We start from the raw sequence: 775,994 nt of genomic DNA on the forward strand, positions 1-775,994 counted from the left end.
TATTAGTACCGCGTATGAAGGTCTTCACATTGATGCTTGGCTAGGTAACGAGGTCATGCTTCGCAGCAGTAATGATTGCCAGTTCAGTTTTGTTAACGGCAGAGGCATGCGAGATAAGCTTATTATGCACGCTATTCGTCAAGCGTACGAAAGCGTTTGGGGTGTGGTGGAGCAACCCAGCTTTGTGGTGTACTTAACGGTTAATCCTAAAGATGTGGATGTGAATGTTCACCCCGCTAAGCATGAAGTTAGGTTTCAACAAGGCAGGTTGGTACACGACTTTATCTGTAAAACCGTGAGTGATGCGCTGCATGCCATGACCGAAGAGCAGCCTCTGGCAGGAATGGACGCAAACCGTCCTATAGGCTCAGATTTCATGTCATCTCAGGTAGAACACGACTACATTAGGCCCTTACAAGAGCAAACGCCTGATAACGAGCGCGCGTTAAATGAAAGCTCTCATTACCCGTCGGGGGCATATTCGCAAAATTCGACGCATAGTCGGGGTCAATACCTTGGTAACGCGAAACCGCCATCAGCGGGGAGTTTTAGTGGTAGCGGTGGCGCGACGTCTTTGCAAGGAAGAGGACAAAGTCGAGGGCCAGGCGCTGCTTATCAATCTAGTTATAACGCATTGATGACGCCAAATAGTGACATTACCGATAGTGATAACGGCGAACAGCGGACTAATGCTCACGTTAATCTTTCTCCCTTGTGTAGAATTTACCCAAGATCAGAAGAAGTTTACCTTCTTTTTGCAACTAAAGTTGCAAGTATCTGGTTAAGCGAACTATTTTTAAAAGCGAAGCACGGACAACCGCTATTGATGCCTGTCGCCGTTTCACTTGAAAATGTGGATGAAAAGCTTATCGAGTTATTAAACGCATCGCATTTCGAAATAAATAAAGTAGCCGGAAAGTACCGCTTGCAGCAGGTGCCTGCCGGAACAAGGCATTTACCTTGGCTAAAATGGTTTGAATCCTTTTTATCCATCAAGGGTAGCGGTGAATTAGATTCTCTTGAAGGTGCGATGACATCGCTCGTTTTAAAAGAGCAAGTGTTCGACGACGATGTATCAAATATGCTCTGGTACTGGTTGGATCAGCAAAGCGAAGCGAAACAATGGGAAATTATTGAGCAATTTGCTAAAGTGCGCCCCTTAAGTTCGTTGCTAGATGTGTGGGGAGAATAACGTGTCCAATGGCATAAATTCTGCATTACCTGTAATAGCAATTATGGGCCCCACAGCGTCAGGCAAGACGGGGTTGGCGTTAGATATAGCAACTCAGGTTGATAGTGAAGTAATTAGTGTAGATTCAGCTCTTGTATACAAAGGCATGGATATTGGCACAGCGAAGCCGACGCAGGAAGAGCGAGCGGGGGTAGTGCACCACTTAATTGATATTATCGACCCGGCAGATAGCTATTCGGTGTCGCAATTTGTAAACGATACGAATGGGCTTATCGGCGATATTTTAGCTCGAGGCAAGGTGCCAATTTTGGCTGGAGGTACAATGATGTACTTTAATGCCTTGATAAATGGAATTTCGCCACTACCTAAGTCAAATGAAAAAGTACGAGACGATATAACACAGCAGGCACAACGCTTGGGTTGGTCTAAATTGCACGATGAATTACGTGGTGTAGACCCAATCAGTGGTGAGAGGATCCACCCAAATGACCCACAGCGTATTACTCGTGCACTGGAAGTGTATAGAAGTACCGGCAAGACGTTGACATATTGGCAACAACAAGAGGGTGAAAAGTGCCCTTATAACATTGCACAATTTGCCATAGCGCCCGAAGACAGGGCAGTGTTGCACGAACGAATCGCGACCCGGTTTGATATGATGCTAGAGCAAGGGTTCGAAAAAGAAGTATCGAAACTCTATGAACGCAGTGATCTACATGAAGAATTACCTTCTATACGTTCAGTAGGGTATCGACAAATGTGGCAGTACCTAGACGGCCAATTGAGTTACGCAGAAATGCGTGAAAGAGGCATTATCGCTACAAGGCAGCTTGCCAAGCGCCAGCTTACGTGGTTACGGGGCTGGGAGCAGGTTACATGGCTTGACACATTTGCTAACGATAATTTGATTAAAATTACAGCGAAAGTCACACTTTAAATGTTTGAGTGTGGTATACATTAGACGTGCAGTGATAGTGAAATTTCTATCATGAATAATAAAAACTAAGGATATCAAATGGCTAAAGGGCAATCTTTACAAGACCCATTCTTGAACGCTTTGCGTAAGGAACGTATTCCAGTATCAATTTATCTGGTAAACGGTATTAAACTTCAGGGGCAGGTTGAATCATTCGACCAGTTCGTTATTTTACTGAAGAACACAGTAAGCCAAATGGTGTATAAGCATGCGATTTCTACTGTTGTTCCAGCACGCGCTATCACTATGCCTAGCGCAGGAGATTCTGAAAATACTAAAGGTGAATAATTTAAAAGGTAACGCGCTTGTTTGACCGTTATGAAGCCGGTGAACAGGCTGTACTTGTTCATGTTAATTTTTCCGACGAGAACAGTAAAGAAGACTTAAGTGAGCTTGAATTACTTGTGTCTTCAGCAGGGGTAAATGCGGTCGAGGTCATCACGACGTCACGCAGTGCGCCTCATGCTAAGTTTTTTGTTGGTTCAGGTAAGGCAGAGGAAATAGCAGCAGCAGTAAAAGCACACGATGCTAACGTTGTTATTTTCAACCACGCGCTCTCTCCTTCTCAGGAGCGTAATTTAGAAGCGGTGTGTAAATGCCGGGTGTTAGATAGAACTGGGCTTATTCTCGATATTTTCGCGCAGCGCGCGCGAACTCACGAAGGTAAGTTACAGGTTGAACTAGCCCAGTTGAGACATATCTCAACGCGTCTTATCAGAGGATGGACTCACCTTGAGCGTCAAAAAGGTGGTATTGGTCTTCGCGGTCCAGGTGAGACGCAGCTAGAAACTGACCGTCGATTACTTCGTGGTCGTATTAAAGCCATTCTTCGTCGTTTGGAAAAAGTGCAAAAGCAGCGTGAGCAGGGTCGTCGCTCTCGCAAACGCGCTGAAATTCCAACGGTATCCTTAGTTGGCTATACGAATGCGGGAAAATCGACGCTATTTAACACCATTACCGACTCTCACGTTTACGCTGCCGACCAGTTGTTCGCAACGCTAGATCCTACGTTACGTAAAATCGAGTTAAAAGATGTTGGCCCCGCAATATTGGCCGATACGGTTGGTTTTATTCGTCATCTTCCCCACGACCTAGTTGCCGCATTTAAAGCAACGCTTCAAGAGACACAAGAGGCAGATTTACTGCTTCATGTTGTCGACATTGCCGATGCAAAATATCGTGAAACCATGGACGAGGTGAACGACGTACTTGAAGAAATTGAAGCGGGTGACATTCAACAATTACTAATCTGTAATAAGATTGATAAACTAGACGACGTTCAGCCGCGTATAGAAAGAAATGACGAGGGCGTTCCCGTTAGAGTGTGGTTGTCTGCACAAACGGGCGAAGGGACGGAATTGTTGAGCCAAGCTTTAACTGAATGTTTAGCAAAAAGCATGGTGAACTATACGTTGAAGATTCCACCTGCACAAAGTCAATTGCGCGGCGTGTTGTACGAGCTAAACTGTATTGCAAGTGAAGAATACGACAGTCAGGGAGACTGGGTAGTTGATGTAAGAATGCCCTCTGCCGACTGGAACAGGCTTGAAAAACGTCTGGAAAACGGAATATCAGAGTATGTTGTGCGACATTAAGCAGTGTTAAATACTGCATTGAGCATGCAAAATTCAAAAATATAACAGTAATCTATGGAGTATCAGCATGGCTTGGAATGAGCCGGGTGGCAATAATAACGACCCGTGGAAGAATCGCGGTGGGAAAGAGCAAGGTCCCCCAGATTTGGACGATGTTTTTAAAAACTTATTTGGTAAGTTTGGAAAGTCAGGTGGCAACGGTGGTGGTTCGGGCAAAAGCCTAGGCGGCATCGGTGCTGGTATTCTAGTAGGTTTACTTGTCGTGATCTGGTTCATTAGTGGTTTTTATACCATTCGTGAAGCTGAGCGCGGCGTAGTCCTTCGCTTTGGTGAGTATCACCAACAAGTTGAGCCGGGTCTTCGCTGGGCGCCTACGTTCATCGACTCTGTTATTCCTGTTGATGTTCAATCAATACGCGATCAGTCGTCATCAGGCTCTATGCTTACTGAAGATGAGAACGTAGTGAGCGTTCAAATGGAAATGCAGTTCCGCGTTGTTGACCCATACCGTTGGACGTTTGCCGTTGAAAGCCCTGAGCAAAGCTTAAGTCAATCTCTTGATAGCGCTATCCGTTATGTAGTTGGACATTCTACAATGGATGACGTATTAACCGACGGACGTGAAGTAACCCGTCAACGGGTGTGGGAAGAACTTCAATCGATTATCGAACCATACAACATGGGTGTATCTATCATTGATATGAACTTCCGTGATGCTCGTCCACCTGAGCAAGTTAAAGATGCATTCGATGATGCCATCGCTGCCCAGGAAGACGAACAGCGTTTCATTCGTGAAGCAGAAGCTTATGCTAGAGAAATTGAGCCTCGTGCACGCGGTCAAGTCAATCGCATGAACGAAGAAGCACAAGCCTATAAAGAGCGCGTTACGTTAGAAGCACAGGGTGAAGTGGCACGCTTTGAAGAGCTGCTTCCTCAATACGAACGTGCACCTAAGGTTACTCGCGAGCGTATTTACCTTGAAACTATGGAAGAGGTACTTAGCAGTACCAGCAAAATCATGGTTGACAGCAAAGGTGGTAACAACATGATGTATCTCCCGCTAGATAAAATCATGGAACGCCAGCAATCTACAAGTAACAAAAATACGCGCAATACGCTGGAAGGCTTACAAGCACCAGTAACCGATGCTAATGGCCGCAGCCGAAATAGTTCGCCAAGTTCAGGTTTGCGCGGCGATAGCTACAGAGAGGGGAGATAAGCACAATGAAGAATTTGTTAATTGCAGTATTTGTTCTTCTTGTATTGCTTGCATCAGGCTCACTGTTTGCAGTTAAAGAAGGCGAACGCGCCATTGTTATTCAGTTTGGTAAAGTGCAAAGAGACGACGCGACTGGCGACACAAAAGTGTTCGAACCGGGTCTTCACTTTAAACTTCCGTTTATCGATTCAGTACGTGTGCTTGATGCGCGTATTCAAACGCTAGACGGGTCACCAGACCGCTTTGTAACAAGCGAGAAGAAAGACCTTATCGTTGATTCTTACGTTAAGTGGCGTATTGACGATTTTGCGCGTTACTACCTGTCTACAGGCGGTAACAAGCTTCAAGCCGAAGCACTACTTAAGCAAAAAGTAAACAACGGCCTACGTTCTGAGTTTGGTACTCGTACCATTGCGCAAATCGTTTCTGGCGAGCGTTCAGCACTAATGAACCAAGCAATGGAACAGGCGTCTACATCATCAGACGAGCTAGGCATTGAAATTGTTGACGTACGCGTTAAGCAAATTAACCTACCTACTGAAGTGAGTAACTCTATCTTCCAACGTATGCGCGCAGAGCGTGCTGCTGTTGCTCGTGAGCACCGCTCAGAAGGTCAGGAACAAGCTGAGGTAATTAAAGCTAACATCGACGCGAAAGTGACAGTAATGCTGGCAGATGCCGAGCGTAATGCCCGCCAGTTGCGTGGTGAGGGTGATGCGATTGCGGCACAAATTTACGCTGACGCTTACTCAAAAAATGCAGATTTCTACAGCTTCTTGCGTAGTATGGATGCATATAAAGAAAGCTTTAACAGCAAACAAGACGTTATGGTAATAGCGCCGGACAGTGACTTCTTTAAGTATATGAATCAGTCTAGCGGCAACTAAAAACCAAATGTTTTTATGAATATAAAGGCCAGTCTTTTAGACTGGCTTTTTTACACCCTCTCAAAAAGTAACTTACTGATACAAAGTGGTTATTTGTGATTGCACAAGGCCAAGTTAGTAAAGTGTACAGTAAGTTAACCCCTCATTTTCCCTATCCACTGCCAAATTTTCACTATATCGGGTAAAATACCGCCCGAATATTATTAAAACACGTCACCATTAAGTACAAAGTTATCGCCTTCCCAGCGTTAACTTTGATGTAGTAGGCGTAAATAAACGACAGAGGGAAGATTTTGACAACGGAAAACAAAAATACAGCGTCTGCCGATAATAACGACGGACAGAGTGGGTTATTCTCGCGATTTCTCGCTACGGTTGAATGGTTAGGAAACCTACTTCCGCACCCGGTAACGTTATTTGCGCTGCTTTCACTTTTCATCGTGGTATTAAGCGGCATATTAGGTTATTTCGACCTTGCTGTTGCCGATCCTCGCCCTGTTGGTGCGAAGGGCCGTGAAGAAGACGGCATGATTGAAGTAATATCCTTGATGAGCGCAGAAGGTTTGCAGCGGATAGTTACGGGGTTGGTCACTAACTTTACCGGGTTCGCACCACTAGGCACCGTGCTCGTTGCCCTTCTTGGTGTATCGGTAGCAGAACATTCGGGCCTTTTGTCGGCAGCAATGCGCGCGTTAGTTATGAACGCCTCAAAACGCGCTGTAACCTTTGCTATTGTCTTTGCGGGCATTATATCAAATACGGCCTCTGAACTTGGTTACGTGGTACTTATTCCGCTCGCAGCAATGATTTTCCACTCTCTAGGACGTCACCCGCTAGCCGGCCTTGCTGCGGCTTTTGCTGGTGTCTCTGCAGGTTATAGTGCAAATCTATTGTTAGGTACGGTTGACCCACTGTTGTCGGGTATCACAGAAGCCGCTGCTCACATGATAGACCCTGACTACGCGGTTGGCCCAGAAGTTAACTGGTACTTTATGTTTATCAGTACTTTTGTAGTTGCCACTATGGGGGCACTAGTTACTGAAAAAGTGGTAGAGCCAAGACTGGGCAAGTTTGATCCATCTGAGGCATCAATAGAGCTAGGCAAGCAATCTATGGATGCGCCCACAGATTTGGAAAAGAAGGGCTTGCGTTGGGCGGGAATATCTTTTGCCCTAGTTTGTGCAATCCTTGCGTTAACGGTAGTACCTGAAAATGGTATTTTACGTCACCCAGAGACAGGTGAAGTGGCGGGCTCTCCGTTTTTAAAAGGCATTGTTGCCTTCATCTTTATCACCTTTGCGATTCCTGGCTTTGTTTACGGTAAAGTGACCAAGTCGATGAAAAACGACAAAGATGTCATTGATGCTATGGCGAAGAGTATGGGAGCCATGGGGCTTTACATAACGTTAGTATTCTTTGCTGCACAATTTGTTGCTTTCTTTAAATGGACAAATTTAGGTACCGTGCTAGCCGTTAAAGGCGCAGCTCTTTTGCAAGCTGCCGGATTAGATGGCCCCGCCGTGTTTATCCTATTCATATTGATGTGTGGCGTGGTTAACTTATCGTTAGGTAGTGCATCTGCGCAGTGGGCGGTAACAGCGCCTATTTTCGTGCCTATGCTTATGCTTATTGGTTACGCGCCAGAAGTTATTCAAGCGGCTTATCGTATCGGTGATTCAGTAACTAACGTTATAGCACCTATGATGAGCTACTTTGGGCTTATCCTAGCCATGGCAGCTAGATACAAAAAAGACTTGGGAATGGGCACGCTTATCGCCATGATGCTACCTTATTCTATGGTCTTCATAGTAGGTTGGACTATTTTATTCTACATCTGGGTATTTTTACTTGGCATGCCGGTGGGCCCAGGCGCAGCCACTTACTATCAGCCCTAAGTAAATAATTAGCTTTGATGCCACAGTATTTGCTCGGTGGCAGTTCAATAGCGGTATGTGTTTTTAAATATTATTTTTAAACATATGCCGCTTTTTTAATGCCTAAAATCTATTAGTTCAATCGCACTTTTTTGGCGTTATCGCAGATCATAATCTAAGGTAATTCAGTATAATACGGATATAGCGCAGTACTTCTCGGACTATGAATACATGAAATACAAATCAAACAAAGGCTTTACCCACGGGCAACCAGATAAAATTGGTGTACTGGTTACGAATCTGGGAACACCAGAAGCGCCAACTAAACAGGCACTACGTCCCTATTTAAAAGAGTTTTTGTCAGACCCTCGCGTGGTGGAAGTGCCTAAAGCGATCTGGTGGTTTGTATTAAATGGCATCATTTTGAATATTCGCCCTAAGCGTTCGGCAGAGGCTTACTCTACTGTATGGACGGATGAAGGTTCTCCGCTGATGGCAATCACAAAAGCGCAGGCGAGTGCCATAGCAGAACGTTGTAAAGCACAATATGGCGATGACGTGATTGTCGATTTTGCCATGCGCTACGGCAACCCCGCCATTGGTGACACCATTGAGTCTATGTTGGCAAAAGGTGTACGTAAGCTTGTGGTGCTTCCGCTATATCCCCAATACAGCGCATCAACAACTGGCTCTACCTTTGATGCTATTGCAAAAGACTTTATGTCTCGCCGATGGCTTCCCGAGTTTCGTTTTGTTAATCACTACCACGACCGCGACAATTTTATTACCGCACTAGCCAATAAAGTAAAAGCACATTGGGAAGTACATGGCCGCGCGGACAGACTTATTTTGTCTTATCACGGTATTCCAAAGCGCTACTTAATGAACGGCGACCCTTATCACTGTGAATGCCATAAAACATCACGCTTGCTTGCCGAAAAGCTGGGGCTTTCACACGACGAGTATATGACAACCTTCCAGTCTCGTTTTGGTCGTGAAGAGTGGTTAACACCGTATACAGATGAAACGTTAAAGTCTTTACCTGAAAAAGGGGTGAAGTCCATTCAGGTTATGTGCCCTGGTTTTTCAGCCGATTGCTTAGAAACTATTGAAGAAATTGGTGAAGAAAATCGCGAGTACTTTATGGAAGCCGGCGGTGAGCGCTATGAATATATCGCGGCACTTAACAGTGATAAAGAGCACATAGATGTGCTTTTTGACATAGTGAAAGAAAATCTACATGGCTGGGCGGTAGAATCAGACAACGGTTTACGTGCGGGCTTAGCGAGAGCGCTGGGCGCTGAAAAGTAGCGTTTGAAAAGCTGACAGCAAACGTTTTGAGAAAAACCAATAGGGAAATCACTCTTGGTGGCGCATTGATTAAATGAAAAGGGAGATAAGGTCGTGGAAGGCAAAGCACCAAAGGAATTACTTAAAGCGCAAAAACTGGCGAACTTGCTGGACACTGCCGTAAAGCTCCCTTTTATTCCGATAAAAATAGGCTTGGATTCAATCGTGGGCCTTATCCCTGGAGCCGGTGACGCGCTGATGCTCTTCGTTTCACTTCGAATAGTTTGGCTGGGAAAATCATTGGGTATGCCCAAAGCGTTAATAGCTCAAATGGTAAAAAACTCAGCAATCGACTTTGGCTTAGGTTTTATTCCATTTGTTGGCGACATCGTGGATATATTCTATAAAGCCAATCAGAAAAATGTTCGTATTATGGAGCGCTGGTGGATAAGCGAAAATAAACATGAGGTAGATAAAGTAACACAGAAGGTGCTATCCGAATGGAGTGCTGAATAACCTAGGTTTAGTTACCCAAATACCTGCGCTTTTTTCACTTTGCTTATTTACTGTGTAAAGCTACGTAAAGCTACGTAAAGCTTGAGTAAATAAGAGAACCTTGTCCTTTAGCTAAATGTCTTTTTTGCAAAGACAACCAAGGGCAACGTACGATGACATCAAACAAATTAACGGAAGAGCCGCTCAAACGACGCCGCTTTATGAAAACAGCGGTGGGACTTACATTGGCTCCTATTGCTATCGGGTTGTGGGGTTGTGGAGGTTCTAATTCCACCTCTGCAAGTTTCACAGCATCTACCTCCTCATCTTCCAATAACGACACCGATTCAAATGCCGAACCTGAAGAAGATTTTGACGGTTGGGCAAGCGGTGGCACGTCAGCTATGACGTCAGACTTTCCAGACGATAGTTTATTTGACACTGCTTCTGTATGCAGTGTGGCTCTCACAGGCTCTCAAACGGAAGGCCCGTGCTATTTTCAAAGTGACTATCTTGACGACATATCATATGAGCAAACAGGTTTGCCGATGATGTTGTGTCTTCAGTTAATTGATGAAGCGTGTAATCCCCTATCGGGTTATGAAATTGAAGTATGGCATTGCGATGTAGACGGCGTTTATTCAGGAGATACCAGCGATAGTGCTGATGCCAGCGGATTTAATTCGGCATTTTGCACGGGAAATGAAGTGGATGCATTAAGTGCGAAGTGGTTCAGAGGTATTGCGGTGACAGATGCTAGCGGAAGAATAAACCTAAAAAGCTGTTTTCCCGGCTGGTATAGCAGCCGAGCTATCCACATTCATTTTCGTATACGTCGCAACAACACTGATCAATTGGTTTCTCAATTTGGCTTTTCCGATAGCTTTTGCCAAGACATTTGTACCAATCATCCCGACTATAGTCACCGGGGTGAGCCAGACACGTTGCTGGGGCAAGATACAGTGTTTGGCAGTGACTACAATGAATATACATTTAGTGTATCACAAAACGAAGATGGTTCTTTGCTCGCATACAAGCGCATAATAATCAGTGATTAGACTTCCTTTTTCTCTCTTATACACTATTTTTTAACATGCCCGTTAGCAACGGGCATTTTATTACGCACAGTAAACCCATTCGCAGCATTGTTTCGTAGCACAACTAATAAGAACTTTATTTTCTGCTCAAATTACAAGGAGCGTGCAGCACATGAAAGCGTCCGATTTATTTGTTAAAGCGTTAGAAGCAGAAGGCGTGGAATACGTCTTTGGTATCCCAGGTGAAGAAAACCTCGACTTACTTGAGTCGTTGCGCGAGTCCTCTATTAAACTGGTGCTGACTCGTCACGAGCAAGGCGCTGGTTTTATGGCTGCTACATATGGCAGGCTTACCGGAAAAGTGGGCGTGTGCCTTTCGACCTTAGGGCCTGGGGCCACTAATTTAGTCACGCCCGCTGCTTATGCTCAGTTAGGCGCCATGCCAATGTTAATGATTACTGGGCAAAAGCCAATCAAAACCAGCAAACAAGGTCGCTTTCAAGTTATCGACATAGTGGACATGATGCGGCCGATCACTAAATTCACCAATCAGATAGTAAGTGGAGACCGAATACCCTCTACCGTTCGAGAGGGCTTTCGTCTGGCGTCAGAAGAGCGTCCGGGCGCTGTACACATTGAACTGCCAGAAGACATCGCCGCAGAGCAAACCAGTGCCCAAATACTAACACCTAGCATGGCCCGTCGACCTATCGCCGAATACAAAGCAATTGCTGCTGCGATTACCATGATTGAAGAAGCTCAGTCACCTTTGTTATTGATTGGCGCCGGAGCAAACAGAAAGCTAACAGCTAAAATGCTCAGGGAGTTTGTTGATAAAACCTGCATTCCATTTGTTACCACCCAAATGGGTAAAGGGGTACTAAACGAAAGCGATCCGCGTTTCGCAGGGAATACTGCTCTGTCTGACGGTGACTTTGTACACAGGGCAATAGAGCGTGCCGATCTTATTATCAACGTAGGCCACGATGTTGTAGAAAAGCCACCGTTCTTCATGCACCACAACGATAAAAAAGTGATTCATGTCAACTTTGATTCGGCTGCCGTAGACCCTGTTTACTTCCCGCAACTCGAAGTAGTTGGAGATATTGCTAACAGCATCTGGCAAATAAAGGAAGGCATTACTCCCCAAGACAGTTGGAAACTCGACTTCTACAAGGATGTGCATCAAGCCTATGTAGACCACCGTGCTGAAGCAGAAGACGATAATCGATTCCCTATCTTACCAGAACGTCTTGTACGCGATATTCGTAAAGTTATGCCTGATAACGGCATTGTTACGTTAGACAACGGCGTATATAAAATATGGTTTGCCCGAAATTACCCCGCATATCATCCGAATACCCTGCTTTTAGATAACGCACTGGCTTCAATGGGGGCCGGTTTGCCCTCAGCGATCGCTGCAAAACTCGTTAACCCAGATGCGCCCGTATTAAGTGTATGTGGTGACGGCGGCTTTATGATGAATAGCCAAGAAATTGAGACCGCCGTCAGGCTTAAGCTAGACCTTGTGGTGATCATCTTGCGTGATGACGCGTACGGAATGATTAAGTGGAAACAAGCAAACATGCAGTTCGATGAGTTTGGTTTAGATTATGGCAACCCCAACTTTGTTAAATACGCACAAAGTTACGGCGCACAGGGCTGGAGAGTTGACGACGCGGATGTACTTATTCACTTAGTTGATAAGTGTTTGAACACAAAAGGCGTACATATTATCGATTGTCCAGTTGATTACAGTATGAATGACAAAACACTAAATCATACGATTAAAGAGCTTAGCGCCAAGCTTTAAGCCAAACGTAACAAAAAAGGTAAGGAGTAAAAAATGTTGAAGGAAAGCTATCCCTATTATTTAGCGAGTGAGCCACATTATGCCAATACCGACTTGGACGTAACAAATAAATACACCGGAGAGGTAGCAACCAAGGTGGCGATGGCCGATGCGGATACCATCGATAAGGCCATTGCTGCAGCAGAAGAAGCGCAGCCTGCGATGGCCGCCATGGCTCCCTTCGAAAGACAAGCGGTGCTAGAGCACTGTGTGAAGCGCTTTACCGAAAGAGCCGATGAGTTGGCGCAAGCGCTTTGTATAGAGGCTGGTAAGCCAATTAAAGACGCTAAGGGCGAAGTCAGCCGCCTTATTGATACCTTCAAAATAGCGGCAGAAGAATCAGTGCGTATTAATGGCGAGGTGGTGAATTTAGAAATCTCGGCGCGCGCCAAAGGTTATCAGGGCATGACCAAGAAGGTCCCTATAGGTCCATGTTCATTTATATCGCCGTTTAATTTTCCTCTGAATTTGGCTGCGCACAAGGTGGCGCCTGCCATTGCCGCAGGCTGCACCTTTGTGCTTAAACCGGCCTCGCGCACCCCTATTGGTGCGCTTATTATTGGCGAAGTATTGGCAGAAACCGATCTGCCCAAAGGGGCGTTTTCAATTCTGCCGTGTAGCCGTGATGGTGCTGATTTGTTTACCACAGACGAAAGACTAAAACTGCTAAGTTTCACGGGCTCTCCGGATGTGGGTTGGGCGCTTAAAGCAAAGGCTGGTAAAAAGCCAGTTGTGCTGGAACTAGGCGGTAATGCAGCCTGCGTAATTGATGAAGATGCAGACATTGAAGACGCTATCGACCGCGTGATTGTTGGGGCTTACTATCAGTCTGGTCAAAGCTGTATCAGTGTTCAGCGCCTCTTAGTGCATAGTAAAATATATGATGAATTTAAATCACGCTATGTAGAAAAAGTAAAAGCATTGGTGTCTGGTGACCCTTCAAACGAAGATACTTTCATAGGCCCCATGATTTCTGAAGGCGAAGCTGAACGCTTACACGGTTGGATTACAGAGGCCAAAGAAAAGGGCGCAACTATCCTGTGTGGCGGTACTCGCGAAGGGGCAATGCTTGAAGCTACGGTTATGGAAAACGTGCCCAAAGACTGTGATGCCAGTGCCGAAGAGGCGTTTGGCCCGCTATCTATCCTAGAGCCTTTCGACAACTACGACGACGCGCTTAAAGAAGTAAATAACAGCCGCTACGGACTTCAAGCTGGTGTATTTACTCGCGATATTTATAAAGCACATAAAGCTTGGGATAAGCTGGAAGTGGGCGGCGTTGTTATTGGCGATGTGCCTAGCTGGCGTGTGGATAACATGCCTTATGGGGGCGTTAAAGATTCAGGACTAGGTCGTGAGGGTATTCGCTACGCGATAGAGGATATGTCTGAGACCCGACTTATGGTTATTCGAACGCCCCAGTAAGCTAAGAAGACCTTATATACCGGGCTGTACGGGGCGGGCTTAAAACCGTAAACAAGCACCAAAGGCGCTAAGTTGACTGCAAGGCCTGGTTCTAACAAATAAAAAGAGCATGTTTAGGCAAACATGCTCTTCTTTATGGTTAATATCAACCAATATTTGGTTTGAAAAGCTCATGTTGAAGCTCGTCAATGGAAAATATCTTGTCCAACCCCCTAGTTTTTGTCAGCCGCATATTCTTCTAACAAAGATAGAGGAATAATATCTAGGGCTTTTTCATGGGTAGCTTCCAGTCGCACCTTGGGCGCAACACCGGCTTCGTACGCTTCTAACCAACGAGCAGCGCACAGGCACCATCTGTCGCCGTCGAGTAGACCGGGGAAAGACATGCTAGGCCAGGGGGTTATCAAATCGTTACCTTGTCGCAGGGAAAATTGTAGAAACTCATCGCTCACCACAGCACATACACTGTGATTGCCTACGTCAGCATCGGGTACATAGCAAAAACCTTCACGGGTGAACCCCGTGTTTCCACAACATAATTGCAGCGGTCGACCATAAACATTTTTTGCGTTTGCCAAAATCAGAACCCTCTTTCACAACGTATAATCTTTAAATGTCTTTATCTATGTGCCTTCTAAAGAAACATAAAGGTGAACATTTTAAGTGCTCATCTCAATGTACTCACCTTAGAACCCTGAATGATAGGGGTCAATAAAAAAGCACTAGAGTCATTACGCTTAAAGGTAAAATATCGTGCTCGATAAAAGTAAAAAAACCGAGAAAGTTAACTTTTCTGAAGAGGAAATTTCGCGCTTTGATTCGCTGGCAGAGTCGTGGTGGGACCCTAACGGCAAATATAAAACTGCCCTTGAGTTTAATCGGGCGCGCTTAGATGTCATTAAAGCGCAAATAGAAAACCATTTCGGTAAGGGTAACCTCCTACCTGATTATTCGTCTTTGTCTATTGTTGATATAGGTAGTGGCGGCGGGCTTATTAGCGAGCCTTTGGCGAAGCTTGGCGCGAACGTAACTGGCATTGATGCAAGTGCGATCAGTGTGGAAGTAGCAAAACGCCATGCTGAAAAAAGTGGTGTGTCGGTAACCTATAAAAACATGTTGTCCAGTGAACTAGTTAAAGAAGCACAGCAATATGACATTGTTATAAATGCTGAAGTGGTAGAGCATGTGCCTGATCAGCAGCAGTTAATTGATGAATGCGCTAGCTTAGTCAAACCGGGCGGGTTGCTCATTCTTGCCACTTTAAACCGTACTATCAAAAGCTACGTGATTGCTATTGTGGGGGCTGAATACGTCATGCGGTATTTGCCTGTAGGAACCCATGATTGGCAAAAGTTTGTAAAACCTAGTGAATTAGAAAAATGGGTCGGGGAAGACTTTACACTGAAGCATCAGATAGGTATGAAACTCAACCCATTCAAGGGAAAGTGGCTAACCACTTCAAGCCTTGCCGTAAACTTTATTCAAACCTACTCCAGAAAACGATAAGAGCTTATTAGTTTTGTTTATGGTTTGTATGTCGATTAGAAATGGTATGAACGAGTATACTTTTTCGTGAGTGCTATCTAGCTGAATTCGATGGTTATTGGCGATTAACTGACGACGAAAATCATATATTTACACTGAGGTTCTTTATTAAAGTTTTAACATAGCTGTTGATCTTTACAATATGCTTACATAATTATAACAAAGGTCTGACCACGGACCACAACGTTACAATTATGAGGCATACACGATGAGAAAATCCAAAAATAGTAGAGCAAGGAGTGCTCTCATTGTCACTCTACTTACCATAGCAGCAGGGGTCAGTTCGTTAGTTGGAGGAGCAGGACAAGCCTTCGCGGGAACATACGCAAAAACTGAAAACCCCATAGTATTGGTCCACGGCCTGTTTGGCTTTGAAGACATACTCTTTGTAGATTACTTTTATAAGGTTCCGCATAAACTCAGCCGCAACGGCGCTGTCGTATACATTGCTGAAGTTTCACCAGCAAATTCCACAGAAGTGCGCGGCGAGCAGTTGCTTGAGTATATCGACGAAGTACTCGCCCTATCAGGCGCAGACAAAGTGAATCTTATTGGACATAGTCACGGCGGCCCAACGGCACGTTACGCCGCAAGTGTGGCACCAGAAAAAGTCGCTTCGGTAAGCTCTGTCGCCGGTGTTAATTGGGGCAGTAAAGTCGCAGATGAGCTACGGGACGCATTCGCCGAGGGCTCTGTGGGAGAAGGCGCCGCTGGCGTCGTTGTTAATGCATTTGCCAATATTATTGAAATTGCGTCTGGATCAGATCCGCGTGACAAGCCCACGGACTCAATTGCTGCACTTGATTCTTTGTCAACTGCAGGCTCAGTAGCATTCAATAAAAAATACCCTGAAGGCATGCCTACCGCCTATTGCCGAAACGACGGTAAGATGTTGGCTGAAAATGGCGTGTACTATTTCTCATGGAGTGGCGGTAGAACCTATACCAATGCTCTAGACGTTGTCGACCCTTTCCTTGCTATTACCGGCACAGTGTTTAAAGAGCCAAACGACGGCTTGGTATCGACCTGTAGTTCCCATTTAGGTAAGGTCCTTAAAGACAACTATAAAATGAACCACTTAGATGAGGTGAACCAGAGTTTTGGTATAACCCACTGGTTTGAAACCGACCCGGTAGATGTGTTTGTCCGTCAGGCTAATCGACTTAAGAGATTGGGCTTGTAGTGACAAAAGGTAAAGTACGCCATGCGTTCCCAATACTTACAGGGCTAGTTGCTCTGTTAGTATTGGGTACTATTGTTTATATCCAATTTGCACCCGACACCAAAAACAATGGTGCTGGGTCTTCCGCCGAACGCTTGGAAGTTAGCAGGCAAAAAGAAACCAGTGAAAAACTGGGCGAGAATGAAACAACGCATAATGAGACAGGTGCGCGCCACCCTCTAAAAAACGAAGCAGCAAACGCAAATAAAAACCTTATTCCCTTTGAGCTTAACTATTCAACCAAAGACGCTTTCGACCGCTTTATATTTACGCGTACAACAGACGACCCGCAAATCGTTAAGTTTGCTTATACCAACTACGTTAGGACTGTATTTACACCAACTACCCAAGTGGCGGCGTCTGACTTATTTACCCGTTATGTGGATTATAAAGTGGCGCTTTCTTCCATCGAAACAGAAGTCGACTTGGCTACTCATAGCTTGCAGGATGTGTCTTATAAGCTTGATGAGCGCGAAAAGATAAGACGCACTTACTTCAACGACACCGAATACGACTATTTATTTAGCCAAGAAGCGCAAGCTGACGAAGCAGCACTGGAGCGCTTGCGTATCGCCCAAGAAAACGCGCTACCCAGAAAGGAAAGAAAAGCGTTAATCGTTGCTTCTATCAAAGCAGGGAATGAAGCCGAACGGGAAGCCTTTCAGCCAACGCTTAATATGCATCGCATCAACGAGATAAAACGCAGCTATAGCGATATTAGCGACCGCTATAACGCTGTGGCGGCCGAGTTTGGTAGTGCAGTGGCAGACCGCTTCGCGAAAACCTGGGAAAAGCAGGCACAATGGGAAAGCAAAATTGCAGACTATCAGGCGTTTCGCGAAAGCCTATCGCAGCAGGCACTTTCGCCGAGCGAGGCAGAGGATGCCCAGCGCGAATACCTGTCTGCACGCTTTACTGATAATGAAATAAAACGTCTTAAGGTGATTACGGGCTCATAATTAATGATCGGACCCCAATACTGGCTTTTCATTGTTTTTCAGTATTTAAAATTACCCAAGAGGTATAACCATAAAAGAACTGAATAGTTCTGTGCATAGACAGAGTGATTTGAAAGCGGTATGTGCAATTACTAATCTAAGAATAACCCTATATTTAACATTCTGTCATAAGGTCTGTGGCAATCATTATGAAAATTTATGAAACGAAAACGGCACCTAACCCGCGTCGAGTACGCATGTTTTTAGCCGAAAAAGGCATTGATGTTGATTACGTGCAAGTCGATATTCAAAAAGGTGAAAACCTAAGTGCAGAAATGCGCGCTAAAAACCCATTAGGAAAAATACCCATCCTAGAGTTAGATGACGGTACCTGTATTGCAGAAACCGATGCGATCTGTACTTACTTTGAAGCATTGCAACCAGAGCCTCCATTAATGGGAACAACGCCCGTTGAAAAAGCAACGATATCTATGTGGCAGCGCCAAGTAGAGTTAGCCTTTATGATGCAAATTGGCATGTGCTTTCAACATACCACAGGTTACTTTAAAGATCGTATGACACCTGTACCTGAATATGGCAAAGAAGCGGGTATCAACGCGTCTAAATATCTCAATATTCTAGAACGCCGACTTGGTGTAAAAGAATATATCGCTGGCGATACCTTTTCTATCGCCGACATAACCGCGTTATGTGCTATGGATTTTGCCCGAGTGGTAAAAATTCGTATGACTGAAGACCACGTTAATTTAGCGCGCTGGTATGAGGCCGTAAGCAACCGAGCGAGTGCAAAAGCCTAATGATAGATTTATATACCGCAGCCACCCCTAATGGTTGGAAAGCGTCAGTAGCGCTTGAAGAAATGGGACTTGAATATACAGCTCATTCTGTAAACTTAATGAAGGGCGAGCAGAAAACACCAGAGTTTTTGGCGATGAACCCGAACGGACGCATACCGGTTATTATTGACAGAGAAGCCGATGGCCACGTTGTTTTCGAATCCGGCGCAATTATGATTTATCTCGCTGAAAAGACCGGAATGTTCTTACCCCGCGATGCTAAGGGAAAGAGCCAAGTTATCCAGTGGTTAATGTTTCAGATGGGTGGAATAGGCCCTATGATGGGGCAAGCCAACGTGTTCCATCGTTATCTAGAAGAAAAAATTCCCGTAGCAATAGCGCGTTACCAAAACGAAGTGCGACGTTTATTCACCGTACTGGATAATAGGCTAGAAAATCGTGAATATCTGGTAGACGACTATAGTATTGCTGACATGGCTAACTGGTGCTGGGTGCGCACTTACGAATGGTCTGGTGTTAGCATTGAAGGCTTGGACAACCTAATACGCTGGAAGAACAGTATTGAAGCGAGGCCTGCAGCGCGACGTGGCGTGGAAGTGCCTAATAAGATAGATAAAGAGGCGCTGCTTAAAGGCGCCAAAAATGTGGTTACTAAATAACGTTTTTAACTGAATCGACAAACCGATTGAGCCAGCCTGATGCCATACTCGGTTTGTAAATCAACTCAAAATGTTCTTCATGGCAAAAGTCATAATCTGATACGGACACGCAAGTAAGATCATGACTTTTCGCTATGAAGTCAGGTACGTAGGCCAAAGCCAGTCCTTGCCTGACAATAGACAGCAGTGTGCCAAAATCATTACATCGATAGTGTATAGAGCGGGGGACTTTGTCGTCTCTCCACCCATCAGAGCCTATGCCCCGTTTTATTCCACAAAAAGGTGAAACGTCAGGGCAAGCAAAAGCGAAAGCGAACAAACTTTGACTTGTTAATATACCGTTCTTTGCTTCAGCTACCGCAGGATGATTTTTTGCGGCCGCAACCACATAGGTAGACGACCCTAATAATATGCGATGCAGTGACGAGTCTTTCTCTCGTTCTTCCATTGCAAAAGAGGTGGCGATAGCCACGTCGCTACCCCCTTTAGAAACGCTATCCAGCGCTTTCCCTTCCCAGCAAGCGTGGATATTGACGTGAAAGCGATCTTGTAAAGAGAAAGGTTTAGCAAGCAAAGTTGGCAAGTAATATTGAAGCAAGAGTGATGGACCAGAAACGGTAATGTTGTATAAAGCAGTATTACCCCTAAACTCACTGAGTACCTGATCGGCTTCGTGCACAAGATGAGTGGCATAAATAAGGAATTTGTTTCCCCGTTGGTTGAGTCGAATATGTTTACCTACGCGGTCAAACAGTTGGCTTTCTAACTGTTGTTCTATGCGTTTCACCACTTTAGACAATGCGCCTGTGGTAACCGATAAGTGCACAGACGCTTTATTCAAGTTCTCATGTTGGGCAACAACAATAAATTTTCTTAAGTCTTCAATATCCACGGGTTCGCCGCCTCATTGTTTCCGGTTGGGAATTAAACATGTATTTATTGTAGCTTAATTGTAGGTGGTTACTGTGCCAGTATCGCCATAATAAAATTGTTATTAAGCGTAAAAGGTTTATGAAGCGTCTTCATTTGACTGTCTTGTGTTTATATATGGTGTGCACGGGAGCAACGGCGACAACCACAAAAGAACTAAGTGCAGATGGCATTAGTAAAGCATCCAATGCTAGTTCTTCTATACACGCCGGTCATACAAACCACAAAAGATTTGGTTCTCACGGTATGGTGCTATTTACAGATGGCGCTGAACTCTATGCGAGTCACTTACCACTTTATTACTCGCCACACGATTACCAACTTATTTATACAGTAGGAAGTCCGCATAAAGCTACGCTAATTGCGTATCTACAAGCAGGCTCAACCTCTCACAGCAACATGGTGACCCTGTTACCAGAAAATTTTGATTTAAATAAACTTGTTGATGGTGAAAGATTTTCTATTCCAGCACAGTTTTATAAAGGTCATTTTGAGCGAGGCGGCACTAAGTGGTTGGGTAAATCGGAACTGACATTTGAAAAGCTGATGTTTAAACGTCGCTTGGTAAAACAATACAAACCGCCACATTCTGACGAAGATAGCGTTACATATGAGCCTGATGAAAAGTGGACGCGCATCAGCCTCGGTGACAAGTATTTATACATTCACCTCATTGGCGAACGACCATCCTTTGATGCATTGTTTATCGTCGGCGATTGTCAGAAAACCTTAGGAATCATGCTGGGTGAAAGTGTGCCGAGCAAAGCCCAAATTAAAGAGGTTTTTTCCCACTGCGGCACGCCTGGGCTAGTGTACTTCGAAACACAGGATTTTGCGCACTGACGCCGCTGATCTGCGCTAGCGTGATTTCAGTTTTAAGATTTTACGCTATCACTTATGGCTTTGATATGTTCAGGGCCTATGCCGCAACAGCCTCCAATGATACTGGCACCTGCCGCTAGCCACGATTGAGCGTAATCTGCATAGCGCTGTGGCGTTATGTCGTCGCGAAGTTCTGACAAAAGCGCGTTAGCTTCATGCTGACGCTTCCTTTCAGAGAAGCTATTGGCGTATGCACCAGTAGCAATGTTTTCATTCAACTGTCGCGTAATTGTTAGTGCATTTTCCATTTCTTCAGGCTGTGAACAATTAAAAAGTACGCTTTCAACACGATCCAGCAAAGGTGCGATTTTTTCTAGCGGCTCGCCTGAACGAAGAGTTACAGGCTCGTCTGACGACGCTCTATTATGCAAAGAAAACGACAGCCAAATGGGACGAGAAGACAGTGTTTTTATTAGTGAAACTACGGCATCAGCCTCTTCAATAGAGCAAGCAGTTTCAATAAGCCAAACATCCACAAAAGGCGCTTGCGCTTTGATAAGAGGCGTTAAAATCTCTGCCACTCGTTTTGCATCGAATAAGTCTGGGCGGTACGAACCAAAAGCAGGTGGCACACAGCCCGCGACAAACAACTTTTCGCTTTTATCCTGCTGAAAAGTAACCGCTTCCCGCGCTAGCTTGGCCGCTGACTCGGCCAGCGAAAATGCTTGTTCGTTAAATGCGGTTTCACCAATATGAAATGGAACGAGGGCATAGGCATTTGTAGTAATGACAGTGGCACCAGCATTTAGAAAGTGGGTATGAACCTCACGCACTAGTTCAGGGGTCTGCATTAATGCCAGTGCGGACCATTCCGGCTGCCTAAAAGGTGCACCAATCTTTTCAAGTTCACGACCCATACCACCATCTAGAATATGAATCACTTTGCTAGTTACTGTCATGAAAACCTTAACTGCACATCTGAATAGTTAAAAATAGTTAGCCTGAAGCGCTAAGTTTGCGCTTCCAATCGATTGAGCCTTTACGCCCACGTGACCGGGGCTAATTTGCGCGGGAGCAATTCCTCGCATATCCAAGTCTTTCAGCGCACTTTGGGTTGCTTCGACTAATAATTCTTTTATGTTGCTGGGTATGGCGCCGTCAATGATTACGCCATCTAAATCCAAAAGGCTCATCGCGCACTGTGAAGCGAATGCCAGCCCTTTGGCCGTTTCATCCACCCAGTTTTCTACAAGTGATGCATTGCACTGCCAGTAAGAAGGAGACTCATAAATATGCTTGGCGTCTTCCCCCGCTTTTTCTAACTCGCTTTCCAATAGATAAAGTGAAGATTGCGTTATTAACTGACGCTGCTGATTCTGGTTAAAAAAAGGGAGTGAGCCAATAGCGCCGGCATTACCTGTTTTGCCATTGATAAGCTGATTGTTAAGTACCAGTCCGCCGCCTAAAAACGTACCAACAAATATGTATAAAAAGCTATCGTAACGCTTTGGATTGCCGAACGACATCTCCGCGCTACACGCTGCTCCTGCATCATTTTTAATGAAAACAGGTAGGTTTAATAAGCTTTCAAGTTCGGTTTGTGGGTCAAACTCTTTCCATTCTTCTAACTCTTTTTTCGGCGCGCCTGCTTCCTCTGCCCAACTCCAAATTTCAAAAGGCATAGCTACGCCTAAGCCTCTAACCATCTTTTGCTGTGCTGCATCTAGGTTTTTGATTAAAACATTGAATGCACGCTCTGCAAAGTTCAGTAGGTTGCTTACCGTTGGATAGGCGAACTTTTCGTGAAGGGTGGCTTTAACATTGCCTTTTAAGTCGAGCAAGGTTATGTCGAAACTACGGCGACCAACTTTGAGGCCGATACTGAACGCACCGTTAGCATTCAATCCGAAAGGTACCTTAGGCTGCCCTACACCGCCTTTTATAGGCTTTAGGCGTTTGACCAATCCATCGGTTTCTAACTTCTTGATAATTACCGTTGCAGACTGCGCCGACAGGCCAGTCAATTGTGCAATTTCAGCTTTAGGTAAGGCAATGCGTTGCCGTATTAAGGTTAAGATCGCGCGCTCATTCGCAGAGCGATCATCAAGTAACTCTGGCGCGTTTTGTTGTGGCAGGTGAAAAGCCGATTCAATATTCAAAGTAATTACTATCTACCATTAAAAAAAGAAAAGAGTTTAATAATACCAATGCGCATAGATAATTGCCCATTCAGAAGGCGCTGGCAAGTTTCCTAGCGAAGCGTGGGAATGCAGGAATGTGTCCCCTTTCAAACTCCCAGAATGAAGCTATGAATCTTACCAGACCTTTCAAATAAAAATTTTAATCTTTTTAATACAATAGGTACACACCCTACAATCCTTTTGAAAAAAGTAAATCAATTGGGTTGATTTAATGGGTTTGTTCGTCAATACTATGCCGCAATTAATTAACGATTCGTTAACCTTAAGTATTGTGCGCACTAGGTGAACGTCCTTTATTGACATTTTTTGAGTGAGGCTGGTATGAAGATTTTGTGTTTAGGTGAAGTGCTTATTGATATGTTAAGCCAAGGTGCAGCGCCCAAAGATGGCAACATACCAGCCATGAAGCCTTTTCAGCCTTATGCTGGTGGCGCGCCTGCTAACGTGGCGGTTGCAGTTGCCCAACTAGGTGGGGAGAGCGCAATGGTATCTAAAGTGGGTGACGATACTTTTGGCGCCTTTCTTAAAGAAATGCTTGAACATTATAAAGTGAACACTGACTTTGTGTGGACGACTCAAGAAGGTAATACGGCGCTGGCGTTTGTAAATTTAGATGAAGACGGCGAACGTTCGTTCGACTTCTACGTAGATAATGCCGCGCATAAGCACATTTCAGAACAAGACTTGTCTACGATTGATTGCGACAAGAATACAGTACTGCACTTCTGTTCGGGTTCAATTTCTGGCCCTGAACTTATTCCTGGCACCGAGTTTATTTTAAACAAGGCGAAGGAAAACGGCATGATGGTGTGTTTAGATATCAACTATCGCCCAGCGTTTTGGGATGACACAGCCAATGCACCAGCACGTATTGATGAGGCTGCTAAAAAAGTTTCTGTGTTAAAGGCAAGCCGCGAAGAACTTGCAGAGCTTTACGGCGAAGAAAATGCCGATGCAAAAGTACAGCAGTGGCTAGATAGCGGTGTGAAGGTTGTATTGGTAACAGACGGTGGCGAACCTATTCACTATATTACTAAGTCGTTCAGCGGCACATTGGCTTCGCCAAAAATGGACGTAAAAGATACCACTGCAGCCGGTGATTCGTTTATCGGTGGATTCCTGTATTTCCTTTCGACCAAAGTTAAGAACGCGGATGAGTTCGATGCGTGGGCTGAAAACTTTGAAAATGTTAGCGAAGCGACTGAATTTGCTATTCGCTGTGGTGCTTACACAGTAACCCAGTACGGCGCATTCAGCGCACTGCCTACACAGGCTAATATTGCTAAGTAATAAACGGTGAATAACCTTTTCAAAAACTAAGATAAAGGCAATTTAAAAGGGTTCGATTGAACCCTTTTTTGTTTTTTAAAGCTGAGAAAATGTCACAAGCGTCGATGGCAGCCTAATTTAATACGTTAATTTGACTTAGTGCTTATCGGCTCTGCTTTGGAACTTGCGTTCCTCGGTGTTGATCTTTATCCACTCGCCTGTACTGATGTACTCTGGTACCTGAACCACAAGCCCGGTTGAAAGTGTGGCAGGTTTAGTACGAGACGTTGCTGATGCCCCTTTAATTGACGGATCGGTCTCAACTACTTCAAGCTCTACGCTCATAGGCAAGTCCAGGGCAACAGGCACTTCACTAACGATAACAACTTGAATGCCGTCAGTTTCCTCGTTAATAAACAGAGCTTCGTTCTCAATGCTCTCTTTGTTCAAGTGATAAGGGGTGTAGTCTTCCTTATCCATGAATACATATTCTTCGCCGTCAATATACGAAAACATAGCAGGGCGACGAATTAAGTCAGCCATATCTAGGGTATCTGAGTCTTTAAAGGTTTCATCATATTTGGCACCTGTTACCACATCGTACATGCGCATACGATAGATGCTACCGCCTGCACGACCTTGAGGGACAGAGCGTTCAATGTCTCGCACTATGCAAGTTTTTCCGTCAAATACCACAGTGTTATTCTTTTTAATTTCACTAGCCTTAGGCATGGCGATTTCCTATTGTTTTATTTTCTTAAGTGCAAGCCTTGTTTCTATCTCGCCTTATTCTCTGCGATTTTACAATACTAAGAAAGTATTTTTGATGGGGTTACCCTTCTATTAACGCTTTTACATTCGCTAAGGTATCAGCTTCACTCGCGGGCTTGTCCCAACGAATTCTATGAATACGGGGAAAGCGTAGCGCGACCCCTGATTTGTGCCTAGATGAAGGGTGTACAGCGTCGAAAGCCACTTCTAGTACCAGCTCTTTTTTCACTTCTCTTACCGGACCAAACCGTCCCACGGCGTTGCGTCTTACCCAGTTATCCAATTTTTTGAGTTCTTCATCAGTGAATCCAGAATAGGCTTTCCCAATAGGTAGGAGTTGCCCGTCTTCCCATGTGCCAAAGGTGTAGTCTGAATAAAAGCTGGAGCGTTTGCCGTGCCCGCGCTGTGCATACATCATTACCGCATCCACAACTAGCGGGTCGCGCTTCCATTTAAACCACTGGCCTTTAGGCCTGCCAGGGACGTATTTACTATCTAAGCGTTTTATCATCAGCCCTTCTACCGCACGATTTTGGCATACTTGGGTGTGAAGCTGGCGCAAGGTTTCAGGTGAAGTGGCATTGAGTGTTTCAGAAAGAAACAAACGGCTGTTATCCGTTTTACTAAACCATTCTTCAAGGGCGTCGCGCCTTGTTTTTAGTGTTTTATCAGTTAGATTTTCACCATTAAGCATTAAAGCATCGTAAACGATTAGTCCCACCGGAGAGGAAGACTGTAACGCTTTACTCGGTTTCTTTTTATTAAGGCGCTGCTGAAGGGCATTAAAGGTATCCACGTCTGGCTGTGTGGCGGATGAAGCGAAAGCGCCTTTGTCATCGCTCTGCGCTTTCACATTGCTCATCGCCTTTTTAACTGAATCCTTTGCTAAGCCATTGCTATGTCCCACATTATGGATAACCAGTAGTTCTCCATCTAGCACCATATTACCGCTTACAGACTCAAGCAGATCAGGGAATGAGTGACTGATATCGTCGCCTGTACGAGAAAAGAGTGCTTTTTCAGGCTCACCTTCATCGGGGTTTAGAGTATTATTAGACCTATCATCAACAGGCTTATTTGACTTAACCACGAGCTGCACACGAATACCGTCGTACTTGTTCTCAATTTGCCAAGTTCTCTTGGTGAAAGCGTCAATATCGCTATCCTCAATGGGGTGAGAAAGCATGACCGGATGAAAGGTGACAGCGTTTTCAACGTCTGGCTTGTCAGCTTTTCCTTCTAGCCAGCTAAGCATGTCAACGTGAGGAGGAGTAACCGCATGCCACAGCGTCTCAATTTCTTTGATGTCTTTATTGCCATAGTCGGCCAATATTTGTTTTATAGAGCGAGCCGACACACCTATACGTAATCCCCGCGTGCCCAATTTTAGTAATGCCCAGCGTTGGGCAGGTGTCATTATTGTTAGGTAGTAGGCTAGCGTCTCAGAAACTTTCTGCTTACTGACTGAAGCGAAAGTTTCTACCACTTCGGTTAGCGTGGGTAGCGAATCTGTTGGCTCGCTATAGGGCCATAAATGGGCTACGGTTTCACTAACCTCACCCACATAGTCATAGCTCATGGCAAAAAGCGCAGGGTCGGTATGTTCGGTAATGAGCTTTTTTACCGTGTTTCGCTTAAAGAAGTCGAACCGCAATGTACCTGCCATAGCAGCAATAGCCCATCCGCGGTCGGGGTCTGGCGCATTGGCAATGTAGTCGGCAATCAGCTGCGCCTTGGCTTTGTTTCCAGACGTGAAATACAGCTGTTCAAGTAAGTGACTGAATGCTTCCACTAGTCGCCTCCTTGCTCATCTTCATCATAACCGACTAGCGATAGCGCTCTGGCTTTATACCCCATTTTCTCTGCCTGATACATCAAGGCCTCTTCTCTGCCATGGGTTACCCACACTTCATTCGGGTTGACTTCTTCAATGGTTTGCAGCAATTCGGGCCAGTCGCAATGATCAGAGATGATAAGCGGTAGCTCGGCATTTTTTTGTTTAGCGCGAGCTCGGATCTGCATCCAGCCAGACGCCACAACTGGTCGCACGTTAGGCAAGCTTCGTGACCATCTATCGGCAAGTGCAGAAGGCGGCGCAATGACTAACTCACCAGCTAAGGTCTTTTTATCTTCAACCTCAGACACAGGAATTAACTCGCCTAAATCTACTCCTAATTGCTTGTAAAGATCGCACAATTTCAGCTGCGCACCGTGTAAGTAAATTGGCTTGGTGTAACCCGCCTCGCGCAGTGCCAATATCACCCTTTGGCATTTACCCAGTGCATAAGCGCCCACTAAATGGCATCGTTCGGGAAACACCCGTAACGAATGAAGGAGCTTTTCAATTTCATGTTCTATGGGCGGGTGCTTAAAGACAGGAAGCCCAAAGGTGGCTTCGGTAATCAATACATCGCATGGAACAACCTCAAACGGTGGGCACGTAGGATCGTGGCGACGTTTGTAGTCGCCTGAAACCACAACCCGGTAGCCTGCATATTCAATAAGAATTTGTGTAGACCCAAGGATATGGCCAGCAGGATAAAATGTGGCTCTTACATCGTTGAAATTAACAGCTTCACCCATTGCTACAGCGTGCTGGTGGATAGCCATATCTTCACCGTAGCGGGTTTTCATAATTGCCAGTGTTTCTGAACTTGCGAATACACTGTGATGACCTGCTCGTGCATGGTCCGCATGCCCGTGGGTGACAAGCGCTGTTGTTACTTCATTCATGGGGTCAATGTAAAACTCACCGGGTTCACAATACAAGCCAGTATCATCAGTTTTTAGCCATGTTGATGGGTGCACTACTTACCATTCCTGCCAAATTAAAGAATGCTTGTTACTACGTATTCACTCCCTTAAAACGACCACTTCAAGTATGCAAGACCAATAACTCAATATGCGCGCTGGACTCATTGGCTTTATGAATTGTCACAAAATATGTCGGTATGCTGTCAATTATTGCACTACACCACCTTTTAATTTAACTTTAACGCCTACTAAAAAAAGAGCTTTTTTTGGATGCTCACTATAAATAAGGATATTGCCTAATGCTGCGTTTAAGCGCTTGCTTACTAGTTATTTCAACCCTTCCTGTGTTTGCTCAATCAACCGATATTCAGCATGAAATTGCGTTAGGATTTTCTGATGTACGTGATGCCGACGACAACTTTATTGGTGCAAGGTACCGCTACTATTTTGAATCAGTGAATATAGACCAGCAGCCTTGGTCTATTAGCCCCTACCTTCAAAGAACGAACAATGTTTCTGTTGATTATTTTGGTATCGATAACATCGACAGTATGAATGTACGAGGAGAATGGTTTTACTCGAATGCACTGGTAATTCGAGGGCGCTATGGGCGTATAACCAACGACAGTAGATATTTTGAAGAAACGTTAAATCGCTATGCGGTAGAGGTGTCTACTTTTGCGAACCAAAATTGGGAATATGGTATTGGCATAGAGTACTTTCATCTAAATGAAGAGCTTTTCAGTTTCGATGACTCTGGCAGCAGTGAAGAGCGTTCAGATTCTGAATTTAGCTACGGTGCATTTGCAAGATATACGAGCTTTGGACAACGCGCTGGCAAGTTTCTTCCAGGCTGGGATACCAAGTTAAAAACTACGCAGTTTGATGGTGAGTTCTCTGTCGAGCTAGATTCAGATTATTACTTCCGTCCTGATTGGAGCATAGGAGTGACCTACATTCACGAGAGTAATGAAGTAATAGGCTCTGACAACGTGATTGAATTAGGTACGCACTACTGGTTCAACCCGCACTCATCTATCGAATTTGGTTTAGGCTATGATACCGACGAGAATCAGTTAGGTTCGGCTACGTTGTTAGGAACGTTTAGATTCTAGCTAGTTACGCCAATATCATATAGGACCAGGCTTTACCTGGTCCTTTTGCTTGAATCGGAAATATATAACTTCTTTTAGTAAAGATATTAGCTACGAGGTTTTGTTCGTCTTTGTCACCAATTCTTGCTCTGCAACTAAGCTGTCATCTTGTTTGCTCTGTTGCTTCTTATAAAAGCTGGGCAGATACAGTCTTCGCCATATCGCTTCAAATGGTCCCTGATCAAAATGCTTAGTAATAAAATTCGCCAGCAAAATTTGAATTGCTGTGAGCGCAAGGGTAATTAACATCAAATCTAGCAGCGTGACTGTATAGGCAAAGTCGGGATAGTAAGCGGGCATAATCACACGAAACAACACAGCCAAAACAATAGACTGTGTTAGGTAGAGGGTAAACGCTACCTTACCGCAGTTAATAAGCGACTGATACCACCATGTTGTTGTATTTTTCACTTTGACTAACAGATGAGCGTAGACAAAAGCACAGAAAATAGCGGGGACACTGGTAAACATGGGAATAACATCTGAGGTTACTTGCTTAAACATTAACTGAGGGATAACAGTAACAGCAGATGTTGCTATGGCAATTATAGCCACTTTTATAAATACAGTAGATGAAAACCCAACGCTAAAGAAACCACTTCTATAAAGGTAGGCGCCAAACATCATAAGCCCCATCGACTGCCATAGCATGGTAAAAGGTGCTGCAATAACGGTAGCAAGGACAAAAGAAGCTTGAACTCCAATTTGGAACAAATAACTGCTTTGCCATTTTGTAACCTCTTCGGCGTAAGCTTCGCTAGACCTAAGTGGAGGTGCGCCACCGTAGTCGTATCCAAGCGTAAGTACTATGCCAAAAACAAGCATAATGATACTGCCTACAATTAGGTACTTAACGCTCTTTGCGCGAAGCGCTTCTTGGTCAAGCGTTAGGTGTTTTAGTGCAAAGTAGGCGCAAAGGCTGTAATAAAGCAGTATGTCGCCGCCAAATATAAATACGCCATGTATTAACCCAAATAAAAATAGCCATTTAAGCCGAGATTTAGAAAAGTCTAAAAAGTTGTGCCCACGCTTTTGGCAAGCGTCGAATTGAATAGCTAAACCTGCTCCAAACAACAGGCAAAATAAGGTGCGAAATCTTCCATCTAAGAAAAGCGCGCTAACTGTCGACATAATTTCATCAGATAAAAGTGGCTGTTCAAAAAACGCGTAGCCGGTGTGAAAGTTTTGATGGTATGTAATGTTTAAAAACAAAATGCCAAGGATTGCTAAACCTCTAATGGCATCTATCGATTGAATTCGCATTAACGTTCCCTGTAACTATAACTCATAGTTTAACGAGTGTAGTGTACTCGTTTTCGAAGTGTCGATAATTAAAGTGTATCCGAACATTAACTATTGCTAATGACTTTAATCCACTAATAAAAAAGTAAAGGGGATACTTATTTTTTCAAGAAAGCCTTATTGCGCTGAGTTTGGGCGCTGAGCCTTGATGGTTATTGCTAAGGCAAAAGTAAGGTGTTGGCGTATATAAACTTAACTAAAGAATGGGCGTATAAAGCGGAAAAGGCATAAAAGATACTGTAAATGACATTACTTCCCTCCGCTTTCGCTAAGTGGTTTAAGCAAAAAGGCTGGCAACTACGTGATTATCAACAGACCATGTTGCTGGAAAAAGATAAACATGACTGTACTTTATTGATAGCACCAACAGGGGCGGGTAAAACTTTGTCAGGCTTTCTGCCGAGTTTGGTAGAGCTTAGTGAACTCAATGAAAGTAATGTGTCAGATGAAAACAAGGGTAAGCAGAGTGGGTTTAATGGTTTACATACCCTGTACATTTCACCGCTTAAAGCGTTGACTCAGGATATCCATCGCAATCTGTTACAGCCTATTGAAGAAATGTCGCTGCCTATCACTGCTGAAACGCGTACTGGCGATACACCTTCTCATAAGCGTCAGCGGCAGCGTAAAAAGCCGCCTAATATTCTACTTACTACCCCCGAATCCCTCATGCTGATGTTAAGTTACGCCGATGCCGATAAGCTTTTCGGCAAGCTAAAACGCGTGATCATCGATGAAACTCACAGTTTAATGGCAAATAAACGCGGCGACTTTTTATCACTCGCCCTAGCGCGGTTGACCGTGTTTTCACCAAGCTGTAAACGCATAGGCCTGTCAGCGACCGTAGCATTTCCCGAAACTTTGGGCGCCTGGCTCGCAGGCAGCGACAGTGTTGCTAATATCATTAAAGTAAAAGCGGGGGAGAAGCCAAAAGTTGAGATGTTGCACTCTAAAGCGCGCATGCCTTTTGGCGGTTTTATGGCCCGTTACGCCATTGATGATATCTATGAGGCCATAGAAAATGCAAAGACTACACTGGTGTTTGTTAATACCCGCGCTCAGTCCGAGCTTCTCTTTCAAATGTTGTGGGAAGCAAATAAATCTGCGCTTCCCATAGCGCTTTATCACGGTAGTTTAAGCAAAGAGCAAAGGCGAAAAACCGAAGCCATGATGGCAAGCGGCATGCTAAGAGCAATTGTGTGTACTTCTGCGTTAGAGTTAGGTATTGACTGGGGTGATGTAGATAAAGTCATTCAAGTGGGCGCACCAAAAGGCGTGAGCCGTCTACTACAGCGTATAGGTCGGGCAAATCACAGGCTTGACGAGCCGAGCGAAGCGTTACTCGTACCAGCAAACCGTTTTGAAGCACTGGAATGCCAAGCGGCTATTACGGCTATTGAAAAAGGTGAACTTGATGGCGAAAGCCCTCAGCCAGGTGCTTTAGATATCGTCCCGCAATTCATATTGAATTGCTTGTGTAGTAGGGCTGATAGCCCAGATACCTTGTATAAAGAGATACTTACCGCCACGCCATACCAAGGGCTCGATAGAGATGATTTCGACAAACTATGGCAATTTACCCAAGAGGGCGGCAGTGCGCTTAATGCGTATGAAAGATATCAGCGGCTGACGAAAAACGACGATGGCACTTACTCGCCAGCGAATCGGCGGGTTATTCAAAGACATAGGCAAAACATAGGCACCATCGTTGAAGCAGGTCGGCTTAAAGTAAAACGCATTCGTAGGGGAAATCAGGGCAAAATTATCGGTGAAGTAGAAGAATATTTCGCCCAGCAGCTAACGCCTGGAGATACCTTCTACTTTGCCGGAGAAGTGCTGCGTTTCGAGGCTATTCGCGACATGCAGCTGCATGCCAAGCCTGCAAAAGCCAAAGAGCCGAAAATACCAAGCTACGCAGGTGGCCAAATGCCGCTATCTACCTATTTGGCGGAAGGCGTACGGGCAATTCTGGCTACTCAGAAATCATGGAAAGCACTGCCCGCACAAGTACAAGAGTGGCTTAAGCTTCAGCAGGCGTTCTCTCAGCTACCTAGTCCGGACAAAGTGCTGGTGGAGCAGTTTCCGTTTAGACAAGCGCACTATACCTTGTACTACACTTTCGATGGTCGCAAAGCGAATCAAACCTTGGGTATGTTGTTAACGCGGCGAATGGAAAAAATGGGCATTAAGCCGTTAAGCTTCAGCGTGACTGATTATGGTTTGTCGGTAGCATCAGTGAACGCCATCACCCAAGGGCAGTTACAGCAGCTGTTTCAGCCGGATATTCTAGGCGACGAGTTAGAAGATTGGATGTTACAGGCGCCTATGCTTAAACGTTCGTTCAGGCAAGTAGCGGTAGTGAGCGGGCTGACCGAACAGCGTTATCACGCCAGCCAAAAAACCATGAAGCAAGTGACGTTTTCTACCGACCTTATTTACGATACATTGCGTGAACACGACCGCGACCATATATTACTTAAAGTAGCGCGAGCTGATGCGGAACGTGAGCTACTCGACTTGCGCCGCTTGGCAAATTTACTTATCCGCTATGTAGATTCAGCGACGTTAGTGAACTTGGAAAAGCCGTCGCCCATGGCTATACCTATCGTACTTGATGTGCGCAGTGAACAAGTAAAAGGCACTGGTGCGCAGGCTATCATCGAACAGGCTAATTTGTATGCGGAAGCTGAAACCATGTTAGATGAAGTACGCGCACTACTCTCAGGAACTAGCGTTGAATAGGGTGGGACTAAACAGACTATTCATACTTTGCTTTCCCATATTAACGGTGTACCTCACGCCTGACGCTTTACTTAATAAACATTTGCGGTAAGTCCGTTAAACAGGAAAGCTAAATAGTATTTCGCTAAATAAACGTGCAGCGTTACCGAGGTACTAAAAACTCACAAACGAAAAATAAAGAGGATAATTTGGCAATAACCGACGCGTGGCTGACTGAAAAAGTTAGTCAGCGCCACATTACTATTACGAAATATGCAGACTATCTGTGGTTATTAGACGCACGTGGCGTGGCGTATTTACCCGCATGCGACTGGCTGATTGTTTCTGATCTTCACTTAGAAAAAGGCAGTTATTTACGCAGTTATGCGAACCCCTTACCCAGCTTAGATTCCACCGCCACACTCAAACGCCTGGAAAGTATTATTGATGATTACCAACCTTTGCGAGTAATAAGCTTGGGGGACAGTTTTCATGATAAACACAGCATGTCTCGTATGACTATTGAAGACCGTCAGCACCTATGTAGGCTTGTTGATAGCGTCAATGAGTGGATGTGGGTTGAAGGCAACCATGACCCTGATTTACCTGAAGGCATTCCAGGCACGCCATGTTTTGAAGTCGTGCTAGATAATATGGTATTTAGGCATGAGCCGGAGTTAAACGAAAAGCGAGCGCAAGTTATCGGTCACTATCACCCTAAAAAGCGCACCACCATTTCTCGACGGCGTTACTCGGGCAAATGCTTTACCAACAACAACAGTCTATTTGTAATGCCCGCCTTCGGGCAGTTCACCGGTGGGCTGGATATAGATGAAGAGGTAATGCTAACGCTTCTGCCCAAGTCGACTCGTCAGGTTTTCATGCTCTGTGACGGCATTATCTTCAAAATATAACACACCAAAAATGGGGTCAGAGTACATTTCTCCTTCAGAAGAATAGAAATGGGGTCAGAGTACATTTATTTAGAGCAATTTCTCTTTTTAAATGTACTCTGACCCCATAATTTTAAGCCTAGTTTAGCGAGCTGAGTTCCCATATACTTTTTCAACTGAACAAAAAAGGAACAGGAAAATGTATCGTTTTGGAATTGTCGGCGCAGGCATGATTGCGGATTTTCATGCTAAGGCCATCCACGCTATTCCCAATGCAGAATTAACAGGGATTTATTCACGTTCAATTGAAAAAGCAAATGCGTTCTCTCAAAAGCATAACTGTACTCCTTACGACGATTATACGTCGTTTATAACGTCTCCTGATATTGACATCATTACTATATGTACGCCTTCAGGCTTTCATTTAGAACCCATATCCGCCGCCGCAAAAGCGGGCAAGCATATAATTTGTGAAAAGCCGCTGGAAGTTACAGCTGACAGAGTCGATGAAATGATTGCGGTGTGTGCTGAAAACGAAGTGATGCTTGCGGGCATTTTCCCTCGTCGGTTTAATTCATCATCACAGTTACTTAAGCAAGCTTTAGAAACAGGGCGCTTCGGCAACATTGCCATGGCAGATGCGTATATTAAATGGTGGCGAACCCAAGAGTACTACGAAAGCGGTGCATGGCGCGGTACGTGGAAGCTTGATGGCGGTGGCGCGTTGATGAACCAGTCAATTCATACTATCGATTTACTCCTTTATGTAATGGGGGATGTAAAGTCTGTGCGAGCAGAAACTAGGCTGGTGGCCCATGATGGCATAGAGGTGGAAGATGTTGGAATTGCAATGCTAGAGTTTAAAAGTGGTGCGTTAGGAGTTATTCAAGGCTCAACAGCTTGCTGGTCTAAAAGTGGACATCCGGCAGAAATACAAATCACTGGTTCTAAGGGCTCAGTTTTTATGAGCGATGATAAATTTCGAGTCTGGGAGTTTGCTGAAGAAAGCGAAGAAGACGAAGTGATCAGATGCAAGTATGGGCTTTCTGAAAATGAAGCGGGAGCAGGAGCAGCTGATCCATCGGCCATCGATTTCGTTTGGCATCAAAGAAACTTCGAAGATGTATTAAATGCCCTTGATAACGGCACTAAACCACTTGTAGATGGATTTGAAGGGCGTAGATCGATTGCGCTACTAAACGCTATTTATCGCTCAGCGAAAAACGGCGGTGAAAAGGAACTTGTGTAAAAATGGGGTCAGAGTACATTTCACAGTTATTGCTGCTTAGAAAAAATGTACTCTGACCCCATTATTCGAGTTAGTCGCGCCAGCGTTTGGTTAACTCGTCGTAGGCGTCTATGCGGCGGTCACGGAAATAAGGCCAAATGCGCTTAACCTGCTCGGTACGTTCCATATCAAGCTCTACTGATAGCGTTGTTTCACCCTCAGCTTCAGCTTTGGCCAAAATCTCACCTTGCGGGCCTGCTACAAAGCTTTGCCCCCAAAACTGAATACCTGGGTCGCCTTCAACAGGTGACGCTTCAAAACCAGTGCGGTTTGCCACGATAACTGGTACCGAGTTTGCCACAGCGTGAGAGCGCTGAATGGTTTCCCATGCACCGTGTTGGCGGCTACGCTCTTCTGCTGTGTCAGTTAAATCCCAGCCGATAGCAGTAGGGTAGAATAACAAGTCTGCACCTGCCATTGCCATTAGGCGAGCTGCTTCTGGGTACCACTGATCCCAGCATACTAAAACGCCAAGTTTGCCTACGCTGGTTTCAATAGGCGTGAAGCCCATATCGCCTGGTGTGAAGTAAAACTTCTCGTAAAAGCCTGGGTCATCAGGAATGTGCATTTTACGGTATTTGCCCGCAATTTCTTTACTGCGGTCAAACACTACGGCAGTGTTGTGATACAAACCTGAGCCGCGTTTTTCAAAAAGCGACGTCACTAAAACGATATTGTGTTTTTCGGCGAGTTCACCAAAAAAGTCTGTCGCTGGCCCCGGTATTGGTTCAGCCAAATCAAAGGCGTCAGTATCCTCTTGCTGGCAAAAATACAGGGTGCTGTGCAGCTCTTGAAGCAAAATACACTCGCAACCTTCAGCTGCTAATTTGGCAACTTGCTCGGCACTTTTATTCCAGTTCGTTGCTTTATCGTTATCGGCAACGGCCTGTTGTACCAGACCCACTTTTAGCTTAGCTGGGCGCATGTAATGACACTCCTTTCTTTAAGGTGGTGATAATCGAATCTTTTAATGTATCTGTGGGTACTTGCATAGAAATACAATGCAAGCTGCCGTATTGTCTTACGAGTACACTACAATCAATTGGTTCAACAATATGATTGGGGTGTGCTTTTTGTACCGTCTCAATGGCTTCAGCATCTTCTTCTTCACCATAGACGGGAAGCAATATAGCCTTATTACAAATTAAGTAATTGGCATAGGAGGCAGGTAGGCGATCTCCTTCATCGTTTACGATATAAGGCAGCGGTAAATGAAACTGCTTATGCTCAGGTAGTTCAAGGGCACACTCGTCGCACAACGCTTTCAACCCTTCAAAGTGACTATCATTAGGACGGTTATTACACGCCTGAATAACTAAGCCTTTGCTTGGCGTAAAGCGCACCAAAGTGTCGATGTGGCCATCTGTATCATCACCCTCTAAATGACCGTGCTGCAAAATAGTAACTTTGCTACAGCCCAGCATATCTTTAAATGCGTCTTCATAAGCACTTAGCGACATATCACCGTTGCGCTCAGGATTAAGTAAACACTGCGCGGTGCTTAATAGATGACCGTTTTCGTCGATTTCTAACGCACCGCCTTCAGCCACTACTGGGCTGCTGCGCAGCACTGATTTGCACATGGCGGCAAGATAACGTTGATTGGCAAGATTATCCTCAGTAGCATTAAATTTATTGCCCCAACCGTTAAAGCAAAACTCTACAGGCGAGCCGTTACCTTCATTGTCTTTACACGTAATAAAGCCGTAATCGCGCATCCATGTATCATTAAAAGAGGCGGCAACGATAAGCACTTGTGCATTTTCGGATAAACGGGGCTTAAGCGCGTCAACATCACTTGGCGCGCATAATAAAATGACACCCGCGTTATTGCGATTCACTGCTGCAATCACATTAAGGTAGGTCGCTCTTGCTTCTTCCAACCATGGAGCCCAATCGGTTTGTGCATGTGGCCATGCCAACATAACAGCATCAATGTTATGCCATTCAGGCGCCATAATACGGTTGCCGTGCATAGTAGAATTCCAAGTCGCTTTTAAAATAGGGTTCGGATTATAGCTATGCCCAAGCAGGAGACCAAGGCAAATGGCGATGAAATTAATTGGCGGTGACGATTAGTGATAGCGCTTGTGAAGTAAAGCGCTATCACTATTAACCGGGAAAGGCTTAGCTTTGTGTCGCTGTCATGCTGTCTTTTTTGAGGTGTTTATTCAGAAACTTTATTAGCGCGTTATAGTATCTTGCTTCGTCCTCTACATAATCGAATCCATGCCCTACGTCGTCTAATACCATCCACTCATGTTTAATATTATTATCTTTTAACGCAAAGTGAAGGCGATAAGCATGCTCTATATCTACCACGGTATCGTCAGTACCATGTGCAATAAACACAGGCTTGGTAATACCTTTAAATTGATACAGCGGTGAGTATTTGAACAGTTCTTCTTTTTGCGTACTAGGGTTTCCAATGATCTCAGTTAGTAGAGTCATGATATCGTCGTTTTGGACGTCACTTCGCTGAAATTGTAATGCGAGATCGGTAACGCCAGCAAACGAGGCGGCGCACTGATAAAGTTCAGGAGAACGAATAATGCTATACAACGCAGAGTAGCCTCCATAGCTCCCCCCAATTATGCATACATTTTTAGCATCTATATTGTGATGTGCTTTCGCATATGACAATGCTTGTTCAATATCATCTTCAATAAGACGTCCCCACTGCTGCATACCTTGCTGCTTGAATGATTTTCCGTACCCTGACGAACCTCTGTAGTTAACCTGCAGTGTGGCGAAACCGGCATCAACAAGTACTTGAATGTTGCCTGAGTAGTGTCGAGAGTCGTTTACGCCAATGGGGCCGCCATGTGGGATAACAACTAACGGAGGTTTTTTTGCTTCAGGCAATGTCAGAAACGCTTCTAAATCTACCCCATCGTCAGACTTGAGTTTGAGTAGGGCGGTCTTGCTAAGTTTTTTGTCTGAAAGCCAAGGGTATAAATCCACAAGGTGACTAAAGGTGTCGCGTTGGCGATTGTAATAAAAGACTTGCTCTGGATTTGCACTATCATCTGCGACAAACAAAATATTGCTACCAGAGGCGTCCATGTCAATCGCGTAAACGCCATCAATTTTGGACTGGGTCTTTAAGCGAGAGACTAATTCGTTGTAGTTATTGGAGAAATAGAGTTGTTTGCTCATTCCTTTTTCAAGAAAGGAGACACCTATGATGTCTTTTGTCTCAGGGTGTTTGAGAACGCCTGTTAAATCGTAATTTGGGTGCTCAAATATTATGTCTTCAAACTGTTTGCTTTGTGTATTAAAGCTACGCAAATTTATTTTATCGCTACGGTGGTTAGTTAGAACAAAGAGTTTATCGCCTGATTCGCTGCCACCTACCACTTTAACAGCGTCGTTTTTATCGCTCTTCCACATTTCTTTGTAGCGATATTTACGAGGCTTTGACCCCGTTCTTGCAAAAACTTCGGTTATGCCATCAACAGTTCTGCTTCCACCTAAACGCCAGCCTCTTGCATCAAAAATCCAGTCTTGTAAATCAGGGCCAGACTTATTTAGTTTTAATTTGCGGCGGAAGTCACTTTCTGTGATTTTCTGAGATAAATCTAAGTTGAATAAGTCAACATAGTAATTGTATTCGTCATCATCTTCGTAACGAGCAAAAATAGCATGGGTTGGTTTATTGGGAAGTGTGTCTAACCAATGACCCGGTTGTGAAATGTATGATAATCGAAACGGAGGATTGGGTGACTTAGTGCGATCGGCAAATTCCACAATGACATAGCGATGGAATCGACCATTAGAGTATTGCTTCAATGAGATGAAGTTATCAGAGAGCCATACTAATTCAGCAATATAATTAAAGTGCCGTTCCCATGACATTATTCTGTTTGAATGTTGAACGTGCATTTGCTGACGCTCAAATGTAATTGGGTCGTCTTTAGTACCGCGAACTAAATCGTGAATAATTAAATTGTATGAGTCACTCTTAGGTTCAATGTAGGCAATTGCTGTACCCGAAGGATTTACCGAAAATAGTTTGTACTTTGCATCTTTAAAAAAAGACTCGGTTTGAAAATCGGTAGATTGAGCAGTGTCGGCTTGCGTTTGTAATGAAACAAGAGTTAAGACGGCTATTGAAAGAGTAACCAGCAGTTTATTGATAGACATCAGGCTATTCCCCCGTCTTTTCAGAATGTTTTAAATAAAAGTCGATATAGTGATCGTCAGGGTATAAGCCGTTAGCGATATCGTATTTATCCGCAAATTGGGAAAAGTCTTGTTCAAGAATTTTGAGAATGATAGACGTGCGATTAAGTACTTTGATATTTGCTCGGCTTCCCAGCCTCTCTATCATGAATAGTCCGGTATAATTGAGCTTACCTGGCTGAACAGTAAAAGTAAGATCTAAGCTTTCTAGATCCATGTAACTTTCAAGTAAGTTTCCTTTCGATAGGGAGCCGGTACGTTCGAACACTCTGTCCCACGTGTAGGTTCCCGCAGGTAATCTAATCACATCAAAATGTTGTGAGTGATTAAGAGGGCCAAATGTATATTTGTTCGTTAATCCATTACCTTTAAGTACTACGCTTTCCGTGTAGCCCTTAGAATATAGTGCGATGATAGCGTAGCCTTCATCAGGCCCTAGTGGTTCAACTGTGGTTGTATTAGCGATAAGTGGTGTGGAAAATACAAAAAGCAATAATGCGAGTACAGCTTTCATTACTTCATTCCCTTGATAGTTTATTGTTTATCACAAATTTTTTATGTGAGCATTTTAAACAACCCTACAAATTACGGTGGGTAAAATCAACAAGGATATAACGGTTTCGTTTCTTTATTTTAATTGCCGCCCGCCATTTAGATGAAGTGTTTGCCCAGTCACGTATTCGCTATCGAATAAGTAATTCATGGCTTTCACGGCTTCTTGTGCGCCAGGTACGATTTCAAGTAACGACTTCTTTACTGCCTTTTGTCGATAAGCGTCGTCGTCACCTTCGTTAAACATAAGGAGAGCAGGTGCAATGCTATTCACTTTGACACGTGGCGCCAGCTTTTTTGCAAAGGACAAGGTGAGGTTGTGTAAGGCCGCTTTGCTCGCGGCGTAAGCCATATGTTTCGCGCTTCCCGTTTCTTGAACGTAATCCGTCATGTGAATAATGTCAGCTGGCACTTCACAGCCACATAATGCCTCTTCTAGTGCCAAGTTTATGCGGTAGGGGGCGACGGCATGAATCATCATCATGCGCTGCATTAGTTCGTGTTTATTATCGTTATCTTTCTCCTGTGCCCAATCTGAAGCGTTGTGAATTACTCCTCGATAGGTTTTACTGATTGCCTTAATCTCATCAATTGCTCGATCAATAGCCGCCTCAGTGCTAAAATCGGCTTGTATGACTGTAGCGCCTTTATCCTTAAGTAGTGCAATACTCGAGCGATGGGTTCGGTAAGTCACAACAATGTGATGGCCTTGTTCAAGTAAGCTTTCAGCCATTGCTAAGCCCAATCGTTGGCTTGCGCCTGTTATCAATACAGGTGATTTCAAAGTAATGTCCTTTTAACAGAAAGGTAACGGTCTCTATATTTTGTGCTAAGTGCACAGTAGGTAGCAATGACATTAAATAAAAGTCATGTTGCCAAGTAATCGATCTCTAACGAGCTGAAAGTCGTAGAAGATCAAAAAAGAAGTAACAACGGATAAAGTGATGTTAGCAAAAGAAGCGGTAATTGTGCGTGATGCACTAGACCCCTCTATATCAGAGCCAGCGCAACGCGTACGAGATGCATTAGAAGCCAAAGGTTTAGAAACGCCTATGGTGGTTAATGGTCTTTCTGACGAACAAAAGCGCAAACTAATTGAAAGCGCCATGCGTGACGTAATGGACACACTTGGCCTTGATCTCAATGACGACAGCTTGTGTGATACGCCTAGTCGTATTGCTAAAATGTACGTTAATGAAATTTTTGGTGGCTTGGATTACCGAAAATTTCCGAAGATTACTGCTATTGAAAACAAGATGCAGATCGACCAGCCTGTTCAGGTGTCTGACATTAGCTTAACAAGTACCTGCGAACATCATTTTGTGACTATTGATGGTACCGCGACCGTATCATATATACCTAAAGATACGGTAATTGGTCTTTCAAAAATAAACCGTCTTGTAGGCTTTTTTGCTCAGCGCCCTCAGGTACAAGAGCGCCTAACACAACAGGTGTTAGTAGCGTTACAAACTCTCACTAATACTGAAGATGTAGCCGTAAGTATTAATGCTACGCACTACTGTGTTAAAGCAAGGGGTATTCGTGATACCAACTCGTATACGAAAACATCTGCACTTGGTGGTCGTTTTCTTACTGATAGTGAATTAAAACGAGAGTTTTTTCGTTAACGTCTTTGCATATTCCAACGAAGAACTCAAAAAGCCGCTCTTGAAGCGGCTTTTTCAACTGAGGGTATTGATAAGAGTGGAGCGTTAGGCTTTTAATGTCGAGCTATTTAATAATAAGCTCTGAATCTAGCGCATCGATAATAAGATTAACACGACCACCTATACCATCAGCTGCTGTTAGGCTGAGCACCTTATTACAACACCCGCACGATTCATGTTGCTCGTTATACATGTCGCGAGCAGAGTTTAAATAAAAATCATTAGTTGCGCCGCAATAGGGGCACATGTATTCCAACGCACTATCACTTTGCATCGTTTTATCCATTACCATGTTTAACATATCCATATGACGTAAGTCGAAATCCGCTGTGTGAAAAAAGATATTTGTACTACTTCTATGCATTAAATTTGACGGTCCCTATAGGTAAGAATCAAACTACCGGCAACACTCTATCAAGAGTCGCTCTACATAGAAGGTGCAAAAAACAAACCACACACATTGGTAAAGTGCTACTTACACGTTAGGTTACCGTCAGACAAGCTGAACAGCTGTAAGACCTTTTCTAACGTGGTAGGAGGTAAATGAACTATCCAACCCTCGACTAAAGTATAGTCGGCAATTCCTTTATTACCTGTGTAAATAGGGGCTATTTAGTAAGTCTTTGGCGACAAAGACAATTCATGTTATTGACAACACTCTGCTTGTCGCAAACTTCGCAACAAGCAGGGTGTCATATACGAAAGTAATTAGTTGGCTAACAGCCATAGCTGCTGATAGGGGGCGAGAGATAAAGGTGCAGCATCCATGAGCACAGTTTCGCCTGACAGCAAGTCTGTGGTCGATGTGCAGTTGACTGTCGCCAATAGGGAACGCTGAAGCTGTTGCTTATGTTCACTAAAATTACAGACAACAAGGAGTTTTTCACCTCCATCATTCTCGCGCATAAAAACAAAACAATGTTGATTGTCAGAATCTAATATATGTGTTTGAGCTTGGCCAAAAACCGAATACTGTTTTCTCGTTTCGATCATTTTTTGTAAGCCTTTAAATACGCGAAGGCTAGCGTCTTCCGCTTTACTAGACGGTGTTGTCTCGCCTAGAGCCAATGCGGTATCTTCTTCATAAACTGCGATGCGATTAACCCATCTGTCGTCATGTTTTTTACTTTCGTCTTGACGGTAGCTGTAGTCGTTTAGCTTTCCAATTTCATCGCTTGAATACAGCAATGGGATGCCACCGATGCTGAACGTTATCCCATATAACAGCAGCATCCGCTTCACTGCTTCTTCAATGCCTTTCGTGTCATTAGCCTGTAATGCGCCCTCTAGCCCACACAAAGATGCTAATGAACCACATACACGACAATCCCCGTTACTCGGGTTTTCTGCAAACGGCACGCCGTTTGCGAAACTTCCTTCAAAACGACCGGTGTAGAACTGATTCAAGAAATAGCGATGATCAAACGGGTTTATACCTAATTCATTAGCGACGGCATCGTCAAAAGTCCAACCTATGTCATCGTGACAGCGCACGTAGTTCACCCATGTACATTCGTCTGAAATAGCAAAGCTCTTTTTCATCGATTGTGTGAGCAGACGGGTTTTGCGTGTTGCCAATGAGTTCCAGAGTAGCGCCATTAACAAGGGGTTATAGGACAGCTGACATTCGTCTTTATCGATATACTTAAGTACTTCATCCGGATGAACGATAGCCTCTGATTTAAACACCACCGCTGGCGCAACAATTTGCAAACAACAATTAAATGCTTGAATAAGTACGTGTGCCTTCTCTTGATTCTCACAATTTGTACCAAGTTCTTTCCATATGAATGCCAATGCATCTAAACGCAGAGCGGCGCTACCAACATTAGCCAAAAATAGCATTTCAGAGGTAATCGCGTTGAATACTTCAGGGTTGCTGTAGTTTAGATCCCATTGAAAGCTGTTGAAGGTCGTCCACACCCACTTTTTAATCTGCTCATTGTAGGTAAAGCTGCCCCTTCTTACTTGAGGAAAAATTTCTCTTAGCGTTTCCTCATATTGGTCGGGGATTGTCTTGTCATCAAACAAGTAATAATAGTTTTGAAATTGCTTGTCGCCTTTAAGTGCAGCTTTCGCCCACGCATGTTCGTCAGATGTGTGATTAAAAACAAAGTCGAGCACAAGGTTAATCCCTTCCTTTTGGAGGGCCGACGCAAGCTTTTCCAAATCTTTCATAGTACCTAAAGAGGGATTTACCTTGCGATAGTCCGATACGGCATAACCACCATCACTGTCCCCTTTAGGTGCGTCGTATAAAGGCATGAGGTGTACATAAGTTACACCGAGTGCTTTGAAGTAAGGGATCTTATCGTGTAAGTCATTTAGCGTAGGCCCCATTAAGTCCACATAGCAAGCCATACCTACCTGTTGCTCGTCGCGATACCATAGAGGCGTTTTCAGTCTTTCATTATCGAGTTTTTTGAGCGCCGGCTTTCGACTTTTCAACCCATCTCTTAATATTTCGACGAGTTTTTGTAAATGAAAATAGCAGTCATACTGATGTCCATAAACATAAGTATAATTTTCAAAAAGGCGAGGAAAATGCTCTTTCAGTCGACGAGTGAATGTCGTCGCATCCCTCTTTGTAAGGCCAGATAAATCGGTAGATGCCAAGATTCTGTCTAAACATACACCACTGTCAGCAGCATAGCTCATAGAAAACTCCAAATTGTTACACGCTTGTATGCTAAGTTAGCCTATCCAAATTATCGGGTTTACAGGCTTTTTAAATTCTGTTAACTTTTATCTTAAACGATTAAGCTCATTTTTCAAGGTTATAAAATCGTTATTTTTTACAAAATGAGTACGTGTAACAATAAACGTATTTTTATGAATTTAAGAAAGGTTAAGCTAATCCTTTCGCCAGTGTATTTGCGAGACAAAATATGCCTAATCATGACTCTAGTAGCAGAATTATCAGGTGGTTGACGTACCTAATGTTTATGATGTTTGCAATGACATCAGATTCTGTAGGCGAGATAATCAAAGAAGTAAAAGTGGCGTTTTCGGTCACTAATGCACAAGCTAGCTTAATGCACTCACTCCCTATGCTGGGTATCGCCCTATCTGGTTTGTTTTTGGGGTTTCTAGCCGATAAGTTAGGTCGTAAGCCAACCATTATTATAGGGTTAGCATTGTTTGGGTTAGCTTGTTACAGCTTCCTTATTGCAAATGACTTTATGCTGATTGTTAGTTTGATGAGCTTGTCAGGGGTGGCCGTTGGTATTTTCAAGACAGGTGCACTGGCCCTTATTGGTGACATTTCAACTTCAACAAAACAACATACCGCAACGATGAACGGTGCAGAAGCCTTCTTTGGTGTTGGCGCAATTATAGGCCCTTTGATTGTAGCCTACCTTATCCATCAAGGGGTAGCATGGCAGTGGCTTTATGTTATTGCTGGTGGGGTTTGCACCGTTCTTATTGTCGGGGCTCTACTGGTTAAGTACCCGGCCTATTCTCGTGACACGTCTTCTGGCGAAAACAAAGTGTCCATTGCGCAAAGCTTAAAATTGGTCAAAAACCCTTACGCGTTAGGCTTTTCAATTGGCGCATTTTTATATGTTGCGGCAGAGAGTGCTATCTACGTGTGGATGCCGAGTTACTTAGTATGCGACGCAACTACGCTTAAAGCGACCTACGACTGTTACAGTCAGGGTTTCTCTCAAACACTGGCTATTTATTCGGTAACCGCATTTTTTATTTTGCGTGCCGCAGGCCGTTTCGTGGGAATTTGGATGATGTCTCGCTTTAACTGGGCGTTGGTGTTGATGTTGTTTACAGGCGCTATAGTACTGTGCTTCGGCTTGGGGTTATGGGGCGGAAAGCAGCTCGCGCTTTATTTGTTCCCACTCACAGGTATTTTCATGTCGGTCATTTACCCTACGTTCAATTCAAAGGGAATAAGCTGCTTCCCTAAACATCAACACGGTAGTGTGGCAGGAGTTATATTGTTCTTTACTGCTGCTGGCGCAGCGGCTGGCCCGTTTATTATGGGCCTTGTGAGCGATGCTAACGGCGGTGATGCAAAATACGGTTTCATGGTCGCCACTGGCTTTGCCGCTTTGCTGTTTATCGGCTTAGTATATAACTACGTGAAGAACCCCACCAAAGAGCGTTTAGCAGAAATTGAAGCGAGTGAGTACGCTAACTAAGTGAAAATAACCGCGAGGCTAGTCGCTCGCGGTGTTAGTTAACCTAAACGTGCCGGACTTATGTTCGGCACTGGTTTTTCATAGCGTTGTTGTTTAAGCTTCCCTACATTCCCTCATTTATCAATCTGCAATAACGTCCCATGGATGAATTAAAACAAGCCCAAGCCCTATACGACACGCTGGTTGAATTTGCTGTGACCTACAGTTTCCAAATTGTAGGTGCCATTATCATTTTCTTACTTGGCTGGTGGGTGGCAAATAAAATAGGCCATGTGGTTGAAAACCTCATGGTAAACAAAAAAATTGACGTTACGTTAAGCCGGTTTACCGGTGGTATATGTAAATTGGTGTTGCTTGGAATAGTTATCATCATTGCGCTTGGTAACGTGGGGATAAGCGTTACCCCGTTAATAGCGGCTCTTGGTGCAGTGGGCTTAGGAGCTGGTCTTGCTATTCAAGGCATGCTGGCAAATTACGCCGCAGGTTTTACGATAATCATTACCCGTCCGTTTGTAGTAGGAGATACTATTCGGGTTCGTGGCGTTGCCGGCGTTGTTGATCAGGTTATGCTGCCTTATACCATTCTTATCGATGAAGATAACGTGCACATACAGATCCCCAATAAGCTAATTGTTGGGGAGATCTTGCATAACTCTGCTGAAAACATGCTTATAGAACTCGAGATAGGCGTTGCTTACTCCAGTAATGTAGATAACGTCATTGAAGTAATTCGGCATGCGGTTGCATCTGTTGACGGTGTTAGTGCAGAAAAAACACCTGCTATTGGTGTCGATAATTTTGGTGACAGCAGTATTAATTTTGGGGTTCGGGTTTGGGCTCCTGCGACAAGGCATTTCGAAGTGCGCTATGCGCTTAATCAAGCAGTTTTTAACGCGCTTCAACAGCACAACATTGATATTCCATTCCCGCAACGAGAAGTCAGAATGCTGGACTAGGATAAGGTTATTTTAGCAGACCTATTGTTAGATAAATGCCGAACAGCTACTCAGCTATTCGGCATTTTTTTTATAGCTCGTAAAGTTCAAGCGGTAACCCGTCAGGGTCTTGAAAAAACGTAAAGCGCTTGCCGGTGTATTCGTCAGTTCTTACTGGCTCGCATTCCACCATTTTATTGGTCAGGTGATTAATCACTTCATCTAAATTGTCGACTTTGAACGCTAAGTGTCTAAGTCCTTGGGCCTCTGGACGTGAAGGCCTTTGAGGCGCTCCTGGAAACGAAAATAACTCAATTTGACTTCCGTCAGGCAGGCCAAGATCGCATTTATATGAGTTCCTGGCTTCTCGATAGTTTTCGTCAATGATGGAAAACCCAAGTACGTCCGTGTAAAACGCTTTTGAACGTGGGTAGTCGCTACAAATAATAGCAACATGGTGAAAGCCTTTTAGCATGCTATTTCCTTATTACTACTTATGGCATCTCTTGGCCGCGAGCGACTTCAAACAACTTGTACCAGTGTTCGCGAGAAAGATGAACGTCCATCGCTTTTTGGCTAGATTTGATACGCTCTACATTAGTGCTGCCTAGAACAGGCGCGATATTAGCTGGATGTCGCATCAGCCATGCTAAAACAATCGCTTCAGGTGTTGTTTGATACTCGCTTGCAAGCTTTTCCACCAATTCTGCCGTAGCAAGGTCAACACTGTTCTCGGTCTTAGCGCCCGTATACTTCCCTTGAGCTAAGCTTCCCCACGCCTGAAGTTGAACATTATTCATCATACAGTACTCAAGAGTCCCTGGTGCATAACCCATATTGCGATTAGCCGCACTATTGCTGGTGATGCCGTCTTCCAACCAGTCCCTAAAGCCGAGGCTCATTTCAAGTTGGTTGGCAACAATAGGTGTTGAGAGTGCTGATTGAAGGTAGTTTATTTGGTGTCCGTGCATATTAGACACACCCACGTGTTTAATCTTCCCCTGTTGCTGTAACAGTAATAAGGTACCAGCCACTTCTTCCAGTTCCATAAGCGGGTCGGGGCGGTGTAGTAGCAGTATATCGAGTTGCTCAATACCTAAACGAGAGAGAATGCCTTCGACAGACGTGTGGATATGATTTGCCGAGAAATCATAGCGCTTTGGTCCTAAATCATCTTCAAAACGTATTGCACATTTAGATTGAATAATCATTTTGTCTTTAAGTTCTGGCGCTTGCTTCAGGGCTTCACCAAAGGCGGTTTCTGCTTTACCGAATGTGTAAATATCAGCATGGTCAAAAACGTTAATATCTAAGTCTAGTACAGCGTCAATGATTGTTCTTGCTTGGGTCACATCGGCTTTAGATACGGGGTCGTTATTCCAACCTCCACCTAGGCCCATGCATCCATAAATTAGGCGGCTTGCGTTTGGAAAGTGTGCATTCATGTAGTTATCTCCCTTTAAAGGTGTGAGTGAACAAAATTACCTTTGCACTCATAGAAGCTCTGGCGGTTATTCTTATTATCAACTGGACAGTACTCTAGTATGACGTGTTGGATAATAAAAGCTTGATTAGTCGAGTGTCTTTTAACTAGCGACAGTTAACGCTTGGGATATTTATGGTGTGAATTAGCAATAAAGATCACAACTGCTGGTGTAGGCGTTTAATATCGTAGTGAATATTCATCACTACAAACTCATCACAAGAGAAGAGGGTTTATGTTGAAAAAATGGTTTTTATTGGCAATTGCACTACTTGTTGGGTTAGCTGGCTGCACCGGAGTACCGGAAAACGTAAAGCCAGTTAAAGGTTTCGAGCTTCCTAGGTATTTAGGGGAGTGGTACGAGATCGCGCGCTTTGACCACAGTTTTGAAGAAGGGTTAAGCGAAGTCACAGCAACATATAGTATGCGCGAAGATGGTGGCGTGAAAGTTATCAATCGCGGTTATTCAAAGGAAGAAGGTAAGTGGGATGAAGCCGAAGGCAAAGCGTATTTTGTAGAGAACGAAACCACAGGACATTTAAAGGTATCCTTTTTCGGTCCATTCTACGCGAGCTATGTCATTATGGAACTAGACAAAGAAGGTTATCAATATGCACTGATAACAGGCCCGGATAAAGATTACCTTTGGATATTAGCGCGGACACCCTCAATTTCAGATGAAGTTCGCACGCGTTTATTAGGAAAAGCGACCGCGGCTGGGTACGACGTTAGCAAGCTTATTTGGGTAGAGCACGGCCAAGTAAAATCATAGCTGCTATCAAGCGAGTTGTTCTGCGCGCAAATTGGGAATTGTGCTATTATTGGGCGCAATTCCCCTCTGTTTGAATAAGTATTAAGAGAGACAAGGCATGCAAACGCTCAATATTACTACGCCAGACGATTGGCATCTTCATTTTCGCGACAACGAAATGCTGGCTGAAACCGTGCCTGCAACTGCGCGTTGTTTCCAACGCGCTATTGTCATGCCAAACCTAGTACCACCAGTAGTTAATGCTGAAATGGCGATGGCGTACAAAGGGCGAATTGAAGCTGCGCGACCTGAAGGCAGTAACTTTGAGCCGTTAATGACTTTATTCCTTACCAACCAAACTACGCCGCAGGATATTATCGATGCAAAGCAAGCAGGCGTAACCGCATGTAAGCTTTACCCAGCAGGTGCGACGACTAACTCAGACGCGGCGGTAAAAGGTATTCAGGCTTTATACCCAGTATTCCAAGCCATGCAAGAGCAGGGTTTGCTTTTGCTAATTCATGGTGAAGTTACCGAGCATCACATTGATATTTTTGACCGTGAAAAAGTATTTATTGATACCCACTTAGGCCCTATTGTTGACGCATTTCCTAGGTTGAAAGTGGTGTTCGAGCACATTACTACAGCAGATGCAGCTAGCTTCGTAGCGGGCGCTAGCGAGTTTGTAGGCGCCACTATTACGCCCCAGCATTTATTGCTTAACCGAAATGATTTACTGGTTGGTGGGGTACGCCCTCACAACTATTGTTTGCCAGTGCTAAAACGCAACACACACCAAAAAGCGTTGCGCGACATGGTGGCAAGTGGCAACAAGAAATTCTTTTTAGGTACTGATTCTGCACCTCATGCTAAGCATAAAAAAGAGAATGCGTGCGGCTGTGCAGGTTGTTACAGCGCATGGTCTGCAATAGAGCTTTATGCAGAAGTGTTTGAGCAGCTAGGCGCAATAGATAAGCTTGAAGGCTTTGCTAGCCATTACGGTGCGGATTTTTATGACTTACCGCGAAATACGACTACAATGACACTAGTGAAAGAGTCGTGGACGGTGCCAGAACAAGTAACCCTAGCTGATGGCACCGATATGGTTCCATTTTTTGCGGGGCAAACGTTGCAGTGGAAATTAGAAAAGGCATTTCAAGCTTAGTATTATATATTAGTGTCTGTTTATGTGCCCTATGGAGCCTTTCTATAAGGGCACAAGTGCTCTCTTACTCCCACGCCCAAGATTTACCCAGCGCCATCACTCCCTCAGACCAACAGAGTATCCAATCTTATTCATTCACAGTGTTTGAAAATGCTTTGTCAAAGAGTGGTATTGATTTAAGGCCTGCTGATAAAGCAACATCTAGCGAATCCCAAATTGTTTTTAACGTGATAAGAAATGAAGATAACGAACATTATTACTACTGGATAACACCGTTATTTGCCTTTAAATGTGGCGGTGATGTTCGTTGTACGCCGAATGCAGGTAGTCAGGAAACAACAATAGCAGTGAGCTACATTGCACTTGCAAAAACTAAAAGCACTGCTGAAACTGCAGAGCGCCTGAGTGAACTAGTGAGCCAATACAAGCACTCAGAAGCGTTTGCTCTGCTTGCTAAAACGATGCTAGGTGAATTGAAGCTAATTTTTCCAGATACGATACTTGCCTTTGGAGCTTTAAGCCTAGTGGGCGAACTGCATACAGATACCGACAACCTTTGGGTAATCGCTGACGTAGTGCCTTTGTTTTCTGAAGTCGGAGAGCGAGGAAGAATTGAAGGTATCGCTGCTGATTTGGTTAGCGATATTTTGGATGAGATGGCACTTGACCAGACGATTCTCTCTGCGCCTTGGAAAAGAATAGCAAAGGAAGCCATGACCAAGTCTAACGTGTTGGTATTTTCTGTAATTCGAACTGATGAAAGAGAAAACGTGTTCCACTGGGTAACGCCGGTTTCAAGAAATCTTCACGGTCTGTACGGTATTGATAAACCCTATTTTCCCTTCTTTGCCGATGTTCCGAAAACCTACAGGGTAGGCACCTTGCTAGAGGACTATCGCTATCAAATCGCAATAGACCACGGCTTTAAAGTGAAAGCTTATGATTCATGGCCAGCGTTAGTGGACGCACTGATTAACAACGAAATTGATACTATTTTCGGTTCTCGGGGAGCAATTGACTTTGGATGTAACCCAAAGCAATTTAAATGTGAGACAATAACACTCTCGAGTAAGTACGACATTTCAACGGCCTACCTAGCACTGTCAAAAAAAGACACCTGTGTTTTGGCTTTAGAGAAGCTCAAGTTAGCGGCGGCCGGTGTGAAAATGAGTGACAAGTTTAATGAGCAGCTTTCTTCATGGAGTGACATGGTGTCTGAAGAATACGGCATAGCTCATCATACCAAAAATGGTGTAGTTCACCTTTGGAAACCCAATTAATGACAGTTGAAACCGTTAAGCATTTAGATATAAACCCTGCCATCACTAAGGCGCTAGACTCACAAGGCATTTTCCAACTTTCTCCAATACAGGCGCAGTCGCTACCCGAAGCCCTGCAAGGTAAAGATATTATTGGTCAGGCCCAGACCGGCAGTGGTAAAACGCTGTGCTTCGTGATCCCCGCCCTACAGCACATTGAAGTAAACGAGTTTACTACACAAGCCATTATGCTTTGCCCAACCCGTGAGCTTGCCGACCAAGTCGCGCAGCAGTGTCGTACCGCGGCTAAGAATATCGGTAATATCAAAGTAACCACCTTATGCGGTGGGCAGCCTATGGGGCCGCAAATACAGTCGTTAAAGCACAGCCCTCACATTATCGTGGGCACGCCAGGTCGCGTAATGGATCACGTGGAAAAGCGTCGTATTGATTTAAGCAGTGTAAAACTACGCGTGCTTGATGAAGCCGACCGCATGTTAGATATGGGCTTTGAAGACGATTTACGCATTATTTTCGGTCAAACGCCGAAACAAGTACAAACCCTGTTATTTTCTGCAACCTTTACAGAACAAATTGAGCGCGTAGCTAAGCAGTACCTGCACAATCCGGTAACCTGTAAAGTTGAGTCTCAAGACAGTAAACCCGCTATCACACAATTGGGCTACAACGTGCTCCCGCACACACGCACTCAGGCGCTTAAAGCGGTACTTACCCACTACCAACCTAAAAACGCTATTGTATTTTGTAACCGCAAGGTTCAGGTAAATGAAGTGGTTGACGAGCTTATCGAGGATGGTTTTAGCGCAGCTGGGCTTCAGGGGGACTTGGAACAGCATCAGCGTACGTCGGTGCTTATGCAGTTTGCCAGCGATGCGCTACAAGTACTTGTTGCTACCGATGTAGCTGCGCGAGGGCTGGATATTGATGATGTTGCCTGCGTAATTAATTACACGGTAAGTGAAGAGCCGGAAACCCATATTCACCGCATTGGTCGCACGGCACGCGCGGGGGCAAAGGGCATGGCAGTAACGCTAGTGAGCGATGACGAAGAACACTTTTTGCGAAAAATAGAAGTGTTACAAGAAAGTGATATTCCGCTTAAGGGCGCGCAAAGCTTACGTTTTCATAAAAACAAAATTACTCAGCCAGAATTCACCTGTATTTCGTTAAGTGCGGGTAAAAAGGAAAAGCTTCGCCCTGGTGACCTGGTGGGTGCCCTTACCAAAGATGCAGGCATTCCTGGCGATGACTTGGGCAAAATAAAGGTGCAAAACAGTATGAGTTTTGTTGCAGTGAAAACCCGAAGCGTAAAAAAAGCCATGGCGCAATTTAGAGAAGGTAAGATTAAAGGCAAACGTATTAGAGCCAGAAAACTTTAATAGGCGCGCTTCAAGCTTGCTTTAACAAATAAGTTTGATGTTATACGAAGGACGATGAGTGTGGTTGCTGAAACTGACTTAAATGTTTTACTGAAAAATCTGAATCCTGTGGCAAATAGCGAAAATTACGTTTTTACTACTTTGGCTGCTGAGAGATTAACCAGTACGTTGATTAAAGCGGCTAAGGGCATGTTTCAGGAACGCGAGGGCACCACGCTCATTCTTCCGGTTGCCGCCGCCGAGAAAGCTAACTTGCAATTTGAAGGGTATTACCGCTGTATAACCTGTGAAGTGCATTCCAGTTTGGAAGCGGTAGGCATGACAGCCGCTATGTCTACTGCGTTAGGTAAAGCAGGAATTAGCGCCAACGTGGTCGCCGCTTATTACCATGACCATATTTTTGTGCCAGCCGAAAAAGTCGATGTGGCGCTAGACGTTTTAACGTCGTTGTCTAACTAATCCTACCTTGTCTGTTTTCTTAAGAACGCGTTAACAAGGCCAACCGTTAAACAATATTGCGCGGCATAATACGTCGTCATAACCCAAAAGGCTGATAGTGGAAGCGGCGTTTTAAAAACCGACTGGGCGAGAATGGCATCTGAGCCCACAAAAAGCATAGCACCAGTTATAATTAGCTTGGTTCGTCCTAGGCATACCGCGGCTAATCCCATTAGCGTGATAACGCTAATATAGGCGACGACAGGGTAAAATAAGCTTTTCGATGCTGGCAGGATATAAGCGGCCATCAGCGTGGCGAAACTAACGATAATAATACTCACTAGCCACTTAGTTTTGTGCGAAATAACATTGTCGTTGTGTATCCATTGTTGACGGCAATGCAGTGAAGCAAAGCATACGGCGTAGGATAAATGCGCGAGGAAAAAGCACGATAATCCAGTTATAAAACTTTCCTCAAACGGTATAGCCAGACTAATATCTCCAGCCATGCTAAAAAGTAGTGCAGCCAACACGACATATCGCGGCGTACTATTAAGCTTTATAAACGCAAATACCATCAGTACACAGATAGGAAGCGCTTTAGGTAGGAATTGTGCGACATAAGGTGAAAACGGCAGCGTCGCCAAGTAAAGCAACGCTAAGCTGATAAAGACAATAGTTGTTCTTACATTCATAGTTAGCCTTTTTAAACCTGCTCAGTCATACACTTCAACACGAAAAAAAAGCCCCAGTTTGACGAACAAAACATGGGGCTTTAACTGTCGTATTGTCTACGCTTGCATGTGTATGCGAATTACCAAATTTTCACCCGTTCTTCTGGTGGTAAATACAACGCATCTTCTTCGGTAACGTTAAACGCTTCGTAGAATTCAGGCACGTTGCGAACAGCACCGTTAGTGCGGAACTTGGTAGGTGAATGAGTATCGGTTTGTACTTGGCTGCGCAACGCTTCTTCGCGATATTTGCTCGCCCAAACCTGGCCGTAACCAATGAATACACGCTGAACGCCAGTGAAACCATCTAGTTCAGGCGCTTCCTTACCATCAAGAGACAGATGATAAGCTTTAAGTGCGATACTGATGCCGCCAAGGTCGCCGATGTTTTCACCTAGGGTATATTCACCGTTCACGTGCAAGTCAGGCAACACCTCAAACTGATTATACTGTTCAATCAAGTTTGCGGTACGTGCTTCAAATTCGCTGCGATCTTCATCTGTCCACCAGTTTCTAAGTACACCATCGCCATCAAACGTTGAACCTGCATCATCGAACCCGTGTCCAATTTCGTGTCCGATTACTGCACCAATACCACCATAGTTAACCGCGTCTTCGGCGTTCATATCAAAGAACGGAGGCTGAAGGATAGCCGCAGGGAATACAATTTCGTTTAGCGGTGGGTTGTAATAGGCATTAACGGTTTGTGGTGTCATGCCCCATTCATGGGTCCACACTGGGCCGCCTTGTTTCTTCAACATTTCCTCGTATAGCACATCTGAAGAACGCTTTAAATTTCCAAATAGGTCACTGGCATTAACCGTCAGAGCTGAGTAATCTCTCCACTGGTCAGGGTAACCAATTTTCACGGTAAACTTAGACAATTTGTCCAGCGCTTGCGCACGAGTTTCATCTGTCATCCAATCAAGATTTTCAATACTTTCTTTGTAAGCCAACAGCAGGTTGTTAACCATTTCCATCATGCGCTCTTTCGCTTCAGGCGGGAAGTGCTGTTTTACATAGACCTTACCGATAAGTTCACCAACGTGGGCATTTGAAAGACTCACTGCACGACGCCATTGTGGCTGCTGCTCTTCTACGCCGCGAAGCACTTTGCTGTAGAAGTTAAAGTTTGCTTCATCAAGTTCGGCGTTCAGGCGGCCGGCAGACGCATTTAATAAGCCCCATTTAAGAAACGTCTTCCAGTCCTCAAGTGAGGTTTCATCAATAACGCCATCAATGTTTTGCATGTAGTCTTTTTGTAAAATGCCGAGTGAAGGAATGTCGCTAATGTTAGCTTCAGAAAGGTAAGCGTCCCAGTCGAACTTAGGCATTAAGGCTTTGAGCTCTTCAATGGTCAGCTTGTTGTAGTTGGCAGCAAAGTTACGGGCCTGCTCTTTTTTCATGTGCAGTTGAGCAATCTTCGTCTCTAGCGCGAAGAGCATATCTGCGCTTTCTTTAGGCGCCTCGAAGCCCGCTAGCTCAAACATGGTTTGGATATGTTTAACGTAGGCATCACGAATGGTTTGTGACGTCTCATCGTTCTTGAAATAGTACTCGCGCTCAGGAAGCCCCAGTCCCGACTGCCACGTATACATCAAATATTCTTTCGGCGATTTAAGATCTGGATATTGGGTTAGGCTAAATGGTGTGCCATAGCCATAGCGAGCGGCGTATGCGAAGTACTCGGCAAGGTCGGTATAGTCTTCAATTGCATCAATCTTGGTTAGCTCAGGTTTTAGCGGCGTCGTGCCAAGCTCGTTGCGGGTCTCCATGTCCATATAGGCACGGTAGAAATCTCCCACTTTTTGTTCGTCGCTTCCCGCTTTAAAGTCACCTTCGGCAGATGATTTTATAATGTCCATAACGTGATCTTGTGCTTCATCGCTAAGGATCACAAAAGAACCGTAGCTCGATTTATCTGCTGGTATTTCAAAATTATCAAACCATTTGCCGTTTACATAGCGGAAAAAGTCATCACCTGGGTCAACAGACAGGTCCATATTTTCTTTTATTACACCTGAGGAAAGCTGCTGTTGAGTCTCTTCAGTGGCCGAGCTTTGTGTCTGTTGTTCTGTGGACGAATTTTGTGGGCTACAAGCCGTTAAGGCCAGCGCCACGCTTAAGCTTAAAACGCTACGTAACATGTCGAGTTTTTCCTTTTTATTTTATCGGTAGTGGTGACATCTACCGTTAATTTGTTTTTGGCTCGAGGCAATAGCTCTTTCATTTATTTGAAAGGTTAAGAACCTGAATCACCTACTTGTCTTTATTAATCACACATGTTTTTAGCATGGCAGTGCTAACAGAAAAAGTGTTTATAGTGAAAATACACAGCTTGTAACAACTTGGGGCCTCAATTTCGTTATAGTGATTTCTCTCACCAGAAAAAAGACAGGAAAGGCAATGGAATTAGACAATATCCCTTTTGACAGCGTCTCGCCTTGCGAATACGCAGATGCGCTTCCAAGAGACCAGTTTATGGACTACGCCATAAAACCTTTATGGGATGGTATCCCGCGTATAGCTGGCCCAGCTTTCACCGTAAAATGTGCACCAGGAGACCATCTTATGCTCCATGCGGCAATTTATCGCGCAAGCCCTGGTGACATTATTGTCGTAGAGGCCGATGACAAGTTCGCTGTCGCTGGTGGTAATGTGTGTGCAATTGCGCAGGCTCGCGGGATCAAAGGTTTTGTTATTGACGGTGTGATTCGCGATATTGCAGAAACCCGTGACAACAAATTTCCGGTATTTGCCAAGGGCGTTATACCCAAGCCGGGTGCCAAAAAATGCATATCGCCGCTGAATGAACCAGTGAGCTGCGGTGGTGTTGTAGTTAACGCAGGTGACATTATCGTGGCGGATGAGGAGGGCATTGCTGTTATTCCAAAAGCGGATGCATTAACGGCTTTTGATACTGCTAAAAAGCGGGCCGAGAAAGACGGGGCTATGACGTTAGCGCAATGGCAGGCCGAGCACGCCAAAAAAGTGGAGAGTATTCTGACAGAACTCGGATATACAAAAGAGTAGTCTTACCCATTAAACGAACCGTGTTTGTCTATGTCACTGCCAGCGGTTCACGGCATTATCTAATTGGGGCTGGTTGTTCAGTCAAACCACCTAAGAGTTTCTCAATGTTTAGCAGCCATGACCAAGTGTTCTATCGACGGGCGTGGTCATGAGCTTTCTAACACAGTAAAAAAGAAGGAAATCAGCCCTTATTTCTACAAAATATTAACCAACTTTAAGTGAACTTTGCGGTAAAACATGACGCAAAGTTCAACACGCATTTTTATATCGTGTAGAATTGTGACCTAGCATTTTGGGGCATGCGTAAATGTGCTCTGTCACTGAATAATTAACGAGTTTTACATGTTTTCATTTTTTGAAAAGCTTACCCAGCCTTTCCCTGATACGCCACCTACCCAACCACCGCAAGGTATTGTTGCTTTTTGTAAGTATTATACCAAAGGTATGTGGGGCGTAATTCTCACCGTTTCCGTGCTAAGTGCAATTGTTGCCATGCTAGAAGTGGCATTGTTTGGTTTCTTAGGACAGCTAGTCGATTGGTTTTCCGAGCAAAATCGCGAAACATTCTTAGCCGACCAAAAGCTTACACTTATAGGAATGGGAGTTACCGTACTTGTACTAATTCCCCTGTTTATTTTGCTTCGCTCCTTATTTTCCCGTCAGTCGTTGATGGGGAACTACCCAATGCGCATTAGATGGCAGGCGCACCGCTATTTACTGGGTCAAAGCTTAACGTTCTTCCACGATGAATTTGCCGGCCGTGTGGCTACCAAGGTAATGCAGACTGCACTATCGGTAAGAGAAACCGTGACTAAGGTTCTCGATTTGCTGGTGTACATCAGCGTTTATTTTGTCTCTATGGTTGTGCTTATCTTCAGCACAGACTGGCGCTTAGCCATGCCACTTATCGTGTGGTTCTTTGTGTACATTGGTATCTTAAAAGTGCTGGTGCCTAAACTAAAAGAAGTATCGCAAAAACAAGCGGACGCGCGTTCATTAATGACGGGGCGCATTGTTGATAGCTATACCAATATCACAACGGTAAAGCTGTTTTCACATAGCCGCCGTGAAGCGGATTACGCAAAAGAGAGCATGGATGGTTTTCTTAAAACGGTTTACCCGCAAATGCGTTTGGTTACCGTATTGGAGTTTTGTGTGGAAATGGCTAATGCCATTCTCATTTTCACCGTAGGCGCGCTTTCTGTGTATTTGTGGATGGAAAACATCGCGAGCCCCGGTGACATAGCCATTGCGATCAGCTTATGCCTGCGCCTAAACGGTATGTCCCATTGGGTAATGTGGGAAGTATCAGGCTTATTTGAAAACTTGGGCACAGTGCAGGATGGTATGAATACCTTAGCACAGCCGATTGCGGTTAAAGACAAGCCTAAGGCTAACGCCCTTAAAGTAAATGGCGGCGGAATTAACTTCGACAACGTTCACTTTTCTTATGCCGGTGCCGATGATAAACCGATAGATGTTTTTAAAAACCTCGATTTGAACATCAAGCCCGGAGAAAAAGTGGGCTTAGTGGGGCGTTCTGGCGCAGGTAAATCAACATTAGTTAACTTATTAATGCGCTTTTACGATACCCAAAGTGGTCGAATTATCATTGATGGGCAGGATATTACCCAAGTGGGGCAGGAAACCCTACGAGCCAAAATCAGTATGGTAACGCAGGATACTTCACTGATGCACCGCTCGGTACGCGACAACATTTTATACGGGCGTACGGATGCGACAGAAGAGGATATGGTTAGGGCGGCCAAGCAGGCCGAAGCACATGACTTTATTCTGACTCTCACCGATAGTCACGGAAGAACAGGATACGACGCCCATGTAGGCGAGCGGGGTGTGAAACTTTCTGGTGGGCAGCGACAGCGAATTGCGATTGCTCGGGTATTGCTGAAAGATGCGCCTGTACTTGTACTAGACGAAGCGACATCTGCATTGGATTCAGAAGTTGAAGCGGCTATTCAGGCTTGCCTAGACAAAGTAATGGAGGGCAAAACCGTGCTAGCTATTGCACATCGCTTGTCGACGATAGCGCAAATGGACCGGTTGTTGGTGCTCGATAAAGGCAATATTGTAGAGCAGGGCACACATGCCGAACTCATTGCTCATAATGGTATATATGCGAAGCTGTGGGCGCATCAAACCGGTGGTTTCATTGGGGTAGAATAATCTTAGAAAGAAATAATAGGAAGAGCATTTGGGAGCGATAAACCGCTTGTATCTTGAAAGTGGTTAAGTATAATACGCGTCCCTCCCTTGCGATACCGCACTTTCCTAAGAAAAGACGCACAACTCCCAAGGGCAGTGTAAGTAAATTTTGCGACATAGACACCACAGGGGTGTAGTTCGAATTGGTAGAACAGCGGTCTCCAAAACCGATGGTTGGGGGTTCGAGTCCCTCCACCCCTGCCAAATTTACTTAAACGAAGAATTTTAAATTGCGCATCGAATAAGTGCGTAAAACAACGACGCTGTAGTGCTAGGATCGTAACATGAGCGAAAAGACGGAAAATCAGTCCAATGCATTGGACATGTTTAAATGGGTAGTGGTTTTTGCACTGCTTGCCGGTTTAGTAACCGCTAACACAATGTACGGTGAGATCTCGGTACTATACCGTGCCATCGCGATTGTAGTAGTAGTTGGTATAGCTGGTTTCATCGCGGCAACTACCGAAAAAGGTAGTACCTTCTTGAGCTTTGCTAAAGAGTCTCGCACAGAAGTTCGCAAAGTAGTATGGCCAACCCGTCAAGAGGCGAACCAAACTACGCTTATCGTACTTGCAGCGACGTTAGTTATGGCACTAATTTTATGGGGACTAGACGGCATCATCGTTCGTGTAGTTGGCTTTATTACTGGAATAGGAGCATAAACGTATGTCTGAAGAAGAAGCAGTAAAGAAAAGATGGTACGTAGTTCAAGCCTATTCGCAATACGAAGCTCGCGTTAAGAAGACGCTGCTTGAATATATAAAAATGCACAACATGGAAGACTACTTCGGTCAGGTACTAGTACCAACAGAAGAAGTCGTTGAAATGCGTGCAGGTCAAAAGCGCAAATCAGAGCGTAAGTTCTACCCGGGTTATGTATTGGTAGAAATGGCGATGACCGAAGAGTCATGGCACTTAGTGAAAAGCGTTCCTCGCGTATTGGGTTTCATCGGCGGTACATCAGACCGTCCTATGCCAATTACGCAAAAAGAAGCAGACGCTATCCTAAATCGCCTTGAAGAAAATGTTGATAAGCCAAGACCAAAAACATTGTTCGAGCCAGGCGAAGTGGTTCGCGTTACCGACGGTCCATTTGCAGACTTCAACGGTGTGGTAGAAGAAGTCGACTACGAAAAGAGCCGCGTAAAAGTATCGGTACTTATCTTCGGTCGTTCTACACCAGTAGACCTAGAATTTGGTCAGGTAGAGAAAGGCTAAAGCTAACAACGACTTGCAATTTTGAAAAAGCCCCTATTACATAGGGGCTTTTTTATTTGTCGAATAAGTTAATTGAATTTCCTCTTCTACTATATTGCTAGCAAAACAACAAAAATAGGCAGACCGTGTATTGCAGGCGATTGAGAGGTAAGGCGCTGAGTGTTTAGCGAGATGAAAGTGATTAGTCATTCACTAACACAGTTAAAGTTTATTGTTGGCGTGCGGTCTCTTCAGTTAAAACCTATCACTACAGAGCCTGTAGACAGTATGAAACGGCTTCCACTACATCTATAAACATTGGTGATTTATCTTTAGTTTCATGTGTACTTGATAAATTGATCACGCCCGTTGCTCTTTGCTTTGTAAAGTGCCTTATCAGCTTTGGCTATGGCATCTTCAGGCGATAAAGCCTTTGATAGTGAACAGTACCCAGCGCTGGCGGTCATTCTAAGAGTTTCTCTACTGGTTTTAACTACACTTTCTCGTAATTTTTTCATTGCTCTAGAGAGAAACAGTGCTGCTTCATCTTCTGTACAGTTGCTGAGAATGACCATAAACTCTTCTCCCCCCCAGCGGCCTACAATATCGGCAGCACGAGCCTCACCTTCTAGACAAGATGCAAATACCCTCAAAGCTATATCACCAGAGTCATGACCATAAACATCGTTAATTTTTTTGAAATGGTCTATGTCAAAAAGGGCTATTACTGCATCTTCACTACTTCTTTTGGTCGAATGCCATTGATATTCTAGAGATGTGTTTAAAAAACGGCGGTTCTTTAGCCCTGTTAGTTCATCTGTTGTTGCTTTAAGGGAGGCAATACGTGCCTTTCTAGCGTGATTAATTTCAGCCTCTTGCATCTCCCTAAAGCGGGATGTAATTTTAAGTAAATGTTCATCAAGCTGCACAAGCATTGCCGCTGGTAATCCAGACTCTTTATAACGCAGCGCGGATATATAGCCTGGTACGCTTTTTTGAACACCGCAGCTGTCAAGTTCCAACTTCAACTTAACTGGGAATAAACCAGTTCTCTTTGTAGCTATTGTCGCTACTTCTAGAATATTTTCAGTATCGTAGACATTAGATGTGAGGCAAAAAATTTGTTGAATATTGTCTTTGGTAATGATTTTTGGCACTTTATAATAAAGTTGGCGATTGTAATTAAGTATCTCTCCATCCATGGCTGCAATAACAGCAGGCTCAGTAATATTGTCCAGTAAAGAACGAAGACTCACATCATCAACAATCTTGGCGTGGTCAACCGAAATACTCATTAAGTCCTCCGATATCATCGCTGTTTGGCTCTAAATGAATAACTATGTGGCAATGACCATCTCCGTTTGCAATTGTCTTCTTCAATTCAACAGCGGCATACGAGAATTCCGTTGACACAATTTTTCCAAAGACATTCGCCGTCATTGAGCAAAGCGGACGTTTGCCTACTACATTTACACCAAATGGACATTTTGTATTGAGCAAAACAATTTCATTTTTAGAAACCTCAGACACCCGAAACCGTCCCCCTATTCTTCGCTTTAAATCAACTAAAACATGGGCAATAGTATCTAACGTCATGGCGTCATCATTTATCTCAACCTTGTATTTGTTGTACAGCAACTCTCCCAATTTATCTGCAACAATACTGATGAAGCTTTTCGACTCTTCATATCCAATAACGTCCTCTAAAAGCTTTTCAAGCTCTAGCAAGATAGTTTGATGGAATGAACTAGCGTCAATATCGATATTCTTGCATGCTATTCGATTTGCAATATTTTGCTCTGTCATGTCAGCTCCTTAACTTATACTTTAGTTGTAGATCATGGTGGTTAAATAATCAACAATCAGCTGTCGCAGTCCACAGTGTTTAAGTAGTTAAATGAGCTCTTCCTAATACAAAAAATGTGAGAAGAACTTTATTCGTGCTTGGAAAATGCTTTTGCGAAAATATCGTGGGGCAAAGGGGGTATCTCATCATTGTTTAACTCAGTTAGTTTTTCCATTGTTAATTAATCCTTATTTAAATGAATATAGACGCGTTCGCACGACCCGTGTGAAGCTATATAAACTTTGAATCACTTTAGCGATAAAAATACTGACCTTTCGATGGTTTTTTATTCTAAATAGCCCTTGCATAGTAATTAATCACCTTATATAATGCGCGCCCTTTTAAACGGAAACGGGAAGCCGATTGAGCAAATAATCTCTGTATTTGCGAGGCGTTAGACCCAAACAAGAGAGCATGTAAAATGGCTAAAAAAGTAAGCGGTATTATCAAGCTTCAGGTTGCAGCTGGCGCTGCTAACCCAAGTCCACCGGTTGGTCCTGCACTAGGTCAGCACGGTGTAAACATCATGGAATTCTGTAAGGCTTTCAACGCAAAAACTGAAAGTCTTGAGAAAGGCGCTCCAGTACCAGTAGAAATTACTGTATACGAAGATCGCTCTTTCACATTCGAAACTAAGACTCCTCCTGCGTCTTACCTGCTTAAGAAAGCAGCGGGCATCAAGAGTGGTTCTGGCCGTCCTAACACTGAAAAAGTGGGTAAAGTTACTCGCGCTCAGTTGGAAGAGATTGCTAAAACTAAAGAGCCAGACCTTACTGCAGCTGATCTAGATGCAGCGGTACGCACTATCGCGGGTTCTGCTCGCTCAATGGGCTTGAACGTAGAGGATTAATCGAATGGCTAAATTAACTAAACGCGCTCGCCTAATACGCGACAAAGTTGACTCTACTAAAGAGTACGAAATCAACGAAGCAGTAGCGCTTCTTAAAGAACTAGCAACTGCTAAGTTCGCGGAAAGCGTTGACGTATCTGTAAACCTTGGTATCGATGCGAAGAAATCTGACCAAAACGTTCGTGGTGCAACTGTGCTACCTAACGGTACTGGCAAAGACGTTCGCGTTGCAGTATTTACTCAAGGCGCAAATGCTGAAGCAGCGAAAGAAGCTGGTGCAGACATCGTTGGTATGGACGACTTAGCTGAGCAAGTTAAGAAAGGCGAAATGAACTTTGACGTAGTAGTTGCTAGCCCAGACGCGATGCGTGTTGTTGGTCAGCTAGGTCAAATCTTAGGTCCACGTGGCCTTATGCCTAACCCTAAAACTGGCACTGTAACGCCTGACGTTGCAACGGCAGTTAAGAACGCTAAAGCTGGTCAGGTACGCTACCGTAACGATAAGAACGGTATCATCCACGCTAGCATCGGTAAGATTGCGTTCGAAGCGAACCAAATTCAAGAAAACCTTGAGGCGCTACTTGAAGCACTGAAGAAAGCTAAGCCTTCTTCTGCTAAAGGTACATACATCAAGAAGATCAGCCTAAGCACTACAATGGGTGCTGGTGTTGCTCTTGATAAGGCTTCTGTAGGTCTTTAATTTCGCTGAGCTTAGGCTCATCGAAATCTCTTAAAGGTTATGGGTTGGAGCTGTGACAATTAGCAGTGCTAATAAGCAGCTCCCGTCCTAGACCGCAGGTGCGGTGTGGTGAAAGAGGTAAGAGAACTTTCACAGTCAACATACTGCTTAATACAACAACCTGCGCAGACGGTGGTTTGACTCAGACTCTCTGGGGTAACAAACACCGTAGAGCGGTATCAACCATGAGGGTTGGTATCAATCTGTGAACCCTGACGGCGTGAGTAGGTAACTACACACAAAGTCAGATACAAAGAGGTGAACTCAGTGGCACTAGGTTTAGCAGCAAAAAAAGAGATCGTAGCAGAAGTTTCTGAAGTTGCGTCTCGCGCTCTATCCGTAGCCGTTGCTGAATACCGTGGGATGGAAGTTGCAGAACTGACTGACCTACGTGTTAAAGCTCGTGAGCAAGGCGTATACCTAAAGGTTGTACGTAACACTCTTGCAAAGCGTGCTCTAGCAGACAGTCAATTTGCAGACTTAGACAGCGCCTTAACTGGCCCGCTTATCTATGGTTTCTCTATCGACGCACCAGGCGGTGCGGCACGTCTTTTCAAAGACTTCGGTAAGACTAACGATAAGCTTAAAGTTACAGCACTATCTATTGGTAGCGGTCTTCTTGGTCCAGAGAAATTGGACGCAGTTGCAGCACTACCTACCCGCGACGAAGCGCTTGCGAAACTACTTGCAACCTTCAAAGCACCAGTTGGGAAATTCGTTCAAACAATCAACGAAGTTCCTGGCAAGTTTGTGCGCGTATTGGCGGCGGTCAAAGACACCAAGTAATTGGCGTTTTTGGCATATTGATTTTTTTAACATTTTATACCCAGGAGTTTAGAGAACATGGCTCTAACTAAAGAAGATATCTTAAACGCAATCGCTGAAATGCCGGTAATGGAACTGGTAGAACTAATTGAAGCGGCTGAAGAGAAATTCAACGTATCTGCTGCAGCTGCTGTTGCTGTTGCTGGTCCAGCTGCTGGCGGCGACGCTGCTGCTGCAGAAGAAAAGACTGAATTCGACGTTGTAATGACATCATTCGGTGGCAACAAAGTTGCAGTTATCAAAGCAGTTCGCGGCGCGACTGGCCTAGGTCTTAAAGAAGCTAAAGAAGTAGTTGAGTCTGCTCCTAAAGCTATCAAAGAAGGCGTAAGCAAAGATGAAGCTGAAGCACTTAAGAAAGAGCTTGAAGAAGCTGGTGCAGAAGTAGAAATCAAGTAATCTGACCTAGTCAGATTATTGCCTGAGACGGCAAGGCTGGTGGTTTTTTGAACCACCAGCCTTTTTGCGCTGTATAGTGTGTAGAAACTAACCCTTGGTTACACTACTTTAAGCGCTATTCGGAAATACCCATAAAAAGCATAAAAATCCAACAAGTTAACTAATAATTGGTTAAATTTTGTTGTATGCTGGTGTATCTGCCCGAAAAAGGGTTGTGGAAGTTTGTTGCTTAGTGCGCCATTTGAAACGCAGCTTTTAGCCCATAGCACGCGTTTTAAAGCATTTTGCAGCAGGTTGGGTCATAAATCAGCAGGCTGAGGAACCCATGGTTTACTCTTATAGCGAAAAGAAACGTATCCGTAAGGATTTTGGCAAACGCCCACAGGTACTGGAAATTCCATACCTTCTTTCAATTCAGCTTGATTCTTTCAAAAAGTTTATTGAGACCGATCCGGAAGCTCAATACGGTTTGGAAGCAGCATTTCGTTCCGTTTTTCCAATTAAAAGCTACTCAGGTAGTTCAGAGCTTCAATATGTAAGCTACCGCCTGGGAGAGCCAGTTTTCGACGTTAAAGAATGTCAAATTCGTGGCGTAACTTTCTCTGCTCCGTTAAGAGTAAAACTACGGTTAGTGTTGTTCGATAAAGACGCTGCCCCAGGTACCGTAAAAGATATTAAAGAACAAGAAGTGTACATGGGCGAGATCCCGTTGATGACTGAGAACGGTACGTTCGTTATCAATGGTACTGAGCGTGTTATCGTGTCACAGCTACACCGTTCACCTGGTGTATTCTTTGATCACGACAAAGGTAAAACCCACTCGTCAGGTAAAGTGCTTTATAACGCACGTGTAATTCCTTACCGTGGTTCGTGGTTAGACTTCGAGTTTGACCCGAAAGATAACCTATTTGTACGTATTGACCGTCGTCGTAAATTGCCTGCAACTATTATTTTGCGCGCACTTGAAATGACGTCTGAAGAAATCCTTGATACTTTCTTCGACAAAGTTGGCATACGTATCAATAAAGACAAGTTGATGATGGAAGTGGTTCCAGATCGCCTTCGTGGTGAAACTGCTGCATTTGACATCATTGACGGTGAAGGCAACGTTGTTGTTGAAACGGGTCGTCGTATCTCAGCACGTCATACTCGTGCACTAGAGAAAGCCGGTCTTACTGAGCTAGAAGTTCCAGCTGATTACCTAATTGGCCGCGTATACGCTGCTACCTACGTAAACGAAGATACTGGCGAAGTTATTGTAAGTGCGAACGAAGAACTTACTCTTGAAAACCTAGCGGCGCTAAGCCAAGCGGGTATCAAAGAGTTCGAAACGCTTTACATCAACGAACTTGACCACGGTTCATATATTTCAGATACACTTCGTATCGACTCTTCAACTAACCGCCTAGAAGCGCTAGTTGAAATTTATCGTATGATGCGCCCTGGTGAGCCACCAACAAAAGACGCAGCTGAAACCTTGTTCGATAACTTGTTCTTCTCTGACGAACGTTACGACCTATCTTCTGTTGGCCGCATGAAGTTCAACCGCCGTCTCGGTCGTGAAGAACTTATTGGTTCAGGCACGCTAGATAAAGAAGACATTATTTCTGTAATGAAGCAGCTAATAATGATTCGTGACGGTAAAGACGAAGTAGATGATATCGATCACCTAGGTAACCGTCGTATCCGTTCTGTTGGTGAAATGGCAGAGAACCAATTCCGCGTTGGTCTTGTACGTGTAGAACGTGCAGTTAAAGAGCGCCTAAGCTTAGGCGATCTAGACAACGTAATGCCACAGGACCTAATTAACGCTAAGCCTATCTCGGCTGCGGTTAAAGAGTTCTTCGGTTCATCTCAGCTTTCTCAGTTCATGGACCAAAACAACCCGCTATCAGAAGTAACGCACAAGCGTCGTATTTCTGCATTAGGCCCGGGTGGTCTTACACGTGAACGTGCAGGCTTCGAAGTTCGAGACGTACACCCGACTCACTATGGTCGTCTATGTCCAATCGAAACGCCGGAAGGCCCGAACATCGGTCTTATTAACTCATTGGCAAGCTTCGCGCGTACCAATGACTTCGGTTTCCTTGAAACACCTTTCCGTCGCATTGTTGACGGTGTGGTAACAGACGAAATCGATTACTTATCTGCAATTGAAGAAGGTCAATTCGCAATCGCTCAGGCTAACATTGCGCTGACAGAGAATGGCGAGTTGGTAGACGACCTAATTCCATGTCGTCACCGCGGTGAAACTACTTTGATGCCAACTGAAGACATCAAATACATGGACGTTTCACCACAGCAAATCGTTTCAATTGCTGCGAGCATTATTCCATTCCTAGAGCACGATGACGCAAACCGTGCACTTATGGGTGCGAACATGCAACGTCAGGCAGTACCTACACTACGCGCTGATAAGCCGCTAGTTGGTACCGGTATGGAAAGAACTATCGCGGTTGACTCAGGTGTTACTGTAGTTGCTAAGCGCGGTGGTGTGGTTGACTATGTTGATGCCAGCCGTATCGTAATTAAAGTAGACGAAGATGAAATGCTTCCTGGTGAAGCGGGTATCGATATCTACAACCTGACTAAATACACGCGTTCTAACCAGAACACTTGTATCAATCAGAAGCCTACCTGTAGTGTTGGCGACCCGATTGTTACTGGCGACGTGCTAGCTGACGGTCCTTCAACAGACCTAGGTGACCTTGCACTTGGTCAGAACATGCGTATCGCGTTCATGCCGTGGAATGGTTACAACTTCGAGGATTCAATCCTTATTTCTGAGCGTGTAGCACAGGAAGACCGATTCACTACAATCCACATTCAAGAGCTTAGCTGTATCGCTCGTGATACTAAGCTTGGGCCAGAAGAAATTTCTTCTGATATCCCGAACGTGGGTGAATCTGCACTAAGCAAGCTTGATGAATCAGGTGTTGTTTACATTGGTGCGGAAGTGAAAGGCGGTGACATCCTAGTAGGTAAAGTAACGCCTAAAGGTGAAACTCAGCTTACGCCAGAAGAGAAACTACTACGTGCAATCTTCGGTGAAAAAGCGTCTGACGTTAAAGATACGTCGCTACGTGTACCTAACTCTGTTCATGGTACGGTAATTGACGTTCAAGTATTTACCCGTGATGGTGTAGAGAAAGACAAGCGCGCGCTAGAAATCGAAGACATGCAGTTACGTCAGGTTAAGAAAGACCTTACTGATGAGTTCGAAATTCTTGCTGACGGCATCTTTGCCCGTGCACAAACTGCACTTCTGCGTGCTGGTGTTGACCAAGCTAAGCTTGACAGCCTACCGCGTGAAAAGTGGTTTGAAATTGCACTTAACAGCGAAGATGCACAGCTAGAACTAGACCAAATCGCTGATCAACACGCTGAAATTAAAGCGGACTTCGATAAGAAGTTTGAAACTAAGCGTCGTAAGATCACACAAGGTGATGACCTAGCGCCTGGCGTACTTAAGATTGTTAAGGTTTACCTTGCGGTTAAGCGTCACATCCAACCGGGTGACAAGATGGCCGGACGTCACGGTAACAAAGGTGTTATCTCGACTATCCAGCCTGTAGAAGACATGCCATACGATGCTAACGGTACGCCGGTAGATATCGTTCTTAACCCACTAGGTGTACCGTCTCGTATGAACATCGGTCAGATCCTAGAAACTCACTTGGGTATGGCTGCGCACGGTCTTGGTGTGAAGATTGATCGCATGATTAAAGAGCAGCGTGAGCTAGCTGAACTGCGTGAGTTCTTGAAGAAGGTGTACGAGCTTGGTGAGAATCACCAAGAAGTTGACATCGATAGCTTTACAGACCACGAAGTACGTCGTCTAGCTGAAAACCTTCGTAAGGGTGTTCCAGTAGCAACGCCTGTATTCGACGGTGCTCGTGAATCTGAAATCAAAGAAATGCTGAAGCTTGCTGATATTCCAGAAAGCGGTCAGATTTCATTGTTCGACGGTCGTACCGGTCGCGAGTTTGAGCGTCCAGTTACGGTTGGTTACATGTACATGCTGAAACTGAACCACTTAGTAGACGACAAGATGCACGCGCGTTCTACTGGTTCTTACAGCCTTGTTACACAGCAGCCTCTTGGTGGTAAAGCACAGTTCGGTGGTCAGCGCTTCGGTGAGATGGAAGTGTGGGCACTTGAAGCATACGGTGCAGCATATACCCTTCAGGAAATGCTTACTGTTAAGTCAGATGACGTTAACGGCCGTACCAAGATGTACAAGAACATCGTCGATGGCGACCACAGAATGGAGCCTGGCATGCCAGAGTCATTCAACGTACTACTTAAAGAAATTCGCTCGTTGGGTATCAACATCGAGCTTGAAGAAAAGTAATACGGCAATCGCCGCGTAATGTTATGAGATGGCCCGGTGCTTGCGCCGGGCTCTAGAGACTGACTCCGCTGGGAGAGTAATGTGAAAGACTTATTAAAGTTTCTAAAGCAACAAAACAAGACTGAAGAATTCGATAATATTCGAATCGGTCTGTCTTCACCTGACATGATTCGTTCATGGTCATTTGGTGAAGTTAAAAAGCCTGAAACAATCAACTACCGTACGTTCAAGCCTGAGCGTGACGGTTTGTTCTGTGCGCGTATCTTTGGTCCGGTTAAAGACTATGAGTGTCTTTGCGGTAAGTACAAGCGCCTTAAGCACCGTGGTGTTATCTGTGAGAAGTGTGGCGTTGAAGTTACACTGACTAAAGTACGTCGTGAGCGTATGGGTCACATCGAGCTAGCTAGCCCGGTTGCACACATCTGGTTCCTTAAATCACTACCGTCTCGTATCGGCCTTATGCTTGATATGACACTTCGTGATATTGAACGTGTACTTTACTTTGAATCATACGTGGTAACAGAGCCAGGTATGACGACGCTTGAGCGCAGCCAACTTCTTAACGAAGAAGAGTACTTGGATGCACTTGAAGAGCACGGTGACGAGTTTGAAGCGAAGATGGGTGCTGAAGCAGTATTCGACCTTCTAACGGTTCTAGACGTAGACGCAGATGTTGCGGCTATGCGTGAAGAACTGCCTTCAATCAACTCTGAAACTAAGCGTAAGAAGATTACTAAGCGTCTTAAGTTACTTGAGTCATTCCAACAGTCTGGTAATAAGCCTGAGTGGATGATCATGACGGTTCTTCCGGTACTTCCACCAGATCTACGTCCTCTAGTACCACTAGATGGCGGCCGTTTTGCAACGTCTGACCTTAACGACCTATACCGTCGTGTAATCAACCGTAACAACCGTCTTAAGCGTCTTCTAGACCTAGCTGCTCCAGACATTATCGTACGCAACGAAAAGCGTATGCTTCAAGAGTCTGTAGATGCGCTTCTAGATAACGGACGTCGTGGTCGTGCGATTACCGGTTCTAACAAGCGTCCACTTAAGTCGCTTGCAGACATGATCAAAGGTAAGCAAGGTCGTTTCCGTCAAAACCTTCTTGGTAAGCGTGTTGACTACTCAGGCCGTTCTGTAATTACCGTTGGTCCAACGCTACGTCTTCACCAGTGTGGTCTTCCTAAGAAGATGGCACTTGAGCTATTCAAGCCGTTTATCTACGGTAAGCTTGAAGGTCGTGGTCTTGCAACAACAATCAAAGCAGCTAAAAAGCTAGTAGAGCGCGAAGCACCAGAGGTTTGGGACGTACTAGACGACGTTATCCGCGAACACCCGGTACTACTTAACCGTGCACCTACACTTCACCGTTTGGGTATCCAAGCATTCGAACCTACACTAATCGAAGGTAAAGCGATTCAGCTTCACCCGCTAGTGTGTGCGGCGTACAACGCCGACTTCGATGGTGACCAAATGGCGGTACACGTACCGTTGACAATCGAAGCACAGCTAGAAGCACGTGCACTTATGATGTCAACGAACAACATCCTGTCACCAGCGAACGGTGAGCCAATCATCGTACCTTCACAGGACGTTGTATTAGGTCTTTATTACCTAACGCGTGACAAAGTAAACGGCTTAGGCGAAGGCATGGTATTTACCAGCCCGAATGAAGCAGAAAAAGCATACCGTACAGGTAATGCTGAGCTTCACTCTCGCGTTAAAGTACGTATTACTGAATATGACATCGATGAAGATGGCAACAAAACTGAGAAAGTAACCCTAACTGACACTACTGTTGGTCGTGCGATTTTCTCATTGATCCTTCCAAAGGGTCTGCCATTTGAAATCATCAACCAAGCGATGGGCAAGAAGCAAATTTCAAAACTATTGAATGCTTGTTACCGTACGCTAGGTCTGAAAGACACAGTAATTGCTGCTGACCAAATCATGTATACCGGTTTCCACTACGCGATGATCGCGGGTGCGTCTGTTGGTATCGACGATATGGTTATCCCTGCTGCTAAGAAAGACATCATCGACGCAGCAGAAGCAGAAGTTATTGAAATTCAGGAACAGTTCCAAAACGGTCTTGTTACCGCGGGTGAGCGTTACAACAAAGTTATCGATATCTGGTCAAATGCCAACGAAAAAGTTGCTAAGGCCATGATGGATAACCTTAAGACTGACATCGTAATTAACCGCGATGGCGAAGAAGAAGAGCAATCATCATTTAACTCTGTTTACATGATGGCCGACTCGGGTGCTCGTGGTAGTGCCGCTCAGATTCGTCAGCTAGCAGGTATGCGTGGTCTGATGGCTAAGCCAGATGGCTCAATCATCGAAACACCAATTACGGCGAACTTCCGTGAAGGTCTGAACGTACTACAGTACTTCATCTCAACTCACGGTGCTCGTAAAGGTCTAGCGGATACCGCACTTAAGACAGCTAACTCGGGTTACCTAACACGTCGTCTAGTAGACGTTGCACAAGACTTGGTAATTACAAACGACGACTGTGGCACATTCGAAGGTGTTCAAATGACACCACTAATCGAAGGTGGTGACGTTGTTGAGCCGCTACGCGAGCGTGTACTAGGTCGTGTGGTAGCAGAAGACGTACTTAAGCCAGGTACTGACGAAGTACTAGTTGAGCGTAATGTTCTTCTAGACGAAGCGTTAGTAGACATGCTTGAAGCTAACTCTGTTGACCAAATCATGGTTCGCTCGGTAATCACTTGTGACAACGACTTCGGTGTTTGTGCTAAGTGTTACGGACGTGACCTTGCACGTGGTCACATGGTGGGTAGCGGTGAATCGGTTGGTGTTATTGCAGCACAGTCAATCGGTGAGCCAGGTACACAGCTTACCATGCGTACGTTCCACATCGGTGGTGCGGCATCACGAGCATCTGCTGAGAACAGCGTACAAGTTAAGACGGCGGGTAGCCTTAAGCTACACAACGCGAAATTCGTACGTAACTCTGACGGCAAAGTGGTTATTGTTTCTCGTTCAACAGAACTTACTGTTATCGACGAGCAAGGCCGTGAGAAAGAGCGTTATAAAGTACCTTACGGTGCTGTACTTAGCGTGGATGACGGCGCAACGATTGCAGCTGGCGACATTGTTGCTAACTGGGACCCGCATAGTCACCCAATCATCACTGAACGTGCAGCTAAGATTAGCTTTGCAGACATTGATGACTCTAACACCGAAATGCAGCAAGACGAGCTTACTGGTCTAACACGTATCGTTGTTAAAGACCTTGCGAAAGTTAACGCGAAAGAGCCTAAGCTAATTCTTGAAAGCGACGAGTTCGGTCTTCAAGAAATTCGTCTTCCAAGCTTCACCACAATCGAAGCGAAAGAAGGCAAAGTGGCTAACGAAGGTGACGTGTTAGCACGTATTCCGCAGGAAAGCTCGAAGACTCGTGATATCACCGGTGGTCTACCGCGCGTAGCGGACCTATTTGAAGCACGTAAGCCTAAAGAGCCTGCAATTCTTGCAGAAATCTCAGGTACTATCGGCTTTGGTAAAGAGACCAAAGGTAAGAAGCGTCTTGTAATCACACCGGCTGAAGGTGACGCGTACGAAGAGATGATTCCTAAGTGGCGTCAGCTTAACGTGTTCGAAGGTGAGAAAGTGGAAAAAGGCGAAGTTATCGCCGATGGTCCAGAGTCTCCACACGATATCCTACGTTTACGTGGCATTTCAGCAGTAGCAAACTACATCGTGAACGAAGTTCAGGAAGTTTACCGTCTACAGGGTGTTAAGATTAACGATAAGCACATCGAAGTAGTTATCCGCCAGATGCTACGTAAGTGTATTATCACTAATCCAGGCGATACGCAGTTCCTTGAAGGTGAACAGGTTGAAGTATCGAACGTTAAAGTGGCTAACCGTGAAATTGAAAAACACGGTAAGATCCCAGCGCAGTACGAAACACAGCTGCTTGGTATCACTAAAGCGTCACTGTCTACTGAGTCATTTATCTCAGCGGCATCGTTCCAAGAAACAACACGTGTTCTAACTGAAGCTGCGGTTCAAGGTAAAGAAGATGACCTACGCGGTCTGAAAGAAAACGTAATCGTTGGTCGTCTAATTCCAGCGGGTACCGGTTTCGCTTACCATGAACGCCGTGCACAAAAACGCAAAGAGCAAATCGAAGAAATGTCAGTATCTGCTGCTGAAGCAGAACAGGCACTAACCGAAGCGCTTAATGCAGGTGCAGACGAAGATACTGCCGAATAAGGCATGATCATAGGAGTACGTTAACGTACTCCTAACAATTTGGCAGTGAAGTTGTACAGATTGCAGATAAATTAACTGCTTAAGCTTTGTACACCTTGACAGTCAGAGCGATGATCTTTAATATTCCGCGACCCGATTTTGGATAGCCATCAAATGGCTCGATAAACGGTCGCGGTTTTTCGTATCAGCGCTCAGTGAATATTGACGAGCACAATGTTCACAAACAAGCGCGATTAAACAATTAATCGCATTAATATGGACCCAATCACAGTGATTGGGTTTTCGTAGTTTTTAATCAGGAGCTAGTTAATGGCAACAGTTAACCAGTTAGTGCGCAAGCCGCGTAGAAAGCCCGTTGAAAAAAGCAACGTAGCTGCTCTACAAGCTTGTCCACAAAGACGTGGTGTATGTACTCGTGTATATACTACTACGCCTAAGAAACCAAACTCTGCACTACGTAAAGTATGTCGTGTACGTCTAACTAACGGTTTTGAAGTTTCTTCATACATCGGTGGTGAAGGTCACAACCTACAAGAGCACAGTGTAGTACTTATCCGTGGTGGTCGTGTTAAAGATCTACCAGGTGTTCGTTATCACACAGTTCGCGGTACTCTTGACTGCGCAGGTGTAAACGATCGTAGACAAGCCCGTTCTAAGTACGGCGCGAAGAAGCCTAAATCTTAACGGTTCTCCGTTAGTAAGGCCAAACTGAAGTTTAAGAGTTTTGGGTTTTCCCTGAATTCATACGGAGAATAGAAAATGCCAAGAAGAAGAGTCGTAGGTCAACGTAAAATCCTACCAGAGCCAAAATTTGGTTCACAACTGCTTGCGAAATTCATGAATGTCGTAATGCTCGACGGCAAAAAGTCAGTCGCTGAAAGAATCGTTTACGGTGCGCTTGATATTGTTGCTGAAAAAACCGGCAAAGCACACCTAGATATCTTCGAGGAAGCGCTTGATAACATCCGCCCAACAGTAGAGGTTAAGTCTCGTCGTGTTGGTGGTTCAACTTATCAGGTTCCAGTTGAAGTACGTCCAGTTCGTCGTAACGCGCTAGGTATGCGTTGGATGGTAGAAGCTGCACGTAAACGTGGCGAAAAGTCTATGGCACAACGCCTAGCGGCTGAAATGCTAGACGCAGCAGATAATAAAGGTTCAGCGGTTAAGAAACGTGAAGACGTTCACCGTATGGCCGAAGCAAACAAAGCGTTTGCTCACTACCGTTGGTAATCAACGTTATTTAACTGAGAGAGATTTATGCCTCGTAAGACCTCGATTGAGCGTTATCGCAATATTGGTATTGTGGCTCACGTGGACGCGGGTAAAACCACGACCACAGAGCGTGTCCTGTTTTATACAGGGCTGTCTCACAAAATCGGTGAAGTGCACGATGGTGCTGCTACCATGGACTGGATGGAGCAAGAGCAGGAGCGTGGTATTACTATCACGTCTGCTGCAACGACTTGTTTCTGGTCTGGTATGGAGCAACAGTTCGATCAGCACAGAATTAACATCATCGACACCCCTGGACACGTAGACTTCACTATTGAAGTAGAGCGTTCATTACGTGTACTAGACGGTGCAGTAGTTGTTTTCTGTGGGTCTTCTGGGGTAGAACCTCAATCAGAGACAGTCTGGCGACAGGCTGACAAATATGAAGTGCCACGCCTAGTGTTCGTTAATAAAATGGACCGGGCTGGCGCTGATTTTGAGCGCGTTGTGGGGCAAATCCGCAAGCGTTTAGGCGCAAACTGTGTTCCGATTCAAATCAACATGGGCGCTGAAGAGAATTTCCATGGCGTCATCGACCTTGTGAAGATGAAAGCCATTAACTGGAATGAAGAAGACATGGGTATGACATTTACCTATGAAGACATTCCAGCTGAATATCTTGATACCGCTGAGCAGTACCGCACCGAAATGATCGAAGCGGCTGCAGAAGCGTCTGATGAGCTGATGGATAAGTATTTAGAAGGCGAAGAGCTGACTGAAGAAGAAATCCGTTTAGGCCTTCGTACGCGTACACTGAACAACGAAATTGTTCTTGCCACTTGTGGCAGTGCCTTCAAAAACAAAGGTGTTCAGGCAGTACTAGACTCTGTAATTCACTATCTACCGTCTCCAACAGAAGTTAAAGCCATTACAGGTGTGCTTGACGATAAAGACGAGACTGAAGCAGAGCGTCATTCAAGCGACGATGAGCCTTTCTCAGCACTAGCATTTAAAATAGCAACTGACCCATTTGTGGGTACGTTGACCTTTTTCCGCTGTTACTCAGGTGTAGTTAACACGGGCGATACTGTATATAACCCAGTAAAAGGTAAACGTGAGCGCTTTGGTCGTATCGTGCAGATGCATGCAAAAGACCGCGAAGAGCTTAAAGAAGTACGCGCAGGTGACATTGCCGCCGCTATCGGCCTTAAAGATGTTACCACCGGTGATACACTTTGTGATCCTAATCATGTTATTACGCTAGAGCGTATGGAGTTCCCAGAGCCGGTAATTTCAATTGCGGTTGAGCCTAAGTCTCAAGCTGACCAAGAAAAAATGGGCATTGCCCTGAGTAAACTTGCGGCAGAAGATCCATCGTTTAAAGTTAAAACTGATGACGAGACGGGTCAGACAATTATCTCAGGTATGGGTGAACTTCACCTTGATATCATTGTCGACCGCATGAAGCGCGAATTTAAAGTTGAATGTAACGTAGGTAACCCACAGGTTGCTTATCGCGAAACCCTTCGTAAATCTGTTGAAGTGGAAGGGAAGTTCGTTCGTCAGTCAGGCGGCCGAGGCCAATTTGGTCATGTATGGCTACGCATTGAGCCTCAGGAAGAAGGTTCAGGCTACGAATTTGTGAACGAAATCGTCGGTGGTGTTGTACCAAAAGAGTTCATTCCAGCGGTCGATAAAGGAATTCAGGAGCAGATGCGAAGTGGTGTTCTTGCAGGGTTCCCAGTACTAGATGTAAAGGTTACTTTGTTTGATGGTTCTTACCACGATGTTGACTCTTCTGAAATGGCGTTTAAGATCGCCGGCTCTATGGGTTTCAAAAAAGGCGCCGCAGAAGCAAATCCGGTGTTGCTTGAACCCACAATGAAAGTTGAAGTGACTACTCCAGAAGACTGGATGGGTGATGTAGTTGGTGACATTAATCGTCGCCGCGGCATGATCGAAGGTATGGAAGATGGCGTAGCAGGTGTTAAAATAATACGTGCAAAAGTGCCGCTTTCAGAAATGTTTGGCTACGCAACTGATTTGCGTTCACAAACACAAGGTCGTGCTTCATACTCAATGGAGTTCTTCAATTATTCTGAGGCGCCTAACAATGTGGCGCAGGCTATTATTGAATCTAGAATTTAATCTAAATGAAGGTTCGGTCCGGTCTATTGGTGGGTCGGACTTTTAACTTAGGAAACGAGAAAAATGGCAAAAGAAAAGTTTGAACGTACGAAACCCCACGTAAACGTGGGTACAATCGGCCACGTTGACCACGGTAAAACTACCCTTACTGCAGCTATCACTACAGTTCTTTCAAAGACCTACGGTGGTTCTGCTCAGGCTTTCGATCAAATCGATAACGCGCCTGAAGAGAAAGCTCGTGGTATCACCATCTCTACTTCACACGTAGAGTATGACACTCCTACTCGTCACTACGCACACGTAGACTGCCCAGGACACGCTGATTACGTTAAAAACATGATCACTGGTGCTGCTCAGATGGACGGTGGTATCCTAGTAGTAGCTGCGACTGATGGCCCTATGCCTCAGACTCGTGAGCACATCCTACTTGGTCGTCAGGTTGGTATTCCTTACATCATCGTATTCATGAACAAGTGTGACATGGTTGATGATGAAGAGCTTCTAGAGCTAGTAGAAATGGAAGTTCGTGAACTTCTTAACGAATACGAATTCCCAGGTGATGACCTACCAGTTATCCAAGGTTCAGCTCTTAAAGCGCTTGAAGGCGACGCAGAGTGGGAAAAGAAAATCATCGAGCTTGGTGAAGCGCTTGATTCATACATCCCAGAGCCAGAGCGTGCAATCGACAAGCCGTTCATCCTTCCAATCGAAGACGTATTCTCAATCTCAGGCCGTGGTACTGTTGTAACAGGTCGTGTTGAGCAAGGTATCATCAAGGTTGGTGAAGAAGTAGAAATCGTAGGTATCAAAGACACTACTAAGACTACTTGTACTGGTGTTGAGATGTTCCGTAAGCTTCTTGACGAAGGCCGTGCAGGTGAGAACGTTGGTGTTCTTCTACGTGGTACTAAGCGTGATGAAGTTGAACGTGGTCAAGTACTAGCTAAGCCTGGTTCAATCACTCCACACGTTAACTTCGAAGCAGAAGTATACGTACTATCTAAAGATGAAGGTGGCCGTCATACTCCATTCTTCAAAGGCTACCGTCCACAGTTCTACTTCCGTACAACTGACGTAACTGGTGCTGTAGAGCTTCCAGAAGGCGTAGAAATGGTAATGCCTGGTGACAACCTTAAATTCAAAGTTGAGCTAATTGCTCCGATCGCGATGGAAGAAGGTCTTCGTTTCGCAATCCGTGAAGGTGGTCGTACAGTAGGTGCTGGTGTTGTATCTAAGATCCTAGACTAATCTAGACTTAGCAACACAAGCCAAAAAAAGCGCACTTAGGTGCGCTTTTTTTATGCCTGCGATTTGAATCTTCGGGAGTGAGGCCACATCAAAAACACGCCGTAAACCCATCTCAGCTTTAATGTGAGAGCTTCAACACCACATCCCTGCGGTATGGGGGGGCAGAAGGCACAACACTCACGCCCGTTACTCTGCGTGAAATGAAGGCTTCTAGAAGAGAGTGTGAAAGCGCGAAAAGTTTCTGCTAATACTGCGCGAAGGTTGTGTTACGCATTACAGTTATTAACGGTTATAGTGGGTTTGTCACCTCGATTAGGATGGCGATAGGTAAGCTTACATACTTCGTCTTCTTCAATCTCATCATTGCTAAAGCCGCTAGTTTGTCTTTCTAGAGTAAAGGTAACTTCAGGGGCCGAGCCTGTTAATTTCCAATCTACTTCGGTGAAGTCTGCTACGAGTTTCAAATTTGTTTGTGTTGCGTAAGGGTAGCCATAACGTACGCGAATACCTGAAGTTAAGGTGGTATCAGCGCTGCTTTGAACGCCCTCAAGGAGTGATTTTGCATAGACAATATCTGAAGAAGCGACTAAGGCAGACTTTAAGCCCTGTAGCGCGCCCACTTGCGCGTCTTTTTGAATGTTTAAAAGTTTAGGCGCAGCAGTAACAGCAAGTATGCCAAGCACAACAATTACTATAATTAGCTCTATTAAAGTGAAGCCTTTATTTTTAACGTGCATACCTTACCGTACTTGGAAGCTTAAAACCGTTCGCAACCTAGTCAAAGTGTATACCATTGAATAAACGTTTCAATTTAGACATAAGCCTAAGTCTAAGTCTAAGTCTAAGTCTAAGTCTAATTTTAACCAAATGTTGATATAAAAAAGCTAGGCATTTGCCTAGCTTTAGTCTAGAACTTCCTGTGCCAAAGGCGAATTACATTTGTTCTATTTTGTAACCTTTAGCTTCTAATAGGGCAATAACGCTGTCATCACCCACTAAATGCCCCGCACCCACTAAAACAAACTCTTGGTCTTCATCGCCGAACATAGCTTCGATTTGAGGTAGCCAGTTTTGATTACGCTTGGTAAACACATCATCATAAGAGGTAGGAGATTCACGTTTGAATGTGTCTACCACCAACTTGTCAATTTGATCAGTGTCACCGTTTCGCCATGCTTTAATAGTGCTTTGTAGCATGTCTTTTAGCTCTGGTAAGGTTTCTAACGTTTCAGAAATAAGGCGATCTTCTTCACCCGCGCCCATATTCGCAAGCATGTTGATTTGAAAATCTAGTGATTCTAAGTATTCGCTTGCTTTACCATCGCGTGCTGCTAACTGCATGAAGTAGGCATCTACCCCTTGCCCAGCCATTTGAGAGCGCTGTGCTTCCATAGCAACTAGCATTGATGCAACCATACCCGGCTTAAATCGAGCTAACTGATCGGCAGTAGCGCCGAAGTTAGCTAAATAAGCATTAAGGGCTTGATAGGTTTCTTCTGATACATCATCTTTGAGCGACTTACCTTCCGCGTAGGCGAGCCCTGCCATCATTTTCTGTTGGCCTTCAATGTCTGTGGGAGCTGGCATTTTGACTTCGAACACTAGTGTGTCTGCTTGTTCATAAACGTCGGTAAATTCACTCGGAAGAGGGAATTCAGAAATAGGTAAAATATGGATAGTGCCACCTACATATACCGCGTCTTCCCCATTAGATACTTTCCAAACTGACGTTTGGCTATCATCGTTGGCAATAGCGGTTGTTACTGTAGATACAGCGAGTCCTAGTGAGAACAGTAGTTTGTGTATAGAAAAGCTTTTCATCTTCATCCCTAAGGTTGTGTACTTATTAGCTAAAGCGTGCGATTTAGTATCCCTTCGCTTTTAAAAAAAGTCGTAATCATTTTAACGGTAGTGAGTAAAGTATAAGCTAGCATAGCAAAATGCAATTTAGATATAACCTGTACTTAGTGCAGTTTTTTCAGACTACCTAGAAAAGGCGCATCTAGGTCTAGGTGAATGCTAGCAATTGAAGCCGCAAATCAGACTAAGCTTTACATTTATGCGGATTGGTATTACAGCTTTGTTCACGTACCTTAACTCTTATACAAAGCTACACATTTACGTAAGGCGTTTATTCATTATGAAATTAATATACCTACTGATGTACGTACTTGCATTGTTATTTACTCCTACTACTACAAGCCCTATGCACAGCAATAAGCCACCATTACCCCAAGCAGCCAGTGAGGCGCTCATAGAAAGCATCTCAGCATTTCCCCACTTCGCCAAAGAAGAAATAGTAGCGAGTACGCCTCGTACTAATGACGCATGGAGAAACTATGTTCACGCTAGAAATAGCGAACAAAAGAAAAAGATTAAAAAAATGAAGAAAGAGCTTAACGTGGATGTTGAGCTTATTGATTTAAATGATGTGGTAGTGCGCAAGCTGACACCTAGAACGATTACTCCTGAATTTAAAGACAAGGTTTATCTTGATATTCATGGTGGGGCGTTTGTGCTTTTTGGCGGTTTGCCGAGTATCGAAGAAGGGCTTCTCGTCGCTGAACGGTTAGGTATCGTGGTATATAGCGTTGACTATAGGATGCCACCAACGTTTCCTTTTCCCGCTGCACTGAATGACGTAGTTGCAGTTTACAATGCTTTACTCGACCGAGCTGGTAAGGGAAATGTATTTGTGGGAGGAACATCGGCTGGAGGTGGTCTAGTGCTTTCACTAGTCCAGTATCTCATCAGCAGCAAAAGCCCTCTACCCAAAGCTGTGTATGCAGGCACGCCTTGGGCCGACCTTACCAAAACCAGCGATAGCCTTTCTACAAATGAGGGTATAGATGGTGTGTTGGTGACCTACGATGGGGTACTTGAAGCTGCCGCAAAACTATATGCTGGCAAAAAAGCACTAACAGACCCTGCTATATCGCCACTTTACAGTTCTTTTGAAGCATTCCCGCCAACTTTGCTGGTGACAGGGACGCGAGACATGTTTTTAAGCGATACGGTAAGAGTGAGTCGTGCAATACGTGATAGTGGAGGTGTTGCGCAAATAGAAATCTTTGAAGGGCTATCCCACGCCGAATATTTGATTTTCTATAAAACGCCAGAGTCGGAGACCACTTACAGGTCGATGAAATCCTTTTTTCTCTCTGCCATCTGATTCTAATTAGCCAGTACGCATACCGTTCAGTATGCGTACTAAGCGCGCCATGACACAGACTTAACTAAACGAATATTTAGAAGCCATCACAACGAAGCAAACACTACAAAGCAAAATTTACGAACCAAAGATTAATGTTAATACAGTAACGATAGCGCCGATACCGGCAATTTTAAGCCCATTCTTGTACATGGGTAGTTTGGGAACAAACATCAAAAACGCGGAAATCACAAAAAACAGCAAACCTAAACCAAAGCTTATATTCAGCCAGAATAGTGGGCTGTTGTTGGTCGCCTTATGTAGCTTCACCATTTTGGCGAGTACAAGTGGATAATCTTTTTTGGTGATAGTGGCTTCACCCGTAGCTTTATTGTACTGGCCTACATTAAGTACGATTTCGTCTACGTTTTCACTTGTGACTTTACTGCCTCTCATTTTAAGCAAAGGCAGCAGTTCTTCACCTGATAGGTTTGCTTCAAATTGCCTGGTCTGGACTTGTTCATACTTCAATATATCGGTAGGGCGAAATATCAAAAGAATGCCGCTGATAGCGTATACACCCATTATGCCCGCGAGAAAAAAACCAAGCCAACGGTGATATTTGCGAAAAGCCATGTGAAATTTAGGTGATGCCATATTTTTATCCGCCCCAAAAAAAGAGCGTAGTTATAAACGAGAATGCATCTTATTTAAAGTGCTGATTTCTTATTTGACCAAAATTTACGTTAAGTAACCGTTTTGGCTCAAGCTTGTGCGAATCAGAGTCGTAAAAAATCAACCAAGTGGTATGAAGAGTTGGAAAAAACTAAGTTCGAGTTAGACTTTAGTCTTACAATGGCGTTAAACCATGGCGACAAATGGTTTAATGTTAAAAGACAGGCTAGAGCCTTTTGAACTCTGATACACGCTAGAATTTCAAAGGCTTTAGAAAAACAATATTAGGATAATAATATGCAGTCTATTGCCATAGTGATACTGGGCATCATTGGAATGTTGTTCGGCTGGTTCGTCTATTCAAAATTTATTGCGAGCCGCATATTCAAACTGGATGATAGTTTTGTAACCCCAGCCCATACCATGCAAGATGGTGTCGACTTTGTTCCTACCAATAAAGTAGTGTTATGGGGCCATCATTTTACCTCAGTAGCAGGCGCAGCACCCATAGTAGGGCCAGCAATCGCAGTTTATTGGGGCTGGGTTCCTGCCGTACTTTGGGTTGTCTTCGGCACTATCTTGTTTGCCGGTGTCCACGATATGGGCGCGCTATGGGCAAGCGCTCGTCATAAAGGAAAATCCATGGGAGCACTCTCTGAGAGCGTTATCGGTAAACGCTCCCGTGCGCTTTTCATGATAGTAATATTCCTAGTCCTTCTTATGGTTAACGCTGTGTTCGGTGTTGTTATCGCTAATTCTTTTGTGTCTCAGCCCAATGCGGTTTTCCCTGCGTGGATGGCGATTGCCGTTGCATTGATTATCGGTCAGTTGTTAAAGCGTAACTTCAGCCTTATCCCTTTGTGCCTTGTCGGCATTATCGTGCTTTACGCCTCGGTCTATGCAGGCAGTTATATTCCACTGAGTCTACCGGAAACCATGTTTGGTTTGGCCGATAAAGCGAATTGGATAATCATTCTTTTTGTTTATGCTGCTATTGCCTCCCTACTACCAGTTTGGATGTTGCTACAGCCTCGTGATTTCATTAACGGTATGCAGCTGCTTGTTGGCTTATTCTTACTTTACGGTGCGGTATTCTTTGCAATGCCGGATATCACAGCGCCGGCATTTAATACGCAAACTGCGGTTGATTCACCAAGTCTCATTCCATTACTGTTCGTTACCATTGCGTGTGGTGCGGTTTCTGGTTTCCACGGCATAGTGTCATCGGGTACCAGCTCTAAGCAACTCGACAAAGAAACAGACGCGCGCTTTGTTGGTTATTTGGGTGCAATTGGTGAAGGTTCATTGGCACTTATTACCATAGTGGCAGTAAGTGGTGTCGCGTTCGCTGCATCACCTGAAGAGTGGCACGAGGTATACAGCCACTTAGGCGCTGGCAGCGTAGGCGCGTTTATCACCGGTGGTGCGAACTTAATTCAGCAGGGCTGGGGATTGCCAGTAGATTTCTCTTCAACGATCCTTGCGGTAATGGTTGTACTGTTTGCAGGTACAACGATGGACTCTGGTGTGCGCTTACAGCGCTACATCATACAAGAGTGGGGCGATATCTATTCTATCGGTGCACTGAAAAACGGCGTAGTTGCGACGCTTGTAGCCGTTGGATGTTGCCTATTGCTGGCCTTCGGTGCAGGTGGTGCGTCAGGCAGTGGCGGTATGATTATTTGGCCTTTATTTGGCTCTACCAACCAGATACTAGCCAGTTTAACGCTGTTAGTAATCTCGGTTATGCTGATTAAACTAGGCCGACCAGCGAAATATACGCTCATTCCAATGGTTTTTGTGCTTATCATGGCTTTCTTTGCTGGCCTGATAAAGCTTAAAGAGTACTACGTAGAAGGAAACTATTTGTTGGTCTTCTTAGACGCAGTAGTGCTGGTGGTTTCAGTACTCGTCATGCTCGAAGCTTTCTCTGTAGTGTCTAAGCTTAAAAAGGAGTCACAACAAAAGGCCACACAAGAATAAGCAGTTCAATAGCTAATTGGGCACTGATACGATTTTTCATGGTTGACCTCTGAGTTTAAAAAGCACACTCTCGAGATAGTCAACATTCGGCCAGTACATTTGTACTGGCCATTTTTATGCTTCTACAATTGACCTAATCAGTTTTGTTGATTTTCTGTCGCACTTTATATCTGTTACTATTTACAGCGTTTAAGACTAGGTGACTTTGTACACGAGTAGTGTATGTCTGCAAGTAAGGCAGCTTATGTCAGGGTTACAAGAGAGGCTATGTGTCAGATATCATTTTACTAGGGCAAAATTTTCTTGCGTTGTTCATGGAATCAGCGCCATGGCTGCTGTTGGGGTTACTGGTCGCAGGAGTGATGCATGAGTTAGTGCCTGTCTCTTTTCTTGAAAAGCACATGGGTAGCGCATCATTTGGCTCGATTAGCAAAGCAGCTATTATCGGCGCGCCTTTGCCACTTTGTTCATGTGGCGTTATTCCGGCAGCACTTGGTTTGCGCCGAAGTGGTGCTTCTAAGTCTTCAACGATATCTTTTTTAGTATCTACGCCCGAGACTGGCGTAGACAGTGTCTCTGTGTCATACGCATTGCTTGGGCCTCTATATGCCATTGTTAGACCCATCGCGGCCATTACAAGCGCCATTTATGCTGGTTCGATGGTACGTTTTTTCGCAGAAGCAGAAGAAACTCAACAACGACAGTCTGAGGTGACGGAGTCCTCGTGCTGTGGGTCAAAGCAAGCACCCAAACCAGAATCACAAATACAGGCCAGCACCTCCTGCTGTGCAAGCGAAAAAACACATTCTCATAGCCACGAAAGAACAGACACGCCTCTACCCGAGTCTTCGCCTTCGAAAATCACAAGCGTGCTTTCATATGCTAGCGGCAAGTTGCTCGAAGATATTGTGGTGTGGCTACTTATTGGTTTAGCGCTCGCCGCCGCTATAAAAACCTGGGTGCCTACCGACTTTCTTACCCAGTGGGGAGATGGTTTGGTCGCCATGCTTGTTATGGCACTTATAGGTATTCCTATGTACATATGCGCCACCGCGTCTACACCGCTAGCGGTTGGCTTTCTGGCTGCCGGGCTATCACCAGGTGCTGTGCTAGTATTTTTAATGGCAGGGCCTGCCACTAACGTGTCAACCATGGGCATGATCAAACAAGAAATGGGCACGCGAACGTTAGTGCTTTACCTTTTCAGTGTTATCTCTGCAAGTATAGGTTTTGGTTATGCACTTAACTACTTGGTGTCCTCGCTTTCTTTATCTTCAATGATAAAAACAACCAGCCACGTTCATGAGCACGGGGCAAGTGTTCAGATAATCTACGGATTATGTGCAATCCTGTTGACTGGGCTTATGGTGAGGCTGGGCGTGAAAAAGCTGCAGCAACACCGTCATAACCAAGAGCAACATTCGGCGTGCTGCGGCTAACCGTAGCCCAGCGGATGCCTTTCATATTAAAGTGCTTAAATGATATTCATAGAGCGCTTGTATATCCCGCTCTATTATCCATAATAGTCGTTCATCTAATTAAAATTAAAACGCGTTTAAACCTACAAGGACGCTTGGAATAACTACATGCTTTTACTTATTGTGTACGTCTTCATTGCACTGGGCTTTTCTTTTTTGTGCTCCATTGCAGAGGCTGTAATTCTGAGTGTTTCGTCTGCGTACATTTCTGTTCTAGAAAAAGAGGGTAAAGCCAGTGGTGCGCTATTACGTAAGCAAACCGATAATATAAATACGCCTTTATCAGCGATATTAACGCTGAACACTATCGCTCATACTATGGGGGCGGCAGGCGCAGGTGCGCAAGCGGCCGCAGTGTTCGGCGATGCCTATTTAGGTGTTATTTCAGCAGTGCTTACGCTGCTTATTCTTATCTTTTCAGAAATTATTCCAAAGACACTTGGCGCTACCTATTGGCGGGCATTAGCACCGGTAACCGCATATTTTCTTAAATACCTTTCAATTGTACTTATGCCGTTCGTTAAAATGTCTGAGCTAATGACGAAAGGCTTTAAAGAAGACAGCCCACTTCGCGGGTTAAGCCGCAGTGAACTTCATGCTATGGCTGAATTGTCAGGGCAGGAAGGGCAGTTAGCCAATCACGAAGCGGCGTTTCTACAAAGCTTGTTAAGCTTGCACGAGCTGAAAGTGAAAGACGCAATTACCCACCGCACGGCGCTGTTTAAAGTCTCAGAGTCGATGACGGTGGAAGCGTTTTTCCATAAGCACGCAAATATTGAGTTTTCACGTATACCTGTGTTTGAAGATAGTGACTCTGAGAACATTACTGGCTACGTTATGCGCTCTGACTTGTTGGTCGCGCAGGCGAGAGGAAACACCGACAAGCCACTTTCAGAATATGCCAAAGACATGGTTACCGTGTTAAACACTATGCCGCTGTCAGTCACCTTCGAGCACTTCATCAATAAACATGTACATATGCTGCTGGTAGTCGACGAATACGGTGGTTTAGAAGGGGTGCTTACGCTAGAAGACTTGCTAGAACGCTTGTTAGGTGTTGATATCGTAGATGAAAAAGACACCACGGTAAGCATGCGTAGGCTTGCTAAAATGATGACCAAGCGTAAAGAGCAGATGATGATCAAAAATGTGCCTGATGCATCGCTTGAAAAGTCGGCAAACAAGAAATAGCTTATAAACTTAGAATGCGTTAATCGTTAAAACAACTATTAAGGATGATAAACATGATTTGGGCCGTAACGACTAAACGTTCGCTTTTTAAAAAAAGCGCCAGCACAAATGTTTCATGGCGTGCCCACATAGCTGAGCGAAAACCGTTTACACTCGCTGTGTTATTTTTTTCGGCTTGTACCTCAAGTATAGCTGCACAAGAACTTAGCATTCCCTGTGATGAAGCAGAAGAAAAAGCCCTTGCAGAAGCGAAAGCCAATGAAGTTGAGCGAATAACCGCATTCACACCTGCTACTCCTCTTGAGCGAGTGAATCCCAGATACCCGACTACAGCCGTGAGAAAAGGCCGTGAAGGATGGGTTAGATTAAGCTACGTTATCGATGAAGAAGGTCGAGTGAAAGACCCTGTTGTCGAAGATTTCTTCGGAAGTCCGTCTTTCAAACGCAGTGCACTATCAGCAGTTAAGAAGTGGCAGTATAACCCTGCATTAAAAGATGGCGAACCTACTCAACAATGCCATCAAGCGGTTCAAATGGATTTTGCTATTAACGGAAAAACTGGCGCCACTCGCAAATTTATTAAAGCGTATAAAAACGTAGATAAAATATTCAAAGCAGGTAATGTTGAAGCGGCAGACGAAGCGCTTAAAGAGCTATTGAACTGGGATACGTTAAATCGGTACGAGAATGCTTGGTTGCTCAACTTGGAGTCACAGATTGCAAGAGAACAAGGCGACATTGAAAGAGAAGCGAAAAGCCTAACGCGTTTACTTGCCAGTAATGGACAAAAGCGTTTTAACAATGCCGTTTTTGATGACGATTATGTGGCTTACGTATTACAAAGGAAAATACTTCTTGATGCGCAGCGCGGGTATTACGCAGAAGCCCTAAAGTCGTACAGCAGGCTTCAAGAAATGGATGAGCAACAACCACGTATTGACGAAATTGCCGCAATAGTAAATCAGATTGAAACATCTATTGCGTCTGAAAAAAATCTTAAGGTACCCGTAAGCATGGGAGACAACGGACGTTGGTTCCACACGCTGGTAAGAAATAAGTTTGCTTTTGATAATATACAGGGCGACCTTGATACGGTTGAAGTGCGCTGTGATTCTCATCGAGAAAAGTTCACCGTAGCCGAGGCTCATGTTTGGCATATTCCACAAAGCTGGGGTCAATGTCAGGTTATGGTCAAAGGTGACGACGCCACCACCTTCGACCTTATTGAAGTCGCTGAGAGTTCATAAGTTCGCTAAGACGAGCTAAAACTAGATAAAGGGAATTAACCAGATGGACCGTAAGTTACTTATAGCTGCGATTGGTATTGTCGCGGTTTTATTTTACTACTTGCTTGATGTTTCATCTGGAGCTGAACCCAATACAAATTACGCAAACAAGAGGGCTAGCGAAGAAAGAGTACACCAACTTAGTCTTCAAGAGGAATCTCACTCAACGCAAACGATTCTGCAAAGCGAACCTCACGTTTCTTTGTCGCCAGAAAGTCACAGCGCAAGTCGATGGTGTTCCATAGAAGCGGAGCCCGAGCATTCAGAGAGTGTAATAGTCGAAAAAGAATCTTTAGAGTGGGATATCGAGAGAGGTGATATTTTACTAGCCGCCGAAGATTCAGTGTTTGAATCACCAAATGCTACTTTGCTAGCGCCTTATGCAGAACTGGACTTACAAGATCTCATTGCACACGCAAAAAACGATGATTTATTCGCATTATTGACTCTTATGCAGCGCAGAGATGTTCCTATGAAACATCGAAATAATGCCGCTCGTCATTTAACGGTAATGGGAAATACTTCGACTGCCTTGTCACATTTGATTGTTACAGAACTGACACGAGCCAATCATATTTTCGAAATAGAAGGGCAAGTCAATGAACAAGTAAAAGCACATGTAGTGAACAGTTTAACGTATGTTAGCTATGGGCTTGAGCAACTTGATGTAACGGCGCTTCGCAGTTATTTGTATTTTGTTCGGCGACACGAAAATGGAAGTTATGCCTTGGATGTAGAAGCGGCACTTTCTCAAAAGGAAGTGGAAACCGTGAAATTTGCAAAAGCGCAATTTAAAAAATACTTAAACAAAAAAAGAGAAGAAAAGTACCTTTCAACTATCGAGGAAAAAGCGTTTCCGAAAGTGGCCAAACGTCAATTTGAAAAAAGCTTAGCTCTTGAATATCGTACCTTTGGAAGTCTGATACTGGGCAGTAAAAATCTGAAAAACATGGGTTTTGATTTTGAAAATCTACCAGATTGCGCTAAGCGTTTATTTTAGAAAAGAATAGCAATATAAGTCGATTAAATACGCAAAAAGATAACTCTGATGGAAAGCAGGTTAATTAGAAAGTGGCTGTAAGTGCCAACTGGAACAAGTGCTCGGTAAAGTGCTCGCTGTCTTGAAAAAAGCGAAGGTTTTGCTGAGTGCCTGAGTTTATTTGCCACTCGGCGGTTATTGAGAAGTGTTTGCTAATATTGCGCCCAGCGCTGATGGTAAGCGCACGCCCTAAACTGCCATTAGGGTCGAGCGCGTAATTGTCATTATCATTCACTTGATACCAGTCAGCACGTGCAGCAAGCATATATGGAGTCATGCTATATACAGCAGCAACAAAGCCACTTTTAAAATCGTTATCTACAATACTTTCACCCATCAGAGTGTCGCCCACCAGCAACTGAGAAAATACCGTAAGGTTAGGGTTAAACATATAGCGAAGCGTTAACGAATGAAAGCGTGTATGCCATGCGTAGATGCGATCAGACTCGACTGTATTGGCGTCTGCGTTGTTATCGTAATAGTAATAGCGCATTTCAGCACTGCGCTTGTACGCCACGTGCGCCCCGAAATAATAGCCAAAGCGATTGTCTATTTCCCTAAAGGGTTCGGTCCATGCAGGAGCACCCAATCTATCTTCATCGATGACACCTGGTATAGGTAAAAAATTCACCCGTTCGTTGTAAAGTGACTGTCTATCGTGAAGTGCAAAGCCACGCCAAGAAAGTAACGTACCTGTGGTGTCGTTACCTTTAAATACACTGCCCAATACTTTCCATGACCAGTTGCTTCGCACTTGCCTGCCATTTTGTCTAAAGCTCAGTTCAACGCCAGCGGTTCTGAGTTCTTCTCCGATCCAGCTGTTTATGGCTGAGTTAGTGAGGAAGTGAGGTGATAGCCAAGCAATGTCTGTATTTTCAGCTGAAATAGCAGGATAAAATGCACCTACTTTTACTTCTGGCTTTATAGATGAGGCGCTAAGTGGCCGATATTTTAAATATAGCTGAGAAAAGTTGAGTCGTTCCTCACCGTCACTGTAAGCGTTTAAAACACCAGATAATGTCCAATCATCAAACAAACGCAGGTTGGTTGAGATAACGGCTTGAGAAAGGTGTAAGCCATCACCTTCGAATCGCTGGTGGTTTTGGCCAAAGTCTTGAAAACTTTGTGTGTTTTCTTTCAGCGCCCAGGTTCCGCGCAACAAAAAGTCTGTTTCTGCGTAGCTTGCGATAGAGAAAACTAACGACAATAGGGCTAATGATTGAGTGACAAACCGCATCAATAGTCGCCGAAACCAGAATCGAATCCGTCATCCCTAATTATGTTTGTATTAAGTGCCCATGTTACTTGAGTATCGGCAGACACAGAAATGGACTGTGCAGGGAGCGCTTTTTCACCTTCCACTTGCGGGTGCCAAAAACGGACGGTGTACTCACCATGAGGAAGTGAAATTAAAGATTGCCCTTGAGTATCAGTTTTACCAAAATAAGGAGAATCTGAAACAACAATATACCCCAGCATCCAATCATGAATATTACAGCCAATATCCACAATACCTGCATTTTCAAAGCGTAAAGGCTCTGCCGTAAACTCTTTATAAAGCTTCAGTTCGAATTGCTTTGTGGGAGAAAAAGAATAGACGTGGTGAAACAAGTTATCCGCATTAGGGAAAGTCACTTCAGTACCGGCTTTTACCACAAGCACGTGAGGTTCAAACTGTTTATCTATTTGATTCATTACGGCTGGTTCTTGCTGCGGCATCTGATGTGCATCCGGCTCAAACTGGGGCTCAAAAAGAAACACGCCGTTATCGACAGGCTCACCATCGCTATCATTCAGTGTGATAGAAAAGCTAGCGGTTTCGCCGTTTTGTCCTAAGGCCATACTTGAACAAACCATAAAAAGAAGGGCGCTAAAAAGTGTTTTATATTTCATTCAAGTACCCCAGCACAAAGTTTAAAAAGAAAGTGTTAATAGAATAAACCCAGTAATATACAACTGCGTTACACCTTTAGTATAGGACCCTATCGACTGCGACTTTATTTCGTTTTTAAGAAAGCTTTCGCGCTAATGCTTGTGACAAATTGTACTTGTGTTGAATTGAGGTTAAAGCTGAGAAAACTTTCTTACCAAGTTATGGTAAACATGATGAAGTCCATCAAGCTGCTCTCGCTCTGCGGTGCCCGCGTTAACTAGCGACTGAATACTTTGGTCAAGCTGGAAAAGGGTTTCACGCATTTGTTGGTCGCTCACCATACTTTGCAGCCAGGTGATAGCGGCAATACGCTCGCCTTTAGTGACAGGCGTCACCTTGTGTAGACTTGAAGATGGGTAGATTATTGCGCTACCTGCATCGCATTTGATTCTTTGCTCGCCAAATCCTGTCTGAATAACAAGTTCACCGCCTTCGTACTCGTCTTTGTCAGTAAGAAAAATCGTCATCGACATATCGCTGCGTAAGACATCGGGCGTATTCGGAATACGCATAATGGCGGCGTCTACGTGATAGCCATAGGTTTGCGATTCGCTGTAGCGGTTAAAGCACGGCGGGAAAATACGTTGAGGAAGGGCGGCGGATATAACTTTGGGGTGGTTACCTAATTTGCTTAGCAATTGGTTAGCCAGCTGCTGAACACGTTTGTCCTGTGCATCTGCCTGACCGTTATTTTTGACGCCTGCAGCCATACCCATCGCTGTGTTCTTGCCATCAACAAAGGGCACATCAGTAAGCTGCTGACGAAACTGAGCAACTTCGTTTTTCGTCAATAAGTCATCAATAATAATCATGTTTTCAACGCTTGTAAGAGTGTTTTTAATATAAAAAGACCTAGGCAGTTGCCTGCCTAGGTCATGCTAGCATTAAAATTCGTAGCTAACGGTACCTGTAATGTTGCGACCATCACCGATATACATGAAGGCGCCAGAACGGTAGGCTGCCGTCCAGTATTCTTCGTCAAACAAGTTTCCAATGTTAACACGGAAAGTTAGTGACTCTGAGTGATAGTAGTTGGCGAATAGATTAACCACTTGATAATCAGGAACTACAATAGAGTACTCTCCGGTTTCAGCGCTATAGCCAGCTGCAGTATCTGGTTGGCCGCCGTACATTTCTGACTGGTAGCTGTAGTCTCCACCAAAGGCAAACTTCTCATTGGGCTGATAGCGCATTTGTATGTAGAAGCTTTCGTCTGCGAAGTTACTTAGCGCAAGACCGATGTTATCTTCGCTGTAAGACTCAAGAATCTCAGAATCCATAAATGCAGCAGATGCTTGGATACTTAGCTTATCGGTAATATCACCGCTTAAACCGAACTCAATACCTTCTACGCGGTTTTCACCGGTGTTTAATGTACCAAGCGTTGAGTAGGCATCACCTACACTCTCGTGTACGTCGCTCTTAGTGATGCGGAATAGCGCTGCATTTGCGACAAGTTTTTCATTAAACAGTGACCATTTGGTGCCAAGTTCGATGTTTTCTACTTGCTCAGGGTCAGCTTGAGATGCTTGCTCGGGCGTACCACAAATACCGCCATAACCACAGTTAGCACCAAGATCTGATTCACCGCCGTTTATGTTGGTTGCCGTGCTATACGAAGCGTAGATGTTACCGTTTTCGGTCACATCGTACACTAGCCCTAAGTGACCGTTGTAGAGCTCATCTTCGAAGGCGTACACTTGATCACCACCACGACCCGACGTCGCATTAGTATAGTCGTAGCTATCTACACGCAAGCCTGCGAAAACATTAAAGTTATCGGTCAGCTCAAAGGTGTCCATAACGTATAGTGAGTAAGTTTCAATGTCGAATAGCGCATCCACGTCACCACGTGTGAAGGCTTTGCCCATCAACGAACTAATGTTATCAACTTCATTGCCACTGCCATCTAATAGGCAGTAACTTTCAGATACACCGCGGCGGCCGCTAGTTAAACAGTTCGATGGATTAGTGTAATCCATATTGAATACGCCATTGTCTACCGATTCGTCGGTGTATTCAAAACCGAATACAAAGCGGTGATCAATACCTGCAAAAGCCGTATCCCAGAATAGGTTAAACTGGGTAGTTACGTAGTCAACTTCCTGCCAACCTTGGTGGTTGCTTAGCGATAGGGTGTAAGCACCTGGGGCAGTAGGGTCTGTCGCATCACGGTTTGTACCACGCATACCCGTTGTAATGTATTCGTTTTCCGTTTTACCTACACGGGTGGCGTTATAAAAACGCACGTTATCGCTAATATCATATTCAGTACGCAAGGTGAATGTGGTCACTTCCGAGTTTTGGAAGTCCTCGTCTTGTGCATATACAGGAATATCTTCTAGCGGATAACCGGCTTCGCTGTCGTAATAGCTACCTAAGTCAGGAATGTCTTCAGCGTTCAGGTAATAAATATCGCCAGTAAAAGACAAGCGGTCAGTAGGCTGATTCACATATGAAAGCTGCACACCTTCACGATCACGTTCAATGCCTTCACGGCCAGGTTTATCTTCAGAAGAATAAAGGCCATTTAAGCGCACAGCGCTGGTTTCAGTCAGCGTTTTGTTTAAATCAACGGTTACTCGCTTGTGCTCGTCGGTACCTACTGCGGCATCAATACGGCCGAAGTTATAAGCGGTAGACGCCTTTTTGGTGATAGAGTTAACCGCACCACCTGAAGAACCGCGACCGGCAAAAGTAGAACTAGGGCCTTTGGTTATTTCAACGCGTTCGGTAGCGAAGCTTTCACGGGTTGTCATACCTGGGTCGCGAAGACCATCAACGAATACATCACTGCGTGCTTCGTGGCCACGAATAATATAGCGGTCACCAAAAGCATTACCATTCTCACCTGTACCTAAAGTTACACCAGCTTGTGCCTGTAGAATGTCTTTAAGATCTGTTCTACCACTTTCTTGAATTTGGTCTTGGGTAAGAACGCTAATGGTTTGTGGTGTGTCAACAAGATCTGCTAGGCGACGAGGATCGCCAGATTTATTGTAGCGGTAGATAGATTGTTGTACGCCGTGAATTTTAATCAGTTCTATTGCTTCGTCAGTTACGGCCTCACATTCTGCTGAAGTAGTGTCATTACACGTTTCTACTTCTTCCTGGGCCATAACTGCGCTGCTGCCAAATGCCAGTGCAGCGGCAATGGTTTGTGCGCCCATAGTTAATTTAGTGTTTTTCATCCTGTTTCCCTTGAGTGTGTGTAAGGAGGACGAAGTCTATGAGATATGCAAAGCAATGTAAATATAAATAATAAACATTCTCATTTGATATGTTTGAAAGAGTCTTAAGTAATGCTTAATTCAAATTCTCTTTATATTTCGGCCAGTTGCTTTTGTAAGATAGCCTGCCATTTAACAAAAAGGACGTCTCATGAGGAGAGACTTTTGCTTTGCTATTAGATTCTCCGACTATTTATAACAAGTAACTTTGCCAAAAATAGCTTATATCAGAATTAAAGCGGCAGAGTAACGGTAACGATGACACCCGTGCCATCTCCTCTGTCATTTAATAAGAGCTGACCTTTATGAAAAGTGGCTATCATGTTCGCAATATAAAGTCCTAATCCTAAATGAGGAGAGTTAGTCGCGTTTTGCACGTCATTTTCTTTTCTTACCGATACCATGGATTGGGTAAGCTGACTCTTCATTCCTTTGGGTAGTAAAGGCCCAGGGTTACTCACCGACAATTGAACAGTTTTTTCGTGCTTTTCGAGTTTGACGATAATTTCATCATTGTCTTTGCTGAAGTCCACAGCGTTTGACACGATTTTATCGAAAAGCTGGGCAATAAGTTCAGGTGACCCCTTAATAAGCAAACTATTATCAGTAGATATAAAGGTCCATTTTCTTTGCGCATAAGCGTGCTGATAGCCCTGAACACATCCGTCAATCACCTTAATAATATTGAAGGTTTCTAGGTCTTCCTGCTCAATCGCCTGCTCTAATCGCGTTGCCTCACTCATACTGTTTAATATGGTACTTAGGCGATTTACGCCCGACTGAGCCCTTTCAACAAATACTGCTTGTTGATCAGCGTCATTAACGTGAGAAAGCATGTCTAACGATGACTTCACCACAGCGATAGGTGTTCTAAGCTCATGAGACAAACGAGAGGCCATGTTCTCTAGATAAGAGTTGTATTGCTGTAAGCGTGAAAGAACGTCCGCAAATGAACGGGATAAATCGCCAATTTCATCACGTTGATTCGATACCGGCAATGTGCCAATAATTTTACCATTGTCATCAATGACAGCCTCGGTGTTATCGCGAAGGGAACGGATACGATTTGAAATTCGCGTAGCGAATAGCAGTAACCCCAATGTACCTATGGTCATTACTGCTAAAATAACGTGGAAAAGTTGTTCTAGGGCTCGGTTTCGCAATGTGCGAATGCCATTGGTTGTCTGTTCTACAATTACCGCCCCCATTACATTGCCTTCAATAAAAATGGGGTAAGCAGCAGAAAGTACAATAGCTTTGTTATCGGGAGACAAACGCCACAGTGAGTCTGGTTGACCATTTAACGCCGTACCTAAATCCTGCCCCACGAGTGCGTAGGCATCGTCTAACTCATCGATAAAGTCGGCAGGTGGGCGCGTAAGAATTTGGTAGTAAAGTGGAAGTAACCACTCACTTTCTATCCAATGCCATACCGCATTAGATGGGGCTTCTTTTTCATCGACTTTAATGCCTGTAGCCGATTGAATATCACCAGCGCGAGCGAGCACGCGTTTGTGCTTGTCCACAACCCACACCCTAGAATCGGCATATTTCAAGCCTGCCAAAATACGCTCAATTTCAGGGGAGGGTGTTATGACAGTTCCCAGTTCAGCGAGTTCTTTTGTATTTGCCGTGCCGAGCGCGTATTGCTTCAACCTGCTGTCTTCATTATCAACATCGACAAGTGAAAATGCTAAGCCGCCTGTGGTCATAGACAGCGGAAAGCGCAATTCAACATTGTAGCCAGTGGCGGTTTCCTGCCAGCGACCTTGAATTGAAAGGGCGTTCTCTATTGCCCGCGTTGTAGACGTGTTGCTAGCAAGTTTGTACGCATTTACCCAGCCACTTTCATAGGGCGCAACAACGTATCTTGCTAGTTCGCCCTCTGGGGTTTCCATGCCGATAAGTAAATGGTCGCCCGTTTCTACACTTAAGCTATTAGGTTGCCGCCATAACAGCACGTCATCGCTCACTTCAAACATGGCATACAAAAATTGTCCGTAGCGTCCCACCATATGCTTAAAAGACAGGCTAGTGGGTTCGCCAGCAAAGCCGTTGTAATACTCAATGATTTCATCACTGCCATACTCGCTCATCAACTCACTAACTTGCTGCCAGTCGTTAAGTTCGCCATCTAGCTGAATAGGATAAGGAATAGGCGGCGCGTAAAGGTCTGTACCGGGGCGTACGTCTTGAAGATAAGCTGATTGACTATCAAATAAAGCTGGTCGCTCGTGAAGCGCAGTGGCGACGGCTCGCGCCGTACCTATCATGGTCTGCTCTTGACCATTTCTAAGGTATTGTTCAAGCTCCCACACATAGTTATAGCCCAAGTAGGGAATGGTGAATAGGAACAACGACAGCACCATAAGCTGAAGGCGGATAGAAAAGCGAAATCCCATGTGTGTAGCCGGTTGCCTCTATTTTTTACTGATGATACACAGCGTTAAACCCACGTACTTTAAAGCTGCCAGCGATACCCCATACCGTACACGGTATCGATATGATCAAAGTTTGCGTCAAGCTGCACAAATTTCTTGCGCATACGTTTTATGTGAGACGTAATGGTGGTGTCGTCGACTACCATTCTCGACTCATCCATAAGCTGTTGACGGCTTTTTACGTGACCTGGTCGCTTGATGAGTGCGTGCAGCATCCAGAACTCTGTTACCGTCAGTAAAACAGGTTGGTTTTGCCAGTTTACCGTCATTCTCGATACATCTACTTTTAAGTCACCTACTTTTAGCTCATCTTTTTGCTCTGTGGGAGCAGCAAGCAAATCTGTACGTCTAAACAGTGCGGCAATTCGGGCTAGCAGGTGGGCCATGCTGATATCTTTAGTTAGATAATCATCAGCGCCCATTCTAAGGCCACTAATAGTATCGACGTCGTTATCCCGCGCAGTAAAAAAGATAATAGGAAGGGTTTGAGAAAGACCTCGCAGTTGCTGGCACAGCATAAAGCCACCTTCTATTTCATCTTTCAAACCAATATCAATAATGGCTAAGTCGGGTAGGGTGTGGTTAAACGCTTCGGCCGCAGAGGGTCTGTCTTCATAGGCATTTACGCTATATCCCTGCGCTTTAAGCGCCATAATGTAGTTTTCGCGAATGGCCGCGTCATCTTCCACTAATGCAATTGTCTTTGGCATACATTAACCCGCAATTATAATTCTAATAAAGCGCACACTATACCTATGAACAAAAGCTATTGCCTAAGTTCGACATAAAATCCTCAAACTTGCCTCATTTACGCCATATTTGAGAAGCGTTGAGCGAAATTTTTATTAATAGAGCATTCTACAACGCGAGTTTCTATCTGGCTTAGCGTTCTATTGTACTGTCTGTGTGGATTAGTATTAAACCATCATTACATTTCCACAATTGGGTGCCTTTTCTGCCATTTATACCGTGTTAAATAAACATCATCTGTCGAACACAGTGCGCACCGCTTCTAAACAGGCTTCTTTACTCAGTCTGTTTTAACAGGTGCAACGTGATTAAAACAGACTGTGCTGTTGACGTCTTTTTTATTCTCAAGAGAGTGACAAACAGCACCGTGGAAGCGGTAAGGCTGAACTTCTACGTAAATATTTCTATTGGCTTATAGCTACCCTTTGCGCTGCGTGCTCCCCCAACGGTACGCAGCGCTTTTTTATTAGGGTTGAAAAAGTGCTTTTCGCTCTCATTTTCTAACTGTTTAAAGCAACCACTAAACGCGAGTGTATTCATTTAATAGCATGAACTAGGTTACACTTTGTAGGCTATATATTGTTAGCGACAGATAACGACATCTCACTAAAGTTGGTTAGGGCGTACTGATTTTCGGCTCATAGCAAAGGTCAGTATGTCTTAGTAGTCACACTCTCACTACGGGCAAATCATGAAAGCGTTGGACATTAAAGGGTTAACCAAAACCTACAAAGGTGGCGTACAGGCACTAAAAGGCGTCGACCTTACAGTACAAGAAGGAGACTTCTTTGCATTACTCGGCCCTAATGGGGCGGGAAAATCTACCACCATTGGTATTATAAGCTCACTTGTTAATCAAACTAACGGCAGTGTTTCGGTGTTTGGTTATGATCTCACAACGCAAAAAGAACAAGCTAAAGCCTGCATTGGTCTGGTACCACAAGAGTTCAACTTCAATCAGTTTGAGACCGTGCTGCAAATTGTGCTTAACCAAGCTGGGTACTATGGCGTACCGCGCAGTGTTGCGAAAGAACGCGCTAAAAAATACCTTGCTCAACTCGATCTATGGGAAAAGCGCGATGCCCGCGCCCGTGAGTTATCGGGCGGTATGAAACGCCGCTTAATGATTGCTCGTGCGTTAATGCATGAACCAAAGCTACTTATTCTAGATGAACCAACTGCAGGCGTAGATATTGAAATTCGCCGCTCTATGTGGGGCTTTTTAGAAGAAATAAACCGTCAGGGGATAACCATTATCCTCACCACCCACTACCTTGAAGAAGCAGAGATGCTGTGTCGCAATATCGCCATTATTAATAAGGGCACCATTGTAGAGAACACCAGCATGAAGGCGCTGCTGTCTAAGCTTAATGTAGAAACCTTTGTGTTAGATATTAAAGCCCCAAATGGCGTGTCGACCACAGACAACCTGCTAACCGGTTTCGAGCACCGCTTGATTGATGACCACACCCTTGAAGTTGATGTAGAGAAAACCGAAGGACTAAACCCAGTTTTCACGCAACTCAGTGAAAAGGGCGTTCAAGTAATGAGTATGCGCAACAAATCTAATCGCCTTGAAGAATTGTTTGTGCGTTTAGTTGAATCAGCTAAACAAGCTAGCTAAGCCCACAGCAGGAAAAGGTGAAGAACATGAAAACTGAAAGTACACAAATGAACACAGAAGAAAACGTGGGTTGGTTTAAACAAAACTATGTAGCGCTAACCACGATTTGGATAAAAGAATGCACGCGCTTTTTGCGCATATGGGTACAAACCCTAGTGCCGCCAGCTATTACAATGAGCCTTTATTTCGTTATATTCGGTAGCCTTATCGGTAACCGTATTGGCGAAATGGGGGGCTTTACCTACATGGAGTTTATTGTACCGGGTCTCATTATGATGTCGGTGATCACAAACTCTTACGCCAATGTGTCGTCTTCATTTTTTAGCGCAAAGTTCCAGCGCAATATTGAAGAGCTATTGGTATCGCCTGTACCCACCTCGGTCATCATTCTTGGCTATGTGGGTGGCGGTGTAGCCCGCGCTATTCTTATTGGCATTATTGTTACCTTGGTATCGCTATTTTTCGTTGATGTACAAATACATCATTTAGGCATTATAGCGCTGACGTTATTACTTACTTCTACCTTGTTTGCCACTGCGGGCCTGATTAATGCGGTGTTTGCCAAAACTTTTGATGATATCAGCGTGGTGCCAACGTTTGTTTTAACGCCGTTAACTTATTTAGGCGGCGTATTCTATTCTCTTACGCTATTGCCTGAATTCTGGCAATGGGTGAGCAAAGCGAACCCTGTTGTATATATGGTTAACGGATTTCGATACGGCTTTTTAGGTGTATCTGACGTGAACGTGACACTATCGCTTACTTTGTTAGTGGGCTTCAACGCGTTGCTATTTAGCGTAGCGTACTATTTACTTAAAACCGGTAAAGGTATTCGGAGCTAATGGCAAGCGGTAACTCTAGAGAAATCACCACATCGCAGGTGGGTATTCACGATAAGTTAGATGACTTAGTAAAAAAGTACCAAGCGAGTGAAAACAAGCGACCCATTAGCGAGCATACACAAGCCGCCTTTGACGAGGTAAGTGCGTGGTTTGATGCTGGCGACGGCTTCAACGGCGAGGTTATTCTAGACTCTTGCTGTGGTGTTGGCGAAAGTACGGCAAACATAGCAAGAGCTAACCCCGATGCCCGTGTTATCGGCATTGATAAGTCAGCTTTACGAGTAGATAAACATGAGCATTACAGCGCGCAGCAGGATAACTATCGGGTGATCCGTGCTGATGTGAATGACTTTTGGCGCCTGGTAAAACAGTCTAACTGGAACGTGACGCAGCACTTTTTACTGTACCCAAACCCGTACCCCAAAAAGACCCAGGTTCAAAAGCGTTGGCACGGCAGTGCGGCCATGGTGGATTTGATGGCGATCACCCCTAACATAGAGGTGCGAAGCAATTGGCTTATCTATCTAATGGAATTTGCGCAAGCGGCTAAACACTACGGCATGGTGTCAGACTTATCTGAAGTCACCGGCGACAATCACATGACGCCGTTTGAACGAAAGTACCGAGGTAGCGGGCAGTCCTGTTGGAAGCTAAATTGTCGTAGTGAAGAAAGCGCATAAAGCTCTCAATATTTGGGCGGCAGCTTAACTTAAATAAAAGGGCGGGGAGCTTACTTCAATACCTCGCCCTTTTTTCGTCTATATCGCTAAACGACGAGCCTATTAATGCCGTGCTGTGGCAGAGCGTACGTTCGCTAAAGGCGGACTAAACACATAGCCCTGAGCATAGCGAATGGGCAAGCGTTTTACGCGTTCTAAATGCGCTTCATCTTCAACGTGTTCGGCTATGGTGCTTACGCTATGTCGTTCACACAGCGACAGTAAATAGTCCACATATTCTCTTACCGCCTCTTGTTCATCGTAATGTTTAATGAGCCCGCCCGCTAGCTTTATGCCTCGAACTGGCAGGTTCATCAACGCCCGTATATTTCCTGGGCAAGAGCCTACATTATCGATAAACACGCCAAGCCCGGCATGCATACTTTTTTCTATAAAGGCGGTTAAGTTTTTAGGGTTAGACAGTGCTGTAGATGCGCTGACTTCAATGCTTACTCGCTCTGGCGCTGGGTAACTCGCTAAATGGGTTATAAGTGTGTTGGTAAGTTCCTGGTTATACAAATCTTTGGCACTTATATTAATATTCCAAGGAATATTCACATCGTGAAAGTAACTGGCACACTGAACGAACATACTTGCTGCAAGTGAATTTACATGTTGCTCTCGTTCAATAAGATAAAGAAATTCGCTGGGCAGAAAGGTTTTATCCCCTCGTGTAATAAGGCGTGCCAAGCATTCGTATCGCCACACTCCTTGGCTATTTAAATCAACGATGGGTTGAAAGTAGGGGACAATATCTTCTATGGAGAAATCCTCGGATATTTCGCGAATGGGCATAAACCGACCTCCTTGCAATAATGTATCTAATAGTGACTGATACGTCGCTGACACCTGTACTTAACAGCTATAGCAGACTGCGCATTCGCACTATTCATAAATTAAATATAGTTGAGAGTGCAAAATTTTGCGGTACTAATTTGAAAGAAGTATGGTTTATCCTTGCAGGTCACATCACTAGGCAGCTATAGGTATAGTGTGTGCACCGTGTCCATGAAAATTGACTAACTAGTCTGAATGTTTCACATAAGACGGTGAATTGGCGGTTTCTGCCTCTTGGCGAGCATTGCAATCTGATGTAAAGTGCCACACCCTGAAAGTATTGTGATAAGTTTCAGGTTTGGCAACGAATGGACCGCGTCAACGCGCATTAGCCTAGCCGATATCTAGTTTTTTATAGCAACGAGGTATAGGGGTTAAATAGCTGCTGTTTAAGAAGCATGCTAAATGGCTAAAAGGAAAAGTAAGTGTCAGGCCGGTATCCTACAAAACCGCCTGTTTATTTCGCCCAATAAATGTAAGCGAAATGTGTGATTGTTTAAAGTATGAGGTGTGTTGAGTGGGTGAAGCGCAAGTTAGTTTAGAGCACCTGTTTAGGGTCTTTACCAAACCTGAACACAAAGACTCAAAGCTGGCTCAAATAGAGCAGCATTTATCTGACAATATCTTAGATTTTTTGTCGCAGCATGTCGTGACAAAAAAAACGTCGTTAGAAGAAATTGAAAAAGACTTTTCAGACTCCAAGGTGCCTGAGTCACCCGAGTTTGTGTCTACTCATGCTGAAAGCTTGCTCGATAAGCTCGTTGCGCACTCTGTAAATACTTACTCGCCTACATTTATTGGTCACATGACCTCTGCGCTGCCTTATTTTCACCTACCGCTTTCTAAGCTAATGGTAGGGCTTAACCAGAACCTGGTTAAAATAGAGACCTCTAAAGCGTTTACGCCCCTAGAACGCCAAGTGCTGGGTATGATGCACAACCTTGTGTATGACCAGCCCCAGGACTTTTACGATGAGCACTTGCACAGTGCGGCACACTCATTAGGCGCATTCTGTTCAGGTGGTACTATCGCCAATATCACTGCCTTGTGGGTAGCTCGCAATAAATTGCTCGGCCCACAAAAGGGCTTTTCAGGCGTGGCTAAAGCGGGCCTTGCCGCTGCTTATCGTCACTACGATATTAATAACTTAGGGGTAATGTGCAGTAAACGTGGCCATTACTCGTTATCAAAGGCAGTAGACTTACTAGGCTTAGGGCGTGAGCAGTTACTAACGGTCGCTGCGCCGAAACAAACCCTAGATCCAGCGAAAGCCCTTCGCATTGGTAAACGCTATCAAGAAGAAGGCAATAAACTCCTTGCTATTGTTGGCGTGGGCGGTACCACTGAGACCGGTCACGTCGACCCGCTGGATGAACTTGCTGACGTCGCCAAAGAGCTGGGCTGTTGGTTCCACGTAGATGCAGCTTGGGGCGGCGCTACGTTGTTCTCAGCGCGTTATCGCGACAGACTAAAAGGCATAGAGCGAGCAGACTCAGTCACTATTGATGCTCACAAGCAAATGTACGTGCCTATGGGTGCAGGCATGGCCCTTTTTAAAGACCCACAACATGCCAACGCGGTAAGACATCATGCTCAGTATATACTGCGTGCAGGCTCGAAAGATTTAGGTGCTACCACGTTAGAGGGCTCCCGTAACGGTATGGCTATGATGGTGTACTCGGCACTGCATATATTTGGTCGCAAAGGTTACGAGCTCCTTATTGATCGCAGCATCGATAAAGCCAAAGACTTTTCACAAATGATAGATAAGGCGAGTGACTTTGAATTAACTACTACGCCGACGTTATCGCTATTAACCTATCGAGTGTGCCCTGAAGAAGTGCAGGAAAAGCTGAAGCATGTGAATGCTAAAACCCGCAACGCTATTAATGAGAAGGTTGATGCCCTTGTTGTTGCCGTCCAAAAGCAGCAGCGTGAAGCGGGTAAGTCATTTGTATCTCGTACTCGCTTAGAAGCGCCAGATTACCCATCTCAGTGTATTACCGTATTTCGCGTGGTGTTAGCCAACCCGCTAACGAGTCATAATGATTTGGCCGCTATTTTGGCTGAGCAGCACTTAATCGCGAAAGAAACGCAGGCGTGGAAAGAGCTAATGGATTTTGTTCGCGAAGCAGATACCGTTGCTTTATAGATGTTAGCTTATCAAGTGTTAGTCTTTTAGACGCTAACGAAAAAGCTAACTTCTCAGAACGAACAAATAAAAAACGCCCAATGCGGGCTCTGTTTAAGAGTAATGCATTGGGCGTTTTTTCGTTTATATGTGGCTTTCGCTTAACGTCGCGTAATTTGCATGTTATCGATTAAACGGGTCTTACCCATAAACATAGCAACTAGCAATACTAGCTCTTTGTCGCTATCGTTAGCCGCTTCAAACGTAGCTGCGTTAACTACCTGGCAGTAGTCTTTCTTAAAGCCTTTCGCTTCAAGGTTAGCAACCATGATATTTTCAAGCTCAGCAAAGTGAGTATTACCACTTTCAATGCTCGCTTTAATACGCTGCATCTCTTCAAAAATAGCGCTTGCTGTGTTTTTTTCCGCCTCTGTCAGGTAGCCATTTCTAGAGCTCATTGCCAGACCTGACGCCTCGCGCTCGGTAGGTACGCCATGAACTGTTACCGCCATCGACAAGTCGCGCGCTAGAGCGCGAATAACTTGTAGTTGTTGGAAATCTTTCTCGCCAAAGAAGGCATCGTCTGGCTGTACCATGTTAAACAGTTTAGTAACCACGGTTGCCACGCCGCGAAAATGTCCTGGACGACTTGCCCCACAGTGAGAGTCTGATATACCAGGCACTTCAACAAAGGTTTGCGCGTCTAGACCTGCCGGGTACATCTCAGCAACACTTGGTAAAAATACGGCATCTGCGCCCACCGAAATAAGCTTAGCTTTATCTTCTTCAATAGTGCGTGGATAGGCGTCTAAATCTTCGTTCGCACCAAACTGCATGGGGTTAACAAAAATGCTTACCACCACTTTGTCGTTGTGTGCTTTTGCTTTTTTAACTAGTTTAAGATGACCGTCGTGCAGGTTACCCATCGTGGGTACAAAACCTACGGTTTCACCATTTCGACGCCACGTATTTACGGTGTCGCGCAATGTTGAAATACTATCAAGCACCTTCATATTTTACCCCGTTATTCGAAGCTGTGTTCAGCAGAAGGAAACGCACCGCTTTGCACATCTTCAATGTATTTTGATACTGCTTTGCGCATATCTCCAGTTTCTACAAGATAGTTCTTAGAAAACTTAGGCATGTAGTTGGCGCTGATACCAAACATATCGTGCATCACTAGAATTTGGCCGTCAGTATCTTTACCTGCGCCTATGCCTATTACAGGTATGGTTAAGGCTTCGCTTACTGCTTTCCCTAGTGATGAGGGTACGCATTCAAGTACCAGTAGCTGAATACCGGCTTCTTCTAATGCTTTTGCTTCACTAAGCAGCTTTTCCGCTTGGCTTGCTTCACGACCTTGTACTTTAAACCCACCGAATACGTGAACTGACTGCGGTGTTAAGCCTAAATGCCCGCATACGGGCACGCCGCGAAGGTTTAAGCCTTTAATGGTGTCGCATAACCAGCTTCCGCCTTCCATCTTTACCATGCTAGCACCGGCAGCCATTAGCTTTGCTGCATTAGTGTAGGTTTGCTCTGGTGTAGCGTAAGACATGAATGGCATATCAGCTAAAACGAAAGCGCGCTCGGTACCACGTCGTACACTTTTTGTGTGATAAGCAATATCGTCGATAGTTACCGGAAGGGTGTCGTCTTCACCTTGAAGAACCATGCCTAAAGAGTCGCCGATAAGAAGGGCGTCTACGCCTTGTTCATCAAACATTTTGGCGAAGCTGGCGTCGTAAGCGGTTAAAGAGGTGATCTTTTCCCCAGCCTGCTTTTTCTTAAGCAAGCCAGATACTGTTACTTTCTTCATGACATGTCTCAGATTGATATTTGTTGATATCGTGTGGCGAACTATACGGATTTTGTTGCTAATTGGAAGTCTCGCAGGCGACTAAGTCCGTCTAGCGAGCAGTTAGCAACCCACGCTGAAATAGGCTTACCGTCGTGCATTACCATATTAGGGGAAATTTCAAACAAGGGGACCATAACGAACTCACGCTCAGCCATACCGTAGTGAGGAATAATCAAGTCTGCAGTATCGATAGTTTCACTGCCGTATAGCAATATGTCTAAGTCCAGCGTGCGTGGGCCCCAGCGTTCACCCTTACGCTCGCGGCCTTCTTCTAGCTCGATGCGCTGAAGTTGTTTTAATAGTCCGTGAGGTTTGAGTGACGTTTCTATTAAGCATACTGCATTAATATAATCAGGCTGGTCTTGCGGCCCCATCGGCTTACTGGAATAAAGTGAAGAGGTTTTAAGTACGCGAGTATCTTCTAATTGGTTAATGGCATCAAACGCACGCTGCGCTTTTTCTTGGCTATTGCCAAGGTTGCTACCTACGCCAATGTAAACGTGCTCTTTATGCATCTGGACCTCGTTTCGCTGCTGGTTTACGCTTGCGTTTACGCGGTGCACCTTTTCCGCCACCCTCGCTTTTGCGAAGTGCGTTAAGCATGCCTTTTTGTTTACCATTGTCAGCGTGCTGGAAGTGCGTCCACCACTGGGCGAGTTCAAGCAGGTCGCCGCCTTCTATTTGACCTCGAGCCAATAAGAAGTCATAGCCAGCTCTGAACTTAGGGTGAGTAAGCAATTGAAACGCGCGACGACCAAAGCGTTTGGGAAGGCGTTGCTGTAAAATCCAGATGTCCCGTACCACGGTAGAGAAGCGCTTAGGGATCATAATGCGTTGCGTCTGACGGGCAATAACCTCGCCTGATGCAATGTTAAACGCATCGTGTGCGTTTAAGCCAGATTCGCTTTGCAAGCGTTGAGACTGCTCTTCAACCGGATACCACAATAGTGCCGCATAAAGGAAAGCGGGGGTAACACGCTGGTCGTTGTTAATGCGTTCATCGGTATTGGCAAGCACGCGGCGTACAAACTGCATTTCTCGGCTGTTTTCATCTTTTAAAAACGGCGTAAGCTGAGGGAATAAAGGCTCAATTAAACCGTATTCGTGCAGCATTAAGAAGGTTTCTTCTCCTTTACCCGATAAAAACAATTTAAGGGTTTCTTCAAACAAACGTGCTGGTGGTATGTTCTGAAGAAGGTTCGCCAGAGATTTTATCGGTGCCGCGGTTTTTTCTTCGATGCTCATGCCCAGTTTAACGGCAAAACGTACCGCACGTAGCATTCGCACTGGGTCTTCACGATAGCGTGTTTCTGGGTCGCCAATTAGCTCAACTTCACGCTTTTCTATGGCGGCTAGACCATTTGCAAAGTCTTTCACCGTAAAGTCAGCCACGCTGTAATACATGGCATTAAAGGTAAAGTCACGACGCTCGGCATCTTCTTCGATAGAGCCAAATACGTTATCGCGAACTAACTGACCATGTGCATCACGCTTTGCAATAGCTTTGCCCTTTGGCAGATTTTCGTCTTCGTCGGACTCTTGGTGGTGACCACGGAATGTGGCAACTTCAATAATTTCTCGACCAAAAACAATATGAGCTAAGCGAAAGCGCCTGCCTATCAAGCGGCAGTTTCTAAATAATCCCTTAATCTGTTCAGGTGTAGCATTAGTCACCACATCGAAGTCTTTTGGTTCGTGACCCATCAAAATATCGCGTACACAGCCTCCGACCAAATAGGATTCGAAGCCAGCTCCATTAAGGCGATACATTACTTTCAATGCATTTGCGCTTACATCTTCACGAGAAATGCCGTGTTCTCCACGGGTCATTGTCCTTGGCTTCAAAGCGTCAGAGGACGAGCTCTCTTTTGAAAAAGCGCGCTTAACAGATTTAAAAACACGATGAATGATGATGGTATCTCCGCAGACTATAAAGGTTCGCTATAATAAGTGGATTCATGCTGTGGAACAATAATTTCGGGTGTTTTCACTACTTTTTTCCTATCCCACATCGAAATAGCCGCTTTAAGCGCTGAATCAATATCATCAAATTCTGATGCAATTGGAAAGGGAAAGCCTAAAAAGTCCATTACACGCACAATATTATTTAGCGCTGTATTGTTATTAACGGGGGCTGCTCGGTTTTGTTTACTGAGTTTTCTGCCTGGTGCGACAGCCGCTACCGGCACATGCCCGTATTGAGGGGCGGTGTAACCAAGTGTTTTATACACCGCGCGTTGCAATGGCGTCACATCAATAAGGTCGCACCCTCTGATTACACAGTTAACTTGCTGAAATACATCGTCCAAAATGACCACAAGATTGTAAGAAAACAAACCGTCACGTCGCTTTAGTAGTACATCTTCGGCGTTTAAGCTGGCGCTTGAACTAGAAGGCGTAACCTCACCCATGAGCACATCTTCAAATGCCTCAAGTGGCGTATCTACTTTTAGGCGCAGTGCACAGTCCTGTGTGGCTGAGCACACTGACTTGTCTCGACAATTGCCGTTATAGATACCGCCCATAGCTTTAATTTGCTTACGTGTACATGTGCAAAAGTAGGCATGCTTTTGAGCAAGTAAATCGTTAAGGAACGCTTGATAACGAGGATGTTGCTGACTTTGGTAAATGACATCGCCATCCCAATACAAACCATGGGCTTCAAGTGTGGTGAGGATGTCCTTGTCGACGCCTGCTATACAGCGTGGTTCGTCGATGTCTTCCATGCGAAGCAACCAAGTGCCGTTGTGGCTTTTCGCGTCTAGGTAGCTGGCGACAGCAGTAACGAGTGAACCGAAATGTAATTGGCCGGAGGGTGAGGGAGCAAAGCGCCCTACATAGTGGTTATGCATAATTAAGGTTTAACAAAAAGCCCCATCTTTTTGGGATGAGGCTTTCTATATCAACATACTCGCGGTTATTAGCTTAACCTTGAAGTTGTTTTTCTTTGATTTCAGCCATGGTCTTACAGTCGATACACAAATCAGCTGTAGGACGCGCTTCTAAGCGACGGATACCAATTTCGATACCACAAGAATCGCAGAAGCCGAAATCGTCTTCTTCAATGCGCTTAAGCGTTTTTTCAATTTTCTTTATTAGCTTACGCTCACGGTCACGTGTACGTAACTCAAGGCTGAACTCTTCTTCTTGAGCTGCACGGTCTACAGGATCAGGGAAGTTTGCTGCTTCATCCTTCATGTGCGTTACCGTACGGTCAACCTCTTCACGAAGTTGATTGCGCCACGCTTTAAGCAATAGACGAAAGTGCTCAAGTTGGGCCTCGCCCATGTACTCTTCGTCAGCTTTTGGCTCGTACGGCTGCAAACCTGCCAGCGCTAATAGTCCCAGGGATTTTGTTTCTTTTCCTGTTGGCATCTGCCACATCTCCTACACTACGACATCCATCTTGTCCTGATTGGACCGATATCTATATCAGACTCGACAGCTTCAGGCAATCGATCGTGTCTATGTAATTATTATGCTGGTGTGTTGTTTCTAACATTTGCCAGATGTTTAATCACTTATACGACTGGCTACCAGCAAACGCATTAGTGCGTTCTACCACTAAAACAAGGCGCAAATATGAAGGCGAAATGAAAAAAATCAACCTATTTTTTATAAAATCACAGGGAGTATTTGATTTAATTGAATTTTTTGTTCATCAATTATACAGCCTGCGGCAAACAGAGTTACACCTGCATTAGCGGCAATCTGTACGCTTTCTGCATAGGTTGGATCAATATGCTTTGCAACTTGAACACTTTCAATAGCGGTATGTTGCACACAGAACAACAAGCTAGTTTTTACACCGCTTTGCGCTAGGCGAGCTAGCTCTAAGCAGTGTTTTGCACCTCGCTGGGTTACCGCATCGGGAAAGTAGCCTTTATTATTTTCCGCTAAGGTAACGGACTTTACTTCCATATATTCTGTAAGCTCTTGACCCTGCGTGTTTTCTCGCGTTAACGCGAAGTCGAATCGGCTATTGGCAGTTGGTGGTGTTACTTCTGCTTTCCAACCGCTGATATCGGAAAATTCATCTAGCACCTTGTTATCTAGTGCTTCTGCCACCAACTTATTAGCATTGTGTGTATTGATACCGATGAAGTGGCCATCAAACGTTTGTGCAAGTTCCCATGTATACTTTAGCTTTCGTTTAGGGTTTGTCGACTCACTTAAAAAAACCGTGTATCCCGGCTCAGCGCAGCCGGACATTGCACCTGTATTTGGACAATGAGCAGTAACGATTGAACCGTTGTCTAGCTCAACGTCGGCAAGAAATCGCTTGTACCTTTTAATTAAGGTGCCGCGTAATAAGGAAGGTGAAAACTTCATGTATCGCCTTTTTTTAAAAATTAGGTTCACCGCGTAGGCGTTTCCTGCTGGTACTCGTGTGCTATAGCATCGGATTTATGGGAAACGCGCTACATGTTCGCGGTATGCAGGCAAAAGAGAGTAACAAAGATTTGAGCAAGCGCAAAAAGCGCTTATCGAAAACATAACGATGTATAAGGAATAAAACGCGATGGCAGAATTTACCGTTAGCCTTTCAACCAATAGTGCTGAAGCTGTATGGGGCGAAAGCGCTAAGCTTTCTTTCACTGAATCAGGCGCAGTTATTCACCTACCTGATGACAAGCTTAACGAGCGAGTAATTCAGCAAGCAGCGAGAAAGCTAGATGGTCTAGGGCTGCCTGCCGTTACGCTGAAGGGTAATTGGCATAAAGAACAACAGTGGGCCTTTGCACTTAGCTTTACACGTGCACTTAAGCCTGCCTCTATCCAATGGGCGGATACTGCTGACAGAGCAACGCTAGAGCAGGAGTATGCGGCATTATTATTTACTCGACAGCTGGTAAACGAAACGCCGGAAGACCTTAGCCCTGAAACCCTAGCGACACGCGCTGCGCAATGGCTGAAATCACTGGGTGGGGACAAAGTCACTTACTCAATGACTGTAGGTGAAGATCTTAAAGAGCAAGGCTGGATAGGTATTTATAACGTAGGTCGTGGTAGTGAACGCCCGCCTGCAATGCTAGTCCTTGATTACAATCCTACAGGCAACGCAGATGCTCCCGTCGATGCCGTGCTAGTAGGGAAAGGTATCACGTTCGACAGCGGTGGTTACAGCATTAAATCTAGCGAAGGTATGTTAGATATGAAGTGCGACATGGGTGGCGCGGCAACGGTAACAGGTGCGCTAGGCTTATCTATTTCTCAAGGCAGTGAAAAGCGTATTCAGCTTATTTTGTGCTGTGCAGAAAACCTTATTAGCGGTCACGCTTATAAGTTGGGTGATGTACTTACCTACAAAAATGGAGTAACCGTTGAAGTTGTTAACACTGATGCAGAAGGGCGTTTAGTACTGGCTGATGGTTTGATGGCGGCAACGGAAACTGGCGCACCGCTTATTATCGATGCAGCAACGTTAACCGGTGCAGCAGTGGTTGCACTGGGCTCTGATTATCATGGCGTATTCTCTCTGGATGACAATGCACGCGAACAAATGCTTAAAGCAGCGAAAGCAGAAAATGAACGCTTTTGGCCATTACCCCTTGAAGACTTTCACGCAGACCGTTGCCCTTCAGCGTTTGCTGACACGGCGAACAGTCGCCCGATGAAAGGTGGCGGTGGTGGCGGTGCGTCAAACGCTGCGGGCTTCTTATCGCGCTTTGTTAAGCCTGAAGGCTGGGTGCATTTAGATTTGGCTGCGGCCTATCACGGTGGTGCAACCGCTGAAATGCCGGTAGGTGCTACAGCAAAAGGCATTCGTTCAATTGCCAGAATGCTAAAAGATTTCACTGCATAAATAAAAAAACAGGGGGGCTTCACAGTGTGTCGCCCCTTTTCGTTAACTAGATCCCGCCCAAGCGTTCAGCAAGTTTCTTATAACGTTCAACGTCACCGCTATCAAAAAGTGGGTTACCGTCGGTATCTTTGTCTTTTGATACTAAAAGGCTTTCGCGCTCTAGACGCTCTACGCGTACTTCTTGCACACCCAGAAATGCCGCCACTTCTTTTACCGTCATCAAACTCATTACAATTTTTCCTATTGTGGTTGTTTTTGTTAGGTTTTAACCAGGCCTCTACTTCGGTCAAGGCTGTGTGATTTTGTCATTACATCAGAAGCGCTTTGTACAAGACATTACCTAAAAGGCGAATAAAATACTTAACATCCAGCTATGGTGAGAGTACTTATTTACGCATTGCATAAACCAAACGCTAGATAAGGTTATCGTTGCTACGCCTGTTGCATACTGCTTCCTATTGTTTTAGTTAAGCCCATTTCTGCCATTTTTCGAGTCTTTTTTAGCGATTCTTTTAATGTTCACTAATGTTGAGTATGTGCTTTTTGCTTAGAAATCGGATTTAGATCGATATAAAGAGCAGTAGTCGAGTGTTAAAAGGTGTTTTTTACTCACTCTGCTTGGTTTACCATTGCGCGCCATAACCACCTATCTGCATGAATATTGGGTTATACTTTACAATTCACGCTTAAATTGGGCTTACGCTCTCAATCGGAGACAATAAAAAAATGGATACCTGGTCCGCTGCCGTCATGCTTTTTTTGATCATGGATCCGCTTGGTAATCTGCCGGTTTTTATGTCGGTGCTTAAATCCATTGAGCCTAAAAGGCGGCAATTTATTCTTATACGAGAACTATTGTTTGCGCTTGGTATTTTATTCTTATTTCTGTTCAGCGGTCAGTCGGTTCTTAACTTTTTGAATGTAGAGCAAGAAACTGTAAGTATTGCCGGTGGCATTATTTTATTTCTTATCGCGCTTAAGATGATATTTCCTTCGTCAGGCAACCCAAGTGGTCTTGCTGTGGGTGAAGAGCCTTTTTTGGTGCCTCTTGCTATTCCTATGATCGCAGGCCCTTCAACCTTAGCGGCGCTAATACTCCTTGCTAATCAAGCGCCGGATAGAATGGTTGATTGGTCACTAGCGCTTGCTGCTTCCTGGTCGATTAGCGCTGTCATCTTATTATTTTCAAACGTGTTTCATAAAATTTTAGGGGAGCGTGGCCTAGTTGCGATGGAGCGATTAATGGGTATGATCCTCGTTATGATTGCTATCCAAATGTTGTTAGATGGCGTTACCAAATATTTCATGCATGCCACTGGAGCCCTTTAAATGGCAAAGCAAAAACTTAATACCTTTGGGCGTGTTCGCGCCTTGGAAGGCTGGAAATCCGTTGCATTCGGCGCTGCTTTACTTGAACGTATGCTGCCTAACTACACGCTTTTTTGTGAGCTTACAGAAAGTGGTGATGCGAATGCCTTACGCAACTGCTTAAACTTGGTCTGGGAAACACTTAAGTCTCCTAAAAGTAAATTTAATATTGCGGTACAGCTTGAAAAAGTAGAAGTTGCCACCCCGGATACCAGCGAACACGATAACTATGGCGTGTACCCTGCTATTGATGCAGCCATCGGTTTAGCGGGCTTGCTTAATCTAATAGCAGGTGACGACCCCCAAGGTGCTGTGGTGATCAGCAAACTATCTCAAGGTAGCGTTGAAGCTTATTTATTAGAAAGCGAAGAAGCTGATGATGAGACCGTGAAAGGTCATCCACTTATGGAATTTGAAGTAGAGGTACAAAACGAACTGCTCGATTACGTTGAGCAGGCTAAGTATCCCGCAAAGGCAGCAGACGAAATGAAAGCCCTCGCGCTGGAAGCGGGTATCTCAAACATAGGCCTTGAACTTTAAAGTAGCTAGGCCGTGCACTCTAGGTAAGTTCACGGCTTTGCGCTACGCTAAGCGTACGTTCTATTAGCTCACTTCTATTAACATGTAGCGCAGTGCGCTGGTGTGTTTTTCCTTAATAACTTGCCAGTGGGTAGGTAACGTTGGTGTTGTGAGCGTACCCTCATGCTCTAAGTAAACTACGCTGCCGCTTTGCACTAGGTTATTTTCTGCAAGCGATATAAGCGAAGGTGCTACTAAATCTTTGCCGAACGGCGGATCAACGAATACTACATCGTAGGGTGATCCGTTGAGCCCCTTCAAGATGTTTAGCGCATTACCTTTATGGACATTGGCTGACGCTACTTCATTTGCTTTAAGCAAAGAAAGATTACTTTCTAGCTGCGAAGCAGCCTGATTATCTAATTCAATAAAATCGCAATGTGCCGCATAGCGTGATATTGCTTCTAAACCCAGTCCACCTGAGCCCGCAAATACATCTAGACAGCGTGCGTCGTTAATATAGGGCATTAGCCAGTTAAATAAGGTCTCTTTATTTCTGTCGGTAGTAGGCCTTAACCCTTCTGCGTTTAGTACAGGCAGCTTCCTACCGCGCCATTGACCACCAATAATGCGTATTTGCCCCGTGCTATTTTCACGGTGGGCTCTACCATTTTTTGGTGAATGAGGTTTTTTTGCAGAAGATGGTGCCCGAGTGGGGCGAGAAACTCGCTTCATAGTGGCCGACAATGGTATCATGCGTTCATACATTAGGCGGCAAGTGTAGCCGAAATTGCTAAGAATTTATAAGGATTTGTCCTAACGATGTCGAAACTTTTTGGCTGGTTCAGTAAGAACAAGAAAGCAGAGAAACAAAAAGCCCAAGCGGAAGAAGCTCGCTTAAAGTCGGAAGCCGAAGCAAAGGCGAAGGCTCAAGCGGAAGAAGAGGCTCGCGCAAAGGCAGAAGCTGAAGAACAGGCAAAAGCCCAAGCGGAAGAAGAGGCTCGCGCGAAGGCCGAAGCTGAAGCACAGGCTAAAGCCCAAGCGGAAGAAGAGGCTCGCGCGAAGGCCGAAGCTGAAGCACAGGCGAAAGCCCAAGCGGAAGAAGAGGCCCGCGCAAAGGCGCAAGCCGAAGCACAGGCTAAAGCCCAAGCTGAAGAAGAGGCTCGCGCAAAGGCGGAAGCTGAAGCACGGGCGAAAGCGCAAGCGGAAGAAGAGGCTCGTGCAAAGGCGGAAGCTGAAGCACAGGCGAAAGCCCAAGCGGAAGAAGAGGCTCGTGCAAAGGCGGAAGCCGAAGCACAGGCTAAAGCCCAAGCGGAAGAAGAGGCTCGTGCAAAGGCAGAAGCTGAAGCACAGGCGAAAGCCCAAGCGGAAGAAGAAGCTCGCGCAAAGGCGCAAGCCGAAGCCCAAGCTGAAGAAGAGGCTCGCGCAAAGGCAGAAGCTGAAGCACAGGCTAAAGCCCAAGCCGAAGAAAAGCCGAAAGAGAAAAAGTCGCTATTCGCACGCTTGAAAGCCAGCCTATCTCGCACAAAAGAGAATTTGGGCAGTGGTATCGTTAGCCTATTTAAAGGCAAAACTATTGATGATGAGCTGTACGAGGATCTTGAAACACAGCTTTTAGTGGCCGACGTGGGCATGGATACCACTCAGAAAATTATTGACCACTTGACTGATAGTGCTTCTCGTAAAGATCTTAAAGACGCGGAAGCTTTACTGGAGATCATGAAGCAGCAAATGTCGGGTATGCTGTCTGAAGTAAACCAGCCGCTTTCTGAAGTTATGAAAGCGCACGATTCTAGTGAAGGCCCGTTTGTTATCTTAATGGTTGGCGTAAATGGTGTAGGTAAAACCACCACTATTGGCAAGCTGGCTAAGCAGTTCCAGCAAGAAGGCAAGAAAGTGATGCTTGCCGCCGGTGATACCTTCAGAGCTGCTGCCGTTGAACAACTTCAAGTATGGGGCGAGCGCAACGATATTCCTGTTATTGCACAGCATACTGGGGCTGACAGTGCATCGGTACTTTATGATGCGCTAGAAGCGGCCAAATCGCGTGGCACAGATATTCTTATTGCTGACACCGCAGGGCGTTTGCAGAACAAGAACAACTTGATGGAAGAGCTAAAGAAAGTGGTTCGCGTAATGAAAAAGATCAACCCGAACGCGCCTCACGAAGTTATGCTTACACTAGACGCTGGTACCGGGCAAAACGCCATTAGCCAAGCTAAGTTATTTAACGAAGCCGTGGGCTTAACGGGTATCACCCTTACCAAATTAGACGGTACAGCAAAAGGCGGTGTTATATTCTCTATTGCCGATAAGTTTAAAATTCCTATAAGGTATATAGGTGTTGGCGAAAGTATCGATGACTTACGCCAGTTCGACGGCCAAGAGTTTATTGACGCCTTGTTTAGCGAAATGGACACACCTGAAAGCTAAAACCAGCAAAGCGGTAGGGAAAAATAATGATAAAGTTTGAGCAGGTAAGCAAAACCTATCCAGGCGGGCAACGCGCGCTTAGTAAGGTTAATTTTCATATCGCCCCGGGTGAAATGGCCTTTCTAACAGGCCATTCAGGTGCAGGAAAAAGTACACTTCTCAAACTTATCAGTATTATGGAGCGCCCAACAGTAGGGCGCGTTCTCATTAATGGTCACGACCTTAACGCCATTACCCGTCGAGATATTGCCTACATTCGTCGCGATATCGGGATGATCTTCCAAAGTCACCAGCTGTTAATGGATAAATCGGTTTTTGACAACGTGGCGTTACCTCTTGTCATTGAAGGGTACACCCATAAAGAAATTCGCAAGCGTGTAGAAGCCGCACTTGAAATGGTGGGGCTTAGAGACAAAGCCCGTTGCTTACCCATTACGTTATCTGGTGGTGAGCAACAACGGGTGGGTATTGCGCGAGCAGTGGTAAATAAACCTCCCTTATTGCTAGCCGATGAGCCAACCGGTAACCTCGACCCTAAACTTTCAATGGAAATTATCCGTTTGTTCGAAGATTTCAATCAAGCGGGAGTATCTGTGCTGATTGCGACTCACGACTTAGGACTAATTGCGCGTATGCGCTACCGCACGCTTACCCTTAAAAACGGGCAAATGATTACTGATGGGCTAACCGACGATATGGGTGGCGCGGGTTCAGGTAATGGCGAAGGAGAGTGGTCGTGAGTATTTTATTTAAGGGGCGGGCACAAGGCGCATCTTCAGCAAAAGTGGGCATGGTACAAATTATTATCATGTTTTTTGTCAGCCATGTGCGACAAGCCCTGTCTAGCCTTGGTGAGCTTTGGCGACAGCCCTTAGCCTCGTTAATGACAATAGGTGTTCTGGGTTTGAGCATAACCTTGCCAAGCACACTTTATATCATGGTAAAAAACACCGAGAAAATTACCGCTGGCTGGGATCAGGCATCAGAAATTTCTCTTTTTCTCAAGCCTAATATCAATGCTGCAAGCTCACAACAGCTGGTCGCAAGACTGAATACTTGGTCTGAAATAGACAGTGTGGTTTACATTCCTGCCGATGATGCGCTCAAGGAATTTCAGCACTTATCTGGATTAGGCGATGCCATCGCGTATCTTGAGAAAAACCCACTTCCGGATGTTGTATTAGTTACCCCTAATGAAAAGCATGCTTCACCCACTGCAGCTAAAGCGCTGTTAGACAAGCTTCGCCAGCAGCGCGAGGTAGACATCGGAAAGCTTGATATTGAGTGGTTAGAGCGCTTGTACGCAGTTATTGATATTGCAAGAGACTTAGTTACTTTAATTGGCCTGCTTTTGTTTATTGCTGTAGTGCTTATTATTGGTAACACTATCCGACTGAATATACTCAACAAATACGATGAAATTGTAGTAATGAAGCTGGTGGGAGCTACCGATGCGTTTATTCACCGTCCTTTTTTATACACAGGTTTTTGGTATGGCTTACTAGGCGGATTAATGGCGTGGTTTGCCGTAATTATTATTTTGTGGTGGATGGATAGCAGCATAACCACATTTGCTGCTATGTATCAGAAAGATTTTAATATTACCGGGCTGACCGGTTCAGCATTGCTAACCATGCTAGGGCTTTCAGTACTATTAGGCTTGCTCGGATCTCTAATCTCAGTGCAACGTCACGTAAAAGAGATCGAGCCTAAATAATTAAGCAGTAGCGCGCGGGTAATGTGATGAAATAGCGCTGCGTACGCCGTTACCCCAGGTAATAGCCTGGTTATACAGCATATGTAGTTGCTTTTGGTCAATGTTCAGCAACTTTGCTTGCTTGATTACGTTCATCCAAAGAGCACTTTCAAAGGCGCGAACTAACGTCATGTAGTTGTTCATTTCTAGGTTTTTGCCCAACAAAGCGTCATTCACCTCTTCAGACAGCGGAAGCTGTTTAACAATGTCAGTCATAGACTGGTCGAGTAAACCTTCAAGTAACGAAAATAGCCCAACTAAGAAAGATATGGGCGGGTTATTCTTAATGCCCCTGCGCTCGGCCAGTAAATCAAAAAACTTAGCGCGTACAAGCGACATATGAATGATTTCTAGGGGCTTTTCATCGCCTAAATTAGTCAGACTTAATAACGCGATAAATTTCTTAATTTCAACTTCACCCATGTAATTAAGGGCGTGCTTTAACGATGTAATCTTATAGCGCTTATTGATGGTCGGGTTATTTATGAACTTAAGCAATAAGAAACTAAGCGTGGCATCGCGTTCAATAATTTGGCTAATGCGCTCTATGTCAAAGTTAGTACTTGAGCTTTCCCCCATTAAATCAACGATGTTCATTTTAGAGGCCGGAAGCTGTTTAAGAATGCGCGCTTCGGGCTGAGAAAAGAAATAACCTTGGAAAAAGTCGAAGCCTAAATCTACACAAGTAGAAAAATTATCTTGGGTATCAACCTGCTCAGCTACAATTTTCACATTTGCATCATGATAGCGGGGGATATGCTTTTCGATGGTTTCAAAGCGAGTCTTAGTGACATCTACTTTTACTATGTCAATCAGCGGGAAGATATCATGTGTCGCGCCTACCATCATAGGGTCGTCGATGGCGAGCTTAAAACCAAGCTGCTTGATGTGCTGGCATGCTTCGAACAGGCCGTTGGCGTTATCGGTAGGGTCGGCCAGCTCAACAACAACCGACTCAGGGTTAAGCGAAGTTGGAAAGCGTGAAATAATGGTATCAGGTGAGAAAGTGATAAATGATGTTTTCTCACCGCTTATATCGTCAAGCCCTAGTGGATGAAAGTGCTCTGAAATATATTTAGCTTTCTGGTCACTGTGCTCTGGATATGCACCAGATTTACCATCCCGAAATAATAGCTCGTAAGCAAATACATTTTTGCTTTTGTCTAAAATAGGCTGGCGAGCTATGAACGCGAACATAAACTATTCCTGAGGCAACATGGTTTAACGACGTTTCAATTGGTATCAAATGGGCTTAGAAAATATATAGCCACATCCTAGTCTATGATATGTAGGTATAATCTAACAATAAATCAATGATTATTTTGAAACCGCATTCTTTCATTAAGCTTCTTAGTCATCTTTCAATGCTGAGTTATGAATGTGTTTTGCCCACTTAATAGCTTCATTGTAGTAGCTGTGTAGTAGGCTTTGTTTCATCTCATATTTTGCCGCAAATTGTTTAACGCCCATCCAGTTAGCTCGCTCGAAATACTGAACAAGTATCAAACAATTACGTAGCATACCGGGTGTGCCGCAAAGCGCGCCCTTAACATCATCACTGATTGGTACCTTGCTTACCAGATCATCAATACGTTGCTCCATCATGGCGTCAAGTAAAGACAGTAGCCCAGTGAGAAAGCCTTTAAGCTGGTTGTCAGGAGTCTCAAGCTGGATAACTACTAATTCACAAAACTTTGCACGCACCAGTGCCATTTGCATCAATTCGCTGGGCTGACCATCGCTTAAGTTGGCAAGAGCAAGTAAAGATATAAATTTCTTCACTTCTACTTCACCCATAAAGGTTAGTGCATGCTTAAGTGACGTTATCTTATGGCGCTTATTTACCATCGGATTATTGATAAAGCGCAGCAGCAGATAGGTAAGCGATGGATCTCTTTCAATAATCTTATTCACATTATCGAAATTAAGCTTTGGTTGGCTGCTTAAGGTGAACAGTTCCATCATAGTTAGGCTGCTTGGCCCCAACTTCCTGTGCCTAACGATTTCTGGCTTAGCAAGAAAATAGCCTTGAAAATAATCAAAGCCCATGTCTTTGAATTTATGAAATTCTTCATAGGTTTCAATTTTTTCAGCTACAAGCTTAATGTTGTTTGATTTAAAACGCGCTACCAAAGCGGGTATTTCAGTGTGAGGAATTTCGGTGATATCAATTTTCACCACACTGGTGAAGGGAATAAAAGCTTCCCATTTTCCCTTCATGTCATAATCATCTAGGGCAATTGGATACCCCAATCCACGGATATGTTTACAAGCCGCAACCAAGGCATCATCTACTTCTACGGTTTCAACAATCTCGATTACAACTTTGTCCGCATCCAGCGACGTGGGAAAGCGAAACATTAGCGTATCTCGATGAAAATTGATGAACGCTTTTTTGTCTCCGGTAATTTCTTCAATGCCCAAGCTTAAGTGAGTAGAGGTGAGAATTTTCGAGGTGGCCTCATCGGGGGGGATATCCGGAAAGCAATTTTCCTCGCCCACGCGAAAAAGCAGTTCGTAAGCGTAAACCTCACGGTTTACATCAAATATGGGCTGTCTAGCGACGTAAGCAAACATTAAATTCCCCTTTGCTTTACTTGCCTTACTCCTTCCTTAAGTATTTCCCTTCCAGTTTTTTATTATTTTTGTCTGGAAAATGCTGTGCAGCGGTCGTAGTGCAAAAGCGATTGATACAATCTAATATTTTCAATTTCCAAAGAGAAAAGCAAGGTTTAAACTATCGGTAATATCACAGTAGCGCTACAGTATGAGTTTAAAAATCATTCAGAGTGGGTTTGGTTAATAAATGTGTTTGCGCTGATGCAGGTAACTTATAAACGGTAGAATTCATACCAGTGAGATTAGCTTTTAATTCTTGCTATGTAATTAAAGTATAATAACGTAGTGGTTAAATGACCTACCCAGCTACCACTTAATGCAGGCCAATCATTGAACGGATGTGGCGTTAGTGGAGTATGAAGTCAGAAGTGCTTGCGCTCGGAGGAGTGGCTAGGAGCTTCAACTTAGATAGCGTTAAACTGATGGTTCTTTTGTAAAGTTGAACTTTTTTTCTTATTCTAGGTCTTGATATTGTAGAAATAGTCACTATACCTACATATCGATTAGACTTCATATCTTAATTAGGTCTCGCGCAGCTTCGGTTACTTTGCTAATATGAAGCGGCAATAAATGAGGTGAACAATGAGCAACAATTTGCAATCTATGGCCCTGTCAGTGCCTCACAGCGGTAGCATCGAAGGCTACATTCAAGCTGTAAGCAGCATTGATATGCTTAGCGCTGAGGAAGAGCGCGAGTTGGCAGTGCGCCTTCGCGAAGACGAAGACTTACAAGCCGCTCGTAAGCTAGTAATGTCACACCTTCGTTTTGTAGTGCACATTGCAAAATCTTACTCAGGTTATGGCTTACCCCAAGCCGACTTAATTCAAGAAGGTAACATCGGCCTAATGAAAGCCGTTAAGCGTTTCGACCCTACAGTGGGCGTGCGTTTGGTTTCTTTTGCGGTACATTGGATCAAAGCAGAAATTCACGAGTTTGTACTTAAAAACTGGAGAATAGTTAAAGTTGCGACAACCAAAGCGCAGCGTAAACTGTTTTTTAACCTTCGCAAGGCGAAAAAGCGTCTTGGTTGGTTTACCCATGCTGAAGTGCAAACCGTTGCGGACGAATTGGGCGTGAGTACAAAAGAGGTGCTTCAAATGGAAGCACGTATGAGTTCTCAAGACCAAGCATTTGACTTAACTGCGGATGAAGATGAAACAGGCAATTTCGCACCAGTTCAATATCTAGAAGACAAATCTTCAGATGTTGAAACGGATGTGATTAACAATGACTGGGATACAGCGGCGAGCAAGCGTTTGTATTCAGCAATTAAAACGCTAGACGAGCGTAGCCAAGACATCATCGAAACTCGTTGGTTAGCAGACAATAAGATTACGCTGCAAGATCTAGCTGATAAGTATCAGGTATCTGCAGAACGTGTTCGTCAAATAGAAAAGAACGCGATGAAAAAACTTCAAGCTGCTATGGTTGCGTAGTACACGCAGTAAATGGCTTACACAAAAGCTTAACTTTGAAAAAAGCGCCTATAAGGCGCTTTTTTTATGTGTAGATTTTTATCGCAAGTGGCAAAGCGGAGAGCCTGCAACGCTACTCTTCTTCGTTTTTAGAAGGGGGAAGAACGTAGAAGACACCGTCAAATTCCGCTACCGGCGTATCTCCATCCAAAATAGCCACACTTAACTCGAAACGTGCTTTTTTTTCGTTTTCTAGGGGCTTGAACTTACCCGATAAGGTTTCAATATTACAGATCGCCCTTGGCTTCATAGTGATGGGCTTGTGGTAATGGATATCCCCATCGCCCAATACAATATCACCGTCTAAACCACGCTCTTTAAGCTGCAAGTAAATCATGCCCCAGCCTGTTAACGTGGCTAAAGAGAATATACTGCCGGCAAACATAGTGCCGTGAATATTAATGTTTTTATTTAGCGACGCGCGGGTTTCTAGGGTACGCCCGGTGTATTGGTATAGTTTAATACCCATGTGCTCGGTAATAGGTATGGTCTCTGACCACGTCTCCTGCAGCGATTTACACCACTTAGGATGTAATACTAAGGTATTGCTTTCAGTGAATTTCTTGACCATTTGCTGGCGCTTTAGCATGCCTAATTCGTTAGGGGCTTCACGCTCAATTTCAAAACCGCACGCACTAAAAAAGTCGATGGATATTTCGCGGCTATTTGTTACTGCTCGCTCAGCACCTAAGTCTTTAGCAACGTTTTCCAGCGCTGCCATTATCATCTGACCTAAGCCTTTGCGTTGATGGTCTTGGTGTACCGCGATATGTCGAATTTGTGCTTCCTCAGCAGTGTTCAAATGAACACGGCCACAGGCTACAATTTCGTTCTTACGGTTGGTAATAATACGATGCTCGGCGACCTGTTCATATTCGTCTTTTTCAGAGCCAGGAGGGAAATTCCATGGTTGGCGCAAGTGCTCCCATCGAAAATGAAAATAGGCTTCAAATTCGGCGTCGCTTTTAGGCGTAACTACCTTGTACACAATAAACCGACCTTCTTAAATGAGTGAAGGAGTATTTAAACGTAAGAACCCATGAGGTACAAGTTTAATTATGTAAGCAAACTTGGAATGCCGAAGAAGTACACAGTCACCAGTAAACCGAAGGGCCCAATAGTTACGGACTAAACAGCAAGGAATACCCGAATTGCTTTCGCATAGCTGGAAAAAGAAAGGTTTAGCCGCCTAGTGCAGCGAGACGCGCCCCTTTGAGCTCTTAGACACTAAACTGAAAAGTAACAGGCCCGTCATTAATAAGGCCAACCTGCATGTCTGCACCGAACTCGCCTGTGGCTACTTTCATGCCTTTATTTTTAAGGGCCTGCACAAATTGCTCATAGATAGTTCGACCATGTTCAGGAGATGCACCGCGAGAGAAGCCTGGACGATTCCCTTTTTGAGTGTCTGCAACAAGCGTGAACTGAGACACCACCAGTATTTCCCCATCGACTTGTTCAATATTTAAATTCATTTTGCCATCTTCATCGCTAAAGATACGATACCGACAGAGTTTATTCGCAAGCTTCTCTATTTGCGCTTCGCTGTCTTCCTTTTCAACACCTAACAGCACCAACATGCCTTTGCCAATCTCACCAATAACGTTACCGTCTACAGTTACATTAGCTTCTGATACCCGTTGGATAAGTCCTATCACTTTGATGACTCCTGAATAAAGCGTGACATGTCGCGAGTAGCACGGCAAAGGGCATAACCTATACTGGGTTCGGATGTGCTGTGCCCCGCATCTGGGATGATTTGTAACTGGCTCTGAGGCCATGCTTTGTGAAGTGCTTCAGCAGCTTCGGTTTTACAGATCATATCGTAGCGACCGTGAATAATAGTGCTCGGAATATGACTTATTTTATCAATGTTTTCAAGGATGTAGTTTTCATCTAAAAAGCATTTGTTAGAAAGGAAGTGGCATTCTAAAGTTGCTAGGCAAGTGACCAATTGCATGGGGTAATTGTCAGTGGACTCACCTACGCCGGGGGGTAAAGTAATGCGCGACAATCGCTCTTCCCACTGATACCAGCGCTTTAAGGCAGCGTGACGCAGTACATCATTGCTAGAGCGTACCATTGCGCTATAAAAACTGCAGACTGTGCTCGACGTCACCGGTGTAGGAACATCCTTGGTGAATTTGCGGTAGTACTCGGGAAATAACTGGGCAGCGCATCCATTTGGCGATAAAAACCAATCTCTGTCTTCTTGCCTGGCTAAAAATACGCCGCGAAGAATGAGACCTGTTACTCGCGGGGTATACTTGAGCGCATAAAGTAAGGCAAGTGTTGAGCCCCATGAACCGCCGAACAGCAAAACTTTTGGTATAGAAAGGTGAGTTCGTAATGCTTCTATATCTTCAACATTAGACCAAGTATCGTTGTTTATCGTATCAGCGAGGGGGGTAGAGCGGCCACAACCACGTTGCTCATAACCTATAATGCGATACTTGTTGCTATCAAAAAAGCATTTGTAGTTAGGGGGTAAGCCTGCGCCAGGCCCGCCGTGAATAAAAAACACGGGGATGCCGTTTGGATTGCCACTTTGCTCGAAGTAAAGCGAATGCCCACTTCCCACTTCGATAAATCCGTTTTCATAGTAGGTAACATCGGGGTAAAGTCGTTTCATTTTGTTTCTGCGCGTTGTGTGAGTGCCTGTTTTAGTTTAGTTTATTATTATTCAAACGTTTGCGTGCTGACTGCTTCAACGCTGTTTTTGCTTGTTAAATAAGCGATTAACGCTAAGTCTATACTATAGAACAAGTGTCATTACGTGCTAGCTAATCATATTATAGTCATAAATGCGAGGATGTTTATATGGCAGGTCAAGGATCAGGCGGTAACGTAATCGCCGCAATTTGTAACTTCTTTATTCCTGGGTTAGGTCATCTAGTACAAGGAAGAATTTTAGGTGCATTGTTCTTTTTCATCACAGTGGGCGTATGTTATGCCTTAGCTGCAACTGTGGTACTTGCCATTGTCTTTTGGCCTTTAGGCGCCCTTTTGCATTTGATTTGTATTATAAGCGCAGCACGTTTTAGAGGTGGAGTAACCGCATGAAGTTAATCGCATCAGCATTTGTTGCTATGCTTGCCCTTAGTGGGTGTCAGTCTGCATACTACGCAGCATGGGAAAAGGTGGGCGTTGAAAAGCGCGATATCTTAGTTGACCGCGTTGAAAACGCTAAAGAATCTCAGGAAGATGCACAAGAGCAGTTTAACTCTGCATTAGAAGCATTCAGCGCTGCAGTTGCGTTCGATGGTGGAGAGCTTGAAGACGTTTACAACCGCTTGAACGGTCAGTATGAAGACAGCGTTGCCGCTTCAGAGGAAGTGAGTTCACGCATCGATAAAGTGGAAAGCGTTGCTGAAGCTTTATTTGATGAGTGGGCAGAAGAGCTTGAAAAGTATCAGAACGCATCGTTGAAACGGGATAGCGCAGCAAAGCTCCGCGAGACCAAGCGTCGCTATTCTTCATTAATGACAGCTATGCGTAAAGCTGAAAGCAAAATGCCGCCAGTATTAAGCGCACTTCAAGATAATGTGCTGTACCTTAAGCACAACTTAAATGCCAGCGCCATTGGTGCACTGCAGGGCGAACTTTCTACAATTGAAAACAATGTTGCTCAGCTTATCAGACAAATGAATTCAGCTATCGCTGAGTCTGACGCCTTTATATCTTCAATGAAAAACTAGCCGTTAGTTAGGCATCAATTATAAAGAAGGGAGCTTGCAGCTCCCTTCTTTCGTTTTATACATTTTTTGAGAGCATCTGTGCACACTGGTTTAAAGCCGCCCCGAAAGGTAAATCATTACTACGCCTATAGCCTTGGTCGACTATTCCTTTGGAACCTTGCGCGGCTCGTTCTCTGCTTTACGGTTTTCGAAAGCTTCTCCTAAACTGCACGTGAATTCTGCACCGAACAGCACAATTATCCACGACAAATATACCCATAAAAACAGGATAGGTACCACCGCAAGAGCGCCATAAATTAACTCATATGAAGGAAAGTTCGTTACATACAACGCAAAGCCCGATTTAGTAATTTCAAAAGCTATGGTAGCCACAATTGCGCCTATGAACGCATGGCGGGCAAACACTCTTCTATTTGGCACAACCATGTACAAAATAGTGAATGCGAGCATGGCAGCACCGCTTGGCACAAGGCTGAGTAAGAAGGTTCCCAATCCAGGCGTGTACTCTTCGGTAAAAGCAGCAAGGCCAGTTAAATAGGAACTTACTACTACGCTAGAACCAATAAGCATAGGCCCTAGAGTGATCACCATCCAATAGATAGCAAAAGTGTACACTATGGGTCTGTCACTTTGCGTGCGCCAAATTCTATTAAGGGTTTTATCTACGTTTGATATGAGCATTAGCGCGACGACCAGCAGCGACAAAATACCAATGGCACTCATTTGTGAGGCATTGCCCACAAAATCGGTCATGTATTTATGTACCACATCACTGGCGGTAGGAACAAAGTTGCTAAAAACAAAATGTTCGAGCTTGCTTCTCACAGATGCGAAGGCAGGAAAAGCCGACATAATGGTAAAGGTCACCATGATAAATGGTACTAAAGATAACAAGGTTACATAGGCTAAGTGCCCAGCAGAGATAGTAATATTGTCTTCTCTACAGCGCTTTATGAAGATGCTAAAGAGCTCTCTAACCTGAGGAGTAACATTGTTATATAAGGTTTTAACCTTGTCTAAATCCACTCAATTTCTCCTGACGATACCGTTTAAATGATAAATAGCGCGGTCTTATCTATGCGGACTGGTATAAGGCATCGATAGTTCATTACTTGTTTTATCAAATGGTAACTGCGGGCGGCCTTGGTGGCAAAGTTTAATGCAGGTTTAAAACAACAAAGGCGCATTGATTGCGCCTTTTGTGGAGTGAATCATGCAAACATGACATCACTCTTGTGATAATTGTTATTTATTAAACGCCTGGACGCACACCTAGCATGTGACAGATAGCATAGCTCAACTCACTGCGGTTTAAAGTATAGAAGTGGAAGTGTTTTACCCCTTCTTTAGCCAGCACTTTAACTTGGTCCATAGCAATGTTAGCGCCTATTAAATTACGGGTTGCTTGGTCATCGGCATCAAGGCCGTCGAACATTTTGTGCAACCATCCAGGAACATGAACATTTGTGAAACCAGCAAATTTAACCAGTGTTTGGTAGTTGGTTACCGGCAATATACCCGGAACGATATCTAAGTCGACACCTGCTGCGGCAGCGCGGTCTCTAAATCGAAGGTAAACACTCGTATCAAAGAAGAATTGAGTTATTGCTTCTGTGGCACCTGCTTCTGCTTTGCGTTTTAGGTTTAGTAGATCAAACTGCGCATTTGGTGCTTCAGGGTGCTTTTCTGGGTAGGCAGCGACAGAAATATCAAAATCGGCAACGTCTTTTAGTAAGGCAACAAGGTCAGAGGCATACATTTCTGTTTTTTCTACTCCTGACGGTAAGTCGCCGCGAAGTGCAACAATACGGCGAATGCCTGAATCCCAGTAGTCTTTTGCAATTTGCTTTAATTCATCACGGCTTGCGTCGACACAGGTTAAGTGAGGAACGGCAGCAACGCCTGTTTGCTGTTGAATACGTTTTACCACATCGTGGGTTCTGTCACGCTCACCGCTATTGGCGCCGTAAGTAACCGACATGTAGCTTGGCTTTAACGGTGCTAGGCGTTCAACCGACTTCCACAGGGTTTGCTCCATGGCTTCCGTTTTAGGCGGAAAGAATTCAAAAGATACATCAATATCACGCAGCTCCGACAGGGACTGGTTTAATGCATCGATACCTTGTGCGTAAGAAACCATGGTTTATACTCTCAAAAATGTAATCTTATAGACGTTTAGACGTCTAAATTAAAGAATATATGTCTAGACGTCAAGAGGTTTACACTGCTCAATTGACCTTTTCGTGAACTTGTTTAGAATTTCTCTTCATAATATAAAAAGAGTAGACCGAGTTAGTACAATGGCAGAATGGAACGGTAAATATATTCACCCCTACGCAGAGCATGGGAAAAAGAGCGAGCAGGTAAAGAAAGTCACTGTTTCTATACCTATTAATGTGCTTAAAGCACTTACTGATGAGCGTACCCGCCGCCAAATCAATAATTTGCGTCACGCCACTAATTCGGAACTGTTGTGCGAAGCATTTTTACACGCGTTTACTGGCCAGCCATTGCCTAACGATGATGACTTGCGTAAAGACAATCCTAATCGCGTGCCGGCTGAAGCTAGGCGTATTATGGAAGAAATGGGCATTGACCCAAGCTTCGAAAATGATGTGTCTGAAGACGACTGATATTTAGTATTAAAGAGAAACGGCGCTGTGTTGTAAGGCTTTACTAGTTTATAGCCTACAACACAGCGCCGTTTTTTTATGTACTTGTATTCTTTAAGCGCACTTTTTAGCAAATATTGGTTGAGCGTTAACCCAACCTTTTTTAGCCTTGTGCGCCAGAACTTTATTTTTCTGGGCTTTCAGGTACTCGTGCAACACCCGACTCAATAGCCGCCTTAGATACCGCGGTAGCTATACGCTCGCACAGACGTGGGTCCATAGGTTTAGGAATAATATACTCCTTACCAAATGTCAGACTATCGCTTTTACTCGCGGCCAATACTTCCTGTGGTACAGGTTCTTTCGTAATAGCACGAAGAGCTTCAACCGCCGCCACTTTCATCTCATCATTAATGGCTGTAGCGCGAACATCTAAAGCACCGCGGAAAATAAACGGAAAGCACAGCACGTTGTTTACCTGATTAGGATAGTCTGAGCGGCCAGTAGCCATAATTAGGTCTTTACGCACTTCGTGAGCAAGTTCAGGCTTTATCTCAGGATCTGGATTAGAACATGCAAATACAATTGGGTTTTCAGCCATCAAAGAAAGCGCTTCTGGCGGTAAAACATCAGGGCCTGATACACCGACAAAGATATCTGCGCCTTCCATTACATCTTCAAGGGTGCGCTTATCAGTATTGTTAGCAAACAGCTTCTTGTGCTCAGTTAAATCTTCGCGACGAGTGTGGATAACGCCTTTTCTATCTAACATGTAGATACGCTCACGCTGGGCACCACACTTAATCAGTAGCTCCATACAGGCAACCGCTGCTGCTCCGGCGCCCATGCAAACAATTTTAGCGTTCTCTATATTTTTGCCCTGAATCTCTAGAGCGTTAAGCATACCTGCTGCGGTTACAATAGCGGTACCATGCTGATCATCATGAAATACTGGAATTTTACAGCGCTTAATGAGCTCTTGCTCAATTTCGAAGCATTCAGGTGCTTTGATGTCTTCTAGGTTAATACCGCCAAACGTATCAGCAATATTCGCCACGGTATTAATGAACTCTTCGGTCGTACGATGCTTTACTTCAATATCAATGGCATCTAGACCAGCAAAGCGTTTAAACAGAAGTGCTTTACCTTCCATTACTGGCTTTGAAGCTAATGGGCCTAAATTACCTAAGCCTAGTATCGCAGTTCCGTTACTGATAACCGCAACCAAGTTACCTTTGCCCGTATACTTGTAAGCGTTATCTGCATCCTCGGCGATTTCTCTCACCGGCTCGGCAACGCCCGGACTGTAGGCAAGAGCAAGGTCGTCGACGCTATCGGCTGGCTTAGATAGCTCTACGCGAATTTTTCCAGGTGTGGGTTTGGCGTGATAGTCGAGTGCGCGTTGTCTAAAATCTGACATGTAAAAAGGTATCCTTAGATGTAGGGTTCATCGGTATTTTTGTTCACGCTCTGTAGCTATTTTATTATCGTTGTAGTTATAGATAGATAAACATAAGCGCGTTACAACTAACTAATGACAAAAGTGATTATAAATAGTTGTTAGCACTAGTGTGGTACGTTGGAAACTGCAGACCTAGCGTTAACTCTTCCTGATTTCCCTAACATATCGCTGTTGATATAGGTCTAACATTTAGACCTGAATTTATATCCAAAAGCGCCACAAGCCTTAGCAGTTAAGCATTATTCATAAAATTAATGCTCACTATCAAGGTGCCGTTCGCAACTCTAACACAGCCAATCACTGTGTACATATCTGATCAGAATTTTCAATTACCAATGTAGGGTAGGCATACTAATTAGACCAGTAAAATAAGTCTATAATTGTCATTCATAAAATTTATTTTTAAGTCTCACTTCATTTTGAAGGTGTATTATAGGCGCGGGTGCTAAGATGCTTATCGATTTATATTCGAAAAAACAGTATTGGATAATATTTCACAAAGATAGACCTCTTTATTTTCACTATTGTTTTTCTGATAAAATACGATAAATGGCCTCTCAAACTCGTTTTGAAGACAAAGAATATGACAGAGAAAAAACTAATCGCAGTGCTAACAGATGTGTGTGAAAACGTAAAATCTGACGATAATGGATTCGTATGGCTTACGCATTTAGGACCTTGGAAAGCGCCGAAAGTTATTGCCGTATTTAATACGGAGCAAGAGAAGCAGCAAGCATTGATTAACGGTTGGGATATGGACTTCATAAACCAGGTGAATATAGCCCTTGAATTTATTAAGTCTAGTCCAGCTGGAATTTATTTCGACAGTGAGGAAGCGTGTAAAAAACAAAGTAGAGGGGACTGGGAAAAGCACTTGGTAAGAGTCGAAAACCTTCATTAAGCATAATGAGCGCTTTGGTCTCAAATGTACGCGATATTGATATGATCAATTAGCTTTGATTAGAGGCGCTTGCATAAGTGGAAGCTATTCAATGTTAGTCTACTAACGTGAATAGTTATCTCTGGACAATAAAAAAGCGCCATGAAGGCGCTTTTTTCGAACTCGATATCAGGCTTACTTTTTGCCCAATGCACCGAAACGCTTCTTGAAGCGATCAACACGACCACCAGTATCAACGTTACGTTGCTTACCAGTGTAGAATGGGTGACATGAAGAACATACGTCTAGGTTAATGTCTTTACCAAGCGTAGAACGAATCTTCATTACGTTACCACATGAGCAAGTAGCTGTGATTTCTTCGTATTTAGGGTGGATATCTTGTTTCATTGGGTTACCTCAAATAATAAGGCCGTATCGCTATACAACCCGAAGTCGCACACCATACGTTACTTAGTTCAAATGATAAGTCGTTCAAAGAACAACCCATCGCAAAAAGAGCGGCGCATAATATAGGATGGATGTGGCATGATCAAGTGGTTTTTGCCCAATTGTTAAACAAAGCAGCTTGGCAAGAAGGCTACCCAAGAGAGCTAAACGAAAAACATTCCTTTTATGCTTTAACGTAAAGTATGTTTAAATATTTGTCTTTCAAGGCTAGGCCCATTAGCGTCAATAGTAAAATTGTGCGCTATAGCAAAATGTGTAGCTAACTGTTAGCAGCGCAAACTGCTGTAATATATGGGTCTGCAAGTAGCTTCAGTATTATTAGTTTCAATATAAGAAGCTTAGTAAGCGCATTACGCGCTGTAACAGCCATCAAATAAGGTAGAACGTTCGCAATGGCCTTTATCCAAGTTGCCGTGCCAGTGCCACTGCGCCAACTTTTCACATATACCCACGATAACGTACTCAGTGCGGGTGTCAGAGTGATTGTGCCTTTTGGCCCACGCAAATTGGTGGGTGTGGTCGTTGAAACCCTCCAAAAGCCTGAAAGTGAAATTGACAACGTCGACAAGTTAAAAGCTATCGAGTCGGTACTTGACGATAGCCCCATTATAGATGATGTGTTGCTGAAAATGGCACAGTGGCTGTGGCAGTATTATCACCATGCGCCGGGTGAAGTACTGCACGCCATGTTGCCTGTTTTATTACGCAAAGGCGAGTCGGCGGCTCCCACACCACAAGACATGTTAATGCTTACCGAAGAAGGTGTGCAAACGGCTGCAGAAACGCTATCGCGAGCACCTAAGCAACAAGCTTGCTTTGCTGCACTGGCTGGTGGAGCCTTATTAGCGTCGCAAGCGCGAAAGCAGTATGGTGCTCCTGCAGTTAAAGCGCTTGTTGAAAAGTCTTTGGTACGTATTGAAGAAATAACACCTGAATTTAAGCCAGGCAGCTGGCTTGCCTCGTTATCGCTTTCTGAAAAGCCAATTCCAGACACTGAGCAGTCAGTTGCCATTGCTGCGCTTAATCGTCAGCAAGGTAACTTCGCGGTAAGTTTACTTGAAGGGGTTACCGGTAGCGGTAAAACGGAAGTGTACCTTCAAGCCATTGAACCCTTACTGCGCGAAGGAAAACAGGTGCTTATTCTTGTACCAGAAATTGGGCTTACACCGCAAACCGTGTCACGCTTTGAGAAGCGCTTTGGCATTGCGGTGGGCGTTTTACACTCTCAGCTCTCTGATAAAGAAAGGTTAAACGTTTGGCAGCGGTCTAAAGCTGGCGAACTTGGTATTATTATTGGTACCCGCTCGGCTATTTTCACGCCATTACATAATCCAGGTATGTTGATTGTGGATGAAGAGCACGACGAGTCGTTTAAGCAGCAGGATGGGCTGCGCTACCACGCTCGTGATTTAGCTGCCATGCGTGCCAAGCAGCATAAGATTCCTCTTTTGCTAGGCAGCGCCACGCCCGCGCTTGAAACACTTAATAATGCGTTAAGCGGCCGCTATGCTCATTTACAGCTAACCAAGCGAGCGGGAGGTGCGAAAAGCACCCATCAGCATGTGTTGGACGCGCGCGACCAACCTATTCATTACGGCATTTCACAAGGCCTGTTAACGATAATGCGTCAGCACATTAACGCAGGAAATCAGGTGTTGGTGTTTGTAAACCGAAGAGGTTATGCGCCAGCGCTACTCTGTCATCACTGCGGTGAGACCGCAATGTGTAAGCGTTGTGATCGCCCTTATACCGTGCACAAAGCCCAAAACCGGTTACAGTGCCACCACTGCGGTGGCATGCGTTCAATGCCATCAAACTGCGAAGCGTGCCATCACAATGAATTAGTTACCGCAGGTACGGGGACAGAGCAAGTTGAGCAAGGGCTAGCAAGCTTATTTCCCGGCGTTAAACAGGTAAGAATAGACAGCGATACTGTGCGGGGTAAAGACAAGCTTCACCAAACCCTTGATGCTATTAATCGCCAAGAGTACCAGTTGCTGGTAGGAACCCAGATACTATCAAAGGGTCATCACTTTCCTCATGTCACTCTAGTAGCAGTGCTAGATTGTGATGGTGCCCTTTTTAGTGCCGATTTTAGAGCGCCAGAAAAGCTCGCTCAGCTTGTTACTCAGCTTGCTGGAAGAGCGGGGCGCGCCAGTAAACCTGGTGAAATGTGGCTTCAAACCCATAATCCTCATCACCCTTTACTACAAGATTTAGTGCACAATGGCTATGGGCATTTCGCGCGACACGCTTTAATGGAGCGTAAGGCAGCAGGGTTACCCCCTTTTATTAGCCAGTTTGTTATTCGCGCAGAGGCTACCGATAGCAGTTTGGCTTATCGCTTTCTACAGGAAAGTAAGCAGGTGTTTAATCAACAGCACGCCATTGATATAAACGGTCCGTTTCCTTGTTTAATTGAAAAGCGGCAAGGCAGGTTTCGGTTTATGCTGGTATGCAGCCATGAAAAGCGTGCGCCGCTTCACAATGCACTGCGTTTGGCACTGCCATTTTTACAGGCGTTACCACAGGCTATGAAGGTAAGGTGGTCGATTGATATCGATCCTACCGATTTCAGTTAGCTTGTTAGGTAGCAATACGTTAAAATTTTAGCAAGGTTGAAGAGGCTGAAACACCAGCCCTTCTAATAGACTTGGTATATGACGTTTTCTTACGCATACAAACAACGATAACAAGTAGGAATATTGCCGACTATGGCTCAACGCGATTATGTCTCTCGTGGACGCTCTCCTCAAAAAAAGAAGCCCGCTGGTAAAGGTAGAAAGCCGGCGACAAATACGCGAACAAACGCACAAGCTAACGCCCCAGTTTCTGGGAAGCTTCCTATCGTGCGTCTTATAGGCATTTTCGCTTTAGTGATTGGCTTCGGTGTATTTTTATGGTCGATAAAAGACAATGTAGAGGATGACGTAGATACTCAAGCTTCACGACCTGTTGCCCCGACAGAAGAGTCTTTACCTGAGTTGCCTGAAGAAGAATGGGAGTACATTAAGACCCTGCCAGGGTATGAAGTAGAAGTTGAAGTAAGAGAGCAGGAAAAGTCTGACAAACGCTATCTTATGCAGTGCGCCTCATTTAGAACCCGGGCCCAGGCTGAAGAGATGAAAGCTAAAATTGCATTTCAGGGTTTAGAAGCTCTTATCAGACACAGCACCGGCAGCAATGGCGATTGGTTCCGCGTTATTCTTGGCCCATATGAATCTAAGCGCGATGCGGAAAAAGCCAAGCATAGTCTGCGTAAGGTAAACATTGCCACATGCCAAATTTGGTACTGGAATTTGTAGCAGTTCATTGTAGGTGACACTTAATGCGCTGCATAGCGCGTAGCGGAAGTATGTATTTACAAGGAAGTATCAATGGGTTTTGCCATCACCGAACAACCAGATTACGCCGCTTATAGCATAGAAGAGCTTGAAGACGTTCTGGAAAATATCGATAAGCAGGCCTTTCCAGAGCGCTATCAGGCAGCGAAGAACGAGCTCGATTCTAGGCGAGCTACGCTGCCATTTGATGATGCGGATAGCGCCCTTCAAGACGATCACATTTCTCGACCCAAATGGTCTGAACTACACCTGATCACACGCATATCGAACATTACCTTTTTGGTACTTATCGGCGCTTTGTTTGTAACGGTTTTCACCAATTTTATCGTGATCAATGCTTGGCTAGACAATTCGAATTGGGCCATTGCTCTTCTCACTGTTGTTTATAGCGCCTTTTATTACCTCACTATTTTCGTTGATAAGCGACACGCACAGTTTGTGACTAAAGATTTGCGTGGAAAAATGACGTTACTTGGTATGCCGCTATTAGCCTTTTTCTTATGTTTTAGTTTCGTTGATACGGCATTGCCCTATACGCTTCACTTAATGTCCGACAAACAAGAGATAGAACGAAAATTTGCTTATGAAAAAGGAAGCGGCTCTAAACACTGTCGACACTCACTATTGCTAAAAGAGAGCGGAGCTTTGTCCGATGGGCGCTTATGCTTAGGGGAAAGCGAGCACAAACGCCTACCGAACAGAGGTTGGGTGTATGTAAAAGGTTATGAAAGTAGTTTTGGTTTTGACATCGAAAGTTATCGATTTCGCTAAGCCCAAATAGTAGGTACCTCTGAGCGCACATTCTTTTGTCTCACCCTTGAAATTAAAAAGCCTTCCCCCACTTATTTGTTATTGAATTATTACGCTGCTGCCTTAGTTCCGCGAAAAAGGTACATATAAAACGCAGCAGCGCCCAGCTAAACGGGGAAATAACGTGACAACGATTGTATCTGTACGACGTGGGAATCAAGTGGTAATGGCTGGTGACGGACAGGTATCACTAGGCAACACCGTAATGAAAGGGAATGCGCGCAAGGTGCGCCGTTTGTACCACGACAAAATTCTAGCGGGCTTTGCGGGCGGCACGGCCGACGCGTTTACGCTATTTGAGCGCTTTGAAGCCAAGCTTGAAGCGCACCAAGGCCATTTAACCAAGGCCGCGGTTGAACTTGCCAAAGACTGGCGGACCGATAGGGCGTTACGCAAACTTGAAGCCCTGCTTGCTGTAGCCGATGAAACAGCGTCATTCATCATTACCGGTAACGGTGACGTAGTGCAGCCAGAGCAAGATCTTATCGCGATTGGCTCTGGTGGTAACTATGCACAAGCGGCAGCTACTGCACTTTTAGACAATACCGAGCTAAGCGCTAAGGAAATTGCTGAAAAATCGCTGACCATTGCCGGTGATATTTGCGTATTTACTAACCATAGCCAAACGGTTGATGTACTAGATTACTAAGTAATAGCGAACGCTGTTATTGGCTTGTTGTCGCTCGTTTGCGTAGCAAGTACAACAAGTATTGTTAGAAAAGGGTTTATTCATGTCTGAGATGACACCAAGAGAAATTGTTCACGAGTTAGACCGACACATTATCGGTCAACAAGATGCCAAGCGCGCTGTATCTATTGCACTTAGAAACCGCTGGCGTCGTATGCAGCTTGAGCCTGAGCTGCGCCAAGAAGTTACCCCAAAAAATATTTTGATGATTGGTCCAACGGGGGTGGGTAAAACCGAAATCGCTCGCCGTTTAGCTAAACTTGCTAACGCGCCCTTCATTAAAGTTGAAGCGACAAAGTTCACCGAAGTGGGCTATGTGGGTAAAGAAGTTGAAACCATCATTCGTGATCTTGCCGACATCGCGGTAAAAATGACGAAAGAAAACGAAATGAAGAAAGTGAAATTCCGTGCTGAAGAAGCGGCGGAAGAGCGCATTTTAGACGTTTTGCTTCCTCCACCAGAAGACGCGTGGGGCAACAAAGAAGACGTTGAAGATCGCGGCACACGCCAAGCATTTCGCAAGAAGCTACGTCAGGGCGATTTAGACGACAAAGAAATTGAAATTGATGTGGCACTTCCACAGATGGGCGTAGAAATTATGGCGCCTCCTGGTATGGAAGAAATGACTAATCAGCTTCAAGGCATGTTCCAAAACTTGTCGGGTTCGCAAAAGAAAAAGAAGAAGCTGAAAATTAAAGAAGCGTTCAAACTGCTTATTGAAGAAGAGGCGGCACGCCTTGTAAATCAAGAAGACTTGAAAGAAAAAGCCATTGAGTCAGTAGAACAGCACGGTATTGTGTTTGTCGATGAAATTGACAAAATTTGTAAGCGTGAAGGCAATACGTCAGGCGATGTCTCTCGTGAAGGCGTACAGCGTGACCTGCTTCCACTTGTAGAAGGCTCTACGGTGTCGACAAAACACGGCATGGTTAAAACCGACCATATCTTATTTATTGCTTCAGGTGCATTCCAAATGAGCAAGCCGTCTGATCTTATCCCAGAGCTTCAGGGGCGACTGCCTATTCGTGTTGAGCTTGCTGCGCTGAAAGTGGGCGACTTTAAACGTATTCTTACCGAGCCAAACGCATCATTAACTCAGCAGTATGTTGCGTTAATGAAAACGGAAGGGGTTGATATCAGTTTTGACGATTCTGGCATTCAGCGTATAGCCGAAGCGGCTTGGCAGGTGAATGAGCGCACTGAAAACATCGGCGCTCGCCGTCTGCATACGGTGCTTGAACGCCTAATGGAAGATATCTCGTTTGATGCTTCAGAGAAAAGTGGTGAGTCGTTCGTGATTGATGCAGACTACGTTAATAGCCACCTAGAAACCTTGGTAGATAACGAAGACCTGTCGCGTTTCATCCTTTAAATAAATGCTAAGTAGAGGCCTCTTCCTGTAGTTGGTTTGTCCAATTAAAGGGGAGGCTTCATAATTTTTTGGCTAACCAAGTCGACAATTTGTAAATCAGAAATTTTATATTGAAGAGTGCCATTGGTGGGAAATGCCCGCGTGCCTGTATGTTTCTAACCTATAAATAACTATGAGCTTCTTAGCTAAAAGAGAACAAGCAGGCGGTTTAAAGTGGGAGTAATTCATTTTTGGCTGCTTTTAAAAGATCCGCCCATTCTTTTGGTGGGTGACCAGATTTCACCATCTTTTCAAAAACTTTATAAGCATCTGTTTTACTTCCATAAGCTCGTTTGTTTTTCTCGTCATTTACCCATGCATATACAATAACCTTTGACTCAAGGTGGAATCGAAAAAACAGTCGATACTGTTGAAAAAACTTTGCTCTAAACCAGTGCTTATTGTCATCGCCCAATGTATTTCCTTGGCGGAAACTTGCGTGAGTAGGATCATGGGGGATGAGTTCAAAGGCCAGTCTTTGGATAGCCGCTAAACGCTTAGTAACATTTTTCTTTTTGTAATTTTGCGGATCTTTTTCCCGTAGAGCTTCAACCTCCCCTTTAAGACTGAGATACTGCTCTTTAAATAATGGATGAGCATAAAGTGTCCAACCGTTTACGACCATTGGTATCGCTTTTTGCAAACTTACTCATCCTCATCCAATAAAGGAGCGTCTAGGTCAACTTCGACACCTTGAATCAATTCACTAACGCTCTCACGCATGCTCGTAGATAACGGTTCTAGCTTCTCTGGGTGAGCCTGGATATCACGAGCTATAAACGTCAAAAACTCGCCAATTACAGGGTCGTTTTGTTGTGTTTCTGCACGCGATATAACTACGCTACCGTCAGCTTGAATGGCATACTTAATTTTGTCTTTTTTACTTAAACGTAATGCCTGACGAACAGAACTAGGTACTGTAGTTTGGAATCGTTCAGTAAGCGTTGATTCAGTTTCTAAAGCAGCGCGTGTCATAACAACCTCTAAAATATATAAACTAGGTTACTCCAAATTTTAGTACGGCATTAAAGGTAATGCAAATGCATTACCTTGCTGCGTTAGGTCATAAAGTATTTCGGCTACTAATGTATAGACGAAGTGCATAGTGTACTCCCACCTAAGATCTTTGACTTTTATTGCCTGACCTAATCGGAAAGCGTTAGGCACTTAAAAATAATCTAACGCTAATATTTAAAAAGCAGTGCCACCAATTTATCTGTTATATCTAGACCGGTATCATTTTCTACTTTTAAAAAGTAGGGACTCGGGTTCGCCTCTAGAAAAAAGTACTTTCCCTTCGCACTTCTGCGCCAGTCGATTGCGCACCAATGCATATCTAATGCTTGGCAAATTTCAATAGCCAGACGCTGTACCTCGTTTGGGATAATAGTCACAGACACACTGGCATTGTCGTCGTTTCTATAATCTAGTTCGCTTGAGTCGATTTGTACGCTTAGCACATCATCGCCTAGTACATAGCTACGTACATTTTCGCCCACAATGTATTTTTGGAAGGTCACAGGGCGCTCATTTAAAAGTGAATTTAGGAGCGGGCGCATATTAGACTGTTTATTTACAAACTGCGCCGTGCGACCGCCGCGTACTGGCTTATAAATAACTTCTCGCATGTTGTTGCAAAACTGAGAGGCGACTTCGGGGGCATTGCCAACGAAGGTGTAGGGTATATGTGCACCCAACTTGCCTGCAACCCGTGACTGGTAAGGCTTACATTGATGGCTTCTTACAGCATCGATAGAGTTCACCCATTTGATGTCGCTATAGCTAAACCAACACAGTAAGGTGCTCGCCCGTTCTTGCTCGACCCAAGTAGCATCAGCTAACAGGTTAGGTGGCTTATTGTTAAGCTCATCTGTCTTAATCTGATTATTCACAGCGTGATTGGGTCGAGTATTCTCACCTGATGCTGTCAACGAAGCTCCCGGCAAATATTCATGCCAGTAGGCCGCTTTGGTGTTCGAAAAAGTCACTCTGGGTTGGTCACATAGTGTCGGTGAATTGAAATGGACTAATCCGTCGTCAAAATCAGGGTCATAGCTAATACTCCAAGCTGTACCGAATTGTTGCGTATTAGCGATATAAAAAGGGGTAGCTGTTTGACTAAGCGCCTTCGCTACGTGTTGAATTTGTGGATCTTGCTCACTTCCTAAAAGTGCAACGTGCATTCGCGCTCCTTGCTAACGGGTTATGGGTAAAGAGTATTGTTTTTAAAAAGCGCAACACATGGACAGTTCGTAAACACTGGCTATCCATATGCTGACGCTAAGGGGGTTAATGCTATGACAAAATATCTGGTAGTTTGCCGCCGCCTTCACCAATAGCCATGGTGATATAAACCGGTTCTTTGGGGGAAGGGCCAACTACCGGCACGGTATCGCTTAAACGAACGCGTAGACCGCCGGATACTTCAAACAGTTGCGCTTCCGCTAAAGCAACGGGCTCGGTGCTTGCTGGTGGGGTTAGATTTGGTTGGTTGTGATTTAGTTGATGGTGTTTCATAAAGTACGCTCCTTGTAGTGGCGTGTTGAGTGAAGAAGTGGATGCGCTTAAAGCGAAACCACTTCTCGGTAAAGGGTTCGAAAGCAGCAGGCGATAAGTGCTGAACGGCTACTGATATTGAGTTTTTTATAAATGTTGGCGCAGTGAAACTTAACGGTTCGCTCGCTGATGAATAGCTCAGAGGCGATCACTTTGTTAGAGCGGCCTTCCATTATTTTGTGTACTACCTGTAGCTCACGTTTCGACAAACAGTCCATGGGAATAACGGTGTCACGAGCGGTAATGCCACTCGCATCTATTTGCATGCGCTCAGCAGCTGTCATCAATACTGCGGGTTCTCTTACTTCATGGTTTTTCATAGGGTTTCTCCGTGTTTACCAGATGTTGCGCTTCCTGTTACTTCAGAGGGAGAGCATGGTTGTAATGTGCCCTGTTCTAGGCGATAAATTTTGTCTGCCAAGGCGATAGATTGGGGGCGATGTGCCACAATAATTCGAGTCATACTCAAGGATTTGAGGTGATGATTTATCTGAGCTTCATTGGCCATATCTAGGTGGCTGCTCGCTTCGTCTAAGAACAAAATGTCAGGCTCTTGATATAGTGCTCTTGCTAAAAGCAGGCGCTGCTTTTGCCCACCGCTCAAACTGCTACCCATATCGCCTACTAGCGAATGATATTGCATAGGCATGTGCATAATGTCGTGATGGATACAGGCAAGTTGTGCTACATAAACCATTTTCTTGAGGTTCGGGGCTTCTTCAAAGCAACAGATGTTTTGTCCAATAGTACCGCTTAAGCAGGCGTCTTCTTGAAGCACAGAAGCGATGACAGGATTTACAGTACTTGGATGCTCTATACTGCCTTGCGAGGCTGGATAAAGGCCCATTAAGCACTTAAGTAAGGTGCTTTTGCCACAGCCGCTGTCACCGATAATGGCTACGATTTCGCCGGTTTTTACTGAAAGTGTTAGGTTTTTAAATACCCACTCACTATTTTCTCCATAGCGGTAGCTAAGCGACTTTATCCTAAGCGCGGTAGTGCCTGACAAAGCGTCATCGTCGAAAGTGCTACTTCCCGGCGAGTCAGCATCGAGTAAGTTAAATAGGGGAGAGTTAGGTGAATCTGAGGTAGAAGCCGAGCTATTGGGCGTATGTGTATGCTGTACGCCGAGCGAACGCTCTGTATTATGTAGCGGGTGAGTTTTGGTTTTTTGCTCTACTGGTGTAAGTAAAATATCGCTTAAACGGTTGAAATGAACGCCTAGCATATTGAGCTCAATAAGCTTATTAACTATACCGTCAATAGCACCTACAAACCTTGTCTTATATGCCATAAAAGCCAGCAACATGCCTATTGAAAGGGAGCCTTGCATGACAAGGTTCGCGCCAATGTAAACAACGACTAGGTTTTCAACGCCAAACAGAAATTGGTTTGCCAGTGTGCTACCTATGTTAAATTTCCCTAAGGTGATGTCTTTGTTAAGTGTTGCAACTAGCTTGTTCTGCCATAGGCCATGGCGCTGTATCTCTTGCCCATACACGCGAATAGGTAAAATTGCCCGCACACTTTCCATGAAGTGGCTCTGTTCAGTAGCGGCCAGAGCAATGCGCTCAGTGGTATGCCTTTTAATGAATGGTAGAAGTCCCAGACGAATGGCTAGATAGATGACCATGATCACGACGACTACCAAAGTAAGCTTGAAGGAATATAAACTCATCACGGCCAAGGTGACGATTGCCATTATTCCATCTAGCATGGCGGTAACGACCCCAGTGGTTAAAAATTCCCGAATGCTAGCCAGGGAACCAAAGCGCGATACCACATCACCAATATGGCGTTTATCAAAATAGTCTAAGGGAAGAGCTAAAAGATGCTTGAATACAGATGCAGACATCTGTAGCTGTAGGCGAGATGAAACGGACAAGATAACGAACTTTCTTATACCGCTTGTAAAGGTTTCTATAACCAGTAATAGGGCAAAGCCAATAGCAAGAGCTTTGAGCAAGGCCTCGTTATTGTAAATTAATACATCATCAACCACTGTTTGCATGTAGTAAGGTGCAGCAAGGGCAAAAAGTTGCAGCACTATTGATAATGCGAAAAGCGTTAGTAAGTTGCGTTTGAAGCCGATGGCACGGGAGAAAAACTGAGTAAGCCCAAGTTGAGGCGCAGACTTTTTGGGGCTAAATGTGTCACTTGGTGAGACCTCAAGCGCAATCCCCGTAACGTACTTTGAGGCTTCTTCAAAATTGAGCTTTCTTTTACCTAGGGCGGGGTCATGAACGAAAATATGCTTCCCTCTCACTTTTGTCAAAACAACAAAGTGGTTCATATCCCAATGCAAAATGGCTGGGCAAGATAACTGCGCAAGATGCTCCATTTCTATCTTTACCGCTCGGGTTTGAAAGCCCAGGTCACTGGCAATTCGCATTACGTCTTTTAAGGTCGTTCCTCGTAGTGACACGGATATGCTTTGACGCAAAGTATTAAGGTCGCGCTTATCGGAGTAGTACTGTGCAATCATTGCCATACAAGCAAGTCCGCATTCAGCCGCTTCGCTTTGCAGAATAACCGGTACCCTGCTTGTTGTATGAAACAGTTGTGCCGAAAGAGGGTGTGTTAAACTCATCATGATTACAGCTTCCCTTTAATGCTATAGAGCGGTTCCATTAACCATTCCATAAGCGTGCGTTGACTTAATTGAACATCTGCCGAAAATGTCATGCCTGCTTTCAATGAAATACTGCTGCCGTAAGCCAATACTTCGTTTGTATCTAAGGTGGCAGTAACCAAGTAGGCTGGCTCGCTAATTGAAATAGGAACATCGGCAAGTTCTCCCGGTAAAACAAGCGACGAAGAAATATTGACTATCTCGCCAAACTGCACACCAAACTTTTGATAAGGGAACGCGTCATATCGTATGTGTAGGGCTTGGCCTTCTTGTAAAAATCCTGCTGAGCGCACGGGTACTGCGATTCGCGCTTGAATGTCAGCATTTTGAGGGAGTAGAGTGAGTAGAGGGCGAGCGCTGTCAACGGTATATCCCGTCTTTACATGAAGGCCTGATATCACGCCGCTGCGAGGGGCATAAATTATCTCTTCAGCATTACTTTTGTGACTCACAATTTGTTGGGTGAGATCGCTATAAGTATTCTCTATATTTGCCAGCTCGTTGGCTTGTTGCTCAGGCAAGGTAGCGAGTTCATGATTTATTGCTGCTATGTTGGCTTGCTCGCTATTCCAATCCTTTTTTGCTAAAGCTAGTTTCTGCTCTGCATTTAAGCGATTAAGCGAATGGGTTTCAAAGTCGGCACGGCTAATATGTCCCTGCTTAAGTAAGGTTTGTGCTTTTTCCCATTGTTTAGATGCTAGAAGCCACTGTGATTGGGTTAGAGCAATAATGTCTTTCAACGTTGCTGAAGTATGTTCTGCTTGGGAAAGCTGCTCTTCCAAGCGCTGCTGCTGGGCTAGGTGCAAAGTGCGCAGGCGCTTAATACTCTGGTGAGTGCGATTTTGTTTCGATTCTAGTTCGGCAAGTAACTGGGTACTGACTCTATGGCCTAATGCATCCTCGCTGCTGTAGCTAATTTTTATTAGAGGTGCGCCCTTTTCGACTAATTGACCTTCACTGACTATGACGTCGAGCACTTTTCCTCGCCTTGCGTCTGAATAAAGCTTGAAAACACCATGGCTGGGTTCTAGCCATCCAGTTACCGAAGCTTTTCGCGCATAACTTTCCATGTTCAGGTAAGCAGCAACCGCCACAATCCACACGACAAGCAGCCCTGCTATTGCTGAATAGGCTGGTTTAGGGGTCATTAAAAAGCTCCCCTCAACGGCATTTGATTGCTCATCAATAACTTCTTTTCTAAACAACCCTGTTCTCATCTTCATCCCTATATAATTCGCTACTTGCGCTTGGGGTCCTGATAAAGTAACCCTTTTTCTAAGTGCTAGTTTGCACATAAAGAGTATCTGGCTGCCGCTTCCATATCGGCGATTAATCCTTGGCATCGTATTCCGTGACGCCTCCATTTTGTTACTACCAGATACCTTGTGGTCAACGTTACTGCAGTGACGGTATTTACTTTAGGCGGCTTGAGAAGCGAATGAAGAGTGCTTAAGGTCTATTTTTCGGTAGCATGCAGCCGCATTGGGCTTGGCGCATTTTTGAAAGCGCTTGGCCTAAATTTGAAAGTTGATATTGCGCAAGAAAACGGCGAAGAGATGCAAAGAAGTCATAGAAGTGTCTAAAGAATGTGCTATAAAAAACAAGGAAATATGAAAATAACACGGTAAGAATACGTAGAAGGAAGCAAGATGTTTGTACCCAGCATACTTTTAAAACAACTTTACACACGTGCAAGCCTTACAAAAACAAATAAAGGCTTATCTTTTTCTCTTAAAAACAGATTAAAAGACGCGACAATCAAGGAAGTAAAATGGATATCCCTTGATGGCGAAAAAATTCCCGAAGAAAAAATTTCACTCCAACTTACTCCTGACACCTGTATTTCTGTAGAAGCTTTAAATAAGTCGGACGGGGAGCCGTTTGGCTTGCGTCAAACCATTACCGTGCATTTAGACATTGATGAAGCCCCATGCCCTGAAAAGCGCAAATTGGGTATTTGCTTTTCTGCATCACCCTTTGGAAAGCTTAAATTCGAAGTAGAAGATAATATTACTGCGCCAGGACAACGCAGTGCCTTTATTCCTCGTGACGATATGGATGATTATGGCGAAAGCATTATAAAAACACGCCAAGGATATTTTGAAAGCGCTACAGGCAAGAAAATAGACCACGTAGGGAAGTACTCAATTGACCCGCAAGCGCTTAAAGGCAATATCGAGCATTTCATTGGCGTGGCACAGGTTCCTATCGGTATTGCTGGGCCGTTGACCATTAATGGTGAACACGCACAAGGTGAGTTTGTTGTGCCACTAGCAACTACTGAAGGCACGTTAGTAGCATCATACAATCGCGGTATGAAGTTACTTAACATGAGTGGTGGCGTAACGGCAACAGTAGTTGATGATGCCATGCAGCGCGCGCCGGTATTTATCTTTGAGAATGCGCGAGGTGCCAGAGACTTCGTTAAGTGGATAAAATCAAACTTTGAGAAGATAAAAGAAGAAGCTGAGGCTACTTCAAGCGTTGCTAAGCTAACCTATATCGACCATTTCCTTTCGAATAAATTTGCGTTCTTACGGTTTAATTTTAAAACCGGTGATGCTGCAGGTCAGAACATGGTCGGGCGCGCTACGTTTGCAGCATGCGGGTGGATACTCGACCATTACGAGGGGATAGAGAATTTCTATCTTGAATCTAACTTTGCTACCGACAAAAAAGCCTCTCAAATAAACATTATGCGTACCCGTGGTAAACGGGTGACAGCTGAAGCCACTATTAAACGAGAGCATTTGTTAGAAGTAATGCGTGTTGACCCGAAGCAAATTGATTACCACGGCCGTGTGGCTGGTGTAGGGTCTTTCTTATCTGGTGTGAATAACACCGGTCTTCATTCGCCAAACGGTATAACTGCTATGTTTATAGCAACAGGGCAAGACGTTGCAAACGTATCTGAATCGTCGGCGGCCATGATGTATTCAGAGCTTACTGATGACGGTGACCTGTATGTGTCTATCACCATACCATCGCTTATTGTCGCTACTTATGGCGGCGGTACCGGTATTGGTACACAGCGAGAGTGCTTAGAGTTGCTAGATTGTTATGGGCGGGATCGCGTGTATAAATTTGCAGAAATTGTGGCGTCTGTGGTGTTGGCCGGTGAGATATCGCTAGCGTCAGCCATTAGTTCGTCAGACTGGGTGTCGTCACACGAACAGTATGGGCGTAACCGGTAGCAAGTAAATTTAACTAACGGAAAGTAAAAAGGGGCTTCACATAATGTGAAGCCCCTTTTGTTTAGCGGTTCATTTACTAATGCTCCCAATGATAGTGGTGCGCTTTCGCTTCCACTTCATCAGCCGTTTGTTGCGGCATAAAGGTCGCATTGTCTTGTTCAAAGAAGAAGGGTTTACGTTTTTTCTTACTGCCTACTTCGTTCATGGTGGCCGACTCGTATACGCGTCCATTTAGTACAGTGTATTCTACGAATTCACTCTTTCTAATGTCGCTAAGCACATCGCCATCAATCACAACTAGGTCAGCAAGCTTACCTTTTTCGATACTGCCAAGATCTTTGCCCATACCCAGGTGTTTCGCGCCATCAATAGTACCACCGCGTAGCGCTTCCCAAGGCGTGAAGCCGCCTTGCTCCATGATCCACAGCTCCCAGTGCGCAGCTAAGCCTTCGCGCTGGCCGTGTGCGCCAATATGTACACTGACCCCATTATCTCGAAGCTCTTTGGCGTAGCTTGCTACGTTTTGGTGGTTGTACTGATTTTCTGGCGCAGTAGGTCGGCGAATCGCGCGACTATCTAGAATAGTCGACGGGGTATAACGAAGAAGACGCGGGTTCTTCCAGACTTCAGTTTTGTCGTACCAGTACTCTTCACCCATCATGCCGCCGTACGACACAACAAAGGTCGGCGTATAGCCGAACTCTGTGGCTTTCCACAGTTGAGTGACGTCGCTGTAGCCTTTTTCCACAGGAATGCTGTGCTCAAGGCCCGTATGGCCATCTACCAGCATGGTCAGATTCTGCTGAAGCTTACCGCCCCCTTCAGGCACCACCATCATCTCTTGATTTTTTGCCGCCCACAGCACTTGCTGGCGCTGGTCACGACGGGGCTGGTTGTAGCTTTTTACTGAAATAGCACCGGCTTCTTTTAAGCGCTCTACGTGGAAATAGGCATCTTCATAATTGTTGATAATCGCTTTGTAACCTAGGCCTTCTGCACCGTATAAAATCGTGCCGGTGGAGTAGATACGCGGCGCAACGATATCGCCTTTACGCTGAAGTTCTGCCGCAGCGAAGATTTCTGTCGTGTCGTTTGAAGGGTCATGAATGGTCGTAACACCGAATGACACATTCGAGTACTGACTCCAGTTTTGCTGAGGAATAATCTCATTGCGGCCCTGCGAGCCGTGAGCATGTGCATCAACAAGCCCCGGGATAATAGTTTTACCCGTTGTGTCTATCTGCATTGCATCATCGGGAATGGTCACATCGCCACGTTTACCCACTGCTTCAATGCGGTTGTCTTTAATCAGCACAACGCCATCTTCAATCACCTCTTGGGTGTTGTCGGCATCGCGCATGGTTACCACTTTACCGCCAACCAAGGCTTTGTAGCCAGATGGTTTGTCAGCTTTTGTGGTAAACGACAAATCCATACCTTCAGCGACCGGCTCAGGCAAGGTTTCCGCTGCGCCATCAACAAAGGCAAAGGCTTCATCAAGTGAACGGCTAAATAGCGTAGGGCCGTTAAACCAGCTAAGGGTTTTGTTGTCAGGCGACCACGTCAGGTATTCACCTGCACGGCTTGAAAGCTGCGTTACCGGCAGCGAGGTCATGTTCGGACCTATGGTAATGCGCTTGCCATTTTCGACAAATGGCGCCACGTACGTTTTGAACTGGTAAACAAACGCAACCCATTTCTTATCGTGTGAAAGTTTGTACTCACTAACCTTATCTGCACCGTAAAGGTGAGTTCGCTTGTCGTTACCCTTAAGGTTTACGCTTGAAAGTTGGGTTTCGTAATACGCTTCGCCGCCCGCTGATTCGGTAAAATACACTCGGTCGTCGTTACCTGCGAAATGCGCGTTGTAGCCGCCTTCAGAGACTTTTTCTACTGTGTCTTTTTCAAGGTCTGCTACGTAAATTCCTGGCTCAACCGAGTATTTGGGGTCTAGTAAGTAGCCGCCGGTAAACTTGCGGAAGACGACTTTCTCGCCATCGGCAGAAAACGACGGCTCAATGTAGTGACCTGGCATCTGGGTAATAACCTTTCCTTTCCCCCCACGAGCAGAAACCACGCTAACGGTGCCTAGGTCTTGGTCATTCCAAGTCGTATAAACAATCGATTTTCCGTCGTTAGAAAAGCGCGGATAGTATTCGTCATGGTCGTTTTGTTTCGTTAAACGCTTAATTTTGCCTGATTTAACGTCGCGCACATAAAGTTTACCTAACGCTTGGAAGAGTACGGTCTTACCATTAGGCGACATTTGAGACCAACGGATCATACGAACGTCAAATTCATCAGGGGCTACATCAACGTCAAAGCGAAGCGCATCAGCAAATTTCACCGTGCCTTCAACGGTTACGTTCATTGTGCTGGTAGTTTTGTCTTTCACGTTTATAGTGTGGAATTTACCGCCTGTCCAATATACGATTTTGCTGCTGTCTGGCATCCAGTCGAAGTAGGCAAAGTAACCTTCCGAGCCAAAGCCTTCTTGCATATCTCGCTCTAGTTCCAACGTCAGTGGTGTTTCTACGCCTGTCTTAATGTCTTTAATGAAAAGTGCGGTTCTATCTTTAACGCGACGAACAAAAGCGATGTATTTACCGTCAGGTGAAGGTGTAGGGACTACAGCGCCGCCCGTACCGCTAATATAGCGGCTCTCTTCGCCGGTTTCGCGGTCGTAGCGAGTGATAGCAAAAATGCCTTCTAACGGGTCGCGGTTATATTCAAAGCGGGCACCCGGAACGGTATTTTCGGTAAAGTAAATGTACTTGCCGTCATGAGAGAATACAGGGTCGGCAATGTTTTGTTGGTCGCGCTTTCCGCTGTTGCGGGCTTTAATTTGTAGGCCGTCGCCACCTGATTTGTGGTACATCCAAATCTCGCCCGCCGGAATACTGCGGCTAGACATAATGCCTTTAGTAACAACTAAGTATTCGCCGTCGGGGCTCCATTTAGGAGAGTGGATAAGGTTACTTTTCTCTTTAGTTACTTGACGAAGATTACCGCCGTCAATGTCCATAACCCATACGTTGCTTAACCCATCTTTATCCGAGATAAATGCGATTTGCTTGCCGTCAGGAGAAATGGAAGGGTGAATATTCCAAGCGAAGTCTTGGGTAAGCGGCGTTGCATCGCCGCCTTTTGTGCTCACTTTGTAAAGATCGCCGAGCATGTCGAAAACCATAAACTCGCCATTTGGCGCCACGTCTAAGCTAGACCACGTGGTTTCATTGGTTTTGATGGTAACTTCGTTTAGTGCATAAGGTGGGTTATTGACGTCCCACTTTTCAATGTCCGATTCTGTTTTTTCTTCACTGTCGCTCTGGGCGTATGTGGTAGGTACTACACTTAAGCCCAAAGCACTTACTAGCGTGATGGCCAGTAAACTTCTCTTTGTCGTTATCATAATTGTATTTCCAAGTGCTTGTTATTTATTTTCTGTCTACATCAGAGTACATGACTTAAAAGGACACTACGTACTCTTGAATTGTGAATCTAAGGTTAATCTTACTTCAAAGTAGGCAAGATTCATTTAGCTAATGCGATTGTGGGTATAAATTTAACGTTCAATGAATACATCATCACTTTCAATGATGCTTGTCTATTACAGCGATAATCGCTAATTTCGTAACAAGTCATTAACAATGAATTGTGTAGGAATTACCGTGAGCAACGCTGAACAACAATTGCATTATTCTACTTGTACGCTCTGTGAAGCAATGTGTGGTATTGAGGTAGCGACGAAAGGCCGTCAAATATTGTCAATAAAAGGGGATAAAAATAATCCCTTTAGCCAAGGTCATATTTGCCCGAAAGCCAGTGCGCTCAAAGACTTGTACGACGACCCTGATCGATTGAAGCGCCCAGTAAAAAGGGTAAGACTTGAAGGAGGAAACAGCGCATGGGAAGACTGCACCTGGGAAGAGATTTCGTGGGATGAAGCCTTCGACCTAGTTGCTAATAATTTGCACCGCATTCAACAGACCCACGGTAAAAATGCGGTAGGTATGTATTTAGGTAACCCTAATGCGCATAATATGGGTTCAATATTATTTGGGCCTTATTTTTACCGTGCGCTGAAATCGCACAACCGCTATTCCGCTACTTCCGTTGACCAGTTGCCACATCACATTGTTAGTCGACGACTTTTTGGTCATATCTCTCAAATTCCTATTCCTGACATCGACCACACGCAGCATTTCATGATCATTGGCGGGAACCCGCTGGCATCCAACGGCAGCATTATGACGGTACCAAACGTGAAAAAACGTTTGAAGGGGATTCAAAAGCGCGGAGGGAAAGTGGTCGTTATTGACCCTAAACGCAGTGAAACCGCTGATATCAGCTGTGAACATCACTTTATACGTCCTGGCAGTGATGCGCTGTTACTACTAGCTATGCTGCATGTGTTGTTTGAAAAGCAACTGCACAAAATGGATGAAATTTTACCTTATGCTGAAGATATAAAAGCGGTTGAAAAATACGTTCACGATTACTCACCGCAAAAAGTGAGCGATATAACCGGTATTTCTGCTTCACACATCACTCAGCTTGTTGTGGATTTCTGCAATGCCGAGTCTGCAGTTTGCTATGGCAGGATGGGGGCTAGCGTACAAGCGTTTGGCACATTAACCCAATATCTTATCATGCTGTTTAATATGCTCACCGGAAACCTGGACAAGCGGGGTGGCATGATGTTTACTCAGCCAGCCGCTGACGTATTACCTGTATCAGGCAAGGGCAGCATGGGTGGATTTACCTCTCGCGTAAGAGGGCTTCCGGCGTTCGCGGGTGAGTATCCTGTAGCCTGTTTGGCTGAGGAAATCCTTACCCCAGGAGACGGGCAAATTAAAGCCATGGTGGTAGGTGCAGGGAATCCTGTTGTTACTACGCCCAATGCAGAACAGCTTGATAAAGCATTCTCGCAACTTGATTTTATGGTTGCGGTTGATTTTTATGTTACCGAAACCTCGCGTCATGCTGATGTCATTCTTCCACCAGTAACTGCGCTAGAGCGCGATCACTACGACATTGTATTTCACAATTTTGCGGTGCGTAATTTTGCTAAATATTCCGAAGCTGTGGTGGATAGTGATGAAGACCAGCTTACCGATTGGCAAATTTATTTATCTTTGGCTGAAAGACTTGACGCATTAAACGGCAAAAGTACCGCTCATTACCCTTCACTTTGGGCTAAGCAGCCTAAAGGTGTCGTTGACGATTTATTGCAAACTGGGCTGTATGGTCGAGGAGCAAACAAAAACGAAGATATTCAGACTTACTTAAATAAAGTTTCATCCGACAATATCGCAGAAGGGTTGTCGATTGAGACCCTTAAAGCACACCCGCACGGAATTGATTTGGGGCCGCTACAACCGTCTTTGCCTCATGCCTTGTTCCACGAAGACAAGAAAATCCACTTAGATTTTGATTACTTCATGGCTGATTTAGACAGGGTAAACACGCATTTCTTTGAGAAGGAAAAACATTCGCTATCCCGTTCGCTGGTGTTGATAGGGCGCCGGCATATTAAAACCAATAATTCTTGGCTGCATAACAGCGCTCGTATGGTGAAAGGCAACAATCGCTGCACTCTGCAGTTGCACCCTGATGACGGCGTCAAATACGGCATTGAAGATGGTGATGAGGTCAGTGTGAAATCTCGAGTAGGCCAGCTCGTCATCGAGGCTGAAATCACAGATGCAATTATGCCCGGCGTGGTGTCTATTCCGCATGGTTGGGGCCACAACAAAAAAGGTATTAAGTTGTCTGTGGCAAGTCAGCATCCCGGGGTTAATACCAACATTCTCACTGACGATTTGCAGGTGGACGAACTGTCGGGCAATGCTGTGTTAAATGGCGTGCCTGTTGAACTCAAAAAGGTAAGCTGAGTGCAAAAAAAAACCGGCATTTACTCATGACTAAATGCCGGTTTTATAACGGGATATTAAACAAGCAGACCTTTAGGTCATCGTTACAAACTCTTCACCACTGGTAGGGTGAATGGCCACACACGCGTCAAAATCAGCTTTGGTCGCGCCCATTTTTATGGCAACAGCGAAACCCTGCAGAATCTCATCCATGCCGTGGCCAATACCGTGTAGACCTACCACTTTTTCGTCTTTACCTGCACACACTAGCTTCATTTTGGTCATTTGACGATGGCGGGTTACCGCCGTGTACATAGATGCAAAACTAGAGGTGTACACTTTAATATTGTCCTCGCCGTATTCTTCTATAGCTTCTGGCTCAGTTAGGCCGATTGTGCCAATAGGTGGGTGACTAAATACCACGGTTGGAATCATTGAATAATCCATGTGAGCGTCTTTTTGGCCATTAAATAAACGCTCGCTAAGCAAACGACCTGCTTTAACTGCCACCGGAGTAAGCTCTGCTTCACCGGTAATATCACCTACCGCGTACACGTTTTTAGCTGTGGTGTTTTGGTACTTATCTACTTTAACTGTACCGTCATCACTTAACTCAACATCGGTATTTTCGATATCAATTTTGTCGGTAGACGGCTTACGGCCAATTGCCCAAATTAAGCAGTCAGCTTTTAGCACTTCACCGTTGGTTAAATGTACTGATAGTTCGCCATCGTCAGCCTTTTCCACCTTCTCTACGCTGGCATGGTCGTGCAGTTTGCAGCCTTCAGCATGGATCATATCCACTAAGGTTTCGTGAATAATGGGGTCGAAGTTTCTGAGTGGCGCGTGTTTGCGAACCACTAGGTGCGATTCTGTTCCAAGAGCGTGTAGTACACCTGCCAGTTCAACACCAATGTACCCGGCTCCAACCACAACAGCACGCTTAGGCTGCTCTTTTAATGCAAAGAAACCATCAGAATCAATGCCGTACTCGGCGCCTTCAATATCTGGAACTACTGGGTGACCGCCAACGGCAATCGTAATATGGTCAGCCGTATACTTTTCGCCGTTTACTTCTACTGTATTGTTATCGATGAATTTTGCGAAACCGCGAATAAGTGTTACATCGTTTGCAGTAAGTACGCGGTCGTAAGAGGCATGGATACGCTCAATATAGGCCTGGCGGCTAGCAATCAGGCTATCCCAACTAAAGTGGTTTACCGACAAATCGAAACCATATTCAGGGGCGTAGCGGTGAATGGCTTCAGCAATCTGAGCGCCGTACCACATGGCTTTTTTAGGCACGCAGCCAACGTTTACGCAAGTACCGCCAATATCTTTCGCTTCAATAATGGCGGCCTTCTTTCCGTGCTTCGCTGCACGGTTTGCAGATGCGATACCACCGCTGCCACCACCAATACAAATATAATCAAAATGTGTCATTCAAAAAGCCTTCTTTGTCGGTTAGGCGAACGTGAACGATAAGCATAAATGCCTTCGGTAGGTTCGCACAGCAAATCACTCTCTATCGGTCCTATCATAAAGGGTAATCAAAAGACCGAGATTTGCTTTAGGGAATTTCATTTAGTTTATCAATGGGGACAGTGCAGCCTAATTAAAAGGCTAAGACAAAGCGAGGCATGTTCAAGCATCGCCCGTCCTGCTTTTAGCACATAACCTTTAGAACTGATTAACTTATAGTAGCAGAAAGCTCTTCTGGTTCTATTTGAATACTGAACGCTTTTCCACGCTCTTCTTCAAATTGCACGAGTTTTTGAATGGTGGCATCACTAAAAATATGACCTTCAGGAAGGATAAGGATGTGACTATCGTTATACAAATTTTGGGCGAGGACCATGCCTGCTTTAAGCTGTGAAGCCTTCAATGATGTCGAAAGTAGCTTTGACGTAGTCACATCTTCTGCTTCGAGTAAAAGGTCCAAAAACTCGCCATCATAGCGGGTATTTCGGTGCTTTTTCATTTCTAATTTGGCATCGCGGGGGCTCATTTCCACACCACTCATTCTGCCGGTTACTAAGCGCCAATAATCTCTGGCAATCGCTAAAATGCGCGCCCCTGCAGGAATTTCTTTGGCAACTTTGTTATACAAACCAGAGCCATTGTAGTGCTCGAATTGAAACTCGATAATATCTGAAACTTGATGCAGTTCGTGAGCCGGCGCAAGGATCAGTGCAGCCTGTTTGGTTTGCGATAAATAATTTTGTTGCTGCTGATATTTAAGCTTTGAAAACGGCGCTTTAAAATCCTCTGTTTCAAGTCCTAAGAGACCAAGTTCACAAATTAGACCCGCGTAGCGAACTTGTTTTATTTCGTCTTTCTCCAAACGTGCAATACGCGCAAGCTTTGAAGACAGCTCACTTACCTCAATGGCAAATTTCCCGTTAATATTTGGGTTAATACTAATTACGTTGAATAGCACTTGCTCCATGGCAATATTGTGCTTTTCAATTTTGTTCAGCGCAGCTTTAATTTGACGAGTACGCTTCTGTACCACTTGTTCTAGTGATGCATTTACATCTCTTAGTTTTCTGTTTTGTAGGCGTGTAAGTTTTTGAAGACGCGCATTTTCAGCCTTCAACTTAACCCGTTCTAACCCTTCCTCAACTACTGCTTTTAATTCTTCGTTATCCCACGGCTTTTGAAGATAGCGATGAATTTTACCTTGGTTAACGGCTTTAATGGTGGACTCAATATCTGCATATCCAGTAAGTACGACTCTAAACGTGTCGGGATAATTAATAGCAACCTGTTCAAGAAGCTCAGCGCCCGACATTTGAGGCATTTTCATGTCTGAGATCACAACGTGGACTTCGTTTTTGCTCATCAAGTCCAGTGCCTTAGCACCGCTATCAGCAAGCAACAGCGTAATATCCATAGTGAAAAGCGCACGTTTAATTGCACGGAGAATATTAGGTTCGTCATCGACAAACAGCACAGTATAGGTTGTAGCTTGCTCAGTAGGATCTGTCATAAAAAATTATCCTTATACGCGACATAACAACTATCACACGCAATGATACTATTTGACACTATTTCTTTATGCATTACTTGTGTCACCGTTATTTTTTGAGTCTTCGGAAACGGAATTGATTGGAAGAGCTAAAGTAAAAATACTGCCGTCTCCTTCCGTGCTGGTGGCAGATAGCATTCCGCCGTGTTCTTGTGCAATCCCAAATGAAATTGAAAGCCCTAGCCCAGTCCCTTGTCCCTCAGGCTTAGTAGTAAAGAAAGGGTTGAAAAGTTTATCGAGGTGACTAGGCGGTATTCCGCAGCCTGAATCTTCTACCCTTAGTTCTACAAACTCGCCAACAGTGCACGTTGTGACAATTATTTTTCCGTTTTTGCCGGTGGCTTCGATGGCTTGTCCAGCATTGATGAGCAGATTGGTAATAACCTGAGATATTTTACCAACGTTCATTTCCACATCTGGGATCCTTCCTAAATGGGTTTCTACCGTACAGATATACTTCAGTTGATTGTTAACCATAGCCAATGTAGTGCGCACACAATCATTAATGTTGTGTTTCTGCATTTGGTCGCTATCAACCCGCGAAAATAATTTAAGACCTTTAACTATTTCTGCAACGCGCTGCAAACCTTCGCGAGAGTCTTTTAGTAAGTCCGAAATATCTTCATTAATGAAGGCCATATCTTGATTGCCTAGCATATTCTTTAATTCAATCAGTGATACCGCACGTTTTTTTTCATCGTTCTCGTCTATAACAACTTGGATTTGTGAGAATATCATTTGGTAAGTAGCAACGTATTCACTAAGTGTTGAAATGTTGCTACTTACAAAACCGACTGGGTTGTTAATTTCGTGCGCAACGCCAGCGGCAAGCTGGCCCACAGAGGCCATTTTTTCAGCCTGCAGAAGTTGGACTTGCGCTTCTTTTAAGTCTCTGTTCGTTTCTTCTAGCTGATAATTTTTTTGATTGAGGAGAGACGTTCTATCTTGCACTTTTTCTTCGAGAAGTGCGTTCAACTCTTTGAGCTCATCTTGTGCACGCTGGCGCTGTTCGTACTCTTCCTTCAAACGCTCTACTAACTGATTGAATGCTTCTGCAAGTTCGCTTAATTCATCTTTGCCCCTAACTGGAACAAAGACTTCTTTATAATCTTTGCTCTTAACCGCTTCTCCCAGATGCTTTGCACCTTGCAGAAGTTGACGAAGCTGAGACATTAAAAATGAACCGAGTAAATACGAACACAAACCTACTAGAACAAACTCCATCAGAGCAAGGGTTACCGTCCAGTTTCTCACCCTAGAGACCGACTCAGTGACTGAGGCGATATTTAAGCCAATTTCCACATAGCCGTACAGCGTGTTGCCCACCATAATAGGAGCGCGGGTGTCGTATACACCATCATCAGCTTCTGACACCGACAAATCTGCCTCAAAAGGACGGCTGAGCGCGACTTCGTCGCCTTTTTCTACGAACACATTGCCAAGTTTATCTTTCACTTTTACGTATGAGATATTAGGATTCGTCAAAATCTCAGAAACATCTGCATCAAGCGAAGCCAAGTCATAACTTAAAAAAGCGTTTTTTGTTGTAGAAACGAAAAGCGCTACCGTGGTGTCCGCAGACTTTTTAATGTTGCTGTCGACAAGATCATTCAATAATTGAAACACGGTCACTATTAGCACCAGCAGCAAAAGTGCCGCGATGCTAGCAATGCCTGTTATTGTTTTAAATCGTAACGAAAGCTTCATGTCTGCATTTCTCACAGGTGTGGTCGTGAAAGAGACGCAATACCTAGCGCTCTAACGTCGTCCCAATCACTGTCGCTAGATGCTATAAATCCACTGAACCCGATCTTACTCAAAATAGATCCCTTCCTGCTGTCATTAGATAATGCAATCAATGCATTAAGAATAGCTCGTCTATCTGTTGACGCCATTTTGGGATGGGTGGCTATAGCGTGTGGCGTGTAACCTTTGCTTTCCCAAAGCACTCGTAAATCACTTTTCACTGTCTCAGGTGAAATGTTTAGCGTACGAAGAATGCCTCCACCCGCTTGAAAGAAACCGCGCTGAACCGACAAGTATACTGAATCGTGCGAATTTACATAACGCGGAATAAAAGCAACATCGTTTTTGCGCAGGTGGGCGCTGGTGATAATAGTAGCCGCAAATGCCGCGGGCGCCGGGAAGGCTAATTCGGCACCATTTAGATCTTCAATCGATTGAATAGTACTGTCCTGATGAACCACGATTAATCCGCGAATTTTTTTGTCACGTTGTCGAGCAAGAGAACGATAGCCTGCAGATTCGTTAAAAACTACAAAGTGATAGGGGTTCATGTAGGCAATGTCGTAAAGCCCAGCAGTTAAGTTTGCTTCGAAAGTTGGGATGTCTTTCGCTGTCTTAAACTCGATGATAAGCCCAGTGTAGTTACTTACATAATCGATAAGCGGTTGCCACTTCTCAGCCATTTTCTTTGCAGACTGCTGAGGGACAACAGCGAAAGTCAGCGTTTTTGCTATGGATGGGGATGCAATCAAAATAAGGCATAGCATTATTAAAATACGCTTTGTTAACTCAGGCATAGTAAAACCTCTCCCATTCAAATTACATCGACATGAATTGTTCTAGGACGTTCGTAAGGTCATGGTTTGAGAAAGGCTTCTGAAGTGTTGCATCAGCGCCGATTTCAAGCGCACGCTCAAGACTTATATCGTCTAGGGCTGAGATAACAATAATTTTTAAATTTTTGAGCTTACTTTGTTCACGGGTGAACTCAATAACACTGTAGCCATCCATGCCGGGCATACTCAGGTCAAGGGTCATCACTTTAGGCTCGTATTGACTTAACATGATCCCGGCTTGAAAACCGCCAGTCGCAATATATGAATCAAATCCTGCACGTCTAGCCACACGCTGTATTGATTTCGCTACCGGCATCTCGTCGTCAACAATTAAAATAGATGGCGAAGCAATGCCTTTAAGTGCATCAGGAATAGGCATGTCGTGGCGTTCAAGGAACTCAATAAAGTCTTCAACAAGAATACGGTTGTTACCACGGCCAGGAAGCTTAAAGCCTTTAAGCTTCCCGCTTTCAATCCATCGAATTACAGTGCGAAGGTTCACATCACAGTACGATGCTATTTCACCAGAAGTTAAGGTTTTCATATCTATGCCTTGTAGATTTATTAACCAGAAGTATAGCTGTTGTACTACATGGAGACAAAGTAGACAAAAGGATGAAATGTGACATTTGTGACAAGGCTTCATGAGGTCACAAGTTGCTAACTCCCTTTACTTATATCTACCCAAGGTACGTTTCGAGCACACTAACCTCATCAAATCTTCGTGATCCTTACTTTCACACTAGAAGTAACTTCAAGATAGGTCAACTGTGGCTTAAACAATAGCTTGCTTTTAGTCAGCGAAACCCCATCATTATTCTATCAACGTGTTAAGAGTGAAAAAGATTATGACAACACCTGCAATCGAGATGGTAGATGGCCTACCAATTTTTTCTGCTATTAAGCCTGCCTCTATTAAGCCAGCTATCGAAAAAGCAATTGAAGCTTGTAAAAGTGAAATAGAAGAAGTGGTAGCGTCGAAGGATTACTCTTACAAAAATTTAGTATTGCGCCTTGAAGAGGTTGACGACCGCTTAAGTAAAATGTTCTCACCTGTGTCTCATATGAACAGCGTAGTAAGCAGTGATGAATTGCGAGAGGCGCATGATGCGTGTTTGCCGCTTTTATCTGAATACGGTACTTGGGTAGGCCAGCACGAAGGCCTTTATAATGCTTATGCTTCACTAAAAGCGTCTGACGAGTTTGACACCCTAAGCGAAGAACAACAAAAAGTCATTGAGAACGCGGTACGCGACTTTACACTTTCAGGTGTCGCCTTGCCTGCACAACAAAAGAAACGTTTTGCAGAAATCCAGGCAAAGCTTAGTGAGTTATCGTCAACCTTCTCAAACAATGTGATGGACGCCACCATGGGCTGGACCAAACACATTACCAATCAGTCTGAGCTTGCGGGTATGCCAGAGTCAGCTTTGGAAGCAGCAGCGCAAGCTGCGCACCAAAAAGACTTGCAGGGATGGCTATTCACCCTAGATATTCCGTCTTATTTGCCGGTTATGCTTTACGCGGATAATCGTGAACTTCGCGAAGAAATGTATCGTGCTTATTCAACCAAAGCGTCTGACCAAGGGCCAAATGCCGGTAAGTGGGATAACACAGATATTATCAAAGAGACCTTAACACTGCGCACTGAGCTAGCTGAACTATTGGGCTTTTCAAGCTATGCAGAGCGTTCACTGGCTACCAAAATGGCAGACTCTACCGATCAGGTTATCGGCTTCTTACGCGATTTGGCGGCTAAGTCTAAACCTCAAGCGGAAAAAGAGCTTGAAGAAGTACGAGGGTACGCCAAAGATAAACATGGTGTTACTGAGCTAGCAGCATGGGATTTGCCGTATTACAGCGAAAAATTGAAGCAAGAGAAGTACACCATTTCTGATGAAATGCTGCGCCCTTATTTCCCTGAAGACAAGGTGCTATCAGGGCTTTTTGAAGTAGTGCATCGCTTATATGGCTTGAAGATTATTGAGCAGCCTGGCATCGATACCTGGCATAAAGATGTGCGTTATTTCACTATAACCGACGATGCAGACGCATTGCGCGGTAGCTTTTACCTAGACCTGTACGCACGCGCTAAAAAACGTGGCGGGGCATGGATGGATGAATGCCGAGTACGACGTGAAATGACAGACGGCGAGCTACAGCTACCAGTGGCGTACCTGACCTGTAACTTCAATGCCCCTGTTGGCGATAAGCCTGCGCTGTTTACTCACGATGAAGTCGTCACCCTTTTCCATGAGTTTGGTCATGGAATCCATCACATGCTTACAAAAATGAGTGTGGCTGGCGTATCTGGCATTAACGGTGTGCCTTGGGATGCTGTTGAACTACCAAGTCAGTTCTTAGAGAACTGGTGTTGGGAAGAAGACGCTCTAAACTTTATTTCTGGTCATTATGAGACTGGAGAGCCGCTTCCAGCTGATTTGCTCGACCGCATGCTTGCCGCTCGTGATTATCAATCTGCTATGCAGATGGTTCGTCAACTTGAATTTAGTCTATTTGATTTCTTACTGCACAGTGAAAAGGGCAGTGAAGTAGATGTGCAGGGTACCTTGGACAAAGTGCGCGAAGAAGTTGCCGTAGTTATTCCGCCATCGTTTAATCGCTTCCAAAATGGTTTTGGACACATTTTTGCAGGTGGATATGCAGCGGGCTATTACAGCTATAAGTGGGCTGAAGTCCTTTCTGCAGATGCCTACAGTAAATTTGAAGAAGATGGCATCTTCAATCGCGATACGGGCAAAGCGTTCTTAGAAAACATTTTAGAAATGGGCGGCAGCAAGCCTCCTATGGATTTATTTGTTGCCTTCAGAGGGCGCGAGCCGAAGGTTGACGCTTTGCTTCGTCATAGCGGTATAAAAGGCTAGGTATACGTGAAAGAGTCGAAGTTAGAATCTTTCCAATCTATCTACCGCCGTGCGTGCGAGCGCAAGGGCGGTGAAAGGGGGCTTGAGGCAATGCTTCAAGCACCGTTTTCTAAAGCGCAAATTGAAGCCATTAGTGATGATCGCTTTTTAGCGGCTATGACTAAGCAAGTTTTCAAATCTGGCTTTGTATGGCGAGTCATCGAGCAAAAATGGCCAGATTTTGAAACCGTATTTTTCGGTTTCGACGTGGATAAAGTGTTGCTGATGCCAGATGAGATGCTAGAACAAAAAGCGTCGGATAAGCGCATTGTTCGCAACTATAAAAAAGTGATGACAGTGCGCGACAACGCTATGATGATTAAAGACGTGGCTATGGAGCACGGTAGCTTCGGCAAGTTTGTCGCCAGCTTCGATAAAGACAATATCACCGAACTATGGACGTTTTTGAAAAAACGCGGCGCGCGATTAGGTGGCAATACAGGCCCGTACATGCTTCGAGCATTGGGTATTGATACTTTCCTGTTCTCTCGTGACGTTGAAGATTACCTGCGCAAAAACGAGATTATCGACGGCGGGTTAACATCGAAAAAGTCGCTGTCTGCAGCAAATGCAGCGTTTGCCCAATGGCATAAAGAAAGTGGCCGTTCGCTGCAAGAAATCAGTGCTATTGTGGCATTTAGCTGGGGCACGAATAATCTTACCGCTTAATACAGGTTAGCGCTGTATAGGGCCTCCTAATGTTTTTAGTAAACAGGTATGTGCCTCGCAGGTTCACGCAAAGAGCAGGCCAACGGTTTGCTTTTCAAGCTAAGGCAGTCTGGCATAAAGCTTTTGCTTCAGCACACAATCCTATACACTTCGGCATTAATAAAAATATTCAAATTACAGGACTGTCATGAGCGACAATCAAACTCCCGCTACGCAAGCAGACTCTGCAATCGACAATGCAACAGAGCATACAACGCACTTTGGTTTCAAACAGGTGGACAAAGGGCAAAAAGCCTCTTTAGTTGCTAATGTTTTTGACTCTGTAGCAGCAAAGTACGACGTAATGAACGACCTTATGTCGATGGGAGTGCATCGTTTATGGAAGCGTTTTACTATTGATTGCAGCGGTGTTCGCGCTGGCAATAAAGTATTGGATATTGCCGGTGGTACTGGTGATTTAACCGCTAAGTTTTCTCGCTTGGTAGGCCCAACAGGGCGCGTAACCCTTGCCGATATCAACTTGTCTATGCTGAAAGTGGGCCGTGACAAGCTTCGCGACCGTGGTTTGGTAAGCAACATCGATTATGTGCAAGCTGACGCGGAAGCTCTGCCTTTCCCTGACAACCACTTTGATGTGGTGACCATGGCATTCGGTCTAAGAAACGTTACGGAAAAGCAAAACGCGCTTAATTCTATTTTTCGCGTGTTAAAACCAGGCGGCCGTTTACTGGTATTAGAATTTTCCAAGCCCACGTCAGAGCAGCTCAGCAAACTTTACGATATGTACTCGTTTCACATTTTGCCAAAAATGGGGCAACTGGTGGCGAACGATGCAGAAAGCTACCAATACCTTGCGGAAAGTATTCGCATGCACCCTGATCAAGAAACCCTAAAAGGCATGTTTGAACAGGCTGGCTTTGAACAATGTGACTACCAGAATCTAACCGGCGGTATTGTGGCTCTGCACAGAGGCTACAAGTTTTAATGCCTACTTCAGCGCTTGTTACCGCTACGGTTGAATCGGCTTTAAACAAACTGCTGTCTTTAGATGAAGACAGCGAAAAAAGGTTAAACGCCCTCAACGGCGCCAGACTTACCGCGTTTATTTCGCCGCTGCCTTACGGTATCACCTTGTCTTTTTCTGACCGAGTCGACGTACTCAGCGAGCAAGGCTCGTTTGAAGACGCTGTTGCGTCCCTCGGGCCGAAGGACTGCTGTATTAAAACGTCGCTACAGACATTGCCTGAGTTAAAAGAAACCAGCCAGCTGACCCGCCTTATTCAACAAAAAGCACTCTTTTTAGAAGGGGAGCTGAACGTTGCCCAGCAAGTCAGCGCTTTGTTTCAGCAGCTCGATATCGACGTTGAAGAGTTGATTGCTCAAAAGACCAATGACGTTATTGCACATCAAACTGTGAAAACGGTAAAAACAGTGCATGAAAAATCGATGACGGCGTTAGCGTCTATGGCTAAGGTCTTCGGCAATGCCGTGGTAGAAGAAAAACAGTTGGCTGCACATAAGCTTGCGGTAATGCACTTTAGTGATGAAGTGAATGCGCTTCGCGACAGGGCTGAAAGTGCCGATGCGCGACTGCGCCGGTTAGAAGAAAAATTTAAGTAAGATTGAGAGAAACAGGCTCATAAATGCGTATTGTTAGGTTATACCGAATTAACAAGGTATTGTTGGAACACGGCTTAGATGAACTTATTCCAGCAAAGTGGTTACCCTGGTACGCGCGAATTATGCGCCATGCCATTTTTTGGGTGCGCAATAAGCACAAAGGGAAATCTCCTGGCGAGCGCATTACTCTTGCATTGCAAAACCTTGGCCCAGTCTTTATCAAGTTTGGCCAAATGCTTTCTACACGCCGCGACCTGCTTCCCCCAGCTATTGCTAATGAGCTGGCCCGCTTACAAGACAAAGTACCACCTTTCTCGTCAAACGTAGCGCAAGACATTATCAGGCAGGCACTAGGGCTCTCTGATCTGAACGAGTTGTTTAGCGAATTTGAAACCGCGCCACTGGCGTCTGCCTCTATTGCGCAAGTTCACGCAGCAAAGTTAAAGCACAACAACGAAGACGTTGTAGTAAAGGTATTAAGGCCAGATATTCGCGATACCATAGTGGCGGATATGGAGCTTCTATTTAGCCTAGCAAATGTGCTGCAGCGTTGGTTGCCAGATGGCAAGCGCTTACGCCCTGTAGAAGTGGTAGTGGAATATCGCAAAACCATTGTAGATGAGCTTGATCTGCTCCGTGAGTCAGCTAACGGTATCCAGCTAGGACGTAATTTTGAGGGCTCAGACGCCTTATACGTACCTAAGATCTACAGCGATTATTGTCGCAGTAATGTATTGGTTATGGAGCGTATTTACGGCTTACCTATTTCCAATATTGATGCTTTGTTAACCCAAAACACCAACATGAAAAAGTTAGCAGAACGCGGGGTTGAAGTTTTCTTTACCCAAGTATTCCGGGATAGCTTTTTCCATGCTGATATGCATCCGGGCAACATTTTTGTATCTACGGAACATCCTGAAAACCCAAAATACATCGCCATCGATTTTGGCATTGTTGGTACGCTTAATCGCGAAGATAAGCGCTATTTGGCCGAAAACTTTATCGCCTTTTTCAACCGCGACTATCGCAAAGTGGCGCAACTTCACGCCGACTCAGGTTGGGTGCCGCAAGATACCAACATTGATGAGTTCGAAATGGCCATTCGCACAGTATGCGAACCGATATTTCAAAAGCCTTTGGCAGAGATATCCTTTGGTAATGTGCTGCTACAGCTATTTAACACGGCGCGACGTTTCAATATGGTGGTACAGCCGCAATTGGTGTTACTGCAAAAGACCTTGCTGTATATCGAAGGTTTAGGTCGTCAGCTTTACCCCCAGCTCGACTTATGGAAAACCGCCAAGCCGTTCCTCGAAAACTGGATGAAAGAGCAGATTGGGTTTACTGCCATGATGGGAAAGGTGAAAGACAATTTGCCTTTCTGGTCTGAAAAACTCCCGGAAATGCCAGACCTGCTGTACGACAGTTTACAGCAGATGAAGCGCTTGCCATTGCAACAGCAAAGGGCACATTTGGCACTGATTCAAGAACAAAAGAAAACAACTCAGACCACTCACTTGAGCCTAGTAGGTGCTACCTTTGTACTAATGTCAGCAATATTGCCAATTTATGACTTATCTTGGTATTTCCCTGCAAGTACGGGTGTAATTGGCGCAATTTGTTGGTATTTAGCGTGGCGAAAAGGGCTGTGATTTTTGTTACGCTGCGGTGAAATATTTATGAAATCCATAGTTAATTAATTAATTTGTATAGTAATCGTCCCGAAGAGTGTTATAGTGGATACGGCTCTAAGCCAAAGTCTTTAAATAGACGCGATTTTGTATTATTTGCTATATGTAAAACCACTCGAGTTACCCGGTAATTTGTTGTAAGTTGTTTGTCCATTCGTAAGTAAGACCCAATACTCCGCCAATTTAAAGACTCTAAAGAACTTTGTTACACGCGCTTATGCGCAATTTAATACGATATTTGAGGTCTATACGACATGTCTAAAGTTACAGGCACAGTTAAGTGGTTCAACGCTGATAAAGGTTACGGTTTCCTAACTCAAGATAACGGCGGCAAGGACGTTTTCGTTCATTTCCGTGCGATCATCTCTGACGGTTACAAAACGCTTCCTGAAGGTCAGCGAGTAGAATTTGAAGTTGAAGAAGGTCAAAAAGGTCTTCAAGCTGCTAACGTGCAAGCTATCTAAGAATTCAAAAACGGCGGTCATTTGACCGCCGTTTTTCTTTCTATTGTCTGCATTTCCCACGCTCACGCTAAATGCTTGACTAGGCTTTTAGTGCATAACACTTTTAGTCTATAACGCTTTTGGTATAACTCACTTTTAACGAATAGCGCTTTTCTTTAATTGCCAGTTTTCAGCGTAGCTATCGTTACCGTTTCTTGTGTACACCGTACCAGATCACAAAAGCACTCGTTCACCACAATAAATTTGATGCTCGCAGCATATTCCTAATATCAGTACGCCACAGTATTGCGTAGTCATGGTGTTTAATGCTTTACTCGATATAACGATGAATACGCCTTCAGGGAGTGCTTTATGCGCATCACATCAATAATTCGAACCACACTGGCTGCTTTACTACTTCTTCTTTGTTCAAACTCTACTTATGCCGCCCAAGCAGATGGGCTAGTCGTTGGCGAGAATGTTTTGGCAACAGTGCTCAACACCGAAATTCGAGTAGTAGATGTAATGCCCAGTGAAGAAAAGCGTCAAAACATGAAAGAGCAGGCGAAAGATAACTACGCCGAAATGCTCGAATATGTCGCTTATGTAAACGCGTCTAACAAAATTTTCGAACTAGTGTTAGAGGATTACGTTAAGGAAAAAGGTATTACGCTTGACCAAGCGCTAGTAAATAAGTTTATCGATAAGTTTAAAAGCCAGGTATCTAGCGAAACTTCATCAAAACCTATCGAAGAAATAGCGGTTAAGCAGGTAATGCAATTCCAAGCTGAAAAAGCCATGTTCGAAGAGTTTAGCGGTCGTGTCGTTTTTCGACAGTCTAACCCGCAAATGCCTATTGATGCTTACAATAAACTACTCTCTCGCTATCGTGATGCGGGTAAACTTAACATAATAGATGAAGACCTAAGCGAAGCGTTTTGGGATTTATTCTTACCTCCTTATCAGTATGAAATTTCTCCCGAAAGCGTCGATTTTTCAAAGCCTTGGTGGCTTTAGATAAAGTATGAGTAACAAAACAAATATAAAACTGAAAGTGTTGGGGATGCAGGGCCAGGTTCCACTATGGCTAATGATAAAATGAGCGGTATAGACGCAATAGATAAAACCATTTTGGCCATACTTCAGAATAATGCTGATACGCCTGTTGCAGAAATCGCCGAGCAAGTCGGGCTCACGGTCACGCCCTGCTGGCGACGCATTCAAAAGCTAGAAGAGAAGGGCATAATTTCTAGGCGAGTGGCGCTGTTGCAAGCAAAGCAGCTAGGCCTTGCAATGACGGTTTTCGTTCAAGTGAAAGCAGGAAGGCACGATGGAAAATGGCTAGCAAGTTTCGCCAAGCACGCCGCGTCATTTGATGAAGTTGTTGAATGTTATCGTATGTCAGGGGAGTACGATTACTTGCTAAAAGTCCTCGTCACCGATATGGATTGCTTCGACCACTTTTATAAGCGATTGGTTAACGGTATAGAGTTTTCAGACGTTACGTCTAGCTTTGCCATGGAACAGATTAAGTACACAACCTCAGTCCCCTTAAACCACATTTAATACGCCAAAAAAATGGGGCCGGTTTGACGGGCCCCATATAAATTAATGATTTTGGTCTTCAACGTGCTGGTCGGCAAATATCTTGGATTTCTTTTTAATTTTACATCCTAAGATACGCTGCGCATTTTTACGGCCGATGTAATGAGCGACTGTATAGGGGTGCGCGCGTTTGAAGAACCGTGAGAACGAATGGAATACATTTTCCATAGTATTGGCTCCTTCTAGTAAAAATTGCCCCAAATAAAATATAGTAATATTACAGTTTGATGTCAACAAAATATTCGTCATTAAACAATGTAGATATCTCGTCCACATGATAAGGATAGGCTAAGTACAACTGAGCATCCTCTATTCATTGGTATACATTGTTCGAGAGAAAGGATCATATTTTGATCGCAGGTTTTCAGATCGAGTTTCCGCGCAGGTTATAGTAGTCGCCGAAAACGCTACAGGGCATGAGGGCGTTGGAGACAGCAAAAACTAACAACGTATAAGCGTACAGTATAGCGCTGGATAGAAAGTGAACACCATTGACTTTCAATGATGTTCACTATTGTTTCAACTAATTGAGATCTGATGCGATCTCATCAACAAATGCTAGTAGTAAGAAAGCTTCTCTGATTTACCGGAGAATATCTTATATACCATGGCCGTATAAGCCAAAATAATAGGCACAACAATAACTACACCGACTAGCAAGAAGCGCAGGGAATTAGCGTCACTGAGCGCATCCATCACCGTCATCTGCCCAGGTATAATAAACGGGTAGTAACTAATGCCAAATGCGCTAAAGCAAAGTAAAAATACAAGCAAGGCTATAAAGAACGGAAGCCATTCACCTTTACCTTGAGCGTCAGGCAGTTTCTTAAGCAATACCCCACACAATGCTAAAAGCGCAAAACACGCTACGGGAATAGCGAAAAGCACATAGCCCCAAGGCGCTGATAGCCATAAGTCTCGCACGTCATCGTGTAAAGTTAAGTTAGCGATACTTACCGCAGTAATTCCCACAGCCAGTACAATTAAACCTCGGCGTGCCCAATAATATGCTTTTTCTTGAAGCTCACCTTCGGTTTTAAGTATTAACCAGCACGAGCCAATGAACGCATAGGCTGCGGTAACACCGAATGCAGCGAGTAGTGCAAAGCCTTGTGCCCAAATATCCGTACGAAGCCCTGTAACATAGATACCCAACATGTAACCTTGAGCTAATGTGGTTAAAAGCGAACCGTATTTAAATACCAAATCCCACTTACGCTTTTTCACTTGAACAACTTTAGCGCGAAAATCGAACGCCACACCACGTAAAATAAGCCCTAATAACATGAAGGTTGCAGGCAAGTACAAGGTTTGTAAAAACTCACTATGGGCTTCAGGAAAAGCAATGAGCAATAAACCTATGGCAAGCACAAGCCATGTTTCATTGGCATCCCAATAAGGCCCAATTGAGGCTATCATATCGTCGCGAAACGACTCTTTTCTAGGCGGAATCAATACACCTACACCTAAATCATAGCCGTCTAAAATAGCGTACAGCAATACAGATAAACCAAGTAAGCCCACATAAATATTTCCGAGCATCTCTGCTGATATGTTTTCAAACATGTTTGCTCTCCTTAGACCGTGCTTGGGTCGGGTTCAGAAGGTTGCATCTTCGCTTTGGCGACTTCCCGCTCTTCTGTCGTGATCTCTTCGATCTCTACCGCTTTTCTGCACATCAACATAAGGGTTCCCATGTAGGCGATTAAAAGCACGGTGTAGATAACGAGGTAGAGCGTGAATGACAATGCTATATTGGCCGGCGGCAGTTGAGTAACTGCGTCTGCAGTTTTCAACACACCACTCACTAAATAGGGCTGACGACCTATTTCTGTTACGTACCAGCCAGCAAGGGTGGCTACCCAGCCGCTAAAGGCCATACCTGCGAACGTGCGTTTTAGCCAATCAGGAAAGTCTTTGTTTCGTATAAGGTAAAGACTGCCAAGCCATGAAACGGCCAGCATCAACATGCCCATACCCACCATAACTCTGAAGCCGAAGAACACAGGGGCAACAGGCGGATGCTCGCCCTCAAACTCATTAAGCCCTTTTATCTCGCCCTTAAGTTCATGGGTAAGAATTAAACTTGCACCATAGGGAATGGGTATTTCAAAGTGGTTCTCTTTGCTTTCTTCATCTGGAATAGCGAAAAGCAATAAAGGAGCGCCTTCAGTGGTTTCCCAAAGTCCTTCCATCGCTGCTACTTTCTGCGGCTGATGTTCAAGGGTATTTAAACCGTGCATGTCGCCCGCAAAAATTTGCAAAGGAATTAGCACGGCCGCCGTATAGGTTGCGGTTTTAAGCGCGAGCTTAGGCGCAAGCTTGTCGTCGCCTTTAAGCATGCGGTATGCCGAAAGCCCCGCTATTAAGAAACTAGCTGTCAATCCGGACGCTAACATCATGTGTACAAAGCGGTAGGGGAAAGAAGGATTGAATATAATTTCTTTCCAGTTGGTGGCATACACCACACCATCGACTACTTCAAAGCCTTGTGGGGTTTGCATCCAGCTATTAAGCGCTAGTATCCAGAATGCAGAGGTTGTGGTGCCAAGGGCAACAATCAGAGTAGACGCTGTATGCAGCCAGTTAGGAACACGGCGTATACCAAATAGCATGATGCCTAAAAACGTGGCTTCTAAGAAAAAAGCGGTCAGTACCTCGTAACCTAAGAGCGGACCGGCCACGTTACCCACTTTCTCCATGAATCCAGGCCAATTAGTGCCAAACTGAAATGACATTGTGACGCCGCTAACCACGCCTAATGCAAAGCTTAGGGCAAATACACGGACCCAAAAACGATACATGCGCATCCAAACAGGGTGACCTGAGATGTTAGAGCGCAGCTTAAAATAAAAAAGAAACCAACCCATCGCCATGGTGATGGTTGGAAATAAAATATGGAAACTAATATTTAACGCAAATTGTAAACGAGACAGCAAGAATGCATCCACAGAGAGCCCCCTTAGTTAACGCTGTTTTTCCCCGGAAGCAGCTTGTCCTTAAGCTCAAGCATACGGCCCACGCCAGAACCTAACTTCATCAACGTGTTTAGCTTTTCAGGTCCAAGATTTTGAAGCTCTTCAGACCATGCCGTAATTGATTCGAGTAAATCATGAATTTCGTTCAGTTTATGTTGAGCGTTCGCCTCCTTTTCATTTGCAGGTGCATCGAGCAGCAGATCCCGAAGCAGGCTCATTGTTGGGTCTATTTCGCGCTTCCTGCGCTCTTCAAAAACCCGGTTTGCCAATGTCCATATATCGCCAGCGGGAATAAAGAACTCTTTTCTTTCGCCAGGAACATGATGTTGTTTAACTAGGCGCCATGATTGAAGCTCTTTCAAACCCATGCTGGTGTTGCCTCTCGAGATATTGAGCGCATCGGCAACCTCTTGTGCCGAAATGGGCTCTTCGTTTAATACAATAAGTGCAAGAATTTGCCCTACGGTTCTATTAAAACCCCAGCGGCTTCCCATTTCGCCAAAGTGCATAACTGCAGATGTAATTAAAGGCGTCATCTTCATACTAATCTTCCAGAAGTTTCAGAAATTACTGAAAGTTTATTGTGTAAGATCAAAAAAGGCAACAATAAAAAGCTTTGTAAGCTAAATTTTGTTGATAATTTAATAAAAGTTAATTAGGAAAGTTTCAACGATATTGCATGCTTTGGTTGCAATAAGTTGTTATCGTGGTTGTGTAATTAAAACCCTCATGAAAGTTCGCTTTCAAAATTTCTCGGCCAAGGCAATGCAGCACGTTACAGATAAAAAGATAAAGACGCTTCAGAACTGCGAAGATGAAGCTATTCACCTAATCGAAAGTGTTCAAAGCTTTGGTTACGTTATAGCGGTAGACCCTGAAACTAAAAAAATTCAGGTGTTCAGTGAAAACATTAATGAGCTATTTAAAGTCAGTATCATTGCGGGTGAAACTCTCATCACTGAGCTCATAGATACCCCTTCCGAAGATGCTCCCACTTTTCAAAGTATTTATCAAAGCGTAAAAGGCGGAGACACGCGCCGAGCGTATCAATGGAAATTTGCCGACAACGCGCTTCATTTAGACAACTGGGAAAAAGAGGGGAGCGGTGTCGCGTTCGATTCAAACGGTTTACTTGTTATTGAATTAGAGCCTACCCCGCAGCTTAGCTATGAAGCTGCCCAACAATGGGTACCGATGGACGTAGATATTCGCACATTGCTTCCTGATGTGGATGGGTGCGAGTCTATCGGTGATGTCGCAGACGCCATTGCGGGCGTATTCAAGCGCTACATAGGGTTTGATTCGGTGATGGTTTATCAGTTCGATAAAACCTATAGCGGAGAAGTAATTGGCGAAGCAAAATTACCAGCTTCACGCTCTTTCAAAGGTTTGAAATTTCCGGCATCTGATATTCCTAGCCAAGCCCGAGCTCTGTACTTAAAAAATCGCGTACGTTGCGTATTTGACGTAGAACAAAACCCTATTGCTTTAAAGCCAACAGTGCAAGAAGCAGAGCGACCGCCACTGGATTTATCCATGTCTATGGTTCGTTCAGTGTCGCCGGTTCATATTACTTATCTTAAAAACATGGGTATACGTTCATCGTTTTCAGTGTCCCTTGTGTTTGAAGGTAAACTTTGGGGGTTACTTGCTTGTCACAATAACGAGCCTAAATATATCGACCAAAAAAAGCGTTTGGTATGCGAATCCCTCGGTCATCTCTATGCGTGGCAGCTACATACTAAAGCCTTGCATGAAAAGAAAGAGCAGTTTCAAATTCGCCAACGTAAGCTAAACACTATTATTCACCAGCTTACTGGCTTTGCTAACCCGCTTGAGGCGATAACCCAAAAAGAAAAAGGCCTTTTGGATGTTGCCAATTCATGTGGTATGGCGGTTATTACCCCTGTAGATAAATATTTAGTAGGTAAAACTCCCTCTGAACAAACATTAACTCGCCTTCTCGACAAATTCGTCATTCCAAACTCTGAAGAGTCAATTGCTATTAGCAAGCTGGCGGAAGAAGTGTCGGAGCAATGTGACCTTAATGGCATTCGCGGCATGTATATATCCTGTGTATCTGCCAAGCTTGGTTACTACACGGTTTGGTTTAGAGAGCAAAAAGACAAAACTATACGATGGGCGGGCCGCGAAGCCGCGAACAAAGATGTTGGTAAGGTACTAACGCCTCGTAATTCCTTTGATATGTACTTACAAAGTGTTGCTGATGAGTCGGTAGAGTGGAGCGAGGATGATCAGCTTATAATAGAAGGTTTTGATCACCTATTTATACCTTACGCGCTAAGCTTAAAAGCGTCGCTCGATAAGCAAATTAGTAAATTAGAAGAGTTAGATAAAGCTAAAGATCAGTTTTTGGCGAGTATTTCCCATGAACTTCGTTCACCACTTAATTCAATAGTTGGGTGGACAGATTTAGCCCTTATGGATGTGGGGGATGTAGAAAGAATGAAAGATGCGCTGGGGGTCATCAAACGCGCCGCATCTACTCAAGCCGCCTTAATAAACGACATCTTAGATCTATCACGCATTATATCGGGCACCATGAAGTTGAGTACCCATTCGCTAAATATTGCCTCGTCTATTTCCGAAGTAGCCAAGTCATTTGAAGCTGGCTTTGCCAGCAAGAATATTCAACTTTCAATAAATTGCGATGACGCACATACCCAGATATTAGGCGATAGCTTACGCATAAAGCAGGTTATTAATAACTTATTAAGCAATGCGCTCAAATTTACGTCAAAAGGCGGTACTGTGCATGTACGTGGCAAAAGAGAGCATTCAAACTACCTATTTCGAGTGAGAGACAACGGAAAAGGTATGACACGTGAACAAATATCCCATGTATTTGAGCGCTTCTATCAGGGCAACGATTCCCACAATAGAATTGGACTTGGGTTAGGTTTGTCCATTGTAAAAAGCTTAGTTGAAATGCACGGTGGTGAAATTTACGCAGAAAGCGATGGGCCTAATACGGGTACTACGTTTTACGTTACATTGCCTATCGCTCCATTGAGCTTGCATGATGAAATAATCGAAACTAAAAATAGTGAAATTAGTGACCTAACAGAGTCTTTGCGTCTAAGTGGTTTGCGAGTCTTGGTAGCGGAAGACGAACAGGACGCACGCGATTTTATAAAGCTATTTTTGGAGTCTAACGGAGCTCGCGTCAATGTGGTTAAAAATGGCTTGCTAGCGTGGAAAGAGCTCAACGACATGCCAGAAGCTTTCGATCTGCTGCTCTCAGATATAGGTATGCCGGAATTAGATGGATTAGGTTTGATGCTTAAAATGAGAGCTAGTCAAAACCCTGAAATCGCCAAGCTTAGTGCCGTTGCGCTTACTGCTTATGCTTACACTTCTGACAGAGTAAAAGCACTTAAAGCGGGTTTTAATAACTATGTATCCAAGCCAGTTGATGGCGAAGAGTTGCTAACAATTCTGGAAATGTATTTACCAGAAACATCGCACTAACAGCGTTTACTAAAATTATCTATGCGAACTGTTATTATCTACCAGCGGCGAAGCAGCTGCTGGTAGACAGTTTTGTCTAGAAGCGACTCGCGAGCTGACACACTTTCTTTAACAGGGAGTACTGTACGAGCCTCCTCCAACGATGCATACTGCTCACCGTCTACATAAAATACGCTGCTGTCAGAGGTAGGCTTACCGTCAAGAGAGTAGGCGGTGTTTAGTAAGTCAGTGCTCGTAGTTATGCTGCTGTGCCCAATAAAATCAGCTATGCCATCGCCATCCACATCCTTTGTTACCCACCCTAGAGCAAGAGGCTGATTGAATTCTCCGTTATTCTGCAGCGTCGATACGGCCTGGTTAAATTTTTCAATAACGCTTTCAGCTCTCGCAACATTTTTACTAAGAGCTATTTGAAACCCTGTTTTTGCCAAAGGCTTTGCTGAAAAGTGCAGTGTTTCTTCACTATCGTTAGCAAGCATAATGTTTAGCTCCTGTGCGAGAAGCTGGGTTGTAATCAAGTAAGGTGCTCTATCATCGGCAAGTTGGCGAAAGGCATCAAAAGTAGTGGGGTTGCGCGACCACTTTATATCTTTAAGCAATCGGAATGAGGGCGTGTTAGCAAAGCGGTTTTCAATGGCAACCCGATTGCCTTTTAAGTGTGGAAAAAGTCTAACTTCCTCTACGTTTGCCTCTTTACTTACCGCATAAAGATAAACAGGCAAGTAGATTTCAGACATTAAGTAATTACTGTTGTCCTCGCCCAAATTCATGTAGGCAAACTCACCGTCTAGTTTACCTGTCAGCACGGAGCTGCCTAAAAAAGCTTGCCGCATAACCTGAAGTTGGATATCTAACTCAGCCTTTTCAAACACCTTTTCGAGCAAAGCATTAATTCGAGCAGACTCACCATCATCACTAATATAAGTTTCAAAGCTAGCGGCACCCAAAGTCGTGGGAGCGGCATGTAATGGCAAAGTGTTAACTAGACAAAGGGTTAGGCTTATACCTAACAGGGAAAGGCGTCGAGTGAAAAAAGAAAGCGAAAACGCGCTGAATTTTACCAAAAGTGAACTCCGAACTGCCGACGTGCATTCTCTACACTGTAATGTAGTTAGTCACTTAATTCCAATAAACCCGCACTGGTTTAAATTAACAAAATGTAAGCGGCATCAATAGATTGTGCGCAATGCTGGCGTCTGGGTAGGCTTTTGTTGAGTAAAGTCATTCGTGACGATAAGCCAGTTTCATTACCAGCTTAACGTCACGAACTTGATTGGGTGCGTGCTTGGATGCGTATTGGTTCGCTGAGAATAAAAGCTCAACCTAAACGCTTATTCTCCAAAGCTTCCCGCAGGACCTGGATAAACGACAACGCTTTCAACACCGTCCTTGTTAACGCTGGCAACGCCAAAAAAGTAGTTGTCGATAACGACGTTTTCAAGCATAGCTTCAGTTACATTACCCACATACTTACTATATTCCCATTGCGGAGCATCAGTATGCCGCCAATATACTTTGTATCCCTTTAGTTGAGGGTTCTCTTCAGCATCTAGTGCATCCCACTTCAAAAAGGTTGAGGGCTGAACGGCGCCGGCAATTTCTACGTTTGCAGGTGGGTTAGGCGCCCACGCCATTGCTGCAAGAGAAACAGCGTTTAAACCGGTAAGCTTAGCGGCGTAGTCAAAGTTAACGCCATCTAAGGTATCACCATAGGCAATACCGTCTTCTACGCGAAGGTCTTGGTGCTGGCGGGTGTAGTTTTCATTAGTTTCCATAATACGAATACCCGGGTAGCCCAAATCATTGAACGGGCGATGGTGACCACCACGACCAAAGCGGTCTAGGCGATAAATCACCATAGTGTCTAAATTTTCAATGTATTTATCGGCGATTTTATCGGATATAGCGGGCAAGGTTTCGGCTTGGCGAGTCAACTTCTCCCCCAGTGAAACGGCGCATGCGCGCCTCTTTTTCCGTTTCGGTTACGCGTGTACCTTCGGCAAACAAGCGAGCGGTGGTGTTATTAATCACACCGTTAACCCCTTCGATATTGCCTATCATGTCATTATTGAGCACGGCTTTAATTCTCCAGCCGTCTTTTTTGGCTTGGTTTGCCATAATACGCCCGCCGAAAAGCCCTTGCTCTTCGCCAGATAGTGCAGCATACACGATACTGCCGTTAAACTTGTACTTTGATAATACTCGTGCCGCTTCAAGAGTTCCGGCAACACCCGAGGCGTTGTCGTTTGCACCCGGTGAGTCAGACGTGAAATCCATGACATCAGATACTCGTGAGTCAATGTCGCCAGACATAATCACATAGCGGCCCGGATCAGTACTACCACGCTGAATCGCGATTACGCTAACCACTTCCACTGGGTCTGGAATACGTTTCTCACCACTAATCACTTCTGATTGGTAGTACACTTCTAAGCAACCACCGCACTCAGCTGAAATTTTATCAAATTCAGATTTAATCCAGCGACGCGCAGCGCCTATACCACGGGTATCAGACTCGGTTTCAGAAAGGGTATGGCGAGTACCAAAGTTCACCAGCGTAGTAATATCTTTTTCAATGTTTTCGGCAGAGACACTTTTAGCAATATCGTAAAGTGCTTGCTGCTGTTCGCTTTGTGCGTGAGCAGCGAAAGAAACGGTGCCGCTCAATAATACAGCAGATGCCAGCAGACTGTTTTTACTTATTTTTGCGCTTAAGTTAGCAAGTACGGATAGGTTTTTTATCATTGTTTTCTCCAGTGTTTATCTTTTCACCATAACCAATACGTGGCTTGTCTACAATTGGAGTAAACCTGTTTAATGGTTGGTCATCGCAAGTCATTGCGATTGAAAAGCGGAGTAAGGCGCTGAGTATAAAAAACGATCTGTAACAAAGAACGAAAAAACCGGCATTCGCCGGCTTTCACAATATGAGGTTTACGCTAGCGCCTAAATAAACGCAAACGCGTCGCCAAACAGGTTCTCAACTTTTAAGCCGCGCTGAGTAAAATCGTCGCGCACTACTTTTGCCATTTCGAAGCGGCCGGCAACATATACTTGAACGTTCGCAAAGTCAGCGTGGTCTGCCATTACCGCATGGTGTACCCAGCCCGTTCTGCCTTTCCATTCGTCACATGCAAACTCTACAACCGGCACAAATGTGAAGTGATCGTTAGCTTCAGCGAGTTCAGTTAGCTTGTCAGCTAAATACAAATCAGCCGCGTGTTTTCCACCCCAATAAAGGGTAAGTGGTGTTTTGTCACCGCTGTTAAGATGCTCTTGCAGAATTGAGTAGGTATACGAGAAGCCAGTACCACCAGCAATTAGCACCATAGGCAAGCCATTGCTTTGCAAAAAGGCATTGCCATTACCCACATTTACGGTAATTTCGCCATCTGCACGCATGCGCTCTAGCACTTCACCAGCGTAGCTGTTGCCAGGCTCTGCACCAATGTGTAATTCAATGCGGCTATTATCGAAGGCGGCATTAGCAATAGAAAATGGGCGCATATCTTTTTCGCCCATTACCACCATAGCGTACTGACCCGCCTTAAACTCAACAGGGCTTTCCGGGGTTAATTCAACTTTTTGTACCACTTCGGTTAAAGGCGTGATGCTTGCAACCTTGCACTTAATCTCTGACATGTATTCTCTTTAAACCTTTTTGCTAGCGTGTCGCCTTTTTATGCGCTTTAAGACAAGCGCATGCTTTAATAATCGTTAATAGCGCTACATCGAGTCGCTACATAATACCAAGACTGTCCCAAATATCATCAACGCGTTTTTTAACGTCTTCGTCCATCACAATGGGCACGCCCCATTCACGGTCGGTTTCGCCCGGCATTTTATTTGTTGCGTCCATGCCCATTTTAGAGCCTAGCCCTGAAACCGGTGACGCAAAGTCCAAGTAATCGATAGGCGTATTTTCTATCATCACCGTGTCGCGGGCTGGGTCCATACGGGTAGTAATGGCCCAAATAACATCGTTCCAGTCGCGCGCGTTAACGTCGTCATCGCACACTATCACAAATTTTGTGTACATGAACTGTCGTAAGAAAGACCACACGCCCATCATCACTCGTTTGGCGTGACCCGGGTACTGTTTCTTCATGGTAACTACCGCCATACGATAAGAACAACCTTCTGGCGGCAAATAGAAGTCGACAATTTCAGGGAATTGCTTTTGCAAAATTGGCACAAATACTTCGTTTAGCGCAACACCTAAAATGGCTGGCTCATCGGGCGGGCGGCCTGTATAGGTAGAATGATAAATAGGATCTTTACGGTGCGTAATATGGGTAACGGTAAACACAGGGAAATCGTCGACTTCGTTGTAATACCCAGTGTGATCGCCATAAGGGCCTTCAGGTGCAGTTTCATCCTGTGCAATATAGCCTTCAAGCACAATCTCGGCACTGGCAGGTACTTGTAAGTCGTTACTAATAGACTTAACTACTTCGGTTTTATCACCGCGCAGTAGGCCTGCAAAAGCATATTCTGAAAGGGTATCTGGAACAGGAGTTACCGCCCCTAAAATGGTAGCTGGATCTGCACCTAGCGCCACAGACACAGGGTAGGGTTCGCCCGGATGGGTTTGACACCATTCACGAAAATCTAGCGCACCACCACGATGTGATAGCCAGCGCATAATGAGTTTATTTTTGCCAATAACCTGCTGACGGTAAATACCCAAATTCTGGCGTTTTTTGTGTGGTCCTTTAGTAACACTCAAACCCCAGGTTACCAAAGGTGCAGCGTCACCCGGCCAACAGCGCTGAACCGGAATTTTTGATAAGTCTATATCGTCACCAGTAAGCACAACTTCCTGACAAGGTGCTTTTTTTAGCACTTTAGCGGGCATATTCAGCACCTGTTTGAACACAGGTAACTTCTCCCAAAGATCTTTAAGCCCTTTGGGCGGCTCTGGTTCTTTTAGGTACGCCAGCAGTTTGCCCACTTCGCGTAGCGCTTCAACAGAATCTTGTCCCATGCCCATAGCTACGCGTTCGGGGGTACCAAATAAATTGGCCAGTACCGGCATATCGTGGTTTTTAGGGTTTTCAAACAACAGCGCAGGGCCGCCAGCACGCAAAGTCCTATCGGCAATTTCTGTCATCTCAAGGTCGGTATCAATGGGCTGGCTAATGCGCACTAACTCGCCTTTTGCTTCAAGCTGGCGAATAAAGTCGCGTAAATCTTTGTACTTCATCTGTTTGGCGTATCCACACACGTTATTTATGGCAAGAATATACCATTTTAGGGCAAAGTCCGATCAGTAAGCGGTGTGAAACCAACATTAAACGTTCTACAGACAAATTAACCTTTACAGTGACGCCATTTAGGTGTGATATAGCAATATGTTATGAAATTTAACAATTAGGGGCCAACAGCGCATAGCGTGCGTATTCTCACTTTAGCCCTTTTATTTTAGTGCTTTGCGATAACACGCTGTAGCAATGTGCGTATTAAAACCTAAATAACCCTTTTATGCCTAAGGTGGTTACATGAGTTCATTCGATCAGGACATGCTAGACGAGTTAAATTTGCTACTGAAGTTTCCTTCAGACAGTCTGCTTCAGGGGCTGAAAATCCATCACGATGCCAGTCAAACCATGGTGAACGCAGCGTCTAGGCTGTACTCGAAAGGCTTAATTACCCAGCCTGACGGTGGTTACCTAACTGATTTAGGTATTGATTTAGCCGACCATGCCCGTCATATCCAATCCGCTATGTGCCCGCGAAAAAGTAGTCATTAACCTAAACAATTTTTGCTATATCTTTTAACCGAGAGGCCAAAGTGAAAAATGCTTTGGCCGCTCGTGATTATTTACTTAAAGAAAAGCGTCTCTTGGTTAAGTTAATCTATAATAGGTCGATAACTAAACTAAGTTTGTGTTATCAACATTTTTTGCTTAGCTATGAAACAAATTATATCTACCGCGTTATTAATCTGTGCCTCCGTAGCGGGGTTTTCTGCTCATGCGCTTGAAGGTGAGACGATAGAAGAGCTGCGTGCCGTTCAGCTTTACAGCCAAGACGCGCTCATCGACATGATTAACGCGAATACCCACCTAGATAAAGTGGTAGAAGACAGGTGTCAGCTTGTTCAAGACATCGAAGCTCGCGCCGATGTGCTAAAAATTCCAGCCTACCAATTTTTATGGGGCGATATGCTGGCGTGGGGGGTATGCGTAGATGCTGAACCCGCTCGTGGAATTGGTTATATGGAAGACGCAGCGAATCAAGGTTTGCCAGCGGCACTTGAGCAGCTTGGACGTTACTATGCAAAGGGCACGCTTGTACAGCAAGATAAATCTCGTGCAGTGGTGTACTTACGAGAAGCGGCTGCGCTTAAAAACCTGAAAGCGCAGATTCGTTTGGTCGAGTTGTTTTTAGACGGTCACGGCAGCCCTTACGATTATGAAGATGCCTACCACTGGCTCTATAACTCTGTGACCAACGATAAAAAACAGCATCAGCAAATATCGTCTTACCTCGCTCGCTTAGAAAAATTAATGCATCCGAAAGCGGTGCGTGAAGCAAAGCGACCTTTAGATAGCTAAATGACATTAGTACCTAATTGGTATCAAACGCCTAATTGATTACGAGAGTAGATTTAAACACAAGGGGCAGCAGGCAATCAGAGCAACAGGAAAAAGCTAGCAGTTAGCATGAGCTGGCTTCTGCAATAGCGATAGCCTTTGTGCATTTATGGCTTCAGTGCATTTTCACTCGAAAAGGGGCTTAACGCCTTCGCCAGCCTGTAAACATAGGGCGAACTAACTGAATATTTCCCCTATGTTGCACAGCAAACACTGCAGCGATGTGTACTAGCACACATGTATAAAGCACATCGGCCATAATGCTGTGAATCCATTCCAGCGTACTATTACCGAACATGGCATCTATTTCTTCCATCATAAAACCGGTAATACCTAAGCCCAGCAGTAGCGTGATAACGGCCATTATCATTAGCCAGCCGAAAGGGTTGTGGCCATGGTGAGTGGGAATTTTCTTTTGTTTTACGTGTTGTATATGTTCAGCGAAGGCCTGTTGATGTAATGCTACGTTAGAAAAGCTTGCGTATTCAGTGGCAACCTTTTTACTAGCTTCGAATTTGGTTGATAAAAAGCCCCAGCTAACCCGTATGGATATAAGTGCTACCGCTATATAGCCGGCTATTTCATGATAAAGGCGACCTGGCTCCACAATAAAATAGTTGGTCACAAAGGTAACGACAAGGCCACAGTGGCATAGTCGCACCACCCAATCCCAAATATAAATGTCCGAAGGCGTATCTTTAGGTCTGTACATTACATAACTTTCTTAAGGTAAAACAAAAACGCTGCAATAGTTTGCAGCGTTTTTATCAAGTATTAAAGCAAGCGAGCTATCAGCCGTTTGCTAAAACACACTTAGTGCATTTCTTTCTTAACAATGCTGCCATCAACTGGGTTGAAATAAATTTCTACTTTGTTTTCTTCTTTGTCGAAGCCGTAGATTTCGTAGCAGTTGCCGCCTGTTACTTTAAACTCGTTAATTTTGTAACCTTGCGCTAGCAGTTGAGCCTGGAACGCATCTTGGTTTTGCCATTCAGCTTCAGGTGCAGTAGTACACTGCGTAGTACCGTGCTCCGCACTACAAGCACTTAATAGGGTCGCAGCGCCAATAGCCGTAGCCATCATTAATTTTTTCATTGCAGTCTCCATTTCGCTTTTTAGTTAAACGTTGTTTCTGTCCTACGTTAAATGAGTCTACTTAGTTTGCTCTATGATTCAAAGGGGCATATTGCAATAGCCATTTATCGCGGCTTAGATTTTTCGAATGGTATATATCTGTCACAAAAGTGCCTTTGACTTGTCACCTATGCTTCATCGAACCTTCGCAAAAGCGTTCTACATTCTTGTGCTTCGATAATTCTAAAAAGTAGGCAATGTCGCCAATCTACCGGTGAACTGCTTATAAAAATACATAAAACACCCACTAAGCACACGAAAGGAATGATTTGATGCGTCCTCTGTACCCTAGATCCGTTTATTCACGCTCTTTGCTTGCTACAACGATTGCGTTTGCTCTATCAAGCGCTTCAATTGCACAAGAAGTAGCGCCCGACACAGAAAACGAAACTGACTATATAGAAGAGATTACAGTAACTGCGCAAATGCGAGAGCAGTCCGTAATGGATGTGCCTGTTACTATGGATGTTATAGGCGGCGAGTTTTTAGAGCGCACCAATATTATGGAGCTTGACGAGCTTTCTCGTATATTGCCAAACGTTCAAATTCAGGAACAGGCGGTAAGCCTACCGTCTTTTAATATTCGCGGTGTCACCGATGATGTTTCTTCGGTATCGGCAACGCCTCGTATATCGGTATACCAAGATGGCTTTGACATCAGTAAGAAAACCGTAGCCAGTGTCGCACTTTACGATATCGCCCGCGTTGAAGTGTTAAAAGGCCCGCAGCCAACACTTTTTGGCGTAGCCGCGGCTAACGGAGCGGTAAGTATTCATTCTAATCTTCCTACCTTTGAACAGGAAGGCAAAGTGCAGGTTGGCTATAACTCAGAAGAAGGCCAAGAAGTAGAGTTTATGTATAACCAGCCTATTAACGACAATCACAGTTTTCGTATTGCTGGGCTTTACCGAGAGATGGACGGCATTGTAGAAAACAATGCCTGTAGTGCTGACTCTTACTACGGTAATGCCAACATGTATAACCATTTAGGTGAGGAAGTATCGTGCAACAGCGAAGATCTGCAGGGTGTGTCGGTTCAAGCGCTACGGGCAACATGGCTTGCGAATTACGAGCAGCTTGAAATAATTGCGCGTGCGGCCATGGAGTATAACGACCAGCCGGGTATCGCCTTTAAATCTGGCTCTATCGCCCCCAATGGCGGAGATACTAGTCCTTTTACCGATGCTGAGTTCAGCTTGGGCAGTGAGCTAGGTATTGAGCGTACGCTTCAAGCCTACGACTTAACTGTAAACTATGATTTCAACCAAATGCTTAGCCTACACGCCGACGCATACTATAAGGATGTAGAAGTAAGCGAGGGATTTGATGCTGATGGTTCAGCGTTGCGTATTCAAGATGCTTATTTCGACAACGATGCCACACTTCAAGGTGCGTCAATGCGTTTGGTATATGATTCTGGCGACAAGCTTGCAGCGTTTGTTGGCGCATCTATTACTCAAGATGAATCGATTTTGCCTTACTATGTGATGGTAGACCCATTTATACGAGGTACTTTCGATGCAGTAAAAGCACAGTTAGAGGCTAGTTCTAATATTCCGCTTAATCAGAATATAGCGACCAATGCATCGCTAGAGGAAATAGAAGCGCTGCGCGCAATATTGGTATCTCAGCTATTTAATGCAGATGGTTCGCCTATTTCTAACCCTGCGCTGCCGCCTATATTGACACAAGGGCCGTTTATTTTTGAAGCTGAGTTAGACATTGCATCCTATGTTGCTGAAGTGTCTTATTACGTGACCGACAACATTAATGTAACGGCGGGTATACGCTATATCGATGAAACCCGTTATACGCGAAATACCTTTACCACCGCAGACGGTGCTTTTACTTTCGATGCCGAGCGCGACTTTGACGATACTTTGCCACGCTTCGCGGTAAGTTACGATGTGAACAATAACTGGAATTTATACGCGAACTACGCCAAGGGCCGTCGTTCACCGGTTGTAGATGCAAACGCGGGTGGCGTTAATGTGACTAAACCTGAAATAGTAGACAGCTACGATTTGGGTGTTAAGTATCAAAGCGCCAACTTCCTGTTCTCCGGAGCTATTTTTACCTACGAATACAGCGATTATCAGCAAAGCTTTACCGATGCAGAAACCTTGCAGTCTATTACTGTAACAGTAGGCGACTCGGCCATGTCGGGTATTGAAGGCATGGCGACCTATAATTACAGCGAAACGCTAACGCTAACAGCAAGCCTTGGTTTCCTTGATGCTGAATTTGCAGACAATACAGCTGATGGTTCTGAGTTCCAGTACGGCGGCAATAAGTTCCGCTTAGCGCCAGAGGTTAGCGGCGCGATAAACATCAACAAAGTATTCAATATGAATAACTTCGACATTGACGTTAACTGGCTTACCAGCTTCCAGTCTGAAGTGTTCTTTGAAAGCAGTAATTATCCTGGCCTTTCTCAGGATACTTACTCGCTTACCGATGTTTCGGTGAAACTGCTTCAAGACAACAGCAAGTTTGCCTACGAGTTTTACGTAAACAACCTGTTTGATAAAGAGTTCTTGATTGATGCAGGTAACACGGGCGGTGGTTTAGGCATTCCTACCTTCGTACGTGGTATGCCTCGCATTGCCGGTGTGCGTGTTTACTACGAGTTCTAGAAATACCTAAAAATTAAGGCGCTTAACTGGGTTAAGCGCCTTAATCTAAAAAATTCCATTTACTACGCGTTTATTTCATAGCTATGCGTATTAACTACTTTTCCTGCTTTAGTCAAAATCGCATCCACATAGTGCCAGGTCGCTTTTGCGCTATCTTGGCTGACGGTCAGTGTCATAAAGCCGCGCTGGTGGAGGTTACAGTACTGTAAGTCTTCAATAAGTAGGGGAAGATCATCAGCAAGGGTTTCTGCCATTTCATCATCCATACTTAAATAATGTTCCATACCGGGTGATGTCACGCCTGGTGTAGCAAGCTCAACGCCTACTTCTGTGCCATCTTTCAAGGTTAACTTATTGTGCCATGCATTATGAGTATCACCTGCAAGGGCAATAACGGGTTTGCCGATGGATTTTAGCTGCATCAGAACCTGTTCACGTTCAACAGGGTATCCATCCCATGCGTCTAAGTTGTAGGGCATTACCGTATTGATAAGCGCAAGTTCTTGTTCGCTAAGTGCGCCACCTTGCTTTTGTTTGCGTTTGATATTCGCGAGCCTATGTACATGAGCAGGAATATCTTTTCGTTCAACCCCGTTAAAAATAGATACAGGGAAGAGCATGCGGCCAATTAATAGCTGCTGGCCTAATACCTGCCATTTGGCTTGGCTTTGCTGCATAGACGAATGTAGCCAGTTGCGTTGGGTTTCACCAAGCAGTCCGCGCTTAGGGTTACCGATATCTTTCATAAAGCCAGCTTGGTCAAACGCTTTTGTTTTGGCATCGCGATAGTCGCCGTACTCAAGCTGTTTGTCGCGCGCAAGCACGCGGGTGTCGAGCATATATAAATCAAGAAGTTTACCAAAGGTAAATTGACGATAAATTTCTAAGCGCTCGGTGCCAAAAGGTGGGCGTATAGGTAGCCATTCATAATAGGCTTGAACGGCCGCTGCACGACGCTCGTAAAAATCGCCTTCATCCGCTTGGTGATTTTCCGCGCCATCCTTGTAGGTGTCGTTAGTGATTTCATGGTCATCCCACACAACAATAAATGGCTTATTTTGATGCAACGACAGCAAGCCTTCATCTGTGCGATATAGCGCATAGCGATTGCGATAGTCGGTTAGCGTATAAAGCTCGGTATCGTTATCAGGCGCATAGGTTCGGCCAATCTCTTTTGCATGCTCTGTCGCATAACCTTTACCATCGTACTCATAAATGTAGTCGCCAAGGTGCAATACATAGTCGATGTTGTCGTTTTTCGCTGCTTCCATATAAGGCGTGAAAAAGCCAGCAGGGTAGTTGGAGCAAGAAAATATGCCGAACGTAACGTTTGATACATCGGCTTCAGGAAGCGTGCGGGTTTCACCCACTGGGCTTGTATTGTTAGCGCTTTTAAACCGGTAAAAATAACGGTTAGCAGGACTAAGACCTGTTACGTCTACCTTTACGGTAAAGTCATGCGTTGCTTTAGCTTCAACTATCCCGCTACTTACCACGTTAGCAAAATCAGCATCGCTTGCCATCTCCCATAAAATATCGGCTTTTGCTAAACCTAAGCCTGAATCTGATGTCGGGACGGCGCGCGTCCAGATAATCACGGCGTCTTTTAACGGGTCGCCGCTAGCCACACCATGGGTAAAGGTAGCGTTAGTTTGCGGTTGGCTATTTGCTGAATTGCTTACTGTGCAGCCCGCTAGCCCTGTAGACACTGCCACGCTCGCACCTGCGAATGACGACAGCTTTATAAACGTTCTTCTATCCATATGCCTGCTCTTTATAAGTTTGTAAGGTAACTGGTGATGTCATTGTTTTGTTGAACGCTCATGCAACAAAAACCCATTTTTATACTGAGTGTTTGTGACATAGAGATGTCAGGTTTAGCTGAATCAATAACAGTACCTTAGATCGAAGTTTACCTTTTAGATTCTGGCTAATATGTGAACATCTTTTTGAAGCAAAATTACCTCTGTGGTAATCTTATGGGTAGTTGGATGGCAATTGTAAGCTTTCTACATCAAAAGCTACTTTCAATGTGGCTCTCTGATTACGATGAATGGTTGCCGTTAGCATATCGTCATGAAGTCTGGAATGCGCTGTTTGACTTAGATGCTGCCTCACATGTATCAGATTTGCTAGATATCGGAGCAGTAAACCCTGAAGGAAGCGCCCTTTGGTATGTGACTATCACGGTGAATAATGTCGAACCTTGTGGCGCGGTAACTTGCTATTTTAACGATGGTGACTGTTTCAGCCTTGATTACAGAGAGTACAACCCATGAAACAAAGCATGCACATAGGTATTGAATTTCAAGATGACCGGGGCAAAGCATTAATCGATACCGGAGAGCGAGGTTCAAGACCCGAACATCTTAAAAGACCTCATCCAGGTGAAGTATTCAAACGCAGGTGCATGTCGAAGTCACCCTTGAAGCAATCAGAGATTGCGCAACGTTTAGAAGTCTCATGCAAACATTTATCGCGATTCGTCAACGGCCATTCAAGTTTGACTATTGAATTCGCACGTAAGCTAGAAGCCGTAAGTGGGATAAGTGCTCAAGCATGGATGCATTATCAAGTCGCTTACGACTTATATAGGACAGCAAATAATAAACCCAGCTTACAATCAATTTATTAACTGTTATTTCAGCTATCGGGCTCATCGCCGTGATACTTGGATAAGCCGGACTTACCAAACTTTATTATCTGCACCCACACTAAAAAAGGTTACTTTGGACGGCGGTGCTATCTGCGATCCTCGCGAAGTAATTTTCCAAATCCTGTATACCCGAATAACGCACAATCTTTTGCCGTAAATACTGTTATACTGTGCAGCAAATAACCACATGAACCAAAATTGGTTTGTGTGTCTAAAAAATCATATTCAATGTTTTCCATAGCGCTTTTAAGAGAAAGGCCACCAACGAAGACGTTTTGAACAAAGCAAGTAAAGGTAAATTTAAAATACATGAGTGATGATCCGCATTATCAGCGCGAGAAAGAGAAGTACGAAAATCCGGTAGCCAGCCGCGAATATTTAATGAGTTTATTAAAAGAGCACGACAAGCCGTTGTCGTTTCTTGATATCTGTAACTTGGTGAATGCCTTCGACGAAGAAGCGCGAATTGGTATTCAGCGCCGACTACGTGCCATGGAGCGCGAAGGTCAGGTGCAATTTACCAAGCAGAAAAAATACATTCTCCAAAACCGTGATGAGCTCATAAAAGGCAGAATTATTGGTCACCGAGATGGTTACGGCTTCTTGCGTCCTGAAGACAAAAGCGGTGACTTATTTATCAGTGCAGGGCAAATGAACTTGTTCCTTCACGATGATGTGGTGGAAGCGCGAATTAGCGGTACCGACCGTCGCGGCAGAAAAGAAGCCTTTGTAACGCAAGTTATTGAGCCGCGTAGCGAGCCAATTGTCGGGCGTTATTTTGTTGAGCAGGGCTTTGGCATGGTAGTGCCAGACGACAGCCGTTTGCAGCATGAAATTGTCATTCCACCAGAAAGCACTAACGGCGCTCGAATGGGCCAGGTGGTAGTAGTAGAGCTTACTCAGCGTCCACGCCGTAAAATGAGCCCAGTGGGTAAGATTGTTGAAGTACTTGGCGAGCATATGGCGCCGGGGATGGAAATTGAAATGGCCCTTCGCACGTTCGATATACCGCACCAGTGGCCAAACGGCGTAACCAAGCAGGTGGAAAAGCTTACCGACCAGGTGCCAGATGAAGCCAAAGAAGGTCGCATCGACTTGCGCCAGCTTCCCCTTGTTACCATAGACGGCGAAGACGCCCGCGACTTTGACGACGCGGTATACTGCGAACCGCTAGACGATGGTGGCTGGCAACTATGGGTAGCCATAGCAGACGTAAGTCACTATGTAAGAACAGGCTCAGCCCTAGATGATGAAGCACAGCAGCGCGGTAACTCGGTGTATTTCCCCGACCAAGTTATTCCTATGTTGCCAGAAGTCCTTTCAAACGGCTTGTGTTCATTAAATCCTGAAGTCGACCGCCTTTGCATGGTGTGTGAAATGACCATTAGCGCGAATGGTAAGCTGGAAGAATTCCAGTTTTACGAAGCGGTAATGAATTCACATGCCCGTTTAACCTACACCAAAGTGTGGAATATTCTTCAAGGCGACAAAGAGCTTCATCAGCGTTACGAGCCACATGTACCTCATTTACGTAATCTTCACGACTTGTACCGAGCGCTTAAAAAAGCCCGTGCCAAACGCGGGGCCATTGAGTTTGAAACCCAAGAAGTGAAGTTCGTTTTCAACGCCCAGCGCAAAATTGAAAATATTGTGCCGCTAGTGCGTAATGATGCGCATAAGCTTATTGAAGAATGCATGATCATGGCGAACGTAAGTGCGGCGTTGATGTTAGAAAAGCACGAAGCGCCAGCGTTATATCGTGTACACGATAAGCCAGATGCCGACAGACTTACCGCTTTTACCAGCTACTTAAGTGAAATTGGTATCCCTCATGCCATTGTAGAAGATGCCGAGCCAGCTGCGTTTACCGATGTAGTGCTTAAAACCCGCGGTCGAGTAGACGAAGAGCTTATTCAAACCATGCTGCTACGCTCAATGAAGCAAGCGGTTTACGATGGCGAAAACGTAGGGCATTTTGGTTTGGCACTAGAAGCTTACGCCCACTTTACATCACCTATCCGTCGTTACCCTGACTTAGTGGTACACCGTGCACTGAAAGGCATTATTGCTAAACAGCAGGGTAAAAAAGCGGTAAGCGGCGCTAAAAACTACACCGTTGAAGAAATTGAACAATTAGGCGAACAATGCTCAATGACAGAGCGCCGTGCTGATGACGCGACGCGCGATGTGGCTGACTGGCTTAAATGCGAGTTCATGCTTGACCACGTTGGCGACACCTTCGAAGGGGTAGTAAGCTCAGTCACAAACTTTGGCTTATTCGTTCGCCTTACCGAATATCACATCGATGGCTTAGTTCATATTACGTCGCTTGATGATGACTATTATCACTATGATGATGTTAAACAAGCGCTAGTCGGTGAGTCGGGCCATCGCCAGTTTAGACTGGGTGATACGGTTGAAGTAACCGTTGCGGCGGTAAATCTTGATGAAAGAAAGATTGATTTATTACTCGATAAGTCTATGCTGCGCTCCACAAAAGGTAAGAAGGTAAAAGTGAAGACAGCTAAAAAGGCTTCAGACAAACCTGCTCGTTTTGATAACAAGCCCCGCTCTGGTAAAGACGCTCGTTCTGACAAGAAGGGGAGCAAAGGCAAAGGCGGCTCAAACTCGTCTAGTCGTAGCGGTGGAAAATCGTCAAGTCGCGGCAGCGCAAAAGGCGGCAGCAGCGGCAAAACACTGTCATTGAATAAAAGAGGTAAGCGTTAAATGGCGCAGCAAGAATGGTTATACGGTTTACATGCCATGCAGTCGGTACTTGAAAAAGAGCCCGAGCGTGTAATGGAAGTGTGGGTTTTAAAAGGGCGTAACGATGAGCGCTTAACCAACATTGTTAACCAGGCTCGTCGTTTTGGAATTTCGGTTCAGTTCAGTCAACGTAAAGCGTTAGACGATAAAGTGAACGGCGAACAGCATCAAGGGATAGTTGCGAGAGCGAAACCTGCTCGCGTGTTGGATGAAGCTGACCTTGATAAAATACTTGAGCGAGAGTCGCAGCCGCTAATCTTGGTATTAGACGGTATTACTGACCCGCATAACTTAGGCGCGTGCTTACGTACGGCTGATGGTGCGGGTGTGCATGCTGTCGTTGTTCCTAAAGATAAGTCAGCAAGTTTAAACGGCACGGTAAGGAAAGTGGCTTGTGGCGCAGCTGAAGTTATGCCGCTAATTCAAATTACCAACCTTGCTAGAACCTTGAAGCATCTTCAAGACAAAGGGCTATGGATTGTAGGCACAGCCGGTGAAACCGATAAAACTCTTTACGATGTTGACTTAAAAGGTCCAACTGCACTGGTAATGGGGGCTGAAGGCAAAGGCATGCGCAGGCTTACCAAAGAAACCTGTGACGAGTTGGTAAAGCTTCCTATGGCAGGTAGTGTAACAAGCTTGAACGTTTCGGTTGCTACAGGTGTATGTTTGTACGAGATTGTAAGGCAGCGCAGTTTGTAAAGAGCTGTAGCCTGTATTAGTAAGTTTTTGGCAACCAATACAATAACATATTTGAAAAAAAGCGTGTGCTCCGAGAGGAACACGCGCTTTTTTGTATGCAAGCAAAATTTATAACTATTTTAATATTTTGTTACATTTGAGTTCGTAAGATAAATGTTAATTATGAAATTTTATTCCTAATATGAATTGGCTCGTAGAACGCATTTGGCGTGCTTCTCATAATGTTTGGTGTTTTTAAAAGTATTTTTAATGGTATAAAAAATACTTACCAGGGTTAATGCAATATACTTAACTAATTGATTAGCCGCCTAATATGAGCTCTGTAACTAACCTGCATGTTGCTGGTTATTTACATACCTGACAAACGGGTAGGTCGTTGCAACGCAGTTGCGTCGGTTGTCATGGATGAGCTTTTCGTATGAGGTAATGGTTATACCTGTATGTCATTTAATAACAAACAGCTTCAAAAGCACGGACAAAAACAGTGCTGAAGTTAATAAGACAGATAAAACAGGAAATAAATTTTGAACTCAAAATTAAATAAGAAACACACATGTCTAACAGCAGCTGCTTTAGCTGTATCACTTGGCTTAATGGGTAATTCTGCAATGGCAGCAGGCGAAGGTCTGGTAAAAGTTAAGGAAAAGCCTCAAACCCTAAAACAAGCGCTAGGCAAAAAGCTCACTGTTGACCGCCTTGTAACGGTAGATCAAGAGCGCTATATCATTAAGTTTAAAGACGAAATGATAAGTGAAACTCTAGAGGTGGCCAGTTCAAGTGATACGCTTAGCAGTAGCAAAGCCAAGTCAAAGGCCAAGACTAAACTGAAAAACAAAAAGCCTTTCAGCATTGCTTCAGCTAAATCTGAAGTAAGAAAAGCAGGTGGCTTGATTAAGAAAGAGCTTAAGAAGCATAAAATGGTAGCGGCTACCATGAGCAAGTCTGCACTCAATAAGCTTCGTAAAAACCCTAATATAGAAAGCATCGAAGTGGACGTTCGTCGTAAGCCAATGGCGCAAACTACGCCATACGGCTACACCATGGTCCAAGCGAATCAGTTTGGTCAGTCAGATACTACAGCTCGTAAGGTATGTATCATTGATACGGGTTATAACCTAGGCCACCCAGATTTGCCTGGTACAAACGATGGTGTTACGGGGCAAGCAAACAACAGTGCCGTTGGTAACTGGTATAACGACGGCAACGGTCACGGCACTCACGTAGCGGGTACCATTGCGGCATACGATAATAATGAAGGTGTGGTAGGTGTATATCCAGGTGTAGATATGCATATCGTTAAGATCTTTAACGACAATGGCCAATGGACTTATGCGTCTGACTTAATCGGTGCGATCACTCAGTGTCAGGATGCAGGTTCAAATGTAGTAAACATGAGCTTAGGTGGCGGCAGTTCATCTAATACCGAACGTAATGCTATGCAAAGCTTCACTGATGCTGGAATGTTATTGGTAGCTGCTGCGGGTAACGATGGTAACAGTGCAAAGTCTTATCCTGCTTCTTACGATGCAGTAATGTCGGTTGCAGCGGTAGACTCAAATGAAAACCGTGCAAGCTACAGCCAATATAACGATCAGGTTGAGATAGCTGCACCAGGTAGTGCAGTACAGTCTACTTATCCGACGAATACTTACGCAGCGCTAAGTGGTACGTCTATGGCTACGCCACACGTAGCTGGTGGTGCAGCACTAGTATGGAGTTACTTCCCGCAGTGTTCAAACAACCAAATTCGTAGTGCACTTAACGCAACGGCTGAAGATAAAGGCAGCGCGGGTCGCGATAACTTCTACGGTTATGGCTTAATGCAGCTAGCTGATGCCTACAACTACCTTAACACCAACGGTTGTAACGGTGGCGGTACTGGTGGCGGTGGCGGTTCTGAGCCGGGCGTAGAACCAGTATCAGGTCAGCTTACAGGCCTTTCAGGTACGCGCAGAAACTGGGACCGCTACACCTGGACTATTCCAGAAGGCGTAACGCAAATGACGATTCGTACCTCCGGTGGCTCAGGCGACGCTGACCTTTATGTGAAGTTCGGTTCACAGCCAGAAACCAATAGCTACGATTGCCGCCCTTATCAAAACGGTAACAGTGAAGTATGTACTTTTGATGCGCCAGCATCAGGTACATGGCACATCGGTATTCGCGCGTATTCTTCATACAGCGGTGTAACGCTATCTTACTCGTATGAATAAATAACACCGTCTCCCAACGACACGTTTAAGGCCTGCTTCTCAGCAGGCTTTTTTTATGCCTATTACCGCATCAATCGTTCAACTATACAGGTTGTTCTGCGTTTTTAGAGTCAGGATTTACCACAGCGAAATGTCAACTTCTATAAAGAAAAGTCAGCTTTGCAAAGATAGCGTAAAGCCCTGAACTAACGTCTTCTCAGATAGCCATATCGCTGTATTGTGCGAGCGAATATAAGCGCTGTTACGTGTGCTTGCTTGCGTTAACACAGTCTTAAACCAATAAAGAACAACTTCAAAGGACATACAATTTATGCAATTGACTTCTCACTCTTTGCGCCATGGAACTTGGCTCCGTGCAGCGGCAATGGGGCTTGTGGCGCTACTAGGGCTTACCGCATGTGGAGGCTCAGACAGCAGCAGCTCAGATTACTCTTATGCGTACATACAGTTTTATAACGCTTCTCCTAACGGCGCGAATGTAGAAATGCGAGAGGTTGATGGAGATAGCTTTGGTTCAGCTCAGTTTGGTGACGCAACATCCATGTATTCTATGGATGAAGACGAATACGAACTGGAGTTCATTCGTACCGATTCTGATGACCAAGAAGTTTATATCGACGAAATTACAGTAAATTTAAAAAACGGCTATAAAACCATCATTGTTATGAGTGGAGATTTTAGCAACCCAACTTTTACTACGTACTCGTATGAACGTGAAACACTGGAGGACCATTTTCGCCTATTTTCGCTCTCTGTGGCCGCAGATGATTCATCGTATGATTTTTATATGAGCGAATCAGGTGACCCTTTCGAAGCCGCTAACTTCCTTGGAACGGTAACAACTGGCGATATGATTGAGCTAGACTACTGGGATGCTGATGACGACAGCGATTACTTCGACGAAGGAGAGTATACGCTTTATCTTACAGAGCCTGGTAGCGATGACGTGGTATTCGAATCACAAACGCTGGATTTCGTTTATGAAACTGAGTATCTAATGACCCTTCGTGATGTAAGTGGTGCTATTCAAGAAGGGCTTGTGGTTGACACACTGCTAAACTCTTCAACAGTAACAGCGTTAACCGACGTTGAAGCTGATTCACAATATCGTATTTATAATTCAACCAACTTAGATGCTGAACTGCAGGTTACGTTTGGTGGCAATACTGATGAAGAAGACGTGAGCTTTTCGCTTGCTGCAGGTGAACTATCGGAATTTAGCACCATCCGTTATGGCGACTACCGCGTTACGGTTACTGACCCTTCAGGCACAGTTACAACGCTTAGCAATAAGTTGATTACTCTTAACCAGGGTGAGAGTAAAGCTATTCTTATTTACAACACTAACAACCAATTAGGTGCCGCAACCTTTGTAGAAAGTGGCTTGCCTCAGGCTTACGATAAAACCGTTAATTTTATAAACCTAGTCAGCGATTTTGATGACGTAGATTTCTACTTAGTAAGAAACGACGAAACCATTGATACTGCAGAATACGATGTGCAGAACCTGGAGTTTGCAGAAAACACCAGCAAAGTGCTGCCTTCAGATTATTACGAAGTGATAGCGGTGTATGAGGACGATAACGAGGAGCAGGTACTTCTTGATAGAACTGCCTTGTTTGGTTTCACTGAAGAAGAAAACTATATCGTGACGGTAGAGCCAGCAGAAACACCAACAGGTTATGAAATTAACGTGCTTTATTAATAGGTTAGTATGTTTATTATACTAATTGATGAGGGCTAAAACTTTCATCTCTTGAAATATCTCATAAATTTAGAAGGTCAAAGTCAACAATATTGGCCTTTTTATTTTGCAGTCCGGGAGGGCGACAATCCTCATGAGTATTATTCAAGACCTACAAACAATATCTAACGACAGGGCTATGTTGTTAGATGAAAAATTAGAGAACTTACTGCGTATCGGCACAGAGATTCTTCGCTTAGAAACAGGGATTGTAAGTAATATTCGAGGTGACCAGTACAGCGTTCAAAGTGTGGTTACGCCGGGCAATAACATATCTGAAGACGCTAAGTTTTCCCTCTGCGATACCTATTGTGCCGATGTGGCAAGTGCTGGCTCAGTGGTTTCGTACCATAACATCGATATCCAACCTGGCGCTTCCCACCCGTGTTTTGAAAAATATACGCTGAAAAGCTATCTCGCTGCTCCTATATACGTGTTTGGCGAGTTTTATGGCACGGTTAACTTTTCTTCGCTCTCTCCAAGAGAAGAGGTATTTAGCTCACTAGAAACCGATTACCTCCTACTTCTAGCCTCATGGATTGGTAACGAACTGGAGCGTCAGCAAGCACTCAATAATTTGAATGCGCAAAAAGTTGTTCTAGAAGAGCGAAACTCTTTACTTAATCAAATTACAAATTTAGCTGGTGTGGGTACTTGGGAACTGAATGTAGATAGCGGTTCGGTAGTGTGGTCAGGTGCGTTAAAACGAATGCTGCATGTACACAGCGAACGCGTATTGAAGCCAGAGGAAATCGTAAATTTTATTGTAAGTGAAGAACAGAGAAAAAATTACGTTAATCAGTTTCAGAAAATGATAAAAACAGGTCAAGACTTTGCTTACGAGGTTGAAGTGAAAACCGACGCCGGAGAGCCGAGATGGCTCGAAAGTAGAGCCCACCCAATAATGGAAAATGGACGTTGTGTAAAAGTGATCGGCGCTACTGTTGATATCACGCAAATGCAAATAGACAAAGCAGTACTCCGCCATAAAAGTGAACTAGCAGAAAGCGCTCTTAAAGCGCGAGGTGAGTTTCTAGCTAACATGAGCCATGAAATTCGAACGCCCATTCACGGCTTACAGGGAATGCTAGAAGCGCTCACAGCTACTCCTCTTAATACAAAGCAGTTTGAGTTGGCGTCTATCGCATCGCAAAGCGCAGACGCCTTACTTAACATTGTGGACGGGATTTTAGATTATTCTAAATTCGGTTCAGGAGACGTTTCGTTTGATGAAGCGCCCACTAGCCTTACCGAGACGATTGAAGAGCAACTCCCAATGTTTTCTAGGCTTGCTAACGAAAAGGGGTTGGAGTTTAGCGTAAATATAGCTGCAGTGGAGGGTTTTTCCTTTCTTGTTGACAAACTAAGAGTTAGTCAGATCCTCATCAATCTTCTCAACAATGCATTTAAATTTACCGAAGAGGGGAGCGTTACACTTGAGGCAAAATGTACGCGATATGGAAAAGGCCGTTACCGCGTAAAGCTTATCGTGACCGATTCGGGAATCGGTATCAGTGCTCAGCAGCAGAAAATAATTTTCACGCCCTTCATACAGGCTGAAAGCTCAACAATGCGGCGTTTTGGTGGAACTGGTTTAGGGTTATCAATCGTGAAACAAATTGTTGAGCATTACAACGGTAAAATTGAAGTCAGCAGTGAACTAGGCATTGGTGCGCGCTTTGCTGCAACATTAACGTTAGACGATGCAAACGTAGTGGCAAATAAAACGTTTGGCCGAGATTTCGTTTATACCCCAAGTAGGGAAGAGCTGAGTAGGGTCAAAGCGCTAATAGTTGAAGATAACGAAATTAACCAGCTGGTGATAAAGGAACAGCTACGCGAAATAGGTCTCGAGAGTGACTTGGCTGTTAATGGCAAAGAAGCGTTAAAAAAAGTGGAGCGTTCTATTGCGGAAAAGAAACCATACGACATTATACTCATGGATTGCCACATGCCGATTATGGATGGATTAGAAGCAACTCAGCATATACGGAATTTACATCACGAGGCCGCTAAAGTACCGATAATAGCGTTGACCGCTAATGTCTTAACTGGCGATAAAGAAAAATGCTTGAAATCTGGCATGGACGACTTCATATCTAAACCTGTTGGTGTAAGCCGTTTAAAAGAATGTGTTTTTCGGCACTTAAGTAAGCAGTTTGAAAACAAGGTTTCTGCGCTAAAAGATCCTGCTTGATAACCTATGACGTGGTTATCAGCCCCGGCTTTTAGTCGGGGCTTTTTTATTGCTCACATAGTTTAAAAATAATTCAATTTACCGCTATCACTTCCCAAAGTTTTCTGTTATTATTTCGCGCCCTTTTTATGGGGGTATGTACATAAAAGCAACGACATCCAGTTGTTTTTAGCAGCACTAACGACTCGGGAGAGTCTTAATTTAAGAGCGGAGCACTAACATGATCCAAATGCAAACTAACCTGGACGTTGCAGACAACAGCGGCGCTCGCAGGGTTCAGTGTATTAAGGTTCTTGGTGGCTCGCATCGCCGTTATGCAGGTATCGGTGACATCATCAAAGTTACTGTTAAGGAAGCAATTCCTCGCGGTAAAGTTAAAAAAGGTGACGTACTGAATGCAGTGGTGGTGCGTACTAGAAAAGGCGTTCGTCGTGCAGATGGTTCTACCATTCGTTTTGACGGTAACGCGGCTGTTATGCTTAATGCTAACAAGCAACCAATTGGTACGCGTATCTTTGGCCCGGTTACCCGTGAGTTGAGAAGTGAAAACTTCATGAAAATCATCTCATTGGCCCCAGAGGTACTATAAGGAGTCACGATAATGGCTAATAAAATTCGTCGTGATGATGAAGTAGTCGTATTAGCGGGTAAAGACAAAGGCAAACAAGGCAAAGTCCTTAAAGTGCTTATTGCTGATAACCGTGTAATTGTAGAAGGCGTTAATCTTGTCAAGAAGCACACTAAGCCAAACCCACAACTGGGCGTAGCTGGTGGCATCGTTGAGAAAGAAGCTTCTATTCACGTTTCTAATGTTGCGATTGTTAACCCGGCAACGGGCAAAGCAGATCGCGTTGGTTTCCGTTTCGAAGATGAGAAGAAAGTACGTTTCTTCAAGTCTAACGGCGAACTTGTTTAATTATATTGGAGAGTACGATGGCGAAACTGCATGATTTCTATAAAGAAACAGTAGTAGCTGAACTTGCTAAGCAGTTCGGATACAAAAGCGTCATGCAAGTCCCTCGGATTGAAAAAATCACTCTAAACATGGGTTTAGGTGAAGCAGTTGCTGACAAAAAGGTACTTGAGAATGCTCAAGCTGACATGACGGCTATCGCCGGTCAGAAGCCTGTTGTTACAGTTGCTAGAAAATCAGTAGCGGGTTTTAAAATCCGTGAAGGTTATCCGATTGGCTGTAAAGTAACCCTACGCGGCGAGCGTATGTGGGAATTCCTAGAGCGTTTGATTTCAATCGCTATTCCACGTGTTCGCGATTTCCGTGGTTTGAATCCTAAATCATTCGACGGACGTGGTAACTACAGCATGGGCGTGCGTGAGCAAATCATTTTCCCTGAAATCGATTTCGATAAAGTGGATAAGGTTCGCGGTATGGATATTACTATCACTACCAGTGCGAATACTAATGACGAAGCACGTGCTCTGCTGGACGCGTTTAACTTCCCATTCAAAAAGTAGGGGTGTAGGGTTATGGCAAAAGAATCAATGAAGGCACGCGAAGCGAAGCGTACTAAGCTAGTAGCTAAGTATGCTGAGAAGCGCGCCGCACTTAAAGCGATTATCAGCGATGTTAACGTTTCTGAAGAAGAGCGTTGGGACGCTGTTCTGAAGCTACAACAACTGCCACGTGACTCTAGTTCTTCACGTCAACGTAACCGTTGCCGTGTAACTGGTCGTCCACATGGTTACCTACGCAAATTCGGTCTTAGCCGTATTAAGCTTCGCGAAGCAGCGATGCGCGGTGAAGTCCCTGGCCTTAAGAAAGCCAGCTGGTAAGGAGTAGCTGATAATGAGCATGCAAGATCCTATCGCGGATATGTTTACCCGCATCCGTAACGGCCAGATGGCACAGAAAGTTTCTGTGACTATGCCTTCTTCAAAACTTCGCGTTGCAATCTGTGAAGTATTGAAAGCAGAAGGTTATATCACTGACTTCGCTGCTTCTGGTGACGTTAAGCCTGTTTTAGAAGTTACACTTAAGTACTTCGAAGGCAAGCAAGTAATTGACACTATCGAACGTGTAAGCCGTCCTGGTCTGCGCATCTATAAGAAAAAAGATGAGCTTCCAAAAGTTATGGGTGGTTTAGGCGTAGCTATCGTGTCGACTTCTAAAGGTGTGATGACTGACCGTGCAGCGCGTAACGCTGGCATGGGCGGTGAGATCATCGGTTATGTAGCATAACGGAGGAGTTGAAATGTCACGTATAGCAAAAGCCCCAGTAGACGTTGTATCAGGTGTAGAAGTTTCTATCTCTGGTCAAGAAGTTACTGTTAAAGGTAGTAAAGGCACTTTGACCCGCGTTTTCAACGACGCTGTAGAAGTTGCACAGGAAGAGAACCAACTTAAAGCACTTCCACGTGAAGGTTTCGCTGACAGCTGGGCACAAGCAGGTACTGCTCGCTCTATCCTAAACGCAATGGTTCAAGGTGTTTCAGAAGGTTTCGAGAAAAAACTTACATTGTTAGGTGTTGGTTACCGTGCACAAGCACAAGGTGCCAAGCTAAACCTTACACTAGGTTTCTCTCACCCTGTAGTATACGAAATGCCTGAAGGCATTACGGTTGAAACTCCTAGCCAAACTGAAATCGTCGTTAAAGGCGCCGATAAGCAGGTGGTTGGTCAGGTTGCGGCGAACATTCGTGGTTACCGTCCACCAGAGCCTTACAAAGGTAAAGGTGTACGTTACGCTGACGAACACGTACGTCGTAAAGAAGCTAAGAAAAAGTAGGTGGGTGATACGATGGATAAGAAAACAGCTCGCATTCGTCGCGCTACTCGCGCACGAGCAAAAATTCGTGAACTGGCCGCGCATCGCTTGGTAGTTAACCGTACACCTCGCCACATCTACGCTCAGTTAATCGCTCCTTGCGGTTCTGAAGTGTTGGCAGCGGCTTCAACTGTTGAGAAAGATCTTGCAAAAGATCTTAAGTCTACAGGTAACGCTGAAGCAGCGACGGTAGTCGGTAAAGCAATCGCAGAGCGCGCGCTTGAGAAAGGCATTAAAACAGTGGCTTTCGATCGTAGTGGTTTCCAATACCACGGTCGCGTTAAAGCATTAGCTGATGCAGCTCGCGAAGCTGGTCTTCAGTTCTAGGAGTTTATAATGGCTAAACAAGACGTTCAAAATGGTGAATTTCTAGAGAAATTGATCGCTGTAAACCGCGTTTCTAAAGTGGTTAAAGGTGGTCGTATCTTTAGTTTCACTGCATTGACAGTAGTGGGTGACGGTAACGGTCGCGTTGGTTTTGGTTACGGTAAGGCACGTGAAGTTCCTGCTGCAATCCAAAAAGCAATGGAAAAGGCACGTCGCAACATGGTTGACGTAGACCTTAACGGTCACACGTTACAGCACCCGATTAAAGGTCGTCACTCTGGCTCTAAAGTTTACATGCAGCCAGCATCTGAAGGTACCGGTATTATTGCCGGTGGTGCGATGCGTGCAGTACTTGAAGTAGCTGGTGTACAAAACGTACTTTCAAAATGTTACGGCTCTACAAACCCAATCAACGTTGTACGTGCAACAATCAACGCGCTAACAGAAATGAATAGCCCGGCGAAAGTTGCTGCGAAGCGTGGATTGTCTGTAGAAGAAATTTTGGGGTAATCAGACATGGCAACGATTAAAGTAAAGCAAACTAAAAGTGCAATTGGCCGCTTGCCAAAGCACAAAGCTACGCTTAAAGGTTTAGGCCTTCGTAAAATCAACCATGTTCGTGAACTGGAAGATACCCCAGCCGTTCGTGGCATGATCAACCGTGTATATTACATGGTTGAGATAGTGGAGGAGTAAGACATGCGTTTAAATACAATTTCTCCAGCCGAAGGTTCAAAGCCTACTGGTAAGCGTTCTGGTCGTGGTATCGGCTCAGGTCTTGGTAAAACAGGTGGCGTAGGTCACAAAGGTCAAAAAAGCCGTTCAGGTGGCCGTGTAAAGCCAGGATTCGAAGGTGGTCAGATGCCTATCCAGCGTCGTCTTCCGAAGTTCGGTTTCACTTCACGCAAGAGCTTTGTTACTGATCAAGTAACTCTTGCTGAAATCGCGAAGGTTGATGGTGATACTGCGTCTCTTGAGACTTTAAAAGCAGCTGGACTTGTTAAGAAAGAAATCCAGTTCGTTAAAGTTGTAAAGAGCGGTGAAGTTTCACGCGCTGTTACAGTAAGCGGGTTAAAGGTTACTAAAGGCGCTAAAGAAGCGATTGAAGCTGCTGGCGGTAAAGTAGAGGAATAAGCTAGATGGCTAAACCAGGATTGGATTCAGGCGCTAAAAGCGGCTTGAGTGAGCTTAAGGCAAGATTGTTGTTCGTACTTGGTGCGATTGTTGTATTCAGACTAGGTTCTTATGTTCCTATCCCTGGCATCGATCCAGCGGTACTTGCTGACTTGTTCGAGCAACAAAAAGGCACCATTGTAGAAATGTTTAACATGTTCTCTGGTGGTGCGCTTGAGCGTGCATCCGTTCTGGCTTTGGGCATTATGCCATACATTACTGCATCCATTATCATGCAGTTGCTCTCGGTGGTTCACCCACCGATGGTGGAGCTTAAAAAAGAAGGCGAAGCAGGCCGTCGTAAAATTAGTCAGTACACGCGTTATCTAACGCTTGTATTGGCTATCTTCCAATCTATTGGAATTTCGACTGGTTTGCCTAACCTGATTAATGGATTGGTGATAAACCCTGGCTTCGGATTCTACTTTACGGCAGTGGTGAGTCTAGTCACAGGAACTATGTTCCTTATGTGGTTAGGTGAGCAAATTACCGAACGAGGTATTGGTAACGGTATCTCTATATTGATTTTTGCTGGTATTGTTGCCGGTCTGCCAACAGCGATAGGTCAGACTGCGGAACAAGCAAGGCAGGGCGACATTAACTTGTTGTTCCTACTGTTGATTGGCGCAATTGTTATTGCTCTTACATATCTAGTTGTATTTGTAGAGCGCGGACAGCGCAGAATTGTGGTAAACTACGCAAAACGTCAGCAAGGCCGTCAGGTTTTTGCTGCGCAAAGCACCCATTTACCGCTAAAAGTCAACATTGCTGGTGTAATTCCACCAATCTTTGCTTCTAGCATTATTCTGTTCCCGGGTACCATCGCAGGATGGTTCGGACAGAATGAATCAACAGCGTGGTTGCAAGATGTAGCGCTTATGCTATCTCCTGGTCAACCGCTGTACGTGATGTTATACGCAGCTGCGATTATCTTCTTCTGCTTCTTCTACACGGCGTTGGTATTCAACCCGCGTGATACAGCAGATAACTTGAAGAAGTCTGGCGCGTTCATCCCAGGCATCCGCCCGGGTGAGCAAACGTCACGATACATTGACAAGGTAATGACTCGCCTTACACTGGCTGGCGCACTGTACATAACCTTTATTTGTTTAGTGCCTGAATTCATGCTAATCGCTTGGAATGTTCCGTTCTACTTCGGTGGTACGTCGCTTCTAATTATTGTGGTGGTTATCATGGACTTTATGGCACAAGTACAGACACATTTGATGTCTAGTCAATATGAGTCTGTGCTGAAGAAAGCTAACCTTAAAGGCTACGGCCGATAAGTTAGCCCCTTAATATTGATAGAAAGGGGAAAGATGTAATGAAAGTTCGTGCATCAGTAAAAAAGATTTGCCGTAACTGTAAAGTTATCAAGCGCAACGGTGTTGTGCGTGTAATTTGCAGTTCTGACCCAAAGCATAAGCAGCGTCAGGGCTAATCAAAGCGGAACAGAATATTTGCAAGACTAAGTGAGCAGAACCTGAATTATACTTGTCAGGTTCTGCTAGTTTTGTTTAAAAGTATTTTGAACCTTAATTTGCAATTTAGTCGACGGGTAAGTATCCTATCGGGCTTTTTAGGTCGTCGACAAATAAACAAGAGGAGTGCTGTTAATGGCCCGTATCGCTGGCATTAACATTCCTGAGCACAAGCATGCTGTAATCGCTATCCAAGCGATCTATGGCGTTGGTCCCACACGTGCGAAAAGCATTTGTGCGGGTGCTGGTGTTGCAGAAAATACAAAAATCAAAGAGCTAGACGAAGCTACTATTGATAAGCTTCGTGACGAAGTGGCTAAATTCACCGTTGAAGGTGATCTACGCCGTGAAGTCTCTATGAGCATCAAACGTTTGATGGACCTGGGTTGCTTCCGTGGTATTCGCCACCGTCGTAGCTTGCCTCTACGTGGTCAGCGCACTAAAACTAATGCGCGTACCCGTAAAGGTCCTCGTAAGCCAATTAAGAAGTAAACGGGGAGTAAGTTATGGCTAAAGCACCAGCTCGTAGCACGCGTAAGCGCGCTAAACGTCAGGTTGCAGACGGTATGGCTCATATCCATGCGTCTTTCAACAACACAATTGTGACTATTACAGACCGTTCAGGCAATGCACTAGCATGGGCGACATCTGGTGGTTCTGGTTTCCGTGGTTCACGTAAATCTACCCCATTTGCTGCACAGGTAGCTGCTGAGCGTGCAGGTGTTGCTGCACAAGAATACGGTCTTAAGAACCTTGAAGTATTCGTTAAAGGTCCAGGTCCAGGCCGTGAGTCTGCGATCCGTGCTCTTAACGCTACAGGTTATAAGATCACAAACATTACCGATGTGACCCCTATTCCTCACAACGGTTGTCGTCCACCGAAAAAACGTCGCGTTTAATCGACGGACAGTTGGAGAAAGATCATGGCAAGATATTTGGGTCCTAAACTCAAACTTAGCCGTCGCGAAGGAACTGACCTGTTCCTAAAAAGCGGCGTTCGCGCAATCGATTCTAAATGTAAAATCGATACAGCGCCTGGTCAGCACGGTGCCCGTCGTGGCCGTCTGTCTGACTACGGTGTTCAGCTGCGTGAAAAACAAAAAGTTCGTCGTATGTACGGCGTTCTGGAAAAACAATTCCGCAACTACTATAAAGAAGCTGCACGTCTAAAAGGCAACACAGGTGAAAACTTGCTACAGCTTTTAGAACAGCGTCTTGATAACGTAGTTTACCGTATGGGTTTCGCTAGCACTCGTGCTGAAGCACGTCAGCTAGTTAGCCACAAGGCGATCATGGTAAATGGTCAAGTTGTGAACATCCCATCGTTTAACGTTTCTGCCGAAGACGTGGTTTCTGTTCGTGAAAAGGCTAAAAAGCAAGCGCGTATCGTTGCTGCTTTGGAACTGGCTGACCAACGTGAGAAGCCAACCTGGATTGAAGTAGACAGCAGCAAAATGGAAGGCACTTTCAAGCGCGTTCCTGAAAGAACTGACCTGTCTGCGGAAATTAACGAACAGTTGATCGTCGAACTTTACTCTAAGTAAAGCTAACTAAAGAGGAAGCATTGTGGGTTCTGTGACTGAATTCCTAAAACCGAGATTAGTTGAGATCGAAAACGTTTCTCCTACTCGTGCCAAAGTAACTTTGGAACCACTAGAGCGCGGCTTTGGCCACACTCTAGGTAACGCCCTACGTCGTATTTTACTGTCATCTATGCCAGGATGTGCAGTTACCGAGGTAGAAATTGACGGCGTTCTTCACGAGTACAGCACCAAAGAAGGTGTTCAGGAAGACGTAATCGAGATTTTGCTAAACCTTAAAGGTTTAGCGGTTCGCCTTGAAGGTAAAACTGAGGCAACCCTAACTCTAGTGAAATCTGGCGCTGGCCCTGTTGTTGCTGGTGATATTCAGCATGATGGCGACGTAGAAATTGCAAACCCTGAGCATGTAATTTGTACTTTAACTGGCGAAGCTGAAATCAGCATGCGCATTAAAGTAGAAATGGGCCGTGGTTATGTACCAGCTTCTACCCGTCGCTCCTCTGAAGAAGATGATCGTCCAATTGGTCGTTTGTTAGTAGACGCTTCATACAGCCCAGTTGAACGTATTGCTTACAGTGTAGAGTCTGCTCGTGTTGAACAACGCACAGACCTAGACAAACTAATCATCGACATGGAGACGAACGGTACTTTGGATCCTGAAGAAGCGATCCGCCGTTCTGCTACTATCCTAGCTGAACAGCTAGATGCATTCGTAGACCTACGTGATGTATCTGAGCCAGAAGCGAAAGAAGAGAAGCCAGAATTCGATCCGATTCTGCTTCGTCCAGTAGATGACCTAGAGCTAACAGTACGTTCTGCAAACTGTTTGAAAGCAGAAGCTATCCAGTACATTGGTGACCTGGTACAGCGCACTGAGGTTGAGCTACTTAAAACGCCAAACCTTGGTAAGAAATCGCTAACTGAAATCAAAGATGTTCTAGCATCTCGTGGTCTTTCTCTAGGTATGCGCCTAGAAAACTGGCCGCCAGAGAGCATCGCTGAAAAAGATTAATCAGGTTTTTATCAAACTGATTTGTAGAGAAGGATAAAACTATGCGCCATCGTAAGAGTGGTCGTCAGTTGAATCGCAACAGCAGCCATCGTCAAGCTATGTTCAAAAACATGGCCGGTTCTTTGGTCAAGCACGAAGTGATCAAAACTACGTTACCAAAAGCGAAAGAATTACGTCGCGTAATCGAGCCTCTAATCACTATGGCTAAAGAAGACAGCGTTGCAAACCGCCGTCTAGCTTTTGCCCGCACTGGTGACAAAGAGGTTGTAGGTAAACTATTCAACGAGCTTGGTCCTCGTTACGAAGCTCGCCCAGGCGGTTACACTCGCATTCTTAAATGCGGTTTCCGTGCTGGCGACAATGCCCCAATGGCATATGTTGAGCTAGTTGACCGTCCAGTTGTAGAAGCTGAAGAAGAAGCAGTAGAAGCAACTGAAGAGTAATTAATACTCGATTAGAAAAAGGGGCCTGAGTGAAAACTCAGGCCCCTTTTTTTGTGCCCAAAGAATAATGGGGTCAGAGTCACAACTCTGACTCCATTGTTTTTGTACCAAGCAATTAAATCTACTTTTTAAACATCTATTCATCACTTTGGCTTGTTGTTTGCAAAAAGCTTCAAGTAAGTATTCAAACCGCGCATTGCAAATACCGTTCACTGCGAAGCTGTCGTAATTCATGAGTCTAAGTTTTTCATAGCAAGGAAGTTTATGTTAACCGTTTCATCATTTACGCAGTCGCTATCTTCAAACCCTGTGTTCAGTAAAACACTGTCTACAGCGTATGAACGGCTAAGTTCAGGGCTTAGAATAAATAGTGCTGCAGATGACAGTGCAGGTTTACAGATATCAAACCGGTTAACGTCGGAATCTTTGGCGAAAAACCAGTTGCGAAGAAACTTAAACGACGGCATTAGTTATGCACAAATAGCGGAAGGCGGGCTGCAAGAATCTGCCGATATATTACAGCGTATGCGGCAATTAGCCATGCAGTCACAAAACGGCATTAATACTGATTCAGATAGGCGTGCACTAGATAGAGAATTTCAGCAATTAAAAAACGCACTCAATGGAATAGCCTACAATACCGAAGCGTTTAACCGATTGCCTTTGCTAGGTGATAACGACTTATTGTCTGATAACGTACCTTCAATAGGCGATACCTTCGTAAAGGGCAATACAACGAGATTGAGCAGTGGCTTACGCTCGATAGCGTATATTCCCGCTGGTTCAACAAATATATCCATAGGTATTGATAGCTTTTCAGCAGACGATGATCTGCAGGTATTCACAACAAGTGGTAGGCACCTAGTTGGCACCCCACTATCTGATAATGTGTGGAGCAATAATAACGTAAATTCAACGAGTGACGTCAAACGTTTTCTATTCTTACCTGAAGAAGGGTATGCACCCACAGCAAGCTACGATGGTAGTTCATTGATTACAAATGGTTCTGGTACGATTAACGGAACAACATTCACCTTCTCAGGTGACCAACACCCAGGCGTAACAACAGAAAGTTTAACCATTGATAACACTAGCGCGCCGCTCATTATCGCAGTAGTGGGGCGAGGTGTATTTGATGCCACAGTAGATTGGGATATGTTAGGTGCTGCCGGAAGCGGTGGAAACAGTTTTGAAGCGGGTCCTGTGGATATTACTGCTACTAACTCGTTAAGCGATGGAACAGACTTTATAAACTTAACTAAAACGCCAGTGGGTTTATCTGATCTAAATATGGTGGAAAGCGATGTGCTTACTTTTGAAAATGCAGAAGCGGCGTTACAGCAAATTGATGATGCATTAGAGTATGTAAGCGAAAGCCGAGCGTTTTATGGCGCAAAAATGAATCAAATGGAGTCAGCGCTCAAACTAAATGACCGTATGCACGAAGGCTTAATGGCGGCCCGTTCTCAAATCCTCGATACTGATTTTGCTGAAGAAACTGCTCAATCCACACAGGCGCAAATAGTTGAACAAGCGAGCATTTCTGTTCGGGCCCAGGCTCAGTCCAGTGATGAGCAGGTTTTGGGCTTGTTGAATGGGACTGTAAGTCAAAGCGCGTGAATAGTGCTGTTAAAGTCATAGCTCTGTCCCCCCAAACCTCAATGGCTAGTGATTACTCTTAATAGCACAAACCGAGCGCTTGAAAGTACTAGTTATTAATGCTTCAGTTGTAATACAACATAACTTTGCCATTTAATCGTAATACAAACCTTTGTATACTAAACAGAGAATATATAAATAACAGGACGTGGGCACAGAACCCACACATCAAGGATATTACAAATGAAACCAGTAGTATTAGCTGGCGGCTCAGGTAGTCGTTTATGGCCAAAGTCTCGTGCAGCGCTTCCAAAGCAGTTTTTGTCTCTTACGTCCGACAGCACTATGCTTCAAGACACAATAACTCGCTTAAAAGGCACGCCAGCACAGAATCCAATTTTTATTTGTAATGATGCACATCGCTTTTTGGTTGCAGAACAGCTTCGTCAAAAGGATATACAGCATGGCGGAATTCTTTTAGAGCCTGTTGGTCGCAATACAGCTCCGGCAATAGCACTCGCTGCACTACACGCCACCATTAATGGCGAAGACCCTGTTCTCCTTGTCCTAGCTGCAGATCACCTTATCAAAGACAACCAAGCATTCCACACTGCTATTGCTAAAGCCGAAAAGCTTGCAGAGCAGGGTAAACTCGTCACCTTCGGTATTGTTCCAGATCAGCCGCACACAGGATATGGTTACATCAAAGCTGGAGAGCAAATGGGCGAAGGTTTTGAAGTAGCACAGTTTGTAGAAAAGCCTGCTTTGGAAACCGCAAAAGAGTATGTAGATTCTGGCAGTTACTACTGGAATAGCGGCATGTTTATGTTTAAAGCAAGCCGTTATTTGGAAGAGCTAAAGAAATATAACCCTGAAATGCTAGACGTGTGTAAGAGTGCTATCGATACAGAAACACCAGATTTAGATTTCATCCGTGTTGACCACGACATATTTGCGACTTGTCCAGACGATTCAATCGATTACGCGGTAATGGAAAAAACGGATAGCGCTGCCATGGTTCCATTAGACGCAGGTTGGAGCGATGTAGGTAGCTGGTCTTCACTGTGGGAAACTGCAGAGAAAGATGAAAACGGCAACGCTACTGTAGGCGATACAATCCTAGAAAATACCAAGAACAGTTATGTAAATGCTGAGCAGCGCCTGGTATCTGTAATTGGGCTAGAAGACGTTATTGTAGTAGAAACCAAAGATGCTGTAATGGTGGCTAACAAAGACGATGCACAAAGCATTAAAACTGTAGTGAACAAACTTAAAGCAGAGCATCGTCCAGAGTTTGAGTTCCATCGTGAAGTATTCCGTCCATGGGGAAGCTATGACTCTATCGACAGCGGTGCGCGTTTCCAAGTTAAACGCATTACGGTTAAGCCTGGTGAGAAACTATCTGTTCAAATGCATCACCACCGCGCTGAACACTGGATTGTAGTATCGGGCAGTGCAAACGTAACCATCAATGAAGAAACTCAGCTAGTTACAGAAAACGAGTCGGTCTACATTCCTATTGGTGCGGTTCATGCGTTAGAAAACCCTGGAAAGATCCCTCTAGAGCTTATTGAAGTGCAGTCAGGTGCATATCTTGGTGAAGACGATATTGTGCGTTTTTCTGATAGATATGGGCGCGTTGCCAAATAAATCAGAATAATATTTCAAAAAAGCACCGTAAGGTGCTTTTTTCTTATCTAAGGCACTCTCTAGAAGTTAAAATGACGAATATCCTGTGTTGCCACTGTTTGAAATAGGATATTATTAGGGGCAATAGCTGGTTTGCATGCTCAGTTGCTGAACCATGCAATATTAAGGAAAGCAGTTTAGCATTGCATAGGAATAGGGTGTTTACGCATTTTGTTATCAAAAGTACTAAAGCCATCTAATCTGAAACGATTAGCATATCGGCTAGCCAAAAAGTTAATCATTGTCCCTCACCACCAGTTGAACGAAACCACGACCGAAAGTAACGGCTCTAGCTGGTTGTCAATCGGCGATGATCCACAGTTTATTATTCATCCTGCTCGCCGCATACCTTCACGAACCTTTGCGAAAGGATGGTATCTTCTTCGCGTAAAAATGACTGAAGCGAACCATCAGTCACACGTGGGAAAGTTGTATTCCAACTTACAGAAAGGCGAGCTAACCACTGTTGAGGTACCATGGCACAGCACCAAATTTGTAAACCGCCTTTTCTATCTTGAAAGTAACAATAGCATGCTTCGCTTTGATCCTTGTGAAGCAGAAACTGAGTTTACTCTGAACACGTTCATGATTTCGAAAGTACCATCTTTCATTGCAATGCGGCACATGAAACAAAGGCTATATAAACTGCTCAGCCATGTCGATGATGTAGAAGAATACCTCGATACAAACCGAAAGCTTAACGGTGGAACGTTAATAGAGACAGTATACGAAGAATACAATAAAACCTTTACCACAGGTGTTATGGAAAAAAGCTATCCGTTTTGGGTAGAGTTCGACGAGCCGCGTGCATTAGAGAAAATGAAGCAAACTTTCACTCAAGCGCAATCTGAGGTGAAATTTTCTATTATCCTTCCTACTTACAACACTGACCCTATTTATTTAAGAGAGTGTATCGATTCTGTTTTGCAGCAAACTCACAAAAATTGGGAACTATGTATTGCCGATGATGCGTCGACCAACGCTGAGACTATCAGCACATTGAAGTCGTACGCACAAAAGCACTCCAATATTAAATTGAACCTGCTAAGCGAAAATGGGCATATATCCAAATCAAGTAACGCCGCTTTAAGCATGGTTACTAGCGATTATACTTTGCTGCTCGACCATGACGACACGCTACCTGCTCACACGTTATCCTTCTTTGCGAAAGCTATAACAGATAACGCAAACGCGAAAGTGCTTTATGGCGACGAAGATAAAATAGACGAGCAGGGCAATCGCCATCAGCCGCACTTTAAACCTGATTGGAACCCAGATTTACTTCTAAGCCAAAACTACATATGTCACCCCGTAGTGTACAAAACAAGCGTGCTTAAAAAGATAGGTGGATTTAGAGTAGGTGTAGAAGGCTCGCAAGACCACGATTTACTTTTACGAGCGACCGCTGGCCTTAAGCATGATGAAGTTGTTCATCTACCTTTCATTCTTTACCACTGGCGTGTTATTGAGAACTCGACAGCCTCGAATGCTTCCGCTAAGTCGTACACGACAGATGCTGGCATTGAAGCCATAAGACATTTCCTCGAACATTCGGGCCAAAATGCTACAGTTGATAAAGGCAATTATCCAAATACGTATAAAGTTAATTGGGCGTTGCCAGATGAGCAACCGCTGGTTAGCTTAGTCATTCCGACAAGAGACGGTTATGACATTTTAAAGCAGTGTTTAGAGTCTATTTATGACAAGACCTCATACAAGAACTTCGAAATTATTGTTGTAGATAACCAAACTACCTGTGCCAAAACTTTGGGCCTCTTCAGTGAGTACACTAGTACCAAAACTAATTTCAGAGTCTTGAAGTGGGACAAACCGTTCAACTATTCCGCAATTAACAATTTTGCTGTCTCGCAGGCCGAAGGCGAAGTAGTTGGGTTAGTTAACAACGATATCGAGGTTATAAACGAAGACTGGTTGTCAGAAATGGTATCGCATGCCCTTAGACCCGAAATTGGCTGTGTAGGTGCGAAGCTTTATTACCCTAACGATACTATCCAGCATGCGGGAGTAGTACTCGGAATAGGCGGCGTTGCTGGTCACTCTCACAAATATTTCCACAAGAGCGAACCCGGGTATTTTACCCGTTTGCACCTTGTTCAAAATATGTCTGCGGTTACAGCAGCATGCTTACTAGTTCGCAAGTCTGTGTTTGAAGAAGTAGATGGACTAAATGAGCAAGATTTAACAGTAGCTTTTAATGACGTGGATTTTTGCCTAAAGGTTCATACTGCAGGCTATAGAAACCTATTTACCCCGTGGGCTGAACTTTACCATCATGAGTCAATAAGCCGCGGCGAAGAAGATACGCCAGAGAAAGTGGCGCGATTTAATAAAGAAAGTGAGTATATGAAGGATAAGTGGAAAAAGCTGCTGTGCAATGACACCGCTTATAACCCTAATTTGTCCAATACACATGAAAACTTTTCGCTTCGTTAGGCGCTGAACAACTAGAAGTATTATGAAAAACTTTCCTCTATTTTTTATCCATATCCCTAAAACCGCTGGCTCGAGCTTTCGTGTGGCGGCGGAGCAATATTTTGGTTCGGAAGCTACCTATTTTGACTACGGAAAAGGCTCAAACGAAACGCATCCTGATATTTTGAAGTTCGAATACGAGTCTAAAGACAGGTATCTGGCGGGCAAGAGCATAAAGAAAAATGCAAAGTTTTTGTCAGGGCATGTCATTTACCCTAAATACGCTCCATTCTTTCCGGCAAAGAGCGTAATAACGTTTGTTCGTGACCCTGCCCAACAAGTGCGTTCACACTATGAACACTTTTCAAGACTTCACGGTTATAAAGGCAGTTTCGAAGAATTTATAAAGGAAAACCGCTTTGCCAATATGCAGTCTAAAGCATTAAATGGAGTTTGGACTGATGCTATCGGCTTTATTGGTATTACTGAGCGTTATAATGAATCAATAGCCTTGTTTAATAAATACTATGGAACTGATATTAAAGTACTAGATATAAACAAAAATACAGCCAAAGTATCCGGTACTTATACGTTCACGGAAAGTGAGACTTCACTTATCAAAAAAATGAACGCGAAGGACTATGAGCTTTACAATTTCGCACTAGATCGCTTTTCGTTACATAAAGAGTTGTTAGATAAAGAACTTCCTTTAGTTCGATTTGGACAGATGAATATATTGCCGAAAGATAAAGGGAAGCAACTTAATATATGGGCGTGTTGTTACGAGCAAGAAGAAGCATTAGAAGCCGATATATTACTAGATGGAAAAGTAGTCGAGCACATTAAATTATCTGACTACAGGGCGTTAGCCTCAGAGAGAAATATTCATCGCGAAGGGTATATTGGGAAGTCTTATAAATATCCAGATACTTTTAAAAACGGTCAAACAATTAAAGTTGTAGAAAAGCAAACGCAGATAGTGATTTTTGAAGATGTTGTTAGCTAAAACGCAAATTTCCGATACTGTTAGGCCTATTGAAATAGTCTCAAAATGAAAAAAGAATTACAGCAGAAACGCATTCGAAGTCGGGCCGTTGCAACTAAGCAATACGCCAAACGTTACGCTAAAGCTATACGTAATAAGGTCACTGGCAAGAAGCCGACCCAAGGTCATGTTAAGGTAAAAAGGTTTTGCTTAACTGATACTGAGTTGGCCTTTATCCAACAGGAAATAGAAAACGGGAACAATAACTTCGAGAAGCTTATCGGTTTCAAAACTGATGAATTGAATAATCATAGTGAAGTAAGAGTTTCGTTAGATACTGCCAAGGCATTAATTGCGAATAGTTTGCCTTCTACAGATATAACCACACTAGTTACTTTTATACTGAATCATGCAGACTTCTCTGTTAGTCAATTCATAATGAATGTAAACCTGTCCCCAGAGGTTTTCAGGGATCTAGCAATTCTTTTTAGAAAGGTTAGTAAAGGTACAAGCTTTTGGTTAATTGCTAGAGCAAAGATACTTCGGCCTAATGGCCCTATAATCTCCAACCTTTTTGATTCGATAGCAGACGAATACATAGGTACTTTAAATGTAGGTATTGGAGTTATCACATACAACAGAAAAGACCATTTAGCAAAAACTGTCGAAGCCATCAAAGCCTTCACAACAGGAGATTATCAACTTGTTGTTGCTGACGACGGCAGTAAAGACGATACCGTAGAATGGTGTGAAAAAAATAATGTACCTCATACTAATTGCCAGAATAAAGGGGTTGTTCGAAACAAAAACAGGGCTTTGTATTATCTCAACGAAGTCAAAAAAGTTGATGTTTTAATTTTGCTAGAGGACGACTGTCGACCAAACAAAGAAAGTTGGCAAAAAGAGTGGGTCATAGCGGCACTTTTGTGGGGGCACATTAACTATGCGCATAAGCGAATAATTAAAAAAGAAGATGCAGTTGTTTCTGGTACAGGGTCGAGTACTTTACCGTATCTTTGCAGATTGGTAACAGGGCAATGTACAGCTTGTAGCAAGGATGCAATGGATAATATAGGGTACCTAGACCCTAGGTTTAGTGGTTACGGTGCAGGGCATGTAGAGTGGACTGAAAGATTTATTCGACAGGGATACAACGGTAGCACGGAAAAACACTGGGTGTACCCTGCAATCAACACTGGCTTAAATTCTGATGACGCACCAACTTTCAAAAATCCTGAGCAGTTAGAAAAAAACAGAGCGCTGAAGAAAAAAATAAGTAAAGATGCTCACAAGCGTGAACCTTGGGTAAATACTGATGAAGAAAATGAGTTTCTTGAAGAAATAGAATCTATTAAAGATCAATAAAACAGCGAATTATTTGTAACTACTATTTTTATTATTGACGCTAGATTATTCGCCAATCAATAATACAAGAATATTGGTGAGGTGTAATCCGCCGAATTTGGAATAAAAGTATGGATGCTGTAACGTTGCGTGGCTTGTTTTTTTTAGTTTTATTATGTATAGCTTCATGTGGCGGCGACTCTCAACCGTCTCCACCAACGGTGTCTGAACAGGAGCAATTAAGTCGCTCTTATTCAATTACTCTGCCACAAGAAATTACTTCTGATGACACAGTTTCCATAACTGTAAACGACTCTAACGACAGCAATTCGCAAAAGGTTACTGTAGAGTCGTGGAGTACATCATTGGAAGCTTCGTTAAATATAATGAATACCAGCGAAGGCAAGTTCAGTTTTATTGCGCCCCAAGTACGTAAACGCACATCATTTAGTATTACAGCAAACCTAGTAAATGAAGCCGGAACGAAATTTAAAGTCAGCGCGCAGTCTTTAATACTTCCTTCCAAGCCAAATCTAATTGTTATTTTCACCGATGACCAAGGATATGCTGATATCGGTGCCCATAATATTGTTAACGACATCAACACGCCTAATATAGACAAGCTAGCGGCCAATGGGGTGCTATTTACTAATGGCTACATAACTGCACCCCAATGCACACCCTCGCGAGCGGGAATGGTTACTGGTGTCTATCAACAACGATTTGGAGTAGATGACAACCGATATACACCAATACCTGAAAATGTGGTCACCATGGGAGACCGTTTTTCTGACCTTGGTTATGCAACAGGAATGGTTGGAAAGTGGCACCTTGAAGTAGATCAAAATTCAAAGCCATGGTTTAAGGATAACTTTCCTAATACACCCATAAGTGAGTTTAACCCAGGAAGATTACCTTCATCGGTAAAGGAGCGATATTACCCGTCATCAAAAGGCTATAAATACAATTATTTCGGTTACGCAAACCGTTATTGGGCTAACTATGACCTTGAGGGCAATCAAACCCAGTTGGGCTGGATAAGTAATTCTGACTACAGGTTAGATGTCGTTTCAGATGCAGCGACCCAATTTATAGATATAAATCACGATGAACCGTTTTATCTTCATGTGGCTCATTACGCCCCTCATGTACCTTTAGAGGCTACGGAAGATTACTTATCATTGTTTCCTGAACTGTCGTCTAATCGGCGTAGATACGCGTTGGCAATGATGTACGCAGTAGATGCAGGCGTAGGCAGCATAGTGTCTAAGCTTGAAGAACATGGAATACTGGAAAACACTATTATCGCTTTTATCAGTGACAATGGTGCTCCAATAGGGCTCGACTTTACTGATGCTCCCATAACAGAAAAAGAGGCTTGGAATGGCTCACTGAATACCCCCTTGCTCGGTGAAAAAGGTATGTTGACTGATGGGGGGATAAAAGTGCCTTTTATCGTTCATTGGCCTGACAAACTGCAAAGCAATACCGTTGTTGAAGAGCCGGTCATCAGTCTAGATGTACTGTACTCTGCGATTAAACGTGCAGGTGCGCCTGAAACTGTTTTATCAGAACTCGACGGTGTTGATATTTTTCCAACTCAAGACTTTGACGAAAGCACTCTTATGAATCGACCACTTTTTTGGCGCTTTTGGAATCAATCTGCAGTTCGTCTTGGTAATTATAAGTATCTTAGAATGGGCGCGGAGCATGAGTTCTTATTTGATATGTCTTCAGAAGAGTCAAACTCCAATAACCTAATGTCAGACATGCCAGAAAAAGCAGAAGAACTTAAAAGCATGTACGAGGCTTGGAATGTGGAGATGTTTAGGCAGCCTCAGCAACACAGTCTTAATTCTCAGGAGCGAGAGTGGTTGTCTTTTTATTTAACGCCATAACGCTTTAATTTGGTGAAAAAATAGAATCGCGTTCTTCACAAACAGCCTTTTTTAAGGCCTCAGTTTATTTAAAAGGCGTTAAGCATTAACTAAGCAGTGCAACTCATGTTTACATCAGGGTTATGCACTCTTTGCGGTTGTCAGTAAGGCTGCAAATGTTAATATTAACCAATATAAAGCTTAAAATGCCCACCGAATATTTTCTATTAGATAGGACAAAATGGAAGCAGCAAATTACCCATTATTTTTTATTCATATATCTAAAACTGCAGGTTCTAGTTTCCGCGTAGCGGCCGAGCGCTACTTCGGTAAAGAGCATGTCTTCTATGATTATGGGCCCAAAGCAAATGAGACAAACCCCGACATAAAAACGTTAGATTATGAAAAACGTGATCGTTACGCAGCTGGAATGAAGATAGTAGAAAAAGCTAAATTCCTTACAGGGCATATTAATCACCCTAAATATGCGCCATTTATTCCGGCTAAGAATGCAATTACCTTCGTTCGTGATCCTATCCAACAAGTTCGTTCTCATTACGAACATTTTACGCGACACCACCGTTACAAGCGTTCATTCAGTGAATTCGTAAATGAGCCGCGATTTAAAAACGTACAATACAAAGCGTTTCAAGGCACGTGGCCTGACGCTATTGGTTTTATAGGTTTGACAGAGCGTTACAATGAATCATTAGCACTCATTAACAAGATGTATTCTATTGATATTCAAGGATTGGATATCAATAAAAATACAGAGAAAAAATCTTCAAGCTATGAATTATCTGACGAAGAGATTGCGCTGATAAAAAAGCATAACAAAGAAGATTTTAAGCTCTATGAATATGCGCTCACACGGTTTGAACGACAAAAGTTGGCTATAGAGTCTGATAGTCCTTTTATTCGCTATGGTAAGACAAGCATGGCTACAAGTCATGAAGGCAAAATGATGAAAGGTTGGGCTGCCGATTACGACAGCCAGGCCCCTGTAGCTATAGAAGTGCGTGTTGGTAAGAAAAAAATAGTTGAACTATCAGCCAGTGAATACAGAAGCACCGCAAACGAAAGAAACGTTCATCGAAAGGGTTTTGTTGGGTTTAGTTTTACTTATCCAAAAAAACTAAAAGATGGTACTCAAGTTGATTTTATTATTAAACAAACTGGTGAAGTTTTGTTAAGTGACATTGTTAAGTCCTAGTACTTCAATGTCCTCATTGTACGGCTCAACTTTTGTCACTTCACGTTTCACTTGAACAGTCTTGCTATTTATTAGACGAGGCCAGATATTATAATGCCTAGTGTAGTAAGCATGAAATTGCTGACCCCCCTAATTTTGGATGTACCTGATTAGGAGGGGCTTACTTTCTGAATAAGGTTTGCCGCGGCACTTTTCAAATCATCACTACCTACAGAAACTAATTCCTCAACATAATTTGAGAATTGTTTATTGGTAATAAAAAGTTCTCCATGTGATTTCAGCATAAGAATGATGTCTTTATCTTTTCTATGCTTCAAGAAACCTATTAAACGATTACAATGCTTAGCCTCTTTAGGCATAGCAAATTGGTTGTAGGGCATCCCTTCTAAAATTCCGAAAGCCTGTTGGTATTTCCAAGATGTGCCTGTGTTAGAGTCAATCGATTTGAATACACACCCTGTACCAGAAAAGTATTCGTTGAAATCTAGCGTGTTATCTTTAGTGATCCCATATAGGTTAGTATAAGCTGTTATTGCTCCAGGCCCGGTACAACTCCAAACATCGTACATAAGAGTTTCAGTTTGAAAGCATCGATCAATAAATTTCAATACATCAAGTGCTAGTTCATGCTTTTTGGTGAGGTAAAACGCCATATTAGTATGCCAATAGCCACCAAACTTGTCCTTCCTATGAAACATCACGAAATCTTGATTGTTACTTAGGTAAGCTAGGTGCCGCTTTATCTGTAAGTCACAATCGAGATACCAACCTCCATAAAGATAAAGTGCCATCAATCTGACTATGTCAGATTTTGCGGCAGGAATATTTATAATATCTAAATCAATAAATATACCTGTATCAGTATGAAATTCTTTACATATCCTTTTTGCTTTTTCAGCATCAATTAACTCAATGTTAGCGTCATAATGTATAGCTTCTGCAGTTTTTATATTATTGGAATATGCATTTGGGAAGTTAGCAGGATTATCCCAGTAAAAAAATATATTCAATTGTTACCTCTTTCTCACTAATGAGCTTACTAATTTTTGTATGTGGATCTCACGGATGTACAAAGAATCAACTAAGTGATGGTCATCAATGGAGGGTATATGAAACTTATTAACTGCTAACGTACTCAGATCACTCGTTTCCTTTACCACATCAAAATAGCCAAAATCATTATTTTCACATTCTGCTTTTAGCATTTGGTTGAAGTAAAGATGCGCGCCGTTTCTTTCAATATTCGAAGCAAGCAAGTCTTTGAGTTTTTGACTTGCATATTTCCTCTGTTCAGGATCTGAAATATTTTCTGATATGATACGACTAGTGTAGTTTATGGCTTTGTTTCGTGATTCAGTTAACGTTGATAGATTAATTCCTTTAAATGTAATACTCAACTTTGGATGGGATTCAACAAAATTAAGCGTTCGATTCATGTAGCTTTTAATTAAATCTTGAATAAAGTCAGTATAACTAACGTCATCATCTTTAAAGACTTTACGATAATAATAACCCAACTCTATATCAACTTGGCCGAACGCGAAACAAATATGGTCAGGGGAAAACTCCTCAATTTCAGATACTAAAGTACCGTAAGAGTCTAAGCTAGAGCGCCGGCGTCCAAATCCTGTTATCGTAGCCCCTGAAAGTGGGATGACCTTTATAGACAGGCCTCTCGTGTTCGGTACGCAGTCTCTTAACTCTGGCGTTATGTTGAAATACTTAGAATGGCTGTCACCTATAACGAGAATTTTCATAAGTATGCTTCTACTACCTTTTTATATTTATCAATTACTATACTTTTGTTTTGCTTTGCTTCGTTTAGTATTTCTAATGTGATTTCTGCAATCGCACGTGCTGGCTCCATATATGTGTGAGCGCTAGGGCTGTTTAAACAAGCTAATAGATCCTTATCTAAATCTAGCTTTGTATTGTCTTCATAGAATTTTGAAAGGATATTTGGTAGCCTCAATTCCTTATTTACGAGAGTATAGTTACTGTCGTTAATGCTTAGTTCATCGACATAGCTGACAATTTCTTGCGGTGCCTTAGTTTCTAACAGGAAATGTTTAACTTTTGTTTTTACCACGCCTAGCCCCTCGTTTATGTTAAGTGACTTAAGCGGCTTTTTTAGTCCTAAGATGGATGAAAAGTCTTTGCATACACAGCCATCAACAAGAACTTTCTTGTCATATATTCTTAGGATAACATTCTGGTTACCGAATATTGCCTGCCATTTCTCTATTTTACTTTTAAAGTCAAGATAGTTTAACAATGTAAATGTAAATTTAGGCATTACTGAATCAGAGTCGTGACCACAAATTGCGCTACTGGGTGATGCCCCATAGAAGGGTTGTTTCGCTGCTTGTTGTTTGAGGGAAATCGCCAGCTTATCTTGACGTCGTAAATAACAAATAACTCTAACTTCATCGAAATATTGTTTGGAGAAGTTAAAGAGTTCTTTAATCTCTTTTTCATCCTCTATGAAAGATAAGTGCTCTGCTGATATTACTGCATTTCCTTTCTTTGAATTGGCGATTAACTCATAAAAAGATCTTTGTGGTTTAGCAACAATATGGCTTCTGTGAGCGGTCACGGAAATCAATTCAGAAGAGTTACCGCTTCCATTTGAAGTCAAAAAATTAACACCTGCATCAGCAAGCTGGTGTTCTGATTGTTTCAAAGACCATTGAAGTGATGTCGTCCCCGTTTTGTGATGTCCCATATGAATGTAGAGAGTTCGTGATCCTTTCAACAAATGTGCTTTATTTGCCGTTGCATCGGGCCTACCTTTCCCTGCCCAACCATCAAATATAGAGCCTATGTCGATACCAATACCACCTTTCTTTTTGATAATGTTGCAATAGTGTTTTCCCAAATATCCTGCCGCAACTAAAAACACATCCCCTCTTCTCTTTACATTTATCTTAGATTCTATTTCTGGATATAGTGTAGGGTAGTGAAACTCTCCACTTTGCATAAATGATTGGTGCCCAGGAATCCTTATATGATCACACTTGGGTAAGTTGAAGTGTGATGCTATTTGGTCGGTTATGTCAGTATGGGATATGACTGTTAGTTGATCTAGGTCTTTTAAAAGCCGGTTGAACAGGCCTTCTTTGTGAAAGGGTTTAAATATAAAATGATCAAATATGGGTACGCTTTTTTCGACTGACGCCTCGATTGTCGTAAGACAAACTGATTGCGCCGCTTGTGGGATTATATTGGTGTCATTGGTGCTATCTCTGAAATGAAGCCAACTAGGAGCACCAACAATGTCTGCATTTTTTATTGCGTCTAAAACTAAAGATTGAAGACGAGTCATACTAGGTTGGAGATAGTCGACACCAAAGACTCGTTTTAGCTCTTCTACTACACTACTACCAAACTGGTAGGTTAGAACTTGATTCAGAAAAATGTCTTTATTGAACAGATTGGGGTAGGCTAACACTCTTCCTTCACCATCTCCCAGTCTAACCATCGAAAATGGCTCTTTTTTGGTTATCGCATTTTTAAGTAGTTCATATAGCTCGTAAGTACAGTCAAAAGGGTTTTTTTCGTTACTGTAGAATAGTGAACGTTGAAGTTTTTCGGTCTTTCGTATCTGCTCTAAAAGTATGTCTTTCATTCAAATCCAATAGTCTTTTATAAACTTGTCAGCCGTGACAATGATGCATTGTGTTAATTACTATAATACCCAAAACGTATTGTATGTTCTATTTCATTATTGCAGTTTAAGATAGCTACTTCGGGGCGGACCTCACTGGTCACTATTAAGCTTACTGTGGTAGCATACTTCGATAAAATAGAATATATACTCAATTTAAATTGAGTATAGAGGTTGTTATGGATATAAAAAAATTAAAGCTCAGCCGAAAGCCATCGACGCTTTCTCCAAAGGGATCTATTGATGACCTGCAAGGTGGTAATCTTGAAGGGTGGGCGGCACAGATCGGAATCAATGAGCCGTTAGTTGTGGCAGCATATACGAGTGAGGGTGAACTACTCGGTTATGGTAAAGCTGACCAATTGAGGGAGGATTTATTGGAGCATGGGGTTAATGAAGGCTACCATGGATTCAGTATCGCTATAAACGAGGACAATCTATCGCCAGGAAGTGAAATAGTATTAAAGGACTATATTACCCATAAAACTATACAAACAAACAGTTACGTCACCCCAACCTACGATAAGCAGTTATCAGTAAGTGTGGATAGTGTAATTAAAAATCGTCTGAACTTCACGGTAACAAGTAGTGTTGCTATTGGCACAGCTGTACTAAGGTTTTCTCACAAGGGGATCGCTTTCTGTGACCACGCGATAGAGAGTGATAGTACACATTTAAGCGACCATATATGGTTACCTGCTGTTTTACTGAACGGGCATGAAAATCAAGTTGATATACATGTTGTCGGTGCACACGATCGTGCAGGATGGGGAATAGTCAACAGCGACCCAATACTAACGCCGTCAGAATATCTAACCCATAGCAATACTTCCCAGTCATTTATCTCCCGACAAGCAGGCGCGGATTGGAGATATGAATCACTGGTCTTACAATTGGATAATTGTGGAGGAGACGCATCGGCGATTGATCGTATAACAACTGCTCACCGCGTGTTAGTAGAGTCGCATGAAGGGCGGAAATATTATCCGAAGCTCTCTTTGCCCTTTTATAAACAGCCTCAATTTAGCATTATTATTCCTGGCTACAATAAGTTTGAGCTGACGTATCATGCCATCGCGTCAATAATATTGTCTTACAATGAATGTTCCTATGAAGTGATTATCGCAGATGACTGTTCTACAGATGAAACGTCAGAAGCGGAGAATCTAATAGAGAATATCGTGATCTCTCGTAATAAAGATAATTTACGTTTTCTGCGGAGTTGCAACAAAGCATCACGCTTGGCAAAAGGGAACTTTATTGTTTTTCTCAACAACGACACAGAAGTTAAGTCTCATTGGCTTGATGCTCTTTACGAGCAACATGCAATAGATGAAAGTATTGGCTTAACCGGAAGCAAGTTGCTAAACCTAGATGGAACTTTGCAGGAAGCCGGCGGCATTGTTTGGGGTAATGGCGAGCCATGGAATGCTGGGCGAAATGAAAACCCTTTTGCTCCTGAATGGAACTACGCTCGCGAAGTAGATTATCTCACCGGCGCTGCTATGTGTATCAAAGCAGATGTTTGGAAAGAGGTGGGGGGCTTTAGTGATGAATTTGCGCCTTGCTATTATGAAGATGCCGACTTGGCTTTTAAAGTCCGGGAGGCTGGCTACAGGACAGTTTATGTTCCTCACTCCGAAGTGATCCATTTCGAAGGGCAGAGCCATGGTACCGACCTTAAAAAGGGCTTGAAGGCTTACCAAAAGGTAAATGAAAAGACTTTTCGAGCGAAGTGGTTCAAGCAATTTCGTAACCGCGTAAAACCCTCTTTAACTGAACTTCAACTGGAAAAAGACCGAAATATTGAGCAGCGAGTTCTGGTTCTTGATTATGCAATCCCTCAGCCTAACCAAGATGCGGGCAGTTATGCGGCAGTAGAAGAAATGAAGCTCATGCGTGCTTTGGGCTTTAAAGTAACATTCGTGCCGGATAACCTGGCGCATATGGGGAAGTTTAATCGCCAACTAGAAGCATTAGGTATAGAGGTACTGACGGTGCCATTTTATGTATCAGTCAGGGACGTCTTGGAACGTAGACTGGATGAAATGGATGCCGTGTATATAACCAGATACAGTGTCGCTGAAAAGTATATAGACGTAATTAAGGCCAAAGGGAAACCTGTAATATTCAATAACGCTGACTTGCATTTTCTTAGAGAAATTCGAGCAGCGATTACCGCAGAAGATGAAGACCTGCTAACTAGTGCACTACAAACTAAAAAAGCTGAACTTGCTGTTTGTAAAAAGGCGGACGCAATTCTCTGCTATAACGACAAAGAACATGCGGTTATAACGAGTCATATCTACGAAAGCGATAAGCTGTTTATAACGCCTTGGGTATTAGGAGAGCGCCAGTTTAAAACTCCAATAGATGAACGAGAAGGAATAACTTTCTTGGGAGGGTTTAACCACATGCCTAATATTGAAGCAGTGCTATTTCTGGTAGAGGAGGTTATGCCTAAAGTATTGGCATCGAACCCGGACATTAAGTTGTACGTTTACGGTAGCAAGATGCCAGAATCTATTAGTAAGCTAGAGACTGAAAACATCAAGATGGTAGGCTTTGCTGAAAGTTTAGATGATGTCTTTAACAATCACAAACTGTTTGTTGCTCCATTACTTTCTGGAGCAGGTATTAAAGGTAAAGTTCTTGAAGCGATGGCTTATGGTACGCCCTCAGTGGTAACAGATGTTGCGGCAGAAGGGACTGGCTTAGTAAACAACGTCAATGCTGTGATAACCAATAACGCAAGTGACTTTGCTGCGGCTATTGTTGATTTATATTCAGATAATAAAAAATGCCAAAACTTTTCTGAAGCAACAAGAATCTTATCAGCTGATAAGTTTTCAAGAAGCTCGGGACTAGCAAAATTTAAAGAAATATTTGAAAGTGTCGGGCTGTATACTACGCGTTAACGTTCAAAACTATTACAAGGTCTAAAGCGAAAATGTATGTCAAAAATATATAACAACGCATTTTATGATTTTGGATGTCGGGTTGGGAGCTGACTCGCTGTTGCAAAACAAGTTAACTTCGCTTCATGCTGTGGCAGAACCTCCAATATAATGAAATGCGTTACATGAACTATCTTTCGCTAAAGCAATTAGAGAAGAATTTAGAAAGTTCTGACTACAGACTTAAAATCAGGCCAGACTTTGTTATCAACCCTCGCCACAATTGATGTGAAATCATTCAAAATCTAAATTTAGATGATGTGGTAATTACAGACTTGTGGCACGGAGAAATCGAGCAATTTGCCTTATCTTCTAAGAAAAGGGTTTGACCTAGCTCTCAAGTTGAGTATTGACAAGCGACAAGGTGTTATTCGTGAAAGTGAGCGGTATAAGTAGCAAAAGCTCCTGAATCTATGAAATGATTTGTAGAGAGTTAGCTGAGTCTTTGATTAGATAAACCTGGAATGATAATGAAAAAGTTAGTTTTAGATATAGACGGAACTATAACAATTGATAGTGACAAGCCATATTCTGAAAAGCCCGTTAACAAGCAGTTCGTAAAGCAAATGAATGAGTATAAAAGAATGGGATTTGAAATAATCTTATTTACCTCAAGAAATATGCGTACCTACGACGGGAATATAGGGAAAATAAACAAAAATACACTCCCCACACTAATGACTTGGCTTGAAAAAAATGAAGTTCCTTACGATGAAATTTACGTAGGCAAGCCTTGGTGTGGTTTTGACGGTTTTTATGTTGATGATAAAGCTATAAGACCGTCAGAGTTTACGTCTCTATCGTATGAAGAAATACAAAGCTTGCTTAATAAGGAAAATCCGTTCAAGGATGGTGGTAATAAATGATCTTAATAACATCAGCGGCTTATGTGGAAGGGGAACTAGTATCTGAGGTTGGTCTAATCCCACCAAGCTTCCTCCCTATAGGTAACAAACGGCTTTATGAACTGCAAGTTGCTCTCGTAAAATCACAATTCCCTGGTGAAGATATATTCTTGTCAATACCAGCGTCTTTTGAAATAAGCAATTACGATCGAGATATCCTTGAAAAAGATCAGGTTACACTTTTACAAGTTCCGGAGGGATTGAGTTTAGGTAATTCAATACTTTTCTGCTGGAATGCTTCTGCTGCCTTTTTCCAGCAACTAAGAGTGCTACATGGGGATACATTGTTTTTAAATTGTACTCTAGGAAAAAATGACTCTGTGTCTTTGCATGCTAACAAAGGTGTCTATCGGCGAGCCACAGTCAATGCAAGTGATAACAAGACATTATCAATTGTCGAAGACAACTGGTCTGGAGACTCTGACATAGTGCTGTCGGGTTATTTTAGTTTCGAAGAGCCTTTAAGGTTGATGAAATATTTAGTTGAGAGCGGCGGGAATTTTACAAAGTCAATTAGTGCATATTCAGAAAGCTGTAAGCTGTCAAAGGTTACCGATGGTATATGGTTGGACTTTGGTCACGTAAATAGTTTTTATAGTTCTCGCACAAAAATAACCACTCAGCGTGCATTCAACGAATTAAACATATCAGAACGTTTTGTAGAAAAGCACTCAAAGACCAACAATAGAAAAATTTTGGCAGAAGGGAAGTGGTTTGAATCTCTCCCAACACAGTTACGCATCCACACGCCCCATCTGCTTGAGTTAAATGAAGATTCAAATGGCGCGAGGTATAAGCTTGAATATTTATACCTGTTACCTTTAAGTGACCTTTATGTTTTTAGCAAACTCCCGGTTAAGCAATGGAAGTCGGTATTTGAAGCCATAAATAGCGCTTTGGAAGATTTCAGTAATCATAGTTCGTCCAATTCCGATATTGATTTGGAGCAGTTTGACAGTCTTTATTCACCAAAGACAATGGAGCGCTTGGAACAGTTCTATAAGCAAAGAGGGAATGAGTTCAAGTCTAAGACCTTTTTCATTTCTGAGTTGGAAAAATCTTTTACTCTTGAACAGTTGGCTACAGATACGGCAAACTATATTTCAAAAACACAAAAATCTGATATTACGATATCTCACGGAGACTTTTGCTTTAGCAATATTTTATATGACAGTCGCGTAGGTTGCATTAAATGTATAGACCCACGTGGAATGCTACCAAATGGCGAAATGAGTGTTTATGGAGATAAAAGGTACGATTTGGCAAAGTTATACCATTCAGTAATAGGGTTATATGACTTTATCATCGCTGGTCAATTTACTATTGAATCTTCGTCAGAGATAGACTTCCCAGTATTAGGTGAAATTGATCCTAACTTATCTGATTACTTTAGAGCCTCAATTCTTGATAAAACAGCCTATAAAGAGAGTGAGATACTTGCGATAACAATTCAATTGTTTATATCAATGTTACCCCTGCACTCAGATAGACCTGAAAGGCAAGATGCCTTTATAGCAAATTCAATTCGTCTTTATAAGTTACTCATGGAGCTAGTTAAATGATTGTAATACCAATGGCGGGGCTTTCTAGTCGTTTCAAGAAAGCAGGCTATTCACTTCCTAAATATATGCTGGAAGCTCATGGGAAGACACTATTTCACCATTCAATAGAAAGTTTTAAAAATTATTTTAATTCTGAGAAATTTTTATTTATTGCTCTCGACGCTTTCGATACGGAAGTCTTTATTCATGCTGAATGCCAGAAGATGGGAATACGACACTTCGAAGTGGTTATTCTCTCAAAGCCAACAAAAGGACAAGCGGAAACTGTTTTTTTAGGATTGGAAAAATCGAATGTAATTAAAGATGAGCACATATTGATTTTTAATATTGACACTTTTAGGCCAAACTTTGAGTGGCCGAGCTACTTAGATATACAAAGTATAGATGGATATTTAGAGACATTCATCGGGAGTGGGAAAAACTGGAGTAATGTAGAGCCGAAGAATAAAAATGATTACTCCGTAAAAAGAACCGCTGAAAAACAGGAGATATCTGAGTACTGTTGCACTGGGCTATATTTTTTTCGAAGCTTTGAAACGTACAAATCACTCTTTTCATCTTACTCCAAAAAAGATTTGGGGGAAGTCGACGCCGGGGAATACTATATCGCACCTATGTACAACATGATGATAGAAGCTGGCGCGGATGTAAGGTTTAGCGTAATTAGCAAAGATGACGTAATTTTTTGTGGAATCCCTGAAGAGTATGAAGAGTTTAAGAAGCTGCCAGCTTATGAGAGTTAAATATGAGTACTAACTTATATAATTCCAAGTTTTACGACAAACAGTCTAACGACAGTTACGTAAGTGCAAAAGTTGTTCTCTCTTGTATACAAAATATATTTAGCAAAAAAATACGCTTTAATTCTATGCTCGACGTAGGTTGCGGCGTAGGTTCGTGGCTCGCCGCAGCCAGTGAGCTAGGCATTAAAGTTCAAAAAGGATTAGACGGAAGCTATGTCAAGGAAGAGCAGTTTCTTGCTGACTACAAAGCCTTTGTACCTACTGACCTGTCTAAGCCAGAGGAAGTTAAGCTATCGGAGTCTAAATTTGATTTAGCTATTAGCCTGGAAGTCGCTGAGCATATACCTCAGGATAAATCTGATAGCTTTATAGACTTATTAACAAAGTCTTCTGATATTGTATTGTTTTCTGCAGCTATTCCCTATCAAGGGGGGCATGGCCATGTTAACGAAAACTGGCTCGAATATTGGTGTGAAAAATTTCTACATAGAGGCTATCTAGCGCTTGACTTAATTCGCCCTCAAATCTGGTCAGAGAAAGATGTCTGTTGGTGGTATAAGCAAAATTGTATGCTATTCGTGAACATAAGCGCTCAACAGCTGTTACCCGATAATATAGCGTTCACAAAGCCAAGGAGCCTTGTACATCCTGAGCAGTTCATTACAGCGGTGCACAGAGAGCAAACTCAAAGAATATATTCACACAACGAGGACATAAAATACTGGAATAGCTGTTCAAACGATGAAAAAGTTAAGAGTGTTCAAAGCTATGGAACTGAGTATAGCTATACTGAAAATGAGACAGAAGAAGTTATTTCTTTAAGTGAGCTTAAAGAGCGCTTAAAAAGCGAACCAAATGACATACTCATTGATGCTGTTTCACCGATAAAGTCTAAGAACATATATTTTGACGATATTTCTTTGCATAGTGTTAAACATCGAGTTCCCGATTTCCTATGCGTTGGAGCACAAAAATCTGGCACCACTTGGTTAGATTCCTTGTTTAGGCGACAAAAAGGCTTGTGGCTACCTCCCTTAAAAGAGTTAAGCTTTTTTAATAGCTTATCGTTTGAGCCAACATCAGCTTTTTCTGGAAACTGGAGAAGGGGGGCAGCGTTTGATAGATTGAGGATGGCACTGAATAACAATCATGTAATTGATCAAAAGTGGTTCGAAATTCTTAGTCATCTATGTAAGGATAATGTGGACTTAGACTGGTATCTGAGCATTTTTAGTAAAGCTCCTGCCAATAGTCTTGTTGGCGAATTTACACCGGAATATATGCTTTTGCCAGAAGAAGCAATCTCTTGTATTCAACGTATAAATCCAAAATTGAAATTGATCTTTATACTTAGAAAGCCTTCCGAACGAACTGAATCACACCTTCGAATGCTGGCATCCCAAGGTATACCACTAAGTAAAAATTGTATGGAGGACTTAGCAGTTACCGAAAGCGTTAGGTATAGGTCAGAATACAAGATGCACTTAGCGAACTGGAGAAAGTATTTCCCCAGAGAGCAAATGCTAATTCTTGACTACTCTTCAATTAACAGTTCTAGCGAGCGACTTAAGTGCAAGTTAAGTGAGTTTATGAATATAGAGTTTGATTTACCGGCGAGGATTTTTAATAAAAGAGTTCACGCAAGTAAAACAGATATCAAGCTACCATCACTATTTATTCAGGACAGCTATAGAGAACTGGACAGACAGTGGGAGAACATGGAGTTTGACTGATTGTAATTACAAATTGTGTTAATTAGAGGAACCAGTGTGACTAAATTAAGAACGCCTGAACCTTACATTCTAAGTGTCTTGGACTAGTCACACAATTACGGAACTAATATATACTAGCAAACTCTACTTAATCGCGATGCAATGGCATCGAAGTTTTCTCTCATTTTACCATGTGATGGGATAGTTTTTTCTATAACTGATAGTAGATTCTTAGCTCTTTCAATCTGACCAGAAACTTCTAATAAAACAATCGTTTTGAGCATATAAAATTCGGAGCTTTCGAAACCAGTATCTTCAATAACGTCAGTACATTTCTGTGCGTAGTACAAGGCTTCGTCAATTCTCCCAAGTTTTTTCTGAATTTCGGACATATAATCTAAAAATAAGTAGTTGGATTCATTTAGTTCTATAGCTTTTTTTAGTAGTTCAGTTTTACTGATGTAATCGGCTTGAACTAAGCTTAAAGCGAAAAAAGCATAACTTTTAAAGTGGAGGTTTGAAGTTGGTAAGTTAGCATATTTCTCTAGCTTTATGATTTCTTCTTTACTTAAGGATTTGTTTATTATTGCATTGTTGATTTCATTATAAGCTTCACAGCTCCCTATTATATCGGTTGATATATTTTTTAACAGATTATCTTCTGCATCATTAAGCATGCTTTCTATCAAATTTCGTAAGCCAATTTTTCTATCAATAAATGGTGGGACCCTATGTCCACCATTAGTGATCGTCCTAATTCTAACGAAATCGAATTTTCTTAAGCTTTGAACGAAAATATGGTCAGAAAAACAAGCTTCCCCAATTAGAATGTCCGTCTTGATCGCTGATGAAGCGAGAATACTAGTGAGACTCGGTCGCAAATTTTTCTCTAATTTGTCTCTACATAAAGAGTTATAGTATCCACCTTTAGCGCCCAATTCAGCCTCTACGCCAGTAACGATAGCTTTGTCACCGTGGCATAAGGCTCCGTATAAAATCGCACCATAAGCCCCCATCGAGCCACCATAAAAGATAGAACGTTTAGTCCCAAGACTTTTAATCGCCTCCATAATGCTTTTTGATACTTCAGATACATTGTTCCCCAAACCCGGTATAGGTTTGATATACCAATTATTGTCCGGACAATTTATAAACACTAAGTTTGCATTAAAATTTCCTAATGCATGTATAGCGGAGAATTTGTTGGGAGGAACATTGGCGCTGGAAAAAACAATAACGGTAGTATCTTTTGCATTATCAATAATTTTCAAAAATTCAACCGACACTTTTCATATCCTTCTCAAATGCAGCTTCAAGAAGTATTACGTTATATCTATCCCTTGTTAGCCAGCAATTAAATGGTAATATGGAGTATTTTAATCCCTGCTCGTTACAAATGCTCCACATTAAATTATGTGGGGATTTAATCTCAGCGAGCGGGTCATTGAAAGGTTTTTCCCCACTTTCTCGTAAATATTGATATGTACTTGCCACGTAATCAATGTTTTTAGAACTTCCTATGTAAATTTGATCATCTAAAAAGCGTGACACGCAAAAGCCTGTAGCGATTGAATTAGAGGAGATGATACTTTCAATGTCTATCTTCTCACTGACGACTAAATCGGGTCTAATACGAACTACTGCGTCGAATATCATATCATTCGATTCTTCATAATTGCGCTTCATCCGATTGCACTTATCCATCTTGTAAAGCATTTTTTTTGTATTTTCGGATATTTCTATTCCAAAGACTTCTTCTTTGTAATCGCTTTCATCCTCCAAATCTACTATCGCAGAAGGGTAACTCCGGTCTAAATCCTCTGCATTGATGAAATCTTCATCTTGGATTTGTTTTTCAATTTCACCGAAAAAATTTGGAAACTTCGAGCGCATGTCTTCCTCGCTTGAAGAGTTTTGCACTATTAAACCTGCGATTTTGGGAGAAGCGATTCTCGATAGCTGCGGAAAATTAAGTGCACCAGCAGTTTTTCGTCCAATATTTTTCCAAGTACTTATGAAAAATTTTACATCATACTCAGCTAAGGCATCTTTCAGTTTATTGGAAGCGAATTGGTAGTTTCTCATTTGGCCTGATACACAGACGGCGACTTTTTTCTTAGTACTTGATTTAATTTTTGTCTTAGAAAGTAAACTATTTAGTTCACAAGTTTTGATAAAACCTTTAGAGAAAGACTTCCTATAGATTGCAGATAAATATTTCCCTCTGTTTAAGCTTATCGTAACGAGAAAAGGAACACGCAGCTTACTCTCAAGCTTTGGAATTAACTTTCTTAGTCGTTTAATTCTAGTAAAAATTACCAAAAGTCTATTAGCCGTAGCGGCTGAAGCATTATGCAAGTAGGGATCTGCTTGCTTTTCATCAAATTTTTCTATGTCCAATAATTCTATTATCTGTTCGTCCTTTAATTCAGTAAAAAAATTACTCGAACTGACGAGAGATAGAATACAACTTTCTTTTGCAATAGAAGCGGCTTTTTCCCATAGCCCGTTCGCGATAAGAGCGTTAATAGTCAACTCACGATCTGAAAAGTCATTAGCACTTTCCATTGAGAAGGCATAGTAAGGGGCATTTAATAGGTTATAGTTTCGTAACTTATTGTTCATTTTTTGTATAACACTCAAACCATTCTAAATTTTTTTCTTGGTATTTGATAACTTCATCAATTGCGTTCTGGGAAATATGATATTTTTTTCCAACATGAACTTTTTCATTAGCATCAGCAATAAATCCTTCACTTTCTATACCTAAAAATTTACTAAGTTTCTTCAACTGTTCTCTACCATCGATTTTTAAGTTGTCTGATAACAATGGCAGAAAATTTTCTTCGCCGAAGTGACAAGTCCATTTATCTATGATCTTTTGATAATTTCCACGTTCAATAACATCCCAATCGGATGCACAAGACTTAACAAAATCGTCTATATCGGACTGTTTAGAATTTTCATCAAATCCATTTTGCAAAAGGCGCATCCGAATACCAGACAATGCTCTTTGAATAGGGTCTCTCATCACGAATATAATTTTTAGATTTGGATATTTTTGTTTTAAGCTATTTACATGATCGTGATTCAGGAGCGAATATTCGGGGGTCATTTCACCTTTAATACTGTCTTTGGGAGCAAAATTGAATACTTGCTCATACCATTGGTAGTCAATATTCGCCGACTCGCCAATATGTACTGCTTGTTTAATTTTGGCCCAGTCAATGGTAGGTGAATTATTTAATGCAAAAGAAATTGCCTTTGATGCATGAGAGCTTCTATGTTTTGATGTCCATTTAAAAGCGTCTGCCATGTAAAACGAATTGAAAAACTGCAGCTCTTTTACAACTGGCGTCCAAATATCAGGGTGGCTTTTAAACATTTTATCAAGCCAGGTTGTTCCCGCTTTTTGTGCACCTATAACTAAGAAATCGGGTTGTGACATTTTGTAATCTCCTAATTTTTAAAAGTTCTGTCTGCTATTAAAAAAATTATTTTGCAGGAACTTTTCCCATGTAGGAAAAAACTGCATGTCGTAGTTGCCTTTCTCATTGCTTCTTTTGAGGTAATGCAATTGATTATGAGTGATATTTCTTATTTCGATATCATATTTTTCTGCAATTTCTAGCATTATTTGCTCACTATAGGAGAGGTCGCAATCACTCTTAGTATTTATAATGATTTTCGGAAAGCCAGATGATACTGTAAATAGATTGTCAATATCACTTAGCGACGCTATATCTACATAACGTGATGGCGTTTCACCAGCTAAAAGAGATATGAATTGGTCAGCAAGTGAGGTATTCGGACTTCCTATTACCCAACATTCTTCAATTTTTTGTTTCGTTACCTCTAGATCTAAATGGATGTGCCCTAGAGAAGGGAAATAGTGTTTATCTACAATACTATTGTAAGATTTGTATGTTAGCTTATTCTTAATTTTATCTGACTCGATTGGAATAAGTGAGATAACTAATGTATTAGCTTCTATTTTGATATCAGGAAAGGTTTCACTCAGATTTAGTAGTGTAGTCGGTTTCTGTTCTGTGATGATCTTTTCTAAGTCTTGGGCTTCAACAAAATTTATAAATTTTGAATGAGGGCGGCCCTCTGTTGGCTTTCCAACCACAAAGTAAGAAGCATTTTTAAAGTTCCAATTACATAGATCAATCTTAGCTTGTGCTATGTAGTGAGCCAGTTTGTTTTTCATACCATATTCACTTGGCAATAAAACGAAAACTTGCTTGCGCTTAAGAATGTCTTCTTTGAGCTCTGAAAGTTCATCCCAGATTTTTTGCTCAGTGACTTTATGAGATTTTGCTGATGCATCTGAAAGATAAATTAGCTCATCCGATGCGTAAGAACAGTCAGTCATTGCTAATGCCATTTCTTCAAATGATGTAAGCTCATGAAAGTCATGGCACGCGGTAAATCCTTCCATAGCGTGCTTATGCGAAAACATTGGCTTCGTATGCGATAGGGCTTCCGCAACTTTAATTTTTAACCCTGTTGAAAATTCCATTGGGATGATAGCAGCGTGAATATCATCATAAAATTGGTCAATACTGTCTACATAGCCAACGGTCTTAAAAAATGGGTTATCTTGAACTTCAATTTCATTACAAATAGAACCGGCTATTTCAACCGTTAGCGGCGCACAATATTTCTTAAAGATTGGCGTAGCGCGCTCTATAAATCTTAAAATATTAACTCTGTTAATATTATTGTTCGCACCAATGAAACCGAACTTTACCCCTTCTTCAGTACTTGGAGAAAACGCTTCTCTCCTGTCGTCAATATGTAGAAGTGTAGAAACCTTAGCTTTTGTCCCCATCATTTTGAAATCAGCTTCTTCTTCTTCTTTAATTGCCCAAACTAAATCAGCTCGGTCCAGTGCAATTACTTCCTGATCTTCAGTAGTATGAAAGAACTCTTTGCCTATCCCTTGACTTGCAAGTAACTCACGTCGGCCACTAAATTTGTCATGTGTGTCGAGGACTTTGTAGGTCTTTTCTGGTGCTAGCTCAAGTGCTTTGCTCAGCCACGTATAGTTGACAATACAAACATCATACTCACGAGAAGCGAATGTTTTAGATAGGTGGTTATCAAGTGCCCAGTCCCACCATTCATCTATACGATGGTCGTCACCTTCTTTTGGCCAGTCATGTAAAGGCTTCGAAGGCCACACGTGGTCAACTATATCCCATTGTTCGTCCATTCTTTTACGCGTTTCGATAGGAATATAATCTCGCCAATCCCCCTCGCTTGCATAATGTACGTAATGAATTTCAAATCCCAAAGATTGAAGTTTAGAACAAACGCTGTAAATCCTTTTTCTATTTCCATAGTTCAAAGGCCAAGTGGGGGTGGGTGCGACTACTAACGCTCTTAGAGCTTTATTCTTTTCCATCTTCAATTCCTTCAAGTCCATCGAAGCCTGCAAGGGTTAGAATAGTGTTCGCATATATAGCTGAAAGTTGCCATTGAAATTCACCCGCATCGTCTGTTGCGAAATATAGTCCCTGAAGGTTGCGGTACCTTGGCGGAAGACTACATAGGTAATCTTTTATATTAGTAAGCTGGTCAGCAAGATTTTTTTCAGCCTTTGACGGGTTCATCATGAAATCAGAAGCAGCTTGCCATGCTGAGCGGCGTCTAAACCAGTCTCGTGTCAAACGTTTTCTCTCTACAAGATGGTCGACACTTGCTTTAGGGTTATAGACCTCTATGTATTCGCTTTGCTTGACAAAGTTTATTAATTCACTTTCTTCGTTAGATAGTAAGACTTGTCCGCCACCTTTTCGGCCTAAATTGGTACTGAAACCGCCTGCTGCTTCTAACACCTTTTTGGAAAATGAGATATTTGCACCGGCAAACCATTCGTTACTTCCAGCTACTCTTAGTTCGCCCCCCCAATCAACAACCGAAACGTTGCCTACGAGTGCGTCGCCAAGCCAGGAAGGTCTTGGGATTTCCCAGATAGGTGCGATACGACCACCAACAACTCCAACATTGTCGAAACTTTCAAAGGCATTTAATACTTCTTCTATCCAAGCCTGAGACGCGATTGCATCATCGTCTAAGTAAGATATGTAAGGAGACTTCGCTAGTTTGAAACCGACATTGCGGGCATTAGATAAACCTGGAGTCTTTTCGAACACGTAAGTTAAGTTTTCAATTGATTCGAAGTCTTTCTTTACTGATGCACCTTCACCTGTTTCAGCATCTGGTGTGTTATCAATAATGAGAACTTCAAACTTATCATCATCTAGCGTTTGTTGGGTAAGGCTCTTAACAGCCTTTTTCAAAACTTCGTACCGATTATATGTACAGATAACGACCGAAATAAGAGGCATTTTATAGAACCTCCAATTTGTGAAAGGCAATACCTAACTTCCTGTTATCAGAGGATTCTGGCTTCACCTCAGAAGGTGAAAATAGATGGGGAATAAATAGACTTATTAAAGTATCCTGAACTCTTGAGCTCGCGGGTAAAGCAGCAATAAGTTCAATACCTTCATTTCTTTTTTCGAAGTCATAGCTGACTAAGTTACCATCTACGTATAATTTAATTGAGTTCAGTATTTCTGGCTTAATTGCATTTACAATTGAAATACGCAGTGTTTTTTCTTGTGTTCTATCAACGGGTACGTGGAAATTGTTCAGCCTTTCAGGACCTGTCCAGCGGTAATGACCTTCGTCACCATAAGCTTCCGCCTCATAAAAATTGTCGCCAACTGGGACCACATCGTTGGCATCAATGAGCACTCTCGGCAACTTACTTCTCGTCATCAGCGTAACTTCTGGTAAGTTAAAGAAAAGTTCACTGTCGTACACAGCTTCTTCTAGTTTTTTGATGTGAGCTTTTTGGCTTTTTATGGTTGCGTATAACTCAGCTACTTTTTCTAGTATGTATTCAGCTCTTTCTTCCGAACGATGTGACGAAAACTCGCCTTTCATTTCATTGAAAATTTGATCTTTATCGGTCATCTCGTTTTAACTTCCAAATTATTGCTGGTTTTAATTATAAAATGCATAGGTATTCTGTAATAAAATTACTGGTGAGTCTATGCCTGAATAGGAAGTTCCGCTTTAAACTGGGTGGGGGAAATCATATACTGCAATCGAGAAGTTTATTTTTAAATTTAATTTGCTAAGGCTCCATCAATGAGAAAAGGAATAATACTAGCTGGCGGATCTGGCACACGTTTGCACCCGTTAACTAAGGTGGTAAGTAAGCAACTTATGCCTGTTTACGACAAGCCAATGATTTTTTATCCGTTAACAACGTTAATGATGTCGGGCATCCGTGATGTACTCATTATCACTACGCCTGAAGAGCAGCAGCGATTTATCGACCTTATCGGTGATGGCTCAGCGTTAGGAATGAACATTCAGTACGCGGTTCAGCCTTCGCCAGATGGTTTGGCACAAGCTTTTCTTATAGGTGAAGAGTTCATTGGCAATGATAGCTGTTCACTGGTTCTTGGTGACAACATTTATTACGGCCACGATTTAAAATTGTCTTTGCAGAATGCGTATAAGCAAGAGCATGGTGCAACGGTGTTTGGTTATCACGTTAACGACCCTGAACGCTACGGCGTGGTCGATTTTGATGATGACTGGAATGCACTTTCAATAGAAGAGAAGCCAGCTGTTCCCAAATCAAACTATGCCGTAACCGGTCTTTACTACTACGACAACCGCGTAGTCGATTTTGCTAAAGAAGTTAAGCCATCACCCCGTGGTGAACTGGAAATTACTGACTTGAATAACTTATATCTTCAAGATGGAAGTTTGAAAGTAGAGCTAATGGGCCGAGGCTCTGCTTGGCTTGATACGGGCACACTAGACTCACTTCTTGATGCAGCAAACTTCGTTGCGGCTATCGAAAAACGCCAAGGGTTGAAAGTATGTTGCCCAGAAGAAGTAGCCTACAGAATGGGCTATATCAACGCTGAGCAGCTTGAAAAGCTTGCGGCACCACTAAAGAAGAGTGGTTATGGCGATTACCTGCTTAAAGTGATTAACGATAGAGTTAAGATCTAGCTTCATATCAAATTTTAAAAGGTGGCAATGCCACCTTTCTTCTTATTTTAAATTGCCAGTTTGTACGGAAAGTAAATGCAAGTAATTAAAACAGACATCCCTGATGTAAAAATCATCGAGCCTAAAGTATTTGGTGACGAGCGAGGTTTTTTTCTAGAAACCTTTCGCACCGATTGGTTTAAGAAAGAATGTGCAGGTGTAGATTTTGTTCAGGATAACCATTCTAAATCTAGCCAAGGTATCCTTCGTGGCCTTCATTATCAAATGGAGCAAACCCAAGGGAAATTAGTACGTGTAGTTAGCGGTGAAGTATATGATGTAGCCGTAGACATGCGTAAAGACTCACCTACATACGGTAAGTGGGTTGGGGTAACGTTATCAGCAGAGAACAAACGTCAGTTATGGGTACCTGCGGGCTTTGCTCATGGCTTTTATGTAACTAGCGAATCTGCCGAGTTTGTGTATAAGTGCACAGACTATTACCACCCAGAATCTGAAATATCAGTTAAGTACGACGACCCAACCTTAAATATCGACTGGCCTTTAGTCAATGGCGAGAAGCCTTCTCTATCAGGTAAAGATGAGACGGGCTTGGCATTTGTAGACGCACCTACGTTTTAATTGTCATTGATTTTTTTCACTGGCTTTTTATTGGTGTTTTACTAGGTATTAGCGATTAATGAATATTGTAATTATAGGTAAGTCTGGGCAGTTAGCATTTGAACTTTCTCGTGAACTAGAAAATAGCGAGCATCAAGTTTCGTTTTTGGGGCGTGATGATATTGATATTACGAGTGCCTCTAATATTGAAGAAACGCTATCGTCTTTATCGGCTGAAGTTGTAATAAACGCATCGGCCTATACAGCTGTTGATAAAGCCGAAGAAGATACCGAGGCGTGTAATGCTATTAATATGCTTGCCGTTAAAAACTTAGCAAACTTCTGCAAAGCTAACGGCGCTTTCATGGTGCATGTGTCTACTGACTATGTGTTTAACGGTCATAAAGGTTCACCTTATTTAACTGACGACACCATTGAACCACAAGGTGCTTATGGCAAATCAAAAGCAGAAGGCGAAAAAGCGCTGCTTGAAATACTGCCAGGTGCTAGCTGTCTAATTCGCACAGCTTGGGTTTACTCTTCGCATGGTAATAACTTTGTGAAAACCATGCTGCGTTTGATGGCTGATAAACCTCAGTTGGGCGTAATAGATGATCAAATTGGAACGCCTACGTGGGCTAAAGGTTTAGCTGAAGTTTGTGTTACTGCTGCTTTGAATAAAAACAGTGGCGTGTATCACTGGACTGATGAAGGTGTAGCTAGCTGGTATGACTTTGCTTTAGCTATTCAAGAGCTAGGTGTCGAGAAAGGTTTGCTAGATAAATCAATTCCAGTGTTACCTATACCGTCAAGCCAGTATCCAACGCCTGCCAAGCGCCCGCATTACAGCGTATTAGATAAGCAAACCGCGCGCGAAGCGTTTGCGGCGTGTAAGCCCACGCACTGGCGTAAGCAGTTAGCCAGCATGCTAGACGAATTGAAAGCGTAAGCGACAAGAACAAGATTATACTTTTGGTAAAAAGAAAATGAATAAAACAATTTTAGTAACAGGTGGCGCGGGCTTTATTGGCTCTGCAGTAGTTCGTCATCTTATAAACGACACTGACCACACAGTGATTAATTTAGATAAGCTAACCTACGCGGGTAACTTAGAGTCATTAACACCTGTTTCAGGCAGCGACCGCTATAGCTTTGAACAAGTTGATATTTGTGATGCTGAAGAAGTAAAGCGTGTATTCAATACACACCAGCCAGATATTATTATGCACTTGGCTGCAGAGTCACACGTAGACCGTTCAATTGACGGGCCAGGCGAGTTTATTCAAACCAATGTTGTAGGTACATACACATTGCTTGAACAAGCAAGAGCGTATTGGTCTGAACTTGAGGGCGATAAAAAAGCTGGGTTTAAGTTTCATCATATTTCTACTGACGAAGTATACGGTGACCTTCCTCACCCAGATGAAGTAGAGCCAGGAACAGAGCTTCCACTCTTTACGGAGACTACCCCGTATGCACCAAGTTCACCTTACTCAGCAAGTAAAGCAAGTTCAGATCAGCTAGTGCGTTCGTGGCTTCGCACATACAAGCTACCAACCCTTGTAACTAACTGTTCAAATAATTACGGCCCGTACCACTTCCCGGAAAAGCTTATTCCGTTGGTTATTCTAAATGCCCTAGCAGGAAAGCCGCTGCCTGTATATGGCAAAGGTAACCAAATTCGTGACTGGTTGTATGTTGAAGACCATGCACGTGCATTAGTTGTGGTTGCACTAAACGGTGAAATTGGTGAAACCTATAATATTGGTGGTCACAACGAAAAACAGAACATTGAAGTGGTGCAAACTATTTGCGCTATTTTGGATGAAGTAAAGCCAAAAGATAGCAATTACGCTGAGCAAATTACCTACGTACAAGACCGCCCAGGGCACGATATGCGCTATGCCATTGATGCTAGCAAGATTGAGCGCGAGCTAGGATGGAAGCCTCAAGAAACCTTCGAAAGCGGTATTCGTAAAACCGTTGAATGGTATTTGAATAACGAAAGCTGGTGGAAAGCTGTTTTAGACGGTAGTTACCAAGGTGAGCGTTTAGGTACCGGAAGCTAGTTAGCTCTTATGAGCTTTGAAGCCTCAGCTTACTTAATTTGCTGAGGCTTTTTTGTTTTCAAATGCAATATTCACGTAGTGGTGTGATTGTTGCTTTATTAGCAATATTGCACTTACGCTTTATGTTGAAATGATGGTTTTAGATTGAAACGCACCGACTCATCAGGGTTTCTCTGAATCAAGCACCTTTATGATGCATTGTTCATGAGATTTTCAAAAAACTCTGGCAATATATAGCAAGAACATTTTAATAATTATTTCTATCGCTGATAGTGAATAGGATTGGAGAAACAGTAAATGGGAAGTACGTTAGCTAAGTACAAAATAGCTGTAGCAGGCACAGGCTATGTAGGGCTTTCAAATGCAGTGCTACTTGCACAACACAATGAAGTGAAAGCGGTCGACTTAGTTCCGGAAAAAGTTGAGATGCTTAACAACAAAACGTCTCCAATTGAAGACAAAGAAATTTCAGAATATCTAACAACTAAAGAGCTAAACCTTGAAGCTACGTTAGATGCACAAGTTGCGTATAAAGACGCCGATTATGTTGTTATTGCAACACCAACAGATTACGACCCTCAAACTAACTACTTCAATACAGGTAGTGTAGAGGCGGTTATCAAAACAGTGATGGAAATTAATCCTGATGCTGTGATGATTGTAAAATCGACCGTACCGGTAGGGTTTACGAAAGACGCAAAAGCACGCTTCGGTACTGAAAATCTTATATTCTCGCCAGAGTTTTTACGTGAAGGTAAAGCACTTTACGATAACCTTCACCCTAGCCGTATCATAGTTGGGGAGCGTAGTGAGCGTGCAGAAGTGTTCGCTAAGCTACTGCAGCAAGGCGCTATTAAAGAAGATATTGATGTGTTGTTTACCGATAGCACTGAAGCAGAGGCTATTAAGCTTTTCGCTAACACTTACCTAGCAATGCGTGTTGCGTACTTTAACGAACTAGACAGCTATGCAGAGCGTAATGGCCTAGACACCAAGCAGATCATTGAGGGTGTTGGCTTAGACCCTCGTATTGGTAACCACTACAACAACCCAAGTTTTGGTTACGGTGGTTATTGCTTACCAAAAGATACTAAACAATTGCTCGCTAACTACAGTGAAGTGCCGAATAACATGATTCAGGCCATTGTAGATGCTAACCGCACCCGTAAAGACTTTATTGCCGATTCAATTGTAAGCCGTGGCCCCAAGGTTGTTGGGATCTACCGCCTTATTATGAAGACCGGCTCAGACAACTTCCGAGCCAGTGCTATTCAGGGAATCATGAAGCGCATTAAAGCGAAAGGTATTGAAGTTGTGGTTTACGAACCAGTACTTAAAGAAGATGACTTCTTTAACTCGCGCGTAGTAAACGATTTAGAAGAGTTTAAGAAAATTTCTGACGTAATCGTAGCCAACCGTGTAACGGGCGATATTGAAGACGTAATAGATAAAGTATACAGCCGCGACCTGTTCAACGCTGACTAATAAAATAATTGAGATTGCGAAAAGCATCAGTCTTTTCGCAATCCACCTCACAAAAAACTTCCCAAATCCCAAAATTCAAAATAGAATCCGCACCAATTCAACTCCTGCCATCAAGCCTTAAGATTACTCACACCCGGCGGGGAAGAAGCATGCTTTAAATATGGGGTCAGAGTACATTTCTGCCTCCAATACTATCTGTTCACTGGTTACTGAAACCAGTAAACAAAGTCTTGAGTTCATGCTACCTACCATATTACCCAGCGTGAACTTCGTTTCGTTTAGTTTGCTTTTATTAGCGGAGTCGTTATGAATAGGCTGCGTGAGCTTTCCAGCCAAGTGATGGATGTTTACCAATCTCTTTCCCAAGAATTCAGCGCATATCAATCAAGTCAGTCATTAAACTGTGTTGAGAAATGCGGCGCATGTTGCAATAAACCCGACATTGAAGTGTCGCCTTTAGAAATGCTGCCATATGCACTGCATCTGTTTGATAGTGGTCAAGCCGAACAAGTATTCGATGAGCTTCAAAGCTATAGCGGTTTTGCATGCAAGCAATATCAACGCTTGAGTTTAGACGGTACAGAAGGCTACTGCGGAATTTACGAACACCGACCTGGCATTTGCCGCATGTTCGGTGCAGCAGGTTATAAAACCAAATCTGGTGAAGCCACGCTTTCGGTATGCAAACCAATAAAGCAAGCCGTACCTGAAAAATATGCGGCCGCGCTAATTTCTATACAGCCACAGCGTTTAGATACCTTTGAACAGCCATTAATACATGATATTGCTGCAAACAGTGAGGTTCGATTTACATCGGCAAAGCCGCCAATGATCGCAGAAGGTAGGCAAAAACTGGCTCAACTAGATTATGAATTGGGTGAAAAGCTTATGCCTATCAATGACGCACTACGCTTTGTGTTAGAAAAAATTCTGACATTAAGTTTTTATGCGCAAGATACAGATGATGGTGTTGCTGCTCAAACAAATAGAAAGCATAAAATGTACACTGACCCCATAACCCAAAGCTTTACGCTAAAATTCCACGTGCCGATTCCACGATTGCCTCACTAATTGTGTAGTCAGCTCGGCTTTTACCGGTAATAGCGTAGTATCTTTCATTAAGAGTATTAGCGTTACCTATGCAGTGCACGCCATATTGTTCTTCTACGTGTTTTGAAATGGCTGATGGGGCACAGAACACGCCGAAGTCCTCGCTGCCAAATAACTTTAATAACGCGGTATCATCAAACTCGGCCACAATTTTTGGGTAAAGCTGTTCGGTTTCAAGCCAGCTTGTAAGTGCTTGGCGTATGCCCGACGTGTTTCCTTGAATAAGTAACGGCATTTGGTTTAAACAATCTGGAAACTGTAGCCCTTCATTTAGGGGCGACTTAGCAAAAAAGCTTAATGAGCTTTCCCCTAAGAAGTAGCTGTTAGCGCTAATTTGCGTACCGGGCGCTATGCCTCTGTCAGCAACAATAAAGTCGATAGCATTTATAGCCAACTCCTTTAGTAAACCATCAAAGCTATCTTCCTTAATTACGTACTTTACTTGCGAGAACATGCGCATGGTGTCGTGCACGAAATCATAAAAAAGCACTTTTGGAATACCATTTGTAATACCTATTACGAATTCCTTCGTATTTACTTCATCGCTATTGTTAAGTATTTCAGCCAGTTGGTTACCCTTATGAAATATTTCGCTGGCATACTGATAACTTACTTTACCCCGAGCGTTTAGGTACAGCCGCTTGTTTATTCTGTCGAATAATGAATAACCAAGCTGACTTTCAAACGTGCTCAGTTGCCCGCTTACCGTTTGAGGAGTAACGTGGAGTAACTTAGCTGCTTTGGCAATGCTACCTTCGCGGGCGACTAGATAAAAATAATAGAGATGGTGGTAGTTAAGATGATGCATGCTTTAGCAACCTGTTAAACGAGTAGAGAAAAGTACTCTGACCCCCCTATTCGTAAACGCAATTATTTTCGATGAACTATTAAGAATATAACAGATTTATTCTAACTAAACATTGCAATACACTATAAGCGTTGTTCCGTAAGTTAACTGAACAACGCGCAACTGATTTTTCCAAGCTAGCGGTATATTGAAGACATAACTATGGCCAAAACAATAAACTTACGTAAAACGCGAAAAACACTGTTTTCGTTATTGAAACCGGAGGCTGGCTTTTTTTGGGTTGCTATCGCTTATGGTGTTGCAATTAGTTTGATGACACTGGCAGTGCCTATAGCGGTTCAAACGTTAATAAACAGTATTGCCAATATCGGCTCAACCCGTGCTGTTATCATCCTCGCCGTTATCTTGTTTCTTACCTTGTTTATATCAGGCGTATTCAGCGCACTTCGTATGCGCGTAATGGAGTTTTACGAACGCAAGGTGTATGCACGCCTTACCGCAGATTTAGGGCTTAAAACTATTCTTGCCCCGCATAGCTTTTTCGAAGGTCGTCAAAACGTAAGTATTACGCAGCGCTACTTCGATATTATGACGTTTCAAAAGAACATGCCTTCGCTGATGATCGACGGCTTTGCTCTGGTACTGCAGATGCTGGTGGGTTTCACGCTTGTCTCGTTTTATCATCCTGCGCTTTTTGCGTTTAACGTAGTACTTCTACTTACTATGTATGCCGTATGGAAAGTTTGGGGGCGGGGCGCTAAACGCACGGCCATCGAACTTTCTCACGCTAAGTATGATTCAGCTAAGTGGCTGCACGACATTGCCATCGCACACGAATTTTTCAAATCGGCGGACCACGTGGAATATGCCGGTCGCAGTACCGAGGGCTATATCAGTAACTATGTGAAAAAGCACAAAAGCCACTTTAATTACACTTTCGCGCAAGTGGTAATGTTCCTATTAATGTATGCGGTGGCAAGTGCGTCACTACTTGGTATTGGTGGTGTGCTTGTTGTACAAGGTGAGCTGTCTATTGGTCAGCTCGTTGCTGCTGAATTGGTGATGTCTGCGGTATTCTTTGGCTTATCCCGCTTCACTCAGTACCTAAAGCTTTATTATGAACTCTACGGTGCAGCCGAAAAGTTGGGTGGTGCTTTAGCTATGCCCCAGGAAGAGCTAAATGCCTCAGAGCACATCCCTACATCGTCTAAGTTGGTTTTTAACAATGTAGAGCTTAAACATGGCAACGATACCTGTCATTTAAACGTTGTGTTCGAGCCAGGTACTAAGTATTTCGTGACTACTGACAAAAGCTGGGTTCAAAAGCAACTGTTGGGGCTAGTAAAGCAATATGACCGCGTGAAGTCAGGCGACATATTATTAGGTGAGTTTAGCCTAAACGATTATGACACCCATGAGTTAAGGCAGGCGGTAACTATTTTAGATCGTTCTTTAATAATTGAAGTGTCTATCGAGCGATACTTGAAACTGGCTCACCCCGAGGCGAGCATTGCCGATATTCGCGCAGCCCTTGAAGAAGTTGAGATGACGAAGGTTATTGATAGCTTACCGGAAGGTCTGCAGACCAAAGTGTCGGTATTAGGTGCGCCTTTACAGCCGCTAGAATTCTTACTGCTTAAGCTGGCTGCTGCTATCGTAGGCAAACCTAAGCTGCTTGTGTTGAACCAGCACTTTGATGCCATACCTGTCGACTTAAGAGCAAGATTACTAAGACGCTTAAGCAAGTACGATTTCACCGTAATGTACTTTACCAATATGCCAATACCGGATTGCTTTGAGGGTGTTTTGCATTTACACGATAATGCGACGGCCATGTTAAATAAGTATACCAATGGCGAATCGCCAATTGTCGGTGTACAAGAAAGCGCTAACGTTACAGATACACTAGGTACTAATCCACAAAGGGCGAATACACAAACAAATGATAAGGAGGGTGAGTAAATGAATAACGCAGAACGTCGCTTTTTAGACAACATTACATCGTTACCCTCTTTGAAAGTGCCCAAACTCCACCGCGTCATCACAGGCGTGATCATTTTCTTGGTACTCGCTGCAGGATTGATACTGTACTTTACTCCTTGGATCCAAACCGCTTATGGTACAGGGATGGTTGACTCGCTCGACCCTAAAGACAGAACTCAACCAATTAACGCGCTTGTCGATGGGCAGGTTAAAAAATGGCATGTGAGAGAAGGTCAGCAAGTTAAAGCGGGCGAGCCTATTGTTACGCTTATTGATATTGATGCTCAGCGTCTTGAAAAGCTTCAATCTCAACTTTCTGCTGCAAACCTTAAAAACCAAGCTAACGAAACGGCGGTGAGAAATGCCGAAAACAACTTGGCGCGCCAAAAGTCACTACAGGAACAAGGCTTGGTGTCTCGTAAAGAAGTTGAGCAAGCTGAAATCAAAGTACAGGAGCTAAGAGCAAAAGCCGCAGCGTCTGTATCTGAAATCAACGAGGTAAGTATGACACTATCTCGTCAATCTACCCAAACCAAGTTTGCGCCTGTAGATGGTACCGTGGTGCGTTTACTGTCGGGTGGTGTGTCTACTTTTGTGAAATCTGGCGATATCTTAGGTCAGTTCATTCCTGCCGATGCCAAGCGTAGTGTGCGGGTAACGGTAAGAGGTTTAGACGCACCATTGGTAAAGCCTGGTGCAAAAGCGCGATTGCAGTTCGAAGGTTGGCCGGTTTTCCAGTTTAGCGGGTGGCCTGGAAGTGCAATAGGAACCTTCGGTGGTGAAGTGGTATATGTAGAGCCGGTGGCAAACGCCACGGGCGACTTTAATGTGTGGATCAGACCCGACGAGTCCGACGTTCCATGGCCAGCAGAAAGTTCAGCGCGATTAGGCAGCCGAGTGAAAGCCTGGGTATTGCTAGAAGAAGTTCGTTTAGGTTATGAAATGTGGCGCCAGTTAAATAACTTCCCTCCATTACCTACGCAGCAAGCACCGTCTGGTGGTGCTAAAGGTTCGGGAGCATCAATATGGTAATGCGCAGATTGTTTTTTACGGCAATTGCATTGGCTACTTATATAGGTGGAAACATACCTGGTCCATTCGCACAGACACAAAATACGAATCAAATGCAAACTCAACAGAGTAGACAAGCGCCAACCATTGAGGCTTTTATTGATAGTATGGTGAACTATCACCCTTATGTGCAGGCAATTAACGAAGGAAATTACCAAGCTGCCGCTGAACTGGAGATTGCAAGAAGCAGCTTCGACCCCTTTATTGAACAGAAAACAAAGAGCCGAGTGTCAGGTTATTATGATGGGACTAACCTAACTCAGCGTTTCACAAACCCAGTCGAAGATTTCAACGCGTCTGTGTTTGGTGAGTATCGCATTGCAGCGGGTGACTTTCCTAGCTATGAAGGGTACTACGATACACTGTCGGCTGGTGAGGCTAGTGTGGGTGTCGCCATGTCGCTTTTGCAAAATCGTGAGATAGATAAACGCAGAACTGAATTGCGTAATGCAGGGCTGGCTGCATCGCAATGGCAGGCACTAGCGACGAGCCTTATAAACGACTTTGTCTATAAAGGTGTGAGTGAATACATTGCGTGGTACGAGAGTGCGTTACAAATTCAAGCTGTTACCGAATTACTTAATACGGCGTCTGAACGCGAAAAAGCTTTGGTTACTCGGGTGGAGAAGGGCGATTTAGCCAGTATTGTACTTACCGAGTTTAAAGCCAACTTGCTTCAACAGCGTTTAACTCTGGCCGAACTTAAACAAAAGCGAGACATGCACGCGCAAATGCTGTCTTTTTACTGGCGCTCGCCAAATGGCGATATGTTGGCAATTAATAGTGAACAGCCACCTAACGAGTTAAGCTGGCCCTTCTGGATTGGCAACAGTCAATTGGTTACGCTTCGCAATGCGCTACGCAGCCACCCTGAATTGGGCATAATGAAGTTAGAACAGCAGGTGGTAGAAAATAAGGTTGCACTTGCTGACAACGCGCTACTCCCCAAGCTTGACCTTACAGCCTCTATCGCCAGAGATGTAGGTGCAGGATCTGAAACATTAGAAGGTACAGAAACCAAAGTGGGGTTATCGTTCTCTTACCCGCTGGGCAACAGAAAGGCAAAAGCAGAGCGCGCACAATTGCAGTCAAAGCAAAGAGAGCTTGCACATAAGCTTACGTCTACACAGCAAGCTATTGTACAACGATTCGAGCAAGCTTTGATTTATTGGTCGCAAGCAAAGGATATTGTGTCACTTCAAAGCGAAAATGCGGTGCTTGCGAAAACCCTATCTAGAGTGGAAAAAACACGCTTTGATGCAGGTGATAGCGATATGTTTGTTTTAAATGCGCGAGCTCAGAACGAAATTAAAGCGAAGATCAAAGAGATCAAAGCTAAGGTCGACTTGTTAAAAGCAGAGCTTATGCTTTATAGAGAAGCCGCTATGCTGTATTCATTCGACAGTTAAAGGTTGTTGTTACTAACATAGATTTCTAATGAGAAGTGGATTAGAAAACTTCGCTTGCCGTTAGCGACTACAAAACTAACAGTCACAAAAGAGGTGGTAGTCGCTAGAGAGAGCATGGCCACGATAGTTACCAGTAAAGAAGTGACTAATAGAGCGATATAAAAAAACGGCGTACTGAGCTGCTCAATACGCCGTTATTCATAAACTAAATCTTTAGGACTTATAAATCTTTAGTGCCTAATTGCTCAATGCACTATTAACGTCTTCCTCGCTTAGTCCGGCAGACATAGCGTACTCTTTTAACTTATCTTGAGAGACCCCTGCATGTTGTGCAGTATTTAATATACGCAATACTTGTTCACGCTGCTGGGCAGATTCTCTTACAGCTGTTTCAACTACCGTTTCCGCTTCGTTAGGGAATACAGCTAAAAGTGCATCTACTACATATTCGCCAACAAAAGGTACTGCATTTAGCGCACTAGTCATAATATCAACGATTTTGTTTGGATGTTCTTGCGATAATGTCTGAACAATACTATCAGCAGCATCAGGCTGAGTTAATACAGCAACGCGTACAATCTCATCTAATTCTTCAGGCGTTGATACCGCCGCAGCGTGAACAACAAAATCTACATAGGTAGGTTCTGCTTTAATAGCTAACTGTACAATGTTAGGGCAACTACTTACTTCCTTCTCTATAGCCAGCTGAACAATTTCTTCAGTTGAGGAAGGCTGCGCTGAAATGGCAGCAAAGATTATTTCTCGGTATTTGTCAGGATAAGTATCTAGTGCAATATCTACGATAGGCACTATTTCCTGAGGGTAGTGACCAGCAATAGAGCTAATAGCACGTCCTACAGACATGGTCTGTTCAACTTGACGTTTTAGAAAGGCTGTTTGAAAGCGATTCGACTCTTCAACGGATTTTTCTACGCTCGCTGAACTGGATGGCTGGATAACTCCATTAGCAGGAGCGTCTTGTGCCATTGCCACATAACTAACTTGAGAAGCTAGTATTGCCGCTGATAGCAATGAAAGAGTTCGTAACATAAACCCACCTTTATAATTATCGCGTAGTCAATTTATGACACTACCAGTATTAATACATTTATAAAAAACGCAAAGCACTGAACATCGACGCTTATATACATTCTTATACGTATTCCTTTACGCTGGCTTTAATATCAGCAACTAATACCAAGCACTTTATTAATAACGGCAGGATCAAATACTACTTTAAGAACTACTACTTTATAGGATCTGAATCCCCATCCTATTAGTAATTAGTCCATATTGTCTACTAATTATCACATTTGAATGAAAAATAGACGGTTAGTTCAGTTTTTTCATCTTTTTTAAAATAAGTGTTGACGTGAGCGCTCATTTCCCTAAAATGCGCATCCGCTTCGGGGGAAAAGCAAAACAGCAACCCTCCTGAAGTAAGTCTCTACTACCTTTATAGGCCAGTAAAGACGGGAGTTTAGAAGAAACGCTTCAGAAAATAAATTTTCAAAAAGTGTTGACAATAAAAACTTCCAGCGTATAATGCGCACCTCACTCGAACAGGGTGAGTCACTAAGAAGCAACGGCTTCTAGTGAATGTTCTTTAAAAATTTAGACAAGACAATCTGTGTGGGCACTCGTTAAGAGTGTCACAACGACGATTCATATTTCGATATATTTAATTGAAGAGTTTGATCATGGCTCAGATTGAACGCTGGCGGCAGGCCTAACACATGCAAGTCGAACGGTAACATTTCTAGCTTGCTAGAAGATGACGAGTGGCGGACGGGTGAGTAATGCTTGGGAACTTGCCTTTGCGAGGGGGATAACAGTTGGAAACGACTGCTAATACCGCATAATGTCTACGGACCAAACGGGGCTTCGGCTCCGGCGCAAAGAGAGGCCCAAGTGAGATTAGCTAGTTGGTAAGGTAAAGGCTTACCAAGGCGACGATCTCTAGCTGTTCTGAGAGGAAGATCAGCCACACTGGGACTGAGACACGGCCCAGACTCCTACGGGAGGCAGCAGTGGGGAATATTGCACAATGGGGGAAACCCTGATGCAGCCATGCCGCGTGTGTGAAGAAGGCCTTCGGGTTGTAAAGCACTTTCAGTTGTGAGGAAAAGTTAGTAGTTAATACCTGCTAGCCGTGACGTTAACAACAGAAGAAGCACCGGCTAACTCCGTGCCAGCAGCCGCGGTAATACGGAGGGTGCGAGCGTTAATCGGAATTACTGGGCGTAAAGCGCACGCAGGCGGTTTGTTAAGCTAGATGTGAAAGCCCCGGGCTCAACCTGGGATGGTCATTTAGAACTGGCAGACTAGAGTCTTGGAGAGGGGAGTGGAATTCCAGGTGTAGCGGTGAAATGCGTAGATATCTGGAGGAACATCAGTGGCGAAGGCGACTCCCTGGCCAAAGACTGACGCTCATGTGCGAAAGTGTGGGTAGCGAACAGGATTAGATACCCTGGTAGTCCACACCGTAAACGCTGTCTACTAGCTGTTTGTGACTTTAAGTCGTGAGTAGCGAAGCTAACGCGCTAAGTAGACCGCCTGGGGAGTACGGCCGCAAGGTTAAAACTCAAATGAATTGACGGGGGCCCGCACAAGCGGTGGAGCATGTGGTTTAATTCGATGCAACGCGAAGAACCTTACCTACACTTGACATGCAGAGAACTTTCTAGAGATAGATTGGTGCCTTCGGGAACTCTGACACAGGTGCTGCATGGCTGTCGTCAGCTCGTGTCGTGAGATGTTGGGTTAAGTCCCGCAACGAGCGCAACCCTTGTCCTTAGTTGCCAGCCTTAAGTTGGGCACTCTAAGGAGACTGCCGGTGACAAACCGGAGGAAGGTGGGGACGACGTCAAGTCATCATGGCCCTTACGTGTAGGGCTACACACGTGCTACAATGGCATTTACAGAGGGAAGCGAGACAGTGATGTGGAGCGGACCCCTTAAAGAATGTCGTAGTCCGGATTGGAGTCTGCAACTCGACTCCATGAAGTCGGAATCGCTAGTAATCGCAGGTCAGAATACTGCGGTGAATACGTTCCCGGGCCTTGTACACACCGCCCGTCACACCATGGGAGTGGGATGCAAAAGAAGTAGTTAGTCTAACCTTCGGGAGGACGATTACCACTTTGTGTTTCATGACTGGGGTGAAGTCGTAACAAGGTAACCCTAGGGGAACCTGGGGTTGGATCACCTCCTTACCATTACGTCGATAGACGCACTTGATGCAGTGCCTACACAGATTGTTTTGTTTATATTTAAAGATGACTTAAATAAAAGCCCTTAGCTTTGATTTAAGATCAAACCTAAGTGTTTTGAATTAAGCACTATGCTCTTTAACAATTTGGAAAGCTGATATTAATAGTAATCAATCAAAATTGAGTAACTGAGAAATCGAAAGATGACTTTTTACTCTACTTGACTGAATTGCTTGTTATCAATCGATGATTTGATAGCAAGGCAATTCTTCCGATTAGCTTGTCATGCATACGACATAACTTAGACAGAAGTCAAAAGGCTGTTTGGGGTTGTATGGTTAAGTGACGAAGCGTATACGGTGGATGCCTTGGCAGTTAGAGGCGATGAAGGACGTGTAAGTCTGCGAAAAGCTGTGGTGAGCCGACAAAATGCATTTGAACCACAGATGTCCGAATGGGGAAACCCACCTATTTATAGGTATCGTTACATGAATACATAGTGTAACGAGGCGAACGAGGGGAACTGAAACATCTAAGTACCCTTAGGAAAAGAAATCAATTGAGATTCCCCTAGTAGCGGCGAGCGAACGGGGAACAGCCCTTAAGCTGTATTGAATGTAGTGGAATCCTTTGGGAAGAGGAGCGATACAAGGTGATAGCCCTGTACACGACGCAATCTTTACAGTGAAATCGAGTAGGTCGGGACACGTGTTATCTTGACTGAATATGGGGGGACCATCCTCCAAGGCTAAATACTCCTAACTGACCGATAGTGAACCAGTACCGTGAGGGAAAGGCGAAAAGAACCCCTGTGAGGGGAGTGAAATAGAACCTGAAACCGTATACGTACAAGCAGTGGGAGCCCTTCGGGGTGACTGCGTACCTTTTGTATAATGGGTCAGCGACTTATATTTAGTAGCAAGGTTAAGCGAATAGCGGAGCCGTAGCGAAAGCGAGTGTTAACTGCGCGTTTAGTTGCTAGGTATAGACCCGAAACCCGGTGATCTAGCCATGAGCAGGTTGAAGGTTGAGTAACATCAACTGGAGGACCGAACCCACTAACGTTGAAAAGTTAGGGGATGACTTGTGGCTGGGGGTGAAAGGCCAATCAAACCGGGAGATAGCTGGTTCTCCCCGAAATCTATTTAGGTAGAGCCTCGGACGAATTCCATTGGGGGTAGAGCACTGTTAAGGCTAGGGGGTCATCCCGACTTACCAACCCTTTGCAAACTCCGAATACCAATGAGAACTATCCGGGAGACACACGGCGGGTGCTAACGTCCGTCGTGGAGAGGGAAACAACCCAGACCGCCAGCTAAGGTCCCAAAATATTGCTAAGTGGGAAACGATGTGGGAAGGCATAGACAGCTAGGAGGTTGGCTTAGAAGCAGCCACCCTTTAAAGAAAGCGTAATAGCTCACTAGTCGAGTCGGCCTGCGCGGAAGATGTAACGGGGCTAAGCAATATACCGAAGCTGCGGCAGCATGTTTACATGCTGGGTAGGGGAGCGTTGTGTAAGTGGATGAAGGTGAGTTGTAAAGCTTGCTGGACATATCACAAGTGCGAATGCTGACATGAGTAACGATAATGGGAGTGAAAAACTCCCACGCCGGAAGACCAAGGTTTCCTGTCCCATGCTAATCAGGGCAGGGTAAGTCGGCCCCTAAGGCGAGGCAGAAATGCGTAGTCGATGGGAAACGGGTTAATATTCCCGTACTTATATAATCAGTGATGGAGGGACGGAGAAGGCTAGGCAAGCTTGGCGTTGGTTGTCCAAGTGAAAGTGCGTAGGCTGAAGACTTAGGTAAATCCGGGTTTTCAAGGCCGAGACACGAGACGAGCTCCCAAGGGAGTGAAGTTGTTGATGCCCTGCTTCCAGGAAAAGCTTCTAAACTTATGATTATATGAACCGTACCCCAAACCGACACAGGTGGTCAGGTAGAGAATACTAAGGCGCTTGAGAGAACTCGGGTGAAGGAACTCGGCAAAATTGTACCGTAACTTCGGGAGAAGGTACGCCTCTGTTTGTGAACACCTCGCGTGGTAAGCAAATGGAGGCCGCAGTGACCAGGTGGCTGGGACTGTTTATTAAAAACACAGCACTCTGCAAACTCGTAAGAGGACGTATAGGGTGTGACACCTGCCCGGTGCCGGAAGGTTAATTGATGGGGTTAGTTTTCGGACGAAGCTCTTGATCGAAGCCCCGGTAAACGGCGGCCGTAACTATAACGGTCCTAAGGTAGCGAAATTCCTTGTCGGGTAAGTTCCGACCTGCACGAATGGTGTAACCATGGCCACGCTGTCTCCACCCGAGACTCAGTGAAATTGAAATCGCAGTGAAGATGCTGTGTACCCGCACCTAGACGGAAAGACCCCGTGAACCTTTACTACAGCTTGGCACTGAACATTGAACCTACATGTGTAGGATAGGTGGGAGGCTTTGAAGCACAGTCGCTAGATTGTGTGGAGCCGTCCTTGAAATACCACCCTTGTATGTTTGATGTTCTAACATTGGTCCCTTATCGGGATTGTGGACAGTGTCTGGTGGGTAGTTTGACTGGGGCGGTCTCCTCCCAAATAGTAACGGAGGAGCACGAAGGTTAGCTAATCACGGTCGGACATCGTGAGGTTAGTGCAATGGCATAAGCTAGCTTAACTGCGAGACAGACACGTCGAGCAGGTACGAAAGTAGGTCATAGTGATCCGGTGGTTCTGTATGGAAGGGCCATCGCTCAACGGATAAAAGGTACTCCGGGGATAACAGGCTGATACCGCCCAAGAGTTCATATCGACGGCGGTGTTTGGCACCTCGATGTCGGCTCATCACATCCTGGGGCTGAAGTCGGTCCCAAGGGTATGGCTGTTCGCCATTTAAAGTGGTACGCGAGCTGGGTTTAGAACGTCGTGAGACAGTTCGGTCCCTATCTGGTGTGGGCGTTGGATGATTGATGGGAGCTGCTCCTAGTACGAGAGGACCGGAGTGGACGAACCGCTGGTGTTCGGGTTGTGATGCCAATCGCATTGCCCGGTAGCTATGTTCGGAACGGATAACCGCTGAAAGCATCTAAGCGGGAAGCCGGCCCAAAGATGAGTCATCCCTGAACTTTAAGTTCTGGAAGGGTTGTTATAGACGATGACGTTGATAGGCAGGGTGTGGAAGCGTTGTAAGGCGTTAAGCTAACCTGTACTAATTGCCCGAGAGGCTTAACCATACAACGCCCAAGAAGCTTTAGGCTTTTGGAAGTGTTGTAGACAAGCTAAGCTCTGATAAAGAGCAGCAAGTAGAGTGAAAAGTAGTTACTCACTGATTGAATTGATATCAAACTTTCCGATTTGTTAGTTATTAAGCAACGATGATTAAACATACTCCTGAGAGTACTGTTAGTCCTCCTTGCGCAGAAGTCATGACAAAAAAAACGTCATGATTCTGCACTAAAAGTTTTTCCTGGCAGCCATAGCGATACGGTACCACCTGACTCCATTCCGAACTCAGAAGTGAAACGTATTAGCGCCGATGGTAGTGTGGGGTTTCCCCATGTGAGAGTAGGACACTGCCAGGTCCCATTAAGAGAAACCCGCCTAACGGCGGGTTTTTTGCTTTCCGCACCAGAGAAAAAATAATGGGGTCAGAGTCGTGACTCTGACCCCATTATTTTTAGTTTTGAGAAGCTTACACCACAGCCGCTGACTTATTTGCATGTTTGCGCTTTTATTTAACGCGTCGTTACCCTACCATTAGCGGATTGTTCGCAGTTCGTAAAATTCTATGCCTTCACTACAAGCTTACAGCACATTTGGCCTTTCAGCGTCGTGTGATTCTATCCAGTCGTTTACCGACGTTGCTTCATTTCTATCTATCTTTAATGCCTATAAAAATGAAACCAACAAAGCCATTTATATATTAGGTGGTGGAAGCAACTCGATTTTTACCGATGATTTTGACGGTACGATCCTGGTAAACGAAATAAGAGGCATAAGCCACTTTGATACTGAAAGTCATCACTACTTGCGAGTAGGTGCAGGTGAAAACTGGCACGACTTTGTAACTCTCTGTATGAAAGAGAAGTGGTATGGGTTTGAGAACTTAGCATTAATACCTGGCTCGGTTGGGGCTTGCCCCATTCAGAATATTGGAGCCTACGGTGTAGAGGTTAATTCTTTAATCGATAAGGTGGAATGTGTATTTCTTGAAACCGGCGAACAGGTATTACTAAGCAATGAAGACTGTCAGTTCGGTTATAGAGATAGTGTGTTTAAACATGCCTTAGCCAACAAAGTACTTATTACCCATGTAAACTTTGAGCTACCTAAGCAATACGAGCTTAAAACAAGCTATGGAGAATTAGCCGCACTTACCGAGCCGACACCAGAAAAGGTGTATAGTAAGGTAATTGAAATTAGAAAAAGTAAACTGCCAGATCCTAGCGAACTAGGTAATGCAGGTAGCTTTTTTAAAAATCCCGTTGTTTCAAAAACAGTGTTCCAAGCAATAGCGAAAGAATATGACTCGGTACCGCATTTCGTTGTAAGCGAAAATGCTGGTTCATCAAATGCTGGAAATGAACAAGAACAAATAAAAATTCCTGCTGCTTGGCTTATTGACCAAGCGGGTTTTAAAGGCAAAACGTTGAACAAAGTACGTTGCCACCCTACACAGCCATTGGTACTTACTAACTTAGGTGGCGCCACCGGAAGCGATGTAATAGCAATGGCAAAAGATATCATAGCAAGCGTACAGGATAAGTTTGGCATACAGCTTGAGCCAGAAGTACGCTTATTAGGAAACAAAGGACTTATTTCGCTATGAGACAAGCATCAAAAGCTATAAGAAAACATATACTCGCTTTGTTGTCTGACGGTCAGTTCCATTCAGGTGAAACCATTGCTCAGCAAGTTGGCCTTTCACGTACCGCAGTAGCGGGTCATATTTCCCAACTTGCCGATTGGGGTTTAGATGTATTTAAGGTAAAAGGTAAAGGCTACCGATTAGAACGAGGTTTTCCATTGTTAAGCGCTGACAGCATTAAACGCCATTTAGGCAATACAAAACGAGCGGTTATTGATGTGGAGTCGGTTTTACCTTCCACCAATACAGAAATGAAGAAGCGTATTGCGAGCAAACGAGAAGATCTTGAAAATGGCGATGTTGTTTTTGCCGAAATTCAAACCGATGGGCGAGGGCGACACGGTCGTTCGTGGTTAGCGCCAGTTGGCGGTAGCTTAACTTTTTCCATGTATTGGTCTTTTCCTGATGGCTATCAGAGTATGGCTGGGCTTTCTTTATTAGTAGGTCTAGCTGTTTGCGATGCGCTTAAGGAATTTGGTGTCGAAGACGCTGAACTTAAATGGCCAAACGATATTTATCTGCAGGGTAAAAAACTTGCGGGTGTACTTATTGAGGTAGAAGGGCAGATAGGTGCAACGGCGCATAGTGTTATCGGCATAGGTTTAAATGTTTGTGTACCCGATAATCAATATGATGTTGGTCAGCCTCATAGCGACCTTGCTTCTTATTTAGGCACTATTCCTGATAGAAATGCGCTAGCAGCAGAAATAATTAAATCTCTGTGGTTTTATTTGCCCAAATTTACACAACAAGGGTTCGGACCATTTACGGCTTACTGGGAAGCACTCGACTTATACGCAGATAAACGCATTGTTTTGCAGATGGGAGAGAAGCGTTTTTCCGGAATTGATAGGGGAGTAGACGCCAGCGGCGCACTACTCGTTGAAACCCAAGACGGTATTACGCGATTCCACGGTGGCGAAGTTAGCCTTAGAGGTAATTAACTTTTTATTTTTGTTTTATTTTATAGCTGAGCTACGAAGATTTTGGCCATTTTTATAATAAAAGTACTTCGTAGTTCATTTTTGTTATTTTCAAATAGAATTCTTTCCGTTCGTTATACGCATTACATTGCGACTGAAAACTAAAATATGCACAACATTGAAGAAAACCACGTCATATTAGTGGATATCGGTAACACCCGAATAAAATATTCACTGCTTTGTCATGCAGAAGAAGAGCCTAATGCATGTGAAGATGTCAATTCTCTCTTCTCTTTTATCGATTCTCAGAAAAAAATTTCCCATTTATATATAGCTTCGGTAAGAAATCAGGAGCTGGTTGATGAAATATCCGCCATGTGTAACGAGCGAAATATTGTTTTTGTAGAAAAGCACACAGAGAAAGAAGCCTTCGGCATAAAAAATAGTTACGCGAATGTTCAAAAAATGGGCGTTGATAGATGGCTTGCCATGGTCTGCGCTGCAGAAAAATCAAAAAAAGCATTTTTTGTTATGGATGTGGGTACGGCAATAACGGTCGATTTTGTTGTGGATGGTCAACATTTAGGCGGTTGGATCGTGCCTGGTTTTCAAGTTATGCGTAATGCATTGGTAGCTTCTACTAAAAAAGTGTTCGCGAATGATGAAATTCCGACCACCTTTGGAGTGGGAACCGATACTGAAGATTGTGTGGCATCAGGGTGTCATGCTGCCCTATATGGTGTTTATTTGAGCGCGGTTGATTACATATCAAGCAAACAAACCGATTTTGATATAATTTTAGGGGGTGGAGACAAAAAAGTGTTTGCATTCTTAAAATCTGCTGATAACATGCGCCTCGCTCATTTGGTGATGCAGGGTCTTGCCCGCTACGCTCGAAGTGAACTTCTAAAGGGAACATCGACGTAAGTTTTTGATTAGTTGAAAAATTGGTCAAAAAAGAAAATTGAAAAATTTTCAAAAAGACACTTGCACAGAGTTAAACAATACTCTAGAATGCGCACCCACTTGATGTAGTGCCGACTTAGCTCAGTTGGTAGAGCAACTGACTTGTAATCAGTAGGTCGCCAGTTCGATTCCGGCAGTCGGCACCATCAATCTGGAGGGGTACCCAAGCGGTCAACGGGAGCAGACTGTAAATCTGCCGGCTCAGCCTTCGCAGGTTCGAATCCTGCCCCCTCCACCACTTTCTCTATGAGGTGGCCAGAGAATTAGGATTGCGGGCATCGTATAATGGCTATTACCTCAGCCTTCCAAGCTGATGATGCGGGTTCGATTCCCGCTGCCCGCTCCAAATCAGTGCTGATATAGCTCAGTTGGTAGAGCGCACCCTTGGTAAGGGTGAGGTCGGCAGTTCAAATCTGCCTATCAGCACCAGTTTATTTCTCCCCAGCTCATGTAAAATTTCTAAATTTTTTAATGTAACTTTGCTGGGATAATAGAAATGGCAAAAGAAAAGTTTGAACGTACGAAACCCCACGTAAACGTGGGTACAATCGGCCACGTTGACCACGGTAAAACTACCCTAACTGCAGCTATCACTACAGTTCTTTCTAAAACTTACGGCGGTTCTGCTCAGGCTTTCGATCAAATCGATAACGCGCCTGAAGAGAAAGCTCGTGGTATCACCATTTCTACTTCACACGTAGAATATGACACTCCTACTCGTCACTACGCACACGTAGACTGCCCAGGACACGCTGATTACGTTAAAAACATGATCACTGGTGCTGCTCAGATGGACGGTGGTATCCTAGTAGTAGCTGCGACTGATGGCCCTATGCCTCAGACTCGTGAGCACATCCTACTTGGTCGTCAGGTTGGTATTCCTTACATCATCGTATTCATGAACAAGTGTGACATGGTTGATGATGAAGAGCTTCTAGAGCTAGTAGAAATGGAAGTTCGTGAACTTCTTAACGAATACGAATTCCCAGGTGATGACCTACCAGTTATCCAAGGTTCAGCTCTTAAAGCGCTTGAAGGCGACGCAGAGTGGGAAAAGAAAATCATCGAGCTTGGTGAAGCGCTTGATTCATACATCCCAGAGCCAGAGCGTGCAATCGACAAGCCGTTCATCCTTCCAATCGAAGACGTATTCTCAATCTCAGGCCGTGGTACTGTTGTAACAGGTCGTGTTGAGCAAGGTATCATCAAGGTTGGTGAAGAAGTAGAAATCGTAGGTATCAAAGACACTACTAAGACTACTTGTACTGGTGTTGAGATGTTCCGTAAGCTTCTTGACGAAGGCCGTGCAGGTGAGAACGTTGGTGTTCTTCTACGTGGTACTAAGCGTGATGAAGTTGAACGTGGTCAAGTACTAGCTAAGCCTGGTTCAATCACTCCACACGTTAACTTCGAAGCAGAAGTATACGTACTATCTAAAGATGAAGGTGGCCGTCATACTCCATTCTTCAAAGGCTACCGTCCACAGTTCTACTTCCGTACAACTGACGTAACTGGTGCTGTAGAGCTTCCAGAAGGCGTAGAAATGGTAATGCCTGGTGACAACCTTAAATTCAAAGTTGAGCTAATTGCTCCGATCGCGATGGAAGAAGGTCTTCGTTTCGCAATCCGTGAAGGTGGTCGTACAGTAGGTGCTGGTGTTGTATCTAAGATCCTAGACTAATCTAGACTTAGCAACACAAGCCAAAAAAAGCGCACTTAGGTGCGCTTTTTTTATGCCTGCGATTTTTTAGGTCGGGAGTGAAGCCCCATCAAAAACACGCCGAAGAGCCATCCATGGCGGCTTCGCAGCAGCGTCCCTGCTGCTGAGAGTTTTTGATGGGACTTCACTCCCTCCTTGATCGGCATAGTCAATAGCTTGAGAGGAGGAGGGGAGCAATACGCCGTCAACCCATCCATGGGGGCTCCGACACCGCATTCCTGTGGTGTAGGGTTTCAGCGGGCACAACAATCACTCCCTTCTTGCGGCACAGCAAGAAGTTTGGGGGGATAAAAAGAAACACGCCGTAAAACCATCCATGGCGGCTTCACAGCAGCGTCCCTGCTGTTGAGAGTTTTTGATGGGGCTTCACTCCCTCCTTAATCGGCATAGCAAAAAGTTTGAAGAGGAGGGGAGCTATACGCTGTAAACCCTTCCCAGCTTTATGTAAGAGCTTCGAGATCAACCCGCATTCTCCCCATTAACCGCTTTCCCCAAGCTGTCTGCCTATAAAATACGAATGTCACTTGCCAATGATTTCTTATAGTGTTGTTATACAGTAACAATTAATGGCTATCATGCCCGGCTTTATTGTTTAACGAGATTTTCATGATTACACGACGCCAGTTTTTAGTGGGTTCTTTGGCATTTGGTGGCCTAGCTAGCAGTGCTTTTGGTAAGAAAATGAACTTGGCGTCAATGCCAATTAGTGAAGGCTATGGAGCATTAGTCGCCGACCCACAAAAGCTGCTCGATTTACCTAAAGGCTTTAGCTATAAAGTTATATCTTCTCTTGGTAATAACATGTCTGATGGTATGCATGTACCTGATAGAGCAGATGGCATGGGGTGTCTTCCTGTAGAAGGTACTAGCGACAAAGTGGCGCTTATACGTAACCACGAACTGCACCCAAAACATTTAAGTGCTCAGCCTGAGTCTATTCAAGCGCATACCAGCGACTTAGCTTATGATAGTTACGCTAATGGCATTGCGTTACCTGGCGGTACCACAACCATGGTGTACAACCTTAGCACTCAAAAAGTTGAAAGTGAGTTTATTAGCCTGGCTGGCACCGTAAGAAATTGTTCAGGCGGCATTACGCCCTGGGGCACGTGGCTAACGTGTGAAGAGTCGGTAGACCGTCCTCACGGCCCTAACGGCGATGTAGTAAACAAGGATCACGGCTATATATTTGAAGTACCTGCAAACGCTGACTCACTTATTAAAGCTAAGCCACTTAAAGCAATGGGGCGCTTTAACCACGAAGCTGCTTGTGTTGACCCTAAAACGGGTATCGTTTATCTGACCGAAGACAGAGGCGATAGTTTGCTTTATCGCTTTGTACCAAGTGAATACGGTAACTTAGCGGCGGGCGGTCAGTTAGAGGCTTTGGTGGTAAAAGGGAAGTCTCAGTTCGATACACGTAACTGGTCTTCAGATACTATGCCAGTGGCAACGTGGTTTGACGTTGAGTGGGTAGCTTTAGATAACCCAGAAAGCCCTAATGATGATTTACGTGTGCAAGGGTATGATAAAGGTGCTGCGCTTTTCGCTCGCGGTGAAGGCATACACTGGGGCGAAGATGAGCTTTATTTCTGCTGTACCAATGGCGGGCAAAAGCAGCTAGGCCAGGTAATGAAGCTTGTTCCCTCTGCAGATGGTAAACAAGACAAGCTGCAGCTGTTTTTAGAAAGTGAAGACAAGAATCTGTACAACTTTGGCGATAATCTAACTGTATGCCCGAATGGGCATTTATTAGTGTGCGAAGATCAATACACCGACATAGTAGATAACCATTTGCGTGGTGTTACGCCAAGCGGAGAAGTATACAACTTTGCTAAATTACATGCGCAAACAGAACTGGCAGGTGCGTGTTTCTCGCCTGATGGAAATACGCTTTTCGTCAATATTTACTCACCAACCAAAACGTTGGCAATCACCGGCCCCTGGGTTAATGCCTAAGTCATTTTAAATGATTTTATGCGCAGCGTTTTGGCAAAAACGCTGCCACATTCTTTTCTCATACACTTAGCCTTACTATACTCTCTAGCCTCTAAAACACAGATAATCTTCACTTTCCTACAGCAATAGCTATCACTCTCTTTCATAAAACAATGCGATTAGTCAGCATGTTTACAATCGCTTTATTTAATTAGTCGAATCATATTATCTCGTTTTAATAGTTTTACTCAATTGATGATAATGCTCTCAACTTAACAAGGAGAGCGAAATGAGCGCACTATTTAAAAAGCTAACAACGGCAAATAGCCATCGTGTTTCCTCCACCACGAATCAACTCATTCGAACGCAATGCAATTACGCTGATAACTATTACGGCGACCAAGTTTGTGTAGAAGTAAAAGCTCCTAAACCTCGTACCAACCTTCATGTAGGAGTACAGCTGTGAGAGCCTCAATGAAATCAACCTTAACTAAATTCGTACTAGGCGGCGTTGCTGCCAGTATGCTTACATTAGGCGTAAGTGCAGATACACTAACTCGCCAAAATGGCGCACCGGTAGGTGATAACCAAAACTCGCAAACCGCAGGTCCATGGGGACCAGTATTACTACAAGACTCTCACCTTATTGAAAAGTTAGCGGCATTCGACCGGGAGCGTATTCCAGAGCGCGTTGTTCACGCCCGTGGTGTCGGTATCCATGGCTACTACGAAAACTATGTCGACTTATCTGAAGAGACAGTTGCCGCTCCCTTCCAAGGTGAAGGTAAAAAGACTGAAGTATTTGTTCGTTTTTCATCAGTAGTCCATGGACATTTATCGCCAGAAACGCTGCGCGACCCACGTGGTTTTGCGGTGAAGTTTTACACCGAACAAGGTAATTGGGATCTAGTAGGTAATAACTTCCCGGTTTTCTTTATTCGTGATGCAATCAAGTTCCCTGATATGGTTCACGCATTTAAACCGTCGCCGGTAACGAACAAGCAAGATGCGAAGCGCATTTTTGACTTTTTCTCTCACGTGCCAGAGTCAACGCATACGTTAACCATGCTTTTCTCTGATTATGGTACACCAGCAAGCTATCTAAATATGGACGGCTCAGGTGTTCACGCATTTAAATTTGTTGATGACGAAGGAAACTACAAGTATGTGAAGTTTACTTGGAAAGCGAACCAACCTATTAAGAACTTCTCAGCTGAAGAAGCAATGAAAGTTCAAGGTATGGACTTCCAGCCGCATACTACTGATGTGTATACCCGTATCGGTGAAAAAGGTGAAACAGCATCTTGGGATTTGTATCTTCAAGAGCTAGAGCCAGAACAGTTAGATGATTTCGAGTTTAACCCACTTGATACTACTAAAATTTGGCCTGAGTCTTTGGTGCCTGCTAAGAAAATTGGTCGCCTTGTGCTAAACCGTGTGCCGGATAACTTCTTTGAAGAAACTGAGCAAGCGGCATTTGCACCAAGCAACTTAATTCCAGGTATTGAGCCATCAGAAGACAGAATGCTTCAAGGTCGTTTGTTCTCGTATGCTGATACACAGCGCTATCGCCTAGGTGTAAACGCGTACCGCATTCCGGTTAATACGCCTAAAAATACAGTTATCAATAACCACGAGCAACACGGTCAGCTTCGCACAACTAGCTCTAATCGCGATGTGAACTATCAGCCAAGCCGTCGTCTTGATCTTAACGAAGATCCAGCATTTCGTTATTCAAGCAAGCCGCTTGCAGGTATGACACAACAAATTCCGTTCTACAAAGAACAGAACTTTAAGCAAGCGGGTGAGTTTTTCAGAAATCTGACTAATGAAGGTCAAGCGCATCTAATTAGTAACTTAGGTGGAGCGTTAGCATCGGTACCTGAAGAAGAAATTCGCGTCATTATTAGTGCTTATATGTACAACGCTGATAAGGACTACGGTGCAGGTGTAGCAAAATTAGCGAAAGCACCAATGTCGAAAGTTCGCCAAACTGCAAAAGACTTAATGGAACAGCAAGCTGCACGTGCCGCTAAAGCAAAACAAGTTGCTGAAAGCCTAACCGCACTAATGCAATAAGCTAAGTAGCAATAGGGTTGGGAGTTACATCACAGTGTTGAGTAACTCCCATTTTTCTCAAACCACTTTTCTATAACAAACTTCCTGTAACAGCTTTGCTGAAAACAGTTTAGTAGTAACCTAATTTACATTTACCAGTAAGGGGGCTCAATGTCTTTTTTGAAGCAAACACTTATGGCAGCACTGTTCGTCGTTGCCACCTTCACCAGTTTTTATACTAGTGCGGCAACTGACTCAACCACTCAAGCTAATCCTCAACAAAGTGCAACTACGCCTAATATGGAAGCCTTGAAAGCGCGCTATTTTGATGCGGCGCGAGCAGGCGATAGCGCCATGCTAGCTGCATTTTATCAAGCTGGCCTAGATGTTAACGTAGCGGATCAAAAGGGCTATACCGCGCTTATTCTTGCTGCCTATCATGGCCACACTGAAACGGTAGACTTCCTTATCAGCAATGCACACGCTAACCCATGTCAAGAAGACAATCGCGGCAACACTGCGCTAATGGGCGCCATCTTTAAAGGGCATGTAAGCGTGGCCAAACAGCTCGTATTTGCCGATTGCGATATTGACGAAGAAAACGCACAAGGCCAAACCGCGTTAATGTTTGCAAGCCTTTTCGACAGACAAGAAATTATCAATACGCTTATCGATAAAGGGGCTAACCCAGCTCATATGGATAAAGCGGGTAACTCGGTAGCTGATATCGCACTTTCACAAGGTAACTACGAGTTAGCGAAAGTATTGCGCGAACAAAACGCTAATTAAACCGCGTCATCTTAGATAGCATTGGATACAACTAGGGGGAACTCCCTATTTGTATTCAATGCATTAAGTTCAATACTAAGCCCATAAGAATTTAGAAGTGGGTTTACTATGAAAACGTTACTTGCTGCATTTTTTATCTTTTTTGCATCATCCTCTTTCGCCGGCGTAATTACCTATGATTTCACTCGATTAGTGTTAGGTGACGAAGCTGACCAAACCAGTTTAATTGGGCAAATCACTTTTGATGAAAACGAAACCCAATTCGATATGAGCACGTGGTTATCATTTTTCTTTCAGCTAGAGTTCAATGGTACGACTTATAATATTTTAGAAGACGATATTGATGAGTTTGCGATAGTTGATTTAGAAAATGGTGTGTTTGGTGATGAAAGCGGTGAAGGTTTTCAGCTATTTATTGAAGACTCAAGCGTTCCATACGAATTCACTATTAGTTCAGGTTTAGCCGGGCTAGGAGCATCAGACTCGTGTGTGTTTTTTGAAAATGGTGACCGCTGCGCAGGTGGCTTGTTTCAACTGGTTAAAACTGTCGAGTCTACAGATGGCTCAACACAAGTGAGCGAACCTGCTTCTTTTGCCACTGCGATGCTAATTTTGTTCGCGTTTACTTCTTTCAGAAAGCGCAAACTATAAGGCTTCTTCAATTCGAGAGAGTGGTTTATTTCCTGTACCACGTTCGTTCCCTCCAACTTGTCTATGTTTCTCGATAGTTGGTGTTTTTAGCCCTCCATTTGTGAGGGCTTTTTTCTTTTTAAGTTTCTGATTTTTCGGCGCTTTTATAAATCACGCCGAATAGGGGGAACTCCCCATAGTTTTGCTTCTTGGGTTGATGAATACTCAAGGAGTACTCAAAGAGAGGTGTATTATGAAGTTCCTTAATAACAAAACAGTATTATCAGTAGCCATTGCTTGTGCCCTACCAGCGAGCATGGTGTATGCAAAAACTTTCGATAAAACATTGGCTGATGCACTTGCTGCTTCGCCACTAGAACTACAACAAGTTATTGTTACATTTGAAGGTAAGGGACCTGCCACAACAGAACAAATTACCGCACTTGAATCGTTGGGCATCACTGGTGGTGTTAGCCTGCGTAACGTGCCTATTGTTGGTGTGTTAGCCAACAAGCAGCAAGTTGAAGCGCTTTATCAACGTGATGACGTTGTGTCAGTGTGGAACAACGACCCGCTAGAATTAGAAAACCATGAGTCTACCCAAATTACCGGCGTGCAGGCACTACAGGCTGACCGCGATATTCGCATTAACGGTATGCCAGTATCAGGTAAAGGCATTGGCGTAGTGGTAAACGACTCGGGTGTTGACGGTACCCACGGCGATTTAGCTTTCCCTGATCACGTTGTACAAAACGTTTTAGCGCAGGTAAACCTAAATAGCTATAGCGGCATTTTGCCGATTACATACCAAGAAAACGTATCTAAGACTGATATTCTAGGCGGTCACGGAACACACGTAGCTGGCACAGTAGGCGGTAACGGCGCCAAGAGTGGTGGCTTACATGCAGGTGTAGCACCGGGTGCAGACATCATTGGTTATGGCTCGGGCGCCGCTTTATTTATTTTAGATACTATCGGCGGCTTCGACTACGCACTAACCCACCAGTTCGACTACAACATTCGCGTAATTTCTAACTCATTTGGTAACACAGGTGATGTAGGTACAGACTTCAACCCAGACGACCCAACGAACGTTGTAACTAAAGCACTGGCAGACAACGGTATTATTACCGTATTCTCGGCAGGTAACTCAGGCCCTGGCGAATCGACAATTACCGGTAACTTCAAAAAAGCACCTTGGGTAATTACAGTGGCTGCGGGCAACAAGCAAGGCGAGCTAGCTGACTTTAGTTCTCGCGGTGTCGACGGAAAAGGCGGACAAGCGATTGTTGATGGTGAAGTGTTCACGTGGGAGGACCGTCCTACTGTAACTGCGCCAGGAGTAGACGTTATTTCTGCTCGCGCATCACTGTCTAGCTTAGGCGGTTTGAGCGCAGCTGACGACGCGGAAATGATTGAGGCACAGCACTTACCGTTTTATACCGTATCTAGCGGTACTTCAATGGCTGCGCCGCACGTGTCAGGTATTGTTGCATTAATGCTAGAAGCAAATCCAAACCTTCAGTGGGAAGATGTTAAGCGTATTCTTCAGGAAACCGCAACACCAATGGCTGGTATGGACGAATGGGAAGTGGGCGCAGGCTACGTGAACGCTTATGCTGCGGTAACTGCAGTGCTTGAAGGTGAAGAAGTATTTGGCGATACAGTGAAGAAGAATCGCGAGTTTAACGCATTTGCTAACGTTGCTGAAGGCGATAGCTTTACGCTACCTACAACTTATCTTCCTGTTGGTGAGTCACCAGTAGAAGAGTTTGAGGTAACGTCTGACGTATCTATGGTGGTGGCGAGCGCGTCAATTGAAACGGCAACAGCGTTCGTATTAGAAGACCCGGCAGGAAATACCTACGGTTCTGGCATTGGCCTACCTGTTTTAGGTTCTTCTGTTGGTACAGCTGCTCCGGGTATGCCGGGTACATGGAAACTATACAGCCGAGGTATTGGTAGCATTAGTGGTGTGTCAGTTGACCCACTCGGTGTTACAAACGGTGTAGGTATTCCTGGGACTAACGATGTGAATATTCGCTTGTTAGTTACATCAGGCTATACCGGTATTGATGATGCAGTAGGCCATCCAGCGAAACCATTCATTGAATATGTAGTAGCAAATGAGCTAATGGACGCAAAGGAAAGCGGTTTTGCACCAGATGCACCGTTAACGCGTGTAGAACTTGCTGATACGCTAGCGCTTAGTGCTAATCTTCGTCAAACCAACGATGGTAATACAGTGAACTTCACTGATGTGAGTGCAGAAAACGCTGCCGCGGTAAATTCAGCAACAGCAACTGGCGCTGTGCTTGGGGATCTAGAGATGAATACGCAACCGGTGATGCAAGTTGACGGCGACTTTTTTGGTAGCAATATGCAGGTAAGTAAGGAAGAAATGGCGTACTCAATGGTTCAAGCATTAGGTCTTGAAGATGCCGCGAGCAGCTTTGACTCTGAAAAGGTTATCGCTATCGTGCTTGGTGAAGCGGTGGAAGTTGAAGATACAGATGCAATTGCACCTGAGTATCGCGGCTATGTTCAACAAGCTTTAGCTGCAGGGATAATGCAGGTGGAAGTGAAGGTAGAGCAAGGTCCGTTTGACCTACAGCCTACGCTTAAAGCCTTCTTTAACCCACAAGATGGCGTATCACGAGGCGAAGCTGCGTTTATCCTAACGCAATACGCAGAACTTTAGTCCTTTAAGGCGAGGGCCGGTTGTAACATTCAAAACACGCGGTAAACCCATCCATGGGCGCTCCACAGCAGCATCCCTGCTGCTGAGGGTTTTGAATGCCACAACCGGCCCTCGCGCAATTTTTAGAGAGGGGTAGCTGAAGCAAGGCCCCTCTCTTTTTTAACGTATAAAAGTTCTATAGAGTAGTGTTCTACTTAACGGATTTCGCTTTTGGAGAGTTCACTAAAGCAAGTTTAGTGCTGAGGGTTTTAGCTACTGCAATCAGTATTCGATTAATATGTAAAAAGGGGAAAGAATAGAGTTGTACGCTCCGAACAAATGTCAGCTACTCTAGCAAGCCTGCCTTTCCTGCCATTCTGATAAGTTCTGCGGAACTGCTTAAATTAAGCTTCTTATAAATGTTACTTCGGTGATTTTCTGCGGTTTTAAGGCTCATATCTAGTAGTTCGGCAATCTTCTTACTGGTGTTGCCTGCGGCAACTAAGAAAAAGACTTCTCGCTCTCTTCGCGTCAAAACGCTCAGCGGTGATACGTGCTTTTGACACTGGTCAGTGGATGACTGGGTTAATTCGTCGGGGAAAGATGTTTTGTTGGCCGCCACTTTTTTTATCGCATCGACTAAGCTGTCCCCAGATGACTCTTTTAAAATATAGCCCTTTGCGCCCGCGTCGCGCATGGCCTCTATATATTCCACTTCGTTGTGCATAGACAGCACCAGTATCTTTGCATCACTGCGCTGAGACAGTATTTTATCAATGGCAACGAGTCCGCTCATGCGCGGCATAGAAATATCCATCAGAATAACGTCGGGGGAGAGTTTTAGCACCGCTGCAATAAGCTCAACACCGTCATCACATTCTCCGACCACTTCAATATCTTGGTTTGCATTTAGCATTTGAGATACGCCTTGACGCATTAGTACATGATCGTCGGCTAGCACTACTCGAATTGTCATACAGGTACCGTTACTGTTGTTCTTGTGCCTTGCCCTACAGCTGAATCTATTTCTAGCGTAGCGTTGAACGCTGCGGCTCTATCGCGAATACTTGAAAGACCAATGCCAGGCTCTATTGTTCTACTATCAAACCCTACACCATTATCAAGAATATCTAAACGAATAACGTTATGGTGGTAAGAAACCGTCAGAGTAAGGTGTGTTGCTTCACTGTGCTTTATAGCATTTACCAATGTTTCTTGCGCAATTCTGAATAATAAGGTGCTTATATCTTTCGAGAGATCTGTGGGTAGATTTATGTCAGTGTTATACGCCATATCTTCACCACTAAGCAGGTTTCGACACAGCCAGTTTAGTGCGGGTTTAAGGCCCAGGTCGTCTAAAATGGTGGGGCTCATAAGGCGTGATAGCTGCCTCACGTCATTTAGCGCCATTTCAGCGATACCGTGTAGTGCTTCTATTTCAGGCGAGGAAGATGAGAGCGCCTGCAGTCGTCTTGTCAGCCCAGTAAGTAACTGCCCTATACCATCATGCAACTCTCTAGAAAGTTTAGCTTTTTCGGATTCTTGTTGAGCCCACAGGCGTTTCGCAAGCTGCTGAAGTACTTCCTGATCAGCGTCTAGTCGCGCTTGAAGTGTTGCCTGTAGTGCCTTAATGCTCTCTATTTCTCTGGCTAAATCACTCAAAATAGGCGTTCCTGTAGTCACCCGCTTGTTTTTCAGGTAGTTGAGAAAGCCACTGCGTTGTTAACTTATTTACGGTATCTTCTTTGCCGGGAATAGCGCTATAGTATAGGTGATTGCGCCAATATGAAGGGTATAGCGCGAGCTTTTGCTTCAGCTTTTCAACTGATGCTTCATCACCTAACGACGCTTGTATATACAGCCACTGCAAGTATTGTTGATAATAAGTAGGTTTAATAAGAGTGCCAAGCTTTTCCATGATACTGCTCGAAGCGCCTAAAGATAGACGCTGCTGCATATCGAGCAGAATCTTTGTTTCGGTGATCGCGGGTACATTGTCGTTGTTTAGAAGCGTTTTGTAGATGTCGTCACTTTCATCGTTAAGGTTACCTTGATGATGCTTTAACCCTAACGTTAACCATTGATAAACGGCGAATTGCTCGTGACGTTCTTCGCTTATGGTGGGCAATACGGACTCAAGACGCTTCTCTAAGCATGACCAGTTTGCAGTCAGCAAGCATATTTCACCCTCCCAGAGCAAAACTTCTGTTTTTGCTCGGCTATCTTCAGACTCCTGAGCTAAGCGTTTTGCCTGTGCAGCATGTTGTGTGGCTTCTTCTAAATTTCCGTTTGCAAAATTTAAATAGCTGAACAGAAGGTGATTTATCATTTTTTCTTGGTTATGCTGAGTGCCTAGGTTTTTATCTACAGTTGTTAAGTGCCTTGAAGCGGTGTTTTTATCACCTTTTACTAGACTCAATTGCGCAAGGTTTTGCTGGGTTCGAAGTAGGTGAGATTCATCACCATTTCTTTCAAATAGTATCTTAGCCTGCTGCCAGTATATTTCTGCAAGAGAGATATCACCAATCAAAAAGTGCATATAGGCCACGTTGCTCATGCTTTGGGGCTGAAGTACCTTGTCATCGTTTTGAACACGAATATCAAGGCCTCGTTTGTAGTAATCTAACGCTCTTGAAAACTGTCCTCGTTCTTCAAACATAAAGCCTAGGGTGTCGTTTACGTGCGCTTCTTGTGCTAAGTCACCTAAATCGTGAAGCAGCTTTACTGCTTCTTCTAGCGACGCTTCAGCAGTGGTGTAGTCGCCTGTGAGTGAAGTAGCGATAGCATAGTTTGCTAAGGTTTTGGCCCGCTGAGAAGGCTGTGTTTTCGCATCTCGCAGCGCCAGCGCGTCTTTAAAATAACGCGCCGCTGCTACATTGTCGGCCGTTCGCAGGTAGGCAATGCCAAAGGCATTCAGCACTAAACTTTCACCTTGGGTATCCTTGGCCTGTCGAAATGCCACAAGTGCGCGTGTTAACGAATCGCTGGTGGCCGTTTCTATATCTCCGTTAATAATCTGCAAACGAGCCAGCTCAAACCACAGTTGTCCGTTATTCGGTCGAAGGGCTAAAGCGGCTTTGTAGTCGGCCATCGCTTTGGAATCTTCGCCCGCCCACTGGTATATGTCGGCCCGCATTGATAGCAATTCTGGTCGGTTGGGGAATTGAGAAACCAGTGCATCTATCGATTGTCTTGCAAGGGCTAAATCTTCATTAAGTTCAGCCCGTAGAAGTTCACTTTGTAGTCGCCAATATAGCGCTAATTCGGGAAGGCTGGTTAAGGTTTGCAGGGCCTGTCTGGCACCATCATAGTCGCCAACATTTATCCTATTGCGGGCTGTGGCTACCCACCCACCGGGGTAATCAGGGGTTGTCGCTATAATGGCATCTATAGCGTCTGCACTATTTAATGTCTCACCCTTTTGCCATGCTGAATCTAACGCATCTAGATAACGTAAATCAGGGAGTGGTTGAGGGGCTTGAGTTTCAACAGCATCAAATAGTAGCTGAATTAATTTGTTGGAAAACTCCACTAAATCCTCAGAAAGGGTGTTTGCATCCACATTGTGCGACACGGTAAAAATAGGTGTATTGGCAGGCATGCTGAGTAAGCTTGCGTGAAGCAAGTAAGCAGTATTACTGGTAGGCGTAGCATCGAGAAGCAGTACGGTATTAGCTGCGAGTGTAGCGGCTAAATCAGTGCGATCATTATTCTTAGTAAAGGGGGATAACCCTAAATTGCTTACCCAAGCTTGAGTCTGTTCTTTGTTGTCTAACACTATGTTGGGGTGGGTAGACAATGGGTAACGAAGTAATGTGTTAATGGTTTCTAAAAGCGGGTATTGAGGGTCATTCAATACCAGAAGCTGAATAGGACTATCTGTCGCTAATTTGGGGTGACTTTTTTGATACCAAGTGAAGGAAAAAATACTGGCACTCCCAATTAATACCAGTAAAGCAATTATAGAAAACCTAACAAGGGTTTTGTTAGGTACGGTCGCACTGCCATTATCGTCAAGGGCATGAGCGTTAACGCTAAGGGCTCTGCCATTAACGCTAAAGGCTCTGGTATTAACGCTAAAGGCTTCTTCCAGCGAAAGTCTCTTAGCCGGTAAGTGATGGGTTAATTGAGCAATGCAGGTTTTTCGCTTTTTCAACCACAAGTAATGGGAGATGCCAACGCCTTCTTTTTCAACACAGCCCAACATGTCTTCTAACACTTTACCTAGGCTATAGGTGTCAGAATGCTCACTTGCTTTTCCGGTTTGAATAACCTCAGGAGCGGTGTAGCGTTGATGCCCGCTGGTTTGGACACCCGAAACCGCGCTTTGACCAATGCCAAAGTCGATAAGCTTAATATCTTCATTATGGTCAATTAGGATGTTGTCTGGCTTTATATCGCCGTGCTTAATACCTATGGATTTACATGCAAGTAAGGACTCAATGAGCTGTTGTTGCCACTTATCGAAGTCGGCCTTGCTGATAGGTTTTTGAAGGCGCGTATAAAGAGGCTCCCCTTCTATGAAAGCCATGGTAAAGAATGCAGTATCTCCGTCAGAGAAAACATCATGTACACGAATGATATTGGGGTGTTGAAGCTGTCTGGCAATATTAACTTCATTGCGGATAGTTTGCATTTTAACCGGATCGCTAGCACCACCTTCTATCACTTTTAGCGCCACTTTTACATCAAGTAGCTCGTCGAGCGCACTATAAACATTAGCCTGAGCGCCACAGCCTAATTGCTCTACAATAAGAAAACGGTTAGCTAGACGTGAATTTGGCGCAATAGATGGCCCTAAAGCTAAGGCTTCAGTTTTAAGGGAATTATTTTGCGACGAGAATACATCTGGCCTGTTCAAAGCCTTCTCCACACTTCACTAATTAACGTGACGAAGCAACTCAAATAGGGTTTACGCCACGCAGGCCTGTCGACAATAGGTATAACAAATGGTCGACTGGCTTAAACGTTATTGCTTTTATTCTAGCTTATAAGTGAAAGTTTATGCTCTATTGTGTGGAATAACAAACGCATGGAAATCATATTTGCTAAGGAGGTGGCAAATTCTATGTCCGTTTGTGTGAAGTAACGACGCCCTAAAATAGAGTCAGCATATAAAACACCAATAGGCTTTTCATCCAAACATACAGGTACACAAACGGCTGCCTGAATACCGTGGTTTATTATACTGTGCTGCTTATTAAGCGTGTTGTCGCAAACAATATTACCGATAGCGCGAACGGCATTTGTCTGCATACATTGATTGATAATAGTGCGGCTGCCTGTAAAGTCATCGCCCTGCATCCAATCTTCATAACCTACACCAAGCTGATAGTTATTTATTTTATCAAACAGAATGAGCGAAGCGCGTTCGCACCCAAGCGACTGAGTTAGACACTCTCTGGCAAGGTTAATAAGTGTAGTACTGTTATTACAGTGCTGTAGTTGGTTTTGATATCGTTTTAGTTGTTGCTTACGCCATTCACGTTGGCTATCAAGTTTAACTACATTATTAAATGCGACAGGCGTGAATTCACAAGGAATTGGGCCAAGTTGCAAAACGTGAGGTTTGTCTAGCGTAAGATGTTTTACGGGGATACCTGCGTTGCTGAAGCACCCTGTAGAACTGGTGTCGTCCAATTGCCAAATATGGTCGTTGTCAGCATATTTTGCGGTGCGTAAAACAATGTGAGAACGTGAAATTTGAGGGTGAGGAATAACGATGTCGGCACTATCGGCGCGCCCTACTTGATATTCACGGCCCTCGAAAAGCAAGTGTTCACTTACGCTACCGTTGCTTTCTGTAAAGGCAAACTGTAATGGCATAGCATCACCCTCATCATGTCACTGTCGCTGAATTTTTATTGTTTTTGCAACTTACGACCATGCCCGAATAGGCACGAAGCCAAGTTGACCTTAGTCCCGTGTAGCTGTTCAAAAAACAGTGTAGATTTAAGGTCAACAGGACTATTTACAGCGTTCTTAAACTAAAACGTAATGTTTGCAGCTGAGTAAGAAGCAAACCTTTCACATTAACTACGTCGCCACTTGACCGCCAGACGTCGGCAATCTGGCTTCCAGAAGCACTATCAACAAGTGTGATAAGGCTATCAACCGCAGTTAATGCTGCATCGTCATCGTTTATCGCCAGCGCTGACTGAACGTCATTTATTCCGCTATCAATAGCTGCTTCTAGCAGTGGGGCTATTTTGTCGCGATTACCATTAACAGTCGTACTTAAAGAGGCGACTTTGTCGTTAATGACAGTAGTTGAAGGACGATTGTCGAGCAAGATAATGAAATCGGAAAATTGACCCGTGCTACCGCGCGCGCGAATACTTCCAGACGACATAAGTACAGTTATATCTTCAAACTGCCCGCCGTCATGCGACGTAAACAAACGCCATGGAATGGTTGGGGTGTAATGAATGGCTTTGGTGTAAAGCTCAACCGTCGCTAAACCTTCAAAGCCAAATCCTGCATCTGTTTTCGGCGAAATAGAAACAAGAACAGGGAAGCCTGAAACGGCGCTTGTTAGCACAGAAGGCAGGCGGTCGGTAATGGCTAAATCCGCAGGGTCAAGCAGTTCGGCAGTAATATCAATAGTGTTGGCATTAAGACCAATACTGTTTTCAAACTCAACGGTCAAATCAACTTCGATTAGGCTGGTAAGCGCAAGCTTCGCCTGGATCTTATTGTCATCGACAGTTAGGGTTGCAGGAGTAACTACCTGTGCTTGCGCGGTTGAAAGCAGAAGTAATGCAGTGGTGGCAACAACAGTAGTAAGTTGTCTGAATTTCATCGCAGTAAACATCATAGGATGACCTCTTTCAGTGTTGGTTAAAATTTAACCTAAAGTGGTGCCATTATCAATTAGTATAATGGCACCGTTTTCAGTGGTTTGCGATTTTATTCAAAATATTGGGTGAAAAAGCGTGAAGCGAGTACAGCATAATGCGCTCTGGTTATTACTGTATCTGGCGCGAAGCTCGCAGTAATAGTTGGCGTTATGCTAAATGGGCTTTGCTCTACACCGAACTCAGCGTTAATAAGAGACAAGGTAAGCGCTAACTGCACATATCCCTTCATATCAGCCGGAATGTTGTCTTGGTCTTCTAAAATGATTTGTTCGCCATTATAGTCAACAACGATGTCGGCATTGGGGTCGAAGCTAAGTGCTGCTTCTTCAAGGCCTAACATTTGCACCAGCGAATAAGCAATATCTAACTTGGTTACGCTAGCAAAGGGGTCGGCGCTACCGCCTACGCTTCTTAGAACAGGCGCTTGTGTACGAAGCTTATCTTTAAGTGCACCACCTTTGACCATGACCGATTCTACAAACGCTTTATCAAACCCAGGTACTGAGCCGATGTTAGGGCGCTCTTCGTTTAGCAGGTCACGGTATTGTCTTACTGCTCCACCCATTACCGCATAGCGAGCAAAGTCTTTACGTTTAAGACGGGCGTCTGGCGAGAAACCACGGCTGTTAATGGCATCCATTAGACGCTCGCTAACAGCAAATTCAATGGCGTTTTGCTGAGGGTGACCTTCAACATCATCCATACCTTCAAAGCCACCGCTATTTTCAAACGAAACAGTAACGTTGAAGGTTTCAGGCAGACCTGGGCCGTTGGTTAAACCTAATGGGTCGGCCTCAATACCAGACAGTGACGTCAATCCATAGACATATACGCCCCAAGTGCCCGGCATTGCAGGAGCAGCGACACGCATGGTAGTTGTAAGCACAGGTGTTGTGAGGTTGCCGCGATATTCAGTGCCGTCTGGGGCAACAAGAACAAGCTTGGTTAAGTTTGCGAAACTATCGGCAGACGCTTTAACAAGTACTTCTTCTGTTCCTACTTCAAACTCTATGACTTCAGGCGCACCTACTGGAGAGTAAAAAACATCGAAGTTTTCTACACGGTCGCTGGTGGTCACTAGCGCGTTTGCTTTAAAGCTTTTGCCATCTAGGTTATTAACCGTAACTTTATGATCCATGTCTTCAAGAAGGGCCGCAGCTACCGCAGAGCGGGCGTTAACATAACCCGCACCCACTTCCCAGCGCTCGTAGCCAGGCATATTAGTAGCAGTTTCTTGAAGCAAACGCTTTATGGTTAAGTTATCAAGATTTGGGTTTGCTTCTAGCATTAACGCAATAATGCCCGATACATGTGGCGTTGCCATTGAAGTACCAGAGATCATGGTATAGAAAGGAATATTTTGCGGCTCTATCGCACCGAGATCCCCATCACCGCCATTAGCTGCAGCGTTCAATACAGCGCGAGTAGAGATAATATCTACACCAGGAGCGACGATGGTTACGTCGTTTGTATACGTCCAATCTGTGCCGTCTGGCATAGTAAAATCACCAGACTCGCCTTTAAGACCACGAGATGAAAAATCGGCAAGTTTGCCAAACTTATCGCCCGCACCTACAGAAATTCCCCAAGGAATTTGCGCGTATGGGTTATGTGAGTCTTCACCTGGGCCATCGTTACCTGCTGCGAAGACACTAATCATTCCCATTGTGTGCGCTTTATAGCTGGCCAAAGATACAGGACCAAGTGGCTCATACTTGCCGCTTGAGCCCCATGAATTACTGATAACTTTGATAGGGTTGTCAAAGGTGTACTGCTTACTTATCGCATAATCAAAACCACCGATGGTATCAAGTAGCAGTACCGCTGCACCCGAACCATAACCAATAATATCTGCATCGGGTGCTGCGCCGCGGTGCTTGCCGCCAGACATAGCGCCAGTACCTGCGATAGTGCCTGTTACGTGAGTACCGTGGCCTGAGTTTAAGTCTGTATTTACCTGGTTAGATAGCGTTGGGCCAGTTATACCAACAATAGACAATGCGCCTGGGTTCAAAATCGCTTGCACATTATCAACCACGGTATCACCAAAGAAGTGGTCTTGATGAGAAGCATCAACACCAGAGTCAATGACTAAAACCGTTGAACCTTTACCAGTAAATTCGACATTGTTGCGCGATGCAAATGCTTCGCCCTGCATATCAGCAACACCCGTTATCTCACGCGCGTCAGCGTTGTATAAGCTCATCTCACGGTTTGCGAATACTGAGCGTACCCCGTCAAATTGTGCAATAGCTTCAATTTGAGCTTTGGTGGCTACTACACCAATAATTGGCAGGTTTTTAAATTGAATACCTTCTGTAATACCCAAGTTTAATAGTTGAGTAATTTGAGATTCAGCAAGAGGCGACATTTGATCGTACGTAACAACCGCCATCAATGATTCTGTAGGGGATAGAGACACTAGTCTATCGGCCATTTGAGAACCAATGTAAGCGTCGGCTAGCGTGTGAGCCGAAGGACTTGCCAGCATTGCAGCAGCTAAGGTAGATAGGGCGAACTTCTTCATATTCTTCTCCAAATTCTAAAGGCTGCGGTTTGCTTTGGTATCGGGTTACGTCATCGCAGCAAGGTACGCCTTAATAGTGACTTTTTGAGAAGGACCAGAACATAGGGGTTTCACCCTAATTATAAGATTTTTTTAAATAGCAAAACGTTCAAAAATGCTACAAAGGTTTAATAATAAAACGTGCGTTAAACATCTATATTGATGACGTATGTTGATGTGTTTTCAGCGTTTATTAGCTTTTTGTTATGTAGCTGATGCGCGCAATTTCTCCCAAGAGGAGCTTGTCATGAAGTTTGATTCTATTAAATCTCGCCTAGTTTTAATGACCCTTGTTTGCGTTATTGGTATGGGGGTATTAGTTGTTAGCCAGCATTACTTCACCCAGCGACTTATAGGGTTACACCAGCAGCGTGATGTATTGCTAAGAATGGGGCAAGATCTGCTGCAAATGCGACGACATGAAAAAGACTTTCTTCTGCGCCACGAGACCGTTTATTACGACAAGTTCCTTGAGCGGAGCTATGAGTTTAAAGGTCGCTTAACAACTCTGGTTCCCCTGTTCAATGAGTACAGATTGCCTGTGGCTGACGTGGAAAGCCTGTCATCTTCTATAGAAGCCTATAGCGGCACATTTCGACAGGTAGTATCGCTTCAAGAACGGATTGGATTAAACCAAAACGATGGTTTGAGAGCGCGCATAACCGAGTTAGAAAATACCCTTAGCGAAGGGCTGCGTGCTCAAGACTCGCAAGCGAGTGAACTGTTGACTGGTATTCAACTGGCAACGCGCAATTATCAGATAAACCAAGAAGGGGTTTACGCAAGGCAAATGATGACGTTGAGTGAGCGTTTAGCTTCTGAATATAGCGGTACTGCTTTACTGAGCGGCACTTTGGTTCAATATAGAGAAGCGCTTTTACAGCTAGTTGATGCATTTACTACCTACGGCGTAACTCATAATGAAGGGCTTCGTGGCGAATTTAGACAAAGCGCTCACAACGTTGAAACTCAGCTAAAAGGCGTCGATGCCGCCCTGCAACCCATGATCGAGCAACAAGAAGCACAGGTGCGTATTTATAGCTTAAGTATTGCCGCGCTTACGTCTGTCGTATTAATTCTGGTGCTGATCAAGAGTTTTGCGACATTTCATCGCGCATTTGTTAACTTTCTTACTTTCTTTTATCGCTGCAAGCGTCAGTATCAAACGATTGATACCAGAAAGTTAGGGTTTGCAGAGTTAAAGTCACTTGCAGAGCTGGCGAATGAAATGGTCGAGTCGAAAAGAGATATTGAGGCGCGGCTCGCCAGCGTAGAAGCTGAGTTGGCCAATAAGAAAGTCTCATAGCTTTCATTTAAAAAGCTAAAAGTAGGTAGATTTTCTAAAGCGGCCGACTCACTATTGCATAAACAAGGTATAAGCCAAGGTAGAAGCAAAGATGAAGTTTAACCGCTTAGGAAATAGCGACCTACAGGTGTCAGACATCTGTTTAGGAACAATGACATGGGGTATTCAAAACACCCAGCAAGATGCAGATGAACAAATAGCTTACGCCCTTGATAAAGGTGTTAACTTTTTAGATACCGCGGAAATGTACCCCGTTCCCCCTAATGCCGAAACCTATGGCGATACAGAGCGAATTATAGGTAATTGGCTCTCGCGAAATGACGCGAAGCGCTCAGATATTATATTGATGACCAAAGTTGCCGGCAGCGGCTTGAAGTATATTCGCAATGCCGGGCCAATTACTTCTGATGCAGTTAGCAATGCGCTTACTGATTCGCTAGAGCGTTTAAATACTGACTATATTGATGTTTACCAGCTACATTGGCCGAACAGGGTAACGCCACATTTTGGAAAGCATTGGCCTGATGGCGCAAATCCCACGAAAACCAATCGCGAAAAAGAAATAGAGGGTATGCGCGATATTCTCATGGGAATTAAGCGGGCATTAGACGAGGGTAAAATAAGACACTGGGGGCTGTCGGATGATACGCCTTGGGGCATTCACATTTTTCTTACCCTTTGCAAAGAGCTCGATATGCCCTTTCCTGTATCTATCCAAAATGAGTTCAGCTTACTGCACGCAAAAGACTGGCCGTATTTAATTGAAATGTGTGAGCTAGAGAATATTGCCTATTTACCGTGGTCACCACTAGCGACAGGCATGCTAAGCGGCAAATACCAAAACGGCGCAAGACCAGAAGGTAGCAGGTGGACGCTAGCTCAGCGCATGGGACTTTTCAGAGATAAAGCGCCTGCGCAGGCTGCCACTGCAGAATATGTAAAGGTTGCAGAAAAAGTGGGTATTACACCATCACAATTAGCGTTAGCATGGTGTCAGCAAGTGCCTGGTGTTACGTCTACTATTATTGGGGCAACAACAATGCCTCAGTTAAAAGAAAACATTGATGCGTTTGATATAGAGCTCTCAAGCGAGACGTTGAATGATATTCACGATGTATTTAGAAGGTATCCTCTCGGTTTCTAATAGCTAGTGCTTATTTGATGAAGAATGGCGGGTATATCCCGTCATTTTTGTGTCACACGGTCGTAATAGTATGGTTTTTTCTGTATTAACTCGTACTCGTTATCTGAATGATTGACCCACATATATTATCAGCCAGCACTGTAGAAAAGAACAATAACTGGCACCGATGGCTGCTTCTTGCACTACTTGTTTATGTCATGTTACTTGCGGTGAGCATGATTGGAAGTGGCTTCAAATATGCCGCTGGTGATCATGCTAGAGAGCTTTTTAATTTTGCATCAAACCCAATAATGGGCCTTATAATTGGCATGGTTTCGACTGCGTTAATTCAGTCTTCAAGTACGGTAACTTCAATTATTGTTGGTATGGTTGCAGGTGGTTTACCTATTACCATCGCGGTACCCATGATGATGGGAGCGAATATTGGTACTAGTATTACCAATACCTTGGTAAGCCTGGGGCATGTTGCTAAAAAAGAAGAATTTCAGCGCGCTTTTAACGCAGCCACTATTCATGATTTTTTCAATGTTCTTTCCGTACTTATATTCCTTCCACTAGAAATGGCCTTTGGTATTTTAGAGTATTTGAGTGGTCAGATTGTAACACTTATTCATACTCCAGAAGCGCTGGGCGTAAGCGGATTCAACCCAATAAAGGCGGCCACACAGCCAGTAACCAATTTGGTTTCTCAGTCCCTTGAGTTTTTACCTTCTGTTTATCCAGGTATCGCTAAAATTCTGATTGGTATTGCGCTTATCATGGTTTCTATTACCTATATGGGAAAGATTATGAAGTCCCTTATGGTAGGAAAAGCGAAGGATTTACTACATAAAAGCATAGGGCAGGGCCCCATATCCGGCATCACATCTGGCGCCTTAATGACAGTGTTGGTGCAGTCATCATCCACGACCACATCACTCATGGTGCCCTTAGTGGGGGCCGGGGTGCTAAAAGCCCGTGAAATCTACCCGTTTACTCTTGGTGCAAATATTGGAACTTGTATTACCGCCCTTATTGCTGCGTTAGGCGTGGCGGGCGTGAACAGCGGTTTTGCGTTACAGATAGCGCTGGTACACCTTATCTACAATGTGTTGGGTGTCACACTCATTTATGGTGTTCCTGTTTTGCGTAATATTCCTATCAACCTCTCGTATCAATTATCTGTCTTAGCTGCAGAACGAAAAATGTACGGCGCAGCTTACGTGGGTGGGTTGTTCTTTGCAGTACCACTGGGAATTATTTTTACGACAATTTAAAAGCGTACCAGCATTTTTAAACTGCACGAGAGAGGTAAATGCGGACTAATTGTTTCTAATGGTGTAATACAGTTAGCGTGTTCACTACCTGTGCGGGCCGGTATAAACTAGGCATTAAACGCATTTAGCAACCATTCGGTCAATAAAAAACGGCGTTTCCTAGCTCAGAAACGCCGTTCTAATCTGTAAAGCTACGTACTTATTAAAACGCGTATTTAGCTGAAACTTGGAAACGGTTCATGTCGCCTTCAAGGCCTGCTTCAATTTCACGTTTTGCGAACGCATATTCAGCACCTACGGTCAGTGCCTTCGTCGGTGAATACAAATAGTTCACACGAGTACTGTAGGTACTTTCAGTCGTATTCAAGCCAGTAAGCGTTACGTCGTTGTCTGCTTCAAACGCTGAGAACATAATGCTGCTGCGTGCTTTTTCGCTCCACTTGTGACGATACGCAATGCCATACCCAGTTGAGTCAATGGCTTCCAAGTCGCCACTTTCTGTAAGCACAGCGCCATTTACGGCGTTAAGTGCAGAGTATCTGCCTAACCCTGTCCCCGTATTGAACGTGAAGCGAATGTCATCGCCATTTGATAAATTATATTTACCTGTTAACGACACGCCAAAGCTGGTCTCGTCAGCGTCAATGCCCGCGGCATTATCATAAGAAAGTTGTCTAACTAGGCCCGCGACTTTTACATAACCCCAGTCTTGCTTTGTGGTGTAGGCGGCAACTAAATCTGGAACACTACTGTCATCACTTGTTATCCTGCTACCACCACCAAACGGCGTAATGGTTGATTCAGGGTTTTCTAGTGCAATCTGAAACCCGCCGTTGGTATATCTCACCATGACTTGACGGCCAAAGGTGATGCCGTCAGTGGTACCAATAAAATCAAGTGATTCTGGTAATGAACCTACGTCCATAAAGGTCGTCCATGTTTGGCCCACCAACCAATTCTTGTAAGTTAAGTATGCGTGACGTACTCGAGGAGTATAGGAGTTACTGATGCGCTCATCGCCGCCGCTAGTCACAACAAAATCCAGCTCGAATACACCGTTAATAGTGTCACCTTCCGCGGTAGGTGTTGACGTGGCAAAGCGGAAACGGGAAGTTCTGATGTGTGCATCAAACTGTGGGTCTTCGTCAACGCCACCAACTGGAGTTAGTGAAGGTATGTAAAAGTCTCGGCCTACGCTACCCGAGGCAATGGTGCCATCTGAATAGTCGCTTACCATAGCGTCAACTTTAATATAACCCGTGAATTTCACACTAGTGTCGCCAATTGTTGCTGCTTGTGCTGCGCCGCCGCTCGCCGCTAGGCACAGCGCTACTGCTGTAGCGGTACTTTTTATTTTAGCTTTCATCGTGTCTGTTCCAAAAGTGGTTAAATAAATGTAAATTCAACGTTAACGTTGTTGATTGTGTACTTATTATCTCAAATTTAAATAAGCCGATGGTCGCATAAGACTATAGTCGTAATACGTTTAGTCTAACTTTTTTTATTAGCACCTTAGTTTGATGCTGCTAAGACCAAAGTCTCATTTTGCTTTGCGGGTGAATAGCTAGAGTGTTTCACCATACAACAAGAATTTTACATTATTGATATTGGAGGCAATCTTTATGACCGCCAGCAAAACTTACCCTGTGCCTGAGAACATTCTTCAATCTACTCATTTGACTGCGTCGCAGTATGACGAGATGTATAAGCAGTCAGTAGAGCAACCCGAAGTGTTCTGGGCTGAGCACGCGCCTATGCTTGAGTGGTACCAAAAGCCCACCAAAATTAAAAACACCATGTTTGGTGAAAATGATGTGTCTATCAAATGGTTCGAAGATGGAGAGTTAAACGCCAGCTATAACTGTATTGACCGCCATCTAGCTGATAATGCCACAAAAGTTGCCTTTCACTGGGAAGGCGACTCACCAGAAGATAGTCAAGATGTGACATATCAACAAGTTCATTATGAAGTATGTAAATTAGCGAATGCACTTAAAGAGATGGGAGTAGCCAAAGGCGATCGTGTCGCCATATATATGCCAATGGTACCCGAGGCTGCCTACGCGATGCTTGCGTGTGCACGTATAGGGGCTGTGCATTCAGTCATTTTTGGTGGTTTCTCACCTAATGCTATTGCCGACCGTATTAACGACAGTAGTGCAAAGGTTGTTATCACCGCCGATGAAGGTCGCCGTGCAGGAAGAAGCATTCCGCTTAAAGCCAATGTCGATAAAGCGTTAGCCGACGACGCTTGTCCGTCGATCACTCACGTTTTAGTGCACAAGCTAACGGGCGGCGATGTAGATTGGGACGAGAAACACGATGTATGGTGGCATGAAGCTGTGGACGGTATGTCAGCGCAGTGCGAGCCCGAAGTTATGAACGCAGAAGACCCGCTGTTTATCCTTTATACTTCGGGTTCTACGGGTACACCAAAAGGCGTGGTGCATACCACAGGCGGTTATCTACTTTATTCCGCTATGACCTTTAAATACGCTTTCGATTACAAAGACGATGACGTTTATTGGTGTACTGCTGATGTGGGCTGGATCACAGGTCACAGCTATATGGTTTACGGTCCTATGGTAAACGCTGCGTCACAAGTGTTCTTCGAGGGTGTACCCACCTATCCAGACGTAAAACGTATTGCGCAGGTCGTAGAAAAATACAAAGTAAATAGTCTTTATACTGCGCCAACCGCGATTCGTGCATTAATGGCTCACGGTGACGTACCTGCTGAAGGTTGCGATTTATCGTCACTTCGTTTGCTTGGCACAGTAGGTGAGCCAATTAATCCAGAGGCATGGGAATGGTATCACCGTGTTATTGGTGAAGGTCATTGCCCTATTATTGACACATGGTGGCAGACTGAAACAGGTGGACACATGATCCTGCCTCTACCTGGCGCTACGGAGTTGAAGCCTGGCTCAGCGACTCGTCCATTCTTCGGCATTCAGCCTGCGCTATTTGATGCTGACGGTAATGAGCTTGAAGGGGCAGCAGAAGGTAATCTTGTTATTAAAGACAGCTGGCCGAGCCAAGCTCGAACGGTTTATGGCGATCATCAGCGCTTTATTAACACCTACTTTAGCGCGTACAAAGGTGTGTACTTCACCGGTGATGGTGCTCGTTGCGACGAAGATGGCTTTTACTGGATCACTGGTCGTGTAGATGACGTGCTAAACGTTTCTGGACACCGTTTGGGCACCGCTGAAATCGAAAGCGCACTTGTTGCCCATCCTAAAGTGGCTGAGGCTGCCGTTGTTGGCTTCCCACATGATATCAAAGGGCAGGGTATCTATGTTTACGTAACGCCAAATGAAGGGGTTGAAGCAGATGAAGCCCTTACTAAAGAGCTTAAGGCGTGGGTGCGTCAAGAGTTAAGCCCTATTGCCACTCCTGATATGATTCAGTGGTCAAGTGGCCTACCTAAAACACGCTCTGGTAAGATCATGCGCCGTATACTGCGTAAAATTGCGGCCAATGAGCACGAGCAATTAGGTGACACATCTACGTTGGCGGATCCATCGGTTGTTGATACACTGATAGAGGAACGTCTAAATAAGTAGAACTAAGGATATAGACAATGATAACCCTTCTAATCGCTGATGATCACCCGCTGTATCGCGATGCACTACGAGGCGCGTTGTCGTTGTCACTTCCAGCCTTAACTCTTAGAGAGGCGGGAGATCTAAACACCACGGTCGATATTCTCAATAATGAGGATATCGACTTGTTGCTTCTTGATTTACATATGCCAGGTAGCAATGATCTATTTGGCCTGCTGCATATTCGAAAACTCTTTCCCGAACTTCCTGTTGCCGTGGTTTCTGGTACAGAAGACTCCACACTTATTTCAAAAATTATTAGCGTTGGCGCGTTAGGTTTCATCCCAAAAACTGCCAGTGCACAGGATATAGCTAGTGCAGTAGAGGCTATTTTAGATGGCGACGTATGGCTGCCTGAAAATTTAAGCGAAGATGTTGATGAGGTGGATGAAGCGTTTTCTGAACTTGCTGACAAAGTTGCGTCGCTTACACCGTCACAGTATAAAGTACTTTGCTATATGCGAGATGGGCTGTTGAATAAGCAAATTGGCTTTAATTTAGATATTGCTGAAGCCACCGTTAAAGCGCATGTTACCGCTATCTTTAAAAAGCTGGGCATTAATAACCGCACCCAAGCGGTACTTATTGCTTCGCAGCTTGAGCTGGAGCCACCGGTTCAGTAGCACCGTATTTAAGCACGGCTTCAGACATAGCGAATTCAGGTAAAAACTTTTCTAGCGCCAAGCGGCTTTGCCTACTTAATAATGGGTTTTCGATTTCAAGAACCGTGCGCCCATCAACTAAGGTCATCCCTTCTTTGAAGTTCTTATTTGCGAGCAGTAATTCTTGAAACTTTCCGGTTTCAAACAGCATCAGTAAACCCTCTGCTATTCGCCCCGCCATTGCTTGATTGTCGCTGGCAACAAAGAAAAAGATAGGACTAGGGTATGAAATGACGAGGTTGTCATCAATAGTTAAACCTTTTGACAAGCTTTTGTTGGCAAACTCTTCGTTAATTTCCATCACACTTCTTGGAAACATGTCGGCGAACCCTTCCGAAACAATGCGAAATGAAGCGCGGTAGGTTGTTTCCAGTACAGGAATATCATTAGCCCGAAAAATCTTTGTATCAGGCCAGTCATACCCTAAAACCGCGCGAAACTCCTGTAGGTCAACGAGGTTTTTTACCTTTTTTAGTCGCACATCCCCTTCTTTAACAAACAAAGCGCGCTTACCAAATAGCCCAGCCATTATAGGAATGCGAACAGGAAGGAATTGACGCTCGCGCTCGGTTGACGTCACGCTCCACGTTACATCTAGCATATTGTGTTCGAGGCTTCGCAACTGGCGTTCTTGGGCCGTTTCTTGGTCACTAACAATAAGTTCAAAGGTACCGTACTGCGGCTGTGTAACACGCAAAGCTTCTGTTAGCAGTGACTTTGCGTAAGAGTAAACGCTATCCCTTCCAGGATGGACGTTGGGTAATCGTAAAACGGTATGAGGCAAATCTGCACTTACCTCATCAGAAGGTTGCTGTTGCCCGTAAACAACGAAATGCGCAAGTAAACTCATTAACAAAATGACACGGCTTAGTGATTTAGCTTTGATATCCATATTTTTAACTCATTTAAGTGGTGTCAGCCCAGCTGCATGCCTTGCTAAAGGTTGCTTAAAGTATAGCCCCTTTTTTAGCTGCTAATCTTTTCCTGTGAGTAAAAAGTCGTGTTCGGGGTCTACAATAAACTGTCCACTCATCGCCTCTCTGCCAAGAAGCATTAAGTAAGTCATTTCAGAACGGTCTGTTAGCGTTAACTGGATATCCCACTGGAATCCGTCCATAACGATAGGCGTAATGATAACATAGCGTTTCTCACGTGTAGCTGTTGAGCTTTTTACGCGTTTTTTGCCTTCAACTCTCGCTTCTCTGCGAACCACTCGCTCAACGTTATGGATATCTGGATGGATGTCAAACTTTATCCACAGCTCACCGTTGTGATCAAATTCTTCGATGTTGTCCACATGCAGTGACGACGTAGCCGCCCCAGTGTCAACGCGCACGGTTAAGTCAGAAATGGCGAGTTTGGGCAAGTCGCACAGTTCTACCGCTCCTACAAGTTTTTTGTTGTTCATCAGATTTCCACCAATTTATAAAACAGTATTCTGTTCTTGAGGCAATAAATTGTCTTGCAGTAATTCTACGTGTTCAGCAACAGTATCAGGCTCTGAGAAGTACGCAATGTGATAAACAGCCTCTCCCTCTTGTGTAAGTGGAATATTTTGTTTACCAATGACAACACCTTCAGCAGGGCTTTCAAGGCTGTCTAAATAATTTCCAAATGGGTCTGCGATAGTGGCCAGTTTGTCGCCCTTTTCAACATGATCGCCCAGTTGGGCGAGGTGATTGACAAATCCACTTTCAGGCGCGCGCACCCAACCACTCTGTCTGGCAATGAAACGATCAATACTATGACCTTTGCTGCGACTCTTGTTCAGCATGCCTAAATGACGCATGGTATTGATAATGCCTTTTACGCCTGCGCGAATAGAAAATTCGTCATAGCGCAGTGCTTGACCTGCTTCATAAAGCAATATTTTAACGCCATTTTCACTGGCCGCTTCGCGTAATGAACCGTCTCGTAATTCAGCATTAAGCAGCACAGGCACGCCAAACGCTTTAGCCATTTCAAGCACTTCAGGATCGTCCAAATCCGCACGAATTTGTGGCAGATTACTTCGATGAATTGCGCCTGTATGAAGGTCGATGCCAACATCGCATTTGCTCACGACTTCTTTGAAAAATAAATTCGCCAACCGCCCGGCAAGCGAACCTTTTTTACTGCCAGGAAAGCTGCGGTTCAAATCACGCCTATCGGGTAAATAACGAGATTGATTCAGCACGCCATATACATTAACCATTGGCACCGCTATCAAGGTGCCTCTTAAACGTTCAATAGCCTTCGAGCGAATCAGCCGACCCACTATTTCAATACCGTTTAACTCGTCACCGTGAATGGCTGCGCTTACGAACATAATTGGGCCTGGTCGCTTTCCTCGTTTAACATAAACGGGAATGCTCATATTAGTAGCCGTGTATAGCGGCGGCATTTCTAGCTCAATCTTTTTTGTTTCGCCAGGAGCAATATTTTCGCCCCCAATTTTTAAAACATCATTTACCACTAACGTTTTCCTATAATTACGTTATTGCGTAGGTTTAAGGGGTTAGCCTTTTCCTCGGGTTTTTGTTTTGTGCGGCTCTGCGCTTTTTTCAATGAACTCAATAATCATGCTGGCAACATCTTTGTTGGTCGCTTTCTCGATACCTTCTAAGCCTGGTGAAGAGTTCACCTCCATTACGACCGGGCCGTTGTTCGAGCGAAGAATGTCTACACCGCAACAATTAAGGCCCATGGTTTTCGCAGCATCAACTGCTGTTTTGCGCTCGGCAGGGCTTAGGCGAACTAAACTTGCTTGACCACCGCGGTGAAGGTTAGAGCGAAACTCTCCAGGCGCCGCCTGACGCTTCATGGCAGCAACGACTTTTCCTCCAACCACAAAGCAGCGTATATCGGAACCCCCCGCCTCTTTGATAAATTCCTGTACTAAGATGCTGGCATTAAGCCCCATAAATGCTTCAATGATGGATTCTGCGGCTTTTTGGGTGTCTGCCAATACAACGCCTATGCCTTGGGTACCTTCTAGCAGCTTAATAACCACTGGTGCGCCACCCACGGTTTTGATTACATCGTCAATTTTGTCCGGGTGATGAGCAAAGCCGGTTCTAGGCATGCCAATGCCTTTGCGCGAAAGCAGCTGGAGCGAGCGAAGTTTATCTCGCGAACGGCTAATCGCCACTGACTCGTTAAGGCTGTATGTACCCATCATCTCAAACTGTCGAACTACAGAAGTACCGTAAAAGCTAACAGATGCGCCGATACGCGGGATCACTGCATCATAGTAAGGAAGCTTTTTACCGTTATAGCGAACAGACGGTCGCGCGCTAGTGATATCCATGTAGCAATGCATGGTGTCGATTACGTCAACCTCATGCCCGCGAGCTTGCCCAGCTTCCACCAAGCGTGAAGTAGAGTAAAGACGTGGATTTCTTGAAAGAATAGCGATGCGCATTATAAAAAAGCCTGTAGTTTGTGGTTTATTTTGTCGTTTATACGACATGTCAGTTATCACGTTAGAACGTGAGTATACCAATCTGTATAGAAAATCGCCCACTCAATAGGAAATTTGTATGCGGACTGGTATTAATTTTAGCCAAGTCATTTTTGCGCGCATACTAATTGAAGTGGTAGGGGGTGTCTTACGAATAATTCTTGTGGTGTCGATTGTTTTTAATGCATGAACTTGTTTGTTATTCACGTTAGCATTAAAGCGCCTTGGCCTTTCTAAATAAAAATCAGAGAGAAAGGCCTATATGGCTCACAAAAACAGAAAGGAAAGAGTGAATGAATGAGTGGTGGCATGGTTTTTTGGCGTGGTTAGTTCAGTACCAGTCAAACGTCGTGTTCAGTGGCTTGGTGTTGCTTATTTATTTAGCGATGTCGCGGAAGTTACTGCCAAAATTAGAAACTAATATTGTAAAATCAAAGCTCAAATCTAACAGTGCATTAAAAGGGCTTTTTGCCGCTCGTGTAATTGTAGCTACAGTATCCTTTTCCCTGCTGCTACTGGCATGGGGTATTGATTTCTCGGGTTTACTCGTACTTTCCACTTCGATCATTACGATAACCGGTGTTGCACTTTTTGCAAGCTGGTCGCTCATCAGTAATATCACGGCTTACTTTATATTGCTTACAAACGTAGCGTATAGCAGAGGCAATTACGTACGCATTCTCGATGGCGATAACTATATAGAGGGCGTTATTGCGGATGTTGGGCCATTCAGTACTCGTTTAATCACCGCCGACCGCGAAACGCTAATGTACCCTAACAATTTAATTCTAACTCGCCCAGTGCTACTCAACCCTAAAGAAAAGTGGGGTGCCATGGGTAAAGTTGTGGCGAAGTCGAGTGTAGAGACGCCGGTGGTTAAGACGGAAGAAACTAAACCACATGACGAGTTACTGTAAGTAATTCTTTATTCGTCATGTACAGTGCAATAGTAGAGAACGAAAAGCATTCAATTAACGTGGTGCAGATATGTCATCGCTCCTCAATAATTAAACATTTTTCGCTTCTCTAATATAACGCGTCATACTTTGTAGTAACGCGCGGAGTTTTGCCGGTTTAAGCGGCTTAGCCAAAAAGTTTACGCCTTGGTCTTTACACTCAGTCACTAAATTCTCATCTGGTGTTGCGGTTATAAGCGCCGCCGGCACAACGATGTTTAACCGGTGTCTTATCTCCTCAATCAGCGCAAGCCCATTTTTCTCGTTATCGTGACTAAGTTGATAATCCATCAGTAAGATCTGAGGCTGAATGATTTCACAAACCTTCAGTGCATCATCCCAGTTATTCGCTAAGAACACATTCACGCCCCATTTTTGTAATAGGGTTTGCATGGCATCTAAGTTTTCTCTTTGGTCGTCTACGCAAAGTACATCCATTCCAGTGAATGTGGTACTACGAGGCTTTGCTGCAATATTAGTAACCCGTCTAGGTTCAGCTTTGTCTAGAGAAAATGCAAAGCAGCTTCCTTTTCCCACCTTTGAGTTAACCTTAATATCGCTGTTAAGCTGAAGACCTAAGCGGCGCACTACACCTAAACCAAGGCCCAACCCATGCTCTTTGCTCTCATTGGCGCGAAAGAAATCGCCAAATATACTGCCTTTTTTATCATCGGAAATACCAATGCCAGTATCGAAGACCTTAAAATAAACGGTTTCTTTTACGGGTTTTACGACAAATAAAACTCGACCCATTTCCGTATACTTCACAGCATTTGATAGCAAGTTTTGGGTAATTCGATATAAATAAGTTTTATCGCCTCGTACCCAACAAGGGCGGATAATGGCTTTGAAACCAAGCCCCTTTTCACGGGCGCGCATGGCCATTTCATCAACAAGCGGAGAGAGTAGAGCGCTAACATCAATAGACTCGATATCGGGTTTCATTTCTCCTTGGTCCAGTCTAGCAATATCCAACAGTGTGCCTATAAGTGTTTCACTTGAGGTAACGCTATGTCCAAGTTTTTGAATAATAGCTTGGGCTTGCTCAGACAGTTCCTGCTCTTCCAAAGCACTCACGTAAAGTTTAGCGGCGTTAAGCGGCTGCAGTACATCATGACTGGCAAGGGCTAAAAACCGAGTTTTACTGGCGTTGGCATCTTCAGCAGCTTTTCGGGCTCTTATTAATTCTTTTTCCGCTTCGGAACGACGTTCTATTTCAAGGCGAAGCTCTGCGTTAATGGAGTGCACTTCTTCCGTACGTTTCTTGATACGGGCTTCAAGATCAATATTCGATTCTTCTAACGCTTGCTGAATTTCCACGTGCCCGGTGATGTCGTTGAAGCTTGTTACAAAACCGCCTCCGGGAAGTGGATTTCCTACCATTTCAATAACCCGACCATCTTTGCGCTGACGAGTAAAGCGATGGGGCATACCGGATCGCAAGTGCGCCAAACGTTTTTCTACTTCAGCATCGACATCGTGAGTTCCAAACTCGCCTTGCGACGCGTTGTAACGAATGAGTTTTTCAATGGGCGTGCCAACCGCAAGTAAGTTGTCAGGGTAAGGGTAAAGGTTTGCGTAGCGTTTATTCCAAGCGACCAAATTCAAATGTTTGTCTACCACACTAATGCCCTGATCCATGTTTTCAAGCGAGGTTAATAGCGCTGTCATATTAAACTGCATCGCCTGCGTGGTATCGTCGAAAAAGTTAATGACCTCAGTAAAATCCATTTTCTTGCCACGTAGTGCACTGTCTAAGAGTACCTTTGCACTAGAGGCGCCAATAACCCCGCCAAGGGCCCGCTCACAGAATGATAAAAACGATTCATTAGGCGTGTCAGTGTGGCTTAATTGACAATTGTTTAACTGTTGATATTGGGTAAGAAGCTGATCGCAACGACCTGTTCCCATAAAGGTTGAAAGCAAAGTGATAAGGTCAGACACGGTAACGTTTGTGGCTTGAGCTTTGACCGTGTTGTTACTAGAAATGGCAGGAGAAACGAACGCTTCTGCCTGCATTCTGTCGATAAGGCGCTGGGGAGCAAAGTGAGAAAAGAGTATGTATACTAGGCTGTTTGCAGCCAAGCTAATCATGGCCCCTTGGCTTATAAGTTCGTTTTGCTCCATTTGCGAAACTTGTTCACTCACAATGGGCAGCACTAACCACAGCACCCAGATAACAAGCCCTACCATTAAGCCAGCGTAGACACCATGGGCATGAGCGCGTTTCCAATAAAGGCCGCCAACAATTGCAGGCATTAGCTGTATTACAAGAGAAAACGCAATAAGGCCAATAGAGTGAAGAGACCGACTACTGGTCATTTGCTGGTGGTATAAAAAGGCCATTAATAAAATGAAGGCAATAACGATACGGCGGATAAGGCGGATTCTTTTCGACACGTCTTTTTTATCATCAGTGTTGCCGGAAAATGCGAGAATACGCGGCAATATCACGTCATTAGTAAGCATGGTACTTAGCGTTAACGTGGCGACAATAATCATAGCGGTGGCCGCAGACAGCCCACCCACAAATACAATAACCTGAAGCAATGCTGACTCAGAAAACATAGCGAGTGATAAAACGTACGAGTCGGGCTCAATGCCTTGACCTGCAAAAATGGCTTTACCTGCAATAGCGATAACAGGAATAACAGCAGAAATAATGGTGAGGTACAGCGGAAACAGCCAGCGCGCTGTGCGTAAATGGCCCAAGCTTAAGTTATCAATAATGGCGACATGAAACTGTCGAGGTAAGCACACAATAGCTGCCGCAGCCATAATCGTTTGTGCGATGAAGCTAAATGAGCCAAATTGAGCAAGTGCCACCTCATTTGTGAAGCTCTCGAAGAATGCCCCAGATTGCGTACGTTCCCAAGCGCTATAGCCAACAATGGCGACTAACACTAAGGCAAGTAGCTTAATGGTTGACTCAAAGGCTATGGCTAGCATCAAACCACGTCTGTATTCTGTAACGTCGGTTTGGCGTGTACCAAAATAGATAGCAAAAACGGCGATAAAGCCCGTGGCAGCAATGACAATGCCATTGCTGTTGGGTTGCTGAGTTAACAGTTGAAAGGTTGCGCCAACCGCTTTTAACTGGAGCGCGATGTAGGGAATAGTTGCAAGTAAAGCAATAAGGGTAACGACTAGGGCTACGGTTTGACGCTTGCCATAGCGTGACGCAATGAAGTCTGAAATGGTTGTAATATGCTGCTTTTTACTTACCAATGTCAGTTTATAAATAAACTTGTATCCCAACACGTAGACTAAGATGGGCCCAAGCATAATTGGCAGGTAAATCCATGTATCTCTACTTGCTTGCCCTACCATGCCAAAGAAAGTCCAAGCGGTACAATAGATTGCCAGGGCTAATGAATAGATGGCGGGATGAGAAGTTAGTGCTCTTGCTGTAGGCGAGTTCTTCTCTCCCCAACTTGCTAATGAAAACAGCAAAAAGAGGTACAAGACTGCAAGCGTTACCCAACCAAAAACCATAATCTTCCTTTAACTTAGTTTTAACAACTGTGCTGATATTATAATCATTTCGACCATGGTCTACCTACGACCATGGTCTCATTTTGAATTTCACACCTCAGGTCTAGAGTAGTAGCTGACCTCCTAAATGCTTGACTTTTGCTGTTTTGTTTCTGCTTTATGCAAAAGTTTCAAACGCAGCAATAACGTTAACAAAGCCGAGCGTTAGGGAATTGTAAAATCATAACAACTAGTTAACCTGACATGAGGGTGAAACAATGGCATTTAGAAACGAAGAGGACAAAAAAGCCTACTGGAGTGAAAACCTAGCGCTCCTAGCTAAGCTTTTAGTCGTTTGGTTCATCGTATCATTTGGTGCCGGCATACTGTTTGTCGATATCTTAAATGAAATTCAGTTTTTTGGCTTTAAATTAGGCTTCTGGTTTGCACAACAGGGCTCGATTTACGTATTTGTCGCATTGATCTTTGTCTATATGGCGAAGATGAACGCCATGGACAAACGCTACGGCGTAGATGAGGAGTAAATCATGGACGTTCAAACTTTAACATTTATTATCGTTGGCGCGTCGTTCGCGCTGTATATTGCAATTGCAATTTGGGCACGCGCTGGGTCGACGAATGACTTCTATGTAGCGGGTGGTGGCGTACCGCCTGTTATGAACGGTATGGCTACGGCGGCAGACTGGATGTCGGCAGCATCGTTTATATCAATGGCGGGTCTTATCTCATTTATGGGTTACGATGGTGCGGTATACCTCATGGGCTGGACTGGCGGCTATGTTCTACTTGCGCTTTGTTTAGCACCTTACCTACGTAAATTCGGTAAGTTTACGGTGCCTGACTTTATTGGCGATCGCTACTACTCACAGACCGCACGTACGGTTGCGGTATTTTGTGCCATCTTCGTTTGCTTCACCTATGTAGCAGGCCAAATGCGTGGCGTAGGCGTGGTTTTCAGCCGCTTCTTAGAAGTGGATATTGTGTCTGGCGTGGTTATCGGCATGGTTATTGTGTTCTTCTATACTGTGCTCGGCGGTATGAAAGGCATTACTTACACTCAGGTCGCGCAATATTGCGTGATGATCTTTGCCTATATCGTACCTGCGGTATTTATTTCGATGATGGTAACAGGTCATATTCTTCCGCAAACTGGTTTTGGGGCCACTTTAGCTGACGGTTCGGGGGTGCATATGCTGCAGAAACTCGATAATTTATCCGTCGAACTCGGCTTCAATGAATATACGTCGGGAACGAAAAGTACTATCGATGTATTTTTTATCACCTTTGCACTAATGGTGGGGACTGCGGGTCTTCCACACGTTATTGTTCGCTTCTTCACTGTGCCTAAAGTTCACGATGCACGTAAATCAGCAGGCTATGCCTTAGCATTTATCGCTATTCTTTACACTACAGCACCGTCGTTAGCAGCGTTTGCTCGTGTGAATATGATTGAAACTATTAACGGCCCTGAAATGACGGGAACCAGCTATGAAGAAGCGCCGTCGTGGATTAAAAATTGGGAGCAGACTGGTCTTATCGCGTTTGAAGATAAAAATGGCGATGGCAAAATGTTCTATTCGGGTGATGAGCGCAATGAAATGAAAGTTGACCGCGACATCATGGTATTGGCTAACCCTGAAATCGCGAACTTACCAGCATGGGTAATTGCGCTTGTTGCGGCAGGTGGTGTGGCAGCAGCCCTTTCTACTTCAGCGGGCTTACTGTTGGTAATTTCCACCTCTGTATCACACGATTTACTGAAGCGGAACTTTATGCCGAATATTACGGATAAAGCCGAGCTTATGTACGCTAGATTGGCAGCAGCGGTGGCAATTGTCATTGCAGGTTACTTCGGTATTAATCCGCCCGGATTTGTCGCGCAGGTGGTGGCCTTTGCTTTCGGCTTAGCGGCATCGAGTTTCTTCCCAGCCATTATTATGGGTATCTTTAGCAAACGTATGAACGACAAAGGTGCTATTGCGGGAATGATTTCAGGCATTGCGTTTACTGCGGCTTACATTATTTACTTTAAGTTTGTAAATCCAGCAGCTAATACGCCTGATAACTGGTGGTTTGGTATCTCTCCTGAAGGCATTGGTACTTTAGGTATGATGGTGAACTTCATTGTGGCTTTCCTTGTGTTCAAAGCAACAGATGAAGCGCCAGAAGAAATCCAAGAACTGGTTGAAAGCATTCGTTATCCTAAGGGAGCGGGTGAAGCATCAGCGCACTAAGCTAATGTTGCCTAAAGATAGGCTTTAGCAAAATAAAACCAATCTACTGGCGAAAGTGAGTAGGTTGGTTTTTTCTTTTTGTGTACCGGACAATTTCTATGACTGCAATGGCTAAACAAGTTGAAGACTTTCTTAATACGTCCGCGCCTTTTGACTTGCTGGACAAAGAGCAGAAGCTGCAGCTTACAAAACACACAGAGCTACTCTATTTGACCGCCGATAATGTGGATCAGGCTATGAAAGATAAAGTCGCGCTGTTCCTTATTCAGAGCGGCCAGTTCTCAGTGAAAGACTCTGATGCACCCATTCAACATTTAAGTGAAGGTGACTATTTCGGTTACGCAAATATAAAACAAAAACGAAATTTTCCACTACGCATAACGGTGGACAGCCCAGGGCTGGTTTATTGTTTTGATGCGCTAGCTGTAGAACCTTTACTAGAAATACCTACAATACGGCATTTTTTTGATGGCCTTAGCAATAACGCTCTGCAAAATCATGCCATTGCAGATAGTAATTCAATGTGGCTCTACAAAGGCCTTACTGATGCTATCGAAAAAGCGCCGGTTTCCGTCGAGGCTCAAACCTCAATTACGGTTGCAGCTCAGTTAATGACATCGCAAAAAGTCTCTTCTTTGTTAGTAACTGAACAAGAGAAGCTAATTGGTATCATTACTGACCGCGATTTAAGGTCGAGAGTGGTGGCAGCTTCTTTAGACCCTCATCTTCCAGTTAGCCAAATAATGACAGCCAACCCGGCTCAGATTATGGGTAACAGGACCTTGTTTGACGCTTTAGTACTAATGACGGAAAAAAACATTCATCACCTGCCTATTATTGATCATCAAACGCTAGTGCCCCTTGGCATGGTAACCGCCAGCGATATCATTCGTCAGCAGCGAGGAAACGTACTCTTCATTATTGGTGAGTTGAGCAAGGCTGAGAACCTTTATGAGCTTACGCGCTTGTCGTGGCAACTGCCTCATTACTTTTCAGCTCATGCTAAAAAGGCAGGTGATTACGACATTGCTGGGAAAATATTGTCACAAGCAACCGATATTATGACCAGAAAGCTAATTGGCTTTTTCCAACAAGCTAACGGTAAAGCTCCCATGATGTTTGCGTGGTTAGTGTATGGTTCACAAGCCCGAGAAGACCAAACCATGGGCTCAGATCAAGACAACGGGCTACTTCTTGCCAAGCAACCTACCGAAGTGCAAGCTGAGTACTTTTCGAATATGGCAGAGTACGTATGCAAGGGGTTGGCAAAGTGCGGCATCAAGCTTTGCGATGGCAATATTATGGCCAGTAATCCTAAGCTGAGACTATCTCTCGGTGAGGCGCTCGAAGAAGCTAAACAGTGGGTAAAAGCGCCTACCAAAGATGCCATTATGCATTTTAATATTTTTCTTGATGTGCGATGTGCAGCGGGAGATGTAAGCTTATTCAAGCAGCTTCAAAAACGGCGTGCGCCTTTGATGCAGCAAAACATGTTTTTAGCAGCACTTGCCAGACATAGTAACGATATATCGGTGCCGCTTTCCATGTTTCAGAAGTTTGTTTATGAAAAGGGAAGAAAACAAAAAGACGTTATTGATCTAAAGACTCGTGCTGTTGCTTTAATCAATAACATAGCAAGAATCTATGCCTTGGCTGATGGGGTGACTTTACCTAACACGCTTGCGCGCTTAGACGCATTATCAGCTCGTTCGCAACTTTCAAAACGCGATGCAACGAATCTTAGCGATATTTGGCTGTTCCTGAATCGTCTGCGCTGGCGTCATCAACTTGAAAACAAAGTTACCGATAATCGCGTTTCCATATCAAGCCTGTCATCAATTGAAAAACATCAGCTTAAAGCTGCTTTTAAAGCCATAGAAAGAACGAATCAAGCTATGGTGATGAAGTTTTCAGGTGGCGTGAGTTAATCGATATGGTTCAACGGTGGATAAAGGCATGCGCACAGGCACTCACGAGTAAAACCAAGCTGAAAAAGCGTCTTCGCGAACTCAGCGTTTACAATACATCATTTACCGCAGTTGATTTAGAACTTACTTCGCTAGACCCTTCAGCAACGCAAATTACTTCTGTGGGTTATGTGAGCGGCACGGGGGGGCGTATCGATTTATCGACGAGCGGTTATCATGTTATCAACACTACCGCAGACTTAGGGCAAAGCCCTGTGATTCACGGGTTAACCCCTGACATCTTGCAAAAAGGCGAAAATTTAGAAGTGGCGCTCCATGCACTCACACCGTTACTTCAACAACATATACTTATTTTTCACAACGCTAGACTGGACTTAATGGCGTTAAACAAAGCTTTTAAACAGTGCGCTTTACCAAAGTTAGAGGTGGTTTATATTGATACCCTTCAGCTTGCGCTGTATCAGCTAAACAAGCAGCATCAGGTTTTGCCAAGTAATAGTGCTACGCTAGGGGTGTGCCGCCAACGCTTAGACCTCCCTGCATTTAATGAACATAATGCGCTAGATGATGCGTTAGCTACACTTCAGCTTTTCCTAGCCCAGTTGACGGAATTAGGTGTAGCGAAAGAGGCTACGCTGAACTGCCTGCTTCACACCGGGGCTGTTGGGTGTATTCAGCTAGGTAGCAGCTAAAAACTTTTTATCGGTTGTGAAGAACTGGGGCTCTTTGCTTGTTTAGTAGGCGCAAGTGAAGGAGATACTAAGCGGTTACGCCCGGAAGTTTTAGCTGCATACAAGTTTTTATCCGCCTCCAGCATTACATAATCAATCGTTTTATCATCGCTGGCGGTTTTTATCGCTAATCCAGCACTCAATGTTATACGCCCGTACTCAGACGAACTATGAAGGATGTTGAGGTCGTAAACGTTTTCTAATAGGCGCTCGGCGACAGCTACTGCACCCTCCACATCAGTGTTTGGTAAAATTACTAAAAACTCTTCACCACCAATTCTAACCAATTTGTCCATAGGCCGAAGGAGTGCATCATTTATCGTTTTACTGACCTTCCATAAACAGCTATCACCATCCAAATGCCCATACATATCGTTAAATAGCTTAAAGTGGTCGACATCAAATATAACTAAAGACAATGGGGTGGCATTGCGTTCGCTATCTTTAACTAATCGGGGGAGATAGTCATCCAAATAGTGTCTGTTGTAGGCACCGGTTAGTTTGTCGATATAAATTAGTTTTTCTAAGAAATCACTTCTGAGCTTGTGTTGAAGGTGCGACTTTACGCGATTGCGCAGCGTACAGGCATTGACAGGTTTAACAACAAAGTCTACACACCCTGAATCCCAGCAGCGTGATTCTTCCTCTTCTGTTGATGAAGAGGTAACGAAAACAATAGGTATATTCTCACACGATTGCTTTTGTCGAAGCAGCCTAGTGGTTTGATGCCCATCCATTTCTGGCATGGAAATATCCATAAGGATCAAATCAGGCTTGTTGCGCTTGCAGTACTCGACCGCCTCTTTTCCCGAGTTCACAGAACAACACTCAACAATTTCTTCAAGTAGAGTTTTCAAAACGAGTCTGCTGCTAGCTTGGTCGTCGACAATTAAAACGTTGCAATCAGCTAAAGTCCGATCGCCGACTTGGTCGATGTACACTGGATCTCCTAACAACATATGTGTGTTATTACTTGATAAGAATACGCCTGTATATCAAAAAGAACATTAACCATAAGTGTAATATTTAGGCGTAGAGACTGGTTCTCTTATTATCCGCATCTATAAGAAAATCTTTAACGCTAAAGGCGTTTTTTCACAATAAAGAACGATTCGTAATACAGATGGGAAGGTTTAAGTATCAACCCTTAGAAAAACAAACTTAAAAAAGCCAATCCAAAAACGCCAAGGGTACACAGGGTGCCCACCATATAAAAATAGCTTCTAGGGCTAGGGTTCTTCTCTGTGGCAATAGCATAATACAGTGCCATATGAATGATACGACTTAGTGCGAAGGCCCAAACCAACATGGCTAGGATCTCTGTTGGCGCGCCAAGAAACATACAAAGCAATGCGGGAAGCGTAAATTGGTGAATATTTTCAAGCGAGTTGTGAAATGTTCTGTGACTTCTAAAAACAAAGCTATCGTGGCTCAATTCTTCGCTGACTTTACCGGGAATGTAACGAGACTGCTTTCTATGTGCTACAGCGGCTACGATGTTTTGAACAAACACAGTTAAACTAATAACTAGCAGCCCCGCAATACTGTATGTGTAAACCGCAAACATTTGAACTCCTTCTCTGGTTTAGTGAGAGACTTTATATATTTATAAGTGCAGTAATACCGAGCTGATTGACTCTATCCACTTAACGTTCTCGTATGCAAACGAGACAGTATCAAAGCCTTTATCGAATTGAATTTGTTTACGCGACAACTGTGGGAAGAGATCGATAAATAGAAATAAAAAAGCATAGACCAACCCTCGTCGGTGTATGCTCTTTTTTTATATTCTTGTATATCGATTTATAGCGACGCTTTTATGTCGTTTGGAAGTAATACGCTATCTATAACATGAATTACACCATTGCTGGTCATAACGTCAGCTTTGATAACTTGAGCATCGTTTATCATGACTTTATTCATTGTAGTAGAGATCATTAGCTTACTACCTTCCACCGTAGTTGCATCAGAGAGCTCTGTTACATCTTTTGCTGTTACTTTACCGGCTACCACATGATACGTAAGAATTTTTGTTAGCGTTTGCTTGTTTTCGGGTTTAAGCAGCATTTCAATTGTACCGTCAGGCAATGCAGCAAATGCGTCATCGGTCGGAGCAAAAACGGTAAATGGACCATCCCCTTTCAATGTACTGACTAAATCAGCAGACTTAACGGCGGCTACGAGTGTTGAAAACATATCATTACTAGCAGCAGTGTCGACAATATCGTTTTGCTTGCCTTCTGCATGGTGACCCGCGAAAACGCTCGTGCTCAGAACAATTAAAAACAACACACTCATTATTTTCTTCATAATCTTTCCTTCAATGTGTAAATGGGTTTTAAATGAAATTCATCATCCTTCATATCGTCTATTACTTAATGACAGCTACTGAAAGCTACTGAATTGAGGTTTGTTACGGCAATGTCTTACAATTTGATGATTAACTTTGTGTAATGCTGGTTAGCAACGAAAGAAGAGGAGCGATGCATCAGTAACTTAGTTCAGTTCTTGCTTATCTATTGCGATAATATGCAGTCTGCAGGTTGTAAATAAAATGTAAAAATAAGCGCAAATGCTATAATTTTAAACTATCGAGTAACTAGAAAAGGTGCCTAATATGAATACTCGACTAGTTTTCTTTATACTTTTTTGTTGTGGTTTGCTCAGCGCTTGCCAGTCAACGCGAGAGAATAGTGTGGAGGCAGCGCCCACACTATTAAACGATAGCCTGTTTTCTTCTCATCATTTATTTTCCGTTGAGTCTATTGAAGATATCTTTTTTCTTGGAGAAGATGCTCAGATCTTTGCTGAAAAGGCAGTGTATGCAAAAAGCATTACCGGGAAAGATGTAAAAGGGCTAGTAAAAGCTATTTTTGATCATTCGGACTATGGCATGCTGTATCGTAATAGTGCGAACACGACGGCAGACACTACGTTTAACAATCGAGCTGCAAACTGTTTATCCCTCTCAATTATGACCTATGCACTTGCTGAACATGTGGGGTTAGACGCGACCTTCTATGAAGTAGATATTCCAGAGTATTGGACACGAAGAGAGGGGTATAGCCTGCTAAATGGGCATATTAATATACGCGTCTCAGTGCCTGAGGCTAATCATGTAACATCGATTGGAGGCTCATGGGCAGACGTAGACTTTGACCCGCAAATGCTACGCAACTACTTTCCCAGAAAGCCAGTATCGAAAAACAAAATAGTGTCCATGTACTACAACAACAAAGGGGCAGATGCGTTGGTGGCAAATAGCTACACAAGGGCTTACAGCTACTTTCGTGCCGCTGCTACATTAACGCCTGAATTACAGCAAAGTTGGGTGAACCTAGGAGTTCTTTACAGAATGGTGGAGGCTTATGAGCAGGCTGAGATGACTTACAAGCATGCACTATCACTAAATGATGAAAACCTCACCGCATGGGAAAATTTATCTATTCTTTATACGCATCAAGATAGAAATGGAGAAGCCATGCAGATTACGCAAATGGTTGAAGCAAAGCGTAAGAACAACCCTTTTTATCATTACATATTAGGGGAACAAGCTTTTGATGCTGGCAAGCTTAACGCTGCAATAGCGCATTATAGAAAAGGGCTTAAGCTTGATAACGCGCGTCACGAGATTTTATTCGGCATGGCCAAAGCGTATCACGAGTTAGGCGATGTTAGCGAAGCGCAACGCTTCTTAGAAAGGGCTGTGAAGCATTCACCAAACCTACAGGAAAAACAGCGCTATTCTTCTAAACTAGCTACCTTGGCAAGTAACTAAAAAAAAAGCCGCAGACTAGCTGCGGCAAAAGAATAACACTACAAAAGGAACTTAATTTATATAACGCCCAGCTCACGAAGGCGCTCTTGCAGGTATGACCCTGCAGTATGACGTTCTGAAAGAACAACATCTGGTCTTGGGTGTAAAAACAATGGCAACGAGATACGAGACTTCGTCATGTCAGTGCCATCTGGGTTTACAACCCTATGGGTAGTTGATGGGAAATATCCGCCTGATGCTTCTTGAAGCATGTCGCCAATATTCACTATCAAGTTCCCGAAATCACAAGGAACGTCAATCCAACTACCGTCTTTAGCTTGTACTTGCAATCCTGGCTCGTTGGCTGCTGGCAAGATAGTAATCAAATTAATATCTTCGTGAGCAGCAGCGCGAATCGCATCTACTTCTTCATCACCTTTTAGTGGTGGGTAGTGCAGTATACGTAGCAAGGTTTGATCAGAGTCTTTGATCATGTCACCTAGCGGTTGGCTGTACTTATCGCTCACCTCTGAAGGAGAATGTTTTTCTATCCAACCCAGTAGCTCTTTCGCTAATGTGTTTGCTTCCTCATAGTACTGAGAAATTTGTGGATGTAGCGCTTCTGGGCACTGACCCCACGGATAGAAGTGGTAATACTCTTTAATATCTTTTTTCGTAAAGCCTTTAGCTACCTCAGATACGCTCTGAGGGAAAAATCCGTCTTGTTTACCTTTGTTGTACAGGTAGTCGTTCTTCTCTTCACTATCGAAGAAGCCCTGCCAATTGTCGTAAATACCTTGAACTAATGACTGTTGGATAGGGTGATTTTTCAAAACACCGAACCCTGTCTCGCGAAGTGACTTCACGAATTCTTCTTGTGCGTTTTCCGCTTGGTAATCAACAGCAACTAATTGCATAACTTTATCCCGTATATTTTGACTGCGGCATTATAAAGGTAGACGGGCTACAGAAAAAAGTCGCAGAAATTGACATAAATCAACCCCGCGAGGAATTTGCGCGTAATTTACAGAAACCTGACCAGTTAGTCTAGTAAAATCTTGACCAACTGGTCCAAATTAATGAAATTTAACCAAGAGAGAGGTAAAAGCCCGCTAGCGCGGCACTCATTAAGTTAGATAACGTTGCAGCAATAACAGCTTTTAACCCCAGTCTCGCAATTTCTTTTCTGCGTGTTGGTGCCATAGCACCAATTCCACCCATCAAAATAGCGATAGAAGAGAAGTTTGCAAAACCACAAAGTGCAAAGGTGATAATGGCCTGAGATGCTTCAGATAGCTGCGATTGGTTCTCTAAGAAGTTAAGGTAAGCAACGAATTCGTTGACCACCATTTTCTGACCAATGAAGCTACCTGCAAGTTGTGCTTCCTCCCATGGTACGCCGATTGCCCATGCAAGAGGTTGAAGTACATAACCCAGGATCCCTTCAAACGTAACGTTTTCATAGCCAAATAGCCCTGCTGTCCAGCCAATAAGGCCGTTAAACATGGCAATTAACGCTATGAAAGCGAGTAGCATAGCGCCTACGTTTAACGCAAGCTGCATGCCTGACGCTGCGCCACTGGCAGCAGCATCAAATACATTAGCGTAGCCGGTATCTTCCGCGTCTACGTCGTGTAAGTCTTCATTGGGTTTACTGGTTTCAGGCAAGATAATTTTTGCCATTAGCAAACCACCTGGCGCAGCCATAAAGCTTGCGGCCAATAAGTATTTAAGGTCAACGCCCATTCCAGCATAACCTGCCATCACAGAGCCCGCAATTGACGCTAGCCCGCCTACCATAATGGCAAACAGTTCAGAGCTCGTCATGTGTGGGATGAAAGGGCGAACTACCAAAGGCGCTTCGGTTTGACCGACAAAAATGTTGGCTGCAGAGGACATGGATTCAGGACGACTAGTCCCCAGCGCTTTTTGTAAGAATCCACCGATTACTTTGATGATGACACCCATCACTTTGAGGTGATAGAGAACAGCGATAAGTGCAGAGAAAAAGACAATAACGGGAAGCACGTTAAAGGCAAAAATAAAAGCAATTGATTTGTCGCCAATAGGGCCGAACAAGAAGTTAATGCCTTCTTGGCTATAAGCAATAATGTTGGCGACAAATTTGGTTGCGCTTAATAGAACTTCTTTACCTGGTTCAGAGTACAGGACAAATGCGCCAACTGATGCTTGAATAGCAAATGCGCCGCCAACGGTGCGCCAATTTATACTGCGTTTCGCCGATGATAACGCGAAAGCAATACCCAGAAGGACTGCAATGCCCAGTAAACCTACCATAGTAATGTTCCCTTAAAGAAGCGCTTGCTGAATGTGTGATTTGATCACATCTAATGCGATTTGGTTTTTGCCACCTTGCGTCACTACTACGTCGGCAGTGAAGCGGCTAGGTTCGATAAATTGATGATACATAGGCTTTACAGTTTCTTCGTACTGCTTGGCCACTGATTCTATGCTACGACCTCGTTCTTTCAGGTCTCGCATCATTCGGCGCATCAAACAAATATCAAGAGGAGTATCGATAAAGATTTTTACGTCGTACAGAGGTAATAAATCTGTACGTGCAAGCAACATAATACCTTCAAGTATGATCACCGGTGCGGGGTTTAAGCGCTCCGTTTCAGGTAAACGTGTGTGCGTTTTATAGCAGTAATGCGGATAGTCGATAGGTTGGCCATCACGCAATGCTTGCAGGTGCGCTTTCAATAACTCGTGTTCAAATGCATTTGGATGATCGTAGTTATTCTTCTCACGCTGTTCCATGGGAAGATGATCTTGGGCGCGATAGTAGTGATCTTCGCGCAGCACTTGAACAGGGCGGCCTTGAGCACTGAAGCCGTTAAACAAATTTTTTGTAAAAAGAGACTTCCCAGAGCCAGAAGCTCCAGAAATGGCAATAATTAGTGGCGATTGCATAGTACTATAAAGCTGGTTTTGTTGGTGCAAAGATACGCGTTTAGGCCTCGCGAATCAATGTTATATTCACAAGTTATTACTTTCGGGCGCGGTCTTTGCTAGAACTTTATCGTATTTTCAAGGTATTGCGGGCTGTTTTTAAAACTCGCATAAAATACAAAAAAGTTCTCCAATTGGTCAGTTTTTAATTAATTACCAATAATTTCGATATCCTCTTCTTTTATCGGTGGCAATGCGTAAGAGTGTTGCTTTGAACGCGAACCTTCTCCCTGAGCACGAGGCGGGTAATAATTCTCTTTTTCTTCGTTGTAAGACGAAAACACTTCATCAAGGGCGGCTCTTATTTCACTGAGGGTTTTGTCCAGGTTCGCATTGAAATCAGGGCGTTTGCGCTTAGTATGCCCAAGCTCAATAAGCCGTCCGAAACTTCTGTTCGCTAGCGTAAGCAATTCAGAAGGTACATCCTTGTGCGGAGGAAGTGGGGTGTGTGGATACTCTATACAATATCTGACTAACGCAGTGTAAAAGCATAACGGCTTGTTTTGGAGCGTAACCACTTTATCGTCTATGCCGTTAGAAATAGTTTTGTCTTTTAAATTAATTACAAGCTTAGGCGTAGGAGGAATGACTTCTTCAAGCGCTTTGCGAGCCTTTCTTGTTCTATTTGAAATAAAGAATAGCGGCGCGATAAAGAGTGACGCAAATAAAGCAATCCAACTGAACGTTAAGGCGCTTGAAGGAAGTTTATGACGAAGTTCGACGATAATGTCTTGTTCAGCATTAACGAAACGCGAAGACATTTTACTGGGGTATGAACTGAAGTCTTCTGAATCCGTTTCTATACCTTGAATACCCTTCACCAGAACTGGATAGCCTTGTTTTTTGAGGCTGCTGTTCAATCTACTCAGGTATCGGTAAATCGCGAATTGATTAACTGGCGTATTAAGTGTTTTATTGCCCACATCTAAAAAGGCGCTATCTAAACTTATTCTTCGCTGAACATTATCAAGCGCTTGATGAACAGAAGATTGGTATGAGAAATATTGTGCGGTTATCGCCACACATTGAAGTGTCAATATTAACGCTAAAACGTTAATAGCAATCAGGGGCTTGGACTTGAAATAAATCTTTTTATGACTCATTAGTTACACCCCTCTTCCAATGTAATAGTTTTGTAATAGGGCCTGGGGTGAGACATCGCTATGTCATGAACGACTGACTGCATTGCACAAAACAAGTCGGTATTCTGCGTTTGCATTTTCAAAAACCATTGCATTCCGCTTACGCTTTCTAAAAGCGGCGTGGCATAGTTTGGTGAAAACCTTTCTTTATCTTCTTCAGCCCAGTAAGAAGAAATAATGTCCACATCACCAGCAAGCAGCGCGCGTCTTAGTTCTTGGTGAGAACTGAAATATACAATGTCGACATTATTGTCGCTCAGCCCTAAGTCTTGCATTACAGTCTTCGGCACGATATGGCCCGAGCGACTGCTAGGATAGTCCAACAAGCCAATGCGCTTTCCTAAAAGGTACTCTTTTGAAAGTTCAGGCCTTTCTCGTAAGGCAATGAAAAATGCCGAATAGTTAGGATGCGACGCAATCTTAGTTAAGCCGTAAATCTGATCTGCCCCGAAAGCATCAACTACGTTGCTCTTGACCAACGCTAAATCGACAACGCCGTGATTGATGTAACGAAACGTGTCGTAATCGCTTTGTCCGATAATTATATTTACTTCGCCGAATTGACGTTTAATGGTTTGATCGCTGCAAAGCTTCTCTTTTGCCATCTCAGCTATTCTGCCGTCGGTTACATAAACAGAAAAAACATCAAAATTTCCCACAAGTTCAGTCTTGCAGTTCATATTTTGGCCAGTTTGAGGGGCGATATCAGTGTATGTGACTGAATGTTGGAAATAGTTCACCGCACCGCAGGTGATAGCAGCGATAATAAAAATTATCCATTTCCCGGAGGCAACAATTCTGAAATTCGTCAAAAAAACGACCAAATGAATTAACGATTTATAGTGTGATTTCATCAGTTAAGGTTATTTATTGCAATAGGTAAGTTTATTTTAAAGTGTTATATTTATGATATTTATGGGTTTTTTATGGGTAAACCTGATTTTTATTAAACGCTGTTTATTAGTCGTATATCTGTCAAGAATAGGTCCAGCTAATCGTTATGGATTGACAATAATAATAACAAGTAAATTAACTTGACCATGTGGTCAAGAAATAATTTTCAAACTCAATAGCCTCGGGCGATTGCTGTTAAATAAAAATGTAAAACTGTAATAAAACTGACACGAAGGTTTACGACAATTTAATACATTCAAGTACAAGCACAGGCTAGGTGTGTTATTTTTGCACTACACTAGACCGTGTTAAAAAAGAATTTTAAACAAAAAGGGAAACACACACATGAGCTCATCAGCTAAATTCAGTCGCATTGCGGCTGCGGTTGCGCTGTCAATCGGTTTGTCTACCACTGCAATGGCGCAAGAAACGTCATCTGCAATGGAAGGCCGCATCCTTACCCCTACAGGTGCACCTGCTGCGGGAACATCTGTTACTGTCATTCACGAACCTACTGGCACAGCCCGTGAAGTGGTTGTGGGAGCTAACGGTACGTTTAACCTTCGCGGCCTTCGCGTTGGTGGTCCTTACAGAATCGTTGTAGATTCTGACGAGTACCAAGACACTACTATTGACAGCGTATTCCTTGAATTAGGTAACCCATTTGGTGTTAACCTTACGCTAGAAGACGCTAGCGACATCGAAGTTATTTCTGTTAGCGGTAGCGCATTAACAGCTACAGCGTTTGGTGCAACTGGCCCGCAAACAGTATTTAATCTAGAAGCGCTTGAAAATACGCCTGCTATTAACCGTAGCATCGGTGATATTGTGCGTGTTGACCCTCGTGTTTTCGTTGATGAAAGCTTCAACGACTCAATTAGCTGTGGTGGTGCAAGCCCGCGTAACAATAGTTTGACCCTAGATGGTATTCGCATGAATGACAACTTCGGTCTAAACAGCAACGGCTTCCCAACTGAGCGTATGCCTTTCTCTTACGACGCTATTCAACAAGTAGCGGTTGAGCTTGCTCCTTTCGACGTAGAGTACGGTGGCTTCACTGCGTGTAACATCAACGCAGTAACCAAATCAGGTACAAATGAAGTTCACGGCGGTGTTTTCTATGACTTTACGTCTGACTCTTACCGCGGCGACGAAGTTGACAGCGTAGAGCGTGACAACGGCAACTACACTGAAAAACGTTACGGCTTCAACGTTGGCCTTCCACTAATTAAAGATAGTCTTTTCCTTTTTGCTGCTTACGAGAAGCTTGAAGGCGTTCAGCTATATGATTACAACGCGCTTGGCGGCCGTGTAACTCAAGATGATATCGACCAAGTAACTGAAATTGCGCAACGCGTTTACGGTTACGATGTTGGCGGTACACCAGGTTCTGCGCCAGTTGAAGATGAAAAAATTCTTATTAAACTAGACTGGAATATTAATGCAGATCACCGTGCTTCATTAGTTTACAACTGGAACGATGGTTTCAGCGTAAGCCAATCTGATGGTGGTTCAAGTAACCTTTCTCTTAGCAATCACTTCTACGAGCGCGGCGCTGAGCTAACTACGATTGTTGGTTCACTCTACTCAAACTGGTCTGACGATTTCTCGACAGAACTTCGTATTGGTCACACTGACCTAGATAATCGCCAGCAATCACTTGATGCTGCTTCTGGCTTTGCAGAAGCGCAGATTTCTACTGAAGGTGGCGGCCGTATTTACATCGGTCCTGATGATTCTCGTCAGTCTAACGACCTTAACTACGAAGTGTTTAACTTCAAGCTTGCGGGTACTTATTTCTGGGGCGACCACGAAATTACAGCCGGTGTTGAATACGAAGAAACTGATGTATTTAACCTGTTTATGCAGCACACCGTAGGTGAATACCGTTTCGACAGCATTGCTGATTTTGAAGCAGGCCTAGTTGACCGTATTTACTACAATAACTCAGCGGGTACAAATAACCCAGCTGATGCAGGTGCTTCTTTTGCATTCGACGTGACCACGTTCTACGTACAAGACGAGTTCTATCTGACTGATGACTTGAAAATTATGGCTGGTCTTCGTTACGATACATACGGTTCTGACGACACACCTCGTTTGAATGAAAACTTTACTGAGCGTTACGGTTTTGCAAACACGGCAAATGTAGACGGTATCGACCTTCTTCAACCGCGTTTCGGTTTTACTTACACAGTTAACGAAAGCCTAGAGCTACGCGGTGGTTTAGGTCTTTACTCTGGTGGTAACCCTAACGTTTGGATCTCAAATGCTTACTCTAACGACGGTGTGACGAACATTGGTACTCGTGAAGGTCAAATCGATGGCTTCGTAAGTGGCACTACTTCATTGTTTGACCTAGCGCTAACTGGTCAAGGTCGTCCGATTTACGACGTACCACAAGAGCTATTTGACGTAGTAGCGAACACTAGCCTAACAGATGGTGACGGTAACACTAACGCAACTGACCCAGACTTTGAAATTCCGTCTGAGTGGAAATACGCGCTAGGCTTCACCTACGTAACTGAAAACGACTACCTAATTAACGCTGATATGATCTATACCGATCGCCAAGACTCAGCGATTGTTAGAGACGCTAACATCGTTTACTCAGGTCAAAATCGTTTTGACGGTCGTCCAATTTACGAGCGCATTGACGCGGACCGTAACGAAACGTCTGACTTTATCCTTGGTAACGTAGATTCAAGTGACGACGGTAGTTCGCTTGTACTTTCAATCGGCGTAAGCAAAGAGTGGGATAATGGTTTCGATATGGGCGCTTCATACGCTTATGTTGATGCTGAAGATGCTAACCCAATGACAAGCGCAGTTGCATTCTCGAACTACGCGAACTTTGCAACTAGCGATCCTAACAATCCATCTGCAGCAACGTCTGACTACGCTGTTGGCAACCGTTTTAACTTCTCTCTAGGCTACACTGCTGAGTTCTTTGACGGTTATGCAACGCGTTTCAACTTGTTTGCAACGGCTAACGAAGGTAAGCCTTTCTCTTACGTTCATAGCAACAACTCAGCATTCCCATGGGATGGTGTATTTGCTCGTCAGCTTATTTACATTCCTGAAGTAAATGACCCGAATGTAGTGTTTGTAGACCAAACTAACCGTGATGGTGACGTGCTACAAACTGCAGAAGAAGCAGAAAGACTGTTTAACCGTTGGGTTGAGAACAACGGCTTCGAACGTGGCGAGATCCTTGAGCGTAACAGTGAAACTGCTGACTGGTGGTTTAAAGCTGACTTACGTGTTTCTCAAGAGCTTCCTGGCTTCTATGAAGGTCATACAGCAAGCGCGTTCTTCGTAATTGAAAACTTGACTAACTTGATCAACGACCAGTGGGGCGATTTCCGTCAGGGTAGCTTCGGTGGTGATGAAGTTCTTGATGCTAGCTTCAACGACGCAGGTCAATACGAGTACAGCGCTGTTTCTATTCCAGAGCAAAGCGTATCTCGCGGTCCTTCTCTATGGGAAATCCGCGTAGGTGTTAACTACCGCTTCTAAGAAGTAGTAAACGCTAACTACAAGTTGTAGTGTTAGGTGCCACTCTCCTTAACAGGAAGTGGCACTTTTTTATGCCCGCGATTTATCTCACTCATTTGCTACTAATCGATCCTTCTCTGCTTTTATGATCTAAGACCCTCCATCACACGAAGTAATTGGCGTTACATATTTAAATGCTCGCAAGGAGGGCTTATGTCAAAACGTATGTTAATGGTAATGACGTCTCACGAAATTATGGGTGACACGGGTGAGAAAACAGGTATGTGGCTTGAGGAGTTTGCCGCACCTTATTACGCATTTAAAGACCAGGGCTACACAATTACATTGGCTTCGCCGATGGGCGGGCAAGTCCCTATTGACCCCAATAGTCTATCCGACGATGCGATGACTGATGATGCAATTCGATACACGAAAGATGAATTAGCGCGTAGTGCAATCGCTTCGACTATACCGCTTGAAGATGTGCGTGCAGATGAGTTTGACGCAGTATTCTACCCAGGTGGTCATGGTCCTTTGTGGGATCTGTCAGATAATGCCCACTCAATTAAACTTATAGAAGACACAATTGCGGCAAACAAACCTGTTGGTGCCGTGTGTCATGCGCCAATCGTGCTTAAAGATGTGCAAACTCCAGATGGTAAGTACTTGGTGGACGGAAAAGCTGTGACAGGTTTCTCCAATAGCGAAGAAGCAGCAATGGAGCTTACCGATGTTGTCCCATACCTAGTTGAAGACGAACTAGTGAAAAAGGGCGGTAAATATGAAAGTGCAGACGATTTCGCCGTAAAAGTGTGTACTGATGGTTTACTGGTGACAGGACAGAACCCACCGTCATCACGCCCAGCTGCAGATGCGCTAATTAAGCTTTTATCTTAGGAAAGTCTTAGTTTATAAACTATTTCGAAACCGCATCTTGTATGCGGTTTCTTGTTTTCGGTTACCGAGTCTTTGACGAACTAGTTAGACATTTTCGAATAAATCTTCAACGCGTTGTCTTAGCTCTTCAATTCTTGTCACATCAGCTGGCGCTATAAAAATGGTGTCGTCGCCTGCAATAGTCCCTAATACGCCATCTTTCTTGCTTAACGAATCTAATAAACGGGCGATAAGTTGAGCTGCACCTGGACTGGTTCTGATAATAACCATCACATTATTGTGGACAATGTCTAACACAAGTTGTTTCAGGGGGCTCTTGGCGGTTGGCATGCCTAGTTCTGGGGGCAAACAGTACACCATGTCGCCCCTAGCATTACGAGTCCTTACTGCACCGAACTTGCTTAGCATTCTAGAGATTTTAGATTGACTGATATTGTCAAAACCTTGAGCTTTTAAAGCATCTACAATCTCGCCTTGTGAACCATAACTTTCCGCTTTAAGAATCTCTTTAAAAGCCTTGATGAGTTGCTCTTGTTTTGCGTTTGCCATTAGCGCTCTTTTCTTTTCTGAGGGTTATCGTTAGGAATTATATTTAGTATGCGTATATTGTGCCGCACAGGTAGACTTTGCGCAATTTCTTTGCATAATCATTCATGATAATGAATATCGAACAAAAATCGCCATAAATAACGTTAATAAGACGATCCGGTGATTGAGTTTTCCCCCGCGTTGCATTAGTGTGACGTTCCGTTTAAATACGTGAAGTAATCCCATAGGAGAAATGGTATGAAAGTAGCCGTGTTAGGTGCTGCCGGTGGTATTGGTCAGGCGCTGTCTTTGTTGTTGAAAACACAATTGCCAGCAGGTTCAGATTTAGCGCTTTACGACGTGGCGCCAGTTGTTCCTGGTGTTGCCGTTGATTTGAGCCACATCCCCACTGCGGTAAAAGTAACCGGTCACGGTAAAGATGACCTAGCTGATGCACTAACTGGAGCAGACGTAGTTCTTATTCCAGCAGGTATGCCTCGTAAGCCAGGTATGGATCGTTCAGATCTGTTCAACATCAACGCCGGCATTGTTAAAAACCTAATCGAAGGTGTAGCTGATAACTGCCCGAACGCGTGTGTTGGTATCATCACTAACCCAGTTAACACTACTGTAGCTATTGCAGCTGAAACGCTTAAAGCTAAAGGCGTTTACGACAAGAATAAGCTTTTCGGTGTAACAACGCTTGACGTTATCCGTGCTGAAACTTTCGTTGCTGAACTTAAAGGCGTAGACGTATCTTCTGTGCACGTACCGGTAATCGGTGGTCACTCTGGTACAACTATCCTTCCTCTTCTTTCACAAGTTGAAGGTGTAGATTTCACAGACGAAGAAGTTGCTAGCCTTACAACTCGTATCCAGAATGCGGGTACTGAAGTTGTTGAAGCTAAAGCGGGCGGCGGTTCTGCAACCCTATCAATGGGTCAAGCAGCAGCACGTTTCTGTTTATCTCTAGTTGCAGCAATGCAGGGTGAGAACGTTGTTGAGTACACTTATGTACAAACTGACGACAGCGACGACGCAGCATTCTTCGCACACCCAGTTCGCCTTGGCGCAAACGGTGTTGAAGAAATCTTGCCATACGGCGAGCTAAGCGCATTTGAAGAAAAAGCGAAAAACGACATGCTTGAAGGCCTACGTGGCGACATCAAGCTAGGCGTAGACTTCGTAAACGGCTAATCGGTGAGTATCACTGGCGGGCCTTTGAACGTAGGCACGCCGTGAATACTTCCCTGTAGGCTTCGCCACCGCTTCCCTGCGGTGGAGAGCCTACTTATCAAAGCCCCACCAATTCAAAACTCCCCAATAGCCTCATCACTTTAGATTTGTAGAAAGTGCAGTCTGTTACGCCCTTACGTATCCAGCCTTTTTGTTGCGTGTTTGTAGGCTTCGCCACGGCATCCTTGGCACAGGAAAGCCTACTTATCAAAGCCCCGCCAACTCCAAACATCCCTGTAGCCTAATTACTGAAGATTTTTATAAAAGGACAGTCTGTTACGTCCTTACGTATCCAGCCTTTTTTGTTGCGTCTTCGTAGGCTTCGCCACGGCATCCTTGGCACAGGAGCTTATAAGCTCTTCGAGTTATTTAATGACAGTCGGTGGTAAGTAAATAGTAAACTCATTGATGGGTTCTATTAGAACGCTGTAAGGCGAGTGTTGCTCTGACTCTTTCACAATGTCGAGATCAGATAAAAGTTTGAAACTTGCAGATACAAGTCTAGCGGGCTTGACTACTAATTCTTTATGCCAGACTCGGTAAGTCCCCAGTTTTTTATCTCTTCGATAATAAAAGCCAGCGAGAGGGTGGGTTAAATAAACTAAAGCAGATTCTGTGTCGGGAAAGCCGGGAAAACTAAGTTTGTCAGTCTTATCTTGCACTAATTCTACCGACGCAGGGGCCCAATCAGACTCGGTGTTCATTCGATACTTGTTATAGAGACCGCTCTCTTTGTCTCGCTCACAATCAAAACGAACCCTTCCCGAATGCCACGGTAAGTTCCAAACGTATCGAGGAACGGCTAGCGTCCACGAATCGAGTGTTGTTCCAAGAAACCAGACACAACGTTCTCCTGTTTCTTTATCGATGATGTAGATACGATAATTGGTTTGCCCCATTGTAAATTTAGGGAAGGGGAACACGGCGGAAGTGAAATCAACGTCAATAAAAGGTACCACGGATATAAGCCCAAGTTCTTGACCATTTATTTCAATAGTGTCGAGTTGAAACCTCTCGGGGAAAATTCCTTCAAAACGTTTGGCTGGTACTGCATAAGTAATAATTGCAAAATGCTCTAAACTGCATAGCACGTCAATTCCACTCGGTTTAGGTCTATCGATCAAATAGTCTTTTAGCTTCCTTGATTCTTGCACAATACTTCCTTGGTTTAATAGATAGATACAAGTTGAAAAAGAAGAGTAACGCTTACTTTCATTTACAAGCAGAAACCTGATTCGCTGCTTGCAATTTAATACAATGCACAACGACAAATTTTGTTACTAATCAGGTTCGTATTTTGTTGAGTCGTATACGTTTTCGTTATTTACTATCTACATTCTGACTGTTTTTTATTTGAATTCAACAAGGACGTGTTATGAGTTTTTTAAAATGCACTATTTTACTTTCCATCGCACTTTTAACCTTATGCATTAACGCCAATACTATTGCGGCTACAAGCAATACTGTGCCATTGGCAGGTACTGCATTTGCTAAACTGCCAAAAGCACTAACTCTTAAAGGCGACGCTTTGCCTTTCGAAAACTATCAACAATGGCTTGCGCATGCGCAAAGTAACAATCAAAAAATAGCTTTTGTCGACCGCTGGCAGAAGCGTGTTAATCCCAAAGCGTTTAATACTCTCATCAAACAAACAAGCGCTCAGTGGATTGAATACGAATCTGATGGTTTGAAGATTTCAGGTGTAATGGTGGCGCCTAAAAACGCTGGCAACAAAAAGCTTCCGGTTATTATTTATAATCGCGGCGGTAATAATAAACATAATGTCAGCCGAATTACGGTAGTAGACCGACTTCTTCCGCTTGCCGCAAAAGGTTACATCGTACTTGCCAGTAATTATCGAGGCTCGCGCTTTAGTGAGGGTGAAGATGAGTTTGGTGGAAAAGATGTAAACGATGTGCTTGCTCTTATCGACATTGCTAAGCAGTTGCCAGCTGCCGATGCCTCAAAAATTGCGCTGTATGGTGTTAGCAGAGGCGGCATGATGACATGGCAAGCCTTGCGTCAGTTGAAGGCGTCGGATGATATAAAAACGGCCATAGTGGTAGCAGGTCCTACCGATTTACATTTTATGATTAATCGCAGAGCTGGTATGAAAGCACTCCTGCATCGCATGATCCCTGACATTGAAAATAATCAAGAGAGAGCTCTGAATGCACGTTCTGCTGTGAAGTGGGTAGATGAACTTAACACTAAAGTTCCGATTTTACTTATACACGGCGATGCTGATGTTCGTGTTGATGTTTCGCATACAAATATGGCAGCTGAAGCGCTCAGTGAAAATCAACATCCGCATAAAGTGGTTATTTATGAAAATGGGGATCATGGACTTTCGTTCTACCAAAAAGAAATGAAAACTGAAATTAACAGTTGGCTTTCTAGCCATATGTAAGCTTTAAAGCTTTGCTCTGAGGATGTAAACACAAGCGTCAGCAACGTGTATTAAATACAAAAAAGCCCGCTACGTACTACGAGGCGGGCTTTTGTTTTTCACAAATTTAGCGAGTTAACCCGTGTTACGCATACCAATAGCAATACCGGCGATGGTTACCATCATGGCGCGCTCTAGGCTGGTGTTTTGTGACTCGTCACCTGCTTTACGAATACGATCTAAAAGCTCAATTTGAAGATAGTGTAGAGGCTGAAGATAGCCTGCACGGATCTCCATCGACTCTTTACCCTGCGGATCGTTTTTCATAATGTCGTCATCACCAGTAATGGCGAGTAGCGATGAAATGCTCTCTTTAAGCTCTTTACGCAGCGCTTCACCAAAGTGCTTAAGCTCGCTTGGCACTAGGCGCTCATCATACGCTTCGCTAATGCGTGGGTCGGCTTTGTGGAACACCATGTCTAGCATAGACAAACGTGAACGATAGAATGGCCATTCGCTAAACATCTCGTTAACCACTTTTTCGTTCTCAGGTGTTTTCACACTATCAATAGCGCGCATAACACCTAACCAGCTTGGTAGCACCAAACGGGTTTGTGCCCAAGCGAATATCCATGGGATAGCGCGTAAGCTTTCTATACCACCTTGTGGCTTACGCTTAGCAGGACGGCTACCGAGCGGCAGTTTACCTAGCTCTTGCTCCGGCGTAGCAACTCGGAAATATGGAACGAACTCTTCGTCGTGACGCACAGTGGCGCGATAGTTATCACGGCCTTGTGCTGCCATTGCAGTAATGAGTTCGCGCCATTCTTCTTTTGGTGCCGGAGGTGGGAACAACATGGCTTCTATAATAGCGCTCGCATAAATACCTAAGCTACGCTTGGCCAGAGTTGGCATACCGAACTTATAGCGAATAGTTTCGCCCTGTTCTGTTACGCGGAACCCGCCTTCTAGTGAGCCAGGAGGTTGTGAGTAAATAGCAGCGTGTGCTGGCAATCCACCACGACCAATTGTACCGCCACGGCCGTGGAATAGGGTTAGGCTTACGTCGAATTCTTCTGCAATGGCTACCAGTGCTTCTTGCGACTGATACTGTGCCCAGCCAGCTGCTAATGCGCCTGCATCTTTTGCTGAGTCAGAATAACCAATCATCACAAACTGACGACCTTTCACGTAACCGCGATACCAGTCGATAGACAGAAGTTTGCGCATTACGTCAGGCGAGTTGTTCAAATCGTCTAGCGTTTCAAATAGTGGTGCTACCGGCATTGGCCAATCTACACCGCTTTCTTGAAGAAGCAGCTGAACCGCCATAACATCTGATGGCTCACTCGCCATAGAGATAATGTAGATACCAAATCCATGCTTGCTGTGCTTTGCAATGACCTTACAGGTATCCAGAACTTCTTTTACATCGTCAGATGCGTCCCATTGTGCTGGGAATAGCGGACGTTTTGAGCCAAGCTCGCGCAATAAGAATGCTTGCTTGTCGGCTTCGCTCCACTGTGCGTAATCGCCTAAACCTAAATAGCGAGTAAGTTCGCTAAATACGTCTGCGTGACGCTCTGAATCTTGGCGTACATCAAGGCGTAGAAGGTGAATACCAAATACGCGAGCACGACGAATGGTGTCTAGTAGTAGGCCATTAGCAACAACTTGCATACCGCAGTCTAATAGTGACTGATAGCAAAGCATCAACGGCTCGATAAGCTCATCATCGCTTTCTATCCAGTTAGACGTGTCTGGGTTTTTACCTGCAAGATAGTCGGCAATGCCGTCACGAGTAGCAATAAACTTATTAACCAACGGGCGAAGTAGGGCGCGGTACGGTTCGTTTGCATCGCCTACTTGTGCACGTAGTTCTTCGTTGCAATCGTACATCGAAAGTTCTACCTGCAAACGATCAAGGTCGATAGCGAAAAGCTTAGCCGCGCGTTTTCTTGCCAGCAGCAATACTTGCTCAGTTACTTTCGAAGTAACAAACGGGTTACCGTCTCTGTCTCCACCCATCCAAGAGCTAAATTGTACTGGTGACGAGTCTAGCGGTAGCGATACGTCGTAGTCTTCATTTAAGCGACCATCAAGCTCGCGCATGAAGTCAGGTACCGCTTCCCACAATGAGTTCTCAATAACGGAGAAGCCCCAACGCGCTTCATCAACAGGCGTAGGGCGCACTGAACGAATTTCTTCAGTGTGCCAAGCTTGCGCAATAAGATCAGCAATGCGGGTTTCGATTTTTTTACGCTCAACATCACTTAGTGAAGCTTGATGCACTGCTTGAAGGCAATCCGCTAGCTCTTTATGTTTATGAATAAGTGTACGGCGCGTAACCTCAGTAGGGTGCGCAGTTAATACAAGGTCAATGTTCAGCTTTGCTACAGCATCTTGTACTTTGTCAGCAGTTAGTTCTGCTTTATCTAGGTGTTTAAACAGAGCATCAATCGATGCATCGACATTCATTGCTGCGTTGTATTCTTGCTCGGCAATATTGCCTAGGTTCAAGAATTGTGCGAAGGCACGACCAACAGTAAGCAAATCGCTGTCAGACATTGTTTTGAAAGTTTCTTTCAGTTCTTCGCTACAGGTAGCGTCTCCCTGATAAGAGGCTCGGCCGCCTTTACGAATCTTTTCAATACGGTCTAGCCATTCCTGACCTAATTGATTTTTGATTGTTTCACCAAGGGTTTTACCAAGGTATCGAACGGTATCTTTCAGTTCAGCATCGTAGTGTGTTTGCATGCTATCCTCCTAAATATATGGGCTAACCATACTGTGTCCTTCGCGACTTGTCTAACCACTTTCGGTTATAATTTACAACATTTTGATACTTTTGCACCCTAGTTAACATTGCTCAAAGCAAGATATTTTGTGGTGTGATACACTCTAGCACCGGAAAATGCAGAAACATTCTCGCAATATGCGTTTTGTTTGAAATTTGTACTGCATTTGTAATTTAATTTCAGGAGTTCTTGTGACTGATACATTCAATACAGTAGAAACCCAAGCAAGTTACGGCATTGGTTTTCAAATGGGTCAACAACTACAATCAAATCCGTTTGACGGACTAGCGATTGACGCTGTTGTAGCTGGCCTTAAAGACGCCTTTGCAGGTCAAGCACCTCAGGTTGATAACGACACTCTACGTGATGCGTTTGGCGAAATTCACAAGCGTATGCAAGCTGCTAAAGAAGAAGCAAGCAAAGCGGTTATTGAAGAAGGCACAAAGTACCTTGAAGAAAACGCGAAGCGTGACGAAGTAACCGTAACTGAATCTGGTCTTCAATACGAAGTTGTTACTGAAGGTGACGGCGAGACACCAGATGCTTCTAGCACAGTACGTGTTCACTACCATGGTACGCTTATAAACGGTACTACGTTTGATAGCTCTTACGAGCGTGGTCAGCCAGCTGAATTCCCAGTAGGCGGCGTAATCAAAGGTTGGACTGAAGCACTTCAACTTATGAAAGCAGGTTCAAAGTATCGTCTATACGTACCACACGACCTAGCTTACGGTGAGCAAGGTGCTGGCGCAGCTATTGCACCTTACAGCACCCTAATCTTTGACGTAGAACTTCTTGACGTTCTAGGTTAATGATTTCTTCACAGGAGTGCCCAGTGGTGCTCCTGTGAATACCAGTACTTTTCTTTGTTTAATCTTGTATCCCTTTCTATCTTCTAGCCTATTCCTTTTACTTTTCTAACGCTTAGTTAGTAAACGAACAGCACACTAATAATCTGAATGCGCTTAAGTGTCGCTTGTTTAAATCTAAATATGTGATGCTACTATGTTTTGTTGGTGAGAATGCATGTATGCGATATGCTGGCAAAAGCGTTTTATGGTTAGCAGGCTTCCATCTGCTCCGAGTTGTTATCAGTGGCTTCGGCATTACAATAGCCCCACGCTCAAATAAGGAAAATTATTATGGTTATCAAGCCTAAAGTGAGAGGCTTCATTTGTACAAACGCGCACCCTGTTGGCTGTGCAACGGCGGTTGACGAACAAATTGCTTATGTAGAAGCAAAAGGCGACTTAGGCGAAGGCCCTAAAAATGTACTGGTTATTGGTAGTTCTACAGGCTACGGCTTGGCTTCACGCATCACATCTGCCTTTGGTTATGGCGCGAAAACACTAGGTGTTTGCTTTGAAAAAGCGCCAACGGAACGCAAAACGGGTACAGCAGGTTGGTACAACACTGCAGCATTCCACGAAAAAGCCAAAGCAAAAGGCTTGTATGCAGACACCATCAATGGCGATGCGTTTTCCGATGAAATCAAAAATGAAACCATCGAAAAAATCAAAGCTGAAATGGGTAAGGTTGACTTGGTTATTTATAGCCTTGCGTCTCCGCGCAGAACCGACCCAGAAACCGGTGTGACCTACAAGTCGACACTTAAGCCAGTAGGCGAGGCATACACCACAAAAACTTACGACACAGATAAAGATAAAGTGCATGAAGTGGCGCTAGAGCCTGCCAACGACGACGAGATCCTTAACACCATCAAAGTGATGGGCGGCGAAGATTGGGAGCGTTGGATGGACTTTTTGCGTGAAGCCGATGTGCTTGCAGAAGGCTGTAAAACCACCGCATATACCTATATCGGGAAAGAGCTTACGTGGCCTATCTACGGTCAAGCAACTATCGGTAAGGCAAAAGAAGACCTAGATCGCGCTGCTGCTGCTATTGTTGGTAAAAACAGTGACTTGCTTGTACAAGCAAACGTAAGTTCACTAAAAGCACTGGTAACGCAGGCAAGTTCTGCCATTCCTGTAATGCCTCTGTATATCTCACTTATTTACAAAGTGATGAAAGAAGAGGGGACACACGAAGGGTGTATTGAACAAATTCATGGTTTATTCACACAATGCCTGTTTGGAAATACTCCTACGTTAGATGAAGCAAATCGCTTTCGTATGGACGGCAAGGAAACTAACGATGCAACCCAAGCGAAAATTAAGGCGCTATGGGATCAAGTGACACAAGAGAACTTTCATGACTTAAGTGACTACAAAGGTTACCACCATGAATTCCTAAAGCTGTTTGGTTTTGACATTTCAAGCGTTGATTACGACAGTGAAGTTGACCCATTGGTTAAGTGGTAAAACCTAAACTTACCATTAATTAACTTAATGCAATTTGTGCAAAAGCCGTCTGATTTGACGGCTTTTTTGTACCTAATTACAAGCCGGTGTAGGGTGTCATCAAAAAAAATGTAAATAAATAAGACCAAAGGTTTACATTAAATTGTAGAAAAATTTGCCTTTATCTTGAAATTGCGTGGCACAAACGTATGGGTTAATGCTAAAATCCCGAAATTAAGTAGGGGCCTTTTCTGCCTCTACCAAAACAGCAGTGGCGATTGCAGCAACACAACAACAATTATAAGTGTAAATTTCGGCTGGTGGTCTATAAAGAAAGGGCGAACAAAGCGTCCGCAAAAGGAATTATGCGTTACGGCTTCATAACAGGCTGACCGTAGCAAATGCAGCAAGTTCCATCAATCAACAACGAAAAGGTGTTTTACACCTGTTAATAGTGCGCTTTTGCATGCTGACAGGCAGGTTTTCTGCGGTCATGCAAAAGGGTATTTCTATTAGAGTAGTGCGATTACATATGATAAAAATCAAGAAAGGTCTCGACCTCCCAATTGAGGGAGCGCCAAAGCAGGAGATTGCTGATGCATCTGCTGCAACGCGCGTTGCCATTCTGGGAGAAGAATATGTGGGTATGCGCCCTACCATGCACGTCCAAGTTGGCGATGTAGTGAAGAAAGGTCAGGTTCTTTTTGAAGATAAAAAGAATCCTGGCGTTAAATTCACTGCGCCAGCAGCGGGTGAAGTGGTAGAGGTTAACCGTGGTGCAAAACGTGTTCTTCAGTCTGTAGTTATCAAAGTGAACGGCAGCGATGCTGTGACATTTGATAAAATTGCAGCTGACCAGATCGCGAGCGCAACACGCGAGCAACTTCAGTCAATCCTTGTAGAGTCAGGCATGTGGACAGCGTTCCGTACACGTCCATTTAGCAAATCTCCAAAGCTAGACTCTGTTCCAAGTTCAATTTTCGTTACAGCAATGGATACTAATCCACTGGCAGCAGATCCTGCAGTGATTATCGCTGAGCGCCAAGACGATTTCGTAAATGGTCTTAAAGCATTAACGCAATTGAGCGGTGGCAAGACTTACGTTTGTAAAGCGGCAGGTGCATCTGTTGCTACTGGCGATGCGGCAGTTGATGTTGAAGAATTTGGCGGTCCTCACCCTGCGGGCCTACCAGGTACTCACATCCACTTCCTTGATTCTGCTGGCATGAACAAAACGGTTTGGCACATCAACTACCAAGACGTTATGGCAATTGGTGCATTGCTGACCTCTGGCGAGCTAGATAACCGTCGTGTTATTTCACTTGCAGGTCCTGCAGCAACTAACCCACGCCTAGTGCGCACCGTAATGGGCGCAGACTTGACTGAGCTTACTGCTAGCGAGCAAGTAGACGGTGAAGTACGTGTTATCTCTGGTTCTGTACTTAGCGGTACGACAGCGATGGGCGTTCACGGCTTCCTTGGTCGTTTCCACACCCAAGTTTCACTACTAAAAGAAGGTCGCGAGAAGAAATTGTTCGGTTGGATCCTACCTGGTTCAAACCAACACTCAGTGACTCGTGCTTACTTAGGTCACCTAAGTGGCAGCAAGAAATTTGATATGACAACAACTACCAATGGTTCTGAACGTTCTATGGTTCCAATTGGTAATTACGAACGCGTTATGCCCCTAGATATCATTCCTACGCTTCTGCTTAGGGACCTGATTTCTGGTGATACTGACGGTGCTCAGACGTTGGGTTGCTTAGAGTTGGACGAAGAAGATTTGGCATTGTGTACTTATGTATGCCCTGGCAAATACAACTACGCTCCTATCTTACGCGACTGTTTGACCACGATAGAGAAAGAGGGTTAAGTCATGGGTTTAAAAGCGTATTTAGAAAAAATCGAACCAAACTTCGAACCAGGTGGTAAGCATGAAAAGTGGTATGCGCTTTACGAAGCTGCGGCGACCATTTTCTACACCCCAGGTAAAGTAAACAAAGCTAACACGCACGTGCGTGACAGCATTGACCTTAAGCGCATCATGATCATGGTATGGATGGCAACATTCCCAGCTATGTTCTTCGGTATGTATAACATTGGTTTCCAAGCTCAAGAAGCTATTGCTGCTGGCGCAGGAACACTACCTGATACGTGGCAAGCAGGCCTATTCGCTGCCCTTGGCGGTGACTTGGCAAATGCGGGTACACTAGGTCTATTCTTCTATGGCGCATGTTTCTGGCTGCCAATCTACGCGGTAACGTTCGCGGTAGGTGGTTTCTGGGAAGTATTGTTCGCGTCTGTGCGTAAGCACGAAGTTAACGAAGGTTTCTTCGTTACATCGGTACTGTTCGCACTAACACTTCCAGCCACTATTCCTCTATGGCAAGTTGCACTAGGTATTACTTTCGGTGTTGTAATTGCTAAAGAAGTATTCGGTGGTACAGGTCGTAACTTCCTTAACCCAGCATTGTCTGGTCGTGCATTCCTTTACTTTGCGTACCCTGCACAAATTTCAGGAGACCAAGTATGGGTAGCGGCAGATGGTTATTCTGGTGCAACATCTCTAAGTCAAGCGGCTTCTGGCAACCTTGATTACGCGAACATGGATCAGTGGATGAACAGCTTCATCGGTACTATCTCAGGTTCTGCGGGTGAGGTGTCTACCCTTGCTATTATTCTTGGTGGCTTGTTCATCATGTACATGCGTATAGCAAGCTGGCGCATTGTTGCTGGTGTAGCAATTGGTGTTGCTTTCTTCGCAACTTTGCTAAACCTAATTGGCAGCGATACTAACCCTATGTTTGCAATGCCTGCACATTGGCACTTTGTTGTTGGTGGTCTTGCTTTTGGTATGTTCTTTATGGCGACAGACCCAGTTTCTGCGTCGTTCACAAACCAAGGTAAGTGGGCTTACGGTATCTTCATTGGTTTCATGACGGTACTAATCCGCGTCCTAAACCCAGCCTTCCCTGAAGGTGTAATGCTAGCAATTCTATTTGCTAACTTGTGGGCGCCACTGTTCGACTATTTCGTCGCACAAAGCAATATCAAGCGGAGGGTAGCACGTGTCGGCTAAGAAAGAATCTTTAGGCAAAACGGTAGGTATTGTTGTTGCCGTATGTTTAGTTTGTTCAATTGTTGTTTCTGGCGCGGCTGTTGGCCTTCGTTCTTTACAACAAACAAACGCAGCTCTAGATAAAAAGAGCAACATTCTTAATGCTGCAGGCCTTTATGAAATGGGCATGAGCAATAGCGCAATTGAAAGCACGTACAGCGAGCGAGTAGAACAGCGTTTTGTTAATCTTGACGAAGGTACTTTCGTAGAAGCGCCTAAGCCAGATTACGATATGTATAAAGCAGCCAAAGAAACTGAGTACAGCACAAAGGTAACTAACAGCAATGTTGGTTTCCAACGCCGCCCTAACGTGGCAAGTGTTTACTTAGTTCGCGACGACGCAGGTGATGTATCTCGTATCATCCTTCCTGTTCACGGCAGCGGCCTTTGGGATCTTATGTACGGTTTCTTAGCGGTAGACGCAGACGGCCAAACGGTTCGCGAGCTTATTTACTATCAGCAAAAAGAAACGCCAGGACTAGGTGGTGAAGTGCAAAACCCTGCTTGGCAGGACAAATGGGACGGCAAAGAGCTTTACGAGAATGGCGAAGTTGCTATTCGCGTAGTGAAAAATGCTAACCCTAGCAATCCTCACACTATCGATGCGCTTTCAGGTGCAACCCTAACCAGCAACGGTGTTGAAAACACAATTCGTTACTGGGTAGGCGAGCAAGGCTTCGGCCAGTTCCTGAAGAACCAAGCATGGCGTTCATAAGGGAAGTCTCATGGCAGATACTAAAGAAATGAAAAAGGCCCTCTTTGGGCCAATCTTGGACAACAACCCGATCGCCCTACAGGTATTGGGTATCTGTTCAGCACTGGCAATTACCACTAAGCTGGAAACAGCATTGGTAATGTCGCTTGCGCTTACAAGCGTTGTAGCGTTCTCAAACTTGTTTATTTCACTAATTCGTAACCAGATCCCATCTAGCGTTCGAATTATTATCCAGATGACCATCATTGCGTCGTTGGTAATCGTTGTTGACCAAATCCTGAAAGCGTATTCGTATGAAATATCGAAGCAGCTGTCGGTATTCGTTGGTCTTATCATTACTAACTGTATCGTAATGGGTCGTGCTGAAGCCTACGCCATGAAGAGCCCACCTCTAATGAGCTTCCTTGATGGTATCGGTAACGGCTTGGGTTACTCTTTCATTCTAGTTGTAATTGGTACAATTAAAGAGCTATTTGGTTTCGGTACTATTTTAGGTTTCGAAATCCTTCCACTGGTTCAAAACGGTGGCTGGTATCAGGGTAACGGTTTGTTAATCCTACCATTCAGCTCATTCTTCTTAATCGGCGGTATGATTTGGGTTATCCGTACTATCCGTCCTGAGCAAGTAGAGCCTAAGGAGTAAGTCATGGAACATTATTTGTCGTTATTTGTTCGCTCAATTTTCGTTGAGAACATGGCGTTATCACTTTTCTTGGGTATGTGTACCTTCCTTGCGGTATCTAAGAAAGTTAAAACTGCTATGGGTCTTGGTGTTGCCGTTATCGTGGTACTAGGTATCTCTGTACCCGTTAACCAAGTTATTTATGTAAACATTCTTGCTCCAGGCGCACTAGCATGGGCAGGTTTCCCAGAAGCTGACCTAAGCTTCCTTAACTTCCTAACGTTTATCGGTGTTATCGCAGCGTTGGTACAGATTCTAGAGATGAGCTTAGATAAGTTCTTCCCTGCGCTTTACAACGCACTAGGTATCTTCCTACCGCTAATTACCGTTAACTGTGCAATCTTCGGTGGTGTGGCGTTTGCGGTACAGCGTGAATACAACTTCACTGAAAGCATCGTTTACGGCGTAGGAAGTGGTATGGGCTGGGCAATTGCAATTGTGTTGCTAGCAGCAGTACGTGAAAAGCTGAAGTATGCTGATATGCCTGATGGTGTTCGTGGTCTGGGTTCTGTATTTATGATCGCGGGTCTAATGGCACTAGGCTTCCAGTCATTCACTGGTATTCAGCTGTAAGAAAGCTCGGGAGCATATAAATGAATAATGTAGAAATATATCTAGGCGTAGGCATGTTCATTGCCATCGTTCTAGCGCTGGTATTTATTATCATGTTTGCCAAATCTAAATTGGTACCAAGCGGTGATGTTACTATCACTATCAACGGTGACCCAGACAAGGCAATCAAAACTGCACCGGGTGGCAAGCTTCTTGGTGCACTAGCTGACGCAGGTTACTTCGTATCTTCTGCTTGTGGTGGCGGTGGCTCATGTGGCCAGTGTCGTGTAGATGTACACTCAGGTGGTGGTGAAATCCTACCAACTGAACTAGACCACATTACTAAAGGTGAAGCGCGTGAAGGCTGCCGTCTTTCATGTCAGGTTGCTATTAAACAAGACATGGAAATCGAACTGGAAGAGTCGGTATTTGGTGTTAAGAAGTGGGATTGTGAAGTTATCTCTAACGATAACAAAGCAACCTTCATCAAAGAACTGAAGCTTAAAATTCCTAACGGTGAAAGTGTACCTTTCCGTGCAGGTGGTTATATTCAGATTGAAGCGCCAGCTCACCACGTTAAGTACAAAGAGTTCGATATTCCTGAAGAGTACCGCGGTGACTGGGAGCGTTTTGGCTTCTTCGACATCGAGTCTAAAGTAGACGAAGAGACTATTCGTGCTTACTCAATGGCGAACTACCCAGAAGAAGAAGGCATTATTATGTTGAACGTGCGTATCGCTACGCCGCCACCTAATAACTTAAGCCTACCCGCGGGTAAAATGTCATCGTACATTTGGAGCCTGAAAGAAGGTGACAAAGCGACTATCTCTGGTCCATTCGGTGAATTCTTCGCGAAAGAAACTGAAAACGAAATGGTATTCGTAGGTGGTGGTGCAGGTATGGCCCCAATGCGTTCTCACATCTTCGATCAGCTTCGTCGCCTTAAGTCTAAGCGTAAGATGAGCTTCTGGTACGGTGCACGTTCACTTCGTGAAATGTTCTATACAGAAGACTTCGACGAGCTAGCAGCTGAAAATGATAACTTTGAGTGGCACGTGGCACTTTCTGATCCTCAGCCAGAGGATAACTGGGAAGGTTACACTGGGTTTATCCACCAAGTACTTCTTGAGAACTACTTGAAAGATCACCCTGCACCAGAAGACTGTGAATTCTACATGTGTGGACCACCTATGATGAACGCGGCCGTAATCAACATGCTTAAAGACTTAGGTGTTGAGGACGAAAACATCATGCTAGATGACTTCGGTGGCTAAGGGGTTGATTTAAAAGCTACTCGCTTAAAAACTCAAGCATATTAAAAGGGGCGTAAGCCCCTTTTTCATTGAAGCAAAACGCATAATGCACATAATAGCGATTGAGTAATGTGCATATTAGCTAAGGACAACATCGTGATTCGATTTGCTATTCGAATTTTCCTCGCCTTTGTTGCGGTAGGTATTCTACTTCTCGCAAGCTGTAGCGACGAAAAAACGCCTGTAGTACACCTGCAAGGGCAGACAATGGGCACAACCTACAATGTTAAGTACCTCGTAGCGGAGACACCGGTAGAAGGCTTACAAGCTGAAATAGATGCCCGTCTTGTTGACGTTAACAAGATGATGTCTACTTACGACCCAACGTCAGAACTATCAAGGTTCAATCAATATCGCTACACCGATAATTTTGCTGTGTCGCCCGATACTCTAACGGTGGTAAACGAGGCTTTACGCTTGGCAAATCTTAGTGGCGGCGTACTTGATGTGACCGTTGGTCCGCTGGTTAACCTATGGGGTTTTGGCCCTACTAAGCGTCCTGAAAAAGTGCCAAGCCAAGCCGACATCGACGACATTCGCGAATATGTGGGTTATAAAAAGCTATCAACTACGCCAACAGGCTTAAAGAAAAGTCATCCCATGCTGTATGTCGACCTATCAACTATTGCTAAAGGCTTTGGCGTTGATGAAGTGGCGGAGATCCTTGAAAACCACAACATTGAAAACTACCTTGTAGAAATAGGTGGTGAAATGCGTGTGAAAGGTGAACGAGGCGACGGCAGTGAGTGGCTGATTGCCATTGAAAAGCCAGTTACCACTGAACGTGCTGTTCAAAAAGTGGTGTCTATTGGTACTAACGCAGTGGCAACATCCGGTGATTATCGCAACTATTATGAAGAAGACGGTGTTCGTTATTCGCACCTAATCGACCCCACAACGGGAAAACCAATTTCCCACAACTTGGTGTCGGTTACTGTTGTTCACCCATCATCTATGACGTCAGATGGCTTGGCTACGGCGTTCAATGTGATGGGGTGGGAGCAAGCAATAGCGGTTTCAGAGCAAGAGCAACTCGCAGTATTCCTCATTCGTCGCACAGAAGACGGATTTGAAGAGTATGCGTCGCCAGAATTTGATAAACTGGTCACAGTTCATAATTAGGGGGTAGCAATGTCTACATTCATTCTTGCTTTTGGTTTCTTTCTAACAATGGTACTGGCTATGGCCGTAGGTTACCTTTTTCAGAAAAAATCAATCTCTGGAAGCTGTGGTGGCTTAGGCGCACTAGGTATTGAGAAAGCCTGTGACTGTCCAGAACCTTGCGACCGTAAAAAGTCGCGCATGGAAAAAGAAGAAGCCCGCCAGAAAAAGTTAAACGAGTGGAAACAAAATCAAATTTTGTAATGCTTAGCCTCTCGTTGGCTTAATATTTAAAAGCGCTGTTAGAGTAAATCGACAGCGCTTTTTTGTTTTTTATCACAGCCTTCAAATATAAGTGCGAGCCATTACTTCGATTTAGAAGCCATGATTAGATAGTGTAATTCAGCACTATCAATAATATACTGTCTTTTTGTACAGTTTTGCGTTTGACGCTATGTAGCAAGGGTAGGTAATGCGAAAAATTATCCACGTTGACATGGATTGTTTTTACGCCGCAGTTGAAATGCGCGACAACCCAGCCTTGCGCGATATTCCTATTGCGATAGGTGGCAGTGCCGACCGTCGTGGCGTTATCTCTACCTGTAACTATCCCGCTCGCAAATTTGGTGTACGCTCAGCCATGGCTACAGCGTATGCCCTGAAACTATGCCCAAATCTCACTTTAGTAAAAGGGCGCATGGAGGTGTACGCTGCCGAGTCGCAAAAAATACGTAAGATTTTTGCTGACTATACCGACTTAATTGAGCCTCTATCATTAGACGAAGCTTACCTAGATGTTACCAACAGTGAGTTTTGTGGTGGCAGTGCTACATTAATAGCTGAAGAGATACGTGCTCGTATACAAAACGAACTAGGTCTTACCGCTTCAGCAGGAGTGGCGCCCTGTAAGTTTGTGGCAAAAGTAGCCAGTGATGAAAACAAGCCGGACGGCATTTGCGTTATCACTCCCGACAAACTCGATGAGTTTGTGCGCGACATGCCGCTAAAGAAAATCCCAGGCGTTGGCAAAGTGACTATGCAAAAGCTGCAGCGCATGGGCTTAAATACGTGCAACGATGTTCGTGAGTATCCTTTTGAGCGCATTCAAAAAGAGCTTGGAAAATTCGGCAGTGTATTGTGGGAGCGTGCTCATGGGATTGATGAGCGTGAGCTATCCGTATCTCGTGAACGCAAGTCTATCGGCGTAGAACGCACGTTAAACGAAGATATACACACGTTCGATCAGTGCCTCGACTTTTTGCCGCACCTGTTTGAGAAGCTTCAGGAACGAATTGAAAATCATAAGAAGCGAACGGGCAAGCCTGTACGTATTCGCACCCAGGGAGTAAAGCTTAAGTTTAATGATTTCCAGCTAACCACGGTTGAACATCGCTGCGCAACTCTCAACGAAGCGTATTTTCGCACATTGATGCAGGAAGCTTTTGAACGGGCAACAGGGCGAGGTATCCGTCTTGTGGGTGTGCACATAGGGCTTGCGGCCGACCAATCGACTCAGCAATTGGTTTTGCCTTTTGAACAGATTTAGCTAAAGGTATCATGCATTTTTTAATGCTCGTGCGCTGCGGCCGCAATATAGTCGCTTGTTATACTTAGTGCGGTGAAGTTGTGGGGCATACCGCTGATGCTATCTTGCGTTGCGAAAGCACAGATTAGTGGTTTGGCAGCCAAGGCATTTTATATGCGGCACTCAAACAAAGCAGCCAACTGCTGCTATTTTATTACTCTTTTAATGAAGAACATTATGAACTCAAATCAACTCAAAACCCCCGGTCGTTATAAACACTACAAAGGCAATTTATACGATGTATACGAGGTGGCCACCCATTCGGAAGATGAAAGCAAGTTAGTGGTATATCGGCCGTGTTATGGTGAAAGGGCGTTGTGGGTTCGTCCCCTTGAGATGTTTGTAGAGTCAGTGGATAAAGACGGAGAGACACTCCCTCGTTTTGCTTATGTGGGTGATATTCCTGATGATGAAAAAATGATCTAATTGTGAAATTAGGTCATAGTGTAAGAGGTCTTATCTAAACAGACTTCTTACAAGGAAATAATAATGAAAACTGCCCCTCGTTTTAGTGCACCTATAATGGCTGCACTCATTGCTGCTAGCCCTCTATTCTATTCAACAATTAACCCTGCAAATGCACAAGATAGATTTGCCGATGTCGAAGTGAAAGCGACGGAAATTAAGGGCTCTGTGCACATGCTTACAGGAGCTGGCGGAAATATCGGCGTATCAGCTGGGGAAGACGGCGTTTTGATCATTGACGATCAATTTGCGCCACTTGCTGAAAAAATAGCGGCGCAGCTTGGCGAACTAGGCAGCGATAAACCCAAATATGTAATAAACACCCATTATCACGGTGACCACACTGGCTCTAATGCATTTTTCCACAGCCACAAAGGCGCTACCATTCTGGCCCATGAAAATGTACGTGTTCGGCTAGCTAACGATGAAAAAGTAAAACCCGAAGCCCTGCCAACTATCACTTATGAAGACGGGATTAAAATTTACTTTAATGGTGAAACCCTTCACGTAATGCATTTAGCCGTCGGCCACACCGATGGCGATAGCGTAGTGTGGTTTGAGCAACCCAACGTCATGCACACGGGTGATTTGTTCTTCAATGGTCGCTTTCCCTATATTGACCAAGGTGCAGGTGGCAATGTGGAAGGCTACATGGATTCGGTAGAGCAGTTGCTAGCGAAAATAGATGACGAGACAGTTATTATTCCGGGCCACGGCGAAATCAGCAACAAGCAAGAATACACCGCATTTTTAGCTATGATCAGCGAAACCTTTAACTATGTTAAGAAACTCAAGCAAGACGGCAAAACCCTTGATGAGGTGAAAGCGATGGGCTTAGATGAAAAGTGGGCCGACTGGAGCTGGAATTTTATCAATGAAGAGAAGTGGTTAACGACGCTCTACAACGATGCCTAAGCGCGGAATTTTTTAGCTAAAAAGCTATGCGGCTCGAAATATCCTATGGATCGAAGAGCCGCAGTCTAACTGTTTCCATCTCGAATGCTGCTTTGTCTACCTCTCCTGAGCCCATGAAGTCTACGAGAATGTCACTGAGCGGTTGATGAAAGTCCCTACTGGTAGAGCGGTCGAAAAATTGCACTACACCGTCAGCCTTTTCTATATTTGAGCTACCGCGCTGAACTAAGCTAACATCACTTATTTGGGCATCTGGGTGTGCGGGTAGGAAATTAAGCCTTTTATTTAGTAGGGCTTGTACATCATGTTTAACTAGGTACCGTAAAAAAACGTTAGCGAGAGTTTTGTTTTTGCTACTAGAGCGAAGGATAATAAAATCCATTGGGGCAATTTCAAACTGGCCGATCTTCTCATCCACAAAAGGAAAAGGAATAAATTCTAGCTTTTCAGAGACCGCATCAGGGATCTGGCTTATCGTATAATTCCCTGAAAGCACCATTCCCACTCTATCGCGATACAGTAACGGGAGAACTTGCTTTTGTGTGTACTCATCAGCATTTTTGAGAAAACATTGGTTATTAATCATTTTTTTCCACAATTGAAGTGCTGCTAACACCTTCTTATCAGTGAATTTTACATTTCCTTCCATTAACTGATTGTGAAAGGAAAGCCCGTTTACTTTGAGATTTAAATAGTCAAACAGTGCCAGAACAGGCCACTTTTCTTGTAATCCTAAACCGATAGGAACAATTTGATTTCGAGACAGTGTTCGGCATGCACTAAGCAGATCGCTAATATTTTCAAGACGATTGATTTTAAATTCTTGTAGGACGTTTCGGTTGGCAAAAAATCCCCAAAAACCCACTGACAAAGGAACGCCGTACTGCTCCCCTTCATGAGTCATCAATTCTTTCATTTTGTTTGGATATTTTTGAAGTTCTGGTTCTGCCCAAAGAGATGTTAAAGGCTCTATCAACCCTCTCTCAATGTCCTTTTTTAGCTCGACAGGCCATAACCATACCATGAGATCTAGATTAAGATTGTCACTTAACCACAGTTCGGTCATTTGCTTGTAGCCAGTATCATCTGACGATGAGTAAACAATGTTTATACCGGGGCACTGTGCTGAAAAGTTCGCTGCAATTTCTTCGAAGGCATTTCGTTGTTCAACACTGAAAACAAGCAGTGACACATTCAGTGTGCCCTTCGCTTCTTCACAATCCACAGCAGAAACAGGGAAGGTAAAGTAGAAATAAAAAAAGAGCGGTAGAAAGAAAAACTTAAGCCACGTCAGCTTACTCTTACCCCACATATCAACATCCCCTGTAGACCAGAAAGTTCTAAACTTACCCTTTATTATAAAAAAAGTGTAGTACATGGGAGGGGAGTTGCTAGTTAAAAAGTCGCAATGCTGTTGTCATAGTTAGGTACGACACTTGAACTGTTAGGGCTATTCAGACTGTTTAAACGTTTGTATGTAAAGCTGCTCTACTTTATCTCTAGCCCACTGTGTTTTCCTTAAAAATTTAAGGGATGATTTAATGGAAGGTTCGTTATTGAAGCAGTTTACTCTGATACGGTAATACAACCCATCCCAACCGTAGCGCTCATGGAGCTGCGTCACGATTTTTTCTAGCGTTAAGCCGTGTAAGGGGTTATTGGGTTGTTGGTTCATAAAATGCCACTGCTCTGTATTAATTTAAGCGGTAAGTTTATCACGAACTTAAAAGGTTAAGCGCTATTCTTCGCTGCCTTTTCCGTTGTTAATTGCTCTGAATTGAGCACAGATAAGCCCGCACTGGAAGACTCAGCCTTTAACTGCTTTGGCTTTCTCGGCGTTTTGTACAGTGGCCAAATTAGCTGTTCTTTCCAGTTGGCGTAAAACATACCCTCAATGCCGTATTGTGCAGGATACTGTCTAGTGATCTTAGCGGTTCCAAATAGTACATCCCAAAAGAACAACAAGTTCCCATAATTACCTTTGTAGTTGGTCACGCCGTCATCTGCTTTTAATCCATGATGCGCACTATGTGTAGAAGGCGTTGATATGGTGCGTTCAATTACCCAGGCCACAGGATGTAACCACCGAATACTGTAAAGTCTCTTGTCCCATTTCCACTCCGCGTGCGCGCCAGTGATAACGGTAAGTTTAACCACCAAGTAAAAGGCATAGGTCCAACCTAATCCTAGATAGATTAGCGCGCCAGAAAACCAAAGCGAAGGCATAAACAGATAATAGAAAAAGTTATTTCTGTAAATAATACGCACGCTCATGTACTTAGCGTTGTGGTGTGCTCTATGTAGGTTATAAAGGAATCGGGTGGAATGTGACAGCCTATGCCACCAATATTGCATCATGTCATCAAATATTAAAAGCAGTGCTAGGTGCAAAAGAATAGGGGATTCTGTAAGTGCTCCCTGAAATTGGGGGAATGCTAACGCCATTATTGCGGCAGAGCAAAAGAGAACCAGAGGTTGTGTTACGGTAAATAATAGTAATGTACCGATAAGCTCTACTTTTCCATCATCGCTGACTTCCGTAGCTTTTTTAAATAGCTTACCGCTCTTGGCTTCCAGCAAAGCAAACGTAACAAAAACGGCCAAAATTGCCCATTGATAGCTCATAATATTTACTCCCACACACGATTGTTGAGTGTGAATTTACATTGCGTTAATATCGCAGAATATATACTTATATAGATTTGATGAGCATGTCTTACATTCACGGTATACAGCAGACGGTTATGCCTGATGATTATCTCGATATTTGTATACCCTTTGGAAAGGTAAAAACCTATGCTGCGACCTCGACTATTCACGATAGAGGAAGCAAAAACAAAGGGTTGTCTATTGTTATGTCTGGAGAAGTTAAAATAGGTAATTATGGATTAGACGGCAGTTATCAAATTACCACCATACTGCAACGCGGAGATACGTTTGGAGAATTTACGCTATATGCTTCACTTGCCAGAACCCACCACGCACAAGCGCTAACGCAATGTAAGATACTACAGGTCCCTGAACCTGCTTTTCGTTCTCTTATAAACCAGCATCCTGTAATCTCTGACTTTATTTCTCGAACACTCGCAATAAAGCTTCACGCGGCGCTAGAAAGGCTAGATGATATTCGACGTTTACCCACTTATGTTCAGTTGGCTAAGTTGATTTACCAGTCATATTTGACGACACAAAGTGACGTTATACCCCTGCGGCAAAGCGATTATGCAGAGAGGTTGGGGGTAACAGTACTTACCGCACATAAGTCGCTAACTAAGTTGTATGACTTGCAACTTATAGAGAAACGATATGGAGGAATAGCTATCACCAATGTTGAGCGCCTTAAAAATTTTCTAAAAGACAGTTCGTCTATATTACCTTTGTAGGGGGCTTTTAGTACTCACTCAAAAATTATAACGACCTACTGCAGGTGTTACCTGAACAAAACACATTGAGTGCTCCTCCGGTTGATTAGATTTTTATCAAGGCTTTAGCCCGTCTAAAATGATGTGCTGAATGTTACTAAGCGTGCTATCAAAGAAGTTGGGCTCGCTTAAATCTTTGCCGGTGACCGCTTTAATTTGCACGCTGAAATCTGCGTAGTGCTGCGTAATAGCCCAAATGCTAAATATTAGATGTATGGGGTCGACAGGTTTTAACTTACCTGCTTTTATCCATTCGTTAATGACGGCGCTTTTCGCATCTAGCAAGGCCTTCAGAGGCGTTTCTAATTCCTTTATTAAAAGCGGTGCACCTTGCACTACTTCCATACAAAAAAGCTTAGATTCGGCAGGATTGTCCCGTGACATTTCAAGTTTTACTTTAATGTATTCATTTAAGGTGGCTATGGGTTCCTGTTCTGCAGAAAAGCTTTGTAGCGGCGTTAGCCATACATCTAATAGGTGAGTGATTACCGATAAGTAAAGGCCATCTTTGCTTTTAAAGTAATACAGTAAATTACTCTTTGATACATTCGCTAATTCCGATACTTGTTCTACGGTTGTGCCGCTTACACCGTTTTTTGAAAACAGAGAAAGGGCAGCATCCATAATGCGGGTACGCTTTTCTTGGAGCGCCTTTTCTCTTCGTTTCTGGGTAGTAGGGCTAAATGCTCTTGCTGTTTTTATATTTTCGTGACCTTCAGGTTTACTCACTTCTCATCTCTTCTTAACCGGATTCTCCGCGATTTGATAGCTAGTTTACGTGGAGTTTTCGTTGCTATAAACCCATTCGCACAAATATGCACCAATTAAGTTCAATTGCACTGGACTTGGTGTTCCAATTTGAACCAATAGGTCCAATTTAAACTGTATGATTTTTTAAGTTGCTGAATTTTATGAGTTTAATAGTTTGGCCTGCTTTATGCTGTTCACTATGTATACCGCCACTTCAATGTTTTGAATTCGGCAACCTTAAAAAAAGCGGGGTTAACCGCTTAAAACGCATACAAGCAGAGGGAACAACATGGATATAGGTGTATTTATTCCGATTGGTAACAACGGCTGGCTAATTTCTAAAAATTCGCCTCAGTTCAAACCATCATTCGATCTCAATAAAGAGATAGTAATGAAAGCAGAAAAGTACGATATGGACTTCGCGCTCTCTATGATTAAGTTGCGTGGTTTTGGCGGTGAAACCGAATTTTGGGACTACAACTTAGAGTCGTTTACGTTGATGGCAGGCCTTGCCGCTGTTACCTCAAAAATTCAGCTGTATGCCACAGCCGCAACATTAGTCTTGCCTCCAGCGATTATGGCACGCATGGCGACTACCATCGATTCTATTTCCAACGGCCGTTTTGGGGTCAACTTGGTTACTGGCTGGCAACGCCCAGAATATTCGCAAATGGGCATGTGGCCGGGCGATGAATTTTTCGGCAACCGCTACGAATATTTAGATGAATACATCAAAGTCGTAAAAGAGCTGTGGGAAACAGGGAAAAGCGATTTTAAAGGCGAGCACTTCCAAATGGATGACTGCCGCATGCTACCAAAACCACAGCGCAAAATACCGCTTATTTGCGCAGGGCAAAGTGCCGCGGGTATGGATTTCTCGGCTCGTCACGCCGACTACAATTTCTGTTTTGGTAAAGGTGTGAATACACCTACCGCATTTGCTCCAACCGCTGCCCGCTTAACCGAAGCGGCTGAAAAGCACGGTCGCAGCGTGGGCTCTGCGGTACTTATCATGGTTATTGCCGACGAAACCGACGAAGCCGCCATGGCTAAATGGGAAAGCTATAAAGACGGTAAAGATCAGTCAGCGTTAGATTGGATGGCAACGCAGGGCGCGGCCGACAAAAAGTCAGGCAAAGACACCAACATTCGCGACATGACCAACCCAACCTCAGCGGTAAATCTGAACATGGGCACGTTGGTTGGCTCTTATGAATCAGTAGCTTCTATGCTAGATGAAATTGCAACGGTTCCAGGCTGTGAAGGTGTATTGCTAACCTTTGATGACTTCCTTAAAGGTATGGATGATTTCGGCACTAAAATTCAGCCGTTAATGAAATCCCGTCAGCACTTGCTTAGCACATCGGGAGCTGCCTAATGTCTGCCGGTGACGTATTTGAAGTGTCAGGGTGCTTTCAAGCACGCCAAACAGGGCAGCCCGTACTGCCTGCTAAACCTGAACCCTTAACCTTAAACCCTGCTGAAACCGCCGTGATAGTTGTGGATTTGCAGAACGCTTATGCCAGTAAAAACGGTTACTTAGACAAAGCGGGTTTTGACGTCTCTACTACTGCGCCTGTTATTGAAAATACCGTCAAGGTGCTTGATACCGCTCGTGCTGCAGGCATGCCGGTGGTGTTCTTACAAAATGGTTGGGATGCGGATTATAAAGAGGCTGGCGGCCCAGGTTCGCCGAATTGGTATAAATCTAATGCCCTTAAAACTATGCGCAAACAGCCAGAGTTAAAGGGCAGTTTGCTAGCCAAAGGAACCTGGGACTACGCACTTGTCGACGCACTAAAGCCTCAAACAGGCGATATCGTTATCCCTAAAACCCGTTATAGCGGTTTTTACAACACCAATTTAGACAGCATGCTGCGCGCCCGCGGTATTCGCAACTTAGTGTTCACCGGTATTGCCACTAACGTGTGTGTGGAGTCTACGCTGCGCGATGGCTTTCACTTGGAATATTTTGGCGTGGTATTGGCTGATGCTGCATATCAAGCTGGTCCGCCCGATATTCACGAAGCGTCACTTTTCAATATACAAACGTTTTTCGGTTGGGTGTCTACCACCGCGCAATTTTGTGAGGTGTTTAAGTCTTCTTAGTTTCCAAAGCCCAGACGTTAGCGCGCTGCACTTGGAGCAAAAAAACATTTAGCTTCAACCCAAAGCCGCTATTCAAAAGTGGGAAAGAAAGCTTAAAAAGCGAAAAACCAATAACCGTAAAAAAAAGGGCAAGCAGTAACGCCTTAATAAAACGAATTAGCTAAAGCACTACAAAGAACACTGTGTAAAAAGTGCAAAGAAGAATAGGAATTTAATTATGCCAAAGAAAGCCATTATTCCAGCAGGTACGTCAACGCCAATCGCCCCTTTTGTTCCAGGCTCTATGGCGGACAATATTTTATATGTGTCAGGCACTTTGCCGTTTGATGAAAACAATGACGTAGTGCATGTAGGTGATGCTGAAGCACAGACTCGTCATGTTTTGGAAACCATAAAAAGCGTTATTGAAGAGGCGGGTGGCACTATGGATGACGTCACCTTTAACTCAATTTTCATTACCGATTGGGACGATTACGCCGCGGTAAACAAAGTTTACGCCGAATACTTCCCAGGTGAAAAGCCCGCACGTTATTGCATTAAGGTTGGGCTGGTTAAGCCTGAAGCCTTAATTGAAATTGCCTCCACAGCGCACATTGGGTAAGCGGTTATGTTTGGACTTCCTATTAACTGTGCCCATTGGTTTTATATAGGTGAGCTTTATGCCTTCTGATGTGCAGGCAAGCGAAGTTGATACGCACAAGGGAATGCATTACGACATGCACTACGAACTTCACGGATTGACATCGCCCGACGCGCCAACGGTTGTTTTCAGTTCAGGGCTAGGCGGGGCAGCTAAGTTTTGGCAGCCCCAACTGGCTGACTTTACTCAAGACTACAGAGTGATCACTTACGACCAGCTAGGAACCAACAAAAGTGTGGGTGACTTGCCAGCGAACTACCGTATTTCTGATATGGCAAATGAACTCGCTGCACTACTGAAAAAACTGGAAGTGCAGCAATGTCATTTTGTTGGGCATGCACTTGGTGGGCTGGTGGGCTTAGAACTAGGGTTAACTCAGCCCAACCTACTGCAAAGCCTAGTGCTAGTAAATGCATGGAGTAGCCCCAATCCGCACACTCTGCGCTGCTTTGATATACGCAAAGCCTTACTCGCTGCGGATAGAAAAGACATGTACCTACAACTGCAAGCACTGTTGCTATTTCCACCTGATTGGATAGCCGCTAATGCACAGCATTTAGACGATGAAGAGGCACATTTACTTAATCATTTTCCCGATGTAGATAACTTGCTAGCTCGTATCGGCGCGCTAAGTGCGTTCGATATCGATAACAAACTAGCGACTATCACCACACCAACATTAGCGCTGGCAAACAAAGACGACACCTTGGTGCCGTGGCAGCGCTCAAAAATATTAGCTGATGCCATGCCTAAAGCAGAGCTATCGGTAATGGAATATGGCGGTCATGCATCAAGCATTACGGTGCCTGATGCATTTAATAAATTGGTATTGGAATACTTAGCGCGCATAGCTTAATTGTTCACAAGTCCGCTCCTTAGATAAGCACCTTTGAACAAAGCGCTCAAGACAATACCTAGTCGGCTAAGACGCTGTCTAGCAATTTGAAAACTGGAAAGATATAGAAATGACGGTATCAGAAAAAACTGAATATGAAACAAAAGGCCCTATAAGCGAAAGTGGTCTAGCCCAGTTATTTAGCGGTGCACACACGCACACTACATGGCTGGATAAAAAGATAGATGAGGCAGTCTTAAAGCAGCTTTATGACTTAGTGAAAGTAGGCTCGACATCAGCAAATTGCAGCCCGGCGAGATTTGTTTTTATTGCCTCAGATGAAGGGCGAGAAAAACTCAAGCCTTGTCTTTCAAGCGGTAACGTAGAGCAAACCATGACCGCACCTTGCACGGTTATCGTAGCTTTCGACGAAGAATTCTATGAAGAATTACCTACGCTATTTCCTTATGCGGATGCGAAAAGCTGGTTTACTTCAAGCCCTGAAGCCGCCTATGAAACCGCGATGCGCAATAGCTCTATGCAGGGGGCTTATTTAATTAGCGCTGCGCGCGCACTCGGTCTTGATGCCGGTGCCATGTCTGGCTTCAACCCCAAATTACTCGACGAGACTTTCTTTTCAGATAGCACGTGGAAGGTGAATTTCTTACTGAACATTGGCTACGGCGATGGAAAGAAAGTGCACAAACGTTTGCCTCGCTTAAGTTTCGAGCAAGCTTGTCAAATATTGTAACGCCAACACAAAGGATATTTGTATGACTATTACAGCAATAAAAAACGCAGCAACAGAAGTGCTTCCTCCGGTTACGCCTGAGCAATACCGTGAAGGCATGTCTAGCTTAGCGGCAGCGGTAAACGTCGTTACAACAACTGGCCCAGAAGGGCGCGCTGGCTTTACAGCAACTGCGGTGTGCAGCGTAAGCGACAGCCCAGCAACTTTACTGGTGTGTTTAAACCGCAGTGCTTCTGTGCACAAAGTATTTAAAAACAGCACGCATCTGGTTATTAACACGCTAACTTCACAGCATCAGTCAATTTCAAACACCTTTGGTGGTAAAGCGCCTATGAATGAACGCTTTGAAATTGGTGATTGGGTGGAATCGACTACCGGCTGCCCAAGGCTTGCCGATGCTGCAGTAAGCTTTGATTGCATTATCACAGATGTAAAAAGTGTTGCTACACACGATGTGCTTTTTTGCCAGGTAGTAGACATCAAACAAGACCAAGACGCCGACGCACTTTTATATTACCAGCGCGGATATCACAGCGCGTGCAAAGACGCATAACTGAAGGATTAGATACCCAATGAAAGTAGTAGGCCACTTTATAAACGGTGAAACCTGTACCCCAAAAGGGCGTATGCAAGATGTTTATAACCCAGCAACGGGCGAAGCAGAGAAGCTGGTTTTACTGGCATCGAAGGCTACCGTAAACGAAGCCATTGTTAACGCACAGCAAGCTTTCCCACAATGGCGAAACACTCCGGTTAGCAAGCGGGCTCGCGTTATGTTCAAGTTCAAAAACTTACTTGAAGAGCACGCAGATGAAATTATCGCGTTAATTGGCTCGGAGCACGGGAAAATAAGCCACGACGCGGCGGGCGAACTGCAACGTGGTATCGAGAACGTAGAGTTTGCCTGTGGCGCGCCGCAGTTGCTCAAAGGTGAGCACAGTAAAAATGTTGGGCCAAGCATAGACTCATGGAGCGAGTTTCAGCCCCTTGGTGTGGTAGCGGGAATTACTCCATTTAACTTTCCTGCCATGGTGCCGCTTTGGATGTTTCCGCTCGCCATTGTATGCGGTAACACCTTTGTTTTAAAACCATCAGAGCGAGATCCAAGCTGCGCTATTTTCTTAGCAAAGTTACTCAAAGAAGCAGGGTTACCCGACGGCGTTTTTAACGTCATTAACGGCGACAAAGAAGCGGTTGATCAAATACTCGATGACGAGCGCATCAAAGCAGTAAGTTTTGTAGGCTCAACGCCTATTGCTGAATACATCTATTCAAAAGCCAATGCTAGTGGCAAGCGCTGCCAAGCTCTAGGCGGGGCTAAAAATCACGCCATTGTTATGCCTGACGCCGACGTTGATAACGCGGTAAATCAACTATTAGGCGCAGCCTTTGGTTCATCGGGCGAGCGCTGCATGGCGTTGTCTGTGGTGGTGGCCGTGGGCGACAAGATAGCCGATGAGATTGTAGATAAAATGCAGTCGGCCATGAAAGGTTTGAAAGTAGGGGCATTTGACGACGCGTCTAACGATTTTGGCCCACTTATTACACAGCAGCATAAAGAGAAAGTAGAAGGGTTCATAACAAGTGCAGCCGAGCAAGGCGCTAATGTTGTCGTTGATGGGCGAAGCCCCACAGTCGAGGGGTATGAAACGGGCTTTTTCCTAGGTGCCACACTTATCGATAAAGTCACACCTGAAATGACGAGTTATAAGGCCGAAATCTTTGGCCCGGTATTACAGGTAATGCGCGTTGAAAGTATGGAGCAAGCCATGCAGCTTATTGACGAGCATGAATACGGCAACGGCACCTGCATTTTCACTCGCGACGGTGAAGCTGCGCGCTATTTCTCCGACAATATTCAGGTGGGCATGGTAGGCATCAACGTACCGCTGCCTGTACCTGTTTCTTATCACAGTTTTGGTGGTTGGAAGCGCTCACTCTTTGGCGACCTTCACGCATATGGGCCAGATGGCGTGCGTTTTTATACCAAGCGCAAAACTATTACCCAACGTTGGCCCTCAAGTGGAGTTAGAGAAGGAGTCAGCTTTTCATTTCCTAGTTAACTAACAAGTTAATAAACATCTAAATACTGCCAGTGGATTAATACCTTTAGCCAAAAGAGCAAATGTTCACTGGCGGTAAATATAAAAAAGCAATGCCATTAATTATAACAATTTAAACCTGTAAACCTTTGGCAGTTCGTCTCCAGTCCTGCCTTAGGTTTGCACCCAAGTGGCAATCGATAAGCAGTTCACGTCGACAGTTACTCTTATAAAAATATCGGGACAACACCGCCGCAAGGCTTGTTAAAAAGAACTATAAACGAGAGTAAAACATGCATACGTTAAACACACACAAGCGTCTGCTGGCGTTAACCGTTGGGATGGCGTTGAGTGCGCCAGCGGCCTTTGCTGCAGAGAATGTTTGGGAAAGTATTGAAGTTACCGCGCAAAAGCGCAACGAGAATATAAGCGATGTGGGTATCGCTATTACCGCTTTTTCAGGGGAGCAGCTAGAGGCGCTTGGTCTTGAAAGCAGTACTGAGCTTATTGCCTTTACGCCAGGCGTGTCGTTAGCCGGGGACATTGGCGGCCAGCGCGCCATTTTCAATATTCGAGGCGTGGTGCAAAACGACTACGCCGATTTGGCTGAAGCGCCGGTGGCGGTCTATGTGGACGGCGGATATCTAGCAAGCACCCAAGCGCAGACCTTTGGCTTATTCGACGTAGCTCGTATAGAAATTCTAAAAGGCCCACAGGGAACATTATTTGGCAGAAACGCCACGGGCGGTCTGGTAAATACTATTACTGCAAAACCTACCGCCGACACCGAGGGCTATGCAGAGTTTACCGCAGCCCGTTTCGAACAATATCGTTTTGAAGGGGCAATATCCGGGGAAATAGCAGACGGCGTTTATGGTCGCTTTTCTGGGTTTACCAATCAGCAAGGTGAAATACTCGAAAATATTTATGAAGACGGTGCAGCACCCGATACGCGCTTGGGTTCAGTAGGTGGTGGGGAAGACGGCTACAATGACGATACGAAAGCGTTTCGTGCTCAGCTGATGTTTGATATTGGTGAGGAGGGCACCTTACTTCTAAGCGGTAACTGGTCTGATACCACCAAAAGTGAAGGCCCGTATCAGGTGGTGAACACCACAGAAGTAAAAGATGCCGCAGGCAATGTGATAGATGTAATTTTCGCAGCCGACGACCCTCTAGGATGTGACACTATTCAGGCAGGCGTGTGCGTGGACGGTAACTTTAATGGTGACCCTTTCCGCCCAGTGCAAGGTGGTGACTTTAACGGTAACTTTGACCCTGACGGTTCGGGCAATAAGGTAAATAAAGACTTTGCCTTTGACGATCAAAACAAAATTAAGTCAAAAGGCTTAGCGGCAACACTAGACTATGCTTTCGAAACCTTCGATTTCTTTTCCATGTCAGACTATAAAGAATTCAAACGTACGGTTGGTCTTGATTCTGACCAAACGGCGTCTCCTGAACTTATCTTCCAGTCAAATAGCACCATCGAACAGTTTAGCCAAGAGTTGCGCTTTTCAGGTGAAACTGCCGACTTAAAGTGGGTAGGGGGGCTTTATTACCTTTCTATCGACACAGATTACAGTCAAGGCTTGGCGGGCTCACCCACCACCTTTTTCTTAGGCGGTGAAGAAAACAATACCTTAGTGGCCCTTGAAACCGAGTCATACTCTGCATTCGGGCAAGTTGATTACAGCTTAACGGATGATTTGGTATTAGTAGGCGGGCTTCGCTACACCCGAGAGAGCAAAGATTTCATCGGTAACGTGTATCAGAATGAAAATACCGATGACCGAGTTATTGAGATTGACACCAGTACGTCTTCTTTGGAAATACTCTCGCAAAGCAACGACCAAAATTTATGGTCGGCAAAGCTTCAGTTGGAGTACAGCGTGGGGAACAGTTTGTATTATGCAGGAGTCAACCGAGGCGTAAAAGCGGGGAGTTTTAATGCGCCCTTATTCGGAGGGTTCAGTTTTTATGAGCCTGAAGAGCTAACCTCTTACGAAGCAGGCCTAAAGCACAGCTTCATGCAGGGAAGCGGCGTGTTTAATGCCAATGTTTTTTACTATGACTACAACGATTACCAGTCTTTTTCGTGGGTGAATAATGCTGGTGTAGTGACGAATGAAGAAGCCTCGTTTAGTGGTGTGGAGCTTGAAGTATTTTTAACGCCAACAGAAAGCTTGGATTTGATGGTGAATTTCTCTTATACCGATGCAGTGGTTGAAGACTTAGAAGTGGCGTCAGGTTACTTTGCCGATACTACTCCGCCATTTACCCCTGAATATCAGGCGTCTGCTATGCTCAGGTACAATTGGGATGCGTTCGAAGGAAATATGGCTGCACAGCTATCAGCAAACTATCAATCTGAAACTTTTCACAATGCGCGTAATTTTACCGCTCATGAAATTGATAGCTATGCTACGGCAGATGCACGCTTGACCTGGGTTGATGGGCAAGACAAATGGAGCCTAGCTGCTTACGTAGATAATCTATTTGATTCTGACCACGAACTCATTGGCTTTGACGTTTCAGGCTTTTACGGCACCAGCCAAATTTCTTATGCAAAACCTAGGACATATGGAGTGACTATAAGACGAAGTTTCTAGTTTGGTAAGCAAGACGTTTTAGTCACTTGGCTTAGACGTTAAATCTTACTCGAAAACGGTCTTGCTTGAAAACGCTCTAACCCGAAAACGAAAGCTATTTAGCTAACCTAGATACCGAAATTCTATGAAACGGTATCTAGGTGTTTCGTTATCGGTAAGCGAAAAGCGGCAGCATTTTTGCTTCTGTTCTTATAGACGAGCTATCGACGACTTATCGCTAAATAGCACGTTTTCTCTAGTTAAAAAGAATGCTGCATTTTTTCAAAAAATGTCACCAAAAGAATCAGCAAAATATTTGGTATTTTGTTAACAGTAACGCTTCGTAAAACCCTGTTTTTCATTATAAATAATACAAGCGCGTGCAACACCAAAACAACAAGGAAATAGATCGTGGATAACACCAACAATCAACCCATGACAAAACCTTCCCATTACGATGGCGATTTATGGAACCAAGATTTGGCGCCGACCAGTGAGGCAACAAGAACCTGGAGGTGGAAGGACTATGCTGCATTATGGGTGGCTATGGTGGTATGTGTGCCCACTTATTTGCTATCTGCTGGGCTAGTGTCTGAGGGCATGAATTGGTATCAGGCGGTGATCACCGTGTTGTTAGGTAACGTTATTGTGCTAATACCAATGATGTTAATTGGTCACGCGGGGGCTAAATACGGTTTACCTTTTCCTGTATTGCTACGTAGTGCTTTTGGTACCAAAGGCGCGAAGATTCCTGCTCTTGCTCGCGGTCTTGTAGCCTGCGGGTGGTTTGGAATCAATACATGGGTGGGTGGCAGCGCGATATACGTTATTTTAAATAGCGTGAGCGGCGACGCTTTTGTGGGGCAGGCGCTGCCATTTTTAGGTATAGATATTACCCAAACTCTGTGCTTCTTTGCTTTTTGGACAATGCATTTAGTTTTTATTAAACACGGTACTGAATCTATTCGCTGGCTTGAAACTTTTGCTGCACCATTTTTGATCTTAATGGGCTTAGCGCTTCTTGCTTGGGCATACGTCAATGCCGGTGGATTTGGCGCTATGTTATCTACGCCATCTCAATTTGTAGAAGGGGGCGCTAAAGAAGGGCAGTTTTGGTCTGCTTTTTTCGCAGGTCTTACATCTATGGTGGGCTTTTGGGCAACCATGGCATTAAATATTCCCGATTTCACCCGCTTTGCAAAATCACAGAAAGACCAAATGTTGGGCCAAGCTATAGGCTTGCCGTTACCTATGGCGTTGTTTGCCTTTATCGGTGTAGCGGTTACCTCTGCAACTGTAACCATTTACGGCGAGGCCATTTGGGACCCAGTGGCGCTTGCTGGCAGAATGGGCGGCATGGGCGTGGTCTTTGCACTGGCTGCCTTAGCGCTTGCTACTTTAACTACAAACTTAGCCGCCAACATGGTTGCTCCGGCGTATGGCTTTTCGAATATGGCACCAGCGAAAATTAGCTTTAGAATGGGCGGATACATCACCGCGGGAATAGGTGTAGCAATTTTTCCTTGGAAGCTGCTTGAAACCGCCGGTGGTTATTTATTTACCTGGCTTACGGGATATTCAGCGCTACTCGGCCCAATTGCAGGTATTCTCATTGCTGACTATTTCATTTTGAGAAAATCGACGTTAAACATTGATGCGCTGTTTCAACACTCTGGTGAATACGGTGGGAACAACGGTTGGAACATGGCGGGAGTAGCTGCACTGGTTATTGGAATTTTGCCTAATATACCCGGTTTTATGCACGCGGCAGGGTTTGTAGACAGCGTACCCGCCATTTTCGATACGCTTTACGCCTACGCGTGGTTCGTGGGGCTAATTATCGCCAGTATCGTTTACCTAACGTTGTCCAACAGAGTACCAGTTACCATGCAGGCAAAAAGCGCCTCTTAGCTATGGGGTCAGAGTACTTTTCCATGAAATGTACTCTGACCCAACTGCTTCTATTTTCGCTTCATGTTTTCAAAAAGCGACGGCTCCCAAGGCCGCATAGCCATGAGTAAACCTACATGCTGGCGCTCTTCTATCGGTAAGTCATTATCTTCGCTGCTGAGCTTAGCCGCTTCTTGCCGCAATTGTTCAAGACGACGTTGAATAATCGAAACCGAGGTCTGAGAATAGCGACCGCGCAAATAAAAGCGGAACATCCAAGGTTCGTTCTTTTTTGGATCCATGAACTTCACCATGACCTCTTGTTCCATAAACTTTTCTAGCGGCCCGCCTGGGATCCAGCGAAAGTCTTGGGCAATAAGCAGCTTATAATGGTTGTTCGGCAACAGCTCGATAAGCTTAAGCCTATCAAGGGTTGTCATTAGCTTAATGCCTTCCACTTCATCAATATCGTAATGTTCGATAAGTTCTGAAAAGCGCCAGCCGTCACGAACACACACCGCGGCAAGCAATAGCTTGGGGTTAGCGAGCAGTTCCATTTCTTGCTGTTCAGACAGCTGTGAAATCTTCTCCTGCTGTTTTTGTGAAAGGCTAAATAAATCGCTTAATGACAAACTTAAGCATTCACAAATCTGCTCTAACTTATCAAGGCTGAATGCCTGCAACGAAAAGTTACGCTTTACACTTGCTTCGCTAACATCAAGCGCTTCTGCAAGCTGCTTATAGGTGAGTCGCTGTTCCCGTAAGCATTGTTTCAAGGTGTCGTACACAAGGCTGATTTGGCTCATGGTATTACTTTTTTATACTTGTGGTGTAATTTAATACTACATTAATCATTATGGTTTACGAAATTTATTCTTAGTTCTAGTGTAGAAAGTGTTCAGACACATCTTGTCTTAACAAACTAGGAGCAAGTGATATGAAAAATACACGTTCAACATTGATGTTAACTGCACTATTAAGTAGTGCGATTCTTACCCATTCTGCAATGGCAGATGATTCTTTTGACCATAGCGGCAAAGCAAGTAAGCACAGTGCGTTAGCTGCTTCTGAAGGCTTAGCGACAACCGCTTCGGTAGCAAGTGCGGTGGTGGCAGTACCTGTGGTATTGACCGGGAGTGTGGTTGTAGCCGGAAGCGCGGTGGTAGAAAGCGCCGTGAATGAAAGTGCTCGTAACCTTCATCAGGCTAGCCATCAATCTTCAGTGGCGCACAACCAGCCTTTGGTGATAACCGAAACTATTATCACCGCCGACCCCGCTCCAAACCAAGTGGTTACTACCAAAACTAAAGTGATCACAACCACAACTAATACTCAGCGGTAGGTTGAACATGAAAGCCTACTTAACTTCAATCGGGTTCGCCTTTGTATTGTTGATGTCTAGTATTCATGACGTATACGCGGGTAGCCAGCAACACGGTAAGCCTACTTTTACGCCAGAAGCGATCGCAACTTTTTCAAAAGATGTGGAAAAGTATGCGGCAGGTGAAGGGGCCCGGGCATTTATTATTGCAAGACGTGGCAGACCTATTGAGGATATGCCAAAAGGTATTCGCTTTACCCATACCGCCGTTGCTATTTACTCAACTATTCAGCTAAGCAACGGCGATACGGCGAAAGGCTATGCCATACACAATTTATATCAAGACGCAGAAGATCAGGGCAAAAGTCACTTAATTACCGACTATCCAGTAGACTTCTTCTGGGGCGCGTATGCGCTAGAGGCGGGAATAATAATTCCTTCAGCAGAAGTGCAACAAGCGTTGGTGAAGCTATATCGCGATGACAAAGCTAAGCTGCTTCACAATGCTCGATATTCGGTAGTGGCTAACCCGTTTAATAGTGAACGTCAAAACTGCACGGAATACACCCTTGATGTTTTAAACGCTGCAATTTATTCAACCACTGATATTGCGCAGCTAAAGGTAAATGCTAAGGCCCATTTTGTGCCACAAAAAGTAAATATGAGCCGCGCGAAACTTGGCTTAGCAAGTATGTTCAGCGATGGCGTAACTTTGTCAGATCACGGTCGCAAAGTAGAAACCACCACCTTCGGAAGCCTTGCTCGCTATATGCAAAAGTACAATTTAACAAACAAGGCCGTTACGTTTACCCATACGGGGCAAATAGAGAATATTTAGGAGTTTTACTATGCAAAACATGAATAAACCCACTAAAGCATTTCGAATCGCGTCACTAGCTGCACTTATTGTAGGCGTAGGTGCTTATTTCATAGGCTTGTACAATGCACCTATGGCCCTTAACGAAAAAGGTTATTACTTCACTATTATGCTATTTGGCTTATTTTCAGTGGTAAGCTTGCAAAAAACGGTACGGGATAAAATGGAAGGTGTACCTACAACCAAAGCATACTTTTTAGCTTCAGCGGTAGCCACCGGTTCAGCCATTGTACTGTTAGTTATTGGGTTGCTAAACGCCGAACTTTTACTAAGTGAGAAAGGCTTTTTCGGAATGGCGTTTACCTTAAGCTTATTTGCTGCCATTACGGTTCAAAAGAACGTTCGTGATAGCCAAAATCAAAATGAACTTAATAGCGTTGAACCCCAATTAGAAACTAACGTTTCACAGCCTGAAACAACCCCCAAAGTAAAAGCTGCATAAAAGTAAAGGGATCAGAGTACATTTCGCCAAAGTCAGACGACCCCGTCATCAAATTAATTTACTCTGACCCCACTTTTTCGTATTGTATATCAATTGTTTAGCTTCTTAGCTGCTTCTTATCTTCAACGCGTCAGGGATGAAATATGCGTAAACCCGTCAAATACAGAATTGCTTTTTTGATTGTTGCTGCGGGGTGTTTTTATGTAGGCACATGGTTTTTACCTAGTACCTTGCCAGACATTACGCTTACCTTCGGCAATATCATATCAGAGCCAAGCTGGCGTAATACGGCGCTTGTTTCGTTGGTTTATTTCCTTGTACTGCCGCTATTGTATTACTTCTGGGTAATTCGTATTGGCGAACAAGCTCTTTGGAAGTTACTGCTAATATTTTCTTTAAGTAGTTTAATAGCCCGCTACAACTACCCGGAACAGCTAGCGCACTATTTTGCGTTTATCAGCTACCTTAAATACCCCATCATTGCCGTACTAATGATTATTGAAGTAGTGCTTTTGGTAACTATCGTGAAAGCGCTTTGGGGCGCACGTAAACTTAGCGGCGACCCACGTATACACATGCTCGAAAAATATGAAAAAGCTGAAGCGCCGGAAAAAGGTAGCAAAGAGGCTAAGCAACTAGAGCTTGCGTTAATGTTGGCCCATGAACCGGCAAGTTGGTATTACGCTATACCTAGATTCAGTAAAAAACATGTGAAAAGTGCAGTGAACCTTAAGTTACTCTCTGGCAAGTGGTGGCATCTGCTAGGCGTACTCATTGCTTTGAGTGTCACAACCTATGCCTCATATGTATTGCTATCGCAATTTGGTGAAACGATTGCCATGGTGGTGGCCACATTAGTGTTCTACCTAGTGATCATGTTCGTCGCCAACTACCGGGTAAGCAAAAACTATAGTTGCTTTATTTGGCAGGACAAGGTTGTGGTGAATAACTCGTGGTGGGGGATGGTAGTAATTCCAAAAGCAAATATAGAAAGTATTGAAGTTGGCGAGTGGAGTAGAAGTTTAACCAAAGAGGATTTTCACTTTGGAAGGGGCGTCGCTAACGTCAAACTTACCTTCAATAAATCCCAAGCATATTATTCTGGTATGGCTTTATTAAATGAAAGTATTTCGACCCTATATTTAAGCGTAGATAACCCTTCGATGCTACACAGGGAGCTTGAAGTCATCGATTAGCTTTTCACTGCGCAGTAGGCGGTAAAGCCTAAACCACCGCGCGCAATACGTCGCGGGCGGTGGTGGCTTGCAAAAGTTTTACTTCTTAACTGCTGAATAAAAACTGTAAGTATTAAAATACCTACGTTTATCTGGTCAGCAACAAAAAATATTGGGGTCAGAGTACATTTCCTCAAAAAGTACTCTGACCCCAATCACCGTAGAGTTGTAAGGCAAATATTGAACCTCAGGCAGAAAGTGATACTCCTATCTTATGTCGAATTGATTCAATCCAAAAGCTTGCGTATTCTTCGACGTACTTCATTTAATGACTGCAATAGGTAATAAACGCTGTGTGTGAACTTTTGGGCATGAGTGCGAACACTCCTACTGACCTATGTTTTAGCTTTACCGGGTTAACACGTCGTGGTGGTGAAACCGGGCCGCATAAAGACGGCTGGGGCGTTGCCTTTTACGAAGGTAAGGGCGTGCGTATGTTTCACGATCCTGAGCCTTGCGCCACGTCACCTATCGCCGATTTTGTTTCCAAACTTCCTATAAAAAGTAAAAACGCCATTTGTCATATTCGGCAAGCTAACGTTGGTAACATCAACTTGGCGAACACGCATCCCTTTACCCGCGAGCTTTGGGGGCGCTATTGGGTGTTTGCACATAATGGGCAATTACCCAACTTCTCACGTCGAGCAGGTATTTATGAAGCGGTAGGGGATACGGACAGCGAAGAGCTTTTCTGCGACATCATGAACAATGTTAGGCAAAACCTCCCCCGAGACGCTATGCCAGAGCAGCTAGCTGAAACGCTTGTCGAATTGGCACAAGAGTATGCACAGCAAGGTGTATTCAACTGTTTACTGAGTAATGGCGACTGGCTGTTTACGTTCTGTAGTACAAAGTTAGCTAGCATTACCCGAAGAGCGCCTTTTGGCCCGGCTTGTTTAAGTGATGTTGAAGTAGAGATTGATTTTGCAGCTGAAACCACGCCAAAGGATGTGGTAAGTATTATCGCTACCGAACCGCTAACCAATGATGAACAGTGGGATATTTACGAACGGGGCGAGTGGAAGCTTTGGCAAGAGGGTGAAGTCATTGCCTCGGGCAAAGTGGATGTACCTGAACACAAAAAAGAATCCGAAATGGTAGCGCCTGACCCTTCGCTTCACGACTAAATACGGATTGTGGGGGCAGAGTAACTTCACCGGCCCCGCACTTTAATAGTCCGCTCTCTAAAGTCTTAGCGCTTAGTTGGTAACCCAAGGTAAAAATGTACTCTGACCCCAATATTCAGGTTAGCTAGCTTGATAATGTACTCTGACCCCAAAACTCGGGTTACCCCATTATTTATCTCAATACTTGGGTGATGGTTTGTTTTACTGCTTGGTAGCGAGCGGGGAGTGCGCTGTGGGGTGTTTGAACACTGTATAAGGGCTCTGTCACCTCATTTTTGGCTTCGTAGACGGTAAGTTTGTCGGCAAATGATACAAAGTCTAACGTGCTGGTTGGCAGCACGGTGTAACCTAGCCCTTCGCTTACCGGCAGTAGAATTTGCGAAAGTTGATTGATATAGCCGGCGTGTGGCAGCTTATTTGGATTAATCTTGGCTACTTCAGGCTCTCCGCAATCGTTAAAGTAGCGCTGTAAGTAGTGCATGGCGTCAGGGTGATTTATAAGCCCTAAATGGTTGATTACGGCTTTTAGCGTAATAGCGTCATCAGTTTTACTCTTTGCTCTTTCAGATACGCTTGTTATTTTTGTACCCGTACCCGTACCCGTACCCGTACCCGAATCAGGCATAAAATTCTGTGTATTTTCAGGAAAACCAGAAAGCTGTGTCACAAGCGTATCAGGCAGGCTACGCGGTAGGATAAGCCCCAACGCTTCCTCGCCTAAGTACTCGCTATGTATATCTTCACTCTCTGGCTGGTTAGTCACAATACCAAGCTCAAGGGTATTGTTTGCTATGCCTGATAAAATTGTGCGTCGAGGCGCGACTTCAACATGAATTTTTAGCGCGTTATGCTGCTTTTGTAGTGCCAACAGGGCAGGGTAAATACGCTGCGCGATAGCGCCTGAACAGGCCACTACACATTTTCCTTCAAATGGCGCGTCAAACTTCAAGCTGGCAATAAAATCTTGCTCCTTAGCCTGCTGATTTTTAGCGTAGTGATACACCCGCTGACCCTGCTCTGTAAGCTGAATACCTTTGCCTAAACGAACCACCAATTCGCACTGACATACTTCCTCTAGCTTTTTCAGATGCTGACTTACTCCTGGCTGCGTCATAAAACGTTGCTCAGCGGTGCGAGTGAAGTTACCTGTTTCTACTAACGTAATAAAGGTGTCTAGCCAAATAGGGTTAATCATCTTGCTATAAATTAAATTTATAAAATTGAAAAGATATCATAATTTCATGTTTTCTCATTGTCTAGCTACTATGTATCCATATTCACTTAAGCGCTATTTTCGATTAGCTGTATGATTGATGTTTTGGATAACTGGTACAAGAGAACGCTATCTAACTAAACACTGATTTAAGCAATGAATTAGCCGCTTAAGCCATTTTGATAACTTGCACTACCTAGGAGTAAGTAATGACTGAAGCAGTAAAAACACCGTATCCACGTACGTTTTCCCATATCGGTATTTCGGTACCCGATTTAGAAGCCGCCGTGAAGTTTTACACCGAAGTACTTGGCTGGTACCTCATCATGAAGCCAACCGAAATTATTGAAGACGATTCGGCCATTGGCGAAATGTGTACCGACGTATTCGGTGCAGGTTGGGGGAAATTCCGCATTGCGCACCTCTCAACGGGTGATCGCGTAGGCGTTGAAATCTTTGAGTTCAGCAACCAAGAAAATCCTGAGAACAACTTCGAGTACTGGAAAACCGGTATCTTCCACTTCTGTGTTCAAGACCCAGACGTAGAAGGTTTAGCTGAGAAGATTGTTGCCGCTGGCGGTAAAAAACGTATGAAGGCGCCGCGCTACTACTACCCGGGTGAAAAGCCATATCGCATGATTTATATGGAAGACCCGTTTGGCAACATCCTTGAAATTTATAGCCACAGCTATGAGTTGCACTATGCAAGCGGCGCTTACGAGTAAGCGTTAGTTGATAACGCTTTTTAGGCATTGCGCTAAGTAAATGCATAGCAAGCTTTAAATAAGCGAAAGGCGAGGGCGAAACAAGCAAAAGCTTGTTCAACGCACCTCGCCTTTTTGTGCTTAGACATTTATTGAAAAAAATAAACTTTAACCAAACTGACCCGAAACATAAGGGTTAGTTGCCTTTTCTGTGGCTACCGTTGTCGTAGGGCCATGTCCAGGGTAAATCGTCATATCATCAGGTAACACCATAATTTTTTGCTTAATAGAGTCGATAAGCTGCTGATGATTTCCTTGCGGAAAGTCAGTTCTGCCAATAGAGCCTGCAAATATGACATCCCCCACAATAACTCGATTGCTCGAACGCTCTACCAACACCACATGTCCGGGTGTATGACCGGGGCAATGCAATACTTCCAACGTTAAATTGCCTACTGAAATGGTGTCGTTGTCATTTAACCACTCATTGGGGGCAAAAGGCTGCGCGGGTGGAAAGCCAAACATCTGGCTTTGCTGCATAAGCGCATCTAACCAAAATTTATCTCCGATGTGGGGGCCAACAACGGGCACACCGTAATGTTCAGCGATGGCGACAGTACCGCCAACGTGGTCGAGGTGACCGTGAGTCAGTATGATTTTTTCTATACTCACGCCTTTATTTGTAGCAGCTTCAATTAACGTTTCAACGTCGCCACCAGGGTCGACAAACGCGCCTTTGTTAGTTGTTGGATCCCAAATTAACGAGCAGTTTTGGGCAAAGGGCGTAACCGGTATAACTTGAATTTCCACTGTTTAACCTTTTAATGTTTTATTTCTAAAAAGCGCGAAATAAAGCAGCGCGCCAATCGCTAATTCACCTAATAAAAATAGCCATGCGTTAGTAGACGATTGTGCAATAGACCATGCGCAAACCGCTAATGCAGCAAAGGGTATCAAACGTTTTAAAGGGGTTATAGCGTTAGCGGATGAGCCTGTAGAACTCCCTTGTAAATAAGCCCTCTGCGCTTTCATTAGCACCACTACACACACGGCATACACTACAAGCCGGGCAAGCACGCTTGAAATTGCTAGCCATACAAAACTGCCGGTAAGTGCCATGGTACCGGCAAAAATCCCCAATATAGTTATGGAAACGGCTGGAGTAGCAAAGGTCGAGTGAATCTCTCCTAGCTTATGCCCTAGTCTACCTGGAATAAGCGACTGCCGCGCCATAGAAAACGTAAGCCGAGAGGTAGATATCATATTCGCCAACAAATTACCGGCAACCGACACCACGGCAGTAAATGTCATAACAAGCGCCCCGGTTTCGCCAAATATCACATTAGCAAGAGCAATAAGAGGAGCGCTATCAGGCTTTGCAGGCCCTACGGTATGCCAATAAAGCCACTGCACGCAAAAGTAGAATATGGCAATGCCTGAAACCGTAAGCATCAACGCCCGAGGGATGGTCTTTTTCGGTGAATTAGTCTCGCCGCTGGTTACCACTACCGTCTCAAAACCAATAAAGGCGTAAAGTGTAAGTAAAGCACCTGCAGATATAGTGTCGAATGCAGGTACAACGGTAGCCGAAGCGCTTGTCAGCGCAGTAGAAAAATCCAGCTGCCAATAACCCACAGCAATAAGCGCCACAAAAGGCACGAGTTTTAGCACCGATATAGTATCTAGCGAACGCATAGCGGCCTTAAGACCAACAATATTTACTACAATTAATGCTGTTGTCAGCCCTATAATAGCAAATGATTTGCCAGCGCCTGTGTTGAGCTCTGGCCACATATAGCCAGCGTATAGCAACAGAACGTGCATATTTGCGGCAATTGCCGTGGCTCGAGCCAAGTAATACACAAACCCCGTTTGAAACGCGGCTGCATTGCCAAAGCCTTTTTGAGCGTAAATTACTGGCCCGCCAGTTTCTTGATAGCGTACCGCTAACTGTCCAAAACACCAGACGATGGCCAGCATAAGTGCGCCAAAGATTAAAAAGATGTAGGGGCTGAAAGCACCAAGCTCAGCGGCCATTTTTGCGGGCAGTGCAAAAATGCCTGCCCCAATAAGACCGTTTAATACTAAAAGGGCGGCGCCAATGCCGCCAATCCCTTTGGTTAAAAGGCTTTTGTTTTCGCTATTCATTTAGAGAAAACTTCTTCTCCAGCCACATAGGTGGCGTGAACTTCGGTTTTCCAAATGTCTTTGGCGTCTATGCTGAAAATATCTTGGTCTACCAAAATGAAATCAGCCCACTTTCCTGGGGTTAACGTACCTAACGTATCTTCCATATGCCCTGCGTAGGCTGCATCTAAAGTAAACCCTTTGAAGGCTTGCTCGATAGTTAATGCTTCGTGGGCATACCAGCCTTTTACCGGTTGGTTGTTTCTGTCTTGACGCGTAACCGCAGCGTGAAGACCATAAAACGGGTTAGCAAGCTCTACAGGAAAATCTGAACCTAAGGGTAGGGCAATGCCCGAATCGAGTAGCGTTTTCCATGCATAAGCGCCTTCCATACGGTCTTTACCAAGGCGGTCTTCCGCCATGTTCTTATCGCTGGTGGCATGTGTTGGCTGCATGGAAGGAAGCACTTTTAGCGACGCAAAGCGGGCTAGGTCGTCAGGCGCTATAACTTGCGCGTGTTCTATGCGGTTGCGCAACTCGCTGCCGCCAATATTTTTAAACGTGGTTTCAAACTCGTTTAGCGCAACATGATTCGCCTTATCGCCAATAGCGTGATAGTTAAGCTGGAAGCCCGCACCAATAACCGTGGTGAAAAGTTGGGTCATATCTTCTGGTTGAGTTAACAGCAATCCATGTTGATGGGGCGCATCGGAATACGGTTCGAGTAATGCTGCCCCTCGACTACCTAGCGCACCATCGCCATAGGCTTTCACTGAACGAATATACAAAAAGTCGTCTTCATCACGAATTGTACCGTTGCTTAACATTGTTGAAAGTTCAGGGTCAGTCGCGCTCACCATTGCATAAATACGTACAGGTAAGTCACCCTCTACGGCTTCTTTTAAATAGAAGTCGTAAACGTCTCTGCCCACACCAGCATCGTGCATTGACGTAATGCCATTTGCTAGTAAGTGCTCACCTGCGGCATTCAATTGCTGCTCGTATATCGCGTTACTGGCTTTCGGTAAGTGTTCTTCAATTAACAGTGATGCGTTATCGATGAATACACCAGTAGGTTGGCCGTTAGCATCCTTAATAATTTCACCACCAACAGGGGACTGAGTGTCTTTTGTGATGCCAGCTAGCTCCATGGCTTTTGTGTTAACCCACGCCGCATGACCGTCCACTCGAGTAAGCATTACAGGTTTATCAGAAACAACTTTGTCCAAATCAGCAGCTGTTGGAAACGCTCTGTCGGACCATAATTCTTGGTTCCAGCCGCGCCCGGTAATCCAAGCTTGTTGTCCGTTTGCGAAAGCGTATTCGGCAACCATTTTAGCTGCGTCTTGGGCACTTTTACTTTCTCGTAAGTCTACTTCTAGTAAGTTTGCTCCTAAGCCGAGAAGGTGGCCATGAGCGTCGATAAGACCAGGCAGCATGACTTTACCTTCGCCGTCTATGGTGCTGTCGACAGGCGTGTTGCCTTTGTCGATATTTAATGCAACCACTTTGCCTTCATCAATGACAAGGTTTTTAAACGTAATGAGTTTGCCACTTTCATTTAACGTATAGCCTTTTACGTTCTCAACAAGCGTTGCAGCATCCACTGTAAGCGTGGTGGTCATAGCGCCTAACGTTGCCGCTGTTGCAAACGTTGTGGTTAGCAATTTTGAAAGCGAGTGCTTTTTAAATGTCAGTGCCGACAATGTAGAGTTCATAGTGAGTTTCTGCCTTTTTTATTTCTGTTTTATTCTTTGTTTTTACAGTTTTTATACCGAGCTGCTCGAGTTTCAATAGCTACGCACTAACGCAACGCTATGCCTCGACACGCTCGGTGTCTTCAAATTCGTCTTCGTCATCAAGGTCAAGAATGGGAGGCTGCAGCAAAAAATCTCTCTCCCAAATCTTAGCCATACTCGACTGGCTAATGTTGCCACCACTCAATATAACAAGAGCGGTTTGCCCAGGTGGAGTGTTGGCAGCCCAAGCCGCTACTGCAGCCATGGTCATCGCGCACGTGGGCTCAATATGAAGCTTTAGTAAATGATGTAGCCATTGGGTCCAATAAGCAATTTGTAGCTCATCCACTTCGTAGAAATCATCTATTTCTTGCATTATAGGAAACGTTACATCGCCAACAGAGGGCGTGGCTGCACCGTCTGCTAGGGTATTTGGAGCATAGTCTAAAGCAATGATCTCACCAGCTTGCAACGACATAGAGGCATCATTCGCTTCGGCGGGCTCAGCGCCAATGACCAATGCATTTGGCTGTAGTGCGCGAGTTGCCAGTAATGAGCCCGACAATAACCCTCCGCCACCACACGGCGCAAAGACAGCATCCACCTCACCAATTTCGTTAAGCGCTTCTAACGTTGCCGTGCCTTGCCCCGCCACGATATCCTCATGATTGAACGGCGGTATCCATACTGTGTCTGGTGCTTTTGATGCTTGCTCGACAGCCTCATCTGCTTCTGGACGGGTAGGAAATAGTTTTAATTCAGCACCATAGCTTTGCGTAGCAGCAGCTTTAATCGGCGAAATGGTCTCGCTCGCGAAAATAGTGGCTTTGATACCAAAGTGAGACGCTGCATAGGCTACTGCCTGAGCATGATTTCCAGAACTATTGGCGACCACATGCTTCGGTAAACGACCCTCCTCTTTCAACCGGGCTAAAAAATTCATAGCGCCGCGAATTTTGAATGCCCCGATGGTCTGTAAGCACTCCGCTTTAAACAGAATGCGGTTGCCCATCCATTTGTTGAGCAACGAAGATTCAACTATCGGCGTTTTCTTTACGTCGCCTTTTATACGTTCATAGGCTTGTTTAATGTCTTCGAAATTTGGAGAAATACTCATTAAGTAACGCTCTTTTCATTTTGGTTTTTTTGTGGGGTAGCGCCGACAAGGGCCTTTACGCACTAAAAGGAAATCGGAAGCCTTACAGTGCCAGATACTATTAGATAACGCCAGAGCCTATACCACATAAGACAATTCATATTTATTTAATAATTCTACTTTAGTATACCGGCGCTAGTTACCGGAGACAGGCACATGTTAAGCAAACACAACCATCGTATTTACGCCTTACCTACGGTTTTGTTTCTTTTTCTCACCTTTTTATTTGTTTCTGCTGGTGTTTTTATTCAAAACGATGAACGCGCAGCACGTATTTCTAAAGCGCAGTCGGTTGCCGAGCAGGTAAAAATTAGTCTTGAAGTTTTCTCAAGCGAACGTATTCAAGCGCTGCACAACCTTATGCAAAACTGGCCCACCTTCGAGCCAAACCAAGTAGACTGGTTTAACGCGCAGGCCCTGTCATTGATGGGTATGCAGCGTGGTTTTTCATCGCTAGTGTTTGTTGATGCTGATGGGAAGATAGCGTGGGTGGCAACGCCATCTTCCGGCATTAAAACCCGCATAGACAACAGCTTAGTTGGTAAGCCTATGGAAGCGTTAGGCTTGAACATATCGCGTTTTTCTGAGGACTTGGAAAGCACGCTTATGTATTCAGATACTGCTAAACACCACTTTATCATTATGGGGAGATCGATAAGCCCTCAGGAGCCTGAGCATGGCTTTCTAGTGGCGAGTTTTGATATACAAACTATTCTAGGCGTGATGTTAGGCGAGTTAGTGGGGCCGCAGTTTAATTTTCAGCTCAAAGCCGACAATCAAACCTTATTTCAAAGCGGAAAATTAGTGCAAGATGGCACTATTGTGCCGCTTGCACCGTTTACATTTCTAGAGCGGGACTTCCTTCTTACCATGCAGTCCCAGCTTAGCCCTTACAACGCAGGGCTTTTGATTATGCTAACGGGCTTATTAATGTCAGCGCTGGTTAGCTATGTACTGCACAAGCAGCTTAAAGGAGCGGTTAATCTATCCGTTAGCCATCAACGTTATCTTACCGCTAGCGAAGCATCTCTTGACGCGCTACTTATCTATCAACCAATAGATGATGACTTTTCTTTAGTTGAAGCAAACTCATATAGCCGCTATCTATTTCGCGGTGCTTGTGATGTATTACGGTCTATGAGCTTAGCCGAGCAAACACGCTATTTAGGCTTAAGTGATGAATTTAAGAATGCTAAAAACGTGTCTGAACACGGTGTACCTTATGAAGCCCACCTTGCCATTCACAGCGATAAGATTGCGCCACAATGGATAAAAGTTCAGGTGGTAAAAGCAGGTGATAATATAGCAGTCACCGTAAGAGATGTGACCGAACGTTTTCGCGCCCAGCACGATTTAAAGCGTAGCGAAGAAAAGTATCGTCGCTTAGTTGATGGCATGCACCGTCACTTTGTTTACACCAAAACTGTCGAGCATAACTTTATGTATGTGAGCGCGGGTATTGAAAAAATTTTAGGGTTTAGCGCCGAAGACTTCTGTGCGAACGAGTCGAAATACGTACGCCAAGTACCTGACGAGACCTTTGAAATACGCCAAACCATTGCCCGTGGCGAAAAGCCCGAGCCTTATGTTGTGCATTATCAAGGCAAAGTAGGGGAGCCGTTAGCGATTGAATTTTCAGATACCCCCATCGTTGACGAACAAGGATTGTTGATTGCGGTTGAAGGCATAGCACGCGATGTGACGAAAGAGCTAGCGCTACAGGAAGAAGTGTATTTTCAAGCCAATCATGACCAGTTAACCGGGTTGTTTAATCGCTACGCATTTGATGAAAAATTGCGAGAGATCCTTGATGAAACGCACAAAGAAGCTGTTCAGCACAGTAGTCGAGAGGCGTTAAACCAAGATGGTTTTGAAAACGTGGCTGACATTCATTTGCCCCGCGCTTACCACAAACAAAGCGTGATGTGCTTTATCGATATGGATAGGTTCAAATTAGTAAACGACAGCTGTGGTCACCCAGCCGGCGACAAGCTGCTTAAGGAGATTTCGACCATATTTAGGCAGTACGTTAATGGACACGACCTGCTCGCCCGAATAGGTGGCGACGAGTTCTGCATTATATTTCGCAATCAAAGTTTGGATGAGGTAACAAACCGCCTAGACAAGCTATTGGTAGCGATTTCCAATTACCGTTTTGTATATGACGACAAGTTGTTTTTTGTGGGGGCAAGCATTGGCGTTATCGAAATAAACGAGAGCACACAAAGCGCGGAAGCGTTAATTAAAGCTGCTGACAATGCGTGTTACAAAGCCAAGCACCTAGGCCGAAACCGTTACTTTGTATTCCATGATAACGACTCGCAAATGGCCATTGACGACAGCGAAAATCAGGTTCTACATGCTTTGCACTACGCGTTACAAAACGATGGTTTTGAGTTGTATAGCCAAGCTATTATGCCACTTAACGTGCCTAGCCAAGAACAGGCCGCCCAATTACAGCATTACGAAATTCTGCTGCGTCTAAACGCCAAAGACAGCGGCCTTATCAGTCCGGGATTATTTATCCCGTTAGCTGAGCGCCACGGATTAATGAACAAAGTGGATATGTGGGTGGTAGATAACACCCTTAAAACTCTTGAGAGTAATCCAGCTCATATTGATAACGTTGGCAAAGTTGCGATTAATTTATCGGGTATTACATTGGGCGATGAAATGGCGCTTCATAATATTACCAAGCGCATGCAAAGTACCTCTGTACCTGCAGAGAAAATTTGTTTTGAGATTACAGAAACAACGGCGGTAACTAATTTAAGTGCCGCTAAACACTTTATATCCACGCTGCGCGATTTAGGTTGTAGCTTTGCCTTAGATGATTTTGGTGCAGGTATGTCGTCGTTTACTTACCTTAAGCACCTTGACGTAGATTACGTGAAGATTGATGGCTCCTTTGTGCGAAACATTGTTCACGATCCAATTGATCATGCTACAGTTACTGCAATTAATAATATTGCGCACAGTATGGGTAAACAAACGGTAGCTGAGTTTGTGGTCGATAACGCGACCGCAGAGGTCTTACGAGAGCTTAAAGTCGACTATGGTCAAGGCTTTGCTTTAGATAAACCCAAGCCACTGGCGCATAGAGTTCAATGGCGAGTTAAACTTGCCTCTGCCTAAAGGAAATGATTATGGGGTTATTTGATACCATTATGGGTAATGCAAGCGAGACGAGCGCTTCAGATGTTCAAGAAGAGCTTACGCCTATACTCGCTACTAATGAGACCGTTACCTCTGCGTTTAAATTAGTGCGCGACCTAAGTGTATTCACGAACAAGCGCCTAATTCTAATTGATAAGCAAGGCCTTACCGGGCGCAAAGTGAACTATCACTCAATACCTTACAAATCTATTACCCAGTTTATCGTTGAGACAGCAGGGCATTTTGATACTGATGCAGAGCTTAAAATTTGGTTGTCGGGTAAAGCCGACCCTGTTGAAATTGAGTTGAGTGCATCGTCTGCTCAGGCGGTACAGCAAAACCTAGCAACCCAGATGTTTAGCTAGTAACAATCAAAAAGACCAAATAAAAAAGCGATGCTTTCACAAGCATCGCTTTTTGTTTATTACAACTTGCCTAGGCCCTAACCCGATTAGTCTTTCAAGTTACGGTTAAAGAAGTTAGTAATCGTTTTGTATAAGTGAATGCCCGTTTGCTTACCACGAATACTGTGCTTCTTACCTGGGTAATCCATGGTTTCAAATGGAATCGCCAAATCTTGAAGGTGCTTGTATAGCATGGTCGAGTGCGTAAACAATACGTTGTCATCTGCCATGCCGTGGTAAATCAAAAGGTCGCCTTTCAAGTCTTTTGCGTAAGGGAATACTGAAGATGCTGTGTAGGCATCATCATCTGTATTAGGGTTACCCATATAGCGCTCGGTGTAATGGGTATCGTACAAACGCCAGTCGGTTACCGGCGCACCTGACACACCCGCTGCAAAATAATCGCCTGCTTTGAACATGGTCATTAGCGTCATGTAGCCGCCATAGCTGTGGCCATGAACACCAATACGCTCAGCATCAACGAAAGGAAGTGTACGTAAGAACTCTACACCTGCAACCTGATCGTCCACTTCAATAAAGCCCATTTTTTTATAAATAGGATCTTCAAAGCTTTTACCACGATAATTAGAGCCACGGTTATCTAACGTGAATACTACGTAACCTTGGTCAACCCAGTGTTGGAACAGCAAACCACGGTTACCCGCCCAGCTGTTTGTTACCACTTGTGCGTGTGGACCGCCGTAAAGGTAAACAATAACAGGGTGCTTCTGTTTAGGGTTTTGCTTAGCGCTGTCTGGCGTGTAGATGCGATACTTAAGCGTTGCGCCATCCTTAGTGGTAATGTCACCAAACTCAGGTGCCGTCCAGCTATCCATGTAAGCGTGCAGAGGATGACCTTCTTCAACTTTGTTTTCTTCAAGCCAAGTAATTCGCTCGCCGTTTGCACTGTTTAAGCTTACCTGTGCAGGGGAATTGATAGTTGAAAAACGGTCAATAAAAATTGAAGCATCTTTGCTAAACGCAGCACTATGATACGCGCCTAACTCAGTTACGCGTGAAATCTCGCCGCCATCTAAAGGTACGCTGTAAACATGGCTTTCAAGTGGCGTATCTTTGCGGCCAGAGAAGTACAAACGGTTGTTTGCGGTATCAATAGCTTCAACACTGTCAACAACCCAATCACCTTTGGTTAATTGCTTAACTAACTTGCCGTTGTTGTCGAAAAGGTAAAGGTGTTTATATCCATCGCGCTCAGACGCCCAGATAAACTTGCCTTTTTCTTTCAAGAAATAAAGGTCGTCGTGCAGATTTACCCAGGTATTACTTGTTTCTGTAAGCAGTACGTTTTCTTTTTTACTGTTAAGGTCGAACGCGCGAAGCTCTAAGGTTTGCTGATCCCGTGTTTGCCATTGGTAAGTAAAGGTAGTGCTGTTTGGCATCCACTTACCGCGAGCAAAATAAATGTCTTTATCTTCACCTAAGTCAACCCAGGTACGGTCGCCAGAACTGATGTCTTGAATAGCAAGTTCCACCAACACGTTCGGCGTGCCTGCCTTAGGATACTTTTGTTCGATAAGTTTGATATCGTCAGCATAAATTTCAGAGCGGGTGATCACGTCTACTGGGCTTTCATCCACCTTGGTAAACGCAATCTTAGTTTCATCAGGCGACCACCAATATCCAGTCATGCGGCCCATTTCTTCTTGCGCCACAAACTCCGCCATACCAAACTTTATGTTGCCGCCGCCTTCTTTGGTAATGGCGGTTTCTTTACCTGATTCAATGTGTTTCACATATAGGTTCTGGTCGCGAATAAACGAGATGTAGTTACCTTTTGGTGATAATTTAATGTCAGTTTCAAAAGCGTCAGTATCAAGTAACTGTTTTGCGCCTTTTTCACCCAGCTTGTGATAGAAAACGTCTCCTCCTAGCGGGAATAATAATGCTTTACCATCGTCTGACCATTGGTAGCTAACGATGCCGCTACCAGATAAACGCATACGCTCTCGTCGCGCTTTTTCTTCATCAGAAAGCACTTCTTCGCCGCTTTGTAGGTCGTTTGAGTCGAACAGCATGCGAGTTTGACCGCTTTCAATATGGTATTCCCATAGATCTAGGCGTTCGTAGTCAGTTTGTTTGCCTTTAAGAAATGTAACGCGTTGACCGTCTGGGGATACTTTCAATGAACGGGGTGCATTGCCATCAAGTGAAGGAGAAGAGAAAATGCGCTCAATAGTGAGCGTTTCAGCGTTTAAAGCAGTAGAGAGCATAGCGGCTCCAATTAAAAGGGCTTTTTTCATTTTTATCTGCATATTTGACTGTCGAAGGTTTGATTGTAGTTATATCAATTTATGATACAAGGTGCGACGTATGAAATCCGCAATGGTGCTAGGAGCGACAGGTTTAGTAGGACGAACGCTTGTAAATATGCTGTTACAGGACAGACGGTACAATGAAGTAACCTGCTTAGTCAGAAAACCGCTTTCCTCTAGCATGTTTAACGACCCACACAATAGGCTTAAGCCTGTGGTTATCGACTTTGACAACCTGCAAGACTACCAAGGTTACTTCAGCGTAAACCATGTTTACTGCTGCCTAGGGACCACGCTTAAAAAAGCGGGGTCTAAACAAGCCTTTCGCCGTGTGGATTTTGAGTTTGTGCACGTCGCTGCCCAGCTTACTCGTGCTCAACGAGCTGACAGCTTTGTGTGGATATCTTCGGTTGGCGCTGATGCTAAAAGCAGTAACTTTTATTTGCGGGTGAAAGGAGAATTAGAGAACGCCATTATGCGCATGCCGCAATTACCCCACGCCTCGGCAGTTCGCCCTTCATTGTTACTTGGCGATAGGGATGAATCACGGACATTAGAAGATATAGCGCAGAAAACCGCGCCCATCTGGCAAAGCATAATGAAAGGCCCGTTAAAAAAGTACCGACCTGTTCATGCCGTGGATGTGGCCAGAAATATGATGTCGCTTCAGCGCTGGAAATAGACCCGGGGGATGAGCGTGTACAATATATGTCACCAGCTTAACGTGAAGCGCAACCGAACTTGGTATAGAATGCGCGCCTTTTAATGCACCAGGTAATATGACTTCCCCATGTTCCGCTGTAAACAATTCACCGTAGCGCAAGATAAATGCGCCATGAAAGTGAACACCGACAGCCTAATTTTAGGCAGTTGGGCGCAGCTTCGCGCAAACCTTGGCCATGCTCCACGTATTTTGGATATTGGAACCGGCAGTGGCATTTTAGCACTGATGATGGCCCAAAAAGCCGAAAGCTTTTATCCGCTAAGTTGCAGTGAACGTGAGTTAGATAGCTGCGGCGCTGATAGTTTAAGTGCGGACAGCACAGAGAAAGAGAAAGCAAAGAAAGAAAGTACAAGTAGCTTTGTTTCATCAGGGAAAAGCCTGTTAAGTCATAACTATGATGCAGCTCGAATCGATGCTATCGAAATTGATAAGGATGCAGCGGCGCAGGCAGCAATTAACTTTGAAAATTCAAAGTGGGCAGGGCAGCTACGTATCCGAAACTGCGACTTGGCGGGGTTTGAACCAGCCTATTTGTATGACACCATTATTTCCAACCCGCCGTATTTCGAATCGCCAGCGAAACTTTCTAATGCCTACAGTAAGCAAAGCCACAATCGTTCAGTAGCAAGACAAACATCTACATTAAGCCCTGATGAGCTTTTTAACGCTAGCAGTGCATTATTGATGGAAAGTGGACAAATGTACTGTGTGTACCCTACGTCGATGGCAGCTGACATTATCAAAACCGCTGCTGGTTATGGCTTATTGTTGGAAGCGATGCTTTATGTAAAGCATACATCGGACAAAGACCCATACCTTTGTGGATTTCGCTTTAACAAAGTAATTGAGAATGCTAGCGGTGAACATGCAGATTGCATTGCGTATGCAGAGCGCCAGCTTTTCATTACAAAAGTCGCAAGTGAAAATGCGCTGATTATTAGAGACCGCGAGGGTAATTACACAAATGAATACAAAGCCCTCTGTCAGCCTTATTACCTTAAATTTTAATGAGCTAATATAAATGAATATAGTTGCAGAAGGCTTTGGCGCCATAGCCGTTGTTTTAAATTTTATTGGGTATCGCCAAACCAACGTAGACAGGTATTTGCTTATTTCTGCATTTGCCTTGAGTGCACTCAGCGTTCACTTTTTTATGTTGGATGCCATGGCAGCTGGCATTGGAACACTGCTAGCCAGCGTTCGTAACTTTATTGCTATTAAACATAGAAGCAATACCATTTTATTTTTCTTTGTTGCGGTGAATGTAGGCTTTCTCGCTTATGAGTGGTTTGTATTAGATCACAGCTGGATAATTTTCATCGCCTATGCGTCGTCACTTATTTTCACAGTGGGGTCGCTGGTTATTCGAGATGTGAGAACCATTCGCAAAGTATTTATCGTCGCAGAGGGGCTGGGGCTTGTTTATGCTATTCTAGTGGGAAGCCTATTTGGTACCGTATTTAACGTGAGTAATTTGTTTAGCATATTCAGTAAAATTCGCGCGGTAAAGAATAGCAGCGTAGAATAAAAAACTTTAGACACTTTGGCGAAAAACTAAAGTTGAATAGAAAAAATTATCCGTTAAAGTATTATATTCCAAAACTAAGTATAACTTTGGCAACTTTTATTGGCCATCGGTGGTAATACAATTATTGCGCAGTGATAAGGAGTGTTAGCAATGAAGTTAGTCAAAAATTCACCTCAGTCAGAGTGCTTTTCAGATCTAGAGAAAATTTTTCAAAACGCGATAGATGCAGGTGCGCCTCTGAACGTACTTCAGCAAGCAAAGCTATTTCGTCAAAAAAAATCTACAAACGTTTCGTTAAAGTTAATTGAGAACGTTGACGTTCAATAATGATGCAATATGGATTAGACGAGTAGCCTTAAATTAAGTGTCAACGCTGTTCAGGTCATGTTACACAAAAACAAAAAAGCCACCCGAAGGTGGCTTTTTTTATGCTTTATTTTTGATTAATAGAACGTTTAACTGCTCTTTTTAACCAAAACAGATACTTTGTCGATACCAGCAATTTTAACTTGGTTCATTACTTCAACAACCGTTCCATGCTCGCTGTCTTCGTGAGCTTGGATTGCAGCTGAATCCGTGTTGTTTTCTGCAAGGTATGTTTGCGTGTTTGCAACTACACGACGAATATCAACCTCACGGCCACCCATCATGATAGTGCCATCGGCATCAATACGAATTGATAGCGCTTTAGAAGGCTTGTCGTTTTTCGCTTGATTATCCTCTGGACGGTTTACGTCTAAACCTTTCTCTTTCACGAACGAGGTCGTTACGATGAAGAAAATCAACATGATGAACACGATGTCCAACATGGGGGTCATATCAATCTGAGCCTCGTCTTCAGCCGAGGTATGCTTCTTTCTTTTCATCTCGTCTTCTTTCTTCTGTTACGTTCGAGCCATTTAGTATACTGCTTGTTACAAAAATATACAGACTTTTGTATAAAAACAGTGTGCTCATTAACACTTGTTGTTGAAAAAATACTCAGTTTCACAGTAATAAAACAACAAACTAGGTTTGTTTGCGTGAAATAGCGACACCTAATTGGTAAAAATACAACATCAATGCCTGATTGAGTGATGTACGCAAGTTACCATGAGGATAAATGCCAAGTCTAGCTTCCGTTGATTTTTTTGTGCCTTGCACCAAAAACGCATTTTTGATCTCGTGATCTTGAATGCAGGCCTCAAATGCACGGGCAGCCATCTCCTGAGGCATCGCATAATAATACATTTTTAGCGCGCGATCAGCCTCTACGGATCGCACAAAGTACTCATTTGGCCTTTTTTGATCATTTAAAAACAATAACGAAAAACAATCGCTCAATTTTTGATTCAATGGGTGGTTGTTCATAGGCGCGTTGTCAAGCCAGGCCTGTGTGGCAAAGCTACCGGCGGCAATACCGTCGAACATGCGCGGCGCTATATAATGATCGAAGGCGTGAAACCACTCGTGAGCTAACGCCCCGGCTCCTGCATTTTTTGCTAGCGCAAGCTGTCTTTTCGCACTGTTGTAGTGGGCACTGCTGTGTTTTTGACCGCCACTGCCAAATGCCAGTGACAGGGAGCCGTTTAACGATAACACCTGTTCATTGATATTTAAGATCGCCACCAGATCGTAAAGTGCATCGAAAAAGAGGTTGGCAGCGATCTGTTGTTCTTCTGCTGTTACCCATCTACCCACAGTGATCGTAGCGAAATTAAACAGTTTGCGAATATCTTGAAATGAAACATCAGCGCCGTCCCTGTGGCTTGGGCCGTTGCGATAGAACTGCTGATGAATACGACCTTTATTTTCCAACGTTGATATCCAAGTGGATTAAATATTTATGCCATTGAGACCAGTAGCTGTTCACACCAAGCTTCAATTCGAGCATCGGTTTTGTCGTATTGGTTTTCATCATCAAGAGATAAACCTACGAACTTGGTTTTATCTTCGGTCAATGCTTTAGAGGCGGTAAAGTCGTAGCCTTCGTTGGGCCAGTACCCCACAATATTACAACCTGAAGGCATTATTGCATCGTGAAGCATGCCCAACGCATCTTGGAACCATTCACCGTAACCAAGTTGATCGCCAAGGCCGAATAGTGCAATGGTTTTACCTGCTAAATCTAAGCCGTGAACCTCTTCCCAGTGAGACTCCCAATCTTCTTGCAGCTCGCCGAAATCCCAAGTGGAGATACCAAATATAATAATGTCGTATTCGGCCGTGCGCGTTAGGTTAACGTCTTTAATGTTGTGAAGGTCAACAATATCTTCGTCAAAAAGGCTATTGAGCTGCGCTTGGATTTTTTCTGCTGCCATTTCGGTATAGCAGGTTGTTGAGCCGTAAAATAATCCGATGGACAGTGCGCTATCACTCATTAGATACCTCTTTTGAACTAATCGTCTTTGGAAGCTGGGAATTCTACCTCTTTACCGTTGCTCAACAAAGCTTTGCACTGAACATCGGTGTTTTTCTGTGAAATTTTTAATACACCAATGGCACAACCGTTGAATAATTCGCCATAACCCAAACTTGGCTCTCTCGCTTTTACCGACATATTTCGGCGTCTCGTGAAAAGGTTCAGCGGCGATTTGGAGCGATAAAGCACACGGTTTAATCTATCTAGCCATTTGATTAATCCATCCGGAAAGGCGTTTTTTAATCCGCTGCAGGTGAACTGGGTGATGTGAGGGCTGTTACGCCTAAAGCGCAGGCGTACATCGTATACAAAGGAATAGTGCACATCGCCAGATAGAATGATGAAATCGGGGGGCGTTTTGTAATGCCTGAATATATTTAATATAACATTCGCTGTGCCTTTGTGGGCCATCCAGTTCTCAGCGTCAACAGTAAGCGCCTTGCCAAAAAACGTAAACACCTTTTGAATGGCTTCGATAACCTTTACACCATAAATGGGAGCGGCAGAGACAACGATGACAGACTCTTTGCCGATTATAGAATGCTGAAAATCACACAGTGCTTCCCAGTCCATTAGCCCCGAGGGCTTATTCATATTAGATTCGGAGCGCCAGCGCTGTGTGCGGGTGTCTAAAACCTCAATAGGTGGTGTGGTATCTAAACGGTAATGCCACTGATCAAAATCCAACAGATCATCAATGATTTCATCGTGCGAGTTTAAACCACTTTCTCCCATCGATTCTTGTACTTTAGCAATTAATGGCGCTACTTTTTTAGGTGCATTTCCCCAGCCTTGGCAAAGCAAATAGCCAATGAGCGCATTGCCGATCATGCGTTTTGATAAAGGGTTGCCATAGACTTCTTGCTCCCAGCCCCGGGTTAAGTTCCAGTCGTCGGTAACATCGTGATCGTCAAAGATCATATAGGTAGGAATGTGTGCCAGGGCTCTACGTACCTGCGGTAGCTGTTTTACAAAGCCATTAAGCGCCTCGTATTCTTTATCGAAAATAGCGAGGTATTTTGGGGGGAGCCCCTCTTTATCTATATTGATATCAGCCCAAAGCGTGTCCGACCACACCAGCAAATACATTGCGATGATCTCTGCACTGCCAATTAAATGGTTTTGTGCATTTACCGATGTGAATACTGGTTTTTTCTTAGCGCCAAAGAATATTGAAGATAGTACTGTGTTGGTCGCTATTTGTGGAAGAAGCTGTTCACGTTCATAAAACCCAAATTCATGGGTTGCAAGTTCACTCGTGTTGCTCACCACTGCGCCCTCAAGCGCTTCGTGATAAAGACCTAAACGCTCTATCACACAGTGAATGGCTTTAAGCATAGGGCCAGCGACATCATCTGCGTAAATTTGATCCCCTGTCATCAACAAAAGATCAGGAAAGTTCTCACCCTCTTTAAACGCATTCTCATGAAGAACGTCAACCTGCGCGAGCGCATCATCGTCGTGAAAGTGGGGTTTGCGGCAAGAGCCGTGCAAAATAGTTTCAGGCGTTTCTGTGTAGTGAAAGCTTGGCGAAGTTTGACCATCGTAGAGTATTGCGCGCTGTTCTTTTTCCCATCTGGTTTGGGAAGACGAATCGTCAAATAACAGTTTATAGCTAATTCGTGCTCTGTCTTTAAAAGTATCAGCGGCGTAAAAAGAGATAAGATGGATGAAAGCATGAGAGCCTACGCGTACAGTTTCACTCTGACATTCACCCGCTATGGTCTGGTCACAGACCGACAGTTTCAGTTGTGGTGCTTCGGCGTCACTGGTGACTACCCATATATGGCTTTCAGTAGGCGTCACTTTTCTAACTATTGGCCCTGCTATGACTTGGGGCAATTGCTGCGTAGGAATGACTTTCTCCTTCAATACTTGATTTGATAGCTAAAACTTTTCTGCCTCAATACTAAGAAGCTTTACAATCTTTATCGTGTCTTTTACAAGCCACAAACGCAGTCGCTATGTAAATAACCGTTATAACCTTACTCTTTTTTGTGCGTAAACGGTATGCTCGATATACTCCCTTACAATTTTTTCAGTTTTATCTTTTGCTCTCGATATGCCGAGTCGAGAGAGGACTTCATTTTATGCTTAAATATTTATCCGCCACCGTTTTAACCGCCATGCTGGTCACCGCATGCAGCGAGCCCAAAGATGTCATTATCAGTTCAGAACCTACCGATTTGACAGAAACAACAGTAGGAAAGTGGATCCTTGATGAATCTGGAAAAGTTATGTTTGACCCCCAAACATCAGGGCTAGTGGTGCTAGACGGACAGCTAGTAACCATTGCTGATGCAAGTGCGGATGTTACGCAGCAGTTGAAGTTGCATACTATTTCGCCTGAAACAGCAACGCTCGTTGCCTCTAGTGAGCGCTTTTCATTCTCAAGGGAAGTGCGCCGAAGCTGCTTCTATAGTTACTTAAGCGAACAACCAGATTTAGAAGCGTTAGCGGTAGACCCTAGAGATGCTAATGTCATTTACACCGTCACAGAAGATGCAACCCGTACTGGTGCCTTAAGCCCTCGTTGTGAAACCAAGTACGAAGATACAGGCTCTACAGACTACCCAACCCTATTGGTCAAACTAACGCAAAAGGACAATGGTGATGTTGAAATGTCAGATGTGCGTCCACTTCAGTTTCCGAAAGGGTTCGAAGTAGGAAACTTCCCTAATGATGGTATTGAAGGCCTGACTATGGCGGAAGACGGCACTTTGTATTTGGCGCTTGAGAAAGATAAAGCTGGACAGCCAAGAATTTTTACATTGGCAGTTGATGAAGACTTTTTCTCATCGAGCGATTTTGCAACTGTGAGCGAACCAGACCTTCAGCTCCCTTCGTTTACCTCGGGTAATCACCCCTTAAATGGCTTGGCTTTATATACGCACTCAACAGGCGCATCGTATTTATTTGGCGCCGCAAGAAACGACAATGAATTGTGGGTAATTGATACCACTGGTAGCAAGCCAACAAAGCGCATTCCCATTATTTTTGATGTTGCCAGTGACCAGAATTGTAAACAGTACACAATGGATAATTCTTCAATGGAAGGGCTAGTCACTATTGATAGTACGCTATGGATCATTAACGATCCGTGGGAAAAGAATTACATGAAAAATGCGACTTGTGAGGCGCATGAAATGCGTTATGAAGATTTAGCGCCATTGTTGTTTTCGCTTAAAATCAATGACGCTTGGTTTGATTAGCGTCTATCTACTTACAATGTTCTTAAAACCGAAAAAGGGTTGCTACCAAGCAACCCTTTCGTTTTAAGCCAACCTGTAAACGTCGCTAAAAAAGCTGTCTTTACCTATGCATCGCTGCGAAGGCGAGAAGCAAAAGTCTTTTTAAATTTTGCAAGTTTAGGTGCAACTACCATAGAACAATACTGGTTCTGCGGATTATTTTTGAAATAATCCTGATGATAGTCTTCGGCGTCATAGTAGTTATTCAAGGCTACTACTTCAGTGACTACCGGGTCAGGCCAAATTTCTTCTTCTGTGATTTGTGCAATAATTTTTTCAGCTTCCGCTTTTTGTGCGTCGTCATGATAGAAGACGGCGCTGCGATACTGTGTACCCACATCATTACCCTGTCTATTTAGCTGAGTAGGGTTATGTAGCGCGAAGAAAATTTCTAATATTTCACGGTAGCTGATGTTGTCGGCATCAAAGGTTACTTGTACCACTTCTGCATGACCAGTGTTTCCCGTACATACCTCTTCATAGGTAGGATCGGCTTTTTCACCTCCAGCATAGCCAGAAATTGCTTTTTCTACACCTTCAACGCTATTAAACGCTGATTCGATACACCAAAAGCATCCGCCTGCCAACGTGGCTACTTGTAAATTTGCCATAATAAAACCTCTCATAATCTTTGCTTGTAGTGTGGGTGCGGGTAGGGCACAACACAAGTCATCCAAGCGTGTTTTTTTATCGTATAAACGAATATTAAATAAGAATAACGTGCGACGGCTTAAAACGGTTTTAAACTGGCCGCTACAAGAGTGCTGATAGTGCACGGCAAACGCGATGTATTTTTTGTTTTTCCATGTTTGCATGGGCGAGATCGTCTTTTAAGCGATAAGCGTCTTATGTAGCAGAGGTAGGTAGAAGTGATTATTTTTTACGATGGTTATTGCCCTTTGTGCATAGCCGAAATGCGTCATTTACGCAAAAGAGACAAGGATAACAAACTCACCCTGGTCGACATTCAGGCCCCTGATTTTGCAACTCGCTATCCAACCATGGATTGGCATGCGCTTAATGCCAGAATTCACGGGCTTCGCGATGATGGCACTTTAATTACTGGGCTTGATGTTACCCATGAAGCGTGGAAAGCAGTAGGTATGGGCTGGGTTTATGCTCCGCTTCGTTGGCCTGTTATCCGTTATGTGGCTGATGCTTTCTACAATGTATTCGCAAAACATAGATATACCATTTCTTACCTTTTAACAGGAAAAAAACGCCAGTGCGACCGCTGTGTACCGGGAGAGCCGAATGGAAAATAACGTACTTATAGTGGGCGCATCTGGTGGGATAGCGTCTGCGCTTATAGAGCAATATCGCAGTGCGGGCGCAAAAGTGTTTGCTGTAAGTCGTTCAGCTGCAACTGAAAGCAACAATTCAGAGAACGTCTCCTATCATCAAATTGCTGAACAGGATGATAAGCACATCAGCGAATTCGTTAAGCAACTTGCGAAGCAAGAGGTTGTGTTGGGTACAGTAGTTATAACCACCGGTTTTTTGCATAATGAAAGCGACGGTATTCACCCCGAAAAGCGCTTAGAAGATGTCAGTGAGGAAGCCCTGACTGCGTACTTCGCGACAAACAGCATTATTCCCGCTATATGGCTTAAGCATCTAGTCAACGTTATGAGTAAAGAAGGGTCCACCCTTGTTTGTCTAAGTGCGAGAGTAGGGAGCATATCAGACAACGGGCTTGGCGGATGGTATGGCTACCGTGCCTCGAAAGCCGCGCTCAATATGTTTATCAAAACAGCGTCGGTAGAGTACAAGCGCAGATTGAAAGATGTCATGCTGGTATGTTACCACCCAGGTACCGTTGATACTGGGCTGTCGAAGCCATTTCAAAAAAATGTAGCTGCTAAAAAACTCTTTACCCCGGAATTCACTGCAAAACAACTTATTCACCACCTTTCAGCGCTTAATCGGGACCAGACTTGCCATTTTATCGACTGGAATGGCGAAGTGGTAACTTGGTGATACGGCCTAACATCGTTTCAGTAAGTTCAACATCAAGACTTTTTATTTCACTGCTGTTACCATGCTATTTTGGGAATGGTGCAGCGTATTGATACGCCCATAGAGGCAGCAATACAACGCGTTGACGCCACACGTGAGTCATAACAATAAACGCCATCCTGATAATAAATAATATCAGTTCGCGCAGCTTGATATCGATGAGTATCAAGCGCAAACAAAAAGTACACATTATGAGTGCAAAAAGTATTTTCTCTATACAAGGCTTTTTGTATTTCACGATGGGTGATAAGCGAACTGTTATAACAATAACTCAACAAGAGGAAGGGATATGAGCGGGGCCAGAGAACAGTTCGGATCGCGCATAGGTTTTATATTGGCTGCTGCAGGCTCTGCAGTGGGCATTGGTAATTTGGTAGGTTTTCCAGTCGGTGCAGCTAAAAACGGCGGTGGTGCATTTCTTTTAATGTACGCTATTTTCGTTTTTGCCATTTGTTTACCGGTGATGCTGGCAGAAATGTCAGTGGGTCGCCATGCTAAAAAAGACCCGCTTGGTGCATACAGTGATATAAGCGGTAATGAAAAGAAATGGAAAGTCGCGGGGTGGCTCGCGATTGCCACGCCGTTTATGATTGCCGTTTTTTACATGGTTATTACCGTGTGGCTATTTGGTTATTTATTTGAAGCAGTAAGTGGGAATTTAGACAGACTAGCAGACCCCTCAACCTTTGGGGTGTTTATTAATTCAGAGTCTATCTTTGTCTACATGGCTGTTGTTGTTGGTGTGGTTTATCTTATCCTTCAAGGTGGTGTAAAAGAGGGGATAGAAAAAGCGGCGAAGCTGCTGATGCCCGCACTTTTTGTGATGCTCATCGGCCTTGTTGTTTTCGTATTGACCCGCGAAAATGCCATGGCAGGCGTAGAGTTTTATATTATTCCTGAATTTTCAAAAATTACAGCGGAAGTAGTGAACGGTGCGTTATCGCAAGCCTTTTTCTCATTGTCGTTAGGTATGGGTATTCTTATTACTTACGGTAGTTACATCGATAAACGTGCGGATGTACCAAGCGCTGCAAAGCTTGTTGCATTAACTGATACTGCAGTGGCGTTTACCGCAGGTTTAATGATTCTTCCTGCCATATTCTCTTTCAACCCAGATATTAACCCTGATGAGTTAAGTGAATCGTCTGTAGGTATGATTTTTACTTATCTGCCTAGTATCTTCCTAGCACTACAAGACTCTATTGGCTATATGGGCGCTTCGATTGTAGCCAGCTTGTTCTTCCTATTAGTATTCTTTGCAGCAATAACGTCTCTAGTGTCTATCTTTGAAGTACCTGTTGCGGCGCTTATGGATGAAAAAGGCGTAAGTCGTAAATGGGCTCTTGGTTCTTTGGGTAGCATTATGATTTTATTGGCTATCTTAAGTGCATTGTCGTTTGGTAAAGTTGATATGCTGACGTCATTTATGCACTATGCAGGCGCCGATAAATCGCTGTTTGACGTAATTTACGATGTATTCTACGAAACTATTTTGCCGTTAAACGGCCTGCTAATCTGCTTGTTCGTTATTTATCGCTGGAAGAGTGCTAATTTTAATGCTTCTTTGGAAGAAGGCAGCAGCGGCTATAAAGGCAGCTGGTTCGAAAAGTATGTGGATGTTTCGTTGAAGACGTTTATTCCGCTTATTCTACTTGTGATTTTTGTAAACACGGTGGCGGTAAAATACTTCGGGTTGAGCCTTTTTGGTTAATAAGGTTCACGACAAAAATTACTAAATTTATCGCACAATAGTAGTAAATTAAGATGAAAAACGGCAAGCGTGAAGCTTGCCGTTTTTGTTTTCAACGAATTTTTTTCACTCACTGTTCTTGAAAAGTTACTCGGTTAACACATTAGGTTAAACGCACTTCAACCCAAGAGAACTGTGTTAGAAAATGAGTCAATATAAGACTTAAAACATGCGGTAAGGGTCGCCATACTCTGGCGTAATGTTAAGCCTTTCCCAACTTTGTGTAGCGTCGATAACCTTGCCGCTAGGCTGAGCTTCTGTATCAGAAAAGTGTGGTGCGTCTATACCCAGAGCGTTAGCTGCATCTACATAATAAATACCGCGTTTAGGGTGAGATAAGCTACAAAGGTGTATAACGTCGTTTAGTGGCTTGTCGCAAATAATTGAGGTTAACGCAGATACAATGTCGTGCACATGGACAAGGTTTATTCGTTTATTTCCAGCATCCAACTGTCTTCCACTTAACGAACGGGCGGGATGACGGTCTGGACCTACTAAACCGGCTAGACGAATAATACTGATATCAACCTGACCTCGTTTAGACAACAAATAGTCTTCAATAGTAACGTGTGCCTTGGCCGAAGCTGTTTGCGGCTGTGTAGTGCTAACTTCGGTAACTACTTCGTTCGTGGCATCGCCATAAACTGATGTAGTACTGATAAAAACAATGTGCGCGACGCCTGCGCTTAGTGCAGCATCAATAAGTCGCACCATATTGTCAGTAAATGATTCGAGGTTGGTGTTTCTTCTACCTGGGGGAATATTTAGCAATAGGGTCGCGTTTGGTAGGTGGTTGCATAGCGCCGATGTATCATCGCCCAGTGCATATTCAATTGCGGTGATACCTTGTTCTTTTAACGCCAGGCGTTTCTGTTGGCTTCGAGTAGTGCCAATAATATTGACCTTGCCCGACAGTGCGTTGCCTACATAGCCGGCTAACCAGCCATAGCCACTAATTACTACATTCTGAGTCATCGATTAAATTCCCCTTTGTTTAGGGCTTAAGAGTACATCAATCGGAGGGCGGATGTCGTTAATACGCCTACCATTAACTGAAAAAGCAGAAATCTGAGTGAGGTGAAATATTAAAAAGTTAGATAGCGATCGATACAAAAACTAAAAACCGACTGTTTTTTCAGTCGGTTTCAAAGTAGGGGATACAGAAAGGTAAGTCGTTTGTTGTAGCGGGCTTAGTTCGCTAAATCAATCAACTACATTTTCATTTCGTCGTTGTGGCCATGGCGGTCTTGGTGATCTCTGTGATCAATATCTAGCAGGTTCAAGTCATCAAGCCCTGATATGGATGCCTGCATCTTGCCTTCGGCATAGTCGGCTTTCTTCAGTACTTTACACAAAGCATCGCCTTTTTCTTCCAGCGAAGCGGCTTGGCTTTCCAAGCGATATTCTAAATCTTCACCCCAGCGCTCCATCTTTTGTTCAAACTCAGACATATCACCACCTTCCCACAGCATTTGTGTGCCAACCGCGATAAGAATTCTGCCCATAGATTCACTGATCAAAGATTCGATTTGTGTTTCAAACTCTTGTTCCCAGCTTTCGTCAAACCAACCTGGCTCGTCAAATTTCGTAGAATCTACGCGAATATTGCCCGCGTCATCATAAAATGAGGTGTTTAGTTTGGTCTCTAGTGAGTTGAACAATTCATTGAAATCATCACCCATTTGATCGCCGCCCAACAGTTCAGTAAACACTTCAGTTACTGCTACATTGGCAATTTGTAGGCCTTCACTGGCAATAGTAAGGGTCATAGGAATAGCAATATCAATGTTGTTGTAGTATTCACTTACCCAATGCTGTTGTTCGCTATTTAGCGAAATTGACTCACCGTTGATGGTCATATTGTGTTGAGCATCAATGGTCATTACCGAACCATTGTCCATCTGAACCGTAAGGTCGCCTTGGTAATACTGAATATGGCCATCTAGCTCCATGTCGCAGCTGTTGTTCTGAAAGCTTGTGTCATGCGCGAATGCGTGTCCACTTATCAAAGCACTGGTAACGGCAACAGAAAGTAGTAGTTTGTTAGACATTGTTCATTCCTTAATTTAGGTGTGACACATCAACCTTGTTCTAAGCGCTGCGACGGGTTGTAGAGTCACTATCAAATAAACACTAGCGTTATTCGCTGGTATACCTTTAACAGAGCAATGGCCTTGCCAATATTTAAAGTTTATATTTTTCAGTAGGTTAGGTTGTAATGGTGGTTTTTTAGAGCAATTTTCAATTCACTATTTAGTGAAATTGCTAATTAATTAGTAGTTTTGACTAAGATCAATTAATACCAATAGCGATACATTTAAGCCAATCCAAGCATGGTTAAATCTTATTTATTGGTGCATAATACCGCCAATATTTTTAAGGGGTTATCACAATGGCTGATTGGATTAATGCAATTATGTTTGGTGTTGCGCTAATTGCCTTTACGCTAGGGCTAAGCAGCATCGTTATGGGCTTTATGACTGCTAAAGCAGGTGCTGAAGGTATGCAGGAAAAAATCGAGTATGGTTTTTTTGGCGTTACTGGTTTAGTACTTTGTTTACTGATGGCCTACGCACTGGCTTAAGCGATAAGTATTATGAAAAAACCGGCTATTACAGCCGGTTTTTTTTCGCCTTTAAAAAATACTGATATTACTTCTAGTGGTTGTTGTCTTTGCGGCCATGTGCGCTTTTGCCCTAAGCTTCTTTTGGCGCAATAACTTATCTTGGCGTATTAGTCATCAATACGGTGTTGCGCAGGTTCCTGTCGGGCATCTTTTCCATCAGTGCTGTTAAACACGCTATGTTCACGATGGGCTAGCAAAGATAAATGCCCGTCACGCTGATAAGCGCGTAAGTCGAACAGGTCAAGCATGGCCATAACATGGTCAAAAATATCTGCCTGCACTTTCTCGTATCTCACCCATTCTTTTTGTGCACTGAAGCAGTAAATTTCTAAAGGTAAACCAAGCTCATTAGGCGGTAGCTGCCTAACCATTAAGGTCAGTTCTTGGTTAATGTCTGGGTGTTTACGTAAGTAAGCCTCTAAATACGCCCTGAAAGTACCAATGTTAGTAAGGCGACGGTTGTTTAACAGATCCGATTCATCAATAGAATAATCTCTGTGGTAGGCACGAAGCTCGTTCTTCTTTTTCTCGACATACTCATTGATATAACGAATTTTGGAAAAGCGCTCTAGCATGTCGTTGTCGCAAAGCTTGATCGAGTGCACATCAATATAAATAGCACGCTTAATTCTACGACCACCAGACTCCTGCATGCCCCGCCAATTTTTTACCGCTTCAGTGGTAAGGCTATAGGTCGGCAACGTTGAAATAGTCTTATCCCAGTTTTGAACTTTAACGTTGGTTAGACCTATCTCGAGTATTTCACCATCTACTTCATACTTAGGCATGGCAATCCAGTCGCCTGTATTAAACATGCGGTTGGCGGCAATTTGAATACCGGCAACAAAGCCTAAAATGGTGTCTCTGAATATTAATAGCAGCACAGCTGCAATGGCGGTTAAGCCAGAAACAATAAGCAGCGGGCTTCTATCTACAATCAATGAAATACTTAACAGTATGGTGACAATAGCAAACGCTAACTTAGTAACCTGAATGAAGCCTGTTATTGGCGCGCGCCGTGAGAGCGCAGATGCATTATATACGTCCTCTACCGTGCTCAGCATGGCGTACAGGGCCAACAACCCGCTATACAGCATGTACAGTTGAGCACTTTTAATCATCATTCCGTGCATTACTGCTTCGTTATGAATAAGTACTGGGGTGGCAATATAAATAAAGAGAGCAGGGAAGAGGTGCATTAAGCGTCTGAAGAAGCCATGTTCTTGCAGCGCGTTATCCCACTTATTGTTCGACTTATATACCCAGTTGGCAATTTGGGGGCGCACTAGCAGACGCGCAACCACGTAGATTAAGATTGCTACGAATAGTATAGAGCCTAGAGCAAGCAAATTGTAAAGCGGATCTTCAGTGGTTAAATTAGGAAAAACGTCTTTAACCAAATGAATGAAATGATCGCGTACTGAAGCACTGACTTCCATTATTTACGACTCCAACAGTTTCTTAATACGGTTGTCTTTATTTTCCCACAGACCATTTAACCAGTTTTGAAAATAGAGACGAAACTCAGACTCAGTGCGTTCTGATTCCTGTTGTAACTCGGGAACGGGTGTAACATTTACGTCAATGACGATTTTTGTCATTTGACCGCTTAACATTGCCATCATTGGGTGGCGCTTGTTTTCTGGATAAAGCAACGAGATATCTAACACGTTGGTAAATAGCTCGCCCATAGCAGATAGCGTGAAGGATACGCCGCCGGCTTTTGGCGGAAGTAGATTCTCGTACGGACTTTGCTTAGACAAGTGTTTTTGTGTGGTGAAGCGAGTACCTTCAACAAAGTTAATGACAGTAGTCGGAACCGTTCTGAACTTCTCACAGTACGCTTTAGTGGTCTCTAGATCTTTGCCTTTTTTGTCTGGATGTTTTTCAAGGTACGCACGGGTGTATCTATGCATAAACGGCATATCAAGAGCCCATGCTCCAAGCCCTACAAACGGTAGCCATATCAGCTCTTTTTTAAGGAAGAACTTGGGCGCGGGAATGCGGTGTGTGGCGAACTCAATGAGCAGGATGATATCCAAATAACTAAGGTGGTTAGCGATAATCAAATACCAACTGTTCTTTGAAAGCTCACCGTGAACCGAACACTCAATATCAACCTTATTGAACAACCTAATCAATATCACGCTAATACGGCCAAAGCTAAACATAAGCGCATGCATTACTTTGTTCCATGTAGTCCGTATTTTTCCATTTGGTAACAGCAGTTTTACCAAGCCAAGTAGAATAATTAGTCCGCCCCATAGAGCGAGGTTGAGAATTTGCAGTGTGGTGTGCAAAACAAAGATAAAAGGCGCAAGTACTACACGGATCATAATGGTTTCTGAGTTGCGTTAAGTGAATTTAAAAGCTGATCTTTGGCGTGCCATTGTTCATTTAGCCATGTTTGAAAACGGGCGCGAACTTGTGGGTCGTCAAAGTAACTATCGTTGAATACGCCATTTTCCATAATGTCTTTAATAGGCATAACCTTTATATTTACGCGGATGTCGCGAACTTTACCGCTCACGAAGTCCCAAAAAGAAGGAACGCCGTTAGGGTAGTCTATGGTTACGTCAATAAGCTTATGCAAATGTTCCCCCATAGCTGATAACACAAAAGCCACTCCGCCAGCCTTGGGCTTTAGTAAGTGAGCGAACGGCGAAGCTTGTTTTTCATGCTTTGCTTGCGTAAAGCGTGTGCCCTCTACGAAGTTCATAATGCTGACGGGTTTATTGCGAAACTTCTCGCACGCTTTGCGCGTGGTTTCCATATCTTTACCCTTAAGATGTGGGTTTTTAGCCAAGAAAGATTTTGAATATCGGCGCATAAATGGAAAGTCTAGCGCCCACCAAGCAAGGCCTAGTATCGGCACATAGATCAATTCCTTTTTAAGGAAAAACTTTAGAAAAGGGATCTTTCGGTTGAATACACGTTGAAGAACTAAGATATCGACCCAAGATTGATGATTAGCAATAACGAGATACCAATCGTCTCGAGTAAGTTTTTCAAGTCCGTTTACTTGCCACTTGGTACGCCCACTAATGCGCTGATTGAGGTTATTGACACCAATCCACGCAGTGGCACATGCGTCAAGCAAATAGGAGATGAAGCGACGCCATGGGGCAAAAGGGATTAACTTAAAAATCGCGAGTATGAATATAGGCGTTGACCACAAAACTGTATTCAGGAAATAGCAGATAACCGAAATAGTGCCAACAATATGATGCAACAGGGCTTTTACCATTGTACTTACCTCAAAAATTAGGCGCTTAGTGTAAACGAACTTGATCTAAAATCCGATAGAGCCTTTACTGATTCCCCAATAAAGGTGCAAATTTATGAATTTAAGGAGCTGAAATGGAGCTTATTGGCGAAAATAAAGCATTTGGGGGACAGCATTTGCGCTATACCCACAAATCTGAAACCACACAATGCGACATGACTTTCGCAATCTTTCTTCCCCCATTTGCCTCGAAAGAGAAACCGGTTCCGGTTCTATATTGGTTGTCAGGCCTAACTTGTACCGACCAAAATTTTATGCAGAAAGCCGGTGCAATGAAACTGGCAGCGGAACTAGGCATGGCTATTGTTGCGCCTGATACATCGCCTCGTGGTGAAGGGGTGCCAGACGATGAAGAAGGGTCTTATGATTTCGGTTTAGGAGCAGGCTTTTATGTGGACGCAACACAAGCACCGTGGGATAAACACTACAATATGTATAGCTACATTGTTGATGAACTGCCGGCGCTTATCGAAAGCGAATTCCCTGTGACTAAAGAGCGGGCGATTAGCGGACATTCTATGGGCGGACACGGTGCGCTTGTTATCGGCATGCGTAACCCAAACAAATTTGTTTCAGTATCAGCATTTAGCCCTATTTCGAACCCCTCAGATTGCGCATGGGGAGAAAAAGCATTAGGCAGATACCTAGGCGAAGACAAGACAACGTGGAAGGACTACGATGCATCTTTGCTGTTAGCAAGCAAAACCCATAGCGTGCCTTTGTTGGTAGAGCAGGGCACAAAAGATGAGTTCTTGCACGAACAGCTAAAGCCTCAGTCTCTGGTACATGCTGCTCAACAATCCGATACGCAACTTACGCTGAATATGCACGAAGGTTACGACCACAGTTACTTCTTCATCGCATCGTTTATTGAAGAGCATTTAGAGTTCCATGCGGGACATATGGGCTTAATCTAAGCGTGCTCATTTAAACTCAAAAGTACATTAAAAAGCCGGAACATGTTCCGGCTTTCTGTATCATTATTGCCTAAAAGACTGTAATTACTTTAACTTTTGCGCAAGCGAGATGAATTCATCAATCGCAACGGGTCGTTGATATAAATACCCTTGACCGTAAGCGCACTGATGATTTTGTAAAAATTGCTGCTGCTGTTGAGTCTCAATGCCTTCGGCGATAATTTTGATATTTAAATTATGCGCAAGCCCGAGAATAGCCTGCACAATTGCTTGGTCATCGGTATTTTTCTCTAATTCACTTACGAAAGAGCGGTCAATCTTAAGCTCATCAATAGGCAATTTTTTCAAGTATACTAGCGAGCTAAAACCTGTACCGAAATCGTCTATCGATACAGTAATACCCATAGCCCTAAGCTCGTTAAGCAAGACAGACACAGTGTCTAAACTCTCAACAAACACGCTTTCTGTTAATTCGATAGATAAATTGGAGCCGGGAAGCTGGTGATCTTCTAATGCATTCTTAATTTGATTAAGTAACGCTAAATCTGATACTTGGCGACCGGATATATTAATAGCCAATCTAATATCTAATTTCGATGCTTTTAGCGCCTCAATAACATTACAGGCTTCATTAATAAGCCACTCACCAAAGGGGAAGATGAGTTCGCTTTTTTCTGCTAACGGAATGAATACTTCCGGTGAGATAAATTTTCCTTCAGGTGTTATCCATCTTGCTAGCGCTTCACATTTTACTATCTTCCCTGAAGAGAGGTCGACGATGGGCTGTAAGAAGAGTTTTAGCTCGCTATTTTTTATGGCACCGCGAAGCTTCGTTTCAAGCTCATTAATGGCACGATGCTGCTCGTGAAGTTCCTCGCTGTAAGCGAGGGCGATGTTCCTTCCCTGATATTTAGCGGCTTGAAGTGCAATATCTGAACATTGCAACAGCGTTTCTGATGAAAAGCTGTCCTGTGGAAAACTCGCCTCACCAATATTAACACCTAGGTTGGGCTCGTTGCCGTTAATTACGGTGTAGGGCTGAGTGAGCTTAGTTACAAGCTGTCTAGCATACTCGGTAGTGCTTACATCTTTAAAAGTATCTATTCGTTTTACGAGGGCAAACTCGTTACTGCCGATTCTTGCAGTGAATCCGCTGTTACCAACGAAGGTTTGTAGCCGTAAAGCAAATGACTTTAAAATCTCATCCCCAGATTGGTAGCTCAGCATCTCATTAATCTTTTTGAAACCGCAAATATCAATGATAAATAACTTAAAAGGGGTATCTTCCTGTACCAGCCGCCTTACCGTGCTGGTAAACGAATTGCGGTTGGCAACTTTAGTTAACGAATCCATGCCGCTGGCAGTAAGTATACTTTTTTCTTTGTTGTGTATGTGCGTGATGTCGGTAAATAGATATACCCAGTGCGTGAGCTCATCGTCTTGCAACACTGGATGAATGGTAACCTGAAGCCAGACTTTATAATCGTCAACCGGCTGCCAATATACTTCACCTTGCCATGGCGCTTTGCGCTTTACTAATGCCGGTAGAAAAGTAGATGGCGCATCGATGTCTTTTATCAGCTCGCTGATACGGATAGAACTCGGTGTGGTGCTATTACAAAGTAGAAGTCTGTGTGAAGCGTTATTATCGAGAACTAAGGCGCCTGCATTGTCTAGAATAACAACGCCCGTTTCTAGATTATGTATAGCTTGTTGTATTGGGGGGACTAGCTGTTGTAATCGGGTATTTTTGCGCAATACATTGTTCAATTTGTGCCTAATGTATTCGTGCTGCCCTACAATTTCATGGTGGCTTAACAATAGTTCACGGGCTGCTTGCAGCGTTTGTTGCTTTTCGTCAAATTGCTCTTCAACATTTTTAAGAACGAGATACCGAGAGCCTGAGCCACTATTTATAGCCAATGCTTCAAGGCGCAAAACCTGCTGATCGCATTGCTCTGTCCAAAAGCCCGAAGATAGCGTAAGCGAGGTATTACCTTTCCAAACCTCATCGGCGTCAATAAAAAAGTCATCTAAAAAGAGAGAGGAGATATACTTCTTTTGCAGTTTGTTGTTTTCGTCAAGCGAAACAACGTTAGCTAACCATGGAATTTCCGGTGTTAAACAGTCAATCTCGGTTTCAGAATTGCACTTAAACAACGCGCAGTTAGTAATGCCCAACGCATTCAGTAAATGGATATCCATGTCTTTCTCCTACCAAAATGCAATTGTATTGAATAAGTTTTCTACATTTTCACCAGTTTTCGCACTTGTTTTGGTAAGTGATGCAAACCTCTGTGCGTAATTATCCAACTCCTCCTCACTCCAATGCCAACTGGTAGGTAGATCAGTTTTATTCACCACGAAAAAGGCGGGAATGTCAGGGTAGTGCTCTCGGGCGAGCTCAAGAATTTCTATGCCCTCAAGTAAGGATTGAGAGCGAGTTTGGTCAACCACGATAATATAAGCACTGGCGCCGCGAAGGTAGCGGGGATTAAACCCACAGTATCTGTCGATACCCTCTAAGTCCCAAAGTAGAAGCTGAACACCTCGTCCTTCCTTATTGACTTGCTTTTTGTCGATTTTTACGCCAATGGTTGTCTTGTACTTTTCAGAAAAAATACCTTCAACGAATTGTTTTACTAGGCTTGTCTTGCCAACACCAGTGGGGCCTAAAATACAAACTTTTTTCTGTATCACCGCAAAGTTTCCTTACTATTGCTCACTGGATATTAAAACATTTAACATAACTGAACGCCCCATTGATGCTTTCTGCAACGGAAGCTCACCTAAACTTACAGGTATAAGGATATCACTTTCAATGCCAAGTGAAATTAATGAATTCACAACGTTCTCTGCTCTTTTTTGGCTCAAGGCGCGGTTGCGAGCGCTTGACCCTGAATTGTCACTGGCGCCCATCACAACAATACTAACAACAGTGCTTGCGTTGTCTGCAAGGGTTAATAATTGTTTTATGTCGTTTGCCAGCGCCTCTAGTTTTGCTAACTGTACTTCAGAAAGCGCTTCTTGGTTAGTAGCAAAAAGTACACTTTGTGAAGAAACCTTGTTCACTAGTCGATTTAACGCGGCTTTTTGAAGTGCTGCATCATCAACTTCATAAGCTGCTTGTACATTAAGTGTATCTGTATCAACCGCAATCGCTGAAATACCCGGGATCGCATCTATTTGCTTAGTTAGGTTGATTGCCGTGGGAGTAAACACTGTGCCCGATATCACAAAGCGATGATTATCATCTTTTTCAATTGAAATGCTTTCTGATTCGCTCAGTGGATAATCCATAACAAGACTTTCAAGTTTGCGTTCGACCACACCGGGTTTTAAAGACACAAATGGCTCTTCAATAATGGTGATCTTGTCAGCATCAATGTCACTGTCATTAAACCATTGTTCGATGTTGGTAGCTACGGGATCTCGGAGTACTTTAGCGTAAACCTTTCCATTAGAAACATATGTGTCTGTAACTATGATACCCGGCGGAGGAGTAAGCTCGTGCAAATCACTTTTTAAAATACTGAGTGACAAGCGCGTAAACGACAGTACTGCAAGTGCAGTAAAAATTACAATTAGCACTGCAGCGCCTATCATACGTTTTGACTTTTTACCTTCGCCTTCCTTTCTCTCACTGACTAAGCAATCTGCAAGAATAGTCTCACAACCCTCAAACGGGGCATTGTCGCCTTCATAATTAATTAAAGGTTGTTGGTAAAACTGATGAAATTCCTCCAAAGCCTGCTGAAGCTTACCCCGTACTTCAGGAGGAATACTTCCAGTAACTGCAGCAACCAGCAGTGCTTGCGGACCAATTTTTATCAGTAGCGTAAAATCTTCTGTTTTTATCTCACCCAGCTCGTTGTCTGATTCGGTGGCGGTGACGCCAAACGCATCTGCTACGAAGTCATTGATAGCCACTAACATCGATGAAATCAGGTCGGCATCTTTCTCTTTTTCAGGGTCTGATGAAATACTATGGAGTAGGGTGCCGGTTTCTCGATGTATGACAAGAAGTTGCTGAACTTGGTACTGATAAATTTGCGATGCAACGTATTCGGAATATTTAATTCCTGATTGCCACGCTTTAAAACGCCAGGATACACTTTTAGGGCTGAAGCTGTTTTCAATTAGCGCGTTTGTGCGCTCGACAAATTCTACAAGAAATGAAGACACTGCCTTTCTTACCAGCGTGCCGACTAATGGGTAAAGTGTGCCGACGATCTTTTCGCTATTGGCTTCTATAGAACGGTGCAGCGACTTTTCAACAAGGGGAACTAATACCTTATTTACCGAGCCATCTTTTGTTTCTCGATCAAGTAGCGCTTCGGAGACAACATTAGTCACGATGCCTTTGGCATCGCGCTGCAATTTTTCCTGAGTGAACTTGTCATCCCGTCCAATAAGCAGCTCTCTGACTTTCTCAAGAGAGTTGTCCTGCAATTCAGACGGCGGCACCTTGTCACTCATTAATTAATGGTCGGTAGCGAGGTTGGTTGCCATGGTTGAAAGTAAGTTTGCCAGTGTTTTTCTGTCAGTTTTACTTTCTGAAAGTTCGCTAGTAACCTGCTGTAGCTTTTCTAACAACTCTTGATGACGTTTGCTAAATAGGTTGTCTAGTGATTCTAGTTCTTTCACAACATGAGCTTCTAGCGCGTCGTTATCGTTTTTAGCAGCTGTTTCAGCAATCTCTAACTCGCTTTGCAGTTTGTCAGTCGTGTGCTGAAGCTGTTCTTGCACGTTACTGTTATTGTCATTAGCGCTGGCTAGCTGATTAGATAATTCCGTGATCTGGTCATCAATAAGTTTGCGTATGTCGTTAAACTGACTATCAAGGTGTGTGTTCAATTTAGCGAAGCTGTCATTTACACGCGACTCTAGAGCAGAAAGATCTGCGCGAAAAGCACGGTTCGTTTGGCCAAATAATATTTCTCTAAGTTGAGCAAGCTCATCAGCGGGTTGAGGAGCGCTTTCTGTTTTAGAAACGTCTTGCGCGTGCTGATCCTTCGGCTTCATGTCCGCCATAAAATGTCTCCGGGAGGTGCAGTACTTTTGCTTTTAATAGCGAGTATTCTGCGATCACATTTTTAATTGTGCTGATAATTACGGTTATTACCTTATACAATAGCCGCTAATTGCTCATTTTGAAATACGCTAAAAGCATAATAGTGGTAAATACCTATCTAAAAAAAGCAAATTTTTCAGAGGGTTGTTAATAATTTAATAGTGCAAGGATACTAAAAGCACTATTAAGTGAGGGTGAGGCAGCGCTTCGAATCTAAGAAAATGTTAAGGCGTTAACTAGTAGGATTTTGTAGACAGCGCTAGCTCGATATCTAAGGGGTGCGGCAACCGCAAGAATGCAATATTCGTTCATTTTTTATGTGTTCGCTTTTTGTGAACATCGGCTTTTAATGAACATGAAGGCAGCTTCAATGTAATTGAAAAAGTAATAACCCCCGACTCTTTGTTTCTTACTCTCACGCGATAGACATTGATATTTTTTCTCGTCGTCTTAGTAATGCTATATTACGCCATCTTATTTTCCGCCTAAAAATTCGGGCCCCCAAAAGGCTCTTTTTGGACCCCGATGCAGTGAAAATAAGGAATTAAAGGGATAAATACCGCATTTGGCATTTACTCTAAAAAGTTAAATATTATCTATACAAAACATGGGCTTAAATTGAATACTACTGTTCAAACTCTTGACCGAAGATTCTCTGTCGCTCCAATGCTGGATTGGGCAAGCAGCTCTTCTCTAGCCCTTTAAGTACAGGGTTTAAAGCAACGTTCCCTTAATGTAATTCCACCTATTAGTCCCCGCGTTAGTGCGAAAGTCTCGCAAACCCATGTTACTAAAACCTTCGATGAATACAACGAAATACTATTCCACTCTATAGTGTAGGCAACTAGGGGCGTAACTCTCCCGAAACAAGAAAATGATCGTAGCGGTTACGAATTTTTGATTTTAGCGAGGGGTACCTAGCAAAGTTGTTTACGATAGACTCAAAACTACACCCAGCTTTAATTAAATCCGTTTGGTAAAGTGTGAATAGGTTAGTAAGCAAAAAAGGAATAACTATTGGAAGTTGCTCTTCTGTATCAGCAAATGAATTATTTAGAATTGCTATGTCTGCTCTAAACTGATCAAGGGTAAACAATTGTCTTTTACCTATCCGCTGAAATCTTTTTTTAATAGCGTCTGTGTTTGGGTCTATTAAATCCTCTTTGCATGTAAATATTTTCGATGTATCGAGTGTTTCGTCGTGGTATTGCTTGACCAAAATATCACGATAAAATTGTGTATTAGTTATTTTATCAACTTTGTAATGCTTCTTTGCCCAATTACTCTTGACTACTTCAACCAATCTCTCGTTGCTTGAGTTAAAATATTTCCCTTTTTCCGTAAGAGACCAAGATGGAAGTAAGTGTCCCATTATAGAGTGTTCATCCGACTCATACTCCAATTCTAGAAAAAGTTCGAAACAAGCGCTCCAAAACATAATCATGTTAATTGCATATGTAACACTGAAGTTTGAATCTTTGAATACTAGGCCAGTATCATCTATATACAGCCATCGTTTAAGAAACTCTTCGGCCAATACAATATCTTTAGTAGAACGTACTAATAATACTTGCTCACGTTCCAATATGCAGTGAGCGGTAATAAAGTCCCAGAAAGTAGACAAGCGATCAGGTTTATCGCTGGCATGACTTAGCATGAAGACCGCACTCTGAACGTGGTGCCAACCTCCAATAATGTCATCGTTACTACTATTGTAGCCTGGATAGCCTGAGGGAAACTCAAAATCCAGATAAGATTGTAGTTTTTCTGGATCAAGCTTATCAGCACGAAAGTCTCTGAAAATTTGAAGGTCGTGGGTGATACTTTTATTTCGTTTCGTTTTTTGGGCAACTTTTACTAAAAAATCTGATTCTGACTTAATTGAATTAATTGCTCTTAAAGTCTTTCCCTGAAACTGGTTGAACAGTAACCCCTTATCTAGTTCTCGATTAAATAATTTCACTCAAATGTCCCTTTTTTGATGATTATATTAAAGCAGAATACACGTCGAGCAACAAATAAGGAGAAGCTCTAATGTCAAAGATCAAACCTACAGACAACTCAGCGAACATGACCAATCGCAATAAAGGTACATCTGGAACAAACAAGCAGTACGACCAAGCGATGGGCCACCGTGGAAAGCAAATTCAACAAAACAGAGGTAAAAAATAATGAGTAGAACATCGAATGACGACAGAAGCGACAGCATGAACCCAAACAACGATGCTTATTGGGATAGCTTGGACAATCATGCTGACCAATTGAATCCAAATAACGATGAATATCGGGGCGACGAGAACGAAGAGGATTAATTACAGTTCGAGGGGGGAGTACCCTCCCTCGCTGTTTAATTAGTATACATTTAAGTGTCTGTTTTATTTACATATTGTTTATTTCAAAATGGTTGAAAAATACCTTCTTCATAAGTAGCAGGAGGTATAGTCATATTATTGAGAATGGCCTTTTATTTGCATTAGTGCGCATTCGCTTTTTTGGAGCGAAAAGATAAAAATCAAGGAAGTCATAAAAATGATTAAAAAAAGCGCATTAATAGCAGCATTAAGTATAACCCCTTTCTTTAGTAACTCCGCGATTATTACGCATGGAAGTCTTTCGCTAGACACTCAAACCAACATAGTCACTGATTACTCACAAGGTCTTGAATGGCTTCAATGGGATGAGACAGTAAATATGTATCTTGCCGAAGCTCGCGATGAGTATCACTCAACTGGTTGGAGAGTTGCTCTATATGGTGAAGTAGAGTCACTTTTAAGCGGTCATTTCGGTAAATCCTTGGGAGAGGTATATCAAGATGGCGGTCACTCTTGGGCTTACGCTGAAGGAGAGGCACTATATAGTAGCTTTTCGGAATTATTTGGTGTAACAGGCACAAGTTGTTTTGAAAGTGATACTTCGTTGGACTGTGTTGGAGATTCAAATACTTGGTCTTCTGCTTGGTTTTATAAAAAAGCGCCGTCAACTAGCCTTGTGCCGTGGACGGTTACAGTCCGTTCAGCGTACCTGTTAGATAAAATTACTAATTCAAACCCACCTCGGGAATTTGGACAGTCGATTGCTTTGAACGACGAGTTCTCTCAATACTATACGCGCTCTACACAAGGAACGGCTTTAGTGCGTGCCATCTCCGAAAGAAATCAAGTTAGCGTGAGTGAGCCTTCAGCAATTTTCTTGCTACTAGGTGCTTTACCACTGATATTCCGTCGAATTAAGAAGTAGCTTAATGGATGGGTGGTGAAAAGCGGTTCACCGCCCAAATAGCAGAGGAGTTTTGTTCTCAGCTTTTGCTTTCTTTCTAAAAGCCCTGTTCCCAGTGTTCCACTCCCGTTAAGCGTCATGCTAATCTTGAGGCACATCTCCAAGAACCACTACCTCCCTTTTTTTGTAAAAGTAGTCAGCTAGATCTAACACGCTTACCAAGGGACGAGACTTGCGATTTTCTTTCTCTACTTCCATGTAGCACAGTTCTTTATAAGCTCCGCTTTTCAGCTTTGCTTCCGCCGAACCAGAGGAAATTTGAAAAAGTTGAGCAGCTTCAGCAAATGGAACAACCGCGCGATTGCCTAATTGCTGAAAGAAAAAGGTGGCTAGTTGGAGTTTCGACATTGACGCGTTAAGCGTATCCACAGACTGTTGGTGAAGACTGTTATCTTGCATGTTTTTTTGGGTACTCAGTTTGGCTGACTTGCTTGCGACTAAATCCTTAGCCACTTGCATCAACGAAATATCACAATCCAATTCCTGAGATCGTGCGAAATACTTTGCCAGATCTGTAAGAAGCTTCTTCGAAGCGGGTTTAGCTGAAAACCAGTTAGAAATATCACTTGGTTGAACATACTCTTTGTCGAATTGTTGAACCAGTAATGAAAATAAAGTGGTTACCATCGAGTACAGCCTCATTTTGTTCTGACAGTTAAAAGTGTATTTGGAAAAGCGAGAAATAAACACAACCTCATTTGCGCTTTTTTGAAAATAATCTGGGATGTGAGCGAAGACATTCTCAAAACTTACTTCTTGGTAAATGTTAGCGATTAGGCATACACAAAACGCCTTAAAATCAAAAAATTGTTTGAAAATTAAGTTTGGTGGCTATTAGTTAGGAGCTAGGATGTTGTTGTTTGAAGTTGAACTATTGAGTTTTGTCGGAATTCATCGCAGCGCTTATGAATGGAATAACGATGGGGACGAAGGCTTTGCCCTTGCCTGTTAGGTATAAATAAAGCCAGCGAAAAGCTGGCTTCAGTAGTTCAAAGTCTTTTGATGAACTTTGAAACACTACAGTTGAACAAGTAATGAAAGTGAGGCAATTGTGCACTTGTAAGTAAGTGATGTGTGACTTCTGACTCAAAACGTTTCAGAACTGAAAAGTTTGGTGTGAAATAAACGCCCGCTACTGCTCTGTACCTTTCCTCCAAAGCCATCATCAAATCCATGCTTAGCAGCAGAAACTCAGTTTGCACTGCATAATTTTTCACGTAATAGATATACGAGCCTTCGCTCTCGTATAAAGCAATGTAGTCCTCATCATCTGAGATGCAATGCTTTGGCTGTTCGACAACTGATAGATGCGTCATGTCTTATTTCCTTTCCTGATTAGTCTTATCTTTTAATTAGTCAGGAATAGGGAAATTTTTCTAATAGAGAGACTAAGTAATTATGAATAACAACAAAAAAGGAAAATTCATGACTACAAACACATACCTATGCTCCGCGATCGTATCCGAAATTTTCAACAACATGGCAAATGCATTTATGGCTTATCGAGATGAGTTCGATGGAAGTCAATACAGAAACAATCAGCACATCGAAGACGTTATTATGAATATCATTTTGCAAAATCACATTGTTTCGAATCCTGCGTACTTTCCCGTGATACGTGAACTCATCGGCGTTGTGTTGAGCGAACCTGAGCTTTATGCCGAGTGGACAGAAGACGATTTAGATTTTTTCTCAAAACAGATGAAGTTGGACTTTCATACTGAAGAAAGAGAGGAGTTTCCCATCTAGGAGCCTAGTTACTTCCAAGGACAAAACAGGAGCAACAAAGTGCAAGACAAAAAACTAACTATCATCAGGAAATATCAGCGACGCTCTAGGTCGCCATTTAAAGGAGATGACTCAACAATCCTATTATTAGCGAATGTGAATGCTGAACCACCTGGCATTGTGTTGGACTACCAGCGATACATTTATTTACATCGCGATAATGTCGGCAAATGGTTGGGGATATCAATCAGTAATTCTCTTAAGCAGGAAATAGAGGACGGAGGTGGTAAATACCGCCAAGGAAAAGAAGCGCTTTGTCTACTGCTTTCCTACCATCAAGAGATAACCGACTTTTTGAGGCATTTTTCTGATGATGTTGAAAGTATTTTCGGTATCGATTCTGAGACGTGGATGATTGCGTGTAAAGCGCGATGGCGAAAGCTTACACGCTGAATTTAATAGCCTCCTGCTAGGAGGCTTTTTTAAGTAATTGACCCATCTTAAGCATCGAAGTCTACAACCTACTAAAAATCTTCATCTAATAATCAATATCAAGAATTACCTATTCATTTTGTTGTTAAGTTTAGACATAAAGGTATTTGTAAAATACATTGAAAATCGTTAACTTAATGAGGCACTTAATTTACTCAAAGGACGAAAAATAATGCTAAGAAAAATCATGGGAACCCTCGCTGCAACAGCACTGCTTTCAGCTACTGCAACTTCAGTATCAGCTAATTCAATCGAAGAAATTAAAAAAAGAGCTGCGGAAATAAATGAACTTAAAGCACTAATTCAAAGTGCTGACCCTGCACTAAGGCTTGCTGCAATTGACACAATGCAAAACTCAGAGGACTTAGCAATGAGAGAACTTGCTTTCTCTGCCGGAGTAAATGCGTCAGACGAGTCTGTAGTAGCGTTGACTATAAGAAATAAGTTTAGTGAGATTGATAGCTTCGTAGTTTCTTTTTCCGAAACTCCAGAAAACGAAAATGCTAAAAAAGTCTACGACGATTTTGGTGGGAGGTTAATGGTTCGCATAAGTGACTATAACAAGGACAAAGGCGTTTTTAAAAACAACTCGCATAAACATTCAAGTTATAGAGTTTCTACTATATCTGGATTGAATCTTTTTTTAGAGACAATTTACTGTCAAGGCGAATTTAAATTAGGAGATAGCCTAGTGTATGAAGGAACCATAACTTGCGAAAAGCAGCAGTTCCCCGCCACGATAAGTATCTTTTAAAATATACTCGCTTCAGAAATTTTAATAAGCCCGTTTTTATTCCAGCTAGAATAGATTTTTAGTTTTAAACGGCGGGCTTTAATACTTCCCAGTTCAATAATTACTTCGCTTTGATTCGGCAGTATCGTGCTGCTGGAAGTTGAAACCCACCCCCTTTTTCCCTTCGATTTTTTAGAGGTAAGCACTTCAACATCTTTTATTCCACTATCATTAGGAAGACTGAGTTTTAGCTCTTTAACGTTATTATAATTGGGTAACGTAAAATCAATCTCGGCGATATCTCCATTTAAACTAGTTTCATAGTAAGTCGAATTATCCCCATCATTGATGAGTTTTATAGACTTTTGGCTCATTGTTGGAGGCATATTCCAATAACTCACAATGAAATTTAAATTTGATTCTTTAGTCGGTGCAACTTCGTTAACTAGAGGAACTACGACATCAGTAGAAAAAAATGGAGAAACAGTCTCAAATAGTCGATCCATTCTAAGAACTTTGCCCAAGCCTGTTTTATTATCTATAGATTGGAGCATTCCTACAGGGACACCTCCCGAGAAGACTAAGCTTCCACTCATCCCTTTAAAAAACGTTCTTTCTTTTGCTTGTGGCTTGATATTTAAGTAGATCAAGCCTGTTTCTTGAACAGTAGCACTCATATTTGAGGGTAAGCCGTCACTATTTACTGTAGAGACAATTACAGCTTTTGCTTTCTCTATATCCGACTGTTTAACCGATATTGCGTTGTAATCTACTCCACATTGGTTAGCAAGAGAGCCTGATACATGGCCAACCGATAAATCATAGCCGAACGGCTGAAGCATCTGTCCATCTCCTAACGAGCGAAGTTCGTCGCTTCCTTTCACCGTTAGAAATACACTGTTTTCAATTACATGTAGCGGTGAAATAAAGTAACAAAGGTTAAGCCTTTTAATTAAGAAACCTTGTCCTATATCATCCCCTTCAATGTAAACTTGGGTGAAGTTATTTGCGTAACTTGGAGAAATAAAAAAAAGAAATAGAAGGGCAATGTATGAGAGTTTATTCATAGTTAATCTTTATTTTTGATTGTCTGCTTTAAAAGAAGAATGAATTCTAGAAGTAAAAACATTAATGCAAATAGTGATGTAATAGCAGCAACAACAGGATCTTTGGTTACTCGACTCCAAATTGAAGGTGTTAAAAGTAGGTCTTCGTTGCCGAATCGAGTTACTCGTACTCCATCGCCCTCTGATACAACCGAAAAGTAAAAGGCGTTTTCATCAGTAAAGCGAAGAAATCCTTTTGAAATATATTCATTGTTCAAGTCTACGATTGTTGCTCTGTCACCAGTGTCTAAGGTGTAAGTTTCGCCTTGATATCTTCCCGATGACATAAAACGGCTTTCAAGTATATTTACCTCTCCATCAAGCAAAAGAGAATCTACATCGCGCCCTACATCCTCGCCCAAAAACGCTCTACCTTCAAAAGGTAGTACAAGGTCTTTAGATAGCGTCACAAGTAGTTCGAGGTAACCTGAGAGAGGGGTGCTAGCGTCGCTACTTTCAAGAGTCCCAGAGTGTTTTGAACTCTTTGCTGAAATCAGGACTCTATGTTGCCCAGCACTATTCACAGCCGTTATGCGAAGTTCTGTATTAGATGAAAAAGTGAAATATCTTTCGCTGGAAAGAGTTATTGGCTCTAGAAAAAGATCTTCTGCTACTAGAGTACCTGAATCAAAATACCACTCATTGATATCAGAACTCGTCGTTTTAATTGATAGCGTTTGAGAGTGCCCTTTTACGCTATAAATATTCGTTCTATCACCTAGTAGAATAATGACCGCAACAATTCCAATCGTTGCAATTAGAAAATAACCAACGTTGAGTCGCTTATTTCGCAAAGAAAGTATTGCTGTAACTCGTTCTATTGAAAGTTTCATTTATTCTTCAAAAGTGTGAACTGAGTTGCAGGGAGGCTTCTTCCATTTTTTCTTCTGACTATTTGCACATTGTAGTTTTCATCAACTAGAGACAGTGCAGGGACAGAACAAATAGTATCGAATGACGTTCTTTTACCGTCTTCAATTCTAGCGCAAGTAGCCTTTACCCTAGTACCTTCGTTTGATTTTAATTGCATGAAAACCTCACTTCTTCCAGAACTAATCATAAAGAGAACGTCAGAGTTCTTCTGCGGTTCCACTCTAGATGAAAGCAAAACGTGTTGGTAGCGCTGGTCTTCGCAACTGCCAGTCGTAGCTAACGGTGCTAGCTGGTTTTGATTAAAGCTAGAGAGAATTTCTTCAAACTTTGTAGGGTACTCTAAAGATACGGTTTGAGAGTTTGGTTCAATATCTGCCTGAAGCTCGTAATCATTCTCGGATACATATGCCCCGTCTATTGAAGATACTTTAAAGCAAAAGTGACTCACTTCATGGGAAGTGTTTAGAAGAAAGCCTGTGCTGGTAAGTGCACTAGAATACATTGCGCCAACAAGAATGTTGCCTGAAACGGGAACATTGGAACTGAAGTGCTCACTAAAATCATTTGATGGAGTTGCTACTCTTTCTGCATATACAGTGCAAGAGGCAAAAAGAAAGGCAAAAAAGGTGTGTTTTATTGTTATAGCCATTTCGTCAACTTTCCTTGTTCTTGATTCTTATAACTATTACACAAAAATCGCATAAAAATAAGTCCAAACAATGATATTTACTTTTTTACTAATAGCCCCCCTTGCTGAGGCTTTTTCAAATACAAGACACTCGGAATATCGCGGTCTTTCCCGCTGTCAGCCAGTCACTTTTGGATTTTACCTCTCTATCAATACCCCTAATCGCATTAATATCCTTGTAAAAAGCCAATATCTTCGAACCGATTGTATCGGGGAGTGAAGGTTAAAGCCTGGTTGCGGGTGTTACCAAACCCACCGCCCGCTGGGGTTATGACTACATTTTTGAAATTGACCAATGACTGGTTGACAGCTTTTCAAGAGATATTGTGTCTCCCGCTTTAACCCCATATTTCTGTACAAGTGCTTTTAGGGCAGTCCTATTGAGAAAACGGTGATACGTACTGCACACATCGCTACCGAAGGTTTCGCCATCACCTATATCAAGTAGCAACATATGTCCATGCTGATCCTCACCACTTGCGCCAATATACCGACTCTCAAATTTGTCTAGGTTACCTCTTAGGTTTATGTAGCCGTTTTTGATAGCGCCTTGTGTAAGTGTAATAAGTATGTTCATTTTTAGTTCCTGCTTATGTGTTGATATTAGTATTAAAATACTCTTGCGGCGGCGTTGCTAAAAAAGGTGTAATTGGCGCTTGGACTTTAAAATCAATCGGATGGAATAAGTTGTTCTACAAAAAATCCACAAATGTAAAGATGTCCGCACTTAAACAAAAGTTAGCTTTCGTCAATGAAAGTTACGCTGTGGCAAGCGATGTCCGTAAAATTACCCAAATAGAAAACAATAAATGGATTGAAGATAGTGTTTTATCTAGCGAGGACAGAAGGGCAATTATCAAAAAACAGAGAGAAATAAAAAGGAGCTTGGGACGTCGAATAGGGCGTGTCGTACATGCTGAGTTCGAAGAATTAGAGCAAAAAATTATCGATGCAGATAGCAAGATAAGCGCTTTAAATAACATTTATAAGCGAGTAATGAATCGACCAGACTTCTCTAGACACTTAATTGCTTTATAATTATGTGTACTAAGGAGAAAAGATGTCTCAGCGATTTACAGAAGAATTTAAGATACAAGCCGTTAAACAAGTCACCGATCAAGGTTATTCGGTGGCAAGTGTGTCTGAGAGGCTGGGAGTGACTAGCAGTTCACTTTATAACTGGATAAAATCCTACGGCCCAGACAGTGAAGAACATAAGCAATCTCAAGAACAATCCGACCGAATTAAGCAGCTAGAAAAAGAGCTTAAACGCGTAACAATGGAACGCGATATCCTAAAGGAAGCCACTGTATTTTTCGCGGGCGAGTCAAAGAAAAATACGCGTTCATAAAAGCCAGGCTCAAGAATTACCCAATAAAACTCATGTGTGAAGCGCTCTCAATACAACGAAGTGGCTTTTATGCATGGGTGGATAAGCCGAAATCAAAGCGACAGTTAGAAGACGAGCGCCTGATGGGGTTAATTAAGCATTCTTGGCTAGAAAGTGACTGTGTCTATGGGTACAGAAAAGTCACGAGTGACCTTAAGGATTTAGGCGAAGCTTGCAGTAAGCACCGTGTAGCTAAATTGATGAAGCTAGAAGGTATAAAGGCACAAGTCGGTTATAAAAAACATAAAGGCCACTTCAGCGGCAAGCCTACTGTTGTTGCCGATAACGTGCTTGATAGACAATTTACGGTAGCTACACCGAACAGATACTGGGTCACTGACATTACCTACATCCGCACTCATGAGGGCTGGCTCTACCTTGCCGTAGTTTTAGGCTTATACTCTCGCGCTGTGGTTGGTTGGTCGATGAGTTCTCGCATGGAATCTGAGCTTGTTACTCAAGCGCTACTAGCTGCGGTGTGGCGACGAAAGCCCAAAAAGCAGGTACTTATACATTCAGATCAGGGAAGTCAATTCACTGGCTATGAATGGAGCGACTTCCTAACTGAGCACAACCTAAAAGCCAGCATGAGCCGTCCAGGGAACTGCCACGACAATGTCGTCGCGGAGAACTTCTTCCAACTACTTAAGCGAGGACGAATAAAGAGAAAAATTTATACAACACGTGAACATGCAAGAGCCGACATATTCGATTACATCGAAATGTTTTATAACTCTAGACGCAAGCATGGTGAAGCGAATAATATGCCTCCACTGGCTTATGAAAAGCTAGAAGAATTCAAACGAAAATCTGTCTAGTAAAGTCTGGTCGATTCAGTACTTGAGGCTAACGAAACTTGGACATTTTATGGCAATCGATTTGAATACAAGAAAAAAAACTCTGACGCTTCTCAATCAATTTAAATACTCGACAGTGTTAAAGTGTGAATTGCCAGTTGATTCGCGTGTTCTCACGATTGTAACAAGGGATTTCGGCGTCACAGAAAACCATTACATCAACCTTTATGAAACCTCAGGTGATGACTACAAAAACGTCGCAAAAGTAATATTTGGTATTATAAACAAGTTGACGCTTGATGTTCCTCAGGGTAATCAGGTTCAAGCAGCTTAGATGAACACCAGATGCAATATTAATATTGCAATTGAATACGTGTAACAGTAAGCGCGTGATGTTACCCGACTCTAATATAAGATGATTTACATGAGCAATATGCAAAAAGGTCATATCATAAGCTATGTGGCCCAAAAAAAATTTGGCTTTATTAAAGGCATCGATGGTGAAGATTATTTTTTCCACCTAAGTTTCCTTGAAGACAAATGTCATGAACGTTATATCGCAAAGGGCGCGACGGTAACGTTTGACCCGACTCCATCGCCTAAAGGATTGACTGCGAAATCGCTTTACATTCAGCCCGTAATTCGAGGAAAACAATTAACACCTTTTAAGACCTACAGGTCATTACCTAATAAATTATCGGTCGAACATACTATTGATGTGATTACGGCGTTTTCGAGAAACCCTAACGATAAGCGAGATGATTTGGAGTGCATGGCGTATGAGGTCGGCGCTAACGCTATAGTCAACGTTCAACACGAAAAGCGCACTTTTTCTCAAGGTAACTACCGCTTTTCAAAACATGCATTTTCAGCTACTTTGGCCGTCGTAACTGAAGAGGTGACATTCAGCTGCGAAGCCGAAAAAGATGCTGCACAAAATAAGCTAGATAGCGCTTTAGACGCTATATCAAGGAGCGGTGAGCAAGTAATAGCAAAAGAGCTTGGTTCACGTCAGAGCCAGTTAACCTTTGAATTTGGGAAAAGTATGGGTGGGTTACTTCTGGTCTTATTCATTATCTACTACCTCTACAGCCATACCTAACATGTAATAGCTCATATCTGGTCTAACAGTATCGATGAAAAGATCTGAACTTCATATGACTGGAAGCTATGTGCCAAAAGCTGCCGTTCAAGCAAAATATTGAGGTCTTCAATCACATAGGTTCTGCAGACTCTTTCATGTATGATATTAGAATCGTAACATTTGAAAAACAAAAATGGCCTTTATAAAAAATCCATTAAAAATTGATGAAAAAGCTGCTTTGCATCATCATGCTGCTTTTTGGTATCCATTAATTCTTTTTTTAACTTTAGGTATTTCTCTATCGATACCACTTTGGTGCTTTTGTATACCAAACCCCGTAGACTACAAGATGGTGCTTGATCAATTGGCGCTTCCAATTTTTGTTTCTTCAATAGCAATACCGTTTACGATTTCAGTCGCCCGCTTTCATTCCTCGAAACAGACGGCTCGCTCTATCTCGATAGCGATAGAAAATCAAAGCTTCAGTCAATTTATGGATCATAAAAAATATATAGAAGATTTTTTTGAATCTGAGCTACTCGACAGTATTGCGTTTCATCAATACGAGCTAAAAAGCAAACACAACCTTTATCATTTTTTCTTCCCAGAAAATGATATAAATTATGTAAATAAAGCAATGGATGATTTCGAAATTTACTGCGAGAGATTTTTTAAAATTTTTGAAGATGAAATGTTGGCTCTGTCAAAAAGTATGAAGGCCAGCGCACAAAAAAATTATAAAACAGCGCCATGGCACGCGGTGAACAATAGTTCACAATTCTTAATCAAATTTGGGATGGGGGTAAAACTTGACTCGAATTCTCAAGAAAACATGTCTCCAAATTTTAATTATTTTTATTCTTTGTTAGGCTATTCAGTAGTCAATATACTATTTGATGTATGGTTCGCCTTAAGTAAGTCTGAACTAAATAATAGAGAGATTTACGCTATTAAATCGAATCAAACAGAGAGACTGGCTGGAATTGTGGAAAGGTTCGAACTTGAAAATCTATACAACAAAACCGTTGCTGGAAAAGGCGTTCACACATCATAATAGAAACAGTCATAGCTACGTTTTGTAATGAAAAGCTTATTAAGTTTAATAGTCCGCATCTGGTACAAAGCGCTAGTCTGAATTGAGAAACCTAAATGCCCGCTTCTTATCTGAAACGGACCAACGCAGTGGTTTTAGCCAAGGTCCGCTTTACGCTCATAGCGGCCTGTCAGGTTTTGCTTCACTCAATCACTAAAAGTGTAAGGTTAGATTGTAACCAATCCAATTGAAGTAAATAAGTTAGCTTCTCCCAAATAATTATCTCAACCATTCACTTCAAAATTCTTATCTTTTTCTCACTAGAAACTTTGCTTCGATGCACGGAAAGACCTCAAACACCTGCTTAATAAAGCATTGGCGAGCTTAATTTACTTGTGTTTCATGCTTAATAGCTAGTTCTGTACCTTTTTTAGTCTTTCCATGATAGCAAATAATTTTTTTTGACAATATATCAGATAATGCGAATATATCCCCCCTTAAAAAAACAACTAACGAATAAGGGATTAGACACATGAAAATCAAACTACACCTCGCAGTAGGACTGGCAGCAGCAATTGCACTGTCGGGTTGCGCAAGCACAGAAACAGACCCATTGGTAATTACGCAGAATAATGCGCTAGCTAATGCAACACCTGCTGAGATTATTGAAAAGACACCAGAGGGCAAACAGGAACTACAGTCTGTTCGCTATATTGCACGTCATCTTATGGACTACGATGACAGAAAAGAATACCGTCAGGAGCTTTTACAACAAGCCAGCGAGTGGGAATTTGAAGCACCAGCATTTGGGTTAGTGGGCGCATCACTCATTACAGACAACCCATTTAGCGCACAAGGTCAATATGCGGCAGCAGGGTTCGATGCTGCATTTCGTGTAGTCAATTTTATCTTTGATGGGGCTTATGACAATATCGGTCAAATTTGGTTGCCCAAAGAGGTAAACGGCCAGAAGATTGAGAATGAAAATCAAGCTCGCGAAGTAGCCGTTGAAATTACAGCCGACGCAATCGAACAGACCTTTGATGAAATGGGCTATACCTTTGAACATCTTGGCAATCTAACACATGAAAACTTCAAAAATCCGTTTCTTATTTTCGAAGGCAAGCTAAAAGATGAGAGCAAGTTTGTAGAAGGCAAAACGCCGATGTATATTCAAGCTATAGTCATTTCAGAGGGCTTCAAGAAGATCGACAGCGAAGATACCATCGAGAGCTTAGCATTAGGCTTTAAGCCTAGTTTCATGTCAGAACCAAATGCTCACAGAGTTACCATTGCAGCAGGCCGATTGACTTTTGAAAACGGTGAATTTATAACGGTAGAGCTTGATAATGGGGTAGTCTTTTATCAAGGCAAGGGTGAGTGGAACACGATCATGTCCAGACAGTTTTATCGAGGCGTATCAAGGCAGATCCCTTGGGTACAAGGCAGAAACGAGTATAAAACCAAATTTGTAACGTTCAAAGGCGAAACATACGGCTTTTCTTCAAACTACAGAACACTGTTCATTGATAAGCGAATCGAGGGCTAGCATTTTGTATTAAGGGCATCCCCATATGGATGCCCTTCTGTTTTAAACCCTACAAGCATCTAATACATCGTAAACATGCAGTGTTTAAGAAATTCATAACGTTGCGAACTACTAATTGTTTCAGTCGCATTTAAGGCTTGTTGTTACTCAAAGCCATCAATAGACCAACGGTGAAACAATGGTTTGTTCAATAGGCCTTCGACCAAGTTACTTTCATCTAGAAATATTCACCGCTCGGGCAGCGTTGTAAATTTTTACGATCATATCGATGTCCCTGTGACCCGTGTAAACAGCAATTTCTAACACGCTAAAACCTTTCTCAACCATTCGTGACACGCTCTCTCGCCTCAGGTCATGATATCGTAAGTCTACTATTCCAAGTCGCTTACGAGCGCGTCGAAAACCAGCCGTCACGCTTCTAGGGTTATATGGAAATATACGCTCTTCGAACTTAGGTTGTCCAAGGATGATAGAAAGGCTTTCCCCTAAAAGCGGTAATATCGAATTGTTGTTTTGTGAACCGCTAGGACTTTTCCGGTTTCTCACTAAAATATGGCGTTGCTATACATTCAAGTCTTTCCATTTAAGCTCACAAAGTTCACCAATACGACAACACGTTAGTAAAGACATCATGAACATATCTGTGTATGGGATCTCGTTACAGTGGTGATAAGACATTTTTTGAAACTCTCTGAGAAGCACTGAATATTCATCAGCGCTGACTCGTCGGTCACGTTTATTTGACTTATCAATTAGCTTTAAATCGTGAAGAGCGGGGTATGCGTTTATCACGGCACTGTCATCAGCGGCTACGTGAAACATTGACTTTGCAACTCGCAGTACCTTTCTTAAACAGCTCACATCTATAGATATTGTCTGTGAAGCAGTCTTTTTTCTGCGCTCAAGACAAAAGTCAACGATGTCATTTGAATTCAATCTACTAGCAATTACCTTTGCGATAGGATAACGGCATAGTTGGTTTAGACTGTATCGCGCCGTTCTTCCTAAAGGCTTATCTGAGCCATCTTTGGCTTTAATATAATTTTGAATTAACTCTCCTAAAGAGATATCGATGTAGGAATACGGCTCGTCTTTTGTATTATTTTCCACCTTATGAGCGGTTTCTTTCGCCCATTTGTTAGCCGCTGACTTAGTATTGAATGTTTTACTTTTAGAAAACGTAATAATGCCACTTTTCTTCTGTCTAACCCTTGCTGTATAGGAAACTCCATTTTTTCTCGTTCCCTTAGTTATGCTAATATTAGCCATCTTATTTGACCCATTGTAGAGGGTGCGCCAAAGCGGAAAATTATTCCACCATTTGGGCACCGCGTTCCCTTAATGGGGACTAAAAACCGTGAAAAGTCCAATGCTTTTGGCATTGCTGATTATTTGAGGACTGCTGTAAGTGCCTGATATTAAAGTTTTAAATGAGAATTATGTTAGACCTGCTATCGACAGGCGCTTCTCTGTTGCCCCTATGCTGGATTGGACGGACCGCCATTGTCGCTACTTTTTACGATTAATGTCTAAGCACACGCTGCTTTACACTGAAATGGTCACTACAGGCGCGATTATTTACGGTAAAGGCGATTACCTTGGTTACAACCAAGAGGAGCATCCAGTGGCTGTTCAGCTAGGCGGAAGTGAGCCGTCTGATATGGCCAAGTGTGCCGAGTTGTCTCAAGAGCGCGGCTACGATGAAGTAAACATAAACGTAGGCTGCCCAAGCGATAGAGTAAAAAACGGTAGCTTCGGTGCCTGTTTGATGGCGCAACCTGAAGTGGTAGCTAGCTGCGTTAAGGCTATGCAAGCTGTGGTAGATATTCCCGTAACTGTAAAATGCCGTATTGGTATTGACGACATGGACGAAGATGAAGACTTTGCTCGTTTTATCGATATAGTGGCAGACGCAGGCTGTGACACCTTTATTGTTCATGCAAGAAAAGCATGGCTACAAGGTTTAAGCCCAAAAGAAAATCGAGAAATTCCGCCTTTAAATTACCCTAGGGTTCACAGACTAAAACAGGCGCGCCCTGAATTATCAATTAGCATTAACGGTGGTATTAAAACACTCGCCGAAACCCAGCAACAGCTAGAGACCGTTGACGGTGTTATGGTTGGCCGCGAGGTTTACGCAAACCCCTATATCATGTCTACCGTTGATAAAGACATATTTGGTGACGCTAAAGCACAAAGTCTGTCACGTCGTGAAATAGTACTTCAAATGCAGCAGTACATTGAGCGCCAAGAGGATCCCTATTTTAAGCCATGGCATGCAGCTCGCCACATTCTGGGCCTTTATCAAGGGCAAGCGGGTGGACGAATTTGGCGAAGATACTTAAGCCAAAATGGTACAGGCAAAAATCCAGATCCTAATTTACTTCTAAATGCCTTAGATGCCGTAGAGAGCGCGCAAAAAGAAGTTGCTGAGTACAATAGTCAAAAAGGCTAACAACTTAGTATTTTTGACCAAAGTTTAATATTTGTTCAATTGTATCCGAAGCTCGCATTTTTGCGGGCTTTTCTTTAAGTTTATATAAATCAGCTGCTTAAATTCTTTTTAAGGAGTTGGCACACCTCTCGCAATCCTCTAAGTATCGCGACGACAACGTGTTGTTGCACTGACTAAATTTAGAGGGATAACATGAAAACTTCACTAATCGCAGCAACTTTACTGACAGCAAGCATGGCAAGCGGTGTAGCAAATGCAGAAGAGTCAGTGCTTCAAACATTTTTGACGCATGTAGTTTCAAATGCAGTAACTACAACTACACAAGAAATAAAGTCTGATGTGTACCAAGCAGTGGCTAACGCTACCTATCATTTTGAGTTGAGCCCTCAAGAGGTACGTGGAAACGGGAAAGTAAGTGTTACCGACTTAGCTGTAACGGAAGCTGGTAACCAAGATACAGATAAAGACGCTGATTAACCGTCAATCAGCATCGATAAAAGCGCCTACGGGCGCTTTTTTTATGCATGTTTAGTAATGAAATAAGTTTATAAGGACACAGTGTAAATGCCGTCAAACCGGAAGTGGTCAATTTAACAATAGGGTTGGTTAAATACACTAATTTATCGTATCTAAACGTTAAGTTAAAAAGCAGTTTTAAGCTCAAAATTCAATAAAACAAATATATATCAATGATTTAAATAAGTGGCATGGTCATTGTAATACTAAAAGTGTTGAGGAGAACTCAGTCAGCGGTAACCAGCAGTGTGTGAACTTAAGAATAAATGCTGGGAACCACAACACTACTTTTAACGGAGAAAGAATCATGGGTATGTTTTCACGCATTAACGATATTGTTCAAGCAAACATCAACGCGATGTTAGATAAAGCTGAAGATCCTGAAAAAATCATTCGTTTGATTATTCAAGAAATGGAAGAAACCCTGGTTGAAGTTCGCACCGACGCGGCGCGCTTTATTGCTCAGCAAAAAACGCTAGCGCGTCATATGGAAGCAGCAAACAGACAAGTTGATAGTTGGCAGCATAAAGCGCAGATCGCAATGAACAATGACAAAGAGTCTTTGGCAAAAGCGGCGCTTATAGAAAAGCAGAAGTATGTTTCGAAACTTGACTCTCTTAAAGAGCAAGAAGCGCAACTAGCAGAAAGCATCGAAAAGATTCAAGGCGATACTGCAAGACTGAACAGTAAGTTGGCAGAAGCCAAAGCTAAGCAAAAAACCTTAATTCAACGCAAAAATTCAGCGCAAACACGCTTAAAAGTGAAGCAAGCTGATCATGAAGGAAAAATTGACGATGCAATGATGCGTTTTGAAAGCTACGAACAGCGCATTGACCATCTTGAAGCGCAAGTGGATGCATATGACTTAACGAAGTCGAGCGAAGCAACATCATTACAAGCTGAGTTCGATGCAATGGAAGCAGACGAAGCGATTGAAAAGGAGCTGGCAGAGCTTAAGAAGAAAAAGGTCGCCTAAGCGACCTTAGGCGCCGCCAACTTATATTGTAGATATCGAAAGAAACATTTTTGGAGAAGATGATGAAAGTACCATCACAGAAGCGAATTTATAGAGACCTTGATTCTGGCATTATTTCAGGTGTGTGTGCAGGTGTTGCACGTTATTTTGATATCGATGCAGTATGGGTAAGAGCGGCGGCGGTAGCGGGTTTATTTATCGCAACCCCCATCACACTAGTGGCTTACGTGGCTGCCGTTATCCTATTACCGAGATTAGTGTAATGAAAAACTTTCTAATTGCACTGGTTATTGCCATTGTACTGGTTAACTGTTTGGGTAGCCTTGTAGATAGCTGGCTAGGTATGCATCTTGTCATGTCTGACGAACTGCTTAGCCCTTGGGAAAACATGGCCGTGCTCTCGCTAATTGGGGTTGCCCTTGCTGTTGTTGGCTTTGTTGTCGCAATAAGTGTTGTTGGAACGATTCTGTTAGCGCTTGGCGCCGGCTTCCTAGCGCTACTTATTATGGGCGTTAGCGCTTTCTGGCCAATTATTCTTATCGGTATTGCACTATATGCGCTGAAAAATCGCAACTCTGCTGCTTATAAGCAGCAAAATGATACAAACATGCATCATACTTTATAATTAGCATAAATAAATTTATATTGTGTTAACGTAGTAAAAGATGGTGTTATGTCGATAACCGTCATAAAGGTTTCGCATTTTTCACATAATATTAGTTGTTTCAAATAGCTGACCATCGTCGGCTATTTGTTATTTAAAAGGAAGGTTGGTGTTTATATGAGACAATCTATTAACTCAAAACGAATAGCGATTGTCGCTGTGGTGATTTTTTTACTTTTCTGGTTAATTGGTTGGTATTGGAGTTTATCTCCAGATACATTCGATGTCAGGAAGCGCTTGGAACAGAACTCACCCGTTGAGAACCCTACAAATATAGCGGGTTACACACTAACTACCACTATGATTGATGTGTCAGAAACTTTGCTAGATAAGCCTGGTGGCTATCTTTCAAATGATGTTATCCCCCCCGGTGTCTTTTTAGATAATATGCCAGCTTGGGAATTTGGAGCATTAGAGATGGTGCGAGACCTCGCGCTTTCTATGCGTAAGGATTTCAGCCGTTCTCAATCTCAATCAATTGAAAACCCATACCTGACAAAAGCTCACCCTAAATTCAATATGGACCATAAAAGCTGGGCATTACCTTCGTCTGAATCTAGCTATGCTGAGGGTATCGAACTTCTTAAGAAGTACCGAGACGAGTTGGCAAACACACGTAATTCAGACAGCCAGTTCTATACCCGAGCAGATAACCTGCGAGAATGGTTGAAGCAGGTTGAAAAACGGTTGGGTAGCTATTCACAAAGATTAAGCGCCAGCGTAGGATCTGCTAGAGTTAATACAGATTTAGCTGGAGACGCTAACGCGAAGCAATCTACACCTAGCACCAGTCAACGCGTTGTACAGACAAGCTGGTGGAAGTTAGATGATAATTTTTATGAAGCGCGTGGCGCAACATGGGCTCTTCTACACTTTCTTAAAGCTGTAGAAATTGAGTTTAACGATGTGCTTGAAGATAAGAATGCATTAGTTAGTCTTCAGCAAATCATTCGCGAACTGGAAGCAACACAACAGTCTGTTTACAGTCCGATGATTTTAAATGGCAGTGGCTTTGGTATGTTAGCTAATCACTCTTTAGTTATGGCTAACTATATTTCTCGCGCAAACGCTGCTTTAATTGAAATATCAGAACTTCTTAATCAAGGATAATTAATGAAAAAAGGTCTTATAGCTGCCGCATTGGGATGCGCATTATTTTCAGTTTCATCTCAAGCAGACACTATCGCAGGCGTTTATGTTGGAGCTCAAGTTTGGCAAACCGACACGCAAGGCGGTTTTGCAGATAGCAACAACACTGCTGATTTCAACTTTGACGATGAAACCAATACGGCGTTATATATTGCCTTTGAACACCCAGTGCCTTTTTTACCGAATGTGAAGGTAAATCACACTACGCTAGATAATTCAGGCACTACTGCGCTTGATGCCAACTTTACATTTGATGATCAGTTGTTTACAGAAAGTACTGTGGTCAATACTGATATTGAGCTTGATGCAACGGATTTCATCTTGTACTACGAGTTATTCGATAACGACTTGGTAAGCTTTGATCTTGGTGTAAATGCTAAGTACATCGATGGTGCATTGTTTGTTGTCGATACAGCAAGTGATACCAGTGGCTCGGCTGAATTTTCGGGCATAGTGCCTATGGCATATTCGAAAGTTTCGCTAGGGCTTCCGTTCACTGGGCTATCTGCATATTTTGAAGGTAGCTATTTGTCATTCGATGACCATGAGCTGAGTGATTATCAAGCGGCAGTTCAATATTCATTTATTGAAAGTTTAGCAGTCGATATGACGCTTCAAGTTGGTTACAGAAACGTAACAGTTGATATTGAAGACCTTGATGATGTTTACGCTGACATGGAATTTGACGGTGTATTCGCAGGCTTAGAACTTCATTTTTAAGCACTAACTATCTGTATTTAAAGGCGTGCCTGCTTGTGCAGTTCACGCCTTTTTTATTTTTCGAGGGTAACGTTTAGGTGCGTTATTACTTATTCACTTAGTCATTAGCACTTTCAGTAATAAAAAAGTTTCATTTATTCTTTTCTCTTCTTGTAGAAAGCCGTTAGCCTTAGCGCCATTGATAAAAGGCTAAAAGACTATGTCACAAGATTCTAATTCGAACTCAGCGCCAGGCGCGGTATTAAACGAACAGCAGTGGAATGCCATTACGCAAGCCATTGCAGGCTTAAATCGTGATCAACTTACTTGGGTAAGTGGCTATGCAGCAGGCATGGCGGCTGCGCAAGGCGGCTCGGTTGCCCCTGCTTTACAAAGCGCGCCTGCCGTAGCGGGTGATGCGCCAACGCTAACTATACTGTATGGCTCACAAACAGGTAATGCGAAAGGTGTGGCTGCGCAGTGTCAAGCCAAAGCAGAGGAAGCAGGCTTTAACAGCAAGCTTGTTAGCATGGCTGATTACAAGCCTCGCAACTTAAAAGCAGAAACCCACGTAGCGGTATTTGTAAGTACGCACGGTGAAGGCGATGCACCTGATGATGCCATCGAACTGCACGAATTCTTAGCGGGTAAAAAAGCCCCGAAGCTTGCGAACACTAAATACGCCGTTGTGGGGTTAGGTGATAGCAGTTACGAGTTTTTCTGCCAAACAGGTAAAGACTTCGATGAGCGCTTAGGTAAGTTAGGTGGTAAGCCTATTGTTGAGCGCCTTGATTGTGATGTTGACTATGAAGCGGAAGCCGAAGCATGGTTAAACAAGCTTATTGAATCATTAAAAGATGATTTTAGTGCGGCACCACAGGCAGCGGTAGCGGCGCAAACTGGCGCAGCAGTGCAGGGTGTAGCAGCACAGACTTACACCAAAAAGGCACCGTTCAAGGCAACGTTGATTGATGCCCAGAAGATTACGGGTCGCGATTCAGTTAAAGATATCCGTCACATTGAAATAAGCCTTGAAGATAGTGGAATTACCTACAAACCAGGTGACGCGCTAGGCGTTTGGTTCAAGAACGCTGCTTCTTTGGTATCAGAGCTTATTAGTATTTTGTCGTTAGATGGCAATGCTGAAGTATCTGTAGGTGATGCGACAATGTCGTTAACTGATGCATTAACGTCCAAGCTTGAATTAACCTTAAGCTACCCTAATTTCATTAAGTCTTATCAAGAAGCGACCGGCTCTGAATCGTTAGCGACCTTGATGGAAGATAAAGCGCAGCTGCGTACTTACATGGCTGAGCGTCAAATCATTGATATCGTGCGTGACCACCCAGGTAAGCTGTCTGAACAGCAGCTTGTTGATGCATTGCGCCCATTAACACCACGCTTGTACTCAATAGCATCGAGCCAAGCTGACGTTGAAGATGAAGTACACTTAACGGTAGCTCACGTCGACTATGAAGCGTTTGGCCACCGTCATCAAGGTGGTGCGTCTGGCTTCTTGTGCGAATATTTAGAAGAAAATGGTGAGGTAGAAGTTTTCGTTGAAAACAACGATAACTTCCGTTTGCCGGAAGATCCTAATACGCCAGTGATCATGGTAGGACCGGGTACAGGTATTGCGCCGTTTAGATCTTTCATGCAAGAGCGTGATGTGCAAGGCGCTGAGGGCAAAAATTGGTTGTTCTTCGGCAACCCTAATTTTACGCAAGATTTCCTATACCAGGTAGAGTGGCAAGGTTACGTTAAAGAAGGTCTGCTAGATAAAATTACGCTTGCATTCTCTCGTGACCAAGAAGAAAAAGTATATGTTCAGCACCGCTTATTAGAAAACGGTAAAGAAGTGTACGAATGGCTAGAGCAGGGCGCACACTTTTATGTGTGTGGTGATGCAATGCACATGGCGAAAGATGTAGAAAACGCCTTAATCAATATTGTGCAGGAGCACGGCGGAAAATCTGAGGCCGATGCTAAAGCCTATATTGTAGAGTTACGAAAAGCGAAACGTTATCAGAAGGATGTCTATTAATGAGTAACGAAAAATCACCATTTATCGTTGAGGGCAAACTGGCTGACAACGAGCGTCTAAAGCGCGAGAGTAATAATTTGCGCGGTACCATCACTACCGATCTTAAAGATGATCTTACCGGTGGTTTCACAGCTGATAACTTCCAGCTTATTCGCTTCCACGGTATGTACCAGCAAGACGACCGTGACATTCGAGCAGAACGTGCAAAGCAAAAACTTGAGCCGCTTCATAATGTGATGCTTCGCGCGCGTTTACCGGGTGGTGTTATCACGCCTGACCAATGGCTAGCGATTGATAAGTTTGCAGCTGACCACACCATGTATGGCAGTATTCGTTTAACCACTCGCCAAACTTTCCAGTTTCACGGTGTGTTAAAGCCTAAGATTAAGTCTATGCATCAAATGCTAAATAAAGCTGGCATCGACTCTATTGCAACGGCGGGTGATGTAAACCGAAACGTGCTATGTACGTCTAATCCAGTTGAATCGGAGCTTCACCTTCAGGCATTTGAATGGGCTAAAAAGATAAGTGAACACTTACTTCCCAAAACTCGCGCGTATGCTGAAATTTGGTTAGATGGTGAAAAAGTTGAGACCACTGAAAAGCCTGTTGAGCCTATTTTGGGTGATAACTATCTGCCGCGTAAGTTTAAAACTACCGTGGTTATTCCTCCGCAAAACGATGTTGATGTTCACGCAAACGACCTTAACTTTGTTGCGATTGCAGAAAATGGTCAGCTAATTGGCTTTAACGTGCTTGTTGGTGGTGGTCTAGCAATGACCCACGGTGATAAGAGTACGTATCCGCGTAAAGCCTCTGACTTTGGTTTTATACCGCTGGAAAACACGCTAGACGTTGCCGCTGCGGTTGTTACCACGCAGCGTGATTGGGGTAATCGTGTTAATCGTAAGAACGCGAAAACCAAATACACCTTAGAGCGTGTTGGCGTAGACAACTTCAAAGCTGAAGTTGAGAAGCGCGCAGGCGTGACTTTCCAAGATAGCCGACCTTACGAATTTACCGACCGTGGTGACCGTTTTGGCTGGGTTGAAGGCATTGACGGCAAATACCACCTGACTGTGTTTATCGAAAATGGTCGTATTTTGGATTACCCAGGTAAAACGCTAAAAACAGGTTGCGCAGAAATTGCCAAAATACACAAAGGTGATTTCCGTTTAACCGCGAACCAGAACTTGATTATTGCTGGCGTTCCACCTCAGGACAAAGACAAAGTAGAAGCCTTAGCTCGTGAGCATGGCCTCATTGCGCCAAGTGTTTCTAATCAGCGCCTTGATTCAATGGCCTGTGTTGCATTGCCAACTTGTCCGCTAGCGATGGCAGAAGCTGAGCGTTACCTGCCAGATGCTGTTACCGAGCTAGAAGGCTTGCTTGCCAAACACGGTTTAGAAGAAGACAGCGTTATCTTCCGCGTAACTGGCTGTCCTAATGGCTGTGGTCGCGCGATGTTGTCTGAAGTTGGCTTGGTAGGTAAAGGTCCAGGCAAGTACAACTTGCACTTAGGTGGCAACCGAGAAGGTACGCGTATCCCACGTATGTATCGAGAAAACATTAGCGAACAAGAAATCATGGCAGAGTTAGATACGCTACTTGGTCAATGGGCTAAAGAGCGTGAGAGTGGCGAGGCCTTTGGTGATTATGTTGTTCGCGCTGGTGTTGTAAAACCAGTAGTAGACTCCGCACGGGATTTCTATGACGAATAATACAGCAGAAAAGCAGCAACCACTTACGCTTGATATCAGCAAGGAAGACCTTGCTGATATCAACGATATGTTGGAAAAAATGACAGCGCAAGAGCGAGTAGCTTGGGCGCTGGACAACTTGCCCGATACTCATATTGTGTCTTCGAGTTTCGGAGCGCAGTCGGCAGTTATGCTGCACATGCTGACTCAAGCACAACCGGATATCCCCGTTGTGCTCACTGATACTGGGTATTTGTTTCCAGAAACGTACAAATTTATTGATGAGCTGGTTGAAAAGCTTAATTTAAACTTGCACGTTTACAGCGCAAAAATGTCATCTGCGTGGCAAGAAGCGCGCTTTGGTAGGCTTTGGGAACAAGGCATCGAAGGTATTGAAAAATACAACAAGATGAACAAAGTTGAACCAATGCAGCGTGCGTTGGGTGAACTGAATGCGGGTACCTGGTTCGCAGGTTTGCGCAGAAGTCAATCTGATACCCGTGGCAAACTGCCTGTTCTGCAAAAAGTGGGACAGCAGTTCAAGCTATACCCAATTATCGATTGGAGCAACAAAGACCTCCACTACTACCTTAAAGATAACGGCTTGTCTTATCACCCGCTTTGGGAGCAAGGTTATGTTTCAATTGGCGATTGGCATACAACGCAGTCGCTGCAAGAAGGTATGAGTGAGCAGGATACCCGCTTCTTCGGGTTAAAGCGCGAATGTGGATTACACGAATTTGGTGACGGTATTTAACTTATGTTGAATACCTCGCCCAATACTTTTTTCAATTCTTGTAAATACCTTTCGTTAGAGGATTTAGTAACCAGTTTGTAAAGCTCACTGCCTACAGAAGTAAACTTGTAATAAACCAAAGCAGCCCCAGAAGTTTTACATGTAAGCGTTATATTCTCATTAACACATCGCCATGTGACCTGTTGCCCCTCTACATATTCTCCACTCTCGATTTCACTGGCATAAATTAACTTCATTTCCTGCAGCGACAATAGGTCTGGGTAACTAAGTCCAACAGAGGCTAAATTTAATTGTTCTGGAATGGGTTTTTTGAGAAACGAGAGCAGACCTTTACGTTTATGATACCCCACCAATATGCGCGGTACGGAATCATTACTTTTTCGACTCGCTACGTTAACTGCCTTATTAAATACTTTGGCATCTCTGTGCGTGAGCGTTTTGAGCAATTGCAGAGTGCGAAGTGAAAAACTACCGGGATGAGCGACCTCAACGGCAAAAATCTTGCCCCACAATTCTTGCATTGGTTGGCTGTAAATTTCCTCGGCCATGGTACTAAAGGCAAAAAACCAATCTGCATCAAGATTATCGCTAGTTTGTTCGTTGATTGAAACATTTAGTGCTATATTTAAAACAGACTGAAGATTGCTCGCTTTTTGGGTTTCTAGAATTTGTTTCCTTCGTTCCAGCGCATGTTTTTGCTTTTTAGGATCAGGAGACATCATAGAAGGGCTAATACCCACTCTAGCAAACCATGACAACATGCGTTGGCGGCTCGCATCCGCTTTGATAGAGCTCGCCATTTTATCAGCAGCGGGGTTGTCACTAGGCGCTTTCGCGTTACTGACTTCCGTGTTCTGAGTTTTTTTAATCTCAGGGGGCAAATGCTGAGGTGTAATCTTCATATTGATTTAAATAATTGAATGTAAATTAGCATGTAACATGAGAGCACTATTGCATTGCGTAACCCATTTATCAATGCGATTGTCTCCTTAATACAGTAAGTCGTGCATTCTTGTTTTGTATGTATCGGGGAAATGAGCGGTAATGTCGGCAATGGATTACGATAACGACGAGTTAATTTTTTTAGATGACGATGATTCAGTTACAGAGCCTGTATTATTGGGCAAAGACTGGAATATTCTTATTGTCGATGATGATGAGGAAATTCATACGGTAACACGTCTTGCGCTATCTGATCTCACCGTAAACGATCGCAAATTAAACTTCATTCACGCCTATTCTGCAAAACAGGCAAAAGAAAAACTTCACGAATTCGGTAACAGTATCGCTATCATTTTGCTAGATGTTGTGATGGAAACCGACGATGCAGGCTTTGATGTCGTTAAATATATTCGTGAAGACATGAAATTGTACGAGCCTCGTATTATTTTGCGTACAGGACAGCCAGGTTATGCACCTGAAGAGCAAGTCATAAAAATTTACGATATTAACGACTACAAAACGAAAACGGAACTTACGCGCTCCAAGCTCCTTACAACCATTATTTCTTCGCTGCGCTCTTACCAGCAAATTGTAACCATTAGTCAAAGTCGCGCTGGCTTAGAAAAGATAATTACCTCGTCGGCGAATTTGTTTGAAGAACATTCGGTTAAGGAGTTTTGTGAAGGGGTTGTTACGCAAATTAGTTCTCTTATAGGCCTCGACTCTGAAGGGCTGCTATGTGCCCGAGCCGGCTCCCTTTTAGACCAAGACGACGAACAAGTGTATGTCCTTGGTGCCGCGGGTGAATATGCGAAATTTATCAATCACCCGGTCGTAGACGTTAACAACATTGAAATTGAAGAAAATATAAGTCGTTGTTTACGGCTTAAACAGCACATATTTGAGGCAACCTGCTCTGTGCTTTATATAAGTCGCGCAGGGTTCGAAGCCGCCGTATACGTCAGGCAAACTCACGAAATCAGTGAATTGGATAAAAACCTTCTAGAAGTATTCTTATCTAGCATTTCGGTAGGTTATGAAAACGTCAATTTGTTTCATGAGTTGAGAAACGCTGCCTTTAGAGATTGGTTAACGCGTTTGCCTAACCGTAACGAATTTATCAACATGCTTGATAAACCTCATCTGTTTGCGGGAGAAAATTATACTGTTGCACTTATTGATGTAAATCATTTTTCTGATATCAATGATGGTCTTGGCCAAGAGGTTGGTAATGAGCTTTTACGAGCAATTAGCGAGCGCTTTCATTCTTCGCTAGATGTTTCTGTTCAAAAGGGCCGCATAGGTGCCGACGTGTTTGGTCTTATTGGCCCGGATGAACTAGTTTGTCCTAAATCAATCAACAATATTTTTCAGTCTTCATTTCTGGTCGGTGATCACACCCTACCTGTAAACGTTACTCTTGGACTATGTAAGCTGGATAATAAACGTCACATTGGTATCGAAATTTTAAAGCGTACTAACATCGCGCTAAATCGCGCCAAGAAAAACCTGACTGATAACTTTGAATATTATGCCAAAGATATCGAAGATCAGACAACTTGGCGCCTTGATATGATTCGCCAACTTCGCAGTGATTTTGCGGCACGTAAGTTGGAACTGTGGTTTCAACCGCAGGTGGATTTACTGAATGAAAAAGTGGTGGGTATGGAAGGCCTACTTCGCTGGCCCGATGGCGAGGGCGGTTATATCTCTCCTGCTGTCTTTGTTCCGTTGGCCGAGTATTCTGGGCTTATTGTTGATATTGGTGAATGGGTTTTGGAAGAGTCATGCCGACGCCTTCAAGCGTTAAAAGACAAGGGCTACGGGCATCTTAGAGTTGCTGTTAACATCTCTATTCCACAATTTCGCGACAGGTTATTTGTGGAGAAAGTAAAACAAGCACTTTCCAAAGCCAACTGCGACCCGAACTTATTAGAACTCGAAATAACGGAGAGTGTGGTGATGGATGAACCACAAATTGTTATTGATGCTTTGCGCTCACTAAAAGAATTCGGCGTTAAAATAGCCATTGATGACTTTGGAACAGGCTTTTCCTCCATGAGTTATCTACAGCAGCTACCGCTAGACCGGCTAAAGGTTGATCGTTCATTCGTTAAAGATATTAAGCCAGGCGCAAGTGCAGTGTTAGCTGAAACCATAGTAACGCTGGGGAACAAGCTAGGCTTACTGACTATTGCTGAAGGCGTGGAAAAAAGAGAGCAGGCGAGTTACATGATAAAGCTCGGCTGTGACGAAGCTCAGGGGTATCTATATGCGAAGCCCATGCCGTTCGACGCGCTCTTAGCGTTTCTTGAAGAGCACGACTAAACTTTCAATACAGACTCGATCGTGTGTCGCAACCTAGGGAGGATATCTAAATCAAACCAAGGATTTTTTGCGAGCCACCTGTTGTTTCTACCAGATGGGTGGGGAAGGACGAAGTGTGTTTCAGTCGGACTGCGTACAGCTTCAGTTAATGTTTTGTATTGTGGTAAGTAATACTGTTGCGAGTATCTACCTAGGTAAAGCGTTATTTTAGGTTCTAAATAAGAAAGAAATTGATTGTGCCACGTAGGCGCACATTCTTTTCTGGGAGGAGCATCAGCGCCGTTTCTATAACCTGGAAAGCAAAAGCCCATTGGCATAATAGAAACTATCCGCGGGTTGTAAAAGGTCTCTTTAGAAATCGATAGCCAATCGCGTAACCGATCTCCGCTCGGATCCGCAAAAGCCTTATCATTTTCATGCGCTTTCATCCCCGGTGCTTGTCCAATAATAAGTATCTTGGTTGGTGCGGCAGTGCTAAAAATAGGGTTGGGTGTTTGCGGTAGATAAGGGGCGCATAGCGTGCAATTCTTAGCTTTGGCAACCAATGCATCGTGCCCTTTCAAAATTTTCTCCAATTATTTCTTCTTGTCATACTTCTGTCATATTAGTGTGATCTAAATTTGACTATCTAATGTATATACAGTATGTTTAATAGTGACAGTAGTAGACTGTAGCACAGGAGAAGAAACATGCGTAAAGTAGTACTAACATTAGCTCTTTCAGCAGCCTTTGGTATTGCGCATGCGGAATCTGGTGAAAACCAGCTTTTCGATTGCATGGATGCGAAAACATTCGAAATGAATAACCAATGTATGTCTGATCAAATCGGCAATAACATTCGTTTCCGTGATGCACAAGCAAAGCTGATCGACATTGCAAGCGAGAGTCAGGGTGACTACGCCATTGCAACAATGACATTCGATCAAGAAAATATGCACATCGACATCGTAGCACATAAAGACTCGCTTAACGCGCTTGCTGCGAACCGTAACTAATTTTTAGTTAACGCATATAAGCCGGCGACAATTTCGCCGGCTTTTTTGTATCTGTTAAAAAATCCTATTTAGCCCATTGATGGCAGCAACACGATAGGCTTCCGCCATGGTTGGATAGTTAAATGTAGTGTTAACGAAGTAGTCTATGGTGTTGCCTTCACCTTTTTGCTGCATAATGGCTTGGCCGATATGAACAATCTCTGAGGCACGTTCGCCAAAGCAGTGAATTCCCAAGATCTGTTTTGTTTCACGATGAAACAAGATTTTCAAACTCCCTGTCTGCGTTGACGCAATCTGCGCTCTGGCCAAGTGCTTGAACTGGGCTCTACCCACCTCATAAGGTACCTTGGCCGCAGTAAGTTCTTGTTCTGTCTTACCTACCGAACTAATTTCCGGAATGGTGTATATACCAGACGGAATATCCTCTACCAATGCAGAGTGTGTTTTAATGCCAAGCATGGCTTCTGCAGCAAAGCGTCCTTGATTATAAGCTGCTGATGCTAAGCTTGGATAACCAATCACATCGCCAACTGCAAAGATATTGTCTACGTCAGTCTGATAATTCTCGTTTACTCTAAGCTGGCCTCTACCATCAGCTTTTAAACCAATATTTTCAAGTTTCAGGGTATCTGTGTTGCCCGTACGGCCATTAGCAAACAATAAGCAATCGGCCCGCATGCGCTTACCTGACTCTAAGTTTAAAATTACTGAATCATCGGTAGCTTCGACAGAAGAATAAGTTTCGTTGTGGCGAATAAGCACGCCGTTATTCCATAAATGGTAGCTAAGCGCATCAGATATTTCGTCATCTAAGAATGACAATAGACGGTCTCGCATATTAACCAGATCGACTTTTACTCCCAAGCCTCTAAAGATACTGGCATATTCCGACCCAATTACACCTGCACCATAAATTATGATGGACTTTGGATCGTGATCTAAAGATAAGATGGTGTCAGAGTTATAAATACGGGGGTGATTAAAATCGATATCTTTCGGGCAATAGGGGCGCGAACCTGTGGCTATCGCTATTTGTGCTGCTGTAACCGTGTCCTTCGAGCCATCTTCTCGAGTTATTTCCAAGGTGTGGGCATCGACAAAGCTGGCTTCGCCATGAAACAAGGTAACGCGGTTCCTATCATAAAAAGAAGAACGCAGGCGAGTTTGGCTTTTCACTACACCACTAGCATGGCGCATGATGTCTGAAAATGTAAGGCTCTTACTTAAGTGGTTGTCGGCAAACAGGGGAGACGTATTGTATTCAATAAGACGACTGACAGAGTGACGAAGCGCTTTAGACGGAATGGTTCCCCAATGAGTACAGCCACCGCCAACAGCTTCGTAGCGTTCTACCACTGCCACTTTTTTACCGGCCTTGGCAAGCTGCATTGCAACACCCTCTCCACCGGGGCCAGTGCCTATAACTATCGCATCGTAATGATACGACGGAGCTTTAGTTTTTTGCTTCGTTGCCATGTTATCTTCCCGTATTATTGCTTCTATGATGTGGCGTCTGAAATCACAATAACCGCCATAATTCAGTTTATGATGTAGTTTGAACATCGAACTTAGTCTATAGCTAAGCTGTTTATGCCAACCTTACAAACTCTAGTATAACTACCTTACTTGAAGTGTCATTCAAACTATAGATCAAAAAAAACCACATAAGCATAGACTTATGTGGTTTTCTACGAATACAAGAGTAAAGAAAGTATTTACGCCATTTGAAGCGACAAACTCTGCAATTGGGTCCATTTTTCTTTCTGAACAGCAAAGGCGTGCTTCATCTCTTTATATTTGTAAGCTAGCTCTAACCCTTCAATGCTGCGCTTTAACGTACGCTTCTTAACGCGCATAACGCGCTTTTTCGTTGCGTAGTACTCACTCATCCGCTGCATTAGCAGGTCGTACTCTTCTTGAATAGTGTGCATCATTTCTTCCGCATTCGGTAGTAACGATACTTTTTCACTTGCCCTTTGAAGCTGCATGGCCGCCAGAGCTTTTTCGATGCGCTCTTCAGGTACTTTGCGAAGGTTCGACGTTAAACCTACATAAGACAGCCCTTTGATAAGCCATTTAGTAGGATCAAACTGATACCAACGAATGCCATTGCGGTAGTCGTACTCAAATATGTGATGATAGTTGTGATAACCCTCACCAAAAGTGAAAAATGCTAAAACGCCATTATCACGTGCCGTATTCTTATCAGTGTAAGGCTGACTACCCCAGAAGTGAGCAAGTGAGTTAATGAAGAAGGTAACATGGTGAACTAGCACCAAGCGCAATACACCAGCTACTAATATCATGCCCAATACGTCGCCGTTCAGATACCCCAACAGACCAGTGATACCAAAGTTAGCAGCGAGTACGATAGGCAAGTAGTATTTGTGCTGCCACATTACAACGCTATCTTTTTGTAGATCTTTACAATTGCTGTAATCATCGTAACGCTTAGCTTGATACTCGCGTAACATCCAGCCGATGTGCGCAAACCAAAGCCCTTTCTTTGCAGAGTAGGGGTCTTTGTCGTTGTCATCTACATGGCGATGGTGAACGCGATGATCTGACGACCAGTGCAAAATACTATTTTGCAGGGCCATGGCACCACCAATCGCTAATACAACACGAACTACAATGTTGGCATCGTAGGTTTTATGTGACCACAAGCGATGATATCCAGCAGTTATCGACATGCCGGTGAAATAGAATAGGAATATAGCGGTACCGATTTCTGCCCAATCGATACCCTGATATGCCACCCATAGCGGCACACCTATAAATGCAATTGCGCCCGATATTATAAATACCAGCACATTCGTTAGGATAAGAGGAGGTTTTTTCATTTTATACAACTTGGCTTACAACTGTTCGCTAATTTATCTTTTTACGAGGCTTCAGGCAAGCAAAACCAAGATAAGTTCTGCTTACATGTGTGAAGTTTAATTATAGCCTAGGGTGGCAAAAACGTAGCTAAAACGTAAGAATTAACGTTTAACCCTTGTTTATAAAAGAGATGATTTTGTTTTCCTTTCCCCATCAGGGCGTGTTGCGATAAACTAGGAATGTTAGTCTTTGATGTACGAGGTTCGATTGCGTTAATGGTTATTCAGATGACGTTGACAGTAGACTCTAAAGTTAAAAAATCATCAGACCATTAAATGTTAATGAACACAGGGGGCGAACGTGAGCCGACAAGAACAGAAATTAAAAACCCGTCAAAATATCATCCATGCCGCGTTTTCACTGCTAGATGAAAACCGCAGTTTATCGGCAATCAGCTTGCGTGAAGTCGCCCGAGAGGCTGGGATTGCTCCCACGTCGTTTTATCGACACTTTAAAGATATGGACGAGTTGGGTTTAACGCTGGTGGATGAAGCGGGTTTAGCGCTTCGTCAGCTTATGCGTCAAGCTAGAAGGCGCATTGCTTCAGGTGGCGGCGTCATTCATACCTCTGTGGAAACCTTCATGGAGTTCATCGCGGCCAACACAAACGTATTCCGTTTATTATTACGCGAGCATACCGGTACATCATCTGCTTACCGATTAGCAGTATTTAGAGAAATTCAACATTTCATCGATGAACTTACTGATTACATCATCGAACAGCAAGGCGTGGAGTACGCCTGTGCCCAGTTACAAGCCGATGCCATGGTAAGACTGGTGTTCAGTGCCGGAGCTGAAGCATTAGAAGCAGACGATAAACTTCGCCGCGAAATTGGTGAAAGGGTGAAAGCGCAGCTTCGCTTTGTTCAAGTAGGCGCTACGCAGAAAGCCTAGCAAGGAGGAAAATATATAGCATCAAATGTTCTTCCAAATTATATTTCAGTGTGAGCTTTTTTCTTACTTACACGCAAACTAGCTTTTGCGTGTAAGTAGAACACCTGCCTCAATGTGATGAGTGAAAGGAAATTGATCGAATAGCGCCGATTGAGCAACGTCGTGAGTTTCACTTAAAAGCTCAAGGTTTTGCGCCAAAGTTTCAGGGTTACACGAGATATACACAATATTATCGTAATCCTGAATCATTCTTAGCGAGTCTTCATCTAATCCAGCTCTTGGAGGGTCAACCAATACAGTGGTGAAATTATAAGTGCTTAAATCAATGCCTTCTAAGCGACTAAACGTACGCTCGCCCTTCATAGCCTGTGTGAATTCTTCGGCGGCTAACCTTACAATTTTTACATTGCTCAGCTCGTTTTGCTCAATATTAAACTGAGCTGCTTGCACTGAAGGTTTAGCTATTTCGGTACCTACGACATTATCAAAGTGAAGTGCTAGCGGAAGTGAAAAGTTACCGGCACCGCAATACATTTCTAGTAAGTCTCCAGAGAGTGGTTTAACACAATCTAAAGCCCATTCAATCATGCTACAGTTCACTTCGGCATTTGGCTGAGTGAAGCTATTTTCTATATGCTTGAATGCGAATTCTCTTCCGTTTACTGGTAAACGCTCAATTACAAAATCGTTGTCGATAATAATCTTTTGCTTTCTAGCGCGACCAATGATGTTTACTTTAGGAAAGTGAGTCTCAAGTGTCGCTTTTAATTCTCTTGCTGCCACTTGCCATTCTTCATCTAATTGACGATGGTATAGAAGGCTTATAACAAGTTCACCAGACAACGCAGAAAGGTAATCGATTTGAAATAACTTTTTTCTTAGAGCCTCGTTTGGTCTAACTTCTTCAAGCAAAAGTGTCATCGCATCGTTTATTGCTTTACATGCAGGGGGAAAGCTATCTACACGATATTTTTCTTTCGTTTCCTGATTAAACATGATGTGAAATAAGTCATCGCCCTCGTGCCACACTCTAAACTCTGCGCGCATGCGGTAGTGTGTTGGCTGAGATGGGAATACAGAAAGCTCAGGGGCATTGAATGGAGAAAGCAACGCGGTGAGACGATTTACTTTTTCGTCTAACTGATCTTGGTAGCGTTGTTGTTCAGTGGTGGTCATAAAATTCTCCATTCATTGTTGAGGTCGCGAATTGTAGTCCCTTAAAAAATAACTGCAACAAGCGCTCCCGACTTCTTCATTATTAATACGCGTGATTGCCTAAGTAGCCTTTAGAAAAAAATGCTGTATTAATATTAAACAATATTGATTCTTTGCCGATAATAAGAATGAGGATAGTGAGGATCAAATTATGAACGTGGGTCAAATTAAAGCTTTTATGGGAGACCAAAAGGTTGATCAGAAAGCAGATCAAAAGGCAACGGTTCACCCAAATGAAGCGCTTAAAAAGCAGTTGCAGCAAGACGGATTGCAGCAAGCCGCTGAGTTTTCGAAGCAACAAGCGGCTTCAGTATCTGTTTCAAGTAGCCAAACGAGTATCGGCTTGCGCGTGGTAAGTAGCAATATTAATCAAGCGTTGGAAATAGATGGGCAAAAACCACAAGAAACGAAAGAGAAAAATCTTGAAGAAAAGTCGAATGATTTATTCGATTTTGAAAAAGTAGCCCGAAACGTACTTAAGTTCGTGGGTAGCGTTATTCGCGGCGCAGCCGATGGAGGTGCCAGCGACGAAAAGCTGACCGGGCTATTTAGCCAAGCAAGAGAAGGAGTAAGCCGTGGCTTCGCAATGGCTGAAAAAGATCTCGCTGGGTTTATGAATGAAGAGATTGAGCAAGGTATAACGAAAAGCCGGGATCTTATTGATACGGGTATTAATGATCTAGAAACCGATATCTTTGGACGCCAGCAGCCTAATGCTGTTCAGTTGTCTTCGTTAGAAGCTGTTGCAGCATCGGACGAAAAAAGCGGTAGTTTGATGATTCGCACTAAAGATGGTGATGAAGTGAGCTTTAGTTTTGAAAGCCTGCGTTCTTTCCAGGCTTCTCAGCAACTTAATTTTCAAGCTCAGGCATCTCAAGAGCAATCTGACGGTAGTGGTGAGCAAAGTGAAAGCAATTTCTCAGCGTCTTACACTGAGCAAACTTCTTATCAATATTTTGAGCGAAGCGGCATTAGTTTTTCATTGAAAGGAGAACTCGATGAAGATGAGTTGGAATCGATAGCTGATTTAGTTGGGCAGGTGCAGGATCTAGCTGATACCTTCTATAGTGGTGATATCGACAAGGCATTTGAAGAAGCACTGAGTTTAGGCTTTGATGATAAAGAGTTGGTTGGTTACGCACTACAGTTAAATAGGACTACGCAAACCGAAGTGCTAAAGACATACGAAAATATTCAGCACTATAACGAAGATAAAAGCGACAACGCGAAGTTTGGTAATGTGGTTAGTCCAATCGCTCAATATCTAGAGAAGATGATGGATACCTTTGCTAACGCAGAAAGTAAGTTAGAAAGTAGTGAAGACTATAATGCGTTAATAGCTGGTATTATTAACGAGATGGAAGATGTACAGGTTCCTGACCTTATATCCGCTATAAATAGATTTCGTTCTTTTAACCAAACTTTATTAGATGGCCTTCCTCAATCTGCTGAAACCAGCGAGAGCTAAAGCTTATGACAATAAAAAGCCCGGAAGCGAGAGCTTACCGGGCTTTTTTACATTACTAAAAACTACGAATAAGAGTTACGCGTGTTCGACTTTGTCTTTTGCAGGTCGAACTTTCAAAGTCCGTTCCTGGAAGATTGAGTCGTTAGTTTTATCAATAACACTACTAAGGTCGTCTGTGACAACCTCGATAAAACCGTAACCTTTTCTTTTTCCAGTTTTGCGATCCTTCATTAAACGAACCGACTGCACTTCAATAAAGCTACTGAAGTACTCCTTTACTGCGTTCTCGTTTGCTCTATAGGGTAAATTACCCACATATAAAGTTTCGACTGATCCGTTATTGGTGTGTGCTCTGGCATCTGAGGAAGATGGACTTTGAATAAGAGACGCTAGCCAAGGAGTAACGATACCGCTTATCAGCAGAGCTGCAGATACGGTAAGTGGAACATGGACGTTTAAACTAGCAGAAGAAAATAACAAATACCCTGCAATTGCAAAAATAGCGCTAATTACAGCGCATTGAATAAAGCCTACTTTCATATACCTACCTTTCTATTGTTTATTATGGTGTTGGAGGCTGTATATAGTTTACTCATTTGTAACAATTTGAACAATAAAATGTGAAAAAACTAGTCGAAAGATGCATTGAGCCAATGGAAATGATGCAGAAATGAGCGGTTAACACCAAAAGCGCCTTAAAATGCAAAAAAATCCAATTTAAGTGTTGATCTTTCTCAAGAGGTATCTATAATGCGCTCCACGTTCTGAGGGGGCTTCGAGAAAAACAAAGTCAACTTAGCAACAAATGCGAAACCAAGTTTTCAAGCAAATAAAAAGTTTAAAAACATGGTTGACATCGAAAATAAACGATGTAAAATGCGCAACTCACTCGAACAGGGTGGGTCACAAAGAAGCAGCGGCTTCTAGTGAATTGCGACAAAGTCGCAACGTTCTTTAACAATTTAGACAAGACAATCTGTGTGGGCACTCGTTAAGAGTGTCACAACGACGATTCATATTTCGATATATTTAATTGAAGAGTTTGATCATGGCTCAGATTGAACGCTGGCGGCAGGCCTAACACATGCAAGTCGAACGGTAACATTTCTAGCTTGCTAGAAGATGACGAGTGGCGGACGGGTGAGTAATGCTTGGGAACTTGCCTTTGCGAGGGGGATAACAGTTGGAAACGACTGCTAATACCGCATAATGTCTACGGACCAAACGGGGCTTCGGCTCCGGCGCAAAGAGAGGCCCAAGTGAGATTAGCTAGTTGGTAAGGTAAAGGCTTACCAAGGCGACGATCTCTAGCTGTTCTGAGAGGAAGATCAGCCACACTGGGACTGAGACACGGCCCAGACTCCTACGGGAGGCAGCAGTGGGGAATATTGCACAATGGGGGAAACCCTGATGCAGCCATGCCGCGTGTGTGAAGAAGGCCTTCGGGTTGTAAAGCACTTTCAGTTGTGAGGAAAAGTTAGTAGTTAATACCTGCTAGCCGTGACGTTAACAACAGAAGAAGCACCGGCTAACTCCGTGCCAGCAGCCGCGGTAATACGGAGGGTGCGAGCGTTAATCGGAATTACTGGGCGTAAAGCGCACGCAGGCGGTTTGTTAAGCTAGATGTGAAAGCCCCGGGCTCAACCTGGGATGGTCATTTAGAACTGGCAGACTAGAGTCTTGGAGAGGGGAGTGGAATTCCAGGTGTAGCGGTGAAATGCGTAGATATCTGGAGGAACATCAGTGGCGAAGGCGACTCCCTGGCCAAAGACTGACGCTCATGTGCGAAAGTGTGGGTAGCGAACAGGATTAGATACCCTGGTAGTCCACACCGTAAACGCTGTCTACTAGCTGTTTGTGACTTTAAGTCGTGAGTAGCGAAGCTAACGCGCTAAGTAGACCGCCTGGGGAGTACGGCCGCAAGGTTAAAACTCAAATGAATTGACGGGGGCCCGCACAAGCGGTGGAGCATGTGGTTTAATTCGATGCAACGCGAAGAACCTTACCTACACTTGACATGCAGAGAACTTTCTAGAGATAGATTGGTGCCTTCGGGAACTCTGACACAGGTGCTGCATGGCTGTCGTCAGCTCGTGTCGTGAGATGTTGGGTTAAGTCCCGCAACGAGCGCAACCCTTGTCCTTAGTTGCCAGCATTAAGTTGGGCACTCTAAGGAGACTGCCGGTGACAAACCGGAGGAAGGTGGGGACGACGTCAAGTCATCATGGCCCTTACGTGTAGGGCTACACACGTGCTACAATGGCATTTACAGAGGGAAGCGAGACAGTGATGTGGAGCGGACCCCTTAAAGAATGTCGTAGTCCGGATTGGAGTCTGCAACTCGACTCCATGAAGTCGGAATCGCTAGTAATCGCAGGTCAGAATACTGCGGTGAATACGTTCCCGGGCCTTGTACACACCGCCCGTCACACCATGGGAGTGGGATGCAAAAGAAGTAGTTAGTCTAACCTTCGGGAGGACGATTACCACTTTGTGTTTCATGACTGGGGTGAAGTCGTAACAAGGTAACCCTAGGGGAACCTGGGGTTGGATCACCTCCTTACCATTACGTCGAAAGACGCCTTGATGCAGTGCCTACACAGATAGTCTTGTTTAAAATGAAGAACGACACAAGTTTATGGGGCTATAGCTCAGCTGGGAGAGCGCCTGATTTGCATTCAGGAGGTCAGCAGTTCGATCCTGCTTAGCTCCACCATCTACTTGACACTGAGCTTGCATAAGCGAAGTTTACTGAAGGCTTGTAGCTCAGCTGGTTAGAGCGCACCCCTGATAAGGGTGAGGTCGGCAGTTCAAGTCTGCCCAAGCCTACCATTTCCTTACTTTAATAAAGGAAGGTGAAAAGATAGAAACGTGTCACGTTGGACCCGAAATCCTAATGAATATTTACTGTTTCAGTAAGCATTGATTAGGGTTTTTTACTCTAAAGATGAAAGTACTGCTTTTGCAGGAAATATCGAATGTTCTTTAACAATTTGGAAAGCTGATATTAATAGTAATCAATCAAAATTGAGTAACTGAGAAATCGAAAGATGAACTTTTTACTCTACTTGACTGAATTGCTTGTTATCAATTTATTGATAGCAAGGCAATTCTTCCGATTAGCTTGTCATGCATACGACATAACTTAGACAGAAGTCAAAAGGCTGTTTGGGGTTGTATGGTTAAGTGACGAAGCGTATACGGTGGATGCCTTGGCAGTTAGAGGCGATGAAGGACGTGTAAGTCTGCGAAAAGCTGTGGTGAGCCGACAAAATGCATTTGAGCCACAGATGTCCGAATGGGGAAACCCACCTATTTATAGGTATCGTTAACTGAATACATAGGTTAACGAGGCGAACGAGGGGAACTGAAACATCTAAGTACCCTTAGGAAAAGAAATCAATTGAGATTCCCCTAGTAGCGGCGAGCGAACGGGGAACAGCCCTTAAGCTGTATTGAATGTAGTGGAATCCTTTGGGAAGAGGAGCGATACAAGGTGATAGCCCTGTACACGACGCAATCTTTACAGTGAAATCGAGTAGGTCGGGACACGTGTTATCTTGACTGAATATGGGGGGACCATCCTCCAAGGCTAAATACTCCTAACTGACCGATAGTGAACCAGTACCGTGAGGGAAAGGCGAAAAGAACCCCTGTGAGGGGAGTGAAATAGAACCTGAAACCGTATACGTACAAGCAGTGGGAGCCCTTCGGGGTGACTGCGTACCTTTTGTATAATGGGTCAGCGACTTATATTTAGTAGCAAGGTTAAGCGAATAGCGGAGCCGTAGCGAAAGCGAGTGTTAACTGCGCGTTTAGTTGCTAGGTATAGACCCGAAACCCGGTGATCTAGCCATGAGCAGGTTGAAGGTTGAGTAACATCAACTGGAGGACCGAACCCACTAACGTTGAAAAGTTAGGGGATGACTTGTGGCTGGGGGTGAAAGGCCAATCAAACCGGGAGATAGCTGGTTCTCCCCGAAATCTATTTAGGTAGAGCCTCGGACGAATTCCATTGGGGGTAGAGCACTGTTAAGGCTAGGGGGTCATCCCGACTTACCAACCCTTTGCAAACTCCGAATACCAATGAGAACTATCCGGGAGACACACGGCGGGTGCTAACGTCCGTCGTGGAGAGGGAAACAACCCAGACCGCCAGCTAAGGTCCCAAAATATTGCTAAGTGGGAAACGATGTGGGAAGGCATAGACAGCTAGGAGGTTGGCTTAGAAGCAGCCACCCTTTAAAGAAAGCGTAATAGCTCACTAGTCGAGTCGGCCTGCGCGGAAGATGTAACGGGGCTAAGCAATATACCGAAGCTGCGGCAGCATGTTTACATGCTGGGTAGGGGAGCGTTGTGTAAGTGGATGAAGGTGAGTTGTAAAGCTTGCTGGACATATCACAAGTGCGAATGCTGACATGAGTAACGATAATGGGAGTGAAAAACTCCCACGCCGGAAGACCAAGGTTTCCTGTCCCATGCTAATCAGGGCAGGGTAAGTCGGCCCCTAAGGCGAGGCAGAAATGCGTAGTCGATGGGAAACGGGTTAATATTCCCGTACTTATATAATCAGTGATGGAGGGACGGAGAAGGCTAGGCAAGCTTGGCGTTGGTTGTCCAAGTGAAAGTGCGTAGGCTGAAGACTTAGGTAAATCCGGGTTTTCAAGGCCGAGACACGAGACGAGCTCCCAAGGGAGTGAAGTTGTTGATGCCCTGCTTCCAGGAAAAGCTTCTAAACTTATGATTATATGAACCGTACCCCAAACCGACACAGGTGGTCAGGTAGAGAATACTAAGGCGCTTGAGAGAACTCGGGTGAAGGAACTCGGCAAAATTGTACCGTAACTTCGGGAGAAGGTACGCCTCTGTTTGTGAACACTTCGCGTGGTAAGCAAATGGAGGCCGCAGTGACCAGGTGGCTGGGACTGTTTATTAAAAACACAGCACTCTGCAAACTCGTAAGAGGACGTATAGGGTGTGACACCTGCCCGGTGCCGGAAGGTTAATTGATGGGGTTAGTTTTCGGACGAAGCTCTTGATCGAAGCCCCGGTAAACGGCGGCCGTAACTATAACGGTCCTAAGGTAGCGAAATTCCTTGTCGGGTAAGTTCCGACCTGCACGAATGGTGTAACCATGGCCACGCTGTCTCCACCCGAGACTCAGTGAAATTGAAATCGCAGTGAAGATGCTGTGTACCCGCACCTAGACGGAAAGACCCCGTGAACCTTTACTACAGCTTGGCACTGAACATTGAACCTACATGTGTAGGATAGGTGGGAGGCTTTGAAGCACAGTCGCTAGATTGTGTGGAGCCGTCCTTGAAATACCACCCTTGTATGTTTGATGTTCTAACATTGGTCCCTTATCGGGATTGTGGACAGTGTCTGGTGGGTAGTTTGACTGGGGCGGTCTCCTCCCAAATAGTAACGGAGGAGCACGAAGGTTAGCTAATCACGGTCGGACATCGTGAGGTTAGTGCAATGGCATAAGCTAGCTTAACTGCGAGACAGACACGTCGAGCAGGTACGAAAGTAGGTCATAGTGATCCGGTGGTTCTGTATGGAAGGGCCATCGCTCAACGGATAAAAGGTACTCCGGGGATAACAGGCTGATACCGCCCAAGAGTTCATATCGACGGCGGTGTTTGGCACCTCGATGTCGGCTCATCACATCCTGGGGCTGAAGTCGGTCCCAAGGGTATGGCTGTTCGCCATTTAAAGTGGTACGCGAGCTGGGTTTAGAACGTCGTGAGACAGTTCGGTCCCTATCTGGTGTGGGCGTTGGATGATTGATGGGAGCTGCTCCTAGTACGAGAGGACCGGAGTGGACGAACCGCTGGTGTTCGGGTTGTGATGCCAATCGCATTGCCCGGTAGCTATGTTCGGAACGGATAACCGCTGAAAGCATCTAAGCGGGAAGCCGGCCCAAAGATGAGTCATCCCTGAACTTTAAGTTCTGGAAGGGTTGTTATAGACGATGACGTTGATAGGCAGGGTGTGGAAGCGTTGTAAGGCGTTAAGCTAACCTGTACTAATTGCCCGAGAGGCTTAACCATACAACGCCCAAGAAGCTTTAGGCTTTTGAGTGTTGTAGACAAGCTAAAGTAAGTAGAGTGAAAAGTAGTTACTCACTGATTGAATTAATATCAAACTTTCCGATTTGTTAGTTATTAAGCAACGATGATTAAACATACTCCTGAGAGTACTGTTAGTCCTCCTTGCGCAGAAGTCATGACAAAAAAAACGTCATGATTCTGCACTAAAAGTTTTTCCTGGCAGCCATAGCGATACGGTACCACCTGACTCCATTCCGAACTCAGAAGTGAAACGTATTAGCGCCGATGGTAGTGTGGGGTTTCCCCATGTGAGAGTAGGACACTGCCAGGTCCCATTAAGAAAAACCCGCCTAATGGCGGGTTTTTTGCGTTTGGAAGAAAGAAAAAATGGGGTCAGAGTACATTAATCCCCACTCCCCCCAGCAAAACCTCAAATTGGGGTCAGAGTACTTTATTACTTTAAACATCAGGACATAATTATTCCCTTATCCCCCAATGCCGTTAAATCAGAGAAATGTACTCTGACCCCATTATTAAAATGTGTTTTTCTGCGACTGCTCTTTTTACCTACTTCTAGTTACTGTGAAAGTTTTATTTATCGAATAGTTTAAGGCGCACAAACTCCGATACAGACCTTCAGTCTTTTCACTCAGGAGTAAAGGGGTCAGAGTACTTTTTGGCTCTCACTCTCGTTAAAAAAAGAAATGTACTCTGACCCCACTATTTGCTGGGATTATGCTTCGGTTTGTTGGGCTTGCTTCTTCAGTGTTTCTATCATGTATTCGCGCATTTTAAACTTCTGTAGCTTGCCTGTTACTGTCATTGGGTACTCTTTTACTACACTGATGTATTTAGGCACTTTAAAATAAGCAAGTTTTGACGTTAAGTAGTCTCGTATTTGAGCTTTATCTACATGCCTATTGTCTTTTGCTTTTATCCAAAGGCACACTTGCTCACCATACTTGTTATCGGGTATGCCGAACACAGCTGCGTCGGATACGTCGTCATGTTGGTACAGCACCTCTTCGATTTCTCGTGGATAAATATTCTCGCCCCCACGTATGATCATGTCCTTTATTCTGCCTACAATAGTGACATAGCCTTGTTCGTCCATTTCGCCAAGATCGCCAGAATGAAGCCAACCTTCGTCGTCTATGGTAGCTCTAGTTTTAGCTTCATCTCCCCAGTAACCTTTCATTACGCAATAGCCTCTTGCACAAATCTCACCCGGCTCTCCGATTGGAACAGTACTGCCTTGTGCGTCGATAATTTTTACTTCGGTATGAGGCATAGCTCGGCCGACTGTTTTAACCTGTTTCTCAAATGGGGAATCATTATCGGTAATATGATTGATAGGACTACATTCTGTTTGACCGTAACCTATAACGACTTCGGTCATATGAAATTCACTATGGACTTTACGCATGAGTTCCTCAGGACATGTACTTCCCGCCATAACGCCAGTTCTCAAGCTCGATAAATCGAAGCTTCTAAAGTTAGGAAGCTCTAGCTCGGCGATGAACATGGTAGGCACGCCGTGTAAACCTGTACATTTTTCTTCTTCTACTGTGCGAAGCGTTTGTTCGGGGTCGAAAGACTCCCCAGGAAATACTGCGCATGCGCCGGACGCTAAACAGACTAAGTTCCCCAACACCATACCAAAACAATGATAGAGCGGTACGGGAATACAAAGTTTATCTTGGTGCGTAAATCTCATTGCTTCTGATACTAATAAACCATTATTTAATATATTACGATGAGTGAGTGTTGCGCCTTTCGGGTTGCCAGTCGTACCTGAGGTGAATTGAATGTTGATGTTATCATCAGCATTTAGCGTTCTTTCGATGTCTATTAACCGCGATTTTAAAGCCTTAGTAGGCTCTACTTGGAGTTTTGAAAATGCCTGTAAGCCGTCTACAGACGTTTCACCGATAGTATATACGTGTTTAAGAGAAGGGATCTTCGAGAGCGATAGCGCCGCGTCAGTTCGACTCTGATCGTCGGAATCTAGTTCCGGGGCTAATTCTTTTAAAATGGCGATGTAGTTCGACTGTTTAAAAGACTGTGCCATCACCAAGTGCTTCACCCCGACATTGTTAATAGCAAAGGCTAATTCAGCTGGGCGGTAAGCGGGGTTAAGACATACCATGATCGCGCCAATGCGGGCCGTGGCCATTTGTACAAGTGACCACTCGATGTTATTGGGGGACCATATCCCAACTCGATCACCTGGCTCTACGCCATTGGCTAGTAAACCACAGGCCACACGTTCTACTTCACGCCAGTATTGCTGATAGGTCCAGTGAATACTTTGATGTTTTACGATGATCGCTGGGTTATCGCCATAATTGTCGACAACCTTTTTGAAGTATTGACCTATTGTGAGTGATGTCAGATCAGCATCACTAGGACCGCTAAACTGACTTTTTTGAAGTGGAAATACAGTGTTTGACTGTGTGTTTGATTCCATTATTCCTTGCCTCCATGCGCGTACGCATCTGATTTAAATGTAATTTTAGATAATCACCATCATGATTTTGAAATCGAAGTACACAATTGCGATCTTTGCGCTAGTTACAGAATGCACAATTGAGTAAACAAAATATTTAACCTTTATTAACAATATGGTTGCAAATGCGTTTTGTCGACAAGATGTTGGTCGTATACGGTGCTGTTTAACGAAAAATATTAGTATTTCGTCGCAGATCATTTATTAGGAGGGCGAACTTATGAGTGTCGTGGGGTTGGATTGTCTGAGGTAAAATAAAAAAGCCCCGCACTTTAAGCGGGGCTACATAGTTGGGAATACTATGAATTGTTTAGTTTAACTATTCTGATTCAATCTCTTCAAAATAGGTCCGGTATTCCATACGAGTTATGTACGAATCACCATCTTCATCCATTGAGTCAAAGTCGCCTTCAACGTCGGCCATTTCTAGCTCCTTCTCACTGATTTTACCATCGCTATCCATATCGATTTTAGTGAACTTAGTATTGGCTGTAGCAGACATCTCAGTGCGCAACTCTTTATTCTTTTCTGAAATCATTTCGTTATCAGCTTTAGAAAAAAGTGCCGGATTACCTTCTTCAGTGAGTACAGCATCTGTTGTACCTTCAGCTTTAACCTGCGTGATAACCTCGTCACTGAACATAGATGGTTTTTCATCAACAAATGAATTAAATTCTGCGCGGCTAACCATACTGTCGCCGTCCGTATCCATTTTAGATACTAATTTGCTGTCGATTGTACCTGACGATTCTGAACCGACTATGTAGCCATTACCGTCTTGATCGAGCGCGTTAAAGCTCTTAGAAATCTTTTCTTCATGATGGCCTGCGAATGCTGACGCAGATAGTGTAGCTGCAACAACAGCACTAGTAATCGTACTTAACTTTGTGATCTTCATAATCAAATTCCTTCTGTTTCTCTTTGCGAACACGGGCTATCAATTGCCCTAATCACTAAATTGAACGCATGTTGATTGAAGTTAATTCCTCAAACAAACCTATTTAGCTACTCACAAATATCTTATTCACTTGTCGTGCCAACGAGCTAAGTTATTGAAAATGAAGATAATAGCTAAAGATAAAAACAGATTCAAAGTGTAATGCTTTTGTTAACTTGTCACGAAGCCTGAAAGATCTTCATACAGATAAACATAATTAAAATAGGGAAAGCTGAGCGTTAGCTATGCGCTCAAAACTAAGGGATATCATTGGCAATATACTATCTGCAATAGGCTTTATCTGTTTCTCTATATAGTGGTCATAGTCAAGCGGCGCAGAGATTGTTTCTACTGTTTGCGGCCCTTGAACGGTAATGACATAGGCTATGGATGTATTAGATTGGTAGCGAAGTGGTAGGCCCTGTTCTTCAAATAACTTGTCGGCCCTTCTTGCCGCTTTTACGTGTGGGGGAAGAGATTTAACATACGAAGAAAGTGGTTTTCTGAGTCGCTTTTTATACACCAACTCGTCATCCATTTTTCCCGCCTTTACTGCGTTTAGCGTTTTATTGATGTACTGTTTTACAGGTTCATTGTTAAAGACTCTTTTGTATAGCTCGTATTGAAACACTTTAGCAAGCACTGTCCAATCCGAACGCACGTTCTCTAGGCCTTTAAAGATAAGCTCACCGTCTTTCATCCCTGCGTAGCGCTTTTTACTCCCTTCAGAAGAGCCACGAATTGTTGGCATAAAGAAGGTAGAAAAGTGAGATTCGAACTCAATCTCTAAATGGCAATCAATGTCGAACTGACGCTTAAGTAACTCAGTCCACTTCTGGTTAACAATTTTGGCAAGCTCACGACCTGTTTCAGAAGGTGTACCCAGTGCAGTAATTCCTTCAACATGCACAAAGGTTGAATCGGTATCACCGTAAATAACCGTATAGCCCAGTTCTTCAATCCAACTCGCGGTGGTTTGCATAATCTCATGCCCCCGCAATGTAATTGAACTTGCAAGACGAGGATCGTAGAAAGGGCAGCCTCCGCTACCAAGTACTCCGTAAAAGGAGTTCATTAATATCTTAATCGCTTGCGAACGTGGTGCGTCTTTTTGTTTTTTGGCTTCGTCGCGCTGCAGCCATAGGTTTTCGATAATTGAAGGTAGAAAATGTGAGTTACGGCTAAATACTGCGCCTTTAAACCCCTCTATCGCCGTATTAGGAGACTTAAGTCCTTCTGCAAGCCCTAACGGGTCTATTTTGAACGTTCGAATTATAGAAGGGTATAGGCTTTTAAAGTCGAGTACTAAAACATCTTTGTACAGGCCAGGTTGGGAGCGCATGACATAACCGCCAGGACTAGCTAAACCGCCATTTTCAGGTCTTACTCCGGCGACATAAGACTTGCGATGTAGCTTAGGTAAATAAACGTTTAAAAACGCCGCTACCGAGCCTCCCGGGCGGCTCATATCTAAGCCGGTAAGAATACTGCGCAGCGCCAGAAAGTCGATAAATTGAGTTTTATCCTGAATGCGGTTGACCAGTTCCGTGTCTTTAAAGTTATAGTTAGCGAGTGCAACAGGGTCGCTATGATAAAGATGTTTTATCGCTTCAAGTTTGTCGGCAGCTTGAATAAGCTTATTTTCACCAAGCAGTTCTTCGGAAACATGGTCAAGAGAGAAGGACTCAAACTGATAGGTCATGGTTTTAAGTGCTTCAATACCATCAATCACGCATCGGCCAGGTACATCAACAAGTGTTTGGTCTTCCCACTGTCTTATTGAAGCCTCTCGGCCATGACGGCCAATAGCATACTTGAGCGAATTTGCCTTAGCACGGCGGCCCAGCACAGCCATATCAAACTGCTTAACGTTCCAACCCAAAATAATGTCTGGGTCGTGGGAGGTAAGGTGTGAAAAAAAAGCTTCTAGCAGTTCTTTTTCAGACTCGACCGTAACAAGTGTGTATGGACTGTCTTCTTGCTCCTGTAATGTCTGACCAATAAAACTCGGTGGACAAACAAGCAGCACTACACTTTTTCCTTCGCCTGCCAGTGCAATGCTGAACAGCTCTTCGTGTTCATTACACTCAATATCTATACTTAATGACGTAAAAGTAGTTCTGAAATGGCAGGGCCTGATCTGCGCATTTTCTATAACAAGTTGTGACGTATCATCGACAACTTGTGGGGTAACGAATTCCACTGCGCCATATACAAAGCGCTCCATTAGATAGCGATCGGCCACGCGAATATCGGCTTCATATAATACAATACTTTGCTCTTGCGCGCGTTGACGAAGCTGGTGCATATGCGATTCGGTGGCGGTCTTGACCGTAGCCACAGGAACTTGTTCCAGCGTGTGAAAACCATCTTCTGAAATTATAATCTTAACTGGCATACGAGCAGCAATGTCGCGCAATGCAGCACATTGTTCAAGTGACACAAAGCAAGTGGGCTTTTGAGGTGACGATATTAATCTAGCGGTGTTATTGGCGGTTTTAACCCACAGTTCAACATATACTTTACCTCGCTGAGTAAACGTACTTTTGTTGAGTATAAACCCTTGCTGTATTACTGAGGCTGGCATGAATTTGTTTTTATTAACCGCTTCTTTAAAGGTGCCAATTTATTAGGAAAGCCCTAAGTGCGTGGACGCGCCTTGAATTCTTATAACCATTATTTTACGCATTCAGTACAAAGCGCAAAAGGTACAAAAGACGTGGGCTATCAACATCAACAACCACAGTATACCGTTTGTTATCATCGACTCCTATAGATCTCTATTCGACAGATATGTTTGTTTTTATTAGCAGAGCGAGTTAGAACGAGACTTGTACTAATTATCTTGCATGAAAACGAAGGTATCAGACCAATAAGATTATGCTGCGTTTACACACTAGCATTATCGACTTACGGTTTTATCAAAAAAGGCGGTCGTACCTACGCTACTTTAGCAGCCATTGGAAACAGTGGAACGACTCAGTGAATTTTAAAAGATGCAGGCTAGAAAAGGTGAGGGCGATATGGAGTATCTATTTGACAAGCAGGTAGAGCCGGGCGAGCTAATAGAAGTGACCGATGACGTACTTTGGTTGACTATGCCCCTTCCGTTTGAACTTGACCACATAAATTTGTATTTGATCCGCGGTGAAGGCGGCTGGGTTGTGATTGATACTGGCATTGGAACATCTACTACAAAATCGCTCTGGAAGCGTATATTTGAACAATTAGATGCACCAATTGTAGGTGTCATTGTTACGCATTTACATCCTGATCACGTGGGCTTAGCAGGTTGGATAGCTGATACATATAACGTACCTTTTTATATGACCCAAACCGAGTATTTCACTGCGCGAGCCTTCGCAGCAGGCAGAAACGGGGCCACTAACGCAAGAGATGTACAGTATTACCAACGGGCAGGGCTTGATGAAACAATGATTACAAAGCTGACCTCTGGTGATGGTAACGGTTACAGCAGTGTTGTGTCGCCACTTCCCATAAGCTATACCCGTTTAACGCATGGCATGACATTATCGCTTGGCGATAATGAATGGGTGATTATGATTGGGCGCGGCCATTCTCCTGAACACGCTTGCCTTTACAATGAAAAGAAAAATATTCTTATCTCTGGCGATCACATTCTACCTATTATCACACCCAATATCGGCGCCTATTCAACAGAGCCTGACGCCAACACATTAGCTGACTACCTGAACACCTTGCCCCAGTTTAAAAGCTTGCCGAAAAATACAACCGTGTTACCCGCACACAAACTTCCCTTTATTGGTCTTCACGAGCGTGTAGACTCGCTCATTGCACATCACCACGAGCACCTTAAAGCTTTGTTAAACGCTTGTGAGAAACCTCAAACGGTAGTCGAGCTGTTACCCGTTATGTTTAAGCGCAAGCTTTCAAGCCGTAACATGGTGTTCGCTGTGGCGGAGTGCTTGTCTCACCTTAATTACTTAATAAATGAAGGGGATATTTCCCGTACACTAAATGAGGATGGTGTGTATATATTTAAGGTGTGCGAAGCGAGTAAACTTGCAGGCTAAAGAGGATTAATAACTTAATGACTCAAGGTGTTGATAGGTATTTTTATCATTGCATAACAATGAGTATCTAAACTGTCTGAGAGTCTTCCGTTTCACTTTCCTCGCTTGACGGCGGTGGCGCTGCTGGGGCTTTAGGTATCGTAATCTCTACAACAGTTCCTTTTGCTTCTTTACTGCTAATGGATATTTTACCCTGGTGTTGTTCTATGGCGGTGTAAGCCACAGAAAGGCCCAACCCTTGACCTTGACCTTCAGGTTTGGTGGTAAAAAAAGGTTCGAACACGCGTTTTAAGTGTTTTGTTGGAATGCCACAGCCTGAGTCCAGTATTTTAATTGTTACTGAATCAGCGGCATCAATGACGGTGAGTTTTATGAAGCCTTTATCATCTATCGCTTGCGCAGCGTTTATCACTATGTTCATTAGGGCTTGTTTCAAGGGCCCTGGATTTCCCATAACCTCCACCTTTTCTTGCTCACATTCAATTTTATATTGGGGGGCGCTGTATTGAGCGGAAATGAGCGTGATGAGCTGATTACATATGGCGCATATATCTACTGTTTGCATCCCTTCGGCAGTTTCTAATGAGAAGTTTTTAAGGTTCTCAACAATGTCTTTTACCCGTGTAAGCCCTTCAGTAGACTCTGCAATTAGCTCGGTGATATCGTCTTTCAGTAGGTCATAGTGATTCGATTCATACAAGGCATCGATTTGTTCTCTTAGCTCGTCGGTGAAGTGTTCAAGTTGGCCTTTAATACCGTCACATATTGCAAGAAGGTGAGAAGCGTATTGGCCTAGTGTATTGAGGTTAGCATTTACAAAGCCAATTGGATTGTTAATTTCATGAGCTATACCTGCTGCAAGTTGCCCCGTAGAGGCCATCTTTTCGGCTTGGATTAGCTGGCTTTGGGCAGTATCGAGTTTGCGAATGAGCTTTCGCTGCGCCTCGTGTTCTTTTTTTAGAGCTTCGGAAAGTTTTTGTTGGGCTCTGAAATAACTTGCTTGGGCGGTTACATCTTGCAGAAATATGCAGGCCAAACGTTGCCCGGTTTTTTTATCTTTAATGGGCAAAATTTCCATATTTTGGTACATCTGCGTTTCTTCGCCCGTTATAGGCCGAGAGCTTTTAAATGGAAATATATGAGGCCTTTGCTCCCAATAGCTAAAGCTTGGATGCTGCAATACAAATACTGATTTTAGTCTTCGCTTGAGGAACTTACCTTGCCCTTGAAACAATTCAACCACGGGCGTGTCTTTATAACACTCGCGCATTTTGTGGGGGAGTCTGTCTAAAAAAAAGTCGTTCAGATAAACGACGTTAAAGCTTTCATCGACCACACCAATTCCGACAGGTAACTTACCTACCAGTTGTTCAAACATTATGCGAGTAACTCATCCAATGTGTCTTTCATGCGAGCAAGAGACTCATCGTCTAAACAAAATACAACACGCATGCTAAAAGAGGAAATTGCAATAACAAACTGAACTTCCATTACCAAGCTATGCTGCCACTGGAGCTCATCGAAGTTTGCTTTGTCGGGTAAAAACAATGTTGGCATATTTAAGTTGGTAGTGAGTTCTAATTGATCGGAAAGACCCGCTAAACATGCGCCAGCTAAGATATTGCAAAGCTCCAAAATGATTTCTTGAATATCTTCCTTACTTAACGGTTCGTCGTAATCCATCAAAGTAGCAACTTCACTCAAACCTGCTTGTGACAGCACGGACATGACTTCACCGTGCACATCGCCTAAGAAAGACTGACGGGTATAAAAGGCATCTTCGGTTTCAAATAAGAGGCTGTAGAGCTGAGTGGGCGTAACGGCTGAAATTTTAGGTATAGAAATGTCGATTTTCGTTTCAATAAGTTGAGCGAGCGAGTTCGCGGCTTGCCCCATCGAAATATTTAGCAGTTCTTGAAGGGCATCTCTTTGCTCTTCATCCAGTGGTAGTACGATACTCATAGATACCCCAGCTCAAACAGTGCCATGGCCAATTCTTCTTTATCTAAAGGTTTGCGAAGAAAACGCTTTGCGCCTAAAGACATCACAATTTTTTGTTTTTCAGGCTGAAAATCAGCGCTTATCACAATTACGTTTGGCATATTGGATCTTGCATGTAAAAACTCCAGCACGCCGACGCCATCCACTTCTGGCATGGTAAGGTCTAAGAGAACGAGTGCAAAATCGCTCTCAGAAAGTGCATTAATCGCCTCTTGCCCGTTTGTTGCCTCGGTTATGTCGTACTCCAAGTCTTGGGGGAGGGAGCGTATAACACTGCGCCTCGACAACTTGGAGTCATCAGCAACTAGTACAGAAAGTGACATTTACAGCCTCCTTGAGCGGCATGTGAAGTGATGCCTTTTTAGTAAAGTATGTGCAACTTTTGCGTTACTGCAACAATACCTTTAAAAATTATTGTTGTAGTCATGCTCTGCCTGCTTATTAATAGTTTAGAGTATATGACAAAGGTGACTTTTGTGCGTATTAGACTTTTAGTTGAATTGATAATGTGCGGGAAACGAATAAGGTAAGAAACGAAAGGGGGCATGTACTGATACAAATACATGCCCTATGTATTTAGCCTTTTTGCATTGCTTGCATTTTTTCTAACGCGGCTGGCATGGCATCAACATAACGTTTGACGTCAGCTATTTTACCCATACTCACTCGAGACCAATTGTTATAGGTGCGATAAATGCCACGAATAAGTACGTCTTTTTCAGCCATAGCTTGTCGAAAATATTCGGCATTACCATCGCCAAGATTAACAAAAATAAAGTTAGTACTAGACGGAAGAGCTGTCAAACCGTTAGCCTTAACGGCGTCCATAACCATAGATTTACCTTCATAAATTTTTTCTTTAGAAAACGTTAAAAAGGCATCGTCATTGTAGCTGGCGATAGCAGCGGCAAGGCCTGCTTGGTTCAATGTGTAGCCGCCCATACCGTAGCGGTTAATCCACTCAGTGTTTTCCTCAGAAGCTATCAGATAACCTACGCGCATACCTGCTAAGCCATAAATCTTTGAAAAGGTTCTCGCTACAATGATATTGTGTCCTGCTTTAACGAGGGGAATCATTGAGTGTTTTGGTGGCTCATCGATGAGTTCGTTATAGGCCTCATCAACTAAAACAAGTGTCTTTTTAGAGGCTTTAATACAAAATTCGCGAAGCTTATCTGGGTCAAGCACTTTACCTGTAGGGTTGTTAGGGTTACAGATATGCACCATACCGATCGAGTCATTGATAGCGGCGTATAGAGCGTCAAGGTCGATATCGAGATCTGCTGTATTAGCAATTCTTACTATTTCAGGCGCACCTTGTTTCTCAGGAGCTTTTGACGTGGTGTCCCAAAAAAGATCTGGCCCAAGAATTTGACCATTTTTACTGGCAGCCACGGCAGCGTAGGAAAGAATTGGGCTAGACCCTGCGCTTAGTGAAATGTTCTTACGGGTAATGCCATGACGCTCGGCTATCATATCTAACAGGGTCATAGCTGCGGGATAAGCGTAATAAGCACCGCCTTGAGCGGAGGCTTGAGCAATGGCGTCCAACGCTTTGGGGCTAGGGCCAAATGGGTTTTCGTTAGCGTTTAGTTTTGCTACACCAGGTTTCGGGCCATAAATGACTGATGCAGCTTCAGTCATTGCAGCACTTGTAGATTGAGCGCTAACCAAGTTGCTAAAACCTGTTGCTCCTATGGCTGATGCTGCTACCGAGCCACCTAAAAATAAACGTCTTGAACGGTTATAACTCATAGATATTCTCCTTTTTATTTTAAATGGCTTTATAGAACATTGCGCTTGAAACAATGACGAGATAAATGCCAAACAATCGCTTTAGCTTTTTTTCACTAAAGTTATGCGCCATCTTCGCTCCGATAGGTGCAGTAAAAATTGCGCCTATGCTGATAGCGATGAGCGCTGGAATATTGATGTAGCCAATAGTGCCAACAGGAAGAGAGGCTGTTTCTGGGTGCTTCATAAAAAGAAAGCCGATGGCGCCAGGAAGGCCTATCAGGAAGCCTACGCCGGCAGCGGTAGCAACAGCTTGCTGAATAGTACGTTGGCACATCACCATTGTTATGACGGTTGGCGTGCCGCCTCCTATACCAAGTAGTGCAGAGAAGCCGCCCAATACAAATGCTAGTACCGCTTTGCCTATGCCTTTAGGCATATCGAAAACAAGGCCGGGACGTACAACAAATTCAGGGAAAAGAAAATATACAGAGTACAGCAGTACACCTGCAGCGAATACTACGGTTAAGCCATTCGCACTAGAGTTATTAGCTATTAATAGCCCTCCGCCAACACCAAGGATAAGCCAAATACTCCAAGACTTAAGGATGTCAAAATCTACGGCACCTTTGGCTCGATGCGCCATAACAGAACGCGCGCTAGATACGACAATTGATGCCAATGACGTGCCTATTGCAACTTTGACTAGTGATTCAGAAGGGGGAGTAAAGAAAGGGAAAACAGCGAGTAGGGCAGGAACAACAACAAAGCCTCCACCATTGCCGAATAGACCTGCGGTAATACCAGCAATGGCACCGGTTATACACAAGGTAACTACAAACCACAGTAGTTCTATTTCCATCAGTTTTCTACCCCACACAATACAGCTTTAAACATTGAATGACCTTTTAAGTTTTACTTATATACAGTTATTTAAAAACGCAAACACCGGCTTGCGCCGGTGTTTGTTAACCCGGGTTAGAAACGAGCAGCTAACCGTGTGTAATAGTACCCACCCTGCCAGTCGACTATCGATCCAGAGTCATACAGCTCGCCACAACAAGCGTCACCGTTAGTACTCAGATCTGGGTAGTTATCAAATAGATTTCTGACACCCACTGAAAGCGTAAGGTTTTCGCTAATTAGGTAAGAGCCTTCGATATCAAACATAAATTCGTCACCGAAGGTTTGAATATTTGTTGGGTCCACACCATCATCGCTCCCCGCGTTTTCGTATTCGCCGTAATAGCTTAGACGAGCTACCGCAGACCATACGTCGTAACTGTGAGTGACTGAGAATACACCGCGCATTTCAGGTCGACTATTTTCAAAATCGAACTGATCTTCTGCATCCAGATATTCGCTGGGGTCAGAGTCAAACTCAGTTTTATTATAGTTAACCGAGCCGGTTAAAACGGTTGAGCCATACTTGGATTCCATTTTGTAGGTAGCTACGACATCCAAGCCTTCTGTTACTGTATCGAATGCGTTTTGGAAGAAGAAAACACCACCGATTGACTCAGCGCCTGACACGTTTGCTCCAGCAAGGGCTAAGTAATTTTGGTAAGCATCATAACCATCAGCATCTGGGTCGGTGACCACCGTTGTTGAGACATCACGTGTGGAAACAGAGTAAAGGCGGTCCTCTAATTTGATATTGTAATAGTCTACGGTAAGGGTTAAGTCACCATAATTAGCCGTCATACCTAACGTGAAGTTGGTCGACTTTTCAGGTGAAAGCTCTTCTGCACCAAGTGCCTGCGCAACTTCGCCGCCAGCAGGGAATAAGCCCGTAGCTACAGGGAAACCATCAGGTAAGCGAGTCGATACGTTAGTTGTACCCTGCTGACCTGGGGTTGGCGCTCTGAAGCCTGTACCAAATGAAGATCTAAAGCCTACATCGTCGTTTAATTGATAAAATGCCGCTACTTTGTAAACTACCTCAGAGCCAAAATCTGAATAGTCTTCATAGCGCAATGCTGCTTGGGCAAATAGCTCGTCAGTAATGTCTCCTGAAATATCTGTGTACACTGCATAAGAGTCGCGTTCGTATGAACCTGAATAGTCAGGTGAGTAACCTGGGAATCCGTTAGAGCCAACGCCAACGACTGTATAAACAGCATCATCTGGGTCAGCACAATTTAATGTCGAGCCGTTTGCGATAACAGCTAGCCCTTCGGCGGTAGCGGTAGCTCCGTCACAGAAACCATACGGGTCAGAGGTAGCGTAAGGGCCTGCAAAATAAGAGCTTTCCTCTCCTTCAGATATTTCATAAGACTCATCTAGGTAGCTAGCGCCAAAAGCGAGTACGTACTCACTCAGGTCGTAGGTAAAGTCAGCTTGGATTTGAGTTTCTTCGTTAGTTAGGTCGCCTGGCTCAAATGACGTAGGCGACTCATTGCCCAGAGAAGGGTTAATGGTATTTGCTAGCGTGTAAGAAATTTCGTTGTTACCATAACGTCCACTGATATCGTAGGTAAGGTCGCCAGACATGCCTTTTATGCCACCCACCATTGAATAATCAGTAACATCACCAAAGAAACGCGGTGTAAACCCGCCAGGGAAAAACTCTGTAGGGTTCCAAATAGAACCGTCTTCAAGGCGGATATCTTCAATAGTCCCGTTGCCTGGATAGCGATAGTAAAAAGACCCGTCGCCTTCACTTTCAGAATAGTTACCAAAAGCGTAAAGCTCAGCTTCAGCGCTTAGTGCGTACCCCGCGTTGAAAAAGACGCGTTTACCGCTGGTATTAGGTTGCCCCCAAGGTTGTACTACGTCAGAACCATGCACACTGTTGGCCATAGCGGTAGCATCAGCGATATACTCGGCTGATTGCTCGTCTACGCAAAACCATGGTTCACAATATTGTTCGCCTCTATAGGTCGCTTCACTATCTGAATATTCAGCTGAAATGCTGAAAAAGCCATCGTCACCAAGGGCGAAACCTTTGTTTCCTGTAACGGTAATCTGGTCGCCATCACCTTCATAGTAGCTACCGTAATCGATGGTGAAAGAGCCGCCCTCAGTATTGTTTTTAAGTTGGAAGTTAATTACCCCCGCGATGGCATCCGAGCCATACTGGGCTGCCGCACCGTCTCGCAATACCTCAACACTTTGTATTGCTGCTGTAGGAATGGTTGCGATATCTGGGCCTTGGGTACCAGAGCCACCGATTGAAACAAGAGCAGCTCTGTGACGGCGTTTAGAGTTCACCAAAACCAAGGTTTTGTCTGTGGGCATGCCTCGAAGCGTAGCTGGACGAATAAAGGTGCCGCCGTCTGAAATAGGCTGTCTGCCAACAGAGTAGGAAGGTACAAGGGTCATTAGAACGTTGTTCATGTCGGTAAACGCAACGGCTTCAACGTCTTCTGCGGTTAACACATCAACGGGAACGGGCGAACTTGTAATTGAGCGCGGCGCACCACGAGCGCCTACAACGGCTATACGCTCTAAATCTTTAGCTTCTGTAGTTTCCTCGCTGGCTTCTTGCGCCTGTACGAGCATTGAGGTAGTGAAAAGGGTTAATCCGGTAAGTGCGTAACGTACTGCAGTGTGGAGTTTCTTTTGATTCATTAGTGTTCCCAATCGTGCTTATTGCTACTTAATTTATGAATGCGGATTAATTGGATCTGCACTCTTTCTAGGCACGCACGAGCACCACATTGATGCATATACATCTTGTAATTGTTATTGTGTAACTCGTGTACAGGGACTAGGCTAAAAACTCTTTGCCGCTGGTGGAAGAAAGAAGAATATTCAGGGGTATAAGAAAAACATTGACCCCTCTGGAAACTTACGGTTTTCTTGATATTAGACTTAAGTAGCATCTAATGTGAGATTTTTTTAACCCTTTAGTGAGCGCTTTTATTTACATTTTCGCTTCATATAACCTATTGGAATGGCATATACCTTGCTGACTTCAAATGCAGTTACGCCAGGCTATTCTCTATTGCCTTCCAAAAGGGGGTTAAGTGCACTCTAAACAGCTACATTACTTTATAACCACAGTACAGCGAGGCAGTATTGCTGCAGCGGCAAGAGCCTTAGATATTGCTCAGCCTGCTATTAGTCAGCAACTTGCAAGCTTGGAGCGAGAAGTCAAAGCAACGCTGCTAGAACGAAGTTTTTCGGGTATAAGCTTAACGCCCGCTGGAGAAGTATTTTACAAACACGCAGAGAAAATAATGGGGGAGATTGACAACGTGAAATCAGCGTTGCAAGCATTTCAGGGAGAACAGCAAAAAGTAATAAAAATAGGAATGCTTCCGTCAATTGGCAACGTACTTTCCCTGCCGTTATTAACTGAAATAACGAGTAACCATAAAGCGTTGAAAGTAGAGATCAGCACTGGGCCTTCATACACCATCAACGATTGGCTCGAATCAAAACAGGTAGATATTGCTTTAACTTACCAGCAGGCGATAGAACCTAAATTTATGAGCGTGACCCCTCTTATTCAAGAAGAGCTACATCTCGTTTTTACTGGTTCCTCAGCTTATCCCGAGTACGCCAAGCTTAAAGATAAATCAATGATAAAATTCTGGGAAATAAGTGAACTACCTCTATTATCGCCTGGAAATAAAGATGCACTTGGTCAGCTTATTGCTGATTACGAGAAAGCTACAGGAGTGAGCCTTAAACATGATCTTGTATATTCTGGGCAGTTGATGACAGGGTTAAGGCAAGTCATGCAAGGGGAAGGGGTAATGATATTGCCTACTTCGGCTATTTTTCACTTAAGAGAATCAGGGCTGGTTTCTACCCTAAAAATTACCCAGCCTGAAATGCATCGAACTGTGCTAGCTGCTACAAACAAACAGAGAAAAGCTACGCACGAATATCAGCAAATTATCGATATCATTCGAAAAGTGGTTGCAAAGGAGAATGCGCTCAAACATTGGTGCGGTACCTTAGAGTTTGCAGCATCATCCTTTGTAGCGAAATCAGCGTAATCGAGCAAATCAGAGTTTTCATTTAATGAAAATAGCATTTTCGCTTACGCTTCAGGTAGAACGATATCTACCAATACGGGTAAATGATCGGATAACACCTTAGTTTTTTCGTTCTTAATTTTCCTGCACGACCTTACTTTAATATCTTCAGTCACCCAAACGCGATCGAGGGAGAATATGGGAAAGTTGCTAGGAAACGTGGCGCCAATTTTCTGTTGCAATAGCAAATCATTTAATGCCTTAAAGGCCTTTGAAAAAAACTGCCATTCATTAAAATCACCCGCTAGAAATAGCGGGGTTTGTTTTTCTTTTAAACGCCGCGACAAATGTTCGTGGAGCAGAGAAAACTGCGAACGACGCTCAAACTTCTTGAGCCCTTTGTGAGTATTCACCACCGTCAAAGGCGTTTTCTCAGTCTTTAATTCAACAATCTGAACGTTTCTTGGCTGTCGACCTATTTGACTCACATCTATGGTGTCGTGTTCCAATACATTAAAACGGGTTAAAATTGCATTACCATACCACCCTTCAGATTCTCTAATTGCCGGGGAGGGAATCAATTTAAACGTATTACCAGCGCAGATGTCTTTTACATCCTGCGCTGTATCTCGTTCAGGCGGGCGCGTATCCATCTCTTGAAGCAAAACTACGTCAGCACCGCTGTTTGCAAGAAACTGTCCAATACGTTTGTAGTCATGCTTCTTATCCCTGCCAACTCCACTATGGATATTATAGGTTATTATGCGGCACATTTTTCAGCCTCATCCTTACTACTGTTACTGTCTTCTTCCGTATCAGTATTGGCCTCTTTTCGAGCTTGGTAATAGCGCGCAAATTTTTGCGACCCCCAAATCATTAAGCCCCATAAAATAATGCCTCCCACTAGGTAGCTAATAGTTTTAACAGATGGATTCTGCCAAATTTGAGCAATCGAGTCGCCAACAAGGCCTTTAGCAATCATAGGCGGAAACATGCCCAAAAATGTACCGACTAAAAACTGTAAAATGCCAATAGATGAAATGCCCGCAACTAAATTCACCAGACTAAAGGGCGCAATAGGCAACATGCGAATTGCCGCTACGCCAACTATGCCACTGCGTTTCAATTTTTCATCAACGGCTGCAACCTTTGGTCCACCTATTTTTCGAAGGCCGGCATTACCCGATAGCTTTCCAACACCAAACATAATCGCAGAGCTCATTAGTGCGCCCATCATGCCGTAAATAGGCCCCCATATAGGGCCGAAAATAGCGGCTACAGCCAGAGAAAGTACAGTAACCGGGAAGAATAGGACGCCGCCAACTACATAGACGAGCAAAACTGTGGGAAGAGCAAAATAAGTGCCCCTGCTTTTCTCCAAAAAGGCATTGATACTGTCTGAGCTTAACCATGGGATTGATTGGCTAGCCCAAAACATCAACCCGCCAAGTACCGCAATGATAGCAACTCCAATTAAAATCATTATGCTGCGGCGCTTAGGGTTACGCGCGGGTAGCGCGTCACCGTCAAGTGTGGGTACTGAAATAAGTGGTTCTTCCGGGTCTGATAAAGCGCGAAATACATTTTTCACCGAATGTTCTGTGAATACCTCATCACGAACTTCGGTAAGCACATAGCCGTGTGCGATCTGACCCTGCATCAATGCTTCAACAGGATATTGGCTGTTAAATATCTCCGGCATTACATCTATATCACGACCTGTATGCTCAGCAAGTAAGTCATTTCTTACTTGTTCTATACACGCTTGGTTGTCTTTGCTATTGCCGAACAAAACCGTATCAATTTCAGTGTCGAGGGTCATTGAACGGTTACTTAAGTTTGAAGACCCAATAACAAGGTACTTGTTATCAATGGTCATAACCTTAGAGTGAATGCGTTTGTACGCTTTTCGCCCCTGCATGTCTTCTATTGAAGAGTAGGTCAGTTTTACTCGTTTGGGGTCTATGCCTTTTTCCAAAATCGCTTTGAACTCAATACGGCTAGCCCAAAAAGCCTCACATTCAAACTTACCTTTGGGTTCGTAAGAACTAACAATAACAACGGAAAGATTTGGCTTTAATTTAAGTTGCTTGTTAAGCGCTTCAGCGATTTCTTGACGGGTCGTGAATTGGTTTTCGATATAAATGACCGATTCAGCCTCACCTATAAGGTCAAGCAGCATATGGCGAACTTCTTGCGCCGGCTCTACTTCATCCATAAACGGGATGGTGCGGGCAAGGGCGCACTCTACGTTTTCAAAAAGAGGGGGGAAGTCTTCAGGCCATGCGTCCGGCAGCGGTGCATCTTCGTCAATACGTGCCTCTTCACGCATGTCGATAGGAGATTCATCAGCCACGCGCTGCCACCTCCATCTAACAAGCTGCGCAAAATCGGCAACGACGGGACCGCTCGAAACCATTTGTACATCGTGTAACGGGCCATACTCACCGTCAGGACCATCTCTTTCTTCAGAAACCACGGGGTGGTCTCGGGTATCCCAACGATTGGTCGACACATCCATGCCGCCTGAAAAAACAAGTTCGTCGTCAACAACCACGATTTTTTGATGCTGGCTTCCGCCCATGGGAATAGTATCGTCGAGCTCTGTTTGAACATTATCTGGCGTTTTCTCTTCCCATACTTCTTTAGCCCACATCTCACGTTGCGCAAAAAAGGCTAACGACGAGTCCCATCGCAATAGGTAAATTTTAATATTGGGGTTTTGCTCAGCTTTCCATTTAAGCAAGTCGCTAATAACACTAGGCGCTTCGCTAGAGGCTTCATCGTCACCTCGTAACAAGCGGATTCGACTATCAATATCCCAACCCACAATAGAAATACTGTGCTTCGCTTTGACTATCGAGCTGTGTAGGGCTTTGTAATAGTTCCCGCAATCTACTAGAGGCGTGGAAAACCGCGCTTTGCTCTCTACCCAACAGTTTTGACCTGGTTGAAAAACACTCTTACCTGATTGCATGGTTCATTACCTATTTTTATCGATCTACATATCTATTTATCTATGAGTCACTGCAGAATTCATACCTTATTAACCCGTGGGTGCTGGAGTGTTAAGTATCTGATTTGATTTGTTTATTTGGCTTTTATCAATTCTTTTGAAGGCGAGTTTCAGTTAATTCTGTGTAATTTTTTCACATCAAGGCGAGATTAATGCTCAGAACTGGAAAAAGGTTTGAATATCTTCTATATAGCTTTAGGGCTATACAAAAGGATAGGATTAATGAGGTTTTTTTCCAAAGAAGATGCATCGAAGCAGGCACTAGAGCAGTCGATACTTGCTGTCGTGACAATTGATGAGAAAAATAACATCACGTTTTATAACAGCGCTGCTCAAAAGTTATGGGGTTACACGCCTAGCGAGGTATTGGGAAAAAATATAAAAATATTGGTGCCTCAAGAGCATAAAGCCAATCACGATAGCTATGTTAATTCACACAGACAAACCAATATTAATAAGATTGTTGGAAGCTCAAGAGAAGTTGAACTAGAAACAAAAAACGGTGAGCGTATCTGGGTGCAGCTGGCCTTGTCACAAGTTATTGTACAAGGCAAAAAGCATTACACGGCGTTTGTTCGTGATGTTACAGAAGAGCGTGAATCTAGAGAAATTGTTGAGCAAACCCTAGAGCAAGCACTTGATGCGGTGGTGTGTATAGATGAGAACAACAATATCACCTTGTTCAATGCATCTGCTGAAAAATTGTGGGGGTACGCGCGAGACGAAGTTATCGGACAAAATGTGAAGATGCTTGTTCCCCAAGAGATTCAGGCAAACCACGATAATTACGTGAACGCCAATAGAGAAACGGGTCAAGATAAGATTGTCGGCACGAGCCGCGAAGTAAAAGTCGAGAGAAAAGACGGAAAAAGCTTGTGGGGAAGGCTCTCGCTATCGAAAGTAAGACTCGCTGATAGAACGCTTTATACGGCCTTTATAAAAGATGTTACCGAAGAGGTCGAACAGCGAGAGATGCAGAGAATGCTTTCTCTTGTTGCTAACGAAACGGATAACGCGGTGATTATCTCCGACGCCAACGGATTAATAGAATATGTGAATAATGGATTTTACCGGCTAACGGGCTGGCAGCTTGAAGAAGTTAAAGGTAAAAAGCCGGGCTCATTCTTACAAGGCGAAGAGACGGATCAGCGGACCGTTAGTGTTATCCGACAGAAAATCAAAAACTGCGAAGCGTTTTATGACGAAATCCTCAACTACCGCAAAGATGGTTCTCCCTATTGGACTTCACTTTCAATAAACCCTGTTTTCAAAGATGGCAACTTAGTTAACTTTATCGCAGTTCAGGCTGATATTACCCGTGTTAAGCAAATGGCACTCGATTTTACTAACAAGTTGAAGGCCATCGGCAGTGCACTAGTGCTGCTTGAAATGGAGCCTAATGGAAAAATCATTGAGGCTAACAAACTACTTCGTGAAACGTTAAATGGCGTGATGAGTACGGAAACATTTGCTAGCGAAGTTATGGGAAGTCTCACTACAGAGGATAAATCAACATTAGAGAAATCTGGGTTCGTTTCAAAAATTGCTGAGTTTGATATTGGGGATAATTACTTGGCGTTTGACGCTCGAATAAGTGCACTCAAAAACTTCAATGGGCAAGTAACGCGGTATGTATTCTTTGCTGTCAACGTTACGTCGAGAAAGCAAGCGGTGAATGATACACAAGATGCCATGAAAGAACTCTTAGTGACCAGTCAAACTATTAGTAACATTGTTGGCACAATTAACTCAATTTCAGAACAGACTAATTTATTAGCGCTGAACGCTGCCATTGAAGCGGCCAGAGCGGGAGAAATGGGGCGAGGGTTCGCTGTCGTTGCTGATGAAGTAAGGACACTGGCAGGTAACTCACAATCATCGTCAAATGAAATTGATAACCTTGTTAAAACAACGGTATCAAAAATAGAAGAGTTAGCCCAACTTATTCAGCGTATAGATGGTTAACACAAAAAAGCCTTCGTTAAGCTACGAAGGCTTTCATAAATTATCCGTTTAAAATTCAAAACGGTTGCATCGTGTTCAATTAAAAGCGGTACTCTACACCGATGCTTGCTTGTTTAAGATCAGTTTCAAAGTCAGTGTCGTCGATATCATCAAATGCTTCATCTGCATCCAGCTCCGTGTCATATACCGTGTATTCAGCGTTTACTAGGAAGTTGCTGGTAACGGCATAGCTCAGACCTGCACCGACGAAAAGGCTCTCGTCGTCGTTATCACGTGAAATACCTGCAAAGTTGTATTCTGTCTCTGACCAAAGTTGGCCTGCTTTCGCGTACAGCGAGAAACGCTCGGTTAGTGGTAGAATGCCTTTAATGGCTGCAGTGTAGCCGTCGGTTTCAGCCCCTGCGATGTCGTTGCCGTAGTCACCAAAATCGATGTACCCGCCTTCAATCGCAATCCACTCGTTAAACTTATAGCCCACGAGACCTTGCCAAACGTCTTTGTCGTCGTCAAAGTCATCTTCACCTTCAACACGTAGATAACCGTAATTACCACCTACATAGAAACCACTGTCTTTTGCTTCAATTTGATTTGATTGAGCATGGGCACCGAAAGATGTCATGGCGCTTAAAGAGGCAACCGCGGCAATTCCAGTAAGTGTTTTAAGTGTGTTTTTCATAAGTTCATCCTCATTACTTCTTAACATTCCATCGACTTCTTTTATGAAGCTAATGCGTCTTGATTACACACTTTGAGTATCAATTGCTGTGCCATGGTAGAAATTTCAAATTTAGTTTCAATTGAGAGCAAACTTTACATAATGCACTACGTATCTGTTTGTTTATTAATCGCTTTTGGAAGGGGAACCTATTTTTTAAAAATTAAAAGCGAAAAATTTTCATAACCATTGAAAGAGATTCACAGGTGTTTAATAGGTTGGCAAGGATCACAAGCTTTTCTTGGTTCAACCATTTTTTTATATTGTTGTTTTAATGTAACTGTCTGAATTTATGATGCTTTTTATTTGATTGGATTTTCTAATCAGTTGAATTCATTTTATCAACTGTAAATGTAGAGTAAGTATGTCTATCTTTTAAATGCTTATGAGGTAAACAAAATGTTAATGAGTGAGTGGTTTACAGGTAACCCTCAATGATTAACGACAACAAACTCAGATGGGAAAAGACCATGACATTAAATAGGTTCAGAAAGACCACGCTGTCAGCGCTAGTTGCGCTTTCGTTGGGAGCGACAGGTGCCATAGCCAACGACCAAATCAGTAAACCCGCTGGTGCTAAAGGCACGGGCATGTCTAAAGCGTTCCAAGCGAAAACAAACCAGTTTTGGTGGCCCGATCAACTTGATCTGTCACCGCTTCGAGATCATGACAACCGTTCAAATCCACTTGGTGAAAATTTTAGTTACGCCAAAGCGTTTGCAAAACTTGATCTCGATGAAGTGAAAAAAGACGTAAACGAACTGCTTACAACATCTCAAGACTGGTGGCCTGCTGACTTTGGTAACTACGGTCCTTTCTTTATTCGTCTTTCATGGCACAGCGCCGGTACCTACCGTACATTAGATGGTCGCGGTGGCGGTGATGGCGGCCAAATGCGTTTTGACCCATTAAACAGCTGGCCGGACAATGGCAACCTAGACAAAGCCCGTCGCCTACTTTGGCCAATTAAGCAAAAGTACGGTGAAAGTTTATCTTGGGGCGACTTGATGATCCTCGCCGGTACCGTAGGCATGGAAAATATGGGCTTTGACACCTATGGTTTTGCAGGTGGTCGTACCGACGATTGGGAACCTGATATGGTGTATTGGGGTCCTGAAGTAGAAATGCTTGCTAGTGACCGTGAGGAGCGCGGTGGCAAACTTCAGCGTCCATTGGGTGCTACGCACATGGGCTTGATATACGTTAATCCTGAAGGACCGAAAGGTGTTCCCGATCCGATGGGTTCAGCTAAAAATATTCGCACGGCGTTTGGCCGCATGGCGATGAATGACGAGGAAACCGTAGCGCTAATTGCTGGTGGTCATACATTCGGAAAAATGCATGGTGCGCACAAACCTGCTGATTGTTTAGAAGCTGAGCCTGGCGGCGCAGGCTTAGAAGAGCAGGGGCTTGGTTGGAAAAACAACTGTGGTAAAGGCAATGCAGAAGACACAGTAACGAGCGGTTTGGAAGGTGCGTGGACACAACTACCGACTAAATGGACAAGTTTATACCTTCAAAACCTACTAGGCTTTGAATGGAAGCAAACTCGCAGTCCTGCTGGCGCTATCCAGTGGATACCTACCGATGAATCGCTTCATAAATCAGTACCAGATGCGCACGTAGAAGGTAAGAAAAATCCTCCTGTGATGACCACAGCTGACTTGGCGCTTAAGTACGACCCAGAGTATCGTAAAATTGCCGAGCGCTTCTTGGCAGATCCTAAAGAGTACCAAACAGCGTTTGCTAAAGCGTGGTTCAAGCTGACTCACCGTGATATGGGGCCAAAAGCACGCTACTTGGGCAATGATATTCCAGAGGAAAACTTCATCTGGCAAGATCCTGTGCCTAAAGCTGATTACAAAACGATCTCTGATAAAGATGTTAAGAAACTTAAAGCTGACATCTTAGACAGTGGCTTAACTGTTCAGCAGCTTGTGAAAACGGCCTGGGCAGCGGCAGCAAGTTTCCGAGCATCTGATTTACGCGGTGGTGCGAATGGTGCACGTATCGCGCTAGAGCCACAAATGAGCTGGGAAGCTAACGAACCTGAAACGATAAAAGCTGTTGTTTCAAAACTTAAAGAGTTGCAGGAAGACTATAACTCGCGCATGTTCTCTAAGAAGAAAGTATCTCTTGCTGACCTCATTGTGATTGGCGGCGCGGCAGCCATTGAAAAAGCAGCGGCAGATGCTGGTGTTGAAGTGACCGTACCTGTAGTACCAGGTCGTACAGATGCAACTCAAGAACAGACTGACGTGAACTCTTTCTCACTGCTAGAGCCAACAGCTGACGCATTTAGAAATTACTATAATGCAGAAGCCAGTTATCGTTCACCAACAGCTATGTTGGTAGATAAGGCTGACCAGCTTAACCTAACGGTTCCAGAGATGACGGTTCTACTTGGTGGTTTACGTTCGTTAGGAGCTAACACAGGTGGCACTAGCCACGGCGTATTTACCGACAAGGTTGGCACGCTTAACAACGATTTCTTCGTAACCCTACTTGATATGGGCGTTAAGTGGAGAAAAACCGATAACCCATCTGTATACGAAGGGGTAAACAGAAGCACGGGTGAAGTAATGTACACAGGTACTCCTGTTGATCTAGTTTTTGGTTCAAACAGTGAGCTACGTGCTGTGGCTGAAGTTTATGCCTACGACAACGCCAAAAAACGTTTCGTTGAAGACTTTGTCGACGCATGGACCAAAGTGATGACGCTAGACCGTTTTGATTTACGTCACGATCTAAGCGCCAGCTTGGGTAAATAGATGAGGTATAACTGCTATCGCGAATTAGCTTAACCACTAATTCTCAATAGACATAAAAACTAAAAGGGCGCTTCGGCGCCCTTTTTAATTGATTTTTATACGTTGTGTTATGAATTCTTAATGTGATTAAAACGACCGCGAGACCATCGCAAACCCATCTTTAATTCGATACACTGAATCTTTATTTTTCGCTTCTACAGACAATTACCACAATGGCTAGTCTTCAACGAACGTTGGTCAATTTAGAAATGCTAAGCGACGATATTAATGCACTTCACGTCGACGCACTTAATACGCACGCCCACATTAAGCTTTTACACAATGTGTTGAATGAGCTAAAGAACGCCGAGCAATTTGTTGCCTTAGAAACAGAGGCCAGTTTCCAAAAGTCATTATCCGGTTCACTGTTTGAGAGCATATTTGAGCGAAAGCGCATGGTGGGTGTTTACATAAAGCTGGTGGGCTATGTTATTACAGCGTGGGAAGCGACCAATAAAGCTAATGCAATCATCAGTGAAAACTTCGATTCAAGTGCAGATAAGCGATTGGAGTTACTGCAGGTAAAAGCAATAAAAGCCAAGTCTCAATTAAAAACCGTAGCGTCAGCGATGGGCAAAGAAGGCTATGCAAAGTTTGTCCAGACGTTAGGTCTGTCTGCCCAAGAGTGGCAATGGGATACACTTCGCGCTAGGTTTTAGCCAGCGCGAAGGTATAACTGAAAGCGCTCATGTCATGAGCGAGTAAAGCTATGGCGTAGTATTTCGAATACCAATTCCCTGTTCGTTGATAACTCTTACTTCACGTTGAGGGAAAGGTATTTCAATGTTGTGCTCGCGTAATGTTTCAAACACAGTAAGCAGCAAATCGCCACCCACGCGGTTTTTACCATCGTCCACCCCTTCCATCCAAAACTCGACGAACATGTTAACGCCAGAGTCGCCAAAGCTATCTATTTCACAGTCAGGCAGCTCTTCAAATGGAACATCATCGCCACTGATCACCTGCGGGTGTTCCGATACCGCCTCTTTAATAATCTCTACCATCGCGCGGATATCAGTTTTATAGGCGACAGAAAAGTCGATGCGGTAACGTTGTTTTTGGTTTTTGTGTGTCCAGTTTATTAGCAAGGAGCTGATGAATTTTTCGTTAGGCACCAGTACATCTTTACCGTCATAAGTTTCTAACACGGCATAGCGCATTTTAAATTCTCTGACGATACCTTTCTGCCCGTCTTCTAATTCAACGTAATCGCCTACGGTCAACGATTTATCCAATAGAATAATGATGCCCGAAATGAAGTTTGATGCGATGGACTGCAGACCTAAGCCTAAACCCACACCTACTGCACCACCAAACACGGCTAGTGCGGTAAGGTTAATTCCCATGACGTTAAGCAATAAAAGAAACACCACACAGAACAGGGCAACTTCAAACAGCTTTGCGAACACTTCTTTGGTAGAAACGTCGAGCGACTTATGGTTTCGAATAATATCTTGACCAATGGCGTTCGAGCTGCGGCCTAACCAGAACAGCAAGCCACCAAACAATAGCACTCTTGTTACGCCATACGCTGAAATTTCAACATTGCCGACTGATATTGCCATTGACTCCAATGCTGAAGTTATCAATGGAAGCACGCCAACTAAGTGTAAGAATAGGATAGGTAAACCCGCCCATCGCATAAACGCTGCAACGGTGTTGTTTTCGACAAAGCCGGTAATCAAGGAATTAACAAATAGCATAAGGGCTACAACAACGGCTATTTCCAATAACCATGCATCAAACTGAAATTGCATACCCAAAACGGTAGTGAGCTTTAGCATGCTTATGGTGATTAGCGGAAATAGTGCCTCACCGAGGTTGTAAAAAAAGCCGTGCATAGTATGTGCGCCTTGCTGTGGCTTTTCTCGGGTAAACTTAAATGGTCTTTTTACTTGTCGTGCAAGCACAAACGCTACGCAATAAATAATTGCAATTATTGTAAGCTGGATAATAAAGCTATCAGACATCACTGATGCTTTAACTAAAGCCAACTTTTCCTCAAAGTGCTGGACTAAACTATCAACATTCATGTTTTCTACTTCACTTGTTTACCACACTGTGGCAGCGTGGATGTAATTTGAGCGTGGAATAACTGCGCGCTTTTTATCTGTTATAACAAATATGGTAAAGCTTTTTTTATCCATCCAATAAAAATTGACCAATAATTGAAAGCTGGATATACCATTTTTAGTGTTAATTCCTAGCGAAATAGATGCAAAATACTGATGTTATCGAGTTTTGTATGTTATTTGAATTAAGCGTCTGTTGCTCGTATGTGTTTGTGTCTTAATTTGTTTTTTTATTTAAAGGTTAGAGGGCTTCACAATAATCTCTTTTCTTCATTCATAAAAATATTTGTCGTTTAGATAGAAAAAATGCTGCGCTTTTCAAAATGATACTGGAATAAGTAACACACTGCGATTACAAAAGGTTTGATGCATCGCGCGTCTAGCTCCTGCAGGGGCTTTGTTAGCAAAGGTGTCAATAAAGTACTTTGGGGTCTTTAAAAACGATGCTTTCTTTCCTAATTAGTGGTGCGATTAGTTGTTATTTTTCAAAAGAGGATTGGCATTTAGTGTCCAGATTTCATTTGAAATTTATGGGGAGGCGCAACTCGACACTTAACTAATTTAAAACGCTGGTGGTCGAGTCAGCGTTTTGATTCTTCGTTGTTTTGATTGGAGTTATCTTCCTACCAAGCTATCATTAATGTAGTTGCTCAGTAGAGGCGATACAAACAGTACTAAGCCTTAAACACTTTTAAATGTAAATTGACTATGACCAAATTGATGTTGCTGCCTGTTATTATCGCTATCGGCATACTTTTTTTTGCTCCCGTAGGGCGCTCGGAAGGCCTCGAGTTTTCCGGTTTTGCAAGGGCGGTTGCTGGCAAAATAGATACTGAAAAAGCTACCTATGAAGGTTATGACAACAGCATAAGCTTTTCTGAAAAGTCGCTCATAGCACTTCAAGCTGACTATAATTTTTCGTCCTCATTCTCCGTATCAAGTCAATTTCTTCTTCACACCGACGACGATAGAGAGTCAGGGATAGAGTGGCTGTATCTAACCTATGCTCCTAGTGAAAGTTTTCAAATTAACGCTGGCCGGCTTCGTACCCCTTTTTTGAAGTACTCTGATGTTATTGATGTTGGGTTTGCTTACCCGTGGATAAATGCACCGCAGCAACTCTATAGCAGCTACTTATTCTCTCAGTATGAAGGTGGTAATGCTAGGTTGAGAAGGTCTTTTGGCGATGTTGTAGTTGATATTGAGGCTTACTATGGAAAGTATGAGGATGAGCTGGTCTCAAGCGGTATCAACGTAGATGTTGAAGTGGATAACTTGTTCGGCGGCGTTATTGAAGTCAACTATGGTGGTTTGCAGTTAAGAGCAGCCACTGTTAATGCGCCTAAAGTTGAAACAACTATCGATGAAATAGCGCCTCTTGTTCAGGGGCTTAGAGCTGCTGGGTTTGACAACATAGCGGAACAGTTTGCTATCAACGATCGTGCAGGTGCTTTTTTACTGGGTGCCAGCTATGACGCGCTTAACTGGTATGTTAGCGGCGAATGGATGAAAGTTTCGTCTGATATCGATGTGCTCGCCAACCTAGAAAGTTTTTATGTCTCGTATGGCTATTATCTTGATGAAGTCCTTTTACACCTGACCTATGCTTCATCTAGGCAATCACTCAATACCATCGAAAACACTATTCCATTGGGTGCGTCACCCGAGTTAGATCAACTTTATTTCGCTGTTGAGCAACTAAATAGCTTCTTTCCTACAGATGACCTTGATACCTGGACACTAGGCGCTAGGTGGGATGTGAAAACTAACATTGCACTTAAAACTGAAATATCAATTCTTGACGGTAAAGAGGGAAAATCATCGTTTTACGACATTAAAGAGAATAGTTTCGATAGAAATGCGACCTTGTATCAAGTGGCAGTAGAGTGGGTATTTTAATGCGAAGATATACGGTCTTTTTTCTCTTTTTCCTAAGCATTCGAATAGCCGCTGCAACCGAAGGTGTGTGGATCGTTGCTAACGTTGAAAACCAAGCCTTTTCGCTCACAAAAGCTGAAATACGCAATCTCTACATGAAAAGTGGAACGACTACTTATGAGTTAGAGCCTGTTGCTATGAGCCCAGGCAACATAGTACGTTCTATTTTCAACGCAAAGATTATCGCTTTACCCGAATCTCGCATTCAATCTTATTGGGCGCAAATGCGCTTCAGTGGACGTCAAGCTCCGCCAGTTGAATACGATAGTCTAGAGGAAGTGATAAATTACATAAATAACCATGAAGGTGCAGTTGGTTATGTCCCAGCAAACACAGTATTACCCGAAAACGTAAGTGTGGTTTATCGAAGCTTCTAAGCAGTCAGTAAGCTTGGGTTTGTTAAGAATGCACCTAAACGCTATCGACTAATTCTTTTAGTGGAAGTGGCTTATAATAAAGAAATCCTTGTTGCATACTGCATCCATGATTAATTAAAAAATGCGCCTGCTCATCAGTTTCTACACCTTCGGCGCAAACAGCAAAGTTCAAGCTCTTCGCCATTTCAATAATGGTCTTGGTAATCATTTCTGATTGCTTAGAATCACCTATTTTACTTACAAAACTTTTATCTATTTTTAGGGTGTCTATATCAAACTGTGTTAAATAGCTTAGTGATGAGTAACCTGTACCAAAGTCATCAAGCGCAAGCTTGCAGCCAAGCTTTTTAAGCGACGCAAAAAACGGGTTGACCACATTGAAATTGTTCATGTAAGCCGATTCAGTAATTTCAAACTCTAAGTTTGATGCTGGCAGCCGTCCGGCATTTAACTCATTAAGTAGAAAGTCGATAACATTGTGATTATTCAAATCGTGTGTGCTTAAGTTAACTGATAGCGTTATATTGCTGCCAAAGGCTCTAAGAAGCATGGAAGATTCATGACTAAGCTGCTTTAATACCCAAAGGGTTATTATTGATATCTTATCTGTTTGTTCGGCAATAGGGATGAACTCAGCGGGTGATACTTGACCTAACACCTCATCTTGCCAGCGAAGTAGAGCCTCGAAGCCAATGATATTTTTGTCTGTATCTACCTTAGCTTGATAGCATAAATAGAAAGCATCGTTTTCAAGTGCATCAGTAATCCGGGAGGAAATGAGCACTTTGCGTTTAGTATGCGCTAACATTTCATTAGTAAACCACAAATATCTTGCTTTACCGCTGTATTTAGCCTTGTACATTGCAACATCTGCGTTAGTAATTAGGTTGGTCGCAGAGTAATTACAATCACGCGCTAGCGCTAGCCCTATACTCACACTTGAATCTAGCCGTAGTTGGTTGACAGTGTGGGACTTCGATACCGTATTCACAATTTTTCGGGCCGTATCTTCAAGGTATGTATGTGAAGCAAGGTCGGGAACGATAACGACAAACTCATCGCCACCTAAACGCCCAAGAGTGGAGCTTTTACTGAGTGCGTTTTCCATTAGTGAACTAATATATAGAAGAAACCTATCCCCTGTATCGTGACCAAAAGAATCGTTAATAGATTTAAAACCATCTAAATCAATGAACAGTAAACCAAGTTCACAATTATTTTTCTGCGCTTTGGTAAGCTCATTTGATAAAAGCTTCATTAAGCACTGACGATTAGGCAGTCCTGTTAAGGCGTCGAAATTAGCAAGTCGCTCCATCTGGGACTGTTGCTTTTGTAGCATTTTAGTTTTATGCCGATTCGCTTCAGACTGTTTTTTTATGTTCTCCATCATATTGTTGAATGCTCGAGACAAAGCAAGCATTTCCTCTTTGTCTACTTCCTCAACCTTGACATTGTAAGCGTTGTCATCCACAACACTGTCCATTGTTTTAATTAAGGTGTTTAGCGGACGCATTGCTCTGCGCTGTGCTCGTGATGATATGAACAACGAGATGATAATGAGAAACGCAACGGAAGGCGTGACCAAAATAATGTACCTGTGCCGGCTCGCTTTTAGTGCTTCTTCAAGATTGAAAATCAGCGCAAGTTTCCCTAAAGGAAAAACGTCTTCGCCCACTGTTTTTACTGCTATTACTTTACTAGAGGTGCGATGTAAGCCAATGGGGAGCGTCGCGGTATTACGCTCAATGTTTGTTCCACTGTGCTGTGGAGACATTTGTTCTTGCGTTTTAGTGAGCCTCCCTTTTAAGCCGGCAGGGCCCACATAAGAATTCAACAGAGTACCGTTATTATTGAAAATATAAGCTGCTTCAGCATATTCATATTCGTCTAAGCGAAGCAAAATTTCCGTTTGATTGAAACTGCCGGCGGGTTCTTCTATGTAGTCAATTAGGTCGACAGCCATGTTTACGCTTAATGCGTCGACCTCTTCTGAGACAAATTCAATATAAAGCTTTTCATAAACATAAATAGACAGGCCGATAATAAGGGCACTGACTATTGAGACAGACGCAAGTGTATTGAAAGAAATTTCTGACCTGAGACTTTTCAAAAAACGCTCTTTTAAGTTGTATGGACTGGCAATAACGACTTTGAACAATATGCAGGAAGGGGTCGTCACTTATTCACCTTTACAGTATAGACGGTTTGCGTCATTTCTTAATTAGTAATTAGATTGAAATTGTACGAATGGGTAGTGCCATGCTTTATTTAGATGTCTTTTGAACAAAAAATGCGCTGGTGGACTTTAGTTTTTAGTGATAGACTCCGCGCGCAATTTGTAAGAGTAAACACCTACGTTTTTTCTTGATGTCAAACACCAATAAGCCAAGTTGGCAATGGCGTATCTCTTTAGGTTTTCCCAGTAATCTATAACCCCCCACGGTTAGCAATAAAGCACTAGCGCTTATACCTTTGCGGTATGCAATTTTATTATAAATACCTATGACAGGAGTTTATTAATGTCATTTACCCAATTAGGGCTCGCTGAACCCTTGTTAAAAGCTATTGAAAAACGAGGATTTAGTACACCATCACCAATCCAGGAAAAGGCAATACCAGAAGTATTGCAAGGAAAGGATGTGTTGGCAGCTGCGCAAACGGGAACAGGGAAAACTGCAGGATTTGGACTTCCTATTTTACAGAGATTGATGGAAGGACAACCTGTATCTGGCAACAATGTTCGAGCACTTATCTTAACACCCACGCGTGAACTTGCTGCTCAGGTAGAAGAGAGTATCAGAGCGTTCAGTGAGTTTTTGCCATTAAAAACTGCCGTGGTATTTGGTGGTGTAGGTATTAATCCTCAAATGATGAAGCTGCGTAAAGGTGTGGATGTGTTAATTGCTACGCCTGGGCGACTGCTTGACCTCTACCAGCAAAACGCTGTTAAGTTTTCTCAGCTTGAAGTGTTGGTGTTAGATGAAGCCGACAGAATGCTTGATATGGGCTTTATTCACGACATTAAGAGAGTACTGAAGCTATTGCCACAAGAGCGTCAAAGCTTACTGTTTTCAGCCACGTTTTCTGATGAAATCACTGCGCTGGCGAAAACAATAACACGCAACCCTGTGAGTATTTCAACCGCACCAGCCAATACCACGGTAGAAGCGGTTCAGCAGCACTTAGTGACCATTGATAAATCCAAAAAGACGACCGCGCTTATTTGTCTGATCAAACAGCAGAAGTGGGAGCAGGTGTTAGTATTTAGCCGCACAAAACACGGTGCTAACCGTATTGCAGAAAAGCTAACTCGGTCAAAAATTCCAAGTGCCGCTATTCACGGTAATAAAAGCCAAGGCGCACGAACTAAAGCGCTTGCTGACTTTAAAAATGGCGCAATTAAAGTGCTGGTAGCCACCGATATCGCAGCACGCGGCATCGACATTAGTGAATTGCCTATCGTTGTAAACCTAGACTTACCCAATACGGCAGCTGATTATGTTCACCGAATTGGTCGTACAGGGCGCGCAGGCGCTAGTGGTCAGGCGTGGTCATTTGTATGTGCCGAAGAACTGCAAAACCTGAAAGATATTGAGACGCTGATTCAAAAGCTGCTTCCTCGTGAAACATTGGAAGGTTTCGAGCCTCAGCAAGCCGTGCCTGTTACCACGCTGTCTAAGCCTAAAAAGCCCAAGAAGCCGAAAAAGCCGAAAGCACCACAAGGTGAAAGCGGCAGCGAAGGTAAACGAAGTGGCGAGAATAAAAAGACGGGTCAACGCCAAGGCAACCGTAGCGGAAATGGTAATCCGCGCGCAGGTAAACCGGATTCGCGCAACAATAGCGGTGGAAAGCCTGCAGGTCGAAGACGCTCAGGAAGTGAAGGAAGTGCCGCTAAACGACCAGCTAAGCGTAGAAGTCATGCATCAAATGGGTCGAACAGCGCAAAAGCATAAATAGCTGAATATCCCCCTGATAAAATGCGGATAAACTAAAAAAGGGCGCTTCACTACGTGTGAAGGGCCCTTTTTTGTCGTTTTACCTTGATGTGGAACCAACATATCTGCGGTAACACGCGGCGATTACGAACATTTTAACTCTCGCTGAGTGGCTAATGATCTACGTGGACTGGTATTAATTCTGTTCCCAAGAAAACGGATTGTAGTGTCGCAATGCTGGCGTGGTGTTGACTCCGTTGCCATTCTCAGAATCTAACGTAAGTTCGGCGCGCTTTATCAGCGTTTTTTGCAGTTCAGTGCGAAACCCTTTGGTCTCTCTCCATAGCTGGTTAAGTTCTTCTGGGGTATCACCTTGTAAATCTTGAGCAAGCAGAGGACTAAGTTTGTCGTAAGCGCTTTGTAATCTCAGTGCTTGCTCTTTGTTGTAGGCTTTTTCTTCGTCAGTCGCTTGCCAATTAATAAACGGGGCTTTTTGGGCAGCTGTCATTGCAGGAAAGCGAGAGAAATATTGAATGTACTCCGACAAAGGAATGCTATCGGCGCGCCCCCAGATATCCATGGTCGTTCTGTTTAGCAAAGCACTGGTTTTAGGCTCAACAACCATCACAGTTGGCGTTGCATAGTAAATCGGGTAGTCAAATCGCTCGGTTATATTTCTTCTGTCTTCAAGTGTTCCCACATCAACAAATACGGTTTCATAATGAGCGCGTAGAATAAGGTCCATTTCCTTTGTCGCAAAACGCTCAGCTAAGCCAGTACTGTCGTGGCACCACTGAGCACCCAGTACAACCAAAAGTAATTTGCTTTGTTCCACAGCTCGCTGCTGTGCACTAACCACATCTTGATAGGGTGATGCAGACGGAGCGTAAGTGTAAGGACTTTCACTTTGAGTACTTACACAGCCATTTAACGTGGTGAAAGTGGCAATTAGGACAGCAATGTTCAGGCACTGTCTAAAAAAGCGGGCTCGGCGAGTAGTGAAGTTTTTTTGCATACGGTTATCAAAATAGTAGTTAAATCAACATCAATGTAGCACAAAAAGCAAAATGAAAAGCTGTTATTGGATATTGTTAGTGGGAATAGAAAGGCGTACTACAGTTCCCAGCGGGTAATCGCGGCTTATATTGAGGGTTCCATCTATCAACTTAGCGCGCTCTTTCATGGAAAGCAGGCCGAGTGTGGGCTTAGCGTTAACTGAACCTTCAATGGTGTCGGGTATACCCGCACCATCATCTGCTACAGTGAAGATAACACTTTGCGACTCATAGGAAATATCAATAGAAAGTGTCTTCGCTTCAGCATATTTGATGCTATTTGTTACCGCTTCCTGAACTATCCGATAGATGTGTATTTTCTGCTCGGGCTTAAAATTAATAGGCGCGCCGCTAAGATTGAAAGAAAAATCTATTTTTGCGCGCTTAAGCGTAGTTATGATGTCAGAGCGTTCGATCACGCTCTCGATGGGAAGAGTGTCGATACCAGAGGGACGTAAACCGCCTAGGCTCTTTTTCATTGCCTGGTACAAAGCATCTATTTTGCTGATTAATATCTCGTGGTCTTTGGTTGTGTCAATCAATGATAACTGAAGTTTTAAATCGACGATGCGGTGACCAAAATCGTCGTGCAGATCGCGAGATAAACGCTTTCTTTCATCCTCTTGTACTGCTACTAGCTTGGCAGCGAGGGCTTGTGCGTTTTGCACTGCAATTTCAAGGTCCTCGTTGTTTTGGGCCAGTTTGTTATTCAATTTACTCGACTGGTTGATAGAAGACCCTAGGATGAGACAACTTACGCATAGCGCTAAAATATAAAATTGATGCTCTATGGGAGGTAATGCGCTCTGACTGGCTACCACAAACGCTGTAATACCAATAAAAAAACAAGATAGCGCACTACCAAACACAGCATAGCGATACGATAAGAAGAGGGCAGGAAATACCGCCAGGTATTTAATTTGATAGCTGATATTAATATTTTTAGAGTAAAGATAACTACTGAAAACTAAAGTAAGTAACCATGTCCCCGCGGTTATAAACAGTGTTGATTCACTTTTATTAATATACTGGCGAGTGTAAAGCGCAAATAGAAGGGGGCAAAGAACAATAATTCCTACAAAGTCACCAAGAGAAAAATCGAACAAAATCGAAAGAAAAACCGCTACGTCAGTTTGTACTTCAATAGCCCTTCTGCCTAGAAACACTGCCCCTAGCGCTACGCTTATCAGCACGCCGAATGCCAAGGTGGCAAGGGTACTGCGGACATTATCGAAATAAGGTGCTGCAAAACGGCGTCTAAAGACATAAACACATCCGCAAACTACCGCGGGTGATATGAACAAGTGCACTACATACCAGCCGACACTTCCGCTTAAAAAGGCGGTGTTATCAAGAACGCCCCCTGGATGGAATAAAATGAAGTGGGTTAATTTTTCTGAAAAAAGTAACAACGGCCAGCTTGCTAACGGCAATAACAAAAAGGCGGCTAAGCGAACGCCAGCAGGTAAATACCAACTCACAGTCCCTGATATAATTTCAAACTGGGTGCTAAATAGCCATACGCTATGAAATAGACCGGTATATATCAAACCCATCATCAAATAGGTAGTGTTGATATACCGCCTGATATTCATTAATCCGCTTTGACTAAGGTGTCGTCATAGATGACGTCAGATACATCTAAGTATCCGGTTTCTAATGCTATACGAAGCAAGCCAAATTGAGACGTAACATTCAGTTTTTTGTAAATGTTAGTTCTGTGAACCATCACTGTTTTTGGCGCTGTATCTATGTGATAGGCAATTTGCTTGGGTTGGAAACCTTTAGCTAGTAGTAAAAAAACTTCCTTTTCTCTTTCTGTAAGAATGGAAGTCAGACGCTTATCGCCAAACGCTAATTTCTTACTGATATCTGAACTTAGGTAGTTTTCATCTTTTTCTAGTGACTCAAGTGCGTCCATCAACTCTTTTGTAGCGGCACTTTTTGTAACGTAGCCATCGGCGCCAAGCTCAAGCGCTTTACTAATATAACCCACGTGATCGTACATGCTTAGCATCAAGCATTTAACAAAAGGTGCCTCTTTCTTAATTTTGATAAGCGTGTCAAAACCATTTTCTTGAGCTAAGGAAATGTCCAAAACTGCTACATCTATGTCATCTAGAGATGCGAAGGCGGGGAGTGCGCTCAATGAACTTACAGCGTAAGCGACGTGCCAGCCATACTCTTGCTCGATGAGAGTCTTAATGCCGTCCCTTACAATTTCATGATCATCAATGAGGAGTATGTGCATGAAAAAATCAATCTATTTTTTAATGCATCAAGTGTACGTTGTATTTTTCTTATAGGGAATAAGCCGATGGCTTAGATTGATGATGCATTCTATTTCTCGCATAAAAATGCCGGCCTATCCATGGCCGGCAGTTACTTTAGCTTTAGTGTTTAGCAGTGTAAGTGCTAATAATCACTTTGCGTGTAATAGCAATACCATACGCGGTATTAAAGGTTTACCGTCACTGGCGCTGAACAAGCAGACGTTTCATCACACACCATATAGGTATATTCACCAGGCTGAACGCCACGACTTCTATCGCGATAACGACCAGTATTGCTTACTTCTTCAAGTAGTTCACCATTACGATAAATCATCACAGTATCAGCCATTGAGCCGCTATAAGATAAATCTACACGTAGTGAACCGAAGCGAGAAAGCATAGCGCGGTCAATCTCGGCAACAATATTGCTGTCTGAAACCGACACTGTCTCTGTCGAAACGCCAGTTTGGCCTTCAGAGTCAGTAACCGTAAGGGTTACATCATAGGCACCTGTACTTGCGTAAACATGAGTTGGGTTCTCTTCTGTTGAAGTCGCACCATCACCGAAGTCCCAGCTGTAGCTAACAATGTCATCATTAACGTCGTTGCTATTGTTAGTAAAGCTTACTGATAGACCTGAAGCGTCGTACGTAAACGCGGAGTTTGGCGGTGTTGGTCCTACTTCACCAATACCGGTAACGACTAGGCTCCATGTGTTAACGGTACCGTTATCACCGTTGAAGGTATCAAGCACGTTCAAGGTCCAATCGCCTGTTGCCACTTCGCCGTTAAAGGCATCAGTGTTATAGCTCTCAACGATATCATCTGTACCGCCACCTTGGTTTTGACGCAGAACGGTAGTTGTCCCTTGAGGGGAGGTAAGTGATAGTACTAGGTCACCACTATATGTATGCGTGATGTCTACCGACGCTTGCATACCAAATACCGTTAAGTCATCCGGTACGTTTATCACTAGGTCAACGCCTACATCATCTGGATCTTCTTCATTCGGTAACGTAGGTACAGCATCGCCTGAATATGCGTAAGGGAATTCGTTTAGCCCTTGCGGGTAAACGTAAAGGTTGGCAGATTTAGACTTCTCAATATCACCGCTTACACCATTAACAGTAAAGCTATAAGCGCCCCAAGGGGTATCTTCAGAGGTTTCTACTGTTAGCGAAACAGTGTCGCCAGGCATTGCGGTGCTAGCACTTAAATAGGCAATGTCACTTTCTTCGGCAAGAGAAAGCTGCACTTCTTCATCGTAGCCCGCGATAGAGCCTACTTCAATAGTGAAGGTATAAGCTTCACCCGCCTCAATTTCCGCTGAGCCTGGTGTGATGCCTAGTTTAAAGCCAGGTGTTGGGTCGGCTTCTTCTAATGCATTCAGCACATTAAGACGGTTGCCTGAAACTGTGCGACCGTCAGCCCAAAGGCTCGTTTCACCGGTAGTCATTAACAGCTCTTTCATTTCTGACGGCGTAAGCTCTGGGTTTAACGACCATACAAGGGCTGCTGCACCGGCAACATGTGGCGTAGCCATTGATGTACCAGAGTATGCGGCGTAGCCGTCGCCCGGTATAGTAGATAAAATAGCTGTACCTGGCGCTGCAATATCCACCGTTTCCAGACCGTATGAATAGCCGCTATCGCCGTCAGTTCTAGTGTGGCTTGCAACTGCCAATAAACTGTTTGTTGTAGTGACATAGTTAGACGGATAGTTGTCGACGTTGTCATTGTCTGAACCAGAGTTACCTGCTGCAGCAACAAACAAAATTCCAGCTTGGCCTGCCACTTCAATAGCGGTCTCTAGCGCTTCACTGTAGCCGCCACCGCCCCAGCTGTTGTTCGTAGCTTTTACGTTGACGCCACGGTTTTCTTTCAGGTCGGTGAAGTAATCAATACATTCGATAGCGCCAGCGGTTGACCCCGTTCCATCTGCACCGAGGAATTTACAGGCAGCGATAGACACATCGTGGTTTACGCCCACTACACCTACACCGTTTCCGCCCACAGCGCCAATAGTCCCAGCTACGTGCGTACCATGAGAATCATCGTCCATAGGGTCGGTATCACCGTTTGCTGTATCAATTCCGTAAACGTCATCAATGTAGCCGTTGCCATCATCATCAATACCGTTGCCGGCGATTTCACCTGGGTTTACCCATGCATTATCTGCAAGGTCTTCATGGTTGTAGTCAACGCCGGTATCGATAACACCTATCACTACATCGCTATCACCTGTTGTAATATCCCATGCTTCTGGTGCATCGATATCTACATCTGCAGTGCCTCCTGCTTGCCCGGTATTATCCAAGCCCCAAAGATCACCGTAAGACGGGTCGTCAGGAATCAATGCTTTGCGATATAAAAAGTTTGGCTCGGCAATTTTAACCGCCGGGTTTTTCTTCAACGTTTCAATGGCGTCTTTAACCGATTTTCCACGAAGTTGAAGTTTGGCAATGCGGCCATTTAGAAGGTTGGCGAAGCGATCATCAACCTCATCTCGATTAGCGTCGCTAATTCTTGCGCCCACTGATGAACGAGCGCGCATTTTTTCCGCTTTGCTCACATTTTCTTTGTATACAACAATAACGCTGTCATCGAAAATTTCGGCTTTCGCGGCATGTGCGTGGCTAGAAGCCATTAGCGGAAGTAGGGCTAATGACAGTGCTGAAAGGCCTGTTTTAAAAGGCGTTGTTTTCATAGTTAGATTCCATAATTAGCAAGAATGCTTTAATCACAGAACCTTCTCGTTCGGTCTGATATAACTAACGGTTAAAACTTATAACGCAAATTTAAAAACCTGCCACCCCTAACCTTAAATTTTGTTCAAAAATAATACTTAACCATTAGGGAATACGTCGAGGTATGACGTGAAGTGGTACTTATTTATTAGAAATTAGAGTGAATGCAAAGCGTTGGACCGCAAAGCAAATATGTGGTCTAACCAATGTATTTTTCCTGTTCATTTTTAGTCAAATCTAGCACTAAAGTATGAGTGTTTTTCGCTAGCCCGCAGGTTTCAGGGCAGCAGACGTTATTTTGCCGTTATAAATACAACTTAATAGTGATGGTTTCTTGTGCTTTTAAAGCGTTTTATAAAAGGGTCACCTTTGTTGTTAATTAAGGAAGTAGTCGTTCTCATGGACAAGAAACTAAAGGTTAAAAAATACCAATGCACTAAACACCTAGGTGCAATAAAAGCTACTGTGTTTTCAGCTTTAACGGTATGTAGTCTTTTAACCGTCAATTCCCCTGTCCATGCCCAACAGTCCGATTTGTCAACAAGTTCCGACATGGTGGAATCTTCTCTTTCAATGAGTCTGAATGCTCAAGCTATTACGATAGACGATGAAACGGTCTTCATTGCTGTCAGTCAGTTTGGGCTAAATAACATAACTAACATTATCCAAAGCGGCAACGGCGCCAACCTATCTAACGTTGTTCAAAACGGCAGTAATAACGAAGCTATCATCACTCAACTAGGTGAAGGTAACGTTGTTAACTTGCTGCAGCAAAACAACAACAATTATTTCGAAATTATTCAAGATGGGTTCGACAATGTTGCCAATGTTAATCAATTGGGTGAACAGTCTTTCACTGTTTATCAGATAGGGAACGAAATGGTGATTAACATCACACAATATCAAGAATGATGTGATTGCCATAGGGAGACAAATGTGAAAATGAAAAAAACAAAAATAGCGAGTGCATTGCTTTTAGTAGCAGCGTCAGGATGGGCGTCAGCTCAGGAAGTTCCTGCGACTAAAACTGTCGACTTTAACGCCACAGCAGATTTTGTAGCTGCGGCAGAAGGCAATGAAATTACGCTAACCCAAACGGCACCAGAGGGAAACGAAGTAGGTAATGAATCAGTTTTAAGCCAGGAGGGCGACCTAAACGCCATATTTGTTGAGGTAACGGGTGACGCAAACGAAGTTCTTGCTTCGCAAATGCAATCAGGCAACACCTTCTACGCGAGCGTTACTGGAAATGGCAACTTCTTGGAATCTGAGCAAGACAGTTTAAACAGTACCGCAGATTTTGTAGTTGAAGGCGACGACAACATGGTCTCACTGGTTCAGTTAGGTGACGGCGGTCCGTTTGGTTTTATTTTCAGCCGTTCAATAAATAGCATTTCGGGCAGTGGAAATACCTTGTCAGTTTATCAGGGCGATGGTGGCAATTGGGCTAATAACGCGATTTCTGGTAACGACAATACGGTCTTTGTTGACCAAAGTGGCGATTGGCACGAATCCTATGTTCGTGAACTTAGCGGCGATGCTAACGTAATTGACGTTATTCAAGATGGTTACTACAACATTTCAGATTTAACCGTAATCGGGTCTGACAATGAAGTTGAAATTGACCAAGATGGCGACCAGAACGTTATCGGTTGGACCATGATTGGCGACGGTAATGTGCTTGAGTTCGAACAAGACGGCGATGGCAATGAAATTGCTACGGGTGCGTTCGAAGGTTCGGATAACGAAGTGAACATCGATCAAATTGGGGATGTAAACTTAGCGACGGTTGAAACAATCGGCGGTGGAGCCAATACCTTTGAAATAAACCAAGTGGGTGAGGGAAACACCGCTTATGCAGGGGTAATCGGTCTTTTCAACGAGTTCGATTTAACTCAAGTAGGTGATGCTAATGAAATTAGCACAGTGAACTTCGACGGTTGGTTCAACACAGTTGAAATAGAACAAGATGGTGACTTTAACCTCGCGCTAGCTCAAGCGGGTATCGGTGATTCGACATATATCGCAGATGCAAACCTAATCGAAATGTCTCAAGAAGGTAATGAGAATACAGCATCGGTGGAATTGGCACGTGATATTTCATCGAACGGCAACGAAATTATGGTTGCTCAAACCGGGGAACTCAACCTGCTAGATCTGCTTGTTAACGGTAACGACAACATAGTAAGCGTTATGCAAGAAGGCGCAGGCAACTGGGTAACCGCTGATGCGGGGGGGCAGTTTGTTATTTCTGGTGATATGAATACGTTTGAAGTTACGCAAATGGGTAACGACAACTTAGTTACAGGTAGCATCACTGGCAATGGCGGCACGGTAAGTGTTACACAAGTTGGTGACTACAACGTAGCTACCGTTGTTCAGATGTAAATGTACTAACGTACAAAGTGAATAGCCGGGCGAGTGCCCGGCTCAGTTCAATAAAATGAAGTATCTGTATCGATTCTCCTTTCTCACACTAGTTTTAGGTGTGCTCTTTTCTCCGATTCACGCGGAAGAAATTCGCTTAGGCGGGTTACTGCTCGATAACAGTATAAGTCGCCAAGGGCACGAATTCGCTTCTCGAATTAGTCAATATTGGCGGGAGGTTCCCGACAGCTCAGGTAAAAACCTGGTAGTCAAAGAAATCATAGTGCCTCAAGCAGGTACCTTGCTATCAGTAATCTACGACAACAAAGTGGTTTACCAAACTTATATGGGGCGTAGGCAAGTTCCGATAGATGAGAAAGTGCAGCAAGCAATCATGTTGGTATTAGACGCAGTAGCAAATGCGAGTATAGACAGTAGAAGCCCAGATTTAGCAGGGGACGAATGGTAATGAAGAAAAAAATTGTAATTGCAGCGCTTGCAGTGGCGACGGTAGTAGCGCCTGCAATAACGCAGGCAACTGAATTAGTTTATGAGCCAATAAACCCGTCTTTTGGTGGCAACCCACTTAACGGCTCATTTTTATTAAGTAAAGCAAATTCGCAAAATGCGCACAGCGCTCCACTAAGCGAACGCTCATACGATGAGCGACTTCAAGACTCACTAGAACGTGCCTACATTAACCGTATCGTTCGAGAAATTACGGATATTGCATTTGGTGAACAAGAATATGATGAAGACGGCAACCCGATAGACAGCATATTCAATCAGGATAGTATTTTTGTTAGTGGTGACTTTCAGGTAGAGCTTATAACAAGCAATCCTGACAGCATTGTTGTGAACATTACTAACTTACTGACAGGTGAGGTTACTGTCGTTGAAATTCCACGGTTTGGGTAAGGAAACACATGAGAAGTACCGTTTTTTTAATAATGGCAATGGCGCTTACAGGATGTCAGTCTATCACCAATACACTACCGCCTGATACAACGGTCGCTGATGTAGTTAAAGACAGTGCCACATTATCTGAAGTAAAAAGCTTGCCCGCGCCTATGGGGCAAATTCCCGTTTCCGTGTATGCGTTTAGAGATCAGACCGGGCAATACAAGCCGAGCTCTGGGGCAAGTTCGTTTTCTACTGCGGTGACTCAGGGCGCAACCTCTATTCTTGTTCAGACTTTAAGTGAAACATCGTGGTTTTTGCCCGTTGAGCGCGAAGGACTGCAAAACATTCTTACCGAGCGAAAAATTATTCGAGCTGACGAAAGCAATGGTGGTGAGTTGCCGCCACTCACTACAGCTAGAATTATTATAGAAGGCGGCATAATCAGCTACGACACAAACATTCGTACTGGCGGAGCTGGCGTTGAATACTTCGGTGTAGGCGCAAGTGAGTTGTTCAGAGAAGATCAAATTTCTATCTATATGCGCGCGGTTGATGTGAGAACGGGTCAGGTATTGGTATCGGTTTCAACATCTAAGAAAGTGCTAAGCCAAGAGGTGAGAGCGGGATTGTTTCGGTATGTCTCGCTAAAGCGTTTGCTTGAAGCCGAAACGGGTTACACCACCAACGAACCCATGTTTGAATGCGTTAAGCAAAGCATAGAGAAAGCGGTAAGTGAATTAGTATTACAAGGTATGGAGAAAGGGGTATGGCGCGCTAAAGCATAAGCGCCATACATCATTCATACTTCAATTGATTGTCGGTTTAGTAACTCACCTGTTGGGGCTGACTAAACTGATGATCGAACCATTTGATGAGTTCAACCCTATTTCTGCATTCTGTTTTCCTAAATATGCTGTATACGTGTGTTTTCACTGTATTCACACTGATATGCAAGCAGTCTGCAATTTCTTGGTTCTGCGCACCATCGGCAATTTTACGTGTGATGGCAAGTTCCCGTTTAGTTAACACTGTGGTTGACGACTGAAGCGCAGCAACGGGCTTAGTTTTTGGCACTAGGTTGGCATCAATATAACGGCTCATAATTTCGCGACTAAACCATTTGTTGCCTGCCTGAACTTGCTGAACACCTCTAACTAACAACTCCAAACTATCTTCGATATGAAACACCCCATTGATACCGTGTTGAAGTGCCGCGTAATGAAAGTCTATGTTACTTTCTGGCACGTTGAAAATCACCTTGTTTAATTCAGGGTAATCGTTAACGACCGGCAAGCTGAACATAGCGGCAAGGTCACAATACTGAGCATCAATGAAGAAGGTATAAGTGTTATTAAGTACGCTTCTAGGCGGATGGATAGCGCCAGTCGTAACGTTAAATCCACACGAGGGCAAAATACTAAGGAATCGTTCGTAAGCCCCATCCTTTTTAGTATTCTCCGAGAAACTACTTTTTGTTAAAACGAACGCTTGGTGTGACATGAAAGCTCCTTTTCGTGTATATCAACCTTACGAACTATACAATAGCTTTACAATACTCTTGTGGTCTTACTTGCAGCGCCAAAGCGTAACAAAATGTAACAGTGAAAAGTCATTTTAATTTCGCTGAAAAAATAGCCGTTTTTTAGTGGTGGGTGAATTAAATATAAGTAAATTATATCTATAAAAAACGTCTTCCCCCTTTGTTAAAAATGGCGTTAGTGTATAGTTCATCACCAAGTTCATCCTTCCAACACTTCAACACAGAGAGAATCATGACCGTAAACGTTGACACTCAGTCTTTGATTGCATCTATGCGCGATGTAGTAGGGCAAGCCTATTTGTTAACAGATAAAGCGAAAAAGCAGCCATATACAAAAGGATTTCGCTTTGGCGCAGGTGAGGCGCTCGCGGTAGTAAGACCGGGAACATTGGTGGAAATTTGGCGTGTGTTGAAGCTGTGTGTTGATGCCGATGTTGCGGTCATTATGCAGGCGGCAAATACAGGGTTAACGGGGGGGTCTACGCCAGACGGGAAAGATTACGATAGAGCTCTTGTTATTATAAGCACTATGCGAATTGATGAAATTCAGCTGGTAGATAATGGTAAACAAATTGTAGGTTTAGCCGGCAGTACCCTATTTGGATTGGAAGAGAAGCTTGCGCCTTACGGCCGTGAACCTCACTCAGTGATTGGGTCTTCATGTATTGGCGCATCCATCGTGGGTGGAATCTGCAACAATTCAGGTGGCGCTTTGGTTAAACGAGGTCCTGCCTATACCGAGCTTGCTCTTTTTGCGCAAATTGATGCCAGCGGCAAGTTATCTTTGGTAAACAACCTTGGCATTAACCTGGGGAGCGAACCAGAAGAGATTTTAAATAACCTTGAAAACAAGCGTTATAAAGAGACTGATGTTCAGCACCCCGACGCTCGCGCCTCAGATAACGAATATGATGAGCGTGTACGAGATGTAGACTCTGACACACCATCGCGTTTCAATAACGACGGCAGGCGACTTCACGACGCTTCAGGCTGTGCAGGCAAACTAGCTGTGTTTGCAGTAAGGCTAGACACGTTTCCTATTCCTGAGAAAAAGCAGGTATTTTATGTGGGGTCTAACGACGCCACAGTGTTTACCAAAGTGCGCCGCGACATACTTTCTACTTTCAAGAACTTGCCAGACTCGGGTGAGTACCTTCACCGTGACTGCTACGACGTATCAAAGAAATACGGTAAAGATATGTTTATCGTTATCAGCAAGCTTGGCGCCAAATTCATTCCTAAGCTGTTTGCATTTAAGCGCAAATTTGACGCATTTACCGACAAGTTAGGTTTTTTACCCAACAAAATGTCAGACCGCGTCATGCAGTACATGAGCTATATTTTTCCTAATCACTTACCCAAGCGCATGGAAGCGTTTAGGGATAAATATCAGCATCACTGGATTTTGGAAATGAGCAACGACGGGGTAGATGAAGCTAAAGCCTATCTAAATGAGTTCTTTAAAACCAATGAAGGTGGCTACTTCGAGTGTACGGAAGAAGAAGCTGATAAAGCGATTTTACACCGCTTTGTTGCCGGTGGAGCAATAGGTCGCTACCACGTAATGCACAGTAAAGACGTGGGCGCTATGATGACCATAGACGTTGCACTTCGCCGTAACGACCCTGATTGGTTTGAAGTATTGCCTAAAGAAATAGACGACCAGATAGATACCAAACTCTATTATGGTCATTTGTTTTGTCACGTTATGCACCAAAACTATGTATTGAAGAAAGGCGCCGACGCGAAAGTGTTGAAAGGCAAAATTCTAGAAACCTTTGATGCAAGAAGTGCTGAATACCCCGCAGAGCATAATGTGGGTCATGAATATTTTGCTAAAGATGCACTTAAAAATTTCTACCGCGAACTCGACCCAACTAACAGCTTTAATCCAGGTATAGGCAAAACCACCAAGCTTAAAAACTGGGCTGAGCATGAAGGCGGATGTTGTGGTGGGCATCATTAATAGCCTGGTGAATTAAAACACCTCATAAGGTTCTGCTTGTCGTTTTCTAAACTGAAGCCATGCAGAACCCTTATTCTTTCCAACTTACCTTTTGCAGTTAGGTTTTCAAACAAGTCCTGAGATCACCACCACCTTGTCTAATCTGGCCTGACCTGAACCAAACTCGATCCCCGCTAGTAACAAAAGGAAGTGTTTAAACTTTCACAGGTTATTAGCTTACCTGTAAGTGAAAAGGGATTTGCTATGAAAGGCCAAGTAAATAACTCCACCATTCTTCTTCCTGTGTTTATTCCCGCCGTTGCTATTATTTTGCTATTGGTTATCGGAACAATTAGTAACCCCGAACTTGCCGGAAAGGCCTTCGACAGTACGTTGGCATGGATAACCCAAACGTTTGGCTGGTTCTATATGCTATCGGTAGCCATCTTCTTGGTGTTCATCGTGTCGGTGGCGTCTTCAAGTTGGGGAAATATAAGATTAGGGCCAGACCATGCTGAGCCTCAATACGCCTTTCCCGAGTGGTTTTCCATGTTATTTTCGGCAGGATACGGTGTGGCACTGCTCTATTTCGGTGTGGCTGAACCCGTTCTCCACTATTCATCGCCGCCTGCAGGAGCAGCTGAAACTGTTGATGCGGCGAAACAAGCCATGCAAATCGCATTTTTTCATTGGGGTTTTCACATCTGGGCGATCTACGGGCTAGTCGGTTTGGTTCTTGCCTATTTTGCTTTTCGACATGGCTTGCCCTTGTCTATCCGTTCGGCTTTGTATCCGCTGATAGGGGATAAAATTTATGGCCCTATAGGTCATGCGGTAGATGTATTCGCCATTCTCGGTACATTATTTGGTATCGCCACTACACTCGGACTATCCGTTACACAGATCAATGCGGGGCTTAACTATCTTTCTGGCGATATCCCCATTGATATCATGGTGCAGGTAGGCACCATTGCTATCGTAACCATTGCCGCAACAATATCGGTTATCGCGGGCATGGATAAAGGCATTAAGAGGCTGTCAATTCTCAATATGGTGCTGGCTGTATCGCTTATGAGCACAGTCTTTATCTTCGGAGAAACGGTTCATATTTTAGAAACCTTTTTACAGAACACAGGAAGTTATATCAACGGCATCATTGAGCGTACCTTTAATCTTCAGGCCTACAGTCGCAGCGATTGGATTGGCAACTGGACGCTGTTTATTTTTGGCTGGACCATCGCTTGGGCGCCTTTTGTAGGCATGTTTATCGCCAAAATAAGTCGAGGCAGAACCATTAGGCAGTTTGTTTTTGGTGTAATGCTTGTGCCTACCATGTTCACTTTCCTTTGGTTTTCCGTGTTTGGCGACACCGCGCTAAATGCCATTATGAACCAAGGTGTTACTACACTCATTAGCGATGTGCAGGAAAACGAAGCGGTGGCCTTATTTAAGCTCTATGACTTGCTACCTGGCGCGTCAATCATGTCAGGCTTGACCGTGTTATTGATCATTACGTTCTTTGTGACTTCATCAGATTCTGGGTCGCTGGTTATCGATTCTCTTGCTTCTGGTGGTAAAGAAGAAAGCCCGGTTTGGCAGCGTATCTTCTGGGCGTGTTTGGAAGGAACCGTTGCAGCAGTGTTGCTTTTGGCTGGCGGGCTGAATGCTCTGCAAACGATGACCATTGCGAGCGCATTACCATTCGCCTTCATTATGCTAGCGTCTGCAGCAGGTTTATGGCGTGCGCTTGTCATTGAAGGCTATCGAAATAACAGTTTGAAGGCGAATACGCTAAATAGAAACCACGGTCGCTCGACTAGCCTAAAAGGCCGACTCGCAGCAATGGTCGATTACCCAAGCCGAAATGAGGTGCATGAGTTTATTGATAAAACTGTGATTGCAGCAATGAAAGACGTACAAGCTGCTTTGAAAGCGCGAGAGTGGGAGGCGTTTGTTAAGCTTGATGAGGAAACGGGAAGGGCCACCTTTACCGTAGAGCGTCACGATCACATGGATTTTATCTACGATATCCGTATGACTGAATATTTAGTGCCTGGGTTTAGCTACGCAGAGCTGCGTTCAGAAGAAGACGAGTCGGAAAAATATTTTCGCGCTGAAGTGTTCCTTCGCCGCGGAGGGCAAGCTTACGATATTTACGGATATGATAAAGAAAGTATTACTAAGGACATTTTAGATCAGTTCGAAAGTTACTTGCACTTCCTCGATACCAGCCCAGGCGAACTGCCTTGGGAAATGGATGCGTATGATGACATGTTGACGCAGCCTAAAGAGTAAACAATCTGCAGGGGCTTAGGTTGAAGGGAAAGCAAGGCTGCTTTCCCTTATTTATCCCCTAATTAATTACTTACTTAGAAGTAGTTAGCAATTTGGTTAATAACCGCATTTACTGCGCGGTAGGCATTAGATTCGTTTTCAACGCCACAGGCTTGGCCATTACAGCCTGACCAGTAAGGGTCAGAGAAATAGTCTAGCTGGGTGGCACTACCGAACGCCTGAGGATAGGCCATGATAGTTGAGAAGTTATTATCAACGCCGTGACCGATACCATCATTATATACACCGCCTACTGAACCTTGGCGAACAGAGTGGCCTAAGCCCATATTGTGACCGAGTTCATGAACAAATGTAGACAGGCCGCAGTCAACGGCGCTGATGCTGTACATGCGGCTTTGCGAACTAGAGTACAATGTACCGTTGTTGCCTTGGCCTACCCAGCCAATGCCGCACACGTAACCCGCTAGCTGACCGCCTTCATAAATGTTTTCACGATTACCTAAAAGCACAACCATGTCTGCGCCGTTTGAAGATCGTGCGTTTTGCACACCACTGCTATCAGTTAACAGGTCTAGCGCACTTTCTGTAGGTTGAAGGTCGCTAGATGTAGCAGCAGAAGACTGAGCGCCCACTAAACGCAACTGTAAATCTATCGCATTATTTTGATAAACACGGTTGGCGTGTGAGATGTATTGGTTAATTTTAGTGTCGATATTAGACACATTGTTAGCAGCCGGTTGGGTGTAAAGCACCATTACATCGATGGTGGCTGCTGTTACTGATGTTACACAAAGCAGTGAAACTGCCATTGCCGTTAAACACTTAAATGTGTGTTTCATTTTTATTTCCTTCTTGTTGTTTTATTTGAGCTTGTTGAATTTCCTGTGAAGCTCAACAGGCACTAGGGGATTAGTTTTGACCGAGATCGAAGACTTCTTCGGCGTTGTCGTCGCTAAGCGGGCGTTCGCTGTCGGGTTCACGTTCGATGTGGTTTTGCATCATTGAAGACTTTGGTGCGATCCACGCGTATTTATCATTGCCTTCAAGCACAAACACGTCGCGAGGCGTGGCTAAGTTTCCGTAGGTGGCGTTTTCGCCAAGCGTTATAACGGCGGCGTAGAGAGAGCCCGCACCTGGGATGTGGGCCTCTACGGTACGATCGCCGTTTGGATGAGTGACAACGTGGTCAACTTCACCGGTGTAACTGCCACCGAATTGTGGGATGTATAAATCGAGATACTCGCCAACTTCTACCGTCATTAATTCTTCACGATCAAGCTCAATGTAAGCTTCATCGGTTACGTCAGCGGGAATATAGCCTTCTGCTTCAAGTACCTTTTTGCCATCTTCTGATGTTGTCCAGACTATGGTGTCTTTCTCTGATCTACCGTTAGTAGTAGTTGTAGCCTGAGCTTTTAGCTCGGCTTCATTTTTTGGTTTGAAGTTATCGACACCGGTCGATAACACTTTGCCGTTTCGTTGCCTTTCAACAGCGCTTTCTTTACCAACAGATTTGGTCTCAGCATTTGCCGCTGCTACCTCTTTTTTGCCCGAGGGGGTTGTATCGATAAAGGCGAAAATACAACCAATAGCTACAATTGCCGTCGAAGCGGCAACAATACGCTTTTTCATAGTGTGTTCCTTTTATTTTTACTTACTGAATTTAGGAAATTGAACGTTAGAAATTAGCGACACTCTGCTTCTCAAAGCGCGCTCTAAGTGAGCGATATAGAGAACCAATGTGTTTAGTGAAATTGCTTGGTGAGTTAAGTAAGTCATTAAAAAGTATAGTATTTTCACGGTTGTAAAAGTATCGCTTTGCATAAGGGGGTATAAAATTTAGCCCTTTAATGCAGTGTAAATTTCTTAGGCTAAATACGGGATTGCAAGATGTAGACCGAACGCAGAATTGGCTTGTTTTAACCATGTGAGTGAGAACGAATAAGTCACCTGAAAATGGCTTCTGGATGATGAAAAGAGAACACTAAAAATAACGAAGGAATAATTCCACTTGATAAGAGAGATAGCGAGGTAACAAGAGCGCAAAAAAAAAGCGGGACAGGTAGGGAAAATATAAAAAAAGAGCGAGTAAAATCCTTTACTCGCTAAGCAAGAAGGCCACCTCTTCTGAGGGAAAGTGACCGACGGAGAAAAAGTGGCTTTCTTACGCTAATCGCCTAATTATTGATGAAAAATCCATACCTGCATTGCCTTCTTCGCAATGCATTTCAAACCATTTTGCAGCAAGCTCACCCATAGGTACTTGCGCGTTGACGCCCTTCGCGCCCTGCATGGCCAGCCCCAAATCTTTGAGCATAAGCGCAGCGGCGAAACCGCCTGCAAAATCGTTATCAGCTGGGCTTTGAGGCCCTACACCTTTCACAGGACAGTAAGTGGTCATTGACCATGTCTGTCCCGAGGCATTTGACGCGATATCGAAGAACACTTGCGCATCTAAGCCTAGTTTTTGTGCAAGCTGGAAGCTTTCACACGTCGCAATCATGGTCGCGCCGAGCAACATGTTATTGCAAATCTTCGCAGCTTGCCCCGCACCATGACCGCCCGCATGAACAATTTTTTTGCCCATAGCGCCGAGTACGCCTTGGGCCTTTTCAAACGCGTCAGCGTCGCCACCCACCATAAAGGTAAGTGTGCCGCCCGCAGCAGCTGCAACACCACCAGAGACCGGTGCATCGAGCATTTTAAGGCCTTTTTTCTCAGCCAGTTCTGATACATTTTTCGCTGTTTCAACGTCAATAGTAGAGCAGTCAATAAGCAAGGTGCCTTCGTGTACAGAAGTCAGGATCTGATTTGAGTAGATATCCAGCACGTGCTTGCCCGCTGGCAGCATAGTAATAACGATGTCAGCTTCAGCGGCAGCTTGCTCGGTACTTTGCGCAATAGTGCAGCCTGCTTCTTTGGCTTTGGCCAGTGCCGCTTCGCTTAAGTCAAAAGCCAATACGTTGTAATCGTTCTTAACCAGATTATCTGCCATCCCTGAGCCCATATTGCCCAGGCCGATAAATGCCACAGTGGTCATAAAAATCTCCTTGCTTAGCCCATGGTTGGAATAACAAAGGCGTTGTCGTTGGTATCTGAACCATCAGGCCAGCGTTGCGTAATGGTTTTAACCTTGGTCCAGAACTTTACTCCTTCCATACCATGTTGATTGGTATCGCCAAATGCAGAGCGCTTCCAGCCCCCAAAAGTATGGTAGGCAACAGGTACAGGAATAGGTACGTTAATCCCAACCATGCCCACGTTTACACGTTGCGCAAATTCACGCGCCGCATGGCCGTTACGGGTGTACATAGCAACACCATTACCGTATTGATGATCACTTGCTAAGTTGACCGCTTCGTTGAAATCTTTAGCGCGAACCATTTGCAGCACTGGCCCAAAAATTTCTTCTTGGTATGAGCGCATGTCTTTGGTTACGTGGTCGAAGAACGTTGGGCCGATGAAGTAGCCTTGACTGTCGTCTGGGATCTGACTGGTTCTGCCATCGTAAACAAGTTCAGCACCTTCTTCTATGCAAAGGTCGATATAGCCTTCAACGCGCTCTTTGTGCGCAGCAGTAACCACAGGGCCATAATGAGCGTTAGGATCTTCACTATGACTTACCATAATGTCTTTAATCGCCGGAATAAGCTTGGCTTTCAGTTTCTCAGCGGTTTCATCGCCCACTGGAACGACCACCGGCAGCGCCATACAGCGTTCACCAGCACTGCCGTATGCAGCACCTACCAGATCTGTTACCACCTGATCTAAATCAGCATCAGGCATCACGATGCCATGGTTTTTAGCGCCGCCCATAGCTTGAACGCGCTTACCAGCACGCGCGCCACGCTCATATACATAGTTGGCTATATCAGAAGAGCCTACAAAGCTCACCGCCTTGATAGTTTGATGATCCAAAATACCATCAACCACTTCTTTGTTACCGTGAACAACGTTAAGCACACCTGCAGGAAGGCCCGCTTCAATCATAAGCTTTGCCAATTCAACAGGTACAGACGGATCGCGCTCCGATGGTTTCAGAATAAACGCGTTACCACAGGCAATTGCCACACCGAACATCCACATAGGGATCATGGCCGGGAAGTTAAATGGCGTAATACCTGCCACTACACCCAGTGCTTGGCGCATGGAATATACATCGATACCTGGGCCTGCGCCTTCGGTATACTCACCTTTTTGCGCATGAGGGATACCGCAGGCAAACTCGATAACTTCAAGACCACGCTGAATGTCGCCCTGTGCATCAACCAACACTTTTCCGTGCTCGCTAGATAATAGTGCCGCTAAGCGGTCGCGGTTTGCTTCAACTAGCTCTTTAAACTTGAACATAACACGAGCGCGCCGTTGAGGGTTTGTCGCTGCCCACTCAACCTGTGCAGCTTGGGCTGTTTCAATCGCATAGGCTAACGTTGAAGTGTTAGCTAAGCTTACTTCAGCCTGCACTTCGCCGGTGTTAGGCGCAAATACCGACGCGGTATTTTCACTACTATCCTCAAAATCTTTACCTGCAATAAAGTGAACAATCTTTCTCATGACATAGCTCCTGTAATTTTTAACAATATTGAAACCTTGTGTTTGCAAAGGCAATACATATACTTGCAGTATGGTGCTGTAAAAATGCAGGTGTTTAAGTGAATTGGGATGACATGCGTTTATTTCTTGGTTTAGCAAGAAATGGTCGTGTAGCTATTGCAGCTAAAGGCTTAAAGGTAGACCCTACGACATTAATTCGTCGTGTAAAAAAGCTGGAAGACTCATTAAATTGCAAGTTGTTCGAGCTAACTAAAAAGGGATATGTGCTAACCACACATGGTAGTGAGCTAGTTACGTATATTGAAAAAGCAGAGCATTACTTTCTAGAGGCCCAAAATGAATTAGGTGATGAACGTTCGCATTTGGCAGGTACGATAAGGGTGAGTGTTTCGGAAGGTTTCGGCAGTTGGTTTTTGGCGCCATTGCTTCCCAATTTTAAAAAACAGTATCCGGGGATCAGTATTGAGCTTGTGGCAACCAGCGGCTTTTTAAACCTGAACAAACGAGAAGCCGATATGGCTATCTTGCTCGAAAAGCCCAGCAAAGGTTTGCTAGTTACACAAAAATTGACTGATTATCACCTTTATCTTTATACCCATCATTCCCTTATCAGCGACAATAAGCCACAAACATTAAAAGACCTTTCCGCGTTCAATTTAGTGAGCTACGTTCCCGATTTGGTTTACGCCCCCCAATTGAAATTCATTGAAGAAACCGCACTGTCACAGTTAAGTGCCCTTCGCAGTACCAGTATAAATGCGCAGTATCAAATGCTTGTCAATGGCGCAGGGGTAGGTATTTTGCCTAAATTCATGGCTGAGAAACAACCAGGCTTGGTTCGCCTCATTGAAAATGAGATCCACATTAAGCGCACGTTTTGGTTGGCGACGCATAAAGAAACCCACTCTCAAGCTCGCTTCCAAGTGTTCACGCAATGGCTTCAAGAAAATGTCGAGCGGTACCAGTCTCGATTTATCGATTAACCCATCGTAGCGATAACATTACGTGGGGCCTTTACCTTACCTGTCTTGTTAAGAAAATTAAGTTCTCGCCCCTAGAACACGTCTAAGTTTGCGAAAGAAGCAGCCAGAGCTGGGGGAGAAAGAGGGGCGCTGTTGTAGCCGATGAATACCACCAGATAGCATCACGCACCTTTAAATCGACCACATTTACTAACACTTAGCCAGTACCTGTACAGTCGTGAAACGGCGTTGACTTTATCCTACCTTGGTAGGATGAATTCGCCCCTATTGCAGGATGTGCTTTTGAGCGCATGCTGTATAGCATAAGCCTGTAATAAAAGGCTTGCAGGGGCGCATATGTCGGGTTTTACAAAAATATCTACAGCTATAGTGGCCGTATTCATTGGCTGCTTTTTGATGTTTAGCTATCTGGTTTACTTCCACATTCAAGACAATATTGAGGAAGAGATGACGGGCGCGCTCAATCAAGTGCGAGAAATGGTAATCCGCAATATCCCTGTCGCTGATATCGAAGCAATTGTAGAGCCTAGCCCTCACTTATCCGCCCATTATTTCACGGGCCGTCTTCAGGCAGAACAGCCTTCAGTAATGTCGACGACTGAACGCAATGCACTGGCACCCGTTATCATCCCAATTCAGGAAAATCAGTATCTTATCGTTACGCCTTTCGATACTACTGAACTCACCCAGAATCTTACTTTTTTTGCCTTAGTAGCGGGGCTGTTTTTTGCGACCTTTGTTCTGCTTCTATTCACATTAAATGTAGCGGTTAAACAAAGGTTAGTGCCACTTAATCAGCTTGCAGAAGCATTGTCTGAGTTAAGAGAGGGAAAAGACTCTCAGCCCTTGCCACACTCTGATATCACCGAAATGAATAGGGTGATAGACCAATTTAAGCACCTGCAAAATGCGCTTAAATCAAAAGAAAAGCAGCTCATTAAAATAGATAAGCAGTTAGCGCTTCTTCAAGAGCAAGAGCGTAATTATCTTGCCAGAGAACTTCACGATAACGTGGGGCAGTTGCTGACCACGATAAAAGCCCACGCCTATATTTTGGTTAATGCAAAAGAGCGATCTGTTGTTGAACTGTCGGCGCAGAAGGTTCAAGTGATGTCACATCAAATAAGCGATGCAATTAGAAAGCTAACTGCTCACCTTCACCCCCTGATATTGGACAAAGTACCTTTACAGTCGTCGCTAGAACGTCTGGTTTACGAACAAGAAATAGCACAGCCTGATACGCAATGGGACGTGTCAATTAATCTAAAGCGCTATGAAGAAGACCGTGAACGAGATATTCACCTTTATCGTTTTGCACAAGAAGCCATTAACAACGTGATTAAGCATGCGAAGGCCACCAAGGTTAGCATTCAAATTTATGGCGATACTCACCGTGTTTCTGTGATGGTCAAAGACAACGGTCGGGGATTAGGGAACCACATTGTAGAAAATATTGGCATGTCTTCAATGCGCAGCCGAGCACGTTGTATAGGAGCAAATTGCAGTGTGACGTCACCCGATGATGGCGGCGTTACCGTATCCTTGCAACTGTCGCTTACGCAGTCATCGCCAGAGTTAGGAATAAATGCAGCATGAATATTCTTATCGTTGACGACCACGCTGTGGTGCGTGAAGGTTACAAAGCATTACTCAATGCTATGATGCCAGACTGCCGTATTTTTGATGCTGAAAACGGTGCGCAAACCCATCGCTTACTGGCAAACAGTGACATTAATATCCTAATCCTCGACATAAATCTCTCAAATGAAAGTGGCCTCGTTCTGGCTAAGATATTTTTAAAGCACCATCCAGATTTAAAAATTATCTTTTTTAGTATGTTCGAAGACAGCGTGATATTGCACCGTGCTATGCAAACCGGTGCTATGGGTTACATCAGTAAAAGTAGTTCGCCTGAAATATTGATCTCGGCAATTAAGGTCGTCGCAAAAGGGCAAAAGTATATTGAGCGAGGCCTGGCGGTAAATTTAGCCAATCAACTTCTCGATACCAATGTGGACATTGCTGCCAAATTAACAAAACGTGAGTTCGAAATATTTATTGCGATAGCAATGAATAAATCCCGCTTCGATATTGCTGATGAGTTGGGCCTATCGGCTAAGACTGTCTCTAACGCACTTACCGTCATTAAGCGAAAGCTCGACGCGGTGCCCTCCCAGTTTTCAGCCATTGCGGCTAAACACGGTTACATCGGCGATGCAGAACTTTCAGCGTCTCAATCGGTGTCTTTTGTCGAGAAGAGTGAGAAGTAGCCATAGGTTTCCCCTCCTAAAGTAGGAGTCAAATCGGTCTATCGCATCATGGTAGGTACAGCGTAAAAGTACCATTATCAAACTACACAACAAACCAAGTTAGTGCGCGTGGTACGCGCAACGTTATCAAAAGGTACTTCTTATGATTTATGCAAAGCCAGGTAGTGAAGGTTCGGTCGTAAGCTTCAAAGAAAGCTACGGTAATTTTATCAATGGCGAATGGGTAGCACCGGTTAAAGGTGAGTACTTCACCGCAACATCTCCAGTAGACGGCAGCGACATCGCACAAATCCCACGCTCAACATCTGAAGACATTGAGCTTGCGTTAGATGCCGCTCACGCTGCGAAAAAGGGCTGGGCAGATACGTCAGTCGCTGAGCGTTCTAACATTCTTCTGAAAATTGCCGATCGCATTGAAGAAAACCTAGAGCTACTTGCCGTTGCGGAAACATGGGACAATGGTAAAGCCGTTCGCGAAACGCTTAATGCAGACATTCCGCTGTGCGCAGACCACTTCCGTTATTACGCAGGCTGTATTCGAAGCCAAGAAGGCACCATCGGTGAAATTGATAAAAACACGGTGGCGTATCACTTCCACGAACCTTATGGTGTTGTTGGGCAAATCATTCCATGGAACTTCCCGCTACTTATGGCTGCATGGAAACTTGCGCCAGCACTTGTTACCGGTAACGTAGTGGTGCTAAAGCCAGCAGAACAAACGCCAGTATCTATCTTATTGTTCGCCGAACTAATCCAAGACCTACTACCACCGGGTGTACTAAACATCGTTAACGGGTTCGGTGCAGAGGCTGGACAGGCCCTTGCAACAAGCACAAGAATCGCAAAAATTGCATTTACTGGCTCTACGCCTGTTGGCGGGCATATCCTTCGCTGTGCTGCTGAAAACCTTATTCCATCTACCGTTGAGCTTGGTGGTAAGTCACCAAACTTATTCTTCGCAGACATTATGGATCACGAGCCAGAGTTTATTGATAAGTGTGCCGAAGGTTTAGTGCTTGGTTACTTCAATCAAGGTGAAGTATGTACTTGTCCCTCACGTGCGATCATCCAAGAAGACATTTACGATGCCTTCATGGAAAAGGTCTTGGAAAAAATTCAGAAGATCAAACGCGGTAACCCACTAGACACAGACACCATGGTAGGTGCGCAGGCATCTAGCGAGCAGTTCGAAAAGATCCTTAAATACATCGATATCGGTAAGTCAGAAGGGGCTCAGGTCGTCACTGGTGGTGAGAAAGAGCAGCTACCAGGCTTTGATGAAGGTTACTACATTCAGCCGACTATCTTGAAGGGTGAAAACCACATGCGTGTGTTCCAAGAAGAGATTTTTGGTCCGGTAATCGCTGTTCAAACCTTCAAAACTGAAGAAGAGGCGATTGAGATTGCCAATAATACAAGCTTCGGACTTGGCGCTGGTGTATGGAGCCGCGATGCGAATGTAGCATTCCGCGTAGGCCGAGCGATTGAAGCAGGTCGCGTATGGACGAACTGTTATCACTTGTATCCAGCTCACGCTGCGTTTGGCGGTTACAAGAAATCGGGCATTGGCCGCGAAACCCACAAGATGATGCTAGATCACTACCAGCAGACAAAAAATCTATTGGTAAGCTACGACATCAACCCACTTGGTTTCTTCTAAGTAAACCTGAGGGCGGCGCCTACCGCCGCCCGCTACTTTTATGCGCATCGCATTTTCCTCAATCATTTTCTTGCTGTTTCTCAGCTCCAATGTGTTGGCGCAGTCTGATGCGACAGACATTCCACAAGACATTTACAAAATATTTCCTAACGCTACACGCGTGGGGGAGATGCACACTGACATCAAGGTAACCCCGGTCTATCAGCTTCAGCAACTACTCGGATATGTTTTTGAGTCGAATGACTTTGTCGACTTCATAGGCTTTTCAGGCAAACCGGTTAATGTAGTGATTGGGCTAGACACACAAGGCAATGTGGTCGATCTTTTCGTTAAGCAGCATAGCGAGCCGATTTTTTTGCACGGGCTTGGCGAGAAATCCATGTTTGATTTCGTTGCTCAATATCAAGGGCACAGTGTCAAAGAACGTTTTATCATTGGTGGTAAAAGCAATGTAGGCAAAGACGCTACCTACTTTGATGGGGTTACGAAAGCCACCGTATCAGTGCTGGTTATCAACGATACCATCGTGACATCTGCATTAGCTGTTGCCAGAGCTAAGCTCGATGGCTTTGTTGCGCCTAGCAATAATATTATCAATCCAGACTTTTACGAACCTCTTACTTTTAGCGAATTGGTGGACAAGGGCTACATTCAAAAACACCAGATTACTCAGCAAAATACCGAAGGCCTCTCGAGAGAAGTGGTTCGGGCGGTTGAGGATATTCAAAGCGAGTTTGCTCTTGATGGTGACATCATTGCCGAACACTACTATGCGTTTTTAAGTCTTCCTATTGTGGGGAAAAACCTGCTGGATGAAGAGGAGTTTGCTCGGTTACAGGAAAATCTAAATCCGGGTGAAATGGCACTGATGGTGCTGAATACGAAAGGTTTCAGTTTTATCAGCGATGAGTTTATTCCCCAAACCACACCTGAGCATTTACGGGTGTCTCAAGGCGGCTTTCCCATAGCTATCCGCGATATCGATTTTTATAGCTTCTATGACCCCGCATTTTCACAAGCATTGCCCGACTACAACGAGATCAAAGTACTTCGCGTAAAATCGAAAGGTGGGCTGTCACTTGACCAAGAAATGGAAATAGCGATTAGTGTGCCGTTTAAGCCAAGTTTCTTCGAGCAAGATGAGCATCTGTTCCCTTTGAAAGTGACACTGCCTAGTGAACTATTTATGGAAAATCCTGAGGCTCAGTTAGCGAAGCCCATTCCTTTGTGGCAGAAAATTTGGAGGGACAGAACCTTAGCGATAAGCATCACCGTTGTTTATCTTGTGGCGCTGTCGTTGTTTTTTGCATTTCAGCAAAGGCTCACGCCTTACACCAAGTTTGTGCACACAGTACGAGCATTATCCCTTGTGTTCGTGCTGTTTTTTATTGGTTTTTACGCCCAAGGGCAACTGTCGGTTGTCAACATATACACGCTGCTATTGGATATTGTCGATGGGTTCTCGTTAGAAGTATATCTTCTCGACCCGGTTATTTTTATTTTGTGGAGCTTTGTATTTGTCTCGCTGTTTATCGTTGGGCGGGGACTATTTTGCGGCTGGCTTTGCCCCTTCGGAGCACTTCAGGAAATGATGGGAATACTGGCTGAAAAGCTCAGGATAAAACAAATCAGAATTAAGCCTCAGCACCACAAACGGGCACAAAAAATTAAATATGTGTTGCTTATAGGACTAGTCGCGTGCTCATTCTATTCACTAAACCTTGCAGAGAAGCTCGCTGAGATAGAGCCGTTTAAAACGTCCATAACCCTACACTTTGTTCGATATTGGCCCTTTGTGCTGTATTCGGTTTTATTGCTGCTACTTAGCTTAAAAGTTCATAAAGTGTACTGCCGCTATTTATGTCCTTTGGGAGCGGGGCTTGCCATTCTGGGCCGTTTCCCTGTAGTTAAGTTGCTCACACGTAAAGACGCCTGTGGTAATCCGTGTCAGCTGTGCAAACAAAAGAAATGTGGTATTGATGCTATAGAACAAGACGGCAGCATTGACTATGCTGAGTGTATTCAGTGCCTTGAGTGTGTGGTTACGTTAGATAACCCTAACTTGTGCAAAATCGATAAATATAAAAAGAAAAAGGTACCAACGCGTGTCAAAAACCTCAATCCTGTCCGCACTTAGTCAACCTGCAAATAGCAAGGTTATCAATGACAACCAAGCTTGTTTATACGGTGCAAAAGAAGCCTGCCGCGATGTGGCCAACGAGATTTTAGCCAACGTTAAGTGTGATGAAATAGAGCTATTACTCTTTCATACCAGCACGCTGTTTGACTTAGATACCGTAGCACAGGAAATCACCGCACGTTTTCCACACGTGAACATTGTTGGCTGCACCAGTGCTGGAGAATTTAATAAGAATGGGTACGGAACAGAAAAACTCTTGGCCGTCGCGTTTTTGAAAAACGAATTTTCTATTGCCACAGCATTGGTGCCTAATTTAGGCGAAGTAAACTTTGATGAAGCCCACGATATTGCCAGTGGTTTGCGCCGAGCCTTACAGGGGAGGGAGCGTCGTTACGATACAGAGCAGCACTTCGTTATTTCTGTGCTCGATGGACTTACCCGCCATGAGGAACATTTTCTAGAAACCTTTGCGACTGCATTTGGCAATATTCCACACTTAGGCGGTAGCGCTGGCGACGATCTAAAACTTGAAGCCACCTATGTGTTTTACAACGGTGAATTTCATCGAGACGCAGCAGTACTGCTGCTTGTTGGTACGGGGAAGCCCTTTACCGTGTTCTCCATTGATCACATTAACTCTCCCGTTTCAAAGCTGGTGGTCACCCACGCCGATCCAGAATCGCGAACCGTGTATGAGATTAACGGTGAACCCGCAGCGCAGTATTACGCCAGTTTATTGGGAATGAAAGCTGAAGACTTAACGCCGGATGTGTTTTCTCTTTTCCCTTTGGCAGTATTGGTGGGTGGAAAATACTTTATTCGCTCAATCCAGAAAGTAGATCTGGCGACTAACGCTATTACGTTCTATTGCGCGGTTGATATTGGCATTATTCTTACGTTCATTCAGCTAGGCGATTGTATTGAAGCACTAGAAGACAAGTTGGATAAATTGCAAACCGAGCTTGGCGAGCCCGAGTTCGTTTATGCCTGTGACTGTTTCTTACGAAGGCTTGAAATTCAGCAAGGTAAAAATGACCACGAGATAAAACGCTTACAGCAAAAATACAAAGTTGCGGGCTTCAATGCCTATGGCGAGCATATCCACTCGGTTCACTTGAACCAAACGTTTACGGGGGTGTACTTTGCAGCCCAGTAATCGCTTTACCGATGTAGAGGCGCTCCAAGAAGCCCTGCATGAACAAAAACGTGAAAACGAAAAGCTTGAAAAAATAAACGCAGCGCTGATGTATCGGATGGAAGAGGGCGGTTTTAATCATCACAGTTATCGCGCCTTCGAGCACTCGGTTCAACTCTCTGAAAAAGTGAGCCAGAAAACAGAAGAACTTCAATCTGTATTGCAAAAGCTGGAACAGTCAAACGCCGAACTGGTGCGTGCTCACGAAGAAACCCATCAGGTAAAACAGCGTTTACACGATGCCATTGAAAGTACCAATCAGGCGATGGTGTTGCTAGATAGGCTGGGCGGGATCATCTTCTTTAATCGGCACTTTGAAACTGTGTGGGATGACCTTTCCATTACCCCTAAAATTGGCGACAACTATTACGATATCACTCAAGCTGCCAAACATTCCGGGGTTATTCGCCGTGCTCTGCCCGCTGATATTGAGGGCAGGATGATTTACCAGTTGTCGAACAAACGATGGTATCAGCTTACCAACCGACCCACTCAAGAAGGCGGGAACGTTATTCTGTTTAACGATATCACTGAAGTAAAACTGCTTGAGTCGAATCGCTATGAGCAAGTCATTAAAGAGAAAAACAAGCTGCTGCAAAGCCTTATCGATAATATTGACGTTGGAATATTGCTCATTGATAAAGAGGGCGGCATCGCGTTTTGGAATAACACGTTTTTGACCCAATCAAACGTGCCTCAGCACGTACTGGTAAACAGTAAGAATATCTATGCCCTTCAAAATAACCGTCACTGGAGCGGGCTCAATTTAAACCCGGTGGGGCCAAGTACCCAGATTATACACGAGCAATTGGTGGTTGAACGCAACATCACTACACTGCCCGACGGCAACACGCTGTGCACGTTTACCAATGTTACATCGCAGCATCACTACGCGGAAACGCTAAAACAAAACGAAAGCTGGATCCGCATGATAACCGATAATGTACCGGCGCTTATTGCTTACATTGGTACCGATAAAAAGTTTCAATACACCAATAAAGGTTATCGTGATTGGTATGGCGTTAGTGAGCAAGACATTAATGATATGCCTATGGATCGAAGCCATCTGAAAGAGGTTTACCCCCATCTTATTCAGTACTTGCACCGTGTTAACCAGGGCGAAGTGGTGAGCTTTCAAAGCAAAGAAAAAAATGCCCATGGCGACGTTGGCTTTTTACAGAAAGTTTATTTGCCTCATTTCAATGAGTCTGGCGATATTGCAGGGCATTTTGTGTTGGCAACAGACGTGTCGAAGCAGGTAGAAAGCCAACTCCAGCTTAAAGCGGCTAAAGATCAATTAGAATCGAATGTAGAAAAGCGTACCCGTGAACTCAATCACGCCAATATTGCCCTTCAAGAAGCCATTGATTCAAAGAGCAAGTTTTTGGCTGCTATTAGCCACGATCTTATGCAGCCCCTTAGCGCTGCCATCTTGTTCAACGAAACATTGAAAGATCAAGTGGATAGTTCATCCAGCACCATTGTTGCCGCCCTCGATAATTCACTGTCTGATTTACATGGCCTTATTCGCACGCTTATTGAAACATCCAAACTGGACGCTGGGGTGTTACAGCCCGATAAGCAGCAAGAAAATATATTGCCTTTACTTATGCAGCTAGCCGAAGAGTTTACGCATATCAGTAAAGACTACAGTGTAGATTTTCGCTATCGATTGAAAGAAGCCTTCGTGGTGACAGACGTGAACTTACTTTCTCGAATATTGCGAAATTTATTAATAAATGCAATGAAATACGGTGCCAACGGCAAGGTGTTACTGGCAGCACGAAAAGTGAATGAGAACCTGGAAATTAGCATTTATGATCAAGGTGTGGGTATAAGCGAAGACGATCAGAAAGTTATTTTTAAAGAGTTTTCCAGATTAGAAAACGATTTTAACTACTCTTACAGTTTGGGTCTGGGATTATACATTGTAGATAAAATGAGTAAGTTGCTAGATCACGATATTCGAGTGCGCTCGAAAGAGGGCGTAGGCGCATGCTTCACGGTGACCATTCCTATTACCGAAGTGTGTGATACGAGCCAGGAACAAGACTATCTTTATACTTTGGAGCCATCGTTACCAGATTACGTTTTGGATAAGCATATATGGCATATTGATAACGATGCCAATATGCGTATAGCCATGCAAACCTTGTTCGCAAACTGGGATATGGAGGTAGACACTTTTTCTGGTTTCGATCAGTGCAGTGCCGTTAACAATGGCAGCTTTGATGAGTGCGATATGCTTATTGTCGATTACCACCTAGACGAAGAAGAAACCGGTTTAGACATTGCGAAACGCGTAAGAAAAATCGCGCCTTCAATGCCCATTATGATTTGCACTGCTAATCACTCAAAAGCGTTAGCGAATGAACTTGAAGGCACCGACATTCAGCTGCTGCACAAACCTGTTAACTCCGCGGCGCTGAAGGCGGCGCTAGTCTCAAGCTTGAATGGCTAAAAGTATAGGAACATGGGGCCTGTTAATCTTCGGTGCACAGCAAAGATCAACAGGTCTTAATTAAATACGTATTGGTTAAAGTCGATATTCGCGGCACTGGCCACAACCTTTACTCGGTTGCTGGCGCCTAATTTTTTGAGAATAGATGAGACGTGAGACTTAACCGTGGTTTCAGAAATATTAAGCTCGTAGGCAATCACTTTATTGGCTAACCCTTGAGTTAGATATTTCAGTACAGTCAGCTCTTTTCGTGTTAATGAACGAATTTGCTCCGGCGAAATACCGTTGTCATTGGTCATGCGTGTTCTGGTAGACGGCGTTCTCAATATCTCTGATGGTAAACACACGTTCCCTTCAAAAATACTCTCGATAGATGTGGCTATTTCTTCAATCTTGCTGCTTTTTGAAATAAAGCCAACGGCACCATAAGAAATGGTTTGCAGTATATTTTGCTTTTCCGTTTCAGCGGAAATAATCACTACAGGTACGTTAGGGTGTTGGTTTCGAATTTCCAAAAGTCCGTTTAGGCCACAGGTTTCCGGCATATTTAAATCAAGCATGATTAAGTCGAACTTCGCGTCTTGCTCTAGTAACGTTAACGCTTCAGAAATTGAATTGGCTTCGAGGGTTTCTGAGTCGGGAAACTTTTTCCCTAAGATAGTAATCATTGCGTGACGAAAAATAGGGTGGTCGTCAATTATCAGGATACGGTGCATGGTCTTTCCCTCAGCTAAAAAAGCGACATTTGCCGCTGGCCTTGTGACTTATTTGGGCTAGCGTTTTATTCACACATAAGCCTTTTAGTAAGACAAAATTATGGCGTAAATGAAACGCTTCAAAGTGATCAAATTCCCCGAAATATTAAAAGCTAATCAGTCACTTTATATGTTCACGATGTTAACATAAATATAACATTAAACTAGGCCTAATAAGACCAATGGCTTATAACAAAAAAGCACGTAAAGCCAGTACTGACGGAACTTTCGTTCTATAACTCGTCAAGTAACTGCCTTCTTTTTTCGGCGTATTCTGTTTCGCTAATTAGGTTTGCCCTTTTTAGTGCGTCTAACCGTTTAAAACGAGCAACGATATCGTTTTCTGCTGGTAAGGGGGCTGAGCCAGCTACGTCTTTCTTACTGGGTGTGTTTTCCCTATTTGCTGGGGAAAGTGTTTCCTTTTCTACAGGTGATTCAAATGCCAGCTGAGTCGGTGCGACCACCCAATCGAAGCGATTTTTCATTTTCAGTTCTATACCAGGTGCGGAAAAAGAGAGTGGGGAATCGAATGAGAACTTTGCTTGTTTCCGATTACCAAAATTAAAGTCGTATTTTACCAAGCCCTGAGAAGTAGGATCATAAGCCATTTCGTAGGCTTTATTGGCTACTTTATCGAACTCGCCAATAAGAATATTGAGCTGGTCGTCTGCAACGAAAATACTGCCTGCAACGTAATACGTTTGGGTTTTAAGGCCTGCCAAATAGCGCTTCTCTTTACTCAGGGCAAAAATTACGTCTTGCTGGGCAGTCGCTGTTCGCAGCGCCTCAGGCAGATAGGCGGCAAGTAACGCAACCTGTTCGTTGGAAAAAAGCGGTGTTGACGTATTTTTGTTTTTAACCACATCAATAGCGCTAAGTATGGCGGATACATCCTGCTCTTGCAGCGTAAAGGGGTGCTGGTTGGCACGCACGTCACTGTCTGTTTCGTTTTGCTTTTCAACAAGGCGAATGAAATTGTTTTTGTCCTCCTGAAATATGACCTGTGCGTCTGCGATATGTACTGTCGTTATGAAGAGTAGGGCTAACAGAATGGGTTGAGCTGAACGTAATGAAAATAGAGATATATTTTTCATGATCTTTCCTTTTTCAATAGGAAAAGCGAGAGTGAATCTCGCTTTTTTATGTCATATCTTTTAGCTTAATTTTAATTTCTGATTTAAGTTTAAAATTGATCAGTTTTTTATCATTAATTAAATGAAAGTAAATGAATCGCGTAATTTTTAAATTTCAGAGTAATTAGATATAAGTTCAATGTTAAAATATGACTGATTTTTAATTCTCAATTAAAAGAACACAGTGCCACCTAGTTGAATTAGGGTTAAGTCTTCTGCGCTGTTATAAATTCCTTGCGCAGATTCAGAACCATCAATATCTAAACTTAGATTTTCGTATTTCGCGTACACCAAGAAGCGCGAGCCAAAATACTGTTCCGCTGCAACACCCCACTGACTAAGCTCTGAGCCGGTAACGCCATCTAAATGAGCCATGCCGTATTGGTCGTTATAACTGGCATATTCAGCGTAGAAGGCAGAATCACCAAAGCGATTAAACTGTTTTCTTATGCCTGCTTTAAAGTAATAGGCATCCGTATCGTCACCCGAGCCAACAATCGCGTCGTCAGCTTCTTCCATCTGATAAGTGGCTACCCCAAATACTCCTGACTCAATATGCATGAGCCCTGCTTGCAGTTGTAGCGTAGTTGAACTGTTGCCACCCACATTGCTACCGCCATCTTTATTCACTGAGTAACCTGCATGAAGGTTAGTTTTGAAGCCTTCGTGCTCAGCCGCATACTTGACCGCAATATCGTAAATTTCGTCGTTTGCATAACCAACTGCAATACTCACATTGCCCATTTGGGGAAGATCGTAGCGTACGCCATTACGGTAAATCCCATTACAATCTAGCCCTATACCCAACCCAGGCGTTGCAAGGCACTGAGCAAATTGACCCCACGCGACATTGGTTGAACCTTCTTCTACGCCTCGAATAAAGAAACCATTAGCTCTAAATAATGGTGAAATGCCTGACCAAATAGTGCCAGACGGATCGGCAAGAACCGCTATATTATCGGTGGGAAGGCTTTGTAAACCAACGGTGATTTTACCCCAGTCGCCACCAAAGTAGAGGCTACTGCCCAACAGGCCTATGTCGCCGCCGTTGAAGGTGTCTAAGTTATCCTGATTGGCAAATAAAAGTGGCGTTTGATGGCCACCACCGGCGTAGTTGGGTGCGCCTGAAAGAGGCTCAATAATGACTTCAAAGCCCACGTCCATGCCTTGTTCCTCCAGCTTATAATTCCCTGAAAGCGTAATACGGCTGCCTAGCGTTGTACCGTTGTCTGAAAGTTGTGCCACATCACTACCCACACCGTCGTCGTAATAGGTTACGCCTTCGTTTATCCACCCAGAGATATTCCATGAATAGGGCTCGTCTTGGGCAAAACTATGGCTATTGACTGTGCTTAAAATAGCAATAGATAAACAGGTTTTTGTAAATGCGTTCTTTTTCATTTTACTGTCCCATTATTGGTAGTGTTGATTAATTACAGTGGCTTTTTATTTTTATTTTTGACTGGTTTAATGCTTTCGGTATCCAGTAAATTGATAATAGGTTTTATTGAATTTTGAACCATTGGCCGTAAGGCGTGTTAATCTCCTTCTTTAGTAGCGGGAAAATTAAATGTATAAATGATAAAAAACGCGACTACTGTGAAAAAGTAAGTCGCGTTTTTTGATTTTTTTTGCAGCTTTTGTGTGGATAAAAGCGCGTGTGGTAACAACTGCGATCTGATTAAAATCTCGCTTTTAAATTCATACTGACCATTCGCGGTTGTGCGGGGCCTACGAACTCTGCGCCTTCTACGTCGGGATAAATGTCTTCTAACACCTCATCCGCCTCGCCATAAGTGCCGAAGGTTTCATAGTCTTTGTCAAACAGGTTGTTCACACGTAGCGATGCGGTAAATGTGTCGTTGAAACGGTACGATGCAAAAATGTTTGCAATAACGTATCCGTCAATTTTTTCATTTTCGTTCGCCTCATCGCCCCTAAAGTACTGACTCGATGCTGAAATAACTTCTGCCCCTAAACGCGTTTTATCCGTCAAGGTGTAATCTGCATAGAGTTTGACTAAATGCTCTGGTTGGCCTGGAATCTTGTCACCTGGCGTTACGACCCGGTCCGGACCCTGAGGATTAAAGGGGCTAAATGAGGTGAATGATGATTCATAGGTTGCGTTAAGATAGTTGTAGTTTAACCGGTAGGTGAGTTTTTCCCATGTTGAGCCTACGCTGAATTCAACGCCCTGACGCTGGGTTTCATCAACGTTAATAAAGTATCCGCGAGAGGCAACAGAGCCTGCTTGTTGGAAGATAATATCGTCCTTACTTCTACTGTGAAAAACATTTAGCATCAGGTCGATGTTATCAATGCGTGTGGTGTAGTTCGCTTCAATAGTTTGAGTAACTACCTGATCAAGAGGAGGATCGGCCACAAATCCATTCGGTAATCGACACGGGTCGTCTTCATCTGCACAGCTTAACTCTGCTGGGCTTGGCGTTCTTGAAGACTGGCTGATTGCAAGATTCAACTGGCTTTGCTCATCAATAGTAATGTCTACCCCTACCGCTGGGTTAAATTGGGTAAAGCGGTGATTACCGTCCAATGAACCTTCACCGTCATCAATCAGGTCTTCCATAACAATATGGTCTCTGTTAAAACGTCCACCAAGATTGAGTGATACGGCTGAAGAGAGCTGTGTACTATTCATGAAAAAAAGCGACCATGCGGTGGTGTCTACATCTAATCTAACTCTTGCTTCTTGTGCCATGAGCCCGTCGATGGGTAAAACGGTGCGTGAGTCTTGCGCAGATTCGTTTTCCAAAATACCAAATGTAGTATCAGCGGCGTAGTTAACATCTCCTTCGGTGTAGCTGGCACCAACAATTAACTCTGAACTGAAGCCGCTTAAGGCATATTGTTTTGCTAGCTGAAAAGATAACCCAGTCGCTTTGGCGTCTGTGCGGCCCGTATTGTATGTTCCATCAAGTTCATCTGCGTCCACATCTGATATGTCGGCAAGCGCGGTATCGTCATCAAAGCCAATAAATTCAACCGCTTCTATATCGTCACCTTCTCCTACAACAGGCAAATCATCTTCATCGTCATCGTCATCGTCGTCGCCATCATCATCATTATCAAGCGGATCATCATCTTCATCGTCATCGTCGTCATCATCTTCAAATTCACACAGTGTTACGCGTCCATCAGCGAACTGGCAGGCACCAAAATCACTGTCATCGCCGTTGATTGATTGAGTTTGTGTATCGCGATAAAACATATTGGCGGTTAAAGATAAGGTGTCAGTTAAAACGAAATCACCGGTTATATTAACGTGCGTAAGTTCGTTGTTGGTCTGATCGGGGTGGGTGTAGACCGCTTCTCTTCCTTCAATATCCAGCAGTTCTATAGGTGACGCACCATTTCCGAGTAACTCGTTATCGGCCATAAACAGGTTCATGTCGAGATGCATTTTGTCACTTTTATAGGCAAGGGACGTAAATACTTGCTGCACTTCAGATGGTGAATAGTCGCGCCAGCCATCTTCTTCATAGTGATTCAGGTTCACATAATACGCCCATTGATCGTTATGACCACCTGATTCCACAGACGCGGCTTTCTGGCCGAATTGTCCAGCCTGTAAATCTATTTCATTGGCGTTGAAGCTAAACCCTGTTTTCGTTCTTAGCGCAAGGGCGCCGCCTAGCGTGTTTTGGCCAAACAGAGGGTTTGAACCAGAGTACAAAGAAACGGTATCTATGGCATCTAGCGGCATTAGGTCCCAATGCACAGTATCGCCAAACGCTTCATTAACCCGACCGCCGTTCAAGTACACCGAAATGCCCTGAGGTAGGCCAAGCAGCGGAGAGGCAGTAAACCCGCGGTATTGTAGATCGGGTTGGAACGGATTGTTTTGAACATCGTTTAGGTTCACGCTTGTAAGCTGAGTTTTGAGTAGCTCCGGCAATGAACGGTTAACGCTCCCTTCAATGTCATCTTGAGTGAGTGTCTGAACGTTGCCAAATACGGCAGAGTTATTGCTGTTGGCGCTAAGCGGCGTCGCTCCCTGTACCTCTATAACCTCGTAGTGGTCCATTGCGTCGTTAGCTTCTGCAGCAGAGCTAAATGCATAGGTTACAGCGCTTGCAATAATCGCAAGAGCAAATGGTGAACGGGCAATTTGATGTGTTGGAAATTGTGCAACGTTTTGGCTAGAGCTTTTTGTAGAAATTCGCGTAGGCATGGTCTTGACTGCTTCGTTATTAATTATAGCTTTAGTATTGCCTTAAGCATTCCCTAAAAATACCCTCCTTAAGAGGGAGGAAGTATCATAAATTGGTAGCAGTGTTTTTTCCCGAGTTTCCCCATATGGGCATCGACAAAATCGTATTGCACCAGTTTTCACGCTCTTTGATATTTGTATCGCTTGCACCAAACAAATACAGATTATTTTCATAAGTCGCAGCGCCCAGTGCATAGCATTCCCCCAAGGTCCTTGGTTGCCAAAAAAGCTGGTCAGCCAATACCTCGTGTAGTCTTGCTTGTTGATAAAAAGCAATGCGATACACCCAGTGCGAGGCTGAATTTAGAGGCACTGACTCTAATGTGTGGGGAGAGAGTGGGTTTAAAAATGGTGCTAAATGCGAAGCAATTTGCTCCGCGTTAAATCGCGCTAAAACAGTGGTGCTTCTAGCGAGGGGGTGTAACAACCGTGGGAGCGGAGGCAAGTTCTCTAAAGTAATAAAATGTTGGTACTTGGAGACAAGTCGCGGTATTAAAAGTGACTGCTCGCTATTGGAAGCGCTGGCTTGCGCGGAAAAGTCTTTGCGTGCCTTTCTAATCCGCTCGAGAGCTATTGACTTTTCCGGTGAAGGTAGAGCCCCTAAATAGGAGTGCGATACCTTATTGGCACTCGCTAGATAAGCTTTTTTGGTGGTACTATCTTTGGCGGCACGCTCGTTCCAAGACAACCCATTCGTTAATTGCGCAAAATAACGAATGGCTACACCTACACCTTCTGCGTGTTTACCAGTGCTTGGCATCGGGTTTGAAGGCGCGATATCTAATGAGGCGAGACACGTGGATACGATATCTTTTAGTCGTTCCAACTCTTGATTATTACTACCCTTTATCTGCTTGTGTGTCAGTTTTTTTGAAAGCCTTGGTGCAGCTTCTCTTGAAAACTCTCTTGCTTCTTCTTTAATCGCTTCTTTTGTGACGAGGCGAATTGCAAAATTGCCTTGTTGATTAATTTCAGGGTCAATAAATAAGGTGTTTTCAGGGCCTGCTACAGTGTTAAGCCTTGCTTCTTGCTGCTGTAAACCCTTTAGAAAGCACTGAGGAAACCACCAGGTTAAGACATGGCTTATTGATTCGTTTTTGCCATTTATTGTTTGTGAATCAAGGGAGGCTACTTTGTCTAAATGTGAGTGCTCGCGTTGTGATGCGTGCTGACTCAGGGGGGCGTTACTGTTCAGTGTTGATTCTTCGCTCAAAGCTGCTTTCTCGCTCAAGGCTGTTTTTTCGCTCAGGGCTGTTTCAGCGCTCAAGGTTTTTTCAGCGCTCAGGGCTGCTTCCACGCTCAGGGCTGCTTCCACGCTCAGGGCTGTAACAACCTCTTTGCATTGTTCAAATAGTAGGGTTGAATCGCTGTAAACCAGCGTAGTGATATTGCTTGGCTGATACCACTGGCGTTTGTAGTCTTGAAGCGCTTGAATACTGTTGCTGCCTATGGTTTGTGTAAACCCCCCCGCGTGTTGATAGGCATTTTTATTTGTGTCGGCCAATCGAATAGCGGCGTTTAATGCATAGTCGCTGTTTGCCTCTAGCATGGCGAGCTCGTTAAAAATAACCCCGTCACGCTCTAAGGTAACTTCATCGGTACCGTAATCCCGGTTAAGCAGGCCAGAGTACAGGTAATGTACAGCATCAAGCAGTACATTCGCTTTTTCAGATGAAGCGAAAAAGAAGGTGTACTCGGCGAGTGTGGTAGCGTTAATAGTGACGGGCAGAAGTGTATTGGCCGTAAAAAGCTCGTGGGCAGCGGGGTATTGGTGAGAGCGTCGAAAGCTCATATGCTCAGCTAAATGAGACAACCCAGTGTGGCCTGCTGCAGGGGTTTTTAGCGCGAAAACAACGCTATGCACTTTTGATCCAGAGTCGGCATTAATGAAATGAAATTCAGACATACACTTTTGTCATTATGGGTTAACAGTCTCTCTTACCACTCAGCGCTCACCATTTCGTACTCGTCACATAGTATTTATCCCAAACACTTAGCTTGATGTATTTACTTCTAGAATGGGAATCGGCTTTTCCACCTTCCGATACTGAAGTGCCCTCGACGGTGCAGTACCTGCTTTATCGGTAATGCCTTTCATCAAGTGGTGATCGGGCGACTTGCTGCAAACCGGATCTGTCTTATACATATCACCTGTTAGTAGGTAGGCCTGACATCGGCAGCCGCCAAAGTCTTTATCTTTTTCATCGCAGTCCCTACAGGGCGAAGGCATCCAACTATCGCCACGGAAATGGTTAAAGCTAAAGTCTTGGTGCCAAATATCGTGCAACGAGCGTTCTTTCACATTAGGAAAATTAAGGGGCAATATCTTTGCACTGTGACACGGAAGGGCACTGCCATCTGGCGTTACGGTTAAAAACGTTGTGCCCCAGCCATTCATGCACGCCTTAGGGCGAGATTCGTAGTAGTCGGGCGACACAAATATGAAGGTTGGGCCTTTACCGTTTTGCTGCGCGCGGTAGCGGTTCACTGCGGCCTCAGCTTCCTGTAGCTGCTGTGAAGTAGGCAGCAAATGGTCTCTATTTTCATAGGCCCAGCCGTAATATTGTACGGTAGCTAGCTCGACAAAATCAGCGTTCAGCTGCTCGCTGAGCGCCATCACGTCTTCTATTTCGTGAATGTTTTGCGCGGTAATACAGAAGTTAAGCACCATAGGGTAGTTGTATTGTTTTACCAGCTTCGCAATTTTAAGTTTTTGTTCAAATGAGTGACGCTTGTTGCCTATTAAGTCGTTTACTTCAGCATTGGCTGACTGAAAGCTCAGCTGAATGTGGTCAAGGCCGGCTTCTTTGAGCTTGGCAATACGTTTTTCTGTCATGCCAATGCCAGAGGTGATCAAGTTGGTGTAAAAACCCAAAGTCCGCGCATAAGCGACCAAGTGCTCCAAGTCTTTTCGAAGCAATGGCTCTCCGCCAGAAAAGCCTAATTGCACGGCGCCCATTTCCCGCGCTTCACGCAGCACACGCTCCCAATGCTCAGTAGAGAGCTCATTAAATGTTTCTTCCATGTTTACTGGGTTTGAGCAATATGGGCAATGCAATGGGCACTGATAGGTAATTTCGGCTAGGAGCCACAGCGGAGGCGTTATGCTATTTGGTACGTCGGTTTGTAAATCAACGTCTGTATTATTCGTCATAGCGGATCCACTTCTTTTGCTCGGCATGGACCAGAAATGCATGAACATCTTCTTCTAAATCATCGGGTGCATCTCGAAACGCTTGGCGAAGTTCAGCACAAATGGCATTTTCCGTATTGCTTCCATCTACTCGCTTAAGAATTTCTGCCGCAGAAGGGTTAAGTTTGATCATTCCTTCGGGGAACAACAAAACATAACAACCCTGAGCTTTCTCGTACTGCATACGAAAAAGCGGGTTTAAAGAAGCTATTTTGTCTCTTGTGCGGCCGCCCTCGTTTCTGTGATTGCTGCTATTTTCAATGTTGTCTTCCGGGTTATTTGAACCAATGTCATCAGCACCGACGCTATCAGCATCTAAGTGGTGTTCGGTTTGCGATTGTAAATTCGACATCATTAAAACCTCCCTTTATGGCACACCCGCTGGTCGGCAATACCATCAAACGGCTTTCTCTTATATTCATAGGCAAAGCAAATGGCATCAGCAATGCTCCACAAAATATCAATTTTGAACTGCAGTATATTGAGTGCATGTTCTTGCTGTTGTCGGGTAATAAAGTGGTCAAGGGTAATCTGCAGGCCATGCTCTACATCACGGCGCGCCTGACTTAACCGCATTTGAAAGTAGGTAAAGCCTTCACTATCAATCCATGTATAGTGCCTAGGCCAGGTATCTAATCGGCTTTGATGTATTTCAGGGGCAAACATTTCAGTTAATGATGAGCAGGCAGCCTCTTCCCACGACGCACGGCGGGCAAAATTCACATAGGCATTTACTGCAAACTTAACCGCTGGCAACAGGTGGGTTTCATCAAGTAACTCACTGCGGTTCAAGCCTACTGCTTCGCCCAACCGCAACCAGGCTTCTATGCCGCCCAGTCCGTCTTCACCTTCCCGTCCATCGTGATCAATAATTCGTTGGATCCAGGTTCTGCGTACCGATTGGTCTTCGCAATTCGCTAAAATTGCCGCGTCTTTAACCGGTATCGCCATTTGATAATACAGTCGGTTGGCCACCCAGCCCTGAATTTCATCAACACTGCAGTGTCCTTCATTCATACGTTTATGAAAGGGGTGATGAATATGATAGTAAGCGCCTTTTTCTCTTAGTTTTTGTTCGAATTCTTGTCTAGACCATGCGTGTTCTGTCATTACTACACCTCAATTTCCATACCGTCGTAAGCCAATTCAATACCTTGCTCACACAGGCTGTGATAGGCACTGGAGTCTTCGTCAAGCACGCGATTTGTGTTGTTGATATGAATAAGCACTTTACGCTTAACGTTAAATTCATTTAAAAGCGCTATCGCTCCGCCTTTTCCATTAACCGGCATGTGGCCCATATCCGTGCCCAGCTTGTTGCTGAAACCGTGATCTATCATTTCTTCATTGGCCCACAGCGTACCGTCAAATAGCACGCAATGAGATTCGCGCATCACCTGTTTTACTGTGTCGTTTGCCTGCATACATCCCGGCGCGTAAAAAAGCACATTGCCCGTGGTGTCGTCAGTTATCTTCAAGCCAATATTGTTGCCCGGAACAATGTTGTCGCGATACGTCGAATAAGGAGGGGCATTAGACTCCAATACCACCGGTTGGAAAGTCAGGCCTTCTGCCCCTTTTGGTACAAAGTGTTGATGATAATCGGTATTAATTGAATGCTGCTGTAGTCCGCCGTGCCAGTGTTTTAATACGGTAAAAAGGGGGAAGCTGGTGGTTAGGTCTTCGGCCACAACATCGGTACAATAAACGGGAAGGGGTAAGCCTTCGCGCAATGTTAGCAGGCCTGTCGTATGGTCTATTTGACTGTCGGTAAGCACAATTGCGCTTATACGTGTGCCGCGAGACACATGGTCCTCGGGCCACAGCTGCGGATGGCTATTTATCTGCTCCCTTAAATCGGGAGAGGCATTAATGAGAACCCAATTTTTACCATCGCTACTGACAGCAATACTCGACTGTGTTCTGCCTTTCGCCTTTATTTTACCTTCGCGTAAACCCTTACAATTTGGGCAGTGACAATTCCATTGCGGAAATCCACCCCCGGCGGCAGCACCAAGAATCAATACGTGCATAACAACTCCATACTACAAGTAAAAAAAGGCTGCATCGGCAGCCTTTTTGTTCATCATCCCAGAGGGCGTTGCCTAGCGGTTATTGATGTAAAGAGTTACTTCAAAACCAAGGCGCATTTCTGTGTATTGGGGTTTAGTCCACATAATTGTTCCTCTTCTTTATGATTAAACGCATGACTGAGTATATGTTGAATATGTGTTAACAGATATCCTCCTAAGGGAGGATATCTGTCATGAATTTTGATGATTTATTGATTATTTTTGATAGCGCAGCGGCTTAAGTAAGATAACAGCAAAGGGATAGGGCGGCCGGTCGCCGATAATGATTTGGTGTAGGTAAAAGCGGTTCCTGCCACATCGAGGTGAGCCCACGGCGTGCCCTCAGCAAAACGAGACAGAAAGCAGCCTGCCGAAATAGCTCCGGGAGAGTTTATGCCCGTATTCATCATATCCGCGTGCTGAGAGGTAATGGCGTCTTGATATTCTGGCCAAAGCGGAAAAGGCCAGCACCTGTCATTAGCCTGTTCCCCCGCTTCTATTAACGCATTTTCAAGCGCTGATGAGTTGCTAAAAAGCGCAGTGGCTTTTTGCCCCGTTGCGCTAATGGCCGCGCCGGTTAGGGTTGCAATATCAATAATAACCGAGGGGGAGAGCTGTTTCGCGTAGCTGATTGCATCGGCCATAAGCATACGCCCTTCTGCATCGGTGCTCATGACTTCCACGGTTTTTCCTGAGTGCATAGTAATGATGTCACCCGGGCGATAGGCTTTGCCATCAATTGCATTATCGGCACTCGCCACAATACCAATAATAGTTATATTTAACCCCAGCGTGGCAACCGCCTGAATGACGCCCAATACACAGCCAGCGCCTGCCATGTCGTAAATCATATGGCGCATGTCAGGGCTGCGTTTTAACGTTATGCCGCCGCTGTCAAACGTAACGCCTTTGCCAATTAACACTACCGGCGGTGAATTCTCTAAACCTTTGGCTGTGTAGCGAAGAATAGGCATGGTGGCAGCAAACTGTGAACCTGCATTTACCGCTAAATAACCGTTCATACCTAGCTGCTTCAGCGTGCTTTCATTGAGGATATCGCAAGAAACCGTGCTAAAGGTTTGCGCCAGATGCTGAGCTTGTTCGGCCAGATAATTTGGCGTACACAAGTTGGCTGGCATGTGGGCGAGATCTTTAGCCCAGGTCATCGCGGCATTAAGGGCTGATTCATAGCGGATAGTGTGTGAAACGAGACGCTTTTGCGCGTTAGTAAAGTGCTTGGCATCTAATGCAAGAGACAGCGAGCCCTTGTTTTTAATGACTTGATTAATTGCTTCATTATTTGCGTCGTTTTTTTCAACACTATTTGCGTTGTTGTTGTCACTGAGAGGCTGACTGTTGGAAACCGAACGATTATTCGTCTTATAGCCTTTAAAGTGATAGCCGTGCTTGAAATAGCTTCTAAGTAGCGCACTCAGAAATGGTGAGTGGCTCGCAATAACGTTAACGGGGTCACTGCTTGCTGTTTCAGTGGTAGAAAGCGCCATTAACGACAGCGTTTCCAAGGTTACCGACACGTTTTTAAGTTTTTTAAACAATGCATCAAACTGCTGTTCTACGTAGCGAAAAGCTGGCGCGTTAGTTTGGTTCAAGTCACTGCTGCTTTTTGAATTAAACGAAGAATTTGAATCGCTAGCGTAGCTTGAGCGGTTGACATTGGAAGGGTTCTTCATTCTAGATAAAGTCTTGGCATTAGATAAAATCTGGGTACGGCTAGAGGAGCTGAGGGCATTTGATGCTTCAAGAAACGGAAGGTCGACACCATAAAACAGCACCCGTTTTACTTCAGCTAATTGTTGGATAATTTTGTTTTTTCCGCTGTTTTCGGTATCAGAGATGTAACTTGTTTTAAACGCCTTAAGGCCTTGTACTAATACACATTGGCCTTTATTTCCTGCAAAACCTTCATCGTCAAAAACCTGCTCAATGTATGTCTTAGCGGGTGTTGAAAAGTGAAAGAGTTGGCTCGCTAATAACTCGGGCGTAGTTAAAATAAGTAAGCAGTCACTATCGCCTAATATTTCAACTTTGTTGCTTTCATTAGCCCATATTAGGTTTGCTTTTATCACGAGAAGCGCCCTTTTGAGGCTTTGGGGCGAAAGCTTCTCACAGCGAAAATAAACGTGATGGCTGTAAGGCAAAGTACAACGGCAAGCGCGTTGTGTTCGAGTTTTTCATAGAGCGCAAATCGCAGTAATTCTACGCCGCTACTAAAGGGGTTAAAGGCACAAATCTGATACAGCCATTCGCTGGCCTCACGCATTTTCCAAAGCGGGTATAAGGCGCTTGATAGAAAGAACAATGGGAAAATGACAAAGTTCATGACCCCGGCAAAGTTCTCTAGCTGCTTAATATAGTTTGCCAGTAATAATCCTAACGAACCTAAAAACAATGACAGTAGTGCAATAACAGGCAACGCATAAACGTATCCCAACGCAGATAGGCGTACATCTAGTAAAAGCGCAAAGGCAAAGAAGATGTACACCTGAATAGCGCTTACCAAGGTGTTGGCTATAAGCTTGCTGCCTAGCAGAAAAGGGCGGGGAACCGGGCTTAACAGCAGTACTTTCATGCTGCCCATTTCTCTGTCGTACACCATGGACAATGAACTTTGCATACTATTAAAAAGCACAATCATGGCGGCAAGCCCGGGTACAATGTACTCTTCGTACAAAATGTAACTCTCGTACGGCTCGGTCATTGAAAGACCCAGGGCTGAACGAAACCCTGCGGCAAAAACAAATAGCCAAAGCAGCGGGCGCACCAATGCACTTAACAGGCGTGTACGTTGCTGCCAGAACTTCAGCATCTCTCGGGTAAGTACGCCAACAAAACAGCGCCAATACATCAGGAGCCTTCCTGCATCAAATGCTGCCAAAGGTGCTCAATATCTTGTTGATGATACTTGGCTAACAAGGCTTCACATTTATCGTGGGCTAACACTCGTCCTTTTGATAGGACTATCAAGTTGTTGTTGTGCTTCACTTCTTCAAATAAATGCGTGGCCCACAGTACACTTACGTTTTGGGAATGAGCGAGTGCTTGTACTACCCGCAAAATAAGATGACGGGATTCTATATCTAAGCCAACGGTAGGCTCGTCTAGTAGCAGCAAGGATGGCTTGTGAATAAGGCAGCGAGCTAACTCGACCCGACGTCTGTGCCCGCCATTTAAGTTGCGAATTTTTGTGTTGAGCTTACTCGTAAGATCGAGCTCGTCGAGCAGGTCTTGAATATGAGATAGCGCGCTAGTAGTACTTATGCCGTGGAGCGAAGCAAAGTAGGACAAATTTTGTTTTACTGATAAGTCGATATCTAAGGTACTTTGCTGAAATACCACGCCCATTTTCGCCATAATACTTGTGCGAGATTGAGACAGGGTAGCACCATCAAAGGTAATGCTGCCTTGCGTGAGTTTTTGAAGGCCCGTAATAAGCGCAAATAAGGTACTTTTGCCTGCGCCATTTGGCCCAAGCAGCATGGTTAAGCCTGGTTTTAGGCAAAGGCTTATATTGTCCAGCGCGTGATGGCCGCCGTACTGATGTGAAACCGCCTGAACCGCTATTTCCATTTAACCGCCACGCCCCAAGGGTATCGCCCCACTTTTACCGTATGCTCTACGTTTAACGTGTGGGTATTGATGACAGAAACATCACCGCTTACACCGTTAGTGGTCAGCAATAAAGACTGATCTTGATTAAACGCTAATTGCCACACTCGTCGCCCAACCAAAATGTAGTCTTCCACTTCGAAGGTATCGGTATTGATGACCGCTATGCGATTCGCTGGGCCAAGCGCCACGAAGGCGTAGGGCTTATCTTTCATAAGCACAATACCCACTGGCTGAACCTTGTCGCGATAAACGCCTTTAATGGCAAAGGAAAGGGTCTTCACTTTTTGCTTAGTGGCAGTATCGAAAATACTAACGGTGCCACCTATTTCCGAGCTTACCCAAAGGTACTTGTCATCTTTGGTAAAGTGAGCATCTCTGGGTCTTGCATCAACTAAGCTATTTGCAATATTTTCATGAGTATTGGTATCTATCCAGTGCACCATGTTAGTGGTTTCTGATGTGACGACCATCATGCTGCCGTCGTGACTCACCGCCAGCCCCTCAGGCTCTACGCCTACATCTATCTGAGAAATGACCTGAGCCGTTGGAATGTCGATAACAGTAAGAAGGGCATCGTCTTCATTAGCTGTGTAAATAGTGGTGCCGTTAGGATGTAATGCTATGGTTTCAGGATCTGCACCTGAGGGAAGATCGCCCACTATGGAATGGGTAGACAAATCCATAATTTGAATGCGATCAGCATCAGAGGCACAGATATACGCGTGGGACTGGTCTGCACTTAAAATAAACCCTCGGGGTCGCTCTCCAACCTCGATAGTTTCAACCACATCAAATGTCGTCATATCAATGACAGATAGCGTGTTGTCTTTTTCGTTAGTGACATACGCTTGAGGAAATGCAAAGGCTTGAGGAAGTGCTAAGGCAAAGGCTGCCATTAAACTGCCAAGCAAGAGTGCAAAGCGATAGCTCATAACTTGTCCTTACAGGTAGTGGGTGTTGCGCCTAATGTGTCCAGTTCGTTGGTTTGGTGCAAAAAGCCTTCAAGGGGCGCATGAGTCACCAGTGCGTCTTCGTGGGCCAGCGCAATAGGCTGACGAAATTGGTGGGTGTAGGGGCGAATAGAAAGAGGGCGACCTTTATAGGCACCCAGCGTGAAGAGGTCGCTAAGCAAGGTGTTAAGTATTCCCTGCTGCTTTAAATCGCTTCCTTGCTGCGCAGCATTTGCCACCGCCGTTACCGCAAGATACGCGGCGAAGTCGACTTCATTCATGTGTCTGTTAAACCCTTCATTAAAGCGGCTTTGAAGCTGACGGGCGCCCCATTGTTCGTGGGTAAAATGCCATCCTAGTGCTTTTAGGCCGGCGGCGCCTACTACAGGTACGGGATAATAGGTGTTAAAGGGTAGGCTATACGCGAATTGCGCCGCGCTATCGGCGGTAAAAACAGCCTGATAGGTTTCTGTTGTTCGCGTAAATTGAGGAATTTCAGCAAAGGCAGCCCTGCGTAAATCGAAGCTATCCTGCCACTGTTTAGTTTCAACAAGTGAAAGTTTGAATTTTTTAGCGCTGCGTTTGAACGCGGCTAGGTATGCAGCATCGTCAGCGGTTTTTCCGTAAACTGCAAATATCTCGTCAATACGCTTAGTGCGAAACCACTGGGCTAGCGCGTCGGCTTTCATCTGATAACTGGGGATTGTATGAAACAAGGGCAGGCGACATGAATTTTGTCTCAGCAAATCATCGCTATTAGCTACGTTAAAAAATACGGCATTAGGAAGCGTGCTTTGAATATTGGCAATCAACTGCTCAATTGAGGCAGCCTTTACCTTATCACTGCTTCGCATGTCCAGTAGTACAACGGGTGCAATGTTGCCTTGCTGATTGCTGCTTATTTCTTTGTGATTTGTGTTAGCACTTGAAGCAGAGTGCTTACGTGTTTTAGCTAAAGAAGCTTGCAGTTCGCCGATAGAAGGCACACTGATTTCAGTTAACTCAAACTGATAACCAAGAAATTTTCCCGTGATGTTGGCATCCTTTATCGCCACACTTGCGCCAGCCAGCCCCTGATTGCTTGGGGATTTTAAATAGTCTGGTGTGCCTGGTGGAGATGTGCCCGCAACTTTTATGTAAATGACCGAAATAGTGGCGGAAGAAGCCTGTGGTGCAGCTTGTTGAGCCTCTATGGGTTGCGCTTCATTAAACGCGAGCGCGCTGTTTAAAAACGACAACAGAACGCAGCAAAAAATTGACGCTACACACTTTTGATAGCGCTTACCGGTTAATCGTCTTTCAACCGTGCTTTTTACACCCTTTGCCATATATCACCCCGAGCTCAGCTGCATGCTTTTGCTGATATCTGTTTGTCTGACATAAGGGTATATGGCAATTTTCCCGAAGAACATCCTCCTAAAGGAGGAATGCTATGGCGCTAAAGTAGCATTAGTAAAATCACGCTAACCCCTTAGTATGCTTAAGAAGTTCGATTAAATGAGTGGGCAAGCTGTGCAGTTAGTTAAACCTTTTCGAGTTATTTTCATTTTACTCTGCCTGATAACGGGTTCTGCGTTTTCTGCGTTCGGGGAAGCAAGATCGTTAGACGATATTAAAGACAGCGGTTTAATTAGAATTGCGGTGTACACCGACTATCCTCCATTTTCATTTATTGAAAACGACAGCCCCACAGGTATTGATATTGATATCGCCCGTGAAATCGCGAGCGCCCTTGGTGTTGAGCTAGAACTGATATGGATGACACCAGGTGAAACGACAGAAGACGATTTCAGAAATTACCTATGGAAGGGCCATATAATTCATCGCATTAAGGCTGATGTGATGATGCGCGCGCCTTACGACCCAAGCTTTTCTCAAAAACGTGACGACGTGGGCTTGTTGGTTAATGAGCTTGTTCATATGTTTGCCCCCTATCAGCGTGAAAGCTGGCAAATCATTCACAACACGCAAACCTTGCCCGAAGTGGAAACCATGGGCATGTTTCAGTATCACACGATTGGTGCGGAAATAGACAGCATTCCCCACTTTTACTTAACGTCAGCGTTTGGCGGCCGATTGCGAGAAAAAACATCGCACTATGGCTCAAACGCAGAAGCGTTTGACGCGATGAAAGCGGGAACCGTCGAAGCGGTAATGGGATTGCGCTCGCAAATATCCTACCTCAGTCAGTTTGTTGATAATGAGCAATATCGCCTTGCAAGCAACGCGTTTCCGCTTATTGGAAAGCAAAAGTGGGACATAGGACTTGCTGTTCATACTAATTATCGCGCGCTTGGCTATGAAATTGGTGATGTAATTACGCGAATGGTAGTAGAGGGCGATATGCAACGGTTATTTGAGAAATACAAAACCATTTATGAGATGCCGCCCTATTTTTCAGGGAATGAAAGTTCAGAATAAGATAATTCAGTATAAAAGCATGTGACCAATAGCGTTCAGAGCGATAGTACTTTAGGCAATAACTCAATGGCCAATTGCCTTCTTACCTCTAGCGCCGTTATCAGTCACGCATTACTTTAAAAAGACGTGAAAGCGTAAAGGCGTTAAACAAAAGGGAAAATAGCCCTTCATTCCTCCTCCTAAAGGAGGAGTCAAATCACTCCGCTGTTGCATAGGCATCGACATCCCCCCTAGCTATGCTAATCCTAACGAATAGTCTGAAACAGACCATTTATGGCCTACATGCAACTAGGAACCGTTATGAATAATAATATGCCAATTAAAAAACTTGCCCTATCTATGCTGGTTTGTGCAAGTGCGTTAACTCCTGTCCATGCTGTTGTCACCGACAAAGATATTCAAAATGACCACGTTACCACTGATGACGTAGTGACGTATGGAATGGGTTTGAAAGCTCAGCGCTATAGTCCGCTAACCGCTATCAACCGCGATACAGTAGAAGAAGTGCGTCCCGTGTGGGCGTTCTCATTAGGTGGTGAAAAGCAACGAGGGCAAGAATCGCAGCCTCTGGTAAAAGATGGTGTGATGTATGTAACCGGATCTTACTCTCGTGTGTGGGCCATCGATGCGAGAACGGGTGAAGAATTATGGCAATATGAGGCGCGTTTGCCAGACGGCATTATGCCTTGCTGTGACGTAATAAACCGTGGCGTAGCGCTTTACGATAATCTGGTCATATTTGGCACACTTGATGCCAAGCTAGTAGCACTGGATAAAGACACGGGTAAAACCGTTTGGAAGAAAAAAGTTGAAGACTACCGAGCGGGCTACGCCATTACTGCGGCGCCTATTGTTGTTGACGGAAAAGTCATTACAGGCATCTCTGGTGGTGAGTTCGGTATCGTCGGTAAAGTGTATGCTTACGACGCGAAGTCTGGCAAACAGCTATGGGTTAGACCTACCGTTGAAGGGCACATGGGGTATCTGTGGAAAGATGGTAAGAAAACCGAGAATGGTATTTCAGGCGGTGCGCCAGGTAAAACATGGCCTGCTGATTTATGGAAAACCGGTGGCGCAGCAACGTGGCTAGGCGGTACTTATGACTCAGATACAGGCTTGCTATTTTTCGGTACGGGTAACCCTGCACCGTGGAACTCTCACCTACGTCCGGGCGATAACTACTTCTCGTCGTCGCGCTTAGCTATCGATCCTAATACAGGCAAAATTGTGTGGCACTTCCAAACCACACCGCACGATGGCTGGGACTTCGATGGCGTAAACGAGCTTATCTCGTTTGACTACCAGGAAAACGGCAAGACAGTGAAAGCGGCGGCAACCGCCGACAGAAACGGCTTTTTCTACGTCCTCAATCGCGAGAACGGTGACTTTATTCGCGGCTTCCCGTTTGTTGATAAATTGAACTGGGCAAAGGGACTGGATGAAAAAGGTCGACCTATCTACATTGAAGAAAATCGCCCAGGAAGCCCAGCGCAATCAGCTGATGGTAAACAAGGTGCACAGGTTGTTGCTCGTCCTGCTTTCTTAGGTGGCAAAAACTGGATGCCAATGGCCTATTCAAAGGATACTGAACTCTTCTACGTGCCTTCAAACGAATGGGAAATGGATATCTGGAACGAGCCTACCTCTTACAAGAAAGGTGCAGCGTACCTAGGTGCTGGTTTCACCATCAAATCAGTGAATGAAGACTTTATCGGCGTACTTAAAGCGATTGACCCTAAAACAGGTAAAACCGTTTGGCGCTATAACAACTTCTCTCCACTTTGGGGCGGCGTGTTAACTACAGGTGGTGGTTTGGTTTGGACAGGTAACCCTGAAGGTTATCTTATGGCCTTTGACGACAAAACTGGCGAAATGGTTTACAAGTTCCAAACTGGCTCAGGTATTGTTGGCTCTCCAGTGACATGGGAAATGGATGGTGAGCAGTACATCTCTGTACTATCTGGATGGGGCGGCGCAGTGCCATTATGGGGCGGTGAAGTTGCTAAACGTGTGAAGCACTTCAACCAAGGCGGCACCGTGTGGACGTTTAAATTACCCAAGCGCTATCAGCAGGTGGCAAAAAACTAACCTTAGCTGAGCAGTAAATAGTGATTAATATATGGCCAGCGCCTGTGTGCGCTGGCCTTTTTTTAGTCACTTATTCATTCACCTGTTGGCAAGGTAAGTCTTCATCATTCTTATGGGCGTTATTTCGACTCTGACTTTAGCACTAACGTTGAAGCAGCAAGTGTAAGACTAGCGCTTTCAGTGGCTATCATTGTAGCCTCCTACCAAAGGAGGAGCCTTTCAAAACCAAAGTAGAGTTACCCCTTATTTCCTCGTACGTATACTTAATTCATAGTCTTTTGAGGATGTATGAATTATGGAAAAAAAAATATCGATGTTGTTTGCTGCACTCGTGGTAACTGGCTTGTCTGGTCACGTGCTTGCACATGGAAATGTTATCCCTCAAGGTGCAGATAGTTCAGAAATGCCGCCAATTACTAATGGCGATGAGTCTGAAAATGGCTGGGTGTTTGAAAACCCCTATCGAAGCCTTGATGAAGAAACCAAAACGAAGGTCATCAAGTTCGGTGAGTCAGCTTATGCAAATAACTGTGCAGGTTGTCACGGCTTGCACGCGCAGTCTGGCGGAATAAATCCAGACCTTCGCGAACTGGATCCAGAAAACTTTGAAGACGACGAATGGTTCGTTGAGCGCTTGCGCTTTGGTTCGGCGAAAGGAATGCCTGCACTTGGCGGTATTCCTGAAGGTCAAACCGATCCTATCTTAGATCAAGAGACACTTTGGGCGATAAAAACCTATGTGGAAGCGCGTCGCGTTGTCGCTATTGAAGAGGGTGAGATAGAAGCAGATTAAGGTGACTGCTACACCTTTTTCGCCGGGTTAACGTCGAGTTGCCCGGCATTTTTCTTTTCTAGCACGAAATTTATACAGGTTGACGTTTTTAATTGCAATTACCTTTGTTGCTTTGCAGCATGATGCTTATGTTTACCGTTCGGCATTCCTGCCCTATTTGGAAACCTTATGACCAAGATATTTGCATCTTCAATTTGTGCTATAGCGCTAACCGCTGCATCCGCTTTTAGCAATTTATATGGCTACACAGTATTGATACCGATAGCGAAGGAAACTTGTACACCACCGAAGTCAACACGGGTAGAAGAGTTCAAAATCTGGTATTTCAGGGTGTTAAATAACGCCCTTTTATAACAGTATTGAACCGTTTTCGGATTTGGGCGCAAAGGCAAAGAAAAATACCTTAATACGCCCCAGAAATTTACCATCGGTTTTTTAGAAAGTAATAACGACGCAGAGGTTAGTCATGTAATGCGTCTAAAAATGGCTCCTTAAATCGCTCAAAAGCTTCAATGTGGGGCAGGTGCCCGAGCCCTTCTAATTCAACAACATGGATGTTTGAATTGCGTGATTTTACTTCCTTGCCTAATCTGTCGTAACGACCTAATTCTCTACTTACGTTGTCATGTTTGTTAGCACGACCAGGCGCTGTGCGATCACGGGTACCTAATAATAGTGTGGTTGGCAGGGTCAAACTATCAAACTCTTCAATAACCGGTTGTGTAAATATCATATCGTAGGTCAGTGCATTAACCCGTGCTAGCGTTTCCCAGTCTGGGCCGTTTATCCACCCTTGTAAAAACTCGGCATGCTCGGCATATGTGTTGTTCCACGCACCGTCGTAATAGTTTTTTGTTTGATAATTAACGATCATCTCTGGCGTTTTCTTAAGCTCGTTTTGATACACCTTTTCTATATCGGTGTAACTTTCATATAGAAGATAATTTTCTAGACCAATTGGGTTTATTAATATCAGCTCTTCGCTTTTGTCAGGGGAAAGCAATGCAAATCGCGTAGCCAACATACCGCCCATGGAGTGCCCAACGATAATACTTTTTTCGACATTTAAAGACTGCATTAGTTGTCGCGTATTGTTCGCAAGCGTGGCAAAACTGTATTGATATTGTGTAGGTTTAGACGATTTTCCAAAGCCTATTTGGTCGGGAATAAGAACGCCGTAGCCCTGATTTTGCAGAAGACGAGCCGTACTTTCCCAGTAAGCTCCGTTAAAATTTTTCCCATGAAAAAGCGTTACCACAGGCTTTTCTTCTTTGGGAGGCAAAAACATATAGGCCATTTCTAGGTCGTTTCCCTGCGATGAGAAACTAAACATTTTTACTTCGAACGGATACTCCACCGTGCTCAAGCGTTTATCAAATGCGGGGCGGTCTAGGGAATTGGCGTCGGTTCCCAGTGCAAGAGAGACGTGTGAAAAGAGTAGCAATGACAGCATGCCATGAATTAGCAATACCTTTACATTTTTGAGCATAAATCACCTTCTGGCCAGATCAAGAGCGGATCGAGCCCAGTATGGCATACCCGTTTTTATCTACCCACTCATCCTCGCCTAGATACGACAACAGCACAAAATCTAGCGATGCTTCCCGATAATCTCAATAAGGCGCAAATGCTCTTGCTGTGTTCTTTTGATTATCCTTGCTTTGTTTGTTCATTGTTTGTAATCAAAAATGACCCTTTTGATAGCCTTTAAAGGTAAGGGTGTGTAAAAAGTGATTTTACTTTTTATTAAGTTTTGAAAATTTACAATTAAAGTTAACAATTTAAAGCTATTTAATATCAATCGCTTGTGATGTTTGTGCTATGCATTGATAAAAACTTGTTAATTTTTTGGTTGACGGGGATAACAAATGGTGGTCATATTCTCACATGTTGAGCATTTGATCTTTGTGTGAGCATTTGGGTTCTGGTGATGTTTTTCCCGATTTCTCCAAGATACGAAGACTCTTCAAAAATTACACTCCACACAATTACGAAAGAATAATAGAGGGTTCACAATGGGACTAGATACAACGAAACACGTGACGCAATCAACTAAGTTCGCTAAACGCGCATCTTTAAGTCTGATCGCTGCCGCTGTATTGGCGGCCACCGTGCCAACGTTAGGTATGGCGCAAGAGCTAAGCCAAGAAAAGCCGATGTACGTACCACCTAGTGAACCCAATGAATTTCTTGATGGACGAGTGCAAGTTAACTTCTTAGCTATGCAGAACTACCAAGCTATCCAAGCCAAAGATGGTGCGTTCCGCCCAGAAGATGAAACTCAGTCAGATGGCTTTGGGCGTCTTCGCGTTAACTTAATGTTCAAGTTCAAAATTACTGAAAACATAACTGCCGATATTGATATCGCTGAAGAGCCTAATGACTTTGGTAATAATGGCGACAGAGACTTCTCATTCCACCAAGATTTTGCCGGCGTTGAGTTTGATATGTTTGGACTGACTGGCTATGAAAAAGAGAACGCTAGCCTTATTCTGCGTGTGGGCAACATAGGTGCCTCTCCTTTCCAGTTTAAAGGTTTCCAAGACGGTGCGGACAACCAAGGTAACGCACTTATCGGTAACGGCATTAACGACTACGCCACTGCCGAAAACGGTATTCAGCTAAGCTACACCGAAACCTTCGATAGCGGCATTCTTCGTTCATACAATGTTGCGGGTCACATGACTACGTCAAGCTTTGGTGAAGCTTTTCAGGAAGATCGCGGCTACAACTACCGCTTGCAAGGTACCTTGGAATTTGAAGGTGGTTTTAAAGCTGGTCTTAACTTCTTCAATGCTAATCAAGGCGATCAACTTGTATTCGAAAACGGCCTTGCCAGCTTAGAAGGCGTTACCACGACCAACTATCGTTTTGGTGATGGTGAAAACTATAACTTTTCTGCGTCTGCCTCTAGCGAACGTGATACCCACGTAGGCGCATTGCCTGGCTTGAACCAGTCTATTATGCAGCTTAATTTGGCGTATCAGCCAAGTGACCAAACCAGCGTTATCTTAATGCTAGGTAAAGCAACTGACGACTACACCTTTGCAGATGTTAACGGTAATGCTGTTGCAGGTATCACTTACTTCGGTAATGAAGGCGTGTTAGACCCAACAGGTACTACGTTCGATTCTAACCAAGTCATTGAGGCTGATTCGTCAGTTGAATACTGGGTAGTAGAAGCGCAGCAGTACATTATTCCAGAGAAGCTCTATGTTGCTGCACGTTATGCAGAATCTGAAAATACGTCAGACCTTATTGAGCAAACCGATAATGAAGTTACTCGTCTACAGGTATCAGCGGGTTATTGGATCAACGACCGTACCCTTTGGAAAGTTGAATACGTAGACCAAGACGAGGGCGTTAATTCTGGCGGTCAAATTGGTGCAGGTTTCGACGGTTTGACCTCTGAAATTTCAGTTAAGTTTTAAGTCCGAGCCGAGTTTTAACACAAAAGGTTAGGCACTGAGTTGCTTCGCTGCCTAACCACCTAACTTACTTTAATACCTCTGATTTTTTTATCCCCGCTTTAACCAAATTTGGGCGGGGAGGGGAAAGTCATATCTGATAAGAGTACAAAGGGGAGAGACCCGATGTTAAAAAAACTATCTTTAATTGTAGCCAGCGCACTAACCATTAATGCGGCGGCGCAAGCAGAAACTATCACTATCGCTACCGTTAACAATGGCGACATGATCACCATGAAGTCGCTTAGCAGCGAGTTTGAAAAGCAGCACCCTGATATCGACCTCAAATGGGTAACGTTAGAAGAAAACATTCTTCGTCAGCGCGTTACTACCGACGTTGCTACTAGCGGTGGGCAGTACGATGTAATGACAATTGGCACTTATGAAGTACCAATTTGGGGCAAGCAAGGCTGGCTTACCGAACTTAACGGGCTAGGTGACGATTACGATATTGACGACTTGTTACCTGCCATTCGCAGTGGCCTTTCCGTAAACGACAAGCTTTATGCTGCACCGTTTTATGGTGAAAGTTCAATGGTGATGTACCGCACTGACCTAATGGAAAAAGCGGGCTTAGAAATGCCGAAAGCACCTACATGGAGCTTTATCAAAGAAGCTGCTGCAGCAATGACCGATAAAGACGCCGGGGTATACGGCATTTGTCTTCGCGGTAAAGCTGGGTGGGGCGAAAACATTGCGCTATTAACGTCAATGTCTAACTCTTTTGGTGCTCGCTGGTTCGACGAAAATTGGAAGCCGCAGTTCGACTCTAAAGCGTGGAAAGACACCTTAGAGTACTACGTAGATGTGATGGAAAAATACGGTCCTCCAGGTTCTTCAGCCAATGGTTTTAACGAAAACTTAGCACTGTTCCAAACCGGTAAATGCGGCATGTGGATTGACGCTACAGTAGCGGGTGGCTTTGTTACTAATGAAAAAGACTCTGAAGTTGCCGACAAAGTAGGTTTCGCGCTTGCTCCTGATAACGGTCTAGGTAAACGTGGTAATTGGCTTTGGGCTTGGACTTTAGCTATTCCATCAAGCAGTAAGAAAACCGATGCGGCGATGAAGTTCATCAGCTGGGCAACATCAAAGGGCTATTCAAACTTAGTTGCAGATAAAAAAGGTTGGGCGAATGTCCCTCCGGGCACACGTACCTCATTGTATGAGAACGACGCTTATTTAGAAGCCGCGCCATTTGCACAAATTACCCTAGATTCGATTAATTCTGCAGACCCGAAAAACCCAACAGTAGAGCCTGTGCCCTACGTAGGTATTCAGTTTGTGGCAATTCCTGAGTTCCAAGGTATTGGTACCGCAGTAGGTCAGCAGTTTAGCGCCGCGTTAACCGGCCGAATGACGGTAGACCAAGCATTGCAAAGCTCACAGCGTTTAGTTGAACGCGCTATGCGCAAAGCGCGCTACCCAAAATAAACAGCGTTAACCACAGGGAAAGTGCTTTATTGCACTTTCCCATTTAATAATTATAAGAGGGCTAGTCATGGCGACCACACAATCTCGTACTTTAGCCAAAATCATGCTTTTTCCTTCGGTCTCTTTACTTTTAGCATGGATGATCGTGCCTTTATGCATGACCCTTTATTTCTCGGTATTAGACTATAACTTGCTGATGCCGGGCGATAACGAATTCATCGGCTTTCTCAACTACGAGTTCTTTTTAACTGACCCCGCATTCATCGAGTCATTTTTTAACACCTTGCTGCTAGTAGGCGGTGTCTTGTTTATCACCATTTGTGGAGGAATTGGCTTAGCGGTTCTATTAGACCAGGCAATATGGGGGCGAAACTACGTACGCATTATGGTACTTGCGCCATTTTTCGTTATGCCTACGGTATCGGCGCTGGTATGGAAAAACATGTTTATGAACCCAGTGAATGGTCTGTTTGCCCACTTTGCTGAGTTTATTGGCGTAACGCCTATCGACTTTTTTGCGGAACTGCCTTTACTGTCAATCATCATCATTGTGTCGTGGCAGTGGCTACCGTTTGCAGCACTGATTTTGCTTACGGCTATTCAATCGCTTGACCGCGAACAGCTAGAAGCGGCAGATCTTGATGGTGCAGGCCCGTGGAGCAAGTTCGTTTATATTGTATTGCCTCACCTATCTCGTGCGGTCACGGCAGTAATTCTGATTGAGACGATTTTCTTATTATCGATTTTCGCTGAAATTCTTGTGACGACTAGCGGTGGCCCTGGATATTCATCGACCAACATTACTTACCTTATTTATACCCAATCGCTTTTGCAGTTTGATGTAGGCGGTGGTTCGGCAGGCGGCATCGTGGCAGTGGTTATTGCCAACATAGTCGCTATTTTCCTAATGCGCCTTATTGGCAAGAACTTAGAGGGATAAGTAATGGCGATTAAAGATACGAATAAATCAAAACTTATCTACACCCTTGCGGCGTGGACAGTAAGCGGGATGATTTTCTTCCCCATTCTTTGGACCATTATTACTAGCTTCAAAACAGAGTCAGAGGCCATTTCTGCTTCGCCTAGTTTGTTTATGTTCGATTGGACCTTAGAGAACTATGCAGAGGTGCTTTCTCGCTCTCCTTATTTCGACCATTTTATGAACTCAGTTGTGATTTCGCTTGGGGCTAGCCTCCTTGGGTTGCTAATTGCTATTCCAGCAGCTTGGTCGATGGCGTTTGTGCAAACTAAGCGCACAAAGAACCTTCTTATGTGGATGCTCTCTACCAAGATGCTTCCACCGGTAGGCGTGTTAATTCCTATTTACCTGCTATTTCGCGATTTTGGATTATTAGATACGCGTATTGGTTTGGTCATTGTAATGACGCTTATTAACCTGCCTATCATGGTGTGGATGCTTTATACCTACTTTAGAGAAATCCCGAACGAAATCTTGGAAGCGGCACGTATGGATGGCGCAGGAATAAAGCAAGAGATCTTTCAGGTGCTGCTGCCGATAGCGCTGCCAGGCATTGCCTCAACATTACTACTAAACGTTATTTTGGCGTGGAATGAGGCATTTTGGACACTCATTCTTACCGCTGCTAACGCTGCGCCTTTAACCGCATTTATTGCCAGTTACTCAAGCCCAGAGGGATTATTTTACGCAAAATTATCAGCCGCCTCAGTCATGGCCGTAGTGCCCATTCTTATTCTTGGTTGGTTTAGTCAGAAACAGTTAGTGCGCGGCTTAAGCTTCGGCGCAGTTAAATAGGAGAGCTTCAAAATGGGAAGTATTACCTTAAAACAAGTAACAAAGACCTTCGGCGACGTTAACGTGATTAAGCCGCTGGATTTAGAAATTCGAGATGGTGAATTCATCGTGTTTGTTGGGCCGTCGGGTTGCGGCAAGTCAACGTTACTGCGTATGATTGCCGGCCTTGAAGATACCACAAGTGGTACTATCGAAATCGATAATCAAGACGCGACAGACATGCCACCCGCCCAGCGTGGTTTAGCAATGGTGTTTCAGTCTTACGCCCTTTACCCTCATATGTCGGTAAGAAACAACATAGCGTTTCCGCTAAAACAAGCGAAAGTAGAGCCTGCAATTATTGAACAGAAAATTGAAAAAGCGGCGAAAATGCTAAACCTTACTGATTACCTTGACCGAAAACCAGGTCAGCTTTCGGGCGGTCAGCGTCAGCGCGTTGCTATCGGACGTGCTATAGTACGCCAGCCTTCAGCATTTTTGTTTGATGAACCACTGTCGAACTTAGATGCATCACTTCGTGTGAACATGCGCCTTGAAATATCTGAGCTACATAAGAGTTTAGATACCACCATGATTTATGTTACCCACGACCAAGTTGAAGCCATGACAATGGCCGACCGTATTGCGGTATTTAATGGCGGTATTATCGAACAGGTAGGCACACCTTTGGAGCTTTACCAAAAGCCAGTAAATCAATTCGTGGCAGGCTTTATCGGTTCGCCAAAAATGAACTTTATAAGCGTTGATGCAAAAGCGGGCGACCCAACGTGCAGCTTGGGCGTGCGCCCAGAGCATTTTAGAATTACTGAAGAAAAAGGGCTGTGGACTGGTAGAGTTGGCGTGATTGAGCACTTAGGGTCTGAAACCTTTTTGCATGTTCATGTTGACGGTGTCGGTACATTAACAGTGAAAGCCGATGGTGATTGTAAAGTGGCCTATGGCGACATAATTAACTTAACGGCAGCGCAAGAGAAAATCATGCACTTCGACAAAGATGGCGTAACCATCCCCGAGTTGTCTTGGGGAGAAAAAACGTCGTCTTCTGCGGCTTAGTTGCATTGTTGACGCGTTGAACACAAGGTATCAATGAGCGCATAGCAAGTACACTATTAGGTTCTCAACATTAGTTAATAGTGTACTTCTTTGCCGTTAGGACATTAGCGCTCACCGGAAAGACAGAACATAGATAGCATGTTTTAAACCAAGATTTAGTCAGTAACCGTATGAAGGTATGGAAGGCATATCTGGCAAACAACGGGCAAAATAAGCAAGGAATTATTATGGAGCAGAAAAAGCCAACAGCACTTAACACCGATATCGAGTTGGTTATTTTCGACTGTGATGGCGTACTTATTGACAGTGAAATTTTGTGTAAACGCGTGCTTATTTCTATGCTTTACGACCTTGGCGTTAGAATAGATGGTGATTACTTTGATAGGCACTTTTTAGGCAAGAGTTATGAGTCTGCAAAAGCGCAGATAGCCGAAGACTTTAACATCAACCTACCCGTGGCGTTTAGGGATGATTATTTAACAGCGCTTCTGGCTGTGTTCGCGGAAGAGCTTACCCCAACACCTGGCTTAGAGGCTATTTTACAGCGTCTTTTGGTTAGAAAATGTATTGCGACGAGTAGTCATCCTGAACGAGTCACCTTTTCTTTAAAAACAACGGCATTAGACAGTATTTTTAATGGCGATGTAACCACAAGTACTGAAGTTACAAGAGGGAAACCTGCGCCTGATATTTTTCTGTTGGCGGCAGAAAAGATGGGCGTATTACCTGAAAAATGCCTAGTTATAGAAGACTCTGATGCAGGCATTAAGGGTGCGTTAAGTGCTGGAATGTCAGTAGTTAAATACACGGGCGCAAGTCACTTAGAAAGAGGGGAAAAAAGTGCATTTGAAGGCGTTCCGGTGATAGAGCACTGGCACGAGCTCCCTGATCTTTATCCAACGCTGTTTGAATCATCTAACTAAGCTCAATATTAATACCTCACAATATTGAAGATACTTCTTAAGCTTATTCCCACTCTTCCCTTGTCTCCCATTGCTCCACCCAAGCAGGTAGGGCTTGGGGGGGCATAGGGCGTGCTATGCCGAAACCCTGCGCGAGTTCACAACTTTTACTAGCAATGTATTTAATACCTTCGCCAATGACAGAAAATTAAGTGCTAAAACGAACAAAGCCTCTGGTGAGGCTTTGCTTTGCGTAACAACGCTATAAGAGTGACGTGCTTTTCACCTCTAAGCTTTTACATATAAAAATAAGGGCCAACCCAACTGTAGCTTTCACCGTTTATCTCAACTTTGTGTTTTGCGCTTTTATTATTATCGCTATTAGCAATGATTAATAGCTGTGTACCGCCTTTTACGTCGGTAATACGCACGCCTGTGTACGCGTCGTTTTCTAAAACCACCTCAAGGTTTTTGATACTACTTCTTGAGTTAATCGACGATTCACTTACTGGGCTGTATGAACCATGGGGTTCTACCACAGAAACAAACAAAGTGTCTTGGGTGTCATTTCGTCTAAGCGTAAAAGCTGCATCACGGCGCAAGTTGAAGTCTGGATCGTTTGCGCCAATGCGAGTCAAATACACCTCGTCTTTAGCCTTGGTAACCGTAGTCAGCGTGTAATACTTGCCATGCTGGAGCCATTGGAACTTGGTGTTGCCGTCACTTGCGTTACCTTTGCCCTCTACAAATAAATGTTGATAGCCATTTTCATCACCAAATGGTGATAACGTGGTAGGTGACTCGTGAGTAAAGCTCTTATCAATTATCTGACCCATGTAATAGAAGGGGAGGTCGTATTGATTTTTCTTGTCAGAATCAACGCGTAAAATGTCTAGTACAAACGGCTTTTCAAAGTTTTTGTCTTTGATAACGGCCATTGTGCGGTGCATTAACGTACCCGGGTAGGCATTTTCTTCTGTTGCACTAACCACTTTTACATTGTCATCTTCTGCGTTAAAAGTGAAAAGTTCTGAGTGATGTTGGCTGGCAATCTCGTACTTCCCATCAAAATGCTTTTTGCCATTTATTGATAGGGTATTATGCGCAATAGTTGTTTTAGCCCATGTGGTGTTTTCTTTTAGATAGTTACCACCGCCTTTTTGACCTATATTCACAAAGCGAGCTAGCCCATAATCTTGCAGGACTTCCTCACCTTTTTCATATAAAGAGAAAGACAACTTATCGTAGTGACCGTGACTTAAACCCTGAGCGGCATATTTAAAAACCAGGGTTAGGTCTTCATTACCATAACGCAAAATGCCTACACCCCCTTGGTCACCGTTAGGGCCATCACTTAAATTCACGGAGGACTTTACAAAAGGTACCGCTTTGCCATCTCGAATATCAATAGCAGCTTCAAGCCCCGACTCTTGTAGAAGTACTTGTCCTTGCTTCTCTACCACGCTCAGCAAGCGAGGATCTTTCTCTCCATAAAAATACGCGAGATCCACTGCGGTTACCAAAGAGGCTTTCTTGTAAGACATGCCCTTTTGGGCATCGTTTAGTGGGAAGAATTCGCCATCTGCGTCAGACAAATTAAGAAGCGCATCGATACCTTTTAACAACACATTGTCTTTGTGCTGTAGCACTTTTAAGTCTGGACGATTGTTTTCCATAGCCAGTGCAAGTATAAGGAAAGGATACATTGCATAGCGCTGATAGTAAGGGCCTTCGGTATAGTAGCCATCAGGAGAAAAAGGCTCTTCTAAGTTAGCGAAAAAGCCCTTGCGTTGACCTTCTACTTTAATTGTACCGCCATCGTTGTCTTTACCGCCCACTTCTAAGCCATCGTCTTCGATACCATAAAGCGCCCTTTGAATAAGCTCTTCATCGTTCATAACAAGGCCAATCATGCCAACGGCAGCAATGCCCCAGGTACTGTGGTTATGTACGCGGTTAAAAAATTGAGGGTTTTCTAATGAAATGAAATCGGCAAACGGACGGAATAAATTGTCCTCCAGTGTTTTGCGTTCATCTACAGATAAGTAGTCGTAAATAGCATCATAAGCTTGGCTCATGTAAACCAGCCAATTGCTGTCGTTTAGGCATTGCCAGAATAATTTACCCCGCGAATATGAGCGCTCTTGCGGGTGCAGAGGTAAGTCTTTGTACATGGCTTCATACTGAAACAACATGTCACGAATGTATTTGGCGTACTTTTCATCTTCTAACACTTGATAGAGTACGCCTGCTTTTTGCGCAATGAAGAAGTTTTGTTTATGGCGCTGGTGGGTGTAACCACCGGAGAAATCCTTAGGAATGGGCGTATCAATACCCATTGCAATTTCGGCGTCTACTTCTTTCTTAACGATTGCCAAGCTTTTATCAAATAGAGGAACTTCACCCAAGTTGTCTCTCATTCTTTCTACGCCAGGCTCGGTAAGAATAAGGTTAGGGTGACCTTTTGCTTCACTAGCAAAAGACGATAGGCTGATACCAACAGCTAGCATGGTAAGGCTAAATTTCTTGATGTTCATTGTATTTATTTCCTTGTTATCAAATAGCCATTGATGAAAACAGGTAACAACGGATGTAGGGTAAAAATGTTGTTATTTAAAAATGACAATTTGTAATAAACACAATAACAGAATAGAAGATGTGATGGATAGGCCAATTTTAACCTTTGGTAAAAAATAAAGTTTAAATTGGTAATGCCAGTTGGCTGGGTATTACTATGCTGTGAGAGCTTTTTTTAATCAAGTGGAACGCTGTGAACGAGAAAATTGCGAAATAGCTCTATGCAAATAGGAGTAACCTTGATGCCTTACACAAGGTGCAATTTGCTTAGTATTCCAAAAGCCAGAGCAGTAATAGGTAAAGACGCTAATGTGCTGACTGCGATAATACTTGCTGCTAAGCGATAGTCACCTCCTAAATTTCTCACCATGACATAGCTTGCTGCAGCGGTTGGTGAGATGGCTAATAAAAGAACAATACCCAGCTCCATCCCTTTAAAACCAAAAGCATAGGCAAGGGCAACCAATACAAAGGGGTAAACCACACATTTGCTGGTTGTGCTAAGCACGATATTAAACCAGTCACTGGAGAAAGAGCGGAACTGTAAGGACGCTCCGGTGCATATAAGTGCAAGTGGCAAGGTAAGTTGAGCGAAATACTCCCCTGTTTTCACCACGGTATCTGGAAGCTGCCATTCGAAGTATGAAAAAGGCAGGGCTGCGGCAATCGATAAGATCAACGGGTTTTTCGCCATGCCGGTAACTTGGCCCATTAATGAGCGTGACGTACCTTGGTAAAAGTTAAGAACAAATACAGACAGCACGTTAAACAATATGGTGATACAGCCCATATAGACCGAGGCTACAGCAAGCCCTTCTTGCCCATAGGTATTGGCACAGTAAGCTAAGCCGATAATGCCCATGTTGGCTCTAAAGCCGCCTTGAACTACCACTCCTCTAGCTTTATATGGCTGAACGGTAAAGTGAGCGCAAATCATTAAGGCGAGGAATACCGCAAAGGTTCCTGTAATTCCTACCATGACAAGGGTGGGGTTAGCGGCTTTAGAAAAGTCTGCTCGCGCTATCGATAAAAATAACAAGGCAGGGAGTGCCACGTTAAACACCAGTTTTGAGCCTGCTTCAATAAATCCCTCATTTAGCCATTTAATTCGGAAAAATAGCCACCCCATGAATAAAAGAATAAGAACGGGAATGAGCGTGCTGGTAATAAAGCTAAGCATAAAAAGAAAGAGACCTTTATATCTATTAAGAAGAGCGAGCGAAGCTGAGCTGATTGCAAGTGCTCAAGGCATAGTATGCCAAGGTTTTTCATGTGCGCATAAGACAAATTTCAAATCTGCTATAAGACAAAAGATTAGATGCGGCTATTAGTGACTTAAATCTATTCACAAACCATTTAAATAAGCGTAACTTAATATCTTACTGGCTGGCGTTGGTTGTTATTGAGATTGAGGTACGGCCTGCATTTAAATTTTTAGAACAAATAAAAGAGAATAAAGAATAGAAATATGAATGGTTTTCTTTTCTTCGTCAGTTTAATTCTCATCGTTAGCTTGTCGATAGGGCCCGCTTTTGGTGTCTCTAAAAATACAGCGCCTGCACCAACAATGTTACTGGTTAACAAACATTTACAAATTTTTGAGGAAGACGGGAGTATCCTTACTGCAGAGGATGTCGTCGATAAATATCAACAAAACACACTGAGCGCTAACGGTAGCGGCAAAGTAAGCTGGGGTTTTACTGATAAAACAATATGGGCTGTACTCCCTACCGAGCCCTATGCCTATGAACTTAACATTTCAAATAATGAAGTAGAAAATGCACCAGATAGTGCATTTATCCCCCTAAAAATCAAAATTGATAATGCATGGCTTGATCAGATTGACGTGTTCTTTTTCGAAGGTGGTCAAAGAAAGCTTCACATAAGTCTTGGTGATGACAACGTCCATAGCAGTCGAGCTGAAAACACCAGAATGCCCTCTACGTTTTACCGTCTCACAACGCCCGAAACTTTAGTTGTGTTCCGGTTTGCGTCTGAAGACCCCATGACAATTCCTATTTACCTAGGTACGCCAAGGGATGCACAAAGCCAATCTACCGAAAATGCCTATTTTTATGGCGCGTTATACGGTTCACTTATTATTTTACTCGTTTATAACCTGGTTCTATATTCCTATCTAAAAGAACGCAGATACCTGCTTTATTCATTATATCTACTGTCGTTTTTGGTATTTAATTTCACATATACAGGGCATGGCTTTTGGTTGTTATGGTCAGAATCTGTGTTCCTTCAGCAATGGCTAATGCCCACACTGATGTTTTTCTATCTATTTAGTGCGGTAAGGTTCACCATCGAATTTTTAGATACCCAGCTTTACTTACCGAAGCTCTATCGTTTTAGAAAGTATATCTACGGCGTTCTGCTTATGTTAGCCGTGATAATTATCGCCGTTGGCAGTCGCTCATTTGCCGTGATGTCGCAGCTTGTTGTATTGACAACGATAGCGTTTTGGATGCTGTGCATCGGCATTTTTGCCTATAGGAATGGTGATGCGTTAGCCAAGTTTTTCTTGCCCGCTATTTTGTGTGGAACGGGGGGGGCGACCGTTTCAAGCCTAGCGACATGGGGGCTTATTCCCTACTCCAAATGGGCGTTTAGAGGCATTGAGATAGGCATGGTGCTGGAAATGTCACTGTTATCTATTTCGTTAGCATTCAATTACAAGCAAGTGCAAGAAGCTCGAAAAAATGCAGAGCGGGATGCGCGACTGGACCCGTTGACGTTACTCTATAATCGCCGTGCTTTTGAAGATCTCGTTTATCCAATTTGGGAACTGGGAAAGCGCAGCAATAAATTTATGTCGGTAATGCTTATCGACCTAGACTGGTTCAAGAGAGTTAACGATACCTTCGGGCACGACGTGGGAGATAAAGTACTCCAAAAGGTAGCAGAAGAGATTAAGGGGCAAGTGCGCGGCTCAGATATTACCTTTCGCTGGGGGGGCGAAGAGTTTTTGGTATTTTTGCCCTACACTCGCACCGAATACGCCAAACAAATTGCTGAAAACTTACGTGTTCACCTATCAATGCATGATATCAATAAACTGGTTAGAATCACGGTGAGTATTGGCGTAGCGGGCTCTTCTCCAGGAGATGCAGACGTTATGATGCTCATTAAAGAGGCCGACCAAGCGCTCTACTTAGCCAAATCTAGGGGAAGAAATAGGGTGGTGTTGTGGAATGAGGCTGAAATCGAACGCTAATTTGTAAATCCACGTTTCTCACGTATTATTCTGTTTTCGTTTCTTCAGAGTATGCTTTTCATGTACCAAGATTTTCAAGCAGAGTTGGCGTGGGCCAGCCTGCATATGCCACGCACTCGCAAAGCCATTGCATCACTTCCTGACCTGTCTAATGTTAAGCTTGCCTGCAACATGCATTTAGATTTAAAAATGGCACCGTTGGTAGAGGGGCTGCTTTCTCGTGGTTGCGACATTTTTCTTACCACGTGCAATCCTACTACAGTGCAAGATGACGTGGTGTCATATCTTGTAGATAGAGGCGCAACAGCCCATGCGTGGCGAGATATGAGCGACGCTGACTGGTCTGAGTCATTCGACAAAGCGCTGGCGTGGCAGCCTACCCATTTGTGTGAAATGGGCGCGGACCTCACAACTCGACTGCATGAAAATATCAAAGCCAATAAACCAGTACCAGGCATCGTTTCGGGCTTGGAGGCAACGGGCTCTGGTATTAATCGCTTAAACGGAATGGCGCCAAACTATCCTATTTTTAACTGGGATGACTTGCCAGTAAAAGAAGGGCTTCACAACAGGCACATGGTGGGTTTAAGTGCATGGCAAACCTTCTTCCAAACCACCCATTTAACCCTGCACGAAAAAGTTGTGGTTGTTATTGGTTATGGTTTAGTGGGGCAGGGCGTGGCCGCGTCGGCAAAAGCGTTTGGCGCACAGGTTCAAGTTGCAGAACTTGAACCAGCAAGAGCACTTCAGGCGAAATACGACGGCTGGCCAGTGGTTGATTTAAACGAAGCCGCTAGCCAAGCTGACGTTATTGCCACTGCAACTGGTGCCTATGGCGTAGTGAACTCAAAACATTTAGACAGCATGAAAGACGGGGCATTTATTCTAAATGTAGGCCATGTAGCCCAAGAAATTGATGTACCGTATCTTAAAAATAATTCTACACACAGTGAGCCAATGCCTTATGTAAATGCTTATAAACTGGGCGATAAAACACTGTATCTTTTGGCTGATGGCTCTATGTTTAATTTAACCGCGGGCTATGGAGACAGCATTAATGCGTTTGACGTGACGTTAGCGGTTATGGCTGCGGGCATTGGCTATATTGTGAATGAAGGTGCAACAAGCGAGAAAGGTTTGTACTTACTTCCAGAAGCTGCATGGAAAAGTGCGCTATAGCTAAACTGAAGCTGCTCTTTGTTACGAAGAGCAGCTGTAGTGCGCGACTCCGCCAGTACTGAAAAATTCAAGTGGGCGCAGTTGATAATACTTATTCTCTACCTCTTCTGTCTGCTCATCATAAGGCGCGGTAAGTATATTCTTTAGTTCGTGAATTTGGGTAAAGTCACCTTTCTCTGCGGCTTTGTAGGCAGGCACAATAAGCCATTCACGCCATGTGAATTTAGGGTTAGCTTGGCGCATGTTCTCTGCGGTAGCAGCAATAGCGTTTGCTGCATCAACTTGTGCTTCAGCGTCCTTTTCAATACGCTCACGCCATGTTTGTAACCAGGCTTCCCATTCTGTAATGACCTCTGCTTTAGGCGGGTAGTAAAAGCTCTTCGTCAAACTCGCCATATCTTCAGGTATCGATGATAGCTCTCTGAAAAACATATTGTAGTCAACGCCAGTGCGAAGCATTAATTTCAGCAGCTTGATAAGCAAGTCGTGGTCGTAGCTGGCAGTGCCCATCTTTGTCGCCCACATGCCCTCCATGGCGCGTTCCATAACGTCAGAAAAACTGTCGTTAATATCGTTAAGCTTAGCGAGTTGTTCACTGTTGCCTTCAAGTAACGTCATCAGTGAGCGACAGAACATATCAAAGTTTTTCTGTGCAGCAATGGGCTGGTTTAAAAACGAGAAGTGACGACCGCCACCTGTCCAAGGTTGGTAGTCTGCTTCAAAAAACTCACAAAAGCCGAATGGCCCGTAATCCAGCGTAAAGCCGCCGGCGGCGCAGTTATCGTTATTAAAATTGCCTTGGCAATAACCTACGCGAACCCAATTAGAAACGAGACGAGTTAACCGGCCTCTAAAAAGCTTAGCTAATGTTACCACTTGCTCTTCAAATGGTGCTGCTGCGTCTATTTCACTTGCGTACTCTCGCTCAATAAGGTGTTTAACAATGGCTTCTAGCTCGTTTAATGCTTCGCTGTGTTCGTTACAGCGTGCGCGCCTAGCGAAAAGCTCTATTTGTCCTACGCGCAAAAACGATGGGGCGACGCGGGTGGATATCGCCGTTATATTTTCTACCATCACTTCAGGCTCATAGGAATGAGAGCCTTCGCGATACCAAGGCCTGTCTACGGTGTCAGATTCAGACATAAACAAGCTAAGTGAGCGTGATGTTGGGATGCCAAGCGCATGCATGTGCTCTTGCACTAAAAATTCGCGCACGCTAGAGCGCAATACCGCTCGACCATCTGCGCCGCGACAATAAGGCGTGCGCCCCGCGCCTTTTAACTGCATTTCCCAACGCTTGCCGTTTAATACTGCTTCAACGATAGAGATTGCTCTGCCGTCACCGTAGCCGTTGCCCGTTCTAAACGGGCATTGCTGCGTGTATTCAGTACCATAAATTGAAAGCGCATAGCCGGTTGCCCAGCCGAAAGGCTGCATAGGTTCGGGCACTGATGACATGTCGCCCGAAAACAGCTGGGTGAAATCTTTAGATGTTGCCAGACTGTCGTCTAAGCCCATTTCAGCAAATAGCGTTTCGCTGTGAGCAATGTATTTGGGTGAACGCAATGGGGTCGGAGTAACCGGCACATAGTGACCTGAGAAGACTTGGCGCGGATCATGGTCGTCACCATCGCACGTCGACTGCGGGTCTGGGGTAAGGGTATTCAGCAAAGAGTAATCTACGTGCTTTGCGAATTCATCTAGTGTTTTGATACGTTCTGTCACTATGCCTGCCTATTTCACTGAATGGGAAAATCTGTTTGCGAGCATCGAGGCTCAGGTTACTTTAGTACCTTTAACCACAAATAATCTCGACACTGCTTACGTTTTTTCAATGATTATTGTTTAGGTCGAAGTGCAAGCTGCCCTTGCTCTACAGTTAGCTGTAAAGGTACCGTTGAAAGCATGCTTACTGCTTTGTTCGTCGGGTCTAAGCGATAAACCGGGTTCGATGCTAAATAACCGTTGATAAGCTGCATAAATTCGCCACTTACAGGGGCTAAATTACCCTTAAAGCCGCCAGCATCAATTGTGCTATCAAGTAGAGATAATGAGCGCACAAAAATCGCTTTTTCTTCACTGTCGTAATAAGGCGTGCCTTCTAAAGCAAGACTCACTTTTGCAGGGTAGTTCAATCCAAATGCACTAATACGCGCCGTGGCAATAGCGCCTAGCTGAACCACGTCTCTGCCATCTGGGCCTATGGTTGCTGTCATATCTTCCACATCTAGATAAAGCGGAATGCCAGCAAGTGAGGTCTTCTTTTGTAGCTTACTCACTTGGCTATCGAGTACTTGCTCTAATTCGGCGTTAGAAACCGTGTAAACCGCTAACTGAGAAAGGGATGCACAGCCAGCAAGCGTAATAGCGAAAGCTATAGAAAGTAGAAATCTCATAAAAAAAGTCTCTTTAGTAATTAGGTGTCGAATTACACAGCGTGAGCTACTAATGCTATCGCTGTAACAACAGAATGCATTCATTGTAAGGGCTGAGGCAACAGATGAACAACGAAATCGTTAAAGTACTACTGCGAAATGCATACGAGCATCATTAACAAAAACTTTTGCCATAACGCCTTCAACAAAGCAGTATAAGAAGTTCTTCTTTTTAAAAATAAAAACACGACAAGGCACTATCTATGGTTTCACAGAGACTGGTTTCTCGGAAAATGGTGGCCGCTTTTGCTATTTGCGTAAGCGCACTTTCTAGTTTCTCGCATTCTGCATTCGCACTTGAAGATACGGTTAACCCCGAACTTTTCGATAAAATGGAGTATCGCTTTATTGGGCCTTATCGCGGTGGGCGCTCTGTGGCGGTTACTGGGGTTGAAGGTAATACCAATCTTTATTTTATGGGCACCGCAGGTGGCGGTGTTTGGAAAACCGAAAACGCGGGTTTATCCTGGAAAGCCATATCCGATAAAACATTTAAGGTAGGCAGCATAGGTTCTATCGCCGTTGCGCCTTCAGATCCAAACGTTATTTATGTAGGTACGGGTGAAGGCCCTATTCGAGGGGTAACTACCAGTCACGGAAAAGGTGTTTATAAATCTACAGACGGCGGTGAAACCTGGAAGCTGGTGGGTTTAGATAAACGCGGTCAAATCCCCAAAATTCGCATACACCCCACTAACCCTGATATAGCTTGGGCAGCGGTACAAGGTAATATTTGGGGGTCTAATGAAGAACGCGGTATATTCAAAACGATAGACGGCGGCGAAACATGGCAGCATGTATTGAAAGTTAATGCTGATACGGGCGCTGCCGACTTAGCTATCGACCCTACTAACCCGAGAATTCTCTATGCCAGCATGTGGCATCACGGCAGAACGCCTTGGTTTATTAAATCGGGCGGTGAGGGCGGTGGCCTTTATAAGTCAACAGATGGCGGCGAAAGCTGGGACAAGCTAGAAAAAGGCCTGCCTAAGCTTATCGGTAAAGTAGGTGTGGATATTGCCGCATCTAACCCGAAGCGCCTTTATGCCATTATCGAGGCTGATGAAGGCGGCCTTTATCGCAGTGACGATGCGGGTAAGTCTTGGTCGTTAATGAACGGCGATAATATTCTTAAAGCCCGCGCGTGGTACTACAACCACATCAAGGTAGACCCTAACGACGAAAATACCCTTTATGTGATGAATGTGCAGCTGCATAAATCCATTGATGGCGGTAAAACCTTCGAAATTAAATCTTTGCCCCACGGTGATACCCACGATATGTGGATAAACCCGGAAAACAGCTTAAATATGATTAACGCTAACGACGGTGGTGCAACCGTTACCTTCGACGGCGGTGAATCTTGGTCAAGCATTTACAATCAGCCAACGGCGCAGTTTTACCGCGTTATTACTGACAACTTAAATCCTTACTACGTTTATGGCGGGCAGCAAGATAACACTACCATGGCAACCCCGTCTGAAACCTGGGGTGACGGTGTAGGAATTGAAGATCAATTTGCCGTGGGCGGTGGTGAAAGTGCGCATATTGCCTTTAACCCTGACGATCCAACACTGATTTACGCCACTACCATCAATGGAACGTTAACCGAATACAACCGCGATACTGGGCTAACGCGGCCCATTATGCCTTACCCTGAATATGTGTTTGGCAGAAACGCACGGGATCAAAAGTACCGCACCAACTGGAATGCCCCAGTAATAGTGTCAAAACACGATCCTGACACCGTATACTATGGCACGCAGATGATCTTAAAAACGACCGACCGAGGTGTGAACTGGCAAGAAATTAGCCCAGACTTGACCCGTAACGAGCCTGAAAAGCAAGGCTTGAACGGTGGACCCATTACCAATGAGCAAGCTGGGGCTGAATACTACAATACGGTTTTCTATATTGCCGAATCAGCAGTTAACAAAGGCGAACTTTGGGTGGGAGCCGATGACGGTAAGCTGCATATAACCCGTGATGAGGGCAAAAACTGGAAAGATATCACCCCTCACAAAAAAGAAGCGCAGGTCAATGCCATAGAACTTAGCCCTCACGCACAAGGCAGAGCTTACGTTGCGGTAGCAGGCTATAAATTAAATGATTACACGCCTTACATTTATAAAACCGACAACTACGGCAAGCGCTGGAAGCGTATTGACGAAGGCCTACCAGAGGACGCCTTTGTTCGCGTAGTGCGTGAAGATACAGAGCGCGAAGGTATGCTGTTCGCGGGTACAGAAAGCGGTATGTTTATTAGTTTCGACGACGGTAAACACTGGCAAGAATTAGACTTAAACCTTCCGCCTGTGGCGATTACCGATATGCAGGTTAAAGGTGATGATTTGGTCATTGCAACCCAAGGGCGAGGCTTTTGGATATTAGACGACATGAGCCCGCTACGTGAAGTGCACAAGTCGCTAGATGGCGAAGCGCTATTTCAGTTTGAACCCGTAGATGGCATTCGCTTGCTATCTGGCGGTGGCATGACTGACCAGCCTCAAGCGAAAAACCCGTCACGTGGTGCTACCTTCCGTTATTACCTGAAAGACGTATTAGAAGAAGAGCAAACGCTGCGTATCGATATATTTAATGCCGATAACGAGCTGGTTCGCACACTGTCATCGGCACCTAGTGCATTTGAAAAATGCGCAAAGGGTAATGAAGACGTTCGTAGCCCCATCAAATTTAAACACCCAGCAGCAAAAGCGGGTTACAACGAATTTGTATGGGATCTTCGACGTGAGCCGTTGAACTGCATCGAGAATGTAAAGCTGTTTGGTGGTTGGAAAGGCGCCCGTGTTATGCCTGGAGACTACAAAGCGAAAATCACTGTCGGTGAACAGGCACAAACTCGCGCGTTTAAAGTACTTCCAGACCCAAGAGAAGAAGCAGATAAAGCGCAACTGCAAGTGGTTGAAAAGAGCATTCAGGCTACAGAAACCTTACTGAATGATTTGTTTGCTCACCTGCAAAAAGCCCGTGATGTGCGAGCACAATTAAACGGTGTGTCTGAAGATAACGTAATGCTGGCAAGCGATGTGTCGGCTTCAATCGAGCGCATTGTTAGTGCAATCGACGACTGGGAAGCGTTGGTTATTCAGCCCAAACATCAAACCTTTGAAGACGACATTAACTGGCCGAATATGCTCGACAGACAAGTACGTTTCTTGATGGATAACTTCGACAGAACGGGCGCGCCTGCACAAGCTGGTGCACTAAAACGGTTGAAAGACTTAGAGTCAAAGTGGCAGCAGTACAAAGTGCAGCTAGAAACCTTGTTTGGTGAAGAAGTGAAGCCATTGAACGAAAAGCTCTCAAAGCAAGGCGCGTTTGATTTAGAGAGTTTGTAGCAAGGAAAACAAGCCTTACATTTGTTGGAATTATAAAATTGAAAAGCCGGAAGCGTGAAAACGCTTCCGGCTTTTATTTTCAGTTTTAAACGTGCCTCTTGCGCAGTTTAAAAGAAATTACTGAAACACAGGCTTTCGAAACTTATTACTAGAACTGGTACTTAAGGCTCACCGTATAGTTAGTTGGTGAACCCGGCATGGTCCAAAGCTGATGGTATGAGTTCTCAAAATAATCTCTATCGAACAGATTATTTACGTCAAACCTCATAGAAAGTGCATCGCTGATATTCACTGACCCTGCTAAGTTCACAAGGGTATAAGACGGCAAAATGAATGTTGGATCGGTGGTTTGCCCTAAGCGATCGCCCACGTAACGCATGGTCACACCAATGAACGCTTCTTTTTCAAATACGCTTGTGAAATGGTTAAGCGAGATATACCCCGAATGCTTGGCAATATTGATTAAGCGCGACCCTTTAGGAATAGGCACGCCCCAATCCAAGTTATTGACTTCGTTCGCGGTTTTAGCATCTACGTATGCGTAGGCCATATCAAGGCGAATGTCTGAAGTAAGGTCAGTCGTTAATTGAAACTCAACCCCTTTGCTTTCAACTTCACCGAGCGTAGCTGAAAAGCCAGTGTTAGGTTCAGCGGTAAGCATGTTGGTCTTTTCAGCATCAAAAATAGCGACGCTACCAGAAAACATATCAGCAATGTTTTCCCACTTAGCTCCTACCTCAAAAGAGGTGGTCTCTTCAGGGTCAAACGCATTGCGGTCAGAGTCAAGTCCGGGGTTGGGTCTGAAACCTTCTGCATAGCTAGTGTAAAGGCTAACAGAATCATTGATTTCATACACGAAGCCAAAGCGCGGCGTCACTTCCGTTTGGTCTTGTTCTTGCCCTTCATTGCTTAACTTATTAAGAATGTCTTGCTCGAATTTGTCCACGCGAAAGCCAACTAAAAGCTTGGTTGCTTCGCTAAGTTCTATAACATCTTGTGCGTAGAAACCTAACCCTTTTTGCTTTTCAGCCGTGAGTGTAGTGGGCGTAACGTCAGGTCTGAAAATAGTGTAGTCTGGATTTTCAGGGTTGATGCTGTAAGTGGTATCACCAGCACCCCACGCAGTGCGCCAACGACGATAGTCTGTGTCGATGTGGTAGTTGTAATAGTCCAAACCAAACAAGACGTTATTTACGAAGCCTGCCACGTCTACCACGCCACTTAATTCAAAGCGTAGTGATAAGTCTTGCGCTTGATAGTCACGGGTTCTACGTTGCCTTGAAAGTATAGATGGGTCGGTATACAAAAGCTGACGGCCTTCTGACAGTTCAGTATCTGAAGACTGCCCTTCAAACGACGAGTCTCTATATGCAAAGCCACTGAGTAAATGCCAGTTGTGATTCAACTCGTGATTTAACACTAGCTGATGTCCAAAGGCTTTAACTTCATGGGCACCGTCTCTTACATCACCATAGAAGTCTTCGGCATCTACAGCGTCAAAGTCGTTATTCAATATGAACACACCGCGGTCAAGCGGCTTTTCCTGATCCAATATTTCCATCTGATAGCTTAAGCTGGTGTGATCAGAAATGTTCCAAATAAATGAAGGGTTAAGGTTCAAATTCTTGAAAAACACGTTATCGCGATAAGTATCAGAGTCTTCGTATGAACCGTTAACGCGATACGCCATGTCTGAATTAATGCCGTTCGTGTAATCGAACTCTACTTGTTTTTTATCAAAATTACCTACGGTACCCTGGATGTAGCCTTGCTCTTCGAACTGAGGTTTTTTGGTAATAACGTTAATGGTGCCGCCAGGTTCACCTTGACCATATAAGGCTGAGCCCGGACCCTTCATTACTTCTATGGTTTGAACGTTAACCGTGCTTCTATTACCGCTATAGCCACGCACGTTGAAGCCGTTTATTAAATAACCCGATGGGTTATTTTCATCGCCAGAAAAACCTCGGATCGCAAAGCTATCGAACATGCCGCCAGAGTTGTTTTGTCTAACAATGGTGGGCGCAAAATCTAGCGCATCGATGAAGCGCGTGATCCCTTCATTCGCTAAGGTATCAGCAGTAATTCGGTCGATTGCTTGTGGGGTGTCGATTAGCGGTACATTACCACGGTATGGCTGAAAGTGTCTTTTTACCTCAATGTGTTCAAGTTCATCATGAGCGCTTTGAAGGGAACTTTCATCACTTTGCGCAGCGGCATTTACCGATAGTGCAGCTAGCGAAAATAAAAACGGTAATTTAATGTTAAGCATAAGCAAGGTTTTACGTGTCTTCAGCAGGTTATAAAAAAGGCGGTAGATGTTATGTTATCTCGTTTCATTCCGCAAGAGGGCTTAGGAACCAAAAGGTGAGATTAATGATTCTTGAAGACTAATTGCATATCGGGCGCTTCATTCGGAAGGTGAAAACGCGCAAAGCGTTATTACAAAGCGTTGTTGCAAAGTGAATATACTGGTCCAAACTCAACTGTCTGGCGTTTTCCTCTGCCTGCCAATGCTATACACTTCGCGTTTTTGTCACGCCTTCTTGCTGGCTACCCGTAAATTTGAACTAGGACCCTAAATGCGTCATACAACCCTCTCATTACTCTTTTGTACTCTACCTTTTTCTGCCATGGCCGCTGAAAGTGTTGTTTCATCAAACGCTAACTCTGGCGTGAACAGCAACGAAAAAGGCGTGGAGAAAATTACGATTGAAGGGGCGGCGACGGCGAACAACAAGCCGGTAGGGACATTTAATTCACCTATATCTAACTTAGAGTACGATCCGCGAGTCGATTTGCAGTCGAGGAACATGGCAGAAGCGCAGGCTGACGTCACTATTCGCGGCGGTATATTCGAAAACACGGGGTTTCGCATAGGAAGCGCAACGCTTATCGACCCGCAAACGGGGCACTATTTCGCTGAAACTCCGATTGCGCCAGAAATGTTGACGAAGCCGAGTATTTTCACAGGGGTCGATAACGCGCTTTACGGTGTAAATAGCTCTGTAGGTACGGTGTCTTACGGCTGGCGTCCCATCCAAACAGCAGGCAGTGTGTCAGTGGGAGTAGGTAATAACAACTTCAATTTGCAGCGTGTACACGGTGCAGTAAAGTACGCGCTTAGTGATTTACCCGGTTGGTCTGTCGGGGTTGAAGGGGAGTATTCTCGCTCTGAAAGTGATGGCACTATTGCTAATGGCGATCATAATTTCGAACGCGCGTCAGGGCGTATTCAGCTGGCAAGTAATGACTCACAAACCGACGTGTTTTATGGCTTTCAGCAAAAGTTTTTTGGCTGGCCTAACTTGTACACGCCTTTCAACGTAAACGAGACAGAAGACATTCAAACCCGTTTGGTCATGCTAAATCATAAACAGGGCTACGGCGAAAAGAGCATGAAAAATACCTTTGAGGTTTCTGCTTACTACAGAGAGAATGACGACCATTACGTATTCTCACGTGAAAATCCTGAATCTTTTCAGGCGTTTCACGAAACCAAAGTTAAGTCATTGGCGTTTTCCGGTACTCATAATGTTTCGCAAGAATTTGGTATCAACTACGCAGCACAGCTTACTGTAGACGAAATCACCTCAACCACGCTAGAGAACAATTTCACCTCTCGCGACTACTACAAAATAAGCCTAGTGCCAGAATATAGAACGCAGTTGAACAGCAATGAGTCGCTTACCGTTCGTTTAGGTGGGGCGTTTGACGATACAAATCGCGACGACGACCGACTGTCTTTTGTGGGCGATATTAGCTGGCTTACCCAAACGGACAGCAATGCCTCGCGTACGCTCTATCTTTCGTATGCAGAAGCGACGCAGGTGGCTGGCTACACGGCTGTAGGGGGCAGCATCACAAGCGGTCTGTTTAGAAGTAACAACCAGTTACAGCGGGAAGTCAGCAAAAACCTAGAGTTTGGGGCATCGTTTGATCATTCCTCTTTCAAAGTTGATACCGCCGTATTCTATCGCTGGGATAACGAGCTGACAGATTGGACGTATAGCTTCGACGCTACTTCAGCACGCAGTGCAAACCCGGTTGATATTGAAACCCTGGGTATTGAGTTGATTGCAGTTAAGCGCTTTGAGAGCGCAGATGTGGTGGCAAGCTATACCTACTTAGACAAGTCTGAAGACTATCGAATTGATGAGGTAGACGCGAGCTTTTACGCGCTTAACTATCCGCCGCATCGCGCAACCCTTGGGTTGGTGTGGTTTGCAACCGATACACTTGAAGTTCGCGTTGACAACGAGTGGCGAAAACAAGAAACCAACGCGCTTAGAAACGGCAGCGACTCAGCATTCTTCTCGCATGTTGCCCTTACGTATTCACCGGCTCAAATTGAAGGGTTAAACCTAGTATTGGCCGTAGATAACTTGTGGGACGAGCGTTTTGAAGAAATCCCAGGAACGCCGGGGCGCGGCGACCAATATTCAGCCACTGTAACCTATTTTTGGTAAGGGAGAGCAATGATAGAGAATCATCCTCATTCCTTAGACGATTTTGCTGGACAATGGACGCTAACGCGCAAAATCATCCAGCGAAATGGCGATGTATTTACCTTTTCTGGCCAAGCTGAATTTAGCTGGCTAGAAGGTAAAAGCTACATAAGTGAAGACTACCTAGATAACGGCCACATCGGCAAAGACGACATAGTCAAAAAACACAAAGGCAAAGAAGACCAAAATAATGGCAGCGCACATAAAGAGAGTTGCACCTTAGGGTATTACGAAAAAGGCGAGGTAACTGCGCCCAACAAAAGCGTAATGCCTGCAGAACGTCGGTATTTCTGGCAGCAGCCTCAAACGGGTTTGTTTGAAGTGTTGTTCGACGATAAGCGCTATTTCCATACATTTAGTGTGAGCAACCCGAACGCCGAACACTTATGTGGCGATGATAATTACGTGGTGCGCTATGACTTCACAGCGTGGCCAGTGTGGCGCTCAACATGGCAGGTCAAAGGCCCGCGCAAAGACTACACTATGGTAAGTGAGTATAGCCCTATGTAGAGTTGGCTTTGGTAAGGCTTAGATCTGCTTCTGTTTATTGTTGTATTGATGAGACACCCAAAGCGCAATAGCGATGATAGCACCGCCAAGAAACAGACGTGTAAAGTCGGTGTCTTTTTGCCAAAGCAGTAAGTTAACCACAAGCCCTGCCGGAATCAGCGCGTTATTCATTATGGCTAAGGTACCACCAGAAACGGCTAGCGCCCCTTGGTTCCAGAAGTAATATCCAAGCCCCGATGCTACAATCCCTAACCACAATAGCACTCCCCATTGCTCGGTATTCTGCGGTAGTTGGCTTGTGTTGCCGAATAGGAAAAACGCGGGCAAGGCTACAACTAACGCGCCTAAATAAAACCACCCGAATACGTTGTGATAGGGAACTTGGACTGTAAAAGTCGAGGTCAGCTTTTTATAGCCTACTTGCCCTAGCGCAAAGGAAAGATTAGCACCCTGAACAATAGCAAAACCAAACCAGTAATTATCAGTCACGCCATCAAAACGAATTATGGCTGCCCCGGCGGTGGCGATAAGCGCACACAGCAAATGAAACGGAGTAAATCGCTTAAACAGAGCATCGTTTAACATAACGACATAAAGCGGTGTGAAAATGGTGAATAGCAGCACTTCAGGCACGGTTAAATACAAAAACGCGTGGTAGAAGAAAATGTACATTAATCCTAACTGCACTGCACCTAAAGCCGACAACACCGCTTTTTGCTTGGCGCTTAGCAGTGATACTTTGAGAAACGGAAGGAACACCGCTGCAGCAAGAATTATGCGGGTTAATACGGCAAAGTAGCTATCTACTGAGCCGGCCAAGAATTCACCGATAAGCGAAAAGGAAAATGCCCATAGGACTGTAACTGCAACAAGGTATAGCACGCGTTTCTCTTTTTCTAAGTAGGACGCGCGCTAAAGTATTGCAATGGGCAGTATTTATCAACTAATAGCTTGTTTGGACATTGCTGATAACATTTAGTGAACAACGCTAGAAAGTACAGGCACTGGCGCTGACTCAACTTTTTTGTTGCCCTTATTACTTTCCTTAAATTCGCCAGCTTCCTCAACCAGCGCCGTCATAGCGTCAATAATATCTAAAAAGCTTGATAACTGCTCTGGCGTTAGGCCATTAGACAAATTTTCGATTTTATTGATAAGTTGTTTAGTAGGTAGGCGCATAGTGTCAAAATCTCGTTGTTAAAACCTTAATTTCTACCTTGTGAATCAATTATCTTGCCAAGTTTAACGGACAATTGATTTTTATTCTTTCTATAGACATGCTTGGACAAATTGAGCTTCATTATTGGTTATATAGCGATAGTAAGATTGTTCGACATTCTTAAATAACTTACCCTTCAACGAGCGATTTTTTAGCCATTAATGCATCGGTTAAAAACTGCATCAGCAATTTCACTTTAGGCTTTTCATACAGATCAGGGTGGGTGAGCAGCCAAATATCGTATTTCAAAACGGGCGCGCTCCCTGGTAGTCGCACTAGGTCGGGGTGTGGGTCGCCCATGAAACATGCAGCTCTTCCCATACCCACGCCGTTTAAAATAGCGTGATATCGAGAGATGATGTCGTCTATTGTTATTCCAATAGGCACCTCTGGGTAAGGCGATTGTGCTAGCCATTGCGGCCAAACTTCATTCTCTAACGGCGCAATCCATCGCCAGTCTTTACGGGGTGTATTTTCACAGTAATCTTTGTGTGCATAAAAGCACAAGCCTAGCTTGTAAAGTCGCCTTCCAATTAAATGTTCGGGTAATTTAGGTGCCCCGCGTATAACGACATCCGCTTCGCCTTTGTCTAAGTCGGCGAATTTTGTAGAGCTTTTCACTTTTAATTGAATAGACGGATAAAGCCGAGCGAACTCACCGAGTTCTTTGACCAACAAAAACTGCGACATGGGCTCGCCCAGTGAGAGCGTTATTGGGCCTGCGAGTTTTTCATTACTTGCGCAGTAAAGCTGTTCTGAATCGCGAATAACACTTTCAACCTGCATAGCGGTGGCGACAAGCTGCTCGCCAAACGGGGTAGCGCGGTACCCGCCGGGAATACGCTCGAAAATACTGGCGTTATATTGCTTTTCCAATAACGCCAAGCGTCTTGCTACCGTGGTATGAGTGGTTCCCAAAGCTACTGCGGCCGCTCTTAAGGTTATCGACCTGTGAAGGGCAAGAATTAATGCGTAATCATTCCAATCTTTCATGGAACGATAATGCACCATTGTGGACAAAAAACAAACCGTGTTTTTGGGTGATTCACTTGTTAATGTATTCGCATAACTACAAAGTTAACTATTAAAGAGAGAGTTGAAATGTCACTTAGTTTATTAAAATTCAAAGTTTTAGGGTTCGGGTTGTTAAGTTTTTTGTTTACCTCTCCCGTAATTGCTGACGAAAAAGAGAAAGTGTTGTCGGTGCATTTTAATCCAGGAGCGGTGATGCAGCTTATTGCACCTGTAACTGAAGCGGAAAAGCGTCCGCTGCGAGACAAGTATTTTGAATTGGGAGCATCAACAGCACGCGAATACGGGTATACCCAAAATGGGGTACTTGTTGTTGAGAAGACACTGATAGGAACCTTTAGTCCTAATGTTTTTGTGGTAAGCCAGTGGCCTTCACTTACTGCACAAAAATCATTTCAATCGCTACCACTGTTTAGCGATATAAAGGCATTAAGAAAAGAGGCATGGGAGGCATTAAAGCTTTATGACTATGAGGTAAGTAAACCCACCACACTTTCATTTTCAACTAACAAGATATATTCAGTTTCATTGGCCTGGGTGAACCCCAAAGCACCTAACAACTATTATGCTTTTATCGACAGCTTTGCAAAAAAAGCGCAAGCGTTGGGCGGTAAAGTAGTATCCAAAACTCAGGATATATCACTAAGCGACCATAACCCCTACGCTGTAGCGCCACAGCAAATTGTGATTATAGAGTGGAATAGTACAAATGATATTGAGGCGCTTCTTGCATCATCAGAATATGCAGCGCAGCTCGAAAAGCTTAAAAACGGCACGGTAGATTTTGAACTGCATGCAGTGCGCCCAAGGATTTAGGGGTAAAGGCGTAAGCGTATTGCTAAAGCGTTGCGTGTGTAAACAAGCGGTAATCAGTTAACTATTTTGACTCGATAAGCCGAATCCAATGATTAAAAACGCCTACGTTTTCCAAGATGATTTTCACACACATCAGAATTGGTACTGCTAATAGGACTCCTATCACGCCCCATAGCCAGCCTGTAATGGCTATCCAAATTATGATTATCAGCGGATTGAGCTGCATACTGCGCCCAAGTACGGCGGGTGTAATCAACTGAGACTCGACAATGTTTAATGTTAAAAATACACCGGCGGGTAAAAATGCGCTGCCGGTAAGCCCAAATTGAACTAGACCCACAACGAGCAACACGAGACAACTAGCGATACCGCCTAAATAGGGTACAAAGTTCATCAAAGCAACCAGCGCTCCCCACAATAATGCATCTTCAATTCCGAAGAAATGAAAGGCGCTAGCCGTAGCCAGCCCTAAACAGGTGTTTATGATACTTATCGTTACTATGTATGAAGAAAGCTCTCGTTGAATTTGATCGACCAACACTAATGCTCGTCTTTTATCCGTGACCACTGGAAAATCTCTAATGAAAACGTGGAAGAGGTTTGGACCGAAGACTAATAAGAAAAAGATCAATACTACGCAGCCAAGCACTTGCGCTAGTAAGAAAGGCGCACTGCTGAAGAGGTTCAAACCCATATCAATGCCACTTTGCTTGATCTTGTCGGTCACTGAATTTGAAGTATCTGGCGGAGTAAGTACCTGTTTATTAGAGTCATCGTCGCCAAACCAGTCAAAAATAGAGGGCCCCTTTTCTACGGGAGCGGCCTCAGGCGGTGACGTATAGGCATCAATGCTACTGCTAATTTCTTCTATCTCTTCTGTTATCTCGGCAGCTATTTTAGGCAGTGAATGCATCCAGCGTTCGGCGGGTTCAGCAAGCTCTAAAATAAGCAACGTGAAAGGGGCTATCAATAGAGCAATCAATACACCTGCTGACATTGTCCGTGGTACATATACTTTCCTAGCAATGGCGACAAGTGGGCTTAACAGTAAGGCTATAAACGCAGAGAAAAACAGCGGGATGAGAAGTGACTTCGCCAAATACAACGTGTAAATAAAGGCAAAGATTACTAAGGTATTAAGCAGCTTTGTTTGCTTGGCAATCTTCGGGTACGCACCAGTTAAATGCTTTTTTTGTTTGTCGTTAAGAGAGCCAGCGTTATCCATGTCTTAGCCTTTGATAAGAAGCGAGTTTTGCGCGAGTTATGTACAAGTGTCACTCGGATTTAAATATTACGAAAAATTCATGTTGAAAGTTCAATACTTAAATACAAGTGATCTATGAGTACGTCAAAGACACTACTAAAAGCATACATGGATTATTGTCTTATGGAGAGGGCTAATGCCTCGTATTACTCGTCGTCACTTCCTTCAAATAGCGGGTTCAGGTCTACTCCTTGCCCACAGCCCTTGTTTGTTAGCTCAGCCACCTAAAAAGAAATTAGGCGTAGCTTTGCTTGGCTTAGGCAACTACAGCACAAATTTATTAGCACCTGCGCTACAGCACACCCAGCACTGTGAGCTGCGAGGCATCATCACAGGTAGCGAAGAAAAAATTCCCAAGTGGCAAAGAAAGTACGGTATTAAAGACGCCAACGTATATACATACGGTTCTATGGCAAAAATAGCCAATAACAAAGATATCGACGTTATCTATGTCGTTACCCCCACAGGTACGCACAAAGACTTTGCAGTAAAGGCTGCCAATACAGGAAAGCACGTGTGGTGTGAAAAACCAATGGCCATGGATAGTGAGGAGTGCCAGGCAATCATTGATGCTTGCCATCGAAATAACGTCACTCTATCCATTGGCTATCGCATGCAGCACGAACCTAATACACGCACTTTTTATCAATATCTTGAAACGAAACCCTATGGATATATATCCGCAGTATCGAGCTTCGCCGGTTATGCGGGGCAAGGTAGGGCGGCAGACAACTGGCGCATGAAAAAGCATATGGGAGGCGGTGCCCTTTATGACATGGGCGTTTATGCAATAAACAGCGCGCGCTTTTTAACGGGGCGAGAGCCTTTGTCTGTAACTGGCAGCCACCCTCCACAACGTTTCCCAGAAAAATTCACTGAAGTTGATGAAACTACCTTATTCACCATGGACTTTGGTGACGGGCTGGTGGCAGATTGCGGCACTAGCGTAGTTGAAGGGTTTAATCATTTTAAAGCTGACTGTGAAGACGGTTGGTATCAGCTAAAACCAATGCAGAGCTATAACGGTGTAACGGGTACAACGTCTGACGGGAAAACGCTGCCACCTATTAACGGGATGCAGCAAACGCTTCAAATGGATAATGACGCTTTAGCCATATTAACTGGGCGCCAGCCAATGGTACCTGGTAGTGAAGGGCTTGCTGATATTAAGATTGTTAACGCCATATCTGAAGCGGCGAAAACGGGTCAAACAGTTAGGCTGTAAGGTTTTGTCACAACGTTAACTAGGGTGAAGCGAATATCGTTAATTAGTAGCTTACAAAGCGTTAAGTTAGGCATTTGCTTCGCCTTGAAAGGGCACAGCTTTAAACTACAATACTTCCGTATTCTAATTATTCCTCGGCTAGAGAATCGATTAGCGAGTTTAGCTTTTTCGCATCAGTTAATTCACTAAACCATGGGGTTATCTCTGCTCCGTGCGTTAAACCTAGTATTGCCCCTAAAACAAAACCGCGATGCACGTTGTCACCGCCCACGTTAGTGTTTGCCATCAGTGCTTTTTTCGGATTATCAGCATAGCGATAAGCGAAGTATAAAACAGCGGGCCATGCGTCTGAGATATAACACGCTGGCGAATACATGCGCCCTACAACTTCAATATCACTTTTGTTCTTTGCCGTAAGGGACGGCAAGTTCAACCCTGCTGAGTTACGCGCAACTTCATCTAAAATGTCTTTGGGTGATTCATCATGGCGGTGAACCAATTTGTATATCAGCTCAACATAGTAATCACAGACTGAGGCTAACGACTCATCGGGATGAGTTAAATACAAGTGCTTACGACACAGGTATTTGATGTCGTTAAGTGCAGTATTTTTAGCAGCTTCTACTAGTGCTAAAGGTGTCACCGATACGAAAGCGCCTATCGAAGCCGTATCGTGGGTAACTGCCCCACATTTTTCTGCCGGAATGCCTTGTACGAGATTTGCGAAAAAACCTCTGTGATAAGACTCGGCATATGTGTCAGGGTGTTTAGGCACATCAGCGCGCATAAAGCTAATGTACTGGTTTAAAAACTCATTTTCATCATAACCTTTAAGTGCGCAGGTCAAAACAATACGGGCGCAGTGGGCATTCAGGGTGTTTTCACCAGCTTTCATTCCCTGGTGATAATGAACGTTATCTTTACCCCAGTACTGCCTTTTTCCTTTTAGAATAACCTCACCCACTATCTCTTTTTGGCTAGCTGATGCTTTGTTTGCACGACCACCTTGTTGTGTGGAATGCAGCGACATTATAGAAGAAGGGTGGAACGTAGGAGCTTCTTCAAATTGTTCGATACCTAGTGGAAAGGCTTTATAGATATCAGCAGGGTTGTAAAACCAGTGTACCGGCATTGCGAGTGCGTCGCCGATGAATGCGTTTTTGAGTGCCGCTTTCGCTCGCTCGATCTTTATTGAAGCCATATATTCTTTCTCCTGCCAACAAAGCAGTATAGGTGGGTATGTGTGTAGTAAACTGTTTTAAATTACGCACAAATGGCTAAAAATGATCGCTTTCAATGCTCGTCAAAAAGCGACTTATTGCGAATATATTTCCGCATGTAGTGGTAGGTAATAGGGCGCAACAACCAGCTTTTAAGAGACATTAAAAATCGCCTGTGAGTAGGCGTGTTTTCATAAATTTTATCATCATGCAGCCAAAGCATTTTACCCACATGCCAGAAGTAAAAAGGGAAGGGAGGCATAAAGGTGATTACGTCTAGGTCGCAGCAAATACGGTAGGTTCTGTGGTGTAGCGTGTAATGCTTGTACCAAGAGCGGGTGCCCACTGCAGGCTGCCCAAAAGTAACGACTCTTTTTACCGACTTTGGGAAGCGCCTTTCAAAATAATCGGCCATTAACACAGCGACCGCACCACCAGATGAATGACCGATAAATGAAAACCGCTTACCTTGTGCGCGAAGTGGCTCTAGCACTTTTACGAGTAATTCTCGTAGCGGTAATGCGTCATCGGACGTTTTTGTACTTGAGTACATTGGCTGCGCAAGTAATCTCGCAAAGCCCCAGTGGACAAAGAAACTTCGATTCAGCTGACGCAATCGATAGGGTATGAAAAACAAGTTTGCGAACCAGTCTTTAAAGCCTAACGAACCGCGAAAAACGATGATGACTTCTTTTTTGTTCTCAACCCACAATATCCTTACGCTCATTCTACCGTATTTATCGACAAGATGACGTTCATGAAAAGGATCTAGTATTTTTTCGTATTGCGCGTCGGCGTCGGGGTAGGCGAGTTGACAGAGGATGGCATATCGTTCGTATTGATAGCGTTTCAATTTTTTCATGAAAACTCATATCGGAGCAATTTGCGTGTTTGAGGGTAAGCCTTCGCAGGCTCCATTGGCGAATATTTTACGTTACAGGTATTTTATTTCAGTGATGTGACGGGGAAGCCTTATTTTACAAAGAGGCCATAAGGCTCTGAAAAGAAGGTGCAGAGCCGATATGTTAATTAGTAATGTTGCTTGATCAATTAATAATTTCAGCTGCTACTACCGAGATTTCCACGAGCAGTGCTTCGCGGGCCATATCGGCAGTAACGCATGCCCTTGCTGGCGCGTAACCATCTGGAACCCAGTTATCCCATACCTCATTCATTTTCGCAAAATCATCCATGGATTTAAGGTAAATGGTCGCTGAAAGCATATGCTTTCTATCGCTGCCTGCCTGTATAAGTAGACTGTCGACTTTATCTAACATGGTTTGAGTTTGGTGGGTGATATCTTGCGTGGCATCTGCGCATACTTGCCCGCATAAGTAGATAACGCCATTGTGTTTCACAATACGACTCATGCGCTGCTTGGTTTCCATTCGTTCAATGTTCATTAATTAAAGCCTTTCAGAAAGTGATAAAAGTTTGTGCTGAGCGACTTTAATTGGTTTGTTGGGGGACTTCAATTGTTACTCCATACTAGACAACGTTATCCTAGGGCACTTGGCTCCTAGGTACCGCAAGTCAATATATAACGCGATAACTTTAAAACCATATTGGCTTCAAGGAAAGAGTCACAAGACTATTGTTTCCAGCATGGGCTGCTATCGGGAAAGGCAGGTATAACAATGAGTATGCGCATAGGTGTTTAAGTTAGTGCCAAGTAGCCCTGACACTAACTTTAAACGCGTTCCTATCACTTACTATAATCGAAGGCTTGGTTATTTAGCTTCCACAATTATTGCAGTAATCGTTGAGTCACCAATATTTTTAACTTGGTGCTCCCATTCGTCATGCCACATGACATAACCATCAGGGATTTCTAAGGTCATTGCTTTGTCAGCTGTTTTGATGATGGCTTTTCCGCCATCTTCAAAATAAACGGTTTCAGCATTGTGTTGGTGCCAAGTGTCTTCCTCGCCGGGCTGAAGCGTCATTTTTAAAACGAGCACGTTTTCGTTTTCTAAAAGAAGAGTGTAGTGCTTTGGCGATACAATATGAGCGTGTCCTGTATTGTCATCGTTCGCCATAGCACACCCAGATAACATAGTACCCGTTGCCAAAAGGGCTGCTACGAAATTAGCCACTTTTTTCATAGAAGCTCCTATTTGTGCATACCGCGAATAGGGTAGTTGTTATCAGGGTTACGAATCCAGCCCAAACCACTTACTAATGTCTCTAACTCAGGTCTAACAAATGGGTTGTTAGAAATATCAGCGACGTGCACGTTACCTTCATTGTTCACAACAAACAGCGCGGGTTCAGAAAACGGGTGATCAGTTTCCTGAGGCGACCTTGGATCAGAGATATAAACGCCTAATTCTTCCATTTGCTCCACCGTTAAGCCGTACGCAATTGGAAAGTTAATGTCCAACCTAGGAAGGTGACTTTCAAGCTGCGCTTTACTGTCGCCAGACACTGCAATAAGGTCTACGCCAGTTTCGGCAAGATAACCTCTAACACTCTCAAGTTGATTGAGGTATCGAGTGCAAAGTGGGCAATGTTGCCCTCGGTAAACCACTATCATTTTCCAATCAAGACCGTTCTCAGGTGTCGCTAACTTTATAATGTCGCCATTTAACAGCTTTGCTGAAATATCTGGAAAAGCAGAACCTGCATGTAACTTATTGGTGTATTCAGTACTCATGATAAATCCTTAAAAATGCTTGTTGATGTGGGCTTCAAAACGTTTGAAATCGTTTTCTACATCGGCGTTTTTCATTACGTCAAAGCTAGCGAAAGTTTCCATTGGCTTCATGCCAAAGAACTTGAAGTTCATATGCATTGGAAACAGTAAATCGTCTACAGATTTACCTTCAAAAAACTCTTCGCTGTCGTTAAATGACTCTTCTGGAGCATTGAAGGTTAAAGACATCATATATTTAACGTCGGTAAGGGTACCGCCTGTGCCGTAGTTTTTCTTCGGCGCTTCTTCAACGCGACCATCGCCGGCACATAGGGCTCCACCCATACCTGCAGTGTAAATTTCATCCATATACTTCTTGAAAGACCATGGCACACCCATCCAGTTAATTGGTGCCTGTAGAAGGACAATGTCAGCCCACTGATGATGGGCCAACTGTTCTTCAACGTTGTGTTCTTCAGTCATTGTCACTACGCGAGTGTTGTAGCCTTTAGCTTCAAGTAGCGTTACTGCTTTATCGACGAAAGATGCGTTTAGCTTGCCTTCCGAGAAAGGGTAATACTGGTGTGCATTAATAATTAGTACATTGCCTGCTTTTGTAGTGGTCATCTCAAAACTCCCAAAAATTGAAATAAATCTCGTTGTCTCTAGGTGGTTTATTTTAGTAACCTTTTAACTGTTTTCAACTAGTGGTGTTTTGGTAACTATGTAAGCGACTGGCAGAGTATTATGTAAATATAATTAGAATCAATTGGTTAAGTGAGTTAAAAATGGGTTGCCGTATTAGTAGTACTGCTTTAAATCGTAAAAGGTCGTTCGTTTAGGGAGATCGAGAGTTTTGAGGAGCTTCAATATATGGCTATGTCTTGGACCGACACGCTTGCGTGGCGATTTGCTGAATTTCAGACACAAAAAAACAGACTCAAAGGTCGGTTTCAGTATCTTCTTCTTTAGAAGAAGATGGTACCAGTGGGCGGACTTGAACCGCCACGCTATCGCTAGCAACGGATTTTGAAAAGATTGTGGCTATTTTGACCCAGTCATGGCGGTGGCTAGCCGTCAGCGCCTCACGCTTTGCAAAAACTTTGCAAAGCATCGCGTTTTTTCTTTATTGATAAAAATAAATTTGGAAGCAGCTCGACACCGGACTGCTTAAGCAAAATCGTCCATGCATAGGACCGAATAATGCGCTTCGCGGGTGTGTGGGACTGCCTACAGTCATTAGCGGTTGGCGCGATGCGAAGTGCGATTAATATACTTCGTCACTTTGTTTGGAGTCAAGTTCATCTGCAAAGCTGAAATTGACCCATTTGGTAAACCAATTTTGTCTCAGATTAATAATCTCGTCTCGAAGCTTCTTTTTAGATATGCCAAAGTGTTTAAGCAGGTCTTGCTTGAATCCATTCTCTAAGTAGGGGCAGCTGATACAATCTATTAAAAGGAAGAATAACTCTGAGTCTTTCTTCAGCGAAGCTTCAGGGGATTTTAGCTTTTCTTTTATAGTTTTCTTGATGGCCTTTCTCGCCCTGCCATAACGTAACTTATCACGCATATAAAAAAGAATTACTGTTATCGAAAAGTAGTTCAAACTGCTATCAAAAGAAACGGTTTTCTTACCTCTATTATATGTTCCTCCGAAGTACTTAACTAAAGATGGCTCAGGCAACCAGTAATCTTTACCTAGTTCTGACAAAACTGTCAGCAAATAAAGCGTCTCAACCTGTGTATAGTTTTTTGTCTCATACTTCTCTATTACAAACGAAATATTGTCTGAGATACACTTGAAGATGTGGTGCATTTCATCGATTTCGATGGGTTTTTTCTTACAGAATTCGATTATTTCTTTTAAGACTCGACTTAGCTTTATAGTTGTATTGGCTCTCGGAGCGACGTTGTAAATAAAGAACGCGAACTCAATACAAGCGTCTATAGAATCCAATAGGTCTCTGTGAGTTTTGTAGTCGTACTGAACTTGCGAATATTTCTTAAAAATAGATTTGAGTTTTGATTCTACTATTGTGAGCGTGTAGTTAATCACGCTTTTGTATTCTGCCCCACTCTCAGAAAGTATTGATTTATATGTTGTGATCAATGTTTTGGCGTGAATAAAAATGTTTCCGTACTTTAATGGTTCTCCTTCTTCATCTACTTTTTCTTCGTCCTCATCAATATCTATTTTTATCTTATCGTTCAGTAGCTCAGATATTTTTCTCTTTGCTATGGTTATTTCAGTGATTATAGGTTTTTTATAAACGATTTCTTTTTCTGTGTTTAAGCCGAGTTTATATTCTGATAAGTGCTCGAGAAGCGTATCAACTATCACTTTGTATATTTTTTCTTCATTAAAGAAGACGAAATAATCATCTACGTATCTAAAAATAGAATAATCTTTATCACGATAAATTGATGATTTAGCAAGCCTCGACTCAAGGTTGAAGTCAACTTTTTGTAGGATTAATTCGGCAAATATTCGAGATAACTCAGGCCCGATCAGAATACCGTTTGTTTCATTGTAGTTTTGCTTTTGCATCAATGAGTCAAAGTCATCTGCGAATGAGCCAGCTAATGTTTTGTTGCCTACATTAGCAAGCTCTGTCTTAACGGGGCCTTTACCTAGTAGTGCCCACGCAATGGAATGAGTGTAAATTGAATCGAAGCACTTTGAGATATCGAGCTGAGCCATTACGTTGTATTTCTTCTCGCATTGATGGTATGCCTTTGACTCAAAGAACTCATGTATATTTCTAATTTTTTGGTATCCAAAAAAGGATTTTAGATGCTTATTGCGGTAGGAAAGATTTTTATCAAACTGGTTGGTAAGTACTACTGAAGCACTTTTTCTTTCATCGTCAAAGAGTCTAGTGTCGGCAATTTTATGCGGGTGGCGAAGGCTGAATTTTGACCTCTTAGAATAATAGAGAATCAATTCTTTGTACTTCTCATAGAAGTTGGCTATCTGAAGTTGATTTCTAGGATGAGGTACGGAGAGCTTTCTATAACTATCCTCTTTGTGGCTAACCCCATATTGAAAAGGCACAGTAATAAAGGTGCCATTTTTAATGACGATGGTTCTCTTGGCACCATTTTTTTCTACTTCATTTTCACTTATGCCAAAAAGCAACCTCATCACAGCATCATTGGCTTCATTTAAGCTGTTCCATATAATCTTGTCACCTTCAACTTCAAGAGAGTTCTCAATAATGAATTCGTAGAAAAACCTATTGGAAAAAGTAATCGGGGTTTCATATGGAAGAGTATCAGACAGGATAGCTCGTTCTTTTTTTAGTTTTATTCTTATGGTTTTTTTCACTTTGACCATGCCCTAGTTATTATTGAGAACTCTTGAGCAGTGAAATTTGCAAATAGTCTTCTATCAAAGCCTTCTTTGAATGAGTATTTTGATATTCGATTTCTTAACCCTGCGTTATTTATCGCGTTAGCTAAACCTTGGAGTTTATGATCAAGATTCTGGAGGCAATCAGAGCTTGTTATCCATCGGTTTGAGTTGTAAATCCCTACGACCGCGTTTCCTTTATTATTGGAAAGTTTTGTGTTGTAGGTCAGAAATTTAAGTCGCAATAAAAGTTCTCGTCTTGCTTTTTGGGGTTGTCGCTTTGAGTGTTTGTTGTAGGCGTTAATAGCGTCACTTATTCGTTTGTGATACTTGGATTTCTTCTTATCTGCCAACTCAAGTTTTACGCTACCACTGGCGCATTTAAATTTATAACCAAGATAATCAAACTGAAAGTTACAATTTGCTGTGCTGAAATCAATAGTTTTTGTTTTGTCGCCGGTAAGGTTTAAGCTTAACTGCTCTTCGCGAAGCCTTGACTCGATAAAATCAAGGTGGTGTTGGGAGTCTTTCCCCGGTGTGTGTGAAAGTACTATGACGATATCGTCAACATAACGTGCGTAATATATAAGACTTGGTAACTTTTCTACTTCCGCATCGAAATCCTTCATATAAAGCTCTGCTAAGTAGGCACTGACACCGACACCTCTGGGAATGCCCAAGCTCGCGCCAGACTGTTCTTCGTATGATTCAAGTAGTCTTGCAATGATTTTTCGAGTGGTGAGGCTGAGGATTGGACTCCTATTTAGCTTCTTCAGTAAAAGTTCTCTATCGATAGTCTCGTAGAAAGACTTTATGTCAGTTTTGATAATAATCTTGGGAAACTTGTTAGCCAAAACGGAGCGAAGTTGTGGAACGATTAGGTCTCTATCAGCTTGTTTCACACCATAGGTATATTTTATATTTTTTTGTATTTGTTTTTCGGCAAAGAAAGAGTCGACCGAACTGCCAGTAATAAAAACATCTTTGTCGTTTACTTTTTCGTCTAGCTTGGTTAGTGAGAATTTAAATTTCCTCTCGGAAATTTTATTTGAGATGATTTTTAGGTGACTTCTGACTACTTCATTTTTTTTGTTTTTTACTTCGCGAAGCAATCTATACAGGAGAAGAACTCGTTTCTCAAATACGGCTGGCGAATAGTAACGACGTCGAGAATAAATCTTACTGATTAACTTTCTTGCACGTTTGACCTTCGTGTACTCTTCGCTTACATCTTCGAAGAAGCGTTCAGCAAGATTATTTCCTTTCTTGTTCTCATGAACGTATATTTTGAATAAGTTTTGATGTGAGAACGACTGGTCAAACATATTAGTCCTTTAAGTTACTTCTCCATTTTTAGAAGCTCATCCAAGATGTATCATTTTGGCTCTTTTTTCAAGACGTAGTGGGGAATGGTTGGCCATTATATGCACCCCCGAAGTTGATAATTAGCTTCCCATTCTTTAGCTCTCTTAGTGTAAGACGCAACGGCTCTTTCAGTGACAGTACGATTCTGTCTTTGTCCTGTTTGATCTCATCCATTTCAATACCTAAAAGCTGATTGCCAAATATCTTTGGGAGCACGTGACTGTAATGCTGTTCAATCATTGATATTGATATACCGCACTGCTTAGCGAGTGGTAAATCTGACAGTCACTTTAGTCTATCTACTTTTGCTGGGATAAAGCTTTATTTTAATCCCTTAACTGAAAACAACATAGTGAGAGTCTGTTCTCCATATGCATTTTTGCGCCTGTAGAGAAAAGGCGTTTATGATCATTTGTCTGTAGTGCTTACTTCTTACAATTTTTCTATCGGCGAACATGCTAAAAGTGTTATTTTTCTTATCAAATAAAATTCTCCCGCGAGGTAGCGCTTGATATTCAGAGTCAAAAAGCGTTGGACATTCAGGAAGGTAAACTTTTTCTGATTCCCAAACATCAATGTGGCTGAAGTTGCTGTCGGCAATTCCTACACTGCTATATGAGGCTTGAGATAATAGTATAGATTTTGATATGAGTTTATGTTGGTAAACCCAAAAGATACCAATACGAGGATAAGATGAGGCCATTTAAATCGTCTTTATACAGTTTTTACCTCACTAACGTTTTTTTCTTTTAGAACCCTTCTACTTACAATTTATTTGCTTAAACCTTTACACATGCCTGTCTAGATTAAGTGCATAGTTTCGAATGTATGGGGTTTTAATCTCAAGTAGAAGAAGGTAAAACAGTAGATGTCTTTCAAAAAAAGGCATATGAGCGCTTCTAAGCTCGGAAATTGAGATTGTTTAAATGTATGAAGTAGTGATGAAATTAACAGTACTAACCTGATTCGCGTTGTGTTTAGGCGCTAATTTCGATGTACTTTGGGGAATTTGTGCAGAAAAGTATTAATGATAAGGCATATTCAGATATGGCTTTTCTTTTTCAGGAGTATCAAGATTACCGGGCGAAACAGAAGCGTAGAGGATTGAATGATTTTAATCTTTTCACGACGCTCTTGAACAAAGGGGATGAAGTCCGCCTTCATTCAAGGTTTATTGCGTCGTTGTTAAATCCCAAAGGCTTGCATTACCAAGACTCCTTATTTTTGGAAATATTTTTATCACTCTACAAGCCAAGTCGTTTTAGTTTTGATTTGGCCTCAGCAAGTGTCCACAGAGAACATGAAAACATTGATATATACCTCACAGATGGGGCGAATCATATCATTGTAGAAAATAAGATTTATGCTGGTGATCAGCCCAATCAGATTGCTCGATACATTAGTTATGTGAATGAGCAAAATAGCGATGTTGAAGAAATAAATATCTGGGTGATTTATTTGACGATAGATCGCCCTGAACCAAGCGAATATAGCTTGGGCAATTATCGTCTAAATGCCGAAAAGACAGAATTGACAAATAGTGCTGACACAGTCTTTTACTCAAATTTGTATTACTCAAGTGTTCAACATCCCTCAATAATACAATGGCTGGAGAAAAGCCTCAATGAGGTTGGGAATCTCCAAAATTTATCCTTTCCAATTAAACAATACATGGAAGTGGTTCATAAGCTAACAGGTACTTATCGGAGTAAAGTGATGACGTTAAAGGAATACTTAGACAGCGTCTCTGTTGAAGAAAAACAACGCTTTTTAACTACGGCATTAAAAGTGTCTAGAGAACTTCCAGATTTAAAAAGTCAACAAATGGAGTCTTTTTTTGATCAGCTTCAAAAAAGAGTTTCAATATTTTTACCTGATGGATGGGAGGTTAGCTACGATTTTGGTAAGTTGAGTAAAAAGTGGGGGTATCCATTCAGAATTTATAATAAGTCAAACGCATTATCTATTGCTCTTGAATTTAATGCCTCAGATTTTAACCCACCAGTAACAATAGGTGTTGTTCGTAGGAATGAAAGCGTAAATCTTGGTCAAGTGGTAGCTGAAGCCCAGATTCAGCAAAAGTTACGGCAACTTGGAGTGTCAGGTGGATACAGCCGTTTTCCACAAAGCAAATGGTGGCTTACCTATGAATATCTAAAGTTCGATTTATGGACAGAGATTGTTAATAGAGGTGAGACAGTTATGCTGGATACTTTTACCAATAAATTCATGAAGTTGGTAAATGATTTTTCTGAGGTATGCGATGCTAGTCACGGCTACTGGAGTTCAGTTGATGAAGGTAGCTGAGTGGCTTTGGTAGCTTGGTAAATCTGACAGTCACTTTAGTCTGTCCTGCTACAACCGTGAAAAATTTGTGATTTAATTATTGAATTAATTCAAGAAACAAAAAAACCGACTTAAAGGTCGGTTTTAGTATCTACTTCAAAAAGAAGAGATGGTACCAGTGGGCGGACTTGAACCGCCACGCTATCGCTAGCAGCGGATTTTGAATCCGCCATGTCTACCAATTCCATCACACTGGCATTGTGTATAGATATCAACGTGGTGTTGATGCTTGGCATTATAGCGATGCGGCGCGCCTATACAACAACTTTTTGTGCTTTTTATGGCTAAGTGCCGAAAGATTGTCCAAAGGCGCGCGCCGCTTTAGTCATTTCTTATTTTTTGTCACTCAGTATAAGCTTACTCTTATCTCTCAATTAATAACTAGGTGTGCCGCTGCTACCATCTCTGCAACGTCCAGTTAATCGCTATAACCGCAATAATTGATGATGCAATTGGCATAATGGCTTTCGAATATAACCTGACGTTTCTAAGTAGGATAAGTATGGGAAGTAGCAGTGCAACTATGGCAAGTTGACCTATTTCTACACCTAAATTAAATGCAAGCACGTTCATCACTAAGCTGCCAGATTGGGCATTCAGGTCGCCAAACACACTCGCGAATCCCATCCCGTGAAGTAGGCCGAATCCAAAAGTAACAAATCCCAAGCGCATGATAACGGGGTACACGTTATTTAGTGCAGTAATGGCCACCGAAATCGCAATGCCTAGTTCAACAATACGACTATTAAGCGTTATTAAATCAAGAGCTGTAAGGGTCAACGTAATTGAGTGCGCTAAAGTAAAAGTGCTTACCAAAATCACAGTGCTTTTTACGATCCGTTTGATACTTTTTTCTTTTACCCAACGTTTACTTTTTCTAAGTAAGTTAACGGTCAGCAATGTGGCGACTAAAAATAGTATGTGATCTAACCCAATAAAAATGTGCCAAATACCCTGATAAACCATTTCGCTAAACTGCGAAATCCAATGACTACTTTTAGGGGATACAGATACGAAAGTTTGCTCACTATCTAGTACATGCACACTTGTTTGTTCATTAAGGGTGATGGAAGTAAGCAGTTTATGTGTAGGAAAATCGCTCACTATACCTGTGTAACGTACAGACACTTCGTTTAAAAAAGCGCAATTCACCGAAAGTGGATATACCAATAATGACTCCGCAGATATGTCACGTACGGAAGGTGATGCAAGACTTACTGTACACCGTGTCTCGCTACCACGAATTATTAGGTGATTTTGAATGTAATCATTCGCTAGATTGTGGTTTCTTTTAACTTCACCCCATGTCAGATTGCCGTCATTATTGGTATCGAGTCCGGCAGCTTGCCCTATGTCTTTGGGTTTTAGCAAAAGCTCGCCTGAAAGTGTCTCGCCAGAATCATTTTTAAGGGTTAAATAACCGTTGCTTAGCTCGTGAGAAAGGGCTGGAAAACTAAAAGTTGCTACTAAAAAAAATACAACAAGTCTCATCATGGTTCGTTCGCTGAAATGGTTGGAAGACCTAAGCATTGGTTGATTCACCATTAGCTTTGCGGGCACGCTCTAAAAGCTTTTTGTCACTTAATGCTTGGGCGTACTGCCAATTGATTTCAGCAAACTTGAGGGCCTGCGGGTAATTTTTCTCTATCTCTAAAAAGTAGGTGGCAACTTGTGCCGCGTGCGAGCTATCCTCTCTCCACACTCTAATTTCCATATTTTTTGACAGTTGAGATTGCACCGTTGAGGACGTGATACCCTGGGCACGTTCTGCGATAGCCCATTTCAAAAGCAAGCCGTCATCTGCTTTTTTGATATCGGGTACATTGCGGGCGAGCGTGGAGGTAACAGCCTCATAATTTCTTAATTGAAAACTAGCGTCTGCCCATACTAACAGGGCACTTATAGGAAGCTTTTCAAACTCTGTTTGTGATAGATACTCAAGCGCTGCTTCAGGGTAACCAAGCTGCAGTGACATATCCGCAAGTACTTCATAAAACCACTGGCGTTCAGAAGGCCGAGCATTACTGGTATAAGTTTCAAAGGCCTTCAGTTTTTGAAGCAGCCTCGCTTGAGCGTTCTGGGAAAACTCTGCGTTTACCATGCAAGTAAATGCAATGAGAAAACTCGTCTTCCCTACCAGTCTTTCACAGTTTTCTTTTGCTTTTTTAACATCACCTTGTTGCGTGGCAATATCAGCCATAAGTAAGTAAGCGGCCGGCGAGCGAAAGTAGGCAATTTGTTTTAAATGTTGCTTGGCTTCTTCGAACCTATGAGTGCCTTGTAACAAGCGAGCCTCTAAGATTACTAGGCGTTCTTGTTGCCCAGCATTTAACGATGTGAAGTTTGCTCGCATAGAGTTGGCGAAGCGAGCCACCCGCTCTCTTTCGTTTCCTTTTGCGGAAATATAACGACTTGATGACAGCACTTTTTCTGCTTCATTCAAGCTTGTTACTGATAACTGTTCAGGCTCCCAGCTTGCTATGACAGCATTGATATCAGGGATTTGTTGTTGAGCGTATATTGAAAAAGTCGAAAGGGTTAGTGATGTACTCGCCAAAATGAACTTCAGAGCAGAGTACTTTATAAACGTCATTGCTACTTCCTTAAAAAAAGCCGTCCTTGGCTTTACGGTTGACACTGGTTATGTGCTAACAAACTCCTGTTATTTGATGCGTGTTATTGGTCTATCAACAAGTCATCAAATGTAGAGTCGTCAGCATCTTGGATGAACTCCCTTCCATTTATTGGTAATGGATCATCCGTTGGCGCTTGATTGAAGGCGTCGCGGGTATAGCTAGAAAGCGATACCTGCTGTGCCTCAATCGTAACGCTAATGGTGGCCGTAACCTCTGGGTTAACACCGTCAGAAACAGTAAATGTAAAGCTATCGCTTCCTGTTACCTGAGCGTTAGGTGTGTAGGTAAAGCTGCCATCAGCATTAACTTCTGCATTACCTAACGTACCGTTTTCACCAAGCCCGAACGTAAGCGCATCACCATCGGCATCGGTAGCTGACAAGGTGCCATCAATCGCAATATCCGCTTGTGTCGTCAACATTTCATCAACGGCTACCGGCGCAGCATTTTCTTCTGGGGCTTGATAGTCGTTATCGTCGTCACTATCGAAACAACCTGAAAGTGCTAATACCAACCCTGAAGCAATCCACATACGGTGTTGTTGACGTTTACCTGACGTTTGCTTTTTAGGCGCAGTTGCACCACTGCGCTCATTAAATAACCTAATCTTCGTAGACATGATGGATCTCCTTATTCAGAGCCAGCAAGTGGTGTTTTTAGGTATGGAAATGACGTATCAATCATACTTGCATCTACAGGCGCGCCATCAGTGAATGGTACATTACCTACACTCGCGTCTTCAGGTGCACAAAGACCAAGGTCTGTGTCTTCGCCTGCAACTGGAATGGGGTAGCATAAACGACCCATTACAACGCGAAGGGCAATATCAACCACATCATCACCTGGGCGGCGGCCGTTCGGGAAGCCTGCTAAGTCATCGCCTGCTACACCGAAGGTAGACTGTGATTCCGCTGGAGTTGCTGGGATCCCTGTATTTAGGCGCAGCATTTCAGACGCTGTAACCGTTGCTTGCTGGTTAACACCTGGGAAGCCAGTAAGGAAGGCTGTCACCAAGTCCATACGCGGGAAGTTAGTAGGTGCAAGGGTCTCAATATCCGTACCCAGTGTAGTATTCACTGCATCTTTAAACAGAATGTTGAGCAACTCTGGCAGCGATGGGTGAGTGACATAATCTGCAAACTGACCATCTGCACTTGGATGAGAGCTAGAAAATTTGTCTTTATCGCCAATACCAATAACAAGCTCGTTGACTAGCGGGCTACCTAAACGAGACACTTGAGTCATCGCACCACCATTAGTTTCAGGTTTAGCAAAGGTGGCATCTGGGTTCAAAATACGCGCTTGCGGCAAACTTGCCGTCGTCCAGCTACCAATTACGCCATTGCCTTCACCCGTAACGCAAGCCTTTGGCACTTCAATAGATAGGGCTGTTACGTTTTTGTCTACTAAGTCATCATTCATCGCGCTTTGCGTAATGCCGCCAGGGAAGCCCTCGCCATCCCCTGCACCCGGTGCACTGTCGCCTTCAACAGGTACATAGTTTACTAGGTCAAATGTTTTGCCTAGGTTAACAACGAAGGGGTCTTTGCGCTGGCCAACAAATACTTTGGCCATGTCGTCACAGCCAGGAATGTTGAATGAGTAGATGAAGCTTTCAGCATAGCGCGCGTATTCTGCTTCGCTGGTAAAGGTTTTATTACCGATGTAATCAAGGGGCTTTTTAAACATATCACCCATGGCTGGTGTTAGCGTTGTGCGCGTACCTGTTTGCATGTCACCGCTTACCATCGTAAGGCTATACATTTCTGAGAAATTCGCTGCGCTTGAATCATCTGCGCTTATCCCACCTACATTTTTAAGCGGCACTTTCACCATCTTTTGATCGCCTTCAGGGCCTATTGGCAGGGCAATACCTTCGTTGTCTGCAGCGAGCATATTGTTAAATTGGAAAACAAAGCTTAAATCTTCGACTGCGTCTCCGTCGCTATCAATATGGATGGCATAGTGCGCGTTCGGATCCATCGCAAAATAATTAGGGCCGCCGTAGGCATCTTGTAGTGGAATATAGTTGGCGATGAAAGTCACATAGTCTTCACGGCCTTGTTCATAGCTGTTGAAGGCGTAAAAATCTGTGCTATCAAGCGCTGGGTGACGGGTAATGTTCGGTGCTTCTCGGTGGCTTGACGCGACTGCGCCCGCTGTTATGGCTGTACACGTTACGGCAACGGCCAAAGACAAGGTTTTGCGTTTAAATTGGATCATGTCGAGTCTCTCTGTTTTTATGAGTTCAAAAGTTAAACGACTGAGCCTTCGCTTTAGATGCAAAATAATTTAAAAAATTGAAAAAAAGTTTTTATAGAAAGTTTAAATGTAAAGAAGGCCACATGAATAGTGGCCTTGAGATGTGTCGTTTTTTGCTAGAAAATTTAAACTGACACTATAGGCGCTATGTAAAGTACTTCGGTTGGTGCACCCGTCACCGAGCCGCCTGGCGCTTCTAAACTAACAGCCAGGGCTGCGATGCTTTGATCTAGCAGTATATCTGGTGTTGCTCTTGTATCTCCATTTGCTTCAGGCATTAGACCAAGGGAAATTGGCGCTTCACCGTTTGCCGGTACCATCCACAGCTCGTAGTCTTTGTCTGCTAGAGCCACGAAAGCATCGGTAACCTTAACATTCATGGTCGTGTCAGATACCTCTATCACCCACAGTGGCGTGTTATCAGCGTTGTTGACTACGGCGATATGGGAAACCTCTGGTGCAGGCACAGGTTTCATAACAAAAAGCAGTACGGCTAACACCATTGCAGCAGCCGTAGATATGAACGATAAATTTTTCCAGCGTTTCTGCTTTTCTTTCTCAAAGTCGATAACCTCGCCAGACTTGCTGGAAGATTGTGTATCGCTAGCCATGTTTGCGTCGTTAGCGGCTTTATGTCCAAGTTTTACTTGGATGTTTTCCCACACGTTGTCTGGCGGCGTCACAGGCGGGAGCGTCTCCGCAAAGCCGGTTAGATATTGTTCCCATTGGGCCGTTGCATCGCTCACCGCTTGATATTGCATCATTAACTTTTGATAGCGTGTGCGCGCTTTACCTCTGAGGGTACCAACAACGTATTCCGCTGCCAGTGCATTAAGTCGTTCTTCTTTCAAATAATTCATAGTGACAGGCACCTCTGCAAGCTCTGCAAGCCTCGTCTTATCCAGCTTTTAATTGTACCAAGGGGCGAGGCCAAGTGACTCACCACTTCCTGGTGAGACATGCCGTTAACGTAAGCTAAGTGAATGGCTTGGCGCTGAGGGCCGTCTAATTCATCCAAGCACGCGGCTAGTCTAGCTTGCTCTGCACCCAATTTAATATTTTGCGAGCTTTCTACTCCCGATGGTGCATCATCGTTTAGCTCAACTTCGTTTCTTACATTGTGATAGCGAATTAAGTCCAGTGCCCGATAGCGCGCAATGCTTACCATCCAAGTCAACACCGTGCCTTTGCCCCGCTGGTAATTGCCTGCGTTATGCCATATTTTAATGTAAGCATCTTGTGTGGCTTCATCGGCAAGTTCTGGCCGCTTTAGTAGCTTTAACGCAACTGCATAAAGCTGTGGGCTGGTTATTTTATAAAGCTCTGCGAAGGCTTTTTTGTCACCGTCTGCTGTTTTACACAGCAAAGGGAACAAAGTTTCATGTTCCATCGTTGCTCCTACCTTTTATTGTTATGGCACCATTTTCACAATGAGACTTACTATTGAAAAATGCTGCTTCTAAGTATTTAAACTAGCACGCTTTTTAAACATTCACATAAAATATTGCGGCGCCAAAAGGGCCAGCGCCGCTATTACCATTAAAAGCTTCTGCGCGGTTAATATTTCAAGGAAACAGTAAGACGAACGTTTCTTGGTTCAACCGGGTGATAGTGCAAATCCTCTATGCCCTCTTCAGGCTCGCCAGGAAGGCTCGACGCATAAAAATAGTCGATATCATGATCATCACTATCAAGTGCGTTCAACACTTCTAAAGTAACGTCCCACATTGGCTGACGATAAGCGACCTGTGCATTCATTAAAAACGTTGATGGCGGAGAAACTTCATCGAAGCTTTCTACCGTGCGAGAACTTAAATAACGACCTCGCAGCGTATAACTAAATCCAAGCTGGTTGCTGTTTTGAAAATACGTCAGTCCCGCGCTCACAATGCCCGGAACTGTACCGTCAATATGGCGGCCTTCGCCTTCTACACTGTCGCTAAATCTTGCTTTTGTCCAAGCAGCTTCAATGTCAGTTGTTACATGATGATTAACCCAGTAGTAGGCGCTTACTTCTATACCGTGTCTTTCTGATGGTCGGCTCGCTTCGGTGAAGCCTGCGTCGCCGACATAAACCAGTTCACTGTCTAGTTCTAGTCGCCATAATGCAGCTGAAACATTATAGGTTCTGTTATCGGTAAAATTAACCCCGGCTTCATAACCAAGAGACTTCACTAAGAGCGGTGAAGTTTCGGTTGTATCCCCACTTACCGGATCTACAGTAATAGTTGCACCCCGTGCGTCGTTTGAGTGATACCCTTGACCGATATTGGCAAATGCGGTGAGCTGTTCAGACAGCAAATATTTAAGGCCTGCTTTTAACGTAAAAATACCATCGTCAGCACTACCGCTGTTGGCGTCTAAATCGCTATCTACGTCAACATCTAAATAATCATAACGACCGCCTAACGACAGGCTTAATCTATCGTTTAGAAAAATATTGGACTGAGCAAAAAGTGCATAGCTGTTACTTTCTATCGCATCTTCTCTAACGGTGCCAAACCGGGTTAAATTTTGAGTGCGATACAAGCCCACATTGTCAATATCGTCAAAGCGCCACTGGCCGCCCAAGGTAACACTGCTCCCTTCTGTAATAGCAAGGGGGAGGGTAGTGAATATTTCACCGCCATAGATTTTTCTATCATCAGCTTGTTCGAACTGATCGCCTCGCTCAGGGTTATCGAGGAAGTAAGTAAAGTTAGAAAATAAACTTAGCTCAGTGTCTATGGCATAAACAGAGGCGTTCCATGTGTCGCTAGCGTAGTTTGCAGATAGGCTATAGCGAGAAGACTCCCCCCCAACTTGAGTATCGATAGAGCCTAGGCGGTCTATTAAGCCGCTTTGAATAGCACGCTCTGGCACCTGATCAGCGCCGTTCCAGCTATTGTCATAAGCCATGCCTGTTATGGTAAGTTGGCCATCTAACATTGGCGTAATATATCGAATATGAGCGTTTTTCTTTTTTACGTCTTCGTCAACATCAGTCCATGGGCCGTCATAGGTTTGGTATTCTAAAGCCGTAACAACGCGGCTTTCTCCGGCTTCAAACTGGTTTAGTGAAACGGCGCGCTTAAAACCATATTCGCCCAAACCTAAGAATACCTGGTTGTTTTCAAGAGAATCTCTCAAATTAAAAATCGCGCCGCCTGCACTAGAAAAATCGCCAATGTTGGCATAGTAGGTACCTTTGAAGTAGCTAAGGTTGTCGATAAATTCAGGAATGATGAAGTTCAGGTCACTGTAGCCTTGACCGTGTCCATGGCTTCGCATATTCACTGGCATACTGTCTACACTCACCGTGAAATCGGTGCCATGGTCGAGGTTAAATCCGCGCAAAAAGTACTGGTTGGCTTTTCCTGAACCGCTATGTTGCGTCACCATCATACCCGGAATAAACTCCAATATTTCACCAGCGCGTAACATGGGGCGGTCAATCATAGTGTCACCCGACACCCAGCCCTGAGAAGCAGAAATAAACTCCCCGTCTTTTACTGATGAGTCACCGCGTACTCGAATATGCTCGATATCGCCTTCGGGGTCGTCGTAAGACCACGCTAGTGGATGTATAAAGCAAAGTGTACTAAGAGTAGAAAACGTTATTAATTTTGTATTGGTCACACTCGATGTCCATTATGTGGTGTTTAACCATATAACGATTCATCGAGTGAATTGGATGCAAAAAAAGTGAAACCAAAGTTTCACTTCAATGAATATTTATTAGAACCCTGTTCAAAATGCAGCAAGAATGACGTAGCTATCCATGCTTGGTGACGTAGGCGCTCTGAGGAGACTTTGGGACGACACTTCTCTTTCGCTGACTTTTTATTCGAAACAGACATGTACTATTCCTCTTAAAGTCGATTTGGTTTTTTGTATGTTCGAACACTTAAATTCGATCACTTTTAACCGCAACTGCAAAACTTTAAAATGGCGTTAAGGATACCTGCGCCTGTTTAAGCAATCACGCACATATGCCAAAATATAGACTGTCTAGAAAATATTGAAGAGAAACGCGTGGCAAAACACGACACAAAAGCGAAACGAAGAGCTGAATCTACTTATCACTCTAAAAATATCGGCAGAGATAGTGCTAAAAAAAACGATGCCGAAAACAACCCAGTGCAAAGAGCAGGCTTCGTTAGACGTTTATTGGCCATGATTTACGATACATTAGTAGCCACTGCTGTAGGTATGTGTGCGGCCATGGTGATGATAGTAACGCTGGTGGTTATGCTGAAAAACGGTGCCCTTGACCTGCAAGGCTATGCTGAACCTGCCGACCTTATCCAGGCATCTTTTGGCTATAAACTGCTTATTCAAACCTGGGTAGGCTTATGGATTGCGGGCTTCTTTTTGTGGTTTTGGCGTAGAGGCGGGCAAACGCTTGGCATGCGTGCTTGGCGGTTACGAATCTACAGCACAGTTGAAGAGCCTATGACATGGCCGCGTTTGTTAATTCGCCTTGTCGCATCATTGGGTGGTTTAGGGACATTACTTGTTTTGTTTGATTTTAAAAATAAACAATCTCTGCAAGACCGACTGGCAAAGACCGAAGTGTTGAAGCTGACCAAAGAAGCGAACGACCACAAAAGTTGGTAGTACACAGCTTGTAGGGCGCTAAAAAAGTATCAAAAAAAGAGGCTGCAACGAGCCTCTTTTTTGTATGCGTTGAGCGTTTAATTTGCCTATCGTTGATAGCTTTATCAACGTTTTAGCATAACACCTGCGATAGCAGCAAACAGTAAACTGGGCAGTAAAGCGCCCAAAAACGGCGGCAGCTGATATACCAAACTGACTGGCCCAAACACTTCATTAAGAATAAAGAAACCGAAGCCTGTTAGTACGCCCATAATCACTCTTGCGCCCATAGTCACGCTACGTAACGGACCGAAGATGAACGACAGTGCCATCAATAGCATCACACCTACCGATATAGGCTGAAAGATTTTCCGCCATAGCGCTAACTCATAGCGTGATGGATCTTGATCGTTATTATCTAGATAGTTCACGTAATCAAGCAGACCAGTAATAGACAATGCTTCGGGCTTAACCGCCACAATCCCCAATTTATCGGGAGTAAGGGTCGAGTTCCAGCGCACGCGATCGCTTTCATCTAACGTGACATTGGTTTCTGTAAACTGGGTTACTTCAACATCGCTTAACCACCAGCCGTCGCCATCGAAAGCGCTATTTTTCGCGTAGGTAATACTTTCAAGAGACAAGTCAGGATTAAAGCTAAAAATGCTTACGTCTTTGAGTGAGTCTTGGCTAAGTACTTGGCCAATACTCACAAATCGGTCGCCATCTTTTGCCCACACCAGCTTATCGGAAGAAAATAGACTACCGCCTGAAATGGCTTCGGTTCTTATCTGTTTTGCCTTGGTTTCGCTGTATGGAGTAACCCATTCACCAACGGCCATCACCAGTAAAATCATAACAAGGGTAGATTTCATGGCCGAGTTTATGATGTTCCAGCGGCTCATACCCGCGGCCTGCATTACTACCAGTTCGCTGTTGCTGGCCAACACGCCCATACCGATAAGACCGCCAAGTAACGTGGCCATAGGGAAGAATTGCTCTAGGTCGCGAGGTAAGCTCAGTAAAACGTAGATAAAAGCGACCAGCATGTCATAGTCGCCTTCGCCAATTTTACGTAGTTGTTCTACAAATTTAATGAGCGCGCTTAAGCCGATAAGTACGCTAAGCGTAACGGTGATAGTACCTAACAGCGTACGGGCAATATATAAATCGAGGATCTTAAACATCTACTTTTTCCCCAATATCCAAGCGCGAAGCTCTGTGCCAGTTTTTCTGTCCCGCACGATTAACATGACACCAATGATCAACATGATGGTATGTACCCACCATAAGCCAAGCTGTGGCGGCATTTTTCCATCTTCTAGTACGCGTCTACTTGCAAGCAGCAGCAAGAAGTAGCCTAGGTAAAGCAAAATGGCCGGGAACATTTTACCGAAGCGGCCCTGACGCGGGTCTACAGCGCTCAGCGGTACAGCAATCAACACTAAAAATGGAATAGAAAGCGGTATGGCAATACGCCACTGAAGCTCGGCTCTGGCCTCGATACTGTCGTCTTCCCAAAGCTCGCTGGTGGGCAATACGCTCACCTTACGACGGGTTTCGTCGGCGGGTTTATCGGCAATCTGAATTTGGTATTCGTCAAATTCTACTTTGCGGTAAGCCTTTTCAGATTGTTTGCCTTCGTACTGCACACCTTCTTTTAATACGAGGTTTCGTGTACCGTCGGGGTTGTTTGCGACTTCACCGGTTTGCGCATATACAACGCGTACATCACCTTCGCTATCATCTGTTTGATTTTGCGATAAAAACACGCGTTGTAGCTTGTCATTTTTATCCACGTCGTGCACAAAAATAACCGCTTTTTCGTTACCCGTTTGCTGGAATCTACCTGGCATTAGTGCCGAGATACCGGCCTCGTTTCTGGCTTTTTCCCGCAGTTGATATTCGTTTTCAGCTGCTAATGGCGCGAAATAAAGGGTAATTGCGCCTGTGACTATCATGATAAGTACTGATAAAAATAGCATTACCCTAGTGACATACCATTCACTGATACCACAAGCCCGCATAACGGTCATTTCACTGTCTACATACAGCCTGCCGTGGGCTAGCATAATACCCAGATAAGCACTGATGGGCAGCACCAATGAAGAGAGGATAGGGGCATATAAACCTAAGAAGCCAAGCACAAGCCCAGCAGGGATATCACCGTCTGATGCGTCGCCCAATACGCGCACAAATCTTAGGGTGACAAAAATTGCCATTAGGATAAAGAAAATCGCTAACTGAGATTTCAGCGTTTCCTTAAGTAAATAGCGGAATATCAGCATCTCAGCCCTTCCGGAAAATTAGGAATTTTAGTGAAAGAAAGCACAATTTTGTTTAAACTTACCGTTTTTACAAGTTTTGCCTGCAATCATAAACCGTTTGCATGGTGTTTTGACGCAAATTTAACCTATATTCAATAGGTCTGTAAGCGTGAATTGCAGCGAACTAAAAAGTTATGCTGCGTATTAAAACATAAAGCAGCGCGAAACGTTACGTGATTTTAGTCATCGTGCAAACCATAAACGACGAAAAGCGAGGTGATATCGTGGAGTTTAGTGTAAAAAGTGGCAGTCCTGAAAAACAACGCAGCGCATGTATTGTTGTGGGTGTCTTCGAGCCGCGCCGCCTAACGGCAGTGGCTGAACAACTAGACGAAATCAGTGAAGGTTATATCAGCAACTTGTTACGCCGTGGCGACCTTGAAGGTAAAGCGGGGCAAATGTTGTTGCTACACAACGTGCCAAACGTACTAAGTGAGCGCGTGCTTCTTGTCGGTTGTGGTAAAGAGCGCGAATTAGACGAGCGCCAGTACAAAAACATAATCGCCAAAACCATTCAAACATTGAATGAAACAGGCTCAATGGAAGCGGTATGTTTCCTTACAGAACTTCACGTTAAAGGTCGCGATACTTACTGGAAAGTGCGCCAAGCGGTAGAAGCAACTGAAGATACGCTTTACACCTTTATGCAGCTTAAAACCAAAAAAGGCGAGCCACGTCGTCCGCTGCGTAAAATTGTATTCAACGTACCTACACGCCGTGAATTAACGGTTGGCGAACGTGCAGTTGAGCACGGTTTAGCCGTAGCTCGTGGTTCAAAAGTAACCAAAGACGTAGCTAACATGCCGCCAAACATCTGTAACCCAGCGTATCTTTGGCAGCAGGCGCAAGAATTGGCGAGTCAGTACGACAGCGTTACCGCAGAAGTGGTAGATGAAACACAAATGGCAGAGCTGGGTATGCAGTCTTACCTTGCCGTTGGTCGTGGTTCTGCAAATGAAAGCATGATGAGTATTATGCATCACCGCGGTGGCCCAGCTGATCAAGCGCCAATTGTGCTTGTAGGTAAAGGCCTTACTTTCGATTCAGGCGGTATTTCAATTAAGCCAGGCGAAGCCATGGATGAAATGAAGTACGACATGGGTGGTGCTGCAGGCGTACTGGGTACAATGCACACTATCGCGGCGCTAAATCTTCCGATTAACGTAATCGGCATACTAGCTGGCTGTGAAAATATGCCAGATGGCAAAGCGTACCGTCCAGGTGACATTCTAACGACTATGTCGGGTCAAACTGTTGAAGTACTAAATACTGATGCGGAAGGCCGTTTGGTATTGTGCGACGCGCTAACCTACGTTGAGCGTTACGAGCCAGAACTCGTTATCGACGTTGCTACGCTGACAGGTGCCGCTATTATCGCGCTAGGCCATCACGCAACAGCAGTAATGAGCACGCACAACCCGCTTGCTCACGAACTACTTAATGCGTCAGAGCAAAGTTCAGATCGCGCATGGCGCTTACCGCTATGGGACGATTACCAAGAGCAGCTTGAAAGCCCGTTTGCAGATATGACGAACCTTGGTGGTCGCCCAGCAGGGTCAATTACGGCGGGTTGTTTCTTGTCGCGCTTCACTAAGAAGTACAACTGGGCTCACCTTGATATCGCCGGTACGGCATGGCGCAGTGGTAAGAACAAAGGCGCAACAGGCCGTCCAGTGCCTATGCTGTCTCAGTTCTTAATGAACCGCGCTGATATCAAGTTAGAGGACTAATCATTTATGCCACAAGTGATTTTTTATCAACTTACCAGCGGTGACAATGGTGTGGCAGGCCGCGCCAGTGAAGTCATTGCCTCAGCGTTTGCTAATAAGCAAAAAATTAGCGTGCTGTGTGATACACAGGCGCAAGCTGAAGAAGTTGATGAATTGTTATGGCAACTGCCGGCAGACCGCTTTGTGCCCCATAACCTTTTTGGTGAAGGGCCGCAGTCGGGAACGCCGGTGGAAATTTGTTGGCGGCCAGAGCAGGTAGCCAGACGACAAATGGTGGTGAACGTGGGTTCCGGTATGGTGCCTTCACCCAACCAGCATCGTCAAATCATCGATTTTGTACCCGTGGACGAGAATGCCAAACAGGCCGCGCGGGTAAGATACAAAAACTATCAGCAAGCTGGATGCAACATGCAGTTCAAATCTGCATAAGTCATTCGCGTTTAGCTTCAATTTGAGAGTGTGTAATGGATAAAACCTTCGAACCGCAGTCCATCGAGCAGCAATGCTACAAGTCATGGGAAGAGGCGGGTTTATTTAAAGCTTCAGGTAGCGGCGACCCTTATTGTATTTTGCTTCCGCCACCAAACGTTACCGGTAGCCTTCACATGGGCCATGGTTTCCAGCAGACCATCATGGACGCCTTAACCCGTTATCACCGCATGAAGGGCGACAATACGCTATGGCAAGTGGGTACTGACCACGCAGGTATTGCTACCCAAATGGTGGTAGAGCGCCAACTTAACGCTGAAGGTAAGACGCGCCACGATTTAGGTCGCGAAGACTTCATTAAAAAAGTGTGGGAATGGAAAGAGCACAGCGGCGGTACTATTACTGGCCAAATGCGCCGTCTAGGTACGTCACCTGACTGGTCTCGTGAAGTATTCACCATGGACGAAGACCTGTCTAAAGCCGTAACTGAAGTATTCGTGAAACTACACGAAGAAGGTCTTATCTACCGTGGTAAGCGTTTGGTTAACTGGGATCCAGTGCTTCACACGGCAGTGTCGGACCTAGAAGTACTGAACGAAGAAGAAGACGGCCACATGTGGCACATGCTCTATCCGCTAGCGGATGGCAGCGGTGAGCTAGTGGTTGCAACAACGCGCCCTGAAACCATGCTCGGTGACACAGCGGTTGCAGTACACCCAGATGACGAGCGTTATCAAGATTTTATCGGCAAAGAAATTAAGCTGCCTATTACGGGTCGTTTAATTCCAGTTATTGCCGATGACTATGTAGATCAAGAATTCGGTACAGGCTGCGTTAAAATTACGCCTGCTCACGATTTTAACGACTACGACATGGGTAAGCGTCACAATCTACCTATGATCAACATTCTTACCGACGATGCGAAAATTAACGACGATGCGCCAGAAGCGTACCGCGGTTTAGATCGCTTCGATGCGCGTAAGCAAATTGTTGCTGACCTAGAAGCCCAAGGCTCTTTGGTTAAGATTGAGCCGCACAAGCTTAAAGTGCCACGTGGCGACAGAACGGGCGCAGTTATCGAACCATACCTAACTGACCAGTGGTATGTAGCGGTTGAGTCTCTTGCTAAGCCAGCTATTGAAGCAGTGGAAAGCGGTGAAATTCGTTTTGTGCCAGAGAACTGGAACAAAACTTATTACCAGTGGATGCACAACATTCAAGACTGGTGTATTTCACGTCAGCTGTGGTGGGGACACCGCATTCCGGCGTGGTACGACGAAAACGGCAACGTTTTTGTTGGCCGCACCGAAGAAGAAGTGCGTGAGAAACATGGCCTTGGCAGTGACGTAACCCTTTCACAAGATGACGATGTTCTTGATACCTGGTTCTCAAGTGCGCTATGGCCGTTCGCGACCATGGGCTGGCCAGAAGAAACGCCAGATCTAGAAACCTTTGTACCGTCTTCAGTGCTAGTCACCGGCTTTGATATCATCTTCTTCTGGGTTGCCAGAATGATCATGATGACCAAGAAGTTCACTGGCAAGATTCCGTTTAAAGATATTTATATTACCGGCCTTATCCGCGATGAGAACGGCGATAAAATGTCAAAGTCGAAGGGCAACGTGCTTGACCCTATTGATTTGATTGACGGTATTGATATTGAGTCGCTAGTCACTAAACGTACCGCGGGCATGATGCAACCTCAGCTGGCTGAGAAGATTGCTAAGCGTACCCGCAAGCAATTCCCTGATGGTATTCAGGCCTATGGTACAGATGCACTACGCTTTACGTTTGCAGCTATGGCGTCAACCAGCCGCGATATCAACTTTGATATGGCCCGTGTTGAAGGCTACCGCAACTTCTGTAATAAAATTTGGAATGCATCGCGTTTCGTATTGATGAACACAGAAGAGCACGATACAGGTCGTGACGGTGGCGAAATGGTGCTTAGTATGGCCGATCGCTGGATTTGGGCTAAGTTCCAACAAACGCTAGTTGAGTTTGAAAAAGCGCTTGAAGACTACCGTTTCGACATTGCAGCGCAAACCGTTTACGAGTTTACCTGGAACCAGTTCTGTGACTGGTATCTAGAGCTTACTAAGCCAGTGCTTAACAATGACGCCAGCACCGAAGCTGAAAAGCGCGGTACGCGTCACACGCTTATCAATGTACTTGAAAGCCTGCTGCGCTTATTGCACCCGCTAATGCCATTTATCACCGACACTATTTGGCAGCGTGTGGTGCCACTAAGTGCGCTTAAGGTGGAAGAGGGCGCTAGCATTATGGTTCAGGCATTCCCTGAAGTTGATGCGGCGAAACAAGACGACAAAGTACTTGCTGATATCGAGTGGGTGAAGAAGTTTATCGTGGGTATTCGTAATATCCGTGGTGAAATGGATATCTCGCCAAACAAACCGCTTAATGCGCTACTTAAAAACGTAAGCGATGAAGACGCGCGTCGTCTTGATGCGGCTAAGGCATTCCTAGATAAGCTTTCTAAGCTTGAAACCGTAACTATATTAAAAGACGGTGAAGAAGCACCAGCCAGCGCCACAGCGCTTGTGGGCGAGATGGAAATTCTTATCCCAATGGCAGGGCTTATCGACAAAGATGCAGAGCTTGCGCGTATTACTAAAGCCATGGAGAAAATCGAGAAAGATGTATCTCGTACACGTGGCAAGTTGGGTAATGAGAAGTTCGTAAGCAATGCGCCAGAAGCGGTAATTGAAAAAGAACGTGCTAAGTTGGAAGAGGGTGAAAAAGCCCTAGCCAAACTTAAAGAGCAGTTCGAGACTATCAAAGCACTATAGCTAGATAGGCTTCATCATAATGACTAAAAACTAAAACGCTGCCATTTGGCAGCGTTTTTTTATGAATATTTTAGTCGCTATACCAACGTTGTTTCTGCTATGACCTCTGGCGACACCCTGTTTCGCCCTGTTTTTTTTGCGTTATACAGTTCTTTATCTGCCCGATTAAACAGTGTATTCCACGTATCTTCGACGTTGCTTGAAGAAGACATACCTACGCTAATGGTTACTTTAATTTCTTCAGAGCCACTGAATATAACAAGCGAAGACACCGATTCTCTCAATCTATCGGCAACGGTAAAAGGGGGCTCAGAATGTCGATGAGAGATAATAACGCCGAACTCTTCTCCGCCTAAGCGACCCACTATGTCACCTTTGCGTAACTGTGCTTGTAGACACTGTGCCACATTTTTTAGCACTCTATCGCCTTCAGGATGACCATAGCTGTCGTTAATGGTTTTAAAAAAATCGATGTCAATTACTAGTAAAGTGAAAGGCCTTTTGCTTTTGGACTTCAACTTTTTCAATACCGTGCGAATAAACGCGCGACGTCCTAACACGCCGGTTAACTCGTCGAAGTTTGCCATTGCTTCCCATTCGCCTTTTTCTTTTGACAGAATAATAAATGGGAGAAGTGCTGAGGTGGCAAGGCAAAGTAGTACGTGGAGCCCTACAGTAACCGTTATAAAAACTTGCAAGTTAGATACTAAGCCATAATAGGTAACACCAGTGGTAAGCCCCGCCCGTATCACCATTATGATAAAGTGAATGAACAGTATGCTTCGTATCAGAACAGAAATACCTTCAATGGTTTTCCATTGCTGTGATTGAAAGCTCTGAAAACAAAATAGAAACATTAAAGCAATAAAAAAGGACGTTGTTGGCTCGACTAATTCAGGGTACCAAGACGCTCCAATCAAAGAGAGAATAGCTATTACAAAAACACGGTTACCTGTGCGTTTGACGGTAGAGTGCACACATTGAATGTTGAAACTTAAAAAGCCATGAAGTAGCAAATAGCTGGCCGTTAAATAAAGAAGCCCAGTGAGTGTGCTGAGCACGTTTATACTTGGCGCGAACATAGTGAGCGCGCTGCCGACTAGCCCTAAGCAATACACCAAGCACGATGCGGCCCAAAAGTTGAATGCGACAGGTTCGTATTGGTTTTTCGCCAAGATGCGAAAATATCCACCTACCGCAGCATTTATAGCGAGCGACAGGAGCAACACAATTAAAACGGAACTTGTCATTTTTTCGCCGACAAAATTAGACAAAAGTATTATTAATAATGGCGTTGAATTAAAAATTTACGTAACGGTAAAGGTATGGTGGTGGATAAATAAGTATTTTTTTATATACCTTTGAGGCAAAAGTCTTTTTGAAAAAGAGGTGCTAAGCTTATGCAATATAAGAATTTGTTAATTTATTTAGGGCTCGCTGTTTGTGAACGTCAACTTAAAAAGTTTTTTACCACTGCAATAAGCGACTTCTGCTTTATAGGCTTGGTTAAATAATCATTCATTCCCGATTGAAGCGCGTTTTGTTTATCTTCTTTCATCGCATTGGCTGACAGGCCAATGATAGGTACGGCTGTAAAGCCTTTTTCGCGAAGCAGTTTAGTGGCTTCATATCCATCCATAACGGGCATTTGTACGTCCATTAAGATAAGGTCGTATTGAGGGGCGTTTTCTACTTTTTGTACTGCTTGCTTACCATCTTCAGCGATATCAAACGTAAGTCCCAGGTTTGTTAGAATTTCACCGGTAACGAGTTGGTTTATATTATTGTCCTCTACAAGCAATATGTGCCCTTCAAGTTTTAAGCTATCGGGTTCCTCGTTATATTCTTTACTTTGATAATTAGCATCTTTTGAGATTATTTGGTGTACAAAACGTTCAAATTGGGCGGGGGTGAAAGGATGCATAATTAAAGGGCCTTTCCACAGCGAATCATATTTAGACTGCAGGGCACTACCAGCGCTCTCCATCACTAAGCCTACAGACTTTCCGCTTTCTAAAAGACTGTTCAGCCAGCTAATATTTTTCCTAAACGAGCTAAATTCATGAACGTCGACAACAATATGATCAGGGAGAGTAGCAGCATTTTTAGCATTTTCAATTGACATGCTTGATGCTGTCGACAGCTGAATTTGAGAGCAATAGGCTTTTGGGAGTAACGGCGATTCAGTTACGTAAAGGCTATTAGTAGGCAACTGTGGAGAGTTTTGTAATACCCCTGGCTGATTCTTAAATGCTTTAAGAGGAAGTTCAACCTCGAATCTACTGCCTTTCCCCATAGTCGAGGTTGCATCAAGGCGTCCATTCATAAGTTCAGTAAGCTGGCTGACAATGGCAAGGCCCAGTCCAGTACCGCCGTATTTGCGGTTAGTTGAGCCATCAGCCTGTGTAAAAGGCTTAAATATTTTATCGAGCTGTGCTGGGCTCATGCCTATACCTGAGTCGGCAATTCGCATGATGAGGTTTAGTAGGTTACCTTTTTCATTCAAGTTACCGTCAAACTCTATATCTATACGCCCTTGTTCGGTAAATTTCACGGCGTTGTTGCCAATGTTCATAATAATTTGAGCAATACGCAACGGGTCGCCTATAACCTGAGGTGGTATTCTAGGGTTAACCGTAAAATGAACAGATAGATTCTTCTCTTTTGCTCGCAGCGCTATTACGGCGATGAGGTTGTCAAATAGCGAGTGCAGTGAAAAGCTAACCTCTTCTATCTTTAATTCACCTGCTTCAATCTTGGAAAAGTCCAGAATGTCGTTAATTACGCTCAGTAATATTTGCCCAGAGTATGAAGCTTTATCAAGATAGCCTCGTACTATTGGTGATAGTTCTTGCTGTTGTGCTAGTTCTATCAGGCCAATGATACCATTCATGGGGGTACGAATTTCATGGCTCATGTTCGCTAAAAACATGCTTTTAGATGCGGTAGCCTGCTCGGCTTTTACTTTAGATTCGGTGATGACCTTGTTCAAGCTTTCTAGCTGAGAGTTCATCGATCTTGCTTCATTTAATAGCTTTTCCGTTTCACGGTTTTTATCACTAAATACAAGAGCGGCTCTTGCTAGCTTTCCAATTTCGTCTTTTCGACTGCTGCCCGGAATATTGGAGATTTGTACGCCTTCAGCGAGCTTATTGAAAACTTCGGTAATAGAGCGGATTGGGCCAAGGATACGAAATATTGAAAACAGCGCAGCTGCTAAAGCAAGCAAAATCGCAAATAAAGAAAAAAGCTCTCCATTACGCTGTGTATTCTCAGCTATTTGGTAAGTGCGCTGTGTAATAACCTCTGAGTGAGTACTAACTTTTTTTGCTAATTCACCACTTAAATAGAGAAACTCATTAGCAGAGCCTGCCATTACTACATTAACCAGAAAAAGATTGCCTTGCGTTATTTGAGTAAGCTTAAAAAAGTCGTTTTTTATTCTGTCTATAATTCGTTTCACACGCTGCTGCAACTCAGGATTGGCTGAGAAGGGCATGCGCGTTAAAGTGTCAACAGAGTCATTGAATGTCTTGATGAATTTCATATCAGGCTTCATCAAGTATTTTAACATCGCATTTTCTGTTTGAATTAGAATGACCTTCGCGTCTTCTACAAAAGTCGCTGAAACATCTCCTTTCGCTAGTGCCTTGTCGAGTTCACTTTCAAGTAAGGTGATATCAGACATAGTCCCTTGATCGACGAGGTTGTCTCTTTCTGAGCGTGCTTCAACAACCTGAGAGAAGTTCTCTTGATAAGCGTTTAGGTGCTCTCTCATTCTACTGAGAATTTGATTGCTGTCGCCTTTTTGACTGGAATGCTCGTTAACCTCTGCAAGTTTATCGAGCTTACTGTTAATGGTAACCATCAGGCGGCTAAAACGCGTAATGGCCGACTTACTTGCATTTTCTTTAAAAATTAAAACATTGCGCTGAAGGTCGACAACGTCCCGTTCAAGCTCTTTTACAATGCCTACATCAATGACGGCTTTAGCAGCAGATGCCACGCCTTTATTTAAAACCTCTTGGTTTTTTCGCGCCACAAAGCCTTGAGCAAGTATTAGTGCAATTAACGCAACTAAAACTGTTATAAGCTGTACTCGGATTGACGATAACATATAAGCTGAAGGAACCTTATTCCATTTAAGAAGCGGTACTACACTGTGTCATGCAGTGATAAATTCGTACCATTTTTGTAAGCTATATTCATAGCTTGGCATAACTGTGTTCCAAACTGCAACATTACTAAATCGTTCTTCGTAACTGCCACCAGTCCGTTGTGCGCCTTTTTGTACACTCACTTTGCCATCAGTGCCTTTTAGTGGTTCAGAAGCAACTTTACCCTTATACCAGTAGTCCCATTCAGCCTTCGATAAATATTCGGCAGAACGTTGGGGGTTCGAAATGTAATACCCCTGTCTTGCTATGAATGCACCCGGCCAACCCGACAGCCACCAGTTCATATATTCATAGGCTACATCTTTCATTCTGCCTTGGGTAGCAGAAGAAAGGCACATTACCCCGTGCCATCCTCGGTATCCTTCTTTTGGAGCAGCGAAAGTGACGGGTATATTTTGACCATTGAGTGCGGAGACCGCTGGCGAGAACATGCTTTCAACAGCCACACGACCACTTTTCATAAATTCAACGGATTCAGGAACCGATGTCCAAAAACCGCTAAAGTGATTCAACTGATTTAACTCTATAAGCAGGTTAAACAGGTCGTCTAGCTCGTATTCGGTGATAGCACCAATATCTTTGAAAGTGATGAAACCTTTCGCTTGCGCGGCTAACGCTAAATCGAATAATCCGATGGTAGGGTCATTTACGATGCCGACTTTTCCAGAAAAGTGACGATCTAGCAGCCAGCCCCAACTTTCTTCTTGTCCCTGCAGTTCAGTCGGTAGCTTAGACCTGTCATAACCAAATGAATCCACGTTATGTACGTAGGGTAAAAAGCTGATGGCATCAGTGTGCTTTTCACCTAAAGAGGCGTCTTCTTGCACATTAAGAATTTTGTGTGGCGCGTCGCCGGCACCCATACGCGCACTTTCAGTAAGCTTACCGGTTTTGCTTAAGTTATTTATCTCTTCCCAATAGTGAAGACGCTTTTTCTGTATAGGCTGAATAGCCTTTGCGCGCCACAGTACGTTTATGCTGTTTGACCACTGCTCGTATAAATCGAACGACTGAGGGTTCATGGATGCTTTTTGCAGCACAGTGGCACTGCCGCCAGGTTCAAACGCTATGTTGATACCTAAGTCTTCGATAGCGCGCTGTCGGATAGCTTCCTGCAATGTTACGTGAGTACCCATAACACGCAGCGTGGGCTTTGCTTTACCGATAGCGAAAGGAGTAATGCCTGCTGTCAACCCAAATGCTAGCCCGCCTTTGAGTAAGGTGCGACGTGCCTCAGAAGAATTTTTGGTCTTACAAGGTTTAGTAGGCATTATGAAAGTCCGTATAAGAAATTTCCTTGATAACATTCTGGCACCTATTTCATAGACTTACCAAGAAATGTTTTAAAATTGTTTAATGCAACAGTGGTTTTGACATATCTGGTAACACTTCATCGGTGGCAAAAAATGGCTTTGCTTTTATTATTAAGATATCAAAATGATATCAAAGGTGATCGAAATGCAAGAAAAGAAGGGTTTCTCAGTCAACGGATATTTGATGATCTGTGTTTTATTGGTTGCACAGGCTGCGGCATTCTTCTATGCCGTTGGGGGGAGCCCCGAAGGCGGAATCATTTTAAGTCTTCTGGTTGGTGCACTCTGGATGGGATATTTTATGGTGCAGCCGAATCAAGCTAAGGTGATGACTTTTTTTGGTAGCTATGTTGGTACCGTTTCTAATGTAGGTTTGCGCTGGACCATTCCATTGTTTCGCCGAACCAATATATCACTTCGCATAAGAAATTTTGAAAGCGCCAAAATTAAAGTGAATGACAACCAAGGGAACCCGATTGAAATTGCGTCAATTGTGGTGTGGAAAGTCACAGATACTGCAGAAGCCGTATTTGACGTAGACGATTATGAAAGCTTTGTTCGCATTCAAAGTGAATCTGCTATTCGTAATATGGCAAGTAGTTTTCCTTACGACCCTCGCGATGACGAACAAGCTGAAGTGGCCCTTCGTAGCCACCCAATAGAGATATCAGAGCGGTTACAAGAAGAAATACAAGCCCGTTTAGCAAAAGCAGGGATCACCATATTAGAGTCTCGTATTAGCCACCTTGCTTACGCCCAAGAAATTGCCAGTGCGATGCTACAGCGTCAACAAGCCTCAGCTATTGTTGCGGCGCGTAAGCAAATTGTTGATGGTGCTGTAGGAACCGTTGAAATGGCCCTTCAACGACTAAACGAAAAAGGGGTTGTTGAGCTAGATGAAGAGCGCAAAGCGACCATGATCAGTAACCTACTAGTCGTGCTGTGCGGTGATAAATCAACGCAGCCTGTTATTAATACAGGTACAATTTATTAGTAAAGTTTTGAGTTTCTAATTTTGGTGCCGCAGAGGCGCTCTGTGGCACATAAGGTTTATATTTTGGCAAAGAAAAAAGCGTATCCACTTCGGATTAATGAAAATGTACTTGCCGCTATGGAAAGGTGGGCCGCTGATGATTTGCGTAGTGTTAATGCACAAATTGAGTATGTATTAAGACAAGCGCTTGTGAAGCAAGGCAGAGTCAAGCTTGTAGAAAAGGTAGTGGTGGAAGTTGAAGAAATTCAGCCGTCGAAGGGTGGTGGTTTATAAGGGGCACTAAAACGCCTAGTATTTAGCAGCGCGAGCATTTTTAAAGTGAGCGGAATGCGCTTTTTTTGATGTAGTTTAAAGCGCCTACCGTGACTAATCGTCTAAAGGCTCTGGCGCTGAAATTGGTGAAATTTTCGCTCCCTCCTGAATGCACTCCACCGTATTTCGGCCATTGTTTTTGGCTTTATAGAGCGCCTTATCGGCATAGGCGAGAAGTTGTTTGGGGCTTTTGTGCTGGAGTTCTCTTGTTTGCACTGCACCAATGCTCACCGTGATTTTATGGCCTTTTAAAAGCGGCTGTGTTTCGTGTAATTTACTTATTTTCTGTCTTAGTCTATCTAATATTTGGTGGGGTGAAACTTGGCTTAGAAGCACAATACAAAATGCAAATTCTTCACCTCCAATTCTGCCTATTGCGTCTTCGGCGCGAAAGAATCTCTGCATTGTTTGGGCAACGATAGTTAGGACTTCATCACCAAACCCATGGCCAAGGTTGTCGTTTATTGATTTAAAGTGATCAACATCTGCAATTCCTACCAGTACTTCATGATTGTTGCGCTTGGCAAACATTAAAGATTTAGAGAACGCATCCATAAAGGCTCGCCTGTTGGGAATATTGGTTAAGGCGTCAAAATATGCCAGCTTTTCTAATTTCAGGTTTGCATCTCGCAGCTCACTTGTTCGTTCGTGAACCAAGTTTTCTAAATCTTGTTTTATTCTTTTTAGCTCTGAATTTCTTTTATCCAGCTGTTCAGACTGAAACTTCATCTCGCTTACATTGCGCTGCACCGCAGCAAAATGCGTAACTTCACCAAAATCGTTGGTTAGAGGGAATATATTCATTTGTACCCAGAACGGTTTACCGGTTTTCGTATAGTTCAGCAGTGTCTCAGTACAGGGAATTTGTTTAACAAGGGCTTGGCGAATGCGATCAGTGGAGGCTTTGTCTGTTAGGGTTCCTTGAAAAATTCTGGGTGTTTCGCCAATTAGCTCTTCGAGGTCATACTCAGTATGTTTACAGAGGGCTTCGTTGGCGTAAATTATTTTAGGTGAGAGTGGGGCATTGATGATTTTCGCTTCTGTCACCAAGATCATGTCTTGCGAATTTTGCACAATATCTTTATAGGAAAAGTCATTTATTTTCTTGGTGATGTTCGTAAAGTAAACGACTACAAAGGGCGGTGTAATTCCATTCCCGCTATGTTTCTCTGGGTAGGCATTGACACTAAACCAAGCGTTTTTTTCTGTTGTTTTGTCAATAATGCCTAATATTTGATTGTCTACAGGTTTGCCCGTCGATAGTACACGAACGACAGGTAATTCATCATAGGAAATCCTTCGGTTTTGCCTATCAATGAACTCCCACGTCTCAGCATCCATACTTTTGTTTTTTAGCGCCTCAAGACTTAAGTTAAGCATTATCGACGCAGCAGGGTTGGCATACTCCACAGCGCCAGACGCGTTGTGAATGACGACACCAATTTGCGTGTTTTCTAATAGATTGAACAAGTTAACATTGTTGAAGCTCATTGCACTACACCACTTGAAAGCGTCAGTATGTACTGTTTTTCCTTGTACATTGGCGAATCAACGTTAATTAGAAAGAAGAGTTAACCTATATATTAGACTTTAGTTTAAAAAATAGCCAAAAGCTGTGTTTAAAACAGCTTTTGGCAAGAAAAAATGTGGCTGGGGAAATTAAAGGCGAGAGCTACTGTTGAGGCGTCTTGTAATTACAATGCCACCTAGTAAAAACAATGGAAGTAGCGACCAGGCTCCGCCGTGTTCTTCTACTATTACCACCGTATCTTCCACAACGTACTCGTTGTTTTCACTTTCAAGAGGAAGATAGGCAAGTGCGCTGTCGTCATAAGCATCGGTAAAAGCCACTAGTTCTTCAGTGTCGGCATCGTAAAGCTCCAACAAAATGTCGTATTCGCCAGGGGGAAAACCCGATACCAATGAACTTTCGATGGTAAAGGTATCTGTTGAATCTTCTGAATAAATATAAAATTCAGACGATACGTGAATGGCATCGTAAACACCCTCTTTACCTAAATACAAAACAGCGTATACCGGTGCCCGAGTAAAAATTGTGTCGGCGTCAAACTCGATTGAAAATGTAGAGTGATAACCGTCGTAGTCGATATCTTGCTCAAGCGTTACCCAACTTTCATAAATCCAAAATTCGTTAACGCTGCTTACCACAATATCGCTTGATGATTTGTTTACACCAAGATGTTGCTGATGTTTGTTCGTTTCACTAACTGTATTTTGTTGTGCGACAGTGCTATCGGCAGACTGTTCAACCAGGCTGTCACTTGGCAACTCGCCTGTTGTTTTAGATAAAAGTGATTCAGAAGCTACGAAGGGTTTGTCGTAACGGAATTCGTTTGAGGTAACCTGTTTATCTTCTGATTTACTATCAGAATTTGCATGTGCAGGTGATAAAAGAGCAAGCTGTAATGTGGCGATAGCAGAGTATGCAGTAAGTGCTAGTACTAAGTTTTTCATCTGTCCATCCTTTTCCAATCGATAATGACAGGGTCATTGTTAATCAAAAAAGATGAACAAAAGCTGAAGAGTAACTTAATGGCTCCTCAGCTTGTGAAATAGACAATAAGGCTTAGTCGTCGAAGTGATAGTCCTCTTCTTCGTATTCACCTTCCTCGCGCGGTTCGAAGTACGTACCCCATCCATCGTAGGTTACATCGTGTTTGTCGGCAATTTTCAGCAAAGTGTCTGAATCAGCATTAAGCTTTTCAATATCTAACTTTCTTTCTACCACGGCGTCGAAGCAAAAAATGGTTTCGCCGTCGTCAAGGATTAACTCTTCGGCGTCAGTCACTTCAAAACCAGCTTTAAATGCATCAACAGCCGCCTTTTCTAGCACGTCGAAGTCAGTGCTGGCGAAGTGGTGCTCAATGGTGTAGTCGGCATCGGCTTGACTGCCATCTTCTAGAAGGGCATCAATAGTTTCTTGGTTAAACTCGTACCACTCTTCTCTTTCATCGAACTGGGTCATAATAAACACTCATTAGCAATTTAGGCGCAAGTTTACCTGCTTTTTTCCAGTTCATCGACCTGTGTATTAAGCGCATCAAACTTTTGTTTCATTTCATCGTTAAAATGCGCCATCCACTCTTTGATTGACTGCTCCTCTGTTAACGGCTCAGGCGCAGAAATATCAATAAGCACAATCCCGTTGTCCCAACGATTCCACTTTACTTTGTTGTGTAGGTTACTGGCCGTTACCATAACAATCGGCTCATTGGTGGTTTTGGCTAACCGAAATGCGCCTTGCTTAAAAGGTAGTATTCCTCTGCCGTAACTTCTGGTGCCTTCAGGAAATAGCCAAACAGATGTTTTTTTCTTAGCGATACGGTTGGCGGCGATATCCAAGGTGTTTCGCGCTTTTCCTGAATTTTTTCTATCAATCATGATATTCCCAGATAGCCAATAAATTTGGCCAAAAATAGGGATCCACTTCAAACTCTTTTTACCAATAGTAACCACGCCAGGAAGGGCAGCTTTACAAATTGTAATGACGTCAAAGCTGTTTTGGTGATTTGCAATGAAAACATAGGGCTCGTTCGTTTTTACAGCGGGGTCTCTTTGTATGACAATTTTGAGGCCCACTATTTTAGCCATAAGAGAATACAAACTACCGGCAGCATGCACGTTATCCTTGTGAAAAGGGCGCACGATACAAATGATCAGCAAAATAATATTGATTAATAAAAAGGCGATAAACAGTGCCGGTATGCGAAATAAAGCGATCAAAACAACTCCTAGAAACAATTGACGCGCGCAGTATAGATGAAGTTTCAGCGTACACTTGTCCGATGAGTTTTTACAGCACTAAGACTTACACAGTGCATTACTCGTGTGAGTTTCAGGTTCATGGAGCTTTTGTCCAGATGCGTGAACCTCTTACTGTAAGTGGCTTAGAGAAAGATTCTAACTACTAAGTAATTACTTCCTGAATCCATAAGTTGGACTTTAAGTATCGCTCTCGATAGCTATGCAGCGCAGCGTATACTTGGAAGAAAAGATTTATTGTTAATCGTAGTTACTAGTCTGCTAAAGACAAACAGCAGACGTTCAGGGCTCTCTGCTCTTGATTCCGATATTTACCATAAGCGGAAGTTAATATGCTTTATTCTGACTGACTCTTCAGTGGCATAAAGCAGTTATTCAGACCACAATAGTCCACAGGATGCGCCTCCAAAAGCCGAATGTTGAATATTACAATTGATAACCAACCCTACAACTCCAAATTTTTATTACAAAGCGATTTACGAGCCACCTCCCCATTTTGTCAAAAGAAGTCGAATGATCGTCATGGGGGTAAGTAAATCCGGGGCATTGATTTATAAACCCAAATGCCCCAGTGCTGCTAATTCACCTTATAGTGAACGAGTCTATAGAGTACAGGTAGTACAACCAGAGTTAACAAGGTAGAGGATATGATCCCACCAATGACCACCGTTGCCAGAGGTCGCTGCACCTCTGCGCCAGTACCTACGTTAAGCGCCATGGGCACGAAACCAAGACTCGCCACTAACGCTGTCATCAGCACTGGCCGCAAGCGAGTCATTGCACCATCAATAATCGAGTTTACCAACTCGCCAGTCTCTTCCATCCTCTGCCTGATAAAAGACAGCATTACCAGACCATTCAATACAGCAATACCAGAGAGCGCGATAAAACCAATCCCTGCCGATATTGAAAGAGGCATATCTCTGATCCAAAGAGCAAAGATGCCGCCAGTTAATGCCAAAGGGACGCCTGTGAAAATTATCAAGGCGTCTTTGACTGAGCCAAATGCAATCACAAGTAATGCAAGGATCAGGAAAAGCGTTGCGGGCACAACCAAGCTCAGTCGTTGACTTGCACTTTCCAATTGCTCAAACGTTCCACCATAACTTATCCAATAACCACTCGGCAGTGCCACATTGGCTGCGATTTGCTCTTTAGCATCATTGACAAAAGAGCCTAAATCACGATCTCTCACATTTGCTGTGACGACGATACGGCGTTTTGCGTTTTCTCGACTTATTTGACTGGGTATATTGGTATATTCAAGCTCAGCCACCTCGGCGATTGGCACATACTCACCATCATTGGTCATGATGGGTATATTTCCCAGCGCTTCTAAATCATTGCGAATCTCTTCAGGATAACGAACAACAATCTCAAAGCGTCTGTCGCCTTCAAATACCAAACCAGCTTCTTTGCCGCCAACTGATGCACTTAACCACGTTTGCAAGTCAGTTACGTCTAAGTTGTAACGCGCCAGCGCATAAGGCTTCGGGTTCACCGTGAAGATGGGGATCTCATCTACTTGTTCTACTCGTGCATCAGCAGCGCCCGGAATATCTTGTAATACGGATAAAACATCACCAGCTGAATCCCGCAGCTTATCCAGATCATCACCATATATCTTGATCCCTAAATCTGCCCTAACGCCACTAATTAATTCGTTAAAGCGCATCTGTATAGGTTGCGTAAACTCATAGTTATTGCCGGGTACATTTTGAAGATCCCTCTCCAATTGCTCGACAAATTCCGTTTTCGATAATGCAGGGTTTGGCCATTCATCAATTGGTTTTAGCATTACAAAAGTGTCAGTGACGTTGGGTGGCATAGCATCAGTAGCCACCTCAGCAGTACCCGTTTTAGCAAATACGGTGTTTACCTGTGGGTATTGCATAATGACCTGTTCAAGCCGTTTTTGCATATCGACAGCTTGTTCAATTCCTGTGCCGGGCACTCTCATTGCATGAAGGGCTATGTCACCCTCATCTAGTTGCGGCACAAATTCAGAACCTAGGCGCATCCCAAACCAAACACTGATAACTACGAGTAATGTTGCTGCACCTACTACCAACCATCGTAATTTTAATGCCCACTCCAGTACAGGGCGGTAAACTGATTTAGCCCCAGTGATTATTGGACTCGCTTTTTCACTGACTTTGCCTGACATAAACATAGCAACAGCTGCGGGCACAATGGTGATTGAAAATACCATTGCCGCTAGCAATGCCAATATTACGGTAGCCGCCATTGGGTGAAACATCTTCCCTTCGACACCTGTTAAGCTAAAGATAGGAATGTACACAATCGTGATTATCATCACGCCAAATAGACTTGGGCGTATCACCTCATTCGTTGCCTCAAATACGACTTCCAGCCGTTCTTTAAGAGGCAGTATTGCACCCGTTCGCCGCTGCGATTCACTTAATCGCCTAATACAGTTCTCGACGATAATAACCGCTCCGTCAACAATCAGTCCAAAGTCTAACGCACCTAAGCTCATTAGGTTCGCGCTAACGCCCGTTTGTACCATGCCTATTATTGTGGCAAGCATGGCAAGTGGGATGACAGCGGCGGTGATAATTGCTGCCCGTATATTGCCCAGCAATAAAAATAAGACAACAATAACGAGTAGTGCGCCTTCAACAAGGTTTTTTTGTACTGTATTGATGGCTTTATCCACGAGCGTAGTGCGATCGTATACACTTTGGATAATTACGCCCTCTGGCAGGCTTGCTTGGATTTCATCCACTTTATCAGCCACGTCTAGCGCAACAGCTCGGCTATTTTCGCCTATTAGCATCATAGCTGTGCCCAACACCGTCTCTTGACCTTCTCGTGTTGCAGCGCCCGTTCTAAGCTCCTTACCGATGGCGACCTCTGCAATGTCACTTACCGTGACGGGAGATCGGTTTGTAAGCGTTACCACCACATTACCGATGTCCTCAACGCTCGAAAGTCTCGCTTGTGAACGTACTAGTATTTGCTGGCCGTTGCGTTCAATGTACCCAGCGCCCTGATTAGCGTTATTTCGATTTAATGCCCGCAATAAATCGTCAGTACTAACGCCGTAATTAAGCATAAGTTGAGGATTAGGCTTCACATGATACTGTTTGGTAAACCCCCCAATAGCATTAACCTCTGTTACCCCTTTCACCAAGGCCAGTTGAGGTTTCACCACCCAATCGTGTAACTCTCGAAGCGCCATTGCATCAAATTTTCTGCCATCGACAGTTACTGTGCCGGGCTTCGCGCTAAGCGTGTACATGTAAATTTCACCCAAACCTGTGGCAATCGGCCCCATCTTAGGCTCAATACCATCGGGCAATTGGCTTTTGATAATGCCTAGCCGTTCGTTTATGAGGTTTCTGGCAAAATAGAGATCCGTGCCTTCTTCAAAAACGGCCGTCACTTGTGATAAGCCATAGCGCGATAGTGAACGTGTGTAGTCCAAGTTTGGTAATCCTGCCAAAGCGTTTTCTACCAAAAAGGTGATACGTTGTTCAGTTTCAAGCGGTGAATAACCTTCTGCTTGTGTGTTGATTTGTACCTGAACGTTGGTGATATCGGGTACGGCATCAATAGGCAGCTTTTGATAACTGAATAGGCCTAATCCAATCACCAAAAAGGAAAGCATCAGAAAAATACCGCGCTTTTCGATTGCGGTACGAATAATGGAAACTAGCATCTTAAACCTCCCTTAGAACTACACGCCATTTGACAGGGAAATATCAGTTGTAGTGAGGCATTAATGATCATGGCCTGCCTCCGATTTTTCCAAATCTGCTTTAATTATGTAGCTATTGGCAGCCACGACGCGTTCGCCTGCTTCAAGGCCACTGATAACCTCGATATAGTGACCATCTGAGACACCAAGCTCTACCGCTCTGGGCGCATACTCATCACCCTCAACCACAAAAACAACTTGTTTGGCTTCATACTCTTGCACAGAAGATAGAGGAACCGAATGACTTACTGACTTAGTTGACGTCGTAACTTGTGCTTTGACCAGCGTACCGAGTGGCCAATATCCAGTACTATTATCGACAGCTACATTGGCAAGAGAGTGTGGATTGCCATCAGCTGAAGGCGTAATATATGCAATCTTGGAGGTTTGGTTGAAACCTGCGTGGCTTAGTTCAACTGACTGTCCAACCTTGATGCTGCTAAGCATTTGTGAAAAAACGGTCAGCTGTGCCCATACGTTTTTATAGTTAGCTAACGAAAAAAGTACTTGCCCGTTTGATAACTCACCATTATTCGCATGTCGCGCAATCACATTGCCATCAAAAGGTGACGTGATGGAATAACTTTTTAAACTCTCATTGGACTCAACAACCGCTAAAATATCACCTTTCTTAACGGAATCGCCAATGTTGACTTTTACATCTTTAATAACACCGTCAAACCGTGCTCTTATATGACTTAATGAGGCGGGGTCTGCACTAATTCTCCCATAAAGCGTACTCGTTAACGCAATATCGCGTGCGAGCACGGGAGTTGCAGAAATACCATTCTGAATTGCTGTTTCATTGCTCATTCTTACGACTTCACCTGCGTGATTGTCTTGATCGCTGGAACTTACATCACTGTGTTTACCTCCTGCGATTGCGGTTAGGCTATAAAGGCTAAGGGTGAAGATAGAAATAAGTACTTTTTGTATTGTGAATTTATTCATAATCATGACTTCTTATCGAAATGTTAGATGACTGCTGCCAATTGCTTTTGTGACTTGGGTGAAATGAGTCATCATTGTGCTCATTCGTCAGCGCGAGACCTGTGAGTGTTTCAATTTCTGTTTTGCTTAAGTGAACTTGAGACGCTGCCTCTATTAATGTCAGCCGGGTTGTCAGAAATTCTTGTCGAGTAGTTACCCATTCCAAGTAGCTGAAACGGCCCTCCAAATAGGCGTTCTCGACTAAATCTAACGCGCCCTTTAACGGAGGAATCACCTTGCGCTGAAGTGTGTCAATCTCTAGCAATGCTCGTGTATGTTCGCCTAACGCTTGATTAACTGAATGTAATAGGCTTCGAACGTTGCTTTGTCTTTGCTGCTCTATTGCGTCAAGACGTGCCCTGTTTGCTTCATATTCACCAAGGTTTCGTTCTTTTTGAAACAATGGAACGCTTACTCCGGCAACCAGTGCTGTTTCATCAATACCTTGCATTCTGCGAAGCCCCGCTGACCACTCAATATCAGCGCGGTTATTCGCTTGCACTAAACGAAGCTGCGCCGCTTGCACACGGCTTTGTTTAGCGTATAGGTCAATGTGAGGGCTATTTTGGATTGCGACTGCCAGCGCATCAAACGACTCAATCTTATTAAAAGCAAAAAGATCGCCTTCCACACGCTTAAAGCTCGGTACCTGCTCCCCCCACATGATGGATAAACTGCGCAAGGCAAACGTTAGGTCCTGTTGAGCTAGATTAACATCGAGCTTTGCTTGGGCCAGCGCAGCTTGGGCACGTTTTTGTTCTAACAAGGGGGACGCGCCTGCTTCAACGCGTTTCGTTACGGCATTCAATGTATAAAGTGCAAGTGCCTCTGCATCTTTTATGACGTCTAAGTTCGCCTGCAATACGAGTACTTTGATGTAACGACGATTAAGCTCACCGAGGATATCTAAGGTGAGTATTCGCTTTTCAACATCTTGCTGTATTCTTCGTTCAGAGAGTACATTCAACCTTGCTGCTGGCTTATCATTGAGCTGTAACACTGATGATAATGTCAAGGTAACTTCAAGCTCTTTGAGACCTGATACCTCGCCAGTTCCCAAAAAGTTCTCTAATTCAACCCCTGCATTCAATGCGGGTTTAAGCGCCGCCGTTTTTGACTCTCCGTCTATAACACGTTGTTTAAATTTAAACTCATACAGACTTGGATTATTGGCAAGTGTTAGTCTAATAGCGTCCTCAAGAGTCAGCGTTTCTCGTATGGGCGCTTGGACACTTTTGTCTACAAATCTGTTGGTTTTCGCCGCATGAGCGGTCGGTGGACTGAGTAATAAGCCCAGTATGCAACTGCACACAATGGCAGATGCATGCCCGAAAATAGGAAACATTTTCATTGGAATATCCTAATAATTTATCAATATTTAGCATCGCGAGTGTTATCAGCGCGGTGCTATCGAAAAAACGTACTAGGAAGTAATTTTGGGGGGGCGAAGTAAGCGGTTAATAGGTGCGTCAATTACCGCATCTAAATAGTTGAAATTGTGGACTGAAACCACTGTTTTCAGACTGTTGATATGACTCTGACTGACCCATTGTGCATGTGTGCCATGGCAGTGGCCGCAATGGTGACAATCAGCAGGATTGTGGTGCTCTGTACTTACTTTATCACTGGTTTCATTGGCAGACAGCTCAGACTGCACTTGCTCGTGCTCAGAATGCTTATGCTCGTGTTGCAAGTGCTGAATGTCTATTGCATGAAAATCTAACGAATTCGCCACAGCAGAAAACGACTGAAAGAGTATCAGCGAGATCACGATGTAACTTATGCGTTTTAGATTTTTCATGTATGAAAGGTTACCAAGCCTAATTCACTTCGTCACGACATTGTTCATTAGCAAACTCCAGCTCAACTGTCGTATGTTCAAATTTATACTTTTCTAACGAACTGTGTATGTTTTCTTTGAGTGATTGGAGGTGCTCAAGACTGACATCTTCATCAAGAACAAGATGGACCGTCATTACGTTACGCTCACCGTCTAGAGACCAAATATGAAAATGATGAAGATCACTTACCTTATCGTTTGCCAGTAAATCGCTTCGAATCTTTGAAAGCTGTTCTTCATCGGGCGTTGCTTGCAAAAACAGCATTAGGGTTTCTTTGAGATTGCGGAACACATTGAAAAGGATGAACAAAGTAAAGCCAATGGATAAGATTGGATCTAAAATAGGCCAAGGCTTAAACATTAAGACGATGGACACGATAAATACTGCTACCCAACCAAGCACATCTTCCAGCAAATGCCAGTTGAGGACTCGCTCATTTAATGAGTCTCCCTCACTCAGTTTATAAGCCGCAAAGCCGTTTACTGCCATCCCAAAGATAGACAATAAAACCATCCCTTCAACTTGGGGCATTTCAGGCTCAGCCAAACGAGGTATCGCTTCAAGCAATATCCAAATGGAGCCTACCGTCAGCACAATACCGTTAATCAATGCACCGAGTAAGGAAAATCTTTTGTAGCCGTATGAGAATGTTTGATTAGAATCTTTATCGCTAAGCTTGTTTAATCCCCACGCTGTACCAATGGAAAGACTATCACCCAAATCGTGCACTGCGTCAGCCATAATAGCGGTGCTGTTGGTAAGCCATCCACCAATGAATTCAATAACAGTGAACACCACATTTAAGAAAAACGCCCATCCAATACGTTTAGACGCGTCGGTTGAATTCTCTTGCGAGTGTGAATGGTTATGACTGTGCATTTCTAATTTTTTCCAATATGGCTTTGTTTTCGGGTGAAATAGACATTGACTTGAATGGACTCACGTTTGCCCCACCAGTATTGCCCTCAGGCAATAAGCCAATTGGAGTTTTAGTCAGCGCACCTAGCATTCTAAAAATTTGTCCAAATATCTCTTTAAGGTCGCGGCGTTCTATTCCAAATTTAAGCATTTCATAATGCACTCGTGTGTGGTGGTATGTTGAGTGCTGACCGATGACATGAGCATCCTCTAAGGCCTTAAATCCTGCTTTATTGTCATTGTTCGAAAGGGATTGATGCGCGGCGCTCAGTTTTTGAAGTATGTAAGGTTTTGCTGCTTGAGTGAAATTCATACGATCTCTCCATTCGTCGAGCTGTTTTCACGGAATTCCTGTCTGGCGTCTTTTAGAATTAAGACTGCGCCTCGTAACACAACGATAGACACAATAAAACCTATGACCAAATCAGGCCAACGAGTATCGAATAGATAAACCATCACACCCGCCAATATCACTCCTATGTTTGCAATGACGTCGTTTGCCGAGAATATCCAACTTGCTCGCATATGCACCTCGCCATTTTTTTGTTTTCTGATTATCGCCAAACATATAACGTTAGCGATAAGTGCAACACCGCCCATGCCCATCATAAGCATAGATTCAGGCCCACTTCCAAAGGTTGCGCGACGAGCTATGTCAAACAAAATTAATAGGCCTAATGCCAATTGAAAATATCCACTTACCTTTGCAGCATTGGCTTTGTGAACAATTGTTTTCCCTACTGCATATATACCAACACCGTAAACGACTGCGTCAGCCAACATATCAAGGGAGTCTGCAATAAGTGCTGTTGAGTCAGCGAGTAACCCTACACTCATTTCAATGATAAACATCACAGCATTGATGCCCAATAGCCAGTAGAGAACTGCCTTTTGTTCTTGGTCTTTTATCTCAATTTCGCACCCACAACCACTCATAAAAACACTCGCTTTACTCACCTATAACGCGAGTGTAAACTCTATACTTGGTATAGAGTCAAGCTTTAGGCAAGTTAAAATGAAAATTGGGCTTCTGGCAGCTAAGACAGGGTTAAGTATTCAGACAATTCGTTTTTATGAGCGTAAATCACTATTGGCTGCACCTGAGCGAACGGCATCGAATTATCGAAGCTACTCTGAAGATGCACTGAAGCAGTTATTGTTTATAAAGCAATGTCGCGCATTAGATATGACAATCGAGGAAATTAAATTAGTACTGGAAACCCGAGCAAACCCAGAGAATAGCTGCGAAAACGTTAATACTACAATAGATAAGCATGTTGACGATATCGAACATCGGATAGCTGAATTAAAAGTACTACAAGAAACACTGATTTCAATTCGTTCTGCTTGCGATCATGATAAGAAGGTTAAAGAGTGCGGGGTATTGCATCAATTAGATAGCATTGCAGAAGTGTGTTCTTCTAGTACGGAGAATTAGTCTCGAATTATCAGTTTTATGTTGGAGCTTTGTCATAGGTATTCGGCTAAAGCAGCCATTCAATTTTTATTAGTAGCATGACCGTTGATTACCTCATTCGTGTCATTAAAATCTTAATGAGCCAAGGTCTGCTTCACGTACATAGCTGTCTGTCAGATGAAGTCTAAACCTATTCATCGAAACTGTAAGAGCAGATATGAGCTACTACACTTAACTGTGATTCAAGTTAAACCTTAATACTTCGGTTTCCTTTTCATTTCGTGGGCCCAATTTGGCGTCGGCATCGAGTATTTTGAGAGATTGATAATACTCATCTGCGCTAGGAATTCGTGAAATTAGCGCATCAATTTCCATCTTGTCCAACTCTTTTTCGATATCGTCAATTGATACCCTGAAAAACTCTTTTCGTCGGTTTACACGATTTAATCGCTTTGAATCAAAGGCTCGATGTAATGTAGATTCGAGATATGGTGCGTCATCGGATTCAATAAGTGCATGCACGTCAAAAGTGAAGGGGACAGAAGCATCGCCAAGTTCTCTTACTCTGTCCATGGGCTCTAGACGCCGTGTCATGCCAATTTTTAGAACATCTTTACCGAAACTACCTATATTTGAGATAATATAAACGTGGCCTTGTTTAGTTTCCTGTGCGCGGCTTTTTGCTCGCTCCATTTTTTCATGAGCTAATGCTAATTCAGATTTGAGAGCATCAAGTTGCTCTTGGTATGCCAGTCTTTCCTGTTCTGACTTTTCAGCGAGCTCAGCTTCAAGTTTAGCAATGGCTGCTGCCTTAATTGCTTCCTCTTTTTCAGCCTCTTTTTGGGCTTTAATCGCTTCTTCACGTGCTTTTTTCTCTTCCCGTTGTTGCTCCCTTAATTCACGTTGTTCTTCTTTCGCAATCTGCTTCGCTTTCTTATAGTTTATTTCAATCTCTAGCCGTTTCATTAACAGCTTTTTCATTTCCGTATTGATTTCTGCGCGACTATCTATTGCTTTGACCAATGTTTCAGTTGCTATGATTGTTTCTGCCAGCTTTTCAGCAGCAAGGTGCCCACTCGACGCTGTTACCTTAGAACAGAGCATTTCTACAACGCTAAGAAGTAGAGCGCCAGCCATGTCCGCTTTTGCAGAAATGGCCACAAATTTACCAACGTTAACATCTGCATTGTGACCTCGAACATTATCTATAGCATCGGTAGCAAGTTTCTTCAGCCTTGCTTTGACTGCTTTTCTGTCATCGACGTAATTTTTACTTGATTGAAGGTCGTCTTCTGTTAAAAGCTCTATATCGGCGGCATGCTGGCAACTACGATCAGTTATATCATCTATAAGTGCTCTTGACTCTTTTAAGCGTGCACGAATCTCTTTATCTGCTTCTTTCAATCTTTCAATACGTGCTTCTGCGGCAGCCTCACGTGCATTTATGTCCTCAATGCGCTGGTTAATAACGGCGTCAGTTTCGGCTTTCTTTGCTTTTGCTTCCCTTAGTATTTTCGTACTTCGAGATTTTGCATTGCTAATGAGCTTGTTGAAGAGTCTTTGTTTTGTGGTGTATCGGTGTACCGTCATCAATACAATGACGATAAAAAAGAGGAAAGCTAAAAGAGCATAGCTATAGTCCATGGATATTCCCTTATCATTAACTAGTTGAGTTAGAGTCTCATTATTGTGGGATCTTGCCAATTGATTTCTTAAACAAAGGAAAAACAGGGCGTTTTAGAATCTATCAATCTTTTTAATCAAAGGGAGGGGATTCTTTGACAAAACATGCGAGCGGCTTTAGAACCACTGATTAAATAAAGAGCAGGAACGGCCGCTTCTGGATACTTCTGAGTAGTAGAAAAATCAAAAGTACCTATGCTAGCAATTTGCTAGCCCAGAAAATCTAATCTCCGATTAATAAGTGGAGATTCAAATGAAGTTAATATCCATAGGGCACTGCCCAGAGCGAATATTCTTAAAGGCCAAAGAACGACTAGCTGTGCCTTTTACCAAGCATCACTGGAAAAACATCAAGTCATTAAATAAAGTCAAAAGTTGCAAGCTATCGAGAGGCTTTAGATTGTTGTATAGCGGCGGTGGAACTGCCGTGATTTTGAGTCATGCTAATTACATAAAGAAAATCGAAAATTATAAGGAAGTAAAATGAAAGTTAGTGAAGGTATTCCAACAGCGACTCTTTTGAAGAGAATGGGTTTTAACAATGAGAAAGCACTAGCTAAATCCGTAAACACAGTGCTTACAAGTAAAGACGACTTTAAAAAATACATTGTTGGCGAAATCAACGATTTTAATAAGCGACCTGAAAAGCTTCTAGTTAAGCCTGAAGCTAAGACAATTGTACAGAACATAGCATTACTTCAGCCTTACTCTGCTCTTTTTGGCAGGAGTAAAGACGCTTCGATATTTGCACCAAAAGTAAAGCTCCAATCTAAAAAAAGTGGTGAGCATTTACGTAAGGCGGCTATTGGGATAAAGGAGCGCTTAAGCGATGATATTCTTCGTTCACAACAAACGTTAGAATGTTTGGGCTCTGTAACTTCAGCAATAATTAATAACCTTCCCATTGATATCGAAAAAGACTCTATTGAAGATATGATTCAAAAGGCAGAGCCCATCAGCCTATCTGACTTTTCCAATAGTTATCTGACTGGGCAATGGAATGACATTGTTGAATTGCGTCATAGAATTAGTGGAGGCGAACATAGCAGCCATGTATACCGTCTATTAGGAGAAAAACTATTGTTGATGGGCGATATAGATAGCGCAAAAGATGTTTTACACACTGCATTAGAGGTTGAACACGATAACGGTGTGGCTAATGCCTTGTTAGCGTTGATTTATAATCGAGAGTTACTTGAAAACAGAAGGGAGCAGTATCAGCTTTCTGCAAGGACTGAATTTTCTGGAACTCTAGAAAGCCCCGTAACGAGTGAAGAACATTGGATAAATGATAATTTAGAATATGCTAGCAGCGTGGGCGAGGAGTTAAAAAAAGAGTTTATTCATTATGCCATTTTAGCTTTGGAGCATTGGCCTGAGCATGAGTACCGCCGCGAAGGACAGAAAAACTTCTTGCTGAATCTTTCCCATAGTCATGATTGCAACGTTTCACTATCAAGGTGGGAGCTGTTTATTCAGCTAATCAAGTATATTGGTAAAAACGAATGGGATGAAAATAGAGAGGCGCTCAGCCGAATAGTCCCGGTATTCGTTGTATTTAGCGATTGTGGCTTCCATGCCAAATTAGGCCCAACTCTAAGCACCGATGAAAAAGTTAGGCTTCTCAACGTGGTTCATTTTTATTCACCAAGCTCGGCAAAAATTCATCTAGAAGCAATGTCTAAAGTTGTAGACAGTGAGCTCTCGCTCGTTCCAGACTCCGATTATGAATATTTTGAAAACATTTTTACCAAAGCCTTATTTATCGAATACTTTGGGGATGATGCTTATGACAGGCTTATCTCACGTTTATTGGATGCTAAACACGAGCATGAACGACTTGCGTTATTTTCCTCTCGTGCATCGCGAAAATTTGAAAAACTAAGATTGTCACTTTCATCGATAGAAAAAATCGGTTACGACATATCGAAGCCACTTAACTTTGAGCAGTTTTTTCTAAGTGAATCAGAAGATTTACAGGACGAAGAGGGCATACGTGAATTAAAACGACAACTTCCAATCATGCTGGCACATGTCAGAGGCTGGAAAGAACTCGCCAATGACGAGTTGTGGATGAAATTTAAGGGGACATCGTGGGAAAGTTATGGAACGCGAACTCTTATATTATCGGCCTGCTTAATTGAACTGGCGTCAGGTGAAAATGCTCGCGAAAATTCAGAACGTTTGAATGAATTATTGCAAGAACCTCAGACAAAAAGTTCGATAACGTCTATACCTGAGAGGTTTCTCGTTGCTGTCTCTTCATTCATAACGAATACGATGAACGAGAATAACGAGCTTTTAGCGATAATGAGAACATTGCGCTCTCTCACTGAAGAAGCCTACAGTGACCATGACGCATTGTTATAGACAGGCATAGGCAATAGGTGGGTAGTTCTGTTTTCAAAGCAAGAGTGCAGTATGGTTTATATTGAAATAGAAAAAGCGGGTTACCTTTTTCAGTGGTCGAGCTAATGCACGTAGTCGAAAAAACCTTCTCTTTTTTGAAGGAAATTTAAGCTATACTGTAAGTGAGGTTGTGTATTATCGCAATACATAGTGGGAGAAGGCGCTACCTACGCCTCTCCCTCGTTCAATCTATAGGTGGCTCGTAAATCCCGGAGATGACATGGATACATTAGATGTTTTCAAGCTAGCAAAGCAAGTGAATGAAGATTCTTTGTCGGGTTCGATATCAGAAGAGCTTCTACTAAAAGAAAACGTTTTATACGGGGCATCTGAAACGATAGGTCGGTTCACTAGACTCAAACCCAACGGCGAATTCACAGAGGGTTGTTTTCAGAACGGTAAGTTTATAGTTAAGAAGAGCTTATCTTCACCATCATCCCTGTGAAGCAAGTCATCAGGTAAGTGCTCTTCACTTAAATCACTTTCAATATTGACGCTGCGTTATTATTCATCGCACTCAATACACTTTCTACAGCCAAACTACGCTAGTTTTTCCGTAGTACGTCACTGAAATACAGTGCCTTAGATATCGATGCATGTTGCATTTGCTTAAGTTTAGTTATTTTACAGGGAGGTAAAATTGAGCTTTTCATCGGACAACTTAATACCCTTTGGAGAACAAACCGCAACAGGCGATCTTGTTGATGTCGGTGAGGTTGAAAAAGGAGAGCGTTGCAACTGTATTTGTCCATCATGTAAAACACCACTTATAGCTCGTAAGGGCGACATAAAAGAGTGGCACTTCGCACATAAATCACACGCAAGACGAATTAAAAAAGAAACAGAAAAGCCATGTGATATGTCGTTCGCTGTCTCTGTAAGGTTAATGGCAAAACAGCTATTTGAGTGCGGTGCTCATATGCTACTTCCCAAATATGAGAAGGTATTTAGCTTGCCAATTCCCAGCTTTTTGCCATTAAGGAAAGATGAAGAAACGAAGACCTATACTATTTGTGATGAAAACATGATGGGTTTCAGCTCAGTAGAAATAGAGCAGCGAAGAATGGGTTCGGTCTTCGACTTAATACTGAATGTAGATGGGTGGGAAATTCTTGTTTATATAACTTATCAGGGAAGATCATTTCCCAAAGTAGACATTCAGGCTGGTAGTCGGGTGGGCTTGATTGAAATTAATGCAATGGAAATCAAAAGTGCATTTAAAAGTATCGCATCAGGGCAATATAAAAAGGCACTGTCGGATTTCTTGGCGCAATCATATGTGGGTAAAAAATGGCATTATCACCCGAGAGAGCAAAGGGCTGAGGAAGACTTCAATAAATATGCGAGTCAGCGGCTAAATATACTCAAGAATGAAGGGAAGTACAATGAGCGCACTATTGGTGCTGCTTCTTTGATTCATCCTACTCACCCTAGCAATCAGTCAGGGCAAGCACATGCTACGGCAGCGTCGAGACCGCCCAAAAGTAAAGAAGAAATAGAACAACTAAAAAAAGCTGCTTTAGATGGAGCGATCAACGGGTACATTGTAATACTCGGGAGTGACAAAGCATCAGAGGGGGCTAAGCATGTAAGTAGAGAACGTATCATGGGAGGCTTTAATAATTTCAGTGAAAACTCACTCCACAAATGCCTATCATGCGAATTTGAGTGGAGCGGAAAGACAAATACTTGTCAGCAATGTGGTAGCTACACACATAGTCGCTCAGTAATTTAAATGGCAAACACGAGATTTCTGTGAGGCCACTATTGAAATAAATTACACGCTCCAGCGACATAGATAAATTCTAATGTGAATGTAGGGATAACAAACTTTATCTAATACCTCATAATAGGGCTGTTAAATAAACTAAGTAAGCTAACAATTTATGAAGCGCAATATACCAATACTCTTTCTTTTGAGTATCTTCACTTTCTCATGTTCGTTACCGGATGACACTAATGCCCAAGTAAAAAAAAGCCAGTCCGGCATATGTCATGATGTATCTAGCAAATCTTACCATCGAACCAAAAACTTCGAGGCTTTTAGCACAGTAGATGCGTGCTTAGATAGTGGTGGCCGTTTGCCTAAAACGAATTCATCGTATGAGCAAGCTGAGGAAGAGGCGTTAATCGAGGGAAGGAGCTATACATCAATCTATGATAGGGCCGATTGGCCACATTGGATTGATAGTGATAGCGATTGTCAAAATACCCGTCATGAATTATTGATTCAAACATCAAACCTTCCTGTTGTTTTTAAGACCGATAAAGAATGTCTTGTCGCTGTAGGTGAATGGTATGACCCATATTCAGATGGTACATTTACCGATTCTACCGCACTAGACCTCGACCACATTGTACCGCTGAAATTTGCGCATGGGCATGGAGGCGATAAATGGTCGAGAGAGAGGCGTCAACAGTTTGCAAATGATCCTGACAACCTTTTACTAGTAAAAGCGTCACTCAATCGTCAGAAAGGAGCTAAGGGGGTAGATGAGTGGTTACCTCCGAATCATGCCTATCGGTGTCAGTACATAGATAGGTTTATGACTGTCATCAATAAGTATCAGCTGACGCTTATCTCCAGTGAGAAAAGAACCATCGGCAAGATGCAAGCGGCTTGCAATAAACATAAAAATTGAGGTGTGCCTAAGTCAAGGCTAACTCCATATTTTTGAAGAACTGTTCGAGTGTTCAGTTACCAATTTAAACTAAATTCGATAGGTTAATCTGGACGACTGTTGAGAACAGGATTTTTTATATGGAGTGCTCATTTATTAACGGTGTTAGAGCTGTTGTCGCGGACACATACCTTGCCTATACCTCTGATATGGATGGGGCAGAGGCATTTATCCGCTTTGTGAATAAAGAAAACTCGCTTCTCGATGTTAGAAAAGACCCCAAGTTTAGCGCCTTTTCCGACGATGAGTTAATCGATGAGATGTTTCTATTGGAGCAGGACATCATTCGTTTGCTCAATGAAAACTTCTAAACTAGTCAATATTTATGTCCCTATTCCAATCTTTCCGCGCGGATAACTTTTTTAACCTTCAACTAATAGCTCCTAAAAACGAGGCTCTGATTCAAACTGGAAAACAGGACAAAGTTGTCTGTCTAAAACTCTCAACAAAATAGTAACTACACAAATGTGTTCTTTTTTTAGTGCATTAAGTTTTTTCTTGGTTTAGTATAAAAATTAATCAATCCGCGAGCAAGGATGTACGCGTTTACCTCTGTAAGGAAACGTATATGAAAAAAATAATTTTACTCAGCACTTTACTCTCCCTTTATTTCACTTCGTTAAGCATACAAGCACAAATGAGCGTAACGAGTGACACTGTTAACCAAGAAATATATGGACGTTACACGGGAACTCCCATAATTAAACTTTCATCATCGTACATGTGCCACGATAAGAACTCTCCTTACTACTCGCGCACTCTTAACGGCTACAGAAACAATTTTTCTACTATTCAAGAATGCGTTAATGCGGGGTTTGGCCTACCTAATGTTTCTGAATATAGAGAGGAGCCTGAATTTTACGCAAAAGGAGCTGCGAACATCAAAGCTTTACAAGAAGCTAGATTGCTAACTAAAGATGACCCTGCTAAGGCAATATTGGATGGCTTGGGTTCCACCGCCAACCAAACTCCAAATTCTGTGCCTGCAACGGAGAGCCAAATTGAAACTGCGAAAGAAGAGGTAGAAAAAGCCAACAAAGAAAAAGAAGCTAGTTTTGAATTTGGCGGATTCAACTGGAATCCTGCGCTCGTTTATCTTTCATACAACGGCCATGATTATATTGAAGATGTAAGAATAGAGTCAGGGGAAGAAGGGGAACCAAGTAGTATCTTCGTCGGCAAGCAAATAAGTGGACAACTATCGCTCATGCTGGAAGCTCATTATTACTGGGACTGGATGCGAGGGAAGTACCAATACGGCACAGGACCTTTTGTTTCAGTAAGTTTAGCAACACAAGAAGGCAATAGCCTAGGCTCTGTTATGGGAGTTGGTTGGATGTTTGGTCTACGCCAGCAGGAAGGGATTTCCATGAATATCGGGCTAGGTTACTTTCGCGACACGGACTTTGTGACATTAAGAGACGGTTTGAAAGATGGCGATGAAACGACATTCACCGATAGTAATGATTTGCTTCAAAAGAGGGACAATGGCGGTCTTATGTTAGTACTTAGTTCCACATTCTAGATGAAATTATCGATGCTATATATTCGGATGGACTTTGAGACATCGTCAATAAGTCCTCTTTGCGAAAATACTAGGTTCGCTGTTTTTCTGAGGGATTTTAAAAGACGTAGTTTGTCTTGAACATTAAAAGGAAAAAATGTTTATGCGAAGCGGTCTACTTTCGATTTTGAATGCAATCCATAGCGATATCTTAGAAACTATGGATTCTGCTCGCAATTACTACGTTAAACAAGCGGTTATATTCAGGTTTTTATCTAGTGTCACTAGGCTGATAGCCTTTTCTTTGACCGTCGCAGCTATCTGGCTCACATTCTCAACAAAAGAATATGCCTTAGTGAAAGAGCTTTTCGGAAATTCTGCAAATGGTTCATTATTCTTTATTGCAGCAACAGGAAGCTTAATAGTGATGGATAAACTATATATTATTTCTAGTAATTGGAAGCGTTTTACTATTGCTAAGCTGGAGATTGATGAGCTTCGCCAACTTACTCTTCTCAATCGGAAACGCCTTGAAGTTAGCTTCACTGAAGCGGGGATGAACTTTGAAGCTTTCATATCTGCATGTGAATTTTATGAACGCCAAATTGTTAAGCTATTTAAACTTCAAAAAGAAGAAACAAAAGAATGGGGTAAAGATCTATCAAGCGCGATGGACTCTTTAAAAGAGATTCTCGACGAAACTAAAAAAGAAGCCGAGAAAGAGGCTAAAAAGAAGGCTAAGCCACAGGATACCAAAGATACTTGTGTTGTTAAGGTATCCATTGAGAATCATTCCGTAATTAAAGGTGAAATATTAATTATCCTAGGTCATATCGAATACTCTCGAACTCCAAGTAAAGTGTTAGTTTTTCCAAATGTACAAATTAAAAATAACCACGTTCACGCAAAACTTATTTGGACAACTGGTGACGAGAGTGAGCATTTCGCTGAAGATGTTGTTTCCGCAAAAGCTGGTGGATTAGCTGAGATAGAATTTAAAATTACCTCATAAAAAAACACTAGAAATTAGGGTATAGGATTGCGAAGGAATTCACGGCAGTAGTCAAAAATCGCCAGTAGAATCTAGCCACCCTTTTTAATGGATAAAAAAATGAGAAAAGAATCAATATCAATACCTATTTCATTAGCATTGACTAACGAACGGTCATGGGAAAAGCTTGATCGAAAAGGCACGTCGTTCTTTATTGTTCGATTTCATTTCCAAATCAACGAACGGTTGTTGAATGAAAAACACAAAATCGGGGATTGGATCGGTCTCTATCAATCTACCAAAGGAATGAGTGCTCAGCATGTAGAATCTGAAACGACATCCATGGAACAAATTCAGTCCTTGAGATCGATTGAGAATCATTTATTAGAGAGTGAATTACTAGATGAGGTTGCCTTTTACCTAGTTAAAAACCTAGAGCTACCCAAGCTATTAAAAATCGGAGCATCTATTAAAGGAAAAGTTAGTTCAAGGTTAAAGAAGTCATACGCGACAAGACAAGAAATATCAGATTCCCAAAAAGTCACTCATACACATTCTTTCGAGATAACAAATCATTACCCTTCTGAGGAAACAGATGCGATTGTATCTGTTCCTGTTTATAGACGAAGAGCTTCAGACATTTTGTTGTCCTATATCGATTATCTGAAGGTAGACTATAAGCGTTCGCCTTTAGGATTAAGAAAAAAAGCTAAGAATAGCCCATCAGTAGAGCACCCTCGTAAACACACGAATAGATATAAAATTGGTCTGCCTATAGCGACAGCTTATTACTGGGAATTACAAAAAAATTCTTCGAAATTTATGTATGAAAGAGACCACAAAACTGAAGTTATAGACCCATCTCAAATAGTAATTTGTGAGCCAGTATGCGATAGAGAAAAAGTTGTAGAGTTCCCAAATGTCCCTACCTTGTATCAAATATCAAAAGCTGCTTTTCCGCGTAAATGGATTTGGAGAAAGAGTGAAGAGCGAGAGTGGACCGAAGAAGATTTAAAAAATATTGAACTAGATGAAGTAAAAAATAAAAAGTACGGGTGGTACAGCTTTTACGGAAATAAAAAAACGTAACAGTCAAATAGTTAGAAGTAGCTTTGTTGGGGTTTTGAATAGTAACCCTGTTCAGTTGAGTCTGGTCGATTCAAGGTGATATAGAAACAGAATAGGTAAAGGGGCTTTTAATCGTGGTATGGAATATCATTCTCAGCATCATATTCATATGGGGGATGATAGGATTCATAGATTTAAGCGGGTTTCAAGAAAATGAAAAGGGCCAAATTATAAAAGTCACCAGCACAGAGCAAGAATCATTTTTCATAAGAGTCTTTATCTGTAGCATCCCCGGTATTCTCATGATCTTCGGTCAGATTGAAATAAACAGTTGGATTGTATATTTCGCACTTACTCTAATGGTTGGCTATTTTTCTTACCCAAACTTCCCAACCCCTAAAAACAGTACTACCAGTATTTTTCGGTATTTTTGGTTCTGGTTAACCGAATCCGGATTTGCGCTTCTTAGAGGTATACTTCCATTTCTCATAGCCTCATTAGTTTTTGGGTTTGCTGGAGCAAATTCTCCTGCAACCCCTCTTTATGAATATTTTGTATTAGTTAAATCAACAAAAGCACATTTTTTCATTCCATGGGCTTTTGTAATAGGAGCCTTGGCACTACTTACATTTAGATGTCAGTGGATTGTAAAAGCGATGTGCACTCCAGATGGGATGGGCCCACTAAGGTTATATTTGATTACATTTGCTGTAATGCTTGTGTACTTAGTAAATCTGACCGTATTGATACCGGCAGAGTTGGATAATTGGGGCAGTCCAGTTAAAGGAGTATTGGGTGGTATTGCGATTAACTTTGCATTTTCTTACTGGCTGGAAATACTTGATAGCAAGAAAGATGACGCTATTGGAGAGTAATGATGATTCATACCAGATTGGTTTATATCAAGCAGTTTACGCTCCACGCAATATTTGTTTCGTCGGATTGCTAACTTCGGTTTTACTTACATGCTTATCGTTCACCATCTCTTCTCCCCTCTGCCTCTGTAGAAACAGAACGAACGACCATAAATCAGATACATAATTAATCAGAAACATCTCGGTAAAATTAGTACCCATTGAAAGCAAGACTGAAAAAATTCCTTAATAATAAAAAAATTGCTTTAAAAATATACAATACTTACTAAGATAAAAAGAAAACAGGGAATATGTTTATGTTAGAAGCTCCAATTATTGGTCCAATCGTAGGACACCTCACTTCTACATCTTTACGTCTGATGGCAGGATGCAAGCCAACTTCAAAAGACAAATCTAACATTGGTCGTGTCCGAATTAAGAAATCGAGTAATGATACATGGGAAGTTACTAAAACGTTTCGGTTTAACCGCACTTTTTATTATACAGGTGTTATCGAGCTTACAGAGTTAGAAGCAAGCACAAAGTATGACTATCAAATGGCAATAGTGTCAGATGAAAATGAAGCGAGCATGCCTAACGAAGCTGATTGGAATTCAATAGAGGTCAATTGCTTTACTAGCCGTTCGACTGCGTCAAACCAACCAGTCGCCTTTTGTTTTGGCTCATGCCTGCGTAACTGTGATGACGGGCGGTGGGGCAAAACGTTAAAAAACGTCATCACACAAAATAGCAATAAGCCAATTGATTTCATGCTCTGGCTGGGCGATCAAATTTATAACGATGAGTACATGTGGTTGACACCTAGTAATACCTCTAAGCAAGATTTTGCACAGCGCTATGAAGCTTTTTATAACAATGAGTATGTGAAGGGAGTTATTAGACAGTTTTCAAACTACATGATCATTGATGACCATGAAATTGAAAACAGTTTTACGGATGGCGCTAAAGAATATGAAGACGCGGGAATTCCTTGGTTCTCAAGAAACAAGGAACGACTAATCAATGGAATTGGGGCCATTTATTCATATCAATTGTCACATGGGCCAATATTTACTACCGAGAGAGATGAAACACAGGCGAACGTAAGGTTTGTAAAAGGACAAAATAATCATCAAACCCCAGCAAGACACTACGAAAGCGTAAAAATTACAGACGAGGTTGGGTTATTTCTGACAGATACTCGCAAAGAAAGAACGAAGAAAAAAATGATGTCCAGAGAGCAAGAAGATAAATTATTGGAGTTTCTCAGTGACACAGCAACGAAAGTTAAGCTTATTGCCACTTCTGTTACCTTTTTAGGAGATACAGCCAAAAAGCCTAAAAAAGCGGATAATTGGATGAAAGGATACAAGCAACGAGCACGTATCTTAAAATATATTGTAAACAAAAAAATTGAAAATGTAGTCTTTTTGTCAGGCGACATACATTCACATTATGCAACTCAGTTAACCGTCGATGGCCTAAAATACAAAGTTTACCAGTTAGTTTCAGGATCTTTATTCTGGCCAACAGGCTTCATTATAAACAAGATACGTTGGGGGAAAGAAGATGTGAACTGGGATTATATTTATGGGGCCCCCTCTAACTATGGGATAACCAAACCATTATCTGACACTTCCAAAGATTTCTTTGAAGGAAATGGCATTGGACATGTGCTTATTGAAGATAATAGCTTTCAATTTACTGTACATAATCACGACGAAAAAAGAGTGATAAGAGTAGATTTGCCACTATAAACAAATGGTTTTGAAAGTTATTAGGCCTACTGTATATTTACAGTTAACTTTCGTTTTGAGGTAGGTGTTGGCTAATTTGCTTAAAAAATGCAGTGCAAAAAAATAGAGGCACTTCAATACCTGAACACGACGCTGGGAAGAGATCGATTGGTATATAGTACTCGCATGAAAGTATTAAAAAGTTAATTAGCTTGAAAGTCTGAATTAGACAAAGAGCCGACGTTAAGGCGTTAACTTTTAGACCACCGATTTGTACCAAACGCGGTCGTTAGCAAGCTTTACTTTTAACGAATCGAGATAGCAGCAAGCGGACAGTCAGTAATCAGAAAACATCGACCTAAAATTGCCCCATTTTGTTGGCTATAGTACGTTTTCTAATATCGTTATGAAGGCGTTTCCTTTCCTCTGAAAGCTTTTTTCCTACTTGCGATAGCTTGTTAACTGAATTGATTATCTGTTTATGACGAGCACGTTCAGATTCATAAATTAGCTTTGTACTTTCAATTGAGGTCGCGGTTTTCAGGGACAAACTGCGAACTTGATCCGCTACGATTGCAAAAGCTCTACCAGATTCTCCAGCCCTTGCTGCTTCAATTGCTGCATTTAATGCGAGCAGATTGGTTTGGTCAGCTATGACAGAAATCGCATTAAACACATCGCTTAACTGCTCCATATTGTCGGATAATGAATCAGTTAAGGAATCTAATTCTGAGACCAAAACTTCATTCTCAACAATCCTTTTTTCAAGCTTTTGATAGTCGGCAAAAATCGAATCTAAAGGCATCTCACTGGAACCAGAACCTTTTGTACTATCACTTTCCTCTATGCTCTGATTACGCTCGCTTGAATCTTCGTTTTCATTGGACGAAGAAAAAAAACGCGCTAGTTCTAAATAATGACGCTTTGCGTAATAAATGAAAACTAAAAATAAAACAACGGTAGCTATTACTAGAATTATTTTAATGCCAATCATTTATATTTCCCAAACGCTCCAACTAACGCTGCTATCGATGCCAACACAGCAACAACCATTGAGAACATCATTTGAAGGTATCCCTCTATTGAAATTGTTATGCAGAGGCTATCTTTTACATCAACCATTCCGTCGTAGGGACATGTTAATAATGCGTCCTTGAAGCCGGAGTAAAAAAATTCAGGTATAAACCCAACTATAATTCCCAAAAAAATAGATTCAAAAAAGAGGATTTTAAATTTACTAGTAACAGAGTCACTCACAACTTAACTCCTTTTAAGCTTAAAGATTAGACACTGCTTAATAATGTACAATATTTAGACTGGTTTCAATAAATTGGTTTACGATAATATAAGTATGATGTATAACACATAAAATTTACTGCATTGAACATTGCTGTTGCGATCGCCAGAGTGCAAGTAATCTACCGAAAATACCGAATCGAGCGCACACTAAACAATATCATAAAAGACACATAATTATCATTCGTTCCAAATAGATTGACTGTCCTTTAACTCGTTGACCCAATAATGAAAGTAGTTGTTGCTGACTGTCTTTTTAACACTCATAGCAACTATTAAAGTTGCTATGAGCCAACGACTGCTTCACGTACATTTCAGGGGCACCTTCAGACAAGCGGACGTCCCCCCGCAGCACACACGAATATAGAGAATCGAGGTCGATAGGCCGTTGAGACTGCATTTAATAGCCATCTGTTCTATTGGTTCAAGATTGATGTGGCCTATATCTATATTGTGTAATTCTAGGGGAAAAACGATGACGATATTGTATGTCATTACCTTCGGACTCCCAAAGACGACCCACCCCTTCCAAATATACAAAATCACCTTCTCGAGTGTCTTGTAGAAAGCTCCTTGTTGCTTCGCAATCACATAACTGAATGACCAATCTATCGTCAAAGTCTTTTGGGCATGAATTCTTTTCACATACTGATTCGATGGGGCTAAATAAAACATAAATCGCCTTAGGATCATTAAGGACATATATTTTTTCTATTCGCAAAGCCCATCTAATTTCACGATCTATAAGAGAATCAACAACTAGATTACCCATTTTTGCCCTATTGTTTATACCGTAATAGGACTCAAGAAATACACCGTAATTATTTTCGGGACTATTACCCTCAAGATAGGCAAAGGTTGTACGCTCTTGATTTTGTTCTTTGAGACTATTTTTGTATTCGTCACTCAAGTCTCGATAGCTTTTTTCCCACATTTTAGAATACTGATTTATTGAATCTAATATGGGTTCTATATCGTTGCTAACATCTATCTCTGTAATTAGATTATTCGTTTCGCTTGAAGTGCGTTTAGAGTTCTCGACCGTCTCATTGCCATGACTATTTCTGTATTTTGCATACTCGAAAGAAATAACATCTTTTATGAATGGGAGAAAAACAATTGTGACGATAGCAATCACCCCGGCAACAGACTTTTTCTTATTCTCTTCAAACCACTTTGTTATTGATTCCATTATATATTCTAACTTCCCTCTTCCGAAGAGAATGCCTAACAGCTGATTACTGAGACTTAATGGTAACATCAGTTTCCCATGAAAAACTACATTCTGTCTTTACATGGGAAAGAATACGAAATGTCCTCTTCATGTACGCTTCAGCCCCTAGTTGCTAACGACACCTTGAGACATTCAGCTGACGTTCACTGATTTCCGTTTAGAAGTCAAAAACGCGTGGGCAAACTGGTGAGTCGCCCAAGTATTAGAGTCTTAGTTTGTGCGAGCACACGCCTTGTAATCTTTTGTTAAGCTCCACTGCTTTCGACGTTATCGGCATTTTCTTTAAAAGCCTCCAAACGGCCAATATTACTATTTGAAAACTTTTTTATGCTTTCTAAAGGAACTAATTCGTAAGTGTTCAGAACTATGCCGTTATCTTTATCAATTTTTACAGCTAACCAGTTCTCATTATACGTCCTAATTAATACATAGTTGGGCTTCTCATCACTTATGAAAAAACTGGTTTGTTTGTTAGCACTGTAGCCACCAGCTAAATATGAAAACACAGATAGCAAGTAGACAAATACTAATGCCAGTATTGGAGCAGCTCCTATCTTTTGTGAAACTTTATCTAGTGCAGAGTCAAATTCGAAATCTTTGGCTTTTGCCGCAGCCACTTTATTCCCAAGTCCTTTGAGGTGCCTATATTTCCACATAGGCCAAAGAATTTCTCTACATATTATCGGTAACGCAAAAATCAAAAGAAGAATTTGTATTTCTTTATTAGAGCGATTGAAAACGAGTCCAAACCCGTAAACAAAGAAATAGGCAAAAAGTAGTTTGTAGAGTGTGAACTTCAAAGCCTCCGTAACACCAGACATTGCTCGGCGAAGAAAGTCTGTGATGATAAGGAACCCTCCCAGTCCAGAAACTACTGAGAGTGAGTTAAGCAGAATAGAGTTTAATGCTACTTCTATGAAGGTAGCTGGAATTTCAAAATAACTAAAATATCCAAGTTCATGTACGAATGCTACCCAGTAGCCTAATGCAGGGATTGCTGCGAGTAAGGTAGACTCCGTAAAAATTCTTAATTCTTTTTTCATATCAAACTCAATTTTTCCTTTAATAGTGTCCTCCGCATTATCCATGGGGTACGACTGCTCGACTAAAATTAGCGACGAAGGCTCACATACCAAACGTTTTCGGCATTTTGAGTAACTTTTCAGGTGAATTTAACCAGCTAACCACAAACTTAACATCAACGATAGCCACGTGAGTATGTACAGGATTATGCTTGGGTTTTTAGATTTTATATTTAAATGAATAAATAAAAGTGTAAACGCTACGCCAACAAGACCTGATAACATGCTACTGGCTGTTGACTGCTCAGCGCTTCCGAAAACTTTGATAGGTAAGAAAATAAGTAATGCTAAAACAGCCAAGTATATAGACCACTTAACAATAGTCTCTCTGAGCAATTCGTCGGGATCAACAATTTCGTTTTTTTTATTGCGAAACAACTCCTTGAGTATATCTAAAATCTCCTTGTCAGCTTCAGTCATACTTCCTTTGCACCTAACAGCTTATTACTTAGACTTTATAGTATCACCCGTTTAGACTGAAAACTCATTTTCTGGATTTTCAGAAGAAGAGTATTAGAGGTCCGCTTTACGTACACTTCTGCCGTTACAAATGTTTGTAACGACAGCCTCTGGCACAGAGTTGCCTGACAGAAAGCATCTATAGGTAACAATAGACAAAAAGCCACCGTTCATGCTTTACCTATGGGCATATCAATGCTTGGTTAAAATAGGTAAAAAGAAATAGAAACTGAACGACTAGCATTTTTTGGACTAGCTCACGAGTTGCCCGATACACTTTCAATCCAGCCTCGGTAACTTGACACCCTAACTTGATAAGCAGTAGTACCATATAAACCGCCTTTAAAATTAGCAAGATCCCCACGCCAAACTTGCCAACTCGATAAACCAACCAAATAAGCCTTACCGTTTTCAATTATTACTGAAGCTCCGCCACTATCACCAGAACCGTGTATTCCTTCAAGGGGCAATGCGTCAGGTGGCTTATTAAATTTATACGTGAGCCAGTTTCCTTTTGAAGATTCAATAATGTTTCTAAAATGGTTTAATTCTCGCAATGATTTAGTTTCGAGGTTTTCACCAATTTCTCCGTTACCCGTTGCTCCACGACCAAATACTGTGATCTCTTTACCCGCTTGATCAATGTTTGGGTAGATATCAATTGGTTCTCTCGTTGTAACAGGGGAAGATAGTTTTATTAAAGCAATATCACTTCTAGATTCTAGAAACTTCATTAAGGGAGCTGCATCACCTTTAAAGAGAACCTCATCTGGTTCAATATAAAGTGGGTGTATGTAAACCTCTTCTATTTCAAAGACTTTATCGCCAACGCGTAATTTTTTACCTATGTAATCATAAAAAATGGTATGAGCGACTGTCACAACCCATTGAGGTTTTATCAATACCCCATGGCCCTCATGAGGTAGATCAATTAAGTATTCGGGTACTTTTTCTAAGACATAATTACGGGAAGGGATATCGTGCCGTTTCACCACAGCATTACTACTAGTTGCAATGAAAACAGCGAAAAAGAAAACCAAAACTTTCATATTACATCCATGTAGATTTAGGGCTAACTAAAAGCTGCTTACAAAGACTCCATACTAACACCTGTTTTGCCTGAAAAACCATCTAATATTTGTTCATGGAAAGGGTATTTAACGTCCGCTTCACGTACACAAGGGACTGTCCCGCTTAGTTCGCTCTATCGCTGAAAGTGTCAGGTTGGACCGCGACCAGACCGAGTGGTTTACAGTAAATCTTTTAAATTTAGCAGCTTGTAAAAACTAAACTTTACAGTAATTACAAACGACATATTTATTAACATTGACGTTAAAAAGTCGCTTTGAACCACCACATATACAATCTGAAGGATTATCTTGAAGGTGCTTTTCCCACTTTTTAGTCTCTCGGTTTGCTTGCAGTTTTTCCTGCCGGAGCTGCTCTTGCATTTCATCTTTCTTCATTTGCTTTTTTTTGCAAGTGTCGCTACAACTTGCGCATTTTCTGCACTTGGGCTTTTTACATACTTTGCAATTACTGTAGCTAAGCAGGCTGTGATCTTTCCCACAGGCGTAGCACATCGAATCCACGCCTGTAGTAAATCCGATATTACCTATGTATTCATCATTTTTGACGGAGGGGGGTTCTGGTCTTAGGTGAGACTCTGAGCTTAAATTTGTCTTGTGTCTTTTTATAAGCCTCTTCGTTTTATCATCTTCTTTCTTTACAGCTAAGTAAACAATATACCAAATGGGCCCTACAAGAAGACCGAAAGGAATAAGCATAACCAAAAATTTTAGCGACTTATTAAGGTTATGTTCTCGAAGTCCTTCCATTTGTCGATAGTAAGCACCTTCCTCTCGCTCTTCATGGCAATGATATTCGCCAGCTTTACGATCATAGTGACATCCGTTTGCATTCGTTCCTCCACTATGACTTTGAGCAGCATTAGGAGTTAAACAGAATAGTATTACTATAGATCTGATAATAGTTTTAAGCATATTTTGTAATGAAGTCCCTTTTAGCTTTGCTTGAAAAAAACTAGCCCATGAAGTCAGATAATATGTGAATTGCCTTTGGCAACAAAGAGGAGAAAACCATTGTAAATTAAAAATATTTAGTTACTGGTACAAAAGCGAGTAACTATCGACAGTTATAGACTATTTCAAATAGTCTCCAGTGAGCTTGCGTAACTGTAACTCATCGACTTGAGTCTGTCGTACGTCGAGCTTCGTTCATAGGCTCGCCCTTGTGTCGGTTCAGACATTTACTCTTAAATTGCGGTCAAGTTTAAGCTTTTTTCGAGAACGCTCTGCTTAGACTTTTTCAGCGCCAAGGGTAAAGCTTGCATAAATAGCCCTCTTCGATTTAAGAGGGCTTTACGAGTGCAGGTACTCTGATTTTAAAGCGGTTTTATAAAGTACATTGCTTTTCCTTGTGGACTTTGAATATAGGGGTATGCAGTGTCCTTTGCTTTTCCTATGTTTGCTCCATTAGTAGTGTAATAGAGATAAAGATGTTCTGAAGGGATAGGTTTTGAAGCAATTAAGTTGTAAGAAATATTACTTCCAAAGCTTGCGGTGACGACAAGGTACTCCCTACCTTTAGTTAACCAAGGAAGCTTTTCCGTCGTTACGACCCCTTCGATTTTTAGACCCCAAAGAGCAAAAGCACATGAGCCATTATGACGAGTGTCTTGCCATTCCATTGCTTTTGCTATATCCACTTCTTGACCGTAGGCTTGAAGATCTTTGAGGTTTTCAACTCTCATTGAAAAACATTGTTCTTTAGTGGTTTCATCGGTGCTAACGAAAGCATATTTTCCGTTATCGTTAAATAGACCTTTTTCAAGGTCGGAAATACCCCACCATAGTTTTGACGAGTAGCTTGCATCTGGTCTGTCAATAATAGATAACAGAGTATCGCCGAGCTTATTTAAAAGCTGCTTTTTTCCATATGCATCAATGTCAGTAGCAGGTGTTACGTCAGTGATGTCAATCAGCCCGATAACCTGATTATATTGTGCATCTGAATCAGGGGTCAGTAGACCTCCTGCCAATCCCGATAATCCCGCAGTTAAGAGACTGCCCCCGGTTAACATCGAATTCATGAAACCATAGGAAGCATTATTGCCTGCCAAATCTATTAGCGCGTCACCGTCTTTTAGTTTAACGTCTTTCGCGCCGTTCAACCTTGCAGCTTCCATGAGGTTCAGCGCAGCAGAGTGCTTTTCATTGTATGAACCATTGTAGTAATTAGCCTCTGACTTTTTTGTCGGTTGCGGTGTTATGTTACATCCTGCAATTATGACAGTTGCGGTTATCACTAGAGCTATTCGAGGGAAATTAAACATGTGGCCTCCTTGTTCATGTCGATAGTATTTAAAATTAAATATCGTTAGTATTAAACTCGAAATTGATTGTTTTAGTTGGTAAGACCTTTGTAAATAAACAAGAATTTTTGCGCTCGACTCAGTTACTTCAACTAAGTAGGGAATCGTGCATAAATACGCTAACTTCAACTTCGGATATGTGTTTGCTTTTATAGCTAGCGGTCAAAGTTATCCTAACTGTTCAAATCAACAGACTCAGAGATTAGTTTTTTAGCTCTGTTCATTTTCATTCTTACAGCATCTTTTGACAGGCCTAATTCTTGCCCGATATCTTCATAATTCGCATTGCTGCATCTCATCATCACGATAGTAATGATGTCTTGAGGAAGAGCAGCTGCCTGCAAAATTGCGATTATTTGGTCATCCGTATCAGATAAATCAGTTTCATCTCTCAAGTGAGTTGCCTTACCAACTAACCAATTCTCAAAGTCGTACTCGTTTTCACTATCACCATATCCATTAGGAAAAACTTCCCTAGCTCTTGCCCCACCTTCACCTTTATCTGAAACATCAGACCAACGTTTTGAGCGGGTGCGAGCATAGTTGGCGACGCCTTTATACATGTAAGGGGTTATCAAACAATTTGGTGTACCAAAGGTTGCGAGACCATCTGTAAACCATGGAGATTCGACGGGCAGGGTAGCGGCCTTCTCTAACATTTTTGTCGAGACCTCACTGATAGCGTCTTCGGTTATCTGCTTATATTCGGTGGAGCCTTCGTTTATATGGTCCTTGAGAACATCTTTAATAAGTCGGTTCGACTTTTTCTTAAAAGAGTTCGATACAGCAACAAGACTGACTGCTTCCTCAATTGATTTGGGCTTTTTTAAAAGTTCCTGCTCCATGACTTCTTTCTCCTTGTGTGCAGAGTTCCTTAATAATTCTTATCACTTCTTTTGTTCGCTTTTTCACAGCTATTTAGTGGGCCTTAGTAGGAGCGCAAAAGGCGTAATTTCAGAGTAACGAATACAAAAATGAAAATAATTGTTCGCTTTTGCTCTGTAACTTCATGGGCCATAAAGAGAGGGGAAAAGCTTGTAATAAAAAAATCTAAAAATTCGGAAATTATAACTTTTGAGTCTTTAAGCTCAATTATGCATTTAGCGGATGTTTTTTTAAATTTGTATTCAGATACATAGGTATTATTTAAATAACATGATTTATAAAAGTGTAAACATATCAGATATTTATATGAAGTATTTTAATAAAAAATATATTTGACGTGAGGTTTTTTTGAACAATATTTAAGCGCCTAAGCATGAGCAAATCGAACAAAAAAAGCGAAATGGCAAGCGGAGAACAAAATGAAGCAAAGATACATCAAGGGAGCAAATCTATTTCACCCTAGGATTTATCACCCGTCCTTTATTAATCGGAAGACATTGCAATGTGACAGTTCGTTAGAAAGAGATTTTCTTATTGAGTGTGAATTTGACCCTTCAATAAAGCGGTTTATGACGCAGCCGAACAGCTTTCATTATAGATATGAAGGTAGAAAGCGACGTTACACAAGCGACGTAAGAATTGAGTTTAAGGATGGGCGCTTTCTCGACGTGGAAGTTAAAGATGTAGAGCAAACAAAAGGGATAAAGGGTGAAAAACTGAAAAAGAAAATAGCCCTTATATCAGAGCTTTTGCAGACATATCAAAATTCTAGCCTTGCTCTAATAACGTCTGATGATATCGCTCTTAAACCGGGCTATGAAATTAGGAAAACGCTATACAGATTTTTGTTCGTTCAGGTCGAACGCTCGTTAATGAAAAAGGGGCGAGAGCTGCTTGCACATTCTGACTTGGTCGTCAGTAAGTTGGAAAATTGTTTTGAACAATGGGGAGCTGACCGAAGCCATGCGTGGGCTTTTATCGCCCAAAATTACTCAAGTATTAATTTTTGCGATGAGCCAGCAATTACCACTAACACACTTTTGAAATGGAGCTAAGCACCATGACTCTTTTAGCATTACCTACAAACTCAAAGTTCGACTTCAATGGCCGGAAGGGCGTTATCGAAGCAGTAAACTCAAAGTATGTTGTATTAGACTTTGAAGACTGCGGCCCGAAGGTCGTCCTGCCGCATGAGTTACAAGATGCGTATATAAAAGGCGAATTTACGCTTGAAAAGCCTAAGACAGAATTTGTTCTTGAAGCGGTGACTGACCCATCTTACGAACAAAAATACGCATACGTTAATGAGGTAGTGCAAACGATGCGAGCTTCAAAAACCCCACAAGCTAAAGCTGTATTAGAGCGAGCGGCTGCCAACGCGACTAAAAAATATGGTCTTTTCAATGGAAAAATACCAAGTAATGCAACCTTTAAGCGTTGGTATAAAAGGTGGGAGGAGAATGAATTTAGCGTCGCTTATGTTCTAGGAAAAACGAAAGAAAAGCGCCGCTCTCAGTTTAACCAGCGTGTTAAGGACCTCGCAGACGAGGTTATTCATAGAGAGTATCTTAAATTTCAAGGAGACTCCCGCAATGGCACATACTACAAATTTATTGAGGAATACTCAGAGAGGGTAGGCATCTGGGAAAAAGAAAATAGACAAGATACATACAAAACGGAAGAAGAGATAGCACTCAAACCGATGAGCCGCTCCACGTTTTTTGAGTACCTCGCAAAGTTAGACCCTTATGAAGTTGATAAAGCGAGGTTAGGGGTAAAAGCTGCAAGAAAAATCCATCGCAGTGTTAAAAGCAGCTTCGTCACGAATCGTCCTCTTGAGCTAGTGGAAGTCGACGCAGTACATCCGAATATTGCGGTTATCAACATAGATGAAAAAGGAAATGAGTTATTACTTCGTCCAATTCTATATATCGCAATAGACGTTCATACACGCCTTATCGTCGGTTTGACAATTAGTTATGGGGATAAGAACTCTAGTGAATCTTCATCTGCGGTCATCCAGCTAATTAAAGAAATCTGTAATCCGGTAAAGGTTGGGCGACACACTTCAGACGAATTTCCGTTGGGCGGAATTCCAGAAAGTATTGTCTCCGACTCAGGGCCAGCTTTTACTGCTTCACAGGTCAAGGCAATGTTGTCTTCTATTGGTATTTCCGCCGTTGTCACAGAAAAAGCATCGCCGTGGAAAAAGCCTTTTGTAGAAAGGTTCATGCGAACGCTGAAAACGCAGTGCATGGCTAATATTGATGGATATGCCGGCGTTCGACAGCGAGGCGCTGAACTCGACCGTACAATTGAGGAAATGGCGCATTTGACTTGTGAGGAGTTCGAGGCGGCAATCGAGAAATATATTCTGTCTATTTATCACCGGAACCCACATCGAGGGCTTGATAATAAAACGCCAATTGAAGCTTGGGAGGAAGTAGCAAATTTCTGTGCGCCAAGAATTGCGGCAGACTTTTCGATGATAGATGCGTTTGGTGGCTTGCGTACAGAGCGCACAATTTCGATACCAAAGGGGATTGTGGTTAACCGTATTTATTACAACAACGACGAGCTACAAAAACTTGGACACCAACTTGAAAGCCAGCTCAAAAACAGACACGTTGAGCTGATGCATGACGATTTAGATATTGGGGAAATAACGGTAATAAACCCTCTCACACAGGAAATTCTCATTGTTCCAGCAACTACACCTAAAGTGTTTAAGGGTCTATCGCTTGCTGAGTTTAAAACACAAAGCACTACAGACAAAACGCGCAATCGGTTAACGATGCCACGGATAGTAGCGGGCTCAGGGCCAAAGCCCAAAAGGAAAAAACGTCGTCAAGACACGCACGATATCACAAAAGCGCTTACGCATGATGAGGTAGAAAAAGTAATGCGTAGTGGAATTGGTAAGCATTCGGATAATCCGACGCCAAGTTATGAGGAATCTAGCGTGGTTAGTGTTAAAGCGTCTAGTGCCCCAGTTTTTAAACCTAAGCCGTCTGAGCGCCTTTAGTTCTTAATTCTATCAGCAACAACTCGTTTAACAAAGGAGACATTATGTCACACCACGATACAACGCAACTACCGGTTTCAACTACATCTAACCTTGTAGGAGCGAAGAATATTTCATCATTGGCACTATGGAATCAGAAATACAGGGAAGTAGATGAATTAGTAAATCGCCTGATGCGGTTTAATGGAGTCAAACCAATGGGGGCGTCGCTCATTGGTAAGGTCAGGACGGGTAAATCTCACTACGTCTATAAAAAGAGAGAGACGCTCTCCAGCTTTTCGATTGATTATGGTGACTATAAAACGGTGCCAGTACTTATTGTTACTGCACCCACGCAGTTTAAACCTAAGCCGATCATTCTAGACATGCTTCGTAAACTTGGAGACCTATCACCACAGGGCTCAGTAAGCGAGTTAATGACGCGTTTAATTCGGTTGCTCAAAAAGCTTGAAGTAAAACTTATCGTTATTGATGAGGTACATAACTTGTTACCTAAATCAGGAAGAGGACGGCCGTCAGAAGCATTATCGTGGATAACAGGGTTCATGGATGAAACGTGTATTCCATTTCTTTTTGTGGGAACCGAAAGAGCGAAGCTACTACACAGCATTGATAAGGAATTGGCATCACGAATTCCGTACTCAGCAAGTCTTAGCAGTCTTTGATATGAGCACCAATAGTTTCGTATTTAGTTTTAAATTACAACAGCAGCAACTCGTTCAATAGAGGAAACATTATGCCACAACACGATACAACGCAACTTCCCGTTCCAATCACATCTAACCTTGTAGGTGCGAAGAACATTTCATCATTGGCACTATGGAATCAGCAATACAGGGAAGTAGATAAATTAGTAAATCGCTTGATGCGTTTTGATGGAGTTAAATCAATGGGGATGACTCTTATTGGTGAGTCTGGGGCTGGAAAGTCTCATTACGTCAAAAAAAAGAGAGAGACGCTCTCCAGCTATTCGATTGATTATGGTGACTATAAAACGGTGCCAGTACTTATTGTTACTGCACCTAAGCAGTCTACAGCAAAGCAGATTATTCAAAGTATGCTTTATGAACTTGGAGACTTTTCGCTAAATGGAACAGTAAATGAGTTGAAGCCGCGTTTAATCTGGTTGCTTAAAAAGCTTGAGGTAAAACTTATCGTTATTGATGAGATTCATGACTTTTTGCCCAAAACAGAAAGAGGAAAGCCGAAAGAAGCTTTAGCGTGGATAAAAGGGTTTATGGATGATACGTGTATTCCATTTCTTTTTGTGGGAACAGAAAGAGCGAGGCTACTACACGAACTTGATAGGGAACTGGCTTCACGAATTATCTACTCAGCGAGTCTTAGCAGTCTTTCATATGGAAACGAAGAGTTTCGTAAATTTGATTTCGCTGAGATGGCAACAGCTTACGGCGAACACCTCCCTTGCAAAACAAAAAAACTACAATTTGTTCGGTTTGAGAATGAAGAACCCGTTTTCTCTAACTTACCTCTGTTAGACAGCCTATTTGTGGCAACTAAAGGACTCCCCCGAGCTTTGAGAGACGTCTTTTTGGAAATCAATGTCGAGATGGAGGACGATAAAACCTTTAACCCGGATAAGTCGTCGCTTTCTGAAATTTGCTTTCGCCTTCAGTCGTTAAATAAAAATATTGATTTTAACCCCTTCACTAACAGAAAGGCTGTTCAACGTTTTATTGAAAATTATCGCGGAGGTATTACCAATGACGCAGCTTAATAAACAGTTACCTTTTCACCCTGTGCCAATTAATGGTGAGCTTTTTAAAGGTTTTATACTTCGGTTAGCATTTCGTAATGGGCGGGATAAGCTAACTGACTTTATGAAATCGATTCAAATGCCAGCTAAAGCGCAAAAACCTTTTGTGGTCGGCACTCTTGAATATGAAGGCTTTATAGATAAGTTAGCTTTGTTGCTTGGTTGTGATAAAACGAAACTATCTGAATGTTTTGAAGATGAAAAAGCCATTCATTTATTTAATTGGATGTCCTCTGCGCGTCATATAGTTGTTAATGACCCAATTATTTGTCCGTGCTGTGTATTGAGCGAAAAATATCTTAAATCGCAATGGCATTTCTATTACTCAACGCACTGCATCGAGCATGAATGCAAGCTATGGCGTCGCTGCCCACAATGTAACAGCAAATTTAAGTGGCACACTAGCTTGTTTGAAGGTTGCATTGAGTGTGGGCTTAAGTGGAAGAACGTGAGCCCTATTAAAGTCGAGCTCCCGCTATCGCAAATTGCGATAGCGGGGGCCGAGAAAAAAGCTAAATTCGATCTGATTGAAAGGATATTCAAAAAAATGAATGTGGGACTCAGGCCATTTGATGCATCTTTTGTGAACCCAAGAGATGTGGAGCAGAACGTACCATGTATATCTGACCATTTTGAGAATGCATTTTTAATTGCTCACTCTAAAGAAGTTGTGGCAAAGCTTAAAGAAGAGAGGATAAACCAATGGCAGAAAATGGTTGGAAGGCCGCATCAGAAAAGGTTGTTTCAGAAAATAGATGCTGCTAATGATGACGTTTTTAAGGACGTATTCGATCAAGAGAGATTAATAGATAACCGTGTTCCGAAATTTAAAGAAGCTACTTTTAGAGTGCTGACATCACATAGAAGATTGAATACAACTAAAGACAAAGCGAGGTTGGAAACAAAATGGCCCCATTTGGAAAATGTTCTTTTACTGAAAGAGAATGAGATAAAAAGTCTGATCAAGGAAAAAATATTACCGGGAAGAGTTCATACAAACTCTCCATCCAAAGTATCTCCAAGTCGTGTTGATGATGTAGTAACGTTTTTCAGAACGTTAAAAAGGCAGGCCTTATCCATGGAAAGGTGTAGTTTAGAAGGTGTAAATGATAATTTCATAGCATGGGGGGACGATAAACAACTAAGACGCTACAGAGTGAAAACTCACCAGCTGTTAAGACATCTTAACTCTAAGTCTATAAATGTATACGCACCCGAACATCATGACCATGGTTTTGAAGAGTTTTACTTTTGTCGGAAAGAGTTAGATAACCTGTTCGAGTTACAGCCACCAAAAATATCTAGTCATAGATGTTACAAAAAGACAGCTTAAAATAATTACTCCTCGAAAAGCCGCTTTCCAGCGGCTTTTTTTTCGTCTATCTTTCACTTAGGTATCACGCAAAGCTAGCTTTTCTTAGGCTCATATTGACCGGACAAAAAGCACGCAGGCTCACCATTAGCCGGATAAACCGGGTTTTCTTAATTGGACGTTTTATTTAAGTATCTGAAAAATAAGGAGATGAAAAGTATGGTGGGTTCAAACTAAATAAACCTCACACTCGTGAAAGTTCCTCTTTTATCACCTTTAGTATGAGGAAATTTTGCCGATACCGAATTACAATAATAGAAAGCTTAATAGAACCTAACTCGGTATTCATTACATGCAGACATTTACTCCAGACGACCTAGAAGAAGATATTCTTGCTGACCTTATGGAGGAAATTAACGAACTCTATGAATCAAGTGAGCAAACTTTGATTGAATTAGAGCTTCGGCCGGAAGATAACGAGTTGCAACGGGCCCTGTTTCGTTCAATCCACACCATTAAGGGCGATTTAGGTTTAGTTAATTTCTCTCCTATGATCCCCCTTTTGCAGCATGTTGAAGATTTACTCGATTATTTGCGCAAAGGGCAGGTGGCATATACCAGCACTATGAGTGATTTGGTGCTTCTTACCATGGACAGGGTAAAAGCCTTTGTCGAAGCTGTTATGGCTGACGGTAAGGCCGAGTACGATGACAACCTTCACAACCAGCTAGTATTGGCTATTGGTCGTGTTACGCCTGACAATTCTGCTGAACATGAAAAGCGTCTTACCGAAGCGGTGTTGTTACTTAATCCTGCGTTAGACATTGTCGCTGACGGCGACGACCCCGAAAACGTGCAAATAAAGCCGCCCACATTAGCCGCGACAGGTATACCTAAAGACATTAGCAGTGAGAAGAAACAAGACATTTTGTTTTTCCGCGATCTTATGCAAACCATTGAGCGGCGTTCTAACTATTGGGTTGGAAGAGGTGATCGCATTGCTAAATTGGCTATGTATATTAACGATGTTGCTGAAAATCCAATTGACGAAGACCAGCTGGCGGTAGCCAGTTACGTTCATGATTTTGGCATGGCGTTTATGCCGTTAAAGCTGCTGCATAAAGGCGATGAATTAAGTGATATTGAGTTCAACCTAATGCGTTCTCATGTTTATAAAAGTGCTCGTTTGTTAGAGCACCTGGACCAATGGGATATGGCCCGTAAAATAGTGATGCAGCATCACGAACGCACCGATGGAACTGGATATCCTTTAGGGATTAAAGAAGAGGATATTTGTGAAGGGGCAAAGCTTTTAGCCATAGTCGATACATACGATGCGATGACGCATCCTAGAGCGCACAATGAAGATAATGTGCTTTCCAAAAAAGAAGCAGTAATTGAGATTAATCGCAGTGCCAAAGGGCAGTTCAGTATGAAATGGGTACGACTGTTTAATCAGGCTATGACAGCGCTTTTAACTAAAGGGCAGTAATTAATCACTGGAACTATCACATCATGGCTGCGGGCTTGAAATTACAGGGGGCTATGAGATAGCAGAAGGTTCCCTCTGCTATCTGAAAAGCGTTAAGGTCTAGTTAACCCCTAGTTCTTTCAGCTTGCGAGTAAGCGTATTTCGCCCCCAGCCTAAACGCTTAGCCGCATCTTGCTTATGACCATGCGTGTGTTGAAGCGCACGCTCGAGCATAACACGTTCGAAAGTCAGCATAGCGTCGTTGAGTATATTATGATGGCCATCGCGTAGTTGTTTGTCAGTCCAGCTCGCGAGTAGATCTGGCCAATCACCCGATTCGGCACTGGGTTTTTCAATACTACTATCGCTATGAATTTCCGGTGGCAGATCGCTGGGTAAGACTTCTTGCCCACTTGCCATAACGGTTAACCATCTGCATACGTTTTCAAGTTGTCTAACGTTACCAGGCCAGGACAGTTGAGACATAACGCGCTCAGCTTCTTTAGAAATGCTTTTAGCTTCTACATCAAGCTCTTTGGCAGCTCGGCGAAGGAAGTGACGCGTTAACAATGGAATATCTTCACGACGCTCGTTCAGCGATGGAAGATGCACGCGAATAACGTTCAGTCGATGAAATAAATCTTCCCTAAATTTACCTTCAGCAACGCGCTGTTCTAGGTTTTGGTGGGTTGCTGCAATAATGCGTACATCAACGCTTACCGACTGATGTCCACCTACTCGATAAAACTGGCCATCGGCCAGCACGCGTAGAAGGCGGGTTTGCACATCTAACGGCATATCGCCTATTTCATCTAAGAAAAGTGTACCGCCGTCAGCTTGTTCAAAACGCCCTTGGCGTGCTGCTTGTGCACCGGTAAAGGCGCCTTTTTCATGACCAAACAGTTCAGATTCTACAAGATCCGCCGGGATAGCCGCCATGTTAAGCGCGATGAAAGGTTTGCTCGCTCTGGGGCTGTGTCTGTGAAGCGCGTGCGCCACCAGTTCTTTACCCGTACCCGATTGCCCGTTAATAAGCACGCTAATTGAAGAACGTGAAAGTCTACCTATGGCACGGAAAACTTCCTGCATAGCAGGCGCTTCACCAATAATTTCTGTTACTACGTCTTCAACCTGCGATTTTGACACGGTTGATTGCTCCCTGGCGTGAGCAAGCGCACGCTGGGTTAAGGTAACCGCTTCGTCAATATCAAAAGGTTTTGGCAAGTATTCAAATGCCCCTTTTTGATAAGCATTAACTGCACTGTCCAAATCCGAATGCGCTGTCATAATTATGACGGGAAGCAGTGGGTGCGATGCATGTACTTCGTTCAGTAATGTCATGCCGTCCATTTGTGGCATTCTGATATCTGAAATGATGACTTCAGGGGCTTGACCGCTTTGAAGTTGAAGCAATAAATCTTCAGGGTTTTCAAAACTCAAACAGCTGATATCGGCTGCTTGTAAGGCCTTTTGCAGCACCCAACGAATAGAACTGTCATCATCGACAATCCACACAGACTCATTCGTCATCGTCTGTCTCCTTACGATCTATTGGTATGTAAATTACGAACTCAGTGTGACCAGGGTAGCTGTCTACATCTATTTTGCCGCCGTGGTGGTTTATTAGGGTTTGTGATATAGACAAACCCAGCCCAGAGCCATTTTGCTTACTCGTGACCATGGGATAGAAAAGTGTGTCTTTAATCTCAGGTGGAATGCCTGGGCCGTTATCGATAATTTTAATTTTTGCTACCAGGGCATGACGCTTTGTCTGAATTGTCATTTGACGCTCAATTCGCGTTACCAGCCTAATTTCGGGGTTAGGTGTCTGACTTTCGGTTAGTGCCTGAACGCTATTGCGCACAATATTGAGTACCGCTTGCTGGATCATGTCAGGATCCAACATAAGCGGAGGAATACTGGGGTCATAGTCGCGAATAATAGTTATGGGGTTATCCGAATCAAAGCGCATTAAACTGCGTATCTTTTCAAGTGCCTGATGCACGTTACTTTCTTCGAATCTAGGCAGTGAATTTGGACCTAGCAAGCGGTCAACTAGGTTTCGCAGGCGATCAGATTGCTCAATGATCATGCGTGTAAACTCTTTATGCTCTTCCGTCAGCTCTTTTTCCAATAGCTGTGCTGCGCCCCTAATACCGCCTAGCGGGTTTTTTATCTCGTGAGCTAGACCTCTTACTAACTCTCGTGCCGCATAGTGCTGAGCGTTTTGTAAATTCTCTCGGGAAATACGCTTTTGCTGGTCAATTTTTTTAACTTCGAACAATAGCCGTGGGCCATCTTCAAAATGCAAATTTGTAACGGTTAAGTCGGCTGATACATAGCGGTTATCTCTAAATGCTAACTTAATTTCGTTTTCGGTAAAATCCTCCCCTTTTCTAATGGCGGCTTTTAGGCGGGTGGTTTCTATTGTGCCTGGCAAGAAAAAGTCTTGAAGTGAGTGTCCGACAAGTTGTTTTAATCCGGTTTCAAATAAAGCCTCGCCTGCATGGTTGGCATAAACAATAGAAAGTTTATTGTCTACCATCACCAATGCAGTATTGAGGCTATTGATAAGCTGTAGTGTCTCTAACTCGGTGGAATGCATCCGAGCCCGTCTCCTTTGCACTATTATTGTGCATTGTAGCTTGCAATGATGCGATGCGCGAATAAAGGGCTCAGGATAAAATGTCTACTGAACCTCTCTGGTGCGCTTACTTAACAATAGTTGCACGCTATTAGTTATTAATTAACGCCGATGCCTGATGAAGGTAAAGGGTTTGTACTGGAGAGGATGCAAGAGTCTTGCCCGTATTGTTAGTTAGTTCAACTTTATAAGTATGGGCTCCACGATGAATGCCTGATAGCTTAAAAACGCCTGAAGTATTGCTAGCTAGTGGGGCGTCATCAAATATTAATCGATACATTGGCGCTTTAGGCGCACCAGTTTGTGACGCTGCAATAGTAAACTCACCCAAGTTATTACGAATTGTCGCTTCTGGAGCTGGAGATTTAATTACTACGCGATAATTAGGTTTTGAAGCCTTAGGTTTAGGCGGTGAAGGAGGTGTTACCTTAGCTGCAGTAACTACGTTTTGGGTTTTACCATCGAACGCTAGTGGTTCTGCATTTTGCTGAGGCTTATCAGTGTAAGTAACAGCACCATCCTTTCCAATTACTTTATAGATTGTCATTGGGGAAGAATTGGCCGCGTTAGGTGTGCTGGAGTCTTGTGCTGCTTCATTCACCTGTGTTTTCTGCTGCGTATTTTGTGGCTCATTATCTTGACTAAGCGCAGCGGCTTCTAAAGGTAGAATTCCATAGCTACCTATAGACAGCAGTGAAATTAAGCAGATGTTTCGCGTCATGTTTTGCACGTGTTGTCACCTAATCAATGTATTATTTGATTGCTAATTATTAAGATCGATCTAGTACTAAATTCAATTGGCAGCTTATACACAGAGTAAAGAGCAAATTGCTCCGAGAACGTATTCTTTATCACTCTATTTACAAGAACATAGTAGATAATTTATACGCATAAAAAAAGCCCGCATAGCGGGCTTTTGTGAAAATTGCTATACAGTGTGTTATTACACGCTGTAGTACATGTCGAACTCAACTGGGTGAGTTGTCATGTTAAGCTTAGTCACTTCTTCAGACTTAAGGTCGATGTAAGCATCAATCATGTCGTCAGTCATTACGCCACCGGCTTTAAGGAAATCACGGTCGTTATCAAGTGCTTCAAGTGCCATTTCAAGCGAGCTTGCAACAGTTGGAATTTCAGCCGCTTCTTCTGCAGGTAGATCGTACAAGTCTTTATCCATAGCATCGCCAGGGTGGATCTTGTTTTTGATACCGTCAAGGCCAGCCATTAGCATTGCAGAGAATGCAAGGTAAGGGTTAGCTGTTGGGTCAGGGAAACGTACTTCAATACGACGCGCTTTATCGCTAGTTACGTGTGGAATACGAATTGATGCAGAACGGTTACGCGCAGAGTATGCAAGCATTACCGGCGCTTCGAAGCCAGGAACTAGACGCTTGTAAGAGTTTGTAGAAGCGTTGGCGAAGGCGTTGATTGCACGCGCGTGCTTAATGATACCACCGATGTAGTAAAGTGCTTCTTCAGAAAGACCAGCGTATTTGTCACCTGCGAAGATGTTCACGCCGTCTTTAGAGATAGACTGGTGACAATGCATACCAGAACCGTTATCGCCAACAAGTGGCTTAGGCATAAAGGTAGCAGTTTGGCCGTATGCGTGTGCAACGTTGTGTACCACATACTTGTAAACTTGAATTTCGTCAGCTTTCTTAACTAATGTGTTGAATTCACAAGCGATCTCGTTTTGACCCGCTGTCGCTACTTCGTGGTGGTGAGCCTCAATGACAAGACCCATTTCTTCCATAACCATACACATAGCAGCACGAATGTCGTGAGCAGAATCTACCGGAGGTACTGGGAAGTAGCCGCCTTTAACGCCTGGGCGGTGACCCATGTTGCCACCTTCAAATTCTTCACCTGAGTTCCACTTTGCTTCTGAAGAGTCGATCTTGTAGAACGAGCCTGCCATATCTGTGTGGAAACGCACATCGTCAAAAAGGAAGAACTCTGGTTCTGGACCGAAGAAGCATGTGTCGCCGATACCTGTAGATTTCAAGTACTCTTCTGCGCGACGTGCAACAGAACGTGGGTCACGCTCGTAACCTTCCATTGTTGAAGGCTCAACAATGTCACAGCGGATGTTTACTTGTGTTTCTTCTGCGAAAGGGTCTACAACGCAGCTGTCTGCGTCTGGAAGAAGAACCATATCTGATTCGTTGATGCCTTTCCAACCAGCAATTGAAGAACCGTCGAACATTTTACCTTCTTCGAAGAATTCTTCATCAACAACACTTGCAGGAATTGATACGTGTTGTTCTTTACCTTTAGTGTCGGTAAAACGTAAATCTACAAACTTCGCTTCACTTTCTTTAATCAGTTCTAATGCCTTATCTACTGACATCGTGTCCTCCAGGTTTAATGTAAAAATGCGGAATGATCAGCTTCACTCCAACAGTGGCAAAAGTGAAAGCGATTATCATGCCATTTACAAGCAAGCCGAATTTTGCGGCATGGACAGGCATCTATCACTTCCATTTGAATAGCATTGCACTAATAAAGTGCACTGGCGCTCCATAGTGGTGCTTAATTGTTACTTTTATGTCATTTAGCCTAGATCACTTTCTATCACACCACCACCGTCTCTGCTCAATTCGGTGCAATTAATATGTTTATTTTTTAAACTGAAGAGTTAATTCCAATAAAAGTGACATAGGATCAAAAAAAGGTGCGCAAACGTCGAGGTTTTTCTGTACAATCCGCGCAAATTTCTCTATCTGCATTTTTTTGCAACAAATCTAATGCAGACTTATTCGATTCCCGAATTAAGTTGGCATCGATTTACACAGGCTCTATATAAGCATGAATACCACTGATATTAGTAAATTGCGTAACATCGCAATCATCGCCCACGTTGACCACGGTAAAACCACCCTGGTAGACAAACTGTTACAGCAGTCTGGCACCCTTGAATCTCGAGGCGAGCAAGAAGAGCGCGTAATGGACTCGAACGACATCGAGAAAGAACGTGGCATTACCATCCTAGCTAAGAACACAGCGATTAACTGGAACGACTACCGAATCAACATCGTAGATACTCCTGGACACGCTGACTTCGGTGGTGAAGTAGAACGTGTAATGTCAATGGCTGACTCTGTACTTCTACTTGTAGATGCACAAGAAGGCCCAATGCCACAAACGCGTTTCGTTACGCAAAAAGCATTTGCCCAAGGCCTTAAGCCAATTGTTGTTATCAATAAAATCGACAAGCCTGGCGCACGCCCTGATTGGGTAATGGATCAAGTATTCGACCTTTTCGATAACTTAGGCGCAACTGACGAGCAGCTTGACTTCCAAGTAGTTTACGCTTCTGCACTAAATGGCTGGGCATCACACGATGCAGACGCGCCTCAAGAAGACATGACTGCGCTATTTGAAACTATCGTTGAGCAAGTATCTGCGCCAGATGCTGACATCGACGGTCCTTTCCAAATGCAGATTTCTCAGCTTGATTACAACTCATACGTGGGTGTAATCGGTGTAGGTCGCGTTAAGCGCGGTTCAGTTAAGCCAAATCAACAAGTAACTGTTGTTACAGCTGATGGCGAAAAGCGCAACGGTAAAGTTGGCTTAGTTTACGGCTATCTTGGTCTTGCACGTCACGAAGTTGAATCAGCGCATGCTGGCGACATCATTGCTATCACAGGTCTTGGCGAACTTAAGATCTCTGACACAATTTGTGACCAAAATACAGTTGAAGCGCTTCCTCCGCTTACGGTTGATGAGCCTACTGTAACCATGACCTTCCAGGTAAACACGTCTCCGTTTGCGGGTAAAGAAGGTAAATATGTAACGTCACGCAACATTCTTGAGCGTCTTAACGACGAACTAGTACACAACGTTGCGCTTCGCGTTGAAGAAACTCAAGACCCTGATAAGTTCCGCGTATCAGGTCGTGGTGAACTTCACTTGGGTATTCTTATTGAAAACATGCGTCGTGAAGGTTACGAGCTTGCTGTATCTCGTCCAGAAGTAATTCTTAAAGAAGTTGACGGCGAAACACAAGAACCTTACGAAACACTAACGATTGACTGTCAAGAAGAGCACCAAGGCTCAATCATGGAACAGCTTGGTCTTCGTAAAGCCGAAATGACCGATATGTCTCCAGATGGCAAAGGCCGTGTTCGTATCGACTTTATTATTCCAAGTCGTGGCCTAATTGGTTTCCAAACAGACTTTATGACAATGACATCTGGTTCGGGTTTGCTTTACCACACGTTCGATCACTACGGTCCATATAAGGGCGGCATTATCGGTAAGCGTAAAAACGGTGTGCTGATCGCTAACGCTAACGGTAAAGCATTAACTAACGCCCTGTTTAACTTGCAAGAGCGTGGTCGCCTATTTATCGGTCACGGTGTTGAAGTGTACGAAGGTATGGTTATTGGTATTCACAGCCGTGACAATGACCTAACTGTAAACGCACTTAAAGGTAAGCAGCTTACTAACGTTCGTGCCTCTGGTACCGACGAAGCGCAAACGCTAGTTCCACCAATCAAGATGTCACTAGAGCAAGCGCTTGAGTTCATCGATGACGACGAACTAGTAGAAGTAACACCTGAATCTATCCGTATTCGTAAGAAGCTTCTTACAGAAAACGAACGTAAGCGCGCATCTCGCGCACCTAAGTCTTAATAGCTTCTAAGACTACATCAGTTTAAAAATGCCAGCTTTTGCTGGCATTTTTTATTTTCTCAATTGATATTTTCAAGCCTCCTTTTTTCACCAACTCACACTTACGTTCTTGTGTGAAAAATTAGTTGTTTCATACAAACAGTATTATGTTGAAAAAAGCGTAAATATCGACCAAAGGTTAGTGGTCAAATGGGTTTTGAGATTCTATGCTTGTAGACAAGTGGGCTTACGCTTTAATTCGTAAGCTAAGTCGTTGTAATAACAGCGGCTAATGAACTTATGAAAGGGGAAGGGTAGTGTTTTCTGTAGCCGTAGTTGAAGATGATCCCATCACGTTAGACCTAATTACTGACGCGTTAGAAACGCAGTTAGACGCTACTGTTTTTCCGTTTACGCGTAGTAAATTTGCGAGAGATTTCTTGCTACAACAAACTTCCGACACCATAAGCTTGATCATAAGTGACCAAGTAATGCCGGATTATGACGGGCTTAGCCTTTTAAAAACTTGTCAGTCATCTGGTTTAGACGTCCCTTTTTTACTTATTACTGCCGACCCTAACAAAGAGCTCGTTATTGAAGCGCGTAAGCTTCAAGTATCAGGCTTTTTAGCTAAACCCCTGAATATGGAAGAGCTGGTTCAAAAGTCGAAAGAAGCAGTCACACAAGCAAGTTAGCCTTAAAGCTTGTCTTACATGTTACGATTTCTCTGACGCCGTCACTTAAAAATGAAAACCTAATAACGAAAGTAAGCAGGCTTTCACCGCACTAAGGTACAAAATGGAAAAGTTCACTTTGCCATGTTTGTTTAACGCCTTAACTTTACCTCTATAAAAGTATATTTCGATATAGCAAAACTGAGTTAATTCATCTTAAGCCCCTAGTTTATGAGGCGCTAAAATTCTACACTGATGCTATAAGTTTTTGAGCAACAGGATGTAATGTGAGCGCTTTATTCGATAATACCCCTTCTAGAAAAGATACGTTTTCGTTCAAATGGCAAAAGTACAAAGGAAAAGACATCATTCCTGCCTGGGTGGCTGATACCGAGTTTCGTTGTGCTCAGCCAATCTTAGATGCCATCTCTGGTCAAGTTGAGCATGGCAACATGGGTTACATACTGCCAGCACATCACGAAGGCGCCATTCAGGCTGTAGTGAGATGGCTTAAAGATAAGCACAATTGGGAAATCCAGCCCGAGTGGCTGGTGTGGACACCAGGTGTTGTACCTGCGTTCAACGTAGCGTGCAAAGCGTATTGTGAACCCGGCGATAAAGTGCTTATTCAAACGCCTAATTACCCGCCATTACTGGCAGCGCCAAAGCTAAACGGCCTAGAGCGAGTAGATATAGGTACGGTTGTAGAAAGCGTTAACGGTGAACGTTTAGATAGTATCAGTGAAGTCGAAGGAGCGCGCTATACACTTGATTTTGACGCGTTAGAAAAAGAAGCTGCGGATCCTAAGTGCAAGCTGTTTATTCTTTGTAACCCAATGAACCCTGTAGGTTCGGTACTTTCAAAAGCGGAGCTAGACCGCATTGCCGAAATCTGTAGTGCGAACAATGTTAAGCTTTGCTCTGATGAAATACACTGTGACCTTATTTTAGAAGACGGGAAGCAGCATATCCCGGCAGGCCGCGAGGCTAATCTTGCTGAAAATAGCGTAACGCTTATGGCTGCCAGCAAAACATTTAATATTGCGGGTTTAGGTACGTCTTTTGCCATTATTCCCAATCGCCAACTGCGTCAGGCGTTTACTAATGCCGCAGCAGGCATAGTGCCGTGGGTAACCGTATTAGGCTTAGCGGCAACAGAAGCGGCATTTACTCAGTGTGACGATTGGCACCAGCAGCAGCTTAGCTACTTACGTGAAAACAGAGACATGGTGTTTAACACCATCAACAGTATTGACGGGCTTAAAATGCTAAAAGCCGATGCGACGTTTCTTGCGTGGGTAGATGCCAGTGGGCTAGGCGTAGAAAACGTTCAACAGTGGGCGGAAGAGAAGGGCGTTGGCCCATCTCCGGGTATTGATTTCCATAAAGCGGATCATTTCAGAATCAACTTTGGCTGCAGCAAAGCAATGCTCCAAGACATTCTACAACGCCTCGCCAGCTAAAAAACTGTGGGGTCAGAGTACTTTTTGTAACTACGCTCTCTATAAAAAAGGGCCAAAGTATTACTTTGGCCCTTATCATATAGTTTTTTGGTTACGTAATTTCTTTGCTATCTGCGAGTACACCTACAACGGCATACAAAAAGAACAATTTACTCTGCCTCTGTTTTTGCAGTTAGCTAAATACGCCGATTAGTTTATACAAACCCAGTCCAATTACAGTACCTACTACTAGAAAGCCTGCCAGGTTACTTTTCCACGTATTTCTAAACTCACCCAGCGCTGTGCTTTTATTCATAACGACCAGCAAAAATATTGCGATAATAGGTAGCAGCAAGGCATTTGTTGCCTGGGCAAACAAAATAGCAGGTAGGGGCTTAAAGCCAAGTGCTGCAACACTTACACCTACAACAATGATAATGAACCAAACAGCTTTAAAGCTTTTACTTTGCATCTCATCAGATAGTCCAAGGGCGCCGGTTACAGCATAAGCAGCGGCTAGCGGGGCGGTAATGGCACTGGTCAAACCGGCTGCGAACAACCCTAATGCAAAGAACCACTGCGCCTTATCACCTAACACCGGTTTAAGCTGCTCGCCCATATTAGACGCGTCCATGGTGGCTGCTTGGTTGAAAAACGCCATCATAGCTGTAGCCATAACAATTAGCGTAATAAGCCCCCCCATACTGATTGCTTTAGCCGACTGGTTTCGACAGGCTATTACAGCGTTATGTTTATCCTGTCCTTTTGACGATTTGGCAACTAGGCTTGCGTGAAGGAATAAATTGTATGGCACAATGGTTGTACCTATAAGGGCTAGCACGGTGGTAATAGCATCTGCGTCTAGTCGCGGTGAAGTAAGCTGGCTAAACATAGCAGCAATATCAGGCTTGGCTACAAGCAGCGTCACTAAAAATACCCCGGCCATGATAAAGACAAGGTAAACCAATACTGTCTCTATCCACTTGTAGCTCCCTGACCATAGCAACACAATTGCGATAGTGCCTAGTATGCTGGCCCACGGGCCAATGCCTATATTGATGAACGCGTCTAGGCCAATCGCAGCACCGGTTAAGTTGCCCGATTCATAGGCTGCGTTACCAATCCCTATAGCGCTAACAATGAGTACAATAAATGCGTTTTTAAGCCATGGCTTATAAGCCATATTTTTCATTGCGCTTGCCAGGCCTTGGCCACTTGCTACACCAAGACGTGCCGCCATGTCTTGCAATACTATGGTTGCAAATACGGAAAAAAGTAGCGCCCATACCAAGTGAAAACCAAAGTTTGCACCCGCCAAGCTTGCTGTAGTTACTGTTCCCGGGCCAATGAAGGCGGCCGCGATGATATATCCTGATTTATCTTTTGCCATTGCAACGACTCTTAGTTAAGTTTTGCTATCATGACAATAGGTGGGCGAGCACGCAACAGTACCGCTAAACCAATACAGTAACAGATTGGTTTTAAACCTATTGTCGCGTACCCAGTGCAAAGGACTTATTTTTTCTGCGTGCCTAACCCCAACTATGTGGGAGAAGTATAAGGTCAGAAAACATGCCCTCTGCAAAGTGGCCGCGCAGACTACCGTTTCGAGAAAGAGAACGCAAATTAAAAAGGAAGGTAATGATGAAAGGCGGGTTTCCAGTACACATCATCAGCGAAATTGTTTCGCATCCCAATTTCAAAAATGTACTTCCGAATGCTTATCAGGTTGATGGGATGATCTTTGCGGTTGCCGCCGCACCAGAAATCCCCATGCCCGAGCAATGGATGCCTTGGCTCATTCAATCTAGTGATAGCAAGCTAGTAGATAAAGATGTCGATAAGCTTGCAGATACCTTGATGAACGGCTTGCGCGCCCATTTAGATTTAATGCGCCAGAGTAAATCACCTTTATCTAGTGAACTCACCGAAGCGATAGAAGTGAAAGGAGTGATGAGGCCTTCAAAGGAATTAGAAAGCTGGCTGAACGGGCTTTTGCAAGTACATAAGCAATTAGAGCCAGTGTGGCAAAATGCTTGGAATAATCTTGATAAGCACTCTACAGAGGATACAAGTGACGACAAGGATAAACTAGCGGAGGATAAAATAGCTGAACCTGCGGAGGCGAGGTTGTCCCGTTGTTTAAAACTTTTTTCAACGCTTGCCAACATAGAATTGGCTTTGTCCTACAGAAACGAAACGCAAGTTGCCCAGCTGGAAAGTAATATACACATGCTTGTTAAGCAGTTGCCATCGGTACTTGCAGATTACACAAAGTTATCCGGAGAGCTGGCGCAAGCATTACCCAATCAATTCGAAACCTTTAACAAAGTTACTTAGGGGTTTATTTAATTGACTTCACTGTATTTGGTTAACGCTGCCGCTGCTGTTGGTGACGTTGGTTTAACGTGTGTTTAAGCGAAGCTGTGTAGCTATCTAACTCGAGCTTCGCTTTCTCATACTGCTCATTTAGAAGCCTTGAAGCAGGTTCCCTCATCAGCGCCTTAAACGCAATATCCGTCTGCTTTAGTAGGTATTTGAGGTGTTGATTACTGTCATCCATGGTAAACATTCCGATAAAAACAATTCAATAAACCCGATACATGGTGAGTGTCGGGCGGCTATGTGTGATGTCTACAACACGCTCTACTTTAAGTTTAAAAAACTTCTTACATCACACTGTAGTACTGGTTCCTTGAGTACTGACTTCCTTACTGTCTATAAAGGCCTACGCGTGTAGTTAAACCTAAAAGGGTTTAACTACAGCTAAGCAAACAATTGCGAGAATAATTAACACAGGCGCTTCATTCAAAAAGCGATAGAAGCGGGGGGAGTGTCTATTTTCATCGCGTGCGAACTGCTTCATCAACTTAAACAAATAGAAGTGATAGCCATAAATAGCAAGCAGCAACAATAATTTTATATGGAGCCACCCGGACATTTTAAACCAGGTGCCACCATAGCTGACAATAAGCGCAACGCCGAATGCCAGAGTTAATAAGGCGAATGGAGTAACGAACAACCACAATCGGCGCTCCATGACTTTAAATTCATCTTTAACTATTTGAGACTTAGTCGTGGCGTGATAAACGAAAAGTCGTGGTAAATAGAAAAGCCCTGCCATCCACGCCAGCATGAAAAAGATGTGCAGTGCCTTAAACCATAAAATGTACATATTAGTAATGTGCCTTTTGTAAGAAGCTTTGCAAGATATTCCAGGTTACTACGCCAATGATATCGTTAAGCTCCTGATCGTAAATATAAACTGCGCCAGAGCGCGAATTTTTAAGATGTTCGTATACTTCGTGCAGCGTAGACTGCGCGCTGATGCCTTCCATTTCGTAATAGTTTAATGCTGCTGCATCGTGTTCCAAACTTACATTGTATTGGACCAGTTTATACTGCACATCTATTTCAAATTTTGATTTCTGAATGACAATTTTTGTCGGATCGCCTTCTAAATAGTTAATTAGCGCTTGTTCTGGGGCATCGTGAAAAAGCTTATAATCTCTATTCATTGCCGCTAGTACCCCCGTCTTTTCAAGGGCCTCTCGGATAGATGAAATGGCGTATGGTAGATTCTGATAGTCAAGCTGACGTATAAAAATAGAGCGGTTGCCGAAAAACTGCGTTGAAGTTACGTAAGCAGGTACTATCACCAGCATGGCTGGCAGAATTATTTGAGGGCTATAGGAAAGCTCCATAACCGCAGAAAGTGCAGCAAGAGGCGCGTGTAATACCGCCGTCAGCATACCCGCAATACCCAGCAATGCAAAGCTGTTAGTGAATTCAGGCACGTTGACAAAGTAGGATAGCGGCAATAAAAGCACAGCACCGGCAAGCATACCGATAACCATTACCGGGCCTATGATCCCCCCAGGGATACCAAGGCCGATAGCAAATACCGCTAAGATTACCTTAAATACAAGGGTAGATACCAACAATAGCGCACCAGGGGAGCTATCGAATAAGTGCTCAACGTCAATAAAATTCGCCCCAAGTGCCTCAGGTATAAACATACCTATAGTACCGGTAATTAGCGCTGCAAGTATTAAACGCCACACCATAGAAACCGGTCGGAACCAGGTCATAACACGCATAAGTTGGCTATTAAAAAGCACAGCCAACATACCCAGTAAAATGCCTAACAGTACTAAATAGAAATACATCCACTGGCTAAAGGCATTGAAAGATAAGAACGAAAGTTCGTTGACCTCTCCAAATACAATACGGGTAAGCACAGAGCCACAGGCTGCGGCCAGCATGATAGGTACAAATATGTGGATTTTGTATTCTCGAAGCACGACTTCCATTACAAAGATAACGGCAGCGAAAGGGGTATTAAACGATGCAGAAATGCCCGCAGCAATGCCACAGCCTGCAAGAATTCTAATACTGTTATAGGGCAGACGAAGCCATTGCCCAAGAAAACTACTGCCCGATGCTCCCATATGAACAGAAGGACCTTCTCTTCCTACGACGAAGCCTCCAGCAAGCGCTAGCATACCGCCAAAGAACTGATTGATGGTCGTTCGAAACGGAATATGACCGTAATAGTATTTTACCCGGTGAATAACGAAAGGAATCCCCAAGCGGTAGTGTTTGAAGCCAGTGAGAAAAGCAATGAATAGTATTAAGCCAACACTAATAAGCGGCATGATAAGCCAAACTAACCAGTCGTAAGCAAGAACTGACTTAAGCGACGATACCCCTGTTTCTTGAAGCCATTCAACGCATAGTCGAAACAGTATGATAATAAGCGCCGCGCAGGTTCCCCCTACAATGCCCAGCATGCACAACTGAATAGTAGTGCGTGGATGAGCTAACTCCTCTCTTAAAGCCTGCAAGCGCATGTTGTGGTACAGTAGATTAACGTAGCTAGCAGCTTACCATAAACACTTAAAATTCATAATATTTAGAACGCGTTAGCGTTTTTGTAGTTTTTTATTGAAGAAATTATGACGACAGACCAACTAAAAGAATTATTAGGCAACTATAAATGGACCTTGATGGTCGCGCTTATCATGTTCGTCATGATTGGATTCGGTTACAAGCTGGCGCGAATTATTGACGAAGGCGACAGCAAGAAAGTGCAGGCTCAAAAGGAAACTATTGCTATTTTGTCTGAAGAGAATAATGCGCTAACGACGAAAGTAAACCAGCTTGAAGTAGCCGTGGAACTTGCCTCACTCGAGTCAGAAAATATCGCAAAAACGTTAAGTGAACAGAAGAAAGAGCTAGAAGCACAACAAGAGCTGTTAAGCTTCTACGAGCGTGTTATGGCGCCCGAGAAAACCGATGACGGCTTTGCTATTGAAGGGGTAGAGGTCTTTAAATTAAGTGATACATCATATCAACTCAGGTTAGTTTTACTGCAATCTAAACAAAGAAAGGCAGTGATAAATGGCAACTTAGACATTGCTATTGTGGGCAAAAGAGATGGAAAGCCTGTTAGGCTAGAATCTGGCAGTTCAAGCCTACTTGCTGAAGACGTTAAGTATCGTTTTCGTTTTTTCCAAGCGGTTAACGTAACGCTTAATATCGAAGAAGCTATAAACGTAGAATCTATTGTTTTCACTACTCGGGTTTATCAGTATAAAACTCGCAAAGGCAACTATGAGGTAAGTGTGCCGTGGAGCGAAGCACTTTCAGTTGACCTAGAGTAAGTCTCTAACAACCATAGTTTAGCTAAGCACATAGCTAGGTATACTTAGGTTTTCCACACATATGATTTATTCACGCTCATGGTTTTGGTAAGTAAAAGCTTAGTAATTTCTAGGGCATGATCTTGTTAATATTCAAAGAGATACCAATAGCCATAGCCCACAAGAAAAGCTGGAATGGCAGAATACACAGTAGCGATAAGGGCTGCTTTTGGTGAAAGTGCGATAGCGGGAAACAAGGCATCGCCATCGTTACTAATCGCGTTGCCTAACTGAGCTGAAAAAGGGACTGCACCATTTAAATACAAACTGGTGACCAATATTTGAGGGCCGCAGCCGGGTAGAAAACCGATAACAATAGCCAAGCCGACCAAGCCAGATCCCATAGTTTCAAGCATTCCCGCTATGTCTAGTCCAAACCAGACAACAGAAAGCTCGAAAATCAAAAATGCGAGTATCACCCATGCCAATACAAATTGCGTATCTAACGCGGCTTTTTCCTGCCACTTAGGAGGGGGCGGAATGACGTCTTCTTTGGCAATAGAGGCGTATCCGCTTCCAGAACCACATAATGACCAAAGCACCAAACTTGCTATACATAAAGAAGCGCCAATTAGTGTTAGCGTATTCTCACTGATAGCCAAGTAACTGTGAACGGGGAGTTGAAACGCCAGAGCCAAGGCGACTACTAGCGACGGTAAGCTCACAATCATCCAGAATGCTGTAGATAGTGAAGCGGCTTTATGGCTTAGTGCTTTCGGTTTATCTGTGTTCAGGGGCTCTTGGTTGGAATCAACAGTTTCAGGTGCTCGATAATTATGGAATTTATTAACCACTAATCCCGTTGCAGCGCCTACGGTGACACTTACTGCCATTACCGTTAACGCATCTAATGGTGCTTGAGCGAGTAACAAAAACGCCGCATCTCCCATGGTGCTGGTTAATACCGCTACCACCGCGCCAAAGCTGGTAACACCTCGTGTGTACTGAGTCACCACAATAATTGCACCACCGCAGCCGGGTAAAGCACCAAGCAGTGCCGAAAGGCCTACCTCGTGGACTGGGTGGGTTTTCATGTAATTGCCAATAGCGTCAGCTGAGATCCGCAATGTGGCCAAGTAATAAAGTGCAAGCGATGCATAAACAAATGCTGCTACTTGGAAGTATGCGTCTGATAAAACTGAAAGCGTTACAGAATGGGTACTGCTTTGAGTAAGTAGGATTAAAACTAAAAGCGGCATCAACAGTCGCTTATTAGATAACAGCGGGTAAAGAGTGCTTTTAATGAAAGCTTGAGTAAAGACACTTAGAAGATGTGGTCGAGACTTATCGCGCTCCAACGCTCTTGAACTTTTCGATGTTTGGGGCGCTGTATCCATTACCACTTCACTCTTAAATTACTGAACACTATTTTGAAGGCGCACAATTGAAAGTGCGCCTTCCGTTTGCCTATCGACAAATCGCATACGCTTAGCTAGAAAGGGTAACCGTGCCTTGCATAATTCCGATATGACCGGGGAATGAGCAGAAGAACATGTATTCTTCGTCTTTACTTAGACCTTCAACAGAAAACGTAGTAGAAGTTTGTTCACCACCACCAATAATCTCTGTAGCGCCAATTACACGTTCGTCACCAGGCTTAATGTAGTCATTATCGAGTCCAGCACTCATGCCATCTGTTGCTACCGCTTGCCCATTGGCCTTGGTGGTCATTACCCAGTTATGACCCATAGATTGCTTCGGGAGTTGACCAGTATGCTTAAGCGTTACGGTAAATTCGCTGCAGCTTGCAGGGATCGTTACGTTTTTTGTATTGAACTGCATCGCGTCATTTGATTCCACAGTAGTCTCACATTCGTTAGCAAATGCACTGGAAGCTAAAAGGAAAAGGGCTGTGCCGCCAAGTAGTTTCTTCATCATGAATAATATCCTTTGAATATAGATTAACCGCACCTTTCGGTGGAATTAGAAGATTCCATTTTCAATACGAAAAAGCATAGCACTGGATCATGTTAAATGCTAATAATTATCATTTGAGTTTTTGTGGTGAGTTTGCTATCAATAGTTCTTGCCTATTCATCGCGTTATTTTTTGATGCACTCTTGATAAACGATAAAGCTAATGTCATCGATACGAAATGCACGTAAACAAATTCGTTTTGGACACAACGGTGGTGAACTGAATGTATTGGTTAACTATCTAGACAGTGTGGCCTGCATCGCAAATTTATTACCACAGAAAAGCGACAAATTTACGATTTATAAAAATGCAGTCGAATTGCTGTATGAAGTCATTTGTGACCCGCTAGTTTGTAAACAATGGCGCTATGCCTGTTTAGACAACTTATACAGGCCTTTACTTAACGCTGAGCGTTACGCCTGTACCGAGAGTGATCGAATTACGCTTGCAAGATTAAAAATAGATATGCATGTGCTAGTCCCACATTTTTTATGAGCGGCTAACGAGGGAGATACCTACTGAGTACTCTTAGTTTGCACTTAGTAGCCCGAGTAGACCTTTGATGACAGCGTGATAAACACGCCAAAAATTCAGTTACATCAACACAAGGATACGAGTTATGACAGCAACACGCACAGAACGCGACAGCATGGGCGAGCTACAAGTGCCTGAAGATGCACTTTACGGCGCACAAACTCAACGTGCTATTCAAAACTTTCCGGTCAGTGGACAACGCATGCCTGAAGCTTTTATACGGGCGTTGCTCACTGTGAAAAAAGCCGCAGCACAAGCAAATATGAAGCTCAAAGCACTCGATAGCGATCGCGGTTTGGCGATAGTTAAAGCCTGCGATGAACTGCTAGCCCTTGACGATGTTATGCAACACTTTCCGGTAGACGTCTTTCAGACGGGATCCGGTACCAGCACTAACATGAATGCCAACGAAGTAGTAGCCCGTTTGGCATCTGGTTATTCAAGTGAAGAGGTTCACCCGAACGACCATGTAAATTTCGGTCAAAGTTCAAATGATGTGATACCAACAACCATTCACGTAAGCGCGTCTATTGCCTTGTCAAACGAGCTTATACCGGCCGTTGAAAGTTTAGTTCGTACTATCGAAGTCAAAGCAAAGTCGGTAGCGCAATACTGCAAGACCGGACGCACACACCTCATGGATGCGATGCCTGTGGGCATGGACCAAAGCTTACTGGCTTGGGCATCTCAGCTTAAGCAGCAGGTGAAAACTCTGCGCGCTGTGCAGCCAGCTATTCAAACCCTTGCCCAAGGAGGCACTGCCGTGGGAACAGGTGTAAACGCCCATGCGGATTTTGCTACGACATTTTCAGATGCGCTAGGGGAACTGACCGATATCGCGTTTAAACCAGCAGATAATTTCTTTGCGCTTATTGGCTCTCAAGACACGGCAGTGACGCTTTCTGGTGCGACAAAAAGTTTGGCTGTCACCCTTATGAAAATTGCTAACGACCTACGTTGGATGAATTCCGGCCCGCTAGCTGGTTTGGGCGAAATAGCATTGCCTGCATTGCAGCCAGGCTCATCGATAATGCCAGGCAAGGTAAACCCGGTTATTCCAGAAGCCGTGGCAATGGCTTCAGCACAGGTAATAGGCAACGACGCTGCAATTACTGTAGGCGGGCAGTCTGGGAATTTTGAGTTAAATGTAATGCTACCCATGATTGCCTGCAACTTGCTTTCAAGTCTGTCGCTAATGACCAACAGTGCAAAGCTAATCGGCGAGCAAGCGATCGAGGGCTTTACTGTAAATCAAGAGAACATTGAAGCTGCGCTTTACAGAAACCCTGTGCTCGTCACGGCGCTCAATCCAGTGATTGGCTATGCTAAAGCTGCGGAAATAGCAAAAACAGCCTATAAAGAAAACAAGCCTGTTATTGATGTAGCTGAAGCAATGACAGATATCCCCAGAGACGAGCTGGAATCACTACTAGACCCGAAAAAACTTACCACACCTTGAGCGCTGTGAGAAAACGAAGACGATAGAAAGTGCGATCTACGATCGCATTTTTTTGTGGTGAAAGAGGCGTTTGTATACAAACAGGGCGTACTAACAACTTGCATAAGTTACGCTTGATCAAAAACTGCTCAGTGATTGGCACGTTCTTGGCTTATTCAAAGGACGTTATCAGGTTTAAAACGTGTTTTAAACGGTATACAGTTGCTGTATGCGAACGGGATTTTTGATACAGTAACACTATAAATAATTTGTATAGCTGCGTAAGACAGCGACAGACATTAGCGCTAATGGGTTTTACTTATTTTGATGGCGAATTGCTAGGAAAAAAGTAACGCCTTTTCGGGATGAAAAAATGACAGAAACTTGCTTTCGCATGAAGGGCACTACGCTCACCAGTATTGTGTTAGAAGTAATAGATTTTGAGCCAGATAACTTCGAAGCTCAGCTATCTAAGAAAGTTGCGAGCGCGCCGCAGTTCTTTACCCGTTCCTCACTGATTTTGCATTTGATAAAGCCTTTGTCTGCTACCGAGTTTGAACTGCTGGTGGCCCTTTGCCGTCGTTTGCAATTGCAGCCTATGGCGGTGAAAGGTGAAGTGGCAGAGCTGAAACCGACCATTAATGATTTGGGATTAGCTGATGTAAGCCAAAGTAAATTTACAGATAGCGCGCTTCGTTCACAAAAAGAGAGCGCTAATAACGGCACTGAAAGCGGCAGCAACAAAACCCATAGCGACGAGCGCGCGCCTCAGGCTCAACAGCAAGCGGCTGCAGAGCCATCTAGAAGCGAGCCTGCGCCTACAGCAGCTCCCGCACTTAAGCCTGCTAAAGTTGTCAATCGTCCTGTACGTTCTGGTCAGCAAGTTTATGCTGAAGGCAGTGACTTAGTAGTAACTGCGTCAGTGAGCGAAGGTGCTGAGCTTTTGGCTGATGGCAACATTCATGTTTACGGTACGTTGCGCGGACGCGCGTTAGCTGGCGTTAAAGGTAACACGGGGGCTCGTGTATTTTGTCAGTCATTAGACGCAGAACTCATTTCAATTGCTGGGCAATTCATTATGCATGACACCGTAAAGGGTGAGTGCTGGAAGAAGCCTGCACAAGTGTATTTAGAAGAAGAAACATTACGTATAGAGCCGTTAGCTTAATGCTTTGTACGCACTAATAGGAAAGAATAGATGGCAAAGATTATCGTAGTAACCTCAGGAAAAGGTGGTGTAGGTAAAACTACATCGAGTGCAGCAATAAGTACGGGGCTTGCGTTAGCAGGTCATAAAACGGTAGTGATAGATTTCGATGTAGGCTTGCGAAACCTTGACCTTATCATGGGTTGTGAGCGACGCGTTGTTTACGATTTTGTTAACGTTATCAACAAAGAAGCGTCACTAAAACAAGCGCTAATTAAAGATAAAAGAACAGAAAATCTTTTCATCCTTCCAGCTTCTCAAACTCGCGATAAAGATGCACTCACTGTAGAGGGTGTACAAGCAGTATTAGATGAGCTTAAGAAAGACTTCGAGTACATCATTTGTGATTCGCCAGCAGGTATCGAACAAGGTGCTCAAATGGCGCTTTATTTTGCTGATGAAGCCATTGTAGTAACCAATCCGGAAGTATCGTCGGTACGTGACTCAGATCGTATTTTAGGTATTTTACAAAGCAAATCGATGCGCGCAGAAAAGGGCGAACCGGTTAAAGAGCATCTGCTTCTTACTCGCTACAACCCAATGCGTGTAGAAAGTGCGGAAATGTTAAGCGTTGCCGATGTGGAAGAAATTTTGGCTATTCCACTTTTAGGTGTCATTCCAGAATCAGAGTCAGTGCTTAAAGCGTCAAACCAAGGGCAGCCGGTTATTCTTGACGAAGAGGCGAATGCAGGACAAGCTTATGCTGATGCTGTCAAACGTCTGCTAGGCGAAACTGTTCCACATCGTTTCCTTGAAGCAGAAAAGAAAGGGTTCTTTAAGCGTCTTCTAGGAGGGAAGTAATGGGAATTTTCGACCTGCTCAAAAAGAAGCAAAAGCCGAGTACTGCCGCTGTAGCTAAAGAGCGGTTACAAATTATCGTCGCACATGAACGTAAAAAGCGTACCGAACCTGATTACTTGCCCATGATGCAGCAAGAAATTATCCAAGTGATTAGAAAATACGTTTCTATCGCGGATGATCAGGTATCAGTTCAGCTTGATAATAATGACGAATGCAGCGTACTAGAGCTAAACGTAACGCTTCCGGAAAACTAGTTGGTAATAACCGATAGAAAATAGTAATAGATTATTCTTTATCGGTGCTTCTTAGCTTTTCCTCATTAACCTCTAGTTGTTTTGAAGCCATAGCAATGAGCTTCTCATCTAAAGGGGGAGGGGTAATATCTACCCCTTCACTTAATGCTTGAACAAGGGTCTCAAGTACGTCAACTCTCGCCTGCCACTTGTACTCTCCATTTATAATATGCCATGGGGCATAATCGGTATGAGTCTTCTCGAACATATCGTTGATAGCTTCAACGTAATGTTCGCGCATGCGACGATTGTGTAAGTCCTCTTCAGTGAGCTTCCAACGCTTAAAAGGGTTGTGTAAGCGCTCTTCAAACCTTTCGCGCTGCTCGTCGGCAGAGATATGCATAAACAACTTTATGATGCGAACGCCATTATCGCTAAGCGTTTTTTCAAATTCGTTTATCTCTTTATAACTACGCTGCCAGTCTGTGGCCGGGGTTAGCCCGTCAACCCGCTCAACCAGCACTCGTCCATAGTGGGAACGGTCAAAAATTGTGAGCTTACCAGGTGAAGGGATCTGTTTCCAAAAGCGATAAAGAAAGTGTTTTTCACGTTCTTCTTTTGTCGGCGCAGCTACCGGAAACACGTTCACAGAGCGGGGATCTAACTTCTCTGTGATACGTCGTATGGCTCCACCTTTGCCTGATGCGTCCCAACCTTCAAAAACGATAAGCGCGCGTCTTTTTTGGTGATAGTAGGACTGCTGAACATGAAAAAGAGATTCTTGGCATGCACTTAACTGATTTTTGTATTCTTCTTTCTCACTAAATCGAGAGCGACCGAAATCGTCAAACAAGGTAGCGGAAGTTTTTGAATGAGAAGAGCCCATATAAATAACCTATATTTCAGATAGATATCAGAGTTTTTACCACGAATTATTAATTTTTAAGAAATCTCATGCAGAATTAAAAAGAGCGTCTACACTTACCTGTCAAATTACGCTAACAGGATTTAAGTATGCAGTTCAACGTTTCTTCGTTGGTTCTTTTGACGGCAATTTTTCTTTTTTCTCTTAATACCCATAGTGCAACATGGAGTGAAAACGAGCTTCATATCCAGCACGGGAAGCTCAATCAGCCTTTTGCCGAGGCCTCGGGTACCGAACTTACTACAACAATTTTTACGTTCCAGCATGCCAGCGGGTGGGAGTATGGCGGAAACTTCTTTTTTGCTGACTATTCAAGCACGTCCGCCGGTGATGAACTATACGCAGAGTGGTACCCCACTTTCAGCTCTAAAGCTCTATTTAATGCTAATTACAGTGGCGTGCTTAGCGATATCAGTTTTGTCATGGGCGTAAATATGGCGCCAGAGTCAGACGTTTTAAAATATCTGCCAGGCATTCAACTTCATCTCGACGTAGAAGGCTTCCAGTTTTTGAATGTGCTTGTCACCGCATATTTAGATGATAGCGAGGGACTCAGTGCTGGTGGAGCACCTAAAGAAGACGACAGCTGGATGGTTGATATTGCTTGGCGATACCCCCTAAGTCTTTATTCACAGCAATTTTATATTGAAGGACATGCAGAGTACATCGATGAAAGAACATCTGAAATACCTGGCGCTGTAGTCGAGTCGTGGGTATTGGCTCAAATCCAAGCGCGATGGGACGCTGGTCAGGCTTTCTTCAATGTGAAGGACAGGCTGTTCCTTGGGGTGGAGTATCAGTATTGGAACAACAAGCTAGGAACGCAAGAAGAAGACAGCGTTGTTCAAGCGCTGGCAGTATGGCGTTTTTAAGCCAAACTTAGCGTTGATAGTTATTTAATTTTATTTGGAGTAAATCAATATGCAATTAAAGCGTTTGCTTTTCATTGCGTTAATTTCCGCGCTTATTGTACCTGTGGTGATTACCACGGCCGTATTTGCAACGTCTATTTTAACTTTTCTTACTAATAAGGTAGAGACATCAGACCTACCTACCGCCCTTGAAGAGGTCAAGAATGCTGTTGAATTAGATTTGCAGAGTACAATACTCCCAAGCCGTTCATTGGCTAACAATATGTACATAAAACGTTGGATGCAAAATGGTGAGCCTTCAGAAGGCGTTGACGTACTCACCAGCCACCTTGCAGAAATAAAGCGAGAAAGTAATGCCATTAGTGCTTATGTTGTGTCGGGAAACTCTAATAATTACTATACCCATGATGGTATAGATCGCCAGATCACACCTCAAAGCGACGCTTGGTTTCAAACCTTTATTAATAGTAGCCAGCCTTTTGAAATAGCTATTGATATCGACAAATCGAACGGTGTTGCTTCGGCGTTTATTAACTATGCGATAAAAATTGAAGGTGAGCGCGTAGCGCTGGCAGGCGTGGGTTTATCGTTAGATGCCATGTCTAAGCTGATAGCTTCTTATAAAGTTGCTGAGAGTGGCATTGTTTACCTAGTTGACGACGCCGGTAGTATTGCTTTGCACCCAAACATGTTAAAGCGTGGCGAAAAGTTGAATGCAAGTGCATTTGTGAACAATCCCAGTGAACTAGAAGTGTCTGGCAATGATGTAACACGTCTTGCAGTAAAACTGAATTCCTTGGATTGGTATTTAGTTACAGAAGTTCCAACCGATGAGCTTTACGGAGCCATTAACACGGCTGTTTTAACTAACATACTCATTGCGCTTGTTATCATAGCGCTAGGTTTGGTGGGAATGAGATTCTTGTCGAACAAGATTTTTGCGCCTATTGATACTATTACCGCCGCTGTTACTTCGTTAAACGAACGGGATGGCGACCTTACTGCTCGCTTGAATATCAGTGAAGATAACGAGGTTGGCGCTTTATCCGCTCAAATAGATTTATTTTTGGAAAAGCTCCATGCCATGTTCCTCCAGGTTTCGGAAAGTGCACAGCACGTTAAGGGCATAGCTGCCCAAGTTTACGAACAAATAGAGCTTTCCCAAAGTTACTCTTCAAGACAAACCGACAGCACCAACTCGGTAGCTGCAGCAATTGAAGAAATGGACTTGACCGTACGTGAAATATCAAACAGTGCCCAGGGCGCATCTGAAGTCGCTAATACTACCGAAGAAAACGTCAGCGCTAGTGCCAATACAATAGACAAGGCTATGCAAAACATGAGTGAGCTTAGCGGTGTCATGACAAAGTCGGTCAACTCAGTTAACGAGCTCTCTAGCAGTATTAATTCTATTTCTTCTATTTTGGATGAGATCAGAGGCATTTCTGAGCAGACTAATCTACTTGCGTTAAATGCAGCTATTGAAGCGGCTAGAGCTGGGGAACAGGGCAGAGGTTTTGCAGTGGTGGCAGACGAGGTTAGAAACCTTGCGAAAAGAACAAACGAGTCTACGACAGAAATTAGCCAGCTTATGGATGAATTAAACAAGCGCACGTCGGACACAGTAGCGGATATTCTGCGAGGTAACGAAAGTACACAAGCCACGTCTGAGTTCTTATCAACGTGTGTGCAGGCTCTCTCAAACATATCGGCTGAGGTAAGCAAGTTAACCGAAGCCAATACCCATGTGGCTTCAGCAACACGGGAGCAATCTGCGGCTACCGGTGAGATCAGCGAAAATATTTCTGTCATTTCGCAAACCGCAGAGGAAACATCTCGCAGTATGGAAAGAAGCTATAGTTTGGTCAATGAGCTTGATGAAGAGGCGAAAGCGTTGGATAACACTATCAGTAAATTTACGCTTTAATGCAGGTTAGCCACAGTCGTAGTTTGGATAGTTCGAGAGCTACTAGAGTTAATTCAGGTGCTACTAGTTGGTTCATGTGCTATTACATGGCTTAATTTTTATCTCATGGTTTGATTGTTAACTCATGGCTGAGGTTGATTCGTTAACTTTTGCCCCAATAATTGCTAACTATCCGCAAGTATTAGATAATTGCGGTTAAGCAGAAAGTGCGTTAGCACGAGATTATTGTAGAGGTGGGTATGTCTGTAGAAACGGCGTTGCCAATTGAGTTTTCAGACGCTGCAGCAGCGAAAGTGAAAGCCCTTGTTTCAGAAGAAGAAAATCCTGATTTGAAATTACGTGTATACGTAACAGGTGGTGGTTGTTCGGGCTTTCAATATGGCTTCACATTCGATGAGAAGGTGAACGAAGGCGATATGACCGTTGAAAAAGACAGCGTAACTATGGTTGTCGACCCGATGAGCTTACAATACTTGGTCGGTGGCATTGTCGATTATGTAGATGGTCTGGAAGGTTCACGGTTTTTAGTTCAAAACCCAAATGCCACCACTACCTGTGGCTGTGGCGCAAGCTTTAGCGTTTAAGTGAATTCTTTTAGGGGCAGCACACGCTGTGCGCTTTAAACGCGAAACCCTTCATCTGTAATTATTTATAGTTAAAGCGATAGGCATACATCGCATTCTTTTGTATGCCTGTCGGTTGTTTTTTCACAACACCTCCTTTTCTTTTCAAATTCTGGCTACACTGATTTCACTAAACGACCATAGTTAAGGACAGCGTTTATGAAATTATATGGCTCAACCACTTCTCCCTATGTACGCCGTATTCGCATCGTATTAGCGTCTACAGAACACGAGTTTTTAAATCTTCAGATCTTTTCAGGTGAAGATCGCGAACTACTTGCTTCTCGTAACCCAACATTAAAAGTACCTTGCCTTGAAGACGAGGGACAAATGGTTTTCGATTCTCGCATTATTTATAACTACCTTGCCGACAAGCTTGATCACGATGGCTTAAGCTGGGAAGAAGAGAACCAGCTAACGTTAATTGACGCAGCCAATGATTCATTTGTTCAGCTTATGCTTCTAAAGCGTTCAGATTTTGATATCAGCGAAGATAAAATGTATTACCGACTTCAAAATGAGCGGATTGAAGCAGTATTGGGGACGTTGTCAGAGCAGCTTGATGCGGGTGGCTTTAGTGGATGGACTTACCCAGAAATATGTTTGTATAGTATGATCGATTGGGTACTTTTCCGCGAATTACACAGCATGAAAGGCTACCCACAATTGTTAGCGTTTCACGAAAAACACCATGACAGAATTGAAGTAACCGCAACTGACCCGCGTAGTTAGATTTAGTCAAAATTCATAGCCAAGTAAATGTAGTTAAATTAGGTATAAATAGGTAATGTTGTCCTAACTTACAATCACCACTCTATAGTTACGCTTAACCAAGTTTCCGACTTTGCTACAGAAAGGGCTGCTTTAGAAAGGGCTGCTAAAATAAGGGCTGTTAAACAATTAATAGCCCTTATCAAAATCAAACTGGTAATTAAGCGACTCGCCCTTTATGTAGCGCAGCGCATTGTCTAAAAACACATCTGCTAGATCGCTTGGTTGAGATTCGGCGGCCGTGTGAGCAGTCACTGAAATATTAGGATGCTGCCAAAATGGGTGAGCGGGGTCGAGGGGCTCGTTGCGAAATACATCTAAAACCGCATGAGCCAATGCACCGCTGTTTAAAGCTAGTATAAGAGCATCATCGTCAACGGCACTACCTCGTCCAGCGTTAATGAACACACTATGAGGTTTAAGTGCGTTGAAAAAGCCGTGAGATAGCATGTTTTGTGTTGTGGGCGTGTCTGGCATTAAATTCACTACGTGGTCACATGCACTGGCAAACCCCTCGATGTCGTCAGGAGTGTAAACAGCATTAGCGCCTTCCACTTCTTTCCCGCTTCTCGTTAGACCTACAACCTGCATACCGAAGGCGTGAGCAACCGGAATAAGTGCTTGCCCGATACTGCCAAGTCCGACTATACCCAGCGTTTGCCCATTTAAGGGTATCCGTTTTAAGGCCTCCCACTTTGGACGGGCGGCTCGCTGATTTTGTTCAAACGCTTTTGTATTTCTGGCATGCTCCAGTAAGTAGGCAAAAACGTATTCCCGCATTAACTTACCGAAAATTCCTTTTAGCCCAGTAAGCGTGTAGTCTTTTTTATTCGCATTCAGCAGCGGGGCATTGCCCGCCCACGTTGATTGACACCAGGTAAGCGCAGCACAGCTGTGAATGATATTAGAAGCGAGATCAGGGTCTGCGAGCATTACTCTGACGTCTTTGGTATCTACATCTTCTGAACGCGTAGTGATTTGTTTAAGCGTTATAAGTGGGCGGCCATCGGCCCCGATAAAGCTATCGTTATCTGCTATTTTTTCTCGAAGAGCATCTGCAATATCGTTAGCCTCATTGCTTAAAACGGTAAGTTCAATCACCTTCGAACTCCTTGCTGTCATTGGTCTAACACTCCTAAAGTAAACTTTTCTTTCCTCTGCCTGAATGCATTATCGTTAACCTGGTTGTTCTAAAAATGTGATTTAAGTTTTACATTTTTGTAAACGGTGTTGGTGTTATGTATTTGCACCTGAAGTTAAATTGCAACGGAATCGCTATGCAGTCAGAAAACAAATTCCAAAATTCAATAGATGTTGATGTAACGCACGCAAAAGTACTATCACCTAAGCGTAACACAACCCAAGCCGAAACGTCGCAGGCGTTAGTTGAAGAGCAACTTTCACATTTCGGCATAAGCGCCGAAAGCGACTATGGCAAGGCACTCGCCAATACGGCTCATCACTTGTACGGTGCTCAGGCCAGCGTTATGCAGCTTTGGGATATTACTAGCAACACGTTGCAAGAACTTGATAAAGAAGACAGACTTGCCTACTTCAATGCCAAAAAGTTTTTGTCTTTTCAAATTGCTAAGATATTAGATACGCTGCAAAACCCGTTTAGAGCCACATACCAAAGCTTGTCGAGCGGAAATGGTTCGCAAGGGCACTATCCGCTGTTCGACAATGTCACAGCACTTTTTTCAGCTACACCCGTGGTGGTAAGAACAGCAACCTATGTGTATGCCTGTACTGAATGGGTAGACGATGCTTTTCAAGGAAAAGAGTTTACCCATCAAATTTATTCGCGATTATTAAACCCTACCAACATCTCCCTTGCCAACGCAATTGTAGATATGGAAGCGGGCCCTTACGCCGCTGAATACTTGGCGTGGAATTTTAATTCGGGCATGGCGGCAATTGATGCCTGTTTATCGAACGTGCTGAGTCATGGCGATGTGCTCATTGTTTCTAGAAACGTATATGGTGGGGTGTATCAGCTGCTTCATGACTATTTCGCTCGCAGCAATCGCATGGATATTCAAATTGCATGGTTTGATGGTTACGACGCGCAAAGCTTTGCCGCATTTATGCAGCAAACTAGGGCAGAACATGCCTCACGCTTAAGCAATGGAGCAAAAATGCATGTGTATTTAGAGTCGCCATGCAACCCACATGGTTACGTACTGGACGTACCCGGAATATGTGAGTTAGCACACGCACAAAATGCGTTAGTTATGTTGGACTCTACGCTGGCTACGCCTGTGTTGCACCAACCGCTGCAGCATAAAAACAAAGCCTCGCGTCCCGATTATGTCATCCACAGCTACACCAAAGATCTGTGTGGTAGTGGCGCAACCACAGCGGGCGTTGTGATAGGCGAGGGGCATCGCATGTTCCAGCCCAAAGGCAGTTCAGCAAACGGGGTAGACTGGTCCGAAACCATGTTCTGGGATGTGTACTACATTAAAGGTGCATTCCTAGATTCTGAAAAAGCCTTTGATGTACTAAACGGTATGAAGACCTTGGAACAGCGTATGATGACCAAGGTAATCAACACCCAAGTCTTTACCTCGTTTCTCAACGCCCACGACCAAATTCGCGTTAACTGTCATGCGTTGCCTGAACACAGCAATGCAGGTTTGCGCGAGAAACAGCATACCCACGGCTGGCCTTGTACTTTATTCACCGTAGACATGGCACCGGCAAACTTACCTCGCGATGTGTTTGTGCGCTTTTTCGATGCGCTAGAGCCGGCCTTTAGCCACCAAGTAAGCATAGGTCAAAACAATACGATTGTTTTGTGCCCCGCGTTAACGTCCCATTCAGAACTCAGTGGCGACGAACAGAAAAAAGCCGGAATAGAATTGACGACTATGCGCATTGCAATGGGTACAGACAACGTTAAGCAGCTTATTGCTCACTTTATGCTGGCCGCCAAGCATTTTATAGAGCCTCATGCGCCTGGTTTTTGCGAGAAGTTTATGGCAAACGCCGACATAGATGATTTGTATTTATCAGTTAGTGAGAGAGTAAGCTCACAGCATTTTGGCAGCAAGGCCAGTATGGACTCACTGATGAAAGGGGCATAGGTACACTTTTAGTTCAAGAAATTGTCTTGAACTGTCGATAAAACAAATTGAGGATGTTCTCCTTCTCCCGGGCCTTTCCTTACGCGGGCTCGGGATTTTTTATTTTTGGCACAGCTTATTAGCGATGATGAGCGATTTTCTTTGCTATAAAGTAAAAAAGACACTAAAACCCTTACCTAAATTGAATAACTAAGGCGGCTTTATGCACGAGTTTAAAATTGATGTAACGCTAGATGCATCATTGCCCTTTATCTTTACAGCATTTCACGAACCTGAGTATCTTTCAGAGTGGTTTGCACCAGGCGATTGTTCAGTTACACAAATTATGAGTGATTTTAAAGAGGGGGGGCGTTATCGCATCAAAATGATGGATCCCAGCGGTATAGAAATGTCATTAACCGGAGAATATGTGACCATTTTAGCGAATGAGCAGCTGTCGTTTTCCTGGGCGTGGGAAGATGACATGGAAGAGTCGATAATGACATCGGTGGACATTCACTTCGAAAAGACCGAGGAAGACAACGTAAGGCTAGTTCTTATTCAACAGGGCTTTTTAAACAAGCAAGAGTGCGATCAGCACAACTTCGCGTGGATGTCGTGCTTGGAAAAACTTGCCGTGTTAGCAGCTAGGAAAAAATCGTTTAATTAACCATTCTTCTGAAGTCACCAGCTTTCTGCAAGTTAGGCATAGTTTAGGCCTGGTTTGGGAATAGTACCGAGAGCGACGCGTATACATGGGGCACAGTGTTTGATACACACTGTTTGATAAGAATTCAGCGGGCGCCAGACAAGGGCAGAGCGGTTTTCTCTGCCCAGAGCTAGTTTAGGTCAGCGATGTCATCGCGTCTTTTCCGCTTTTTTCTCGGTAAGTATCAAAGTCGTTATAGCCTTCTTCGCCTCCTCCGTACCAAGCAGACGGATCGTCAAATGACGTTAGTGGGTAGTTATGTTTAAAGCGAGTAGGTAGATCTGGGTTTGTGATCCAAGGTCTTCCAAAAGCAATCATGTCACCATCACCGTCAGATAAGCGCTGTTCAGCTTCTTCTTTCGTATAGCCGCAGTTACCCATTAGCATACCGTCAAAAAGAGCCCTGAATTCTGCTAATGTCATGGCTTCACCACGCTCATGAAAACCAAATGCTAAGCCATCCATTATGTGTAAATAGCCTATCTCTAGTTTATTTAGCTGTTGGGCTACATAGGTAAAGGTTTCTCGAAAATCGTCGGCACCCATGTCGTTAAATGCGCCATTTGGCGATAACCTTACACCGACATGCTCTTTTTCCCATACGCTCAATACTGTGTCCATCACCTCGCTTAAGAAGCGATATCGGTTGTCTAGACTGCCTCCGTAATTATCGTCGCGTTGGTTGCTACGGCTATCTAAGAATTGGTTAATAAGGTACCCATTTGCCGCATGCACTTCCACGCCATCAAACCCTGCAGCTTTGGCGTTAATAGCTGCCTTTTTGTAGTCTTCTACAGTGCGCTTTATATCATCAAATGTCATGGCTTTCGGCACCTCGTAGGGCTTTTTGCCCTTAGGCGTGTGAATCTCATCGCCTTCAATTTTGATAGCAGATGCTGAAAGAGGTAAATTACCGTTGTGAAAGTCGCTGTGAGATGCGCGCCCGGTGTGCCAGAGTTGAAGTACAATCTTTCCACCCGCTTCATGAACGCGGTTCACGATTGAGCGCCAGCCTTCAACCATCTCGTCAGTGTAAATTCCAGGGGTATCAACCCAACCAATGCCTTCTTCTGATATGGTCGTTGCTTCAGTGATAATAAGCCCTGCATCTGCACGCTCAACATAGTGATCGCCCATGATTTTATTGGGTATGCGATCGGCGCCCGCTCTACCTCTTGTCATTGGTGCTAATACCATGCGGTTTTGCAATGTGTTACCTGCCCAATCGAACGAGCTGAAAAGTACTGAGTCTGTCATTCGTATTCCTTATTCAACGAAGAAGAGTTTGTTGATGAAGCGTTACGCTTGTTAGCGCTATAAACGCCGCAAGATAAGTATTGAATACAGGAATAGCGGGGAGTTGGATTTGTAAAAAAGCGCCCGAAGGCGCTATTGAGTGTATTGCAGGAAGAAAACTTTACAGTAAAGCTGCTAGGTTGACGTCGAACCTTAGGCCTAGAACAATAGCATCATCAAGTGCCATTACTCTGTCGCGCTCTGCGAATTGGTCGGGATTGATGATGTAGTGAACGTTTGGTTGAATTCTTACGTGGTCGTTGAGTTGATAGCCATAACTCAGTTCTAACATGGTTTGGCTACTTGCTGGAGTACCAACCCCGCCGTTTACGGCTCTTAATATACGCTGATCCTCTAGCGCTTCATCACTGTATTGCTGACGGGTAAACACGAAGCCCAGAGTATCGTCAGGACGTGACGCCATGGTACCTCTTAGTACAAAGCCTGCTTTGACATAATAGTCTTCAATCAATTCGCCAGATGTACCGGTTAGCACGGCGCCGAAAAGCGTTAACCCTTCTTTCGTGAGTGGGTTAGGGCGAGTAACAGTTTGTTCAAATCGAGCAAATATACCCGAGCGACCGTTTCTAACAGCGTAATCATTACCTGTTTGCGCCGCATAGTTGCCTTCATCATCAAAGACAGGATCGGTGTAGTCTGCGCCATCATACCAACCGCCAATTTCATATCTTCTTGGTAGTTCGTCATTATCCCAAGTAGTTTGATACCCTAGAGTGAACGGAACAACAACGCCAGTAGCTTCATTAGTCGCCCAATCGAAGCCGTGATCGCCTAAGTCCTGATGACTGGTATTATCTTCGTACACGCCGGTATGAAGGTATGTTTTTGGTGAAAGCCAGTATTTAGCATGGCCACCCCAACTCGAAACCGGCCACCAAGTAAAATTACTGGTTCTAAATACAAAAGTTGGGTTCCCACAGGCAGCATTGGTTTGAAAGTACTGGCAAAGTTCAGAGCCTAAAAAGCTGATATTCGCTACAGTACGGCCACCTTCTAGTTCTAAATCGCCATCTAGAAATGTGGAAGAAATCGTAAACCGTGCAAGACGGGTATTTTGACCGCCAAAGATCTCTTGTACAGATGTGCTGTTTCCGATGTAGTGCTCGGCTAAGTTTTTACCGTGTCGATTTGTCATGGCAATATGAATTTTAGTGTCATCCCAACCTGCTAACGTATTTAAGTCGAGTTCTCCACCTACAAAAAGCTGACCAGCATAGGCACTACCTCTGCGCTCACCACCGTTAATGTTGGTTGCTGACTCGCCTGTGTAACTTGCTTGAAAGTCAAACGCTTCTTGAAACTTACTTTGTGATGCTGACGCGGTGGCAGCAAAAAGAACGGTAGCAGCGAGTATTGTGGTGTATGACCCTCTCTTATATCTAGAAAGGCGACGTGTAGCTATAGTTGTTTTCATCGTTATTCTCTCAATTAAAAATGTTTATCAGCCGTAGCTTGTTACGAGCGTGTGACTGATGGCATCTACACATTCTTTGCTAACTCTTTGTTGACGTTAGATAAATCGGACGTGATTGACGTTACACCGCGTTAACATATATTTCTTTTGAACGAAATTTAACTAACTTACTCAATTAAATCAACCATGTTTATTTATAGGTTTTTCAAAATTTGTGTGTTTTTTGTAAATGAGGGGGGAGGGAAATTGCAGTATTTTATAGCGTGCAGAAATATTTCTTTATGGCATTTCTATATTATTAAAATTCTGATTTTTAAATGTTTTTTATCTTTTGTTTGATCGGTTTAAAAAAAGTCTTGCAGTGGTTGTTAATGATCTTCTACATATAAAGTCTAATTTTTGACGAAATTTGATATAAATAAATTAAATTGATTTATTGACAGGGGTAAAGGGTGATGCTTAAATTGATTAACTAATTTTTTACAAGCGAAAGGCCGTTATTATGAAGAACAACGCCCCTTTGGTTTCCAAAGACACATTGATTCCCTTTGTATTGTTAACGATTTGCTTTGCTGCATGGGGTGTGGCTGCGAACATGACAGACCCTTTGGTAAAGGTATTTAGTAAAATATTTACCATGTCGTCTTTGCAATCGGCATTGGTTCAATTTGCCTATTATGGCGCGTATTTTTGTTTAGCCATTCCTGCTGCTTTTATCAACAAGCGCTTTTCTTATAAAACAGGTGTATTGACCGGGCTGGGCTGCGCGGCCGCGGGGGCATTTCTGTTCTATCCAGCCAGTCAAACTATGACTTACGGCTTTTTCCTTGCTGCGCTTTTTGTATTGGCTGGTGGCTTATCTATTCTTGAAACGTCAGCCAACCCTTACGTTATGGCGATGGGAAATCAAAAAAGCGCGACACGCCGTTTAAATTTAGCTCAAGCGTTTAATCCCGTTGGCACTAATTTAGGTGTGTTTTTGGCTGCAACGCTTATATTGCCAAACCTGAATCAGGCATCTGCACAAGAGCGTGCCGCCATGTCGGCAAGCGAGCTTAAAAACGTGATAGGGGCGGAGCTTGATGCAGTAATGCTTCCATACGTAGGTATGGCATGTGTGCTAGTTTTAGTTTGGGTTGCTATCTTCCTAATAAAAGCGCCAATTCAGGAATCGGTTGAGTCAAGTGTGGAAGACGTTAAGTTGGGCGCATCGCTTAAGCGCTTAGTTGCTAACAGGCATTACCGTTTTGGTGTATTGGCTCAGTTTTTCAATGTCGGAGCGCAAACTTGCGTGTGGACCTTCACTATCCAGTATGCAATGAAAGCGACGGGTGGCAACGAAGTGAGTGGTGGCGAAATCTTACAATACAGCATGATTGTATTTCTAATTTCTCGCTTTGTGATGACGTGGGTAATGCAATACCTCTACCCAGCTAGACTATTAATGATCATGTCACTGGTTGCCATGGCGCTATGTATCTTCATGACACAGTCTCCCAATTTAGCAGGCGTAATCGCATTGGTATCTATCTCTGCTTGTTTGTCACTAATGTTTCCAACGATTTACGGCATTGCACTTGAAGGTCTTGGTGAAGACACCAAACTAGGCGCAGCTGGCCTTGTAATGGCGATTCTCGGCGGCGCTATCATGCCGCTCTTCCAAGCCGCCATTATTGATAGCGCGGGTGTTGTTGTGTCATATATTGTTCCAGCTATATGCTTTTTGCTTGTAGGTGGCTATGGCTACTTCGATATGCGCGCTAAAAAGAGCTGCGCTAAGCCTCAGTCCGATATAGACGCAGATGCCCTTAAAAAGATGCAAATGGGAATAGCTAAATAGTATTTTTGAAGTAACGTATTCGGGGCTAGTGATTTTATCGTTGGCCCATTTTTACGCTTTTTTATACAAGGCTCCAAGTACCGTGGCTTTAGAAGCCCCCGTAACTGCAGGTACGTTTCCTAGAATATCATTCATATATGCATATGCAAACCAGGCAAAAGCCGCACCTTCAACGTGCTGTGGATGAATGCCCAGAGCATGGCTGTCTGTTACTACATAATCGCATAACGCATCGCTTAGATAGTCCATGAGCGTCTTATTAAATGCGCCACCGCCGCATACTACAACTTCGCTTTTTGCACCTTCATGATTGGTTTTAGGTAAATGCTTTACAATTTCCTGAGCGATAGTAGTACCTGTTAGCGAAAGTAGGGTTGCTTGCACGTCTTTAGGGGCTAAATTATTGTTCTTTTCTTCGCTTTGTAGCTCTGCACTAGAAGGGAAGTAATCGGCAAGCGCATTGCTTAACCAATTAATATTGAAATACTCTCTGCCAGTACTTTTAGGCGCAGGCAAAGCGAAGTAATCATCCAATAAGAGCCTGTTTAACAGGCCTGAGTGACAATGCCCTGACGCAGCCCATGCTCCGTCTTCATCAAAGCTTTTATTTAAATGAAGGCTTATCCACTGATCCATCAAGGTGTTACCGGGTCCGGTATCAAACCCTTTAGGTGGCGAAGCATCTTGTTTTGGCGCAAGCAGTGAAACGTTAGCTATGCCGCCAATGTTAACGAGTGCTCGGTGTTTATCATCACTGGCAAATACTGCATTGTGAAAAGCGGGCACTAAGGGAGCACCCTGACCACCAAGGGCTATATCTTTGCGCCTAAAGTCGGCAATAACATCAATGCCGGTAAGAACAGCGATGGTATTAGGATCGCCTATCTGACAGGTGAAGCCGCGTATGGATGATTCTGCAAAGTGTGCTGACAATACATCGGAATTCGGGTGGTGACGTATGGTTTGGCCGTGGGAGCCAATAGCTGTAATATCCGAAGGATGTAGGTTGTTTTTCTCAAGCAGCGCTAAGGTGACCTTTGCAAAGGTTTCAGCAACCAGTCTATCAGCGATGGCCAAACTATTAAGTTCATCAGGACCTTCACTACAAAGTGCATTGAGTGCAGTAAGTAGTTCGGCAGAATAAGGAATTGAATGGGCGGCGAGGGTGGTGCAAGACGTTTGCGAGATGTCGCACAGGACGGCGTCCACGCCGTCCATGCTAGTACCTGACATCAGGCCAATATATTTTGCCATTTAGTCGTCGCTATTTCATTGCAAGCATAATGCGCTTGTTATTATCTAGCTGCTCTTGGCGTATTGCGGCAATTTCCATAAACCTTTCTTTCTCTTCCTTAGCAATAGGAAGCGCCTTCGGTAGCTCAACCGTACGAGGATTTCGGTGAACACCATCTACTAAGAACTCATAGTGAAGATGGGCGCCAGTAACCATTCCTGAACTACCTAAATAGCCCACGGTTTGGCCTTGCTTAACCGTATCTCCTACCTTCACTGCACGCTTTTTAAAGTGAAGATATTTGGTTGTGTATTTCTCGCCATGCTGAATGAATACATGGTGACCGTTATATTTATCGTATCCGGCTTTAATTACCTTACCGTCACCCGCAGCCATAATTGGCGTACCAATCGCAGCAACATAATCTGTACCTCGGTGCGCTTTCCAGCGTTTTTGTACTGGGTGGAAACGTGCCTTCGTGAAGTTAGAGCTGACATATCTGAAATTAACCGGCGCACGTAAAAAGCTTTTACGCATGCTACGCCCTTCCGGGGTGTAGTAAGTACCGTCCTCGTGAAGGATCGCACTAAACTGTTCGCCTTGGTTAGTAAACTCCGCTGCTACTATATCGCCGTAGCCCACGAACTCTCCATCAATGTATTGCTCTTCAAAAACAACGTTGAACGTATCGCCAGAGCGTATTTCCATTGCGAAATCTATGTCCCAGCCGAAAATACCTGCCAAATTCATAATTTGGTTGCTGGTAAGCCCAGCATCTCTCGCGGCATTCCAAAAGCTTGAGTGAATTTCACCTTGCGCAAAGTTATAGCGAATATCTACATCGCGTTTTTCTAATTCAGCGACAAGACTGCTGTTCTCGTCAGTCGAATCCGGACGAACGAAAAGAGTTTCCGTTGAAGATAGCTTGTACTTTAACTCGCCAAAGCTACCGTCTTTGTTCGCTTTAAACGATAATTCGTCACCAGGCAATAAAGTAACAAGTGTTTTTGTTAGTTCACCAGCCTGAGTCACATTGTAAACATCGCGGGATGTGAACCCTGCACGCTTAAACAGCTTTGCTAGGGTATCGCCACTTCGCACTTTATACGTTTGCCAAGTAGACTCTTCTTCATTCGAAAAAACGTCGGTTGACGGTGTAATGTTAAGATCTACAGGGTAGCGGACACCTGCGTCTAAAATATGTGCCTCTTGATGACGGCTAGCCTCTACAGACTCCGACGGCAAAAGGATAAGCCCGCCAAGAAATAAGCTTGCGATAGCAATGCCGGTTCTATGTTGCTTAGGTAAATTTTTATATAAATGTAGCGCTTTAGAAGCGTCTAATTTCTTTCTCATACTACAGCCCACCTGAGAAATGTTATGTGCACAACACTATTTCACATACGTTGCTTAAAAATGCAACTTTTCTCATTTTTTTGTTAGCGCAAATTGTTACACCCAATAGCTCTTAAACTCGCAATTACATAATGCGCTATCTAAATATCTCTGAATGCGAGGTGGAGGGCTGGAGCAAACCCTCCACCGCAAGGAAGCGGTGGCGGAGCGCCCATGGATGGGTTTACCGCGTGTTTGCGAAAGCCCTCTCCCCTCACATTCAGTTCAGCTTTATTCAATACACTAATTTCGCGTTCAAAGCTGTTGGGTTTAACAACATGACTGTTTGTAATCCGTTTTTTGACGCGCAAAGCTTTTAATGGTTCCGTTGTACGCGTAAAATGCCCGCCAATATTGAATGTACAGTTATGTAGAGTGTGATTAACAAATGAAAGATTGGCAAACAGCGCTAGCTGAGATTAAACGGGGCGTCGATGAAATACTCCCCGAAGAGGATTTAATTGAAAAACTAAAATCCGGCAAAACCCTAACCATTAAAGCGGGTTTTGATCCAACTGCGCCTGATCTACATCTTGGTCATACTGTGTTGATCAACAAGTTGCGTACATTCCAGCAACTAGGCCATAAAGTTGTTTTTCTTATTGGTGATTTTACTGGCCTAATTGGCGATCCTACAGGTAAAAATGTCACACGCAAGCCTTTAAGTAAAGAACAGGTATTAGAAAACGCTAAAACGTATCAAGAACAAGTGTTCAAGATCCTAGATGAAGATAAAACAGAAATTCGTTTTAACTCAGAATGGATGGACGGTCTTGGTGCGGCAGGTATGATCAAACTTGCGGCAAGCCAAACCGTGGCGCGTATGCTAGAGCGCGATGATTTTAAGAAGCGCTACAACAACGGCCAGCCTATTGCTATCCACGAATTCTTATACCCATTGGTGCAAGGTTGGGACTCGGTAGCCCTTGAATCAGACGTTGAATTGGGCGGTACTGACCAGCGTTTCAACTTGCTGATGGGTCGTGAGCTTCAAAAAGAGCAAGGCCAAAAGCAGCAGTCAATTGTGATGGTTCCGCTACTTGAAGGCCTAGACGGTGTTCAAAAGATGTCGAAGTCATTGAACAACTACATTGGTATCACAGACGCGCCAAACGACATGTTTGGTAAAGTGATGTCTATTTCTGACGATTTGATGTGGCGTTACTATGATCTTATCAGCTTCCGTCCGTTAGAAGAGATAGCCGAGCTTAAATCTCGTGTTGCTAACGGCGAAAACCCACGTGATATCAAAATCATGCTAGCGAAAGAAATTATTGCACGCTTCCATGACGACGCAGCGGCAGAAGGCGCGCATCAAGACTTTATTCAACGCTTTCAGAAAAATGCTATTCCTGATGACATGCCAGAGCTTGAAGTAGCGCTAGGTGAAGAAGGCATCGCTATCGGCAATTTATTAAAAGAAGCGAAACTTGTTGGTTCAACGTCAGATGCCATGCGCATGATCAAACAGGGCGCAGTTAAAATAAACGGCGACAAAGTAGAAGACACCCGTTTAGTGCTCACTGAAAAAGGTGAAAACGTTTATCAGGTAGGTAAGCGCAAGTTTGCGCGCATTACATTAGCCTAATGTTTTTTTGAAATGTTTTGAAAGCCCGCTTAGTTAAGCGGGCTTTTTTTTGCTTGAAATATAAGTACTAGAGGAAAGTAGAGCGGTTATTTTTTTAGAAGGCCCCAATTACTCATACAAAGTTAAACTGCAAGCCAAATTTAAAAGTGGGGATATTGGCTTTAACGTTTATAAGTCATTGTCGCTTTGAGTTTTTTTATTTTTCTTACTTTTTTTTGAAAAAGTTTGTCAGGTTTTTGCAATCGCTATCGTCTATAGGGGAAAAATCAATCAATGAACCCAACTTTACGATAAGCAGTTAACGCGTAGCAGGCTGGGATGAAACAACAGTGAAACTAAATACTAACGCTTACGCAATGCAAAGGACAAAAACATGACAACGGTAACTTCGACTCGTGCAACATACCACCAAGCTAACAAGAGTCTTCCTGCGAAGGAAGCGTTCACATGGCTGAAAGAGGGGTGGCAGCTTTTTGTAAAAGCGCCTTTTAAATTATTGGGGCTTTCTTTTGTTACCTTATTTGCCGCGGGGCTCATTCAAGCGCTAGCAGGGCCAATTGGCTTAGGTATATCTAAATGGGTAGGTCCGCTTCTGGCTACCGTAATGTGGCTGGCCATTGCCAACTTAGCAGAAAATAACAAGCTGAGATTGTCGGGAGGTACCCTGCGTTCATGGACAAATGTCGCTTTGTGGAGTTTGACTGGGCCAGTGATCGCGTGGATCCAATTTCAAATTGGCGCTATGTTAATGGGCGCAGATTCCGTGGAGGCGTTAGCAAATGGTGTGGTAGTAGATGTACCCGCTTGGAAAGTTGGGCTAATGATGGGTTCGGCAACTCCAATAAATGTATTGCTTTTATTTGTACCTATGTTGCTTATTTTAAAACATCGCTCAATCCCAGCATCTTTTACAAATAGTATTGTTGCAGTAGTTGGCGCTTATAAGCCGATGTTGATAATAGGTGTCATGATTTTCTTAACAGTAGCACTTGCGCCCTATACTTTCGCATTGTCGGGATTAGTGTTTGGCCCTATTGTTTCATGTATGTGCTTTGTTGCTTACCAGCGCTTATTTCGCTAATCAGCTACGAAGAGTAATTCAACTGCTCACTTAAAGCGCGGAATTAAAAATAATAAAAATGGAAATGCAGTGAAAGAAACCATTCAAATAGAAAAACTGCTTAGTGAATATGCGCCGCTCATGGCGCGTATTGCAGCAACGTTTGAAGCCAATAAATCCCTTCAAGACGAACTGATACAAGAAATGTCACTGGCGGTTTGGCGTGCTTTTGAAGGAACTTCAAAAGAGGAGGCTAGTGGCTTTCGTGGAGAGGCAAGTGTGAAAACGTTTGTGGCCAAAGTAGCGCATAACAAGGCAGTTGACCACGTGATTAAAGAGCAGCGGCGTCAAGAATTCACTCACGAGGGAGAATTTGATTCTTCTTACACAACCAGCGCTATTTCATCTCGTGATGCGACGTTACAAGAGAATGCGATGGACCTCATGACAAGCTTACGTCAGCTAGAAATTAAATACAGACAGGTATTGGCTTTGCTTTTAGAAGGTTTCAGTCAGCTGGAAATAGCCAATATGTTAGGTATTAAAGAGAGTGCCGTCGCTAAACGTGTCAGTCGCGCCCGTCAACAGTTAACACAGATTATGGGACAACAGCCATGAGCGAGGATAAAAAGCCATGAGCGAGGATAAATAAGCCATGAGCGATCATGCAAAAGCTATGAGTGAAGAAGGATCAAATGTGAGTATTAACCGTTCGAGCATGAGTGAATTAGATAAGCAGCTCGCACAGTGGCAAAGTGCGTATAAAGAGGCAACGCCATCAGTGGATACAAATGCACTGATAAAAGAAACCAAGAAGGCTAGGTTTAAACTTAAAGCCAAAGGGATTCTCGACCTAGTTCTCGGACTAGCGGTGTCAGTGTGGTGCTTAACATTAGTGCTGTTTGAGCCATTGACTACCTATCAATTTGTACTTTTTTCAGTACTTACTCCTATTCCTGCTGCTTTTGGAATATGGGGATATTGGGTAAGACAAAAGCAGTGGAAAACCGAAACATTAGATGTGCAGTCGATGCTGTCTTTTAAACAAACTCAATTGAAACAGCAATTACACTATTGGAAAGTCAGTTTGTATGGATGCACGATACTCTGGTGTGGATTGCTGGCACTCGCCGTCTTTAATGTACTGATGTTTAATGCCTTCACGCTGTGGGGAACACAGCTTTTGATAAACAGCGTGGTCGTTTTTATCGTATACCGCAGGTACAAAAAGTTAAACGCCGATTTGCCGTCGGCGTTGGCGAAAATAGACGATATGAAATAGCTAAGAGCTGTACCTTTATAATTCAAGAATAGGAGCGAAGCCCCCATAAATAAGGCGTTTACCGTCAAAAGGCATGGGGTTTTCGGTTTCCTGCATTCTGGGATCTTCCATCACTTTTTGCCATGCGGTGTCACGCACTTCTTTTGATGGCCAAAACGCAATGGAAAACACCACAGTTTCATTTTCTTTGGCTTTTACCGCTAAAGGAAAAGACGTTATTTCACCATCGGGTACATCGTCACCCCAAGCTTCAAGAATTTTAATGGCACCATACTCTTTAAAAATATCACCAGCGAGTTTGGCGTGTTCAATGTATAACGCTCTATTTTCAGTGGGAACGGCTACAGCAAAGGCATCGATGTATGACATGAGGTGGCTCCGTCAGTGATTAGAATACTAACATAGCCTAAATAATAAACAGTGTGCAATGGTCAAAACGGCAGACTTCCGCAAAACTCTCTAAGACTAACGCTCTGCAATTTTAGCCCACTGATATAAACCGTGCAGCGCTAGTCTTCTTGCCTTGGGAAACGGGTATGTTTTAAGCGGCGATTGATAAATAGGAAGAGATAAATCGACGTCGCTTGTGCCCATCATTCGTTGAGCGAGGCGCTGTCCGGCAAAAGCGGCAAAGGAAACCCCTGAACCACAATATCCCATAGCATAACCGATAGAATAAGCAGAACGGTTTGCGTTATTACTGCTCGCTTCACTGTCTACGAAAATACGTGGCATGCTATCTATTGACACGCTCACCCAACCACTCCAAAAATAGTCCATGGCGATACCTTTAAGTGCTGGAAAGCTTTTTACCATGGCGTTATAGAGTCGCTGCTTCTCTCTAGCGTTATTCGCATCTTTACCTTTTACGGCACCACGACCGCCAAATAACAATCGACCATCTGGTAATACGCGATAGTAGTATTTCATCATCCGCGTATCCATAAAACTCATGGGGGTGGTCAACCCTGTCGAAGCACGTTGCTCATTGCTCAAAGGAGCGGTAACAAAGATACTCGACTGTACGGGGAATTGCTTATTGTCTACGCTCTCGTGAAAGCGTTTTGGAGTATAGGCGTTAGTAGCAATGAGTATATGCTTAGCTGATACTGAGCCGCTTGGCGTGGTGGCAAGGAACCCTGTTTTTTGCTTTTCAATACGAATGGCAGGTGAGTCGTAGAAAAGCGTGGCACCAAGTTCTTTAGCGACTCTTGCATATTCACTTGCTAGTTTTAAAGGGTGTAAACACGCGCCTTCAAGTTCGACGCCACTGTAAGCCCCTTCTATACCAAAACGGGCTGTTAGGTCTTTTGAAGAGAGGGTAGTGCTTGGTACATTGAAGTTAGATGCAAGATGATTAGCACTGGCGCATAGTTGCTCTGCTTGCTTAACGTTATGGGCCAATTTTAAATAAGGCCCTTCTACTAAATCGACCTGCATATCAAAGTCTGCAATACGCTTTTTAAGCAAATCTACGGCACCGTTAAACTCGTCCTTCATGCCCATGGCGACTGTATGACCCCATTTATCTTCTATAGCGCTTAATGACAGTCTACCGCTTCCAGAAAGGATAAAACCGCCATTGCGGCCTGCACAGCCAAATCCAAGTGAGTTTGCATCAAGTAGCGTAACGTCCTGCTTAGCTTGAGCAAGCGTAATTGCAGCAGACAAGCCGGTATAGCCACCTCCAATAACAAGGTATTCTGTATTTACCTTCTTGTTTAAAGGCGGCAGTGCTGACACCTTATGCGTGGCATGCCAGTAGCTTTTGGGCGCGGGAAGCATTGATGAAACGCCGCGGGAAATAAGAGGGTCGTAGGTCATAAAATAAGATGGCTGTGAGCGTTTACGTCATGTTGGGCATTAGAATTGTAGTAGCATTTCCGCACCTTCACATTCACAGTAGCCCTCACAGACTGGGCAATCATAGCCCTCGTGAATAGATGCGTAGCGCCATTTGTTGGCGTGTTTTTTTATCAATTGGCCGCCATTTTTGGTGAAGTATTTAAATGCACTATTGCCCGGGCTTGCCAACCAAATATGCGCTAAACCCGCTTCTGCACCTTGCGCTTTCGCACATTCTATAGACTTGCTTAATAGCATACTGCCAATTCCACAGCCCTGCATAGCGGGGTCTACAGTATTGCATTTGAAATAGCACACCGTATTTGAATCTACCGGCCAAAGGGAAGAGCTGCACCATTCATCTATTTTCCATTGAGTATGTGCGAAGGTCAGTCTGAAACCCACTACCTTATTTTTGTATAGCGCTACCCAACTAGCATTAATGTCGCCAACAAAGCTTTTAGCATAGTAGTCAGCTAGTAACTCGCTAGTGAGGTAGTTGTCACCATGTACGTAATTACCAAGAGAAATCACGCCTGCAAAAAACTCAGGCGCTAACTGCTCGTAAGTTATATTGCTTTGAACTAAATGATCCGTTTGAGTGGCTGGCGTCATGTTTTTTCTTTATAAGGGGCGTTTTTCATCCCATCAAGGTGAACATCTAACGCTTCTACAGAAATCAAAATTTCTCTTACCGACATCCACAATGAATATAGTAGTGACACTAAACTTGCCGCGAAAACCCAGTTTCCCACTTGTTGATAGGTGAGATAAATGGCCAACATTGAGACCACACAAAGAAAAAAGCTGCCCACCCCCGCTATTTGCATACGCTTAATAAGTTGAATGCGCAACCGAAGGTTTTTTATTTGCGCTTGAGTGTTGTCATCTTTCTCTTCTTTTGAAAAGTTTCGGATGATGGTCGCGAGGGTTAAAAAGCGATTGGTATAGGCTAGAAGCAATAAAGAAATCGCCGGAAATAACATAGCCGGAGTAGCAATATCTATTTTCATAGGTGTTTCATGCAATCGTCGAATAAAACGAGTGTATCACAGGGGATGCGTTACACACAGTCATCAGCTAAGAGCTTGGTTTATAGAGCATTGCGTGGTTTTCAGGGAAAAGCAACTAGACTACATCCTGTCCACTGTCATGCCTGCCGCGCTCCAGCCTAACATGTCGCCTTCTAAATGCATAACTTCAGAAAAATCGAGTTCTTCCAGCACTTTCATGGCGAGTTTAGCTCTTCTGCCAGAACGGCAATAGATAATGATAGGTTTGTTTTTGTGGTCTTCCAACTCACTAAGATATTCATTGATATTCTCGTGGGGCATATTTACCGCGCCAGGAATGTGACCATCGGCAAACTCTTTAGGTGAGCGAACATCAATAAGCAGCCAGTCGTTGTTAGCGACCCGTTCAATAAGATAAGGAGAAGCGGCAACAGAAGCTTGTGCCGTCGCTTTCGCGGTGCACTGAAGCGACACAAATAATGAAACGCAAACAACAACTAGAAAACCCGCAACGACAATCCGCATGAAATGATGCTCTTACCTTCTTACTGATATTTTAGACTTAAGTATAACGCTTATGCGTTTTATTTAATACCTTCGCATAATGATTTTAGTTCACTTATTAATCGTAGTGAAAAGCGGCTAGTGACATCCGGGTCGACCACAATAAGCGGTGCATCAAGGAACCGGCGATGAGCGCGCCAAAATACTTCTAGGTCTTTGTGTGAACTCTTTGAGGCGGCAATGAGTGCATGGGGTTGGCGAACTAGCACGTCTTTAACCGCTACTTGAGGGTAATCTATCGGGCTATCGTGAAATAGCGTTTGCGCCCCACAAACATTTAATAGTTTATTTCCCCATGCATTGGGGCCAATAGTCATAAGTGGCGCTGTCCACGAATAGTAAAACACCGGTGTACGTGGCTCGATATCGTATTTTTGTCGTAGGTTTTTTAACTCGCTGAGAAAGTCATTGGTGAGCTGGGTGGCTTTTTTTTGCGTGTTAGTAAGTGCGCCAAGCCTTTTTATTTCACCAGCAATATCTGTGATTTTTCCAACCTTGCTGGTAAATACATCAAGCCCCATTGAAGAGAGTTTATGGATATCTTGAGGCTTGTTTCCTCCATCCCAAGCCAGTATTAAATCCGGTTCTAATGCCACTATGGCGGCAATATCAGCGCCTTGAAAATCGGCTACCCGTTGAATTTTTTTTGCTGCTTCTGGATAGTCACTGTAGTCGCTTACACCTACAAGGTTTGAACCTAAACCTAAACTAAATACCCATTCTGTAAGATGTGGTGCTAGGCTAATTATTTTTAAGTCGGAAGGTTCCGCATCCAATTGTTTAGTCAAACCGCCGAAAGGAAGCTGCTCTTCGTTGGTAATTTTTCTTGTCCCAACGGTAGGCTCTGTTGCTTTGTTAGCATGCGCGCAAATAGGCATTGAGCACAGCAGAAAAAAAGAAAAAGCACCTAGTGCACGCAACATTTTCATAGCGCAACGGTCATGGCGAACAGGGTTAAAGAAGCAAATGCACTAATTACTATCATTGCCAAAGTAACCATGTTTTTAGCTTTTAACATGTGAGAATACTTAACGTCATTTGTGCCTCCTACGCGGGCATATCGGATTTTCTTATTGGCATAAAATGCTGGGCCACCCAATTTTACATCTAACACACCACCTATAAGCGCCAAAAGTAGAGACGTTTTATCTTTTTCAGGTGAACGTTTCATTGCACGAAGCGCTTTTATAGGATGGCTAATTAGCAAAGTTATGAGGCCGCCAACAGCAGCGGGTGGAAGGGTAAGTAAATAAACCAGTTTGCGCACTGGTTTGGCAAAGAGTTCCATACCAGGCGTGCGGTAGTGCCATTGCCACGACGTAAGCAGAAGTAATCTATAGATCAATGCGCCTATTGGCCCTGCAACCACAAAGTAAAAAATAACGCCGCAATACAGGTAAAGAAATTTAAGCCAAAGCGACTCAATCGCTGCTTTAGCAATACCGATATCTGTTAAAGAGTTACATTGTCGTGCGGTAATGGTTTGGACCATTTCTCGGGCAAGCGATTTTTTGTTTCTACCTACACTTGCCAGTACTTTTTTATACTGCTGGCGCTGGTAGCCAAAATCGAGCAGTGCGACAAGAACAATTGCTTCAAAGAAAACGGGGTATTGCGCCATATAAACGAAGATAGCGACACAAATTACCAAAGGCGCAAGTAGGACCAACGCAGCTAACGAACCCGAAATGTAGTGCTGTGATGGACCGAAATCGCGAGATGGCACTACTTTACGCCCCATTTGCAAAACAAGGTAGCGCATAAGTGTTAGGGGGTGAGTACTTTGGGGCCAGCACCACAAGGCATCTACGGCAATAGCCAGCCAAAGTACTAATAGCGACTGATATTGCGGGTCGCTAATTACCTCTAACATCTTATTTTGCGAGGGCCTGGATCATTGCCATAACGAGCTGTGCAGAATGCTTAGCAGCAGTATCTAAATATTCTTTAAAGCTCACTGATGATGTTTTACCAGCTATATCTGATAATGAGCGAATCACAAGAAACGGTGTGTCGAGCATATGGCAGGTTTGACCAATAGCCGCACCTTCCATTTCTACTGCCTTCATATCAGGGAAGTTTTCACGCAACTCTGCTACCGCTTCATCGCTACCGATAAATGCGTCACCGGTGCAAATCAAGCCTGTCGTCGATTGCAATGAGGTAATCTCTGCAGCTGCGCTACGTGCTGTTTCCATCAATGCGGTATCACAGCGAAAATCTTCAGGCATCCCCGCACATTGGCCAAGCTTGTAACCAAAATGAGTTAAATCGGCGTCGTGGTGAATAACGTGACTTGCTATCACTAAATCACCAATATTCAGGTCTTTATCGAAACCACCGGCAGAACCTGTATTAACCACTGCATCAGGAGCGTACTGCTCAATCAATACAGTGGTAGCGATAGCCGCTGCTACTTTACCAATGCCGCATTTAACCAACACCACTTCAATGTCGTTGAGTGTGCCTTCATAGAATGTAAGGTGTTTCCACTGTGTTTCTTTTACGTTCCAAAGCGATGCTTTAAGTAGCGCAACTTCTTCATCCATTGCACCTAAAATACCAATTTTTTTCATAACATTACCGAGGGTGTTAAGAGAGTTAAAAGCGTGAACACGCTATTGAATGCACTAATTGTATAAGGAAAATAGAGAAACTGACAGAAAAATGCCTTTGTTACCGCTATTTGAGAGTAAGAAAACAGGAAAGTAACAAAGGCTAGGGGAAGTTCGAATTAATCGTATTAGGCAGCCGCTGGTCTGCTTGAGCGAACCGGGCGAGTAGGACGCTTAGGTGGCTCCGGGTTATGCGTTGGCAATTGAGCCATCTTGTTCTGTAAGCGGCGATACGGAATAAGTTTGTTTTCCAAACATTCCCTAATGTCATCGACGGTGTAGCCAGATTTTACTTTAATTCGCGCGTGAGGAACGCCGGCTGCATCTAATGCACCGGTTACAAACCAATCCTTTTGCGCTTTGTAACCTTCTTTCCCTTGGCTATGAACCAAATCGATAGCCATTACAGGGCTCATATCTTGTTTGTCGACCAGTACAAAGTCGAGTTGTCTGCTGGATGCTCTGCTAAGCGCTTGGCTTGCTGTCTTCTTGTTGGCTGTTTGACGTACTGAAACCAGATCATTAAGACGTACGCGGCACACTATCCTAAACTCTCGACCCATGGCCTGTTCAATAAGGTTTAAAAAAGTATGCTCTACCGGAGTGAATAATTGTGCTTTCCGCCTAAATGGAAAAGCGACTCCACCGTCTGACAACTTTATGGCACCTAGTGCAACGACAATAAGTAACATCATTAAAATAATTGCCAATTCCATCGTAACCCTCACAAATATCAATAGAAAAAGTCATAACAGAAGTAGCCCAAAGCCAGCTGCGTCTAATAAATATGACTTAGCAGCGTGACCTTTGTTTACGGCATAGGCGTCATAAAAATGACGCTTATTGCTGTCATGAAGTAGTTATTGATGAAATTGCAAAGCGGGTGCCAACAATGGATATTGCTGGCAAATTTTTACGAAGTATTTATTGGTTTTTTGAGGTGACCAGAATATCAACCTGAGAGCCAGAATTATCAGGACTTATAACAACCCTAACTGCCTTATCTTCAGAAGAGAGAAGTGTGCGACCTTTGATAGGAGAATGAGTCTTTAACGATGGGTGTGCAGTTTGATATACGGTAAGCATTTCACTGGGGGCACTTGGAGAGTGATAGACCATTACCGATGTAACATTTTTCTCAAACGCTTGGCATTGCCTTGCATCATCGGAAATTTTTACCTGTTGAAACTCTGCAGGGCAAGACACAATACGCTGTTTGCTCGAAGTATCTACTGCAATGGTGTCGGCAAAGCAAGTATTGCTTGCCGCCGAGGCTAACGCTAAACAAAATACAAGTTTTTTGGTGTTTAATTGCTTCATAGGTAGATCCTTTATCCGATGTGCGATCTTATTTTAAATTATTTTGATAATCATATAGGCGTAATCTTTTAGCTTCAACTAAACCTTGGGGTATTAGCGGTGTCTTCGCTAATTTCTTGGCGTTAACAATCAAAAAAAGCTCGATAGCAGTACCATCGAGCTTTTCTTAAAAGGACAACAGGCCTTAGTTAGCTAAGGTTAAACGCCAATATAATCCATGATACCTTCGGCGGCTTTGCGGCCTTCGTCGATAGCAGTAACTACCAAGTCACTACCACGTACCATATCACCACCGGCAAATACTTGCGGGTGAGAGGTCTGGAAAGCAAACTTACCTGCAGAAGGTGCGCGTACGCGACCTTTTTCATCAAGCATAATGCCGAAGTCAGCGAACCATGGCGCAGGGCTTGGCTGGAAGCCGAAAGCGATAATTACCGCGTCAGCTTCTAGTACGTGCTCTGAACCCTCTACTTCAACAGGGCGGCGGCGACCATTTACATCTGGCGGCCCCATTTCAGTTTTCACGAACTTAACGCCACAGGCTTTTCCGTTTTCATCAACGGCTATATCAAGAGGCTGTAGGTTGAATTTAAACTCAACGCCTTCTTCTTTCGCATTAACAACTTCGCGGCGTGAACCAGGCATACTTTCTTCGTCACGACGATATGCACAGGTTACTTGCGCAGCGTCTTGACGAATTGAGGTGCGTACACAGTCCATGGTGGTATCACCACCACCTAGCACAACCACACGCTTGCCTTTCATATCAACAAAATCAGCAGGATCTTTTTCAAGGCCCATTACGCGGTTGGTGTTGGCTATAAGGAAAGGAAGTGCATCATATACGCCTTCAACGTGTTCGTTATCGAAACCACCTTGCATCGACTTGTACGTACCCATGCCCAGAAATACTGCATCGTATTTATCAAGCAAATCCTGGAACTGGATGTCTTTACCAATTTCAGTGTTAAGTACGAACTCAACACCCATCTCGGTAAAGATTTGGCGGCGTAGCTTGATTACATCTTTCTCTAATTTAAAAGACGGAATACCGAATGTAAGTAGGCCACCAATTTCTTCGTATTTGTCGTAAACAACAGGTTTGACGCCGTTACGAACCAGAATATCAGCACATGCAAGACCAGCAGGGCCTGCACCTACGATTGCCACTTTCTTGTCGGTCCATACCACGTCAGACATATCTGGGCGCCAGCCCATTTTGAATGCGGTATCTGTAATGTATTTTTCAATACTACCAATAGTAACAGCGCCAAAATCGTCATTCAGTGTACACGCACCTTCACACAGTCTGTCCTGTGGACATACGCGACCACATACCTCCGGCAAGCTGTTGGTTTTATGAGAAAGTTCCGCTGCTTCTAGAATACGGCCCTCATTTGCCAAGCTTAACCACTGAGGAATGTAGTTGTGCACGGGGCACTTCCATTCACAATACGGGTTACCGCAGTCCAAGCAGCGATCTGCTTGGCCTTCGGTTTGAGATTGGCTTAGCGGCTGATAAATTTCCGCAAACTCTTGTTTACGTACCATGATCGGCTTTTTAGGCGGATCGATACGTTCAACATCGACAAATTGATATACGTTCTTTGCCATAAACTAAATCCTCCTACTGAGCCTGAATGCGTAATTCAGCACTTGAACGACTGATGTGACCAAGCAAGTTTTTCACATCACTGGTTTTTGGCTTAATAAGCTTAAAGCGTTTCAGCGTTGCGGCGAAATCAGTAAGCAGCGACAACGAGTGCTCACTTCCTGTTTCTTCGTAATGCTGATTGATTAAGCCACGTAAGTGCTCAGCAAGAATCGCTTTGTCTTCAATAGGCATAACATCAACAAGCTCGGCATTAACACGGTTATCAAGGTCGTCGCCATCATCCATAAGATAAGCGAAACCACCTGTCATACCGGCACCGAAATTCACACCTACCGGACCAAGAACTGCCACGATACCGCCTGTCATATATTCACAGCCGTTATCGCCAATACCTTCCACTACTGCAATAGCACCTGAATTACGTACGCCAAAGCGCTCACCAGCACGACCAGCTGCAAACAGCTTACCGCCTGTCGCACCGTAAAGGCAGGTGTTGCCCATAATGGCGCTGTCGTGGGCGTCATACGAAATATCACGCGGCGGGTGAATAACAAGCTTACCGCCAGTCATACCTTTACCCACGTAATCGTTTGCATCGCCTTCAAGGTGCATATGCAGACCGCCAGCGTTCCACACGCCGAAGCTCTGACCTGCAGTACCGGTAAGCTCTACTTTAATTGGTGTATCTTCAAAGTCGTGATTACCGTGATGCTTGGCAATTTCACCTGATAGCAATGCACCGACAGAACGGTCCGTATTGCGAATAGGGTACTTAAGGGTAATAGATTTACCTTCAACAACCGCTTGCTGGCCGTCTTTAAGCATCTGCGCGTTCAACTCGCCTTTATCGATAGGCGCGTTGGTCGTTTGTGAGCAGAATAAGCGCGTATGGTCGCCAGCTTTAGGCTGTGCTAGTAACGGAGACAAATCTAAGCGGTTTTGCTTAGCGGTAATGCCATCTAACACTTTTAGTAGCTCTGTGCGACCAACAAGGTCGTCGAACTTAGCAATACCCATAGATGCCATGATTTCACGCACTTCTTGGGCAATAAACTTAAAGTAGTTCATTACCATATCAGGTAAGCCAATGAAGTGGTCGTCACGCAGTTTTTGATCCTGCGTAGCAACGCCGGTTGCACAGTTGTTCAAGTGGCAAATACGCAGGTATTTACAACCAAGCGCTACCATCGGGCCTGTACCGAAACCAAAGCTCTCAGCACCTAAAATACCTGCCTTAACTACGTCAAGACCGGTCTTCAAACCACCGTCGGTTTGAACCCGTACTTTATGACGCAAGCCGTTTTCAATTAGGGCTTGTTGCGTTTCAGATAAGCCTAGTTCGAACGGACTACCGGCGTACTTAACAGACGTTAATGGGCTTGCCCCTGTGCCACCGTCGTAACCTGAAACAGTGATAAGGTCGGCATAGGCTTTCGCCACACCCGTTGCAATGGTGCCAACACCCGGCTCAGATACTAGCTTAACCGAGATAAGCGCCGTTGGATTAACCTGTTTCAAATCGAAAATTAGCTGAGCCAAATCTTCAATTGAGTAAATATCGTGGTGCGGAGGTGGTGAAATAAGGGTTACACCCGGCACAGAGAAACGTAGCTGTGCGATGTATTTATTTACTTTATCACCAGGAAGCTGACCACCTTCACCCGGTTTAGCACCTTGCGCCACTTTAATTTGGATAACATTAGCGTTAACCAAATAGTGAGGTGTTACACCGAAGCGACCTGACGCTACCTGCTTAATTTTTGAATTCTTTTCAGTACCAAAACGAGAAGGGTGTTCGCCGCCTTCACCCGAGTTAGACTGACCGCCCAAGCGGTTCATGGCAATCGCTAGCGCTTCGTGCGCTTCAGGGCTTAGTGCACCGATTGACATAGCTGCAGTATCGAAGCGTGGGAATAAATTCTCAGGCCCTTCAACATCGTCAATATCAATAGGATCGCAATCTGGGTTAAGCGCCAGTAAATCTCGAATGTGTGCAGGCGCACGCTCGTTAACAAGCTTGGCATACTGCTGATAGTCATCGTAGTTACCTGACACCACAGCCTTTTGAAGTGTGCTTACTACGTCTGGGTTATAGGCGTGATATTCGCCACCGTGAACGTATTTAAGCAAGCCGCCATGGTCTACAGATTTGCGTTTAAGCCATGCAATTCGGTTAAGGTTCACAAGGTCTTGATGGAAATCATCAAAGCCCGCACCCTGAATGCGTGAAGTTACACCTTTAAAGCAAAGGTTCATTACTTCGTTGTTTACGCCCACGGCTTCAAACAGCTTAGAGCTACGGTAGCTAGCAACGGTGCTAATACCCATCTTAGACATAATCTTATACAAGCCTTTGTTGATACCCTTACGGTAGTTCAACGTGGCCTGCATAGGAGAAATATCCAGCTCACCTTTTTCACAAAGCTGTTCGATAGTTTCGTAGGCAAGGAATGGGTAAACCGCAGTGGCACCTAAGCCGATAAGGACCGCAAAGTGATGCGGGTCGCGGGCACTAGCTGTTTCAACAACAACGTTCGCGTCACAGCGCAATGACTTTTCAACAAGACGGCGCTGTACCGCACCCACTGCCATTGCTGCTGGGATAACCAAACGGTTTTGTTTGATGTTTCTGTCAGACAGAATAACAAACGCAGCACGTTTATTCTTAACTAGCATTTCCACTTCGTTGCACACGCGTTCAATGGCTTTCTTCAAGCCTTCTTGCGGTGCGTATTGAAGCTCTACAACCTCTGAATAATAGTTGTCAGGGTTAAATTCACGTAGCTGCTTAAGATCGGTATACATTAATATAGGCGAGTCGAACAACACGCGGTCAGCGTAACCTGAAGTTTCGCTAAAGACGTTCTGCTCGCGGCCAATACAGGTTGCTAACGACATAACGTGGTTTTCACGTAGCGGGTCGATAGGCGGGTTAGTAACCTGCGCAAACTGCTGACGGAAGTAATCGTAAACGGTACGCTGGCGCGAAGACATAACCGCCATTGGCGTGTCGTCACCCATTGAGCCAACGGCTTCTTGACCGTCTTTTGCAAGCACTTTAACCACTTGCTGAATTTCTTCGTAGCTGTAGGCGTGTAGCTTGTGATATACCGCCATGGCATCATCGTCAAACACGCGTTTGCCAATTAGCGAGGCATCAAGCTGCTCGATAGGGGTCAAACGACGAATGTGTTTTTCTAGCCACTCTTTATATGGATGACGCGCTTTCAAGTCGTCATCAATTTCCGTAGAACGCCAGATTTTGCCCGTGTAAGTATCTACAGCAAGCATTTCACCTGGACCTACACGGCCTTTTTCAATAACGTCAGCTTGCTCGTAATCCCAAATACCCACTTCTGAGGCAAGAGTTATAAACCCATTTTTGGTGATAACGTAACGTGCGGGACGTAGGCCATTTCTATCTAGGTTACAGGCAACATGACGGCCATTCGTTAATACGATGCCGGCAGGGCCATCCCATGGTTCCATGTGCATCGAGTTAAACTCGTAGAATGCACGAAGGTCATCATCCATGGTTTTGTTATTTTGATATGCAGGTGGAACAAGCAAGCGCATGGCGCGGAATAAATCCATACCACCGGCGAGGAATAGCTCCAGCATGTTATCCAGTGACGATGAGTCTGAGCCTTCAGTATTTACAAAAGGTGCAGCATCTTTAAGGTCGGGGATAAGCGGCGTTGAAAACTTAGCGGCACGTGCCATTGCCCAGTCGCGGTTACCTTTAATAGTGTTAATTTCACCATTATGCGCAAGGAAACGGAAAGGTTGGGCTAGCGGCCAGCGTGGTAGTGTATTCGTTGAAAAGCGTTGGTGGAAAACGCAGATTGCGCTTTGCATACGCTCATCGGCAAGATCGTGATAAAAGGCAGGTAAATCTTTAGGCATTACCAAGCCTTTATAGATAGTTACTAAGCCTGACAAGCATGCTACGTAAAAATCTGGATCTGCTTCTAGTCGCTTTTCAGCGCGGCGTCGGATCATATACAAACGACGCTCTAGGTCGCGTTTTCTCCAGCCTGCTGGAGCGTTAACAAAAACCTGCTCGATTTGTGGAACGCCTGTAAGCGCTAATTCACCCAGTACTGAGCGGTCGACAGGCACTTCGCGCCAACCCACTACTGAAAGTGTTTCTTTTTCTAGTTCTTCATTAAGTACTTCACGCGCAGTTTGCGCAAGTACCGGGTCCTGACTTAAGAAAATCATGCCCACGCCGTATTTTTTGCTGAGTTTCCAGCCATTTTCTTCGGCGATTGCATGGAAGAACGCATCCGGTTTCTGTAGTAATAAACCACATCCGTCACCGGTTTTCCCGTCGGCGGCGATACCGCCACGATGCTGCATACGGTCAAGACCGTGTATAGCAGTAGTTACCAATTCGTGACTGGCTTCCCCATGAGTGTGAGCAATTAAGCCAAACCCACAGTTGTCCCGGGAATCATTGGGATTATATAAACTCATCTCTTAACTCCTTCAACCTTTTGACTGGGCAAGGTATGCGTTGCGTGTAGATGCGCCTAGGTTTGCGTATCACAACATTATTAGACGTCTTTTGAACCTGCGAGCGGTATTGCTCGCGGCATGCGCCTTTCTTGTCGTTATTTATTATTAGAGGATTCCAGTCGTTTCCGCATTTTTATGCATTATTGCTGTGCGGGCCGTACAAAATACCCACATTGAAAAATAAAATCAAACGCTAAAAATGTCAGGTTTATAGAGAATTAGTATAATATTAATTAAATCTTTTAAAATCATTGATTTGAATGGCGTATTTTAAGTTTGTAACAAAAATGTTATCAGTTAATAAAAGTGAATAATTTTCTATCATTAAATGATATTGGTTCTCATTTATATTTCAAAGGTGAATAATTATGCTTTAAGTTTGTGGATTTATGTTGTCAATGGCTGTTTGTTTGTATTTTTATGAAAATGTAAAGCTACGGTTCCACTCATATAAGTAGTTTGCTATATTGGTTAAAAATCACCCGGATGTAAGGTTGGAGCTTAAAGCTGTGATACTTGATAGTACATTCATGTAATTTTCACGAGTGCGTATGCACATGTATGAGAATAAAAATTCACGGAAAGCACATGTTGCCAAGCCGGAGAGGATTATCGAATGTCAGCATTACAGGCTAGCCCCAACGGCACCTTTGTTATTAAAGAGCATTTAGTAACAGGTGAAGACGTAAGTTTTAAGCCATCTCCCAATACCTCAGGGCTCTTTGAAGAGGGTTGTCCTGATACTATCGTTATCCATTTCACCGCTGGTAGTAGCCTAGCGTCATCAGTAAACGTGTTGACCAACCCAAATAGCGGTGTGTCTGCTCACTTCGTCGTGGGACGTAACGGTAACATCGTACAAATGCTGCCAACGAATAAGATTGCATGGCATGCAGGCGCAAGTCACTTTGAGGGGCGTAGTGGTTTAAACAAATACTCTATAGGCATTGAACTAGATAATGCAGGCCAGCTAAAGGAAAAAAGTGATGGCACCTATGAGAGTTGGTTCGGCAAAGTGTATGAACAGAGCGAAGTATTCGAGGCTAGGAACAGTAGCCAGCGTGCCGTTGGCTATTGGCACAAGTACACGGACATTCAAATCTCACGAACTCTCGACCTATGTATAACACTATGCGAGCGCTACCAGATCTCTACGGTTGTTGGACATGAGGAGATCGCGCCCTCGCGCAAAGTAGATCCTGGTCCTGCCTTTCCATTACAAAAGTTTAAAGAACTCCCATTGCATCTCGAAAGTAGGGCGGGGCTAACCGAATCGAAAGGAACAGGTCTACAGCGAGATGTATACGATGGGGTTCAGCATAATTTGGCTAGACCCGCAAAGAGAGTGGCTAATGTAAGTGCTAATGTACTTAATGTTAGAAAAGGGCCTGGTACTTCATTTGCCACTATCGACAATGGTTTAAATAAAGGAGAAATATTAAAAGTACTAGAGAAAGAGGGGGAGTGGGCGAAAGTATCGTTTACAAAAGTTGGATGGGTTAATACCGCTCATATCCACGAAATTACGGAAAAGTTACCGTTTAAATCGTAACCGTGTAGTTGTGTCATCGCCTCGCTCCCACAAACCGCATTCACGAAGTGGTTAAAGCCTGATAGGATACAGGCAAGATAAGATTAAATAAGACGTACATGCATTCAGATTCACCAAACGATTCTTGGGCAATCCGCTTTGCTCAATTTGTTCAGCGTTTTGGCACTCTAAAGCTCAGCATTTTGTTTGTTGTTCTTTCGCTGGTGTTCACGCTAGGCGGTTCCTACGTGATACGCGTAAGTATGGGAAGCCAAGTCCAACCCGACGATTTCATTAGTGCAGTCATTCTCACTATGCTATCTGCGCCTTGGGTACTCTACTTTTTCAGTGAACTAATAAAGCAGCTAGAGAATTCACGTACCAACTTGAAAGAGGTAGTTAGCCAACTTGAAAGCTTAAGAGAAGAAGATGTTTTTCTTAATCGAGAGCTTCAAAGCAACATAAGGCAGCTAAACCATGAAATAGAGCAGCGTAAGCAAGCGCAAGAAGAGCGAGAAGCGCTGTTTAAAGATTTAGAGAAGGAAATTCAGGATAAATCTGAGCAAGAAGCCCAAGCGCGACGTCTGTCCACACTCTTGCGCTCCATTATCGATGCCTCCCCAGACTTGATTTATTACCGTAATGAAGAAGGCAGATTTGCAGGCTGTAACCGCATTGCCGAGTTAATGACCGGAAAAACCGAGCAAGAGTTGCTAGGGTTAACGCCAGAAGATGTATACGAAGAAGAACTAGCCCGCCAAATCGTGGCAAGCGACCACGAAGTATTGGAAACCAACGCAAGTATTACAGAGGAACTGTGGCTTCGCTTTGCTGACGGCCGACGTCGCTACTTTGAAATGAAGCGCGTACCTTTCTTTGACAAAGAAGGTAATCGTTTAGGTCTGTTGTCATTCGGTCGTGATATGACAGAGCGTAAACAAGCGGAAAATGCTGCGGCGAAAGCAAGTACCGATAAGACGCGATTTATCGCGACCATCAGTCATGAGCTTCGTACACCATTAAACGGCATTGTAGGCTTAAGCCGCATGTTGCGCGATACCGAGTTAAGCGACGAGCAATTTAGCTGGGTTAGTACAATTTACGCAAGTGCCATTACGCTAGGTAATATCTTTAACGACATTATTGACCTAGATAAATTGGATAGAGACAAGCTTGAGCTAAGTCTTAAAACGATCTCGTTAAAAGATTTCACAGAAGAATTAAGCAGTATTATCCGACTGCTTGCAGCAGATAAACAGCTTGAACTAAAAACGACGATTAACGAGCCATTACCCCGTTTAGTGGAAATTGACGGTACTCGTCTTCGCCAAATTTTGTGGAATATTTTGTTTAACGCAGTGAAGTTCACACAAAAGGGGCACGTGAGTTTATCAGTGTCATCAACTAAACCTGATGGTGATAAAGCTTACGTCACCTTTATTATTGAAGACACCGGTGTGGGTATTCCTGAAAGCGAAATCGATAAAATTTTTGCTATGTATTACCAGGTCGATCACCCCGATCATCAGTCAGCAACAGGCACAGGTATCGGCTTGGCTATTTGTAAGCAAATGGTCGATTTAATGAAAGGTGAAATTCACGTTTCTAGTAGCGTGGGTAAAGGCACCCGTTTTGAGATTGTACTGCCAGTGCAAATCTCTAACAGCCCAATGAAGGTCGCACAGCTTCAAGTGACGGGGCTTAATATTTTGTTAGTAGAAGATATTGAGCTAAACGTTATGGTTGCCAAAGCCTTGCTTGAAAAGCTTGGACAGAAAGTCGATGTGGCGATGACAGGGCAAGAAGCTATCGATAAAGTTAGGGAAAACCAATACGACCTAATTTTGTTAGATATTCAGTTGCCTGATATGACCGGATTCGATGTAGCAAGCACGATTATCGAAGAAGACCTAGTCATGCAAACGCCTATTGTGGCGCTAACGGCAAACGTCATTAAAAAGCGCGATGAATACTTAGAAAACGGTATGGACGATGTGATTGCAAAGCCAATCAAGAAGTCTCGGGTTATTGAAGTGTTCAACGAGCTGTTCCACGCACCTCCAGCTCCGCTAGAAGTAGACGGTGAAGTAGAGCGCCCTGAACCAACTAAAACATTAAGTAACATTTTAGATATGGACTTATTGCAGATGTTGGTAGATACCATAGGGGATGAAATGGTACGTGCTAGCGTTAAAGTATTCCAAGAAAAAATGCCTGAATACATGGAAATACTGCAGCTTAGCTTAAGTGCTGATGAAAAGTCCGAAGTGTGTTCACAGGCTCACAAAATTAAAGGTGCAGCTGGCTCTGTTGGTTTAGCTCGCGTACAACGTATCGCTAATCAAATCCAACAAGGTGATCATCCTACATGGTGGGAGAACGTGCACGATTGGGTTGAAGAGCTTCAAATGGCGGTTCAACACGACATGAAGGCGCTGCATGATTGGTTAAACGAACAACAGGTTGACGACTAGTCAGGCCAACGCGCTCTTTGATTTGTAATGTTAAAAAGAGGGCTTGCCCTCTTTTTTGTTATAAAAATAGCGGTAGAGTAGACGTTAAGAACAGCGTTGTTACTTAGCTAGATGGCTCTCAAAAAGGCGGAGGGCTTTTTATATCTATTCAGTGGTAAAAGGAATTAATGTGATGACAATAAGCGCACAACAAGAGACCGTATTTTCAAATAACCAACTTAGTATTCAGGAAATTCCCTCACTTCAAACGCTCGCATTACTGCCTATATCCAAAAAGTACCGGACACTAAATATTCTCTCCATTGGATTGATAGCCTCAGTGCTAATAGGTATTGCTTCTGCGTTGCGTTTCCAAAGCTTTTGGTCATTGCCAGAAGGACTGCTGCGAGCCTACCCGTATGTTGTTGCTGGTATCGTCGCTGTAGGCTCTCTATGGACGCTGTACCACTTTTTTGCTGATGTACGCATATTTTATGCGATTCGAGAGCAAGATATCAGTAAGCAGTCAGGGCTAATTTTTAGAAAGCTTTCGTGTCAGCCTATATTGCGTGTTCAGCACGTTGAAGTTAACCGCGGGCCGTTCGATAGATGGGCGGGTCTTGCTTCCCTTCAAGTATTTTCGGCTGGTGGTGAAATGCATACCTTTGAAATACCTGGGCTAAGTATTGAAAGAGCTGAGCAGTTACGTGAGTTTATTCTTGCTCACAAAGATATTGGTGCTCGCTAATGACTGCGCCTGAATCGTTTTCAAATCAGACGCCTGAAGTCGCCAGGGCAGGTGACTTCGAGGTCAATGAAGATGTCGATGTGTCGCCTCACCCTCAAACTCAGGGCACGGGGATTGCAGAACCACAGCTTAAAGTAGAAACGGGTGATGCGTGGCAGCGTCTCTCTCTTATTTCTATTTTGTACTTTACCATTCGCAACTTTTCCGCCTCGGCACAAGTACTTATCTACACCATTCCCGCCTTAGCCATATCGTTTAATATTTGGGATAATCTGCTGTCGCCTGAAGTGTTAATCGGTGCCGGGATCTTATTTTTAACTACCAGTAGTAGCGGCGTAATAAGCTTTTTAATGTACAAGTTTCGCGTGCACAACCAGCACGTTGAGATTCACCATGGTGTGTTTCAGCGCCGCTATACCAACTTGCCTCTGTGGCGTATTCAAAACGTTAAGATAGAGCGCCCTTTTTATTATCGTCCTTTTGGGTACGCGTTAGTGGTGCTTGATACCGCGGGCAGCGGTAAAGAAGAAGCGAAAATAGTGGCGGTGCCAGAAGACTATGCTGAAGCGCTGAAAAAGCAGGTGTTGTATGAAAAAGCGCATCACGATGAAGGTGACCTGGATTGTTTGCCAGACGAAGATTTATCCGACGAGCAGAGTTCGTCTTTTTCCACGCCACGAACGCGCGATAAAGCGGTAGGTTCCTCCCATTCAAATGAAGAGGTATTAAATCGCCGATCTGTGAAAGACATCATTATTCATGGTATCACCAATAATCGCGTGTGGATCATATTAGGGGCCGCCGCGCCTTTTTATGACGATGTGTTTGGGTTAGTGTCAGAGTGGTTAGCCGACAAGGGCTTGCAGCTTAATCAGCTGGTCGGTGAACAAACGGTAGCTTGGTGGCAATTTGGACTGTATGCCTTCGTTATCCTAATGATGCTTATGGCGTTAGTGGCGCTACTTAGCGTAGGCGGCGCTCTTTTCACGTTCTATGGCTATACGCTTTCACGATCGGGAGACAGATATATCCGTCGCAGCGGCTTGCTCAATAAGCTGGAAGTAAGCATGCGTGCTTCACGCATCCAAATGATTACGGCGAAGCAAGATTGGCTCGATAAAATACTAAAGCGGGTCAATTTGTATTTTGAGCAAAACTCTACGGCTGGGCAGCAAATGCAAGAACTGATGTCGCCAAATAAGCTTATTGTGCCATCGGTAACCGAAAACGAAGCCTTTGAACTTAGCCAAGAGGTTATGCCTGGTTGCGATTTGCGTGGTCAGCCTTATCAGGTTATCAGCAAACGCTTTATAAGCTTTTGGTTGCTTGCAGCATGGGCAGTGCCATTTGCCATCTTATTCACCATTGGCGCCGTCTCGTCCCACCTAGACATTATGGTTGGTGCATTCGCCGCTTTTAGTGCAATAGCACTTATACTTACACTCAGGTGGTGGCGATGGGGGATAGCCTACGATAATAAGTACGTTTACATAAGAAAAGGTCGAATAGGCGTCGACTATCAGTGTTTCGAACCTTATAAAGTACAGCAAGTAATTATTAAGCAAAGCGTGTTTATGAAGCGTAATCAGCTTGCCACGATAAAATTTGTGCTGGCCTCAGGCGCGGTGACAGTACCGTTTTTACCAGAGGAATACGTCGATAAACTAGCAGACAGCGTGTTATTTGAGGTGGAGTCGACGAGAAAGTCTTGGATGTAATGTAAGGCACTTTTATAGCGCTATTTTCTATTCACTGTTTTAAGTACTGTTTTTATACACTGTTTTTTTATGCAAACAGCGCGAGTTTGTGTAAAGGTAGGTATTAAGTTACACAACCCTGCGTTTATATGGATATTCTTGATTACAGTGTTATTGCGATCTACCTCATTACTTTACTTATCATTGGTTTTAGTCTGCGAGGACAGCAGTCGAAGAAAGACTACTTTTTAGCTGGCAGAAGCTTAAGTTGGAAGCCGCTATTGCTATCCATCATGGCGACTCAACTTTCGGCGGTTAGTTTTATTTCGGCTCCGGCGTTTGTTGGGTTTCGCGAGGGTGGCGGGCTAATTTGGCTTTCTTACGAACTTGCTGTGCCTTTGGCCATGTTGTTACTCGCTACCCTTGTATTACCAACCCTGTACCGAAGTGGTGTAGTGAGTATATACGACTACCTTGAACGTCGTTTCTCTATCTCTACCCGTATTTGTATCACTGTTGTATTTCAATTCAGTAGAGCCTTTGCTACCGGCATAATGGTTTACGCGCTATCCATTATATTGCAAGGAACCATGCAGGTTTCATCCACGCAGGCAATCTTACTCATTGGTGTTATTACCATTTTGTATTCCTTGCAGGGCGGCATGAGAGCCGTTGTATACGGTGACGCTGTTCAAATGGTGATTATTGTAATGGGCACTGCAATTTGTATTGCGTTTGGTCTTAACGCATTGGGCGGTTGGGCATCCTTTCTACAATTACTTCCTAGCGAACGAGTTTCTACCCTTAATCTCTCTTCTCTAGGTTTTAATGGAGACGGCTTCGGCTTTTTACCTATGGTATTAGGAGGCGTTATCCTTTATGCCTCTTACTATGGGTGCGATCAATCTGAAGCGCAACGAGCACTGTCAGCTAGATCAGAAAGCGATCTAAAAAAGATAATGCTAGCCAACGGCATTTTCAGGTTTCCAATAACACTTCTATATTGTTTAGCGGGCTTGGTGATAGGCACGTTAGCGTTCAACGACGCTAACTTGCTATCTCAAATTCCTAAAGATAATCCAGACTGGCTTATGCCGGTATTTATTCTTAACTATTTACCTCATGGGCTTATCGGCTTGCTTGTGGTCGCTATTCTTGCTGCAGCTATGTCATCACTGAGTTCTGCTATCAACTCCCTTGCAGCTGTGTCACTGGAAGATTATTTCAAGTTGAAGGGAAAACAAGCCAAATCTGAACGCTATCTTCGCAACGCCAAACTAGCGGGGCTGATATGGGGGGTGATTATTTTGCTGCTTTCACTCAATGCTGGCGATATTGCGCCTACCGTAATAGAAGCGGTGAACAAGGTGGGCTCTGTCTTTTTTGGCCCTGTTTTAGCTGTTTTTTTACTTGGAATTTTAACGAAAAATGTAGGCGCTAAGCACGTCAACCTTGGCCTTTTGTGTGGCGTTTCAACCAACCTAACCTTCGCATTTTTTGTCGATGACGTATTTTGGTTTTGGTGGAACGTAACAGGTTTTATTGGAACAGTGTTACCTGCGATTATTCTTTCGATACTTGTTCCAAGCGGCGAGGCAAATACTATTGCCTCCAACCGAGAAGGTGCTGTTAGTGTACTTACAGGCAGGACTATTGCCGTGCTGTTGGTAAGTTACTTTTGCATGTTAGTGGTATTTTGCTATTTGTTACCTGGTTGGCTGCAATAGCATCAGAGTTTTAAGCTTCTCCCTTGCGTAAAACTGAGTCCCTCAGAATAATCTGATCTTTGCCAGCATGTTTAGCTTCATATAAGCGCGCGTCGGCTTTTTCTAGCTGCGACTCTAAACATTTGTGCTCTTCGGTACTTACGCCGATACTGCACGTAATGTTAAATTTGTGGCCGGTAAACAGCGTAGTGCGAACTGCATCCATAAATGCAGAAAGCGCTGATAGATACACTTTGGGCGGCCTTACCGATACTACGGTAAATTCTTCGCCGCCGTAGCGCACAATTAGGTCGTCAGGAAAGTAATCTTTCAGTAACGCGGCGAACTCCTGCAATAACATGTCACCGGTTTTGTGGCCATACGTATCGTTCACGCTTTTGAAGTTGTCAGCATCAATCATAGATACAATCACGTCTTTTCTAGACGTACTGTTGGCAAATAACTCTTCGGCTTTTTCATGTAGAAAACGTCGATTATACACTTTCGTCAACGCGTCTAAGTTCGCCGAATCTCGAATGGTTTGAATCATTTCCTGTGACTCAAGGTTTTGCATTACGCGGCAGTAAAATTCCTCGTGATAAAACGGCTTAGACAAAAAGTCATTAGCGCCGCTTTTAATAAATTTAGAGGTAAGCACGCTGTCACCAGTGGCAGAAAGCCCAATAAAGACTAAATCTTGCATCCGCCTTTCGTGGCGAATCGTTTTAACGAGCTCATAGCCATCCATATTGGGCATTCTATGATCTGCTATCACCATTTTTATATCGCGATGCTTTTCAAGTAAATCAAGTGCTTCTAAACCGTCGGTGGCCTCATGTACTTGAAACTGAAACTTGCGAAGTAACGAGCAAATATGATTTCGACTGGTTTTAGAGTCTTCTACAACAAGTACTTTTGTGGTTAGGTTTTTTCTTAAGCGGTCGACTAATTTAGAAACTTGTAGGTAGGAGTAACGAGACTCTTTCGTAATGTAATCGAGTACACCTTGGTCGAGTAATTGGGCACGAGTGAATTCGTCAAAATTGCCGGTTAGCACTATGGTTGGAACGTTATGGGAGAGCGCAAGCTCAACACTTTCACCATTGGGGGCGTCAGGAAGATTTAGATCGACAATGGCAGCAAGGTATTCTGTTTCGCTTTCAAGTGCGCTTTTGGCCTCAGCGAGGTCTTCACATAGATCACAAGTAAAATGAGGGTTATCCTCAATAAGCTTATTAACGATCTTACGGACAGTTAAGCTGTCTTCTACTACAAGAACTTTATACATGTGATTTACTCAAGGCATTTGACTCTTGATAATAACCAATAAAACGTAAAAAAGCCCTCAATGAGAGGGCGTTTCATACTTATGTCTAAATAAGGATTATCTAATGTTTTATTGTTTAGACAGGCGCTACTAACTTTGCTCGACGGGCACGCGCACTGCACCTTCCATCAAAACACGGGCGCTTCTGCTCATTACAGCTTGCTCAATTTGCCATTTGTCATTTTCAAAAGTGGCTTTCGCGCCTACTCGAAGTGTTCCTGATGGATGCCCAAAAGTCACCGATTCTCTGTCTTCGCCACCTGCGGCAATATTCACCAAGGTTCCTGGAATGGCAGCAGCGGCGGCAATAGCTACTGCTGCTGTGCCCATCATGGCGTGGTGAAGTTTCCCCATAGAAAGCGCGCGTACTAGTGCGTCTATGTCGGAACCTAATATATCTTTGCCGCTTGACGCTTTATAACCTCTCGGAGAGGCGACAAACGCAACCTTAGGTGTATGCTGCCTGTTTGCAGCTTCACCGACATCTTTGATTAGCCCCATTTGAACCGCGCCGTATGCACGAATGGCTTCGAACTTCGAAAGCGCCTCTGCATCACTGTTAATGTCGTCTTGCAGCTCAGTGCCTGTGTAGCCAAGATCTTCCGCATTAATAAAAATAGTCGGAATACCCGCGTTTATCATAGTCGCCTGAAGTGAACCTACGCCTGGGACTTCCAGTGTGTCGACTAAGCGTCCAGTAGGGAAAATAGCGCCTTCACCGTCGGCTGGGTCAACAAAGGCCACTTCTACTTCTGCGGCTGGGAAAGTAACGCCGTCTAGCTCAAAATCACCGGTTTCTTGTACTTCACCATTAGTCATTGGTACTTTTGCAATAATGGCTTTGTTGATATTCGCCTGCCAAATGTTGACGGTGGCAATGCCGTTTTCCGGAATCTTACTTTCATCAACTAAACCATTGCTAATAGCAAAAGCACCAACCGCTGCGGTAAGATTTCCGCAGTTTCCGCTCCAGTCTACAAAAGGTTTGTCGATAGCCACTTGTCCAAACAGGTAGTCGACATCGTAACCTTCACGCTCACTTTTACTCAAAATCACGGTTTTACTGGTGCTTGAAGTAGCACCGCCCATACCATCGGTTTGTTTACCGTATGGATCTGGGCTTCCGATGATACGAAGAAGCAGGGCATCGCGCGCCGGACCCGGCTTTTGTGCTGCCTCTGGCAAGTCAGATAAATTAAAAAACACACCTTTACTGGTACCGCCACGCATATAGGTAGCCGGTACTCGAAGTTGTGGCGCATACTTTGTCATGTTTTTTCCCTCAGCTAGCTTCAGCTTCCAAGAAGTCTTTTGCGAAGCGCTGCAATACACCGCCTGCGCTGTAAATAGAGACTTCTTCACCTGTATCTAAGCGACAGGTTACGGGCACTTCTAGCTGCTCGCCGTTTTGACGGTTCACTACCAGTGTTAGCGTTGCACCTGGTGACGGTTCGCCGCTTACATCGTAAGTTTCTGTACCATCTAGTTCTAACGTTTTACGGGTTGTGCCCGGTTTAAACTCAAGCGGTAACACGCCCATTCCAATTAGGTTGGTACGGTGAATACGCTCAAAGCCTTCTGCCACAATTACTTCAACGCCTGCTAGACGTACACCTTTAGCTGCCCAGTCACGCGATGAACCCTGACCATAATCAGCACCTGCAACAATGATCAGTGGCTGCCTGCGGTTCATGTAGGTTTCAATAGCTTCCCACATGCGCATAACTTGTCCTTCTGGCTCAACGCGCGCCAGTGAACCTTGCTTCACTTCACCATTTTCCAGCACCATCTCGTTGAACACTTTGGGGTTCGCTAGGGTAGCGCGCTGTGCGGTTAAGTGGTCACCACGGTGCGTGGCGTACGAGTTAAAGTCTTCTTCCGGTAAGCCCATTTTGTGGAGGTATTCACCTGCCGCGCTGCTGGCTAAAATAGCGTTTGAAGGCGACAAGTGATCGGTGGTGATGTTATCTCCCAAAATAGCCAGTGGACGCATACCTTTCATGGTGCGCTCAGCATCCATCGCGCCTTCCCAGTAAGGCGGGCGACGAATGTAGGTGCTCATTTCACGCCAGTCATAAAGCGGGTTAATGTCTTTTCCGTAGTCAACGCTAAGGTCGAACATTGGCTCGTACACTTTTCTGAAGTGCTCTGGCTTCACCGATTTCGCTACAATAGCGTCAATTTCTTCGTCGCTTGGCCAAATGTCTTTAAGCGTTACTGGGTTGCCTTCTTTGTCGGTGCCCAATACGTCTTTTTCAATATCAAAGCGAATTGTACCGGCAATGGCGTAGGCCACAACTAATGGCGGTGATGCCAAGAACGCTTGCTTTGCGTAAGGGTGAATACGGCCGTCGAAGTTACGGTTACCCGACAATACTGCTGTTGAGTAAAGATCACGGTCGATGATCTCTTGCTGAATTTTTGGGTCTAGCGCGCCGCTCATACCGTTACAGGTAGTACAGGCAAATGCTACAACGCCAAAGCCTAAATCTTCCAACTCGCTCATTAAGTTAGCTTCTTCAAGGTAAAGCTTAACGGCTTTAGAGCCGGGTGCTAGTGAGCTTTTTACCCACGGCTTACGGGTTAAACCGCGCTGGTTAGCATTTCTTGCCAGTAGACCTGCGGCAATAACATTGCGCGGGTTTGAGGTATTAGTACAGCTGGTGATAGCTGCGATAATAACTGCGCCATCAGGCATTTTGCCTTCTTCTTCAGTCCATTTAGCCGCGATACCACGACTTTCTAAGTCGCTAGTAGGTAAGCGTGCGTGAGGATTAGATGGGCCAGCCATATTGCGGCCTACTGAAGAAAGGTCGAACGTAAGTACCCGCTCATATTCCGCAGTTTCTAAGTCATCTGCCCATAAACCTGTGTGTTTAGCGTACTGCTCAACCAATGCAATTTGCTTTTCCTCACGTCCTGTTAGGCGCAAGTAATCAATAGTTTGCTGGTCAATATAGAACATGGCGGCTGTGGCGCCGTATTCCGGTGTCATGTTCGAAATGGTAGCACGGTCGCCCAGCGTAAGATGCGATGCACCTTCGCCGTAAAATTCCAAATACGCAGATACCACGCGCTCTTTGCGCAAGAATTCAGTTAACGCTAATACAATGTCGGTTGCTGTAATGCCAGGCTGTGGTTTGCCGGTAAGTTCAACACCTACAATGTCAGGCAAACGCATGTAAGACGCACGGCCTAGCATTACGCTTTCCGCTTCAAGGCCGCCAACGCCAACTGCGATAACGCCAAGTGCATCAACGTGCGGCGTGTGGCTGTCGGTACCTACTAGCGTGTCAGGGAAGGCCACACCATCGCGAGCCTGTATAACGGGTGACATACGCTCCAAGTTGATTTGGTGCATAATGCCGTTACCCGGAGGGATAACATCCACGTTTTTAAATGCGGTTTTTGTCCAGTTAATAAAGTGGAAACGGTCGTCGTTGCGTCTGTCTTCGATAGCACGGTTTTTCTCAAACGCGTCTTTTTCAAAACCAGCGTGCTCTACAGCTAGTGAGTGATCAACTATCAGCTGCGTTGGCACAACTGGGTTTACTTTAGCCGGATCGCCGCCTTTTGCTGCAATAGCATCACGAAGCCCAGCTAAGTCTACCAGTGCCGTTTGGCCCAAGATATCGTGGCACACTACGCGAGCAGGAAACCACGGAAAGTCCAAGTCGCGCTTGCGATAAATAAGCTGTTTGAGTGAGTCGGTTAGCATCTCAGGTGCGCATTTGCGCACTAAGTTTTCAGCCAGTACACGCGACGTATAAGGCAGCTTGGCATAGGCGCCTGGTTCAATGGCATCTACCGCTTCACGGGTATCGAAAAAATCGATACCCGCGTTTGGAAGCGGTTTACGGTAATCAATATTCATAAAACTAAACCTCAGCGTTACGCACGTTCGCTAATAGCTGGCACTGGGCGAAGTTCTTCGCCTGTGTATTCTGCTGACGGACGGATAATGCGGTTGTCAGCGCGCTGTTCCATAACATGTGCTGCCCAGCCTGTTAGGCGAGACATTACAAAGATTGGCGTAAATAGCGGCGTAGGAATACCCATGAAGTTGTACGCAGAGGCATGGAAGAAATCAGCGTTACAGAAAAGCTTCTTCTCGCGCCACATCACTTCTTCACAGCGAACTGACACAGGATAAAGCACGTCGTCGCCCACATCGGCAGCTAGCTTTTCAGACCATTGCTTGATAATTTCGTTACGAGGGTCAGACTCTGAGTAAATCGCGTGACCAAAGCCCATGATCTTCTCTTTGCGCTCAAGCATGCCCATCATTTTTTCTTCAGCATCATCGGCAGACGTAAAGCCTTCAATCATTTCCATAGCGGCTTCGTTAGCACCACCGTGAAGTGGACCACGCAGAGAACCGATAGCACCCGTTACACAAGAATGCATATCAGATAAGGTTGAAGCACAAACACGTGCAGTGAAGGTAGACGCGTTAAATTCATGCTCTGCATAAAGAATGAGTGATACATGCATGACTTGTTCATGAAGTTCACGTGGCTTTTCACCGTGAAGCATGTGAAGGAAGTGCCCACCAATTGAATCGTCATCGGTTTCAACATCTACGCGCACACCATCGTGCGAGAAGCGGTACCAGTAGCAGATAATACTTGGGAAACATGCCAACATACGGTCTGTCACGTCTTGCTGCTGGTCAAAGCTCGTTTCCATTTCAAGGTTACCTAGCATTGAACAACCCGTGCGAAGTACATCCATTGGGTGAGCATTTTTGGGGATGCGCTCTAGCACTTCTTTAATTGCTGTTGGAAGGCCGCGCATGCCGCGAAGCTTAGTTTTATAAGCGTCTAGCTCAGACTGGTTAGGTAGCTTGCCCTTGAGAATAAGGTACGCTACTTCTTCAAATTGACAGTTTTGCGCTAAGTCTTTTACGTCGTAACCACGATACGTTAAACCAGAACCTGATTTACCTACGGTTGATAATGCTGTTTTGCCTGCAACTTGGCCGCGTAAACCCGCGCCACTTAACTGTTTAGCCATCTTGTTGTCTCCGGTCTTGTATTATTTGTAAGGTACTTTTAATTGAAAATAGTAAGTAATTTGGACGCTTGAAGTTGGCGGGCACATTGGCTGCAGGGGCAAAGCACAGCCCCCTGCCACGCCGTGAACCCATCCATGGGGGCTCCGCCTCGGCATCCATGCCTCGGAGGGGCAGGGAACTGTACTTCCCCCCTACATCTTCGCGCCCGCCAACTTCAATCTGAATTTATCTATTTACTAATTTTTGCCTTCTGCGAATAGCGCATCTAGTTTTTGCTCGTACTCGTGGTAGCCAAGATAATCGTACAGTTCCATGCGTGTCTGCATACTGTCGACAACGGCTTTTTGGTCGCCGTTTTCAAGTATAGATTTGTACACCATTTCTGCTGCTTTATTCATGGCACGGAATGCACTTAATGGGTAAAGCACCATTGCTGCTCCCCATTCGCCAAGCTCTTCTTTATTCCATAGTTCGGTTTTGCCGAACTCAGTGATATTGGCAAGGATCGGAACGTCTAGCGCTTCAGCAAATGCACGGTAATGTTCTTCGGTTTGCACTGCTTCGGCGAATATGCCGTCAGCACCCGCTGCAACATAGGCTTTTGCACGTTCAATGGCTTTGTCTAAACCTTCTTGTGCGAACGCGTCGGTGCGCGCCATAATAAAAAAGTCTGGGTCAGTTCTGGCGTCAGCTGCAGCTTTTATGCGGTCTACCATTTCTTCTGTGCTAACAATTTCTTTGTTAGGGCGGTGACCACAGCGCTTTTGCGCAACCTGGTCTTCCATATGAACTGCCGCCGCGCCTGCTTTTTCCATGTCGCGAATAGTTTTGGCAATGTTAAATGCTCCACCCCAACCGGTGTCGATGTCTACCATTAGCGGAAGATCGCACGCGCTGGTAATGCGCTGAACGTCTGCAATCACATCATTAAGTGACGTCATGCCTAAGTCCGGTAGGCCGTAAGACGCATTCGCTACGCCGCCACCTGAAAGATAAATTGCTTGGTGCCCAATGGCCTTTGCCATCATGGCAGTATAGGCGTTAATAGTGCCGACAATTTGTAGCGGTTTGTTGTTCTCTAATGCGGTTCTGAATTTCTTTCCTGCACTCATGATAATCACTCGCTTATTTGAAAGTAGGGTAGAGGTGAATTAGGTATGAAGAAGACTGAGTGGTGTTAACCATGATTAAGCTTCTTCTCAATATTATTTTTTGAATAAAGAATATGGCGACGCATTAGCATTTCAGCCAGTTCCTCGTCGCGATTGGCAATAGCGTTAACGATGTGTCTGTGTTCATCAAACGCAGTGCTTACGCGAGGGCCAGCCATACCGAGCTGTACGCGATACATACGAACAAGATGGTAAAGCCCGTCTACAAGCACACTGATTAAATGATCATTTTTACTGCCAGTTACAATTCGGTAGTGAAAGTCTACATCACCCGCTTCTTGATAATAGCTTTGACCGCCTTTTACTTTATCAAAGTGGCTATCTAGCAATGCCTGCATATCAGCAATCTCTTCATCGCTCATATAGCGTGCGGCCAAGCGTGCTGCCATACCCTCTAGCGCTTCGCGTACTTGGTATAGCTGAATAAGGCCTTCGGGTGACAATGCAACCACGCGGGCACCTACGTTAGCTTTACGTTCCACCAAATGACATGTGGAAAGGCGGTTTATGGCTTCACGAATAACGGCTCGACTGACTTCATACTTTGTCGACAATTCCATTTCACTCAGCTTACTGCCTGCTGGAATGATGCCCTCAACAATATCTTTCCTCAATTGAAAGAAAGTGCGGTCGGCATTGGTGATGGCTTGTTCGCTTTTTACTAACACTTTACATCGTCTTTAATTAACCAATGTCGACAATATATGTATTTTAGAGGGGGTTTTCAACCTTTATGAGCCTAAATTGTCGACAACAAGCGTAAGCTGTTGGTCTTATAGCGGTGTTTAAAAATATTGCTTAAACAGGTGTAGTAAGTTTGGATTCTATCCGAATATAAACGACAAACTAGTTGTCAAAACTCGCATTTGCACGCTATCGGAGCAGGGTTGAAAGTTGGGGGCGGGTTTTGATTGGAATTATGTATGGTAACCAGCGTCACAACAGAAATATCTACAGTGAGTAAGTTGATTAAAATTTGTCCGTTTGGTCTAGGCGTTGATTGCTCATTTTAAACGGGCTTTATCAGGCCATGAGTTTATTTATTTTTTTGATATTTAAGCTTTTTTGTAAATTTTTAAGAAGTTGTAAGCTTGCTGTTTAACCTAACCAATTAGTCTAATTTTAAAGTTTTATTTTAGTAAAAGTGTAATATTTTACTTTGCAAGATCACAATCTAACGGTAACATATCGTTCCAGTCTTCAAGCCTAAATTCTTCTACTGAGTTTTAGGGGACTGGGAAAGTATTCACTACTTTTAAAGCAGAGTTTTATTGAAAGTAAGTTTGTAATGTTTTATTACGACTTACTTTTTTAATGCCTGTAATCCAGTATTAGCACAAGGTTATGTGCGCCTCTTAATTCAGTGAGTTTAGCCTTTCAAAGTTCCAAAGAAGAACTTGAAGCAGCCTATAACAACAAAATTATACCTAACACTCACGCAAAAAGGGGTTACACCATGAAAACCAATACTGACGTGTCTAAGACACTCGCCAGTAAGCTTTCACCTGTCGCACTAGCAGTAGCGATGACCGTTCCAGCTCTTTCAAACATTGCCGTTGCTCAAGAGGCTGAAGCAACCGAAGAACAACAGTTTGAAGCCATTACCGTTACCGCGACAAAACGCCCTCAAGTTATTTACGAAGTGCCAATTGCTATTAGTGCTTTTGACGGCGATAAGTTAGCTTCTCAAGGTATTACTGACCTGACCGACGTTGGTAAGTTTGTACCAAACCTAAATGTTACTGGTTTTTCTGCTGGTCACACGTCTTCAGTGAACCCGTTTATTCGCGGTATTGGTCTTCAAGATCACCTTATCACCACCGACCCAGGTGTTAGTGTTTATGTTGATGGTGTTTACCTAGGCCGCCAAGTTGGTCAAAACTGGAGCCTTAACAACATTGAGCGTATCGAGGTACTTCGCGGCCCTCAAGGTACTCTATATGGTCGTAACTCTATTGGTGGTGCGATTAACATCATCACTAAAGAGCCAGACCAAGGCGATGTGACTAAAATCAATACTGAGTTTGGTACTCGCGGTCGCGTAAAAGCAGACCTTTTTGTTAACCACGCTCTATCAGAAACTGTTGCGTTCAATATGAATTTAGCTTTCAACAAACGCGACGGGCTTGGCGAATTCATCAACGTGCCAAATGCTGAATACGACGTAGGTGAAACTGAAGATATTTCAGGTCGTGTTTCACTTAAGTGGGAGCCTTCAAATGACTTCCGTATGGTGTTAACCGCAGACGCGAACAACGGCGACGGCGGCCTTCGTCCTTACACTGTTTTAATTGATGAAGTGGGCTCTGCACGTTACTTCGGTGGCGGTAATGGCCTTGGTGTAGAGCTTCGTAATACAGATGTTACGCCTGAAGGTGCTGATATCTACGACAACGCAACGGGTACTGAAGCGGTAACTGGCGTATCGAACGAAGCGCGCGGTATTTCATTGACTACAGAATGGGACATCAACGACGACTACACAGCTAAAGTGGTAGCAAGCCAACGTACATCAAAGTACAAGGCTGGTCTTGACGACGATGGTACTGTTTTCTCGCTAGACCAATTCCCTGAGCGCGGTGAAGCAGATCAAACATCGATTGAACTTCAGCTTAACGGCTATATCAACGAATATACTGACTTCGTAGCCGGTCTTTACTACTTCAACGAAGAAGGTAGCAACCGCCAAGGTGACGACTCTAACTTCGATGGTGGTCCAAACCTACTCGCGCTTGACCAAGAAACAACATCAAAAGCCGCTTACGTAAACGTGCGTCATGACTTAACAGACGAGCTGAGTGTGTCTGGTGGTCTTCGTTACACCAAAGACGAAAAAGAAGCGTCTGCGAACGTATTCTCTGCACTTGGTACTATTTATGATTCAAATGATTGGGACGAAGTAACCTGGGAACTTGCTACAAACTATACGTTTGAAAATGGCATGACAGGTTATGCGACTATTCAGTCTGGTTATCAGTCTGGTCAATTCCCAGCGCGCCCTTACTGCCTAATCGGCCAGTTCTTCGGTGCTGGTGGCTTCGATGATATCGAAGGTGCACAAGCAGCAGTTCGTGCAAACAACTGTTTCACAGCTTCAGACAATATTACCGCTACTAACTACGAAGTGGGTATCAAAGGTCGTGTGAATGACTACTTCGATATCAGTGTTGCCGTATTTAACACCGAGTTTGAAGATCTTCCTTACCAAGTTAGCCGTGTAAGCGAAGGTGGTTTTGATACAGCAAACCTTGTTGTTGAACAAACTTCTCGTGGCGTTGAAGCAGACGCAACATTTAGTTACGGCAACTTTAGCATGATGACCAGCATTGGTTATATGGACGTTGATGTTGAAGAGCAAGACGGTTTCAACCCTGTTGCACCGCTTACGCCTGACCTAACGTTAGCAATTGGCCCGCAATATACCTTCGAGCTTGATGGTGGCGATTCAATTCGCGTGCGTGCTGATTACTCATACCGCGCTGAAATGTATGGCGAGCCGACGTCTGCACCTGAGCGTATGACTGAGCTAGATAGCCGTGAGCTAGTAAACTTCGACATTGCTTACACGCCAGCGAATGATGCGTACACCGTAGCCCTTTATGGTCGCAATATTTTCGATGAGCGTTACGACAATGCGCGCCTGAACACGGGTGACTACATCCTTCAAATTCTAAGCAACGATGCAAGCGAGTTTGGCGTTAGATTCTCGACTGAATTCTAATAGCTACAACAAGTTATAATTGAAAAGCCAGTCTTCAGACTGGCTTTTTTTTGCTCATTTCTTCTTGTTTTATGTTCATTATTGGCATAGCTTTAGAGTTACTCTAAACATGCGCAGTAATTCTTTATGAAAGTAAAAACACTCTGTGGTATCAGTCTGCTTTTAGTTTCCACGCTACTATTAGGGTGTACTTATACCGTCTATTTACCCGATGAAGAAGGCGGTAACCAAAATCAAAACGGTAAAGTTGCTGTTAATAAACCTGAGTTCGGTAATCTGTGCCGCTACGGCGGTAATGGCGAGTATGGCATATGCCCCACGTCAAACGGTGAAATGGTTGGGACGTCTTGTTCTTGCCCAACCCCTTCGGGGCAAGTTATGGGAACGGTGTCGAAATATTAGAAACGCTTTCGCTGAACGCAAAGCTTTTCAATCATACGGAGATGGAACGTGGGATTGTTTACTAATTTTAAAAAATCGCGGTTAGAAAAAAAGTTTAAGAAAAACGAATGGGTAATCATTCAGCCTGTTCCGTTTGCTCAATTCGAACAAGTCATCGTAGAGCATGTTGAAGCAGGTTGGGAAATTGAAGAGGATTACGAACGGTTAGCGGAAACAACCGCGAAGTGGCAGTGTGAATTGCGCAAAGGTACAAGTATAGTAACTTGTGTATGGACTGAAAAACATCAGGGTATTATTTACGGGCCAGAACGCGTGCTGACTGGTTTGTCTGAAAAGTTGACAATACCCATGTCTACAACAATCGCTACCACGTGGTTTTAAGCCTCTATCAAAGCCACCCCTTTTGCTTTGCAATACGTGCAGCATCTACGCGGTTGGTCGCGTCTAGTTTTGAAATAGCTTCCGATAAATAATTCCGTACCGTTCCTTCTGAAAGAAATAGCTGCTGTGCAATAGCCTGTGTTTTTAGGCCGTCAGAGGCAAGCTTCAGTGCCGACATTTCTTTCTGCGACAATGGATTATTATCATCAAGTGCCATAATCGCTAGTTCAGGTGAAATTACCTTGTCTCCTGCAGAAACTTTGTGAATAGCATCAATTAAATAATCACTGTCAGACTCTTTTAAAATAAATCCTGTGACCCCGACACTCAAAGCGCGCTTAATATAGCCTGGTTTTGAAAACGTAGTCATCAATATCACCTTGGTACTGAGGCTTTGATTGGTTGCGTAAGCAGCTAAATCTAGCCCTGAAACCAGAGGCATTTCTATATCACTAAGAATAATGTGTGGCGTAGGGTTATCATTCAAATAATTAATTGCTTCCTGTCCGTTGTTGCATTTGGCGACAATAGTTAGGTCGTCTTCCAACGACAGCAGCATGGCGATGGCATCGCGGACCAAAGACTGATCTTCTACAATTAAAATGGTAGTGGTAGATTCTAGATTCATTAATCAGTTCCTATCGACGACGTATGCTCAATATTAAGCTGTACAGTAAAAACAGGGGTGGGGCTGAAGGAGATGTCCACGTCTGCACGTAATGACGCGGCACGCTCTCTAATTCCCATTAACCCGTTTCCTTCTCTTAATGGTGCAGAGTTCTCAATAACGCCGTTGTCCTTATAGGTCATTTTTATCACATGTCCGATAACTTCAAGGCCAAGCGATACTGCGTTTCCTTTTGAATAGCGCAATGTATTAGTGGTTAGTTCTTTCACTATGAGCGCAAGCTGGCTTTCTTGTTTTGAAGTCAGCTGCATCAAAGCGCTGTCATCAATAGTGGTTGCAACGTTAAAACCGTTTTCTTCTAACAGTGATTTGTCTTTTGCTATTTCATCGCTAAGTGAGAGCTGCTTAATATCAGACACCGCCTGGCGAATATCGCTTAGCAGCGCTTGCGAAAGCTGCGCCAGCGCTTTTACCTCTCGATGCGCATCTGCAACCTTGTCTTTACTTAAAAGTTTATCGGCCAGCTGTGCTTTTAATGAAATAGAGCTTAGCGCGTGACCTGCAACATCGTGTAAATCCCTGCCAATTCGTTCACGTTCAGCAATCGCAGACAATACGCGTAATGCTTCAGCTTGCTGGCTTTCTTTTAGGCCATGAAGGGTTTCCTTGCGCTCCATAACACCAAAACCGAACAGCACTAAGCTGTTGATTAAAGATGCGACTAAAAGAAAATGGGCATCTTCAAACATGGAAATGTGAAGCGTGATAAGCACGGTCATCATTACGCTTATGCTCATTAACCCTGTTTTCAACGAGTTGTAATAACCGATGATAAAAGCGATAAAACCGATAATGGTTGCGCCACCAGGATTTTGAAAACTACATGCTACTGAAAGCATAAACATGAGTAGCAGATAAGTGGGCAGTGTGCTGATAGGCTGTTTTATGGATTTGATGTAAAGAATGACAAAGCTAAGGTATCCGAGGGTTTGGAACGCCCACATTTCCATGGGAAGAGGCCGGGAAATAATGAGGGGGACAAAGAAGAACAGCGAAAAAAACAAGCTTCCGTGAGACCAGCGCCTCTTCCGTCCACTTCCCAAAAGCGGTAGTTCAGGCGCCACGTCGCTTTTGTCTACATGATTTATTGAGCCACCTATTGTCGCAGTGCCTTCATTTAAATGAGCTGTAGGCACTGCGTCGTCGTTATTTTGCATGCTGTTATGGCTGCGCATTGTGAGTACTTCGTCCCTATTGAAATACAACGGCTGACTTGCTGGTGATAAGCAAAGTGCCAGAGATAATTAACATAATACCCAGCACGGCATAAATGTCGAAAGTTTGTTTCCAAAATACCACCGAAGCAGCGGTGATAAGCGCAATACCCATGCCTGACCAAATGGCATAGGCGACGCCAATTCCCATGTTTTTTAAGACCATGGCAAACAACATACCTGACACGGTATAGAAAAATATAGCGCCGTAGCCAAAGGCCCATTTCTCCCATCCGTTCGACATTTTAAGCAACATGGTAGCCGTAACCTCAGTGATAATTGCAACCGCTAAAAGTAAGTAAGTCATCGTATATTCCTTCTTGTTAAAGTGAAATTAGTTAGATTTGATTGCTTGAAAACGGCGTTCAAGAGTGATGAGCGACACAATGTAGACAGCGACAATTACCGCCGAAATTACTTCTACTCGTGCTTCCGGAAACAGGTACCAAGCTACAACAATGCCGAAGGTTCTTGCGATAGTGTGAAAATAGCCAACCCAATGCTCTATCGCCCAGGATAAAGGCATCCACATTAGTCCTGCGAGAATACCGATACTCAGCGGCACGGTTGTGTGGTCAATAGCGGCAACCGGAAGGGCGATGGCAAAAACCAGTAGGCTCATAAGCATACCAACAAAGAAAAGGCGGTCGAAGCTGTTCTTTACTGCGCTTTTCGCAAAGAATCTTTCACCGGTAAGGTAAGACAAGCCTGCGCCTAGATAGAAAATTGCCCCTGTGCCGATATAAAGCATCCAGGTTATGGTGAACTCAGATACAAAGGGAGCACTTATACCAAGGAACGCCCAAACAATTGTGCCAGCAAGCGGCATAGCAATGAATCTATTGTTTTTGAAGTCTTCACGCTGTTCTTCCAATGAAAGAGGGGAGTTCTGAATACTGGTTGTAGAAGCGTGGTCTAATATATCTTCCATTTGCTTTACCTAGTGTTGTAATGTCGATAGGTAAAGTATGCAAAAGTGTCTTAGATAGCGTTAGTCACAAACGTCACCAATCGCATGTGACATTTGTCACAAGATTTACAAGCATGGGCTTGGTCTAGCTTTGTCGCGCTCTTTTTGCCTTGCGCTTGTTTAACACAGAGTCACCATCTTCTTTCGAAAGCATTAAGCTGTCGTAAATACTCACTAGCGCCACAGCGCCCATAAACATCATAGATAGGGTGAAGGTCTGTAGGTTTGGCGTGTCGGGGCTTTGTCCAAGAATGAAGGCTGCAGCAGCGATTGCAAGCGCTGATAAGGTAATTCCAAGGCCGCGATTCATTTGCATTAGAATAGCGCCTAAGGTATTCGCATCTCGCATTTTATTGGGTGGTACGTCGGCAAAAGCAATAGTATTTATTAACGTTAAGTGCATTGAGCGAGTCACGCCGTTAGCAAACAAGATAGCGGCAATGGTAAAGGACGACGTAGCGTGATTTATCATAGCTAGCGCGACAAAACCAAGAGCGATTAGCACTCCGTTCACTACAAGCACACGTTTGAAACCAAACGTGTTCATGATCCACGTTGTTGCGGGCTTTATCGCCAAGTTTCCTACAAAAAGCCACAGCAATAGTGAACCAGCCTCGACAGGAGAATAGCCTAGACCAAGCTGCAGCATAAGCGGTACAAGAAACGGTGCACTACCAAGCGCAACTCGTACCACAGAACCACCGTAAACAGAAAGTCTGAAGGTTTTATGCTGCATGGCATCAAATGAAAATAGGGGATTCTTGGCGTTTTTAACATGCCTTATTGCGAGAATCATGAGTGTTAAACCAACGGCAATGACGCCAAGAGACTGAAGAAGTTTGTCGCTGGTACTGGCAAGAAACTCGATACCAGCCATAAAAAGCGCAAAGCCTACGCCGGTAAGCAAAAAGCCTTTAATATCAAATTTTCCTACATCACCTTTGGTGTTTCGCAAAAGGTAAAGAGAGGCGACTATTGCGATGATACCCAGCGGGATATTCATATAAAATATCCACTGCCAGCTAAAATGTGTAGCTATGTAGCCGCCAAGCACTGGGCCTAACAGCGGTGCACTCAAAGCGGGCCATGTAATAATAGCTACGGTTTTTACTAGTTTTTCTTTGGGCAAATCCCGCAATACTACTAATCTTCCAACCGGCACCATCATAGCACCGCCTAACCCTTGAAGAATGCGAGATAACGTAAATTCAAATAGGCTGGTACTTAAGCCACAAAGAACCGAAGCAAAAGTAAAAACGGCAATCGCCGCTATAAATATTGTGCGAGCCCCAAATTTGTCAGCAGCGTAGCCGCTTAAAGGGATAAAGAGCGTAACGGCTACCAAATAAGCCGACACGCCGATAGAAAGGTGGGCTGCCGGCACATTGAAGTCGGCAGCAATAACAGGGAGCGCCGTGGTAATTACCGTGGCGTCCAAAATTTCCATAAAGAGTGCCCCTGCTACCAAAAGGGCAGTGGCGAACTCTCTATTGAACAATTTCAAAGGCTCTAACGACGCGAGCTACACCCGTAATATTACGCGCAATATCGACCGCAGCTGTAGCTTCAAGGTTAGTTAATCGACCCATTAAAAATACCTCTGAGTCTTGCACTACCACTTTAATCTGAAGAGCCGGTACGCGCTCATCTGCGACTATCTTGGTGCGTACTTTTGACGCGAGCCACAGGTCGTTGGCTTGTGTACCTGCACCTATTGGTTCGCCAATGCGTATTTGGTTGTGAATTTTCTTAATGTAGCTGACTTCCTGAGCACGGCTAACTGCCTCGTCTATAAGCCCTTGATTAGGGGCTTGACCGGTAAGTAAGGCAACACCGTTATAAACATCAACCTGAAGGTTAGTCTGCTCTTTAAGCGCGTCACTTTTCGACCATTGGTAAGACACCGCCGCATCGGCATTTTGATCGTCAAGTTGTGTACCTACCGTACGTCTATCGTTAGCCACTTTTGCTGCCATGGCGCCGGCAGCACCGACTGCCACCACGCAACCTTGTAATGTTAAAATTAGGGCTAATACAGTGCCAAGCAGGCTTAAGTTTTTTATTTGTCTACTCATAGTTAGTTTGATCAGTCGTCGCCATGATCAGCAGGAAATAAGCTGTCGTCAATGCATTCACATAGGTTGTGAATAACTAGAAGGTGCACTTCTTGAATACGTGCGGTACGGTTAGAAGGAACGCGAATTTCTACGTCATGCTCACTCAAAAAACCAGCCATTTCGCCGCCGTCTTTGCCGGTAAGGGCCACAATAGTCATATCGCGAGACAATGCCGCTTCCATTGCTGCGATAACATTACGAGAATTACCGCTAGTGGAGATAGCCAAAAGAATATCTCCAGGCTGGCCTAACGCACGTACCTGCTTGGCAAATATTTCGTCGTAACTGTAGTCATTAGCGATAGACGTGATGGTCGAGGTGTCTGTGCTTAACGCAATAGCAGGTAGGCTAGGACGGTCACGTTCATAGCGGTTTAACATTTCTGATGAAAAGTGCTGTGCGTCGCCAGCAGAACCACCATTACCACAGCTCAGTACTTTATTGCCTCTTATCAAGGCTTCAACCATCATGTACGCCGCTTTTTCAATATATTCTGGCAATATTTCCGATGCTGCAATTTTTGTCTGAATGCTCTCGGTAAAGTTCGCTTTTATTTGTTCAATCATCTGTTATCTCTTTGTTCTCAACAGCCTACTGATCTTTTTAAGTGGTTGTAGCACTAAGTTACAACGCACGGCTAAACATAATGATCAGTATCTGAAAAAAATTTGCTTATGCTTTGCATTATTAATATCAAATAACACGCGGCATGGCTTTTATTTCATTGCCAAGGCGTTGTTTACTGAAGTGAGCGAAAAAACTCAACTAAGTTCTTTGCTTCATCTTCAACCTTAAAGTTTTTTACAACGTGCTCACGACCGGCTTTGCCCATTTCTGCAAGTTTATTCATATCCGAAAGAAGTAAATCCATATGTTCAGTTACAGATTGCTGGTCTTTAGTAGGTACTATATACCCGTCAACTCCTGGCCTCACGATATCTTCCCATGCACCCGCCTGTGTTGCTAGTACAGCAGCGCCAGCACTCATCGCTTCAGGTACCGTTAAACCAAAGCCTTCGTTGTCGCTCAGTGCACTTACTAGAGACAATGCACTGAAGATTTTTGGAATCTGTTCAAACGGCAACTCACCTGTGAAAATAATGCGATCAGCTAGACCTGCTTCGGTCACTTTATCTTTAAGCTGATTCACAAACGTTTGGTTGCTTGAGGAAATAGCGCCCACCACCACAGCATTCACATCAGGGTATTTGGGAAATACTTTGATGCAAGCCTCCACAAAAAGATGAACGCCTTTTTGCTCTCTTACTCTACCTAAAATACCTATACCGTATTTTCCACCGTAACCTAGTGACTGCCAAGCTTCTTGTTTGTTTTCTGCTGGCGTATACTTGTCAATCTGCACACCGTGTAGATTGATTTTGGCAGGTGGTTTGTCTAAGTGCTTTGCGGAACGGTTACTCATCGCAATAACCGCATCCATCTTATCGCTTAACCACACCGTTGATGCTGAACGCTTTCGCTGGGCGGCCGAGCTAAATACAAGTTTTATTTTTCCGCGAAACACGTATTTGAGGATTATTCCCTGAATCATTTCATCAACGCGACGTGCGTGAAAAATACGCCACTTACCATTGCTAAGCGGTCTTCGACACATTTTAACGACTTCCCAGAATGTTATCGTCATCGAGGGATCCGGGACAAAATGTTTACCCATTATCCGCAAGTTGATCATGCGCTGTTGTATCGATGTCACTTGCAGCATAGTAGACGTTACGCCAGAAAAGCTGGCACTAGAGTTACCAACTATTAATTCTATTTCTTGGTTCTCAAGGTTACAGTTCGACATCTTGTTGTTGGGGGGACTCATTATTTGTAGGAACCTAAGGCACTTTCGTCAAATGGAAGAAAGCTTGTAAAACTAAGATAAAACAAATGGAATACCTTTTACTTTAAGACCTTGCCATTTATTCTTAAACGCGTTTACATCCAACACTTATATTCTTCCTTTTTCAGGGAGCATAAACCATATAGCTATATGTTGTGAGCCTCTATCCGACGTTCTTCAGCCACTGAAGGTTGCTTCCGTCTATGGCAATAACGTCTATCCGTAAGGGCGTAGATGTTGGATTCAGGTTATTATCTAACAAATAGAAACCAAACGCAGCATGAATTCGATTTAGCTTTTTAGCCGTTACAAATTCTATTGCACTGCCAAAATGATTCCGTTTCCGATATTTGACTTCAATACACACAATAGTATTGCCGTCTTGCATTACAATATCTAACTCACCACGTCGCGTACGGTAGTTTCGACACAGAAGGGTAAGCCCTTGTTCCTCAAGATAATGACAGGCTTTGTCTTCTGCTGCATTCCCTTGCAGTTTTGACATATTTTACTCCGACAGCATCTGTACTTTTTCGTTACGGATCATAGCTTGAGGCTGCTGGCGAATGACTTCGCCTTTCTCATTAAGCGAAAGGGTTCCGGTCAAGCCTTCATGTGAAAGGTATTTAAGCGTGTTTAGCATGCCTAGCTGGGGAAGCAGCTGGTAGGCATCGAAGCCAAACGCAAACAAACGTTTTTGCATGGTATTTTGATTTTGCCAAGCCTGCTCGACCTCTTGCTGAAGAGGTTGCCAACTGTGTGAAGGCATTAACCAAGGCATATCGATAAAGTGCACATTTTGTAAATCACGCCATTGGTTTTTTCCGCTATCGTAATCCATTGAACGAGATGTGGCATATACAGGAACTTGCTTTCCGTCGTAAGGGTTTAAGCTTGCTTCAATTATTGGGTTTAGCAGCTCTGTGTCTTGCGGAGACGCAAACGCAACTATAGCGTCAATATCGCGTCTGCTGCGAGGCATGTTGTACACTTCATTATTGGTCATGTACTCAATTTGATTAATGCGATCATTGCTTTGGGCAACGTCGAGCGCTTGAGTTATACCCTCGCGAAGCGAGTTGCTGTCGTTAAACGTAACCGAGGTTATGTTAGTGCGGCGTTTGTTCTCTTTATTATTAAGTGCCTTCCAATGCACTTTAAATGTGGTGTCCATTCGCTGATACAGACTGCTTTGAGCCGCAATAACGATAGGTGCACGATAGCCTTTATTAAAAATAAATTCGGCAAGTTGCTTGGCTTCATCTTCCGGGGCAAGGCCGAAAAAATTCAAAGAGGTTGCTAAATCCAGTTTATCTAGCTCTCCTTGGGTTTCTGTATCTGTCAGCATGCTTCCTGCCGAATCAGTGACATTATTTAACGCAGAATTTGATGATGTCGTTAATCTACTCTTGGCCGGCGTTCCGTTTGCATTTGCTTGGTTTATTAGTTCTTCTGGACGATTCAATGCCAGTACGTTCACCCCAACAGGCAAATTGGGGATTAAATTTTCTACAGTATCTTTAAGTAGCGGTCCGACAATAAATTTAGTGTCGCCGATTTCATTAAGTAGGTGCTGCGCATCAACGCCGTTTGTATCAATAAAACGTAGGCGTGGCAGAAGGTGCTCATCTTGGCGTTTTTCAACATCGGTGTAATAGGCCGACATTATACCATTTTTTACTGTTTGCCCCGTACGTGCAAAACGGCCGGAAAGTGGAAGTAGTACTACAATATCATTGGCGCCAGCGTCGGTAAGTTGCGTTGCTTTAAGTATATTGTCAGGCAAAGTCGTTTCTAAAATATGGCCGCGATAAACTTGCTGAAAATTTTGAAGCTCTCTTGCCAATGTTGCGGGCGATGAAGCATTGGCTTCAGTCAACTCGCGAAGCGTGATGAAAGGTGATAGAGCGGGATACGCCTTTCCTACTTTTGAAAGCGTTTCTGTCGGTATGGAAGTGAGCCACTGCCATACCTGCTTTACTTTATCTTCGTCTGGCAAGTTGGTGTTTAGCACGCTATTGGCTGCTGCTGCAAAATTACCTTGCTGTGAGTACAACTGAGTTTGAAGTTCTGCTTTTTGAAATGCAGTTTCACCTGTACCCATTACACCATCGAGCATTGCCAGCAATTCGTCTGCTGACGCATCAGGCATTCCCGCATAGGCTTTGGTAACTAAAAGAGAATAGTACGAGTAGTTACGTTCTGACACACCATCTTCTTTAACTTCATACAACACCTGCTGCGCCAATACAGGTTGTTGGTTTTGAAGGTATAAATCAGCGGCTTGCAGCAAAAGTGCATCGCGCCGTTCTTTATCGCGGGTACGTTCCCATACCTTCTTAGCTTCTAGGAGTTTGTGCGAAGGTGTGACGTTCTCTTCAACCTGGGTGGTTTCAATTGGAGTCGGTTCCACTACCACAGGTTTCGACTGAGTTTGTGGAGTACTCCCACAACCCGATAGTACCAATACCGTAGCAATGGCTGACAGCGTAAAAATTTTTCCAGATTGTCCGATATGACGCACAGTTTCATTCCTTTTACATCGTTATAGGTCAAGTTTATCTTAACCAGTGTGAAAATCTACGCTTGCCAGCATAATCTGGACTAATGGCGTGATACACTTATCGCATAACCTTTCAATTTAACGTAAGACTTAACCACTGTTATGACAGACACCGCCACTCTTTATATTGTTCCTACGCCTATTGGCAACTTAGATGACATCAGTGCTAGAGCAATTCGCGTATTAAGTGAAGTTAACTGGATTGCTGCCGAGGACACCCGTCATAGCGCGCGACTTCTACAGCACTTTAGTATTGGAACTAAGACCCTTTCACTTCACGAGCATAATGAAGATAAGCGTACAGCTATGCTTTGTGAACGTTTGAAAGGTGGTGAATCTGTTGCTTTGATAAGTGATGCGGGCACGCCACTTATCAGCGACCCTGGTTTTGTTTTAGTGCGTAAATGCCGTGAGCAAGGCATTCCAGTTAGTGCTTTGCCCGGACCATGCGCCGCAATTACTGCATTAAGCGCGTCAGGACTGCCTACAGATAAATTTACATTTGAAGGCTTTTTGCCAGTTAAAACCCAAGCGCGTGAAGGTGTATTATCAGCGCTATTAGATCGAACTTTCACCACGGTTTACTATGAAGCGCCTCGTCGAATTCTAGATACGGTTACCGACATTCAGCGTGTATTAGGCGAACGCCACATTGTTGTGGCTAAAGAGTTGACTAAAACCTTTGAAACCTATGTAAGTGGTAACGCACAAGATGTGATTGATTATCTTAATGCCGATGCTTCACACCAAAAAGGTGAGTTCGTTGTGATGATTGGTCCCGCTAAGGTAAGTGACCAAGCAATACCCAGTGAAGCAATGTCACTCCTAAATACCTTGTGCGAGCACATGCCCTTGAAAAAAGCAGCGGCTGTGGTAGCAAGTCATTATGACTTGAAAAAGAATGCGCTGTATCAAGCAGGGCTAGATGCAAAAGCGTAATTTGCTCTAAGAAAGATTGATCTTAAGCGTCATAGGCGAAATACAAAGTAGTACATTGTATGACAGTCCAAGATGAATGGGCTGATTATTAAAGGAGGCGCAGATGACAAAGACTCTTAAAATCACCATGTCTGATGGCAAATGGCTGGTAGATATATTCTCTCAAACGAATGACTCTGGCGTTTACGATTTAATCCATCCAAATGATGTGACAGAAGTCTCATTGAACGAAGGTGAGATGTACGGCTTTCGCTACAGTTTGCAGGGGAAGCCTGGCACAACCTTTAAAATAGAATTAGGTAATGATGTCCTTGCTGAAGGAGAGATTGACAAATCTGAAGCTGCTTCGGGTAGTGGTGTGGTATAGCTATAACGTGTTACTACTATCAAAAGTATTGAGAGCCGAAGCCGCAATTTGCGGCTTCGGGTTCAATGTTCTAATAGCTAAATACCCTCTGGGAACAAGCTTTCTTTTGTTACTACCTGTATGCTTTCAATAACTTGACGCACTTCGTCGTCGAGTTTTTCATTTCGAAGCGCTAATGTCCGGTTTCGCTCAAACAGTTCGGTGTGGCTTTCCAACCTTCTTCCCATTTTTCTCCATGCTTGCACCCTAGCTTCATATGGCCATGCTTCAAGTTCAATACGGTGAGAATCTAACTGAGTTAGAAGCATGGTCGCGGCTGCCGCCATAGACATTCCGCCTGGCCAGTTAGGATTGTTATTTTCGGGGTCGAAGGAGACGAACGCAGTCATTAATGGGCCATAGTTTTTCAGCCAGTCATAGTACCTATTAAAGGCTTTTTCATCGTATTCATCGACGTCAAAATTGTAAGACCTGCGGTCTGAAACGGTGACCCTAGAAGGCGTGTTGTCGACATAGACGGCAGTGGTTGTTGTTGAGGTAGTTATCGCTGGCGCATCGGTAGCATCTGGCATGGCATCATCAGCGCCCCCCACTGTTAACCTTCCTCCTTTTCCTAGCCCCCCTTCAACTTCTTGCGCTTTGTAAGAGCGAAGTGCGACCACCATCTGGTTAAAAGAATCGGCAAAAGCAGTGACCAGCATTTTACCTTCAGGTGTTTTTGAGAAGCCGCCAGCGCCACCTGCTGCTGCGCCAGCAAACATGCCGCCAAACAAGCTAAAGTCGTGATTCGCAGCACTACCTGTTGCAGCAGAAACCTGAACACCGGAGCGGTTATCTATAAGCAGTAACGAGGTAGCCGCTTCATTCTTGCTAAAACCTCCGCCAACGATAGAGCCTAATGTGCCAAACAGTGCACCGGCTATGGCTTTACCACCCTGGGTTTTTTCGGCAAAAAGTACAGATGGGCTGAGCGTGTAATCAGCTGCTACCATTTGGCCGCCCCCAATATTTGAACCAGAGCGAAGTTGCCCAGACTGCATTAGCTGACGCTCGGTGTTCATTGCATTCATAGCGCGGCCACGCTCAACAATGACAAAACAGTTAGACTGTTGAATCATTAACCTGATAACAGGAATGGTGCTGCCGAGTTTTGGGTAAGTTCTGCGGTACTCTGACCACCAGGGCAAACTTGTATCTTCAAAAACACTTAATGTACCGAGTGTTTCGTCACAATTCTCTAATTGCGCATTATTGTTTGAAGCCGTAGCGCCGCCGGCGCCACCACTTACTGCGCCTGAACTTCCACCTCCCATAGAAGGAGTTGTCGACATACAGGCCGTAGTTAAAAGTAGCGCACTAAGCGCAGATACAATAGGTTTGGCAAATGTGTGTACTTGAGTTGCACAGTTTGAGCCTAGATTATTCCTTCTCACGATCAATTCCTCTGATAAAGATAAGATATAACCGAGACAGGCAATTATTGATGGTTTGATACAACACCTGAATTCGGTGTTGAACAAAAGACGACGGAGATTAGAGACTCACCTTGAATAGGGCGGTAGGTCGAAATTCCCTTTTGACGACTCAACACCCACAAAATAGCACTAGAGCAGATTGGGAACAAGCTAATTGATCAAATAATGATCAATTAGCATTTGGTATACTTTTTAATGAAGGGTTAAGTTTAAGACAAACGGCCTTTAAAGTCTTCGTAACTGAACTCACGAACTAATTCGAAGTCGCCATTAGTTCGTAAAATACCAATAGCAGGGTGCTCTACACCGTTAAAGAATGTGGTTTTTACCATGGTGTAATGCATCATATCTTCGAACTGTAAACGATCGCCAGCTTTTAATGGTGCGTCAAATGAATAGACATCAATAACATCGCCAGCAAGACATGAATTTCCGCCTAGCTTCACGTTATATGCTTTTTCATCTGGCATACCTGCACCTAAAATGGCAGGGCGGTAAGGCATTTCCAAAACGTCCGGCATGTGAGCAGTGGCTGAAATATCTAAAATAGCGATATCCCCGTCATTTTCCACCATATCAACCACTTCACAAATTAGTGGGCCTGTTTGCCACGCAACCGCAGAGCCTGGCTCTAAGATAACGTCTAAGTGCGGGTAACGCGCTTTAAAGTCTTTTAGTGTTTTTATTAGGTGCTCTACATCATAACCGTCTCGAGTCATAAGATGACCGCCGCCTAGGTTCAACCATTTCAATTGACCAAGCCATTTACCAAAGCGCTTTTCGATAGCTTCAAGGGTGCGTGCAGTAGCAAAAGAATCACACTCACAAAGGTTGTGGCAGTGAAAACCCTCGATACCCGCCAGATCCACGCCTTCTAGTTCACTGGCGCGTATGCCTAAGCGCGAACCCGGTGCTGCTGGATCGTACAGTGGCGTATCCGCCTCTTGATGCTCAGGGTTTATGCGAAGGCCTAACGAAACGTTCGATAAGGTTTCTTTATGCGTATTCCACTGAGACAAACTATTGAAAGACAGATGGTTAACAAGGCTCGCTAGTTCCTTAGCGTCATTAACTTTGTACGCTGGAGAATAAGCATGTACTTCTTTACCCATCTCTGCCGCGAGTTTAGCTTCCCAAACCGAGCTTGCTGTTGCGCCGTGTAAATACTGTTTAATAATGTCGAAGCATGACCACATTGAAAAGCCTTTCAGCGCCAAAATGATGCGGGCACCTGATTCGTCTTGAACCCGTTTCATGAGCTCAAGGTTTTTAATTAACTTTTCTTCTTCCAGCACATAGCAAGGAGAAGGAATATCAGTGCGTTGAGTTAAATCGGTCAATGGGTAAAGCTCCAAAAAATAAAACTGCTTACAGCATTAATGAGGTGTCTAATGTATTACATAACCAGTCTTAGCTCAAAAAACGGCTGACTGGTACAGTTTAACAACCTGGGATGGTTTGAATTATTTCAATTGCAGTTATTGCGGTAACAAAAAAGGGCGCTTGAATTAAGCGCCCGGGTATCTACTATTTGGTGAAAGGGCTGCTTTCACATTCAAGAACGTGCCATGGTAGGCCGTGCTCGTTAAGCATATCCATGAATGGGTCTGGGTCGAATTGTTCCATGTTCCAAACGCCCGACTCTTTCCATGTACCATTAAGCATAAGTGCCGCGCCAATCATCGCCGGAACACCTGTGGTGTAAGATACGGCTTGCGCGCCTACTTCTTCATTACATTTTGCATGGTCACAGTTATTGTAGATAAAGATAGTCTTTTCTTTACCATCTTTAATACCTGTGATGTAGGTGCCAATACAGGTCATGCCGCTGTAGCCTTCAGCAAGTGAACCTGGGTTAGGCAGAACTGCTTTTAAGAACTCCAAAGGCACAATCTTTTGGCCTTGGAACTCAACTGGCTCAATGCTAGTCATACCAATGCCTTCAAGTACGCGCAGGTGGTTAAGGTAAGCATCACCAAAGGTCATCCAGAAGCGTGCACGCTTCAGAGTAGGGAAGTGCTTAACAATAGACTCTAGCTCTTCGTGGAACATCAGATAAGACGCACGAACCCCAATGTTTTGGTAATCTAGGTCTTCACGTACGCTTAGCGGATCGGTTTCTTTCCACTCGCCGTTTTCCCAAAAACGACCGCGTTGAGTAATTTCACGTATATTGATTTCAGGGTTGAAGTTAGTGGCGAAAGCTTGACCGTGATCGCCGCCGTTACAATCCACGATATCAAGATAGTGAATTTCGTCGAAATAATGCTTTGCCGCGTAAGCCGTGTAAACGTTTGTTACACCTGGATCGAACCCACTGCCAAGAAGCGCCATAATGCCCGCGTCTTTAAACTTGTCTTGGTAAGCCCACTGCCAAGAGTATTCGAATTTCGCTTCGTCTTTAGGCTCATAGTTGGCGGTGTCTAGGTAATCCGTGTTAGTGGCAAGACACGCATCCATAATAGGCAGGTCTTGGTATGGCAACGCTAGGTTGATTACTAGGTCTGGTTTTACTTCATTAATAAGTGCTTCAACTTCTTTTGCATTGTCGGCATCAACAGCGAAAACACCCTTAACGCGATCTGCACCTACTTCTTGTTGTAGTGCTTCACATTTAGAAACCGTGCGGCTTGCTAAGTAAATTTCGTCGAAATGTTGCGGTAAACGTGCACATTTTTTCACAGTTACCGACGCAACACCGCCAGCACCAATAATTAAAACGCGAGACATAATAACTAATCCCTAATTTTGCTAATGAATTTTGGGCTGAATGCTAGCAGACCAATGGGATTTGGCAAGCAAAGACAGCCTATGAAAGGACAAAAAATTTTAATCGTAACAACTCATGTAAAAGGTAGTGCACACATTGGGCGGCACTACCTCAAAAGACTACTGTAATAACTGATATAGGTCTCTACTAGCTCATTTGAAAAACAACATTTCCCTATCGCTGTTGCACTAGCGGGTTACCGTATCAATAGGGGGGGAAATTACTACTTTGTTACCTACTTTATAGTAAGGGTAAAGAATAAGTCGTTCTTCATGATTCGGTGTTGCAGTCGCAATGGCAATAGCATCAACCGTTTTACTGTCTTGAGTGTTAACTGCAGCTGCATACACTAAAACACTGTAACTGTTTGTATCTGTAGTGGTATCGATTATTCGCCACTGAAGCTGTTCAATAAGCTGTGACTCGTGTTTTTTAGTTCCAGTCTCGTCAGCAAAAATACAACCGATGCGACCATTTTCGTATATAGCGGCAAAAGGATAAAACACATCACACACGGGTAACATAAGCTCACATAGATTTAGTGACTTTGACACGAGTGCATTTAACTGCGTTGGCAATGTAACTGGACGGTCGATCATAGCGTATCTCCTGTGAGTTAGCGTTGCTGTACACCTGATAATACCTACGTGTTCCTGGTCACATTAGTTTAATAATCATAATTTAGATAGTAAAAAATTGCCTATTCAGACTAAAGATTATAAGTCACATCACCTTTCTCGAACCGCAATAGCGCATGCGGCAAGGTTAATAACGAGACATGGCTACTCTTTTGATAGTAGCTGTTTTTGATATTTAAGCGGTGTGGTGGAAAACCACTTTTTAAACGCATGGGTAAATGAAGATTGTTCTTGAAACCCTAATAAATCTGCGGTGTCGGCAATAGAGTATTGTTTAAGAAGGTCGTCTAAACGAGATTTGCGCTCACTATCAAGAATTTGCTGAAAGCTGGTTTTACTTTGCTTCAACTTTCGCTGCAGTGTGCGCGGGCTTATGAATAGCGCTTCGGCCACACGCTTTTGATTACAGCCCTTTAGCGTAGGGTTAGCGTTTAAAAGCGAAACGACTTTGTGGGCAATATCTTCGTGTGGATTAGGGTAAAAAAGGCGCTTGTTTGTTTGAGCAAGCCGTTCCTCTTTGCATTCGTTCATCTCTCTTTCTGTCACTTCTATAAGCGCGCTGAACATAGCCTTATTTTCACTTGTAAACGGCACATGCAGTAAGTGTAAGGGGAAGGTAATTGCGTTGGCGCGTGCACAATCAACTACCTTGCAGTTAAACCACTGGGCTAACGTATCTTTTTCCAGCGTGCTCAAGGGAAACGTAAAAGAAATAGCGTTTAATTGGCAGGCTGAACCCAATATTTTATAAACGGTTGCTACCCAAGCAGTGGTATTGCGCAACACCATTTGTTTGTTATCTGGGCTTTTAGGTACCCACTCAACTCGGGCCTTATCAGACTCAACAAATACGCTTGTTGTACCGATATCAGCGACTAACGCATCAAACCGGGTGAGCGCCCCTATGGCTTGAGCTAAATTTTCGCAACTTTCAACGAGGTAACCCAACACCCCGTAATCTTTTGCCTGAATATGTTTGCCTAACTCAAACCCAAATAATGAATTATTAGTAAGCGATACGCCTTGGTTTAACAGCTCGACATAGTCTTCCATGGAAACACGGGAAGAGCCTGAAAGTGAGCTATGCTTTTGCGTGATTCGCAACAGTTTATCTGTACTAACCTCTAAGCTAGTTAAATAGCTTTCGATACTTTGAATATAGGCAAAAGAAACCGATGGCATGTGCATGTCGTAATATAACAAAAATTCTGACGTATTAACGCAAGATCAAATACGAATGTCAATTTATGCTAATAACCATAAGAAAAGGACATGTCGTAAATGGTTAACGTTCATTACCAAAAAAATATCAATGCAAAGCCACAGGTGCTTCGCGATACGCTGCTTAACCACCAGAGTTTAAGTGACTTCTTTAATGCAACATTTAAGGTATTAAAAGTAGAAAATGATGGTGAAGTAAGCGGCGGAGTGGGCTGCGTTAGAGAGGTTAATATTTTAGGTGTTCGCTTTAAAGAAGAGATCGTTCACGCAGATACGAACGGCATTGAGTACAGAGTCGTTGATGACTTCCCAGTGAAGGCGCATAGGGGCGTTATCGCGTTCACGCGACAAGAAAACGCAACAAACGTTTCCTATCGTATAACCTGTCGGGCGCCTTGGTATATGCCGAGTTGGTTACTAACGCGCCTTTTACAAAACGACATCGAGCAATGTTTGAATAAGTTAGGAGCGCGTTTTGATCCCCGTTGAACTTATTTTACTTGGCTTAAGCCCGGTTTTTTTACTGTGTGTTTTTGTGGAGTTCAAGAAGGCACGGCAGTTTTATAATGTAAAAGACAGTGTGAACAATGCATTGCTTGCACTGCTTCACCAGGGCTCTGATGCTTTGGTGTTGCTACTGTTGATGCCTTTTTTTCATTGGTTACACCAGTTTTCGTTATTTAATATAGAGCTAACGGCATTGTCGCTCTTTGCAGGTTTTATCCTGCAAGACTTTTTGTACTACTGGTTTCACCGAGCTTCACACAACATACACTGGTTTTGGTTGGCCCATGTGGTGCATCACAGCTCAACAAAAATGAATTTCACCACAGCGTTTAGACAAAGTATTTTGTACCCATTTGTGGGCATGTGGCTTTTTTGGGTGCCAATGATACTCATTGGTTTTTCACCCAGTTTGGTATTTGCCATAGTCGCGATAAATCTGGCTTATCAGTTTTTTGTACATACGCAAACGATTGGTCATTTAGGCTGGGCAGAGCGTATCTTCAACACCCCTACTCATCACCGCATTCACCACGCAACCAATAAGCCTTATATTGATAAGAACTATGGTGGCGTACTTATTATATGGGATAAGTTATTCGGCACTTTCGCTGAAGAAGATAAAACAATCAGTATAAAGTACGGCATCGTTGGAAAGATGCCTGAGGATAATCCTCTAAGCGCCAACTTCAGTCAAATAGGTGTGCTGCGTGAACAGCTTCAGCAGGCAAAAGGAATAAGGGCAAAGTTAAAGAGACTGGTTGGCTATCCTGTTGCAGATTGATGAAATCATCTAGCACCTTGCAAACCTCCTGTATGCAATACAACAATGCGTGAACCTTCCTCAAACTTGCCTTTAGCCAGCATATCTTTAACGGCCCAGAAGGCTTTGCCTGAGTAAACTGGCTCTATTTCAAATTCCATGGTGTTATTGAATTCGTTGCAAAAGGTTTGAAGTTCACTTGGCGCTTTGGCGTAGCCACCAAAATGGTAGCTATGATCAATATGCCAATGTGTCTGGTTAGCTGTTGGAAGAAATGGCTCAACCAACCCCTCTAGATAGCCTTCACCTTTTAGTACACCTATGCCAATGGCTTTGTTGCGAGAACGAAAGTCAGTAGCCGTTGTACTATTACGTTTATTTAATGCATTTACAATTCCCGCCAATGTCGCGCCGCTTGCGACGGGCGTAACGATAAAATCAAAGTCTACCTCGATTTCATCGACCATATCTTTTATCCCCTGAAGCGCCAGGGCCTGGCTTCCACCTTCAGGAATGATGATCGCATTGGGGAACTGCAGCTTTAGTTCATCTAAATAGGCGCTATCGTTACGCTTTTTGTAGGTAACTCTATTTACATATTCAATGCGAACATCCCACCGCATCAAATCCTTAATCATTGGCGATGGTGCAGCACTGTAGTCGCCCCGAATAATGGCAGTAAAAGGAACTCCAAGTTTATAACAAGCAAACCCCAATGCATGGAGGTGATTAGAAAAGCCGCCACCGAAACTGATTATAGCTTTTGGTAAAGGGCCCGTTAGTGCATGGCTTAGCTTTCGCCATTTGTTTCCTGACATCACAGGGTGAATTGCATCGTCACGCTTAACATAAAGCGATACCTTGCTTGCACCCTCCCAGTTCGGTTTGAAAGGGATAAGAGGCGAAGGAAGAGTGAGTGACGTTTTAAATTCATCAAGGGAAAGCACGATGAGAGCCTAGGGACAGTTGATCAATTGGACATTGGCAAGAGTATAACCAGATAGAAATTCAATAAAAGACCTGTAATTTTTATTACGCTTTATAAGAGCATTTTTATGGTTACTAATAAAAACTGTATTTTACGAAAACCTGTGATTTATACCCCATTATGGTTTTTTCATTATGTAAAAAACGCTTGGGCTATTTGTATGTCTTGCGCCAATAAAATAGCCGCTGCATCTGCCTTAATTATATTTTTTTCCATATCTGTGAGCGGACTAACCATGTCAAACAACGCCTATGCGCAAGAGTCTGATTTAGAACACATCAATGAGTATGTTCCCAATGCGAAACTGGTGGGGAAAGGCATGTTTTCTTACTACTTTTGGGACGTATATACCGGTGAACTTTTTGCTTCTGAAGGCAAGTACGCAAAGCAGCCTCCTTTTGCCCTTCGTTTGACCTACCAACGGGATCTTGAAGGGAAAAAGATTGCCGAGCGCTCTATTGATGAAATGAAAAAACAGGGAGATATCGCTGCCGATGATGCAGAAAAATGGCTGTCGCTAATGGAGCTTATCTTTCCTGACGTTAGCGAAGGCGATGTAATTACAGGGATTGCGACGAAAGAAGGCACAAGCGTGTTTTACGTAAATGGCGAAAAAGCGGATGTGATAAGCGACAGAACGTTTACGCAGCGTTTTTTTGATATCTGGTTAAGTGATGAAACATCGGAACCTAAGTTTAGAAGAAAGCTACTCGGAAAAGATTAGTTTAGTGATTTTATAGATATAAAGCCCAAGTAGGGTTAGTTGAGCAGGATAAGTAAAATGATAAAAAATATGATGAAGTTATGTTTAGGGGTAGGGTTTGCAGCATTGACCATGGCAGGACTGTCAGGATGTTCTGTGTCGGTCGATGGTGAAGACTATCAGACGGTGTCTCCAACTTTCGATATTGAGCAATTTTTTGATGGTAACGTTAAAGCCTGGGGCATTGTTCAAAACCGCTCGGGCGAGGTGGTACAAAGGTTTGTGGTGAACATCGATGGGTCAATAGATAATGATACATTAACCCTTGATGAAACTTTTGAGTATGGCGTGGGCGAAGGCCCAACCTCACGCACTTGGACTATTGTAAAACAGAGCGATAATAGCTTTGTAGGACGAGCGAGTGACATTGAAGGCCCTGCTAAGGGCACCAGCTATGGCAATGCATTCAATTTTCACTACGAGATGGATTTACCGGTAGACAATACGACCTATTCAGTAACCTTTGATGACTGGTTCTGGGCATTTGACGACAGCACTATGATGAACCGTTCTTACATTCGCAAGTTCGGCATTGTGATGGCAGAAGTCACTATTTTTATGCAGAAGCAAACAGATTAATAATTTGCAGATATAGACTTGGAAAGTCCACTGACCTATATCATCTATAGGTCAGCATTCGAAAAAAGTGAGTAGATTTAGCTAGTACAATTTAAAGTAGCTTACCTATAGATAGTGTCTATTATTTGCTGATTCTGATTAGCTGACTTTGACTCACACTAACGAGGAAAACAAAAAACAACGCCCAGCCCATGTCCTTGCATTAACGGGTCGTGCACAAACCAAGTTTGACCATCGTGCAGCTTAACTATTGCTGAAACGAGAGATAAGCCTAATCCGTTCCCTTTGCTCGTTCTGCTGCCATCAGCGCGATAAAAACGACGCTCTAAATTTATAATCTCATGCTCGCCAACACCTATCCCTGCATCATTGACGGCAATAACAATATGGCAAGGTGTAGTCGTCAGTTGCACCGTAACCATACTATTCTCATTCGAGTACTTGATAGCATTGTCTAATACGTTGGCTACGGCTTGGAAAAGTAAGTTAGGGTCAGCAAGCATAGTCACGCTTTCAAGCTGACTGGACAGCTGAATGTTGCGCTCCTCGGCGAGGGGGTGATAAAGGTCGACCACGTCTTCTACAATTGCCCGCGCGTCTGTATTGCAAAAGCCTTCTTTCTTGTTTGTGGTTTCAAGTCCGCTTATGCGCAATAAACTGTTGAACATATTCAGTAGGTTATCTGCTTCTTGAGTCGTGTCTTCTCGTAGCTGGTCGTCTTCAATTCTTTCTAAGGTATTACGAAGTCTGGAAAGCGGTGTGCGTAGGTCATGAGCAATACTGTCTGTGACTGACTTGATGTTATTAACCGAGCTTTCAATGGTATCCAGCATTTGATTAAAAACGAAGGAAAGACTGCTGAGATCGTCCCAATTGCTATCAATCTCTAGCCGCTCTTCAAGGTTACCAGTCTTTATAATCTTATCAGCGGTTTGAGACATGCGGTTAATTCGATTGACCACATAAACGGCAATGGCGAAGCTTAGAATACTTAAGGCACAAAGCAACACAACGATAATCCAGCTAAAGGTTTTGCCAAACCACTGTGCGCTATATAAGTCATCGATACCACGCCCGACATAGAGGGTATAGTCCCCTAGTACATCTTCCCTCATCAATGCTTGGCGTAAGGTTTTCCTTGATGAGCTGTTAGGCCGGGTAATGACAATTTCTGCAGTATCAAAGTTGGCCCCTTTGTGCCGCTCTAATACCAGAGGGATAGATGCTAAGTTCCCCGCAACTACTTGCTCATCTTTGCTCAGAACGACAAATGATCGCAAATGTTCGAATGAATGAGAGGGTGTTTTCGTGCTAGAAGAAAGTTGGTTATTGTCGCTTATAATGGCCGACTTAACCGCATCAATACCAAGATTTTCATAAAGCGTTACGAGCGCATTCGCTTTGGCGTTAACGGCAGCATTAGACTCGGAAATGAACAAGTCACTGCTCGTTAATCGCCAAAAGTAAACAATTAAAACAATGGCAATACAAGCTAGGGTGGTGAGCAATACGCCTACGCGAAAACTAGAACTACGCGTAAAGTCGCGTATTGCTATCATGCAAGCTCGTCCGCTATGCGGTAGCCAGTGCCTCTTACGGTTTCAATAAGCGGAACATTAAACGCTTTATCCACTTTCTGACGTAGACGGCTAATGTGAACATCAATCACGTTAGTCTGGGGGTCAAAATGATAATTCCAAACCTGTTCAAGCAACATACTTCGCGTCACAACTTTACCTTTGTGACGAAGTAGGCATTCAAGTAGTTGAAATTCTTTTGATTGAAGGTCAATTTCTTGATCGCCACGCAATACTTTACGGTTAACTAAGTCTAGCGTGAGGTCTCCAACTTTTATCAAGGTCTTGTCATCGCCGTCTTTATTGCGACCAGCCAAACCTTCAACGCGAGCAAGCAGCTCTTCAAAGGCGAAGGGTTTAGTTAGATAGTCGTTAGCGCCGGTACGAAGGCCTTTAACCTTATCTTCAACTTGGCTCTTGGCGCTAAGTAATAGAACAGGGGTCGTGTTACCTTCTTCGCGAAGCTTCTCAAGCACAGTGAAACCGTCGAGTTCGGGTAACATTACGTCTAAAATTACCGCGTCTAGTTCGTTACTAGCGGCTTGTTGGTAGCCTGATGTTCCATCGCCTACCGTAATACATTCATGCCCTTCACCCAATAGTCCATTTGCAATGTGCGAGGCAACCTTTGGATCATCTTCTACAAGTAGCACTTTCATTATTACGACTCTTTTGTTTATCTACATTCACGCACTTGTTTGGCATTGCTGGTACCGGTTTGCGGTATTTAACAAGCAGCAAGCGAGAACAAGCAGTCGAAAAGCAATATCGCTTTGCCTCTTTTACGAGCTATACGACTTAAAACGATCACTTTTAAGCTTTTTCGCATGTAGCTAAAATTTGACCTCATATGTAGAGCTCTTGCTCACTTTAAACGTTGGGTTAAGGTGATAGGGGTGATGCTATTATTCTCGCACTCAGCCTATCCACCTTTGTCAAAGCGCATGCTCGGGTTATAGGGGGTAAAATGTTGTACGTCCCCACGTGCGCACTTCTTCTGAACTTCATGCCAATATTCAGGTGTCATCAAGTCGCCGTGCAACGACTTAAGTATGTCTTTGAACTTTCGCTTACCTACAATAAAGTGCTCGAACTGTTCAGGAAATACGTCGTTAGGCGCTACTGAAAGTGTATCAATAGCATAGGGGTCATCAGATTTTGGCAACTCTCTGAAGTTACGCTCGTTCATTAAACAAATTTCATCATAATCATAGAAGATCACGCGACCGTGACGGGTTATACCAAAGTTTTTGTGCAGCATATCTCCGGGAAAGATATTTGCCATGGCGATTTGCTTAATGCAAAGGCCAAGCTCATCGAGCGCACGCTTTATCTTTTTCTCGTCGGTTTCTTCTTGAAGATAAATATTTAGCGGCGTCATTTTCCGCTCAATATACATGTGTTTGATGATAAGTTCTGTCTCGGTGAATTCTAAACTCGATGCGCAAGTTTCTTTTAGTTCTTCAATAAGCTCAGGCTCAATTCTCTCTAAAGGGAACCTAAAATTAACGTATTCGTGAGTGTCAGCCATTCGGCCAACACGATCTGACATTTTGACTAACTTGTAGCACTCTTTTACGTGTTCACGGGTGATTTTCTTACTTTCTGCAAATTCATCTTTAATAATTTTGAAAACAACGCCATATGAGGGCAGATGGAAAACCATCATCACTAACCCTCGAATTCCCGGCGCAGCCTCGAATTTGTCATCAGACTCGTCCATGTGTGCTAAGAAGTTACGATAAAATACCGTTTTGCCGTGTTTGTAGTGCCCCATCGACATATACAATTCAAAGTGTTTTTTATTTGGCAATAATTCTTGTAGGAAAGCGGCAACCTCGGCCGGATTTTGGGTGTCGGCCATAAAATAGCTGCGGGCAAAGCCAAAAATTACGCTCAGATCTTTACGGTCGGTCAGTAGGGCATCGACGAACATATGTGGCTCATTGTATCTTCGCATGGCGATGACAAACGGCAGGGTTTCGCCGGGCATACAGATGCGACCAATCAAATAAGCCGCTTTACCTCGAAAAAAAGTAGGCTTTAGGATCTCAACGGCCTGTACGCTAGCTAGCTGTTCTTTATTTAAACGTGAGCGTAAGGCCTTCTCAAGGTTCTGTAAGTCCCGTTCAAAGTTTTCAAACGGAATATTGTATCGATAAATTTTAAATATCGACTCGTACATCTCACGTACGGTAGTGGTGGTGTCAAAGCTGTTGACTACTTTGTCTCTGTCTTGCCCAGGCAAAAAACAGCGGCTAGGCAACACAAACATCATGTCGTTGTCTATTTTTCTGTGCTTAAACAAGCGGCCAATCACTGAATTGTAAAAGGTTTCAGCTAACTCAAACTGCGGGTGGCCTTCAAGCTGTAGCGCAAACACCTTTTTAAGCTCTTGCCAAAAAGCATCGTCTTTTTGGTGGACCTGAGTAAGCTGATAAATCTCGGCAACCGCATCTGACAGGCTTTGTTCATAAATGGTAATACGCTCTTTAGAGGCTAGCTGGGTTTCTTTCCAATTACCCTTTTCAAATCTTTCTTGAGCGCCCCGTGTAATTCGGGTGAACCACCGGTAACTCTTATCGAAATGAGACAGAATCTGATAGGCAACTTTTCTCACCAAGTTTTTGTCTTGGCTTGCAGCTAACTCTTGCATAGGGATGTTTTCCTTTTTTGTTACGCCTTATATCTACCACAAAACATGCTAATAGGAGAGGGGAGTTTGGTGTCGTTATCAAGTAAGTAGCCAATAATTCAATGTTTTTGTTATTTTCTTATACTTTCGTTTAATGTATTCTAAAGATGGATTAGTAACCAATTATAAGATTGTAGTTGATGGGTTTTAATATTCTAATTTGTGACGATTCAGCACTTGCACGGAAAATGGCTAGAAGTAACTTGCCTAGTGGGTTCGCTGAAGCTATTTATGAAGTGTCAAATGGTATGGACGCTCTAGAAGTATTAGCACATCATACTATTGACCTTGTATTACTAGATTTAACAATGCCTGTGCTGGGCGGTCTTAGTGTATTAAGTGAAATTAAACGCCGTAAACTTGAGACTTTTGTTATTGTTATTTCAGGCGATATACAGCCATTGATGCAAGAGAAAGTGATGTCACTAGGCGCATTAGGTTTTATTGAAAAGCCGATTAAGCGCGATGAACTTACGTCGGTTTTACAACGCTTTGGTTTCATTCTTCCCGATACTTATAAAGCGCCGATTGCGGTTTGACCACTTACACCCTATGCGGTGGCACTTCGGTTCTCGCAACCCTCGTACCTATTAATTCAACTTCTCCTGTATATCTATCCTCGCCATTGCTTGAAAACTCAAAATTGAATAAGCTGTGCCAGTCCGGTTTACCAAACTTAAATGAGAACCGAGTTTTGGCCCTGGCCACACTTAACAGCTGCAAACCATGTTTATCACAGTATTGTTTTAGATAAGCGTTTGTTTGCTCAGAAATGGCCCGAATGCGCCAAAACTGATAGCCGGTAAATACAATTACTAACCATATGACCAATTCAAGTAACGTCATTTATTTTCTCGCCTGTGCAAACAATCGCTCAAATGCTTTGCTTAGAATATCCGAGTTGGCGTCTGAGTGTAGCAGCGTAAGTACTTGTCTGCGTAATTTCGGAATTTGGACTAAATCAGAAAAGAAACCAGCAAATAAGGCACCTTGGTGACCTTCTTTTTCGTCAACTTTTGCAGCTTGTTCTAAAAAGGTACTAAGTAGGAGCGGTTCCATTTGCTCAAAATGCCGTGCCGCAATAACACTTAAAATATCGAGGCGCTGCGTTTTTTCATCGTTCAATAAGTCTAGAAGCTTACTATTTATCGTTGGGTTGAAGTTTCCTTCAGAGGTGCCCCTCAAAGCCGCTAGATTGATGTCGTCGCCATCATCAATTTTGCTCAAATACATAGCCAATAAGTTATCTGACAAAGAAACGCTCTCGCTTGTCTCCATAAGCGTATTAACAAACACATCTGAGTAAATTGCTACATTGGCTTTAATTGCCTCTTCTAACACATCTCGCTTTGCGTGCATGCTGAAACCATGTACAAAATCTGCCACGCTTTGCATTGATATTTTTTGCCAATCCACAAGCTGCGGGGCTTGAATATAAGCTTCAACTTTCTGCGCCTCTTCACTTAGGGGATGGTTTAACGTGCTTTTGACTAGAGCATTAAACTGAGCAAGTTGCGATTGGTTCGGAACGAAGGAATAAGGGTTGTCGGGCAATTGCTTTGCATTTTCGGTATCTTCTGCAATCGACTTCCCTAGAGCATCCACAATAATCTCTAGAAAATGATTTCTAGCAGCGGCAACGACCAAGCCTTGCTCATCAAGTGGCAGCTTTATAAACCAAATATAGTGTTGCGAAGATGCATTTTTGTTCCAAAAAACAATACCGAACCACGCATGTTGTTGACGAGGGTAGGGCGCGTAAGCACTGCCATTTTCTATTTCTAGAAACGTTTGATTATCTGTGGGTTCAATACGTCGACCTAAATCAAAAACATGATATTCAGTGCCTGCGTGTAACAAAAACTCACTGATAGAATTGATACTGTTAGCGCTCATAACTCGTTCCAAAATACTGCTTTAAATAAATGTTGCTAGGCCCGTAACCCTTTGATGTTCAGCAAAGAACAACCGCCTCTAGGACATGCTTATATTCGCTAGGGCCATCAGCAAACCTCATTAATGGTATCACAGCAGAAGAATTTCAACGATACAACACACTGACTTATGTTGACCTTAAGCCCCTGATATACTGCGCGCTATAAATTGAAGCGTATTAGGATAGGGGAGGAGTAGTGAATCAAGCGAATAGTAGCAGTCATTTAGCTTTCATCAACGCACTGGAGCAATTAGAAACGGTAATGCAGCAAGATGGTGTTTGGCCAGATGAAGTACCCAATGACCAAGCGCTTAAAAATGCTATAGGAAGTGAAGTACCTTTCGCAGCAGACTGTTTTTCTTTTGAAGCTTGGCTGGCTTTTATTTTTATTCCCAAAATGCGCATTTTGTTGGCGCAATCGCACCCTATACCGGCGATGCAAATTACACCCGCAGCAGAAGTGTGCTTACCACCCGAGAATCAAAGTACCCTGTCTGCGCTAAAGTATATTGACGATATTGCCAGTGGAGACATTGGATGAGTAAGCTAGAGCAATCGCCAAGAGCCGTTGAGAAAGTGTCACTAAATGATGAAGTCGAGCTGACGGAAAAGCAGACTGGCGAAAAAAACAGTGTTGAAGAACAAGGTAGTGCGAACTCTCTACACTTGCCTGTTTTATACCTGGATGAGCATATCATTGCGATAAATAAGCCCCCAGGTCTGCTAGTCCACAGAAGTCCTATAGATAGGCATGAAACCGTATTTGCGGTGCAGACGCTTAGAGATCAAATCGGCAAGCACGTGTTTCCAGCTCACCGCTTAGATAGGCCTACATCAGGCGTGTTGGTGTTTAGTTTTAACTCAGAAATTGCGGCAAAGCTAGGCCAGCAAATGATGGACAAGCAGGTGGTAAAGGGTTATCACGCTGTGGTTAGAGGCTTCGTCAACCACACGGGCTTTATTGATTATGCTCTTAAGTATCGTTATGACAAAATTGCAGATAAACACAAAAGGCCACAGCAAGCACCTCAGCCAGCGTCCACCATGTATGAGTCACTCGAAAAGTTTGAAGTGCCCGAGCCTGTAGGTAGGTACCAAAGTGCTAGATATTCGTTAGTAAAACTTTCTCCGAGCACTGGGCGTAAGCACCAGCTTCGAAGACACATGGTACACATTCGTCACCCCATTATTGGCGATACAACTCACGGCGATGGGAAGCAAAACAAATTCGCTAAACAGCACTTTAATTTTAATAATTTGGCCTTAAGTTGTACTCATATGGGCTTTTCTCATCCTGTTAGCGGTAAATGGATAACGATTAATGGTGAGATGCACAATGAAATGCAACAATTCGTAAACAGGTTAAAACCGTTTAGCTTGATAAGATAGAAATACTTTCCGCCTGTCGACATGGGCGACGATCATTGGTTTAAGAGGTAAAAATGGCAACATTGAAAATTATTGCGGGTACAGTATACGGTAACGCACAACACGTAGCTGAGCAGGTGGAAGAAAATTTAGCTGAGCAGGGAGTTGATTGCTCACTGGAAAGCGACCCTTCAGTAGCCGATTTTACTGATGCTGACGCACTGTTAATTATTACCTCAACGACAGGTCAGGGCGATGTTCCACCTAACCTAGAGTTTGTGTTTTCAGATTTAAAAGACGAATCACCTATACTAACGGGCAAGCCGTTCGCTGTTGCAGCGCTGGGTGACAGCAGCTATGGCGAAAGCTTTTGTGGAGCAGGTAAACAATTCCAAGAATTACTTGCTGAACTGCAAGGTAACGCGGTTGCTGATATGTTAGAAGTTGATGCTATTGAAACCCTAGAGCCCGAAAAAGACGTGGTGGAGTGGGTTAACACCATCAAGGACAAGCTTTTGTCTTAAGCGTTGATGGCTTATGGGTTAAAAATGAAAAGAGGCGCTAAGGCGCCTCTTTTTTTATATGCGAACGTCGTTAATTACTTAACGACGCATAAGTTATTACTCAACGCCGCGAAGTAGAGCGTTAATACCTACTTTAGCGCGGGTTTTTGCATCAACTTTTTTCACGATGATTGCTGCGTATAGGCTGTACTTACCATCTGCGCTAGGCAGGTTACCCGCAACAACTACAGAGCCCGCTGGAACACGGCCGTAGTGAACTTCGCCGGTCTCACGGTCATAGATACGCGTGCTCTGACCGATGTAAACGCCCATTGAAATTACTGACCCTTCTTCAACGATAACACCTTCTACAATTTCAGAACGCGCACCGATAAAACAGTTATCTTCGATAATGGTAGGGTTTGCCTGAAGTGGCTCTAATACGCCGCCGATGCCAACGCCACCAGAAAGGTGAACATTCTTACCAATCTGTGCACACGAGCCTACCGTAGCCCACGTATCAACCATTGTGCCTTCATCAACAAATGCACCAATGTTTACGTAAGAGGGCATAACAACCGCGTTCTTACCTACGAAAGTACCTGTACGTACTGCCGCTGGCGGAACAATACGTGCGCCGTCAGCCGCAAATTGTTCAGCTGTGTAGTTAGTGTACTTAAGTGGTACTTTGTCATAAAACTTGCTTTCAGCGCCTTCAATCACATCGTTGTTGTGAAGACGGAAGAAAAGTAGAACAGCTTTTTTCAGCCACTGGTGTACTACCCATTCGCCAGCAATTTTTTCTGCAACGCGGCCTTTTCCGCTATTAAGTAGGTCGATAGCTTGCGCTACCGCATCTCTTACTTCATCAGGTGCTGATGACGGGCTAATGCTGTCGCGATTTTCGAAGGCGTCTTCAATAATGGCTTTCAATTCATTCATGGTATTGTGATATCTTCAAGTTGGTCGAGTTTAAACAGGATACGCTTTTTAAGGTTTACCTGTTGTTCTTGGGTTAATGCGATGCCAGCCTCATTGCTGACGATAAAAATATCTTCGGCTCGCTCGCCAATGGTGGCAATTTTTGCAAGCTTTAGTGTCATATTAGTATCAACGAATGCATGACCAATTTTAGCTAAAATGCCCGGTGCGTCTAGGGCTTCTAACTCGATAAGCGTGGCTTCATCGTTGATATTGAAAAAACGAACCTTGGTGGGCACGTCTAACTGTTTCATTTGGCGCGGTAACTTTCGTTTGTTTTCGTGAGAGCGTCCCGGCTTTTCTAATTGGGCAGAAATGGCATTCTCAATAGAAGCAATGCGCGACTCTGAGCTAATACGACTGCCGTCATTTTCAAGAATAAGCATACTGTCAAACACATAACTATCTTTAGTGACAGTAACGTGGGCGTCGTGAATTGAACAATTACGGCTATCTAGTACAGATGCGACTTGAGCAAACAGGGCTTTTCTATCTTTCCCATAAACAAATACTTCAGTGCCGCCTTTAGCGCTGTTGTCGTTAGCCTTTACTAATAGACCATCGTGTTCTGGTGTAAGCCATTCATTCTGAGCTTTAATAATTTCATCGGTATGCCATGCAATTTGCGTAGGCTTAAAGCGAACAAAGTAGTCATCATCAAGCCTTGCCCACAGCGCATCTATGGCAATAGGGTCTATAGCACGCTCTTGCAGAATCTGTCTTGCCTGATGTTTGTGAGTGGTTACTCGCTCGTTGAGTGTAACCTGACACTGTAGCCCATTGTCTAACGCTTTTTGTGTCATTAGATACAGCTCACGAAGCAAAGACGCTTTCCAGTCATTCCAAAGGTTATCGTTGGTAGCGCGAATATCGGCAAGGGTCAGTGTATAAAGTAAATTAAGGTGGTTATGGCTTCTTACCGCACCAGCAAACTCACTAATGACATCAGGATCGTATATGTCGCGGCGTTGGGCAACCACTGACATAAGCAGATGGTTTTCTACAAGCCATGCAATCAATTCTGCATCTTTACTGGGTACATCGTGCTGTGCACAGAACTTAGCGACATCTTGCGCGCCTAGGGTTGAGTGGTCGCCATTACGACCTTTTGCGATGTCATGGAAAATTGCAGCAATGTAAAGTATTTCAGGTTTGTCTAGGTTTCGACAAATTCTGCCGCAGCGTGGAAAATCTTTGTTCTCTTTCGAGAAAAAATAGTTTACATGCTTTACTAATCGGTGAGTGTGTTCGTCCACCGTGTAGGCGTGAAACAAGTCAAACTGCATCATACCCACAATGGTATCCCACTCTGGAAGGTAGGCTTGTAAAATACCGTACTGGTGCATAATGTCCCAACCGAAATCAAAAAATTCGGGTTGCTTCATTAATCGCATAAATTTATCGCGGCACAGAGGGCGTTCAACGTAATATTCTGCTTCGAAGGCCCGGTGAGCGTTACGCAATTGTCGAATACAAATGGTACTTAAGCCTTTTACTTCTGGCGTGTTTGCCACCAAATGTAAGAAGTCTAAAATTGCCTCAGGTGATGAAAATACGGTTTCGTGACGCGGCGAAATCATATTGTCGAGCAGTTCAAAATCTTCGTTTATGATTACGCTTTTTTGCACGCTTTGGTTAAGCATGTCGTACTTGAAGCGCTGAAGCAGCATTTGGTTCAGTTCAGACACGCGCGCTACGGTGCGGAAAAAGTCACGCATCATTTTTTCCACAGATGCCTTACCTTCTTCACCGTATCCCATCATTTGTGCGACATCGGGTTGATAGTCGAAAAGCAGTCGGTTTTCGCTTCTGCCAGCAACTAAGTGCAGCGCACAACGCATTTTCCACAGGTGCATACGACAGGCGATTAACTCACTGTGTTCTTGTTCGGTGAAGTAACCGTGACCCACCAAGTTCCATCCGTCATACTCTTTAAAGTGCTTTTTCGCTACCCAACCGATAGATTGAATGTCTCGCAAACATCCCGGGTTTTCTTTAATGTTTGGTTCAAGGTTGTAAGCGGTGCCGTTGAACTTGGCGTGGCGCCTCTTTTGCTCGTCATATTTAGCCGAGAAGAAAGATTTACTCGACCATGAATTGCGACCGTTTACCTCATCCCACAGTTTGTCGAATGTAGTTTCACTTCCACAAAGCAGACGGCTTTCAACGAGATTCGTCGCAATAGTAATATCGTCTTTCGCCAGTTTAACCGTTTCTTTAATGGTGCGTACCGACTGTCCAACATCTAGCTTGATATCCCATAAAAGGGTGATGAACATGCCAATTTTTTCTTGCACTTCAGGCTTTAGCTTCTTCTTGCTGACAATGAGTAAATCGATGTCTGAGTGGGGTTGTAAATGGCCGCGACCGTATCCACCCACCGCGCAAAGGGAAAGCTCGTCCACGGTATCTAAGCCGTAAAGTTGCCAAAGGTGACAAAGCAATGCGTCGACAAACTGCGCACGACCGGTAACGAGCTGATTAACTGGCGTAGCGTCGAAAGACTCTGTTATCCAAGTATAACTGGCTTCCACGCACGATTTAATGACGGGAATTTCATCAACAGAGTTAATTGTGTCGATATTCTTTATCAGTGATTGCAGCGTCAAAATGCACCTTTGAAATAGACTTCTATTAAAACGCTAAGAACAATAGCATGAATTGATAGTAGTTCGCAGTAGCAAATTTATGCATAAGTTAGGTTGAATTGTGAATATTTATGGTTTTTTGTTATAGGTGTGTAGCCCGTTTAATAGGCGCATCGTATGAGAATTAAAAATAAAGATTTAGTATGCCGTTTTGAATGAGGCAAAGGGGCAATCAAAGCGGCTGTAAGCTTAACAGCCGCAATATGAAAATTATCCGTGTGAAATAACACGCTCTAAGCTTTCTTCCTCACGAAGCGTAAGAATTTCAACACCGGTCTCTGTAACTAAAAGAGTGTGCTCCCATTGGGCACTTAAACTTCTGTCTTTGGTCACAACAGTCCATTGATCTGGCAAAACTTTTGAGTAACGTTTGCCTGCGTTAACCATAGGTTCGATGGTAAAGCACATCCCAGGCTCTAAAACGTCACCTGTACCAGGCTTTCCATAGTGAACAATTTGCGGTTCTTCGTGGAAGCTTGCACCAATACCGTGACCGCAGTATTCACGCACTATTGAATAGTTATGCGCTTCAGCATGGGTTTGACAAATATGGCCAATATCGCCAAGACGCATGCCCGGCTTCACTTGTTCAATCGCTTTATATAGGCACTCTTGAGTAACGCGAATAAGGCGCTCGGCAAGAATAGATGGCTTACCTACAACGAACATCTTCGAAGTATCACCGTGATAACCGTCTTTTATAACAGTTACATCAATGTTGATGATGTCACCGTCTTTTAGCTTCTTGTCAGAAGGAATGCCGTGACATATACAATGGTTCACCGACGTACAAATAGACTTTGGAAATGGTGGGTGACCATAGTTTAGCGGGGCGGGCACTGCCTTTTGCTCGTTTACTATATAGTCGTGACAAATGGTATTAAGTTCATCGGTAGTTACGCCTTTTTTCACATAAGGCCCGATCATAGTAAGTACTTCAGCAGCCAGTTTACCGGCTACGCGCATTTTTTCGATTTCTTCTGGGGTTTTGATAATAGCTGTCACAGCGCCTCTCAAATCGTTTGAAACTAGTTTGGTGAAGAATTTAAATTACTTACGCAGTATAACACTATTCAGGTCATTCTTAGTAAGGTGCTGATATTCATGGTTTTTAAATGGTGATTTCCAAGGCTGATAGCAATGGGGTGGGTCGTTTTAATAAAGGTTGGCAAAAATACTTAAAAGCCTGGCTTTTTAACGCTAAAACTTGAGGCTGTGGTGGTATTGTGATATAAAGCGCGCGCCCTGACGGAAAGCTCATTTTGCTATGTGCAACAAGCACCGTTTTAGAGGGTAAATTTATTTTATTAAAACACACATATACCGACACTTCGTATCGGGGTGTTCAGTTCAACGTAGGTTGGCCTGAATCGATACAAGGGGTATATGGAGGCCTAACCCCAAGAGGAAAATAAAATGGCTAATGTTTCTATGCGTGACATGCTGAAAGCAGGTGTGCATTTCGGTCACCAAACTCGTTACTGGAACCCAAAGATGAAGCCTTTCATCTTCGGTGCTCGTAATAAAGTTCATATCATCAACCTTGAAAAAACGGTTCCACTTTTCAACAACGCACTTAACTACCTTTCAGGTGTTGCGTCTAAGAAAGGTAAAATCCTTTTCGTTGGTACTAAGCGCGCCGCTGGCGAAGCAGTAAAAGATGCTGCTCTTAAGTGCGACCAGTACTACGTAAACAAGCGTTGGTTAGGTGGTATGCTGACTAACTGGAAAACAGTACGTCAGTCAATCAAGCGTCTTAAAGATCTAGAGCAACAAGCTCAAGACGGTACGTTTGAGAAGCTAACTAAGAAAGAAGCACTTATGCTTCAGCGCGAAATGGACAAGCTTGAAAACAGCCTTGGCGGTATCAAAGACATGGGCGGTCTTCCAGACGCAATCTTTGTTATCGACGCAGATCACGAGCACATTGCTGTAACAGAAGCTCGTAACCTAGGTATTCCTGTTGTTGGTGTTGTCGATACTAACTCTAACCCAGACGGTGTTGATTACATCATCCCTGGTAACGACGATGCTATCCGCGCTATCCAACTTTACTTGGATGCTGCTGCAAACGCTATCAACTCAGGTCGCGAAAGCAACCTTGAAGTACAAGCTGAGCAAGACGACTTCGTAGAAGCGGCAGAGTAATTCTGATTGCTTACTGTCATATCTAGATAATATGGCGGTACTACAATACGAAATGTATTGAGAGGGGCGATATCGCCCCTTTTACCTAACGAATTTATATTTAATGCTGAGGAATTGAAAAATGGCAGTGACTGCAGCACTAGTTAAAGAACTGCGCGAACGTACTGGCGCAGGTATGCTGGATTGTAAAAAAGCCCTGGTTGAAACGGATGGTGACATTGAGTTAGCCATTGAAAATATGCGTAAATCAGGCCAAGCGAAAGCGGCTAAAAAAGCAGGTCGTATCGCAGCTGAAGGTGTTATCCTTACTAAAGTTGAAGGTGGTCGCGCGACCATGCTTGAACTAAACTGTGAAACTGACTTCGTAGCACGTGACGAAGGATTCCTTAAGTTCGGTAACGAGCTTCTAGAAGTAGCAGCGGCTAACAACATCAACGACATCGACGCACTTAACGATGCAGAACTTAATGGTTCTAAAGTAAGCGAAGTTCGTGACGCACTTGTTGCTAAAATCGGTGAAAACATCTCTCCTCGTCGCGTTATCAACGTTGAAGGCGACACGCTAGGTGCATACGTACACGGCGGCCGTATTGGTGTTATCTCTATCCTTACTGGCGGCGACGAAGAGCTAGCAAAAGACGTAGCAATGCACGTTGCAGCTGCTAGCCCGCAGTTTGTTAAGCCAGAGAATGTTCCGGCTGAAGTTGTAGAGAAAGAGAAAGAAATCCAAATCGAAATCGCTATTCAGTCTGGTAAGCCAGCTGAAATTGCTGAGAAAATGGTTGCAGGCCGCATGAAGAAGTTCACTGGCGAAGTGAGCTTGACTGGTCAGCCTTTCGTTAAAGATCCTTCAATTTCTGTTGCTGAGCTTCTTAAGAACAACAGCGCAGACGTAATCAACTTCGTACGTTTCGAAGTTGGTGAAGGTATCGAGAAGAAGACTGAAGACTTCGCTGCTGAAGTAGCTGCTCAAATGGAAGCTGCTAAGAAATAATTGAGCGTTTATCTTTTGCATTACGCAATAGTTAGATAAACTACAAAGCACCTCTTAGGAGGTGCTTTTTTATAGCTGCATATCTTTAGTATTGCTAATGCAGTGCGCAAGTGTGAAGCTAGGCGAGTAACAAGCGTGCGCCTGCCAAACAAACGAAAGCGCTTTGTCCTATGTTTTTTACGGTAATGCTTTATTGAAAGACATAGGACAAAACGGGTTTACGAGGACAATTCAAACTATGAGTATCACACCAAAATCAGCATATCGACGCATTCTGTTAAAGCTTAGTGGTGAAGCCCTAATGGGCGAAGAAGGCTTTGGCATAGACCCTAAAGTGTTAGATAGAATGGCACAAGAAATTAAAGAGCTGGTTGAACTTGGTGTTCAAGTTGGACTTGTTATCGGTGGTGGTAACTTGTTCCGTGGCGAAGGCCTAGCAAAAGCGGGAATGAACCGTGTTGTTGGCGACCACATGGGCATGCTGGCTACGGTAATGAACGGCCTAGCTATGCGCGACGCGCTTCATCGTGCATTTGTAAACGCGCGTATGATGTCTGCTATCCCACTAAACGGCGTGTGCGATGCTTACAACTGGGCAGAAGCTATTAGCCTTCTTAAGTCGGGCCGCGTTGTTATCTTTTCTGCCGGTACTGGCAACCCTTTCTTCACTACCGACTCTGCGGCGTGCTTACGCGGTATCGAAATTGAAGCCGATGCTGTGCTTAAAGCCACTAAAGTAGACGGCGTATACAGTGATGACCCAGTAAAAAATCCTGAAGCGACATTGTATGATCAATTGTCTTACCAGGAAGTACTAGAAAAAGAATTAAAAGTAATGGACTTGTCAGCTTTCACTCTAGCACGAGATCACAGCTTACCAATTCGCGTATTCAACATGAATAAGCCGGGTTGCCTTAAGCGTGTTGTGATGGGTGAAAAAGAAGGTACCGTCATTTGCCACGCTGACAACGATTAATTAAGAACAATAGGATACAAAACGTGATTGATGAAATTGAATTAGATGCGCAAGAGCGCATGGAAAAAAGCCTAGTTTCTCTAAAAGGCCAATTCAGCAAAATCCGCACTGGTCGTGCGCATCCAAGCCTTCTAGATGGCATCATGGTACCTTATTACGGTGTAGACACGCCGCTAAAGCAAGTCGCTAACGTCGTTGCGGAAGACAGCCGTACTCTAGCGTTAACTGTATTTGATAAAAGCGCTATCCAAGCAGTTGAAAAAGCGATTATGCAGTCTGACCTAGGGTTGAACCCAATGAGTGCGGGCGGTTCAATTCGCATTCCTCTTCCGCCGCTTACAGAAGAGCGTCGTAAAGACCTTATCCGCGTTGTACGCAACGAAGCGGAAGGTGGTCGTGTTGCTATCCGCAATATTCGTCGCGACGCTAACGGTGACATCAAAGATCTTCTAAAAGAAAAAGAAATCAGTGAAGATGAGAGCCGTGCAGCGGAAGAGAACATTCAATCTATTACTAACGATTTCATTAAGAAAGTTGACAGCATGCTTGCTGACAAAGAAAAAGAACTAATGGAAGTATAAGTAAGTATTATGATTGGAAAGCGTTTAAGCGCAGCCAAATCGAAAAAAGCCGAGGTGCCAGCAGAGTCTGCTGGCCCGAAGCATGTTGCAATCATTATGGATGGCAATGGTCGATGGGCGCAAAAGAAAGGGAAAATTCGTACCTTCGGTCACAAAGCCGGGGTAGAGTCTGTACGTTCTGTTGTGCGCTTTGCACGTCAAAACGGTATCGAATCACTAACGCTATTCGCGTTTTCAAGTGAAAACTGGAAACGTCCTGAGGAAGAAGTCAGCGTCCTTATGGAGTTGTTTAATCTCGTCCTCAATAGTGAAGCAAAACGCTTACACAAAAATGGTGTACGCTTGCAGGTTATTGGTGATGTTGAGGCTTTCGACGCCAAGCTAGTCGAAAAAATTCGCAAAGCCGAAGACATGACTAAAGACAACAAAGATTTGGTCTTAAATATCGCAGCAAACTATGGCGGTAGATGGGACATCGTAAATGCGGCCAAGCAACTCGCATCGCAGGTGAAAAGCGGCGAGCTTGATGTAGATAACATCAGTGAAGAAGCTCTTGGTTCGCACATTTCTACAGCTAACCTTCCAGAGTTAGATCTTCTTATTCGCACTGGTGGCGAGCACCGAATTAGTAATTTCTTACTATGGCAGTGTGCTTATGCCGAATTGTATTTCACCGATGTACTATGGCCCGACTTCAATGAAGACGTGTTTCAATTGGCCGTAGACGATTTCAATGTTCGTCAACGTAGATTCGGTTTAACCGGTGAACAGGTAGTCACGGCCGATGGTTAATACCATACAGGCAATTATCAGGCTAGCCCTGGTAACCAACGCCAAGGGCAAATTATGCTAAAACAACGAATAATAACTGCATTAATTCTCGCGCCGCTGGCGCTCTACGCCATTCTTTTTCTTCCTATTTTCTGGTTTGAAATTGCCATAGCCGGTGTTGTCGGCATTGGTGCCTACGAGTGGGCGAATATGTCAGGCGTGTGTGAACGCCCTAAAAAGCTTATCTATATGGCGGGAGCATTTGCCATATGTATCGCCTTATCATTTACCGTCGATGCCAGTACCATTTGGTATCAAGGGCAATTACACGGTTTATACCGCGCTATACTAACGGTTGCTGTTCTATGGTGGATAGCCTCTTTATTTATGGTGCTTGCTTATCCTAAATATTCTAAGTTTTGGAAAGACAGTCGCAGCGTTAGAACCCTATTTGGAGCACTTACGCTTATTCCAACATGGGTAGCAGTTGTTGCACTTCGTACGAGCTTGCACGATGTTGACTCGTTTTACGGTGCTTCACTCATATTCTATGTGCTGGGGATCGTTTGGGCTGCAGATATAGGCGCATTTTTCGTGGGCGTGAAATTCGGACGCCACAAGCTGCGGCCTAACGTATCGCCAGGTAAAAGTTTAGAAGGCTTATTAGGTGGTATTGCAGCCTCGTTTGCTATTATCGCTTTTGCGGCTCTTCACTATCAGGTAGAACCTTCACGTATTTGGCTTCACCTTGCTATTGGCGGCATAACTGTGGCTGTTTCTGCTCTTGGTGATTTGAACGAAAGCATGCTGAAGCGTTGTGCCGGAATTAAAGATAGCGGCAAAATCCTTCCTGGACACGGTGGTGTGCTCGATAGAATCGACAGTTTAACTGCGGCATTCCCTGTTTTTGCGTTCTGCTATGTAACTTGGATGGCGTAATGCAAACAGTAACAGTGTTAGGGGCCACAGGCTCCATTGGTTGTAATACACTCGACGTAATAAATCGCCACCCAGATAAATACCGCGTATTTGCTATCACCGGCAACTCGCAGCTTGAATTGCTTATGGAGCAGGCCCAGAAATGCGCGCCGCGCTACGTGGTAATTGCTGATGAAGCTAATTACAAACTAGCCTGCGAGTTGGCGTCCCAATATGGTGTGGATGCAGAAATTCTTGCTGGTGCAAATGCGCTGGAAGAAGTGTCAAGCGCGCCTGAAGTTGATGCTGTAATGGCAGCCATCGTTGGTGCAGCAGGGCTTTTGCCCACACTGGCAGCAGTAAAAGCGGGTAAACGGGTTTTGCTTGCCAATAAAGAAGCGTTAGTCATGTCTGGTGCCTTATTTATTGAGGCGGCGAACCAAAGCGGTGCTGAAATCCTTCCTATCGACAGCGAACACAACGCCATATTCCAGTGTCTCCCGCACGATTATGAATATGGTAACTTTGCAGCATCTGGCATTCGTAAAATTCTGTTAACGGGTTCAGGTGGTCCGTTTAGAGAAAGGCCGCTTGATAGCTTCTCGTCAATTACAATCGATGAAGCCAGTACACACCCTAACTGGTCGATGGGCAGAAAAATTACAATCGACTCTGCAACTATGATGAACAAGGGGCTGGAGTTCATTGAAGCTTGTTGGTTGTTCGGTGCTGGTGCAGATGATATTGATGTGGTTATTCACCCGCAAAGTATTATTCATTCTATGGTGCAATATGTTGATGGCTCGGTGATCGCACAAATGGGCAATCCTGACATGCGTACCCCTATTGCTTATGGTTTGGCGCATCCTGAGCGCATTGAAGCGGGTGTGACGCCCCTCGATTTTTCTGACATTGCCAATTTCAGTTTTCAGACCCCTTGTTTTGAGCGTTACCCTAATTTGAAATTGGCTATTGATGCATGTAAGGAAGGGCAATGTGCAACGACAAGAGTCAATGCGTCAAATGAAGTGGCTGTAGATGCTTTTTTAGAGGGCAAAATTCAGTTTTGCGATATTGCCAAAGTGAATGACGCCACGCTTAATGCTATGCCCTATGTGTCGGTGAATTCTATTCAGCAAATACTAGAGCAAGACAGCTTAGCTAGAGCAAAAGCTAACGAGATTATTCGAGGTAAATTCCAGTGCTAGCATTTTTATGGAGCCTTGGTGCATTCATTGTTGCTTTAGGTATTTTAGTTGCCGTACACGAATGGGGGCACTTTTACGTTGCTCGCAAATGCGGTGTACAGGTAGAGCGTTTCTCAATTGGATTTGGCAAACCGATTTGGCGCAAGCTAAGCAAGTCTGGCACCGAATATGTTATCGCTATGATTCCGCTCGGTGGCTACGTGCGCATGCTCGATGGACGTATTGATGACGTACCGCCGGAGTTAGAAGATAAAGCCTTCAACAATAAACCCGTATTGCAGCGCATGGCGGTTATTGCGGCAGGTCCTGGCGTTAACTTTATTTTTGCGTTTTTCGCATTGTGGTTGATGTACTTGGTCGGCTTAGAAACTGTGAAACCTGTGGTGAAAAGCGTTGAACCAGAGAGCATCGCTGCACTTGCTGGCGTGCAAGCGGGTGATGAAATCATTAAAGTAGGCAACAGGGTTACGCCTGATTGGGAAGCCGTTAATTTAGAAATCGTCTCTAATATTGGTGCTGAAAAAGCGGCTGTTACGGTTAAAAATTCATCAAATGTCGAAAAAGAACTGACTTTTACATTAGGTTCTTGGAACTTTGACCCAGATAGCGAGTCTCCTTTAAGCAGCTTAGGGTTAACCCCTTATCGACCAGATGCAACGCTAACCGTTGGATTTGTTGGAGAGGAAAGTGCAGCGCAGGAAGCGGGGTTAAAACCCGGTGATAAACTAATTGCGTTAAATGGCACTAAGTTGTCATCGTGGGAACGTCTAGTTGACGTTATTGTTGAAAGTCCTGGTGAGCGAATCTCGCTCGATATAGAAAGGGATGGACAGCCTCTTACATTAGATGCCACGATAGCGCGCCGTGATACACCACAAGGGCAAAGTGGGTATTTAGGTGTGAGCCCGACATTCGAGCCTTGGCCTGAAGGGTATGTGTTTACTCATCAATATGGCATTATAGAGGCCATTGGGAAGGCGCTTGATAAAACGTGGCGCCTGATGACACTCAGTGTCGAAATGATAGGAAAGCTCATCACAGGCGACGTGTCGGTGAAGAATTTGAGTGGTCCTATCTCAATTGCTCAAGGTGCGGGAACAAGTGCTGGGTATGGACTTGCGTACTTTTTGAGTTTTCTTGCCTTAATAAGCGTAAATTTAGGCATAATAAATTTATTACCCTTGCCCATGCTTGACGGTGGTCACCTCATGTTTTTTATCGTGGAGTGGATCACAGGCAAACCTGTGCCTGAAGCGGTACAGGAATGGGGTTACAGAATAGGTGGCGTGCTTCTGTTTATGATCATGGGTATCGCAATTTTTAACGATATCGCTCGCATAACCTGATACAAATCAGGAAGTACAAAACAGCTAATACAAAACGCGGCCAGGAAAAGAAAAATAGATGAAGTTAAAACAGTTAGTAGCAGCCGGAGCCATTCTTTCCAGTGCTAGCTTTGCCAATGCTGCGGCGCAAGACAGTGAATTTGTCGTTGAAGACATTCGCGTAGAAGGTTTGCAACGAGTTGCACTTGGTGCAGCTTTAACCTACTTGCCCGTTCAAGTTGGCGACGAGCTTAATACATTCAGGGTAACGCAGCTTATTCGCTCGTTGTACTCTTCAACACACTTTGAAAATGTTGAAATTCTTCGTGATGGCAATACGCTTGTCGTGCGTGTCGCTGAGCGTCCTACCATTAGTAATATCATCTTTGAAGGCAACGATGATATTAAAGATGAGCAACTTCAGGAAAGCTTAGACGGAAACGGCGTTCGTATTGGTGAGCCGCTCGATAAGACCGTACTAACCTCTATCGAGAATGGCCTGAAAGACTTCTTTTACAGCATAGGTAAATATAATGCTGACGTGACGGCTATTATAACGCCGTTACCGCGTAACCGTGTTGACTTGAAATTACTTTTCGAAGAAGGCGACGCGGCTGAAATTGAACAAATCAATATTGTAGGTAACGAAATCTTCTCAGACGAAGAGCTGATGGATGCTTTTGAGCTACAATACGACACGCCTTGGTGGGATTTCCTGTCGGAAACTCGCTACCAGCAGCAAACGTTGCAAGGGGACATGGAAACGCTGCGTAACCATTACTTAAACCGTGGTTACCTACGATTTAACGTTGACTCTACACAAGTGTCGATGACCCCTGAAAAGTCGGGTATCTACATTGCTATGAACGTATCAGAAGGTGAGCAATACACCATTTCTGAAGTGGAGCTGGTGGGTGATGTACTTGGCCATGAAGAATACATCGAGCGCGTACTGCCGCTGACAGTAGGTGAGCTATACAACCAAGCGGAAGTTACCTATACAGAAGAGTTTATCAGTAAATATCTTGGGCGCTTTGGTTATGCTTATCCAACGGTAACCACCGTACCTGAAATTAATGACGAAGATAAAACGGTTAAGTTGACACTATCTGTAGACCCAGGTAAGCGCATTTACGTTAACCGTATTAAGTTTAACGGTAACGTGGTAACCGCCGATAGCGTTCTGCGTCAAAACGTGAGTCAAATGGAAGGCACCTGGCTTTCGAATAACTTACTGGAGTCTTCTAAGAACCAACTTTCTCGTCTTACCTACATGGAAGAAGTAGAGTTTGAAACTGTACGTATTCCAGGCTCTGAAGATAAGGTTGATGTTAACTATAATGTTAAAGAGCAGCCTTCGGGCTCGTTTAACGCAGGTATCGGTTACGGTGACAGAACCAAGTTAAGCTTACAGGCGGGTATCCAACAAGATAATTTCTTGGGTACAGGTAAACGCGTTGGTCTTAACCTAAGTACGGTTTCGTATCAGCGCAGTGCGCAAATCACCTATAACGACCCTTACTTTACTATTGATGGTATCAGCTTGGGTGGAAGCATTGGTTATAGCGAGTTCGACGGCTCTGACTTTAATGTAATTCAGTACAACTCTAAGCGTTGGTCAATCGGTGCTAATATTGGTTATCCAATTAACGAGTTTAACCGTATTAATTTTGGTTTGACCTACAGTAACGTCGAGCTATTTAACCGTGGCTATTACGAGCAAACTGAGCAATTCTACAACCAGTTTACAAACGGTGAAGACCCTGATGCTGCAATTAAGTACGATAGCTACCTAGCCAGTGTAAGCTGGAGCAGAAGCACGCTTAACCGTGGTCTATTCCCAACAGCAGGTTCTTCTCAACGTGCGTCAGTTAGTATTACTACGCCAAACTCAGACGTTAACTACTTTAAAACTGTATTCGATGGTAAATGGTATTTCCCGTTATCACGTGATCAACGCTGGTCATTCTTAACCCGTATTCGTCTTGGCTATGGTAATGGTTATGGCGATATAAACGGCAATGAACAAATTCTACCGTTTACTGAAAACTTCACCGCAGGTGGTGCAGACTCACTGCGCGGGTTTGAGAATAATACGGTTGGTCCTCGTGGTATCTTCCTTGGTAACACTGGCACCATAACAGGCCCAGATGGTGAAGTATTCCCAGCAGACCCAGCTGATGCAGCACTTTCATGGTCGACGCGAAGCCTAGGTGGTAACGCTATGGCTCTGGGTGGCGTTGAGCTAATTGTTCCTACGCCATTTGTTGAAGAAGATATGGATAACTCTGTTCGCACAAGTTTGTTTGTGGATGTGGGTAACGTGTGGGATACTGAGTTCGATTATGACTATTACCGTCAGTTTGACATAGCGACTACTCAACGTGGTGAGCTATTGGACTATTCTGACTGGAGTCTGTATCGTAGCTCGGCGGGTATATCGGTTCAGTGGATATCACCGATGGGCCCGATGGTATTCAGCTTCTCGAAAGCGATACAGCAGCGTGATGGTGACGATGCGAGATTCTTCACTTTCAATATTGGTCAAACTTTCTAAGACATTAAAGCGAGCGCGTTTGAACCGCGCTCTATAATAAGATTCAAAAAGGAGTTCCCTTTGAAACAGTTGGTTAAACATATCGTTGCAGGAGCAATGTTGGGTAGCGCTTTAGTAAGTACATCTGTAATGGCAGAACAGAAAGTGGCTGTTGTTGATGTGCAAGGTATTTTTCAAGCGATGCCTCAAGCGGCTGAGATTCAAAATGCTATTCAAGCTGAGTTTAAAGACCAGCTAGAAGAAGTGAATCAACTACAGCGCGACGGTCAGTTCTACGCAGAGCGTCTTCAGCGTGACGCAGCAACAATGAGCGACACAGAGAAGAAAGAACTAGAACAAAAGATCTTGTCAGTACGTGAAGAGCTATCTAAGAAAGGTCAGCCTTTACAACAGAACATTCAACGTCGCAGCAATGAAGAGCGTAACAAGTTGCTTGGCCTTATCAAGCAAGCTATCGATTCTGTTGCAGCGAAGCAAGGTTACGACCTAGTGCTCAATGCTGGTGCAGTAGCATTTGCTAAAGAAGAGCACGACTTGTCTGAACAAGTACTTCAGCAAGTAAGTAAAACTAACTAATAACTGACCTCGTCAGTTATAAAATTTGTCAGACCAACCCCGTCAAAGGTGTTGGTCTGATTTGTTTTTCGCACTTAACAGCGTATGGTTGCCGCCGTTTTTTAGTTTTTACGGCGAGTTTGACCCAAGTACCAATGTATCATCTGTATTGGTATGAAATAGTATAAGGTCATGCTTGTATACAGGAGAAAGTTTTTGGCCAATTCACTTAATACCATCGAAATCCAGGAAATATTGGAACTGCTACCACACAGATATCCTTTCCTACTTGTTGATCGTGTTACTGATTATGTTCTGGGTGAGTCTGTAAAGGCTTACAAAAATATTACGATCAATGAGCCATGTTTCATGGGGCATTTCCCTGGACAGCCAATTTTTCCGGGTGTTTTAATTCTAGAAGCTATGGCGCAAGCTGCCGGTGTTCTAGGTTTTAAGACCATGGGCAACAATGATAAGTTATACTTGTATGCAGGAATTGATAACGCACGCTTTAAACGTCCAGTTGTTCCGGGTGATAAGCTTGAGTTTGATGTTGCTCTGGTAAAAGAGCGCAGAGGGATTTGGAAATTTAAAGGTACTGCAAGTGTCGATGGCGATATTGCTTGTAGTGCAGAGTTTATGTGTGCGATGAGAGAGATAGCGTAACGTGATCCATCCTACTGCGGTAATTTCAGAAAGTGCAAAAATTGGTGAAAATGTCACTATAGGTCCATTTTGTGTGGTAGACGACAACGTCACCATCGGCGATGGCTGTATTCTGAAATCACATGTGGTGGTACGCGGCCCAACGCGTATCGGTAAAAACAATAAGTTTTATCAGTTTTCTTCTATCGGTGAAGACTGCCAAGATAAAAAATATGCTGGCGAACCTACTGAACTTGTTATCGGCGATGACAACGAATTCAGAGAAGGGGTAACCGTCCACCGAGGCACTATCCAAGACAACAGCATCACGATTATTGGCTCTCGTGGTTTATTTATGGCTAATGCACACATTGCCCATGACTGTGTACTCGGTGACGATATAATTATTGCAAATAACGTTGCGGTTGCAGGTCACGTTCATATTGACGATTTCGTTATTGTTGGTGGCGCTACAGGTATTCATCAGTTTTGCAAAATTGGGGCGCATGCCTTTTTAGGCGCTGGTGGTATTATTCTAAGAGATGTGCCTCCATTTGTTATGGTAAGTGGCCAGAAGAATATTCCTCAGGGAATAAACTCTGAAGGCTTAAAGCGCCGTGGTTTCTCAAAAGAGGAAGTGCTAGAGATAAAACGTGCATATAAAGCAATTTATCGCGAAGGCAATACCATCGATGAAGCGTTAGAAAAGTTAGTGAAACCAGCGGATGAATTCAATGGTGTAGCACTTATGGTGAAGTTCCTACAGAACTCCAAGCGAGGCATTATTCGCTAATTATGTCTAAACCAATTCGTATCGGCATGGTTGCCGGAGAGCCCTCTGGTGACATCCTTGCCGCCGGAATGGTCGCAGAGTTAAAGCGCCAATATCCTGATGCAATTATCGAAGGTATTGGCGGTCCAAACATGATAAACGCAGGTTTCCACAGTCTCTTTGATATGGAAACCTTGTCGGTTATGGGGCTTGTGGAAGTCCTATCCCACCTTCCAGCCATCTTAAAAGTTAAAAAGCAGCTTCTTGCTCATTTTGAGCAAAATCCGCCAGATATTTTCGTAGGTATTGACGCGCCTGATTTTAATTTGAGAGTAGAGAAAGCCCTCAAAGCCCGCGGCATCAAAACCATGCACTATGTAAGCCCTACGGTGTGGGCATGGCGTGAGAAACGTATTCACAAAATAGCGAAAGCGGCTAATCGCGTATTGGGTTTATTTCCTTTCGAACAGCAGGTTTACGATAAATATAACGTTCCCTACACCTTTGTGGGGCATACCATGGCTGACGCTATAGCAATTGAGCCCGACCAAAATGCGGCAAGGCAGGCTTTAGGTGTAGATAGTCAAGCTCATGTATTGGCTGTACTACCCGGCTCACGAAGAGGCGAAGTGGATACATTACTTCCCGTGTTTCTGAAAACTATCGTAGCTATTCATGCTAAACGCAGCGACATTCAATTTCTTATCCCTGCGGCAAATGAGCATCGTCTTTCGCAAATTAAAGCACTCTTGCTTGAAGCTGATAATGCTGAAGCACGCTTACCCATTCAGGTAACCCAAGGCACTTCTCGTGATGCTATGATAGCAAGCGATGTTATCTTGCTCGCATCAGGTACAGCGACGTTAGAAGCCATGTTGTGTAAGCGCCCAATGGTAGCCGCTTATTTACTCGCGCCGCTTACCTACAAAATCATGCAGCGCTTGTACAAAGCGCCGTACTTTACGTTGCCAAACCTCTTAGCTGACGAGGCAATTATTCCTGAATTACTTCAAGACGAGGTAAACGCAGAGAATATGAGCAATCAGTTACTTAACTTCTTCGAAAGTGATAATTCTGCGCTTATTTCCCGTTTCACCGATCTCCACCATACGCTAAAATGCAATGCTGATAAAACAGCAGCAAAAGCTGTCGTGGAGGAATTGTTTGCATAAGTTAATTGCCGGTGTTGATGAAGTAGGGCGTGGCCCATTGGTAGGTGATGTGGTCACTGCTGCGGTTATACTAGACCCAGAAAACCCCATTGAAGGGCTAACCGACTCTAAAAAGTTGAGTGAAAAGAAACGTGTAGCCCTTGCTCAAGAGATTCGTGAGAAGGCGCTTTACTGGAATATCGGTAGAGCAAGCCCTGAAGAAATAGACAAGCTAAATATACTGCACGCTACCATGCTCGCTATGATCCGCGCAGTGGAAGGTTTGCCTGTAAAACCTGACTTTGTGCGTGTAGACGGCAACCGCGTCCCAGCTTGGAACTTTGACTCTGAAGCGGTAGTGAAAGGTGACAGCCTACACGCTGAAATTTCAGCAGCATCAATCATTGCCAAAGTAGAGCGAGATAACGATATGATTTCGTTGCATGAGGCCTACCCACAATATAACTTTGCAGGGCACAAAGGTTACCCCACAAAAGCACATTTTGAAGCCATCGCTGAATATGGCATCTTAGATTGCTATCGCAAAAGTTTTAAACCCGTAAAAGCGCTACTCGAAGAGAAATAACATCATGTCATCGCCATTTATTCATTTACGTGTTCACAGCGACTTTTCGATGATGGACGGCCTGAATAAGGTTAAGCCTATTTTAGGGAAAGTGGCCGCGCTTGGCATGCCTGCCGTGGCAATCACAGACCAAATGAATATGTGTGGCTTGGTAAAATTCTATTCGGAGGCACATAATTTAGGTATCAAGCCCATAATTGGCACCGATTTTTGGGTGACTAATGAAGCTTTTGGCGATGAACCGTTCAGACTTACCCTCATTGCGATGAACAACGAAGGGTATAAGAATATTACTATTCTTATCTCCAAGGCTTACCTTCGCGGACACTTGGCGCACCGCGCAGTCATTGATCAAGCATGGTTAGCAGAGCATAGCGAAGGCGTTATTGTTTTATCGGGCGCACAGCACGGCGATATCGGCGTAGGTTTAATGAAAAATAACGCCAAGCTTCTTGAAGATGCGCTTGAGTTTTATCAAACCCATTTTCCCGACCGTTTTTATTTAGAGCTGATTAGAACCGGTAGACAAGGCGAAGAAGATTATTTACACCATGCCGTAGAGCTTGCTGAGCAGCGCGGTTTACCCGTGGTTGCCACTAATGAAGTATGCTTTATTGACCAAGAGGGTTTCGACGCGCACGAAATTCGTGTGTGTATTCACGATGGCTATACGTTAGATGATAACCGTCGCCCTAAGCGCTACAGCGACCAGCAATATTTGCGCACTGCCGAGGAAATGGTTGAGCTATTTAGCGATATTCCAGAAGCCATAGAAAATACGGTTGAAATTGCCAAGCGCTGTAACGTTACTGTCCGGCTAAATGAATATTTCTTGCCACAGTTTCCAACCGGCGGTATGACCACCGAAGACTTCTTGGTTAAGGTGTCTGAGGAAGGCTTAGAAGAACGTCTAGAATTTCTATTCCCCGATGAAGAAGTGCGCAAGGCAAAACGCCCAGAGTACGATGACCGACTTCGCATTGAGCTTGAAGTTATCAACCAAATGGGGTTCCCGGGCTATTTCCTTATCGTTATGGAGTTTATCCAGTGGAGTAAAGATAACGGAATTCCGGTAGGGCCAGGGCGTGGTTCAGGTGCGGGCTCGCTCGTGGCCTATGCCTTAAAAATTACCGACCTAGATCCGCTTGAATTCGACTTGCTATTCGAACGTTTCCTGAACCCAGAACGTGTATCAATGCCTGATTTCGACGTCGACTTCTGTATGGATAGGCGAGATGAGGTAATTGATCACGTTGCAGAGCTCTACGGGCGACAAGCGGTATCTCAGATCATTACCTTCGGAACTATGGCGGCAAAAGCGGTAGTACGTGACGTGGGTCGAGTACTTGGTCACCCCTACGGTTTTGTAGACAGAATTTCAAAGCTAATACCACCTGACCCTGGCATGACGTTAGAAAAGGCGTTTAAAGCCGAACCTCAGCTGCCAGAAGTTTATGAAAGCGATGAGGAAGTGAAAGACCTTATCGATATGGCGCGTATTCTTGAAGGGGTCACCCGAAACGCGGGTAAACACGCCGGTGGTGTTGTTATTGCGCCAACCACTATTACTGATTTCTCGCCGCTGTATTGTGATGACGAAGGTAATAACCCGGTAACACAGTTTGACAAAAACGACGTTGAAACCGCTGGGCTTGTAAAATTTGACTTCCTAGGTCTTCGTACGCTGACGATCATTCAGTGGGCGATAGATATGATCAAGGAAGGGAAGAACGTTGACGTTGATATCAGCGCTATTCCGCTTGAAGATCCAAAGAGCTTTAGAACGTTACAAAACGCAGAGACCACAGCCGTATTCCAGCTGGAATCTCGCGGCATGAAAGAGCTGATTAAACGCCTTAAACCAGACTGTTTTGAAGATATCATCGCACTTGTGGCCCTATTCCGCCCAGGTCCATTGCAGTCAGGCATGGTAGATAACTTTATCGACCGTAAGCACGGACGTGAAGAAATTTCCTACCCAGACGCTGAATACCAGCATGAGTGTTTGCAAGAAATATTAGAGCCCACCTATGGCATTATCTTGTATCAGGAACAGGTAATGCAGATAGCTCAGGAAATGGCGGGCTACTCGCTGGGCGGCGCTGACTTACTACGTCGTGCGATGGGTAAGAAAAAGCCTGAAGAAATGGCGAAGCAGCGCGGTACCTTTGCTGAGGGTGCGAAGGGCAATAATATTGACCCAGACCTAGCAATGAAAATCTTCGACTTGGTGGAAAAGTTCGCAGGCTACGGCTTTAACAAATCTCACTCGGCAGCCTATGCCTTGGTGTCTTACCAAACCCTTTGGCTGAAAGTACATTATCCAGCGGAATTCATGGCTGCGGTAATGTCGGCGGATATGGATAACACCGATAAAATCGTGACGCTTGTCGATGAATGTGAGCGCATGGGTATCGAAATACTGCCGCCAGATTTAAACGCGGGCAAATACAAATTTACCGTGGATAGCGAAGGTCGCATTGTTTACGGTATCGGTGCGATTAAAGGGGTAGGTGAAGGCCCAATTGAAGCGATTATTGAAGCGCGGGAAACCCAAGGGGCATTTAAAGATCTTTTTGATTTCTGCGCCAAGATAGATATTAAGCGCGTAAACAAACGGGTACTTGAAAAGCTAGTGTTAGCGGGTGCAATGGATAACTTAGGTCCGCATCGCGCTAGTCTTATGGCGAGCTTACCCGAAGCCCTTGCCGCCGCTGGGCAGCACGCAAAAGCTGAGTCATTTGGTCAGTCAGATATGTTTGGCCTACTGACTACCGAGCCAGAAGACGTGAAGCAAGCATTTGCTGACGTGCCTGAATGGCCTGAGAAAGTGTGGCTAGAAGGTGAAAAAGATACCCTAGGCTTGTATTTAACAGGTCACCCCATCAATCAGTACGCTGAAGAACTACGTTACTATACTGACGGGCGTTTAGTTGATTTAAAACCAACGAACAAAGATCAAATGGCCAGTGCAGTAGGATTGGTGCTTGGCGTGCGTGTTATGACGAATAAACGTGGGCGCCGCTGGGCTATAGTGACACTGGATGATAAGAGTGCCAGAATAGACGTACGTTTTTTCCCCGATATGTACGAACAGTTCGAAAGTGTGTTAGAAACTGACAGAATATTGCTTATAAAGGGACAGGTCAGCTTTGATGATTTCTCTGGGGGCAATACAATCACCGCCCGTGATGTAATGGACATTGTTCAGGCACGAGAGAAAAACGCGAGAGCGCTGGCACTTAATATTGATACCCAGTTGCTTGAACCGAAGAAAATGAGTCAGATGCAATCTATCCTGCAGGCATTTAACGGTGGAAGTTGTCCTGTTCAGTTAGCGGTAACCCATCCAGACGCTGAAGTAACCTTGGCGTGTGGGGCAAGATGGTACGTTACCCCTGAAGACCAACTTTTGCACGATCTCAAACAATGTTTGGGAGACAAAGCCGTTTCAATTCTCTACCATTAAGGGCTAGAGTTCGATAGATTGGACATCTCGCGTTTGCATAGACGAGCGTAGTACGAATAGGACATGAAATGAGTATACAGTTTTTGGACTTTGAACAGCCAATAGCCGAACTAGAAGCAAAAATTGAAGAGCTTAGGTTGGTGAATCAAGGTGGCGAGTTTGACGTTGGTATTGAAGAAGAAATCAATAAGCTTCGCGGTAAAAGCGCAGAGCTGACTAAAAAGATCTTTTCTGATCTTGGCGCATGGCAAGTTTCTCAACTTGCACGTCACCCAATGCGTCCATACACGCTAGATTACATTCCTCGTATTTTTACAGAATTCGACGAGCTTGCTGGCGACCGCGCGTTTGCTGACGATAAAGCGATTGTTGGTGGCCCAGCAATGCTAGATGATCAGCCGGTGATGATTATTGGTCATCAGAAAGGGCGTGACACCAACGAAAAAATTAAGCGTAACTTCGGTATGCCTAAACCAGAAGGTTATCGTAAAGCATTACGTCTTATGAAGATGGCTGAGCGCTTTAACATGCCTATTATTACCTTCATCGACACGCCAGGGGCATACCCAGGTGTGGGCGCTGAAGAGCGCGGCCAAAGTGAAGCAATCGCGAAAAATTTATTCGAGATGGCTGAGCTTACTGTTCCAATCGTGTGTACCGTAATTGGTGAAGGTGGTTCAGGTGGTGCATTAGCTATTGGTGTTGGCGACCGCGTTAATATGCTTCAATATTCTACCTACTCTGTTATTTCACCGGAAGGTTGTGCGTCTATTTTGTGGAAAAGTGCAGAAAAAGCACCACTCGCTGCTGAAGCCATGGGGGTAAGTGCGCCACAAATTAAAGAACTGGGTCTAATTAACAGCATTGTTGAAGAGCCATTAGGCGGTGCGCATCGCGATCACAACGGCATGGCGGCTAATTTGAAAGCCGTGATTAAGCAGCAGCTTAATCAACTTAAAGAGCTTGATAAAACAAAGCTAATGGAAGAACGCTACGAGCGTTTAATGTCGTTCGGGTATTGCTAATTCTTGTTAGGGCTACGAGTTCGAAAACTGCGAATAGTCACGTTTTGATGCGAAGCGGTTTACGATTAGGCGAAGCGGTGTACGATTAGCAAAAATGCTTGTTGTAAACGTCTATTAAGCCTTTGCTTAGTTCATGTCGATTGAGATTAGTTCGAGAGGGTTGTTTACCATTGGTAACCAACCCTTTTGCGTTATTAGAAAACGAGTAATCAGCAGATACAAAGCTGAACCCTAATAAAACATAAAGTTGAAACAATAAGGTATTACTGGTCTGTGACCCCTCTACAATCCCCCACTATTGAACATATCGTCAACCGCATAGCCACGTCACTGACTAATGTAAAGCGACCACTTCAAACGCCACTCGTCGTTGCCTACAGCGGTGGTGTGGACTCCACCGTACTGCTTCAAGCCGTCGTCGCGTATAGGGAGCAGTTTGATAGCCCGATACATGCTGTACATGTACATCACGGTTTAAGCGAAAATGCGGATGACTGGGCCCGCCACTGTGAACTGCAGTGCCGTCTTGAAGATATTGAGTTTCATCAATATCGTGTTGCCGTTGATACCAGCTCTAGAAAGAGCTTAGAAGCTGAGGCGCGTAAAGTTCGATACAACGCACTATTAGAAGTATGTGAACAAATTGGCGGTGTACTGCTTTTGGGGCAACATGCCGAAGATCAGCTTGAAACCGTATTGCTTCAGCTTAAACGTGGTGCTGGCCCACAGGGCTTAGCAGGAATGGGCGAAGTGCAGTACCGGGGTGATACGCTAATAATGCGACCTATGCTAGCTCTTGAGAAAAGCGACATCATCGCTTATGCCGAAGAGGAAATGTTGCAGTGGATTGAGGATGAATCTAATCAGCAAAACAGCTTTGACAGGAATTTCTTAAGAAACGAGATAATACCTCATTTGCTTGAGCGGTGGCCCCAGTTAACTAAGACAGTGGGGCGAAGCGCAGAACTTTGTGCGGAGCAAAGTGGGCTAGTCAACGAATCAGCACAGCAACACTTTAAAAACTGTAAGCTTACTGATTTTAGGCTGGATGGACAAAAGCTTGCTGCATTATCTATCCCTTGGCAGGCTATGGTAATTCGTGCTTGGTTTAAAACGCAGGGGCAGCTTGCACCTTCAAAAGCGCAGACAGACCAAGTACTTGCTATGCTGGGGGCGAAACATGATGCTACCCCTGAAGTAAACTTTAAGTGGGGCCGGGTGATGCGGTTTGACCAAGATCTTTATTGGGTGGTAAACGATAACCACGAGATCCCGCAAAACTTTGAATTGGCGTTAGGTCAAGATATCCCTCTTTCTTGGTTACACGGTAACATTAGGGTCACATTATCAGACCAGAAAAATGGCGATAAGGTTTCTTTGCAAACCAATGCTCGCAACCTAAAAGTAAAGCCCGAAAATGCGAGCGTGTCTAAGCTGTTGAAAGAGTGGTTTAAAGTTTGGCGTGTACCGCGATGGGAGCGAAATAGTGTGCCGATCATTTTTCTAAACAAGCAGCCTGTCGCACTTATTGTTGAAGGGCGTTGTGTTTACCTGCAGCCGAAAGCGCCTGGTATAGCAATAGATTTTAAGCCTGATTAGGCCTTTATCTGCTGCCGCTTTTCTAGAAAATGATTAGCAAATCTGTTTGTGATGTGATGACGGCAACAAAGCGCAGATGCGGCATGCTTTTGCCGCATCTATTGAATAATAAATTATTAGGTTATGCCGCGTGATAGCTATTCTTACCAGAGTTTTTTACGCGATAGAGCGCATTGTCAGCACGGTCGAAAAGGCTGTTCATTGAGTCGCCATCTCGGTAAATTGCGCCACCAAGACTAGTTGATACACCCAAGCGAGATAAGTAGCTCGAACTATTTATACTCATCTGAATTCGCTGGGCGGCACATGCCAATTGCTGCTGTGTTTGACAGTCAAGTAAACAGCAGAATTCATCGCCGCCATAGCGAAAGGCTTCATCTTCATCGCGTAGCACATTTTCTAAATGTGTTGCCACATGCGCGAGCACCTTGTCGCCTTCGCCATGTCCAAAGTTGTCGTTTACATATTTGAAGTTATCTAGGTCGATAACTAGAAGTGCAAATGGCTCATCGTGGCGTTGCGCCCACCCTAGCTGTCTGGTCATAGATTGCTCAAATCCCGCACGATTGCCTAAACTCGTCAACACGTCTTTAGTTGCCATTTGCTGAACACGCATTAACGATAGAGCATGCTTTACCTGTTTTCCAAATAAATCATGTAGTTGGAATAAGCTTTCTCTTTGCGATAACGACAAGGGTGAACTAATGTAATAATAGACATGGGCTTGCTCGCCATTAACAGAGCGCGCCCCTTGTAGTGGTAAATCAATCAGCGTTGACGATACCTTTGCGTTACCGTAGACCCAACGAGAGTCGAAGTCAGATAAACTGAATCCGACAACAGGCAATAGCATATTAAGCTGCTGGAAATACACGCCTCCTAACTCTTGAAGTTCAAGCGTAGTCAGGAGCTGTGTTACAAAGCCCGATAATTCACTAAAAGAAAGTGATTTACCTGTGCTCTCAGCAGGATAAAAATTGTTGTGTTGTGTGCTATCGTAGACTGACGTTGAAAAATCCACAGTAGTGCCCCTATACAAAATGCGTTGATATGCCGCAGAAATGAAACCAGTGTCAAAGCTCTGACTTTTCTGTGGTCATAATCGCATTTTCGCTAAATTTATGACGATCACAGCGGCAAAACTTGCCGGATCTGCATTTATAAAGGGGAGTTGCAAACTAGATGCCAACAACATGGTTGTTGCGCTAATCTTTAGTTTTATGCGTAAAATCGAGTTAATTATTGCGCTTATTTAATAAAGAAAGTTGGTGTTACTCGAGGAGGTAAAGTGGGGACGAGTTTTTTAAATATAGTAATACTGATGTTTATATCGGTTTGCGCGGTCGCATTATTTAAACGGATTCATCTCCCACCTATCCTTGCTTATCTCTTTGCCGGTGTACTCGCTGGCCCACAGCTGCTATCTGTATTTGCTCACCCCGAAGAAATGCATTTATTGGCGGAAGTAGGTATTGTTTTTCTACTCTTTTCACTCGGTTTAGAATTCTCCCTTCCTAAATTGTTGGCTATGCGCTCTTTGGTGTTTGGTGTGGGATTGGGGCAAATGTTGTTTACTACAGCGATATTTACCTGCGTACCGCTTTTTTTGGGGGTCCCGATTAGTGCATCAATCATTATTGGTGGTACGCTGGCGCTAAGCTCTACCGCTATTGTTATAAAGCAAGCAACCGAAATGGGTATTCTCAATAACAGGCGAACACAACTCGCCGTCAGCATTTTGCTCTTTCAAGACTTAGCCGTGGTCCCGTTTCTTATCGCTATCCCTCTTTTAGCCCAAACAGGCGAGGTGAGTATTGCCCTTGCTCTAGGGAAAGCGCTTCTTAAAGGCGTGTTCGTTATTGCTTTTCTAATGTCAGTAGGTAAGTGGTTACTTCCATGGGTATTTCGAGAAGTTGCGAGAACTAGAACTGATGAGCTGTTCGTTCTGACCACTATTTTAATAGCCCTATTGGCCGGAGGGTTAACTTATTACTTCGGGCTGTCCATGGCGCTAGGTGCCTTCTTAGCTGGGATGATGTTAGGAGAAAGCCAATACAAATATCAACTTGAAGCTGACATCCGCCCGTTTCGCGATATTTTAATGGGCTTGTTCTTTGTAACCGTAGGTATGCAGTTAGAACTTACCGTGCTCTGGAACAGCTTGTTTGAAATCGTATTTGGCGTTTTTGCGTTAATGATAGTTAAAGTTATCTTGGTAAGAGCCGCATCCATGTTGGTCAAAACTGACGCCATTGACGGCTGGTCCGCAGGCGTAAAACTTTGCCAAATAGGGGAGTTTAGTTTCGTTATCGCAGCGCTTGCCACAACGCATGGCGTATTAACCACCGAGCAATCATCGCTAATAGTATGTATGGGGGTGATAAGTATGGCGTTAACGCCATGGCTTATGAACAACAGTGTGACTATCGCTAAACGCATTGTTAATAATGATATCTCCTTTGATGATAACGCTAGCTTTGGTAATGCCGGCCCGCTGACAAATCATGTCATTATTTGTGGGTTTGGACGGGTGGGACAGTCGGTAGCGCGCATGTTAAAAATGGAAGGCATTCATTTTGTCGCTATAGATATGGACCCTGTCAGAGTGCACGAAAGCCGAAATGCGGGTGAACCGGTGATTTTCGGCGATGCCAGTCAAAAAGATATTTTAAGCAATGCTAATGTAGAAAATGCAAAGCTTGTGCTTGTGACGTTTGATCAGGTCGATAAGGCGAAACAGGTGATTACGCAGACCCGAAGCATAACAAGCACTACAGATGTTATGGTTCGTACTAAACGAGACTACCAACTAGAGAGTTTGTACAGTGCAGGAGCCAACCAAGTGGTGCCTGAGTTACAAGAAGGCAGCCTAATGCTAGTGTCGCAGGTGTTGCATTATGCTGGCGTACCTATGTCACGTATCTTAAAGCGGGTGCGGGCCGAGCGAAAAGGTCGCTATGATCATATGCACGGCTTTTATCCTGGAGAAACTACAGAAATCACTTACGGGACGGAAGATAAACTAGAGTTTATTCATGCAGTAGTATTGTCTGAACATGCCTCTTGCATTGGAAAAGCAATAAAAGATATCGACTTCACACGAATGCGTGTGGCCATTAAAGGCTTAAGACGTAACGGTAATGAAGTTAAAGATCCAGACCAAGACGCTATTTTACAGGCCCATGATGTACTAGTCATCGCAGGTAAACCCCGACGAGTAGAGCGAGCTGAACGCAAACTCTTAGAAGGGAGTTGATGTTTTACTGCCAGCGCAGGATACGCTATTGACATAGGTTGCACTGGCAGAGAATATTATTTCACTAAACTTAAGCGACGCAGTCTTTCTCTAAATCGGCAAACTGCTTTTTTAGGTCGTAGCGCTCATCAGTAACAATTTTTTCGAGTACAGATACGCGCTCTTTCAAATCTGCAATTTCTTGTTTATACGCTTCAGTTTCTTTGTTACTAAGTTTCTTTTTGCTTTTGTCTTTCGCACTTTCGACAATGGTAACTAACGCCCAAGCACAAATGGCTACTATTGCAATCGCTGTCATGTTCACGGTGGTATCCCTCACAAATGGCTTTAAAAGAGTTTAGGTGAAAATGTGGTCAGTTGCCTAATTCACCCAGTATTTAGTTTTCATCTTTAATAAACAGAGGCTAAATACTTTTTAGTAAAATTACTGCTGCGCTTGGAGTACTGTAACGGTTATTACACTAAGTTTTCTTCAAAAAGTGTAACCAGTTAAGTTCTTCACACCAGCAGTGTTATAATGAAATATTGCAAGTAGGTTGCCAAGTGACAAAAGTCATTACTTTCTAGTAAGTTAGAATGTTTACCTAGGTTTATGCAGAATTGTTGTTAACTAATTTCACTAAATAAAGTAGCTAAATTGACTAATGAGTGACCAAAATAGCGACCATCCGGCATCAAAGATCGACACTGAAAAAACACAGGCTCTGGAGCAAAACACCGAACATGTCGCAGCACAAACGTTAGAGCCTAAAGTGCTAACCGCTGCAGACGAGCTTGCGAAAGTACGCCTTTCAAAAGAAAGCATCCCCAACGAGAACGCAATTAAAGAGAACCGAGGCAAAGAGGACCCACTTAAAGAGAGCATTAGCCAGCAAAGTCTTATTAATGAAACAGTTACTCAAGAAGACGTGAAGTGGATGAAGCATGCATTAACCCTGGCGGACAAAGCAGAATCCATAGGGGAAGTGCCGGTAGGTGCCTGCGTAGTATTAAACGGTGAGCTTATCGGAGAAGGCTACAATACGCCAATATCGGATAACGACCCGTCTGCCCATGCAGAGTTGCGCGCCGTTAAAGATGCCGCTTCTAAAGTGCGAAACTACCGGCTTATTGACGCTACCTTGTATGTTACTTTAGAGCCCTGCTCTATGTGTGCAGGTATGCTTGTGCATGCACGAGTAAAGCGGGTGGTGTTTGGTGCTAAAGATGCGAAAACAGGTGCTGCGGGTTCGGTTATGAATCTATTACAACATCCTGCGCTAAATCATCAGGTTGAGATTGTTTCTAATGTGCTAGCAGACGAGTGTGCTAACAAATTGTCAGATTTTTTTCGCAAGCGTAGAAAAGAGATTAAGGCAGCCAAAAAGGCGAAAAAACATCTAGAGGGGGATGCTTCAAGCTAGTGTTTATTTTGCTGGCTTGAAGGGGGGGGTTTATTCGCCTATTTGGTTTGCTGGGTTGCAAAGAGAGTTCTCAATATATTGATGCCTATCAATAAAAGCGACCAGCTTAGAAGTATTCTAGCTAGGCTTGCGAGTCAACTGAGTAAACATGTCGCTCGTTACAAATAGCTTACGACGTTGAAGTACTTTCTGGTGACAACGTTTAAGCATAAGTCTGCGTCTGTTGTTGTTTTTCAATTTTATTCCTTTTTTAATAAAGCGATTTTTTTTCATTTATTCTCCTTTCTCACAGCGAGGCTATTTTTCCCCTCGTTATGACCATTCTTCCCATTAAGAAAAATGCTCTGTTGTTTGAACTAAGCGCTCATTTTCCGAGAGTCACTGTTCTTTTAGAGTTAATAATCTTTTAGAAAAATTAAGGTTCTGAGAAAGCGAGTTAGTTAATCACTAACTCGTCGAAAGAGTACAGAGTAAAGATGACACCGAAATGACAGTTTTCAAGAGAGAAGCAAAACGAACGAGATTAAATTTTTCCTTGTTCATCTAACCAGACTAGGCTGTCGTAGTAGCGGCGAATATTTTCTACGTATTGCAAAGCCTCATCACCTCTCGCGTAGCCATAGCGGGTGGTACGGTAATACTTTTTTTGCCTAAGCTGTGGCAAGCGTCGTTTAACATCTACCCACAAATCAGGGTTCCCCCCTTGTTGCTCGGTAAGCACCCTTGCATCTTCCAAGTGCCCCATACCAATATTATACGATGCCATAGCCATCCAGGTTCTATCTGGCTCGCTGATTCGTGCAGGTATGCGGCTTAGCAAACTGGCAAAATAACGTGAGCCCCCGCGAATACTTTGCTCTGGATTGGTTCTGTCATCCACATCCCAATCACTTGCTGTATCAAGTGTCAACATCATTAGGCCGCGAACCCCGGTTCTTGAAATAGCATTACTGTCCCAGTGGCTTTCTTGGTAGCTCATTGCGGCAAGTAGTCGCCAGTCTAAATCACCGGCATATTGTTGGAATAACGGTTTATATTGAGCTAATGCACTTTCAGCTGCGTAGTTAAATGCGCGACTGTCTACGTAATCGAACTGGCGAATATGTCCAAAGTACTTGTCTTCTAACACCGTAAACCAGCCTGACTGATGCACTGTACCAAAATACTCAATGAGCGCTGCTTTGACTGAATCGTCTTGATCTAAAGGAAGGGCCCATGCCATCGGCATATCTTCGTTAAGCGTTTTGGCTACGGCGAGGTTAGGGTAGCGTCTACGTTGTAACGCTAGGCGATTGCTGTCGGCCACCGTATAAGCAATGTCACCATTAGCAACCTGTTGCAACAGTTCTTCAGAATCTGAATCTTCGGTGGTAACTAACTCGGTTTTTATCGCTACTTTTTCAGTATCAGTTGCTGCGTCACCTAAATCGTTTAAAAGATCAGAAAGTAAGTGAGCTTGGCTGCTTTCTGCTACTGCAATTATAGGGGAATCGAGGTCTAAAAGGTCTCTAGGTCTAGATGTGCCTGCTTGAAATACAAGCTGCTGTTTGACATGTTGATAAGCAGGGCCATACGTAAAGCGGTTTTTTAGTGAAGGTGTCACCGCATCGCCCGTGGCGACAATGTCTAGGTTACCTTCTTCTAATTGTTCGAGCATGACTTCATAGCTGTAAAAAGGGTACAAATCGAGGGTCACGCCAAGGTAATCAGCGAACCCTGCCAGCAGCTCATACTCAAACCCTTGGGGTCCTTCAGCGCCATTATAAAAAGTTCCTGCACCGTACACGGTTCCTACGCGGATGGTTTCCCGTTCTAATAATGAGGAAAGGGCAGTGGGAACGGAAGGAACGCCACAGCTCATGACAGCAATAGATAAAATGATTATTAGCTGGAGTTTTAATCGTTTTTTATAGCCTTGTGACTGCATAGACCTTTACTTGTTGTTATTAAACCGTCTAAGTTTAAAAAAAAGTTCATGTAAGCGCGTTATGAGGTTACTTACTGTGCATAATTGCTCTATAATCCGCGCCGAAATACTCATCAATCCAAGAGGCAACGCGTCGCATTGGTGGTCGTTGTTTCTAACAAACCAGGTAAATCAATATGTTGGTCCTTCGAGGCGCTCCTGCACTATCAGAGTTTAACCAAACTAAACTGATTGCAAAGCTGGGTCAATCCGGCGTTAGGGTTAAAAACCTATATAGCGAATATGTTCACCTAGTCGATTCCCAAGGTGACTTGTCTAAGCAGCAAATAGAAATACTCGAGAAGCTGCTCACTTACGGCCCCGCGAGGCAAGCACAAACACCTTCTGGAACCCTCTTCCTTATTACTCCTCGCCCTGGCACTATCTCTCCTTGGTCTTCTAAAGCCACCGACATCGCTCACAACTGTAGTCTAAAAAATATCAACCGCATAGAACGTGGTTGTGCGTTTTATATAGAAATAGAAAATGCGTTGAGCGATGATGATTTTGCGCTTATTGCTAGCTTCTTACACGACAGAATGACCGAATCGGTTTTCACTAACACTGACGACGCGGCGGTACTGTTTGCACAGACCGAAGCCAATACTTTTACCAGTGTAGATGTATTAGGCGAAGGCAAAGACGCGCTAGTTAATGCAAATGTGTCGTTAGGCCTGGCATTAGCTGATGATGAGATTGATTACCTGTTTGATAGCTTTACCAAGCTAGGCAGAAACCCGACTGACGTTGAACTTTATATGTTTGCGCAAGCAAACTCTGAACACTGTCGCCATAAGATTTTTAACGCAAGCTGGACCATTGACGGCGAAGAACAAGAAAAGTCTCTGTTCAAAATGATCAAAAACACTTACGAGTTATTACCTGATCACGTTTACTCAGCTTACAAAGACAACGCAGCGGTAATGGAAGGATGGCAAGCTGGCCGTTTCTTCCCGAACCCTCAGTCACATCAATACGAATACCATCATGAGAACATCGATATTTTGATGAAGGTAGAAACCCATAACCACCCAACGGCAATTTCACCGTTCCCAGGAGCTGCAACAGGCTCTGGCGGTGAAATTCGTGATGAAGGTGCTACAGGTCGTGGCTCAAAACCTAAAGCGGGTTTGGTTGGTTTTACCGTATCTAATTTACGTATTCCTGGTGCCGAGCAGCCATGGGAAGCCGAATACGGCAAGCCACAGCGCATCGTGAGCGCTCTCGATATTATGCTTGAAGGCCCACTAGGTGGTGCTGCGTTTAACAACGAATTTGGTCGTCCAGCGCTACTTGGTTACTTCCGTACGTACGAGCAAGAAGTTAATAGTTTTAACGGCGTAGAGGTGAGAGGCTATCACAAACCTATCATGCTAGCCGGTGGTTTAGGCAATATCCGCCGTGACCATATTGAAAAAGGCGAAATCACGGTAGGCGCTAAGCTTATTGTTCTTGGTGGCCCAGCAATGAATATTGGTCTTGGCGGCGGTGCCGCATCGTCAATGGCATCTGGTCAGTCAAACGAAGATTTAGATTTTGCTTCAGTGCAGCGTGACAACCCTGAAATGGAGCGTCGCTGTCAGGAAGTGATTGATGCATGTTGGCAGTTAGGGGACGACAACCCTATTCAGTTTATCCACGACGTGGGCGCTGGTGGTCTCTCAAACGCGTTGCCTGAGCTAGTTAACGACGGTGGTCGTGGTGGTAACTTTGAGCTTAGAAAAGTGCTGTCTGATGAGCCTGGTATGACACCGCTGGAGCTTTGGTGTAACGAATCGCAAGAACGTTATGTTATGTCTGTGGCACCGGAAAATATGCCGGTATTCGAAGCGATTTGCGCCCGCGAACGCGCGCCATTTGCGGTAGTGGGTGAAGCGACTGCTGAGCAGCATCTAAATCTAAATGACAGTCAGTTTGAGAACAAACCTATTGATATGCCGCTAGATGTACTTTTAGGCAAGCCGCCTAAAATGCATCGCGACGTGAGCTCAACCAAGGTAAGCTCACCAGCATTAAACGACGCAGGCATTACTCTAAGTGATGCAGCGACGCGTATTCTGTCATTACCTACTGTGGCAGAGAAAACATTTCTTATCACTATAGGCGATCGCTCGGTTACCGGCCTTGTAAGTCGCGATCAAATGGTAGGCCCATGGCAAGTACCAGTGGCCGACGTAGCAGTAACCGCAACAGCGTTTGATACCTACCATGGTGAAGCAATGACAATGGGTGAGCGTACACCAGTTGCATTGTTATCACACGGTGCGTCTGCCCGTCTTGCAGTGGGGGAAGCACTAACCAACATTGCCGCAGCAAACATTGGTGATATTAAACGTATTAAACTGTCTGCGAACTGGATGGCAGCTGCTGGACACCCAGGTGAAGACGCAGGCCTTTATGAAGCTGTGAAAGCCGTGGGTGAGGAGCTGTGCCCAGAGCTAGGTTTAACCATTCCTGTAGGTAAAGACTCTATGTCGATGAAAACCGCATGGAATGAAAACGGTGAAGATAAAGCGGTGACTTCTCCGCTATCACTGGTTATTTCTGCTTTTGGTGCAGTAAAAGATATTCGCAAAACCCTAACGCCTCAGCTACGCACTGATAAAGGTGCAAGTCGCTTGTTGCTACTCGATTTGGGTGAAGGTAAAAATCGCTTGGGCGCTAGCTGTTTAGCGCAAGTTTATACACAGCTTGGTGATAGCCCAGCAGATGTGGTTTCTGCTACCCGCCTTAAAGGCTTTTTTGACGCTATGCAAACGCTTATCGAAAAAGGTTTGGTGCACGCTTACCATGACCGTTCAGACGGCGGCCTATTTACGACAGTGGCAGAAATGGCCTTTGCCGGTAAAACAGGTGTAAGCATTAACCTTGATAGCCTTAAAGGCAACGATATCGCTGTCTTGTTCAATGAAGAATTGGGCGGTGTTATTCAAGTGCTTGAAAGCGACCTAGACGCAGTTAACGCTGTACTGGCTAAGTTCGATTTAACTGAGTTGACTCACGATATCGGTACATTAAATAGCACAGATATGATTGAGTTTAACCGAGACGGTGTAGCTGTACTTGCGGATAGCCGTGTATCAATGCGTACGACTTGGGCGCAAACTACGTTTGAAATGCAAAAGCTTCGTGATAACCCAGAGTGTGCTGAACAAGAACACGCTGCGAAGCAAGATGCTGCCGATCCTGGTTTGCACGTTGCGTTGTCATATGATGTAAACGAAGACGTTGCAGCGCCATATATTGCCAAAGGCGTTAAGCCAAAGGTAGCGATATTAAGAGAGCAGGGCGTTAATTCACATCTAGAAATGGCGGCAGCATTTACCCGTGCAGGATTTGATGCTATCGACGTACACATGAGCGACGTTCTAGCGGGGCGCATTACCCTTGAACAGTTTGCGGGTCTTGCTGCTTGTGGCGGTTTCTCTTACGGCGACGTATTAGGCGCAGGTGAAGGTTGGGCGAAATCTATATTGTTTAATAGCATGGCGCGGGATCAGTTCGAAGGCTTCTTTAACCGCAACGACACCTTCAGTTTAGGTGTATGTAACGGTTGTCAGATGCTATCGAACCTAAAATCATTAATTCCTGGCACTGAACACTGGCCGCACTTTGTTTCTAACCAGTCAGCGCGTTTTGAAGCTCGCGTCGCAATGGTTGAAGTGATGGAATCTAAATCTGTGCTGCTAGATGGTATGGCAGGCTCGCGTATGCCGATTGCTGTGTCGCACGGGGAAGGTCAGGCTGAGTTCGCAAATGAAAACGCGCTATCGCAGGTTAGCGGTCAGGTCGCCATGCGTTATGTAGACAACTATGGCAAGCCAACTATGCAGTACCCGGCAAACCCGAACGGTTCACCGCAAGGTATTACTGGTTTAACGTCTGTAGATGGGCGCAGCACTATTATGATGCCTCACCCTGAGCGTGTATTTAGAGCCGTTGCAAACTCATGGTGCCCAGACGATTGGCAAGAAGACGGTGCGTGGATGCGTATCTTTAGAAACGCCCGTAAGTATGTTGGTTAATATTACAGTGTGACCTTGATAAACAGGGGGAAACCCCTGTTTATTTTCTATAAAAATACTGTTTAATAAATGCGCATACCTTAAATAGGTGTCAAACCTTTGTCAAAGTGTCAAAAATCTGGTTTTTGCTCTTGTCATCAGTTTGTCACTGATCTATTGTAGTGCAAGCAAGGAATGCTATTAGGTTACAGGAGTTGAGTTAGGGTTGTACCAGTGTTTAGCAATTGCTTACTGGTTTTAATAATAAGAGACGACCAATGAATCGTTCTTCAAAAGGGTTTGGCTTAACCGGAGTGGCTGTAGCTGTAGTGCTGATGTTCGTAACTGCTGTTTTTAGCACATCTGCGAAGTCTGCCGAAGCTCCAACAACGCTAAGTGTGCTGTCTTCAGTTAAGTAGTCTGAAAGAAAAATTCTAACGCCCGTAGCAGGTATCTGCTACGGGCGTTAATCATTGGGGCTATTAAAATGCTTAAAACGAGACGAACCCAATGCTCTACCGTGGTCCGCAAAACTTGTCTCTCACTTTATCCTTTCTTATTTTTTTCTCTGTTTATTAGTTTTTGCTGAGGGTGCTTTTTCAGCAACACATAGGTGGCGCCAAACCCGCCATGCATAGGCTGTGCTGTATGATAGGCAATCACCTCATCAAGTTCACGTAGCCAATGATTTACGTAGCTTTTTTTCAGCGCAGGAAATGGCTTACTTTTTTCACCCGTTCCGTGTTTTATGAGCAGGGCGCGAACCCCACGTTCGTGGCTTGATTTAATGGTGCTATAAATTAGGTCGCGGCTTTGTTCTAAGCTTTTTCCTGATAATGTGACATTGGTTTCCAACGGATATTTGCCAAGACGCAGTTTTTTAAACACACCGTCTTGTATGCCTGGCTGCTGGAAATGTATAAAATCATCAGGCGGTACCGGCTTCACACCTTCCATGCTTAACGGGTTAGCAAGCTTGTCGCGAACACTTACCTTCAAAGCTGCTCTTTTTTGCTTTTCGGCGAGTGCCTTTTCAGGGTCGTGTAATACAGCCTTATCATCTGAAGCGATTGGTTTTACATCTTGCATTTCAGCAAAAAACGAATCGATATCGTCGTTTTCAAAATGGCTCATACTATTCCCCGTATTAACTACTACATCATTATTTATACGTTATTTTTTGCCTGATGGTCTATGCGAAGTGTACTTATTGGAAAGCTAAACGCGCAGGAAGACGACGCTTAAAACAGGCAACGGCTACAAAAGTGGGGATTAATTTTGAAATTTCATCGGTTAGTAGATGGCACCGGGCTCAGATAATGCCTCTATGGCAAACCATTCCTCTTCGGTAAATGTTGAATCACTCGGTGTTTCAACATCATCGCCAGTTTCTTCTTGGGGGGATGAATCGAAAGTCATTGTGCTCTCCTGTTTAGAAGAGTATTGCGCAATTCGATTAAATTACAACCAAAGTAGAAGAAATAAACATAATGATAGGGGAGTGAAATGTATAGGAAGGTTTACTCTATTTTGGGCTTAAGCCAGCTAAAATGGCGTCCCCAGCTGGAATCGAACCAACATCTAAGCCTTAGGAGGGCCTTGTTTTATCCATTAAACTATGGGGACCTAATGCATAGGAAACTTTATTATACGTAGTTCCAGAAAATACGAAACCCTTTGATTAATCAACAAGGTGTAGTGTTTTATCACGCTGCGCTTATGCGGCTAAAATGTCTTGTTAAATATCTTGTGATACTAGGCACACAATAAAAAAGCCCCCGTTAAATACGAGGGCTTAAGACTGACTTCATGAGTTAACTAGATATCCGTTGGTGGAAGTTTATCTATCGCTGTCTTCAGTACTTCAGACTCTGTCGGAGAAGCTGTTGTCACATCAGCGCTACCTTCTTTAGACGTATCGCCTACGAGTTCGCCACTAGCATCAGGAGATGCGCCCTCACTATTTGAATCGACTGAAGTAGGCTCTGTTGACGGTAGAATCAACTCTTCTGGCGGAAGATCAATATCGACGACGTCAACAGTTACCTCTGTCACCGGACCCCCAGAGACTATATCGCCTTCTTCTGGTAGCGCGATGGTGTCGACAGGCAGAGTGCTTTCAGGCGTCGAAGCCTCAGGTGAAAGCGGGCTTGTACCCTGGTCCGGCGCGGTGGGTATAGGGCCGCCAATATCAACCGTATCAATCTTAGTGCCAGACAAGTCAATAGTGTCTCCTCCACCAAAGCTATCGCCTACATTTGTTCCAAGTGAGCTCACCTCTTCTTCAGGAAGCGTTATGACGTCTGGCGTAGTCTCTATAGGTTCAATGTTCTCGACAGGCTCAGAGCTCATAAGCGGCGCAGTCGCCTCGTTTTCTGGCGTTACCAATCGAGTTTCAGCATTCAGGTCGACTGTTTGAAGCGTTTGCCCTGTTAGATCAATGACATCAGGTGCTGTAGGCTCGTCAGTAACAACGGTGCCGCTGCTATCTGACGCACTTACAGACTCAGATGAAGTGGTCGTCACGACTTCAGGCACACCTTCACCCGATGCTGTTACAAACACGTTGAACTCTGCCTGTTCGACAGTACCGTCTGGATATTCGATACGATAAGTAAAGGTATCCGTTAAGGTCCCACCAAACACGGCTTGCGTGTTATCCGGGGTATAAGTGTATGCGCCAGTTTCGTCAATTTGTAGCGTGCCGAAATCTCCCACTAACGTAATGCCGCCTGAAGCGTCTTGGAAGTTAGTTCCATCGGTAGATACCGTTACGTCGTATGTTGGGCCAAACAGTACATCGTTTTCGAATAGGTTGCCCGTGGCGGTTTGTACGCCGCTAACTTCAAACTGGTCAAGATAGTTGATGGTAGAAGACAGGTCTACACTAATACTTCCGGCTACGCCAACGCCAGTTGTACCGCTCATCGACAGACGGTACAAACCTTCAGTTAATCCGTTGACGGTAAGCACGGTATCGCCATCAATGCCTAATAAGCTAACTAGCTCGCCATTAGGGAACACTCTGTACGCTTCCCATGCACCGTTTTCAAACTTCTCTACGGTAACAGTAAGGCTTGAAACCAGTGACAGCAAACTGCCATTATCAACGTTTAACGTAATATCTTGAGTTGTATTTGTAGCGACAGCAAATGTACTGCTGGTATCACTAAAGCTGCCACCAAAAATACTTGCTAAATAAGTGTGAGATAGTGCCCCAGGTTCATCAAGACCAGCGTCTGTAACAAAATCATAGGTCAATTCAGCACGTGCCGAGTCTGCGGATACGCCTTGCCCTGATAGATTGAAGTTCAAGTTTGCAGTAGACGTATTGGTGCCATCTGAAATGGTATAGCTGAAACTATCCGTACTGCCTAAGCCGTCGCGCACGCCGTTGGCTACATAGGTGTAGCTACCGTCTTCAAATATGGTGAGGTCGCCATAGTCACCTTCAATAGTAATGCCCGATAGCCCAGTGCCCAATACAGTCACCGACTCACCATTGGTATGGCTAACTTGCGTCACTACCCCGCCCTCGGCAATGCTATCGGCTACATCGCCCGTATTAGCGGCATCAATAACATTACCTGATGTTGTCGTGCTACCTTCAAACTGATACTCCGTTAGTGTTGAAGTTATATCGGTAGACTGAAGCAAGGTAAGTGTATTGCTTAGCAGTGCCGCTGCAACAGCATCTAATACGGTATCTACCAGTGCACCTAACCCTAATAGATTAAGTCCCGTGGTAATGGTACTCACTAAATCGCCGGCGCCAATAGCGTCTGCGGTGCTTAAGGCTGGCTCAAGCACAAGGTTTCGCACAACCGTACCTAAACCTAGCCCGTTTAATATACTCGCGTTAGTGCCATTTAGTGTGTCCTCAACAGCAGTTAGCACCACCTCTTGGTTCTCTTCACCCAGAACTACTCCGCCATCACCTAACTCCGTTAGCGTAATCGAGCCATCGCTATTCTGATCGAATAGTGTCTCAAGTGCACTTTCATCATTGCGCACAACCACGGTGTAATCTCCGGCAGGTAGCCCAGAGAATTTCGCAACTAGTGTATCGTCACCGGTTACTCCAATCAGGTTTACGCCAGCTACATCACCTATTAACGGATTGTCCGGCGTCATAGCTGAGGCGACCACGTTGCCATCGGCATCTATAATATCAACACGATACGCATCAGCGACGGCGACTAAGGCGGTTTGGCTAACTTCTACAACCACTTCGCCGAAGAAACCAGCACCAACGGTAAGTGTTGTGCTAGCCTCTGGCGAGCCTGCTGCTGGTGAGCCTTCGGTTAAGCCAAGCACTTGGAAGTCACTGTCGCTAACGGGCGCATTCACAATGGCCGTTTGTGCGCCCAACTCCATGTCATTGTTATCGGTTTGGGCTACTACTGGCGGGAAGTCGCTGCCAGATATAGTGATGGTAAGCGCCGCAATATCAGAGGTTTCGCCATCTGATAAGGTATAGTTAAACACTTCATCTTGCCCAATTGCGCTGCGGTCGACATCGGCGGTATAGGTGTACGTACCGTCTGCAGCAATTTCTAGTACGCCATAATTACCTTGAATAGTAACGGTACCGGTAGCAGGCACAGCAACGCTATCACCAGAGGCGTTGGTAACAAGCGTCACTTGCGCACCGTCTAAAATGGTGTCAGCACCCACGCCGCTAATATCACCGTCGATTAGGTTGCCTTGGGCTACCAAATCACCTGTATAGGTGTATTCGGTTAATGTGGTGGTGATATCGGTGTCTTGCAATAGGGTTAATGTATTGCTGAGCAATGCATCGGCAATGACACTTAGAATGTCATCAAGGAAGCCAGTTAAACCAATTGAATCAAGAGGCGCGGTAAGTAAATTAACAAGCTGTCCTGCGCCGATGACTGTAGTCGTATCCAGAAGTGTCTCTAGTACTCCCCTTACCTGGGTGCCAACCGTACCAAGTGGAATACCTAAAACGCCGGTATTTAACGTTGCTTCAATAGTATCAAGAACTACCGCCTGATTGTCTGGCCCAAGTACAACGCCAGCTGTACCAAGCTCATCAAGGTCAACATCGTTACTGTTGTCGTTGTCTAACAAGTCTTCAAGTAAGTTCTCATCATTGCGGACCACCACACTGTAGTTGCCAGCATCAAGGCCTGCTAACGTGAACGAAATGGTCTCGTCTCCGGTAACATCAAAAATGTCTAATCCACCGACATCGGCAAGTTGTGAATCTGCGCTTACTCCTTGGTAAACAAGCTGACCGCTCTCGTCATACACCTCGACTATGTAGGCATCGGCAACAGCCACCAGTGCTATTTGGTCAACCTCTACTAGCACTTCACCTACATGGTTAGGGGAAACAGTAAAGGAAGCGCTTGCATCAACGCCTCCTGTAGACTCTGCTAAGCCTATCACCTGCACGTCGCTGGTGGTTTCCGGTGGATTTACAGTAACCACAGGTTCGCCCATATCAACGGTGTTACCGTCGTTTATAGCATCGAGAGCCTGTACGATAACATTCTGACTTGCTGTGCTTGCCGAGTTGCCGGCGTCGTCGGTGACTGTTGCCACCACCGCGTAGGTACCTGCTGGTAGCGGTGTGCCTGTTAAATCCAGGCTCCAGTTGCCGCTGCCATCAATGGTAAGTTCAGGATCGGTGCCAAAAGCATAGGACGTACCGTCAACGGTAACGGTTAGGGTAGTATTATCACCAAGATCCACCGTACCATTAAAGATAAGTGTGCTATCGCTAGTAATAAAGTCGTCAGACACGCCAGAGTCGTTTGAGATACTGTCGAACGTTACTGTTTGACCATTATTGTTTTCATCAATAGTGGTATCGATAACGACTGTACCAGTGTCAGTTGCAACATTGCTTACCGCATCTGTGGCGGTAACCACAGCCGTGTAATTGCCTTCAGCAAGCAGGGCAACGATATTATCGGCCAGCGTCCATGTGCCGTCACCATTGTTGGTAGCGGTGTAATCATTGCCGTCAATGGTGACTACTACAGTAGCCGTTGGGTCATCAACCGTACCCGTTAGTGCAGGCGTAGTGTCGTTGGTCGTTACATCATTGATGGTTACGACAGGTGCCACGGCGTCTACCGTGTCAGATGCCGGCCCACTGGTGTTGCCCGCTTCATCAGTAGCCGTTGCCGTTACTACAACTCCATCTGCTAATGGTGTATCTGGCGTTACGCTCCAATTGCCGTCGCCATCAGCGATCACGGTGAAATCTGGCGTGCCGTCTCCGTCTACATCCACATTTACCGTTGCGCCCGCTTCGGCTGTGCCGGTAATTTCAGTGCCGTTGCCCGCTTCAACGGTAGGCGCAGCTGGTGCTGTGGTATCAATAACCACTGTACCAGTATTCGTACCCACATTACCTTCTGGGTCGGTTGCAGTAACCGTTGCGGTATAGCTACCTTCAGCAAGTGCCGCCACCGCATCGTCAGCCAGTGTCCACGTGCCATCACCGTTATTGGTGGCGGTATAGTCGGCTCCATTGATGGTAACAACCACCGTGGCTGTTGGGTCGTCAACCGAACCAGTAAGTGCCGGCGTTGTATCGTTCGTTGTTAAATCGTTAAAGGCAACCACTGGCGCAGCCGCGTCAACCGTGTCTGAGGCTGGGTTGCTAATGTTACCCGCTGCGTCAGTTGCCGTTACGGTCACAATTACGCCATCGGCAAGCGGTGTATCAGGCGTAATGCTCCAATTACCGTCGCCATCAGCGATGACGGTGAAATCAGGCGTGCCGTCGCCATCCACGTCCACATTTACGGTTGCGCCTGCTTCAGCGGTACCGGTAATTTCTGTGCCGTTGCCCGCATCCACAGTAGGTATGGCAGGTGGTGTAGTATCAATCACTACCGTTCCTGAATTTGAGCCCACATTGCCGTCGGCATCCGTGGCAGTAACGGTAGCGGTATAGCTACCATCTGCAAGTGCAGCCACTGCATCGTCAGCCAGGGTCCAGCTTCCATCACCATTGTTAGTTGCGGTGTAGTCCACACCATCAATGGTCACTACTACGATAGCGTTTGGATCGTCAACCGTACCGGTTAGCTCTGGTGTAGCGTCATTAGTGGTTAAGTCATTGATTGCAACGACTGGCGCAACAGCATCTACTGTATCTGACGCTGGTGCGCTGCCATTGCCAGCTTCATCAACCGCCGTTGCCGTAACAACCACGCCATCGGCCAGTGGTGTAGTGGGTGTTACTGACCAATTTCCATCGCCATCTGCGATGACGGTAAAGTCTGGCGTGCCGTCGCCATCCACGTCCACATTTATAGTTGCCCCTGCTTCCGCAGTACCCGTAATTTCAGTGCCGTTACCTGCATCGACGGTAGGCGCTGCTGGAGCAGTGGTATCAATCACCACAGTACCAGAGTTAGTTCCGGTGTTACCATCGGCATCAGTAGCAGTAACCGTAGCGGTATAGCTACCTTCAGCCAGCACGGCAACGATATCGTTAGCCAGTATCCAGCTGCCATCACCATTGTTTGTCGCGGTATAGTCTGTACCGTTAATGGTAACGACCACGATGGCGGTTGGGTCGTCCACCGAACCGGTAAGTGCAGGCGTGGTATCGTTAGTCGTTAGGTCGTTAAAGGCAACGATTGGCGCAACAGCGTCTACCGTATCAGACGCTGGACTACTCGTATTGCCAGCTTCATCGGTTGCTGTTGCCGTGACAACCACGCCATCCGCTAGCGGTGTAGTGGGTGTTACTGACCAGTTACCATCGCCATCAGCAATCACTGTGAAATCAGGTGTGCCATCACCGTCAACGTCTACGTTTACGACAGCGCCTGCTTCGGCTGTGCCGGTAATTTCGGTACCATTGCCTGCATCAACAGAAGGCGCAGCTGGCGCAGTAGTATCGATAACACCGCCATTTTCGTTTGCGGTTGCCGTATTACCCGCGCCATCTGTTGCACTTGCGGTGACTGAATAATTACCTTCAGATAAGGCTGCTGGCACATCTACAGAGAAGGTGCCATTAGCTTGAACAATGGCGTCAAATGTTTGGGTGTTTCCTGCACTATCGGTAACGCTGATGGATACGGTGCTGCCTGGTGCAATATCTGTAGTACCGGAAATGGTCGGTGTTGTGTCGTTTCCTGTACCAAGCGAGTCCAAGGTTAGGTTTGGCACGGCTGTATTGATATTGCCGCTGGTAGTATCAGACGCCGAGTTTCCAGCAGCATCAGTGGCGGTAGCAGTAACATCGAAGTTTCCGTCTGCCATTGCATTGGGCACGTCGGCGCTGAAATTACCAAGGCTATCGACAATAGCCGTAAATGTCTGTTCTGCTCCTGTGCTGTCGGTGACGGTTATGGTCACTGAACTACCTGGGCTTAAATCGGTGCTACCGGTGATCGTTGGCGTAGTATCATTACCTGTGCCTTGTGCATCTAAGTTGATCGTCGGCGCGGTAGTGTCTACGCTACCGTTTGTTTCAGTGGCGGTAGTCTCATTGCCTGCTGGGTCTTGGGCAACGGCGGTAACGGTATACCCTCCTTCAGCCATGGGGCTTGGCACATCGGCCGAGAAACTGCCGTCTCCCTGAACGGTTGCATCGAAGGTTTGGCTTACACCTGAGTTATCCGTCACAGTAATCGTTACTGTCGCGCCTGCAGGCAGGTCAGTATTCCCTGATATTGTAGGTGTTGTGTCACTGTCTGGGGCTAGTGTATCTAACGATAGAGTAGGGGCTGTCGTATCAATAACACCTGTGTTGTCTACGACGGTAGTGCTATTACCCGCATCATCACTCGCCGTGGCTTCAACACTGTATGCACCTTCCGCTAAAGGCGCAGGCACATCCACTGTAAAGTTTCCATTTACATCAACTGTAGCTGTGAGGGTTTGAACATTTCCTGCGCTGTCAGTTACCACAAGCGTAACTTCACTACCCTGCGCAAGGTTTGTGCTACCAGATAGGGTAGGCGTTGTGTCATTGCCTTCCTCAAGTGGCGTTAATGTTAGTGATGGTGCTGTAATGTCTATGTTTCCAGCATCACTCGCTGTTGCTGTATTACCTGCCTCATCACTGATGGTAGCGCTTACCGTGAAGTCGCCTTCAGCTAAATCCGTACCTGGGGAGATAGAGAAAGAACCATCAGCCTGTACCACTGCGCTTAAGGTCTGGGTCGCACCAGCGCTATCCGTTACCAAAATAGTGACCACAGCGCCCGCAGGTTCATCGGTTGTACCGGTAATGAGTGGCGTCGCGTCGTTAGTGGTATCGGCAACATCTATAGTAAGTGTAGGTACTAGAGTATCAACTACGCCTGCTTCGTTATCGGTTGTACTGTTGTTTGCTTCATCGGTGGCGGTTGCTGAAACAGTGAAGTTTCCTTCAGCCATCGCCGCTGGTACATCGGCAGAGAATACGCCGCCCGCGCCAACCAATGCAGAGAACACCTGTGTATTACCCGCACTATCAACAACAGTTATTTGCACTGTAGAACCTTGCGGTAAATCTACAGTACCGCTTATGGTTGGGGTTGAGTCACTAACTGTGCCTGGCTCGTCCAGCGTAATAACAGGTGAAATTGTGTCGATTAAGCCGGTTTCAGCGTCGGACGCTGTATTGCCAGCTTCATCAACAACGGTAGCCTGAACTGTGTAGTTACCCTCAGCCAAAGTGGTGGGAACGTCTACGCTAAAAGAGCCGTCGCTTTGCACGGTTGCTGATAAGGTTTGTATATTGCCAGCGTTATCGGTGACGGTAATTGAAACCGTGCTTCCGGCTGGCTGGTCTGTCGTTCCGCTAATGGTCGGTGTTGCATCATTGCCTACACCCGGATCTGCCACATCAATAGCCGGTGATGTGGTATCTACCACACCGCCAGTTTCAGAGTCAGAGCCTGTATTTCCGGCTCCGTCAGTCACTTCTGCGACAACTGTGTAGCTACCTTCGGCCAGGTCTGACGGTACGCTTGCGCTGAAGGTGCCATCTCCTTGTACTGGTGCGGTAAAGGTTTGAACTGCTCCAGCACTATCTGTCACTGTTAAAGTGACGGTGGCACCAACTGGCGCGTTAGTTGTACCTGAAATAAGAGGCGTAGCGTCGTTTGTCTGGCCAAGGGCATCTAGGGTAATTTCCGGAGCGCTGGCATTAATATTGCCGCTATCCGACACAGTCGTGCTATTGCCCGCAGCGTCGCTCGCACTGGCTGTTACATCGTAATCGCCATCAACAAGCGCGCTGGGTACTTCAACTGAGAAAGTGCCATCCGCGTTTACCGTAGCGGTAAGGTTCTGTACATTACCGCCTGCATCGGTGACAACCAGTGTAATTGTTGCTCCCTCTGGCAAGTCGGTAGTACCGCTCAAAATTGGCGTTGCGTCATTGCCGCTGGCCACTGGATCTATGTTGATAACAGGTGGAGTGGTGTCAACTGTACCGTTGTTATCAACCGCTGTGTTTTGATTACCTGCATCATCAGTCGCCGTCACTTCTACGGTGTAATCGCCTTCTGCAAGGTCAAGGGGCACATCAGCGCTAAAGCTGCCGTTCGCTTGAACGGTGGCAGCGAAAGTTTGCGTATTGCCTTGGCTGTCAGTCACGCTAATGCTTACAGTGTTGCCCGCAGCCAAGTCGGTGGTTCCCGATATAGTCGGTGTAGCGTCGTTGGTTAGGCCTTGTGCGTCTAACGTTATGGTGGGGGCTGCTGTATCTATGACTCCGTTGTTATCTATTGCCGTTGCTGAATTACCCGCATCGTCAGTCGCAGTGACAGTCACACTGAAACTGCCTTCAGCTAAATCGGCAGGAACATCAGCACTGTAAGTACCATCGTTTTGAACGGTTGCAGTGAATGTTTGGGTATTTCCAGCGTTGTCTGTCACGCTTATGCTAACTGTGTCGCCAGCATTGAGGTCTGTGGTGCCAGAGATAGACGGCGTTGCATCATTGCCAAGCCCTTGTGTATCGATGGTTATCGATGGGGCTGTTGTATCGATGTTACCGCCATTTTCGGTTACCGATGCACTGTTGCCAGCGCCGTCTGTGGCGGTGGCAGTAACCGAATAGTCACCTTCAGGTAAGCTTGCAGGAACATCAGCCGTAAAGCTTCCATCACCTTGCACTACGGCACTGAATGTTTGTGTGTTTCCAGCACTGTCAGTCACAGTTAGCGTTACAGTGCTACCTGGCGCTAAGTCGGTATTACCTGAAATGGTCGGCGTCGTGTCGTTGCCCGAACCAAGAGGATCAAGGGATAGGGTAGGCGCGGCAGAGTTTATGTCGCCGCTCACTGTATCTGTAGCAGTATTGCCTGCAGCATCAGTCGCCGTTGCAGTAACGTCGAAGTTTCCGTCTGCCATAGGATTAGGCACATCTGCACTGAAGTCGCCGTTACCATCAACCGTTGCAGTAAACGTCTGCACAGTGCCAGCGCTATCAGTCACTGTAATAGTCACCGTGCTGCCTGCATCCAAATCTGTGCTACCGCTAATAGTTGGTGTGTTATCGTTTCCTGTGCCAAGCGGATCCAGAGTGATAATAGGCGCTGTGGTATCTACGCTGCCACCCGTTTCAGAATCAGAACCTTGGTTACCTGCCGCGTCTTGAGCGGTTGCGGTAACCGTATAGTCACCTTCAGCTAGTGGTGAAGGTACGTTGGCGGCAAAACTGCCGTCGGTTTGTACCGTTGCGGCAAAGGTTTGCGTGTTACCCGCACTGTCGACCACCGTTAGTGTGACAATGGCGCCAGCTGGAAGGTTTGTGGTGCCGGAAATAGTTGGCGTAAGGTTATTCTCTGGCGTTAATTCGTCAAGGGTTAGCTCAGGTGGCGTGATGTCGATAACACCTGAATTATCAAGAACCGACGTGCTGTTGCCTGCGTCATCAGTGGCGGTAGCTTCAACACTGTATGAGCCTTCAGCAAGGTCCTCGGGCACATCAACCGTAAAGTTTCCTGCAGCATCAACTGTTGCTGTAATTGTTTGAATGTTGCCCGCGCTATCTGTGATAACTAAGGAGACCACGCTACCTTCTGCTAGATCTGTACTTCCCGAAATGGTTGGCGTTGTATCATTGCCTAAACCTTGGGCGTCTAAGGTTAGGGTAGGCGCAGTGGTGTCTATGGTGCCTGTTGCATTGGCTGACGCACTGTTACCAGCATCGTCGGTGGCCGTTGCAGTAACCGTATAGTCACCTTCGGCCAGTGCAGCTGGTACATCCACAGTAAAGTTGCCGTTTGCATCAACCGTTGCGGTCACAGTTTGTGTATTGCCAGCGCTGTCGGTGATCGACAGCGTTACGCTCTCACCTGCTGCTAAGTCCGTAGAGCCTGAAATGGTAGGCGTAGTATCGTTATTTGAACCCAGCGCATCTAGTGAAATAACGGGGGGGACGGTATCGACGATACCGTTATTGTCGGTGACAGAGGCACTATTTCCGTTGCTGTCTGTAGCGGTAGCGGTTACTGAGTAATCACCTTCGGCAAGAGGCGCGGGGACATCAGCACTAAAGTTACCGCTTGCATCAACAAGTGCAGTAAAGGTTTGGGTGTTGCCTGCACTGTCAGTGACGGAAAGTGTCACGGTTGAACCCGCGGGTAGGTCAGTCGTACCTGAAATGGTTGGTGTAGTATCGCTAACCGTAACTTGCGCATCTAATGTCAACGCAGGGGCGCTGGTATCTAACGTACCGGTATCAGAAGTGGTGGTTGTATTACCTGCATCGTCTGAGGCACTTGCTGTTACCGTGTAGCTACCATCCGGTATAGCGTTTGGAACATCCGCGCTGAAGTCACCATTCGCGTCCACAATGGCGTCAAAGGTTTGTGTATTGCCCGCGCTATCTGTGACGGTTAACGTGACTGTGCTTCCCGGCGCTAAATCAGTGCTGCCCGATATGTTAGGCGTTTCATCGTTGCCTGTGCCCTGCGGATTTAGCGTAAGTACAGGGGCGGTGGTGTCAATATTGCCACCGTCCTCAGTTGCGGTTGTTGAATTACCTGCATCATCTGTTGCAGTAACTTCGACGCTGTAGTCTCCTTCAGGTAGTGGAGACAATACCTCTGTTGCAAAGTTGCCGTCAGCATCAACCAATGCGTTAATGGTTTGCGTGTCGCCATTGCTGTCAGTTACGTTGATCACAACGACAGCACCTTCAGGTAAATCTGTATTACCTGAAATAACCGGCGTAGTGTCATTACCTGAATCTAACGGGTTAACGGTAACAATAGGCGCTTGTGTATCAATACTTCCGTTTGTTTCGTTTGCCGTCGCGGTGTTGCCTTGTGCATCGCTTACTGTTGCCGTAACGGTAAAGTCGCCTTCAGCCAAGGCGCTAGGCACATCGGCACTGAATGTGCCGTCTGCTTGCACGGCTGCTTGGAAACTTTGCGAGTTACCATTGGCATCTACCACAGTAATGGTAACCAGTGTGCCAGGTGCCACGTCGGTAGTACCTGTGATAGTTGGGGTAACATCGCTGGTAGCGACTTGTGTATCAAGGGTTAACAGCGGCGCTTCGCTATCTACACTACCTGTTGTATTGGCATTCGCGGTATTGCCTGCACTGTCGGTTGCAGTCGCAGTCACAGTAAAGTCGCCGTCAGCTAGTGCGTTTGGCACATCTACACTGAAGCTACCATTTGCATCGACCAAGGCATTGATAGTTTGCGTGTTTCCAGCGCTATCTGTAATGACAAGCGTAACCGTGCTTCCTTCAGGAAGGTCAGTGGTGCCTGAAAGTGTAGGTGTGGTGTCACCCGTGCTGCCAGGATTTTCTAGGGTAAGCGTAGGCGCGGTGGTATCTACAACGCCGCCATTGTCGGTTACTGTTGTCGTATTGCCATCGCCGTCAGTTGCGCTGGCGGTAACGGTGTAAGCGCCATCAGCGAGTGGAGTGGTTACTTCTGCACTAAATGTTCCGTCAGTGCCTACTGTCGCGGTAATCGTTTGCGTGATCCCTGCGCTATCCGTTACGGTTAAGGTAACCGTACTTCCTTCAGGTAAGCTGGTGGTACCTGAAATAACGGGCGTGCTGTCATTCGTCTCGCCTTGCCCATCTAGCACTAACGTGGGTGCATTAGTATTAATGTTACCCGTTGCGTTGTCTGTAACGTCATTGCCTGCTTCGTCTTCTGCCGTGGCAGTAACCGTATAGTCTCCATCAGCCAGTTCTTGAGGTACGTCAACAGAGAAATTACCGTTAGCATCGACTAAGGTGTTGATGGTTTGCGTGTTACCTGCGCTATCTACGACTGTTAGCGAAACAACACTTCCTTCAGGCAGATCAGTACTGCCCGATAAAGTGGGTGTGGAATCGTTGCCAGAACCCACAGCGTCGAGGGAAAGCGATGGTGCGGTTGTATCTACAATACCGCCGTTTTCTGTCACGCTAGCGGTATTACCATTTTCATCGACAGCGGTTGCTGTAACGGAGTAGTTACCTTCTGCTAATGCGCTAGGTACTTCAGCGCTAAAGTTTCCGTTTTCATCTACAACGGCTTCAATGGTTTGCTGATTACCTAGGCTATCAGTGACGACGAGTGTTACCGTGCTACCTTGTGGCAAATCTGTCGTGCCACTAATAAGTGGCGTGGTGTCGTTGCCAATGTCTTGTGGGTCAAGCGATAGCGTTGGTGCCGCGGTATCAATATTGCCCTGTGTCGATGCAGAGTCTTGGTTGCCCGCATCGTCAGTGACCGTCGCGGTAACGGTAAAGTTGCCGTCGGCAAGCTCTGCCGGCACGTCAACAGAGAAAGTACCGTCATTTTCGACGATAGCATCAAAGGTTTGCGTATTGCCTGCACTGTCTGTAACCGTGATTGATACACTGCTACCCGGTGCCTGGTCTGTGTTACCTGAGATGGTTGGCGTATTATCATTAGTACTGCCTTGAGCATCTAGATTAACCAGCGGCGATGTAATATCGATATTACCGCCAGTTTCCGTTGCCGTTGCAGTATTGCCGTTGGCGTCGGTCGCTGTAGCCGTTACGCTATATTCACCTTCAGCTAATGGATTGGGCACATCGGCACTGAAATTACCAGAACCATCTACCGTTGCCGTAAATGTTTGCGTATTGCCAAGCGCATCGGTAACAGAGAGTGTAACAGTGCTGCCAGCGGGTAAATCGGTAGTACCTGAGATAGTAGGCGTGGTGTCGTTGTCATCACCCAGTGGGTCAAGGGTTAAGCTTGGCGCATTGCTGTCCACTGTGCCAGTCTGTGACGTTGAAGCACTATTTCCCGCAGCATCGGTGGCTGTTGCTTCAACAGTGTAGTTGCCGTCAGCGAGTTCAGCAGGCACGTCTGCGCTAAATTCGCCGTTCGCGTCTACTGTGGCAGTAAAGGTTTGGCTGTTTCCAGCACTATCGGTAACGGTAAGTGTGACCGTGCTGCCCGCTTCCAAGTTTGTAGAACCGCTAATTGACGGTGTCGTGTCGTTACCTGTGCCAAGTGGCTCTAGTGAAATGGTGGGGGCTTGCGTATCAATGTTACCGCCATTTTCAATGACTGTCGTTGTGTTGCCTGCCTCGTCTGTAGCACTGGCCTCTACAGTATATTCACCCTCAGTCAGCGGCGTTTGCACGTCGACGCTAAAATCACCGTTCTCATCAACGATGGCATCGATAGTTTGTGTGTTGCCCGCGCTGTCGGTCACCGCAATGGTTACTGTTGAACCAGGTGGTAAATCGGTAGAGCCAGAAATTGTTGGCGTGGTGTCGCTGCCGTCAGTTTGTGGGTCTAAAGAAAGCGCTGGTGCGGTAGTGTCTATGTTGCCACTGTTGTCGACAGCTGTAGTTGTATTACCCGCTGCATCAGTTGCTTCGACAGAAACCTCATAGTTGCCCTCTGCTAGCGCGTCTTCGACATCGGCGCTGAAATTACCATTTTCATCAACAACGGCGGTAAAGGTCTGCGTATTACCCTGACTATCAGTGACAGTAATAACGACCTCGCTACCTGCGGGTAAATCTGTATTACCTGAGATAGTCGGTGTTGTGTCGTTAGTATCCGTTTGCGGGTCGATATTCACAATTGGTGGGGTGGTATCAAGTACAGTAGTGGCCGTGGCGGTAGAGCTATTGCCATTTTCGTCTGTCACCGTCACTTCAATCTCGTATTCGCCCTCTTCAGAGCCAGGAGGGAATGCTACATTGAAGTTGCCATTCTCATCGGTTGTCCCCGTTATTGTCTGGCTGTTGCCGTCGCTATCGGTGATAACAACCACAACCTCTGAATTAGGGGCGTCTGATGAACCCCCTATGCCTTCACTACCGTTGGTAGGAGAGCCGGTTTCAATAACAACATTAGGGCCTTGGGTATTAATAACCGCATCGATGGAGGTTGAAGCGGTATTGCCCGCCACATCAGACACAGTAGCGGTTACCGTGAAGTCGCCATTTGCGAGCGCTTGCGGGACTTCAGCGCTGAAGCTACCGTCTTCTTGCACTGTTGCAGTTATGGTTTGCGTAGTGCCGTCTGAATGCACAATTTCTAACGTGACTATCGCACCCGGTTCTGCGTCGGTGTCGCCATTTATCACCGGCGTGTCATCATTGGTTGAGCCAAGAGGATCAAGATTGATTATCGGCGCCGTGGTGTCAATTTCGCCAGTCACTGTTGTGGTAGAACTGTTGCCTGCTGGTGTTGTTACAGTAACATCTACCGTGTACTCACCTTCGCTAAGCTCCGCTGGCACATCTTCGTTGAATGTGCCGTCAGCGCCCACTGTAGTAACGATTGTTTGCTCGTTACCCTCGCTATCTGTAACAACAATGACGACTTCACTGCCTGGAGGGGCATCGGTTTCACCAGAAACGTTTGGCGTAGTATCGTTCGTTGGCGCAGGTTGATTTACGGTCGTCGAAGGACTCGTAGAATCGTAATCGCCGCTTGCTGTTGCTTGTGCGGTGTTGCCCGCACCATCTGTCACCTCGGCAGTTACGCTGTATGTACCCTCAGCCACCGCATTTGGAACTTCAACGGTAAAGGTACCATCGGCAAGCACAGTAGTGGTAAAGGTTTGAGTAACGCCAGCACTATCGGTAACGGTAAGGGTTATCGTGCTTCCGGGCACGGCATCTGTTAATCCCGAAAGTGTGGGTGTAGCATCGCCATTTATTCCTGGGTCGTTTAATGCGATGGTTGGGGCCGTCACGTCGATAGCACCCTGAGCGTCAGCACTTGCCGTATTGCCCGCTTCGTCGGTAACGCTTGCGTTAACCGTAAATTCACCTTCAGCTAGTTCAGCCAGTACGTCTGCAGTGTATGTGCCGTCAGCCTGCACAATGGCGGTTACAGTTTGTGTGTTACCTGCGCTATCGGTAATGGTTAACGTAACCGTGCTGCCAGGAGCGGCATCAGTGGTACCTGTAAGGGTAGGCGTGGTGTCGTTGTCAGTCGCTATCGCGTCAATAGTAATTGATGGCGCAGTAGTATCAATTTCCCCTGTGGTATCAGCGGTTGCTGTATTGCCAGCCTCATCAGTCACGCTAGCATTGACCGTAAATTCACCTTCCGCCAATTCAGCCGGTACGTCAGCGCTGTAAGTGCCGTCAGCCTGCACAATGGCAGTCACGGTTTGCGTAACGCCCGCGCTGTCGGTGATGGTTAATGTTACTGTGCTGCCAGGGGCGGCATCAGTGGTACCTGTAAGGGTAGGTGTGGTGTCATTGTCAGTAGCTATAGCGTCGATTGTAATTGATGGCGCTGTAGTATCAATTTCCCCTGTGGTATCAGCGGTTGCTGTATTGCCAGCCTCATCAGTCACGCTGGCGTTAACGGTAAATTCACCTTCGGCCAATTCAGCGGGCACATCAACGCTATAGGTGCCGTCAGCCTGCACAATGGCAGTTACTGTTTGCGTGTTGCCCGCGCTATCGGTAACGGTTAACGTAACTGTACTGCCCGGTGCGGCATCAGTGGTACCTGAAAGAGTAGGCGTGGTGTCGTTATCAGAACCTGGCGCATTAATGGTGATTGTTGGGGCGGTGGTATCAATTTCACCTGTGGTATCAGCGGTTGCTGTATTGCCAGCTTCATCAGTAACGCTGGCGTTAACGGTAAACTCGCCTTCCGCCAATTCGGCAGGCACG

General features: G+C 44.0%; 645 protein-coding genes, 9 tRNA genes, 6 rRNA genes and 1 pseudogene (1 of these 661 running past the window's edge). 357 read left to right on the forward strand and 304 right to left on the reverse strand.

What is annotated here, in order from left to right; all coding sequences use genetic code 11:
* The 12 genes from mutL to ACXAER_RS11690 form a co-directional block, all read left to right on the forward strand.
* A protein-coding gene (gene mutL, locus ACXAER_RS11635) for a DNA mismatch repair endonuclease MutL (RefSeq protein ID WP_474829394.1) crosses the window boundary here: on the forward strand, positions 1 to 1,192 show its 3' portion. Its footprint begins 674 nt before the window's first position; 1,192 of the gene's 1,866 nt are visible here — the last part of the coding sequence; its start codon lies beyond the left edge, outside the window; the stop codon is at positions 1,190 to 1,192.
* Positions 1,176 to 2,129, forward strand: coding sequence for a tRNA (adenosine(37)-N6)-dimethylallyltransferase MiaA (gene miaA, locus ACXAER_RS11640; RefSeq protein WP_474829396.1), 954 nt, complete (start codon positions 1,176 to 1,178; stop codon positions 2,127 to 2,129). Before mutL ends, miaA begins: the two co-directional genes overlap by 17 nt.
* 78 nt (positions 2,130 to 2,207) lie before the next feature.
* Positions 2,208 to 2,456 (forward strand): RNA chaperone Hfq, encoded by a 249-nt coding sequence (gene hfq, locus ACXAER_RS11645; RefSeq protein WP_014951092.1) that lies wholly within the window; start codon positions 2,208 to 2,210, stop codon positions 2,454 to 2,456.
* 17 nt (positions 2,457 to 2,473) lie between these two features.
* The gene (gene hflX, locus ACXAER_RS11650) at positions 2,474 to 3,763 is read left to right on the forward strand and encodes a ribosome rescue GTPase HflX (RefSeq protein ID WP_474829398.1); all 1,290 of its coding nucleotides are present in this window, start codon (positions 2,474 to 2,476) and stop codon (positions 3,761 to 3,763) included.
* Positions 3,764 to 3,830: 67 nt separating this feature from the next.
* A complete protein-coding gene (gene hflK, locus ACXAER_RS11655) occupies positions 3,831 to 4,982 on the forward strand; it encodes an FtsH protease activity modulator HflK (protein WP_474829400.1) in 1,152 nt (383 codons plus the stop codon).
* A 5-nt stretch (positions 4,983 to 4,987) separates the two neighbouring features.
* Entirely contained in the window at positions 4,988 to 5,869 is an 882-nt protein-coding gene (hflC, locus tag ACXAER_RS11660; RefSeq protein WP_474829402.1) for a protease modulator HflC, read from the forward strand.
* A 293-nt stretch (positions 5,870 to 6,162) separates the two neighbouring features.
* Positions 6,163 to 7,764 (forward strand): AbgT family transporter, encoded by a 1,602-nt coding sequence (locus tag ACXAER_RS11665; protein WP_474829404.1) that lies wholly within the window; start codon positions 6,163 to 6,165, stop codon positions 7,762 to 7,764.
* Positions 7,765 to 7,974: 210 nt separating this feature from the next.
* Positions 7,975 to 9,054 carry a ferrochelatase gene (gene hemH, locus ACXAER_RS11670; protein ID WP_474829406.1) on the forward strand — a complete coding sequence of 360 codons (1,080 nt, stop codon included), beginning with the start codon at positions 7,975 to 7,977 and terminating at the stop codon, positions 9,052 to 9,054.
* 93 nt (positions 9,055 to 9,147) lie between these two features.
* Entirely contained in the window at positions 9,148 to 9,549 is a 402-nt protein-coding gene (locus ACXAER_RS11675) for a DUF4112 domain-containing protein (protein WP_474829409.1), read from the forward strand.
* Positions 9,550 to 9,701: 152 nt separating this feature from the next.
* A complete protein-coding gene (locus ACXAER_RS11680) occupies positions 9,702 to 10,586 on the forward strand; it encodes a dioxygenase family protein (protein WP_474829411.1) in 885 nt (294 codons plus the stop codon).
* A gap of 151 nt (positions 10,587 to 10,737) precedes the next feature.
* Complete coding sequence (locus ACXAER_RS11685) at positions 10,738 to 12,378, forward strand: acetolactate synthase large subunit (protein WP_474829414.1); 1,641 nt, start codon at positions 10,738 to 10,740, stop codon at positions 12,376 to 12,378.
* Between the two features lie 33 nt (positions 12,379 to 12,411).
* Positions 12,412 to 13,842: an aldehyde dehydrogenase family protein gene (locus ACXAER_RS11690; RefSeq protein WP_474829416.1), complete on the forward strand. Its 1,431-nt coding sequence runs from the start codon at positions 12,412 to 12,414 to the stop codon at positions 13,840 to 13,842.
* Positions 13,843 to 14,054: 212 nt separating this feature from the next.
* On the opposite strand, the gene ACXAER_RS11695 is transcribed toward ACXAER_RS11690, so the two are convergent.
* The gene (locus ACXAER_RS11695) at positions 14,055 to 14,420 is read right to left on the reverse strand and encodes a DUF2237 family protein (protein ID WP_269918491.1); all 366 of its coding nucleotides are present in this window, start codon (positions 14,418 to 14,420) and stop codon (positions 14,055 to 14,057) included.
* 175 nt (positions 14,421 to 14,595) lie between these two features.
* Here ACXAER_RS11695 and ubiG point away from each other — a divergent pair, with 175 nt between their 5' ends.
* The 5 genes from ubiG to ACXAER_RS11720 all read left to right on the forward strand — a co-directional run bounded on the left by ubiG (position 14,596) and on the right by ACXAER_RS11720 (position 19,024).
* Complete coding sequence (ubiG, locus tag ACXAER_RS11700; protein ID WP_474829418.1) at positions 14,596 to 15,348, forward strand: bifunctional 2-polyprenyl-6-hydroxyphenol methylase/3-demethylubiquinol 3-O-methyltransferase UbiG; 753 nt, start codon at positions 14,596 to 14,598, stop codon at positions 15,346 to 15,348.
* Positions 15,349 to 15,595: 247 nt separating this feature from the next.
* Positions 15,596 to 16,570: an esterase/lipase family protein gene (locus tag ACXAER_RS11705; RefSeq protein WP_474829420.1), complete on the forward strand. Its 975-nt coding sequence runs from the start codon at positions 15,596 to 15,598 to the stop codon at positions 16,568 to 16,570.
* Positions 16,570 to 17,568: a lipase secretion chaperone gene (locus ACXAER_RS11710; protein WP_474829422.1), complete on the forward strand. Its 999-nt coding sequence runs from the start codon at positions 16,570 to 16,572 to the stop codon at positions 17,566 to 17,568. The genes ACXAER_RS11705 and ACXAER_RS11710 overlap by 1 nt, the downstream gene beginning before the upstream one ends.
* Before the next feature lie 188 nt (positions 17,569 to 17,756).
* A complete protein-coding gene (locus ACXAER_RS11715) occupies positions 17,757 to 18,365 on the forward strand; it encodes a glutathione S-transferase family protein (RefSeq protein ID WP_474829424.1) in 609 nt (202 codons plus the stop codon).
* On the forward strand, positions 18,365 to 19,024 hold the full coding sequence (locus ACXAER_RS11720) for a glutathione S-transferase family protein (RefSeq protein WP_474829426.1): 660 nt from the start codon (positions 18,365 to 18,367) through the stop codon (positions 19,022 to 19,024). The genes ACXAER_RS11715 and ACXAER_RS11720 overlap by 1 nt, the downstream gene beginning before the upstream one ends.
* Here the strand turns inward: ACXAER_RS11720 and ACXAER_RS11725 are convergent.
* Positions 19,017 to 19,916: a LysR family transcriptional regulator gene (locus ACXAER_RS11725; RefSeq protein WP_474829428.1), complete on the reverse strand. Its 900-nt coding sequence runs from the start codon at positions 19,914 to 19,916 to the stop codon at positions 19,017 to 19,019. The two genes, ACXAER_RS11720 and ACXAER_RS11725, sit on opposite strands and share 8 nt — an antisense overlap.
* 119 nt (positions 19,917 to 20,035) lie before the next feature.
* Between ACXAER_RS11725 and ACXAER_RS11730 the strand changes: the two genes are divergently transcribed.
* Entirely contained in the window at positions 20,036 to 20,797 is a 762-nt protein-coding gene (locus tag ACXAER_RS11730) for a hypothetical protein (RefSeq protein WP_474829430.1), read from the forward strand.
* 32 nt (positions 20,798 to 20,829) lie between these two features.
* Here the strand turns inward: ACXAER_RS11730 and ACXAER_RS11735 are convergent, their stop codons facing one another.
* Positions 20,830 to 21,735 carry a homocysteine S-methyltransferase family protein gene (locus ACXAER_RS11735; RefSeq protein WP_474829432.1) on the reverse strand — a complete coding sequence of 302 codons (906 nt, stop codon included), beginning with the start codon at positions 21,733 to 21,735 and terminating at the stop codon, positions 20,830 to 20,832.
* A gap of 27 nt (positions 21,736 to 21,762) precedes the next feature.
* The gene (locus ACXAER_RS11740) at positions 21,763 to 22,935 is read right to left on the reverse strand and encodes an ROK family transcriptional regulator (protein ID WP_474829434.1); all 1,173 of its coding nucleotides are present in this window, start codon (positions 22,933 to 22,935) and stop codon (positions 21,763 to 21,765) included.
* A gap of 363 nt (positions 22,936 to 23,298) precedes the next feature.
* Here ACXAER_RS11740 and ACXAER_RS11745 point away from each other — a divergent pair, with 363 nt between their 5' ends.
* Entirely contained in the window at positions 23,299 to 24,267 is a 969-nt protein-coding gene (locus ACXAER_RS11745; RefSeq protein WP_474829436.1) for a carbohydrate kinase family protein, read from the forward strand.
* 135 nt (positions 24,268 to 24,402) lie between these two features.
* Here ACXAER_RS11745 and efpL read toward each other — a convergent pair whose 3' ends face one another.
* The 3 genes from efpL to ACXAER_RS11760 form a co-directional block, all read right to left on the reverse strand.
* Positions 24,403 to 24,978 carry an elongation factor P-like protein EfpL gene (gene efpL, locus ACXAER_RS11750; protein WP_474829438.1) on the reverse strand — a complete coding sequence of 192 codons (576 nt, stop codon included), beginning with the start codon at positions 24,976 to 24,978 and terminating at the stop codon, positions 24,403 to 24,405.
* A 100-nt stretch (positions 24,979 to 25,078) separates the two neighbouring features.
* Complete coding sequence (locus ACXAER_RS11755; RefSeq protein ID WP_474829440.1) at positions 25,079 to 26,809, reverse strand: cisplatin damage response ATP-dependent DNA ligase; 1,731 nt, start codon at positions 26,807 to 26,809, stop codon at positions 25,079 to 25,081.
* Positions 26,809 to 27,825 (reverse strand): ligase-associated DNA damage response exonuclease, encoded by a 1,017-nt coding sequence (locus tag ACXAER_RS11760; RefSeq protein WP_474829441.1) that lies wholly within the window; start codon positions 27,823 to 27,825, stop codon positions 26,809 to 26,811. The genes ACXAER_RS11755 and ACXAER_RS11760 overlap by 1 nt, the downstream gene beginning before the upstream one ends.
* 245 nt (positions 27,826 to 28,070) lie before the next feature.
* Here ACXAER_RS11760 and ACXAER_RS11765 point away from each other — a divergent pair, with 245 nt between their 5' ends.
* Positions 28,071 to 28,886 (forward strand): hypothetical protein, encoded by an 816-nt coding sequence (locus ACXAER_RS11765; protein WP_474829443.1) that lies wholly within the window; start codon positions 28,071 to 28,073, stop codon positions 28,884 to 28,886.
* A gap of 90 nt (positions 28,887 to 28,976) precedes the next feature.
* On the opposite strand, the gene ACXAER_RS11770 is transcribed toward ACXAER_RS11765, so the two are convergent.
* Positions 28,977 to 30,188 (reverse strand): DUF418 domain-containing protein, encoded by a 1,212-nt coding sequence (locus tag ACXAER_RS11770; protein WP_474829445.1) that lies wholly within the window; start codon positions 30,186 to 30,188, stop codon positions 28,977 to 28,979.
* A 282-nt stretch (positions 30,189 to 30,470) separates the two neighbouring features.
* On the opposite strand from ACXAER_RS11770, the gene ACXAER_RS11775 reads away from it, so the two are divergent.
* The 3 genes from ACXAER_RS11775 (at position 30,471) to ACXAER_RS11785 (ending at position 35,090) form a co-directional block, all read left to right on the forward strand.
* The gene (locus ACXAER_RS11775) at positions 30,471 to 32,969 is read left to right on the forward strand and encodes a ligase-associated DNA damage response DEXH box helicase (RefSeq protein WP_474829447.1); all 2,499 of its coding nucleotides are present in this window, start codon (positions 30,471 to 30,473) and stop codon (positions 32,967 to 32,969) included.
* A gap of 188 nt (positions 32,970 to 33,157) precedes the next feature.
* Positions 33,158 to 33,862, forward strand: coding sequence for a ligase-associated DNA damage response endonuclease PdeM (gene pdeM / locus ACXAER_RS11780; RefSeq protein WP_474829449.1), 705 nt, complete (start codon positions 33,158 to 33,160; stop codon positions 33,860 to 33,862).
* Positions 33,863 to 34,040: 178 nt separating this feature from the next.
* Positions 34,041 to 35,090 (forward strand): Gfo/Idh/MocA family protein, encoded by a 1,050-nt coding sequence (locus ACXAER_RS11785; protein WP_474829451.1) that lies wholly within the window; start codon positions 34,041 to 34,043, stop codon positions 35,088 to 35,090.
* A 70-nt stretch (positions 35,091 to 35,160) separates the two neighbouring features.
* Here the strand turns inward: ACXAER_RS11785 and ACXAER_RS11790 are convergent, their stop codons facing one another.
* The 5 genes from ACXAER_RS11790 to folM all read right to left on the reverse strand — a co-directional run bounded on the left by ACXAER_RS11790 (position 35,161) and on the right by folM (position 40,650).
* The gene (locus ACXAER_RS11790; protein ID WP_474829453.1) at positions 35,161 to 36,054 is read right to left on the reverse strand and encodes a carbon-nitrogen hydrolase; all 894 of its coding nucleotides are present in this window, start codon (positions 36,052 to 36,054) and stop codon (positions 35,161 to 35,163) included.
* Positions 36,041 to 37,105 carry an agmatine deiminase family protein gene (locus ACXAER_RS11795; protein WP_474829455.1) on the reverse strand — a complete coding sequence of 355 codons (1,065 nt, stop codon included), beginning with the start codon at positions 37,103 to 37,105 and terminating at the stop codon, positions 36,041 to 36,043. Before ACXAER_RS11795 ends, ACXAER_RS11790 begins: the two co-directional genes overlap by 14 nt.
* A gap of 151 nt (positions 37,106 to 37,256) precedes the next feature.
* Entirely contained in the window at positions 37,257 to 39,275 is a 2,019-nt protein-coding gene (locus ACXAER_RS11800) for an alpha/beta hydrolase family protein (RefSeq protein WP_474829457.1), read from the reverse strand.
* 4 nt (positions 39,276 to 39,279) lie between these two features.
* The gene (locus ACXAER_RS11805) at positions 39,280 to 39,828 is read right to left on the reverse strand and encodes a hypothetical protein (protein WP_474829459.1); all 549 of its coding nucleotides are present in this window, start codon (positions 39,826 to 39,828) and stop codon (positions 39,280 to 39,282) included.
* A gap of 114 nt (positions 39,829 to 39,942) precedes the next feature.
* Complete coding sequence (folM, locus tag ACXAER_RS11810) at positions 39,943 to 40,650, reverse strand: dihydromonapterin reductase (RefSeq protein ID WP_474829460.1); 708 nt, start codon at positions 40,648 to 40,650, stop codon at positions 39,943 to 39,945.
* Between the two features lie 160 nt (positions 40,651 to 40,810).
* On the opposite strand from folM, the gene folE reads away from it, so the two are divergent.
* Complete coding sequence (gene folE / locus ACXAER_RS11815; protein WP_474829462.1) at positions 40,811 to 41,494, forward strand: GTP cyclohydrolase I FolE; 684 nt, start codon at positions 40,811 to 40,813, stop codon at positions 41,492 to 41,494.
* 103 nt (positions 41,495 to 41,597) lie between these two features.
* Here folE and ACXAER_RS11820 read toward each other — a convergent pair whose 3' ends face one another.
* Both ACXAER_RS11820 and ACXAER_RS11825 read right to left on the reverse strand, forming a co-directional pair.
* Positions 41,598 to 41,897 (reverse strand): hypothetical protein, encoded by a 300-nt coding sequence (locus tag ACXAER_RS11820; RefSeq protein ID WP_474829464.1) that lies wholly within the window; start codon positions 41,895 to 41,897, stop codon positions 41,598 to 41,600.
* Between the two features lie 344 nt (positions 41,898 to 42,241).
* Positions 42,242 to 44,191: an alpha-amylase family glycosyl hydrolase gene (locus ACXAER_RS11825; protein WP_474829466.1), complete on the reverse strand. Its 1,950-nt coding sequence runs from the start codon at positions 44,189 to 44,191 to the stop codon at positions 42,242 to 42,244.
* A 281-nt stretch (positions 44,192 to 44,472) separates the two neighbouring features.
* On the opposite strand from ACXAER_RS11825, the gene ACXAER_RS11830 reads away from it, so the two are divergent.
* Positions 44,473 to 45,690: an MFS transporter gene (locus ACXAER_RS11830; RefSeq protein ID WP_474829467.1), complete on the forward strand. Its 1,218-nt coding sequence runs from the start codon at positions 44,473 to 44,475 to the stop codon at positions 45,688 to 45,690.
* 140 nt (positions 45,691 to 45,830) lie between these two features.
* Positions 45,831 to 46,646, forward strand: coding sequence for a mechanosensitive ion channel family protein (locus ACXAER_RS11835; protein WP_474829469.1), 816 nt, complete (start codon positions 45,831 to 45,833; stop codon positions 46,644 to 46,646).
* A gap of 70 nt (positions 46,647 to 46,716) precedes the next feature.
* On the opposite strand, the gene gloA2 is transcribed toward ACXAER_RS11835, so the two are convergent.
* Positions 46,717 to 47,100, reverse strand: coding sequence for an SMU1112c/YaeR family gloxylase I-like metalloprotein (gloA2, locus tag ACXAER_RS11840; protein ID WP_474829471.1), 384 nt, complete (start codon positions 47,098 to 47,100; stop codon positions 46,717 to 46,719).
* Between the two features lie 19 nt (positions 47,101 to 47,119).
* Positions 47,120 to 48,070: an aldo/keto reductase gene (locus tag ACXAER_RS11845; RefSeq protein ID WP_474829473.1), complete on the reverse strand. Its 951-nt coding sequence runs from the start codon at positions 48,068 to 48,070 to the stop codon at positions 47,120 to 47,122.
* Positions 48,071 to 48,343: 273 nt separating this feature from the next.
* Here ACXAER_RS11845 and ACXAER_RS11850 point away from each other — a divergent pair, with 273 nt between their 5' ends.
* The 5 genes from ACXAER_RS11850 to ACXAER_RS11870 all read left to right on the forward strand — a co-directional run bounded on the left by ACXAER_RS11850 (position 48,344) and on the right by ACXAER_RS11870 (position 53,142).
* Positions 48,344 to 48,880 carry a lipocalin family protein gene (locus ACXAER_RS11850; RefSeq protein ID WP_474829475.1) on the forward strand — a complete coding sequence of 179 codons (537 nt, stop codon included), beginning with the start codon at positions 48,344 to 48,346 and terminating at the stop codon, positions 48,878 to 48,880.
* A 97-nt stretch (positions 48,881 to 48,977) separates the two neighbouring features.
* The gene (gene pyrC / locus ACXAER_RS11855) at positions 48,978 to 50,024 is read left to right on the forward strand and encodes a dihydroorotase (RefSeq protein ID WP_474829477.1); all 1,047 of its coding nucleotides are present in this window, start codon (positions 48,978 to 48,980) and stop codon (positions 50,022 to 50,024) included.
* 56 nt (positions 50,025 to 50,080) lie between these two features.
* Positions 50,081 to 51,304, forward strand: a complete 1,224-nt coding sequence (locus tag ACXAER_RS11860; protein WP_474829479.1) for a substrate-binding periplasmic protein — start codon at positions 50,081 to 50,083, stop codon at positions 51,302 to 51,304.
* Entirely contained in the window at positions 51,304 to 52,683 is a 1,380-nt protein-coding gene (gene dbpA / locus ACXAER_RS11865; protein ID WP_474829480.1) for an ATP-dependent RNA helicase DbpA, read from the forward strand. Before ACXAER_RS11860 ends, dbpA begins: the two co-directional genes overlap by 1 nt.
* 54 nt (positions 52,684 to 52,737) lie before the next feature.
* The gene (locus tag ACXAER_RS11870; RefSeq protein ID WP_474829482.1) at positions 52,738 to 53,142 is read left to right on the forward strand and encodes an ACT domain-containing protein; all 405 of its coding nucleotides are present in this window, start codon (positions 52,738 to 52,740) and stop codon (positions 53,140 to 53,142) included.
* A gap of 2 nt (positions 53,143 to 53,144) precedes the next feature.
* Here ACXAER_RS11870 and ACXAER_RS11875 read toward each other — a convergent pair whose 3' ends face one another.
* Together ACXAER_RS11875 and ACXAER_RS11880 are read right to left on the reverse strand one after the other, a co-directional pair.
* A complete protein-coding gene (locus tag ACXAER_RS11875; protein ID WP_474829484.1) occupies positions 53,145 to 53,816 on the reverse strand; it encodes a lysoplasmalogenase in 672 nt (223 codons plus the stop codon).
* Positions 53,817 to 53,935: 119 nt separating this feature from the next.
* Complete coding sequence (locus ACXAER_RS11880) at positions 53,936 to 56,002, reverse strand: M13 family metallopeptidase (protein ID WP_474829486.1); 2,067 nt, start codon at positions 56,000 to 56,002, stop codon at positions 53,936 to 53,938.
* Between the two features lie 259 nt (positions 56,003 to 56,261).
* On the opposite strand from ACXAER_RS11880, the gene ACXAER_RS11885 reads away from it, so the two are divergent.
* The 5 genes from ACXAER_RS11885 (at position 56,262) to nusG (ending at position 60,329) form a co-directional block, all read left to right on the forward strand.
* The gene (locus ACXAER_RS11885; RefSeq protein ID WP_474829488.1) at positions 56,262 to 56,888 is read left to right on the forward strand and encodes an RraA family protein; all 627 of its coding nucleotides are present in this window, start codon (positions 56,262 to 56,264) and stop codon (positions 56,886 to 56,888) included.
* 342 nt (positions 56,889 to 57,230) lie between these two features.
* Complete coding sequence (locus ACXAER_RS11890; protein ID WP_474829490.1) at positions 57,231 to 59,072, forward strand: ABC transporter ATP-binding protein; 1,842 nt, start codon at positions 57,231 to 57,233, stop codon at positions 59,070 to 59,072.
* A gap of 166 nt (positions 59,073 to 59,238) precedes the next feature.
* A tRNA-Trp gene (locus ACXAER_RS11895) sits at positions 59,239 to 59,315 on the forward strand.
* 80 nt (positions 59,316 to 59,395) lie between these two features.
* Positions 59,396 to 59,773 carry a preprotein translocase subunit SecE gene (gene secE, locus ACXAER_RS11900; protein WP_020744440.1) on the forward strand — a complete coding sequence of 126 codons (378 nt, stop codon included), beginning with the start codon at positions 59,396 to 59,398 and terminating at the stop codon, positions 59,771 to 59,773.
* Positions 59,774 to 59,777: 4 nt separating this feature from the next.
* Positions 59,778 to 60,329: a transcription termination/antitermination protein NusG gene (nusG, locus tag ACXAER_RS11905; RefSeq protein ID WP_015068310.1), complete on the forward strand. Its 552-nt coding sequence runs from the start codon at positions 59,778 to 59,780 to the stop codon at positions 60,327 to 60,329.
* 317 nt (positions 60,330 to 60,646) lie between these two features.
* Here the strand turns inward: nusG and ACXAER_RS11910 are convergent, their stop codons facing one another.
* Positions 60,647 to 61,603 (reverse strand): GGDEF domain-containing protein, encoded by a 957-nt coding sequence (locus ACXAER_RS11910; protein ID WP_474829493.1) that lies wholly within the window; start codon positions 61,601 to 61,603, stop codon positions 60,647 to 60,649.
* A complete protein-coding gene (locus ACXAER_RS11915; protein ID WP_474829495.1) occupies positions 61,587 to 62,114 on the reverse strand; it encodes a methanogen output domain 1-containing protein in 528 nt (175 codons plus the stop codon). Before ACXAER_RS11915 ends, ACXAER_RS11910 begins: the two co-directional genes overlap by 17 nt.
* Before the next feature lie 461 nt (positions 62,115 to 62,575).
* Between ACXAER_RS11915 and rplK the strand changes: the two genes are divergently transcribed.
* From rplK to tuf (ACXAER_RS11965), 10 genes are all read left to right on the forward strand, one after another.
* Positions 62,576 to 63,004, forward strand: coding sequence for a 50S ribosomal protein L11 (gene rplK, locus ACXAER_RS11920; RefSeq protein WP_014951043.1), 429 nt, complete (start codon positions 62,576 to 62,578; stop codon positions 63,002 to 63,004).
* A gap of 4 nt (positions 63,005 to 63,008) precedes the next feature.
* Positions 63,009 to 63,704, forward strand: a complete 696-nt coding sequence (gene rplA, locus ACXAER_RS11925; RefSeq protein ID WP_014951042.1) for a 50S ribosomal protein L1 — start codon at positions 63,009 to 63,011, stop codon at positions 63,702 to 63,704.
* 306 nt (positions 63,705 to 64,010) lie between these two features.
* Positions 64,011 to 64,529: a 50S ribosomal protein L10 gene (rplJ, locus tag ACXAER_RS11930; protein WP_014951041.1), complete on the forward strand. Its 519-nt coding sequence runs from the start codon at positions 64,011 to 64,013 to the stop codon at positions 64,527 to 64,529.
* A 57-nt stretch (positions 64,530 to 64,586) separates the two neighbouring features.
* A complete protein-coding gene (gene rplL, locus ACXAER_RS11935; protein WP_015068303.1) occupies positions 64,587 to 64,964 on the forward strand; it encodes a 50S ribosomal protein L7/L12 in 378 nt (125 codons plus the stop codon).
* A gap of 325 nt (positions 64,965 to 65,289) precedes the next feature.
* Positions 65,290 to 69,318, forward strand: a complete 4,029-nt coding sequence (gene rpoB, locus ACXAER_RS11940; RefSeq protein ID WP_474829498.1) for a DNA-directed RNA polymerase subunit beta — start codon at positions 65,290 to 65,292, stop codon at positions 69,316 to 69,318.
* Positions 69,319 to 69,399: 81 nt separating this feature from the next.
* Entirely contained in the window at positions 69,400 to 73,572 is a 4,173-nt protein-coding gene (gene rpoC, locus ACXAER_RS11945; RefSeq protein WP_474829500.1) for a DNA-directed RNA polymerase subunit beta', read from the forward strand.
* 309 nt (positions 73,573 to 73,881) lie between these two features.
* Positions 73,882 to 74,256: a 30S ribosomal protein S12 gene (gene rpsL / locus ACXAER_RS11950; RefSeq protein WP_025257518.1), complete on the forward strand. Its 375-nt coding sequence runs from the start codon at positions 73,882 to 73,884 to the stop codon at positions 74,254 to 74,256.
* A gap of 75 nt (positions 74,257 to 74,331) precedes the next feature.
* Positions 74,332 to 74,802: a 30S ribosomal protein S7 gene (gene rpsG / locus ACXAER_RS11955; RefSeq protein ID WP_014980519.1), complete on the forward strand. Its 471-nt coding sequence runs from the start codon at positions 74,332 to 74,334 to the stop codon at positions 74,800 to 74,802.
* Positions 74,803 to 74,829: 27 nt separating this feature from the next.
* Positions 74,830 to 76,932, forward strand: coding sequence for an elongation factor G (gene fusA, locus ACXAER_RS11960; protein WP_474829502.1), 2,103 nt, complete (start codon positions 74,830 to 74,832; stop codon positions 76,930 to 76,932).
* A 63-nt stretch (positions 76,933 to 76,995) separates the two neighbouring features.
* Positions 76,996 to 78,180: an elongation factor Tu gene (gene tuf / locus ACXAER_RS11965; protein WP_012519826.1), complete on the forward strand. Its 1,185-nt coding sequence runs from the start codon at positions 76,996 to 76,998 to the stop codon at positions 78,178 to 78,180.
* Positions 78,181 to 78,446: 266 nt separating this feature from the next.
* Here the strand turns inward: tuf (ACXAER_RS11965) and ACXAER_RS11970 are convergent, their stop codons facing one another.
* Together ACXAER_RS11970 and ACXAER_RS11975 are read right to left on the reverse strand one after the other, a co-directional pair.
* A complete protein-coding gene (locus ACXAER_RS11970) occupies positions 78,447 to 78,917 on the reverse strand; it encodes a prepilin-type N-terminal cleavage/methylation domain-containing protein (protein ID WP_474829504.1) in 471 nt (156 codons plus the stop codon).
* Positions 78,918 to 79,113: 196 nt separating this feature from the next.
* Positions 79,114 to 80,001, reverse strand: coding sequence for a TraB/GumN family protein (locus ACXAER_RS11975; protein ID WP_474829506.1), 888 nt, complete (start codon positions 79,999 to 80,001; stop codon positions 79,114 to 79,116).
* A 319-nt stretch (positions 80,002 to 80,320) separates the two neighbouring features.
* Between ACXAER_RS11975 and ACXAER_RS11980 the strand changes: the two genes are divergently transcribed.
* Positions 80,321 to 81,352: an alpha/beta hydrolase gene (locus tag ACXAER_RS11980; RefSeq protein ID WP_474829508.1), complete on the forward strand. Its 1,032-nt coding sequence runs from the start codon at positions 80,321 to 80,323 to the stop codon at positions 81,350 to 81,352.
* Positions 81,353 to 81,469: 117 nt separating this feature from the next.
* On the opposite strand, the gene ACXAER_RS11985 is transcribed toward ACXAER_RS11980, so the two are convergent.
* Entirely contained in the window at positions 81,470 to 81,988 is a 519-nt protein-coding gene (locus ACXAER_RS11985) for a hypothetical protein (RefSeq protein ID WP_474829511.1), read from the reverse strand.
* Positions 81,989 to 82,303: 315 nt separating this feature from the next.
* On the opposite strand from ACXAER_RS11985, the gene ACXAER_RS11990 reads away from it, so the two are divergent.
* The 5 genes from ACXAER_RS11990 to ACXAER_RS12010 all read left to right on the forward strand — a co-directional run bounded on the left by ACXAER_RS11990 (position 82,304) and on the right by ACXAER_RS12010 (position 88,944).
* Positions 82,304 to 83,989 carry a carbon starvation CstA family protein gene (locus ACXAER_RS11990; protein WP_474829513.1) on the forward strand — a complete coding sequence of 562 codons (1,686 nt, stop codon included), beginning with the start codon at positions 82,304 to 82,306 and terminating at the stop codon, positions 83,987 to 83,989.
* 269 nt (positions 83,990 to 84,258) lie between these two features.
* Positions 84,259 to 85,428 (forward strand): SO_0444 family Cu/Zn efflux transporter, encoded by a 1,170-nt coding sequence (locus ACXAER_RS11995; protein ID WP_474829515.1) that lies wholly within the window; start codon positions 84,259 to 84,261, stop codon positions 85,426 to 85,428.
* Between the two features lie 147 nt (positions 85,429 to 85,575).
* Positions 85,576 to 86,658 (forward strand): CNNM domain-containing protein, encoded by a 1,083-nt coding sequence (locus ACXAER_RS12000; protein ID WP_474829517.1) that lies wholly within the window; start codon positions 85,576 to 85,578, stop codon positions 86,656 to 86,658.
* 53 nt (positions 86,659 to 86,711) lie between these two features.
* Positions 86,712 to 87,905, forward strand: a complete 1,194-nt coding sequence (locus tag ACXAER_RS12005; protein WP_474829518.1) for an energy transducer TonB — start codon at positions 86,712 to 86,714, stop codon at positions 87,903 to 87,905.
* A 43-nt stretch (positions 87,906 to 87,948) separates the two neighbouring features.
* A complete protein-coding gene (locus tag ACXAER_RS12010) occupies positions 87,949 to 88,944 on the forward strand; it encodes a hypothetical protein (RefSeq protein ID WP_474829520.1) in 996 nt (331 codons plus the stop codon).
* Between the two features lie 64 nt (positions 88,945 to 89,008).
* On the opposite strand, the gene ACXAER_RS12015 is transcribed toward ACXAER_RS12010, so the two are convergent.
* The 6 genes from ACXAER_RS12015 to pdsR form a co-directional block, all read right to left on the reverse strand.
* Positions 89,009 to 90,220 carry a porin family protein gene (locus ACXAER_RS12015; protein WP_474829522.1) on the reverse strand — a complete coding sequence of 404 codons (1,212 nt, stop codon included), beginning with the start codon at positions 90,218 to 90,220 and terminating at the stop codon, positions 89,009 to 89,011.
* Positions 90,220 to 90,876 carry a methylamine utilization protein gene (locus ACXAER_RS12020; RefSeq protein WP_474829523.1) on the reverse strand — a complete coding sequence of 219 codons (657 nt, stop codon included), beginning with the start codon at positions 90,874 to 90,876 and terminating at the stop codon, positions 90,220 to 90,222. Before ACXAER_RS12020 ends, ACXAER_RS12015 begins: the two co-directional genes overlap by 1 nt.
* 171 nt (positions 90,877 to 91,047) lie before the next feature.
* Positions 91,048 to 91,728, reverse strand: a complete 681-nt coding sequence (locus ACXAER_RS12025) for a Fe2+-dependent dioxygenase (protein WP_474829525.1) — start codon at positions 91,726 to 91,728, stop codon at positions 91,048 to 91,050.
* A 72-nt stretch (positions 91,729 to 91,800) separates the two neighbouring features.
* Positions 91,801 to 94,107 carry a TonB-dependent receptor gene (locus ACXAER_RS12030; RefSeq protein ID WP_474829527.1) on the reverse strand — a complete coding sequence of 769 codons (2,307 nt, stop codon included), beginning with the start codon at positions 94,105 to 94,107 and terminating at the stop codon, positions 91,801 to 91,803.
* Positions 94,108 to 94,379: 272 nt separating this feature from the next.
* Positions 94,380 to 96,548 (reverse strand): proteobacterial dedicated sortase system histidine kinase, encoded by a 2,169-nt coding sequence (gene pdsS, locus ACXAER_RS12035; protein WP_474829529.1) that lies wholly within the window; start codon positions 96,546 to 96,548, stop codon positions 94,380 to 94,382.
* Positions 96,549 to 96,607: 59 nt separating this feature from the next.
* Positions 96,608 to 97,297 carry a proteobacterial dedicated sortase system response regulator gene (gene pdsR / locus ACXAER_RS12040; protein WP_474829531.1) on the reverse strand — a complete coding sequence of 230 codons (690 nt, stop codon included), beginning with the start codon at positions 97,295 to 97,297 and terminating at the stop codon, positions 96,608 to 96,610.
* 731 nt (positions 97,298 to 98,028) lie between these two features.
* On the opposite strand from pdsR, the gene ACXAER_RS12045 reads away from it, so the two are divergent.
* The 3 genes from ACXAER_RS12045 to trmB are packed head-to-tail and all read left to right on the forward strand — an operon-like array spanning position 98,029 to position 100,483.
* Positions 98,029 to 98,961 carry an ABC transporter ATP-binding protein gene (locus ACXAER_RS12045; protein ID WP_474829533.1) on the forward strand — a complete coding sequence of 311 codons (933 nt, stop codon included), beginning with the start codon at positions 98,029 to 98,031 and terminating at the stop codon, positions 98,959 to 98,961.
* A gap of 26 nt (positions 98,962 to 98,987) precedes the next feature.
* Positions 98,988 to 99,803: an ABC transporter permease gene (locus ACXAER_RS12050; protein ID WP_474829535.1), complete on the forward strand. Its 816-nt coding sequence runs from the start codon at positions 98,988 to 98,990 to the stop codon at positions 99,801 to 99,803.
* Positions 99,803 to 100,483: a tRNA (guanine(46)-N(7))-methyltransferase TrmB gene (gene trmB / locus ACXAER_RS12055; RefSeq protein ID WP_474829537.1), complete on the forward strand. Its 681-nt coding sequence runs from the start codon at positions 99,803 to 99,805 to the stop codon at positions 100,481 to 100,483. The genes ACXAER_RS12050 and trmB overlap by 1 nt, the downstream gene beginning before the upstream one ends.
* A 102-nt stretch (positions 100,484 to 100,585) precedes the next feature.
* On the opposite strand, the gene ACXAER_RS12060 is transcribed toward trmB, so the two are convergent.
* Positions 100,586 to 101,317 (reverse strand): EAL domain-containing protein, encoded by a 732-nt coding sequence (locus tag ACXAER_RS12060; RefSeq protein ID WP_474829539.1) that lies wholly within the window; start codon positions 101,315 to 101,317, stop codon positions 100,586 to 100,588.
* Positions 101,318 to 101,876: 559 nt separating this feature from the next.
* Between ACXAER_RS12060 and panP the strand changes: the two genes are divergently transcribed.
* Positions 101,877 to 103,511, forward strand: a complete 1,635-nt coding sequence (gene panP, locus ACXAER_RS12065) for a pyridoxal-dependent aspartate 1-decarboxylase PanP (RefSeq protein WP_474829541.1) — start codon at positions 101,877 to 101,879, stop codon at positions 103,509 to 103,511.
* A gap of 140 nt (positions 103,512 to 103,651) precedes the next feature.
* Here panP and panC read toward each other — a convergent pair whose 3' ends face one another.
* The 7 genes from panC to sfsA form a co-directional block, all read right to left on the reverse strand.
* Positions 103,652 to 104,503 carry a pantoate--beta-alanine ligase gene (gene panC / locus ACXAER_RS12070; protein ID WP_474829543.1) on the reverse strand — a complete coding sequence of 284 codons (852 nt, stop codon included), beginning with the start codon at positions 104,501 to 104,503 and terminating at the stop codon, positions 103,652 to 103,654.
* A gap of 11 nt (positions 104,504 to 104,514) precedes the next feature.
* Complete coding sequence (gene panB, locus ACXAER_RS12075; protein WP_014980494.1) at positions 104,515 to 105,309, reverse strand: 3-methyl-2-oxobutanoate hydroxymethyltransferase; 795 nt, start codon at positions 105,307 to 105,309, stop codon at positions 104,515 to 104,517.
* A 41-nt stretch (positions 105,310 to 105,350) separates the two neighbouring features.
* A complete protein-coding gene (gene folK, locus ACXAER_RS12080) occupies positions 105,351 to 105,866 on the reverse strand; it encodes a 2-amino-4-hydroxy-6-hydroxymethyldihydropteridine diphosphokinase (protein ID WP_474829545.1) in 516 nt (171 codons plus the stop codon).
* A complete protein-coding gene (gene pcnB / locus ACXAER_RS12085; protein ID WP_474829547.1) occupies positions 105,859 to 107,181 on the reverse strand; it encodes a polynucleotide adenylyltransferase PcnB in 1,323 nt (440 codons plus the stop codon). The genes folK and pcnB overlap by 8 nt, the downstream gene beginning before the upstream one ends.
* A gap of 98 nt (positions 107,182 to 107,279) precedes the next feature.
* Positions 107,280 to 108,203: a tRNA glutamyl-Q(34) synthetase GluQRS gene (gene gluQRS, locus ACXAER_RS12090; RefSeq protein WP_474829549.1), complete on the reverse strand. Its 924-nt coding sequence runs from the start codon at positions 108,201 to 108,203 to the stop codon at positions 107,280 to 107,282.
* Between the two features lie 73 nt (positions 108,204 to 108,276).
* Positions 108,277 to 108,726, reverse strand: coding sequence for an RNA polymerase-binding protein DksA (dksA, locus tag ACXAER_RS12095; RefSeq protein ID WP_474829551.1), 450 nt, complete (start codon positions 108,724 to 108,726; stop codon positions 108,277 to 108,279).
* A gap of 240 nt (positions 108,727 to 108,966) precedes the next feature.
* On the reverse strand, positions 108,967 to 109,683 hold the full coding sequence (gene sfsA / locus ACXAER_RS12100; protein WP_474829553.1) for a DNA/RNA nuclease SfsA: 717 nt from the start codon (positions 109,681 to 109,683) through the stop codon (positions 108,967 to 108,969).
* Between the two features lie 190 nt (positions 109,684 to 109,873).
* Here sfsA and pepB point away from each other — a divergent pair, with 190 nt between their 5' ends.
* A complete protein-coding gene (gene pepB / locus ACXAER_RS12105) occupies positions 109,874 to 111,157 on the forward strand; it encodes an aminopeptidase PepB (RefSeq protein WP_474829555.1) in 1,284 nt (427 codons plus the stop codon).
* A gap of 46 nt (positions 111,158 to 111,203) precedes the next feature.
* Here the strand turns inward: pepB and ACXAER_RS12110 are convergent, their stop codons facing one another.
* On the reverse strand, positions 111,204 to 111,386 hold the full coding sequence (locus ACXAER_RS12110) for a helix-turn-helix domain-containing protein (protein WP_118491748.1): 183 nt from the start codon (positions 111,384 to 111,386) through the stop codon (positions 111,204 to 111,206).
* A 497-nt stretch (positions 111,387 to 111,883) separates the two neighbouring features.
* On the opposite strand from ACXAER_RS12110, the gene ACXAER_RS12115 reads away from it, so the two are divergent.
* Together ACXAER_RS12115 and ACXAER_RS12120 are read left to right on the forward strand one after the other, a co-directional pair.
* Positions 111,884 to 112,486 carry a YhgN family NAAT transporter gene (locus ACXAER_RS12115; protein ID WP_118491750.1) on the forward strand — a complete coding sequence of 201 codons (603 nt, stop codon included), beginning with the start codon at positions 111,884 to 111,886 and terminating at the stop codon, positions 112,484 to 112,486.
* A complete protein-coding gene (locus tag ACXAER_RS12120) occupies positions 112,487 to 113,065 on the forward strand; it encodes a YjaG family protein (protein WP_474829558.1) in 579 nt (192 codons plus the stop codon). It abuts the gene before it with no gap.
* A 63-nt stretch (positions 113,066 to 113,128) separates the two neighbouring features.
* On the opposite strand, the gene rsmD is transcribed toward ACXAER_RS12120, so the two are convergent.
* Positions 113,129 to 113,800, reverse strand: a complete 672-nt coding sequence (gene rsmD / locus ACXAER_RS12125) for a 16S rRNA (guanine(966)-N(2))-methyltransferase RsmD (protein ID WP_474829560.1) — start codon at positions 113,798 to 113,800, stop codon at positions 113,129 to 113,131.
* Between the two features lie 66 nt (positions 113,801 to 113,866).
* Here rsmD and ftsY point away from each other — a divergent pair, with 66 nt between their 5' ends.
* Genes ftsY through ftsX form a run of 3 tightly spaced genes read left to right on the forward strand, consistent with a single transcriptional unit; the run spans position 113,867 to position 117,194 of the window.
* Positions 113,867 to 115,477 carry a signal recognition particle-docking protein FtsY gene (ftsY, locus tag ACXAER_RS12130; protein ID WP_474829562.1) on the forward strand — a complete coding sequence of 537 codons (1,611 nt, stop codon included), beginning with the start codon at positions 113,867 to 113,869 and terminating at the stop codon, positions 115,475 to 115,477.
* Positions 115,478 to 115,503: 26 nt separating this feature from the next.
* Positions 115,504 to 116,217, forward strand: a complete 714-nt coding sequence (gene ftsE / locus ACXAER_RS12135; RefSeq protein WP_474829564.1) for a cell division ATP-binding protein FtsE — start codon at positions 115,504 to 115,506, stop codon at positions 116,215 to 116,217.
* The gene (ftsX, locus tag ACXAER_RS12140) at positions 116,214 to 117,194 is read left to right on the forward strand and encodes a permease-like cell division protein FtsX (protein ID WP_474829566.1); all 981 of its coding nucleotides are present in this window, start codon (positions 116,214 to 116,216) and stop codon (positions 117,192 to 117,194) included. The genes ftsE and ftsX overlap by 4 nt, the downstream gene beginning before the upstream one ends.
* On the opposite strand, the gene ACXAER_RS12145 is transcribed toward ftsX, so the two are convergent.
* Positions 117,195 to 118,430, reverse strand: a complete 1,236-nt coding sequence (locus tag ACXAER_RS12145) for an EAL and HDOD domain-containing protein (protein ID WP_474829568.1) — start codon at positions 118,428 to 118,430, stop codon at positions 117,195 to 117,197.
* Between the two features lie 153 nt (positions 118,431 to 118,583).
* Entirely contained in the window at positions 118,584 to 119,810 is a 1,227-nt protein-coding gene (locus ACXAER_RS12150) for an EAL and HDOD domain-containing protein (protein ID WP_474829570.1), read from the reverse strand.
* 624 nt (positions 119,811 to 120,434) lie between these two features.
* On the opposite strand from ACXAER_RS12150, the gene rpoH reads away from it, so the two are divergent.
* The gene (rpoH, locus tag ACXAER_RS12155) at positions 120,435 to 121,289 is read left to right on the forward strand and encodes an RNA polymerase sigma factor RpoH (RefSeq protein WP_179984771.1); all 855 of its coding nucleotides are present in this window, start codon (positions 120,435 to 120,437) and stop codon (positions 121,287 to 121,289) included.
* Positions 121,290 to 121,401: 112 nt separating this feature from the next.
* On the opposite strand, the gene ACXAER_RS12160 is transcribed toward rpoH, so the two are convergent.
* From ACXAER_RS12160 to pip, 3 genes are all read right to left on the reverse strand, one after another.
* Positions 121,402 to 122,316, reverse strand: a complete 915-nt coding sequence (locus tag ACXAER_RS12160; protein ID WP_474829572.1) for a bifunctional GNAT family N-acetyltransferase/hotdog fold thioesterase — start codon at positions 122,314 to 122,316, stop codon at positions 121,402 to 121,404.
* 232 nt (positions 122,317 to 122,548) lie between these two features.
* Positions 122,549 to 122,986: a D-aminoacyl-tRNA deacylase gene (gene dtd, locus ACXAER_RS12165; RefSeq protein ID WP_474829574.1), complete on the reverse strand. Its 438-nt coding sequence runs from the start codon at positions 122,984 to 122,986 to the stop codon at positions 122,549 to 122,551.
* The gene (gene pip / locus ACXAER_RS12170) at positions 122,983 to 123,960 is read right to left on the reverse strand and encodes a prolyl aminopeptidase (RefSeq protein ID WP_474829576.1); all 978 of its coding nucleotides are present in this window, start codon (positions 123,958 to 123,960) and stop codon (positions 122,983 to 122,985) included. The genes dtd and pip overlap by 4 nt, the downstream gene beginning before the upstream one ends.
* A gap of 188 nt (positions 123,961 to 124,148) precedes the next feature.
* Here pip and ACXAER_RS12175 point away from each other — a divergent pair, with 188 nt between their 5' ends.
* Both ACXAER_RS12175 and ACXAER_RS12180 read left to right on the forward strand, forming a co-directional pair.
* Positions 124,149 to 124,391: a hypothetical protein gene (locus tag ACXAER_RS12175; RefSeq protein WP_025257569.1), complete on the forward strand. Its 243-nt coding sequence runs from the start codon at positions 124,149 to 124,151 to the stop codon at positions 124,389 to 124,391.
* Entirely contained in the window at positions 124,388 to 125,026 is a 639-nt protein-coding gene (locus tag ACXAER_RS12180; protein WP_474829578.1) for a DUF2959 domain-containing protein, read from the forward strand. Before ACXAER_RS12175 ends, ACXAER_RS12180 begins: the two co-directional genes overlap by 4 nt.
* Positions 125,027 to 125,167: 141 nt before the next feature.
* On the opposite strand, the gene ACXAER_RS12185 is transcribed toward ACXAER_RS12180, so the two are convergent.
* Both ACXAER_RS12185 and metF read right to left on the reverse strand, forming a co-directional pair.
* Positions 125,168 to 126,052: a virulence factor BrkB family protein gene (locus tag ACXAER_RS12185; RefSeq protein ID WP_474829580.1), complete on the reverse strand. Its 885-nt coding sequence runs from the start codon at positions 126,050 to 126,052 to the stop codon at positions 125,168 to 125,170.
* A 226-nt stretch (positions 126,053 to 126,278) separates the two neighbouring features.
* A complete protein-coding gene (gene metF, locus ACXAER_RS12190; protein WP_474829582.1) occupies positions 126,279 to 127,166 on the reverse strand; it encodes a methylenetetrahydrofolate reductase in 888 nt (295 codons plus the stop codon).
* A 160-nt stretch (positions 127,167 to 127,326) separates the two neighbouring features.
* On the opposite strand from metF, the gene metJ reads away from it, so the two are divergent.
* Entirely contained in the window at positions 127,327 to 127,659 is a 333-nt protein-coding gene (gene metJ / locus ACXAER_RS12195; protein ID WP_014950979.1) for a met regulon transcriptional regulator MetJ, read from the forward strand.
* A gap of 163 nt (positions 127,660 to 127,822) precedes the next feature.
* Here metJ and ACXAER_RS12200 read toward each other — a convergent pair whose 3' ends face one another.
* Positions 127,823 to 129,058: a malic enzyme-like NAD(P)-binding protein gene (locus ACXAER_RS12200; RefSeq protein WP_474829584.1), complete on the reverse strand. Its 1,236-nt coding sequence runs from the start codon at positions 129,056 to 129,058 to the stop codon at positions 127,823 to 127,825.
* 625 nt (positions 129,059 to 129,683) lie between these two features.
* Here ACXAER_RS12200 and ACXAER_RS12205 point away from each other — a divergent pair.
* On the forward strand, positions 129,684 to 130,001 hold the full coding sequence (locus tag ACXAER_RS12205) for a hypothetical protein (protein WP_474829586.1): 318 nt from the start codon (positions 129,684 to 129,686) through the stop codon (positions 129,999 to 130,001).
* 174 nt (positions 130,002 to 130,175) lie between these two features.
* Here the strand turns inward: ACXAER_RS12205 and rpmE are convergent, their stop codons facing one another.
* A complete protein-coding gene (gene rpmE / locus ACXAER_RS12210) occupies positions 130,176 to 130,388 on the reverse strand; it encodes a 50S ribosomal protein L31 (protein ID WP_012519872.1) in 213 nt (70 codons plus the stop codon).
* Between the two features lie 452 nt (positions 130,389 to 130,840).
* Between rpmE and priA the strand changes: the two genes are divergently transcribed.
* From priA to hslU, 5 genes are all read left to right on the forward strand, one after another.
* On the forward strand, positions 130,841 to 133,030 hold the full coding sequence (gene priA / locus ACXAER_RS12215) for a primosomal protein N' (protein WP_474829588.1): 2,190 nt from the start codon (positions 130,841 to 130,843) through the stop codon (positions 133,028 to 133,030).
* Positions 133,031 to 133,162: 132 nt separating this feature from the next.
* Positions 133,163 to 133,753: an SPOR domain-containing protein gene (locus tag ACXAER_RS12220; RefSeq protein ID WP_474829590.1), complete on the forward strand. Its 591-nt coding sequence runs from the start codon at positions 133,163 to 133,165 to the stop codon at positions 133,751 to 133,753.
* Positions 133,754 to 133,825: 72 nt separating this feature from the next.
* Positions 133,826 to 134,563, forward strand: coding sequence for a hypothetical protein (locus ACXAER_RS12225; RefSeq protein WP_474829592.1), 738 nt, complete (start codon positions 133,826 to 133,828; stop codon positions 134,561 to 134,563).
* Positions 134,564 to 134,726: 163 nt separating this feature from the next.
* Complete coding sequence (gene hslV / locus ACXAER_RS12230; protein WP_025257580.1) at positions 134,727 to 135,251, forward strand: ATP-dependent protease subunit HslV; 525 nt, start codon at positions 134,727 to 134,729, stop codon at positions 135,249 to 135,251.
* An 82-nt stretch (positions 135,252 to 135,333) separates the two neighbouring features.
* Complete coding sequence (gene hslU, locus ACXAER_RS12235) at positions 135,334 to 136,662, forward strand: HslU--HslV peptidase ATPase subunit (RefSeq protein ID WP_118491788.1); 1,329 nt, start codon at positions 135,334 to 135,336, stop codon at positions 136,660 to 136,662.
* 208 nt (positions 136,663 to 136,870) lie between these two features.
* On the opposite strand, the gene ACXAER_RS12240 is transcribed toward hslU, so the two are convergent.
* The 7 genes from ACXAER_RS12240 to ACXAER_RS12270 all read right to left on the reverse strand — a co-directional run bounded on the left by ACXAER_RS12240 (position 136,871) and on the right by ACXAER_RS12270 (position 143,106).
* Entirely contained in the window at positions 136,871 to 137,326 is a 456-nt protein-coding gene (locus ACXAER_RS12240; RefSeq protein ID WP_474830572.1) for a type II toxin-antitoxin system YhaV family toxin, read from the reverse strand.
* 20 nt (positions 137,327 to 137,346) lie between these two features.
* Positions 137,347 to 137,676, reverse strand: a complete 330-nt coding sequence (locus ACXAER_RS12245; RefSeq protein WP_474804333.1) for a type II toxin-antitoxin system PrlF family antitoxin — start codon at positions 137,674 to 137,676, stop codon at positions 137,347 to 137,349.
* A 209-nt stretch (positions 137,677 to 137,885) separates the two neighbouring features.
* Positions 137,886 to 138,884 carry an ATP-grasp domain-containing protein gene (locus ACXAER_RS12250; protein WP_474829594.1) on the reverse strand — a complete coding sequence of 333 codons (999 nt, stop codon included), beginning with the start codon at positions 138,882 to 138,884 and terminating at the stop codon, positions 137,886 to 137,888.
* A gap of 112 nt (positions 138,885 to 138,996) precedes the next feature.
* Complete coding sequence (locus tag ACXAER_RS12255) at positions 138,997 to 139,218, reverse strand: hypothetical protein (protein WP_474829596.1); 222 nt, start codon at positions 139,216 to 139,218, stop codon at positions 138,997 to 138,999.
* Positions 139,219 to 139,265: 47 nt separating this feature from the next.
* Entirely contained in the window at positions 139,266 to 139,577 is a 312-nt protein-coding gene (locus ACXAER_RS12260) for a helix-turn-helix domain-containing protein (RefSeq protein WP_179984757.1), read from the reverse strand.
* Positions 139,574 to 141,850 (reverse strand): peptidase domain-containing ABC transporter, encoded by a 2,277-nt coding sequence (locus ACXAER_RS12265; RefSeq protein ID WP_474829598.1) that lies wholly within the window; start codon positions 141,848 to 141,850, stop codon positions 139,574 to 139,576. Before ACXAER_RS12265 ends, ACXAER_RS12260 begins: the two co-directional genes overlap by 4 nt.
* Positions 141,851 to 141,852: 2 nt before the next feature.
* The gene (locus ACXAER_RS12270) at positions 141,853 to 143,106 is read right to left on the reverse strand and encodes an HlyD family secretion protein (RefSeq protein ID WP_474829600.1); all 1,254 of its coding nucleotides are present in this window, start codon (positions 143,104 to 143,106) and stop codon (positions 141,853 to 141,855) included.
* A gap of 432 nt (positions 143,107 to 143,538) precedes the next feature.
* Between ACXAER_RS12270 and ACXAER_RS12275 the strand changes: the two genes are divergently transcribed.
* Positions 143,539 to 145,083 carry a hydroxymethylglutaryl-CoA reductase gene (locus ACXAER_RS12275; RefSeq protein WP_474829602.1) on the forward strand — a complete coding sequence of 515 codons (1,545 nt, stop codon included), beginning with the start codon at positions 143,539 to 143,541 and terminating at the stop codon, positions 145,081 to 145,083.
* 76 nt (positions 145,084 to 145,159) lie between these two features.
* Here ACXAER_RS12275 and ACXAER_RS12280 read toward each other — a convergent pair whose 3' ends face one another.
* A complete protein-coding gene (locus ACXAER_RS12280) occupies positions 145,160 to 148,495 on the reverse strand; it encodes an amidohydrolase family protein (protein ID WP_474829604.1) in 3,336 nt (1,111 codons plus the stop codon).
* Positions 148,496 to 148,754: 259 nt separating this feature from the next.
* On the opposite strand from ACXAER_RS12280, the gene ACXAER_RS12285 reads away from it, so the two are divergent.
* Positions 148,755 to 150,980: a molybdopterin oxidoreductase family protein gene (locus ACXAER_RS12285; RefSeq protein WP_474829605.1), complete on the forward strand. Its 2,226-nt coding sequence runs from the start codon at positions 148,755 to 148,757 to the stop codon at positions 150,978 to 150,980.
* Positions 150,981 to 151,052: 72 nt separating this feature from the next.
* Here ACXAER_RS12285 and gorA read toward each other — a convergent pair whose 3' ends face one another.
* The 5 genes from gorA to ACXAER_RS12310 form a co-directional block, all read right to left on the reverse strand.
* The gene (gene gorA / locus ACXAER_RS12290; RefSeq protein WP_474829607.1) at positions 151,053 to 152,402 is read right to left on the reverse strand and encodes a glutathione-disulfide reductase; all 1,350 of its coding nucleotides are present in this window, start codon (positions 152,400 to 152,402) and stop codon (positions 151,053 to 151,055) included.
* Positions 152,403 to 152,649: 247 nt separating this feature from the next.
* Complete coding sequence (nosR, locus tag ACXAER_RS12295) at positions 152,650 to 153,951, reverse strand: response regulator c-di-GMP phosphodiesterase, NosR family (RefSeq protein WP_474829609.1); 1,302 nt, start codon at positions 153,949 to 153,951, stop codon at positions 152,650 to 152,652.
* A 66-nt stretch (positions 153,952 to 154,017) separates the two neighbouring features.
* Entirely contained in the window at positions 154,018 to 155,697 is a 1,680-nt protein-coding gene (locus ACXAER_RS12300) for an ATP-binding protein (protein WP_474829611.1), read from the reverse strand.
* 11 nt (positions 155,698 to 155,708) lie between these two features.
* Complete coding sequence (locus ACXAER_RS12305) at positions 155,709 to 156,533, reverse strand: phosphate/phosphite/phosphonate ABC transporter substrate-binding protein (protein WP_474829613.1); 825 nt, start codon at positions 156,531 to 156,533, stop codon at positions 155,709 to 155,711.
* 22 nt (positions 156,534 to 156,555) lie between these two features.
* Entirely contained in the window at positions 156,556 to 157,116 is a 561-nt protein-coding gene (locus tag ACXAER_RS12310) for a response regulator (protein ID WP_474829615.1), read from the reverse strand.
* Between the two features lie 304 nt (positions 157,117 to 157,420).
* Here ACXAER_RS12310 and prlC point away from each other — a divergent pair, with 304 nt between their 5' ends.
* The 8 genes from prlC to ACXAER_RS12350 all read left to right on the forward strand — a co-directional run bounded on the left by prlC (position 157,421) and on the right by ACXAER_RS12350 (position 165,485).
* Positions 157,421 to 159,457 (forward strand): oligopeptidase A, encoded by a 2,037-nt coding sequence (gene prlC, locus ACXAER_RS12315; RefSeq protein ID WP_474829617.1) that lies wholly within the window; start codon positions 157,421 to 157,423, stop codon positions 159,455 to 159,457.
* A gap of 6 nt (positions 159,458 to 159,463) precedes the next feature.
* Positions 159,464 to 160,165: a DNA-3-methyladenine glycosylase I gene (locus ACXAER_RS12320; RefSeq protein ID WP_474829619.1), complete on the forward strand. Its 702-nt coding sequence runs from the start codon at positions 159,464 to 159,466 to the stop codon at positions 160,163 to 160,165.
* Positions 160,166 to 160,352: 187 nt separating this feature from the next.
* Positions 160,353 to 161,150 carry a bifunctional demethylmenaquinone methyltransferase/2-methoxy-6-polyprenyl-1,4-benzoquinol methylase UbiE gene (gene ubiE / locus ACXAER_RS12325; protein WP_014950941.1) on the forward strand — a complete coding sequence of 266 codons (798 nt, stop codon included), beginning with the start codon at positions 160,353 to 160,355 and terminating at the stop codon, positions 161,148 to 161,150.
* Positions 161,150 to 161,785, forward strand: coding sequence for a ubiquinone biosynthesis accessory factor UbiJ (locus tag ACXAER_RS12330; RefSeq protein ID WP_474829621.1), 636 nt, complete (start codon positions 161,150 to 161,152; stop codon positions 161,783 to 161,785). The genes ubiE and ACXAER_RS12330 overlap by 1 nt, the downstream gene beginning before the upstream one ends.
* Before the next feature lie 23 nt (positions 161,786 to 161,808).
* Positions 161,809 to 163,437: a ubiquinone biosynthesis regulatory protein kinase UbiB gene (gene ubiB, locus ACXAER_RS12335; RefSeq protein WP_474829623.1), complete on the forward strand. Its 1,629-nt coding sequence runs from the start codon at positions 161,809 to 161,811 to the stop codon at positions 163,435 to 163,437.
* Positions 163,438 to 163,730: 293 nt separating this feature from the next.
* Positions 163,731 to 163,940, forward strand: a complete 210-nt coding sequence (gene cspE, locus ACXAER_RS12340; RefSeq protein ID WP_012519905.1) for a transcription antiterminator/RNA stability regulator CspE — start codon at positions 163,731 to 163,733, stop codon at positions 163,938 to 163,940.
* Between the two features lie 351 nt (positions 163,941 to 164,291).
* Positions 164,292 to 164,936 carry a hypothetical protein gene (locus ACXAER_RS12345; RefSeq protein WP_474829625.1) on the forward strand — a complete coding sequence of 215 codons (645 nt, stop codon included), beginning with the start codon at positions 164,292 to 164,294 and terminating at the stop codon, positions 164,934 to 164,936.
* 66 nt (positions 164,937 to 165,002) lie between these two features.
* Positions 165,003 to 165,485, forward strand: a complete 483-nt coding sequence (locus tag ACXAER_RS12350; RefSeq protein WP_474829627.1) for an Lrp/AsnC family transcriptional regulator — start codon at positions 165,003 to 165,005, stop codon at positions 165,483 to 165,485.
* Between the two features lie 597 nt (positions 165,486 to 166,082).
* Here the strand turns inward: ACXAER_RS12350 and ACXAER_RS12355 are convergent.
* From ACXAER_RS12355 to ACXAER_RS12365, 3 genes are read right to left on the reverse strand one after another with little or no spacing between them, the layout of a single operon-like run.
* Complete coding sequence (locus ACXAER_RS12355) at positions 166,083 to 167,090, reverse strand: cytochrome d ubiquinol oxidase subunit II (RefSeq protein ID WP_474829629.1); 1,008 nt, start codon at positions 167,088 to 167,090, stop codon at positions 166,083 to 166,085.
* Between the two features lie 11 nt (positions 167,091 to 167,101).
* Complete coding sequence (locus ACXAER_RS12360; protein WP_474829631.1) at positions 167,102 to 168,475, reverse strand: cytochrome ubiquinol oxidase subunit I; 1,374 nt, start codon at positions 168,473 to 168,475, stop codon at positions 167,102 to 167,104.
* A gap of 11 nt (positions 168,476 to 168,486) precedes the next feature.
* On the reverse strand, positions 168,487 to 169,044 hold the full coding sequence (locus tag ACXAER_RS12365) for a GbsR/MarR family transcriptional regulator (RefSeq protein WP_136783374.1): 558 nt from the start codon (positions 169,042 to 169,044) through the stop codon (positions 168,487 to 168,489).
* A 223-nt stretch (positions 169,045 to 169,267) separates the two neighbouring features.
* Between ACXAER_RS12365 and ACXAER_RS12370 the strand changes: the two genes are divergently transcribed.
* The gene (locus tag ACXAER_RS12370) at positions 169,268 to 171,994 is read left to right on the forward strand and encodes an ATP-binding protein (RefSeq protein WP_474829633.1); all 2,727 of its coding nucleotides are present in this window, start codon (positions 169,268 to 169,270) and stop codon (positions 171,992 to 171,994) included.
* 38 nt (positions 171,995 to 172,032) lie between these two features.
* On the opposite strand, the gene ACXAER_RS12375 is transcribed toward ACXAER_RS12370, so the two are convergent.
* From ACXAER_RS12375 to ubiD, 4 genes and pseudogenes are all read right to left on the reverse strand, one after another.
* A complete protein-coding gene (locus ACXAER_RS12375; protein ID WP_474829634.1) occupies positions 172,033 to 173,058 on the reverse strand; it encodes a substrate-binding periplasmic protein in 1,026 nt (341 codons plus the stop codon).
* A gap of 267 nt (positions 173,059 to 173,325) precedes the next feature.
* Positions 173,326 to 174,739 (reverse strand): annotated as a pseudogene (locus tag ACXAER_RS12380) (M28 family metallopeptidase).
* A gap of 201 nt (positions 174,740 to 174,940) precedes the next feature.
* A complete protein-coding gene (gene fre / locus ACXAER_RS12385) occupies positions 174,941 to 175,636 on the reverse strand; it encodes an NAD(P)H-flavin reductase (RefSeq protein ID WP_474829636.1) in 696 nt (231 codons plus the stop codon).
* A 97-nt stretch (positions 175,637 to 175,733) separates the two neighbouring features.
* Complete coding sequence (gene ubiD, locus ACXAER_RS12390; protein WP_474829638.1) at positions 175,734 to 177,200, reverse strand: 4-hydroxy-3-polyprenylbenzoate decarboxylase; 1,467 nt, start codon at positions 177,198 to 177,200, stop codon at positions 175,734 to 175,736.
* A gap of 295 nt (positions 177,201 to 177,495) precedes the next feature.
* Between ubiD and ACXAER_RS12395 the strand changes: the two genes are divergently transcribed.
* Together ACXAER_RS12395 and ACXAER_RS12400 are read left to right on the forward strand one after the other, a co-directional pair.
* Positions 177,496 to 177,747: a TIGR02647 family protein gene (locus ACXAER_RS12395; RefSeq protein WP_474829639.1), complete on the forward strand. Its 252-nt coding sequence runs from the start codon at positions 177,496 to 177,498 to the stop codon at positions 177,745 to 177,747.
* Between the two features lie 162 nt (positions 177,748 to 177,909).
* Positions 177,910 to 178,554: a tetratricopeptide repeat protein gene (locus ACXAER_RS12400; RefSeq protein WP_474829641.1), complete on the forward strand. Its 645-nt coding sequence runs from the start codon at positions 177,910 to 177,912 to the stop codon at positions 178,552 to 178,554.
* Positions 178,555 to 178,735: 181 nt separating this feature from the next.
* Here the strand turns inward: ACXAER_RS12400 and ACXAER_RS12405 are convergent, their stop codons facing one another.
* Both ACXAER_RS12405 and ACXAER_RS12410 read right to left on the reverse strand, forming a co-directional pair.
* Positions 178,736 to 179,305, reverse strand: a complete 570-nt coding sequence (locus tag ACXAER_RS12405; RefSeq protein ID WP_474829643.1) for a cytochrome b/b6 domain-containing protein — start codon at positions 179,303 to 179,305, stop codon at positions 178,736 to 178,738.
* 101 nt (positions 179,306 to 179,406) lie between these two features.
* Complete coding sequence (locus ACXAER_RS12410) at positions 179,407 to 179,688, reverse strand: PepSY domain-containing protein (protein ID WP_014950922.1); 282 nt, start codon at positions 179,686 to 179,688, stop codon at positions 179,407 to 179,409.
* 311 nt (positions 179,689 to 179,999) lie between these two features.
* Between ACXAER_RS12410 and ACXAER_RS12415 the strand changes: the two genes are divergently transcribed.
* Complete coding sequence (locus ACXAER_RS12415; RefSeq protein WP_474829645.1) at positions 180,000 to 182,363, forward strand: TonB-dependent receptor; 2,364 nt, start codon at positions 180,000 to 180,002, stop codon at positions 182,361 to 182,363.
* 62 nt (positions 182,364 to 182,425) lie between these two features.
* Here ACXAER_RS12415 and ACXAER_RS12420 read toward each other — a convergent pair whose 3' ends face one another.
* The gene (locus ACXAER_RS12420; protein WP_474829647.1) at positions 182,426 to 184,126 is read right to left on the reverse strand and encodes an alkaline phosphatase D family protein; all 1,701 of its coding nucleotides are present in this window, start codon (positions 184,124 to 184,126) and stop codon (positions 182,426 to 182,428) included.
* A gap of 228 nt (positions 184,127 to 184,354) precedes the next feature.
* Between ACXAER_RS12420 and ACXAER_RS12425 the strand changes: the two genes are divergently transcribed.
* The 31 genes from ACXAER_RS12425 (at position 184,355) to ACXAER_RS12575 (ending at position 214,541) form a co-directional block, all read left to right on the forward strand.
* Positions 184,355 to 184,642 (forward strand): hypothetical protein, encoded by a 288-nt coding sequence (locus ACXAER_RS12425; RefSeq protein ID WP_474829649.1) that lies wholly within the window; start codon positions 184,355 to 184,357, stop codon positions 184,640 to 184,642.
* A gap of 131 nt (positions 184,643 to 184,773) precedes the next feature.
* Positions 184,774 to 184,998 carry a HigA family addiction module antitoxin gene (locus tag ACXAER_RS12430; RefSeq protein ID WP_474830574.1) on the forward strand — a complete coding sequence of 75 codons (225 nt, stop codon included), beginning with the start codon at positions 184,774 to 184,776 and terminating at the stop codon, positions 184,996 to 184,998.
* Positions 184,999 to 185,328: 330 nt separating this feature from the next.
* Positions 185,329 to 187,746 carry a ribonuclease R gene (rnr, locus tag ACXAER_RS12435; RefSeq protein WP_474829651.1) on the forward strand — a complete coding sequence of 806 codons (2,418 nt, stop codon included), beginning with the start codon at positions 185,329 to 185,331 and terminating at the stop codon, positions 187,744 to 187,746.
* Positions 187,747 to 188,487 carry a 23S rRNA (guanosine(2251)-2'-O)-methyltransferase RlmB gene (gene rlmB, locus ACXAER_RS12440; RefSeq protein WP_474829653.1) on the forward strand — a complete coding sequence of 247 codons (741 nt, stop codon included), beginning with the start codon at positions 187,747 to 187,749 and terminating at the stop codon, positions 188,485 to 188,487. It abuts the gene before it with no gap.
* A gap of 524 nt (positions 188,488 to 189,011) precedes the next feature.
* Positions 189,012 to 190,700 (forward strand): S8 family serine peptidase, encoded by a 1,689-nt coding sequence (locus tag ACXAER_RS12445; RefSeq protein WP_474829655.1) that lies wholly within the window; start codon positions 189,012 to 189,014, stop codon positions 190,698 to 190,700.
* A 310-nt stretch (positions 190,701 to 191,010) separates the two neighbouring features.
* Positions 191,011 to 192,405: a DUF4397 domain-containing protein gene (locus ACXAER_RS12450; RefSeq protein WP_474829657.1), complete on the forward strand. Its 1,395-nt coding sequence runs from the start codon at positions 191,011 to 191,013 to the stop codon at positions 192,403 to 192,405.
* Between the two features lie 133 nt (positions 192,406 to 192,538).
* The gene (locus ACXAER_RS12455; protein WP_474829659.1) at positions 192,539 to 194,641 is read left to right on the forward strand and encodes a GAF domain-containing hybrid sensor histidine kinase/response regulator; all 2,103 of its coding nucleotides are present in this window, start codon (positions 192,539 to 192,541) and stop codon (positions 194,639 to 194,641) included.
* A gap of 220 nt (positions 194,642 to 194,861) precedes the next feature.
* Complete coding sequence (gene rplN, locus ACXAER_RS12460; RefSeq protein ID WP_012519228.1) at positions 194,862 to 195,230, forward strand: 50S ribosomal protein L14; 369 nt, start codon at positions 194,862 to 194,864, stop codon at positions 195,228 to 195,230.
* Between the two features lie 12 nt (positions 195,231 to 195,242).
* Positions 195,243 to 195,557, forward strand: coding sequence for a 50S ribosomal protein L24 (gene rplX / locus ACXAER_RS12465; protein ID WP_014950912.1), 315 nt, complete (start codon positions 195,243 to 195,245; stop codon positions 195,555 to 195,557).
* Between the two features lie 17 nt (positions 195,558 to 195,574).
* Positions 195,575 to 196,114 (forward strand): 50S ribosomal protein L5, encoded by a 540-nt coding sequence (gene rplE, locus ACXAER_RS12470; RefSeq protein WP_012519226.1) that lies wholly within the window; start codon positions 195,575 to 195,577, stop codon positions 196,112 to 196,114.
* 12 nt (positions 196,115 to 196,126) lie between these two features.
* Positions 196,127 to 196,432 (forward strand): 30S ribosomal protein S14, encoded by a 306-nt coding sequence (rpsN, locus tag ACXAER_RS12475; RefSeq protein WP_012519225.1) that lies wholly within the window; start codon positions 196,127 to 196,129, stop codon positions 196,430 to 196,432.
* Between the two features lie 13 nt (positions 196,433 to 196,445).
* Positions 196,446 to 196,838 carry a 30S ribosomal protein S8 gene (gene rpsH, locus ACXAER_RS12480; protein ID WP_012519224.1) on the forward strand — a complete coding sequence of 131 codons (393 nt, stop codon included), beginning with the start codon at positions 196,446 to 196,448 and terminating at the stop codon, positions 196,836 to 196,838.
* 13 nt (positions 196,839 to 196,851) lie between these two features.
* Positions 196,852 to 197,385: a 50S ribosomal protein L6 gene (rplF, locus tag ACXAER_RS12485; RefSeq protein ID WP_334059908.1), complete on the forward strand. Its 534-nt coding sequence runs from the start codon at positions 196,852 to 196,854 to the stop codon at positions 197,383 to 197,385.
* Between the two features lie 12 nt (positions 197,386 to 197,397).
* Positions 197,398 to 197,751, forward strand: a complete 354-nt coding sequence (gene rplR / locus ACXAER_RS12490; RefSeq protein ID WP_014950908.1) for a 50S ribosomal protein L18 — start codon at positions 197,398 to 197,400, stop codon at positions 197,749 to 197,751.
* Between the two features lie 9 nt (positions 197,752 to 197,760).
* Positions 197,761 to 198,261, forward strand: a complete 501-nt coding sequence (gene rpsE / locus ACXAER_RS12495) for a 30S ribosomal protein S5 (protein ID WP_012519221.1) — start codon at positions 197,761 to 197,763, stop codon at positions 198,259 to 198,261.
* Positions 198,262 to 198,267: 6 nt separating this feature from the next.
* Complete coding sequence (gene rpmD / locus ACXAER_RS12500) at positions 198,268 to 198,447, forward strand: 50S ribosomal protein L30 (RefSeq protein WP_014950907.1); 180 nt, start codon at positions 198,268 to 198,270, stop codon at positions 198,445 to 198,447.
* A 3-nt stretch (positions 198,448 to 198,450) separates the two neighbouring features.
* Entirely contained in the window at positions 198,451 to 198,885 is a 435-nt protein-coding gene (gene rplO / locus ACXAER_RS12505; protein ID WP_012519219.1) for a 50S ribosomal protein L15, read from the forward strand.
* Between the two features lie 5 nt (positions 198,886 to 198,890).
* Positions 198,891 to 200,210: a preprotein translocase subunit SecY gene (secY, locus tag ACXAER_RS12510; protein WP_012519218.1), complete on the forward strand. Its 1,320-nt coding sequence runs from the start codon at positions 198,891 to 198,893 to the stop codon at positions 200,208 to 200,210.
* Between the two features lie 38 nt (positions 200,211 to 200,248).
* Positions 200,249 to 200,365 (forward strand): 50S ribosomal protein L36, encoded by a 117-nt coding sequence (rpmJ, locus tag ACXAER_RS12515; RefSeq protein WP_012519217.1) that lies wholly within the window; start codon positions 200,249 to 200,251, stop codon positions 200,363 to 200,365.
* Between the two features lie 175 nt (positions 200,366 to 200,540).
* Entirely contained in the window at positions 200,541 to 200,897 is a 357-nt protein-coding gene (rpsM, locus tag ACXAER_RS12520; RefSeq protein WP_012519216.1) for a 30S ribosomal protein S13, read from the forward strand.
* A gap of 14 nt (positions 200,898 to 200,911) precedes the next feature.
* Entirely contained in the window at positions 200,912 to 201,304 is a 393-nt protein-coding gene (rpsK, locus tag ACXAER_RS12525) for a 30S ribosomal protein S11 (protein ID WP_012519215.1), read from the forward strand.
* Between the two features lie 24 nt (positions 201,305 to 201,328).
* On the forward strand, positions 201,329 to 201,949 hold the full coding sequence (rpsD, locus tag ACXAER_RS12530) for a 30S ribosomal protein S4 (protein WP_012519214.1): 621 nt from the start codon (positions 201,329 to 201,331) through the stop codon (positions 201,947 to 201,949).
* 19 nt (positions 201,950 to 201,968) lie between these two features.
* Entirely contained in the window at positions 201,969 to 202,958 is a 990-nt protein-coding gene (locus tag ACXAER_RS12535) for a DNA-directed RNA polymerase subunit alpha (protein ID WP_039217818.1), read from the forward strand.
* 41 nt (positions 202,959 to 202,999) lie between these two features.
* Positions 203,000 to 203,401: a 50S ribosomal protein L17 gene (rplQ, locus tag ACXAER_RS12540; protein WP_012519212.1), complete on the forward strand. Its 402-nt coding sequence runs from the start codon at positions 203,000 to 203,002 to the stop codon at positions 203,399 to 203,401.
* A 264-nt stretch (positions 203,402 to 203,665) separates the two neighbouring features.
* On the forward strand, positions 203,666 to 205,021 hold the full coding sequence (locus ACXAER_RS12545) for a flagellin N-terminal helical domain-containing protein (protein WP_474829664.1): 1,356 nt from the start codon (positions 203,666 to 203,668) through the stop codon (positions 205,019 to 205,021).
* Between the two features lie 222 nt (positions 205,022 to 205,243).
* Positions 205,244 to 206,650, forward strand: coding sequence for a mannose-1-phosphate guanylyltransferase/mannose-6-phosphate isomerase (locus tag ACXAER_RS12550; protein WP_474829666.1), 1,407 nt, complete (start codon positions 205,244 to 205,246; stop codon positions 206,648 to 206,650).
* Positions 206,651 to 206,860: 210 nt separating this feature from the next.
* Complete coding sequence (locus ACXAER_RS12555) at positions 206,861 to 209,143, forward strand: glycosyltransferase family 2 protein (protein ID WP_474829668.1); 2,283 nt, start codon at positions 206,861 to 206,863, stop codon at positions 209,141 to 209,143.
* A gap of 22 nt (positions 209,144 to 209,165) precedes the next feature.
* Positions 209,166 to 210,128 carry a hypothetical protein gene (locus ACXAER_RS12560; RefSeq protein ID WP_474829670.1) on the forward strand — a complete coding sequence of 321 codons (963 nt, stop codon included), beginning with the start codon at positions 209,166 to 209,168 and terminating at the stop codon, positions 210,126 to 210,128.
* A 45-nt stretch (positions 210,129 to 210,173) separates the two neighbouring features.
* Positions 210,174 to 211,472 carry a glycosyltransferase family 2 protein gene (locus ACXAER_RS12565; protein WP_474829672.1) on the forward strand — a complete coding sequence of 433 codons (1,299 nt, stop codon included), beginning with the start codon at positions 210,174 to 210,176 and terminating at the stop codon, positions 211,470 to 211,472.
* A 110-nt stretch (positions 211,473 to 211,582) separates the two neighbouring features.
* Entirely contained in the window at positions 211,583 to 213,349 is a 1,767-nt protein-coding gene (locus ACXAER_RS12570) for a sulfatase-like hydrolase/transferase (protein ID WP_474829674.1), read from the forward strand.
* 220 nt (positions 213,350 to 213,569) lie between these two features.
* Positions 213,570 to 214,541 carry a hypothetical protein gene (locus ACXAER_RS12575; RefSeq protein WP_474829676.1) on the forward strand — a complete coding sequence of 324 codons (972 nt, stop codon included), beginning with the start codon at positions 213,570 to 213,572 and terminating at the stop codon, positions 214,539 to 214,541.
* A gap of 149 nt (positions 214,542 to 214,690) precedes the next feature.
* Here ACXAER_RS12575 and ACXAER_RS12580 read toward each other — a convergent pair whose 3' ends face one another.
* From ACXAER_RS12580 to ACXAER_RS12590, 3 genes are read right to left on the reverse strand one after another with little or no spacing between them, the layout of a single operon-like run.
* Positions 214,691 to 215,551: a glycosyltransferase gene (locus ACXAER_RS12580; RefSeq protein WP_474829678.1), complete on the reverse strand. Its 861-nt coding sequence runs from the start codon at positions 215,549 to 215,551 to the stop codon at positions 214,691 to 214,693.
* 3 nt (positions 215,552 to 215,554) lie between these two features.
* Complete coding sequence (locus ACXAER_RS12585; RefSeq protein ID WP_474829680.1) at positions 215,555 to 216,298, reverse strand: hypothetical protein; 744 nt, start codon at positions 216,296 to 216,298, stop codon at positions 215,555 to 215,557.
* Positions 216,295 to 218,169: a GT-D fold domain-containing protein gene (locus ACXAER_RS12590; protein ID WP_474829682.1), complete on the reverse strand. Its 1,875-nt coding sequence runs from the start codon at positions 218,167 to 218,169 to the stop codon at positions 216,295 to 216,297. The genes ACXAER_RS12585 and ACXAER_RS12590 overlap by 4 nt, the downstream gene beginning before the upstream one ends.
* Positions 218,170 to 218,387: 218 nt before the next feature.
* Between ACXAER_RS12590 and ACXAER_RS12595 the strand changes: the two genes are divergently transcribed.
* The 5 genes from ACXAER_RS12595 to ACXAER_RS12615 all read left to right on the forward strand — a co-directional run bounded on the left by ACXAER_RS12595 (position 218,388) and on the right by ACXAER_RS12615 (position 226,108).
* Positions 218,388 to 221,126: a glycosyltransferase gene (locus ACXAER_RS12595; RefSeq protein ID WP_474829684.1), complete on the forward strand. Its 2,739-nt coding sequence runs from the start codon at positions 218,388 to 218,390 to the stop codon at positions 221,124 to 221,126.
* 509 nt (positions 221,127 to 221,635) lie between these two features.
* On the forward strand, positions 221,636 to 222,031 hold the full coding sequence (locus tag ACXAER_RS12600; protein WP_474829685.1) for an HAD family hydrolase: 396 nt from the start codon (positions 221,636 to 221,638) through the stop codon (positions 222,029 to 222,031).
* Positions 222,028 to 223,632 carry a capsular biosynthesis protein gene (locus ACXAER_RS12605; RefSeq protein WP_474829687.1) on the forward strand — a complete coding sequence of 535 codons (1,605 nt, stop codon included), beginning with the start codon at positions 222,028 to 222,030 and terminating at the stop codon, positions 223,630 to 223,632. Before ACXAER_RS12600 ends, ACXAER_RS12605 begins: the two co-directional genes overlap by 4 nt.
* Positions 223,629 to 224,375, forward strand: a complete 747-nt coding sequence (locus tag ACXAER_RS12610; protein WP_474829689.1) for a glycosyltransferase family 2 protein — start codon at positions 223,629 to 223,631, stop codon at positions 224,373 to 224,375. The genes ACXAER_RS12605 and ACXAER_RS12610 overlap by 4 nt, the downstream gene beginning before the upstream one ends.
* Before the next feature lie 2 nt (positions 224,376 to 224,377).
* A complete protein-coding gene (locus ACXAER_RS12615) occupies positions 224,378 to 226,108 on the forward strand; it encodes a class I SAM-dependent methyltransferase (RefSeq protein WP_474829691.1) in 1,731 nt (576 codons plus the stop codon).
* 113 nt (positions 226,109 to 226,221) lie between these two features.
* Here the strand turns inward: ACXAER_RS12615 and ACXAER_RS12620 are convergent, their stop codons facing one another.
* The 6 genes from ACXAER_RS12620 to ACXAER_RS12645 are packed head-to-tail and all read right to left on the reverse strand — an operon-like array spanning position 226,222 to position 233,080.
* Positions 226,222 to 227,373 (reverse strand): tetratricopeptide repeat protein, encoded by a 1,152-nt coding sequence (locus tag ACXAER_RS12620; RefSeq protein WP_474829693.1) that lies wholly within the window; start codon positions 227,371 to 227,373, stop codon positions 226,222 to 226,224.
* Positions 227,363 to 228,712: a hypothetical protein gene (locus tag ACXAER_RS12625; protein ID WP_474829695.1), complete on the reverse strand. Its 1,350-nt coding sequence runs from the start codon at positions 228,710 to 228,712 to the stop codon at positions 227,363 to 227,365. Before ACXAER_RS12625 ends, ACXAER_RS12620 begins: the two co-directional genes overlap by 11 nt.
* Positions 228,702 to 229,535: a sulfotransferase family protein gene (locus ACXAER_RS12630; RefSeq protein ID WP_474829697.1), complete on the reverse strand. Its 834-nt coding sequence runs from the start codon at positions 229,533 to 229,535 to the stop codon at positions 228,702 to 228,704. Before ACXAER_RS12630 ends, ACXAER_RS12625 begins: the two co-directional genes overlap by 11 nt.
* A gap of 18 nt (positions 229,536 to 229,553) precedes the next feature.
* On the reverse strand, positions 229,554 to 231,500 hold the full coding sequence (locus ACXAER_RS12635; protein WP_474829699.1) for a glycosyltransferase: 1,947 nt from the start codon (positions 231,498 to 231,500) through the stop codon (positions 229,554 to 229,556).
* Entirely contained in the window at positions 231,487 to 232,446 is a 960-nt protein-coding gene (locus ACXAER_RS12640) for a glycosyltransferase family 2 protein (RefSeq protein WP_474829701.1), read from the reverse strand. The genes ACXAER_RS12635 and ACXAER_RS12640 overlap by 14 nt, the downstream gene beginning before the upstream one ends.
* Before the next feature lies 1 nt (position 232,447).
* Positions 232,448 to 233,080 (reverse strand): hypothetical protein, encoded by a 633-nt coding sequence (locus ACXAER_RS12645; protein WP_474829703.1) that lies wholly within the window; start codon positions 233,078 to 233,080, stop codon positions 232,448 to 232,450.
* A gap of 177 nt (positions 233,081 to 233,257) precedes the next feature.
* Here ACXAER_RS12645 and rfbA point away from each other — a divergent pair, with 177 nt between their 5' ends.
* The 6 genes from rfbA (at position 233,258) to ACXAER_RS12675 (ending at position 239,364) form a co-directional block, all read left to right on the forward strand.
* Positions 233,258 to 234,139, forward strand: a complete 882-nt coding sequence (gene rfbA, locus ACXAER_RS12650) for a glucose-1-phosphate thymidylyltransferase RfbA (RefSeq protein ID WP_474829705.1) — start codon at positions 233,258 to 233,260, stop codon at positions 234,137 to 234,139.
* A gap of 75 nt (positions 234,140 to 234,214) precedes the next feature.
* Positions 234,215 to 234,760 carry a dTDP-4-dehydrorhamnose 3,5-epimerase gene (rfbC, locus tag ACXAER_RS12655; RefSeq protein WP_474829707.1) on the forward strand — a complete coding sequence of 182 codons (546 nt, stop codon included), beginning with the start codon at positions 234,215 to 234,217 and terminating at the stop codon, positions 234,758 to 234,760.
* Between the two features lie 58 nt (positions 234,761 to 234,818).
* Positions 234,819 to 235,688 (forward strand): dTDP-4-dehydrorhamnose reductase, encoded by an 870-nt coding sequence (gene rfbD / locus ACXAER_RS12660; RefSeq protein ID WP_474829709.1) that lies wholly within the window; start codon positions 234,819 to 234,821, stop codon positions 235,686 to 235,688.
* A gap of 37 nt (positions 235,689 to 235,725) precedes the next feature.
* Positions 235,726 to 236,808, forward strand: coding sequence for a dTDP-glucose 4,6-dehydratase (rfbB, locus tag ACXAER_RS12665; RefSeq protein WP_474829710.1), 1,083 nt, complete (start codon positions 235,726 to 235,728; stop codon positions 236,806 to 236,808).
* Between the two features lie 297 nt (positions 236,809 to 237,105).
* On the forward strand, positions 237,106 to 238,293 hold the full coding sequence (locus tag ACXAER_RS12670) for a nucleotide sugar dehydrogenase (RefSeq protein ID WP_474829712.1): 1,188 nt from the start codon (positions 237,106 to 237,108) through the stop codon (positions 238,291 to 238,293).
* Positions 238,294 to 238,599: 306 nt separating this feature from the next.
* Complete coding sequence (locus ACXAER_RS12675) at positions 238,600 to 239,364, forward strand: YkgJ family cysteine cluster protein (protein ID WP_474829714.1); 765 nt, start codon at positions 238,600 to 238,602, stop codon at positions 239,362 to 239,364.
* On the opposite strand, the gene ACXAER_RS12680 is transcribed toward ACXAER_RS12675, so the two are convergent.
* On the reverse strand, positions 239,321 to 240,211 hold the full coding sequence (locus ACXAER_RS12680; protein ID WP_474829716.1) for a LysR family transcriptional regulator: 891 nt from the start codon (positions 240,209 to 240,211) through the stop codon (positions 239,321 to 239,323). The two genes, ACXAER_RS12675 and ACXAER_RS12680, sit on opposite strands and share 44 nt — an antisense overlap.
* A 201-nt stretch (positions 240,212 to 240,412) precedes the next feature.
* Between ACXAER_RS12680 and ACXAER_RS12685 the strand changes: the two genes are divergently transcribed.
* The 3 genes from ACXAER_RS12685 to ACXAER_RS12695 are packed head-to-tail and all read left to right on the forward strand — an operon-like array spanning position 240,413 to position 244,674.
* Positions 240,413 to 242,173 carry an ABC transporter transmembrane domain-containing protein gene (locus tag ACXAER_RS12685; protein ID WP_474829718.1) on the forward strand — a complete coding sequence of 587 codons (1,761 nt, stop codon included), beginning with the start codon at positions 240,413 to 240,415 and terminating at the stop codon, positions 242,171 to 242,173.
* Positions 242,174 to 243,226, forward strand: coding sequence for an HlyD family secretion protein (locus tag ACXAER_RS12690; RefSeq protein ID WP_474829720.1), 1,053 nt, complete (start codon positions 242,174 to 242,176; stop codon positions 243,224 to 243,226).
* A complete protein-coding gene (locus tag ACXAER_RS12695) occupies positions 243,220 to 244,674 on the forward strand; it encodes a TolC family protein (RefSeq protein WP_474829722.1) in 1,455 nt (484 codons plus the stop codon). The genes ACXAER_RS12690 and ACXAER_RS12695 overlap by 7 nt, the downstream gene beginning before the upstream one ends.
* A 237-nt stretch (positions 244,675 to 244,911) precedes the next feature.
* Here ACXAER_RS12695 and ACXAER_RS12700 read toward each other — a convergent pair whose 3' ends face one another.
* Entirely contained in the window at positions 244,912 to 245,724 is an 813-nt protein-coding gene (locus ACXAER_RS12700) for a hypothetical protein (RefSeq protein ID WP_474829725.1), read from the reverse strand.
* A gap of 632 nt (positions 245,725 to 246,356) precedes the next feature.
* On the opposite strand from ACXAER_RS12700, the gene ACXAER_RS12705 reads away from it, so the two are divergent.
* The 17 genes from ACXAER_RS12705 (at position 246,357) to ACXAER_RS12785 (ending at position 264,457) form a co-directional block, all read left to right on the forward strand.
* A 16S ribosomal RNA gene (locus tag ACXAER_RS12705) occupies positions 246,357 to 247,889 on the forward strand.
* A gap of 333 nt (positions 247,890 to 248,222) precedes the next feature.
* Positions 248,223 to 251,098: ribosomal RNA gene (locus ACXAER_RS12710) — 23S ribosomal RNA — on the forward strand.
* Positions 251,099 to 251,330: 232 nt separating this feature from the next.
* Positions 251,331 to 251,446: ribosomal RNA gene (gene rrf, locus ACXAER_RS12715) — 5S ribosomal RNA — on the forward strand.
* The 16S, 23S and 5S rRNA genes sit together here, the layout of an rRNA operon.
* A 206-nt stretch (positions 251,447 to 251,652) precedes the next feature.
* Positions 251,653 to 252,693, forward strand: coding sequence for a UDP-N-acetylmuramate dehydrogenase (gene murB / locus ACXAER_RS12720; RefSeq protein WP_474829727.1), 1,041 nt, complete (start codon positions 251,653 to 251,655; stop codon positions 252,691 to 252,693).
* Positions 252,690 to 253,676 (forward strand): bifunctional biotin--[acetyl-CoA-carboxylase] ligase/biotin operon repressor BirA, encoded by a 987-nt coding sequence (gene birA / locus ACXAER_RS12725; protein WP_179984680.1) that lies wholly within the window; start codon positions 252,690 to 252,692, stop codon positions 253,674 to 253,676. Before murB ends, birA begins: the two co-directional genes overlap by 4 nt.
* Before the next feature lie 147 nt (positions 253,677 to 253,823).
* Positions 253,824 to 254,582: a type III pantothenate kinase gene (locus ACXAER_RS12730; protein WP_474829730.1), complete on the forward strand. Its 759-nt coding sequence runs from the start codon at positions 253,824 to 253,826 to the stop codon at positions 254,580 to 254,582.
* Between the two features lie 109 nt (positions 254,583 to 254,691).
* Positions 254,692 to 254,767 (forward strand) — tRNA-Thr (locus tag ACXAER_RS12735).
* A gap of 7 nt (positions 254,768 to 254,774) precedes the next feature.
* Positions 254,775 to 254,859: transfer RNA gene (locus ACXAER_RS12740), tRNA-Tyr, on the forward strand.
* A gap of 33 nt (positions 254,860 to 254,892) precedes the next feature.
* Positions 254,893 to 254,967, forward strand: a tRNA-Gly gene (locus ACXAER_RS12745).
* 7 nt (positions 254,968 to 254,974) lie between these two features.
* Positions 254,975 to 255,050 (forward strand) — tRNA-Thr (locus ACXAER_RS12750).
* 67 nt (positions 255,051 to 255,117) lie between these two features.
* Positions 255,118 to 256,302 (forward strand): elongation factor Tu, encoded by a 1,185-nt coding sequence (gene tuf, locus ACXAER_RS12755; protein WP_012519826.1) that lies wholly within the window; start codon positions 255,118 to 255,120, stop codon positions 256,300 to 256,302.
* A 645-nt stretch (positions 256,303 to 256,947) separates the two neighbouring features.
* Positions 256,948 to 258,300 (forward strand): alkaline phosphatase PhoX, encoded by a 1,353-nt coding sequence (locus tag ACXAER_RS12760; protein WP_474829732.1) that lies wholly within the window; start codon positions 256,948 to 256,950, stop codon positions 258,298 to 258,300.
* A 268-nt stretch (positions 258,301 to 258,568) separates the two neighbouring features.
* Complete coding sequence (locus ACXAER_RS12765; RefSeq protein ID WP_474829733.1) at positions 258,569 to 258,745, forward strand: hypothetical protein; 177 nt, start codon at positions 258,569 to 258,571, stop codon at positions 258,743 to 258,745.
* On the forward strand, positions 258,742 to 260,358 hold the full coding sequence (locus ACXAER_RS12770) for a catalase (RefSeq protein ID WP_474829735.1): 1,617 nt from the start codon (positions 258,742 to 258,744) through the stop codon (positions 260,356 to 260,358). Before ACXAER_RS12765 ends, ACXAER_RS12770 begins: the two co-directional genes overlap by 4 nt.
* Before the next feature lie 150 nt (positions 260,359 to 260,508).
* Entirely contained in the window at positions 260,509 to 261,126 is a 618-nt protein-coding gene (locus tag ACXAER_RS12775; RefSeq protein ID WP_474829737.1) for an ankyrin repeat domain-containing protein, read from the forward strand.
* A gap of 108 nt (positions 261,127 to 261,234) precedes the next feature.
* A complete protein-coding gene (locus ACXAER_RS12780) occupies positions 261,235 to 261,777 on the forward strand; it encodes a hypothetical protein (protein ID WP_474829739.1) in 543 nt (180 codons plus the stop codon).
* 232 nt (positions 261,778 to 262,009) lie between these two features.
* Positions 262,010 to 264,457 (forward strand): S8 family serine peptidase, encoded by a 2,448-nt coding sequence (locus ACXAER_RS12785; protein ID WP_474829741.1) that lies wholly within the window; start codon positions 262,010 to 262,012, stop codon positions 264,455 to 264,457.
* Between the two features lie 325 nt (positions 264,458 to 264,782).
* On the opposite strand, the gene ACXAER_RS12790 is transcribed toward ACXAER_RS12785, so the two are convergent.
* From ACXAER_RS12790 to ACXAER_RS12815, 6 genes are all read right to left on the reverse strand, one after another.
* Complete coding sequence (locus ACXAER_RS12790; protein ID WP_474829743.1) at positions 264,783 to 265,412, reverse strand: response regulator; 630 nt, start codon at positions 265,410 to 265,412, stop codon at positions 264,783 to 264,785.
* Complete coding sequence (locus ACXAER_RS12795) at positions 265,409 to 266,098, reverse strand: sensor histidine kinase (RefSeq protein WP_474829745.1); 690 nt, start codon at positions 266,096 to 266,098, stop codon at positions 265,409 to 265,411. Before ACXAER_RS12795 ends, ACXAER_RS12790 begins: the two co-directional genes overlap by 4 nt.
* Positions 266,091 to 269,297, reverse strand: coding sequence for a protein kinase domain-containing protein (locus tag ACXAER_RS12800; protein ID WP_474829747.1), 3,207 nt, complete (start codon positions 269,295 to 269,297; stop codon positions 266,091 to 266,093). The genes ACXAER_RS12795 and ACXAER_RS12800 overlap by 8 nt, the downstream gene beginning before the upstream one ends.
* 122 nt (positions 269,298 to 269,419) lie before the next feature.
* Positions 269,420 to 270,262, reverse strand: a complete 843-nt coding sequence (locus ACXAER_RS12805) for a GAF domain-containing protein (RefSeq protein ID WP_474829749.1) — start codon at positions 270,260 to 270,262, stop codon at positions 269,420 to 269,422.
* Positions 270,263 to 270,407: 145 nt separating this feature from the next.
* Positions 270,408 to 271,253, reverse strand: a complete 846-nt coding sequence (locus tag ACXAER_RS12810) for a DUF6689 family protein (protein WP_474829751.1) — start codon at positions 271,251 to 271,253, stop codon at positions 270,408 to 270,410.
* A gap of 92 nt (positions 271,254 to 271,345) precedes the next feature.
* Complete coding sequence (locus ACXAER_RS12815; RefSeq protein WP_474829753.1) at positions 271,346 to 273,823, reverse strand: S8 family peptidase; 2,478 nt, start codon at positions 273,821 to 273,823, stop codon at positions 271,346 to 271,348.
* A 286-nt stretch (positions 273,824 to 274,109) separates the two neighbouring features.
* Here ACXAER_RS12815 and ACXAER_RS12820 point away from each other — a divergent pair, with 286 nt between their 5' ends.
* From ACXAER_RS12820 to ACXAER_RS12830, 3 genes are all read left to right on the forward strand, one after another.
* A complete protein-coding gene (locus ACXAER_RS12820) occupies positions 274,110 to 275,168 on the forward strand; it encodes a chemotaxis protein (protein ID WP_474829755.1) in 1,059 nt (352 codons plus the stop codon).
* A 91-nt stretch (positions 275,169 to 275,259) separates the two neighbouring features.
* Positions 275,260 to 276,312: an aldo/keto reductase gene (locus ACXAER_RS12825; RefSeq protein ID WP_474829757.1), complete on the forward strand. Its 1,053-nt coding sequence runs from the start codon at positions 275,260 to 275,262 to the stop codon at positions 276,310 to 276,312.
* Positions 276,313 to 276,419: 107 nt separating this feature from the next.
* Positions 276,420 to 277,568: a Na/Pi symporter gene (locus ACXAER_RS12830; protein WP_474829759.1), complete on the forward strand. Its 1,149-nt coding sequence runs from the start codon at positions 276,420 to 276,422 to the stop codon at positions 277,566 to 277,568.
* Between the two features lie 202 nt (positions 277,569 to 277,770).
* Here the strand turns inward: ACXAER_RS12830 and ACXAER_RS12835 are convergent, their stop codons facing one another.
* Positions 277,771 to 278,934 (reverse strand): DcaP family trimeric outer membrane transporter, encoded by a 1,164-nt coding sequence (locus tag ACXAER_RS12835; RefSeq protein WP_474829761.1) that lies wholly within the window; start codon positions 278,932 to 278,934, stop codon positions 277,771 to 277,773.
* 256 nt (positions 278,935 to 279,190) lie between these two features.
* Here ACXAER_RS12835 and acs point away from each other — a divergent pair, with 256 nt between their 5' ends.
* Together acs and ACXAER_RS12845 are read left to right on the forward strand one after the other, a co-directional pair.
* The gene (gene acs, locus ACXAER_RS12840) at positions 279,191 to 281,137 is read left to right on the forward strand and encodes an acetate--CoA ligase (protein WP_474829763.1); all 1,947 of its coding nucleotides are present in this window, start codon (positions 279,191 to 279,193) and stop codon (positions 281,135 to 281,137) included.
* Between the two features lie 17 nt (positions 281,138 to 281,154).
* On the forward strand, positions 281,155 to 281,799 hold the full coding sequence (locus ACXAER_RS12845; RefSeq protein WP_474829765.1) for a response regulator: 645 nt from the start codon (positions 281,155 to 281,157) through the stop codon (positions 281,797 to 281,799).
* Here the strand turns inward: ACXAER_RS12845 and ACXAER_RS12850 are convergent.
* The 4 genes from ACXAER_RS12850 to rimK all read right to left on the reverse strand — a co-directional run bounded on the left by ACXAER_RS12850 (position 281,759) and on the right by rimK (position 285,241).
* On the reverse strand, positions 281,759 to 282,730 hold the full coding sequence (locus tag ACXAER_RS12850) for an amino acid ABC transporter substrate-binding protein (RefSeq protein ID WP_474829767.1): 972 nt from the start codon (positions 282,728 to 282,730) through the stop codon (positions 281,759 to 281,761). The two genes, ACXAER_RS12845 and ACXAER_RS12850, sit on opposite strands and share 41 nt — an antisense overlap.
* Positions 282,731 to 282,811: 81 nt before the next feature.
* Positions 282,812 to 283,246, reverse strand: a complete 435-nt coding sequence (locus tag ACXAER_RS12855) for an ATP-dependent zinc protease family protein (protein WP_474829769.1) — start codon at positions 283,244 to 283,246, stop codon at positions 282,812 to 282,814.
* A 15-nt stretch (positions 283,247 to 283,261) separates the two neighbouring features.
* A complete protein-coding gene (locus ACXAER_RS12860) occupies positions 283,262 to 284,293 on the reverse strand; it encodes a succinylglutamate desuccinylase/aspartoacylase family protein (protein ID WP_474829771.1) in 1,032 nt (343 codons plus the stop codon).
* Between the two features lie 42 nt (positions 284,294 to 284,335).
* A complete protein-coding gene (gene rimK / locus ACXAER_RS12865; RefSeq protein ID WP_025257684.1) occupies positions 284,336 to 285,241 on the reverse strand; it encodes a 30S ribosomal protein S6--L-glutamate ligase in 906 nt (301 codons plus the stop codon).
* A gap of 332 nt (positions 285,242 to 285,573) precedes the next feature.
* Between rimK and ACXAER_RS12870 the strand changes: the two genes are divergently transcribed.
* Complete coding sequence (locus ACXAER_RS12870; protein WP_474829773.1) at positions 285,574 to 286,197, forward strand: mechanosensitive ion channel domain-containing protein; 624 nt, start codon at positions 285,574 to 285,576, stop codon at positions 286,195 to 286,197.
* A 90-nt stretch (positions 286,198 to 286,287) separates the two neighbouring features.
* Here the strand turns inward: ACXAER_RS12870 and ACXAER_RS12875 are convergent, their stop codons facing one another.
* Positions 286,288 to 289,731: a PAS domain-containing hybrid sensor histidine kinase/response regulator gene (locus ACXAER_RS12875; protein ID WP_474829775.1), complete on the reverse strand. Its 3,444-nt coding sequence runs from the start codon at positions 289,729 to 289,731 to the stop codon at positions 286,288 to 286,290.
* Positions 289,732 to 289,988: 257 nt separating this feature from the next.
* Here ACXAER_RS12875 and ACXAER_RS12880 point away from each other — a divergent pair, with 257 nt between their 5' ends.
* The 4 genes from ACXAER_RS12880 to ACXAER_RS12895 all read left to right on the forward strand — a co-directional run bounded on the left by ACXAER_RS12880 (position 289,989) and on the right by ACXAER_RS12895 (position 294,585).
* Positions 289,989 to 290,255: a DUF4212 domain-containing protein gene (locus tag ACXAER_RS12880; protein ID WP_039216401.1), complete on the forward strand. Its 267-nt coding sequence runs from the start codon at positions 289,989 to 289,991 to the stop codon at positions 290,253 to 290,255.
* A 3-nt stretch (positions 290,256 to 290,258) separates the two neighbouring features.
* Positions 290,259 to 291,965 (forward strand): sodium:solute symporter family protein, encoded by a 1,707-nt coding sequence (locus ACXAER_RS12885; protein WP_474804608.1) that lies wholly within the window; start codon positions 290,259 to 290,261, stop codon positions 291,963 to 291,965.
* A gap of 98 nt (positions 291,966 to 292,063) precedes the next feature.
* On the forward strand, positions 292,064 to 293,893 hold the full coding sequence (locus ACXAER_RS12890; protein ID WP_474829778.1) for a putative nucleotidyltransferase substrate binding domain-containing protein: 1,830 nt from the start codon (positions 292,064 to 292,066) through the stop codon (positions 293,891 to 293,893).
* Positions 293,894 to 293,898: 5 nt separating this feature from the next.
* Complete coding sequence (locus tag ACXAER_RS12895) at positions 293,899 to 294,585, forward strand: 3'-5' exonuclease (RefSeq protein WP_474829780.1); 687 nt, start codon at positions 293,899 to 293,901, stop codon at positions 294,583 to 294,585.
* Here the strand turns inward: ACXAER_RS12895 and ACXAER_RS12900 are convergent.
* The 3 genes from ACXAER_RS12900 to ACXAER_RS12910 form a co-directional block, all read right to left on the reverse strand.
* Positions 294,582 to 295,565 (reverse strand): GGDEF domain-containing response regulator, encoded by a 984-nt coding sequence (locus ACXAER_RS12900; protein ID WP_474829782.1) that lies wholly within the window; start codon positions 295,563 to 295,565, stop codon positions 294,582 to 294,584. The two genes, ACXAER_RS12895 and ACXAER_RS12900, sit on opposite strands and share 4 nt — an antisense overlap.
* A gap of 206 nt (positions 295,566 to 295,771) precedes the next feature.
* Complete coding sequence (locus ACXAER_RS12905) at positions 295,772 to 296,191, reverse strand: MAPEG family protein (RefSeq protein WP_474829784.1); 420 nt, start codon at positions 296,189 to 296,191, stop codon at positions 295,772 to 295,774.
* A gap of 236 nt (positions 296,192 to 296,427) precedes the next feature.
* Positions 296,428 to 296,934 carry a fasciclin domain-containing protein gene (locus ACXAER_RS12910; RefSeq protein ID WP_474829787.1) on the reverse strand — a complete coding sequence of 169 codons (507 nt, stop codon included), beginning with the start codon at positions 296,932 to 296,934 and terminating at the stop codon, positions 296,428 to 296,430.
* A gap of 307 nt (positions 296,935 to 297,241) precedes the next feature.
* Here ACXAER_RS12910 and ACXAER_RS12915 point away from each other — a divergent pair, with 307 nt between their 5' ends.
* Positions 297,242 to 298,402, forward strand: a complete 1,161-nt coding sequence (locus ACXAER_RS12915; RefSeq protein WP_474829789.1) for a tetratricopeptide repeat protein — start codon at positions 297,242 to 297,244, stop codon at positions 298,400 to 298,402.
* Between the two features lie 56 nt (positions 298,403 to 298,458).
* On the opposite strand, the gene ACXAER_RS12920 is transcribed toward ACXAER_RS12915, so the two are convergent.
* From ACXAER_RS12920 to ACXAER_RS12940, 5 genes are all read right to left on the reverse strand, one after another.
* Positions 298,459 to 299,298 (reverse strand): isopenicillin N synthase family dioxygenase, encoded by an 840-nt coding sequence (locus ACXAER_RS12920; protein ID WP_334060271.1) that lies wholly within the window; start codon positions 299,296 to 299,298, stop codon positions 298,459 to 298,461.
* A 169-nt stretch (positions 299,299 to 299,467) separates the two neighbouring features.
* The gene (locus ACXAER_RS12925; protein WP_474829791.1) at positions 299,468 to 300,679 is read right to left on the reverse strand and encodes a NupC/NupG family nucleoside CNT transporter; all 1,212 of its coding nucleotides are present in this window, start codon (positions 300,677 to 300,679) and stop codon (positions 299,468 to 299,470) included.
* A 12-nt stretch (positions 300,680 to 300,691) separates the two neighbouring features.
* Positions 300,692 to 301,315: a uridine kinase gene (udk, locus tag ACXAER_RS12930; protein WP_014950808.1), complete on the reverse strand. Its 624-nt coding sequence runs from the start codon at positions 301,313 to 301,315 to the stop codon at positions 300,692 to 300,694.
* A gap of 188 nt (positions 301,316 to 301,503) precedes the next feature.
* Positions 301,504 to 302,457 (reverse strand): hypothetical protein, encoded by a 954-nt coding sequence (locus ACXAER_RS12935; RefSeq protein WP_474829793.1) that lies wholly within the window; start codon positions 302,455 to 302,457, stop codon positions 301,504 to 301,506.
* Positions 302,457 to 303,350, reverse strand: a complete 894-nt coding sequence (locus ACXAER_RS12940) for a type 2 periplasmic-binding domain-containing protein (RefSeq protein ID WP_474829795.1) — start codon at positions 303,348 to 303,350, stop codon at positions 302,457 to 302,459. The genes ACXAER_RS12935 and ACXAER_RS12940 overlap by 1 nt, the downstream gene beginning before the upstream one ends.
* A 385-nt stretch (positions 303,351 to 303,735) precedes the next feature.
* Between ACXAER_RS12940 and ACXAER_RS12945 the strand changes: the two genes are divergently transcribed.
* Positions 303,736 to 306,909: a TonB-dependent receptor gene (locus ACXAER_RS12945; RefSeq protein ID WP_474829797.1), complete on the forward strand. Its 3,174-nt coding sequence runs from the start codon at positions 303,736 to 303,738 to the stop codon at positions 306,907 to 306,909.
* Positions 306,910 to 307,101: 192 nt separating this feature from the next.
* Positions 307,102 to 307,785 carry a type 1 glutamine amidotransferase domain-containing protein gene (locus tag ACXAER_RS12950; protein WP_474829798.1) on the forward strand — a complete coding sequence of 228 codons (684 nt, stop codon included), beginning with the start codon at positions 307,102 to 307,104 and terminating at the stop codon, positions 307,783 to 307,785.
* Between the two features lie 84 nt (positions 307,786 to 307,869).
* On the opposite strand, the gene argR is transcribed toward ACXAER_RS12950, so the two are convergent.
* Positions 307,870 to 308,334: a transcriptional regulator ArgR gene (gene argR, locus ACXAER_RS12955; protein WP_025253953.1), complete on the reverse strand. Its 465-nt coding sequence runs from the start codon at positions 308,332 to 308,334 to the stop codon at positions 307,870 to 307,872.
* Positions 308,335 to 308,571: 237 nt separating this feature from the next.
* Between argR and mdh the strand changes: the two genes are divergently transcribed.
* Positions 308,572 to 309,510, forward strand: coding sequence for a malate dehydrogenase (gene mdh, locus ACXAER_RS12960; protein WP_474829800.1), 939 nt, complete (start codon positions 308,572 to 308,574; stop codon positions 309,508 to 309,510).
* 404 nt (positions 309,511 to 309,914) lie between these two features.
* On the opposite strand, the gene ACXAER_RS12965 is transcribed toward mdh, so the two are convergent.
* Positions 309,915 to 310,703 (reverse strand): DUF2071 domain-containing protein, encoded by a 789-nt coding sequence (locus ACXAER_RS12965; protein ID WP_474829802.1) that lies wholly within the window; start codon positions 310,701 to 310,703, stop codon positions 309,915 to 309,917.
* Positions 310,704 to 310,924: 221 nt separating this feature from the next.
* Between ACXAER_RS12965 and ACXAER_RS12970 the strand changes: the two genes are divergently transcribed.
* Positions 310,925 to 311,959: an alpha/beta hydrolase family protein gene (locus tag ACXAER_RS12970; RefSeq protein WP_474829804.1), complete on the forward strand. Its 1,035-nt coding sequence runs from the start codon at positions 310,925 to 310,927 to the stop codon at positions 311,957 to 311,959.
* A gap of 114 nt (positions 311,960 to 312,073) precedes the next feature.
* On the opposite strand, the gene ppc is transcribed toward ACXAER_RS12970, so the two are convergent.
* Positions 312,074 to 314,695 carry a phosphoenolpyruvate carboxylase gene (ppc, locus tag ACXAER_RS12975; protein WP_474829806.1) on the reverse strand — a complete coding sequence of 874 codons (2,622 nt, stop codon included), beginning with the start codon at positions 314,693 to 314,695 and terminating at the stop codon, positions 312,074 to 312,076.
* A gap of 232 nt (positions 314,696 to 314,927) precedes the next feature.
* Between ppc and ACXAER_RS12980 the strand changes: the two genes are divergently transcribed.
* The 13 genes from ACXAER_RS12980 to ACXAER_RS13040 all read left to right on the forward strand — a co-directional run bounded on the left by ACXAER_RS12980 (position 314,928) and on the right by ACXAER_RS13040 (position 327,482).
* Positions 314,928 to 315,548, forward strand: coding sequence for an FKBP-type peptidyl-prolyl cis-trans isomerase (locus ACXAER_RS12980; RefSeq protein WP_015068144.1), 621 nt, complete (start codon positions 314,928 to 314,930; stop codon positions 315,546 to 315,548).
* Between the two features lie 330 nt (positions 315,549 to 315,878).
* Entirely contained in the window at positions 315,879 to 317,057 is a 1,179-nt protein-coding gene (gene fabV, locus ACXAER_RS12985; protein ID WP_474829808.1) for an enoyl-ACP reductase FabV, read from the forward strand.
* Positions 317,058 to 317,568: 511 nt separating this feature from the next.
* Complete coding sequence (locus ACXAER_RS12990) at positions 317,569 to 318,909, forward strand: Na(+)-translocating NADH-quinone reductase subunit A (RefSeq protein ID WP_061095910.1); 1,341 nt, start codon at positions 317,569 to 317,571, stop codon at positions 318,907 to 318,909.
* Positions 318,910 to 318,912: 3 nt separating this feature from the next.
* The gene (locus ACXAER_RS12995; RefSeq protein ID WP_014950797.1) at positions 318,913 to 320,115 is read left to right on the forward strand and encodes an NADH:ubiquinone reductase (Na(+)-transporting) subunit B; all 1,203 of its coding nucleotides are present in this window, start codon (positions 318,913 to 318,915) and stop codon (positions 320,113 to 320,115) included.
* Positions 320,105 to 320,869 carry a Na(+)-translocating NADH-quinone reductase subunit C gene (locus ACXAER_RS13000; protein ID WP_014950796.1) on the forward strand — a complete coding sequence of 255 codons (765 nt, stop codon included), beginning with the start codon at positions 320,105 to 320,107 and terminating at the stop codon, positions 320,867 to 320,869. Before ACXAER_RS12995 ends, ACXAER_RS13000 begins: the two co-directional genes overlap by 11 nt.
* 10 nt (positions 320,870 to 320,879) lie before the next feature.
* A complete protein-coding gene (locus ACXAER_RS13005; RefSeq protein WP_118492037.1) occupies positions 320,880 to 321,512 on the forward strand; it encodes an NADH:ubiquinone reductase (Na(+)-transporting) subunit D in 633 nt (210 codons plus the stop codon).
* Positions 321,513 to 321,515: 3 nt separating this feature from the next.
* Positions 321,516 to 322,124 carry an NADH:ubiquinone reductase (Na(+)-transporting) subunit E gene (gene nqrE / locus ACXAER_RS13010; protein WP_474829811.1) on the forward strand — a complete coding sequence of 203 codons (609 nt, stop codon included), beginning with the start codon at positions 321,516 to 321,518 and terminating at the stop codon, positions 322,122 to 322,124.
* A 20-nt stretch (positions 322,125 to 322,144) separates the two neighbouring features.
* On the forward strand, positions 322,145 to 323,377 hold the full coding sequence (gene nqrF / locus ACXAER_RS13015; RefSeq protein ID WP_071815998.1) for an NADH:ubiquinone reductase (Na(+)-transporting) subunit F: 1,233 nt from the start codon (positions 322,145 to 322,147) through the stop codon (positions 323,375 to 323,377).
* 135 nt (positions 323,378 to 323,512) lie between these two features.
* Positions 323,513 to 324,538: an FAD:protein FMN transferase gene (locus ACXAER_RS13020; RefSeq protein WP_474829813.1), complete on the forward strand. Its 1,026-nt coding sequence runs from the start codon at positions 323,513 to 323,515 to the stop codon at positions 324,536 to 324,538.
* A 9-nt stretch (positions 324,539 to 324,547) separates the two neighbouring features.
* Positions 324,548 to 324,781, forward strand: coding sequence for a (Na+)-NQR maturation NqrM (gene nqrM, locus ACXAER_RS13025; protein ID WP_014950791.1), 234 nt, complete (start codon positions 324,548 to 324,550; stop codon positions 324,779 to 324,781).
* A gap of 208 nt (positions 324,782 to 324,989) precedes the next feature.
* A complete protein-coding gene (gene dinB / locus ACXAER_RS13030; protein ID WP_474829815.1) occupies positions 324,990 to 326,063 on the forward strand; it encodes a DNA polymerase IV in 1,074 nt (357 codons plus the stop codon).
* A 216-nt stretch (positions 326,064 to 326,279) separates the two neighbouring features.
* Positions 326,280 to 326,528 carry a DUF1653 domain-containing protein gene (locus ACXAER_RS13035; RefSeq protein ID WP_474829817.1) on the forward strand — a complete coding sequence of 83 codons (249 nt, stop codon included), beginning with the start codon at positions 326,280 to 326,282 and terminating at the stop codon, positions 326,526 to 326,528.
* A gap of 63 nt (positions 326,529 to 326,591) precedes the next feature.
* Positions 326,592 to 327,482: an MBL fold metallo-hydrolase gene (locus ACXAER_RS13040; RefSeq protein WP_474829819.1), complete on the forward strand. Its 891-nt coding sequence runs from the start codon at positions 326,592 to 326,594 to the stop codon at positions 327,480 to 327,482.
* 43 nt (positions 327,483 to 327,525) lie between these two features.
* Here the strand turns inward: ACXAER_RS13040 and ACXAER_RS13045 are convergent, their stop codons facing one another.
* The 3 genes from ACXAER_RS13045 to ACXAER_RS13055 all read right to left on the reverse strand — a co-directional run bounded on the left by ACXAER_RS13045 (position 327,526) and on the right by ACXAER_RS13055 (position 330,107).
* Entirely contained in the window at positions 327,526 to 328,794 is a 1,269-nt protein-coding gene (locus ACXAER_RS13045; protein ID WP_474829821.1) for an ABC transporter substrate-binding protein, read from the reverse strand.
* 138 nt (positions 328,795 to 328,932) lie between these two features.
* The gene (locus ACXAER_RS13050; RefSeq protein ID WP_474829823.1) at positions 328,933 to 329,157 is read right to left on the reverse strand and encodes a VF530 family protein; all 225 of its coding nucleotides are present in this window, start codon (positions 329,155 to 329,157) and stop codon (positions 328,933 to 328,935) included.
* 56 nt (positions 329,158 to 329,213) lie between these two features.
* On the reverse strand, positions 329,214 to 330,107 hold the full coding sequence (locus tag ACXAER_RS13055) for a sterol desaturase family protein (protein ID WP_474829825.1): 894 nt from the start codon (positions 330,105 to 330,107) through the stop codon (positions 329,214 to 329,216).
* Positions 330,108 to 330,193: 86 nt separating this feature from the next.
* Here ACXAER_RS13055 and ACXAER_RS13060 point away from each other — a divergent pair, with 86 nt between their 5' ends.
* Complete coding sequence (locus ACXAER_RS13060; protein ID WP_474829827.1) at positions 330,194 to 330,865, forward strand: Crp/Fnr family transcriptional regulator; 672 nt, start codon at positions 330,194 to 330,196, stop codon at positions 330,863 to 330,865.
* A gap of 96 nt (positions 330,866 to 330,961) precedes the next feature.
* Here the strand turns inward: ACXAER_RS13060 and rutR are convergent, their stop codons facing one another.
* Positions 330,962 to 331,633 carry an HTH-type transcriptional regulator RutR gene (gene rutR, locus ACXAER_RS13065; protein ID WP_474829829.1) on the reverse strand — a complete coding sequence of 224 codons (672 nt, stop codon included), beginning with the start codon at positions 331,631 to 331,633 and terminating at the stop codon, positions 330,962 to 330,964.
* Positions 331,634 to 331,943: 310 nt separating this feature from the next.
* On the opposite strand from rutR, the gene rutA reads away from it, so the two are divergent.
* The 9 genes from rutA to ACXAER_RS13110 all read left to right on the forward strand — a co-directional run bounded on the left by rutA (position 331,944) and on the right by ACXAER_RS13110 (position 342,533).
* Positions 331,944 to 333,032 (forward strand): pyrimidine utilization protein A, encoded by a 1,089-nt coding sequence (gene rutA / locus ACXAER_RS13070; protein ID WP_474829831.1) that lies wholly within the window; start codon positions 331,944 to 331,946, stop codon positions 333,030 to 333,032.
* Positions 333,032 to 333,763, forward strand: a complete 732-nt coding sequence (gene rutB / locus ACXAER_RS13075) for a pyrimidine utilization protein B (RefSeq protein WP_474829833.1) — start codon at positions 333,032 to 333,034, stop codon at positions 333,761 to 333,763. Before rutA ends, rutB begins: the two co-directional genes overlap by 1 nt.
* 217 nt (positions 333,764 to 333,980) lie before the next feature.
* Entirely contained in the window at positions 333,981 to 334,364 is a 384-nt protein-coding gene (rutC, locus tag ACXAER_RS13080; RefSeq protein WP_159120466.1) for a pyrimidine utilization protein C, read from the forward strand.
* Positions 334,365 to 334,422: 58 nt separating this feature from the next.
* On the forward strand, positions 334,423 to 335,259 hold the full coding sequence (gene rutD / locus ACXAER_RS13085; RefSeq protein WP_474829836.1) for a pyrimidine utilization protein D: 837 nt from the start codon (positions 334,423 to 334,425) through the stop codon (positions 335,257 to 335,259).
* 109 nt (positions 335,260 to 335,368) lie between these two features.
* A complete protein-coding gene (locus ACXAER_RS13090; protein WP_474829838.1) occupies positions 335,369 to 335,989 on the forward strand; it encodes a malonic semialdehyde reductase in 621 nt (206 codons plus the stop codon).
* Between the two features lie 22 nt (positions 335,990 to 336,011).
* On the forward strand, positions 336,012 to 336,542 hold the full coding sequence (locus ACXAER_RS13095) for a flavin reductase (RefSeq protein ID WP_474829840.1): 531 nt from the start codon (positions 336,012 to 336,014) through the stop codon (positions 336,540 to 336,542).
* A 19-nt stretch (positions 336,543 to 336,561) separates the two neighbouring features.
* Positions 336,562 to 338,052: a CoA-acylating methylmalonate-semialdehyde dehydrogenase gene (locus ACXAER_RS13100; RefSeq protein ID WP_474829842.1), complete on the forward strand. Its 1,491-nt coding sequence runs from the start codon at positions 336,562 to 336,564 to the stop codon at positions 338,050 to 338,052.
* A 272-nt stretch (positions 338,053 to 338,324) separates the two neighbouring features.
* Complete coding sequence (locus ACXAER_RS13105) at positions 338,325 to 340,643, forward strand: TonB-dependent receptor (protein ID WP_474829844.1); 2,319 nt, start codon at positions 338,325 to 338,327, stop codon at positions 340,641 to 340,643.
* A gap of 390 nt (positions 340,644 to 341,033) precedes the next feature.
* The gene (locus ACXAER_RS13110; RefSeq protein ID WP_474829846.1) at positions 341,034 to 342,533 is read left to right on the forward strand and encodes an NCS1 family nucleobase:cation symporter-1; all 1,500 of its coding nucleotides are present in this window, start codon (positions 341,034 to 341,036) and stop codon (positions 342,531 to 342,533) included.
* Positions 342,534 to 342,583: 50 nt separating this feature from the next.
* Here ACXAER_RS13110 and ACXAER_RS13115 read toward each other — a convergent pair whose 3' ends face one another.
* Entirely contained in the window at positions 342,584 to 343,318 is a 735-nt protein-coding gene (locus tag ACXAER_RS13115; RefSeq protein WP_474829848.1) for a helix-turn-helix domain-containing protein, read from the reverse strand.
* Positions 343,319 to 343,449: 131 nt separating this feature from the next.
* Here ACXAER_RS13115 and ACXAER_RS13120 point away from each other — a divergent pair, with 131 nt between their 5' ends.
* From ACXAER_RS13120 to ACXAER_RS13140, 5 genes are all read left to right on the forward strand, one after another.
* Positions 343,450 to 343,854 carry a hypothetical protein gene (locus ACXAER_RS13120; protein ID WP_474829850.1) on the forward strand — a complete coding sequence of 135 codons (405 nt, stop codon included), beginning with the start codon at positions 343,450 to 343,452 and terminating at the stop codon, positions 343,852 to 343,854.
* 7 nt (positions 343,855 to 343,861) lie between these two features.
* On the forward strand, positions 343,862 to 344,671 hold the full coding sequence (locus ACXAER_RS13125; protein WP_474829852.1) for a DUF2145 domain-containing protein: 810 nt from the start codon (positions 343,862 to 343,864) through the stop codon (positions 344,669 to 344,671).
* Between the two features lie 10 nt (positions 344,672 to 344,681).
* A complete protein-coding gene (yiaA, locus tag ACXAER_RS13130; protein ID WP_474829854.1) occupies positions 344,682 to 345,152 on the forward strand; it encodes an inner membrane protein YiaA in 471 nt (156 codons plus the stop codon).
* Between the two features lie 143 nt (positions 345,153 to 345,295).
* On the forward strand, positions 345,296 to 346,348 hold the full coding sequence (locus tag ACXAER_RS13135) for a hypothetical protein (protein WP_474829856.1): 1,053 nt from the start codon (positions 345,296 to 345,298) through the stop codon (positions 346,346 to 346,348).
* A 332-nt stretch (positions 346,349 to 346,680) separates the two neighbouring features.
* A complete protein-coding gene (locus ACXAER_RS13140; RefSeq protein WP_474829858.1) occupies positions 346,681 to 347,514 on the forward strand; it encodes a class II glutamine amidotransferase in 834 nt (277 codons plus the stop codon).
* A gap of 172 nt (positions 347,515 to 347,686) precedes the next feature.
* Here the strand turns inward: ACXAER_RS13140 and ACXAER_RS13145 are convergent, their stop codons facing one another.
* Positions 347,687 to 348,709 carry a LysR family transcriptional regulator gene (locus tag ACXAER_RS13145; protein WP_474829860.1) on the reverse strand — a complete coding sequence of 341 codons (1,023 nt, stop codon included), beginning with the start codon at positions 348,707 to 348,709 and terminating at the stop codon, positions 347,687 to 347,689.
* A gap of 227 nt (positions 348,710 to 348,936) precedes the next feature.
* Here ACXAER_RS13145 and ACXAER_RS13150 point away from each other — a divergent pair, with 227 nt between their 5' ends.
* On the forward strand, positions 348,937 to 349,452 hold the full coding sequence (locus ACXAER_RS13150; RefSeq protein WP_474804738.1) for a lactoylglutathione lyase family protein: 516 nt from the start codon (positions 348,937 to 348,939) through the stop codon (positions 349,450 to 349,452).
* Positions 349,453 to 349,599: 147 nt separating this feature from the next.
* Here ACXAER_RS13150 and ACXAER_RS13155 read toward each other — a convergent pair whose 3' ends face one another.
* The 4 genes from ACXAER_RS13155 to ACXAER_RS13170 all read right to left on the reverse strand — a co-directional run bounded on the left by ACXAER_RS13155 (position 349,600) and on the right by ACXAER_RS13170 (position 354,414).
* Positions 349,600 to 350,241: an MBL fold metallo-hydrolase gene (locus tag ACXAER_RS13155; protein WP_474829862.1), complete on the reverse strand. Its 642-nt coding sequence runs from the start codon at positions 350,239 to 350,241 to the stop codon at positions 349,600 to 349,602.
* Positions 350,242 to 350,244: 3 nt separating this feature from the next.
* Positions 350,245 to 351,579 carry an APC family permease gene (locus tag ACXAER_RS13160; protein WP_474829864.1) on the reverse strand — a complete coding sequence of 445 codons (1,335 nt, stop codon included), beginning with the start codon at positions 351,577 to 351,579 and terminating at the stop codon, positions 350,245 to 350,247.
* The gene (locus ACXAER_RS13165; RefSeq protein WP_474829866.1) at positions 351,576 to 353,276 is read right to left on the reverse strand and encodes an amidohydrolase; all 1,701 of its coding nucleotides are present in this window, start codon (positions 353,274 to 353,276) and stop codon (positions 351,576 to 351,578) included. The genes ACXAER_RS13160 and ACXAER_RS13165 overlap by 4 nt, the downstream gene beginning before the upstream one ends.
* Before the next feature lie 97 nt (positions 353,277 to 353,373).
* Complete coding sequence (locus tag ACXAER_RS13170; RefSeq protein ID WP_474829868.1) at positions 353,374 to 354,414, reverse strand: serine/threonine dehydratase; 1,041 nt, start codon at positions 354,412 to 354,414, stop codon at positions 353,374 to 353,376.
* Positions 354,415 to 354,609: 195 nt separating this feature from the next.
* Between ACXAER_RS13170 and ACXAER_RS13175 the strand changes: the two genes are divergently transcribed.
* Positions 354,610 to 357,588 (forward strand): putative bifunctional diguanylate cyclase/phosphodiesterase, encoded by a 2,979-nt coding sequence (locus ACXAER_RS13175; protein WP_474829870.1) that lies wholly within the window; start codon positions 354,610 to 354,612, stop codon positions 357,586 to 357,588.
* A gap of 11 nt (positions 357,589 to 357,599) precedes the next feature.
* Entirely contained in the window at positions 357,600 to 357,974 is a 375-nt protein-coding gene (locus ACXAER_RS13180) for a PH domain-containing protein (RefSeq protein ID WP_474829872.1), read from the forward strand.
* An 86-nt stretch (positions 357,975 to 358,060) separates the two neighbouring features.
* On the opposite strand, the gene ACXAER_RS13185 is transcribed toward ACXAER_RS13180, so the two are convergent.
* Entirely contained in the window at positions 358,061 to 360,274 is a 2,214-nt protein-coding gene (locus ACXAER_RS13185) for a S9 family peptidase (RefSeq protein ID WP_474829874.1), read from the reverse strand.
* Between the two features lie 70 nt (positions 360,275 to 360,344).
* Between ACXAER_RS13185 and ACXAER_RS13190 the strand changes: the two genes are divergently transcribed.
* The 4 genes from ACXAER_RS13190 to ACXAER_RS13205 all read left to right on the forward strand — a co-directional run bounded on the left by ACXAER_RS13190 (position 360,345) and on the right by ACXAER_RS13205 (position 362,865).
* Positions 360,345 to 360,968, forward strand: a complete 624-nt coding sequence (locus ACXAER_RS13190) for an NAD(P)H-binding protein (protein WP_474829876.1) — start codon at positions 360,345 to 360,347, stop codon at positions 360,966 to 360,968.
* Positions 360,969 to 361,121: 153 nt separating this feature from the next.
* Entirely contained in the window at positions 361,122 to 362,018 is an 897-nt protein-coding gene (locus tag ACXAER_RS13195) for a tRNA1(Val) (adenine(37)-N6)-methyltransferase (RefSeq protein WP_474830577.1), read from the forward strand.
* 13 nt (positions 362,019 to 362,031) lie between these two features.
* A complete protein-coding gene (locus ACXAER_RS13200; RefSeq protein ID WP_474829878.1) occupies positions 362,032 to 362,538 on the forward strand; it encodes a YgjV family protein in 507 nt (168 codons plus the stop codon).
* A 150-nt stretch (positions 362,539 to 362,688) separates the two neighbouring features.
* Positions 362,689 to 362,865, forward strand: coding sequence for a hypothetical protein (locus ACXAER_RS13205; protein WP_474829880.1), 177 nt, complete (start codon positions 362,689 to 362,691; stop codon positions 362,863 to 362,865).
* A gap of 128 nt (positions 362,866 to 362,993) precedes the next feature.
* On the opposite strand, the gene ACXAER_RS13210 is transcribed toward ACXAER_RS13205, so the two are convergent.
* From ACXAER_RS13210 to ACXAER_RS13225, 4 genes are all read right to left on the reverse strand, one after another.
* A complete protein-coding gene (locus ACXAER_RS13210; RefSeq protein WP_014950746.1) occupies positions 362,994 to 363,404 on the reverse strand; it encodes an ExbD/TolR family protein in 411 nt (136 codons plus the stop codon).
* Positions 363,405 to 363,546: 142 nt separating this feature from the next.
* Entirely contained in the window at positions 363,547 to 364,335 is a 789-nt protein-coding gene (locus tag ACXAER_RS13215; protein ID WP_474829883.1) for a CLCA_X family protein, read from the reverse strand.
* Between the two features lie 26 nt (positions 364,336 to 364,361).
* Complete coding sequence (fldB, locus tag ACXAER_RS13220; RefSeq protein WP_474829886.1) at positions 364,362 to 364,898, reverse strand: flavodoxin FldB; 537 nt, start codon at positions 364,896 to 364,898, stop codon at positions 364,362 to 364,364.
* A gap of 17 nt (positions 364,899 to 364,915) precedes the next feature.
* Positions 364,916 to 366,781 (reverse strand): metallophosphoesterase family protein, encoded by a 1,866-nt coding sequence (locus ACXAER_RS13225; protein ID WP_474829888.1) that lies wholly within the window; start codon positions 366,779 to 366,781, stop codon positions 364,916 to 364,918.
* Positions 366,782 to 367,029: 248 nt separating this feature from the next.
* Between ACXAER_RS13225 and ACXAER_RS13230 the strand changes: the two genes are divergently transcribed.
* Entirely contained in the window at positions 367,030 to 368,151 is a 1,122-nt protein-coding gene (locus ACXAER_RS13230; protein ID WP_474829890.1) for a hypothetical protein, read from the forward strand.
* A 104-nt stretch (positions 368,152 to 368,255) separates the two neighbouring features.
* Here the strand turns inward: ACXAER_RS13230 and msrA are convergent, their stop codons facing one another.
* Positions 368,256 to 368,801 carry a peptide-methionine (S)-S-oxide reductase MsrA gene (gene msrA, locus ACXAER_RS13235; RefSeq protein ID WP_474829892.1) on the reverse strand — a complete coding sequence of 182 codons (546 nt, stop codon included), beginning with the start codon at positions 368,799 to 368,801 and terminating at the stop codon, positions 368,256 to 368,258.
* A gap of 258 nt (positions 368,802 to 369,059) precedes the next feature.
* Between msrA and ACXAER_RS13240 the strand changes: the two genes are divergently transcribed.
* The 3 genes from ACXAER_RS13240 (at position 369,060) to ACXAER_RS13250 (ending at position 371,920) form a co-directional block, all read left to right on the forward strand.
* On the forward strand, positions 369,060 to 369,455 hold the full coding sequence (locus tag ACXAER_RS13240) for a thiol-disulfide oxidoreductase DCC family protein (protein ID WP_474829894.1): 396 nt from the start codon (positions 369,060 to 369,062) through the stop codon (positions 369,453 to 369,455).
* Complete coding sequence (locus ACXAER_RS13245) at positions 369,445 to 370,170, forward strand: SDR family NAD(P)-dependent oxidoreductase (RefSeq protein WP_474829896.1); 726 nt, start codon at positions 369,445 to 369,447, stop codon at positions 370,168 to 370,170. Before ACXAER_RS13240 ends, ACXAER_RS13245 begins: the two co-directional genes overlap by 11 nt.
* 328 nt (positions 370,171 to 370,498) lie before the next feature.
* Entirely contained in the window at positions 370,499 to 371,920 is a 1,422-nt protein-coding gene (locus tag ACXAER_RS13250; RefSeq protein ID WP_474829898.1) for a sodium-dependent transporter, read from the forward strand.
* A gap of 201 nt (positions 371,921 to 372,121) precedes the next feature.
* Here ACXAER_RS13250 and ACXAER_RS13255 read toward each other — a convergent pair whose 3' ends face one another.
* On the reverse strand, positions 372,122 to 372,934 hold the full coding sequence (locus ACXAER_RS13255) for an NAD-dependent epimerase/dehydratase family protein (protein ID WP_474829900.1): 813 nt from the start codon (positions 372,932 to 372,934) through the stop codon (positions 372,122 to 372,124).
* Positions 372,935 to 373,170: 236 nt separating this feature from the next.
* Entirely contained in the window at positions 373,171 to 374,010 is an 840-nt protein-coding gene (locus ACXAER_RS13260; protein ID WP_474829902.1) for a DUF2884 family protein, read from the reverse strand.
* Between the two features lie 341 nt (positions 374,011 to 374,351).
* On the opposite strand from ACXAER_RS13260, the gene ACXAER_RS13265 reads away from it, so the two are divergent.
* Positions 374,352 to 374,543 (forward strand): hypothetical protein, encoded by a 192-nt coding sequence (locus tag ACXAER_RS13265; RefSeq protein WP_014950735.1) that lies wholly within the window; start codon positions 374,352 to 374,354, stop codon positions 374,541 to 374,543.
* Positions 374,544 to 374,692: 149 nt separating this feature from the next.
* On the opposite strand, the gene ACXAER_RS13270 is transcribed toward ACXAER_RS13265, so the two are convergent.
* From ACXAER_RS13270 to ACXAER_RS13280, 3 genes are read right to left on the reverse strand one after another with little or no spacing between them, the layout of a single operon-like run.
* Positions 374,693 to 376,024, reverse strand: coding sequence for a mechanosensitive ion channel family protein (locus ACXAER_RS13270; RefSeq protein ID WP_474829904.1), 1,332 nt, complete (start codon positions 376,022 to 376,024; stop codon positions 374,693 to 374,695).
* Between the two features lie 3 nt (positions 376,025 to 376,027).
* Positions 376,028 to 376,921, reverse strand: coding sequence for an acyltransferase (locus tag ACXAER_RS13275; RefSeq protein WP_474829906.1), 894 nt, complete (start codon positions 376,919 to 376,921; stop codon positions 376,028 to 376,030).
* Positions 376,918 to 377,832 (reverse strand): acyltransferase, encoded by a 915-nt coding sequence (locus tag ACXAER_RS13280; protein WP_474829908.1) that lies wholly within the window; start codon positions 377,830 to 377,832, stop codon positions 376,918 to 376,920. The genes ACXAER_RS13275 and ACXAER_RS13280 overlap by 4 nt, the downstream gene beginning before the upstream one ends.
* A gap of 113 nt (positions 377,833 to 377,945) precedes the next feature.
* Here ACXAER_RS13280 and fghA point away from each other — a divergent pair, with 113 nt between their 5' ends.
* On the forward strand, positions 377,946 to 378,788 hold the full coding sequence (gene fghA / locus ACXAER_RS13285; protein WP_474829910.1) for an S-formylglutathione hydrolase: 843 nt from the start codon (positions 377,946 to 377,948) through the stop codon (positions 378,786 to 378,788).
* A gap of 84 nt (positions 378,789 to 378,872) precedes the next feature.
* Here the strand turns inward: fghA and ACXAER_RS13290 are convergent, their stop codons facing one another.
* From ACXAER_RS13290 to ACXAER_RS13310, 5 genes are all read right to left on the reverse strand, one after another.
* A complete protein-coding gene (locus ACXAER_RS13290) occupies positions 378,873 to 380,993 on the reverse strand; it encodes a putative bifunctional diguanylate cyclase/phosphodiesterase (protein WP_474829912.1) in 2,121 nt (706 codons plus the stop codon).
* Between the two features lie 9 nt (positions 380,994 to 381,002).
* Positions 381,003 to 381,488 carry a Rab family GTPase gene (locus ACXAER_RS13295; protein ID WP_474829914.1) on the reverse strand — a complete coding sequence of 162 codons (486 nt, stop codon included), beginning with the start codon at positions 381,486 to 381,488 and terminating at the stop codon, positions 381,003 to 381,005.
* A 15-nt stretch (positions 381,489 to 381,503) separates the two neighbouring features.
* Positions 381,504 to 383,267: an OmpA family protein gene (locus ACXAER_RS13300; protein ID WP_474829916.1), complete on the reverse strand. Its 1,764-nt coding sequence runs from the start codon at positions 383,265 to 383,267 to the stop codon at positions 381,504 to 381,506.
* Positions 383,268 to 383,270: 3 nt separating this feature from the next.
* Positions 383,271 to 383,822 carry a hypothetical protein gene (locus tag ACXAER_RS13305; protein ID WP_474829918.1) on the reverse strand — a complete coding sequence of 184 codons (552 nt, stop codon included), beginning with the start codon at positions 383,820 to 383,822 and terminating at the stop codon, positions 383,271 to 383,273.
* An 884-nt stretch (positions 383,823 to 384,706) separates the two neighbouring features.
* Complete coding sequence (locus ACXAER_RS13310; RefSeq protein WP_474829920.1) at positions 384,707 to 385,825, reverse strand: hypothetical protein; 1,119 nt, start codon at positions 385,823 to 385,825, stop codon at positions 384,707 to 384,709.
* 71 nt (positions 385,826 to 385,896) lie between these two features.
* Between ACXAER_RS13310 and ACXAER_RS13315 the strand changes: the two genes are divergently transcribed.
* The 3 genes from ACXAER_RS13315 (at position 385,897) to ACXAER_RS13325 (ending at position 387,099) form a co-directional block, all read left to right on the forward strand.
* Positions 385,897 to 386,034, forward strand: coding sequence for a hypothetical protein (locus ACXAER_RS13315; RefSeq protein ID WP_474829922.1), 138 nt, complete (start codon positions 385,897 to 385,899; stop codon positions 386,032 to 386,034).
* Positions 386,034 to 386,174 carry a hypothetical protein gene (locus ACXAER_RS13320; RefSeq protein WP_196774728.1) on the forward strand — a complete coding sequence of 47 codons (141 nt, stop codon included), beginning with the start codon at positions 386,034 to 386,036 and terminating at the stop codon, positions 386,172 to 386,174. The genes ACXAER_RS13315 and ACXAER_RS13320 overlap by 1 nt, the downstream gene beginning before the upstream one ends.
* A 217-nt stretch (positions 386,175 to 386,391) precedes the next feature.
* Entirely contained in the window at positions 386,392 to 387,099 is a 708-nt protein-coding gene (locus ACXAER_RS13325; protein ID WP_474829924.1) for a hypothetical protein, read from the forward strand.
* A gap of 120 nt (positions 387,100 to 387,219) precedes the next feature.
* Here ACXAER_RS13325 and ACXAER_RS13330 read toward each other — a convergent pair whose 3' ends face one another.
* Together ACXAER_RS13330 and ACXAER_RS13335 are read right to left on the reverse strand one after the other, a co-directional pair.
* A complete protein-coding gene (locus ACXAER_RS13330) occupies positions 387,220 to 387,765 on the reverse strand; it encodes a hypothetical protein (RefSeq protein WP_474829926.1) in 546 nt (181 codons plus the stop codon).
* Positions 387,766 to 388,127: 362 nt separating this feature from the next.
* On the reverse strand, positions 388,128 to 388,454 hold the full coding sequence (locus ACXAER_RS13335; RefSeq protein ID WP_474829928.1) for a hypothetical protein: 327 nt from the start codon (positions 388,452 to 388,454) through the stop codon (positions 388,128 to 388,130).
* A 109-nt stretch (positions 388,455 to 388,563) separates the two neighbouring features.
* Between ACXAER_RS13335 and ACXAER_RS13340 the strand changes: the two genes are divergently transcribed.
* The 3 genes from ACXAER_RS13340 to ACXAER_RS13350 all read left to right on the forward strand — a co-directional run bounded on the left by ACXAER_RS13340 (position 388,564) and on the right by ACXAER_RS13350 (position 390,112).
* Positions 388,564 to 388,887, forward strand: coding sequence for a hypothetical protein (locus tag ACXAER_RS13340; protein ID WP_474829931.1), 324 nt, complete (start codon positions 388,564 to 388,566; stop codon positions 388,885 to 388,887).
* Between the two features lie 39 nt (positions 388,888 to 388,926).
* Positions 388,927 to 389,319: a hypothetical protein gene (locus ACXAER_RS13345; protein ID WP_474829933.1), complete on the forward strand. Its 393-nt coding sequence runs from the start codon at positions 388,927 to 388,929 to the stop codon at positions 389,317 to 389,319.
* A gap of 211 nt (positions 389,320 to 389,530) precedes the next feature.
* A complete protein-coding gene (locus ACXAER_RS13350) occupies positions 389,531 to 390,112 on the forward strand; it encodes a hypothetical protein (protein WP_474829935.1) in 582 nt (193 codons plus the stop codon).
* Here ACXAER_RS13350 and ACXAER_RS13355 read toward each other — a convergent pair.
* From ACXAER_RS13355 to ACXAER_RS13370, 4 genes are all read right to left on the reverse strand, one after another.
* Positions 390,109 to 391,158, reverse strand: a complete 1,050-nt coding sequence (locus ACXAER_RS13355; RefSeq protein WP_474829937.1) for a hypothetical protein — start codon at positions 391,156 to 391,158, stop codon at positions 390,109 to 390,111. The two genes, ACXAER_RS13350 and ACXAER_RS13355, sit on opposite strands and share 4 nt — an antisense overlap.
* 2 nt (positions 391,159 to 391,160) lie before the next feature.
* Positions 391,161 to 392,030: a hypothetical protein gene (locus ACXAER_RS13360; protein ID WP_474829939.1), complete on the reverse strand. Its 870-nt coding sequence runs from the start codon at positions 392,028 to 392,030 to the stop codon at positions 391,161 to 391,163.
* Positions 392,027 to 392,719, reverse strand: coding sequence for a hypothetical protein (locus ACXAER_RS13365; RefSeq protein WP_474829941.1), 693 nt, complete (start codon positions 392,717 to 392,719; stop codon positions 392,027 to 392,029). The genes ACXAER_RS13360 and ACXAER_RS13365 overlap by 4 nt, the downstream gene beginning before the upstream one ends.
* A 313-nt stretch (positions 392,720 to 393,032) precedes the next feature.
* Positions 393,033 to 393,335: a hypothetical protein gene (locus ACXAER_RS13370; protein WP_474829943.1), complete on the reverse strand. Its 303-nt coding sequence runs from the start codon at positions 393,333 to 393,335 to the stop codon at positions 393,033 to 393,035.
* Positions 393,336 to 393,352: 17 nt separating this feature from the next.
* On the opposite strand from ACXAER_RS13370, the gene ACXAER_RS13375 reads away from it, so the two are divergent.
* The 6 genes from ACXAER_RS13375 (at position 393,353) to ACXAER_RS13400 (ending at position 398,611) form a co-directional block, all read left to right on the forward strand.
* The gene (locus ACXAER_RS13375; RefSeq protein WP_474829945.1) at positions 393,353 to 393,796 is read left to right on the forward strand and encodes a hypothetical protein; all 444 of its coding nucleotides are present in this window, start codon (positions 393,353 to 393,355) and stop codon (positions 393,794 to 393,796) included.
* A 22-nt stretch (positions 393,797 to 393,818) separates the two neighbouring features.
* A protein-coding gene (locus ACXAER_RS13380; RefSeq protein ID WP_474829947.1) for an IS3 family transposase occupies positions 393,819 to 394,966 on the forward strand; the annotation gives its coding sequence in 2 pieces (ribosomal slippage) (positions 393,819 to 394,059 and positions 394,059 to 394,966; 1,149 coding nt in all).
* Positions 394,967 to 395,015: 49 nt separating this feature from the next.
* A complete protein-coding gene (locus ACXAER_RS13385; RefSeq protein ID WP_474829949.1) occupies positions 395,016 to 395,279 on the forward strand; it encodes a hypothetical protein in 264 nt (87 codons plus the stop codon).
* Positions 395,280 to 395,369: 90 nt separating this feature from the next.
* Positions 395,370 to 396,047, forward strand: coding sequence for a cold-shock protein (locus ACXAER_RS13390; protein ID WP_474829951.1), 678 nt, complete (start codon positions 395,370 to 395,372; stop codon positions 396,045 to 396,047).
* A gap of 175 nt (positions 396,048 to 396,222) precedes the next feature.
* Positions 396,223 to 397,083, forward strand: a complete 861-nt coding sequence (locus tag ACXAER_RS13395; protein ID WP_474829953.1) for a hypothetical protein — start codon at positions 396,223 to 396,225, stop codon at positions 397,081 to 397,083.
* Positions 397,084 to 397,594: 511 nt separating this feature from the next.
* The gene (locus ACXAER_RS13400) at positions 397,595 to 398,611 is read left to right on the forward strand and encodes a hypothetical protein (RefSeq protein WP_474829955.1); all 1,017 of its coding nucleotides are present in this window, start codon (positions 397,595 to 397,597) and stop codon (positions 398,609 to 398,611) included.
* A 213-nt stretch (positions 398,612 to 398,824) separates the two neighbouring features.
* Here ACXAER_RS13400 and ACXAER_RS13405 read toward each other — a convergent pair whose 3' ends face one another.
* Positions 398,825 to 399,157 carry a tyrosine-type recombinase/integrase gene (locus ACXAER_RS13405; RefSeq protein ID WP_474829957.1) on the reverse strand — a complete coding sequence of 111 codons (333 nt, stop codon included), beginning with the start codon at positions 399,155 to 399,157 and terminating at the stop codon, positions 398,825 to 398,827.
* A gap of 15 nt (positions 399,158 to 399,172) precedes the next feature.
* A complete protein-coding gene (locus tag ACXAER_RS13410) occupies positions 399,173 to 399,880 on the reverse strand; it encodes a hypothetical protein (protein WP_474829959.1) in 708 nt (235 codons plus the stop codon).
* 139 nt (positions 399,881 to 400,019) lie between these two features.
* Here ACXAER_RS13410 and dusA point away from each other — a divergent pair, with 139 nt between their 5' ends.
* From dusA to ACXAER_RS13460, 10 genes are all read left to right on the forward strand, one after another.
* Positions 400,020 to 401,066 carry a tRNA dihydrouridine(20/20a) synthase DusA gene (gene dusA, locus ACXAER_RS13415; protein ID WP_474829969.1) on the forward strand — a complete coding sequence of 349 codons (1,047 nt, stop codon included), beginning with the start codon at positions 400,020 to 400,022 and terminating at the stop codon, positions 401,064 to 401,066.
* A 192-nt stretch (positions 401,067 to 401,258) separates the two neighbouring features.
* The gene (locus ACXAER_RS13420; RefSeq protein ID WP_474829971.1) at positions 401,259 to 401,543 is read left to right on the forward strand and encodes a hypothetical protein; all 285 of its coding nucleotides are present in this window, start codon (positions 401,259 to 401,261) and stop codon (positions 401,541 to 401,543) included.
* A gap of 346 nt (positions 401,544 to 401,889) precedes the next feature.
* Positions 401,890 to 402,558 carry a phage shock protein PspA gene (gene pspA / locus ACXAER_RS13425; RefSeq protein ID WP_474829973.1) on the forward strand — a complete coding sequence of 223 codons (669 nt, stop codon included), beginning with the start codon at positions 401,890 to 401,892 and terminating at the stop codon, positions 402,556 to 402,558.
* 62 nt (positions 402,559 to 402,620) lie between these two features.
* Positions 402,621 to 402,821: a PspC domain-containing protein gene (locus ACXAER_RS13430; RefSeq protein WP_025254029.1), complete on the forward strand. Its 201-nt coding sequence runs from the start codon at positions 402,621 to 402,623 to the stop codon at positions 402,819 to 402,821.
* Complete coding sequence (locus tag ACXAER_RS13435) at positions 402,821 to 403,183, forward strand: hypothetical protein (RefSeq protein ID WP_474829975.1); 363 nt, start codon at positions 402,821 to 402,823, stop codon at positions 403,181 to 403,183. Before ACXAER_RS13430 ends, ACXAER_RS13435 begins: the two co-directional genes overlap by 1 nt.
* Before the next feature lie 156 nt (positions 403,184 to 403,339).
* On the forward strand, positions 403,340 to 404,332 hold the full coding sequence (locus ACXAER_RS13440; protein ID WP_269918385.1) for a DUF2333 family protein: 993 nt from the start codon (positions 403,340 to 403,342) through the stop codon (positions 404,330 to 404,332).
* 3 nt (positions 404,333 to 404,335) lie between these two features.
* Positions 404,336 to 405,091, forward strand: coding sequence for a TIGR04219 family outer membrane beta-barrel protein (locus ACXAER_RS13445; protein WP_474829977.1), 756 nt, complete (start codon positions 404,336 to 404,338; stop codon positions 405,089 to 405,091).
* A gap of 199 nt (positions 405,092 to 405,290) precedes the next feature.
* Positions 405,291 to 407,114 carry an assimilatory sulfite reductase (NADPH) flavoprotein subunit gene (locus ACXAER_RS13450; RefSeq protein WP_474829979.1) on the forward strand — a complete coding sequence of 608 codons (1,824 nt, stop codon included), beginning with the start codon at positions 405,291 to 405,293 and terminating at the stop codon, positions 407,112 to 407,114.
* The gene (gene cysI / locus ACXAER_RS13455; protein WP_474829981.1) at positions 407,114 to 408,835 is read left to right on the forward strand and encodes an assimilatory sulfite reductase (NADPH) hemoprotein subunit; all 1,722 of its coding nucleotides are present in this window, start codon (positions 407,114 to 407,116) and stop codon (positions 408,833 to 408,835) included. Before ACXAER_RS13450 ends, cysI begins: the two co-directional genes overlap by 1 nt.
* Positions 408,825 to 409,571: a phosphoadenylyl-sulfate reductase gene (locus tag ACXAER_RS13460; protein ID WP_474829983.1), complete on the forward strand. Its 747-nt coding sequence runs from the start codon at positions 408,825 to 408,827 to the stop codon at positions 409,569 to 409,571. The genes cysI and ACXAER_RS13460 overlap by 11 nt, the downstream gene beginning before the upstream one ends.
* Here the strand turns inward: ACXAER_RS13460 and ACXAER_RS13465 are convergent.
* Positions 409,568 to 410,332, reverse strand: a complete 765-nt coding sequence (locus ACXAER_RS13465) for a TIGR03899 family protein (RefSeq protein ID WP_474829985.1) — start codon at positions 410,330 to 410,332, stop codon at positions 409,568 to 409,570. The genes ACXAER_RS13460 and ACXAER_RS13465 overlap by 4 nt on opposite strands.
* A gap of 283 nt (positions 410,333 to 410,615) precedes the next feature.
* Between ACXAER_RS13465 and ACXAER_RS13470 the strand changes: the two genes are divergently transcribed.
* Entirely contained in the window at positions 410,616 to 412,841 is a 2,226-nt protein-coding gene (locus ACXAER_RS13470) for a bifunctional diguanylate cyclase/phosphodiesterase (protein WP_474829987.1), read from the forward strand.
* Here the strand turns inward: ACXAER_RS13470 and ACXAER_RS13475 are convergent.
* Entirely contained in the window at positions 412,838 to 413,416 is a 579-nt protein-coding gene (locus ACXAER_RS13475; RefSeq protein WP_474829989.1) for a uracil-DNA glycosylase family protein, read from the reverse strand. The two genes, ACXAER_RS13470 and ACXAER_RS13475, sit on opposite strands and share 4 nt — an antisense overlap.
* Positions 413,417 to 413,530: 114 nt before the next feature.
* Here ACXAER_RS13475 and ACXAER_RS13480 point away from each other — a divergent pair, with 114 nt between their 5' ends.
* On the forward strand, positions 413,531 to 413,836 hold the full coding sequence (locus ACXAER_RS13480; RefSeq protein WP_025254039.1) for a hypothetical protein: 306 nt from the start codon (positions 413,531 to 413,533) through the stop codon (positions 413,834 to 413,836).
* 54 nt (positions 413,837 to 413,890) lie between these two features.
* Here the strand turns inward: ACXAER_RS13480 and sthA are convergent, their stop codons facing one another.
* A complete protein-coding gene (gene sthA, locus ACXAER_RS13485; RefSeq protein ID WP_474829992.1) occupies positions 413,891 to 415,312 on the reverse strand; it encodes a Si-specific NAD(P)(+) transhydrogenase in 1,422 nt (473 codons plus the stop codon).
* A gap of 239 nt (positions 415,313 to 415,551) precedes the next feature.
* The gene (locus ACXAER_RS13490; RefSeq protein ID WP_474829994.1) at positions 415,552 to 416,679 is read right to left on the reverse strand and encodes an acyl-CoA desaturase; all 1,128 of its coding nucleotides are present in this window, start codon (positions 416,677 to 416,679) and stop codon (positions 415,552 to 415,554) included.
* Positions 416,680 to 417,019: 340 nt separating this feature from the next.
* Between ACXAER_RS13490 and fabR the strand changes: the two genes are divergently transcribed.
* Positions 417,020 to 417,613 (forward strand): HTH-type transcriptional repressor FabR, encoded by a 594-nt coding sequence (fabR, locus tag ACXAER_RS13495; RefSeq protein ID WP_423078933.1) that lies wholly within the window; start codon positions 417,020 to 417,022, stop codon positions 417,611 to 417,613.
* A gap of 78 nt (positions 417,614 to 417,691) precedes the next feature.
* Here fabR and trmA read toward each other — a convergent pair whose 3' ends face one another.
* Entirely contained in the window at positions 417,692 to 418,789 is a 1,098-nt protein-coding gene (gene trmA, locus ACXAER_RS13500; RefSeq protein WP_474829997.1) for a tRNA (uridine(54)-C5)-methyltransferase TrmA, read from the reverse strand.
* Between the two features lie 190 nt (positions 418,790 to 418,979).
* On the opposite strand from trmA, the gene ACXAER_RS13505 reads away from it, so the two are divergent.
* Positions 418,980 to 420,296: a DUF5610 domain-containing protein gene (locus ACXAER_RS13505; protein WP_474829999.1), complete on the forward strand. Its 1,317-nt coding sequence runs from the start codon at positions 418,980 to 418,982 to the stop codon at positions 420,294 to 420,296.
* A 75-nt stretch (positions 420,297 to 420,371) separates the two neighbouring features.
* Here the strand turns inward: ACXAER_RS13505 and ACXAER_RS13510 are convergent, their stop codons facing one another.
* Positions 420,372 to 420,836 carry an RNA recognition motif domain-containing protein gene (locus ACXAER_RS13510; protein ID WP_269918397.1) on the reverse strand — a complete coding sequence of 155 codons (465 nt, stop codon included), beginning with the start codon at positions 420,834 to 420,836 and terminating at the stop codon, positions 420,372 to 420,374.
* A gap of 490 nt (positions 420,837 to 421,326) precedes the next feature.
* Here ACXAER_RS13510 and ACXAER_RS13515 point away from each other — a divergent pair.
* From ACXAER_RS13515 to rrf (ACXAER_RS13535), 5 genes are all read left to right on the forward strand, one after another.
* Positions 421,327 to 422,859 (forward strand): 16S ribosomal RNA (locus ACXAER_RS13515).
* Between the two features lie 77 nt (positions 422,860 to 422,936).
* Positions 422,937 to 423,012, forward strand: a tRNA-Ala gene (locus ACXAER_RS13520).
* 39 nt (positions 423,013 to 423,051) lie between these two features.
* Positions 423,052 to 423,128 (forward strand) — tRNA-Ile (locus tag ACXAER_RS13525).
* A 348-nt stretch (positions 423,129 to 423,476) separates the two neighbouring features.
* Positions 423,477 to 426,352: ribosomal RNA gene (locus ACXAER_RS13530) — 23S ribosomal RNA — on the forward strand.
* Between the two features lie 215 nt (positions 426,353 to 426,567).
* Positions 426,568 to 426,683 (forward strand): 5S ribosomal RNA (gene rrf / locus ACXAER_RS13535).
* A 402-nt stretch (positions 426,684 to 427,085) separates the two neighbouring features.
* On the opposite strand, the gene ACXAER_RS13540 is transcribed toward rrf (ACXAER_RS13535), so the two are convergent.
* From ACXAER_RS13540 to ACXAER_RS13550, 3 genes are all read right to left on the reverse strand, one after another.
* Positions 427,086 to 428,822, reverse strand: a complete 1,737-nt coding sequence (locus ACXAER_RS13540) for an AMP-binding protein (RefSeq protein WP_474830001.1) — start codon at positions 428,820 to 428,822, stop codon at positions 427,086 to 427,088.
* 358 nt (positions 428,823 to 429,180) lie between these two features.
* The gene (locus ACXAER_RS13545; RefSeq protein WP_474830003.1) at positions 429,181 to 429,759 is read right to left on the reverse strand and encodes an EF-hand domain-containing protein; all 579 of its coding nucleotides are present in this window, start codon (positions 429,757 to 429,759) and stop codon (positions 429,181 to 429,183) included.
* A gap of 256 nt (positions 429,760 to 430,015) precedes the next feature.
* Entirely contained in the window at positions 430,016 to 432,385 is a 2,370-nt protein-coding gene (locus ACXAER_RS13550; RefSeq protein ID WP_474830005.1) for a DNA polymerase II, read from the reverse strand.
* 436 nt (positions 432,386 to 432,821) lie between these two features.
* Between ACXAER_RS13550 and ACXAER_RS13555 the strand changes: the two genes are divergently transcribed.
* The gene (locus ACXAER_RS13555; protein WP_474830007.1) at positions 432,822 to 433,853 is read left to right on the forward strand and encodes an MBL fold metallo-hydrolase; all 1,032 of its coding nucleotides are present in this window, start codon (positions 432,822 to 432,824) and stop codon (positions 433,851 to 433,853) included.
* 67 nt (positions 433,854 to 433,920) lie between these two features.
* Here ACXAER_RS13555 and ACXAER_RS13560 read toward each other — a convergent pair whose 3' ends face one another.
* From ACXAER_RS13560 to ACXAER_RS13585, 6 genes are all read right to left on the reverse strand, one after another.
* Positions 433,921 to 435,231 carry a sensor histidine kinase gene (locus ACXAER_RS13560; RefSeq protein ID WP_474830009.1) on the reverse strand — a complete coding sequence of 437 codons (1,311 nt, stop codon included), beginning with the start codon at positions 435,229 to 435,231 and terminating at the stop codon, positions 433,921 to 433,923.
* On the reverse strand, positions 435,231 to 435,815 hold the full coding sequence (locus ACXAER_RS13565; RefSeq protein WP_014999547.1) for a chemotaxis protein CheX: 585 nt from the start codon (positions 435,813 to 435,815) through the stop codon (positions 435,231 to 435,233). The genes ACXAER_RS13560 and ACXAER_RS13565 overlap by 1 nt, the downstream gene beginning before the upstream one ends.
* Positions 435,812 to 436,177, reverse strand: coding sequence for a response regulator (locus tag ACXAER_RS13570; RefSeq protein WP_474804881.1), 366 nt, complete (start codon positions 436,175 to 436,177; stop codon positions 435,812 to 435,814). The genes ACXAER_RS13565 and ACXAER_RS13570 overlap by 4 nt, the downstream gene beginning before the upstream one ends.
* Positions 436,178 to 436,430: 253 nt before the next feature.
* Positions 436,431 to 437,609: a pyridoxal phosphate-dependent aminotransferase gene (locus ACXAER_RS13575; protein WP_474830012.1), complete on the reverse strand. Its 1,179-nt coding sequence runs from the start codon at positions 437,607 to 437,609 to the stop codon at positions 436,431 to 436,433.
* A 19-nt stretch (positions 437,610 to 437,628) separates the two neighbouring features.
* Positions 437,629 to 438,450, reverse strand: coding sequence for a sulfite exporter TauE/SafE family protein (locus ACXAER_RS13580; protein ID WP_334056292.1), 822 nt, complete (start codon positions 438,448 to 438,450; stop codon positions 437,629 to 437,631).
* Positions 438,451 to 438,566: 116 nt separating this feature from the next.
* Positions 438,567 to 441,161 carry a TonB-dependent receptor plug domain-containing protein gene (locus ACXAER_RS13585; protein WP_474830015.1) on the reverse strand — a complete coding sequence of 865 codons (2,595 nt, stop codon included), beginning with the start codon at positions 441,159 to 441,161 and terminating at the stop codon, positions 438,567 to 438,569.
* A gap of 398 nt (positions 441,162 to 441,559) precedes the next feature.
* Here ACXAER_RS13585 and ACXAER_RS13590 point away from each other — a divergent pair, with 398 nt between their 5' ends.
* On the forward strand, positions 441,560 to 442,540 hold the full coding sequence (locus ACXAER_RS13590; protein WP_474830017.1) for a LysR family transcriptional regulator: 981 nt from the start codon (positions 441,560 to 441,562) through the stop codon (positions 442,538 to 442,540).
* A 44-nt stretch (positions 442,541 to 442,584) separates the two neighbouring features.
* On the opposite strand, the gene ACXAER_RS13595 is transcribed toward ACXAER_RS13590, so the two are convergent.
* Both ACXAER_RS13595 and ACXAER_RS13600 read right to left on the reverse strand, forming a co-directional pair.
* Positions 442,585 to 443,292 carry an endonuclease/exonuclease/phosphatase family protein gene (locus ACXAER_RS13595; RefSeq protein ID WP_474830019.1) on the reverse strand — a complete coding sequence of 236 codons (708 nt, stop codon included), beginning with the start codon at positions 443,290 to 443,292 and terminating at the stop codon, positions 442,585 to 442,587.
* Positions 443,280 to 445,496 carry a VTT domain-containing protein gene (locus tag ACXAER_RS13600; protein WP_474830021.1) on the reverse strand — a complete coding sequence of 739 codons (2,217 nt, stop codon included), beginning with the start codon at positions 445,494 to 445,496 and terminating at the stop codon, positions 443,280 to 443,282. The genes ACXAER_RS13595 and ACXAER_RS13600 overlap by 13 nt, the downstream gene beginning before the upstream one ends.
* A gap of 261 nt (positions 445,497 to 445,757) precedes the next feature.
* On the opposite strand from ACXAER_RS13600, the gene ACXAER_RS13605 reads away from it, so the two are divergent.
* Positions 445,758 to 447,500 (forward strand): PAS domain S-box protein, encoded by a 1,743-nt coding sequence (locus ACXAER_RS13605; RefSeq protein WP_474830023.1) that lies wholly within the window; start codon positions 445,758 to 445,760, stop codon positions 447,498 to 447,500.
* Between the two features lie 79 nt (positions 447,501 to 447,579).
* On the opposite strand, the gene ACXAER_RS13610 is transcribed toward ACXAER_RS13605, so the two are convergent.
* Positions 447,580 to 448,176: a porin family protein gene (locus ACXAER_RS13610; protein WP_474830025.1), complete on the reverse strand. Its 597-nt coding sequence runs from the start codon at positions 448,174 to 448,176 to the stop codon at positions 447,580 to 447,582.
* A 509-nt stretch (positions 448,177 to 448,685) separates the two neighbouring features.
* Between ACXAER_RS13610 and katG the strand changes: the two genes are divergently transcribed.
* Together katG and ACXAER_RS13620 are read left to right on the forward strand one after the other, a co-directional pair.
* Positions 448,686 to 450,986, forward strand: a complete 2,301-nt coding sequence (gene katG / locus ACXAER_RS13615; RefSeq protein WP_474830579.1) for a catalase/peroxidase HPI — start codon at positions 448,686 to 448,688, stop codon at positions 450,984 to 450,986.
* A 212-nt stretch (positions 450,987 to 451,198) separates the two neighbouring features.
* Positions 451,199 to 451,684, forward strand: a complete 486-nt coding sequence (locus ACXAER_RS13620; RefSeq protein WP_474830027.1) for a hypothetical protein — start codon at positions 451,199 to 451,201, stop codon at positions 451,682 to 451,684.
* 48 nt (positions 451,685 to 451,732) lie between these two features.
* Here ACXAER_RS13620 and ACXAER_RS13625 read toward each other — a convergent pair whose 3' ends face one another.
* On the reverse strand, positions 451,733 to 453,058 hold the full coding sequence (locus tag ACXAER_RS13625) for a mechanosensitive ion channel family protein (RefSeq protein ID WP_474830029.1): 1,326 nt from the start codon (positions 453,056 to 453,058) through the stop codon (positions 451,733 to 451,735).
* Positions 453,059 to 453,805: 747 nt separating this feature from the next.
* On the opposite strand from ACXAER_RS13625, the gene ACXAER_RS13630 reads away from it, so the two are divergent.
* Positions 453,806 to 454,996 (forward strand): hypothetical protein, encoded by a 1,191-nt coding sequence (locus ACXAER_RS13630; protein WP_474830031.1) that lies wholly within the window; start codon positions 453,806 to 453,808, stop codon positions 454,994 to 454,996.
* Positions 454,996 to 455,412 carry a hypothetical protein gene (locus ACXAER_RS13635; RefSeq protein ID WP_474830033.1) on the forward strand — a complete coding sequence of 139 codons (417 nt, stop codon included), beginning with the start codon at positions 454,996 to 454,998 and terminating at the stop codon, positions 455,410 to 455,412. The genes ACXAER_RS13630 and ACXAER_RS13635 overlap by 1 nt, the downstream gene beginning before the upstream one ends.
* Positions 455,413 to 455,446: 34 nt before the next feature.
* On the opposite strand, the gene ACXAER_RS13640 is transcribed toward ACXAER_RS13635, so the two are convergent.
* Complete coding sequence (locus tag ACXAER_RS13640; RefSeq protein WP_474830035.1) at positions 455,447 to 457,522, reverse strand: EAL domain-containing protein; 2,076 nt, start codon at positions 457,520 to 457,522, stop codon at positions 455,447 to 455,449.
* Positions 457,523 to 457,931: 409 nt separating this feature from the next.
* Here ACXAER_RS13640 and ACXAER_RS13645 point away from each other — a divergent pair, with 409 nt between their 5' ends.
* Complete coding sequence (locus ACXAER_RS13645) at positions 457,932 to 459,365, forward strand: DEAD/DEAH box helicase (RefSeq protein WP_474830037.1); 1,434 nt, start codon at positions 457,932 to 457,934, stop codon at positions 459,363 to 459,365.
* A 178-nt stretch (positions 459,366 to 459,543) separates the two neighbouring features.
* Here ACXAER_RS13645 and ACXAER_RS13650 read toward each other — a convergent pair whose 3' ends face one another.
* From ACXAER_RS13650 to ACXAER_RS13665, 4 genes are all read right to left on the reverse strand, one after another.
* Positions 459,544 to 460,362 (reverse strand): thioredoxin family protein, encoded by an 819-nt coding sequence (locus ACXAER_RS13650; protein ID WP_474830039.1) that lies wholly within the window; start codon positions 460,360 to 460,362, stop codon positions 459,544 to 459,546.
* A gap of 63 nt (positions 460,363 to 460,425) precedes the next feature.
* Positions 460,426 to 461,997, reverse strand: a complete 1,572-nt coding sequence (locus tag ACXAER_RS13655; RefSeq protein WP_474830041.1) for a sensor histidine kinase — start codon at positions 461,995 to 461,997, stop codon at positions 460,426 to 460,428.
* Positions 461,997 to 462,653: a response regulator gene (locus tag ACXAER_RS13660; RefSeq protein ID WP_474804927.1), complete on the reverse strand. Its 657-nt coding sequence runs from the start codon at positions 462,651 to 462,653 to the stop codon at positions 461,997 to 461,999. Before ACXAER_RS13660 ends, ACXAER_RS13655 begins: the two co-directional genes overlap by 1 nt.
* Before the next feature lie 206 nt (positions 462,654 to 462,859).
* The gene (locus ACXAER_RS13665; RefSeq protein WP_474830043.1) at positions 462,860 to 465,382 is read right to left on the reverse strand and encodes a S8 family serine peptidase; all 2,523 of its coding nucleotides are present in this window, start codon (positions 465,380 to 465,382) and stop codon (positions 462,860 to 462,862) included.
* 439 nt (positions 465,383 to 465,821) lie between these two features.
* Here ACXAER_RS13665 and ACXAER_RS13670 point away from each other — a divergent pair, with 439 nt between their 5' ends.
* The 5 genes from ACXAER_RS13670 to ACXAER_RS13690 all read left to right on the forward strand — a co-directional run bounded on the left by ACXAER_RS13670 (position 465,822) and on the right by ACXAER_RS13690 (position 469,477).
* Positions 465,822 to 466,334, forward strand: coding sequence for a curlin subunit CsgB (locus ACXAER_RS13670; RefSeq protein ID WP_474830045.1), 513 nt, complete (start codon positions 465,822 to 465,824; stop codon positions 466,332 to 466,334).
* A 30-nt stretch (positions 466,335 to 466,364) separates the two neighbouring features.
* Positions 466,365 to 467,810, forward strand: a complete 1,446-nt coding sequence (locus ACXAER_RS13675) for an autotransporter outer membrane beta-barrel domain-containing protein (RefSeq protein ID WP_474830047.1) — start codon at positions 466,365 to 466,367, stop codon at positions 467,808 to 467,810.
* A 100-nt stretch (positions 467,811 to 467,910) separates the two neighbouring features.
* Positions 467,911 to 468,258, forward strand: a complete 348-nt coding sequence (locus ACXAER_RS13680) for a CsgE family curli-type amyloid fiber assembly protein (protein WP_474804935.1) — start codon at positions 467,911 to 467,913, stop codon at positions 468,256 to 468,258.
* Positions 468,258 to 468,707 (forward strand): curli assembly protein CsgF, encoded by a 450-nt coding sequence (locus tag ACXAER_RS13685; protein ID WP_474830050.1) that lies wholly within the window; start codon positions 468,258 to 468,260, stop codon positions 468,705 to 468,707. The genes ACXAER_RS13680 and ACXAER_RS13685 overlap by 1 nt, the downstream gene beginning before the upstream one ends.
* Before the next feature lie 8 nt (positions 468,708 to 468,715).
* Complete coding sequence (locus ACXAER_RS13690) at positions 468,716 to 469,477, forward strand: CsgG/HfaB family protein (protein ID WP_474830052.1); 762 nt, start codon at positions 468,716 to 468,718, stop codon at positions 469,475 to 469,477.
* A gap of 37 nt (positions 469,478 to 469,514) precedes the next feature.
* Here ACXAER_RS13690 and ACXAER_RS13695 read toward each other — a convergent pair whose 3' ends face one another.
* Positions 469,515 to 470,192 (reverse strand): helix-turn-helix transcriptional regulator, encoded by a 678-nt coding sequence (locus tag ACXAER_RS13695; RefSeq protein WP_474830054.1) that lies wholly within the window; start codon positions 470,190 to 470,192, stop codon positions 469,515 to 469,517.
* Positions 470,193 to 470,464: 272 nt separating this feature from the next.
* Between ACXAER_RS13695 and dld the strand changes: the two genes are divergently transcribed.
* Together dld and ACXAER_RS13705 are read left to right on the forward strand one after the other, a co-directional pair.
* On the forward strand, positions 470,465 to 472,198 hold the full coding sequence (gene dld / locus ACXAER_RS13700) for a D-lactate dehydrogenase (protein WP_474830056.1): 1,734 nt from the start codon (positions 470,465 to 470,467) through the stop codon (positions 472,196 to 472,198).
* A gap of 243 nt (positions 472,199 to 472,441) precedes the next feature.
* Positions 472,442 to 474,472: a BCCT family transporter gene (locus ACXAER_RS13705; RefSeq protein WP_474830058.1), complete on the forward strand. Its 2,031-nt coding sequence runs from the start codon at positions 472,442 to 472,444 to the stop codon at positions 474,470 to 474,472.
* Between the two features lie 74 nt (positions 474,473 to 474,546).
* Here ACXAER_RS13705 and ACXAER_RS13710 read toward each other — a convergent pair whose 3' ends face one another.
* The 4 genes from ACXAER_RS13710 to ACXAER_RS13725 form a co-directional block, all read right to left on the reverse strand.
* Positions 474,547 to 475,311 carry a zinc-dependent metalloprotease family protein gene (locus tag ACXAER_RS13710; protein WP_474830060.1) on the reverse strand — a complete coding sequence of 255 codons (765 nt, stop codon included), beginning with the start codon at positions 475,309 to 475,311 and terminating at the stop codon, positions 474,547 to 474,549.
* A gap of 70 nt (positions 475,312 to 475,381) precedes the next feature.
* On the reverse strand, positions 475,382 to 476,104 hold the full coding sequence (locus ACXAER_RS13715; RefSeq protein ID WP_474830062.1) for a lipocalin/fatty-acid binding family protein: 723 nt from the start codon (positions 476,102 to 476,104) through the stop codon (positions 475,382 to 475,384).
* 532 nt (positions 476,105 to 476,636) lie between these two features.
* Positions 476,637 to 477,512: a 3-hydroxyisobutyrate dehydrogenase gene (mmsB, locus tag ACXAER_RS13720; protein WP_474830064.1), complete on the reverse strand. Its 876-nt coding sequence runs from the start codon at positions 477,510 to 477,512 to the stop codon at positions 476,637 to 476,639.
* 14 nt (positions 477,513 to 477,526) lie between these two features.
* Positions 477,527 to 479,026 (reverse strand): CoA-acylating methylmalonate-semialdehyde dehydrogenase, encoded by a 1,500-nt coding sequence (locus ACXAER_RS13725; protein ID WP_020744244.1) that lies wholly within the window; start codon positions 479,024 to 479,026, stop codon positions 477,527 to 477,529.
* 98 nt (positions 479,027 to 479,124) lie between these two features.
* Here ACXAER_RS13725 and ACXAER_RS13730 point away from each other — a divergent pair, with 98 nt between their 5' ends.
* The 7 genes from ACXAER_RS13730 to ACXAER_RS13760 all read left to right on the forward strand — a co-directional run bounded on the left by ACXAER_RS13730 (position 479,125) and on the right by ACXAER_RS13760 (position 489,735).
* Positions 479,125 to 480,009 carry a LysR family transcriptional regulator gene (locus ACXAER_RS13730; RefSeq protein WP_474830066.1) on the forward strand — a complete coding sequence of 295 codons (885 nt, stop codon included), beginning with the start codon at positions 479,125 to 479,127 and terminating at the stop codon, positions 480,007 to 480,009.
* 336 nt (positions 480,010 to 480,345) lie between these two features.
* Complete coding sequence (locus tag ACXAER_RS13735) at positions 480,346 to 481,605, forward strand: sensor histidine kinase (protein ID WP_474830068.1); 1,260 nt, start codon at positions 480,346 to 480,348, stop codon at positions 481,603 to 481,605.
* Positions 481,602 to 482,279 carry a response regulator gene (locus tag ACXAER_RS13740; protein WP_474830070.1) on the forward strand — a complete coding sequence of 226 codons (678 nt, stop codon included), beginning with the start codon at positions 481,602 to 481,604 and terminating at the stop codon, positions 482,277 to 482,279. Before ACXAER_RS13735 ends, ACXAER_RS13740 begins: the two co-directional genes overlap by 4 nt.
* A 142-nt stretch (positions 482,280 to 482,421) precedes the next feature.
* Positions 482,422 to 483,939, forward strand: a complete 1,518-nt coding sequence (exaC, locus tag ACXAER_RS13745; protein WP_474830073.1) for an acetaldehyde dehydrogenase ExaC — start codon at positions 482,422 to 482,424, stop codon at positions 483,937 to 483,939.
* Between the two features lie 40 nt (positions 483,940 to 483,979).
* Positions 483,980 to 486,076, forward strand: coding sequence for a 4Fe-4S binding protein (locus ACXAER_RS13750; RefSeq protein WP_474830075.1), 2,097 nt, complete (start codon positions 483,980 to 483,982; stop codon positions 486,074 to 486,076).
* Positions 486,045 to 487,235 carry a nitric oxide-sensing protein NosP gene (gene nosP, locus ACXAER_RS13755; protein ID WP_474830077.1) on the forward strand — a complete coding sequence of 397 codons (1,191 nt, stop codon included), beginning with the start codon at positions 486,045 to 486,047 and terminating at the stop codon, positions 487,233 to 487,235. The genes ACXAER_RS13750 and nosP overlap by 32 nt, the downstream gene beginning before the upstream one ends.
* Positions 487,222 to 489,735: an ATP-binding protein gene (locus tag ACXAER_RS13760; RefSeq protein WP_474830079.1), complete on the forward strand. Its 2,514-nt coding sequence runs from the start codon at positions 487,222 to 487,224 to the stop codon at positions 489,733 to 489,735. Before nosP ends, ACXAER_RS13760 begins: the two co-directional genes overlap by 14 nt.
* A gap of 56 nt (positions 489,736 to 489,791) precedes the next feature.
* On the opposite strand, the gene ACXAER_RS13765 is transcribed toward ACXAER_RS13760, so the two are convergent.
* The 15 genes from ACXAER_RS13765 to ACXAER_RS13835 form a co-directional block, all read right to left on the reverse strand.
* On the reverse strand, positions 489,792 to 490,451 hold the full coding sequence (locus ACXAER_RS13765) for a response regulator (protein WP_014950680.1): 660 nt from the start codon (positions 490,449 to 490,451) through the stop codon (positions 489,792 to 489,794).
* Between the two features lie 272 nt (positions 490,452 to 490,723).
* On the reverse strand, positions 490,724 to 491,584 hold the full coding sequence (locus ACXAER_RS13770; protein ID WP_474830082.1) for a hypothetical protein: 861 nt from the start codon (positions 491,582 to 491,584) through the stop codon (positions 490,724 to 490,726).
* Positions 491,585 to 491,794: 210 nt separating this feature from the next.
* The gene (locus ACXAER_RS13775) at positions 491,795 to 493,024 is read right to left on the reverse strand and encodes a porin (RefSeq protein WP_474830084.1); all 1,230 of its coding nucleotides are present in this window, start codon (positions 493,022 to 493,024) and stop codon (positions 491,795 to 491,797) included.
* Positions 493,025 to 493,304: 280 nt separating this feature from the next.
* The gene (locus ACXAER_RS13780; RefSeq protein WP_474830086.1) at positions 493,305 to 495,815 is read right to left on the reverse strand and encodes a TonB-dependent receptor; all 2,511 of its coding nucleotides are present in this window, start codon (positions 495,813 to 495,815) and stop codon (positions 493,305 to 493,307) included.
* A gap of 85 nt (positions 495,816 to 495,900) precedes the next feature.
* Positions 495,901 to 497,760: an insulinase family protein gene (locus ACXAER_RS13785; RefSeq protein ID WP_474830088.1), complete on the reverse strand. Its 1,860-nt coding sequence runs from the start codon at positions 497,758 to 497,760 to the stop codon at positions 495,901 to 495,903.
* An 87-nt stretch (positions 497,761 to 497,847) separates the two neighbouring features.
* Positions 497,848 to 499,008, reverse strand: coding sequence for a pyrroloquinoline quinone biosynthesis protein PqqE (gene pqqE, locus ACXAER_RS13790; RefSeq protein ID WP_474830090.1), 1,161 nt, complete (start codon positions 499,006 to 499,008; stop codon positions 497,848 to 497,850).
* Positions 498,998 to 499,402: a pyrroloquinoline quinone biosynthesis peptide chaperone PqqD gene (pqqD, locus tag ACXAER_RS13795; protein ID WP_474830092.1), complete on the reverse strand. Its 405-nt coding sequence runs from the start codon at positions 499,400 to 499,402 to the stop codon at positions 498,998 to 499,000. Before pqqD ends, pqqE begins: the two co-directional genes overlap by 11 nt.
* Positions 499,402 to 500,157, reverse strand: a complete 756-nt coding sequence (pqqC, locus tag ACXAER_RS13800; protein WP_474830094.1) for a pyrroloquinoline-quinone synthase PqqC — start codon at positions 500,155 to 500,157, stop codon at positions 499,402 to 499,404. The genes pqqD and pqqC overlap by 1 nt, the downstream gene beginning before the upstream one ends.
* A gap of 2 nt (positions 500,158 to 500,159) precedes the next feature.
* A complete protein-coding gene (pqqB, locus tag ACXAER_RS13805) occupies positions 500,160 to 501,080 on the reverse strand; it encodes a pyrroloquinoline quinone biosynthesis protein PqqB (RefSeq protein WP_474830096.1) in 921 nt (306 codons plus the stop codon).
* Between the two features lie 72 nt (positions 501,081 to 501,152).
* A complete protein-coding gene (gene pqqA, locus ACXAER_RS13810) occupies positions 501,153 to 501,224 on the reverse strand; it encodes a pyrroloquinoline quinone precursor peptide PqqA (RefSeq protein ID WP_071953288.1) in 72 nt (23 codons plus the stop codon).
* A gap of 104 nt (positions 501,225 to 501,328) precedes the next feature.
* Complete coding sequence (locus ACXAER_RS13815) at positions 501,329 to 503,206, reverse strand: leucyl aminopeptidase (protein ID WP_474830098.1); 1,878 nt, start codon at positions 503,204 to 503,206, stop codon at positions 501,329 to 501,331.
* On the reverse strand, positions 503,203 to 503,985 hold the full coding sequence (locus ACXAER_RS13820; RefSeq protein WP_015068005.1) for an ABC transporter permease: 783 nt from the start codon (positions 503,983 to 503,985) through the stop codon (positions 503,203 to 503,205). The genes ACXAER_RS13815 and ACXAER_RS13820 overlap by 4 nt, the downstream gene beginning before the upstream one ends.
* On the reverse strand, positions 503,985 to 504,707 hold the full coding sequence (locus ACXAER_RS13825; RefSeq protein WP_474830100.1) for an ATP-binding cassette domain-containing protein: 723 nt from the start codon (positions 504,705 to 504,707) through the stop codon (positions 503,985 to 503,987). The genes ACXAER_RS13820 and ACXAER_RS13825 overlap by 1 nt, the downstream gene beginning before the upstream one ends.
* A complete protein-coding gene (locus tag ACXAER_RS13830; RefSeq protein ID WP_474830102.1) occupies positions 504,698 to 505,681 on the reverse strand; it encodes a PQQ-dependent catabolism-associated beta-propeller protein in 984 nt (327 codons plus the stop codon). Before ACXAER_RS13830 ends, ACXAER_RS13825 begins: the two co-directional genes overlap by 10 nt.
* Positions 505,678 to 507,027, reverse strand: coding sequence for a type 1 periplasmic-binding domain-containing protein (locus tag ACXAER_RS13835; RefSeq protein ID WP_474830104.1), 1,350 nt, complete (start codon positions 507,025 to 507,027; stop codon positions 505,678 to 505,680). The genes ACXAER_RS13830 and ACXAER_RS13835 overlap by 4 nt, the downstream gene beginning before the upstream one ends.
* A 184-nt stretch (positions 507,028 to 507,211) precedes the next feature.
* Between ACXAER_RS13835 and ACXAER_RS13840 the strand changes: the two genes are divergently transcribed.
* From ACXAER_RS13840 to pedF, 3 genes are all read left to right on the forward strand, one after another.
* Complete coding sequence (locus tag ACXAER_RS13840; protein WP_474830581.1) at positions 507,212 to 508,120, forward strand: substrate-binding periplasmic protein; 909 nt, start codon at positions 507,212 to 507,214, stop codon at positions 508,118 to 508,120.
* Between the two features lie 300 nt (positions 508,121 to 508,420).
* Positions 508,421 to 510,208: a PQQ-dependent methanol/ethanol family dehydrogenase gene (locus tag ACXAER_RS13845; protein ID WP_014977357.1), complete on the forward strand. Its 1,788-nt coding sequence runs from the start codon at positions 508,421 to 508,423 to the stop codon at positions 510,206 to 510,208.
* Positions 510,209 to 510,503: 295 nt separating this feature from the next.
* The gene (pedF, locus tag ACXAER_RS13850; protein ID WP_334050208.1) at positions 510,504 to 511,001 is read left to right on the forward strand and encodes a cytochrome c-550 PedF; all 498 of its coding nucleotides are present in this window, start codon (positions 510,504 to 510,506) and stop codon (positions 510,999 to 511,001) included.
* A 460-nt stretch (positions 511,002 to 511,461) separates the two neighbouring features.
* Here pedF and ACXAER_RS13855 read toward each other — a convergent pair whose 3' ends face one another.
* Positions 511,462 to 512,490, reverse strand: a complete 1,029-nt coding sequence (locus ACXAER_RS13855) for an alpha/beta fold hydrolase (protein WP_474830107.1) — start codon at positions 512,488 to 512,490, stop codon at positions 511,462 to 511,464.
* A 667-nt stretch (positions 512,491 to 513,157) separates the two neighbouring features.
* Here ACXAER_RS13855 and ACXAER_RS13860 point away from each other — a divergent pair.
* The 6 genes from ACXAER_RS13860 (at position 513,158) to ACXAER_RS13885 (ending at position 519,652) form a co-directional block, all read left to right on the forward strand.
* A complete protein-coding gene (locus ACXAER_RS13860) occupies positions 513,158 to 514,432 on the forward strand; it encodes a hypothetical protein (protein ID WP_474830583.1) in 1,275 nt (424 codons plus the stop codon).
* Positions 514,433 to 514,594: 162 nt separating this feature from the next.
* Positions 514,595 to 515,902, forward strand: coding sequence for an ABC transporter substrate-binding protein (locus ACXAER_RS13865; protein ID WP_474830109.1), 1,308 nt, complete (start codon positions 514,595 to 514,597; stop codon positions 515,900 to 515,902).
* Positions 515,903 to 515,969: 67 nt separating this feature from the next.
* Positions 515,970 to 516,842, forward strand: coding sequence for a carbohydrate ABC transporter permease (locus tag ACXAER_RS13870; RefSeq protein ID WP_071952603.1), 873 nt, complete (start codon positions 515,970 to 515,972; stop codon positions 516,840 to 516,842).
* Between the two features lie 3 nt (positions 516,843 to 516,845).
* Complete coding sequence (locus ACXAER_RS13875) at positions 516,846 to 517,676, forward strand: carbohydrate ABC transporter permease (RefSeq protein ID WP_071959882.1); 831 nt, start codon at positions 516,846 to 516,848, stop codon at positions 517,674 to 517,676.
* 12 nt (positions 517,677 to 517,688) lie between these two features.
* On the forward strand, positions 517,689 to 518,729 hold the full coding sequence (locus tag ACXAER_RS13880) for an ABC transporter ATP-binding protein (RefSeq protein ID WP_474830111.1): 1,041 nt from the start codon (positions 517,689 to 517,691) through the stop codon (positions 518,727 to 518,729).
* Between the two features lie 227 nt (positions 518,730 to 518,956).
* Complete coding sequence (locus ACXAER_RS13885) at positions 518,957 to 519,652, forward strand: HAD family hydrolase (RefSeq protein ID WP_474830113.1); 696 nt, start codon at positions 518,957 to 518,959, stop codon at positions 519,650 to 519,652.
* Between the two features lie 275 nt (positions 519,653 to 519,927).
* Here ACXAER_RS13885 and ACXAER_RS13890 read toward each other — a convergent pair whose 3' ends face one another.
* Positions 519,928 to 522,168, reverse strand: coding sequence for an alginate lyase family protein (locus ACXAER_RS13890; protein ID WP_474830115.1), 2,241 nt, complete (start codon positions 522,166 to 522,168; stop codon positions 519,928 to 519,930).
* Positions 522,169 to 522,455: 287 nt separating this feature from the next.
* Positions 522,456 to 523,388 carry an AEC family transporter gene (locus ACXAER_RS13895; RefSeq protein WP_474830117.1) on the reverse strand — a complete coding sequence of 311 codons (933 nt, stop codon included), beginning with the start codon at positions 523,386 to 523,388 and terminating at the stop codon, positions 522,456 to 522,458.
* A gap of 288 nt (positions 523,389 to 523,676) precedes the next feature.
* Between ACXAER_RS13895 and ACXAER_RS13900 the strand changes: the two genes are divergently transcribed.
* Positions 523,677 to 525,431 carry a sensor domain-containing diguanylate cyclase gene (locus ACXAER_RS13900; RefSeq protein ID WP_474830119.1) on the forward strand — a complete coding sequence of 585 codons (1,755 nt, stop codon included), beginning with the start codon at positions 523,677 to 523,679 and terminating at the stop codon, positions 525,429 to 525,431.
* Between the two features lie 60 nt (positions 525,432 to 525,491).
* On the forward strand, positions 525,492 to 526,610 hold the full coding sequence (locus ACXAER_RS13905; RefSeq protein ID WP_474830122.1) for an adenosylhomocysteinase: 1,119 nt from the start codon (positions 525,492 to 525,494) through the stop codon (positions 526,608 to 526,610).
* A gap of 21 nt (positions 526,611 to 526,631) precedes the next feature.
* On the opposite strand, the gene ACXAER_RS13910 is transcribed toward ACXAER_RS13905, so the two are convergent.
* Together ACXAER_RS13910 and ACXAER_RS13915 are read right to left on the reverse strand one after the other, a co-directional pair.
* The gene (locus ACXAER_RS13910) at positions 526,632 to 528,335 is read right to left on the reverse strand and encodes a protein adenylyltransferase SelO family protein (RefSeq protein ID WP_474830124.1); all 1,704 of its coding nucleotides are present in this window, start codon (positions 528,333 to 528,335) and stop codon (positions 526,632 to 526,634) included.
* A gap of 113 nt (positions 528,336 to 528,448) precedes the next feature.
* Entirely contained in the window at positions 528,449 to 529,006 is a 558-nt protein-coding gene (locus ACXAER_RS13915) for a YceB family lipoprotein (protein ID WP_474830126.1), read from the reverse strand.
* Positions 529,007 to 529,248: 242 nt separating this feature from the next.
* On the opposite strand from ACXAER_RS13915, the gene ACXAER_RS13920 reads away from it, so the two are divergent.
* Positions 529,249 to 532,404, forward strand: coding sequence for a WD40/YVTN/BNR-like repeat-containing protein (locus tag ACXAER_RS13920; protein ID WP_474830128.1), 3,156 nt, complete (start codon positions 529,249 to 529,251; stop codon positions 532,402 to 532,404).
* A 148-nt stretch (positions 532,405 to 532,552) separates the two neighbouring features.
* Here ACXAER_RS13920 and ACXAER_RS13925 read toward each other — a convergent pair whose 3' ends face one another.
* A complete protein-coding gene (locus ACXAER_RS13925; protein WP_474830130.1) occupies positions 532,553 to 534,676 on the reverse strand; it encodes a TonB-dependent siderophore receptor in 2,124 nt (707 codons plus the stop codon).
* 310 nt (positions 534,677 to 534,986) lie between these two features.
* Here ACXAER_RS13925 and ACXAER_RS13930 point away from each other — a divergent pair, with 310 nt between their 5' ends.
* The gene (locus ACXAER_RS13930; RefSeq protein WP_474830132.1) at positions 534,987 to 536,873 is read left to right on the forward strand and encodes a TonB-dependent receptor domain-containing protein; all 1,887 of its coding nucleotides are present in this window, start codon (positions 534,987 to 534,989) and stop codon (positions 536,871 to 536,873) included.
* A gap of 9 nt (positions 536,874 to 536,882) precedes the next feature.
* The gene (locus ACXAER_RS13935; RefSeq protein ID WP_474830134.1) at positions 536,883 to 537,422 is read left to right on the forward strand and encodes a DUF6314 family protein; all 540 of its coding nucleotides are present in this window, start codon (positions 536,883 to 536,885) and stop codon (positions 537,420 to 537,422) included.
* A gap of 18 nt (positions 537,423 to 537,440) precedes the next feature.
* On the opposite strand, the gene ACXAER_RS13940 is transcribed toward ACXAER_RS13935, so the two are convergent.
* The 3 genes from ACXAER_RS13940 to ACXAER_RS13950 form a co-directional block, all read right to left on the reverse strand.
* Positions 537,441 to 538,304 carry a DMT family transporter gene (locus ACXAER_RS13940; protein WP_474830136.1) on the reverse strand — a complete coding sequence of 288 codons (864 nt, stop codon included), beginning with the start codon at positions 538,302 to 538,304 and terminating at the stop codon, positions 537,441 to 537,443.
* 93 nt (positions 538,305 to 538,397) lie between these two features.
* Positions 538,398 to 538,601, reverse strand: coding sequence for a hypothetical protein (locus tag ACXAER_RS13945; protein ID WP_474805073.1), 204 nt, complete (start codon positions 538,599 to 538,601; stop codon positions 538,398 to 538,400).
* Between the two features lie 169 nt (positions 538,602 to 538,770).
* The gene (locus ACXAER_RS13950) at positions 538,771 to 539,634 is read right to left on the reverse strand and encodes a LysR family transcriptional regulator (RefSeq protein ID WP_474830138.1); all 864 of its coding nucleotides are present in this window, start codon (positions 539,632 to 539,634) and stop codon (positions 538,771 to 538,773) included.
* A gap of 108 nt (positions 539,635 to 539,742) precedes the next feature.
* On the opposite strand from ACXAER_RS13950, the gene ACXAER_RS13955 reads away from it, so the two are divergent.
* Positions 539,743 to 540,489: a hypothetical protein gene (locus tag ACXAER_RS13955; protein ID WP_474830140.1), complete on the forward strand. Its 747-nt coding sequence runs from the start codon at positions 539,743 to 539,745 to the stop codon at positions 540,487 to 540,489.
* Between the two features lie 61 nt (positions 540,490 to 540,550).
* Here ACXAER_RS13955 and ACXAER_RS13960 read toward each other — a convergent pair whose 3' ends face one another.
* Entirely contained in the window at positions 540,551 to 541,714 is a 1,164-nt protein-coding gene (locus tag ACXAER_RS13960) for an AI-2E family transporter (RefSeq protein ID WP_474830142.1), read from the reverse strand.
* A gap of 175 nt (positions 541,715 to 541,889) precedes the next feature.
* Here ACXAER_RS13960 and ACXAER_RS13965 point away from each other — a divergent pair, with 175 nt between their 5' ends.
* Positions 541,890 to 542,978 (forward strand): Gfo/Idh/MocA family protein, encoded by a 1,089-nt coding sequence (locus tag ACXAER_RS13965; RefSeq protein ID WP_474830144.1) that lies wholly within the window; start codon positions 541,890 to 541,892, stop codon positions 542,976 to 542,978.
* Positions 542,979 to 543,105: 127 nt separating this feature from the next.
* Here the strand turns inward: ACXAER_RS13965 and ACXAER_RS13970 are convergent, their stop codons facing one another.
* The 10 genes from ACXAER_RS13970 to ACXAER_RS14015 form a co-directional block, all read right to left on the reverse strand.
* Positions 543,106 to 544,179 (reverse strand): ADP-ribosylglycohydrolase family protein, encoded by a 1,074-nt coding sequence (locus ACXAER_RS13970; protein ID WP_474830146.1) that lies wholly within the window; start codon positions 544,177 to 544,179, stop codon positions 543,106 to 543,108.
* 92 nt (positions 544,180 to 544,271) lie between these two features.
* The gene (locus ACXAER_RS13975) at positions 544,272 to 545,060 is read right to left on the reverse strand and encodes a lipase family protein (RefSeq protein ID WP_474830148.1); all 789 of its coding nucleotides are present in this window, start codon (positions 545,058 to 545,060) and stop codon (positions 544,272 to 544,274) included.
* Positions 545,061 to 545,244: 184 nt separating this feature from the next.
* A complete protein-coding gene (locus ACXAER_RS13980; RefSeq protein WP_474830150.1) occupies positions 545,245 to 545,601 on the reverse strand; it encodes a RidA family protein in 357 nt (118 codons plus the stop codon).
* 327 nt (positions 545,602 to 545,928) lie between these two features.
* The gene (locus tag ACXAER_RS13985; RefSeq protein ID WP_474830153.1) at positions 545,929 to 546,303 is read right to left on the reverse strand and encodes a cupin domain-containing protein; all 375 of its coding nucleotides are present in this window, start codon (positions 546,301 to 546,303) and stop codon (positions 545,929 to 545,931) included.
* An 8-nt stretch (positions 546,304 to 546,311) separates the two neighbouring features.
* Positions 546,312 to 546,854 (reverse strand): redoxin domain-containing protein, encoded by a 543-nt coding sequence (locus ACXAER_RS13990; protein ID WP_474830155.1) that lies wholly within the window; start codon positions 546,852 to 546,854, stop codon positions 546,312 to 546,314.
* A gap of 9 nt (positions 546,855 to 546,863) precedes the next feature.
* Positions 546,864 to 547,460 carry an NAD(P)H-dependent oxidoreductase gene (locus tag ACXAER_RS13995; protein WP_474830157.1) on the reverse strand — a complete coding sequence of 199 codons (597 nt, stop codon included), beginning with the start codon at positions 547,458 to 547,460 and terminating at the stop codon, positions 546,864 to 546,866.
* Between the two features lie 313 nt (positions 547,461 to 547,773).
* A complete protein-coding gene (locus ACXAER_RS14000; RefSeq protein ID WP_474830159.1) occupies positions 547,774 to 547,947 on the reverse strand; it encodes a hypothetical protein in 174 nt (57 codons plus the stop codon).
* Between the two features lie 153 nt (positions 547,948 to 548,100).
* Positions 548,101 to 550,161: an antiviral reverse transcriptase Drt3b gene (drt3b, locus tag ACXAER_RS14005; RefSeq protein WP_474830161.1), complete on the reverse strand. Its 2,061-nt coding sequence runs from the start codon at positions 550,159 to 550,161 to the stop codon at positions 548,101 to 548,103.
* A complete protein-coding gene (drt3a, locus tag ACXAER_RS14010; protein WP_474830163.1) occupies positions 550,158 to 551,510 on the reverse strand; it encodes an antiviral reverse transcriptase Drt3a in 1,353 nt (450 codons plus the stop codon). Before drt3a ends, drt3b begins: the two co-directional genes overlap by 4 nt.
* A 374-nt stretch (positions 551,511 to 551,884) precedes the next feature.
* Positions 551,885 to 552,253 (reverse strand): hypothetical protein, encoded by a 369-nt coding sequence (locus ACXAER_RS14015; RefSeq protein WP_156078784.1) that lies wholly within the window; start codon positions 552,251 to 552,253, stop codon positions 551,885 to 551,887.
* Positions 552,254 to 552,561: 308 nt separating this feature from the next.
* Between ACXAER_RS14015 and ACXAER_RS14020 the strand changes: the two genes are divergently transcribed.
* Positions 552,562 to 553,857: a PDDEXK-like family protein gene (locus ACXAER_RS14020; RefSeq protein WP_197040348.1), complete on the forward strand. Its 1,296-nt coding sequence runs from the start codon at positions 552,562 to 552,564 to the stop codon at positions 553,855 to 553,857.
* A gap of 149 nt (positions 553,858 to 554,006) precedes the next feature.
* Here ACXAER_RS14020 and ACXAER_RS14025 read toward each other — a convergent pair.
* From ACXAER_RS14025 to ACXAER_RS14060, 8 genes are all read right to left on the reverse strand, one after another.
* Positions 554,007 to 554,093: transfer RNA gene (locus ACXAER_RS14025), tRNA-Leu, on the reverse strand.
* Positions 554,094 to 554,292: 199 nt separating this feature from the next.
* Positions 554,293 to 555,390, reverse strand: a complete 1,098-nt coding sequence (locus ACXAER_RS14030; RefSeq protein ID WP_474830166.1) for a HupE/UreJ family protein — start codon at positions 555,388 to 555,390, stop codon at positions 554,293 to 554,295.
* A gap of 28 nt (positions 555,391 to 555,418) precedes the next feature.
* Positions 555,419 to 556,489 (reverse strand): tetratricopeptide repeat protein, encoded by a 1,071-nt coding sequence (locus ACXAER_RS14035; protein ID WP_474830168.1) that lies wholly within the window; start codon positions 556,487 to 556,489, stop codon positions 555,419 to 555,421.
* An 83-nt stretch (positions 556,490 to 556,572) separates the two neighbouring features.
* Positions 556,573 to 557,151 carry an Ig-like domain-containing protein gene (locus ACXAER_RS14040; RefSeq protein WP_474830170.1) on the reverse strand — a complete coding sequence of 193 codons (579 nt, stop codon included), beginning with the start codon at positions 557,149 to 557,151 and terminating at the stop codon, positions 556,573 to 556,575.
* 11 nt (positions 557,152 to 557,162) lie between these two features.
* A complete protein-coding gene (locus ACXAER_RS14045) occupies positions 557,163 to 558,755 on the reverse strand; it encodes a DUF4331 domain-containing protein (RefSeq protein WP_474830172.1) in 1,593 nt (530 codons plus the stop codon).
* Positions 558,756 to 558,919: 164 nt separating this feature from the next.
* Complete coding sequence (locus tag ACXAER_RS14050) at positions 558,920 to 559,654, reverse strand: anti-sigma factor (protein ID WP_474830174.1); 735 nt, start codon at positions 559,652 to 559,654, stop codon at positions 558,920 to 558,922.
* Complete coding sequence (locus ACXAER_RS14055; RefSeq protein ID WP_014980195.1) at positions 559,651 to 560,184, reverse strand: sigma-70 family RNA polymerase sigma factor; 534 nt, start codon at positions 560,182 to 560,184, stop codon at positions 559,651 to 559,653. Before ACXAER_RS14055 ends, ACXAER_RS14050 begins: the two co-directional genes overlap by 4 nt.
* A gap of 167 nt (positions 560,185 to 560,351) precedes the next feature.
* Complete coding sequence (locus tag ACXAER_RS14060) at positions 560,352 to 562,394, reverse strand: TonB-dependent receptor (RefSeq protein ID WP_474830585.1); 2,043 nt, start codon at positions 562,392 to 562,394, stop codon at positions 560,352 to 560,354.
* Positions 562,395 to 562,949: 555 nt separating this feature from the next.
* Between ACXAER_RS14060 and ACXAER_RS14065 the strand changes: the two genes are divergently transcribed.
* Positions 562,950 to 563,393 carry an RDD family protein gene (locus tag ACXAER_RS14065; RefSeq protein WP_474830587.1) on the forward strand — a complete coding sequence of 148 codons (444 nt, stop codon included), beginning with the start codon at positions 562,950 to 562,952 and terminating at the stop codon, positions 563,391 to 563,393.
* Between the two features lie 104 nt (positions 563,394 to 563,497).
* Here the strand turns inward: ACXAER_RS14065 and lptG are convergent, their stop codons facing one another.
* Entirely contained in the window at positions 563,498 to 564,559 is a 1,062-nt protein-coding gene (gene lptG / locus ACXAER_RS14070; RefSeq protein ID WP_474830177.1) for an LPS export ABC transporter permease LptG, read from the reverse strand.
* The gene (gene lptF, locus ACXAER_RS14075; protein WP_474830179.1) at positions 564,560 to 565,660 is read right to left on the reverse strand and encodes an LPS export ABC transporter permease LptF; all 1,101 of its coding nucleotides are present in this window, start codon (positions 565,658 to 565,660) and stop codon (positions 564,560 to 564,562) included.
* 263 nt (positions 565,661 to 565,923) lie between these two features.
* Here lptF and pepA point away from each other — a divergent pair, with 263 nt between their 5' ends.
* Genes pepA through ACXAER_RS14090 form a run of 3 tightly spaced genes read left to right on the forward strand, consistent with a single transcriptional unit; the run spans position 565,924 to position 570,668 of the window.
* Entirely contained in the window at positions 565,924 to 567,429 is a 1,506-nt protein-coding gene (pepA, locus tag ACXAER_RS14080) for a leucyl aminopeptidase (RefSeq protein WP_474830181.1), read from the forward strand.
* Between the two features lie 6 nt (positions 567,430 to 567,435).
* Positions 567,436 to 567,858: a DNA polymerase III subunit chi gene (locus ACXAER_RS14085; RefSeq protein WP_474830183.1), complete on the forward strand. Its 423-nt coding sequence runs from the start codon at positions 567,436 to 567,438 to the stop codon at positions 567,856 to 567,858.
* A 35-nt stretch (positions 567,859 to 567,893) separates the two neighbouring features.
* Positions 567,894 to 570,668 carry a valine--tRNA ligase gene (locus ACXAER_RS14090; protein ID WP_474830185.1) on the forward strand — a complete coding sequence of 925 codons (2,775 nt, stop codon included), beginning with the start codon at positions 567,894 to 567,896 and terminating at the stop codon, positions 570,666 to 570,668.
* A gap of 77 nt (positions 570,669 to 570,745) precedes the next feature.
* Here the strand turns inward: ACXAER_RS14090 and ACXAER_RS14095 are convergent, their stop codons facing one another.
* The 3 genes from ACXAER_RS14095 to ACXAER_RS14105 form a co-directional block, all read right to left on the reverse strand.
* Entirely contained in the window at positions 570,746 to 571,918 is a 1,173-nt protein-coding gene (locus ACXAER_RS14095) for a GGDEF domain-containing protein (RefSeq protein WP_474830187.1), read from the reverse strand.
* Positions 571,919 to 572,118: 200 nt separating this feature from the next.
* Complete coding sequence (locus ACXAER_RS14100) at positions 572,119 to 574,785, reverse strand: ATP-binding protein (RefSeq protein ID WP_474830189.1); 2,667 nt, start codon at positions 574,783 to 574,785, stop codon at positions 572,119 to 572,121.
* Positions 574,786 to 574,833: 48 nt separating this feature from the next.
* Positions 574,834 to 576,117, reverse strand: a complete 1,284-nt coding sequence (locus tag ACXAER_RS14105) for an ABC transporter substrate-binding protein (RefSeq protein WP_474830191.1) — start codon at positions 576,115 to 576,117, stop codon at positions 574,834 to 574,836.
* Positions 576,118 to 576,304: 187 nt separating this feature from the next.
* On the opposite strand from ACXAER_RS14105, the gene ACXAER_RS14110 reads away from it, so the two are divergent.
* Positions 576,305 to 577,153 carry an SPFH domain-containing protein gene (locus ACXAER_RS14110; protein ID WP_039219019.1) on the forward strand — a complete coding sequence of 283 codons (849 nt, stop codon included), beginning with the start codon at positions 576,305 to 576,307 and terminating at the stop codon, positions 577,151 to 577,153.
* Positions 577,154 to 577,216: 63 nt separating this feature from the next.
* Positions 577,217 to 577,426, forward strand: coding sequence for a type II toxin-antitoxin system antitoxin (locus tag ACXAER_RS14115; RefSeq protein ID WP_474830194.1), 210 nt, complete (start codon positions 577,217 to 577,219; stop codon positions 577,424 to 577,426).
* Between the two features lie 93 nt (positions 577,427 to 577,519).
* Here the strand turns inward: ACXAER_RS14115 and ACXAER_RS14120 are convergent, their stop codons facing one another.
* The 11 genes from ACXAER_RS14120 to ACXAER_RS14170 form a co-directional block, all read right to left on the reverse strand.
* Positions 577,520 to 578,956 carry a sensor domain-containing diguanylate cyclase gene (locus ACXAER_RS14120; protein WP_474830196.1) on the reverse strand — a complete coding sequence of 479 codons (1,437 nt, stop codon included), beginning with the start codon at positions 578,954 to 578,956 and terminating at the stop codon, positions 577,520 to 577,522.
* Between the two features lie 168 nt (positions 578,957 to 579,124).
* Positions 579,125 to 579,940, reverse strand: coding sequence for a choice-of-anchor H family protein (locus ACXAER_RS14125; protein ID WP_474830198.1), 816 nt, complete (start codon positions 579,938 to 579,940; stop codon positions 579,125 to 579,127).
* Positions 579,941 to 580,052: 112 nt separating this feature from the next.
* Positions 580,053 to 580,451: a ribonuclease E inhibitor RraB gene (rraB, locus tag ACXAER_RS14130; protein ID WP_474830200.1), complete on the reverse strand. Its 399-nt coding sequence runs from the start codon at positions 580,449 to 580,451 to the stop codon at positions 580,053 to 580,055.
* A 32-nt stretch (positions 580,452 to 580,483) separates the two neighbouring features.
* Positions 580,484 to 581,209, reverse strand: coding sequence for a 1-acylglycerol-3-phosphate O-acyltransferase (locus ACXAER_RS14135; protein WP_474830202.1), 726 nt, complete (start codon positions 581,207 to 581,209; stop codon positions 580,484 to 580,486).
* A gap of 616 nt (positions 581,210 to 581,825) precedes the next feature.
* Positions 581,826 to 584,933: an efflux RND transporter permease subunit gene (locus ACXAER_RS14140; RefSeq protein WP_032096159.1), complete on the reverse strand. Its 3,108-nt coding sequence runs from the start codon at positions 584,931 to 584,933 to the stop codon at positions 581,826 to 581,828.
* A gap of 60 nt (positions 584,934 to 584,993) precedes the next feature.
* A complete protein-coding gene (locus tag ACXAER_RS14145; RefSeq protein WP_474830205.1) occupies positions 584,994 to 585,923 on the reverse strand; it encodes an efflux RND transporter periplasmic adaptor subunit in 930 nt (309 codons plus the stop codon).
* The gene (locus tag ACXAER_RS14150; protein ID WP_014951215.1) at positions 585,916 to 587,313 is read right to left on the reverse strand and encodes a TolC family protein; all 1,398 of its coding nucleotides are present in this window, start codon (positions 587,311 to 587,313) and stop codon (positions 585,916 to 585,918) included. Before ACXAER_RS14150 ends, ACXAER_RS14145 begins: the two co-directional genes overlap by 8 nt.
* Positions 587,314 to 587,385: 72 nt before the next feature.
* On the reverse strand, positions 587,386 to 587,763 hold the full coding sequence (locus ACXAER_RS14155; protein ID WP_014951214.1) for a hypothetical protein: 378 nt from the start codon (positions 587,761 to 587,763) through the stop codon (positions 587,386 to 587,388).
* A 19-nt stretch (positions 587,764 to 587,782) separates the two neighbouring features.
* Positions 587,783 to 588,682 carry a cation diffusion facilitator family transporter gene (locus ACXAER_RS14160; RefSeq protein WP_014951213.1) on the reverse strand — a complete coding sequence of 300 codons (900 nt, stop codon included), beginning with the start codon at positions 588,680 to 588,682 and terminating at the stop codon, positions 587,783 to 587,785.
* The gene (locus ACXAER_RS14165) at positions 588,669 to 589,034 is read right to left on the reverse strand and encodes a DUF3703 domain-containing protein (protein WP_014951212.1); all 366 of its coding nucleotides are present in this window, start codon (positions 589,032 to 589,034) and stop codon (positions 588,669 to 588,671) included. The genes ACXAER_RS14160 and ACXAER_RS14165 overlap by 14 nt, the downstream gene beginning before the upstream one ends.
* Positions 589,031 to 589,657, reverse strand: coding sequence for a cation efflux transmembrane domain-containing protein (locus ACXAER_RS14170; protein WP_014951211.1), 627 nt, complete (start codon positions 589,655 to 589,657; stop codon positions 589,031 to 589,033). Before ACXAER_RS14170 ends, ACXAER_RS14165 begins: the two co-directional genes overlap by 4 nt.
* Positions 589,658 to 589,736: 79 nt before the next feature.
* Here ACXAER_RS14170 and cadR point away from each other — a divergent pair, with 79 nt between their 5' ends.
* Positions 589,737 to 590,159, forward strand: a complete 423-nt coding sequence (cadR, locus tag ACXAER_RS14175) for a Cd(II)/Pb(II)-responsive transcriptional regulator (RefSeq protein ID WP_014951210.1) — start codon at positions 589,737 to 589,739, stop codon at positions 590,157 to 590,159.
* A 210-nt stretch (positions 590,160 to 590,369) separates the two neighbouring features.
* Here the strand turns inward: cadR and ACXAER_RS14180 are convergent, their stop codons facing one another.
* Entirely contained in the window at positions 590,370 to 591,782 is a 1,413-nt protein-coding gene (locus ACXAER_RS14180) for a GIY-YIG nuclease family protein (RefSeq protein WP_474830208.1), read from the reverse strand.
* Between the two features lie 522 nt (positions 591,783 to 592,304).
* Between ACXAER_RS14180 and ACXAER_RS14185 the strand changes: the two genes are divergently transcribed.
* The 10 genes from ACXAER_RS14185 (at position 592,305) to ACXAER_RS14230 (ending at position 603,085) form a co-directional block, all read left to right on the forward strand.
* The gene (locus tag ACXAER_RS14185; protein WP_474830210.1) at positions 592,305 to 594,191 is read left to right on the forward strand and encodes a hypothetical protein; all 1,887 of its coding nucleotides are present in this window, start codon (positions 592,305 to 592,307) and stop codon (positions 594,189 to 594,191) included.
* A 259-nt stretch (positions 594,192 to 594,450) separates the two neighbouring features.
* A complete protein-coding gene (locus tag ACXAER_RS14190; protein WP_474830212.1) occupies positions 594,451 to 594,675 on the forward strand; it encodes a hypothetical protein in 225 nt (74 codons plus the stop codon).
* Between the two features lie 195 nt (positions 594,676 to 594,870).
* Positions 594,871 to 595,965 (forward strand): competence protein CoiA family protein, encoded by a 1,095-nt coding sequence (locus ACXAER_RS14195; protein ID WP_474830215.1) that lies wholly within the window; start codon positions 594,871 to 594,873, stop codon positions 595,963 to 595,965.
* Between the two features lie 151 nt (positions 595,966 to 596,116).
* Entirely contained in the window at positions 596,117 to 596,872 is a 756-nt protein-coding gene (locus ACXAER_RS14200) for an HNH endonuclease family protein (RefSeq protein WP_474830217.1), read from the forward strand.
* Positions 596,873 to 596,991: 119 nt separating this feature from the next.
* Positions 596,992 to 597,222, forward strand: a complete 231-nt coding sequence (locus ACXAER_RS14205; RefSeq protein ID WP_474830220.1) for a hypothetical protein — start codon at positions 596,992 to 596,994, stop codon at positions 597,220 to 597,222.
* A gap of 257 nt (positions 597,223 to 597,479) precedes the next feature.
* Positions 597,480 to 598,436 (forward strand): hypothetical protein, encoded by a 957-nt coding sequence (locus tag ACXAER_RS14210; RefSeq protein WP_474830223.1) that lies wholly within the window; start codon positions 597,480 to 597,482, stop codon positions 598,434 to 598,436.
* 142 nt (positions 598,437 to 598,578) lie between these two features.
* On the forward strand, positions 598,579 to 599,427 hold the full coding sequence (locus ACXAER_RS14215; protein WP_474830225.1) for a hypothetical protein: 849 nt from the start codon (positions 598,579 to 598,581) through the stop codon (positions 599,425 to 599,427).
* A gap of 99 nt (positions 599,428 to 599,526) precedes the next feature.
* A complete protein-coding gene (locus tag ACXAER_RS14220) occupies positions 599,527 to 600,495 on the forward strand; it encodes a hypothetical protein (protein WP_474830227.1) in 969 nt (322 codons plus the stop codon).
* A 113-nt stretch (positions 600,496 to 600,608) separates the two neighbouring features.
* Complete coding sequence (locus ACXAER_RS14225; RefSeq protein ID WP_474830229.1) at positions 600,609 to 601,349, forward strand: hypothetical protein; 741 nt, start codon at positions 600,609 to 600,611, stop codon at positions 601,347 to 601,349.
* A 296-nt stretch (positions 601,350 to 601,645) separates the two neighbouring features.
* Complete coding sequence (locus tag ACXAER_RS14230) at positions 601,646 to 603,085, forward strand: alkaline phosphatase D family protein (RefSeq protein WP_474830231.1); 1,440 nt, start codon at positions 601,646 to 601,648, stop codon at positions 603,083 to 603,085.
* Positions 603,086 to 603,422: 337 nt separating this feature from the next.
* On the opposite strand, the gene ACXAER_RS14235 is transcribed toward ACXAER_RS14230, so the two are convergent.
* The 9 genes from ACXAER_RS14235 to ACXAER_RS14275 all read right to left on the reverse strand — a co-directional run bounded on the left by ACXAER_RS14235 (position 603,423) and on the right by ACXAER_RS14275 (position 611,374).
* Positions 603,423 to 604,058: a methyl-accepting chemotaxis protein gene (locus ACXAER_RS14235; protein WP_474830233.1), complete on the reverse strand. Its 636-nt coding sequence runs from the start codon at positions 604,056 to 604,058 to the stop codon at positions 603,423 to 603,425.
* On the reverse strand, positions 604,055 to 604,321 hold the full coding sequence (locus ACXAER_RS14240; RefSeq protein ID WP_474830235.1) for a hypothetical protein: 267 nt from the start codon (positions 604,319 to 604,321) through the stop codon (positions 604,055 to 604,057). The genes ACXAER_RS14235 and ACXAER_RS14240 overlap by 4 nt, the downstream gene beginning before the upstream one ends.
* A gap of 463 nt (positions 604,322 to 604,784) precedes the next feature.
* On the reverse strand, positions 604,785 to 605,552 hold the full coding sequence (locus tag ACXAER_RS14245; protein ID WP_474830237.1) for a hypothetical protein: 768 nt from the start codon (positions 605,550 to 605,552) through the stop codon (positions 604,785 to 604,787).
* A gap of 287 nt (positions 605,553 to 605,839) precedes the next feature.
* The gene (locus ACXAER_RS14250) at positions 605,840 to 606,682 is read right to left on the reverse strand and encodes a hypothetical protein (RefSeq protein ID WP_474830239.1); all 843 of its coding nucleotides are present in this window, start codon (positions 606,680 to 606,682) and stop codon (positions 605,840 to 605,842) included.
* 84 nt (positions 606,683 to 606,766) lie between these two features.
* A complete protein-coding gene (locus ACXAER_RS14255) occupies positions 606,767 to 607,096 on the reverse strand; it encodes a hypothetical protein (protein ID WP_474830240.1) in 330 nt (109 codons plus the stop codon).
* Positions 607,097 to 607,392: 296 nt separating this feature from the next.
* Positions 607,393 to 608,184 carry a S1 family peptidase gene (locus ACXAER_RS14260; protein ID WP_474830242.1) on the reverse strand — a complete coding sequence of 264 codons (792 nt, stop codon included), beginning with the start codon at positions 608,182 to 608,184 and terminating at the stop codon, positions 607,393 to 607,395.
* Between the two features lie 237 nt (positions 608,185 to 608,421).
* Positions 608,422 to 609,138, reverse strand: coding sequence for a YHYH domain-containing protein (locus ACXAER_RS14265; protein ID WP_474830244.1), 717 nt, complete (start codon positions 609,136 to 609,138; stop codon positions 608,422 to 608,424).
* Positions 609,139 to 609,539: 401 nt separating this feature from the next.
* Positions 609,540 to 610,490: a hypothetical protein gene (locus ACXAER_RS14270; protein WP_474830246.1), complete on the reverse strand. Its 951-nt coding sequence runs from the start codon at positions 610,488 to 610,490 to the stop codon at positions 609,540 to 609,542.
* 212 nt (positions 610,491 to 610,702) lie between these two features.
* Positions 610,703 to 611,374, reverse strand: a complete 672-nt coding sequence (locus tag ACXAER_RS14275) for an AsnC family protein (RefSeq protein WP_474830248.1) — start codon at positions 611,372 to 611,374, stop codon at positions 610,703 to 610,705.
* 459 nt (positions 611,375 to 611,833) lie between these two features.
* Here ACXAER_RS14275 and ACXAER_RS14280 point away from each other — a divergent pair, with 459 nt between their 5' ends.
* From ACXAER_RS14280 to ACXAER_RS14305, 6 genes are all read left to right on the forward strand, one after another.
* Positions 611,834 to 612,469 carry a hypothetical protein gene (locus tag ACXAER_RS14280; protein WP_474830251.1) on the forward strand — a complete coding sequence of 212 codons (636 nt, stop codon included), beginning with the start codon at positions 611,834 to 611,836 and terminating at the stop codon, positions 612,467 to 612,469.
* 5 nt (positions 612,470 to 612,474) lie between these two features.
* Positions 612,475 to 614,439: a hypothetical protein gene (locus tag ACXAER_RS14285; protein ID WP_474830253.1), complete on the forward strand. Its 1,965-nt coding sequence runs from the start codon at positions 612,475 to 612,477 to the stop codon at positions 614,437 to 614,439.
* A 44-nt stretch (positions 614,440 to 614,483) separates the two neighbouring features.
* On the forward strand, positions 614,484 to 615,104 hold the full coding sequence (locus tag ACXAER_RS14290) for a TniB family NTP-binding protein (RefSeq protein WP_474830255.1): 621 nt from the start codon (positions 614,484 to 614,486) through the stop codon (positions 615,102 to 615,104).
* 71 nt (positions 615,105 to 615,175) lie between these two features.
* Positions 615,176 to 616,177 carry a TniB family NTP-binding protein gene (locus tag ACXAER_RS14295; RefSeq protein WP_474830257.1) on the forward strand — a complete coding sequence of 334 codons (1,002 nt, stop codon included), beginning with the start codon at positions 615,176 to 615,178 and terminating at the stop codon, positions 616,175 to 616,177.
* Positions 616,164 to 617,549 carry a TniQ family protein gene (locus tag ACXAER_RS14300; RefSeq protein ID WP_474830259.1) on the forward strand — a complete coding sequence of 462 codons (1,386 nt, stop codon included), beginning with the start codon at positions 616,164 to 616,166 and terminating at the stop codon, positions 617,547 to 617,549. The genes ACXAER_RS14295 and ACXAER_RS14300 overlap by 14 nt, the downstream gene beginning before the upstream one ends.
* A gap of 331 nt (positions 617,550 to 617,880) precedes the next feature.
* Positions 617,881 to 619,020, forward strand: a complete 1,140-nt coding sequence (locus ACXAER_RS14305; RefSeq protein ID WP_474830261.1) for an HD-GYP domain-containing protein — start codon at positions 617,881 to 617,883, stop codon at positions 619,018 to 619,020.
* 99 nt (positions 619,021 to 619,119) lie between these two features.
* Here the strand turns inward: ACXAER_RS14305 and glnG are convergent, their stop codons facing one another.
* The 4 genes from glnG to glnA form a co-directional block, all read right to left on the reverse strand.
* The gene (glnG, locus tag ACXAER_RS14310) at positions 619,120 to 620,529 is read right to left on the reverse strand and encodes a nitrogen regulation protein NR(I) (RefSeq protein ID WP_474830263.1); all 1,410 of its coding nucleotides are present in this window, start codon (positions 620,527 to 620,529) and stop codon (positions 619,120 to 619,122) included.
* Positions 620,519 to 621,604 (reverse strand): nitrogen regulation protein NR(II), encoded by a 1,086-nt coding sequence (gene glnL / locus ACXAER_RS14315; protein ID WP_474830264.1) that lies wholly within the window; start codon positions 621,602 to 621,604, stop codon positions 620,519 to 620,521. Before glnL ends, glnG begins: the two co-directional genes overlap by 11 nt.
* A 130-nt stretch (positions 621,605 to 621,734) precedes the next feature.
* The gene (locus tag ACXAER_RS14320) at positions 621,735 to 622,364 is read right to left on the reverse strand and encodes a DUF4124 domain-containing protein (protein ID WP_474830589.1); all 630 of its coding nucleotides are present in this window, start codon (positions 622,362 to 622,364) and stop codon (positions 621,735 to 621,737) included.
* Between the two features lie 222 nt (positions 622,365 to 622,586).
* Positions 622,587 to 623,996 carry a glutamate--ammonia ligase gene (gene glnA / locus ACXAER_RS14325; RefSeq protein WP_474830266.1) on the reverse strand — a complete coding sequence of 470 codons (1,410 nt, stop codon included), beginning with the start codon at positions 623,994 to 623,996 and terminating at the stop codon, positions 622,587 to 622,589.
* A gap of 458 nt (positions 623,997 to 624,454) precedes the next feature.
* Between glnA and typA the strand changes: the two genes are divergently transcribed.
* The 3 genes from typA (at position 624,455) to ACXAER_RS14340 (ending at position 628,403) form a co-directional block, all read left to right on the forward strand.
* Entirely contained in the window at positions 624,455 to 626,287 is a 1,833-nt protein-coding gene (gene typA / locus ACXAER_RS14330) for a translational GTPase TypA (RefSeq protein WP_474830268.1), read from the forward strand.
* Between the two features lie 296 nt (positions 626,288 to 626,583).
* Positions 626,584 to 626,961, forward strand: coding sequence for a response regulator (locus ACXAER_RS14335; protein WP_474805186.1), 378 nt, complete (start codon positions 626,584 to 626,586; stop codon positions 626,959 to 626,961).
* Positions 626,962 to 627,227: 266 nt separating this feature from the next.
* Positions 627,228 to 628,403 (forward strand): MalY/PatB family protein, encoded by a 1,176-nt coding sequence (locus ACXAER_RS14340; RefSeq protein WP_474830270.1) that lies wholly within the window; start codon positions 627,228 to 627,230, stop codon positions 628,401 to 628,403.
* A 172-nt stretch (positions 628,404 to 628,575) separates the two neighbouring features.
* On the opposite strand, the gene ACXAER_RS14345 is transcribed toward ACXAER_RS14340, so the two are convergent.
* On the reverse strand, positions 628,576 to 629,772 hold the full coding sequence (locus ACXAER_RS14345; protein ID WP_474830272.1) for an Nramp family divalent metal transporter: 1,197 nt from the start codon (positions 629,770 to 629,772) through the stop codon (positions 628,576 to 628,578).
* A 251-nt stretch (positions 629,773 to 630,023) separates the two neighbouring features.
* Between ACXAER_RS14345 and ACXAER_RS14350 the strand changes: the two genes are divergently transcribed.
* The gene (locus ACXAER_RS14350; protein WP_474830591.1) at positions 630,024 to 630,722 is read left to right on the forward strand and encodes a UPF0149 family protein; all 699 of its coding nucleotides are present in this window, start codon (positions 630,024 to 630,026) and stop codon (positions 630,720 to 630,722) included.
* A 31-nt stretch (positions 630,723 to 630,753) separates the two neighbouring features.
* Here ACXAER_RS14350 and ACXAER_RS14355 read toward each other — a convergent pair whose 3' ends face one another.
* From ACXAER_RS14355 to ACXAER_RS14365, 3 genes are all read right to left on the reverse strand, one after another.
* Entirely contained in the window at positions 630,754 to 630,945 is a 192-nt protein-coding gene (locus tag ACXAER_RS14355) for a hypothetical protein (protein ID WP_474830274.1), read from the reverse strand.
* Positions 630,946 to 631,128: 183 nt separating this feature from the next.
* A complete protein-coding gene (locus ACXAER_RS14360; protein ID WP_474830275.1) occupies positions 631,129 to 631,557 on the reverse strand; it encodes a CopD family protein in 429 nt (142 codons plus the stop codon).
* A gap of 1 nt (position 631,558) precedes the next feature.
* Complete coding sequence (locus ACXAER_RS14365; protein WP_474830277.1) at positions 631,559 to 633,235, reverse strand: chloride channel protein; 1,677 nt, start codon at positions 633,233 to 633,235, stop codon at positions 631,559 to 631,561.
* 105 nt (positions 633,236 to 633,340) lie between these two features.
* Between ACXAER_RS14365 and ACXAER_RS14370 the strand changes: the two genes are divergently transcribed.
* A complete protein-coding gene (locus ACXAER_RS14370) occupies positions 633,341 to 634,048 on the forward strand; it encodes a DUF6776 family protein (RefSeq protein ID WP_474830279.1) in 708 nt (235 codons plus the stop codon).
* Between the two features lie 125 nt (positions 634,049 to 634,173).
* Here the strand turns inward: ACXAER_RS14370 and ACXAER_RS14375 are convergent, their stop codons facing one another.
* Both ACXAER_RS14375 and azu read right to left on the reverse strand, forming a co-directional pair.
* Positions 634,174 to 635,424: a putative manganese transporter gene (locus tag ACXAER_RS14375; RefSeq protein ID WP_474830281.1), complete on the reverse strand. Its 1,251-nt coding sequence runs from the start codon at positions 635,422 to 635,424 to the stop codon at positions 634,174 to 634,176.
* A 91-nt stretch (positions 635,425 to 635,515) separates the two neighbouring features.
* Positions 635,516 to 635,965: an azurin gene (azu, locus tag ACXAER_RS14380; RefSeq protein WP_474830283.1), complete on the reverse strand. Its 450-nt coding sequence runs from the start codon at positions 635,963 to 635,965 to the stop codon at positions 635,516 to 635,518.
* Between the two features lie 201 nt (positions 635,966 to 636,166).
* Between azu and ACXAER_RS14385 the strand changes: the two genes are divergently transcribed.
* The 5 genes from ACXAER_RS14385 (at position 636,167) to minE (ending at position 640,238) form a co-directional block, all read left to right on the forward strand.
* The gene (locus tag ACXAER_RS14385) at positions 636,167 to 636,499 is read left to right on the forward strand and encodes a hypothetical protein (protein ID WP_474830285.1); all 333 of its coding nucleotides are present in this window, start codon (positions 636,167 to 636,169) and stop codon (positions 636,497 to 636,499) included.
* Between the two features lie 124 nt (positions 636,500 to 636,623).
* Positions 636,624 to 637,997: a class II fumarate hydratase gene (locus ACXAER_RS14390; RefSeq protein ID WP_474830287.1), complete on the forward strand. Its 1,374-nt coding sequence runs from the start codon at positions 636,624 to 636,626 to the stop codon at positions 637,995 to 637,997.
* A gap of 352 nt (positions 637,998 to 638,349) precedes the next feature.
* Positions 638,350 to 639,144, forward strand: a complete 795-nt coding sequence (gene minC, locus ACXAER_RS14395) for a septum site-determining protein MinC (protein WP_474830289.1) — start codon at positions 638,350 to 638,352, stop codon at positions 639,142 to 639,144.
* A 30-nt stretch (positions 639,145 to 639,174) separates the two neighbouring features.
* Positions 639,175 to 639,984, forward strand: a complete 810-nt coding sequence (gene minD, locus ACXAER_RS14400) for a septum site-determining protein MinD (protein WP_269916709.1) — start codon at positions 639,175 to 639,177, stop codon at positions 639,982 to 639,984.
* Positions 639,984 to 640,238, forward strand: a complete 255-nt coding sequence (gene minE / locus ACXAER_RS14405) for a cell division topological specificity factor MinE (RefSeq protein WP_118492536.1) — start codon at positions 639,984 to 639,986, stop codon at positions 640,236 to 640,238. The genes minD and minE overlap by 1 nt, the downstream gene beginning before the upstream one ends.
* 31 nt (positions 640,239 to 640,269) lie before the next feature.
* On the opposite strand, the gene ACXAER_RS14410 is transcribed toward minE, so the two are convergent.
* Positions 640,270 to 641,103, reverse strand: coding sequence for a polyphosphate kinase 2 family protein (locus ACXAER_RS14410; protein WP_474830291.1), 834 nt, complete (start codon positions 641,101 to 641,103; stop codon positions 640,270 to 640,272).
* Between the two features lie 128 nt (positions 641,104 to 641,231).
* Here ACXAER_RS14410 and ACXAER_RS14415 point away from each other — a divergent pair, with 128 nt between their 5' ends.
* The 4 genes from ACXAER_RS14415 (at position 641,232) to ACXAER_RS14430 (ending at position 645,296) form a co-directional block, all read left to right on the forward strand.
* The gene (locus ACXAER_RS14415; protein WP_474830293.1) at positions 641,232 to 642,014 is read left to right on the forward strand and encodes a hypothetical protein; all 783 of its coding nucleotides are present in this window, start codon (positions 641,232 to 641,234) and stop codon (positions 642,012 to 642,014) included.
* A gap of 49 nt (positions 642,015 to 642,063) precedes the next feature.
* A complete protein-coding gene (locus ACXAER_RS14420) occupies positions 642,064 to 643,941 on the forward strand; it encodes a methyl-accepting chemotaxis protein (RefSeq protein ID WP_474830295.1) in 1,878 nt (625 codons plus the stop codon).
* A gap of 239 nt (positions 643,942 to 644,180) precedes the next feature.
* A complete protein-coding gene (gene erpA, locus ACXAER_RS14425) occupies positions 644,181 to 644,525 on the forward strand; it encodes an iron-sulfur cluster insertion protein ErpA (RefSeq protein WP_474830297.1) in 345 nt (114 codons plus the stop codon).
* A 198-nt stretch (positions 644,526 to 644,723) separates the two neighbouring features.
* Entirely contained in the window at positions 644,724 to 645,296 is a 573-nt protein-coding gene (locus ACXAER_RS14430; protein ID WP_474830299.1) for a glutathione S-transferase family protein, read from the forward strand.
* 168 nt (positions 645,297 to 645,464) lie between these two features.
* Here ACXAER_RS14430 and ACXAER_RS14435 read toward each other — a convergent pair whose 3' ends face one another.
* Positions 645,465 to 646,457, reverse strand: coding sequence for a D-2-hydroxyacid dehydrogenase (locus tag ACXAER_RS14435; RefSeq protein ID WP_474830300.1), 993 nt, complete (start codon positions 646,455 to 646,457; stop codon positions 645,465 to 645,467).
* 155 nt (positions 646,458 to 646,612) lie between these two features.
* On the opposite strand from ACXAER_RS14435, the gene ACXAER_RS14440 reads away from it, so the two are divergent.
* Positions 646,613 to 648,424, forward strand: a complete 1,812-nt coding sequence (locus ACXAER_RS14440; protein ID WP_474830302.1) for a trans-sulfuration enzyme family protein — start codon at positions 646,613 to 646,615, stop codon at positions 648,422 to 648,424.
* A 202-nt stretch (positions 648,425 to 648,626) separates the two neighbouring features.
* Positions 648,627 to 649,073, forward strand: coding sequence for an SRPBCC family protein (locus tag ACXAER_RS14445; protein WP_474830304.1), 447 nt, complete (start codon positions 648,627 to 648,629; stop codon positions 649,071 to 649,073).
* A 174-nt stretch (positions 649,074 to 649,247) separates the two neighbouring features.
* On the opposite strand, the gene ACXAER_RS14450 is transcribed toward ACXAER_RS14445, so the two are convergent.
* Together ACXAER_RS14450 and ACXAER_RS14455 are read right to left on the reverse strand one after the other, a co-directional pair.
* On the reverse strand, positions 649,248 to 650,369 hold the full coding sequence (locus tag ACXAER_RS14450) for an alkene reductase (protein WP_474830306.1): 1,122 nt from the start codon (positions 650,367 to 650,369) through the stop codon (positions 649,248 to 649,250).
* Between the two features lie 160 nt (positions 650,370 to 650,529).
* Positions 650,530 to 651,843, reverse strand: a complete 1,314-nt coding sequence (locus ACXAER_RS14455; protein WP_474830307.1) for a carbohydrate porin — start codon at positions 651,841 to 651,843, stop codon at positions 650,530 to 650,532.
* Between the two features lie 502 nt (positions 651,844 to 652,345).
* On the opposite strand from ACXAER_RS14455, the gene fucP reads away from it, so the two are divergent.
* Positions 652,346 to 653,683: an L-fucose:H+ symporter permease gene (gene fucP / locus ACXAER_RS14460; protein ID WP_474830308.1), complete on the forward strand. Its 1,338-nt coding sequence runs from the start codon at positions 652,346 to 652,348 to the stop codon at positions 653,681 to 653,683.
* A gap of 51 nt (positions 653,684 to 653,734) precedes the next feature.
* On the opposite strand, the gene ACXAER_RS14465 is transcribed toward fucP, so the two are convergent.
* Both ACXAER_RS14465 and ACXAER_RS14470 read right to left on the reverse strand, forming a co-directional pair.
* A complete protein-coding gene (locus ACXAER_RS14465) occupies positions 653,735 to 654,937 on the reverse strand; it encodes an anhydro-N-acetylmuramic acid kinase (protein WP_474830310.1) in 1,203 nt (400 codons plus the stop codon).
* A 10-nt stretch (positions 654,938 to 654,947) separates the two neighbouring features.
* Complete coding sequence (locus tag ACXAER_RS14470) at positions 654,948 to 656,273, reverse strand: OapA family protein (RefSeq protein WP_474830312.1); 1,326 nt, start codon at positions 656,271 to 656,273, stop codon at positions 654,948 to 654,950.
* A 427-nt stretch (positions 656,274 to 656,700) separates the two neighbouring features.
* Between ACXAER_RS14470 and tyrS the strand changes: the two genes are divergently transcribed.
* From tyrS to ACXAER_RS14490, 4 genes are all read left to right on the forward strand, one after another.
* Positions 656,701 to 657,900, forward strand: coding sequence for a tyrosine--tRNA ligase (gene tyrS / locus ACXAER_RS14475; protein WP_474830314.1), 1,200 nt, complete (start codon positions 656,701 to 656,703; stop codon positions 657,898 to 657,900).
* 373 nt (positions 657,901 to 658,273) lie between these two features.
* Entirely contained in the window at positions 658,274 to 658,981 is a 708-nt protein-coding gene (locus ACXAER_RS14480) for a hypothetical protein (RefSeq protein WP_474830316.1), read from the forward strand.
* A gap of 69 nt (positions 658,982 to 659,050) precedes the next feature.
* On the forward strand, positions 659,051 to 659,578 hold the full coding sequence (locus tag ACXAER_RS14485; protein ID WP_474830318.1) for an RNA polymerase sigma factor: 528 nt from the start codon (positions 659,051 to 659,053) through the stop codon (positions 659,576 to 659,578).
* 37 nt (positions 659,579 to 659,615) lie between these two features.
* On the forward strand, positions 659,616 to 660,242 hold the full coding sequence (locus tag ACXAER_RS14490; RefSeq protein ID WP_474830320.1) for a hypothetical protein: 627 nt from the start codon (positions 659,616 to 659,618) through the stop codon (positions 660,240 to 660,242).
* A gap of 15 nt (positions 660,243 to 660,257) precedes the next feature.
* Here the strand turns inward: ACXAER_RS14490 and ACXAER_RS14495 are convergent, their stop codons facing one another.
* From ACXAER_RS14495 to gltB, 12 genes are all read right to left on the reverse strand, one after another.
* The gene (locus ACXAER_RS14495; RefSeq protein WP_474830322.1) at positions 660,258 to 660,611 is read right to left on the reverse strand and encodes a DUF1428 domain-containing protein; all 354 of its coding nucleotides are present in this window, start codon (positions 660,609 to 660,611) and stop codon (positions 660,258 to 660,260) included.
* 96 nt (positions 660,612 to 660,707) lie between these two features.
* On the reverse strand, positions 660,708 to 662,066 hold the full coding sequence (locus ACXAER_RS14500; protein ID WP_474830324.1) for an NAD(P)/FAD-dependent oxidoreductase: 1,359 nt from the start codon (positions 662,064 to 662,066) through the stop codon (positions 660,708 to 660,710).
* A 39-nt stretch (positions 662,067 to 662,105) separates the two neighbouring features.
* Positions 662,106 to 662,702: a GNAT family N-acetyltransferase gene (locus tag ACXAER_RS14505; RefSeq protein ID WP_474830326.1), complete on the reverse strand. Its 597-nt coding sequence runs from the start codon at positions 662,700 to 662,702 to the stop codon at positions 662,106 to 662,108.
* Positions 662,699 to 663,100: a DUF2721 domain-containing protein gene (locus ACXAER_RS14510; protein ID WP_474830328.1), complete on the reverse strand. Its 402-nt coding sequence runs from the start codon at positions 663,098 to 663,100 to the stop codon at positions 662,699 to 662,701. Before ACXAER_RS14510 ends, ACXAER_RS14505 begins: the two co-directional genes overlap by 4 nt.
* 120 nt (positions 663,101 to 663,220) lie before the next feature.
* Positions 663,221 to 663,625: a rhodanese-like domain-containing protein gene (locus ACXAER_RS14515; RefSeq protein ID WP_474830330.1), complete on the reverse strand. Its 405-nt coding sequence runs from the start codon at positions 663,623 to 663,625 to the stop codon at positions 663,221 to 663,223.
* A 59-nt stretch (positions 663,626 to 663,684) separates the two neighbouring features.
* Complete coding sequence (locus ACXAER_RS14520; RefSeq protein WP_474830332.1) at positions 663,685 to 664,542, reverse strand: cobalamin-binding protein; 858 nt, start codon at positions 664,540 to 664,542, stop codon at positions 663,685 to 663,687.
* A 47-nt stretch (positions 664,543 to 664,589) separates the two neighbouring features.
* Entirely contained in the window at positions 664,590 to 665,537 is a 948-nt protein-coding gene (locus tag ACXAER_RS14525) for a cobalamin biosynthesis protein CobD/CbiB (protein WP_474830334.1), read from the reverse strand.
* A 1-nt stretch (position 665,538) separates the two neighbouring features.
* Positions 665,539 to 666,240: a 5'-methylthioadenosine/adenosylhomocysteine nucleosidase gene (locus ACXAER_RS14530; RefSeq protein WP_474830336.1), complete on the reverse strand. Its 702-nt coding sequence runs from the start codon at positions 666,238 to 666,240 to the stop codon at positions 665,539 to 665,541.
* A gap of 167 nt (positions 666,241 to 666,407) precedes the next feature.
* Positions 666,408 to 666,995: a DUF2726 domain-containing protein gene (locus ACXAER_RS14535; RefSeq protein ID WP_474830338.1), complete on the reverse strand. Its 588-nt coding sequence runs from the start codon at positions 666,993 to 666,995 to the stop codon at positions 666,408 to 666,410.
* A 208-nt stretch (positions 666,996 to 667,203) separates the two neighbouring features.
* The gene (locus tag ACXAER_RS14540) at positions 667,204 to 667,599 is read right to left on the reverse strand and encodes a hypothetical protein (protein ID WP_474830340.1); all 396 of its coding nucleotides are present in this window, start codon (positions 667,597 to 667,599) and stop codon (positions 667,204 to 667,206) included.
* 198 nt (positions 667,600 to 667,797) lie between these two features.
* Positions 667,798 to 669,213, reverse strand: coding sequence for an FAD-dependent oxidoreductase (locus ACXAER_RS14545; RefSeq protein WP_474805255.1), 1,416 nt, complete (start codon positions 669,211 to 669,213; stop codon positions 667,798 to 667,800).
* Between the two features lie 13 nt (positions 669,214 to 669,226).
* Complete coding sequence (gene gltB / locus ACXAER_RS14550) at positions 669,227 to 673,693, reverse strand: glutamate synthase large subunit (RefSeq protein WP_474830342.1); 4,467 nt, start codon at positions 673,691 to 673,693, stop codon at positions 669,227 to 669,229.
* A gap of 658 nt (positions 673,694 to 674,351) precedes the next feature.
* On the opposite strand from gltB, the gene ACXAER_RS14555 reads away from it, so the two are divergent.
* From ACXAER_RS14555 to ACXAER_RS14575, 5 genes are all read left to right on the forward strand, one after another.
* Positions 674,352 to 675,287 carry an N-acetylmuramoyl-L-alanine amidase gene (locus ACXAER_RS14555; protein ID WP_474830344.1) on the forward strand — a complete coding sequence of 312 codons (936 nt, stop codon included), beginning with the start codon at positions 674,352 to 674,354 and terminating at the stop codon, positions 675,285 to 675,287.
* 98 nt (positions 675,288 to 675,385) lie between these two features.
* On the forward strand, positions 675,386 to 677,740 hold the full coding sequence (arcB, locus tag ACXAER_RS14560) for an aerobic respiration two-component sensor histidine kinase ArcB (protein WP_474830346.1): 2,355 nt from the start codon (positions 675,386 to 675,388) through the stop codon (positions 677,738 to 677,740).
* A gap of 172 nt (positions 677,741 to 677,912) precedes the next feature.
* Complete coding sequence (locus tag ACXAER_RS14565; RefSeq protein ID WP_474830593.1) at positions 677,913 to 678,467, forward strand: PH domain-containing protein; 555 nt, start codon at positions 677,913 to 677,915, stop codon at positions 678,465 to 678,467.
* Positions 678,467 to 680,185 (forward strand): PH domain-containing protein, encoded by a 1,719-nt coding sequence (locus tag ACXAER_RS14570; RefSeq protein WP_474830348.1) that lies wholly within the window; start codon positions 678,467 to 678,469, stop codon positions 680,183 to 680,185. Before ACXAER_RS14565 ends, ACXAER_RS14570 begins: the two co-directional genes overlap by 1 nt.
* Before the next feature lie 128 nt (positions 680,186 to 680,313).
* Complete coding sequence (locus ACXAER_RS14575) at positions 680,314 to 681,891, forward strand: sodium:solute symporter family transporter (RefSeq protein WP_474830350.1); 1,578 nt, start codon at positions 680,314 to 680,316, stop codon at positions 681,889 to 681,891.
* 10 nt (positions 681,892 to 681,901) lie between these two features.
* On the opposite strand, the gene ACXAER_RS14580 is transcribed toward ACXAER_RS14575, so the two are convergent.
* The 6 genes from ACXAER_RS14580 to ACXAER_RS14605 form a co-directional block, all read right to left on the reverse strand.
* The gene (locus tag ACXAER_RS14580; RefSeq protein ID WP_474830352.1) at positions 681,902 to 683,158 is read right to left on the reverse strand and encodes a response regulator; all 1,257 of its coding nucleotides are present in this window, start codon (positions 683,156 to 683,158) and stop codon (positions 681,902 to 681,904) included.
* 129 nt (positions 683,159 to 683,287) lie between these two features.
* Positions 683,288 to 684,469, reverse strand: a complete 1,182-nt coding sequence (gene prpF, locus ACXAER_RS14585) for a 2-methylaconitate cis-trans isomerase PrpF (protein WP_474830354.1) — start codon at positions 684,467 to 684,469, stop codon at positions 683,288 to 683,290.
* A gap of 10 nt (positions 684,470 to 684,479) precedes the next feature.
* The gene (gene acnD, locus ACXAER_RS14590) at positions 684,480 to 687,071 is read right to left on the reverse strand and encodes a Fe/S-dependent 2-methylisocitrate dehydratase AcnD (RefSeq protein WP_474830356.1); all 2,592 of its coding nucleotides are present in this window, start codon (positions 687,069 to 687,071) and stop codon (positions 684,480 to 684,482) included.
* Positions 687,072 to 687,088: 17 nt separating this feature from the next.
* Positions 687,089 to 688,213, reverse strand: coding sequence for a bifunctional 2-methylcitrate synthase/citrate synthase (gene prpC, locus ACXAER_RS14595; protein ID WP_474830358.1), 1,125 nt, complete (start codon positions 688,211 to 688,213; stop codon positions 687,089 to 687,091).
* A gap of 237 nt (positions 688,214 to 688,450) precedes the next feature.
* Positions 688,451 to 689,326, reverse strand: coding sequence for a methylisocitrate lyase (gene prpB, locus ACXAER_RS14600; protein ID WP_474830360.1), 876 nt, complete (start codon positions 689,324 to 689,326; stop codon positions 688,451 to 688,453).
* Positions 689,327 to 689,391: 65 nt separating this feature from the next.
* The gene (locus tag ACXAER_RS14605) at positions 689,392 to 690,054 is read right to left on the reverse strand and encodes a GntR family transcriptional regulator (RefSeq protein ID WP_474830362.1); all 663 of its coding nucleotides are present in this window, start codon (positions 690,052 to 690,054) and stop codon (positions 689,392 to 689,394) included.
* Positions 690,055 to 690,842: 788 nt separating this feature from the next.
* On the opposite strand from ACXAER_RS14605, the gene ACXAER_RS14610 reads away from it, so the two are divergent.
* From ACXAER_RS14610 to ACXAER_RS14620, 3 genes are all read left to right on the forward strand, one after another.
* Positions 690,843 to 693,107, forward strand: coding sequence for a TonB-dependent receptor (locus ACXAER_RS14610; RefSeq protein ID WP_474830364.1), 2,265 nt, complete (start codon positions 690,843 to 690,845; stop codon positions 693,105 to 693,107).
* 126 nt (positions 693,108 to 693,233) lie between these two features.
* Positions 693,234 to 693,509, forward strand: a complete 276-nt coding sequence (locus tag ACXAER_RS14615) for a hypothetical protein (protein WP_474830366.1) — start codon at positions 693,234 to 693,236, stop codon at positions 693,507 to 693,509.
* 48 nt (positions 693,510 to 693,557) lie between these two features.
* Positions 693,558 to 693,890: a hypothetical protein gene (locus ACXAER_RS14620; RefSeq protein WP_474830367.1), complete on the forward strand. Its 333-nt coding sequence runs from the start codon at positions 693,558 to 693,560 to the stop codon at positions 693,888 to 693,890.
* A gap of 7 nt (positions 693,891 to 693,897) precedes the next feature.
* Here the strand turns inward: ACXAER_RS14620 and ACXAER_RS14625 are convergent, their stop codons facing one another.
* From ACXAER_RS14625 to ACXAER_RS14670, 10 genes are all read right to left on the reverse strand, one after another.
* The gene (locus ACXAER_RS14625) at positions 693,898 to 694,518 is read right to left on the reverse strand and encodes a response regulator transcription factor (protein ID WP_474830369.1); all 621 of its coding nucleotides are present in this window, start codon (positions 694,516 to 694,518) and stop codon (positions 693,898 to 693,900) included.
* A complete protein-coding gene (locus tag ACXAER_RS14630; RefSeq protein WP_474830371.1) occupies positions 694,518 to 695,753 on the reverse strand; it encodes a sensor histidine kinase in 1,236 nt (411 codons plus the stop codon). Before ACXAER_RS14630 ends, ACXAER_RS14625 begins: the two co-directional genes overlap by 1 nt.
* A 16-nt stretch (positions 695,754 to 695,769) precedes the next feature.
* Positions 695,770 to 696,099, reverse strand: coding sequence for a DMT family transporter (locus tag ACXAER_RS14635; protein WP_071815800.1), 330 nt, complete (start codon positions 696,097 to 696,099; stop codon positions 695,770 to 695,772).
* Between the two features lie 27 nt (positions 696,100 to 696,126).
* The gene (locus ACXAER_RS14640) at positions 696,127 to 696,723 is read right to left on the reverse strand and encodes a DUF7010 family protein (RefSeq protein ID WP_474830373.1); all 597 of its coding nucleotides are present in this window, start codon (positions 696,721 to 696,723) and stop codon (positions 696,127 to 696,129) included.
* Between the two features lie 124 nt (positions 696,724 to 696,847).
* Positions 696,848 to 698,230 carry an MFS transporter gene (locus ACXAER_RS14645; protein WP_474830595.1) on the reverse strand — a complete coding sequence of 461 codons (1,383 nt, stop codon included), beginning with the start codon at positions 698,228 to 698,230 and terminating at the stop codon, positions 696,848 to 696,850.
* A 19-nt stretch (positions 698,231 to 698,249) separates the two neighbouring features.
* Positions 698,250 to 698,825: a BON domain-containing protein gene (locus tag ACXAER_RS14650; protein WP_474809221.1), complete on the reverse strand. Its 576-nt coding sequence runs from the start codon at positions 698,823 to 698,825 to the stop codon at positions 698,250 to 698,252.
* Positions 698,826 to 698,848: 23 nt separating this feature from the next.
* Complete coding sequence (locus ACXAER_RS14655) at positions 698,849 to 699,445, reverse strand: phosphoheptose isomerase (RefSeq protein ID WP_118492632.1); 597 nt, start codon at positions 699,443 to 699,445, stop codon at positions 698,849 to 698,851.
* A gap of 173 nt (positions 699,446 to 699,618) precedes the next feature.
* Positions 699,619 to 700,707, reverse strand: coding sequence for a glycosyltransferase family 4 protein (locus tag ACXAER_RS14660; RefSeq protein WP_474830376.1), 1,089 nt, complete (start codon positions 700,705 to 700,707; stop codon positions 699,619 to 699,621).
* 181 nt (positions 700,708 to 700,888) lie between these two features.
* A complete protein-coding gene (locus ACXAER_RS14665) occupies positions 700,889 to 701,230 on the reverse strand; it encodes a YraN family protein (protein ID WP_474830378.1) in 342 nt (113 codons plus the stop codon).
* Between the two features lie 3 nt (positions 701,231 to 701,233).
* Entirely contained in the window at positions 701,234 to 703,249 is a 2,016-nt protein-coding gene (locus ACXAER_RS14670; RefSeq protein WP_474830380.1) for a penicillin-binding protein activator, read from the reverse strand.
* Between the two features lie 141 nt (positions 703,250 to 703,390).
* Between ACXAER_RS14670 and rsmI the strand changes: the two genes are divergently transcribed.
* Positions 703,391 to 704,227, forward strand: coding sequence for a 16S rRNA (cytidine(1402)-2'-O)-methyltransferase (rsmI, locus tag ACXAER_RS14675; RefSeq protein ID WP_474830382.1), 837 nt, complete (start codon positions 703,391 to 703,393; stop codon positions 704,225 to 704,227).
* A gap of 103 nt (positions 704,228 to 704,330) precedes the next feature.
* Positions 704,331 to 704,594 (forward strand): hypothetical protein, encoded by a 264-nt coding sequence (locus tag ACXAER_RS14680; protein WP_474805277.1) that lies wholly within the window; start codon positions 704,331 to 704,333, stop codon positions 704,592 to 704,594.
* Positions 704,595 to 704,671: 77 nt separating this feature from the next.
* On the opposite strand, the gene ACXAER_RS14685 is transcribed toward ACXAER_RS14680, so the two are convergent.
* The 5 genes from ACXAER_RS14685 to ACXAER_RS14705 all read right to left on the reverse strand — a co-directional run bounded on the left by ACXAER_RS14685 (position 704,672) and on the right by ACXAER_RS14705 (position 710,659).
* On the reverse strand, positions 704,672 to 706,027 hold the full coding sequence (locus ACXAER_RS14685; protein WP_474805278.1) for a CsgG/HfaB family protein: 1,356 nt from the start codon (positions 706,025 to 706,027) through the stop codon (positions 704,672 to 704,674).
* A gap of 251 nt (positions 706,028 to 706,278) precedes the next feature.
* The gene (gene nspC / locus ACXAER_RS14690) at positions 706,279 to 707,409 is read right to left on the reverse strand and encodes a carboxynorspermidine decarboxylase (protein ID WP_474830385.1); all 1,131 of its coding nucleotides are present in this window, start codon (positions 707,407 to 707,409) and stop codon (positions 706,279 to 706,281) included.
* Between the two features lie 187 nt (positions 707,410 to 707,596).
* Positions 707,597 to 708,799, reverse strand: coding sequence for a saccharopine dehydrogenase family protein (locus tag ACXAER_RS14695; RefSeq protein WP_269916754.1), 1,203 nt, complete (start codon positions 708,797 to 708,799; stop codon positions 707,597 to 707,599).
* A 228-nt stretch (positions 708,800 to 709,027) separates the two neighbouring features.
* The gene (locus tag ACXAER_RS14700; RefSeq protein ID WP_474830387.1) at positions 709,028 to 709,438 is read right to left on the reverse strand and encodes a hypothetical protein; all 411 of its coding nucleotides are present in this window, start codon (positions 709,436 to 709,438) and stop codon (positions 709,028 to 709,030) included.
* Between the two features lie 183 nt (positions 709,439 to 709,621).
* Positions 709,622 to 710,659 (reverse strand): AraC family transcriptional regulator, encoded by a 1,038-nt coding sequence (locus ACXAER_RS14705; RefSeq protein WP_474830389.1) that lies wholly within the window; start codon positions 710,657 to 710,659, stop codon positions 709,622 to 709,624.
* Between the two features lie 99 nt (positions 710,660 to 710,758).
* Here ACXAER_RS14705 and ACXAER_RS14710 point away from each other — a divergent pair, with 99 nt between their 5' ends.
* Both ACXAER_RS14710 and ACXAER_RS14715 read left to right on the forward strand, forming a co-directional pair.
* Positions 710,759 to 711,187 carry an SRPBCC family protein gene (locus ACXAER_RS14710; RefSeq protein ID WP_474830391.1) on the forward strand — a complete coding sequence of 143 codons (429 nt, stop codon included), beginning with the start codon at positions 710,759 to 710,761 and terminating at the stop codon, positions 711,185 to 711,187.
* Positions 711,174 to 711,986 (forward strand): sterol desaturase family protein, encoded by an 813-nt coding sequence (locus ACXAER_RS14715; RefSeq protein ID WP_474830393.1) that lies wholly within the window; start codon positions 711,174 to 711,176, stop codon positions 711,984 to 711,986. Before ACXAER_RS14710 ends, ACXAER_RS14715 begins: the two co-directional genes overlap by 14 nt.
* A 5-nt stretch (positions 711,987 to 711,991) precedes the next feature.
* Here ACXAER_RS14715 and ACXAER_RS14720 read toward each other — a convergent pair whose 3' ends face one another.
* Positions 711,992 to 712,912, reverse strand: a complete 921-nt coding sequence (locus tag ACXAER_RS14720) for a 1-aminocyclopropane-1-carboxylate deaminase/D-cysteine desulfhydrase (protein WP_474830395.1) — start codon at positions 712,910 to 712,912, stop codon at positions 711,992 to 711,994.
* A 276-nt stretch (positions 712,913 to 713,188) separates the two neighbouring features.
* On the opposite strand from ACXAER_RS14720, the gene ACXAER_RS14725 reads away from it, so the two are divergent.
* Together ACXAER_RS14725 and ACXAER_RS14730 are read left to right on the forward strand one after the other, a co-directional pair.
* Positions 713,189 to 713,677: a chalcone isomerase family protein gene (locus ACXAER_RS14725; protein ID WP_474830397.1), complete on the forward strand. Its 489-nt coding sequence runs from the start codon at positions 713,189 to 713,191 to the stop codon at positions 713,675 to 713,677.
* A gap of 57 nt (positions 713,678 to 713,734) precedes the next feature.
* On the forward strand, positions 713,735 to 714,295 hold the full coding sequence (locus ACXAER_RS14730; RefSeq protein ID WP_474830399.1) for a DUF3833 domain-containing protein: 561 nt from the start codon (positions 713,735 to 713,737) through the stop codon (positions 714,293 to 714,295).
* Positions 714,296 to 714,453: 158 nt separating this feature from the next.
* Here ACXAER_RS14730 and ACXAER_RS14735 read toward each other — a convergent pair whose 3' ends face one another.
* The 3 genes from ACXAER_RS14735 to aceK all read right to left on the reverse strand — a co-directional run bounded on the left by ACXAER_RS14735 (position 714,454) and on the right by aceK (position 718,528).
* Positions 714,454 to 715,854, reverse strand: coding sequence for a HAMP domain-containing sensor histidine kinase (locus tag ACXAER_RS14735; protein ID WP_474830401.1), 1,401 nt, complete (start codon positions 715,852 to 715,854; stop codon positions 714,454 to 714,456).
* Positions 715,851 to 716,531 carry a response regulator transcription factor gene (locus tag ACXAER_RS14740; protein WP_474805288.1) on the reverse strand — a complete coding sequence of 227 codons (681 nt, stop codon included), beginning with the start codon at positions 716,529 to 716,531 and terminating at the stop codon, positions 715,851 to 715,853. The genes ACXAER_RS14735 and ACXAER_RS14740 overlap by 4 nt, the downstream gene beginning before the upstream one ends.
* Before the next feature lie 263 nt (positions 716,532 to 716,794).
* On the reverse strand, positions 716,795 to 718,528 hold the full coding sequence (gene aceK / locus ACXAER_RS14745; protein WP_474830404.1) for a bifunctional isocitrate dehydrogenase kinase/phosphatase: 1,734 nt from the start codon (positions 718,526 to 718,528) through the stop codon (positions 716,795 to 716,797).
* A 179-nt stretch (positions 718,529 to 718,707) separates the two neighbouring features.
* Here aceK and ACXAER_RS14750 point away from each other — a divergent pair, with 179 nt between their 5' ends.
* Positions 718,708 to 719,106, forward strand: coding sequence for a response regulator (locus ACXAER_RS14750; RefSeq protein ID WP_025256222.1), 399 nt, complete (start codon positions 718,708 to 718,710; stop codon positions 719,104 to 719,106).
* Positions 719,107 to 719,110: 4 nt separating this feature from the next.
* On the opposite strand, the gene ACXAER_RS14755 is transcribed toward ACXAER_RS14750, so the two are convergent.
* Positions 719,111 to 719,413: a DUF3301 domain-containing protein gene (locus ACXAER_RS14755; RefSeq protein WP_474830406.1), complete on the reverse strand. Its 303-nt coding sequence runs from the start codon at positions 719,411 to 719,413 to the stop codon at positions 719,111 to 719,113.
* Positions 719,414 to 720,463, reverse strand: a complete 1,050-nt coding sequence (locus tag ACXAER_RS14760) for a DUF3549 family protein (RefSeq protein ID WP_474830408.1) — start codon at positions 720,461 to 720,463, stop codon at positions 719,414 to 719,416.
* Between the two features lie 236 nt (positions 720,464 to 720,699).
* On the opposite strand from ACXAER_RS14760, the gene ACXAER_RS14765 reads away from it, so the two are divergent.
* From ACXAER_RS14765 to ACXAER_RS14775, 3 genes are read left to right on the forward strand one after another with little or no spacing between them, the layout of a single operon-like run.
* Positions 720,700 to 721,044: a YqcC family protein gene (locus ACXAER_RS14765; RefSeq protein WP_474830410.1), complete on the forward strand. Its 345-nt coding sequence runs from the start codon at positions 720,700 to 720,702 to the stop codon at positions 721,042 to 721,044.
* Entirely contained in the window at positions 721,041 to 721,892 is an 852-nt protein-coding gene (truC, locus tag ACXAER_RS14770) for a tRNA pseudouridine(65) synthase TruC (protein ID WP_474830412.1), read from the forward strand. The genes ACXAER_RS14765 and truC overlap by 4 nt, the downstream gene beginning before the upstream one ends.
* A gap of 53 nt (positions 721,893 to 721,945) precedes the next feature.
* Entirely contained in the window at positions 721,946 to 722,395 is a 450-nt protein-coding gene (locus ACXAER_RS14775; RefSeq protein WP_474830414.1) for a flavodoxin domain-containing protein, read from the forward strand.
* Between the two features lie 96 nt (positions 722,396 to 722,491).
* On the opposite strand, the gene dapD is transcribed toward ACXAER_RS14775, so the two are convergent.
* The 3 genes from dapD to map form a co-directional block, all read right to left on the reverse strand.
* A complete protein-coding gene (gene dapD, locus ACXAER_RS14780; protein ID WP_118490066.1) occupies positions 722,492 to 723,316 on the reverse strand; it encodes a 2,3,4,5-tetrahydropyridine-2,6-dicarboxylate N-succinyltransferase in 825 nt (274 codons plus the stop codon).
* The gene (gene glnD, locus ACXAER_RS14785; RefSeq protein WP_474830416.1) at positions 723,313 to 725,964 is read right to left on the reverse strand and encodes a [protein-PII] uridylyltransferase; all 2,652 of its coding nucleotides are present in this window, start codon (positions 725,962 to 725,964) and stop codon (positions 723,313 to 723,315) included. Before glnD ends, dapD begins: the two co-directional genes overlap by 4 nt.
* Before the next feature lie 249 nt (positions 725,965 to 726,213).
* Positions 726,214 to 727,008 (reverse strand): type I methionyl aminopeptidase, encoded by a 795-nt coding sequence (gene map / locus ACXAER_RS14790; RefSeq protein WP_179982597.1) that lies wholly within the window; start codon positions 727,006 to 727,008, stop codon positions 726,214 to 726,216.
* A gap of 411 nt (positions 727,009 to 727,419) precedes the next feature.
* On the opposite strand from map, the gene rpsB reads away from it, so the two are divergent.
* From rpsB to tilS, 17 genes are all read left to right on the forward strand, one after another.
* On the forward strand, positions 727,420 to 728,151 hold the full coding sequence (gene rpsB / locus ACXAER_RS14795; protein ID WP_015066407.1) for a 30S ribosomal protein S2: 732 nt from the start codon (positions 727,420 to 727,422) through the stop codon (positions 728,149 to 728,151).
* Positions 728,152 to 728,272: 121 nt separating this feature from the next.
* Positions 728,273 to 729,145, forward strand: coding sequence for a translation elongation factor Ts (gene tsf / locus ACXAER_RS14800; protein WP_012517564.1), 873 nt, complete (start codon positions 728,273 to 728,275; stop codon positions 729,143 to 729,145).
* Positions 729,146 to 729,383: 238 nt separating this feature from the next.
* Positions 729,384 to 730,121 (forward strand): UMP kinase, encoded by a 738-nt coding sequence (gene pyrH, locus ACXAER_RS14805; RefSeq protein ID WP_069943865.1) that lies wholly within the window; start codon positions 729,384 to 729,386, stop codon positions 730,119 to 730,121.
* 23 nt (positions 730,122 to 730,144) lie between these two features.
* Entirely contained in the window at positions 730,145 to 730,702 is a 558-nt protein-coding gene (gene frr / locus ACXAER_RS14810) for a ribosome recycling factor (protein WP_014948555.1), read from the forward strand.
* A 9-nt stretch (positions 730,703 to 730,711) separates the two neighbouring features.
* Positions 730,712 to 731,494: a polyprenyl diphosphate synthase gene (gene uppS, locus ACXAER_RS14815; protein WP_474830419.1), complete on the forward strand. Its 783-nt coding sequence runs from the start codon at positions 730,712 to 730,714 to the stop codon at positions 731,492 to 731,494.
* Between the two features lie 54 nt (positions 731,495 to 731,548).
* The gene (locus ACXAER_RS14820) at positions 731,549 to 732,412 is read left to right on the forward strand and encodes a phosphatidate cytidylyltransferase (protein ID WP_474830421.1); all 864 of its coding nucleotides are present in this window, start codon (positions 731,549 to 731,551) and stop codon (positions 732,410 to 732,412) included.
* On the forward strand, positions 732,412 to 733,599 hold the full coding sequence (gene ispC, locus ACXAER_RS14825) for a 1-deoxy-D-xylulose-5-phosphate reductoisomerase (protein ID WP_474830424.1): 1,188 nt from the start codon (positions 732,412 to 732,414) through the stop codon (positions 733,597 to 733,599). The genes ACXAER_RS14820 and ispC overlap by 1 nt, the downstream gene beginning before the upstream one ends.
* Positions 733,593 to 734,945, forward strand: a complete 1,353-nt coding sequence (gene rseP, locus ACXAER_RS14830; protein WP_474830425.1) for a sigma E protease regulator RseP — start codon at positions 733,593 to 733,595, stop codon at positions 734,943 to 734,945. Before ispC ends, rseP begins: the two co-directional genes overlap by 7 nt.
* A 58-nt stretch (positions 734,946 to 735,003) precedes the next feature.
* Complete coding sequence (bamA, locus tag ACXAER_RS14835) at positions 735,004 to 737,481, forward strand: outer membrane protein assembly factor BamA (RefSeq protein WP_474830427.1); 2,478 nt, start codon at positions 735,004 to 735,006, stop codon at positions 737,479 to 737,481.
* A 60-nt stretch (positions 737,482 to 737,541) separates the two neighbouring features.
* Positions 737,542 to 738,057, forward strand: coding sequence for an OmpH family outer membrane protein (locus tag ACXAER_RS14840; protein WP_012517573.1), 516 nt, complete (start codon positions 737,542 to 737,544; stop codon positions 738,055 to 738,057).
* 195 nt (positions 738,058 to 738,252) lie between these two features.
* Positions 738,253 to 738,702 (forward strand): 3-hydroxyacyl-ACP dehydratase FabZ, encoded by a 450-nt coding sequence (gene fabZ, locus ACXAER_RS14845; RefSeq protein ID WP_118490056.1) that lies wholly within the window; start codon positions 738,253 to 738,255, stop codon positions 738,700 to 738,702.
* Position 738,703: 1 nt separating this feature from the next.
* A complete protein-coding gene (lpxA, locus tag ACXAER_RS14850; protein WP_474830430.1) occupies positions 738,704 to 739,474 on the forward strand; it encodes an acyl-ACP--UDP-N-acetylglucosamine O-acyltransferase in 771 nt (256 codons plus the stop codon).
* Positions 739,475 to 739,476: 2 nt separating this feature from the next.
* On the forward strand, positions 739,477 to 740,625 hold the full coding sequence (lpxB, locus tag ACXAER_RS14855; protein WP_474830432.1) for a lipid-A-disaccharide synthase: 1,149 nt from the start codon (positions 739,477 to 739,479) through the stop codon (positions 740,623 to 740,625).
* The gene (gene rnhB, locus ACXAER_RS14860) at positions 740,618 to 741,190 is read left to right on the forward strand and encodes a ribonuclease HII (protein WP_474830434.1); all 573 of its coding nucleotides are present in this window, start codon (positions 740,618 to 740,620) and stop codon (positions 741,188 to 741,190) included. The genes lpxB and rnhB overlap by 8 nt, the downstream gene beginning before the upstream one ends.
* A gap of 4 nt (positions 741,191 to 741,194) precedes the next feature.
* Complete coding sequence (gene dnaE, locus ACXAER_RS14865) at positions 741,195 to 744,659, forward strand: DNA polymerase III subunit alpha (RefSeq protein WP_474830436.1); 3,465 nt, start codon at positions 741,195 to 741,197, stop codon at positions 744,657 to 744,659.
* A 68-nt stretch (positions 744,660 to 744,727) separates the two neighbouring features.
* Complete coding sequence (gene accA / locus ACXAER_RS14870) at positions 744,728 to 745,684, forward strand: acetyl-CoA carboxylase carboxyl transferase subunit alpha (protein ID WP_012517579.1); 957 nt, start codon at positions 744,728 to 744,730, stop codon at positions 745,682 to 745,684.
* Between the two features lie 273 nt (positions 745,685 to 745,957).
* Positions 745,958 to 747,283: a tRNA lysidine(34) synthetase TilS gene (tilS, locus tag ACXAER_RS14875; RefSeq protein WP_474830439.1), complete on the forward strand. Its 1,326-nt coding sequence runs from the start codon at positions 745,958 to 745,960 to the stop codon at positions 747,281 to 747,283.
* Positions 747,284 to 747,404: 121 nt separating this feature from the next.
* On the opposite strand, the gene ACXAER_RS14880 is transcribed toward tilS, so the two are convergent.
* Positions 747,405 to 748,304 (reverse strand): GGDEF domain-containing protein, encoded by a 900-nt coding sequence (locus ACXAER_RS14880; RefSeq protein ID WP_474830442.1) that lies wholly within the window; start codon positions 748,302 to 748,304, stop codon positions 747,405 to 747,407.
* Between the two features lie 267 nt (positions 748,305 to 748,571).
* Here ACXAER_RS14880 and ACXAER_RS14885 point away from each other — a divergent pair, with 267 nt between their 5' ends.
* Positions 748,572 to 750,539 carry a monovalent cation:proton antiporter family protein gene (locus ACXAER_RS14885; RefSeq protein ID WP_474830444.1) on the forward strand — a complete coding sequence of 656 codons (1,968 nt, stop codon included), beginning with the start codon at positions 748,572 to 748,574 and terminating at the stop codon, positions 750,537 to 750,539.
* Positions 750,540 to 750,609: 70 nt separating this feature from the next.
* Here the strand turns inward: ACXAER_RS14885 and ACXAER_RS14890 are convergent, their stop codons facing one another.
* On the reverse strand, positions 750,610 to 750,837 hold the full coding sequence (locus ACXAER_RS14890; protein WP_474830446.1) for a hypothetical protein: 228 nt from the start codon (positions 750,835 to 750,837) through the stop codon (positions 750,610 to 750,612).
* Positions 750,838 to 751,402: 565 nt separating this feature from the next.
* Here ACXAER_RS14890 and tadA point away from each other — a divergent pair.
* Positions 751,403 to 751,942 (forward strand): tRNA adenosine(34) deaminase TadA, encoded by a 540-nt coding sequence (tadA, locus tag ACXAER_RS14895; RefSeq protein ID WP_474830597.1) that lies wholly within the window; start codon positions 751,403 to 751,405, stop codon positions 751,940 to 751,942.
* 117 nt (positions 751,943 to 752,059) lie between these two features.
* On the opposite strand, the gene ACXAER_RS14900 is transcribed toward tadA, so the two are convergent.
* On the reverse strand, positions 752,060 to 752,215 hold the full coding sequence (locus ACXAER_RS14900) for a hypothetical protein (protein ID WP_474830449.1): 156 nt from the start codon (positions 752,213 to 752,215) through the stop codon (positions 752,060 to 752,062).
* 250 nt (positions 752,216 to 752,465) lie between these two features.
* A complete protein-coding gene (mltF, locus tag ACXAER_RS14905; protein WP_474830451.1) occupies positions 752,466 to 753,869 on the reverse strand; it encodes a membrane-bound lytic murein transglycosylase MltF in 1,404 nt (467 codons plus the stop codon).
* A 176-nt stretch (positions 753,870 to 754,045) separates the two neighbouring features.
* Between mltF and purL the strand changes: the two genes are divergently transcribed.
* Both purL and ACXAER_RS14915 read left to right on the forward strand, forming a co-directional pair.
* Complete coding sequence (purL, locus tag ACXAER_RS14910) at positions 754,046 to 757,933, forward strand: phosphoribosylformylglycinamidine synthase (RefSeq protein ID WP_474830454.1); 3,888 nt, start codon at positions 754,046 to 754,048, stop codon at positions 757,931 to 757,933.
* A gap of 257 nt (positions 757,934 to 758,190) precedes the next feature.
* The gene (locus ACXAER_RS14915; protein ID WP_012517588.1) at positions 758,191 to 758,331 is read left to right on the forward strand and encodes a hypothetical protein; all 141 of its coding nucleotides are present in this window, start codon (positions 758,191 to 758,193) and stop codon (positions 758,329 to 758,331) included.
* A 127-nt stretch (positions 758,332 to 758,458) separates the two neighbouring features.
* On the opposite strand, the gene smrA is transcribed toward ACXAER_RS14915, so the two are convergent.
* From smrA to ACXAER_RS14935, 4 genes are all read right to left on the reverse strand, one after another.
* The gene (smrA, locus tag ACXAER_RS14920; RefSeq protein WP_474830456.1) at positions 758,459 to 759,046 is read right to left on the reverse strand and encodes a DNA endonuclease SmrA; all 588 of its coding nucleotides are present in this window, start codon (positions 759,044 to 759,046) and stop codon (positions 758,459 to 758,461) included.
* A 159-nt stretch (positions 759,047 to 759,205) separates the two neighbouring features.
* On the reverse strand, positions 759,206 to 759,331 hold the full coding sequence (locus tag ACXAER_RS14925) for a hypothetical protein (protein ID WP_461851407.1): 126 nt from the start codon (positions 759,329 to 759,331) through the stop codon (positions 759,206 to 759,208).
* A 132-nt stretch (positions 759,332 to 759,463) separates the two neighbouring features.
* A tRNA-Arg gene (locus ACXAER_RS14930) sits at positions 759,464 to 759,538 on the reverse strand.
* A 192-nt stretch (positions 759,539 to 759,730) separates the two neighbouring features.
* A partial coding sequence (locus ACXAER_RS14935) for a beta strand repeat-containing protein (RefSeq protein WP_474830459.1) occupies positions 759,731 to 775,994 on the reverse strand: 16,264 nt, incomplete at its 5' end.

Source organism: Alteromonas sp. AWJ4_199, from assembly GCF_056159165.1.

What these genes read in the sequence shown, in the direction of transcription:
- miaA (WP_474829396.1), top strand. Translation starts at nt 1,176, where the DNA reads ATGTGTGGGGAGAATAACGTGTCCAATGGCATAAATTCTGCATTACCT.
- hfq (WP_014951092.1), top strand. Translation starts at nt 2,208, where the DNA reads ATGGCTAAAGGGCAATCTTTACAAGACCCATTCTTGAACGCTTTGCGT.
- hflK (WP_474829400.1), top strand. Translation starts at nt 3,831, where the DNA reads ATGGCTTGGAATGAGCCGGGTGGCAATAATAACGACCCGTGGAAGAAT.
- hflC (WP_474829402.1), top strand. Translation starts at nt 4,988, where the DNA reads ATGAAGAATTTGTTAATTGCAGTATTTGTTCTTCTTGTATTGCTTGCA.
- hemH (WP_474829406.1), top strand. Translation starts at nt 7,975, where the DNA reads ATGAAATACAAATCAAACAAAGGCTTTACCCACGGGCAACCAGATAAA.
- ACXAER_RS11680 (WP_474829411.1), top strand. Translation starts at nt 9,702, where the DNA reads ATGACATCAAACAAATTAACGGAAGAGCCGCTCAAACGACGCCGCTTT.
- ACXAER_RS11685 (WP_474829414.1), top strand. Translation starts at nt 10,738, where the DNA reads ATGAAAGCGTCCGATTTATTTGTTAAAGCGTTAGAAGCAGAAGGCGTG.
- ACXAER_RS11690 (WP_474829416.1), top strand. Translation starts at nt 12,412, where the DNA reads ATGTTGAAGGAAAGCTATCCCTATTATTTAGCGAGTGAGCCACATTAT.
- ACXAER_RS11705 (WP_474829420.1), top strand. Translation starts at nt 15,596, where the DNA reads ATGAGAAAATCCAAAAATAGTAGAGCAAGGAGTGCTCTCATTGTCACT.
- ACXAER_RS11715 (WP_474829424.1), top strand. Translation starts at nt 17,757, where the DNA reads ATGAAAATTTATGAAACGAAAACGGCACCTAACCCGCGTCGAGTACGC.
- ACXAER_RS11720 (WP_474829426.1), top strand. Translation starts at nt 18,365, where the DNA reads ATGATAGATTTATATACCGCAGCCACCCCTAATGGTTGGAAAGCGTCA.
- ACXAER_RS11730 (WP_474829430.1), top strand. Translation starts at nt 20,036, where the DNA reads ATGAAGCGTCTTCATTTGACTGTCTTGTGTTTATATATGGTGTGCACG.
- ACXAER_RS11735 (WP_474829432.1), bottom strand. Translation starts at nt 21,735, where the DNA reads ATGACAGTAACTAGCAAAGTGATTCATATTCTAGATGGTGGTATGGGT.
- ACXAER_RS11745 (WP_474829436.1), top strand. Translation starts at nt 23,299, where the DNA reads ATGAAGATTTTGTGTTTAGGTGAAGTGCTTATTGATATGTTAAGCCAA.
- efpL (WP_474829438.1), bottom strand. Translation starts at nt 24,978, where the DNA reads ATGCCTAAGGCTAGTGAAATTAAAAAGAATAACACTGTGGTATTTGAC.
- ACXAER_RS11765 (WP_474829443.1), top strand. Translation starts at nt 28,071, where the DNA reads ATGCTGCGTTTAAGCGCTTGCTTACTAGTTATTTCAACCCTTCCTGTG.
- ACXAER_RS11770 (WP_474829445.1), bottom strand. Translation starts at nt 30,188, where the DNA reads ATGCGAATTCAATCGATAGATGCCATTAGAGGTTTAGCAATCCTTGGC.
- ACXAER_RS11775 (WP_474829447.1), top strand. Translation starts at nt 30,471, where the DNA reads ATGACATTACTTCCCTCCGCTTTCGCTAAGTGGTTTAAGCAAAAAGGC.
- ACXAER_RS11785 (WP_474829451.1), top strand. Translation starts at nt 34,041, where the DNA reads ATGTATCGTTTTGGAATTGTCGGCGCAGGCATGATTGCGGATTTTCAT.
- ACXAER_RS11790 (WP_474829453.1), bottom strand. Translation starts at nt 36,054, where the DNA reads ATGCGCCCAGCTAAGCTAAAAGTGGGTCTGGTACAACAGGCCGTTGCC.
- ACXAER_RS11795 (WP_474829455.1), bottom strand. Translation starts at nt 37,105, where the DNA reads ATGCACGGCAACCGTATTATGGCGCCTGAATGGCATAACATTGATGCT.
- ACXAER_RS11800 (WP_474829457.1), bottom strand. Translation starts at nt 39,275, where the DNA reads ATGTCTATCAATAAACTGCTGGTTACTCTTTCAATAGCCGTCTTAACT.
- ACXAER_RS11805 (WP_474829459.1), bottom strand. Translation starts at nt 39,828, where the DNA reads ATGAAAGCTGTACTCGCATTATTGCTTTTTGTATTTTCCACACCACTT.
- folE (WP_474829462.1), top strand. Translation starts at nt 40,811, where the DNA reads ATGTTAGCAAAAGAAGCGGTAATTGTGCGTGATGCACTAGACCCCTCT.
- ACXAER_RS11820 (WP_474829464.1), bottom strand. Translation starts at nt 41,897, where the DNA reads ATGCATAGAAGTAGTACAAATATCTTTTTTCACACAGCGGATTTCGAC.
- ACXAER_RS11825 (WP_474829466.1), bottom strand. Translation starts at nt 44,191, where the DNA reads ATGAGCTATGCTGCTGACAGTGGTGTATGTTTAGACAGAATCTTGGCA.
- ACXAER_RS11830 (WP_474829467.1), top strand. Translation starts at nt 44,473, where the DNA reads ATGTTTATGATGTTTGCAATGACATCAGATTCTGTAGGCGAGATAATC.
- ACXAER_RS11835 (WP_474829469.1), top strand. Translation starts at nt 45,831, where the DNA reads ATGGATGAATTAAAACAAGCCCAAGCCCTATACGACACGCTGGTTGAA.
- gloA2 (WP_474829471.1), bottom strand. Translation starts at nt 47,100, where the DNA reads ATGCTAAAAGGCTTTCACCATGTTGCTATTATTTGTAGCGACTACCCA.
- ACXAER_RS11845 (WP_474829473.1), bottom strand. Translation starts at nt 48,070, where the DNA reads ATGAATGCACACTTTCCAAACGCAAGCCGCCTAATTTATGGATGCATG.
- ACXAER_RS11850 (WP_474829475.1), top strand. Translation starts at nt 48,344, where the DNA reads ATGTTGAAAAAATGGTTTTTATTGGCAATTGCACTACTTGTTGGGTTA.
- pyrC (WP_474829477.1), top strand. Translation starts at nt 48,978, where the DNA reads ATGCAAACGCTCAATATTACTACGCCAGACGATTGGCATCTTCATTTT.
- dbpA (WP_474829480.1), top strand. Translation starts at nt 51,304, where the DNA reads ATGACAGTTGAAACCGTTAAGCATTTAGATATAAACCCTGCCATCACT.
- ACXAER_RS11870 (WP_474829482.1), top strand. Translation starts at nt 52,738, where the DNA reads ATGAGTGTGGTTGCTGAAACTGACTTAAATGTTTTACTGAAAAATCTG.
- ACXAER_RS11875 (WP_474829484.1), bottom strand. Translation starts at nt 53,816, where the DNA reads ATGAATGTAAGAACAACTATTGTCTTTATCAGCTTAGCGTTGCTTTAC.
- ACXAER_RS11880 (WP_474829486.1), bottom strand. Translation starts at nt 56,002, where the DNA reads ATGTTACGTAGCGTTTTAAGCTTAAGCGTGGCGCTGGCCTTAACGGCT.
- ACXAER_RS11885 (WP_474829488.1), top strand. Translation starts at nt 56,262, where the DNA reads ATGGAATTAGACAATATCCCTTTTGACAGCGTCTCGCCTTGCGAATAC.
- ACXAER_RS11890 (WP_474829490.1), top strand. Translation starts at nt 57,231, where the DNA reads ATGTTTTCATTTTTTGAAAAGCTTACCCAGCCTTTCCCTGATACGCCA.
- secE (WP_020744440.1), top strand. Translation starts at nt 59,396, where the DNA reads ATGAGCGAAAAGACGGAAAATCAGTCCAATGCATTGGACATGTTTAAA.
- nusG (WP_015068310.1), top strand. Translation starts at nt 59,778, where the DNA reads ATGTCTGAAGAAGAAGCAGTAAAGAAAAGATGGTACGTAGTTCAAGCC.
- ACXAER_RS11910 (WP_474829493.1), bottom strand. Translation starts at nt 61,603, where the DNA reads ATGAGTATTTCGGTTGACCACGCCAAGATTGTTGATGATGTGAGTCTT.
- ACXAER_RS11915 (WP_474829495.1), bottom strand. Translation starts at nt 62,114, where the DNA reads ATGACAGAGCAAAATATTGCAAATCGAATAGCATGCAAGAATATCGAT.
- rplK (WP_014951043.1), top strand. Translation starts at nt 62,576, where the DNA reads ATGGCTAAAAAAGTAAGCGGTATTATCAAGCTTCAGGTTGCAGCTGGC.
- rplA (WP_014951042.1), top strand. Translation starts at nt 63,009, where the DNA reads ATGGCTAAATTAACTAAACGCGCTCGCCTAATACGCGACAAAGTTGAC.
- rplL (WP_015068303.1), top strand. Translation starts at nt 64,587, where the DNA reads ATGGCTCTAACTAAAGAAGATATCTTAAACGCAATCGCTGAAATGCCG.
- rpoB (WP_474829498.1), top strand. Translation starts at nt 65,290, where the DNA reads ATGGTTTACTCTTATAGCGAAAAGAAACGTATCCGTAAGGATTTTGGC.
- rpsL (WP_025257518.1), top strand. Translation starts at nt 73,882, where the DNA reads ATGGCAACAGTTAACCAGTTAGTGCGCAAGCCGCGTAGAAAGCCCGTT.
- rpsG (WP_014980519.1), top strand. Translation starts at nt 74,332, where the DNA reads ATGCCAAGAAGAAGAGTCGTAGGTCAACGTAAAATCCTACCAGAGCCA.
- fusA (WP_474829502.1), top strand. Translation starts at nt 74,830, where the DNA reads ATGCCTCGTAAGACCTCGATTGAGCGTTATCGCAATATTGGTATTGTG.
- tuf (WP_012519826.1), top strand. Translation starts at nt 76,996, where the DNA reads ATGGCAAAAGAAAAGTTTGAACGTACGAAACCCCACGTAAACGTGGGT.
- ACXAER_RS11970 (WP_474829504.1), bottom strand. Translation starts at nt 78,917, where the DNA reads ATGCACGTTAAAAATAAAGGCTTCACTTTAATAGAGCTAATTATAGTA.
- ACXAER_RS11975 (WP_474829506.1), bottom strand. Translation starts at nt 80,001, where the DNA reads ATGAAAAGCTTTTCTATACACAAACTACTGTTCTCACTAGGACTCGCT.
- ACXAER_RS11980 (WP_474829508.1), top strand. Translation starts at nt 80,321, where the DNA reads ATGAAATTAATATACCTACTGATGTACGTACTTGCATTGTTATTTACT.
- ACXAER_RS11985 (WP_474829511.1), bottom strand. Translation starts at nt 81,988, where the DNA reads ATGGCATCACCTAAATTTCACATGGCTTTTCGCAAATATCACCGTTGG.
- ACXAER_RS11990 (WP_474829513.1), top strand. Translation starts at nt 82,304, where the DNA reads ATGCAGTCTATTGCCATAGTGATACTGGGCATCATTGGAATGTTGTTC.
- ACXAER_RS12000 (WP_474829517.1), top strand. Translation starts at nt 85,576, where the DNA reads ATGCTTTTACTTATTGTGTACGTCTTCATTGCACTGGGCTTTTCTTTT.
- ACXAER_RS12005 (WP_474829518.1), top strand. Translation starts at nt 86,712, where the DNA reads ATGATTTGGGCCGTAACGACTAAACGTTCGCTTTTTAAAAAAAGCGCC.
- ACXAER_RS12010 (WP_474829520.1), top strand. Translation starts at nt 87,949, where the DNA reads ATGGACCGTAAGTTACTTATAGCTGCGATTGGTATTGTCGCGGTTTTA.
- ACXAER_RS12015 (WP_474829522.1), bottom strand. Translation starts at nt 90,220, where the DNA reads ATGCGGTTTGTCACTCAATCATTAGCCCTATTGTCGTTAGTTTTCTCT.
- ACXAER_RS12020 (WP_474829523.1), bottom strand. Translation starts at nt 90,876, where the DNA reads ATGAAATATAAAACACTTTTTAGCGCCCTTCTTTTTATGGTTTGTTCA.
- ACXAER_RS12025 (WP_474829525.1), bottom strand. Translation starts at nt 91,728, where the DNA reads ATGATTATTATTGATGACTTATTGACGAAAAACGAAGTTGCTCAGTTT.
- ACXAER_RS12030 (WP_474829527.1), bottom strand. Translation starts at nt 94,107, where the DNA reads ATGAAAAACACTAAATTAACTATGGGCGCACAAACCATTGCCGCTGCA.
- pdsS (WP_474829529.1), bottom strand. Translation starts at nt 96,548, where the DNA reads ATGGGATTTCGCTTTTCTATCCGCCTTCAGCTTATGGTGCTGTCGTTG.
- pdsR (WP_474829531.1), bottom strand. Translation starts at nt 97,297, where the DNA reads ATGCCAAAGACAATTGCATTAGTGGAAGATGACGCGGCCATTCGCGAA.
- ACXAER_RS12045 (WP_474829533.1), top strand. Translation starts at nt 98,029, where the DNA reads ATGAAAGCGTTGGACATTAAAGGGTTAACCAAAACCTACAAAGGTGGC.
- ACXAER_RS12050 (WP_474829535.1), top strand. Translation starts at nt 98,988, where the DNA reads ATGAAAACTGAAAGTACACAAATGAACACAGAAGAAAACGTGGGTTGG.
- trmB (WP_474829537.1), top strand. Translation starts at nt 99,803, where the DNA reads ATGGCAAGCGGTAACTCTAGAGAAATCACCACATCGCAGGTGGGTATT.
- ACXAER_RS12060 (WP_474829539.1), bottom strand. Translation starts at nt 101,317, where the DNA reads ATGCCCATTCGCGAAATATCCGAGGATTTCTCCATAGAAGATATTGTC.
- panC (WP_474829543.1), bottom strand. Translation starts at nt 104,503, where the DNA reads ATGAAGGTGCTTGATAGTATTTCAACATTGCGCGACACCGTAAATACG.
- panB (WP_014980494.1), bottom strand. Translation starts at nt 105,309, where the DNA reads ATGAAGAAAGTAACAGTATCTGGCTTGCTTAAGAAAAAGCAGGCTGGG.
- folK (WP_474829545.1), bottom strand. Translation starts at nt 105,866, where the DNA reads ATGCATAAAGAGCACGTTTACATTGGCGTAGGTAGCAACCTTGGCAAT.
- pcnB (WP_474829547.1), bottom strand. Translation starts at nt 107,181, where the DNA reads ATGACCCGTGGAGAACACGGCATTTCTCGTGAAGATGTAAGCGCAAAT.
- gluQRS (WP_474829549.1), bottom strand. Translation starts at nt 108,203, where the DNA reads ATGCATAACCACTATGTAGGGCGCTTTGCTCCCTCACCCTCCGGCCAA.
- dksA (WP_474829551.1), bottom strand. Translation starts at nt 108,726, where the DNA reads ATGCCAACAGGAAAAGAAACAAAATCCCTGGGACTATTAGCGCTGGCA.
- sfsA (WP_474829553.1), bottom strand. Translation starts at nt 109,683, where the DNA reads ATGAAGTTTTCACCTTCCTTATTACGCGGCACCTTAATTAAAAGGTAC.
- pepB (WP_474829555.1), top strand. Translation starts at nt 109,874, where the DNA reads ATGGCAGAATTTACCGTTAGCCTTTCAACCAATAGTGCTGAAGCTGTA.
- ACXAER_RS12110 (WP_118491748.1), bottom strand. Translation starts at nt 111,386, where the DNA reads ATGAGTTTGATGACGGTAAAAGAAGTGGCGGCATTTCTGGGTGTGCAA.
- ACXAER_RS12115 (WP_118491750.1), top strand. Translation starts at nt 111,884, where the DNA reads ATGGATACCTGGTCCGCTGCCGTCATGCTTTTTTTGATCATGGATCCG.
- ACXAER_RS12120 (WP_474829558.1), top strand. Translation starts at nt 112,487, where the DNA reads ATGGCAAAGCAAAAACTTAATACCTTTGGGCGTGTTCGCGCCTTGGAA.
- rsmD (WP_474829560.1), bottom strand. Translation starts at nt 113,800, where the DNA reads ATGATACCATTGTCGGCCACTATGAAGCGAGTTTCTCGCCCCACTCGG.
- ftsY (WP_474829562.1), top strand. Translation starts at nt 113,867, where the DNA reads ATGTCGAAACTTTTTGGCTGGTTCAGTAAGAACAAGAAAGCAGAGAAA.
- ftsE (WP_474829564.1), top strand. Translation starts at nt 115,504, where the DNA reads ATGATAAAGTTTGAGCAGGTAAGCAAAACCTATCCAGGCGGGCAACGC.
- ACXAER_RS12145 (WP_474829568.1), bottom strand. Translation starts at nt 118,430, where the DNA reads ATGTTCGCGTTCATAGCTCGCCAGCCTATTTTAGACAAAAGCAAAAAT.
- ACXAER_RS12150 (WP_474829570.1), bottom strand. Translation starts at nt 119,810, where the DNA reads ATGTTTGCTTACGTCGCTAGACAGCCCATATTTGATGTAAACCGTGAG.
- rpoH (WP_179984771.1), top strand. Translation starts at nt 120,435, where the DNA reads ATGAGCAACAATTTGCAATCTATGGCCCTGTCAGTGCCTCACAGCGGT.
- pip (WP_474829576.1), bottom strand. Translation starts at nt 123,960, where the DNA reads ATGAAACGACTTTACCCCGATGTTACCTACTATGAAAACGGATTTATC.
- ACXAER_RS12175 (WP_025257569.1), top strand. Translation starts at nt 124,149, where the DNA reads ATGGCAGGTCAAGGATCAGGCGGTAACGTAATCGCCGCAATTTGTAAC.
- ACXAER_RS12180 (WP_474829578.1), top strand. Translation starts at nt 124,388, where the DNA reads ATGAAGTTAATCGCATCAGCATTTGTTGCTATGCTTGCCCTTAGTGGG.
- metF (WP_474829582.1), bottom strand. Translation starts at nt 127,166, where the DNA reads ATGGTTTCTTACGCACAAGGTATCGATGCATTAAACCAGTCCCTGTCG.
- metJ (WP_014950979.1), top strand. Translation starts at nt 127,327, where the DNA reads ATGGCAGAATGGAACGGTAAATATATTCACCCCTACGCAGAGCATGGG.
- ACXAER_RS12200 (WP_474829584.1), bottom strand. Translation starts at nt 129,058, where the DNA reads ATGTCAGATTTTAGACAACGCGCACTCGACTATCACGCCAAACCCACA.
- ACXAER_RS12205 (WP_474829586.1), top strand. Translation starts at nt 129,684, where the DNA reads ATGACAGAGAAAAAACTAATCGCAGTGCTAACAGATGTGTGTGAAAAC.
- rpmE (WP_012519872.1), bottom strand. Translation starts at nt 130,388, where the DNA reads ATGAAACAAGATATCCACCCTAAATACGAAGAAATCACAGCTACTTGC.
- priA (WP_474829588.1), top strand. Translation starts at nt 130,841, where the DNA reads ATGGCCTTTATCCAAGTTGCCGTGCCAGTGCCACTGCGCCAACTTTTC.
- ACXAER_RS12220 (WP_474829590.1), top strand. Translation starts at nt 133,163, where the DNA reads ATGGCTCAACGCGATTATGTCTCTCGTGGACGCTCTCCTCAAAAAAAG.
- ACXAER_RS12225 (WP_474829592.1), top strand. Translation starts at nt 133,826, where the DNA reads ATGGGTTTTGCCATCACCGAACAACCAGATTACGCCGCTTATAGCATA.
- hslU (WP_118491788.1), top strand. Translation starts at nt 135,334, where the DNA reads ATGTCTGAGATGACACCAAGAGAAATTGTTCACGAGTTAGACCGACAC.
- ACXAER_RS12240 (WP_474830572.1), bottom strand. Translation starts at nt 137,326, where the DNA reads ATGGTCGTAAACGGTTGGACACTTTATGCTCATCCATTATTTAAAGAG.
- ACXAER_RS12245 (WP_474804333.1), bottom strand. Translation starts at nt 137,676, where the DNA reads ATGACACGCGCTGCTTTAGAAACTGAATCAACGCTTACTGAACGATTC.
- ACXAER_RS12250 (WP_474829594.1), bottom strand. Translation starts at nt 138,884, where the DNA reads ATGCACGTTGCACTTTTAGGAAGTGAGCAAGATCCACAAATTCAACAC.
- ACXAER_RS12255 (WP_474829596.1), bottom strand. Translation starts at nt 139,218, where the DNA reads ATGAAACACCATCAACTAAATCACAACCAACCAAATCTAACCCCACCA.
- ACXAER_RS12260 (WP_179984757.1), bottom strand. Translation starts at nt 139,577, where the DNA reads ATGAAAAACCATGAAGTAAGAGAACCCGCAGTATTGATGACAGCTGCT.
- ACXAER_RS12265 (WP_474829598.1), bottom strand. Translation starts at nt 141,850, where the DNA reads ATGATGAGTTTAACACACCCTCTTTCGGCACAACTGTTTCATACAACA.
- ACXAER_RS12270 (WP_474829600.1), bottom strand. Translation starts at nt 143,106, where the DNA reads ATGAGAACAGGGTTGTTTAGAAAAGAAGTTATTGATGAGCAATCAAAT.
- ACXAER_RS12275 (WP_474829602.1), top strand. Translation starts at nt 143,539, where the DNA reads ATGTTTGTACCCAGCATACTTTTAAAACAACTTTACACACGTGCAAGC.
- ACXAER_RS12280 (WP_474829604.1), bottom strand. Translation starts at nt 148,495, where the DNA reads ATGATAACGACAAAGAGAAGTTTACTGGCCATCACGCTAGTAAGTGCT.
- gorA (WP_474829607.1), bottom strand. Translation starts at nt 152,402, where the DNA reads ATGACACATTTTGATTATATTTGTATTGGTGGTGGCAGCGGTGGTATC.
- nosR (WP_474829609.1), bottom strand. Translation starts at nt 153,951, where the DNA reads ATGACAGATCCTACTGAGCAAGCTACAACCTATACTGTGCTGTTTGTC.
- ACXAER_RS12300 (WP_474829611.1), bottom strand. Translation starts at nt 155,697, where the DNA reads ATGAAGCTTTCGTTACGATTTAAAACAATAACAGGCATTGCTAGCATC.
- ACXAER_RS12305 (WP_474829613.1), bottom strand. Translation starts at nt 156,533, where the DNA reads ATGCCTGAGTTAACAAAGCGTATTTTAATAATGCTATGCCTTATTTTG.
- ACXAER_RS12310 (WP_474829615.1), bottom strand. Translation starts at nt 157,116, where the DNA reads ATGAAAACCTTAACTTCTGGTGAAATAGCATCGTACTGTGATGTGAAC.
- prlC (WP_474829617.1), top strand. Translation starts at nt 157,421, where the DNA reads ATGACAACACCTGCAATCGAGATGGTAGATGGCCTACCAATTTTTTCT.
- ubiE (WP_014950941.1), top strand. Translation starts at nt 160,353, where the DNA reads ATGAGCGACAATCAAACTCCCGCTACGCAAGCAGACTCTGCAATCGAC.
- ACXAER_RS12330 (WP_474829621.1), top strand. Translation starts at nt 161,150, where the DNA reads ATGCCTACTTCAGCGCTTGTTACCGCTACGGTTGAATCGGCTTTAAAC.
- ubiB (WP_474829623.1), top strand. Translation starts at nt 161,809, where the DNA reads ATGCGTATTGTTAGGTTATACCGAATTAACAAGGTATTGTTGGAACAC.
- cspE (WP_012519905.1), top strand. Translation starts at nt 163,731, where the DNA reads ATGTCTAAAGTTACAGGCACAGTTAAGTGGTTCAACGCTGATAAAGGT.
- ACXAER_RS12345 (WP_474829625.1), top strand. Translation starts at nt 164,292, where the DNA reads ATGCGCATCACATCAATAATTCGAACCACACTGGCTGCTTTACTACTT.
- ACXAER_RS12350 (WP_474829627.1), top strand. Translation starts at nt 165,003, where the DNA reads ATGGCTAATGATAAAATGAGCGGTATAGACGCAATAGATAAAACCATT.
- ACXAER_RS12355 (WP_474829629.1), bottom strand. Translation starts at nt 167,090, where the DNA reads ATGTTTGAAAACATATCAGCAGAGATGCTCGGAAATATTTATGTGGGC.
- ACXAER_RS12365 (WP_136783374.1), bottom strand. Translation starts at nt 169,044, where the DNA reads ATGAAGATGACGCCTTTAATTACATCTGCAGTTATGCACTTTGGCGAA.
- ACXAER_RS12370 (WP_474829633.1), top strand. Translation starts at nt 169,268, where the DNA reads ATGCAGCACGTTACAGATAAAAAGATAAAGACGCTTCAGAACTGCGAA.
- fre (WP_474829636.1), bottom strand. Translation starts at nt 175,636, where the DNA reads ATGTCAGAGATTAAGTGCAAGGTTGCAAGCATCACGCCTTTAACCGAA.
- ubiD (WP_474829638.1), bottom strand. Translation starts at nt 177,200, where the DNA reads ATGAAGTACAAAGATTTACGCGACTTTATTCGCCAGCTTGAAGCAAAA.
- ACXAER_RS12395 (WP_474829639.1), top strand. Translation starts at nt 177,496, where the DNA reads ATGAGTTCATTCGATCAGGACATGCTAGACGAGTTAAATTTGCTACTG.
- ACXAER_RS12400 (WP_474829641.1), top strand. Translation starts at nt 177,910, where the DNA reads ATGAAACAAATTATATCTACCGCGTTATTAATCTGTGCCTCCGTAGCG.
- ACXAER_RS12405 (WP_474829643.1), bottom strand. Translation starts at nt 179,305, where the DNA reads ATGTACAGACCTAAAGATACGCCTTCGGACATTTATATTTGGGATTGG.
- ACXAER_RS12410 (WP_014950922.1), bottom strand. Translation starts at nt 179,688, where the DNA reads ATGAAAAAATTAATGATGGCTACGGCTATTGGCGCTGCGACCCTATTA.
- ACXAER_RS12415 (WP_474829645.1), top strand. Translation starts at nt 180,000, where the DNA reads ATGCGTCCTCTGTACCCTAGATCCGTTTATTCACGCTCTTTGCTTGCT.
- ACXAER_RS12420 (WP_474829647.1), bottom strand. Translation starts at nt 184,126, where the DNA reads ATGGATAGAAGAACGTTTATAAAGCTGTCGTCATTCGCAGGTGCGAGC.
- ACXAER_RS12425 (WP_474829649.1), top strand. Translation starts at nt 184,355, where the DNA reads ATGGCAATTGTAAGCTTTCTACATCAAAAGCTACTTTCAATGTGGCTC.
- ACXAER_RS12430 (WP_474830574.1), top strand. Translation starts at nt 184,774, where the DNA reads ATGTCGAAGTCACCCTTGAAGCAATCAGAGATTGCGCAACGTTTAGAA.
- rnr (WP_474829651.1), top strand. Translation starts at nt 185,329, where the DNA reads ATGAGTGATGATCCGCATTATCAGCGCGAGAAAGAGAAGTACGAAAAT.
- rlmB (WP_474829653.1), top strand. Translation starts at nt 187,747, where the DNA reads ATGGCGCAGCAAGAATGGTTATACGGTTTACATGCCATGCAGTCGGTA.
- ACXAER_RS12450 (WP_474829657.1), top strand. Translation starts at nt 191,011, where the DNA reads ATGCAATTGACTTCTCACTCTTTGCGCCATGGAACTTGGCTCCGTGCA.
- ACXAER_RS12455 (WP_474829659.1), top strand. Translation starts at nt 192,539, where the DNA reads ATGAGTATTATTCAAGACCTACAAACAATATCTAACGACAGGGCTATG.
- rplN (WP_012519228.1), top strand. Translation starts at nt 194,862, where the DNA reads ATGATCCAAATGCAAACTAACCTGGACGTTGCAGACAACAGCGGCGCT.
- rplX (WP_014950912.1), top strand. Translation starts at nt 195,243, where the DNA reads ATGGCTAATAAAATTCGTCGTGATGATGAAGTAGTCGTATTAGCGGGT.
- rplE (WP_012519226.1), top strand. Translation starts at nt 195,575, where the DNA reads ATGGCGAAACTGCATGATTTCTATAAAGAAACAGTAGTAGCTGAACTT.
- rpsN (WP_012519225.1), top strand. Translation starts at nt 196,127, where the DNA reads ATGGCAAAAGAATCAATGAAGGCACGCGAAGCGAAGCGTACTAAGCTA.
- rpsH (WP_012519224.1), top strand. Translation starts at nt 196,446, where the DNA reads ATGAGCATGCAAGATCCTATCGCGGATATGTTTACCCGCATCCGTAAC.
- rplF (WP_334059908.1), top strand. Translation starts at nt 196,852, where the DNA reads ATGTCACGTATAGCAAAAGCCCCAGTAGACGTTGTATCAGGTGTAGAA.
- rplR (WP_014950908.1), top strand. Translation starts at nt 197,398, where the DNA reads ATGGATAAGAAAACAGCTCGCATTCGTCGCGCTACTCGCGCACGAGCA.
- rpsE (WP_012519221.1), top strand. Translation starts at nt 197,761, where the DNA reads ATGGCTAAACAAGACGTTCAAAATGGTGAATTTCTAGAGAAATTGATC.
- rpmD (WP_014950907.1), top strand. Translation starts at nt 198,268, where the DNA reads ATGGCAACGATTAAAGTAAAGCAAACTAAAAGTGCAATTGGCCGCTTG.
- rplO (WP_012519219.1), top strand. Translation starts at nt 198,451, where the DNA reads ATGCGTTTAAATACAATTTCTCCAGCCGAAGGTTCAAAGCCTACTGGT.
- secY (WP_012519218.1), top strand. Translation starts at nt 198,891, where the DNA reads ATGGCTAAACCAGGATTGGATTCAGGCGCTAAAAGCGGCTTGAGTGAG.
- rpmJ (WP_012519217.1), top strand. Translation starts at nt 200,249, where the DNA reads ATGAAAGTTCGTGCATCAGTAAAAAAGATTTGCCGTAACTGTAAAGTT.
- rpsM (WP_012519216.1), top strand. Translation starts at nt 200,541, where the DNA reads ATGGCCCGTATCGCTGGCATTAACATTCCTGAGCACAAGCATGCTGTA.
- rpsK (WP_012519215.1), top strand. Translation starts at nt 200,912, where the DNA reads ATGGCTAAAGCACCAGCTCGTAGCACGCGTAAGCGCGCTAAACGTCAG.
- rpsD (WP_012519214.1), top strand. Translation starts at nt 201,329, where the DNA reads ATGGCAAGATATTTGGGTCCTAAACTCAAACTTAGCCGTCGCGAAGGA.
- rplQ (WP_012519212.1), top strand. Translation starts at nt 203,000, where the DNA reads ATGCGCCATCGTAAGAGTGGTCGTCAGTTGAATCGCAACAGCAGCCAT.
- ACXAER_RS12545 (WP_474829664.1), top strand. Translation starts at nt 203,666, where the DNA reads ATGTTAACCGTTTCATCATTTACGCAGTCGCTATCTTCAAACCCTGTG.
- ACXAER_RS12550 (WP_474829666.1), top strand. Translation starts at nt 205,244, where the DNA reads ATGAAACCAGTAGTATTAGCTGGCGGCTCAGGTAGTCGTTTATGGCCA.
- ACXAER_RS12560 (WP_474829670.1), top strand. Translation starts at nt 209,166, where the DNA reads ATGAAAAACTTTCCTCTATTTTTTATCCATATCCCTAAAACCGCTGGC.
- ACXAER_RS12565 (WP_474829672.1), top strand. Translation starts at nt 210,174, where the DNA reads ATGAAAAAAGAATTACAGCAGAAACGCATTCGAAGTCGGGCCGTTGCA.
- ACXAER_RS12570 (WP_474829674.1), top strand. Translation starts at nt 211,583, where the DNA reads ATGGATGCTGTAACGTTGCGTGGCTTGTTTTTTTTAGTTTTATTATGT.
- ACXAER_RS12575 (WP_474829676.1), top strand. Translation starts at nt 213,570, where the DNA reads ATGGAAGCAGCAAATTACCCATTATTTTTTATTCATATATCTAAAACT.
- ACXAER_RS12585 (WP_474829680.1), bottom strand. Translation starts at nt 216,298, where the DNA reads ATGAAAATTCTCGTTATAGGTGACAGCCATTCTAAGTATTTCAACATA.
- ACXAER_RS12590 (WP_474829682.1), bottom strand. Translation starts at nt 218,169, where the DNA reads ATGAAAGACATACTTTTAGAGCAGATACGAAAGACCGAAAAACTTCAA.
- ACXAER_RS12595 (WP_474829684.1), top strand. Translation starts at nt 218,388, where the DNA reads ATGGATATAAAAAAATTAAAGCTCAGCCGAAAGCCATCGACGCTTTCT.
- ACXAER_RS12600 (WP_474829685.1), top strand. Translation starts at nt 221,636, where the DNA reads ATGAAAAAGTTAGTTTTAGATATAGACGGAACTATAACAATTGATAGT.
- ACXAER_RS12605 (WP_474829687.1), top strand. Translation starts at nt 222,028, where the DNA reads ATGATCTTAATAACATCAGCGGCTTATGTGGAAGGGGAACTAGTATCT.
- ACXAER_RS12610 (WP_474829689.1), top strand. Translation starts at nt 223,629, where the DNA reads ATGATTGTAATACCAATGGCGGGGCTTTCTAGTCGTTTCAAGAAAGCA.
- ACXAER_RS12615 (WP_474829691.1), top strand. Translation starts at nt 224,378, where the DNA reads ATGAGTACTAACTTATATAATTCCAAGTTTTACGACAAACAGTCTAAC.
- ACXAER_RS12625 (WP_474829695.1), bottom strand. Translation starts at nt 228,712, where the DNA reads ATGAACAATAAGTTACGAAACTATAACCTATTAAATGCCCCTTACTAT.
- ACXAER_RS12630 (WP_474829697.1), bottom strand. Translation starts at nt 229,535, where the DNA reads ATGTCACAACCCGATTTCTTAGTTATAGGTGCACAAAAAGCGGGAACA.
- ACXAER_RS12635 (WP_474829699.1), bottom strand. Translation starts at nt 231,500, where the DNA reads ATGGAAAAGAATAAAGCTCTAAGAGCGTTAGTAGTCGCACCCACCCCC.
- ACXAER_RS12640 (WP_474829701.1), bottom strand. Translation starts at nt 232,446, where the DNA reads ATGCCTCTTATTTCGGTCGTTATCTGTACATATAATCGGTACGAAGTT.
- ACXAER_RS12645 (WP_474829703.1), bottom strand. Translation starts at nt 233,080, where the DNA reads ATGACCGATAAAGATCAAATTTTCAATGAAATGAAAGGCGAGTTTTCG.
- rfbA (WP_474829705.1), top strand. Translation starts at nt 233,258, where the DNA reads ATGAGAAAAGGAATAATACTAGCTGGCGGATCTGGCACACGTTTGCAC.
- rfbC (WP_474829707.1), top strand. Translation starts at nt 234,215, where the DNA reads ATGCAAGTAATTAAAACAGACATCCCTGATGTAAAAATCATCGAGCCT.
- rfbD (WP_474829709.1), top strand. Translation starts at nt 234,819, where the DNA reads ATGAATATTGTAATTATAGGTAAGTCTGGGCAGTTAGCATTTGAACTT.
- rfbB (WP_474829710.1), top strand. Translation starts at nt 235,726, where the DNA reads ATGAATAAAACAATTTTAGTAACAGGTGGCGCGGGCTTTATTGGCTCT.
- ACXAER_RS12670 (WP_474829712.1), top strand. Translation starts at nt 237,106, where the DNA reads ATGGGAAGTACGTTAGCTAAGTACAAAATAGCTGTAGCAGGCACAGGC.
- ACXAER_RS12675 (WP_474829714.1), top strand. Translation starts at nt 238,600, where the DNA reads ATGAATAGGCTGCGTGAGCTTTCCAGCCAAGTGATGGATGTTTACCAA.
- ACXAER_RS12680 (WP_474829716.1), bottom strand. Translation starts at nt 240,211, where the DNA reads ATGCATCATCTTAACTACCACCATCTCTATTATTTTTATCTAGTCGCC.
- ACXAER_RS12685 (WP_474829718.1), top strand. Translation starts at nt 240,413, where the DNA reads ATGGCCAAAACAATAAACTTACGTAAAACGCGAAAAACACTGTTTTCG.
- ACXAER_RS12690 (WP_474829720.1), top strand. Translation starts at nt 242,174, where the DNA reads ATGAATAACGCAGAACGTCGCTTTTTAGACAACATTACATCGTTACCC.
- ACXAER_RS12695 (WP_474829722.1), top strand. Translation starts at nt 243,220, where the DNA reads ATGGTAATGCGCAGATTGTTTTTTACGGCAATTGCATTGGCTACTTAT.
- ACXAER_RS12700 (WP_474829725.1), bottom strand. Translation starts at nt 245,724, where the DNA reads ATGTTACGAACTCTTTCATTGCTATCAGCGGCAATACTAGCTTCTCAA.
- murB (WP_474829727.1), top strand. Translation starts at nt 251,653, where the DNA reads ATGCCTTCACTACAAGCTTACAGCACATTTGGCCTTTCAGCGTCGTGT.
- birA (WP_179984680.1), top strand. Translation starts at nt 252,690, where the DNA reads ATGAGACAAGCATCAAAAGCTATAAGAAAACATATACTCGCTTTGTTG.
- ACXAER_RS12730 (WP_474829730.1), top strand. Translation starts at nt 253,824, where the DNA reads ATGCACAACATTGAAGAAAACCACGTCATATTAGTGGATATCGGTAAC.
- tuf (WP_012519826.1), top strand. Translation starts at nt 255,118, where the DNA reads ATGGCAAAAGAAAAGTTTGAACGTACGAAACCCCACGTAAACGTGGGT.
- ACXAER_RS12760 (WP_474829732.1), top strand. Translation starts at nt 256,948, where the DNA reads ATGATTACACGACGCCAGTTTTTAGTGGGTTCTTTGGCATTTGGTGGC.
- ACXAER_RS12765 (WP_474829733.1), top strand. Translation starts at nt 258,569, where the DNA reads ATGAGCGCACTATTTAAAAAGCTAACAACGGCAAATAGCCATCGTGTT.
- ACXAER_RS12775 (WP_474829737.1), top strand. Translation starts at nt 260,509, where the DNA reads ATGTCTTTTTTGAAGCAAACACTTATGGCAGCACTGTTCGTCGTTGCC.
- ACXAER_RS12780 (WP_474829739.1), top strand. Translation starts at nt 261,235, where the DNA reads ATGAAAACGTTACTTGCTGCATTTTTTATCTTTTTTGCATCATCCTCT.
- ACXAER_RS12785 (WP_474829741.1), top strand. Translation starts at nt 262,010, where the DNA reads ATGAAGTTCCTTAATAACAAAACAGTATTATCAGTAGCCATTGCTTGT.
- ACXAER_RS12790 (WP_474829743.1), bottom strand. Translation starts at nt 265,412, where the DNA reads ATGACAATTCGAGTAGTGCTAGCCGACGATCATGTACTAATGCGTCAA.
- ACXAER_RS12805 (WP_474829749.1), bottom strand. Translation starts at nt 270,262, where the DNA reads ATGCCATTACAGTTTGCCTTTACAGAAAGCAACGGTAGCGTAAGTGAA.
- ACXAER_RS12810 (WP_474829751.1), bottom strand. Translation starts at nt 271,253, where the DNA reads ATGATGTTTACTGCGATGAAATTCAGACAACTTACTACTGTTGTTGCC.
- ACXAER_RS12815 (WP_474829753.1), bottom strand. Translation starts at nt 273,823, where the DNA reads ATGAAGAAGTTCGCCCTATCTACCTTAGCTGCTGCAATGCTGGCAAGT.
- ACXAER_RS12820 (WP_474829755.1), top strand. Translation starts at nt 274,110, where the DNA reads ATGAAGTTTGATTCTATTAAATCTCGCCTAGTTTTAATGACCCTTGTT.
- ACXAER_RS12825 (WP_474829757.1), top strand. Translation starts at nt 275,260, where the DNA reads ATGAAGTTTAACCGCTTAGGAAATAGCGACCTACAGGTGTCAGACATC.
- ACXAER_RS12830 (WP_474829759.1), top strand. Translation starts at nt 276,420, where the DNA reads ATGATTGACCCACATATATTATCAGCCAGCACTGTAGAAAAGAACAAT.
- ACXAER_RS12835 (WP_474829761.1), bottom strand. Translation starts at nt 278,934, where the DNA reads ATGAAAGCTAAAATAAAAAGTACCGCTACAGCAGTAGCGCTGTGCCTA.
- acs (WP_474829763.1), top strand. Translation starts at nt 279,191, where the DNA reads ATGACCGCCAGCAAAACTTACCCTGTGCCTGAGAACATTCTTCAATCT.
- ACXAER_RS12845 (WP_474829765.1), top strand. Translation starts at nt 281,155, where the DNA reads ATGATAACCCTTCTAATCGCTGATGATCACCCGCTGTATCGCGATGCA.
- ACXAER_RS12850 (WP_474829767.1), bottom strand. Translation starts at nt 282,730, where the DNA reads ATGGATATCAAAGCTAAATCACTAAGCCGTGTCATTTTGTTAATGAGT.
- ACXAER_RS12855 (WP_474829769.1), bottom strand. Translation starts at nt 283,246, where the DNA reads ATGAACAACAAAAAACTTGTAGGAGCGGTAGAACTGTGCGACTTGCCC.
- rimK (WP_025257684.1), bottom strand. Translation starts at nt 285,241, where the DNA reads ATGCGCATCGCTATTCTTTCAAGAAATCCACGTCTTTACTCTACTTCA.
- ACXAER_RS12870 (WP_474829773.1), top strand. Translation starts at nt 285,574, where the DNA reads ATGAATGAGTGGTGGCATGGTTTTTTGGCGTGGTTAGTTCAGTACCAG.
- ACXAER_RS12875 (WP_474829775.1), bottom strand. Translation starts at nt 289,731, where the DNA reads ATGGTTTTTGGTTGGGTAACGCTTGCAGTCTTGTACCTCTTTTTGCTG.
- ACXAER_RS12880 (WP_039216401.1), top strand. Translation starts at nt 289,989, where the DNA reads ATGGCATTTAGAAACGAAGAGGACAAAAAAGCCTACTGGAGTGAAAAC.
- ACXAER_RS12885 (WP_474804608.1), top strand. Translation starts at nt 290,259, where the DNA reads ATGGACGTTCAAACTTTAACATTTATTATCGTTGGCGCGTCGTTCGCG.
- ACXAER_RS12890 (WP_474829778.1), top strand. Translation starts at nt 292,064, where the DNA reads ATGACTGCAATGGCTAAACAAGTTGAAGACTTTCTTAATACGTCCGCG.
- ACXAER_RS12895 (WP_474829780.1), top strand. Translation starts at nt 293,899, where the DNA reads ATGGTTCAACGGTGGATAAAGGCATGCGCACAGGCACTCACGAGTAAA.
- ACXAER_RS12905 (WP_474829784.1), bottom strand. Translation starts at nt 296,191, where the DNA reads ATGTTTGCGGTTTACACATACAGTATTGCGGGGCTGCTAGTTATTAGT.
- ACXAER_RS12910 (WP_474829787.1), bottom strand. Translation starts at nt 296,934, where the DNA reads ATGAAGAAAATAATGAGTGTGTTGTTTTTAATTGTTCTGAGCACGAGC.
- ACXAER_RS12915 (WP_474829789.1), top strand. Translation starts at nt 297,242, where the DNA reads ATGAATACTCGACTAGTTTTCTTTATACTTTTTTGTTGTGGTTTGCTC.
- ACXAER_RS12920 (WP_334060271.1), bottom strand. Translation starts at nt 299,298, where the DNA reads ATGCAATTAGTTGCTGTTGATTACCAAGCGGAAAACGCACAAGAAGAA.
- ACXAER_RS12925 (WP_474829791.1), bottom strand. Translation starts at nt 300,679, where the DNA reads ATGGTAGGTTTACTGGGCATTGCAGTCCTTCTGGGTATTGCTTTCGCG.
- udk (WP_014950808.1), bottom strand. Translation starts at nt 301,315, where the DNA reads ATGCAATCGCCACTAATTATTGCCATTTCTGGAGCTTCTGGCTCTGGG.
- ACXAER_RS12935 (WP_474829793.1), bottom strand. Translation starts at nt 302,457, where the DNA reads ATGAGTCATAAAAAGATTTATTTCAAGTCCAAGCCCCTGATTGCTATT.
- ACXAER_RS12940 (WP_474829795.1), bottom strand. Translation starts at nt 303,350, where the DNA reads ATGAAATCACACTATAAATCGTTAATTCATTTGGTCGTTTTTTTGACG.
- ACXAER_RS12945 (WP_474829797.1), top strand. Translation starts at nt 303,736, where the DNA reads ATGAGCTCATCAGCTAAATTCAGTCGCATTGCGGCTGCGGTTGCGCTG.
- ACXAER_RS12950 (WP_474829798.1), top strand. Translation starts at nt 307,102, where the DNA reads ATGTCAAAACGTATGTTAATGGTAATGACGTCTCACGAAATTATGGGT.
- argR (WP_025253953.1), bottom strand. Translation starts at nt 308,334, where the DNA reads ATGGCAAACGCAAAACAAGAGCAACTCATCAAGGCTTTTAAAGAGATT.
- mdh (WP_474829800.1), top strand. Translation starts at nt 308,572, where the DNA reads ATGAAAGTAGCCGTGTTAGGTGCTGCCGGTGGTATTGGTCAGGCGCTG.
- ACXAER_RS12970 (WP_474829804.1), top strand. Translation starts at nt 310,925, where the DNA reads ATGAGTTTTTTAAAATGCACTATTTTACTTTCCATCGCACTTTTAACC.
- ppc (WP_474829806.1), bottom strand. Translation starts at nt 314,695, where the DNA reads ATGCAAACACACTACGATGCTGAACTGAAAGATACCGTTCGATACCTT.
- fabV (WP_474829808.1), top strand. Translation starts at nt 315,879, where the DNA reads ATGGTTATCAAGCCTAAAGTGAGAGGCTTCATTTGTACAAACGCGCAC.
- ACXAER_RS12990 (WP_061095910.1), top strand. Translation starts at nt 317,569, where the DNA reads ATGATAAAAATCAAGAAAGGTCTCGACCTCCCAATTGAGGGAGCGCCA.
- ACXAER_RS12995 (WP_014950797.1), top strand. Translation starts at nt 318,913, where the DNA reads ATGGGTTTAAAAGCGTATTTAGAAAAAATCGAACCAAACTTCGAACCA.
- ACXAER_RS13005 (WP_118492037.1), top strand. Translation starts at nt 320,880, where the DNA reads ATGGCAGATACTAAAGAAATGAAAAAGGCCCTCTTTGGGCCAATCTTG.
- nqrE (WP_474829811.1), top strand. Translation starts at nt 321,516, where the DNA reads ATGGAACATTATTTGTCGTTATTTGTTCGCTCAATTTTCGTTGAGAAC.
- nqrF (WP_071815998.1), top strand. Translation starts at nt 322,145, where the DNA reads ATGAATAATGTAGAAATATATCTAGGCGTAGGCATGTTCATTGCCATC.
- nqrM (WP_014950791.1), top strand. Translation starts at nt 324,548, where the DNA reads ATGTCTACATTCATTCTTGCTTTTGGTTTCTTTCTAACAATGGTACTG.
- dinB (WP_474829815.1), top strand. Translation starts at nt 324,990, where the DNA reads ATGCGAAAAATTATCCACGTTGACATGGATTGTTTTTACGCCGCAGTT.
- ACXAER_RS13035 (WP_474829817.1), top strand. Translation starts at nt 326,280, where the DNA reads ATGAACTCAAATCAACTCAAAACCCCCGGTCGTTATAAACACTACAAA.
- ACXAER_RS13040 (WP_474829819.1), top strand. Translation starts at nt 326,592, where the DNA reads ATGAAAACTGCCCCTCGTTTTAGTGCACCTATAATGGCTGCACTCATT.
- ACXAER_RS13045 (WP_474829821.1), bottom strand. Translation starts at nt 328,794, where the DNA reads ATGTGGGGTAAGAGTAAGCTGACGTGGCTTAAGTTTTTCTTTCTACCG.
- ACXAER_RS13050 (WP_474829823.1), bottom strand. Translation starts at nt 329,157, where the DNA reads ATGAACCAACAACCCAATAACCCCTTACACGGCTTAACGCTAGAAAAA.
- ACXAER_RS13055 (WP_474829825.1), bottom strand. Translation starts at nt 330,107, where the DNA reads ATGAGCTATCAATGGGCAATTTTGGCCGTTTTTGTTACGTTTGCTTTG.
- ACXAER_RS13060 (WP_474829827.1), top strand. Translation starts at nt 330,194, where the DNA reads ATGTCTTACATTCACGGTATACAGCAGACGGTTATGCCTGATGATTAT.
- rutA (WP_474829831.1), top strand. Translation starts at nt 331,944, where the DNA reads ATGGATATAGGTGTATTTATTCCGATTGGTAACAACGGCTGGCTAATT.
- rutB (WP_474829833.1), top strand. Translation starts at nt 333,032, where the DNA reads ATGTCTGCCGGTGACGTATTTGAAGTGTCAGGGTGCTTTCAAGCACGC.
- rutC (WP_159120466.1), top strand. Translation starts at nt 333,981, where the DNA reads ATGCCAAAGAAAGCCATTATTCCAGCAGGTACGTCAACGCCAATCGCC.
- rutD (WP_474829836.1), top strand. Translation starts at nt 334,423, where the DNA reads ATGCCTTCTGATGTGCAGGCAAGCGAAGTTGATACGCACAAGGGAATG.
- ACXAER_RS13090 (WP_474829838.1), top strand. Translation starts at nt 335,369, where the DNA reads ATGACGGTATCAGAAAAAACTGAATATGAAACAAAAGGCCCTATAAGC.
- ACXAER_RS13095 (WP_474829840.1), top strand. Translation starts at nt 336,012, where the DNA reads ATGACTATTACAGCAATAAAAAACGCAGCAACAGAAGTGCTTCCTCCG.
- ACXAER_RS13100 (WP_474829842.1), top strand. Translation starts at nt 336,562, where the DNA reads ATGAAAGTAGTAGGCCACTTTATAAACGGTGAAACCTGTACCCCAAAA.
- ACXAER_RS13105 (WP_474829844.1), top strand. Translation starts at nt 338,325, where the DNA reads ATGCATACGTTAAACACACACAAGCGTCTGCTGGCGTTAACCGTTGGG.
- ACXAER_RS13115 (WP_474829848.1), bottom strand. Translation starts at nt 343,318, where the DNA reads ATGAGCCAAATCAGCCTTGTGTACGACACCTTGAAACAATGCTTACGG.
- ACXAER_RS13120 (WP_474829850.1), top strand. Translation starts at nt 343,450, where the DNA reads ATGAAAAATACACGTTCAACATTGATGTTAACTGCACTATTAAGTAGT.
- ACXAER_RS13125 (WP_474829852.1), top strand. Translation starts at nt 343,862, where the DNA reads ATGAAAGCCTACTTAACTTCAATCGGGTTCGCCTTTGTATTGTTGATG.
- yiaA (WP_474829854.1), top strand. Translation starts at nt 344,682, where the DNA reads ATGCAAAACATGAATAAACCCACTAAAGCATTTCGAATCGCGTCACTA.
- ACXAER_RS13135 (WP_474829856.1), top strand. Translation starts at nt 345,296, where the DNA reads ATGCGTAAACCCGTCAAATACAGAATTGCTTTTTTGATTGTTGCTGCG.
- ACXAER_RS13145 (WP_474829860.1), bottom strand. Translation starts at nt 348,709, where the DNA reads ATGATTAACCCTATTTGGCTAGACACCTTTATTACGTTAGTAGAAACA.
- ACXAER_RS13150 (WP_474804738.1), top strand. Translation starts at nt 348,937, where the DNA reads ATGACTGAAGCAGTAAAAACACCGTATCCACGTACGTTTTCCCATATC.
- ACXAER_RS13160 (WP_474829864.1), bottom strand. Translation starts at nt 351,579, where the DNA reads ATGAATAGCGAAAACAAAAGCCTTTTAACCAAAGGGATTGGCGGCATT.
- ACXAER_RS13165 (WP_474829866.1), bottom strand. Translation starts at nt 353,276, where the DNA reads ATGAACTCTACATTGTCGGCACTGACATTTAAAAAGCACTCGCTTTCA.
- ACXAER_RS13170 (WP_474829868.1), bottom strand. Translation starts at nt 354,414, where the DNA reads ATGAGTATTTCTCCAAATTTCGAAGACATTAAACAAGCCTATGAACGT.
- ACXAER_RS13175 (WP_474829870.1), top strand. Translation starts at nt 354,610, where the DNA reads ATGTTAAGCAAACACAACCATCGTATTTACGCCTTACCTACGGTTTTG.
- ACXAER_RS13180 (WP_474829872.1), top strand. Translation starts at nt 357,600, where the DNA reads ATGGGGTTATTTGATACCATTATGGGTAATGCAAGCGAGACGAGCGCT.
- ACXAER_RS13185 (WP_474829874.1), bottom strand. Translation starts at nt 360,274, where the DNA reads ATGAAAAAAGCCCTTTTAATTGGAGCCGCTATGCTCTCTACTGCTTTA.
- ACXAER_RS13190 (WP_474829876.1), top strand. Translation starts at nt 360,345, where the DNA reads ATGAAATCCGCAATGGTGCTAGGAGCGACAGGTTTAGTAGGACGAACG.
- ACXAER_RS13195 (WP_474830577.1), top strand. Translation starts at nt 361,122, where the DNA reads ATGAAAGTGAACACCGACAGCCTAATTTTAGGCAGTTGGGCGCAGCTT.
- ACXAER_RS13200 (WP_474829878.1), top strand. Translation starts at nt 362,032, where the DNA reads ATGAATATAGTTGCAGAAGGCTTTGGCGCCATAGCCGTTGTTTTAAAT.
- ACXAER_RS13205 (WP_474829880.1), top strand. Translation starts at nt 362,689, where the DNA reads ATGAAGTTAGTCAAAAATTCACCTCAGTCAGAGTGCTTTTCAGATCTA.
- ACXAER_RS13210 (WP_014950746.1), bottom strand. Translation starts at nt 363,404, where the DNA reads ATGAAAAGAAAGAAGCATACCTCGGCTGAAGACGAGGCTCAGATTGAT.
- fldB (WP_474829886.1), bottom strand. Translation starts at nt 364,898, where the DNA reads ATGAGTGATAGCGCACTGTCCATCGGATTATTTTACGGCTCAACAACC.
- ACXAER_RS13230 (WP_474829890.1), top strand. Translation starts at nt 367,030, where the DNA reads ATGCTTAAATATTTATCCGCCACCGTTTTAACCGCCATGCTGGTCACC.
- msrA (WP_474829892.1), bottom strand. Translation starts at nt 368,801, where the DNA reads ATGGCAAATTTACAAGTAGCCACGTTGGCAGGCGGATGCTTTTGGTGT.
- ACXAER_RS13245 (WP_474829896.1), top strand. Translation starts at nt 369,445, where the DNA reads ATGGAAAATAACGTACTTATAGTGGGCGCATCTGGTGGGATAGCGTCT.
- ACXAER_RS13250 (WP_474829898.1), top strand. Translation starts at nt 370,499, where the DNA reads ATGAGCGGGGCCAGAGAACAGTTCGGATCGCGCATAGGTTTTATATTG.
- ACXAER_RS13255 (WP_474829900.1), bottom strand. Translation starts at nt 372,934, where the DNA reads ATGACTCAGAATGTAGTAATTAGTGGCTATGGCTGGTTAGCCGGCTAT.
- ACXAER_RS13260 (WP_474829902.1), bottom strand. Translation starts at nt 374,010, where the DNA reads ATGTCTAACAAACTACTACTTTCTGTTGCCGTTACCAGTGCTTTGATA.
- ACXAER_RS13265 (WP_014950735.1), top strand. Translation starts at nt 374,352, where the DNA reads ATGGCTGATTGGATTAATGCAATTATGTTTGGTGTTGCGCTAATTGCC.
- ACXAER_RS13270 (WP_474829904.1), bottom strand. Translation starts at nt 376,024, where the DNA reads ATGGAAGTCAGTGCTTCAGTACGCGATCATTTCATTCATTTGGTTAAA.
- ACXAER_RS13275 (WP_474829906.1), bottom strand. Translation starts at nt 376,921, where the DNA reads ATGATCCGTGTAGTACTTGCGCCTTTTATCTTTGTTTTGCACACCACA.
- ACXAER_RS13280 (WP_474829908.1), bottom strand. Translation starts at nt 377,832, where the DNA reads ATGGTAAAAGCCCTGTTGCATCATATTGTTGGCACTATTTCGGTTATC.
- fghA (WP_474829910.1), top strand. Translation starts at nt 377,946, where the DNA reads ATGGAGCTTATTGGCGAAAATAAAGCATTTGGGGGACAGCATTTGCGC.
- ACXAER_RS13290 (WP_474829912.1), bottom strand. Translation starts at nt 380,993, where the DNA reads ATGGATATCCATTTACTGAATGCGTTGGGCATTACTAACTGCGCGTTG.
- ACXAER_RS13300 (WP_474829916.1), bottom strand. Translation starts at nt 383,267, where the DNA reads ATGAGTGACAAGGTGCCGCCGTCTGAATTGCAGGACAACTCTCTTGAG.
- ACXAER_RS13305 (WP_474829918.1), bottom strand. Translation starts at nt 383,822, where the DNA reads ATGGCGGACATGAAGCCGAAGGATCAGCACGCGCAAGACGTTTCTAAA.
- ACXAER_RS13315 (WP_474829922.1), top strand. Translation starts at nt 385,897, where the DNA reads ATGTCAAAGATCAAACCTACAGACAACTCAGCGAACATGACCAATCGC.
- ACXAER_RS13320 (WP_196774728.1), top strand. Translation starts at nt 386,034, where the DNA reads ATGAGTAGAACATCGAATGACGACAGAAGCGACAGCATGAACCCAAAC.
- ACXAER_RS13325 (WP_474829924.1), top strand. Translation starts at nt 386,392, where the DNA reads ATGATTAAAAAAAGCGCATTAATAGCAGCATTAAGTATAACCCCTTTC.
- ACXAER_RS13330 (WP_474829926.1), bottom strand. Translation starts at nt 387,765, where the DNA reads ATGGTAACCACTTTATTTTCATTACTGGTTCAACAATTCGACAAAGAG.
- ACXAER_RS13335 (WP_474829928.1), bottom strand. Translation starts at nt 388,454, where the DNA reads ATGACGCATCTATCAGTTGTCGAACAGCCAAAGCATTGCATCTCAGAT.
- ACXAER_RS13340 (WP_474829931.1), top strand. Translation starts at nt 388,564, where the DNA reads ATGACTACAAACACATACCTATGCTCCGCGATCGTATCCGAAATTTTC.
- ACXAER_RS13350 (WP_474829935.1), top strand. Translation starts at nt 389,531, where the DNA reads ATGCTAAGAAAAATCATGGGAACCCTCGCTGCAACAGCACTGCTTTCA.
- ACXAER_RS13355 (WP_474829937.1), bottom strand. Translation starts at nt 391,158, where the DNA reads ATGAATAAACTCTCATACATTGCCCTTCTATTTCTTTTTTTTATTTCT.
- ACXAER_RS13360 (WP_474829939.1), bottom strand. Translation starts at nt 392,030, where the DNA reads ATGAAACTTTCAATAGAACGAGTTACAGCAATACTTTCTTTGCGAAAT.
- ACXAER_RS13365 (WP_474829941.1), bottom strand. Translation starts at nt 392,719, where the DNA reads ATGGCTATAACAATAAAACACACCTTTTTTGCCTTTCTTTTTGCCTCT.
- ACXAER_RS13370 (WP_474829943.1), bottom strand. Translation starts at nt 393,335, where the DNA reads ATGAACATACTTATTACACTTACACAAGGCGCTATCAAAAACGGCTAC.
- ACXAER_RS13385 (WP_474829949.1), top strand. Translation starts at nt 395,016, where the DNA reads ATGGCAATCGATTTGAATACAAGAAAAAAAACTCTGACGCTTCTCAAT.
- ACXAER_RS13390 (WP_474829951.1), top strand. Translation starts at nt 395,370, where the DNA reads ATGAGCAATATGCAAAAAGGTCATATCATAAGCTATGTGGCCCAAAAA.
- ACXAER_RS13395 (WP_474829953.1), top strand. Translation starts at nt 396,223, where the DNA reads ATGGCCTTTATAAAAAATCCATTAAAAATTGATGAAAAAGCTGCTTTG.
- ACXAER_RS13400 (WP_474829955.1), top strand. Translation starts at nt 397,595, where the DNA reads ATGAAAATCAAACTACACCTCGCAGTAGGACTGGCAGCAGCAATTGCA.
- ACXAER_RS13410 (WP_474829959.1), bottom strand. Translation starts at nt 399,880, where the DNA reads ATGGCTAATATTAGCATAACTAAGGGAACGAGAAAAAATGGAGTTTCC.
- ACXAER_RS13420 (WP_474829971.1), top strand. Translation starts at nt 401,259, where the DNA reads ATGAAAACTTCACTAATCGCAGCAACTTTACTGACAGCAAGCATGGCA.
- pspA (WP_474829973.1), top strand. Translation starts at nt 401,890, where the DNA reads ATGGGTATGTTTTCACGCATTAACGATATTGTTCAAGCAAACATCAAC.
- ACXAER_RS13430 (WP_025254029.1), top strand. Translation starts at nt 402,621, where the DNA reads ATGAAAGTACCATCACAGAAGCGAATTTATAGAGACCTTGATTCTGGC.
- ACXAER_RS13435 (WP_474829975.1), top strand. Translation starts at nt 402,821, where the DNA reads ATGAAAAACTTTCTAATTGCACTGGTTATTGCCATTGTACTGGTTAAC.
- ACXAER_RS13440 (WP_269918385.1), top strand. Translation starts at nt 403,340, where the DNA reads ATGAGACAATCTATTAACTCAAAACGAATAGCGATTGTCGCTGTGGTG.
- ACXAER_RS13445 (WP_474829977.1), top strand. Translation starts at nt 404,336, where the DNA reads ATGAAAAAAGGTCTTATAGCTGCCGCATTGGGATGCGCATTATTTTCA.
- ACXAER_RS13450 (WP_474829979.1), top strand. Translation starts at nt 405,291, where the DNA reads ATGTCACAAGATTCTAATTCGAACTCAGCGCCAGGCGCGGTATTAAAC.
- cysI (WP_474829981.1), top strand. Translation starts at nt 407,114, where the DNA reads ATGAGTAACGAAAAATCACCATTTATCGTTGAGGGCAAACTGGCTGAC.
- ACXAER_RS13460 (WP_474829983.1), top strand. Translation starts at nt 408,825, where the DNA reads ATGACGAATAATACAGCAGAAAAGCAGCAACCACTTACGCTTGATATC.
- ACXAER_RS13465 (WP_474829985.1), bottom strand. Translation starts at nt 410,332, where the DNA reads ATGTTGTCATGGTTTGCTAGAGTGGGTATTAGCCCTTCTATGATGTCT.
- ACXAER_RS13470 (WP_474829987.1), top strand. Translation starts at nt 410,616, where the DNA reads ATGTCGGCAATGGATTACGATAACGACGAGTTAATTTTTTTAGATGAC.
- ACXAER_RS13480 (WP_025254039.1), top strand. Translation starts at nt 413,531, where the DNA reads ATGCGTAAAGTAGTACTAACATTAGCTCTTTCAGCAGCCTTTGGTATT.
- sthA (WP_474829992.1), bottom strand. Translation starts at nt 415,312, where the DNA reads ATGGCAACGAAGCAAAAAACTAAAGCTCCGTCGTATCATTACGATGCG.
- ACXAER_RS13490 (WP_474829994.1), bottom strand. Translation starts at nt 416,679, where the DNA reads ATGAAAAAACCTCCTCTTATCCTAACGAATGTGCTGGTATTTATAATA.
- trmA (WP_474829997.1), bottom strand. Translation starts at nt 418,789, where the DNA reads ATGACCACCACTGAACAACAACGCTACCAAGATCAGTTAGACGAAAAA.
- ACXAER_RS13505 (WP_474829999.1), top strand. Translation starts at nt 418,980, where the DNA reads ATGAACGTGGGTCAAATTAAAGCTTTTATGGGAGACCAAAAGGTTGAT.
- ACXAER_RS13510 (WP_269918397.1), bottom strand. Translation starts at nt 420,836, where the DNA reads ATGAAAGTAGGCTTTATTCAATGCGCTGTAATTAGCGCTATTTTTGCA.
- ACXAER_RS13540 (WP_474830001.1), bottom strand. Translation starts at nt 428,822, where the DNA reads ATGGAATCAAACACACAGTCAAACACTGTATTTCCACTTCAAAAAAGT.
- ACXAER_RS13545 (WP_474830003.1), bottom strand. Translation starts at nt 429,759, where the DNA reads ATGAAGATCACAAAGTTAAGTACGATTACTAGTGCTGTTGTTGCAGCT.
- ACXAER_RS13550 (WP_474830005.1), bottom strand. Translation starts at nt 432,385, where the DNA reads ATGCCAGCCTCAGTAATACAGCAAGGGTTTATACTCAACAAAAGTACG.
- ACXAER_RS13555 (WP_474830007.1), top strand. Translation starts at nt 432,822, where the DNA reads ATGGAGTATCTATTTGACAAGCAGGTAGAGCCGGGCGAGCTAATAGAA.
- ACXAER_RS13560 (WP_474830009.1), bottom strand. Translation starts at nt 435,231, where the DNA reads ATGTTTGAACAACTGGTAGGTAAGTTACCTGTCGGAATTGGTGTGGTC.
- ACXAER_RS13565 (WP_014999547.1), bottom strand. Translation starts at nt 435,815, where the DNA reads ATGAGTATCGTACTACCACTGGATGAAGAGCAAAGAGATGCCCTTCAA.
- ACXAER_RS13570 (WP_474804881.1), bottom strand. Translation starts at nt 436,177, where the DNA reads ATGTCACTTTCTGTACTAGTTGCTGATGACTCCAAGTTGTCGAGGCGC.
- ACXAER_RS13575 (WP_474830012.1), bottom strand. Translation starts at nt 437,609, where the DNA reads ATGAGTTATAACCGTTCAAGACGTTTATTTTTAGGTGGCTCGGTAGCA.
- ACXAER_RS13580 (WP_334056292.1), bottom strand. Translation starts at nt 438,450, where the DNA reads ATGGAAATAGAACTACTGTGGTTTGTAGTTACCTTGTGTATAACCGGT.
- ACXAER_RS13585 (WP_474830015.1), bottom strand. Translation starts at nt 441,161, where the DNA reads ATGAATCAAAAGAAACTCCACACTGCAGTACGTTACGCACTTACCGGA.
- ACXAER_RS13595 (WP_474830019.1), bottom strand. Translation starts at nt 443,292, where the DNA reads ATGTGCCGCATAATAACCTATAATATCCATAGTGGAGTTGGCAGGGAT.
- ACXAER_RS13600 (WP_474830021.1), bottom strand. Translation starts at nt 445,496, where the DNA reads ATGCAATCAGGTAAGAGTGTTTTTCAACCAGGTCAAAACTGTTGGGTA.
- ACXAER_RS13605 (WP_474830023.1), top strand. Translation starts at nt 445,758, where the DNA reads ATGAGGTTTTTTTCCAAAGAAGATGCATCGAAGCAGGCACTAGAGCAG.
- ACXAER_RS13610 (WP_474830025.1), bottom strand. Translation starts at nt 448,176, where the DNA reads ATGAAAAACACACTTAAAACACTTACTGGAATTGCCGCGGTTGCCTCT.
- katG (WP_474830579.1), top strand. Translation starts at nt 448,686, where the DNA reads ATGACATTAAATAGGTTCAGAAAGACCACGCTGTCAGCGCTAGTTGCG.
- ACXAER_RS13620 (WP_474830027.1), top strand. Translation starts at nt 451,199, where the DNA reads ATGGCTAGTCTTCAACGAACGTTGGTCAATTTAGAAATGCTAAGCGAC.
- ACXAER_RS13625 (WP_474830029.1), bottom strand. Translation starts at nt 453,058, where the DNA reads ATGAATGTTGATAGTTTAGTCCAGCACTTTGAGGAAAAGTTGGCTTTA.
- ACXAER_RS13630 (WP_474830031.1), top strand. Translation starts at nt 453,806, where the DNA reads ATGACCAAATTGATGTTGCTGCCTGTTATTATCGCTATCGGCATACTT.
- ACXAER_RS13635 (WP_474830033.1), top strand. Translation starts at nt 454,996, where the DNA reads ATGCGAAGATATACGGTCTTTTTTCTCTTTTTCCTAAGCATTCGAATA.
- ACXAER_RS13645 (WP_474830037.1), top strand. Translation starts at nt 457,932, where the DNA reads ATGTCATTTACCCAATTAGGGCTCGCTGAACCCTTGTTAAAAGCTATT.
- ACXAER_RS13650 (WP_474830039.1), bottom strand. Translation starts at nt 460,362, where the DNA reads ATGCAAAAAAACTTCACTACTCGCCGAGCCCGCTTTTTTAGACAGTGC.
- ACXAER_RS13655 (WP_474830041.1), bottom strand. Translation starts at nt 461,997, where the DNA reads ATGAATATCAGGCGGTATATCAACACTACCTATTTGATGATGGGTTTG.
- ACXAER_RS13660 (WP_474804927.1), bottom strand. Translation starts at nt 462,653, where the DNA reads ATGCACATACTCCTCATTGATGATCATGAAATTGTAAGGGACGGCATT.
- ACXAER_RS13665 (WP_474830043.1), bottom strand. Translation starts at nt 465,382, where the DNA reads ATGAAAACAACGCCTTTTAAAACAGGCCTTTCAGCACTGTCATTAGCC.
- ACXAER_RS13670 (WP_474830045.1), top strand. Translation starts at nt 465,822, where the DNA reads ATGGACAAGAAACTAAAGGTTAAAAAATACCAATGCACTAAACACCTA.
- ACXAER_RS13675 (WP_474830047.1), top strand. Translation starts at nt 466,365, where the DNA reads ATGAAAAAAACAAAAATAGCGAGTGCATTGCTTTTAGTAGCAGCGTCA.
- ACXAER_RS13685 (WP_474830050.1), top strand. Translation starts at nt 468,258, where the DNA reads ATGAAGAAAAAAATTGTAATTGCAGCGCTTGCAGTGGCGACGGTAGTA.
- ACXAER_RS13690 (WP_474830052.1), top strand. Translation starts at nt 468,716, where the DNA reads ATGAGAAGTACCGTTTTTTTAATAATGGCAATGGCGCTTACAGGATGT.
- ACXAER_RS13695 (WP_474830054.1), bottom strand. Translation starts at nt 470,192, where the DNA reads ATGTCACACCAAGCGTTCGTTTTAACAAAAAGTAGTTTCTCGGAGAAT.
- dld (WP_474830056.1), top strand. Translation starts at nt 470,465, where the DNA reads ATGACCGTAAACGTTGACACTCAGTCTTTGATTGCATCTATGCGCGAT.
- ACXAER_RS13705 (WP_474830058.1), top strand. Translation starts at nt 472,442, where the DNA reads ATGAAAGGCCAAGTAAATAACTCCACCATTCTTCTTCCTGTGTTTATT.
- ACXAER_RS13710 (WP_474830060.1), bottom strand. Translation starts at nt 475,311, where the DNA reads ATGAAACACACATTTAAGTGTTTAACGGCAATGGCAGTTTCACTGCTT.
- ACXAER_RS13715 (WP_474830062.1), bottom strand. Translation starts at nt 476,104, where the DNA reads ATGAAAAAGCGTATTGTTGCCGCTTCGACGGCAATTGTAGCTATTGGT.
- mmsB (WP_474830064.1), bottom strand. Translation starts at nt 477,512, where the DNA reads ATGACCACTGTGGCATTTATCGGCCTGGGCAATATGGGCTCAGGGATG.
- ACXAER_RS13725 (WP_020744244.1), bottom strand. Translation starts at nt 479,026, where the DNA reads ATGAGAAAGATTGTTCACTTTATTGCAGGTAAAGATTTTGAGGATAGT.
- ACXAER_RS13735 (WP_474830068.1), top strand. Translation starts at nt 480,346, where the DNA reads ATGTCGGGTTTTACAAAAATATCTACAGCTATAGTGGCCGTATTCATT.
- ACXAER_RS13740 (WP_474830070.1), top strand. Translation starts at nt 481,602, where the DNA reads ATGAATATTCTTATCGTTGACGACCACGCTGTGGTGCGTGAAGGTTAC.
- exaC (WP_474830073.1), top strand. Translation starts at nt 482,422, where the DNA reads ATGATTTATGCAAAGCCAGGTAGTGAAGGTTCGGTCGTAAGCTTCAAA.
- ACXAER_RS13750 (WP_474830075.1), top strand. Translation starts at nt 483,980, where the DNA reads ATGCGCATCGCATTTTCCTCAATCATTTTCTTGCTGTTTCTCAGCTCC.
- ACXAER_RS13765 (WP_014950680.1), bottom strand. Translation starts at nt 490,451, where the DNA reads ATGCACCGTATCCTGATAATTGACGACCACCCTATTTTTCGTCACGCA.
- ACXAER_RS13770 (WP_474830082.1), bottom strand. Translation starts at nt 491,584, where the DNA reads ATGAAAAATATATCTCTATTTTCATTACGTTCAGCTCAACCCATTCTG.
- ACXAER_RS13775 (WP_474830084.1), bottom strand. Translation starts at nt 493,024, where the DNA reads ATGAAAAAGAACGCATTTACAAAAACCTGTTTATCTATTGCTATTTTA.
- ACXAER_RS13780 (WP_474830086.1), bottom strand. Translation starts at nt 495,815, where the DNA reads ATGCCTACGCGAATTTCTACAAAAAGCTCTAGCCAAAACGTTGCACAA.
- ACXAER_RS13785 (WP_474830088.1), bottom strand. Translation starts at nt 497,760, where the DNA reads ATGTCTGAATTTCATTTCATTAATGCCGACTCTGGATCAAAAGTGCAT.
- pqqE (WP_474830090.1), bottom strand. Translation starts at nt 499,008, where the DNA reads ATGACGAATAATACAGACGTTGATTTACAAACCGACGTACCAAATAGC.
- pqqD (WP_474830092.1), bottom strand. Translation starts at nt 499,402, where the DNA reads ATGATGTCGAATTTACAATCGCAAACCGAACACCACTTAGATGCTGAT.
- pqqC (WP_474830094.1), bottom strand. Translation starts at nt 500,157, where the DNA reads ATGACAGAACACGCATGGTCTAGACAAGAATTCGAACAAAAACTAAGA.
- pqqB (WP_474830096.1), bottom strand. Translation starts at nt 501,080, where the DNA reads ATGCACGTATTGATTCTTGGTGCTGCCGCCGGGGGTGGATTTCCGCAA.
- ACXAER_RS13820 (WP_015068005.1), bottom strand. Translation starts at nt 503,985, where the DNA reads ATGTATTGGCGCTGTTTTGTTGGCGTACTTACCCGAGAGATGCTGAAG.
- ACXAER_RS13825 (WP_474830100.1), bottom strand. Translation starts at nt 504,707, where the DNA reads ATGGAAATAGCGGTTCAGGCGGTTTCACATCAGTACGGCGGCCATCAC.
- ACXAER_RS13830 (WP_474830102.1), bottom strand. Translation starts at nt 505,681, where the DNA reads ATGAGCTATCGCTTTGCACTCTTGCTTGGCAGTTTAATGGCAGCCTTT.
- ACXAER_RS13835 (WP_474830104.1), bottom strand. Translation starts at nt 507,027, where the DNA reads ATGGCAAAGGGTGTAAAAAGCACGGTTGAAAGACGATTAACCGGTAAG.
- ACXAER_RS13845 (WP_014977357.1), top strand. Translation starts at nt 508,421, where the DNA reads ATGAATAATAATATGCCAATTAAAAAACTTGCCCTATCTATGCTGGTT.
- pedF (WP_334050208.1), top strand. Translation starts at nt 510,504, where the DNA reads ATGGAAAAAAAAATATCGATGTTGTTTGCTGCACTCGTGGTAACTGGC.
- ACXAER_RS13855 (WP_474830107.1), bottom strand. Translation starts at nt 512,490, where the DNA reads ATGCTCAAAAATGTAAAGGTATTGCTAATTCATGGCATGCTGTCATTG.
- ACXAER_RS13860 (WP_474830583.1), top strand. Translation starts at nt 513,158, where the DNA reads ATGTACGTACCACCTAGTGAACCCAATGAATTTCTTGATGGACGAGTG.
- ACXAER_RS13865 (WP_474830109.1), top strand. Translation starts at nt 514,595, where the DNA reads ATGTTAAAAAAACTATCTTTAATTGTAGCCAGCGCACTAACCATTAAT.
- ACXAER_RS13870 (WP_071952603.1), top strand. Translation starts at nt 515,970, where the DNA reads ATGGCGACCACACAATCTCGTACTTTAGCCAAAATCATGCTTTTTCCT.
- ACXAER_RS13875 (WP_071959882.1), top strand. Translation starts at nt 516,846, where the DNA reads ATGGCGATTAAAGATACGAATAAATCAAAACTTATCTACACCCTTGCG.
- ACXAER_RS13880 (WP_474830111.1), top strand. Translation starts at nt 517,689, where the DNA reads ATGGGAAGTATTACCTTAAAACAAGTAACAAAGACCTTCGGCGACGTT.
- ACXAER_RS13885 (WP_474830113.1), top strand. Translation starts at nt 518,957, where the DNA reads ATGGAGCAGAAAAAGCCAACAGCACTTAACACCGATATCGAGTTGGTT.
- ACXAER_RS13890 (WP_474830115.1), bottom strand. Translation starts at nt 522,168, where the DNA reads ATGAACATCAAGAAATTTAGCCTTACCATGCTAGCTGTTGGTATCAGC.
- ACXAER_RS13895 (WP_474830117.1), bottom strand. Translation starts at nt 523,388, where the DNA reads ATGCTTAGCTTTATTACCAGCACGCTCATTCCCGTTCTTATTCTTTTA.
- ACXAER_RS13900 (WP_474830119.1), top strand. Translation starts at nt 523,677, where the DNA reads ATGAATGGTTTTCTTTTCTTCGTCAGTTTAATTCTCATCGTTAGCTTG.
- ACXAER_RS13905 (WP_474830122.1), top strand. Translation starts at nt 525,492, where the DNA reads ATGTACCAAGATTTTCAAGCAGAGTTGGCGTGGGCCAGCCTGCATATG.
- ACXAER_RS13915 (WP_474830126.1), bottom strand. Translation starts at nt 529,006, where the DNA reads ATGAGATTTCTACTTTCTATAGCTTTCGCTATTACGCTTGCTGGCTGT.
- ACXAER_RS13920 (WP_474830128.1), top strand. Translation starts at nt 529,249, where the DNA reads ATGGTTTCACAGAGACTGGTTTCTCGGAAAATGGTGGCCGCTTTTGCT.
- ACXAER_RS13925 (WP_474830130.1), bottom strand. Translation starts at nt 534,676, where the DNA reads ATGCTTAACATTAAATTACCGTTTTTATTTTCGCTAGCTGCACTATCG.
- ACXAER_RS13930 (WP_474830132.1), top strand. Translation starts at nt 534,987, where the DNA reads ATGCGTCATACAACCCTCTCATTACTCTTTTGTACTCTACCTTTTTCT.
- ACXAER_RS13935 (WP_474830134.1), top strand. Translation starts at nt 536,883, where the DNA reads ATGATAGAGAATCATCCTCATTCCTTAGACGATTTTGCTGGACAATGG.
- ACXAER_RS13945 (WP_474805073.1), bottom strand. Translation starts at nt 538,601, where the DNA reads ATGCGCCTACCTACTAAACAACTTATCAATAAAATCGAAAATTTGTCT.
- ACXAER_RS13950 (WP_474830138.1), bottom strand. Translation starts at nt 539,634, where the DNA reads ATGAAAGATTGGAATGATTACGCATTAATTCTTGCCCTTCACAGGTCG.
- ACXAER_RS13955 (WP_474830140.1), top strand. Translation starts at nt 539,743, where the DNA reads ATGTCACTTAGTTTATTAAAATTCAAAGTTTTAGGGTTCGGGTTGTTA.
- ACXAER_RS13960 (WP_474830142.1), bottom strand. Translation starts at nt 541,714, where the DNA reads ATGGATAACGCTGGCTCTCTTAACGACAAACAAAAAAAGCATTTAACT.
- ACXAER_RS13965 (WP_474830144.1), top strand. Translation starts at nt 541,890, where the DNA reads ATGCCTCGTATTACTCGTCGTCACTTCCTTCAAATAGCGGGTTCAGGT.
- ACXAER_RS13970 (WP_474830146.1), bottom strand. Translation starts at nt 544,179, where the DNA reads ATGGCTTCAATAAAGATCGAGCGAGCGAAAGCGGCACTCAAAAACGCA.
- ACXAER_RS13975 (WP_474830148.1), bottom strand. Translation starts at nt 545,060, where the DNA reads ATGAAAAAATTGAAACGCTATCAATACGAACGATATGCCATCCTCTGT.
- ACXAER_RS13980 (WP_474830150.1), bottom strand. Translation starts at nt 545,601, where the DNA reads ATGAACATTGAACGAATGGAAACCAAGCAGCGCATGAGTCGTATTGTG.
- ACXAER_RS13985 (WP_474830153.1), bottom strand. Translation starts at nt 546,303, where the DNA reads ATGAAAAAAGTGGCTAATTTCGTAGCAGCCCTTTTGGCAACGGGTACT.
- ACXAER_RS13990 (WP_474830155.1), bottom strand. Translation starts at nt 546,854, where the DNA reads ATGAGTACTGAATACACCAATAAGTTACATGCAGGTTCTGCTTTTCCA.
- ACXAER_RS13995 (WP_474830157.1), bottom strand. Translation starts at nt 547,460, where the DNA reads ATGACCACTACAAAAGCAGGCAATGTACTAATTATTAATGCACACCAG.
- ACXAER_RS14000 (WP_474830159.1), bottom strand. Translation starts at nt 547,947, where the DNA reads ATGCTTTGCAAAGTTTTTGCAAAGCGTGAGGCGCTGACGGCTAGCCAC.
- drt3a (WP_474830163.1), bottom strand. Translation starts at nt 551,510, where the DNA reads ATGTTTGACCAGTCGTTCTCACATCAAAACTTATTCAAAATATACGTT.
- ACXAER_RS14015 (WP_156078784.1), bottom strand. Translation starts at nt 552,253, where the DNA reads ATGGCCTCATCTTATCCTCGTATTGGTATCTTTTGGGTTTACCAACAT.
- ACXAER_RS14030 (WP_474830166.1), bottom strand. Translation starts at nt 555,390, where the DNA reads ATGATGAGACTTGTTGTATTTTTTTTAGTAGCAACTTTTAGTTTTCCA.
- ACXAER_RS14035 (WP_474830168.1), bottom strand. Translation starts at nt 556,489, where the DNA reads ATGACGTTTATAAAGTACTCTGCTCTGAAGTTCATTTTGGCGAGTACA.
- ACXAER_RS14040 (WP_474830170.1), bottom strand. Translation starts at nt 557,151, where the DNA reads ATGTCTACGAAGATTAGGTTATTTAATGAGCGCAGTGGTGCAACTGCG.
- ACXAER_RS14045 (WP_474830172.1), bottom strand. Translation starts at nt 558,755, where the DNA reads ATGATCCAATTTAAACGCAAAACCTTGTCTTTGGCCGTTGCCGTAACG.
- ACXAER_RS14050 (WP_474830174.1), bottom strand. Translation starts at nt 559,654, where the DNA reads ATGAATTATTTGAAAGAAGAACGACTTAATGCACTGGCAGCGGAATAC.
- ACXAER_RS14055 (WP_014980195.1), bottom strand. Translation starts at nt 560,184, where the DNA reads ATGGAACATGAAACTTTGTTCCCTTTGCTGTGTAAAACAGCAGACGGT.
- ACXAER_RS14065 (WP_474830587.1), top strand. Translation starts at nt 562,950, where the DNA reads ATGATTTACGATACATTAGTAGCCACTGCTGTAGGTATGTGTGCGGCC.
- lptG (WP_474830177.1), bottom strand. Translation starts at nt 564,559, where the DNA reads ATGTTTAAGATCCTCGATTTATATATTGCCCGTACGCTGTTAGGTACT.
- lptF (WP_474830179.1), bottom strand. Translation starts at nt 565,660, where the DNA reads ATGCTGATATTCCGCTATTTACTTAAGGAAACGCTGAAATCTCAGTTA.
- ACXAER_RS14085 (WP_474830183.1), top strand. Translation starts at nt 567,436, where the DNA reads ATGCCACAAGTGATTTTTTATCAACTTACCAGCGGTGACAATGGTGTG.
- ACXAER_RS14090 (WP_474830185.1), top strand. Translation starts at nt 567,894, where the DNA reads ATGGATAAAACCTTCGAACCGCAGTCCATCGAGCAGCAATGCTACAAG.
- ACXAER_RS14095 (WP_474830187.1), bottom strand. Translation starts at nt 571,918, where the DNA reads ATGACAAGTTCCGTTTTAATTGTGTTGCTCCTGTCGCTCGCTATAAAT.
- ACXAER_RS14100 (WP_474830189.1), bottom strand. Translation starts at nt 574,785, where the DNA reads ATGTTATCGTCAATCCGAGTACAGCTTATAACAGTTTTAGTTGCGTTA.
- ACXAER_RS14105 (WP_474830191.1), bottom strand. Translation starts at nt 576,117, where the DNA reads ATGCCTACTAAACCTTGTAAGACCAAAAATTCTTCTGAGGCACGTCGC.
- ACXAER_RS14110 (WP_039219019.1), top strand. Translation starts at nt 576,305, where the DNA reads ATGCAAGAAAAGAAGGGTTTCTCAGTCAACGGATATTTGATGATCTGT.
- ACXAER_RS14120 (WP_474830196.1), bottom strand. Translation starts at nt 578,956, where the DNA reads ATGAGCTTCAACAATGTTAACTTGTTCAATCTATTAGAAAACACGCAA.
- ACXAER_RS14125 (WP_474830198.1), bottom strand. Translation starts at nt 579,940, where the DNA reads ATGAAAAACTTAGTACTAGCACTTACTGCATACTCTGCTATCGCCACA.
- rraB (WP_474830200.1), bottom strand. Translation starts at nt 580,451, where the DNA reads ATGACCCAGTTCGATGAAAGAGAAGAGTGGTACGAGTTTAACCAAGAA.
- ACXAER_RS14140 (WP_032096159.1), bottom strand. Translation starts at nt 584,933, where the DNA reads ATGCTAGTTTCCATTATTCGTACCGCAATCGAAAAGCGCGGTATTTTT.
- ACXAER_RS14145 (WP_474830205.1), bottom strand. Translation starts at nt 585,923, where the DNA reads ATGAATAAATTCACAATACAAAAAGTACTTATTTCTATCTTCACCCTT.
- ACXAER_RS14150 (WP_014951215.1), bottom strand. Translation starts at nt 587,313, where the DNA reads ATGAAAATGTTTCCTATTTTCGGGCATGCATCTGCCATTGTGTGCAGT.
- ACXAER_RS14155 (WP_014951214.1), bottom strand. Translation starts at nt 587,763, where the DNA reads ATGAAAAATCTAAAACGCATAAGTTACATCGTGATCTCGCTGATACTC.
- ACXAER_RS14160 (WP_014951213.1), bottom strand. Translation starts at nt 588,682, where the DNA reads ATGCACAGTCATAACCATTCACACTCGCAAGAGAATTCAACCGACGCG.
- ACXAER_RS14165 (WP_014951212.1), bottom strand. Translation starts at nt 589,034, where the DNA reads ATGAATTTCACTCAAGCAGCAAAACCTTACATACTTCAAAAACTGAGC.
- ACXAER_RS14170 (WP_014951211.1), bottom strand. Translation starts at nt 589,657, where the DNA reads ATGAGTGGTTGTGGGTGCGAAATTGAGATAAAAGACCAAGAACAAAAG.
- cadR (WP_014951210.1), top strand. Translation starts at nt 589,737, where the DNA reads ATGAAAATTGGGCTTCTGGCAGCTAAGACAGGGTTAAGTATTCAGACA.
- ACXAER_RS14180 (WP_474830208.1), bottom strand. Translation starts at nt 591,782, where the DNA reads ATGGACTATAGCTATGCTCTTTTAGCTTTCCTCTTTTTTATCGTCATT.
- ACXAER_RS14185 (WP_474830210.1), top strand. Translation starts at nt 592,305, where the DNA reads ATGAAAGTTAGTGAAGGTATTCCAACAGCGACTCTTTTGAAGAGAATG.
- ACXAER_RS14190 (WP_474830212.1), top strand. Translation starts at nt 594,451, where the DNA reads ATGGATACATTAGATGTTTTCAAGCTAGCAAAGCAAGTGAATGAAGAT.
- ACXAER_RS14200 (WP_474830217.1), top strand. Translation starts at nt 596,117, where the DNA reads ATGAAGCGCAATATACCAATACTCTTTCTTTTGAGTATCTTCACTTTC.
- ACXAER_RS14205 (WP_474830220.1), top strand. Translation starts at nt 596,992, where the DNA reads ATGGAGTGCTCATTTATTAACGGTGTTAGAGCTGTTGTCGCGGACACA.
- ACXAER_RS14210 (WP_474830223.1), top strand. Translation starts at nt 597,480, where the DNA reads ATGAAAAAAATAATTTTACTCAGCACTTTACTCTCCCTTTATTTCACT.
- ACXAER_RS14215 (WP_474830225.1), top strand. Translation starts at nt 598,579, where the DNA reads ATGCGAAGCGGTCTACTTTCGATTTTGAATGCAATCCATAGCGATATC.
- ACXAER_RS14220 (WP_474830227.1), top strand. Translation starts at nt 599,527, where the DNA reads ATGAGAAAAGAATCAATATCAATACCTATTTCATTAGCATTGACTAAC.
- ACXAER_RS14230 (WP_474830231.1), top strand. Translation starts at nt 601,646, where the DNA reads ATGTTAGAAGCTCCAATTATTGGTCCAATCGTAGGACACCTCACTTCT.
- ACXAER_RS14235 (WP_474830233.1), bottom strand. Translation starts at nt 604,058, where the DNA reads ATGATTGGCATTAAAATAATTCTAGTAATAGCTACCGTTGTTTTATTT.
- ACXAER_RS14245 (WP_474830237.1), bottom strand. Translation starts at nt 605,552, where the DNA reads ATGGAATCAATAACAAAGTGGTTTGAAGAGAATAAGAAAAAGTCTGTT.
- ACXAER_RS14250 (WP_474830239.1), bottom strand. Translation starts at nt 606,682, where the DNA reads ATGGATAATGCGGAGGACACTATTAAAGGAAAAATTGAGTTTGATATG.
- ACXAER_RS14255 (WP_474830240.1), bottom strand. Translation starts at nt 607,096, where the DNA reads ATGACTGAAGCTGACAAGGAGATTTTAGATATACTCAAGGAGTTGTTT.
- ACXAER_RS14260 (WP_474830242.1), bottom strand. Translation starts at nt 608,184, where the DNA reads ATGAAAGTTTTGGTTTTCTTTTTCGCTGTTTTCATTGCAACTAGTAGT.
- ACXAER_RS14265 (WP_474830244.1), bottom strand. Translation starts at nt 609,138, where the DNA reads ATGCTTAAAACTATTATCAGATCTATAGTAATACTATTCTGTTTAACT.
- ACXAER_RS14270 (WP_474830246.1), bottom strand. Translation starts at nt 610,490, where the DNA reads ATGTTTAATTTCCCTCGAATAGCTCTAGTGATAACCGCAACTGTCATA.
- ACXAER_RS14275 (WP_474830248.1), bottom strand. Translation starts at nt 611,374, where the DNA reads ATGGAGCAGGAACTTTTAAAAAAGCCCAAATCAATTGAGGAAGCAGTC.
- ACXAER_RS14280 (WP_474830251.1), top strand. Translation starts at nt 611,834, where the DNA reads ATGAAGCAAAGATACATCAAGGGAGCAAATCTATTTCACCCTAGGATT.
- ACXAER_RS14285 (WP_474830253.1), top strand. Translation starts at nt 612,475, where the DNA reads ATGACTCTTTTAGCATTACCTACAAACTCAAAGTTCGACTTCAATGGC.
- ACXAER_RS14290 (WP_474830255.1), top strand. Translation starts at nt 614,484, where the DNA reads ATGTCACACCACGATACAACGCAACTACCGGTTTCAACTACATCTAAC.
- ACXAER_RS14295 (WP_474830257.1), top strand. Translation starts at nt 615,176, where the DNA reads ATGCCACAACACGATACAACGCAACTTCCCGTTCCAATCACATCTAAC.
- ACXAER_RS14300 (WP_474830259.1), top strand. Translation starts at nt 616,164, where the DNA reads ATGACGCAGCTTAATAAACAGTTACCTTTTCACCCTGTGCCAATTAAT.
- ACXAER_RS14305 (WP_474830261.1), top strand. Translation starts at nt 617,881, where the DNA reads ATGCAGACATTTACTCCAGACGACCTAGAAGAAGATATTCTTGCTGAC.
- glnG (WP_474830263.1), bottom strand. Translation starts at nt 620,529, where the DNA reads ATGACGAATGAGTCTGTGTGGATTGTCGATGATGACAGTTCTATTCGT.
- glnL (WP_474830264.1), bottom strand. Translation starts at nt 621,604, where the DNA reads ATGCATTCCACCGAGTTAGAGACACTACAGCTTATCAATAGCCTCAAT.
- ACXAER_RS14320 (WP_474830589.1), bottom strand. Translation starts at nt 622,364, where the DNA reads ATGACGCGAAACATCTGCTTAATTTCACTGCTGTCTATAGGTAGCTAT.
- glnA (WP_474830266.1), bottom strand. Translation starts at nt 623,996, where the DNA reads ATGTCAGTAGATAAGGCATTAGAACTGATTAAAGAAAGTGAAGCGAAG.
- typA (WP_474830268.1), top strand. Translation starts at nt 624,455, where the DNA reads ATGAATACCACTGATATTAGTAAATTGCGTAACATCGCAATCATCGCC.
- ACXAER_RS14345 (WP_474830272.1), bottom strand. Translation starts at nt 629,772, where the DNA reads ATGGCAAAAGATAAATCAGGATATATCATCGCGGCCGCCTTCATTGGC.
- ACXAER_RS14350 (WP_474830591.1), top strand. Translation starts at nt 630,024, where the DNA reads ATGATGAAAGGCGGGTTTCCAGTACACATCATCAGCGAAATTGTTTCG.
- ACXAER_RS14355 (WP_474830274.1), bottom strand. Translation starts at nt 630,945, where the DNA reads ATGGATGACAGTAATCAACACCTCAAATACCTACTAAAGCAGACGGAT.
- ACXAER_RS14360 (WP_474830275.1), bottom strand. Translation starts at nt 631,557, where the DNA reads ATGTACATTTTATGGTTTAAGGCACTGCACATCTTTTTCATGCTGGCG.
- ACXAER_RS14365 (WP_474830277.1), bottom strand. Translation starts at nt 633,235, where the DNA reads ATGCGCTTGCAGGCTTTAAGAGAGGAGTTAGCTCATCCACGCACTACT.
- ACXAER_RS14370 (WP_474830279.1), top strand. Translation starts at nt 633,341, where the DNA reads ATGACGACAGACCAACTAAAAGAATTATTAGGCAACTATAAATGGACC.
- ACXAER_RS14375 (WP_474830281.1), bottom strand. Translation starts at nt 635,424, where the DNA reads ATGGATACAGCGCCCCAAACATCGAAAAGTTCAAGAGCGTTGGAGCGC.
- azu (WP_474830283.1), bottom strand. Translation starts at nt 635,965, where the DNA reads ATGATGAAGAAACTACTTGGCGGCACAGCCCTTTTCCTTTTAGCTTCC.
- ACXAER_RS14385 (WP_474830285.1), top strand. Translation starts at nt 636,167, where the DNA reads ATGTCATCGATACGAAATGCACGTAAACAAATTCGTTTTGGACACAAC.
- ACXAER_RS14390 (WP_474830287.1), top strand. Translation starts at nt 636,624, where the DNA reads ATGACAGCAACACGCACAGAACGCGACAGCATGGGCGAGCTACAAGTG.
- minC (WP_474830289.1), top strand. Translation starts at nt 638,350, where the DNA reads ATGACAGAAACTTGCTTTCGCATGAAGGGCACTACGCTCACCAGTATT.
- minD (WP_269916709.1), top strand. Translation starts at nt 639,175, where the DNA reads ATGGCAAAGATTATCGTAGTAACCTCAGGAAAAGGTGGTGTAGGTAAA.
- minE (WP_118492536.1), top strand. Translation starts at nt 639,984, where the DNA reads ATGGGAATTTTCGACCTGCTCAAAAAGAAGCAAAAGCCGAGTACTGCC.
- ACXAER_RS14410 (WP_474830291.1), bottom strand. Translation starts at nt 641,103, where the DNA reads ATGGGCTCTTCTCATTCAAAAACTTCCGCTACCTTGTTTGACGATTTC.
- ACXAER_RS14415 (WP_474830293.1), top strand. Translation starts at nt 641,232, where the DNA reads ATGCAGTTCAACGTTTCTTCGTTGGTTCTTTTGACGGCAATTTTTCTT.
- ACXAER_RS14420 (WP_474830295.1), top strand. Translation starts at nt 642,064, where the DNA reads ATGCAATTAAAGCGTTTGCTTTTCATTGCGTTAATTTCCGCGCTTATT.
- erpA (WP_474830297.1), top strand. Translation starts at nt 644,181, where the DNA reads ATGTCTGTAGAAACGGCGTTGCCAATTGAGTTTTCAGACGCTGCAGCA.
- ACXAER_RS14430 (WP_474830299.1), top strand. Translation starts at nt 644,724, where the DNA reads ATGAAATTATATGGCTCAACCACTTCTCCCTATGTACGCCGTATTCGC.
- ACXAER_RS14435 (WP_474830300.1), bottom strand. Translation starts at nt 646,457, where the DNA reads ATGACAGCAAGGAGTTCGAAGGTGATTGAACTTACCGTTTTAAGCAAT.
- ACXAER_RS14440 (WP_474830302.1), top strand. Translation starts at nt 646,613, where the DNA reads ATGCAGTCAGAAAACAAATTCCAAAATTCAATAGATGTTGATGTAACG.
- ACXAER_RS14445 (WP_474830304.1), top strand. Translation starts at nt 648,627, where the DNA reads ATGCACGAGTTTAAAATTGATGTAACGCTAGATGCATCATTGCCCTTT.
- ACXAER_RS14450 (WP_474830306.1), bottom strand. Translation starts at nt 650,369, where the DNA reads ATGACAGACTCAGTACTTTTCAGCTCGTTCGATTGGGCAGGTAACACA.
- ACXAER_RS14455 (WP_474830307.1), bottom strand. Translation starts at nt 651,843, where the DNA reads ATGAAAACAACTATAGCTACACGTCGCCTTTCTAGATATAAGAGAGGG.
- fucP (WP_474830308.1), top strand. Translation starts at nt 652,346, where the DNA reads ATGAAGAACAACGCCCCTTTGGTTTCCAAAGACACATTGATTCCCTTT.
- ACXAER_RS14465 (WP_474830310.1), bottom strand. Translation starts at nt 654,937, where the DNA reads ATGGCAAAATATATTGGCCTGATGTCAGGTACTAGCATGGACGGCGTG.
- ACXAER_RS14470 (WP_474830312.1), bottom strand. Translation starts at nt 656,273, where the DNA reads ATGAGAAAGAAATTAGACGCTTCTAAAGCGCTACATTTATATAAAAAT.
- tyrS (WP_474830314.1), top strand. Translation starts at nt 656,701, where the DNA reads ATGAAAGATTGGCAAACAGCGCTAGCTGAGATTAAACGGGGCGTCGAT.
- ACXAER_RS14480 (WP_474830316.1), top strand. Translation starts at nt 658,274, where the DNA reads ATGACAACGGTAACTTCGACTCGTGCAACATACCACCAAGCTAACAAG.
- ACXAER_RS14490 (WP_474830320.1), top strand. Translation starts at nt 659,616, where the DNA reads ATGAGCGATCATGCAAAAGCTATGAGTGAAGAAGGATCAAATGTGAGT.
- ACXAER_RS14495 (WP_474830322.1), bottom strand. Translation starts at nt 660,611, where the DNA reads ATGTCATACATCGATGCCTTTGCTGTAGCCGTTCCCACTGAAAATAGA.
- ACXAER_RS14500 (WP_474830324.1), bottom strand. Translation starts at nt 662,066, where the DNA reads ATGACCTACGACCCTCTTATTTCCCGCGGCGTTTCATCAATGCTTCCC.
- ACXAER_RS14505 (WP_474830326.1), bottom strand. Translation starts at nt 662,702, where the DNA reads ATGACGCCAGCCACTCAAACGGATCATTTAGTTCAAAGCAATATAACT.
- ACXAER_RS14510 (WP_474830328.1), bottom strand. Translation starts at nt 663,100, where the DNA reads ATGAAAATAGATATTGCTACTCCGGCTATGTTATTTCCGGCGATTTCT.
- ACXAER_RS14515 (WP_474830330.1), bottom strand. Translation starts at nt 663,625, where the DNA reads ATGCGGATTGTCGTTGCGGGTTTTCTAGTTGTTGTTTGCGTTTCATTA.
- ACXAER_RS14520 (WP_474830332.1), bottom strand. Translation starts at nt 664,542, where the DNA reads ATGCCTATTTGCGCGCATGCTAACAAAGCAACAGAGCCTACCGTTGGG.
- ACXAER_RS14525 (WP_474830334.1), bottom strand. Translation starts at nt 665,537, where the DNA reads ATGTTAGAGGTAATTAGCGACCCGCAATATCAGTCGCTATTAGTACTT.
- ACXAER_RS14530 (WP_474830336.1), bottom strand. Translation starts at nt 666,240, where the DNA reads ATGAAAAAAATTGGTATTTTAGGTGCAATGGATGAAGAAGTTGCGCTA.
- ACXAER_RS14535 (WP_474830338.1), bottom strand. Translation starts at nt 666,995, where the DNA reads ATGGAATTGGCAATTATTTTAATGATGTTACTTATTGTCGTTGCACTA.
- ACXAER_RS14540 (WP_474830340.1), bottom strand. Translation starts at nt 667,599, where the DNA reads ATGAAGCAATTAAACACCAAAAAACTTGTATTTTGTTTAGCGTTAGCC.
- ACXAER_RS14545 (WP_474805255.1), bottom strand. Translation starts at nt 669,213, where the DNA reads ATGGCAAAGAACGTATATCAATTTGTCGATGTTGAACGTATCGATCCG.
- gltB (WP_474830342.1), bottom strand. Translation starts at nt 673,693, where the DNA reads ATGAGTTTATATAATCCCAATGATTCCCGGGACAACTGTGGGTTTGGC.
- ACXAER_RS14555 (WP_474830344.1), top strand. Translation starts at nt 674,352, where the DNA reads ATGTCAGCATTACAGGCTAGCCCCAACGGCACCTTTGTTATTAAAGAG.
- arcB (WP_474830346.1), top strand. Translation starts at nt 675,386, where the DNA reads ATGCATTCAGATTCACCAAACGATTCTTGGGCAATCCGCTTTGCTCAA.
- ACXAER_RS14565 (WP_474830593.1), top strand. Translation starts at nt 677,913, where the DNA reads ATGACAATAAGCGCACAACAAGAGACCGTATTTTCAAATAACCAACTT.
- ACXAER_RS14570 (WP_474830348.1), top strand. Translation starts at nt 678,467, where the DNA reads ATGACTGCGCCTGAATCGTTTTCAAATCAGACGCCTGAAGTCGCCAGG.
- ACXAER_RS14575 (WP_474830350.1), top strand. Translation starts at nt 680,314, where the DNA reads ATGGATATTCTTGATTACAGTGTTATTGCGATCTACCTCATTACTTTA.
- ACXAER_RS14580 (WP_474830352.1), bottom strand. Translation starts at nt 683,158, where the DNA reads ATGTATAAAGTTCTTGTAGTAGAAGACAGCTTAACTGTCCGTAAGATC.
- prpF (WP_474830354.1), bottom strand. Translation starts at nt 684,469, where the DNA reads ATGACAAAGTATGCGCCACAACTTCGAGTACCGGCTACCTATATGCGT.
- acnD (WP_474830356.1), bottom strand. Translation starts at nt 687,071, where the DNA reads ATGAATATTGATTACCGTAAACCGCTTCCAAACGCGGGTATCGATTTT.
- prpC (WP_474830358.1), bottom strand. Translation starts at nt 688,213, where the DNA reads ATGGCTAAACAGTTAAGTGGCGCGGGTTTACGCGGCCAAGTTGCAGGC.
- prpB (WP_474830360.1), bottom strand. Translation starts at nt 689,326, where the DNA reads ATGAGTGCAGGAAAGAAATTCAGAACCGCATTAGAGAACAACAAACCG.
- ACXAER_RS14610 (WP_474830364.1), top strand. Translation starts at nt 690,843, where the DNA reads ATGAAAACCAATACTGACGTGTCTAAGACACTCGCCAGTAAGCTTTCA.
- ACXAER_RS14615 (WP_474830366.1), top strand. Translation starts at nt 693,234, where the DNA reads ATGAAAGTAAAAACACTCTGTGGTATCAGTCTGCTTTTAGTTTCCACG.
- ACXAER_RS14625 (WP_474830369.1), bottom strand. Translation starts at nt 694,518, where the DNA reads ATGAATCTAGAATCTACCACTACCATTTTAATTGTAGAAGATCAGTCT.
- ACXAER_RS14630 (WP_474830371.1), bottom strand. Translation starts at nt 695,753, where the DNA reads ATGCGCAGCCATAACAGCATGCAAAATAACGACGACGCAGTGCCTACA.
- ACXAER_RS14635 (WP_071815800.1), bottom strand. Translation starts at nt 696,099, where the DNA reads ATGACTTACTTACTTTTAGCGGTTGCAATTATCACTGAGGTTACGGCT.
- ACXAER_RS14640 (WP_474830373.1), bottom strand. Translation starts at nt 696,723, where the DNA reads ATGGAAGATATATTAGACCACGCTTCTACAACCAGTATTCAGAACTCC.
- ACXAER_RS14655 (WP_118492632.1), bottom strand. Translation starts at nt 699,445, where the DNA reads ATGATTGAACAAATAAAAGCGAACTTTACCGAGAGCATTCAGACAAAA.
- ACXAER_RS14660 (WP_474830376.1), bottom strand. Translation starts at nt 700,707, where the DNA reads ATGAGTCCCCCCAACAACAAGATGTCGAACTGTAACCTTGAGAACCAA.
- ACXAER_RS14665 (WP_474830378.1), bottom strand. Translation starts at nt 701,230, where the DNA reads ATGTCAAAACTGCAAGGGAATGCAGCAGAAGACAAAGCCTGTCATTAT.
- rsmI (WP_474830382.1), top strand. Translation starts at nt 703,391, where the DNA reads ATGACAGACACCGCCACTCTTTATATTGTTCCTACGCCTATTGGCAAC.
- ACXAER_RS14680 (WP_474805277.1), top strand. Translation starts at nt 704,331, where the DNA reads ATGACAAAGACTCTTAAAATCACCATGTCTGATGGCAAATGGCTGGTA.
- ACXAER_RS14695 (WP_269916754.1), bottom strand. Translation starts at nt 708,799, where the DNA reads ATGTCTCGCGTTTTAATTATTGGTGCTGGCGGTGTTGCGTCGGTAACT.
- ACXAER_RS14700 (WP_474830387.1), bottom strand. Translation starts at nt 709,438, where the DNA reads ATGATCGACCGTCCAGTTACATTGCCAACGCAGTTAAATGCACTCGTG.
- ACXAER_RS14705 (WP_474830389.1), bottom strand. Translation starts at nt 710,659, where the DNA reads ATGCCATCGGTTTCTTTTGCCTATATTCAAAGTATCGAAAGCTATTTA.
- ACXAER_RS14710 (WP_474830391.1), top strand. Translation starts at nt 710,759, where the DNA reads ATGGTTAACGTTCATTACCAAAAAAATATCAATGCAAAGCCACAGGTG.
- ACXAER_RS14725 (WP_474830397.1), top strand. Translation starts at nt 713,189, where the DNA reads ATGTCAAACAACGCCTATGCGCAAGAGTCTGATTTAGAACACATCAAT.
- ACXAER_RS14730 (WP_474830399.1), top strand. Translation starts at nt 713,735, where the DNA reads ATGATAAAAAATATGATGAAGTTATGTTTAGGGGTAGGGTTTGCAGCA.
- ACXAER_RS14735 (WP_474830401.1), bottom strand. Translation starts at nt 715,854, where the DNA reads ATGATAGCAATACGCGACTTTACGCGTAGTTCTAGTTTTCGCGTAGGC.
- ACXAER_RS14740 (WP_474805288.1), bottom strand. Translation starts at nt 716,531, where the DNA reads ATGAAAGTGCTACTTGTAGAAGATGATCCAAAGGTTGCCTCGCACATT.
- aceK (WP_474830404.1), bottom strand. Translation starts at nt 718,528, where the DNA reads ATGCAAGAGTTAGCTGCAAGCCAAGACAAAAACTTGGTGAGAAAAGTT.
- ACXAER_RS14750 (WP_025256222.1), top strand. Translation starts at nt 718,708, where the DNA reads ATGGGTTTTAATATTCTAATTTGTGACGATTCAGCACTTGCACGGAAA.
- ACXAER_RS14755 (WP_474830406.1), bottom strand. Translation starts at nt 719,413, where the DNA reads ATGACGTTACTTGAATTGGTCATATGGTTAGTAATTGTATTTACCGGC.
- ACXAER_RS14760 (WP_474830408.1), bottom strand. Translation starts at nt 720,463, where the DNA reads ATGAGCGCTAACAGTATCAATTCTATCAGTGAGTTTTTGTTACACGCA.
- truC (WP_474830412.1), top strand. Translation starts at nt 721,041, where the DNA reads ATGAGTAAGCTAGAGCAATCGCCAAGAGCCGTTGAGAAAGTGTCACTA.
- ACXAER_RS14775 (WP_474830414.1), top strand. Translation starts at nt 721,946, where the DNA reads ATGGCAACATTGAAAATTATTGCGGGTACAGTATACGGTAACGCACAA.
- dapD (WP_118490066.1), bottom strand. Translation starts at nt 723,316, where the DNA reads ATGAATGAATTGAAAGCCATTATTGAAGACGCCTTCGAAAATCGCGAC.
- rpsB (WP_015066407.1), top strand. Translation starts at nt 727,420, where the DNA reads ATGGCTAATGTTTCTATGCGTGACATGCTGAAAGCAGGTGTGCATTTC.
- tsf (WP_012517564.1), top strand. Translation starts at nt 728,273, where the DNA reads ATGGCAGTGACTGCAGCACTAGTTAAAGAACTGCGCGAACGTACTGGC.
- pyrH (WP_069943865.1), top strand. Translation starts at nt 729,384, where the DNA reads ATGAGTATCACACCAAAATCAGCATATCGACGCATTCTGTTAAAGCTT.
- uppS (WP_474830419.1), top strand. Translation starts at nt 730,712, where the DNA reads ATGATTGGAAAGCGTTTAAGCGCAGCCAAATCGAAAAAAGCCGAGGTG.
- ACXAER_RS14820 (WP_474830421.1), top strand. Translation starts at nt 731,549, where the DNA reads ATGCTAAAACAACGAATAATAACTGCATTAATTCTCGCGCCGCTGGCG.
- ispC (WP_474830424.1), top strand. Translation starts at nt 732,412, where the DNA reads ATGCAAACAGTAACAGTGTTAGGGGCCACAGGCTCCATTGGTTGTAAT.
- bamA (WP_474830427.1), top strand. Translation starts at nt 735,004, where the DNA reads ATGAAGTTAAAACAGTTAGTAGCAGCCGGAGCCATTCTTTCCAGTGCT.
- lpxB (WP_474830432.1), top strand. Translation starts at nt 739,477, where the DNA reads ATGTCTAAACCAATTCGTATCGGCATGGTTGCCGGAGAGCCCTCTGGT.
- dnaE (WP_474830436.1), top strand. Translation starts at nt 741,195, where the DNA reads ATGTCATCGCCATTTATTCATTTACGTGTTCACAGCGACTTTTCGATG.
- accA (WP_012517579.1), top strand. Translation starts at nt 744,728, where the DNA reads ATGAGTATACAGTTTTTGGACTTTGAACAGCCAATAGCCGAACTAGAA.
- ACXAER_RS14890 (WP_474830446.1), bottom strand. Translation starts at nt 750,837, where the DNA reads ATGACAGCGATTGCAATAGTAGCCATTTGTGCTTGGGCGTTAGTTACC.
- ACXAER_RS14900 (WP_474830449.1), bottom strand. Translation starts at nt 752,215, where the DNA reads ATGAAAAAAAATCGCTTTATTAAAAAAGGAATAAAATTGAAAAACAAC.
- mltF (WP_474830451.1), bottom strand. Translation starts at nt 753,869, where the DNA reads ATGCAGTCACAAGGCTATAAAAAACGATTAAAACTCCAGCTAATAATC.
- purL (WP_474830454.1), top strand. Translation starts at nt 754,046, where the DNA reads ATGTTGGTCCTTCGAGGCGCTCCTGCACTATCAGAGTTTAACCAAACT.
- ACXAER_RS14915 (WP_012517588.1), top strand. Translation starts at nt 758,191, where the DNA reads ATGAATCGTTCTTCAAAAGGGTTTGGCTTAACCGGAGTGGCTGTAGCT.
- smrA (WP_474830456.1), bottom strand. Translation starts at nt 759,046, where the DNA reads ATGAGCCATTTTGAAAACGACGATATCGATTCGTTTTTTGCTGAAATG.
- ACXAER_RS14925 (WP_461851407.1), bottom strand. Translation starts at nt 759,331, where the DNA reads ATGACTTTCGATTCATCCCCCCAAGAAGAAACTGGCGATGATGTTGAA.